Origin of the sequence: Mesobacillus subterraneus (assembly GCF_020524355.2) — a bacterium.
Lineage (GTDB): Bacteria > Bacillota > Bacilli > Bacillales > Cytobacillaceae > Mesobacillus > Mesobacillus subterraneus_C.
In genome coordinates this window covers 1499461-2422206 of record NZ_CP129019.1, presented here as the reverse complement: position 1 = coordinate 2422206, position 922746 = coordinate 1499461, and the positions used below count along the sequence as shown (strand labels likewise).

The 922746-nt window shown below is 40.5% G+C and carries 926 protein-coding genes, 3 tRNA genes, 75 pseudogenes, 5 riboswitches and 5 other annotated features (1 of these 1014 only partly in view); of the genes and pseudogenes, 574 read left to right on the top strand and 430 right to left on the bottom strand.

Going from position 1 to position 922746, the window contains the following annotated elements:
- Window positions 1–291: 291 nt before the first annotated feature.
- The 26 genes and pseudogenes from LC048_RS25265 to LC048_RS12455 form a co-directional block, all read left to right on the top strand.
- Window positions 292–1731: pseudogene (locus LC048_RS25265) on the top strand (DNA translocase FtsK); the annotation flags it as partial.
- Between the two features lie 307 nt (window positions 1732–2038).
- Window positions 2039–2764: a GntR family transcriptional regulator gene (locus tag LC048_RS12575; RefSeq protein ID WP_226600667.1), complete on the top strand. Its 726-nt coding sequence runs from the start codon at window positions 2039–2041 to the stop codon at window positions 2762–2764.
- A gap of 86 nt (window positions 2765–2850) precedes the next feature.
- Complete coding sequence (locus LC048_RS12570) at window positions 2851–3945, top strand: BMP family lipoprotein (protein ID WP_226600668.1); 1095 nt, start codon at window positions 2851–2853, stop codon at window positions 3943–3945.
- 253 nt (window positions 3946–4198) lie between these two features.
- A pseudogene (locus LC048_RS12565) lies at window positions 4199–5723 on the top strand (ABC transporter ATP-binding protein).
- 60 nt (window positions 5724–5783) lie between these two features.
- Entirely contained in the window at window positions 5784–6203 is a 420-nt protein-coding gene (locus LC048_RS12560) for an ABC transporter permease (protein ID WP_306047909.1), read from the top strand.
- Window positions 6204–6219: 16 nt separating this feature from the next.
- Complete coding sequence (locus tag LC048_RS12555) at window positions 6220–6801, top strand: ABC transporter permease subunit (protein WP_306047908.1); 582 nt, start codon at window positions 6220–6222, stop codon at window positions 6799–6801.
- A 1-nt stretch (window position 6802) separates the two neighbouring features.
- Window positions 6803–7756, top strand: a complete 954-nt coding sequence (locus tag LC048_RS12550; RefSeq protein WP_226600671.1) for an ABC transporter permease — start codon at window positions 6803–6805, stop codon at window positions 7754–7756.
- A gap of 178 nt (window positions 7757–7934) precedes the next feature.
- Window positions 7935–9023 carry a sensor domain-containing diguanylate cyclase gene (locus LC048_RS12545; RefSeq protein ID WP_226600672.1) on the top strand — a complete coding sequence of 363 codons (1089 nt, stop codon included), beginning with the start codon at window positions 7935–7937 and terminating at the stop codon, window positions 9021–9023.
- Between the two features lie 211 nt (window positions 9024–9234).
- Window positions 9235–10512: an EF-P 5-aminopentanol modification-associated protein YfmF gene (gene yfmF / locus LC048_RS12540; protein ID WP_226600673.1), complete on the top strand. Its 1278-nt coding sequence runs from the start codon at window positions 9235–9237 to the stop codon at window positions 10510–10512.
- A complete protein-coding gene (gene yfmH, locus LC048_RS12535; RefSeq protein ID WP_226600674.1) occupies window positions 10512–11807 on the top strand; it encodes an EF-P 5-aminopentanol modification-associated protein YfmH in 1296 nt (431 codons plus the stop codon). The genes yfmF and yfmH overlap by 1 nt, the downstream gene beginning before the upstream one ends.
- Window positions 11808–11879: 72 nt before the next feature.
- A complete protein-coding gene (ymfI, locus tag LC048_RS12530; RefSeq protein WP_226600675.1) occupies window positions 11880–12602 on the top strand; it encodes an elongation factor P 5-aminopentanone reductase in 723 nt (240 codons plus the stop codon).
- A 100-nt stretch (window positions 12603–12702) separates the two neighbouring features.
- Complete coding sequence (locus LC048_RS12525) at window positions 12703–12960, top strand: DUF3243 domain-containing protein (protein ID WP_226600676.1); 258 nt, start codon at window positions 12703–12705, stop codon at window positions 12958–12960.
- Window positions 12961–13169: 209 nt separating this feature from the next.
- Window positions 13170–13961 (top strand): DUF3388 domain-containing protein, encoded by a 792-nt coding sequence (locus tag LC048_RS12520; protein ID WP_226600677.1) that lies wholly within the window; start codon window positions 13170–13172, stop codon window positions 13959–13961.
- A 20-nt stretch (window positions 13962–13981) separates the two neighbouring features.
- Window positions 13982–14857: a helix-turn-helix domain-containing protein gene (locus LC048_RS12515; RefSeq protein ID WP_226600678.1), complete on the top strand. Its 876-nt coding sequence runs from the start codon at window positions 13982–13984 to the stop codon at window positions 14855–14857.
- A 242-nt stretch (window positions 14858–15099) separates the two neighbouring features.
- Window positions 15100–15683, top strand: a pseudogene (pgsA, locus tag LC048_RS12510) (CDP-diacylglycerol--glycerol-3-phosphate 3-phosphatidyltransferase).
- 24 nt (window positions 15684–15707) lie between these two features.
- Window positions 15708–16958, top strand: a complete 1251-nt coding sequence (locus tag LC048_RS12505; RefSeq protein WP_226600680.1) for a competence/damage-inducible protein A — start codon at window positions 15708–15710, stop codon at window positions 16956–16958.
- Between the two features lie 283 nt (window positions 16959–17241).
- Window positions 17242–18283, top strand: a pseudogene (gene recA, locus LC048_RS12500) (recombinase RecA).
- Between the two features lie 329 nt (window positions 18284–18612).
- Window positions 18613–20175 carry a ribonuclease Y gene (gene rny, locus LC048_RS12495; RefSeq protein WP_102262253.1) on the top strand — a complete coding sequence of 521 codons (1563 nt, stop codon included), beginning with the start codon at window positions 18613–18615 and terminating at the stop codon, window positions 20173–20175.
- 222 nt (window positions 20176–20397) lie between these two features.
- Window positions 20398–21195, top strand: coding sequence for a TIGR00282 family metallophosphoesterase (locus LC048_RS12490; RefSeq protein WP_226600682.1), 798 nt, complete (start codon window positions 20398–20400; stop codon window positions 21193–21195).
- A 600-nt stretch (window positions 21196–21795) separates the two neighbouring features.
- Complete coding sequence (spoVS, locus tag LC048_RS12485; protein ID WP_010193268.1) at window positions 21796–22056, top strand: stage V sporulation protein SpoVS; 261 nt, start codon at window positions 21796–21798, stop codon at window positions 22054–22056.
- Between the two features lie 131 nt (window positions 22057–22187).
- Complete coding sequence (locus LC048_RS12480) at window positions 22188–23123, top strand: dipeptidase (protein WP_306047906.1); 936 nt, start codon at window positions 22188–22190, stop codon at window positions 23121–23123.
- Window positions 23124–23420: 297 nt separating this feature from the next.
- A complete protein-coding gene (locus LC048_RS12475; RefSeq protein ID WP_226600684.1) occupies window positions 23421–25154 on the top strand; it encodes a 2-oxoacid:acceptor oxidoreductase subunit alpha in 1734 nt (577 codons plus the stop codon).
- Window position 25155: 1 nt separating this feature from the next.
- Entirely contained in the window at window positions 25156–26022 is an 867-nt protein-coding gene (locus LC048_RS12470; RefSeq protein ID WP_306047905.1) for a 2-oxoacid:ferredoxin oxidoreductase subunit beta, read from the top strand.
- Between the two features lie 360 nt (window positions 26023–26382).
- Window positions 26383–27924 carry a tRNA (N6-isopentenyl adenosine(37)-C2)-methylthiotransferase MiaB gene (gene miaB, locus LC048_RS12465; protein WP_306047904.1) on the top strand — a complete coding sequence of 514 codons (1542 nt, stop codon included), beginning with the start codon at window positions 26383–26385 and terminating at the stop codon, window positions 27922–27924.
- Window position 27925: 1 nt separating this feature from the next.
- Complete coding sequence (locus LC048_RS12460; RefSeq protein WP_226600687.1) at window positions 27926–28363, top strand: YlbF/YmcA family competence regulator; 438 nt, start codon at window positions 27926–27928, stop codon at window positions 28361–28363.
- A 285-nt stretch (window positions 28364–28648) separates the two neighbouring features.
- Window positions 28649–29191, top strand: coding sequence for an outer spore coat protein CotE (locus LC048_RS12455; protein WP_226600688.1), 543 nt, complete (start codon window positions 28649–28651; stop codon window positions 29189–29191).
- Between the two features lie 123 nt (window positions 29192–29314).
- Here the strand turns inward: LC048_RS12455 and LC048_RS12450 are convergent, their stop codons facing one another.
- The gene (locus LC048_RS12450; RefSeq protein ID WP_226600689.1) at window positions 29315–30226 is read right to left on the bottom strand and encodes a 4Fe-4S dicluster domain-containing protein; all 912 of its coding nucleotides are present in this window, start codon (window positions 30224–30226) and stop codon (window positions 29315–29317) included.
- A 307-nt stretch (window positions 30227–30533) separates the two neighbouring features.
- On the opposite strand from LC048_RS12450, the gene LC048_RS12445 reads away from it, so the two are divergent.
- From LC048_RS12445 to LC048_RS12385, 13 genes are all read left to right on the top strand, one after another.
- Window positions 30534–31163, top strand: a complete 630-nt coding sequence (locus LC048_RS12445) for a TorD/DmsD family molecular chaperone (RefSeq protein ID WP_226600690.1) — start codon at window positions 30534–30536, stop codon at window positions 31161–31163.
- A gap of 211 nt (window positions 31164–31374) precedes the next feature.
- Window positions 31375–33570, top strand: a complete 2196-nt coding sequence (locus tag LC048_RS12440; RefSeq protein ID WP_306050406.1) for a molybdopterin-containing oxidoreductase family protein — start codon at window positions 31375–31377, stop codon at window positions 33568–33570.
- The gene (locus tag LC048_RS12435) at window positions 33570–34106 is read left to right on the top strand and encodes a 4Fe-4S dicluster domain-containing protein (RefSeq protein ID WP_226600692.1); all 537 of its coding nucleotides are present in this window, start codon (window positions 33570–33572) and stop codon (window positions 34104–34106) included. Before LC048_RS12440 ends, LC048_RS12435 begins: the two co-directional genes overlap by 1 nt.
- A gap of 5 nt (window positions 34107–34111) precedes the next feature.
- Window positions 34112–35008, top strand: a complete 897-nt coding sequence (gene nrfD / locus LC048_RS12430; RefSeq protein WP_226600693.1) for an NrfD/PsrC family molybdoenzyme membrane anchor subunit — start codon at window positions 34112–34114, stop codon at window positions 35006–35008.
- Window positions 35009–35145: 137 nt separating this feature from the next.
- A complete protein-coding gene (locus LC048_RS12425; RefSeq protein ID WP_306050404.1) occupies window positions 35146–35586 on the top strand; it encodes a hypothetical protein in 441 nt (146 codons plus the stop codon).
- 399 nt (window positions 35587–35985) lie between these two features.
- On the top strand, window positions 35986–36432 hold the full coding sequence (locus LC048_RS12420; RefSeq protein ID WP_226600695.1) for an NUDIX hydrolase: 447 nt from the start codon (window positions 35986–35988) through the stop codon (window positions 36430–36432).
- A gap of 220 nt (window positions 36433–36652) precedes the next feature.
- The gene (locus LC048_RS12415; protein ID WP_226600696.1) at window positions 36653–36799 is read left to right on the top strand and encodes a hypothetical protein; all 147 of its coding nucleotides are present in this window, start codon (window positions 36653–36655) and stop codon (window positions 36797–36799) included.
- 25 nt (window positions 36800–36824) lie between these two features.
- Window positions 36825–37151, top strand: coding sequence for a hypothetical protein (locus LC048_RS12410; protein WP_226600697.1), 327 nt, complete (start codon window positions 36825–36827; stop codon window positions 37149–37151).
- Window positions 37152–37594: 443 nt separating this feature from the next.
- Window positions 37595–38635 carry a sensor histidine kinase gene (locus LC048_RS12405; RefSeq protein ID WP_226600698.1) on the top strand — a complete coding sequence of 347 codons (1041 nt, stop codon included), beginning with the start codon at window positions 37595–37597 and terminating at the stop codon, window positions 38633–38635.
- A complete protein-coding gene (locus LC048_RS12400) occupies window positions 38616–39242 on the top strand; it encodes a response regulator transcription factor (protein WP_226600699.1) in 627 nt (208 codons plus the stop codon). The genes LC048_RS12405 and LC048_RS12400 overlap by 20 nt, the downstream gene beginning before the upstream one ends.
- A gap of 470 nt (window positions 39243–39712) precedes the next feature.
- Window positions 39713–42373 (top strand): DNA mismatch repair protein MutS, encoded by a 2661-nt coding sequence (gene mutS / locus LC048_RS12395; RefSeq protein WP_306050402.1) that lies wholly within the window; start codon window positions 39713–39715, stop codon window positions 42371–42373.
- A gap of 41 nt (window positions 42374–42414) precedes the next feature.
- Window positions 42415–44346, top strand: a complete 1932-nt coding sequence (gene mutL, locus LC048_RS12390) for a DNA mismatch repair endonuclease MutL (RefSeq protein WP_226600701.1) — start codon at window positions 42415–42417, stop codon at window positions 44344–44346.
- A 267-nt stretch (window positions 44347–44613) separates the two neighbouring features.
- A complete protein-coding gene (locus tag LC048_RS12385; RefSeq protein ID WP_226600702.1) occupies window positions 44614–45060 on the top strand; it encodes a hypothetical protein in 447 nt (148 codons plus the stop codon).
- Between the two features lie 211 nt (window positions 45061–45271).
- On the opposite strand, the gene LC048_RS12380 is transcribed toward LC048_RS12385, so the two are convergent.
- Both LC048_RS12380 and mreBH read right to left on the bottom strand, forming a co-directional pair.
- Complete coding sequence (locus LC048_RS12380; protein ID WP_306050400.1) at window positions 45272–45478, bottom strand: hypothetical protein; 207 nt, start codon at window positions 45476–45478, stop codon at window positions 45272–45274.
- A gap of 178 nt (window positions 45479–45656) precedes the next feature.
- The gene (gene mreBH, locus LC048_RS12375) at window positions 45657–46664 is read right to left on the bottom strand and encodes a rod-share determining protein MreBH (RefSeq protein ID WP_226601371.1); all 1008 of its coding nucleotides are present in this window, start codon (window positions 46662–46664) and stop codon (window positions 45657–45659) included.
- Between the two features lie 276 nt (window positions 46665–46940).
- Here mreBH and miaA point away from each other — a divergent pair, with 276 nt between their 5' ends.
- From miaA to LC048_RS12350, 5 genes are all read left to right on the top strand, one after another.
- Window positions 46941–47897: a tRNA (adenosine(37)-N6)-dimethylallyltransferase MiaA gene (gene miaA / locus LC048_RS12370; protein ID WP_306050398.1), complete on the top strand. Its 957-nt coding sequence runs from the start codon at window positions 46941–46943 to the stop codon at window positions 47895–47897.
- Between the two features lie 25 nt (window positions 47898–47922).
- Window positions 47923–48153, top strand: a complete 231-nt coding sequence (gene hfq / locus LC048_RS12365; protein ID WP_041966638.1) for an RNA chaperone Hfq — start codon at window positions 47923–47925, stop codon at window positions 48151–48153.
- 434 nt (window positions 48154–48587) lie between these two features.
- Window positions 48588–49547, top strand: coding sequence for a stage V sporulation protein K (spoVK, locus tag LC048_RS12360; RefSeq protein WP_226601369.1), 960 nt, complete (start codon window positions 48588–48590; stop codon window positions 49545–49547).
- A gap of 81 nt (window positions 49548–49628) precedes the next feature.
- Entirely contained in the window at window positions 49629–49859 is a 231-nt protein-coding gene (locus LC048_RS12355; protein WP_226601368.1) for a glutaredoxin family protein, read from the top strand.
- Between the two features lie 306 nt (window positions 49860–50165).
- The gene (locus LC048_RS12350) at window positions 50166–51185 is read left to right on the top strand and encodes an STAS domain-containing protein (protein ID WP_306050395.1); all 1020 of its coding nucleotides are present in this window, start codon (window positions 50166–50168) and stop codon (window positions 51183–51185) included.
- Window positions 51186–51498: 313 nt separating this feature from the next.
- On the opposite strand, the gene LC048_RS12345 is transcribed toward LC048_RS12350, so the two are convergent.
- Window positions 51499–52104, bottom strand: a complete 606-nt coding sequence (locus LC048_RS12345; RefSeq protein ID WP_226601498.1) for a trimeric intracellular cation channel family protein — start codon at window positions 52102–52104, stop codon at window positions 51499–51501.
- 182 nt (window positions 52105–52286) lie between these two features.
- Between LC048_RS12345 and hflX the strand changes: the two genes are divergently transcribed.
- From hflX to LC048_RS12250, 19 genes and pseudogenes are all read left to right on the top strand, one after another.
- On the top strand, window positions 52287–53546 hold the full coding sequence (gene hflX, locus LC048_RS12340) for a GTPase HflX (RefSeq protein ID WP_226601366.1): 1260 nt from the start codon (window positions 52287–52289) through the stop codon (window positions 53544–53546).
- A 32-nt stretch (window positions 53547–53578) separates the two neighbouring features.
- Window positions 53579–54851, top strand: a pseudogene (locus tag LC048_RS12335) (methionine gamma-lyase family protein).
- A gap of 144 nt (window positions 54852–54995) precedes the next feature.
- Window positions 54996–55401: pseudogene (locus LC048_RS12330) on the top strand (MerR family transcriptional regulator).
- 46 nt (window positions 55402–55447) lie between these two features.
- A complete protein-coding gene (glnA, locus tag LC048_RS12325) occupies window positions 55448–56788 on the top strand; it encodes a type I glutamate--ammonia ligase (RefSeq protein WP_226601363.1) in 1341 nt (446 codons plus the stop codon).
- A 628-nt stretch (window positions 56789–57416) separates the two neighbouring features.
- Entirely contained in the window at window positions 57417–58742 is a 1326-nt protein-coding gene (locus tag LC048_RS12320; protein ID WP_306050393.1) for a phenylacetate--CoA ligase family protein, read from the top strand.
- A gap of 21 nt (window positions 58743–58763) precedes the next feature.
- Window positions 58764–59723: a 1,2-phenylacetyl-CoA epoxidase subunit PaaA gene (paaA, locus tag LC048_RS12315; RefSeq protein WP_306050391.1), complete on the top strand. Its 960-nt coding sequence runs from the start codon at window positions 58764–58766 to the stop codon at window positions 59721–59723.
- A gap of 55 nt (window positions 59724–59778) precedes the next feature.
- Complete coding sequence (gene paaB / locus LC048_RS12310) at window positions 59779–60126, top strand: 1,2-phenylacetyl-CoA epoxidase subunit PaaB (protein WP_226601360.1); 348 nt, start codon at window positions 59779–59781, stop codon at window positions 60124–60126.
- Window positions 60123–60941, top strand: a complete 819-nt coding sequence (gene paaC, locus LC048_RS12305) for a 1,2-phenylacetyl-CoA epoxidase subunit PaaC (RefSeq protein WP_306050389.1) — start codon at window positions 60123–60125, stop codon at window positions 60939–60941. Before paaB ends, paaC begins: the two co-directional genes overlap by 4 nt.
- Before the next feature lie 6 nt (window positions 60942–60947).
- Window positions 60948–61430: a 1,2-phenylacetyl-CoA epoxidase subunit PaaD gene (gene paaD / locus LC048_RS12300; RefSeq protein WP_226601358.1), complete on the top strand. Its 483-nt coding sequence runs from the start codon at window positions 60948–60950 to the stop codon at window positions 61428–61430.
- A 116-nt stretch (window positions 61431–61546) separates the two neighbouring features.
- On the top strand, window positions 61547–61855 hold the full coding sequence (locus LC048_RS12295; protein WP_226601357.1) for an EthD family reductase: 309 nt from the start codon (window positions 61547–61549) through the stop codon (window positions 61853–61855).
- Window positions 61848–62627, top strand: a complete 780-nt coding sequence (locus LC048_RS12290; RefSeq protein WP_226601356.1) for an enoyl-CoA hydratase-related protein — start codon at window positions 61848–61850, stop codon at window positions 62625–62627. The genes LC048_RS12295 and LC048_RS12290 overlap by 8 nt, the downstream gene beginning before the upstream one ends.
- A 15-nt stretch (window positions 62628–62642) precedes the next feature.
- Window positions 62643–63416 carry an enoyl-CoA hydratase-related protein gene (locus LC048_RS12285; RefSeq protein WP_226601355.1) on the top strand — a complete coding sequence of 258 codons (774 nt, stop codon included), beginning with the start codon at window positions 62643–62645 and terminating at the stop codon, window positions 63414–63416.
- Window positions 63417–63445: 29 nt separating this feature from the next.
- Complete coding sequence (locus LC048_RS12280; RefSeq protein ID WP_226601354.1) at window positions 63446–64963, top strand: aldehyde dehydrogenase family protein; 1518 nt, start codon at window positions 63446–63448, stop codon at window positions 64961–64963.
- A gap of 65 nt (window positions 64964–65028) precedes the next feature.
- Window positions 65029–65892, top strand: coding sequence for a 3-hydroxyacyl-CoA dehydrogenase (locus LC048_RS12275; protein WP_264188242.1), 864 nt, complete (start codon window positions 65029–65031; stop codon window positions 65890–65892).
- Window positions 65893–65904: 12 nt separating this feature from the next.
- Entirely contained in the window at window positions 65905–67113 is a 1209-nt protein-coding gene (locus tag LC048_RS12270) for an acetyl-CoA C-acyltransferase (RefSeq protein WP_306050386.1), read from the top strand.
- Window positions 67114–67890 (top strand): enoyl-CoA hydratase-related protein, encoded by a 777-nt coding sequence (locus tag LC048_RS12265; protein ID WP_226601352.1) that lies wholly within the window; start codon window positions 67114–67116, stop codon window positions 67888–67890.
- 131 nt (window positions 67891–68021) lie between these two features.
- Complete coding sequence (gene paaX, locus LC048_RS12260) at window positions 68022–68897, top strand: phenylacetic acid degradation operon negative regulatory protein PaaX (RefSeq protein WP_306050384.1); 876 nt, start codon at window positions 68022–68024, stop codon at window positions 68895–68897.
- Window positions 68898–69186: 289 nt separating this feature from the next.
- A pseudogene (locus LC048_RS12255) lies at window positions 69187–69795 on the top strand (P1 family peptidase); the annotation flags it as partial.
- Window positions 69796–69883: 88 nt separating this feature from the next.
- Window positions 69884–70558, top strand: a complete 675-nt coding sequence (locus tag LC048_RS12250) for an NAD(P)H-dependent oxidoreductase (protein WP_226601350.1) — start codon at window positions 69884–69886, stop codon at window positions 70556–70558.
- 43 nt (window positions 70559–70601) lie between these two features.
- Here the strand turns inward: LC048_RS12250 and LC048_RS12245 are convergent, their stop codons facing one another.
- Complete coding sequence (locus LC048_RS12245) at window positions 70602–71123, bottom strand: gamma carbonic anhydrase family protein (protein ID WP_226601349.1); 522 nt, start codon at window positions 71121–71123, stop codon at window positions 70602–70604.
- A gap of 73 nt (window positions 71124–71196) precedes the next feature.
- Here LC048_RS12245 and LC048_RS12240 point away from each other — a divergent pair, with 73 nt between their 5' ends.
- From LC048_RS12240 to LC048_RS12160, 18 genes and pseudogenes are all read left to right on the top strand, one after another.
- Window positions 71197–72144, top strand: coding sequence for an NAD(P)H-dependent flavin oxidoreductase (locus LC048_RS12240; protein ID WP_226601348.1), 948 nt, complete (start codon window positions 71197–71199; stop codon window positions 72142–72144).
- A gap of 450 nt (window positions 72145–72594) precedes the next feature.
- Window positions 72595–73593, top strand: coding sequence for an ABC transporter substrate-binding protein (locus LC048_RS12235; protein WP_306050382.1), 999 nt, complete (start codon window positions 72595–72597; stop codon window positions 73591–73593).
- An 18-nt stretch (window positions 73594–73611) separates the two neighbouring features.
- On the top strand, window positions 73612–74643 hold the full coding sequence (locus LC048_RS12230) for an ABC transporter permease (RefSeq protein WP_226601346.1): 1032 nt from the start codon (window positions 73612–73614) through the stop codon (window positions 74641–74643).
- Window positions 74618–75412, top strand: a complete 795-nt coding sequence (locus tag LC048_RS12225; protein ID WP_226601345.1) for an ABC transporter ATP-binding protein — start codon at window positions 74618–74620, stop codon at window positions 75410–75412. The genes LC048_RS12230 and LC048_RS12225 overlap by 26 nt, the downstream gene beginning before the upstream one ends.
- A 191-nt stretch (window positions 75413–75603) precedes the next feature.
- Window positions 75604–75993 (top strand): thioesterase family protein, encoded by a 390-nt coding sequence (locus LC048_RS12220; protein WP_226601344.1) that lies wholly within the window; start codon window positions 75604–75606, stop codon window positions 75991–75993.
- 60 nt (window positions 75994–76053) lie between these two features.
- A pseudogene (locus tag LC048_RS12215) lies at window positions 76054–77162 on the top strand (Leu/Phe/Val dehydrogenase).
- A 35-nt stretch (window positions 77163–77197) separates the two neighbouring features.
- Window positions 77198–78265: a pyruvate dehydrogenase (acetyl-transferring) E1 component subunit alpha gene (gene pdhA / locus LC048_RS12210; RefSeq protein ID WP_306050380.1), complete on the top strand. Its 1068-nt coding sequence runs from the start codon at window positions 77198–77200 to the stop codon at window positions 78263–78265.
- A complete protein-coding gene (locus LC048_RS12205; protein WP_226601496.1) occupies window positions 78265–79260 on the top strand; it encodes an alpha-ketoacid dehydrogenase subunit beta in 996 nt (331 codons plus the stop codon). Before pdhA ends, LC048_RS12205 begins: the two co-directional genes overlap by 1 nt.
- Window positions 79261–79271: 11 nt before the next feature.
- Window positions 79272–80648 carry a dihydrolipoamide acetyltransferase family protein gene (locus tag LC048_RS12200; protein ID WP_306050378.1) on the top strand — a complete coding sequence of 459 codons (1377 nt, stop codon included), beginning with the start codon at window positions 79272–79274 and terminating at the stop codon, window positions 80646–80648.
- A 128-nt stretch (window positions 80649–80776) separates the two neighbouring features.
- Window positions 80777–81892 carry a 4-hydroxyphenylpyruvate dioxygenase gene (gene hppD / locus LC048_RS12195; RefSeq protein WP_226601340.1) on the top strand — a complete coding sequence of 372 codons (1116 nt, stop codon included), beginning with the start codon at window positions 80777–80779 and terminating at the stop codon, window positions 81890–81892.
- A gap of 70 nt (window positions 81893–81962) precedes the next feature.
- The gene (gene hisC, locus LC048_RS12190) at window positions 81963–83054 is read left to right on the top strand and encodes a histidinol-phosphate transaminase (protein WP_306050376.1); all 1092 of its coding nucleotides are present in this window, start codon (window positions 81963–81965) and stop codon (window positions 83052–83054) included.
- A gap of 3 nt (window positions 83055–83057) precedes the next feature.
- A pseudogene (locus LC048_RS12185) lies at window positions 83058–83670 on the top strand (flavin reductase family protein).
- Between the two features lie 8 nt (window positions 83671–83678).
- A pseudogene (locus LC048_RS12180) lies at window positions 83679–84603 on the top strand (fumarylacetoacetate hydrolase family protein).
- A gap of 15 nt (window positions 84604–84618) precedes the next feature.
- The gene (locus LC048_RS12175) at window positions 84619–85776 is read left to right on the top strand and encodes a homogentisate 1,2-dioxygenase (protein ID WP_226601336.1); all 1158 of its coding nucleotides are present in this window, start codon (window positions 84619–84621) and stop codon (window positions 85774–85776) included.
- A 422-nt stretch (window positions 85777–86198) separates the two neighbouring features.
- Window positions 86199–87806, top strand: a complete 1608-nt coding sequence (locus LC048_RS12170; protein WP_371932066.1) for a ribonuclease J — start codon at window positions 86199–86201, stop codon at window positions 87804–87806.
- Between the two features lie 223 nt (window positions 87807–88029).
- Entirely contained in the window at window positions 88030–89499 is a 1470-nt protein-coding gene (locus tag LC048_RS25085; RefSeq protein WP_371932036.1) for an SNF2 helicase associated domain-containing protein, read from the top strand.
- A gap of 32 nt (window positions 89500–89531) precedes the next feature.
- On the top strand, window positions 89532–91214 hold the full coding sequence (locus LC048_RS25080; RefSeq protein WP_371932035.1) for a DEAD/DEAH box helicase: 1683 nt from the start codon (window positions 89532–89534) through the stop codon (window positions 91212–91214).
- A 76-nt stretch (window positions 91215–91290) separates the two neighbouring features.
- Window positions 91291–92625 (top strand): redoxin domain-containing protein, encoded by a 1335-nt coding sequence (locus LC048_RS12160; RefSeq protein ID WP_371932065.1) that lies wholly within the window; start codon window positions 91291–91293, stop codon window positions 92623–92625.
- Window positions 92626–92675: 50 nt separating this feature from the next.
- Here LC048_RS12160 and LC048_RS12155 read toward each other — a convergent pair.
- From LC048_RS12155 to LC048_RS12140, 4 genes and pseudogenes are all read right to left on the bottom strand, one after another.
- Window positions 92676–93516 (bottom strand): annotated as a pseudogene (locus LC048_RS12155) (STAS domain-containing protein).
- A 499-nt stretch (window positions 93517–94015) separates the two neighbouring features.
- Complete coding sequence (locus tag LC048_RS12150; protein WP_306050374.1) at window positions 94016–94537, bottom strand: undecaprenyl-diphosphatase; 522 nt, start codon at window positions 94535–94537, stop codon at window positions 94016–94018.
- A complete protein-coding gene (locus LC048_RS12145) occupies window positions 94528–94773 on the bottom strand; it encodes a hypothetical protein (RefSeq protein ID WP_226601331.1) in 246 nt (81 codons plus the stop codon). Before LC048_RS12145 ends, LC048_RS12150 begins: the two co-directional genes overlap by 10 nt.
- The gene (locus LC048_RS12140) at window positions 94770–95078 is read right to left on the bottom strand and encodes a DUF4257 domain-containing protein (protein ID WP_226601330.1); all 309 of its coding nucleotides are present in this window, start codon (window positions 95076–95078) and stop codon (window positions 94770–94772) included. The genes LC048_RS12145 and LC048_RS12140 overlap by 4 nt, the downstream gene beginning before the upstream one ends.
- Before the next feature lie 258 nt (window positions 95079–95336).
- Here LC048_RS12140 and LC048_RS12135 point away from each other — a divergent pair, with 258 nt between their 5' ends.
- The 13 genes from LC048_RS12135 (at window position 95337) to LC048_RS12080 (ending at window position 101460) form a co-directional block, all read left to right on the top strand.
- Window positions 95337–95774 carry an NUDIX hydrolase gene (locus LC048_RS12135; protein WP_226601329.1) on the top strand — a complete coding sequence of 146 codons (438 nt, stop codon included), beginning with the start codon at window positions 95337–95339 and terminating at the stop codon, window positions 95772–95774.
- 104 nt (window positions 95775–95878) lie between these two features.
- Entirely contained in the window at window positions 95879–96487 is a 609-nt protein-coding gene (locus LC048_RS12130; RefSeq protein WP_226601328.1) for a kinase, read from the top strand.
- Between the two features lie 18 nt (window positions 96488–96505).
- Complete coding sequence (locus tag LC048_RS12125) at window positions 96506–97111, top strand: DUF4253 domain-containing protein (protein ID WP_226601327.1); 606 nt, start codon at window positions 96506–96508, stop codon at window positions 97109–97111.
- Between the two features lies 1 nt (window position 97112).
- A complete protein-coding gene (locus tag LC048_RS12120) occupies window positions 97113–97448 on the top strand; it encodes a hypothetical protein (protein WP_226601326.1) in 336 nt (111 codons plus the stop codon).
- Window positions 97449–97461: 13 nt separating this feature from the next.
- Window positions 97462–97653 carry a DUF2332 family protein gene (locus tag LC048_RS25075; protein ID WP_371932064.1) on the top strand — a complete coding sequence of 64 codons (192 nt, stop codon included), beginning with the start codon at window positions 97462–97464 and terminating at the stop codon, window positions 97651–97653.
- Between the two features lie 112 nt (window positions 97654–97765).
- Window positions 97766–98368: a hypothetical protein gene (locus LC048_RS12115; protein WP_226601325.1), complete on the top strand. Its 603-nt coding sequence runs from the start codon at window positions 97766–97768 to the stop codon at window positions 98366–98368.
- 14 nt (window positions 98369–98382) lie between these two features.
- Window positions 98383–98811: an ester cyclase gene (locus LC048_RS12110; protein ID WP_226601324.1), complete on the top strand. Its 429-nt coding sequence runs from the start codon at window positions 98383–98385 to the stop codon at window positions 98809–98811.
- A gap of 12 nt (window positions 98812–98823) precedes the next feature.
- Window positions 98824–99051 carry a hypothetical protein gene (locus LC048_RS12105; RefSeq protein WP_226601323.1) on the top strand — a complete coding sequence of 76 codons (228 nt, stop codon included), beginning with the start codon at window positions 98824–98826 and terminating at the stop codon, window positions 99049–99051.
- Between the two features lie 58 nt (window positions 99052–99109).
- Window positions 99110–99571, top strand: coding sequence for a GNAT family N-acetyltransferase (locus LC048_RS12100; protein WP_226601322.1), 462 nt, complete (start codon window positions 99110–99112; stop codon window positions 99569–99571).
- 102 nt (window positions 99572–99673) lie between these two features.
- A complete protein-coding gene (locus LC048_RS12095; RefSeq protein ID WP_306050372.1) occupies window positions 99674–100276 on the top strand; it encodes a hypothetical protein in 603 nt (200 codons plus the stop codon).
- A gap of 33 nt (window positions 100277–100309) precedes the next feature.
- A complete protein-coding gene (locus LC048_RS12090; RefSeq protein ID WP_226601320.1) occupies window positions 100310–100642 on the top strand; it encodes a hypothetical protein in 333 nt (110 codons plus the stop codon).
- Window position 100643: 1 nt separating this feature from the next.
- Window positions 100644–101060 (top strand): hypothetical protein, encoded by a 417-nt coding sequence (locus tag LC048_RS12085; protein ID WP_306050369.1) that lies wholly within the window; start codon window positions 100644–100646, stop codon window positions 101058–101060.
- A 10-nt stretch (window positions 101061–101070) separates the two neighbouring features.
- Window positions 101071–101460: a hypothetical protein gene (locus LC048_RS12080; RefSeq protein ID WP_306050367.1), complete on the top strand. Its 390-nt coding sequence runs from the start codon at window positions 101071–101073 to the stop codon at window positions 101458–101460.
- A gap of 29 nt (window positions 101461–101489) precedes the next feature.
- Here LC048_RS12080 and LC048_RS12075 read toward each other — a convergent pair whose 3' ends face one another.
- Entirely contained in the window at window positions 101490–102026 is a 537-nt protein-coding gene (locus tag LC048_RS12075; RefSeq protein WP_306050365.1) for a GNAT family N-acetyltransferase, read from the bottom strand.
- Between the two features lie 302 nt (window positions 102027–102328).
- Here LC048_RS12075 and LC048_RS12070 point away from each other — a divergent pair.
- Window positions 102329–104259, top strand: a pseudogene (locus tag LC048_RS12070) (ATP-dependent DNA helicase).
- Window positions 104260–104305: 46 nt separating this feature from the next.
- Here the strand turns inward: LC048_RS12070 and LC048_RS12065 are convergent.
- Together LC048_RS12065 and lexA are read right to left on the bottom strand one after the other, a co-directional pair.
- Window positions 104306–104509 (bottom strand): hypothetical protein, encoded by a 204-nt coding sequence (locus tag LC048_RS12065; RefSeq protein WP_226601315.1) that lies wholly within the window; start codon window positions 104507–104509, stop codon window positions 104306–104308.
- 159 nt (window positions 104510–104668) lie between these two features.
- Complete coding sequence (gene lexA / locus LC048_RS12060) at window positions 104669–105292, bottom strand: transcriptional repressor LexA (RefSeq protein ID WP_226601314.1); 624 nt, start codon at window positions 105290–105292, stop codon at window positions 104669–104671.
- A 153-nt stretch (window positions 105293–105445) separates the two neighbouring features.
- Between lexA and yneA the strand changes: the two genes are divergently transcribed.
- From yneA to LC048_RS12025, 7 genes are all read left to right on the top strand, one after another.
- On the top strand, window positions 105446–105760 hold the full coding sequence (gene yneA / locus LC048_RS12055) for a cell division suppressor protein YneA (RefSeq protein ID WP_226601313.1): 315 nt from the start codon (window positions 105446–105448) through the stop codon (window positions 105758–105760).
- A 24-nt stretch (window positions 105761–105784) separates the two neighbouring features.
- Window positions 105785–106429: a YneB family resolvase-like protein gene (locus tag LC048_RS12050; RefSeq protein ID WP_226601312.1), complete on the top strand. Its 645-nt coding sequence runs from the start codon at window positions 105785–105787 to the stop codon at window positions 106427–106429.
- A gap of 78 nt (window positions 106430–106507) precedes the next feature.
- Complete coding sequence (locus LC048_RS12045; protein ID WP_226601311.1) at window positions 106508–106741, top strand: DUF896 domain-containing protein; 234 nt, start codon at window positions 106508–106510, stop codon at window positions 106739–106741.
- A 333-nt stretch (window positions 106742–107074) separates the two neighbouring features.
- Entirely contained in the window at window positions 107075–109084 is a 2010-nt protein-coding gene (gene tkt, locus LC048_RS12040; protein ID WP_306050363.1) for a transketolase, read from the top strand.
- 289 nt (window positions 109085–109373) lie between these two features.
- Window positions 109374–110120, top strand: coding sequence for an SDR family NAD(P)-dependent oxidoreductase (locus tag LC048_RS12035; protein WP_226601309.1), 747 nt, complete (start codon window positions 109374–109376; stop codon window positions 110118–110120).
- A 106-nt stretch (window positions 110121–110226) separates the two neighbouring features.
- Window positions 110227–110922, top strand: coding sequence for a lysozyme family protein (locus LC048_RS12030; RefSeq protein WP_226601308.1), 696 nt, complete (start codon window positions 110227–110229; stop codon window positions 110920–110922).
- A 151-nt stretch (window positions 110923–111073) separates the two neighbouring features.
- Window positions 111074–111223, top strand: coding sequence for a hypothetical protein (locus LC048_RS12025; protein ID WP_226601307.1), 150 nt, complete (start codon window positions 111074–111076; stop codon window positions 111221–111223).
- Between the two features lie 42 nt (window positions 111224–111265).
- Here LC048_RS12025 and LC048_RS12020 read toward each other — a convergent pair whose 3' ends face one another.
- Entirely contained in the window at window positions 111266–111901 is a 636-nt protein-coding gene (locus LC048_RS12020; RefSeq protein WP_226601306.1) for an FMN-dependent NADH-azoreductase, read from the bottom strand.
- Between the two features lie 253 nt (window positions 111902–112154).
- On the opposite strand from LC048_RS12020, the gene sirA reads away from it, so the two are divergent.
- A complete protein-coding gene (gene sirA / locus LC048_RS12015; protein WP_226601305.1) occupies window positions 112155–112595 on the top strand; it encodes a sporulation inhibitor of replication protein SirA in 441 nt (146 codons plus the stop codon).
- Between the two features lie 169 nt (window positions 112596–112764).
- Entirely contained in the window at window positions 112765–112983 is a 219-nt protein-coding gene (locus LC048_RS12010) for a YneF family protein (protein ID WP_226601304.1), read from the top strand.
- A gap of 277 nt (window positions 112984–113260) precedes the next feature.
- On the opposite strand, the gene LC048_RS12005 is transcribed toward LC048_RS12010, so the two are convergent.
- Complete coding sequence (locus LC048_RS12005) at window positions 113261–113422, bottom strand: hypothetical protein (protein ID WP_226601303.1); 162 nt, start codon at window positions 113420–113422, stop codon at window positions 113261–113263.
- A 140-nt stretch (window positions 113423–113562) separates the two neighbouring features.
- On the opposite strand from LC048_RS12005, the gene LC048_RS12000 reads away from it, so the two are divergent.
- From LC048_RS12000 to LC048_RS11985, 4 genes are all read left to right on the top strand, one after another.
- Entirely contained in the window at window positions 113563–114018 is a 456-nt protein-coding gene (locus LC048_RS12000) for a GNAT family N-acetyltransferase (RefSeq protein ID WP_226601302.1), read from the top strand.
- Between the two features lie 11 nt (window positions 114019–114029).
- Window positions 114030–114404, top strand: a complete 375-nt coding sequence (locus LC048_RS11995; protein WP_306050360.1) for a DUF2750 domain-containing protein — start codon at window positions 114030–114032, stop codon at window positions 114402–114404.
- A gap of 86 nt (window positions 114405–114490) precedes the next feature.
- Window positions 114491–115786 carry an MFS transporter gene (locus tag LC048_RS11990; RefSeq protein ID WP_226601300.1) on the top strand — a complete coding sequence of 432 codons (1296 nt, stop codon included), beginning with the start codon at window positions 114491–114493 and terminating at the stop codon, window positions 115784–115786.
- A 120-nt stretch (window positions 115787–115906) separates the two neighbouring features.
- Window positions 115907–116548, top strand: a complete 642-nt coding sequence (locus LC048_RS11985; protein WP_226601299.1) for a Type 1 glutamine amidotransferase-like domain-containing protein — start codon at window positions 115907–115909, stop codon at window positions 116546–116548.
- A 70-nt stretch (window positions 116549–116618) separates the two neighbouring features.
- On the opposite strand, the gene LC048_RS11980 is transcribed toward LC048_RS11985, so the two are convergent.
- Window positions 116619–116975: a response regulator transcription factor gene (locus LC048_RS11980; protein WP_226601298.1), complete on the bottom strand. Its 357-nt coding sequence runs from the start codon at window positions 116973–116975 to the stop codon at window positions 116619–116621.
- Window positions 116976–117168: 193 nt separating this feature from the next.
- Between LC048_RS11980 and LC048_RS11975 the strand changes: the two genes are divergently transcribed.
- The 5 genes from LC048_RS11975 to LC048_RS11955 are packed head-to-tail and all read left to right on the top strand — an operon-like array spanning window position 117169 to window position 121079.
- Window positions 117169–117810 carry a class I SAM-dependent DNA methyltransferase gene (locus LC048_RS11975; protein WP_226601297.1) on the top strand — a complete coding sequence of 214 codons (642 nt, stop codon included), beginning with the start codon at window positions 117169–117171 and terminating at the stop codon, window positions 117808–117810.
- Window positions 117811–117840: 30 nt separating this feature from the next.
- Window positions 117841–118539: a 5'-methylthioadenosine/S-adenosylhomocysteine nucleosidase gene (gene mtnN / locus LC048_RS11970; RefSeq protein WP_226601296.1), complete on the top strand. Its 699-nt coding sequence runs from the start codon at window positions 117841–117843 to the stop codon at window positions 118537–118539.
- A complete protein-coding gene (locus tag LC048_RS11965; RefSeq protein WP_226601295.1) occupies window positions 118539–119006 on the top strand; it encodes an S-ribosylhomocysteine lyase in 468 nt (155 codons plus the stop codon). Before mtnN ends, LC048_RS11965 begins: the two co-directional genes overlap by 1 nt.
- Window positions 119007–119021: 15 nt before the next feature.
- Window positions 119022–119945: a PLP-dependent cysteine synthase family protein gene (locus tag LC048_RS11960; protein WP_226601294.1), complete on the top strand. Its 924-nt coding sequence runs from the start codon at window positions 119022–119024 to the stop codon at window positions 119943–119945.
- Window positions 119946–121079, top strand: a complete 1134-nt coding sequence (locus tag LC048_RS11955) for a bifunctional cystathionine gamma-lyase/homocysteine desulfhydrase (RefSeq protein WP_306050358.1) — start codon at window positions 119946–119948, stop codon at window positions 121077–121079. It begins immediately after the preceding gene.
- A 444-nt stretch (window positions 121080–121523) separates the two neighbouring features.
- Here LC048_RS11955 and LC048_RS11950 read toward each other — a convergent pair.
- Together LC048_RS11950 and LC048_RS11945 are read right to left on the bottom strand one after the other, a co-directional pair.
- Window positions 121524–122836 (bottom strand): annotated as a pseudogene (locus LC048_RS11950) (nucleobase:cation symporter-2 family protein).
- Window positions 122833–123438 (bottom strand): xanthine phosphoribosyltransferase, encoded by a 606-nt coding sequence (locus tag LC048_RS11945; RefSeq protein WP_306050356.1) that lies wholly within the window; start codon window positions 123436–123438, stop codon window positions 122833–122835. The pseudogene LC048_RS11950 and the gene LC048_RS11945 overlap by 4 nt, the downstream one beginning before the upstream one ends.
- Window positions 123439–123567: 129 nt before the next feature.
- Window positions 123568–123669, bottom strand: a riboswitch (purine riboswitch).
- Between the two features lie 198 nt (window positions 123670–123867).
- Between LC048_RS11945 and LC048_RS11940 the strand changes: the two genes are divergently transcribed.
- Window positions 123868–125616 (top strand): ABC transporter transmembrane domain-containing protein, encoded by a 1749-nt coding sequence (locus LC048_RS11940; RefSeq protein WP_226601290.1) that lies wholly within the window; start codon window positions 123868–123870, stop codon window positions 125614–125616.
- A 3-nt stretch (window positions 125617–125619) separates the two neighbouring features.
- Window positions 125620–127413 (top strand): ABC transporter ATP-binding protein, encoded by a 1794-nt coding sequence (locus LC048_RS11935; protein WP_306050354.1) that lies wholly within the window; start codon window positions 125620–125622, stop codon window positions 127411–127413.
- A gap of 274 nt (window positions 127414–127687) precedes the next feature.
- On the opposite strand, the gene LC048_RS11930 is transcribed toward LC048_RS11935, so the two are convergent.
- Complete coding sequence (locus LC048_RS11930; RefSeq protein ID WP_306050352.1) at window positions 127688–127858, bottom strand: aspartyl-phosphate phosphatase Spo0E family protein; 171 nt, start codon at window positions 127856–127858, stop codon at window positions 127688–127690.
- 301 nt (window positions 127859–128159) lie between these two features.
- Between LC048_RS11930 and LC048_RS11925 the strand changes: the two genes are divergently transcribed.
- From LC048_RS11925 to LC048_RS11885, 9 genes are all read left to right on the top strand, one after another.
- On the top strand, window positions 128160–128867 hold the full coding sequence (locus LC048_RS11925; RefSeq protein ID WP_226601288.1) for a cytochrome c biogenesis CcdA family protein: 708 nt from the start codon (window positions 128160–128162) through the stop codon (window positions 128865–128867).
- 181 nt (window positions 128868–129048) lie between these two features.
- On the top strand, window positions 129049–129408 hold the full coding sequence (locus LC048_RS11920; RefSeq protein WP_306050350.1) for a response regulator: 360 nt from the start codon (window positions 129049–129051) through the stop codon (window positions 129406–129408).
- A gap of 82 nt (window positions 129409–129490) precedes the next feature.
- Window positions 129491–129961 carry a CcdC family protein gene (locus LC048_RS11915; protein ID WP_226601286.1) on the top strand — a complete coding sequence of 157 codons (471 nt, stop codon included), beginning with the start codon at window positions 129491–129493 and terminating at the stop codon, window positions 129959–129961.
- 261 nt (window positions 129962–130222) lie between these two features.
- Window positions 130223–130390, top strand: coding sequence for a hypothetical protein (locus LC048_RS11910; RefSeq protein ID WP_226601285.1), 168 nt, complete (start codon window positions 130223–130225; stop codon window positions 130388–130390).
- Between the two features lie 254 nt (window positions 130391–130644).
- Entirely contained in the window at window positions 130645–131274 is a 630-nt protein-coding gene (locus tag LC048_RS11905; RefSeq protein WP_226601284.1) for a class I SAM-dependent methyltransferase, read from the top strand.
- 43 nt (window positions 131275–131317) lie between these two features.
- Window positions 131318–131860, top strand: a complete 543-nt coding sequence (locus LC048_RS11900; RefSeq protein WP_226601283.1) for a hypothetical protein — start codon at window positions 131318–131320, stop codon at window positions 131858–131860.
- 123 nt (window positions 131861–131983) lie between these two features.
- A complete protein-coding gene (locus tag LC048_RS11895; protein WP_226601282.1) occupies window positions 131984–132433 on the top strand; it encodes an NUDIX hydrolase in 450 nt (149 codons plus the stop codon).
- A 360-nt stretch (window positions 132434–132793) separates the two neighbouring features.
- A complete protein-coding gene (locus LC048_RS11890) occupies window positions 132794–133270 on the top strand; it encodes an NUDIX hydrolase (RefSeq protein WP_226601281.1) in 477 nt (158 codons plus the stop codon).
- Window positions 133271–133311: 41 nt separating this feature from the next.
- The gene (locus LC048_RS11885) at window positions 133312–133533 is read left to right on the top strand and encodes a GrpB family protein (protein ID WP_371932034.1); all 222 of its coding nucleotides are present in this window, start codon (window positions 133312–133314) and stop codon (window positions 133531–133533) included.
- Window positions 133534–133635: 102 nt separating this feature from the next.
- On the opposite strand, the gene LC048_RS11880 is transcribed toward LC048_RS11885, so the two are convergent.
- Complete coding sequence (locus LC048_RS11880) at window positions 133636–134202, bottom strand: histidine phosphatase family protein (RefSeq protein WP_226601279.1); 567 nt, start codon at window positions 134200–134202, stop codon at window positions 133636–133638.
- A 198-nt stretch (window positions 134203–134400) separates the two neighbouring features.
- A complete protein-coding gene (locus tag LC048_RS11875) occupies window positions 134401–134604 on the bottom strand; it encodes an NUDIX domain-containing protein (RefSeq protein ID WP_264188239.1) in 204 nt (67 codons plus the stop codon).
- Between the two features lie 223 nt (window positions 134605–134827).
- On the opposite strand from LC048_RS11875, the gene LC048_RS11870 reads away from it, so the two are divergent.
- The 4 genes from LC048_RS11870 (at window position 134828) to LC048_RS11855 (ending at window position 137536) form a co-directional block, all read left to right on the top strand.
- Window positions 134828–136000, top strand: coding sequence for an FAD-dependent monooxygenase (locus LC048_RS11870; protein WP_226601278.1), 1173 nt, complete (start codon window positions 134828–134830; stop codon window positions 135998–136000).
- Window positions 136001–136261: 261 nt separating this feature from the next.
- Entirely contained in the window at window positions 136262–136837 is a 576-nt protein-coding gene (locus LC048_RS11865) for an NUDIX hydrolase (RefSeq protein ID WP_226601277.1), read from the top strand.
- Window positions 136838–136890: 53 nt separating this feature from the next.
- Window positions 136891–137286, top strand: coding sequence for a VOC family protein (locus LC048_RS11860; RefSeq protein ID WP_226601276.1), 396 nt, complete (start codon window positions 136891–136893; stop codon window positions 137284–137286).
- Window positions 137279–137536, top strand: coding sequence for a DUF3977 family protein (locus LC048_RS11855; RefSeq protein ID WP_226601275.1), 258 nt, complete (start codon window positions 137279–137281; stop codon window positions 137534–137536). Before LC048_RS11860 ends, LC048_RS11855 begins: the two co-directional genes overlap by 8 nt.
- Before the next feature lie 63 nt (window positions 137537–137599).
- Here LC048_RS11855 and LC048_RS11850 read toward each other — a convergent pair whose 3' ends face one another.
- A complete protein-coding gene (locus tag LC048_RS11850; RefSeq protein ID WP_226601274.1) occupies window positions 137600–138073 on the bottom strand; it encodes a hypothetical protein in 474 nt (157 codons plus the stop codon).
- 162 nt (window positions 138074–138235) lie between these two features.
- On the opposite strand from LC048_RS11850, the gene LC048_RS11845 reads away from it, so the two are divergent.
- The 12 genes from LC048_RS11845 to LC048_RS11790 all read left to right on the top strand — a co-directional run bounded on the left by LC048_RS11845 (window position 138236) and on the right by LC048_RS11790 (window position 145571).
- Window positions 138236–138727, top strand: coding sequence for a GNAT family N-acetyltransferase (locus LC048_RS11845; RefSeq protein ID WP_226601273.1), 492 nt, complete (start codon window positions 138236–138238; stop codon window positions 138725–138727).
- Between the two features lie 52 nt (window positions 138728–138779).
- The gene (locus LC048_RS11840; RefSeq protein WP_226601272.1) at window positions 138780–139244 is read left to right on the top strand and encodes a GyrI-like domain-containing protein; all 465 of its coding nucleotides are present in this window, start codon (window positions 138780–138782) and stop codon (window positions 139242–139244) included.
- A gap of 79 nt (window positions 139245–139323) precedes the next feature.
- Complete coding sequence (locus LC048_RS11835) at window positions 139324–139686, top strand: DUF2500 domain-containing protein (RefSeq protein WP_226601271.1); 363 nt, start codon at window positions 139324–139326, stop codon at window positions 139684–139686.
- Between the two features lie 423 nt (window positions 139687–140109).
- Window positions 140110–140436: a hypothetical protein gene (locus LC048_RS11830; RefSeq protein WP_226601270.1), complete on the top strand. Its 327-nt coding sequence runs from the start codon at window positions 140110–140112 to the stop codon at window positions 140434–140436.
- Window positions 140437–140448: 12 nt separating this feature from the next.
- Window positions 140449–140910, top strand: coding sequence for a hypothetical protein (locus LC048_RS11825; protein WP_226601269.1), 462 nt, complete (start codon window positions 140449–140451; stop codon window positions 140908–140910).
- Window positions 140911–141362: 452 nt separating this feature from the next.
- A complete protein-coding gene (locus tag LC048_RS11820) occupies window positions 141363–141782 on the top strand; it encodes a VOC family protein (RefSeq protein WP_226601268.1) in 420 nt (139 codons plus the stop codon).
- Window positions 141779–142339: an AAA family ATPase gene (locus tag LC048_RS11815; RefSeq protein ID WP_226601267.1), complete on the top strand. Its 561-nt coding sequence runs from the start codon at window positions 141779–141781 to the stop codon at window positions 142337–142339. Before LC048_RS11820 ends, LC048_RS11815 begins: the two co-directional genes overlap by 4 nt.
- Window positions 142340–142359: 20 nt before the next feature.
- Window positions 142360–142941, top strand: a complete 582-nt coding sequence (locus tag LC048_RS11810) for a DUF899 family protein (protein ID WP_226601266.1) — start codon at window positions 142360–142362, stop codon at window positions 142939–142941.
- A 50-nt stretch (window positions 142942–142991) separates the two neighbouring features.
- Complete coding sequence (locus LC048_RS11805; protein WP_226601265.1) at window positions 142992–143429, top strand: GyrI-like domain-containing protein; 438 nt, start codon at window positions 142992–142994, stop codon at window positions 143427–143429.
- An 82-nt stretch (window positions 143430–143511) separates the two neighbouring features.
- Window positions 143512–144252, top strand: coding sequence for a class I SAM-dependent DNA methyltransferase (locus LC048_RS11800; protein WP_226601264.1), 741 nt, complete (start codon window positions 143512–143514; stop codon window positions 144250–144252).
- 76 nt (window positions 144253–144328) lie between these two features.
- Window positions 144329–144673 (top strand): hypothetical protein, encoded by a 345-nt coding sequence (locus tag LC048_RS11795; protein ID WP_306050345.1) that lies wholly within the window; start codon window positions 144329–144331, stop codon window positions 144671–144673.
- The gene (locus LC048_RS11790; RefSeq protein WP_306050344.1) at window positions 144651–145571 is read left to right on the top strand and encodes a S41 family peptidase; all 921 of its coding nucleotides are present in this window, start codon (window positions 144651–144653) and stop codon (window positions 145569–145571) included. The genes LC048_RS11795 and LC048_RS11790 overlap by 23 nt, the downstream gene beginning before the upstream one ends.
- Before the next feature lie 647 nt (window positions 145572–146218).
- Here LC048_RS11790 and LC048_RS11785 read toward each other — a convergent pair.
- Window positions 146219–147124, bottom strand: coding sequence for a nuclease-related domain-containing protein (locus tag LC048_RS11785; RefSeq protein ID WP_226601262.1), 906 nt, complete (start codon window positions 147122–147124; stop codon window positions 146219–146221).
- Between the two features lie 136 nt (window positions 147125–147260).
- On the opposite strand from LC048_RS11785, the gene LC048_RS11780 reads away from it, so the two are divergent.
- Window positions 147261–147482 carry a hypothetical protein gene (locus LC048_RS11780; protein WP_226601261.1) on the top strand — a complete coding sequence of 74 codons (222 nt, stop codon included), beginning with the start codon at window positions 147261–147263 and terminating at the stop codon, window positions 147480–147482.
- Between the two features lie 27 nt (window positions 147483–147509).
- Here LC048_RS11780 and LC048_RS11775 read toward each other — a convergent pair whose 3' ends face one another.
- The gene (locus tag LC048_RS11775) at window positions 147510–147800 is read right to left on the bottom strand and encodes a hypothetical protein (RefSeq protein WP_226601260.1); all 291 of its coding nucleotides are present in this window, start codon (window positions 147798–147800) and stop codon (window positions 147510–147512) included.
- Between the two features lie 86 nt (window positions 147801–147886).
- On the opposite strand from LC048_RS11775, the gene LC048_RS11770 reads away from it, so the two are divergent.
- Both LC048_RS11770 and LC048_RS11765 read left to right on the top strand, forming a co-directional pair.
- A complete protein-coding gene (locus LC048_RS11770; protein WP_226601259.1) occupies window positions 147887–148063 on the top strand; it encodes a hypothetical protein in 177 nt (58 codons plus the stop codon).
- A gap of 18 nt (window positions 148064–148081) precedes the next feature.
- Window positions 148082–148600 carry a P-loop NTPase family protein gene (locus LC048_RS11765; protein ID WP_226601258.1) on the top strand — a complete coding sequence of 173 codons (519 nt, stop codon included), beginning with the start codon at window positions 148082–148084 and terminating at the stop codon, window positions 148598–148600.
- Between the two features lie 26 nt (window positions 148601–148626).
- On the opposite strand, the gene LC048_RS11760 is transcribed toward LC048_RS11765, so the two are convergent.
- Complete coding sequence (locus LC048_RS11760; RefSeq protein WP_226601257.1) at window positions 148627–149058, bottom strand: DUF2621 domain-containing protein; 432 nt, start codon at window positions 149056–149058, stop codon at window positions 148627–148629.
- Between the two features lie 139 nt (window positions 149059–149197).
- Between LC048_RS11760 and LC048_RS11755 the strand changes: the two genes are divergently transcribed.
- Window positions 149198–149294 (top strand) — tRNA-Sec (locus tag LC048_RS11755).
- 342 nt (window positions 149295–149636) lie between these two features.
- Here the strand turns inward: LC048_RS11755 and LC048_RS11750 are convergent.
- Window positions 149637–150629: an L-lactate dehydrogenase gene (locus tag LC048_RS11750; protein WP_306050342.1), complete on the bottom strand. Its 993-nt coding sequence runs from the start codon at window positions 150627–150629 to the stop codon at window positions 149637–149639.
- A 239-nt stretch (window positions 150630–150868) separates the two neighbouring features.
- On the opposite strand from LC048_RS11750, the gene LC048_RS11745 reads away from it, so the two are divergent.
- Window positions 150869–151987 carry a DUF4362 domain-containing protein gene (locus LC048_RS11745; RefSeq protein ID WP_226601255.1) on the top strand — a complete coding sequence of 373 codons (1119 nt, stop codon included), beginning with the start codon at window positions 150869–150871 and terminating at the stop codon, window positions 151985–151987.
- A 116-nt stretch (window positions 151988–152103) separates the two neighbouring features.
- On the opposite strand, the gene LC048_RS11740 is transcribed toward LC048_RS11745, so the two are convergent.
- Window positions 152104–153033, bottom strand: coding sequence for an LCP family protein (locus LC048_RS11740; RefSeq protein ID WP_226601254.1), 930 nt, complete (start codon window positions 153031–153033; stop codon window positions 152104–152106).
- 169 nt (window positions 153034–153202) lie between these two features.
- Window positions 153203–153958: a DUF3891 family protein gene (locus LC048_RS11735; RefSeq protein WP_226601253.1), complete on the bottom strand. Its 756-nt coding sequence runs from the start codon at window positions 153956–153958 to the stop codon at window positions 153203–153205.
- Window positions 153959–154077: 119 nt separating this feature from the next.
- On the opposite strand from LC048_RS11735, the gene LC048_RS11730 reads away from it, so the two are divergent.
- Window positions 154078–154386: a DUF3817 domain-containing protein gene (locus tag LC048_RS11730; protein WP_226601252.1), complete on the top strand. Its 309-nt coding sequence runs from the start codon at window positions 154078–154080 to the stop codon at window positions 154384–154386.
- Entirely contained in the window at window positions 154386–154652 is a 267-nt protein-coding gene (locus LC048_RS11725; protein ID WP_226601251.1) for a DUF1450 domain-containing protein, read from the top strand. Before LC048_RS11730 ends, LC048_RS11725 begins: the two co-directional genes overlap by 1 nt.
- Before the next feature lie 660 nt (window positions 154653–155312).
- Here LC048_RS11725 and LC048_RS11720 read toward each other — a convergent pair.
- Window positions 155313–155468, bottom strand: a complete 156-nt coding sequence (locus LC048_RS11720; protein WP_226601250.1) for a hypothetical protein — start codon at window positions 155466–155468, stop codon at window positions 155313–155315.
- Window positions 155469–155576: 108 nt separating this feature from the next.
- Here LC048_RS11720 and LC048_RS11715 point away from each other — a divergent pair, with 108 nt between their 5' ends.
- The 6 genes and pseudogenes from LC048_RS11715 to LC048_RS11685 all read left to right on the top strand — a co-directional run bounded on the left by LC048_RS11715 (window position 155577) and on the right by LC048_RS11685 (window position 160267).
- Window positions 155577–155930, top strand: a complete 354-nt coding sequence (locus LC048_RS11715; protein WP_226601249.1) for a hypothetical protein — start codon at window positions 155577–155579, stop codon at window positions 155928–155930.
- 230 nt (window positions 155931–156160) lie between these two features.
- Window positions 156161–156673 (top strand): cell wall hydrolase, encoded by a 513-nt coding sequence (locus tag LC048_RS11710; protein WP_226601248.1) that lies wholly within the window; start codon window positions 156161–156163, stop codon window positions 156671–156673.
- Window positions 156674–156825: 152 nt separating this feature from the next.
- Window positions 156826–157605, top strand: a complete 780-nt coding sequence (locus tag LC048_RS11705) for an SGNH/GDSL hydrolase family protein (protein ID WP_226601247.1) — start codon at window positions 156826–156828, stop codon at window positions 157603–157605.
- A 13-nt stretch (window positions 157606–157618) separates the two neighbouring features.
- Window positions 157619–158531, top strand: a pseudogene (locus LC048_RS11700) (ABC transporter ATP-binding protein).
- Window positions 158524–159505 (top strand): annotated as a pseudogene (locus LC048_RS11695) (ABC transporter permease subunit). The pseudogenes LC048_RS11700 and LC048_RS11695 overlap by 8 nt, the downstream one beginning before the upstream one ends.
- Window positions 159506–160090: 585 nt before the next feature.
- Window positions 160091–160267: a hypothetical protein gene (locus LC048_RS11685; RefSeq protein WP_226601243.1), complete on the top strand. Its 177-nt coding sequence runs from the start codon at window positions 160091–160093 to the stop codon at window positions 160265–160267.
- A 36-nt stretch (window positions 160268–160303) separates the two neighbouring features.
- Here LC048_RS11685 and LC048_RS11680 read toward each other — a convergent pair.
- Window positions 160304–161717 (bottom strand): annotated as a pseudogene (locus tag LC048_RS11680) (LysM peptidoglycan-binding domain-containing protein).
- Window positions 161718–161880: 163 nt separating this feature from the next.
- On the opposite strand from LC048_RS11680, the gene LC048_RS11675 reads away from it, so the two are divergent.
- From LC048_RS11675 to LC048_RS11630, 10 genes are all read left to right on the top strand, one after another.
- Window positions 161881–162249 carry a hypothetical protein gene (locus LC048_RS11675; RefSeq protein ID WP_226601241.1) on the top strand — a complete coding sequence of 123 codons (369 nt, stop codon included), beginning with the start codon at window positions 161881–161883 and terminating at the stop codon, window positions 162247–162249.
- Window positions 162250–162492: 243 nt separating this feature from the next.
- Entirely contained in the window at window positions 162493–162831 is a 339-nt protein-coding gene (locus LC048_RS11670; protein WP_306050338.1) for a YolD-like family protein, read from the top strand.
- 90 nt (window positions 162832–162921) lie between these two features.
- Window positions 162922–163569 (top strand): DUF7010 family protein, encoded by a 648-nt coding sequence (locus LC048_RS11665; RefSeq protein ID WP_306050336.1) that lies wholly within the window; start codon window positions 162922–162924, stop codon window positions 163567–163569.
- Window positions 163570–163625: 56 nt separating this feature from the next.
- Window positions 163626–163775, top strand: coding sequence for a hypothetical protein (locus tag LC048_RS11660; protein WP_226601238.1), 150 nt, complete (start codon window positions 163626–163628; stop codon window positions 163773–163775).
- A gap of 136 nt (window positions 163776–163911) precedes the next feature.
- Window positions 163912–164817: a DMT family transporter gene (locus tag LC048_RS11655; RefSeq protein WP_226601237.1), complete on the top strand. Its 906-nt coding sequence runs from the start codon at window positions 163912–163914 to the stop codon at window positions 164815–164817.
- Between the two features lie 196 nt (window positions 164818–165013).
- A complete protein-coding gene (locus tag LC048_RS11650; protein WP_306050334.1) occupies window positions 165014–165676 on the top strand; it encodes a sigma-70 family RNA polymerase sigma factor in 663 nt (220 codons plus the stop codon).
- Between the two features lie 20 nt (window positions 165677–165696).
- Window positions 165697–166278 carry an ATP-dependent Clp endopeptidase proteolytic subunit ClpP gene (gene clpP, locus LC048_RS11645; protein ID WP_226601235.1) on the top strand — a complete coding sequence of 194 codons (582 nt, stop codon included), beginning with the start codon at window positions 165697–165699 and terminating at the stop codon, window positions 166276–166278.
- A 403-nt stretch (window positions 166279–166681) separates the two neighbouring features.
- Window positions 166682–167863, top strand: a complete 1182-nt coding sequence (locus LC048_RS11640; RefSeq protein WP_306050332.1) for an aminotransferase class I/II-fold pyridoxal phosphate-dependent enzyme — start codon at window positions 166682–166684, stop codon at window positions 167861–167863.
- Between the two features lie 93 nt (window positions 167864–167956).
- Complete coding sequence (locus tag LC048_RS11635) at window positions 167957–168499, top strand: hypothetical protein (protein ID WP_226601233.1); 543 nt, start codon at window positions 167957–167959, stop codon at window positions 168497–168499.
- A gap of 182 nt (window positions 168500–168681) precedes the next feature.
- Window positions 168682–168975 (top strand): hypothetical protein, encoded by a 294-nt coding sequence (locus LC048_RS11630; protein ID WP_226601232.1) that lies wholly within the window; start codon window positions 168682–168684, stop codon window positions 168973–168975.
- A gap of 31 nt (window positions 168976–169006) precedes the next feature.
- Here the strand turns inward: LC048_RS11630 and LC048_RS11625 are convergent, their stop codons facing one another.
- Window positions 169007–170425, bottom strand: a complete 1419-nt coding sequence (locus tag LC048_RS11625; RefSeq protein ID WP_226601231.1) for a VWA domain-containing protein — start codon at window positions 170423–170425, stop codon at window positions 169007–169009.
- 324 nt (window positions 170426–170749) lie between these two features.
- On the opposite strand from LC048_RS11625, the gene LC048_RS11620 reads away from it, so the two are divergent.
- Window positions 170750–171139 carry a thiol-disulfide oxidoreductase DCC family protein gene (locus tag LC048_RS11620; protein ID WP_226601230.1) on the top strand — a complete coding sequence of 130 codons (390 nt, stop codon included), beginning with the start codon at window positions 170750–170752 and terminating at the stop codon, window positions 171137–171139.
- 41 nt (window positions 171140–171180) lie between these two features.
- Here the strand turns inward: LC048_RS11620 and LC048_RS11615 are convergent, their stop codons facing one another.
- Window positions 171181–172503, bottom strand: coding sequence for a DUF3238 domain-containing protein (locus LC048_RS11615; RefSeq protein ID WP_226601229.1), 1323 nt, complete (start codon window positions 172501–172503; stop codon window positions 171181–171183).
- A 169-nt stretch (window positions 172504–172672) separates the two neighbouring features.
- On the opposite strand from LC048_RS11615, the gene LC048_RS11610 reads away from it, so the two are divergent.
- The 4 genes from LC048_RS11610 (at window position 172673) to nhaC (ending at window position 175821) form a co-directional block, all read left to right on the top strand.
- The gene (locus LC048_RS11610) at window positions 172673–172945 is read left to right on the top strand and encodes an HAD family hydrolase (protein WP_226601492.1); all 273 of its coding nucleotides are present in this window, start codon (window positions 172673–172675) and stop codon (window positions 172943–172945) included.
- A 172-nt stretch (window positions 172946–173117) separates the two neighbouring features.
- A complete protein-coding gene (locus LC048_RS11605) occupies window positions 173118–173624 on the top strand; it encodes a GreA/GreB family elongation factor (protein WP_226601228.1) in 507 nt (168 codons plus the stop codon).
- Between the two features lie 203 nt (window positions 173625–173827).
- Window positions 173828–174055: a hypothetical protein gene (locus tag LC048_RS11600; protein ID WP_226601227.1), complete on the top strand. Its 228-nt coding sequence runs from the start codon at window positions 173828–173830 to the stop codon at window positions 174053–174055.
- Window positions 174056–174411: 356 nt separating this feature from the next.
- Window positions 174412–175821: a Na+/H+ antiporter NhaC gene (nhaC, locus tag LC048_RS11595; protein WP_226601491.1), complete on the top strand. Its 1410-nt coding sequence runs from the start codon at window positions 174412–174414 to the stop codon at window positions 175819–175821.
- A 320-nt stretch (window positions 175822–176141) separates the two neighbouring features.
- Here the strand turns inward: nhaC and cspC are convergent, their stop codons facing one another.
- Together cspC and LC048_RS11585 are read right to left on the bottom strand one after the other, a co-directional pair.
- Window positions 176142–176342: a cold shock protein CspC gene (cspC, locus tag LC048_RS11590; RefSeq protein ID WP_010331195.1), complete on the bottom strand. Its 201-nt coding sequence runs from the start codon at window positions 176340–176342 to the stop codon at window positions 176142–176144.
- 525 nt (window positions 176343–176867) lie between these two features.
- On the bottom strand, window positions 176868–177386 hold the full coding sequence (locus tag LC048_RS11585) for a ferritin-like domain-containing protein (RefSeq protein ID WP_306050316.1): 519 nt from the start codon (window positions 177384–177386) through the stop codon (window positions 176868–176870).
- A gap of 137 nt (window positions 177387–177523) precedes the next feature.
- Between LC048_RS11585 and tatA the strand changes: the two genes are divergently transcribed.
- The gene (gene tatA / locus LC048_RS11580; protein ID WP_306050314.1) at window positions 177524–177718 is read left to right on the top strand and encodes a twin-arginine translocase TatA/TatE family subunit; all 195 of its coding nucleotides are present in this window, start codon (window positions 177524–177526) and stop codon (window positions 177716–177718) included.
- 80 nt (window positions 177719–177798) lie between these two features.
- On the opposite strand, the gene LC048_RS11575 is transcribed toward tatA, so the two are convergent.
- A complete protein-coding gene (locus tag LC048_RS11575; protein WP_226601224.1) occupies window positions 177799–178092 on the bottom strand; it encodes a hypothetical protein in 294 nt (97 codons plus the stop codon).
- A gap of 1 nt (window position 178093) precedes the next feature.
- On the bottom strand, window positions 178094–179386 hold the full coding sequence (locus tag LC048_RS11570) for a TolB family protein (RefSeq protein WP_226601223.1): 1293 nt from the start codon (window positions 179384–179386) through the stop codon (window positions 178094–178096).
- A gap of 232 nt (window positions 179387–179618) precedes the next feature.
- Here LC048_RS11570 and LC048_RS11565 point away from each other — a divergent pair, with 232 nt between their 5' ends.
- From LC048_RS11565 to LC048_RS11550, 4 genes are all read left to right on the top strand, one after another.
- Complete coding sequence (locus LC048_RS11565) at window positions 179619–179855, top strand: hypothetical protein (protein ID WP_226601222.1); 237 nt, start codon at window positions 179619–179621, stop codon at window positions 179853–179855.
- Window positions 179856–180583: 728 nt separating this feature from the next.
- On the top strand, window positions 180584–181360 hold the full coding sequence (locus tag LC048_RS11560) for a TerC family protein (RefSeq protein WP_226601221.1): 777 nt from the start codon (window positions 180584–180586) through the stop codon (window positions 181358–181360).
- A gap of 148 nt (window positions 181361–181508) precedes the next feature.
- Window positions 181509–183140, top strand: a complete 1632-nt coding sequence (locus LC048_RS11555; RefSeq protein ID WP_306050311.1) for an acetolactate synthase large subunit — start codon at window positions 181509–181511, stop codon at window positions 183138–183140.
- 17 nt (window positions 183141–183157) lie between these two features.
- Window positions 183158–184585, top strand: coding sequence for an aldehyde dehydrogenase family protein (locus LC048_RS11550; RefSeq protein WP_306050309.1), 1428 nt, complete (start codon window positions 183158–183160; stop codon window positions 184583–184585).
- Between the two features lie 89 nt (window positions 184586–184674).
- On the opposite strand, the gene LC048_RS11545 is transcribed toward LC048_RS11550, so the two are convergent.
- Both LC048_RS11545 and LC048_RS11540 read right to left on the bottom strand, forming a co-directional pair.
- Window positions 184675–185433, bottom strand: coding sequence for an aminoglycoside 6-adenylyltransferase (locus tag LC048_RS11545; protein ID WP_226601218.1), 759 nt, complete (start codon window positions 185431–185433; stop codon window positions 184675–184677).
- Between the two features lie 2 nt (window positions 185434–185435).
- Entirely contained in the window at window positions 185436–186287 is an 852-nt protein-coding gene (locus tag LC048_RS11540; RefSeq protein WP_226601217.1) for a patatin-like phospholipase family protein, read from the bottom strand.
- Window positions 186288–186642: 355 nt separating this feature from the next.
- Here LC048_RS11540 and LC048_RS11535 point away from each other — a divergent pair, with 355 nt between their 5' ends.
- Window positions 186643–187371 carry a phosphatase PAP2 family protein gene (locus tag LC048_RS11535; RefSeq protein WP_226601216.1) on the top strand — a complete coding sequence of 243 codons (729 nt, stop codon included), beginning with the start codon at window positions 186643–186645 and terminating at the stop codon, window positions 187369–187371.
- 12 nt (window positions 187372–187383) lie between these two features.
- Here LC048_RS11535 and LC048_RS11530 read toward each other — a convergent pair.
- Together LC048_RS11530 and LC048_RS11525 are read right to left on the bottom strand one after the other, a co-directional pair.
- Window positions 187384–188128, bottom strand: a pseudogene (locus LC048_RS11530) (AAA family ATPase).
- A gap of 447 nt (window positions 188129–188575) precedes the next feature.
- Window positions 188576–188731, bottom strand: a complete 156-nt coding sequence (locus tag LC048_RS11525; protein WP_226601214.1) for a hypothetical protein — start codon at window positions 188729–188731, stop codon at window positions 188576–188578.
- Between the two features lie 186 nt (window positions 188732–188917).
- Here LC048_RS11525 and LC048_RS11520 point away from each other — a divergent pair, with 186 nt between their 5' ends.
- Window positions 188918–189151: a glutaredoxin family protein gene (locus LC048_RS11520; RefSeq protein WP_226601213.1), complete on the top strand. Its 234-nt coding sequence runs from the start codon at window positions 188918–188920 to the stop codon at window positions 189149–189151.
- Window positions 189152–189268: 117 nt separating this feature from the next.
- Here LC048_RS11520 and LC048_RS11515 read toward each other — a convergent pair whose 3' ends face one another.
- Window positions 189269–189475, bottom strand: a complete 207-nt coding sequence (locus tag LC048_RS11515) for a hypothetical protein (protein WP_226601212.1) — start codon at window positions 189473–189475, stop codon at window positions 189269–189271.
- A 136-nt stretch (window positions 189476–189611) separates the two neighbouring features.
- On the opposite strand from LC048_RS11515, the gene lepB reads away from it, so the two are divergent.
- From lepB to LC048_RS11490, 5 genes are all read left to right on the top strand, one after another.
- Window positions 189612–190157, top strand: coding sequence for a signal peptidase I (lepB, locus tag LC048_RS11510; RefSeq protein ID WP_226601211.1), 546 nt, complete (start codon window positions 189612–189614; stop codon window positions 190155–190157).
- Between the two features lie 321 nt (window positions 190158–190478).
- Window positions 190479–191111 carry a TetR/AcrR family transcriptional regulator gene (locus tag LC048_RS11505; RefSeq protein ID WP_226601210.1) on the top strand — a complete coding sequence of 211 codons (633 nt, stop codon included), beginning with the start codon at window positions 190479–190481 and terminating at the stop codon, window positions 191109–191111.
- Entirely contained in the window at window positions 191104–191358 is a 255-nt protein-coding gene (locus LC048_RS11500; protein ID WP_306050306.1) for a PAS domain-containing protein, read from the top strand. The genes LC048_RS11505 and LC048_RS11500 overlap by 8 nt, the downstream gene beginning before the upstream one ends.
- 22 nt (window positions 191359–191380) lie before the next feature.
- A complete protein-coding gene (locus tag LC048_RS11495) occupies window positions 191381–191842 on the top strand; it encodes an STAS domain-containing protein (protein WP_306050305.1) in 462 nt (153 codons plus the stop codon).
- Between the two features lie 234 nt (window positions 191843–192076).
- Window positions 192077–193021, top strand: a complete 945-nt coding sequence (locus LC048_RS11490; protein WP_371932063.1) for an STAS domain-containing protein — start codon at window positions 192077–192079, stop codon at window positions 193019–193021.
- A gap of 177 nt (window positions 193022–193198) precedes the next feature.
- On the opposite strand, the gene LC048_RS11485 is transcribed toward LC048_RS11490, so the two are convergent.
- A complete protein-coding gene (locus LC048_RS11485) occupies window positions 193199–194656 on the bottom strand; it encodes an ATP-binding protein (protein ID WP_306050301.1) in 1458 nt (485 codons plus the stop codon).
- 193 nt (window positions 194657–194849) lie between these two features.
- Between LC048_RS11485 and LC048_RS11480 the strand changes: the two genes are divergently transcribed.
- The 4 genes from LC048_RS11480 to LC048_RS11465 all read left to right on the top strand — a co-directional run bounded on the left by LC048_RS11480 (window position 194850) and on the right by LC048_RS11465 (window position 199054).
- The gene (locus LC048_RS11480; RefSeq protein ID WP_226601207.1) at window positions 194850–195386 is read left to right on the top strand and encodes a sigma-70 family RNA polymerase sigma factor; all 537 of its coding nucleotides are present in this window, start codon (window positions 194850–194852) and stop codon (window positions 195384–195386) included.
- Window positions 195386–195793 carry a PadR family transcriptional regulator gene (locus LC048_RS11475; RefSeq protein ID WP_226601206.1) on the top strand — a complete coding sequence of 136 codons (408 nt, stop codon included), beginning with the start codon at window positions 195386–195388 and terminating at the stop codon, window positions 195791–195793. Before LC048_RS11480 ends, LC048_RS11475 begins: the two co-directional genes overlap by 1 nt.
- Window positions 195794–195800: 7 nt before the next feature.
- Window positions 195801–197075 (top strand): FtsW/RodA/SpoVE family cell cycle protein, encoded by a 1275-nt coding sequence (locus LC048_RS11470; protein ID WP_306050299.1) that lies wholly within the window; start codon window positions 195801–195803, stop codon window positions 197073–197075.
- A gap of 506 nt (window positions 197076–197581) precedes the next feature.
- Complete coding sequence (locus LC048_RS11465; protein ID WP_226601204.1) at window positions 197582–199054, top strand: substrate-binding domain-containing protein; 1473 nt, start codon at window positions 197582–197584, stop codon at window positions 199052–199054.
- A gap of 179 nt (window positions 199055–199233) precedes the next feature.
- Here LC048_RS11465 and LC048_RS11460 read toward each other — a convergent pair whose 3' ends face one another.
- A complete protein-coding gene (locus LC048_RS11460; RefSeq protein ID WP_226601203.1) occupies window positions 199234–200025 on the bottom strand; it encodes a TIGR00266 family protein in 792 nt (263 codons plus the stop codon).
- 396 nt (window positions 200026–200421) lie between these two features.
- On the opposite strand from LC048_RS11460, the gene LC048_RS11455 reads away from it, so the two are divergent.
- The 8 genes and pseudogenes from LC048_RS11455 to LC048_RS11425 all read left to right on the top strand — a co-directional run bounded on the left by LC048_RS11455 (window position 200422) and on the right by LC048_RS11425 (window position 209911).
- Window positions 200422–200700, top strand: a complete 279-nt coding sequence (locus LC048_RS11455) for a heterocycloanthracin/sonorensin family bacteriocin (RefSeq protein WP_371932033.1) — start codon at window positions 200422–200424, stop codon at window positions 200698–200700.
- A gap of 148 nt (window positions 200701–200848) precedes the next feature.
- The gene (locus LC048_RS25070; RefSeq protein ID WP_371932032.1) at window positions 200849–201064 is read left to right on the top strand and encodes a hypothetical protein; all 216 of its coding nucleotides are present in this window, start codon (window positions 200849–200851) and stop codon (window positions 201062–201064) included.
- On the top strand, window positions 201031–202563 hold the full coding sequence (locus tag LC048_RS11450) for a putative thiazole-containing bacteriocin maturation protein (protein ID WP_371932062.1): 1533 nt from the start codon (window positions 201031–201033) through the stop codon (window positions 202561–202563). The genes LC048_RS25070 and LC048_RS11450 overlap by 34 nt, the downstream gene beginning before the upstream one ends.
- A gap of 192 nt (window positions 202564–202755) precedes the next feature.
- Window positions 202756–204708 (top strand): annotated as a pseudogene (locus LC048_RS11445) (TOMM precursor leader peptide-binding protein).
- 11 nt (window positions 204709–204719) lie between these two features.
- Window positions 204720–206276, top strand: coding sequence for a SagB family peptide dehydrogenase (locus LC048_RS11440; protein ID WP_226601200.1), 1557 nt, complete (start codon window positions 204720–204722; stop codon window positions 206274–206276).
- A 392-nt stretch (window positions 206277–206668) separates the two neighbouring features.
- Window positions 206669–207418 carry an alpha/beta hydrolase gene (locus tag LC048_RS11435; protein WP_226601199.1) on the top strand — a complete coding sequence of 250 codons (750 nt, stop codon included), beginning with the start codon at window positions 206669–206671 and terminating at the stop codon, window positions 207416–207418.
- A gap of 786 nt (window positions 207419–208204) precedes the next feature.
- Window positions 208205–208579, top strand: a complete 375-nt coding sequence (locus tag LC048_RS11430) for a VOC family protein (protein ID WP_226601198.1) — start codon at window positions 208205–208207, stop codon at window positions 208577–208579.
- A gap of 321 nt (window positions 208580–208900) precedes the next feature.
- Window positions 208901–209911 (top strand): DUF3231 family protein, encoded by a 1011-nt coding sequence (locus tag LC048_RS11425; RefSeq protein WP_226601197.1) that lies wholly within the window; start codon window positions 208901–208903, stop codon window positions 209909–209911.
- 842 nt (window positions 209912–210753) lie between these two features.
- On the opposite strand, the gene LC048_RS11420 is transcribed toward LC048_RS11425, so the two are convergent.
- Window positions 210754–211068: a hypothetical protein gene (locus LC048_RS11420; RefSeq protein ID WP_226601196.1), complete on the bottom strand. Its 315-nt coding sequence runs from the start codon at window positions 211066–211068 to the stop codon at window positions 210754–210756.
- Window positions 211069–211839: 771 nt separating this feature from the next.
- On the opposite strand from LC048_RS11420, the gene LC048_RS11415 reads away from it, so the two are divergent.
- Both LC048_RS11415 and LC048_RS11410 read left to right on the top strand, forming a co-directional pair.
- Entirely contained in the window at window positions 211840–212049 is a 210-nt protein-coding gene (locus LC048_RS11415; RefSeq protein WP_226601195.1) for a hypothetical protein, read from the top strand.
- A gap of 80 nt (window positions 212050–212129) precedes the next feature.
- The gene (locus tag LC048_RS11410; protein WP_226601194.1) at window positions 212130–212582 is read left to right on the top strand and encodes a hypothetical protein; all 453 of its coding nucleotides are present in this window, start codon (window positions 212130–212132) and stop codon (window positions 212580–212582) included.
- Between the two features lie 454 nt (window positions 212583–213036).
- Here the strand turns inward: LC048_RS11410 and LC048_RS11405 are convergent, their stop codons facing one another.
- The 4 genes from LC048_RS11405 to LC048_RS11390 all read right to left on the bottom strand — a co-directional run bounded on the left by LC048_RS11405 (window position 213037) and on the right by LC048_RS11390 (window position 215471).
- Entirely contained in the window at window positions 213037–213327 is a 291-nt protein-coding gene (locus LC048_RS11405; protein ID WP_306050296.1) for an MEDS domain-containing protein, read from the bottom strand.
- A gap of 36 nt (window positions 213328–213363) precedes the next feature.
- A complete protein-coding gene (locus LC048_RS11400) occupies window positions 213364–213582 on the bottom strand; it encodes a DEAD/DEAH box helicase family protein (protein WP_226601192.1) in 219 nt (72 codons plus the stop codon).
- 262 nt (window positions 213583–213844) lie between these two features.
- The gene (locus LC048_RS11395) at window positions 213845–214489 is read right to left on the bottom strand and encodes a glycosyltransferase (protein ID WP_226601191.1); all 645 of its coding nucleotides are present in this window, start codon (window positions 214487–214489) and stop codon (window positions 213845–213847) included.
- Between the two features lie 109 nt (window positions 214490–214598).
- On the bottom strand, window positions 214599–215471 hold the full coding sequence (locus LC048_RS11390) for a LysM peptidoglycan-binding domain-containing protein (protein ID WP_226601190.1): 873 nt from the start codon (window positions 215469–215471) through the stop codon (window positions 214599–214601).
- Between the two features lie 239 nt (window positions 215472–215710).
- On the opposite strand from LC048_RS11390, the gene spxA reads away from it, so the two are divergent.
- From spxA to LC048_RS11375, 3 genes are all read left to right on the top strand, one after another.
- A complete protein-coding gene (spxA, locus tag LC048_RS11385; protein WP_226601189.1) occupies window positions 215711–216106 on the top strand; it encodes a transcriptional regulator SpxA in 396 nt (131 codons plus the stop codon).
- Window positions 216107–216184: 78 nt separating this feature from the next.
- Window positions 216185–216607 carry an RrF2 family transcriptional regulator gene (locus LC048_RS11380; protein ID WP_226601188.1) on the top strand — a complete coding sequence of 141 codons (423 nt, stop codon included), beginning with the start codon at window positions 216185–216187 and terminating at the stop codon, window positions 216605–216607.
- A gap of 70 nt (window positions 216608–216677) precedes the next feature.
- Window positions 216678–217010 (top strand): IDEAL domain-containing protein, encoded by a 333-nt coding sequence (locus tag LC048_RS11375; protein WP_226601187.1) that lies wholly within the window; start codon window positions 216678–216680, stop codon window positions 217008–217010.
- 42 nt (window positions 217011–217052) lie between these two features.
- Here LC048_RS11375 and LC048_RS11370 read toward each other — a convergent pair whose 3' ends face one another.
- Window positions 217053–217238 carry a peptidoglycan-binding domain-containing protein gene (locus LC048_RS11370; protein WP_306050294.1) on the bottom strand — a complete coding sequence of 62 codons (186 nt, stop codon included), beginning with the start codon at window positions 217236–217238 and terminating at the stop codon, window positions 217053–217055.
- The gene (locus LC048_RS11365; protein WP_306050292.1) at window positions 217219–217803 is read right to left on the bottom strand and encodes a L,D-transpeptidase; all 585 of its coding nucleotides are present in this window, start codon (window positions 217801–217803) and stop codon (window positions 217219–217221) included. The genes LC048_RS11370 and LC048_RS11365 overlap by 20 nt, the downstream gene beginning before the upstream one ends.
- Window positions 217804–218051: 248 nt before the next feature.
- Here LC048_RS11365 and LC048_RS11360 point away from each other — a divergent pair, with 248 nt between their 5' ends.
- Window positions 218052–218744, top strand: coding sequence for a DUF421 domain-containing protein (locus tag LC048_RS11360; RefSeq protein WP_226601185.1), 693 nt, complete (start codon window positions 218052–218054; stop codon window positions 218742–218744).
- 335 nt (window positions 218745–219079) lie between these two features.
- On the opposite strand, the gene LC048_RS11355 is transcribed toward LC048_RS11360, so the two are convergent.
- The 5 genes and pseudogenes from LC048_RS11355 to LC048_RS25260 form a co-directional block, all read right to left on the bottom strand.
- Window positions 219080–219424 (bottom strand): hypothetical protein, encoded by a 345-nt coding sequence (locus LC048_RS11355; RefSeq protein ID WP_226601184.1) that lies wholly within the window; start codon window positions 219422–219424, stop codon window positions 219080–219082.
- A 258-nt stretch (window positions 219425–219682) separates the two neighbouring features.
- Window positions 219683–220198, bottom strand: coding sequence for a DIP1984 family protein (locus LC048_RS11350; protein ID WP_226601183.1), 516 nt, complete (start codon window positions 220196–220198; stop codon window positions 219683–219685).
- 649 nt (window positions 220199–220847) lie between these two features.
- The gene (locus LC048_RS11345) at window positions 220848–221624 is read right to left on the bottom strand and encodes a FixH family protein (RefSeq protein WP_226601182.1); all 777 of its coding nucleotides are present in this window, start codon (window positions 221622–221624) and stop codon (window positions 220848–220850) included.
- A 298-nt stretch (window positions 221625–221922) separates the two neighbouring features.
- Complete coding sequence (locus LC048_RS11340; protein ID WP_226601181.1) at window positions 221923–222861, bottom strand: endonuclease I family protein; 939 nt, start codon at window positions 222859–222861, stop codon at window positions 221923–221925.
- Between the two features lie 200 nt (window positions 222862–223061).
- A pseudogene (locus LC048_RS25260) lies at window positions 223062–223184 on the bottom strand (thioredoxin reductase); the annotation flags it as partial.
- Window positions 223185–223197: 13 nt separating this feature from the next.
- On the opposite strand from LC048_RS25260, the pseudogene LC048_RS11330 reads away from it, so the two are divergent.
- The 14 genes and pseudogenes from LC048_RS11330 to proS form a co-directional block, all read left to right on the top strand.
- A pseudogene (locus LC048_RS11330) lies at window positions 223198–223335 on the top strand (iron chelate uptake ABC transporter family permease subunit); the annotation flags it as partial.
- A gap of 223 nt (window positions 223336–223558) precedes the next feature.
- The gene (locus LC048_RS11325; protein WP_306050289.1) at window positions 223559–223882 is read left to right on the top strand and encodes a hypothetical protein; all 324 of its coding nucleotides are present in this window, start codon (window positions 223559–223561) and stop codon (window positions 223880–223882) included.
- Window positions 223883–224146: 264 nt separating this feature from the next.
- A complete protein-coding gene (locus tag LC048_RS11320; protein WP_226601179.1) occupies window positions 224147–224344 on the top strand; it encodes a hypothetical protein in 198 nt (65 codons plus the stop codon).
- A gap of 555 nt (window positions 224345–224899) precedes the next feature.
- Complete coding sequence (locus LC048_RS11315) at window positions 224900–225256, top strand: DUF952 domain-containing protein (protein WP_226601178.1); 357 nt, start codon at window positions 224900–224902, stop codon at window positions 225254–225256.
- A gap of 500 nt (window positions 225257–225756) precedes the next feature.
- Window positions 225757–225933, top strand: a complete 177-nt coding sequence (locus LC048_RS11310) for an amino acid transporter (RefSeq protein ID WP_226601177.1) — start codon at window positions 225757–225759, stop codon at window positions 225931–225933.
- Window positions 225934–226113: 180 nt separating this feature from the next.
- Complete coding sequence (locus LC048_RS11305; protein ID WP_306050287.1) at window positions 226114–227133, top strand: STAS domain-containing protein; 1020 nt, start codon at window positions 226114–226116, stop codon at window positions 227131–227133.
- 176 nt (window positions 227134–227309) lie between these two features.
- Window positions 227310–227735 (top strand): DMT family transporter, encoded by a 426-nt coding sequence (locus LC048_RS11300; protein ID WP_226601175.1) that lies wholly within the window; start codon window positions 227310–227312, stop codon window positions 227733–227735.
- A gap of 39 nt (window positions 227736–227774) precedes the next feature.
- Complete coding sequence (locus LC048_RS11295; RefSeq protein WP_226601174.1) at window positions 227775–228473, top strand: Crp/Fnr family transcriptional regulator; 699 nt, start codon at window positions 227775–227777, stop codon at window positions 228471–228473.
- Window positions 228474–228485: 12 nt separating this feature from the next.
- Window positions 228486–228981, top strand: a pseudogene (locus LC048_RS11290) (DMT family transporter).
- A 316-nt stretch (window positions 228982–229297) separates the two neighbouring features.
- Complete coding sequence (locus LC048_RS11285) at window positions 229298–230239, top strand: protoglobin domain-containing protein (RefSeq protein WP_306050285.1); 942 nt, start codon at window positions 229298–229300, stop codon at window positions 230237–230239.
- Complete coding sequence (locus LC048_RS25065; RefSeq protein ID WP_371932031.1) at window positions 230148–230399, top strand: methyl-accepting chemotaxis protein; 252 nt, start codon at window positions 230148–230150, stop codon at window positions 230397–230399. The genes LC048_RS11285 and LC048_RS25065 overlap by 92 nt, the downstream gene beginning before the upstream one ends.
- On the top strand, window positions 230332–231054 hold the full coding sequence (locus LC048_RS11280; protein WP_306050283.1) for a CZB domain-containing protein: 723 nt from the start codon (window positions 230332–230334) through the stop codon (window positions 231052–231054). Before LC048_RS25065 ends, LC048_RS11280 begins: the two co-directional genes overlap by 68 nt.
- A gap of 752 nt (window positions 231055–231806) precedes the next feature.
- Window positions 231807–231995 (top strand): hypothetical protein, encoded by a 189-nt coding sequence (locus LC048_RS11275; protein WP_226601171.1) that lies wholly within the window; start codon window positions 231807–231809, stop codon window positions 231993–231995.
- Window positions 231996–232328: 333 nt separating this feature from the next.
- Window positions 232329–232543: a binding site (T-box leader), on the top strand.
- A 55-nt stretch (window positions 232544–232598) separates the two neighbouring features.
- Window positions 232599–234035, top strand: coding sequence for a proline--tRNA ligase (proS, locus tag LC048_RS11270; protein WP_226601170.1), 1437 nt, complete (start codon window positions 232599–232601; stop codon window positions 234033–234035).
- A gap of 101 nt (window positions 234036–234136) precedes the next feature.
- On the opposite strand, the gene LC048_RS11265 is transcribed toward proS, so the two are convergent.
- Window positions 234137–235246, bottom strand: a complete 1110-nt coding sequence (locus LC048_RS11265) for a DUF4179 domain-containing protein (protein WP_306050280.1) — start codon at window positions 235244–235246, stop codon at window positions 234137–234139.
- The gene (locus LC048_RS11260) at window positions 235236–235814 is read right to left on the bottom strand and encodes an RNA polymerase sigma factor (RefSeq protein ID WP_226601168.1); all 579 of its coding nucleotides are present in this window, start codon (window positions 235812–235814) and stop codon (window positions 235236–235238) included. Before LC048_RS11260 ends, LC048_RS11265 begins: the two co-directional genes overlap by 11 nt.
- Window positions 235815–236077: 263 nt before the next feature.
- Here LC048_RS11260 and LC048_RS11255 point away from each other — a divergent pair, with 263 nt between their 5' ends.
- Window positions 236078–236860: a GNAT family N-acetyltransferase gene (locus LC048_RS11255; protein WP_226601167.1), complete on the top strand. Its 783-nt coding sequence runs from the start codon at window positions 236078–236080 to the stop codon at window positions 236858–236860.
- A 71-nt stretch (window positions 236861–236931) separates the two neighbouring features.
- Here the strand turns inward: LC048_RS11255 and LC048_RS11250 are convergent, their stop codons facing one another.
- The 4 genes and pseudogenes from LC048_RS11250 to LC048_RS11235 form a co-directional block, all read right to left on the bottom strand.
- Window positions 236932–237327, bottom strand: coding sequence for a hypothetical protein (locus LC048_RS11250; protein WP_226601166.1), 396 nt, complete (start codon window positions 237325–237327; stop codon window positions 236932–236934).
- A 2-nt stretch (window positions 237328–237329) separates the two neighbouring features.
- On the bottom strand, window positions 237330–238724 hold the full coding sequence (locus tag LC048_RS11245) for a sensor histidine kinase (RefSeq protein WP_306050277.1): 1395 nt from the start codon (window positions 238722–238724) through the stop codon (window positions 237330–237332).
- Window positions 238721–239393 (bottom strand): annotated as a pseudogene (locus tag LC048_RS11240) (response regulator transcription factor). Before LC048_RS11240 ends, LC048_RS11245 begins: the two are co-directional and overlap by 4 nt.
- A gap of 48 nt (window positions 239394–239441) precedes the next feature.
- A pseudogene (locus LC048_RS11235) lies at window positions 239442–241563 on the bottom strand (MMPL family transporter).
- Between the two features lie 225 nt (window positions 241564–241788).
- Between LC048_RS11235 and LC048_RS11230 the strand changes: the two are divergent.
- The 8 genes and pseudogenes from LC048_RS11230 (at window position 241789) to LC048_RS11195 (ending at window position 245879) form a co-directional block, all read left to right on the top strand.
- Window positions 241789–242235 carry a DUF4275 family protein gene (locus LC048_RS11230; RefSeq protein WP_226601162.1) on the top strand — a complete coding sequence of 149 codons (447 nt, stop codon included), beginning with the start codon at window positions 241789–241791 and terminating at the stop codon, window positions 242233–242235.
- 2 nt (window positions 242236–242237) lie between these two features.
- On the top strand, window positions 242238–242675 hold the full coding sequence (locus LC048_RS11225; protein WP_226601161.1) for a hypothetical protein: 438 nt from the start codon (window positions 242238–242240) through the stop codon (window positions 242673–242675).
- Window positions 242676–242713: 38 nt separating this feature from the next.
- A complete protein-coding gene (locus LC048_RS11220; RefSeq protein ID WP_226601160.1) occupies window positions 242714–243322 on the top strand; it encodes a group-specific protein in 609 nt (202 codons plus the stop codon).
- 21 nt (window positions 243323–243343) lie between these two features.
- The gene (locus tag LC048_RS11215; RefSeq protein ID WP_306050274.1) at window positions 243344–243769 is read left to right on the top strand and encodes a hypothetical protein; all 426 of its coding nucleotides are present in this window, start codon (window positions 243344–243346) and stop codon (window positions 243767–243769) included.
- A 152-nt stretch (window positions 243770–243921) separates the two neighbouring features.
- Window positions 243922–244143: pseudogene (locus tag LC048_RS11210) on the top strand (aminoglycoside 6-adenylyltransferase); the annotation flags it as partial.
- Window positions 244144–244159: 16 nt separating this feature from the next.
- Window positions 244160–244510: a cell division protein FtsK gene (locus LC048_RS11205; RefSeq protein WP_226601158.1), complete on the top strand. Its 351-nt coding sequence runs from the start codon at window positions 244160–244162 to the stop codon at window positions 244508–244510.
- A 305-nt stretch (window positions 244511–244815) separates the two neighbouring features.
- Complete coding sequence (locus LC048_RS11200) at window positions 244816–245073, top strand: hypothetical protein (RefSeq protein WP_226601157.1); 258 nt, start codon at window positions 244816–244818, stop codon at window positions 245071–245073.
- Between the two features lie 122 nt (window positions 245074–245195).
- Window positions 245196–245879: an HAD family hydrolase gene (locus tag LC048_RS11195; protein WP_226601156.1), complete on the top strand. Its 684-nt coding sequence runs from the start codon at window positions 245196–245198 to the stop codon at window positions 245877–245879.
- A gap of 127 nt (window positions 245880–246006) precedes the next feature.
- On the opposite strand, the gene LC048_RS11190 is transcribed toward LC048_RS11195, so the two are convergent.
- Window positions 246007–246357, bottom strand: coding sequence for a DUF2200 domain-containing protein (locus LC048_RS11190; RefSeq protein ID WP_226601155.1), 351 nt, complete (start codon window positions 246355–246357; stop codon window positions 246007–246009).
- Between the two features lie 139 nt (window positions 246358–246496).
- Between LC048_RS11190 and LC048_RS11185 the strand changes: the two genes are divergently transcribed.
- From LC048_RS11185 to LC048_RS11110, 16 genes and pseudogenes are all read left to right on the top strand, one after another.
- On the top strand, window positions 246497–246769 hold the full coding sequence (locus LC048_RS11185; RefSeq protein ID WP_226601154.1) for a hypothetical protein: 273 nt from the start codon (window positions 246497–246499) through the stop codon (window positions 246767–246769).
- Window positions 246770–247163: 394 nt separating this feature from the next.
- Window positions 247164–247316, top strand: a pseudogene (locus LC048_RS11180) (hypothetical protein); the annotation flags it as partial.
- A gap of 828 nt (window positions 247317–248144) precedes the next feature.
- The gene (locus tag LC048_RS11175; RefSeq protein WP_226601153.1) at window positions 248145–249425 is read left to right on the top strand and encodes an ABC transporter substrate-binding protein; all 1281 of its coding nucleotides are present in this window, start codon (window positions 248145–248147) and stop codon (window positions 249423–249425) included.
- Between the two features lie 65 nt (window positions 249426–249490).
- Complete coding sequence (locus tag LC048_RS11170) at window positions 249491–250429, top strand: carbohydrate ABC transporter permease (RefSeq protein WP_226601152.1); 939 nt, start codon at window positions 249491–249493, stop codon at window positions 250427–250429.
- A 13-nt stretch (window positions 250430–250442) separates the two neighbouring features.
- Complete coding sequence (locus LC048_RS11165; protein ID WP_226601151.1) at window positions 250443–251279, top strand: carbohydrate ABC transporter permease; 837 nt, start codon at window positions 250443–250445, stop codon at window positions 251277–251279.
- A 32-nt stretch (window positions 251280–251311) separates the two neighbouring features.
- The gene (locus LC048_RS11160) at window positions 251312–251944 is read left to right on the top strand and encodes a YesL family protein (RefSeq protein WP_226601150.1); all 633 of its coding nucleotides are present in this window, start codon (window positions 251312–251314) and stop codon (window positions 251942–251944) included.
- Between the two features lie 11 nt (window positions 251945–251955).
- The gene (locus tag LC048_RS11155; protein ID WP_226601149.1) at window positions 251956–253299 is read left to right on the top strand and encodes a GH1 family beta-glucosidase; all 1344 of its coding nucleotides are present in this window, start codon (window positions 251956–251958) and stop codon (window positions 253297–253299) included.
- A gap of 201 nt (window positions 253300–253500) precedes the next feature.
- On the top strand, window positions 253501–254502 hold the full coding sequence (locus tag LC048_RS11150) for a LacI family DNA-binding transcriptional regulator (protein ID WP_226601148.1): 1002 nt from the start codon (window positions 253501–253503) through the stop codon (window positions 254500–254502).
- A 599-nt stretch (window positions 254503–255101) separates the two neighbouring features.
- Window positions 255102–255746, top strand: coding sequence for a PAQR family membrane homeostasis protein TrhA (gene trhA, locus LC048_RS11145; RefSeq protein WP_226601147.1), 645 nt, complete (start codon window positions 255102–255104; stop codon window positions 255744–255746).
- A gap of 415 nt (window positions 255747–256161) precedes the next feature.
- The gene (locus LC048_RS11140) at window positions 256162–256692 is read left to right on the top strand and encodes a GNAT family N-acetyltransferase (RefSeq protein ID WP_226601146.1); all 531 of its coding nucleotides are present in this window, start codon (window positions 256162–256164) and stop codon (window positions 256690–256692) included.
- Window positions 256693–256799: 107 nt separating this feature from the next.
- Complete coding sequence (locus LC048_RS11135) at window positions 256800–257510, top strand: DUF2711 family protein (protein ID WP_226601145.1); 711 nt, start codon at window positions 256800–256802, stop codon at window positions 257508–257510.
- A 151-nt stretch (window positions 257511–257661) separates the two neighbouring features.
- Entirely contained in the window at window positions 257662–258525 is an 864-nt protein-coding gene (locus tag LC048_RS11130) for a nitroreductase family protein (protein WP_306050270.1), read from the top strand.
- 38 nt (window positions 258526–258563) lie between these two features.
- Window positions 258564–259490, top strand: a complete 927-nt coding sequence (locus tag LC048_RS11125) for an ABC transporter ATP-binding protein (protein WP_226601143.1) — start codon at window positions 258564–258566, stop codon at window positions 259488–259490.
- Window positions 259487–260579 (top strand): annotated as a pseudogene (locus tag LC048_RS11120) (ABC transporter permease). Before LC048_RS11125 ends, LC048_RS11120 begins: the two are co-directional and overlap by 4 nt.
- A gap of 127 nt (window positions 260580–260706) precedes the next feature.
- Complete coding sequence (locus LC048_RS11115; protein ID WP_306050268.1) at window positions 260707–261735, top strand: hypothetical protein; 1029 nt, start codon at window positions 260707–260709, stop codon at window positions 261733–261735.
- 203 nt (window positions 261736–261938) lie between these two features.
- Window positions 261939–262118: a hypothetical protein gene (locus LC048_RS11110; protein ID WP_226601140.1), complete on the top strand. Its 180-nt coding sequence runs from the start codon at window positions 261939–261941 to the stop codon at window positions 262116–262118.
- Window positions 262119–262554: 436 nt separating this feature from the next.
- Here the strand turns inward: LC048_RS11110 and LC048_RS25060 are convergent.
- Window positions 262555–262716 (bottom strand): annotated as a pseudogene (locus LC048_RS25060) (IS3 family transposase); the annotation flags it as partial.
- A gap of 849 nt (window positions 262717–263565) precedes the next feature.
- Between LC048_RS25060 and LC048_RS11105 the strand changes: the two are divergent.
- From LC048_RS11105 to LC048_RS11075, 7 genes and pseudogenes are all read left to right on the top strand, one after another.
- Complete coding sequence (locus LC048_RS11105; RefSeq protein ID WP_226601138.1) at window positions 263566–264573, top strand: DUF3231 family protein; 1008 nt, start codon at window positions 263566–263568, stop codon at window positions 264571–264573.
- 9 nt (window positions 264574–264582) lie between these two features.
- Window positions 264583–265053 (top strand): hypothetical protein, encoded by a 471-nt coding sequence (locus tag LC048_RS11100; protein WP_226601137.1) that lies wholly within the window; start codon window positions 264583–264585, stop codon window positions 265051–265053.
- A gap of 306 nt (window positions 265054–265359) precedes the next feature.
- Window positions 265360–265962, top strand: coding sequence for an alpha/beta fold hydrolase (locus tag LC048_RS11095; RefSeq protein WP_264188289.1), 603 nt, complete (start codon window positions 265360–265362; stop codon window positions 265960–265962).
- Between the two features lie 171 nt (window positions 265963–266133).
- Window positions 266134–266661, top strand: a pseudogene (locus LC048_RS11090) (GNAT family N-acetyltransferase); the annotation flags it as partial.
- A 298-nt stretch (window positions 266662–266959) separates the two neighbouring features.
- Window positions 266960–267448, top strand: a complete 489-nt coding sequence (locus LC048_RS11085) for an RNA polymerase sigma factor (RefSeq protein ID WP_226601135.1) — start codon at window positions 266960–266962, stop codon at window positions 267446–267448.
- Window positions 267445–268350 carry a zf-HC2 domain-containing protein gene (locus LC048_RS11080; RefSeq protein WP_226601134.1) on the top strand — a complete coding sequence of 302 codons (906 nt, stop codon included), beginning with the start codon at window positions 267445–267447 and terminating at the stop codon, window positions 268348–268350. The genes LC048_RS11085 and LC048_RS11080 overlap by 4 nt, the downstream gene beginning before the upstream one ends.
- Window positions 268351–268847: 497 nt before the next feature.
- Entirely contained in the window at window positions 268848–269372 is a 525-nt protein-coding gene (locus tag LC048_RS11075) for a ribonuclease H-like YkuK family protein (protein ID WP_226601133.1), read from the top strand.
- Between the two features lie 49 nt (window positions 269373–269421).
- On the opposite strand, the gene LC048_RS11070 is transcribed toward LC048_RS11075, so the two are convergent.
- Window positions 269422–269616, bottom strand: coding sequence for a hypothetical protein (locus LC048_RS11070; RefSeq protein ID WP_226601132.1), 195 nt, complete (start codon window positions 269614–269616; stop codon window positions 269422–269424).
- A gap of 418 nt (window positions 269617–270034) precedes the next feature.
- On the opposite strand from LC048_RS11070, the gene LC048_RS11065 reads away from it, so the two are divergent.
- Both LC048_RS11065 and LC048_RS25055 read left to right on the top strand, forming a co-directional pair.
- Window positions 270035–270595: a chloramphenicol phosphotransferase CPT family protein gene (locus LC048_RS11065; protein WP_226601131.1), complete on the top strand. Its 561-nt coding sequence runs from the start codon at window positions 270035–270037 to the stop codon at window positions 270593–270595.
- Window positions 270561–270713: a DUF3885 domain-containing protein gene (locus LC048_RS25055; protein WP_371932030.1), complete on the top strand. Its 153-nt coding sequence runs from the start codon at window positions 270561–270563 to the stop codon at window positions 270711–270713. Before LC048_RS11065 ends, LC048_RS25055 begins: the two co-directional genes overlap by 35 nt.
- 178 nt (window positions 270714–270891) lie before the next feature.
- Here the strand turns inward: LC048_RS25055 and LC048_RS11055 are convergent, their stop codons facing one another.
- The 7 genes from LC048_RS11055 to LC048_RS11025 all read right to left on the bottom strand — a co-directional run bounded on the left by LC048_RS11055 (window position 270892) and on the right by LC048_RS11025 (window position 277967).
- Window positions 270892–271503 (bottom strand): VOC family protein, encoded by a 612-nt coding sequence (locus LC048_RS11055; RefSeq protein WP_226601130.1) that lies wholly within the window; start codon window positions 271501–271503, stop codon window positions 270892–270894.
- A 421-nt stretch (window positions 271504–271924) separates the two neighbouring features.
- Complete coding sequence (locus LC048_RS11050; RefSeq protein ID WP_306050496.1) at window positions 271925–272935, bottom strand: aminoglycoside phosphotransferase family protein; 1011 nt, start codon at window positions 272933–272935, stop codon at window positions 271925–271927.
- Window positions 272932–274005: a ribosome small subunit-dependent GTPase A gene (gene rsgA / locus LC048_RS11045; RefSeq protein ID WP_226601129.1), complete on the bottom strand. Its 1074-nt coding sequence runs from the start codon at window positions 274003–274005 to the stop codon at window positions 272932–272934. Before rsgA ends, LC048_RS11050 begins: the two co-directional genes overlap by 4 nt.
- 831 nt (window positions 274006–274836) lie before the next feature.
- Window positions 274837–275286 (bottom strand): acyl-CoA thioesterase, encoded by a 450-nt coding sequence (locus LC048_RS11040; protein ID WP_226601128.1) that lies wholly within the window; start codon window positions 275284–275286, stop codon window positions 274837–274839.
- Between the two features lie 17 nt (window positions 275287–275303).
- A complete protein-coding gene (locus LC048_RS11035) occupies window positions 275304–276224 on the bottom strand; it encodes an alpha/beta hydrolase (protein ID WP_226601127.1) in 921 nt (306 codons plus the stop codon).
- 25 nt (window positions 276225–276249) lie between these two features.
- A complete protein-coding gene (locus LC048_RS11030; RefSeq protein WP_306050262.1) occupies window positions 276250–276552 on the bottom strand; it encodes a muconolactone Delta-isomerase family protein in 303 nt (100 codons plus the stop codon).
- Window positions 276553–276605: 53 nt separating this feature from the next.
- Window positions 276606–277967, bottom strand: a complete 1362-nt coding sequence (locus LC048_RS11025) for a sigma-54 interaction domain-containing protein (protein ID WP_226601125.1) — start codon at window positions 277965–277967, stop codon at window positions 276606–276608.
- 171 nt (window positions 277968–278138) lie between these two features.
- Here LC048_RS11025 and LC048_RS25050 point away from each other — a divergent pair, with 171 nt between their 5' ends.
- The 12 genes and pseudogenes from LC048_RS25050 to LC048_RS10970 all read left to right on the top strand — a co-directional run bounded on the left by LC048_RS25050 (window position 278139) and on the right by LC048_RS10970 (window position 290871).
- On the top strand, window positions 278139–278411 hold the full coding sequence (locus LC048_RS25050; protein WP_371932029.1) for a hypothetical protein: 273 nt from the start codon (window positions 278139–278141) through the stop codon (window positions 278409–278411).
- The gene (locus LC048_RS11020; RefSeq protein WP_371932061.1) at window positions 278350–279132 is read left to right on the top strand and encodes an NAD(P)H-dependent flavin oxidoreductase; all 783 of its coding nucleotides are present in this window, start codon (window positions 278350–278352) and stop codon (window positions 279130–279132) included. The genes LC048_RS25050 and LC048_RS11020 overlap by 62 nt, the downstream gene beginning before the upstream one ends.
- A gap of 12 nt (window positions 279133–279144) precedes the next feature.
- A complete protein-coding gene (locus tag LC048_RS11015; RefSeq protein WP_306050259.1) occupies window positions 279145–280569 on the top strand; it encodes a carotenoid oxygenase family protein in 1425 nt (474 codons plus the stop codon).
- A 39-nt stretch (window positions 280570–280608) separates the two neighbouring features.
- Window positions 280609–282312 (top strand): class I adenylate-forming enzyme family protein, encoded by a 1704-nt coding sequence (locus LC048_RS11010; RefSeq protein WP_306050258.1) that lies wholly within the window; start codon window positions 280609–280611, stop codon window positions 282310–282312.
- A 32-nt stretch (window positions 282313–282344) separates the two neighbouring features.
- The gene (locus LC048_RS11005; RefSeq protein WP_306050256.1) at window positions 282345–283253 is read left to right on the top strand and encodes a thiolase family protein; all 909 of its coding nucleotides are present in this window, start codon (window positions 282345–282347) and stop codon (window positions 283251–283253) included.
- 22 nt (window positions 283254–283275) lie between these two features.
- Window positions 283276–283542 (top strand): hypothetical protein, encoded by a 267-nt coding sequence (locus LC048_RS11000; RefSeq protein ID WP_371932060.1) that lies wholly within the window; start codon window positions 283276–283278, stop codon window positions 283540–283542.
- Window positions 283543–283700: 158 nt separating this feature from the next.
- Window positions 283701–283865 carry a helix-turn-helix domain-containing protein gene (locus tag LC048_RS10995; RefSeq protein WP_226601120.1) on the top strand — a complete coding sequence of 55 codons (165 nt, stop codon included), beginning with the start codon at window positions 283701–283703 and terminating at the stop codon, window positions 283863–283865.
- 217 nt (window positions 283866–284082) lie between these two features.
- Window positions 284083–284781, top strand: coding sequence for an Ltp family lipoprotein (locus LC048_RS10990; RefSeq protein ID WP_306050253.1), 699 nt, complete (start codon window positions 284083–284085; stop codon window positions 284779–284781).
- An 85-nt stretch (window positions 284782–284866) separates the two neighbouring features.
- Window positions 284867–285007, top strand: coding sequence for a hypothetical protein (locus LC048_RS10985; RefSeq protein ID WP_226601118.1), 141 nt, complete (start codon window positions 284867–284869; stop codon window positions 285005–285007).
- A gap of 184 nt (window positions 285008–285191) precedes the next feature.
- Window positions 285192–285518, top strand: coding sequence for a nucleoside triphosphate pyrophosphohydrolase (locus LC048_RS10980; RefSeq protein WP_226601117.1), 327 nt, complete (start codon window positions 285192–285194; stop codon window positions 285516–285518).
- Window positions 285511–287942 (top strand): annotated as a pseudogene (locus LC048_RS10975) (DEAD/DEAH box helicase family protein). Before LC048_RS10980 ends, LC048_RS10975 begins: the two are co-directional and overlap by 8 nt.
- 115 nt (window positions 287943–288057) lie before the next feature.
- Window positions 288058–290871, top strand: coding sequence for a DEAD/DEAH box helicase (locus LC048_RS10970; protein WP_226601116.1), 2814 nt, complete (start codon window positions 288058–288060; stop codon window positions 290869–290871).
- A gap of 5 nt (window positions 290872–290876) precedes the next feature.
- On the opposite strand, the gene LC048_RS10965 is transcribed toward LC048_RS10970, so the two are convergent.
- A complete protein-coding gene (locus LC048_RS10965; RefSeq protein ID WP_226601115.1) occupies window positions 290877–291290 on the bottom strand; it encodes a (deoxy)nucleoside triphosphate pyrophosphohydrolase in 414 nt (137 codons plus the stop codon).
- A 51-nt stretch (window positions 291291–291341) separates the two neighbouring features.
- Window positions 291342–292010 (bottom strand): GIY-YIG nuclease family protein, encoded by a 669-nt coding sequence (locus tag LC048_RS10960; RefSeq protein ID WP_226601114.1) that lies wholly within the window; start codon window positions 292008–292010, stop codon window positions 291342–291344.
- Window positions 292011–292203: 193 nt separating this feature from the next.
- Here LC048_RS10960 and LC048_RS10955 point away from each other — a divergent pair.
- The 20 genes and pseudogenes from LC048_RS10955 (at window position 292204) to LC048_RS10860 (ending at window position 318719) form a co-directional block, all read left to right on the top strand.
- Window positions 292204–294125, top strand: a pseudogene (locus LC048_RS10955) (DEAD/DEAH box helicase).
- A 590-nt stretch (window positions 294126–294715) separates the two neighbouring features.
- On the top strand, window positions 294716–295198 hold the full coding sequence (locus LC048_RS10950) for a hypothetical protein (RefSeq protein ID WP_306050250.1): 483 nt from the start codon (window positions 294716–294718) through the stop codon (window positions 295196–295198).
- A 354-nt stretch (window positions 295199–295552) separates the two neighbouring features.
- Window positions 295553–297781 carry an McrB family protein gene (locus LC048_RS10945; RefSeq protein ID WP_306050248.1) on the top strand — a complete coding sequence of 743 codons (2229 nt, stop codon included), beginning with the start codon at window positions 295553–295555 and terminating at the stop codon, window positions 297779–297781.
- Window positions 297756–299228, top strand: coding sequence for a DUF2357 domain-containing protein (locus tag LC048_RS10940; protein WP_226601110.1), 1473 nt, complete (start codon window positions 297756–297758; stop codon window positions 299226–299228). Before LC048_RS10945 ends, LC048_RS10940 begins: the two co-directional genes overlap by 26 nt.
- Window positions 299229–299244: 16 nt before the next feature.
- Window positions 299245–301074, top strand: a complete 1830-nt coding sequence (locus LC048_RS10935) for a PDDEXK-like family protein (RefSeq protein ID WP_226601109.1) — start codon at window positions 299245–299247, stop codon at window positions 301072–301074.
- Window positions 301075–301218: 144 nt separating this feature from the next.
- Complete coding sequence (locus tag LC048_RS10930; protein WP_226601108.1) at window positions 301219–302058, top strand: DUF2268 domain-containing putative Zn-dependent protease; 840 nt, start codon at window positions 301219–301221, stop codon at window positions 302056–302058.
- A gap of 75 nt (window positions 302059–302133) precedes the next feature.
- Window positions 302134–302913, top strand: a complete 780-nt coding sequence (locus LC048_RS10925; RefSeq protein WP_226601107.1) for an SDR family oxidoreductase — start codon at window positions 302134–302136, stop codon at window positions 302911–302913.
- Window positions 302914–303598: 685 nt separating this feature from the next.
- On the top strand, window positions 303599–305152 hold the full coding sequence (locus LC048_RS10920; protein WP_371932028.1) for a phytoene desaturase family protein: 1554 nt from the start codon (window positions 303599–303601) through the stop codon (window positions 305150–305152).
- Window positions 305143–306588: a phytoene desaturase family protein gene (locus LC048_RS10915; protein WP_306050241.1), complete on the top strand. Its 1446-nt coding sequence runs from the start codon at window positions 305143–305145 to the stop codon at window positions 306586–306588. The genes LC048_RS10920 and LC048_RS10915 overlap by 10 nt, the downstream gene beginning before the upstream one ends.
- Window positions 306585–307448, top strand: a complete 864-nt coding sequence (locus LC048_RS10910) for a phytoene/squalene synthase family protein (protein ID WP_226601104.1) — start codon at window positions 306585–306587, stop codon at window positions 307446–307448. The genes LC048_RS10915 and LC048_RS10910 overlap by 4 nt, the downstream gene beginning before the upstream one ends.
- A gap of 174 nt (window positions 307449–307622) precedes the next feature.
- Window positions 307623–308663 carry a type 2 isopentenyl-diphosphate Delta-isomerase gene (fni, locus tag LC048_RS10905; protein WP_226601103.1) on the top strand — a complete coding sequence of 347 codons (1041 nt, stop codon included), beginning with the start codon at window positions 307623–307625 and terminating at the stop codon, window positions 308661–308663.
- A 128-nt stretch (window positions 308664–308791) separates the two neighbouring features.
- Window positions 308792–309721 carry a MerR family transcriptional regulator gene (locus tag LC048_RS10900; protein WP_226601102.1) on the top strand — a complete coding sequence of 310 codons (930 nt, stop codon included), beginning with the start codon at window positions 308792–308794 and terminating at the stop codon, window positions 309719–309721.
- 148 nt (window positions 309722–309869) lie between these two features.
- Window positions 309870–310796 carry an alpha/beta hydrolase gene (locus LC048_RS10895; protein ID WP_306050239.1) on the top strand — a complete coding sequence of 309 codons (927 nt, stop codon included), beginning with the start codon at window positions 309870–309872 and terminating at the stop codon, window positions 310794–310796.
- 105 nt (window positions 310797–310901) lie between these two features.
- Window positions 310902–312399, top strand: a pseudogene (locus tag LC048_RS10890) (phytoene desaturase family protein).
- Window positions 312392–313789 (top strand): aldehyde dehydrogenase family protein, encoded by a 1398-nt coding sequence (locus LC048_RS10885; RefSeq protein ID WP_226601099.1) that lies wholly within the window; start codon window positions 312392–312394, stop codon window positions 313787–313789. The pseudogene LC048_RS10890 and the gene LC048_RS10885 overlap by 8 nt, the downstream one beginning before the upstream one ends.
- A 138-nt stretch (window positions 313790–313927) precedes the next feature.
- On the top strand, window positions 313928–314086 hold the full coding sequence (locus LC048_RS10880) for an FAD-dependent oxidoreductase (protein ID WP_306050236.1): 159 nt from the start codon (window positions 313928–313930) through the stop codon (window positions 314084–314086).
- A 19-nt stretch (window positions 314087–314105) separates the two neighbouring features.
- The gene (locus LC048_RS10875) at window positions 314106–315458 is read left to right on the top strand and encodes a phytoene desaturase family protein (protein ID WP_306050234.1); all 1353 of its coding nucleotides are present in this window, start codon (window positions 314106–314108) and stop codon (window positions 315456–315458) included.
- Between the two features lie 59 nt (window positions 315459–315517).
- Window positions 315518–316630 carry a glycosyltransferase gene (locus tag LC048_RS10870; protein ID WP_306050232.1) on the top strand — a complete coding sequence of 371 codons (1113 nt, stop codon included), beginning with the start codon at window positions 315518–315520 and terminating at the stop codon, window positions 316628–316630.
- An 813-nt stretch (window positions 316631–317443) separates the two neighbouring features.
- Entirely contained in the window at window positions 317444–317980 is a 537-nt protein-coding gene (locus LC048_RS10865) for a GNAT family N-acetyltransferase (RefSeq protein WP_226601096.1), read from the top strand.
- 79 nt (window positions 317981–318059) lie between these two features.
- Window positions 318060–318719 (top strand): VC0807 family protein, encoded by a 660-nt coding sequence (locus tag LC048_RS10860; RefSeq protein ID WP_226601095.1) that lies wholly within the window; start codon window positions 318060–318062, stop codon window positions 318717–318719.
- Between the two features lie 649 nt (window positions 318720–319368).
- Here the strand turns inward: LC048_RS10860 and LC048_RS10855 are convergent.
- From LC048_RS10855 to LC048_RS10845, 3 genes are read right to left on the bottom strand one after another with little or no spacing between them, the layout of a single operon-like run.
- The gene (locus tag LC048_RS10855) at window positions 319369–320115 is read right to left on the bottom strand and encodes an amino acid ABC transporter ATP-binding protein (RefSeq protein ID WP_306050230.1); all 747 of its coding nucleotides are present in this window, start codon (window positions 320113–320115) and stop codon (window positions 319369–319371) included.
- 13 nt (window positions 320116–320128) lie between these two features.
- Window positions 320129–320809, bottom strand: coding sequence for an amino acid ABC transporter permease (locus LC048_RS10850; RefSeq protein WP_226601093.1), 681 nt, complete (start codon window positions 320807–320809; stop codon window positions 320129–320131).
- Window positions 320810–320823: 14 nt separating this feature from the next.
- On the bottom strand, window positions 320824–321585 hold the full coding sequence (locus LC048_RS10845; RefSeq protein WP_306050228.1) for an amino acid ABC transporter substrate-binding protein: 762 nt from the start codon (window positions 321583–321585) through the stop codon (window positions 320824–320826).
- A gap of 274 nt (window positions 321586–321859) precedes the next feature.
- Between LC048_RS10845 and LC048_RS25045 the strand changes: the two are divergent.
- The 16 genes and pseudogenes from LC048_RS25045 to LC048_RS10775 form a co-directional block, all read left to right on the top strand.
- Window positions 321860–321967: pseudogene (locus LC048_RS25045) on the top strand (VOC family protein); the annotation flags it as partial.
- An 82-nt stretch (window positions 321968–322049) separates the two neighbouring features.
- The gene (locus LC048_RS25040) at window positions 322050–322334 is read left to right on the top strand and encodes a hypothetical protein (RefSeq protein WP_371932059.1); all 285 of its coding nucleotides are present in this window, start codon (window positions 322050–322052) and stop codon (window positions 322332–322334) included.
- Window positions 322335–322835: 501 nt separating this feature from the next.
- Window positions 322836–323198, top strand: a complete 363-nt coding sequence (locus LC048_RS10840; RefSeq protein ID WP_226601091.1) for a Na-translocating system protein MpsC family protein — start codon at window positions 322836–322838, stop codon at window positions 323196–323198.
- Window positions 323199–323481: 283 nt separating this feature from the next.
- A complete protein-coding gene (locus tag LC048_RS10835) occupies window positions 323482–323961 on the top strand; it encodes a carbonic anhydrase (RefSeq protein WP_226601090.1) in 480 nt (159 codons plus the stop codon).
- Window positions 323955–324827: a DUF6671 family protein gene (locus LC048_RS10830; RefSeq protein WP_226601089.1), complete on the top strand. Its 873-nt coding sequence runs from the start codon at window positions 323955–323957 to the stop codon at window positions 324825–324827. The genes LC048_RS10835 and LC048_RS10830 overlap by 7 nt, the downstream gene beginning before the upstream one ends.
- A 22-nt stretch (window positions 324828–324849) precedes the next feature.
- On the top strand, window positions 324850–324981 hold the full coding sequence (locus LC048_RS10825) for a hypothetical protein (RefSeq protein ID WP_264188232.1): 132 nt from the start codon (window positions 324850–324852) through the stop codon (window positions 324979–324981).
- Window positions 324982–324997: 16 nt separating this feature from the next.
- On the top strand, window positions 324998–326455 hold the full coding sequence (locus LC048_RS10820; RefSeq protein ID WP_371932027.1) for an NADP-dependent isocitrate dehydrogenase: 1458 nt from the start codon (window positions 324998–325000) through the stop codon (window positions 326453–326455).
- A 972-nt stretch (window positions 326456–327427) separates the two neighbouring features.
- Window positions 327428–327634: a helix-turn-helix transcriptional regulator gene (locus LC048_RS10815; RefSeq protein ID WP_226601088.1), complete on the top strand. Its 207-nt coding sequence runs from the start codon at window positions 327428–327430 to the stop codon at window positions 327632–327634.
- Window positions 327635–327636: 2 nt separating this feature from the next.
- Window positions 327637–328101 (top strand): hypothetical protein, encoded by a 465-nt coding sequence (locus LC048_RS10810; protein ID WP_306050224.1) that lies wholly within the window; start codon window positions 327637–327639, stop codon window positions 328099–328101.
- A gap of 509 nt (window positions 328102–328610) precedes the next feature.
- Window positions 328611–328991, top strand: a complete 381-nt coding sequence (locus tag LC048_RS10805) for a hypothetical protein (RefSeq protein ID WP_226601086.1) — start codon at window positions 328611–328613, stop codon at window positions 328989–328991.
- Between the two features lie 125 nt (window positions 328992–329116).
- Window positions 329117–329455 carry a hypothetical protein gene (locus tag LC048_RS10800; protein WP_226601085.1) on the top strand — a complete coding sequence of 113 codons (339 nt, stop codon included), beginning with the start codon at window positions 329117–329119 and terminating at the stop codon, window positions 329453–329455.
- A 208-nt stretch (window positions 329456–329663) separates the two neighbouring features.
- On the top strand, window positions 329664–329807 hold the full coding sequence (locus tag LC048_RS10795; RefSeq protein WP_226601084.1) for a hypothetical protein: 144 nt from the start codon (window positions 329664–329666) through the stop codon (window positions 329805–329807).
- Window positions 329808–330178: 371 nt separating this feature from the next.
- A complete protein-coding gene (locus tag LC048_RS10790; protein WP_226601485.1) occupies window positions 330179–330598 on the top strand; it encodes a DUF3888 domain-containing protein in 420 nt (139 codons plus the stop codon).
- Window positions 330599–330719: 121 nt separating this feature from the next.
- Window positions 330720–331319, top strand: a complete 600-nt coding sequence (locus tag LC048_RS10785) for a tetratricopeptide repeat protein (protein WP_226601083.1) — start codon at window positions 330720–330722, stop codon at window positions 331317–331319.
- Between the two features lie 325 nt (window positions 331320–331644).
- Window positions 331645–331890 (top strand): hypothetical protein, encoded by a 246-nt coding sequence (locus LC048_RS10780; protein WP_226601082.1) that lies wholly within the window; start codon window positions 331645–331647, stop codon window positions 331888–331890.
- A 15-nt stretch (window positions 331891–331905) separates the two neighbouring features.
- Entirely contained in the window at window positions 331906–332085 is a 180-nt protein-coding gene (locus LC048_RS10775; RefSeq protein ID WP_226601081.1) for a hypothetical protein, read from the top strand.
- 123 nt (window positions 332086–332208) lie between these two features.
- Here LC048_RS10775 and LC048_RS10770 read toward each other — a convergent pair whose 3' ends face one another.
- Window positions 332209–333153 (bottom strand): DUF5692 family protein, encoded by a 945-nt coding sequence (locus LC048_RS10770; RefSeq protein WP_226601080.1) that lies wholly within the window; start codon window positions 333151–333153, stop codon window positions 332209–332211.
- 70 nt (window positions 333154–333223) lie between these two features.
- On the bottom strand, window positions 333224–333979 hold the full coding sequence (locus LC048_RS10765; protein ID WP_306050221.1) for a hypothetical protein: 756 nt from the start codon (window positions 333977–333979) through the stop codon (window positions 333224–333226).
- 228 nt (window positions 333980–334207) lie between these two features.
- On the opposite strand from LC048_RS10765, the gene LC048_RS10760 reads away from it, so the two are divergent.
- On the top strand, window positions 334208–334801 hold the full coding sequence (locus tag LC048_RS10760; protein WP_226601078.1) for a TetR/AcrR family transcriptional regulator: 594 nt from the start codon (window positions 334208–334210) through the stop codon (window positions 334799–334801).
- A gap of 136 nt (window positions 334802–334937) precedes the next feature.
- On the top strand, window positions 334938–335522 hold the full coding sequence (locus tag LC048_RS10755; RefSeq protein WP_226601484.1) for a nucleotidyltransferase family protein: 585 nt from the start codon (window positions 334938–334940) through the stop codon (window positions 335520–335522).
- Here LC048_RS10755 and LC048_RS10750 read toward each other — a convergent pair.
- Window positions 335508–336305, bottom strand: a complete 798-nt coding sequence (locus LC048_RS10750) for a hypothetical protein (protein WP_226601077.1) — start codon at window positions 336303–336305, stop codon at window positions 335508–335510. The two genes, LC048_RS10755 and LC048_RS10750, sit on opposite strands and share 15 nt — an antisense overlap.
- Window positions 336306–336659: 354 nt before the next feature.
- Here LC048_RS10750 and LC048_RS10745 point away from each other — a divergent pair, with 354 nt between their 5' ends.
- From LC048_RS10745 to LC048_RS10730, 4 genes are all read left to right on the top strand, one after another.
- Complete coding sequence (locus LC048_RS10745) at window positions 336660–336980, top strand: PadR family transcriptional regulator (protein ID WP_226601076.1); 321 nt, start codon at window positions 336660–336662, stop codon at window positions 336978–336980.
- Complete coding sequence (locus LC048_RS10740) at window positions 336973–338172, top strand: DUF2812 domain-containing protein (protein WP_226601075.1); 1200 nt, start codon at window positions 336973–336975, stop codon at window positions 338170–338172. The genes LC048_RS10745 and LC048_RS10740 overlap by 8 nt, the downstream gene beginning before the upstream one ends.
- A 1310-nt stretch (window positions 338173–339482) precedes the next feature.
- Window positions 339483–340880, top strand: coding sequence for an aminopeptidase P N-terminal domain-containing protein (locus tag LC048_RS10735; protein WP_226601074.1), 1398 nt, complete (start codon window positions 339483–339485; stop codon window positions 340878–340880).
- 174 nt (window positions 340881–341054) lie between these two features.
- Window positions 341055–342320, top strand: a complete 1266-nt coding sequence (locus tag LC048_RS10730; protein WP_226601073.1) for a hypothetical protein — start codon at window positions 341055–341057, stop codon at window positions 342318–342320.
- 304 nt (window positions 342321–342624) lie between these two features.
- Here LC048_RS10730 and LC048_RS10725 read toward each other — a convergent pair whose 3' ends face one another.
- The gene (locus LC048_RS10725; RefSeq protein WP_226601072.1) at window positions 342625–343281 is read right to left on the bottom strand and encodes a potassium channel family protein; all 657 of its coding nucleotides are present in this window, start codon (window positions 343279–343281) and stop codon (window positions 342625–342627) included.
- A 388-nt stretch (window positions 343282–343669) separates the two neighbouring features.
- On the opposite strand from LC048_RS10725, the gene ftsZ reads away from it, so the two are divergent.
- A complete protein-coding gene (gene ftsZ / locus LC048_RS10720) occupies window positions 343670–344914 on the top strand; it encodes a cell division protein FtsZ (protein WP_226601071.1) in 1245 nt (414 codons plus the stop codon).
- Window positions 344915–345341: 427 nt separating this feature from the next.
- Window positions 345342–346034, top strand: a complete 693-nt coding sequence (locus LC048_RS10715) for a DUF4386 domain-containing protein (protein ID WP_306050217.1) — start codon at window positions 345342–345344, stop codon at window positions 346032–346034.
- 2 nt (window positions 346035–346036) lie between these two features.
- Here LC048_RS10715 and LC048_RS10710 read toward each other — a convergent pair whose 3' ends face one another.
- The gene (locus LC048_RS10710) at window positions 346037–346633 is read right to left on the bottom strand and encodes a Crp/Fnr family transcriptional regulator (RefSeq protein ID WP_226601069.1); all 597 of its coding nucleotides are present in this window, start codon (window positions 346631–346633) and stop codon (window positions 346037–346039) included.
- A 364-nt stretch (window positions 346634–346997) separates the two neighbouring features.
- Here LC048_RS10710 and LC048_RS10705 point away from each other — a divergent pair, with 364 nt between their 5' ends.
- The 12 genes from LC048_RS10705 (at window position 346998) to LC048_RS10645 (ending at window position 358564) form a co-directional block, all read left to right on the top strand.
- Window positions 346998–347474, top strand: a complete 477-nt coding sequence (locus LC048_RS10705) for a glutathione peroxidase (protein WP_226601068.1) — start codon at window positions 346998–347000, stop codon at window positions 347472–347474.
- A gap of 21 nt (window positions 347475–347495) precedes the next feature.
- Window positions 347496–347936, top strand: a complete 441-nt coding sequence (locus tag LC048_RS10700; protein WP_226601067.1) for a MarR family winged helix-turn-helix transcriptional regulator — start codon at window positions 347496–347498, stop codon at window positions 347934–347936.
- Between the two features lie 134 nt (window positions 347937–348070).
- Complete coding sequence (locus LC048_RS10695; RefSeq protein ID WP_226601066.1) at window positions 348071–348886, top strand: lipid II flippase Amj family protein; 816 nt, start codon at window positions 348071–348073, stop codon at window positions 348884–348886.
- Window positions 348887–350671: 1785 nt separating this feature from the next.
- Window positions 350672–351751 carry a DUF2399 domain-containing protein gene (locus tag LC048_RS10690; protein WP_306050490.1) on the top strand — a complete coding sequence of 360 codons (1080 nt, stop codon included), beginning with the start codon at window positions 350672–350674 and terminating at the stop codon, window positions 351749–351751.
- A 15-nt stretch (window positions 351752–351766) separates the two neighbouring features.
- Entirely contained in the window at window positions 351767–352087 is a 321-nt protein-coding gene (locus LC048_RS10685; protein ID WP_226601065.1) for a hypothetical protein, read from the top strand.
- Between the two features lie 544 nt (window positions 352088–352631).
- On the top strand, window positions 352632–352799 hold the full coding sequence (locus LC048_RS10680) for a hypothetical protein (protein WP_306050215.1): 168 nt from the start codon (window positions 352632–352634) through the stop codon (window positions 352797–352799).
- A gap of 490 nt (window positions 352800–353289) precedes the next feature.
- Complete coding sequence (locus tag LC048_RS10670) at window positions 353290–353475, top strand: hypothetical protein (RefSeq protein ID WP_226601063.1); 186 nt, start codon at window positions 353290–353292, stop codon at window positions 353473–353475.
- Window positions 353441–354211 (top strand): DMT family transporter, encoded by a 771-nt coding sequence (locus LC048_RS10665; protein WP_264188228.1) that lies wholly within the window; start codon window positions 353441–353443, stop codon window positions 354209–354211. Before LC048_RS10670 ends, LC048_RS10665 begins: the two co-directional genes overlap by 35 nt.
- Window positions 354212–354371: 160 nt before the next feature.
- Window positions 354372–355235, top strand: a complete 864-nt coding sequence (locus LC048_RS10660; protein WP_306050212.1) for a proline iminopeptidase-family hydrolase — start codon at window positions 354372–354374, stop codon at window positions 355233–355235.
- 41 nt (window positions 355236–355276) lie between these two features.
- The gene (locus tag LC048_RS10655) at window positions 355277–355885 is read left to right on the top strand and encodes a histidine phosphatase family protein (protein WP_226601060.1); all 609 of its coding nucleotides are present in this window, start codon (window positions 355277–355279) and stop codon (window positions 355883–355885) included.
- Window positions 355886–355981: 96 nt separating this feature from the next.
- Window positions 355982–356221, top strand: a complete 240-nt coding sequence (locus LC048_RS10650) for a hypothetical protein (protein WP_226601059.1) — start codon at window positions 355982–355984, stop codon at window positions 356219–356221.
- An 807-nt stretch (window positions 356222–357028) separates the two neighbouring features.
- Entirely contained in the window at window positions 357029–358564 is a 1536-nt protein-coding gene (locus LC048_RS10645) for a DUF4145 domain-containing protein (RefSeq protein ID WP_306050210.1), read from the top strand.
- 47 nt (window positions 358565–358611) lie between these two features.
- Here the strand turns inward: LC048_RS10645 and LC048_RS10640 are convergent, their stop codons facing one another.
- A complete protein-coding gene (locus tag LC048_RS10640) occupies window positions 358612–358737 on the bottom strand; it encodes a hypothetical protein (RefSeq protein ID WP_264188227.1) in 126 nt (41 codons plus the stop codon).
- A gap of 229 nt (window positions 358738–358966) precedes the next feature.
- On the opposite strand from LC048_RS10640, the gene LC048_RS10635 reads away from it, so the two are divergent.
- The 12 genes and pseudogenes from LC048_RS10635 to LC048_RS10580 all read left to right on the top strand — a co-directional run bounded on the left by LC048_RS10635 (window position 358967) and on the right by LC048_RS10580 (window position 366604).
- Complete coding sequence (locus LC048_RS10635) at window positions 358967–359113, top strand: hypothetical protein (protein WP_158651528.1); 147 nt, start codon at window positions 358967–358969, stop codon at window positions 359111–359113.
- A gap of 168 nt (window positions 359114–359281) precedes the next feature.
- Window positions 359282–359443 carry a DUF3934 domain-containing protein gene (locus LC048_RS10630; RefSeq protein ID WP_214736237.1) on the top strand — a complete coding sequence of 54 codons (162 nt, stop codon included), beginning with the start codon at window positions 359282–359284 and terminating at the stop codon, window positions 359441–359443.
- A 154-nt stretch (window positions 359444–359597) separates the two neighbouring features.
- Window positions 359598–360089, top strand: coding sequence for a DUF2975 domain-containing protein (locus tag LC048_RS10625; RefSeq protein WP_226601057.1), 492 nt, complete (start codon window positions 359598–359600; stop codon window positions 360087–360089).
- 10 nt (window positions 360090–360099) lie between these two features.
- Window positions 360100–360315, top strand: coding sequence for a helix-turn-helix domain-containing protein (locus LC048_RS10620; protein WP_023614459.1), 216 nt, complete (start codon window positions 360100–360102; stop codon window positions 360313–360315).
- Window positions 360316–360765: 450 nt separating this feature from the next.
- Window positions 360766–361013 (top strand) — a binding site (T-box leader).
- A gap of 65 nt (window positions 361014–361078) precedes the next feature.
- A pseudogene (locus LC048_RS10615) lies at window positions 361079–361646 on the top strand (GNAT family N-acetyltransferase).
- Window positions 361647–361676: 30 nt separating this feature from the next.
- Entirely contained in the window at window positions 361677–361973 is a 297-nt protein-coding gene (locus LC048_RS10610; RefSeq protein ID WP_226601055.1) for a hypothetical protein, read from the top strand.
- Between the two features lie 147 nt (window positions 361974–362120).
- On the top strand, window positions 362121–362342 hold the full coding sequence (locus tag LC048_RS10605; protein WP_226601054.1) for a hypothetical protein: 222 nt from the start codon (window positions 362121–362123) through the stop codon (window positions 362340–362342).
- Window positions 362343–363118: 776 nt separating this feature from the next.
- Complete coding sequence (locus tag LC048_RS10600) at window positions 363119–363991, top strand: phosphotransferase family protein (RefSeq protein ID WP_226601053.1); 873 nt, start codon at window positions 363119–363121, stop codon at window positions 363989–363991.
- A 30-nt stretch (window positions 363992–364021) separates the two neighbouring features.
- Window positions 364022–364555: a GNAT family N-acetyltransferase gene (locus tag LC048_RS10595; protein WP_226601052.1), complete on the top strand. Its 534-nt coding sequence runs from the start codon at window positions 364022–364024 to the stop codon at window positions 364553–364555.
- A 63-nt stretch (window positions 364556–364618) separates the two neighbouring features.
- On the top strand, window positions 364619–365041 hold the full coding sequence (locus LC048_RS10590) for a GNAT family N-acetyltransferase (protein ID WP_371932026.1): 423 nt from the start codon (window positions 364619–364621) through the stop codon (window positions 365039–365041).
- A 227-nt stretch (window positions 365042–365268) separates the two neighbouring features.
- Complete coding sequence (locus LC048_RS10585) at window positions 365269–365457, top strand: hypothetical protein (RefSeq protein WP_226601051.1); 189 nt, start codon at window positions 365269–365271, stop codon at window positions 365455–365457.
- A gap of 616 nt (window positions 365458–366073) precedes the next feature.
- Window positions 366074–366604 (top strand): hypothetical protein, encoded by a 531-nt coding sequence (locus tag LC048_RS10580; protein WP_226601050.1) that lies wholly within the window; start codon window positions 366074–366076, stop codon window positions 366602–366604.
- Here the strand turns inward: LC048_RS10580 and LC048_RS10575 are convergent.
- Entirely contained in the window at window positions 366590–366718 is a 129-nt protein-coding gene (locus LC048_RS10575) for a hypothetical protein (RefSeq protein ID WP_264188226.1), read from the bottom strand. The genes LC048_RS10580 and LC048_RS10575 overlap by 15 nt on opposite strands.
- A gap of 186 nt (window positions 366719–366904) precedes the next feature.
- Here LC048_RS10575 and LC048_RS10570 point away from each other — a divergent pair, with 186 nt between their 5' ends.
- Complete coding sequence (locus tag LC048_RS10570; RefSeq protein ID WP_226601049.1) at window positions 366905–367168, top strand: exotoxin beta-grasp domain-containing protein; 264 nt, start codon at window positions 366905–366907, stop codon at window positions 367166–367168.
- Between the two features lie 125 nt (window positions 367169–367293).
- On the opposite strand, the gene LC048_RS10565 is transcribed toward LC048_RS10570, so the two are convergent.
- On the bottom strand, window positions 367294–367707 hold the full coding sequence (locus tag LC048_RS10565; protein WP_226601048.1) for a GNAT family N-acetyltransferase: 414 nt from the start codon (window positions 367705–367707) through the stop codon (window positions 367294–367296).
- Window positions 367708–368051: 344 nt separating this feature from the next.
- Here LC048_RS10565 and LC048_RS10560 point away from each other — a divergent pair, with 344 nt between their 5' ends.
- The gene (locus LC048_RS10560) at window positions 368052–369857 is read left to right on the top strand and encodes a S9 family peptidase (protein WP_306050204.1); all 1806 of its coding nucleotides are present in this window, start codon (window positions 368052–368054) and stop codon (window positions 369855–369857) included.
- A gap of 135 nt (window positions 369858–369992) precedes the next feature.
- On the opposite strand, the gene LC048_RS10555 is transcribed toward LC048_RS10560, so the two are convergent.
- Window positions 369993–370787 (bottom strand): aminoglycoside 6-adenylyltransferase, encoded by a 795-nt coding sequence (locus tag LC048_RS10555; RefSeq protein ID WP_226601046.1) that lies wholly within the window; start codon window positions 370785–370787, stop codon window positions 369993–369995.
- Between the two features lie 151 nt (window positions 370788–370938).
- Between LC048_RS10555 and LC048_RS10550 the strand changes: the two genes are divergently transcribed.
- Both LC048_RS10550 and LC048_RS10545 read left to right on the top strand, forming a co-directional pair.
- Window positions 370939–371616 carry a type 1 glutamine amidotransferase domain-containing protein gene (locus tag LC048_RS10550; protein ID WP_226601045.1) on the top strand — a complete coding sequence of 226 codons (678 nt, stop codon included), beginning with the start codon at window positions 370939–370941 and terminating at the stop codon, window positions 371614–371616.
- A pseudogene (locus tag LC048_RS10545) lies at window positions 371615–371749 on the top strand (SDR family oxidoreductase); the annotation flags it as partial. The gene LC048_RS10550 and the pseudogene LC048_RS10545, both read left to right, overlap by 2 nt.
- 84 nt (window positions 371750–371833) lie before the next feature.
- On the opposite strand, the gene LC048_RS10540 reads toward LC048_RS10545, so the two are convergent.
- From LC048_RS10540 to LC048_RS10530, 3 genes are all read right to left on the bottom strand, one after another.
- Window positions 371834–372274 (bottom strand): cell wall hydrolase, encoded by a 441-nt coding sequence (locus LC048_RS10540; protein WP_226601044.1) that lies wholly within the window; start codon window positions 372272–372274, stop codon window positions 371834–371836.
- Window positions 372275–373745: 1471 nt separating this feature from the next.
- Window positions 373746–374186 carry a hypothetical protein gene (locus LC048_RS10535; protein WP_306050202.1) on the bottom strand — a complete coding sequence of 147 codons (441 nt, stop codon included), beginning with the start codon at window positions 374184–374186 and terminating at the stop codon, window positions 373746–373748.
- A 111-nt stretch (window positions 374187–374297) separates the two neighbouring features.
- A complete protein-coding gene (locus LC048_RS10530) occupies window positions 374298–374471 on the bottom strand; it encodes a hypothetical protein (protein WP_306050200.1) in 174 nt (57 codons plus the stop codon).
- A 132-nt stretch (window positions 374472–374603) separates the two neighbouring features.
- Between LC048_RS10530 and LC048_RS10525 the strand changes: the two genes are divergently transcribed.
- From LC048_RS10525 to LC048_RS10510, 4 genes are all read left to right on the top strand, one after another.
- Window positions 374604–375278, top strand: coding sequence for a CPBP family intramembrane glutamic endopeptidase (locus LC048_RS10525; protein WP_306050198.1), 675 nt, complete (start codon window positions 374604–374606; stop codon window positions 375276–375278).
- A 106-nt stretch (window positions 375279–375384) separates the two neighbouring features.
- Window positions 375385–375762, top strand: coding sequence for a VOC family protein (locus LC048_RS10520; protein WP_226601031.1), 378 nt, complete (start codon window positions 375385–375387; stop codon window positions 375760–375762).
- A gap of 782 nt (window positions 375763–376544) precedes the next feature.
- Window positions 376545–377027 (top strand): hypothetical protein, encoded by a 483-nt coding sequence (locus LC048_RS10515; protein ID WP_226601030.1) that lies wholly within the window; start codon window positions 376545–376547, stop codon window positions 377025–377027.
- A gap of 76 nt (window positions 377028–377103) precedes the next feature.
- Window positions 377104–377313, top strand: coding sequence for a hypothetical protein (locus LC048_RS10510; RefSeq protein ID WP_226601029.1), 210 nt, complete (start codon window positions 377104–377106; stop codon window positions 377311–377313).
- 210 nt (window positions 377314–377523) lie between these two features.
- Here LC048_RS10510 and LC048_RS10505 read toward each other — a convergent pair whose 3' ends face one another.
- Window positions 377524–378372, bottom strand: a complete 849-nt coding sequence (locus tag LC048_RS10505) for a DUF1206 domain-containing protein (RefSeq protein ID WP_226601028.1) — start codon at window positions 378370–378372, stop codon at window positions 377524–377526.
- Window positions 378373–378543: 171 nt separating this feature from the next.
- Here LC048_RS10505 and LC048_RS10500 point away from each other — a divergent pair, with 171 nt between their 5' ends.
- The 7 genes from LC048_RS10500 (at window position 378544) to LC048_RS10470 (ending at window position 384489) form a co-directional block, all read left to right on the top strand.
- A complete protein-coding gene (locus tag LC048_RS10500) occupies window positions 378544–378750 on the top strand; it encodes a ChaB family protein (RefSeq protein ID WP_226601027.1) in 207 nt (68 codons plus the stop codon).
- Window positions 378751–378890: 140 nt separating this feature from the next.
- On the top strand, window positions 378891–379592 hold the full coding sequence (locus tag LC048_RS10495) for a response regulator transcription factor (RefSeq protein ID WP_306050195.1): 702 nt from the start codon (window positions 378891–378893) through the stop codon (window positions 379590–379592).
- A complete protein-coding gene (locus LC048_RS10490; protein WP_226601025.1) occupies window positions 379585–380592 on the top strand; it encodes a sensor histidine kinase in 1008 nt (335 codons plus the stop codon). The genes LC048_RS10495 and LC048_RS10490 overlap by 8 nt, the downstream gene beginning before the upstream one ends.
- 69 nt (window positions 380593–380661) lie before the next feature.
- The gene (locus LC048_RS10485) at window positions 380662–380961 is read left to right on the top strand and encodes a hypothetical protein (protein ID WP_226601024.1); all 300 of its coding nucleotides are present in this window, start codon (window positions 380662–380664) and stop codon (window positions 380959–380961) included.
- A 58-nt stretch (window positions 380962–381019) separates the two neighbouring features.
- Window positions 381020–381784, top strand: a complete 765-nt coding sequence (locus tag LC048_RS10480; protein ID WP_226601023.1) for an ABC transporter ATP-binding protein — start codon at window positions 381020–381022, stop codon at window positions 381782–381784.
- Complete coding sequence (locus tag LC048_RS10475) at window positions 381774–383708, top strand: FtsX-like permease family protein (protein ID WP_306050192.1); 1935 nt, start codon at window positions 381774–381776, stop codon at window positions 383706–383708. Before LC048_RS10480 ends, LC048_RS10475 begins: the two co-directional genes overlap by 11 nt.
- Window positions 383709–383865: 157 nt before the next feature.
- Window positions 383866–384489: a Crp/Fnr family transcriptional regulator gene (locus LC048_RS10470; protein ID WP_226601021.1), complete on the top strand. Its 624-nt coding sequence runs from the start codon at window positions 383866–383868 to the stop codon at window positions 384487–384489.
- Here LC048_RS10470 and LC048_RS10465 read toward each other — a convergent pair.
- On the bottom strand, window positions 384486–385109 hold the full coding sequence (locus LC048_RS10465) for a Crp/Fnr family transcriptional regulator (protein ID WP_226601020.1): 624 nt from the start codon (window positions 385107–385109) through the stop codon (window positions 384486–384488). The genes LC048_RS10470 and LC048_RS10465 overlap by 4 nt on opposite strands.
- Before the next feature lie 198 nt (window positions 385110–385307).
- Between LC048_RS10465 and LC048_RS10460 the strand changes: the two genes are divergently transcribed.
- The 17 genes and pseudogenes from LC048_RS10460 (at window position 385308) to LC048_RS10380 (ending at window position 399985) form a co-directional block, all read left to right on the top strand.
- Window positions 385308–386789: a 4-hydroxyphenylacetate 3-hydroxylase family protein gene (locus tag LC048_RS10460; RefSeq protein ID WP_226601019.1), complete on the top strand. Its 1482-nt coding sequence runs from the start codon at window positions 385308–385310 to the stop codon at window positions 386787–386789.
- Between the two features lie 21 nt (window positions 386790–386810).
- Window positions 386811–387347 carry an FAD synthetase gene (locus tag LC048_RS10455; RefSeq protein WP_226601018.1) on the top strand — a complete coding sequence of 179 codons (537 nt, stop codon included), beginning with the start codon at window positions 386811–386813 and terminating at the stop codon, window positions 387345–387347.
- Between the two features lie 43 nt (window positions 387348–387390).
- Window positions 387391–387939 (top strand): NADPH-dependent FMN reductase, encoded by a 549-nt coding sequence (locus tag LC048_RS10450; RefSeq protein ID WP_306050190.1) that lies wholly within the window; start codon window positions 387391–387393, stop codon window positions 387937–387939.
- 40 nt (window positions 387940–387979) lie between these two features.
- Window positions 387980–388519: a 3-hydroxyanthranilate 3,4-dioxygenase gene (locus LC048_RS10445; RefSeq protein ID WP_102262678.1), complete on the top strand. Its 540-nt coding sequence runs from the start codon at window positions 387980–387982 to the stop codon at window positions 388517–388519.
- Window positions 388510–389515, top strand: a pseudogene (locus LC048_RS10440) (amidohydrolase family protein). Before LC048_RS10445 ends, LC048_RS10440 begins: the two are co-directional and overlap by 10 nt.
- A 4-nt stretch (window positions 389516–389519) precedes the next feature.
- Window positions 389520–389999, top strand: coding sequence for a RidA family protein (locus LC048_RS10435; RefSeq protein ID WP_226601015.1), 480 nt, complete (start codon window positions 389520–389522; stop codon window positions 389997–389999).
- Window positions 389996–391456 (top strand): aldehyde dehydrogenase, encoded by a 1461-nt coding sequence (locus LC048_RS10430; protein WP_306050188.1) that lies wholly within the window; start codon window positions 389996–389998, stop codon window positions 391454–391456. Before LC048_RS10435 ends, LC048_RS10430 begins: the two co-directional genes overlap by 4 nt.
- A gap of 437 nt (window positions 391457–391893) precedes the next feature.
- Window positions 391894–392674, top strand: a pseudogene (locus tag LC048_RS10425) (2-keto-4-pentenoate hydratase).
- A 12-nt stretch (window positions 392675–392686) separates the two neighbouring features.
- Window positions 392687–393565 carry an acetaldehyde dehydrogenase (acetylating) gene (locus LC048_RS10420; protein WP_226601012.1) on the top strand — a complete coding sequence of 293 codons (879 nt, stop codon included), beginning with the start codon at window positions 392687–392689 and terminating at the stop codon, window positions 393563–393565.
- 21 nt (window positions 393566–393586) lie between these two features.
- Window positions 393587–394615, top strand: coding sequence for a 4-hydroxy-2-oxovalerate aldolase (gene dmpG / locus LC048_RS10415; protein WP_226601011.1), 1029 nt, complete (start codon window positions 393587–393589; stop codon window positions 394613–394615).
- A 3-nt stretch (window positions 394616–394618) separates the two neighbouring features.
- Window positions 394619–395418: pseudogene (locus tag LC048_RS10410) on the top strand (2-keto-4-pentenoate hydratase).
- Between the two features lie 180 nt (window positions 395419–395598).
- Window positions 395599–396612, top strand: a complete 1014-nt coding sequence (locus LC048_RS10405) for a TRAP transporter substrate-binding protein (RefSeq protein WP_226601009.1) — start codon at window positions 395599–395601, stop codon at window positions 396610–396612.
- 18 nt (window positions 396613–396630) lie between these two features.
- Window positions 396631–397161 (top strand): TRAP transporter small permease, encoded by a 531-nt coding sequence (locus LC048_RS10400; RefSeq protein ID WP_226601008.1) that lies wholly within the window; start codon window positions 396631–396633, stop codon window positions 397159–397161.
- On the top strand, window positions 397158–398438 hold the full coding sequence (locus LC048_RS10395; RefSeq protein ID WP_226601007.1) for a TRAP transporter large permease: 1281 nt from the start codon (window positions 397158–397160) through the stop codon (window positions 398436–398438). Before LC048_RS10400 ends, LC048_RS10395 begins: the two co-directional genes overlap by 4 nt.
- Before the next feature lie 51 nt (window positions 398439–398489).
- On the top strand, window positions 398490–398687 hold the full coding sequence (locus LC048_RS10390; protein ID WP_226601006.1) for a 4-oxalocrotonate tautomerase: 198 nt from the start codon (window positions 398490–398492) through the stop codon (window positions 398685–398687).
- A 229-nt stretch (window positions 398688–398916) separates the two neighbouring features.
- Window positions 398917–399582, top strand: a pseudogene (locus LC048_RS10385) (helix-turn-helix domain-containing protein); the annotation flags it as partial.
- A gap of 40 nt (window positions 399583–399622) precedes the next feature.
- Window positions 399623–399985, top strand: coding sequence for a VOC family protein (locus tag LC048_RS10380; RefSeq protein ID WP_226601004.1), 363 nt, complete (start codon window positions 399623–399625; stop codon window positions 399983–399985).
- A gap of 96 nt (window positions 399986–400081) precedes the next feature.
- On the opposite strand, the pseudogene LC048_RS10375 reads toward LC048_RS10380, so the two are convergent.
- Both LC048_RS10375 and LC048_RS10370 read right to left on the bottom strand, forming a co-directional pair.
- Window positions 400082–400411 (bottom strand): annotated as a pseudogene (locus LC048_RS10375) (redoxin domain-containing protein); the annotation flags it as partial.
- A gap of 15 nt (window positions 400412–400426) precedes the next feature.
- Window positions 400427–400603, bottom strand: a complete 177-nt coding sequence (locus LC048_RS10370; protein ID WP_226601003.1) for a hypothetical protein — start codon at window positions 400601–400603, stop codon at window positions 400427–400429.
- Between the two features lie 215 nt (window positions 400604–400818).
- Here LC048_RS10370 and LC048_RS10365 point away from each other — a divergent pair, with 215 nt between their 5' ends.
- Window positions 400819–401709 (top strand): acyl-ACP desaturase, encoded by an 891-nt coding sequence (locus LC048_RS10365; RefSeq protein WP_306050183.1) that lies wholly within the window; start codon window positions 400819–400821, stop codon window positions 401707–401709.
- Between the two features lie 109 nt (window positions 401710–401818).
- Window positions 401819–401986 carry a hypothetical protein gene (locus LC048_RS10360; RefSeq protein WP_226601001.1) on the top strand — a complete coding sequence of 56 codons (168 nt, stop codon included), beginning with the start codon at window positions 401819–401821 and terminating at the stop codon, window positions 401984–401986.
- 1 nt (window position 401987) lies between these two features.
- On the opposite strand, the gene LC048_RS10355 is transcribed toward LC048_RS10360, so the two are convergent.
- Window positions 401988–402482, bottom strand: coding sequence for a J domain-containing protein (locus tag LC048_RS10355; RefSeq protein ID WP_226601000.1), 495 nt, complete (start codon window positions 402480–402482; stop codon window positions 401988–401990).
- 148 nt (window positions 402483–402630) lie between these two features.
- Here LC048_RS10355 and LC048_RS10350 point away from each other — a divergent pair, with 148 nt between their 5' ends.
- Complete coding sequence (locus LC048_RS10350) at window positions 402631–403155, top strand: DinB family protein (RefSeq protein WP_226600999.1); 525 nt, start codon at window positions 402631–402633, stop codon at window positions 403153–403155.
- Between the two features lie 65 nt (window positions 403156–403220).
- Here LC048_RS10350 and LC048_RS10345 read toward each other — a convergent pair whose 3' ends face one another.
- Together LC048_RS10345 and LC048_RS10340 are read right to left on the bottom strand one after the other, a co-directional pair.
- Window positions 403221–404156, bottom strand: coding sequence for an acetamidase/formamidase family protein (locus LC048_RS10345; RefSeq protein WP_306050181.1), 936 nt, complete (start codon window positions 404154–404156; stop codon window positions 403221–403223).
- Between the two features lie 12 nt (window positions 404157–404168).
- Window positions 404169–405104, bottom strand: a complete 936-nt coding sequence (locus LC048_RS10340; protein ID WP_226600997.1) for a DMT family transporter — start codon at window positions 405102–405104, stop codon at window positions 404169–404171.
- A 160-nt stretch (window positions 405105–405264) separates the two neighbouring features.
- Here LC048_RS10340 and LC048_RS10335 point away from each other — a divergent pair, with 160 nt between their 5' ends.
- The 5 genes from LC048_RS10335 (at window position 405265) to LC048_RS10310 (ending at window position 409135) form a co-directional block, all read left to right on the top strand.
- A complete protein-coding gene (locus LC048_RS10335) occupies window positions 405265–405675 on the top strand; it encodes a DUF4181 domain-containing protein (protein ID WP_226600996.1) in 411 nt (136 codons plus the stop codon).
- Window positions 405676–405769: 94 nt separating this feature from the next.
- Window positions 405770–406429, top strand: coding sequence for a hypothetical protein (locus tag LC048_RS10330; RefSeq protein ID WP_226600995.1), 660 nt, complete (start codon window positions 405770–405772; stop codon window positions 406427–406429).
- Window positions 406430–406910: 481 nt separating this feature from the next.
- Window positions 406911–407801 carry a carbohydrate kinase family protein gene (locus LC048_RS10325; protein WP_226600994.1) on the top strand — a complete coding sequence of 297 codons (891 nt, stop codon included), beginning with the start codon at window positions 406911–406913 and terminating at the stop codon, window positions 407799–407801.
- Window positions 407802–408308: 507 nt separating this feature from the next.
- The gene (locus LC048_RS10315) at window positions 408309–408689 is read left to right on the top strand and encodes a hypothetical protein (protein ID WP_226600993.1); all 381 of its coding nucleotides are present in this window, start codon (window positions 408309–408311) and stop codon (window positions 408687–408689) included.
- Window positions 408686–409135: a hypothetical protein gene (locus LC048_RS10310; protein WP_306050178.1), complete on the top strand. Its 450-nt coding sequence runs from the start codon at window positions 408686–408688 to the stop codon at window positions 409133–409135. The genes LC048_RS10315 and LC048_RS10310 overlap by 4 nt, the downstream gene beginning before the upstream one ends.
- 400 nt (window positions 409136–409535) lie before the next feature.
- On the opposite strand, the gene LC048_RS10305 is transcribed toward LC048_RS10310, so the two are convergent.
- The 4 genes from LC048_RS10305 to LC048_RS10290 form a co-directional block, all read right to left on the bottom strand.
- The gene (locus LC048_RS10305; protein ID WP_306050176.1) at window positions 409536–411047 is read right to left on the bottom strand and encodes a cache domain-containing protein; all 1512 of its coding nucleotides are present in this window, start codon (window positions 411045–411047) and stop codon (window positions 409536–409538) included.
- A 318-nt stretch (window positions 411048–411365) separates the two neighbouring features.
- The gene (locus LC048_RS10300) at window positions 411366–412832 is read right to left on the bottom strand and encodes a M20 family peptidase (protein ID WP_226600990.1); all 1467 of its coding nucleotides are present in this window, start codon (window positions 412830–412832) and stop codon (window positions 411366–411368) included.
- Between the two features lie 63 nt (window positions 412833–412895).
- Complete coding sequence (locus LC048_RS10295; protein ID WP_306050174.1) at window positions 412896–414167, bottom strand: MFS transporter; 1272 nt, start codon at window positions 414165–414167, stop codon at window positions 412896–412898.
- 127 nt (window positions 414168–414294) lie between these two features.
- Window positions 414295–415602, bottom strand: coding sequence for an alkaline phosphatase family protein (locus LC048_RS10290; protein WP_306050172.1), 1308 nt, complete (start codon window positions 415600–415602; stop codon window positions 414295–414297).
- A gap of 135 nt (window positions 415603–415737) precedes the next feature.
- Between LC048_RS10290 and LC048_RS10285 the strand changes: the two genes are divergently transcribed.
- Both LC048_RS10285 and LC048_RS10280 read left to right on the top strand, forming a co-directional pair.
- Window positions 415738–416280, top strand: coding sequence for an HD domain-containing protein (locus tag LC048_RS10285; RefSeq protein ID WP_443137079.1), 543 nt, complete (start codon window positions 415738–415740; stop codon window positions 416278–416280).
- A 496-nt stretch (window positions 416281–416776) separates the two neighbouring features.
- Window positions 416777–416995 (top strand): hypothetical protein, encoded by a 219-nt coding sequence (locus LC048_RS10280; RefSeq protein ID WP_226600987.1) that lies wholly within the window; start codon window positions 416777–416779, stop codon window positions 416993–416995.
- Window positions 416996–417294: 299 nt separating this feature from the next.
- Here the strand turns inward: LC048_RS10280 and LC048_RS10275 are convergent, their stop codons facing one another.
- The gene (locus LC048_RS10275) at window positions 417295–417483 is read right to left on the bottom strand and encodes a hypothetical protein (protein WP_264188222.1); all 189 of its coding nucleotides are present in this window, start codon (window positions 417481–417483) and stop codon (window positions 417295–417297) included.
- Window positions 417484–417641: 158 nt separating this feature from the next.
- On the opposite strand from LC048_RS10275, the gene LC048_RS10270 reads away from it, so the two are divergent.
- The 4 genes from LC048_RS10270 to LC048_RS10255 all read left to right on the top strand — a co-directional run bounded on the left by LC048_RS10270 (window position 417642) and on the right by LC048_RS10255 (window position 420022).
- A complete protein-coding gene (locus tag LC048_RS10270; RefSeq protein ID WP_264188207.1) occupies window positions 417642–417767 on the top strand; it encodes a hypothetical protein in 126 nt (41 codons plus the stop codon).
- Window positions 417768–418305: 538 nt separating this feature from the next.
- The gene (locus LC048_RS10265) at window positions 418306–418857 is read left to right on the top strand and encodes a GNAT family N-acetyltransferase (protein WP_226600985.1); all 552 of its coding nucleotides are present in this window, start codon (window positions 418306–418308) and stop codon (window positions 418855–418857) included.
- A gap of 8 nt (window positions 418858–418865) precedes the next feature.
- The gene (locus LC048_RS10260) at window positions 418866–419396 is read left to right on the top strand and encodes a GNAT family N-acetyltransferase (protein ID WP_226600984.1); all 531 of its coding nucleotides are present in this window, start codon (window positions 418866–418868) and stop codon (window positions 419394–419396) included.
- An 83-nt stretch (window positions 419397–419479) separates the two neighbouring features.
- Window positions 419480–420022 carry a GNAT family N-acetyltransferase gene (locus LC048_RS10255; protein ID WP_226600983.1) on the top strand — a complete coding sequence of 181 codons (543 nt, stop codon included), beginning with the start codon at window positions 419480–419482 and terminating at the stop codon, window positions 420020–420022.
- 32 nt (window positions 420023–420054) lie between these two features.
- Here LC048_RS10255 and LC048_RS10250 read toward each other — a convergent pair whose 3' ends face one another.
- A complete protein-coding gene (locus LC048_RS10250) occupies window positions 420055–420840 on the bottom strand; it encodes an SDR family oxidoreductase (protein ID WP_371932058.1) in 786 nt (261 codons plus the stop codon).
- Window positions 420841–421057: 217 nt separating this feature from the next.
- Here LC048_RS10250 and LC048_RS10245 point away from each other — a divergent pair, with 217 nt between their 5' ends.
- The 3 genes from LC048_RS10245 to LC048_RS10235 all read left to right on the top strand — a co-directional run bounded on the left by LC048_RS10245 (window position 421058) and on the right by LC048_RS10235 (window position 422130).
- The gene (locus LC048_RS10245) at window positions 421058–421657 is read left to right on the top strand and encodes a DUF4230 domain-containing protein (RefSeq protein WP_306050168.1); all 600 of its coding nucleotides are present in this window, start codon (window positions 421058–421060) and stop codon (window positions 421655–421657) included.
- Complete coding sequence (locus LC048_RS10240; RefSeq protein WP_306050166.1) at window positions 421581–421766, top strand: DUF4230 domain-containing protein; 186 nt, start codon at window positions 421581–421583, stop codon at window positions 421764–421766. The genes LC048_RS10245 and LC048_RS10240 overlap by 77 nt, the downstream gene beginning before the upstream one ends.
- Window positions 421767–421989: 223 nt before the next feature.
- On the top strand, window positions 421990–422130 hold the full coding sequence (locus LC048_RS10235) for a hypothetical protein (protein ID WP_156972678.1): 141 nt from the start codon (window positions 421990–421992) through the stop codon (window positions 422128–422130).
- Between the two features lie 131 nt (window positions 422131–422261).
- Here LC048_RS10235 and LC048_RS10230 read toward each other — a convergent pair whose 3' ends face one another.
- Window positions 422262–424202: an alkaline phosphatase family protein gene (locus tag LC048_RS10230; RefSeq protein WP_306050164.1), complete on the bottom strand. Its 1941-nt coding sequence runs from the start codon at window positions 424200–424202 to the stop codon at window positions 422262–422264.
- Between the two features lie 159 nt (window positions 424203–424361).
- On the opposite strand from LC048_RS10230, the gene LC048_RS10225 reads away from it, so the two are divergent.
- The gene (locus tag LC048_RS10225; protein WP_226600979.1) at window positions 424362–424916 is read left to right on the top strand and encodes a YdhK family protein; all 555 of its coding nucleotides are present in this window, start codon (window positions 424362–424364) and stop codon (window positions 424914–424916) included.
- A gap of 410 nt (window positions 424917–425326) precedes the next feature.
- Complete coding sequence (locus LC048_RS10215; protein ID WP_226600977.1) at window positions 425327–426493, top strand: TraB/GumN family protein; 1167 nt, start codon at window positions 425327–425329, stop codon at window positions 426491–426493.
- Window positions 426494–427199: 706 nt separating this feature from the next.
- Here the strand turns inward: LC048_RS10215 and LC048_RS10210 are convergent.
- Window positions 427200–427355 (bottom strand): hypothetical protein, encoded by a 156-nt coding sequence (locus LC048_RS10210; protein WP_226600976.1) that lies wholly within the window; start codon window positions 427353–427355, stop codon window positions 427200–427202.
- A gap of 63 nt (window positions 427356–427418) precedes the next feature.
- Entirely contained in the window at window positions 427419–427898 is a 480-nt protein-coding gene (locus tag LC048_RS10205; protein WP_226600975.1) for a hypothetical protein, read from the bottom strand.
- 141 nt (window positions 427899–428039) lie between these two features.
- On the opposite strand from LC048_RS10205, the gene LC048_RS10200 reads away from it, so the two are divergent.
- Window positions 428040–428852 (top strand): DUF2935 domain-containing protein, encoded by an 813-nt coding sequence (locus LC048_RS10200; protein WP_226600974.1) that lies wholly within the window; start codon window positions 428040–428042, stop codon window positions 428850–428852.
- Between the two features lie 66 nt (window positions 428853–428918).
- Here the strand turns inward: LC048_RS10200 and tenA are convergent, their stop codons facing one another.
- Entirely contained in the window at window positions 428919–429590 is a 672-nt protein-coding gene (gene tenA, locus LC048_RS10195) for a thiaminase II (RefSeq protein ID WP_226600973.1), read from the bottom strand.
- 79 nt (window positions 429591–429669) lie between these two features.
- A riboswitch (TPP riboswitch) is annotated at window positions 429670–429780 on the bottom strand.
- Between the two features lie 173 nt (window positions 429781–429953).
- Here tenA and LC048_RS10190 point away from each other — a divergent pair.
- Window positions 429954–430169 carry a hypothetical protein gene (locus LC048_RS10190; protein WP_226600972.1) on the top strand — a complete coding sequence of 72 codons (216 nt, stop codon included), beginning with the start codon at window positions 429954–429956 and terminating at the stop codon, window positions 430167–430169.
- 933 nt (window positions 430170–431102) lie between these two features.
- Here the strand turns inward: LC048_RS10190 and qoxD are convergent.
- The 5 genes and pseudogenes from qoxD to LC048_RS10165 form a co-directional block, all read right to left on the bottom strand.
- Window positions 431103–431402: a cytochrome aa3 quinol oxidase subunit IV gene (gene qoxD / locus LC048_RS10185; protein ID WP_226600971.1), complete on the bottom strand. Its 300-nt coding sequence runs from the start codon at window positions 431400–431402 to the stop codon at window positions 431103–431105.
- A gap of 1 nt (window position 431403) precedes the next feature.
- Window positions 431404–432009: a cytochrome aa3 quinol oxidase subunit III gene (qoxC, locus tag LC048_RS10180; protein ID WP_226600970.1), complete on the bottom strand. Its 606-nt coding sequence runs from the start codon at window positions 432007–432009 to the stop codon at window positions 431404–431406.
- Window positions 431999–433978, bottom strand: coding sequence for a cytochrome aa3 quinol oxidase subunit I (qoxB, locus tag LC048_RS10175; protein ID WP_226600969.1), 1980 nt, complete (start codon window positions 433976–433978; stop codon window positions 431999–432001). The genes qoxC and qoxB overlap by 11 nt, the downstream gene beginning before the upstream one ends.
- Window positions 433968–435017 (bottom strand): annotated as a pseudogene (gene qoxA / locus LC048_RS10170) (cytochrome aa3 quinol oxidase subunit II). The gene qoxB and the pseudogene qoxA overlap by 11 nt, the downstream one beginning before the upstream one ends.
- 285 nt (window positions 435018–435302) lie before the next feature.
- Complete coding sequence (locus LC048_RS10165; protein ID WP_306050160.1) at window positions 435303–435467, bottom strand: hypothetical protein; 165 nt, start codon at window positions 435465–435467, stop codon at window positions 435303–435305.
- A 124-nt stretch (window positions 435468–435591) separates the two neighbouring features.
- Between LC048_RS10165 and LC048_RS10160 the strand changes: the two genes are divergently transcribed.
- The 5 genes from LC048_RS10160 to LC048_RS10140 all read left to right on the top strand — a co-directional run bounded on the left by LC048_RS10160 (window position 435592) and on the right by LC048_RS10140 (window position 441995).
- Window positions 435592–436347 carry an alpha/beta hydrolase family protein gene (locus LC048_RS10160; protein ID WP_306050158.1) on the top strand — a complete coding sequence of 252 codons (756 nt, stop codon included), beginning with the start codon at window positions 435592–435594 and terminating at the stop codon, window positions 436345–436347.
- A 21-nt stretch (window positions 436348–436368) separates the two neighbouring features.
- A complete protein-coding gene (locus tag LC048_RS10155; RefSeq protein WP_306050156.1) occupies window positions 436369–437262 on the top strand; it encodes an oxidoreductase in 894 nt (297 codons plus the stop codon).
- Window positions 437263–437457: 195 nt separating this feature from the next.
- Complete coding sequence (locus tag LC048_RS10150; RefSeq protein WP_226600964.1) at window positions 437458–437685, top strand: hypothetical protein; 228 nt, start codon at window positions 437458–437460, stop codon at window positions 437683–437685.
- 108 nt (window positions 437686–437793) lie between these two features.
- Window positions 437794–440397 (top strand): bifunctional acetaldehyde-CoA/alcohol dehydrogenase, encoded by a 2604-nt coding sequence (adhE, locus tag LC048_RS10145; RefSeq protein ID WP_306050154.1) that lies wholly within the window; start codon window positions 437794–437796, stop codon window positions 440395–440397.
- 194 nt (window positions 440398–440591) lie between these two features.
- Window positions 440592–441995 carry a M28 family peptidase gene (locus tag LC048_RS10140; protein WP_371932057.1) on the top strand — a complete coding sequence of 468 codons (1404 nt, stop codon included), beginning with the start codon at window positions 440592–440594 and terminating at the stop codon, window positions 441993–441995.
- 283 nt (window positions 441996–442278) lie between these two features.
- Here the strand turns inward: LC048_RS10140 and LC048_RS10135 are convergent, their stop codons facing one another.
- From LC048_RS10135 to LC048_RS10125, 3 genes are all read right to left on the bottom strand, one after another.
- Entirely contained in the window at window positions 442279–442479 is a 201-nt protein-coding gene (locus tag LC048_RS10135; RefSeq protein WP_023614374.1) for a cold-shock protein, read from the bottom strand.
- A 352-nt stretch (window positions 442480–442831) separates the two neighbouring features.
- Window positions 442832–443422: a biotin transporter BioY gene (locus LC048_RS10130; RefSeq protein WP_226600961.1), complete on the bottom strand. Its 591-nt coding sequence runs from the start codon at window positions 443420–443422 to the stop codon at window positions 442832–442834.
- 220 nt (window positions 443423–443642) lie between these two features.
- Window positions 443643–443951, bottom strand: coding sequence for a hypothetical protein (locus tag LC048_RS10125; protein WP_226600960.1), 309 nt, complete (start codon window positions 443949–443951; stop codon window positions 443643–443645).
- Window positions 443952–444104: 153 nt separating this feature from the next.
- Here LC048_RS10125 and LC048_RS10120 point away from each other — a divergent pair, with 153 nt between their 5' ends.
- Window positions 444105–445070, top strand: a complete 966-nt coding sequence (locus LC048_RS10120) for an alpha/beta hydrolase (protein WP_226600959.1) — start codon at window positions 444105–444107, stop codon at window positions 445068–445070.
- Window positions 445071–445117: 47 nt separating this feature from the next.
- Window positions 445118–445951 carry an MBL fold metallo-hydrolase gene (locus LC048_RS10115; protein WP_306050151.1) on the top strand — a complete coding sequence of 278 codons (834 nt, stop codon included), beginning with the start codon at window positions 445118–445120 and terminating at the stop codon, window positions 445949–445951.
- Between the two features lie 10 nt (window positions 445952–445961).
- On the opposite strand, the gene LC048_RS10110 is transcribed toward LC048_RS10115, so the two are convergent.
- Window positions 445962–446084: a hypothetical protein gene (locus tag LC048_RS10110; RefSeq protein WP_264188205.1), complete on the bottom strand. Its 123-nt coding sequence runs from the start codon at window positions 446082–446084 to the stop codon at window positions 445962–445964.
- A gap of 119 nt (window positions 446085–446203) precedes the next feature.
- On the opposite strand from LC048_RS10110, the gene LC048_RS10105 reads away from it, so the two are divergent.
- Window positions 446204–446656 (top strand): SRPBCC family protein, encoded by a 453-nt coding sequence (locus tag LC048_RS10105; RefSeq protein ID WP_226600957.1) that lies wholly within the window; start codon window positions 446204–446206, stop codon window positions 446654–446656.
- 31 nt (window positions 446657–446687) lie between these two features.
- On the opposite strand, the gene LC048_RS10100 is transcribed toward LC048_RS10105, so the two are convergent.
- Window positions 446688–447026, bottom strand: a complete 339-nt coding sequence (locus LC048_RS10100) for a hypothetical protein (RefSeq protein ID WP_306050149.1) — start codon at window positions 447024–447026, stop codon at window positions 446688–446690.
- Window positions 447027–447118: 92 nt separating this feature from the next.
- Here LC048_RS10100 and LC048_RS10095 point away from each other — a divergent pair, with 92 nt between their 5' ends.
- Window positions 447119–447829, top strand: a complete 711-nt coding sequence (locus LC048_RS10095; protein ID WP_226600955.1) for a DUF2161 domain-containing phosphodiesterase — start codon at window positions 447119–447121, stop codon at window positions 447827–447829.
- A 437-nt stretch (window positions 447830–448266) separates the two neighbouring features.
- Here the strand turns inward: LC048_RS10095 and LC048_RS10090 are convergent, their stop codons facing one another.
- On the bottom strand, window positions 448267–449136 hold the full coding sequence (locus LC048_RS10090; RefSeq protein WP_306050147.1) for a TetR/AcrR family transcriptional regulator: 870 nt from the start codon (window positions 449134–449136) through the stop codon (window positions 448267–448269).
- 183 nt (window positions 449137–449319) lie between these two features.
- Between LC048_RS10090 and LC048_RS10085 the strand changes: the two genes are divergently transcribed.
- The 3 genes and pseudogenes from LC048_RS10085 to LC048_RS10075 all read left to right on the top strand — a co-directional run bounded on the left by LC048_RS10085 (window position 449320) and on the right by LC048_RS10075 (window position 452165).
- Window positions 449320–450858, top strand: a complete 1539-nt coding sequence (locus LC048_RS10085) for a DHA2 family efflux MFS transporter permease subunit (protein WP_371932025.1) — start codon at window positions 449320–449322, stop codon at window positions 450856–450858.
- Between the two features lie 301 nt (window positions 450859–451159).
- Window positions 451160–451897, top strand: a pseudogene (locus LC048_RS10080) (DUF3231 family protein); the annotation flags it as partial.
- Window positions 451898–451970: 73 nt separating this feature from the next.
- Window positions 451971–452165: a DUF3231 family protein gene (locus tag LC048_RS10075; RefSeq protein WP_371932024.1), complete on the top strand. Its 195-nt coding sequence runs from the start codon at window positions 451971–451973 to the stop codon at window positions 452163–452165.
- 225 nt (window positions 452166–452390) lie between these two features.
- Here the strand turns inward: LC048_RS10075 and LC048_RS10070 are convergent, their stop codons facing one another.
- Entirely contained in the window at window positions 452391–453227 is an 837-nt protein-coding gene (locus tag LC048_RS10070; protein WP_226600951.1) for a GDSL-type esterase/lipase family protein, read from the bottom strand.
- A 173-nt stretch (window positions 453228–453400) separates the two neighbouring features.
- Here LC048_RS10070 and LC048_RS10065 point away from each other — a divergent pair, with 173 nt between their 5' ends.
- Together LC048_RS10065 and LC048_RS10060 are read left to right on the top strand one after the other, a co-directional pair.
- A complete protein-coding gene (locus LC048_RS10065; RefSeq protein WP_226600950.1) occupies window positions 453401–454768 on the top strand; it encodes an MATE family efflux transporter in 1368 nt (455 codons plus the stop codon).
- Window positions 454769–454935: 167 nt separating this feature from the next.
- Entirely contained in the window at window positions 454936–455490 is a 555-nt protein-coding gene (locus tag LC048_RS10060) for a DUF1572 family protein (RefSeq protein ID WP_226600949.1), read from the top strand.
- Between the two features lie 16 nt (window positions 455491–455506).
- On the opposite strand, the gene LC048_RS10055 is transcribed toward LC048_RS10060, so the two are convergent.
- Complete coding sequence (locus tag LC048_RS10055) at window positions 455507–455938, bottom strand: DUF4395 domain-containing protein (RefSeq protein ID WP_226600948.1); 432 nt, start codon at window positions 455936–455938, stop codon at window positions 455507–455509.
- A gap of 173 nt (window positions 455939–456111) precedes the next feature.
- Between LC048_RS10055 and LC048_RS25035 the strand changes: the two genes are divergently transcribed.
- From LC048_RS25035 to LC048_RS10040, 4 genes are all read left to right on the top strand, one after another.
- Window positions 456112–456477 carry a hypothetical protein gene (locus LC048_RS25035; protein ID WP_371932023.1) on the top strand — a complete coding sequence of 122 codons (366 nt, stop codon included), beginning with the start codon at window positions 456112–456114 and terminating at the stop codon, window positions 456475–456477.
- Complete coding sequence (locus tag LC048_RS10050) at window positions 456422–457123, top strand: VanW family protein (RefSeq protein WP_371932022.1); 702 nt, start codon at window positions 456422–456424, stop codon at window positions 457121–457123. Before LC048_RS25035 ends, LC048_RS10050 begins: the two co-directional genes overlap by 56 nt.
- 110 nt (window positions 457124–457233) lie before the next feature.
- The gene (locus LC048_RS10045; protein WP_226600946.1) at window positions 457234–457389 is read left to right on the top strand and encodes a hypothetical protein; all 156 of its coding nucleotides are present in this window, start codon (window positions 457234–457236) and stop codon (window positions 457387–457389) included.
- A gap of 35 nt (window positions 457390–457424) precedes the next feature.
- Complete coding sequence (locus LC048_RS10040) at window positions 457425–457775, top strand: hypothetical protein (RefSeq protein ID WP_306050142.1); 351 nt, start codon at window positions 457425–457427, stop codon at window positions 457773–457775.
- A gap of 22 nt (window positions 457776–457797) precedes the next feature.
- Here the strand turns inward: LC048_RS10040 and LC048_RS10035 are convergent, their stop codons facing one another.
- The 6 genes and pseudogenes from LC048_RS10035 to LC048_RS10010 form a co-directional block, all read right to left on the bottom strand.
- Window positions 457798–458016, bottom strand: a complete 219-nt coding sequence (locus tag LC048_RS10035; RefSeq protein ID WP_226600944.1) for a hypothetical protein — start codon at window positions 458014–458016, stop codon at window positions 457798–457800.
- 146 nt (window positions 458017–458162) lie between these two features.
- A pseudogene (gene metH / locus LC048_RS10030) lies at window positions 458163–461615 on the bottom strand (methionine synthase).
- Entirely contained in the window at window positions 461596–463458 is a 1863-nt protein-coding gene (locus LC048_RS10025) for a bifunctional homocysteine S-methyltransferase/methylenetetrahydrofolate reductase (protein WP_226600942.1), read from the bottom strand. The pseudogene metH and the gene LC048_RS10025 overlap by 20 nt, the downstream one beginning before the upstream one ends.
- Window positions 463455–464639 (bottom strand): cystathionine beta-lyase, encoded by a 1185-nt coding sequence (gene metC, locus LC048_RS10020; protein WP_306050139.1) that lies wholly within the window; start codon window positions 464637–464639, stop codon window positions 463455–463457. The genes LC048_RS10025 and metC overlap by 4 nt, the downstream gene beginning before the upstream one ends.
- Window positions 464636–465751 (bottom strand): methionine biosynthesis PLP-dependent protein, encoded by a 1116-nt coding sequence (locus LC048_RS10015; RefSeq protein ID WP_226600940.1) that lies wholly within the window; start codon window positions 465749–465751, stop codon window positions 464636–464638. The genes metC and LC048_RS10015 overlap by 4 nt, the downstream gene beginning before the upstream one ends.
- Window positions 465752–465929: 178 nt before the next feature.
- Window positions 465930–466042: riboswitch (SAM riboswitch) on the bottom strand.
- 370 nt (window positions 466043–466412) lie between these two features.
- Complete coding sequence (locus LC048_RS10010) at window positions 466413–468038, bottom strand: M4 family metallopeptidase (protein WP_306050137.1); 1626 nt, start codon at window positions 468036–468038, stop codon at window positions 466413–466415.
- 249 nt (window positions 468039–468287) lie between these two features.
- Between LC048_RS10010 and LC048_RS10005 the strand changes: the two genes are divergently transcribed.
- The 7 genes from LC048_RS10005 (at window position 468288) to LC048_RS09975 (ending at window position 475421) form a co-directional block, all read left to right on the top strand.
- Entirely contained in the window at window positions 468288–470030 is a 1743-nt protein-coding gene (locus tag LC048_RS10005; RefSeq protein WP_306050135.1) for a carbon starvation CstA family protein, read from the top strand.
- 58 nt (window positions 470031–470088) lie between these two features.
- On the top strand, window positions 470089–470352 hold the full coding sequence (locus LC048_RS10000; protein ID WP_226600937.1) for a cory-CC-star protein: 264 nt from the start codon (window positions 470089–470091) through the stop codon (window positions 470350–470352).
- Window positions 470353–470363: 11 nt separating this feature from the next.
- A complete protein-coding gene (locus tag LC048_RS09995) occupies window positions 470364–471323 on the top strand; it encodes an ArsA family ATPase (protein ID WP_226600936.1) in 960 nt (319 codons plus the stop codon).
- A gap of 112 nt (window positions 471324–471435) precedes the next feature.
- On the top strand, window positions 471436–472113 hold the full coding sequence (locus LC048_RS09990; RefSeq protein WP_226600935.1) for a hypothetical protein: 678 nt from the start codon (window positions 471436–471438) through the stop codon (window positions 472111–472113).
- A 483-nt stretch (window positions 472114–472596) separates the two neighbouring features.
- A complete protein-coding gene (locus LC048_RS09985; RefSeq protein WP_306050133.1) occupies window positions 472597–473847 on the top strand; it encodes an ATP-binding protein in 1251 nt (416 codons plus the stop codon).
- Window positions 473848–474132: 285 nt separating this feature from the next.
- The gene (locus tag LC048_RS09980) at window positions 474133–474333 is read left to right on the top strand and encodes a cold-shock protein (protein WP_053475815.1); all 201 of its coding nucleotides are present in this window, start codon (window positions 474133–474135) and stop codon (window positions 474331–474333) included.
- Window positions 474334–474455: 122 nt separating this feature from the next.
- Entirely contained in the window at window positions 474456–475421 is a 966-nt protein-coding gene (locus LC048_RS09975) for a glycine-rich domain-containing protein (RefSeq protein WP_306050131.1), read from the top strand.
- Between the two features lie 32 nt (window positions 475422–475453).
- On the opposite strand, the gene LC048_RS09970 is transcribed toward LC048_RS09975, so the two are convergent.
- Window positions 475454–476296 (bottom strand): STAS domain-containing protein, encoded by an 843-nt coding sequence (locus LC048_RS09970; RefSeq protein ID WP_226600932.1) that lies wholly within the window; start codon window positions 476294–476296, stop codon window positions 475454–475456.
- A 285-nt stretch (window positions 476297–476581) separates the two neighbouring features.
- Between LC048_RS09970 and LC048_RS09965 the strand changes: the two genes are divergently transcribed.
- From LC048_RS09965 to LC048_RS09905, 13 genes and pseudogenes are all read left to right on the top strand, one after another.
- A complete protein-coding gene (locus LC048_RS09965; protein ID WP_306050129.1) occupies window positions 476582–477727 on the top strand; it encodes an exonuclease SbcCD subunit D in 1146 nt (381 codons plus the stop codon).
- Window positions 477724–480861, top strand: a complete 3138-nt coding sequence (locus LC048_RS09960) for an AAA family ATPase (protein ID WP_226600930.1) — start codon at window positions 477724–477726, stop codon at window positions 480859–480861. Before LC048_RS09965 ends, LC048_RS09960 begins: the two co-directional genes overlap by 4 nt.
- A gap of 145 nt (window positions 480862–481006) precedes the next feature.
- Window positions 481007–482068, top strand: coding sequence for a DUF3900 domain-containing protein (locus LC048_RS09955; RefSeq protein WP_226600929.1), 1062 nt, complete (start codon window positions 481007–481009; stop codon window positions 482066–482068).
- A gap of 172 nt (window positions 482069–482240) precedes the next feature.
- A complete protein-coding gene (locus LC048_RS09950) occupies window positions 482241–483020 on the top strand; it encodes a class I SAM-dependent methyltransferase (RefSeq protein WP_226600928.1) in 780 nt (259 codons plus the stop codon).
- 145 nt (window positions 483021–483165) lie between these two features.
- Window positions 483166–483918 carry an SDR family NAD(P)-dependent oxidoreductase gene (locus LC048_RS09945; RefSeq protein ID WP_226600927.1) on the top strand — a complete coding sequence of 251 codons (753 nt, stop codon included), beginning with the start codon at window positions 483166–483168 and terminating at the stop codon, window positions 483916–483918.
- Window positions 483919–483957: 39 nt separating this feature from the next.
- Complete coding sequence (locus LC048_RS09940; RefSeq protein WP_226600926.1) at window positions 483958–485571, top strand: long-chain-fatty-acid--CoA ligase; 1614 nt, start codon at window positions 483958–483960, stop codon at window positions 485569–485571.
- A 78-nt stretch (window positions 485572–485649) separates the two neighbouring features.
- On the top strand, window positions 485650–486213 hold the full coding sequence (locus LC048_RS09935; RefSeq protein WP_306050125.1) for a TetR/AcrR family transcriptional regulator: 564 nt from the start codon (window positions 485650–485652) through the stop codon (window positions 486211–486213).
- Window positions 486214–486338: 125 nt separating this feature from the next.
- The gene (locus LC048_RS09930; RefSeq protein ID WP_226600924.1) at window positions 486339–486740 is read left to right on the top strand and encodes an acyl-CoA thioesterase; all 402 of its coding nucleotides are present in this window, start codon (window positions 486339–486341) and stop codon (window positions 486738–486740) included.
- A 39-nt stretch (window positions 486741–486779) separates the two neighbouring features.
- Entirely contained in the window at window positions 486780–487559 is a 780-nt protein-coding gene (locus LC048_RS09925; RefSeq protein ID WP_306050123.1) for an SDR family NAD(P)-dependent oxidoreductase, read from the top strand.
- Between the two features lie 39 nt (window positions 487560–487598).
- The gene (locus tag LC048_RS09920) at window positions 487599–488390 is read left to right on the top strand and encodes an enoyl-CoA hydratase/isomerase family protein (protein ID WP_226600922.1); all 792 of its coding nucleotides are present in this window, start codon (window positions 487599–487601) and stop codon (window positions 488388–488390) included.
- 11 nt (window positions 488391–488401) lie between these two features.
- On the top strand, window positions 488402–489376 hold the full coding sequence (locus tag LC048_RS09915; RefSeq protein ID WP_306050121.1) for a quinone oxidoreductase family protein: 975 nt from the start codon (window positions 488402–488404) through the stop codon (window positions 489374–489376).
- Between the two features lie 238 nt (window positions 489377–489614).
- Complete coding sequence (locus tag LC048_RS09910; RefSeq protein ID WP_306050119.1) at window positions 489615–490541, top strand: MBL fold metallo-hydrolase; 927 nt, start codon at window positions 489615–489617, stop codon at window positions 490539–490541.
- A 293-nt stretch (window positions 490542–490834) separates the two neighbouring features.
- Window positions 490835–492050: pseudogene (locus tag LC048_RS09905) on the top strand (acyl-CoA dehydrogenase family protein).
- A gap of 283 nt (window positions 492051–492333) precedes the next feature.
- Here LC048_RS09905 and LC048_RS09900 read toward each other — a convergent pair.
- The gene (locus LC048_RS09900) at window positions 492334–493383 is read right to left on the bottom strand and encodes a M42 family metallopeptidase (protein WP_226600919.1); all 1050 of its coding nucleotides are present in this window, start codon (window positions 493381–493383) and stop codon (window positions 492334–492336) included.
- 148 nt (window positions 493384–493531) lie between these two features.
- Here LC048_RS09900 and LC048_RS09895 point away from each other — a divergent pair, with 148 nt between their 5' ends.
- The 19 genes and pseudogenes from LC048_RS09895 (at window position 493532) to LC048_RS09810 (ending at window position 510399) form a co-directional block, all read left to right on the top strand.
- Window positions 493532–494431 carry a superoxide dismutase gene (locus tag LC048_RS09895; protein ID WP_226600918.1) on the top strand — a complete coding sequence of 300 codons (900 nt, stop codon included), beginning with the start codon at window positions 493532–493534 and terminating at the stop codon, window positions 494429–494431.
- Between the two features lie 80 nt (window positions 494432–494511).
- Window positions 494512–494823, top strand: a complete 312-nt coding sequence (locus LC048_RS09890) for a DUF3892 domain-containing protein (protein WP_226600917.1) — start codon at window positions 494512–494514, stop codon at window positions 494821–494823.
- Between the two features lie 159 nt (window positions 494824–494982).
- Window positions 494983–496158 (top strand): acyl-CoA dehydrogenase family protein, encoded by a 1176-nt coding sequence (locus LC048_RS09885; protein WP_226600916.1) that lies wholly within the window; start codon window positions 494983–494985, stop codon window positions 496156–496158.
- 48 nt (window positions 496159–496206) lie between these two features.
- Window positions 496207–496975 (top strand): annotated as a pseudogene (gene fabG / locus LC048_RS09880) (3-oxoacyl-ACP reductase FabG).
- A 17-nt stretch (window positions 496976–496992) separates the two neighbouring features.
- On the top strand, window positions 496993–497442 hold the full coding sequence (locus LC048_RS09875) for a MaoC family dehydratase N-terminal domain-containing protein (protein ID WP_226600914.1): 450 nt from the start codon (window positions 496993–496995) through the stop codon (window positions 497440–497442).
- The gene (locus LC048_RS09870) at window positions 497439–497846 is read left to right on the top strand and encodes a MaoC/PaaZ C-terminal domain-containing protein (protein WP_226600913.1); all 408 of its coding nucleotides are present in this window, start codon (window positions 497439–497441) and stop codon (window positions 497844–497846) included. The genes LC048_RS09875 and LC048_RS09870 overlap by 4 nt, the downstream gene beginning before the upstream one ends.
- A 284-nt stretch (window positions 497847–498130) precedes the next feature.
- Window positions 498131–499248: pseudogene (locus tag LC048_RS09865) on the top strand (acyl-CoA dehydrogenase family protein).
- A gap of 56 nt (window positions 499249–499304) precedes the next feature.
- Window positions 499305–500509, top strand: a pseudogene (locus LC048_RS09860) (acyl-CoA dehydrogenase family protein).
- Window positions 500510–500522: 13 nt separating this feature from the next.
- Window positions 500523–501296 (top strand): SDR family oxidoreductase, encoded by a 774-nt coding sequence (locus LC048_RS09855; RefSeq protein ID WP_226600910.1) that lies wholly within the window; start codon window positions 500523–500525, stop codon window positions 501294–501296.
- Window positions 501297–501313: 17 nt separating this feature from the next.
- Window positions 501314–502482: pseudogene (locus LC048_RS09850) on the top strand (thiolase family protein).
- A gap of 29 nt (window positions 502483–502511) precedes the next feature.
- Complete coding sequence (locus LC048_RS09845; protein WP_226600908.1) at window positions 502512–503579, top strand: phosphotransferase family protein; 1068 nt, start codon at window positions 502512–502514, stop codon at window positions 503577–503579.
- Window positions 503580–503582: 3 nt separating this feature from the next.
- Window positions 503583–504314, top strand: a complete 732-nt coding sequence (locus tag LC048_RS09840; RefSeq protein WP_306050117.1) for a 2-phosphosulfolactate phosphatase — start codon at window positions 503583–503585, stop codon at window positions 504312–504314.
- A gap of 33 nt (window positions 504315–504347) precedes the next feature.
- Entirely contained in the window at window positions 504348–505301 is a 954-nt protein-coding gene (locus LC048_RS09835) for an alpha/beta hydrolase (protein WP_226600906.1), read from the top strand.
- A 17-nt stretch (window positions 505302–505318) separates the two neighbouring features.
- Window positions 505319–506484: pseudogene (locus LC048_RS09830) on the top strand (AMP-binding protein); the annotation flags it as partial.
- A 45-nt stretch (window positions 506485–506529) separates the two neighbouring features.
- Window positions 506530–506997: an AMP-binding enzyme gene (locus tag LC048_RS25030; RefSeq protein WP_371932056.1), complete on the top strand. Its 468-nt coding sequence runs from the start codon at window positions 506530–506532 to the stop codon at window positions 506995–506997.
- A 45-nt stretch (window positions 506998–507042) separates the two neighbouring features.
- Entirely contained in the window at window positions 507043–507906 is an 864-nt protein-coding gene (locus LC048_RS09825; RefSeq protein ID WP_226600905.1) for a branched-chain amino acid ABC transporter permease, read from the top strand.
- Window positions 507906–508926 (top strand): annotated as a pseudogene (locus LC048_RS09820) (branched-chain amino acid ABC transporter permease). The gene LC048_RS09825 and the pseudogene LC048_RS09820 overlap by 1 nt, the downstream one beginning before the upstream one ends.
- A 2-nt stretch (window positions 508927–508928) precedes the next feature.
- Window positions 508929–509692 (top strand): annotated as a pseudogene (locus LC048_RS09815) (ABC transporter ATP-binding protein).
- Window positions 509685–510399, top strand: a pseudogene (locus LC048_RS09810) (ABC transporter ATP-binding protein). The pseudogenes LC048_RS09815 and LC048_RS09810 overlap by 8 nt, the downstream one beginning before the upstream one ends.
- Window positions 510400–510510: 111 nt before the next feature.
- On the opposite strand, the gene LC048_RS09805 reads toward LC048_RS09810, so the two are convergent.
- Window positions 510511–510894 (bottom strand): hypothetical protein, encoded by a 384-nt coding sequence (locus LC048_RS09805; RefSeq protein WP_226600903.1) that lies wholly within the window; start codon window positions 510892–510894, stop codon window positions 510511–510513.
- A gap of 147 nt (window positions 510895–511041) precedes the next feature.
- Between LC048_RS09805 and LC048_RS09800 the strand changes: the two genes are divergently transcribed.
- From LC048_RS09800 to coaW, 5 genes are all read left to right on the top strand, one after another.
- Entirely contained in the window at window positions 511042–512121 is a 1080-nt protein-coding gene (locus LC048_RS09800; protein ID WP_226600902.1) for a C39 family peptidase, read from the top strand.
- A 123-nt stretch (window positions 512122–512244) separates the two neighbouring features.
- Window positions 512245–512652, top strand: a complete 408-nt coding sequence (locus tag LC048_RS09795; protein WP_226600901.1) for a hypothetical protein — start codon at window positions 512245–512247, stop codon at window positions 512650–512652.
- 473 nt (window positions 512653–513125) lie between these two features.
- Window positions 513126–513752, top strand: a complete 627-nt coding sequence (locus LC048_RS09790; RefSeq protein ID WP_226600900.1) for a hypothetical protein — start codon at window positions 513126–513128, stop codon at window positions 513750–513752.
- 235 nt (window positions 513753–513987) lie between these two features.
- Complete coding sequence (locus LC048_RS09785) at window positions 513988–514212, top strand: hypothetical protein (RefSeq protein WP_226600899.1); 225 nt, start codon at window positions 513988–513990, stop codon at window positions 514210–514212.
- A gap of 235 nt (window positions 514213–514447) precedes the next feature.
- On the top strand, window positions 514448–515251 hold the full coding sequence (coaW, locus tag LC048_RS09780) for a type II pantothenate kinase (protein ID WP_226600898.1): 804 nt from the start codon (window positions 514448–514450) through the stop codon (window positions 515249–515251).
- A gap of 71 nt (window positions 515252–515322) precedes the next feature.
- Here coaW and LC048_RS09775 read toward each other — a convergent pair.
- The 8 genes and pseudogenes from LC048_RS09775 to LC048_RS09740 form a co-directional block, all read right to left on the bottom strand.
- Window positions 515323–516349, bottom strand: a pseudogene (locus LC048_RS09775) (LLM class flavin-dependent oxidoreductase).
- 197 nt (window positions 516350–516546) lie between these two features.
- On the bottom strand, window positions 516547–517260 hold the full coding sequence (locus tag LC048_RS09770) for an exonuclease domain-containing protein (protein ID WP_306050115.1): 714 nt from the start codon (window positions 517258–517260) through the stop codon (window positions 516547–516549).
- A 5-nt stretch (window positions 517261–517265) separates the two neighbouring features.
- Window positions 517266–518051, bottom strand: coding sequence for a DUF294 nucleotidyltransferase-like domain-containing protein (locus tag LC048_RS09765; protein WP_306050113.1), 786 nt, complete (start codon window positions 518049–518051; stop codon window positions 517266–517268).
- Window positions 518011–518235 (bottom strand): hypothetical protein, encoded by a 225-nt coding sequence (locus tag LC048_RS09760; protein WP_306050622.1) that lies wholly within the window; start codon window positions 518233–518235, stop codon window positions 518011–518013. Before LC048_RS09760 ends, LC048_RS09765 begins: the two co-directional genes overlap by 41 nt.
- 80 nt (window positions 518236–518315) lie before the next feature.
- Window positions 518316–519635 (bottom strand): ammonium transporter, encoded by a 1320-nt coding sequence (locus tag LC048_RS09755; protein WP_226600894.1) that lies wholly within the window; start codon window positions 519633–519635, stop codon window positions 518316–518318.
- 136 nt (window positions 519636–519771) lie between these two features.
- Complete coding sequence (locus LC048_RS09750) at window positions 519772–520098, bottom strand: MerR family DNA-binding transcriptional regulator (RefSeq protein ID WP_226600893.1); 327 nt, start codon at window positions 520096–520098, stop codon at window positions 519772–519774.
- A gap of 80 nt (window positions 520099–520178) precedes the next feature.
- Entirely contained in the window at window positions 520179–520325 is a 147-nt protein-coding gene (gene fbpA / locus LC048_RS09745) for a Fur-regulated basic protein FbpA (protein WP_226600892.1), read from the bottom strand.
- A 13-nt stretch (window positions 520326–520338) separates the two neighbouring features.
- Window positions 520339–520482, bottom strand: a complete 144-nt coding sequence (locus LC048_RS09740; RefSeq protein ID WP_226600891.1) for a hypothetical protein — start codon at window positions 520480–520482, stop codon at window positions 520339–520341.
- Between the two features lie 163 nt (window positions 520483–520645).
- On the opposite strand from LC048_RS09740, the gene LC048_RS09735 reads away from it, so the two are divergent.
- The 5 genes from LC048_RS09735 to LC048_RS09715 all read left to right on the top strand — a co-directional run bounded on the left by LC048_RS09735 (window position 520646) and on the right by LC048_RS09715 (window position 525092).
- Window positions 520646–521512, top strand: a complete 867-nt coding sequence (locus LC048_RS09735; RefSeq protein ID WP_226600890.1) for a dimethylarginine dimethylaminohydrolase family protein — start codon at window positions 520646–520648, stop codon at window positions 521510–521512.
- 306 nt (window positions 521513–521818) lie between these two features.
- Window positions 521819–523279: an alanine/glycine:cation symporter family protein gene (locus LC048_RS09730; RefSeq protein ID WP_226600889.1), complete on the top strand. Its 1461-nt coding sequence runs from the start codon at window positions 521819–521821 to the stop codon at window positions 523277–523279.
- Between the two features lie 123 nt (window positions 523280–523402).
- Window positions 523403–524317: a CBASS cGAMP-activated phospholipase gene (locus LC048_RS09725; protein WP_226600888.1), complete on the top strand. Its 915-nt coding sequence runs from the start codon at window positions 523403–523405 to the stop codon at window positions 524315–524317.
- A gap of 105 nt (window positions 524318–524422) precedes the next feature.
- Window positions 524423–524692 (top strand): DUF1292 domain-containing protein, encoded by a 270-nt coding sequence (locus LC048_RS09720; RefSeq protein WP_226600887.1) that lies wholly within the window; start codon window positions 524423–524425, stop codon window positions 524690–524692.
- Between the two features lie 130 nt (window positions 524693–524822).
- Entirely contained in the window at window positions 524823–525092 is a 270-nt protein-coding gene (locus LC048_RS09715) for a hypothetical protein (RefSeq protein ID WP_226600886.1), read from the top strand.
- A 163-nt stretch (window positions 525093–525255) separates the two neighbouring features.
- Here the strand turns inward: LC048_RS09715 and LC048_RS09710 are convergent, their stop codons facing one another.
- Together LC048_RS09710 and LC048_RS09705 are read right to left on the bottom strand one after the other, a co-directional pair.
- Window positions 525256–527328 carry a metallophosphoesterase family protein gene (locus LC048_RS09710; protein ID WP_306050110.1) on the bottom strand — a complete coding sequence of 691 codons (2073 nt, stop codon included), beginning with the start codon at window positions 527326–527328 and terminating at the stop codon, window positions 525256–525258.
- Between the two features lie 107 nt (window positions 527329–527435).
- The gene (locus tag LC048_RS09705) at window positions 527436–528584 is read right to left on the bottom strand and encodes a glycoside hydrolase family 18 protein (RefSeq protein ID WP_306050108.1); all 1149 of its coding nucleotides are present in this window, start codon (window positions 528582–528584) and stop codon (window positions 527436–527438) included.
- Window positions 528585–528738: 154 nt separating this feature from the next.
- On the opposite strand from LC048_RS09705, the gene LC048_RS09700 reads away from it, so the two are divergent.
- The 3 genes from LC048_RS09700 to LC048_RS09690 all read left to right on the top strand — a co-directional run bounded on the left by LC048_RS09700 (window position 528739) and on the right by LC048_RS09690 (window position 531691).
- Window positions 528739–529530 (top strand): alpha/beta fold hydrolase, encoded by a 792-nt coding sequence (locus LC048_RS09700; protein ID WP_306050106.1) that lies wholly within the window; start codon window positions 528739–528741, stop codon window positions 529528–529530.
- A gap of 270 nt (window positions 529531–529800) precedes the next feature.
- Window positions 529801–530517 (top strand): YebC/PmpR family DNA-binding transcriptional regulator, encoded by a 717-nt coding sequence (locus tag LC048_RS09695; RefSeq protein WP_226600882.1) that lies wholly within the window; start codon window positions 529801–529803, stop codon window positions 530515–530517.
- Window positions 530518–530641: 124 nt separating this feature from the next.
- On the top strand, window positions 530642–531691 hold the full coding sequence (locus tag LC048_RS09690) for a mechanosensitive ion channel family protein (protein WP_226600881.1): 1050 nt from the start codon (window positions 530642–530644) through the stop codon (window positions 531689–531691).
- Between the two features lie 92 nt (window positions 531692–531783).
- Here LC048_RS09690 and LC048_RS09685 read toward each other — a convergent pair.
- Window positions 531784–532994 (bottom strand): annotated as a pseudogene (locus tag LC048_RS09685) (dicarboxylate/amino acid:cation symporter).
- Window positions 532995–533235: 241 nt separating this feature from the next.
- Here LC048_RS09685 and LC048_RS09680 point away from each other — a divergent pair.
- Together LC048_RS09680 and LC048_RS09675 are read left to right on the top strand one after the other, a co-directional pair.
- Entirely contained in the window at window positions 533236–533793 is a 558-nt protein-coding gene (locus tag LC048_RS09680) for a class I SAM-dependent methyltransferase (RefSeq protein WP_226600879.1), read from the top strand.
- A gap of 113 nt (window positions 533794–533906) precedes the next feature.
- Complete coding sequence (locus tag LC048_RS09675) at window positions 533907–534869, top strand: nucleoside hydrolase (RefSeq protein WP_226600878.1); 963 nt, start codon at window positions 533907–533909, stop codon at window positions 534867–534869.
- 269 nt (window positions 534870–535138) lie between these two features.
- Here LC048_RS09675 and LC048_RS09670 read toward each other — a convergent pair whose 3' ends face one another.
- Both LC048_RS09670 and LC048_RS09665 read right to left on the bottom strand, forming a co-directional pair.
- Window positions 535139–536359, bottom strand: coding sequence for an MFS transporter (locus LC048_RS09670; RefSeq protein ID WP_226600877.1), 1221 nt, complete (start codon window positions 536357–536359; stop codon window positions 535139–535141).
- Between the two features lie 171 nt (window positions 536360–536530).
- The gene (locus LC048_RS09665; RefSeq protein WP_264188225.1) at window positions 536531–536767 is read right to left on the bottom strand and encodes a hypothetical protein; all 237 of its coding nucleotides are present in this window, start codon (window positions 536765–536767) and stop codon (window positions 536531–536533) included.
- A 133-nt stretch (window positions 536768–536900) separates the two neighbouring features.
- Here LC048_RS09665 and LC048_RS09660 point away from each other — a divergent pair, with 133 nt between their 5' ends.
- On the top strand, window positions 536901–537461 hold the full coding sequence (locus tag LC048_RS09660; RefSeq protein WP_226600876.1) for a flavin reductase family protein: 561 nt from the start codon (window positions 536901–536903) through the stop codon (window positions 537459–537461).
- Between the two features lie 574 nt (window positions 537462–538035).
- Here the strand turns inward: LC048_RS09660 and LC048_RS09655 are convergent.
- The 5 genes and pseudogenes from LC048_RS09655 to parE all read right to left on the bottom strand — a co-directional run bounded on the left by LC048_RS09655 (window position 538036) and on the right by parE (window position 545670).
- Window positions 538036–538527 (bottom strand): staygreen family protein, encoded by a 492-nt coding sequence (locus tag LC048_RS09655; protein ID WP_226600875.1) that lies wholly within the window; start codon window positions 538525–538527, stop codon window positions 538036–538038.
- Between the two features lie 84 nt (window positions 538528–538611).
- Complete coding sequence (locus LC048_RS09650; RefSeq protein ID WP_371932021.1) at window positions 538612–539370, bottom strand: hypothetical protein; 759 nt, start codon at window positions 539368–539370, stop codon at window positions 538612–538614.
- A gap of 89 nt (window positions 539371–539459) precedes the next feature.
- Window positions 539460–540893 carry an alanine/glycine:cation symporter family protein gene (locus LC048_RS09645; protein ID WP_226600874.1) on the bottom strand — a complete coding sequence of 478 codons (1434 nt, stop codon included), beginning with the start codon at window positions 540891–540893 and terminating at the stop codon, window positions 539460–539462.
- Between the two features lie 351 nt (window positions 540894–541244).
- Window positions 541245–543686, bottom strand: coding sequence for a DNA topoisomerase IV subunit A (parC, locus tag LC048_RS09640; protein ID WP_306050104.1), 2442 nt, complete (start codon window positions 543684–543686; stop codon window positions 541245–541247).
- A pseudogene (gene parE / locus LC048_RS09635) lies at window positions 543683–545670 on the bottom strand (DNA topoisomerase IV subunit B). Before parE ends, parC begins: the two are co-directional and overlap by 4 nt.
- 397 nt (window positions 545671–546067) lie before the next feature.
- Between parE and LC048_RS09630 the strand changes: the two are divergent.
- Window positions 546068–547459 (top strand): S8 family peptidase, encoded by a 1392-nt coding sequence (locus tag LC048_RS09630; RefSeq protein WP_226600871.1) that lies wholly within the window; start codon window positions 546068–546070, stop codon window positions 547457–547459.
- 55 nt (window positions 547460–547514) lie between these two features.
- Here LC048_RS09630 and helD read toward each other — a convergent pair whose 3' ends face one another.
- The 5 genes from helD to LC048_RS09605 form a co-directional block, all read right to left on the bottom strand.
- Complete coding sequence (helD, locus tag LC048_RS09625; RefSeq protein WP_306050102.1) at window positions 547515–549842, bottom strand: RNA polymerase recycling motor HelD; 2328 nt, start codon at window positions 549840–549842, stop codon at window positions 547515–547517.
- A gap of 288 nt (window positions 549843–550130) precedes the next feature.
- On the bottom strand, window positions 550131–551267 hold the full coding sequence (locus LC048_RS09620) for a glycerate kinase (protein WP_226600869.1): 1137 nt from the start codon (window positions 551265–551267) through the stop codon (window positions 550131–550133).
- 253 nt (window positions 551268–551520) lie between these two features.
- The gene (locus LC048_RS09615; protein WP_306050099.1) at window positions 551521–551934 is read right to left on the bottom strand and encodes a CoA-binding protein; all 414 of its coding nucleotides are present in this window, start codon (window positions 551932–551934) and stop codon (window positions 551521–551523) included.
- A 109-nt stretch (window positions 551935–552043) separates the two neighbouring features.
- A complete protein-coding gene (locus LC048_RS09610) occupies window positions 552044–553348 on the bottom strand; it encodes a purine/pyrimidine permease (RefSeq protein WP_306050097.1) in 1305 nt (434 codons plus the stop codon).
- A 202-nt stretch (window positions 553349–553550) separates the two neighbouring features.
- Window positions 553551–554987 (bottom strand): phospholipase D family protein, encoded by a 1437-nt coding sequence (locus tag LC048_RS09605; RefSeq protein ID WP_306050095.1) that lies wholly within the window; start codon window positions 554985–554987, stop codon window positions 553551–553553.
- Window positions 554988–555238: 251 nt separating this feature from the next.
- On the opposite strand from LC048_RS09605, the gene plsY reads away from it, so the two are divergent.
- On the top strand, window positions 555239–555826 hold the full coding sequence (gene plsY, locus LC048_RS09600; RefSeq protein WP_226600865.1) for a glycerol-3-phosphate 1-O-acyltransferase PlsY: 588 nt from the start codon (window positions 555239–555241) through the stop codon (window positions 555824–555826).
- A gap of 61 nt (window positions 555827–555887) precedes the next feature.
- Entirely contained in the window at window positions 555888–556025 is a 138-nt protein-coding gene (locus tag LC048_RS09595) for a hypothetical protein (RefSeq protein ID WP_226600864.1), read from the top strand.
- Window positions 556026–556384: 359 nt separating this feature from the next.
- On the opposite strand, the gene LC048_RS09590 is transcribed toward LC048_RS09595, so the two are convergent.
- Window positions 556385–557224, bottom strand: coding sequence for an STAS domain-containing protein (locus LC048_RS09590; RefSeq protein WP_226600863.1), 840 nt, complete (start codon window positions 557222–557224; stop codon window positions 556385–556387).
- Between the two features lie 225 nt (window positions 557225–557449).
- On the opposite strand from LC048_RS09590, the gene LC048_RS09585 reads away from it, so the two are divergent.
- Together LC048_RS09585 and LC048_RS09580 are read left to right on the top strand one after the other, a co-directional pair.
- Window positions 557450–558418, top strand: a complete 969-nt coding sequence (locus LC048_RS09585; protein ID WP_306050091.1) for an ATP-binding protein — start codon at window positions 557450–557452, stop codon at window positions 558416–558418.
- Between the two features lie 106 nt (window positions 558419–558524).
- Window positions 558525–558713: a hypothetical protein gene (locus tag LC048_RS09580; RefSeq protein ID WP_226600861.1), complete on the top strand. Its 189-nt coding sequence runs from the start codon at window positions 558525–558527 to the stop codon at window positions 558711–558713.
- A gap of 135 nt (window positions 558714–558848) precedes the next feature.
- Here LC048_RS09580 and LC048_RS09575 read toward each other — a convergent pair whose 3' ends face one another.
- Window positions 558849–559046 (bottom strand): hypothetical protein, encoded by a 198-nt coding sequence (locus tag LC048_RS09575; RefSeq protein WP_226600860.1) that lies wholly within the window; start codon window positions 559044–559046, stop codon window positions 558849–558851.
- Between the two features lie 526 nt (window positions 559047–559572).
- Here LC048_RS09575 and LC048_RS09570 point away from each other — a divergent pair.
- The gene (locus LC048_RS09570; protein ID WP_306050089.1) at window positions 559573–560739 is read left to right on the top strand and encodes a CapA family protein; all 1167 of its coding nucleotides are present in this window, start codon (window positions 559573–559575) and stop codon (window positions 560737–560739) included.
- A 77-nt stretch (window positions 560740–560816) separates the two neighbouring features.
- Window positions 560817–561110 carry a HesB/YadR/YfhF family protein gene (locus LC048_RS09565; RefSeq protein ID WP_306050087.1) on the top strand — a complete coding sequence of 98 codons (294 nt, stop codon included), beginning with the start codon at window positions 560817–560819 and terminating at the stop codon, window positions 561108–561110.
- 23 nt (window positions 561111–561133) lie between these two features.
- On the opposite strand, the gene LC048_RS09560 is transcribed toward LC048_RS09565, so the two are convergent.
- The 10 genes from LC048_RS09560 to LC048_RS09515 all read right to left on the bottom strand — a co-directional run bounded on the left by LC048_RS09560 (window position 561134) and on the right by LC048_RS09515 (window position 568732).
- Window positions 561134–561436 (bottom strand): hypothetical protein, encoded by a 303-nt coding sequence (locus tag LC048_RS09560; protein WP_226600857.1) that lies wholly within the window; start codon window positions 561434–561436, stop codon window positions 561134–561136.
- Window position 561437: 1 nt separating this feature from the next.
- Window positions 561438–561881, bottom strand: coding sequence for an acyl-CoA thioesterase (locus LC048_RS09555; RefSeq protein WP_306050085.1), 444 nt, complete (start codon window positions 561879–561881; stop codon window positions 561438–561440).
- A gap of 30 nt (window positions 561882–561911) precedes the next feature.
- On the bottom strand, window positions 561912–564233 hold the full coding sequence (locus LC048_RS09550) for an AAA family ATPase (protein ID WP_306050083.1): 2322 nt from the start codon (window positions 564231–564233) through the stop codon (window positions 561912–561914).
- Window positions 564234–564349: 116 nt separating this feature from the next.
- On the bottom strand, window positions 564350–564571 hold the full coding sequence (tlp, locus tag LC048_RS09545) for a small acid-soluble spore protein Tlp (RefSeq protein WP_226600854.1): 222 nt from the start codon (window positions 564569–564571) through the stop codon (window positions 564350–564352).
- 168 nt (window positions 564572–564739) lie between these two features.
- The gene (locus tag LC048_RS09540; protein ID WP_226600853.1) at window positions 564740–564883 is read right to left on the bottom strand and encodes an acid-soluble spore protein N; all 144 of its coding nucleotides are present in this window, start codon (window positions 564881–564883) and stop codon (window positions 564740–564742) included.
- A gap of 70 nt (window positions 564884–564953) precedes the next feature.
- Complete coding sequence (locus LC048_RS09535; RefSeq protein WP_214708423.1) at window positions 564954–565085, bottom strand: FbpB family small basic protein; 132 nt, start codon at window positions 565083–565085, stop codon at window positions 564954–564956.
- Between the two features lie 167 nt (window positions 565086–565252).
- Window positions 565253–565777, bottom strand: a complete 525-nt coding sequence (locus LC048_RS09530) for a peroxiredoxin family protein (protein ID WP_226600852.1) — start codon at window positions 565775–565777, stop codon at window positions 565253–565255.
- Window positions 565778–566056: 279 nt separating this feature from the next.
- Entirely contained in the window at window positions 566057–567106 is a 1050-nt protein-coding gene (gene mtnA, locus LC048_RS09525; RefSeq protein WP_226600851.1) for an S-methyl-5-thioribose-1-phosphate isomerase, read from the bottom strand.
- 137 nt (window positions 567107–567243) lie between these two features.
- A complete protein-coding gene (locus LC048_RS09520) occupies window positions 567244–567780 on the bottom strand; it encodes a DUF3231 family protein (protein ID WP_306050080.1) in 537 nt (178 codons plus the stop codon).
- A gap of 61 nt (window positions 567781–567841) precedes the next feature.
- Window positions 567842–568732, bottom strand: coding sequence for a LysR family transcriptional regulator (locus LC048_RS09515; RefSeq protein ID WP_226600849.1), 891 nt, complete (start codon window positions 568730–568732; stop codon window positions 567842–567844).
- Between the two features lie 135 nt (window positions 568733–568867).
- Here LC048_RS09515 and LC048_RS09510 point away from each other — a divergent pair, with 135 nt between their 5' ends.
- Window positions 568868–570154: an NCS2 family permease gene (locus tag LC048_RS09510; RefSeq protein ID WP_306050078.1), complete on the top strand. Its 1287-nt coding sequence runs from the start codon at window positions 568868–568870 to the stop codon at window positions 570152–570154.
- 39 nt (window positions 570155–570193) lie between these two features.
- Here the strand turns inward: LC048_RS09510 and LC048_RS09505 are convergent, their stop codons facing one another.
- From LC048_RS09505 to acnA, 3 genes are all read right to left on the bottom strand, one after another.
- A complete protein-coding gene (locus LC048_RS09505) occupies window positions 570194–570742 on the bottom strand; it encodes a hypothetical protein (protein WP_226600847.1) in 549 nt (182 codons plus the stop codon).
- A gap of 407 nt (window positions 570743–571149) precedes the next feature.
- Window positions 571150–571314: a hypothetical protein gene (locus LC048_RS09500; RefSeq protein ID WP_226600846.1), complete on the bottom strand. Its 165-nt coding sequence runs from the start codon at window positions 571312–571314 to the stop codon at window positions 571150–571152.
- Window positions 571315–571530: 216 nt separating this feature from the next.
- Entirely contained in the window at window positions 571531–574239 is a 2709-nt protein-coding gene (gene acnA, locus LC048_RS09495; protein ID WP_226600845.1) for an aconitate hydratase AcnA, read from the bottom strand.
- 332 nt (window positions 574240–574571) lie between these two features.
- Here acnA and sspO point away from each other — a divergent pair, with 332 nt between their 5' ends.
- A complete protein-coding gene (gene sspO / locus LC048_RS09490) occupies window positions 574572–574721 on the top strand; it encodes a small acid-soluble spore protein SspO (RefSeq protein WP_226600844.1) in 150 nt (49 codons plus the stop codon).
- A 37-nt stretch (window positions 574722–574758) separates the two neighbouring features.
- Here sspO and LC048_RS09485 read toward each other — a convergent pair whose 3' ends face one another.
- Window positions 574759–575016 carry a hypothetical protein gene (locus LC048_RS09485; protein WP_226600843.1) on the bottom strand — a complete coding sequence of 86 codons (258 nt, stop codon included), beginning with the start codon at window positions 575014–575016 and terminating at the stop codon, window positions 574759–574761.
- 114 nt (window positions 575017–575130) lie between these two features.
- Here LC048_RS09485 and LC048_RS09480 point away from each other — a divergent pair, with 114 nt between their 5' ends.
- Window positions 575131–575274, top strand: a complete 144-nt coding sequence (locus LC048_RS09480) for a small acid-soluble spore protein P (RefSeq protein ID WP_214904714.1) — start codon at window positions 575131–575133, stop codon at window positions 575272–575274.
- A 57-nt stretch (window positions 575275–575331) separates the two neighbouring features.
- On the opposite strand, the gene LC048_RS25025 is transcribed toward LC048_RS09480, so the two are convergent.
- The 3 genes and pseudogenes from LC048_RS25025 to LC048_RS09470 all read right to left on the bottom strand — a co-directional run.
- The gene (locus LC048_RS25025) at window positions 575332–575835 is read right to left on the bottom strand and encodes an aminotransferase class V-fold PLP-dependent enzyme (RefSeq protein ID WP_371932020.1); all 504 of its coding nucleotides are present in this window, start codon (window positions 575833–575835) and stop codon (window positions 575332–575334) included.
- Entirely contained in the window at window positions 575786–576739 is a 954-nt protein-coding gene (gene selA / locus LC048_RS09475; protein ID WP_371932019.1) for an L-seryl-tRNA(Sec) selenium transferase, read from the bottom strand. The genes LC048_RS25025 and selA overlap by 50 nt, the downstream gene beginning before the upstream one ends.
- Window positions 576740–576904: 165 nt before the next feature.
- Window positions 576905–577090 (bottom strand): annotated as a pseudogene (locus LC048_RS09470) (Rdx family protein); the annotation flags it as partial.
- Between the two features lie 188 nt (window positions 577091–577278).
- On the opposite strand from LC048_RS09470, the gene selD reads away from it, so the two are divergent.
- Window positions 577279–578334, top strand: a complete 1056-nt coding sequence (selD, locus tag LC048_RS09465; protein WP_264188198.1) for a selenide, water dikinase SelD — start codon at window positions 577279–577281, stop codon at window positions 578332–578334.
- A gap of 30 nt (window positions 578335–578364) precedes the next feature.
- Here the strand turns inward: selD and LC048_RS09460 are convergent.
- Together LC048_RS09460 and LC048_RS09455 are read right to left on the bottom strand one after the other, a co-directional pair.
- A pseudogene (locus LC048_RS09460) lies at window positions 578365–579310 on the bottom strand (L-threonine 3-dehydrogenase).
- Between the two features lie 212 nt (window positions 579311–579522).
- Window positions 579523–580713 (bottom strand): glycine C-acetyltransferase, encoded by a 1191-nt coding sequence (locus tag LC048_RS09455; RefSeq protein ID WP_226600840.1) that lies wholly within the window; start codon window positions 580711–580713, stop codon window positions 579523–579525.
- A 475-nt stretch (window positions 580714–581188) separates the two neighbouring features.
- On the opposite strand from LC048_RS09455, the gene arcA reads away from it, so the two are divergent.
- A complete protein-coding gene (gene arcA, locus LC048_RS09450; protein ID WP_306050076.1) occupies window positions 581189–582421 on the top strand; it encodes an arginine deiminase in 1233 nt (410 codons plus the stop codon).
- Window positions 582422–582473: 52 nt separating this feature from the next.
- Here the strand turns inward: arcA and LC048_RS09445 are convergent, their stop codons facing one another.
- From LC048_RS09445 to LC048_RS09430, 4 genes are all read right to left on the bottom strand, one after another.
- Complete coding sequence (locus LC048_RS09445; RefSeq protein ID WP_226600838.1) at window positions 582474–582755, bottom strand: AbrB/MazE/SpoVT family DNA-binding domain-containing protein; 282 nt, start codon at window positions 582753–582755, stop codon at window positions 582474–582476.
- 253 nt (window positions 582756–583008) lie between these two features.
- On the bottom strand, window positions 583009–583737 hold the full coding sequence (locus tag LC048_RS09440; protein WP_306050074.1) for a YqcI/YcgG family protein: 729 nt from the start codon (window positions 583735–583737) through the stop codon (window positions 583009–583011).
- A gap of 257 nt (window positions 583738–583994) precedes the next feature.
- Complete coding sequence (locus LC048_RS09435) at window positions 583995–585074, bottom strand: LVIVD repeat-containing protein (protein ID WP_371932018.1); 1080 nt, start codon at window positions 585072–585074, stop codon at window positions 583995–583997.
- A gap of 11 nt (window positions 585075–585085) precedes the next feature.
- Window positions 585086–585247 carry a hypothetical protein gene (locus tag LC048_RS09430; protein WP_306050072.1) on the bottom strand — a complete coding sequence of 54 codons (162 nt, stop codon included), beginning with the start codon at window positions 585245–585247 and terminating at the stop codon, window positions 585086–585088.
- Window positions 585248–585548: 301 nt separating this feature from the next.
- Between LC048_RS09430 and LC048_RS09425 the strand changes: the two genes are divergently transcribed.
- The 5 genes and pseudogenes from LC048_RS09425 (at window position 585549) to LC048_RS09405 (ending at window position 590596) form a co-directional block, all read left to right on the top strand.
- Window positions 585549–587105 carry an ABC-F family ATP-binding cassette domain-containing protein gene (locus tag LC048_RS09425; protein WP_306050070.1) on the top strand — a complete coding sequence of 519 codons (1557 nt, stop codon included), beginning with the start codon at window positions 585549–585551 and terminating at the stop codon, window positions 587103–587105.
- Between the two features lie 170 nt (window positions 587106–587275).
- Window positions 587276–588204, top strand: a pseudogene (locus LC048_RS09420) (putative selenate ABC transporter substrate-binding protein).
- A 9-nt stretch (window positions 588205–588213) separates the two neighbouring features.
- The gene (locus tag LC048_RS09415) at window positions 588214–588960 is read left to right on the top strand and encodes a phosphonate ABC transporter ATP-binding protein (protein ID WP_226600834.1); all 747 of its coding nucleotides are present in this window, start codon (window positions 588214–588216) and stop codon (window positions 588958–588960) included.
- 1 nt (window position 588961) lies between these two features.
- Window positions 588962–589762, top strand: coding sequence for a PhnE/PtxC family ABC transporter permease (locus LC048_RS09410; RefSeq protein WP_226600833.1), 801 nt, complete (start codon window positions 588962–588964; stop codon window positions 589760–589762).
- An 81-nt stretch (window positions 589763–589843) separates the two neighbouring features.
- Complete coding sequence (locus LC048_RS09405) at window positions 589844–590596, top strand: PhnE/PtxC family ABC transporter permease (protein ID WP_306050068.1); 753 nt, start codon at window positions 589844–589846, stop codon at window positions 590594–590596.
- Here the strand turns inward: LC048_RS09405 and LC048_RS09400 are convergent.
- The 3 genes from LC048_RS09400 to LC048_RS09390 all read right to left on the bottom strand — a co-directional run bounded on the left by LC048_RS09400 (window position 590560) and on the right by LC048_RS09390 (window position 591690).
- Window positions 590560–590841 carry a hypothetical protein gene (locus LC048_RS09400; RefSeq protein WP_226600831.1) on the bottom strand — a complete coding sequence of 94 codons (282 nt, stop codon included), beginning with the start codon at window positions 590839–590841 and terminating at the stop codon, window positions 590560–590562. The genes LC048_RS09405 and LC048_RS09400 overlap by 37 nt on opposite strands.
- Window positions 590842–590905: 64 nt before the next feature.
- Complete coding sequence (locus tag LC048_RS09395; RefSeq protein WP_226600830.1) at window positions 590906–591328, bottom strand: hypothetical protein; 423 nt, start codon at window positions 591326–591328, stop codon at window positions 590906–590908.
- Window positions 591329–591543: 215 nt separating this feature from the next.
- A complete protein-coding gene (locus LC048_RS09390; RefSeq protein ID WP_226600829.1) occupies window positions 591544–591690 on the bottom strand; it encodes a hypothetical protein in 147 nt (48 codons plus the stop codon).
- A gap of 213 nt (window positions 591691–591903) precedes the next feature.
- Here LC048_RS09390 and LC048_RS09385 point away from each other — a divergent pair, with 213 nt between their 5' ends.
- Together LC048_RS09385 and LC048_RS09380 are read left to right on the top strand one after the other, a co-directional pair.
- Window positions 591904–592989 carry an AI-2E family transporter gene (locus LC048_RS09385; RefSeq protein ID WP_226600828.1) on the top strand — a complete coding sequence of 362 codons (1086 nt, stop codon included), beginning with the start codon at window positions 591904–591906 and terminating at the stop codon, window positions 592987–592989.
- Window positions 592990–593119: 130 nt separating this feature from the next.
- Entirely contained in the window at window positions 593120–593623 is a 504-nt protein-coding gene (locus tag LC048_RS09380; RefSeq protein WP_226600827.1) for a YhcN/YlaJ family sporulation lipoprotein, read from the top strand.
- Between the two features lie 61 nt (window positions 593624–593684).
- Here the strand turns inward: LC048_RS09380 and LC048_RS09375 are convergent, their stop codons facing one another.
- The 3 genes from LC048_RS09375 to LC048_RS09365 all read right to left on the bottom strand — a co-directional run bounded on the left by LC048_RS09375 (window position 593685) and on the right by LC048_RS09365 (window position 597857).
- Complete coding sequence (locus LC048_RS09375) at window positions 593685–594233, bottom strand: HD domain-containing protein (protein WP_306050064.1); 549 nt, start codon at window positions 594231–594233, stop codon at window positions 593685–593687.
- Window positions 594234–594373: 140 nt separating this feature from the next.
- On the bottom strand, window positions 594374–594505 hold the full coding sequence (locus LC048_RS09370) for a hypothetical protein (RefSeq protein WP_306050062.1): 132 nt from the start codon (window positions 594503–594505) through the stop codon (window positions 594374–594376).
- A 55-nt stretch (window positions 594506–594560) separates the two neighbouring features.
- Window positions 594561–597857 (bottom strand): hypothetical protein, encoded by a 3297-nt coding sequence (locus LC048_RS09365; protein ID WP_306050060.1) that lies wholly within the window; start codon window positions 597855–597857, stop codon window positions 594561–594563.
- Between the two features lie 290 nt (window positions 597858–598147).
- On the opposite strand from LC048_RS09365, the gene LC048_RS09360 reads away from it, so the two are divergent.
- Window positions 598148–598507 (top strand): hypothetical protein, encoded by a 360-nt coding sequence (locus LC048_RS09360; RefSeq protein ID WP_306050058.1) that lies wholly within the window; start codon window positions 598148–598150, stop codon window positions 598505–598507.
- A gap of 244 nt (window positions 598508–598751) precedes the next feature.
- Here the strand turns inward: LC048_RS09360 and LC048_RS09355 are convergent, their stop codons facing one another.
- Window positions 598752–599468 carry a 3-ketoacyl-ACP reductase gene (locus LC048_RS09355; protein ID WP_226600823.1) on the bottom strand — a complete coding sequence of 239 codons (717 nt, stop codon included), beginning with the start codon at window positions 599466–599468 and terminating at the stop codon, window positions 598752–598754.
- 305 nt (window positions 599469–599773) lie between these two features.
- On the opposite strand from LC048_RS09355, the gene LC048_RS09350 reads away from it, so the two are divergent.
- The gene (locus LC048_RS09350; RefSeq protein WP_226600822.1) at window positions 599774–601000 is read left to right on the top strand and encodes an MFS transporter; all 1227 of its coding nucleotides are present in this window, start codon (window positions 599774–599776) and stop codon (window positions 600998–601000) included.
- A gap of 70 nt (window positions 601001–601070) precedes the next feature.
- Here LC048_RS09350 and LC048_RS09345 read toward each other — a convergent pair whose 3' ends face one another.
- The 13 genes and pseudogenes from LC048_RS09345 to LC048_RS09285 all read right to left on the bottom strand — a co-directional run bounded on the left by LC048_RS09345 (window position 601071) and on the right by LC048_RS09285 (window position 615159).
- The gene (locus tag LC048_RS09345) at window positions 601071–603104 is read right to left on the bottom strand and encodes a sensor domain-containing diguanylate cyclase (protein ID WP_226600821.1); all 2034 of its coding nucleotides are present in this window, start codon (window positions 603102–603104) and stop codon (window positions 601071–601073) included.
- Window positions 603105–603272: 168 nt separating this feature from the next.
- Complete coding sequence (locus tag LC048_RS09340; RefSeq protein ID WP_226600820.1) at window positions 603273–604076, bottom strand: serine hydrolase; 804 nt, start codon at window positions 604074–604076, stop codon at window positions 603273–603275.
- Between the two features lie 14 nt (window positions 604077–604090).
- Window positions 604091–605101, bottom strand: a complete 1011-nt coding sequence (locus LC048_RS09335) for an ABC transporter ATP-binding protein (protein ID WP_226600819.1) — start codon at window positions 605099–605101, stop codon at window positions 604091–604093.
- 2 nt (window positions 605102–605103) lie between these two features.
- Complete coding sequence (locus LC048_RS09330) at window positions 605104–606033, bottom strand: C40 family peptidase (protein ID WP_226600818.1); 930 nt, start codon at window positions 606031–606033, stop codon at window positions 605104–605106.
- Window positions 606020–607126 (bottom strand): mandelate racemase/muconate lactonizing enzyme family protein, encoded by a 1107-nt coding sequence (locus LC048_RS09325; protein WP_226600817.1) that lies wholly within the window; start codon window positions 607124–607126, stop codon window positions 606020–606022. The genes LC048_RS09330 and LC048_RS09325 overlap by 14 nt, the downstream gene beginning before the upstream one ends.
- Window positions 607127–607146: 20 nt before the next feature.
- Complete coding sequence (locus tag LC048_RS09320; RefSeq protein ID WP_226600816.1) at window positions 607147–608067, bottom strand: S66 peptidase family protein; 921 nt, start codon at window positions 608065–608067, stop codon at window positions 607147–607149.
- A 354-nt stretch (window positions 608068–608421) separates the two neighbouring features.
- Window positions 608422–610047, bottom strand: a pseudogene (locus tag LC048_RS09315) (peptide ABC transporter substrate-binding protein).
- A gap of 77 nt (window positions 610048–610124) precedes the next feature.
- Window positions 610125–611108, bottom strand: a complete 984-nt coding sequence (locus LC048_RS09310) for an ABC transporter ATP-binding protein (protein WP_306050056.1) — start codon at window positions 611106–611108, stop codon at window positions 610125–610127.
- 5 nt (window positions 611109–611113) lie between these two features.
- Window positions 611114–612067: an ABC transporter permease gene (locus LC048_RS09305; RefSeq protein ID WP_226600814.1), complete on the bottom strand. Its 954-nt coding sequence runs from the start codon at window positions 612065–612067 to the stop codon at window positions 611114–611116.
- The gene (locus tag LC048_RS09300) at window positions 612067–612999 is read right to left on the bottom strand and encodes an ABC transporter permease (RefSeq protein ID WP_226600813.1); all 933 of its coding nucleotides are present in this window, start codon (window positions 612997–612999) and stop codon (window positions 612067–612069) included. Before LC048_RS09300 ends, LC048_RS09305 begins: the two co-directional genes overlap by 1 nt.
- A gap of 54 nt (window positions 613000–613053) precedes the next feature.
- Window positions 613054–613878, bottom strand: a pseudogene (locus LC048_RS09295) (M55 family metallopeptidase).
- A 288-nt stretch (window positions 613879–614166) separates the two neighbouring features.
- Entirely contained in the window at window positions 614167–614796 is a 630-nt protein-coding gene (locus LC048_RS09290) for an NUDIX hydrolase (protein WP_226600811.1), read from the bottom strand.
- Window positions 614797–615009: 213 nt separating this feature from the next.
- Window positions 615010–615159 carry a lmo0937 family membrane protein gene (locus LC048_RS09285; protein ID WP_158651546.1) on the bottom strand — a complete coding sequence of 50 codons (150 nt, stop codon included), beginning with the start codon at window positions 615157–615159 and terminating at the stop codon, window positions 615010–615012.
- A gap of 155 nt (window positions 615160–615314) precedes the next feature.
- On the opposite strand from LC048_RS09285, the gene LC048_RS09280 reads away from it, so the two are divergent.
- Window positions 615315–616100, top strand: coding sequence for an HAD family hydrolase (locus tag LC048_RS09280; protein ID WP_226600810.1), 786 nt, complete (start codon window positions 615315–615317; stop codon window positions 616098–616100).
- A 100-nt stretch (window positions 616101–616200) separates the two neighbouring features.
- Here the strand turns inward: LC048_RS09280 and aspA are convergent, their stop codons facing one another.
- On the bottom strand, window positions 616201–617625 hold the full coding sequence (gene aspA / locus LC048_RS09275) for an aspartate ammonia-lyase (RefSeq protein ID WP_306050054.1): 1425 nt from the start codon (window positions 617623–617625) through the stop codon (window positions 616201–616203).
- A 332-nt stretch (window positions 617626–617957) separates the two neighbouring features.
- Here aspA and LC048_RS09270 point away from each other — a divergent pair, with 332 nt between their 5' ends.
- Both LC048_RS09270 and LC048_RS09265 read left to right on the top strand, forming a co-directional pair.
- The gene (locus LC048_RS09270) at window positions 617958–619208 is read left to right on the top strand and encodes a MerR family transcriptional regulator (protein WP_226600808.1); all 1251 of its coding nucleotides are present in this window, start codon (window positions 617958–617960) and stop codon (window positions 619206–619208) included.
- A gap of 329 nt (window positions 619209–619537) precedes the next feature.
- Window positions 619538–620437: a glycerophosphodiester phosphodiesterase gene (locus LC048_RS09265; protein ID WP_226600807.1), complete on the top strand. Its 900-nt coding sequence runs from the start codon at window positions 619538–619540 to the stop codon at window positions 620435–620437.
- Between the two features lie 111 nt (window positions 620438–620548).
- Here the strand turns inward: LC048_RS09265 and LC048_RS09260 are convergent.
- Window positions 620549–621170 (bottom strand): annotated as a pseudogene (locus LC048_RS09260) (pyridoxamine 5'-phosphate oxidase family protein).
- A gap of 419 nt (window positions 621171–621589) precedes the next feature.
- Here LC048_RS09260 and LC048_RS09255 point away from each other — a divergent pair.
- Window positions 621590–621955 carry a hypothetical protein gene (locus LC048_RS09255; RefSeq protein ID WP_306050051.1) on the top strand — a complete coding sequence of 122 codons (366 nt, stop codon included), beginning with the start codon at window positions 621590–621592 and terminating at the stop codon, window positions 621953–621955.
- Between the two features lie 85 nt (window positions 621956–622040).
- Here the strand turns inward: LC048_RS09255 and LC048_RS09250 are convergent, their stop codons facing one another.
- The gene (locus LC048_RS09250; RefSeq protein WP_306050049.1) at window positions 622041–623048 is read right to left on the bottom strand and encodes a DUF3231 family protein; all 1008 of its coding nucleotides are present in this window, start codon (window positions 623046–623048) and stop codon (window positions 622041–622043) included.
- A 206-nt stretch (window positions 623049–623254) separates the two neighbouring features.
- Here LC048_RS09250 and LC048_RS09245 point away from each other — a divergent pair, with 206 nt between their 5' ends.
- Both LC048_RS09245 and LC048_RS09240 read left to right on the top strand, forming a co-directional pair.
- Window positions 623255–624793, top strand: a complete 1539-nt coding sequence (locus tag LC048_RS09245) for a GGDEF domain-containing protein (protein ID WP_226600803.1) — start codon at window positions 623255–623257, stop codon at window positions 624791–624793.
- On the top strand, window positions 624786–625274 hold the full coding sequence (locus LC048_RS09240; protein ID WP_226600802.1) for a hypothetical protein: 489 nt from the start codon (window positions 624786–624788) through the stop codon (window positions 625272–625274). The genes LC048_RS09245 and LC048_RS09240 overlap by 8 nt, the downstream gene beginning before the upstream one ends.
- A gap of 162 nt (window positions 625275–625436) precedes the next feature.
- On the opposite strand, the gene LC048_RS25020 is transcribed toward LC048_RS09240, so the two are convergent.
- Window positions 625437–625574, bottom strand: coding sequence for a DNA polymerase beta superfamily protein (locus LC048_RS25020; protein WP_226601035.1), 138 nt, complete (start codon window positions 625572–625574; stop codon window positions 625437–625439).
- Between the two features lie 108 nt (window positions 625575–625682).
- Between LC048_RS25020 and LC048_RS09235 the strand changes: the two genes are divergently transcribed.
- Window positions 625683–625877, top strand: a complete 195-nt coding sequence (locus tag LC048_RS09235) for a CsbD family protein (RefSeq protein WP_226600801.1) — start codon at window positions 625683–625685, stop codon at window positions 625875–625877.
- A 53-nt stretch (window positions 625878–625930) separates the two neighbouring features.
- On the opposite strand, the gene pssA is transcribed toward LC048_RS09235, so the two are convergent.
- Complete coding sequence (pssA, locus tag LC048_RS09230; RefSeq protein WP_226600800.1) at window positions 625931–626626, bottom strand: CDP-diacylglycerol--serine O-phosphatidyltransferase; 696 nt, start codon at window positions 626624–626626, stop codon at window positions 625931–625933.
- A 257-nt stretch (window positions 626627–626883) separates the two neighbouring features.
- On the opposite strand from pssA, the gene LC048_RS09225 reads away from it, so the two are divergent.
- Window positions 626884–627354: a DUF2062 domain-containing protein gene (locus LC048_RS09225; protein ID WP_306050047.1), complete on the top strand. Its 471-nt coding sequence runs from the start codon at window positions 626884–626886 to the stop codon at window positions 627352–627354.
- 213 nt (window positions 627355–627567) lie between these two features.
- Here the strand turns inward: LC048_RS09225 and LC048_RS09220 are convergent, their stop codons facing one another.
- Together LC048_RS09220 and LC048_RS09215 are read right to left on the bottom strand one after the other, a co-directional pair.
- A complete protein-coding gene (locus LC048_RS09220) occupies window positions 627568–629250 on the bottom strand; it encodes a glycoside hydrolase family 13 protein (RefSeq protein WP_226600798.1) in 1683 nt (560 codons plus the stop codon).
- A 136-nt stretch (window positions 629251–629386) separates the two neighbouring features.
- Window positions 629387–630394, bottom strand: a complete 1008-nt coding sequence (locus tag LC048_RS09215; protein WP_226600797.1) for a LacI family DNA-binding transcriptional regulator — start codon at window positions 630392–630394, stop codon at window positions 629387–629389.
- A gap of 303 nt (window positions 630395–630697) precedes the next feature.
- Here LC048_RS09215 and LC048_RS09210 point away from each other — a divergent pair, with 303 nt between their 5' ends.
- Complete coding sequence (locus LC048_RS09210) at window positions 630698–631234, top strand: histidine phosphatase family protein (protein WP_306050044.1); 537 nt, start codon at window positions 630698–630700, stop codon at window positions 631232–631234.
- A 16-nt stretch (window positions 631235–631250) separates the two neighbouring features.
- Here the strand turns inward: LC048_RS09210 and LC048_RS09205 are convergent, their stop codons facing one another.
- Window positions 631251–631808, bottom strand: coding sequence for a GNAT family N-acetyltransferase (locus LC048_RS09205; RefSeq protein ID WP_226600795.1), 558 nt, complete (start codon window positions 631806–631808; stop codon window positions 631251–631253).
- A gap of 125 nt (window positions 631809–631933) precedes the next feature.
- Here LC048_RS09205 and LC048_RS09200 point away from each other — a divergent pair, with 125 nt between their 5' ends.
- Together LC048_RS09200 and LC048_RS09195 are read left to right on the top strand one after the other, a co-directional pair.
- A complete protein-coding gene (locus LC048_RS09200) occupies window positions 631934–632053 on the top strand; it encodes a DUF4023 domain-containing protein (RefSeq protein WP_192471571.1) in 120 nt (39 codons plus the stop codon).
- Window positions 632054–632580: 527 nt separating this feature from the next.
- The gene (locus tag LC048_RS09195; RefSeq protein WP_226600794.1) at window positions 632581–634038 is read left to right on the top strand and encodes an IS1182 family transposase; all 1458 of its coding nucleotides are present in this window, start codon (window positions 632581–632583) and stop codon (window positions 634036–634038) included.
- A gap of 149 nt (window positions 634039–634187) precedes the next feature.
- Here LC048_RS09195 and LC048_RS09190 read toward each other — a convergent pair whose 3' ends face one another.
- Window positions 634188–635762 carry a DEAD/DEAH box helicase gene (locus LC048_RS09190; RefSeq protein ID WP_226600793.1) on the bottom strand — a complete coding sequence of 525 codons (1575 nt, stop codon included), beginning with the start codon at window positions 635760–635762 and terminating at the stop codon, window positions 634188–634190.
- Window positions 635763–636199: 437 nt separating this feature from the next.
- Here LC048_RS09190 and LC048_RS09185 point away from each other — a divergent pair, with 437 nt between their 5' ends.
- Window positions 636200–636574: a nucleotide excision repair endonuclease gene (locus LC048_RS09185; RefSeq protein ID WP_226600792.1), complete on the top strand. Its 375-nt coding sequence runs from the start codon at window positions 636200–636202 to the stop codon at window positions 636572–636574.
- Between the two features lie 26 nt (window positions 636575–636600).
- On the opposite strand, the gene LC048_RS09180 is transcribed toward LC048_RS09185, so the two are convergent.
- The 4 genes from LC048_RS09180 to LC048_RS09165 all read right to left on the bottom strand — a co-directional run bounded on the left by LC048_RS09180 (window position 636601) and on the right by LC048_RS09165 (window position 640238).
- Window positions 636601–637200 (bottom strand): response regulator transcription factor, encoded by a 600-nt coding sequence (locus LC048_RS09180; protein ID WP_226600791.1) that lies wholly within the window; start codon window positions 637198–637200, stop codon window positions 636601–636603.
- Window positions 637197–638336: a sensor histidine kinase gene (locus tag LC048_RS09175; RefSeq protein WP_226600790.1), complete on the bottom strand. Its 1140-nt coding sequence runs from the start codon at window positions 638334–638336 to the stop codon at window positions 637197–637199. The genes LC048_RS09180 and LC048_RS09175 overlap by 4 nt, the downstream gene beginning before the upstream one ends.
- 124 nt (window positions 638337–638460) lie before the next feature.
- The gene (locus LC048_RS09170) at window positions 638461–639495 is read right to left on the bottom strand and encodes a Delta(5) desaturase DesA (protein WP_306050041.1); all 1035 of its coding nucleotides are present in this window, start codon (window positions 639493–639495) and stop codon (window positions 638461–638463) included.
- Window positions 639496–639965: 470 nt separating this feature from the next.
- Window positions 639966–640238: a hypothetical protein gene (locus LC048_RS09165; RefSeq protein WP_226600788.1), complete on the bottom strand. Its 273-nt coding sequence runs from the start codon at window positions 640236–640238 to the stop codon at window positions 639966–639968.
- A gap of 133 nt (window positions 640239–640371) precedes the next feature.
- Between LC048_RS09165 and LC048_RS09160 the strand changes: the two genes are divergently transcribed.
- Complete coding sequence (locus LC048_RS09160) at window positions 640372–641202, top strand: SDR family oxidoreductase (RefSeq protein WP_226600787.1); 831 nt, start codon at window positions 640372–640374, stop codon at window positions 641200–641202.
- A gap of 303 nt (window positions 641203–641505) precedes the next feature.
- Here the strand turns inward: LC048_RS09160 and LC048_RS09155 are convergent, their stop codons facing one another.
- Both LC048_RS09155 and queC read right to left on the bottom strand, forming a co-directional pair.
- On the bottom strand, window positions 641506–642045 hold the full coding sequence (locus LC048_RS09155; protein WP_226600786.1) for a VUT family protein: 540 nt from the start codon (window positions 642043–642045) through the stop codon (window positions 641506–641508).
- Window positions 642046–642104: 59 nt separating this feature from the next.
- Entirely contained in the window at window positions 642105–642764 is a 660-nt protein-coding gene (gene queC, locus LC048_RS09150; protein ID WP_226600785.1) for a 7-cyano-7-deazaguanine synthase QueC, read from the bottom strand.
- Between the two features lie 54 nt (window positions 642765–642818).
- Window positions 642819–642861, bottom strand: a riboswitch (PreQ1 riboswitch).
- 340 nt (window positions 642862–643201) lie between these two features.
- On the opposite strand from queC, the gene LC048_RS09145 reads away from it, so the two are divergent.
- A complete protein-coding gene (locus LC048_RS09145; RefSeq protein ID WP_226600784.1) occupies window positions 643202–643723 on the top strand; it encodes a hypothetical protein in 522 nt (173 codons plus the stop codon).
- Between the two features lie 29 nt (window positions 643724–643752).
- On the opposite strand, the gene LC048_RS09140 is transcribed toward LC048_RS09145, so the two are convergent.
- Genes LC048_RS09140 through LC048_RS09120 form a run of 5 tightly spaced genes read right to left on the bottom strand, consistent with a single transcriptional unit; the run spans window position 643753 to window position 649805 of the window.
- Window positions 643753–644646, bottom strand: coding sequence for a hypothetical protein (locus tag LC048_RS09140; RefSeq protein WP_306050038.1), 894 nt, complete (start codon window positions 644644–644646; stop codon window positions 643753–643755).
- A complete protein-coding gene (locus LC048_RS09135; protein ID WP_226600782.1) occupies window positions 644630–648313 on the bottom strand; it encodes a multicopper oxidase domain-containing protein in 3684 nt (1227 codons plus the stop codon). Before LC048_RS09135 ends, LC048_RS09140 begins: the two co-directional genes overlap by 17 nt.
- A gap of 24 nt (window positions 648314–648337) precedes the next feature.
- The gene (locus LC048_RS09130) at window positions 648338–648631 is read right to left on the bottom strand and encodes a hypothetical protein (RefSeq protein ID WP_226600781.1); all 294 of its coding nucleotides are present in this window, start codon (window positions 648629–648631) and stop codon (window positions 648338–648340) included.
- 29 nt (window positions 648632–648660) lie between these two features.
- Window positions 648661–648993 carry a hypothetical protein gene (locus LC048_RS09125; RefSeq protein ID WP_226600780.1) on the bottom strand — a complete coding sequence of 111 codons (333 nt, stop codon included), beginning with the start codon at window positions 648991–648993 and terminating at the stop codon, window positions 648661–648663.
- Window positions 648994–649040: 47 nt separating this feature from the next.
- Window positions 649041–649805, bottom strand: coding sequence for a hypothetical protein (locus tag LC048_RS09120; RefSeq protein WP_226600779.1), 765 nt, complete (start codon window positions 649803–649805; stop codon window positions 649041–649043).
- 132 nt (window positions 649806–649937) lie between these two features.
- Here LC048_RS09120 and LC048_RS09115 point away from each other — a divergent pair, with 132 nt between their 5' ends.
- The 3 genes from LC048_RS09115 to LC048_RS09105 all read left to right on the top strand — a co-directional run bounded on the left by LC048_RS09115 (window position 649938) and on the right by LC048_RS09105 (window position 651533).
- Window positions 649938–650396, top strand: a complete 459-nt coding sequence (locus LC048_RS09115) for a hypothetical protein (RefSeq protein WP_306050035.1) — start codon at window positions 649938–649940, stop codon at window positions 650394–650396.
- Complete coding sequence (locus tag LC048_RS09110; protein ID WP_226600777.1) at window positions 650381–650842, top strand: hypothetical protein; 462 nt, start codon at window positions 650381–650383, stop codon at window positions 650840–650842. Before LC048_RS09115 ends, LC048_RS09110 begins: the two co-directional genes overlap by 16 nt.
- Window positions 650843–651023: 181 nt before the next feature.
- A complete protein-coding gene (locus LC048_RS09105) occupies window positions 651024–651533 on the top strand; it encodes a hypothetical protein (protein WP_226600776.1) in 510 nt (169 codons plus the stop codon).
- A gap of 47 nt (window positions 651534–651580) precedes the next feature.
- Here the strand turns inward: LC048_RS09105 and LC048_RS09100 are convergent, their stop codons facing one another.
- Window positions 651581–652063 (bottom strand): PaaI family thioesterase, encoded by a 483-nt coding sequence (locus LC048_RS09100; RefSeq protein ID WP_226600775.1) that lies wholly within the window; start codon window positions 652061–652063, stop codon window positions 651581–651583.
- Window positions 652064–652201: 138 nt separating this feature from the next.
- Here LC048_RS09100 and LC048_RS09095 point away from each other — a divergent pair.
- Window positions 652202–652297 (top strand): annotated as a pseudogene (locus LC048_RS09095) (aldo/keto reductase); the annotation flags it as partial.
- A 115-nt stretch (window positions 652298–652412) separates the two neighbouring features.
- Here LC048_RS09095 and LC048_RS09090 read toward each other — a convergent pair.
- Window positions 652413–653018 carry a methyltransferase gene (locus LC048_RS09090; protein ID WP_226600774.1) on the bottom strand — a complete coding sequence of 202 codons (606 nt, stop codon included), beginning with the start codon at window positions 653016–653018 and terminating at the stop codon, window positions 652413–652415.
- A gap of 381 nt (window positions 653019–653399) precedes the next feature.
- Between LC048_RS09090 and LC048_RS09085 the strand changes: the two genes are divergently transcribed.
- A complete protein-coding gene (locus LC048_RS09085; RefSeq protein WP_306050033.1) occupies window positions 653400–653783 on the top strand; it encodes a hypothetical protein in 384 nt (127 codons plus the stop codon).
- 275 nt (window positions 653784–654058) lie between these two features.
- On the opposite strand, the gene LC048_RS09080 is transcribed toward LC048_RS09085, so the two are convergent.
- A complete protein-coding gene (locus LC048_RS09080) occupies window positions 654059–654547 on the bottom strand; it encodes a hypothetical protein (protein ID WP_226600772.1) in 489 nt (162 codons plus the stop codon).
- Between the two features lie 264 nt (window positions 654548–654811).
- On the opposite strand from LC048_RS09080, the gene LC048_RS09075 reads away from it, so the two are divergent.
- On the top strand, window positions 654812–655177 hold the full coding sequence (locus LC048_RS09075) for a cyclic-phosphate processing receiver domain-containing protein (protein WP_226600771.1): 366 nt from the start codon (window positions 654812–654814) through the stop codon (window positions 655175–655177).
- Window positions 655178–655270: 93 nt separating this feature from the next.
- Here the strand turns inward: LC048_RS09075 and LC048_RS09070 are convergent, their stop codons facing one another.
- Window positions 655271–655408, bottom strand: coding sequence for a hypothetical protein (locus LC048_RS09070; protein WP_306050031.1), 138 nt, complete (start codon window positions 655406–655408; stop codon window positions 655271–655273).
- Between the two features lie 257 nt (window positions 655409–655665).
- Between LC048_RS09070 and LC048_RS09065 the strand changes: the two genes are divergently transcribed.
- Window positions 655666–657039: an HD-GYP domain-containing protein gene (locus LC048_RS09065; protein WP_226600769.1), complete on the top strand. Its 1374-nt coding sequence runs from the start codon at window positions 655666–655668 to the stop codon at window positions 657037–657039.
- 90 nt (window positions 657040–657129) lie between these two features.
- Here LC048_RS09065 and LC048_RS09060 read toward each other — a convergent pair whose 3' ends face one another.
- From LC048_RS09060 to LC048_RS09035, 7 genes are all read right to left on the bottom strand, one after another.
- Window positions 657130–657735, bottom strand: a complete 606-nt coding sequence (locus LC048_RS09060) for an alpha/beta hydrolase (RefSeq protein ID WP_226600768.1) — start codon at window positions 657733–657735, stop codon at window positions 657130–657132.
- A 93-nt stretch (window positions 657736–657828) separates the two neighbouring features.
- Window positions 657829–658068, bottom strand: a complete 240-nt coding sequence (locus tag LC048_RS09055) for a hypothetical protein (protein ID WP_226600767.1) — start codon at window positions 658066–658068, stop codon at window positions 657829–657831.
- 170 nt (window positions 658069–658238) lie between these two features.
- The gene (locus LC048_RS09050; protein ID WP_226600766.1) at window positions 658239–658607 is read right to left on the bottom strand and encodes a YbaN family protein; all 369 of its coding nucleotides are present in this window, start codon (window positions 658605–658607) and stop codon (window positions 658239–658241) included.
- Window positions 658608–659232: 625 nt separating this feature from the next.
- Complete coding sequence (locus tag LC048_RS25015) at window positions 659233–659466, bottom strand: Na-translocating system protein MpsC family protein (RefSeq protein WP_371932017.1); 234 nt, start codon at window positions 659464–659466, stop codon at window positions 659233–659235.
- Between the two features lie 204 nt (window positions 659467–659670).
- On the bottom strand, window positions 659671–660015 hold the full coding sequence (locus LC048_RS09045) for an MGMT family protein (protein ID WP_226600764.1): 345 nt from the start codon (window positions 660013–660015) through the stop codon (window positions 659671–659673).
- Window positions 660016–660120: 105 nt separating this feature from the next.
- On the bottom strand, window positions 660121–660729 hold the full coding sequence (locus tag LC048_RS09040) for a CBO0543 family protein (RefSeq protein ID WP_226600763.1): 609 nt from the start codon (window positions 660727–660729) through the stop codon (window positions 660121–660123).
- A 58-nt stretch (window positions 660730–660787) separates the two neighbouring features.
- Window positions 660788–661069, bottom strand: a complete 282-nt coding sequence (locus LC048_RS09035; protein WP_226600762.1) for a hypothetical protein — start codon at window positions 661067–661069, stop codon at window positions 660788–660790.
- 100 nt (window positions 661070–661169) lie between these two features.
- Between LC048_RS09035 and LC048_RS09030 the strand changes: the two genes are divergently transcribed.
- Window positions 661170–661631 carry a hypothetical protein gene (locus LC048_RS09030; RefSeq protein WP_226600761.1) on the top strand — a complete coding sequence of 154 codons (462 nt, stop codon included), beginning with the start codon at window positions 661170–661172 and terminating at the stop codon, window positions 661629–661631.
- Between the two features lie 78 nt (window positions 661632–661709).
- Here the strand turns inward: LC048_RS09030 and ppc are convergent, their stop codons facing one another.
- The 5 genes from ppc to LC048_RS09005 all read right to left on the bottom strand — a co-directional run bounded on the left by ppc (window position 661710) and on the right by LC048_RS09005 (window position 669027).
- Complete coding sequence (ppc, locus tag LC048_RS09025; RefSeq protein ID WP_226600760.1) at window positions 661710–664472, bottom strand: phosphoenolpyruvate carboxylase; 2763 nt, start codon at window positions 664470–664472, stop codon at window positions 661710–661712.
- Between the two features lie 363 nt (window positions 664473–664835).
- Window positions 664836–665681 carry a GNAT family N-acetyltransferase gene (locus LC048_RS09020; protein ID WP_226600759.1) on the bottom strand — a complete coding sequence of 282 codons (846 nt, stop codon included), beginning with the start codon at window positions 665679–665681 and terminating at the stop codon, window positions 664836–664838.
- 275 nt (window positions 665682–665956) lie between these two features.
- The gene (locus LC048_RS09015; protein ID WP_226600758.1) at window positions 665957–666379 is read right to left on the bottom strand and encodes an RDD family protein; all 423 of its coding nucleotides are present in this window, start codon (window positions 666377–666379) and stop codon (window positions 665957–665959) included.
- Between the two features lie 28 nt (window positions 666380–666407).
- Window positions 666408–667790 (bottom strand): M48 family metallopeptidase, encoded by a 1383-nt coding sequence (locus LC048_RS09010; RefSeq protein ID WP_226600757.1) that lies wholly within the window; start codon window positions 667788–667790, stop codon window positions 666408–666410.
- A 154-nt stretch (window positions 667791–667944) separates the two neighbouring features.
- On the bottom strand, window positions 667945–669027 hold the full coding sequence (locus tag LC048_RS09005; protein WP_226600756.1) for an FUSC family protein: 1083 nt from the start codon (window positions 669025–669027) through the stop codon (window positions 667945–667947).
- A 183-nt stretch (window positions 669028–669210) separates the two neighbouring features.
- Between LC048_RS09005 and LC048_RS09000 the strand changes: the two genes are divergently transcribed.
- Window positions 669211–670878, top strand: a complete 1668-nt coding sequence (locus LC048_RS09000; protein WP_306050028.1) for a glycosyl hydrolase family 28-related protein — start codon at window positions 669211–669213, stop codon at window positions 670876–670878.
- A 32-nt stretch (window positions 670879–670910) separates the two neighbouring features.
- Here LC048_RS09000 and LC048_RS08995 read toward each other — a convergent pair whose 3' ends face one another.
- The 3 genes from LC048_RS08995 to LC048_RS08985 all read right to left on the bottom strand — a co-directional run bounded on the left by LC048_RS08995 (window position 670911) and on the right by LC048_RS08985 (window position 673462).
- Window positions 670911–671663, bottom strand: a complete 753-nt coding sequence (locus LC048_RS08995) for a Cof-type HAD-IIB family hydrolase (RefSeq protein ID WP_226600754.1) — start codon at window positions 671661–671663, stop codon at window positions 670911–670913.
- Between the two features lie 15 nt (window positions 671664–671678).
- Entirely contained in the window at window positions 671679–672503 is an 825-nt protein-coding gene (locus LC048_RS08990; protein ID WP_226600753.1) for an STAS domain-containing protein, read from the bottom strand.
- A gap of 257 nt (window positions 672504–672760) precedes the next feature.
- Window positions 672761–673462, bottom strand: coding sequence for a hypothetical protein (locus tag LC048_RS08985; protein WP_226600752.1), 702 nt, complete (start codon window positions 673460–673462; stop codon window positions 672761–672763).
- Between the two features lie 439 nt (window positions 673463–673901).
- Here LC048_RS08985 and LC048_RS08980 point away from each other — a divergent pair, with 439 nt between their 5' ends.
- Entirely contained in the window at window positions 673902–674108 is a 207-nt protein-coding gene (locus LC048_RS08980; protein WP_226600751.1) for a YwbE family protein, read from the top strand.
- A 255-nt stretch (window positions 674109–674363) separates the two neighbouring features.
- Here the strand turns inward: LC048_RS08980 and LC048_RS08975 are convergent, their stop codons facing one another.
- Window positions 674364–675509, bottom strand: coding sequence for a cation:proton antiporter (locus LC048_RS08975; RefSeq protein ID WP_226600750.1), 1146 nt, complete (start codon window positions 675507–675509; stop codon window positions 674364–674366).
- A 339-nt stretch (window positions 675510–675848) separates the two neighbouring features.
- Between LC048_RS08975 and LC048_RS08970 the strand changes: the two genes are divergently transcribed.
- Complete coding sequence (locus tag LC048_RS08970) at window positions 675849–676742, top strand: YitT family protein (protein WP_226600749.1); 894 nt, start codon at window positions 675849–675851, stop codon at window positions 676740–676742.
- 96 nt (window positions 676743–676838) lie between these two features.
- On the opposite strand, the gene LC048_RS08965 is transcribed toward LC048_RS08970, so the two are convergent.
- Together LC048_RS08965 and LC048_RS08960 are read right to left on the bottom strand one after the other, a co-directional pair.
- Complete coding sequence (locus LC048_RS08965) at window positions 676839–677372, bottom strand: GNAT family N-acetyltransferase (RefSeq protein WP_226600748.1); 534 nt, start codon at window positions 677370–677372, stop codon at window positions 676839–676841.
- 258 nt (window positions 677373–677630) lie between these two features.
- A complete protein-coding gene (locus tag LC048_RS08960; RefSeq protein ID WP_226600747.1) occupies window positions 677631–677891 on the bottom strand; it encodes a DUF1292 domain-containing protein in 261 nt (86 codons plus the stop codon).
- 177 nt (window positions 677892–678068) lie between these two features.
- Between LC048_RS08960 and LC048_RS08955 the strand changes: the two genes are divergently transcribed.
- From LC048_RS08955 to LC048_RS08945, 3 genes are all read left to right on the top strand, one after another.
- Complete coding sequence (locus LC048_RS08955; RefSeq protein ID WP_226601034.1) at window positions 678069–678884, top strand: YitT family protein; 816 nt, start codon at window positions 678069–678071, stop codon at window positions 678882–678884.
- A 219-nt stretch (window positions 678885–679103) separates the two neighbouring features.
- A tRNA-Arg gene (locus tag LC048_RS08950) sits at window positions 679104–679177 on the top strand.
- Between the two features lie 289 nt (window positions 679178–679466).
- On the top strand, window positions 679467–680111 hold the full coding sequence (locus LC048_RS08945) for a phosphatase PAP2 family protein (RefSeq protein ID WP_226600746.1): 645 nt from the start codon (window positions 679467–679469) through the stop codon (window positions 680109–680111).
- A gap of 136 nt (window positions 680112–680247) precedes the next feature.
- On the opposite strand, the pseudogene LC048_RS08940 reads toward LC048_RS08945, so the two are convergent.
- Window positions 680248–681607 (bottom strand): annotated as a pseudogene (locus LC048_RS08940) (IS1182 family transposase).
- A gap of 349 nt (window positions 681608–681956) precedes the next feature.
- Window positions 681957–683312, bottom strand: a complete 1356-nt coding sequence (locus LC048_RS08935; protein ID WP_226607360.1) for an amino acid permease — start codon at window positions 683310–683312, stop codon at window positions 681957–681959.
- Window positions 683313–683452: 140 nt separating this feature from the next.
- On the opposite strand from LC048_RS08935, the gene LC048_RS08930 reads away from it, so the two are divergent.
- Window positions 683453–683647 carry a hypothetical protein gene (locus LC048_RS08930; protein ID WP_226607363.1) on the top strand — a complete coding sequence of 65 codons (195 nt, stop codon included), beginning with the start codon at window positions 683453–683455 and terminating at the stop codon, window positions 683645–683647.
- Between the two features lie 200 nt (window positions 683648–683847).
- Here LC048_RS08930 and LC048_RS08925 read toward each other — a convergent pair whose 3' ends face one another.
- From LC048_RS08925 to LC048_RS08880, 10 genes are all read right to left on the bottom strand, one after another.
- Window positions 683848–684195, bottom strand: a complete 348-nt coding sequence (locus LC048_RS08925) for a hypothetical protein (RefSeq protein ID WP_226607365.1) — start codon at window positions 684193–684195, stop codon at window positions 683848–683850.
- 154 nt (window positions 684196–684349) lie between these two features.
- Window positions 684350–685180: an ABC transporter permease subunit gene (locus tag LC048_RS08920; RefSeq protein WP_226607367.1), complete on the bottom strand. Its 831-nt coding sequence runs from the start codon at window positions 685178–685180 to the stop codon at window positions 684350–684352.
- Window positions 685173–686084, bottom strand: coding sequence for an ABC transporter ATP-binding protein (locus tag LC048_RS08915; protein WP_226607370.1), 912 nt, complete (start codon window positions 686082–686084; stop codon window positions 685173–685175). The genes LC048_RS08920 and LC048_RS08915 overlap by 8 nt, the downstream gene beginning before the upstream one ends.
- Window positions 686085–686521: 437 nt before the next feature.
- Window positions 686522–687868, bottom strand: a complete 1347-nt coding sequence (locus tag LC048_RS08910) for an ABC transporter permease (RefSeq protein WP_306050023.1) — start codon at window positions 687866–687868, stop codon at window positions 686522–686524.
- Window positions 687858–688556, bottom strand: a complete 699-nt coding sequence (locus tag LC048_RS08905) for an ABC transporter ATP-binding protein (RefSeq protein WP_306050021.1) — start codon at window positions 688554–688556, stop codon at window positions 687858–687860. The genes LC048_RS08910 and LC048_RS08905 overlap by 11 nt, the downstream gene beginning before the upstream one ends.
- A gap of 99 nt (window positions 688557–688655) precedes the next feature.
- Window positions 688656–689177 (bottom strand): RNA polymerase sigma factor, encoded by a 522-nt coding sequence (locus LC048_RS08900; protein ID WP_226607378.1) that lies wholly within the window; start codon window positions 689175–689177, stop codon window positions 688656–688658.
- A gap of 248 nt (window positions 689178–689425) precedes the next feature.
- Window positions 689426–691402, bottom strand: coding sequence for a DUF6449 domain-containing protein (locus LC048_RS08895; RefSeq protein WP_306050019.1), 1977 nt, complete (start codon window positions 691400–691402; stop codon window positions 689426–689428).
- On the bottom strand, window positions 691356–692255 hold the full coding sequence (locus LC048_RS08890) for an ABC transporter ATP-binding protein (protein WP_226607383.1): 900 nt from the start codon (window positions 692253–692255) through the stop codon (window positions 691356–691358). The genes LC048_RS08895 and LC048_RS08890 overlap by 47 nt, the downstream gene beginning before the upstream one ends.
- Window positions 692230–692637, bottom strand: coding sequence for a GntR family transcriptional regulator (locus LC048_RS08885; RefSeq protein WP_226607385.1), 408 nt, complete (start codon window positions 692635–692637; stop codon window positions 692230–692232). Before LC048_RS08885 ends, LC048_RS08890 begins: the two co-directional genes overlap by 26 nt.
- Before the next feature lie 472 nt (window positions 692638–693109).
- Window positions 693110–694216 carry an acyltransferase family protein gene (locus tag LC048_RS08880; protein ID WP_264188557.1) on the bottom strand — a complete coding sequence of 369 codons (1107 nt, stop codon included), beginning with the start codon at window positions 694214–694216 and terminating at the stop codon, window positions 693110–693112.
- A gap of 170 nt (window positions 694217–694386) precedes the next feature.
- Between LC048_RS08880 and LC048_RS08875 the strand changes: the two genes are divergently transcribed.
- Together LC048_RS08875 and LC048_RS08870 are read left to right on the top strand one after the other, a co-directional pair.
- Entirely contained in the window at window positions 694387–695295 is a 909-nt protein-coding gene (locus LC048_RS08875; RefSeq protein ID WP_226607390.1) for a VanW family protein, read from the top strand.
- 130 nt (window positions 695296–695425) lie between these two features.
- Entirely contained in the window at window positions 695426–697510 is a 2085-nt protein-coding gene (locus tag LC048_RS08870) for a peptidoglycan D,D-transpeptidase FtsI family protein (RefSeq protein WP_226607393.1), read from the top strand.
- Between the two features lie 87 nt (window positions 697511–697597).
- Here the strand turns inward: LC048_RS08870 and LC048_RS08865 are convergent, their stop codons facing one another.
- Window positions 697598–698101, bottom strand: a complete 504-nt coding sequence (locus LC048_RS08865; protein WP_226607394.1) for a hypothetical protein — start codon at window positions 698099–698101, stop codon at window positions 697598–697600.
- A 157-nt stretch (window positions 698102–698258) separates the two neighbouring features.
- On the bottom strand, window positions 698259–698729 hold the full coding sequence (locus LC048_RS08860) for a GNAT family N-acetyltransferase (protein WP_226607397.1): 471 nt from the start codon (window positions 698727–698729) through the stop codon (window positions 698259–698261).
- 451 nt (window positions 698730–699180) lie between these two features.
- On the opposite strand from LC048_RS08860, the gene LC048_RS08855 reads away from it, so the two are divergent.
- Window positions 699181–699744: a GNAT family N-acetyltransferase gene (locus tag LC048_RS08855; RefSeq protein ID WP_226607399.1), complete on the top strand. Its 564-nt coding sequence runs from the start codon at window positions 699181–699183 to the stop codon at window positions 699742–699744.
- Between the two features lie 99 nt (window positions 699745–699843).
- On the opposite strand, the gene LC048_RS08850 is transcribed toward LC048_RS08855, so the two are convergent.
- The 5 genes from LC048_RS08850 to LC048_RS08830 all read right to left on the bottom strand — a co-directional run bounded on the left by LC048_RS08850 (window position 699844) and on the right by LC048_RS08830 (window position 703605).
- Window positions 699844–700341 (bottom strand): GNAT family N-acetyltransferase, encoded by a 498-nt coding sequence (locus LC048_RS08850; protein WP_306050015.1) that lies wholly within the window; start codon window positions 700339–700341, stop codon window positions 699844–699846.
- 75 nt (window positions 700342–700416) lie between these two features.
- Complete coding sequence (locus LC048_RS08845) at window positions 700417–701337, bottom strand: DUF1002 domain-containing protein (protein ID WP_371932016.1); 921 nt, start codon at window positions 701335–701337, stop codon at window positions 700417–700419.
- 201 nt (window positions 701338–701538) lie between these two features.
- A complete protein-coding gene (locus LC048_RS08840; RefSeq protein WP_306050013.1) occupies window positions 701539–702279 on the bottom strand; it encodes a hypothetical protein in 741 nt (246 codons plus the stop codon).
- Window positions 702280–702283: 4 nt separating this feature from the next.
- Window positions 702284–702988: a hypothetical protein gene (locus LC048_RS08835; protein ID WP_226607407.1), complete on the bottom strand. Its 705-nt coding sequence runs from the start codon at window positions 702986–702988 to the stop codon at window positions 702284–702286.
- A complete protein-coding gene (locus LC048_RS08830) occupies window positions 702985–703605 on the bottom strand; it encodes a YdcF family protein (protein WP_226607409.1) in 621 nt (206 codons plus the stop codon). The genes LC048_RS08835 and LC048_RS08830 overlap by 4 nt, the downstream gene beginning before the upstream one ends.
- A gap of 259 nt (window positions 703606–703864) precedes the next feature.
- On the opposite strand from LC048_RS08830, the gene LC048_RS08825 reads away from it, so the two are divergent.
- The gene (locus LC048_RS08825) at window positions 703865–704386 is read left to right on the top strand and encodes a MerR family transcriptional regulator (RefSeq protein WP_443137080.1); all 522 of its coding nucleotides are present in this window, start codon (window positions 703865–703867) and stop codon (window positions 704384–704386) included.
- Between the two features lie 314 nt (window positions 704387–704700).
- Here LC048_RS08825 and LC048_RS08820 read toward each other — a convergent pair whose 3' ends face one another.
- From LC048_RS08820 to LC048_RS08790, 7 genes are all read right to left on the bottom strand, one after another.
- Window positions 704701–704901, bottom strand: a complete 201-nt coding sequence (locus LC048_RS08820; protein ID WP_306050010.1) for a cold-shock protein — start codon at window positions 704899–704901, stop codon at window positions 704701–704703.
- A 108-nt stretch (window positions 704902–705009) separates the two neighbouring features.
- Complete coding sequence (locus LC048_RS08815) at window positions 705010–706038, bottom strand: ion channel (protein ID WP_226607417.1); 1029 nt, start codon at window positions 706036–706038, stop codon at window positions 705010–705012.
- Between the two features lie 18 nt (window positions 706039–706056).
- Complete coding sequence (locus LC048_RS08810) at window positions 706057–707286, bottom strand: glutathionylspermidine synthase family protein (RefSeq protein WP_306050008.1); 1230 nt, start codon at window positions 707284–707286, stop codon at window positions 706057–706059.
- Between the two features lie 10 nt (window positions 707287–707296).
- The gene (locus tag LC048_RS08805) at window positions 707297–707761 is read right to left on the bottom strand and encodes an RNA helicase (RefSeq protein WP_226607422.1); all 465 of its coding nucleotides are present in this window, start codon (window positions 707759–707761) and stop codon (window positions 707297–707299) included.
- A 15-nt stretch (window positions 707762–707776) separates the two neighbouring features.
- Entirely contained in the window at window positions 707777–708175 is a 399-nt protein-coding gene (locus LC048_RS08800) for a DUF350 domain-containing protein (protein ID WP_226607425.1), read from the bottom strand.
- A 15-nt stretch (window positions 708176–708190) separates the two neighbouring features.
- Complete coding sequence (locus LC048_RS08795; protein ID WP_226607428.1) at window positions 708191–708634, bottom strand: aminotransferase yhxA; 444 nt, start codon at window positions 708632–708634, stop codon at window positions 708191–708193.
- A gap of 188 nt (window positions 708635–708822) precedes the next feature.
- Entirely contained in the window at window positions 708823–708948 is a 126-nt protein-coding gene (locus LC048_RS08790) for a hypothetical protein (protein WP_264188558.1), read from the bottom strand.
- Between the two features lie 87 nt (window positions 708949–709035).
- Here LC048_RS08790 and LC048_RS08785 point away from each other — a divergent pair, with 87 nt between their 5' ends.
- The gene (locus LC048_RS08785) at window positions 709036–710010 is read left to right on the top strand and encodes a LacI family DNA-binding transcriptional regulator (RefSeq protein ID WP_226607430.1); all 975 of its coding nucleotides are present in this window, start codon (window positions 709036–709038) and stop codon (window positions 710008–710010) included.
- Between the two features lie 169 nt (window positions 710011–710179).
- Here the strand turns inward: LC048_RS08785 and LC048_RS08780 are convergent, their stop codons facing one another.
- The 9 genes from LC048_RS08780 to LC048_RS08745 all read right to left on the bottom strand — a co-directional run bounded on the left by LC048_RS08780 (window position 710180) and on the right by LC048_RS08745 (window position 716225).
- A complete protein-coding gene (locus tag LC048_RS08780) occupies window positions 710180–710749 on the bottom strand; it encodes an MEDS domain-containing protein (protein ID WP_226607432.1) in 570 nt (189 codons plus the stop codon).
- Window positions 710750–711014: 265 nt separating this feature from the next.
- Window positions 711015–712013, bottom strand: a complete 999-nt coding sequence (locus LC048_RS08775) for an NAD(P)H-dependent flavin oxidoreductase (RefSeq protein WP_306050005.1) — start codon at window positions 712011–712013, stop codon at window positions 711015–711017.
- Between the two features lie 113 nt (window positions 712014–712126).
- The gene (locus tag LC048_RS08770) at window positions 712127–712312 is read right to left on the bottom strand and encodes a hypothetical protein (protein ID WP_226607436.1); all 186 of its coding nucleotides are present in this window, start codon (window positions 712310–712312) and stop codon (window positions 712127–712129) included.
- Window positions 712313–712392: 80 nt separating this feature from the next.
- Window positions 712393–712473 (bottom strand): phage holin, encoded by an 81-nt coding sequence (locus LC048_RS25010; protein WP_371932055.1) that lies wholly within the window; start codon window positions 712471–712473, stop codon window positions 712393–712395.
- A gap of 270 nt (window positions 712474–712743) precedes the next feature.
- Window positions 712744–713316, bottom strand: a complete 573-nt coding sequence (locus LC048_RS08765) for a glycerol-3-phosphate acyltransferase (protein ID WP_306050002.1) — start codon at window positions 713314–713316, stop codon at window positions 712744–712746.
- Between the two features lie 279 nt (window positions 713317–713595).
- Window positions 713596–714084: an MFS transporter gene (locus LC048_RS08760; protein ID WP_306050000.1), complete on the bottom strand. Its 489-nt coding sequence runs from the start codon at window positions 714082–714084 to the stop codon at window positions 713596–713598.
- Between the two features lie 36 nt (window positions 714085–714120).
- Window positions 714121–714900 carry an MFS transporter gene (locus LC048_RS08755; RefSeq protein ID WP_306049998.1) on the bottom strand — a complete coding sequence of 260 codons (780 nt, stop codon included), beginning with the start codon at window positions 714898–714900 and terminating at the stop codon, window positions 714121–714123.
- A 225-nt stretch (window positions 714901–715125) separates the two neighbouring features.
- Window positions 715126–715359, bottom strand: a complete 234-nt coding sequence (locus LC048_RS08750; protein WP_226607443.1) for a group-specific protein — start codon at window positions 715357–715359, stop codon at window positions 715126–715128.
- Window positions 715360–715493: 134 nt separating this feature from the next.
- Entirely contained in the window at window positions 715494–716225 is a 732-nt protein-coding gene (locus tag LC048_RS08745; protein WP_226607445.1) for a ZIP family metal transporter, read from the bottom strand.
- A 332-nt stretch (window positions 716226–716557) separates the two neighbouring features.
- Here LC048_RS08745 and corA point away from each other — a divergent pair, with 332 nt between their 5' ends.
- Together corA and LC048_RS08735 are read left to right on the top strand one after the other, a co-directional pair.
- Window positions 716558–717508: a magnesium/cobalt transporter CorA gene (gene corA, locus LC048_RS08740; protein WP_226607447.1), complete on the top strand. Its 951-nt coding sequence runs from the start codon at window positions 716558–716560 to the stop codon at window positions 717506–717508.
- A gap of 64 nt (window positions 717509–717572) precedes the next feature.
- Entirely contained in the window at window positions 717573–717767 is a 195-nt protein-coding gene (locus tag LC048_RS08735; RefSeq protein ID WP_226607449.1) for a hypothetical protein, read from the top strand.
- A gap of 167 nt (window positions 717768–717934) precedes the next feature.
- On the opposite strand, the gene LC048_RS08730 is transcribed toward LC048_RS08735, so the two are convergent.
- The 3 genes from LC048_RS08730 to LC048_RS08720 form a co-directional block, all read right to left on the bottom strand.
- Window positions 717935–718129, bottom strand: coding sequence for a hypothetical protein (locus LC048_RS08730; RefSeq protein WP_226607451.1), 195 nt, complete (start codon window positions 718127–718129; stop codon window positions 717935–717937).
- Window positions 718122–719252 (bottom strand): stage II sporulation protein P, encoded by a 1131-nt coding sequence (spoIIP, locus tag LC048_RS08725; protein WP_226607453.1) that lies wholly within the window; start codon window positions 719250–719252, stop codon window positions 718122–718124. The genes LC048_RS08730 and spoIIP overlap by 8 nt, the downstream gene beginning before the upstream one ends.
- Before the next feature lie 167 nt (window positions 719253–719419).
- On the bottom strand, window positions 719420–720142 hold the full coding sequence (locus LC048_RS08720) for a DUF421 domain-containing protein (RefSeq protein ID WP_226607455.1): 723 nt from the start codon (window positions 720140–720142) through the stop codon (window positions 719420–719422).
- Window positions 720143–720423: 281 nt separating this feature from the next.
- On the opposite strand from LC048_RS08720, the pseudogene LC048_RS08715 reads away from it, so the two are divergent.
- A pseudogene (locus LC048_RS08715) lies at window positions 720424–722542 on the top strand (transglycosylase domain-containing protein).
- Between the two features lie 854 nt (window positions 722543–723396).
- On the opposite strand, the gene LC048_RS08710 reads toward LC048_RS08715, so the two are convergent.
- The 3 genes from LC048_RS08710 to LC048_RS08700 all read right to left on the bottom strand — a co-directional run bounded on the left by LC048_RS08710 (window position 723397) and on the right by LC048_RS08700 (window position 725907).
- Window positions 723397–723954 (bottom strand): GNAT family N-acetyltransferase, encoded by a 558-nt coding sequence (locus LC048_RS08710; RefSeq protein WP_371932054.1) that lies wholly within the window; start codon window positions 723952–723954, stop codon window positions 723397–723399.
- 70 nt (window positions 723955–724024) lie between these two features.
- The gene (locus LC048_RS08705) at window positions 724025–724969 is read right to left on the bottom strand and encodes an ABC transporter permease (protein ID WP_226607461.1); all 945 of its coding nucleotides are present in this window, start codon (window positions 724967–724969) and stop codon (window positions 724025–724027) included.
- Window positions 724966–725907, bottom strand: a complete 942-nt coding sequence (locus LC048_RS08700) for an ABC transporter ATP-binding protein (protein ID WP_306049995.1) — start codon at window positions 725905–725907, stop codon at window positions 724966–724968. Before LC048_RS08700 ends, LC048_RS08705 begins: the two co-directional genes overlap by 4 nt.
- A gap of 212 nt (window positions 725908–726119) precedes the next feature.
- Here LC048_RS08700 and LC048_RS08695 point away from each other — a divergent pair, with 212 nt between their 5' ends.
- Window positions 726120–726272 (top strand): YpzG family protein, encoded by a 153-nt coding sequence (locus LC048_RS08695; RefSeq protein WP_215036292.1) that lies wholly within the window; start codon window positions 726120–726122, stop codon window positions 726270–726272.
- Window positions 726273–726328: 56 nt separating this feature from the next.
- Here LC048_RS08695 and LC048_RS08690 read toward each other — a convergent pair whose 3' ends face one another.
- The 6 genes from LC048_RS08690 to LC048_RS08670 all read right to left on the bottom strand — a co-directional run bounded on the left by LC048_RS08690 (window position 726329) and on the right by LC048_RS08670 (window position 732764).
- Window positions 726329–727156 (bottom strand): undecaprenyl-diphosphate phosphatase, encoded by an 828-nt coding sequence (locus LC048_RS08690; RefSeq protein ID WP_226607465.1) that lies wholly within the window; start codon window positions 727154–727156, stop codon window positions 726329–726331.
- Window positions 727157–727499: 343 nt separating this feature from the next.
- Window positions 727500–727835: a GtrA family protein gene (locus LC048_RS25005; protein ID WP_371932053.1), complete on the bottom strand. Its 336-nt coding sequence runs from the start codon at window positions 727833–727835 to the stop codon at window positions 727500–727502.
- A gap of 91 nt (window positions 727836–727926) precedes the next feature.
- A complete protein-coding gene (locus LC048_RS08685; protein ID WP_226607467.1) occupies window positions 727927–728961 on the bottom strand; it encodes a glycosyltransferase family 2 protein in 1035 nt (344 codons plus the stop codon).
- Window positions 728962–728979: 18 nt separating this feature from the next.
- Window positions 728980–730650 carry a DUF6044 family protein gene (locus LC048_RS08680; protein WP_226607470.1) on the bottom strand — a complete coding sequence of 557 codons (1671 nt, stop codon included), beginning with the start codon at window positions 730648–730650 and terminating at the stop codon, window positions 728980–728982.
- Between the two features lie 96 nt (window positions 730651–730746).
- The gene (locus tag LC048_RS08675) at window positions 730747–731250 is read right to left on the bottom strand and encodes a CBO0543 family protein (RefSeq protein ID WP_226607472.1); all 504 of its coding nucleotides are present in this window, start codon (window positions 731248–731250) and stop codon (window positions 730747–730749) included.
- Between the two features lie 269 nt (window positions 731251–731519).
- Window positions 731520–732764: an MFS transporter gene (locus LC048_RS08670; protein WP_306049992.1), complete on the bottom strand. Its 1245-nt coding sequence runs from the start codon at window positions 732762–732764 to the stop codon at window positions 731520–731522.
- 328 nt (window positions 732765–733092) lie between these two features.
- On the opposite strand from LC048_RS08670, the gene LC048_RS08665 reads away from it, so the two are divergent.
- Window positions 733093–734835 carry an AAA family ATPase gene (locus LC048_RS08665; protein WP_226607475.1) on the top strand — a complete coding sequence of 581 codons (1743 nt, stop codon included), beginning with the start codon at window positions 733093–733095 and terminating at the stop codon, window positions 734833–734835.
- A gap of 192 nt (window positions 734836–735027) precedes the next feature.
- On the opposite strand, the gene LC048_RS08660 is transcribed toward LC048_RS08665, so the two are convergent.
- Window positions 735028–735303: a YkvA family protein gene (locus tag LC048_RS08660; protein ID WP_226607477.1), complete on the bottom strand. Its 276-nt coding sequence runs from the start codon at window positions 735301–735303 to the stop codon at window positions 735028–735030.
- A 174-nt stretch (window positions 735304–735477) separates the two neighbouring features.
- Window positions 735478–736240, bottom strand: a pseudogene (locus tag LC048_RS08655) (MerR family transcriptional regulator).
- A 121-nt stretch (window positions 736241–736361) separates the two neighbouring features.
- On the opposite strand from LC048_RS08655, the gene LC048_RS08650 reads away from it, so the two are divergent.
- Entirely contained in the window at window positions 736362–737006 is a 645-nt protein-coding gene (locus LC048_RS08650; RefSeq protein ID WP_226607479.1) for an alpha/beta hydrolase, read from the top strand.
- 448 nt (window positions 737007–737454) lie between these two features.
- Complete coding sequence (locus LC048_RS08645; protein WP_226607967.1) at window positions 737455–738729, top strand: IS110 family RNA-guided transposase; 1275 nt, start codon at window positions 737455–737457, stop codon at window positions 738727–738729.
- 1025 nt (window positions 738730–739754) lie between these two features.
- Here LC048_RS08645 and LC048_RS08640 read toward each other — a convergent pair.
- The 9 genes from LC048_RS08640 to LC048_RS08600 form a co-directional block, all read right to left on the bottom strand.
- Window positions 739755–742040, bottom strand: a complete 2286-nt coding sequence (locus LC048_RS08640; protein WP_226604279.1) for a helicase C-terminal domain-containing protein — start codon at window positions 742038–742040, stop codon at window positions 739755–739757.
- A 115-nt stretch (window positions 742041–742155) separates the two neighbouring features.
- Window positions 742156–742284 (bottom strand): hypothetical protein, encoded by a 129-nt coding sequence (locus LC048_RS08635; protein ID WP_264188498.1) that lies wholly within the window; start codon window positions 742282–742284, stop codon window positions 742156–742158.
- 332 nt (window positions 742285–742616) lie between these two features.
- Window positions 742617–743837 (bottom strand): helix-turn-helix domain-containing protein, encoded by a 1221-nt coding sequence (locus LC048_RS08630; protein ID WP_226604282.1) that lies wholly within the window; start codon window positions 743835–743837, stop codon window positions 742617–742619.
- A gap of 180 nt (window positions 743838–744017) precedes the next feature.
- On the bottom strand, window positions 744018–745289 hold the full coding sequence (locus tag LC048_RS08625; RefSeq protein ID WP_226604285.1) for a S8 family peptidase: 1272 nt from the start codon (window positions 745287–745289) through the stop codon (window positions 744018–744020).
- Window positions 745290–745686: 397 nt separating this feature from the next.
- Window positions 745687–746433: an STAS domain-containing protein gene (locus LC048_RS08620; protein WP_226604288.1), complete on the bottom strand. Its 747-nt coding sequence runs from the start codon at window positions 746431–746433 to the stop codon at window positions 745687–745689.
- The gene (locus LC048_RS08615; protein ID WP_306049988.1) at window positions 746420–747082 is read right to left on the bottom strand and encodes a cobalamin B12-binding domain-containing protein; all 663 of its coding nucleotides are present in this window, start codon (window positions 747080–747082) and stop codon (window positions 746420–746422) included. Before LC048_RS08615 ends, LC048_RS08620 begins: the two co-directional genes overlap by 14 nt.
- 11 nt (window positions 747083–747093) lie before the next feature.
- On the bottom strand, window positions 747094–747462 hold the full coding sequence (locus LC048_RS08610) for a hypothetical protein (protein WP_226604293.1): 369 nt from the start codon (window positions 747460–747462) through the stop codon (window positions 747094–747096).
- Complete coding sequence (locus LC048_RS08605; protein WP_226604296.1) at window positions 747459–747764, bottom strand: antibiotic biosynthesis monooxygenase family protein; 306 nt, start codon at window positions 747762–747764, stop codon at window positions 747459–747461. Before LC048_RS08605 ends, LC048_RS08610 begins: the two co-directional genes overlap by 4 nt.
- 405 nt (window positions 747765–748169) lie before the next feature.
- The gene (locus LC048_RS08600; protein WP_226604299.1) at window positions 748170–749195 is read right to left on the bottom strand and encodes a threonine aldolase family protein; all 1026 of its coding nucleotides are present in this window, start codon (window positions 749193–749195) and stop codon (window positions 748170–748172) included.
- A gap of 134 nt (window positions 749196–749329) precedes the next feature.
- On the opposite strand from LC048_RS08600, the gene LC048_RS08595 reads away from it, so the two are divergent.
- On the top strand, window positions 749330–749755 hold the full coding sequence (locus tag LC048_RS08595) for a CBS domain-containing protein (protein WP_226604302.1): 426 nt from the start codon (window positions 749330–749332) through the stop codon (window positions 749753–749755).
- 773 nt (window positions 749756–750528) lie between these two features.
- On the opposite strand, the gene LC048_RS08590 is transcribed toward LC048_RS08595, so the two are convergent.
- From LC048_RS08590 to LC048_RS08575, 4 genes are all read right to left on the bottom strand, one after another.
- Window positions 750529–750993, bottom strand: coding sequence for an STAS domain-containing protein (locus LC048_RS08590; RefSeq protein WP_226604304.1), 465 nt, complete (start codon window positions 750991–750993; stop codon window positions 750529–750531).
- Window positions 750994–751118: 125 nt separating this feature from the next.
- Complete coding sequence (locus LC048_RS08585; protein WP_023614008.1) at window positions 751119–751256, bottom strand: hypothetical protein; 138 nt, start codon at window positions 751254–751256, stop codon at window positions 751119–751121.
- A gap of 701 nt (window positions 751257–751957) precedes the next feature.
- A complete protein-coding gene (locus LC048_RS08580; RefSeq protein ID WP_226604307.1) occupies window positions 751958–752566 on the bottom strand; it encodes a hypothetical protein in 609 nt (202 codons plus the stop codon).
- Between the two features lie 144 nt (window positions 752567–752710).
- A complete protein-coding gene (locus LC048_RS08575) occupies window positions 752711–752860 on the bottom strand; it encodes a hypothetical protein (RefSeq protein WP_226604309.1) in 150 nt (49 codons plus the stop codon).
- Between the two features lie 305 nt (window positions 752861–753165).
- Between LC048_RS08575 and LC048_RS08570 the strand changes: the two genes are divergently transcribed.
- Window positions 753166–753300, top strand: a complete 135-nt coding sequence (locus tag LC048_RS08570) for a BA3454 family stress response protein (RefSeq protein WP_226604312.1) — start codon at window positions 753166–753168, stop codon at window positions 753298–753300.
- Between the two features lie 193 nt (window positions 753301–753493).
- Here the strand turns inward: LC048_RS08570 and gloA2 are convergent, their stop codons facing one another.
- From gloA2 to LC048_RS08540, 6 genes are all read right to left on the bottom strand, one after another.
- Window positions 753494–753880, bottom strand: coding sequence for an SMU1112c/YaeR family gloxylase I-like metalloprotein (gene gloA2 / locus LC048_RS08565; RefSeq protein WP_226604314.1), 387 nt, complete (start codon window positions 753878–753880; stop codon window positions 753494–753496).
- A gap of 11 nt (window positions 753881–753891) precedes the next feature.
- Window positions 753892–754287: an anti-sigma regulatory factor gene (locus LC048_RS08560; RefSeq protein ID WP_226604316.1), complete on the bottom strand. Its 396-nt coding sequence runs from the start codon at window positions 754285–754287 to the stop codon at window positions 753892–753894.
- Window positions 754288–754291: 4 nt separating this feature from the next.
- Window positions 754292–754648, bottom strand: a complete 357-nt coding sequence (locus tag LC048_RS08555) for an STAS domain-containing protein (RefSeq protein ID WP_041965776.1) — start codon at window positions 754646–754648, stop codon at window positions 754292–754294.
- 265 nt (window positions 754649–754913) lie between these two features.
- Complete coding sequence (locus tag LC048_RS08550) at window positions 754914–755939, bottom strand: C40 family peptidase (RefSeq protein WP_226604319.1); 1026 nt, start codon at window positions 755937–755939, stop codon at window positions 754914–754916.
- A gap of 397 nt (window positions 755940–756336) precedes the next feature.
- Window positions 756337–756768: a hypothetical protein gene (locus LC048_RS08545; RefSeq protein WP_226604322.1), complete on the bottom strand. Its 432-nt coding sequence runs from the start codon at window positions 756766–756768 to the stop codon at window positions 756337–756339.
- 112 nt (window positions 756769–756880) lie between these two features.
- Entirely contained in the window at window positions 756881–757357 is a 477-nt protein-coding gene (locus LC048_RS08540; protein ID WP_226604323.1) for a hypothetical protein, read from the bottom strand.
- A 249-nt stretch (window positions 757358–757606) separates the two neighbouring features.
- On the opposite strand from LC048_RS08540, the gene LC048_RS08535 reads away from it, so the two are divergent.
- The gene (locus LC048_RS08535; RefSeq protein ID WP_306049982.1) at window positions 757607–758776 is read left to right on the top strand and encodes a TIGR04053 family radical SAM/SPASM domain-containing protein; all 1170 of its coding nucleotides are present in this window, start codon (window positions 757607–757609) and stop codon (window positions 758774–758776) included.
- Window positions 758777–758989: 213 nt separating this feature from the next.
- Complete coding sequence (locus LC048_RS08530; RefSeq protein WP_226604329.1) at window positions 758990–759286, top strand: HesB/YadR/YfhF family protein; 297 nt, start codon at window positions 758990–758992, stop codon at window positions 759284–759286.
- Between the two features lie 35 nt (window positions 759287–759321).
- On the opposite strand, the gene argS is transcribed toward LC048_RS08530, so the two are convergent.
- From argS to LC048_RS08500, 6 genes are all read right to left on the bottom strand, one after another.
- A complete protein-coding gene (gene argS / locus LC048_RS08525; RefSeq protein ID WP_306049980.1) occupies window positions 759322–761019 on the bottom strand; it encodes an arginine--tRNA ligase in 1698 nt (565 codons plus the stop codon).
- A gap of 45 nt (window positions 761020–761064) precedes the next feature.
- Window positions 761065–761278 (bottom strand) — a binding site (T-box leader).
- Between the two features lie 72 nt (window positions 761279–761350).
- Window positions 761351–761824 carry a GNAT family N-acetyltransferase gene (locus LC048_RS08520; protein ID WP_226604352.1) on the bottom strand — a complete coding sequence of 158 codons (474 nt, stop codon included), beginning with the start codon at window positions 761822–761824 and terminating at the stop codon, window positions 761351–761353.
- Window positions 761825–761904: 80 nt separating this feature from the next.
- A complete protein-coding gene (locus tag LC048_RS08515; protein ID WP_226604363.1) occupies window positions 761905–762813 on the bottom strand; it encodes a hypothetical protein in 909 nt (302 codons plus the stop codon).
- Entirely contained in the window at window positions 762797–763342 is a 546-nt protein-coding gene (locus LC048_RS08510; protein WP_226604365.1) for an RNA polymerase sigma factor, read from the bottom strand. The genes LC048_RS08515 and LC048_RS08510 overlap by 17 nt, the downstream gene beginning before the upstream one ends.
- Before the next feature lie 122 nt (window positions 763343–763464).
- Window positions 763465–763734: an OsmC family protein gene (locus LC048_RS08505; RefSeq protein WP_226604625.1), complete on the bottom strand. Its 270-nt coding sequence runs from the start codon at window positions 763732–763734 to the stop codon at window positions 763465–763467.
- Window positions 763735–763935 (bottom strand): hypothetical protein, encoded by a 201-nt coding sequence (locus LC048_RS08500; RefSeq protein ID WP_226604366.1) that lies wholly within the window; start codon window positions 763933–763935, stop codon window positions 763735–763737.
- Window positions 763936–764136: 201 nt separating this feature from the next.
- Between LC048_RS08500 and LC048_RS08495 the strand changes: the two genes are divergently transcribed.
- Complete coding sequence (locus tag LC048_RS08495) at window positions 764137–764274, top strand: hypothetical protein (RefSeq protein ID WP_214907677.1); 138 nt, start codon at window positions 764137–764139, stop codon at window positions 764272–764274.
- A gap of 100 nt (window positions 764275–764374) precedes the next feature.
- Entirely contained in the window at window positions 764375–764803 is a 429-nt protein-coding gene (locus LC048_RS08490; protein WP_226604368.1) for a hypothetical protein, read from the top strand.
- Window positions 764804–765047: 244 nt separating this feature from the next.
- On the opposite strand, the gene LC048_RS08485 is transcribed toward LC048_RS08490, so the two are convergent.
- The 4 genes from LC048_RS08485 to LC048_RS08470 form a co-directional block, all read right to left on the bottom strand.
- Window positions 765048–765440, bottom strand: coding sequence for an HIT family protein (locus LC048_RS08485; protein ID WP_226604370.1), 393 nt, complete (start codon window positions 765438–765440; stop codon window positions 765048–765050).
- A gap of 61 nt (window positions 765441–765501) precedes the next feature.
- Complete coding sequence (locus LC048_RS08480; RefSeq protein WP_226604372.1) at window positions 765502–765957, bottom strand: NUDIX hydrolase; 456 nt, start codon at window positions 765955–765957, stop codon at window positions 765502–765504.
- Window positions 765958–765962: 5 nt separating this feature from the next.
- Window positions 765963–766679 carry a class I SAM-dependent methyltransferase gene (locus LC048_RS08475; RefSeq protein ID WP_226604380.1) on the bottom strand — a complete coding sequence of 239 codons (717 nt, stop codon included), beginning with the start codon at window positions 766677–766679 and terminating at the stop codon, window positions 765963–765965.
- Between the two features lie 164 nt (window positions 766680–766843).
- Window positions 766844–767440 carry a class I SAM-dependent methyltransferase gene (locus tag LC048_RS08470; RefSeq protein WP_306049977.1) on the bottom strand — a complete coding sequence of 199 codons (597 nt, stop codon included), beginning with the start codon at window positions 767438–767440 and terminating at the stop codon, window positions 766844–766846.
- A 234-nt stretch (window positions 767441–767674) separates the two neighbouring features.
- Between LC048_RS08470 and LC048_RS08465 the strand changes: the two genes are divergently transcribed.
- Window positions 767675–767878: a thioredoxin gene (locus tag LC048_RS08465; protein ID WP_226604388.1), complete on the top strand. Its 204-nt coding sequence runs from the start codon at window positions 767675–767677 to the stop codon at window positions 767876–767878.
- Between the two features lie 29 nt (window positions 767879–767907).
- Here LC048_RS08465 and LC048_RS08460 read toward each other — a convergent pair whose 3' ends face one another.
- A complete protein-coding gene (locus LC048_RS08460; protein WP_226604390.1) occupies window positions 767908–768489 on the bottom strand; it encodes a hypothetical protein in 582 nt (193 codons plus the stop codon).
- Window positions 768490–768756: 267 nt separating this feature from the next.
- Between LC048_RS08460 and LC048_RS08455 the strand changes: the two are divergent.
- A pseudogene (locus tag LC048_RS08455) lies at window positions 768757–769265 on the top strand (DUF3231 family protein).
- Window positions 769266–769838: 573 nt separating this feature from the next.
- On the opposite strand, the gene selB reads toward LC048_RS08455, so the two are convergent.
- Window positions 769839–771722 carry a selenocysteine-specific translation elongation factor gene (gene selB / locus LC048_RS08450; protein ID WP_226604393.1) on the bottom strand — a complete coding sequence of 628 codons (1884 nt, stop codon included), beginning with the start codon at window positions 771720–771722 and terminating at the stop codon, window positions 769839–769841.
- Window positions 771723–771927: 205 nt separating this feature from the next.
- Here selB and LC048_RS08445 point away from each other — a divergent pair, with 205 nt between their 5' ends.
- From LC048_RS08445 to LC048_RS08435, 3 genes are all read left to right on the top strand, one after another.
- Window positions 771928–772146: a spore coat protein gene (locus tag LC048_RS08445; RefSeq protein WP_226604396.1), complete on the top strand. Its 219-nt coding sequence runs from the start codon at window positions 771928–771930 to the stop codon at window positions 772144–772146.
- 132 nt (window positions 772147–772278) lie between these two features.
- Window positions 772279–772713 (top strand): spore coat protein, encoded by a 435-nt coding sequence (locus tag LC048_RS08440; protein ID WP_226604399.1) that lies wholly within the window; start codon window positions 772279–772281, stop codon window positions 772711–772713.
- Between the two features lie 25 nt (window positions 772714–772738).
- On the top strand, window positions 772739–773173 hold the full coding sequence (locus tag LC048_RS08435; RefSeq protein WP_371932015.1) for a spore coat protein: 435 nt from the start codon (window positions 772739–772741) through the stop codon (window positions 773171–773173).
- Window positions 773174–773244: 71 nt separating this feature from the next.
- Here the strand turns inward: LC048_RS08435 and LC048_RS25000 are convergent, their stop codons facing one another.
- From LC048_RS25000 to LC048_RS08405, 7 genes are all read right to left on the bottom strand, one after another.
- Window positions 773245–773457, bottom strand: coding sequence for an arginase family protein (locus LC048_RS25000; RefSeq protein WP_371932014.1), 213 nt, complete (start codon window positions 773455–773457; stop codon window positions 773245–773247).
- A 1-nt stretch (window position 773458) separates the two neighbouring features.
- Window positions 773459–774187 carry an arginase family protein gene (locus LC048_RS08430; protein ID WP_371932013.1) on the bottom strand — a complete coding sequence of 243 codons (729 nt, stop codon included), beginning with the start codon at window positions 774185–774187 and terminating at the stop codon, window positions 773459–773461.
- Window positions 774156–775436, bottom strand: a complete 1281-nt coding sequence (hutI, locus tag LC048_RS08425) for an imidazolonepropionase (protein WP_306049972.1) — start codon at window positions 775434–775436, stop codon at window positions 774156–774158. Before hutI ends, LC048_RS08430 begins: the two co-directional genes overlap by 32 nt.
- 100 nt (window positions 775437–775536) lie before the next feature.
- Window positions 775537–777198, bottom strand: a complete 1662-nt coding sequence (gene hutU / locus LC048_RS08420) for a urocanate hydratase (protein ID WP_306049970.1) — start codon at window positions 777196–777198, stop codon at window positions 775537–775539.
- Window positions 777199–777232: 34 nt separating this feature from the next.
- Window positions 777233–778753 (bottom strand): histidine ammonia-lyase, encoded by a 1521-nt coding sequence (gene hutH / locus LC048_RS08415; protein ID WP_306049968.1) that lies wholly within the window; start codon window positions 778751–778753, stop codon window positions 777233–777235.
- 100 nt (window positions 778754–778853) lie between these two features.
- Window positions 778854–779288, bottom strand: coding sequence for a histidine utilization transcription antiterminator HutP (gene hutP, locus LC048_RS08410; RefSeq protein ID WP_226604414.1), 435 nt, complete (start codon window positions 779286–779288; stop codon window positions 778854–778856).
- 164 nt (window positions 779289–779452) lie between these two features.
- Window positions 779453–780034, bottom strand: coding sequence for a branched-chain amino acid aminotransferase (locus LC048_RS08405; RefSeq protein WP_226604416.1), 582 nt, complete (start codon window positions 780032–780034; stop codon window positions 779453–779455).
- Window positions 780035–780228: 194 nt separating this feature from the next.
- Here LC048_RS08405 and LC048_RS08400 point away from each other — a divergent pair, with 194 nt between their 5' ends.
- Together LC048_RS08400 and LC048_RS08395 are read left to right on the top strand one after the other, a co-directional pair.
- Window positions 780229–780918, top strand: coding sequence for a CotY/CotZ family spore coat protein (locus LC048_RS08400; RefSeq protein ID WP_306049965.1), 690 nt, complete (start codon window positions 780229–780231; stop codon window positions 780916–780918).
- A 243-nt stretch (window positions 780919–781161) separates the two neighbouring features.
- Window positions 781162–781974: a CsxC family protein gene (locus tag LC048_RS08395; protein WP_306049963.1), complete on the top strand. Its 813-nt coding sequence runs from the start codon at window positions 781162–781164 to the stop codon at window positions 781972–781974.
- A gap of 42 nt (window positions 781975–782016) precedes the next feature.
- On the opposite strand, the gene LC048_RS08390 is transcribed toward LC048_RS08395, so the two are convergent.
- From LC048_RS08390 to LC048_RS08380, 3 genes are all read right to left on the bottom strand, one after another.
- Window positions 782017–783057 carry a hypothetical protein gene (locus LC048_RS08390; protein ID WP_226604423.1) on the bottom strand — a complete coding sequence of 347 codons (1041 nt, stop codon included), beginning with the start codon at window positions 783055–783057 and terminating at the stop codon, window positions 782017–782019.
- A gap of 219 nt (window positions 783058–783276) precedes the next feature.
- On the bottom strand, window positions 783277–784056 hold the full coding sequence (locus LC048_RS08385) for a CsxC family protein (RefSeq protein WP_226604426.1): 780 nt from the start codon (window positions 784054–784056) through the stop codon (window positions 783277–783279).
- Between the two features lie 325 nt (window positions 784057–784381).
- Window positions 784382–785131 (bottom strand): CsxC family protein, encoded by a 750-nt coding sequence (locus tag LC048_RS08380; RefSeq protein ID WP_226604429.1) that lies wholly within the window; start codon window positions 785129–785131, stop codon window positions 784382–784384.
- 202 nt (window positions 785132–785333) lie between these two features.
- Between LC048_RS08380 and LC048_RS08375 the strand changes: the two genes are divergently transcribed.
- Both LC048_RS08375 and LC048_RS08370 read left to right on the top strand, forming a co-directional pair.
- Entirely contained in the window at window positions 785334–786524 is a 1191-nt protein-coding gene (locus tag LC048_RS08375) for a ParM/StbA family protein (RefSeq protein WP_226604431.1), read from the top strand.
- A 5-nt stretch (window positions 786525–786529) separates the two neighbouring features.
- Window positions 786530–786904 (top strand): hypothetical protein, encoded by a 375-nt coding sequence (locus tag LC048_RS08370; protein WP_226604433.1) that lies wholly within the window; start codon window positions 786530–786532, stop codon window positions 786902–786904.
- Between the two features lie 78 nt (window positions 786905–786982).
- Here the strand turns inward: LC048_RS08370 and glsA are convergent, their stop codons facing one another.
- The 14 genes and pseudogenes from glsA to LC048_RS08300 all read right to left on the bottom strand — a co-directional run bounded on the left by glsA (window position 786983) and on the right by LC048_RS08300 (window position 804561).
- Window positions 786983–787909, bottom strand: a complete 927-nt coding sequence (glsA, locus tag LC048_RS08365; RefSeq protein ID WP_226604436.1) for a glutaminase A — start codon at window positions 787907–787909, stop codon at window positions 786983–786985.
- A gap of 115 nt (window positions 787910–788024) precedes the next feature.
- Window positions 788025–789701, bottom strand: coding sequence for an ABC1 kinase family protein (locus tag LC048_RS08360; protein WP_306049959.1), 1677 nt, complete (start codon window positions 789699–789701; stop codon window positions 788025–788027).
- Between the two features lie 14 nt (window positions 789702–789715).
- The gene (locus LC048_RS08355; RefSeq protein ID WP_226604441.1) at window positions 789716–790099 is read right to left on the bottom strand and encodes a phasin family protein; all 384 of its coding nucleotides are present in this window, start codon (window positions 790097–790099) and stop codon (window positions 789716–789718) included.
- Between the two features lie 178 nt (window positions 790100–790277).
- Window positions 790278–791543 carry a LysM peptidoglycan-binding domain-containing protein gene (locus LC048_RS08350; protein WP_226604444.1) on the bottom strand — a complete coding sequence of 422 codons (1266 nt, stop codon included), beginning with the start codon at window positions 791541–791543 and terminating at the stop codon, window positions 790278–790280.
- Between the two features lie 211 nt (window positions 791544–791754).
- A complete protein-coding gene (locus LC048_RS08345) occupies window positions 791755–794331 on the bottom strand; it encodes a helicase-related protein (RefSeq protein ID WP_226604446.1) in 2577 nt (858 codons plus the stop codon).
- 165 nt (window positions 794332–794496) lie between these two features.
- Window positions 794497–794877, bottom strand: a complete 381-nt coding sequence (locus LC048_RS08340; RefSeq protein WP_226604449.1) for a hypothetical protein — start codon at window positions 794875–794877, stop codon at window positions 794497–794499.
- Window positions 794878–795055: 178 nt separating this feature from the next.
- The gene (ppdK, locus tag LC048_RS08335; RefSeq protein ID WP_226604450.1) at window positions 795056–797728 is read right to left on the bottom strand and encodes a pyruvate, phosphate dikinase; all 2673 of its coding nucleotides are present in this window, start codon (window positions 797726–797728) and stop codon (window positions 795056–795058) included.
- Window positions 797728–798546 carry a pyruvate, water dikinase regulatory protein gene (locus LC048_RS08330; RefSeq protein ID WP_226604453.1) on the bottom strand — a complete coding sequence of 273 codons (819 nt, stop codon included), beginning with the start codon at window positions 798544–798546 and terminating at the stop codon, window positions 797728–797730. Before LC048_RS08330 ends, ppdK begins: the two co-directional genes overlap by 1 nt.
- Before the next feature lie 13 nt (window positions 798547–798559).
- Window positions 798560–799207 carry a transcriptional regulator CcpN gene (locus tag LC048_RS08325; protein ID WP_226604627.1) on the bottom strand — a complete coding sequence of 216 codons (648 nt, stop codon included), beginning with the start codon at window positions 799205–799207 and terminating at the stop codon, window positions 798560–798562.
- A gap of 421 nt (window positions 799208–799628) precedes the next feature.
- Window positions 799629–800385, bottom strand: a pseudogene (locus LC048_RS08320) (exodeoxyribonuclease III).
- A gap of 366 nt (window positions 800386–800751) precedes the next feature.
- Complete coding sequence (locus LC048_RS08315; protein ID WP_306049955.1) at window positions 800752–802137, bottom strand: FAD-binding domain-containing protein; 1386 nt, start codon at window positions 802135–802137, stop codon at window positions 800752–800754.
- 148 nt (window positions 802138–802285) lie between these two features.
- Window positions 802286–803149 (bottom strand): DUF3307 domain-containing protein, encoded by an 864-nt coding sequence (locus LC048_RS08310; RefSeq protein WP_306049953.1) that lies wholly within the window; start codon window positions 803147–803149, stop codon window positions 802286–802288.
- Window positions 803150–803179: 30 nt separating this feature from the next.
- Window positions 803180–803920: a hypothetical protein gene (locus tag LC048_RS08305; RefSeq protein ID WP_226604460.1), complete on the bottom strand. Its 741-nt coding sequence runs from the start codon at window positions 803918–803920 to the stop codon at window positions 803180–803182.
- A 203-nt stretch (window positions 803921–804123) separates the two neighbouring features.
- A complete protein-coding gene (locus LC048_RS08300; RefSeq protein WP_226604463.1) occupies window positions 804124–804561 on the bottom strand; it encodes a peptidylprolyl isomerase in 438 nt (145 codons plus the stop codon).
- Window positions 804562–804917: 356 nt separating this feature from the next.
- On the opposite strand from LC048_RS08300, the gene LC048_RS08295 reads away from it, so the two are divergent.
- The gene (locus LC048_RS08295) at window positions 804918–805409 is read left to right on the top strand and encodes a VanZ family protein (protein WP_226604466.1); all 492 of its coding nucleotides are present in this window, start codon (window positions 804918–804920) and stop codon (window positions 805407–805409) included.
- Complete coding sequence (locus tag LC048_RS08290; RefSeq protein WP_226604468.1) at window positions 805399–805878, top strand: GNAT family N-acetyltransferase; 480 nt, start codon at window positions 805399–805401, stop codon at window positions 805876–805878. The genes LC048_RS08295 and LC048_RS08290 overlap by 11 nt, the downstream gene beginning before the upstream one ends.
- Before the next feature lie 31 nt (window positions 805879–805909).
- Here LC048_RS08290 and mug read toward each other — a convergent pair whose 3' ends face one another.
- The 3 genes from mug to LC048_RS08275 form a co-directional block, all read right to left on the bottom strand.
- The gene (gene mug, locus LC048_RS08285) at window positions 805910–806428 is read right to left on the bottom strand and encodes a G/U mismatch-specific DNA glycosylase (RefSeq protein WP_226604471.1); all 519 of its coding nucleotides are present in this window, start codon (window positions 806426–806428) and stop codon (window positions 805910–805912) included.
- 37 nt (window positions 806429–806465) lie between these two features.
- A complete protein-coding gene (locus LC048_RS08280) occupies window positions 806466–806711 on the bottom strand; it encodes a hypothetical protein (RefSeq protein WP_226604474.1) in 246 nt (81 codons plus the stop codon).
- 126 nt (window positions 806712–806837) lie between these two features.
- Window positions 806838–807269, bottom strand: a complete 432-nt coding sequence (locus LC048_RS08275) for a hypothetical protein (RefSeq protein ID WP_226604476.1) — start codon at window positions 807267–807269, stop codon at window positions 806838–806840.
- Between the two features lie 173 nt (window positions 807270–807442).
- Between LC048_RS08275 and LC048_RS08270 the strand changes: the two genes are divergently transcribed.
- Complete coding sequence (locus LC048_RS08270; RefSeq protein WP_226604479.1) at window positions 807443–807598, top strand: hypothetical protein; 156 nt, start codon at window positions 807443–807445, stop codon at window positions 807596–807598.
- 77 nt (window positions 807599–807675) lie between these two features.
- On the opposite strand, the gene LC048_RS08265 is transcribed toward LC048_RS08270, so the two are convergent.
- Together LC048_RS08265 and LC048_RS08260 are read right to left on the bottom strand one after the other, a co-directional pair.
- On the bottom strand, window positions 807676–807918 hold the full coding sequence (locus LC048_RS08265) for a hypothetical protein (RefSeq protein WP_226604481.1): 243 nt from the start codon (window positions 807916–807918) through the stop codon (window positions 807676–807678).
- A 255-nt stretch (window positions 807919–808173) separates the two neighbouring features.
- A complete protein-coding gene (locus LC048_RS08260; RefSeq protein ID WP_213367925.1) occupies window positions 808174–808362 on the bottom strand; it encodes a hypothetical protein in 189 nt (62 codons plus the stop codon).
- 244 nt (window positions 808363–808606) lie between these two features.
- Between LC048_RS08260 and LC048_RS08255 the strand changes: the two genes are divergently transcribed.
- The 5 genes from LC048_RS08255 to LC048_RS08235 all read left to right on the top strand — a co-directional run bounded on the left by LC048_RS08255 (window position 808607) and on the right by LC048_RS08235 (window position 812760).
- A complete protein-coding gene (locus tag LC048_RS08255) occupies window positions 808607–808855 on the top strand; it encodes a hypothetical protein (protein WP_226604484.1) in 249 nt (82 codons plus the stop codon).
- Window positions 808856–808932: 77 nt separating this feature from the next.
- Window positions 808933–809031, top strand: a riboswitch (TPP riboswitch).
- Window positions 809032–809135: 104 nt separating this feature from the next.
- Entirely contained in the window at window positions 809136–809738 is a 603-nt protein-coding gene (locus LC048_RS08250; RefSeq protein ID WP_264188499.1) for a Ykof family thiamine-binding protein, read from the top strand.
- Complete coding sequence (locus LC048_RS08245; protein WP_226604488.1) at window positions 809738–810334, top strand: ECF transporter S component; 597 nt, start codon at window positions 809738–809740, stop codon at window positions 810332–810334. Before LC048_RS08250 ends, LC048_RS08245 begins: the two co-directional genes overlap by 1 nt.
- Complete coding sequence (locus tag LC048_RS08240; protein WP_306049950.1) at window positions 810318–811994, top strand: ABC transporter ATP-binding protein; 1677 nt, start codon at window positions 810318–810320, stop codon at window positions 811992–811994. The genes LC048_RS08245 and LC048_RS08240 overlap by 17 nt, the downstream gene beginning before the upstream one ends.
- Window positions 811981–812760 (top strand): energy-coupling factor transporter transmembrane component T family protein, encoded by a 780-nt coding sequence (locus LC048_RS08235; RefSeq protein ID WP_226604491.1) that lies wholly within the window; start codon window positions 811981–811983, stop codon window positions 812758–812760. The genes LC048_RS08240 and LC048_RS08235 overlap by 14 nt, the downstream gene beginning before the upstream one ends.
- 42 nt (window positions 812761–812802) lie before the next feature.
- On the opposite strand, the gene LC048_RS08230 is transcribed toward LC048_RS08235, so the two are convergent.
- The 4 genes from LC048_RS08230 to LC048_RS08215 all read right to left on the bottom strand — a co-directional run bounded on the left by LC048_RS08230 (window position 812803) and on the right by LC048_RS08215 (window position 816268).
- Window positions 812803–813735: a c-type cytochrome gene (locus LC048_RS08230; protein WP_306049948.1), complete on the bottom strand. Its 933-nt coding sequence runs from the start codon at window positions 813733–813735 to the stop codon at window positions 812803–812805.
- A gap of 149 nt (window positions 813736–813884) precedes the next feature.
- Window positions 813885–814313, bottom strand: a complete 429-nt coding sequence (locus LC048_RS08225; RefSeq protein WP_226604495.1) for a ferritin-like domain-containing protein — start codon at window positions 814311–814313, stop codon at window positions 813885–813887.
- A gap of 65 nt (window positions 814314–814378) precedes the next feature.
- Entirely contained in the window at window positions 814379–814978 is a 600-nt protein-coding gene (locus tag LC048_RS08220; RefSeq protein ID WP_226604496.1) for a class I SAM-dependent methyltransferase, read from the bottom strand.
- A gap of 150 nt (window positions 814979–815128) precedes the next feature.
- Complete coding sequence (locus tag LC048_RS08215; RefSeq protein ID WP_306049946.1) at window positions 815129–816268, bottom strand: zinc-dependent alcohol dehydrogenase; 1140 nt, start codon at window positions 816266–816268, stop codon at window positions 815129–815131.
- Window positions 816269–816412: 144 nt separating this feature from the next.
- Between LC048_RS08215 and LC048_RS08210 the strand changes: the two genes are divergently transcribed.
- Both LC048_RS08210 and LC048_RS08205 read left to right on the top strand, forming a co-directional pair.
- Window positions 816413–816613, top strand: coding sequence for a hypothetical protein (locus LC048_RS08210; RefSeq protein WP_226604500.1), 201 nt, complete (start codon window positions 816413–816415; stop codon window positions 816611–816613).
- A 3-nt stretch (window positions 816614–816616) separates the two neighbouring features.
- Entirely contained in the window at window positions 816617–816868 is a 252-nt protein-coding gene (locus LC048_RS08205; RefSeq protein ID WP_226604503.1) for a sigma-G-dependent sporulation-specific acid-soluble spore protein CsgA, read from the top strand.
- Window positions 816869–816948: 80 nt separating this feature from the next.
- Here LC048_RS08205 and LC048_RS08200 read toward each other — a convergent pair whose 3' ends face one another.
- Entirely contained in the window at window positions 816949–817809 is an 861-nt protein-coding gene (locus tag LC048_RS08200; protein ID WP_226604504.1) for a YihY/virulence factor BrkB family protein, read from the bottom strand.
- Window positions 817810–817935: 126 nt separating this feature from the next.
- Complete coding sequence (locus tag LC048_RS08195; RefSeq protein ID WP_306049945.1) at window positions 817936–818691, bottom strand: TraR/DksA C4-type zinc finger protein; 756 nt, start codon at window positions 818689–818691, stop codon at window positions 817936–817938.
- Window positions 818692–818842: 151 nt separating this feature from the next.
- On the opposite strand from LC048_RS08195, the gene LC048_RS08190 reads away from it, so the two are divergent.
- Window positions 818843–819622 (top strand): hypothetical protein, encoded by a 780-nt coding sequence (locus LC048_RS08190; protein ID WP_226604507.1) that lies wholly within the window; start codon window positions 818843–818845, stop codon window positions 819620–819622.
- 51 nt (window positions 819623–819673) lie between these two features.
- Window positions 819674–819880 carry a hypothetical protein gene (locus LC048_RS08185; RefSeq protein WP_226601372.1) on the top strand — a complete coding sequence of 69 codons (207 nt, stop codon included), beginning with the start codon at window positions 819674–819676 and terminating at the stop codon, window positions 819878–819880.
- A gap of 208 nt (window positions 819881–820088) precedes the next feature.
- Here LC048_RS08185 and LC048_RS08180 read toward each other — a convergent pair whose 3' ends face one another.
- From LC048_RS08180 to LC048_RS08165, 4 genes and pseudogenes are all read right to left on the bottom strand, one after another.
- On the bottom strand, window positions 820089–820880 hold the full coding sequence (locus LC048_RS08180; RefSeq protein ID WP_226604508.1) for a 3D domain-containing protein: 792 nt from the start codon (window positions 820878–820880) through the stop codon (window positions 820089–820091).
- Window positions 820881–821208: 328 nt separating this feature from the next.
- Complete coding sequence (gene fdhF, locus LC048_RS24995) at window positions 821209–823086, bottom strand: formate dehydrogenase subunit alpha (protein ID WP_371932052.1); 1878 nt, start codon at window positions 823084–823086, stop codon at window positions 821209–821211.
- 24 nt (window positions 823087–823110) lie between these two features.
- A pseudogene (locus LC048_RS24990) lies at window positions 823111–823269 on the bottom strand (hypothetical protein); the annotation flags it as partial.
- Between the two features lie 189 nt (window positions 823270–823458).
- Window positions 823459–825618 (bottom strand): PAS domain S-box protein, encoded by a 2160-nt coding sequence (locus LC048_RS08165; RefSeq protein WP_306049943.1) that lies wholly within the window; start codon window positions 825616–825618, stop codon window positions 823459–823461.
- Between the two features lie 340 nt (window positions 825619–825958).
- Here LC048_RS08165 and yhfH point away from each other — a divergent pair, with 340 nt between their 5' ends.
- From yhfH to LC048_RS08145, 4 genes are all read left to right on the top strand, one after another.
- On the top strand, window positions 825959–826093 hold the full coding sequence (gene yhfH, locus LC048_RS08160) for a protein YhfH (RefSeq protein WP_079509337.1): 135 nt from the start codon (window positions 825959–825961) through the stop codon (window positions 826091–826093).
- Window positions 826094–826950: 857 nt separating this feature from the next.
- Window positions 826951–827121, top strand: coding sequence for a hypothetical protein (locus tag LC048_RS08155; RefSeq protein ID WP_226604513.1), 171 nt, complete (start codon window positions 826951–826953; stop codon window positions 827119–827121).
- Window positions 827122–827186: 65 nt separating this feature from the next.
- A complete protein-coding gene (locus tag LC048_RS08150) occupies window positions 827187–827435 on the top strand; it encodes a transcriptional regulator SplA domain-containing protein (protein WP_226604515.1) in 249 nt (82 codons plus the stop codon).
- 85 nt (window positions 827436–827520) lie between these two features.
- Window positions 827521–827685, top strand: a complete 165-nt coding sequence (locus LC048_RS08145; RefSeq protein ID WP_226604528.1) for a hypothetical protein — start codon at window positions 827521–827523, stop codon at window positions 827683–827685.
- A gap of 412 nt (window positions 827686–828097) precedes the next feature.
- Here the strand turns inward: LC048_RS08145 and LC048_RS08140 are convergent, their stop codons facing one another.
- Both LC048_RS08140 and LC048_RS08135 read right to left on the bottom strand, forming a co-directional pair.
- Entirely contained in the window at window positions 828098–828301 is a 204-nt protein-coding gene (locus LC048_RS08140) for a YozQ family protein (RefSeq protein WP_226604531.1), read from the bottom strand.
- 224 nt (window positions 828302–828525) lie between these two features.
- Window positions 828526–829710, bottom strand: a complete 1185-nt coding sequence (locus LC048_RS08135) for an MFS transporter (RefSeq protein ID WP_226604532.1) — start codon at window positions 829708–829710, stop codon at window positions 828526–828528.
- Between the two features lie 207 nt (window positions 829711–829917).
- Between LC048_RS08135 and LC048_RS08130 the strand changes: the two genes are divergently transcribed.
- The gene (locus LC048_RS08130) at window positions 829918–830088 is read left to right on the top strand and encodes a XapX domain-containing protein (protein ID WP_102263141.1); all 171 of its coding nucleotides are present in this window, start codon (window positions 829918–829920) and stop codon (window positions 830086–830088) included.
- Window positions 830089–830271: 183 nt separating this feature from the next.
- Here the strand turns inward: LC048_RS08130 and LC048_RS08125 are convergent, their stop codons facing one another.
- From LC048_RS08125 to LC048_RS08115, 3 genes are all read right to left on the bottom strand, one after another.
- Window positions 830272–831108 carry a formate/nitrite transporter family protein gene (locus LC048_RS08125; protein ID WP_226604535.1) on the bottom strand — a complete coding sequence of 279 codons (837 nt, stop codon included), beginning with the start codon at window positions 831106–831108 and terminating at the stop codon, window positions 830272–830274.
- A 572-nt stretch (window positions 831109–831680) separates the two neighbouring features.
- A complete protein-coding gene (locus LC048_RS08120; protein ID WP_306049940.1) occupies window positions 831681–833342 on the bottom strand; it encodes an endonuclease MutS2 in 1662 nt (553 codons plus the stop codon).
- A complete protein-coding gene (locus LC048_RS08115) occupies window positions 833308–833610 on the bottom strand; it encodes a hypothetical protein (RefSeq protein ID WP_306049938.1) in 303 nt (100 codons plus the stop codon). Before LC048_RS08115 ends, LC048_RS08120 begins: the two co-directional genes overlap by 35 nt.
- A gap of 71 nt (window positions 833611–833681) precedes the next feature.
- Between LC048_RS08115 and LC048_RS08110 the strand changes: the two genes are divergently transcribed.
- Together LC048_RS08110 and LC048_RS08105 are read left to right on the top strand one after the other, a co-directional pair.
- The gene (locus LC048_RS08110) at window positions 833682–833888 is read left to right on the top strand and encodes a hypothetical protein (RefSeq protein WP_226604540.1); all 207 of its coding nucleotides are present in this window, start codon (window positions 833682–833684) and stop codon (window positions 833886–833888) included.
- A gap of 552 nt (window positions 833889–834440) precedes the next feature.
- Window positions 834441–835103, top strand: coding sequence for a Crp/Fnr family transcriptional regulator (locus LC048_RS08105; RefSeq protein WP_226604644.1), 663 nt, complete (start codon window positions 834441–834443; stop codon window positions 835101–835103).
- A 251-nt stretch (window positions 835104–835354) separates the two neighbouring features.
- Here the strand turns inward: LC048_RS08105 and LC048_RS08100 are convergent, their stop codons facing one another.
- Window positions 835355–836002 carry an LrgB family protein gene (locus LC048_RS08100; RefSeq protein WP_264188501.1) on the bottom strand — a complete coding sequence of 216 codons (648 nt, stop codon included), beginning with the start codon at window positions 836000–836002 and terminating at the stop codon, window positions 835355–835357.
- A 13-nt stretch (window positions 836003–836015) separates the two neighbouring features.
- Entirely contained in the window at window positions 836016–836414 is a 399-nt protein-coding gene (locus LC048_RS08095; RefSeq protein WP_226604542.1) for a CidA/LrgA family protein, read from the bottom strand.
- Window positions 836415–836603: 189 nt separating this feature from the next.
- Between LC048_RS08095 and LC048_RS08090 the strand changes: the two genes are divergently transcribed.
- Window positions 836604–837203, top strand: a complete 600-nt coding sequence (locus tag LC048_RS08090) for an SCO family protein (RefSeq protein ID WP_226604544.1) — start codon at window positions 836604–836606, stop codon at window positions 837201–837203.
- A gap of 129 nt (window positions 837204–837332) precedes the next feature.
- Here the strand turns inward: LC048_RS08090 and LC048_RS08085 are convergent, their stop codons facing one another.
- On the bottom strand, window positions 837333–837470 hold the full coding sequence (locus tag LC048_RS08085) for a hypothetical protein (protein WP_023627787.1): 138 nt from the start codon (window positions 837468–837470) through the stop codon (window positions 837333–837335).
- A 341-nt stretch (window positions 837471–837811) separates the two neighbouring features.
- Between LC048_RS08085 and LC048_RS08080 the strand changes: the two genes are divergently transcribed.
- Window positions 837812–839431, top strand: a complete 1620-nt coding sequence (locus LC048_RS08080) for an ABC-F family ATP-binding cassette domain-containing protein (protein WP_306049935.1) — start codon at window positions 837812–837814, stop codon at window positions 839429–839431.
- Window positions 839432–839493: 62 nt separating this feature from the next.
- On the opposite strand, the gene LC048_RS08075 is transcribed toward LC048_RS08080, so the two are convergent.
- Window positions 839494–839628, bottom strand: coding sequence for a YuzL family protein (locus LC048_RS08075; protein ID WP_226604556.1), 135 nt, complete (start codon window positions 839626–839628; stop codon window positions 839494–839496).
- A gap of 217 nt (window positions 839629–839845) precedes the next feature.
- Here LC048_RS08075 and modA point away from each other — a divergent pair, with 217 nt between their 5' ends.
- Both modA and modB read left to right on the top strand, forming a co-directional pair.
- Window positions 839846–840619, top strand: a complete 774-nt coding sequence (gene modA / locus LC048_RS08070) for a molybdate ABC transporter substrate-binding protein (protein ID WP_371932012.1) — start codon at window positions 839846–839848, stop codon at window positions 840617–840619.
- Window positions 840620–840624: 5 nt separating this feature from the next.
- A complete protein-coding gene (modB, locus tag LC048_RS08065) occupies window positions 840625–841281 on the top strand; it encodes a molybdate ABC transporter permease subunit (RefSeq protein ID WP_226604560.1) in 657 nt (218 codons plus the stop codon).
- Between the two features lie 181 nt (window positions 841282–841462).
- Here the strand turns inward: modB and LC048_RS08060 are convergent, their stop codons facing one another.
- From LC048_RS08060 to LC048_RS08045, 4 genes are all read right to left on the bottom strand, one after another.
- A complete protein-coding gene (locus tag LC048_RS08060) occupies window positions 841463–842116 on the bottom strand; it encodes a DUF4352 domain-containing protein (protein ID WP_226604563.1) in 654 nt (217 codons plus the stop codon).
- 66 nt (window positions 842117–842182) lie between these two features.
- Window positions 842183–843571 (bottom strand): alkaline phosphatase family protein, encoded by a 1389-nt coding sequence (locus LC048_RS08055; RefSeq protein WP_226604565.1) that lies wholly within the window; start codon window positions 843569–843571, stop codon window positions 842183–842185.
- Window positions 843572–843728: 157 nt separating this feature from the next.
- On the bottom strand, window positions 843729–844898 hold the full coding sequence (locus LC048_RS08050; protein ID WP_306049933.1) for a D-alanyl-D-alanine carboxypeptidase family protein: 1170 nt from the start codon (window positions 844896–844898) through the stop codon (window positions 843729–843731).
- A 373-nt stretch (window positions 844899–845271) separates the two neighbouring features.
- Window positions 845272–846465, bottom strand: coding sequence for a DHH family phosphoesterase (locus tag LC048_RS08045; protein WP_226604569.1), 1194 nt, complete (start codon window positions 846463–846465; stop codon window positions 845272–845274).
- A gap of 138 nt (window positions 846466–846603) precedes the next feature.
- On the opposite strand from LC048_RS08045, the gene LC048_RS08040 reads away from it, so the two are divergent.
- The 4 genes and pseudogenes from LC048_RS08040 to LC048_RS08025 all read left to right on the top strand — a co-directional run bounded on the left by LC048_RS08040 (window position 846604) and on the right by LC048_RS08025 (window position 851254).
- A complete protein-coding gene (locus LC048_RS08040) occupies window positions 846604–847053 on the top strand; it encodes a cupredoxin domain-containing protein (protein WP_226604570.1) in 450 nt (149 codons plus the stop codon).
- Between the two features lie 329 nt (window positions 847054–847382).
- Window positions 847383–849610 (top strand): annotated as a pseudogene (pflB, locus tag LC048_RS08035) (formate C-acetyltransferase).
- 77 nt (window positions 849611–849687) lie between these two features.
- Window positions 849688–850429, top strand: a pseudogene (gene pflA / locus LC048_RS08030) (pyruvate formate-lyase-activating protein).
- Window positions 850430–850519: 90 nt separating this feature from the next.
- Entirely contained in the window at window positions 850520–851254 is a 735-nt protein-coding gene (locus tag LC048_RS08025) for an urease accessory protein UreH domain-containing protein (protein WP_226604588.1), read from the top strand.
- 308 nt (window positions 851255–851562) lie between these two features.
- On the opposite strand, the gene LC048_RS08020 is transcribed toward LC048_RS08025, so the two are convergent.
- Window positions 851563–851883: a hypothetical protein gene (locus LC048_RS08020; protein ID WP_226604591.1), complete on the bottom strand. Its 321-nt coding sequence runs from the start codon at window positions 851881–851883 to the stop codon at window positions 851563–851565.
- A 177-nt stretch (window positions 851884–852060) separates the two neighbouring features.
- On the opposite strand from LC048_RS08020, the gene LC048_RS08015 reads away from it, so the two are divergent.
- The 4 genes and pseudogenes from LC048_RS08015 (at window position 852061) to LC048_RS08000 (ending at window position 855335) form a co-directional block, all read left to right on the top strand.
- A complete protein-coding gene (locus tag LC048_RS08015; RefSeq protein WP_226604594.1) occupies window positions 852061–852348 on the top strand; it encodes a hypothetical protein in 288 nt (95 codons plus the stop codon).
- A gap of 20 nt (window positions 852349–852368) precedes the next feature.
- Window positions 852369–853140, top strand: a pseudogene (gene yidC / locus LC048_RS08010) (membrane protein insertase YidC).
- A 478-nt stretch (window positions 853141–853618) separates the two neighbouring features.
- Window positions 853619–855064 (top strand): ribosomal protection-like ABC-F family protein, encoded by a 1446-nt coding sequence (gene abc-f, locus LC048_RS08005; protein WP_306049931.1) that lies wholly within the window; start codon window positions 853619–853621, stop codon window positions 855062–855064.
- 37 nt (window positions 855065–855101) lie between these two features.
- On the top strand, window positions 855102–855335 hold the full coding sequence (locus LC048_RS08000; protein WP_306049929.1) for a hypothetical protein: 234 nt from the start codon (window positions 855102–855104) through the stop codon (window positions 855333–855335).
- A gap of 76 nt (window positions 855336–855411) precedes the next feature.
- Here the strand turns inward: LC048_RS08000 and LC048_RS07995 are convergent, their stop codons facing one another.
- The 10 genes from LC048_RS07995 to LC048_RS07950 all read right to left on the bottom strand — a co-directional run bounded on the left by LC048_RS07995 (window position 855412) and on the right by LC048_RS07950 (window position 863480).
- Window positions 855412–856149, bottom strand: coding sequence for a fluoride efflux transporter FluC (locus tag LC048_RS07995; protein WP_306049927.1), 738 nt, complete (start codon window positions 856147–856149; stop codon window positions 855412–855414).
- A 24-nt stretch (window positions 856150–856173) separates the two neighbouring features.
- A complete protein-coding gene (locus LC048_RS07990) occupies window positions 856174–856758 on the bottom strand; it encodes a GNAT family N-acetyltransferase (protein WP_306049925.1) in 585 nt (194 codons plus the stop codon).
- 130 nt (window positions 856759–856888) lie between these two features.
- Entirely contained in the window at window positions 856889–857095 is a 207-nt protein-coding gene (locus LC048_RS07985) for a DUF6501 family protein (RefSeq protein ID WP_226604646.1), read from the bottom strand.
- Between the two features lie 69 nt (window positions 857096–857164).
- Window positions 857165–857368, bottom strand: a complete 204-nt coding sequence (locus LC048_RS07980) for a hypothetical protein (protein ID WP_226604609.1) — start codon at window positions 857366–857368, stop codon at window positions 857165–857167.
- Window positions 857369–857474: 106 nt separating this feature from the next.
- The gene (locus LC048_RS07975) at window positions 857475–858143 is read right to left on the bottom strand and encodes an SOS response-associated peptidase (protein WP_226604611.1); all 669 of its coding nucleotides are present in this window, start codon (window positions 858141–858143) and stop codon (window positions 857475–857477) included.
- 106 nt (window positions 858144–858249) lie between these two features.
- Window positions 858250–858519, bottom strand: coding sequence for a hypothetical protein (locus LC048_RS07970; RefSeq protein WP_226604613.1), 270 nt, complete (start codon window positions 858517–858519; stop codon window positions 858250–858252).
- A gap of 435 nt (window positions 858520–858954) precedes the next feature.
- Window positions 858955–859515 carry a GNAT family N-acetyltransferase gene (locus tag LC048_RS07965; protein ID WP_226604615.1) on the bottom strand — a complete coding sequence of 187 codons (561 nt, stop codon included), beginning with the start codon at window positions 859513–859515 and terminating at the stop codon, window positions 858955–858957.
- A gap of 157 nt (window positions 859516–859672) precedes the next feature.
- A complete protein-coding gene (locus tag LC048_RS07960) occupies window positions 859673–861313 on the bottom strand; it encodes an AMP-binding protein (protein WP_226604648.1) in 1641 nt (546 codons plus the stop codon).
- Window positions 861314–861467: 154 nt separating this feature from the next.
- Window positions 861468–862037, bottom strand: coding sequence for a pyridine nucleotide-disulfide oxidoreductase (locus tag LC048_RS07955; protein WP_226604618.1), 570 nt, complete (start codon window positions 862035–862037; stop codon window positions 861468–861470).
- A gap of 309 nt (window positions 862038–862346) precedes the next feature.
- The gene (locus tag LC048_RS07950) at window positions 862347–863480 is read right to left on the bottom strand and encodes an MBL fold metallo-hydrolase (protein ID WP_226604620.1); all 1134 of its coding nucleotides are present in this window, start codon (window positions 863478–863480) and stop codon (window positions 862347–862349) included.
- Window positions 863481–863808: 328 nt separating this feature from the next.
- Here LC048_RS07950 and sda point away from each other — a divergent pair, with 328 nt between their 5' ends.
- Together sda and LC048_RS07940 are read left to right on the top strand one after the other, a co-directional pair.
- The gene (gene sda / locus LC048_RS07945; protein ID WP_023627756.1) at window positions 863809–863943 is read left to right on the top strand and encodes a sporulation histidine kinase inhibitor Sda; all 135 of its coding nucleotides are present in this window, start codon (window positions 863809–863811) and stop codon (window positions 863941–863943) included.
- Between the two features lie 226 nt (window positions 863944–864169).
- Window positions 864170–865078, top strand: coding sequence for a nuclease-related domain-containing protein (locus LC048_RS07940; RefSeq protein WP_226604623.1), 909 nt, complete (start codon window positions 864170–864172; stop codon window positions 865076–865078).
- 1182 nt (window positions 865079–866260) lie between these two features.
- Here the strand turns inward: LC048_RS07940 and odhB are convergent.
- From odhB to LC048_RS07915, 5 genes and pseudogenes are all read right to left on the bottom strand, one after another.
- Window positions 866261–867553, bottom strand: a complete 1293-nt coding sequence (gene odhB, locus LC048_RS07935) for a 2-oxoglutarate dehydrogenase complex dihydrolipoyllysine-residue succinyltransferase (RefSeq protein WP_226604655.1) — start codon at window positions 867551–867553, stop codon at window positions 866261–866263.
- Window positions 867554–870394: pseudogene (gene sucA, locus LC048_RS07930) on the bottom strand (2-oxoglutarate dehydrogenase E1 component).
- 270 nt (window positions 870395–870664) lie between these two features.
- Window positions 870665–870901, bottom strand: coding sequence for a hypothetical protein (locus tag LC048_RS07925; RefSeq protein ID WP_226604661.1), 237 nt, complete (start codon window positions 870899–870901; stop codon window positions 870665–870667).
- Window positions 870902–871098: 197 nt separating this feature from the next.
- Window positions 871099–872157 (bottom strand): tRNA 2-selenouridine(34) synthase MnmH, encoded by a 1059-nt coding sequence (gene mnmH, locus LC048_RS07920; protein ID WP_226604664.1) that lies wholly within the window; start codon window positions 872155–872157, stop codon window positions 871099–871101.
- Between the two features lie 143 nt (window positions 872158–872300).
- Window positions 872301–872879: a hypothetical protein gene (locus tag LC048_RS07915; RefSeq protein ID WP_306049920.1), complete on the bottom strand. Its 579-nt coding sequence runs from the start codon at window positions 872877–872879 to the stop codon at window positions 872301–872303.
- Between the two features lie 403 nt (window positions 872880–873282).
- Here LC048_RS07915 and LC048_RS07910 point away from each other — a divergent pair, with 403 nt between their 5' ends.
- Window positions 873283–873669 carry an SAM-dependent methyltransferase gene (locus tag LC048_RS07910; protein WP_306049919.1) on the top strand — a complete coding sequence of 129 codons (387 nt, stop codon included), beginning with the start codon at window positions 873283–873285 and terminating at the stop codon, window positions 873667–873669.
- Between the two features lie 302 nt (window positions 873670–873971).
- Here the strand turns inward: LC048_RS07910 and trpA are convergent, their stop codons facing one another.
- From trpA to LC048_RS07870, 8 genes and pseudogenes are all read right to left on the bottom strand, one after another.
- Window positions 873972–874742 (bottom strand): tryptophan synthase subunit alpha, encoded by a 771-nt coding sequence (gene trpA, locus LC048_RS07905; protein ID WP_306050480.1) that lies wholly within the window; start codon window positions 874740–874742, stop codon window positions 873972–873974.
- Window positions 874743–874745: 3 nt separating this feature from the next.
- Window positions 874746–875951: a tryptophan synthase subunit beta gene (trpB, locus tag LC048_RS07900; protein ID WP_226604671.1), complete on the bottom strand. Its 1206-nt coding sequence runs from the start codon at window positions 875949–875951 to the stop codon at window positions 874746–874748.
- A complete protein-coding gene (locus LC048_RS07895; RefSeq protein ID WP_306049917.1) occupies window positions 875932–876570 on the bottom strand; it encodes a phosphoribosylanthranilate isomerase in 639 nt (212 codons plus the stop codon). The genes trpB and LC048_RS07895 overlap by 20 nt, the downstream gene beginning before the upstream one ends.
- On the bottom strand, window positions 876560–877354 hold the full coding sequence (gene trpC, locus LC048_RS07890) for an indole-3-glycerol phosphate synthase TrpC (protein ID WP_226604685.1): 795 nt from the start codon (window positions 877352–877354) through the stop codon (window positions 876560–876562). The genes LC048_RS07895 and trpC overlap by 11 nt, the downstream gene beginning before the upstream one ends.
- Before the next feature lies 1 nt (window position 877355).
- A pseudogene (gene trpD / locus LC048_RS07885) lies at window positions 877356–878382 on the bottom strand (anthranilate phosphoribosyltransferase).
- Entirely contained in the window at window positions 878366–878968 is a 603-nt protein-coding gene (locus LC048_RS07880; protein WP_226604690.1) for an anthranilate synthase component II, read from the bottom strand. The pseudogene trpD and the gene LC048_RS07880 overlap by 17 nt, the downstream one beginning before the upstream one ends.
- Window positions 878949–880346, bottom strand: a complete 1398-nt coding sequence (gene trpE, locus LC048_RS07875; RefSeq protein ID WP_306049914.1) for an anthranilate synthase component I — start codon at window positions 880344–880346, stop codon at window positions 878949–878951. Before trpE ends, LC048_RS07880 begins: the two co-directional genes overlap by 20 nt.
- A 217-nt stretch (window positions 880347–880563) precedes the next feature.
- Window positions 880564–880818: a binding site (T-box leader), on the bottom strand.
- 60 nt (window positions 880819–880878) lie between these two features.
- Window positions 880879–881125: a binding site (T-box leader), on the bottom strand.
- Window positions 881126–881186: 61 nt separating this feature from the next.
- The gene (locus tag LC048_RS07870; RefSeq protein ID WP_264188505.1) at window positions 881187–881828 is read right to left on the bottom strand and encodes an MOSC domain-containing protein; all 642 of its coding nucleotides are present in this window, start codon (window positions 881826–881828) and stop codon (window positions 881187–881189) included.
- Window positions 881829–881989: 161 nt separating this feature from the next.
- Between LC048_RS07870 and LC048_RS07865 the strand changes: the two genes are divergently transcribed.
- Entirely contained in the window at window positions 881990–883264 is a 1275-nt protein-coding gene (locus tag LC048_RS07865) for an MFS transporter (protein ID WP_306049912.1), read from the top strand.
- A gap of 32 nt (window positions 883265–883296) precedes the next feature.
- On the opposite strand, the gene LC048_RS07860 is transcribed toward LC048_RS07865, so the two are convergent.
- From LC048_RS07860 to LC048_RS07835, 7 genes and pseudogenes are all read right to left on the bottom strand, one after another.
- Window positions 883297–884067, bottom strand: coding sequence for an alpha/beta fold hydrolase (locus LC048_RS07860; protein ID WP_306049909.1), 771 nt, complete (start codon window positions 884065–884067; stop codon window positions 883297–883299).
- 242 nt (window positions 884068–884309) lie between these two features.
- A complete protein-coding gene (locus tag LC048_RS24985; RefSeq protein ID WP_225649917.1) occupies window positions 884310–884399 on the bottom strand; it encodes a putative holin-like toxin in 90 nt (29 codons plus the stop codon).
- Between the two features lie 158 nt (window positions 884400–884557).
- On the bottom strand, window positions 884558–885358 hold the full coding sequence (locus LC048_RS07855) for a DUF2935 domain-containing protein (RefSeq protein ID WP_226604701.1): 801 nt from the start codon (window positions 885356–885358) through the stop codon (window positions 884558–884560).
- Between the two features lie 110 nt (window positions 885359–885468).
- Window positions 885469–887324, bottom strand: a pseudogene (locus LC048_RS07850) (PTS fructose transporter subunit IIABC).
- A gap of 24 nt (window positions 887325–887348) precedes the next feature.
- Entirely contained in the window at window positions 887349–888251 is a 903-nt protein-coding gene (gene pfkB / locus LC048_RS07845; RefSeq protein ID WP_306049907.1) for a 1-phosphofructokinase, read from the bottom strand.
- Window positions 888248–889000 (bottom strand): DeoR/GlpR family DNA-binding transcription regulator, encoded by a 753-nt coding sequence (locus tag LC048_RS07840; protein WP_226604706.1) that lies wholly within the window; start codon window positions 888998–889000, stop codon window positions 888248–888250. The genes pfkB and LC048_RS07840 overlap by 4 nt, the downstream gene beginning before the upstream one ends.
- Before the next feature lie 176 nt (window positions 889001–889176).
- Window positions 889177–889809, bottom strand: a complete 633-nt coding sequence (locus LC048_RS07835; protein WP_306049905.1) for a LysE family transporter — start codon at window positions 889807–889809, stop codon at window positions 889177–889179.
- Between the two features lie 159 nt (window positions 889810–889968).
- On the opposite strand from LC048_RS07835, the gene LC048_RS07830 reads away from it, so the two are divergent.
- Window positions 889969–890052, top strand: a tRNA-Leu gene (locus LC048_RS07830).
- Window positions 890053–890241: 189 nt separating this feature from the next.
- On the opposite strand, the gene LC048_RS07825 is transcribed toward LC048_RS07830, so the two are convergent.
- Window positions 890242–890448: a cold-shock protein gene (locus LC048_RS07825; protein WP_041967496.1), complete on the bottom strand. Its 207-nt coding sequence runs from the start codon at window positions 890446–890448 to the stop codon at window positions 890242–890244.
- A 426-nt stretch (window positions 890449–890874) separates the two neighbouring features.
- Here LC048_RS07825 and LC048_RS07820 point away from each other — a divergent pair, with 426 nt between their 5' ends.
- Both LC048_RS07820 and LC048_RS07815 read left to right on the top strand, forming a co-directional pair.
- Window positions 890875–891495 (top strand): LysE family transporter, encoded by a 621-nt coding sequence (locus LC048_RS07820; RefSeq protein ID WP_306049903.1) that lies wholly within the window; start codon window positions 890875–890877, stop codon window positions 891493–891495.
- Between the two features lie 807 nt (window positions 891496–892302).
- A complete protein-coding gene (locus tag LC048_RS07815; RefSeq protein ID WP_226604717.1) occupies window positions 892303–892614 on the top strand; it encodes a DUF6509 family protein in 312 nt (103 codons plus the stop codon).
- Window positions 892615–892647: 33 nt separating this feature from the next.
- Here the strand turns inward: LC048_RS07815 and LC048_RS07810 are convergent, their stop codons facing one another.
- The 5 genes from LC048_RS07810 to ku form a co-directional block, all read right to left on the bottom strand.
- Entirely contained in the window at window positions 892648–893043 is a 396-nt protein-coding gene (locus tag LC048_RS07810; RefSeq protein ID WP_226604784.1) for a cytosolic protein, read from the bottom strand.
- 19 nt (window positions 893044–893062) lie between these two features.
- On the bottom strand, window positions 893063–893593 hold the full coding sequence (locus LC048_RS07805) for a metallophosphoesterase family protein (protein ID WP_306049901.1): 531 nt from the start codon (window positions 893591–893593) through the stop codon (window positions 893063–893065).
- A gap of 46 nt (window positions 893594–893639) precedes the next feature.
- Window positions 893640–894173 carry a hypothetical protein gene (locus LC048_RS07800; RefSeq protein ID WP_226604719.1) on the bottom strand — a complete coding sequence of 178 codons (534 nt, stop codon included), beginning with the start codon at window positions 894171–894173 and terminating at the stop codon, window positions 893640–893642.
- 503 nt (window positions 894174–894676) lie between these two features.
- Window positions 894677–895573 carry an NAD-dependent epimerase/dehydratase family protein gene (locus tag LC048_RS07795; protein WP_226604722.1) on the bottom strand — a complete coding sequence of 299 codons (897 nt, stop codon included), beginning with the start codon at window positions 895571–895573 and terminating at the stop codon, window positions 894677–894679.
- Between the two features lie 119 nt (window positions 895574–895692).
- On the bottom strand, window positions 895693–896547 hold the full coding sequence (ku, locus tag LC048_RS07790; protein WP_226604724.1) for a non-homologous end joining protein Ku: 855 nt from the start codon (window positions 896545–896547) through the stop codon (window positions 895693–895695).
- A gap of 136 nt (window positions 896548–896683) precedes the next feature.
- On the opposite strand from ku, the gene LC048_RS07785 reads away from it, so the two are divergent.
- A complete protein-coding gene (locus tag LC048_RS07785) occupies window positions 896684–898519 on the top strand; it encodes a DNA ligase D (RefSeq protein ID WP_226604726.1) in 1836 nt (611 codons plus the stop codon).
- A gap of 25 nt (window positions 898520–898544) precedes the next feature.
- Here LC048_RS07785 and dapF read toward each other — a convergent pair whose 3' ends face one another.
- The 8 genes and pseudogenes from dapF to LC048_RS07745 form a co-directional block, all read right to left on the bottom strand.
- Entirely contained in the window at window positions 898545–899525 is a 981-nt protein-coding gene (gene dapF / locus LC048_RS07780) for a diaminopimelate epimerase (protein WP_226604729.1), read from the bottom strand.
- A gap of 268 nt (window positions 899526–899793) precedes the next feature.
- Window positions 899794–900089 (bottom strand): annotated as a pseudogene (locus tag LC048_RS07775) (four-helix bundle copper-binding protein).
- An 87-nt stretch (window positions 900090–900176) separates the two neighbouring features.
- Window positions 900177–900968: a hypothetical protein gene (locus LC048_RS07770; protein ID WP_306049898.1), complete on the bottom strand. Its 792-nt coding sequence runs from the start codon at window positions 900966–900968 to the stop codon at window positions 900177–900179.
- A 128-nt stretch (window positions 900969–901096) separates the two neighbouring features.
- Window positions 901097–902485: a S8 family peptidase gene (locus LC048_RS07765; RefSeq protein WP_306049896.1), complete on the bottom strand. Its 1389-nt coding sequence runs from the start codon at window positions 902483–902485 to the stop codon at window positions 901097–901099.
- A gap of 261 nt (window positions 902486–902746) precedes the next feature.
- Complete coding sequence (locus LC048_RS07760; RefSeq protein ID WP_306049894.1) at window positions 902747–903526, bottom strand: ABC transporter permease; 780 nt, start codon at window positions 903524–903526, stop codon at window positions 902747–902749.
- Complete coding sequence (locus tag LC048_RS07755) at window positions 903523–904431, bottom strand: ABC transporter ATP-binding protein (protein WP_226604736.1); 909 nt, start codon at window positions 904429–904431, stop codon at window positions 903523–903525. The genes LC048_RS07760 and LC048_RS07755 overlap by 4 nt, the downstream gene beginning before the upstream one ends.
- A complete protein-coding gene (locus LC048_RS07750) occupies window positions 904431–904631 on the bottom strand; it encodes a PLD nuclease N-terminal domain-containing protein (RefSeq protein ID WP_226604738.1) in 201 nt (66 codons plus the stop codon). The genes LC048_RS07755 and LC048_RS07750 overlap by 1 nt, the downstream gene beginning before the upstream one ends.
- A gap of 204 nt (window positions 904632–904835) precedes the next feature.
- The gene (locus LC048_RS07745; protein WP_226604740.1) at window positions 904836–905156 is read right to left on the bottom strand and encodes a DUF4870 domain-containing protein; all 321 of its coding nucleotides are present in this window, start codon (window positions 905154–905156) and stop codon (window positions 904836–904838) included.
- A 181-nt stretch (window positions 905157–905337) separates the two neighbouring features.
- Here LC048_RS07745 and LC048_RS07740 point away from each other — a divergent pair, with 181 nt between their 5' ends.
- Window positions 905338–906462 (top strand): amidohydrolase, encoded by a 1125-nt coding sequence (locus LC048_RS07740; RefSeq protein WP_226604743.1) that lies wholly within the window; start codon window positions 905338–905340, stop codon window positions 906460–906462.
- Between the two features lie 273 nt (window positions 906463–906735).
- Complete coding sequence (locus LC048_RS07735; protein ID WP_226604746.1) at window positions 906736–907296, top strand: GNAT family N-acetyltransferase; 561 nt, start codon at window positions 906736–906738, stop codon at window positions 907294–907296.
- 42 nt (window positions 907297–907338) lie between these two features.
- On the opposite strand, the gene LC048_RS07730 is transcribed toward LC048_RS07735, so the two are convergent.
- Entirely contained in the window at window positions 907339–907503 is a 165-nt protein-coding gene (locus tag LC048_RS07730) for a hypothetical protein (protein WP_226604748.1), read from the bottom strand.
- Between the two features lie 342 nt (window positions 907504–907845).
- Window positions 907846–908625 carry an SDR family oxidoreductase gene (locus LC048_RS07725; RefSeq protein WP_226604751.1) on the bottom strand — a complete coding sequence of 260 codons (780 nt, stop codon included), beginning with the start codon at window positions 908623–908625 and terminating at the stop codon, window positions 907846–907848.
- A gap of 171 nt (window positions 908626–908796) precedes the next feature.
- Between LC048_RS07725 and LC048_RS07720 the strand changes: the two genes are divergently transcribed.
- Complete coding sequence (locus LC048_RS07720; RefSeq protein WP_226604752.1) at window positions 908797–909270, top strand: Hsp20/alpha crystallin family protein; 474 nt, start codon at window positions 908797–908799, stop codon at window positions 909268–909270.
- Between the two features lie 66 nt (window positions 909271–909336).
- Here LC048_RS07720 and LC048_RS07715 read toward each other — a convergent pair whose 3' ends face one another.
- The 11 genes and pseudogenes from LC048_RS07715 to LC048_RS07670 form a co-directional block, all read right to left on the bottom strand.
- Entirely contained in the window at window positions 909337–910077 is a 741-nt protein-coding gene (locus tag LC048_RS07715; RefSeq protein WP_226604755.1) for a CAP domain-containing protein, read from the bottom strand.
- 831 nt (window positions 910078–910908) lie between these two features.
- Window positions 910909–911385 carry a FixH family protein gene (locus tag LC048_RS07710; RefSeq protein ID WP_226604758.1) on the bottom strand — a complete coding sequence of 159 codons (477 nt, stop codon included), beginning with the start codon at window positions 911383–911385 and terminating at the stop codon, window positions 910909–910911.
- 86 nt (window positions 911386–911471) lie between these two features.
- Entirely contained in the window at window positions 911472–912875 is a 1404-nt protein-coding gene (locus LC048_RS07705; RefSeq protein WP_226604759.1) for a sensor histidine kinase, read from the bottom strand.
- On the bottom strand, window positions 912872–913117 hold the full coding sequence (locus LC048_RS24980; protein ID WP_371932051.1) for a winged helix-turn-helix domain-containing protein: 246 nt from the start codon (window positions 913115–913117) through the stop codon (window positions 912872–912874). Before LC048_RS24980 ends, LC048_RS07705 begins: the two co-directional genes overlap by 4 nt.
- Window positions 913047–913493 (bottom strand): annotated as a pseudogene (locus LC048_RS24975) (response regulator transcription factor); the annotation flags it as partial. The pseudogene LC048_RS24975 and the gene LC048_RS24980, both read right to left, overlap by 71 nt.
- A 64-nt stretch (window positions 913494–913557) precedes the next feature.
- Window positions 913558–914523: a YncE family protein gene (locus LC048_RS07695; protein ID WP_226604773.1), complete on the bottom strand. Its 966-nt coding sequence runs from the start codon at window positions 914521–914523 to the stop codon at window positions 913558–913560.
- Between the two features lie 293 nt (window positions 914524–914816).
- The gene (locus tag LC048_RS07690) at window positions 914817–915101 is read right to left on the bottom strand and encodes a hypothetical protein (RefSeq protein WP_226604776.1); all 285 of its coding nucleotides are present in this window, start codon (window positions 915099–915101) and stop codon (window positions 914817–914819) included.
- Window positions 915102–915483: 382 nt separating this feature from the next.
- Window positions 915484–915777, bottom strand: coding sequence for a rhodanese-like domain-containing protein (locus LC048_RS07685; RefSeq protein WP_226604778.1), 294 nt, complete (start codon window positions 915775–915777; stop codon window positions 915484–915486).
- A 20-nt stretch (window positions 915778–915797) separates the two neighbouring features.
- Window positions 915798–916163: a rhodanese-like domain-containing protein gene (locus tag LC048_RS07680; RefSeq protein ID WP_226604781.1), complete on the bottom strand. Its 366-nt coding sequence runs from the start codon at window positions 916161–916163 to the stop codon at window positions 915798–915800.
- A gap of 116 nt (window positions 916164–916279) precedes the next feature.
- Window positions 916280–916543 (bottom strand): metal-sensitive transcriptional regulator, encoded by a 264-nt coding sequence (locus LC048_RS07675; RefSeq protein WP_023627704.1) that lies wholly within the window; start codon window positions 916541–916543, stop codon window positions 916280–916282.
- 11 nt (window positions 916544–916554) lie between these two features.
- Window positions 916555–916881, bottom strand: coding sequence for a rhodanese-like domain-containing protein (locus tag LC048_RS07670; protein ID WP_226604782.1), 327 nt, complete (start codon window positions 916879–916881; stop codon window positions 916555–916557).
- Window positions 916882–917559: 678 nt separating this feature from the next.
- Here LC048_RS07670 and LC048_RS07665 point away from each other — a divergent pair.
- Window positions 917560–918783, top strand: a complete 1224-nt coding sequence (locus LC048_RS07665) for an IS110 family RNA-guided transposase (RefSeq protein WP_306049889.1) — start codon at window positions 917560–917562, stop codon at window positions 918781–918783.
- Between the two features lie 871 nt (window positions 918784–919654).
- Here LC048_RS07665 and LC048_RS07660 read toward each other — a convergent pair.
- Window positions 919655–919939: a hypothetical protein gene (locus tag LC048_RS07660; protein WP_226607814.1), complete on the bottom strand. Its 285-nt coding sequence runs from the start codon at window positions 919937–919939 to the stop codon at window positions 919655–919657.
- A gap of 110 nt (window positions 919940–920049) precedes the next feature.
- Between LC048_RS07660 and LC048_RS07655 the strand changes: the two genes are divergently transcribed.
- Complete coding sequence (locus LC048_RS07655) at window positions 920050–920289, top strand: hypothetical protein (RefSeq protein WP_023627701.1); 240 nt, start codon at window positions 920050–920052, stop codon at window positions 920287–920289.
- 62 nt (window positions 920290–920351) lie between these two features.
- Here the strand turns inward: LC048_RS07655 and LC048_RS07650 are convergent, their stop codons facing one another.
- Window positions 920352–921179, bottom strand: a complete 828-nt coding sequence (locus LC048_RS07650) for a hypothetical protein (RefSeq protein ID WP_226607816.1) — start codon at window positions 921177–921179, stop codon at window positions 920352–920354.
- Between the two features lie 188 nt (window positions 921180–921367).
- Here LC048_RS07650 and LC048_RS07645 point away from each other — a divergent pair, with 188 nt between their 5' ends.
- A complete protein-coding gene (locus LC048_RS07645) occupies window positions 921368–921541 on the top strand; it encodes a hypothetical protein (protein ID WP_226607819.1) in 174 nt (57 codons plus the stop codon).
- Between the two features lie 102 nt (window positions 921542–921643).
- Here LC048_RS07645 and LC048_RS07640 read toward each other — a convergent pair whose 3' ends face one another.
- Together LC048_RS07640 and LC048_RS07635 are read right to left on the bottom strand one after the other, a co-directional pair.
- Window positions 921644–921817, bottom strand: coding sequence for a DUF2188 domain-containing protein (locus LC048_RS07640; RefSeq protein WP_226607821.1), 174 nt, complete (start codon window positions 921815–921817; stop codon window positions 921644–921646).
- 65 nt (window positions 921818–921882) lie between these two features.
- Window positions 921883–922746, bottom strand: partial view of a CobW family GTP-binding protein gene (locus tag LC048_RS07635; RefSeq protein ID WP_226607823.1) — the 3' portion only. 51 nt of this gene lie beyond the right edge of the window; 864 of the gene's 915 nt are visible here — the last part of the coding sequence; the start codon falls outside the window, past its right edge — the gene reads right to left on this strand; the stop codon is at window positions 921883–921885.

The window sequence follows — 922746 nt, the reverse complement described above, 5'->3', positions numbered from 1 at the left end:
TCATTCATTGAAGATCTAAAGCAATGGAAAGAAGATCAACAGCATAAAAAGGAAGCCAAGAAGCTCGAAACGAATCAGGCAAAAACCGGGAGCAAACATCCAGATTCTCAGGAAGCGTCTGTTGACAAAACAATTGACCTTGCTCCAGAACCAGCCTCGGAACCAATCATCTCCAGTTTTGCGGAGCGAGCATATGCAAACACTGGTGAAGCGCAAACTCAGCAGCAGGAGAAGAAGGATAAAACTGCAACTGAAGCAGAGGGTAATGGTGACGAATTGCCGCAGGCCATTACTTTCACTGAAGTAGAAAATACCTCATATGAGCTGCCGCCGATAGATATATTGAAGCTGCCGAATAAAACCGACCAGAGCGGAGAATACGAAATGATCCATGCCAATGCAGCAAAGCTTGAACGTACATTTCACAGCTTTGGCGTAAAGGCAAGAGTAACCCAGGTACATTTAGGTCCTGCTGTTACGAAATATGAGGTCCACCCCGATGTTGGGGTAAAAGTGAGCAGAATTGTAAGCCTGAATGATGATTTGGCCTTAGCTTTGGCTGCGAAGGATATCAGGATTGAAGCCCCAATACCCGGAAAATCAGCTATTGGAATAGAAGTGCCTAATTCCGAGGTGGCAATGGTTTCTTTACGGGAAGTTATCGAATCCAAGCAGCACAATAAACCAGGGTCAAAACTGCAAATTGGTCTAGGACGCGATATTACGGGTGAAGCAGTGCTTGCTGAACTAAATAAGATGCCCCACCTTCTTGTAGCGGGTGCTACGGGAAGCGGAAAGAGTGTGTGTATTAACGGTATTATCACGAGTATACTCATGAAGGCAAAGCCTCATGAAGTCAAACTGATGATGATTGATCCGAAAATGGTAGAGTTGAATGTTTATAATGGAGTTCCACATTTGCTTGCCCCTGTTGTCACTGATGCCAAGAAAGCATCTCAGGCACTGAAAAAAGTGGTCAGTGAGATGGAGCGGCGCTATGAGCTCTTCTCACATACTGGTACAAGGAATATAGAAGGCTACAATGAATATATTAAAAGGTATAATAGCGAGGAAGAAGCGAACCAGCCACTGCTTCCATTCATTGTCGTAATCGTGGACGAGCTGGCTGACTTAATGATGGTGGCATCGTCTGATGTTGAAGATTCAATTACCAGGCTGGCACAGATGGCCCGTGCTGCGGGTATCCATCTGATCATTGCTACACAGAGACCGTCTGTCGATGTCATTACAGGGGTGATTAAAGCAAATATTCCGTCAAGAATTGCATTTGCAGTTTCATCGATGACTGACTCACGGACGATTCTTGATATGGGCGGCGCCGAAAAGCTGCTAGGAAGAGGAGATATGCTGTTCCTGCCGGTTGGTGCATCCAAGCCTGTCAGGGTGCAGGGAGCTTTCTTATCTGATGAAGAGGTTGAAGAAGTTGTAAACTTCGTCATTGGTCAGCAAAAGGCACAATATCAGGATGAAATGATCCCTGAAGATGTACCTGAGAACACATCAGAGGTAGACGATGAATTGTACGGTGATGCTGTAGACCTTGTGGTAGAAATGCAAACAGCTTCAGTATCCATGCTGCAAAGGAGATTCAGAATCGGATATTCACGAGCGGCAAGGCTGATTGATGAAATGGAGCTCCGTGGAGTTGTAGGTCCTTACGAGGGAAGCAAACCAAGGAACGTACTAGTGGGTAAGTCAGAAGAGGCATAAAATCATAGGTTTAATAGAGACAAAAGCCGGATGCTCACATCCGGCTTTTGCTTTTAATACAGGACGTATATACTATATGAGATCTATAAATGTCATACTATTAAAACCGCTTACAAAATACTATTGTATCAAAAGAATAGGATATTTGTCCCGGAAAATGTGACAATTTTGGTTATTCTAGCTTTTTTCGACAAATTGTTGAAACACTATTTATTTATATCAGAAAAAGTGTTATAGTATTTTCGATTAGTAGGAATGCTATACATCAGATGTCTGATGTCTTGAGCAAAGGTTGGAGGAAAGCCTCATGTCGATCAAGTCAGATAACCGGCACCTGTATTTACAAGTAATCGATCACCTGAAGCAAGATATTCAAAAAGGTATATATAAAGAGAGAGAGAAATTACCTTCAGAATTCGATCTTGCCAAACAACTTGGAGTTAGCAGAGCGACTCTCCGCGAAGCATTGCGAATCCTTGAAGAAGAAAACGTCATCGTTCGCAGGCATGGTGTAGGAACCTTTGTCAATGCCAAACCATTGTTTGAATCAGGTATTGAACAGCTTAACAGCGTGACGGGCATGATTGAGCAGGCAGGAATGAAGCCTGGAACAATCTTCTTAAACTCAACGACTACTGGGCCAACCGAAGAAGATATTCGTCGTTTTTCATGCTCGCTTGATGATGAAATCACACTCGTCGAAAGGGTCAGAACTGCAAATGGTGAACCTGTTGTCTATTGTCTGGATAAGATCCCGGCAAGCATCCTGACGGAAGATTACTCTTTTGAGGATGAGTCATTGCTTCATCTTCTTGAGGTGAAATCAAACCGAAAGGTGACATATGCAGTAGCCCAAATCGAGCCAATAGGCTATCATGAGAAGATTTCACCCATCCTTGAATGCGATCCGGAAACAGCACTGCTCGTGTTGAAGCAGATGCATTTCGACGATAACGATGTTCCAATTCTTTATTCGGTCAATTACTTTAAAGCCGACAAGTTCAGTTTTCATGTCCTTAGAAGAAGAATTTAATTTTTTTAAGGAAATGAAAACGCTAACTGATTGGTTTTTCAGAACATTCCTGCGAAATCACAAACATTCTCTGGGGGGTACAAACCTTGAAAAAGCGTAAATTTGGTTTGGTAATGTCATTGCTTTTAGCAGCAGGTACAATGTTGGCAGGTTGCGGAAGCGACGAAGGCGACAGTTCTAAGGGCAAGGAGTCAGACTTAAGAGTTGGTATGGTTACTGACGCAGGTACGATTGATGACAAATCTTTCAACCAGGGCACTTGGGAAGGAATCCTGATGGCTGAGGAAGATCTTGGCGTAAAGACAAAGTACCTTAAGCCAGCTGGAACAACTGAAGCTGAATACTTAAAAGAAATCGGCAACTTATATGATGCAGAATATAAGTTTATCATTACACCGGGCTTTAAATTCGAAACAGCAGTTTTCCAAGCCCAAGATAAATATGAAGATGCTAAATTCGTCATCATTGACGGGAACCCACACAATGGAGACTACAATCCAGTTGTGAAAGACAACACTGTTGCAGTATTCTTCGCTGAGCATGAGTCTGGTTTCCTAGCAGGTGTCGCTGCAGCGGTTGAATTGAAGGAAGGCGAAGCTGGTTTCATCGGTGGAATGGAAATTCCAGCAGTACAAAAGTTCAACTGGGGATTCCAGCAAGGACTTAAGTATGCAAATGAAAATCTTGACACTAATGTAACAATGAAAGCTGAGAACGTTGTATATCAAGGTTCATTCGACAACGCGGCTGCTGGCGGACAAATCGCAGCTCAATTCTATGACCGTGGCGTAGACGTCATCTTCACTGCTGCAGGTGGTGTTGGTGTTGGAGCGATCAACGAAGCTAAGAACCGTGCAAAGGCTGGAGATAACGTCTGGATCGTGGGTGTTGACGTTGACCAGTTTGAAGATGGTAAGTACGATGGTGACAAGTCAGTTATCCTTACTTCAGCAATGAAGAAGCTTGACCAGGTAGCATTCGACATGGTGCAAGCTGAGATTGATGGCGATTTCCCAGGCGGAAAAACATTGACTTTCGATGCTAAGAACGATGGAATTGGTCTTCCTGAGAAGAACCCTAACCTAAGCGAAGAAACAATGGGTAAGGTAAAGGAAGTATACGAAAAAGTTAAATCAGAAGAAATCAAGGTCTCTGGTGAACAAGGAGATTTATTCAAGTAAAAAAGTGCAAAAGAGACGGTCTTTTCCGTCTCTTTTGTCTATCAAACTCAAAACGGAAAATATTTGAAATTATCGATTAACTATTTTCCTTTTAGAAATGTACAGCTCCAGAGCCTGGCTTCTAAAAGATCGGCCTTCAAAAGGATTTGTTTCAGCACTTCCTCGTGGTATTCCGGCCTGTTCTTGGAAGCTGACCAAGGCGCTTACGCTATTCTTAATAGGTATAGAGTCTAATATAAAGGTGAGTGCTACTATGAGTTATGTAGTTGAGATGTTGAATATCCGTAAAGAGTTTCCGGGTATCGTAGCCAACGATAATGTAACCCTTACGCTTAAAAAAAGGGGAAATACATGCACTACTAGGTGAAAACGGTGCAGGAAAGTCTACCCTGATGGGCGTTCTGTTCGGTATGTATCAGCCTGAAAGAGGCTTAGTAAAAGTAAATGGCGAAGAAGTGAAAATTACTAACCCTAATGTTGCAAACCGTTTAGGGATTGGGATGGTTCACCAACATTTTAAGCTGGTTGAAAACTTTACTGTTACAGAAAATATCATCCTGGGCAGTGAGCCGCTTAAGGGCATGGTACTTGATATTGATAAAGCTGCAAAAAAAATTGAAGAATTATCAAAGCATTATGGTTTGAATGTAGATCCTCATGCGAAAATCGAAGATATTTCAGTAGGTATGCAGCAAAGGGTAGAAATTTTGAAGATGCTTTATCGCGAAGCAGATGTTCTGATTTTGGATGAGCCAACAGCTGTCCTTACACCAGCAGAAATCGATGAATTGATGAAAATCATGCGTAACCTTATTAATGAAGGCAAGTCTATTATTATAATCACTCATAAATTAAAAGAAATTAAGGCCGTTGCGGACCGTTGTACAGTCATTCGCCGCGGAAAAGGAATTGGGACTGTCAATGTGGCAGAATCCAGTGAGGCTAGTCTTGCCGAAATGATGGTCGGACGTCATGTCTCTTTCAAAGTGGATAAGAAAGAAAGTACTCCTGGTGAAGTGGTACTTAAAATAGATTCTTTATCAGTAAAAAATAATAGAAAAGTTATGGGATTGAAGGATTTTTCATTAGAAGTCCGAGCTGGAGAAATAGTCGGTGTGGCTGGAGTTGAAGGCAATGGTCAGACAGAGCTTATTGAAGCAATCACTGGCTTAAGAAAAGCTGAGTCTGGAACGATTCTAATAAGTGGTGAAGAAATTACAAACCTTCCAGTCCGCCAAAGGAATGAAAAAGGAATTAGCCATATTCCAGAAGACAGGCAAAAGCGTGGTCTTGTTTTGGATTACTCACTTGTATCGAATATGGTGCTGCAAATTTATAACAAACAGCCTTTCTCAAAGCGCGGATTATTAAATGTTGCAGCTATGAAAGCGTATGCTCAAAATATCATCGAAAACTTCGATGTGCGATCAGGTGAAGGTGCTGCTTCCATTGCCAGAACTCTTTCTGGTGGAAATCAACAGAAAGCAATCATTGGCAGAGAGCTTGAACTCGATCCAAAGCTTTTGATTGCTGTCCAGCCGACTCGTGGCTTGGATGTTGGTTCCATTGAATACATTCATAGAAGAATTATTGAGCACCGTGACAAAGGAAACGCAGTATTGTTGATTTCCTTGGAATTAGACGAGGTGCTGCAGCTCTCAGACCGGATCGCTATCGTAAATAATGGTGAGCTTGTAGGCGAGGTAAACGCTGCGGAAACAAATGAAAATGAAGTAGGTCTTATGATGGCAGGCGTGGCTAAGGAGAGAAGCATATGAGAAATACCATCGTATCTTTAATATCCATTATTCTAGGTCTGGTAGCCGGGGGGGATATTGATGCTGTTCATCGGCAGCAACCCAATTGAAGGCTATTCCTATTTGCTTCAAGGAGCATTGAAAAACCTAGAGCGTATCGGTAATACTTTAGCAACAGCAACTCCGCTTATATTCACTGGTTTGTCTGTCGCTTTTGCTTTCCGCACAGGTCTTTTCAACATCGGTGCATCAGGACAAATGCTTGTTGGTGGCCTTGCTGCGACAGCAGTGGCTTTGACTTTCGATTTATCCAGGCCTATCCTTCTTATGGTTATGATCTTTGCAGGCCTTGTCGCCGGTGCCTTATGGGCGTTCATTCCCGGTTTGCTTAAAGCCAAGTTCAATGTTCATGAGGTTGTTTCGACAATCATGATGAACTGGATTGCCTACTGGACAATCTACTATATAGTACCGGGATATTTCAAGGGGAGAATTCCTTGAGACAGAGTCTAAGAAATTGTCAGAATCAGATACTTTGAGAACCCCATTCCTTACAGAGATGTTTGATGGGTCTTATATTAACTTAGGTCTGTTTCTTGCCGTTATTGCAGTAATCATTATTGCTTTCATCATTGAAAAGACAACCCTTGGATTTGAGTTGAAGGCAGTTGGGTTTAACAGATTCGCTGCAGAGTATGCAGGTATGAAAGTTAACCGTAACATCATATTATCCATGTTGATTTCTGGTGCACTTGCTGGAGTCGGCGGTGTAGCATTGTATACAGGAAATGCTTCGAGCATTCAAATTGGTATTCTGCCTGCACAGGGTTACGATGGAATCGCGGTAGCTCTTCTTGGAGCTAATCATCCTGTAGGTGTATTCTTCGCAGCAGTGCTGTTCGGGATTTTATACTCAGGTACTGGGTTCATGAATGCAATGACTGAAATACCTCCTGAATTGGCAAATACCATTATCGCGATCATCATTTATTTTGCTGCAACAAGTGTCATGATTGAACGTCTGCTGAACAAATTCAAGACGAGAAAATCAAACAAAGAAGATAAAAGTGGTGCTGTAGTCGAGAAGGGAGATTCATAAGATGTGGTCAATAATAGAACAAATTTTTCCTTACGCGATTATCTTTACAATTCCTCTTCTAATAACGGCATTAGGCGGACTTTTTAGTGAAAGAAGTGGTATTGTCAATATTGCCCTCGAGGGATTAATGGTCATTGGTGCCTTCTCAGGTGCTCTGTCCATCCATTACCTGAGCGACGTACTGGACAACCACACATTGGTACTCTGGCTTGGATTGCTGGCTGCTGTACTTGCTGGTATACTATTTTCCATCTTGCATGCGTTTGCGAGCATTAATCTGAATGCAAACCAAATCATCAGTGGTACGGCAATCAATATGATTGCCACTGCTTTAACCGTGTTTCTTGCACGCAATATCACTGGAAGTGGGAACATAAGAATCTCAAGTGGTTTTTCACCGTGGGATGTCCCGTTCCTTTCTGATATACCTGTAATCGGAAATCTATTTTTCACAAAGACATTTCCAACAACATGGTTGGTTTTAGTCATTCTTTTCGTAAGTTCATTCGTTCTATATAAAACAAGGTTTGGGCTTCGTTTAAGATCTTGTGGGGAATTCCCACAAGCTGCTGAAGCAGCAGGAATCAATGTCAGGAAAGTCCGTTACAGCGGTGTTCTGATCTCTGGAGCTTTCGCTGGCTTGGGTGGAGCCTTGATTATTGTTACGCAATCAGGTGAATTTACAGGAACCGTTGCAGGTCTGGGCTTCCTTGCACTGGCTTCCCTGATTTTTGGTCAGTGGAAACCGCTAGGTGTGCTGGCAGCGACATTGTTCTTCGGATTTGCCAGTACGATTGCAAACGTCTCTCAAGTAATTCCTGAGTTGGCCGTTATTCCACCGATCTTACTGAAGATTTTCCCATATGTAGTGACGCTAATTGCACTAGTCATATTCTCCAAGTCATCTCAAGCACCAAAGGCTGTTGGAGAAACATTTGATAGTGGAAAACGCTAACTCTTATACTGCAAAAAGAGGTACCTGTTCAGGGTGCCTCTTTTATTTCGTCACTCTTTATATCATTCATTAATAAAATATTCGATCAATATGTACATTCCTTTTAGAATAAATCTCCCATATGTGTTAATATAAAGGAAAAGTTTGCTAAAAATAATATCGTCAAGAGGGCATGCATATGAAACTATCATTATATATGGATGATCGTGAAACGGAAAAAATCTTTTCTTATTTACGCTGGATATTCTTGTTGGTAGGGATTATGCTATTTTATTTCCCCCCTCTGGCGGACAAGCTAAATTTCGCTAAAGAAACATTTCTCTTCTTGTTGGCGATTGGGTTTATCTACATGGCCGTGACTCAGTTTGCTTTGAGTAAAATGCCGGCGGGAAATGAGTATTTTAATTTACTTACGAAAGCCGGAATTGTATTTGATTATATTGCCCTGTTGTGGCTTCTTGCCTTAACGAATGGAGTGATGTCGCCGCTTTTTCCGATTGCCTATTTGGTTGTCATGCATGCAACCATTTACTGGAGGACAAAAGGGGCAATTATATCATCGATTTCTTTGACGGCAGGGTACTCAATTATTTTTGCTGTACAGGCGCAATTCGATTTTAATACAACGTTTGTCTTCATTTTAAATCTCGTTTTCATATGGATTATCGGTGTTTTCGGGTCTTTAATCGTCATTCGGGAAAGGAAGCATCTGAAACAGAAGGAAATTTTTCATGAATTAATGTTCACGGATTATTTAACAGGCTTATACAATCATCGGCATTTCCAGGAACAACTAAGGATTATGACGAGCACTCGGCAAAATTTCTTGCTTGTAATGGGAGATATTGATCACTTTAAGCAAATCAATGATCAGTTTGGCCATTTGACTGGAGACGAGATATTAAAGAAACTAGGAGCAATTTTTCGGGATCTGGCTGATGATTACGATGCACAGGCTTTCCGTTATGGTGGTGAAGAGTTCACTTTTCTATTGCCAGCCATCGAGGAAACCAGGCAAATTAACTTTTTCAATGACTTATACGGAAGGTTATCATCTGAGAAATTCAGCAAAGAGTGCATCCGTGTCACTATGAGCTTTGGGATTGCTGCTTCAAAAGGTGAAATGTTACCAGATAAGCTTCTCGGTTATACTGACCAGCTTTTATATATCGCAAAGGCAAACGGAAAAAATCAGGTGAAACTTGAATCAGGATATACCTATTACTATACAAAAGCCTCAGAAGAAATAGCCGCATCAAAGCAATAAAAGCTTCCTATTTGGGAAGCTTTTGCCGTATTCTCTGCCAATTCCTTGAATTAGCCTGAATGTCAAAGGTATAGTTAGAGTATATTTATTGGAATATTAAATATAGACTTCACAACGTATACATATCAAAGAAGAATGTTTTATTTTCATCAATGATGTGAAGAAAATGAATGTAAGCAATTCCTGTTGTTATAAATAAAGGAGGATTTCAATGGCTGTCATTTCAGAAAGTATCACGGATATGAAAGGCTACAAGCTCCATATTGTTAAAACCGAAAAATTTAAGACGAACACAATTGTTTGGAAAATGAAAGCACCGCTTACAAGTGAAGATGTAACCAAACGGGCGCTGCTTCCGTATGTGCTGCAAAGCAGTTCCAAGGCTTACCCAACGACTTCAAAGTTTCGATCGTACCTTGATGAGCTTTATGGAGCTAATTTATTTGTAGATGTCTCAAAAAAGGGGGAATATCAGGTCCTCAGTTTTTCTCTGGAGATAGCCAATGAAAAGTTCCTGTCTGACCCGGATCCTTTGCTGAAAAAAGGATTGCAATTGATGGCGGAGATTCTGGTGAATCCGCTTGCAGACAATGAAGCATTTGACAAAGAAACTGTCGAAAAAGAAAAACGAACATTAAAGCAGCGAATCCAGGCTGTATATGATGATAAAATGAGATACTCCAATTTCAGGCTTATTCAGGAAATGTGCAAGGATGAACCCTATGCACTCCATGTTAATGGTGAGATTGACGACATTCAGCAAATCGATGAGAAGAATCTTTATGATTACTATAAAAAGGCCTTTAAAGAAGATGAGCTTGATCTGTTCATTATTGGAGATGTTGATGAGACAGAAGTCCAGGCGATTGCCCAAGAGCTTCTGCAATTTGACGACCGCACACCGAAACTTGTCAAGCTTGCTGATGGTGCTCAAGTCGAAGAGAAAACTGTCAAGGATCAGGAGGATGTCAAGCAAGGCAAGCTGAATATCGGCTATAGAACAAATGTGCATTATGGTGATGAAGATTATTATGCTCTTCAGGTCTTCAACGGGATTTTCGGTGGATTTTCTCATTCCAAGCTGTTCTTAAATGTCCGTGAGAAAAATAGTCTTGCCTATTATGTCGCAAGCCGCCTTGAAAGCCATAAAGGTTTGATGATGGTTATGTCAGGCATTGAATTTGAAAATTTCGAGCTTGCTGTAAAAATTATTCGTGAACAAATGGAAGCAATGAAAGCTGGCGAATTTACAGATCAGGAAATCGAACAGACAAAAGCAGTGATTGAAAACCAAATGCTTGAAACAATGGATACCTCAAGAGGGATGGTCGAGGTCCTTTATCATAATGTCGTATCCCGTCAAAATGTCAGCCTCGATGATTGGCTTCAGGGCATGAGTAAAACCACAAAAGAAGAGATTGTTGATGTAGCCAAAAAGGTGCAGCTAGACACGGTCTACTTCTTAACTGGATTGGAGGCGGACAAATAATGGAGAAAATCACTTTTGAACAGCTTCAGGAAGAAATGTACTACGAAAAGCTGAGTAACGGACTTGATGTATACATCCTTCCGAAAAAAGGCTTCAATAAAACATATGCTACTTTTACAACTAAATACGGGTCGATCGATAATCACTTCCTTCCGCCTGGAAAGGATGATTATGTAAAGGTACCTGATGGCATCGCACACTTCCTTGAGCACAAATTATTCGAAAAGGAAGATGGGGACGTGTTCCAGCAGTTCAGCAAGCAGGGTGCTTCTGCGAACGCGTTTACTTCTTTCACTAGAACAGCTTATTTATTCTCCAGTACATCATCAGTGGAGAAAAACCTGAAGACCCTGATTGACTTTGTTCAGGAACCATATTTTACAGAAAAGACAGTTGAAAAGGAAAAGGGAATCATCGGGCAGGAGATTACGATGTATGATGACAATCCTGATTGGAGACTGTATTTTGGCCTGATCCAGAATATGTATAAGAACCATCCGGTTAGTATTGATATCGCAGGTACGATCGAATCGATTTCTCATATTACGAAAGACATGCTGTATGAATGCTATGAAACATTTTACCACCCAAGCAATATGCTACTGTTCTTAGTGGGCCCAGTTAATCCTCAGGAAATCATGGGCTTGATAAAAGAAAACCAGGGGAAGAAGGAATACAAGAATCAGCCAGAAATCAAACGGAGATTTGATGTGGAGCAGGCAGGGGTTGCTGAAAAGAAACAGGTCCTGAAAATGAATGTCCAGACATCCAAGTGCCTGGTTGGCATCAAAGCTGCAGACCCTACTGAATCGGGCAGGGAAATGTTGAAGAAAGAGCTTTCAATCAATGTCATGCTTGATATCCTCTTCGGCAAGAGTTCAGAAAACTATACTGAATTGTATGGGTCCGGATTGATCGATGATACTTTTTCATACGATTATACAGAGGAGCAAGGCTTCGGGTTTGCGATGGTTGGCGGTGATACAAACGAACCTGATGTCCTTGCCAGTAAGCTTGAATCAATGCTAATGGATGCTAAGGCTGGACGAGGGTTGACGAATGATAACCTTGAAAGAACCAAAAAGAAAAAAATTGGAGCTTTCCTTAGGGCGGTCAATTCTCCTGAGTATATAGCGAACCAGTTCACACGCTACGCATTTAATGACATGGATTTATTTGAGGTTGTTCCGATACTTGAAAGCCTGACGCTAGACGATATCAAACAGGCGGCTGACAAGCTGATTGCCGAAGAGCGATTCACTGTTTGTCAGGTAGTGCCAAAGGATAAGAACTAACCCACCATTCAATAAGATGTGCGCCGGTCCTAATCGGCGCATTATTTAATGATGTATTTGGAGAGGAAGAAAATGAAGAAATTCGCGCTCGTTACAGGAGCAAGTGGAGCGATTGGCAAGGCGATTTGCATGAAACTTGCATCTGAAGGTTATTCGCTATACCTTCACTTTAACCAGAATGAAAAAGGAATGAAAGAACTCGTAAGCCAGATTGAACACTTTGGTGGTGAGTATATACCAATCAAGGCGAACCTGGCAGCAAAATCAGGATACATAGAATTGGCCGCCAACATTTTTTCACTTGATGCAATTGTGCATAATGCTGGTAATGCCCTATATGGTCTTCTTGAAGACTTAGAGGAAAATGATGTAGAGGAGCTTATACAAATACACGTTACTACTCCGCTGTTGCTGACGAAAAAGCTTATTCCAAAAATAAGGGCTAAGGGAAGTGGAAGTATCGTCATCGTGTCATCGATATGGGGACAAACGGGCGCATCCTTTGAAGTAGCATACTCGACTGTGAAAGGTGCCCAAATAGCCTTCGCCAAAGCTCTTAGCAAAGAACTTGCAAGCTCCAATATCAGGGTGAATGCCGTAGCACCAGGTGCCATTCAAACCCCTATGGTCGAAGGGTTCACCCATGCGGAAATCGAGGCAATTACCGAGGATATTCCATCAGGCCGCTTAGGATCCGCTGAAGAAGTCGCAAGCGGTGTTGAGTTTCTGTTATCTGAGAATTCATCATATATAACCGGGCAGGTACTCGCGGTGAATGGTGGTTGGCTTACGTGAAGGACATGTGACAATTTTTAAAACATGTATTGTAATGAATAATAATTGTCGTACGAATGCAAAATAACCTTGTACTATTTTAGACAAGGAGGTTGTCAATATGTCCGTATTGGATAATTGGAATCAGTGGAAGGATTTCTTGGGAGACCGCCTTCATCAGGCGCAGGACCAGGGAATGAATAAAGAAGTTATGGGGGACCTTGCCTACCAAATCGGGGATTATCTTGCTAAGAACGTCGACCCTAAAAATGAGCAGGAAAGAGTCCTTTCAGACCTTTGGTCAGTTGCAAGCCCTGACGAACAGCACGCCATCGCTACAATGATGGTTAAACTTGTACAGAACAATGGCACTCAATAATAAGTAAGTTTTGAGAGGGGGACTGCAGATTCCTCTCTTTTTTTATTGTTCCGCCTTTGAAGTAGACATATAAGCATTGCATTCTTTTACTTTTATCTTCTGGCTTGTTTTTCCTTTCATCTTCCTTGAAAATCATATAATATAGTAGCTAGATATTTGATGTCAAAATGTGTCGCAATCAAGTGACCTTATAGCAGAGGAGGAGAATGATGGAAAAGAAAGAATGGTACTTGGAATATGAAATAGTGATTAACCGTCCAGGACTGCTAGGTGATATATCCTCTTTGCTTGGTATGCTGTCAATCAACATTGTTACGATCAATGGAGTCGATGAAGGTAGACGTGGTCTGTTGATCCTTGCGAAAGATGATGACCAAATTGAGCGTTTAGAGTCAATTTTGAATACAATGGATACAATAAGGGTAATTAAAATCCGTGAGCCCAAGCTTCGTGACCGAATGGCGGTCAGACACGGCAGATATATTCAGCGTGATGCTGATGATAAAAAAACATTTAGATTTGTAAGGGATGAACTTGGACTGCTCGTTGATTTTATGGCAGAATTGTTTAAGCAGGATGGGCACAAGTTGATTGGGATCCGCGGGATGCCGCGAGTGGGCAAGACCGAATCAGTTGTGGCTTCAAGCGTTTGTGCAAATAAGCGATGGTTGTTTGTTTCTTCAACTTTATTGAAACAGACAATTAGAAATCAATTAATTGAAGATGAATACAACTCAGAAAACCTATTCATCATAGACGGAATCGTTTCCACTAGAAGGGCCAATGAAAAGCACTGGCAGCTTGTCAGGGAAATCATGCGCCTGCCTGCGGTGAAGGTTGTTGAACATCCGGATATTTTTGTTCAAAACACGGAATATACAATGGATGATTTTGATTATATAATTGAACTTCGCAATAATCCCGATGAAGAAATCGTATATGACATGGTTCAGAAGAATCACATGTTCACCGATTCTGACTTTGGAGGATTTGATTTTTAACAGTATTGGAAGGTGTTATCGTGACTGAGTTAGGAAATATATTAAAGGAAGCACGTGAAGCTAAGGGTCTCAGCCTGGACGAACTGCAGTCCATCACGAAAATACAGAAGCGCTATCTTCTTGGCATTGAAGAGGGCAATTATTCAATGATGCCAGGAAAGTTTTATGTCCGTGCCTTCATTAAACAATATGCTGAAGCCGTCGGGCTTGATCCAGAACAGCTTTTTGAGCAGCATAAAAATGATATTCCATCTACATACAACGAAGAGCTCCCTGATCAGCTTTCCCGTGTCCAGTCGAGGAAAAGTCTGTCGCCTGAAACTTCAAAAGTCCTTGATGTTCTTCCGAAAATATTGATTGGAATCTTTATCATTGGCGCCATCGCATTGGTTTGGTATTTAATTGTCCTGAATGCAGGTGATGAAACAAAGGAGCCAGCTACAACAGGTAAGGAAACAACGATTGACGAACCTGCAGAGACTGAGGATGAATCCTTAGACGAGGATCCAAGTGACTCAGAAGATGCTGCTGAAGAGGAACCGGCTGAAGAAGAAGCTGAGCCAGAAACACCAGCACAGGAGCTTACGGTTATCTCTAACAGCGGCAGCAATACGGTTTATGAATTAAAGGGTGCTGATGCGTTTGTCATTAAAATTGTATCCCTTGGACAGACATGGGTTGGTTTATCAAATGGATCTAAATCCATTTTTCAGGAAACCCTTGTTAAAGGAAAGAATGAAAGCAGGACAGAAGATTTATCCAATGAGACCAAAGCTGTCATCAATATTGGACGAGCACCAGATACCGAAATCTATGTCAATGACGAAAAGCTCGAGTATGCAGTGCCGCCTGATCAAGACATGACCCAGGTAATCACGATTAATTTTGTGAAATAAGTTTTAAGGCTCTGTAATTTGAACAGCCAGCCACTAAGAATTTGCCAAAATGCCCGTATGGACTTTTGTTTATACGGGCTAAACTTTCTGTGATAGAATGTATCACTTTTTTTATACTAAGGTCAGTGTCTAGCCCCTCGAGATTCATTTACTAGGCATATTTAATGATGATTTATACATATTGGATATAATGAAGAAGACGCATAAAGGTTTTGTAATTTTTCATCTGGAGGAAAGAGTATATGAATTTGCCAAATAAGATTACGGTGTCACGAATTTTTTTGATTCCGTTATTCATGATCATCATGCTTGGCCCATTTTCCTGGGGAGAGATCTCTCTGCTTGGGACAACCATGCCGGTCACACATTTTGTAGGAGCGTTAATATATATTTTTGCATCCGTGACGGATTGGGTTGACGGGTATCTGGCACGAAAGCACAACTTGGTTACGAATCTTGGGAAATTCCTGGATCCCCTTGCAGATAAATTGCTTGTCTCCTCTGCATTGATCGTATTAGTTGAACTTGGATATGCCCCAGCGTGGATTGTCATCATTATCATCAGCCGAGAGTTTGCCGTAACAGGACTTCGCTTACTGCTGGCTGGCGGTGGTGAGGTGGTTGCAGCAAAAATGCCGGGCAAAATTAAGATGTGGGCCCGGCCCAGACCGTGGCAATATCAGCACTATTGCTGCACAATATCATTTTTGAAGCATTCTCCATTCCGTTTGCAGATATTGCACTATGGGTGGCGATGTTCTTTACGATTTGGTCCGGTTGGGATTACTTTGCTAGAAACAAGGAAGTGTTCAGTAATTCGAAATAATTGATTTTTCAGGGGGGACAATAAATGAATGCCGAAATCATTGCTGTGGGATCAGAATTGCTCCTTGGGCAAATCGTCAATACAAACGCCAGATTCCTTTCCAGGCAGCTTGCCGATCTGGGAATCAATGTTTTCTACCATACGGTCGTTGGGGATAATCCTGATCGTTTGAAGAATGCGATGGGAATAGCCAGGGAGCGCGCTGACCTGATTATCTTCACTGGCGGACTGGGTCCAACAAAAGATGATCTGACAAAAGATACAATTGCTGGGCAGCTTGGAAAGCAGCTTGTTCTTGATGAGGAAGCGATGAGGTCCATTGAATTGTATTTTGAAAAAACGAACAGGATAATGACTGAAAATAATAGGAAACAAGCTCTCGTCATCGAGGGGTCAGCCGTCCTGAAAAATGAACATGGCATGGCTCCGGGGATGTTCCTGGCAACAGCAGACAACAAGTTCATGCTTTTGCCAGGACCACCATCCGAGATGGAACCAATGTTTTTGAAATATGGCCAGCCTGCTTTAGAAGGCGTGACCGGCAATCAGTCTAAAATTGAATCGAGGGTCCTGCGTTTCTTTGGAATCGGCGAGGCAGCATTAGAATCGGAAATAGAAGATTTGATTGACCAGCAGAGCAATCCAACCATCGCCCCTTTGGCTGGGGACGGTGAAGTTACACTGAGGCTTACGGCCAGGGAAGATTCCAAACACACAGCACAAGCATTGATTGATAGAGTGGAAGCGGAAATCATGGACAGAGTCGGTGAGTTTTTTTATGGTTACGACGAAACTTCGTTAATGATCGAGCTTTCGAAACTATTGAAAAATAAAAACTTCACGTTAGGAGCTGCTGAAAGCTTGACAGGCGGAATGTTTCAGCAGGATTTGACTTCAATCTCCGGTGCAAGCAGTCTTTTCAATGGCGGCTTTGTTTGTTTTTCAAACGAAGCCAAAATAGATCTTGTAAAGGTTAATCCGGAAACAATCGAGAGGTATGGGGCTGTTAGCGCTGAATGTGCAGCAGAGCTAGCAATGAATGCTGCACTCCTTACCAACTCTGACATCGGCATCAGCTTTACTGGAGTGGCTGGTCCTGAGAGCCTGGAAGGGCATCCGCCAGGGACCGTTTATATCGGGCTCCACGTAAAAGACCAACAAGTTTATTCAGAAAAACTTAGCCTGAGCGGCTCCCGCAATGCTATCAGGAAAAGGGCTGTAAAGTTCGGCTGCCAGATTATTATTAATAGTTTATCAGGAACACGGAAGCAATAGTTTCCGTGTTTTATTCTTATATGTTGCAACATCCAGTTTTTTAAATAGAAAGATTTCTTGCGGAACTTCTATTATAAAGGATATGGCTTGTAAGAAAACAAGGGAAACATACACATAAAAATCAATTTTGTCGAATTCCTACGTTCTAAAAAAAACGAATAAACGTTCGATTTTTTGATAGACAAACAACTGGGAAAAAGGTATAGTAATAGTAGGCTTTAAATAAGAGATTTGCGGCCACGCAGTATGCTGGTTCGTTTTTATATAATAAGGAGGAATTTGAGTGAGTGATCGTCAAGCTGCGTTAGATATGGCGTTAAAACAAATTGAAAAGCAATTTGGTAAAGGCTCAGTTATGAAATTAGGGAGAGAAGACAGATACAAAGATTTCTACTTCTCCAAGCGGATCCCTTGCGCTGGATGCTGCCCTCGGAATAGGCGGATATCCTCGCGGACGTGTTATTGAAATTTACGGACCTGAAAGTTCAGGTAAGACAACTGTTGCGCTTCATGCGATTGCAGAAGTACAGGCTAATGGCGGTCAGGCGGCATTCATTGACGCTGAACATGCTTTGGACCCTGTATATGCACAGAAGCTTGGTGTAAATATCGATGAACTTCTACTTTCACAGCCTGACACAGGAGAACAGGCTTTGGAAATCGCAGAAGCACTTGTGCGAAGTGGAGCAATTGATATTATTGTTGTTGACTCAGTTGCAGCTCTTGTTCCAAAGGCTGAAATTGAAGGTGAGATGGGTGATGCCCACGTTGGTCTTCAAGCTCGTTTGATGTCTCAAGCATTGCGTAAGCTTTCCGGTGCAATCAACAAGTCAAAGACTATCGCAATCTTCATTAACCAGATTCGTGAAAAAGTCGGTGTTATGTTCGGTAATCCTGAAACAACACCTGGCGGACGTGCTCTGAAATTCTATTCAAGCGTACGTCTTGAAGTGCGCCGTGCTGAAACTCTAAAGCAGGGCAATGAGATGGTCGGTAACAAGACAAGGATTAAAGTTGTTAAGAACAAGGTTGCACCACCGTTCCGTACAGCTGAAGTGGATATCATGTATGGTGAAGGTATTTCCCAAGAGGGAGAAATCATCGACATGGGATCAGACCTTGATATTGTCGATAAAAGCGGTTCTTGGTATTCATATAATGGTGAACGTCTTGGACAGGGAAGGGAAAACGCAAAATTGTTCCTTAAAGAAAACCCGTCCATCCGTGTTGAAATCAAGCAGAAGATCCGTAATCACTACGGACTTGATGGTGAATTCACGGTTACTGAAACTGATGAAGACCAGGAAGAACTCAAATTGGATTAATAGATTATTTCTGTTTAATTCTCAAGGTCTCCGGAAAGTCAGGAGACCTTGTTTATGTTTATTTACGGTAGAAAATCTGGAGTGAAGTCAACAAAACCATTCCAAAAATAAAAATTGATTGAATAATTAATCAAACCTAAAGAATCCTTATAGGACAAACCCTTGACAATAAAAAATGACAGCTTTACAATTAAAAATGTATATTTTACATTTTCATGGTATTAAAAACGTTTAAAAGCATTTGAGCTGTATATTGATGCTTGTAACAATGTACATGCCGACACTTTAAAAAACGTAACACAAGTTCATAGCAAGAGGAGGTGAAAATGATGGATCTAATTATTTCAATCATCTCCATTTTGCTTGGCCTATTCGTCGGTGCAGTTGTTGGCTATTTTTATCGTAAATCCGTTGCGGAAGCAAAAATTGCAGGTGCCAAAAACGCCGCAGAACAAATTGTTGAAGATGCGAAGCGTGAAGCAGAGGCTATGAAGAAAGAATCCCTGCTGGAGGCTAAGGATGAAAATCACAAACTGCGTACAGAAGCAGAGCGTGAAATTCGTGAACGAAGAAATGAACTGCAAAAACAAGAAAATCGTTTATTGCAAAAAGAGGAGAATCTTGATCGCAAAGATGAGTCGTTGAACAAACGTGAAAATCTTTTAGAGAAAAAAGATGACGCTCTTTCCAAAAGACAACAGCATATTGAAGAGATGGAAAGCAAAGTGGACGAGATGGTACGAAATCAGCAGACTGAACTAGAACGCATCTCGGGCTTAACGCGTGATGAGGCTAAATCCATCATTTTGGAGCGAACTGAGCAAGAACTTGCTCACGACATTGCACTAATGATTAAGGAAAACGAAAACAGGGCGAAAGAAGAATCCGACAAGAAAGCCAAGGAAGTACTTTCACTGGCCATTCAAAGATGTGCAGCAGATCATGTTGCTGAAACGACTGTATCAGTTGTAAATCTTCCGAATGATGAAATGAAAGGGCGTATTATCGGACGTGAGGGACGGAATATCCGCACCCTGGAAACGTTGACGGGAATCGATCTCATTATTGATGACACTCCGGAAGCGGTTATCCTTTCTGGATTTGACCCAATCAGACGTGAAACAGCCCGTCTAGCTCTAGACAAGCTTGTCCAGGATGGACGTATTCATCCGGCTCGAATTGAGGAAATGGTTGAGAAAGCACGCCGTGAAGTAGATGAACACATTCGTGAGGTTGGGGAACAGACTACCTTCGAAGTGGGAGTGCACGGACTGCATCCAGATCTTATTAAAATTCTTGGCCGCTTGAAATATCGTACAAGTTACGGACAGAATGTACTTAAGCATTCAATGGAAGTAGCACAGTTGTCCGGATTGCTTGCCGCAGAGTTAGGTGAAGATGAGACATTAGCACGTCGCGCAGGACTCCTGCATGACATCGGAAAGGCGATTGACCATGAGGTAGAAGGAAGCCACGTTGAAATTGGCGTGGAGCTGGCTACTAAGTATAAGGAACATCCTGTTGTTATCAACAGTATTGCTTCCCACCATGGTGATACTGAGCCAACTTCGATTATTGCAGTACTTGTTGCTGCTGCTGATGCATTGTCAGCTGCTAGGCCTGGTGCCCGCAGCGAAGCTCTTGAAAACTATATCCGCCGTCTTGAAAGGCTGGAAGAGATTTCTGAATCCTATGAAGGAGTCGAAAAATCATTCGCAATTCAAGCGGGCAGAGAAATCCGGATCATGGTTAAGCCTGATCAAATTGATGACTTGCAGGCACACCGCCTCGCACGTGATATTCGCAAGAAGATCGAGGAAGAGCTCGATTATCCAGGACATATCAAAGTTACAGTCATCCGTGAGACACGGGCAGTTGAATATGCAAAATAAAGCGGTGCTTCGGCGCCGCTTTTTATATTGGCCGGTAAGTCCGTTTCGATGATTTTTATCTAATCTGGATATTATGGTACAATTTTAAGAATGGATGTTATATATGTGTTAAAGCTCGGGGCTTTTATTTTTAGGCTCATAAGAACTGGAACTTAATACGGTAGTGTTTGAGAAAAGAGCTACACCTTAATATCTTAATTTATAGACAGGAAAGTGAATGCTATGAGAATTTTATTTGTAGGGGATGTTGTAGGTTCCCCGGGCAGGGATATGATTACGGAATACCTGCCAAAGCTAAAGGGGAAATTTCGCCCGACTGTTACAATCATAAATGGTGAGAATGCAGCGAGCGGTAAAGGAATTACCGAAAAGATTTATCGTCAGTTTCTTGAGCAGGGTGCCCAGGCGGTAACTCTAGGAAACCATGCATGGGATAATCGTGATATCTTTGAATTTATTGATAATGCTAAATACCTGGTCAGGCCCGCTAATTTTCCTGAAGAAGTACCTGGAAAAGGGATTGTTTATTTAAAGATCAACCAGGAAGAACTGGCAATAATCAACTTGCAGGGCCGCACCTTCTTGACGCCAATTGATTGCCCATTTAAAAAAGCAGATGAATTGATAGAGGAAGCAAGAAAACGCACTTCCCTCATTTTTGTTGATTTCCATGCAGAAGCAACTAGCGAAAAGCAAGCCATGGGCTGGTATCTTGATGGGAGAGTTTCCGCTGTGGTCGGAACGCATACTCATGTTCAGACAGCAGACGATAGAATCTTGCCCTCAGGTACAGCTTATTTGACTGATGTAGGCATGACCGGTCCATATGACGGTATATTGGGAGTAGAAAAAGAAGCGGTGCTTAGAAGGTTCATGACGAGTCTCCCTACGCGATTCGAAGTGGCTAAGGACGGTAGGAATCAACTATCTGCAGTATTGATAGATTTGGATAAGAAGACCGGCAAAGCAGTGAAAATCCAGAAGATCCTTGTTAATGAAGACCATCCTTTTTACGACTAGAATACATGATAACCTTTTTAGGCTGCAGGTGAACTCATTCGAGTTTTTCTGCAGTCTATTTATTTGAACAGTTAATTTTAGGTGGATGAAGTAGCAAATGGCTATGGGTATGTTCAACCTGGGGAAGATACCCTTGTGAAGAGGGAAGAGTCCATATAAGGGTACGATACCGTCTGAAAGGTACCCTTATGAAGAGGAAAGAGATCGCATAAGGGTACGAAAAGGCCCGAACGATACCCTTATGAAGAGGAAAGAGATCGCATAAGGGTACGAGAAAGCCCGAACGATACCCTTATGAAGAGGAAAGAGACCGCATAAGGGTACGATACCGTCTGAACGATACCCTTATGAAGAGGAAAGAGACCGTATAAGGGTACGAAAAGGCCCGAACGATACCCTTTATGAAGAGGAAAGTACGATCAACCCCGCAATCAGCCTCACACAGAACCATACCCAACAAAACATCGTCATCATTTACAATGCTTTTTTTAACTGAAGGTCATATGAGGTCTTCCTCCTGAATATAGTAGCAGTGGAACAGACTAAACTGGATGTCCAATTAAGACGTCCAGGACGGGATAATATAAGGAGGAGCCAGGAATGGAGATATTAAAAGTTTCAGCAAAATCTAATCCTAATTCTGTAGCTGGTGCGCTTGCTGGAGTACTGCGAGAAAGAGGTGGCGCAGAGATTCAGGCTATCGGGGCGGGTGCATTGAATCAGGCCGTTAAGGCAGTAGCGATCGCAAGAGGGTTCGTAGCACCTAGCGGAGTCGATTTAATTTGCATCCCGGCATTTACTGATATCCTGATTGATGGCGAAGAACGGACAGCCATTAAATTGATTGTTGAACCCAGATGAAAGCGTAAGCGCCTATAGATAGATTAAGGCTTTAAAGAATCCCTATTGGTTATTATCAGCCTGTTTGCTGTTGCAAGCAGGTTTCTTTATGGTTTATGAAGTATGATGGATGTAAAGAGGAGGGTATTATTATGAAAATCTATGACGCTCATTGTGACGTGCTTTATAAATTGTTTATGGATCCGTCCCTTGATTTCTCCAAATCTCCTGAATTGCAGGTCAATCTTGAACGGCTGAAGGCATCGGCTACAAAAATCCAATTATTCGCCATCTATGTACCTGAATCTGTTCACCCTGACCTGAAATTTGAAGCTGCCCTAAGGATGGCGGATTTATTTTATGAAAAAGTCTTAAGGTCACATCCGCAAATCAAGCTGATTAAGAACAAGGCGGACATTGAGCTCCTTGAACATGATGAAATTGGTGCAGTGCTCACTCTGGAGGGCTGTGATGCGATTGGGCAGGATTTATTGAAATTGCGCACTTTGCTGAGACTCGGAGTACGTTCAGTAGGGTTGACGTGGAATTTTGGAAATTATGTAGCTGATGGTGCCCTTGAAGAACGAGGAGCGGGTCTTTCAAGGTTTGGACGTCAAGTTGTCCAGCTTTTGAATGAAACGAGGACAATCTGCGATGTCTCACATTTATCTGAACAGGCATTCTGGGATGTAATGGAAGCAGCTGACAGGGTATTCGCTTCCCATTCAAACTGTTATTCGCTTTGCCGCCATCCGCGCAACCTTAAGGATAAGCAGATTAATGCTCTGATTGAAAGGGATTCAGTCATTGGAGTTACCTTTGTACCGGAATTCTTATCAGGTATAAAAGATTCTGCTTCAATTGATGATGTGGTTCGCCATCTTGATCACATTTGTTCTCTTGGAGGAGAAAATCATGTTGGATTCGGATCAGATTTTGACGGAATTGAATTCACTGTAAAAAATCTCGAGGGAAATGAACAATATGAAAAACTTTGGAATGAATTACAAAAATATTATTCTGATATACAAGTTAGTAAGTTCCTTTATGGGAATATGGCGACCAGATTATCTGTACAAGGATCGTAAATTCAAAGGAGACAGCGAATTTCTGGACAGTATTCCAAGGGGTGCTGAGTAAGAAACTTATAATATTTTAATAAATAAAAAAATATTCATATTTTCGTCAATAATTATTCTTAAAGGGTTGCTTTTTTATTCACATAGGTCTAGAATTGTAAGCGTTTAGTACCATCCATTTGCTAGATTTCAGCATGAAATACAAGATATAAACCGTTTAATTCTAGTGAATTACTTGGAAAAGTGCTACACTTAATAACGAAGCGTTTTTACATATTTTTTTACGTATCTAAAGGGGTGTAAGAGATGATCAATCAACTTTCATGGAAAGTTGGCGGACAGCAGGGAGAAGGAATTGAATCTACCGGGGAAATTTTCTCTATTGCATTGAACCGTCTAGGCTACTACTTGTATGGCTACCGTCACTTTTCATCACGTATCAAGGGCGGACACACAAATAACAAGATTCGAGTAAGCACTACAGAGGTTCGATCTATTTCTGACGATTTAGATATTCTTGTAGCTTTCGACCAGGAAACAATCGATGTAAACTACAAAGAATTGCATGAGAACGGCGTAATTATTGCTGATGCGAAGTTTGACCCAAAAAAGCCTGAGGATACTCAAGCTGCAATGTATGCGGTTCCATTTACGGAAATGGCTACTGAATTGGGAACATCTCTTATGAAAAACATGGTTGCCATCGGTGCGACTAGCGCAATTCTAGACTTGGATATCCAAGTTTTTGAAGAAGTCGTCCAGGAGATTTTTGGACGCAAAGGACAACAAGTTGTCGATAAAAATATGGAAGCCATCAAAGCTGGCTACGAATATACAAAAGAACAATTAGGCGGAGCTGAGACAATGCAGCTTGAAAAGGCTGATGGTCAGAAACGTCTGTTCATGATTGGTAATGATGCAATCGCTCTTGGCGCAGTAGCGGCAGGGTGCCGTTTCATGGCTGCATACCCAATCACACCTGCTTCAGAAATCATGGAATATTTAATCAAGAAACTTCCTGCTCTTGGCGGAACAGTGATCCAGACTGAAGATGAAATCGCAGCTGTCACTATGACAATCGGCGCTAACTATGGCGGCGTACGTGCCATTACAGCTTCAGCAGGACCTGGTCTTTCATTGAAGATGGAAGCAATCGGCCTTTCAGGTATCACTGAAACACCGCTTGTCATTGTAGATACACAGCGCGGCGGCCCATCAACTGGACTTCCTACAAAACAGGAACAGTCAGATTTAATGGCGATGATTTATGGAACTCACGGTGAGATTCCTAAAATCGTCTTTGCTCCAAGTACTGTCCAGGAAGCATTCTACGATGCAGCAGAAGCATTCAACCTTGCTGAGGAATATCAGTGTCCGGTCATTATGTTGACTGACTTGCAGTTATCTTTAGGAAAGCAGACAGTTGAACCGCTTGAGTTTGATAAAGTGGAAATCCGCCGTGGTAAATTGGCTACAGAAGCTCTTCCTGAAATTGATAATAAAGGATATTTCAAGCGTTATGAAGTGACTGAGGATGGTGTTTCACCGCGTGTAATCCCAGGAATGAAGAACGGTATCCACCATGTTACTGGTGTTGAGCATGATGAAACAGGAAAGCCTTCGGAATCTGCTGCTAACCGTATTGCGCAAATGGATAAGCGTATGCGTAAGATCAGCAATCTAAAGTTCAATACGCCAATCCACAAGAATGCTCCGCATGAGGAAGCTGATTTGTTGATCGTAGGTTTCAACTCTACAAGAGGTGCAATTGAAGAGGCAATGGGAAGACTTGAGAAGGATGGCTTGAAAGTAAACCACGCTCACGTGCGCCTGGTACATCCATTCCCGGCTGATGAAATGATGCAGCTTGTAAAATCTGCAAAGAAAGTTGCAGTGATTGAAAACAATGCGACAGGACAGCTGGCAAACATCATGAAGATGAATGTCGGAAGTCATGAGAAGATCCATAAGATCCTGAAGTATGACGGAAATCCATTCTTGCCGCAGGAAGTCCACACAAAATGCAAGGAGTTGTTCTAGGATGGCGACTTTTAAAGAATTTCGCAATAATGTAAAACCAAACTGGTGCCCTGGCTGTGGCGACTTCTCTGTACAGGCAGCTATGCAGCGTGCAGCTGCCAATGTTGGTTTAGAGCCTGAAAATCTGGCTGTAATCTCTGGGATCGGCTGTTCAGGCCGTATCTCCGGATATATTAACTCATATGGTTTCCACGGAATCCATGGCCGTGCGCTTCCAATCGCCCAAGGCGTTAAGATGGTCAACCGTGATCTAACCGTTATTGCTTCCGGTGGAGACGGTGACGGCTTCGCGATCGGTATGGGGCATACAGTCCATGCGATCCGCCGTAACATCAATATCACTTACATTGTCATGGACAATCAGATTTATGGTCTGACAAAGGGACAAACTTCCCCGCGTTCGGCTGCTGGATTCAAGACGAAATCTACTCCTGCAGGTTCCATCGAGCAGGCCATTTCCCCAATGGAACTGGCTTTGACAGCTGGCGCTACTTTCGTGGCACAAAGCTTCTCAACAGACCTGAAGGACTTGACTGCGCTAATCGAGGCTGGAATCAAGCATGAAGGATTCTCTTTAATCAACGTATTCAGCCCTTGTGTAACTTACAACAAGGTAAATACTTACGACTGGTTCAAGGAAAACTTAACAAAGCTTGGTGATATTGAAGGATATGATCCATCAAACCGAGAAGCTGCAATGCAGACTTTGATGCAGCACAACGGTCTTGTGACTGGATTAATTTATCAAAATACAGAGCGTAAATCTTATCAGGAGCTAATAAGCGGTTATTCAGAAACTCCGCTTTCTCAAGCTGACCTGAAGCTAGATCAAGCTCACTTTGATAAGCTAGTTGCTGAATTCATGTAATGTAAATCCGGAAATCAAGCCGGAATGAATTAAAACCCCAATCATCCAAGATTGGGGTTTTGTTATTCCTATAAAATTTTCCTAATACTAGAATTAGTGACCAGCATCACTACAAATTGATAATCTGTTAGGTAATATAATTTATTAAGCCTGCTTTTTTTACTGAGAATGTTGTATTTCCAGTGCCTGCTATTGTGTTCATTGATTGAAGAGTTTATACTATTATAATGTGTATATTTTATATTTTCAGGGTGAAATATAGCCCTTTTAAAAGTAGAAAGCAGAACTGTTTGTGAAGCTAGCACCAGCGACATGCTCTATCAATCTGCCTGCTCGCTTTCTAATGAAAGGAGATCTATAATGAACGAAAATCAACGCTTGGAAGGACAGCAAGTACTAACTGAAAATTCTTCGGACAAAAAATCCAGCAAGGATTACAGCAAGTATTTTGAAGCAGTATATACAGCTCCTTCCCTGAAGGATGCAAAAAAACGCGGCAAGGAAGAAGTTCAGTATCATAAAGACTTCGATATCCCTGAAGAGTTCATTGGTATGGGACAGGGGCGTAAATTCTACATCCGCACTTACGGCTGTCAGATGAACGAGCACGACACAGAAGTCATGGCAGGTATTTTTCTTGGTCTTGGCTATGAACCTACTGACAGTGTTGAGGATGCGAACGTCATTCTCCTGAATACGTGCGCAATCAGGGAAAATGCTGAGAACAAGGTGTTTGGTGAACTTGGACATTTGAAGCATCTTAAAAGAGAAAAGCCTGATCTGCTTTTGGGAGTTTGCGGCTGCATGTCTCAGGAAGAATCTGTCGTTAACAAAATTTTGAAAACCTATAACCAGGTTGATATGATTTTTGGTACGCATAATATCCACCGCTTGCCACATATTCTCCAGGAAGCATACATGTCCAAAGAAATGGTCGTTGAAGTTTGGTCTAAAGAAGGGGACGTAATCGAAAACCTTCCAAAGGTGCGCAAAGGCAATATTAAAGCATGGGTAAACATTATGTATGGCTGTGATAAATTCTGCACTTACTGCATCGTTCCTTATACACGAGGCAAAGAACGCAGCCGCCGTCCTGAGGATATCATCCAGGAAGTCCGTCAGCTTGCAGCACAGGGCTATCAGGAAATTACCCTTCTTGGTCAGAATGTAAACGCCTATGGAAAAGACTTGGATATGAAATATGGTCTCGGTGAATTGATGGATGAAATCCGTAAAATTGATATCCCGCGCATTCGTTTTACAACCAGCCACCCGCGTGACTTTGATGATCAATTGATTGAAGTGCTGGCAAAGGGCGGTAACCTGATGGACCACATCCACCTTCCAGTACAGTCAGGTTCTACTGATGTATTGAAGATTATGGTCCGAAAGTACACCCGGGAAGAATATCTCGAACTTGTCGGCAAGATCAAGGCAGCAATTCCTAATGCTACATTGACTACAGATATTATTGTAGGTTATCCGAACGAGACGGATGAGCAGTTCGAGGAAACAATGTCACTTGTCCGTGAAGTTGGTTATGAAGCAGCCTATACATTCATTTACTCTCCAAGGGAGGGAACACCTGCAGCTAAAATGCAGGATAATGTCCCTATGGAAGTGAAAAAAGAGCGTCTTCAACGCCTGAATGCACTTGTGAATGAGCAATCTGCACAGTCTATGAAGAAATATCAGGATCAGATTGTTGAGGTCCTCGTTGAAGGTGAAAGCAAAAACAACCCAGATGTTCTTGCAGGTTATACAAGTAAGTTAAAACTTGTCAATTTTGTTGGGACTAAAACAGCAATCGGCAAAATCGTCAAGGTAAAGATCACAAATGCAAAAACATGGTCTTTAAACGGGGAAATGGTAGAAGAAATCGAACCAGTTGAGGTGAACTAAGTTGGCAAAATACAATAAAGATGACATTATCGAGCGTTCAAGAGAAATCGCAAGAATGATTTCGGAAACAGAAGAAGTTGACTTCTTCAAGCGTGCGGAAGCACAGATTCATGAGAATGAAAAAGTGAAAACACTTATTTCTTCTATTAAAGGTCTTCAAAAACAGGCTGTTAACTTTCAACACTATGGAAAAACAGAAGCTTTGAAGAAAACTGAAGCAAAAATTGCTTCTTTAGAACAACAACTTGATGAAATTCCGGTGGTACAAGAATTCAAGCAGTCGCAAATCGATGTTAATGAATTGCTTCAGCTCGTGGCCACAACGATATCCAATACAGTTACTGATGAGGTAGTTGCATCCACTGGTGGAGATGTACTTCGCGGTGAAACAGGAGCGGCTCTGAAAAACGAAGCAAGCTGCCATACGCACAATCATTAAATAACAATCAGTAAATGGCACCTGAATATTCAGGTGCCATTTCTTTATGTATAAGAGTCAATCGGATCCCGAATTTTGATTAGACTTCGCAAGTACCTTCCTCGTGCGCGTCACTTTAATGCAATCTAAATCCCCATCAACTTTCTTCAATTGGGAACATTCAGGGCATATGGGCATACAATGAACTATGCCTAAGTTTTTACCAGCAGTTCTAAAATTAATCGCACACTAGTCTAATATCACGCATAGGATGAATTGAAAAAGATTGAGGAGGTTTCGCTCGCAATGGGAGATTACAGAGAGATTATTACGAAAGCCGTCGTAGCGAAAGGACGCAAATTCACGCAGTCCAATCATACGATCAACCCAGCGCATAATCCGAGCAGCATTCTGGGCGCTTGGGTCATAAACCATAAGTATAAGGCAAAAAAGGTAGGGAAAGTGGTTGAAGTAAACGGGTCTTACGAAGCCAACATCTGGTACTCCTTTGATGATAATACAAAAACTGAAGTAGTGACGGAGAAAGTAACTTACTGCGATGTCATCAAGCTGAAGTACCGTGATCCTGACTGCTTGGATGACCACGATGTCCTTGTCGAGGTGCTGCAGCAGCCTAACTGCATTGAAGCGGTCATTTCGCCTAATGGCAACAAAATCATCGTTCACGTCGAGAGGGAATTCCTTGTGGAAGTTATCGGTGAGACGAAGGTATGCGTTGTCACTCATCCAGGCGGATGCGATTGCGATGATGACGAGTGGGGTCATGGCATCGATGATGACGAATTCGAAGACTTGAACCCAGACTTCCTCCTGGGAGAGGAAGAATAACATCGAACTAGGAAGCTTTCACTTCCTAGTTTTTTTTGTAGCGAAAAAAGGGAAGGCACCGATTTCAAAGCTGTTTATGCAGCAGCTTTGCACCGGTGCCTCATTTAATATTTTGAGAGGTTGTTACAGGAAAAAATTAGGTTTATCCATTTTTTTGCAGATATCACATTCATTTGATTCTTCCCATGAGTAAAAACTGCTTCTGCAAGTAAGACACTCATTTTTCTTCACATGATAGGCTGCTTCACGTCCCTTGTGGATGTTATGAACGATCTGAATACCGAATTGCTGACAGATGTCCAAGCAAAGGTTGCACCCTGAACAATGTTGATCATCAATGGTTAGTATATCGTTCTCCAGTGTGAAAACCCCTGCATGGCATATGTTAAAACACGCCTCACATAATGTGCATGTTTCCTCATGTATCGTTACTTCATGAAACGACCATTCTTTATACAGGTTAGAAGAATTAAAGCGGTCCTCATTGAACCTCCATTTTACTGGCGTTACTGAAGACAGGACAGTTCTTTTGCCATCCATCGAGAGTTTCGTGAAAAAACCGCGTCTTGATAGCTTTGGTTGAGTCTCTTCCTTAATTGATATGGTCTTGGTAATCAATAGTGGATCGAGCTCCATGACGTTCAAAACTTCATTGACTTTCCCAACGCGTTTATCTAACTCCTCCTCAGCAGCTACTTTTTGAATAAAGCGGACTCCTTTTTTATGGAAATAAAGCAATTCCATGAAGCTTGGAAGCGGGGAATCATCTTGTAATAGAAGTTGATCCTGGATCACCTCCCTTGAAGGCGACTGACCTTCAATTGCCTGCTGCGGGCAAACCGTTATGCACAATCCGCAGAGAGAACAAGCCTTTTTATCTAACTTAAGAGTTCCATCTTCGATAGTTAGTGCCACTTGTGGGCATTCTTCGATACAAGCTGTACAGGTACTCAACGGACTTTTCTTTTTTGAACACGCTTCTGATATTTCCAGTTCATAGCTCAAGCTTTCGAGCCAATTGGTTAGTAGCGACATATAGGTCACCTCAAGAATGATCATTCATATATTTCTATTCTACGACTATAGCTTCTAAATAGTGGCGAGTTTGCAGGATATTCAAACATATTTAAAGGAATGTTCACATTTCCTTACTTGATGAAAGCGTCATAATGCCTTTGTTTCGGTGTCTTTTAGTGCTACTTTATAATCTCCAAAGGAAGACAACCGTTAGTATTAGGTGAAATCCTTCACATACTCTAGGGGGAATATCCACAGAATGTATATTGTTTCACAAACTTGATTGAAATATAGTGAAGTTGTAATCGAAAGGTGGTGAATCCCGGTGATTGGTTTAGATAAAAAAACAGAGTGTGCGAATGTTTTTATAGTCCTTGCAGATCTTTATAAACAGCCAACCAGAGATATCTGGGATGAGATTCAGCAGCAAGATCTACTGAAGAAGCTGGAAGAAGCGGTCAACGAACTTTTTAATATCGACATTTTCATAGTGGAAGTCCTGCCAGAGAACTATGAAGAATTTAGAGAATTATACATGGGCTCTATTGGCAGCACGCAAAAGAAGGCTGCACTTCCGATTGAATGTTTATACAAACAGTGGACACTGGATGACACATGCACTCTGCCCTTTGCCAGGGACAAAGGGTATATATTAGGAGATTCGGCGTTACATATCAATTACCTGTTAGATAAGCTTAAGATTGAAATCCCTGTTGAATTACAGGGTATGCCGGACCATCTAGCAATCTTGTTGGAATTGTTGGCTTATTTCATTGAGAATGCCCCCGAACATACCGCTGCTGAATTTTTGGATGATCATTTTGATTGGCTCGATGAATTCGAATCGCAGCTTGCAGATGTAACGGCTCATCCATTTTATCAGAGATTGACGAAAGCATTGGTTGAAATAGTAAATGCACAACGAAATAGTTGCCTGAAAAGCTTCAAATCTTGAAGGTGGTGATGCTTTTAGTGAAGGACTTCCTTTTAAAAAGAGCTATACTAACAGATTCCATTAAAGGGACTGGGTACTCTGCGAAAGAGATAATAAGTTTACATTCAGAAGTAACGGAAGAAAGCATCGATCACAACAATGCCTTGTATAAGCGCTAAAGAAAAAAATTAATAATGTTTATCGGTCTGGAGTAAAAGGAGGGCTAGAGAAAATGGTTGATACAAAATTATCACGTCGAGGATTCATTAAAGCCTCTGCAGCAACGGCTGCACTGGCATCTGCGGGGACAGTAGGCTTTAATGAATGGTCCAATCAATATGTTAAAGCAGGAGCAAATGCAGATATAAAGGAAATACCTAGTACATGCAATGCATGTTCAAGTAAATGCGGAATGATAGGCCATGTCAAAAACGGGCGTTTATGGAAGCTGACAGGGCACCCTGATCACCCTTATTCAAAAGGGAAGCTATGTGCCAGGGGGCATGGTTACGCGACGGTTGTTTATTCCCAGGATAGGCTGACACAGCCTTTAAAGCGTGTCGGTGAAAAGAAATTCGAGCCGATTACTTGGGAACAAGCTTACAAGGAAATTGCAGAAAAATTGAACAAGATTATCAAAGAATATGGTCCACAGTCAGTCGCATTGACGGAAGATCCGCGGGCTTCAGGAAAATTTTATTCTCCTCGATTCATCAATGCGCTTGGTTCGTCGAACTACTATACTCACCATGTTGTTTGTTCAAATTCAAGGGATTCAGGGTTCTTGCACACGGTTGGTGTATCGTCAACTAGTGCTGACATCAGCAATGCAAAATACATTATGTTCATTGGCAGGAGTTATGGAGATGGCATCCGTCCAAGTTCCGTCCAAGCATTAGCAGCTGCAAAAGACAATGGAGCGAAGATAGTCATTGTCGATCCACGTTTGAATAATACTGGCAACCTGGCAACCGAGTGGCTTGCAATTCGTCCTGGTACAGATCTCGCATTAGTGCTGGTCATGTCCCATGTATTGATAAAGGAAAACCTGCATGACATGGAATTCATTAAAAACTACACTGTTGGTTTTGAGGAATACGCGAAGGAATTGAAAAAATATACACCTGAATGGGCAGAAAAAATTACGGGTATATCTGCAGATTCAATCACTCGAATTGCGATTGATATGGGCAAAGCCAAGCCGAAGGCGTTGATTGAGCAATCGTGGAGAGGAGCATTCGGCTGTAACTATGAAAATAGTACTGAAACCGGCCGTTCAGTAGCGATGTTCAATGCTTTACTTGGTAACTACCAGCAAAAAGGCGGAAGTATATTTGGCGGTAAACCTAACCTTGGAAACTTAAATGAATCGATACACCCTAATCCGAAAGAACCTGAGGCTCCAAAAGCAGGTAAGAAGGAATTCCCACTTGCTTATCACAGTCACGGTGTTGCAACGATCGTTGCAAAAGAAGCGTTGGAAGGAAAAATGAAGGCAGCTATTTATTACCATTCTAATGCAGCGCTAGGCTATGGAAATCCAAAAGTAATGAAGGAAGCTCTTTCTAAAATGGATCTAGTTGTGGCCATCGATGTACAAATGTCTGAAACGGCACAACTGGCACACTATGTCCTTCCAGAAGTAACTTATATTGAACGTGATGAAGTAATTGAAGGTCTATCAGGAAAGATTCCAGGTATCGCTCTTCGCCAGCAGATGGTTGAAAAGGTTCACCCGGAGACAAAACCAATACATGAAATCTATTCAGAGTTAGCTAAAGTTTGCGGAGTTGGGCAATATTTTAACTTCTCCCTTGATGAATTGAACGAAGCGATGCTCGCTCCGACAGGGATTACGTACAAACAGCTAAGGGATATAGGAACTATCATGTTTCAGAATGAGGAAATCACCTTAGGGGAAATGCCGAAGCTGAAGACACCTTCAGGCAAAGTAGAGTTTTATAGTGAAACATATAAAGATGCTGGCTTTAAACCGATTGTCGAATGGATAGAGCCGAAAGTAAGCCCGGCAGATGATTCTTTCCGTCTGATCACTGGGAAACAGGCAATCCATAGTCATACTCAAACAGCTAACATTCCAATTTTAATGCAGATTACAAAGGACTATGATTTAGAGAGAATCTGGATCAATCCTGTTCGTGCCAAAGCGCTGGGAATCAAGGATGGAGATATGGTTGAATTGAAATCCAGTGAAGCAACAAGCAGAATTCGAGTGAAGATAACAGAAAGAATCCACCCAGAAGCGATTTTTGTGCCAAGCCATTATGGAATCACTTCAAAGGATTTAAAGATAGGACAAGGCATAGGATTTGGCTATATGGAACATGTACCATTCGATTTTGAAAAATGGAGTGGAGCAGGAAATATCCACGAAGTAATCGTGAAGGTTAGGAAGGTGAAGAGCTAATGGCACGCTATGGAATGGTAATAGACACACGAAAATGCGTCGGCTGTTATGCTTGCCGGGTAAGCTGCCAGATGCAGAATGAGCTTCCGGTTGAAGAGTCATATATTAAGTTTTACGAAAAAGAAACGGGAGTATTCCCAAACGTCAAGAATGAAATCATTCCTGTACAATGCCAGCACTGTGAAGATGCTCCGTGTGTAAGTGTCTGTCCGACAAAGGCTACCTACACGACAAAGGAAGGCATCGTACTAGTAGACTCAGATAAGTGTATCGGCTGCAAGTATTGTATGGTGGCTTGCCATTATGGTGCGAGAACACAAGATCATAATACCGGGGTAGTTGAAAAATGCCGCTTCTGTGCTGAGCTTGTGGCGGAGGGTAAACAGCCAGCCTGTGTCAGCACATGCATCAGCAATGCCCGGATATTCGGTGATTTAGATGATCCGAACAGTGAAGTTTCAAAAGCGATTATTAAAATGAATGCCCAGCCTTTAAGGCCGGACTTAGGCAAGGCAAAAATTTACTACGTGAGGTGATTATAATGGTTTGGGGAACAATTATCGCTGCCTATTTATTTCTTGCTGGACTTAGTGCCGGTGCGTTTTTAACATCTTCCTATGCAGCAAGGAAATATCCTGATGCCAAAACAGTCAGGATTGTCGGAAGATTAATCAGCCCGATTTTTATGGGAATAGGACTATTGCTTCTTATTGTCGATGCAGAAGCAGGTCTGAAGGATCCTTTACGCTTCATCTATTTGTTTACAAATTTCAGTTCTGTCATGACCATCGGTACTTATTTCATTAGCTTTTTCATGATGGCTGCAGCCTATATTGCTTTAATGGAATTGCTAAAAAAAGATACTAATAAAATCGTGGAGTACGTCGGCATCGTATTTGCTGTCGCTACAGCCATTTACACCGGCTTCCTGATTGGTGTCATTGGGGCCGTGCCGCTATGGAATACCGCCATTTTACCAATCCTGTTCGTGGTGTCGGCATTCTCAACGGGAATTGCCGGTACAATGATTGGCTCAGCAATCTTGGACAAAAAGGTGATTCATCAAGTGATGTCCATCAAAAAAATCCACTTAACATTGCTGATTTCCGAAATATTCCTGATCTTCACAATGTTTCTGATCACTTCATCAACCAATGAGTCAGCAGCACAATCTGTTTCCTTGCTGCTTTCTGGTGAGTACAGTACTTTATTCTGGATCGGTTTAATTGTAATCGGATTGATGGTTCCAATAAGTATTGAGGCTCTCGAATTATGGAATTCAAGTAAATTTCATCAGAGCCAGGCAGGAATAGAAGTAGCTGCCTCCGGTTTTCAAGGAATTACATCTACTTTGATTACGGAAAGTGCAGTACTTGCAGGCGGATTTATCCTGCGTTATCTGTTACTGGCTGCAGCAGTACCTGTAATATTTTTGTAAATAGAGCAAGCAGACCTGGGCAGAATATGTCCAGGTCTTTTATGTATTAATTTAATAGAATAATGGACTTAAAAGAAGGGATATCAGACTAAAAAGCAGAATATTATTCCCAATTATGATGTAAATGAGGGATGTTAGTGAAGGTGCAATTTACGATACCCTGGAGTTATTCTGAGGAAGTGGACACTACCTTTCCACTCCCTGATGATTATATGTATTGGAAGCCGTTAGTTGAACATTTCCTTGAAGGAATTGATATTGTGGAAATACATTGCTGGAATGAAGAACAGGATGTAATTCAGGAAATTCAGTCTGATTATAATAGTTTTGTTCACGTCAGCGATCACATGACTGTTTTTAAAATGACCAATATAAATACCGCCAAAGAATTACTTCTGAACAAATGTGAAAAGGATCATAGATTCAAGTGGTTCACCGTAAATTTTATTATGCAGGGTGAAGTCATTTTCCATTCTAGCCACTGGGCTACGGAATTTGCAGTCACTGCAAAGAATTCGGCAGAAGCTGCATGGATTCAGTCGGTCACACCTAAGAACACGGATTTTTTGTTTTACTGACCTTTTTTTGGAACTTTTCATACCCTCTTTGCAATATCTATGAGGATTCTTTTCAGAGCAGAGTAGCCGCGCATATACTCATTATAACCTTAGACAAGCTGTACCTGCCAAGGTTCAGCTTGTTTTATATTTATAGGGATTAGAAGCTGTATTCATGCTGATCATTACACTTCAAACATTCACCTCTAAAGGCATCGCAACTCTTTTGTAGATTGCAGGATCTTAGTTCAAATCCAGTTACTTTTCCATCTTCTCTTCCCTAATATTTTAGTCTGTATTTTAAAAAAAATCATGAAGCCCTAGTTCAAATGTAATTCTCTGAAATGGAAGGAGATTTATGAAAAAACACGAAAAGTAAAAGGATGAAAATAGTTACAAAAAAATTGAAGGGGAATAAAAATGATTACCTTTGGAGAATTTGAATTAGGAATAAGCTATACCTCGAGGCCTGGTGTCTATGGAATAATACTTAATGAAAATAAGAATTGGATTGCTTTAATTCAGACAAGCGACGGGAAGTACTTCCTGCCAGGGGGTGGGATGGAGGGAAGTGAAAGTCATGGGGAGTGTCTAGTAAGAGAAGGCATGGAAGAAATGGGGAAGCTTCTTGAAATCGGAGAATGGATTGGAAATGCACAACGTTATTTTTATTCTGATAAGGATTCGCAGTATTATCTAGGCAAAGGGTATTTTTATCGTGCGGAAATAGTCGGAGATTCGGGAGAACCTGTAGAGGCTGACCATCAACTTAGGTGGGTTGAAACTGGAATAGCAGTGAAAATGTTATTTCATGAACATCAGAGTTGGGCCCTGCAAAAGGCTTTGACAATGATTGGAAAACAGTGAGAAAATAAGATGAAATAACTCATCCTTGCTTGATGAATAATGCATCTTGGTAAAAATCTATCATCAACGTTGTTGGGGAATTCAAATGAACCAAATTGCCTCTTTCCTTCATCGACAGCTTAATGGTAATGTTAGCTTAATCACAATCTCATTATTTGTTTGACATTAGGTATAAATGGGAAAACATTTCTTAGTACAGTAAAAAGTAATGAGGGCGATTATGAATAACAACTTTGAATATCGGATTTTTTACGAAGAACTAAGAAGACTTCATAAAGAATACCAGCGTTGTGAAAGTTCGACATTAAAACAATCAATATCCGAGGACATTGAACTTATAGAAGACGCGCTGGAAACATATGAATAATTAAATTTAAGCAGGAGATTTTCAAATGAAAAAACAATTAACCGATCCAGAATTTCTTACATTTTGTGAAAACGCCATGCCAATTGAAGTAGTAGAAAAATTCACTGATAATAACATCCGCGGACTTGAGAATATTGCACTAAGATCGATTTCAACCCGAAACAAACTTCCTGGCAATGTCGTCAATCTATTGGTTGCCTACTTCTACAGTCACTATGGTAGTCAAGTATATAATCGTAATGACCTGGCACGTTTATATGATTACTGGGCATCAAAGGATGTCAGGACAATGACTCAGGCAACTGAAATGATCAATGAGGATATTGAGGAAGTTCTTAAAACATTGAAATGATGGCATTCCTTTTGAACAGGCTGATCTCAGCCTGTTTTTTTATTTCATAAGAAAGCATAAACTTACGTAGCAGACAACAGAAAACTGAATCAGTTTTAATTAGCATACCGATTTCACGATCTCTGTGAAACAGACGATCACAGTAAATACGAAAATAGTTATGTTGTTAACTCAGACTCTTATTGGGTCTTTTTTTTATGGGTAACTATGAATTTATAAATTTATTGAGGTGTGGAAAACTTGATGAAGTTTTCTTCACCCAGCTCCAGCGCCTTGGCCCTCAATTCGCTTGTCGGGTCTGAACGAGGCGTTTGCGCTTTATGTTCATAAGACATAAAACAGCTGTAGATTTCACTTAATGTTAATAAACATGAGGAAGTATCAGCTGAAATAGAGGTTAAAATGGAGTTGCGACGAAGAGATGTTTTAGCGAGGGATCAATTATGTTGATACAACCAGAAATTTTGGGAGAAATTGTCGACCATCTGCCTGAAGGCATGATTGTTATGGCTGAAGATCGTACGATTCATTATCTTAATGAAAAAGCAGTTGACATGACCGGCTGGAAGCTTGGTGAGAAAGTACCTTACTGTACTTATTGCCAGGAAAGAGAGCTGGAAGTGGATGAGAACCGATGTATATTAACCTCTGATAATCCCATACCTTTTTTCAACTCCCATATGGCAGTGTATGAGGGACTAGAAGAGTTTGAGATGTCTTTAAAAAAAATGATTATATCAGCAGAGGTCTATTATGTTTTAAGGATACGGCCTCCAGTCCAGAACGAAAATAGTGAACGGGCAAGATTCCATGAGCTGCTTGTACAGGAAACGCTGCTAGCACAGGAGGCAGAGCGTAAAAGGATTGCCATGGAATTACACGACCATATTGGCCAAAGTGTCTATAGCATATTCCTTGGCCTCGAGGTAATCAAACAGAATATCAGCGAAGATAAATATCAAAATCACGTCACCAACATGGTCAATGTCATGGAAAAAACGCTTAAAGATATTAAGAGTCTCACCAAAAGCCTCAGGCCTGAAATTGTATATGACATCGGTTTGGAAAAATCGCTTCGGCAAGCGGTTAAGGATTGGAGAAAGCTGTACCAAATCGATATCTTCTTAGAGATGGAACTCGATAAGGAACAGAAACTGGATCCGGAAAAAGAACTTCATTTATTCAGAATCATCCAGGAAAGTATCACAAATTCGGTTCGCCATGGAAAAGCAACCTATTTCTCCATTCATTTAAAGACATACTACCAATATATCTTCTTTCAATTTTATGATAATGGCAATGGCTTTATATCAACTGGATGTAAAACGAAAGGGCTTGGTTTAAAGCATATGTACGAACGCTGCAAGATGCTTGACGGGGACATTAAGTGGAGTAGCAAAGCAGGCGGCCCAACTAGGGTGGAAGGATTTGTTTCTTTGACAAAAGTGAAGGGGGTGAGAGAAGATGAACTTAATGATCATTGATGACCATGAAATCGTCCGGGAAGGGCTGAGCATGCTATTGCAGCAATCTTTTTGCATTGATGGGAGGATTTGTGCCTGTGATGGCTATGAAGCTGTTAAAGCTGCCTCGGACTTTCCTGCAGACCTGGTACTTCTGGACCTTTCGATGCCGGGCGGCCTGGATGGCATGACGACTTTGGAAAGGCTTAGGAAGCTGCTCCCGGAGGCGAAAATAGTCATTTTCTCTATGCACGATGATATCGGTTATCAAAAGAAGGCATATGAAGCTGGAGCTGATGGCTATCTGATCAAGCAGCTGAAGCGGGATGATCTCGTCCAATCTCTAGATAAAATTTTAGCGAACCAAAAGGTGTTCGATACACATATATGGGAAGATGATACAGAGGGTGACCAATTCAATTTGGTTGATCTTCCAATCACCAAGCGAGAAAAAGAGGTATTCATCCTTACGGTTAAAGGGTATTCCCAGAAAGACATAGCTGAAAGGCTTGATATATCAGTCAAAACAGTTGAAAATCACCGACAGAAAATTGGTGACAAGTTAGGTACACACAAGCGATATGAATGGGTAGAAACAGCGTTGAAATATAATGTATTTCAACCTTAGAAGCAGGACATACGAATGTCTTGCTTTTTTATTTGCCCGATGTATCCTGAATGATTTCTTTTTCGTAAGACCAAGAAATACAATGATGTTGAGGCTTTTTCTGTAATCCTGATTGCTTTCAGCTTACTATTTTTCACAATAGGACTAGAAAGAATCAAATATAATTGATTATTACCAGCCCATATACGGACTGGTAATTCTTTTTAAGGGGATTCTATCGAAAATTATATTTTGTCGAGTTATAATAGATATTTAGAGTAAGAGTCGAAAAGTGATTGGATTGACTGAATAAGAAGGAATTAAGGTATTCGAGTAAAAGTACATGCTGCATTGCCCTAAACCGTAACAATGTAATAAATAGGGTAAAAGCAGGTCAACTGGCATTACCCGAAAATGATAAAATTAACTGGAGTGGCAGAATCTCTGTACAAATCCTAACAATAAAGCAAAGTGAATTTTTGGAGGATAATATGGCTACATATACCCCTATGATCAAGCAATACCTGCAAGTGAAGGCGGATTACCAGGATGCTTTTTTATTTTTCCGCTTAGGCGATTTTTATGAAATGTTCTTTGAGGATGCGCTAAAGGCATCTCAGGAACTTGAAATAACACTTACAAGCAGAGAGGGCGGCGGTGAGGAACGGATTCCGATGTGCGGTGTTCCTTATCATTCCGCTCCTAACTATATTGAACAGCTGATTACCAAAGGCTACAAAGTCGCAATTTGTGAACAAACAGAAGACCCGAAGACTGCTAAAGGGGTAGTTAAGCGGGAAGTTGTCCAGCTGATCACTCCAGGAACAGTAATGGAAGGTCGAGGGCTTTTAGATAAAGAAAATAATTTTATCGCTACTGTTTCTGTTTTCCCGGTCAACACATTCGGGTTTGCGTGCAGCGACCTATCCACAGGGGAAAGCAGGGCCACAACAATTACCGGCAGTATCGAAGATCTTATTAATGAATTATCGATTTCAGGTGCAAAGGAAGTTGTCATCGAAAGCTCTCTTTCGCCTGAAATCCAGAAGAAACTGAAGGAACGTTCCATTCTTGCGCTTTCAATTGAGGATAACACTGAATTTAATGAAAGCTTTTCGGAACTATTTGCTGACCTGGAAAATGAACAATTAAGAAACACAGCTTCAAGACTATTCAATTACTTGTACAGAACCCAGAAGCGCAGCCTGGACCATTTGCAAAAAGTATCAGTCTACAAGGTCCAGCAATATATGAAAATTGATTATTTCTCAAAGCGAAATCTCGAATTGACAGAGACAATTCGATCTACAGCGAAAAAAGGAACGCTTCTATGGCTGCTTGATGAGACGATGACTGCAATGGGCGGCAGGATGCTGAAGCAATGGATTAACAGACCTCTGATTAACAAAGCTGAAATCAGCCGCCGTCAGGAACTGGTGCAGCTTTTTGTCGGACAGTTTTTTGAACGCCAGGAATTGCGGGAAAAGTTGAAAGAGGTATACGATCTTGAACGTTTGGCTGGAAGAGTTGCTTTTGGCAATTTAAATCCAAGAGACCTGATGCAGCTAAAGAGATCTTTATTACAAGTTCCGTCGCTAAAGCATATTTTGGATAGTCTTTCTCATCAGGAAGCTTCCCTGATGGCCGACAGACTTGATCCTTGTGAGGAGGCAGCGGATCTCCTCGAACAGGCAATCGTTGATAACCCTCCAATTTCTGTGAAGGATGGGAACATCATCCGTGATGGCTACGATCACCAGCTTGACCTGTATCGAGATGCCAGCCGGAACGGAAAGACATGGATTGCTCAATTAGAGCGTGAAGAACGTGAGAAAACAGGCATAAAATCCTTGAAGGTTGGCTATAATCGGATTTTTGGCTACTATATCGAAATAACGAAGGCCAACCTGCACTTGCTGCAGGAAGGCCAGTATGAACGGAAGCAGACGCTTTCGAACGCAGAGCGCTTCATCACGCCTGAGCTGAAGGAAAAGGAAGACTTGATTCTCGCTGCTGAGGAAAAAAGCGTCGAGCTTGAATATCAACTCTTTACCGGAATCCGCGAGACGATTAAAGAATATATTCCTAGATTGCAGGGGCTTGCAAGGGCTCTTAGTGAGCTGGATGTAATCCTTGGTTTTGCAGAGTTAAGTGAACAGCGCCATTATGTAAGACCTGCCTTTTCAGCTGAGAGGAAAATCGTCCTGAAGGATGGACGCCATCCTGTTGTCGAAAAAGTAATGGATGCCCAGGAATATGTGCCTAACGATTGTTATATGGACAATGAACGCGAAGTCCTGCTGATAACTGGACCGAATATGTCTGGTAAAAGCACATATATGCGCCAGGTTGCCTTGACAGCGATCATGGCTCAAATGGGCTGTTTCGTCCCGGCGGCAGAGGCAGTATTGCCAATTTTTGACCAGGTTTTCACAAGGATTGGTGCAGCAGACGATCTTGTCTCAGGACAAAGTACCTTCATGGTCGAGATGCTTGAGGCAAAGAACGCCATTACCAATGCTACGAAGGACAGCTTAATCCTTTTTGATGAAATCGGCCGGGGTACTTCCACTTATGATGGCATGGCACTCGCTCAGGCAATGATTGAATATATCCATGATAAAATTAGCGCAAAGACGCTATTCTCGACTCACTATCATGAAATGACTTCACTGGAAAATGAATTGAAAAAATTAAAGAATGTCCATGTCAGCGCAGTTGAGCAGAACGGAAAAGTGGTTTTCCTTCATAAAATCAGGGAGGGTGCAGCTGATAAAAGTTACGGAATCCATGTTGCCCAGCTTGCCGAATTACCGGCAGACCTGATAGAACGTGCTGCGGAAATCCTGCACATGCTCGAGCAAACAGACACACAGGTTTCGCTAGAGCTTAATAGTAAGAAGAGCGTAGATTCTGTGCGGGAAACTTTGCAAACTGAACAAGACAAGCAAAGCATGCTTCAGGCCGCAGAAACAGCAGCAGCGTCGCAATTATCATTTTTTGATGAAGAACCTGAACAGAAGAAAGCTAGTGGTGCAAGCAAAAAGGAGAAGCAGGTCCTCGAACAATTAAACGGACTGGAAATCCTTGATATGACACCTTTGCAGGCTTTGAATATGCTTTATGAGCTTCAAAAGAGACTGCGTAAATAAAATAGCTTGAAATAATAGATCGAAATGCTGGAGGTGACGAAATGGCGAAAATTATTCAATTAGATGATGCGTTATCAAATAAGATTGCTGCCGGTGAGGTAGTAGAACGGCCGGCATCTGTTGTTAAGGAATTGCTGGAGAACGCAATTGATGCTAATAGTACAGTAATTGAAATTGATCTTGAAGAAGCAGGGCTTGCCCGCGTCAGGATCACAGACAATGGAGACGGGATTGAGGAAGATGACGTTCTCGTCGCCTTCCAGCGTCATGCCACGAGCAAAATCAAGAATGAAAACGACCTGTTTCGGATCAGGACTCTCGGGTTCAGGGGAGAGGCGCTCCCGAGTATAGCCTCCGTTTCAAGGCTTGAAATGAAAACATCGACCGGAATCGAAGGCAATAAAGTGGTCATTGAAGGCGGAAAGGTTGAGTCTGTTGGTAAGGCAGACAGCCGTAAAGGAACGGATATCATTATCTCAGACCTGTTTTTTAATACTCCGGCGCGCCTTAAATACATGAAGACCATTCATACCGAACTTGGCAATATTACAGACGTCGTAAACCGCCTGGCGCTGGCAAATCCAGATATCTCTTTCAGACTTGTCCATAATGGCCGACAGCTTTTAAAGACGACAGGAAATGGGGACGTCCGACAGGTGCTCGCTGCCATATACGGTATTAATATGGTTAAATCTATGATTCCTGTTTCTGGTGAATCACTGGATTATAAAATTAGCGGCTATATATCAATGCCGGAAATCACAAGGGCATCACGCAACTATATTTCTACAATGATTAATGGCCGTTTTATTAAAAATTATGCTCTGGTAAAAGCAATACAGGAAGGGTACCATACATTACTTCCTATCGGCAGGTATCCAGTTGTTCTTTTGAATATTGAAATGGATCCGCTCTTGATTGATGTGAATGTTCACCCTTCAAAGATGGAGGTTCGCTTGAGCAAGGAACAGGAGTTGAATGAGCTAGTCTCGAGTGTCATAAAGAATGCTTTCAAAACGAAGGAATTGATTCCTGCTGGAATGGTTACTCATAAGCAGGAAAAACCGAAGACAGAACAAACCTTCATGGAGCTGGATCATTTGCCAGAAGCAGGAGGTAAACCTTCCAGTTTACAATCGACCATAGACCGAAAGCCATTTGTTGAGGAAAAGGCTGCCGAGCTAAGCAGGAGCTATAAAACTGTCGAGTCACCAAATAGCTCACAGCAGGGAGCTCCAGACTGGAGAAATGCTTTTATAGCTCAAGAAAATACGACCTTCGACGCTCCAGCCCCTGTCTCTGATGAGGAACTCGTTCATGATGAAGAAGAAATTCTCGAACCAGAGAATTCTCCTCCATCACAAGTACAGGTTGGAGAGGTACAAGAATCACGAGTCCCTCCTCTATATCCGATTGGGCAGATGCATGGGACCTATATTCTAGCTCAGAATGACCGTGGCTTATATATAATTGACCAGCATGCCGCCCAGGAAAGAATTAAATATGAGTACTTCAGGGACAAAGTAGGCGAGGTGGCGACTGAGCTACAGGAAATGCTTGTGCCAATCACTCTTGAATATTCAGCGGATGAGTGCATTAAAATAAATGAACATCAGCATGAGCTGGAGAAAGTAGGAGTATTTCTTGAGCCGTTTGGCTACTACAGCTTCATCGTGCGTTCACACCCACAGTGGTTCCCTCGCGGGGAGGAAAAAGATCTGATTGAAGACATGATTGAACAACTCTTGTTGATGAAGAAAGTCAATCTGAAAAAACTTCGAGAGGAAGCAGCCATCATGATGAGCTGCAAGGCATCCATAAAGGCTAATCACCACCTGCGGAACGACGAAATTCAGGCATTACTCGATGAGTTGCGTCGTTCATCCGATCCGTTCACCTGCCCGCATGGAAGGCCAATCATCGTTCATTACTCCACTTATGAAATGGAGAAAATGTTCAAACGGGTAATGTAATTAGAAGAGCGCAAGCGCCTTGATCAGCTTCGACAAGCGCTGAAAGCTGGACGACGAAAATTTATCTCTGTATTCTACTTGAAGAAACAGTGTTCCCAATTGGGTTCACTGTTTTTTTTTATGAAAAATTACTACAGTTGGATAAAAATTCTTCTATTTTAGATAATAATAGTGTAAAATTACACTAATAAGAAATTGATTAAACATGAAATGATATATTCATTAAATGGGTTACTGTCTCTTATAATATTCAAAGGGGGCGATATATTGTTTGTATTCTCATTATTATTTTTCATACTACCTGTAGTTGTACTGATTTTTATAGTAGCTTTTGCAGTGAAAAATAAAGAGCAAGGGGGAGAGAAAGTGGTCAGACATTTATATACTTATCTTGTATTGTTTGCTACATTGATGATGGTAATTGGCGGAGGGGTTTCGATTTTCATGGCGACAGCGGATCTAGTTAGCCCAACTGGTTACTATCAAAGTTTTACTGAATATAAGCAGATGGTGAGCCATGGCAAAATTGAAGGTTCGAAGACAGAAATGAGCGAGGAAGAACTTCGCAGCAATTATGAAATATATGTTAAGGAAGAAAAGGATAGGCAAAAAGACAGAGCGGTCAATCAAATTATAAAAAGCCTCGGCTTTATCGTCATCCCATTGCCCGTTTTCCTATACTTCAACAGATTAAGGAAACAGTATAAAGAGTAAAGGCTAACAAATGACTTTTTATCAATTTATATAGTCAGATTTTGAAGCAGAAAAAAGATTGCCAAATAAAAACTGGCAATCTTTCTTTTTTGATGCCTTAGATTAGTGTCCAGCTCCAGCGCCTAGCCCCTCGAGTCGCTTGTCCTGCTGCGGCTCCTAACTCCTCGAGACGTTTCGGTCCTGCCAATGAAGTCAAAGAGCGACTTCACTGTCAGCCCCTCCAACGCTTGTCGGAGTTGGGCAGTCGCCTCCGCATTTTGAATTGTCTAGTGTCGCCTCCTAGTAACTCCGAAACTTCAACTCCGCCGGCAGAAGCAAAAAGCGCTTCTTTGTCGGAGTCTCCAGTTTCTGCGTTTCTGGGCAGTCGGCTATACTTTTCGATTTCGGTCCTGCCAATGAAGTCAAAGAACGACTTCACTGTCAGGCCCTCCAGCGCTTGTCGGGGCTGACCAAGACGCTTGCGCTTTTCTTTGTCCAGCTCCAGCGCCTAGCCCCTCGAGTCGCTTCGGTCCTGCCAATGAAGTCAAAGAACGACTTCACTGTCAGGCCCTCCAGCGCTTGTCGGGGCTGACCAAGGCGCTTGCGCTTTTCTTATTTTATCTCACAGCTGGTTGAAGTTTATGGATGTATTGCAGTGCCTTACCGGTTCCGATCGCAACTGATTCCAGCGGATTCGGTGCGATGTGTACTGGAACAACCATCTCACTGCCGAGCCAATCCTGAATCCCGTTCAGCAATGCACCGCCACCGGAAAGGATTACACCGCGGTCTACGATATCGCCGCTCAGTTCTGCAGGACAGTCTTCGAGAGTAGCCCGGATTGCCTCCATGATATGAAGAAGAGATTCCCTGATTGTGTCCCTGATTTCATAAGAATTCAGGGTAACAGTCTTTGGAAGACCTGTTACAAGGTCACGGCCACGGATATCCAGTTCCATCATTTCATGATCAACTAGCGCGTACCCAATTTCCATCTTGATTTTTTCAGCCGTTCTTTCACCAATGAGAACATTATATTCTTTGCGTACGTATTGTACGATGTCTTCGTCCAATCTGTCTCCAGCGATGCGGATAGAATGGCAAGCAACGACACCGCCATATGAAATGATGGCAACTTCAGTTGTGCCCCCTCCGATATCAACAACAACGTTTGCTACCGGCTCATCAACGGGCAGTCCAGCACCAATTGCAGCTGCAACTGGTTCCTCAATCAGATGAACCTTTTTTGCGCCAGCATTTCTGACTGCATCCTGGATCGCACGGCGTTCAACACTTGTTGAACCGGAAGGTGTGCAGACGACAACATCCGGTTTGCGGAGTGAAAAGCCGCCCTTTTTTGAAGCTTTCTTCATGATTTGCTTCAGCATTTCAGTTGTCACATCGAAATCAGCAATGACTCCATCTTTCAATGGACGGATCGCCACAATTTTTCCAGGAGTCTTTCCAATCATTTCCTTAGCTTCCTTGCCGACAGCAAGGACATTTTTTGTCTCAGTATCTATCGCCACAACCGAAGGTTCATTCAAGGCGATGCCTTTATTTTTACTATATACAAGTGTATTAGCTGTACCTAGATCAATCCCTATTTCTGTAGTTGATAACATAGTGTTTTCACCCAGTTCCCTAAAAATTATTAACCATCATAGACTTCTATTAAACTATCATGAATCTGGGGGTGAAAGCTTGTTTGTTACTGAATCGTTATCTAACTGTAAAAGTTGAGGAAAATTTTTTCAGAAGATGATATCAGAGAATAATATTTGTAAAATAGGGGTATAATGCATAGATGTTCAACTGCTTTCTATTTAATGGTAAAATATATTGAAGATGTCAGATACGGTATGGCTGACACCCTATATGAAAAGGCAGTGTGAAATTTTTTGGAACAAAAACAAAAATTGATTGTGTTAATTGGGACGACTGCAGTTGGCAAGACGAAGCTAAGCATCGAGCTTGCGAAGAAATTCGACGGTGAAATTATTAGCGGTGATTCCATGCAAATTTACAACGGGATGGACATCGGAACCGCAAAAATCACCGTGGAAGAGATGGAGGGGATTCCCCACCATTTAATTGATATCAAGGAACCGGATGAAAGCTTTTCAACCGCTGAATTCCAGGAGCTTGTTCGGAAGAAAATCGATGAAATTAGTTCTCGAGGGAAAATGCCGATGATCGTCGGCGGTACTGGTTTATACATCCAGTCAGTGATTTTTGATTATCATTTTACAGATGCACCCTCTGATCCAGTGTTCAGATGTAGTTTGGAGCAAGCAGCAGAGGCTGAAGGTCAGGAGTATTTACATGAAAAATTGAAAAAAGCCGATCCGGAAAGTGCATCACGTATCCATCCTAATAATGTCCGCCGAGTGATCAGAGCGTTGGAAATCATTCACTGCACCGGCAAAACTGCGGGCGAGTTGCAGGAAAACCAATCTCCGGAACTTTTGTATGAAACTGCGTTAATCGGGCTGACGATGGAAAGAGAGATGCTATATAGCAGAATCAATTTCCGTGTCGACCTAATGATGGAGCAGGGGCTTCTTGATGAGGTTAAGTCCTTTTACGAAAAGGGATTAAAAGACTGCCAGTCGATACAGGCAATTGGATACAAAGAGCTTTACGATTATTTTGATGGTAAGATCTCCCTGGAGAAGGCGATCGAAAATCTTAAGCAAAATTCCCGTCGATATGCAAAAAGGCAGCTAACATGGTTTCGAAACAAGATGAATGTGGAATGGTTTGATATGTCAGAGTCTAACGACGCTGAAAAAAAATTCGCCGAAATTTCCAAGTTCATTGAAGGAAAGCTCGAGATAAAAGCGAATACATATTAATAGAGATAAAAGAGGAGGATCCGCCATGAAACAAGTGAACATTCAGGACCAGTATTTAAACCAGCTACGCAAGGACAATATCAATGTGACCGTCTTCTTATTGAACGGATTTCAATTGAGAGGCCAGATTAAGGGATTTGATAACTTTACAGTGCTTTTTGAATCAGAAGGAAAACAGCAGCTTGTCTATAAGCATGCGATCTCAACATTCGCGCCGCAAAAGAATGTACAGATCGATTTTGAGGGGCAAGCTTAATTGAATAATCTCGAAGGAAACCCGCCATATGCGGGTTTTTTCTTTTGTCTTGGTCAATTTCATGTTAAATAAATCCTTCTGAGTATAAAACAAGCGGAATTTAGTCCGTTACGGCAATCTTGATAGTGTATTTTAACTGAAGGTAATTCCAAAACCATTGTAGTTTTATTTTTAAGCGATATTTGTTTTAATTTAAAAAATGAATTTCCCCCACCTTGAATACATATAAATATAGAGGTTTATTTCTTGGGAAAGCGCATATTGTGACAAAAAGAGAGAATGCCGCTGAGTTTGTCGAGCAAATTGAGCCCTTCGCACAGGAGTATTCCTCATGCAATGAAAATATTCACATTTTACCAAGATTGATGGTATAGGCAAATATCACAAATACAGCAAGAATGTGTATACTGTTTCCAGAATGAGAGGTGAGATCTTTGGACCAACCGCTTCGAAAGAAAAACAACGGTCAAATCAGCATTGTTTTGAACGCACAGCAGAGGAAGACGTTGACAAAGGAATTGCCTGAGTCGCAGCTGGTTCCAAAGTCAATCCCGCAAGAGCACGCAGCCTTAAAAGAAATCGAGGAGGAGCTCGGCGCACTTGTGGGCATGGAAGAAATGAAAAGGATGATCAAAGAGATTTATGCCTGGATCTATGTGAACAAGAAACGGGAAGAAATGGGCCTGAAAGCTGGGAAACAGGCTCTTCATATGATGTTTAAAGGCAATCCGGGAACGGGGAAAACAACGGTCGCCAGGATTATCGGGAAGCTCTTCCTTAAAATGAATGTCCTTTCGAAAGGACACTTAATCGAAGCGGAGAGAGCGGACCTTGTTGGTGAATATATCGGACATACCGCGCAAAAAACGCGAGATTTGATTAAAAAAGCAATGGGAGGCATCTTGTTTATAGATGAAGCCTATTCCCTCGGCCGTGGTGGCGAAAAGGATTTCGGCAAGGAAGCTATTGATACTCTGGTAAAACATATGGAAGATAAACAGCATGAATTTATTTTAATTCTTGCTGGGTATTCGAGAGAAATGGAGTTTTTCCTGACTCTGAATCCAGGACTTCATTCAAGGTTTCCACTCGTCATTGATTTTCCCGATTATTCAATAGATCAGCTTATGGAAATCGGCCAGCGAATGCTGAAGGAGAGAGAATATAGTCTAAGTCATGAGGCTGAGCGAAAGTTGCGGGAGCACCTTGTGAATGTGAAATCAACCCTTGGTGCCGCTGCATTTTCAAATGGACGCTATGTCCGTAACGTGATTGAGAAATCCATCCGGGCGCAGGCGATGCGTTTGTTAATGCAAAATCAATACGACCGACATGAACTCATGACGCTCCGCAGCAATGATCTTGTTTTTTCAGATGAAAGTAAGGGGAAATAATGTCAGCAGCTTTGTTGACATTATTTTTTTTGTTTGTTAATATACCCCTATAGGTATAAATAAATTATTGGGGGTTTCAAAATGAACGAAATTACAGTTTACACAACAAACACTTGTCCTTACTGCACAATGCTGAAGAACTTTCTCGATGATAAAGGTTTAGCGTATAAAGAAGTGAATGTACAGCAAGATCCAATTGCAGCTCAAAGACTGGTCAATGCAACTGGCCAAATGGGTGTACCGCAATCAAATGTAAACGGAAATTGGGTATTAGGTTTCGATCCAGATTCAGTCATGTCATTCTTAAAATAGTTCTTAAGGATTCCAGTAAAGCTGGGATCCTTTTTATTTTTAGTTGTATATCAATCTATCGGAATGACTATTCATTTATTACGAACATTGTTGAAGTGGTTAGCCAAAGAGCTGTGTACTCTTTCACTTTTGATGTGCCTTCAAATTTTGTAATGTAGAGTATTTTTATATGTATTTTAGGGAATAAGGTTTGAAGAGTTTAAAACGGGGTAAAAAAACGGGGGGTTCGTAAAGGTTTTTTGGCTAAACTAATATTTTAAAAAAGGAAGCTTTATGAGTATATAGATAAAAAGGAGCTAATATTTAATGGGGTATGAGTATAATTATGATGTTGTAGGTTATGACTTCGGCTGGGATGTAAAATCTGGTAAGTTCACATTCGAGGGACAGGATGCCGTGCTCTTTTGGATTTCTTCGGCAATGAAGACGTTTTTCGACACAATCGAAGAGATTTCTGGTGAAGAAGCTTCCAACCTTGTTTTTGAAACCACCGGGTTTCGCCAGGGACTCGTAGTCAGCCAGTATTTTGAAAAAATGAAGGAAGTTAGCGTATCTGAAGCCGCTGACATGATTACAAATACATATGCAACCGCTGGCTGGGGGTTAACATTAATAAAGGATTTGAACTTTGAAACGAAAACATTTACAGCTTTTATGAGGGACAGCTGGGAGCATAAAGTGAATGTTGCCCAGGGGAAGAAAAAAGGAGGGAGTTTCCTGCCCGCACATTACGCCGGAGTTTTCTCGGGACTGTTCGGAACAAATATCTGGTATAAAATTAAGCAGCATCAGTTAGAGGGTCATGAGCACAGTGTGATTGAATACTTCCCTTCTAATGTCACAATCGCTGATAATATTCACCAGCTGGCACGAAAGAAAGAATCAGACCAAATCAGGAAACTTGAAGGCCTTGTTGAAGAAAAAACATCTGAATTAAAAGAATTGGTCAATAAGCTTTCGTCTCCGATCATCCCGGTTCTTGAGGGGATCGTTGTCGTTCCCCTTATTGGTAAATACGATGAAGACCGGGCAGACCAGCTGATTATAAATACTCTGAATCGACTGCCATCCTATAAAGCCAGCTATCTTGTATTGGATCTGACAGGAATGGACCAGGAAATAGGACCACATGCGGTCAGTCTGATTGAGAAAATCGGATCAGCAGCGAGACTAATCGGTACGAAAACAATTCTGGTTGGAATTTCTTCCACTCTAGGGATTGAAATCACCCAATCGAATATCAACCTATCCAAATTCGATTGCTTCCAGACTCTCCAGCATGGCATCCATTACGCAATCGGTCAGATGGGTAGGGAGATTATATAGGCGGAAAATATTTTAAAAAGAAAAGGCAGAGCTGATTTGCATCACCAGCGCTGCCTTTTTTAGTGAATAAGAAAACCTGCCAATGATGTCAAAGAACGACTTCACTGTCAGGCCCTCCAGCGCTTGTCGGGGCTGACCAGGCGCTTGCGTTTTTCTTATGAGATAAGAAAGTAGAAATTTCACTTCGAGAAATGTCCAGCTCCAGCGCCTAGCCCCTCGAGTCGCTTCGGTCCGCTCAGGTGAAGTCAAAGAACCACTTCACCGGTCGGCCCTCCAGCGCTTGTCGGGGCTAACCAAGGCGCTTGCGCTTTTCTTAATGTACGCCCAGTTTGCGGACTGGTAAATGCCATTTGTAGGTATAGGATATTACGCGGAGTGCTGTGATGACAGCAAATAGTCCATAGAGTTCGACAGCCTGATTGGCCATTCCGAGGCCAATGACGAGTCCGGCAAGCACAGCCCAAACTGCATAAATTTCAGCCTTTAATACTAATGGCTTCCTCCCTGCGAGCAGGTCTCGAATGATTCCGCCGCCGCTTCCGGTTAACACAGCTGCAACGATGACTGCGCTTAATGGATGCCCCATATTTGAAGCATAGATCGCTCCCTGGATCGCGAAGGCAGCAAGCCCGATGGCATCGAAAAAGTTACCCCATCGCTGCCAATGTTTTAATAGATTGCCAGGAAATAAGAAAACGATGGTGATTGACATCAAGGCCAGATTGAAGAAAATGCCTTGTTCCCATAATGCAGAGACTGGTACACCGATTAGCAAGTTACGGATTGCTCCGCCGCCGAATGCTGTAACGATTCCTAATATATAAACTCCGAAGATATCATATTCCTCTTCCATTGCAATAAACGCACCGCTGATCGCGAATGCTATTGTTCCAATCATGCTGAGTACTTCCCATGTCATCATGTTTTTCTCCTCTTGTTAAAATGGTGCCTGAATACTAAAATAGTTAAATGAAAACATATTGATTTTATCATGTTTATTCCAATTTACAACCACTTTTCCCCCGACTTTCAAAATTTTTGTTTGCGGCTTAATTTTGGTATGATGTCATTAGCTATATATATAGGAAAGAAGGGTGTTATTTGGAACAGGAAAACGTATTTGAAAAAGTGATTCTTGTTGGCTGTCAGACAGCTGAAGAGGAAGATCTTCGTTTTCAGTATTCGATGGAGGAACTTGAATCGCTTACAGAAACGGCTAAGGGCAATGTCCTGATGCAGGTTGTCCAAAAACGGCCAAAGGTTCATCCTGCTACATACATAGGCAAAGGGAAGGTGGAAGAGCTTCAAGCCCTTGAGGAGGAGCTAGAACCGGACTTAATCATTTTCAATGATGAACTGTCGCCAAGCCAAAACAGGAATCTTTCTGCAGGTTTGAAGGCGAGAGTCATTGACCGTACACAACTGATTCTTGATATTTTCGCTCAAAGAGCCCGTTCTAAAGAAGGTAAACTTCAGGTTGAGCTTGCTCAGCTTCAATATCTGCTGCCTCGACTTGGCGGAAAAGGGATTGAAATGTCACGTCTTGGCGCCGGAATCGGGACAAGGGGACCAGGGGAGACAAAGCTGGAGTCCGATCGCCGGCACATCCGGAAAAGAATCGACGATATTAAAACACAATTATCGGTGATCGTTCAGCACCGTGACCGCTACAGGGAGCGCAGGAAGAAAAACAAAGCATTCCAGATTGCCCTTGTAGGATACACAAACGCTGGAAAATCAACGCTTTTTAACCGGCTGACAGAGGCTGATTCCTTTGAAGAAAATCAGTTGTTCGCCACCCTGGATCCAATGACAAGGAAGGCGATTATGCCGAGCGGCTTTACGGCTTTATTAACAGATACGGTTGGTTTCATACAGGACTTGCCGACGACTTTAATCGCTGCATTCCGCTCTACTTTGGAAGAAGTTCGTGAAGCAGATTTGCTTCTTCATGTAGTGGATATGTCCAATGAAGATTATTTTTCACATGAACAGACAGTCAATAAATTGCTTGAGGACCTTGAAGTCCATCAGATTCCGCAGATTACCGTGTATAACAAACGGGATATCGCACACCAGGATTTTGTGCCGAACGCCAAAAATGAAACAGCGTTTATAAGCGCGTTCAATGAGGAAGACCGGAGAAACCTTCTGTTGAAAATCGAACAGTCAATCATAGGTATGATGGAACCCTTCCACGTCCTGGTGCCGTCCGATGAGGGAAAACTTCTTGCACAGCTAAAAAATGAGACGATTCTTCGCGAGCTTGCTTTTGATGAAGAAAAGCAAGGCTATGTCTGCAAGGGCTATTCCTTGGCAGACCATCAAATTACCGGCCAGCTGAAACGGTTCTCGATGTAAAGAATCAATTTTAAAGAAGATTGGAGAGCAACATGTTTACACACTTGAAAAACGGGCAAAGACTGAAGCCGCTAGTCAGCGAAATTGAGCAGCAAGTTGCCGGAATCCACAGGAAAATAGATGAACAGATTGATTCAAACCAGTTCAGAGTTTTGCAGAGTTTCCAGAAACATCGGGTGAGCGACTCTCATTTCATCCCGACAACAGGTTATGGATACGACGATGCCGGCAGGGATACGCTCGAGAAAGTTTATGCCGAGGTATTTGGTGCTGAAGCGGGACTGGTTCGCCCGCAAATCATCTCTGGGACTCATGCGATTTCGATTTCATTATTCGGCATCCTTCGGCCTGGTGATGAGCTCCTATATATCACTGGGAAACCTTATGACACTCTAGAAGAGATTGTCGGGATACGGGGAACCGGGAACGGATCTTTGAAAGAATTCGGAATCTCCTATGATTCAGTTGATTTAACGGAAAATGGAGAAATCGATTGGAGTGCCGTTGAAAAAGCCATCAAATCAGAAACGAAAATGATTGGCATTCAGCGCTCAAAAGGATATGCGACACGACCTTCCTTCACTGTGGAGCAAATTGGTGAAATGGTGAAGTTCGTAAAGGAAATCAAATCCGATGTCGTTGTATTTGTTGATAATTGCTATGGTGAATTTGTCGAGGAACTGGAACCATGTCATGTTGGCGCAGATCTGATGGCTGGATCCTTGATTAAAAATCCTGGCGGAGGTATTGCTAAAACAGGCGGATACATCGTAGGCAAGGAGGAATATGTAGAGTCATGCTCCTACCGGATGACATCACCGGGAATCGGGGCTGAGGCCGGTGCATCACTATATACATTACAGGAAATGTACCAGGGATTCTTCATGGCACCTCATATTGTTGCACAGGCCTTGAAAGGGAGCAGTTTTCACTGCAGCAATGCTGGACCGATTAGGCATGAATTCATCGCCTAAATGGAACGCGCAGCGAACCGATTTGATTCAGGCAGTCCAGTTCGACGACCGAGATAAGATGGTTGCTTTTTGCCAGGCAATTCAATATGCTTCGCCAATCAATTCTCATGTAACGGCACATCCTGCATATATGCCGGGATATGAGGATGATGTGATCATAGCCGCTGGTACATTCATCCAGGGAGCGAGCATTGAATTGACCGCAGATGGACCCATCAGACCGCCTTATGTTGCGTATGTGCAGGGTGGTTTAACCTATTCTCATGTAAAGATGGCCGTTTGCATTGCCGTGGATTCTTTAATTGAAAAAGGTTTAATTCTCTTAAAATAGGTAAATATACAACAGGACGCTTGCTAAGTAAGTCCTGTTCTTTTTTTTATGATTTTTCATGTCATATTATCTAACATATATTTGACAATATATCTAACATTGAATATAATGAATGTATATTAAAAAGGAAGGAGGAGAAATCAAATGGGCGGAAGTGAAATTCGCCGGAATATGCCGCTCTTCAGTATCGGAATTGTGATGCAGCTGACAGATTTAACTGCAAGGCAAATTCGTTACTACGAAGAGCACGAATTGATTTCTCCGGCAAGAACAGAGGGCAATAAACGACTCTTCTCCTTAAATGATATTGACAAACTCCTCGAGATCAAGGATTTGATCGACCAGGGAGTCAACATGGCAGGCATTAAGCAAATTTTTAATGTTAAACAACAGACAGCCATTAGTGCTGCTGAGAAAAAGACAAGCTGAAAAAACAAGACGTGAGCTATCTGATGCAGATTTACGGAAATTGCTTCGCAAGGAACTACAGCAGGCAGGACGCTTTAACCGATCTGGTAATCAAGGAGACATGTCGAGATTTTTTCATTAGTAATACCAACAATCTATCATTAAAATTCTAGGAGGAAACATTGACAATGGCTAAGACGTTCACAAGAGAAGATATTATCAGATTATCAAAAGAAGAAAATGTAAAATTTATCCGTTTGCAGTTCACTGACATTTTAGGAACAATCAAGAACGTAGAAATTCCTATCAGCCAGCTTGAAAAAGCGCTTGATAATAAAATGATGTTCGATGGATCTTCAATTGAAGGCTTCGTTCGTATCGAAGAATCTGATATGTACTTGATCCCAGATTTGGACACTTGGGTAATCTTTCCTTGGACAGCTGAAAAAGGTAAGGTTGCACGGTTGATCTGTGATATTAAAAATGCTGATGGCACACCATTTGCTGGTGACCCACGCGGGAATCTGAAGCGTGTCTTGAAGGAAATGGAAGAGCTCGGCTTCTCAAATTTCAATCTCGGACCAGAGCCTGAATTCTTCTTGTTCAAGCTTGATGTAAATGGTGAGCCTACACTTGAATTGAATGACAACGGTGGTTACTTCGACCTTGCGCCAACAGATCTAGGTGAAAACTGCCGCCGCGATATCGTACTTGAGTTAGAAGAAATGGGTTTCGAAATCGAAGCATCACACCATGAGGTTGCTCCTGGACAGCACGAAATCGATTTTAAATATGCAGATGCTTTAACAGCATGTGACCAAATCCAGACTTTCAAGCTTGTAGTAAAAACTATTGCACGTAAACACGGTTTACACGCTACATTCATGCCTAAGCCATTGTTCGGTGTTAACGGCTCAGGAATGCACTGCAACATGTCATTGTTCCGCAATGGCGAGAATTCATTCTTTGATCCATCGGATAAAAAGCTTGAACTAAGCGAAACTGCTTACCAGTTCATCGCTGGAACTCTGAAGCACGCTTCCGGATTTACGGCTGTAACAAACCCAACTGTAAACTCTTATAAGCGTCTTGTTCCTGGTTATGAAGCACCTTGTTACGTTGCATGGTCTGCAAAAAACCGTTCGCCATTGATTCGTATTCCTGCATCACGCGGCATGAGCACTCGTGTTGAAGTCCGCAGTGTTGACCCAGCGGCAAACCCATACCTTGCGATGGCAGTATTGCTTGCAGCAGGTCTTGACGGAATCAAGAACAAATTGACGCCTCCAGCATCAGTAGACCGCAACATCTACGTGATGAATAAGGAAGAGCGTGTAGAAGAAGGAATCGACGATCTGCCGCCAACATTGGCAGCAGCTCTGGACCAGCTGAAAAAGAACGAAGTAATCAGCGCGGCACTGGGCGATCACATCCTCGAACACTTCATCGAAGCAAAAGAGATTGAATGGGATATGTTCCGCACACAAGTTCACCCTTGGGAGCGCGAGCAGTACATGAGCATGTATTAATAGAAAAATCGGCCTCTTGACTCTGTCAGGGGGTCATTTTTTTGTTTTTTAGGAAATTATAAAATTATTTAAGTGTGGATAACTACATGTAGTTTTCCTAATCCAGCTCCAGCGCCTAGCCCCTCGAGACGCTTCGGTCCTGCCAATGAAGTCAAAGAACGACTTCACTGTCAGGCCCCTCCAGCGCTTGTCGGGGCTGAACGAGGCGCTTGCGCTTTTTGTTCAGAAGAATGTGTTCAGAGATGCTGGCATAAACAAAGTTATTAAAGGTCAGAACGACGTTTTTTATTAGAATCAATTTGATGTTGCATAAGAAGGATTACTCACAAACAGGCAATATTACCGGTAATACGCTGAAAATACCTGCAATCACTCGTAATTCCCTCAATCTTGAAAAAATCGCAATCCACTCCGATTTTCCCAATGATCATTAAGAAAAACTTGAACAATCATTATTTTTACGATGTCCAAGAAGAAATCCATCATTAAATATTAAAATTTTCAGAAAAATAATTGACTTTTTCCTATATACACGTTATCTTTGTTTTAAAATATATAACACTTTTATTGTGTTACGGTTATATAACGTTATACAAATAATATTTTATGTAATACAGGGGGCGAAATCTTGATTTTACATGAAATCGAAACGAGCAGTCGTGAGGTCATAGAAGAAATTCAGCTTCAAAGACTCAAGACAGTAGTTGAGAAGGTCGCTCAAAGGGTGCCATTTTACAAGAAGAAATTTGAGAGCGCCAATTTTTCTCCTGAAATGCTAACTAGTCTTGAAGATTTGGAAGCGCTTCCTTTCACCGAGAAGCAAGATCTGAGGAATAATTATCCTTTCGGGTTGTTCGCGGTTCCGCAAAGTGAACTGGTAAGGGTGCACGCCTCCTCGGGAACAAGCGGCAAGCCGACGGTGGTTGGCTATACACAAAATGATATTGACATGTGGGGAGAGATTGTTGCGAGGGCGATTACTCTTGGTGGGGGTGAACCAGGCTATTTCCTTCACAACGCTTATGGATACGGTCTTTTTACTGGTGGTTTGGGACTGCATTACGGGAGTGAGAAGCTGGGGATGGTGACAGTACCTATTTCAGGCGGGAATACCCAGAGACAAATCATGTTAATAGAAGATTTTAAACCGCAGGTCATTTGCGGGACACCTTCTTACATCCTGAATATCGCGGAAACAATGGAGGAAATGGGCAAGGACCCGCGTGGAACTTCTCTGAAATATGGTATTTTCGGCGCTGAACCTTGGTCTGAAGAAATGAGAAGGACGCTAGAAGAGAAGCTTGGAATAAAGGCATGCGATATTTATGGACTGAGCGAAGTAATCGGGACGGGTGTCGCAAATGAATGCCATGAAGCCCAAGCAGGACTCCATGTTGCTGAGGACCATTTTTATGTGGAAGTCATTGACCCTGATTCTTTGAAACCTGTACCTGATGGGGAAGAAGGCGAATTGGTATTCACAAGTCTGACGAAGGAAGCCTTCCCTGTCATCCGGTATCGGACGGGGGATATCGCTTCCCTGACGAAGGAAAAATGCAGCTGCGGGCGGACGACAGTGAGAATGTCACGGGTCAAGGGACGGATTGATGACATGCTGATCATCAATGGAGTCAATGTCTTCCCTTCACAGATTGAACATTGCCTGTTGACTGTACCTGAACTTGCGCCACATTACCAAATTCAAATTTTGCAGAAACGAACTTTAAAAGTTCTTGAGCTGCATGTTGAGATGAATGAGGAATATTTCACGATGATCGGGGCTGATCCGATTTCGGATTCGGTCTACAAGCTTGAGCAAAGGATTCAATCATTACTGAAGAGCCAGTGCCTGATTTCGATAGAGGTGCGTGTGCATCGTCCAAAAACAATCCCTCGCTCTGAAGGCAAGGCAGTAAGGATTGTGGATAAAACAAAAAAACCAATTAGAACTTAAACCTAAAGGAGGTATGGCAGCATGGAAAACACAATTTCTTTCGATCATCTGACTGAAGAAGCTAAATATGAGCACTTCATGAAGCGGATTGAAGCTGGCGATAAAATCGAGGCGGATGACTGGATGCCTGATGACTATCGAATGACACTAATCAAGCTAATTTCAATGCATGGCATCAGTGAGATCATGGGTGCGCTTCCTGAGAAAGAGTGGGTGCCAAAGGCTCCTTCTTTGAAAAGAAAGCTGGGAATCATGGCGAAGGTGCAGGATGAAATGGGACACGGTCAATTGTTGTTAAGGGTTGCTGAGGATTTAATGGAGCCGCTTGGAAAATCACGTGAGAACATTATTCAGGATTTGCTTTCCGGTGACCTAAAATTCCACAACGTCTTCCATATGGAAGCTAAAACATGGGGAGATGCCGGATTGATTGGCTGGCTTGTCGATGGTGCAGCGATTATATCCCAGACGAATATGCTTGATGCTTCTTATGGACCATATGCAAGAGCGTTGAAGCGAATCTGTGCGGAGGAAGTTTTCCACGCCCAGCATGGCGAGGCGATCATCATGGCGCTTGCAGAAGGAACAGATGAACAAAAAGCGATGATTCAGGATTCGATTGACCGATGGTGGGAAGCGCTTCTCATGTTCTTCGGTCCGGCGGATGCGTCTACTACAGGAACTTCCAAACAGGATACAACCATCAAATACAGAATAAGAACGAAAACCAACGAGGAGCTCCGCCAGGACTTTTTTACAAAATATATTCCAAGGGTCCTGTCGCTTGGTTTGAAGCTTCCAGATGAGACAATGCATTTTGACCAGGAGTCAGGCATGTGGCAATACAAGCAGCCGGATTGGAGCAAGTTCAAGCAAATCATCAAGAACAATGGGACTAAATCAAAGGACCGTCTAAGGCTGAGGGAGATTTCCTATAGTAACAATAAGTGGGTTATCGACGCATTGAGTGCTAAAGCATGAGGCTAAAATAGTTTAAGAAAAAGCCGCGGAAAGCCCACAGGAAAGGAGAGAGATCATGTCTGGGAAAGGATTTTATCAGGAATTTGAAGTGTTCAGCAAGCGAACGGCAACATCCCCTATGCAGTACCAGTTCTCATTGCTGGCGCCCAATCAAGAGCTGGCTCTTGTGATGGCACAGGAAAATTTCATGCGCCGGGAACCGGTTGCCGATATATGGATCGTCAAGCGTGACGATATCAGGAAAATGTCGCTTGAAGAACGTCAAACATTGCAAAGACTCGATAACAAAGATTACCGCAATACAAAAGGCTATGGCTATTTGAAAAAGAAATGGCGCCACTACGAGCAGGAAATGCTGGATGAAAAAGAAATCTTGTCATGGGGAGGGAAGCAGGAGAAATGAAATACGAACTTGATGATGCGTTGAAAAATAAAGACCTTCGCGACGCTGCAGTTGAGCTCCTCTTCCAGCTTGCAGATGACGACTTCATCATTGCCTACCGTGGTTCCGAGTGGCTGGGACTCGCCCCTCATATTGAAGAGGATGTCGCTTTTTCCTCAATCAGCCAGGATACAATGGGACATGCGGCGATGTTTTATCAGCTTCTTAGCGACCTGGGAGCTGGTGATCCGGACCATCTCGCCCATGCGAGGCCAGCAGCAGAACGAAAGAATGCGATTTTACTAGAAAAGGTGAACGGCCCGGGAACGTATTTGAATGAGCCGCATTATGACTGGGCATTCGCGGTAGTAAGAAATTATTTTTACGCACAGGTCAAGAAAGTCAAAATTGAATCTCTGAAGAATTCAACCTACCAGCCGTTGGGTGAAGCAGCGGTAAAGATCAATATGGAACTTTACTACCATCTCTTGCACTGGAAGACATGGTTCTCCCAACTGGTGAGCGCCGGAAGCGAAGCGAGAATCAGGATGGAAGCCGCTATGGAGAAGGTTTTTGATGAGCTTGAAGGACTGTTCACCATGGGGTCACAGGCGGATGAGCTCACAAAGCACAATTTGATCGATTCAGAGGAAGCTTTGAGAACGAAATGGATGCAATTGATGTCACCTGTTTTTGAATCCCTGGACCTCAAGATGCCGGCTCAATTCGGAATGGAGAGCGGAAATGGGCGAAATGGAGAGCATACATCAGATTTGCAGACTGCTCTTGATACATTAGGCGAGGTTTATAATTCCGATCCGGCAGCGAGCTGGTGATGCGGCATGATGAGAGATAAAATCATCGAAGCTTTGCAAGCTGTAAAGGACCCTGAAATCGACAGTGTATCGATTATTGAACTGGGGATGCTAGAGGAACTGGAAATTGGAGCAGATACAGTTTTGATAAAGTTATTGCCGACTTTCATGGGCTGTCCGGCTCTTGATATTATCAAAAACAATGTGATCAAGGCGGTATCGACCATTGAAGGAGCGGAAAACGCCGAAGTAAAGTTCATTTTCCATCCTCCTTGGACTTCAGACAGGGTGACTGAAATGGGCAGGGAAAAGCTGAAGGAATTCGGCATCGCACCTCCGCCAAGGCATATTGCCGAAACTGGGGAGTGGCAGGCTGATTGCCCTTACTGCAGCTCCACCTACACGACGATGGAAAACCTCTTTGGACCAACGGCTTGTCGCAGCATTCTATACTGTAAGTCGTGCAAAAATCCATTCGAGGCTATGAAACCTGTATCAACTTTGATGTGACAGCAAAGTCGTAATAAGATTACGCACTGTCATATCAATTGATTAATAGCTTCAAGAATAAAAGCATATATTCTATTTGCTCTATAAAACTTTCGAAGAAAAAGGAGAGATTTTTAATGGTAAAACTAATCGCAATTTACAAGCATCCACAGGATAAAGAGGCTTTTGACAAGCATTATTTTGAAACACATGCTCCGTTGACAGAAAAAATTCCAGGACTACGCAAAATGGAAGTGACTCGTATCGTCGGCAGCCCAATGGGTGGAGAAGGCAAATATTATCTTATGTGCGAAATGTATTATGACGACCATGATGCATTAAAAGCTGGAATGAAATCTGCTGAAGGCAAGGCTTCTGGAAAGGATGTTATGAGCTTTGCGGGTGATCTGGTCACAATGATGATCGGTGAAGAAGTGAATGAATAAAAACTATGAAATGATAGAAACGTCTGTTAAAGGACAAGTAGGATTAATCGAGCTTAATCGCCCGAAGGTCCTGAATGCCCTGAACAGACAAATGGTTTCGGAAGTTCTTTCTGCGATGGAGTCTTACGATAACGATTCTGACGTTAAGGTTATAGTCCTAGCTGGAAAGGGCAGGGCGTTTGCAGCAGGCGCTGATATCGATGAAATGATGGAAGCTGATGCCATCAGCATGGAAACGTTAAATCAGTTCACCGACTGGGACCGGCTTGCCTGGATCAAGAAGCCGGTTATCGGGGCAGTACATGGATTTGCTCTGGGCGGTGCATTCGAATTGGCACTATGCTGCGATATGCTGTTCGCTGCTGATAATGCGGAGTTTGGGTTTCCGGAAGTCAATCTTGGTGTGATGCCAGGTGCAGGTGGCACGCAAAGACTGACAAAGCTCGTCGGTAAAACAAAGGCGATGGAATGGATTCTTAGCGGCAAGCGCATTACCGTAAAAGAAGCCTTGCACCATGGAATCATCAATTCGACTTTTTCAGAGGAAGTATTGATGGAAGAAACAATAAAGTTTGCAGATACAATCGCAAAACAGGCGCCAATTGCCGTCAGGCTGATCAAGGAATCAGTCCTGAAAGCGGTCGATTACCCTTTATACGAAGGCATGCAATATGAGCGCAAAAACTTCTATATGCTTTTTGCGACAGAAGATCAGAAGGAAGGCATGAGGGCTTTCAAGGAGAAACGGAAGCCGGATTTTAAAGGGAAATAAGGGGGGTACATAGCTGTGTTTGAAACCGTTTTATATGAAGTGGGGAATCAGGTAGCCTACATTACCCTGAACCGTCCTGATAAATTGAATGCCTTCACCGAACAGTTGAATAAGGAAATCCAGAGCGCAATCAAGTCCGCTTCCCGCGATAAAGAGGTAAGGGCACTGGTCATCACGGGTGCAGGACGGGCATTTTGTTCAGGTGAGGATTTGGCAGGGGTCTCAGATGATATGGACCACGGCGAGGTGCTTCGCAAACGCTATAATCCAATGCTGCTGGAACTTGATCGTTGCGAAAAGCCGGTGATTGCCGCTGTGAATGGAGTGGCGGCCGGAGCTGGAATGAGCCTTGCGCTTGCCTGTGACTTCCGGGTTGCCTCTGAAAAAGCGAGTTTTGTAGAAGCATTTATCCATGTCGGTCTCGTGCCTGATGCCGGTAATCTGTATTATCTTCCGCGGCTCATCGGCCATGCGAAAGCGATGGAGCTTGCTGTATTTGGGGAGAAAATACCGGCAGATAAGGCAAAGGATCTTGGGCTTGTTACGGAAGTATACTCATTGGATAACTGGAATGAAAGTGTTGCCGCTTTTGCCGAAAGGCTGGCAAATATGCCGACAAAGGCAATCGGCCTGATCAAAAGAAACCTGAAAGCAAGCTGGCACTCTAACCTCGAGGACTATCTGGAGAGGGATGCTCAGAGCCAGCGAATTGCCGGACAGACTGCCGACCATAAGGAAGGCGTCCAGGCGTTCATGGAAAAAAGAAAACCGGTTTTCAAGGGTGAATAAATAGAATTTACTAAAAGGAGATGTTACGCGTGACAACAGTAAAAGAACAAAAATTCGAAGCAATGGCGGTAAAACGCGAGACATATCAATTGATCATCAATGGAGTTCGTCAGGACAGCACGAATGGTGAAACTTATAAAGTCTTCAATCCAGCGACAGGCGAGGAAGTTGCAACTGTGGCTAAGGCTTCAAAAGAAGACGCAGAGCTTGCGGTTCAGGCTGCAAGAAATGCCTTCGACTTCGGAAAGTGGCGCCATTTCCCGGTGAACAAGCGCTCACGCACATTGAATAAAATCGCTTCAATCATGCGCTCCCGTTTCAATGAGCTGGTAGAATTGGAGATTCTTGATACAGGTAAATCCCTTGCTGCAGCACAGGGACAGGTAATGCAGGCAATCGAGGACTTCGAATTTTACGCAGGAGCGATCGTCAGCCACCGCGGTGCTGTGAACAGCATGCCTGGTGCATTCCAGAATATCACGGAAAAAGAGCCTGTCGGTGTTTGTGCCCAGATTATTCCTTGGAACTATCCGATGATGATGGCAGCATGGAAGATCGCACCGGCGATCGCAGTCGGCTGCTCAGTTGTAGTAAAACCAGCTTCTTTGACACCTTTAACTGCTATTGTACTTGGAGAGATTTGTATAGAAGCAGGCGTACCAGAAGGAGTTGTCAATGTCATTCCTGGATCTGGTTCTGTTGTCGGCAACTATCTTGTTGAACATGAAAAAGTAGACAAAGTTGCTTTCACAGGTTCAACACCAATCGGCAAGGATATCATGGCCAGAGCTTCCCAGACTCTAAAGCGTGTGACACTTGAACTTGGCGGAAAGTCACCGAGTATCGTCTTTGAAGATGCGGATGTTGATGCTGCAGTAGCGGGCTCTCTGTTCGGAATCTTCTACAATACAGGTCAATCATGTGAAGCCCGTTCAAGATTGTATGTCCATGAGGATGTATATGATGAGTTCATGGAGAAGTTCGTGGCAAAAACAAAGCAGCTGAAGCTTGGCAACCCATTTGATAAAGAAACTCATGTTGGTGCTGTCATCAGCCAGGAGCAAATGAATGTCATAGACGGTTATGTGAAATCCGCCGTCAAAGATGGAGCACAAGTTCTGGCAGGCGGCAAGGCTGCGAATCTGGAGGGCTATGAAAATGGCTACTGGTATGAGCCTACCATCATCGCTGAAACAGATCACAGCATGAAAGCTGTTCAAGAAGAAATCTTCGGTCCAGTTGTCGTCGTTATGAAGTTCAAGGATGAGAAAGAAGCTGTCAAACTGGCGAATGACAGTGAATATGGACTGGGATCTGCGATCTGGACGAAGGACTACGGACGAGCGACCAGAGTTTCCAAGCTGATCCAGGCAGGTATCGTCATGATCAATTGCCCGTTCTCCGCTTTCCCTGGCACACCGTTCGGAGGCTATAAGCAATCCGGATTCGGCCGTGAACTTTGCATCGAAACACTGGATTTATATACAGAAACAAAGAGTATCGTCTCTTACTACGGCAGCCGCCCGCTAAATCCGTTTAACGTCTAAACACGAGGCGAGCACTCTATGATCCGGGTGCTCGCTTTTCAATGTTTATCACAGGAGGTTATATAATGAAGAAACTCGTCGTAATTGGTTCAGGTGTCATGGGCAGAGGGATTGCCTATGTCAGCAGCCTGGGCGGTTTTGATACTGTGCTGATTGATGTTGAAGAAAAACAGCTTATTAACGCCGAACAAGAAATCAACAGTATTTTTGAAAAAGGAATCGCCCGCGGTAAAGTAATGTTAGACGATGCAGAAACAGCCAAGGCAAGATTAAAGTATTCTAACTTCCTTGCCGAGAACGTCAAGGATGCGGATTTGATTATCGAAGCGGTACCAGAAAAGATAGATATCAAAAAGACAATCTTTGAAGTGATTGACCAGCACGCACCGGAACATTGCTTGTTTGCGTCCAATACTTCGACTATGAGCCCGACAGAAATCGCTTCTTTTACAAAGCGCCCTGAAAAGGTCATAGCGATGCATTTCTTCAACCCGGTACATAAGATGCCGCTTGTTGAGATCATTCGCGGTCTTGAAACGAGCGATGAAACAGCAGAAGCCATCCAGAATGCCGCAATCCAAATGGGCAAGGAAACTGTCATCATCAATGAATTTCCTGGCTTTGTCACAAGCCGGATCAGTGCACTTGTTGGCAATGAGGCATTTTACATGCTTCAGGAAGGATTGGGCTCTCCAGAAGATATCGACAAAGCCATCAAGCTGGGTTTGAATTACCCGATGGGCCCGTTCGAATTGGGCGATTTGGTAGGTCTTGATACACGCTTGAATAATCTGAAATACCTGCATGAGAAACTTGGTGAAAAATACCGCCCGGCACCTTTGCTGGAGCAATATGTAAAAGCAGGACGTCTTGGCAGGAAGACTGGACGCGGTGTGTACGATTATAGAAAGTCAGTTACCACGAAATAAAGGGGGATGGCAATGAGAGAAGTAGTAATTGTCGATGCGGTCAGGACACCTATTGGTAGATACAACGGCAGTCTCCGTCACATCCGTCCGGATGATTTAGGTGCGGTTGTCATCAAAGCATTGATAGAACGAAATCCAAACGTACCTGCAGCTGAAATTGAAGAAGTAGTTCTAGGCAATGCGAACCAGGCAGGTGAAGATAACCGGAATGTCGCGAGGATGTCCGGACTTTTGGCTGGACTGCCTGTCGAGGTTGCCGGGACAACCATCAACCGATTATGCGGTTCGGGTCTGGATGCAGTCAACTATGCGGTCAGGGCAATTTTTGCTGGTGAAGGCGAGATTTTCATTGCCGGAGGGACGGAAAGCATGACAAGGGCGCCATTTGTGATGGCAAAGCCAGAAAAGAACTTTCCGCGCGGCAATATGGAGATGTTCGATACAACCATCGGCTGGCGTTTTGTGAACGGCAAATTGAGGGAAATGTACGGAACAGACAGCATGCCTGAGACGGCAGAGAACGTGGCTATAAAGTATGGAATATCCAGGGAAGCGCAGGACGAATTCGCTGCAGAAAGCCAGCTTCGCGCACAAAATGCGATGGAAGCCGGGCGATTTGAAAATGAAATCATTCCAGTTGTTTATGAAGATAAAAAGGGGAACAAAACGATCATTGACCGTGACGAACATCCTCGACCTGGAACGACGGTTGAAAAACTGGCAAAGTTGAAGCCGCTATTTAAGGATGGCACCGTAACTGCGGGGAATGCATCAGGTGTGAATGATGGTGCTTCGGCTTTGTTATTGATGAGCCGTGGGAAGGCTGAAGAGCTTGGCCTGAAGCCGCTGGCAAAATATATTGTGTCTGCAACAGCGGGACTAGAACCTTCCATCATGGGCATGGGACCGGTATATGCAGTTCAAAAGGCTCTGAAGCGCGCAAGCTTATCCGTAGAGGAATTGGATCTGATTGAATTGAATGAGGCGTTTGCTGCCCAGTCCCTCGGATGCATCCAGGAGCTGGGGCTGGACAAATCCAAGGTCAATGTAAACGGAGGGGCAATTGCATTCGGTCATCCGCTCGGTGCAAGCGGGGCGAGGATTTTGACAAGCCTTTTATATGAAATGAAAAAGCGGGATTCCAAGTATGGACTTGCGACCATGTGTGTAGGTGTCGGCCAGGGAATCGCCACGATTATCGAGAATATAGGAGAGAGATAAATGAACAACATCAAATTTCAGAAAGAGCAGCATATTGCATATGTGACGATTGATCGTCCGGAGTCGCTGAACTGCTTCAATTATGAAACACTTCAGGAACTTGGGGATTTAGTGGATAAGTTGCATACAGATTCAGACGTGAGAGTCGTCATTTTTACCGGAGCAGGGGAGAAAGCCTTTAGTGCAGGTGCCGATTTGAAAGAAAGAAAGCATCTTACTGAGGAAGAAGTGCGCCGAAATGTAAAAAAGATCCGTGATGTATTCAGTGCGATTGCCGAGCTGCCGCAGCCAACGATTGCCGCGGTGAACGGCTTTGCTTTTGGCGGCGGGTTCGAATTGATGCTTGCCTGTGATTTTAAAATTGCCGCAGAGAGTGCGTTGATGGGCATGACAGAGGTGAGTTGGGGCATCATTCCAGGCGCAGGCGGAACACAGCGACTCTCCAGGCTGGTTGGAGAGATGAAGGCAAAGGAATTGATCTTGACTGCCAGAAAAATCTCTGCTGATACAGCTTATGAACTGGGAATTCTGACAGGGGTAAAACCTAAAGAGGATGTCATGACTGCCTGTAAGGAGCTGGCCGGGGAAATTCTCCAGAATGCGCCGATTGCTGTGAGACAGGCGAAGTATGCCATCCAGCATGGAAGCAGCACAGACCTGCAGACTGGTCTGGCAATTGAGTCAAAAGCTTATGAAGTCACCATCCCAACAAAGGATCGTGTTGAAGCACTGAATGCCTTCAGTGAAAAACGCAAGCCTGTCTTTACAGCGCAATAAAACCATAGGAAGAAATTCCTATGGTTTTTCGCTTTTTAAGTAAAATATTTTTGCAAAATAATGATAATACTGTAAAATATTCTATAACGGTTTTATTTCGTACAACAAAAACGGATGAGGATGACATAAGCTTGAATACAAGATCAATGATTTTTACCCTATACGGTGACTATATCTCCCATTATGGAAGCAAAATTTGGATTGGCAGCCTGATTCGCCTTCTGAATGAATTTAGCCACAATGACCAGTCGGTGAGAGCGGCAATTTCCCGCATGAATAAACAGGGCTGGGTACAGGCTGAGAAAATCGGGAATAAGAGCTACTATTCTCTCACGCCTCGCGGTCAGAAAAGGATCGAAGAGGCGGGCAAGCGTATTTTTAAATTGAAACCTGAAGACTGGGACGGAAAGTGGAGAATCCTGATGTATACGATACCTGAGGAAATTCGCAATGTCCGTGATGAACTGCGCAAGGAACTGATCTGGAGCGGCTTCGGCTCGATGTCGAACAGCTTCTGGATTTCAGCCAATAATCTCGAGAGACAAGTAAATGATCTGATCGAGAAATACGAAATCGAACAGTATGTCGATTTCTTTGTTGCTGAGTACAAAGGACCTCATGAAAATCTGCGCCTCGTTGAAAAAAGCTGGGACCTGCAGGAAATTAACTCGAAATACCAGGAATTCATCAGTGAATACAGCCAGAAATACATCATCGATAAAAACAAGATCCAGAAGGGCAGCATGACGGACGCTGAATGCTTCGTTGAACGCACGAAGCTGGTGCATGAATACAGAAAATTCCTCTTCTTTGACCCAGGTCTTCCAGAAGAACTTTTGCCTGAAAAATGGCTGGGTAGCCACGCCGCTTCCTTGTTTAGCGAGTACTACAAAGAACTCGCAGAACCAGCATCGCGCTTCTTTGAGTCCGTTTTTAAAGAAGGAAACGAAATCAAGCATAAAGACGTGGACTACAACGTAATGGATCATCCTTTTATATTAGAATAGCATCAAGCCATCCTAGATATGCCTGGGATGGCCTTCTTCAATCAATTTCCAAGAGACAGGTGGGCTTTTAGTTCGGACAGGTTTGGTGCGAAAAGAGGAAAAGCTGTCCGAAGAAGCCAGAAGTTCGGACAGGTTTGGTGTGAAAAGAGGAAAAGCTGTCCGAAGTAGCTCAATGTTCGGACAGGTTTGGTGCGAAAAGAGGAAAAGCTGTCCGAAGTAGCCTAATGTTCGGACAGGTTTGGTGTGAAAAGAGGAAAAGCTGTCCAAAGGCGAGCTCGCCAAAACGGCGGAATTAAAAACAGCCGCCAGCTACGTTCTTAACGGTTTTGGCAAAACGACTGGCCTCGTCCAAGTGAATGAACTCGGAACGATCGAGTCTCCCATTATGCTGACAAATACATTTGCGTACCCTGCTGTTACCCAGGGTACGCTGGAGTATATGCTTTCCGAAAATGAAGAGATTGGCGATACGACCGGTATCATTAATATTGTCGTCGGAGAATGCAATGACTGCTACTTAAATTCAATCCGCCTTTTTCCGGTAAAACCTGAACTTGCCATACAAGCAATTAAGAAAGCTTCGGCGAGTCCGGCACAAGAGGGTGCAGTCGGAGCGGGAAAAGGAATGGTTTGCTTTGGTCATAAAGGCAGTATAGGTACGACATCAAGAGTGATTGAATCAGATGCTCCTTATACGATTGGCTGTCTGGTGCTCAGTAATTTCGGCAAAAAAGAAGAGTTTCTGGCAGGGAGTTATGGCATTGATTCAATAAAAACAGGATTATCAGAGACGGCAGACGGTTCGATCATCATCGTCCTTGCAACTAATGCCCCGTTAAGTGATCGCCAGCTGTTGTGCGTGGCAAAGAGGTGTGGAATCCCCCTAGGGAGAACTGGCAGAGTCATTAAGGCTTACCCTTTTTCTAGGCAATTCTAAAAGAAATATGATAAGTTTAAAAAAACATATCCTGGAAGGAGAGATACATATGCGTGAGAAAGAAGCTATGAAGCAGGAAATTCTTGAGGCTTTTCATTTTAGGCATGCGACCAAGGAATTTGATCCAACCAAAAAGATTTCAGAGGAAGACTTCCGTTTTATCCTGGAGACCGGACAGCTATCCCCAAGTTCTTTTGGTTTTGAACCATGGCGCTTTCTTGTTGTACAAAGCGCGGAGCTTCGCGAGAAAGTTAAGAATACTGCGTGGGGAGCGTTTGGCAAGCTTCCGGAAGCAAGCCATTTTGTGATTATCCTTGCAAGGACGAAGGTTGATACAAAATATGACTCTGAATATCTGCAGGATCATTTTAGAAATAAGAAAAAAATGCCCGAGGAATTCATGGCGAATTACCTCAAGCGAATCGAGGAATTCCAGAAGTCTGATTTTGAATTGCTCGACGGAGATCGCCCACTATTTGATTGGGCCTGCAAACAAACTTATATCGTCCTGGCCAATATGATGACGGCGGCAGCGCAAATTGGCATTGATTCATGTCCGATAGAGGGTTTCAATTTTGAAAAAATGAACAACCTTCTGGCAGATGAAGGTTTGCTTGACGATGGACATTTCGGAATATCCGTTATGTGCGCGTTCGGCTATCGTGTAACAGAACCGAACCCAAAGACAAGAAGGCCATTGGATGATTTAGTTAAATGGGTATAATTTAAAGCAAAGAGCCAGGCGTCTGCTGCCTGGCTCTCACTTTTTATTTGATATCTTTTAAAGTTGCCCGGTATTCTTTACCCTTTTGAACATATGTATCGATCGATAATTGAATCAGCTCAAGATCCTTCTCGCCGATTTCCCTCACGACTTTCCCTGGTGCTCCGACAACAAGCGAGCGCGGTGGTATTTTTTTACCCGCAGGAATCAAGGTATTTGCCCCGATGATGCATTCTTCACCGATTTCAGCTCCATCTAGGATTGTCGAACCCATGCCGATAATGCATCTTTTCTTGATGGTGCAACCATGTAGAATCGCATTGTGGCCGACGGTGACTTCATCTTCTATGACTAGCGGCGAGCCCTCATACAGATGGCAAGTGACGTTATCCTGTATGCTGCAACTTTCTCCTATTGATATCGTATCTTCATCACCACGTAAAACGGCATTGAACCACACGCTGGAATTTTTGCCGATTTTCACGTCACCAATGATGTAGCTCCCCGGTGCCTGGAAAACTGTTTCATCAATGACCGGTTTTTTATCTAAATAACTTAGAATCAATGAAAAATCCTCCATTTCAATTGTCATAATTTTAGAACTAGTATAACATTAATTTAACGAAGGGGGAATTTTTGTGAATGGAATTATTTCTGTTCTGGGCATACAATATCCAATTATCCAGGGTGGAATGGGAAACATCAGCAATGCTACTTTAACCGCAGCTGTTTCCGAAGCGGGCGGGTTGGGCACAATTGGTGCCGGAACGATGCATGCTAAAGAAGTGGAGCAAATTATTCTTGAAACAAAATCGAGGACATCAAAGCCTTTTTCGGTGAACGTGGCTTTAAGTGTGTCGCCGAATGTGGTAGAAACCCTGCGCCTGGCCGTCAAACATAAGGTTCAAGTAGTAACACTATCTGCGGGTAATCCTGCGCCTTTCATTCCGAAGCTAAAAGAAGCTGGAACTAAAATTATTACGGTTGTTGCATCTGTAAAGCAAGCCAAAAAAGCGGAAGCTGCAGGCGCTGATATTATAGTGGCTGAGGGATATGAAGCTGCGGGAATAAACTCTAGTCTTGAAACGACGACATTGGCGCTGATTCCTCAGATTGTCGCTCAGGTGAACATACCGGTTGTTGCTGCAGGAGGAATAGGGGACGGAAAGGGCCTAGCTGCGATGCTTGCACTAGGGGCGAGCGGCGTCCAGATGGGAACGAGGTTCATCGCCACAAAGGAAGCTCCGTTTCATGAAAACTACAAGCAAAAGCTTCTGCATGCAAGCGACCATGAAACGGTCATAGTTGGCAGGTCTGTCGGAAGAATCCGCAGGCTGCTGAATACGTCTTATGCAGACAAACTGCTAGAAGCAGAAAAGCAGGGGATTACCGCAGAAGAGTTCGCCGAACTGACGAATGAAGACATACATAAAAAAGGTGCGCTAGAAGGAAGCGAAGAAAATGGATTCATGAATGGTGGACAGGTGTCGGGACTGGTTTCTGATATTCCAACCGTACACGAATTACTGGATCGGATGGTAAAAGAAGCGAAGGATCGGCTGAGAATTGCCGAAAACTTACTATAATTCAACAAAGCGTGCTTCTCTTTTGAAGCATGCTTTTTTAATATATTGTTTTTTTATTTCCACACCCCCTCCATGCTTTTTTAAAATGAAAAGACAAAAGAAGCTTATAATTACTGAGTTTCACATCTGCTTTCGCACATAAAAGCGAAAAAGTTTTATTATTTTTGAAAAACATCTTGATAGTTTGCTAAAGTGATGGTTTAATTATTAAAAATCGTAACATACTAAATTTTCGGAATTTTATTGACTTTAAATTATAGCTGGTGTTAATATAACGTTATATTTACGGTGTCTATAGTGAATATCATACTTTTTGGAATCGCTTTCAAATATTGGGGAGTGTTTTCACAACGGAGGAAAGAGAGTTTGAAATTGGTGCGTTCCGGCTGCCTGGAAATTTAAATCTACATAGTTTTACTGCCGGTTTATAAATAATCAAGGGGGATTTATATGAAGAAATCAGTCAAAGCAATTTCTCTTGTCTTGGTCAGTGCATTACTTTTGGCAGGATGCGGAGGAAATGAAGCATCAAACGGTTCATCTGACAAAAAGCAATACAAGATTGGCTTAACACAGTTTGCTGAGCATCCTTCGCTTGATGCCGCAAAGGAGGGATTCAAGAAAGCTCTTGAAGACAAAGGGTTCAAAGAGGGAGACAATGTAAAATATGACTTCCAGAACGCACAGGCAGACATGAATAACACGGCAAGTATCGCGAATAATTTTGTCGGCGATAAAGTTGACCTCATTTTCGCTAATGCTACACCAAGCGCCGTTGCGGCACTGAATGCAACGAAGGACATTCCGATCATTTTTACATCAGTAACAGACCCAATCGGAGCAGGACTTGTTGGAGCATTCGATAAGCCTGGCGACAATATCACTGGTACGACCGACAACCATCCGGACGCGACCAAAAGGACAATTGACTTCATGACGAATGAAATTGGTGCCAAGAAGATTGGCGTCATCTACAACGCAGGTGAACAGAACTCAGAGGTCCAGCTGAAGGAAGTCAAGAAACTTGCAGAAGCGAATGGAGCGAAGGTGGTTGAAGCCTCAATCTCTACTTCAGCTGAAGTTAAGCAGGCTGCAGAATCCCTGGTCGGACGTGTGGATGCGATCTATGTTCCTACTGATAATACAGTTGTATCGGCTCTTGAATCTGTTATTTCAGTTGCTAATGGCAAAAAGATCCCGTTATTCGTCGGCGAGCTTGATTCCATGAAGCGTGGAGCAGTTGCAGCCAGCGGTTTCAATTATTATGACATTGGTTACCAGTCAGGCTTAATGGCTGCAGAAATTTTATCAGGGAACAAAAAAGCTTCTGAGATTCCTGTTGAACTTCCAGAATCATTAACACTTACTATCAACAAGAAAGCCGCCGAGGAGCAAGGTGTTGAAGTTAAGGAAGAATGGGGAGACGACGCAGAGTTTTACGAAGAATAAGAGAAAGGATGATTCAACTTGTTTACTTCCATATTTGGAGCATTTGAGTCCGGCATCATCTATGCCATCATGGCTCTGGGTGTATATTTATCCTTTCGGGTACTGGATTTTCCTGATTTGACGGTTGACGGCAGCTTCGTAACTGGAGCTGCGGTCGCTGCTATCATGATTGTGAATGGTGCAAATCCTTTCGCTGCTACAATGGTAGCCATGGTTGCCGGCTTCATCGCTGGGTGCTTAACAGGCATCATCCATACAGTCGGAAAGGTGAATGCACTTCTGTCGGGTATCCTGTTAATGATTGCCTTGTATTCGATCAATTTAAGAATCATGGGTAAATCGAATGTCCCTCTGTTGAACACGGATACTGCCATGACAGCGGTAAGGGACTTTTTCGATAAGACGGGAATTGACGGATTCTTTAATGGCATCCTGACGGCTATCGGACTGGGAGACAGTCTTCCAAGAACATGGGGAATCTTGCTATTCATGATTGTCGTAACGCTGGCAATTAAATTTCTTACTGATGCATTCCTGAAGACAGAACTTGGACTTGCAATCCGGGCAACCGGCGACAACAAGAGGATGATCCGCAGTTTCTCTTCCAATACCAATCTGATGATTATCTTAGGTCTTGGCCTTTCGAATGCGATGGTAGCTTTTTCAGGCGCTTTGATTGCCCAGCAAGGTGGTTTCGCAGACGTTGGCATGGGTATCGGAATGATTATCATCGGCCTTGCTTCTGTCATCATTGGTGAAGCCCTGTTCGGTACAAAATCGATTGCAAGAACAACACTTGCGGTCATTGGCGGGGCTATCATCTATCGAATCGTTGTCACACTGGCATTAAGGGTTGAGTTCCTTGAGCCAGGCGACATGAAGCTGATTACAGCGATTATCGTCATATTGGCATTGACTGCTCCGAAAATGATAGAAAGCTATAAAGAGAGAAAACGGAAGGTGAAAAGACAGCTTGAGCACATGAAGATGGCAGCTGTTCCTTCTGAAGGAAAGGGTGAGGCTGGTGCTGCACTTAAATCAGATTCATAGAGTCTTCAATGAGGGTACTCCAGATGAAAAGATCGCCCTGGATAATATAAATCTTACACTGGAAAAGGGAGACTTCGTCACAGTAATCGGGAGTAACGGGGCCGGTAAATCAACGTTAATGAATGTTATTTCCGGTGTCATGCTTCCGGACCATGGTCAAGTGGAACTGGACAGTAAGGATGTAACTTACATGAGCGAATATAACCGGTCAAAATTGATTGGCCGTGTATTCCAGGATCCGATGGCAGGGACAGCTCCAAGCATGACAATCGAGGAAAACCTGGCAATTGCCTATTCCAGGAATAAACGCAGGACTTTGGGACGCGGAGTAACAAAAAGGCGCAGGGAACTTTTTAAGGAAGTTCTTGAGTCACTTCACCTGGGACTAGAGAACCGCTTGAATGCCAAGGTAGGAATGTTATCCGGCGGTGAACGCCAGGCTTTGTCTCTGCTGATGGCAACATTCACCGAGCCTTCGATTCTATTATTGGATGAACACACTGCGGCATTGGATCCATCTCGTGCAGAGCTGATAACAAACCTTACAAAAGAAATCGTCGACAAATACCATCTCACCACACTGATGGTCACGCACAACATGCAGCAGGCACTTGACCTTGGCAACAGGCTGATCATGATGGACAAAGGCCAGGTCATCCTCGAAGTCAATGAAGAACAAAAAGCAAAGCTGACAATCGAAGACCTGCTCAACGAATTCCAGCGAATCCGCGGAACAAAAATGGCAAGCGACCGGGCTTTACTAAGTTAGACAAAAATCAACCAGCTCAAAATAGCTGGTTGATTTTTTATGGTTGAAAAGAACGATTAGATATTATATCAAAATTATTTTTAAGAAAATACCAAAATTTCTTACAATTTATTGACCATTTATTTAACGAAATGTTATGATAGCGTTAAATAAACGTTATACATATTTGCAACTTGGAAAGGTGGGATATAATGCGAGATGGTTTGATAGCTGGACGGACGGCCTCCATCAATGTCATTGTTACACCAGAAATGTTTGCCCGCTTTGAGGGGAAAGTCGTCCATCCAGCGTACTCCACTGTTTCAATGGTGTATCACATGGAGTTGGTATCGAGGCAAATTATCGTTCCCTTTTTAGAGGATCATGAGGAAGGTATGGGCGGCGCAGTAACTGTTAAACACATAGCTCCATGTGTTGAAGGGGCAGAGGTAACCATAACTGCATCCGTCACAGGCCTGCAAGAGAATACCATACTTACCGATGTGCGGGCAGAAAGCAAGGGTCGCATTATAGGAGTAGGGGAAGTAAAACAAGTGGTCCTTCTTAAAGAAAAGATAAATGAATTACTTACCGGCAGTTAAAAATTTTTGCGCAAAAATGTAAGCGCTAACATGATTTAACGGGATAAAGGGGGAAGAACAATGGATATGTTTGAACAAATTCGTGAGCACGAGCAAGTCGTATTTTGTAATGATGAAGCCACTGGATTAAAGGCAATAATAGCGATTCACAGTACACGTTTAGGGCCGGCACTGGGCGGTTGCCGTATGTTTCCTTATAAATCAGTTGACGATGCACTTGAAGATGTACTGCGACTTTCTAAAGGCATGACATATAAGTGTGCTGCCGCTGATGTCGACTTCGGTGGAGGGAAGGCAGTCATCATTGGCGACCCTACAAAAGATAAGAGTCCAGAACTTTTCAGAGCATTTGGCCAGTTCGTTGAGTCGATCCAGGGCCGCGCTTCTATACAGGAACTGACATGGGGACGGATCCGGAAGATTTTGTTCACGCTTTAAAAGAAACAAATTGTATCGTAGGTGTCGATGAAGTATACGGCGGAAGCGGAGATTCTTCAGTACCAACGGCACAGGGTGTCATCTTTGGATTGCAGGCTACAAGTAAAGCCCTGTGGGATACTGATGATTTGTCCGGTAAGTCCTACGCAATCCAGGGGCTAGGCAAGGTGGGCTACAAGGTAGCGGAGTATCTTCTTGATAACGGAGCAGACCTGTATGTGACAGACATTAATCAAAAAGCAATCGACCAGATTGTTCAAAAAGCTAAAGAAATGGGAGCGGGAATCAAAGTCGTCAGCAGTGACGAGATATACTCTCAGCGAGCAGACATTTTCATCCCGTGTGCAATGGGCGGAATCATTAACGATGACACCATTCCGCAACTCCAGGTAAAAGCAGTCGTTGGTTCTGCGAACAATCAGCTCAAGGAAGAACGTCACGGTAACGATTTGCAGGAAAAGGGTATTCTTTATGCGCCTGATTACATTGTCAATGCTGGAGGACTGATCCAGGTGGCGGATGAGCTGTATTCACCGAACAAGGAACGAGTACTGAAGAAGACAAAGGCTATCTATAATTCTCTTTTAAATATTTACAAGCAGGCAGAGCGAGAAGGAATCACGACGGTTGAAGCTGCGAATAAATTTTGTGAGAACAGGATCGAAGCCAGAACAAGACGCAACAGCTTCTTCTCTCATATGAAGCGCCCAAAATGGGCAGTGAGAATGTAATAGTATCATAGACTTTTAAAAAGAAGGGTGAGCCGATGGAAAAGGATTTTCCGATTTTTCAGGTGATGGATCAAAACGGAAACATTGTTTCCGAAGAACATAAGGCTTTAGTGACCGAAGAGCGAGTGAAGAAGTTTTATTCGGAAATGGTAAGGATCCGGACGCTGGACAGGAAGTCTATCAGTCTTCAGCGCCAGGGGCGGATCGGGACTTATGCGCCATTTGAAGGGCAGGAGGCTTCCCAGGTTGGAACCGCACTTGCACTGCAGAGTGATGACTGGATGTTCCCTACCTATCGAGATCACGGTGCAGCCATGGTGTTTAGCCACTCTTTGAGGAATATATTGCTGTTCTGGAATGGACGAAATGAAGGCTGTGTTCCGCCGGATGGGAAAAAGATCTTCCCGCCTGCTATCCCGATTGCAACCCAGATTCCCCATGCAGCAGGTGCTGCTTTTGCAGAAAAACAAAAAGGAACCAGGAATGCAGCTATTTGTTATTTCGGTGATGGAGCGACTTCGGAAGGCGATTTTCATGAAGGCTTGAACTTTGCGAGTGTCTTCAAATCTCCGGTCGTATATTTTTGCCAGAACAATCAGTATGCGATTTCAGTTCCAATCAGTAAACAAATGAATTCAGCAACCATTGCTCAAAAAGCGCTTGCGTATGATATCCCAGGTGTAAGGATTGATGGCAACGATATTTTTGCCGTTTTTGCTGAAACAGAGAAAGCCCTTAATCGTGCGCGCAATGGCGAAGGCCCAACATTAATAGAAGCAATGACGTGGCGGTATGGATCCCATACAACTGCTGATGATGCTTCAAAATATCGTGACCAAGGTGAAAGTGCGCTTAAAAGAATGGAAACAGACCCCTTACTTAGGCTGGAACGCTGGCTGAAAAACGAAGGACTTTACGATGAAGCATGGGTGAAGGAAATAGAGGAGCAAGCGGCGGCTGAAATTGATGGTGCTGTTCAGGAAATGGAAAAGTTCCCTAAAGCTGACCCGGCAGTGATCTTTGATTATGTCTTTGAGAAGCCTACATGGACAATCGAGAAACAAAAGCGGGAGTACCTTGAACTGATCGGAGGTGAGGCATGATGGAAACAGCACTGCAGACAAAGACCTTGACGCTTGTTCAGGCGATAACCGAAGGCCTTGATATGATGCTTGATGAAAGCAAGGAAGTTATCCTCCTTGGTGAGGATATCGGGAAAAATGGCGGGGTATTTCGTGCGACTGATGGACTTCAGGAGAAATATGGTGAGGACCGCGTTGTAGATACTCCTTTGAGTGAAGCTGGGTTTGTAGGGGCAGCGATCGGCATGGCAGTGAACGGATTCAGACCAGTTGTGGAAATCCAGTTCCTGGGTTTCATTTATCCTGCATATGAACAAATCATGACCCATGCTTCAAGGTTGCGGATGAGGACAATGGGGCATTTTACCGTACCGATGGTGATTCGAGCTCCTTATGGCGCCGGTGTTCGCGCACCTGAAATCCATTGTGACAGCACGGAATCACTTTTTACCCATATGCCTGGAATGAAGGTAGTTTGTCCCTCCAATGCCTATGATGCAAAAGGCTTGATGATCGCTGCAATTGAAGATCCGGACCCTGTCCTCTTTTTAGAGCCAATGAGAAGTTATCGTTCCTCACGCGGTGAGGTTCCTGAAGGGAAGTATACGGTTGAAATAGGAAAAGGGAAGAAATTGACTGAAGGCGACGATGTGACGGTCATCGCCTGGGGCGCAATGATTCCGGTAGCCATGAAGGCTGCAGAAGAAATGAAACAAAAGGGTGTCAATTGTGACGTCCTTGATTTAAGGACACTTTATCCAATCGACAAAGACCTTGTCATAGAGTCAGTCCAGAAAACCGGGCGAACGGTAATCGTCCATGAGGCACATGCGACGGGAGGCACTGGCAGTGATTTGATCTCGCTGATCAATGATGAGGCGTTCCTTTACCAAAAGGCTCCGGCCGAAAGAGTTACAGGCTATGACACACCTGTGCCGTATTTTGGGTTTGAAGATCATTATCTGCCGACGCCGAAAAGAGTGGCAGCTGCAATAGAGAAAGTAATGAAGTTTTAGGAGGCGTGCCGATGGTTGAAGTAAAGCTCCACGACATTGGGGAAGGCATGACCGAAGCGGACATCAATTGTTACCTGGTGAAGCCGGGGGATTTCGTCAAAGCAGATGATCCTTTGGTGGAGGTCCAGACAGACAAGATGACCGCAGAGATTCCTGCTCCTCGCTCAGGTGTAATTAAAGAATTACTATTGTCCCCGGGGCAAACTGTGAAGGTTGGGACCACCCTGCTGATCATGGAGGATCGTTCAGGCGGAGTTCAAACTAGCGAGTCCCAGAACGTTGAAGATGTTTTAAAAACAGAAGCCGAACCTGCCGAGTCTTCAGTAGCTGTATTGGAGAGGCCCACTGAAGTGAAGGTTCCCGTAGGAGTAAGCGCGAGACTGGGGAGAATCCTTGCTTCTCCTTTTACAAGGAAAGTTGCCCGAGAAAACGGCGTCAATATTATGGAAGTCAAGGGAAGCGGACCAGCAGACCGGATTATCGAAGAAGATATAAGGGCCTTTGTAAAATTAAGAGATCAAGAGGCTCCGAGCATTTCGGAAGTGGGATCCGAACAAGAGATTCCGAATATTTCAGAACCTGCTTCCGAACAGAAGGTTTCGAATATTTCAGAACCTGCTTCTGAACAGAAGACTCTGAACGTTTCGGAAGTGGGTTCTGAAGAAAGGGCTCCGACCGAGAAAAGGCACATCCACAAGGATACACTGCCATTCCGCGGACGTCGCAAGCAGATTGCAAAAAAGATGGTCCAGTCCATGTATACGATCCCTCACTGTACTCACTTTGAGGAAATTGATGTAAGCGAATTGATTGCTTTACGAGAAGAGATTAAGGGTTCCGGAAGCTCTATTTCTGCGACAGCCTTCTTCATTAAAGTCCTTTCCGTTGCTTTAAAAGAATTTCCGGTCTTTAATGCGAAGCTCAATGAAGAGAACGAAAGCATCCAGCTGTTGCGGGAGCATCATATCGGAATTGCGGTGGACACTCCTGAAGGCCTGATTGTGCCGGTTATTAAGAATGTTGAACAAAGGAATTTAAAACAAATTCATGATGAAATGAAGCGTCTGACAAAGCTTGCACTTGATGACAAACTTACGGTCAAGGATATATCTGGTGGAACATTCACAATAAGTAATGTCAGCCCGCTTGGCGGCAGCATTGGCGCAACACCAATCATCCAGCATCCGCAGACAGCGCTCGTATCTTTCCATAAGACAAAGAAGCGTCCAGTTGTCACGGATCAAGATGAAATTGCCATCCGGTCAATTATGAATCTGTCAATGGCGTTTGATCACAGAGTCGCAGATGGGGCAACGGCTGTTGCTTTTACAAATCGTTTCGCACAATTGATCGAGAATCCTAAAATGATGCTTTTGGAATTAATGTAACTGGTCATAAAGGTTGATTCTTTACCACACGAAAGCATTATAGCTTTACATCGTGCTCTTGAGAGCGCAGTGATAACTACTATAAAATAATTTTTAATATTATAAATATTCTTTCGGGAGGTTTTACAATGCAAGAGAAAGTTATGGTATCTGGGCAAAGTACTGAGGATTTTTTCCCGGTTCAGGATGTTGATTATTTAGAGATTTATGTAGGAAACGCAAAGCAGGCGGCTCACTTTTTCCAGACTGCATTTGGCTTTAAGGTAGTAGCGTATTCCGGTCTTGAAACTGGTAACCGTGAAACGACATCCTATGTGCTTCAGCAGCGGAAGATCCGTCTGGTTGTAACTGGAACATACAACGATTCATCTCGTGTAGCGCAGTTTGTCAAGACTCACGGCGATGGCGTCAAGGATATCGCGCTGGCCGTCGATGATGTCGAGAAGGCATACGAAGGAGCGGTTAAGCGAGGCGCAATTGAAATCCAGCCACCGCATGAGGTTTCTGATGAGAAAGGTACTTTAAAGAAGGCTGTCATCGGTACATATGGAGACACAATCCATACTTTGGTTGAAAGAAAAAATTATCAGGGCCTTTTCATGCCAGGCTTTGTTGAGCACCAGACAACTGTTCCTGTGAATGACGCAGGTTTCATTGGCATCGATCATGTTGTCGGCAATGTTGAGAGAATGGAAGAATGGGTTAATTATTATGCGAATGTAATGGGCTTCAAGGAAATGAAGCACTTCACTGATAAGGATATCGTGACTGAGTATTCGGCATTGATGTCCAAAGTCATGCACAATGGCGGCCGCATCAAGTTCCCGATCAACGAACCGGCAGAAGGAAAGCGCAAATCACAGATCCAGGAATACCTTGAATTCTACAACGGACCTGGCGTTCAGCATCTAGCGATATTAACAGAGGATATTGTCAGTACAGTAGCACAGCTCCATGAGAATGGAGTGGAATTCCTGAGCACACCTGATTCATACTATGAAATGCTTTCAGAGCGAGTTGGCGAAATTGACGAAGAGATTGATAAGTTAAAGGAACTTAGCATTCTAGTAGACCGTGACGATGAAGGCTATTTACTGCAAATTTTCACAAAACCAATCGTAGACCGTCCGACGCTGTTCATCGAAATTATTCAGCGAAAAGGAGCAAGAGGCTTCGGTGAAGGAAACTTTAAGGCTCTATTCGAATCAATCGAGCGGGAACAGGAAAGACGCGGCAACCTTTAATAGCCGGGACAGAAGGGGGCGAATCGCTCCCTTTTCGTTATAAACGGCGGCAGAAAAATGGGGGATGAACATGATTATTAAGGCAAGAGCAGAACTTGAAGGGATCACACCGTATGCCCTCAGCCAGACGATTGAGGAAATCAAAGAACAGTATGGAATCACTACGGTAAGGAAGCTTTCGGATAATGAAAATGTCTATGGCACTTCGCCAAAGGTCAAAGACGCAATCATGGAGGCATCTGCTAATTTGGCATTCTATCCCGACGGAATGACATCAGGGATCGTAGAAAAACTGTCATCTCATTATGAATTAGACCAGAAGCGTTTTCTTGTTTCGAATGGTTCAGAAGAAATTATTCGCCTGCTTACACGGGCTTATATCGATAAAAATGATGAAGCGGTCATGGCGGAGGTAACTTTCCCTCGCTATAAAACGAATGTGCTGATCGAAGGCGGCAGAGCGGTCACCGTGCCGATGAACGACGGCAGACATGATCTCAAGAACATGCAGGATGCGATTAACGAAAAAACAAGAATGATATTTGTGTGCAATCCGAACAATCCGACTGGGACAATCGTCTCCAAACAGGAATTGCTTTCTTTTATCGACAATGTACCTTCAAACGTCCTGATCATTATGGATGAAGCTTATTTTGAATATGCGGATTCAGATGAATACCTTGATACGATGCCGTTGCTTGAACAATATCAAAACATTGTCATCCTAAGGACTTTTTCAAAAATCTATAGCCTTGCGAGCCTGCGTGTTGGCTACGGCATCATGCATGAGGAAATTGCTAAGGAACTTTACAAAGTCAGGGATGTTTTCAATGTCAACCAGCTTGCCCAGGTAGCAGCGATGGCTGCATTGGAAGACCAGGATTTCGTTCAAGACTGCTCTCGTAAAAATAGTGCAGAAAGAGACTTACTGAGTGCAAAGTTCAAAGAGTTGGAGATTGAGAGTTTCCCATCACAATCCAACTTCTTATTTGCTTTTACGAATAGATCGGTTATCCATAAGCTGACTGAAAATGGCGTCCTGGTCAGAGAGATGCAGCTTCCGGGATACAAGGAAGCGTTCAGGATTACTCTCGGATCTCGTGAGGATCATGAATTCATTTTGAGAATCGTTAGCCAGCTTTTTCACGAAAGGGCGGTGTAAGTCTTGGAAATCAAAACAGATAATCTTGAATGGAGAGACGCATACAAGCTTTTGCAAGGCTCTGTCCTGCCCCGGCCAATCGCCTTTGTCTCCAGCCAGGATGAAAACGGGAAGGCCAATTTAGCTCCATTCAGTTTCTTTACGGTCATCAGCTCGAATCCGATGATGGTCTGCTTTTCACCAATGAGGAGAGGGACTGATGGCTCGAAAAAGGATACGCTGAAAAACATCGAAAAGCACAAACGAATTTGTCATTAATATTGTCAGTGAGGATTTTGTTCAGCAGATGAACGAATGCGCCACTGAATTCGCTTCAGATGTGGATGAATTTGAAGCTTCTGGTCTCACCAAGGTCGACAGTGTGGCTGTTAAGCCATCCCGGGTGAAGGAGTCAAAGGTACATCTTGAATGTGTACTTGATCAGGTTCTGCATTTTGGCGGGGAAGAAGCGGGAGCTGGCAGCCTTGTCATTGGGAAGGTTGTCCATGTGCATGTCGCCGATGAACTTTATGAAGGCGGGCGTATCAATTCGGAAAAATTGAATCCGGTAGGAAGGCTGGCAGGAGCGACGTACACGCTGCCTCTGGCAAAAACCTTTGAGCTGCAAAGGAAATAGGTGATGAAATGAAGTTCATAACGTTCACGAAAAAAGACGGTTCGACAGGTTCAGGCTGGATTAATTCAAAGAATCAGGCTGTCGATATGCACGAAGCATCGAACGGCACATTGCCTGACAATATGCTTGCATTCATCGAGAACTATGCGGAATTCATGGAGTATATCGAAAATAATAAAGGTCTGCTTGAGACGGGGAATGGTTCATATTCATTGGATGAAGTCAGCTTAAAAGCTCCGCTTCCAAATCCGAAAAGTGTTCGTGATTTTTACGCATTCGAGCAGCATGTAAAAACAGCAAGGGAAAACCGAGGCCCTTGAAATGATTCCTGAATGGTATGAGTTTCCGGTTTTTTATTTTACCAACCATCTTGCCATCAAGGGTCCGGAGGAAGAAATCAGGCGGCCTAAGGCTTGTGAATGGATGGATTATGAATTGGAAATTGCCTGTGTCATCGGTAAAGAAGGCCGCGATATTAAAGCGGAAGATGCTGAACAGCATATTTTTGGCTTTTTTATCATGAATGACTGGAGTGCCCGCGACCTGCAGCGTCAGGAAATGAAGGTGGGACTAGGTCCGGCGAAAGGCAAAGATTTCGCCACTTCATTCGGTCCTCATATGGTGACCAGAGATGAGCTGGAATCCCTGAAAGCTGGGAAAGGCTATGACCTTGAAATGACTGCCCGAGTCAACGGCAAGGAGCTGTCCAAGGGAAATATGAAAGATTTATATTATTCCTTTGGTGAAATGATCGAGCGTGCCTCAGCGGGTACGACTCTGTATCCTGGCGAAGTGATCGGCTCAGGTACGGTAGGAACAGGCTGTATCCTCGAACTTGGAACGGATGTTCATCGCTGGCTTGAGCCGGGCGATGAAGTGGAACTTGAGATTACAGGACTTGGTGTCCTGAAAAATAAAATTATAGAAGAGTAGAAAGAAGGTGTTTTCATGTACTACCGCCAGCTGGGAGAAATCCCGAAGAAACGCCATACGATTTTTAAAAAGGAAGATGGTTCGCTGTTCCGGGAGCAGGTAATGGGAACAAAAGGTTTTTCTGGTACACAATCAATCCTTTATCACCACCATATGCCAACAGAGGTAGTGAAAAGCGAATTGATCGGCAGCTACCTGCCTGAATATGAGGAACAGGGCTCACTGAACCATCGGCACTTCCTGACTGACCAGATCACGCAAACTGGGGATGCATTAAGTGGGAGAGAATATATCCTTGGCAATGATGATCTTTTGATCGGGTTTGCGAATATTACTGAACCGATGAAGCAATTTTACCGAAATGGTGATGGAGACGAGATGTTCTTTTTTCATCATGGATCCGGCAAAGTAGAAACAATGTTTGGAACTATAAACTATACTCCTGGTGATTATGTCGTGATTCCAATCGGCACGATGTACAGGGTTGTTCCAGATGATTCCGAGACGACAAAGGCGCTGATTGTTGAATCGTTTAGCCAGATTACAACCCCTCGCCGTTATCGCAATGAATATGGACAGCTGCTCGAGCATAGTCCGTTCTGTGAAAGAGATATACGCGGACCTGAGTCACTTGTCACTTTCTCTGAAAAAGGGGAGCATGAAGTCATCACAAAGACGCGCGGGTTTCTGCACCGACATGTGCTGAACCACCACCCGCTAGATGTTGTTGGCTGGGATGGCTATCTTTATCCATGGGCATTTAATATTGAGGACTTCGAACCGATCACTGGCCGGATCCATCAGCCGCCGCCAGTGCACCAGACATTCGAAGGCCATAATTATGTCGTGTGCTCCTTCGTGCCGAGGCTTTACGATTACCATCCTGAAGCGATTCCTGCACCATATTACCACAGCAACGTCAACAGCGATGAGCTGCTGTACTATGTTGAAGGAAACTTCATGAGCCGCAAAGGAATCAAAGAAGGGTCGATCACATTGCACCCAAGCGGAATCCCCCACGGACCACACCCAGGCAAGACAGAAGCAAGCATCGGCAAAAAAGAAACACTTGAGCTTGCTGTCATGATCGATACCTTCCGACCGCTGAAGACGGTGAAGAAAGCCAGGGATATTGAAGACGATCAGTACATGTATACATGGATTGAAAAATAAGTAAAGAAGATCAATTCGCTAATGAGCGAGTTGGTCTATTTTTGTGGAGAAACTGGAAAAAAATTATGATTATTTCCAGTTTGCCAATAAAATTTCATTTTCGCCAATAAACGTGTGAAAACCGCCAATAAAATCTATTTTTCGCCAAGAAACATGTGAAAACCGCCAATAGAATTAAATTATCGCCAATAAGTGTTTATTGCTGAATTAAAATCATTGAGTTTGCTTCAAATCATCAATTTAAAACACTAATTTTCTTCAATAAAACTAAAAATCCTGTTTGGGGAAGACCAATCCCCGTTTAGAAACTAAATAATCGGTTAAAAACTGGCAATACTAACAAAATCGACTACGGATTAGGAGGATATGAAGTGACTTTATCTATATTCGCCTTGGGCGGCATTAATGAAATCGGAAAAAACATGTATGTTGTCCAGTATGAGGACGATCTTTTTGTGATTGATTGCGGAGGGAAGTTTCCTGATGAAAGTTTATTAGGAATCGATTTAATCATTCCTGAAATGACTTACCTTGAAGAAAATCGAGAAAAGATCAAAGGTATGATTGTGACCCATGGACACGAGGACCATATTGGAGGAGTACCATATTTCTTCAAAAAATTAAAGGCGCCAGTGTACGCAACGGATTTTACTCTCGGATTAATTGAATTGAAGCTTGGTGAGCATAAGCTCCTGAGAGGGACTGAGCTGAATAAAGTCAATTCTGACTCAGTATTGGATTTTGGCAAGGTGAAGGTTTCTTTTTTCAAAGTAAGTCACAGCATCCCGGACTGTCTTGGAGTTGAATTCCACACCCCTGAGGGGAATGTTGTCCACACGGGAGACTTCAAATTCGACCTGACGCCTGCTAATGATGAGCAATCCGAAATCCATAAGATGGCGAAAATCGGTACGGAAGGTGTTATGGCTCTGTTATCGGAGAGTACAAATGCTGAGCGCAAGGGTTTGACACCTTCTGAGCGAATGGTAGCAAGCCATCTTGAAGAAGCTTTCATGAAGGCAGATGGAAAGATTTTTGTTTCAACGTTTGCTTCTAACGTCAACCGGGTTCAGCAGGTTGTCGAGGCAGCGATCAAGACGAACAGGAAGCTTGCGTTGCTGGGAAGGAGTATGGTGAACGTAGTCGACGTGGCTATAGAACGAGGTTATTTGAATGTTCCTGAAGGAATGCTGATCCAACCAAATGTTGTCGACCAGTTGGATCCTGATAAAGTGACGATTCTTTGTACAGGCAGTCAGGGAGAACCGATGGCTGCACTTTCCCGCCTCTCAACAGGAAACTACCGCGACGTCTCAATTTATCCTGGTGATACAGTCATCATGGCTGCGTCGCCGATCCCTGGAAATGAAAAGGATGTTTCCAAGATTATCGATAATTTGTTCAAGCTCGGTGCGAAAGTCATTTACGGATCCGGCAGCACAACTGGCATGCATGTTTCCAGCCATGGCTACCAGGAAGATCTTAAGCTGATGCTGACTTTGATGAAGCCGAAGTATTTCATCCCGATTCATGGGGAGTATAGAATGCTGCATCACCACCGCTTGCTGGCAGAATCGGTTGGAGTTGAAAAAGGGAATACATTCATTGTTAAAAATGGTGATATTGTTGACATAGAGAATGGTGATGCGCGCCAGACCCGCAATGTCCCAGCAGGTGATACTTATGTTGATGGTATAAGTGTCGGGGATGTCGGTGAAATCGTACTCAGGGACAGAAAGCAGCTATCCGAAGATGGAATGCTAGTCATTGTCCTGACTTTAAGCAAAGCAGAACGGAAGATTATTTCAGGACCGGATACGATCTCACGCGGATTTGTATTTGTTAAAAACTCGGAGGATTTGATGAGAGATGTCAATAATCTCGTGACGAAGACAGTAACCGAACTTCAAGAAGACAATATCCATCGCTGGAATGTCATTAAGCAGGGAATCAAAAAAGCAGTAGGGCAGCACATCTTCCAAAAGACAAGGAGAAGACCGATGATTTTGCCGATTATTATAGAGATTTAATTTCATTAGTGGACTATTGGGTAACGAATTATTTGCTCTCAAATATTTTTAGGAATTAGCTGATGAATTAATTTGGAATGTCGTCAAAAGAGCATTCTTTCAATTTTTACAGGGATGAGCATGGAGAATTCTCCATGCTTTTTACATTCCTGCTTAACAAATGGATACTTAAGGTCTACACTAATACTTATCGATTAATGCATCTATCTGGAGGGAGCAGACCATGGATATCAAACTAAATCAAAAGGTCATCAAAGATTTATGCGGAACTGTTTCCTTCAAGCGAGGGGATGCGTTTTACAGAGCGGGAAAAGTCGAGTTTACTGATAACAATGAGCATTGGGTGAAAGCAACCGTAACCGGGGCGGATGTATTTAAAGTCACGGTCACAAAAAGTAATGACAGCCATTTCACAACTGATTGCACATGTCCCAAGCTTGCATCTGTTACACATGAGTGCCAGCATGTGGCGGCAGTATTGCTTGCGATTTTAGATGAGCAAAAGCAAAGGACATCAAATGCGATAAAAAATTATGATCGGCCAGTAAATGCCCTCGCAGAAGGACTGCTGAACATTTTCAGTAATGAATCTAGAAGGACAAGCGGCCATCAACTGCATTTTGAAACAAGGAAGATACTGAACACAGTGTTCGGAATCGGGCCAGTAGAAGCAAGTGATCAGCAAATGATGCTGGGTGTCACGATGAACATTGGTCCAATTAAAATTGAGGATATTTCAGAATTCCTTAAGAATGTAGCGAATCGGCAGTCAGCAATACTATCTGACTTGTTCACTTATGACCCAAAGCTTCATTGTTTCCAAAACGATATCGACTCTATCATCAAAATACTTATTCAAATTGTCCATGATTCAGAGTTATCGTTGCAGGATGAGAATGACTTCTCAACATTAATCATTCCGCCCTCCTTTTGGCAACAGTTAGTGCCGCTGCTGAAAAAGGCTCCAGAGGTTTTATTTATTGAGGCAGGCGAAGTTACCGGGCAGTTTCAGGTTTCCACCGAAAGGCTGCCGCTTTTGTTCAATTTTGAAAAAGGCACCGACAAAGACTACTCGTTAAAAATTGCTGGTATTTCAAATCTGATTGTTCTTCATAAATATAATCTCATTTGGATGAAAACCCAGCTGATTCAGCTCAGCACCGAGGATTGCAGCAGATTATTTGAACTGAAAAATATGCTTGCGCAGTCAAGAACCGATAGCATACCGATTTTACAGGACCAGATGGGCTTCTTTGTGGAAAAAGTGGTGCCAGGACTGCGCCGTATTGGGGAAGTACAAATAGATGGCGACATAACTAAGCAATTTTTAACCGAGCCGCTGATTCCAAAGCTCTACCTCGATCGGGTGAATAACCGATTACTGGCAGGGATTGAATTCCAGTATGGGAAAATAGTTTTCAACCCTCTTGAGGATAGGGAACCGAAAGTCAATTCACTGTTAATCAGGGATATGGTCAGGGAGGACCAGATCCTGGAATTGCTGGATGAGGGTTCTTTCGCGAAAACGGATGGCGGTTATTTTTTACATAATGAAGAGCTAGAATATGAATTTCTGTACCATGTCATGCCAAAGCTGCAAAAGCTTGTACAGGTATACGCTACAACTGCTGTCAGGAATCGGATCTTCAGGGAACCTGCACGACCGCAAATACGTGTAAAGGTGAAAAAGTAGAGCGGACTAACTGGCTTGAATTCAAATTTGAAATGGATGGGATACCTGAAAAACAGATCAGGGATATCCTTGAAGCTCTCGAAGAAAAACGAAAATTTTATCGTTTGCGCAATGGTGCCTTGATGTCCCTAGAAACGAAGGAATGGGAAGAAATCCAGCGTTTCTTGAAGGCGGAGCCCATCCAGGATGAAGAGTTGGAAAAAGGGTTAAATGTCCCGATCGTTCGCGGGATGCAAATGCTAGACTCATTCGAGGATGGATCCATACTACATTTAGAGGAATCGTTCCGAAGTTTTCTGGACGAAATAAGCACACCGGGTAAACTTAAGCATGATGTCCCTGCTAGATTGGAGCCAATATTGCGTGACTACCAGAAACAGGGTTTTCAATGGATGAAAACTCTCGCAATTTACGGATTTGGCGGAATCCTTGCAGATGATATGGGCCTTGGTAAAACACTGCAAAGTATCACATATATCGCTTCAGAATTATCACAAGTAAAGGAAAGAAAGCAGCCCGTTCTAATTGTTTGTCCATCCTCCCTTGTTTATAACTGGCTCAGTGAATTTTTGAAATTCACTCCTGAAATTCAGGCAGTCATCATCGATGGCAATAAGTCGGAGCGGGCAAAACTATTAAATGATGTTTCGGGTATTGATGTGGTGATCACCTCATACATGCTTCTGCGCAGGGATATTCATCTATACGAAAAAATCAATTTCCATACTGCCTTTTTCGATGAGGCTCAGGCTTTCAAGAATCCGCTAACTCAAACGGCGAAAGCAGTGATGAACATACAGGCAGACCACCGCTTCGCATTAACCGGTACGCCGATTGAAAACTCGATAGAGGAATTATGGTCTATTTTCCGGGTGGTATTTCCTGAATTATTCCAGGGCTTGAAGGAATACAGCCATCTTCCAAGCAAGTCGATAGCCCGCAGGATTCGGCCATTTTTACTGCGAAGGGTAAAGGAAGAAGTGCTCGGGGAGCTGCCTGAGAAAATTGAATCAATTGATAGAGTTGAACTGCTGCCTGAACAGAAAAAGCTTTACGCTGCATACCTTGCAAAACTTCGCCATCAAACATTAAAGCAGCTGGATAAGAATACAATCAGGAAAAATCGGATCAAGATCCTGGCGGGACTTACACGCTTAAGGCAAATTTGCTGCCACCCTGCTTTGTTTGTAGACGGCTACAAGGGAAGATCTGCTAAATTTGAACAGCTGAAACTAATCATTGAGGAGTCCAGGTTTGCCGGGAGAAGGGTACTTATATTTTCACAGTTCACGAAAATGCTTGACTTGATTGGCAAGGAGTTAGCATACGAGGGCATTCCTTTCTTTTATCTTGATGGACAAACACCTCCTGAGGATCGAGTCGAGACATGCGAGAAATTTAATGGAGGAGAGAGGGACTTTTTCCTGATTTCCTTGAAAGCAGGGGGCACAGGCTTGAACTTAACAGGAGCAGATACAGTCATCCTTTATGATTTATGGTGGAACCCAGCCGTCGAGGAACAAGCTGCGGACCGTGCGCACCGAATGGGTCAGAAAAATAAAGTTCAGGTCATCAAATTGATCGCCAGAGGAACGATTGAAGAGAAGATGAATGAGCTCCAGGACAAAAAACGGAACATGATCGAAGAAATTATCGAAGAAAAAAGTTCAGTGTCGCTGACTGAGGAAGATATCCGCGAAATTTTGCAGATATAGAGAGTTGATTCTTTAACATCTTTTAAGCTAAGCCGATAATAGTCTAAGACATGATGTTGTAAGAGGAGAGATTATTTTGGCTAATAGAGGTTTGAACGTAGGCAAGCAAGCACCTGATTTTACTTTGCCGGGTACGAATAATACAAAATACAGCTTATCAGACTTCGCAGGCCAGCCTGTTATCATTGTTTTCTTAAGAGGCACATGGTGACCAAACTGCCGGAATCAGCTGGTCCAGCTGAATGAACAATATGATTTATTAAAAGAAAAGGGAATACAAGTCCTGGGGATTGCAGGGCAGAACATCAAGGGAATCCAGATGTATGTTGATAAAGAAGGCATCAAGATTCCGATTCTATCTGATGAAAAGAGAATAGTAATCAAGCAATATGAGGTTTTTGTACCGATAAAATGGGACAGTTTCCGTATAGCCATACCCAGCACGTATGTCTTGGACGAAAACCATGTCATCCGTTACAGCTATATTGGGGATTCGCAATTTGATCGTCCTGCAATTGACGACATTTTGAGTACCATTTATCAGATTCACAAATCAGGGATGGACGCAGAGGAAACTGCTGAGAAGGAGGAAGCAGGCGTATTCGTAGAAGCTATGAAAGAAACTTTCAGTGATATTGTTTTATCCACACAGATGATTAAACAAAGTGTGAATCATAATCTGGTTTCAATCAATGAACTAGAGAATGAGCTTACTGAGAACAAAGACGCCCTATCCCAATTTTTTACCGTATTTGAACAAATGGAATCGAAGATTGGCTTATACAGTGATACAATCCATAAGGTAGTAGATGGGTCTTTTGTTGTCATCCAAGATAATCAACAGGCTTCCGAGCATATGAAACAAACATCGGAATTGCTAAAGGAACTGGTTGGTTTAACACAAACCATTGGCAGTATCAGCTCAACGATATCATCGATCTCAGCTCAAACTAAAATTCTTGCCTTAAATGCTTCGATTGAAGCGGCAAGGGCAGGGGAACATGGCAAGGGATTTGCAGTGGTGGCAAAAGAAGTGGGCAAGCTTGCTGCTGCGTCTGCAGATGCCTCACAAAATATATCGACGCAATTACAGGGAATTGAAAGCAAAATCAGTTCAAGCTTTTCTTCCTTCACTGACTTTGATGACTTGATGCAGCAAATTGACGGGAAGGTGAAATTGCAAAATAAGGAGCTTGAAAATGTTTCGTCTGGTATCCTTTCTATTAGGGCTGACAGTACTTCCCTGGCAGATCGATTGCAGATGATCAATGAACAGCAGAAAGCTCAGCAGCAGAAAATCAGTTCTGTCAAACATCAGGAATTGAATATTTCCTCAGAAATCGACGGAATCCATAAAGATATAGAAGAAAATAATAAACTCGTGTCCGAGCTGGACAAAAGAGTTTACTAGACAACAGTAAAAGCCCCTATGTTTTCTCACATATAGGGGCTTTTACTATATTATTTCGCAACTTCGTTATCAAGGTAGGATCTCAATGTTTGCTGTAGCGTACCTTTGGTTTCTGCCTTTTGATCAAAAGTGATTCCTGCATGTATCATTTTTCGAACAAGATCAGGACGCATGCCGGTTATAACAGCGTTTGAACCCATCATCGAGACACCGCTCAATACTTTTTGGAAATGGGAAATGACGTTCATTTCCATGTCCGCGATCCCAGAAAGATCCATAATCAATGTTTGGACTTTCAGTTTTGAAATATCCATAAGGACCCTCTCTTCGATAATATGCATTCTGTAGTCATCCATCATACCGATTAGAGGAAGTACAGCAACAGAACTGCTGACTGGGATAATAGGGACAGATAAGTGTTCAACTAATTTCCTCTGCGAGTTCAGCAATTCATCTTTGTACTTTGTATATGTAAGAAAAAAGGTATTCAGGAATTGGTCAACTCGATCATTGATTTTTTTTCTCGAGTTGGAAGAATTCCTCTCGGTCAGAAAATCGGTTGTACGTTTGATCATATTTGTTCAGGAAGTTCCACAAAGTTCGGCGAATGGCCTGAATCCACTCCAGCTTGAACGCAACAGTCAAAGAATGTTCTGCCCAGGCAATCCCTTCTTGTTCAGCGAAAGCAACCAGATTCTCTTCTTGCTGCTCCACAATATAGACAATTAATTTCTCAGCGTTTTTTAAAAGATCGATATTCCCTTTTTGGAGAATCTCATTAATCTTCGAAGCTACATTCACCGCTTCTGATAACAAGTGTTGTTCAAAAAGTTCTCTATTGGATTGAATGAAATCGGTCACTTCATCTCTTTGGATAAAAGTTGATTCCATTTTTTATGTACACTCCCCAGCAATATATTAAATTATTTAACAACATCTAGATAGGTATAAGTCTCCTTAAATTAACTGTAGCAAACAATGAAAGCAAACTCAAATAATCCAATGCCAAACACATATAAATTCATTTATTTGAAGGATCTATGCTCAATTAAACGAAATAAATAACTAATTCAGGATTTAAAGATAATCTAATATGCTTAAGGAGGAAAACAATGGGCTGGTTCATCATTGTTATTATTGCCTACTTACCGATAATTTACCGTATTCACAGACGTCTGGATTTTTTAGAAAAAGAGGTAGAGCGATTGAGTGGAGAAAAACGGGAATAGGTGATTATGAGTAAAAATAGGCAAAGAGATAATAGTGGATTGTAAATAGATTATGTAAAGTACCTTTGCACATTTGCCAAAAAGAAGATTTATGCCAGATATGACGGACACAGAAATGAGAGGAAAATCCGTAAAAGTGTCCGTCATTAAGGAAAAAGTTGTTAGCTGGATTCTGGATTGTTACCGAACTTACTGAATGAAACGATGCGAGTCACCAAACTAATCAGTGATCCAAGAAGTGCACTCCCGAGGATGTCGGATGGATAGTGGTGGTCAACCCATATGCGTGAAAATCCAGTTAGCGCTGACATCCACATCATGATGGTTCCTAATTTCCGATGGAACAACAATATTGAAGTTGAGGCTGCAAAAGCCAGGATTGTATGCTTGCTTGGGAAAGATGAATCCATTTTGGACGGAATCAAAATCCCGACTCGTCTTTTCTGGAAAGGACGAGGTTTAGCGTAAAATAATTTTATGAAAAACTGCACAATTACACTTATCAGTACTGAGCTTCCCGTTTCAAGAGCAATCCTTTTGTTTTTTCGGTTTTTGAACAATAGCATTACAATTACAATTAGATACACATACCGGAGTCGTTTTGAAATGAAGATCATCGAATGATCAACAGGTGATATTTGTCCAGAAAGCTTGTTCATCTGCTGGAAAAGTCTTAAGTCCATAATTTTCTCCTCATGGTTTTAGTCTTACTTTTCCCCTTGCTTCTATTTAAAATGTGAAAAAGAATGGGATTGTAAATAAAATCTAATGGAAGGTAAGAAAGTTTGTGGCGGAAAGTATTCGAGGATAAAAATTTTCCCAAGTTCATTTTCATCAAAAAAAAAACAAGCACTTTGGAAGCTGCTTGACCAATGGCGTTAGCAAACTTCTCTCTCTTAGGCTGGGGTATTTTTTTCATTTGCCAATATCCTCCCCACCCGGGTTCCTGCTTCCTATTCGAAATAACTCCAGTCCCCTTAGTAAGGCATCACCCCCGAAACCAGCCATGATGGACATCAAAAATACTCTAAGCATGGAATCGGCTTCAGATGAGACTACCAATAGTGCAGCTGCTAATGAACCGGTGAGGATTTCTTCTAAGAAACCAAGGTAAATGAATTTTTTTGTCCTTCTCGGCATGATGATCTTGCCCCGTTTTCTCACATGCGCTGTCAGTCCAACAAATCCACCGATGACCATTGCAAAACTAATGTTTTCTAACAAATTGATCACTCTCCTATTTTTGTTGGTCGACCTTTAGTAATACCAGGTGTATTACTATTATACAAGTAGTAATGTTGGAAAAGCATGTGTAAATTTATCGAATTTTCAGTAAATTCAAATGGTAATAATTATGTGTAACTTTTTGGTAAAAATTCCTGCTTAGGACCTTTGAAAAAAGTTACAGGCCTTTCGGCTTAAAGAAGGGATACAAATGAGTGTATCCGATTATGAGAAGAACAATTGGAAAGAGGATCACAAATGTTTATTTTAAATATAGAAGGTGCTATTTACAGGGAAGGAAAGTGGCTGATTATTGAAAGGAGCTCAAAAGAAGAACATGCTGGAGGGCTTCTTTCGCTTGTTGGCGGAACGGTCGAAAACGAGGGATTTTCAAAGGAATTACTTGAGCGAACTTTGAAAAGGGAGCTCTTTGAGGAAGTGGGCATCACATTAAAGGATGATGTTAAATATGTTCGGAATACATCTTTTGTTCTTCCGGATGGAAGGGAAGTGCTCGACATAGTGTTTTATTGTGAAATTGATGCAGGCGAACCATATGCGAAAAGTATAGATGAAGTGGAGGGAGTATATTGGATGACTGCAGCAGAAATTTTTGCACACACCAATGCTCCCATTTGGTTGAAAGAAAGCATTGAAGAGGCAGAGAAAATAAATAACAAATTGCAATGCAAATAATGTCGCCTTTAAAAGGCGGCTTTATTTTTGACTGAAAAAGGAAATATGTGTCGACCTAGCGAATAAGTAAAGGTATTTTTAACTTTTAAATGTGAGGCTGCGATATGGACGGTGTAGATGAATTATTGAGAAAAATTGTTTGTGCTGTTCGTCAAAATAAACGCATTATTATAGGTGTAGATGGTCTTAGCAGGTCAGGAAAAACAACATTTGTGAGGAAATTCTCTTCAATGCTTACTGAAAAACTCATTGGAAATATGATCATTCATATGGATGACCATATTGTTGGAAAGTCGAAAAGATACAATACCGGCCACGAGGAATGGCAGGAGTATTTTTACTTGCAGTGGGATGTAGTGTGGTTAAGGAAATTCTTATTTGATAACTTGATGCAATTAGACGAAATCGACCTCCCATTTTATGATAATGAGATGGATCAACATGATTATAAAAAGCTGAAGTTTGCAGGCAAATCCGTTTTTATTGTTGAAGGAGTTTTTCTCCAGAGAGAGGAATGGAGACCATATTTTGATTATACCGTCTTTATAGACTGTCCAAGGGATATAAGATTTGCTCGGGAAAGCTATCAAACCCAGCAGAACACCGAAAAGTTCAGGAACAGATACTGGAAAGCGGAGGACTACTACATAGAAAACCACCGGCCAGTAGAACATGCCAATCTAGTCATTCCGTATTTTAATCTGATTAATTAAGATTGCAGGTGAATGGAAATGAATTGGAAAAATATTTTTAGTTTTGGCAGGAGTAAAGAAACCGAATTTAAACTGGAACAAAGCGGAATTTCAGATGAAGCTCTTGAAATCATAAAAAGGAATATAAATGGCAGGTTGCAACCCTTTTACAAATCGAATCTGTATACAGATAACCCTCCTGAAATTGCTGGGATTTGTTTGGCAGTCAATCAGGATGAAGCGGAGCCTATTGTTTTAAAACTAATGGAGGAACTTAAGTCAATAAACTATTTGCCCTTTATATGTGAATCAGATCGTGAAAAAATCGCCATCATGCCAGGGTCAGACCAGTTTGATATCTTGAAGCTGCAGCAGACGAATGGGGACAATTATGAAATAAATAACGATATGGTTATATCTAAACTCAAGGAATGGAACAGGAGATACCCTTTCAAGATCATAGGCGGGGACTATGATTGGGTGGAAGCAAATTTTGAAACTTTCCCTCAAAGAGGCGACCTAAAGGCAATTGCAAAAGAAATTTATAATTTTTGTCCAGATATCGTGGAACAAGGGTCAGGTAGCATCAATGGTTTAATTGAAGAAATGAAAGAAACCAGGAAGTTGTACTTATGGTGGGACTAATGTGATAAAAAAAGTGCTGTCACTTAGATTAATTCTGATTTCATTTTCATCGGTTGGGATTGGAGTGACGATTACTCCTCTTTTTGATTCAGTCACGGTCACTTCAGACTATGATCTGACCAAGCATAGACTTGGACAGACCTTTCCAATTATTGAGCAGCATACCTCATTGACTCCAATGGAGGAAGCATATCCGTTTGAACTTGGATTCGTTAGTCCGAAAGAACATCCTACTACTTTCATTCATGAAAACTATTTGATTCTCGTGCTGATTGCCGGTTTTGCTGTTTATATTATTCTAATCAGTATTATGTCTTTATATAAAAGGATTCGGTGATATTTGATTTCTAATAATCTCTAATAAATTCAGAAAATTCTCAATTAATGAATGCAGTGAGTCAAGCCCGTTATATGAATCTCTTGCTTTAAAAGTTGCTGAAGATGCGGAGATGATCGAACTGGCATCTTCAGCCAGGAAGGGACAGCTAGTGCCCAATTTGTTGTTTGATGCAGTTTCACTTTTCATTAGTGAAAGGGTATAAGCATACCCTAACGGATCTCTATCCGAGCATAACAAATTATTCAGGGAGGGCATGGCTGCTGGTTCAACCTTAGTTTTTAGGATGTTGAAATTTTTCGGTTAGGGTGATATGTATGGATAAAGGTGCTTTAATTATTTCTGGAATAGGTATGGGCTTAGTGATTTTATACTCCATTTATTATTTATTTATCAGTAAAAAGACAGTTGGATTGGAGCAAGAAGTAGAAGAAAAGATAAAAGCTCGTCCAATCGCCAAAGTTATTCGTTATTTGATCTTCCTTTCTATCAACTCTTTCTTGGCAAATATGTTTTTTGACATTGGCTGGCTGTTATGGGTTAGTTTTCTATCATCCGTTGCTTTATGGATTTTACTGATTGAGCATAAGTTTAACTATTCATACCTATTTAGTATCATGTTTATTCTTTTGATTTTTTTAGGAGCAGCTGTACCGAATCATCAACAATCGTTTATGAAACATATCAGTGATCATACGGAATACAATTGTTTTAGCATTGAATGTGTAAAAGTCACTCAGGTAGTTATAGAGGATGAGTTGGAAACTGAGATCAAAACTTATTCAATCCAAGGCTACTCGTTTGATTGGTATTTGCTGTTCGCCAAAGGAGCATTGTTGCTAAAAGATGAACAAGGTAATATGGAGGAATTCAGAGGTGTTAACATTGGTGGCCTGTGGCTGCTGGATAAAAAACTTTGATCAGGAGTGGGGATATGATTAGCGATGATAAGAGATTACTAGCTGAAAGATGGTTCAGTGAATATTTTACAGAGGGGAATCTCGATGTGATAGATGAACTGACTACAGAGGATTTTATTTACCATTCGCGTAATGGTGAAAACTCAAGGGAATCAATGGTAAATTTCATGAAATGGTACCGATCCGTTTTTCATGACGATATTTGGGTGCTGGATGATTTGATTGAGCAGGGCAATAAATTGGTAGTACGTTACACCGGCTGGATGACATACAAAGGCGGCTGGTTCGATATCCCATCTGAAAGTCAGCGAGTAAAAGAGACAGGGATCATGATTTTTTTATTTGAAGGCAGCAAAGTGAAGGAAATGTGGTGTGAGAATAGCGATGCTGGCATTTTATATGATTTGGGTGCATTGAAGAAAAACACTCATGAAGTTTTTTAGGAGGGATGAGATATGGCTGGGACAATATTTTGGCTATTGATTGTAGCGTTCGGTTTCCTGTTTATTTGGGGCTTGATAAATAAATCCTGGAGGCTTCTGCTTATCGGCGGAATGGCAGTTACCCATCCGTCCCTGTACTTTCTGGGAGCGGAAAATGGGTTTAGGCTGTTAGCTCTCGTTCCATTGATTCCTTTTGGATTGAGTTATTTTTTTGCGAAAAAGAGAAAGGAAAGCAGATAAGAGGGCAGAGGAACATCACCTAAAAGCAGCGAACATTTTTATATCAACGGAGGGAAACATGGTAATTCGATTAGCGAATCAAAGGGATATTGATCAATTAATAAAAATGAGATGGGACTTTACGCTCGAAGATTACCCCGAAATGGGTGAGGGAGTAGGGTATAGCTCTTTTGAAAAAGAATGCAGAGGGTTCCTTGAATCTGTGCTGGAAAGTGGGCAATGGTTTGTCTGGATTGCTGAGAATGAAGGGGAAATCGTTTCCCATATTTACGTTGAACTGATTCATAAGGTTCCGCGTCCAGGCAGGTTCACTCATCCGTTTGCTTATATGACCAATGTATACACTGTTCCAGAATATAGGGGAAAAGGGACAGGGAGCAAGTTGCTGTCACGTGTCAATGAATGGGCTGATGAAATGAAGTTCGAGTTCATAATCGTGTGGCCGAGCGATACGAGCATTGAGTTTTATGGAAGAAATGGCTACAAACAGTGTACGGAGCCATTGGAAAAGCATTTTTAATGTGGATTGTTCCATAAATTTTGCTCCAGTAAATTTTTGGAATATTTGAAACCTTCTCCCTGGTTAAACGTATTAACATTTATCCAGGGAGAAGGAGGAAATATGATGGCGCGTTTAAGTTTAAATACAGAGAATTCATCTAATGTAATCCTTGTGACAGCAATTATTTTAATCATCAGCAGTTTGTTTATGCCTCTCGTTTTTGTGTATATTATTCAGGATTATCTTTACCTGTCAGTGGATAAATGGTTTTATGATACACCATCATCTGCATATGTAATTTTCATGATTGGAATGCTTTGGATAGCGGTAACTCTACTTCTATATTTATTTTTCACGTGGAAGTTCGAATGGAAGGGCATCAAGTGGATCTCACTTCTCGTTATGTTAGGGTGCGTACCATTCTTCATGTTCGGCGTGTCAAACTATTATTACCTTGATGATCAGGGAATGCATTTTAATGATTATAAAACGTTCAACACCATCAACTCCTATTATTGGGAGGATGTTAAAGAAGCAAAAGAAATTTTCGTGAAAAATAATGGGGTAACCGTAGTGGATCATTTAAATCTTGTCACAGAAGCTGGAGAAGTGATTGAACTGCCTTACAACAGCAAGGTGCAGAACAACAGATTCAAAATCATGGAGAAACTGGAAGAAAACAATATTCCCCTAACTAATAATATGGGAGATTTATATGAATGATATTAAGTTAAAAACGGATTCGAGGGGATTAAAGTGTTTGTAAAAATATATAGTTACCATATAAAGTCAGGCAAAGAACAGGAATACCTGAAAATCCAGGGAGAAGCAGACCGGGTTTATTCTAGATTCCTAGACAAAAAGACACTTCATCTCCAAAGCAAGACAGATAAAACGAAATGGCTTGAGATACATACATATGAAAATGAAAATGTTTTTAATGATACCATTCAAATCATAGACCAACAGCCGGAAATTCAGGTTTTGTACAAGCGGTTTCTTGAAGTTATCACTTCACTTGAGGAAATCTCAGAAGAAAACTACCATCTGGTTGATTTAAGAGCAAATCGCAAACAGGATGGGGATTAAGATGAAAAAACTTAGTGTAGGGTTACTTGTGATTTTACTTTCCATTGCAGGCTGCAGTGAGAGTTTTGATCCGCAGCTCACGAGGATAGATGTGCAGAAGATATCTGAAGAGGGGATGAAAGATCGTGAAGAAATAACCATTGCCTCAATTGAAAGGCTGAAAAAGATTCAGCAAGCCTTCGATAAAATTAAGTGGTCGCCTAACACGAAAGTTGAAATGGCAAGAATAGAAGGTATGATAGCCACTTTCTTTATCCAGGAAGAAAAGAATATGCCTGAAAGATTGTATCAATATCGGATTTGGTTTGAAGGAGAAACGGCTACTATTATCAGCGACAAAGAAAATGAGGGTTACGGCAGGTTAACAGATAAAGAGCAGGTTGAGGTACTTGAATCTGAATTGTTTGTTGGGGAGTAGGGGATTAACAGTGATTAGCAAAAAAGAAAAGTGGATTACTATTCTGCTTTATGTAGTATTTCTAATCGGCCTGCTTGGTACGATGTTTATTATATTAACAGATATCGACACGCCAAATTCCTTTAGATTTGTAATTGGGTTTGTTATATTCCTGCTGTTATTTGGGCTTTTTCAAATGATCCTCGTCATTATGAATATGAAGAAATTACCTGGAATCGATATTAAAAAACCTATATTGAAATTCGCGGGTACCTTTGTATTCTTAATGACTGTAACTTACATCTCAAACTATTTACTTTGGTCAGAGCGGCTTGATAACCTGGACTTTGGAGCTCCTTTTGGGTTGGCTCTTGGCATCACTTTTTATGATTTATTGTTTAAAAAAAGTGAGGTGAGATAGAGATGCTCAGTATCTCCTCACTTTTAAGTTTAACTTACAGCATTAAATGCAGGCGGATACTCAATTTTCCCCTGTAATCCATATAAAGAGCCTGTCTTTAACTCAAGTGCCATGAATACCTCGTCTGGCACTGGGAAAGGAGAATCTATCCCAAATTGGCTTGCTGGCGAAAATCCAAAGCGAGGGTAGAAGTTCGGATGGTCAAGGACAAATATATGCTGATAACCTAAAGCCTTGCATGTTTTGATACCTTTGTTGACGAGATCAGAACCAATTCCGCTATTTTGATAATCTGGTTTCACTGCCATTGGCGCAAGACCTAATGTTGGAACAGTGCCTTGCTCGGTAACAAGGTTGATGATACTGAATAGGATATGTCCGATGACTTCACCATCATCTTTAACAGCTACCAGGCTCAAGTCAGGATGGTAATGTTCAGAAGCCCGTATAAGTTCAACCAGCTTGGCTTCATTTTCTCCATTCTCAAAAGCCCTATGATTAATCTCTCTTATCCCTGAATAATCACCTGACTTTTCCTTACGAATGATGCAATCATTTCTTTTCATACTTCTTGTATTCCCTCCATATCAAGTTTTGGATTCCGAGTCAGTAAATTCTTTATACCATTGTTTTTCATTTTCGCCCGATATTGAGTCTGTATTATTTAACTATGTAGGTAAATGTTTTTTTTAGATTTCATAAAAATTTTCTATAAGTAGATTCAGGATTATTTTAACAGTTTATTCCTAATGTTGGTATTAGGATTTTTACCTATATTTTTTATTTCATTTCTTTCACTAAATGACGGATTATCTGTTATGATAAAAGCTGGCTTTTTTGCCGGAATCAATAGTCGAGGAGAACCTGAATGACAAATAAACTTCCATTTACAATCAGTAAAAACGATACATTCTTTGATTTATTAGGGGGATTACATTGGTGATGTCTTTTACGATATATTGCCTGAAAAGGGCTATGAACTCCGTGATGAGCAGATTTATATGGCCTTCCAAGTGGAGCAGGCCCTTCAAGAATAAAGGAATTGTTTTCGCCGAAGCTGGCGTAGGCACCGGTAAAACATTCGTCTATCTCATTTATGCCATCCTATACGCAAGATACATGGGTAAGCCGGCGATTGTCTCCTGCTCGGACGAAACACTGATTGAACAGCTCGTTAAAGAGGGCGGTGATATCGAAAAACTCGAAAAAGCGCTCGGGTTGAAGGTCGATGTCCGATTGGCAAAAGCAAGAGAGCAATATGTGTGCGTGAAAAAGCTTGATGACCTTTCAAACACCTCGGATGTAAAAGAAATCCTTGACGTCCATGATCAGTTGCCAGATTTCATCTTTGATGAAGGGATTTCAATGAATTCATTCACTCGCTATGGTGACCGAAAGGAATATCCATGGGTGACAAATGAAAATTGGGCTTCAATGGCCTGGGATCCACTTCAGCAATGCTCAACATGCAGTTGGCGCCACCGTTGCGGCCAAACATTGAACCGTGATTACTATCGCCATGCCGGCGATTTGATTATTTGCTCACATGATTTTTACATGGAGCATGTCTGGACGAAAGATTCCCGTAAAAGGGAAGGGCAGATGCCATTGCTTCCAGATGCAAGTACCGTGATTTTTGATGAGGGTCACTTGCTTGAATTTGCAGCTCAAAAAGGACTAACATACCGATTCAACTCACAAACTTTGACCACTGTCCTGACAGGATATATGCACCAGGACGTTCGAGAGGAATCACTGTATTTAATTGAGGATATATTAGAGCTTCATGATTCATGGTTTGACCTTTTGGTTGAAAACTCATCTGCGAAAGAAGGTTCTAATCGAAAAGAAGTACCGATGCTATCAAATATCAGGAAAACTGCAGAAACACTAGAGAAAAAGGTTAGCGATTTAATGGACCAGCTGGTGTTTGACGCGGAAATGTTCCTGATTGACGAATACCATTTAAAAATCATGGAAGAGTATCTCGAGTTTTTCGCATACGGTCTTTCCGTTTTCTTGAAGAACGACGAAGGGATTTTCTGGCTGGAAGAGAATGAAGTGCAAACATCTCTAGTCATCATGCCTCGACTAGTTGAGGATATATTGAAAAAAGAAGTATTTTCACAAAATATCCCGTTTGTATTTTCTTCAGCCACCTTGTCTCAAGCGGGAGATTTCAACTATATAGCGAAAAGCCTAGGAATCGAAAAATACTCATCCTTTACTGTATCGTCACCATTTGATTATGAAGAACAAATGGAATTGGTTGGACACATCGAGGATGAAGAAGTAAAAAAATGGAATAAAATAGGGTTGGACATTATAAGCAGCAATGGAAGCTCGCTTGTTCTATTCTCGTCAATGCAGGAAATGGAACGATTCCGGGCATGGACTGAAAAACAAGAATGGAGTTTCCCTATCTTGTTTGAAGGTGACCGTGAAATCAGTGAAACGGTTAAAGAATTCCAGACTGTAACTGAGACGGTTTTATGTTCCTACAGTCTTTGGGAAGGATTGGATGTGCCAGGAGAGTCACTGATTCAAGTCATCATTGCCTCATTGCCATTCCCGCCTCATGACCCAGTCTTCCAGGCGAAAAGAAAGCATGCGGATAATCCAACTGCAGAGGTAGATATACCTTATATGCTCCTACGCTTAAGACAAGGAATGGGACGGTTGATCAGAACCAATCAAGATAGCGGAGCTGTACATGTATGGCTTACTCAAAATCAAAAAGCTGTGTACAATGAAGAGTTAAAAGGTGTACTGCCTGTTCAAAATATTCAATGGAAATAGACAAATCCCGAAAGGACTATCCTTTCGGGATTCTTTTAGTTTGGTGTTAGAATTTGCAGCCACACTTTCTTCGGCGGCGGTCACGATCATCATCTCGATCATCCTGAGCACCTGCTACTAAATCCTCAATGATACAACGACGTACAGCACGGCAGAGGTCATCAAAATCAACAGTTGCCCTGACTCTGTCTCTGTCACGCTTAGGGTAGAATACGCCTGCTACATCGTTGTCATTACGATTGTATCCCATTAGAAACTCAACTCCTTCCTCATGAAAGATACTTACACATTATCTTATGTGGAGAGGTACAAGTTGTTAGGGTTTCTGCCTAATTAATACTTAAATGTGCTAGTCTCATATGATAAAAGTTTAATTGATAGAAAAAAGCAAGCGGAGCCCGCTTGCTTTCTAATGCATATGCCGGTATACACCGATAACTTTACCGAGTATGGATACGTTACGAAGGATAATTGGATCCATCGTAGGGTTTTCCGGCTGGAGCCTGAAATAATCCTTTTCTTTGAAAAAGCGCTTAACTGTTGCTTCATCCTCCTCTGTCATCGCTACAACAATGTCACCGTTATTAGCAGTTTTTTGCTGTTTAACAATAACATAGTCACCATCTAGGATACCTGCTTCAATCATACTGTCACCCATGATTTCCAGCATGAAAACCTGCTCATCATGTGGAACAAGGCGATCTGGAAGAGGGAAGTACTCTTCTACATTTTCAATGGCCGTGATCGGCATACCAGCTGTTACTTTACCGACAACAGGTACATTTACCACATTATATTTAGGAATGCGGCTATCTTCTTCTATTTCAAGAATTTCAATTGCACGCGGCTTGGTAGGGTCACGTCGGATTAAGCCTTTGCTCTCAAGTCTTGCAAGGTGTCCATGGACAGTGGAACTTGAAGCAAGCCCAACAGCTTCACCGATTTCGCGTACGGATGGCGGATACCCTTTTTTCTTGACTTCGCCTTTTATGAATTCAAATATATCTTGTTGACGCTTAGATAACTTTGTCATATTCACGCACCTCGTATATTTTCTTGTCCTAATTATACCATGTCTATTCCACAGATACAAACATAAGTTCGAATTTTTGAGTTGACACGAAACAAATGTTCGTTTTATAATGAAATCAATTAATCGAACATACATTCGCAAGGAGTGCTGTTAATGAAAAAACTATGGGAAAACTATTCATATGCCATGATCCTGCTTGCTGTCAGCTTAATCTTTTCGCTCGTAGCAAAAGCGCAACTTAATAACGAAGATGCATACATAACTGTTACTATAGAAGAAGGACAATCATTATGGGAAATTGCAGAGACATTTGCCAGTGAACATAATTTTACCGAAAATGAATTCGTTAGCTGGGTAGAAAAAGAAAACGGAATCATTGGGGAAAAGGTCTTTCCGGGAGATGAATTGGTAATTCCCGTTGTAGCTGAACGGATGGAACCTACCCAAATTGCAGGAGCAGAAAGATAGATTTGACTAGAATAAGGTGACTACATGAAAGCAATTGTTTATTGCCGCGTAAGTACAACGAAGGAAACGCAGGAAACTTCGCTGGCAAGGCAGGAAGAAGAGTTGCTGCGTCTGGCTAGCAATTATGGTTTTGAAGTAGCAAGTATCATTAAAGAAAAAGCTAGTGGGTATGACCTTGAAAGGGAAGGGATCCTCCAATTGCTGGAACTGATCAAGGACAAGAAGATAGGGGCCTTGCTCATCCAGGACGAAACCAGACTTGGAAGGGGTAATGCCAAGGTGGCAATTCTTCATTGTATATTAAAAGAAAATGTGAAATTATATAGTGTCTCCCACAGTGGAGAACTCCAGCTCTCTGAATCAGATTCTATGGTGCTGCAGATTGTCAGTATGGTGGAAGAGTATCAGAGGAAGATCCATAATATTAAGATTAAGCGAGGTATGAAACGAGCGATTGAGCATGGATACAAGCCACAGCGTAATCTGAAAAATCAAGGGGAGCATTCTGGGCGTGACCGGAAAGAAATGCCAATTGAGGAAATCGTTAAGCTGCGTAATAATGGACTGACCTTTGCTGAAATAGCTGCAACATTAAGAGGATTTGGGTATAACGTTTCTAAGGCTACTGTAAACCGAAGATATCTTGAGTATATTGACACTAAAGAATAACGAAGCTCTATTCTTGTAAAATCCCTAGAATTTTAGTAAGATGTCATTTGACGTAATTTTTAACAAAGGAGCTTTACAATGCTATCAAGTGATAAAATTGCTAGAATCAATGAACTGGCAAGGAAAGCAAAATCATCTCAATTGACGGAAGAAGAAGCAAAGGAACAAACGAAGCTTCGTGCCGAATATCTCCAGTCTTTCCGGTCTTCTATGCTCAATACACTTAAAGGTGTTACCATCGTGGATCCAGAAGGCAATGATGTTACGCCTGATAAGCTCAAGGAAGAAAAAGCGAAGAAAAAGCTTCATTAAATAGATACTGATTTGGAATACATAGTACATGTATTCCATTTTTATTTTGTCGAATTTTTCGAAGTTAATAATGTGGTTTGGTTCAACTCCCTAAATAAGTGGGAATTATCCTAAGGGATTACCCAGATACAATGAAGGCTTTTGATTTCTAACGTACTGCTATGGATTATTTTTCGTTTACAAAGGCTTTATTTACATATCAACAGCTCATTTGTGTCAAAATAGATAACAATACGGCCATTTCTGTCTCTTTCAGGCACAATTTGTTGTATAATGATTTCTCTCGCTATAATATTAAGGATGTAGCCAGTACCTATAGAAAGGATGTATATAATGTTTAAAGAAATTGATATGCTTTCGATTGATTCCATTCGTACTTTATCAATTGATGCAATTGAAAAAGCAAATTCCAGCCACCCAGGCATGCCAATGGGGGCAGCTCCAATGGCATACACATTGTGGTCTCGTTACATGAACATCAATCCTAAAAATCCTGAATGGTTTAACCGCGATCGCTTTGTGTTGTCTGCTGGACACGGTTCTATGCTGTTATACAGCTTGCTGCACCTTGCAGGTTATGATCTGACAATGGATGACATTAAACAATTCCGCCAATGGGGAAGCAAGACTCCAGGACACCCTGAGTTTGGTCATACTGCTGGGGTAGACGCAACAACTGGACCACTTGGCCAGGGAATTGCTATGGCTGTTGGTATGGCAATGGCTGAGCGCCATCTCGCTGCTGTTTACAATAAGGATAATTACAATCTCGTTGATCACTATACATATAGTATTTGCGGTGATGGCGATCTAATGGAAGGTGTTTCTGCTGAAGCAGCTTCAATGGCAGCTCACCTGAAGCTAGGCAGAATGATTGTTCTTTATGATTCGAACGATATTTCTTTGGATGGAGATCTTGATAAGTCATTCTCAGAAAGTGTTGAGGGCCGATTTAAAGCATATGGATGGCAGTACATCCGTGTCGAAGATGGTAACAATCTTGAAGAAATCGCCAAAGCAATTGAAGAAGCAAAGACGGATGAAGACCGTCCAACAATGATTGAAGTCAAGACGGTTATCGGTTATGGATCACCTAACCTTTCTGGTAAATCAGATGTTCACGGTGCTCCTCTTGGTGCGGACGAATTGAAGCTAACTAAAGAAGCTTATAAGTGGACTTTTGAAGAAGACTTCCATGTTCCAAGTGAAGTTTACGATCACTTCAAACAACAAATCGCTAATAAAGGTGAACAAGCGGAACAGGCTTGGAACGAGCTTTTCGCAAAATATAAGAGTGAATTTCCTGAACTGGGAGCCCAGCTTGAAAAGTCAATGAAGGGTGAGTTAGTTGAAGGATGGGATAAGGACATCCCTGTATATGAAGAAGGAAAAAGCCTTGCGAGCCGTGCTTCTTCTGGAGAAGCACTTAATGGGATCGCGAAAAACCTTCCTTACTTGATCGGCGGATCTGCTGACCTTGCCGGATCAAACAAAACAATGATCAAGGGATCAGGTGATTTCTTCCCGGGTTCATTCGAAGGCCGCAACATCTGGTTTGGTGTTCGTGAATTCGCTATGGGTGCTGCGATGAACGGTATGGCACTCCACGGCGGACTTAAGATATTTGGCGGAACATTCTTCGTGTTCTCCGACTACTTAAAGCCAGCAATCCGACTTGCTGCGTTAATGGGCTTACCTGTAACATACGTATTCACACATGATAGCATCGCAGTTGGAGAAGATGGTCCTACACATGAACCAGTTGAGCAGCTTGCTGGACTTCGCGCTATGCCGAACTTGTCAGTCATCCGCCCTGCAGATGGTAACGAAACGGCGGCTGCATGGAAGCTTTCAGTTGAATCAACTAAGACGCCTACCGCTCTTGTGTTAACTCGTCAAAACCTGCCGACAATCAAAGATACTGACAAGAACGCATACGAAGGCGTATCTAAAGGTGCTTACGTCATTTCTCCAGCTGGAAAAGACAACGCTGATGCATTGCTTCTGGCAGCAGGTTCAGAAGTCAGCCTTGCAGTGAACGCACAAGAGGCTCTCGCTTCTGAAGGCATCGACGTAGCGGTTGTGAGCATGCCATCATGGGACCGTTTCGAACAGCAGTCAAAGGAATATAAAGAAAGTGTAATTCCAAAGTCGGTCAAGAAACGCCTTGGAATCGAGATGGGTTCTTCACTTGGCTGGCATCGTTATGTTGGTGATGAGGGTGAAGTACTTGCGATTGATACATTTGGTGCATCTGCCCCAGGTGAAAAGATCCTCGAAGAGTACGGCTTCTCCGTGAACAATGTAGTTGCACGAGTGAAAGCTTTGCTTGAGCAAAACTAAGATCCATACTAAAACGAGCATGAGACCATTTAGGTACATGCTCGTTTTTTATGAAAATATATATAAGTTGTGAAACTGAGGAACTACTTTAGAAAAGTCAATCATAAAAGTTGTTGAGATTACCCCGTGATAAGAGCGAAAACATTTTTCATATTAATAATTGAAGAAGCTAAAAAAGCATGAGCTGAGCTGTTAAGGCAGTCTGGCTTATTTTTAATTAAAAGGATTGAAACCATAATCGATGTGGAATCAATGATAATGTTAATTTCGTTTAATAGGAGGTAAGGAAATGTCAGGTAAGTTTGAGGGGAAAACGGTCATTATAACTGGTGGATCTAACGGGATTGGTAAAGGAATTTCGAAAGCATATGCTATTGAGAAAGCACATGTATGTATAGCCGATACAGATGAAATAAAGGGGAAAGAATTGGTTTCCAAGCTAAAAGAGCTAGGAGGACAAGCTGTCTTTTACAGAACGGATGTAAGGAAAGAAGAAGACCTGGTCAGCCTGCTGGATCAAGTTATGCAAGACTTCGGAAAGATCGATATTTTAATCAACAATGCTGGTGTTTCTAGATTCAAATCTCTGTTTGAGCTGACGACTGCTGAATGGGAGGATGTTGTGTTCACGAATCTAAGGAGTGTTTTCATCGGTTCTCGTGAAGCTGCCCGCAGGATGGAGGCAGGTGGCCGGATCATAAATATTGCTTCTACAAGGGCAACCATGTCTCAACCGAACTCAGAAGCCTATGCATCATCCAAAGGTGGAATCCTTGCTTTGACTCATGCCCTGGCAGCTTCACTTCAAGAAAAGGGAATAACGGTAAACTCTATCAGTCCTGGCTGGATTCAAACAGAGGATTATGGTGATCTCAGAGAGAAAGACCATCTTCAGCATTGGTCTAACCGTGTAGGTAAACCAGAAGATATAGCCAAAGCCTGTCTTTATATAGCTGACCCGGATAATGATTTTATAAATGGACAAGATCTTGTTATCGATGGTGGGATGACACGTAAAATGATTTATGAAGAATAATTAACGAGAAGGAGCTGCAATAATGATTGCAGCTCCCTTTCAACTTTTCGTATTATTTTATACAATAGGAGGAAGAGAAAGTACGTAATTGGGAGAGAAGTAATGGATGAAATACACAAAGAAGAGACCCAAAAAGAAAAAACTAGTCCAGAGAAACTTCAATCTGGCAATTTTATTATTTGTAGCCTTCGTTGGATTTTTCTTGCTTGATAGATTTCTGGATTTATATAATCAAAGCTTCAAAAAAATGAATGTTGGTGTGAATAGTTCAATTGGAGAAGTGGCCAAATACACTCCGATGATTGAGGAAGAATTGAAAAAGGTGGGGCTGGACGAGCATACCATCACTGTCGCTGCTTTAATGATGCAGGAGAGCCGGGGGAAGGGAGGCGATCCTATGCAAGCCTCTGAATCTGCCGGTCTGCCACCAAATACGATTCAGGATCCCAGAAAAAGCGTCCAGCAAGGTGTAAAGTATTTCAATCGAGTTGTGGAATATGGAAATAAGAAGCAAGTAGACTTCGCTGCAGTCATCCAGTCATACAACATGGGAATCGGCTATATTGATTTTGTGGCGAAAAATGGGGGTAAGCATACCGAGGAGCTGGCAAAGGAATTTTCGTTGCTCCAGGTTGAAAAAAACCCGCAAACATATAATTGCGGCGGTGATAAGAACAATTTCCGTTATCCTTATTGCTATGGTGATTTCACCTATAGCACGAAGGTAGCAAAACATATGGAATCAATTACAGTGAGTAATCCAGCTAATTTAAACGAGGAAAGTACGCAACGCTCTTTTTAAATAGAGTGATAAGAAAACGAATTAAAAACATCTGAATATTCGGGTGTTTTTTTATTTAAGAAAATTTTAAGGATAAAGCAGGGAAAAAGAATGAAGACGGTAAATATATTTGTAACAAATACCCATACTAAAAATCAGGAGGTGTATGTAAATGTTTGAATATGGAAAGGACATTCCACTGGACGGTGCGGCAGGAAATCAGGCAGTTCAGCAAGCGAACTCAGAAGAACAGGCAATCTTGGAAAGTGCTGTTTACAGTTTCGACCACCGCAAAGACATACCGCTGGACGGAGTAAAATAATTCAGTAAAAAAAAGCCTAGAAAAAGGCTTTTTTTTACTGAATTAAAATTGATTTGCAAGCTCAATCGCACGTTGAATGGCCTGTTGTTTGATTTCCTGTGCTTTATCAGGCATTGCTGCCATTCCCTCAATTGCCAATGTTTGTGCATCGCTAATACCCAAGAATGAAAGAACTGCGCGGAGATAACGGTCTCCGAATTCCAAATCTTTCGCAGGTCCTTCTGAGTAAACGCCGCCACGGGCCTGGATGTGCAGAGCTTTCTTGCCTTCAAGTAAACCTACCGGGCCTTCTGCAGTATACTTGAATGTTTTCCCGGCAATCGCAATGTTATCAATATAAGCTTTCATTTTTGGCGGGAAACTGAAGTTCCAAAAAGGAGTGACAAAGATATATTTATCTCCGTTAACAAACTGGTCTGTTAGTTGATTGATCGCGCTAACCTTTTGTTTTTCATCATCACTAAGCTGATCGAAAGCAGATCCTTGCTGTAATTTGCCCCAGCCGCTGAAAACGTCTGTATCTATGAATGGTACGTCCATGTTATAAAGGTCCAATCTGACGACTTCATCTTCAGGGTTGTTTTTACGGTAGGCTTTTATGAACTCCTCCCCAACCGATAAACTGAACGATTCTTCAACCGGTTTTGGATTCGCTGAAATGTAAAGCACTGTAGCCATGCATAGTCATCCTTTCTCTGTCTAATTAACATTGATATATTCCCCTGATTAAAACCTCCTATTCCTTTTCTGGCATAAAAAGTTCTTAAGCTTGTAATTCCTGGACAGCTGAATAAAAGAAATTTATATTTAAAAAGTAAGAAAGTTTTGAATTCGACATAATTAGTGGATTTTTGCGGCACCTTTAGACAAACGCAGACTGATCGTTTTCCTATAATAAAGACAAAAGCTTGTCTGCAGAGGAGGGGATCAAATGAGATCCTACCAGCTATATCTAATAGAAGATGAATTTGCCTCCCATTATTTCGGAAGAGAACGGATGTTTTACGAATTATTTTTGGAATATAGTCAAGCGAACAACGATCTAAAATCGATCATTGCCAAGCAAGTCAAGTATGTAACCAAATCCATTCCAGTGCTTCGCATCCATCAGCTCCTGCATCAACAGCTTTCGAAGGCAAAAGGATTTCATGTTCAGAACGGCACATATATTTATGAAAATAATACAAATAACAGTTCAGCCACACTTAAAGTACATGAGAAATGGCTGGAGTTGGATTCCCATGGACAAGTTGACGCTGAAACGGTTTTTTTTGAAATTCTCCGTAAATGTGAATCATCATTCCTGGCTATTGACCTTAAATCAAGCAAATACGGCTGGCTCAAGCCGATTAAAGAACGTAAATATATATAATGAAGGTTGAAGTACTCATTGATAAATGTTTTTGGTTCATGATTAGTAAAGTAAATACAAAAATTTTTCAAATTGAGTTCATTTAATAGAGAAAAAAACCAACAGATATTGTATAATAGCTGTTGGTTTAGTACACTGTATGTTAGACAACATGAAGGAGGAAGTTTTTATGGTGTGGCAGTTTATTCTAGTTGGTATACTGGCATTAATTGTCGGTGTAGCGCTAGGATTTTTCATTGCTCGTAGATACATGGAGAGCTACTTAAAGAAAAATCCGCCAATTAACGAACAAATGCTTAAAATGATGATGATGCAGATGGGTATGAAACCATCCCAGAAGAAAATCAATCAAATGATGTCAGCAATGAACAAGCAGACAGGAAAATAATAAAGGACAAGCACTCATTGATTAGCGATGGGTGCTTTTCTTATTATAGAGACTATTAAGGACATTTTAATGTGTGGATGGAATCAAAATGGGTAAGAAGAGGGATTTATTAGACATTTTGAAGCTTAGATGAAATCGAAATGTCTAAGGAACAGGATTTAATAGACATTTTGAGGTATGGATTGGATCGAAATGTCTACTAAGAAGAGTTTAATGGACAAATTGGAATACGGATTAAATCAAACATGACTAGATTAAAATAACGCCGGAAATGGCGTTATTTTTTTGTGTTTGATTTATCTTGCTCCTGACGTTTAGTGCCTTGCTGAAAAATCGAATCAAAAAATTCATCCGCTGTTTCCATTACGCCTCCATGAAGCTGGCCGTCAGCACCGACTTTGTTTTTATTGCCTTTAACTGGATTATGGATCCTAACCATAGAATATGCACCTCCTATAAATAGGCTTTGTTATTTAAGACCGAAATAACCAGACCAACAGCAATTGTTAATCTATGGCAGGACATGTACAGACCAATACCGAATATCAAACCTAAGGAATTTTAAAAAGGGGATCATATATGTATCAATATTTTAATGGACTTGTCATACGGGAAGGCACGGAAGGGATACAGGCGGATAATGTTGAAAAGCTTTTTGAAGACGCAGGTTGGGCAAGCAATACTCCAGTTTGGCAAAAGGAAAAGTTTTCGTTGATATTCAAAAATTCCACTTGGGCATTTACCGTTTGGGACCAAAATGAAATGGTTGGAATGGTCAGGGTCATTTCGGATCAGATTATGGCAGCGAACATTATGGACTTGGCAGTTTTATCAGAATATCGAGGAAAAGGTATTGGCAAGAAACTTGTGCAGCTTTGTGTACAAAAGCTTCCTCACGGAGATTGGTTTGCCCATACTTCTGCCAGCAATTTTAACTTCTACGAAAAATGCGGGTTTGAGGTTAAGGATCTTTCGCAAAATGGTACTTGCGCGTATTATGGGTACATCCAGGCTCGTAAGGATGGACAACGATAGGAGAGCTGAAATTGAATCTACGTGAATTTGAAGCAGTCATCAGCCAGCCGGCAGTTATAAGATATGAATACTTCATTAAAAAAACAGCGGATTATGAAGAGGTCTGGGGACTATATAACGTTGGCTGGGCAACAGCCCAAGATGATATGGGCAATACACTGATCCCATTTTTTCCTAATGCGAAGTTCGCAGAGACTTTTGCAAAAAAAGAATGGGAAGGGTTTAGAGCAAAAAGTATTGATTTGGTCCACTTCCTCGAAAAATGGCTTCCGGGGATGAAATCTGATGGAATCAAACCTTCCATTTTCCCAACAAACACAGATTCTGTCGTATTGGAAGTGGACACGCTAAGGGAAGCTTTAGAAGCTGAGCTGGAGAAGTATTAATTTTAACGATATATAATTGATATTAAAAATATACCCAATGTAGTATAATTGGAGCATCTTGATTTTAGAAAGAGAGAGCTGAAAAAATGTCACGTCAAAATGAAGATGCTACGGCAATTGTGAGTCAACCCGAGTGGCTCCAAGCTTATGTAGAATCACCTGAAAAACAAAAAGCTTTATATAAAAGGACATTATTAATAGTTGTTTTATCCCAGATTTTTGGCGGTGCTGGTCTTGCTGCAGGTATTACCGTGGGTGCGCTGTTGGCTAAAGAGATGCTTGGCACGGATAGTGTTGCCGGTCTTCCGATAGCGCTTTTCACTCTGGGGTCTGCTGGAGCAGCCCTCGTTGTAGGACGCCTTTCACAACGTTATGGCAGGCGTGCGGGCCTGGCTTCAGGATTTTTAACTGGCGGAATTGGCGCGATTGGTGTAATCATCGCCGCAGTGACGAATAATATCTTTTTACTTTTTGTGGCGCTATTAATATACGGTGCAGGGAGTGCGACAAATTTACAGGCGCGGTATGCAGGGACGGATCTAGCCAGTCCGAAACAACGTGCGACAGCAGTCAGTATTGCAATGGTGTCCACAACATTTGGGGCTGTGGCTGGTCCAAACCTTGTCGAGGCAATGGGGGAGTTTGCTATATCTGTAGGGGTTCCAGCTTTGTCTGGACCATTCATTCTCGCAGCTGCAGCCTATATCGTTGCTGGATTAGTATTATTGTTTTTCCTCCGTCCAGATCCGTTTGTGGTCGCCAGAGCGATTGCAGTGGCAGAACGGAATGCTAAAACCAGTTCTCCTGATTATGTAGAAGAAGAACTCGTAACGGATAAGCGGGGTATTGGAGTTGCAGCTCTTATTATGGTCCTCACACAAATGGTCATGGTTGCAATCATGACGATGACTCCGGTACATATGGGCAGCCATGGACATGGTTTAAGTGCGGTAGGTATGGTCATTGGGTTTCATATTGGGGCAATGTATTTGCCATCTTTGTTGACTGGAGTACTTGTTGATAAAATCGGACGTGCGACGATGGCGGTTGCTTCAGGAGTTACTCTTCTGATTTCAGGAATTATGGCTGCTGTTGCTCCTGGAGAATCCATGCTTTGGATTACCCTTGCACTCATACTACTCGGCCTCGGCTGGAACTTTGGTCTGATCAGCGGTACCGCCCTCCTAGTCGATGCGACAAATCCCACGAACCGCGCAAAAATGCAAGGAACTGTGGATGTGATGGTCGCTTTGTCTGGAGCCACGGGCGGGATACTTTCCGGGATGGTCGTAGCGAATTCGAGCTTTTCTTTCCTCTCACTTGCAGGTGGGGTACTGTCTTTAGTTTTAATACCATTTGTGATTTGGTCAAATAAAAGGTAATTGGTTGTAATTTAGGGGTCTGGATGTTCCAGGCTCTTTTTATATGGTCTTTACAAGAGGTGTTTACAGTTCCTTTGGCGAACTTATTTTGATAACAATTAACGGAAAGAGTTGATTAAGATGAGTAAATTAGTATTACTGAGTGATTTAAGGAATAATGCTTCCGATTTAAAAAGCAAAGTCAAGAACTTATTAGGTCCCCAGTTTATTAAGCTTGCCTATATTCCATCTAGAACTGATAAGGAAAGGGAGTACTTTGCAAAAGCCAGGGCGGATTTTTTGGGATTGGGTGTTACTGATTTATTTTATTTTGATGTAGATGAAGAATTCGAATCATCCCAGCTGGAGGATTTTAGAAGCTGTGACGCCATTTTTCTGTCAGGGGGGAATACATATCAATTTTTAAAAAACTTGAAGGAACGGAACATTGATAAAAATATTAAAGAAATGGTGAATGAGGGAAAACCTTTAATCGGTGTAAGTGCAGGAAGCATAATCATGTCTAAATCAATTAAGATTGCTGCATTCCAAGATGAAAATGAAGTCGAGTTACATGATTTAAGTGGGTTAGGAGTGGTTGATTTTGAGTTCATGCCACATAGGAACAGAGAAAATCATCAGTTCGATAGCCTATTAAAATATTCTCTTCTTCAGGATGAAATTATTTATACATGCCATGACGGTGAAGGAATAGTCATTGAAGGAGATGAGATCGAGTTTTATGGAGATATAAAGAAGGTTCGTAATGGGGCATTAGTATAAACTCATAAAATTTTATCCTTTAACGGACAAACGGAAGACCGGAAACGAGAAAAGTGTCCGATAGAAGCATTTAATTTAAAAGTCCTTTAATTTTAGAAACTACATCCTTTGGGCTAAATGGTTTCAAAATGTATTCGCTGGCCCCTAGTTCTTCTCCTCGTTTAAGGTCATGAGCTTCCCCTTTAGCAGAAAGCATGATCACGGGTGTGTCTTTAGTTTTTCTGAGTTCCTCCAACACTGAGAAACCATTCCTTCCAGGCATTAAAATATCCAGGATGATAACGTCAAAGGAATGATGCAATGCTTTCTCCAAAGCTTGATCCCCATTGTCCGCAACTTCCACATCAAATGCTTCTCTCTCTAAATACATCCTTAATAAATGGCTAATTCTTTTTTCATCCTCAGCAACTAGCACTCTCTTCCCCATGTTTTCCCCCTGACATATCTTTGTTTATCGTAAGTATACACTATTGTTGAGTTGTTTTCTTCAAAATAGAGGGGATTTAATCCCGATAAAATAAATTGATTTAGAAAATTGAGTATGCTAATATGTGACCTATAATATTTTAATTCATACTATACATATAGGAATTATAATAATTAAAAAGTGGGTGAATCATTTGGGCAGAGAATTTATCCCCTTATTTGACGAATGGGCAGAGTTTTACGACGAAACGGTTTCTGGGCATGACGTTGAATATAAAGAAGTTTTTGAAAAATATGAGGAAATTTTAGATTTAGTTGCTCAAAAGTCAAATGGGAGGGTACTTGAATTTGGTGTTGGCACAGGGAATCTTACCGAAAAACTAATCGGATTGGGCAGAGAGGTATATGGAGTGGAGCCTTCAAAAGTCATGAGGGAAAAAACGAAGGCTCGGTTTATGAATCTAGATTTATACGATGGAGATTTTATTCAATTCCCAAATCTTCATGGAAAAATTGATTCCATTGTCAGTACCTATGCTTTTCATCATTTAACCGATGATGAAAAGGATACCGCCATAAAGCTTTACAGTGAATTGTTAGATACTGGTGGGAAGATCGTATTCGCGGATACAGCTTTTTTAAATGAAAGAGACCGCAATGAAAGGCATAGGATAGTAAAGGAACAAGGATACGAGAATCTCCTTAAGGATTTGCAGAGCGAGTACTATACGACTCTTGAGATATTAAAGCAGATCTTCGAGATAAATGGTTTCCAGGTGAATTTTGAAAAGTTAAATTCCTATGTTTGGCTAATGGAAGCCGTGAAAGAAAAGTAAAATTAAAGATAGTATGGGGGGAGTGGCACGATGAGAGTTGGGATTATCGGTGCAATGGATGAAGAAGTAGATTTACTTCGCAGCAAACTCAAAGACCGGGAAGATACGTATCTTGCTGGAAGTGCATTTTATCTAGGAGAGATTGATAGCTTGCAAGTAGTCCTGCTGAAGTCAGGAATCGGGAAAGTAAATGCGGCAATGGGGACAGCGATCCTTATTGATAAATTCCAACCAGATGTCATCATCAATACTGGTTCTGCCGGCGGTTTTCACAAAAACCTAAACGTCGGTGATGTCGTCATCTCAACAGAAGTAAGGCATCACGATGTTGATGTCACGATTTTTGGATACGAATATGGTCAGGTGCCAAGGATGCCTGCTTACTTCGCCCCAGATGAGAAGCTTGTCACAGTCGCGAAACGGAGTGCTGAAAAAATTGATGGCATTCAAATTGTTAAAGGCTTGATTGCTTCAGGGGATGCCTTCATGAATGACCCTGAGAGGGTAGAGTTCATCAGATCCAAGATGCCAAATTTGTACGCAGCTGAAATGGAAGCGGCAGCAATTGCCCAGGTAGCTCATCAATTTGAAGTCCCATTTGTTGTTATTAGGTCGCTTTCCGATATTGCAGGGAAAGATTCAAATATTTCGTTTGATCAATTTCTTGAAACCGCCGCTAAAAATTCCGCAGAATTGATTTTACTAATGTTAAAGGAGCTGAAGAAATAATGGTAAAGAAAATGAATGTTGAAAGCTTTAATTTAGATCATACAAAAGTGGCCGCTCCATATATCCGATTGGCAGGAACTACACAAGGCGCAAGTGGCGATGTCATTCATAAATATGATATCCGATTCTGCCAGCCGAACAAGGAACATATGAAAATGCCTGGACTTCACTCTCTTGAGCATCTCATGGCGGAAAATATTCGTAATCATCATGCCAGTGTCGTAGATATTAGTCCAATGGGCTGCCAGACTGGGTTTTATCTTTCGGTGATCAACCATGTTGATTACGACAATATTCTTGAAGTGTTAGAAAAAACTCTGAATGATGTGCTTGAGGCAGATGAGGTTCCTGCCTGCAATGAAATTCAGTGCGGATGGGCTGCTAGCCACAGCCTTGAGGGAGCAAAAGAAATTGCAGCAAAAATGCTGGCAAAAAAAGATGAGTGGCGCCAGGTCTTTGCTGAATAAGGAGAGTTAAATGCAATGACGGTTTACCGCAATATCCATGAAATAATTGGACGTACACCCATGGTTGAACTTACCCAATTCCATATTCCTAGCGAGGTTCGTTTATTTGCAAAGCTGGAATACTTAAATCCAGGAGGCAGCATTAAAGACCGACTGGGATTAGAGTTGATCGACGAGGCTTTCCGTACAGGCAAACTGGTCAAAGGCGGTACACTAATCGAGCCAACAGCAGGAAATACGGGAATCGGTCTGGCGTTGGCGGCGATCAACAAAGGAATTGATGTTGTCTTTGTGGTGCCTGAAAAATTCAGCATCGAAAAACAGACGGTGATGAAGGCTCTCGGAGCAAATATCATCCATACACCTACTTCGGAAGGGATGGCTGGAGCTATCCGCAAAACAGAACAATTGCTGAAAGAAATCCCGAATTCTTACTCACCATCCCAATTTTCCAATCCGTCAAATCCGGAAACATATTATAAGACACTGGGACCTGAGATTTGGCAAGACGTAAATGGTGAGATTGATATTTTCGTAGCTGGTGCCGGTACTGGTGGAACATTCATGGGGACAGCGAAATTTTTAAAAGAAAAAAATCCAATGATAAAGACCGTCATTGTTGAACCGGAAGGATCGATTCTAAAAGGAGGCGAGTCTGGTCCCCATAAAACAGAAGGAATCGGAATGGAATTTCTTCCGCCATATATGGACTCTGCTTTATTTGATGAAATCTATACTATTTACGATAATGATGCATTTGACACCGTGAAAGAACTCGCGGCTAAAGAGGGAATCCTTGCTGCAAGCTCATCTGGTGCAGCTCTTCAAGCAGCTTTACAAGAGGCACGAAAAGCCCCTCCTGGCACAAACATTGTTACAGTCTTTCCAGACGGAAGTGAGCGTTATTTAAGCAAAAGAATCTACGAGGGGGGAATTTGAATGAAACGCAAAACAAAAATGATTCACGGAGGTATTCCGGGAGATAAAACTACGGGAGCCGTGTCGTTTCCAATTTACCAGGTAAGCACTTACAAGCAAGATGATGTTGGAGTCCACAAAGGCTATGAATATTCACGGACAGGCAATCCAACCCGATTTGCCTTAGAAGAGTTGATCAAGAATCTGGAGGAAGGGAAAAGAGGATTTGCCTTTGGTTCCGGAATGGCGTCCATCACAGCAGTAATGATGCTCTTTAACTCAGGAGACCACATCATTTTAACGGATGATGTCTATGGCGGGACCTACAGGGTTATGAACAAGGTTCTTAATCGTATCGGCATTGAATCCACATTTGTGGACACAACGGACCTTGAAGCGGTAAAGGCAGCTATTCAGCCAAATACAAAAGCTTTGTATATCGAGACACCAACAAATCCGCTATTAAAGGTAACAGACATTAAGGCATGCGCAGAGCTGGCAAAAGAAAATGAACTGCTGACAATCGTCGACAATACTTTCAGCACACCTTACTGGCAGACACCGCTGACTTTGGGGGCTGATATGGTCCTGCATTCGGCAACTAAATATCTCGGTGGTCATAGCGATGTAGTGGCTGGATTGGTTGTCGTGAACGATGAACAACTGGCTGATGATCTTCATTTTGTCCAAAACTCTACTGGAGGGATTTTAGGGCCTCAGGACTCCTGGCTGCTTGTGAGGGGAATCAAGACTTTAGGTCTTCGGATGGAAGCACACGAGGCGAATACCAAAAAAATCGTCGAGTTTCTTACGGACCACAAGAGTGTGGAAAAAATTTATTATCCAGGTCTCGAAATCCACCCTCAGCATGAAATCGCTAAGGAACAGGCAGGAGGATTTGGTGGCATGGTCAGCTTTGATGTAGGAAGCGGTGAAAAAGCGGCAGAGGTACTCAGCAAGCTAAAATATTTCACCCTTGCTGAAAGTTTAGGGGCAGTAGAGAGCTTAATCTCAGTCCCGGCAAAAATGACCCACGCATCCATCCCGGCTGAGCGCAGAGCAGAACTTGGGATTACAGACGGGTTAATCCGTATTTCGGTAGGAATTGAAGATGTTGAGGACTTGATAGAGGATTTAGACCAAGCATTGCAATAGAAGACTTTAGCTGATTGGTTCTCTAGAAAACCAGATATTAGGAGAAACAGGTAACCAATAAAGCCGGTTGGTATCCTAGGAAACCAGATATTAGGAGAAATGAGTAACCAATGAAGCCGGTTGGCAACCTTTGAAACCAGAAATTAGGAGAAATGACTAACCAATGAAGCCGATTAGTATACTGGAAAACCAGATATTAGGAGAAATAGATAACTAACAAAGCCGATTGACATCCTGGAAAACCAGAAATTAGGAGAAACAGGCAACTAACAAAGCCGATTGGCATCCTGAAAACCAGATATTAGGAGGATGGGTAACGAATAACGCATACTGGTGTCTTGAAAAAACAAATTTTTGGGAGATCAGGTCCTCAATAAGCCAACTATATTTAAAAACAATAGAAGGGCACCGGAATTCCTCCGGTGCCCTCAACTATGAATGAATCTAAGAAGCCTTCTGCTCAGCTAAAGAAGCATGCTGGGCGACTTCATTTCCTTTAAAAACATTAAATACTAGATTCAATCCGATTGCCGTTACGCTTCCGGCAACAATTCCGTTATCTGTCAGGATTCGGATGCTGGTAGGCATTTGCGCAAATAACTCCGGCACGGTTGTCACGCCAAGTCCCATTCCGACTGAGCATGCAATGATTAAAAGATTCTCTTGTGAGGAGAATTCGACGGCGCTAAGCATTTTAATTCCATAAGCGACAACCATGCCGAACATGGCAACCATTGCTCCCCCCTAAGACAGGGGCCGGGGATGATCGTGGTCAGTGCTCCGATTTTTGGTACGAGTCCGAGCAATACAAGAAATGCGCCTGCAGTATATATGACATTCTTCGTCTTCACTCCCGAAAGCTGAAGAAGACCAACATTTTGTGAATAGGTAGTATAAGGAAAAGCATTAAAGAATGCTCCTAATATAATGGCAAGGCCCTCGGCACGGTAGCCACTCGCAAGATCTTTCTCTTCAAGCTTTTCTTCACAAATATCTCCAAGAGCAAAGTATACTCCCGTTGATTCCACAAGACTGACCATCGCTACGAGAATCATTGTCAAGATAGCTGATACTTCAAATGTAGGCAGACCAAAATAAAATGGTGCAGGCATATGCAGCCATGAAGCTTCTGTAACAGCACTGAAGTTCACCATTCCCATAAAATATGCAGCGATTGTTCCCCCAGCCAATCCCAACAGAATCGCAATGGCACGAACAAATCCTTTGAAGAAACGGAACAACATAATAATGAGTAGTAGAGTACCAAATGCTAGTCCGATATTTGTAAGAGAGCCAAAATCAGGGCTGCCCTGTCCCCCAGCCATATTATTCATTGCAACCGGAATTAAAGTGATTCCGATTATTGTTACAACAGATCCGGTCACAACCGGAGGGAAAAACCTGACAAGCTTTCCAAAGAATTTTGAAATCAAGACGACAAAAATACCTGAAACAAGGATCGAGCCATAAATCGCTGAAATACCGTATTGTCCTCCAATCGCAATCATCAGCCCAACGGCGGTAAAGGTGCAGCCCAGTACGACTGGTAGTCCGATACCGAAGAATTGGTTGCGCCATACTTGCAAAAGGGTAGCAATCCCGCACATGAAGATATCAATTGAAACTAAGTAAGTTAACTGTTCACCTGTTAAACCAAGTGCTCCGCCAACGATCAGCGGAACAATTACAGCACCTGCATACATCGCCAGTACATGCTGGATTCCTAGTGAAGCTATTTTAATTGGATTTTGATTCATCTTGTCAATTCCACCTTTTTGCTGAATGTATTTTTTTCAAAGCTTACTGTGCCATTTTCAAGCGCAGAGATTGTGGTCAATGATTCGACCCGGTAGCCTTTTTCTCTCAGTAAGGAGCCGCCATCCTGAAATCCTTTTTCAATCACAATCCCGATTCCAGCAATGTTTGCTTTTGCTTTTTCTGCTATTTCCACAAGACCAAGTGCCGCTTGTCCGTTGGCAAGGAAATCGTCCATGATCAAAACCTTATCGTTTTCTGATATGTACTGATTAGAAACAGAAATTTCGCTTGTTTCTTCCTTGGTAAAAGAGTATACCGATGCAGTATACAAGTTATTTACAAGAGTTAGAGATTTTCTTTTCCTCGCAAAAACAACAGGTACATTCAGCTGTAGTCCAGTCATCACCGCAGGAGCTATGCCGGATGATTCAATCGTCAGTATTTTTGTGATCCCACAATCTTCGAACCGGCTGGCAAATTCCTTGCCAATTTCATGCATCAGCTGGGGATCAATCTGGTGGTTGAGAAATGAATCCACCTTTAATACTGATGATGACAGGACAATTCCTTCGTTGTTAATTTTTTCAATAAGCAGTTTCATTGTATTCCTCCTCTTAGATGAGGGCTTTTAAAGTACAAAAAAGCCCAAAGCCTTGCATTCACATCATAAAATGAGTGAAGCAATGGCCTTGAGCTAATATAAGCTGCGGGCAAATAGAGGCTGAGTTGGACCCCTGCATTGCTCACTCATAGTCGGATCATTTACGGTAATCCGGTAGAAACTTGCAGGCCATATCCCTGCGATTATATGAGTGAATCTGTTAATTTATTGATATTATATCATTATTCTAATTGTATACAAATATATTATACTGAAAAACCGAACAAATTATTAAATTAGAACCTAAATATTCGTTTATAATTTGTTTGCCCAATTATTTGCTCCATATTTTTAAAAGAATAAATCTTCCCCATTTTACAAATATTTGATAAACTATTTAAGCATTTGAGGGGTTTGGGGGATATACATATGAGCGTATTCAAAGATTTATTATGGTATTTCAAGTCAGAGAAAAAGGCTTATTTGACAGGTATTTCTTTACTGTTATTTGTGGCGTTTCTTCAGCTTGTACCGCCGCGCGTCATTGGAATAATCGTAGATGAAATTACCAATGGCACGCTTACGGCTGGAAAGCTTGGAAAGTGGATTGTGGTGTTAGCAGCTACTGGATTGGCGATGTACTCACTTCGCTACTTTTGGCGTATCATGATTTTTGGTTCTGCGGTAAAGCTGTCCCGATTATTAAGGAATCGGCTGTATAGTCATTTTACTAGTATGTCGCAGTCTTTTTACCAGAAAAGAAGGACAGGGGATTTGATGGCTCATGCGACTAATGACCTTTCAGCGATCCAGCAAACAGCAGGAGCCGGCGTACTGACGTTTGTTGATTCTGTATCAACCGGAGGTTTTGTCATCATCGCGATGGCAGCGACAATCAGCTGGAAGCTGACCTTGATCGCTTTGATTCCTATGCCATTCATGGCACTATTGACTAGCTGGTACGGTACAATGCTTCATAAAAGATTCCATAAGGCACAGGAAGCTTTTTCTGATTTAAATGACAAGACACAGGAAAGTATCACTGGAATTAAGGTCATTAAAACATTCGGCCAGGAAAAAGAAGATATTGAGGATTTTCGTAAACAGTCTGAAGATGTTGTGAAAAAGAACATTTCTGTCGCGAAAGTTGACGCTTTATTCGACCCAACGATTTCGATCATTGTTGGCATATCATTCTTCTTGTCGATTGCTTTTGGGGCAAGGTATGTATTGAACGGTGAACTGACAATAGGACAGCTGGTGTCTTTCACTTCCTATCTTGGCTTGTTGGTTTGGCCGATGCTTGCTTTCGGCTGGTTTTTCAATATTGTTGAACGTGGAAGGGCGTCATATGACCGTGTTTCAGCCTTGCTCGATGAGAAAATAGACATCCAGGACAAACCGGATGCGCTGGATATGGTTCCTAAGGGCGATCTTACATATGACATTGAGTCATTTACCTATCCTGGTGATCAAGAACCAATTTTAAAGGATATTAAATTTAATCTTGGCAAAGGTCAGACGCTAGGAATCGTCGGAAAAACTGGAGCTGGTAAAACGACGCTATTAAAGCTGCTGATCCGGGAATTTGACCTTTCGGAGGGGAGCATCAATCTTGAAAGCAGGAACATCCAGGACTATATGATGGGTCGATTGAGACAGGCAATTGGATACGTACCACAAGATCATTTCCTTTTTTCCGCAACTGTCCAGGAGAACATTGCTTTTGCCGACCCGACTGTCGATAAGGAGGTCATCTATAATTCAGCTAGAGTGGCGAATATACATGATGATATTCTTGAATTTACCGATGGCTATCAAACCGTTGTCGGGGAGCGTGGAGTTTCACTCTCAGGCGGTCAAAAGCAGAGAATTTCGATTGCCCGCGCATTGGTGATGAATCCTGAGATCCTTATCCTTGATGATTCGTTGTCTGCGGTAGACGCGAAGACCGAAGAACAAATTTTATCAGCACTGAAAGAAAATCGAAAAGACAAGACTACAATTATCACTGCACACCGCTTAAGTGCCATCCACCACGCTGACCTGATTGTTGTCCTGGAAGATGGAAAGATTGCAGAGCGTGGAACCCACGACCAACTGATGGAGAACGATGGCTGGTACAAGGATATGTTTTTAAGGCAGCAGTTAGAAGAGCTTGTCGAGCAGGGAGGGTGACCAATGGAAAAAACGCCTGTACTAAACGCTAAAGAGCAGCGGTCTGTGCTGTTCAGGCTTCTAGCTTATGCAAAGCCGCATTTAAAAATGATATTCGTCGCATTTGGATTCCTGCTGCTCGCCACTGTTGGGGATGTGCTTGGACCGATTTTAGTGAAAATCTTCATCGATGATTACTTGAGGGAAGGATATATGCCTTTTGAGCCATTATTGCTGCTCGGTGCTGCTTATATTGGCATCCAGATCCTCAATGTGCTCGTCTCGTACTTTCAACTTCTGAAATTCCAGGAGATCGCCCTTAAAATCATCCAGCAGATGAGGATAGACGTCTTTACAAAGGTGCAGCAGCTTGGTTTGAAATATTTTGATAAAACACCTGCTGGTTCACTTGTATCAAGGGTTACGAATGATACCGAGGCGATCAAGGATATGTTCGTCAGCGTCATTGCGACTTTTATCCAAAGCGGGTTCCTCCTGTTCGGTATCTTTGTCGCAATGTTCGTCCTCAATGTGAAGCTGGCTTTGTTCACAATGATGATTTTGCCGTTCATAGTGTTCATCATGAGCCTGTACCGAAAGCTGAGCTCAAAGTTTTACCAGGATATGCGTGAACGCCTGAGCCAGTTGAATGCGAAACTCAGCGAATCACTCCAGGGTATGTCGATCATCCAGATGTTCCGCCAAGAAGAAAGGTTGAAAAGGGAATTCGGTGAAATTAACGATAAACACTTTGAAGCGGGAATGAAAAACATTAAGGCAGATGGGCTGCTGTTGCGTCCGGCCGTTGATCTTGTCTATATTTTAGCGTTAATCATCGTACTCAGCTTTTTTGGGATTACTTCTTTTGACAGTCCAATTGAGATTGGGGTTCTGTATGCATTCATCAATTACCTGGATCGCTTTTTCGAGCCGGTGAACAATATGATGATGCGGCTTTCCATGTACCAGCAGGCGATTGTTGCTGCCTCACGTGTTTTCAAACTCCTTGATGAAACAGAGCTAGCTCCGGGCCAGACTGGGTTGGCAGCTCAGGGAATCAATGAAGGAAAAATAGAATTCAAGAATGTCAGTTTTTCCTATGATGGTAAAAGGGATGTTTTGAAAAATATCAGTTTCACTGTGAATCCAGGGGAAACTCTTGCCTTTGTCAGCCATACCGGTAGCGGGAAAAGCTCGATCATCAACCTGTTGATGCGTTTCTATGAGTTTGAACGCGGAGATATTCAAATTGATAATCATTCGATAAAGAATTATCCGGTAAAAGAGCTGCGCGATAAAATGGGGCTCGTGCTTCAGGATCCGTTCTTGTTCTACGGAACAATCGGTGATAATATCAGGCTCCATAATAGCGATTTGAATGAAGAGGATATTAGGAGGGCGGCGGAATTTGTCCAGGCAGATTCTTTCATTGAAAAACTGGAGGATGGCTACACACAAAAGGTGACGGAGCGAGGCTCCACTTTTTCCAGCGGACAGAGGCAGCTGATTGCATTCGCAAGGACGATTGCGTCTAATCCAAAAATTCTTGTGCTGGATGAAGCGACTGCAAATATCGATACGGAAACCGAAGAGGCCATCCAGACGGCACTCGCCAAAATGCGTAAAGGCAGGACAACGATTGCCATTGCCCATAGGCTTTCCACCATTCAGGATGCAGACCAGATTGTCGTCCTTCATCATGGAGAAATAGTGGAAAAAGGAACACATCAAGAACTGCTAGCTCAACAGGGACTTTACCATAAGATGTATCTTCTGCAAAATGGTTCAGTAGAACGATTGGAAGATGTGGTTGGATAAATAATCATATTATACAAAAAGGCGATTACGAAAAGGTAATCGCCATTTTTAACAATAATGGCAAAATGTAATACTAACCTATGAATAATCTTAAAATGGCAACTCTTATCGTATGACTGGAAATAAAGAGCTCATCAAGGCAGTTATACAGTGTAGGAAACCTATTTTATGAGAACCTATTTTACGAAAGTGCCATCCAATATAATGAACAGGAAAAATCATGCAAAATGGATAAAAATAAAACAGCTATATCGCTTATGGCGTTTAGCTGTTTTTAATGGGCTGCTATCTTTTTAATGTATACGCGATTATATTCATTTAACAGCTCATCAAGTTCCTGGCTGTAATGAATGGCAATTTTAGAATTGAGGACGTTCTTCGATGCGATTTGGATCAGCTCTTCGCGTTTCTTTTCAATGAGGGAAATCAGTTGCTCTTTAGACAATGTGAAAATCCTTTCTAATTTTATCTCTCAGCAGTATGAGCATAAACTTTATGTAAAATCGTTATAAATATAGAAATTATTACAAGTGCTATATTAGTATATAGCATATACTGCCAAATTTCAAAAGAAACATTTGTAAGAAATTTTCCTGTAAAAAATATACACCGTTGTGTATTACCCAGTTTTTAAGAAGGTAAACACCTTTTTTATAGAAATTAATAAATTGTTCACAGTTAAACTATATTAATAGTAAATGGTTTTGTTAGAATGGGACTAACGAATATGGACTGGGGATGGAATTATGACAGATATAAATATATTCATTGCTATGGGAGCAGGATTCCTTAGCTTTATTTCTCCATGCTGTTTACCTCTTTATCCGGCATTTTTATCTTATATTACTGGGATGTCTGTAGGAGAACTGAAGAGTGAAAATGCGATGCTGCAAAGGCGCAGTCTGTTGCATACATTGTTTTTCTTGCTGGGGTTTTCGGTGATTTTCATTGCAATTGGCTTCGGGACATCTTTCGTAGGCCAATTCTTTATACAGTACCAGGACCTCATCCGTCAGCTGGGTGCGATTTTTATTGTTGCCTTCGGGTTGATGGTGATTGGCTTCTTTAAGCCTGAATTCTTGATGAAAGACAGAAAAATAGAATTCAAGAGTCGCCCATCAGGTTATTTTGGGTCCTCACTGATTGGTATGGCTTTTGCGGCCGGTTGGACCCCATGTACTGGTCCAATATTGGCTTCGGTCATCTTGCTTGCAGGTTCAAACCCTGGCTCAGGAATGCTGTATATGATTGCGTATAGTCTGGGTTTTGCAATTCCGTTCTTCATTCTTTCATTCTTCGTTGGAAAAATGAAGTGGATCCGCAAGCATAATGTGAAAATTGTCAAAATCGGCGGTTATATCATGATATTAGTCGGAATCATGTTATTCTTCGACTGGATGACAAAGCTGATTTCGATTCTATCCATGTTATTTGGAGATTTTACAGGATTTTAAAAAGCACATTGAAGTTTGAAATAAGAAGGATCACTATGAGAATATATTCCATGGGGATTTTTCAGCTGAAAAATTTGTCGGTGTCTTTAAATTGAAAATAATGGTTAAATATAGTTATATAATAATTAAGGAAATTAAGCAGATTAATATACTTGTTGTGATTGTCGGGGAGGATACAGCGATGGTCAGAATTTTGATAGTTGACGACGCAAAATTTATGAGGATCACCTTAACCAATATTCTGAAGAAAGCGAACCACGAAATAGTAGGAGAAGCTGAAAATGGACGTGAAGCAGTCAAGCTGTATCGTGAGCTGAAACCCGATCTCGTGACAATGGATATTACAATGCCGGAAATGAGCGGACTGGACGCCGTCAAAGAAATCAAAAAAGATTTCAAGGATGCAAAAATTATCATGTGCTCAGCAATGGGACAGCAGAAAATGGTGGTGGATGCAATCGAGGCAGGAGCAAAGGATTTCATTGTAAAGCCATTCGATGATTCCCAGGTAGTCGATTCCGTATCAAGAGTATTAAGATGAAAATCAGCCATTTAAGTCTATCTTAAATGGCTGATTTTCATTATAATAATGTGGATACTATAAATAAGGGATGAAATATAGAATGAATTATATTCTGGCGTCAACAGTTGGAGCAATTGGCATGGCTATCTTTGTGACATTCATGAGGATGAAGGCAGCCAAAAAACCAGCATCTGCCAAGAAAATTATCTTACCGCCAATCTTCATGAGCACGGGTGCGCTCATGTTCATCTTCCCAGTCTTCCGGGTTCATTTTTTACAGATTCTAGAGGCGCTTTCAGTAGGGATACTATTCTCAATCCTGCTCATCAAAACCTCGAAGTTCGAAGTCAGAGGACAGGAAATTTTCCTGAAGAGATCCAAGGCTTTCGCCTTCATTTTAATCGGTTTGTTGGTCGTCCGTATAATAGCCAAGTTGGTGCTGAGCAGCTCAATCGATTTCGGCGAGTTGAGCGGAATGTTTTGGATTCTAGCCTTTGGAATGATTGTCCCATGGAGAATCGCAATGTATTTGCAATTCAAGAAACTCCACAATGAATTGCCTAATGGTTAGGAATAAGAATTAATGATGATCCCCTTGCAAATCGCGAGGGGATTTTTGTAGTTTTTTAAAAAATGGATATAAATGGATTTTGCGGAATGGTAATATAGAGATAGCTCCTTGGAGATTCTGGACAAAACGTGGAGCGGTAAGGATGCTTATGGTAAGTACTTAAACAAGAAGTATTTTGCCGTTGGGGAGAAGTTCAGCTGGATTATTATGCCGTGGATTTAAATAAAGCCATAAGCTGGATTATGGGGAAGGAGCAATGAAGTGACAATCATCATAACCATCGTTTTATTGGTATTCATGTTTGATTTTACGAAGTTCAGGCAGCAAAATGAGAAAATGATTGAACAAAACGAAAAAATGATCTCTTTGCTTGAGGAGCTGGCGAAAAGAGGAAGGAATGAACCGGCTGAACATAAGAATAAATTATGATAGTGAGTTAGAGGTAAAACTTAAAGCTAATAGTATGAAACATGTGTATGTACAGCATTGGAACAAGTTACTGGGAGGACGACCACCGAATTCGAATAGGATGTACTTGGTTATTATCAATAAATAATCTCTGTGAAAGGTGGCGTTTGTTATTAATTAGGCAGAAAAGGTCAGCGACATAAGAAAAATAATGGATTACATCGCGGTCTAGATAAGGATAAGGCTGGATGTTCTCGAAAATTGGAGGAGCATTCATGTTAAATAAGCAAGGTTTTAATTTGTGGGCAGACGGCTATGACAAGACAGTAGAGGTTAGCGAAGAAAGTGGAGTATATCCGTTTGCAGGCTATAGAGCGATCTTAAATGCGATTTTTAATGAAGTCATGGAAATTGAAGGTTCAAGAGTTTTGGATATCGGTTTCGGCACAGGAGTGCTGACAGCCATGTTGTACGAAAAGGGACATCATATAGATGGAATTGATTTTTCACCGAGAATGATTGCTTTGGCGAAGCCTAAAATGCCGAATGCCAATTTAATAGATTGGGATATCGCTACCGGATTGCCCGAAGAAATTAAAAGTAAAAAGTACGATTACATTGTTAGTACCTATGCATTACACCATTTAACGGATGAAGAGAAAGTTTCTTTTATAAAAGCATTAATTCCAATGCTATCAGAGGGCGGCAAAATCTTGATAGGAGACATTGCCTTTCAAACGAGGCAGCAGCTTGAAGCTTGCAAGAATGACAGCAAAGAACTCTGGGATGACGATGAATTCTATTTTGTCTTCAAGGAATTAGATTCGATGTTAGAGGAATACTGTAAGTTGGAATTTAAGCCTATTTCTCATTGTGGCGGAGTGATTGAGATGACGAAAAAATGATTGGGATTGCGCTGCTTGTTCTATTTTGAAAACGTGGAGGCAGATGCAGAATGAAAAAAAGCTAGTAACTTTTTCTTTGGCAGTCATTCTTTTGGCAGCTGGATTAACTACATTCCCAACATCCAGCCATGCTTGCAAATGTGTGAAAGAGAAAAGTGTTGAAAAAGAATTGGAAAGCTCCAAAGCGGTATTCAGCGGAAAGGTCATTGATATAAAAAACAAGAATAATAAAAGAAAAATATTATTTGAGGTTGAGGATACGTGGAAAGATGTATCACAAACAGAAATCATACTTGAAGATGAATGGTCCAGCTGTTCTATTGACTTTTTTAAGGGAGAATCTTACTTGGTATATGCATATGAATTCCAGGGTCAATTGACAACCAATATATGTGACCGGACAAAGGAACTAAGCAGTGCAGGGGAGGATTTTGTAACGCTAGGAAAAGGGTCAGCACCAACCGAAGAAGTGGATCTGCAAAAACAGTTGCAAAGTCCTGTCGTTCGTTATATTTATATCTGGATTCCGTTGGTAAGTTTAATGATAGTGTCCATTATATTCATTAGAAAGCGGTCGGGGAATTGACGTGATGATGGGCAGAAGTGGTTCTTTATGAATCGCTTTTTATTTTTAGGGAAAAGGAGGGAATTTACTCGCTTTGTCGAATTCTGTTTACCTAGTAAAATTTTTACTTATTAGGGAGGAAACATGGGTTACATAGAGGATTTGCGAAAGGATATTGGTCATCAGCCTTTGATTTTGGTAGGTGCTGCAGTGGCTGTAATCAATGAAGCGGGAGAGTTTTTACTTCAGAAACGAAGAGATGGCCAGTGGGGTGTTCCGGGTGGGTTCATTGAGTTAGGGGAATCTACTGAGGAAGCTGGCAGAAGGGAAGTATTCGAGGAAACTGGGCTGGAAATTGGAAAGCTGAATTTAGTTGGTGTTTTTTCAGGTAAGCAGCATCATGTGAAATTGCCAAATGGGGATGAATTTTATCCAGTCACTGTTGCCTATGTTTCAAAAGAAATCCTCGGTGGAGTACTCAAAGAGGATGGCGTTGAAACTACCGACGCTCGCTTTTTTAATGTGAGAGATTTGCCTGACCAGCTTCATCCGCTCATAAAGGATCTGATGAAGCAGTATACAATATCGGTATGAAAATACAAAAACGAGTAAAAAAGAAGTTAGTTAGTTTATATACAGGCCAATGGATTGGCGTTTTTACTTTCGCTTTAAGTTTAATTGGTCTGCCAAAGGTCATTTAAGAATCTTCGCGAATTTTAAAAGGCTGAATTCCTGGTTGATTGTCATAGGTGTGATTATATTAATCTTTCAATTCATCAGCAAACCAATTATCTTCTCTTTCTTTTTGCTGTGGCCCAACATTTTAATTACTACTATTTTCGCCGATCCTATCAGACCATTGATGAAATGAAGGAATTAATGAGGCGAAAAGGCTTTCGGAAATCTAGATTGGCAAAAGAATTAAATGCATTTTTGCAATGAGGAGGACGAACAATGGATACAACATTTTACATTGAAAAGGCTGTGTTTAATTATCGGGTAGCGGCGGTGATGATTGTGGACAACCATGTGCTGATCCATAAACAGGTGAAGGACGAGCATTGGGCATTGCCAGGAGGCAGGGTCGAGCTATTGGAAGATTCACAGACAAGTGTGGTGAGAGAAGTAAAAGAAGAGTTGGGGATCGATGTAAAGGTAGAAAAACTTCTCTGGTTCACTGAAAACATCTTTGATTATAACAATAAAAATTATCATGAAATCGGGCTGTATTTTCAAGTTTCTCCTCTGAATATCAGCTTTAACTTCCACAAAGAAGAGTTCTATGGAGAAGAGGGTGAGCAGCTGGTCTATCAGTGGGTGCCAATCAGCAGCCTTGAAAAAATCAAGCTATACCCCGAGTTCATCAGGACATCATTGAGCGAATTGCCTGAAGCGCCGCAGCATCTGATCGTTCATAACTATAGTATTTGATATCGAGGCAGTGCTTTATTCTTACAGGGCATGTACCATCAGTGGATAGAAAAATACGAGGTAAAAAAGTGGAGTACCAAAATAAATTGTGGAATAATCTGGTGTTTTTTAGAGATCACCTGAATTCCAGTGAGGATGCCAGGATAGAATATTTAAAGGTCAAAAATTATCACGAGAAGTCTTCTAAGGGTATAAATGAATACACCGATCATAAAGAAGATTTTGTTAAAAAGATATTCAATTTAAGATTAAAGGGAGTCTAGATTTCACAATATCTTTACGGAATTCCCTATTGTTAAAGACTGAATGTAAAATAGGGCAGTCTCCGCTTTGCAGGTACCTGCCCTCACTCATAGGCGAAGAAGTTATTTCCAAAGCCGTTCACAAGCTACTAATTCAAAGCATTCGCTAATTGAAAGTTTATAAATATCTGGTTTGGTGGTTTGCTTCCAGAACTCGAAATCATATTTTTTGTCAAAATAGTTCATGGTGCAGGCCATAATATTGCCGTGGATGCCTACTGCAATTTTCTGGCCTTTATACTTATCCACAGCATCTCGTAAACCCTTAATTCCTCGCTGTTTCACTTCATTATTAGATTCTCCTCCGGGGAACTTGAATACAGGGTTTGAGAAGACTTTTTGCATGGCTTCCTCTGGATTATCAAAATGATGATTTCTGGCAGCTAGATTCCGTTCTCTGAACCGGGGATCTAATTCAATTTCCATATCCAGCAGATTTGCCAGGCCATCGACCGTTTGTCTTGCTCTGACATATGAACTTGAAATAATTTGATTGATATTTTCCTGTATCAGAATTTGAGTGACTTTCTCTGCATCTCTCCAGCCTTTTTCGGAAAGTTCACGTGTCTCCTCATGCTCGAGGGAGAAGGCTGAATGAGCATGTCTTACGAAATATACCTCTGTAATCATTTATAAATCCTCACATACTACCAATTTTAACGTATCTAATACTCTAGAAACATGAAGATCATCCTTCATCGATTCAACTGAATGCCATTTCACTTCTTTTAATGTCTGTTTGTCGCCAAGTTCAGGGTCGTAACCGAGCGTGGCTTCTTTGTCGTTTAATGGGCGAACTAAAAAACATCTTTCCTCACCATGGCTATATTAACCAGTAAATAGATAGTCTACTACTTCCACGTCCAAATTCACTTCTTCTTTCACTTCCCGAACAACTGCGTCTTCGAATGTTTCGCCTGCTTTTAGACCTCCTCCCGGGAGTGTCCAGAAAGAGCCGTCTGGATAGACATGCTTTGTCATAAGTATATAATTGTTTTTAATGATGGCAGCAAATGCTCTCGGTCTAGTCAAAAATCATGCACCTCACTAGTAATAATATAGAAATTTTACTATATTTTAACATATTTGAAGGTCTATTGGACAAATAGATGTGGAAACGGAGATTAGTGTCCGATAGAAGAGCTCTATCGGACAAACGGAAGGGAGAAACGGAGAAAAGTGTCCGATAGAAAATCTCTATCGGTCCAACAGAAGGTGGAAACCTCAAAAAAATCTCACAGAAGGGGTAGTGTCTATGGTCAATACAGTAAACAATCCAGATACAGCCATTATAGGTGCTGGGATCGGTGGACTTTCTGCGGCGATTGCATTGCAGCAGATAGGACAAAAAGTAAAAGTTTTTGAGAGAGCTTCGGAATTAAAGGAGATGGGTGCGGGTATTGTTTTGTCTGCCAACGCAATCAAGGCATTGGGGAATCTTGGGGTTGCAGAACAGGTGAGGCAGGCTGGTTCACCAGTGAAAAAAGCGGAAATCAGGACTCATGATGGTCAACTTATTGTCAATATGCCGGTTCATAAGCAGGCAGATCGATATGGAACGTACAGCTATTTAATATATCGTCCTGAATTACATAGAATTTTATATGAAAAGTTAGAACCTGATACAGTAGTGCTTGGAAAAGAGTTTTTACGATTGGAACAGGATTCTGAAAAAATCACTAGCGCCTTTGAGGATGGAGAAACATTTAATTCAGGTCTTCTCATAGGAGCAGATGGGGTTCATTCTCGAGTAAGACAGTATATTATGGAGGAATCCAAGCTGCGCTATTCGGGCTTCACTGCTGTCAGAGGGATTTCCAGCTATGAAGACCCCCGTTTTCCAGTCGAGTTGGGTGGAGGATTCGAAGCGTGGGGCAACGGGAAGAGATTTGGTTTTTCGCATATAGGAAAGGGTCGTGTGTTTTGGTTTGCTGCGATAAACACGCCTCGAGGGTCACTCGTAAAGGAGGAAAATAAAAGATATCTTGCTTTACAGCAATTTCAAGGTTGGTGGGGACCAATTGCAGATGTCATTGATTCTACAAAAGAGGAGGACATCCTTGTTCATGAAATTTATGATCGCAAACCACTCAAAAAATGGCATAAAGGAAGAGTGACTTTGTTGGGAGATGCCGCTCATCCGATGCTGCCAAACCTGGGACAAGGCGGAGCCCAGGCAATGGAGGATGCGTTAATTCTCGCACGCAATTTTAAGCAATGTACAATTGAAGTTGAGGAAGCATTAAGTCAATATGAGCAAGAGAGAATACCGCGTGTCACAAAAATTATTAAGGGTTCACGAATGATGGCTAGAATGATGCAACTTGAAAATCCGGCAGCGATGATGGTCAGAAATCAAATTCTACGGCATGTGCCAGATCATTTTAAAATTAACAGATTGGATTGGATACTTGGATATAAGGCTTAAAGAGAGCTGCTTTCGAGCAGCCATGATTAAAAACATGCAGAAAATGATTAAAGATCTGGTCTCCGGATCGATGAAAATCCAAGCCGAAAATATATTTGTCGATGTAAAGTGAATCGTGCAATAGCGCGATTCTTTTTTTGATGGCATGATGGGAAGCTTCAGAATTTGATCTTAACCAGCTTTAAAAGATACGCCTAATTCTAAAAGAAGGAAAATACAGTGTTAATGTAGAAAACTTTTATGAAAAGCGGGGGATATCCAATGGAAACGAAACATGTCCGCACATCCGGGGCTTATATTATGTACAAAGGATTATTTCCCTTTCAGGTGGGACCAACACGAAAAGGAGACAAGCTTGGCGTTGTCAGGCTTGGTGGTCATCGGGAAGATGGAGAAAGTGCCCAGGATACAGCAATTCGCGAAGTCTTCGAAGAATCATCCATGGAGATCGAGCTTGTAAATTCCCCGATTACATTTTTCAAAAGGGAATGGAACGACACAGCTATTAAAATACGATCATCAGAGGATATTGCTCCAATCCTGTTAAAAGGGACAGATCCAACTGCTTCAACAGCTATGTATCTGGCTTATTCAAATACGGCTCCTGTCCCGTCTTCCGAAACAAACGGTCTTCTGCTGCTATCCCGTGAGGAAATTTCGCTTATATGTACACAGAAAATCACGCTGGAGAAGTTTATTGCACAGGGAGGCAAGGCATCATTAAGCCGGAAGATAAACTTTGGACTGCCGCTTGAACCTTTTCCACAGCTGCTCTTTTTAGCTGAATTATTTGAGAAAGAAGCTAGCTTATTGGACCAGGTTATTTCAGTGCCGTAGACTGGCGTGGATAAATGATATTACTCTAGAAGGATCAAGAAGGGGGAGATGGTGTGATTTTTGAAATGACATACCAGGTGCGAGTTTCTGATATTGATGAAGGCCTAAAATGGTACAAATTTCTTTTGAAAAAAGACCCTAATTTTATTCCGCATGATGGCTTTGCGGAGTGGGAATTGATACCTGGGTGCTGGCTGCAGGTAGCCGAGGGAACGCCAGCTCAGGAAAGCGGTCCATTGCGATTAGGAGTTAAGTCAATTGAGGCAGAAAGATCTAGATTAATCGCTGAATTACAGATAGAGTCATTTGAGATTTTTGCTAGAGAAGAAGTTCCCGTGAAATGGGCAACCTTTTCCGATCCGTGGGGAAATACGATAGGATTTTTTGAATACATAGAGGAGCAAGTAATGAATGAGAAATTAAAGGTCGTCATAGGGAAAAATGGTTAAAATACCTCCGAAAAAATACATCGAGATAGGGATCGGTAATACATGGCTTGTTCGAACAGAAGTTGAATATGAGAACGGGAAGGAATATGAGGAAAAGTGGATTAAGGGTCCAATTCATTTCCAATCAGCTTACATAAGAATTTGGTTCTGGAAGTCAGTTATCATAGTCGATTCAAAAGAAGGTATTAAAACCATGAAGAAAAGCTGTAAGAAGTTTAAACTCATTTTCGGACTCGTCAGCAAGCAATAAGGTTTGTCCAGAAAGAGGAGTAATCTTCAGATTGTTAAATATCTGAAGATTAGTACTGCTTATTCACCTCTCGTATCTTCCAGAATATCTCCTTCCGGTGTTGTAGAGGAGGTCAGATGTAAGAAAAACTCCTACGGGAGGTATGGCGGTTGTATTAATTGGCGGACCGGTCAACACTTTATCGGTGGTAGCAATCCAGCTGCCTGATTCCCCAGCTTGTAAGGATGGAGGATTCATCAGAAACTTTCCGCTTAACACCAGATGGCGGACCTTGATACCAGGATCATCATAAATCGTCAATTGGCCAGCAAACGAAGCATAGGGTGAATCGAACCTGATTGTTTGCGAATTTTCATCCCAGCTTCCCTGAATCGGGATGGGATCTCCTCTGAAATTAGCGGTACCTGTGAAGAAGTTTCCAGATATGGAATTGATGGTGATTGTCCCTCTGACAATTGGTTTCCCTGCAATCACCGCATCAATCCCCCAACGTGAAGGAACTGGCAAACTTTGCTTCGCATTCTGTCTAGTGTACAACTTGATCTCTCCTTATTTTAAAAGTAAGGGTTTCAGCTTAATAAAGAGTATATGCAGCAGCCATTTAAATGGGGAATGAGTGAGTTCACTTGTCCTATACTGGTTAGGAAGATGTGTATTAAGCTTAATTAATATAGGCACTAGTTATAAGGAGAATCCTATATGTCAATGGTAGAAAAAGAAATCGTATCTTTGGTCTTTTACAAGGATGAATATAAAGTAATGCTGTTGAATTACAGTTTGTCTAAGGAGCAGCAAAGGTTTACAGCACTTCCGATCGATGCTTTGCAAAAATGCGAGGCTGAGCCAGACAGGCACCCAATTGTCATAATGTATGGCATTCAGCCTGCAGGTTTCTTTGTCCTCCATGGCTGGGAAGGCGTCAAAGCTTTTCATAATAATAACAATGCAATATTATTACGTGCTTACTCAATAAATGCAGAGTATCAAGGAAAAGGTATTGCTTCACAATCTATCAAGCTATTGAGCTCATTTGTAAAAGAACATTTTCCGAATATAAATGAAATCATATTGGCGGTAAATCATGCAAATGTAGTTGCCCAAAATGTTTATAAGAAAGGCGGTTTCGTGAACAGAGGCATTAATGCAATGGGAAGAGAAGGAGAAATGTATATATATCATCTCGATGTTTAAATTGACTTGGCAGACAGCAGGAGGATAATGGCTTTTTAAAGGGGGATTAATTATGCCAGAAGTAAAGCAGTTATCGGAAATGAAGTTGGTGGGGTTCAGGGTTTTGTGTCCAGGGGACCAGTATCTCGTCGAGATTTCGAAAGCTTCAAAGTCGTTGAGTGAGCGTACAGGTGAGATTGCGAATGTGGTGAACTCGGTTGTTCAGTATGGAGCTTTTGTTGTTGAGCATAGTTCAAATGAGGAAGATGGATATTGGGTATGTGTTGAAGTATCAGAATTTGAAGAGATTCCCGAAGACATGGTTGGTCTAACCATACCTGGTCAAATGTACGCTGTTTTAAGATACGAAGGAGCTAACAATGAAATCAGGCAGGCGTATACCGAACTGCATCAATGGATCGAGGCCAATGGCTACCGAAGATTAACGGAAAAATGGCATCTGGAAGCATTCTATAAATGGTCTGATCCTGCCAACATTGATATGGAACTCATGGATACAGTTGCCTTTGAAGTGTAAAAAATGGAAGTATTTGAAACCTACGATCCTTCTCAATCGTAGATAAACATATATAGATGAATACAGGGGGAAGATTATCATGATGGTGGAAACACAAGGGGATTGGATGTTTACTATTGTCCCTATCTTTATAGGGGCTATCTTTATTCTAGTCGTTGGAGTTATTATTTTTACAATTAGTAAAAGCATAGGAACCTGGAGTGAAAACAACCAGTCACCACGTGTTAATGCATATGCCAAGGTCGTCACGAAAAGAACGAGTGTGAAAGGCGGCGGCGAAACAAATGCGCGCAGCCTTTATTATGTCACGTTTGAATTTGACAGTGGCGACAGGCTCGAACTTCGAGTAGATGGCAAGGAATATGGGCAGCTCGTTGAAGGAGATAATGGCGACCTGAGTTTTCAAGGAACGCGCTATTTGGGATTTACAAGGCACTCCTAACAATTGTCTGCCAATATCAAGAAGACCAAATCAAAATGGATTTGGTCTTTTTTACATTTATTAAGAATCGTCATCAAATTTTATAGAATGCTCTTTATTTTACATACTCCGTATCGTTCCAATGATCCCCCGGCTTGTAAAATTTTTTTGCAGAGTAATACCATGTTCAACCCAAGATAAATGATAATCCAGTCTTTGAATGAATGTTTGACAATGGCAAAAGGGAAATTAAAACAGAGTTTTGGTGCAAAAGTATAGAGTATTGTTGCAGATCATCTTTATTTTATTCTACGCAAAATACCAGCAAAAATGTGACTGCATTATATAGCCTCATGTAAAAATTCTCTTTGAATATGGACTTTTTAATCAAATATGAAAGTAGGGGGAATAATACTTATAAAACTTGTAAAAGAAGGTGAGATTTTGCCACGAAAGCCAGCAGCAATTCCTGAAGAACAGGCGAACGAGATAGAAGAAATTGAACCTGAGCTGAATGATAAAAAAGATGAAATTGAAAACTTAAACCGTTTGCTAGCGGCGGTTCTTGATTACCTTTCGGATGATGAAGTGGAAGTTATTGATATTGAGTATTTATTGGAAAACACCGAAGGACTGCGTGAATGGTGGAATCAATACCGGGAGAGGAACAGAAAAAAGATCGAACAAGAAATAACTAAAGCTCTTGGGGATCTTTCAATCGAAGAACTCGAAAACCTGAGGGAGAAAATCAAGGGGAACGATAAAGAATGAAGGGTTTTGCTTATGATTGGACTACTATTATCCGTTTTTATTTTTAACCTGATTGCATTCAAGATAAATCAAAGACTGCTCCCAAGTCAGGTTGTGCAAATTTGGACATTCACGATTGCTTTCCAGGTGCTCTTTGATTTAATCGTGGAATTAAAATACCAAAGTTATTGGTATTTTTCACCAGAAATTGATTGGATTGGCCTGATTCCCAGGACAGTGTTGATCCCACCGGTAAACATGATTTTCTTAAATCTATATCCGTTTGAAAAAAAGCTATTAAATAAAATACTATTTCTACTCTTTTTTGTTGTATTAATTTTAATATATGAACTCATCACCCTGCTACCAGAGCCATGGGGCTATTTTCATTATGGTTGGTGGCAAATATGGTACTCTGCCATTGTTGACCCTGTCATTTTATTATGTTTATTAGGTTTTTATAAATGGATTCAGAGGCTAGAACAAAACAGCTAAAAGAGACATAGTTAAAACGAGGGTTTATCAGTATGTTTTAGCCATGTTTGGCTTTGTTTATTAACTTTAATAAATCAACCCATTTCTAATGAGCACCATCTCGTTCCCAAAGTTCCCTGTCTTTAATATCGCAAGACCCTTTTTGAGAGTACAGAAAATAATTCTCGTCACTTTCTGCTATCCCTTGAAAAACAGGGGTTCGATTTTATTTAATGAAGATAGTAGCTTATATCTCTAGTAGAACCTACTTTGCACCGTATGGAAAGTTCGGTTAATTGCATATGTCCACAATGCGAACTCATTCAGTGAAAAGAAAATTAAACACAATGGAAAGCAAAAAAAACTAAGCTGTTTATTGTATTGCCTAAATTAAGCTTTAAAATCGAAAATCATTGTGATTAAGGAAGGTGTAAACAGAGAAATATAGAATTTTAAATAGAGAGGTGAAAGTAGTGGGAAATCAGTTAATCCGAGTGGGCACGATTTACATTCCTGTGAAGGATCCGGTGAATTCAGCAGAATGGTATAAGGAAAAACTGGGTGCGAAGTTAAATTACCTGGATGATGATAAAGCTATTTTGAATATGGCTGATATTAGTATATTTTTGGTTAAGTCATTGGAACAGAACTCGAATTTTCTTGATATAAATGGAACTGAACGGTTCGTGCTTACATATGAGGTCGATGGTTTGGAAGCACTTACTTCAATGCACTCAGAATTTAAACAACAAGGGATTGAAGTCGGTGAAATTGAGCACAGGGGTCATGCAGGCAGGAATTTTGTATTTTACGATCTGGACGGTAATAAATTCGATGTCTGGAGTGAATTGAGCCATGTCTTTAAGCAAAGGTTTGGTCAGGAGGAAGTATGAAGTTTGATTTAATCTTTGGGCCGCAGGCTGTCGGTAAAATGACGATCGGTCATGAACTTGAAAAAATTACAGAATTAAAGCTATTCCATAACCATATGACAATTGAATTAGTGAATCCTTTCTTCGACTACGGGACAAGGGAGGGAAAGCGGTTAGTCGGACTCTTCCGTCAGGAGATATTTGAGGCGGTGGCGAAAAGCGATCAGTATGGCTTGATTTTCACCTATGTCTGGGCGTTCAATATGAAGGAAGACTGGGAGTACGTGGATAAAGTATGCCACATTTTTGAGTCAAAAGGTGGGACAGTATATCTTGTGGAACTGGAGGCTGATTTGGACGAAAGACTGCAGCGAAACAAAAGCCCGCATCGACTCCAGCACAAGCCAACAAAACGGAACCTGAAATGGTCGGAGCAGAATCTGGTGAAATCGATGGATCAATATCGCTTGAATTCATTTGAAGGTGAGATAGAAAGAGAGAACTATCTCCGAATAAATAACACGAATTTATGTGTTGAAGAAGTTGCCCAGCATATTAAGGCATATTTTGACTTGTGATTGAAAGGGGATATGAAGAGTTGGATTCTATTAAACAATTAGAACAGGAAATAGAAAGCAAAGAGAAAGAGTTAGTGGGTTTGAAGCATGAGCTTGCGGCGTTAAGAAAACAGCTTCCTTTATTTACAGTAGAAGATTATACCTTAACTAGTACCGAAGGCGAAAAACTTCTATTGAGTGAGCTTTTTGGAGATAAAAATGAATTGATCGTCATTCATAATATGGGGAAATCCTGCTCTTACTGTACACTATGGGCTGATGGGTTCAGCGGTTTTACCAAACACCTTGAGAATAAGGCTGCTTTTGTCTTAACCAGTCCGGATGATTACCAAACTCTATCAGACTTTTCAAATGAACGCGGCTGGGCGTTCAAGAGCGTTTCAACGAAAGGGACAACTTTTAAAGAAGATCTTGGATTTAAAAGTAAAGAAGGATTTTGGCCTGGAGTTTCTATTCTGTTAAAAGAAGAGGATGGAACCATCAAGCATTACACAAAAGCCGCCTTCGGTCCAGGGGACGACTACTGCAGCATCTGGTCGCTGTTTGAATTGTTGCCGGATGGAAGCGGAAGTTGGGGACCGAAACATAGTTATGCAGAATAGGCAGTTTCTTTTATATAGGGATATTAATCAAGATTTTAGGAGGCTTAAAGATGTGCCTTGTCGTGACAAGAGAATTCAAAGTGATAGCTGTGAAGCATAAAGGACTTTACAAAGATTTTGCAGAGCTTGTGCCCAAGGCAGCGCATCAATTTTTACAGAGTGCTTCGAATCGTACAGGAACTGAGGTTACGGTGTACGAGCCTAAAGCAAGTGAGAGTCATGCTGAAGGAACGTTCTATGTTGGGTTATTGGTTAATGGTGAGTTTGATAATCTGCCAGAAGGGGCCGAATTTCTCGATATTCAGCATACATATGCAATGAATAGAGGGAAAGGGACAGTTATGGGCAGTTTATATTCATCCCTGGATCGATGGATAGATGAGCAGGGCTATGTACGAGATACGTTGGAGAGGTATATATTAGAAACTTACCATCCATTGGGAAATGGCGGGGAAGAAGTAGAAATATATATTCCGATTAAGTCATAGGGCACCGATTTCTCGTTGTCCTTTGAATTGCTTATACAAATTATTAAATATTTGTCATTCTTTTGAAATTGGCGGGGATAGGATGGAGTTCAGAGGTGCCTCTGTTTATGATGAAGAGGAGTTTTACGAGAATTTTATGAAGCGGAGAAACCGGCCGGAAAGTCCAAACAACATCATTGAAAAACCTGTTTTGTTAGAGATGATAGGGGATGTGGCTGGAAAAAGAATGTTGGATTTAGGTTGCGGTGATGCCGAAATTGGAGTTGAACTGTTGGAAAAAGGGAGCGCTTCTTATCTAGGAGTCGAGGGTTCGAAAAATATGGCTCGAGCTGCAGCTGAAAAATTGGAAGGAACTACTGGCCAGGTTCTACACTCTTCTATGGAAGAATGGCAGCCAAAGCCAGAGCAATATGATTTGGTCATTTCTCGTTTTGCTCTCCATTATTTAGCGGATTTAAATGGTGTTTTTACCAAGGTCCGTGACTCATTAGTGCCTGGCGGGAAGTTTGTAGTCAGCGTCCAGCATCCGGTTCTGACTTCTTCCGCAAAAAGTGCAGAGGGCTCGGGCAGGAGAAGTGATTGGATAGTGGATGACTATTTTAACCAGGGCGAACGGGTCGAACCGTGGATCGAAAAAAAGGTAATTAAATATCATCGGACAATCGAAGAATACTTCCAGCTCTTTATGAAAGCGGGCTTCTCAGTGGATGATCTTAGAGAAGGTATGCCAAGAGCGGAAAACTTCTCCAGCCAGGAAGAGTACGAGCGACGGATGAGAATTCCCCTAGTATTGATCATTTCTGGGACAAAGCGGGGAGAATGAGTTCTAAATGGAGTTATAGTCGGCCTTTAGGGTTTTATTAAGTCTGTCGGAGATTTTCCTGAATAGGAGGGATAGCATGGAGGCTATTTTTAAAGAAATCATACATATTATGCACAATGATTACGCAGGATGGAAGGACAAGAAAGGCTTGGATCGGCCTGATTACTATCTTGGCAAACTGAAGGATGCTAATTTTGCGGATGTTGTAAAAGAGTATTTACTGGACTTCAGAGATAAGCATATATATTTTACTGATGTGAATGCTGAGAGGACTGTTGACCAGGATCGGGGATTCAAGGTAAGAAGATATGAAAATCGGCTTTATGTTACCGAAGTTGGTGCCGAGTCCCGACTTAAAAAAAGGGACGGCGTTTGTAACGCTTGGCGGTCATTCGCTTATGGAGCTGAAGGAGAAGCATGAAAGGCTTCTAGATGAGAATCATGCCGAAAGGGAAAATTGGACGCAAATTCTTGCGCTATATGAATATGGGGAAACCGACGACGGGCAAGAGGTCCGGTTTCGTTTTTATCAGAAGGTCGACTATCAGCCAGTATATTCTGTTAGGAAGTTAAACGAAGAGACGCTGCTGATGACTATGACGGACTTTGCGGATTCTGATTCAATTATACGGATGATGGATGAGCATAAGGACCTCCTTGAGTCTATGGAAAACTGGATTATTGATGTCAGGGTCAATTATGGTGGTGGTGATGCAAGTTATTTCAACCTGCTCCCTTATTTAATGCCGGAAGAAGGTGCAGAACTGGCGGACCCGGATGAGAAAATGCTCTTTAACTGTACGGAGGCCAATTCAAGGAGACAGCTTGAATCTGTAAAGGAGCAGATAAAAGGCGTCAAGGATGAACAGACCTTGGTTTTCTTGAGCGTGTGGCAGCGGGAGTGGGAGCGAAACAGAGGCAAAGGTTTTGTTGAATTTGATTTTAGTGAATTTTTTCCTGATACTTTTGTAAAAGGGAAGTCTGAGCCAAAATCCATTATTGTGATGACGGATGTTTTTTGTGGCAGTGCCGGGGACTCGTTTGTTGAAGCTTGCAAGAAATCTAGTAAGATTACCGTGATGGGTAGACCAACGGCAGGGTTGAACGATTATGCCAACCTGGCGATCCAGCGTTGGGATGAGGGCTATGAATTGTGGTACCCAACCTCTCGTTTGTCCAGGATTGATCATGGACGTGGCATGACAGGAGTGGGGATTGAACCTCACATCTATATACCCTGGACTCCACTGCATTTGGAAGAGGATGTGGATCTTGCTGCAGCATTGAAGCTGGTAGACTCTAACTTACCTACATATTAATAGAAAATACGGTAAAAAGTTTACAAAATAGCCGTATTTCTTTTAATTCATCTTTACAATACTGTGGTAAAGTATAGATGTAAGGGAACTCACAATTAAGGAGTGTTGGCGATGGTTAAAAAAGTCATCATTAATTTCTTATTGGTATGTGCCCACTTCTATCTGCTGTAACAAAAGTTAAAAAAGTCTTAACAAAATGAGGCAATGAACTTTATTTTAGTCTTTTAAAATAAATACTAGGCAGGATAGCAAGTGTGGCTATCACAGCAACCGGCGAAGGTGGGGACGGTTGCTATTTTTTTTGGGGTTTTAATGATTTTAATAGAATACTCAATCTCATTACGGACAGAAATGGATGAGAAAGCGGAAGAAGTGTCCGTCATAAGGGTCATGACGGACAGAAAAGGATGAGAAAGTGGAAGAAGTGTCCGTCATAAGGGTCATGACGGACAGAAAAGGATGAGAAAGTGGAAGAAGTGTCCGTCATTAGGGTCATGACGGACAGAAAAGGATGAGAAAGCGGAAAAAGTGTCCGTTATAAGGTTCATGACGGACAGAAAAGGATGAGAAAGCAGAAAAAAGTGTCCGTCATAGAGAGGTGAGCACGACATAGTTGTTAAGAAAGGTTAAAATGTTTTATATAGAAGTTAGTGATATTTTGTCCATTGTTTACTACCTGTTGATTCTAAGTGCTTCCCCAAGATCCTTCTAATACGTTTGTTTGAATCTATTCCACACCATCGCTGAACCTCAGTTGAAGTAATTGCTCGTTCTGGGAAAATTAATCTAAACTCCTCTACCGTCCTCATAACTGCTGATTCTACTAATTCTTTGCTCCCGCAATCCTTACAAACTAAATACTTATGATATGCCTCTACTGAAAACGACTCACATTCACTACAGGTAATACCTTTCTTGAGTTCGTCGTAGTGAAAGGATGGTAGTTTATTGTAGGATGTTTCAATCTGATGGAGGGAGGCTAGTTTGGTTGCGAATTTGTAATGGTTACTGGATACTTTTCCTGGCTGGTTGTTGAGGTTTTCGAGGAGTCGTTTGATCTGGGTGGGGAATATGAATGGAAGGTCTGGATGTGCGTGATACAGGGTAAACTCGGGGTTAATAAAAACGACTGAACCTTGTATTTTAAAGTTGTAGCCTAGTTGATTTAATAGTTTCTTAAAAAGCAGCTTAGTGCGATTGAGTTGATCGAGTGGATTCTTGATCGAAACTCCGGTTGTTATTGAAGTTAGACCTTCTTGTTTGTATAGATAATCTCCCTGGTTAGTCTTTATTTCAAAAAGATATAATGTGCCGGCAAATATAATCAAAGTATCGATTTGAAAGGTTGTTCTTTCAACTTCGAGCAGCAATTCGTTCAAAATTAAACAGCTGCTTGTCAGTTTTTCTGTCATGGCATCGAATTGCAATTCGCCTTTATATCCCTTATCGAGGTATGAAAAATACCTTTTTTCCTCATCTGCTAAATCAAGTCTCTTGTTCAAGATTCTAAGCTTTGACAAAATAATAGGTTCCGTTCTTTCCTTAAAAGCCACATGCATCTTCCTTCCGATTTTATTCTACTTAATCATACTATTTTACTGAAATGAAGATATTGAATTTTTTGTGAATTGTGACAAGCTTGGCTGAATACAATGATAAGACCACTTGATTCAGTCAGGAGGAGTCGAGATGTCATTGAAGGTTTATGCCATTTTATTAAAAACTGTGGGTCTAGCCGTTTTCCTAGTTCCAATGTTCATGAAGGGGATGGGATATATTGTGACCATTTCTCCAACGTTAATGTTTAGTTTGATCGCAATTGGAGTCGTTTTATTAATAGTTGGAAATGTGGTAGAGGCAAAGGCAATGCGGAACGGCGAATATTTTAGACGGAGAAGATTTAGGAAATGAGGAACGAGTTTCAGCAACTGAAACTCGTTATTTTTTTAACGAAAGGATGAGCCAAACAAGCAGGTAGAGATACCCTGCAATTGTAAAAATCGCCCACAGTGCGCCTTGCTTCAATTCTCTCGCTAGAAATTCGAATTCACTCATCTCCAACGGCCTGTCGATACTATTCATCAAACTGACCATTGGCACCGAAATAATGATGAGTATCGCAATCATAGCCAGCGGTACCTGTTTTTTCTTAATGACACTATAAATAGCCCTCACAAAAATAATCATTAACAACAAATATAAAATAATCCAAAAGACAACTTCCATCATAAAAATTACCTCCCTAAGGAATTCTATCATTTTTTTATCTCGAATGCCTGTTAGAATGTGGTAAAATTGCTTCAGAGGTGAGTAGTATGGTAGTAATTAATATTTGGTTAATCGTCATCCTGGTTGTTGCCTTTCTCGCGGCAGTCGGAGCTTGGCTGAATACAAGAATCATCCTCAAAGATTTGGCAAAAATCAAAAACCATCTGGGGATTAAGGAAGAGCGGGCACCATCAGTTTTTGACAATGATCTCGATAAAGAATAATTAACAGGGTGGAAGACAGTGACGAAAATACATATTATTGGTGGACCCGGAAGCGGGAAATCATATTTAGCAGGGAAACTTTCAAAAATGTTGGGACTGCCCAAGCATGAATTGGACAACTTCTTTTGGGATTATGAGTCTGAATATTTCGGATCGCAAACCCCTCCGGTAAAAAGGGCGGAAAAGCTGGAAAATGTGCTTGTGCAGGAAAAGTGGATCATTGAGGGAGTATATCATAGCTGGCTTGAGAATAGCTTCCGTCAGGCTGATTATATTTTTGTGCTAAAAACGAATGTCTATGTGCGTGACTGGAGAATTATTAAGAGATTCATGCTGCGAAAAGTTAAATTGGTTGCTTCTCCACGAAAGGAGAATGTGAAGACGTTGATTGGCTTGTTAAAATGGAACCATCAGTATGACGGAACGAATCTGGTGCAGGCAATCAAACTGATGAAGCCATACAAAGACAAGGTCATCATCCTGACTAAAAATGATGATGTGTTCAAGCTTTTCAAAAAACGGAAAAAGACGGCATGAAAAAAACTGCCTTATCAGAAGGCAGTTTAGAACAAACTCTCATATGGTGCGGTGCTGATTTGCTTTTCAGCAAGCCGCTTTCGCAAAAATTTATGGTCACGCTTTGGTGTGGCGAGGATATAGCCGCGAATGACAAGCTCCTGAGTAATCTTGTCCGCCTTTTCGTTCAGGGCAATCTCACCAATTTTGCCTGCGATTTTGTGTCTCGCCACATCCCTGAATAACTCAGGAACAGGACTGACCAAATCTTCAAGCAGTGCCTTCTGCTCATCATGCCACAAATGCCGCGTTTGATTCACATAATACTCTTCCCAGTCCATATCTGATTTGCCGTCGTTCTTCGGCAGCTTTTTCAAAAACTTGCGGAACATAAAATATCCGCCTATTGCGAATAAGCCGACCAATACAACGACCCAAAACATCATAAACCACAAAAACCAACCTTCAAGCTGATACATAACCCTTCACCCACGCATTTCTAATATCTTTTCTTATTATAGTACCAGCCATCTATGGAAGACAAGTCTTGTGACAATTTGAGTAACACTCTTGTAAAATCAACAGCTTGTAAGTATAATAGACCTTGTTCTTTAAAATGGGGCTGAATGGGGTACTGGTGTCCCCCACGGTCTTCAAAACCGCTTGTGACCACCGTGTGTGGTTAGCTGGGTTCGATTCCCAGGCGGTCCCGCCAAATACATAACTTAGTAACCGCTCAGTATGCTGGGCGGTTTTTATTATGATAATGAAAGTTGAGTATTGTGAAGTGCTTTTGTCTAATTAGAAACAAAAGGTCAACGTCGATGTGTTTCATTTAATAGCTACTGATCATTGAAAACTGAACATACGAGGGTATCGATATCACTTGGGATGTTTCCTGATTGGTTAACTGTGCTTCAATTATGTAAGCACACTTAAGCGGAGTTTCTTTTTTAATTCTAGCGTGTAGTGGGGATTAACATTTTTCCCGTAAGAATCTAAATAAAAAGACGAACAGTACAAATCCTGTTCGTCAAAAAAATGGAAGTTATACAAATCAATCTGGAATTTTAGAATTATGATTTCTGCCTGTCTTTGCAACTTTCATCGCTTCTTTAATATATTCCGCTGATTGATTCAGCCATTCAAGTTCTTGCGAGTCGAGAGTAATTTCTAATTGTTTTTCTACGCCATTTCTCCCGATGATACATGGCATACTTAATGCAACATCTCCATCGTATCCATATTGTCCATGTAACGTTGTGGACACTGGATATACACTGCGTTCATCTAGCATAACAGCCTTTGCTAGTGTAATAGCAGCTTGGGCTACACCTGCATTTGTCCAGCCTTTCCCATTTAAAACATCAAAGGCTGCCTTTACAACTTGTTTTTTCAAAACGTCCCTGCTTAATGGTTCTTTTCCTTGAAAAACTTGATCTAATTCTTTTTCACCAAATCCTTGCACACTTAAGCGGCTTAATACTGGGAAAGCTGTGTGTCCGTGTTCGCCCATCATATAGCCTGTTACACTTTTTGGATCGATGTCATAATTAGTAGCAATTATTTTACGAAGTCGTGCAGAATCAAGCATAGTTCCGGTTCCGAATATGCGCCCCTTCGGATAGTCGAATTCATTTTCTGCTATGTACACCATGGTATCTAAAGGATTTGTTATTAGAATAATGATGGCATCTTTCGTATTTTTAGTAATTCCAGTCATCACTTCACGTATTACCTCAGAATTGACAACAGCTAATTGCGCTCTGTCCGGCATCGCATCTTCATCACTTTTTATCATGCTGGGACCAGCAGCACAGATAATCACATCTGCATCCACACATTCGGAATAATCTCCAGCATGTACCTTTGTATTTGACATATATGTTAGAGCGGTTGCATGTTCTTGATCAAGAGCTTCGCCATAAGCTATTTCTTTATCTATATCAATGACAGCTATTTCCGCAAAAAGTCCTAATTTCATGGCATCTGCCAGAACATAAGAACCAACATAGCCTACTCCTACAATAACTAACTTATTTCTTTTCATGGTTTTCCTCCTAAATAATTGATAACTATATTTTAACATGATTAAGAAAATACTAAATTTTTTAAACAATCCCTTTTTAACCGTTCATTTAAGTTGTTAAAAGGATCAGTACATAGGATTACAAATCGCCATTATTGTAATCCAACATTGTGACGTTTTCTCGATAGATTCGTCTATTTATTAAATGGTACTATTTGTATACAAATTAGGTCTAATTAATGAATGGATGTGAGGGTCAAATGAAAAAAATATCGAGCTTCCTTTTTTATTTTGTATTAATCATTGTGCTAGCTTCCTGTAATGCGGAAGTTAACGAAAATGGGAGTCCTAATGGCAATAGAGAACCTCAATCTACAGGTGAAGGAAACCCTCAACCTTATGTAAAGGGTGTGAAGGACGTTGATGTCTTGAATACTCATGGAGGCATTGATGGGATTGAAAGGATGCAGCGTTTTTATAAAGATATGAAGAGTGGGGTGCCTTCTGATTTACGGATTGTGTTCTATACGATTGAAGGGGATCCCATTGTAAAGGATTTGAAATTCGATGGAGAATCTCTTGAGGTAAAGACTGATAATACTCGTGATGCGTATGGGAGTGGGGAGATTCAAACGATTAACTGTGGCCAATTGATAGAAGAAGTGAATCCTACCAATACCTCCTTCATAGCAACTGATTGTAAAGAAGGCCCTTATGGGATGGAGGAAATCATAGAAATTGAATATAATATGAGCCAACAGGATTTGTTTGAAATTAACCTAAAGTATGGAGAAAATCTAGAAAATGAAATTAACACGAAAACTAACGAGGTCATAAAAGAAAACGGTACGACTGAATCGTTTCAGATGGCAGAGAATGTGAAGCAAGAGCTGTATAAAAAGCTAGTCTTTGCAAATTACTTGGGTGAAAAAGAGCTCGTTACAACATGTGATCGCCCTAACGCGATACAGTACAATTTAATGGTGTATATAAATGGAGGGCAGCAGGAACTTACCTGGAAGCAATGTGATGAAAGCCTTGATGGGCTGAAGTTTTCAGAGATTGCAAATTACATTATCGCACAATCTGAGCAGGAACAAGCAGAAAATCCAGAAGTAATCGTTCAAGGCTATGTGCTAGAACGGAAAGACAACAACCTGTTAATTGGAGAAGAATTAAATAAGCTGGATTATGAATGGATGAAAGACGAAATAAAGCAGATGGATTTGAATTCATTTGTATTTGATTTTACCGAATTAGAAGGTGTTGCTGTTGAAGATTACCAACTTGGTGATAAAATCCGGGCTACGATAGACGGTACCATCATCGGATCGAAGCCAGGAAAAGCCAAAGTGAAAGAAATTGAAAAAATAAAGTAGTGGAAATGCAAAGTTATGGATGTTTATATATATAGATACTGTATTAGACTTTGGATTTAATAGAATGATTAAATGCCTTGCTCCCACCAATGAGCAAGGCATTTTTAAAAGGCTGACTAATTTAAATCACTCTTCAAAAATTCTTCTAGAGCATCCTTATTCTGATCAAAATCCACTTCCAACACTTCGCCAATTTTGTCTTGGCGTGTGTTTTCAAAGCTGCCATCTTCAGGAATCCGTATTGTTTGTATTTCTCCGCCTTGATTAGTCAATACGTCTTTTCCGATGGCTAAAAGCGTCGGGGAGTCGATATTCGTATCAATGTGTGTTTGTAAAACATCCAGCATTTCAGGCAGCTTGGTTACGCTGTTAAGACTTACGGCTTCTTCTTTTAATTTTGAAATCACTTCTTGCTGTCGCTGGACTCGTCCGAAATCACTTAGCCGGTCCTGGCGGAAACGTACGTATCCCAGCAGTTCCTCTCCATGCAGCTTTTGGGTTCCTTTTTCCAATGTCATACCAATTCCATCGGACATTTCATAAGGTATGTCCACTTCTATTCCATCTGGAATGAGGAGGTCGACCGCTTTTTCGAAGCCTTTAAAATCAACGATCGCATAATGATGGATGTCTAAGCCAAAATTCGTTTTAATCGTTTGCCTCAGTAATTCAGTTCCACCAAGGGAGTAGGCTGCATTTAATTTTTGCTGCCCATGTCCAGGGATGGCGACATACATATCGCGCATTAAAGATATCAGTTTTACATTGTTAGACTCAGGGTTGTAATGGGCAACCATGATTGTATCCGTTCGGGCATTTGTCTCTCCACGAGAGTCGCTTCCTAATAAAAGAACGTTTATTTCCTTTCTAGTATCCTTTTCACCGTGAAACGACTCTGCTTCAGCTTTTTTAAATGGTTGATTTAAAGCTTTATAAGTTCCTTCTATGTATTGAAATATCGTATTCAGACCAACCATAAATATCCCAATTATCAAAAGGACCATCAATACTCGGCTCCATCTTACTTTTTTCCTTTTTAATGCCATTTTAACACCACCAACATCCATCCCATCCTAATTGTGAAGTTGTCATTATCCCATAGTTAGATTTCAATCCTGGTAAGATTTGATTACAGTTGTTTAAAAATCTGCTGACAAATAGATAAGTTGATGTAATAAAAAATCCGCACGGTGTTGCTTTCCGTACGGATCGCATTCATATAAATGCTACTTCTCTCCATAAAACAGGGCTGTGTTGATAAGCGGCAGCCAATCCATTTTCTTTGATGATCGCCTTATTAACGGCTTTATAGGGCAGTGTGACATGAAGTTTTTCCTTGAAGGGTGAAATGGATAAGGATACAGTTTGTTGGTCAAGATACTCTGCATTGATAGGCTGGTTGTTGGCAAATGAAAATTTCTGCGGGAAGCCATCTCGGTAAAAATAGTGCTCCCGTTCTTTCGGTATTCCAGGTTGATTCAGGCAAATATACAATGACAGGTTATCGCAGAATTTTAATAGTTTTAAATGGAAGGAAAGCAGTTCGTCTTTTTCGATTCCTATTTCCTGTAGCAAAACTTGCTGTCTCAGGTGTTCCTCGTTCCAAAAATTCTTACCGATTGCACTCGTGGCATTCTTAAGAAATGATGCATAGTGCAAGCTGCACAGGAGGCCGGCATAAAGATCCAACTCCGCGACTTCGTCAATTCCCTTTTTGTAAAATGAAAGCTTCGGCCGCCCTGGATAATCCGTAAAGGAGTAAGGCTGCTGAGTTTGTTCATTCCATATTGGTTCTTCGTCTGGCTCAATCCAGCACCGATCGTGTTCTCGTACGGCGAGTACCACCGAATCTTTCCTCTCGATTCCGAGGAAATAATCATCTCTCCAGAATTGTGCAGCGTCCCGAGAAACCAGTGCATGGTCATGCTGGGTAACCATGACGAATTCATCCTTTCGTTCATGGATAATCATTTCAAATCACCCCTTCTATTTATATTTTATTTCCACAGCTGGGTGTATGCTAGAATTTAGTATTTTTAGTGATTCGAAAAAAATGATATAATTTCTTCGTTGGGAAGTAGGTGTTTAGTATGCAAAATACAGCTATCAGCCGTTTTCTTATGATGGGATTGATTGAGGGTGGATCATTGCTGGTGCTTGTGTTCATCGCAATGCCGCTTAAATATTGGGCTGGTTTTCCTGAGGCTGTTCGGTTCGTAGGTTCTTTGCATGGGTTTTTATTCGTTTTTTATGTGCTTATGATTATATATACGACATTTAAGATCCGATGGTCGTTGTTATGGGCAGTTAGTGGGTTGGCAGCTGCGTTCATTCCTTTTGGTCATATGGTTTTGGATCGCTTTTTACAGCAGACTTTTTCGGTAAAGGAAGTTTCATAATGAATGTAATCCAGAAGCTTTTTTCAAAGCAAAAGAAAGTGAAGATTGAATTCTGCCAGCGTAATTTGGAGCAGTTTTTACAGGAAGAGAGTTATGCTGCATATAATGATTTCCTGAGCCGCAAAAATGTAATACACAACGAATTCGAATGTCAGAGCAGGTGCAAGGAATGCAGTATATCACCGTATGCAATGGTGAATGGCGATTTTGTAAGTGCAGAGAATTCTGATGAGTTGCTTAAAAAATTGGCTGAATATATAGACTGAAAAAGCATCAATCTCGATGCTTTTTTTTGTTGTTTATAAAATTATTTAGTGTGGAAAACTACATGTATTTTTTAAATCCAGCTCCAGCGCCTAGCCCCTCGAGTCGCTTGTCCTGCTGCGGCTCCTAACTCCTCGAGACGTTTCGGTCCTGCCAATGAAGTCAAAGATCGACTTCACTGTCAGGCCCTCCAACGCTTGTCGGAGTTGGGCAGTCGCCTCCGCATTTCGAATTGTCTAGTGTCGCCTCCTAGAAACTCCGAAACTTCAACTCCGCCGGCAGAAGCAAAAAGCGCTTCTTTGTCGGAGTCTCCAGTTTTCTGCGTTTCTGAACAGTCGGCTATACATTTCAGTTTCGGTCCGCTCAGGTGAAGTCAAAGAACGACTTCACCGGTCGGCCCTCCAGCGCTTGTCGGGGCTGAACGAGGCGCTTGCGCTTTTTGTTCGTTGCAAAAAACTTATTGGCTGAGAGTTGAACCATTTTCGCCTGGGAAACGAATGACTCATCATGCAGGGATTGAGCTTGTTCAACTCGATGATTTTTCTGAAATGAATTTCGGATCACTGGTTCCTTTTTTTCAATCCAAATAAATATGCGATGGGAACCAACAAAATGAACTGGGACAACAGTGCTAACCACAACATAATTAATCCTCAGCTTGTTTATAACCAATCGATGTACAGATTTAAGATGAATAGGACAATTACTAGAACAGCAATTATATTGACCCATAAAGGGGAGTCTGCTTTTTTCGACTTCTTGCTGACTTTTTCCTTATACTTCTTTTGGATTGTTTTTGTTTGAAAATTGGATTTCATTAAGAATCACCCCACGTGTTAATTTTAACATATATATCCAAATGGTGAATTGGAAGTTGTAAAATTCCTGAATGAAACATATTTGTTTTATAGAAGGAGTTGATAAGAGTGAAATTCGAGATGCAAAAAGCCAACCTGCTGGCGGAGAATATCAAGGGCTTTGCGGAGTTTGTCCAGAAATGTTCTAAAAGCAAATCTGGATTGATTATAAATCATGATAAGCTGTATCAAGTGAAGCTGTGGGTTGAAGAGTATAAATTTCACCAGCTTGCCGAGGAGATTGCGAGAATTAACACATTTGATTGGGATGAGAAATACACAATATTGCTGGTGGAACGATTTTTAAAAGGTATGCAAATCATTGAAGTTTATGTGGAGCATAATCAGTCTGACTTGTTTATACTGACAGGGAGAATTCATATCCTTAAAAATTTGACTGCACTTTTTCCTATTCCTGATTGATTTTTGCTATCTAAACGCTTAATAAAGAATCATTTCAGAAGAAACTGATATTTTAATTTTGTAACAAAGTTTACGAATCATGCTTTTTACGTAATATTAAATACAGTTTTTACCCGTCTTGGTATGAAGCTTAATATTTACCCAGTGTTTAACTAGTGTGATATGATTGTAATCTTGTTAGCCTATTATTGGGACTGTTCAGTCTAATAAACCAAAACAGGAGGTTTACAATGAAAAAAATTATTATGTTAGTTTCAATCCTTACACTAGTGATTGGTTCATATACAGTTTATGCTGAAACGTCGAAAACGAACAAGCCGGCTGAGACTTTGACAGCCAAAAAGGTCGATGTTGATTCGAAGGAATCTTCAGTTACAGATAAACGCTTCATCAAGGAAGAAGAAATGAAACTTCTTGCCCGCCTGGTCCATGCGGAAGCTAAAGGTGAGCCATATGAAGGCAAGGTTGCCGTTGCCGAAGTAGTACTGAACCGAGTGGAAGACGAACAATTCCCTGATACAGTAAAAGAAGTCATTTATCAAAGAAACGCATTCCAACCGGTCCAGAATGGTGCAATCAATAAACCTGCCAGTGAAGATGCTATCAAAGCTGTTGAAGATGCCCTTGAAAATGAAAATAACAATGACTGTCTTTATTTCTATAATCCGGAGACAGCGACAAGCCAGTGGATCTTCACCAGGGATGTCGTTAAAACAATCGGAAAGCATGCATTTGCTATCTAAAAGCGCGTACAGCCTATAAAGCTGCGCGCTTTTTTGCATTTAAATGGGCAGAAAGTCATCCTTCAGCACATTCACCACAGTATTATCATTTTTATTCCGATCAAAATTATTATAAAATAAAGCTTACCAATTAGTGGAATGAGGGTGGTTAGGTGAAAAAGTATTATAATCGTTTAACACTGGTTTTTTCAGTGCTTTCATTGATATTGATGCTATTTAGTCTTGGATGGACGATTCAAAATCAATTTTTCAGCAATGGAGCTTCAGGAGCTATCGAACAGGTAAAGCCAGTTAAAGAGAATACGGAAAAAGACGGCAAGGTGGTTGTGGCAATTGGTGATTCGCTGACTCGTGGAACCGGGGATGATTCAGGAAAAGGCTATATTGGCTACCTGGTTGATGAGCTTAAGGAGAAATCGAAAGAAAAAATTATGATTCATAACTTCGGGGTTAAAGGATACCGCTCGAATCAGCTGTTGGATCAGCTTAAACAAAAAGAAATCCAGAGAAAGATTCAGGAAGCTGACTACATACTGATTACCATTGGAGGCAATGATTTGTTCCAGAGTGGGCAAACGTTTTTGCAAATGGATGAGCAGAGTATAGCTCAGACGAAGGAAAGTTTTTTGATAAACCTTGAATCAATTTTAAAAGAAATTAGGACCATTAATGACTCAGCTGTCATTTTTCATATGGGATTGTATAATCCGTTCATTGATTTGAATGATTCCGAGCTGACAACGAAAATTGTCCGGGATTGGAATTACGATAGTAACCAGCTGCTCGACCAGAATGAAAAGGCTGTTTATGTGCCAACATTTGATTTATTCCAGCTGAGTGTCAACGATTATTTGTACACAGATAAATTTCACCCTAACGCTGAAGGCTATAGGCTAATCGCTGAGCGGGTGGCTTCATTAATTACATGGTAAGGGGGGGAGAACGATGAGTGAGATTACGCTCTCTGTAAAAGGCCTTAAAAAGACGATTGGCAAAAAAAGAGATTATTAAAGGCATCGACTTTGATCTGAAAAGAGGCGAAGTGTTTGGCTTCCTTGGTCCGAACGGCGCTGGCAAAACTACAACGATTAGGATGCTGGTTGGTTTGATCAAGCCTAGTTCAGGAACCATCGAAATCGGCGGCTATAATGTCAGGAAGAATTTTACTAAAGCAATGGCACAAATGGGCTGTATTGTTGAGAATCCTGAGCTGTATTCCTATTTGACAGGATGGGAAAATCTTGAGCATTTTGCGGGAATGCTGCCTGAAGTGGATCGTGCGTATATGAATTATGTTGTGGAACTTGTGCGGTTGGAAGAGCGTATCCATGATCGAGTCAGTACGTATTCCCTTGGCATGCGGCAGCGTCTTGGGATAGCCCAGGCTTTGCTGGGGAAACCAAAGGTCTTGATTCTCGATGAGCCGACGAACGGACTGGATCCGATGGGGATAAGAGAGATGAGGAATTTCATCCGTTATCTGGCTGAAGAAGAGGGTTTAACTGTTCTTGTATCAAGCCATCTTCTCAGCGAAATCCAGCTGATGTGTGACCGGGTCGCGATTATTTCAAAAGGATCCGTTATTAAAGTGGACTATGTTGAGAATCTTTTGGCAATGCAAGAAAAAGTCATTTGGCATGCTGAACCTCGTGATACGGCGAAAGAGATTCTGAGTGGAGTTACGACGGTTTCAGACGGGGCAGATGGGGCTTTGGTTACTCCTTATTTTGAAAATGAAAGTGCAATTTGGAACCGAATGCTTGTGGAAAAGGGTGTCCAGGTGAATGAGATGAACAGAAAATTGCCTGCTTTAGAGGACCTTTTCCTTGAGCTGACTGGGGGTGAGTCGATTGATTAACCTCGTCAGGAATGAAATGCTGAAAATCGTCCGCAAAAAAAGAATTCTTATCGTTGCGGGTATCATCGCGGTGCTTGTCGCGCTTTTTACATACTCTCAATACAGGGAAATCGAAAGAAGACTTGAGCGCTTTGGGGATGTTGACTGGCGAACGACTCTGCAGCAGCAAATCATCGACACCCAAAACAGGATCACGAGCAGCGGGATTTCAGATGAGTGGAAAAGCCAGTTGCAGCTTCGTATCCAACAGCAGCAATACTACCTTGATAACAATGTAAATCCGATGGAGCCGGGTGCACCGACTTTTGCCCGTGTTTTCGCCGAGCATTCGATCACCCTGTTCCTGCCATTGATGATTATGGTAGTGGCAGCGGATATTGTTTCTTCTGAACGAAGTGCAGGGACGGTAAAGCTATTGCTTACAAGGCCGGTAAAACGCTGGAAAATCCTGATGAGCAAATACCTCACTTTGGTTTTATCTGTCTCAACCATTGTCGTGTTGTTTGGAGTGATCTCCTATTTGATATCGGGGCCTTATTTTTGGCTATCAAGGCTGGGCAGCTCCTGTCATAACCGGATTCAATGTCGTAGAAAATGAACTCAATACAAATGCAGTCCAGATGATTCCACAGTGGCAGTATCTGTTGATGGAGTTCAGCCTGGTGTGGTTTGTGGCACTGATTGTCGGAACGATCACATTCATGCTTTCAGTTCTAATCCGCAATACACCAGCCGGAATGGGTGTCATGCTAGCCGCGCTTATATCTGGAGCCATCCTCAGCAATATGGTCTCATCATGGGAATCGGCAAAATACTTGTTCATGATCAACTTGAATCTGACAGGATATCTGTCCGGCCAGGCCCCCCCGATCGAAGGGATGACGCTTGGTTTTTCACTCGTCGTCTTGACCGTTTGGGGATTGGCCGCTTTAATCGTTTCGTTTGTTGTGTTTATTAAGCAGGATATATATTAAATGTGTGAACCCTGGCCAATTTTGGTCAGGGTTTTGGCAATTCTATAGGCTTGAGAAGATTGGTTGAACTGTTAGAGAGAGAGTTTAACGGTTGAAGCCGTTTTTGACCGGTTTGCAGGAATATGTTTACGGTTGCAGCGAATTTATTAACGGTCATAAGAATTAAATATTGATTTAATCATGTTAAAAGAGTGAGCGCGAATTTAATACCAGTTTGAGGAGATATATTACCGGTTGCATCAAATATAATACCAGTTGGAGCAGATATAATATCGGTTGCATCAGATATAATACCAGTTGCAAAAGAATACTACTTGTTTGGTACCAGCAAGGGTAATAGGGTGATGTTGGTAAAAAAATTGAAACTTTTTGGAGGTAAAATACGTATTTAAAACCGAGGTGACGGCAATGTTCAAAATCACGCCACGGTGTTCGGAATGCGAGAAGGAAATCCAACCAAATGAAGAGATTTATGTGAAAATGAGGTACCCGGAAAGGAAAGGTATGACCGAGATCAAAGCCTTTATCCAGTATGAGGGTAAAATTATTTGCAAAGTGTGTAACCATAAATAGGAGGAACCTGAAATGTTCACTGAAAAGCGGACCGAAAGAAGAAGGAAAAAGAAGCAGGAGGGCAGCTATACGTTTTGGGACTTTGTTTTTGATCTTTTATTTTATATTCCAGAATTGATTTTCCTTCCATTCCGGCTTGTGTTCTACTTATTTAGGTTCCTTGCAAAGTCTATATTTGATGTCTTCTAAAAATCCTGCGATCCACTTATCGCAGGATTTTTATTTCTATAACTTCCGTACCTTAAAGTTACTGTGCAGTACTGGCCAGTTTTGAGGAAATGATGGTCCTAATGTCCAGAAACTGACACCACGTAATCCATAATCTCTTACAGTATCGTACTTGGCCTGGACACTCCTTGCGTCTTCGAACCAGACTTCATGCTGCTGACCGTCTGCGTCGGTGTAGCGGAAAAATGGAGATTGGTACGTTTCATTAAATTGGATATCCACAACCTGTTGTGCGGCAAGCTCTACTGCTCCTTTTGGACTGACTGTTCGAGCATAAGTTCCTTGTACCCACGGGATACGCCAGTCCCTTCCATATAAAGGCACACCCATGAGGATTTTATTTCGCGGAATGGCTGTTACCGCATAGTCCAATACTTTCCTAACTTCATTGATCGGCGCGATTGCCCATAGCCTCTCCTCCAGACCAGCCCCATTCATAGGTCATGATTACGACAAAATCAACAATTTTTCCGTGCGCATCGTAATCGTGGGCTTCATACAGCAAGCCTTCCTGATCGGCCCGTTGCTTTGGAGCTAGTGCAGTTGAGACGGTATAGCCTTCAGGATGCAACCGCGCAACCGCTTTTCTTAAAAAGTTATTATAGTTTTCACGATCCTCCGGATAAACGTATTCAAAATCGATATTCAAGCCGGTATATCCTTTTTCCTTCATTTTAGCTAGGATATTGTTCAATAATGTGTCCTGGATGGATGGATTCCGCAGGATGGAGGCTGCCCGATCCGAGCTGAACGAGCCATCAGCTTCATTGGTGATTGTCAACAATGGAGAAGTATTGGTCATGTTCGCTGCCTGAATAACACTAGTATCCTGTAGGTTCACGAGTGATCCATCTTCACCCATCTTATATGAAAAAGGGGCAAGATAGCTGAAAAGGTGTCCACGTGAAAGAACATTTCTTCTGCCTGTATCATCCATCCTCGTAATATAGGCATTCACTTCAATTACAGGTTTTTGAGGGGCTGGAATTCTCAGGACCCCGCCTGGGTAAATGACTGCTGGATTAGAGATATTGTTGGCTGCAGCTATTTGGTTCACAGTCACTCCGTATTGCCGGGCAATCGCCCACATGGTTTCGCCAGACTGGATGGAATGCAGTATATATGGCATCTGAAGCAATTGGCCGACAAAAATCAGCGATGGGTCTGCGATGTTGTTATAGCTTGCAAGTTCTTGTACGGTCATCCCGTAACGAGAGGCAATGACCCACAAGCTGTCACCCTGCTGGACAACATACTCCCGATTACTTTCTGGAATCACAAGTGATTGTCCAACCACTAATACATTTGGATTATCCATTTCATTTGCTAAAATAATCTGGTTAATAGTCGTTTTATAGCCTTGAGAAATGGCCCACAGTGAGTCACCCGATTTTACGACATGTATTTTCATTTATAATCATCCCCTAAGTTAAGATACCTTTTATCATGATATGCGGGCAACAGATGTCCTATCTGTAAAGATTTATTTCGGAATATTTAGAATAAATGTATAAATCTATTTAAAAATCGATATAATAGAGAGAAAAAATATTAAGATAAAAGGGGAAAATGGTATGGTTACGTACGGCACTTTTTTACTTTTAGTAGAAGAGGCGGAGAAGTTGAACTGCAAGGTGATTTATGATTCCAAGAAAAAAATCAATTTTAATCCAAACATGTCCATAACGATTCCATTATCGACCACGCAGGAAAATGTGTATGCCTTTGCTCATGAGATTGGCCATTGTATTGATTTTGTCAATGGAGAGCTCAACTATGATGAATGGCTGAATGATTGGTCTTATCGGATTACCGCTGAAATGAGCGCATGGGTCCATGCCTATAAAATATTGAAGAATTTGAACGTGCCATTAGACGGATGGAAGGAGCACGTCGATTCAAAGCTTTCGACTTATTTTAAATATCATGAAGTGATTGCATAGAAACTGGCTTTGGCCAGTTTTTTTGCTGAATAAGAAAATAAATTTTTGGCACTTAGATTAGTGTCCAGCTCTAGCGCCTAGCCCCTCGAGTCGCTTCGGTCCGCTCAGGTGAAGTCAAAGGGTGACTTCACTGGTCGGCCCTCCAGCACTTGTCGGGCTTTTCTAAAAAAAAAAAATTTGTATAGTTTACGAACGTTTGTTCGGGATATAATAGCTTTAAACACTCCCGAAAGGATGGTCAGCATGAGAATACGTGATCGAGGAAAGCTCAAATTTATGCCAGCTCATTTTATGCCAGAGCATCGTGCATTATTAAGAGAGTTAGCCAGGGATGAGTTGCGGCAGCCGAAGCCGTTGCTCGATGAATACGAAATCCAGGAGATGGAGAATCGGATTTGCTACGCCATGGAATTTACCGATCTAGTAAAAATCACGAAGTGGGATGATGGATTTACATATGAAGAAAAAGTCCATGTTCACTTCCTTGATTCAATTAGGAAGGAGGTAAGGATGGTAGTTGAGGATGGTTGTGCAGTGACAATTGCATTCGGGGATATAGTCGCTATAGAAGTAATAAAATAAATAGGAAAAAAATCCTTTTAAAAGAACATTCTGTAAACTATATTTAAGATAAGATATAAAGACATTTTCCTACTAGGGGGCTATTTAGGTATGAAGCAGAATGTTTCTCATTTGAATTTTGAAGAGCTTAGGATGGAATTATCAGCAGAGGCTGGCAAAGGGTACCCTATGTTCATCGCAGGTGTTATTTTCTGGCTGGTGATGGGGATTGGAGGTTTTTTTGTACCACAGCATATTATGGTTTGGGTCTATCTATTCGGCATTGGTTTAGTGTTGCCTCTTGGTATTCTTGTTTCAAAAGTAGTTCATGTCAATTTTCTTGCTACACATAATCCGCTCTCATCCATAGGCGGCTTAGTCGGTGGAATCCAAATATTCTTCGCACCACTTATCATTCTTGTTGCGTACCAGCAGCCAGATTGGATTCCTTTTGTCGTTGGTGTTTTAACGGGTGCTCATTTCCTGCCATATGCGGCCATTTACCAGAGCAAGGCCTATTTTTTTCAAACGGTTGGTACTGTCTTGACAGTTTCTCTGATCGGTTTAAGCTGGATGGAATATGCTTATTTATTAATACCTTTTTCATTGATCATTGTTTATTCTATTACTTTGTTCTGGCTGATAAAGGAGGCAAAAGCTGTAAAGGGGAAATGGACTGCTCAAGAAAAAAACATTCTATCACAATATAACTATTTAAAATGGGGAAGCAGGAATGATTATAGAAATCAGAAATATTAAATAGGATAATATAAATGCTTTTGCAAAACTTGAGGTTTCCGAGGATCAACTGCCTTTTGTTGCTGAAAATTTGGCTACCATTGCATGGGGATAAGGAAAGGCATTTGAATATGATTCCAGGAGTAGTCGAGAACGGTGTGTTTGTCCATATGGTGTATAGGCTGATCACGGTTGAAAATGGTGAGCTGATTGAAAAAATAAAATAAAATATTATAGGTGCTTCTAATTGAAGTGCTTTTTTTTTATTTTAGGAACAATTAATCTCTGAGACCTCTTCATGGGTTAGTCTTAAAGGATTTTCACCATTAAAGCAGAATATATTTCTATAAAAAGGGGGTCGTCATGGAAAAAACAAATCTTCATCCACTCATGTTCATCGTCTTAGTCGTTGTCACTACCTTTTTAATGGGCTCTTCTTTTACAGTCGGAAAGATTGGTTTGAACTATGTCTCTCCATTGTTATTGGTTGGTTTAAGGTTTACGATTGCCGGTTTGATCATGGCGGTACTCGTGAGGAAAAGAGTTAAGCCGGAAAAGCTCGCTGACTGGGGAAGGATTTTTACTATTGGTATGATGCAGACGGCAGGAGTCATGGGCTGTATCTTTCTTAGCTTGCGAACAATCACTGCTGGAGAGTCCTCGATTTTAACCTTTACCAATCCGTTATTGGTGGTTATGATGGGGACCGTATTCCTCGGGATTCGTTACAGGCTCATTCATTGGATTGGCGCGATCATTGGGTTTATTGGTGTGTTCATCACATTGGGTTTTCATTTGCAGCTGACAATAGGAACACTTTTCGGACTGGGGGCTGCGGTGTTCTGGTCAATTGGTACCATCCTGATCAAACAATGGGGCAGCCTATTCAACGTATGGGTCTTGACAGCTTATCAAATGCTCTTTGGAGGAATCATTCTCTTATTGATGGGTCTTATGTTGGAAACGCCTAAGCTTACGATAACCCCGGTTTCAATAACGATTATTCTATGGCTGGCGGTCATGGCTTCCATCGTTCAATTTGCCATTTGGTTTTACCTGATTAATCAAGGTGATCCAGGCAAGACAAGCGCCTTCCTGTTCCTCGCGCCATTTTTCGGCGTGCTAACTGGCTGGGTGTTGTTGGGTGAGATTGTGGAATGGTTCGTCTATGCAGGTGGCACCCTGATTTTCACAGGGATTTTTCTGGTGAATTGGACGTTTAAAAAGGGGTTAGCGAATCGCAAAATGGCAAAATTATTAAACAACTAGTCTCTTTTCGCAGACTTCTCTTAATAGCATTTGCTGTATTAATGTTAAGGTTAAGAAAAAAATAAACAGACTGAAGAAGCTGGCTAAGTTCATTTCCAACATATATTAAAGAGGAATGAAAAACTTTTTTATAGGACGTATCTTTTCTCTCCCTTAATCCGTTTAAGGGGCAGAGAGGTTCAAAGGAGTGAACAGAATGTATATCGACAAGCTCAGGAAAGTGGATACAGCAAAGGATAAAGGGTTCATGGACCACTATCAAAATCTTAAGAGATATTGCCAGTTTTTAACACAGAGCAGCTGGGATGGTGATGACCTTGTGCAGGACGTGACGGTTAAGGCGATTCGCCATTATGAGCCTTCCCAGATCAGCTCGGCTTTGTTGAAAAAGATGGCTTATAACCATTGGGTAGATACGGTCAGGAAGCGCAGCCGTGAGATAACGGGAATACCGGAAGATCTCGCTTCATTCACTAGTGGCAATGTCATGGATACAGTCGAGATGATTTTAGCCAAATTGACGCCGAAGCAGGCAGTGATTCTGGTTTTGAAGGAAGCATTCCGTTTTCAATCCCGGGAAATCGCTGAATTGTTGCAGACTTCAGAAATGGCAGTTAAAGCAGTGCTCCATCGGTCCAGGAAACGACTCGAACGTGATGTAAGCTTGCGGGAAGTGGATCGAGAAATTACCGAGGATGAGGAAAAGCTGCTGTCAGACTTGCTTTGCGAATCACTTCAGTCTGAGGACCCGACTGTGTTGCTTGAAAATATCCATGAAATCCCGACGCTTGCTTCATGTTCGCCGGAAATGTCGCTGCTCTCCTATTCACCTCTCTCTAGTTTCAAAATGGCTGCGTAAGCAGGAAAGGGAGGAGCCAAATGACTACAATTCCTTATGTCATCGAACAATCGAACCGGGGAGAGCGTTCATACGATATTTATTCCCGACTGTTAAAAGACCGGATTATCATGCTTGGAGATGAAATCAATGACCAGGTGGCAAACAGCGTTATTGCGCAGCTTCTATTTCTTGAAGCAGATAATCCTGAAAAGGATATCTCGATCTATATTAATAGTCCTGGAGGTTCAACCACAGCAGGATTCGCAATTTTTGATACGATGGAATACATTAAGCCTGATATTAGCACAATCTGTATCGGAATGGCCGCATCGTTCGGAGCCATGCTGCTGCTTGCCGGTACAAAAAGGAAAAGATTTGCACTTCCAAACAGTGAAATCATGATCCATCAGCCGCTGGGCGGTGCAAGAGGCCAGGCGACGGAGATTGAGATTTCAGCCAAAAGAATCATTAAATTGCGTGATCATGTGAACCAGATTATTTCAGAGCGAACCGGTCAGCCTGTTGATAAAGTCGAGAAGGATACAGACCGGGATTATTTCATGAGTGCCGAGGAAGCTCTTGAATATGGGATCATCGACAAAATCATCACACGAACATAGTGGAGAGCTGCCCTGGGCAGCTCTTTTTGTTTGACTGTTTTAGCATTGGATTTTTGCTCACCTAACATTATCGGTTACCCAAACTCTCAACTGGTATTAAATCGTGGTTAACTGGTATTAAAATGCTTTTAACTGGTATTAAAAATTAATCAACTGGTATAAAAATGCTTCTAACTGGTATTAAAAATGATTCAACTGGTATTAAATCATCGTTAACCGGTATTATCCGCAAAAAACTTTATCAGATTCAGGTTAATGGACATAGCTGCTCTTTTTTTATTTTTTTCTAGAACTGATAAAGCGAAACTGTTATAATCGAATTTATATTTTAAAAATTCAGACCAATCAATATCAATATCTAAATAAATTGCATGAAGTGAATGAACAGTAAAGGGGTGTATCCATGAATCTCAACGGATCGGAAAAGATTAGAAAAATGACATCAAGTATTTTTCAGGAAGTGGTTGACCGTAAGCAGGCTGCTGTGATGAACGGGAAAGATGTGATTGACCTGAGTATAGGGAGTCCGGATTTTGGGCCGCCTTCTTTTGTAATGGAGGAGCTTGCTAAATATTCGATGGATCCAGGGAAATATGGATACACGCTAAAAGGAATTAGCGAATTTAATGAGGCGGTACAATATTTTTACCAGCAGCGTTATTCGGTAGAACTTGAAGCTGAAAGCGAAGTATTGCAGCTAATGGGTTCTCAGGATGGTCTTGCTCATCTTGCCACTGCAATTATTGATCCTGGTGATTATGTACTTGTTCCAGATCCGGGTTATCCAATCTATGAAGCTAGCGTAACGATTGCAGGCGGTTCGATTTATCCAATGCCTTTGCTGGAGGAGAATAAATTCCTGCCTCAGTTTAGTGAGATTCCTCTTGAAGTTTTACAAAAGACGAAAATGATGATCTTAAGCTATCCCGGAAATCCTGTCACCGCACTCGCTGACCGTCTTTTTTTTGAAGAGGTTGTTGAATTCGCCAAAGTACATCACATCCTGATTGTACATGATTTCGCTTATTCGGAATTGATCTATGATAATAACCCGCAAATCAGTTTCTTATCTGTACCGGGTGCAAAGGAAGTCGGAGTAGAGTTCAACTCGCTCTCCAAAACTTTCAATATGGCAGGCTGTCGAATTGGCTACGTAGCTGGTAATTACCAGGTCATCAATATCCTTGCATCCTTCAAATCGCATATCGATTACGGAATCTTTTACCCAATCCAAAAAGCAGCGATTGCCGCACTGACTTCTGATTATTCTTTTCTGAAGGATCAGCTAAAGCAGTATGAAACGAGGCGTGATGCTTTGGTATCAGGGTTTAGGAATAGCGGATGGCAAGTGGTCAATTCTCCTGCAACAATGTTTGTGTGGGCTAAAATTCCTGCTGGCTGGAAATCAAGGGATTTTGCCTTCAGGTTAATTGATGAAGAAGGGATTGCCGTTGTTCCTGGTGATGCTTTTGGCTTGCAGGGGGAAGGGTATGTAAGGTTTGCAATGGTTCAGCCTCCAGAGAGATTAGTTGAGGCATCACAGCGAATAAACCAATTTTTAACTCGTCAGCCGCTAAGTATTTAATATTCATATAGTTTTGTTTGGTTTTTGAATTTATGGTTAAATTTTGAAACTTTTCAAGTATTCCTCCGTATAAAACGTAAAGGGGGAGAGCTCATGAAAAAGTCATCATTAATTCCTATTATCCTTGTACTACTGCTGTTCGGCTGCCAGCAGAAACAATCAGGCGCACTCGATCCTAGTAAGCTCGAAAAAGACGAACAAAAGGGGAATGCCACTGAGGAACAATTGAAAAGTATTCCCATCCTATATCATGTACCATCCTTAAAAGTGGGCTTAGATGCCTTGCCATTTGAAGTAAACCCGCCTAAGGATTTTCCTTTTGAGGCCATGCCGCTGAAAATGACCATTGAAGATTTTAAGCACGATGGGAAAGAGATACAAGTCAATTTTAACAGTGTTTCAAAAAATAAAAAGGATAACATCATTTTTATGATTACAGTCCATAACTTTAAAGTAGAATACGCCGAGCCATTAGGAGAAGAAGTTCAACTAACAGACGGTGTAGTCGGATACTATAACGGTACGCTTTCTTTTGAAAAGGAGGGAATTTATTATAATATTGGCTACCACAATCCTAACATTTCAGATGAGCAAACAAAGAAAGACACCATAGCAATAGCCAATCAAATGTTATGAGGGATAGAAGCCAATTCTTTCAATACAATCTTCAATCACTCAGCATTAATCAGGAATTCCCTTCATTCGCTTTAGGTTCATTTTAAATTTAGCATAATTTACCTGATCACAATAAAACAAACCAACCCAATTTGCAGAGTATAACTCCCTCGTTCACCGCACACTACATATAGGTGATCATAGTGAAGAAAATACTTTATTTCATAATTTGGTCTTTCTGCATTGTCCTTCTGTCTTTCGCTTACGAGGATTATCTATATTCTCAGTTTAAACTAGACTCTTCGCAAGGGATGGTTGAGGATAAAGGGGTAGGGAAAACAACCAAAAACATTTATGGGAATTTTACTGAGGAACCGGAATACTGGATTCAGCTTAATGGAGAAAAAATTATAGTGACCAAAGCCATTTATGAAGAAGTGCAACAACACAGGCAGATAAAAATAATGAATACTAAGCATGGCACGGTGATTGAATAAAAAAGATGGTCCGAAAATTGGACCATCTTTTTTACCAAGTATCGCCGCGCTCTTTTTTCAGTTCTTTCATTCTTGCTACCCATTCGTCGACTCTTTGCCTGATTTCCTTGCTTTCGGTGTCGGCTTTTTCGCGATTGGTTTTACTCATGGCATAATGCAGTTCTTTCATGGCTTCGCTGCGTTCAAAGCCCCAATCTCTTAACTCGGAATATTGTTCATCGGTGATCCAGTCATTCTTTGACATGATGGCAGCCGCGTCGATGATCCGGTGTGCTTCTTTTCTTCCTACGGTCCATAATTCAAGCGGGTACTTTTCCGCGACTTTGTATTCTGCGACCATATCCCATCCGTCTGGAGCCATCGTAAAGGCAAATGCCAGGTCGAGGGTGGAAGGGAGCCACTCGTATTGAATTGTATTTTTCAATTCCTCAGGGTTGTCGGCTTTGAAGTATTCTCCGTTTCCGGCTTCAGCTACTGCTTTCAACTGATTTTCTGTATTACCATCTACATCAAAACCGATGATGTTTACTGTACTTTCAACATTTTTTGCAATAAGGTCTTTGCTTGCCTGGACTGGATCACCATCACAGGTTTCGGCGCCGTCGCTGACGATGTAAATTGTTGTATGGGCATTATAGCTGCTGCTCATCTCACCGGCCTTTTGGATGGCGCCAGCAAGAGGGGTCCAACCCTTACTATCAAAAGAATCGACCGCTCCGTGGAATGCTTCTTTTTCGTATTTGCCCATTGAATATACTTCTTCAATTCCAGAACAGGAAACTCCTTTATCTGCGTCAGAATCGGAGCCTTTGTGACCATATACAATGAGAGAAACCTCACTAGACTGGCCGATGGTTTTTGCGAAGCTTTTCACTGCATCCTTGGCGATCTCCATTTTGGTCCGTCCATCCGTCTGTTGAAGCATGCTTGAGCTTGCATCAAGAAGGATAATAGCTTTGCCAGAAATTTTCGTTTCTTCTTCGCCTTCAGCCTTTGTCGGGTCTGGCAGGAAAGGTTCTTCGAAATGTGGTTCATAGGCAGTGGCATTCTCGATAATTTCTTTATAATGTGGACTTGCTAGCAGGGAAACAAGGCCTTTTTTAATAGATTCTAAATCATCTGTCTCAACAGCAAGTTCTTCAAGTTTCTCCGGCAGTTTGTTTTCTACCTCTGGGTTCAGCTCTGGTGTATTGAACCCGATATCCTCTATATCTTTTTCATAGCTCAAGTCGCCCATCATTGAGCCAGGCTCCAGAGCCATCAGGCTTTCCTCAGTAATCTCTAAACTTATATTCTTCAAGTGGTCGAATTTACTCTGATTTGTCTCTTCCTTTTTAGTAACTTCCTTAGTCGGTTGTTCAGTTACGATTACTTCATCAGGTGCATCACTGCTGCACGCAGAAAGAACGAGTGACGTGAATAACAAGAAAAACAGCGAATACCTTTTCACAAAAATCCTCCTCATCCAGTTTTCGCTTATGTAAAAACTTCTTCATAGAGTTTACCATGATTAGCAATAAGATTTGAAGTAATTTCCATTGGATACTGGCATCCTGTGTATAAATTCATTGAATGACAAAAAATGAACAGTGAATTAGGAGGGATTTTGATGAGTTTGATGAACTGCCTGTGCTTCTTCATGTAAAAGTAAATTTCAAGTAGCTGCAGTCATTAAATCGGCTGCCGGTATTTCTTTATTTAATCTTTTGTTTCATTTTGACTAAACAGGATAAATGTTAATATAAAGAAAAGGTTGACTATGGAGGGATGTTCTATGCACCCGGTCATTTTATTTGACGGAGTTTGCAACTTTTGTGATGCCAGCGTCCAATTTATTCTGAATCGTGATCCAAATGAAACGTTCCACTTTGCATCGTTGCAGAGTGAAGCCGGAAAGGAACTGCTGAAAAAGTATAATGTGCGAAACGATGTGGACAGCATGATTTTAATCGAGAATGATAAGGTTTATTATAAATCGTCCGCAGCCCTGAGGATTACTCGTCATTTGCGTGGAGCATGGAAGCTTCTATATGTGTTCATGGTCGTTCCTGCTCCTATCAGGAATATTGCATATGATCTTATAGCCCGGAACCGATACAAATGGTTCGGCAAGAAGGATAGCTGTATGCTGCCTCCGCCGAACGTACGGAAGCGATTTTTATAATAGAAAAAACGGAAAAGCTGGATCTCAGCTTTTCCGTTTTTTTAGTGAGTGAATGTAGAGTAACGCCAGTAATGATTAGCCATTGGATCTGCCATCATTTCGAGTCCCTTGCTGTGAGCCTGGTGGATGGCTTGCCACTCGTCCGAACCTGGTTCTTTAATATAAATTTCATGCTCAGGTGCTTGATCATGGATCCCAACCAAGTCGAATTCATTGTTCTTGTAAAAGGTTCCGCATACATGGTAATCAATAGCAGGGGACATAACCAGTGGATTGCTGACAGAATGATTCAGGTGAAATTGAACTCTGTCGTCGTCTGTAAGCACCTTTTCCAACTGAATCCCCTCGTCAGCAGCGCTCGCTGATTCTAATAGTACAAGTTCTTTGGTGTATGCTTCTGTTTTGCCGGTAGCCTTCGTTAAGAGGGCAGATGGGTTTTTAGTGTCGATAAAAACGTCTCCTCTGGTCCTGAATTCAGAAGACTCAGGATCAAAGGAACGATAATCGCCTTTGAATATCTGATCCGGAGATGCCGCATTCGGATTTTTCAGCCATTCTTCTTTTAAAAAAGTGGTGTATCTGAGCTGCCAGTTGCCGTTCATACACTTGATTTCCTGGGGAGATCTCAATAATTCCTTTAAAGGCCCAATCTTTTTGGAAATGGTAAACTCCTCATCAGCTGCCATTCTAGTGGTTGAATCTTTCTTAATAACACCCACCGCATTGGCGACAACCGACTTAAGTTCCCATTTCATTTGATCCGACCGTTGCAAAGGTCGCCTTGCTTTAATCCTATAAGTAGAAACGTCGTCAGCTTCTATATTTTCATCGGTAAAAGCACAGGATTTTACTGTCTCCAATTTACTGCCATTCCTGTAAATCGTATAGTCTGTAACACCCTCAATCGGTTCCCATTCTAAAGAGATTTGCCCATGAGTAACAATCGTTGTAATGATTGAATTCTCTAAAATGTTATCTTTTTCCTTGAAATCCACTGATGTAGCTGTTTGGATACGCATTCTATCTGTTAGCATTCCATGTTCATCAAGCGTTTCTATACAGTATGTGTACATAGTGCCGGCAACAAGATTTTGGTCGGCAAGTTTTGGCTCCGTTCCTTCGTATATCAGTTTCTCTCCTCTAAACACACGATAGGACGATTCCTCACCCTTCCATTCCAGTTTTATATGTGTAGTGGCCTGCTCAATATTCGCAGGCATCCTTGATTGAGAGGCAGCAGCAGTCTTCCGCTGACGATTCAATTTACCAGCATAAAGAGTGCCGGCAATCCCAAGTGCAGCAAGCGGCAAAATTTTGCCTGTCCGTGTTTGTTTAAACTTTTTGAGACGAGTTTGCCTATTCATCCATCCACCACTTTCAGTTTTTTAGTAGCTTTTCAAATAGTTACCCAAAGTCATTGGATTTTAATTGAAGCGATGTGCTGAAGGCGATGGTAAAATAAGGATTAGTAAACTCTGAATATCTAATAATTTATATATTTTTACATTTATATGCTACTATACTATTTAAGTTATTGTTACCGGCGATGACGTGGAGTTACCAAAACCACATCCAGAGGGAATAAATAAAGCATTAGAAGAACTGGGTGTGTCAAACATAGAGGCTATTTTCCTTGGAGATAGCGACGCGGATATATTGGCTGGTAAACAAGCGAATGTACATACAATTGGAGTTCATTGGCTATCAAATCACCAGACAATTGAGTTTAGTATTCAACCAGATGAAGTGTATAGTAGTATAAATGATTTCTTATTATCCCTTCTGAAAACTAAGATGCAATGTTGACCTGCTGTCAATTTGGCAACTTTCTTTTTGTACTGTAGTTATTATGCCCAAACATAAGGTTACTGTTCAACTGGATTTCAGGGTATATTAGAAATCATAATGGGTAATTAAAAGGTTTGAGAACTTAAGTTAGAGTTAATTTAGTGTCAACACTAGTTAAGAGGGGATTAACATGTCTGTTAAAATCACATCCAATGGAGAGCAGCTGATTCTTCAACAAATAGGCAATCTGGAACAAGAGTTGAAGCAAGTACGTAAAGATAAAAATATTGCCTTTAATGCTTGCGGAGATGATAAGTTAGCAAATCCTAATTTTCATAAATTGGAGCAAGATGAACGTGTATTAGTGGAACGAATCCAAGAGATTCAGCATACGTATAAGACTGCTGAATTGATTATGGTTGATGAGCGGAATACTGAAAAAGTAGATATTGGCTCGATCGTTAAATGTTCTTTTGAGTATACAGATTATACGGAAGAAGAAATATATGAGATTGTTGGATACGGTGAGTCGAATGTAGATGAGAACAAAATTTATTATGAGACACCAGTTGCAAAGAAGCTAATAGGTTTAAAGGTTGGCGACGAAACTGTTTTGTCGGTTCCTTCTGGAAAAGTGAAATGCAAGGTTTTGAAGATGTATAGTGTATGGGAAGAGGCGGAGATTCAAAGGAAGTAGAATCATACAGTTTTTTGTTATCTAAGGGGATGCTAGTTTAAATTTTTTTATAAAGGCTATAAAAAAATAAGGGGAATCACGTGTCAGAGTTCTTCTGGCACGTTTTCTTTTAAGATGGTTTTTAATAATATTGTTATGTTAACAAGAATAAAATTTTTCTTTTTGATTAATCTAACAAGAGGAAAGAGTAAAGGAGTTAATTTATGAAATCCTATAAAATGACAAATATGATTATTGACGAGGAATCTTATGGTGAGGAACATGTTACAGTTGAATTCACTTTGGAGCATCAGAATTATATCATTACTTTTCAAAAATCAGACCTAGAATTAATGAATGCCTGGGTTGTTGAAAATGGTAAATCACTGCCAGCAAACTTATCTGAGGAGCTAGTGGATTCCTTAAGAGAAGAGATTAAAAAGAAAATCTAGTCGGAGACTAGATTTTTCTTTTTGAAGAGATTCCTGTACAGGTCGTCCCAAGCGTGTCGGATTGGTTGCCAGCTGCGATTGGGCCCATGCTCAAATTGGACAGGGTCCTTATAGATGTGATCCCACAGCCAAAGAACTGAATGAACAAGTGGTGATTGGAAAAATACAAATCAACTCGAAAAAATAGCAGAATTCATCTCTTGAGGGGGCAATTACGACTATTGGAACGCCAGGCATGTAACGGAGCGGCATGACTGAACTCTTGGTATTTCCAATTTCTTGCTTGTCTAACTGTCTGGTTTTGAGGGTAAAGACAGTTAACGAGACAGCAAGGAGGAAAACAAATGGGGAAAAGTATTGAGAGAAAAGTGCCATTTGGTCTTGCTATCATCCCTTTATTAGTTATGGTAGTTTCAATGGCAGTAACGATTGTTAAGTTTGAAGGAGACCCGCATATTCCGCTGATTATCGGAACGGTGGTGGCAGGTCTTGTTGCCTGGTTTGCAGGTTTTAAGTGGAATTTTATCGAAGAAGGTATTTATAAAGGAATTAAAATGGCTTTACCGGCAATTTTGATCATCATCACAGTTGGAATGATCATCGGTTCATGGATTGGCGGCGGAGTTGTAGCAACGATGGTTTACTATGGCCTTAAAATAATGAGTCCATCCATGTTCCTTGTATCAATTAGTATCATTACGGCTTTGATTACCCTGGCTATTGGAAGTTCATGGTCTACAATGGGAACAATTGGTGTCGCTGGTATGGGAATCGGGATCAGCATGGGAATTCCTGCTCCCATGGTAGCAGGGGCGATCATTTCAGGCTCTTATTTCGGCGATAAAATGTCGCCATTGTCCGATACAACCAATCTGGCGGCAGGAATCACGGGGACAGATCTGTTTGCCCATATCCGCCATATGGTTTATACGACAGTGCCAGCCTTTTTGATTGCTCTTGGTGTCTATTGGTACCTTGGCAGAGATTTTAGCAATACAGGAGTCGATAATCAACAGATTTTAGAAATCATGAATGTGATTCAATCTAATTTTGTAATATCGCCATGGTTGCTTCTAGTTCCAGCAGCAGTTATTTTACTGGTTGCTTTCAAGGTGCCAGCACTTCCAGCCCTTATCGTAGGAGTATTTCTTGGGTGGATGACGCAGTTTACCGTTCAAGGTGGGGCAATAGCCGATGCGGTCAATACCCTTCAAAACGGTTTTTCAATTGAAACGAGGAACGCTTCTGTAGACGAACTTTTTAGCAGAGGCGGAATTCAGGATATGATGTATACCGTGTCTCTTGCTCTGATAGCGATGGCTTTTGCAGGTGTAATGGAGCAGACGGGTATGCTGCAATCAATCGTAGAGAAAATACTGAAGCTGGCCCGTTCAGCTCGAAGCCTCGTTGTTTCTACGGTTGTGACTTCATTTATAACAAATGTGGCTGCAGGAGAACAGTACCTATCAGTTCTTTTACCAGGACGGATGTATAAAAAAGCATACGATGACAAGGGGCTTCATTCGAAAAACCTATCTCGTGCCGTCGAGGATGGAGGCACGGTGACTTCACCCCTGGTTCCCTGGAATACATGCGCCGTATTCATCATTTCAGCATTGTCTGTCCATCCATTTGAATACGCACCATATGCCGTACTGAATTTCACAGTACCGATCTTATCGATTATCTTTGCTTTGTTCGGTTTTAAACTGGAGTTTGTGAAGAAGGAAAGTTCAAGTACAGAATCTGTAAGAAAAGCTTCATAGTTAAGAGGGCAGTCCCATTGGGGTGCTGCTCTTTTTGTTTCATGCATAATCTATTAGCGAAGGTAACTAACTACGATAAAATGAACAGCCAGACCGTCCAAAACCTGCAGATGTAAAAAAGTTTCAGGAAATTCTCAGTGAGCATAAGGTTGAAATTAGTGTCATGGGGGAGTGAAGGGGGTGAAAGTAAGATCAAGATTTGTTGCTGGATATCGAGACAGAGGAAATTATTCAATCTCCATTCTAGTTTTATGAGCATGAAACAGGAAAACAAAAAACAGGCTCTTATAAAAGAGCCTGTTGGATTAATCAGGTTATGATTAAGCTTTTTGAACGTTTGCAGCTTGAGCTCCACGAGCACCTTGCTCAACGTCAAATGTTACTTTTTGACCTTCATCTAAAGACTTGAAGCCTTCGCTTTGGATAGCAGAGAAGTGTACGAATACGTCGTCTCCATTTTCACGCTCGATGAAACCGAAACCTTTTTCTGCATTAAACCATTTCACTGTACCTTGTTCCATAATTGTTGCCTCCTAGTGCTAACGCACAACTTATTACTATCCTTGCCCAAAGTGATCATCAAGACGAAAAGTCAAAACTTATACTATCCTTTACACCGAACAAAAATAATTCTTATTCATCATAACAAGAAACAGAAGATAATGCAAATCTCGAGAGGATAAGCTAGAAAAATACATATAAATCGAGTGACCAAATCAAGGGGGATTCGCGATTATTACTGCAAAAATGTTGGCATAGGGGGAAAATGAAGTGCAGATATACTTGAAGGCAATAATCATTTCATTGAAGAATTACTATTGAAGCAGCAAAGATAGATCCAATGAAACTGTAGTTTTGAAAATGAGAGAAAGGCATAAAAGATTAAATGCTCCTGTTGGTTGTAAAAGTGCAAGTGCTTTGGTGTCCCTGAAATTTATCAGGCGGCCTTATAAAAAAAATAACGCTTGGATCCAATTAACCAAGCGTCGTTACAATTTAAAGGCTCAAAAAATCCTATTAATAGGAGATTCAGTATTTATTATTCCTTAATTGCGGACTGCACCTCTTTGGAAGGCTCTTAGGTGATTTTTTGAAGCATTTCCTAATTGCGTAAACACCATTTGCGCATCCTCTGGCAGGGAGGGAATCGTTTTTAACTTATCATACATCGCAATATTATCGATTTCTCCCTGAACTCCTTGATTAAATGCTTCCTTCAGTGTTCCAGGTGCTGAAACATATTGCTTGGCATTGTCTTCGGGAATTTGTTTATCGTACTTCTGAAACAAGGAAACGAGGGCACTGATATGTTGCTGCTCCGCTGCCATGATATTGTTAAAAGGCCTGATGTTGCCGAACTTTCCGATGACAGCGTCATACCGAGCCTGTGCAAGGTATTCATCCTGGATGGCATAAATTAAAGCTTCATCAAATGTGATCGAGGAATCCTTCAGTGCACCCTTTGCTCCAAAGTCAGCTGGTAATTCAGTCTGCGCCTGAACAGCTCCGGAAAAACTTATCAGGAAAAAAAAGCATGCTGCAACTTGGATTAATTTTAGTTTCATTTTTAACACCCCTTATGCAAAATAATCAATCTTATTGTCTTCATAGAGGGGGATTTGATACATAAAAACGCTAAGCCTTTAATTTGTAGTGATGATTCGATATAATAGATGTAACTTTTTTCAATAGGAGAGATATAATGTTTTCAAATATAGGATTTCCAGGATTAATCCTGATTCTCGTAATTGCGCTGATCATTTTTGGGACAAACAAACTCCCTGAAATCGGACGGGCAGTCGGCAAGTCGATGAGAGAATTCAAGAACGCGACGAATGGACTCGCTGATGATATTAAGAAGGAAATCGGGGAAAACGATACTGATAAGAAGAGTTAATCGAAGCTGCCATTGGCGGCTTTTTGTAATTTCACAGAAAAAAACTGTCCAATCATTTATCATTGGACAGCTCTGAATATCTATTTCCTGAAATAAATGTGAATGGAGGACAACAACAGGATGAGTCCATTCAATATATATAGCCCGGTATAAATTACAGTCAGGATTCCTGCACCCCATCCCGAGTCATCCCACGTAAAACCGAGGTAGAGAGTGCTGAAGAAAATTACTGGTGAAAACATGAGGAAGACGAATCCGGCAATAAGCCGTCTTTTTATATTCCTTGCAGAATGCTTCACTGCAAAATAATTCGCCACCCCAAAAAGAGCAATATTCATTAAGAGCGTCAATATCATTCCTACTGAATCTGGCATGTTATTTTGCTCCTTTTCTTAAAAGCTTAATGACAAAGGCAAAGATGAATAGAACGAGAGTACAAACTAGTAATCCTGCTGCCAGCATGCCGACGCCAATTCCTGCCCAAGGATCTACCGTGGCAGCAACAACCAAGCTTGCCGCTATTGTTAATAATCCAAATACAAGGCTGATTATCGAAGGCAAAAATACTTTTTCATGCTTTACGTATACAGTAATAAGCATTAGCAGCACTGTATATAATAGGCCAACTGTCCAGCTGTTAACTGAATAATCAATGGCCTTCATGACAAAGTTGCTGGATTCAAGATCTGGCATTTCAAGCCTAATATCCTTTAACTTCTTGGTTCCTATGTCTACTGTCCTTAACTTATATTCCTCTGGTTCTTGCGGCCAATTTAAATATTCAAGGAAGAGAATTTCATTTTTATCGTTAAAAAAGACCGGAGAAACGATAGATGAATTCAAGTCGGTGAGCCTCTTGGCTTCTCCATTTTGTAAATCTTTTAGAAATAAATCGTATTCAAACAGGGATTTGTTCTTTGATTCATCAGTGATCGTTGTATAAGCTAATGCATTAAGCTTAGGCGAAAGCGAGAGATGAAAAAATTCTGCAGGCATTTTACTGCTGAAATCTGCCGTGTACACCCGTTCATCCTCCAAATCAAATGCATTTATATCTTCATAATCCTGGAAGAAGATTTCCCTTTTTTCACGAGAAAAGATAAGGCTATCCACTGTGTAGAAGTCTCTATCAGTTAACTGTTCCATTTGAGAGCCATCCATTTTAACGGAAAAAAGATCATAGCCCTCTTTAGTCTCCCCTTCAGTCTTTTTAAATTCTTCTGCCGGCATACTTGCAAAGAAAATTGTTTCGTTGTCATCAGAAAAGACAGCGCCAGAAATATGCTGTGATGGATCTGAAATTTTGTTAGGATTGGCTCCATCTACATTTGCTATGTAAAGCGATTGAATTTGGTTATTGTCCTGTGATAAATATAAAATCTTGCTTCCATCTGGTGAAAACTGAGGGTTACTGTGATAAACCTGTTCAGGGTTGCTCACTCTTTTAACATCTCCACCATCTTGACTAGCTGTATAGATTGCCGCTTGACCATTATTAAAATAGGAAAAGGCTATGAGTTGATCATCCTCAGAAATGGCTAGCCCACTCCCCAGACCTGTATAGTATTTATAGGCGTCCCGGTCTGCCAACAACATATAACTGATGCTTGAAATCAACAACAAAGTAACAAAAGCAATTATCCCCGATAAAGTTTTCTTTCTATTCACTGTTTATCCCCCTTTTAAATACCGAAAAAATTACCATACATTCAATATAGTGTAAAATTACACTGATTAAAAGGGTTTTTTAGGAAAAAATTATAAAATATTCAAAGTGAGAATAGTTTTGTGCGAGCAGAAGAAAAACTTTCTGAATTTCAACTTATGTTTATAATAGGACGACTATAACCGTGGTAAAATGAAAGGGAAGAAACCGCTTGAATACCAGGGGGGGGCTGAGATGGATACAAAGGGTCAATCAGGTAAAAGGCGTCCATCGAAACGCGTGATCACTGCTAAAAAAGAAATGCGGACGGCTCATTTTCTCCATGAATTTGATGAAGACGATAATGACTGGAAAAAGGAAAGAAAACACAACATTCCTAACTCCCATTCATCTTCATCTAAAGCACATGATTACAGGCTAACAAAACTCAAGAATAGAGAAGCTTATAAACCGCAACGTGACGAATATTAAGATAGGCCTTTTTCAGCTGTCTAAAGTGACAGCTGTTTTATTGATCATTATTGGACCTATAATAAGCAAGGTGTTGAAAACCAGAGGCAATTTAAGTGTCCTTGAGCAATTTGGGGACATTCAAATGATCCAGGCGGAAATGAATAAAAGCTATCCAAGTGCTGTTAAGTCCCAACTCCGTATGGTAATAATTATGTTAATTATAGTCAGCTGCCTGGATTGGCAGTTTTTTTATTTCCAATACGGAAAAAAATGCTATAATTGTTAAGTGTGTTAAAATGACTAGCTGAAAGGGAAGTACTAACCATGCAGTTTACTTTTTCAGTCATAGCTTATTTAACAATAGTCCTCAATAAAAATGTTCATAATCAGAACTAAAGTCATTGAATTATATAGAAGTTATCAGGATACATATCACAATACGGCTAGTGATCAGTACGCAATATATGACCAACAAAACGGACAACCTGGTCTGTTTATTTTTTGATTCGAAAAAAAACAAAAATGTTGAATATTTTTCTGAAAAAATATAGAGTATTATAGTCTCCACCATTTATCTGTTGGTAAGTTTATCTTTTGGTGTTAAAAGGTATATGGAAATAGATAAATGAGGAAGACATAGAATGAAACTCAGTATTATTCCTTTGGATTGTGTGGGGCTTAATGGGTAATTCTATTGTTAATGAGACATTTACATAAGAGTTGTGTAAGAGGAAGGAGAGAGGTTGATGGAAGGAATTTGGCTTGAATATGCCTGGGCATTATTGATCTTAATCGGTCTTGAAGGTTTATTATCAGCTGACAATGCTCTTGTACTGGCAATTATAGCGAAACATTTACCTGATGATCAGAAGAAAAAAGCAATAAGTTATGGGATTTTGATGGCGTTTGTCTTCAGGTTTGGGGCTTTATTTGCTATTTCATTCATTGCAAACGTCTGGCAGGTACAGGCAATCGGTGCAGCTTACCTTCTTTATCTTGGATTGAAGCATGTCATACAGGCGAAGTTTGGTAAGGAAAATGAAAATATCCGTGAAGAAGAAGAGAAGGAAGCGAGAGGAATGGGCTTCTGGCCGACTGTTGGTAAAATCGGTTTAGCAGACCTAGCGTTTGCGATTGATTCCATTCTTGCGGCAGTTGCTCTTGCCCTTGGACTGCCGGATTCACCGCTGCCAGATTTTGGCGGTATGGACGGCGGAAAGTTCATTGTCGTTCTTCTAGGCGGAATTGCTGGTTTGATCTTAATTAAATACGCAGCTACATGGTTCGTTAAGCTGCTTGATCAGCGTCCAGCATTGGAAACAACAGCGTATGCAATCGTGGCATGGGTTGGTGTGAAGCTTGCAGTCATTACTTTGGCTCATGAAGATATCGCTATCCTTGACCATGACTTCCCTCATAGTACACTTTGGACCACAATCTTCTATGGAGTATTGATTACAATAGCTCTAGTTGGATGGTTTGCTCCAGCGAAAAAAACTAAGGGTCAAGAAAACTCTCTATAATGAATGAACCAAAAAGTGCGTGTAATCCTTTCAGGGATTGCCGCACTTTTTTTGTTATTCCTATTCCTCTGGTATTTACCAAAAGTTTATCTACACTCCAGCGTGGAATAGTCACTATAAAGATTATTTCACTTTAAGGAGTGTTGATATGAAAGCAGCGGAATTAATGATTAAATGTCTGGAACGTGAGGGTGTTGAATACATTTTTGGTGTTCCCGGAGAGGAAAACCTTGATATTATGGATGCTCTGCTTCATTCGAGTATTGAATTTATTGTAACAAGGCATGAAACAAATGCCGCTTTTATGGCAGGGACATACGGAAGACTTACAGGGAAACCGGGTGTCTGTCTTGCGACTCTTGGACCAGGCGCGACGAATCTTTTAACAGGGGTGGTCAATTCAAATATGGACCACAGTCCGATAGTTGCGATTACTGGACAGGCAGGATTGGACCGGCAGCATAAAATATCCCATCAATATTATGACTTGGTTTCCATTTTTGAGCCGGTAACGAAGTGGAACACACAGGTGAAAAAAGCGGAAATCATTCCCGAGGTAGTCCGAAAAGCATTTGATGTTGCGCAAGGGGAAAAGCCTGGAGCCACTCATATAGACCTCCCGGAAGATATTGCAGCGATGGAAGTAGAAGGGAATCCTTTAGAAATCATTGAACCGACGATTATGGAAGCAGGGGAGCGTGTCATCAAGGATGCAGCCAAGCATATTGAACAAACGAAGCATCCTCTGATTCTTGCTGGAATGGGCGTTGAAAGAGGACAGGCTGAGGAAAGCCTGAGAGCTCTCGCGGAAAAAGCAGATCTTCCCGTCGTTCATACCTTCATGGGAAAAGGAGCGATTTCCTGGCAAAACGATCAAAGTTTATTAACTGCTGGCGTTAGCGGCAAGGACTATATTACATGTGGTTTTGCACAATCTGATTTAATCATTACGGTTGGCTTTGACATGGCTGAATATCCTCCTAAAAACTGGAACCCTGGTGGAGAAAGCTCTATTTTACACATCGATACAATAGAAGCCGAAACGGACGCCAATTATCCTGTAAAACATAGCGTGATTGGTGATATCAATGAAAACCTCAAGCAATTGGAGAAGGTCATTTCACCCACGGAAAGGGCTAACAAATGGGTTGAAAACGTGAGGGAGAAAGCGCTAAATGAATACGAGGCCTATGCTGGCGATACGAGCTATCCAGTTAAACCACAGAAAATCATCCATGATCTCAGGTCTGTAATGAACGAGGAGGATATCGTCATCTCGGATGTCGGAGCTCACAAAATGTGGATGGCAAGAATGTACCATAACTTTGAGCCGAACACCTGCCTGATATCCAACGGGCTGGCTTCAATGGGTATTGCTGTTCCTGCAGCAATTTCTGCAAAATTGGTCTTTCCTGATCGGAATGTGGTCGCGGTCGTTGGCGACGGAGCGTTCCAAATGTCCAGCGCAGAACTTGAAACGGTCAAAAGATTGAATCTGCCGATTATCATCCTTTTATGGCGAGATGGCGGCTACGGCTTGATTGAATGGAAGCAGATGAAGGAGTTCAACAGAGCTTCGAATATTAAGTTCGGTAATCCTGATTTTATCCAACTGGCAGAATCATACGGTTTTGAAGCGATTGGGATAGAAAAAGGCGGAGAATTGAAGGATGCGATCAAGAAAGCGATCGAGATGAATAAACCGGTATTAATCGATTGCCCTGTGGACTACAGCGAAAACATGAAGCTAACTGAAAAGTTAGGTGAAATTCTATGCTAGAAACAGGAGGGAATGTGATGAAAATTGCTTCAATCATCAACGGTGCTGAAAGGATTGATAGCAGCACTGATACGATGGAAGTGAGGAATCCATACAGCGGCGAGTTAGTTGCTGAAATGCATCTTGCTGGTAAAAAGGAGATGGAAGAGGCAATCGAAAACAGCCTCCTGACCTTCCATAAGACAATGAAAACTATGCCAGCCCACGAGCGAGCGGATATTTTACTTAGAGCTTCCCAACTTTTGGAGGAAAAGAAAGAAGAATTTGCCGAGATTATTGCGATGGAAGCAGGAAAGCCCATCAAGCATAGCCGTGCAGAGATTATGCGTTCGATCCAAATTCTACGTTTCTCAAGCGAACTGTCTAAACATACGGCAGGGGAAGTAGTACCAATGGATGCGGCGCTTCGGGGAGATAACCGAATTGGAATGGTGAAGCGGGTTCCGATGGGGGTCATTGGTGCGATCACTCCATTTAATTTCCCTTTGAATTTATCGCTGCATAAGATTGCTCCGGCAATTGCTGCAGGGAATACGGTAATTTTTAAACCAGCTGAGAAAACCCCTGTATCAGCCTACATGCTTGCAAAGCTTTTAAAAGAGGCAGGGCTGCCTGATGGAGCACTGAATCTTGTGCTGAGCACCGGTGAAACAGCAGGTACTACTCTTGTACCGCATAAAGATGTACCAAAGATTACTTTTACCGGCAGTTTGACAGTCGGAAAAATTATTCGCGACACTGCCGGCTTTAAAAAAGTCACGATGGAACTAGGGTCAAACTCGCCAAATATCGTTTTTGAGGACGCAGATATTGATGATGCCGTCAACAGGCTGGTTAATGCAGCCTTCGGATATTCTGGGCAGGTCTGTGTTTCTGCTCAAAGAATATATGTTCAGGAAGACGTTTATGATGAGTTCCTGAAAAAGTACATTGAGGCAACGAATCAGTTGAAAATCGGCGATCCATTGGAAGAAGAAACGGATTTTGGGACGATGATCGACGAAAATGCAGCAGAAAGAATCCAGGAATGGGTGGAAGAAGCAAGAGAGCAGGGGGCTACTATAGAAACAGGTGGCGAAAGAAAGGGTACGATGATGTATCCGACAATCATCACCAATGTGAAAAAAGACATGAAAGTCGTCAAAGAAGAAGCATTTGCTCCAATTGTAACTGTGATACCGTTCAATACAGAAGAAGAAGTGGTTGAAAATACAAATGACTCCATATACGGTCTACAGGCAGGCGTATTTACAAAAGACATCAGCCGAGCTTATCGAGTCGCAGACAGCCTCGAAATGGGGGGAGTCTGGATCAATGACTCATCCGTTTACCGTCAGGACAATTACCCATATGGCGGCGTGAAACTGAGCGGACTCGGCAGAGAAGGTGTGAAATATGCAATGGAAGAAATGACTGAGATGAAGTTTATTGGGGTTCGGTTGTAAAAGCAAAAGACCACTTTCTATATATGGAAAGTGGTCTTTTATCTTTACAAAAAGGAGAAATCTATAAATAAGCAGGTAGCAAGCTAACACTACTCTTCCAAAACCCTATTCCATAATGGTTCTATCTTGCCTGGGTTAGCCACTTCATTAAGGATCCATTTCGCTTCTTGGTTCAAAAGATCACGAAGAAGCACAGCTGCTATACGATGTTTCTGCGGAGTGATATTTTCCTGGATTTCGCTGACATTTCTAATGACTTCTTCAGGCAATGATGCTTCTACCGTCTTCAAGCCCAATTGTGCTCGGTCAGATTCATATCTATGCAGCAGCACTTTTGATAGATTCAACATGACATGATTAAGCATATTCACTGACCATAAATCATTGCCGCGTGCTGCAGATTTTTTATACTGAAAAAGAAACCAGACGGTGTCATCGACTGCATCCTGGAATTCATTTTCAGATAACCTGAGGTTTTGAGCGTAATGGAACTTTTCCAAACGATGATCAGGGTCATAAATGATTTTAAAGAAGTCTTTTTCAATAAAAGTCTGCTCTGTTACTGTAAAAAAATCGACATGAAGCATATCTTCATATACGGCCAGGATTTGTGGTGCAACGATGAAAATGTCGTCGTGAAAAAGTAATTTTCCATATGACTCTAGATGATGTATCCGAGTGTGAAGGAAACCATCAAGGTCTTTCTCTCCTACAAGGCAATACAAATCCAAATCAGAATGTTCGTCTTGCTCCCCGCGTCCAACAGATCCTTTTATAAAAATAGCTTGGACTCTTTTGTCTTGTTTAAGGCTATTCGACAGAACCTCAAGTGCATCAATTAACACCATCTTTACTCTCCCAGCCAGTCTTTCAATTCATCGAAACTTTCTTTCACATCTTCATATCCTACTTCATACAATTGAGTCAGTTTATCGGGATTCCGCTCAACTCTTCCTACTTTCAGATCCTTTGAAGGCCTTATGACGAAGACTTCATTTTTTGCTTCAAGTTTTTCAATATAGTCAAGAGTTTCGTTATACAGCTTGTAGCGAGTCTCGAGCGCTGTGTGCAGCCCTTTATATTCCTTATATACATATCGTGGCAGCCAGGACAGGGAAGATTTCTTCTTGCGATATCCTTTTGGCTTCGTAAGAACGATTACGTTTTTTCTCACTCCATCAGTCATTGCTTTCCTTATTGGAATGGGATCAGCAATGCCGCCATCCATCAGCGTCCTGCCCTGGAACTCAATGGCTGGTGCCATGAACGGCAGTGTACTGGATGCTCTGATGATTTTAAGGAAATCCTCTGGCACATCATTTTTATCAAAAAATACTGGTACGCCGGTGATACAATCGGTTGTACCAACAAGAAAATTTTCAGCAGCGCTGTTGAAAGTTTCAAAATCAAATGGAACGAGCTCATTAGGGAGTTTATCAAAAATGAAATCCATCCCGAATAATTCCTTTTTTAATAATAAATTTTTATAAGAAATATAGTCTTGGTGTCTTACATAATCAATCGTGACCTGCTTGTTGCGTCCAGGCTGCCTGGCAATATAAGAAGAGCCCTGGCATGCACCAGCAGAAACGCCGATGACATACGGGAAAAACAATTCATTTTCTAAAAAGTGCTCCAACACCCCGGCAGTGTAAACACCTCTCATGCCTCCGCCTTCAAGGATCAAACCACTGTTATACACTACAACTCCCCCTTAAAATCTATTTCTATTAGTCTCATGTTGTTTTCTATAAAAATAGTCTATCACAGAGTATGCAAATATTTACAAGTTATGATTGTAAAAAAGTAATTTTGGGGATGACAGCCTTAAGGTCAAAGATAAAAGGTTTGACGAAATTTTATTAGTAAAATAAATCCTCTGCCGTCGAAACCAATGTTAGGACCAAATCTGTATCGTTTACTCATATTTATGTCGGGTAAAGGTTCAATATAGTTTGGAAAGATGTGCGGTTAACGGATCAGAAAATCTAAAGGATTTAGGGATATACATATTGCAGAATGAGCTTTTTTGATGTTGAGAAAGGGAGGTAGGTGTTGTGGAATTAAATAAGCAAGAATTAAAGCAGGCAGGATTGCCATTTTTGCTGATGATCGCTGGAGCTGGAATGTCAATCCTTTTTATCGTCATTTTCTCGGAATTAGCAGAAGAAATGCTTGAAAACGAAATCAATGCGATTGATGAGGCGGTCATTCAAAGGATTAACAAAATCGAAAACGGTACATTGGATCAAATCATGATTTTTGTTACAGAGCTAGGTTCCGTTTGGTTTTTGTCGTTATGCACACTTGCTGCGATAATTGCATTATGGGTAAAGGCGAAAGATAAACTAGGGATTCTGTTTTTATTAATAGCCATCGGTGGTGGAGGTGCGCTGACCAAACTGTTGAAATATCTGTATGCAAGAGGGCGTCCTTCTATTAATCCTGAGATCGATGCAATTGGCTACAGCTTCCCAAGCGGACATTCAATGGGATCGCTGATTTTTTATGGATTTATCGCCTATTTGATCGCCCGCTCTTCCAGAAAGCTTTTGACTAAATGGATTGCAATTATTGTTGCAGGCTTTCTGGTTGTCTGGATCGGTTTTACTCGAATCTACCTTGGAGCCCACTATCCCAGCGATGTCCTAGCGGGTCATTTAGCCGGTGCAATCTGGCTTTTAATTAGTATACTTACCTTGGAATGGATTAAATGGAAGAAAGTAAATTCCATAAAAGTGACCAGGATTTTTAAGCAGATTATCAATCAGAGTAAAAATATATAACATTTTCCAGTACTATTCAGTTAATAGATGATGAATCATCCTTGGCGTATTCTCGAAAAACTGTTGCATGATGCGATAATGGTTCGTTTCTTCCAGCTTTCTTTTAAAAATACCTTCTTCGCTGAATTCATAAATCGCGGCATCAGGATAGGCCATGATGATTGGCGAGTGCGTGGCGATGATCAGCTGGGAGTTTTCATTTACTAGGTCATGGATCCGCGTCAGCATCGACATTTGCCTTAACGGTGAGAGTGCTGCTTCGGGTTCATCCAAAATATATAGCCCATTGCCGCGAAACCGGTGAAGGAAGGTTGAGAAAAAGGCTTCGCCATGTGATTGTTCGTGCAAAGACTCTCCGCCGAATGAATCAATAATCTTCGGACCGCGCCCCTCCCGATCGAGTTCTTCAATATTAGAAGCCACATTGTAAAAACTTTCAGCGCGGAGGAAAAACCCATCCTGTGGCCTTTCTATTCCTTTAATAATACGTATAATTGCCTAAATCCGAATGGGAGTCATAGGTTGAAAAATTGAAATTATATGAACCGCCTTCAGGATTGAAGCCGAGGCCAACAGCAATCGCCTCAAGTAAAGTGGATTTACCCATCCCGTTCTCACCAATTAGAAATGTCACTTTAGGGTGTAGAGTCAATTCATCAAGTGCTTTAAAACTCGGAAGATTAAACGGATAAGCCTGAAATGAAGGAACTTCCTCCCTCTTGAGGCTGATGCTTCTGACATATTGCCAATTCAGCATTAAGACAACTCCTTGACTATTCATTTCTTATTAAGGCTCATATCTCAAACTTTGTTGGGATTGACAACAAAATTGAATTGAATGATCCATTTTTCTTTTCAAAACTAAAGATCTATTATGTGAAAAGCGCCTGCACCTTAATAACGAAATACAAAATGGCTTTTATCACGTGAAAATCGGTTTTAGGATTCTAACTACAATCTATACGAGAACAACCATATTTTATCAAAATGTAACTGGAAAAAAACAAGCTGAATTACCAATTCGCTATAAAAAAGAGAATTTCGCTATAAAAACAAAAAAAACGCTATAAAAAAGAGAATTTCGCTATAAAAACAAAAAAATCGCTATAAAAAAGAGAAACTCGCTATAAAATCAAATCTTTACGATGGGTTGGACATGGTATTGGTGTTTCGGTTCGGCTGTTTGCTGATCGACAGCAAAAAACTACATACTTTTTGTATTAGATTTCAATAACTCAATGATTTCTATATTTTGTTGTTTAACAAGTTCTAATTCTTTTCGAACTTTTGAAACATCATTAACAGCATTGATGAACATAGAGATAAAGACGATAGCAATTGGGATGATTAGAAGTTCCAAAGATCTTGCCTCCGTTTCTGGGCTGATTTTGGTGAGATTCTCACCACTATAATAATACCTCTTATGTTGTTTTTTTTCAGTGTATTAGGGAAAAACATAGATATCCCGGTGATTCATTTTTGCCTAAATTTAGCATAATAGGGATAATACATGATAGGGTATAAAAAATTTGAGGAGGCATTTAGTATGAACGATATTACTGTTTATACAACGAATACTTGACCTTACTGCACAATGATGAAACAATTCCTTGAGGGTCAAGGAATAAACTACAAAGAAGTGAATGTACAAAACGATCAAGTTGCTGCACAAAAGCTGGTTGAAGAAACAGGTCAGATGGGTGTGCCGCAAACGAAGGTTAACGGCAACTGGGTTCTTGGTTTTGACCCGGATACACTGATGCAGTATGTTAAAAAATAATCATTACTAAAAAGAGGCTTTTTGCCTCTTTTTTTACTGAAAGTATTAAATTTTGTACTTAGATTAGTGTCCAGCTCCAGTGCCTAGCCCCTCGAGTCGCTTGTCTGGCTGTGGCTCCTAACTCCTCGAGACGCTAGTCTGGCTGTGGCTCCTAACTCCTCGAGACGCTAGTCTAGTGTCGCCTCCTAGAAACTCCGAAACTTCAACTCCGCCGGCAGAAGCAAAAAGCGCTTCTTTGTCGGAGTCTCCAGTTTCTGCGTTTCTGGACAGTCGGCTATACTTTTCGAGTTCAGTCCTGCCAATGAAGTCAAAGAACGACTTCACTGTCAGGCCCTCCAGCGATTTTCGCGGCTGAACAAGGTGCTTGCGCTTTTTTTATTTTGAATTGGGAATAGGAAGGATTTTCAATGTTCTATGTGGAAATAGTATCCAATAGATTAGTTTGGAAAGGATGTGCCGTATGGTAAAAGAGCGAAATGAAATTTGGGAATGGGCAAAGGCATTTTTAATCGCAATAGTACTGGCTTTTGTTGTTCGATCGTTTTTAATGACTCCAATTGAAGTAAAAGGTGCTTCCATGGAGCCAACTTTGCATAGCCAGGAGAGGATGTTCGTTACTAAAATCGGCGAGCCCAAACGCTTTGATATCGTTGTTTTCCATGCAACGGAGGACAAAGATTATATCAAACGGGTCATCGGGCTTCCTGGTGACCGGGTTGAGTACAAGGACGACGTGCTTTATATAAATGGAAAGCCTTATGAAGAACCATATTTGGAGGAGAGCAAAAAGCTCATCACTTATGGGCAGCTAACCGGTTCATTTACGTTAGGAGAAACTCCAGTTGGCAGTGAGGTTGTTCCAGAAGGGCATATTTTTGTGCTGGGAGATAACCGAAGGAATAGTAAAGATAGCCGTCATATTGGGGCAGTACCGATTGAAAACATCATTGGAACAACAAAGGTTATTTTTTACCCATTTGAAGATATGAAGATTATTGGTGATTAAATCACAATATGAAAAATCGCGTTTATCCATCAGGGTTAACGCGATTTTTCATATTGTTCAACAAGCTTTTAATAGTCATTCTGGGATCTCCCGGTTTGTATAAGGTTTATTTTTAGGAAAGTTTCGATTTTAAATGGTACTCAACGATTACAGACTTACCCTTTTAAATTCCTTTAAATGGATAGCTAGCAACAGAGGAGTATGACGCGTTTTTGTCTTCTAAGGAAGTGTATAGCAAGATTTGTTTAGCAGATTATCCTTGGACTATATATAGAGATTTGATATAATTTAAATAAAAAAACGAACGATAGGTAGGTAAAGATGAACGCGCTGGATCGTATAAATAAAGAAGCTTTGAACCTGTTTGCGGAAAGAGGATATTATGGTACTTCGCTATCAATGATTGCTAAGGCAGTAGGCATACGAAAGTCTTCTATTTATGCACATTATAATAGCAAAGATGAATTGTTTATCTCGGTGATTAAGTATGTCGCAAATATCTACAAAGCTGAAACGGAGCAATTTTTCTCAAAATTAAAAGAACAAAATCAGCCGGTGGAACATCAACTTTTTCAAGTATTCTGCTGGTACATGCAGCTTTGGATTGATAAGAAAGACGTGACAAAATTATGGCGAAGAGTAAGTGTCTTTCCTCCAGAACACCTCGAAAATGATATTAAAAGCATATCTGCCGAAACTGTGGCACAGAGTTTTCACAATGAACTTGCTGACATATTTAGACAAGGTGTAGAGAATGGGGAACTAAGAAATGCTCCATCAGGTAATCTAGTCAATCTTTTTCAAATACTGATCGATGGGATACTGACAGCGCGATTGTTAAAAGGAAATGAAGACACTGCAGAACTGCTGCATGATGGCTGGCATCATTTTTGGTCGGGAATCAAGGGAACGGATAAAAGACAGACCAATACGGGGGAAATAATAAATGTCTAGTACGGTTCAATCTGAAATATTACTTTCTAAAATGTTAAACTCGGTATCTGAGGCAGCTATGGCTATTGATTCACAATATAATGTGATCTTTATAAACGATTTGGCTAAGGAAATCTTAGGTTTAAATGGTGATAGTATATTGGGAAAGAATGCTTACGATATTTGGCCAGATGCCCCAGATGATGTACGTTTTGTAGAGAAAACTGTCACATATAAAGAAGAATATTATGTAAAGGCCGTGCCTTAAATGGGGGAAATATAATAAATACTTGGATATTCGTACATCCATTTTAGAACATAAATCAGGATTCATTGGCGCAGCTGTGTATTTCATGGATGTTACCGACGCGATCACCATTCAAAGGGAATTAAGTGAACGGATTGACGAATTATCTGCTACCCTCATCCCGCTTAAAAATAAGGTCGCCCTTCTTCCGATTTATTGGATGCCAGGGCAGTCAGGTTTAAATGTGGAACGGACGCTAAAACAAGTGTCAGAAAAAAATGTCAAATCGTTAATCATTGATTTATCGTCAGTAAGAGACCCTGATACTGAGTTTGTAGAATCCCTGAAAAAGGCAAAACAATCTCTAAAATTGCTGGGGGTAGAGGTTTTAATAAGCGGGATACGTCCTGAACTGGCAAGGACATGGGTGCAGACTGGAACCGATTTTACTGATTTTAAATTCATAAACAATGTAAGCTCAGCTCTGGGTAGATTTATAGATTAATAGACAAGAAGCGTAATGATTGCTTGTTAAGAATTTAAACATACATATTAAAATGCATTTCTTATCAGGGTTACCTTTCGATAAGTTAAATTAGCTATGGTGTTCAAGTTTCAGGATTTATATGGACAAAATGACCGATTCGGCAGGAAATGAAAGATAGTGAGTCGAAGACATGATTATAAACCTCATTTTGCTTTAATCATAATCTAATACTAGTGGGTGAATTAAGTGGAGATGCAAAAGGATATTGTTGTTGGCGGTGTGGAAATAAAGTGGGATTTAAATACTGGAGAAGTGTTATTTGAAGGAGGAGATGTTGTTTTTTTCTGGGTTTCTGCCATGAAAACCTTCTTCGATACCATTAATGAAATTACAGGCGAAGAGGCAACGAATCTGGTACTTGAAGCGACTGGGTTCCGACAGGGAATCATCGTCGGTGAAGGCTTTAAGGAACTGAAGGAAATCGATACATCCAATTTGGTGAAATGGGTGTCGGATACATACATACCAGCAGGCTGGGGTTATGTGAGAGTAGAAAAAATGGATGTTGAAACCAAGAATTTTACTTTATTCATTAAAGATGACTGGGAATATAAGATGAACAAACTTGGTGACAAGGAAAAACAAGGGATTTTCGTTCCGGCGCATTATGCTGGTGTTTTTACTGGCTTGTTTGGCAGGAACTTCTGGTATAAAATCATTGAGTATCAGAATGATACCAACCCATATACGGTTGTGGAATATTTCCCTTCCGATAAGGATGTACAAGAAAGCATTTGGCAAATGGCGAGGAGGCAAGAAGCCAAGCAAATTAGGCAACTGGAAAGCCTCGTGGCGGACAAAACTAAGATGCTCCAGGATTTGGTGAAAGAATTATCATCTCCGCTCATTCCAGTGCTTGATGGAATTGTCGTTGTCCCTTTAATCGGCAGATACGATGAAGATCGTGCCGAGGATTTGATCATGAACACGCTGAACAATCTGCCAAAATATCAAGCAAAGTACGTCTTACTCGACCTCACTGGATTGAATAAGGAAATCTCACCTTACACAGCCGAGTTGATCGACAAATTAGGTTCAGCGGCCAGATTGCTCGGAGTAGAAGTGATCCTTGTAGGGATTTCCGCCGAACTGGCGATGGTGATTACAGAAACATTAAGCAACTTGAAAAAAATATGAATGTCTGCACACACTGCAGCATGGCATATACTACGCTCTTGGAAAAAGCGGGCGCAGTATTGTTTAGAGAATTGAGGAGCTAACTTATTCCTCTTAAATTTCGTTGAAAAATCACTGATTATTTAATTTATAATGCCGAACCCGAATTTTAACACACAGGGTTCGGCATTTATTTTATTAAGGAGTAAAGGCGGGTGTTTCCTCCTGGTTCGTGGAGTGATCATGTATAGGCAGTGTAATCGTAACGGTTGTTCCTTCATTAACGATGCTAGAGAAATCGATCTTGCCGCCATGGTTTTTGATGATTTTCTGGCAAATCATCAAGCCGAGGACGGTTCCTTTTTCCTTTGTGCTATAGAAGGGTTCTCCTAGTTTATTGAGACGGTCTTCTGGAATTCCGGATCCCTGATCCATTACCTTAATTGAAGCTAGGTTTGCTTCTTGTGAAATAGTAACGAGAATTTCTCCTCCCGTTGTCATCGACTCTATAGAATTTTGGATTAAATTGATTAACACCTGCTTTATTTTGTCAGGCTCACAATCTATGTGAATACTAGGTGTATCAGTTTTAATCTTAATGAAGGCATCGGATAGCGTTGCCTGAGGGTTCAGCAAATTAACAACCCCATTCACCAGAGAAATCACATCTGCATTCGATAGATCGGAAGCCTGAGGTTTGGCTAGGACCAGCAAGTCACCAACTATAGATTCAATACGGGCGAGCTCATCGAGGATGATCTCGGCATAATCTTCTGCTTCTTCTGCAGGATGTTCACTCAAAAGCTGGGTAAAGCCTTTTATCGCAGTCAATGGATTCCTGATTTCATGAGCGATTCCAGCCGCCATTTGACCGATTACTGAAAGTTTTTCAGCTACCTGCAGCTGATCCTCCGTTTTTCTTTGTTCTGTAATATCCTTGATGATGATAAGGAAAACGTCCCTATTCTTAAAGACTGTCGGAATGAGCTGGACCTCAGCCCTTTTTGAATCATTATCTTTTCGGATCAAACTGATTTCAAAATCGCTGGAGTTTCTTGTATCCAGGCTTTCTTTAAGCAGCTTATAGTCTTGCGGGTCAGTGTAATCATACAAAGAAGTACCAATAATTTCATCAAAACTGGTTGCGCCCATCAATTTCTTCCCTTGTTCATTAATGTAAGTCCATACACCGTTTCTTGTGATGATCCCCATTGTATCCTTTGAATGCTCCAGGAATAACCGATCTCTTCTTTGATGTTCTTTTAATTTTTCCTCTCGATTTACACGCTGGGTAACATTTCTAGAAACAAGAACTATTTCTGACTGAGAAGGACCGTTCGTACTGCTAGATTCCAGCCAGAGATAATCTCCTTCTTTTCTCCTGAAACGAAACGAAATTTCTCCAGTATGATTAGAAGAGAAGTACTGTTCCAGCCTATCCAGATCTAATGGATGGCAAAAGCTGAAAATGGATTTTCCGTGGAGCTCGGCTGATGTGTAACCAAAAAGAGGCTCACAGGAAGGTGCCGCATAGGTAAAACTTCCATTCGGAAAATGACTAGAAATAAATTCCTTTGATCTGGCAAGTGCTATGCTTATATCATGTATATCGTTTATGTCTGGGGCAAAGGCTTGTTGGATTTCTTCCTTTATCATAAAAAAGCCTCCCTAACTATTAGTCCTGTATAATATGTTATTGGCGTTGAATGCCTCTCTCTATTTTACAAGACGAAAGAGGATAGGAACGAATATTATTGCAAATTTTTAAAAATTAGAACTTTTATCCTGTTTTATATTCCTAAAACCTTTTTAACAGCGCGTCGTCTATAACTATGAAGGGGGAACGATTGTGGATGAAATAACAGCAGAGACAAATGAAATCGAGAATGGTGCAGAAGGAATTGATGAGATCATGAATAGATATGGGCAAGAGATTCTGCAACTCTCGTTTTCATATGTGAAAAATAAGCAAATCGCTGAGGATTTAACTCAGGAGATTTTCGTGAAATGCTATAAATCTCTTCATACATACAGCGGGAAATCGAAGTTCCGCACCTGGCTTTGGAGAATCGCTTCCAATCATTGCAAGGACTATTTGAAAAGCTGGTACAACAAGAATGTTTTCACTACCGATTATCAGCCTATTTATGATTCAATGCCGAGTGATAGTGTTGAGCAAATCGTCATTCAAGATGAGGAGGATGATCAGCTGGCATCAGCGGTCATGGAGCTGCCGATAAACTACCGGGAAGTAATTTACCTTTTTTACTTTGAAGAGATGAGTATCAAGGAGATTTCGGCCGTGACAGAGATGAAAGAGAACACAATAAAGACACGGCTTAAGCGAGCAAAAGAACTCCTGAAGGAAAGATTGGAGGAATTGTAATGGAAAACCGACTGAATAAACTCCGAAAATCGATGGAGAAGTCCACGTTTAATGAATTAAGTTTTTCAGAAAAAATGAGAAAAGAGATTCATAAACAAATTAACATGCCAGATGAGAGGGATGAGGTAGTTACTTTGGCCATTCTGCAGCTTCTTCTTCATGAAAAAACAGGTTATGAATTGACCGGGCTGCTCAGGTCCAGAGGCTTTAAAAAGTTTGAGGACAATGAAGGTTCCCTATATACGATTCTCCATACGTTTGAACAAAAACGATTAATTGCTTCCTGCTGGAATGAGGAAGGTGCGAAATTGTATCAGCTCATCGACAAAGGGAGGAAGTATTTGCGTAAGCTGGAGAAGAATGCGGCTTCTGGCCGCATCGTCATGAAAGGATTGCTGGGGGAGTGATAATGTAATGAGTAATAGATGGAACCACTTTTTAAGTGAAGTGACGACACATATCCGCTCGAAGGAAGCGAAGAGGTTTGTAACCTCAGAATTGGAATTTCATCTTGAGCAGGTGAAGAAAGAATGGATGGGAAAGGGCTTAAGTGAAGCAGAGGCCGAGGAAAAAGCAGTCAACCAAATGGGAAGTCCATCAAAGCTTGGAGGCCATGAAATGAATAAACTTCATAAACCGCGGATCGATTGGTGGCTGATCGGTTTGTTGGCGATCACCATGGGATTGAGCTTCCTGCCACTGGTCACATTGGGTGATGAGTTATCAGATGGTTATTTAGTGATCAAAGCAATTCATGTTTTACTAGGTGCAATGATTGCAGCGGCTATGATGTTTATTGATTATCGAAAATTAGAAAGTAAAGGTTGGTTATTTTATTCAATCGGAGTATTGTTTCTATTCTTATTATTAACAATCCCAAATGCAATCATAAATGGGATCCCATATTTTATGATTGGACCGTTCCAGCTTGAAAGCCACTACGCACTGCCATTCTTGTTTCTGGGTTGGGCTTCATTTTTCAATAACCCGAAAATTAAACTATGGCAGCACTTCATCCTATTTACTTTGCCGCTGCTCCTATTTATGGCGGTACCAAACTTGTCAGGTAGCTTCATATATATAGTTATGGTTTTTGTAATGATGTGGTGGAGCATGATTAGTAGAATAACTGCAACTCTCATAACGATTACGTCGATCATGGGAGTTGCAGCCTTTAGCACGTTTGTCTGGTTCACTGTGAAAGAATATCAACTTGCAAGGATATTAGGCTTCCTGAATCCTGAAAAATATCCGAATAGCTCGGGGTATATGTACTTGGAGCTAAAAGAACGATTGTCTTCCTCCGGCTGGTTTGGTTCAGAAGCAAAAAGCCAACCATTACCATTGGAACATACGGACTATGCCTTTATTAATTTGACCTATCAGTACGGTTATTTGTTTGCGATTGGACTATTCGTTATTCTCTCACTGTTTGCAGCGAGAATTGTTATGATATCGATTCAAATTAACTCTAGGTTTGGAAACCTATTGCTAGTTGGCGGTGTAACACTCTTTCTTGTCCAATTTCTCTATAATATTGGAATGATGATTGGCCTGCTTCCACTGACGTCGATGTCTCTGCCATTTATAAGCTATGGATTTATCCCAATGATATTTAATGCGTTTATTATGGGAGTCGTACTGAGTGTTTATCGGAGGAAGGATTTAATGTTAAATAGAACAGTTTGATAATGGAGGAACCGATTTTAAAATGGTTCCTCTCTCTTTTTGTGGGGGCGGGTTCTTCCAAAATTTTATTGGTGACCTGTTTTCTCGTATTAAAGAGATTTAGGTCACCAATAGAGTTTATTGGCGTCATATTCTTACATAATATGGATATTCAGGCGCACTATAGCCTTCATTAATGGGACTGTTTTACATAATTTGGATATTCAGGATACCAATAGTCTTCATTAGTGTATATGTTTTACATAATTTGGATATTCAGGACACCAATAGCCTTCATTGGTGTGTCTTATTTACATAATTTGGGCATTTAGGTTTCCAATAGGGCTGATTGGTGCATTGTTTTTACATAATCTAGAAATCTAGGTGGTCAATAGGCAGTATTAAAATACTCTTGTTCTTTTTCTCAAATTTCATAAAAGATTAATAAATACATATTTACTAATATATTCATTTAGTGTAAAATTACACTAATTAATAAATAAAATAAGTTGCTGGGGGTATTTGGATTGAAGAAGGATGCCGGGTTTTTAGTTATTTACTTTATACTATTCCCTCTATTTCTATCATTTTTGGGGATTGCGGTTTTGCCGATTGAGAAGTTCGGTCCGCAGGTTATATTAGTGATCATCTCGTTCTCGGCTTTGTTAATGGGTTTTCATTATGGGAAAAGACCTCAGGCTTTCTCGTTTTATGGTCGGTACCTGCCTGTATACATACCATTGCTTCTGACAGTGCTCCTTGCTGCAATAGGGATGATTATTTCCAAAGGCTTTTTCGGGCACCAGGTTTGGGGAATTTTTGTATTCGCGCTGTTCCCGTTTTTACCTAATTCGCTTATTTCAGCATTAATGGGGGAATTCATTCTAGCTTTTGCCGTACCTTTTGCTTATTATTTATTCTTTTTGATCGGTTTTATTTTGTCCGAACAGAGGACCAAGACGAAAGTTAGCCTCAAAAAAGGGAATCTTTTCGCGGGAATGAGTGTCATAATTATGTTGTTGGCTGTCATTGGTTCAATCTATATAGAGCGGAGCAAGCATATCCTCCCGCCTTCTTATGGATTTGATTATGGCAATGGCTTTTCGAGTGTTGACCTAGAGCCGTATTACGTCACGAACCCTAACAACATCCTGCCAAAGCTTAAAGACACTGCCAGCTTGAGGGTAGAAACTCAAAGTGAAATGCCTATTCTGGATGGGGCGGAGGCCGCGTATCCAGTATATGCCGCATTCGCTAATGCCACCTACCGAGATATAAAAAACAAAAACTCACTACCAACAGGTGAAGAGATTGTTAGTTTTACGAATACGATTTATGCTTTTGAAAGACTAGTTTCTGGCGAGGTTGATATTTTTTTCGGTGCCCAGCCTTCTGCTTCGCAGCAAAGCCTGGCAGAGAGTAACGGGAAGGAACTCGTTCTTACACCTATTGGTAAGGAAGCGTTTGTGTTCTTTTTGAATGAGAAGAATCCTGTTGAAACCCTGACTTCAGAGGAAATTAAATCGATTTATTCTGGTAAAATCACCTATTGGAATGAAGTTGGTGGAGACGATAAAAAGATTATGGCGTTTCAGCGGCCAACGGACTCGGGCAGCCAGACAATCATGGAGAAATTCATGGGTGCTACGCCATTGATGCCAGCGCTGAGAGAAGAAGTGGCGGGAATGGGCGATTTGATGGAGGAGGTTGCCAGCTACCGCAACTACAATAATTCCCTCGGTTACTCATTCCGTTTTTTTACAACTGGCATGAACCCGAATGAAAAAATAAAGCTGATCTCACTGGATGGAGTAGAACCAACACCTGAAAATATTGCTTCGGGCAAATATCCTTATGTCGTCAATCTGTATGCCATTACGGTGAAAGACAACCCGAAAAAAACGGTGAAGCCTATGCTTAAATGGATGCAGGGTCCCGAAGGTCAGAAGCTGCTAGAGGAGATTGGTTATATTCCATTACACGAGGAAGATGCAAGATAAATATATTCATCAACAAGGCTAGACCAGGAAAATACTTGGTTTAGCTTTTTATTTTTAGTGCTCGGCTTTGTCATATAAAGCTTTAAGATAAAGACTGGCCATTCGATTGCAGGAATGGGCTCTTTGTTCCAAGAAAAAAAGGATGGTTCCTGACACGGAATCCATCCCTTTGTTCATCATTAATCACCGTCAAGCATTCTGAAGACTCCACCAAGGACACTGCCTTCGCCTTTGTTCTGGCCTCCACCTTGTGGTGCGGCTGCAAATACTCTGCTGGCTAGACGACTGAATGGAAGTGATTGGATCCATACAGTTCCTGGTCCTCTAAGTGTCGCAAAGAAAAGTCCTTCACCGCCAAATAAGGCTGTTTTAACTCCTTTTACCATTTCGATGTCGTAATTCACGTTACTTGTCATGGCAACCAGGCAGCCAGTATCGACTTTGATAACCTCTCCTGGCTGAAGTTCTCTTTTATGTATCGTTCCGCCAGCGTGGACAAATGCCATTCCGTCTCCTTCAAGCTTCTGCATGATGAAGCCTTCTCCACCAAAGAAACCAGCTCCAAGCTTCCTTTGAAATTCAACGCCAACTGAAACCCCTTTTGCCGCAGCGAGGAAAGCGTCCTTTTGACAGATGATCTTTCCGCCATTCTCACTCAAATTCATCGGAATGATTTTACCAGGATAAGGAGAGGCGAAGGATACATGCTTCTTATCGTGTCCAGTATTGGTAAATGTGGTCATAAAAAGGCTCTCGCCCGTCAATAACCTCTTTCCAGCACCAAACAGCTTGCCAACCAAACCGCCGCCGCTGCCAGAACCATCGCCAAAAATCGTTTCCATTTCAATTTGCTGATCCATCATCATCAGACTGCCAGCTTCAGCGACCACCGTCTCATTCGGATCCAGTTCAACCTCAACAAACTGCATGTCATCGCCATAGATTTTGTAATCAATTTCATGGTTTCGCAATGCTATTCCCTCCAAAACAATTAAGTTTACATGTTCATTGTACAACTTTACGTTCGAAGTTGCAGAATATTTTTATAGCCAGGCCATGGGATTTTATTTAAGGCTGTTATAATTAGTGTTTCATTTTTGAAGCAGTAGCCGAATTAAGTCAATGGTTCCATACTCTTTCATCCCTTGTTCTCGAAGAGACAGAAAGTAATTGTTTCAGCTGAATTCTACTGTATAAATATAAATAGGCTTTTGCATATGTGACAAAGGCCGTTACGTCTTCATAAATTGGTGAAGAGTATTCTCGTTAATTATGTTTGTACCATGTATATAGGAATATTTCTGGTAGTACTCAACGTTGTTACTTGTTTTTTTGAGCCCTGTATTTATTTGAGGAGGTAAAGAATAATGATGAATAATTTTCAAAATGAACTGCAAAGGCTGAATGTTGGTGATTTCCAGGCAACTCAGCCCGTTAGCTGGGATCAAAACCAATACCAATCAGGAGATGAGCGGATTTTTCTAGGTCTGGGTGGATTTGGCGGCTGTTTCGGTTTTTCTTGTTTCTTTAGCTGCTTTGGCTGTGGCGGATGTTTCCGTTGCGGAGGCTGCGGTGGTTGTGGTAGATGTTCTCGTTGTGGCGGGTGCGGACGCTGTGGTGGTTGCGGACGATGCCATCGCGGTTAAGTTAGACAATACAGACTCTAGCCCCTGCGAATTTTTTGCAGGGGCTTTGTTCTTTGATATAAGACATAAGGGACAAATTGAGCTACATACGATGATAATGGCAGTCAATGAAGGAAAGTAAGGGCATTAGGGCCGGAGGAGGAGTGAGATGGTGAAGTTGGATCCTTCTATGGTATTGAAGGTGAAAAGAGATACATTTTATCTCGCAGAACCAAATAGTGGTGTGTATTTAAGGAATAACTCATGTTCATTCCGTCTTGAAGGCAATGGAATTGATCAGTGGGTTGAAAAGCTTTTGCCAATGTTTAACGGTGAGTATTCGCTGGGGAAATTGACCGACGGCCTCTGCCAGAACCATACCTGAAGCGCGTTTACCAAATTGCTGAGGTTTTACTTGAAAATGGTTTTGTCCGGGATGTAAGCGGGGATGAACAGCATCAATTATCTGAGCATGTCCTGAAGAAATTCGCTTCACAAATTGAGTTTGCCGACAATTTGGCAGGTTCCGGTGCATCAAGATTTCAGTCATTCCGCAATGCAAAGGTACTGGCCGTCGGTTCCGGCCCTATGTTCAACTCTCTCGTTTCAACATTGCTGGAATCCGGTCTGCAAAAACTGAATGTCTCAATCACCGATGAAAGCCACACCAATAGAAAAAGGTTGGCAGAGCTTGTGAATCATGCACGTAAAACAGATTCGGAGGTGGAGTACGAGGAGTTTGAAAGAAAGAATGGTGACTGGAGCACGCTGTTGCGGCCTTTCGATTCGGTCCTGTACGTTTCACAAAATGGCAATGTTGAAGAAGTGCGGCTCTTGCAATCGATCTGCAGGGAGGAGAGGAAAGCCTTCATTCCCGCCATAGTTTTCAAACAAACGGGTATGGCCGGCCCCTTGTTTACACCTGATTCAGAGCTTTGCTGGGAGTCAGCGTGGAGGCGATTGCATTCTTCTGTTTTGGTAAGTGAGCAGAAGGTCTCAGCCGCCTCTTTGACCACTGGAGCGCTGCTTGCTAACGTTATTACTTTTGAATTATATAAAGAACTTGCGGGTATCACAAATGCTGAGCAAAGAAACAGAATCTATTTGCTGAATTTAGAAACTCTTGAGGGAAGCTGGCACATGGTCTTGCCACATCCCTTGGTAACCGGAGTTTTCTCGACCATAAAAGTAGTGGACCTTGAAAATCGGCTTAATCATGATCAAAGAAAAACTGAGCCTGAGAAGCTTTTGCAGTATTTTAGTCTAATGACTTCAAAAGAAGCTGGGATATTGCATAAGTGGGAAGAGGGGGGCCTTAAGCAGCTACCATTGGCGCAATGCATGGTCCAGGCAGCCGATCCGCTGTCAGATGGGACGTCTGAATTACTGGCAGCAAGGGTTTGTAATGGATTCACACATGAAGAAGCACGAACGGAGGCAGCGTTGACAGGGATTGAAGCATACGCGGTTCGTATGGCAGAAGTACTCGAGAATGGCCGGATGTTGGGTATCGGTGCAGGTGGATCTTTTGCGGAAGCTGTTGGAAGAGGGCTGGAAAAATGTCTCTCAAAAGAATTGGAAAATCGAAAGCTCAGCGAAAATGCGTCGATTTCCCTTGTTGACCTCGAGCTTATTGAAGACGGGAGATGTGCATTTTATTTAAACGCTCTTACGACAATACAGGGAGCAGCACGAACAGGGGTAGGAAAGGAAGTGCGAGGTTTCCCAGTTATCTGGATCGGCACGAAGAAAGGATGGTTTGGAAGTACTGGACTCAATACAACTCTGGCCTTAAGAGGCGCTTTGCAGAATGCGCTATCCTATTTTCAAAATGAGTCAGCTGGGGTAGGTGGCCATCCTTCAGGAGTCAGAGATTCAGTATAGTGAAAGGATAAAGAAAAATTTAAAGATACCGGAATATACAGGAAGTATTCAGAATGAAACCCTGCAGGCAGCGATTGAGGTGCTTGAAGAGAACAGAACCCAAATGTCAGTGTACGAACTTAGGATTGATCCCATTTTCACCCAGCAACTAGATGGAGTATACGGTGTATCGCTGCGAGAGGAGGGATTGAGTTGAGTTCCTTCGTAGTCATTATAGGGGAAGGATGGCTGGCTGACCGTGTTGCTGAAGAATTATCATCACGCTACCAGGTATTCAGAAGGACAGATTTTGAAAATGGCCTGCCAGAAAATTCAGGGTTGATGCTTGTCCTTCATGATTATTGGAATCCCAATGCACATCAAAAAGCTGAAGAAGCGGCAAAACTGACTGGCAGTCCCTGGCTCCGAGCCTTTGTTTCTTTTGGAGAGGGAATCGTTGGACCTCTCATCAGGCCTGGCACTCCTGGATGTTCTCAATGTGCGGACCTGAGGAGGCTACTGGGAGGTCAGGAACGGGGCGAAATGCAAGAGGTGAAAAAAAAGCTGACGGCTGAAGCAGAAATTGCTTTGGACCCATGGGCATCGAAAAATGGACTTCTGCATCTGGTTCACTTAATAGTAAACGAAGCAGACCAGGTTCTAGCAGATAAAGAGGGCTTTTCGTCAGGAAGGATGTATTTTGCAGACTTAAAAGCATTGCATGGATCCTGGCATTCTTTCCTGGCAGATTCTCTGTGCCAAGTTTGCAGTACGATTCCAGACGATTCAGCTTCGCTTGCAGAAATCTCATTGAATCAAAGTTTGAAAATCAGTGAGAGCAGCTATCGATGTACACCGCTGGACAAGATGAAGGAAGTGCTCTTTGATGATTATTTTGACAATCGGACAGGTTTGCTAAACAGTAAGATGTACGATTTGGTCACTCCATTTGCCGATGCGAGCGTCAATCTGCCAATGATCTCCGGAGGTAATGAGGGTACAGCTGGCAGGACGCAATGCTACGCAGATAGTGAATTGACTGCTATCCTGGAAGGACTCGAGCGCCACTGCGGGCTTCAGCCCCCGCGGGAAACGGACAGTCATCCGTGACAGTTACCGAAACCTGGAAAAACAGGCATTGAACCCATTGGAAGTAGGTGTCCATGCCGATGAACAATATGAAAAACCCGGATTTCCATTTCGAAAGTTTGACCCTGACTCCCAGATGGATTGGGTTTGGGGCTATTCACTGATTGAAGAGCGGCCAATTCTCGTACCTGAACTATTATCCTATTATAGTCTCGGGTGCGGGTCAGCGGGATTTGTCTATGAAACGTCAAATGGCTGTGCCCTTGGCGGAAGCAGGGAAGAGGCGATTTTCTATGGCATCATGGAAGTAGTAGAGCGTGACTCCTTCCTTTTGACCTGGTACTCAAAGCTCAAACTTCCACACCTCGATCTTCAATCCGCTGAAGATGAAGAATTGCTTTTGATGGCAGAGCGAATGAGGGCTGTTGCTGGATATGATTTGTATTTATATAACGCCACCATGGAACACGGAATTCCAAGTGTCTGGGCGATGGCAAAAAACAGGAAGGATAAAGGATTAAACATTATTTGTGCAGCAGGGGCCCCCATCTTGATCCGATTAAGGCAGCCAAAAGTGCCGTTCAGGAGCTTGCCGGCATGATGCTCAATCTCGATGGAAAACTGGAATCGAACAAAGGGAAATATTTACAAATGCTTGATGATGATTCCCTTGTACGCGAGATAGATGATCACGGAATGCTGTATGGATTGACCCAGGCGGAAGAACGCTTAGGGTTCCTGCTAGATGATAACCGGCCATTACAAAGTTTTAAAGACGCTTTTCAAAAGGAATCGCGTCATGCGGACCTGACGGAGGATCTTAAGGATATTCTAGATAAATTCAGCAACTTAGGGCTCAATGTTGTCGTTGTCGATCAAACTCCACCTGAAATCCGAAAAAATGGTCTTTGCTGTGTGAAAGTGTTGATACCGGGGATGCTTCCAATGACCTTTGGACACCATTTGACTCGCCTCAAAGGACTTAATCGAGTGATTCACGTCCCAGTGAAGCTTGGTTATTTGAAAGAACCGTTGTCATTCGAAGAACTAAATCAATTCCCGCATCCGTTCCCATAGGAGGCAACAGGATGAATCTTGAACAATTTCTAAAGGACCTTCAATTTAATATTGAACGTGCTAATCAGGAAAACTGGGAACCTAACTGGGAAGACGCTCCTTTTTCCTATAAACTGTATCGAGACTTGCCGGTGATTCCTCTGTCCGGGGAAGTGCCCTTGTCCCTAGCAGAAATCAAGGCTCCAACCAGGCCAGGCATCGATGAGATGGGAGATTTCCTCTGGTATGTTTATGGAATAACGCAAGTAAGTGAGTCGTTTTTTTCTGAGGATGCTTATCCAGCTCATACCTTTAGGAGGCATGCTCCTTCTGGCGGGGGACTTTACCCGAACGAACTTTATGTATATTTAAAATTAGAGGAGCTGCCTGATGGGGTCTACCATTATGACCCGGCCCATCACCGCCTTGCTTTACTGAGGGCTGGAAACTTTGATTCATATATTGCCGCGGCTCTTGGCGACCGATGTGATATCACTTCCTGTTTTGGAACTGCATTCGTTTCTACGATGTTTTGGAAAAACTTCTTTAAATACAATAACTTCTCCTATCGGTTGCAAGGGCTGGATGCTGGAGTATTGATGGGGCAGCTGCAAGCCGTGGCGAAACGATTTGGTTTCGCTTCTGGTGTTTACTATCAATTTCTGGATTCGGCAATCAATCATCTTCTCGGATTATCTGAAGAGGAGGAAAGTGTTTATTCGATTATTCCGCTGTCTGTGGAAACGACCAACTGGTCTGCGAATGCAACAGCTTCCTACAAAAAACTATCGTCAGAAGAATTGAAAAGCGAACTGAAACCGCTTGTAATTAAGAGCTATGAAAGGTCGGAGAAAGTATTAGAGTTTCCGAAACTAATAACCATGAATGGAGCCTCAAAACTGGAGTCGACTGAATCGTTTAAAAAGCTCTGTAACCAGCTGAGTGATATGAAGGGGAATCGGCGAATCTTTCTCCCTCAAACTGAATCATTACAATTTGATTTGGCAGAGGTTAGCAAAAAACGTTCTTCTCCTGAAATGGACTTTATTTTATCAAGGGTTAGTCAACAGCAGCTGGCTGACCTGTTGAAGGAGTCGATGGCTGCCTATTCGTACCGCAATGATTTGGACGCTATTTACTGCAGCCAGGAGCCCAGAGTTTCAATCTATGGCTGTTTTTATAATATAGAAGGCATTCCCAATGGAGCCTACTACTACAACCACACAGAACATGCTATACAAGAAATTCAGCAAGGAGATCACCGTTTGCGTTTACAAACTGGATTGTCGATTGATAACGTCAACCTGCAGCAAGTACCACTTTGTTTGCATGTCGCTGGCAATAGGGACTTTTTTCAAGAAGACTTAGGATACAGAGGCTACCGAATATTACAAATGGAAACAGGAATGCTGGTGCAAAATTTACTTTTAACAGCTTCCGCTCTAGGGTTAGGAGGTCATCCTCTGCTAGGTTTTGATGCAGGTGAGGCTGATGATCTTTATAGAATGAAAGGGAAAACCAGCTTAATCCAAATCCCAATAGGCTCATACCGTCCACGGGCATGGCTAAAAGGGAGTTTGCATAGCTAGTAATCAGAAATAGTCGATAAAGAAATGCAAGGGAACACACTCCCTTGCATTTCTTTTGATTTCAGGAATTTGTTTTCATTAATGAGTAGCACAAACATCAGAAAAAAACCTGTTGCAGGATCTTATCCTTAGTTTTCCATAGGATCATTCATTATTAATTGAACTGTAACGATGCTTTATAATGCTGAACTCATCATTGTCGCACTTCCTTCATTATTATAAGCCACAATACCAGGTTGTCATTTAAAGCAAGGGTAAGAAGATGATGAAAGGTCATTAGAAACTAAACATGGGATATACTGTGGTTTTTGTATTCCTGTACATTTTTTCTGGAATGGGTTCCGCGCATATGGTAAAATCTTCATCAAATTAATCGAAAAGAGTGTGGAAGTATGATAGAAAGTTTCTCAGTTCCCTTGTTTGAAGGGGAAAGGAAAATTAGAGTCTATTTGCCGACAGATTGGAAAGACAATATATATCCTGTTTTATACATGCATGATGGACAGAATGTGTTTGGAAATGAAGAGGCGATTAGCGGTGTGGCGCTTGAACTGCACGACTACCTGGATGAGAACGATGTGGAGCTAATCGTGGTGGCAATAGATCAGAATCCGGGAGAGCGCGTGAATGAGTTTTGTCCCTGGATAAACGGTGAATATACAGCAAAGTTTCTTGGCAAACCGAGTTCTGAAGGCGGAAAAGGCAAGGAATATGTTGAGTTTATCGTTAATGAACTGAAACCACTCATTGACTCGAAATATAATACTAATTTAAATGAAACTTATATGGCCGGCATCTCTTTAGGATCGTTAGTCACAACATATGCGGCATGCACTTACCCTCATATTTTTAAAAGAATCGCAGGTCTTTCATCCGGTTTTTACCGTAACCAGGAAGAAATCGAGCGGTTGCTGAAAATGGCAGATCTATCCCAACTAAAAAAAGTATATTTGGATTGTGGCACAAAAGAGGGTGGCGAAAAACTTGCTGGGCCATTCCTGGAAACCAATAAGGCCATCTTTGAGATTATCAGGCAAAAAGGAATTGAGGCAGAACTGAAAGTCATAGAAGGTGCCGAGCATAATTATCAAGCCTTCAAAAAACGTTTACCAGAGGTTATATCATGTTTATTAAGCAGGTAGAATGAGCTTTGTTCATATTTCTTGAATCTAAAAATTCTTTGCGAGGACTAATCTATTTTCTGACTTGGAACGGCAATGAATCTTGTGAATTTATTGTTGTGATTAGTGTAAGAACAATATAACTTTTTAAAACAAGACAGCAATCTATCTTTTAAAAAAGGGCAGTTTAAATGATAGGATATGACTAGAATGAGAGTCTCTTGCTTTTAGATTTAACGATTCTGAAAGAAGTTTTCATATAATGGTTAAGAAAGAGTATTTGTGATATTCAGGATCAATACTCGCAAAATGATTTCTCCAATTCGATGCTGTCAAGTGTAGTTATTTAGGATTTTGTAAGGACTAGTCAGAAATGAGGATACAGGATGGGGATATTTTTTAAAAAGATGACTGAAAAGGAAACAAAGAATTGGGAAAAAGGTTGTATTGTTGGCTTTTATGTCTTCTTAATCGTTTTGTTTACCAACGAAATATATTTCTATATTTTTAACGGTTATCTGTTTTCCAACTTTGCAGTGTTTTGGATTGGGTTGATAACTGCTAATGCTTGGTCATTTATTCTCAACCTAAAATCCGTAAAAAGGAAAGGGAAATAATACGGAAATCACTTTGTTTATTAAGCTATCGTGTGAAACTCTGCAGTAAGGTTTAGGCTCTATTGTTGAATTCCTTAAAAAGTTGCAGTTTCAACTTTAGATGTAGATTAGTTCAATGAATTGGAAGGGAAAAGGGATTTGAAAAGAGAATTACTTAATAAACCATACTTAAATTAAAGAGAGGTAGTTTATGAGTAATACATTTATTGAACAAGTACATTATATTAGGATTCCGGTAAAAAATTTAGAGCAGTCTGCACAATGGTATAAAGACATATTAGGGCTTCAATTATTAACCATTACTGAGGATCCATTTGCGATTATAAAAGTTAATGAGGGACCTTTTTTGCTTATTTTAGTTCCTACTGAAGATGATACTTTCTCACATTTTACAATTGGGAATGCCCCAGCATTTAGCATTGGTTTTACAAGTCCAGAACTATCTAAATTCCATACACACCTGATTGAAAATGGTGTTACGGTTGAGGATATAAAAGAGGAAAATGGACATGCTTTTTTTCACTTTTTTGATGTGAATGGCAATAAACTTCAAGTGCACTGGTAGGAAATATAAATAAAGGTAATATTTAAACGGTGCTTTAATCCAAGAAAGATTAAGGCACCTTTTTGTTGAATTCTTATCCAGTTATAGAATCAGCATGCCATAAGGGGACTCTAATTCTTCTTGCTAATTGATGTTGTGAAATTTACCCTTCTTATAAATTTCTAATCGCATACCGATAATCTTCTTCTGACCGCCAAAAAGTGCCAGGTCTGAATACAAAACCATTCTTTTTCAGAGTCAGACTTGTGAAAAATAAGGATTATTTCCATAAAATTGGAGATTGTATTAAGTAAAATGGAATGTGGTAAGGAGGTCATTTGCATGGTCCAAACTAAGCCGATCAGTGCTTCTGAAGTCGGGACTCTTTGGCAGACATATCAGGAGAAAACCTTGATCATGAGGATCTTGGAGTATTTTATTGAGAAAGCTGATGATCAGCAGGCTCGAAATATTTTAGGCGGATTGTGGCAGGAGCTTGATTTTTATGTAAAAGAGATGGAAGTTCTTTTTAAGGATCAAGGAATCGTGAAGCCACTTGGATTTACGTCAGAGGATGTTCACTTGGATGCTCCTAAACTTTTTGACAATGGATTTGATATCATGTTTGTTCGCGTGTTGAAGCAAGTGAGCATGGGGTTATATACATTGAATATGAATATGTCCTATGACAATCGAGTGATGACGATTTATGAGGGACTTACGACAGTTACTCAAAAAATTTACAAACTGGCAACATTATATCTACTGGAAAAGGGGATTCTTTCACAGCCGCCAAAAGTAACCATGCCAAAAACAACAGAAATCATCGAGAGCAATAAGTATATGAAGGGCATGAAGCTATTTGGTGATAAGCGAGTATTGAACAATTTGGAAATTGGAATCCTCAATCACAATCTTGAATCCAATATTATTGGCATGCAGTTGATTACCGGTTTTGCGCAATGTGCACAGAATAAAGAAGCAAAGAAATTTTTTCTCAAGGGAAAAGAGCTCGCTAAAAAGCAGATTGGAATAATGGAAGAACTTCTTCGTGAGAGTGATCTTCAACCTTCAGCCGCTTTAGGAGGCACAGTCACTGCATCAACCATTCCACCGTTTTCAGACAAGCTGATGATGCATTTTATTTACATTTTAAATGGCTTTAGCCTTGTCGGAGCGGGAGTGGGAGCGTTTTTCACTTTAAGAAATGACTTATCCATGAAAGCTTTCATGATTTCAAAGGATATATTTTTCTACGCGCAGGAAGGAATTGAAATCAAGATTAAGAACGGCTGGTTGGAAGAACCTCCGCAAATGGAGGATCGGGCAGCCATCATCAAAAAAGGGAATTGAAATATGCGTCTGGTCCACATTGAAATTAGTATTAACACTAATTTCAATGTGGGGAAATTTTAATTTACACTCTTAACTGTTTGGTTGAGGCAATCGTTACCATATTAATTATAGCAAGGTTTTCATGAGTATATTCAACACTATATTAGAGCCATTAGTAAGGATCAGGGTTTTGCCATAGTTTGTGTCTTATTAGTTTTCTTGGGAATTATTTTCATCGCATTTAGTGTTAAATTGGGAAGGTCTAATGCGGATGCGTGGTTAGCCAGTCGAGGAGAAGTGGATACAGCCTACTATCATCTGATTGTCAAAAGCTATATTATTAATTTCGTGGTAAGCGGAGGTATTTTGTTTGGATTCGGATTAGTGAGTTCTTCCATCATTTATTTTAAAATGGTTAATTTCGAGAAATAAATCAGTGGTGAAATCCTTAAAGAAGGATATAGAATATAGTAAAGTGTGGTGGTTAATTGGACAGTGAAAAATTGAGGACGATTAACAAGCTACAAATCACATCACTTGCTCTAACAATAATTCTTACATTTGTACCTGGAGTTGGTGAAGATGCTTCTGTTCAATACTACGGTTTACCATTGCCGTCTTTGTCTTATCATGAGGGAAGGGGTTTTGGTGGCGTTGATCTCAACATATGGACGCTTTTAGCCAACTTCTTTATAATCTACATGCTTTGCAAGATAGGGGTAAGGATATGGATGTCCTTAATTAAGAGACCATAAGTGGGGCGAAATCTGATGCAATCAGGATTGTATATGGATTTTTTAACTAAGGTGATGTCAGCTGCGCTCACTAACAAATAGGCAAAGCATGAGTATCTTTACCTATTAATATTTTTTATATCTTATATATTCAAAGTTTAATGTAGGCATCTGCTTGATAATGTTACCATCTTCATCTCTCTGAATTTCATACTCTCGGTGCGTTTCAACGATATAACCATCCACTTCTTTGTCCTTATCTCTTTCATGTACATATTCAAATTCAGGTAAAATCGTTTCTAAAATGTCATCAGTTGTTCCAACTCGGGCATTTGTTTCTAAGGATTCTGTGTCAAAGTATCTCTGGGAAATCTGAGGACTGTTATAGACCAAGAAAATGCAAAATAACAGCAAACTTGATAATGCAAGAATTTGTTTCATTATTATAAGCTCCTTTTGTTAAAGTTTCATATTTACCATATGCCTGTCCATTGAGTTATATAACTTTATAGTGATCGGTGCGGACAAAATAGACGCTTGGGAAGTATAAAATAGGAGGGCGAAGGTTGTGAAATATCAAGAATACGACCGAACAACAGTTGTTCTATTAAGTATTTTGACAATCTTATTGGCAGTCACAGCAGTAGTGTTCTATCCAATATTACTCTTGTTTCCTCATTGGAATATATGGGTTTTTATGTATGGTTCAATACAAATAGGATTTCTTCTACTATTCATTTCTGGGGTTAGGTCTACCTTAAAAAACATCAAGTTGTTTTTGGTCACTGTTAACACTATTTGTATAATTCTTAACTCAGTTCTAATATATTGCTATTTGATTCCGCGTGGTCTTGCTTGAAATATAAAAAATGAAATCTTAGAGGAGCGGTTTTGTGTCAAAGTATGTTAGCGTTTTTTTCTTAACTCTAATGGTTAGTATAATTCTCTATCTTATATTTGCTTCTGTTTTTATGGGTGGTGAAGATCCCGCAGGAGATATGTTATTAACGATAGGAATAGTAATTGTGTTTCTTCTTTCATTTCTAATATCACAAACCTACTATTTAATCGAATTGATTAAGAAGAAGCGGTGACTCAGCTTATTTAACATATGACTGCATTAAGCCTTGAAGGGATTACATTCTATGTCGTTTTGCTTATGGAATAATCGGATTTTAGTAGAAGAAAGACTAATGGTGAGGTGAAATAAAATTGCTTATTGGCCGTGCTTTATATGTATTAGGAATGGCTTTTGTTTTCTTTAGTATATTGGGAATTATAATGGTTCTTTTATCAGATGGTGGTGGAGATATAGCACTTCTGATATTTGCGTTGCTGAATGGATTGATTGCAATGGGTGTCGGAGAAATGGTTATAGACTTAAATCATAGGCGGAGGATTCAAAAGTTTGATAAAGAATAAGGACAAATAGTCTTAAAATAACATGAGGCTTTAATGGCAAATTCTTCTTTTATAACAAGTCATATTGTCTGGAGGTTAATGTGAAGAACATCGGCTTTATTTTTATTATTATTATTCCTTTATTATTGGTTGGCTGTAATAGCAATTTATCAAATGAGCCAGTTAAAGAAGAAAAGAAAATAGATCAATTCAGCTTGGTTATAGAGGGAGATAAGAATCTTTACCAAGTAGACGAAGAAATACAAGTTAGTGCTTATTTAAAATATATTGGTGAAAAAGACATAGAGTTTACTTCTGTACCTACAATCACAATTGTAATTAGGAATTATGAAGGTGGAAATGTAATTGAAAAAATTGACTTTAATGATATAAAAACCACTATGAAAAAAGGAGAGAAGTTTTCTCAAACATTAAATGGTATCAATCTGGAAGAAGGAAAATATGATGCATTTGTTCAAACTTCATCTTTCTCGGTTGGCTCAAGTCAGTTCAGTTTAAGCTCAGCACCAATTAATTTTGAAGTGAAAAATTAACACCTTAGGGGCGTCGAGTGACTGAAGTTTTTTAATTTTTATGTGGAAGGAGAATGGTAAAGGAAGGGTGAGAACGTCCAGGAAGAATCCAGGCACGTAATTAATAGAAGTGCGTAAACAGCTACATTGAAAATTTCACCTTACTGATCAAATACCTTTGTTATTGAATAAGTAGGAGAGCGGGAAAGAGGAAAACAAATGAAAAGCTTTTTGAAATGGAGTTATTTTTGGGTTTTATTAGTCGGCATCTTGATAGGTTACATTGGAATACCAATGTTCTCACAATTTTTCGATTATATCTTCAACTAAAGAGAAATGCACCATAATATACAGATGTTTCCGACTTATTTATATTAGTAATAGGCTAGCATAAGTATGATCTACTAATTACCGATTAGGTGATGCTGAATGAAAATAATAAATTAAAAAAATGGCGTGCAAAACTAATGTCAGTTTACACGCCATTTTCTTTTTCATTTATAAAAAAGTTGTGGCAGGATAGTAGTCCTTCCTTGAATTCTCCACTAACCCTTTCAGAATCGTAGGCACAAACAGAAAGAAGGTTTGTTTCGTTTACGATTACATCAGCTTCTTTTTCAGAACCCATTAATTTTTTGCTTACCTCTGGCTCATCTCGCCACTCTACATGTGCCCAGCTCCGGACATTTATATTTTCTGAATAACCTTCAATTAGGTTCGGGAGGAATTCGAAAATTGAATTAATCCTAAAGTCTCCCCTTGGCATAATAAAAGTCATAATTATTGATAAACTTCACTTTTTCTAAACTGTTTCATTCAATAACACTGTGAGTCTTTTAATTATCAATGGTGTTATTCGGTCATTTTCTATAATGATGGAATACTCATTTCGTTCTAATCCTGAGATGACGAAATCAATCACATTAGAAATATATCGTTCCTGATCCTGGAAAAAATATAGTCCATGTCCCTTGGCCTGGTTTGCAATTTCATTAACCTCTTTTAAATGCACACATTCCAAATTAGCACCCCGTTGTATTGTAGACATATAACACTATCATTAAAGTGTAACATATTTAGCTTTTAATATGTGTTGGTAATAAAAATATATCTAAAGTAAAAACCTTATTAAAGCTACAAAGGCGCATCAAACTTATGGAACATGTAGAGCGGTGGGGGATTTTCTGGAAAAATGAAGAAGTACGTGTTCGAGGGACGGTGTGTATGAAAACAGGAAGGTTTAATTGTCATGGTTTTGACTAAAAACCTTCCCGGACTTATGCTTACTTCTTAAACTTCTCAGGGAACTGCTTTATAACTGCATCTGAAATGGCATCAGACATCATGATGATATGAGTCATTCCGTCGTCGATCGAAACAATTCGTGCTTGCCAATCTTTCTTCAAGCTTGCGTTAAGGTCATCTGCCACCATTTCCAGGTGGGTATACAGTAACTTCTTTACATCTTCGTTTTTTAGATTTGGGTTAGCTTTGCTGAGGAAAGCGGCGATATCGTCAGCATTTCTAAACCATTCTTTGTTTAGCTGATCGAGCTTTGCTTTATCTCCACTTTTAGCTGCTTCAACAATACCTCCAGCTATAACAATATGTTCTTTAAGCAAGTCTGTAAGTTGGTTTCCAGCTGCCTCACCGTATACCGGTTTGATTGAGTTTCCGATATCCTCCTGGTTTCTTAGGAGCCTTTCAAGCACGTCTTTTTGATCCTCAGCACCTGCTGTCGTGGCACTTGTAATATAGTTGCTTGTCCACAAAACATGGTCGACCCATAGTCTCCGGAAATCGTTTTCGAACTTTATCTCAGATTGGGAAATACATTTGTGCTGTGGTTTGGCGTAAGCAGGGTTTGATCCGGCCATCATAGTTAGCGGCAATATTAAAATAAAACCCATCAACAATAACTTTTTCATGCTTCACATTCTCCTTCGCAGGTTAATAACATCCTCCATTATTATTTATAAATGGCATTTTTTTATCCAAGACCGTAAAATAAAAGACCGTCAAATGGCGGCCTGTAAGCTATTGTAATTTGCTTAAATCATAATACTGAACAGTTTTTCCATCGCGGTCGAACTGGATGATTAATTGGTTCTTATTAAATTGGTAGATGAACTGTCCGCAAGTCGCGCTTTCGTAGCAGGAGACGTTACTTACTTCATTAGGATATCCATATACATCAATAACCTGGCTTTTGTCTTTTGGAGGGAAGCTTAGTTTTAAATATTCCGGATAGACTTGCAGTCCAAAGACAGTCCCATTCTCCATGTTGAAATTCACGCGAACTCCGGCACCTTCACCATTGTAAAACAGCGACCTGATATTCAACTGGTCCTCAGTTTTTACCGGCTTTCCGAACTGGTGAAGAAGCTGGCTGTATGTGGAACCAACGTGGACACCATTAACTTGTAGATTCTTACTTGTTACAAAATAAGCATCTTTAATCCCTTTTTTGCGCAACAGCTCTATTTGTTTCTCAGCATTTGTCTTTTTTGAATAAACGCCAGCCTGGATGCGGTAATAAGTTTTATCATTAATGACCTTAGTAATGACGGCAGCTTCAATTCCTTTCTTTTTCAGATTAGCGATTTGTTTCGTTACATTGTCTTTCTTGGTAAAAGAACCTCCAACAACTGCATACATCGGCTCTGATTCTGATAGGCCAGGAAGCATCAACTTTTGCCCAATATAGATGGTATTGTTCTTTAAATCATTGAAACCCTTTAGCTCCTGGACAGTCAGGTTGTATTTTTTTGAAATGCTGTAAAGTGTATCACCTTTTTTAACAGTAAGAGAATGATCATCTGCATAACCAAACCCGTTGGCGAAAAAGAGGAATGAAACCATCAACAAGATGCCCAACCCGAGCTGTATGAAACGTTTTGTTTTCTTCATTTTTTATCACCTCAAATAGTTTGACGAGATGATGGCACCAGAGTTTCGAATGGATAAGCCTATTTTTAGATGCAGGAAAAAATGGGTGGTGAAAAGGGGGGGAGCCCTTGAAAATACCATTGACATTGCTAACTGTAAAGTTTAATATTACAGTATCGGTATTTTTATATTTAAAAAGATTCTATTGTTGTTTATCTGTAATTTTAATTATTACAGTTAGACGGGGGAGCTGTTGATCAATGGTTACTTTATATATCACATCAAGCTGTGCGTCTTGCCGGAAAGCAAAGGCATGGCTGCAGGAACATCAAATTGATTTTATTGAAAGAAATATTGTATCAGATCCACTTACTGTTGACGAAATCAAATCGATTCTTCGATTGACAGAGGATGGAACAGAAGAGATTATTTCGACGAACTCAAAAACCTATAAGCAGCTGGATATGGACATTGACTCTCTTCCACTGAATCAACTATATGAACTAATCAGAAGAAATCCACAAATGCTTCGCCGACCGATTATCCAGGACCATAAACGTCTGCAGGTTGGTTATAATGAAGAAGAGATTCGCAGCTTCTTGCCGCGCAAGCTGCGTACATTTACCGGCTTAGAGTGGGATAGTATCGCGAACTAGATGCTTTTGCTTTATATCGGACTGGATGAAAGGTAATATATAGAATAATAAATAGGTTCTTTTGTTAGGAGGCCGGCAATGAACAGCGATTTTACCCTGGCTATTCACAGTTTAACCCTGCTTGCACTGCAGCCGGACAGAATGTCGACAAGCGAAGCCATCTCAGAGAGTGCAGGGGTTCATCCCGTGCGGATCCGCAAAGTGCTGGGCTTGTTAAAAAAGCATGGTATTATCAAATCAAAAGAAGGAACCGGAGGCGGATTCATTTTTGCGCTCGATCTAAATGAAGTAAACCTTTGGGATATATATAAACTGACCTCCGAAGGTGCACTGCAGCCAAAGTGCCCTGACTCTAATGAAAAGTGTGTCGTCGGAGCGAATATGCACAAGGTCCTGTTTGCTATCTTCCTCGGTGCCGAAGAACACTTGGGAGAATATTTGAAGCACTATTCGATCAAAGAAATAGTGGACCTGGTAAAAGAAACAAACTGTTGTGACTAAGGAGCCCACGACTTCTTAGCTGATAAATGTAATGAAAAATATTACAGATTAAATGAATGAGGTGACTTATATGTTGTCCAATAATAACAGTATTTTAAGAGTAGGCGATTGGATTAAGGGGAAATCCCGGGATGGTGAATTATTCATCGGATATATAGAGTCACTTGATATTCTGGACGAAAAGGTGAATGCAACGATTACATCAAGTGATGACGAATCCATGGTTGGCAAAACCATTCCGATTTCCACAAATGGAGTCAGGAAACTGCCAGACCCTAAAGTGAAAAATAAGGCACAAATACAAAATCTGATTGATTTAGCGCTTGCAACTGGGGATGAAGAATGGTTCCTGGAGCTTTCGGAAAAGCTGAACTCGATGAGGGAGCTAGTCAAAGGTGTATAAACAAAGACGGTCCTTCCTATTAAAAGGTGGACCGTCTTTTTGCTATTTCATTCCTAATGCCTTTTGGGTGGCTGGTCCGGCGATTCCGTCTACTTTCAGTTTTTTCGCTTTTTGGAAGTTCTTTACGGCAGATTCGGTAGCTGGACCGAATACGCCGTCGATTCCTTTTGTGCTGTAACCTTTATTCGTGAGGGCCTGTTGCAGCTGTTTAACTTCTGCGCCGCGCATTCCTTTTTTTTAGGACAGTGCTTGCTGGAGCTGCGATGACTGGAACTGCAGCCTGGCCTGTAACTTTATATCCATTCGCGGATGCGATCGCGTTAAAGGACTGTTTGGAAGTAGTGATGACAACAGGAGTATTTACTTTCACCTGATCATAAAGCCACTGCACCTCGTTATCATACATCCGGACGCAACCGGCACTCACATATCCGCCAATTGATTTAGGATTATTATTGCCGTGGATGGCATACGTCGTTCCCCATGTTCCTCGCGCATTTATGCCGAGCCATCTGTCACCAAGCGGATTCCTAGAGTATCCACCCGGGATATTTCCGCTGTAATAAGGACGATTCTTGATTTTGTTAACAATTTTGAACGTGCCCTCAGGCGTATAAGAAGCTTTCCGCCCTGTACCCACCTTAAACGTTTTTACCAGTTTGTTATTTTTGTAGTAAGCCAGTTGATTGTTAGACTTATTGATGATAATCATGTCACCGCCAGCAGCCTCTGCAGGTGCATCAAAGAACAACAGTGAGACTAAAAGCATCATCGAAACCAACCATTTTTTCATTCACCCAACCCCCCTTGATTTCATTTGAATGGCCAATTTCCGGTTATGGCTTCGGCCGTACAAGATAGAAATGCTATTTTCATCTTTATAAACGATTTTTCCTCATAAAAGTTACATGTTTTACCGTTATGTGGAAATAAATCGCCCGACAAATAAATCGATTTATTTGTCGTTTTATAGAGTTTTCAAGAAATAACGGTTCAACTTCTGAAAATCTTCCCATAATGGCTAAGGAAGGAGTGGGAGTATTGAATCATTATTTATCAATTGCTGTAGAATTGACGAGTGGATTTATATTTCTTTTTATCATGACAAAATTACAAGGGAAGACGCAGTTCTCCCAGATTACTCCGTTTGACTTCATTTCGGCGATCATTCTTGGTGAACTGGTAGGGAATGCAATTTATGATCATGAAGTAAAGATAGGCGAAATCGCCTTTGCCGTGACCTTGTGGGGTGTCCTTGTATATGTTACAGAGACCGTTACGCAAAAGTTCCTAAGTTCGCGGAAGTTGCTGGAGGGCGAACCGAACATAGTGGTCCGCAAAGGGAAAATTAAGTTCGAAGCTTTGAAAAAAGCAAAGCTGGATATCAATGAGCTTCAAAGTCTGATTAGACAGCAAGGATACTTTTCACTGCGCGAAGTAGAATTTGCCATCATCGAAACGAATGGAATGGTCAGTGTTCTGCCCAAAGCGGATTATGACACTCCTAAGCTTAGTGATATGAAAATCAAAGCAGAAGATCCAACCTTGCCAGTTAACCTGATCCTTGATGGGGAAGTAGTTCGCAAAAACTTAAAAGAGGCAGGCTTGGACGAACAGTGGCTGAAAAATGAATTAGAGAAGCAAAAAATCCACCATGTTGAAGATGTGCTATTCGCGGAATGGATGGAGAATGAACCACTTTTTGTGCTGGAATATGAGAAGAAGGCGAACTGAACATTAGATGAGCCAGGCACTTGGTGAGTCTGCCTTCTAGTTGATTTTGTACTTTGTTGATTTTTGTATCGATTAGGCCAACGGAGATTAATTCATGTTCAACAGGGATTAAAATTAGGGCAATGGGGAATAAATCGTGTTCAACGGGGATTAAAAGAGGACCAACGGGGATTAGTGGACCTAACCGTGTTAACAGATCTTCTTCAACCATAAAATTTTCTGCCCCTATCCGTATTATTTAATGAGCCAACCGTAGAATTTTGGTTTCAACCGTTAAATTACGAATAATTAACGGTTAAAGCATTAAAAAGCTGAACCTGTGAATGAAAATAGGTTCAGCTTTTTGCTATCTCCTGTTCAGTTTTTGAATTTAACCAAAAAAATAACATCGGATTTAATATACTTATACCTAAATTGATCAAAGCAAGGAAAAAAGTCGTTGGGTCTCCGCCTAGTCCAATTTCATCAACGATTATCGCATCATAGTAGGTTACTTGGACAGTGATGACCCCTAAAATGATGGATAGACTTACAACGCTGAAGCCATTCAGAAGTTTTCCCCGTAACTTACGTGAAATAATCAAAATAAATAACAAGATTGATAGAATCAGCAGGGTGAAGAATATTGGCCGCATCAGTGTAAACACACCATCGGTTACGAATGTTTCAGTTGTATACATTAAAAGACCTCCATACTTTATTGCCCCAGAATGTACATAAAATAGGACGGTTCCAAACAATGGAACCGCCCTGCTGATAGAAGGAGATCAAAAGGACTATTTTGGTCAGCGACCGCCATTGCCATAGTAGGTTATGGGTTAAAGGTGAAGAAGTAATGGGTCAATGTTCATTGGTTTGCCATTGGCCATTCCTAATCTACTATTAGATGGTAAAATTTCTCCCTCTATCCCTTGGAGGGGAGTCTCACCCCTCCAAGGTTAAAAATACTTTTCGCTGTCAAAATCCAGTTCAATGGTGTAGTTTTTGGCATTAATCAAATTGGAGAGCTTGTTAGCGTGCCGTTCAGCTTCCAAAGCCTTAACACGGTAAGTTTCAGGGTCAAAAGTTGCAACGCGAACCATCACCATTGTCTCGCTGTATGAGTAGGCTGTTTCCTCTTTAATCGACGAACCAAATTCCTTCATCTTCCTGGCTTTAGCTCGCAGCTGTGTGGCAAGTTCGATTGCTTCAACAATCGTTAAAGAATCATTGTTGAAAGGTATTTCATTGTCTATATTCGCACAATATACCAGTTTATCGAGCAAGCGGAAATCATTTCGTACCACATCCATCTCCTGCTCAACATTCGCAAGAGTCCTAGTTTGCTTGGGGATTTCACTTCCTTTTTCAATCGTTACAAATGCGACCCGGTCCATTTCTTCTTCAAGTTCACGAATTCTTTTAGCCAATACACTTTTTAGTTTAACTGCCTCGGCAAGTGATATCTTGTTCATGATCGAACTCCTCTTAAATGTGGCTTTATTTTTCAAATATAGCATAAGGAAAAACTTGGTACAATCATAAAGGTGAACCATTTAACTCGTTTTCATCATTTATAACATCCGATAATAAACCGTTACTTCACCTTAAAGAAATGTTATGCGTATAGGAATTTACGCAAGTCTGAAACTAAAACTTCACCCAAACGTATTAGAGATTAAAAGACTAATACAGGAGTTAACTAATGGGTTACTTTGAAAGAGTGAAAGAAATTCAGCAACTTCAATGGGAGTTATTTATTGATTATTGGTATTTGTATATTGGTTTTGTTTTACTGGGACTAGTCCTATTCCTATTATGGATAGTTAAGAAATAGAAAATGAATGCTAGTATAAGTACAGATAAAATGTTTCAATTGAAAGCAATCGAATTTAAAACGGATATTGATAAAAACCCCTTTTAAGGTCCAGTGAAGGATTAAGTGATATATTCAACTAACGTTTGCTCATGTCAAAGATGAGATTATATAAAAATGCTCATTCCTTAGAAAAAGGGAATGAGCATTTTTTAAATCAGATTACCAAAAGTTCACTGAATCTGGTGATAAATCAATGTTTTCCCTTTTAAATGGAACACAATTAGTCTAATGTTAAGGGAGAATTATTAGGATCCTACTTCAATCGATTTTTCTGTATGGTCATGTATGTTGCCTTTTTCCACATGAATTTTCAAAATGAAAAGCCCTTTCGCAGGGAAGGTGTAATCAGCGGAATAAGTGCCAGTTGATACTTCCTTCGTATTGATGAACTGATGCTTTGTTTCGTTCTCTTCCCAGATTTCAAAACGGACATTCGCACCGGAGATAAGCTGTTCTTCTTGAGCAATCTTAACTGTCAACTCAGCTGGTTGATGGCTTTTTATCGTTGAAGGAGCATGGAAATCAAACGTTACCTCGCTATTATGGTGATCGTCATGACCCTGATCGGAATGTTGGTCATCATGGTTTTCATTTTCTCCGTCAGCAGTGTGAGCGTGGTTTGATTCGTTACCCAATACAATTACTTCTTTCTTTGGCATACTGTGCATCCGGTTTGCCGTCGTGTGCGCCACAATGAAATAGTTGCCGCCTTCACTGAAGCTTTTCTTTATCGAATAGGTGCCGTCCTTCTCGTTAAGGGCTGGTATCATTTCATGATCTTCCTGACCAGATTTCCAGATTTCAAATTTAACTTCATCTGCATTAGTCACTTTTTCCTCACCCTGAAGTACTTCTGCTTTGACTGTAATTTCCGTATTCATCTCAATTTTTTCAGGAGTAATAATTGATACTTCTAAAAGTTCTGGGACGTCCTCAAGAGCATCTTCCTTAGGTTCCGAACCAGCTGAACATGCTGTCAACAGAAGCATGACTGTAATAAAAAAGAACAATAGTTTCTTCATAAATACTAAACTCCATTCGTTAATTTAATTTCTCATCAATAATAAGGTGAAAATGTGATAAATGTATGAAAATCTGCATGGATAGATTCAAATAAATCGGGAATGTTATTTTTGGGTGTTTCAGATGCTTATGCTTATAATACACCGCAGACCACTTCTCTCGTAATTCCGTACAAGGACTTACTCTTAATATAGTCTTTATTTTTCATTGTTTATCTCAATTGGCCATGTTGATGCTGGGAACAATAGGAATAGGAATACAAACAATAGGCTGAATCAACATATGCTGGTTCAGCCTTTACCATGGATACTCAATCCTCTCCGCTAATTCTGGAAAATCAATGAATGGGTTGCGGTTTCCTTGGATATAGTAGATGGCTTGATTGCGGTGCTGTTCGTATAGTGTGGGCGGGAATTCTTTATTCCAGCGGACGAGCAGCGGGATATCGACTTTCTTTTTAAATTCGTTCTTTACACGTTTAGAATATCTCAGGAAAAAATAAAGCATGGCCCGAGCGGAGGCTCCCTTGCCGTGTTCAGGTTCGAACTCGAAGCCTATTGTGACTCCGCAATTATTCTGAATAGGCTCATCGTCACGTTCAGGATTGTAAAAATCAAAGTCGGCAAATGGGTAGTTGGAACGGGAGATGTTGCAATCCGGTTCGCAGACAAACAGGTGGTGGAGATCACCTTTCATCGGCTCGGCTCCCTCGAACCAGGACTGCGGCACAATATGTTCTGTGTTCATCTTGAAATGGTCCTCAAAAACCTTCAAATCCTTGATCGAATCAAAGCCATTCACCTGAATCTTGCGTGATCGCCGCCTGAACTCATCGTATTTTTCCCTCAGCGTTTCGTTATCCTCAATCAACAATAACTCAGGATCCTTCTTCTGGGAAGAATAGACACTCTTCGCGGAACCATCCGGATATAAATCGACCCATGTGTACAAATACAGATCCTTTGCCAAGAAGAAGGGCAGCTGATTCTTATGTGACTGGAATACAATCGTGTTAAACTTGTAAAAGAGAGCCATGCCCGAGAAATCCAGATTCTGAGCGCCCCGATAATATTCCTTGATATCCAGCTCATCTTGGTCTGGATCATAATAGAGCTGCTGATTACTCTGGATGTTCCTCCGGTTTTCCTTCAGGATTGTCAGCAGCTTTTTCAGATCAAGCGAATCGTATTTATGATCCCAGCGGTCTTGACGTTGCTGTTTTTTATATTTTGACATAAAAGTCTCCTTATTCGTGTTTTCTTTATTATCATTTTACCCTTTCAAGGCTTGTCCTTCAAAGACTTGAGTGGAAAATGGAAAAAGTAGAACAAAGAGCTTTCTGTTAAAATCCACTCCAACTTTGATAGCTTCCGTAAACGTGATCTCCGCTATTTATTTGCAAAACTAAATGAATTTCCTCTTCTAAAACCATTTTATCAATTGAAAAGCATTTCCTTGTTTCTTTCTGAAAATACCTTGTTATGGGAAGAAACGATTGCTGACTGTGAAGCTGCCGGTTCCATGAACCGTTTTGCAATATTGACTGCGTTGGCTGCATTCTAGATTGTCCCTGCAATGTTGATCGGCGGCTGGCTCTTATTGTTCGCATATACAATCGGCCGCAATCTCCTTGAACCAGAAGGTATACCGGCAGGAGTCATGACCGAATTAATTGGTGCACCGAACTTTGTGTATTTACTTTTAAATAAATACGCAAATGGGCGTGGGAAGTCTGGTTTTCACGCCCTTCTACTCCTAAGTTTTGCACAGGTCTTAGCCATTGAGTTGAAGGGTAGAATCATTCGACAAGTATTTTTTAGATTGTTCTTCAACTGTTATCCTTACAGGCTCATTGAACATTGACGATCTTAAATGAAACTGAAACCTTTTTATAAATGAAAACGTAGTTAATTTATATCGAAGGAGAATGTTAATGAGAAGGGTATTATCTTTGTTATTTTTATTTGTTCCCTTTAAATTATTGGGATGCAGTCAAAAAGAGGAAAGGTTCGACCATGCGGCACTTAAAGAAGAATTGAAAGAGGAAGGGATCGCCCCTAAGCTTCCGACGGAATTTCCAATGGTCATAGAAGGGTACGAACATGTAATTCCTCCTCACGAAACAAATATACACGAGGTGACATTCAATGGGGAAGATGGAGGAATGAAGTTTTCATTGACAATCCAACCACACGCTGTTGAATACATGAATTTAGAGGGAGAGGATGTTACCGTAAACGGAAACAAAGGTTTTTAAATTGAGGGACCTGGTCCTCGATTCATTGGAGAGATGGCGATTATCATTACATCTTAACATCCTATTCAGACGAGTATGGGACCAAGGAAAAAATGATTGAAACAGCCGAGTCTTTTCAGTAAGAAAAAGCATTCTTCGTCAACTACTGGGTGCGTACAATCCTATTGGTTAATGACCTTCTTATTACAAAAATAGGTGATTTCATTAATACATTAATGATCATGGTATAATATGGATATAAAAAAGGGATAGGTGTGATGTTAAATGAAAAATAATCCTAAGCTTGGATTAACTGTTTCTTTAATAGTATTAGCAGGACTACCAACTATTTTTCTAATAATTTCTCTGCTGACTGGAGAGTGGAATTATTTAATATACAGTATAATTCCCTCTCTTTTTGCTGGACTTACGGGTCTTATGATAAGTGTTCAACAGTTAAAAAAGAAGCAGCGAATTCAATAGAAGCAATTTAAAAGCATTGATCCAGCGAAGGATTAGTGCTTTTCTTATTAAGCGAACGAAGAAGGTTAACAGGCGGTTTAGTAGTTAAATATCCTTGGAGCCACAAGTTAAGAATGAAATTGCGAATGGTTATTCATTCCGTATCCAATCTCTTGAAGTTAAGTGTACGTAGATCCGAGAAGGAATGGGAATTTGTATTTACAATCTATTCAATAATTTCCCTTGTGAAAATAAAGCCTTATCAAGAATAAGTAAAAAGATAGCTGTTACCTTACTGCTTTTTGGTTTCATTACTAATCCAGCAGTTTTATTCCTATCAAAAAAACTTACATTAAGCTAACGGTATGATGCTTCAAAAACGAAGGACCGCTTTTCCGTTGAGGGAATTTCCTTACCAGTAACGGGTACGATGATCGTGGAGGGTAATCCACATTTTTGATCAATTCCTGATTAACTAAAGGTGAAAGTTATGTTCTAGATTAATAATTCATAAAACGTCAACTTTTTAGGAGAGTTTTGTGTCTAAAATTTATAAAATGCAAATGAGGTGAATAGATGATTATCTTGCATTGTTTAACCGAAAACAAGTGGGATAAAGTGAAGGAAAACTCTTACTACGGCAAGGAATCAATTGAGGCTTTTGGTTTTATACACTGTTCCTCTATTGAAAACTTTTGGAGAGTTGCTCCAAATTTTAAAGATATTGATGAACCGTTGTTGCTTCTTTGCATTGACTCAAGCAAAGTCGAAGCAAATATTAAATGGGAAGATGATGAAAATTGCGGTAGAAAATATCCCCATATCTATGGTGAATTAAATGTTGATTCAGTTGATACAGTGATCCCCTTCCTTAAAAACGATCAAGGAGATTTTATTCTTAACAAAGAATTGGAACAATATATTTCTATTTAAGCTGAATGGTGCATTGATCAAGAGAGGATTAACGTTTTTTATGGAATATGTTTTCGAACTACAGATTCAGGTTAGTGAAGGCAAATTAGAGTTCCCAACAAGACTTAAAATAACCGGAGATTCTCCGGTTAGAGCGAAGAATATGGCTGGGTTGGGTGGAAATAAGCGGAGAATTTCCGATTAAATGGTTCAAAATTGTCCATTTGCCTGTTTTTTGAGTCGATAGTCGGATTTTCTCCGGCTATTTGAGCTATTTTTAAAGATTTTTCGAAATTAAGGGGAATTTCTCCGCTTATCAACTCGCCGCTGCTTCACTTCTCAGTGACCGGGCTGTGCGGGGCAGAAAAAAGTATTCTTGAATAACCACGGACAGAAAACCGCAATTAAAATAATGGATATCCCTAAATGGAAGTCTTGAGTTTTTGTTTATTTGCCAATGGGACTTTTACCAGTGTGTCCCGAATTTGATAGGGATATGTGGAAAAATAAGGAGTGCTATCATGTCGGAAAAACAGCCAATTAATGATGCAATGGAGCACATGAACAAAATTGAAGGAATCCCAACAGATGTAAATCTGAAAATCTTGCCTAAACCGCTAAGGTATTTTGGCTATTTCATGATTGGTTTCTTTACTCTATCCATACTCTTTATCATAATGGCTAATCTGTTGAATTAATATAAAGTGATCCATCAAAAATAACTAATTCTTCAAGTGCTAGAATATGAATTTCAGCTAGTTTATAAAGGTAAATGTTACATTCCTATGCCTCTGTATGGTTTTCAAACCAGCAAATTGGCATTCTAATATCATATTGGTTAGAATGAAACCAATACATACTATTGAGGGAGTACTGAAATGGGACATTCTAACCATCAAATAAAAGTGAACAAAAATGAATTCATATGGAAAAGCCAGGAAGGGGAACTGACTTTTGATGGCGCTCCGGCTCTGCTTTTCTGGGATTCAGCGATCGAGCTGTTTCTGAATACGATTGAAGAGATTTCCGGAAGTGATGTATCTACTACTGTCTATGAAGTGACCGGCTTCCGCATGGGTCATCTAGTTAGCTCTTATTATGAAGGCAGGACCGATGTGGTTGAGTTGCTGAACGAATATAGTGATATATACAAAAGCGCAGGCTGGGGAGTCTTCGAAATTCAGGATTACTCTTATGAAGAGAAAAGAGCTGTCGTGAGAATCCGAAATAGCTGGGAACACCGAATTTTCAAGCTTGCTGGTAAAAATAAGGCCGGTGTATTGCTCCCAAGCCATTGGGACGGTATTTTCAGCGGACTGTTCAAGCAAGACATGTGGTATAAAATGACGAAAAGTCAGCAGGAAGACCATGAATATGATGAGATTGAAATCTTCCCATCCAAAGTGACTATTTCTCATAACATCCATGAACTTGCTAGGAAGACAGAGCAGGAAAGCATTATTGAATTGGAAAAGAAGGTGGAGTCTCGAACAGAAGAGCTCAACTCATTGGTACAAGAGCTCTCCTCGCCAATCATTCCAGTTCTGAAAGGGATTCTCGTCATCCCGTTGATAGGCAAATACAATGAAGAGCGACTCACAAACATGATTGAAAAATCATTGGTTGAGGTCACAAGGCTTAAGGCAAAATATCTTTTAATTGATCTAACAGGTATCAAGAATGTCGATTCCTATACAATCCATGGAATTCAAAAATTGATCCAGTCGATTCGTCTGATCGGGGGTCATTGTTTTATTGTAGGTGTATCAGCGGAACTAAGTATTCAAATTTTAAGTTCCAACGTTAAAATCGAGGGAATCCAGTCCTTCTCGAGCTTGCAGCAGGGAGTCGAATACGCCATCCAGCAGAATGGGTTTGAATTGGTGGAGAAGAAATAAATAAAAATGAGGCTGAACAGTGTTAGTAACTGGTTCAGCCTTTTTCTGGTTTGGAAAAACAGCATGATTGATTGGTGGAGCCAATTGAACTTTTTTGTTTTCAGGACATATGTCCTTCCCGAACCCCCTTGTTCTGTCATTTAATTAATACAAACATGAGATTTGGGGAGAAGGAAATGAAAGGTTTAATTTTTGCTTTTTTAGGTGGAGCTTTTATCACGCTGCAGGGAGTCGCTAATGCGAGGATTAGCCAGGATATTGGTACATGGCAGACAGCATCAATTACACAACTTACCGGGTTTTTAGCTGCTCTGTTCGTTCTGGTTTTTGCTGTAAAAGGACAATGGGAAGGGCTCAGAAAAGTAAGGCCGCTATATCTGATTGGCGGTACGTTTGGGGCAATTGTTGTCTTTAGCAACGTTACGGCAATTCATTTTATCGGAGTCACTCTGACAGTTTCTGCGATGTTGATTGCACAGCTTGGGATGACGTTCCTGATTGACCGGAATGGATGGTTTGAGGTAAAAAAACAAAAAATGAGAGGACCGCAACTGGTTGGAATTTCAATGATGGTAGCAGGTGTGATGATCCTGGGTTGGTAATCGGATGAATGAAGAAGAATAAAGGGGCGGGAAACGCTTATGAAAGAATTAAAAGCATCGGGACAGATCGAAACGTATCTGCGGTCTCACCAGATTGAAGGTTTATTTAATGAGGAGATTCGTCCTTACCTAACCCTATATGAATTTGAAATAGGGGAGCAGATCTGTTCACAGGGTGAGGCTGTTGAGAATCTATATATACTGGTTAAGGGGAAAGTGAAGATATTTACCACGTCAGAAGAGGGTAAGACATTGATTCTTTCCTTTAAAACTCCGCTTGAAGTTATTGGAGATATTGAATATGTGCAGGAAATAGATACGATCAACACGGTGGAGGCTGTTTCTCCTGTCGTCATGATTGGAGTCCGGCAAACTGTGCTAAAAAGATTTTTAAAAGACCACTCGCCGTTCCTGCAATTTTTGCTAACAATCATTACAAGAAAATTCTATATTAAATCCCAGTTCATGCGCCATAATATCCTGTACCCGGTTGAGACTCGACTAGCCAGCTATCTCGTATCTGTCGCCTATGATGAAAACGAAGCGCTGGTTAATGGGAAGGTAAGTACGTCTAATCTTACTGACATTGCCAATTTAATTGGAACAAGCTATCGTCATCTTAACCGGATCATTAAAGAATTTTCATTAAATGGTCTAGTGGAGCGGGACAACGGCGCAATCTTAATCAAGGATTTAGATGGACTCAAATCTGTTGCTAAGGAAAACCTTTATGAATAGGGAGGGTAAACCATGCTTTTAGGCGTACTATTTGCATTAATGGCGGGCACGCTTGTAGGCCCTGCAGAATATCTTCAACAGCAAGGTCAATGAAAAAGCGGGTTCATGGACGACAACGACCTTAGTATTAGGGTTAGGATTCCTGGCATCCTTCATCCTCGGCCTGTTCTTTGAAGGGAGCCAACTATTCAGTTTGCAGGAAATGAAATGGTGGTACTGGTTCAGCGGCTTGCTCGGAATCGGAGTCGTTGCAGGCATCGTACAGGCCATAAGGTTTCTCGGCCCCACCTTTGCGATCTCAATCGTGTTGACTTCCCAGCTGGGATTCGCGGTATTATGGGATTCATTAGGCTGGATGGGATTGGAGAAAGTACCGTTTACACTTCAACAATTTCTCGGTGTTCTCGTCATAATAGCTGGAGCCATTGTCTTTAAGTGGAGCGAAGGAAGGAAAGAAGAAGCTGGAGTTATCCCCTCACAGCATGATTCAAAAGTGGAAGTATTGTAACTTATAGTATATAGCTAACTTTAAAAGCACTGGGAGCTAGGCAGCTACCCTTTGCTTTTTTTTTTCATGAAATTGCAGCAAAAGGGACCTATCTCTTACTATGAATCAATCAGAGTTATGTTGTCCCCGCTTTGCTATATTTTAGAAGAATTAGGTATGTCCTTAAGCATAACCTTTTTCATAATTTAGACAAAAATGTTGGGAAGAAAAGGGTTTATATGCATAAAAATGTAAAAACATATAAAATTAAATGGTACTATTAAAATATTGACACAGGTACTAACTACCTAAGAATATAAAATGATGAGGTGCCAGCGTGAATTTCTTATCCAGTAAGAGGAAGTTTTCGATATTTAATGAAGGAATTACTGACATTGAAACAAATGAAAGATTCAAAGAAAAGCTTAAATTCCTTGGTATGACCAAGCAAAACCGAGAGACGGTAACACAATTGCAGGAGCTCTACGCAGAATATCACGAAGAAATTCTTGGGAGTTTTATTGTGCGATTTAAAGAAATCCCGCATATCCTTGAAAAAATGGGAACAGTTGATGAAGAAAATATACAGCAAGCTTTCCATGTGTATTTAATCAGTCTATTTGAAGATGATCTCGATCTTTATTATGTATTTAAACGGAGAACGATTGCCGAAATGCATGAGAAATTAGGTGTGACACCCGATTGGCTGATTCCTGTCTTCCACATTTTAAGTCAGCAGATTACAATAAAAATCGCAGAAAAATGGGCGAATAAGCCGGAGCTAATGATCAAAATGATTACTGCTTTCCAGGCTTTAATCACTATAGATCAACAACTCATCATCGAGACATATATGGAGCACACTGCAAGCGACTTTATTCACGGATTGGCTGAGATTATTGAATATAATGCCAACATTGAGGAAGTTAAAGAACTACTGGATTACCAGGCTCAGCAAGTGCAGGAAGCACAGGCAATCAATGCTGCCATGGAAGAGCTGACAGATTCTACAGAAGAAATTGCCTCAACAATTGGTGAAATTAATAGTCTTACTATAGAAAAACTTGATGATTTGGATAAGGGCATCAAGCACCTTGATGCTGTTACATACACTTTCAAGGAAATCGATCAGCAGCAGATCCATGTTGTATCGTCGGTCGATGAATTAAACAAAAAAAGTATCGAGCATGAAAGGAGTCATCTCCTTCATTCACGAGATAGCAGAACAAACCAATCTGCTTGCATTGAATGCATCCATCGAGGCCGCCCGCGCAGGTGAAAATGGCAAAGGTTTCGCTGTCGTTGCAGAAGAAGTACGGAAGCTGGCAGATCATACTAAGAGTTCTTTGACATCAATCAACAGTGATATCAATGATCTTGGGGGTATTTCCCAATACAATCACAACACATTTCCAATCAATTTCCGACAACCTGCATAAAGGAGTCGATTTCTCCACCTCTGTTGCAGAAGAATTGCAGAACCTCAATAATAATCTGCAGACCGTTGGCAAAAATATATCAGAGATTTCATCTGTAACTGAAGAACAGGCTGCAACGACGGATGATGTCGTGAACCGCAACCTGTCAATGGTAGAAGCTATCGAAAAAGGTGAAGCAGTTGCCAGGAAGACCGGCCAGGCAGTATATAACCTTAGCAAAATGATCGATAAATATCGGACCGAAGCGATATCACATAATATGAAATACAGTCAGGAAGACCTTATTCAACTATCCATTACCGACCATCTACTGTGGCGCTGGAGAGTGTATAATATCATTCTTGGTTTCGAACACCTGACCGAAGCTGATGTTGCCTCCCATACAACGTGTCGGCTTGGCAAATGGTATTATGGAGCAGCAGAAAAGGTAATTGGCGACGACCCGGCATTTAAAAAACTCGAACAGCCCCATATTCGTATACATGAATTAGCAAGAAGAGCGGTTAAGGAAGTAAATAACGGAGATCGGGAAAAAGCAGAACATACACTTCAAGAAATGGGAGAAGCCTCGAGGGAAGTAGTATCCTTGATGAATGAATTGCGTAACAAGCTCATCGAAAAGAAGAAACCATATATACAATCATTGATTATGTAATAAGAAGAAAAGGAGCATTCCCAAGGCGGGATGCTCTTTTGGTCGTTATTGCAAAAAACAAGTATGTTTCAGGAACTGACTCCTTTCATCATAGTAGGGACTGTTTTCGATTACAAAAACATTATACGCAGGCAAAAGAGTAATCCAATTCGGACAAAAGTCAATGTATTCTATGCCTTTAAAGGTGTTTCATCAATTGGAATTCACAACGCTATTAATAAGGTGACAGAAGTTATTGGCATCACGTTAATTCTTATCCTAATTAGTTTGTTAAATATGGGAAGCGGTTTGTTGGATATTTATGATAAAATTAAAGCTGGGTTTATTTGACATAAGGTCAGGTTAGTGAGTTAATGGTTTTTTAAAAAAAAAGGAGGTATTATCCTTATTTGAGTGACCAACAAGACCTACAATAAGCGGAGATTTTCCGTTTATACTGCGGCATTTGTCTCGGATGTTGGTAAATAAGGGGAGAATTTCCGGTTAAGCGGAGCATAGTTGGCCATTTTCTTGTTTTTCAAGTCCATAGGCGGAATTTCTCCGTCTATTTGAGCTATTTTTAGAGTTTTTTTTAAATTAGGGGGGAATTTCTCCGCTTATTTTTCAATTTGTCACTGATTCCCTCATTCAGGTACGGGAAGGTCCACTCTTTTAGTGCTGCGGCGGTAGCACTTTTTGTTTATTAAAATATAGAAGCAGTTATGTGCAATAAGAAAATTGGATTTAAATGATAAAACGGGGAGTGAAATTTTATGTACAAGAAAATAGCGTTATTCTTATTCATAATTGGAATAGTGTCAATTGTAGTAGGAATGCCTTATTTATTAGGTTATTCAACTAATAAATTATTGAATATACCTCTCTATGGGGGATTGATTTTGGGAGTTTCATTTAGTCCAACTCCAAATCTTAAAAATTTCTTTAATAACAAAAATAAATGAACTAAAGGGTACTAATCTTTAACAAAGTGCTCCTATAAAACAGGATCGGAGTATATTGGCTCGAGTTTTTTTGAGCTAATTTTACTGCTAAAGCTTCGGCTGATTTAACTGGGAATTACCGTGCGAAAAGCGCCGTGAATCCTTTTTTTGTTCTTTAAAACCGAACCGGTTGCGTTCATTAACTAATGTTATTTTCACTCGGTTAATTGCAGTAGAATAGGTTCCAACGACCAGTTGGGGAATTACTGCTCTCAGTTGTTTTCGTAACAAAAGGTGCATTTTTTTGCTTCAATTTGAATTCCTGTTAGAAACTTGATATATTTATTTATATATATGTAATCAATGATGTGATCAAGTAAATAAGGATTGTGAATGCAGAGAATATAGCCTTGGCTGAAAGCTATATCACCCCTCCTTATTGAACCCTGCCACGGAGATGTTAGCGAAAAAACTAACCGGGTCGTTCCGATACAAACTTTTAGAGGGCATTCTAAATGAATGTTGAACTAAGGTGGTACCACGTCTATTAGCATAAAGACGTCCTTATATAGGACTCTTTATGCTTTTTTATTTATATACTTGAATTTTCAGGAGGAAAAGAACATGGCACAACAAAGCAATGATTTTACAAAATGGTATATTGATACGATTCAAAAAGCGGAATTATTTGATTACACTCCGGTTCGCGGATGTATTGCTTTTAAGCCGGATGGTTATGAAATCTGGGAACATATCCAGGCTGAAATGGACAAGCGGTTCAAGGAAACAGGCCACCGCAATGCTTATTTCCCAATGTTGATTCCGGAAAGCTTCTTCCAGAAGGAAAAGGATCATATTGAAGGCTTCTCGCCGGAACTTCCGTGGGTTACTGAAGCTGCAGGAGAACAATTAGAAGAACGTCTTGCGTTGAGGCCAACTTCGGAAACGATGATTGGGCATTTGTATTCAAATTGGATTAAAAGTTATCGGGACCTTCCTGTTTTGATTAATCAATGGGCTAATGTATTCCGCTGGGAAAAGAAAACTCTCCCATTCATCCGCACCTCTGAGTTTTTATGGCAAGAAGGTCACACAGCACATGTTGACGAGGAAGATGCACGCAAGGAAACGATGCAAATGTTGAATATTTATAAAGAAGTGGTCGAAGGGTTGCTTGCGATTCCCGTTTATGATGGGCAAAAAACGCCTTCTGAAAGATTTGCAGGTGCCGTTGACACCTATTCGATCGAAGCAATGATGAGGGATGGAAAAGCCGTGCAAGCAGGAACATCCCACTACTTGGGTACGAAATTTGCGGAAGCATTCGATATTAAATACTTGAATAAAGAAAACAAACACACATTTGTACATACAACATCATGGGGTACGTCCACTCGTTTGATTGGCTCTGTTATCATGGTCCATGGTGACGAGCAGGGTCTAGTCCTGCCGCCGAGAATCGCACCGACACAAGTCGTCCTAATCCCGGTTGGCCCTTGGAAAAAGAACCCGGCAATCATTGAGAAACTGGATGAGATCTTCGCCGCTTTAAAAGCAGAAGGTATTCGCGTTCGTCTTGATGATTCCGATCAATCACCAGGATATAAATTCAATGAGTGGGAGTTAAAAGGTGTTCCTGTCCGTATTGAATTAGGACCACGTGATTTAGATCAAAATCAGGGCTTGATGAAGGCTCGGGATATGGATGAGAAGATTTCTGTGCCATTGGAATCCATGGTCGAAAAAGTTAAAAATGAACTAGAAACGATGCAGATTCGTCTGTTCGAAAAAGCAAAAGCATTCCGTGAAGAGAATTCTCATACTCATATTGATACCCTGGAACAGCTCGAACAGCATATTGCTGAGTCCAAGGTAAGTGAAAATATCCCAGGATGGGTATTGGCAGGCTGGTGCGGAGACGATGCTTGTGAAGAAAGCGTAAAAGAAAAAACAAAATTCACAACTCGAAACATCCCATTTAACCCACCAACAGAAAAACAGACATGCATTCAATGTGGGAGCGAATCGAAACATACCGTCTGGTTTGCACGTGCTTATTAAAGGAGCATAGCGAAGCACTGGGGCGTACCTGTGACGTATCTTGTGCTTCATACTTCTTGAAAAGACTCAAAAAAGCAAAGGGAATGATCCCTTTGCTTTCTTTAATTAAACTGTTTTTCTTCTGTATTAAATTCCTTTTTATCTTTTGTCATTATGACAATCTTATATGGGTCTTGCTTTACTTTTGGCCATATTTCGTCTGATTTGATGAATTCCACGGCCATTGTGTGAAGGTCAGTGGCGTGAGCGACGGCTTCTTTGTCGGTGCTTTTCAATTTCATGGTGATGAAAATGGTCATAAAGCCGTCTTTACTTTTATAGCCCACACCAGAAACTTTGTATTTTTTATAGGTCATGAATTCATGGCCAATTCCTGAAACTGCGTCACTCCAGCGTGCGTAATGCTCGCGTTTGGCCAAATCGAACTTCCTGAGTTTGACCTCTACATGCTCTCTGCCGTTGGCAGCGAGGGCATCCTCTACAGCCTTTTTGATTTGATCCACTTTTTCCTGCTTTTCGATACTTGGGATTTCAAGTTCCACTTTACCTTCCATATAACCGACAGAGTTCTGGTAATCAAATGGTTCAAGGGCAGCCTGGACGATTTGGAACACTTCAGCAGTTTCCTTTTCGATTTCAGCTTGTTCCTGTTTCCATTCTTCAGAAGGTTCGCGATGTGGTCTTACTTTTACGTAATAATCCTCAATTCTCGTTCCTTTGAATTCCTTGCTCTTAACCATGTCATGTCCGATTTTTATAACATCATTTTCTATCTGCTGATACTGTTTTTCTGGGGCATCCAATGTAATGATGATGCCTTCATTTTTGCCGCCGACAAACTCGTTCACTTGCTTCACAGGATATCCTTCTTTTTTCAGAGCCTGAGTCAGTCTTTCTGACAAGTCTTGTTCGGGGCTATTAAAGATTGAGCTTAACGGAGGAATCTTTGATACTACTTTCGCCATCGTAGGGGAAACGAACCCTGAACCAACAAATAGCATGAAGCTGGCAGCGATGGCGGCAGTCGTTACACCTGCTTTTTTCCAGAATGTCCACTGCTTTTTTAAAGATTTATTGAACCCTTCAAGCTCATAGCCAACTCGATCACTCCGATCATCAACAAATTCACCAGCTGCGAATCGGCCCGGCAACTCTTTTGTAAACTTTTGCAGCGAATCAGGGATCTGCATTTTATCCTTATCATATCCCATAAGTGTTCCCCTCCATCTGAAAGTGGCTATGCTTTTTCATCAGTTCTCCTAGCTTTTTCCTGCCTCGTGACAACCTTGTTTTTACAGTATTGCTGTTTTCATTGAGAATGACGCTGATCTCTTTCACGGATAAATCTTCAAAGTAAAACAGCAGTAAAGGAATACGCTGTTCATCCTTTAAACGGGTGATCAGCTGTAGCAGTTCCTGTCTTGTTTCACTTTCAACAGCCATTTCCTGAGCTGATCCGGATTGCATCTTGGAGATCGCTTCTGGATTTTCCTCAATATCAGAATACTGATTTCGCTTTTGCTTTCGGTAAACATCGATCGAACGGGTATAGACAAGCCGGTAAAACCACGCTTTGAAGTGGCGGATCTCCAGATCTCGCATAATGCTGAGATAGCAGTCCTCAAGGGCAATCTGGACAGCATCCTCTGCCAGATCCCGTGAACCAAGTATAAGATAAGCCGTTCGATAGGCAGAAGAAAGCAGACTTTCAACCAGCTGGCTGAACGCTTCTCCATTACCTGCCGGAATTTGATTGATTAGTTTCTTTTCCTCACTCACTGGGCAACCTCCATAATTTATTTTCACTAGTATGTCGTTCGTAATGGGTACGTTGGTTTCATTTTTGATAAAAAAGGTGGATCAATTTAACTTCTATGCCGACCAACGGACATACACTGTTCTAGAAACAGATTTTACAGAGAAGTAGTTTGTGCTGTCTGTCTTTTACTATTATATAATGGAACAACTCCTGAAATTGGATATTTATGCTAAAATCAATAGAGGGAATTTATCAAAGCGATTGAATGAGGGGAATGAAATACATGTTAGAAAGAATACTAGAGTTGGAGTTTGCCAATCTTGGTACCTTTACTGCTCGTCACGACAGGGATTGGGGTTATCTATTTTTAAATGAGAATCAGCCTGTATATTATGATGCGAATCATGCCCATGTGCGCAAACCAGTCAATCATCCAGAAAAAGTGGTGGATGAAGTCAGTGCCTTTTATCAGGCAAAGAATATTATTCCAAGGTTTTACATATACAATCCCGCTGAACAGCCTGCTTTACTGCGCGAATTAAAAACAAGAGGGTTTGGATATGAGGAATTTGCAACTCCTGTACAATTATGGGATCAGAAAGTGATTAACCTGGAAAGGAATGAATCAATTTCGATTGAAGAAGTTACGGAAGCAAACTATCAAGAAACGTTAGAAATCGAATGCAGCATCAAAGAAATTGGCGGGCGTGAAGTCCGGGAAAAAGCTTTAAAGGAAGAGTTCGATCATCCCGCATATCAACACTTTTTGTTGAGGTACAATGGTGTCGCCTGTTCCACTGCCTGTATTTTTGCGCATGGCAGACAAGCACGTATGGAAAGTGTAGCGACTTTAGAAGAATATCGGGGAAAAGGATTAATAGGATATATCATTCAACATATTCAGCAAGAAGTCCAAAAACAAGGATTTGAAAACTTATGGGTATTTCCTATTAATGAAAGGGTTGAAAAGGTATATAATCGCTATGGTTTTGAAACTGTCGTAACACTTACGACAGGACATGCCTTTTTAGGCGGAAAAAGTATTACCGAAATTCAAAATGGTTAATTTCCAAGCAAAAAGAAATGACCTACTCTCATATTAGTAGGTCATTTCTCTTTATATCACTAACTTACATCCTAGTTCACAGTCTTTTCGATAAAAAAAGTAACAACCACAAATAGAATAAACGCGACGAGCAGAAGGGAGCCACCGACGATGAACAAGACCATGACCAATGTATCATCAAAGTTGAAAGGATTGATGTTGTACAACCACATTCCAATTGTGAGTCCCAGTGAGCCGATCATTCCTGTAATAGAATGAATGGCTACTAGTTTTTTAGATTTGATTTGATAGTTTTTGTAAAAGATTCCCCAGGCGAACACAGATAGCCATCCAACCAACAGGATGTGGGCGTGGATCGGGCGCATGGCATAGTCGCCGGCACCCGCCATATGTGAGCCCATGAATGTCCCGATCAGTCCAAATATTGCTGCAAATCGTATAAGCCGAATACTCCATATTTGTTCCATTTTTATTCCTCCGTCTGTTTTTCTTTAGGGAGCTTTATCGTAAAAGTGGTACCTTTTTGAATCTCGCTCTCCACTCTAATTTTTCCGTTGTGTAATTCAATAATATGTTTAACAATCGATAGGCCCAATCCTGTTCCATCTTTCTTACGCGCCGAGTCGACGCGGTAAAAGCGTTCAAAGATTTTCGAAGCTTGTTCCTTGTCCATGCCGATTCCGGTATCCTTGAAGGTGATCGTGGCAGTATCGTCGTTTTCGATAATCTGGATAAAAATACTGCCGCCGTTCTGGTTATATTTAATCGCATTCGTAAGCAGGTTGTCCCATACCGTCATCAATAGTTCTGGATCAGCGAGAATGGGGGCAGGGGGGAGATGATAGGAAATCTCAATCTCCTTTTCCTCAAGCCGCCACTGATGCCCTCTGACCGTATCCTTGATTTGTGTGTCAATTCTTGTGACGCCAAGCTTCATTGGATACGATTTCTGGTCGAGCGAGGTAAGCAGCAGCAGCTGTTTCGTCAAATTGGATAGCCGCTTTGATTCCTGGTCAATTATATCGACATACTCAAGGTGCTCATCATCGAGCGCCTGTGTTTTTAAAAGCTCTGCATATCCCTGGATATTCATCAATGGTGATTGAAAGTCATGGGATACATTATTGATGAAGGATTTTCGAGCTTCATCATTGTGCTGCAATTGAACCTGCATTCGACTGAAGCTTTCGGCAAGCTGGCCGATTTCATCTCTTCGATTGATATTCAAAGGGTAGTTAAAGTTTTCCCTGCTGATTTCCCTTGTGGCTTCTGTCAGCTTGGTAATTGGCTGGATCAGGTGTTTGGCAAACCAGATGACACCACTGATACTGACGATTGAAACCGCGACGAAAAACCACGCGAAAATGACATGGACGTCTGAAAATAACAATTTATTATTTGGTCTCAGGTACAAGCCATAGTCCTCGTCTCCAATCGTAAATGGAACGCCAACGGTATTATCCAAATGATTAGAAAAATGGCTCATCATCATCCATGGAGAGTTTGAATTGTCCATTCCATGGTAGATTCTCTTCTCTTCGACGACCTTTATTGCTTCATCTGGCAGGTTCTTTTTTGAAAAAGGCTCGCCATAGAAGAACTCCTCGCCTGATTCACTTAGCACATAAAGCTGATAGCCCAGTTTGCTGATTGAGTCCAGATAGCCAGTGAAACTTATATGAGTTGTCGAGTGCATCTGCTCAAGACTTGAGGCGACCTCTTCGGCAACCTTTACGTTCTGTGAGTCAATCCTTTCTCTGGTCGAGGTCATGTAGACCCAATTGGTCAAAATGAAGGCAATCACGATGCTGATTCCCAGGATGAGAAGAGTTGCGATGATGAATTTCCGGTACAAAGTTTTCATTTTAGTTCCTCAAGTCTGTAACCAATTCCCCGGATCGTCTGGATTTCCACTGAAGCTTGGTGCTTTTTCAAGCGATCCCGGATTCGGTTGATATGGGTGTTCAGCGTTTGCTCACTGCCCTCATAATCCGCTCCCCAGGCCTGTTCAATCAAAGACGCGCGGGGGAGTGGTTTTATTCATCCGTGAGGCGAGGATGCTCAGCAGCTCGAACTCCTTCAGTGGAAAAAGAATCGTTTCCTGATTGATTTCCACTTCAAAGCTGTTGCGGTCAATTTTCATATTCCCGGCCAGGATCAGTGAATCGATGACCCGCTTCATCCTGCGGAGGACAACGGCCACTCTGAATAAAAGCTCCTTCACTTCAAACGGTTTAACAATATAATCTTCGCTGCCTGAAAGGAATCCTTTTTCTTTATCGATTAACTGGCCTTTTGCCGTAAGAAGGATGACGGGAATCTCCCAGTCATCGGTAAGGATTTTTGTCAGCTCAAAGCCATTCATGCCGGGCATCATCACATCGACAATCGCAAGGTCCACATTCTGGTTTTCAAGTAATGTTAAAGCCTCCTCGGCATCGTTTGCCTTGAAAACCTGATAGCCTTCCTGGGTTAAATGGATGGTTACGAGTCTTTGAATATTAACATCATCATCAACAACCAAAATTCTCATACTTCAGCCTCCTACATAGAGAATGGGAGAGGAGGCCCTCTCCATTCCTTATTGAATCTCCGGTTTGTTTTGCTTGTCTTTTTCAAAGAAAAGAATCAATGCTGGCAGCAGCATCCCTCGGACAAGGAAGGTGTCAATCATGATTCCGATCGCTACCATGAAACCGAATATGAATAGATCAGCGATTGGCATTGTTGTCAGGGCTGCAAATGTTGCTGCAAGGATGATCCCTGCTGAGGAAATCACACCGCCTGTATTGCGGATCGCGCTTTCAAGTGCTTCTTTCACATTATGTTTCTTGCTTTCCTCGATAAATCGAGACGCTAAAATTATATTATAATCGATTCCGAGTGCGACAAGGAAAATGAATGCGTAAACTGGCACTCGGGTGCTGATGGCATCATACCCAAACAGCACGTCGATTAGGAATACGCCGAGACCTAATGCAGAAACGTATGAAAGCAGGATCGTTCCCATCATATAAATCGGCATTTTCCAACGGCGAGTCAAGACGACGAGCAATCCAAGAATTAGAGCTGTTTCAAGTAAAACGATTTTAATGATGTCACCATTATTGTATTCGCGCTCATCGACCAGTTTTGGAGTGACACCGCTATAGTAAGCCTCAGCCTCCAAGCCTAACTCGTCAAGAATTTCTGGTGTTTTCTTCTGTAAATCCTCCATATAGTCCATCGCCTCAACTGAGTACGGATTCATCGCGAGGGCGATGCTGAACTTGGCAGCTTCATTGTTTTCAGTGATTGCCGATAGGCGGACAGAAGCAATTTCCTCATCATCCTTCAGCTTCTCGGTTATCCCGACAGCATCTGCTTCTGTTAATGTGTTATCAGCTGCTATCAAAAGAGTAGCAGGAGCTAGCTCGCCTTTATCATATTTCTGTTCCACTATTTCATAGCCAACCCGAGAAGGCAAATCTTCTGGAAAGCTTTTCACCATGTCGAATTCATATTCCAGATTGAAAACGTTCAGGGCAGTAACAATAAGGAATATCGCGACCAGACCGCCGGAAAGCCCAGGCTTGTTAACAACGAATCTGGCAATTGGTCCCCAGACTCCATGCTTGACCTCTGTTTCAACACCATACTTAGGCACCTTAGGCCAGAAAGCCTTCCGTCCGAATAAAGTGAATAATGCAGGAACCAATGACACCGAAGCGAGCATGATGAAGAACATCGCTGTTCCGAAAATTGGAGCAAAGTTCTGATAATCGCGGAAATCTGCAAACAGCAGCACAAGCATCGCTGCCAAAACCGTTCCTCCGGCAAAAAAAGACAGGTTCACCAGTCGCACGCATTGCATGCTTCATTGCATCAAATTTATTTTCATAATGGTTCAGTTCTTCGCGGAAACGTGAGAATACAAATAATGAATAATCAATAACGGCCGCGAAAAGAAGGATACTCATGATCGAGGTTGTCTGGTTATTGACTTCAAGTCCGCCTGCTCCCAATAGGGCAACGCTCTGGTTCACAACCTGATATACAATGGCGGTCGCCAATAATGGAATGATCGCAAGCAGTGGCGAACGATAAATCACAATCAGCAGGATAAGGATGATACCAACTGTTGCTAATAACAGTACAAAATCTGCTCGCTCAAAAAGCTTGATGGTATCACCGGAAATCCCGGCAGGACCAGTGATGTAAAAAGCTGTACTATCAAGTTTTTCAGCAATTCCGGTCCCGATTTCCGTTGCCTTATCATTGATTTCAGCATATTCGTCATTGCCCAACCCTTGTTCCAGCTCCATCGGGACAATCATAGTCGATTGATCTTCGGAGATAAACCCACCTAACGCCTGTGGCGGAAGGGAACGAGTATCAACGATGTTCCTGATTCCTTCGATATTCTCTGAAATGATTCCATCAAGAATTTGATTCACTTCGTCCAGATTAATGTCGCCTTTCTCGTTATGGAAAACAAGAATACCAGGTGTACCCTGTTCATTCGGGAAAAACTCCTCCGTTTTTTTCTGCGCGATCACAGACTTTGCCTCATCCGGCAGCGATTGAAAGTTGTTGATTTTGTAATCGCCCAGTTGCGGTCCTGCGCTTAAGCCCAGCATCAACACCAGCCAGGCAATGATAGTAATCCACATCCCGCGTTTCGTTGAAACCCAGTCTGTGATTGAATATAGCATCTTCTTCATCAATATGTCCTCCTATGTTCGTTACTAAAATTTAATTGAACATCAGCACAGTTGTCCTGAACTATTATCCGGAACAAGCACTGAACAATGAACATCATAAACTATGAAAATAAACACAACCTCAACTTTCAGTTACATTTCGCAAGAGGAATTTAACAAGCATATATAGAATGGTTAATCATATAGAGAATGGTTAGTAAGGTATGTTAATACAGGAGGCAGCGAATGGATTTCTTTGGCAAACTAAAAAGCAAAAGAATACAAGTCAGCAAGACAGAAGACTTCGGCAATGATTTAAGACAAAAGTGGGAGTCGGCGTTTGCGTCACAGTTAAGTCCTAAGGAAAAAAGACAGATATTTCTTCATGATAAAGGCGGAGCCAGCGGGTTTCTGTGGCATCTTTTCAGCTATGAAAAAAGAAAATGCGAAAAGGAAGAACAGGCGGAATTGGCATTCGACAACCAATACAAAGATACTTGCCTGATTTTTTTTCAGCATTCAGATGAGGTGTGGAAGGTAAAGGATGCATCAGACTTGACGGCGAAAGATCTTTTGATGACTGATGGCGAGTATGCGGATTTATATATTGTTGACCGTGACTTTAGATGGACATTTGTCGTCACTCATGAACAAGGATGGATTGGACCGTTTTTTTGCAGGAAGGGGGAATAGAGGTGCTCATAAGAAAACTAATCTCTGCATTCGGTGCAACTCTCATTATGGTCCTCCTGTTCTCGGTCCTGAATCAATCGGGTGTAGGGTTATTTTTCGGGATGTACATCCTGCCGATCATACTAATCTATGGAATTCCGTCTTCCATACTATCTGATTTCTTCACCCGGAAAACATATGGCGGAAAAAGATTCGCAGCTGCAGCTTTCCATCATATTTTTCTTGGAGCGCTGTTCGTTGCCGTACCGACTTTGATTTTTGATGCTGAAAACGGGAATTGGATCGGGAGTATTAGAAATAATGGCTTCATCTTTTTTACCGCTGTCGTTTCGGCTTTTATCTTCTGGTGCCTTGATGAAGCAATCAAGAGTGAATGGTTTGGTATTGTAAGAGGGAAATGTCTGGGGATCTTAAAAAGGATCGGTGATATGAGAGTTTAGCCAGGGAGAAGGGATTAAAGGAAGAGGGAGGATTTACTATGCCAGATAGTCAAGAAGAATACCATACTGGGTTCGAAATGGAAGTGAATGCACCATACTCACTAAATTATTTAATGACTATTCAAAACATATACTTAAACAGCAAATATAAAGAGAGCGAAAGACCTTCGTTTCCATATGTAGATCGTTCAAAATGGGGGCTTCTTGGGGAAGAATTTGAAGAGACTTTTGCTGAAGTCTGGGATGCATCTGTCAAAAAGAATTCCCAAGATCATATGTATGACCACAATGGAGTACTTCAGGTAGATAAAGAAATATATCAAAAGTTGTTTCAGAACAATGAAACAGGTTCATTCGGCTACTCAGAAAGTGTGAAGTTCTTTTTGGCCTGGTGGAACGGGTTTCATGGAAAAATAGCCATAGAGGCTGTGTTTGATCATGACAAAATGGAGAAGGTCTATAAAGAATTAGCTGCATCGGTAAAATTCGATAAACGATTAAGAATCCATTTAGTCTATGACAAACCCGTATTAGCTGGGAGAAGTGAGCGGGCTTGGTATGAAGTGGTAGCTATTGAAGAAGTTTTTATCCGTAATAAACATCCTGAGTTATTATCAAAACTATTAAAAAGTTGTCAGGATATCTGAATATAAAATGGAGGGAAGCATTTGTTTTTATATCATATCGTGATTGAAAATGATGATGACTTAAGTATAGCCCCACAAAGGGTTTTAAAAGAAGGATTGAATCGCAGCACAGCAACAAGATGGTACTCAAGAGGGGCTAATTTTTTTCCGGATTTAACAGAACGATTCAGGCCAGTACATGCACCTTCTTGGCTTGATTTCAAAATTGCGTTCGGTGCAGATTTGGAACCGTACGAAAAACCTTACTTTCGTTTTCCTGTATTCAGTGATAAGATCCTAGTTTTTAATCTCGACATATCCAGTGACTTATTCGCTCATCTTGAGGATTTATATGATGGAGGAAAAGGGCACTTTGTTGTAGGCCCTTCCATCAAAGGAGGACTTAATGAAAGAATACTGGAAAAGTATGATTCCTCTGTCACAGTATTTGGAGCACAAACCTTTTAATAACCCTGAAGTTTACATTTTCGAACAAGTTCCAGGGGAGTTAATAGAGTTTATGGAGTAAGTTCTTGTTGAGCATGGGTTCGGTCAAGGCAGTTGGCTTTGACTTGTTTTATGAAAAAGCAGGAGTGGAAACTTTATTTTACAGGGGATGAATACTCTTCAGAAGTGAAAAAGCAATGTATGACTTGATATTAAGAATTGCAGAAGAGGATGAAAGAATCCGGGCAGTATATATGAACGGTTCCAGAACGAACCCTAATGTTCCAAAAGATATTTTTCAAGATTACGATAATGTATATGTAGTGACGGAAATAGCCTCTTTTATAGAATTCAAGGGTTGGATTAACATTTTTGGCGATTTACTGATGCTTCAAGGGTGTAGGAGGATAAATGAAATTATTTAAAAGAGTAAGTGATTTCTTTGGATTTACAAAACTGAAAGAGAAATTATTTTACGCAGATAATGGGGAGATTACAGAATCAGATAGGGAATATATTAATTCTATTAAGGGACAAAACCCATTTGGCATCATAGCCATGTTTATAGGTGGGGTATCTTTTGCCTTCGGACCCATTTATGTTGCTTTACCAATCATAACAATCATCTTTTGCTTCTTAACTTATGGAACCTTTGATAAAGAAAAAGAAGATAATCCGTGGACATTTATAATGGGTTTTTGTTTGGCATTAATCGGATTATTTATGAATTTAGGTGGCGTAATCCATGAGCTAATAGTGTAAACAACATGCCTGTCTAACAATAAGTCCAGGAGGATTCATGTTATTTCGAGCTAATATTGATCCATATGATGCGGTTTACCTTAAGAAAGCTGAAACTATTAAGTGATAACATCGTAAAAATAGGTAATGACTGACTTGAATGGGGGAATTATAATGGCTGCATTATTGACTGTAATTGGGGATATTTTTGCCGCAATAGCAGGTTCATTGATTAAGAGGAAGTAGCACAAGTTATTTTTCACACTTGGTTTAAGTTTCCCTATAAAACGGTTATTTAAGTAATTTCAATATAAGGAAGGGTTAAATTGAAGAATTACAATGTTCTTTCAACTATCTGTTTAGGAATATTCTTTATTTTATTTTCCTTGATGATTAATGGCGTATCTTTCGGTTCATTAGGTAAAATAGCAATAATCTCAATGTTCTTATTTCCATTATTCGGAGCCGTTTTGGGGATGAAAGGTAAAAAGGGGATTGGTAAATGGGTAATAACCATACTTAATCTAATTGCACTTTTTTCAATAGGATATATTCTTACGCTCAGTGGCATGGGTGAAGCGTAACTAAAAGATGTGTACTAACCGGTGTGGTGCTCTCTTCTGCAATATTAGTTGATTTATTATTTATATGAGTATATAAAAACCTTAGTAGATGGTATTAAGTTGGGGGAGAGTGAGTTCAGAAAATGATCAAGGCTGCACTATTCGATTTAGATGGAACTTTGTTAAATAGAGATCAATCGGTAAAAAGATTTATTGATAGTCAATACGAAAGATTAAATAAACAGGTTGGTCATATTCCAAAAGAGAAGTATATGAAAAGATTTATCGAATTGGATAAGCGTGGGTATGTTTGGAAAGATAAAGTTTACCAACAGTTAGTCGTTGAATTTAACATTGTTAATATATCTTGGGAAGATTTACTTCAGGATTACATAAGTGAGTTTAAAAATAACTGCGTTCCATTTACAAATCTGACTGAAATGTTGGAAGAATTAAAAAGAAAAAATATCCTTTTAGGGATGATTACAAATGGATATGGACAATTTCAAATGGATAATATAAGGGCTTTGGGAATTGAAGATTATTTTGATGTGATCTTGGTATCTGATTGGGAAGGTATAAAAAAACCTGATCCTCAAATATTTAAACGAGCTTTGAAGAAACTTAATGTTTCACCTCATCAAAGTTTATTTGTGGGTGACCATCCAGAAAATGATGTAAAAGCTGCACAAAATGTAGGAATGAAAGGAATTTGGAAAAAGGATTTTCAATGGAACAATGTCGAAGCGGATTTTATAGTAGATGATTTAATGGAAATAGCAATAATCATCGAAAACTTAAACAAACAAATTATCGAGTCTTGTTGAACTAATGAGTGCACACATACAAATAAACAAGTAAGCTACGTGTAAATAAAACTCCGATATATAATAGGCATTTAGCTAGATTGTTTACATATCAAAACACCAACCACTAGATGGTCGGTGTTGATTTTTATTTTCTTAAAATCTTTTCCATCTTTTTTACCTTTGCCAACTCATCGATCAGCTTGTCGAGGTAACGAATTTCTCTCATGGTTGGTTCTTCGATGTCTTCTACTCGTACTCCACATACTACACCTTTGATCAAGACCCTCGAAGGATTCATGTGAGGAGCTTCTGAAAAGAAGGTCTCAAAGTCTGTCTGATTTTCCAGTATCGCTTCTAACTCTTCCTGGCTATACCCTGTCAACCAGGTGATGATTTCATCGACTTCGGTTTTACTACGTCCTTTTCTTTCTGCTTTATTCACGTAATGCGGATAGACATTTGCAAAACTCATCGTATAGATCTTATGTTTGCTCAAGATACAAACTCCCTTTTAATCATTTTCTTCAGTATAGTACGAACAATTGTTGTGTTCAAATGTGTTTTTATTATCAAATCAAAGGAAATCGCCCTGTAGAGCAAGAATATTAATGGATATGTAGCAGGGGGTGTGTTCAATGGCTAAGACCGTGCTTTCCAATAAGGGAAGTAAAAATCCCAGAGCCTTTCTCGAAGTAAGTTCTTTCTTCCGTATGCTTCGCTTCGCCTTCTTACTCTTTCTTACCTTCTTATTGGTCTATATTTATTATCTGTATCTTTCAGGGAACCTTCAAAAAACCATTCTGCATATCTGGTCTAATCATCAGCAAAATATCATTGCCTTTTCGATTTTCATTACTTATACAGTGATTATTTTTCAGTTCGGGGTTTGGAGAGGGAGAAGAAGGTAGGACGATTTTATATTGATTAATGAGTGGAAGCAGGGTGATCCTTTGCTTCTTTTTTGTCGGGAGTATGCAAGGGTTCTGAAATACTGCTGATTAATGCTTAATGGATTAGTTCTTCATGGATTAGTCCTTCATGGATTAATTCCTCATGGGGATAAATTTTTCATCTACTTTCATTCTTATGTACTCTCCATTTCCGTGTCTAATTTACCCCTTCTGTCAAAACAGCTAGTATTATAGTTTTAAAATTAATAAAATTCAGTTAAATATTTGCTATTACTCTTCTTTTTCCCCTACCATAATATTGAAATTATATAGAACAGGAGTGATTCATTTGAAGAATATCTTACGTTCGGGGCTGTTTGCACTGCTTAGTATTCTTGTGCTGGCCAGCACAATGCATGCAGCAGGAATGGCTAAAAAACCGCAATACAGTTACGACCAGTACAGTCAGGTTGATGTGGGCGAGGATGGAATGGTTGCTACGGCCCATCCTCTTGCATCAGAGATTGGTGCCGAGGTTCTTCTTAAGGGCGGGAATGCCATTGATCATTTTAGAGGGGTAACCGGTCTTCTTTCCTAGCGTATATAGGGTGTTAAAACATGCCTAATATAGCTTAGCTAGGATAATATGGTCAAACGTCGATTCACGTCTTCATGTATGGAGAAAAGAGCTAGCCAACTTAATACTAAATTGCGTTCTATTACGTTAAAATCTGCTTTAGGATTTTCACAGCCCTATGGATGGCGCTTTTTTTGGGATTCGCTCCATTTTTGTGTCTCCATCGATCTTATGGATGACGCTTATTTGAGAATTCGCTTATTTTTGTGTCTCCATCTGTCTTATGGATGACGCTTATTTGAGAATTCGCTCATATATGTGTCACCATCGAAGATTTATATATTAATATTTTAAACACCTCTTCTATGTAGCAGCCCCCGATTCCCCAACACCAATTTCAACATTTATATAAGTTACTTGACGGGGGAGGTAAAGAAAGTACAAGGTATTTTTATATAGAAACCGGTTTCGATAAATTCGAACAAAAACTGCCATTTTTTGTATAAAACTCACTTTAAACTAATTAAGTTCGAAGTTTTTAAAATTGTGTCTAAATTATTACTACTTAAAAAGTGGGTTGATTTTTTAAAAAAGGGAGTGTAGTATTCTAATTAAGAAAGCGTTTTCCATTGGGTGAAAGTGATTAAATGTGAATCTAGTAGGGTGATAGGTTACTAGATCATCCTTCATTTGAAACCTTCCCATTTTTTTTAGGGGATTTAGAAACCGGTTTCCTAAAGTGAGTCCGTGTATAATCGTTTCATTCTATGGAAGACCAATCTGCAAGAAAAAATTTAAAGTTTGGGGGCAATTTACATGAAAAAATTTGTATCCTTGTTAACGGCAGGGGCTTTAGCACTTTCCCTTGTCGGCTGCAGCGACAGCGATGAGAAAGCGTCATCAAGCAAAAGCGGCAGTGATGAGAAAGTAACGCTGGATTTTTGGGTATTTGGAAGCACGGGGTACCAGAAGCTGATCGACGAGTATCAAAATGATCATCCAAATGTAAAAATCAAGCTGAATGAAGGCGAAATGAATGATATGCACAACAATCTATTCACTTCCATCTCAGCGGGCAGCGGTGCACCAGATATTGCCATGATTGAAGTCAGCCAAATGGAAAAATTCAAGGAAGCAAGCGAACGTTTCTATAACTTAAATGAATACGGTGCTGGTGATTATGAAAAGAACTTCCTTGATTGGAAATGGCAGCAGGGACAAAATGTTGACGGCTCATTCCAGATGGGATTCCCAACTGATATTGGTCCTACGGCGCTGTTCTATCGTAAAGATGTTCTGGATTCAGCAGGCCTTCCTACTGAATCAGAAGACCTTTCAGCAAAACTGAATACATGGGAAGATTTCTATGACATGGCGAAGACAGTGAAGGAAAAGACAGGCAAGCCGATGTCCGACAGCCCTGAGCTGGTTTTCAATGCTTTGCGTGACCAACAATCAGAGCACTACTTCAACGAAAAAGACGAACTAATCATCGAAGAATCTGTAAAAGATGCTTATGACTATACTGCGAAAATGATCCAAGAGGGATTAGTAGGCAAGAACTCATTATGGACTCCAGAATGGGGCAGTGCCATGGCCGAGGGATCGTATGCAATGATGCCTGGTGCTCCAGCTTGGATGATGGGAGTTGTTAAAGGCAATGCACCTGAAGCTGGCGGCAAGTGGTCTTTGACAAACATTCCTGAAGGCGCTGGAAACTGGGGAGGTTCTTTCCTTACTGTTCCTAAAGAATCGAAGCACCCTGAAGAAGCTGTGGAATTCATCGCTTGGTTAACATCACCAGAGAGCCAATTGAAGTCATTCAACGACATGGGCTTATTCCCGTCAACACCAGATGTTTATGAAAATGAAGATTTCTTGGCAACAACGGATGAGTACTTCAGCGGCCAGCCAACAGCGAAGATTTTTGCTGAAGCTGCTAAGAGCGTTAAACCAGTTTATATGGGCAAGAACTATGCAATTGTAAACACTGAAATTTTGACTGCTTTGACAAACGTAGCGACGAAGAAAGCGGATCCAGAGAAGGAATGGACAAAAGCGGTAGAGCGTATTGAAAAGCAAATAGGCAGACAATAACATGAAAGGGAGCGGTCTATGGGTGAATTCATAGACCGCTCTCAATCTTAGGAAGGAGAAAGAACATGCCTGATGTGAATTCTGAAAAAGCACCTTTGAATAAGAAACCTTTCAGCACCAAACGTTCCTTCAGTGAAAAGAAGAAAGAAGCTTTGGCAGGATATTTATATATTTCACCGTTCTTCATATTATTTGCCATCTTTGGTTTGTTTCCGATTCTTTTCAGCTTTTACCTGGGCTTCCATAGGTGGAATGGCTTTGGAGAAATGGAGTATGTCGGCTTTAAAAACTTCAGCCTGATTTTATCAGATCCATTATTCTGGAAATCGCTTTCTAACACGATAATCATGTGGATTTTAGGTACTCTCCCACAGCTATTAATTGGAATTATTTTGGCCTATGCACTGAATGCGACGATCATCAAATTCAAGAGTATCTTCCGCGTCTCAGTCTTTATGCCATATGTTACTTCTACAGTTGCTGTAGCGATTGTATTTGGCATTATGTTTAATGATCAGCCATTTGGATTATTCAATATTATTATTGGATGGTTCGGAGTTGACCCGATCAACTGGAGCACAAGCGACTGGGGATTGAAAATAGCTATTTCTACGATGGTATTTTGGAGATGGGTTGGTTACAACACAATCATTTACCTGGCAGGTTTGCAGGCAATCCCTGGTGAATTGTATGAAGCAGCAACGATTGATGGAGCGACAACTAGACAGAAAATCCAATACATCACCATTCCTATGCTAAAACCTATCATCATTCTGACAGTATTCACCTCCACTATCGGTGCTTTACAATTATTTACTGAGCCGCTCATTATGGTGGGCAGGACATACCGTGAAGAAGGTTTGACAGTGGTGCTTTATTTATATCGTGAAGCGTTTAATAATATGGCATTTGGTACAGCTTCGGCAACAGCCATTATTCTGTTCCTGATCATCATCGTCCTATCATCTATAAATGTTTTCATTGCAAATCGGATCGGAAAATAAAGGAGGCATTAGCATGAAATCACAATCTTCAAGTCAATTCATTTCTAAGGCGTTTTTGTATATGATTCTTGTCATTGCTACCCTTCTGTCGATTTTTCCGTTCTACTGGATGTTTGTAATGGCAACGAATACGAATGAAGTGATCAACCGGATCCCGCCAGCTATCTTACCAGGCAAAGAGCTGGTTGCAAACTTCACAAAGGTATTAAATACAATTGATTTCTTTGGAGCAATATGGAATACCTTCATTGTCGCTTCCATTACGACAATTGGGGTGCTCATTCTCAGCTCATTGGCGGGTTTTGCGTTTGCGAAGCTTAACTTCAGGGGTAAGAATGCTTTGTTTGTTATGATCCTTGTGACGATGGTCATTCCGCCGCAGCTTGGATTGATTCCACAATATATCATTATTTCAAAATTAAACTGGCTGAGTGATTTTAAGGCGATCATTGTTCCAGGATTAATCGATGCATTTGGTATTTTCTGGATGAGGCAATATATCAGCAGCAATGTTCCAGATGAATTAATTGAGGCAGCGAAGATCGATGGTTGTTCCATTTTCCGTGTGTACTGGAATATAACCGTCCCAATCATCATTCCAGCGTTCGCGACATTGGCGATCATTAAATTCATGTATGTATGGAATGATTTCTTATGGCCGCTCGTTGTCTTACGTGATGAAGAATCACAAACCATCCAGGTAGCACTGCGTGGTCTAATTGACAACTATGTACGGGATAACGGAATGATCCTATCCGGAACATTCTGGGCGACAGTGCCGCTCGTAATTATTTTCCTTTTATTTAACCGTTTGTTTATTTCCAGCTTGACTGAAGGTGCTGTCAAGTAAAGTAAAGTCTAGTTTCAGAGAGTGGTGCCAGAATGAATAAAACAATGAATATGTTCAATCAAATCATCACTATATTTACGTCCTTTGTTCTCTTAAACCTTTTGTGGCTGCTGTTCTGCCTGCCTGTTGTGACGATTTTTCCGGCAACAGCAGCCCTGTTTGGGACGGTGAGGAAATGGATTCGAATAGGCTTGGACGTCGGAATATATAGGGTGTTTGTCCAGGAATTCAAATTGAATTTTAAAAAGAGTATCGGCGCAGGTTTCCTGTGGACAATCTTTTTTGCCATCATTTCGATTGATTTAGCGATCGTGCTCCAAAATGAGTTTGTTGGAAAAAGTTTCGTTCTGATCTTTTTGGTTTTCTTTGTTTTGCTTTTTGTCTTTGTGACAATCTATTTATTCTTTCTGATTGTGCATTATGATTTAAGCCTTGTTCATACAGTGAAAAATTCTTTGCTGTTCTCTTTAGGGCATTTGAATTATACAGTGCTATTTCTTGGGATGATTTTCCTCTTTCTTATTGTCATCTACTATTTGCCATTCTTTCTTTTATTCAGTGGAAGCCTGCTTGCTTTCATAATGTATGGCTTATTCCATAAGCTTACATTGAAATCGGAAGAAGGACAAAATAGTCAACATAAATTGAACACAGACATCACATAGGAGGTAAGACTATGGCAATTATCAAATTTCCAGCAGATATAAATTGGGGAGCAGCAACAGCTTCCTATCAAATAGAGGGAGCAACTAGAGAAGATGGAAGAGGTAAATCCATTTGGGATACCTTCTGTGAAACTCCTGGTAAGGTCAAAGATGGAGACAACGGTGAGGTAGCTTGCGATAGCTATCATCGAGTGGATGAGGATGTATCGATCATGAAGGATCTTGGTATTGATGTATACCGATTCTCCGTCGCCTGGCCGCGAGTTTTCCCTGAGGGCAGGGGAGAAGTGAACGAGAAAGGGCTTGCGTATTACCATAGGCTTGTGGATGCCTTGCTAGAAAATGGAATTGAACCGATGGTTACCCTTTATCACTGGGATTTGCCACAGGCATTGCAGGATCAAGGTGGCTGGGATAACAGAGCTACGATTGATGCCTTTGTGGATTACGCTGAATTGATGTTTAAGGAATTATCCGGAAAGGTGAATAAGTGGATCACCTTTAATGAACCGTGGTGTGTATCGTTCCTGTCCAATTACGAGGGCAGGCATGCACCTGGAAATCAGGACCTCCAATTAGCAGTCAATGTCGCTCACCATTTGCATGTTGCACATGGACGTACGGTTCAAAAATTCCGTGAACTTGGGATTGATGGTGAAATCGGCTATGCTCCGAACGTTACTTGGTTTGAGCCATACAGTGATCGAGAAGACGATGTTCTTGCATGTCGCCGCGGGAATGCTGAAATGGTGGAGTGGTTCTTTGACCCGGTTTTCAAGGGAAGCTATCCAGGGTTTCTAGTAGATTGGTTCGCCGAAAAAGGGGTACAGGTGCCTATTATAAATGGAGATATGGAGGTCATCCGCCAGCCAATTGATTTTGTCGGTATCAATTATTATACTGGCGGTGTGGCAAGATATAAGGAAAACTCCGGATTGTTTGACCTTGAGCCTGTTGACATGGGCTATGAAAAAACTGATATAGGTTGGAATATATATCCTGAGGGTTTTTATAAAGTCTTAACCTATCTGACGGAGGAATATGGTCAGGTGCCCATTTATATTACAGAGAATGGCTCATGCTACAATGATGAACCTGTCGGGGGACGAGTGAGAGATGAACGGCGCATTGCCTATCTCAAGCAGCATCTAATCTCCTTAAGCAGAAGCATCGAGTCCGGTGTAAATATCAAAGGGTATATCTCCTGGTCTCTATTGGATAACTTTGAATGGGCAGAAGGGTACAGCATGCGATTTGGTATCGTGTATGTTAATTACCAAACACTTGAAAGAATCAAGAAAGATAGTTTTTACTGGTACAAGCAAACGATTCGCAATCGTTGGTTTGATATGTAAACAAATTTACCGAACAATTAGGGCTAATAGTAAGTAAATGTCGGTCGGTGTGACGTACTCCAGTATTGCGTACAATATGTTGAAATTACAACTTTCGATGAAGTTCTATAGCTATTTCTGCTGCATTTCGTTATTCTGAAAGTGTATTATGTAAAACAAAGTTTTTTGAAGCTGTAATAGTTTAGGAGTTGGAATTCGACTATGAAACTCACGATTCGGGAAATTGCCAAAATGGCAGGGGTTTCACCAGCCACTGTTTCTAAAATCATGAATAATTACCAAGGAATCAGCAGTACGACTAGAGATAAGGTTATGAACGTGATCCAGTCCACAGGCTACCAGCCAACCTTTTCGGCAAAGTCACTGGCAACAAAGAAATCGAATCTAATTGGTTTAATTTATGCTGGTAATGTCAGTGTGGATTTGAATAACCCTTTTTTTAATGAAATTATCAATTCTTTTAAAAAGACCGTTGGCAGCATGGGTTACGATATTTTAATTTTCAGCAATGAACACTTCAATAAAGAACTTGGTGATTACCTTTCCAGAGCAAGACATTATCAAGTGGATGGCTGTCTCATCATTTCAGGAGAAGAAATCGAATCTGTTGTTTATGAGCTTGACCAAAGTGAAATTCCTTGTGTCGGTGTTGATATTGAACTGAAAGGCCCCCATTCTAGTTATGTCTTGACAGACAATTATAAGGTTTCCGCCAATGTTGTTGAATACCTGTACTTGAACTCCATCCGGGAAATTGCCTATATCGGCGGGTTCCAGGGCAATCTGGTAGCCGACATTCGAAAAGATGGCTTCATTAAGACGATGAATCAATTTAGCCTTCCGATTATCGAAGATTGGGTTCAATTTGGGGATTTTTATGAAAAAAGCGGTTATGAAGCCATGAAAAAGATCCTTGCAAAAAAGCCGTATCCAAAAGCAGTGTTTGCTGCATCCGATATGATGGCACTCGGTGCAATGGAAGCGATTCGTGAACACGGTCTTCATATTGGCGACGATATCAGGGTGATCGGTTGTGATGATATTGAAGCATGCCGATATAGTGACCCAAAATTGTCGACAGTCAAACAGGATAAAGAGAAGCTTGGCAAGCTGGCAGCTTATTTATTGCTGGATATCATAAACGGAAATCCTGAGTCCAAAAAAGTTCTTGTCGATCCCGAGTTAATCATTAGGCAATCATAGAAGAGTACAAGAAGGTTCTTGTGCTCTTTTTTGTCTAATCAAACGTTCATTAATCGATGAGCGCTTGTGTAAATAAAAGGCATGGTAAAAGGGATTTATTACAATACATATTCTAAAAATATCGCTCGGGAGTTTTTAGATTTTTAGAATGACTTAGACAAAGGGGGCTTAACAACTCCTTGGATTGTTTCGCTCATTTTAATAATTTAAGTCTAATTTCTTTTAACGAAACCGATTCCTGCAAAAATAGTTACTTTTAGATGGCCTTATCAATGAAAACCACCAATTTCAGCACTTACCTTCAAATTTTTACAGATTCCTCTAATCATCTGTGCGATTATAAATTGTTTGAGCCTTCATGGTTTGGGAGTGGAGGATTCATGACAGTTTTTGTCAGGAAATTGACTAAAAAAACTTTTTCAAAAGACAAAAACTCCTTCAATCAAACGAACGTGGAGCATATTCCTATAGGGATGCTCCTTTCTTGGCTTCAAATCCTTTCACGTATTAAAGTCATAAGTGGTATACTAATGTTCTAATATAATAGAAGAAACGGTTTGGACAGGCCGTTTGTTATATAGAGCAAAGGAGTCAACCGTATAGCCAATGTACATGTTTTTACAAAGAGAGAGGAAATCGCAAACGCGATCATCCATGGAATCGGGGGACTATTGAGCATCGCTGCTCTCGTTATCCTGATTGTATTTGCGTCACTATACGGTACTGCGTGGCATGTCGTGAGTTTCACTTTATTCGGGGTGACCATGGTGCTCTTATATACATCCTCAACACTCGTCCACAGCTTCCCCCCCGGAAAAGCAAAGGACGTCTTTGAAGTCATGGACCACTCATCCATTTACTTTTTCATTGCAGGTACTTACACACCATTCCTGTTCATTGCGGTAAAAGGAGCATTAGGTTGGACATTGTTCGGTATCGTTTGGGGTCTTTCCATCGCAGGAACCGTATTTAAATCACTGTTCGTTAAACGATTCCTGCATACATCGACTGCGTTATACGTCATAATGGGCTGGCTGATCATCTTTGCCTGGCGTCCGCTGACACAGAATGTATCTTCGCAAGGATTGATATTCCTTGTAATCGGGGGAGTTTTGTATACAGTGGGAGCCATCTTTTACGTATGGCGCGGCTTTCATTACCACCATGCCATCTGGCACTTATTTGTCTTAGCTGGATCAATCATGCACTTTTTTGCTGTTTTGACCTTGCTGCCTAGATTCTAATATTTGTAAGGTATCCACGGATAGCGGCAGTTCATGAACTGTCGCTATTATTCATGTATTTATAGAATTCAGCCTTGCACTGTGATCCCTACTAAGTGTCATTTCCATTTCTCTATTATGTGTAATTTATTAAAAAACTCAATTAATTGGAGGATTCCACAGGTATCCAACAGAATATAAGGGACAATGAGTATTTGGTCTTATAAAGTAGCGAGTCATAAATGCATTTGCAGTAAACAGACAATCGGCCATGAAAATGCAGTACAATGGCCGTATCATTTTGGTCGAACGAATGGTTAGCACGAAAGCAGCCAGGGTTTCATGTTGATTATTGAAAGGAGTATTATACTCTTCCTGTTTGTATTTTTTGCTATTAAACTAGAATGAATTTAGTTTTAGATTGGTGTGATTATACATGTGTAATGTGGAAATTAGAAGACCGAGAACAGAGGATGTTAAACAGCTGAACGATTTTTTTAAAACGGTGATCACGGATACTTTTATAAATGAAGGCATTGGCGATCTAGTGAATGATATGAAAGATGAAATTGACTCGAAGAAAAGGTATTTAGAAAGTGATCTTGGAAGCAATGGGGAGAAAAGGTATTTTCTAATTGCTCTCATTGGTGACAAGGTGATTGGTTCGATCGAATATGGCCCAGCAAATGAAATCATAAGAAAATCTACTGACAAATTTACTCTTATTGAAGTAGGAACTGTATTTGTTCATCCTGAACACCAAAGGAATGGATTAGTGAATGTATTATTGAAGGCAATGTATGGCGCTTTTCAACAAAGAGGAATAGAAGAATTTTGGCTGGATAGTGGGTATAAAAGGGCACAATCCATCTGGAAAAAGAAATTTGGAGAACCAGAAATTCTATTGAAGAATTACTGGGGTGAAGATTTCCATCATATGATTTGGAGTGTGAAGACACCGAAATAAATAAACCTGGTCCAGGTTGATGGCGTTCGAATGGAAAGATTGCTGATTAGTTCTGTAAAAACATCCAAATAGTTTGGTAGGATCCTTTGAAGAAAGAGGTGTGGTTGATGGAAGAGATAAGAGTTCTCCCAGAACCTGATCGGTATGCTGTTTGTGCAAGGGAAGACGAGTCTATAAAGGAATTTTATAAGGGTGTATTTGAGGAAGTCTATATCTTTTTCCATCCATTCATCAAACCAGTATCAATGGATGTTGCCCGTTTTTATGAAGATCAGATCGTAAATAAATCTCAACTGGTTCAACATTGTGAAAAAGTATCGTGGAACCAATTCATGCATCTCAGTGGCTTGATCAGTTATGAAGAAATCGATATCGGACTGCGAACGAGGATTCTCGGTTTAAAGAAAGAGTTTCAGGTTAAAAAGCTGGCAAAATTGATTGATAGCATCTGTGAACAGCACCATCTCATTCCACCAGACGAAGGATTCTTGCCAGATCTTATAATGAATGATCTATTAGGAGCAATCAAAAAAGAATCTTACGATTGGATCTGGGTAGGCGATGAATTCTGCACTGAAAGAAAACTAGAATATATCGATGATCTCATTAGCCAGGATACATTAGGAAGACATAACCTATTCACACACGACCAATCCATCCTCATCACCACCCATTGGGACAGCCATTTTTCAATGATTTGTTCCAACTCCAAAGAGAAATTGAAGAGGATCATCCAAACATGCAGTCTTGAGGGCTTTTACTGTGAGGAGGAAACAGAGATCTATTGGAGTGTGAGGAATGCGAAAAGAAATGAGTAGGAAGTTCAAAATGGGAATTTAATATTTATCCTGTCTCTTCTTAGGGGGAGGTATCCTCTGCATCTTGTTTAGTTACGTAAAGAGGATGATGATCTGTTATTATGTATGGAAGCTTAGATAAGTCCTACGGTCCAATTGAAAGAGGTGCAAAATGAATAATAGTAAATCGGCTATTGAAACGATGAAATATCGTCAATCCATCAGAACATATGATACAAAAAAACTTTCGGAAATTGATTACAAAGGAATCCTAGAATACATAGCAAATGAAGACAATTTGAGCGGACCTTTTGGCAATAAAGGCCGAATTGAGCTTATTCAGATTACTAACAATGTATCAGAAAAAGGAATCAAGCTTGGAACTTATGGATTTATTAAAAATCCGCAAGTTTATCTGGTCAGCCTCTGTGAAAATAAGAAATATTCCTTGCTGGAATTCGCTTTCACATTTCATAAGCTGGTGATTTATTTGACAGAGATAGGCCTGGGAACATGCTGGATGGGCGGCACCTTCAGCAGGAATTCCTTTGAAAGAGAACTTCAGCTTACAGAGGGAGAGTTTATTCCATGTATCACGCCATCGGGATATCCTCAGCAAAAGCAAAGAGTTTTCGATAAAGCACTGCGTTATATAGTAAAAGCTGATAATAAAAAACCTTGGGATCAGTTGTTTTTTGACGGGAGTTTTGCAGATCCGCTTGATAAAGCAAATGCCGCACAATTTGAGATTCCTATCGAGATGGTGAGGCTGGGGCCTTCAGCCTCAAACAAACAGCCATGGAGACTGGTATTGTCGGAAGACCGGCAAAAGTGCCATTTCTATATAGAACATACCCCGAATTACAGCACAAAGCTGGGATATGATATGCAAATACTCGATATTGGCATTAGTATGGCTCAATTTGAGTTAGCGTGTGATGAACTGGAAATCAAAGGTCAATGGGAAGTCGCAGACCCTGGCCTAGAGCTCCCTAACAGCGTGACAGAGTATATGGTTAGCTGGGCACTGGATTAAATAAGTAAAAACACTCTGCCATTCAATGGAGGCTAGTCATGAAGAATGAAAGTATAGTAGATGTAAAAGGATTGAAAAAACAATACGGAAGTTTTACTGCTGTTAAGGGAGTCTCTTTTCAGGTGAAAAAAGGAGAAATTTTTGGCCTGCTTGGTCCGAATGGTGCTGGCAAGACGACCACGATTGAAATGTTAGTCGGCCTCAGAAAGCCAGACGAGGGCACTGCAACACTTTCAGGCTTCGATGTGATCAAAGAAGTGAACAAAGTCAAAGAGGTAATCGGGGTACAGCTTCAGTCCACCTCGTTGTTTGAATTACTAAAAGTTGAAGAAATCTTGCATTTATACGGAAGTTTTTACCCGACTCACGTGGATATCGATGGTCTAATCGAAGATATGCTGTTAACAGAGAAGCGGAATGACCGAATCAAAGGCCTATCAGGCGGGCAAAAGCAGCGCCTTGCCATTGCGCTTGCGCTGATTCACGACCCGGACATTGTGTTCCTCGATGAACCAACGACTGGTCTTGATCCGCAGGCAAGAAGGACTCTTTGGGACATCGTCCTCCGATTGAAAGAACGAGGGAAAACGATCATTCTTTCTACCCATTATATGGACGAAGCCCATGTGCTCTGTGACCGAATTGGAATCATGGATCAAGGCGAACTGATTGCCCTTGACACACCAATGAATCTCGTAAAAAGACTGCAGTCCACAAGCTCTGTAGAATTCCATTTGAACAATCCACCAGAGCAAGACTGGTTTTTGAAAATGGACGGAGTCGAGGAAGTCGCGATCAAAGACAACTTTGTTCAGTTGTATACCGATGATGTCCAAATCACCTTGACATCCTTAATCCATGCATCGGCAGAACATCAATTCAAAATTGAGGATTTACAGACTCGCTCAGCCACTTTAGAGGACGTCTTCATCCATATGACTGGAAGGAGCATCAGGGAATCATGAGAGCTTACTGGCAATTAACACTGGCACAATTACGGATTTTTGCACGAAACAAGCAGGTCTTGTTTTTCACCTTGCTTTTTCCGATCATTCTGATGCTCGCTCTTGGAACTTTTGCGGGTAATGATAGCAATCTTTCCTTATCAGTAGGGCTGATCGACATGGATCAAACTGCAGCTTCAAAGAATTTAACTGACCGATTTTACAAAAATGAAGGGCTTGAGGCGAAAAAGTTCAAAAGTATCAAAAGCGGAAAAGAAGCGCTGAAAAATGGAGACATCCAATTGTTCATGGAGATTCCAAAAGGATACGGAACGAAATTGGAGGAACCGAATGAATCGTCAACCCTTCCTGTTTATTATAATGAAAAAAACCCTCACCACCTCAGAGCTCGGCCTAACGGTGGTGAACGGAATCATTGATCAATACAGCAAGGATCTTGCAGACTATAAGCCGGTCGTAACGGTTGAAAAAGTAGGAATCAAAGCGCTGACCATCCGTTATGTCGACTTCCTTGTCCCGGGAATCGTAGCGATGATGATCATGAGCAACAACATGAACGGAGTCGCCGGCCAAATCTCCGCCTGGCGTGAAAGAGGGATTTTGCGAAGGATGCAAGGAACGCGACTGAAAGCCTCCACCTTCATTGCGGCACAAATTACCGCCCGCTTGCTGCTAAATGGAACGCAGGCACTGCTCGTCGTCCTTATCGCGCATTTTGTCTTTAGCATTCACGTCGCCGGTTCCTGGCTAGCGTTGATCTTCTTCATCATTCTTGGCACACTTGCCTTCATGGCACTAGGGTTCATTATCGCCGGAATCGCCAAAAACCCTGAAAGTGCTGGTCCGATTGCTGGATTCATTACCTTCCCGATGCTGTTCCTAGGAGGAGTCTTCTTCCCAATTAACAATATGCCAGACATCATCCAGCCAATCGTAGAAATCCTGCCAATCGCCCATTTGAGCTCCGCATTAAGGGAGACAATGAACCTCGGTACACCATTCCTCCAATTGGGGACAGAAACATTGATTCTTGGTGGTTGGTTGATTGGCGGCTTCATCGTGGCAAGTTATGTGTTTAAGTGGGAGTAGGGCAGAGAGGGAAGAAATCAGTCCACTATCGTCACACAAAAAGGAATCTACGTGTCTCTTTGGAAAATGTGATTTAAAGTAGAGTTGAGTATCGAAATTTTTCTGTCTTGATAGATAGGAGCTTTATATGAAAAAGAAAATGTTAATGTATGGCACCGGCTTTGTGCTTTTGTTTCTGATCCTGTTCGCTCTGGACAAATATAAGATTTATAGGGAAGAAGAGCCTCCGGTTCCGGAGGTTTCTGTTGAAGGTGTTTCCATCAACGCTCATCCAGGACCATATGACTGGCGCGGGTCAAAGAGGAATACTGAAAATCCTGTAGAGATGCTCGCAGGGGTGTCTGGTGATAAGGTAAAGGAAGATAACATCCTGACAATCGCCTTTCCAGAAGGCAGCCAGCCAAAAAAAATATCGGTCAGTGAATGGGACAGCTTTACAAAGGAGCAAACCGATTATGATTACCGTGAGGGTTTCCCCATACCTTACAGCTATAAAAGCAGGGGAATTGTCTATTTAATAATCAATGCGGAATGGAAAAATGACTCTGTTTCATATTATTTGAAGCTGAACGTGGAGCAGAATTATTATGGAGACATGCTGGCAAAAAAAGAAGGAGCACTTACAGCTATGGCGGTTGTTCCATCAGGTGAAGGCGCAAATTATGATTTGCCTGCTGAAGTGAAAAAGCGGCTCGAAAAGTTTGAAATATACGATGATATTGAGTTTGTCAAAGAAGAGTTTGCAGGCTTAAGCAGCTGGGTACCTTCAACCATTCCTATGTACTTTGTGTTCAATAATGCAGAAGTGGCTTTTACTGCAAAGGATAAAACACAAATGATCCATTACCTGGAGGCTGTTCCTAAGCCACCTTATCTAGACCTGCTGGCAGCAAGAAAAGGAGAAATCAGGGTTCTTGCGGTCGTCCCGCCTGGAGAAAAAGAATCAACCGAATCCGACCCTGAAATGAAGGGCTTGCTTAATAGATTCGAAGTTCGTGATGATCTTGAGGCAGTCAAGAAGGAGTTTCCGGGGTTAAGAGGCTTACCTGCAGCTGCTCTCCCGGTATACTATGTGTTCAATGACAAAAAACCGTTAATAACAACTTTTGAAAAAGAACGATTGATTATTTTTATAGAATTCTATAAAAATAAGTAAAATGATTATAAACTAATCGTGCAGCTAATTCACCAGCGAATTTGGGTCTTCAGGCACTCTATGTGTTTTTATTAAATTTCATTTTTTCTTTTAGATTTGAAACAAGTATTGAACGGGTGCGATAATGAACAAGGCAGTCGCTTCTATAACATATTGGTCAATGATTGTTGCAGATGAAGTGACTAAATGAGGGAGGTTTGCTTATGAAAGATCCAATAAAGATTATGCTATTAGGACTATCTATTATGATCGTAAGTCTATTTATACAAAACATATCTAGATGGGAGCCAAGTTCTTCATCAAGTCTTGTGCAGATAATATTTGCAGTAGGCTTTATGACAACATTAGTTGGGTTCTTTTATAAGAAAAGTGAAGAGAATTAAATCTTCTAAATCCATAAAGGGATGCATTGATCCAGAAGGATAATGCATCTTTTTATTTTGACTATGTTTTCACTGTCTGTTTTTGAAAAATAAACCTACTGATGCAATTCCTAAGAGACCGATTATAGATTACAGAATAGAGGTAGTCTTATTGTCATCATTATTGTTTTCTGGTAGTGATACTACGTCAAGAAAATAGACACAGATTTTTCTACCGCGCTTTCGCATGGTGGCCTTCATAAAAAAGTTTAAATTTAGAACGGTTTAAACTTTTTTATAAAGGTAAAATCTGGCCGCAGAATTTCCGTTCATTTGTTCAAATTCATTTGGCGTATGATAGCGCAAAGTTAATGGATCCTCTTGGCTTGCTTGCTTTAAATTGACGATCTAAGACGTTTTCACTTACTGGATGCTGGTGCTTAGAGTACGTCGTTGGCTAGTTTTTCTTTACGGTATAGGACTTCCATTGGTTCTTTTTCATGATGCGCGAAACCTTACGCTCACTTACCCTTACACCGCGTCCGTTCACGGTTTTAGTAATCTTGACGCTGCCGTACGGTTGCTTGAATTCCAAAGGAGTCTGAAGGATCTCTTGAGTTAGTTTCTCGTTTTTTTTTCTGCCTGTCGCTTTTGGGCCGGTTTAACCACTTAATGACGGAATCACTATCCATAATGAAGGGGAAGCGGCCCCGATGCTTCCCAATAAGTTTACAAGTCAACTTGAGCTTCCTTGTGGCCTAAGTCATCCAAACCCATCTTCCTAGTTCTTTCTGAAAACCGCTGGCCTCGCTATCTAGTCTCTTAACTCCATTAATCTCCCAGCATCAAGCCCATCTGCCAATAAAGGGGATATCAGCTGGAAACGCTGCAAAGCCAATTCTTCTGATTTCTTATATTCACTCATGATACATTCTTCTCTCTGTGTCTATCACGAGTGTAAATCAGGTTCTATTGGACAATTAATGCAGAACGAATGTGTAACAATAAATTAGTATTTGCGATAGGCCGGACAATTCATGTCAGCCATCCATTGGCATCTCCTACCAAGCGTCCTATACTTGGAAGTGCAACATTTGGACGTAACATCCTGGGGGATCTTTCGCTGGGTGGAATTTATGGAACCAGCCTTGCCATTCTGGACAGGCAAAACCGTCAACTTTCGGAAACTTAAGGATGTCAAAACACTTAACCTTATTGCACTATATAAAAAAGCAAAAAGTAAGGATAGCACTATATTTAGCTGAATGAACTTTTGTGTACTTTAGTTTAAGAAGACTGTGAATACAGATAACATCAGATATAATCTGGTTCATTGTATTGTTGTTTGTATTACTGATTCGAATAGGATGATTATAACACCCAATCCATGAATAACATCAAGGTATTGTTTTATAAAAAAGGGATGCTTGGTTAAACTAACCAAGATAAATTACTAGGAGGCACATATATGAAGAACCAAAGTACTAATACCAAAATGACTTCATCGGAGCTTGCGAACATCTGGATGCAGTATATGAATGATAGCCTGGCACGATGTGTCTTTCGCCATTTTCTGTATCATATAGAAGATGAAGGTGTTCAGGAAGTTGTTCAATATGCCCTTGACATAGCTGAAAGTCACTTGCCGAAGTGTGAGCAATTCCTTACAAAAGAAGGTTATCCAAAGCCAATTGGCTTTACCAATCAAGATGTTACAGTAGAAGCTCCACGACTATTTACGGATACATTTATAATTGTTTATGTACAAATTATGGCTATTCACGGTATGACTCGATATGCAGGAGCATTGGGGAATATTCTAGATGAAGAACAGAGGAAATACTTTAGGCACGTTTTGATTGAGACAATGGAACTCTATGATAAAGCAACTACGGTCCTTTTAGATAAAGGGATTATTAGCAAACCGCCTACTTTTAATAATCACCAGGAAGTGGAGTATTTAACCAAACAAAATTTTTTAACAGGATGGTTTGGTAGACGCAGGCCAATTAGTGCAGTGGAAGTTAGTGGGACATTCCTTAACTTACAAAAAACAATAGTGAAAATTGTATTGGAATTGGCATTCGGGCAGGTTGCCAAATCCAAGAAAGTACAAAAGTATATGGAGAGGGGCAGGCAGCTTTGCAATAAACATTTCGAAATACTTTCATTAATGTTGAAGGAAGATAATTTGCACATTCCAAGAACATTTGAAACGGAAGTTACTGATTCCACAATCTCTCCATTTTCAGATAAACTTATGCTATTTCATATTGCAACCCTTTTATCATCTGCCGTTGGATATTATGGAGAAGCATTGGCATTGAGCCAACGCAGGGATTTAGGAGTCAGCTATTCGACCATGATTGCAGATATAGCTGTAGTATCAGAGGATGGAATGAATCTTTTGATAGAAAAGGGATGGATGGAACAGCCGCCACTTGCTACTGATCATGAAGGCTTGGCAAGAAATTAATCCGATTCAATGAGAAAAGAAAATAGGGTAATAGAGAGTATTTTGTGGAGCATTGCTCTGCCTGGATTTGCCCAAATATTAAATGGCCAGCTTTTAAAAGGCATTCCCTTCGTTCTATTCGAGGTTCTAATTAACATTAACGCAAATTTTAATGAAGTGATACGCTTAAGCTTTACTGGTCAAATTGAAGAAGCTATTGCAAATACCAATTATCAGTGGCTTATGTTTTATCCCTGCTTATACTTTTTTGCCATGTGGGACGCATTTAAAGATGCTGGAGGAGGAAAAGAGCCTTTCTCATACTTACCTTTTGTTTTTTCGGCTTACCTTGTAACACTTGGCATTATTTATTCCCCATATGTAAAAATATTTGGAGTGGTGTTGGGGATAGTCTGGTTTCCTATGCTATGTACATTACCAGGCTTAGCGGTGGGCCTTTTGTTAAAAAGAATACTACTAATGAGTATGAAAAAGGATTGAACATATGTTAGCGGGTTCTGTTTTGGAGTACAAGTCCATAAAAAAATAGAAATGGGACATCTAATCGTATATAAATTGGATGTCTCTATTTGTTGATATAAAGGCATTTTAAATGTATAAGGAATGTTTGTGGTATGGTAATTCGCACATAAAATAGTTACGTTACACAAACTTCTGTAGTTGCAATAAATGGACCTCTTTTTTAAGTGCGAATGCATCTCTCTTTTTAGTATTAATGTTACATTATTAATAGATAATGTGAAGTAGTGTACTTCAAGTAAGGCTAATGAGGCTCATGAGTTGAGTATGTTTGATGCTGTATATGACCTTGAAGCAATCCGAGAGGCGGTGGGGTATGCCAAATGGACTTTTGCCGGGCACTCGACAGGTGGTATGATAGGAATCATCTACGGTATTCATTTTTCTACGTCTCTTACTTCACTTATAATTGTTGGGGCTGCTGCCAGGAAATATGCGAATTCAGCCTCTGAATGTATCTATCATCCAGACCATCCAAACTTTGACCGAATGCAGCAACGAATTGAGACTTTAAAACGCTCTGATTTATCATCTAGTGAAAGGGAGATTTTCTCAAAAGAGAGAACGAAACTGTCACTATTTCACGCGGAGAAGTATGATGAATACTTTTCTTTAGGCATACATAAAAAGATGTCTGCTCCACGTATGAACTTTTTTATTAGGGAAGAAATGATCTTTGATGTAACCCGTGAGTTAGAAAAAATCTCAACAAATACTTTAATACTGAGTGGTCGATACGATGTTCAATGCCCGCTTTCTTTCTCCGTAGAAATGAATGAGTTAATTCCAAATTCACAACTATTATTTTTTACGAAAGTAATCATTACCCCTTCCTTGAAGAAAAGTCGTTGTTTAGACAAGTCATCTTAACTTACTTAAAAGAAAATGTGTCTTAATAAACTATAGACGCAGTTATGTTGAAGAAGGATTTTTTTAGTAAGGTGAAGAATAAGAATTGTTGAATTGATATGATTGTTAGGTGGGTGAGAAATGATAAATTATTTATGAACACCATTACTAAAAACAGATCGATTAGTTCTAAGAAAGATTGAACTTTCAGATGCTCAAAATGTATTTGATCATTGGCTTTCAGATGATCGCGTAATGGATAATCTTATAAAAGGGGCACACAAGTCTGTATCGGAAACCATTGAGAGGGTAAAAGAGATCGTAAGTAAGTATGATTCAACAGATTTCTGTTATTGGGGTTTAGAAGTGAAAGCAAGTGGTGAATTGATTGGAGCTATTGATCTCTTCAATTTTGATAGCATGACAGAGAATTGTGAAGTCAGTTATTCAATCGGTTACAAATGGTGGAACAAAGGGTATGGTACTGAAGCATTGAGAGCTGTCATTGAATTTGGCTTTTTACATATGAACATTCACAAGATATCAGCTGCACATAATACTGACAATCCAGCCTCTGGAAAGATTATGCGAAAAGTTGGAATGGTGCAAGAAGGAACGTTTAAGCATATGATTCGTAATGCCAAGAATCATTATAAAGATTGTGCGGTTTACGGTCTTCTTCAGGAAGACTATATAAAAATGCGAAGTGATATTCCTTAATTCAACTAAGGGGTGACTTGATCCAGGAAGGATTAAGCACCTTTTTTGTTTAATTTATTATTGAACAATAAAAGTGATTGTATATATTTCACTTAAACTAAACCGATTTCAGTGTAAGCAATGATGGATGAAAAATGGTTCCTGAATATATAAAGAGCTACAAGGGCAGGAATATTTACTACAGGATTTCCAGTAAATATGGTAGAAGAAAAAAACCGGGCGGATTTTTGTACGGTTTTTATTATATTATTGTAAGATATTTGAGTTTATCGCGTCTTATATGTAAGGAGGAGGTGAAATGTTGACACAGCTTGAGGATATTTATAATAAATATTTTAAGGATGTATTTTTATATGTGTATAGTTTGTCTGGTGATAAGCATATCGCTGAAGATATCACTTCGGAAACTTTTATGAAGGCATTAACATCGCTAGACAGTTTCAGAGGGGATAGTGATATCCGTGTTTGGTTATGCCAAATTGCCAAAAACAGTTATTACTCTTACTTGCGTAAGAATAAAAGCTTGGTAGATTTGGAGTCACTTCCGGAATCAGCAAGTGAAGACAATGTAGAACAAGAAATAGCCATTTCAGAAGCGTCTGTGAAGGTACATGAAGTTATCCAGAATTTGAAAGAGCCATACAAAAAGGTCTTTACTCTCCGTGCATTTGGAGAACTGTCATTTAAGCAAATTGGCAAATTGTTTGGAAAAAGTGAAAACTGGGCTTGTGTTACTTATCACCGTGCTAGAGAAAAAATTAAAGCGCGATCGGAGGATTATCGATGAAAATTAGCTGTAATATGATTAGAGATATACTGCCGTTATATGTCGAGGATATATCAAGTCAAGATACTAGAGATCTAGTTGAAGAACATATAGCTTCTTGTGAGAACTGTAAAAAACGACTCGAAGAAATGAGGACTTTTGAAGAACCGCCAGTAGATACCGATATAGCTCCCTTAAGAAACATACAAAATACATTGCGAAAGAAAAAGCTGCAAACGATTCTTCTTTCAGTCATGGTAACATTGGTTCTTGCAGTGGTTACAATCGCTTATCTGACAACCCCAGCATACATCTCTTATAATGAAAATGCGGTTTCAATTATTGAAAAGGATGACGGAACTGTACTTTTGAATTTTAGTGAAGAAGTCTCTGGATATCAAGTAAATCAATATCCAGCAGCAGACAATTCAGGTTATGTCTATGATATAACTACATGGGAAACGATTTGGCAACAGAAAATAAACAAAAACAACCTGGAAAATACGGTCTTAAACCCGAATGGGGAAGAAGTCGCTTCGATCTACTATTACAATACCGATGGAAGTGAAAATACTTTAATTTATGGAGATCCAATAACGGATGGTTCTGTCATGACGTTACCTCGGCTTGTTTTAAGCTACTACGTGTTGTTTGCTATAGGATTTTTACTTATTTGTGGAAGTGGATTGGTCATATTCCGTAAGAACGAAAAAGTAAGAAATGGCCTAGAAAAAATGATTCTATTGCCTATCGCGTACCTGTTTGCTCACATACTTATAAAAGGTCTTCACTCTGCCACTTACCTTGCTGGACGAGACCTTTATGTAATATTACTTGTCACATTTCCTTTGTATTTTGCGTTGGTAGCTGGAAGGAACCTATTAAAAAAAGCATCAATCAAGAAGCCGAAAAGCACTTTATAATAGTTGTTGCTTTCACTGGTTATAATAGACTCACCAATCAGCGTTTTTTTCTTAATTTCAGTTCTATTTTACTTGATTATGAAAGGTTTCCTGATGGATTCAGATTTCTAAAACATGGTCAAAAAGTATCCTTTGAATTGGTTGAAAACCCAAATTTAACTGTAAAGGGGCAAGTTGCAGAAGATGGACTCATTATTTCTGATTAATGAGTCCATCTTCAACGAACGGAGCCTTAAGTTGAATAAGAACAATTATCCATTTAGGACCGAAAAATAAAATAAATTAAAAAAATGGCTTGTCAAAACTGTCATCAGTTTTGACAAGCCATTTTCATTGTCGTTTAAAGCATAGAAACCCTTGAAAGGGAACGATTTGTAATCAGCAAGGGGGGCTGGTCTTTTTTATGATTTTATCCGTTTAGAAAAATGTGGTGGATAATAATCGCTATTCTAGCATATAAATGGGTACAACCATTTTCCTAATTGCAGGTGATTGAAATGAAGCTTCAAAACAGTTTTCAGAATTTGTCAAAGCGGAACATGGATTTTGAAGAAGTTTTCCAGCATATCCTGGCGTTCATCAGACTCCAGCCGAATGGTAATCACCGATTGATCATTGGCACGGACTCACAAGTTCATAGTTCTTACACTCGCTTCATTACAGGAGTTGTTATACAACGGGAAGGCAAAGGTGTTTGGGCATGTTATCGGTCCATTGATATCGCAAGGAGGATTCTTAGCCTGCAGGAAAAAATTTCGTTGGAAACAGGTTTCACTCAGGATGTTGCCTGCATGTTCACTCCCGAAAAGCAAAACCATATGATCAATTTATTGCTTCCTTATGTTGAAAAAGGTGCCAGCTTTAAGATGGTGGGGCATTTGGACCTTGGCAGAAGCACGAAAAACAAGACAAGAGTATATGTGAATGAGATGATTCAGCGAATTGAATCAATCGGGCTGGAAGCAGAAATCAAGCCTGATTCATTTGTTGCGTCAAGCTATGCGAACAGGTATACGAAGTAGGATTCAAGCTAAATATATTCAAAACAAAGACCCTGCAAATGCAGGGTTTTTATCTATGGTCCGACCGCCTTGTCTGGATCCACCAATTAATATGGTCTGAATTAAAGACAAACAGATTTTTAGTGGGTCTCAGATGCGGAAGCTCTTTCTCAGCAATTAATTGTTGGATTTGTTCTACGGTAAGCGGATAGCCTGCCGTGTCCAAATAGGCGACCAGATTAGGAATTCCATAGATTTTGCTCACATAACCACCTCCCGCTAAACACTCTTTCCTTAAAAGTAAAGAGGGCTTGGCAAAAGGTACTTAGCAAGCTAATTAGTTAGGATATGTATTTCTTACCCTATTTAATGATAAGTTAACCATACTCAAATTGCGGGATCTTTTGCTGTCAGAGTACATATTATCTTCATCAAAAAGGTAGAATCATAGGTGGGGAAAGTGATCGTGGAGGTCGAGCATCAGAAGGGCAGTTCCCGACAAGTCTAAATCGCTTTCCATCGTAATGGGGATTCAAACTCGGAACGGGAAAGGTTGTTGCTGGAGTGGGATTTTTGTTTGTACCATGAGAAAAAAATTTTTTTAAAACAGATTTTAGAGGAGGGAAGTCTGATTCGTATGGAGAAGTATAGTTTTATTACTGAGTTAATTGGAGTGTGTTTTTGTGGAAAAAGGAATGATTATTGTTCTAAACGGTGTATCAAGTTCAGGGAAATCAACTTTAGCTGAGGAAATAACAAAGTTCCTTCCTGACTTTTTTGCTTTTAGCGTGGATGATTATGATTTAGTTATAGAAAAGATGGAAGATAGGAACAACGAACGGCTTATACCCATAGAAACAGAATATTTTTATTATAGAAATGCTGCAATGTTCTCAGATCGAGGTGTTAATGTGATACTCGATCAAATTCTCCACGACCCCATTGCGTTACAAAATTTTTATGAAACGTTAAAATCTTACCCAATACTTCTTGCGGGGGTTCATTGTCCTGCCGAGGAGCTTAAGCGTAGAGAAAAGTTAAGAGGAGACCGCCAATTCGGGCAAGCAATTTCTCAGCTCAATTTTGTACATAAGCAAGAAATTTATGATATTGAAGTTAATACTCACGCCAACTCAATGATGGAATGCGCAAAAGAAATTGTGGATTGGTTGGATAGTGACACCCCATTATTAGGATTTGAGAAATCGCGTGAGCAATTTGAATCTACAAGTAGGAGTAAGTAATGGTTGTTATCTTTTATGTTTACTCATTAACATCAATCGAAAAACCATCTTTCACGTATACGATGACAGAGGTTGTGACGTGATGTCCGCTTCAGCAGATTCAATAAGGGAGATATAATAGTTTCAATGTGTGGATGTTAAATGATGATAGAGCTGCCATTGATCAGGTATTTAAGTGAATATTTTTATTAAGGAAACACCACTTTTGAAGGGCGTTTCCTTTTTTGAAAAAATAAGCTTCAAGTACCAGGATGTTATCAAGGTTCGTATTGCAGACTTCCATAGGAAGAATAGGGTTAGGATTCACTTCCATTAGGGATTATTTTCACTCCGTTTGGGTCAATTAGGATATCCTGCATTCCTTCCATTACAGCTTCTTTAATCGTGACTGCTTCTCCTAGGATGTTGTGGATGCTTGGGACAGGCTGTCCGAATAAAGCGAGAAGATCGTTTTCCAATCCAGGTTTATTCGTCTCTACTTTTAAGCTTTTTAAACTTATTTTTTCAGAGAGCGAGTCTATGGCATCCATGTTGGCTTGAAGTTCGATCCTGAATTTATAGGGAGTTGTAATAAAAGTACGGCGGTCACCGCGGTCCACTGGCCAATTCATTTTTTCCGCATAATCACAGATTCGATTTAACTTTTCCTCCGATACAAGAAAGCCGATATGGTCAAACATAACCCGCTTCCCATAGCCAAAGGTAAGATTGATGGCTCCTTTTCGTACCTCTATAATCCTGAACAAGATAGTATGCTGCCGGAAATCGTCCCAATTCAGCGGAGGATTAAAAGATTGAAATTCCCCTTCATGTTTTCCCAAGCGTAAAGTAACACGAAAGCCATTCTCCACATAGAATTTCTCCGTTTCTTCCAGATGAGGAGTCCAAAAATGATAATGAAATAGCATAAACCCACCTCGGTTATTAATTGTGTACCTCATTTCATTCGCTATGAGAGCAGCAGATTCCTTCCTTCACAAGTACCAGCTGGATTTTAGTGACATTAAAGATATGAAGCGAGTTGAGTAGGTGATTAATGGGAAGGTCCATTTTGTTCAGAGACTCATCTACATAAAAACGGGAGACTTTTCCATAAATAGGAAAGGGTCATTTAGTGGTGCCATAGCACGGATTGAATTTCTATTTCGCATACTAAATGAGAATCGTCTCGAAGTCTTAAATTATTGATGATAAATTTCGTATACCTCACAGTACTATTCAGGTAGAAACGGTCGGCAGTGATAAAAGTAAGTTTATAATCTAAAAAGAGAAACTCCGAAATCCCAACGCATTCAAGGGTTTTCAGAGCTTCTTTTTTAGAGTCAACCCTTAATACGACTGGCCTTTCATTTCATAGATTTTTTGGAGAGTGTGGAGATGCATTGTCTTTTCGCTTTCATCTTCTGTGTGGTGGTACCCATTCACAAGCCTATACCCAAATATAAGAAGGATCAGCTCGTAGACGCAATGATCGGCGATAGGGGATATATCCGCATATTCCGAGAAGCCCTTGTAATACGCGGGTACGCATCGCTGGTAGTTTTCGACCATGGAATCGATATCCGCTTCATCCGCAATCAGGCTTGCAATATCCTCTCCTAGGTAGCCCCATCCACTGGTATCCCAGTCGATGAGCACGATTTTTCCGTCGGTATAGATCAGGTTGGCTACCCAGAAGTCCCGGTGGCATAGCACGAGGGGCAATTTTTCGATGCGTTTGAGTATCTCGTCTGTACGCTCATCGATGTCGATGAGCATTTGGCGTACGTGCTGCGGTAATTCGCAGTCCTCCGATCGTATATAATCGTAGAGAACTGACCATGACCGGTAACGCAGATACTTATTCATCATGAGATCCGCAGGGCTCAAGTTGGTCAGGCTCTGGAGCACAGCGGGCTGCTCAATATACAACTTGCCCTGATAGCGTCCTAACTCCCGCGCTGCCTGTTCATACATGTCACCGGTCAAGTCTAAGCCGGTTACGCCATCGATATATTCCAGCCATAGCTGGAATTCATTTTCTTCGGCATTGATCTCGGCGTGATAACATGTCAGCCACCGGAAGGCATCCGAGAACGTCTCTCCTAGGTCAGACGCATAGAGGTCATATTCCCGGCGCCATGAACCCGGGTCGCCGTAACGGTCCCATTTCTTCTGGTTTTTTAGGACGATACGGTACGGCAATTTTTCGCCATCTGTGGTTTCGGCAGTCCCAGTTACCAGGTACACATTTCCCACAGTTCCCCCTTGTAATGGTTTGCTTTGGAAGTTCGCAGAGATGATATCGGTCTTGAACCGTTGGCTTAAGGCAATGGTTAGCGTTTCAAGTTTAATATTCAGTTTTTCCATCCTCCTTTTTTCTTCGATTTTTTGCTACTTCTGGGAATCGGTTTATTTTGAGTCCTTTTGTCAGTGAGGTAACCAGTTTTGCCCTGGACATACTTATTCTCATGTTGCTGGGCAAGATAATGCTCCCATCGTTCACGCAGCAACGAACCGTCGGAAAGCGCGGTGAGTACGGCACAGCCCGGCTCGGTTTGATGACGGCAATCCGTAAATCGGCAATGAGTGAACAATTCCTCCACATCGTTAAAGCCTGCGCGGATGCCTTCTTCCGCATCAAAAAGCCCAAGCTCACGCATACCGGGTGTATCGATAACCATCGCACCGGAAGGGAGCATGAACAGTTGACGGTGTGTTGTCGTATGCCGCCCCCGGCTGTCGACCTCCCGTATGGCTTGAACCTTCATTACGTCCTTTTCCATCAAAGCATTGAGCAGAGATGATTTACCGACGCCGGACATGCCGAGAAAGACAACTGTTTTACCAGGCATCAAGTAGGTATCGAGTTCGTTCAGCCCCAGGCCTGTATGACTGGAAATTACGTGAACAGGTACTTCAGGAATGCTTTGTGTGACTTCTGTGATCGGGAGATTATAATCTTCAACGAGATCTGCCTTGGTCAGAATGATGACTGGCTGGCCACTACTTTGCCTGGCTTGTGTCAGGTACCGCATGATGCGGGTAACGTTGAAATCCCGATTCAGAGAAGAAAGTATAAACACATAGTCAAAGTTGGTTGCGACGACCTGTTCCAGTAAGGTTTTGGCATAGCCCGCGGCATGCCCTGAGTCATCCGCTCGTGAGTACTTGGAGTAGCGGGGCAATACCGTTACGATGAGAGAATTCCCGCTCTCGTTGTATTGCAGCAAGACAAAATCACCAACGCACGGAAAGTCCTCACGCGTTTCCGCGCTGTGATAGAACACACCTTTGAGCACTGCCGTTACTTCGCCGCACTCAGTCATGACCGTGAAGCGCTCTCGCCGAACCTCAGTAATCCTGCCGGGCAATAAACCGTCGGGAATTTCTTGTATTTCTGTATAGCCATAAGTTTTCAAATCCATCATGTTTTTTAGCTCCTTTTAATGTTGTTTTTTTGGACGCAAAAAAGCCACGGACAAGCAGCCTCTAAAGAAGCTGCTGTCGCGCGGCATTAGGACGCAAAAAAGATACGACCTTTACCGTATCCTGCAAACAGCAATATTCACGAAAGGTTACTTTGAATGGCATACCAAACAATACGGGCATGTACCCGCTTTTTTCACGTATGCCTAATATTCAGTTTTAAGACGAAACCACCATATAAATAGTTGCCATTAAAACTCATCTCCCTTCGTGTTAGGAACTTGCTTATCGCTAAGCTGTCTATATAATACCTTATTTTGGTAAAAAAATCAATGCTGACAACGCGGATGATGCTATTTCAAAGCATTGTAGAAATAGAGAATATAGTAAGAGCAGTAAGTTCGGGAAGGTATATTATTGTTATTTATACAACTAAATGAATTTTTCTTGAAGAACTGACTGCTAAAATTATTATTAAATTCTTCATTTAAGGGGATTATTGAATTGAGAAAGTCAAAGTGAAGGCAACAGCAGAAACCAAAGAGCTTTAAGTGGAGGCTTAGAGAATTTTGTCAATTGCACTGGACTAAGGAAGAAATATCCAGATGGAGTAGCTTCTGACCATCTAACCTATCAATTTAAAATGGAACTATTTAATCTTACTTTTAACAGCCATTTTTATCGTTGGTTGTCTATACTAGGGTGTTATAAAAGGGCCATTGCTTTATTTGAATCACTGCATGTGAGGATAGAAAAAAGAAGCAAAAGCTTACTCTTCTCTTCCATGTGGCAGGGAAAAGTAGTGAGAGGGGGGAACTTTTGCTTCTTAAAGTTTATGTCATTTGTTCAGTTTCCTGAATTTGAACTCGTAGTTGTTGGGGAATCTTAGTGGTTTTGTTTGAGAGTTTATCTATGACGACGAGTGTTCCACATGCTGTTGCTACTAGCTTTTGCTTTTCAGTCGAATATAGGTAATATTCCAGATCGAGTGACTTTTGACCGAGCTTTGCGACTCTGACTCCTGCGTGTAGTGTATCGGGAAAGTATGCTTCGTGATGGTAGTGGGTCCAAAAGTCTGCTGTTACAACGGTTAGATCAGATCGATAAAAGTCCAATTCATGCAAATATTCGGCTCGTACTTGTTCGAAATAAATCGCATAAGACGTATTGTTGATATGTCCTGACATATCTGTTTCGGAGTATCTCACCTTGATGTCTGTATGAAAATGAAATTTGTTTAGCCATTCATCGACATTCGGTTCAATGTATGTTGCTCGCCCCATATAGACCTCCCTAACTTTTATACCTTAATTTCTTTTCCAATTAAATGAGTGGTGAACCATTGCACAGCTGCATCGGATGCTTCGGTGAACGTTTCACCGTTGTACACATCAAAATGCCCGCCTGGTAATTTGACGATCTTTTTTGGTTCTCTGGCTCTTTTGTCAAATGCTTCAATCGCCATATCCGGTGGCGTTATTTTGTCATCCATCGCAGCAATCATCAATAGGGGAGTAGGGGAAATCAAGTCAATTAAGCCTGCTGGGTCGTACTCTAAATATTTCTCCATAGATTCAAGTGTTATCCTGTTTTCCCAATTTGGAGCAATGGAGTTGTGCGTCTGCAAGAACCAATTGTAGCAGTCGGGATGGGGCTGGGCGGCCTGACCATCAACAGCAACGACTTTTATGTACTGCTGCTTTTTATTGTCATAGCGAGACTCACGGTAATCAATCAGTTGCTGAATGAATTTCTCCATTTTTTCCTTACCCATCTTCCGCAGAGCCCCACGCCATCCATTGATAGTCGGGACCTGAGAAACGACGGCCTTCACTCGTTTGTCGATGGCAGCAATATGAAGAACATGTCCACCACTATAAGAGGTTCCCCATATCCCAATTTTTTCTTTGTTAATCTGAGAAAGCCTGGACACCCACGAAATAGCGTTTCGGTAATCTTTAATTTGTTCGGAAGGGTCCAAATGCTGTCGTTTAGAGCCTTCACTCTCTCCAAAATTACGATAATCGAACACAAGGACTGCCATTCCTGCCTGTGAAAATTTTTTCGCATAGCGGTCAAGATAGGCTTCCTTTACGAGACTGAATCCATGTGCCATGACAATGGCAGGCACCTTGTTTTCCTCGGAAGCGTTTTCAGGAAGATATAACCAGCCTTTGCATTTTACACCTTCACTGGTGAAGGCAATATTTTCTCTCTTCATCTATAAATGACCTCCTTATGACTCTTTATTTCCATCGTTTCTGGATATCCTTTGCGAAATCCTCATATGGCCTGATTGGCAGCATTTCTTCAATCTCGATAAACTCTGACAAAGGTAATCCAGCCATGAACACTTTGTCCAGTTCATCATGTGAGGATGCATCATAGATGAGCACCACTTTTTTCTGTCCGGCAATTTTATAGGCAGAAACGATTTTCTTCCGCTCCAGTGCCTTCAAGGTCACTTCCGCTTCTTCTTCCCAAATGTCCCATAATTGATCAGGACTGTTATTCTTTTGATTCACAGCGACTTTTATGAAAAATAACATTTGAGAATCCTCCTTTCTTGTCACATCAATAAGTAATGCAATTTCTGTGCCAATCAATAGGAGGAATCTGCTTTTTCCTGGAAGCGCTGGAGTTTTTTCACGAGTGTGGACTGGCTGATTCCCAAAGCAGCGGCAGTCTTCCTTGTCGTTTTCAGTTCATCCAGTTTTTCATAAATGATTTTCTTCTCGACTTCGGTCAGGATTGACTTCAATGACTTTTGCGGAATGTTTTGTCTGGATGAACGGATGAAAGGAAGGTCACTCCAACAGATTTCGTCATTCTCAGTCGTGACAACCAGCCTTTCAATGAGGTTTTCCATTTCGCGGACATTGCCAGGCCAATCATATTCTTCAAGCAAGTGAATGGTGTTAGGAGCAAATCGCTTCATTAAATGGTATTTTTTATTTTTTTCATGGAGGAAATGAAATGCTAGCGGAGCAATATCTTCTGGCCTTTCACGTAACGGCGGGATGTACAAAGGGACAATGTTCAGCCGGTAAAATAAATCCTGACGGAATTTCCCTTCCTTCACTAGTTCATCGAGGTTCTTGTTCGTCGCGGATACGACACGAGCGTTAATCTTGATGCTTTTTCTTCCACCTACGCGCATGATCTCAAACTCCTGTAGAACCCTCAAGATCTTCGCTTGCAAATCGAGAGGCATATCGCCGATTTCATCCAAAAAAATCGTTCCGCCATTTGCCTGTTCAAACAATCCTGGTTTCCCGCGGTTATCTGCTCCGGTAAATGCTCCGCGCTCATAGCCGAAAAGCTCAGACTCAAGTAAATGCTGCGGTATGGCAGAACAATTGACCTTGATCAATGGTTGGCTGGAGCGGTTACTAAAGGAATGGATGACTTTAAGAATTACCTCTTTTCCAACCCCAGATTCACCGTGGATGAGAACAGTTGAGTCAACTCTGGCGACTTTTAAAGCAACTTTAAGAACCTCTTGGATGGGAGGGCTTTTTGCAATCACCCCTTCCATTTCTGGGATGACATCATGGATATTTTCTGCAGGCAGGGAATTGGAGTTCTTTTTTTTCAATGCAATTGATAATAAACTTTCTATTTTAATATTGTTCAATTCACCGATGTCGCGGATATTCAGTACAACGTGGGTCATTCGATTTTGTTCATCCTTGATAGGGCTCCCCGTAATCAGCACATCGACGCCTCTGATATTAACCACCTTCGTCACGGGTTTTTTGTATTTCAACACTTTCAAAGATACGGAGTCATCGATGGAACCATCTCTTAATGCATCTTTCACATTGTTCCCCACGAATTCGTCAATGGGGAAGGAGCAGATCTTCGATGCGGCCCTGTTCATCATCACACCAAATCCATTTGCATCAATAATACAAATTCCATCGAAACTATTGGCAAACATTTTCTCGAGTAGCTTATCCATCTTTTTCTCCCCTTTTCGAATCAGGTTGATGAAGAAATTCATCACATGAATATATTATTCATCAAACCTTTTCTAAATCCTCTTAATTTTCTGATAATAATGCATTTTCATCATTGGCATAGTACTTGCATTAATAAATGTAGCGTCAAAATATAAGCTAAGGGTGATGACATGAATAAACGATTACCAGATTGGATTACAGCGAATACTGAATTGCCGATTATCGCTGCACCGATGTTCCTCGTTTCGGGACCAGAACTGGTTTTGGCCTGTTGCAAAAATGGAGTGATCAGTGCCTTCCCAGCACCAAATGCGAGGACCATTGATGTTTTGGAAGAATGGATGAAAACATTGACCACAGAGCTCAAGGAATACAAAGAAAATAATCCGGGAAAAAAAGACCGCTCCTTGGGCAGCAAATATTGTCGCACACAGATCGTATAACCGACTTAATGAGGAACTCGTACTGCTAAAAAAATATCAGCCTCCGGTTGTCATTACAGCGCTTGGCAGTCCGATTCCTGTGATTGAGACCGTCCATTCATATGCTGGGCTAGTCTTCGCTGATGTAAATTCAGTGAAATACGCGAAAAAAGCTGCAGATGCAGGAGTGGACGGCCTGGTGCTCGTAAGTTCAGGAGCTGGAGGCCATACAGGTGCAATTACTGGATTTGCCTTCGTGGAAGCAGTAAGGGAATTCTGGGATGGCATCATCGTTCTTGCTGGTGGAATGTCGACAGGGAATAGCATTCTTGCTGCCCAGGCTCTAGGAGCAGATTTAGTCTATATGGGTACTAAATTCATTGCAGCTGAGGAAAGCATGGCAAATCAGCTTTACAAGGAAATGGTTGTACAGGCAACTAATGAAGATTTGATCTGCACGGATGCTTTTACAGGTGTACATGCCAATATGTTGAAGCAGAGCATTGAAAAAGCAGGCTATGACCCTAGTCAATTGACTTCGAAAAAAGAAATAGATTTTCAGAACCCTCAGGGTAAATCAAAAGCTTGGAAGGATGTATGGTCAGCAGGACAAGGAGTCAATAGCATAAAGGAAGTCCAGCCGGCAGCAGAAATTATTTCCCGGTTGAAAACAGAGTACGAACAATCCCTCCTGAACATGGAAATGGCAAAGACATGGCTAAAGACAGAAGTCAAGAATTAGGAGGTGGATAACGTGATCGAAGCCAATACGACTTTTAAGAATCCATATTATGAGGAGAGTCTATATGCACCGGTTAAAGATGAAATCTATGTAGATCAGTTAACGGTGCTGGAGGGGAAGGTTCCAACGGATCTATACGGGGCGTACGTAAGGAACGGTCCGAATCCAAAACATGAACCGAAAGGAAGGTATCATTGGTTCGATGGCGACGGGATGCTTCATGCGGTCTACTTCAGGGACGGAAAAGTCAGCTATCGTAACCGATATGTCAGTACGAAAGCTTTTCAGCATGAATCAATTGAGGGAAAGGCCTTGTGGGCAGGGTTAATGGAGAATAAACGCGACAATCCTTTTTTTGAAAAAGAGAAGAACACTTCAAATACCGATGTCGTGTTCCATAATAATCACTTGCTAAGCTTATGGTATAGAGCCGGGCAGCCGTATAAGGTAGATGCCCTGACACTTAAGACGATTGGTGTGGAGGACTTTGGCGGGAAGCTGAATTGCAATGTCTCTGCTCATTCGAAAGTGGATGAACACACAGGAGAATTCCTGTTCTTTGACTATGGAGCAGTCTATCCATATATGATGTACGGGGTAGCGTCTGCTAGCGGCGAGCTGACACATTGTGTTCCGATCGAGTTGCCGGGACCTAGACTTCCACATGATATAGCCATCACGACAAACTTTTCCATCCTTATGGATTTGCCATTATTCAATGACCCTGAAGTCAGCAAGCTTGGGAGGTACAGCGTCAAATTCTTCCGTGATTTGCCGAGCCGATTTGGGATAATCCCAAGGTATGGCGGTGCTGACGAAATTCGTTGGTTCGAAGCCGAACCTTGCTATATTTATCATACAATCAATGCTTGGGAAGAAGGCGATGAGATTGTCCTCATCGGTTGCAGAGTGAAAGACCCATGTCCTCCTTCAACCAAGGAAGGTGGACCGATTGAAAGAATGCTAGCCTTCTTGCGTCTTGATGCACATTTGTATTACTGGCGATTCAATTTGAAAACAGGAACTGTCAAAGAAGGGGCTCTCTGTGATATGAATACAGAGTTTCCAACCATCAATCTGCAATACCTCGGACAGAAATCACGGTTTTCATACAATGTCCATATGAACTCGCAATCGACACTTAAATTCGATGGGCTTATTAAATATGACACATGGACTGGTCAATCAACACCTTATATGTTCGGAAATGGGCGTTATGGTACTGAGGCCTCCTTTGCGCCAAAGCCTGATGCAATCAGTGAAGATGATGGATATCTTGTTACCTATGTCTATGACGAAGTGGAGGATCGTTCGGAGTTGATTATATTGGATGCAGCAAATTTTGATTTAGGACCGATTGCAAGACTCCTGATTCCACAGAAAATCCCTATGGGCTTCCATGCAACATGGGTGAATGGAGAGAAATTGTTTGGCTGATAGATTTGATAGTCTAGTAAAAATCGAGGAGGAAAACTTATGATTCTATCTTCTAATGAAAGAATTAAGGACTATACAGAAAAGGGGTTTTGGGGTACCGAAACGATTGATGGCTATTTCTCCCGTCTTGTGGAAGCCTCTCCGGAAAAGGAGGCAGTAGTCGATCCAGTCAACAGGGAAGCCATCTGTTTTGGTGCTCCTCAGCGATTAACCTATCGCCAATTGAATGAAAAAGTGGACACAATGGCTAGAATCCTTTACGAAAATGGTATCCGGAAAGATGACATCGTCGCGCTACAGTTGCCGAACACGACAGAATTGATCATTTCCTACCTGGCCGTGCTAAGGATTGGGGCGGTATCAAGTCCGTTCCCCATTCAATACCGGGAATATGAATGTTCACAGTTGATAGAAGTACTTGAAGCAAAGGCTGTCATCACAATGAACGAAATCAGCAATCGTGACTATGCGGATATGTATAGAAGTTTGATAGACGACATTCCCTCTTTGGAGCATATTTTTTCTTTCGGATCCAGTGAATTAGAGGGTGTCATTTCATTGAATAATGCCAGCAAGACTGGAGATACAAAAGACTTCCAAGCGTATCTGGCGAATATTTCTGTCACCGCAAATGACATTTTTACCATCTGCTGGACATCAGGAACTGAAGGTAAACCAAAAGGAGTTCCGAGGAGTCATAATGAATGGTTCATCAGTTCATTTGCCACAGTGGATGCTGCCAGGTTGAGTGAAGACGATAAATTTTTGTTAACCTTCCCGGTAGTGAACATGGCCGGAATCGGAGGGGGCATGATTCCGTGGCTGCTTTCGGGAGGCACGCTCGTCCTGCATCATCCATTCGATTTCCCTGCACTGCTGCAGCAAATTGTCCAGGAGAAAATCACTTATACATTGATTCCTCCTGCATTATTAAACATGATGCTGAAAAATGAAGCGATACTTCTCGGCAAAGACATCAGCTCTCTAAGAGTCATCGGTACAGGTTCTGCACCATTATCAGCCTGGATGATCTCAGGGTGGAAAGAAAAATACGGAGTGGACATCATCAATTATTTCGGGTCGAATGAGGGTGCGGCTTTCCTCAGCAGTCCAATGGATATTCCGGATCCTGAAATGCGCTCCAAGTATTTCCCGCGTTTTGGTGTAAAAGGGTTGCACTGGGATAATCGGATATCAAGCATGATTGAGAGCAAGATTGTCGATTTGGAAACGGGAGAAGAAATTACTGAGTCTTTCCATCCTGGTGAATTGAGATTAAGAGGACCAGGAATATTCTCTGGTTACTGGAAAGCACCGGAAGTTAACCACCGCTCATTTGATGAAAATGGCTATTTTAGCACTGGTGATTTATTTGAAATAGCCGGTGATGAAGAAAGATATTACCGGGTCGTAGGTCGGGTGAAGGACGTAATCATCAGAGGCGGTATAAAAATCTCTCCTCAGGAAGTGGAAGAACTTTTACAAGGTCATCCAAAGGTAGCGGAAGTAGCCATTGTCTCATGCCCAGACCAAATCATGGGGGAAATTGTCTGTGCCTGTATCGTTCCTCAAAAAGAGGCAGAGATTGCTTTGAATGAGATTGTAGACTTTCTGCGCGAAAAAAAGGTAGCTTCATATAAATTGCCTGAAAGAGTAAGATTGCTCACCCAACTGCCAAGGAATCCGGTAGGAAAAGTTCTGAAAAACCAGTTGCGCGAAATGGTTAAAGAGGAAGTAGTTTAAAAGAGTCCCTGTATGAAGGAAGGTGAATTGAAATGGAAGCATATATCTATGATGGAGTGAGAACACCTCGTGGTTCTGCACGAAAAGGGTCACTAAAAGAGTTGAAGCCAGTGGAAATGGTGGCGCAGCTTTATAAAGGGCTAGAAAGTCGGATCCCTTCAGGATTTGATAGAGTCGATGATGTCGTTTTAGGCTGTGTGACGCAAATCAGGGATCAGGGAGCCAATATTGCGAAAACAGCTTTGTTATATGGCGGCTTTCACGAAAGCATTCCAGGAATGACCGTCAATCGGTATTGTACTTCCGGACTTGATGCCGTTACCATCGCCGCAGCAAGAGTAAAGGCAGGCATGGATCAACTGGTCCTCGCTGGCGGAGTGGAATCGAGTTCCAGAGTTCCGATGCTCTCAGATGAAGGAGCATGGTTTTCAGATCCGGAGGTCAGTCAGAAAACAAAATTCATTCATATGAGCCTTTCCGCTGACCTGACAGCATCCCTTGCCGGACTCAATCGCGAAGTACTTGATGAATACGCATTCCAATCCCATAAACGCGCCTATCATGCTACCCAAAATGGATATTTCGCCAAATCAATGATTCCGTTATATGACGAGCAGGGCAGATTATTACTTCAGCACGATGAGTTGATCCGAGCAGATATCTCGATGGACGCCTTAAGCAACCTAAAACCAAGTCACGAGGAAAAGCATCTAGCTAATAAGAAGGAATTACTTTTCAAGGAACTCCCTGACCTGAAGGAAATCCAATACCTACACCATCCAGGCAATTCACCTTCCCTAGCTGATGGTGCTTCATTGCTTGCAATCGGATCGAAGGAAATAGGGATAAAAGAGGGTCTAAAACCTAGGGCCAAGATAATCGCTTCAACCAGTGCCTCCTGCCATCCACTGTTATTAACCGGGGGGAAATCGAGCCGTTGAACTTGTTCTCAAAAAGGCGGACCTGAGCATTGAGGATCTAGATGTCATTGAATTTAATGAGGCTTTTGCAGGAACCGTTGTGAAATTCCAAAATGATTACAACATCCATCCTGAAAAACTGAATCCAAACGGCGGAGTCATCGCCATGGGGCATGCCTTAGGCGCAACAGGCGGAACAATGCTGTTAACCCTGATTGACGAATTAGAAAGAAGAAACAAAAAACGAGGCCTAGTCGCCATCAGCGGAGGAGCAGGCGTCGGTGCAGCAATGGTTATTGAGAGAGTTTGATTAACTTCTAATATTGAAACACCCTCACAGGCAGTTGGAAAACTGCCTTATTCTTTTTGTTTAGCAAAAAAAGTTGCATAAGGGAAACAAATGTTCATTATAGTGCGTGGTCAAGGCTTTTTCTTAGGTATCTAATGGTTTTAAAAGGAGTAACCGCCTTGGAAAGGAAACAAACCATTCAATTCGGCCACAAACTAAAAATGTTACGTAAAAAACAATTCCTAAGCCAAGAAGATTTAGCAGAATTAAGCAAGCTCGATCGAAAATACATAAGCAATTTGGAAAGAGATATATCTAGTCCAACGCTTGATACATTATTTTAAATCAACTGGTTTTAAATCACCTTTGTTCTCTCACAATCCATTCTTGCCTTTGTTATTTTAGTTAGGTTAAGAACTAATTAAGGTTTTTTAATATCTTTGATAGGCAATATGAGATTTTTTGTACAAACAAACTTCATAAAATACTATTTTTATAGAATAGACTGTTGGTAAAAATATGGATATACTTAAATTGTAAACATACTGGGAGGTGCAGAAAATGGAGAAGCTACAAAAGAAGAAGAAACCCTTCTACAAAAAATGGTGGATTTGGGTAATTGCAATTATCATTATCGGGGCTGCAACTGGCGGTGGAGAAGAAACAGCGGATACAACCAAAAAGGAAACTGAGCCAACTGTCACGGTACCGGCAAAGGAAGAAAATAAAACAGAGGATGCTAAAACAGAGGACTCAAAAAAAGAAGAAGAGACTAAAAAGGAAGAAGTAAAACCAGAAGATAATGTTCCAGCAGAACATAAGTCTGCTTTAAAAAAAGCTGAAGCTTACGCAAAATCAATGCATATGTCAAAAAATGCCATTTTCGAACAGTTAACTTCGGAATTTGGAGAAAAGTTTTCCGAAGAAGCCGCTAAGTATGCAATGGATAACTTTGAGTATGATTGGAAGGACAATGCTTTGAAAAAGGCAGAATCCTATTCCGATACGATGTATATGTCAAAAAAGTCTATCTTTGATCAGCTGACTTCTGAGACCGGTGAAAAGTTCACTGCAGAAGAAGCGCAGTATGCAGTTGACAATCTGAAAGCTGATTACAAGAAAAACGCCTTAGAAAAAGCAAAAAGCTATCAGGAAACAATGAATATGTCTCCTGAAGCGATCAGAGACCAATTGACTTCTGCAGCAGGTGAAAAATTCACACAAGAAGAAGCGGATTACGCTATTGAAAACTTAAATTAATAAACTTTCAAGTAGCCCTTGACCATTATTTGGTTGAGGGTATTTCTAATGATAAGTAATTCCTTTAACTTATGTGGGGGCTATAATGAACATACTGGTGGGTCAAGCGTCAAGAGTGCAGAATTTTAGTATTAAGAAGGTTTCTCATCATTTAACTGGTGGTGATTACTCCACTTCTTTCGATTATTACTTAATTGTTTTTAACATCATCATCATATCTACGTAATTTACACTTTGAATAATATTCGTTTTTCCTTCTTACTTGTTCTACCGCAATAATTCTGACGTTTATTTTGTAAGCAAAGAATAGATATCTAATGACTCTGAATAGGAGTATTCTTATTGAAGGTGCTCCTATTAACTCCAGCTAATTTTTGTTATATTGATACTATAAGTTAAGGGGGAGAACCATGCCAACCTACAATAAATTAGTACGCGATCGGATTCCAGAGGTAATAGGAAACACAGGAAAGAAATTCTCAACAAGGATATTAAATGAAACTGATTACATAATTGAACTAAAGAAAAAAGCATATGAGGAATTAGATGAATACGTCAACACTGATAACAACAAAGATGCTGTTGAAGAACTTGCAGATTTATTAGAACTTATCCATGCTCTTTCTGAGTATCATGCTTCTTCTATTGATAAAGTAGAAGAAGTTCGTAAGCTGAAAGCAGAAAAACGTGGTGGTTTTAAGGAGAAGATTTACTTAATTGAGGTTGAAGATGAGTAGGATTGAGTTAATTACAAATGACTTGGGTAGTCATTTGCTTCGTCAAATTGAAAAAGCGTCAACTATTTGTATTCTGACTTCTTTTGTGATGAAATCTGGTGTTGCTTTTTTAAAGGATGCCTTGGCAAGTGCGGCTAAAGCTGGTGCGGATATTAAGGTTTGTACGGGAGATTATCTTCATATCACTCAGCCTGAAGGTCTTGCTGAATTATTAGCTATTGATGATAATATTGAAGTTCGTCTTTGGAAGAGTAATGGTGTTTCTTTTCATCCCAAAGCTTATTTGTTTAAGTCTGAAACTGAGGATTGCTTATTTATTGGTTCTTCAAATCTATCAAAATCGGCACTACATAATGGGGTTGAATGGAACCTATCAGTAACTAATGATAAGACAGTATTCAATGAAGCGCTTGATGAGTTTTTAAATGTGTTTTATGCTGACCAAACGATCCGATTAAATAATGAAACGTTGAAGGATTATAGGAGAACTTATGAGCGGTTTCATAACGACAATCCTAATGTGGCGAGAGTATGGTCTGAGACGGAAGAACTGGATCTGATGTTACCTACTCCAAAAGAGGTCGCTGAACAGCCCGAAGTCATCCATGATCCACCGCTTAGTGGGTCTTATGGTGATATTCAGCCTCGCTTTGCTCAAGTCGAAGCACTTGATGAGCTTGAGAAAACTAGAGAAGAAGAATACCAGAAGGCTCTCGTGGTGATGGCAACTGGTTTGGGAAAAACTTATCTTGCTGGTTTTTTTTCAAAGAATTTTAAAAAGGTCTTATTTATAGCGCATAGAGAAGAGATTCTTCATCAGGCAAGGAAGTCTTTCAGCAACATTATGCCAGAAAAAAAGTATGGAATTTATAACGGGAAGTACAAGGATATCGGTGCAGATGTTATTTTTGCATCTATTTATACTTTAAGCATGAAGGTCCATATAGAGCGGTTTAGTCCGGATGATTTTGATTTGGTCATAGTGGATGAATTTCACCATGCTGCAGCAGAATCTTATAAAAGAGTTTTGGATTATTTTAAACCGGAGTTTTTACTTGGTATAACAGCCACTCCTGATCGTAATGACAATAAAGATGTCTATGCGATTTGCGATGGAATTGTCGCATACCGACTTGATTTCCTTGATGCGATAAATCGGGAATGGCTTGCTCCGTTTAAATACTTTGGTGTGTATGATGATACAGATTACAGTCAGATTAGCTGGCTGGGCACACGTTACGATGAGGAAGAACTTCTCCAAATTCAATTAAGAGAAGAAATGGCTTTGAATATTCTTGAAGCCTGGAAAGATAAAAAGCAGACAAGAACGGTGGGTTTTTGTTCTTCCATTCGGCAGGCCAATTTCCTATCCAGCTTTTTTACTAAACATGGCTTTAAAACAGTTAGTCTTCATTCTCAACAAAAGGAAGTGGGACGGGCTGATGCCATTAAGATGCTTGAAGCAGGAGAATTGGATATCATCTTTACCGTTGATCTTTTCAATGAGGGTGTAGATATTCCTCCTGTAGATACACTTCTATTTGCCAGACCGACAGAGTCTTTGACTGTTTTCACGCAACAGATCGGACGTGGACTTCGTTTAGCTCCTGGTAAAGATCATTGCGTGATCATTGATCTAATAGGGAACTACGAAATGCGGATGTTAAGTTGAGTTTGTTTGATACAGCAAGGAACGAAGGGGAATCAAAAAAAATTGAACCAAGAATTCCTACGAATTGTGAATTGAACTTGGATTTGCAGGTAATTAATCTCCTTAAGGAATTGGCAAGAAAGCGATCTCCACGAAAGGAAAAACTGCAAAATGATTATTTTGAACTTAAGAATGATCTTGGCAGGAGACCGACCTATCTTGAATTGCATCTTAAAGGACACTCTGAGTCTCCGCATTATAAGCAAGAGTTTGAGTCCTATGTAGGTTTCTTGAGCTGGGCAAATGAATTAAGTGAACGTGAAGAGGTCATTTTTGAGCGTTATGAGAATTGGCTGAAAGAAGTCGAGAGGACCAGCATGTCGAAAAGTTATAAGATGATACTGCTGCTGGCAATGCTTAACCGAGGAATTGGAGATTGGAACAAGCCGATTACAGCTAGGGAAGTAGCTCCATTTTTTCATCAGTATTTGACTGAGACAGAATATCGCAGAAAAATAGATTTCTCGGATAATTCCTCTAAAAAGCTTTGGAATTACAACGAGAAGGTCATCAGTAAGCTTGTTGAAACGATGCCCATGACTATGTGGAATCGAGGAGCAGATGGGTTAACTAACTTTTCCAATGGAGAGTTTATGATCAATTTCGATGTTGGTGAAGAAGATCAAGAGATTCTTTATAAATGGACCATGGAAATAGCAGAATATCGTTTGCATGCACATTTTGAGAGAAGAGCTAAAAACAGTACTCGTTAATATATTGAGTGCTGTTTTTTCATTTTTAGAACCCTCATCGTCTTAAAATTTCTTCATGTATTCATCCATTTATAGTACAATTTTACATATAGTAGAAAAAGATAAGGTGATAAACTTGGAAGTTATAGAAAAAGAACTGATCGTTAACTCCGATGGGGGAAATTTATTAAAAGAGTTAGTCGAGTCGATCCAGGAATGCGAACGGTTTTATTTTAGCGTGGCTTTTATTAATTTCAGTGGTCTGCAGTTATTGCTAGACCCGATAAAAGAAGCGGAGTCAAAAGGCATTACAGGCAGAATCATTACGTCAACTTATTTAAATTTCACTGACGCTAAGGCAATGGAGCGTTTAAATGATTTTTCCAATATTGAGTTGAAAGTCTTTGTTACTGATAGGGAGGTTGGCTTTCATACAAAAGCCTATATTTTTGAGTACAAGGATCACTTTAAAGTTATTATAGGGTCATCGAATATAACACAAAGTGCATTGAAAAGTAATATTGAATGGAATGTCAAAATCATTTCCAAAGAGGATGCACATTTTATTAAAAATGTCATTAAGGAATACAATAATCTTTGGGACTTAAGTGTGGATGCAGATCAAGAATTCATTCAGCGTTATGAAGAGTTCTTAAAGTCTTTTAAAAGGTCTAGTCCTAGCCAAACTGTCATTTATGAGGACAGAAAATATATTGTTCCTAACAGGATGCAGAGGAGAGCTACGGAGAACCTAGAACGTCTGCGTAGTTATGGTGAGAATAAGGCGCTTGTCATTGCTGCAACAGGTACAGGCAAGACATATATGTCAGCCTTTGACGTAAAAAGCTTTAGCCCTAAGAAATTGTTATTTGTCGTCCATCGGGAAGAAATTCTTATAAAGGCGAAGGAAACATTCGAACTGCTTCTTCCTAACGATGGCTTTACTTTTGGTCTTTTAACAGGAAATCACAAACAGAAACATACTGATTATGTGTTTACAACGATCCAAACGATCTCTAAGTGTTATCAGGAGTTCGATCCAGAGGAATTTGATTACCTTATAATTGATGAGGCTCATCATGCTGCTAGCCCAACATATCAGACTATTCTTAGCTATTTTAGTCCTAAGTTTACTTTAGGCATGACGGCAACTCCTGAGAGAAGTGACAGCCGGAATATCTTTGATATTTTTGATAATAATGTCGCGTTAGAAGTGCGATTACACGAAGCACTTGAGGATGATCTTGTTATTCCATTTCACTATTTTGGGATCACCGATATAGATAGTGTTGACCTTAGTGATGTGGATATCGATGATATTGCAGAAATCACGAAAAGATTGAAAGTGAACGAGAGAGTAGACTTTATCATTGAAAAGATGGAGTTCTATGGACATGATGGCGAAAAGAGAAAAGGACTGGGGTTTTGTGCGAGTATCGAGCACGCGATGTATATGGCAAGTGAATTCAATAAAAGAGGCTATAAAAGTGTTATCTTACATGGGGGAGACTCCTCGGATAAAAGAAAACACTATATGAACAAATTAGAAGATGATCAAGATGATTTAGAATTTATTTTCAGCGTAGATATCTTTAATGAAGGGGTAGATATTCCTTCTGTAAATAGCGTTCTAATGCTGAGGCCAACAAATTCTCCTATCGTTTTTATACAGCAGCTAGGACGAGGGCTTAGAAAATATCCAAATAAAAGCTTTTTAACTGTCCTGGATTTTATAGGGAACCATAGTAAAACCTTTCTCATTGCCTTAGCTCTTAATGGTAGCAGGTATTACGATAAGGAAAGCTTGAAGGTTGCAATCGCCACGGGCTTTGCCAATATACCTGGCGCCACACATATACAAATGGACAAAATCTCGCAAGAACGAATTTTAGAACAAATTGACCGAGAAAATTTCAATTCTATGCGCTATCTTAAGGAAGAGTATAATGAGTTTAAGAAACTGAACACTGGTAAGGTTCCATTCCTACTTGTTGATTTTCTTAAATTTGACGGTGCACCTGATCCGGTTAAATTTATCAATAAAGAAAAAACTTATCTGCAGTTTGTGGCTAAGGTAGAAAAAGATGATCATTTAAAAAAGCTGCTACTTAATGAGGAATTTGAAGGGTCACTGAAGGAGTTATCAAGTAAGCTGCCCATTAAACGAATCCATGACTTTGTCATCCTTAAGTATTTAATGCATCATGATTCAATCAGTGTCGATGAAGCAAGAGATCAAATCCTAAAATTCGTTAAGGATGTAGATGATGATACTATTCTACATGCCTTTGAATTCCTGAATCAAGATTACTATGATTCAGGGCAGTTAAAGTCCAAGCCGAAGCTCGTGCATAAAATGGAGGGGCAACTAATTAAGACGGTCGTTTTTTCAAAATTACTGCAGAATGAGCATTACTATAAGTATATTGAAGATGTGATATCATATGGCATTTTCAGATATGAAAAGGAATTCCATAGTGGTTACTTTGGCGTTCCTCATTTTAAGCTATATGAACAGTATCAAATGGTAGATGCAGCGTTACTTTCAAACTATCGAAAGATTCATAGCTCATTTAGAGGTTCTGGACTATTAGTTAATGGGAAAGAATTCTTTCTGTTCGTGGACCTTCATAAAGAAGCGGATGTAAAAGAGAGTATTAATTACAAGGATAAGTTTATTAACCAACGAATGTTCCAGTGGCAGTCAGTCAATAATACCACCCAGGAGTCCAACAGAGGGCAGGATATCATATTCAACCAAAGACGGGGAGTAAATCTGCACTTATTCATTAGAAAGTACCGTGAGATTGATGGAAAAACAGAGCCTTATATTTATATTGGAAAAGGAAATTCGGTTTATTTTGAAGGGAATAAGCCGATTACAGTTCAGATGGAGTTAGAGCACGAAATACCAGCCAGTTTATATACAGAGTTCACCAAAAAAGTATAGTCTTCTCATTTTGAGAAGACTATTTTTTCGTGTATCAATTGGTCAACTGCGGCAAGATCAGCTGGAGCCCATATAAGGGATGATAGATTTTCACGCTTTAACCAAATAAGCTTGGAATGCTCATGGGCAGTTGGTGTACCAGAAATGATGCTACACTTAATTGAAATCAAGTTAACAATAAATGTCTCATATTCATGCGTATGATCGTTAAAAATTTCTGAGTTTATTTCAATACTACACTCCAACTCTTCTTCAATTTCTCTTTGAAGTGCCGAGCAAATATCCTCTCCGTTCTCAACCTTGCCACCAGGAAACTCCCACATGTTTGGGATGGACATTTTAGGTGATCTTAGTGCACATAAAATCTCATTTTGTTCGTTCTCGATAATTGCAGCGACTACTTTTACTACCTTTTTCATGTGTTCCTCCAAGAAGTAATATCATTCCTGCTTATCATATCATTAAGAAAACTAATTATCTATTTGCTGCCTGCTGACATGCTGACGTTTGAGGACACCTTTTTTCACAAGATTCACCAATGCACCTTCATTTTTGTATTTGAAGTAAACGGTCAGTCGGTTTAGATCTTTTACGGTCAGTGTGCTAGGATCGCAAGCTAATTGGTAGGTGTGTCCTAACTTTTGAATTAATGAAAGGGCATAATCTTGCTGTTTATCATTCAGGCGAACCTCGTCTTCCTCATTACCTTGATCAAGAATTGAGGCTTTTATATTTTCACTGTATGTACCGCTTTTAATCCACTCTAAGTCTTCGTTTGTCAGCTTAAACCATTCACCATCTATTTGTTTTTCTGCAAAATGCTTATGAAATGCTGCTTTGGTTTGATGATGATTACCAGATTTAATAAAGTAGAGTAATTCATTCTTGATTGGTAATTTGATGTGATACACATTCATTCTTTTCGTAATGTTTTTCGTTTTGCCGATGTTAAATGTTCCTGTTAAATGTTCTTGTACGAAGTATACATAGCCTGGAGCTTTGCCTTCTGGAAAAGGTTTTTTCATCAAATGATCCAGTTCTGCTCGGTTTGCTTGGTACAGTTCGAATTTGGGAGTAGATTGATTCAATTGAGTGACTTCTTCTCTTTTAAATAAACGATCTAATATCTTCTTAATCATGTATTCACTTCCTGACTATGAAATCTATAGTCCTATTATTTAACCTTTTACTGGAAAATTCAATGCTTTTGCCGATATTTATATAAATATAGACCTGACATACAAACTGCGCTTTGTAGTTTTTGTAAAATTTTAGAATAAACTCGAAAAAACGTGTATAATGAAGAAAAATCCCTGAATTTGGAGAATGAGTATGGCGATTACTATTCCTGAAACGATTCGTAGCTCTGCAACGGCTGGTGAAAGATTATTATTCCGAACAATGAAGACACATCTTCCTGATGACTATATTGTGTATTACGAACCTGAGATTCAAGGAAGAAGACCAGATTTTGTGATCATTGGCCCGGATTTGGGTCTCGTACTTTTGGAAGTCAAGGACTATACAAACAATACATTGCTCCAGTTGAATCACGAGGAATGGCATATAGTTAATACTAAGGGTGAACAAACAATAGTGAAAAGCCCAATCAAGCATGCCAGGGAAAATGTCTTTCATTTAGTCGATGTCCTCAAGAAAGATAAAAGCTTGGTTCAGCTTGATGGCAAGTATAAGTTCAATCTCAAATTTCCATATGGTTACGGGGTTGTTTTTACAAGGCTGCAATCAAAAGATTTTATTCAAAATGATTTGTATTCAATTATTGATCCTAACCTCTGTTTAACAAGGGATGAAATCGATCCGGATAAGGAAGCGTTTTCAGAAGAAGTACTGATGGAAAAAATTTTGAATATGTTTGTTGTGCCATACAGGCTTAGAGAGTCTTTATCCAGTGAAGATATTAACGCTATACGCTATCATTTATTTCCTGAAGTACGGATCAGTGCAGAGTTTAAAGCACCTGTACCGTACCAGGATCAACTCCTGCTGTCCTTGCATGACATAAAAACCATGGATCTGCATCAGGAAAACTTGGCAAAGCAATTAGGGGATAAAAATAGGTTAATTCGTGGAGTGGCCGGCAGCGGAAAAACGATTATTTTAGCTAGCAGAGCAAAAATGCTTTCAAAGCAGAACCCAGACTGGAAGATTTTGATTTTATGCTATAACATTTCGCTTGCTAATGCGATACAGCAGATGATTACTCATATGATGAATGAGCCAGAAGATTTGTTTGATTTTGATTTTACAAATGACATAGCAGAACGTCCATTACATACTCACAATATTGTTGTTAGGAACTTTCACTCCTGGCTTAAGAATGATCTGAAAATTAATGAGCAGCAAATTCCGCTGATGATAGAGAAGATTGAAAATAACGAGGCGATCTTTCCGAGCTATGATGCTGTGCTAATTGATGAGGTCCAGGATTTCGAAGCCGATTGGCTTCGCTTGGTAAGTGCCTTGATTAACGCCGAGACACAGTCACTGTTATTAGTTGAAGATCGCGCACAAACCATTTATAAAAGAAAGCGCTCTTACGTCCAAGATACAGGACTGAGCTTCCAGGGGCGATCCAAAGTGTTATCGATTAACTACAGAAATACATGTCAAATAGTGAAATTTGCATGGGATTTTTACCGTGGTCATTCAGTGTTCAGAGATAAGGTCGTGAACCGTGACTTAGAAGGAGACATCATCGCACCGCAAAGCACGAAAAGAAAGGGTCCTGAACCTGGCATTATTAAAGCAGCCAACTTTTTTGAGGAAATAAGGCTGATTGCACGGCAAATGAAGAAGCTGCATGAGTCAAAAAACGTTTCTTACGATGAAATGTTGGTTCTTTACCGAGTGAAAAAGACACATAAAGTTCCCGTAATCGACATCATAAAAAAAAGAATTGATGAAAGCCAGTATTCCTTTCTACTGGATTACTGAAAACGATGCATCAAAACGATCATTTGAAAAAGAAGATGGGAAAGTAAAGATTAGCACCATTGATAGCAGTAAAGGCCTTGATTTTCGAGCTGTCTTTATCGTAAATACAGATTCCATGCCATTCCCGCTTGAAGAAGATAAAGAACGGGGAAGTATCGCTTCTTTATATAGGGATGACAAGAGCTAAGGAATATCTATGCTTGTCTTATTCCGGAGAATCTGAGTTCACCAAGTATCTTGATCAAGTAAAAGAGCAAATCAGTAAGAAGAACAGTACACTAAAGAAAATTAATTGAGTTTAAAATTTAAGTTATAAGACTTTATTTACACATTGAACTTCAGAAATAAAACATCCTGAATGGATTCTCTAACCAACAAGCATGCGGTAGTCTTGAAATAGATTATGAAGCTGCTACGATAATAGGCTTACCTAAGGCAGACTAATGGGTCTGCCTTTTACATTATAACCATGAACAAAGCACCTATGCCAAAAATTGTACCACTCAATGTCAATGAGTTTAACACCCGTGCCAGTTATCGTGCTACACAACGCCAGGAATTTTACCACTCAATGCCAAAGACTTTACCAAACTGACAATACTGTGATGCTGCCATTCTTGCCTGTTGACCTTCAAATTATATTTTGTAATTTCGGGTAGTTCAATTCATCAGAAACTAGAAACTTCTATCAATCTGTCACTTTTAAAATCCCTAAATGGTATAATTTAACTTACATAAATGATGAATTGAGGGAAAAAATTATGGCTGCTTTTACTCAGGAGAAATTTGACGCCAACAGAAAGCTGAAGTTAGTGGCGTTTTTTCAATAGGATCAATTTAATTGAGGTTGAGGATTCGTACTAGACTTGTTTAACAAGGAGTAAAAATGATGGATAAAAAGAGATTAAAGATTATTTTTGATACATTATTGCAATCTTCAGTGGATGGATTAACAAAGGAACAAAAGATCAAGTATATGAAAAAATGGATAAGAGACCACGAGATGGAAAAAAGCACTACAAAGCAAGCAATTACGCTGCCTGACTTTATCCATATTGAGAGCGCTGAGAAGATCGGTGAATTGGTGCGAAGAAAATTAGCACAAATCATAAGCAACCACTTGCTAAGTCCAGAAAAGGTACGAGCTTTACAAGATGCAAAACACTGCAAAAACTTATTTGATATTAATTATCCGATGCTCAAAAAGGTTAGATATGACCGTCCCTTAATCGATCAAAGAACAGTGAACGGATATTACCGTTATTGGTCAAAGCCAGTAATTATACACAATGAAAAATATCTTGTTTGCAATGATTGGTATGAAAGGAATAGAACCAAGTTTGCAGCTTGGGTTGAGAGTTTGAATTAAGTTTTGAGTCTTAGAAATCTACAAGACTTGTATGAAGTTTTTATAAGGGAGTTTTATGTGAAGCAATTAACTGGAGCCATTTACTTATCGTTCGGCTTTTTGTTTTATATGCTGAACGGGTTTGAAAATTTTCATGCATCTACTATTTATCACTTTGTTGTTTTTGGTTTTATTTTATGGGGGTTGTATATTTGTTTAACGATTCTATGGATTCTAATAGGAAGAAAAACAATAAGTAAGAGTCAAGGTTTTAACAGGTTTTAGTTTTATAGCCCAATGTTTAGTAAGAAATAGAAACATATACCGGCAAAGAAAAAATAAATGTGTAAATTAATCTAAATAGAGGTGTTGATTTTGATTAATCTAGATTATCTTAAATCCATCCTTAACTTGGAAAATACAGAACTTCGATGCAGAAGATCCCTGGATGAGATTTCTCCTATTATGAAAACTTTGTTCGAACGCTTTATCGATAAAATTGACATGAATTTAAATGATGAAATTTATATCAGGAGTTATGATACGACGTTATCTACAACTTATCATGATGCAAGAAATCCCACTTATGCTGAAAAGAAGAAGAGTTCGGATATTGGCCGTAAGTATTTTGTTGGTCTTTTCCGGAAAGTGAATGATAAAGAGCAAAATTTAATCACCTTAGAGTTAAATGGATTCAGCAATGTAATCCTTATACATAATGAAATAAATTTCATTCCTTTCTGGGCGTGGTATAAAAATGAGAAGATACACAGTGTTTTAAACTCGATTCCGGATGACTTTAAAATCCATACAGGTTGGAAGGAGAAGGAAATACTTCCGAAGCAGGAGTTTGTTAAATACATAAAAGATTGCATTAAACCAAGAAGGCGTCCCTGGTTTCAAATTGGGATGAGTATTCCTTTGGAAGGGCAGATTGAGGAACAGGTTTTAATTGATGGTCTGATTAGTGCTTGGGATAAATTAAAGTCTTTGCACGGTTACATAAATGAGGAAATTGAGCTTTCTTCTATCACCTATAATGCTTTGATGGCTCTGGCTGGGACAAGGGATTTAAAAGAGACTAAACTATTGGGCAGAACATACTCTGTTGATCTCTCTTCTATAGAAAATTACAAAACAAATGGAAAGCGCCAGTCTTTCCATATCTATGATGCAGATCAAATGTTGACTAAGGGCTTCATTTATTATTTTGAATTCCATGAAAAGTTCTCTCCTTTCCAGACCATCATGGTTCAAATTGAAGGGCATAATCACATATTCACGAATGCACGGGAAATTTTGGGTGAAGGTGTTAAGCAATGGCAGATATCTAAATCCTTTACTACGCAAAGCCTTGATAATCATCAGGTGATGACTCAGTCAATGAAGTTGTTGAATGAACATGGGATTGAAGCTGGGGGAAATGTCTACAGAGTAGGAAGTTTCAATAATGAAACTCATAGCTTTGTAGAAGGGAACGAGCAAGTTAAGAAGAATTTCATCGATGCAGCATTATTGTTTGCACATGCCAGCCAAAAGTTGGAACTGCCTTCGGAAGAAAATGATGAGGGAGGAAATTTTGAAGATTTCCCATCTGATGTAGTTGAATCTTTAGAGTCGAATTTTCAGTTTGAGGCCATCGTTCAAACAATCTCAAATAGTAGTTTTACTTTTTCTAAAGAAATCATCCGTGACCTTCATTTGAATTTAACTGCCCTTGATGATAAGCATTTTGTTCTTTTAAGCGGCATTTCTGGAACCGGTAAAACTCAATTATGCCGACTGTATACTAATGCTGTCTATGGTCTGGAGTATGAGGATGAAAATCCGTACTTCACGATTATTCCGGTAAGACCTGATTGGACTGATGCCAGTGCTCTATTTGGATACTATAGTTCTTTTGAGAAGCGATATGTAAGAACAGAGTTTCTTAATGTTATCCTAAATGCTTTGAAGGAGCGGGAGAAACCCCATTTTATTTTACTTGATGAAATGAATCTTGCTCGAGTTGAATACTATTTAAGTGATTATCTTAGCGCGGTTGAGTCTAGAAAAGAAATACCATTGCATCAAGATGACCATATAGAAGAAATCCCTAAAAAGCTATTAATTCCGCCAAATGTTTATCTGCTAGGCACGATTAATGTCGATGAAACCACTCATTCAATTTCTGATAAGGTGCTTGATCGTGCATTTGTCATGACCTTGTCTGATGTTGACTTTGATTCATACTGGAATCGAGCGGACCAGGATATCAAGGAAGTGCTCGGTCGAGAGTTTGCCATGCTAAAGGAATTGCATCAGATGTTATTAACGTATGAACTTCATTTTGGTTATCGAACAATGGGAGAAATGATGCGCAAACTATTTGTTAATCATCAGTTGTCTGAGGAACATCAAATGGAGCCTTTAAAAGCTTTGGATCGTGTTATTTCTGAAAAGGTTTTAACGAAGGTTCGTGGTGATGAAAGGATTGCTGAAATGTTAAGAAAGATGGAAGTTTGGCTTAAGGAAAACCTTGAGGCTGATTCCATCTCTCTAAAACATGTCAAAAGGATGCAAGAGGAGTTGGAGTATTATGGAGCCACTCAGTTCTGGAGATAACTACCTTGAAATATTGGATGTTAACCAAGGATGGATTCATATTACCGATGCGTATTTAACAGAAGCCGCTGAGTATAAACTCCGTTATAGAGGAGATAGCATCGATGTCACTATCCAGGATGTACCTTTGCCATTTTACAGACAAGAGCATGTTTTCTATGCAACTATGCTTACTCCGTTTCAAAGCGGGAGCTTAAGAATTTCAGTTAATGGCCAGGAGTTTGAGTCTTATATTTACCCTGATCAACGTAAGCTAACTGAAGAACAATATACTTTAATGATTGAAGACATATTGGAGGAAGCGAATATTTGTTTCCAATTATCTGGTTTGGAAACACAGGTTAACACTTACGGGAAGAGTCGAGAGCTATCTTGGACGCAATGGAGTTATATTGAGCGGAACTTTCAGCAGCTACGGCAAATTTTTTCGAAGATAGAAAGCAAGCCAATCAGAAAATTAACGAAACAGACTACTACCATGAAAAGAGAGAAAGTTCAGAGAGCTGAACAGACGACTTTATCTTGGTTGGACAGAAAAGGGCACGGTCGAGATATTCCTACGCATGTTGAAACGGCAACAACATACGAAACGATAAACCTATATGAGAATCAGGTCTTAAAGCAGCAAGTAATAGATTTATTCAGGCTGCTAAGGAACTATGAAGAAGCAGAAATTGAATCTGTATCAATGAAAGCCAAAAGATATATATCGATTCTTCGATACTGGATGAGTAGCCCGTTTTTAACAGAAATTGTCGAGAATAAAGGTCCATACAACATAACCCAGACCTTTAGGAAGCATCCTGTTTATCGATTATGGTATGAATGGTTTGATAAGCTTTATAAGCATAAGAGGGAAGGGATAGGATTGTCTTATCCCATCGCGTTGAAGGACACCTTTTTCTTGTATGAAATGTGGTGTTATATGTATGTTATTAAGATATTGAGAGAGTCCAATTTAATTAAAGACACCAGCAATCTTTTTAAGACAACAAGAGATGGATTGTTCTTAAACTTAGCTGAAAACAAACAGAGTTCTGTACACTTGTTAAACGGCATGATTCTATACTTTCAGCGATCCTATCAATATAATTCAACGACCTTCCATACATATACGCAGAGAATGATTCCGGATATCGTAATAGAAGGTGAGAATCGCATTATTGTGTTCGATCCGAAGTACAGGGTACCTGGTAACATAGGAACCGCATTAGGGGAAATGCACAAATACCGAGATGGAATTATACATCGAGAGTCTGGGGAAAAGGCAGTCAAAGAAGTATACATTTTGACTCCTACATCAGATGAGCAAGCGGATTCGATGAGGTATTTTGATGTTGAGATTCGGGAGAAGTTCAGGATGGGTGCTGTTAAGATGTTGCCAGGTAGTCAGAATAGTGAACTAAAGCACTTAGTATTAACAAGCTTGGACTACCTTACGAGTTAGGAAGGAAGGATATTATATGTCTTTTTCGATAGAAAGCATTGCACAATTGGATCACTCGAAGGAGTTTGCCCAGCTTGACCAAAAGTTCCATCAGTTTAATCCATTAAAGGTTTTACGTGTCGATCAATTTGAAATTAGGCACTCAAATGTTCTTGCTTGGTTATTAGACCCGAGCGAGAATCATCAGTTAGGAAACTTTTTTATTAAGAAAGTAATCTCTCGTTTGGTGACAAGGCAGGAAAATGAAGATAAATTAGCTGAAATCGACCTTCTAACATATATGCATGCTTCTTTCTCGGATATTGAAGTTTATCGCGAGGTAAAGACACATACCAATCGATATATTGATATTGTTGTTGTAGTTCCCGCTCAAAAGATGGTTCTGGTTATTGAAAATAAATTTCATGCTTCAGAAGCTCTGGGACAGCTTGATGATTATCTAGAATATGCAAAAAGAGTTTATAAGGATTTTAAGGTTATTCCGATTTTCTTAACCCTTAGGAGCGATGCACCGACTCATCCTGAATACTGGGTACTCGACTATAATGACCTAATGGATATCATTCTTTTACATATTGAGTTAAATCGTGAAATTATGTCAGAAAGTATTTTCGAGTTCTTGATACATTATACTGCAATTCTGAAAGAAGAACTTGTACAAGATGAGGAAGCGATTCAACTTGCACTAGATGTATATCAAACAAATAAGGCTGCAGTGGACTTTCTATATCTAAGTCAACATGATGAGTTCCGGAAACAACCAAGATATCGTGATATTTATTATTGGATTGACGGGTTGTCATTAGTACAACAAAATGCCTTAAAGAGGATCTATGCTAAAAAAAAGCAAACGATAGACTATATCTTTAAAATTGGAAGTAGTGTCCTTCATGAAGCATTTTTATCATTTGTTCAGATCGAGGATCTCCCTTTAGAGGTTTATAAAGCACATGCTCAGGTTCCAAATTTTATTTTGCCTGAATGGCAAGATTATACCGAGACCATAGGTGAACCGGAACAGGGATACTGGAGAGGTCACGGCTTAATCATTTGGTTCGAGAGGACATGGAATGAAAGATTGAAAATTTCCATCGAGGTTGGTCCTGTCCCTTATGAGAACCGTTTAAAGCTGCTTAATGCACTGGAATTTCAAGGTATTTCTATTCGTCCTACTGCCAAATTAGAGGGCAAAAAATACACCAAAATATATACTGAGACTTTAAGTATAATTGATTGGGCAAACAAGCAAGAAGTTGTTACTGGCATGGAAACTTTATATCATGATGAGGGTCTTAAGAATACTCTCAGGAAAATCGCAAAAGCGGTAGAGATGATTGAAAACAAGCTGGAACAAGAGGTACTAGAAGAGCGGAAGATTAGCGAGAGAACATCTGAACAATTCCCTCAAAATCCTTTCGTGAAATTTGCTCAAATTCAGAGAATTGATTCGTCACTTTATCGAGTCGGCAACAAGAATGCCTCTTTTTTAATGAGCGAGTTCAGAGAATTAGAGAAAACATTCGGGGTTACTCGAGAAAAATGGTGGTGGCATGACAGTACTTTTACCTACTGGTTTGAGCGATTAAGAGATGATCGATTAAAATTGACTCTGGAATTAGGTCCACTTCAAGTTGATCAAAGACTCAAACTGATTAATCAGTTTGAAAAATCTGGAATTGCTTTTTCTGATCAATCAAAATTGCCAACTTCTAGATATACTCGATTGTTCTCGAAATCAGTGTTTATAGAGGATTGGAACGATGAGGAAGAGTTGTACCGAAAGATGGTTAGGTTGTTTGAAGAAGATAAAAATCAGGAACTCATAGGAATAATTAAATCTATGTAAAAGTTAGAAAGCATGTCAGTGGAGGTATACTTTTGGGACGATATGAGTCCATCTGCTCTTTCTTGTTCCCTTTGTTAAATAGAGTAGGAGATGGAGACCAAATAGTTCTATCATTTAATCAATATTATGTAGGTGGTGACTTTATTGGATAAAGTTGAAGTATTAAATCTAGTGTCCAAGTTCCTGACTTTTTATAAAATGGCAAATAAGCCTGATATTGATAATGAAAATAGATGGGCTCTTTGGAAGGAGCATTATAACTTTGCGGCGGTGCCTCCTGGAGACGTGGGAAAAGAGATGGCGAGAAATTTGCTGGACACTGCCTGGGAAGTTTATCCTGAATATTTAACTTTTATTGAGTCATGGAAACCAAATGAGGTAAAAGTAAGGGAGTACCTGACAAAAGTGAAAACATTGCTTGGTTATAATGAGCCAATTGATTTAGTAATTGTTTATTTCGTTGGGGGATTTGAAAATAATCCTTTTGTTGCTCCCTATGACCAAAAGCGTATGGCGCTTTGTCTACCGGTTGAGAACGGGGATTCTGATATTTTCCTTGCACATGAACTGACACATATAGTGCATACACAAACTGCTAATCTTACAGGTGAGTGGGAACGAACAATAGCATCTACTATTTTGCAGGAAGGGTTAGCGACTCAGGTAAGTAAATCTTTAGTTCCAGGGCATCCAGATGAACAATATATTGAGCGTGAAAAAGGTTGGCTGCAATCATGTAAAGAAAACAGAGCAGAAATCATTTCTGGGATACTCCCCTTTTTAGATGATGCTTCATCAGAAGCCGTAACAAGGTTTACCTTCGGAAATGGAACGGCGAACCACGAGAGAGAAGCATACTATGCGGGTTGGGAGTTGGTCAATTTCGTTTTAGCACAAGGAGTCTCTTTTAAGGAAATGGCCAGTGTTCAAGAAAAGGATATTCCTGCTTATTTGCGTGATATTTTTCCGGAAATATTGAAGTAGGGCCTAATCTTAAGGGGATGAATTAGCGGATTTCAGTTAAGCAATCTGCTGCCTGGAAAATCAGGAGGTGCAACAATGACCAATTTAAAAGGAAAACGTGCAATCGTAACAGGCGCAAGTCGTTCAAAGGGAATAGGGGCTGCGATTTGCCGCTCGCTTGCGAACGCTGGGGCAGATGTATTTTTTACACATTGGTCTCCGTTTGATGAGATGAGTGGTAATGGGGTGGACCAGGATTTCCCTACTATGTTATGTGAGGAGTTAAGAACTATTGGAGTGAATGCTGCTCACATGGAGGTAGACTTGAGTGGAAGTGATTCATCCAGTCTTATTATGGACATGGTTGAAGAAACATTGGGGACACCTTGTATATTAGTGAACAATGCTACGTTTGAATCGCCAGCGAATTTTCGGGCTTTGAATAGAGAGATTCTGGACATGCACTACAAAGTGAATAACAGTGGGACACTCATGCTGTCTATGGAATTTGCGAAAAGGTATGAAAAGTCATTTCCAGAAGGGAAGAATGGGCGAATCATCAATATGGTTTCTAAAGGTCCAGATCCTAACAATTTGGCCTATATAGCCACTAAAGGTATGATGATTGCCATCACCGAACCTTTATCAGTTGGATTGGCGCCCATCGGTATCACCGTGAATTCCGTCGATCCTGGTCCGACTGATTCTGGTTGGATCAATGATGAATTGAGAGAACAGCTGCTGCCATTATTTCCATCTGGTCGAATTGGTGTGCCTGAAGACGCTGCACGGTTAATCACGTTCTTAGCCAGCGATGATTCTGGCTGGATTACCGGGCAAACGATAAAGTCTGAGGGTGGATTTTTGGGTAAGTAAATTGATCCATGCAATTTTGTGAGATTGTTAGCCTGATTATCAGTGAGAAAGAATATGCGATGTATATACTCAATTATGATCACAAAAACAAAACTGTAACAAATCCAAACGTCCAAAAGTTAAAACTGTTATAATGGAAAAACAATGCAAGATTTTTTTGAATGAATGCGCATTTTGAAATATTTAAAAACCACAGATCACCTGACGCTTATGTACAGGTGATTTTTTTTTTAGAGATAAGAAAGCATAAATTTCACTTCGAGAAATGTCCAGCTCCAGCGCCTAGCCCCTCGAGTCGCTTCGGTCCGCTCAGGTGAAGTCAAAGAACGACTTCACCGGTCGGCCCTCCAGCGCTTGTCGGGGCTAACCAAGGCGCTTGCGCTTTTCTTACTCGAACACATCAACTTTTTTCAAGTCTAATCCCCTCTGTTTTTTCTTCTGAAAAAGTCCCTATTCCCATAATGTTACTTTTGTATCGAAGAGTATCTCAGTCATCCAGGCAGGTTAGACAGGTGTTGTACAAGTCCTGAGTTCTATTCGAAATTCGTAGAAATATGTTGTTGTAAATGGATTTTATTCAAATAAAAAAAATATTTGTTGAATGTTCAGTAGAAAACATTATACAAACGTTAGATAAGTATGTATAATGTTTGTATAACGTTTGTATAATGTTGGTGGAGGATTGATGATATTGACTAAGAAGAAAAAGGTCGCAGTGATTGGTGCAGGTCCGGGTGGGTTAGCTGTTTCTATGCTACTTTCTGCACAAGGCTATGAGGTGAATGTGTATGAAAAGCAGCCAGTCATCGGTGGCAGGACGTCAAAACTCACGCTAGGTGATTACACCTTTGATTTAGGTCCTACATTCTTTATGATGCCTTCCATCCTTGAGGAATTGTTTCAGATGAGTGGACGTCGCTTGCAGGATTATCTGGAACTGCAAGAAATGGATCCTTTATATACATTGAAATTTGGAGACTTGACCTTTTCTCCTTCTAGAGACAAGGAAAAGATGAAAGCAGAAATGGAAGAAAAGTTTCCAGGCAGCTTCTCTGGTTATGAGAAATTCATGAAGGTTGAAGGGGAGAAGTTTGACCGCGTCACCCCATTACTTCAGCAGCCCTTTACGAAACTGACGGATTTTATGACAAGAAACATGGTTAAAGCGTTACCTAAATTAAATGCGCTTGATACAGTGTATAACCGTTTGTCTACATATTTTAAAGACGAACGTCTTAAATGGGCCTTTTCATTCCAGGCCAAATATTTGGGAATGTCCCCGTGGGAATGTCCAGGCACCTTTACGATCCTTTCTTATCTTGAGCATCGGCACGGACTTTTCCACCCGATTGGTGGAGTCAATCAGCTGTGTAAGGCAATGGCTGCGGTGATCGAAGAAAATGGAGGGAAAATCCATACAGAAACCGGTGTAGAAAGAGTGCTGGTTGAAAGAGGAAAAGCGGTGGGAGTCAGGTTAGAAAATGGAGAGACCGTGACTAGCGATGACGTGATCATCAATGCCGATTTCGGTCATGCAGTGACGAACCTTTTTGATCAATCAGATCTGAAGAAATATAAAAAGGAAAATCTAGAAAAAAAGAAGCTTTCTTGTTCAACATTTATGCTGTACCTGGGTGTGAACAAACCAATAAATCTTCCGCATCATATGGTTATTTTTGCCGATGATTATAAGAAAAATGTGGAAGAAATGACGAAGACAATGAAATTATCGGATAATCCGTCGATTTATGTTCATAATCCATCTAAAATTGATCCAACCTTGGCTCCAAAAGGGAAATCCTCTCTTTACGTATTAATGCCCGTTCCGAATTTAACGGCTGAAATTGATTGGAACGTTGAAAAAGAGAGGATAAGGGAGCAAATGCTAACCATCTTGGAGCAAGAGCCAGGGTTAGAAAACCTTCGTTCACATATTGAAGTTGAAAAAGTAATCTCTCCTCTTGAATGGCAAAACGATGTGTATGTATACAAGGGAGCGACGTTTAATTTGGCCCACAGTCTCGATCAAATGATGTACTTCCGACCCCATAATCAATTTGAAGATGTAGATCACTGTTTTTTAGTTGGAGGAGGGACCCACCCAGGCAGCGGCCTTCCGACCATTTTTGAATCAGCTCGAATTAGCGCAAACCTGGTAAACAAGCAATATGGAAAGAAAGAAGTCTACTTCACACAAGATGATGGGCTGCTAAAAGAGGAGATGCCATTATGGAAATAGGAATTGTAGGAGCAGGAGTGGGTGGACTTGTAACGGCACTTTTGCTTGCTAAACAAGGAAACTCTGTCACCATCTTTGAAAAGGAAGCTAACTTAGGAGGTAGACTAACGTCTCAAGGAAATGAAAGGTATCGCATCGATCAAGGGCCAACCATTGTCCTTTTGCCAAATTTATTGAAGGAAATCCTTCAGGAGGCTGGGATACCAGAAGAAGAATTGGAGCTCATTCCGTGTGACCCCCTTTACGATATTCATTTTAATGACGGAACGACTTATACCAAGTATAGGGATCTGCCTACCCAGCTGGTCGAAATAGAGCGACTGTTCCCAGGGGAGTCTGATCAATTCCTTCGTTATCTCTCTGACATGTCTCGTGTCTATCGACTAGGAATGAAAGCCTTTCTAAGCAGGTCCTTTAAAAGAAAACGAGATTTTCTTACCTTTGAGAATATGAAGCTATTAGTCGATTCAAAGGCTTATAAAGATTTGAAAAGCTTCAATGCTTCCTACTTTTCACATTCAAAGCTTCAAGACGCATATTCCTTACAATCTCTATACATTGGCGGTTCTCCGTTAGAGGTACCAGGACTTTACGGGTTAGTCTCCTATAGTGAGCATGCTTTTGGAATCTGGTATTTAAAGGGCGGTTATTACAGTCTAATACCCGTGTTAGAGAGAGCTTGTCAACGAATGGGCATCAAGATTCATGTCGAAGCAAAGGTTGAAACCCTTGAAATTGAACAGAATGTGTGTAAAGGGCTTGTTGCGAACAATGAGGATTACCGATTTGACGCAGTCGTTTTCAATGGTGATTTCCCCAACTTGTATCCAATGATCAATACGCGTGAACGGAAGAAAAGCTATAAGCCTTCATCAGGTTGTGTTCTCGTTTATCTAGGAGTGGAGAAACGGTTTCAGGCGATGAAAGCTCATCAATTTTACTTGCCTGAGCACTTTGAAAAGAATATGAATCAAGTATTTAAAACAAAACAGCTGCCTGATGATCCTTCCTTTTATATCTTTAATCCTGTAGCCTTAGATGACAAGGCAGCACCTCCAGGAGAAAGTGTCCTTTACATGCTCATTCCGGTACCCTCTGGCGATGACATTGATTGGGAAACAGAAGCACCTGCTCTTGTTGAAAAGGTATTGGCAAAGGCGGAAAAGAAACATCTCGACGGGTTAAGAGAATCAATCAGGTGGATGGAGATCCGTACGCCAAAGGATGCGATAAACGATGGTCTATTTCAAGGCGGAAGCTTTGGAATTGCGCCGACTCTATTTCAGTCAGGTGGATTCAGACCCCAAGTATCTCCATACAACATTGAACGACTGTATAGTGTGGGAGCCTCTGTTCACCCAGGAGGCGGGGTTCCAATTGTGCTGCAAGGAGCACGTATTTTAAGCGAATTAATTAAAAAGGAGCTGGTAACATGATCCATTCTAACCTGATACTAGAGTGTGAAAAAATGATGAAGAAAGGCTCTGCTAGTTTTTATGAGGCTTTTCGTTTTCTGCCTTCCCCAAGAAAAGAAGCCGTTTTTGTCATTTACGCCTTTTGCAGACTAATAGATGACTCAGTTGATGAACCTGAAAATTCACCTTTTACACTCGAAGAACTAGAAGATCGATTCCAGCATCTTGAAGAAGCAGAGGGACATTTTATTTGGCCTTCTCTAAGGTGGCTGTTTGACAACTTCCCTATTGATAAAGAGCCATTCTTGAAGCAAATATCAGGTCAACGAATGGACTTATCGTTAACACATTATCAATCAATGGATCAGCTGGAAGTATACTGTGAAAAAGTAGCCGGTTCTGTTGGCGAAATGCTTCTGCCCGTACTTCATGATTCGCCTACCCCGGATGTACAGAAGGCTGGAATTGAGCTCGGGAAAGCCATGCAGATTGTCAACATCATTAGGGATGTAGGAGAGGATTTAAACAGAGGACGCCGATATATTCCGGAAGAATGGATGGCTCACTATCAATACACCCATACTGACTTTGAAGAGATGACGGTCGATTTTAGGTTTAAGAAAATGATCAATGGCCTGATGGACCTTGCGTGGGATTGGTTTGACAAAGGATTGGCAGACATAGAATCCTACCCAACTAATAGTGCGTTTTCAGTTAAGCTGGCATCCAACTATTATGCCGCCATTATGGAAGCGGTCAAAAATAATGAATATCAAGTTTATACAAAACGAGCCGTCGTGAGTGATAAAAAGAAAAAAGCAATCTATTTAACGACTTTGAAAAGTACTTTAGAGGATGTTGACCAATCGATTGAAGCTTAATTATTGAACATCTTGGACTAGGAATGATGCTCTTATACAAGGTGCCACCTGCATTTAGACGGCCCTATGGTTTCAGGCAGTTCTACTCATCCAGGCGGGGAATCATCATTGTGTCCCTATTAGGTCAGCTCGTACAAATGCCATATTCAATTTTTATGAGAAGGAGGGAGATCATTGAATCAACGTAATGATGTGAACAAGAGAAAAGCAGATCATATTCAAATTTGCCTTAATGACGATGTGAGAGGCAGTGGAATGACAACTGGTTTCGAGAAATTTTCCTTTATCCACCAAGCTCTTCCTGAGGTCGATTTTTCAGAAATTAACGTGGATACCTCTTTTCTTGAAAAGAAAGTGGCTACTCCATTTCTGATTAGCTCGATGACCGGAGGAACCGAAAAGGCGATGACCATTAACCAAAACCTCGCCATCGCAGCAGAAGAAAAAGGGTGGTCATTTGGCGTAGGATCAGGAAGAGCTGCAGTCGAGGATCCAGAAAGAGCCTATACTTTTCAAGTAAGAAAGTACGCACCAAGTATTCCGATTATTGCGAATGTGGGGGCTGTGCAGCTTAATTATGGCTTCGGTGTTGAGGAATGCAAAAAAATAGTAGATCTAGTGGAAGCTGATGCCTTAGTTCTTCATTTAAACAGCCTGCAGGAATTAATTCAGCCTGAAGGAAATGCAAACTTCCGTGGGTTATTTCAAAAAATTGAAGAGCTATGTAAATCATTCCCCCTTCCGATCGGTGTGAAAGAGGTAGGCTGGGGAATTAATAGTCAATTGGCTCAAAGTTTATTTGATGTCGGTATTTCCTTTATTGATGTGGCTGGTGCAGGAGGAACGAACTGGAGTCAAGTCGAAAAATTCCGCTCCACTGATCCATTAAAACGAGCAGTAGCTGAAGCGATTAGCGGCTTAGGCATTCCAACGTCGGAGTGTCTTCTTGATATAAAACAAAATGAAGGAACCGGAACGCTCATTGCTAGCGGCGGGCTGAACAATGGGGTAGAGGCAGCAAAGGCTATTGCGCTAGGTGCCGATCTTGCTGGCTTTGGTCGATCGATTCTTGCAGAAGCCGTAACCTCGGAAAAGGCGTTAATCGACCGTTTTACTCAAACAGAGTACGAATTAAAGGCTGCGATGTTTAGCATTGGAGCTGCTAGCTTAAACGATTTGAAGAACACTTCATCCATTAAGCGGGTGGGCTACTAGTTTTAAAAGACATCTTTCGAGAAGTTTGATGGTGTGTATCGCAGAAGTGAGATGTCCTGTGCAACGAAAGGGATGGTTTATACAAGTAATAGATCCTTTCCTATGCTCTAAAGAAAGGTATGTTAACCATGAAGATAGAAAAACCTATGTATTTCATTCAGCAAGTTTCTGAAATAACAGGTTTGTCCAAGCTCGTCATCCGAAAATGGGAGGAACGGTATCAAATTGTCAATCCCAAACGACTTGACAATGGATACAGAGTCTATACAGAAGCTGATGTAAACAAAATTCTTTCAGTAAAAGGTTTAATCGACCAGGGGTACTCGGTGAAGCAGGCTGCCTTTTTCATTGAGAAGATTGAACCGGAGCCGGAATCAGAACCGGAATCAACACCGGAAACTCCATATGGACAAACGACGTCTCCATCTCAAAACATCAATGAATATGTCCTTGAACTATTAAAGGAAGGCACAAGTTGTCACGAAGCTGGCATGAACTATATATTTCAGCAGGCTTATCATGAGAAAGGACTAGAGAATTTTATCCATTCCGTCGCCCTTCCTTTTTTACTTGAGATCGGAAACCGATGGGAATCAGGAGAATGGGAGGAGTATCAGGAAGCCAAAGCGAGTATGGCGTTGAGAGATTTTCTGATTGAGCTTCGCAGGAATTTTATTGTTCGAAAAGAAGCACCAACACTAATAGGGGCATGTCTCCCGCACGAAAAGCATGAAATTCCGGTCATGCTCATTCTTTTGAAGGCTATGATAAAGGGATGGAACACAGTGTTAATCGGAGCATCGCCAGCCCGTGGCTCAATTGAAAACACCGTCCAAAAGCTCCTTCCAGATCGTGTCATTCTATCAGCAACTACCACAACCCCATTCGAACAGGATCTTAATGCCCTGCTCAAATTAGACCAATTTGCAGGAACCTGCAAGAAAACTAAATTTTACCTAGGAGGACCTGGGGCAGTGGAATATATGTCAAACATTGAGATAAAGCTAGAGTTCATTACACTTTCCCGTTCTTTGAATGATATGTTAGAACTAAGATGAATTTTTGGGATGATAATTCATATAATCTATCAAAAAAATGGAAGGAGTGCTGCCATGATCATTTTTGCTTCCTGGGTAAAAGCAGTGATGGATGGAGTATAAATGTGTTTCATTAAAGTTAAAATGGTAAAAAAGTGAGGTTTCACGTATGTTCACTGTTATGGTTGCAAAATTACTTCGTCTCCTGCCTAATCAAGCAAAAAAATCACCTATGATTCCCTTTCAGCAAGTGGAAATGAAAAAAGATGTGGAAGTTGAGACATCTGTAAAATCTACTAAAGTTTCCTTGTACTATCCCTTGAAAGCAAGACATAGAAAGTTACCTGTCTATATTAATTTTCATGGCGGAGCGTTCATCATGCATGAAAAGGAGATGGATGATCCTTATTGCCGGTTCCTGGTCAATCAGGCAGAATGTGTCATTGTGAATGTCGATTATGCGAAAGCACCAGAGTACCCTTTTCCAAAACCGATTGAACAGGGTTATGAAATTCTTCAGTGGATCAATAGAACAGCCCATGAGTTGAATATTGATCCGGAAAAAATGATGGTTGGCGGACAAAGTTCAGGAGCAAATATAGCAGCAGCTCTCTGTCTCTACTTAGAAGAGAAAGGGGAAACCCAGCCGTTGCTTCAAGTCCTGTCCTGCCCGATGCTGGATTTTGCCACCCCGTTTGCTGAAAAACCGGAACCCGATAAGTGGCGTGCCCGATATCCACAAGTCGCCCATTTTTTGAACATGTGCTACATACCGGATAAAGGACAAGCAGAGCATCCGCTCGCTTCCCCAGTTCGTGCTGTGGTCAATGACCGCTTGGCTTCTGCCCTTATTCTCATCGCGGAGTACGATGCATTCAGGCCGGAAGCTGAAAGCTATTCTGAGAAATTAAAAGCATCAGGGGTAAACGTTCAGGAAGAGATATTTATCGATTGTAAGCATGGTTTTACCCATCTAGGACCTAAAGATAAAGCAGAAGAGGCTTGGAAGCTTGTCGCATCGAAAATCAGGGCAACGGCCGAATCCTATGGAAATGGAAGAACTTCCTCCGATATGCCTGAACACTCAAGTTTTTAGACGGGGAAAGTGGCTAACTGAACGGTACTATTTTACAAAAAAAAGATCCAAATCAATATTGCTGTGAACGGCAGTTTGATTTAGGAGAAGGAGATGTAATAACAGTTGAAGAATAAAAACGTACTAGTTATTGGAGGCGGACTCGGTGGACTGTCTGCTGCGATTTCCCTTGCTCAGGCCGGATACGATGTCTCTTTATATGAAAAAAATGAGCATATTGGTGGAAAGCTAAACCGCCTAGAACAGGATGGCTTCGGTTTTGATTTAGGTCCATCCATCCTTACGATGCCCCAGATTTTTGAAAAATTGTTTTCAGCCAGTGGGAAATCGATGAAGAACTACGTGCAGATTGAAAAGCTGGACCATCAATGGCGCTCTTTTTTCCCTGATGGAAATATCATAGACTTGTATGAAGATTTGAAGGAAATGCAAGAAAAGAACTCATCTCTGAGTGAAAAGGATATGGCTGAATACCAGGATCTTCTTCACTATTCAAAAAGACTTTATGATATGACGGATAAAACCTATTTTAAACATGGCGTTGATAAGACGAGAGAAGTCATGAAACATACGGGCTTATTCTCTGCTATAAAGAACTTTGATCTATTTTCTACAGTTCACGGAGCGATTGATAAACGGATTAGTAATGATCAGTTCCGCGATATGCTTTCATATTTTATCAAATACGTCGGTTCGTCCCCTTATGATGCACCGGCTGTCTTGAACATGATGATCTATATGCAGCATGACCAAGGTGTATGGTATGTACCCGGCGGTTTGAATAAACTTGCGGACGGCCTAGTTAGGCTTGCTAATGAAGTCGGTGTTCAATTCCACATGGGCACGAAGATTGTCAGGCTTGAAAAACAGAACGGCGAAATCACGGGAGCCATTTTGGAGGACGGTACAAAAGTATCAGCAGATTATTATGTTTCCAATATGGAAGTCATACCGGTGTACGAACGATTACTGGAGGAAGACAGCTCTTTTGTGAATAAATTAAAGAAGAAATTTGAACCGGCCAGCTCCGGCCTTGTCATGCATTTAGGCGTGAAAAAGAGCTATCCACAGCTGCGCCATCATAATTTCTTTTTCGCAGAAAATATGAAGGAACAAATGAAATCGATCTTCCATCGTCATGAGCTGCCGGAAGATCCTGTCATTTATTTGGTCAACGTCAATAAAACAGATCCGACTCAGGCTCCTGAAGGACATGAAAATATAAAAGTACTGCCGCATATTCCTTATATTCGGGATCAGAAACCATTCACGCAGCAGGACTATGAACAATTCGCTGAGCGCGTCCTGATCAAATTAGAAAAGATGGGATTACACGACTTGCGGGAAAATATCGTTACAAAGGATTTATGGACACCGGAGGATATCAGAATGATGTACGGCTCTGACCGAGGTGCCATTTATGGAACGGTGTCAGACCGCAAAAAAAATAAAGGGTTCAAGCATCCGAAAAAAAAGTGAACGCTATGACAATCTCTATTTTGTCGGTGGAACCGTAAACCCCGGCGGCGGAATGCCAATGGTTACCTTAAGCGGCCAGCTTGTTAGCGAGAAAATAGTTCAGAGGGATACAACCCATGTCTGACAATGAGCCTCATTTTCTGAAGACATTACCGGAAAGGCAGAGGGAAGAACTGTTGTTCACGGGTAGGCCTTCAGTTGATATGGTTAAAAAACAGCTATTGAAGCTGAAATCCATCCTCATGGAGAACGAAGCGGCCTTGATTGAGGCTCTTCATTCAGATTTAGGAAAACCGGCATTCGAATCCTTTTCATCTGAAATCGCCATTTTATTGAATGAAATCGATTATGTTAGCAGGCATTTAGCAAAATGGAACCGGCCTGTCAGGTCGAGGCACCTTAAAATGGGATATGTGGAATCTCTCGAAAGGATGCGTCATCCATATGGGAGTGTACTCATCATCGGTTCGTGGAATTATCCGGTCCAGCTTAGTTTGATGCCTGCCATTGGAGCAATGGCCGCCGGAAACCGCTGCGTGATCAAACCATCTGAACATGCACCGGCAAGTGCTGAACTTTTAAAAGAACTGATCAATCAAGCATTTCCTCCCGAACAGTTACATGTCGTGACGGGAGATGCACAAACCGCGAGCTTGTTGACATCAGCTCCTTTTGACCTGATTTTTTTTACAGGCAGCGGAAAGACGGGGAAAGCTGTGGCAGAGCAGGCTGCTAAACAGCTCACACCGGTGATCCTGGAACTCGGCGGAAAGAATCCATGTATTATGGATGAAACAGGCTTTTCAAAAGCCGCCATTAGGGATATTGTCTGGGGTAAATTCCTTAATGCTGGGCAAACCTGTATTGCACCGGATACGCTTTTTGTCCATCAATCTATTTATGAAGAAGTCCTGACTGAAATTTCTGCTTGTATTTCCGCTTTCTACGGAGATCGGCCTCAGGCAAGCGGGGATTTTGGCAGAATCTGTACACATGCACATTTTCAAAAAATGGTTGATTTTATCGGGGAGGGAATTGTCCGACATGGAGGAGAGCATGATTCAAATGATCGCTTCATCGCCCCGACCGTTGTAACGGATATGAAAGCAGGAAGTCCGATTCTCGAGGAAGAAATCTTCGGTCCGGTTCTTCCTGTCATTCCTTATACAGACTTGAAAACGTTATTATCCAGTGGCGGAATTCAGCGCGATTCACTTACGGGTTATATATTCAGCAAATACAAGAATCACATTCAACTGTTCAAGGAACATATGCGTTCACCAACCATCAGTGTCAATCAAGTGATCCATCATGCCGCGAGTCCCCATATCGCTTTTGGAGGAGTTGGAAGAAGCGGATACGGTGCTTATCACGGCAAAGCCGGTTTCCTAGCTTTTAGTTATGAAAAAACAGATTATCACACGTATCATTACCTGCGTTTTCAAGGTAAATTCCCGCCGTATTCCGACCAGAATTTGAAAGCACTGAAAAAGTTAAGAAGGTGGCTGCTGTAATAGGATGATGCTACACGCCTTTTACATAAGCATTCAGGATCGTTTCAGTTTCTCTACAGGCGGGGTGTAGGACTGTCATTTCATCTGGGACTTGTGAAGGGATCAAGCAGAATACTTTTTAGAAGTGAGGGAATTCACATGAAGAAGAAGGTGATTGTCGTCGGGGCTGGTGTAGCAGGGCTTGCCAGTGCCATAAGGCTCCAGCATGAGGGCTATCTGGTAGAAATATATGAAAAAGGTTTAACACCTGGAGGCAAAATGAATCGGGTTGAACTGGATGGGGGGGTACAAATTTGATTTGGGGCCCACCATCGTTATGATGCCTGAAATATATCGTGAACTATTTGAACTATGCGGACGCGACCCTGATGATTACATTCCAATGAAAAAATTGGATCCAATTTATCGGGCTTATTTCAGTGATATTCCCGACACGCCTTTTGATATCTCCTCTGACCTTACTCATTTGACAAAGACCATTGAATCAATTAGCGAGGAGGACACGGCAGGTTTTTTTCAATATATGCAGGAAATTTACAAACGCTTTATCATCGCTAAGCATCACATCCTTCAAAGACCTTTTCGCAAACGGGCAGATTTTTATAATCTCCCGATGTTGAAGAAAGCATTGAAACTGAAACCTTATGACACGGCAGATCAGTTTATAGGAAAATATATTAAGAATGAACGGCTGAAACAATTGATCAGTTTTCAAACGTTATATATAGGTATTTCCCCTCTTAAAAGCCCTTCTTTTTACACCATGATTCCTATGATTCAATTTTTATATGGAGTCTGGTTTATAAAAGGTGGTATGTATACGATGGCTTTGGCTATGGAAAGGCTTCTCAGGGAACTTGGAGGAACTATTCACTATGGCAAGGATGTGCAGGAGATCGCCATTCATAATCGTAAAGCGGAAGGGATCGTTGTGGATGGACAGAATATCTCTTCGGATTATGTTGTTTGTAATGCAGACTTTCCATATGCGATGAAGCACTTGGTCCAGGATAAAAATGCTAAAGGAAAATATACCGATAAGAAAATCGAAAGCATGAAATACTCTTGTTCGTGTTTTCTGTTATATCTCGGTATGGACCGGAAATATGAAGAAATTGACCATGTACATAATTTTATTTTCAACGAAAACCTTAATCAAAATCTTAAAGATATTTTCGATGGGAAGAAACTGACGAATGCTTCCTTTTATGTGTATATAGCTTCAAAAATGGATCCTTCCCTTGCGCCTGAGGGAAAGGATGGATTGTATATCCTGATGCCCGTGTCGGATCTTTCTACTGCAAACTATGAATGGGACGCGGAAACCATTTCTTATTATCGCAGTTACATTTTAAGTGAATTAAAAAAAATTCGAGGTTTTGAAAACATTGAAGATGAGATTGTCTCGGAAACGCATACAACGCCAAAGGATTTTAGCTCTAAATTCAATGCCTTTAATGGAGCCACGTTTGGTTTGCAACCAATTTTGAAACAAAGCAACCACTATCGTCCTCAAAGCAAGGCGAGCCATTGTGAAAATTTGTACTTTACCGGAAGCAGTACTCATCCCGGCGCCGGTGTGCCAATCGTGCTATTATCAGCGAGAATTGCAGCACAGGAACTGATACAAGACGATACAGGCAATTTGTTTGATTATACAGTAAAATAAAGACTTTTCAGGGAACATAAAAGCTGTGATCATACTCGCAGCGGAAGGGGGCAGGTTTTATGACTGCTTTAGAAGTGATTAATCTCGCGATTGGATTTGTGGCAGTTGTGATTGGCTTCATCATGTTCTGGTCCTTGCCGGTTCCTGGTTCCTCCTCCAGCGGTAAGGAAGGTCGAGGTATTCCGTTTCTGTCCATCATTATCCCGGCCAGGAATGAAGAAGGCAGAATCTCACCGTTATTGCAATCATTGCAGGAGCAGCGTTTCAGACAATTTGAAATTCTGGTTGTGGATGACGATTCATCCGACAATACTGCGGCTGTCGCAAAAAGCTATGGAGCAAAGGTTCTGCAGAATCCAGGAGCAGGAAAATCATCGGCCTGCTGGCATGGGGCACAACAGGCCAAAGGAAGCTGGTTATTATTTTTGGACGCAGATACGAGATTCACCAGTGTGGAGGGTTTAAGCAACCTGCTGCATTTCTATCAGAAAAATGGAGCCAGAGGCATCACAGCATTACAGCCATTTCATACAGTTGAGCGCTTGTATGAACACATCTCGGTTGTATTCAACATCATCGTCGTGATAGGGATGAATCTATTTACGATTTGGGGATCGCGTTTTAAAACTGCTGGTTCGTTCGGTCCTTGCATCCTAAGTAATCGAGATGATTACTTTTTGACTGGTGGGCATAAAAAAATCGAAGGGTCCATCATGGATGATCTGGCACTGGGAGAGGCATTTCTTGAACATGATCTCCCGGTTCGTTGCCTTGGCGGAAAAGGAATTATGTCCTTGCGCATGTACCCTGAAGGCATAGGAAGCCTGATCGAGGGCTGGTGCAAAAGTTTTGCCGTCGGTTCCAAGTCAACTCATCCTGTTGTCATGCTGATGGTTATCTTCTGGATTTCAGGCAGTTTTGTTGCTGCGGGAGCACTAATCTCTTCTATTATCGAATGGAACACTGCGGCAATGCTGATCAGTGGAATCTTGTATATCCTGTATAGTTTTCAAACGGCATGGTTTGCCAGCAGGGTCGGTAATTTCAGATGGGCAGTTTTCCCTTTTTATCCGATATTGTTTTTATTTTTCGTAGGGATCTATCTGTATTCCTTCATCAGGGTGAATATTTTTCATTCTGTAAGTTGGAAGGGTCGTAAAATTAAAGTCTGATGCCCCTGTTTTTTGAATGGACAATTGTTGATTTTGCACAGAGTGATCATATAGATGATAGAGAAGCTCGGGGATGGTGAACCCGGGTTTCTTTGCATGTAGGGTAAAAGATGCTGGAATCTGAATATTTGAGTTTCTTTCGGGAAATTTTCGAATTTAAATAAAGCCAGCACTTAAGCCAATGATTATGAGCACCCATTTACATATCTCCAAAAAAACTTTAGAGTTCCTCTGCATATTTAGTTAGCAATATTATAGGATCCACATTGGAAGTGCGAAATATTAAATAATAATACAAGTCATGTAGAAAAAAGCATGGTGATTAACCTATAAATCATCATGCATTTTTACTTCTGAATTTTATCATACAAAGTTGTTTTAAGATAAGTAGTTTTCGAAGAAATACCCAATCTGATAAATAGTCGGAAAAATTCCGCTTAATAAGTAAATTGCACTGTCAATAGACTGAATAGAGGGAGAAATTCCGTCTATTGACTCAAAAAACACTAAATTGGTGAATTTTGCTTGGCATAAGAGTAAAAACTCCGCTTATTTAGCCAAAAATGGACTCGATTATGAAAATAACCGGAAAAACTCCGCATATTTTACTTTAGCAACAGGTAATAGGAGATATCGGCTTTTGGTTTACTAACCATGTGTATTTGAACTAAAAGGGAAGAAAAACAGTAAATAAGCAAACTTTATTAATCATTGAAAAGGATAATTCAGAGCCCTTGTGGAATTTATTTACAATACGATGATCGAATGAGTTGTTCCTTTTTCTAGATCATTAATAGTGGATTGGAGATTACTATGTTCGGTTTTAAAGTCAATGATTCTATAAGTCTCGAATTATTGCAACTGCATCATACGGAAGAAATTTTTAAGTTGATTGATCACAACCGGGATCATTTAAGACAATGGTTGCTTTGGGTGGATAAACGCAAAACTTCAGATGATATGGTGCCGGTGATTAATCATTGGTTAGAAAATCTCGCTAACAATCAGGGGTTCGATGTTGCAATCAGATATAATGGTGAGCTTGTTGGCATGATTGACGTCCAGTTCGATTGGGGGAATCGGGCTGCGAGCATTGGCTATTTCCTCTCAAAAGATAGCGAAGGTAAGGGGATTATCACGATCAGCTTAGAGTGTATGATTAAAGAGCTATTTGACACGTATTCGATCAATAGGATCGAAATCCAATGTGCGGCTAATAACTTGAAAAGTCAGGGGATACCTGAGAGATTAGGTTTCAACAGGGAAGGAATCAAACGCGCGGGACAATATCTATATGACCATTATGAGGATTTGATTGTTTATAGTCTCCTAAAGATTGAGCAGTCTTAATTCTTTTTTCAAATTCCAGTAGAAGAGAATGTAAACTCCGTGCTTTACAAATAACCTTAAAAGAATAGTGGTGGTGTTATTGAAAAAAAACGTACTGATACTGGATCTGATTTTTTATGTCGGTTTGCCATTGCTTTTTTGGAATGGTTTTCGTGACGTGATTGGTGATTATTATGCGATGCTGGCTTCTTCCGTTCCCGCAATCATCTATAGTCTGTATCGTTTTTATGAGGTCAAGAAAATCAACATTACCGGATTATACATAATTACTACTTTAGTTATTGGCACATTGATTGATGTATTGGCTGGCTCTGCCCTACAGATGCTTTGGAACAATGTGTTTTATAATGTGGCGATTGGCACATTGTTCTTATGTACCATAGTTATTAAAAGGCCGATGGCTATGTATTTTGGTTTGGATTTTGCAGAACTGCAGGGTCATGACCGTATATTTTGCAAGCACCTTTTCAAACAAAAAGAGATTTATATCATATTCCAACTCGTGACTTTATTGATTGCAATTAGAAGTGGTGTTTTTGCAGCTATTAAAGCATGGCTGATCATTGAATACGGGGTGGAGGCATTTGATAAGGGAATTCTTATTAGACAAGCAATAGGCTGGCTGTTTACAGGATTGACTATGTTCGGTTTTTTTTATACTAGTAAGGTCATTAAAGATCATCCTGAAATTTTGAAGAGAGTTGAAGAAGAATTATATGGAGTGTTAGAAGAAAGGTAATGAAGATTGGTGTAACTCTTGGCAGATTAACTTAATTTTGGAACTTGTTATTAAACAAGCGAGGCAGTTATGTTAATTATTTTTTTGACATCTCACCATCGGATCCAACCGTTGATATATTTATAGAGGGAGGAGTTCATATGGACTTTAAGAAAGCGTTTAACATTGGGTACGTAGTATTTTTGATTATCCTTGCATTAATTTATTTTATCATACCCTCAGAAAATACGTGGATAGCAATTGTAATACTAAGTTTACTCTTCGGCATCTATCAAATAGTCGTTGGTTATGTGTTAAAACAAAAACAAAAACAAAAATAGCATTATGAAGATATTGGAGTATGAGATTGGATAATCAAACTAATTTCTCACTCGGTCGAATTAACAATGGCGATCCTTCATAATAGAAGGTCGCTATTTTATTTTTCACCAAAAATATTGTGAAACTTTGTACTTAATCTATCGGGTGCTTTAACAAAGAATACAAAAGAAAGGAGCTTGGATTTTTCGGATCCAGCTCCTTCTTTATTGCTAAATGGTATGCGATTTTGTTTGTTATTTCATATGTGAAACAGGTTGTTATTTGTTTTTCTTTTTTCTATTTTGCATTTCAAAAGAAAATCCGTTAGCATCCTTACGTGGTCTCCATTTTATCTGGCAGCCACTTTGTTTAAAAACTGCTGTGTCCGCTTATTTTCTGAGTGCTCAAAGATTTGCTCTGGTGTTCCTCTTTCGACGACGACACCGCCGTCCATGAAGATGACTTCGTCTGCGGCATCGCGGGCAAAGCTCATTTCATGTGTTACGATGACCATCGTGATGTCTTCATTGGCCAGGTCCTTCATTACCTTTAGCACTTCTCCGACCAGTTCGGGATCAAGGGCAGATGTCGGTTCATCGAAAAGAAGCACCTGGGGATCCATCGCCATTGCGCGGGCAATTCCGACACGCTGTTGTTGGCCGCCGGACAGCTGGTGGGGATAATTATCAGCCCGGTCATGCAGACCAACCTTTTCAAGGAGAGCCATTGCTTTTTTTCTCGCTTCTTCTTTTGAACGCCTCAATACAACGATTTGGCCTTCCATCACATTTTCAATGGCGGTCAAATGAGGGAAGAGGTTATAGTTCTGGAATACCATCCCTGTCTGCTTGCGGAAGGCTACCATTTCGGCTGTTTTGATTTTCATATTATCCCCAAACTGGAGCTTCTTTGTGCCTAGCTCTATCTTTCCGGCATCAGGAGTTTCGAGCAGATTCATGCACCGCAGAAGCGTGGTTTTACCAGATCCGGAAGGGTCGATGATCACGGCCGTTTTCCCGGTTGGGATGGATAGGTCTATTCCAGTTAATACTTCCAGTTCACCAAACTTTTTATGCAGGTTTTCAATCTTTATCATTCAGGCACCTCCATCATTTTGCTACACTTCTTCCAAAACGTTCTTCTAGCCTGTTCTGGAAATAAGAAAGGGCTGTGCTGAAAATCAGATAAATAAATGCAACTTCAATGTATAGCCACAGCGGCTCATAGGTAGCTGCCGCAATTTGCTGTCCTTTTTGAAACATTTCGGTCACGGTGATGGTTGCTGCCAGGGACGTATCCTTAACCAGGCTGATAAAGGAGTTCCCAAGTGGCGGAAGTGATACCCTGACCGCCTGTGGAACGATGATTCGTCTCATTGCCTGGCTTCTGGTCATACCTATGGAAGAAGCTGCCTCCCATTGTCCTTTAGGAATTGAAAGAATTGCCGCACGGATAATTTCAGAGCTGTATGCCCCTTTATTCAAGGTGAAGGCAATGACAGCTGCCGGGAAGGGATCTAGAGTGATCCCCAAACTCGGCAGCCCGAAGAACAGAATGAAAATCTGCACAAGCAATGGGGTACCCCTGAAAATCCAAACATAGAACCTAGAGACGGCCACTAGCACTTTAATGTTGGAAAGACGCGCAAGCGCAACAAAAAATGCAAGAATTAATCCGAGTACAAAAGTAATTAGTGTGAGAGGGATTGTAAAATAGATCCCGGCTTTTAAAATAGGAAAAAAGGAATCAACGAGGATTCCTATTATTCGTTCTGCACGTTCATCAAACATTTATATCATATCCTTTATTTCGATACGTCGGAGTTGAACCATTTTTTAGAGATTTCGAGGTATGTTCCGTCTTCTTTCATTTCTGCAAGAGCTCCGTTCACTGCCTCGACAAGTTCATCGCTGCCTTTGCGAAAAAGGAAAGCATTGCTTGTTGCGTCTTTTTCTTCATAAACAGTTTTTACTGGAAGCTCAGGGCGCTGCTTCTTAAGATCAAGATAAGAAAGACTGTCATTAATGGTTGCATCGATCCTGCCTGATGTAATCAGGTCGATGGACTGATTGAAGCCTTCCACGACTGTGTTGGTTGCGCCATGTTCCTCAGCAATTTTACGATAATTGCTGTCCAGCGACTGACCGACTTTTTTGCCGTCCAAATCATCGAGTGTTTTTATTTCATTATTATCTTCATGAACGATCAGTACAGCTTTAGAAATGATATAAGGCTCTGACATATCATATTTTTCAAGGCGTTCTTCACGGATGGCCACTTCATTCGCAACCATGTCATAACGTTTGGCGTCCAGGCCGGCAATCATGCCGTCCCATTTCGTTTCAACAAACTTAGGCTTGATGTCAAGGCGCTTGAATACTTCTTCAGCAATTTCTATATCAAAGCCAGTCAGCTTACCTTCTTTGTCATGGTAAGTAAATGGGGCATACGTACCTTCAGTCCCAATGGTTATTTCGCCTTTATCCTTGATTTGGTCGTAAAGGCTTTGGTCTTTCGCTGTATCTTTGTCATCGCTGCTGCTGTTTCCGCATGCCGCAAGAGACATCGCTAATATAAATGTGAGTAAAATTAGGGGTGTACTTCTTCATGTCTGCATCAATCTCCTAGTAATTTTATCGGTTTAATTAAAATAACGTTAATTAGAATAATCCACCTCTAAATAAATGTCAACGGATCTTGCTTGCTAGTATATCAATCCCCATAAACTTCTCATTTCATGTGCTTATGTTACAGGTAGTTTAATGTAAAGAGGATTTTCCTTCCCAGCAAAGGATATTATTTTAAGCAGTAATACAATAAGATTAAAGAAGTGAAATGTATTGTTTAGAAAAGTTGGTCAAATTATGTTGTATGTCAATAATCAGGATGAGGCAGTGAAATTCCGGACAGAAAAATTAGGCTTCAACTTTCAAGACAATGAAGGGAACTATTTTGCAGTAATGGAATAAAGGTGTGTGAATATGTTGAAGCTGCTGATTCGTGTCCATCCATGTATAAGGAAGGGTCTACATAATTGAAGGTGATAAAGTAATCTTTGATACTTTTAATGAGATGGTAAGTAAATATGAAAAGCTGGATAGTCTATACAATTTGAACAAAGTAGATTCAAAATATGTTCATCGTATGACGAAAGGCATTGTAGCATTTAAGATTCATATTACTAAAATAGAGGCAAAGGCGAAACGGAATCAAAACTATCCAGTGGAAAGGCAAGAGTTGGTTATTCAAAATCTAGAAAATACAAGAAATCATGATGATATAAAAATTGATACCCTTATGAGAAAGAATCTGTGAAATAGTTTTCTTCGTAATAACTGAAACAGCCAGGAACTCATCTCCATTCTGGAGCAGCAACCAACGCCTGGACCGTGAAAGTTTTCATTAGCTCACCGACTTATTGGCAATGGGATAAATAGAGTAAATGTCTCTTGAATTCATCACAAATGATGAAATTTCTATAAACCATGAGCTTTTTTCAGTGCTGAGTAATGAGTTAAAGTTTCTGCAAAGGTCTAATCAACTCGGGGAATAATTAGTTAAAATGGGTAGCTTAAAGATAATTCTGATTCAACGGAAAAATATTTGACAATTTTGACATGTATATGTATATAATATAAAAAACGACAGGTTCACAATATAACCATGATGATAACTTGTATAAGCGCTTCAGAGAATCATTGATTGTCTGAGTGAAAATACAATCTTTGATTCACAAGGTTCGATTGTAACAAATCGGTATACTTTATCACTCTTTTGGGTGATTTGGTGTACCGATTTTTTATTAGGAGGGTAAAGATGACGAAGGGTCAGCTGGAAGCAGAGATTAGCAAAGCACTAACTCAGTGGGAAAAGGATTTTTTAGGAAGAGGTTCAGTGAAAGTCAAAACAGATATTCTTCGCGATATGGTCATCGTCCTATTAAAAGGGATTTTAACTCCTGCAGAATATAAATTATCGGAGACAATCGAAGGGCTATTATCCATCAAAAAAATACGATCTGATTTAGTGGAGATTGATCGAGAGACATTAGATGGGATCATCAAAGAACAAACTGGAGAGGAAGTGGTCTCTTTTTATACTGATATCAGTACAAAAACTGGGGAACGAATCATGGTTTTTCGCCTAGGTGCTGACCTGGAAAAAAAACTGAACAATTAATCTCGGGAGATACTCTGAATTACCCTTCGTGAAAGGTAAGTTGGATATAAACCGGTTATTCACACGTTAAGGATGGCCTTTTGGCTCAAATCGGCGTGTGAATAACCGGTTTTTTTATTGAATGAGAAAGTTTATATTTTTTTAACTTAGATAAGTGTCTAGCTATTCGAGTTGCTGCGATCCCCTTAGGATGTCAAAGAGCGACTTCACTAGACACTCCAGCACTTGTCGTGGCTGATCAAGGCGCATGCGCTTTTCTTATTTATAACGGGAGGTTTTTTATATGGAGGATTTTCAAAAGGTCTTGTTTTTAACAGGGATGGAAAATCAAGCAGGGAAATGGGTGGAGCAAAAAACAGGACACTCTTTAGATGATTTGCTTTTCATAAAATGCTCCGGACCCTATGTTGCTCATCCATTCGACAGTTTAATGAGAACCCTCATATTGGCTGCTGCACAAATGAAAATAGAACAAATTTATGTAGTAGGTTATCAGGGGATTACTTATGACATGGAAGATGAAGTGGGCTTTCTTTCTGAACGCAACCAAAATCATGTCAGTACGCTAAATTATCTTTTTAAAACAGGCTGCTTAGGAATGAGCGCAGGTGAGTTAAGCGAATGGTTAGCTAGGAAGAAAAGTGCTGAAGAAGATGTGAAGCAAACAGCATCTTTAATTCGTTCACATCCCCTGCTTCCATCCCAGATTAGAGTCTCTGGTTTTTTGGTCAACGATTCAGGCAAGGAAATCCTGATATGTTAAAGGACCGAAGCCAGCATCCCTATTTTAATAAAAAAGGCGCATTGGCAACGATGCACGGAAAAGAAAGCGTGATTGCACCCTGTTTTGAAAAGACTCTGCAGCTGAGCTTACAAGTGCCGCCAGACATAAACACCGATGAACTGGGAACCTTTTCAGGGGAGATTGAGAGGAAAGGGACACCTATTGAAACTGTCCGACAGAAAGTAAAAATGGGAATGGAATTGCTGGGCTCACCTTTGGGCATTGGCAATGAGGGGAGCTTCGGTCCTGCGGTGCATTTTCCACTGCTATCTGAGGATCATGAAATCCTTTTGTGGATTGATCAGGAACGAGGGATTGAAGTAGTAGAGCAAGTATTTAGCACAGAAACCAATTTTGACTCCATCACGGTGAAGCGTTGGGACACAAACCTAGAGTTTTTTTTATCAAAAGTAAGATTCCCTTCCCATGCACTAATCCTTAAACCTAATAAACATCAAGATAAAGGAATCATTTTTAAGGGGGTGAACGACGTTGAAGAGTGTAAAGAAGCTTTATCCTCCTGCGCGGCAGTTTCTGAAGATGGAATGGTCCAAGTAGCCACCGATATGAGAGCTAATAGAAATCCGACTCGGATGAGGGTCATTGGAGAGGTTGCAGAGAAGATGGCACAGCGTTTGGCTTCACTTTGCCCTAAATGTGCGTGTCCTGGCTGGGGTGTCGTGGATGTCATTCGCGGCCTGCCATGTGAAGGCTGCGGATTGAGAACTAATTGGGTTGCAAATGAAGTATTTGGCTGCCCGAGTTGTCCAAAAAAAGAGATTGTTCCAAGAAGTGATGGGAAGCAGAAAGTTTCACAAAGTCAATGTCCATATTGCAATCCTTAAACGATGAAGGGAGAGATGAGTCATGAATTGTTACGTCTGTGAGGGACATGGTGAATTGATGGAGCATTCAGGAACAGAACTAGAGATATCCACCTCGAGCAGTGAGGTCTGTCCATATTGCAATGGCACAGGATTTATTGAAATTAATGAATAAATAGGGGGTTAAGAAGATGGAAATGAAAAAAGAAGTGACAAACAAGCAGCCAATAACAGTTGCATATGGGGACGGCATTGGCCCGGAGATTATGGAAGCGACTTTGAACATTCTCGATGCAGCAGGTGCGCAGCTGGATATTGAGGTGATTGAAATTGGCGAGAAAGTCTACCGGCGAGGAGCAGCGACTGGAATAGAAGCAAGTGCCTGGGAGTCATTAAGAAGAACGAAAGTCTTCCTGAAAGCACCTATCACGACGCCACAAGGCGGGGGATACAAAAGCTTGAATGTTACCACAAGAAAAGCACTCGGACTGTTCTCCAATGTCAGACCTGTCTATTCCTATGCGCCATTTGTACAAACGAAACATCCTAACATGAATGTAGTCATTATTAGGGAAAATGAAGAAGATCTGTATGCAGGAATCGAGCATCGTCAAACGAGCCAGGTGTATCAATGCCTCAAATTGGTGTCTCGTCCAGGCACAGAGAAAATCATTCGGTATGCTTTTGAGTATGCGAGAAGCCACGGCCGTAAAAAGGTGACCTGCTTCGTAAAGGACAACATCATGAAGCTGACGGATGGCTTATTCAGCCAAGTCTTTAACCAAGTTGGCGAGGAGTATCCTGAACTCGAGAAAGAAACATGGATTGTGGACATCGGAGCAGCAAAGCTGGCAGATCAGCCGGAGTTGTTTGATGTGGTAGTGATGCCGAACTTGTATGGAGATATTTTATCGGATGTGGCAGCACAAATATCTGGGTCTGTCGGATTGGCAGGTTCGGCCAATATAGGGGAAGAATGTGCGATGTTTGAGGCAATCCATGGATCTGCTCCACGACGTGCCGGCCAAAACCTGGCGAATCCTTCAGGTCTTCTTCTCGGTTCGGTGATGATGCTTCAGCACATTGGCCAGCCAGAAGCAGCTTCTAGGGTCCATAATGCCTGGTTAAAAACATTAGAAGAAGGAATTCATACTTATGATATCTTTCGTGAGGGAGTCAGCAGGGAAAAAGTCGGCACTAAGGAGTTTTCGCAGGCTGTCATATCACGGCTAGGGCTTTTGCCTGACACCCTTCCAGCCGTTACTTATACAAGGTCTGCTCCTTTTAAGACAACGCCGCAAATTCAAGTGTCACAAAAGAAGGAGTTAGCAGGAGTAGACATTTTTCTCCAATGGGAAGGAAGTTCACCTGATGAGTTGGGAAAGCAACTGGAACAATTCTCTATTGAAAACCTTTCGTTAAAAGTCATTACAAATAGAGGCGTAAAGGTATACCCAGAAGGCTTTTCTGAAACCTTCTGCACCGATCACTGGCGCTGCCGCTTCCTAGGTGAGGACGGAGACAGATTCGAACGGATGCACGTAGCAGAACTTTATAAAAAACTGACAGAAGCAGGATTTGATTGCATCAAGACAGAAAATCTCTACTTCTTTGATGGAGAACAAGGGTTTTCTAGTGTACATGGATGATATATTGATAGACAGAGGATGAACTCTACATGGGTTTGTCCTTTTTTTATTAGCTGTAATAGTATTCATTGTTAATATTCGCAATAATGTCAGCCGCTATCACTTTAGAATAAAGGATGGACGCATCTCTTTAAGGGTGTTGCAACAAAGTATCAAAGCGATTAACTTGCCTAGTTTCAGACACTTTAAGTCATTGAGGTAAGAGAGCATTGGTGAGTACACAGTATAAAACTAAGGGAGTTGGATAAGAAGTTCAATATAAGAGCCGATTTTAGCAGGAGCAGATATGCAGAAGAATAAAGAGGTTGAAGCATTTGCCTAGGACATAGAGACATTTGAGTACCAACAAGATTTAAAATAACCGGAGATTCTCCGGTTAGGCTGCATTATATCGCTCGTTTGGGTGGAAATAAGCGGAGAATTTCCGATTAAATGGTGCAAAATTGTCCATTTGCCTGTTTTTTAAGGCGATAGTCGGAATATCTCCGGCTATTTGAGCTATTTTTAGAGCTTTTTCGAAATTAAGGGAACTTTCTCCGCTAATTTATTTACTCGCCGCTTATTCCCTCATCCGTTTCACCGAAATCCCGCTATTTTTAGGGCTGGGCGGTCCAGGCGAGAAAAAAAGTATTCTTGAATAACCTCGAACAGCTTATTGAACAATGAGGTGGTTAGATGAATAAAGAATTAGGATGAAATACTATGGCCCTAATATAATTGTACCAAATCAACGGTAAATACTAATCCGGCTTTTTATTTGAAAATATTTAGTATCAAGCAGCAGTCGGACAATAAGATTGCAATCGTTTGTAAAGTTGACTTTACAAATTGTAAAGTACGTTATACAATTTACTTGAGATAAAGTAGTTGGAAGTATAGGTGGCATTTTTTTAAACATGAATGTATAGTAGACTTTACAAAATGTAAAGAGAACTATACATTAAAGTTGTGAAGGTGTGGTGGTTAAGGTCGATGGGACTAGCAAATCGTGTGAAGGAATTGAGGGCAAAGCATCGTTATACGCAAAATGATTTGGCTGAGAGGGTTGATGTGACAAGACAGACAATCGTTGCTTTGGAGAAGGGGAGCTATATACCATCCTTGTTACTGGCAATGAAAATTGCCCAAACGTTCGAATTGCCAATTGAAGAGATCTTTTTTATGGAGGAGGAAAAATAATTATGAATCAAAAGTTTTTAATGTCAATGGGGATTATCGTTTTGTTCGGATGGTCCATGGTTGCCTTTTACTATGCACAAATGGATTTTGCTGAAGTTTTAAAAAATCCCGAGCCGCCCTGGACCGTGACATTCAATGCAACACCAGTTTTTGCAGCATTAGTAGTAGGTGGTATTTTAACAGCCATTTTGTTTAGGAAAAGTAAAAAGAAGAACAAATCGTTTGCGAAAGCATTCTTTTTGCCGCCTGAGTTTGAAGAAGGGGACGAGAGAGAACAAGAAATTACAGCTAAAGCATGCAGAGCTTCATACGTTACGATGTGGTATGCTTTTCCCATCCTTACTTCGTTGATGCTTATTTATCCTTTGATCTCGGAAACGATTCCCTATTATCCAGTTATTATTATTATGCTCTTGCCGGTTGTCCAATCTATTGCATATTTCCTTTCGTGGAAAAAGCATTACTAAGCATCTTATATTTCCGTTCTTTATAGACTCTCTTTTTTCCTCAGCAGCTGAGCTGAATGCATAATATCTTCATACCGATCCTGCCGAGCAGTCCTACACATTAAGGGAACTGGATAAAAGGCTGGCATGGTATGCGGTTGGGGTGATTATTGGTTTGATTTGGATGATTTGGATGATTTGGATGATAGCTTCCATGCCCCTTGGAAAAAACACCGTCGGATTCATACGTTAACGGGTTTACTTCAGAGGTGCAAACAAGTAAAACACAAAGCAAATCGCACGGATTTTCACTTTGAAATTCACCGTGCGATTTTTCGTGTTATATCAATGTATTTTTGTAATTTAACCATTCACAAGTCATTTCACATGGACGGAAATAATTATTAGAGTATGTGATTTTGTAGTGATTTAGTAAGTGGATTTTATAGTAATTGTGAAGGTGTTTGGATATTTAAGTTGAAATTGTAATAAGACTATCGAAGACCTTAATAGGGATATATTTTGTTATCGTGTTAAAGTCTAATCCACCTTCACCAATTATCACTGTTGATGGTAAGAAACTAGAAGTTGCACGAGGTTCGTATTGTTGGGATGGGTTATTTAATGCTACTTGTGCTGATACTATTTCTCCTCCAATGTTAATTGAACATCATGAGATTAATCCTGTGATTATATCGCCTGAATCTGAAGTAAAAATCGAATATAAAAAAGAACCTGAAGAAAACACATTGGGAGTTACTAGATGGCTTAATAATAACGAAGTTGAAGATGTTTCGTTAAATAATAATGTATTGGTAGTCCCAAATGAAAAAGGTGTTTATATTTACGATGTCCATGCAAGGTGGGAAAAAGGAGATTCAAGTTATGCTTTCGTTATTGAAGTTCAATAAGTCTTCTTAAGGTAAAGTGTTTAGTGAATCCTAGAAGGGTAGATGCCTTTTTGTTGATTTTATTATTGAACAAACGGGGCAGGATAGCTTAAGAAAAGATGTCATTGAATGTGGAGGTGAAGGGAATGTTTTTTTTAGAAATGGTCTTTGCAATTTTAATTATAATTTTTGTTATAGCCATACTTAATAATAAGGGAATTTCTATAGGAAACTATAATGCCTTAAAAATTTTACTCGTACTTGTAATGTTAGGGATTTTAATACGAGTTGACTTCAAGTTTGTGGAGTATGATTACTTTTTAAAAGAAACGGTTGAACCGATTGTAAGTATCATTTTAATTTATTTAATAGTGGCTCTGCTAAACCGTAATGGATTTTTAGATAAACTGAAACTTAATGATTTTGTTGGAGTAATAATCGTCGTTGGAGGTTTTGCGGTTTTAATAGCAATAATAGTTATTTAATAATGTAGTTAGTGAATTAATAACATAAAGAAACAAGTGTGTCGATCGAGGATTAACGTTACTTTTGTTGATTTACTTATTAAACATACGGGGCAGCATTCCTGCGCTTTTTTGGTGGAATTATTTTTTATTGCACTAAAGAAGCAGGTTAATTGAATGCAAATGGAATCTTTTACAAAGGGTATTCGTATTAATAAAGAGGTGGTAAATGATGTTGGAAAAATTCAAAATCAGCTTCTTTATTGTTGTTGGCAGCTATGCCTTACTAGTGCTTGCCACTTATCTTTTTAATGGTGAGTTTGACACAAGCATTATTGGAATGTGGGGACTAATATTAGGTTTATTAATTTGAATTGCAGCTTTACCCTTACACAAAATAGTTTTCTTTGGAGGGAGAGGGATAATGGGGGGTTCAATCCCCAGAAATTCCGGGTGACGAACATCTCCACAACAAGATTCACAAAAGTTACGAGAAAGAACACAAAGAAGAGATTTCTAAAAACAGACCATTGCAGGGCAGGATGTTCTCTCCTTAGCTGGAATTATTATTATATTAATCTCTCTTTTTATGGTTTAATTTTAATTTTCATTTGGAAATCATCAAGTCCATTTTATTAAAGGTGAGAACGACACTGTATAATTAACTTGTGCATTAATTCTGAGGAATAATGCACTTTTTGTTGTAGTTCTTATTGAACTATCGGAAGCAGGTTATTGGAAGAAATGGGCCTCTTTGGGAAGACTGAGAATGAGGTGATTAGTTTGAAAAAGACAGTGTTTTTATTATTACTATTTTTATTTAGCAGTAATAATGTGTTTAATGCAGAAACCATAATTGAAGCTGACACTGAATTATGCGAAACGGTAAAAATGGCACTTATAAGTAGCAATAGGAAGCCAGTAGATAAAGCAATTGAAAAAATTTACAAGAATGACATAGATGCACCGAAAGATCTTACCTGGGCTTCTTGGGAGACAGAAATCCTCAAGATAAAGCAGTTATATGGTATTGGTGGATTGTATGAGATAACCTTAAAAGTCTATCCTTATTATGGTGCTCATAATGGATATGGAGAAGATGAAGTTGTGATAAACACCAATGGTGATCTAATGGGATTTAAACACTTGAGAACATATACTTGAATAGCTTAGAAAACGGTGCGTAATCGAGCAGGATTTACGCACCTTTTTATTGAATTTCTAATGAAACTAATGGTGCAAATAGCGAAAAGGAAATTGCTCCATATGAGGAAGTGAAAATATATTGAGTGGAATAGAATATAAAATTTCCTCTGCTTTTGATTTGTTCGATAAAGGCGAGTATCTAAAAGCTGAAAAAATTTATGATGATTGCCTAAGTGAAATAGATAAAAATTCAGGTGAATATAATCAGGTTTTACACGGAATGGGATATGTGAAATCACATCTCAACAAATTTGCAGACGCAAGGGATATTTACAAGGAACTAAAGAATTTGGCAAAGAATGTCGAGGAAGAAGCAATTGCAATTCATCAAATGGGTATGGTAGAAAGAATGGCTAAGAATTATGAAAAAGCACTACACCATCTTGATGAAGAACTTAGATTGTTAAGTGATTACGGTTTGGATAACTACCTTAAACTATCTGCTAATTTTTATGAGCGAGCTTATATCCATTTACTAAATTATGAATTGAAAACAGCAGAAAAATTAATGAATAAGTCCTTGAAATATGCTCAACTATGTGATGATAAAGTGTGCCTTGGTTGTTCTTATAGAGGTCTTGGGGAAGTATACAAAGCTAATGGATCAACACATATGCAACAGAATGTTTTGAAAGGGCAATTACGGCATTTAGGGAAGCAAACGACCAAATTGCTGTAAGGGAAATTGAAGCCTTAATGAAATAATTCTAATTCTAACGGGGCAGCATCCTATAATGAAGCTAACTTTGTGAACAAATGCACTTAAACATACGGGTGCTGGTTTAGCACAATAAGATAATATGAAAAAAGGCTTAGCCTTTTTGTATTGTGAATAGTGTGGTGGAATGGGTGCGAATTAATATGTGATTTTGTCTGTGATTTGCCGTTTTGCACCTCACAAGTAAACCCGTTATTCATACGTCTGTTGCTTTTCTTTTTACGATGGTGGTGGGGGTGAGTGCCATCATCCATTCATCCAGCTTGCAAAAATGGAGACGAAGACCTTGCCAGAAGGAACCGTGGACTTCCATGTTATCAGGCTGGCAGATGGTGAGGGTGACCAAACTCTGATTCGACCGGAACCTGAATATATGAGTGACAATGTGGAGTGGGGAAATCGACTAACTTCTGAATGGAGTCCGTTGGCACCCGTTCAATATGAAACAGATGAAATGGGGGTGATCCCAGGGGAATTATGGAATGAACTGAGCGGTGCATACTCCCCTGCCATTCATACAGAATATTATTAATTGAGAACTTCTGCCATGGCAGATCAACTAGTTTGGGATTTAATACAACGATATCAATATGAAGATAGTCCGGATAAATATGTTGAAATGAAACACCCAGGTTTGGATCTGTTGTTTGTACATACCGAAAAAGATATGAATGAGGTATTTGCTGCTAATGGCGACGGTGTCATGTATGTTCGTTATCATGGATAGGCAGGTATCGATATACTAATCGGAAATGTAGTTGAGAAAATTAAGTAAGTTTTTCGTTTTCTTTTTTCCTTAAAAGCAAAAGGAGAAGCACAGGGATCGATTCCTATCCTTCTCCTTGCTAGTCTATACAGCAATTCGATTATCTTCGAGTACTTGTTGGTATGAATGGGTTTCAGTATAGATTTCATCCTTAAGTGGGTTGAGTCTATGTTTTCGTATTCTGTAAAACTGATAAACTACTAAAGCGATATTGGCAATCAAGGATACTAAGCTTACGATGAAGAATGCCGTTGGATTATGGGTAGTTGGCACAGGTGCGATTCTATCGGCAAAAGAAGGAATTGTCATGATAAACATGATCCACAATGCCAATGTATGGGCCCGGTGCTGCAGCCATGCTCCTTTCTTGATGAAGAAGGTTGGGATGGTACAAGCAAGCAATAACGCCAGGCCGCTGTAAAATGAATGGTCGGACATGCAGTTGTACGTATAAGCAAAATTCCATAAATCATAAGCAATAATCCAAGGCCAGATCATATCAGGCCAAATCATATCCTTAGACTTATCTTTGGAGATATAGATCCCCGCCCATCCGCAGATGGCGATAATGTTCAGCAAACCAGCGATTCCATTCATGATATTCCATGGACCAGACATAACCCATAAATGATCAATATAGGCTCCGTTCCAGGCTCCATAAGTGTATACTTGAAAATCCCGAATACATGCCTCCAAAATGTTTAGTGCAAGAATTCCAGGTGGAAACCATAGTACCCATTTCTTTTTTGTAAGCGCTGGATAATAGCGGATGATCATGAAGCCAAGACAACCGGCAAGTGCGGAATATGTCTTAACCCAGTTAAACCAAGTTCCAGTGCCGTATTCATTTCCAGGGGCTGCGGTTGTCGGCCAAACGAAGATAGTCAGCACGACAGGAACAATGAGGAAAAGGAAGATCCCACCCCATTTGGTGGTACGACTAAATTCATTAAATGCCATTAAGCCAAAAAGAACAAATACCCAAATTCCCCAGCCTATAAATCCAGTAGATTCATATAACAAGCCCATCACATTTGCCTCCTTAAATTGCTCAATAGTGAGCATACTATAGCTATTAGTAGAACAGAATCATTATGGTTCAAGCTGATTTTAGTCGCTTGAAGCTGTATTTTGCCTGGTCATTGTGCAGCTGCCACATGTGCCAGAAAACATAAGGGACAATCAGGATAAAGTTAATCATTCCCCAGAATTTTAATACTTCAGGGTTGAACCAGGATGAGGAGTCCATGACTTGTGGGAAGATATCAAAGCAAGCTCTTAACAACAAATGGGCAGCCAATGTGTATATACGGGCTGTGATGTATAATTCAGGTCGCTTCTTGATGACAGGGTAAAGTTCTGCGGCTAACAGGATACAAACAGAGCTGGCAAAATACGTTGGAGATTCTGCATAAACAAAACAAGCATTCCAGGAAGTGTACAAGAAGTTCCACGACCCTGTTGTATAGGCTACTAAATCACCATAGGACTCAGTTGTGATTTTCCAAAATTTTGGAGCGAAAGGTATGGTTACACATAGGAGGAAGCCGCAAGCTGCATTAAAGTAGTTACCTAGCGATACATCTTTAATCGTAGCTTCAGCAATATTCAAGAAAAGAATGGCGTAAAAGAACCATAAGAAGTTTTTACTTTTTAGGATTTCCCAAATCGGCCCTTGTTTATCTTCATAAACAGCAATCCGTGAGAATCCAACAATGATCGTAGGAATGATAACGCTTAATATTTTTGCCCAGCGAAACCAGCCGTCTACATTTCCCATCAACCATAAAGGAATCGTCAACAGGGAGGCAAGCCAAAAATATGCTGCAAGTTTGTAGTGCTTACGAAAGAACACAATAATTCCTAAAAGCAGCGCCATATAGATTGGCATTGACAAAACATGTGGTCAAATATTCATTTTTCTCACCCTTAATTCAAATTTATAACAAACCGAACGTCCGTTATGTTTTCAGTATAGGACTTATTCCCTAAACAGTCAATGTGAAAAGTATCACAATTGAAAATTTTCTTTACCGCTGGGCTATGGTATTCTAAAAGTATAGAGGAGAGGGGGACAACTAAAGTGGATGGGAAATCAAAGATACTTGCTGCAGCCAGAAAAGTCATCAGCCAGCACGGAGCCAATCGGGCAACAGTGCGGGCTATAGCTGAAGAAGCAGGTATGAGTACTGGGGCAATCTACCACTATTATAAAAACAAAGACGATATATTTTATGATCTGCTTGATGACAGTCTCTCAGATTCCACTAGAATTGCAAAGGGTATGCTGAATCAAGATTTAGCAATGGACATAGTGATTAAGGAAATTAGCCGAAAAACGGAAGAACGATTTAAAAAAGACACAGAAAATCGACTTCAATACCATTTTGCTCATGAAATATTATTAGGAAATAAAGAACTGCAGCATAAATTCACACAAAAATACAACGAATGGAATGGGCGTATTGAGGAAATTCTCATCCATTTGTATGGTCTTAAAGAGAATCCTTTAAATAAAGCACTCTCATCCTGGTTATTAGGTGCAGTAGACGGCGTCATCCTGCAGAACCTTCTTGAAGTAAATGAAGCCAGCGAAGAAGACATGATCGAAATTTTTGAACTTTTATTAGAAAAAGGGCTGCCACAGTTCATCCGGATTTTAAACGAAAGCAAGTAGAAGCTGGGGTAAATCCCTTTGTTTTTTTGAACAAAAAGTTATTGCTTAGGATTCCGCTGACAAATGTATAAGGATAGTGTGATTTTTCATTACATCGCGATTTAAAAGAATAGACGTTCGCTTGATAGGGGTGTTAATTTTGCTGAAGAACAAAGCTGATGTCATAAATTTAATTCAATCAGACGAAAAAATGATGGAAATCATCCATACAGCTAGCATCCTGGATTTGCCTGACTGGTGGATTTGTGCCGGGTTTGTCCGATCGAAAATATGGGACACACTGCATGGCTACAAGGAGCGAACATCGATCCCGGATGTTGATGTGATTTATTTTGATGGCGCTAACATGGATGAAAAGTATGAAAAGAAACTGGAAAACAAGTTGAAGAAACTCATGCCTGATATTCCCTGGTCTGTAAAAAACCAGGCAAGGATGCATAGGGTAAACAGGATTCCACCTTATACTTCTTCAGAAGATGCCATCTCCAAATTCCCCGAAACAGCTACGGCTCTTGGCGTAAATCTGGACAAGGAGCATGAGCTGACACTAACTGCTCCATGCGGCATTGAAGGTGTGTTGCAAATGGAAGTGAAGCCGACACCTTTTTTTACTGAAACGAGAGAACGTGCTGTCATTTTCGATGAACGACTGATCAATAAGAATTGGACAGCTAAATGGCCAATGGTCAGTGTGTATCCAATAACATCACCTTCCCGCTAAAAAACCCAATTCAAACAGCTCTGCAAAATACACCTCCTGAAACTTTTTGTTCAGAATGCCGCTATAGTAGGCAAGTGGATTTTTCACCTGTATAGTTGACTTTATTTTGCGGATCAGTTGCTTGAAAGAATCCAGAGAGACGGACAGAATGGTATCTGTCTCGTTCTCCTGGTTGTTTTTGTAGGCAGCGATGACCGTCATTCTCCAGAATTCCTCGATTGTCTTTGCTTCTGGGAAGAAGTATTTCGCCAGCTCGACAAATGGCTTTGGAATCCGATCGCTTACGAAAAGATGTTGTTCAGATTTTATAGTGTTGGCTGTTTCTTCACGTTTATTACTGTTTATAGTTTTAGTTTCAAAAAGATTATTAGTTTTATTATGGTGGTTCATTTTTTCCTTCTTGGGTGGTTCACTCTTGGGAAAACGATTGAAAACGTATAGATTGCTGGATTGTGAACCGTTCTTTCTTTCCGTTTGGTACACAGTGAAGATTCCAAGATTGCTAGCTTTGATGATCATTCTTTTAAAAGTAGAACGAGAAATCCCGAGCTTGTTGTATTCCTCATGAATTGCCTTTAAAACGGTTCCAATTTTCGCATTGCTGACACCTGGGATTTTTGCCGCAAAACGGGCAAGCCTCTTCAATCCCACCAACTCTCCCTTAGAAAAATCATGTTTATGTACAGCCAGCCACATTTCCAAATGACGATTGAATTCCTCTAGCAATCCGAACTGCGAATACCCTTCAAAACCATCAATGACCCCAGATTTAATTGTCATCATTTTGCACCGCCCTTTCACTGTCTATATACAGGTGGGCATTTAAAAGGGACATGTAGGATAGCGGATTTTTGTGTCAGATTTGTGACAAATATTGAAGGAAGGTCCACTGGGAACGATAGAATAACGGCATCTTACTTTATGAAGAAATAATGAAATAAATTCATATTTTGCTGTCATTGATGGGGATAGTCAATCAGCTAAGGTGCTATAGGCTTTATTCTTAGTGGGATTTTTAAAATTAGATATATTCTGTGTTTATTTTTATATACAAGAGATAATATTTACAGTATTGTTATGTTATACGATATATCGTTATACATAATATCTAAAGAAGCAGTAGAAGAGGTGTTAGCAATGGCATATACTGGTGGACCGATGACGGAAGCGATGTATTACGTTCTGCTTGCGTTAATGAGGCCAAATCATGGATACCAGCTGATGCAGGCCATAATGGAGGTTTCTAATGGCAGAGTGAATATGGGACCGGGGACACTTTACGGAGTATTGTCTCGGATGGAAAAGGACGGGCTAATATCATTAGCAGAAAACGATGGCAGAAGGAAGATCTATGAAATAACCGTAGAAGGGGAAAAAGCGCTACGTACTGAATACGATCGGCTGCAGGCTTTGATTAAAGATAGTGCAATATTAGATTTGGGGGATGGAGATGAATAAGACGATATACAAACTCAGACCCAGTGATTTTTGGAGGATCGGAGAGCATGAAAGCTGGTTTGCTGATTTGGCGGCTGAGGGACTTTTTCTGAGAAAAATGGGGATCCATTTTGCAAAGTTTGAAAAAGGTGAACCAAAAAACATGAGGTATCGAATAGAAGTGTCCATAAGTAAGAAGATTTCAGCAGATCAAATTGAGATGTATAGTGAGACTGGCTGGGCTTATGTCACTAGCTATGGCTCTTTTCATGTGTTTTCATCACCTGCCGAGCTTGAGGCACCTGAGCTTCACACGGATCCTGCAGAGCAATCGTATACATTAAAAGAACTGGACAGGAAATTGGCATTTAATAGCGGTGCTGTGATTATTGGAATGATCTTGATGATTGGTATGCTGGGTTCAATCTGGTTTCTTGACGGTACACCTACCCTTGTTTTAGTGGATGGCATAGCTGTTCAACAAACGATTTTGGCTATTTTCCTCGCTTATACAGCCTATAACTCACTACAGGCAACACTATCGATTCGTGATTTGCGTAAAAGACTAGCCGAAGGAATACCAATTGACCACCATGCTTCCTGGAAGAAAAAGCATACATTACATACAACTGTCGCATTTGTATTTACCGTATTAGTTGGGTTGAGTGCCATTATTCCATTTTTTCAGCTAATGAAAATGGACACGAAAACATTGCCGGAAAAAAATGTGGATTTACCAATTGTCAGATTAGCGGATGTTGAAAATAATCCGGATTTAGTTCGCGCAGAATCTGCCTATTTGGATGATGGTGTGGATTGGGGAAATCGTTATTCATATGATTGGAGCCCTTTAGCACCCGTTCAATATGAAGCAGATGAAACCGGACTTGTCCCTGGGAAATTGTGGGATGATAAGAGCGGTGAATATTCACCTGGGATATCTACGCAGTATTATCAACTCAGGATTCCTAGTATGGCCGATAATCTGATATCAGATTTAATAGAAAGATACAGGTATGAACATACCCAGGCAGAATATGAAGAGAAAAATCACCCAGACTTAGACCATTTGGTCGTCCGTGTTGAAGACAGCATGAATGAAGTTTATGCATCAAAAGGGAACGCAGTCATGTATGTCAGATACTTTGTATACGCTGATGTTGATTTAGTAATAGAAAACGTAGCTAAGAAGATTACTATAATACCAGATTAAGAATCGGAGAGAGATTAAGCTTGTTATTAAAAGTAATAGTTACCACCTAGGTTTTTTATGAAGGCATTACCGTTAATGGTAATGCTTTTTTTCATAACAAGACACCAATTTAGGAGAACGCTCTTGTTGAAATGTAATGTATATATTGAAAAATGTAATTTATTATGTTCAGACCTAAAGGTTCAAGTATAAGCAGCACGGCATAACAAATTTGAGAAGAGCCGAATGTGCAATTGTCATTTTTATTTACTTTCTACCGATAATACCTTCTCATCAATATTAATTTGGTTGAGTAATAGAGTTTAGACGAATGGTGCCAATGGTAATCGTTTTACGGAATCTTGACAGCTTTGACTTCAGATCCTGAAAAGCTGAGAAAATAACCACGGATTCTTGACAGCTTTGACTCTATATCCTCAAAAGCTGTCAGAATAACTACGCATTCTTGACAGCTTATGTAATATAAAACGTTAATTCTTGATCATAAGTTTGCTCAATCATAAATCGACTGGTATTTAATTCTAGAAAAGGTAATGATATTATAATATTAAGGTAAAATTACACAAACTGGGAATGGACTTTTTTGAGAAAATACTTTGGAATAGTTTCAGAAGTAGTCCCTCAAAATCCAGATCCCTTTAATCCTATCATAAATAAAAAACAATAAAAATCAGATAGCAAACAGGAAGAAAGATTAAAATAGCTGCTGAAGCCTTCCTCCAAAAGGTTTTTGTACTATACCAGAAAGCTAACCTTGAACATATTAATCCGATCGCGATGACCCATATCCACAAATTCCCAAATACATAAGATTTAATTGGTAGTGCTTCTATTAATTAAAGAACTTTTCATATGCCTTAATCGTATATAAGTTGTGAGTGTATGATAAGCGTAATGGGTCAGATATCTCTTGGACTAGGAGGTGTGAATTATATCAATGAACTACTATTAGTTTCGTTACTGGTTTTTATATTTATGACATATAAAATGGTTAAAATCATAATGAACAAAGAAGTACCAAATGATAATAGGCGTATTGTACGGGCTTTATATGGTACTTCATTCTTAGGGTTAATCCTAGTAAACATGATCTTTTCTTAAATCCATTAAAAAAAGAAAAGGGAAGTTATGATGAGGTTATCCATCCTTTGTGTTTTACTATTTTCATCGTTTATAGCTTTTGGTTTTAGAGAGATCATTGTTAGCAGAGGCATTACATTCTGTCTTTGAGTTGAAGTAAAAGATGGTTTGAATTCAGAATAATTATAATTTTTTTCAAGTGAAAAATACAAAAGAACTGAGGTTGTTTCATGATTTTAAAAAGAAAAATATTTAGACTGCCAATATTGGCTTCCATGCTATTACTAGGCGGCTGTGTGGGAGAAGAAACTAAAGAGCAAGCTGGTTCTGTTAGCAAACCCGAGAACGGTGAGGCAAAACCAACTGAAGTAACTGAAGATCCAAAAGATGATAATAAGAGCATTGCAGTTTCGCTGCCGGAAGATTTCTTCCAAAAAAACAGATCCAATTTAATTGAAAAAATGGAAGATGGGTCAATACTAGTATTGTTTTCTGAAAGAATCTATGGAACAGAAGTGAAAAATAATGATATGACGGATAAAGAGAAGCTTGGTGCAGCCCGGAATTTTTACTATCTTACTGGTATAAAAGATAGTGAGTCTGTTCTAATGATTAAGAAAGACGGGTCCACTGCGGAAGAGAAGATATTCGTCCCTGCAAAATCAGAAAAGGTAACAAAGGTTTCAAAAATAGAGGAAGTACAAGAAATAGAAAAGTTTCAGGAAGTCTTTGATACCGCATTGGAGGGCAGTAAAATCCTCTATGTTGATGCTGGAGACCCGATGCTGATGGAAAGTGTTAGTACAGAAGAGCAGAAAAAGGCAGAAAGTCAGGCAAAAGCACAAAATTTAGAAATTAAGAACATTTTTCCGGTGCTCGGAGAAATGAGATCGATTAAAACAGGTCAAGAAATTGAAATCATCAAAAGTTCCATCGCTGTGACCAAAGAAGGAATTGATTCGATGATGAAAATTTCTAAAAATGGGATTGAAGAAAGTGTATTGGAAGATACCTTCTTTAATGCCATTTCAAAGGCAGGAACGGACCGAACAAGTTTTGACTCCATTATTGCTTCCGGAGAAAATGCAATTGAAGCTCATTATATGGAAAATGATGACGCCGCGCCTGAGGATGGCCTGATCTTGACGGATGTAGGTGCAGAAGTGGGCTACTATTCTGCAGATATCACGAGGACATTCCCTGCAGACGGTACATTCAGTGATCGTCAAAAAGAACTTTACAATATTGTTTTGAAAGCTCAAGAAGAAGTCATCAATCAAATGAAACCAGGTACAGATCTAGGGGTACTGTTTGAGACAGCGAACAATATTTTATCAGAGGAATTGATTAAGATAGGTTTAATCAATGATGCTTCAGAGTTGAGTAACTATTTTGCTCATGGACTATTTCACCCAATTGGTCTAGATGTACATGATGTCTCAGGTTACAATACTACGCTAGAACCAGGCATGGTGTTTGCAATCGAGCCAGGATTATATATCCCCGAAGAAAAGATTGGAATACGAATTGAAGATAACGTTCTTGTGACCGAAGAAGGACACATTGTATTGTCAAAAGAAATCATTAAGACGGTAGATGAAATCGAGGAATTCATGAAGAAAAAATAAACTCGCAGAAGCGCTGGAATCTTTCTGGCGCTTCATTTTTCTTGCTAGTCCAAGAGAGATTTAGAGGAAGAGCAAAAAACTTTTACCTAGATATTTTACTTGTTGTTGAATGGAAGTTTTTACAGTGATAAAGAAACTTGGGAAGCCTCATTTTTAAAGTTTAAGGAGAATTACATGGATAAAAGAATGAAAGATTTAGTGGATTTTATTAGAGACAAGTATGGTTTGAAGAAATATTTCTTACATACATATCAAATTCGCAGTAATACAACTATTTTCAATGAGACAGTTTATACCCTTGATATGGAATGGTTCCCTGATCATGAAAAAGATTGGCAAGATGAAGACTTTAATCCAGAGGGAACAGCTTATATTGAAATGGATATCCATTCAAAGGAGGTCTTTACAGTCATTTTTACTGGTGGAAGATCTTATGCGAACAAGAAGTTTAGCTTCAATGACAGGGATGAGATCATCAAGTGGATTGAAAAGGAAACAGGCCTGAAATATCAGCAGCAATTTCATTTTTGGAAAGAAGAAGAAGGAAAGATTCATTTTAAAGAGTGCATTAATGGGGTTGCTGTTTCTCCATCTGGTTCTATTGAGGTAAAATTCGATGACGCTGGCAAGCTGACACAACTTTTTGTTTGCGGTCAGTTTCCTGACGAGTCGCTGGTAATACAAGAAAAATATAAACTTTCCATTAATCTAATAGAGGGAATGGCCAAAGAACAATTGAAGTTGGCTGAATTTCCTAGTATGGAAAAGAAGAAGCTGGTCCCTGCTTATGCGATGGAAGAGATTTATATTAAGAATGACCTTTCTGGGACATTAAATTTTGAATTTATTGTCGATGCAAAGTCTCGATTGCCAATAGACGAAGTGATGGAATGGGAAAACAGCAGTCAGAAGTCATTTCAACGGAAAGAATTATCCTTGGTTGAGAATATGGCTCCTGAACAAGCGTTTTCTAAAGAGCCACATCCAGACTTAAAGCCAATCACCGAATCAGAAAGCAAGATGTGTTTGGAGTCGATAAAACTTTTATTGAGTGGAGAGTTCCCGGAGGATTCAGGAAACTGGATACTGAAATCGCTGCATAGAGAGAAGGGTTACATCCATGCCGTTTTAAAAGTAAAGGAACAGGAGGAGCGGGTATTTCACCGTAAGCTTTTGCTCTTCATTGACCCGCAAACTTATGAGGTATTAAATTATATGGATAATAAGTCTTTATTAGAGATTTATAAAGACTTTCAAGCTGCGGATCTTGTTAAGGTTACTAAAGAGGAATCGTATGACAAACTAAAAAACTTGATTGAGCTGTCACCATATTATGTGTATGATTTCGAGCAAGAAAAATATGTTTTATGTGGAAAATTGGACAGTCAGTATGCTGTAATCGCCTCTAATGGGGATGTTGTTAATTTAAGCGAGTTGTAATATAAAGTATTTGAGTCTTTTATCTTGGCTCTTTTCGTAAACTTTGTTGCTTTCTCAATCAAAAGTAAAAAACGACACCTAGTTTTTACGGGTATAAAAGCAATCCGGATTCATCTGCACATTATTTCCTTTAATGTGACGATAATCTTCGTACATCAGGATTTATCGTCACAATATTCCTTTTTATGTAATGAAAATCTTTGTTGCTGTATTCAGAAGTTTCCTCGAAAAGAGCCCCGACTCCTTTCATTCCGAGATTAATATTGAAAGTTGGTTTTCTTGCTTGAGTCATAACTATTCTAAATTAAACCCCTTTTTCTTCGAATGCGTGAATTTGATTGTTATGACCTAAAACGATGAGTATATCATTAGGGCAGATGACTTCTTCAACTGAAGGGGAAACAATAAATTCTTCTCCTCGCTGGATTCCGATGATGTTACATCCGTAATTGGCCCTGATATTCAGCTCATTTAATGTTTTGTCTGTTACCTTTTTTGTAGAGATTATTTCTGCAATGCTGTGGGTCTTGGAGAGCTCGATAAAATCAATAATTTTATCTGAACTAGCATGGTGGGCGATTCTCTTTGCCATTTCCCTTTCAGGGTGGATGACGAGATCGGCTCCAATTTTTTCTAATACCTTTTGATGATTATCACTTAATGCTTTCACCCATACTTGCTTAACACCCAAATCCTTTAGCAGTAATGTTGTGAGGATACTAGACTCAATATTACCGCCGAAGGATACAATGGCAAGGTCTACATTTTTCAAGCCCAATTCTTTTAGACTATTTTCGCTTATGGCATTGGCAACAACTGCATCCGTTGCAAATTGTCTATACCGGTTAACTCTTTCCGCGTCCACATCCACTGCCAACACCTCTAAACCAAGATGATGAAATTCTTTAACAAGGCTTCCGCCAAAACGTCCAAGACCTAACACAGCAAATAACTTTCTCATTATATATATCCTCCTGATTCCGTATAGAATTTCTATGACAGGGAACGTCTTTAACTTCATGTAATAAACTCCTAATTTGCCTATTCCTTTATCGCTTAGCTATAAGATTTTCTCACGAATGATGAGGGAGTCTTCTGTAGAAAACGATAATTCCCATAATGAATTATTGTCTCCAAAAATAACCAAAATATGTTTCCATCAATGACTTTTGAAGTGGAGAATGTATCAATAATCAGGAACATGCTTAGGAGAATGACACTTTTTTACTCTAAAATTACAGTTCCATAACAAATCAATAAAAAAGACAGGATTTCCAAGCCGGTGTCGAATTTTATAGGTATAGAGAAAAATAGGGGGCAAGATCTGAAGATATATAGGGGGACTGTAAATGCTAGAGTTTGAAACCAATATCGATCAATTTGCTACTATAAAAGTAATTGGGGTTGGCGGCGGAGGAAATAATGCTGTGAACCGGATGATTGAGGATGGCGTGCAAGGTGTGGAGTTCATTGCGGTGAATACAGATGCGCAGGCTCTTAACATGTCAAAAGCGGAAGTCACGATGCAAATTGGCGGTTCGCTGACGAGGGGTCTGGGAGCTGGTGCCAAACCTGAAATTGGCAGAAAGGCTGTCGAGGAAAGCAGGCAGCAGATCAGGGATGCCCTGCAAGGTGCGGACATGGTGTTCGTTACGGCCGGAATGGGTGGCGGAACCGGGACCGGTGCTGCGCCGGAAATCGCCCATATCGCACGTGAACTTGGTGCACTTACTATTGGAGTGGTGACTCGTCCGTTCACTTTTGAAGGCCGCAAGCGGGCACAAAATGCGGCAGATGGAATTGAAGAGATGAAGAAAGCCGTTAATACCTTAATCATCATTCCTAACGAGAGATTGCTGGAAATCGTCGATAAGAAAACACCGATGATTGAAGCCTTCCGTGAGGCGGACAATGTCCTCAGGCAGGGTGTCCAAGGCATTTCCGACTTGATCGCTGTGCCCGGCATGATTAACCTCGACTTTGCTGACGTGAAAACGATCATGTCCAACAAAGGAACGGCGCTTATGGGCATCGGTGTATCTTCAGGAGATAACCGTGCTGTCGAAGCTGCCAAAAAGGCCATCTCGTCTCCATTGCTTGAAACAAGCATCAACGGCGCAAAAGGAGTTTTAATGAACATCACAGGCGGCATGAACCTCAGCTTGTATGAAGTGCAGGAAGCGGCCGACATTGTGGCAGCTGCAACAGATGACCAGCTTAACATGATTTTTGGATCAGTCATCAATGAAAATCTGGATAAAGAAATCATGGTGACCGTGATTGCGACTGGCTTCGATCCTGATGAAGAGGAAGCTCCGCTGTCGAACACATCTCGCCGACCTGAAGACATGATTGTCAATTCCCGTGAGCAATACCAGTCTCAGCCGAAAAAGCGGGAGTCTGCTGCCTATGCAGAATCGGCGGATTACGGACGAGCCCAAAATATTAACAAGTCCGGCAGCTACAGACAATCCGGAAACTACAACCAGTCATCTTCCCACGATGAACCTGAGAATTACGAACGGGGTACCCAGCAACAAGACGACTCGCTTGATATTCCAGCGTTCTTGCGGAAGCGAAGCAGAAGGCGTTAATACAAAAGGCCAAATCATTTGCGATTTGGCCTTTTTGAATAGGTATTAAATCAGCGTTAATCCTAACAGTTTTTGATACCTATCAATCAGCGTTAATTTGAATTGTTAATCAGCAATATTTATTGTATGGAAAATCTTATTCATTATTGCGGACCAAATTGCTTTTGAGGTGATTTGGTCTTCGTGATTTGTTAAACATTTTATAATCGTCATTACAAAGGAGGTATAATGCGATTTTTTTAAAAAAATTAAGGGATTAGAGTTGAAGAAGATTTCGTTTTTGCATAGTATCAGGTACTTTGTATGAGGCCAGCTAGAAAACATGGCTAAAATCTTTGCTAACCGTCATTTTCTTGACTTAAGTCAATGAGAATCTTCCTTAGACAGAATACAATTTTAGTGAGATCAATTTTCGAGGAGGTTCTTTATGGCAACAAATAATAATATGCAACGAAAAGCAGCATTCATATCAGGTATGGCTTTGCTCATTATGACGCTGGCGGACTTTTTTTCTCAGGGATATGTACACAGTTCGTTAGTTGTTAATGGAGACGCAGTAACCACATTAGAAAACATCCAAGGATCGCAATCTCTGTTCAGACTTGAGATCCTTGGATGGCTAATCATTCTCATTGCGGATTTAATTGTTTCATGGGGCTTTTACGTGTTTTTGAAGCCTTTTCATCGCGAATACGCATTATTGGCAGGTTGGCTTCGTTTGCTTTACACAGCAATTTTGGCAATTGCGGTATCACATCTCATTATAGCTAATAGTACCCTTCAAGAATCAGTTACAGGTGAAGCATTGGCACAAGAAGTTATGAGGTCCATCACAGCTTTTGAAGCAATATGGTCTGTGGGATTAATCATTTTTGGGATACATCTTATCGTAGTCGGCTTGGCAGCAATGAATACAAATAAGATCCCCAAAGTCCTTAGCATTCTAGTAATCTTAGCAGGCTTCAGCTACTTCATCATTCATTTCATGTATGGGTTTATTCCCCATCTTGAAGGTTTTACAGGAATATTGGAAATGATTCTTATTGCTCCGATGTTTATGGGTGAATTAGGTTTTGGTATCTGGTTATTAGTAAAAGGGAGAAAATTGACTAATGACTAATACTAGTCAACAATTCTGAGGTGATTTGTTTCTGAGCGCTTCTTAATACGACTAAGGGATTCTGGTTTTATTCCAAGGTAGCTTGCTAGTTGGTACTGTGGAACTCGGTCAATTAAATCTGGTCTTTTTATCATCAAAGCATGATATCGCTCTTCTGGAGTTGACGAAATAAAGGAGGAGAAATCATCCCTCATAGCACCGATATCTTCTTCAATCATCTTGCGAGTCATAGCCTCTAATACCGGATGCATGTCGTATATTTCCTGCTCAGCAGCTAAATCGCCTACAACAAGCGTACAGTCTTCCAAACAGCCAAGAGAGTATGGTGAAGTTTTATCCGGAGTATGTTGATTAAAAATCGTTACACTTTGTTCTTCCGTAAAAAAATTGTAAGTATTCTCATTTCCATTTTCATCAACAGCATACTGACGTACACAGCCTTTTAGGACAAAATAGCATTTGTCAGGAACTTCTCCTTGATGCAGCAGGATAGTTCCTTTCTTAAAAGTTGCAACAGGAACATCGGTTGTCAGTTCTTTTAATTTGGCTTCATTGAGGTCAGAAAAACGTTTCATATATTGGATGAGGACATCTTTCATGTTATTTACCTCCTTATCAAGTATTGTGTAGATAATATAAGTATAGCAACATGAACACGGATAGGAACAGCAATCTTGTTTTGTTTTACCCTTCGGTAAAGGATCATTTGAGTGAGATGATCCCTATTGTCTAAATTCCAACTGTCGATGAGACGATCGAGCCAATTCACTTTAGGATTGGCTTTTTTGATGTTTAAGATTTTTTTAGGTGTGATGGAGTTGTTTTCTTCACAATAGTCCTTGTTGATTGGAAACTGTTTGTCTTTTTTGACGTAAGTAATTCGCCATTCAAATTTGAAAGTCGAAATAAAATCTGATACGATTAAATCGCACACGATATAATTGAAACTGAGGAGGAAGTTAAATGAAAACTGTTTACGATTTTACGGTGAAAAAGACAAATGGTCAGGAACAATCTTTGAGAGATTTTGAGGGCAAGCCTTTGCTGATTGTCAATACTGCAAGTAAATGCGGGTTAACTCCTCAATTTGAGGGACTTCAGGAATTATATAACCAATACCAGGGGAAGGGCTTAGAAATTCTCGGTTTCCCTTGTGGCCAGTTCAACGACCAAGAGTTCAATGATATTGACGAAACCACGCAGTTTTGCCAGATGAACTATGGAGTTTACTTTCCTATCTTTGGGAAGATTGATGTGAACGGCGAACAAGCAGATCCTCTATTTGTCTTTTTGAAAGAACAAAAAGGCGGAATCCTTACGAAGGATATAAAGTGGAATTTCACTAAATTTCTGGTGGATGGAAATGGTCAGGTGGTCAAGCGCTATGCACCGACGACTGAACCTAGTAAAATTGAGAAGGATATTGAAAACTTAATATAAAGCATGTGAAGGATGATTCACTTGGATGATTTTTTAACTCTGGAAAATCAGCTGTGTTTTGCTGTGTATGATGCAGGGAGCCAGTTTAACAAACTGTATACAAAAGCACTCGATCGCTTCGGGTTGACCTATCCGCAATATTTGGTGCTGCTGGCCTTGTGGGAACAGGACGACCTTTCTGCAAAAGAGCTTGGCGAAAGGCTGAACCTTGGCACTGGGACCTTAACACCGATGATCAAGAGAATGGAAGCTAATGAATGGCTGAAGAGGGAGCGTTCTACTGCGGATGAAAGGAAAGTCTGCATTAGCCTTCTTCCAAAAGCAATAGAACAAAAAGAAGCCATCGTGGAAAAAATCGCAACTGAATTAAAGCTGTGCAATATTGAATATGAAGAATACGCGCAGTTAATGAAACAGTTGAGAGTGCTGCGAGGGAAGTTAAAAGAATATAACCGATTATGAGATAAGTGCAGGGGACGTACCCTGTGCTTTCTTTTGTTCTAAGGTCCTCACATGGCTTTTTGAAAAAATCAATCTATGTTTCAAAAAGTAAATATGGTAAAATTAGGTGATTTTAGACGGGGAGTGGTGTTGATTTGGAACTGATAACTCTAAACCTAATTTTCTTGACCTTATTTATTTTCATCATCCATTCAATTGAAACTCTTGCTTATGCAGTTAGACTATCAGGTGCTAGAGTTAAAATGATAGCATCAGCTTTATCTCTTTTTAACATCATGGTCATTGTTTCAAGACTGGCTAATATGATGCAGCAGCCCTTTACAGGAAGCCTTATTGATAATGCGCCGAAAGAGAATACTTTGGAGTTTGTAGAAGCTCAATATCGAATTCTTATTGGAGCCTCTACCGTAGGGACAATATTTGGAATCCTTTTGCTGCCCAGTTTCATCGCATTATTTTCGAGAGCGATTATTTTACTGTCAGAGGAAAAAGGCTCTGTTCCAACCTTAATGAAAAGAATATTTTCAATCAAATACATCAGGCGAGGCTTAACACATTTAACTCTACCTAAATTTACATACTTAAGGGATACAAATGTTAAGGATATACCGATAAGACTATTCTTTGTGAATATGTTCATCACGGCTATATACACAATTGGGGTTTTGTCTGCGCTTTATGCAGCCTTGCTCGCACCAGAGCGAGAGATTACCGCTACAATGGCTTCAGGCTTAATTAATGGAATTGCAACAATCCTATTGGTTATTTTCATCGATCCCAAGCTCTCCGTCATGGCAGACGATGTAGTCAATCAAAGAGGAAGTTACAATAAACTGAAAAGCCTATCTATCATGATGGTCACTTCCAGATTATTCGGCACGATTTTAGCACAAGCACTGTTCATCTGGGGTGCAAAGTATATCGCCTGGTTTACCAAGTTTATTGTTTAGGGATGAGCTGCCTGAGGTTAGGACAGGATTTGGGTTACTGGGGCTAAAGTTGTCCGAAGTAGTGTTTGGTTCGGACATTATAAGGGCTTTTGCTGCTGAATTTGTCTGAAGTAGGAGTAAGTTCGGACATAATTAGGATTTCAGCAGCTGAATTTGTACGAAATAGGGGTAGGTTCGGACATAATTAGGGTTTCAGCAGCTGGATTTGTCCGAAGTAGGGTCAGGTTCGGACATAATTAGGGTTTCAACAGCTGAGTTTGTCCGAAGTAGTGGTAAGTTCGGACATAATTAAGGTTTCAGTAACTGAGTTTGTCCGAGGTAGGGGTAAGTTCAGACATTATTAGGGTTTCAGCAGCTAAATTTGTCCCAAGTAGGGGTAGGTTCGGACATAATTAGGGTTTCAACAGCTGAGTTTGTCCGAAGTAGTGGTAAGTTCGGACATAATTAAGGTTTCAGTAACTGAGTTTGTCCGAAGTACGGTTAGGTTCGGATATAATTAGGGTTTCAGCAGCTGGATTTGTCCGAAGTAGGGTCAGGGTCGGACATAATTAGGGGTTCAACAGCTGAGTTTGTCCGAAGTACGGTTAGGTTCGGACATAATTAGGATTTCAGCAGCTGAATTTGTACGAAATAGGAGTAAGTTCGGACATAATTAGGGGTTCAACAGCTGAATTTGTCCGAAGTAGGGTCAGGTTCGGACATAATTAGGGTTTCAACAGTTGAATTTGTCCCAAGTAGGGGTAGGTTCGGACATAATTTGGATTTCAGTAACTGAATTTGTCCGAAGTACGGTTAGGTTCGGACATAATTAGGGTTTCAACAGCTGAATGTGTCCGAAGTAGTGGTAAGTTCAGACACTATTAGGGTTTCAACAGCTGAGTTTGTCCGAAGTAGTGGTAAGTTCGGACATAATTAAGGTTTCAGTAACTGAGTTTGTCCGAGGTAGGGGTAAGTTCAGACATTATTAGGGTTTCAGCAGCTAAATTTGTTCGAAGTAGGGGTAGGTCCGGACATAATTAGGGTTTCAGCAGCTGGATTTGTCCGAAGTAGGGTCAGGTTCGGACATAATTAGGGTTTCAACAGCTGAATTTGTCCGAAGTAGGGGTAGGTTCGGACATAATTTGGATTTCAGTAACTGAATTTGTCCGAAGTACGGTTAGGTTCGGACATAATTAGGGTTTCAACAGCTGAATGTGTCCGAAGTAGTGGTAAGTTCAGACACTATTAGGGTTTCAACAGCTGAGTTTGTCCGAAGTAGTGGTAAGTTCGGACATAATTAAGGTTTCAGTAACTGAGTTTGTCCGAGGTAGGGGTAAGTTCAGACATTATTAGGGTTTCAGCAGCTAAATTTGTTCGAAGTAGGGGTAGGTTCGGACATAATTAGGGTTTCAGCAGCTGGATTTGTCCGAAGTAGGGTCAGGTCCGGACATAATTAGGGTTTCAACAGCTGAATGTGTCCGAAGTAGTGGTAAGTTCGGACATAATTTGGATTTCAGTAACTGAATTTGTCCGAAGTACGGTTAGGTTCGGACATAATTTGGATTTCAGTAACTGAATTTGTCCGAAGTACGGTTAGGTTCGGACATAATTAGGGTTTCAACAGCTGAATTTGTCCGAAGTAGTGGTAAGTTCAGACACTATTAGGGTTTCAACAGCTGAGTTTGTCCGAAGTAGGGGGAAAAGTATAGTCTAATAGAATTAAACTGTCTTTTGACTTCTCTGAAGTAACTAATTGCACCTATGATTTAGGAAACATCATAAACACATCCTCCGAAGACAGAACTTCTGTATGGCCACAAACTACTAACCAACACGGGTTTTTCAGACCTTACCCTCGTGGAGCTTTTGGAAGGAATCTTTGAGGAACCACTACTGTCAAAAAAGCAAGAAGCGGAGAATAACTTAAGGCTTGAAAATGAGTTTGTGAATTCATTAAAACTGGAAATCCCAGAAGTTGGATGGTGGTTTGAGTGGATTAGTGAGAGAAGCCCAGATACAAGGTGGATTTGGTCACTTTACCGCCAGGATGACCTTATGCTTACAGGAATGATAAGAGAGGTCTCTATTGCTTTTTTGTCGCTGCCGAAAAAGGGAGAATTTGAACGCCTCCCTTTCTTCGCTCAGCGGACAACGGGGAATCCACATTATTTTGACATCTCTGAGTCAGGCGGTAGATTATTACTCCATTTACTAACGGTAAATAAGAAAACTCGTGAAGACCCCGAGTACCTTTTTCCAAAAAGCACGGAGGAAATCAATGATATACTCGCAGAATATGGTCTGTTAAGGGATGACTTGTGGAATTTCGTGACCGTCCAGGGAATGATTGCTTACTATCAGGGCGAAATCCACCCCGTCTGGAATGCAGCTGTTCATACCAGAACAGTATGGAATGTTCCGATGAAAGAATTAGCCAGACTAGAAACTATCCAGCCTGCCTCTGGCCAAATGGTGTGGATTGTTGAAAATTCAAGTGTGGCCTCTACGATAATGGATGCAGTCCCTGATGCGACTGTAGTCTGTACACATGGACAGTTACGAGCAGCAAGTTGGAGACTCCTAGATAGATTGGTCGAGGAAGAATGCACATTATTTTATTCTGGCGACCTGGATCCAGAAGGAGTCCAGATTGCAGACCGTTTGAAGAAAAGGTATCAAGAAAAGTTGGTACTGTGGAGGATGGACCCCTTGGCATATGAGAGTAGTCTCTCAAATGAGGATATTGCCGGAAGGATTTCAAAGCTTGATGGTGTATCGTCACAAGAATTGGTAGACCTCGTTAAAATGATGTGTATGAAGAAAAAGGCAGGATATCAGGAAGCGTTGGTAGATAAACTTATTGAAGATATTAAACAGGCTCAATAAAATTAATGAAGAGTTATGGTAATAAATGCAGAACAAAAAGAACTTAAAGGTGGATTCTTGGATTTAAAAAGAGGTCAGCAAGAACTCAAGGAAGGGCACCAAGACCTAAAATATGGACAGAAAGTATTGCAAAAAGATGTGTCGAGTATCAAAGATAATCTGATTAATGGGCTTGGTCCATATTTTAAACAAATAGAGAAACATATTGATACAAGGACTGATGAACTGAAAGATGTATTGGGAGATCAGCAAAGAGTGATTGATACCCTAGCTGCTCGTTCTATTAAGCATGAAAGCGAAATAAAAGATTTCAAACACATATTGAAAAACCAGTAAGGGGCGATTTTTGCTCCTTTTTTTGTTGTTGCCAATAATCTTTTGAAATAGCTTCCATGTCTGGTTTCCTTAACCCAATGAGCTTACTGAGCATGCAAAGGTTGCTAATTTTTATGAAAACTGGTGTCTATATTATGTAATGATTTCTCTAAAACTCTAGAAAAAGATTTTGCATAAGGTGGAACCAGACCGATTTAGGTATCTAAAAGTGTAATATTTTAGTAGAAGAGATTACATATTGTGTATAGGTCAAACTTGTGAGAGAATTTAATGGAAATATTTTACTTGTAAGGGGGAGCAATCTGTATGAAGGGTCCTATAAGGAAATTGATTAAAAAAAGGATTCCAATCCTAACAACATTACTGATATCCCTATGGATTTGGTATGGTTCATATCACCTGGGATTTAATATAGGGGAATTCTTCGCAAATATAAAAAACTAATTCTAGAGTAAATTATGGAATATTGGCTAAAGGCAACGAGTTTTACTAGTCGTTTATAGCTTCATTTTAGAATATGAACAAAAATAATTCTAAGGAGTTAATGATGATGAGGAAAAGAGAACTATTCACTATATCAGCTCTGTCATTTTCATTGGGTATTGATATAGGATTTTTAATTTCTCCAGCGAAAAATGGTTTTGGCAATAATTCTGGTAATAACATAAAAAATTTCTACTATAGCAAACCTTCAAAAGATGATGAATCATGATTTTATGAAAATGTTTTATTTAGGTAGTAATTATGAGAGGAAAGAGATTTCCAGTTAGATATTGAGAATCGCATGACTTGGTGTTTTTAGGGAGAACTTTCAAAATGAATTTTAAGTTTTGCGGGACTACTCTCCAGTTATGGTGAAGATTTTTTCAATAGGTGTATTGATCATTACCATAACGGTGAAGAAGTAGCTAAACGTGTTCATTTTTTATAAAAGTACCTTTGCCTTGCAGGAAGCGCTGCATGGAATAGAGAATGACGATCGACAAGCTTTTGAAGCTGGTATACAGAATTATAGATCGGTATGATGGAGAGTTGAACACAATATAGAATAAGTAAAAAAATGCCGCGGTCAACGCGGCATTCCTCATTTTCATTTTTCAATGATTTAATCATTTAATTACCTATAAAATAGGTATTCCTAATTTTATCGAAGTAATAGAGGATTCTAAGTTTTTAGATTAGGATGCGAGGAGGGGGATAGATTGATCCAGAGGCTTGGAAACGCACCCTATTTACTTTTGGTTGTTGCTGCATTATTTTGGGGCGGCAATGCGGTTGCTGGGAAGTTTCTTGCTGGTTCGCTGCCGCCGGTGACGATTTCGTTCACCCCGTTTGGGAATTGGTGTCCTGATCATGTCTTCGGTGATTATCAAGTTGTTCAGACATGAAAGGGCCGCCTTAAGAGAACACTTCAAGCTGCTGTTATTCCTGGCTTTGACTGGGGTAATTGGATTTAATCTGCTGATTTATTGGGCGCTCAATTATACGACGGCGATCAATGCGACCTTATTGAATAGCACTAATCCTCTCTTCATTTTCCTTCTTTCAGCTCTTCTGATTGGAGAAAAAATGGAGTTGAAGTACTGGGTGTCGATGGGGATTTCAATGGTCGGTGTGCTGATTGTCATCACGCATGGGTCAGTTGAGAGGATGCTTGCTTTGCAGTTTAATAGTGGCGATTTGATTATGGTGTTGGCTGTCATTTTATGGTCTTTATATTCTATTAATATTAAAAAGATTTCCGGAAAGCTGCCATCACTTGTAATTTTCGGCTTTACGCTTGCGCTTGGTTTCCTGGTGATGATTCCTGCGGTGGCGATTGAGTTGGCGTTTGTACCGGCTGGTGAAGTGAATCTTGCGGAGTGGAGTGCTTTACTTTACATTGGAATTTTTCCGTCCATATGCTCGTTTTTATTTTGGAATCGTGCAGTTGCAATAATCGGTCCATCCAAAGCATCTATTTCTTTGAACCTAATCCCGGTGTTTGGTACAGTGGCTGCGTTTTTTATCTTAGGCGAGGTGATTGACATACCGCAAATCATTGGCGGCTGCCTGGTTTTTATCGGCGTTTGTATTACTTCTATTACGAAAAAGAAAACAGTGCAGTTGGCAGAAGAAGCATAATGTTATTCCGGTGGAGATTTTATGAAACGGAGTGTCTCAGTTTGATTGGGACACTTTTTTTTGATTTGGTCCGTAAATCTATTAAAAAGGAAAATTCCTTATTGGGGCGAATTTATTAGGTATTGTACTTTAAAATGAGTTTATATTAGGAGGATTACATATGTATAAAGATGGTTTTGTAGAGGTTACCGGCGGGAGAGTCTGGTATGAAATTTATAATAAGGATGCGAAAGGAACACCAGTTGTTATTTTACATGGAGGGTCAGGGTCTTCCACTTACTCATTAAAAGGGCTGAAGGCACTGGGCAAGGATCGCCCTGTTGTCATGTATGACCAGCTTGGCTGCGGGAAATCGGATCGTCCGGATGATCTGTCGCTTTGGAAAATTGACAGGTTTGTTGAGGAACTCGGTCAAGTTCGTGAGGCGCTGGAGCTTGATGAAGTTCATATTCTTGGACACTCATGGGGTACGACCTTGGCAGCAGCCTATGTGCTGACAAAGCCAAGCGGAGTGAAGAGCGTGATTTTTTCAAGCCCATGTTTGAGTGCCCCTATGTGGGAAGAGGATCAAAAGCGGAATATTGCCAAGCTGCCGGTTGACGTGCAGGAGACGATATTACGCTGCGAGGAAAGTGGCGAGACAGATTCAGAGGAATTCAAAGCAGCAATTAATGAGTTCAACAAGGAATTCGTGTTCCGAGGTGAACCGGATTTAGAGTGGTTGAAAGCTGGAGCTGGCATGAAAAACCCTGTTGTTTATGAAACGATGTGGGGTCCATCTGAATTTACGGTGAAGGGCAATCTTAAGACTTTCGATTGCACACCACAGCTCGGCGAGATTGAGTGTCCGACACTTTATACCTGCGGCCGTTTTGATGAAGCGACACCTGAATCGACTGAGTATTATGCCAGGTTAACACCAGGGGCAGAATTCCACGTTTTTGAAAAAAGTGCCCATATGCCTTATATGGAAGAGCCGGAAGAGTATCAGCAGGTTATTAGCGCTTTTTTGGATAAATTATAAGCTTTAATCTATATAACTTTTATGCATTTGGGGGAGAAAACGTGCTTCATTTATATGTAATAAGGCATGGCGAAACGAAATGGAATAAAGAGAAAAGGAGCCAAGGAAGACTAGATTCGGCACTTACGCATAAAGGGATCGAGGATGCGCGCTCATTGGGAGAACGCCTTAAGGATATTGAGTTCCGTCAAATGATTTCTTCACCAAGCAGCCGCACGCTGGAAACAGCAAGGCTGGTAAAAAATGATGAGCAAATCCCTTTGAAGACAGATGACAGACTGATGGAGATTGATCTCGGTCCGTGGCAAGGAAAAACGGAGGCTGAGGTCAAAGAATTGTACCCAGAAGCATACGATGCCTACTGGAACGAACCAGAAGCATATGCTGGTGAAGGTGGAGAAACATTTTTAAAAGTCCAGAGCAGATTAATGGAATTTTTGGATGATCTAGAAAGGCAAGGCGAAAATGGAAATGTTCTCATTGTTACGCATGGAGTGGTCATCAAGACTCTTTATCTTCTATGCCGAGACGCTTCGATAAACCAATTATGGGACCCGCCATTTATTTACGGTACAAGCTTGACGATTCTGACTCTTAGAAATGGAAAGAGAGAGCTTCAGCTTGAAGCATGTATATCACATTGTTCCTGAGTGGCTATATCGTAAGGTGTGACTTTTCTTATACTGCATCGTAAACTCTTTATGCTATTTTAATAGTGTTAATTAAGTCATAAAGGAGTTTTTCTCATGAGCTGTGGATGTTCTAGATTAGAAGATGGCAAAGCAATTGTTGATCATGTGAAGAGTAAAGGTAAGGAAAAGATAAAGCCACGCGTAGCACACCAGATCGCATGTGAATGCGGGGAAATGTTCACGATGGAAACCGTTATAACAAACTGCCCTAGCTGCGGCATGACATACGGCGTCACCCCTTGCAGTTCCGGGGATATCGAAAAGGTAAAAGCTGCAGGAATTCAATACGCATAAGAACAAAAAGCGCAAGCGCCATGTTCAGCCCCGACAAGCGCTGGAGCTGGATTAAGAAAACTACATGTAGTTTTCCACACTTAAATAATTTTATCATTTCCTTAATAATAAAAAATCTCTCGAGATGTCGAGAGATTTTTTTTGTTTGTGCTTTAGTATTTTAATTGAAATTGGAGTGGATTGAGTGGTGGAGGTTAATCCATCCTAAAAATTGTTGAAAGAATTTAAAGATTTGCTTTGATGGGTTGTTGCAGAACTTTCCCATCAATAGGGTTTATATCAAAAAATCTGATTTTCGACCGGCTGTTTAGACTTGTTGAAAGTGCGTCTTAAATACGCTGTGTTTTTTTCCGAGTTTATTGGTAACTATATAGGTTGTTTCAAACTCTCGATCTACATCGTATTTTTCACCAACGTTGAATTCTAACTCCAAACCTTGGTTGTTAATGCAAATGACTTTTCGCATAGTTATCCTCCTGGGAAATGAATCATTCTTTCTATATATTTCGTAAGGAGTTTCGGTTTTATGTCGCTTTTGGATAGGGCTAATTTTTTGATATTATTATAAATTTTGCTAGGTTAAATTTTGGAAAATCTTTCAGAATTTCCAATTCGGCAATAAAGCAGACACATTCGCCAATAAACTATTTTTTCGCCAATAAAAATTGATACTCGCCAATAAATAGCAGGTTTTCACGAATAAAAGGTCTCACCACTCAAATAGAGAACTTCCAATTTCCGGTTTAGCCTAAAAAGAATCTATTATTATGATAAAATCATAGAAGACTACAATCGGGGGATCATTTTATGAATACAAATACATATTTTTATCAATTTTTAGAGCCGATTTCTAAGGAATTGGCCTTACTCGCTAAGGAATTAGAAAATAGTATCTTTTTCAGCCCGAGAACGATGCTGACACATTCGCGGGTGTTCATTGAAAATATTTTGCAGCAAGTAACGAAGGCAGAAGAGATGACGGAGGATCCTCGGACTGGTTTGAAGGAACGGCTGGATCTGCTCAATGATCAGGGGTATTTGATTCCTGAAATTCGGGATGCACTGCATTTGGTGCGGAGAATGGGAAATCAGGCGGCACATGATGCGCGGATGTTCCGCTTTTCTGAGGCGCTTTTATCGTGGGAAGCCTTGTATAGCATTGTGAAATGGTATGTGGAGGTCTACGGTCCGGTTGATGTGACCGTGCCGGAATATCAGGACCCTTCTCCCCAAGCAGAAAAAACGTTCGATATGTCTGAGCTTGAGGTCAGGTTAAAGGGATTGGAGGATTTGTTGAAAAATCCTCCTCCGCAACAAGCTGAATCTCCAGCGAGTGAAGAAGCAGCAGTGGCTGTTGATGCTCCTGTTGTTGAGGTTCAGGAAACGCCTGGATTTACGCCGATACGGAATATCACTTATAAAGGAAGGTCACTTGAGATTCCTTATTTCCTGCGGGATGCGTTTCTCTTGCCGCAACGATTTGATAAATCTGAAACATTCCTGATTCGTCTCGGTGCGGAACAAGAAGCGCGGATCATGAGTGAGCTGCCAGGTGACCTAGAGGGTCTGCACAAAAATGTGAAGCGGTATAACGAGAAGAATGATGAACAATTTTTCGAAGAGCTTGGGATCTTCATTGAAGAGGAGAAAGTTCGCAGAAATCTTACACTGAAGCGTCAGGGAGAGCTATTCTTCTTTTACAAGGCGAGTCATATTGTTGTGACGGAAGAATTGAAAAAAGTTGCGCTAACTGCAGAGGAATTTACGGGCATCCCAAGTTTGTTAAGACAGTTGAATGAAGATCAAATCTATACTGTCAGCCAGCTTCCAATGGAGCTTGTGATTTTGGCGAAGTATGCCAATGTTGGTATTGGGACGGTTGAAAAATTGTTCGACCAGTTAAAATCCAAGGGTACGGACAAGGCCGTGCATGCAGATGATGATACTTCAACAGAACGGAAAAGCTTCAAGAAGTGGGAATCACTCTATGTAAAAGTAAAGCTGAATGGCGATGAATCTATTATTGAGGGTGCTAGCGTTCCGGCGATTTGGAAGGAAACGTTGAAGTGGATTGAAGGAAATCGACTCCCTTTATATGACCTGATAAAAGCGGGAATCATCCTTGGGTCTACCGATTATGGCAAACGATATGCCATTGCGCTCCAGCCAATCCATCCTGATCAAAGTCCATTTACGCAGCTTCATACCTATCTATCCCAACTTACAGATGAAGTATATTATCTAGAGACGAAGATCAATCCAAAGTCAGGCCTTGAAACATTGGGTAAGATTTTGACTCGACTCGGTGTTGAGGTGGATATTCCGTTATTGAAGGGTGAATAGGAATGACAGACTGCCGTGGTGATGCCACGGCAGTTTTTAGCATTATTTTACTTCCTTTTTTGGGCTTTCAACTTGTTCATTTCCAGTTCTGCTGCATATTCTTCTTGTGATTTTCCTTGTTTGAAACTTTCAGATTGGATTTTCTTGAACTTGTTGTCATTTTGATTTGGCATGAAAAAATCCCTCCATTTCTCATGAGTATTTTGTTCAAAGGCTGAAGGATTATTCTGTCATTAACATGCAAAAATTTAAAATAGTATTTTAAAAACTATTGGATAAATTTCTCATTATTCTATATTATTTTGCTATTCCGAGTTTGATGAAAGCGCTTTACATGTGAAACTATTCACAAGTATAATAAGAGTGTAAATAATACATTATTCATTTCCGGGAGGAATCGCAATGTTAGCTGACCTTATCTATGAATTCAAAAGCTGGTGGATTGGAGATTTACCAAAGGTCGGAAATGAGGAGTTTGAAAGAATCGAATCAAAGCATACAAGAGTTCATCACGACGAAGATATATATGAAATCATTCGAGTGCATTAATCGCATAGCCCACTGCAGTCCGATTCCAAAGCGAGTTGGACTGATTTAATTTTTTAGTAGAAAATAACTTCTGACTGTTATATGATTAGACTTCCTTATAGTTTGTTTTTTTCTAAGCGAAATGGAACAAACTAAACAATGGACGTACTAGAATATGGAGTTGATTTTTTGAGTAAAGCGAAGGGTAAGAGCGGTACAGGAAGAGGTACTGGCAAGAAAGGCTGGAATCGCTGGCAAGCTAGTGCAAATAAAGCTAAAAGTTTCAAGCCGTACAAAAGTAAAGGTGTAAAACATGGGGATGCTTCCAAGGATGGAGCCTCTGAAAAATAGTGACTGCAGTTATCAAGGCGTTGATCCAGAAATGGATTGACGCTTTTTTTTAGATTATTCAATATAAGAATATTTAAAATTAATAAAAATTTATTGTAATTCGATAAATACCATGATAAATTCAAATTGACATTAAATGAATGAGGTGCTTGTTATGAAAAAAGGTTCAACACTTTTTTTGAAGGTAGCTGTTATTCTTATTGGCCTGCCAGTTTTGGCTTTGTGTCTGTTTGTATTGCCTCAGATTGCGGCTGAAGCGAATGAAGCAGCGGAAAGAGGTTCAGATATGGCTTTTGTGGTGTATGCCCTTTTAATGGTTATGTATGTTTCGGCCATTCCTTTTTACTTCGCTTTGTATCAATCATTTAAACTTTTAACGCACATCGACAGAAATCAAGCTTTCTCTGACTTGTCTGTAATAGCTCTTAAGAATATTAAAAAAAGTGCCATCACAATAAGTGGAATGTATTTGGTTGCTATGCCATGCGTCTATATTTTAGCCGAGGTTGATGATGCACCGGGTCTAATCATTATCGGAATGGGTATGATTTTTGCTCCGTTAGTGGTTGCGGTCTTCGCGGCGGTTCTCCAGCGTCTATTAAAAGAAGCCATCGATTACAAAGAAGAGAACGACTTAATAGTCTGAGGTGAAAACAATGGCAATTATAATCAATATTGATGTGATGTTGGCAAAAAGAAAAATGAGCGTAACGGAACTTTCAGATCGGGTTGGAATCACAATGGCCAATCTTTCTATTTTGAAAAATGGAAAAGCAAAAGCGATCAGGCTATCTACCCTAGATGCCATTTGCAAAGCATTAGAATGCCAGCCTGGTGATATTTTGGAGTATAGAAGTGATGAAGAGTATTAATTTGGCTATATTGCGTTGATCCAATAGGGTTGACGCTTTTTTCGATTGCCGTTCTGGATATTTGGAATGAAGTTGGAGTATAAGATGTTTATTAAAAGGCGGTGAATAGACATTTTGGTAGTTGAGTGTACTTGAATTGTCTATTAATAGGACTTTAAAGTACATTTCGGTTGCTGATGGGGCTTGAAATGTCTAATAAAAGAGGCTTAATGGACATTTCAGATGCTGGTGGGGTTTGAAATGTCTAATAAAGGGGGTTTTATGGACAATTCTAAAGCTAGTGGAGCTTAAAATGGCTAAAAGCTGTGATATTTATTTTCTAGAATGCTAAATGAATATATATGAGTGTCGTTTTTCGGAAAACATCTTTCATTTTGCTAGATGAATTATAGAAAGGGATATATTGACAACAATTCAGATAACCGATAAACTATTCTAAAATTCCAAATAATAAAAGCGTTGAAGAGAAGAGTAATTAAGCTTGGCTATTTCCAGAGAGCTCCTGGTTGCTGAAAGGGAGTAATATTAGGCTTAATGAATAAAGTCTCGGAGCATCTTACCAATCTGATAAAAATTCAGGGATCGTAAGACGGGTTCTTCCGATATCAAGATAGGGTATGTAAGTACCCGAAGAGGTTGGTTTGGCGACAGATCAACAAACTGAGGTGGTACCGCGAAGTCAAACTCTCGTCCTCAAGATTCATTTCTTGGGGGTGAGAGTTTTTTTATTGTCAAAAACCAAAGACAGTGTGGAGGAAATAAAATGAGAGATCCTATATTAATAGAAATACCATCGCAGTTAGAAACAGAAAGATTATTACTTCGTGCCCCGAATCGAACCGGTGACGGAAGCATCGTTAACCAGGCAATAAGAGATTCATTCAATGAGTTAAAAGCATGGCTGCCATTTGCCCAAACGCTGCCTGCAGTTGAGGAAACTGAAATTAACCTTAGAAAAGCTCATATTAACTTTTTAAAAAAGAGAAAGCTTTCGTTTTCTCATTTTTCATAGAGAGACGAATGCTTTCATTGGAACGGCCAGCCTTCAAGGAATCGACTGGACTATTCCTAAATGTGAAATTGGTTATTGGATTAATACCAAATTCAGCGGCAGTGGATATATGACTGAAGCGGTAAAGGCATTAACTGATTTTGGACTTCAACAAATTAAGTTTAAGAGAATCGAAATTAGATGTGAATCAACAAATCTCAAAAGCCGTGCCATCCCCGAAAAACTTGGATTTGAACTAGAAGGCATATTGCAGAATGATGATTTATCGGCAGATGGCAGCAGGGTGACCGACACTTGTTTCTATTCAGTCATTTCATAACTCATAGGTGCATGGGTCCAGGAAGGATTCGTGCACCTTTTTGTTGAAAGGAATGAGGGCGCTGATATTTTAAGATATAATGGTTTTATGTACAATAATGTCACTGAACTTGAATGGTTTGAGGAAAAGAAGAGCAATATCCAAAAAGGAAAAGAAATTGGCGAAATAAAAAAAGTAACAACTTCCAGTCTGTTTTTTACTGACTTTTCAGCTACAAAGCTGCCAAAAGGAACAATTCTATATGCTACGGATGATGGTTTTACAGGAATTATTATTGTAGAAACAGAGGATGAAACTTTATATTATATGCAAATACTTGAAGGGTAAAGTTCACTGAACAGGAGAGATAACTTCATTTTTTGAGCGAGGAGCTATGAATATTTAATTAGTCTAATTTTAATAATTTGAAAATTGAAACCTTTTTCCAGCACGTTCGTAAAACTTTAGAACAGTACATAAAGGAGTGCTTGAAACATGGGGTGGAGTTTAGCCAGGAATACAGATTTTAGTGGTCATCAAATCGAAATTGCTGTTATTTTATCAGTATTCATCATAATTGGAGTTTGGGTGTATTACGATTCAGACAAATACTTTGTAGGAATAAAAAAGCATGTTTTTTGGCTCTTAACAATCATCACAGGTCCAGTCGGGCTTATCACCTATTTGATACAACGGAATAAAAAAGGATTGGGTTAATAGGAATATGTAGATTGGTTAATATTAGTTAGGAGATGAACAAAGTATGAAGTGGAAATTGGGAATACCTATGATGCTATTTATTTTCGGAGTGGTCTCAGATATTTATCAGTATTACCCTAATCGTTTTTCAAGAAAATTACTTGCTAAATAGTTTCCAGTTCCTTGCTTCAATAGGGATTCCAATCTATATTCTTGAAAAGACGGAGATTAAGAAGAAGAAAATAAACTTCTTGTTTGGTATTTTGTTAATATTTTCAGGGGCTCTAATTGATTATTTAATGGTTATATAATTTTGTCATTAATATTAATTGAGCTCTAGCTTAATAATTGAAAGTAAGTGGGGGTATAAGTGTTAGTTTGGTGCTGATCCAAGCTTAATGTCGTAAATTGTGGTCTGTTAATTTTAGAAATTAAAAATGCTTATAAGTATGACAAAAATAATGAAAATATTGAAAGTTGGAAATAGAAATCTCTACAAAATAGGTAAAAGTATGTATTAAAACAAACTGGTGCGTTGGTCCATGAAGGATTAACGTATTTTTTGTTGAATTCTATTTAATGGTAAAAATATTACACGACACGAACCTCTTATTTTTTGAAGTTAACGAAAAGATGTATATAAGGTTGTTTTGGAAAGAGATTTCCTATTGCAGAGGAAAAAACATTAAATTTTCAGCTGCTATTAAGGTGGCTTTTTGTATTTTTTAACTAATATAGTTGACTGATTGAAGAAATAGAGAGAGCCCAATTAACTATAAATGAGGAGAAGTTTTATGTTAAATCGAGTGATTAAGCAATTTGGATTGCAGGTAGATTCGCTAACCGAGGTGGAAGATTCACATAGTTCTACCGTCTATAAATGTACTTTGACAAAAGGACAAAATGTATTTTTGAAAATCCCTTATACAAAATTGAAGTTTCAGCGGGAGTTGGAAGCCTATGAAATATTAAAAGGTAGAGTTTCTATTCCTGACATGTTGGATCATTGGTCTGGTGATGATGAGTGTCCGGGCGCTTTTTTATTATCTGAATTAAAAGGAAAACCGTTAACAACTGAGGTTTCGCCAACTGTCGCGTTTCAAGTTGGGGTTCTTCAAGCCCAAATGCATACCATTCATCCGCTTGCTGACCAACAGTTTTATGGCATAAAGAATGAATTTGCGAACTGGTCTGATTTTGTTGAGCAGCAATTTTATAGTTTTGCTGAGGACGTAAAGATTATTTTGGATCCACAGTTATATACTCAAGCGATTGAAAAATACGAGCAAATGAAGCATAACCTGCCATCTCCAGACGGACCAAGTTTTGTACATATGGATTTTCGCCCTGCCAATATTATCGTTGACGGTGATCAAGTTTCAGGAATGATCGATTTTGAGAGTGTGCGCTTTGGTTCGACTGAAGTTGATTTTACCAAACTATATCGTGATTTTTTATCTTTCGATACTACGCTCTATAAGGCCTTTCGTGAGGGCTATATCAGTATTAGACCATTAATTGACTTAGAAACTGTCCTGCCATTTTATCAATTTACAGATGCTTTTAACAGTATCGGGTGGTGTAAACGACGTGGAATTGAGAAAAATGCTGTATTTCTGGAAGAAAATTTAGCAAGATTAAAAGAATTTATGAAACAACAGAACTAAATAAAGAATTCAGCCAGGGAGAAGAGAGAAATGAATACAACTCAATTGCCAAAGGTTCATTTAAGAGAACTGACTTTAAATGATACAGAGGACCGTTACCAATGGTGTCTTGATAAAGAGGTAACAAAGCATTTAAATATGCCAGAGAGATACCCTCCATTTAGTAGTGAAGAAACTCAGGCGTGGATAGAAATGTGTATAAACAAGACAAATGGATATGAACAAAAAGCAATCATGACTGAAAAAGGCAAACACATCGGTTGGGTAGATTTTAAGAATATCGATAAGTTGAACAAGCATGCAGAATTAGGAATAGCAATTGGAGATAAAAGCTACTGGGGTAAAGGGTACGGTTTATCCGCGATGAATGAAATGCTTATTTGGGGATTTCAACAGCTAGAGCTTAACAAGATTTGGCTTAGAGTGGAGATTGATAATGAAAAAGCGATTAAATCTTATAAGAATATTGGATACGTCGAAGAAGGAGTATTAAGACAAGATAGATTAAGAAACGGTGAATTTGTCGATCGGTTAAGAATGAGTATTCTTAAAGACGAGTTTTAACTAATCTGTGCATGCTAGGGCTTTGTTTTTGAAAAACAAGCATTAGTTAAGGAGTGAACATTTTTGAAATTACAGGAAATGGCTCATTTATATAATTTAGAAGAATTAGTGGATATAGATGAAGAGGTAATTGGCCACAATAGCAGGCGTGAATATATTAAGAGAGCTATTGAAGACGAGAGGTGTATAGTTGCTTATGATATTAAAAATCAAATCGTTGGGTTTTTATTATTCGATACCCATTTCTTTGATTGTAGTTTCATTTCACTGATAATCGTTAGGCCAACGGAAAGACGAAAAGGTTATGCAACAGCGCTTATTGATTACTTTATTCACATTTCTCCAACAAGGAAAATATTCTCATCAACGAATAAATCAAATAAAAGCATGCAGGAAGTTTTTAAGGTAAACGGCTTTATCGAAAGTGGATTTATCGAAAATTTAGATGAAGGAGACCCTGAAATAATTTACTATAGGTCTAAATAAGTTGCTAATTGCATTCAGAGTGATATGTGACCTATCGAAGCGGACTAGACTATGAAAATTGAAAAAAAGAAAAACCTCGATCCGTTGCTATATCATTTCACTAATACAATTTCAATCACTGTTTACCACGGGTTTTACAGCAACCGGGATCGCTATTTCCACAACATTTATTAGTAGAAAACCCAAATTAAATAGTAAATTATGTTGATCGAAAGAAGGCTGTTAACATGGCAAAGAAATTCTCTTTAATTTTTATAGGATTCTTGGTATTCGTTTCATTACTCTCAACTTTTTTATTCTTTAAAACAATATTTTCTAATTTAGTTCCTGAGTTTATGATCGCCAAAGCTATACCTTTAGCACTTTTTTCAGGGTTAACATTTGTTGCACTTTCAATAACTGTAAGGAACAAATAATCAGGCATTATCAGGATGAAATAGGAATTCTAAAAAAGCTTATCTCCTTTCACTTGGATGTCATTTAATAGCATTCAGCGGGTCAACATTATTCTCGCTTTCTCTAAATTCTAATCCGATGAAAAAAGTGATTCCTAGTCTCGTGGCACTTTACTTTGTAATTATTTTTATAATCTTGTTAGCTTTGTATTTCGCTCTTTTTATAAGAACAAATATTAATACAATAGAGGTTAAGTAATTAATGAAAAATATCCGAATCTTTGTTGTATTAGAAAACGTCTTACTTAAACAAGGGGGATTGGTCTGTTATTTAAAGGCTGTTTTTCGCATTGATTGTTGCTTTTTATGCATGTTTCAATATAAATCTCTTAATAAAAGGTGTCGGGGCTCTTTGCGAGGAGAATTCTGACTACAGCAACAAAGATTTTCATCACATTAAAAGTAATAATGTGCGGATAATCCAGATTGCTTTTATACCCGTAAAAACCAGGTTTTGATTTTTACTTTTGATTGAGAAATCTAACAAGTTTACGAAAAGAAATGAAATCCACAATGTTAACTATTTTCAGTCCAGATATTCAATAAATTTTTTAAAAAAAGAATCGGAGGAGAATTAGTGGAGAAACAAAATATTGTTGCTAAAGTGTTACGAATTATAGGGATTGTTATAATGATTGGCGGCTTTTTCATTACATTGAATATGGGTTCGAGAGCGGAAGAGGTCGGTCTTCACTCTGGAATCGCCTGGCCAGTCTTGTTTTCCAGTTTTGTCACAGGCATGCTTTTCATTGGGTTCTCTGAAGTCATAGCCTTGCTTCAAAAAATCCAGCTTCAACTCTATCAGGATGAGACAAAAGAGACTGCTTTATCAAGCAGCGATTCTGAGTTAGATCCGCCGCAAGAACAAAAAGAGTGGCACCTTTCACCGCAAGACCTCGAAGACATTCAGGAACTCTACCATGACCAAAAACTCACAAAGATTGAAGCATCTCCATTGGAAGATTATTGCGTAGTGCAGATCGACGGGAAAAACCGAATCGAAGTGGTGGAGCTCGGAGGATTCAAGCCAAAGAAGGTTTCTACTGCTTCCAAACCTAACCTTGTGAACAATTTACAGAATTGGTTCAATAATTTACCTCCATCTTAAAAAGAAACTTCTAATTACCTTTTTAAAACCAATAGAGGTGGTTGTCGTTACATTGATGATGATCCTTATTCTTGAGCATTTCTCATCGTTCACTTCCAGTAAACTTCTATCCATTTAGAGTTCTCTTTTCTCTTTTTGGTTGGTGAAAAAAGCTACAAAAAGAATCAGCAAGTCTGACACAATTCTATTGAGCGAACGTGGTGTGTTAGTGTAATAAAACCGAATAAATTTTATTTAGGAAAGAAAAGAAGTTGGCGTATATGCTATAATCTAATTAGTAGATTTATTTGAGGTGATTGTATGGATAATGAACAACTACTCAAAATCATCTTAGACCGATTTGATAAAGTAGACCAACGTTTTAATGAGGTAGACCACCAGTTTAAAGAAGTTTTAACTAGGCTGAACCGTATTGAAGAAAGCCAACAAGAAGACGTTAAAGGTACCCTTCAATTAATTTCTAAGAAGGTTGACGGTATTAGGTTCGACGTTGATTATTTAAGTGAGAAGACAGGGAAACACGATACAAAAATAAATAGTCTCGAAAAGAGAATTCAGTCCTAATATTGGGACTGATTTTTTTATGTAGTAATAATATTTGATAGTGAGAAAACTTGCCCAGAGTTTTTAGCTCTAAACAAGTTTTATCAAATATTTAGAAAGGATAGAACAAGGTGTTTTCGACTTGTTTATTCGGTTTTTCTCCCTGACTGCATTTCATAATTCCTTAAGAGCATTCCATTTGCTTTTACCATACTCAGCTTTTCATAGTAGGGGACAAGGTCATCGTCACAACAAAGGTCAATCATATAAATATCAGCAAGTTCTGTCATCATTCGATTGATCAATTCCTTGCCGATTCCTCTATTCTTGTAGTCTGGCAGCACTTCAAGGAAGGGGATATAGGCGGATAGGACTCCATCACTGATAGCTGTAATGAATCCAACCACATAATCAGCATCATCATTGAGTGCCAGGACTACTTTGCTGCTATTTTTTAATAGTTTGAAGTGCGTCTCTGGACTAGGTGGGGTAGGCCAGCCATCAAAGAAGCCTTCCAACATTTCAGGCGTAATACCCTCAAGTGAATTTTTGAATAACATCTACTAACAACTCCTAAATAATTTTTTTATAGGTAGTTGATTAGTATCAATAGAAAAGTAACAAAACAGTGACCTCCCATACCTTCTTCTTTTTGTTTATTATTCAATTTTAATTGGGGAAATCCTCCCGAACAGCTGCAAATTATTTCTCGGGAAAGCGCAGGATTTGACTTTATTTTCAGACTTTGTCGTTTTTTTGGAGTTTGTGGCAATTTGTGTTACAGGGACAGACTGGGTAAAAAAGATGTCGAAATTGAATTTTGGTTTTGGCTGGACATTTAGCCCTAGTTCTGTTTAAGTTTTCAGTATAGATAGAAATTTCAAAAGAATAGGGGTTGGGAAAGTTGATACAATTTAAGAAGCCTGATATCGAAAATTTTTATCGTACTTTTAATATTCAAAGTTTCACGGTCAGTCCGGATGAGAAGCAATTGGTGTTCAGTACAAATTTAACTGGGAAGTACAATTTGTGGGCAATGGATCTGCCTAACCAGTATCCATATCCACTGACATTCATTGACCAGACCTGCCTGGCATTGAGTTATTCGCATGATGGAAGCTTTATGGTGGTTGGTTTCGATCATGATGGGGATGAAAATGGTCAGTTATATGCTCTCCCTCCTGCGGGCGGAGAGATGGTGCCGCTTCGAACGGCAGAAGGACATCGCCACATGATGCCGTTCTTATCAAAGGACGACCAGCGGCTTTATTACACTTCTACAAAAGACAATGACACTTATCTGAACATTTACCGTTATGATCTCGAATCAGGAGATGAGGACATAGTTCTTGAGGGTGAGGGAGCGGCTTGCTTTTTAGTCGCTGTTGACGAAGAAGAAAATAATTTTGCTTACCTAAAACAATATGCCAATACATACGCGCCTGGATTTATTTTTCAGGATGGGAAATCGTACTCGCTGACTCCTGAAACAGATGAGCAATTCACTGTCGGCGAAGGAGTGTTTGTAGGTGACGAGTATTACTTTGTGACCACATATGGTGAGGATTTTGATTATCTTGCAAAATTCAATCTCAAGACTCACGAGTTCACCAAGGTTCTTTCGATTGAAAAAGAAGAGTTCGGTCCTATCCGATATGATGAGAGTACAAATAGCCTTTATTTCGTTACATCCAAAGGAGTTAATGATTATTTATATCAATACAATCTGGTTGATGGAACATATCAAGACAGTCATTTGCCAGCTTCAATTATCCAGGGTGGCTCAGTCGCTAAAAGTGGCAATGTCTACGTGCTTGCCGGATCAGCCACGAAACCTAACAATATTTTTATGAAGGAAGCAGGCAGTGATGAGTGGAAACAGCTGACAAATTTGGCTGTTCCGGGTGTCAAGGAAGATGAACTTGCAGAACCAGAAGTCCTGACTTACCCTTCCTATGATGGCATGATGATGGAAGCTTTATTTTTCAAGGCGAAGGAAGATGTTAGCAATGGTCATGTCATCCTATGGCCGCATGGTGGTCCACAGGCTGCAGAACGAAAATTCTTCCGTGCAATGTTCCAATTCCTAGTAAATAGAGGCTACAGCATTTTCGCTCCAAATTTCCGAGGGTCAACTGGTTATGGACTTGCGTTCAGCAAGATGGTCGAGGGAAATTGGGGAGATGGACCACGCCTTGATAATATTGCTGCCCTTGAATATCTTTACGAGAAAGGTTTGGCTGACAGAGATAAAACATTTTTGATGGGTGGAAGCTTTGGCGGATATATGGTCTTGTTATTGCACGGCCGTCATCCGGAATACTTCAAGGCAGTTGTCGATGTTTTTGGACCATCAAATCTTTTCTCATTCATTGAATCCGTCCCTGAGCATTGGAAACCCATCATGAATCAGTGGGTTGGAGATCCGGTCAAGGACTTCGATAAGCTCACAGAGTATTCACCAATCACATACCTGGATACAATGACTAAGCCAATGCTGATCATCCAGGGTGCAAACGACCCGCGCGTCGTAAAGCAGGAATCAGACCAGATCGTCAAAGCCCTTCAAGAAAAAGGCCGCGAAGTGAAATACCTTGTCCTTGAAGACGAAGGGCATGGATTTTCGAAAAAAGAAAATGAGATCCTTGTAAACCGGACGATTCTTGAGTTTTTTGATCAGTTTGTCGAAGCGAAAGTATTAGCTGAGTAAGTAATTTAAAGACTCCCCATCTTCAGGAGAATGTTCCTGAAGGCGGGGAGTTTTCTTTTTTATACAGCTGAATAGCTATATTTTTGCAGAGTCGTCTGACACAGAAAACCGCTTGGTTCACAAGCGGTTTTTGCATCATGACATTTGATTTATCCTAGTCTTTGTTAAAAGTTGTTCTAAATCATTATCCATCGTGAAAGTGGAACTATGTTTCAACGTTTTCACAAACAGTTCTTTTAACTTTTCAGAAGATACTCTAATACTTTCAGCTGTTACTTCTCGTGGATACGTTGAAAGGCAGGCCTTAATAAAGTCAGGATTTAAGGTTTCATAGGCCTTAAACTGATGCAGTTTTTTATCTTCATTCAATGCTTGTATGAGTAAGGTAAAGTCTCTCATATCCTCTAGCTTCTTTAATGCATAGATGAAGTTATTTCGCTGCAGTTCTTTCTCTAATGCCAAAGCACAATAGACAAACTCGAATGCCACGTCCATTCCTACGTTATACTTAACGGTTTTGTTATCGAATTTTTCTTGTTCAGTTTCCATCTTCTCGGTAACTAACCCTGTTTTATCAACAATCACTTTCCATAGAGGAGATTTTACTGATAAAAATTCTCTTGGGACAATTGAAACATTGAATTCCAGTCCGTTTTGCAGGAGGGCGATCACAAGAAAAATGTCTTGGCTGAATTGTTTTTCTTTAATGTAGCTTTTTTCAAAGTTGCTAAGGGTTTTACGAACAAAATCTCTTGTGATTTCTGCATCTTCAATGGTAGTCGTGGCAACCATTAAGTCTATGTCAGAGTGTTCATCGTTATACCCAATCACTCCAGAGCCTATTTGTACGATTCCTTCCACTAATTCGAAGGACTCGATTTCACTTTTTGCTCTTTCAAAATAAGCACTTCTTTCTTGAGTACTATACATAATCCACCTCTGTTTGTTAATTTTCATTCATTTTAGCATAATAGTTCAAATAGTTTTATTTTTTTCATGGCAAAAGGAGGAAGTCAATCTAAGGTGTAAGTCTCAGTCAGTTAGGGAAAATACACTTTGTATCACAAAGGAGGAATTTTCAATGGCAAAAGTATTAGCAGTATTATCTAGTGGTCATAAGGACGAAGAAAATAATTATGAAACTGGCTGGTGGGGAGAGGAATTATTTGCGCCGATGCAGCTTCTTGAAGAGGCGGGACATCAAGTAGACCTTGCATCGCCGCTTGGAGGCAAGCCAGTTATCGATAAAATGAGTATCAGTAAAGAATACGATCCGAATGGTACGTATAAAGAGCTTTATGAGTCCGGAAAAGCGGACGATACGATGAAACTTTCAGATGTGAATGCTAACGACTACGATGTAGTGCTCGTTGTAGGAGGACATGGTGCAATGTATGATTTGGCCAAGAATGAGGATTTACATGAGATCTTGAATAAAATTTACGATGGAGGAGGCATAGTAGCAGCAGAATGCCATGGTCCAGCACCGCTTGTGTTTGCCAAGCGACCTAACGGAGAAAGCTTTATTGCTGGTAAAAAAGTGACAGGTTATCCCGATGAAATCGAGCCAGAAGGTTTGTTGGAAATCCTTCCTTTCAGTCTGGAACAGGAAATGTGCAAGGTCAGCCATTATGATCAAGGAGACCTTGAAAAGACAGGACATGCTGTATGGGGTGACGATCAGCTTGTGACTAGCCGTGATCCATTTTCTTCTGAGTTGATGGGAAAAGAACTGGTTAAGGCGTTGGAGAAGAAATAAAGGGATTCCGCAGAGGCGCTTTGGTTAGCTGGAGGAAGTTGCCGAACTGGTAACCCTCCTGCTAACATCTAAAACTCTGTATCTTAATGGAGAAGTCATCATGATAGATGGCGGGTTTTCTAATACGAAATAGTAGTGGTGCCGGGGTGAGTGGAAACCTTACCCCGGCTATTTGATATTTTTTAAAAATATACCCCACATCAGGTGGAGTTAAAAACTAATATAGATAAGCACCTTCGCACGTATTAGCAATTGGTTCATAATAACAATGTTGTTTGTACTGTCCCGCCAATGGCTGATTGTACCATGTAGAAGGACAAGGAGCATACGGATTGAAATACCAAAGAGCAAACTTCGATGGCTGCTGCCTCCAATAATCCAATGTTTGCTTAGCCAATCTCTTTTCCACACCTCTAGCTCTGTTATAAAAAACATTTCCCTTTTGTACAGCCTCGAATGAATAGTTTCCTCCCTGAATTTGAAAAATCACGTCTCTCACAGACCTTAAATCTTTAAAATCTAGACAATTTGCTTTCAGTCGATTGACAATAACATTCCCAACCATAAGCATCCCCAGCGGACCTTCACCTTCCGCTTCCGCCCTCATCATCCTGGCAATTAATGCAACGTCACTGTCGACATATTTTACCCTTGGCATTTTTATCACCTCTATAATCATTGTATTAAAAACAGCTTGTAATAATGTTAGCAGGTTCAGTTTAGCGAGAGATAAAGATTCGTGAAATCGTTAAGATGGAGGGGTGCAAATTCCGTACTATCCAGCTAGAATTTAGCCCATTGACAAAAAAAATAAAAAATGCAGTCTATTGTCACACCGAACTTCGGGACTTCTAACAAGAAATACATGTGACCTTAGACGACGAAAAGAACAAATTAAGGTCACAAGAAGGACCAACTTGTGCCCGTGAAATGGGATAATCACAAAGTTCGGTCACAAGAAGGGCGAACTTGTGCCTGTGAAATGGGATAATCACAAAGTTCGGTCACAAGAAGGGCGAACTTGTGCCCGTGAAAGAAGAAAACACAAAGTTCGGTCACAAGAAGGGCGAACTTGAGCCCGTGAAATGGGAAAATCACAAAGTTCGGTCACAAGAAGGGCGAACTTGTGCCCGTGAAAGAGGAAAATCACAAAGTTCGGTCACAAGAAGGGCGAACTTGTGCCCGTGAAATGGGATAATCACAAAGTTCGGTCACAAGAAGGGCGAACTTGTGCCCGTGAAATGGGATAATCACAAAGTTCGGTCACAAGAAGGGCGAACTTGTGCCCGTGAAATGGGATAATCACAAAGTTCGGTCACAAGAAGGGCGAACTTGTGCCCGTGAAATGGGATAATCACAAAGTTCGGTCACAAGAAGGGCGAACTTGTGCCCGTGAAATGGGAGAATCACAAAGTTCGGTCACAAGAAGGGCGAACTTGTGCCTGTTAAAGAGGAAAATCACAAAGTTCGGTCACAAGAAGGGCGATCTTGTGCCCGTGAAATGGGAGAATCACAAAGTTCGGTCACAAGAAGGGCGAACTTGTGCCTGTGAAAGAGGAAAATCACAAAGTTCGGTCACAAGAAGGGCGAACTTGTGCCCGTGAAAGAGGAAAATCACAAAGTTCGGTCACAAGAAGGGCGAACTTGTGCCCGTGAAATGGGATAATCACAAAGTTCGGTCACAAGAAGGGCGAACTTGTGCCCGTGAAATGGGATAATCACAAAGTTCGGTCACAAGAAGGGCGAACTTGTGCCCGTGAAATGGGATAATCACAAAGTTCGGTCACAAGAAGGGCGAACTTGTGCCCGTGAAATGGGATAATCACAAAGTTCGGTCACAAGAAGGGCGAACTTGTGCCCATGAAATGGGAGAATCACAAAGTTCGGTCACAAGAAGGGCGAACTTGTGCCTGTTAAAGAGGAAAATCACAAAGTTCGGTCACAAGAAGGGCGATCTTGTGCCCGTGAAATGGGAGAATCACAAAGTTCGGTCACAAGAAGGGCGAACTTGTGCCTGTGAAAGAGGAAAATCACAAAGTTCGGTCACAAGAAGGGCGAACTTGTGCCCGTGAAAGAGGAGAATCACACATTTGGGTCAAATACTTATTCAATAAGAGACCATGTGGAAATCAATCAATTCCTTCATCCTTAAATAACGCCGGATTGGCGGTGGTATTCAAGCTCTGGGTGGACGCCCACAGGTTTCCGAGGAATCTTGGCATCATCTGCTGGGATGGTAAGAAGCTGTATCTTGAGAAATAGACAAAGAGTTTTAAATAGTTCCGCGCATTTCCTGGAAGGTGAATTTCTTTAGCATAAAACTCATTTTCTGTTACTGTTGCAAAGGAACGGGTCTCAAAACCTGAAATGAAACGGGTTTTTTCACCCTTGTACTCGTTTTCGATAAAATGGATTTTCTTGATGATTGTTGGGTCGTCGCTGCCATCGTAATTGGCAAGTTGAGACTGGTTATAAGCTGATACGGTGTCCAGCTCAGGAACTAGTGATAGCACGTGCCCGTATGCTTTGTCATAGCCTTCATAACATGGCTTAATATCCAACTCGTCCATTAACTCTACCAGCTTCAGATGTTCATTTTTTAAATAAGGAGGGCGGAAGATCTGCCTTGAGTGCTTTAAATCATCAAGTGAGTTGCACTCAAGAGAATGGAAGAAGTACCATTAGCCATGATCATCCACACTAATATCATACGATTGGCCGTCTTTCTTCAATAAGTAATCTTTATAACGATTTTCTTTATCAAATGTAAAATCCCGCTCAGAATCCCTACCAGGCATGAAGCCAAAAGGAGATTCGATTGGGACACCGATTTCTGAATAAAGCTTGTTTTTCATAAGATAAAACACCCCTCCAAAACCATAATACATACAGATTACCCATTCCTATACGAAGACACACATAAAAGATATAATGTGAAATCGAGGAAAAACATGGTAATATTTTATTAGGTAAAAGGGGGGATAAAGATGGAACTAAAGGCACAAGAAACTGCTGCAAGAATAGATTTTACGAAAAGAGAAAACATTGAGTTATACATTATTATCGTGCTAATGGTTGTGTCAGTAATTTTTGTTCCAGTATTGAAAGGAATCATAGCAATTGCACCAATTCTATATTTTTTTATTGAACGAAAAGTGAGGAAAAGAACGTTGGAGGAGATCGGGTTTTCCAGTGCCCATATTAAAGAGAACATCTCAAATACATGGAAACTTATTTTGTTTACCGGGATTGCAATGCAATTACTCTACTTATTTTCTTATAAAAACTTCTTCCCGGAAGTATTAGAGCATGTCCTTGGTAGAATTCCTCTTGATTTCAGTAACTTGAATCCACTATTGTTTCTAAGTATCGCATTGCTCGCTTTTGGAGAAGAGATTGTCTTTAGGGGCTTAATCCAGGCACGATTGAGCAAACTCATGCCAGTATGGGTGGTCATCCTTGTTACTTCCCTGTTATTTGCCGCCATGCATATCTCAACCGGTGAAGGAACTGTTGTCATTGTTGATTTATTGAGTGTCTTTATCGACAGTATTCTGTTCGGAATCATTTTTGCTAAAACAAGGAATATTTATATCGTGACGCTCGCTCATATTTTAGCTAATACGGTGGCTTTGTTATCAATTTATTTATTTGTTGTATAGATAAACGAATACATAAAAAAGCAGGAGGAGTTTGCTGCTTTTTAGAGAAGCTATTGTAAGTAACATCTAGTTCCACTTATTTCTATGACAAGGAGTGGTATCAAGAATGATTAATAAAATCGGTCAAATCATGTTGTACGTAAATGATCAGGATGTTGCAGTAAAATTCTGGACTGAAAAAATGGGGTTTGTAGTGAAAGCCGAAGAAGATAATAGGACAGGATTCAGATGGATTGAAATTGCACCAAATTTAGATTCTGAAACAAGTATCGTACTGCATGATAAAGATTTTGTGGCAAAAATGTCTCCTGGACTCAATCTTGGTACTCCTTCATTAATGCTTTTTTCAGAGAATCTTGAGAAATTACACAGCGATTTATCCAATAAAAACGTGTTTGTCGGTGAAATTGTAAACATGCCTTCAGGGAGGGTCTTTAATTTTGCTGATGATGAGGAAAACTACTTTGCTGTGATGGAAAAATGATATCTTCATAAACCAATGAGCCGTTTTTAAGCAGGAAACGGCTTATTATTTTGTCTATTTTTTACCACGGCAGATAAGGAATTAATTATCTACTGGTCAAAGAAGGGATATGTCATCTTATATCGAATTTTTTCAGCGTAAGGTATAGGATGTATTAAAAATGAGTATGGAAGAAGAGTGATTTCATACTCAAATGAAGATCAATTATAGAAAGTACTCTTTGTACATAAAAAATGTGGCTATTACTGATCCAATTAAATAAAGAATCGACGCGTAAAATGCATATGAGGGTGAAAACTTTTCCTGTGATTGGTTCATTTTAATTCCTGTTTCACCTTGAACTTGCATATCAATACTTCGGCTTGTGAATCCGCCTGATGAATTAAAGAAGTAAATGAAGAATGCGCTGGCCAGAGCTACGAAAACGGAAACATCTATAAAACTAAAATCCAGTATTAACGTTGCTGCGAAGTTAATCAATCCGATGATTACCAAAGTAACTATAAAGCTTATTGTTTTACCGATGGTGATGACCCCCTTTAGAATTACTTACGAAGTTCTAAAAGAAAAGTTTCAATTTTTTGTAAATTTATAGAATAATATAGTCAATTAATACACTTTTAAAGCAGAAAACTGTTTGAAAAGGCTGGCGGTAATTAGTGTTGACAAATCTCTCAGTGGGAAACCATATAAGGACGTAATTTAGAAAAAGAGTTGCTGATACAATCATATAGTTAGTGAAGGCAATTTAATAACGAGTTTGCCTTATAGGGGTATTCCACATGAAAAAACTAGTCATTCTCCTTGTTGTATTTGTGCTTACAGCCTGTGGACCTAGATTAGACGAAAATGCTCAATTAGCAAAAGAATACTTAAAAGATCAAGGGTATTCGATTAAATCCTATGAGGGTAAATACTCTCATATTATCAAAAGGGAACAATTAATTCATAAGCCTGACATGTCAGTTTGGGCCGTACAAACCGAGAAGCCTGATGCCTATATTGGAAAGGAAATCATACAAGAGAGATTCATTGTAAAAAATCATCCTCTAAGTAAAATATACGGCCCGCAGAAAAGTTTTTCGTATAAGGTATCAGTCAGTGTTTTCATGTTTAAGGGGGAAATAATTGGCGGTATATCTTTCCCAGTTGGGAATGGGATCGCAGGTTCTCCTTATTCACTCGATGGCAAAACTTCCGAAGAGGTCATAAAAATGGACCATGTGGAATGGCAGAATCAATGGATTGAGAAATATGGGGATTGAATAAGTATCGTAGCTGCAATCCATTCAAAACAGCATTATTCTATTAAATTATTAATTTAAAGGTGGAGGTCATTTATTGACAAAAAAATTTGTATATTATCTATTAACAATAGTATTTTTTGTAGGTTATGTATTCCTATTTGATTACTTCTTTAAATATATTGAAATGATGTTTGTGCCTTATGGTCTCCTGATATTCATTTTACAAATCGGCTTTTCCCTTGTGAACCTTTTTCCTGCTTCGATCATTACCACCAGGAAGATCGTCGAGATCATACGAAGGTGACTGGGCAGTATTTGAAAAAGGAGGCATTGAATGAAAATGGTAGTTCTGCTATGTGTTTTTTAAATCATCTTGACAGGCAACACGACTACAAAGGATTATTATCAGACGTCCGGCCAACTACTTGGAAATTGTTAGAGTAGTTGTCTATTGACCATAAGAAAAAGCTAATACGACAATGGTATCCGTACTAGCTTGTCTTTACATATATAGCTATTTTCCACTATGACCAAAATTCATATGTTGATAGCGGCCTTTAATGATTTGGTAAATGCCGTATAATATCAGTCCGACTGCCACAATAGCTAATAAAAATTGTCCGAATGGCTGGTTTGCCAGTTCCGTTAATGCGCCGCCGAGTCCTTTTGATTCATTGGGATTATTTGTGTAGGCTGTGCGAATGAAGAAAAATCCAACCATACTCAAGACAATTCCACGGGAGATCAGGCCGATTTTACCTGACAGACGTGCGGTTTTGCGTTCTTTTTCATTCATTTCATACGTTTTGAATTTAGACATGAACTTCTCTTTAGCTCCACTATATAGTTCGTACACACCATATCCAATAATAATCGCACCAACCAATCCTACCAACCAGACGCCAAAGGGCTGTTCCATTAACTTGGCGGAAATTGTTTTCTCCGAATTTTCTCCACCAGCTGATCCGGTGTTACTAGCTAATTTTATTGCACCGAATGCTAGATTCGTATAAATGAGTCCACTGATGAAATATGCTGTTCTTTTAATCAAACCCTTAGCATCGGTTCCTTCATTTTCCGGATCTTTAATGGCTTTAATAAAATCCCATAAAATATATCCTATTAAACCAATCCCGATCATCCAAAGGGCAACTTCACCAAAGGGCATTTCGGAGATTGATTGAAGGGCACCAGATGTCCCGGTTGTGTCGCCTTTTGGTCCGAATGCTGCCAAAGCAGCGAGCGCTCCGACCATTCCATAGACAAGACCTTTGGCAATATAGCCGAAGCGGGCAAAACGGCGCATCCACGGTTTAACTTCTTTCAATTTATTTCTGACTTCTAAAGATGATGGTGAATTCATATTTATGAACACTTCCTCTATTTTTCTCTCATTTATAAAATGTTCCCCCTTTTCCTAAAAAGGAAACCAGCTGGATTCCTTCTTTTCTCTTAACCAGCATAAAGTCTATTGTTTTATTTTTATGTGTACGGGAAAAGTAGAAGAAAATTCAATCCTAAGGAGGTATGCAATATGCCCTATAATTCTTTAAAAGATCTGCCAGATTCAGTAAAGGATAACCTGCCACATCATGCCCAGGAGATTTTCAAAGAGGCATTCAATTCAGCCTCTGAGCAATACGATGAAGAAGAAACAGCCTTTAAGGTGGCGTGGAGTGCTGTTAAAAATGAGTATGAAAAGAATGATGATGATGAATGGGTTAGAAAAGAGGAAGATTAAGGTTTGAAACTTTATAACACAATTGACTTGAGTAAATAGCCGCTTTCCTTAAAGGGAGGCGGTTTATTTTTCAAATGTGGGTGTTTTTAATACTGGTAAAATTTATAATAGAGTTATAGAGTTTTAGGAGAGATATACATATGTATAAAATCATGCTGATTGAAGACGATGCTCAGCTTTGTGAACTGGTCAAAGAGAATTTGGAGCGGTATGGATATGAAGTAGAACTGCCGGTTCATTTTTCAAAAATAGATGAAGAGTTTGCCCAAATAAATCCCGATCTAGTTTTGCTTGATATTAATCTGCCATATTATGATGGTTATTATTTGTGCAGAAGTTTCCGCCAGAGATCGACTGTGCCGATCCTGATGATTTCTGCGCGAAGTCAGGAGATGGAACAGATTATGGTCATCGAGTTGGGAGCGGATGATTTTATCACGAAGCCGTTTACCTTCGACATGCTGCACACGAAAATCAAGGCGACGTTGAGAAGAGTTTATGGAGAATATTCCGCAAAAGAAGAGGATCAACACTGCACAGGGTCGCTTTGTCTTGATAAGAAGACACTGATGCTGGAATATGAAGGTTCGAGGGCTGAACTTTCGAAGAATGAGTATAAATTGATGAAGAAGCTGATGGAGAATAAGGGCACTTTTGTTTCGAGAGAAGAACTGATTGAAGAAGTGTGGGATGCGGTCACTTTCGTGGATGATAATACCCTGACCGTGAATATGACGAGGATCAAGCAAACTCTTGCCAAGCTTGGATTAAGCCAGGTTATCAAAAGCAAGCGAGGGGTTGGATATATGCTAGAAACTCCTGAAGGGAATGTACATGCTTAAAAGTCTCTTTCTCCGATTTTTAAAGGACCGCATACTTCTTATTCTATTATATCTTCTCAATATCGTTTGTGTACTGTTATTTTTTCATCTTAGTGAACCTGCGAACAACGAATATTTTTACCCATTGGCAATCGGGTTATTTTTCTTAAGTCTTTATCTGTTTATCGATTGGTTCCGCTTTTACCCAACAGGCCGCGCTATCGAAATGCGCAGGAAGGGTCAGAATGTTGAATGGGCAGCCAGTACGGAGGAACAGAAGGCATTCCAGCGATTATTACATAGAGCAGTGAGTGAATACACTAAAGAAAACAATGAGTTAAAGGAACAAAGCAAAGAGAGAATCAGTTTATTGTCCCATTGGATGCACCATCTGAAGACTCCGGTTTCAGTGATAGAGCTGATTTTGAATAATGGGGAAAAAACAGAGACTTTAGAAAAAATCCAGCAGGAAAATAAACGACTGCATACATCCATCGAGCAAGGTCTGACGATGATCAGGATGGATCAGTTTGGGAATGACTTTGAGGTGCAGACAGTTGACCTGGTTGGTTCGTTACGGAAGTTAATCAATGCGCGGAAAAAGGAATGGATCTACCAATCGCTTTTTCCTTCTATTGAATCTAGCGAAGAAGATGCTTTCATCATTACGGATCCAAAGTGGAATGAGATTATGATTGACCAAATCATCACCAATGCAATTAAGTACTCCAGCTTGAAGGAAGGAAACAAAAAGCTTGTTTTTAAGGTTGAGAGGGTGGAAGATCACATCCATCTTTCCATTATTGACGAGGGTGTAGGCATACCTCCATACGACATTGAGAGGGTATTTCAGCCATTTTTCACTGGGGAAAATGGCAGACAGCACCGCAATTCTACAGGGATAGGGCTTTACCTCAGCAAGAAGATCGCCGACAAGACTGGAGCTAAAATTACCATCCAATCTGTGCATGGAGAAGGAACAACGGTTATACTTCGTTGGTTAGCAACCGGGAGTAAATAATGATACCTTACAAAACTGTAAGGTATTTTTTAGCGTTATCGATGGTTGCCTTTTGATTGGCGGCTTACTATGGAGTTAGAAGCGAACGCGATACCTAATATGAGCCAGACGTTACTTGGACTTTTCTACGGATTAAATGATTCTTTGGACCAAAGAGCGGAGGAGCTCTACGGAAATGTACGAATCTGGGGGTGCTTCGGACAAAACCGCCAGGAAGAGTCGCGGAAATGTACGAACCAGGGGTTATTTCGGACAAAACAAGAAAAGAGCGCCGTGGAAATGTCCGAACCCGGGGTTACTTCTCCAGAGGAAAGAGTGGCGGATTTGTCAGAAAACATGAGCCTGCTTCGGACAAATATAAAGGCGTAGGGGGACAGAAATGTCCGAACGTCTTAAAAAACTACAATTTTTTTAGGGGGAAACTGAAATGGTCATTCTGGATGCTCAAAATATTGTAAAAGTTTATGGAGGATCAAGTGGGGAAGGTTCGACGAAGGCTCTTGACGGAGTAAGCCTTTCTATTAATAAAGGAGAGTTTGTGGCGATTATGGGACCGTCGGGAAGCGGGAAGACGACCTTTCTCAATGTGCTGAGCGGTATCGACCAGTCAACTTCTGGCGAGGTCACTATCGCTGGGCAGGAGATTGGTGAGATGTCAGGCGATCAGCTTGCACTGTTCCGTCGCAACCAGCTCGGTTTTGTATTTCAGGAGTTCAACCTTTTAGACAGCTTGACAGTTAAAGAGAATATCATGCTGCCAATGGTATTGGAAAAGAAGCATGCAAGCGATATGGAAGAAAAAGTACAGGAACTCGCTCAACTGTTTGAAATCCAAGATACGCTTGAAAAGTACCCCTACAACATATCAGGCGGCCAGCAGCAGCGGACCGCGGTCAGCCGCGCGCTCGTCAATGAGCCTGCGATGATTTTTGCGGATGAACCAACCGGGAATCTGGATTCCAAATCCTCTTCCGTCATTATGGAATGCTTTAAAAAAATTGTTGATGAGCTCGCGACAACGGTCCTGCTTGTGACGCATGACGTTTTTGCTGCCAGCTATTGTCATAAGGTCGTTTTTATCAAAGATGGAATGATCTATTCGAGTATCGTGAAAAAAGGAAGCAGGAAGGAGTTCCTGAATCGAATCATGGATAACCTTGCTGTCTTAGGAGGAAGAACCTATGACATTTAATCAAGTGGTTTGGAAGATGGTGAGAGTTAACTATAAGAAGTATATCTTTTATTATCTTTGCAACAGTTTTGCGGTGATGTTCTTCTTTATGTTCTCGACCGTTTATTTTAACAGCAGGGTTGAACAAGGGAAGAAGATGGAGAGCCTGCAGGATGCTTTATCGATTCCTGGAGCAGCGTTGATTATTTTTACGATTTTCTTTATCAGTTATGCCCATAATGTTTTTATGAAAAAGAGAAAAAGTGAGTTTGGGCTTTTTATGACATTGGGCATGGCAAGAAGAGACTTAAGCAAATTGCTTATCTTGGAAAATGCAGCAATCGCCATTTTATCCATTCTATCAGGACTGCTTGCTGGAGCTATTTTCTCAAGATTGTTTTTTATGCTGTTGATGAATTTCATCGAATTGGAGGATGTTCCGTTTCACTTTACAGGTAAAATGTTCTTTTTCTCTATCGGAGCATTTATTGCCGTATTCATACTAGCTGTAGGGAAATCTTTGCTTCAGACGATGAGAAGCAGCCTGATTCTTAGCATGAAGAGCAACAGGTACGCTGACTCAATCAAAATGAGAAGTCCATTGATAGGCGGCTTCGGACTGCTGATGATGGCCGGCTCGCTTCTGATTCTTTATTTTACATTTGAAAGCTCAAATGGTGCCTATCTGCCGCTGTGGACATTGTCGATGTTATTAGGCCTGTATATTTCAATTAACCAAGCTGCTAGTTTCCTAATCAACCTTGCTAAGAAGTTTCCCGGATTTTACTATCGCAGATTGCTTTTCCTGAGCAGCCTTGATTATAAATTCAAGCAGTTGACTTCCATTATCATGCTCGTGACGGTAATGATTATGATCACCATCTTCTATAGCACCTTATTATTGACCTTTTATAAGGCTTCTGAAAAGGATGCTGTGAATAATCATCCATATGATGTCGCTTTTTATCAGTCAGAAACGAAGAATACAATTTCTGTTGAAGAGCTAAATGAGGTCATAGATCTAAAGGAACATCTTCAAATACCGATATTCAATCATTATGAAAAACTTGAATATGTCGATGGATATCAGACTTATGATTTTATGGCACTGGATGATTTCAATAAACTGACTTCGAGTCAAGTATCGTTGGGGAAGAATGAATACCTATTTTATTTAAACTCTGATCCAGAATATGCTCATCCTGATATGGTCGAATCTATTCAGTTAACTATTAATAATGAAGTTGTAACTTATCAATTGAAGGATCAAGTAATTGAAAACACAATTAATTTGCTGCCAAATGCATATGAATTCATTGTCGTTAATCAGTCCGAATTTGATTTTCTGCGGAATAGAGTGGAGGGGTATGAACTTAATCTTCATCTAATTAATGTTGAGAACTGGAAAGATAGCGAAATTCCCGTAAATGAATTAGAAGAGAAATTCCATGTTAACAATAAGTTGACTCCACCCATGAATTATCCCGATATGGAGCATACCTCAGAATCCGAATTGTTTCGGGTGGTCTCAAAGATAGGAGACTATCATCAAAATAAAACCACCAATGGAATGATGTTCTATGTGACTACTTTTTTAAGCATCATGTTCTTTTTCGGCACTTTTGTTTTGCTGTATCTTAATCTCTTTTCCGAAGTCGAAACTGAGAAATTGAAATATCGGAAACTAACTAAAATCGGGATGGCATCAAAGGAAATAAAACAAAACGTATCCAGAGAATTAGGGACGATCTTCTTTGCACCAACTGTTCTCGGAACGACACTAGCTTTCTTTTACCTTGCAATCTTGTCAACAGACGTCGGAGGAATCATGCAAAACCCAGATATATTGATGCATTTCCTGCAGATTGCTGGCATTTACCTGATCATCCAGGTTGGATCATTTTTTTATGCCAGGAAGAAGATGCTATTGCACTTGATTAATTAGAAAAAACATAGCCGCTTTCCGTAGAGGAAGGCGGTTTACTTTTCTAATTTAATCGACAGATTTATTTTAAAATATGTTTTTCGCTATGCTCACTCAAAGTGATATAATTATCATAATTATGAAAATATTAACCGGAAAAAATGAGGAAGGTGATGGTATGCATTTTCTTCGTTATCAATGGGAGCCCTATTTGTCCTATGGAAAGCTGTTTGAGTTCGAGAAGAACAAGGTTGTCTATCTTCAGGGGGAAGCTGGAAGAGGGATCTTTTATTTGAAGAAAGGTGAAATCAAAGTTACGCTTCTTTCGGACAAGGGAGATGAGCGGATCATCAACATGGTTCCGCCTGGGATGCTGTTCGGTGAACATGGTGTCCATGGAGAGCCTTACTTGACGAGCGGAACGACGACTTGTCCTTCGCTGGTTTATTATTTTTCCGATGATGTCATTGCGACGATTTGCAGGCAACATCCGGAAGCGGCGGGAATTTATACAGACTCGCTGATTTATAAATTCAGGACGCTGGCCGAAATCATTGCCCATCTGGATAGTCCGGTTGAGCAGCAAATGGCGTTTTATCTGCTCAAGCTTGTTCAGGAGAACGGGAATGCCTCGATGAATCAGACGGCTTTTTCTAAATACATTGGCACGTCCCGTATTACCGTGAACAAGATTATTCAAAAGTGGAAGCAGAACGGATACATAGAGCTTCACAAGCGTGAAATCATTATCACCAACTTTGATAAAATAAGGGCGCTTGCCAGTCATCACCATGTGGATTAACTAACCAGGTTTCTTAGGAAATCTGGTTTTTTTATGAAGTATTTTCGTTTGGCGATCTCAATTATGCCGGCTTCCTGCCATTGTTTGAGGACTTTATAGACGGTAATTCTTGTAAGTCCGGTGCAACAGGCAAGGTCTTGCTGGGAAATCGGAATCTCGTAATTCTTGAATTCATCGCAGATGTTGTGGAGTAAGACGGCTAGCTTTTGTTCCGATGTAAGCGCATTCATATTTATCCGGTCTAAAAGAATTTTCATTTTGTGGATAACGCTTTTTGAAAAAAGCTTGAAGAGCTCTGGATGGGTGATCATGAGTTTTCGGAATTCATCTGCTGAGAAGTGATAAACGATGGAGTCTTTAACTGCGATTGCGGTTGTGAAATGTGTTTTCTGGTCGAGTGACTGGACACCCAACAACTGGTTAGGGATGACGATGTTCAGCATGTTTTCTTTTCCAGCAGCTGATTCTGTGACGATTCTTACAAGTCCTTTGTGCAGATAATAAAAGCCTTCACCATATTCCCCTTGCTTATAAATGCACTCCTTTTTTCTGAAAAACTGCCGAGTACCGTATCTCAAATAATTCTCCCAATGAAAGACTTCCTCATACACCGTAACCATCCTATAACCTCCCTATGAGTGAAGCTGATATCTAACATTATCATAGGGGAAACATTGAGATAATTCTATAACTTATTAGATAATTTCGACTTTTAAGAAAACTATTTTAAAAAAAACGTTAAATAGGCTACAGTTACGTTCGAAATTTAGTATTACAATTCATTATGAATTTTCAATTAATTTTTCAGGAGGGTGAATATGGGAATTAGGACTGGGGCTCAATATATTGAAGCGGTTAAAGCACGTAAACCTGAAGTTTGGCTTTCTGGTAAAAGGATCGAAAATTTATTTGAGGAGCCGGTGTTCAAGCAGCCAATCCTTGAAATCGCAAAGCTGTACGACATGCAGCATGATCCTGAATTCCAGGATAAGATTACTCACGTTTGTGAGGAAACCGGTGAGCGGGTGAATAACGCATTCCTCGTACCGAAAAATTATGAAGATTTAGTCAAGCGCCGCAATGTTTTCGAAGCATTTGCGAAGGCAACATTTGGTCTCATGGGAAGGACTCCGGATTTCTTGAACGTCGTTGTGACATCCATGTACTACAATTCCTGGTTCTTTGAAAAATACAATAAAAACTGGGCAGAGAATGTTCGCAACTATTATAAATACATCCGTGACAATGACATCTTCTTAACCCACGCGATTATCAACCCGCAAAATGACCGCAGCAAGAATTCACATGAACAGAAGGATACGTACACACACCTTGGTGCAGTAAAGGAAACTCCGGATGGCTTGGTTGTCAGGGGAGCGAAAATGCTGGCAACACTTGCACCGGTAACAGATGAAGTGATCATCTATTCTTTCCCAGGATTTGCGCCTGGTGATGAAAAATATGCACTGGCATTCGCAATTCCGATTGACACTCCAGGGCTGCGAATCATTTGCCGCGAGCCAATGCAGGATGGGCAGCGATCCTTCTTCGATCACCCACTTGCTTCAAGGTTTGAAGAAATGGATGCATTGCTTGTGTTCGATGATGTCGTTGTTCCTTGGGATCGCGTTTTCCTTCATAACAATGTCGAGGCAGCCAATAAGCTCTATCCTATGACTGGTGCAGGACAGCAGCCAGCTCACCAGTCCGGTGTCCGCGGTCTTGTGAAATTGGAGTTCGCGACACAGGTGGCGATGAAGGTTGCCGATACAATCGGTGTTGACGGATATTTAAATGTCCAGGACCAGCTTGGCGAACTCGCACAGTCACTTGAATCAATCAGGGCATTATTAAAAGTTGCGGAATACGAGCACACAATGACCGAGCATGGTGAGGCGATGCCAGCTTATGTACCGCTTGAAACGATTCGGGGCTTGCTGCCGAAAATGTATCCGCGGGCCATTGAGGTCATCCAGATTGTTGGAGCAGGCGGCTTGCTGATGTCTCCAACAGGCGCTGATTTTGAAAGTGATGAATTAAGAGGTTCGATTGATAACTACTACGTTGGACGAGAAGGAGTTACTTCTTTGGAACGCGTCAGCATTTTCAAGCTGGCATGGGATCTGTGTGGCGAGGCATTCGGACAGCGACTATTGCAGTATGAACGCTACTACACAGGAGATCCAATCCGTAAACGCGGAATTTTCTATAACAACTATAAACGCCAAACAACACTTACGATGGTCGACGAGGCGTTAAAGGGCGCACAGTTGGATAATAAGGAAGCGCTTACAAACTAGTCTGCAGGAGGAGAAGGACAGATGAAAACACATATTTATTCTTCATTGGAACTGCCTCAATCTATCGTCGCGATTGGAGCGTTTGACGGAGTCCATCGAGGGCACCAAACGGTCATCCGGCAGGCAGTACAGCGAGGCAGGAAGCTGAAGGTTCCGAGTGTGGTGTTTACATTTGATCCTCCACCGCGGGTGTTTTTTCAAGGAGCAAGGATGCTGACAACTGTCGAGGAGAAGCTGGCTAAAATTGAGAAGCTTGGTGCCCGGCATGCTGTAGTTGCCAGGTTTGATGAGGTGTATGCCCGGCGGAGTGCTTATGAGTTCATCGACAGCCTGGCGAAGCTCAATCCGGCTGAAATTATGGTAGGCGGTGATTTTCGGTTTGGTAAAGCCCGCCTTGGAGATGTTTCTCTCCTTGAAAAGTATTTTAAGGTTTCTGTCACGAATCCAGTCCGCTGCTCTCAGGGAAGCGTGATTTCTTCCAGCAGGATTCGTCAGCTCATTTCTGAGGGTGAGATTCACCTTTCGAATTCACTGCTCGGCTGGCCAGCAGGAAAGTAGGGTTCTATTTTACAAGAATAGGAGGGACAGTGCATGAAGTTGCTTGGGAATATCAGGCACAATCATCGGCGCGAAAACAGGCATTGTTGTCCGTAAAGTGCTTGATGATGTGAAAAAGAAGTACCCGGACATCGAGGTGGAAATGCTCGATATGATGGATTACGATGTGGAGTTCTGTGACGGACGTCCGCCGGAGAAATATTCAGCAGATACAAAAGCGGTGATTGAAAAAGTCACATCTGCCGATTTTTACGTGATTGGGACACCTATTTTTCAGGGTTCCATTCCAGGGGTGTTGAAAAATCTTTTTGACCTTATTCACCCAGATGCATTCCGAAATAAAGTGATGGGATTCGTCGCCAACGGCGGAACGTACCAACATTTCCTGGTGATTGAAAATCAGCTTAAGCCGATTGCCGGATACTTTAGGGCGTTTGTAGCACCTAGCTATGTGTACGCCAACTACGATCATTTTAATTCTGAAAATGAAATCGTTGATGAGGATTTGCTGAAGCGGATTTCAAGTTTGGCCGACGAAGTCGTTCATATGCAAAAGTCATTGAAGGGCAGCACGGCGAAGGTTACGGAGTGAGTTTTACCATTTTACCAGAATTGAAGGGAGACGATTAGAGATGAAAAGCCAATTTGTTCCGATCAATCTTATGAAGTTTATTGAGGAAAACAGAGACCAGCTGAAGCCTCCGGTCAATAACAAGGTAATCTGGAAGGATGCAGAGTTAATGGTCATGCTGTTGGGCGGGCCAAACAAGAGACGTGATTTCCATGTTGATCCGTCTGAGGAGATTTTCTACCAAATCCAGGGAAGCTGCTATGTTGAGGTCATCAATGCTGAAGGAAAGCGTGAAGTCGTTGAAGTGAAGGAAGGGGAAATGTTCCACCTCCCGCCAAATGTCCCGCACTCTCCACACCGTGTAGCAGACACTATTGGTCTAGTAATCGAGCGTAACCGTGCTCAAGGTGAACTCGAGGATTTCGTCTGGTTCTGCGATGAGTGCGACCATGAGATGCACCGCGCGACAATCCAGCTGACAAACATTGAAAAGCAGGTGAAGGAAGCGATCGCCAGCTTTAATGGAAATGAGGAGCTGCGCAAGTGTGATAACTGTGGACATATGATGCCGCCAGAAGCGAGTGAATGGAAATGCGAGTAGACTTCCATACGCATATTATTCCGGAGAATTTCAGTGAATTGACGCAGCGATTCGGCGGTGAGAAGTGGCCAACGCTTGAGCGTACATGTGCGTGCGGCGCTAATATCATGATTGCCGGCAAGGTGTTCCGCGAAGTGACCGACCAGGTATGGGACGCCGAGAAGCGAATCAAGGATATGGAACGAGAGGGAGTCGACATTCAGGTTCTTTCTCCGATTCCTGTCACGTTCTCTTACTGGGCTCCGGCCGAGCAAGCGGAAATTTTAGCCAGGGTTCAAAATGACTTTATTGCTGACCTCGTTAGCCAGTATCCGACTAAATTCATTGGGCTAGGTGCTGTGCCGCTGCAAAACGTCGAGGTTGCAATCCGCGAGATGGACCGCTGCAAGCATGAGCTAGGCTTGAGCGGCATTGAGATTGGCACGAATGTAAATGGCGTCAATCTCGATGATCCCCAGTTTATCGAATTCTTTGAAATGGCGGAGAAATGGGAAGTTCCTTTATTCATCCACCCTTGGGAGACACTTGGAAAGGAACGGATGCCGCGACATAACTTGATGTATACCGTAGGGATGCCAAGCGAAACGGCTCTGGCTGGAGCAAGCTTGATCTTAGGCGGAATCATGGATAAGTTCCCGAAGCTTAAAATCTGTTTGGCTCATGGGGGGAGGCGCACTGCCGTACTTGCTGCCTCGTCTTGATCAGGGCTGGAAGGTATGGCCGCATCTGCGCTTGCTTGATAAGCCGCCAAGTTATTACGCGAAGCAATTTTACTATGATTCGCTTGTGAATGAGCCGGTCAACATGAACTATTTACTTCAGAATTTTGGCCATGAGCGCATCATCATGGGATCTGATTATCCATTTTTGCTGAGGGAGGTACCTCCTGGAAAGGTCATAGACGATACAGTCGGATTATCAAAGGAACAGACAGAAGCGATCCTCGGTAAAAACGCGCTCAAGTTTTTGAATATTCCTGTTAAGGTGGGGAGTTGATTTTATGGAGAAAGCCTTAGTTACACCAGAAGAACGATTGCAAGAGCTTGGTCTCTCTTTGCCAGCTCCCCGTCCGTCGGCTGGGAATTATGTTAGCTGTGTAAGGACGGGCAACCTTATTTTCACATCCGGACAGGGGACGAATGAGTACCGCGGTCGGCTTGGCGAAGATGTCTCGATCGAGGTTGGCTACGATGCGGCAAGGCAGTGCATGCTGAATTTACTGACGGTGCTGAAGCAGGAACTAGGAGAGCTAAGCAAGGTCAAGCGAGTTGTGAAAGTGCTCGGCTTCGTGAATAGTTCACCTGATTTTACCGACCAGCCAAAGGTCATGAATGGGGCTTCCGATTTGCTGGTACAGGTGTTCGGCGATCGCGGGAAGCATGGGAGATCTGCTGTCGGGATGGCGCAGCTGCCCTTGAATAACGCTGTTGAAGTTGAAATGATCGTTGAAGTTGAGGATGAGGAGGGCGGATTAGGATGAATCTTGCTCAACCACAGGCTATAAAGGATGCAAAACTATTTATTAACGGTGATTATATTGATGCCGTGTCAGGGGAAACATTTGACACGATCGATCCATCGACAAACAAGAAGCTGGCCTCTGTGGCGAAAGCTGGTGTTGAGGATGCGAAGCACGCAATCGATGTTGCACAGAAGACTTTCGAAAGCGGCATCTGGAGTGAGATGCCTGTGGCTGAAAGAACGAAGATTTTAGTCAGGATGTCTGATTTAGTCATGGAAAAGGTTGATGAATTGGCGCTGATCGAGACGCTTGATGTCGGGAAGCCAATTAAGGAAAGCCGTGGGTTTGATATCCCGCGGGCTGCTGCGAACCTGCGCTTTTTTGCCGAGATGGCGAACTATATTAACCATGAGCATTATGACCAGGCTCGATATATGTCCTATTCCAAATACGCTCCGGCTGGGGTGACCAGCTTGATCATTCCATGGAACCTTCCGTTCATGCAGATGACGTGGAAGGCTTCGGCAGCGATAGCCGCGGGTAATACGGTTGTCGTAAAACCGGCTTCCTATACTCCATTGAGCGCCGTAATGCTTGGCGAGATTGCCAATGAAGCGGGATTGCCACCAGGAGTGTTGAATATTATCACGGGTCCTGGCGGCACGGCCGGAACAGAGATGACACGTAACCCATCAGTGCGAAGGATTTCCTTTGTCGGCGACAGTACGACAGGGCGCACGGTGATGCAAAACGCCGCTTCCCAGCTGATTCCCGTTTCTCTTGAGCTTGGCGGCAAATCGGCCAATATCGTGTTTGCGGATGCGGACCTCGATGAAGCAGTTGCTGGATCGATTGAAGCGATTTTCCGGAATCAGGGTGAAATTTGTCTTGCTGGTTCTCGCTTGCTGATTCAGGAGAGCATTTATGATAAATTCATGGAAAAGTTCGTCGCTGCGGCTCGCGCTTTGAAGGTAGGCAATCCACTTGATCAAGAGACGGATATGGGAGCACTTGTTTCAAAAGGCCATCTGGAAACCGTCGATGAATATGTCCAGATCGGATTAGGTGAAGGCGCAAAACTCGCAACAGGCGGAAAGCGCATTGCCAGTCTTGGAGAGGGCAACTTCTATGAACCTACTGTTTTATACGATGTGGATAACAAGATGCGCGTGGCTCAGGAAGAAATTTTCAGCCCAGTGCTGGTCGTGATTCCGTTTAAAACAGAAGAAGATGCTGTTAGGATTGCGAACGATTCGATGTATGGACTTGCTGGTGTCGTATGGACGAATGACCTGCGGCGCGCACATCGTGTCGCTGCAAAAGTGCACTCCGGCTTGTTGTGGATAAACTGCTGGTATTATCGCGACCTCCGCACACCGTTTGGCGGATCGAAAGCAAGCGGCATCGGACGAGAAGGCGGCAGGCACAGCTTCGAGTTTTATACCGAAGCCAAGACGATTACGATGAAGCTATAAAAAAGGTTTGGTTTTTTCAACCGGAAATATATTTGCTGCAACCGGAAATATAAGCTGTTCAACCGGAAATATAAGCCGGCCAATTGTCTTAAAATTTGCTTCAACCCGCTAATTAAGCAAAAATGTAACAGCCGGAAATAGGATAAAGAAGTTCAACGGGGATTAATCGGACACCAACGGGGATTAAATTCATTCCAAAGGGGATTAATACTCGTTCAACGGGGATTATTTAGCCCCAAACGGTGAAATGGATATCCAACTGGAATTAAAAGTGATCCAACTGCTATTAAATCGAAGCTAACTGGTATTAAAAGAACTCCAACTGGTATTAAAAGAACTCCAACTGGTATTAAAACCAACTCAACTGTATTATCGCGGAATAAGTAAGAGCTTCAACAATTCAATAACCATTTTTAATAGAAAAGGAGGGTGATTTCATGAATGTAACAATAGAGAAGATTGCTGAAACGCTTCTAGAAGCGGAAAAAAGTAAACAGGCGGTAGCTCCGCTGACGGCACAATTCGAAAATCTCAATGTAACGGATGCTTACAATGTCCAGCTTGAGGTTTTAAAGAGAAAGCTGGAACAAGGACGGACGGTTATTGGCAAAAAGGTCGGCCTTACGAGTGTGGCGATGCAAAAGATGCTTGGCGTCGATGAGCCGGATTATGGGCATTTGCTTGATGATATGAAGGTGCCAGATGGCGGCACAGTGAAGATGTCCAACTTTCTCAGCCCAAAAATAGAAGCGGAAATTGGTTTCGTGCTTGCGGAGGAGCTTAAAGGGCCTAATGTCACTTTCCTGGATGTGCTGATGGCAACAAAATATGTGGTGCCAACTTTGGAGATCATCGACAGTCGGATTGCGGATTGGAAGATCGGACTCGTCGACACCGTGGCTGATAACGGTTCATCTGCGATGGTAGTAGTAGGAGACCAAATGACAGACATTACCGGTATCGATCTGCGGAGTGTTGGGATGACTTTTTTTCAAAAATAACGAAATGGTAGCGACTGGATCTGGTGCGGCGGCCCTTGGCCATCCGGCACATGCCATTGCCTGGCTGGCGAACAAGCTTCATGAGTTCGAAATTACGTTAAAGGCAGGCGAGCTTATTTTACCTGGAGCGCTTTCGGCAGCAATCCCTGTGCAGGAAGGCGATAGAGTTTCCGCTCAGTTTGGTCCGGTAGGCTCCGTGTCAGTGACTTTTGAGTAGGAGGTGTACAGGTTGGTGAAAATCAAGGCGGCAATCATCGGTTCGGGGAATATTGGGACCGACCTTATGTATAAGCTGGAAAGAAGCGAAGTCATTGAACTGACAGCGATGATTGGAATCGATCCTAAATCCGACGGGCTGAAGCGGGCAAAAGAAAAAGGATACCTGGCATTCCATAATGGAATTCAGTCATTGCAAGACAATCCTGAAATCGCCGACATCGTGTTCGATGCAACCTCTGCAAAGACGCATGTCAGGCATGCGAAGGTTCTTGCAGAATTGGGTAAGCTGGCCATTGACTTGACCCCGGCGGCAAGGGGACCATTTGTCTCTCCGGCAGTTAAAACAGATGCATATTTGAATGAAAAAAATGTGAACATGATAACTTGTGGCGGCCAGGCGACGATTCCGATTGTCCATGCGATCAATTCAGTTGCTGACGTAAGTTACGCAGAAATCGTTGCGACAATCTCCTCGAAAAGTGCCGGTCCGGGAACTCGTGCGAACATTGATGAATTCACGATCACGACGCGGAGGGGAATTGAGGAAGTAGGTGGAGCCGACAAAGGAAAGGCGCTGATCATCCTGAATCCGGCAGAGCCTCCGATTTTAATGCGGGACACGATTTATTGCGAAGTGAAAAACATGGATGAAGCTGCAATCACAAAATCGATTGAGCAGATGGTCGAAACGGTGAAGGAATATGTACCAGGGTACAGGCTGAAGCAGGAGCCGTTGTTTGATGGAAACAGAGTGACTGTTTTTGTTGAAGTCGAGGGTGAGGGTGACTACTTCCCGATTTATGCTGGGAACCTTGATATCATGACAGCGGCGGCGACTCGGGTTGCTGAAGACTTCGCGATCCATATGCTTGAAAAACAGAGTGTCTAAGCGAAAGGCTGGGTGGGATTTTTGAAGCGCAAAAGTGATAAGCCAATCAAAATTACAGAAGTTTGTCTGCGTGACGGCAGCCACGTCATGCAGCATCAATATACAGAAGCTCAGGTCCGGCGCGTGGCGCGTGAGCTTGATGATGCGGGTATGCACTATATTGAAGTAAGTCATGGAGACGGACTGGGCGGTTCGACGCTGCAGTATGGCAAATCGCTCGTTGATGAAATGAAATTGATTGAAGCTGCGGTTGATGAGTGTCGAAACTCAAAGGTTGCGGTGTTGCTTTTACCAGGAATCGGGACGGTCCATGAACTGAAGCAGGCACATGAATTAGGCGCAAGTCTTGTCCGGGTTGCGACTCATGTGACCGAGGCTGATGTTTCAGCGCAGCATATCAGCATGGCGCGCGAGCTAGGGATGGAAACGCTTGGCTTCCTGATGATGGCCCATATGGCACCAACTGAAAAATTGGTCGAACAGGCGAAGCTGATGGAGAGTTACGGGGCTCAGGCTGTCTATGTAACCGATTCTGCCGGGGCCCTTTTACCGCATAAAGTAAAAGAGAAGATTGCTGCTTTAAGAGATTCGTTATCTATTGAAGTAGGATTCCATGCCCATAACAATCTTTCATTAGCGGTGGCAAATACGCTGACGGCGATTGAAGAAGGGGCAACTAGGATAGATGGAAGTATCCGCTGTCTTGGAGCAGGTGCTGGTAATGCGCAAACAGAGGTACTTTTATCAGTATTGGACCGGATGGGTGTCAACCTCGGAATCGACATTTATAAAATGATGGACATTGCTGAGAAAACGGTGGGTCCGATGCTTCCGAAAGCGCAGGAGATTAATAGAGGAAGTCTCGTGTTAGGCTATGCTGGTGTTTATTCGAGTTTCTTGCTGCATGCTGAGAGAGCAGGGCAGAGATTCGGAATTGATTCACGAGATATTTTAATAGAGTTGGGCAAAAGGAAAGTAGTAGGCGGCCAGGAGGATATGATCCTTGATGTCGCTGCTGAATTGGCGAAAGCCAGGAAACTGGAGGTGTAAAATATGACGATTACGAAGGGTGTCGACCTCGAGATCGTGGAATACTTATATTCTGCTGAAAAAGAACGCCGCGAAGTCGTGAAGGTGACCGACCGTTATCCGGAGCTGAGCTTCTCAGATGCGTATTCGATTCAGGAAAAATTAATTCAGAGACGCGAGCAGGACGGGGCTCGTAAAATTGGCCTCTGAAGCTGGGGTTGACGAGTAAAGCGAAGCAGCAAATGATGGGTGTCCATGAAGCAATTTATGGTTACCTGACGGATGATATGCTGGCGCTAGAGTGGGAACAGCTTGATTTTACAGAGTTCATCCATCCAAAAGCAGAGCCGGAAATTGCGTTTTTCATCGACGAGGATTTGGAAGGAACCGACGTAACAGCGGAAGATGTGTTACGGGTGACGAAATTCGTGGCGCCGGCAATCGAGATTATCGATAGCCGTTATTTAAACTTTAAATTCACTCTGGCTGATGTCATTGCGGATAACTGTTCATCTTCAAAATTCCTGATTGGAAGTAAGTGGATGTCACCACGGAATTTGGATTTAGGCCAGCTTGGTATGGTGATGTCGAAAAACGGACAGGTAGTCCAAACTGGATCGAGTGCAGCCGTCCTGGGCCATCCGGCAACATCAGTCGCGTGGGCAGTCAACAAGCTTGGTGAGGTTGGAAAAGGGATTAAAAAGGGAGATGTGATCCTGAGCGGAGCCGTATCAGAGGCAATTGCCTTTGAACCAAATGATAACATTCTAGTAAAATTTGCCGAATTGAGCAGCGTTTCTTTTACATGCAAATCAAGCACTTAGTTTCATGACTAAGTGCCTTCTTTTTTTAGTTTTGAATATTCGAAATATAAAGATAAAATTTACGTTATATGTTAAGCACTTTACACTTTTCCTAGTAAAAAGTGATTATAATCACAGTTAGAGACAGCTTGGGAAAACTATTTTGGTAGCGTTTACAAAAAGAAAAAAGGGGTGCGAGAAATGATTGGTTTTAGAAAATTTTGTTTGACACTATTAATGATTATGCTCGTGTTGACGGCTGCTGCATGTGGCAATGACACGGATGCAAAGCCTGCGGCTGGATCAGGTGAGAAGTACTCATTCAAGCTTGCGCATATTACCCCTACAGACCATATGTGGCACAAAGCCGCTGAAAAATTCAAAGAAGAATTGGAAAAGAACTCTGATGGCCGAATGACCGTTGAAATCTATCCTGCCAGCCAGCTCGGCAGCGAGGCAGATATGGTTCAGCAAATCTCTTCCGGTTCAGTAGATTTCGGATTGATCACTGCTGCATATATGAGTTCACGCGCTCCAGCATTCACTGCCTGGTTCGCCCCATATGCTTTTGAAGATTTAAAAGAGACAAACGCAGCACGTGATACTGAAATTGCGAAGAAGATTTTAGCCACTCTTGACGACCAGGGACTTAAAGGACTTGATTACCTGTTTGCCGGTAACCGCGTCATGCTTTTCAAGGATAAGGAAGTAAAAAAGCCGGAAGATATGAAGGGATTGGCATACCGAGTTACACCAAGCCCTCCTTTGCAGGACTTTTATAAATCTCTAGGAGCTTCTCCAGAATCACTGCCATTGCCTGAAGTATACGCAGCTGTCCAAACAGGGGTCATCGATGGTATGGATATGGACCTGGATGCCACGATTACGAATAAGTATCATGAAGTTGCCAAATATGCTGCTGTTACGAACCATATGGTATGGCCTTCGGTCGCGATTATGAATAAGGATAAATATGAAAAGCTGTCTGATGCTGATAAAAAAATCGTAGATACTGCCATCAAGGCTGCAGCAGATTATTCAGCCAATACACGCGCTTCCCAGGAAGAAGAGTTTAAAAAGACCCTCAGCGATACTGGGATGAAGGTGTATGAAATCGACCAGAAATTGTTTGAGCCATATATCAAGCAATTCGATGAAAAGTATGGACCAACAGATCCGCTAATCCAGGAATTCATTGATACATTCCGCAAATAACCTATTGGAGGGAAATGCGTGAAATACGTCAGCAATATGGTAGCCAGTTTCGAAAAGAAACTGGCTATTATCCTCATGTTTGCAATGGCTGTGATTGTTGCGGCTGCTGTTATTTTTCGATATGTATTCAATAACCCTATATTTTGGGCAGGAGAAGTATCGATTTTCTTATTGATCTACATAACGTTCATCGGCGGCAGCCTAGGATTGAAATATAAGACTCAGGCATCAGTTACCTTGGTTACAGACTATCTACCTGAAAAAATCAATAAATGGGTGGCAATCGTGGCACATATCTTTATGCTTCTATTCATGGCAATCCTATTATTCTATTGTTTTACCTGGATTACTTCCTCTTCTGTAAAAATCCAAAGGTCAAGTGCGATTTTGCTTCCGATGTGGATTCCTTATGCGATCCTGCCTATTGGGCTGTTGTTCGCAACGATTCATTTAATTAGTAATATGTTAGATCTTATGCAAAATCATCCTATTGATAGTGATGTCGTTACAAATCTCCATGCTGCCGCAAAGGAGAGTGAAGAAGAATGATGGCACTGGTTATTTTAGCATTCGTTGTATTTTTGTTATTGGGGATTCCCATCTCGCTTGTGCTTGGAATGACAACAGTTGTTTACTTTTTAGTGACTGGCAACACAATGCTGCTCGAATCGACGCCTCAGCGTCTGTATTCAGGGATGGAGAATTTCGGATTATTAGCGATCCCATTGTTCATGCTGACAGGTGAGTTAATGAACAGCGGCGGAATTACCAACAGACTGGTTGTTTTTGCAAGAGTTCTCGTTGGGCATGTACGTGGAGGTCTCGCTTATGTCACGGTTATCGCTAACATGTTCCTTGCGTCTATATTAGGTTCTGCGAACGCGCAAGCCGCAATGATGAGTAAGGTTATGGTACCCGAAATGGAAAAGGAAGGATATAGTCGTGAATTTTCGTCTGCCTTAACGCTGGCGTCGTCCATTGTGGCTCCAATCATTCCTCCAAGCATGATTTTTATCATTTATGGAACATTGTCTGGGACGTCGATTGGCGGTTTGTTCATGGCCGGAATCATTCCAGGGACCATTTTTGGAGTAGGTTTTGTCGCTTTGATTGCCTATATGGGCTACAAGCACAATTTTCCTCGCAGCAAGAGAGCCAGTTTTTCAGAGATCTGGAGTTCCTTTGTAAAAGTCCTGCCGGCGATTTTAGTTCCATTTGTCATTACAGTCGGAATCCTGAGCGGAGCATTCACCGCAACAGAATCAGCTGCAGTAGCTAGCGTGATCGCGTTTGTGGTTGGTATGTTTTTTTACAAAGAGTTGAAGTGGAAGAACTTGTCAAAGATTTTGATTAACACGGTAATTGGCACGGCAACAGTTACTTTCTTAATTGCGATGGCCAATTTGTTCGGCTGGCTGATTGCTTTTGAACAAATCCCACAATTGGTTGCGAACTCGATGTTGTCCATTTCGGATAACCCTTTCGTTTTCCTGTTGCTGGTTAACATCTTCTTGTTACTGGTAGGCACATTGTTAGATGGAATTGCAGCTTTGATTATCCTTGTTCCAGTTTTGATGCCATTGGTTACAGGATTCAATATCGATCCAATCCATTTCGGCGTCATTATCTGTATCAACCTGACAATTGGACTCCTCACACCACCTGTCGGAACAGGTCTGTTCATCGTATCCTCCATCGCCGAGGTGAAATTCGAACGTTTAATTAAAGCTGTTACTCCAATGCTGCTGATCGGAATCGCCATGCTCTTCGTCGTCACCTACTGGGAACAAACAACTTTGTTCATCCCACGATTGCTAGGATTCTAATTCGGGAGATGCCTGTCACCACCCGAAATTTGTCGATAAGGAGTGGTTGGTATGCCGATTATTCAGGTGCAGGTGCTTGAAGGGCGAAGTGATGAAAAAATCAAAGAATTGATTGCCGGAATAACTGAAACGGCTGTTCGGACGCTCGAAGTGAAGCCAGAACAGGTGCGAGTGATTGTCCAAACGGTTCCTCATCAATATTGGGGCGTGGGCGGTGTTACGAAAGATGAGATAAAGTCCCAACTCTAAATAAGGAGTTGGGATTTTTTAGTGGATTAATTAAAGGGTTTTGATTGATAAAAGCGAATTGTTATAAGGGTTAATACTTTTAAAATAGGGATAAAGAGTGAAATAAATAGCGAATTCAGCAGAACATATCGAAGCTGTCATAAAAGCAATTGAATACATGAAGAGAAATATTGATGAAGAACTCACCACCGAAAAACTGGCGGAAGTAGCTGGATAAAGTCCTTACCACTTCTCGCGAGTGTTTAAGGAAGTAACAGGTGTGTCACCCAGGCACTATCTTTCAGCCTTGAGAATCGAGGCCGGAAAGGAGCTGTTGATGGGGTCTTCATCTTATTCCATTCTCAAGACCTTGTTGCAGATCGGTTTTAAGAGTATGGGTACTTTCAGCACGAAATTCAAGCAGTTTGTCGGTCTTTCACCGAAGCAATTTCAATCGAAAGCAGGGAAGCTTCATCGATTTATGAATGACTTTGATGAAGCCGTTGATGGACTCCCTGGATCTGTGATTTTGCCAGCTGTCAGGTGTGAAATTGAGGTGCAGGCAAGTTTCAAGGGACTTATATTTGTTGGGTTGTTTCCTCGGTCGATTCCAGATCAAAAGCCTATAATGGGGACTGCTATAACAGATGCTCTGCAGGGATGCTTTTTTTCGGGAGTTCCGGCTGGAATCTACTATGTTTTAGCGGCCGCTATTCCCTGGAGCTTGAATCCGCGGGATTATTTTCTGCTATCCAAGAATCTGCGTGGGAAAGCCGAGGGCCCTGTTGAAATCTCTGAAAATACTATCTGCAAAGTATATATCAAGCTAAGGGAACCTTTGCCGTATGATCCTCCAATCCTGATTAATTTACCGAAGCTCTTGTTTGAAAAAGAAAGCAAACTAGAAGAAAAATAATTTATTAATTGTGTTAATTTTAGGAAAAGGAGTGATTGGATTGTTAAACAAAGTTTGTGTAATAACGATCAAGGTTGGAGACATGGAAAAAGCACTTGAATTCTATACAAAGGTGCTGGATTTTGAAGTGTCCAAGCATTATGGGGAAAATATCGTTTCATTAGTACATAATGAGATTCCGATTGTGTTAGAAAAATCAGATGAAGATATTACTTCCTCTAGTCAGAAGGTTTTACTGGGGATCCTCTCTGAGGATATCGATAAAGATGTTGAAATTCTTCGCGTTAAGGGAGTAAAGATTCTGTTCGATGAATCCAGACCGTGTCCGCCAGGTAGGTACAATGTGATTGAAGATCCATTCGGCAACCAACTCGAGCTTGTGGAGTTTTCTAATTTTAAGTAATGCATAGAGGCTTTGGTTGTTGGAACTTTACTTGATATAGGTATCCAGAATGAACAAAAAGAAGAACCACCTCTACAAAAGGTGGTTCTTTCGCTTTTATTCGGTTGGTTTCTCACCATTCGCGATATCTGTTGCGTAAGGTATGATTCCTTCCGCTTCGATGCCGAATGTATCGATTTCCTGGGAATGAAGAACTGTGCCGTCTTTATTAAGAACAGCGAAGCCTCTTACTGCTATTGGGGCTTCAGGATCCAACATGTTTGTTTTCTTGATCAATGTCAGTTTCTCATCAGAAATGACTGGATAATCAAGTCCCAACTCTTCTTTCATCGCTTTATGTTCCTTTACAGAGGATGCGCTAACGGCGTAGATGTTTCCTGGAAACTGGCTGAATAAATCTTTTCGGTTCTGCAGCTCGACCAGCTGCGATTTACAGAAGTCTCAACCAACTCCTGTAAAAAAGAATACCAGCGCAGGCTTTTCCATATTTTCAAAGGATATTTCCTCACCGTTTTCATCAGGCAGGGAAAGGCCTTTTGATTCGGATTTGTCTTCAGAACAGCCGCCTAGGAAAGCTCCTATCATTAATAACATCATTAAAAATACTAGTTTTTTCAAGGTGCACCTCCTTATGTATTTTCTTCAGTATATATTGTTTTGCTGAAAACTCATTATACCATTTATGGAGATTTTGTATCGAATGGGCAACTCTTAACGCCTAATTTCCTATTTCATTAAAAAGGAGACTTCAATTTAGTTAAAATTCAGAAAATGTGTTACAATTAAATTAGTAACTGGTCATAATATCTAGTATTTAATTTGGAGGGAATGCATTGCTGACGAACCATCTGGATTTCCGACTCGAGCCAAGGATTAGAGAACTTTACGAGGAGCATAAGAAACGTGCTGAAAAAATTGACTGGGGCTATCATGAGTTTTTGCCGTGGGATCAGGCAATGGATTTTAAACGCGTTCCCTGGGACGAAAGCCAGGTCACGTTGCCAGCTCCAGTTATCACTGCGATTGAGACGGCACTTCTAACTGAGGTGAACCTTCCTTGGTTTACTTCATATCTTGATCAGACTTTTAAAGGGTCTTTATCTGTCATCAAAGATTTCGTGCATACATGGACGGCAGAAGAGGATCAGCACTCCAATTTGCTGGAAACGTATCTGTTAATCACGAGGAATGTTGAGCCGATGAGGCTGCATCAATTACATAAAATGACCCTTGAGAATGGCTGGGATCCTGATTTTCATACTCCCTTCGAAACGATGGTTTACACTTCAATGCAAGAATTGGCGACAATGGTGTTTTACAATAATGTCGCGAAGGTAGCCGGGCCGCATGATAGGGAATTAGCCACACTTCTCCGCCGGCTTGCAAAGGATGAGACACTTCACTACGCGTTTTATCGAGATGTAATCAAATACCATTTAGAATTAGAGCCTAACTATTGCTACTATCTGGGCAATGTCATCATGAATTTCAAAATGCCCGGTGCCGTCATGCCAGATTTTGAGAATCGGATGGTCATTATCGCTAAGGAGGCGAATTATAGCCCACTGGAGTATTTCGACCAAGTACTCAATGTCATCGTTGATTATTGGGATATCGGGAACCTTAGGCCGATTGCTCCTGAAGCAGAAAAGGCCAGGCTGGATATCTTAAATTATCACGCTCGACTAAAAAAGGTCAGGGAGCGTTTTTATAAAAACAAATAAAAAAATGGAACCAGCAAGGTATACTTCTGGTTCCATTATTATTTCCTAAAGGTATTTTCCGACTTTTGTAGAAACAGTTCATGGTAGACAATTAATAAAAGGAGCTTTTATGTATAAGGGAATGCTACTGTTTATCGTCGGTTTGATTATGTATATGGCAGGTATCTATTTATCTACTATTTGGGCGGCTGTTGGAACCGCTATTGGTGTTTTTGGCGGACTACTGATGGGAATCAGTACTTATTTTTATAGTTTGAATGCAAAGAGAAAATCCTAGACTACTTCAAATTCTCGTAATGTTCGTTAAACACCTTGAACAGCCTTTCATCACCGCCGCGGTCGGGATGGAGGGCTTTGAGGATTTTCTTGAATTCTTTTTTCAGAACATAGCTGTCTGTATTCTTGTTTAAACCTAATAGTTCTTCCATTTGCGAAGGGTCAGTACCAGATGCTTCAATTTGTGCATTTAGCATTTTTTTCAGCGTTCTTACCTTGGATTGCTCAATATGCAATCGCGTATTCAGCAATTCCAGTTGATCGTTAAGCAAGGTATTCTCCTGTTTGGTACTCTCCAATTGTTCGGAGTATTTGTTGTTATACTTTTGAATTATGAACTCTGTCAGGTCTTTCAGATGTATTTTATACAAAAAGTTTCGTCTATGAGCTTGTTCGGCTTTTAATATTCCTTCTTCAATCCACATCTTTACATCTTGGTCTGTAGCATCTATTCCATATGAAATTAGCTGTTCAGCAGCCTCTTTGATTGTCAGCATCCAATTGCCTCTCTTTTATAAAATAATCAGACAAATCTATCATACCATTGAATTTTTGCAGGAAAAGAACAGAACTGTGACATTGTGTTACATACAAATCCTCATGTAATAATAAAATGGATTTAAATCGAAAAGGCAGGTGAGAAACATGTTATTTAACATGAATGAAGCTATTGAAATCCTGGATCGGACTCCTGGAACTATGGAGGCATTGTTATTGGGATTAGCAGAAGACTGGGTGTACAGCAATGAAGGGGAAGGAACTTGGAATGCATCCGAAGTCATTGGACATCTCATCGATGGAGAAAAATACAACTGGATTCCAAGACTTAAAATCATATTAGCGGAAAAAGATGATAAAAGTTTTCCAGTATTTGACCGTTTTTCACATTTAGAGGAGTATGCGCATCTGTCTATTGAAGAAAAGCTCTGTGAATTTTCTTCATTGAGGAAGGATAACATCAACAAACTGAAGGAACTTTTCGTTGAGAAGAGTCAGTTTGATTTGACAGGAATTCATCCAGAATACGGGGAAGTTGAGGCAAGACAATTAATCGCTACATGGGCAGTACATGATTTAACTCACTTATCGCAAATCACCAGAGTTTTAGCGAAAAGGTATAGTAAAGAAGTTGGTCCATGGAAAAGTTACCTTGGGATTTTAAATAAATAATTTGTAAGTATAGAGTTTTAGTGCTCTCAAAATTAAGCCCCTGCGCATTTAACAGGGGCTCTTCATTACCTTATCGCACCTTGCGGCAACACTGCATGCACACCTTTAACACCGTTTACTACCTGTGTAACTCTCAAATCGACTGTCACACTGGCTAGTGCAAGGGTCTCAGTGCGCTCGATCCCATGAGATTCTCTCAAAAGTGTCACCATTTCTTCCAGTGCCTGTCCAGCAGCAAGGTTCAAGTCTTCATTAAAGCCAAAGGTAAGCCAGCCAGCTGGTGTGTTTGCGCGAGGCATTTTTAGCTGAAGGTCCTCTCTCAGTGTAAGGGTGATATCGATCAAATCCATCGGGCACTCGATGGCTGTACCAGAAACTTCTCCGTCTCCTTGCGCAGCGTGGCCATCACCAATTGAAAACATTGCTCCATCAACAGAAATTGGCAAATACAATGTGCTGCCTCTTGTTAGTTCTTTGCAGTCAATATTCCCGCCGCAATAACGGGGAGGGGATGTATGGTGCACACCAGGTTCTGCGGGTGCAACTCCCATCAGGCCAATGAATGGATTTATGGCGACACTTACTGGCCTGGAACCAACCTCTGTCCTTGCCGTCATTGTGTCACGGGCCAATTCCCAGTCAAGGCGAATTCTTTCAGTCCCGGTCAAACCGACTGCATCATTTTGCCAGCTTTTCTTGCCGCCAGCCCAATTTGTCCCATACCAGCCTGGTACGAGATCGTTTAATTTTACTTCAAGAACCATGCCGGCTTTTGCTCCGTTCACTTCAATCGGCCCAATCATCGGGTGAAGAGGGGACTCTTCTTTTACTGCTGAAGTGAAAAATTGTCTATCAACACTTTTCGATTCAGAGTAACCCCATTCAATATCAGGTGTTTGCATGCGAATGGTGTCACCAGAATTTACTGTAAGGATCGGCCAATATTCATTGCTAAAAGAACCATGCAGGTTTTCGGATTTCAGTTGGATTTTATGGATCATACCTTCAGCCCCTTATGCGATTTCGTTTTTTGCAAACTTGCCAGCTTTCTTCTTTTTAAAAAGCCGCGGGTTTGTTCCAATATAAACACCAGATAGCACGAGGGCAGCTCCGATGGCATGAGCAGCGGTGAAATTTTCACCTAAAAACAGAGTTGCCATTATGACTGCAGATACGGGCATTACATTGATGAAAATCGATGCCTTTGCTGCGCCAACTTCTTTGATTCCGTTGTAGTACATGACGAAAGAAACAACAGTGACCAGAACGCTCATGTGGATGATTGCAATCCATGTTGTACCTGTTGCCTGCTGAATATCCTGCCAGGTTGTTTCTGCCAGGGCAAACGGCAGAAGGAAAAGAGTTCCGAAAGCCACTGCGTAGGTGGTAGACTCGACCGAGCTGAACTTCTTCAAAACAATTTTGCCGACGACACTGTATAATGCCCAACTGACAACTGCGCCCATAAGAACAAAGTCGATTGGCTCAAATCCTAGACTGAACAGGCTTAGCAGCTGTCCCTCGGTAATAATGAAAAAGGCTCCTGACAAGGCGATTGCCAAGCCGATCACGTTATTGCGTGTAATTGTTTCTCTTAGAAATAAAGCCGATAAAAGCACAATCAAGACCGGATTGGAAGCGATGAACAGCGAGCTTTTGATTACTGGCGCATGCTTGCTGGCCAGGAAAAAGAAGATATTGTACAAGGCAATCCCAGTCAGGCCCAGCACTGCAAACAAGCCATAATCCTTCAAGTTTGGTTTTTGGCGATTTTTCTCCATCACGAACATAAGAGGTACTAGCAGAAGCACAGCACCAAAAAACCTGAAAAAAGCGACAGTAGCTGGGTCAAAGCTCTGAACAGCATATTTTCCTGCGATGAATGCACTGCCCCATGTTGCCGTTGCGAAAGTCAACATGCCATATGTTAGCCATAATTTTTTGTTCATTATATTCCCTTCATTCTTCTAAATTGTATAAATAGTATTGTAGCATCTTTTTCGAAAAGCGAAATAGTTTTTTGGAAATACATGCAAAAAAGAAATATTAGCGTAGGATGTACCAAATAATGGTACTTAATGGTAAAATAGTTCGTGAAGGAGTGATTATATGCCATGGTTGGAATTCTTTATTCTTATTATATCTATCATTGCCCTATTAGCCGCATCCAAGTTCGTTTTAAGAAAGTTGTTCAATATTAAAAAAGTGAAAAAGAAGATATTTTCCTATAATCATATTAATAGTACTCATCGGAAGGTAGATTGGATGGTCCGAATTACTGCAGCAACTTTGTATTTGATTTTTATGTACCAATTATATTTTCATGACTTTTCTGTAAATCTATTACTTTTTATCATGACGTTGATTATAACATCTGAAAGCTTTGTTCGCGCCTACTTTGAATGGAAAGCTTCTCCCGATCCTAAGCAGTCTATTCTGTCACTTGGAGAAGGGGTCCTCCTTATTATCATTGTGTTGGTCATCATTCAATTTGATGTATTGAATTTACTTTTTTCATAGTCAGTTGGATAGACATTTAGACAATCAGGTATTCCAGCTGGGACGCTAATTGCGTGAAGACGGAATAAAAGAAGAGTAGGAGTTGAATGTTCCGATGCTGAGAAATAAAGGATTTTTGATCACTGCCATTATTTTTTTCTTTTTATCAATAGCACTTAACTTTCCATTCCCTCATGAATATCCCCTCGGGCAGGAAGTTAGTTCAGCTTTGAATTTTCCAATTACCACCACAGAAGGAGTTAATTATATTGGAATCACAGGTCTTATCTTATTCGGAATCAGTTTATTCTTCCTGGTAAAATCTCTGGAAAAATTTCATAAGCGAATGGTCTTGTTCGCCATATTACTGGTTGTTTTCTTACCGACAGAACTGGTAAGTGCATATCAAAGAACATTCGCATCAGGTATCAATGCGGTGGAATATGAGCGAAAGGGAAGTTCCTGTAAGTTTGAAATGAAAGACGAATCTACCCTATATGCTAACTGCCAGCTCCCTTTTAAAAATCACAGCAATCAAACCGTTCAATTCAACATTGAATTCTATGAAAAATACCGGTTCGAAGATGAAACACCATTACTCTCCTTAATGAATCAAGGAGGTCCATTCGAAGTAATCCTGGATAAAAAAGAAAGAGAAATAATCATAATTAAAACTGAAATAGATCTTTCTAAATTAGGAGTTGGGTCAATGAGTGGGGAAGCCTGGGGGATTAATTTAAAAATTGTTGATGATGATAAAGTCAGGAAGTTGTGAGTAGAAAAGAACCGAAGGGAATCAGGAAATGATTATGAGAAGCGCCTAAAACGCTTCTTTTTCTTTGGGAAAATTATAACTTATGAGTGTTTTCCCTTATAAAAATACAGAGTAAATGTCAAAGAATCTTCTTGAAGATGTTGTTGACTAGACAAATAAGTCTATAGTTAAAAGGTCTGTTTTTGTTATGCTCTAATTATAGGTTGGCGAACTTCGAACTAATATTCATAACCTAAATTAAAGTAGTAACGTCTTAGTCTTAACCAGAAGAATAACATGAGTGGGTTTTAGATATTTTCGTCGGACTAGATGATGTCCATCGATTTAGTGAAGACAACGTAGAGGCTGGTTGATGATCATACCTTCAAGGTTCAATGGCTAAATGCTTATCAATACCAGTGTGTTTTTCGATTTTACGGAGGCAGAGCTATCGATACTTGACGTTGATTTTACAGGTGTAACGGAAAAAGGAGGACAACACATGGGTAATGTACTTATAATAGGTGGAACTACTTTCGATTCTGTCATTCATCTGGAAAAACTTCCAGATCCGGTGCCGCAAACCATCCATTATGCAGCATTTACTGAGACTTTGGGTTCTACTGGTGCAGGGAAAGCACTGAACCTGTCGAAGCTGAATATTCCTGTTACACTCCATTCCATTATCGGGAATGATGAGTATGGAGCGAAAATCAGAAAGAAACTGGATGAAGATGGTGTCGATTTTGTTTATGACCATGACCCTCGGGGGACTGAAAGGCATGTGAACTTGATGAGCCTAGCCGGAGAGCGGATTTCGATCTTTGTCACCCAGTCTTCAGCTGAATTGCATCTTAACTTGCACAGGATCGAGCAGCTAATTAAAGGTTCTGATTTAATTGTGTTGAATATCATCGCATACACAAAGCAGCTTATTCCACTTATTAAAAAATATAACAAACCTGTCTGGACAGATTTACATGACTATAATCCCGGCAACCCATATCACGAAGCGTTTATCGAGATTGCAGATTTTATTTTCGTTAGCTCTGATCATATGCCTGATTACAAACCGATGATGGAAAAGTGGATATCTATGGGGAAACAAATGGTTGTCTGCACACACGGAAAGAATGGGGCAACGGCTCTTACAAGTCATCAGAAATGGATTGAAACTCCGATTATCAGAGATTATCAATACAAGGATGCTAACGGGGCAGGTGACAGCTTTTTCTCTGGCTTCTTATTTGGGTTTTTAAAGGGGAAATCAACGGAGGAATCACTGAAACTGGGAACAATTTGTGCCGGACTTTGTATCACCTCAAAGGAGTTAGCATACGAGGAATTAAATCCTCGCCTGCTTGAAGAAGAGTATCAAAAATATTTCGGTTAACTCGATGTGTTTTGTTCCTAGGTATGGGGGAAAATATCTTCACCATACAAAGGGAGTGATAGAATGTTTGTTGAGGGAAAGATCATCTCTGGTTAATTCGATCAAGCTATAAACGAATTTTCTCTGCAGCGGGTGAAAAGTTTTGATACCCAATCTATTTTCAAAGAGTTCCAGATGAATTCCGTTTATGAATATTTGAAAAAACATCAAAACGATCCCGATGGGCAAATCATCACTCTAAATGATCAGATGCCGGTAAGATTGAGCCAATCGGAGATTAACCAATTGTTAAGCGACCTTTAGAGAGTAAAGTCGCTATATCACTGAAAAGCAGGTCTAGATGACTTGCTTTTTTCTATTCCCTACAGGAATATCAGCCATTTCTCCCGAATAGGTAACGAATGAATCGACAATTTGATTTTATGATAACTTAGAGGAGGGAGAAGTCCTATCAATGCAAAAATAAAACCATTAGTCGGAGGGCTGATATCAGGGATCGTCCTTGGATTGTTTTTAAAGCTAAGCCAATCTATAACAAGCATAAAAGTTTATACCTTATTGCTGAATGTTGATTATATACCGATTCTTAAGGATTTTAAATTATCTGAAGTTGTGGAGTTTGGTTTGCATATGGTGATAGCAATAGTACTGGCATTCGGGCTTAACTTTTACATTACCAGAAAGAACTTTCAAAAAGAAACAATCTCTCGCTTTGTTATTAGAGTGAGCTTAATAGTTGGTTTGCTGCTCTATCCAACAACGCTTCTCTCAGAACGGACACCACCAATCACCAGTGCAAACGCCTTTTTATTTTGGATGGCGGGTCACTGGATTTATGGCTTCATTTTAGGGAGAGTTTTATCCTTAAAGGAAGGAGAGAGGGTTTGAAAAAGAAAAACTTCTATATATTTTCCATCGTAATTGTTATTTTACTTATATATGGTGTTACCAGTTGGGACGATTATCGTGAAAAGACTTTAGCGGATTTGCTAGATACAAGCAAAATTGAAAAAATCTATTATAATCAACTTCCGATTAAGGATGAAAAGGCAGCATATAATCGGCAATTAACTGATGATAAGGCAATCCAGGAGCTGATTAGTTACCTAAGTCAATATAGAGTGAAAAAAATTGGCGATCGCGATTTTGTTTCTGAATATCCAGACGAACAATTCATATTCCAATTGGAATATGAAGACGACCAAGTTACCACGCCTTCGTTAATCGAAAGGGATGTTCTATTAAATGATCAGTATCAATATGAAATCACAAATGGCCCTGTGGATTATCAATGGCTGGAGGAGTTCTTAATGAAAAACGGAGAAGAATTGTAATTAATTGTATTATCATCCAATTCACTAATCCTTCTCGACTGGATGTTTTGAAAAGGCTGTTTTCGCATTGAATATTGCTTTTCATTCATGTTTCAATATGAATCTCGTAATATAAGGTGTAGGGGCTCTTTTCGAGGAGACTTCTGAATACAGAAACAAAGATTTTCATCACATTAAAAGGAATAATGTGCGGATAGATCTGGATGTACGAAGATTATCTTCACATTAAAGGGAATAATGTGCGGATAAAACACAAAATGCCAGGAGATTACACTCCTGGCATTTCTTTTTGTTGTTTATCCGTGTGAAAGGTGAACATATTTTTACCGGCTCGTTTCGAGGCATATAGTGCTTCATCAGCGTAACTAATGACGGTAAAAGGGTCGATGTCATGTTTGGGTCATATTGCGCCACCAACGCTGCATCCGACATGAAGTTTTGATTCAGCTACTTCATAAGGGTTGTTAATGTTTTTAATCAGCTTGTTCGCTATGGCGCTAAGCACATGTTTCTTTGACTCAGCTGGACTGCTGACAACCATAAGAAATTCGTCACCGCCAATTCTGAAGATAGGATCTTCTTTCCGGCTAAATTCTTTCAGCCTGCGAGCCACTTCTATTAACAGCAGGTCACCTGTTTGATGTCCATAAGTATCGTTGATTATTTTAAATCCATCCAAATCTAAATATAAAAAGGATAATGAATTCCCGGTAGTTTTGGCTTGTCCTAAAAATTGATCAAGCGCTGTACGATTTCCAAGACCGGTCAGAAGATCATGATGTGCCAGTTTTTCCATTTTCCCTAAACTGGATTCTGTATGTACCAATGTGTCAACCAAATCCCTCAAGGAACTGGATAGGAGTTCAAGGTCTTTGATTCCTTTTATTAAAGGAATTGTGCTTTCTTTGCCGATTCTTATACAATGGGCAGCTCTGGATATCTTTCGTAAAGGGTTGGTTATGAAACCAGCTAGGAGCCAGCCGATGAAAGCAAAGACAAAAGCAGTTATTGTTCCCAGTTTGATAATAAAAGATTTTAATTGTCCGACAGGGGAAAAAGCGTTCTCTTCAGGGAGACGGACAATGACTGTCCATCCAAGTCCAGAATAATCATCATGACCGTCGCCAACTGCGAATCCGGTCAAATAATTTTTACCGTCCGGCCACTTTTCAACGACCCAACTGTTGGCACCCTTCCTTGCTTTTTGTACACTCTCAACATCAAGGACTTTCCCAGTCATACTATCTGGTCCAAGGAGAACGGTGCTGTCCAAATCACTCACCACAAATACTTCGGCTCCGCTCAATTCATCCTTTAAAGGTTCGACGATTTCATCCTGAACTTGCCTTGACCATTCCCAACTAAGATGTGTGGTCAGAACACCAGTGAATTTCCCATTTTCATCTACTAACGCTTTGCTGATGTCAACAAATTGCATCGGTTCTCCAGTTGGATTCGGAAGCAGGTTTGCAAGAAGAACTGCGTTATGGACATCGCCAATGAAAGTTCCTTTTTTCCCTTCCAGATAAACAGGGCGCTGAGAAATATCTACTCCTACAAGAATCTCGTCAGAGGCTGCGACCACCTTACCAGTCGAGTCGGTCAGTCCAATCCACGAAAATACTGGTATACTCGTATTTAACTGGTCCAGCAATACCTGTGCTGACTGCAGATCTTCAAGAGAATTAATATCCTCAATTTGACTTAGGACCTCAACTTCTCCGATACGTGACCACATGAACGAATCCAGTTTATCTGCCATATGAAAGGACGTAGTAGACAGGCTATTTCCTATCTCTCTTTTTATCGTTTCACTAGAATGTTTGCTGATCGTTATGCTCAATAGCATCGTCAGCGCTATGATGATGACACCAAAAAATAGAGCCATATAGGCTCGGAGGTTTAGTTTCATATAAAAAAATCCCTCTCGTTCAACAATCTCTTCTCTATTTTATCGACATAAATGTACAATGTTTTAGCAGAAAACAAAAATGATAGAGAGGTAGCTATGCAATGGGGTAAAACTTAGTTCAATTAAAGAAGATTGACAGCCAATATAGTTTCACAAATTTCACCTCGTTTAAAGCTTAGAAGGGTGAGCTTTTTTAATTCCCGAAAGGGTGTTCACCCGGTACTATGTTAGTGAAACTTTTTTAAAACAGGAAAAGAAATGGGCGAGCTTTATTACTAAAGTAAAATAATCTCAGCCCAATTCATTAAAAATCATACTCTACTGTTCTTTATTCGCTTCTATAATAACTTCCATATAAAAACTAATTGCCTTAAGATAGTTCTCGATACTAATATGCTCATTCGTTCCATGCATCCTGTTAAGATCTTCTGATGTCAACTGGACAGGGAGGAAACGATATGTGTTTTCGGCGATGCTGTCGTAATGCTTTGCATCGGAACCGGCGAACATCAGATAGGGGGCGATAACTGCTTCCTCATAGACATTTTTTGCGCTTTGCTGGATGGATTTGAAATGCCAGCTATCAATGGAGGAAACACCAGAGGCTTCGGAGCCTTCAATTGTAACTTTGATATCCTCGTCATCGATCGTTTTTTCAATAAAATCCTTCACTTCTTCCAACGAATCACCAGGCATGAGGCGGAGGTTGACAATCGCTGATGCTTTTTCTGGAAGCGCGTTGTACTGCTCACCAGCATGGAAGATCGTTGGCGCGATCGTAGTCCTGATCAGAGCAGCGGAGGCAGGCTGCTTGAGGAGAATTTTTTCAATGACCGGTTCGAAAATGAATTTGTTGGCAAAGACATATTTCATGCCAAAGCTCATTTCAGGAGCGACAAATTCAAATAAATCCTCAACAGGTCCTCTAAGGTCGGCAGGAAACTGGTTTTTTTCCAGCTTAGCAATGGCGCCGGCAATCCTGCCGATATTGGTCCTGTCTTTTGGCTGCGAAGAATGGCCGCCGCTTCCTTCGATCGACAGCTCTGCAGTCGCAGAACCCTTTTCAGAAACACCTACAACGCCGACGGGTTTATTGACACCCGGAACCATGTTCTCCACGATTGCTCCTCCTTCATCTAAAACGAAATCAAACTTGATGCCTCGTTCATTAAGGGTGCTTACAATCATTGCGGCTCCTTTATCCCCACCGATTTCTTCATCATGCCCGAACATAAGATAGATATCTCGTGAAGGCTGATAACCTTCGCTGAGCAGGTGTTCTGCAGCTTCAAGTACTCCAATCACACCAATTTTGTCATCCAGTGTACCGCGTCCCCAAATCTTTCCTTCGGCAATGGTCCCGCTGAATGGATCATGTTCCCAGTTTGCCTCCGTACCTTCAAGAACAGGAACAACATCGTAATGGCTTGTCAGTCCAATAGGGAGTTTGGTGGAGTCATTTCCTTTCCACTTATATACAAGCGCATAACCATTCACTTTTTCAAGCTCAAGTTCCTCATGCACCATGGGAAAACTCAGTTCTAAAAAGGAAATGAAGCTGTCGAATTCTTTCAGGTCCATCTTGCTGCGGTCCTGATAGGATACTGTTTTAAATTGTATTGCTTTTGATAGGGTATTGATTGCATGGTCTTCTTTTATAGAGCCATTAACATGTTTGGGTGAGGGCTGACGGGATTGCAAGGTGAGGGTATTGAACATGGTGACAATGATAAAAACAAGGAGCAGGCTGGCAGTGATCATTAAGGAAAGTTTTATTTTTTTCATAGATTATAAGAAAACCTCCAATAATTTTTTAAAAAAAGCCTCCAGTTTCCCAGAGGCTTCCTTCTATGCAATTTCAGGTGCTTTAGGCTGAGTTTCTGGTTCTGGAACAAAGGCTAGAATGACCATCCCAATAACAAAGAGGATGACTAGGCTGAACACTCCCATGCTTGAATTGCCAGTAAGCTGTGCAGTCAACCCGACCATAAGCGGACCCATGATTGAAGCAAATTTCCCGAAGATATTATAGAATCCGAAAAACTCATTCGCGTTCGCTTTCGGCACCAATTTTGCAAAATAAGACCGGCTTAGCGCCTGGATGCCACCTTGTGATGTAGCAACAAGCATAGCCAGGATCCAGAAATCCGTTGTTGTTTCCAGGAAGTAAGCGTAGATACAAACAAAAATATAAACGGTAATTCCGACATAAAGCATTTTCTTACCGGTAAAACGCTCAGATAGTTTTCCGAACAAAATCGCGAACGGCCAGGCGACGACCTGGGTAACGAAAAGGATGATTAATAGGTTAGTAGAACTGATTCCCAGATCGGTTCCATAAGCTGTAGACATCGTGATGATCGTTCCAACACCGTCAATGTAAAAGAAATAAGCTAATAAAAATAAAAATAATGCCCTGTATTTGCGGATTTCCTTAAAGGTTTTTCCTAAACGTCTGAAGCTTTGCAGCACCAGCTGAGGTTCACGCTCGATGTAATGCTTTTGATGAACATTTTTAAACAAAGGGATTGAAAAAAGTCCCCACCATAGGGCAGTAATGATAAAAGCAGTCTGACTGGTCAATGTCATAGAAATTGGCAGGACATTTGTCTGGGCTAATATAATGATTGCGATACTGATGATAAATGGAATCGTACTCCCGATGTAACCCATCCCGTATCCTCTAGCAGAAACTCGGTCCATTCGTTCATCCTTCGTTACATCAACGATGAAGGCATCGTAGAAAACGTTTGAACCTGTCGACCCAAGCACGGCAAGGGTGTATACGACAAGCAGCATCAGCCAGTTCCCGCTCGGCACGAAAGCAAGACCAGCTGTAAAAGTGATCCCTAACGTAAAGAAAATAGTGAAGAATCGTTTCTTCATTCCTTGATAGTCCGCTATGGTTCCAAGAATTGGACCGATCAATGCCAAAATGAAGGTGGCAATCGCAATCGTATAACCCAAATACGCGGTAGAATTAGAAAGGCTCACACCAGCCTCCGTAGCGGAAGCTTTATAAAAAAGCGGGAACACAGCCGTCGAAATGATAATCGAATAAGCCGAGCTTGCCCAGTCATAACGGATCCAGCTGCTCTCTTCCTTCGTAAAACCTTTCATCCTTTTGCCCCCAATAAGTTTGTTTTTTTGTCTATTCAGTTGAACCATTCCATCTCAACGCTCATAAAAGTGTTCCAACTGGTAATATAATTCGCTTCGATTCCCTCAAAGACCTTCTTTCCTAGTGCTAAATGTCTAAAATCCCTTCAAGGATAGAGCCATCTGTATCGCCGAGGTCAAGACCCAGCAGGCGAGCAAAGGTTGGGACTTCGTCTGCAAGGTGCATAGATTTGATGGAGATTCCTGGACGGATGCCTTTACCAGCCGCGAAGAAAACAGTGTGATAACCTTCTTTTTCAGGGGAGTATCCATGACAGGCAAACGTGTACTTTTTTGTCCTTGCATCCTGTTCTGTCACTTCTTCCATGTAGTCACCATCTATTGCCTCGCTAAAGTAATAGCCCTTGGCAGCTTCAAGCATCCTGAAGGCTGTTCCATCAGCTCCTTTTGCGTTTGCTTCAGAACCAGTGATGGCTGCTTCAATGCCATTGCTTTTGTCCTGTAAAAGCTCCGCCAAAATATCTGAAACTGTATTTTTCACAGCATCATCGTTTGGATCTTTTACATAGACATAGGCTGAGCCGTCACAACTCTTGCAATAGGCTTTCCAGTTGATCACTTTGCCTGAAGCATTGGTTTGGATAAGTCCTCGTTCTTTAAATATTACGTTCACTTTCACCACTTTAGACTCATCCAGTGCGCTGTGGTCACCAAGAATGATAACTGTTGAATTCTCGGCAATGCCAGCCTCTTTGAGCGCATTCATGATTTTGCCAAGCCTCTTGTCATGACGGTGAAGCGCAGCCTTGGCTTCTTCTGATGAAAATCCATGCATATGGCGCTGAGAATCTAGATCAACAAAATGGATCAACATCAATTCAGGCTTTCTCGTTCTGATGGTTTCAACTGTTGCTTCCAAAACGAAATCATCGAGCTCAGGCTGACTCAATCCGTTCCTGATATGACCGAATTTCGCGTTCATCTCAAGCTGATAACGTGGACTCCCATTGGAAAGCGAAACAGGAATCTGGTGATGCCAGGGCCGGTTAGCGAAAATTTCAGGCATGTTGTAGTCGATATCAGCCTTAGCCGTGACCGGCCATAATAAAGCAGCAGTTCTCATGCCAGCCTTTTTTCCCTCATCGAAGAGGGTTGTCCCTTTAATATGCCGACGGTGCCAATACCAGTCGGGAGAGGTTTTGCCAGGCTGGACAAATGTATTGTTAACAATACCATGCCGATTAGGGAAATTACCGGTCACGATTGTCGCATGGCAAGGGTATGTAACAGAAGGATAAATCGTTTCCACCTGAGTACAGAAAGAACTATTATCTATAAAAGCCTTGAAATTCGGCAGCTCCCCGAGCAATGGAACATCATGCTCTGAAAGACAGTCAAAGGAAATGACGATTAAGTGGTCTGTCAGTTTTTCCATGTCAGCCTCCAAAAGGTTTATATATTAAATATAGCAGAATATTTTGGGAAAAATAAACAGGTTTGCCATTTTCGTAAAAAAGGATTTACTGATCCGTTAAAGAAGTAGTTATGTATCTGAAAAACTGGAGGCAGGATGAAAATGGATTTAATCGATAAAGCATTGATAATTGCTTCAGTGGCACATGAAGGGCAGTATCGTAAAAACACAAAAATTCCGTATATTGCTCACCCTGTGGCAGTGGGGATGATTTTGCAAAAATCGAGATATAGCGATGAAATGGTAGCAGGCGGTATTCTTCATGACACGGTTGAAGATACAGACCTAACAATGGAAGATATCGAGCAGGAGTTTGGAAAGGCTGTTGCGGTGATCGTTAAAGGTTGTTCAGAGCCCGACAAGTCTCTAACATGGGAAGAACGGAAAGAACACACCATCGAGTTTTTAAGAACGGCATCAGAAGAAATACGCGTAGTAGCTTGTGCGGATAAATTGCATAATGTTAGATCGATTCGCCAGGACGTCGAACAATGTGGTGAAGAAGTTTGGAATAGGTTCAACCGCGGAAGAGAACAGCAGGAATGGTATTACAGACATGTGTTGAAAAGCCTTGGACATTCGTCTGCGTTTCCGTTACTAGAGGAGCTCGAAATCGAAATCGAGCGTTTGTTTAATTGAGATAAATTCAGTAGCAGCAAATATGAATTTTTAGTAACAAAAGATGCTGATTTGGACAAGGATGACATCCTGGACAGGAACCAGCCTAACCGGAAATAATACAGCAGGAGTGAGAATGATATGGAGACAACGCTCATTTATAAAGATGGATCTTCAAATAAGTTTTGGAAAATACTAGTATCCGGAAAGAGTTATACGCTTACCTATGGCAGTTTTTAGCCATGTGAGCACTTTGAAAAAATCTGTAGAATGGTACTAAAAGCTGCTGGGGAAAACAGCATTACAGGTACAGTTATTGGTGACATCAAATCCTAAAACCAGAATTAACGGTAACCAATAAGCGTGATTGGTGACTAAAAAACCCAAAAACTTGAATAATTAAGTAATAAATAAGCTGAGGATAAACTTGATTTACCCATAATTGGTCTTTATTTCCTGGATTTATCTTCAAAATCCCTGGGTAAAGAAAGGTAATTCCTAAGAAGGGGTGATAAAGATGAAGACGAAAGCAAAAATATCAAAAGAAGAGCTTTTTAAACATATCCAAAATAGTGATGGCAACTTAAGAATTTCGTCTGTGTCCTCAGTTGAAGAAGGGGAAGAAGTAATCGCCCTGGCTAAACACCTTGAACTTGAAGGTAAAATCGTTCTATTGGAATACTGTTTGGATAAAAAGCCTCTGGCCGTCTCCCTGAAAACAAAAAATCCTGATTAAAAAATAAATTCAAACTGGCGAACCGCTTTTAAAAGTGGTTCGCCAGTTTATTTAATGATTGCACAAACACCAACGATGCGTGGCGAAGATTTCAGATTTTTCTTGATGAGGTCCCCGACAGCTTTGGACTTATAGAAAGTGGAAATCCTTAAAAAGATACAAAATGGGCACACCAACATGGCAAATATAATATAGATGAAAACGCATAGGCAACTGGATCAGAACTTTATGCACAATATGACTGGGCTTTTTGAACAAGCAATAAGAAATGGAGAACCTGCCTGGTTCTCCATTTCTTATTACCTTTTTTTCTTTTTGGCAGGGTCGGCCGCTGCGCCAGGTTTCGCTTTCACTTTCGCTTCCAACGCAACTTGAACATGGTACGTTTTCTCATCAATTTCCGTCACACTCGCAACCTTGCCTTTACGACCCTTGATTTTAAGATCTTCCCCAACCTCGGGCACACGCTTAAGCAACTGATTCAGCATTTCATTTTTCTGCTCATAAAAATGGACAACAAACACTTCAATCACCTTTTTCTAGAGTATTGACTTTCCTATCACTAAGATATTGACGGGATACTAGGTTTAGAACTGATTAATAGAAGGAATTTAGTAGGGTTGATTTATCCTGGAGCGGAGAAGAAATGGTATTATGGTTTAATGAAAAACGAAGGGAAGAATGCTTTCAACTGCTTTCAATTTCAGCCAGCATTTTCAATGCAGGCATCAATCCTGTCCAAAGTAATGCCGAGTTCGGACAGGTATTGTGATTGCGGAGATAAAGCTGTCCGAAGTAAGCCAAAGTTCGGACAGGTTTTGGGTATTGACGCGTAAAGCTGTCCGAAGTAAGCCAAAGTTCGGACAGGTTTTGGGTATTGACGCGTAAAGCTGTCCGAAGTAAGCCGAAGTTTGGACAGGTTTTGGATATTGAGGCGTAAAGCTGTCCGAAGTAAGCCGAAGTTTGGACAGGTTTTGGGTATTAAGGCGTAAAGCTGTCCGAAGTAAGCCGAAGTTTGGACAGCTTTCAGGGTTGGCGGGAGAAAAATGTCCGAAGACTAAAAATAGTGTTTGCTGAATTTGGATATGGAGGTAATAACCCTGAAAACATTTAAATTCCCACATGATTTTTTATGGGGAGGAGCTACGGCTTCCAAATTATCTGGCAGTTCTTTTATATGGAAGAAAATTCTTAACAAAAAAAGGGGAAACGGAGCTTTTGTCGAATAATATCTTGTTACAAAATGAACTTTCTATTGAGGATGCAGACTTTTGAATAATCTCAAAATAACATTTTAAGGAGGAACTCTAATGTTTTTATATAAAATAGATGAACAATTATCAATAAAGCTAACAGAGGTATCGGATGCGGATACCCTGTTTGAACTAACTGAAAAGGCACGGGATTATTTAAAAGAGTGGCTTCCATGGCTTGACTTTACAACGGGGGTTGAAGATACACGAGAATTCTTAAAAGGAACGATGAAAGGCTACGCAGAAAATAAGAGTATGACGACCGTTATTTTATACGAAGGAGAGATTGTCGGAACTGCAGGTTTCAACAGTATTAACTGGTCAAACAAAACGGCTTACATCGGCTATTGGATCGGGCATGAGTACCAGGGGAAGGGAATCATGACCAAAGTTGCCAGTGCATTGACTGATTACGCTTTTAACCATTTGAACTTGAACAAAGTTGAAATCAGAGCTGCGGAGGGAAATAAGAAGAGCAGAGGGATTCCTGAAAGATTAGGCTTTGTAAATGAAGGAAGGATCCGACAAGCAGAATGGTTATATGATCACTATGTAGATCATGTGGTTTACGGGGTTTTAGCAGAAGAATGGAATCAAAACCATAAGTAGGGATCAATGTGATATTTCAAAACGGCAGTATAAAGATTCGCAGGCTAAAAGGAAAAGATAAACACTTACTAGCAAAATGGCTTTCTACTCCCGAGGTCCTTCAATACTATGAAGGCAGAGATCATTCCTTCGATCTAGAAAAAGTCGACAGAGTTTTTTATGCTTCAGATGAAGATGAAGTTAAGTGCATGATTGAGTATGAAGATAAATCCATAGGCTATATTCAATATTATGAACTGGACGAGGCAACTAAAAAAGACTATGGATATGAGGGTGGGAAAATTTTCGGAACTGATCAGTTTATTGGCGAAATTGACTATTGGGATAGAGGTATTGGAACTTTACTGGTTACATCGATGACGAATCATCTTTTTGAGCAAATGAAAGCCGACAAAGTGGTAATGGATCCGCAAGTATGGAATGAGCGAGCAATAAAATGCTACGAAAAATGCGGTTTCAAGAAAGTTAAACTACTTCCTAAACACGAGCTCCACGAAGGAAAATATCGTGATTGCTGGTTGCTTGAGAGTAAGAAATAACAAGAAGTAGAAATGGAACTAGATTTCATCCCATTAACCTCCGAAAACCTTTCTGAAGTTATTTTGAGTATGGGGGCCTTTGTTTGAACTATAATCATCAAACTAAAACAATTACTACTTCCAGGTTAGTTCTTCGGATCTTTCAAAAATCAGATGCAGAAGACGTTGCCAGTCTTTGTAATAACTACAATATTTTTAAAAATACTTTGTACCTTCCTTATCCATATAGCATTGAGGATGCTTTAATATGGATGAAAAGTCATCTTGATAATTTTGAAAGAGATAAATCATACGAGTTCGCTGTAACCGATAAGGAAAGTGGTCAACTGTTCGGAGCTATCGCATTATCCAACAACCAGAGGTTCAATCATGGTGAAATAGCTTACTGGATTGGTGAAGAGTTTTGGGGAAGAGGATATGCTACAGAGGCAGCAGAAGGAATCGTACAATGTGCGTTCAGTGAAAAGAAATATCATAAAGTATTTGCTCGCTGTTTTCATTCCAACCCAGCATCCGGGCGCGTGTTGCAAAAGTTAGGAATGAGAGAAGAAGGAATTTTAATTGACCATGTCAGGAAAGAAAACCGGTATGAACATTTAGTCTATTACGGATTGATCAACACGTAAAAAATGCTCAGGCAGCCCTGAGCATTTCCCCTTTATAAAAGCGATTCAGCCCCATCTATATAGACTTCTGTGCCGGTAATATGCGATGACAGATCGGAAGCGAGAAAGAACACAAGATCTGCGACTTGGCCCGGCTTTCCTGCGTGCTCTTCCAGTGGTTGATTGCCTTCTGGATATTCAACTGGGATTTTGATTTTTTCTAGGTCATCCTCTTGGGGGAAGGTGTTTTTCCCTATGTTGGTTTCGATAGCACCCGGGCAGATAATATTGACTCTTACTTTGTATTGCGCAAGTTCCAGGGCTGCCATTTTACCGAAGCCTGTTTGGCCGATTTTGGAAGTACTATAGGCAGACATTCCAAAATTTTTATAAATCCTGTTTCCGTTAATTGAGCTCGTGATGATGATGCTGCCGCCGTGCTTCTTCATATACGGAATTGCATATTTTACGGTAAGAAAGGTTCCTTTAAGATTCGTGTTGATGGTTTCGTCCCAATCCTCTGGAGCCAGGTCTTCGATTGGGGCAATGACTCCATTGATGCCTGCATTGGCGAAGACGATATCGACTTTTCCCCATTCATCAACAACCTTTTGATAACTTCGTTTCATTTCTTCTGGGTTTGCGATATCACATTCGACAATCATCGCGCTTCCACCAACTTCTTCTATGGATTCCTTAACATTCACGGCTTTTTCTTCCTTCACATCGATTAAGCCAACCTTTGCACCTTCCTGGGCCAATTTTATTGCTGCGGCTCTTCCGATTCCGGAGCTGGCACCTGTTATAAACGCGACCTTCCCATTTAATTGACTCAAAATAGCTGCCTCCTCCTTGGTGATATGAATATTTTAACTATGCCCCTTTTTTGAAAAAATAAAACTGAATAAACTGATAAACTATCATTCTATGAAACTTTTTCTATCATGATTCGTATTAAATAACAAGCCTCCTTATTTTAGGAGGATTTTTCATCACTTGAATTTGTCGATTAAAAGGATAATTTGTAATTCTTTTGGTTTATAGGAGGTTAATTTGATGGACAAGCAGGAAAAAGTCCTTTCAAAGCTTGATGAACTATTGACTGAATTAAGGGCAGGGAGAGTGGAAAGCTCAGCTTCCTTGGCTGCACCTCCAGTGATGTCATCTAAGCTTAGTGCAATTAGCAGGATGTTAATAATTTTTCTTTTCTTAACTTCAGTCATAGGTGTTGGATTCTGGTATGTAACAGGGAGCACAGGTAAAGCTGAGTCGACTGTGTACATTGAACAAGTGCACGGATTGGCAACGTTGGCAACGGCAGAGGCACATGTTAAGGTCATCCTTGAGCAAGAAGATAATGAGTTATTCGGAGAGAAAATTAACTTGAATATCCCTGGGACAAAACGTGAATTGCTATTAATCGTTCCAGCAACTGTGTTAGCTGGTGTTGATTTGGAAGCTATCGATAAAAAAGACATGAAGGTAGATGAGGATAAAAAATTAGTAGAAATTATACTACCTCGGGCACAATTCATCCAAGAGCCGTCAGTTAAGATGGACGAGGTAAGGACTTTTTCGGATGAAGGCCTTTTACGTGGAAAAGTCCAGTGGGATCAAGGATTCAATTTGGCACGCTATCGCACAGGACCAAATTAAGCAGGAAGCAATAGATGCTGGAATTTTACAAAAAGCTGATAAAAATGCTGAAATTGTATTAAAGGAATTTTTCGGTCATTTGGGATACAAGGTCAAGATTGTTCGATAATAATATTATGTAAACCAAAAAAATAAAATCTAAGTTCCTCAAAAGATAAAAATTATTAATCTAAATGATATACCGTATCGTTGTTTCCTAAAAAAATATATCGTTCTTCTTAAATATTTTCATCCATCTTGTAAATATTATTAATAAACCCAATTGTTGGACAGGGTAGATAGCCGCTACAGAACTTAGCCATTTGACAATAGATTAAAATGAGGTGAAATGGATGAGAATTTGCGAAGTTTGTGGACGGAAGGATGTTTCGGAGAACAAGGAAGAAAAGCTTTTTCAGCCAGTTAGGCTTCATGTATGCGAGAGCTGCAAGCAGAACCGAAAGATGACACCTCTTGGTGATTGGGCTTTCTAAATGAATCCAGGCGCATGCCTGGATTTTTGTATTTTACAGTAATTTATTTGTATCAACTTTTCACGAATGTGACTTACCGCTAAAGGATTGAAAAAAGGCGAACCAAGTGAATCGTGATTCGCCTCTGCAGGTTATTGCGATAAATTTTTAATTTTCTTGCCTTCTACTTGATTTGGGGTTTGCAGTTCAAGAAGGTCATAAATCGTTGGTGCTATATCAAGATTGGATATCGGTCCTATTTTTTTTCCTCGGTCAATGTCAGGTCCCATTGCCATAAATACTGCTTTCAGTTTCTCCCGATTAGGGTTTCCTCCATGTGTACCGAGGTCCGCTGCTGGCTTTACGATATTGGCTTCCCCTTGCCCCATTATATATCCAGGAGCGGCCATTAATAAAATATCTCCGGCATTATTGTCCTTCGATTTTTCATCTAGAGATATTTTATTTATATCCTGGTAGGGGTGGACATCAGCGTTAACAAGATAACCGAATAAGTCTTTTGTATTCTCTTTTACGGCGTTGAGTGAGAAGTTCACGGTGCTGTCCCATATTTCTTTCAGCTGATGCCTGATCACAGGGCCGTTTTCATTCCTGTTCACCTTGACCCCTTTAAAAGCTTGAATGATTTCATTGTGGACGTTTTCATAATCTTCCACTGGAACTATACCATGCTTTTCTCTCGACTTCAGGTTGATATATACGTGCGCTGCTGAACCGCTTGGCATCGCAATTGCTTTGGATTTTTTATAATCAATCTTGCCGTCGGAATCTAATACAAGAAGTCCATTGTCCTTTAGAACCTTATTCGGCTCTAGTGCTGAATGTGCCGGCTCCATGCCATGGTCTGAAACAATGAAGAGATGGTCGTTCTCGTCCAGTGACTCGACCGTTTTGCCGACGACACTGTCTGCAACTTTATAAGACCATTGGATATACTCCATATACTTTTTCGATTTTTCAGGCGTATAGCCGGGCTGCCTTGGATCTGTCATTAAGTACTTATGCTCCTGATGGTCAATTTGCGGTGCATAAAACATCAGTAAATCCGGCTGGTACTCATTTTTGATAAAAAGGGACACATCTGTAACCCAGTTCACGAACCTCTCTGTAATTTCCTCATATTCTTTCCTGGAGATCCAGCCCTTGTCCAGGGCGATGTCATCGTCTTGAGGCGGAAAAAAACCAAATTTGTCCCTAATTCGTTCATGAAATCCTTCTGGTCCTTCAATTAAACCTGACGTCACTGCCGAACGGTACATTAAAGCTTCCTTTTCCAATGCCGGGTCCGTTGAAGTGAATTTAAGCCAGAATCCCGCTTTCTTCTCCTCTTCCAATTCAAGACCGACAGATTCCCAATCTTTTGAACTTACTCCGCTAGAATGGTTTGTCTTATTTTCAGAGATAATAAATTTGTCGTATGTCTTTTTCTCATCGTTACTTGAATCGAAGGCAAGTATATAAATTTCTTTGTTCTCACTGTCCTCGAACTTTATATTGAATGATGATTCCATTAATGGACTATAGCTTTTCGGAGTGTTACTCCACCCTGAAGCTTCTGTAAATTTTAGTTTTTCCTGTTTGCTTGGGGATAGTGTATCTCCATAATAAATCGTATAATCCGCCTGCTTGCCAGTAGCAGGATTCGCCCCGGCAAATGCAACCGTTGCAGTGGTTTTCCCCTGTTTCCTTGCTGCGACCCAGAGTGGTTCTACTTCAAACTCGCTTAAGAATGCATTTTTCTGGTTCGTCAATGTTGCACCTTTCTGCTGCCACGCATTGCTGACGATGGATGTTTTAAGCGGTGTTGCGCCGGTTGCAATAGCTGCGTGTGATGGGGCAGTAAGAGAAGGGGTTACCGTCTTTGCATATTTGGCCATAGTTCCTTTTTCGATAACATTCTTTATATTAGGCAGTTTACCGTCTTTTACATAACTCCGGGTGAGGTCATTACGCATGCCGTCAAAAGAAATAAGAATTACCTGCCGGCCACTTGCTGCTTCTGTCAAAGTCTCGTTGATGGAAGGATAAATGATAAATAATAGAATAATTACTTTGAAAAATCTTGATGTCATAGAATCTCCCTACTTTAATGTTATAACAGGGATTTACCTATTTTTAAGGTGGTTAAAACTTTTTGAAAATTGGTTGTTCAGCTGCCAGGCAATGCACTCGATAAAATCTGCATAAATACATGATATAAATTTTTTATAAAATAAGGAGGAATCTTTCGTATGAAAAGAAACAACAGGTTAGCAATCGTATTATCAATAACAAGCGCACTATTTTTTACAGCATGTTCTGGTGAAGATGATAAAACAAAGACTGAAGATCACAGCAGCCATGCCAATATGGAACATTCAGGTTCAGGTGAATTGCCTGAAGGTCTGCAGGAAGCCGCGAATCCAACATACAAAGTTGGAAGCAAAGCAATCATCACGGAAGATCACATGCCAGGCATGGATGGGGCTGAAGCCGAGATCGTTGGGGCGTATGACACTGTCGTCTACTCATTGTCCTATGACCCTACCAATGGTGGAGACCGAGTGGAAAAGCATAAGTGGGTAATCCATGAAGAACTGCTTGATGCCGGAGATGAACCATTAAAGCCAGGGGATGAGGTTACAATCCATACTGATCATATGGAAGGTATGAAAGGGGCAAAGGCAATCATCGATTCAGCTGAAGAAATGACAGTCTACATGGTCGATTTCGTACCAACAGATGGCTCTGAAAAAGTGACGAACCATCAGTGGGTAACTGAAGATGAACTTTCTCCTGCTAAATAATAGCCAAGATTACCAAAATCATGCAGGATTGCCTTTTAGTAAGTCAGGGTATATAAGTACTAAGACTGAGGAGGGATGATTCATGAAAAAAATAATCAAAACCGCGCTAAAATGGGGACCTGTTCTTTATCCAATCGTGAAGAAAATGATGAGTAACAGGAAATCATCCTCGATAAAAACAAGTTATTCAAAATAAATGGATTATCTGACCGCAGAGGAGTCACTCGATGACTGTTGTGCGGTTTTTATTTTTCTTCGGCAAATGTCCGAATCCTGAACTGTATTGAGTATGGGCATGTTGGTAAATAATCTTTATATTTCAGACTATTGTTCATGTTATAATGGTAAAATGAAACATAGATTATAATCATTAAGTTGGCTTGCATGGGTCTAGTAAAAGGAAGGTATCTATGATCGAGGAAAATATAACGAGAATTGAAATGAATGGCAAGGAATACATATTGATTGGAACTGCACATGTCTCCAAGCACAGTGCAGAGCAGGTTAAGGAAGTCATTGAAGCTGAAAGACCGGATTCAGTCTGTGTCGAATTGGACGAGCAGCGCTACAAGACAATCTCCGAGGGCTCAAAGTGGCAGGAGATGGATATCATCCAGGTCATCAAAGAAAAACGTGCTTCTTTATTATTGATGAACCTTGCTATTTCATCTTTCCAAAATCGCATGGCGAAGGAACTTGGTATTAAAGCAGGTCAAGAGATGATCCAGGGGATTGAATCGGCGAAAGAAGTCGGGGCAACACTTGTGCTTGCAGATCGCAATATCCAGATTACTTTTTCAAGAATCTGGGGAAATCTTGGCTTGAAGGGGAAAGCACTTCTGCTCAGCCAAATCATTACCAGCATCTTCAGCAGGGACAGCATCTCAGAAGAAGAACTGGAAAAGCTGAAGGAACAGGATACAATCAATGCGATGCTAAATGAATTCACGGAGACATTTCCTCGGTTGAAAAAGCCATTGATTGACGAGCGTGACCAATACTTAGCTCAGAAAATCAAGGACGCACCTGGTGAAAGAATTGTCGCTGTCCTAGGGGCTGCACACGTACCGGGTATCAAAGAAGAAATCAAAAAAGATCATGATTTGAAAAAACTAATAGCGTTACCGCCGAAATCCAATTGGCCAAAAGTCATTGGCTGGAGCATTCCTGTATTGATTCTGGCGATTATCGTCTATACTTTTTTGGCTAACCCATCTGCTGGTCTTGCTCAGACAGTCAGCTGGATTTTATGGAACGGAAGCCTTTCCGCCCTGGGAGCTGCTATCGCTATGGGGCATCCACTGACCATATTGACAGCATTTATCGCGGCACCGATCACTTCGTTAAATCCATTGCTAGCTGCAGGCTGGTTTGCCGGTTTGACACAGGCTTATATCCGCAGACCAAATGTTAAGGACTTCGAGACACTTTCTGAAGATGTTTTTAGCTTAAAAGGATTTTGGCGAAACAAAGTCAGCCGGGTATTGCTGATCGTCGTACTAGCCAATCTGGGAAGCTCACTTGGAACCTTCATAGGTGGCGCTGATGTCATCAGGGTCTTTATCGAAAATTTATAAGAATTAGAACGAAATCTACATGGTTTCGTTCTTTTTTGTTTTGAGAATAGGTATAGAAGTTTGATAAAAAGAGGATTTTTGTTGCTTAACATGAAAAGAGAAAAGGAAAAGTTTTTACAGGAGTGATATTTTGAGGGTTTTGAAACCTGCTGTTTTGAAACCTGCCATGTTGATTTAGAGCTTAATTTATCATTGGGGATTCTGTATTTTACTAACTCTAGGTACATCGCTTTTCCACTAGTGTAACCTTTCTGCTGTTTTCAAGTTTCGTTTATACGGCAATATTGAGCTTGATAGTACGGGTTATTTGCAACAATATAAAACAAAATTCAATAGCTAGGGATATCCATGAAATCTTTACGAAAAAGAGTCAAAAAAAATCATCCTCATTGGCAGGATGACAAGAAGATGAATAGACAAACATAAGGCGGAACAGCTATTTTGCCTTGCTATAAGTTTTCTGTTGATACTCAGACTGTCGCTTTGCATCATTTTTAAAAGCTTCCATAGCCTTGCTGTACAACAAACTCATATTAAGCACCTCCCATATCATTCTTATTACGTTCGTTCCCCGTGTATACTATCCTAAAACTTAAATTTGAAAAGAAGATATTTGGTATTATGTTCCTTTTGAGCATGGAGTTAAAAAACTATTAAGATTCTGAGCAAAGAAGAAGAGACACCCGGGTTAAAGGGCGTCTTTCTTCTACTTTTTATTTACTTGTTTCCCGCTTTTTTTCTGGCTTTGCGATTTTGAATTCCCAACCTGGAACTCTGCACCAAGCTCCATGTCATTACTTTTATCATGCTTCTCTGTTTGTTCTCTTGTTTGATCCCTATTGTGCATACCTTGTCTCGCCATACCATTCAACTCACTTTCCTTGTTTTATCAATGACCTTCTTATTATGTTCAATTCAAAAATAATTATTGGTAGGTGCTGTCTGATTGTCGCCGTATGACTTTGTCATAAAATACCTGAAATCCATATAAAACTAAGGTTTTGATTAAAAATACAATAGATAACTGGAATTTTGTTAAGCGAACCAATGAGACATAGCCGAATTTCTTAAAGATGTTCAGTCCGTAATAAGTAAACAGTGAGTCAATCAAGATATTGACCAATAAATACAGATTAAATTTTTTGTAAGTGTATTTCATGATCCAGAAAGAGCCTATAAAAAACGGACCCCAGATTAGAGGCAGTTCACCCACAACGTTTGGTTTAATTTTAAATGGAAACCACCACCATTTTCTCTTTTCAGCAAATCTTCCTTCAAAGATTAAATATATTGCCATGAATAACGTACCTGGAAGGAACTTTCTGAATGTTTGTTTGCCAAGCAGAGGCAGTGACAGCCAGGGCAGTACAGTCATTAAAATTATGTAAAGTTTTAAATTTTTCATTAGCCACACCTTTAGGGAGAGAATAGAGATTGTTTTTCTTAGTATCTCAAATTAAGCTAAAAGTATTAAAAAGTTTCATGAGGTCATCATTTCTTTCTCTCTTGAACAGTAAGTATAAGAAGGGAAAAGGAGGGGAAAGAGATGATTTCTCTATGGGATGAACATGCATTTTGGCTTGAAATGCTTCAGGATCACGCATATTTTGTCAGGGATGGGCTGTCTCCGAATGAAACGGAGTATGTAGAAATCGCCAGGCAATTTATACGTTTGTATGACGAATTGTTAGTTGGTTTACGATCGATTCCTCGTGATGCTGACTACCAGGACAGTCAAATGATTGATTTTTCAAGAAAAGCATGGCAGGTCGCTAAAAGTTATTATGATTTTGAGGGTACAATGCAGTCATTACGGATAGATAATAAAGTTAATTTGAACTTGTCACCAACTTATTTGAACGGAACGCTAAGTGAAAATCAGGAATATTTACGAATATTGAGCTATTTGGTACAAGGACAGGAGCCAGTAAGGTTGACCGTTACAGAGATTATGGACCTTTGGCTTGAAGATCAGCTTGGTCATGCGGTTCTTTTTGAAAATTTGCTGGATCCGATAGAAGTCGGATCAAATACAGCAGCGCAAGAGTACAAACGCAGATTTCAACTTTATATTGTCCAAAATCATCATTTGAAAAATTATTTACGGGTGAAGCAGCCAGGATTTGCGCGCCAGCAGGAATTCATCTTTGAAGTAGGAAAGACGACCCAGGAGATGAATCAGTTTGTTAAGAATATGGTGCAGAAGTATAAAGACAAAACGCTTTTGAATAAATCCAATCTGCGCTTTCTTGAGCATCACTTTCCGGAGACTTGTTACTTTCTCGCCAATTTAAGCTACTATGAACCAAGGCTGCAGCCTCTGGTTGGAAATTGTTCTTTGTCGAAGCCATCTTTTTAGGGAAAATACAGGTATGAATTGGATGAAAAACAACGGGAAGTAGCCCCGTTGTTTTTTACGTTCGTTTTATAAGGCAACAGGCCATTTTTCCTGATTGTATGCCATGTCCCAAAACATGAATTCATACTGGCTGCTGATGATAAAATGCTGTTTCATCTTTTCTTTTTCCGATTCTGGGGATTCCAACGCAAGAACATTAAGTCTGTTTAATTGTTCATTTACCAATTCACTGAACCAATCTCCGCCATATGCGTTTATCCATTCTTGATAAATTTGGACATTGGGAGTGGATTCCTTCAACAATTGGCCAATCTCATGATAAATCCAGTAGCATGGCAGGATGGCTGCGATGATTTCAGACAGGCTCCCTGAAGCAGCAACCCGATAAAGATGGGATGTGTACGCATAGGCAGTAGGAGAGGGAATAAACTCTGCTATTTCTTGTTTTGTCACTCCGAGTTGCTTAAGAAAAGTTTCGTGCAGACCAAGCTCAGCTTCATAAGTTCCCAACGAATGAGTCGCCATTCTGGAGGTCGTGAACAAATCATCTGCTCTTGACGCTCCGATTGCCTGTATCCTGGCAAAATGGGAAAGATAATAGGAATCCTGTAACACATAATAGCGAAAGGACTCCAATGCTAAATTTCCATTAGCGATTCCCTTAATAAAAGGGTGTTCAAAATTTGCCTGCCATATTGGTTCTGCTTGTTTCTTTAATTCTTCAGTGAATTTTTTCATTTGAAGCTCCTCCTCATCCTTTTTAACCCAATAAAAAAACCACTTTCAAAGAAAGTGGTTGAATTGGCACAACATAAAAACGTCCCAAAGTCCACTTTCCTACGCTGGTGTAAACCAGATCAGGTTCCAAGGGTCTCAAAGTCTCACTTTAATCTCAGCCTTTAATTCAAAGGCACCCCTAGTGGTAAAATTTTGTTATTTAATTCTTCATTAATCATAATAGCATGGCGGGTAGAAGAGTCAAGCAATATGAGAAAAAGTAAATTGTAAAAAAATTTAGTGTTAATTGTGAACATTATGTGACATTTTTTATTAAATTCTGTTAATATAAAAAATAAAAACGAAATAGTGGGGGAATGAGAAGTGGGAAAACTTCTTATGTACTTTTATTTAATTGTTGGTTTATATTGTCTTGTAAGCGGATTCTTAGCGTTGTTATCACATGGATTCCAGCATGCTGTATTGTCACTGTTCCTTGCAGCATTTAATTTCGCGATGTTTTCTTTATTCAAGAAGGAAGGAAAGCTGCCCCGATTACGCCTAATCAAAGGTCGTAAAGGGGAGATGGCGAAGATTTAGTTAATTTAGCAAGTGATATTTTTATGAAGCAAGGTCAAGTTCGGACAAAATCCCGACCGCTCAAGCCAAATCTGTCCGAAGTAGGATCAAGTTCGGACAAAATCTCGTCCGCTCAAGCCAAACTTGTCCGAAGTAAGGCCAAGTTCGGACAACATCTCGTCCGCTCAAGCCAAATCTGTCCGAAGTAAGGCCAAGTTCGGACAAAATCTCGTCCGCTCAAGCCAAATTTGTCCGAAACAAAACCATGTTCGGACAAAATATAGTCCACTCAAGCCAAATTTGTCCGAAGTAAGACCAAGTTCGGACAAAATATTGTCCACTCAAGCCAAACTTGTCCGAAGCAAGACCAAGTTCGGACAAAATATAGTCCACTCAAGCCAAATTTGTCCGAAGTAAGACCAAGTTCGGACAAAATATTGTCCACTCAAGCCAAACTTGTCCGAAGCTAGACCAAGTTCGGACAAAATATAGTCTGCTCAAGCCAAACTTGTCCGAAGCTAGACCAAGTTCGGACAAAATATAGTCCGCTCAAGCCGAATTTGTCCGAAGTAAGACCATGTTCGGACAAAATATCGACGGCTCAAGCCAAATTTGTCCGAAGTAAGACCAAGTTCGAACAAAATATTGTCCACTCAAGCCAAACTTGTCCGAAGCTAGACCAAGTTCGGACAAAATATCGTCCGCTCAAGCCGAATTTGTCCGAAGTAAGACCATGTTCGGACAAAATCTCGACGGCTCAAGCCGAATTTGTCCGAAGTAAGACCAAGTTCGAACAAAATATTGTCCACTCAAGCCAAACTTGTCCGAAGTAAGGCCAAGTTCGGACAACATCTCGTCCACTCAAGCCAAATTTGTCCGAAGTAAGGTAAGGTAAAGACAAAAAAACAAATGAGACCAGGTCACCCACAAAAATGGTGCCTGGTCTCATTTGTTTTAGTGTGAGTGTCCTGATGTCATAACCCAGATGGATCCTGCAACAATGACGACAGCGATAAAAGCTGAATAGATAATATTGATATTATTGGTTACTTTATCATCGCCTTCATTGATGTGCATGAACATGTATAGCTGGATTCCGGCCTGGACAACTGCCAGTGTACCGATGATCCACATGACTGCCTTCATTGATAAAGAGCTCTGAAGGGCAATCCATGCTGCGCCGAATGTCAGGACGAGTGACATGAAGAACCCGATGACATGCCCGAGCGGGAAGCCTTTAGAATGATTATCCATATTACATCACCAACCCTCTAAGATATACGAAAGTGAAGATGAAAATCCAAACGACATCAAGGAAATGCCAGTACAGTCCAAAGATGAATGCTTTGCGTGCTGTGATTGGTGTCAATCCTCGCTGCACGATCTGGATAATCAGCAGGATCGCCCAGCCAATCCCGATGGTAACGTGCAATCCGTGTGTTCCAAGCAAAACGAAGAAACTGGATAGAAATGCGCTTGTCTGCATTGTTGCACCTTCATGCACATAGTGCATGAATTCGCGGATCTCCATGAAAAGGAATCCGCCGCCTAGCAGCAGTGTAAAGACTAACCACATCAGCATGCCTTTGATATTGCTGCGTCGCATTTCAAAGATCGAGATTCCCATAGTAAAGCTGCTTGTCAAAAGCAAAAACGTCTGAATCATAACATCTGTTACTACGAAAATATCCTGCTGTGTAGGTCCTCCGGCATAACGTTCACCGAGCACTCCATACACTCCGAAAAGGGTAGCGAAGAGCACGATTTCCGCACCAAGGAAGACCCAGAATCCAAGGATATTCATCCTGTTTTGTTCTGTCTGGTATTCAAGCGGTAAAGCGGCATTGACTTTAGCTGACATGGTTCTTCACTCCTTTGTTCGCACCTTTTCTCCATTTATTTTCTGTTTCAAAGACTTCATCCTTGTGCACATGGAAGCCTTCATCATAGTCAAATGAACGGAAGGCAAGTCCTGCGAGAATACCTAGAGCGGCAACCCCAGCAGCAATCGTCCATTCGAAAACAAGCAGGAATCCGGAAATTCCGAATACTACACCCATATAGATCGGGATCCATGTGTTACTTGGCAAGTGGATTTCTTCAATTTCATCTTCAGCAAGAGGCTGAAGTTCATTGTTCTTTTTCATATGCCAGAATGCATCAAGCTTCGTAACCTCAGGGAGGGAAGCAAAGTTATAGTGCTGTACAGGTGTAGCTGTTGCCCACTCGAGCGTTCTTGCATCCCATGGGTCATTTCCGATATTGCGGTCAGCGTACCGTGCACTCCAGTAGATATTGTATACAAGAGCCGCAAAGCCTGCTGCAAGAATCACTGAACCAACTGCAGAAATCATCATTAATGGACCAAACCCAGTTTCAGCTGAGTACGTGTACGCGCGGCGGACCGCACCGTCAAGTCCAAGGAAGAACATTGGCATGAATGTCACGTTGAATCCAACAACAAACAGCCAGAAATGCCATTTACCAATCTTTTCGTTCAGCATATATCCGAACATTTTAGGCCACCAGAAGTAAAGACCTGCAAAAATCGGGAACACAACCCCAGGAATCAATACATAATGGAAATGTGCCACAAGGAATAACGTATTGTGATACTGATAGTCAGCGGCAGCCATCGCCAGCATGACTCCTGTTACACCGCCGATGACAAAGTTAGGAACGAACGCCAGCGCCCAAAGCATGGCTGTCGTAAACTTGATCCTTCCTTTTCTCATCGTAAACAGCCAGTTAAATACCTTCACACCGGTCGGGATGGCAATTGCCATTGTCGTGATCGAGAAGAATGAGTTCACTCCTGCGCTGTTTCCCATTGTGAAAAAGTGGTGAACCCAAACGAGCATACTTAAGACAGAAATCATCACAATTGAAATGACCATTGATTTATACCCATATAATGTTTTACGGGCAAAAGTCGAAATAATATCTGAAAGCATCCCGAATGCAGGCAGGACTACGATATAAACTTCAGGATGTCCCCATAGCCAGAACAGGTTCGCCCAGAGCATATCCATACCGCCGCCGGAGATGGTGAAGAAGTGTGTACCGAACGTGCGGTCAAAGGTCATCAAAGCCAATGCTACTGTAAAAATAGGGAAGCTCGCTACAATGATGATCGATGTGATGAATGATGTCCATGTGAACATCGGCATCTTCATCAAGGTCATGCCTTTAGTTCTCATTTTTAACACTGTGACAACAAAGTTAATACCAGTCATCAAAGTACCTGCACCAGCAATTTGCAGGGCAACTGCGTAGAAGTTATTCCCGATGCCTGGGCTGAATTCTTTACCGGCAAGAGGGAAGTAGGATGTCCACCCTGCGTCAGGTGAACCACCAATAATGAAAGAAATGTTGAACAGCGCTGCTCCGCTTACTGTTAGCCAAAAGCTAAGTGCGTTCAGCTGTGGAAAAGCAACATCACGTGCGCCAATCTGGAGCGGAATCACAAAGTTCATGAGACCGATCAAAAGTGGCATCGCCACAAACAAAATCATGATGACACCATGTGTTGTGAATACCTCGTTATAGTGCTGGGCATTCAGGAAACCATTTTCCGGAACAGCTGTCTGGCCTTTCATCATCAAGCCATCGATACCGCCGCGGAAGAACATCACGACACCTAGCAGAATATACATAATCCCGATTTTCTTGTGGTCAACAGTCGTGAACCACTCAGACCATAAGTAATTCCACTTTTTAAAATAAGTGATTCCGGCTAATGCGCCGACTATTGTCAGAGCAATCCCGATTTGTGAAGCGAAAATAAGTGGATCACCTGTTACAAAAAATTCATCCCATTTAATGCCCACTGTGGTCACCCCCGTGTGAATCTTCAGTTTCAGATTCTTTATGCTTCATATCTTCCTTGTTTTCATGATTGGACTTCTCATTGTTTTCATGATTGGACTTCTCATTGTTTCCATCTTTATTTTTGTAATTGTCCTTATCTTCAAAGATCTTTCCTGGTCAGCCATGTCCTCTGTCATACATTTCTGGATTCGTGTAGTTCTTTGAGTGTGGATCAGAATGGTCAACCCATTCAAGGTGCGTATTAGAGAATGTCTTGCGGCCAAGATGGGAAGGCTCAAGCATTTTCTCATACTCCTCTAATGTCATTTTTGGCGCAGTTTCTTTTACATCTTTAATCCACTGGTCAAAATCTTTCTGTGTCTGCGAAAGTACTTCGAACTCCATGCCTGCATAACCTTGGCCGTTAAAGTTCGTGTTCTTTCCTACATATGATCCAGGATTGTCTGCAACGAGGTAAAGCTGAGTTTCTGCTTTTGCCATCGTATACTTTTAGCCAGCCAAAGCAGGGATCCAGAAGCTTTGCATCGTACCTGCTGAAGTCAGCCTGAAATCGATCGGTCGGTCTTCAGGAATATTCACATAGTTGACCGTTTCGATTCCTTGTTCCGGATAACTGAAAATCCACTTCCAGTCAGCAGATGTAACGTTAATGACAAGAGGCTCTTTATTTTCATAGCCTTTCGGGATTTCATCTATTGCGTAAATTGTTTTGACCGTAGGGATCGTCAAAGCAATGATAATTAAGATTGGAATCACTGTCCAAATTATTTCCAGTACCGTGCTGCCATGTTCTTCTGGTGGCTCGTAATCCTTATTGTCTTTGCGTTCACGGTATTTCCAGACGATATATCCGAAAAGACCGAATACAATGACCGTAACGAGTAACATCAATGCAATCGAAAAGTTGATTAACTCAAGAATTTGCCTTGCAATTGGTCCCTCTGGATTGAATACCACCATATTGTTTTCACAGCCGCTAAGCAACAGCACAGCCATGATCGAGGTGAGGGAGAACAAAAAAAGTTTTGATTTCTTCATCACTGCAGCTCCTTTCAAATATCAACCTTGTTCATTCTATCACAAATTTATGTTCATTTGTTCACAAAGTTGTTGAAAACAACCCTGAAAAGAACGGTAAGTTGTGGAAAAGGTGTGATAAAAATCACACTCTTTTATTTGTAATCATTCTAACATGGAAATTGTTACGGTTTTTAAGGTAAATGTGAACAAATTATGAAAACAAATAATGTCAACTTGGTGAATTAAATTAGAATCTATTGACGAAAAAGCAGGGTCCTCACATAGAGGCTCTGCTTTAAGAGATTAAGAAACTTTATTTCGTTCGATATATGTTTCCAATGAAGGATGAAATTCTTTTTCATAGTAGCCATCCGGACAAGCCTTAATTACGATCGCCATGCATGAAGGATCTTTTTTTACTTCTAACGCTGTTTTACAATGTGGGCACTTTTCAACAAATAAAATCATCTCAAAACCCCTCCAATAATTCCTATTTGTTTAGTATGAATTAAATTCAGCGTAAATTCAATGGTTAATAAGACCAATTGTGGTACGATGGAAGATATTGAAGGTATCAAAAGGAGTTGTCCTAATGCAGGAAGCAGTTTCGCTTATACATAACAAACAGGTGATGAGAGGGATGGCACATCTTCCATTTATGGACCAGAAGGAGGTACCTGCTGTTATTCTTCTGCATGGTTTTACCGGAAGCAAGCTAGAGCCACATCGTTTCTTTTTGAAAATTTCAAGGCACCTCGAATCTCTTGGGATTGCCAGTTTCCGTTTTGATTTTTTAGGGAGCGGTGAAAGTGACGGGAAGTTTGAAGATATGACTGTATTGAAAGAATTATCAGAGGCAGAAACAATTCTGGAGTACGTCCGTTCACATCCCCGCATTCATGGCGAAAAAGTAATTGTCCTTGGTTTTAGTATGGGAGGTTTTGTGGTCAGTCTCCTTGCTGGAGAACATCCAGAGAAAATAGAAAAACTTATCTTACTTGCTCCAGCTGGCAGTATGGCAGAAGAAGTGAAGGTTATTGTGAAAAATTCTACATATATAAAGGAAGAGAGTGCTTACGACATTGGTGGGGATTTAATCGGAAAAGAATTTATTGAAGAGTTGAATACAATTGATGTGTGGGAAGTGGCGAAAAGATATAAAGGGGATGTTCTGCTTATCCATGGGTCAAATGATCAAGCAGTTTCAATGAAGGACTCCATAAAATATCAGGAGAAATGCTACCAGGAGCAGGCGAAGCTCCACATTGTGGCTGGGGCAGATCATACCTTTAATTCGTACCATTGGGAAAAAGAAGTCATTGAGAACATTTGTCATTTTGTAAAATAGAACTAATGGAGGTGGATTCACATGTTAATAGAAAATTTATCAGGTAAGACAGTGATTGTAACTGGTGCGAACAGCGGAATTGGATATGAAGCTGCAAAATATCTTTCAGAAAAAGGAGCCCATGTTATTCTTGCAGTAAGGAATGAGCAAAAGGGGAAAGCTGCTGTTGATTCCATACTGCAAGAAAATCACATAGCTTCATTAGAAATGATGAAGCTTGATTTAGCAGACCTCAACAGTATCCACCAATTCACAACAGCTTTTATGGAGAAATACTGTTCCTTGGACATATTGATAAATAATGCAGGGGTCATGATCCCGCCATTTGGCAAGACGAAGGATGGATTTGAGCTTCAATTCGGCAGCAATCACCTCAGCCACTTTGCGTTAACAGGCCTTTTACTGCCAATTTTGAAAAATACATCTGGTTCCAGGGTTGTCACTTTAAGCAGCATTGCCCATCGGGGAGCTTCGATTGATTTTGATAATCTGGATGGCTCAAAGGGCTACAAAGCCATGAAGTTTTACGGACAGAGCAAGCTTGCAAACCTGTTATTTGCTAAAGAACTTGATCATCGGTTTAAAAAGAATGAAATCGAGACAATAAGCGTCGCCTGTCACCCGGGAATATCAAACACTAATTTGTTTCATCTAGGTAAAGGTGAAACCCCAAAATACTTGAAAGGATTGATGAGATTCTTTTCACAGCCTGCAGAAATGGGTGCGCTGCCAACGATTTATAGTGCCTTGGATGATAGCCTGAGCGGCGGTGAATACATTGGTCCTGACGGGAAAGGAAATAGAAAAGGATATCCGGCAATTGAAATTCCTGGACCAGGCGTTTTTAATCAAGAAACAATGACAAGATTATGGACAGTATCCGAGGAATTAACGGGTTTACAGTATGATTTTTAGAGACTCTATTACAGAGTCTCTTATCTTTTAATTACTATATCAAAATAATAATTATAATGTAAGCGTTTTCAATTATATTAGTTCACAACCCTTTGTTGTTGGTGAAAAAGTGTTCATATATTGTTCAACATTTCACAAACTATTATTCTGTTTATGTGATAATCTATAATTAGAAAAGGAAAAGGAGTGATCAAGATGATGTATTGCGAATTTAAACCCTTCTCAACAGATACTGAAACATATACTCAAGAAATGCTCGAAGAAGTAATTGGTGATGAATTCGAGGCGATGATGTATAAAGATGATACAGAAATACCAGCATACATCTGGACAGTCAACTTTGTTGTAATAGTGAAAAGAAGTACGAAGTTTGTAACAGACATCAGTTTTGAAAAAATACCTAGAAATCCAGTTTGCGAGTAAATTATTTTTTAGTTACTCTTGTGAAAATATTCACAAACTATATTTTTATCAATATATGATTCACATAACTGCAGCAAATGAACCTAATATCATAAGGAGGTCCTGAAGATGGGGACAGTTGAAAAAGTAGTAAAAGAGCAATCATCCGTTACAAAAATGGTCGATAGTCTATTAGAAAAAGGAATAAAAGCGTTAGCTACAATGCGCGAGCTTGATCAAGAAACAGTAAATAAAATCGTGAAGGAAATGGCACTGGCAGGACTTGATCAGCATATGCCATTAGCAAAGATGGCGGTTGAAGAAACCAAACGCGGTGTTTATGAAGACAAGATTATTAAGAACATGTTTGCTACCGAGTATGTGTACCACAATATCAAATATGATAAAATGGCTGGCATCATCGACGAAAATGAGCATGAAGGCATGATTACGATTGCAGAGCCAGTTGGTGTGATCGCAGGCGTAACACCGGTTACGAATCCAACCTCGACAACCATGTTCAAAGCGTTGATCTCAATCAAGACAAGAAACCCTATCATCTTCGCTTTCCATCCATCTGCGCAAAAATGCAGCAGCGAGGCAGCTAGAATCCTGCGCGACGCAGCAGTTAGAGCAGGGGCACCGGCAGATTGTATCCAGTGGATTGAAAAGCCATCTCTTGAAGCAACACAAGCTTTAATGAACCATTCGAAAATTTCGATGATTTTAGCTACTGGCGGTGCTGGCATGGTAAAATCCGCCTACAGCTCAGGAAAGCCGGCACTAGGTGTTGGTCCTGGTAATGTACCTTGCTATATCGAAAGAACTGCAAATGTTAAACGGGCTGTCAATGACTTGATTTTATCAAAAACATTCGATAATGGAATGATCTGTGCCTCAGAACAGGCGGTAATCATCGATAAAGAAATCTATCATGAAGTAAAAACAGAAATGATCGAGAATAGCTGCTACTTTTTAAACGAGGAAGAAAGATCGAAAGTCGAGAAGCTTGTCATCAATGAACACTCGTGTGCTGTTAATGCTGATATAGTGGGAATGCCAGCTCATAAAATTGCTGAAATGTCTGGTGTGTCAGTACCTGAGGAGACTAAAATTCTTGTTGCTGAGCTGAAAGGTGTAGGACCTCAATATCCGCTTTCTCGTGAAAAGCTTAGCCCTGTGTTAGCATGCTATAAAGTGAATGGAACAGAGGAAGGGTTTAAGCGCGCAGAAGAGATGCTTGAATTCGGCGGTCTTAGCCACTCTGCTGTGATCCATACAACAAATGATGAAGTGATGAGATCATACGGCTTAAGAATGAAGGCTGGCCGCGTCATTGTAAATGCACCATCTTCCCAGGGTGCGATTGGTGATATTTATAATGCCTACCTGCCATCATTGACTCTCGGCTGCGGAACTTACGGTGGAAACTCGGTGTCTACGAACGTAGGTGCAGTCAATCTGATCAATGTTAAAAAAGTAGCGAGAAGGAATGTGAATATGCAGTGGTTTAAAGTGCCTTCAAAAATATACTTTGAAAAGAATTCAACACAATATCTTGCGAAAATGCCAAAAATCTCAAAAGCATTCATCGTAACAGATCCTGGTATGGTGAAACTGGGGTATGTTGATAAAGTTCTTTACCATTTAAGAAAGCGTCCAGACTACGTACACTGTGAAATCTTCTCTGCTGTAGAACCAGATCCGTCAATTGAGACCGTGATGAAGGGCGCAGAAATGATGGCGAACTTCCAGCCGGATGTCATTATTGCCCTCGGCGGCGGCTCGGCAATGGACGCGGCTAAAGGAATGTGGCTGTTCTACGAATACCCGGAAGCAGACTTCCATGGCTTGAAGCAAAAGTTCCTTGATATCCGCAAGCGTATTGTCAAATATCCGCACTTAGGACGCAAAGCTCAATTTGTAGCAATTCCTACAACATCTGGTACAGGTTCAGAAGTGACATCCTTCTCGGTTATCACCGATAAAAAAGCGAACATCAAATATCCGCTCGCAGACTATGAGTTGACTCCAGATGTGGCGATTGTTGATCCGCAGTTTGTCATGACGGTTCCAAAACATATTACTGCTGATACAGGAATGGACGTATTGACGCATGCGATTGAGGCGTATGTCAGCTGTATGGCAAATGATTACACAGATGGCCTTGCCATTAAAGCAATTCAGCTTGTCTTTGAATATCTTCCACGAGCGTATCGAAATGGCCAGGATGAAGTTGCACGTGAGAAGGTGCATAATGCCTCCACGATTGCCGGAATGGCGTTTGCCAATGCATTCCTGGGAATAAACCATAGTTTGGCGCATAAGCTTGGTGCTGAATTCCATATCGCCCATGGCCGCTCCAATACGATCTTAATGCCGCACGTCATCCGATATAACGCAACAAAACCAAAGAAATTCACGGCTTTCCCTAAATACGAAAGTTTCGTGGCAGACCAGAGATATGCTGAAATAGCCAGGATTCTAGGACTTCCATGCCGTACAATTGAAGAAGGCGTTGAAAGCCTCGTTCAGGAAATCATCAAATTGGCAAAGGAAATGGATATTCCAATGAGCATTGAAGCGAACGGTGTAGATAAAGCAGAATTCGAAGCGAAGGTTGATCAGCTTGCAGACCGGGCATTTGAAGACCAGTGCACAACAGCTAACCCTAAACTTCCATTAGTGTCAGAGCTTGCAGAAATTTATCGATTGGCATTTAAGGGAGTCTAGGAGGTAAATAGAAGAAAGAGGGATGGAATCCAGATTCCATCCCTTTTATAAGTAACTCGACCTATTAGCTATATGAATCAGTTTAAAACTGTTCTATTTACCTAGTGAAAATAGCAATAACTTAACTAGTTTGTATTTTTAGAATATTATATCATTTATCCCGGATAACTATTTTACTAATCCGGGAGGTAATGATGAAAAAGAAACCTTATCTATCAATCGCATTAGCAGCAGGTCTAGCAGTAAGCAGCTTTGGGGCACCGGCCATTTACGCAAAGCAGGCAGAGAATCCGCAACAAGTTCAGCCATTCAAGGTTTTTGACAACAAGGTCCTGAACAAAATTAATGTAGAAAATATCTACAACAATATTGAATACCTTTCAAGAACACCCCGGGTTGCAGGTACAGAGGCCGAGTACCAGGCGATTCAGTATGTCAAACAGCAATTCGAGTCATACGGATACGATACAGAACTTCAGGAGTTTACTTTCTTCGGCTACACAGCACCACACACAGTCGAGTTGACAGTAGATGGTTATTCAGGCGAAATCAAGCCGAAATCCTTTACATATGGGATGGATGGAAGTCCTTCTGGTAAGCTGGTTTATGTAGGTTTAGGAAAAGCAGAGGATTTCGAAGGTCAAGATGTTACAGGTAAAATCGTTTTGATAAAGCGAGGTTCTATTTCATTTGCAGAGAAAGTCTTGAATGCATCAGCTAACGGTGCAGCAGGAGTTATTATTTTCAACAATGCACCTGGAGACCTTAACGGTACCTTTGGGTCCCCGAATGATAATTATGTACCGGCTGTGGCCATTTCTCAGGAAGTTGGACAAGCTTTAGTGGATCAGCTCAGCAGTGGTGAAAATTTAACAGGATCGATTAACATTGAAGGTGCAGATGCTGGCATGAGAACATCTTTCAATGTCATTGCCACTAAAGCACCTACGAATAAAAATAAATCAAAAGACGGAATCATCGCATTGGGTGCCCACCATGATTCTGTACCTGGAGCACCAGGTGCAAACGACGATGCATCAGGTACGGCAATGACCCTCGAATTAGCTCGTGTCATGAAGGATTTGCCGACAAATTTGGAAATGCGTTTCATTACCTTTGGCGCTGAGGAACTCGGATTGATTGGATCACGTTATTATGTAAGCCAGCTTTCCGAGGAGGAAAAGAATCGCTTTGTGGGATACTTTAACATGGATATGGTAGGCAGCAGGGATGCCGGTGATTTGGTGATCAATACACCAGATGGAAACCAAAACATTGTTTCTCAAACTGCTCAGGCTTCCAGCGCCAGATTAAATGGTGAAGCAACACCGATCCAACCTGGTGGGAGCAGTGACCACGTAGCGTTCTTTGAGGGCGGAATTGCTTCTGCATCGTTCATCCATCGACCGCTTGAGCCCTGGTACCATACACCAGAAGATACAATTGACAAAATCAGCAAAGAAAAACTGCAAGATGTAGCAGAAATTGTTGGTACAGCTGTCTATGATATCGCCCGTCCGGAGAATCAGGGACCAAAGGCCAACAAAGGAAAAGAACAAAAAGTCCCGCACCTTTACCACGAGCAGGAAATTAAATAACTAATGAATCACCAGGTTCATCGATTATTGGTTGAACCTGGTTTTTGTTTCCCTATTTTTTGTATGGAAGCAACAGTGATAAATACGCAGAAATGGAAAGGGGGGCACAGATCACTTCCGTGTTTTTACTGTTTTTTTCCAGAGGGATAAGTAAAGATAGCTGGATTAGACAAAGACTATTTTCAGAGGGGTGATTTTCACTAAAATATTTCAGATAAGAGGGCATGAAAACAATATAAAAAGAAGGTCCCAGAGGAACCTTCTTCTTTAAACAAAACTAATATTATAGTTTTGATACGTTAGCAGCTTGTGGTCCGCGAGCGCCTTGCTCAACGTCGAAAGAAACTTTTTGACCTTCGTCTAATGATTTGAAACCTTCAGATTGGATAGCAGAGAAGTGTACGAATACGTCGTCTCCACCTTCGCGCTCGATGAATCCAAAACCTTTTTCTGCGTTAAACCATTTTACTGTACCTTGTTCCATTTCTTGTTACCTCCCAGTGCGTTAGCACATTATGTTACTATCCTTGCCCAAAGTGATCATTAAGACGAAATAATTTCTATCCTTTACACCGAACAAAAATAATTCTTCTTAAGAATAACAGGATGTGGAAGAAAAAGCAACTTAAATCTATTTTTCCATTTATATTCCTTCAAAAGACCCGTTTTCACTTTTTCTATAAATTTTTTTGTTACTGGTAAAGAGATTAAGATGGGAATCTAGTATCGATTACTGTCTTAAAATTGTTTACTTCTGAAAAATATTACAACCCAAAGGTCTGATCAATAAATGAAAACAGAATACTTATTTCAACAATGATTACTCTTTAATCCTTTTAAGCTGTTTTGCGTAAATGGCTGAAATTTGGTCTTGAAAGCACAGACCTCTCCAGCCTGGCAGCCATCAGTCCAGCAAAAACTGCAAGGATGATATCTTTTGGCAAAGGGACGACCATCCACAGCCAGGCCATTTCATACGAAAAGCCTTCTGGAGCAGCTGCCCAAAATTTATAAGCAAAATACATCCAGTTTGTTCCGATAAAATAATTAATTACAAGTCCCACTAATGAAGCGATGATGAATGTCACAACCGTACGTTTCTTCTCAACAATTTTACCAACAGCATAAGCAGTTACAATAAATGAAAGAATAAATCCGAAAGTCGGACTGACCAATGTCCCAAAGCCAGCGCCGAATTGAGCGAAAACAGGGACTCCTACTAGTCCTACTAATGTGTAGACTACCATTGAAATTGCTCCTAACCGGCTCCCGAGAACGGCTCCGGCAAGAATGGCAAAGAAGGTTTGCAATGTGATCGGCACGCCTCCCACAACCATGAAAGGTACGATGGATGTGATGTTCGAGCCAAAAGCCATCAGGGCAACAAACATCGCTGCAAGGGTTAAATCCAAAGTTCTAAATTTCATTTACTAAATCCCCTTTATGTAATTTATATGTAATAATAGATTAAACTTTTAGAATATTATATGTCAACATAAAATTAATTTAGTTAACATATTTGATTCAACAAGGGTAGGACCTCTGTTCATTAAGTCCCTGATACATAGGTTATCTAAGACTCCATAGGCAAAGCATTGAGCAGTATAATCAAAAGTAAAGGTGCACGGAAAACCCGTGCACCTTGTCTTATCTAATACGATTATTCATTGCCCTTTCCGGCAACGGCCGGTCTAAGTCCTTGTTTTTATGTGTCTCAACCACTGGGTTTTCCGTAGGATCATCCTTGTAATCTTCAAATGCAGGTTCTCCCATATCAAGCTCGCCTGGACTAAAGGAGTTGGTAGGATATTCTTTAGTCGATTTCTGGTCGACATTATAGCCTGAAGCGGAACTGTTGACAGGACTATCTTTTTCGTCCTTGATCTTTTCAATTGAGTCGATGGCTTCTTGTTCGTTTTTATATGATTTTAGGACATGTTTTTTCTCAATTTCCATTTCAATCAGCTCCCTATGAGTTTTACTTATATATACCCAACAACCGGTAATCTCTAACTTTTCCAATTCCCTGCAAATTGGTCTTTTTTTTTGCTTTATCTGGTAAAATGTTTTTAACAGATTAAGAAACTAGGGGTAAAGGGGAGCTTGGCAGTGAAGAAAAAATTAGTTTGGATTGCGAGCGGAACGATTATAGCAATTTTGATCGGTTTAATTGCTGCAGGGAATTATTTTTATAATGTCGCAATCAATCGAAGCCAAGAATCGGTTGACCTTCACGGTGGCGGCGAAAGTGTCACGGCAGCCAAACTGCTTAGTGAAGAAGAGGAGCAGAGGAAGCTGGAGGAAATTTTAGCCTGGACAGAAAAGCAAAAATTTGAACTGGTTGAATTAGAATCCAAAGATGGCCTAAAGCTGAAGGCACGTTTCTTAAAAAATGCTAATCCTTCAGGAAAAGCTGTCATTCTAGCTCACGGATATAAAGGAAATAGTGAGCAAATGCCAGGAATCACGAAGTTTTACTATGAGCAGGGGTATGATATTCTTAAGCCTGATGCGAGAGGTCATGGTCTTAGCGAAGGTGATTACATAGGTTATGGCTGGCATGATCGTAAGGATTATGTTCAGTGGTCAAAATTTTTAGCTGAAGAAGCCAGGGCGGATACCATTTTCCTTCATGGATTTTCCATGGGCGCGGCAACTGTATTGATGGCGAGCGGGGAAAAACTTCCTGACCAGGTCAAGGGAATTATTGCTGACAGTGGCTATACGACAGTTCTTGAGGAACTAAGTCACCAATTGAAATACCTGTATAATCTCCCATCCTTCCCGGTCATGCAGGTTACTTCTGTGATTACGAATATTAGGGCAGGCTACACATTTGCTGAAGCATCGGCATTGGACAGTGTTGCGAAAAATAAAGTTCCATTATTCATCATTCACGGTGATAATGATGCATTAGTACCAACTGAAATGGGGATACGCATTTTTGAAAAAGCGAAAAGCGTTAAAGAGCTATGGATTGTTCCTGGCGCAGGCCACACTGAGGCCTATACTATCGCTGAAAAAGAGTATCAAGAAAAATTAAAGTCATTTTGGACAAAAGCCACTGGAAAATAGGTGATATAAATGCAAACAATCGAAAAATAGGAAAGCGATTTTGGTATATGACTGCTGTTTCCGAAACTGACAGGCCAATCCTGGGCATGGTCGCCGGCAATGAGAGAACCATGATGATTGACGCCGGAAACTCTGAGGCACATGCCAATCTTTTCATAGATTTGTTAAAAGAAAAGGGTGTATCGGAACCCTCTTATGTTATTTTGACACACTGGCATTGGGATCATATTTTTGGCTTGTCTTCGCTTGAGAATACCGTGTCCATCTCCTCCAGAAAAACGAGGAAAGAAATTGAAAAGCTAATCCCTTATTCCTGGTCAAATGAGGCATTAGATCAAAGAGTGGCAGAAGGAACTGAAATTGAATTTTGTGCTAATGCGATAAAACAAGAGTTTCCGATTCATCGCGACATTATAATCAGCTTGCCTGAGATGACATTTGAAGATGAAATCGAAATCGATCTTGGCGGCATTACTTGCATCATTAAGCATGTGGGCGGTGACCATGCTGAAGATTCGGTCGTCGTGTTTGTGAAAGAGGAAAAGATATTGTTCCTGGCTGACAGCATTTATCCTGATATTTTCTCGGCTAAAGACAACTATACCGTCGAGGGAACTAGAAATCTACTGAGGAAAATTGAAGTGTTTGATGCAGACACTTACATACTTTCTCACTCTGGCATAATATCTAAAAAAGAATTCCAAGACCAAGCGAATCTCCTAAGGTCCATCGCTGATCTGACTGAAAAACATCGCGGAGATTCAACATTAATGATAGAGGATTACAGAAAAAGGGGTAACAGAGACCTTACAGAAGAAGAACATGAGACAATTGAATACTTCGTCTCCGGATTTGAATTGTCATCAAGCACACCTAACTAGGTGTGCTTTTTTACTGAAGAAGTATAAATTCACCTTCGAGAATTGTCCAGCTCCAGCGCCTAGCCCCTCGAGTCGCTTCGGTCCTAACAATCTGTTTTTCAGGAGGCCTAATTTCCGGAGAAGAACCGACCATCGATCTGTTTTCCCTAGATTTCCATTTTTAAGAGCAGAATGAGATTATTTAAAGAAGTATAAATCAGCCTGTAAAACATATAACTCTTAGAGGATATTTTCTACAAAGGAGGAGAGTTCATGCCAGAGGGGAAGCACGAGATCATTATTGATGTTTCAATTGAACAGGTCTGGGATTTTGTAAAAGACATGGACAACTGGGCACCATTATTGCCCGGGTATATCAGTCATGAAAAGCTGAATGAAAAGCAATCGAACTGGACCTTCAAGGAAACGGTCGGAGTATTAAAGAAGAAAATCAGTTTACAGGTTACCATCAAGGAATGGACTGAACCGACTAGAGTGACGTTTGATTTAAAGGGCATTAATGAAAACCTGACAGGAAATGGATATTTTGATGCAGAAAAATTAGGAAAAAACAAGACAAAAATGACTGGTTATCTGGAGATGACGGCAGAAGGCGCCCTTGCCCCGGTGATGAATGCTGTAATGAAGTCTTCTCTCCCGAAGAGCGGCCAAGAGCTTACGGAAGCAATTGCCAAGAAACTAGAGCAAAGAAAAGCAATTCGATGAAAATTGCAGGGAGCTGGCAGCAGCTGGCTCCCTAGTCTATTTTCTCTATTTTTACAGGTCCATCAATCCGGCCTCTTTTATCAAAATAAAGTAAAACGGAATCACCACTTTTGATGTTGACTTTATTTGAGATTTTTTCTTTTTTAAAATGAATGCTTTTACCATCCGTGCTCTCACCATAATATCCAGTATCATCACTCTTGTTAATGATGAATTCTTCCGTAAAATAATCTGTTTCAACCTCATTGGAAACCTTTCGTGCTTCATCCATTTCAAACTTCAGAAAAACCATCAACCCAAGAAGAAGGGTCAATAAAAACAGCAACAATATCCTCATCTGTTCACCCTCCATGGCTTCATCCGTAACCATTATATGAAGCTGCTTTGTCTAAATGACTTAATCCCCTTAAAAGTTTGCTATAATGATAGGAAAAACCGCAGGAAAGACAGAAGGGTTTACACATGACGAAACTATACGAAGCCGATTTATATGAGCCTATCCGAAAGCATTTTATAAAACAAGGCTATCGTGTCAATGGTGAGGTGCACGATTGCGATTTAACCGCTGTTAAGGATGATTCTCTAATAATCGTCGAACTAAAACTGAATTTGAATATCGACCTTTTGCTGCAGGCAACACGTAGGCAACGGCTGACTGATCTTGTATATATTGCGATTCCGAAACCAAAACGCATTTCAAGGAAACGCTGGAATGATATCATCCAATTAGTAAAAAGGCTGGAATTGGGACTGATAATAGTCTCTTTTTCAGGTAATCGGAGAAGTGTTGAGTTTAAGGTTCATCCGGAACCATACAAACGCATGTCAAGCAAGAATACGAGGAAGAAAGCAGCATTGATGAAAGAAATAGAAGGAAGAAGCGCTGACTACAATATCGGGGGCAGCAGTAAAACCAAGATCATGACTGCATACAAAGAAAATTGCATCCAAATCGCCTGTTATCTCGAAAAACTCGGACAAATGTCTCCAAGAGCGCTGGTTGCTCTCGGTACAGGCGATAAGACCCCATTGATCCTTCAAAAAAATTATTACAACTGGTATGAAAGAGTGGCGAGAGGCATTTACGTCATTTCAGAGCAAGGAAAAAAAGAGCTAGAAGACTATCCTGAGCTCGTGGAGTATTATTTAGGAGGGCTGAAAACGGAAGACTGACTTTAAATGCACTTGCTAGAGCGAATTACTTGTAAAAGCAAATAGCATGCTGTTTTTGACATCATCTCAAGTTTGTTAGCTGGAAAAATACATTCGAAATTTCCAGTTCGCCAATAAATAAAAAAAAATTTCGCCAATAAGCATTTATTTTCGCCAATAAAGTTGTAAAAATCGCTAATAAAGTTGAGAAAACCGCCAATAAAATTCGTTAATCATAAAATACCAACCAAAAATAAAGAGGATTTAACAAAAATTCAGCTTAAGATGTGACTTACTATCAAGATGGGAGCTTTTGTTTACATTTATATCGATACTGGGAGGAAAAGTGAAAAAAACAGGTGCAAAATGAAGTCCTTTCCACGATTAGCCAACAGAATCTTCACCCTAGATTACAAAAAAAGGAGGAGAAAACAAATAAATGTTTTCTCCCTGTTTTTTTATGCGTTCTCAAGCAAATTCTCTTCGATCAGTGCTTGTAACTCACGAAGTTCATTTTTATCGATTGCTTTCATTGATACCAAAACACTGTCAATCAGGAATTTTCTCGGGCTAGAGGAACGAAGGATTTCTTCCTCAATGAAATCTAGCTTCTTAAAATAATCAGTGTTAGTTCTGTCCATTTTCTTCAAGCGGGAAATGATTGAAAGAAATTTGATCCTCCACTCAAGTTCCTCAGTTTTAACAACAGGAAGCCATTGAGCCATAATTTCAGGTGGCACTAACTGTTCCCGAGATAGAGCAAGTTCGTCGAGCATATTTAATATGCGGGTTACACTATACCGAACTACTGGAAGTAAACTCGCTGCCTCCCCATTCGCTTTACGATAAAACCTGATATTCTGAAGCAGGATTCCATTAAGCATTATGGCCCCGTCAAGAAGGTATGGTTTACAATTATCATCAGTTAAGTCCCCAAGCCGATCGGACAACCACCGCAATATCTTCATTTGGCCTACTTCAATAAATTGTTTTAGCTCTTTATCACCTGAGAAATAGACTTCCTCGAATAGCGGTACAATCTTGTTTTCCCGGTTGGCAGTCATCTGTAATTCGATTTGGTTAATGAAGATATCCTTGTCACCGGGATTTTGGTCAAGAAGCAATCCATTCCGGTCATTCTCTATTTTCTTGAAGGTTGTTCTAAAAATGTCAATGAGCAGCTGGTTTTTGGAAGAAAAATAATTATAGAATGTTCCTTTTGATATTCCGCTGTAATCGAGGATATCCTGAATAGAGGTAGCCTGGAATCCTTTTTCAATGAATAGCTGATGTGCTTTTTCAATGACATGGCGTTTTCTGTCGTTCATTTCATCACCTTAACCTTTTTGTACCAGTTGTATAAAAAATATACTACAGTAAATTTTCAGACATTACAAATCCCTTTATGAAGGTAATTTATATACATTGCAAAAATTGTACCGATAGTATATGATAGGTCCTGTGCAATTACATTGTTTACAAATTTGTGAACAATTTTAGGGGGATATACATTGGAATTTAATATGAAAACACCTGACAAACCGCCCTATGGAATATTGGCGGTATTAATTGTTGGGGCTTTTATCGCATTTTTAAATAATACTTTGCTTAATATAGCTTTGCCTTCAATCATGACTGATCTTGAGGTAGAAGCCACGACAGTTCAATGGCTGACAACCGGCTTCATGCTTGTCAGTGGAATCATGATTCCTCTTAGTGCTTATTTGATCCAAAAGTATTCTGTAAGGAATTTATTCTTGACCGCAATGGGTTTATTCACTTTGGGTACGATCTTATCCGGAGCAGCCCATGTGTTTCCGCTTTTATTAGCAGGGCGGATGATCCAGGCATCAGGCACAGCAATCATGATGCCGCTATTAATGAATGTCATGCTCGTAAGCTTTCCGATTGAAAAGCGCGGGACCGCAATGGGTGTATTCGGTTTGGTGCTGATGTTCGCACCAGCAATAGGACCGACGCTTTCAGGATGGCTAATTGAGCATTACGACTGGAGAATGCTTTTCCATTTTGTAACGCCAATCGCAGCAACGGTTTTGCTACTCGGATTCTTCCTGTTAAAAGATAAAAAAGAGAAAGTTCATATGCGTTTGGACATTCTTTCTTTATCGTTATCGAGCGTAGGATTTGGGGGGCTTCTGTACGGCTTTAGCTCTGCCGGTTCGAAGGGATGGGACAGTCCTCTTGTTTATCTAACATTAGCGATAGGTGCCGTTTCACTGATCGTCTTTATCCTTCGTCAATTAGGCCAAGATAATCCAATGTTGAATTTCAGGATTTATAAGTATCCAATGTTTGCTTTGTCTTCAGTAATCTCAATGATCGTGACCATGGCAATGTTTTCGGGAATGCTGTTGCTTCCAATATACGTGCAGACTATTCGCGGAATTTCTCCACTGGATGCAGGCTTAATGCTATTGCCAGGAGCGATTGCCATGGCAATTATGTCACCGATTACCGGGAAATTATTTGATAAATTTGGCGGACGTACTTTAGCAGTCATAGGCTTGATTATCACGCTTGTGACGAGCTACTATTTCAGCAAGCTTTCAATGGAAACGACTTATACTCAGCTAATTATCCTTTACACAGTTCGCATGTTCGGCATGTCGATGGTCAATATGCCTGTTAACACCAACGGACTAAACCAATTGCCTGCTCGTTATTACCCGCACGGCACAGCAATGAACAACACATTGCAGCAGGTTTCCGGTGCTATTGGAACTGCTTTGTTGGTCACAGTAATGTCAATGCGTGCAGAATCCTATGGAAAAGAATTAGCGGCATCAGCACTCAAAGAAGCAGCGGCTGCAGGTAAAGCTGTCACACCTGCTGTCCAAGCGGAAATGCAGCATGAGATTGCGATGCAAGCGATGCTGCAGGGTATTAATGACGCATTTTATGTCACTGTATTTTTATCAGCGATCGCCTTGATACTCGCTTTCTTTATCAAGCGTGCAACACAGGCGGAAGACACCATTGGCAAAAAAACTCCAGTAAAGAACCCTTCTTATAAATTGGTAAATAACTAAATCAACCCCCGGGACTCCAGGGGGGTTTGTAGTGAACAAATCCCAATTGAAAAAGCAATTGCCATATATGAAGTAGATGGCGAAAAGATCGTGAAAGTTTGGTTCTTATAATCCATCATTAAAATGCCAGGACCTGTCTTTGTACAAGGTTCTGGCATTTTTAATGCAGGTGTAGTAATAAGTCTGTAGCAAAAGCAAGTGAATAACTGTAAAAGCTGTCCATAACAGGTGCAGTAATACCAATATAATTTCATTGCGAAGGGGGATTCTATCCTTAAATAAACAGAAGGGTTTGAAAGAAGTGACAAATCATGAAAACATCCAGTTAACATCAACTGAATTAGCGGCACTCCATCAAAATTACCTTGGAGATTCAATGTCGACCTGTATTTTCGGACAGTTCCTTGAAACGGTAGAGGATCCAGATATAAAAACCGTGCTGAAACATGCACTCGATATATCAATGCAGCACGTAAAAGGTATTAAGGAAATATTTGATAAGAAAAACATCCCTATTCCCATTGGTTTTACAGCCCAGGATGTAAATAAACGAGCACCAAGGTTATTTTCAGATCCATTCTATCTGTATTACATCAAGCACATAGCAAGAGGGGCCTTGGGCATCTATGGTTTTATTCAGCCCCATGTGTTCAGGGATGATATTTTATCTTTTTACACGAAATGTTTGCATTCAACAATTGAGTTGAATAATGAAGCAACCAACTTATTGAAAAAAAAGGGCCTGTCAGTCAGGCCGGCGATTATCCCTTATCCAGACAAAAATGAGTTCATTCATAAGCAGTCCTTTTTATCAGGCTTTATGGGTGATAAACGCCCATTGACAGGAATGGAAATCACACATCTTTATGCAAATATACAAACCAATAAACTGGGGGAAGCACTTGCAATCGGCTTTAGCCAGGTTACACAATCCAAAAAAGTTAGAAAGTATTTTATGAGAGGGAAAGAAATTTCGGAAAAACACATCAAAATTTTTTCGGCATATCTTCGTGATGAGAATCTTCCAGTTCCAATGACTTGGAATCATGAGGTTTCCAAATCACAGGAAGCACCTTTTTCTGATAAATTGATGTTATTCCGTTTTGGCCTTAATGAATTTTGCTGGCAGCGGCAACTATGGAATGTCGGTTGCGGCCAGTCAAAGAAAGGACCTTGCAGCAATATACGCTCGTTTAAACACAGAAATTCTAATATATGCCGAGGATGGGGCAAACATCATGATTGATGAAGGATGGTTAGAGCAGCCACCCCTATCAGCAGACCGCAATGATTTGGCGAAAAAATAGCCATTCATTCATGCGGATAACAGCAACTGGGATACGGAGGGAGGTGAATGTCGTGAGAAAAGATAGGATGGAAGGGGCCCTACGAGAATGTAGCTAAATTATTCGGACTGGATGAAGAAACAAGTCTTCAATCCGTGAATTTTGCTAAAACTGAAACAGCCTTATTAAATGAGCATTTCCAGGATGAACAGCAATAATAAATAAAAGCCAGGCTTAGTGCCCAGCTTAATTTTGGCGGTTTGCCAGTACGGCATCCGCTTTATGCTGTTGTTGGAATTGCTGAAGCATTTGACTTGAAATGGCTGTATTGCCTGAAGGGTTCGGGTGCACTCCATCACTCGCCAGGAATTCTAAATTATCACTATTGATTACATTCGTAGTTTGTACCACTACAGAAGACGATGTTCCTTTTGCAGCTTCATAAATCATTAAATTCCACTTAGGAAGAAGTTTATCTGCAAGTGAATAGAATTGATGATCAGCTGGCATAGGATTATAGAGCTCAAGAAGGACAATTGTCGCAGTAGGATTCAACTCACCAATTGTAGTAGTAATTTCAGCAATGTTTTGTGAGAACCCATCTTGCAAACTGTCAAACGATTTTAGCGCACTATAGATATCGCTCTGTTTAACTAATTGTAATATGTCATTCCCACCGACGTTAACCGTTATAAGGTCGGACTCCTTGATCGCTTCGTCATACACACCATCTTGCACCAGCTTATTCAGCCTCTCGCTAGTAATCCCGATCACACCTTCGTTTTGCGAAAGGACTTGTTTGCCAGTTTCAACCCCGAGTTGGGTGGAAAATTGACTGATGAAATTCTCTTCCTCTGGAATACGGTAACCTCGTATGATTGAATCACCGAGAGCTAGATGGTTAATGGTACTGCCTGGAATAGTTCTGTAGTAATCTATATAGGTAAGCTTATTTGTCTTTTCAACAGAAGGTGCAGTTTCCTGCTTGATTTTATTGATTTGGTATTGGGGATAGTAAATCCATGCCGAAAGTGACAGGACGGCAAGCAGAGACGAAAGCAGCATTATTTTTATGATTTTCATGTTGGTTCACTCCTCGATATACTTCTATTGTATCAAGGATACTCAAGGAAATAATCAGGGGGGTATTTCCATTTTTTAAAATAGTGATACTATTTAGGAATCCGAAAAAACTCCCATTATCGGCTCAGTATTTTGTTATAATTATATAATTAATATATTCAAGGAGTACAACGATGTACCAGACTTTTTCGACAAAGGAAAAAATAAAACAGATTTTTGTCATGCTCATTCCGATCTTGATTACACAATTAGGGATGTTTTCAATGGTCTTTTTCAATACCATCCTGTCAGGGAAATATAATTCTTCAGACCTTGCTGGTGTAGCAATCGGATCCTCGATTTGGAGCCCGGTCTTCACTGGACTCAGCGGGATACTTCTTGCTGTTTCGCCAATTGCAGCACAGCGTTTTGGTGAAAAGAAGGGAAAAGAAGTATCATCGATCCTCACTCACGGAATTTATCTGGCGTTAATCATTGCAGTACTTGTTATCATTTTGGGAGTATTTCTGCTCAATCCAATATTAACGGCGATGAACTTGCCTGGAAGTGTTCATGAAACGGCCTATCGCTATTTGGCAGGCTTAAGTTTTGGTATCATCCCATTGTTTATTTTTAACGTATTAAGATCATTTATTTACGCTCTCGGAAAAACAAGAGTGGTTATGTATATCCTTCTGATGTCGTTGCCAATCAACTTCTTCTTGAACTATGTCCTGATTTTCGGACACTGGGGCTTTCCAGAATTGGGTGGAGCTGGTGCTGGTTATGCCACATCGATTACTTATTATGTGATTGCGGGCATGACTGCAGTGGTCATTATCAAGCAAAAGCCATTCTCGGATTTTGTCGGTTTAGAATACTTTAAGGAGTTTTCCGGTGAGAAAGTGAAGGAGATTTTGAAAATCGGAGTCCCTATGGGGTTATCGATTTTTTTTGAAACTAGCATGTTTGCCGTCGTCACGATCATGATCAGTAAATTCAATATCACGACGATTGCTGCCTATCAATCAGCTTTAAATATAGTATCTTTCCTGTATATGATTCCAATGAGTATCTCTATGGCACAAACTGTTTTGGTCGGGTTCGAAGTCGGTGCTGGCCGTTATAATGATGCCAAAGCATACAGCTGGATGGGGATTTATCTCGGTGCCATTATAGCGGTAGGGGCAGGACTGCTCTTGGTGCTGTTCCGTTATGAGGTAGCAGGGCTTTATTCAAATGAACCAGCAGTAGTTGCTTTAACTGGACAGTTTTTGATATATGCCTTGTTTTTCATGATATCTGACGCGATCCAGGCGACTGCACTCGCAGCATTGCGCGGGTACAAAGACGTGAATATTTCCTTTATTATCACTTTGATTGCCTACTGGCTCATCTGTCTGCCGGTCGGCTATCTGCTGGCCCATAATACCAGCCTTGGAGCTTCAGGTTATTGGGTAGGACTGACCATCGGATTACTTGCTGCCGGAATATCCTTGTCGCTCAGATTGATATTCATCCAAAAACATCGTTTTAACGGTAACTTGGCTGAGGTTGTATAAAAATGTGTGAGATTCCCCTGGGAATCTCACTTTTTTTATGCGATGTAAAAGTATGTAACAACAATAATCGGGTTGTTTTTATCAGGATTTAAAAGAATCATTGATAAAAATTTATCCTTATTATGGAAAAAGATAGAAGGAATCTATTTCTTTAGGAGGAATATTAAATGAAGGAGGTGGGGAATTTGAGTTATTTAAAGTTGGCCATTGAAAATTTCAAAAGCATTAAAAATCAGGCAGAAAGAGCGATGGAGCAATTGGATTTAGAGCAGCTTCACTATTCTCCAAACGAAGATACTAACAGTATTGTCGTGATCGCCAAGCATATGAGCGGCAATCTTAAATCAAGGTTCAGGGACTTTTTAACAACCGATGGCGAAAAGCCTGACCGTAATAGGGATGGGGAATTTGAGGGAGCATTTTCCACGAGGGAGGATTTGCTATTTCATTGGAATGAAGGATGGAACGTGCTTTTTGAGACGCTTTCACAGTTAGCTGAAAAGGACTTGGAACAAACAGTCTATATTAGAAAAGAACCACACTTCGCCATTGAAGCCATCCAGCGACAAATTGTCCATCAAGCAGCCCATGGCGGGCAGATTGTTTATATTGCGAAGATGATCAAGAAAGAGAATTGGAAAACACTAAGTATTCCTAAAGGTCACTCACAGCAATTCAACGAAAAAATGATGGAGATTTCAAAAAAAGAAGAGACCCAGTAATAAAAATGGGTCCCTCTTAAGAATTTGTTGCAGGTCTTTTTGATTTGTATTTGGACCATTGAAAACGAATGAAGCAGCCTATACAAAATCCGAGGATGGCTACAAAAGCGGCTAACGCTACCATAGCTGTAAATATAAGTCCAAATGCTGTTAATCCGCTTGCATAGGAAATGAGTCCGCCTGCTAAGCAGACAACAGCGATTTTTTGATTGAACTGCTGTTGTTCCCAGTCTTCGGGTATATAATCTGACGGTTGTTTTCGCAGGAAATGTCTGGCTATTCGCATTACAGGATTATATCCAAATAGCAGTCCCGAAACTCCAGCGAGCAGTGGCAGAGTTAATATCCATTCAATACCTGTTAACCAGGTTATTAGAACACTTATGACAATGAACCACTGATTTGTTCTTACTAAAGGCTGTGGAATTGAGCGAATCTCAGTAGTCATGTTAAATCCGACCTTTCTTATTGGTTTATATGTATTTTATCTTTTTTTCTTTGATATGTGAAGACTTAAGCACTAATTTTTATTTTGGAGAGTACTTTTATGAAATATGGAAAAGTATTCCTGAATATAATGAAATGTTGATTTTTAATATATAGAGGAATGATGGGGGTCACATGGATAGAAATATGAGGATAATTTGGCTGTTGGTTGTTGCGGTATTCATTGGATTGGTTGGCTGTTCGGAACCTACTGCAAAGAAAGTTGAGAAAGTGAATAAGGTCATTGAACAGGAGGGCGAGCAAGAAAAGGGAAATGCTAATGAAGAAAAGGATCCTGTTGAAGAAGAAGAGGTTCAACCTATTGTAGTAAATGTGATCGATCCTGTGAATCAACAAGTGATTCGATCTCTTACACCGGCGGAGATGGGTTACGGAATTGACAATGAAAAGTATAAAGCGGAATTGGAGAAATGGGCCCCGAGAGTTGGCTCGCGGCGGAGGGACGACAACTGGATACGACCAGAGGATGATTCCGGATAAACTGGGCCCAGATGGCCAGGTGATTAAAGGGACACCTTTGATTATTCTGGAGGAAGCAGAGCTGGTTGAAAGTATCATCCTGGCTTCAGAAAAAGGAGGAAACGTAGAGCTTCCACTTTATGTAACGGCAAGCGCATATGAATTCAATGATGCTGCCCAGCTCGGCGAGGTTATTGTTGGGAAGTATACAACTTATTTTAACGCTGGGGTTGCAGGCAGAACAAAGAACATTGAGCTGTCAGCGGAAGCAATTAACAATGTGATTCTGGGCGTAGGGGATGTGTTTTCCTTTAACACAACTGTCGGTCCGAGTGATGAAGCCCATGGATATCAGCCTGCTGAAGAAATTGTCAACAAAAAGCTGGTCATGGGGATAGGAGGCGGCATTTGCCAGACTTCTTCTACTTTATATAATGCTGTTGATGTTCTTGGTGTTGGATATGTGGAGAAGCATCATCATTCTCTATCTGTTGGCTATGTTCCAGAAGGAAGGGACGCTACAGTATCCTATGGAGGGAAGGATTTTAAGTTCGAAAACACAACAGGCGTACCACTTTTACTGAAAGCAATAATAGGAAAAGGTACTTTGACCGTAGAAGTGAGAACATCAAAAGTGTACGAAGCACAAATGAAAAAAGGCATTTAACAGTCTTAAAGCAATTCCGCCAAAAGGCGTAGAAAGAATCAATCTGATGGTGAATGTTTCCATTATTGAATTCCCTTATTCTTGAATTAAGAACAAGGGAGGCGAACAATATGGATTTTAATTACTTAGCTTTAGAATATATCTGGAATACAAAGAAGGAAGAAATGAAGCGGAAAGATGATTTTAGAGAAACATATAAGCTTTATCCAGATTTCACTAAGCTTCAGTGGATTAACTCGTTAAGGAGGGAGAATAAATCAAAATAATAAGGTATTTATTGTATTTGACAGGTTTTATTATTTTGCTGATTGTGATTGGAAACCTCCAGCAAAAATTTGAAAATATCGGAATGGAAACCTTTAGACTCTATCCCTGGAGTATTCTTGCTACTATTTTATATTTTCCTCTTGGAGTTTATCTTGGAATCCCAGGGTTATTGAAGGAATATCAAAAGGAAGGGGAATGGAGATTCAACTGGTTTAAGAATATTTTCATGACCCTGCCATTGATCTATTTTTCATTCTTCTGGTTCATTCCGACTTCTTATCCTGTGCGGGATTTTATGATAGGAACATATTCTACGTTTCAAATATCAATGATTGCCTCAGGGATTATTTTCATTAGCAGCATAACTAAAGAAAACAGCGGGTGAAATCACTCCGCTGTTTTCATGTTTAGGATGTACGTCTCTTTTCATTTACATTCACTAATAAGCCGCGTTTAATCCAATAATCAAAATTATCCACTGGAAAAACACTTCGATTCTCCGCTTTGTTCATTTTTATGATCACGCTGCTGTCTGAAACCTCTAAAACCTTCAATCTGTCTGAATTGTTCATATTCGGTAAAAAACCATTTCGGATTTCAAACTCCATGTTATGTTGGTATTCCATAAAAAAACCTCCAGGATTTCTTCATGGAAATAATATTTACCAATAAGTGATTATTTATCCATTTTTAAAGCCAACCTTTAATAAAAAAATTAGAAAATAGGAAAAAGCAAGAGGGGAAAAGCCCTCTTGCTGAAACGTCTATTCTACTAGTTTTTCATCACATTGAAATACCTTGCCTCTGGATGAGAAAAAACAATAGCCGTAACTGATGCCTCAGGTTCCATCATGTATCCATCAGTCAAATTAATACCAATATCTTCTGGTTCAATCAAGTTGAAGAGTTTACGTTGATCTTCCAAATCTGGGCATGCAGGATATCCAAATGAGAATCGCTGCCCCTGATACTTGGCGGCGAAACGGTCTTTCATTGTCATATCCGGCGTATCTGGAAAGCCCCATAGATCACGTATTTGGCGGTGGATTAATTCGGCGAACCCTTCTGCCGTTTCAAGGGCAAGTGCCTGGAGGGCATGGCTTTCCAGGAATCAGCCATCGTTTTTCAGTTGTACTGCTGTCTGGCGAATTCCTGCACCTGCTGTGACTGCGAACATCCCGACGTAATCCTTTTTGGAATCATCCACGGATCGAACGTAATCGGCCAGGCAAAGTCCTGGAGCAACCTCCTGGCGTGGAAAGTCAAAGGTTTCCAGGATTTGATCAGGTTGTTCTGGATTAAATATATAAAGCCTGTTTCCATCAGACTGGGCAGGGAAGAACTGATAAACCGCAGCCGGTTTAATCCACTCATTTAACTTGGCTTCCTTTAAAAGGCTTTGGACAACTTCATATAGCTTGACTGCCTTATCATTACCCTCAGCAAGCAAATTTTCTACCTTTCCCTTTAACCCGAGATGATGCCCAAGCAGCATTTGCTGGTTGATATAGGGTTCAATATGAGAAAGAGAGTAGGATTTAACAAGATGCCTTTTTGTATCCTGCGGAATGAATACCGGAGCCTTGGCCATCGCTTGGGGACGCTCCAAAACGGTTGTGGCAGATTTCCATCCTGCTTGGGTGAAATCCTGCTTATTCACGGCTGCTTCTTGCTTTGCTTTCTGTTCCGTTAAAAATTGTGAATATCCATCATGTTCTCGGAGTTGATTCGCGATAGACAAACCGTTCATCGCATCTTTTGCATACAATACAAGTCCGTCATATTCCTTGGCGATCTTTGAATCTGTGAACTTCCTTGATAAAGCAGCACCACCAACAAGTATCGGAATGTCTATCCCTGCTTGCTTCATATCATGGGCAGTCAGTACCATCTGCTGGGCGGATTTAACAAGAAGACCTGAGAGCCCTATTATATCCGGTTTTTCCTTTTTAACCGCCTCAATGAGGGCAGTTGGCGTAACCTTGATTCCCAGGTCGACTACATCATAACCATTATTGCTGAGGATAATGTCCACAAGGTTTTTGCCGATATCATGAACGTCACCCTTCACAGTTGCGAGAAGTACCTTTCCCTTTGCAGCGGTTGTATCATTTTTCTCCATATGTGGCTCTAAATAAGACACCGCAACCTTCATGACTTCCGCACTCTGAAGGACTTCGGCCACAATCAACTGGTTATCATTGAACAGTCTGCCAACTTCTTTCATTCCATCCATCAATGGACCGTTGATGATATCCAATGGGGCAGAGTAGATGTCCAGTGCGAGATCAAGATCTGGATGAAGGCCTTCTTTCGTACCTTCAACCACATAATAGGACAGTCTTTCTTCTAGTTTCATATCAGGCAGGGTGCTTTTGATTTCCTTCTTTTTATCCCGGTAAAAATCAGTGAAATCCGCAAGTGTCTCGTCTGTTGTATGGAATAACAGCTGTTCAGCCATTTTAACTTCTTCAGGACTGATTGAAGCAAACCGCTCTAACTTTTCCGTATTCACAATGGCGTAGTCAAGACCTGCCTGGGTGCAGTGATAAAGAAATACCGAATTTAGTACTTCGCGGCCAACAGGAGGGAGGCCGAAGGAAACATTGCTGATTCCAAGGATTGTTTGTGTTTCTGGGAAAGTTTCCTTGATCAACCTTATTCCCTCTACTGTTGCTTTAGCTGAGCCAATATATTGCTCATCCCCGGTGCCGACAGGGAAGACGAGCGGATCAAAAATCAAGTCCTGTGCCGGTACGTTATATTTGTTGACGAGCAAGTCGTATGATCGTTTGGCAATTTCCAATTTCCTTTCAGCAGAAACACCCATTCCCTCTTCTTCAATCGTACCAACAACGACAGCAGCACCATATTTGTGAATGAGGCGGGCAACAGACTCGAATCGTTCTTCGCCATCTTCCAGATTGATAGAATTAATAATCGCCTTACCCTGAGAATATTTCAGGGCTTTTTCAATTACTTCATCATCGGTTGAATCGATCACGAGGGGAGCCTTAACTTTTTTAACAACTTCTTTAATGAATTCTTCCATGTCATGAAGCTCATCACGGTCCGGATCAGCCAGGCAAATATCGATGACATGGGCTCCATTTTTCACCTGTGCCCTTGCGATTTCTGCTGCTTCTTCTATTTTACCCTCCGAAATCAGACGTTTGAATTTTCGGGAACCAATTACGTTCGTACGTTCACCAACCATGATAGGCCTTAATGTTGGATCATCATAGATGAATGGCTCGATCCCTGAGACCATATGCAGTTTGTTTTCTTCCGTCTGCCTTGGCTGGTGCCCCTGCATTTTTTTAGAAATCGCCTTTATATGTGCCGGCGTTGTTCCACAGCAGCCACCGACAATATTCAGCCAGCCTTCACGGGCAAAATCGGAGAGCTTCTGAGCGAGCGTATCAGGCGTTTCATGATATTGACCTTCTTCATCAGGCAGGCCCGCGTTCGGATAACAGCTGACTGCCGAAGTGGAAAGGGAGGACAGTGAACGCAGATGCTCCTGCATGAATTCCGGTCCTGTTGCACAATTCAGTCCAATCGCAATCGGATTCATATGCTGGACTGAAATATAGAAAGCTTCGATTGACTGGCCAGCTAGTGTAGTGCCCATTGGTTCGATGGTGGCAGAGATCATCAGAGGGAGCTCTTTGCCAATTTTTTGAAATGCACGCTGAATTCCTGTAAAAGCTGCTTTTACGTTCAACAGATCCTGGCTTGTTTCAAGCAATAGCAAGTCGACATTGCCATCAATCAGGCCAAGAGCCTGTTCTTCGTAGGAAGCAGACATTTCTTCGAAGGTTGCACCACCAGTCACGCTAAGTGTTTTGGTTGTCGGTCCCATGGAACCAGCCACAAAACGGGGCTGTGAGGGAGAGGATGCATCATCGGCCGCCTTCCTGGCAATCAGTGCGGCTACATTGTTAATATCGTACGCTTTGTGGCCCAGGTCATATTCATCAAGAACCAGTCTTGTAGCTCCAAAGGTATTGGTCTCAACGATGTCCGCACCAGCTTCAAAGTATTCACAATGTATTTTTTCAATCACTTCCGGTACAGTTAAATTCAGGATTTCATTACAGCCTTCATATTCTTCACCGCCAAAATCCTCCGGAGTCAGGTCTGCCTGCTGGAGCATCGTTCCCATCGCTCCGTCCATGATCAGGATCTTTTTTCTCATCTGCTCAGTTAACAAGGTTGACATTTTGATTCCTCCTCATAAGACGGCTGCTGTATTCATTCGCGTAGCTCGACAACTCGACACTCATTTCATAGTTCATAAAAGGAGTAATTAAATAGATTCCGTTAAACAATTCTGCTGCAGACTCAATCAAACCTTTTGTAATCGCTATGCCTTCCTTTTTGGATTGGAGCGGTTCATTATCGAATTTCGCCATTATGTCAAGGATTTCCTGTGAAATCTTGATACCGGGAACCTCATTATGGAGGAATTCAGCATTTCTGCTGCTCGTTAGCGGCATCAGCCCGATATAAACAGGAGCATCTATATGCTTTGTAGCTTCATGGACGTCTAATAGCATTTTTTCAGAGTAAACTGGCTGGGTGATGAAATAATGTGCACCAGCACGAATTTTCTTTTCCATTCTTGCAACGGCTTTCTCGATGGAACGAACATTTGGATTGAAAGCAGCACCGATCGAGAATGCACCTTTTTGTCCTAAATCTTTTCCAGAATAGGAGAGGCCTTCATTAAATTGCTTGATCATCTCAATTAATTCGAAGGAAGAGACGTCAAAAACAGACGACGCACCAGGAAAATCACCTACGCGGGCAGGATCACCCGTTACGGCTAACAAGTCATGCAGCCCAAGTGTATGCAAACCCATTAGATGAGATTGAAGTCCTATGATGTTGCGGTCGCGACATGTTAGATGCACTAGCGGGCGCAAGCCGACTTTTTCTTTCACAAGCTGCCCGATTGCCGCATTCGAAATCCTTGGTGAAGCAAGTGAATTATCAGCAAGGGTCAAGGCATCAATTCCTGTATCCTTTAGTGCTTTTGCTCCTTCAAAAAATCGAGTAGTATCCAGCTTTCGAGGTGGATCGAGCTCCACGATAACCGATTGTCGTTCTTTTACCACCTTTTGCAGTGGAGCTAAGGGCCTTTTTACATCAACGGGAGTGATAACAATTTTGGGTTTCTTTGCAGGGATTTTCTTGTCTGATACTGGCTGCAAACCCTTTAGCTCATCAGCAAATGCTTTAATATGTTCAGGAGTCGTTCCGCAGCAGCCTCCAATCAGCCTGACACCCTGTTCACGGAAATTGTGGGCTGACTTCCTGAAATATTCTGGATCGCCTTCATAATGGAATTTTCCATCAGTGTAGGCCGGCAAACCGGCATTGGGATAGGCAGACAAAAAGGCCTTTGAAGGCAGCTCTATCTGCTCCAGACTTGAAATCATATGATGGGGGCCAAGCCTGCAATTAAGGCCGACTAGATCCGCGCCGAGGTCCTCGAGTTTATTGAAAACTTCCTGAAGCGGAGTCTGGTCCTGCATGATTCCAATTTCCTGAAGGGATACCTGTGCGATAATTGGAAGGTCCGTTTCCTTTCGGGCAATCTCCAACACCGTCTCGATTTCTTCCATATCATAAAATGTCTCGAGCAATATTCCGTCCACACCCTCAAGGAGAAGGCAGTAGAGCTGCTCCCTGAAGCTTCGTTTGATTTCCTCAATAGGAAGGGCAGAAGGTCTTATTCCGCGGTTCCCGCCAATCGTGCCAAGGACGTATGCATCTGTGCCTGCTGCCTGACGGGCGAGTCTCACTGCGGCACTATTAATCTCTTTTACCTGATCCTCGAGTCCATATCTTTCGAGTTTTATATAATTGGCTGCGTATGTGTTCGTCTGGATAAGATCGGCACCGGCATTTATATAAGCTTTATGAATTCGTATGATGTCATCAGGATGGGAAATATTCAATTCTTCAAAACAGGTACCGGCTCCGTATGAGTGGAGGAGAGTACCAATCGCTCCATCTGCGATTAAGATTTCATTTTCCAGGCGTTTCAGGAAACTCATTTGACTTCCTCCTTATGTAGGCTTAAAGTTCCTATGCAATTCAAAGCCTGCTCAATGTCTGCGATCAAGTCATCTGCACTTTCAAGTCCGACTGATAAACGAAGGAGGCCATCGCCGATTCCGCGTTTCTGCCGTTCTTCCGGTGGCATTGCTGCATGTGACATTTTTGCAGGGTAGGAAAGGATGGATTCTACCGCTCCGAGGCTGACTGCAAAAACAGGCAGTTTCACTTGTTCTATAAATCTGGATAAAACCTCAGCATTTTCAATTTCAAAGGAAAGAACCGCACCGGGCCCGTATGCCTGCTGTATCTGAAGCTCTGACTGCGGATGATCTGCAAGGTCAGGGTAAAAGACATTCTTGATTAAAGGCTGATCTTTTAAAAAGCTAGCAATTTTCTTTGCGCTTTCCTGAGATTGATTCATTCTGACTGACAGGGTTTTGATACCTCTCATAACAAGCCATGCATCCTGGACCCCGAGGACAGCCCCGAAAGAATTCTGCAGGGAATAAAGCCTGTTTGCCAGTTCTTCATCCTTAACTACTGCCAGACCTGCGACTGTATCACTGTGGCCGGACAGAAACTTTGTCGCGCTGTGAAGGACAATATCAGCTCCAAGTTCCAACGGTCGCTGCAAGTAGGGAGTCATGAAAGTATTGTCGACAAATGTATAGGCGCCGTTTTTCTTTGCAATATCGCTGATAGCCTGAATATCTGATACCTTTAGCAGCGGATTAGAAGGTGTTTCTGCATAAAGCAATGCTGTGTTTGGCCTCATCGCTTGTTCCACCGCGTCAAGATCAGTCATATCGACAAAAGTATGCTCAATTCCAAAACGGTTCAATACCTGTGTAACCATCCGATAAGTCCCGCCATAAACATCTTCGGTCACGATCACGTGATCTCCCTGCGAAAGAAGCAAAAAGGCAGTTGAGATGGCAGCCATCCCAGAAGAAAAGGCAAAGCCCCTTACACCGCCCTCGAGTTCGGAGATGATTTCCTCAAGCGCTTCTCTTGTCGGGTTAAGGCTGCGGCTGTAATCATATTTCCCGAACTGTTCTGCAGATTGCTGATGGAAGGTGGAGGCATGCTGGATCGGTACGCTGACTCCGCCAGTTGCTGGATCGACTTTATGCTTGTTATGGAGCAACTGGGTTTCGAATGTATATCGCTGAGTCATAGAACTTCTGCCTCCTGAAGCGCCTTTTTAAAAGCTTTTTCCAAATCCTCTATCAAATCTTCCATGTTCTCGATTCCAACCGAAAATCGGAGAAGTCGGTCACACACACCGGTTTTTTCACGTATTTCAGCCGGAATGTCGGCGTGAGTCTGGGTTGCAGGGTAGGTAATGAAACTTTCGACACCGCCGAGACTTTCAGCAAAAGTGATTGTGGAAAGACTTTTTAAAAATGGATTGACCATGGCAGAGGAGTGAACCCTGAAGGATATCATCCCGCCTCTTCCGGGATACAGGACATCTCTCACTGCATTGTGCCCCTGTAAATAATCCACAAGTTCCCTGGCATTTTGCTCGTGTCGTTCCATCCTTAATGCCAGAGTCTTCATCCCGCGGATAAGCAGCCAGGAATCGAATGGACTTAATACCGCACCGCCGCCATTTTGATGAAGGAAAAGAGAATCACATAACTGCTGTCCCCTGGCAACAATCAGACCAGCAAGGACATCATTATGCCCGCCAAGATATTTCGTGGCACTGTGGATGACGATATCCGCTCCAAGTGTGATTGGTTTTTGCAGCAGGGGAGTATAGAAGGTATTATCCACAATCAATAAAATACCGTGTTCTTTTGTTATTTTTGCTATTGCTTCAATATTAGCTTGTTCCATGAGCGGATTCGTCGGGGTTTCCACAAAAAGAGCCTTCGTACTATGATTGATCGCTGATTTGATTTCGTTTAAATTCGCCATGTCTGCATATGTACTATTTAATCCCCACTTTCTGAAGCCTTGTTCTAGGAGACGATAAGTGCCCCCGTATAAATCTTTTGAGACAATCCATTCATCCCCGTGCTCGAATAAGGAGAGAACTGTCCAAATTGCTGCCATTCCTGAGCTGCAGGCAAAGCCGCGGTCACCTTCCTCCAGGTCTGCAATCGCGTTCTCAAGAATTTCGCGAGTCGGGTTGCCGGTGCGCACATAATCATAACCGCTGGACTGTCCAATCTCTTCATGGCGGTAGGCGGTCGTTAAATAGATTGGTGGATTGACCGCTCCTGTAGATGTTTCACTTCTGTTACCAAGCTGGGCTAATTTCGTATCCATTTCTGCCAATTTGCTCACTCCTATTGGTTGTAGTCAGACGGCAGTTTTTGTTTTAGGGGAAAAGACGAGATTATCGACTTAAAAGGGGCTTAATCTACAATGATCCAAAAAGTCAGTGCAGTGTGAGGTCCCTAATAAAACAAAAAAAGCCTTCTTTAGAAGAAGACTTTACAGTTAATAGCCATTCTTCTTATCTGCCAAGTTTTAAAAACTTGCTGGAATTAGCACCTTTTCAACAAAAATGGTTGAAGGTTGCTGAAGCTTCACAGGTCCAGAACCCTCAGCTTCTCTGGATAAGATGTCATAATATTGAATTATTAAATTTCTCTAAATAGTACAGCTATTAATACGGAATGTCAATCATTAAATTAAAGCGGTGAAGTAAATAGGTGAAAAGTAACTATGGTGTAAAGTTTAGCCTGGCATAGGGATTCTATTTTGACAGCTTTTCTGGATATGTAGGTGAAGCAGTCAAGATTCTGTTGTTTTTATGACAGCTTTTCGTGGAACAGGGGCTTCATTCCCAGGACCGAAGCGTCTCGAGGGTCTGGGCGCTGGAGCTTGATTAAGAAAACTACCTGCAGTTAGCCACACTTAAAAAAGTGTACGCTTAACAAAAAAAAACTGGTCCACGTTTTTAAATGAGCCAGTCTCGCTAAATATAAAGCTATTAATTTATTCCTACTGCATCAAATGCTTTATTGACAGAGTTGACTTCTGCCGAAGTGGATCCATACAGGTCTTTAGCTGCTTGTACCAATCCTGCTCTTGCCTGACTAAAGTTTGTTGAAGAAGTAAAATAAACTGTGTTTGCACGGTAGAAAATCGCACCCATTTTACTCGTTCCTACGCCTGGGACCGATACTCCATAATGTGAACCGCCTTGGCTCAGAAGGTATGCAGCTTTATTGATGATGCCGCTGTTGATATGGACACCGCCATTATCGGAAGTGCCAGTATAACGTACAGAGTAGTGATCTGGGTCGCCGTATTTTGTTGGGTCGCTCATCGAACGAAGGGCGTCACCTGCTTTGTTTGGTGTGTAGATGTCTTCGCCGATTTCAAAGTCAGGGTTATTATTATCATGGAATTCAGCAAGCGTGCCGAAGATATCGGAAATCGCTTCGTTCAGAGCACCAGATTCGTACTGATAAACAAGGTCAGAGCTGAAATCCGTCACTGCGTGAGTCAGTTCATGCGCCACAACATCAAGCGCACCGGAAAGCGGGATGAAGGTCGTGCCATCTCCATCACCATACACCATTTGCTGGCCATTCCAGAACGCATTGTTATAGCTTCTGCCGTAATGCACAGTAGATTTCAACGCTGCGCCTTTGTTGTCATATGAATTGCGGCCAAAAGTATTCTTATAGTAATCATAAGTTAGGCCTGCATAGTGGGCATCTACAGCTGCACCGTCATAAGCTGCATTCAGGTTATTATCGGCGTCCAACCATAGGGAACCAGGGGTTCTCTGCCTATTTTTTGCATCATAAGTGAAGACACCATTTCCGCGAGTATTGTCCTGCAAATAATATGAACCATTGGAAAGGAGAGTGTTCAATGATTTCGTGTCACCCAGGACTCCGACACCAGAACCTACAGTGTTCGTTCCACTCACTGAAGGATTATTTTTACCGGCAGTGTGAAGAGCATTGTATTTATTGATGATTTCCCCAGTTGCAGCGTTGACAAAGTACTGGTAATTCCCAGGTTCAGGACTAAGGAAATTCAAAGTGACATGGTATGCGTACACTGCTTGGTCCTCACCAGGATAAACAACCAATTCAGCAGAAGGGGCTACTTCATAATCAGGTTTCAATCCTAAGTCCACTTCAGCAATTGAGATAGCGTCTCTTTGGGATTTTTTATTTGATGCCTTTAGGATTTTGTTATCGAGTCCTTTGCTGACTGTTCCGTTGAAGACTTTAAGAACTCCTGTTTCGTCCACTCTTGCAGCCTGTGTTGCTCCCCAGACAGGGACACCGTTATATACTTGTTGCAGTCGGACTACATCTCCACCAAGCTGATCTGCTTCCTGTGATTTAACGACGAAACTATCATTTGTTCCAAGGTTGTATTTACCCTTTGATGTTTTTAAGTATCCAAGAACAACTTCCTTTGCTGCTTTTTGAGATGGATTCGTCAGCTTCCCTGCAACAAATTCAGGAGCGCCATGGCTTTTAGTGAATTTTTTTGAAGATGAATCCATTGGAGCCGCAAAGCCTGTTGCCGCAACCAATCCACTTAATGCTAAACTTGCCGTTAGACTCAAGGAAACTACTTTCTTTTTCAAATAAACTCCTCCTAAAATCAAATTCTAGCTAATAATCATTAGTAGATTATCATATTTATACTCTAATAATCTGAACATTTCAACAACTAAGTCGCAAAATGTCGAATTTGTATGTTGGGAAAATTTTTTAGCTAAAGAAGGGCGCTATCATAAACTTCATTGTAATGTAGTCAGAATTTATTGACTAATTAAGTAACATCTTCTTATTATTAAGTTGTAGTACCAACTCATAAAAAAGGAGGTAAAAAAATGAACTCTTTATGGTTAGCCGTGATCGGAATGATCGTCTTTACAATCGGCTACCGCTTCTATTCAAAGTGGGTAGCTGAAAAGATTTACCGCCTCGATCCGAATTACGTGACACCGGCACACCAATATTCGGACGGGGTTGACTTTGTCCCAACAAAGAAGATGATCCTTTGGGGACACCACTTTACGTCTGTAGCCGGGGCAGCTCCAATTGTTGGGCCAGCGATTGCCGTGTATTGGGGATGGCTTCCTGCATTCCTATGGGTGACATTGGGTACAGTATTCGCAGCAGGTGTCCATGACTTCGGAACTCTAGTCCTTTCAGTCAGAAATAAAGGACAGTCAGTCGGTACAATCACAAACAAGCTGATTGGAAAACGTGCAAAAATCATGTTCTTATTCATTATTTTAATCCTTGTGTTGATGGTTAACGCCGTTTTTGCATGGGTCATTGCCAACTTGTTTGTAAAATTCCCCGCGAGTGTTCTATCCGTATTCCTACAGATACCACTTGCAATTTGGATTGGTTATGCTGTTTATAAAAAGAAGAAGGGAATGCTCCTGCCTTCCTTGATCGCACTGGCCGTCATGTATGGGGCAGCCATTCTTGCCAGCCGTGTTCCGGCATTGCAAATCGATCTAGTTAACTACTTTGGCGGTGCGGAGAATACCGTCATGTTTGGACTAAGTGGTGTATCCATGGCATTCTTGGTCTGGATTCTCGTGTTGATGGTTTATGTTTACATTGCCTCGACTCTGCCTGTCTGGAAGCTTCTACAGCCACGCGATTATATTAATTCACATCAATTGGTTGTAGGCTTGTTCATTTTGTATGCAGGATTGATTTTCCTTCAGCCTAAGGTTACAGCACCAGCAATGAACGGTGCAGCCACGGACGTTTCCTGGTTCCCGCTCTTATTCATTACAATTGCCTGTGGTGCCATTTCTGGATTCCATGGACTTGTTTCTTCAGGAACATCCTCTAAACAGTTGGAAAAAGAAACGGATGCCCGCTTTGTCGGTTATCTTGGTGCAGTTGGAGAAGGTGTCCTTGCCCTTATTGCCATTATTGCTGTTGTTACTGTGTTTGCGACAAAAGCCGATTTCACTGCTGCATATTCTAGTTTTGCTGCTGCAAGCGCAGGCGGTCTTGGCAACTTCATCAATGGCGCCGCCCAGCTTGCGACCGGGATCTGGATTCCAGCTGACATTGCAAGGACGATTGTTTCAATTATTGTTGTCAGCTTTGCCGCAACAACTTTGGACACGTCAGTAAGATTAATGCGCTACATCATCGCTGAAATCGGAAGCGAGTACAATGTCAAGGCTCTGACAAAGACTCATGTGGCTACAACTGTTGCGGTTGTTTCCAGTGCTGCCCTAGTTCTATTGCCAAAAGGACCTAATGGATTCGGTTCCGGGGGATACTTATTGTGGCAGCTGTTCGGAACAAGCAACCAGCTTTTGGCTGGAGTCAGCCTTCTGCTTGTTTCCATTTGGCTGAAACGTCAGGGAAGAAACTATCTAGTGACTTTCATCCCGATGGTTTTCGTATTCTTCATGACTCTTTGGGCAATGATTCAGCAGGTCGTTTTCCAGTGGTCCGGATATGGAAACGGTGAGCTGAACATGCTGCTCTTTGGTATTGGAGGACTGATTCTGATATTTGTATTCTGGATCATCATCGAGGCAATCTCAGCCTTCAGCAGGAATAACCCGCCGCCATTGAGCAAGGAAATGTAATGCAGTGGAGACCGGGCTACCGGTCTCTATTGTTATTTTTGAAAGGGAGGTAAGCGCGATGGGTTTTTACGATCAATTCAAGCGAGCCATAGCATTATATGACGAGATTCTCAGACAGCCGCACAGGACTGAAATTGCTCGTGAATTAAGGGATGAAGAGGACCTGTTTATGCTGCTTTGCTTTTCAGAAATGCTCGGCCTGCCGAACCCGGCGTTTTATTACACGCTTGAACTCTATCCTGTCATCATCGAGCGTTTTCATGATTGGCATCTGAGAGCAGGGATGGAAAAATCCCCACTAGAAGGAATACGCTGCTGTTAGGAGGAACTGTATTGGAAATGCTGGAAAAAAAGGTCTTTTTTATCGGAGGAAAAGGCGGCGTTGGCAAAAGCACAACATCCGCGGCAATGGCGCTTTTTCTTGCGCAAAAAGGGAAAAAGATACTGCTGGTTTCGACGGACCCCGCCCATAACACAGGCGATTTATTTCATCGTAACTTCAGCGGGGGAAAAATCCAAAGAGCAACAGAGAACCTGGACGTACTGGAAATTGATTCAGAACAGGAATCAAGGAATTACATCAATGGAGTAAAAGGCAACCTGAAAGGCCTGGTCAAAGCGACGATGCTGGAAGAGGTCAACAGACAGATTGATATGGCCGCATCCTCGCCTGGGGCAGAAGAAGCGGCGCTGTTTGATAAAATCACCTCACTGATTCTTGAGGAAATTGCAAACTATGACGGCATAGTATTTGACACAGCACCAACCGGTCATACAATCAGGCTCCTGACACTTCCGGAATTGATGGGTGTCTGGATGGACGGCCTGTTGGAACGGCGCAAAAAAGCGAATGAGAATTACGCACAGTGGATGAACGATGGTGAAATGAGCGAGGATCCTTTATATGATAAGCTTAATGAACGGAAAAACCGATTCAAGCGTGTAAGAGAAGTCCTGCTTGATCACACACAAACCGAGTATGTATTTGTGCTTAACGGCGAGCGTCTGCCAATCCTGGAAACGAGCAAGGCTATCGAAACTTTGCATCAGCATGGAATACATGTTCATTCGGTCGTTATCAATAAAGTCATCCCTGATGAAGCAGATGGAAGGTTCATGGAGCAACGAAGAGTGAACGAGCGAGTATATCTTGATGAAATCAAAGACAAATTCAAGAATCAGAGAAAAATTTACTTGCCGCTTCTTGAGTACGATATTTCTTCTCTGACCACATTGGAACTTATATCAGGTCTTTTAGGAAAACAAATTGATTACCATTTGAACCATAGATAAAATTTGGTGTTTCCATTTTATATATTAGGGTTATATAAAAATATGGATAAATTTGAAAACAGTATGGAAATTAACAATTATTTAAATTTGATTTATAGAGAGGGGCACTAAAATGAGGCGAATCTTTCCCGGCTCGATTACAGCGTACAGTCAGTTCGGACATTTGAAGGTCCCTAAAAGCATTAAAAATATTTGTCCAGATTGCAAAGAAAAAGTTGAGTTTGTCCTTAAATCCACCTATCAGAGCAGCAAACATGGATTGATGACGGAAAGTGCTTGCCCCTCATGCAAACAAAGTGTCCCATTTATAATCATTACAAAGGATAAAGAGACACAGCCTGATGTGTACATATATGATCCCCATAGCACGACAAATCCGTCAAGCCAGATCGAACACATTCCAAAGATACCTGAAGAATTGGTTAGGGCTTACAAATCTGCGGTCAGTGTGCATCATTCAAAAGAGAATGCTGCGACTGCTGTACTCGCCAAGCGTGTCATAGAAAATGTGCTTAAAAACTTTTTAGGCGAAAAAGCCAAAGGCCTGACTCTTGACCAGCAATTCGAAATTCTTCCGGACCATATCAATTTAGTTAAACCAGTCAGTTCATTAAGTCCATTGATGGCATCTGGAGGCGGTCTTTATAAAATGCTTGAGCTGGAAACTGAGATGGATGATGAAATGACAGAACTGATCATGGACTTATTGGAGGATCTAATTCAATATCTATTCGTATTGCCTGGAAAAATAGAAATGACCCGCGAACAAATTGAGAAAAAGTTAAATTGATTTGACTTCAAGCAGCTTCTACGTGAGGCTGTTTTTTTTTGTATAGCAGGAGGGGTAAAAGGGGGAGCGGTATAGCAATCTTTCATGATTGAAAATAGCGTAATAGGGTAGCGAATCGTTTTTTAAATCTGGGAATTAACGTCGTGCTTCCTCAAGGTTGTTAACCTTTAGAGAATATCCATTTTGAACATATTTGTTATTTACCTGTTCGAGAGCCCAATTTTCATGCAGTGCTTCTGGTTTGTACAGTTTAAGTACAGCCAACTGTCACAGGGTTCAGACAAGTATTCAACCTATTAATCTTCTTGTGATGCCTTATAACATCAATAAGTATGAGCAAAAGCAATATAATGATTATCCACAGTATCAAATCATCCACCCATTTTTTAAAAAGGTATGGAATAGAAAGGTGAAATTGGATAAAATTTGCGCTACGCACTGGATTATAATACTATCTTAATTAGTACTTATGGTGGTGTTGCATTGGAAACTACAAAACATTTATTAATGAATCTCTCACTTCTTCTTGTCCTTCTGTTCTTTATACAGTTAATTATCGAAAGGCAATTGAAGGAAAAGAACAGAGAACGATATCAATTATTCTATTTCATTATATCGATTTTTACATGCTATATTTTTTCGGTACAAGTTCAGGATGGCATTAACTTTGATCTTCGACAGGTGCCCATGATTCTTGGAAGTCTTTATACAGGATATAGTTTTCTCCTTGCAGGTGTCACTATCCTAATGAGAGGCTTTTTAGGCATAAACGAAGGTTTCTGGGTGTCGGTGGGGGTCTTTGCAGGCCTTGCACTCATTCTAAAATGGATTCATCCCTGGTTTAACAGGCTTACTCTGAACAGCAGGGTCGGGATCTCTGTTTTGGTGACCGTCATCACTTCGTTTGTACTAATGCAATTGGTTACAGTAGTTAGTGAACCAATCAAACATCCAGAAGCTTGGATCAGCTTCATTTTGATTCCCGCATTAACTTCAGGTCTAGTAAGCTATTCTATTGAGACAATTCGTCAAACCTTCATTATCCGACAAAGGCTAGCGAAGGCGGATAAAATTGAAGCCGTCAGTCATTTAAGTGCAGCAATTTCTCATGAAATACGTAATCCACTGACAACTGTGAAAGGATTTCTGCAGCTGCTCGGTGAGAAAGACTATCCGGATGAAAAGAAAAAGGAGTTCATCGATATTGCGGTCCAGGAATTGATTCGTGCTGAAAAGGTCATTAATGACTATCTTACTTTTGCCAGGACTGCTTTTGAAAAGGAAGAGGAAATCGAAGTCGATAAGGAATTGAATCAGGTTCTCAATGTGCTTAATCCTTTGGCTAACCTTAATGGAGTAAAAATAAGGACTAAATACAATCCTGAATTATTTATATCAGGGGACCGTTCTAAATTCAAGCAAGCATTCATCAACTTGTTCAAGAACGGTTTGGAGGCTATGCCAAACGGCGGGGAACTAATTGTTCAAACCTTCCGCACCGGAACTGTAATCCATATCCTTGTGAGAGATACAGGAGTCGGGATGACAGAAGAGCAGATCGCCCGATTGGGAGAACCATATTACACGACAAAAGGACAGCACGGAACAGGACTTAGCATGATGGTAACTTTCAGCATCATTCGTGCAATGAGAGGGAAAGTAGAAGTTAAAAGCCAGGTTGGTATCGGGACAACCTTCCATATTCGTTTCAGCAATTTATCAGAAGAAAAGTAACTAATCCTTCTAATACTTTCATGTCATTTTGATATTTTCAAAAATTATTAATGGAGAGCTGCTCCCTGGTTCATACTTAACAACTTGTCAGGATTGTCTTTCGTTGACAATAAAATCCATCGTTGCTATATTGAAATTAGCTGATTGCACACGTATTAGGCACTTTGCAATTTGCTTATTCTGATGTTTGTAGACGTTTGAATAGGTCATGTATGAGGAACTAGTCGTTGTGATTTGCTAAATATCAATCATGGCTTGTTCGGCCGACTAGGAGGATGTTTTCATATGAAAAACGGTAAAGTTAAATGGTTCAATGCGGAAAAAGGGTTTGGATTCATTGAAGCTGAAGACGGAAATGACGTTTTCGTACATTACTCTGCTATTCAAACAGAAGGCTTCAAATCATTAGAAGAAGGCCAGGAAGTATCTTTTGAGGTTGTGGAAGGTGCTCGAGGACCACAAGCTGCTAACGTTACGAAACTATAATTCTTAAATTGACATTATAGCTCAGCCATCTGGCTGAGCTTTTTAAGTAGCAAAATTTCTATTTTGAAACTTTTCCATAATGAAAAACGTAATATCCAGTAACAACTATTCCACTAGGTGAGGTGTATAACAATGGTGTTTTCATAACAATCGCGGCTGGAGCAGGGATTCTCTTTGCCATTGCTTATTTTTCCACAAATCGAGTCAAAAAGAAAGTTTTAATGAAGGAAAACATCCCGGAACACCTTGGCTTACTTGCAGATGTTCCTGGTTCTAATATCTTGAATAAATTAGAGAAATCACTTTCTTATGATTTTTTAAACCAAGTGAAACTTCGATTTTTAAGCGAACATCCCGAGATTTCCGATGATGAATTTGAATGGCGATTATTTGAATTAAAACGGTATTTCTTCCTTAATTCGTTTATGAAAAGCACACCAATGTTCAGCAGCAAGATTGATGAGGTTTGGCATGAGATGCTGATGTTCACGAAACAATATGAAGTTTTTTCTGAAAAATATCTTGGCAGCATGCTCCATCATACGCCGAACTTGGAACCAGAACCAGCACCACAGCAAAGGGCAATCTTTGATTGGGTATTCTCTCAGCTATTTGAAATAACAGAATACACGTGGCAGACATGGGGAGACTTTTTCCATTATCCACTTGATCAGCAGCTACTCCAAAAAATCGATTCACTTAGTGACGATGAGCTGAAACAGCAATTTTTCAAGGTTACTGAGGATAATCAGGAGCTGGTGAATTATTTAACCAAACAGTTTAGGTCACAACTAAGAAAGACGCAAGAAATGTACAAAGTTGATCGTAAAGGGTATTTCGAAAGGCCGGGACTTTACGGTGACTTATCAGGATTGAGCCTGGTTATGGTGTTTTATTCTTACCATTACTTTGATGAATATTGGAAATATACTCAAGAATACGCTTATTCACACCAGACGCAGGGAACCTCAGGCTGCACTGCCGTTTTTTGCGGCTCAGGAGACCTACATGATTCAAATAATGACGGGGTCAGCCACAGCTGTTCCAGCAGCAGTTGCTCGAGCTGTGGGGGAGGATGCTCGTCATAAATATGAAAAAGCCTGCTAGTGGCAGCAGGCTTTTATCTTTGAATGAATTTTTTGATGACATTCTGCAAATTACCTTCAGTCATAATATTTGAAAAATCAATTCCCAGCTGTACCGCTGTTTGGGCAACCTCTGGACGAATCCCTGTAATGATGGTCTGAACGCCAAGCAAGTTTAGAGCATCCATCAGTTTGAAGATTTGGTGAGCTACCATTGTATCAACCATCACCACTCCTGAAAGATCCACTATCAAAGTATTGATTCTAGCATCAATACTTTGTATAAGAGTTGACTCCATTAAGCTTTTTGCTCTCGTAGTATCGATTTCACCAATCAATGGCAGCAGTCCAACTTCCTTTGTCAGGGTAATGACTGGTGCGCTCAATTCTTTAATTAGAGTTGCTTGAGAGGCCAATCGGTTCATAAGGATATCCATGAACACATTAATAAAGCTCTCAAAGACATAATCAAGCGTGTAATTGATCTTCTTTTCCCATGAAAAAACGTCGTCGAGGGTGACCTCCAAGTCCGTCTGCTTTACAAATTTTTGAATGTATTCCCAATAAACACGACGGAAGACTCCAGAATTCCACGCTACCTCCGTCAGGTCGGTTTTTGATTTGATGCGGTCTGCTGCAGTCTGGCCTGTCCAGTCAGAAATTGTTTCCTTCATCTCTTCCTCAGATTGAAAAAGTGAATTTGCTACTAGACGAACATAATTCGAATTCTGTTCCTTCACCCTGTTCATTACCTCTGGCGGTGCATCGGCAGAGTAATCTGATCCCTGAATCACCCGCTGCCGTTTAAGCCAGTCTTCGGTGAAATTAGCCGAATTGTCGACCAGGAACTTGTATAATGCCTCTGTTTTTGTTTCCATTTTAATCCCTGCTTTATTGATTAGTCGTACTTCTATTGTGAAAAACAACGCCTGAAAAGTCAAATTTTAAAAAGTTAACCTTAAAAGTTATCAAGATTCATTACTCAGAGGAAAATTCAGGTAGATTCCGAAGAGTTCTTTTGATAAAATTAGAACGAACGTTCTTACAACCATTCCTTTTTAGAGTGCGCATTAAATTTTCGAGTTTGATATAATAGTAGCATTCTCAAAGCAGCTTTTTAACGAAATTTAAAATAGATCACTTTATAAATAGGGGGGATTTGCATGAAATTTATTCATACAGGTGACTGGCATCTTGGAAAGCTTGTCCATGGAATGTATATGACCGAAGATCAGCGAGAGGTGTTGAATCAATTTATTGAACTTGTCGCGGAAGAACAACCTGATGCTGTTGTGATTGCAGGCGATCTTTACGACAGGTCCGTACCGCCAACTGATGCAGTAGAACTTCTTGATGAAGTTCTCTTCAAAATCAACGTGGAACTGAATACACCGGTTATTGCTATTGCCGGCAACCATGACAGTGCAGAACGTCTATCATTTGGCAGCTCATGGTACCGGCATAATCATTTTTATCTTACTGGGAAACTGACGAATGATTTTAGACCAGTTAATATTAACGGGGTCAATTTTTACCTGATTCCTTATGCTGAACCTGGCGTAGTTCGTCATATGCTTGATGATTCTTCGATTCACTCCCATCAGGACGCGATGAAGGCAGTGATTGGAAAAATCGAAGAAAACCTGAATCCTGACGAAGCAAATGTTTTTGTTGGACATGCCTTCGTTCTCGGTGGAGACTCATGCGATTCAGAGCGTTCATTATCTGTCGGTGGTTCCGGCTGTGTTACTCAGGACTTATTTGACCCGTTTGCTTTTACCGCGCTGGTCCATCTCCATAGCCCTGACGCAATCAGACACGATCGGATAAAGTACTCTGGCTCGCTATTAAAATACTCTTTTTCAGAGGCTAAACAGCGTAAATCGATTTCAATCGTTGAAATGAACGACGACGGCAGTTTTGATATGCGTTACAGGACCCTGAAACCGAAGCAGGATATGCGGGAATTGGAAGGCCACCTGGAACAGCTTCTGGATCCTTCCTTTTATGAAAAAGAAAATATTCATGATTATTTAAAAGTAACATTGCTTGATGATGGGGCGATAATCGACCCAATGGGCAAGCTTCGCCAGGTCTTCCCGAATGTCCTTCATCTGGATCGTAAAATCGAATCCATGGACCAAAAGCATAAGCACCACTTCAAATCGATCAGGGAAGAAAAAAAGTCGGAACTGGAGCTTTTCGAACAGTTTTACAAGGAAATGACGACAAGCGAATTTACTGATGATAAACGCGACGTCATGACTGAAGTGATAGGCAAAGTATTGAAGGAGGAGGGGCAAAAATGAAACCTCTGACACTTACGATGCAGGCGTTCGGGCCTTATGCCGGAAAGGAAACTATTGATTTCAAGCAACTGGAGAACAGGACGATGTTTGTCATTTCTGGTAAAACAGGATCGGGAAAGACAACCATTTTTGATGGTATCAGTTATGCGATTTACGGCAAGGCAAGCGGTGAGGATCGGAATGGTCCCGATTTACGAAGCCAGTTTGCAGATGATGAATTATTAACCGAAGTTACCCTTGAATTTTCCTTACGTCAAAAGACTTATCAGGTTACCAGATCTCCGCAGCAGGAGAAGAAAAAGAAGTCTGGTGAAGGAACGACTGTTGTCGGTGCAAAAGCAGAATTATCCTTAATTGACGAAAAAGGTGAACTGCAATTGCTTGCTTCGAATGTTCGCGAAGTGGACGAAAAGATCAAGGAGATTATGATCATCGACAGCAATCAATTCAGGCAAATACTGATGATTCCCCAAGGAGAATTCCGTAAGCTTTTAACATCTGATAGTAAAGAAAAGGAAGTCATTCTGCAAAGGCTTTTCCATACGGAAATTTATAAGAGAGTAGAGGAAAAACTTAGGGAAGAAGCGACTGTTCTGAAAAAATCGGTTGAGGACCAGATTGAGAAAAGAAGCTCAGCCCTTCGAAGCATCAAGGCTGTCGAAAATGAAGAATTGAAGGAATTCGTAGAAGCAGGGAGTACAAACGATACCTTGATCCTTCCTTTATTAAAAGAAGAAATTGGCGCAATGGAAGCTAAACTCGAAAAGTTGAACAAGGACCGTGAAAAACTTCAGCTGGACCGCGATAAAATGCAGCAGCGATTGTTTGAAGCTGAAGCAACTTTAAAACAAATCCAAACACTAGAAACCCTTAAGATAACAAAGGATAAGCTTGAAGCCCAAAAGGATCTTTTTGCCGAAAAAGAAAAACAAACCATTCTTGCAAAAAAAGCTGCCCTATTGGATGCTCAGGAACAACTTTGCCACCGGCTCAAGGCCGATCTCGAAAGAATTACAAACCAGGTAAGTGTGATCACGAAGCGAATTGAACAGGTAACAGCACGACTCAAAGCATCCGAAATAGAGCACCAGAAACAAATTGATCGCGAACAAGAGCGAAAGGCAGCTGCTGAACAGGTTAACAAGCTTGAAAATATGAAAGAAGATGTTCAAGCATTCGCCAGCATAGCTTCACAGTTTGCTGAGCTAAAGCAAGCACTGGCAGAAGCGGTACAGACACGGGAGGACAATGAAGCCAGGCTTAAATCCACTGAAGAGCGACTTAAAGCCTTGCAGATAGAAAAGGAAGAGGCCGAAAAGGCCAAGATTACTTATCTGGAGAATGACCGGAAATTGGAAAAGCTGCTTCAAGAATTGGACAAGCTGAAAAGGCTAGGCAACCACAATCATAAGGTCAAACAGGTTCGATCAAGCTTTGAAACCCGCAAAGGTGAGTTTGACCAGGCTGTTTCCAGACTGAATGATGCCAAAGCTGCAGCAGAAGCTCTTGAGCAAAAATGGCTGCATTCACAGGCGGCTGTTTTGGCTGCTTCTTTGCATGAAGGTGGCGCTTGCCCTGTTTGCGGATCAGAGAATCATCCTGAACCCGCGAAAGTAACTGAAGGCTTCATCCCGACAGAAGAAGATTTAAAAGCTGCACGAGAGCAGATCGCTGGTATTGAAAAAGTGAAGAGTGCTGCTGAAAAGTCTTTTATCGAAACAGACACGACATTAAGGTCAATGATTGAATTAGCAGAAGAAATGTCGGCTGAGATCGTCAAATTCCGTCCTGACTTAGATGTCGACCAGTTAGCAGATGTCGTACTACTGACTGAAAGTGAAATTGAAAAGCTCCAAAATGAGCAGAAACAGTATTCGGTAAGGATAGCAGCCCTGGAAAAAGTCAAATCTGAAATCAAAAGGTATGAAGATAACAGAGAAAGAATGAACAAGCAGCTGAAAGCTATCGAAGAAAGCTATCAAAGCCTGATGATCGAGTATACAGAAAAGAAAACCACCCTCGGTAGAATGACTGAGAAAATACCTGAACAGCTTCGTTCACTACAAGTGTTTGAGTCAAAACTGAAATCAGCAGAACTCTCACAAAAGCAGCTGGATGAGGAACTGGAGCATGCCCGCAAAAATCATCAGGAAGCCAAAGAACTTCTGGGAACCGAAAAAGCACGAATGGAAGAAGCCGAAAAGAGATTGAAGGAAATAGACTCGCAATTGTCAGCTGAGAGAGAAACATTTAAAGACAATATGACATCCCAGGGCTTTGAAAATTATCAGGCCTATCACCAGGCGAAAATATCAGAACAGGCTATTCAACAGCTTGATACAGATATTTCGAATTATCGTGAAGAAGTCAGGTCAGTAATGGATCGTTTCGCAGAGCTGTCTGACATGCTAAAAGATGTCAAGAAGCCTGATATGGAAACACTTCAATCAGAATTCGCACAACTAAATAAATTAATCAAAGAAACAGAAGGCGCATATCAGGATTTAAATCTAAAAAAACGTGATAATCAATCTGTTTTGGAACAGGTAACATCTTTGAATGAGCAGATGAAGCTGCTTGAGGAAAAGTACAAATTAGTCGGCCAATTATTCGAGATTTCAAAAGGCCAGAACACATACAGGATTACATTCGAACGCTTTGTCCTGGCATCTTTCCTGGATGATATTCTTGCAGAGGCTAACGTAAGACTCAACAAGATGACGAGCGGACGATACCGATTACTGAGAAAGACTGATCGTTCAAAAGGTAATGTGCAGAGTGGATTGGAGCTATTGGTTCTGGATGCATATACAGGTCAGGAGCGACATGTAAAAACATTATCTGGCGGAGAAAGCTTCAAAGCTGCATTATCACTTGCCCTCGGTTTGGCCGATGTTGTCCAGAATTACGCAGGTGGAGTTTCATTAGAGACCATGTTCATCGATGAAGGCTTCGGTACACTTGATCCAGAATCCCTGGACCAGGCTATTGAAGCATTAATTGATATCCAGAGCAGCGGCCGGCTCGTCGGAATCATCTCCCATGTACCAGAGCTAAAGGAACGGATCGACGCAAGGCTCGAGGTCATCTCCACCCAGACAGGAAGCAGAACAGAATTTCACTTAATGAATTAAACCAAGAAATACAGCATCTTGAAATAGGTGCTGTATTTTCGCGATTATTCAGCAGCCTCAAAACCAGAAGTACCGGTTAAATGGGTTTAGGGTCCTGATACTAAACAAGAAGTAACAAAGACATACGTCAGCAGGGAGTTTTAATATGGAATTTGAAGTTCAATATTTATCATTTTACGTAGTACAGGTAGAAGGCAAAGGCGAGCAGGCTGATAAAAGATACAAGCATTTCCAGACATTGAATGAGCAAGAATATGAGTCAAGTCATCTAAAGGATTTTCTTGATGGAGAGTTCGCAAAAATCGTCAAGCGCAAGGTCGATCGCCATCCAAAAACAGATGAAGTTCCCACTAAGCTCGGATACTTCATCGTCGAGGAGGGGCATGATTTAACCTCCAACCCGAACTACAACCTTTTCCATCGTGTCCGTTTTGCAGAGTCAAAGGAAGACTTCCAGCAAGAGAGCGAAAAATTTGCTATTGCTTACGTAGATACTAGCGCAGTAAGAGGTGGGGCTTTCATTGTTGCGAGAGCTAAGCTTCGCAAGTTTTTTGATGATGCTTTCGTGTTCATCCTGAAATGCGATTTTGAACCAAAGGTTGCATCTATTTCGGATGAATCGACATTGATCCAGCAAGTGGAAATGGCGATAACGACAAAAAACATGAAATCAATTCAGTATCCTTATATGCCAGAAGAGGGAATGATCCAGGATAATGAACTGAAAATCAACCAGTCTTCACATGCACGTTATTTTGAAGACTTCCTTAAATTTGTAGAGTATGGCCAGTCAATGCCTGAAATCGTTAAGACTCAAGTCATAGAGATGGTCCGAGGGCATATGGAAGAAACGTTTGAGCCGGAAAGTGAGGAACGGGAGCAGCTTGAGAACGCCATGGAAATCTGGGCAGCCAGTGACAAACGCGAGCTCCAGGAACGTTTCGAGCCCGAACAGGTCATTGAAGCGGCTGCACAGCTTATCGAGCATACTCCTGAACTGGAACTAAAAATGAAGCTCGACCACATTTCGGTAAAAGGGTTGCTGGCGGATTATGGTGACAGCATCCACCTGGCTAAGGTCAATGGAAAGTATGTCATTATGATAGAGGCTGATACCATTACTTTCGAGAAAGGCTTTTCACCAGTCGAATTTGCCAAACCGGATGAAATCGGTACTGTAGTTGAAAGGATCAGGCAAAAGGGCTGATCGTATTTAACAATAACGATCGGCAGGAAAATTAGTACAAGCTTACACACTTAAAAGCATTGGCTTCATGCCAGTGCTTTTTTACTTATTGTCACCGGCATTCCATTCTGGCTATAATTGGAAAGGAAGAGAGTGTTAGTAATTATAGATTAAGATAGTTAGGGTGAGCCAAATGGATGCTGTTAAACAAAATAGTTTTGCATGGGACAAGAAGGTAGAAAGTGAAGCGGTTTATACTAAGGCGGTTTCAAAGGAGGTAATTGAAAAAAGCAAAGCGGGCGAATGGGAAATCACGGTGACAACTGGAAAACCGGTCCCGAGGAGCTGGTTTCCACAATCACTAACAGGCTTGAAAGTTCTTTGTCTTGCTTCTGGCGGAGGTCAGCAGGGACCTGTTCTGGCTGCAGCAGGTGCGGATGTTACAGTTGTTGATATTTCCAAAAAACAGCTGGAGCAGGATGAGTTTGTCGCTAAAAGAGATGGACTGAATATAAATACATTACAATGCAGCATGACAGATCTATCAGCGTTCATGGATGGGGAATTTGACTTGATCATCCATCCGGTATCCAATTTATTCGTAGAAGACATCTCACAAGTTTGGAAGGAAGCATCAAGAGTACTGAAAGACAAAGGGACACTGATATCCGGCTTTACAAATCCTCTTTTATTTATTTTTGATGATGAAGAGGATATGAGAGGAAACTTGGTAGTGAAAAATAAGATTCCAACGTCGTCTCTAGACAACCTGACAGATGAAGAAAAGGAAGAATTTTATCAATCTGATCTTACTATAGAATTCGGCCATACATTAGAGGACCAGATTCAGGGTCAAATTGATGCCGGCCTGGTCATTTCTGGTTTGTATGAAGACGATTTTGGCGGCAGAAGGCCACTGGATACATATATTAAATGCTTTGTTGCTACAAAAGCTGTCAAAATAAAGCTTTGAATTGATTACGCCCTGAACATTCTTAGGGCTCTTTTTGTATATTATTAGAATATTTAGACTAATAGTTGAATATTTCAATATAAACGTTATAATATAGTTGAAAGTACATACCGACCGGTTAGTAGAAAGGATAAGGGGGAATAAAATGAGATTAAAAAACAAGACAGCAATCATTACGGGAGGTGCCAGCGGAATTGGCCGGGCAACAGCACTTCGCTTTGCAAATGAAGGTACTCAGATCGTTATCGCGGATATAAATGGCGATGGCGGGCAAGAAACAGTCAATTTAATTAAACAACAGGGTGGTACAGCTCTTTTTTACGAAACAAATGTAAGCGATTCCAAACAGGTGAAAGAACTCGTTTCAGCAACCGTTGGAAACTTCGGGAAGCTGGATATTCTCTTTAATCATGCAGGAGTAGGAAATCCGGATGTTAAAAGTGTTGATCTAGAGGAAGAGGATTGGGACAGAATCATAGATATTAACCTCAAGAGCGTTTTCCTCGGCATTAAGTATGCTGTTCCAGAGATGAAGAAGGCTAGTGGCGGCGCGATCATCAACACCTCAAGCTTGCTTGGGATTAAGGGTCAAAAATATCTTGCAGCTTACAACGCATCCAAGGCTGGGGTCATCCTGTTGACGAAAAATGCTGCGCTAGTGTACGGAAAGGATCGTATCCGCGTAAATGCAATCGCCCCGGGTGTTATCGATACACAAATTATCGATGGGTGGAAAAATGATGAACGAAAATGGCCAATTATTTCGAGGGCTAATGCTTTAGGCAGAATCGGAACACCTGAGGAGGTCGCCAATGCGGTCCTGTTCCTATCTTCCGATGAAGCTTCATTTATTACTGGTGCGACTTTGTCAGTCGACGGCGGTGGACTGACATTTTAGCCATATAAAATTAAGAAATATTTGAATGGAGGAAATCAAATGAGCGAGAAACATGTCTGGCTTTCAAATTATCCTGACTCCATTGCTTCCACTATCACAATTCCTGAAAAATCTTTGCCGCAAATGCTTCGAGAATCTGCAGAGAAGTACCCTCATAACAACGCATTATCCTTTTATGGCAGGAAAGTTACGTACGAACAATTGACCCAGACTGTGACGCATTTTGCTTCAGCTCTGCAGAACAGAGGAGTGGAAGCTGGAGACAGGGTTGCCATCATGCTGCCGAATTGTCCTCAATATGTCATTTCTTATTTTGGGATATTGACCGCAGGTGCGATTGTCACCCAGGTGAACCCAATGTCTGTTGAACGTGAACTTGAATATATCCTTAATGATTCAGGAGCGGAAACGATTGTCGTATTTGATGCGCTTTATGCGAAAGCTAAAAGTGTTCAGGCTGCTACTAAACTAAGAAATATCGTCGTTGTCAGTCTCCAGCCTTCTGAGCATGATTTTACACCAGATACAAAGTTTGAATTATTTTTATCAGAAAGCAGCGGAAGAACGTCGGTAGTGGATGTCAACCCAACAGAGGATGTTGCCGTGCTGCAGTACACGGGGGGCACGACAGGAAGATCCAAGGGAGCGATGCTGACCCATCGAAATCTGCTTGCCAATGTGCTACAATCCCATGAATTTTTCAAGCATGACATAAAACCTGGAGTAGAGCGGTCCTTGACAGTCATCCCTCTGTTCCACGTATTTGGGATGACCGCCTGTATGAATCTATCAATCTATACAGGGGCGGAAATTATTTTGCTGCCGCGTTTTGATCTGGAAGAGGTTCTGAATACGATTAAAAATGAGCAACCGACCATGTTCCCTGGCGTCCCGACAATGTATGTTGCCATAACGAACCACCCGAAAGCCGAGGAGTATGGTATTGGCAGCATTGAACTTTGCAACAGCGGCAGTGCACCTATGCCGGTAGAACTGCTAAAAGAATTCGAAAGAAAAACAGGTTCTAAGATCCTTGAAGGCTATGGCCTTTCAGAGGCATCGCCAACTACTCATTGCAATCCAAGCTTTGCCGAAAGAAAGCCTGGAAGTGTAGGCATCGGTATGCCGTCAACTGAATACAAGATTGTCGACCTGGCAACAGGGACAGAAGAAGTGCCAGCTGGAGAACTGGGGGAAGTAATCCTTAAAGGGCCACAAGTTATGAAGGGTTACTGGAATATGCCTGAGGAGACAGCAAACACATTGCGGGACGGCTGGCTTTATACAGGAGATATCGCTAAGGTAGATGAAGATGGTTATCTATTTATAGTCGACCGAAAAAAAGACATGATAATCGGGAGCGGCTACAATATTTATCCACGTGATATTGAGGAAGTTTTGTATGAACATCCAGCTGTACAGGAGGCTGTAGTGATTGGCATACCGGATGAATACCGGGGTGAAGCAGTAAAAGCAGTTCTCGTTCTTAAAGCAGGAAAAAAAGCAGATGAAGATAAGATCAAGGAATTCTGCCGTGAGAATATGGCGGCATACAAGGTTCCAAATATCGTCGAATTCAGAGAGCAGCTGCCAAAGACAAGCGTCGGCAAGATTTTACGCAGGGCTTTAAGAGAAGAAGTGAAAATTAATTAATCCTTTAAGCTTAATGGGACAGGGGGTAAAATATGATATAATTTCTGTGCAGACTAGTAGGATTGTGAGGACAGCAAAGTGAAAGAAAAAATTACCGCACACAGCATTAAATTATTTGAGAAAAAAGGCTTCAGTGAGACATCCATCCAAGATATTGTCGACTCACTTGGAGTGACCAAGGGTACATTTTATTATTATTTTTCCAGCAAAGAAGAATTATTGATGGATATACACCTGAGATATATTGATGAATTATTAGGCCGTCAAGAAGAGATTCTCTCAGAACAGTCACCCAGCAAACAAAAATTGTTTGATATCGTTTATATGCTGATCAGCAGCATCAAATCCAAAGGGGCATCCGCGAAAATCTTTTTCAGGGAAATGCGTCACTTAAGTGATGACAGGCTGGCACAGATTGTCGCAAAGCGGGATCAATTCAGGATGAACGTAGAGCGGCTGATCCGAGAAGGAATCGACAGTGGCGAATTCCGTAAGGATTTGAATCCTAGTATCGTTACATTCGGTATACTTGGCGCCGCCAACTGGAGCTATCAGTGGTTCAATCCACTAGGTAAGGTATCTGATCGTGAAGTGACCGAGATTTTTGTCGAAATGATCCTGAAGGGAATCGAAGTCAATTGAAGAATAATGTAGGGAGAGGCTTATTAGCGCTAAGCCTCTTTCTATGCCATTTACATACCAACTGGTTAGTACGGAAAATAGTGAATCAAAACACTATATTAGTTGGCAGATAAAGGAGAGATAGAATGCAGGAAATTCAGGTCCAAGCGCGATTTGGTGAGACGGATGCACTAGGACATATTAACAATACCAGTTATTTTATTTACCTGGAGGAGGCGAGGATCCGTTTTTTTGAGTTATTAGGCTACAACATGAAGTTGAATGACTGGAAATGCATTTTAGCTTCCACTAAATGTGATTTTTTCAGCCAGGGTTATTTCAACCAACTATTAACGGTAAATACTTATGTTTCAAGAATTGGCTCAAAGAGCTTCCAGCTTGAACATGACATTGTTTGCTCCCAGACACAGCAGCTGATTGCAAAGGGAAACGCCATCATTTTCTATTATGATTTTTCAAATCAAAAGAGTGAAGTATTGCCTGAGTTGCTTAAAGAAGGGTTAAAAAGCTATTTATTGCCCGCTTAAATAACTGAATAATCCGCATTTATTTTGGAGGTGGCACAGATGAGATTCGCAGAAACGGTAGTTCTTGTTACAGGAGCGGGGAGCGGAATCGGAAAAGCGGCGGCATTCCGGTTTGCCAGTGAGGGAGCAAAAGTGATACTGGTCGGACGGACAAAATCTAAACTTGAGAGCGCTGCGCAGGAAATAAATGATTTCCATAAGCTTCCCAGGGAAGAAATCTTTTCAGCTGACGTAACTGATGAGGAGGATGTTAGGGAGCTAGCCCACTACATGGAGGAGCAATTTGGCGAATTGCATGTCCTTGTCAATAATGCAGGCGGTTCGGTCCACTCAAAAATCATGGACACTTCAGCAAGTGATTGGGACTTTGTACAAAATACCAATTTGAAAAGTGTTTTCCTTGTCTCAAAAATGCTTGGAAAACTCATGGCAGATAGTGCTGAGAGGGAAGGGAATTTTCCTCAAAACCGTTCTATTGTCAATGTTGCCAGTTTATCCGGACACCAGGCTGGTGCCCATATCCCTCATTACAGTGCAGCAAAAGCTGGTGTCATCAATTTTACAAAGGCATTAGCATTGGAGTTGGCCTCCTTTGGAATCAGGGTCAATTCAGTTTCACCTGGCTTCGTGGAAACCCCTCTGACAGAACAGGGGATGAAGAATGAACAATTTGTAAAAGCAATTAGAAAAAATACTGCTCTAAAGCGAGCTGGCAATCCTGATGAGATTGCGGATGTGATAGCTTTTGCCGCTTCACACGAAGCTTCTTACATGACCGGTTCTGACATTCTCGTGGATGGCGGCTGGATGATTAAATAAGTATATGATTCTATTAAATTACAAGAAAGGGTGATTGCTTTGACGAATGTTAAAACGAGTGAGCATTTAATTATCAACAAAAACGGGACGGTACTTTCCTTGACCTTAAACAGACCGGAGAGCTTGAATGCCTTCAGTCCAGATATGATTCTTAATCTGACCGATACATTAAGAAATGCACAAAACGATCCGGAGGTAAAGGTCATCGTTTTGTCCGGCGCCGGGCGATCATTCAGTGCTGGCGGCGATGTAAAAACGATGGGGGAGGCAAATGCAGTCGGTGTTTATGACCATATCGGCAGGCTGAACGAATGTATCCTTGAAATGAAGAATACAGAGAAGCCAATCATCGCAGCGGTTCATGGTTTTGCTGCAGGTGCAGGATTTAACCTTGTTCTTGCGTGTGACTTAATTATCGCAGCGGATGACAGTAAATTTGCGCTGAGCTTTTCGCAGGTAGGCCTTGTCTCGGATGGAGGGGGTTCCTATTTTGTCCCAAGGCTAGTAGGTCCACATCTGGCTAAACAATTCATGTTCACGGCGGAACCAATTACAGCAGAACGTTTGTACCAGCTAGGTGTAATAAACCATCTTGTGCCAGTGGAAACGTTGCAGGAAGAAACACTAAAGCTAGCTGGACAACTGGCAACTGGACCGACCAGAACATATGGAATGATCAAGAAGCTGGTCGACCATTCCATGACAGCAACACTGGAAGAAATTCTTGAGCAGGAACGGATCACCCAGACAATGATGGTATCCACTGAAGATCATCAAGAAGGCATTGCAGCCTTCAAAGAAAAAAGAAAGCCAAAATTCACAGGCAATTAAGGAGGCTAATCATGAAAACAATCCAACTGAAAGAATATGGCGGTCCGGAGGTTCTCCAATTAGTAGAGATGGAACGCCCAGTTCCTAAAGGTCATCAAGTGTTAATTGAAATCCATGCAATAGGTGTCAATTATGCGGACACGGCAAGAAGAGAAGGACAGTATGTGGTTCCAACTAAACTGCCCTTTATCCCAGGAGCGGAGATTGCGGGAGTGGTTGTTGAAACAGGAGAATCAGTCACAAATGTCCAGGCAGGTGACCGCATCGTGACCTTGATCGAATCTGGTGGTTACGCTGAGTTTGCTCTGGCTGACAGCCGCGGGTTGATTCCTTTGCAGGACTCTATGGAATTTGAGCAGGCAGTCGCACTCCCGCTTCAAGGACTGAGTGCTTATCACATCCTGAAAACGATGGGACGACTGGAAAAAGGTGAAACAGTACTGGTGCATGCAGCGGCCGGTGGAGTAGGCACTCTCGCTATCCAACTCGCGAAGCTATCAGGCGCAAGCAAGGTCATAGCGACTGCTAGCACAGATGATAAACTGGCATTGGCTGCTGATATGGGAGCGGATGTACTTATCAATTACACTAAACAAGGATGGGAGGAAAAGGTCCTCGAAGCGACAGGAGGAAAAGGTGTTGATGTCGCCCTGGAAATGGCAGGAGGCGAGATTTTCAATAAAACGTTGAAATGTCTTGCCACATTTGGACGGCTGGTCATCTATGGAGTTGCCAGCGGCGAGCAAAGCCGCTTTTATCCTTCATCCTTGATGGTCAGGAATCAGTCTGTCATAGGCTTTTTCCTTCCGCAAATCATGAGAAATCCAGCTTTGATTCAATCCAGTATGACTGAAATGTTGGAATATTTATCTAAGGGTCAACTAAAACTGACAATCGGAGGCGTATATTCACTGAATCAAGCTGCTGAGGTCCATCGACTTTTGCAATCCAGGCAGACAAAGGGAAAGCTTATTTTAAAACCTTAATAAAGAGGTGAGGCTTAAGTGAGAAGTATTAACACGGTAACTGGGTCTTATTCCTCAGCTTAGAGAATATGGAGTGACTGAATCGCAAATTGATTAAATGCGTCGCGTGCATGCAGCGGGCTTATTCAATGGCACTTCGGCAAAGGTAATTTCGTAGAACAGTTAATTAAGAGCTGAATCACGTTCAGCTCCTGATTCTAATAGAAAGGGGCGATGACACATCACAAAAATAATACCGATGATTCTTGATTCGCCTTTTTCTGAAGGGATCGTTGTCGTGTATGCCGTCCTTGGTGAAACAGCAACGCTTGTAGATACGGGAAATCCAGGTGAGGAATCCTTTTACCAGCTTAAATCTCTGTTAAAGGTACATAATCTTAAGTTCACAGACTTTGACCATATGATTGTTACCCATATGCATACGGACCATTGTGGAGGAGTCAGCCTGATTCAACAGGAAGCCGGCCTTCCCGTGCATGTACATGAGCTTGCCAGGCCTGTGGTCACAGGAGGAGAAAAAGAGTTTAATAGAATCAATCAATTTTTCAATGATTTTATCCGGCAATGCGGTGCTGACCCTTCTATTCATCAGCATGCGCGGATATACAAGGAAGAAATTTGGCGAGATGTTCATTATCTCAAGGAAGGTGATGATGTATACATAGGTGGAAGACCACACAGTGTGTTGCATGTTCCCGTCCATAGCCAAACAGATATCCTTCTTGTAGATGAACAGCAGGGGATAACATTTGTCGGGGACCATATAATTCCGGAGCTGGCCGTCAACTCCTTTATCGAACCTCCTGTGCAAGGGAAGAAGCATCGTCCAACTCCCTTGATTCAATACAGGGAATCCCTTATCCGTTCAAGAGGCAGAGAGCTAGGAACGTGTTATTCAGGACATGGTAAACCCTTCACACAGCACATTGAGCTCATCGATAAAAGATTGGTTCAGCAGGATGCACGCTGCCAGCAAATACACCAGATTTTAAAAGAGAGTGATAAAAATGTTTACGAGATTTGCCTGGAGGTCTACCCGCATTTGAAAGGTGGAATCGTATTTCTAGGTCTCTCGCAAATACAGGGTCATCTTGATTTGATGATAGACCGAGAGGAAGTTAAGAAAGAGCTGCGGGAATCAGTTCTGTATTACAAACTGACGTGATCATAATTACTTAGGAAGTGGCGAAAAAGGAAATAGCTATCCAGCAGGAGATATCTTGTTGCAATACTCTATAAAGCCAAAAGTCCTCTTTCAGCTGACAGGCAACAATTCGTGACGATGGGCGAAAATATAGTAGAGTCATGAGCGAATTTCGTCTGTGCTTCACTCTCTTTTTGCAGAAATTTCCCCATTGCCTATTAATATTCCAAGTTTTTATCTCTAATCAGAACACGAAGTATTTCTTCAATTTTCCAGGCGTAAGCATATCTTATTTAAGGGAGTGGTCACCCATGATGAATTTTGATTTTACAAGAGAACAAGATCTATTGCGAAAAACGGTCAGAAGCTTTGTAGATAAAGAAATCATGCCTAATATAAAGAATTGGGATGAGAAACAGCATTTTGAAACTAGTATTTTATCACGGCTTGCTGATTTGGGGCTCATGGGTGTTTGTATACCCGAACAATATGGAGGCAGCGGCATGGACTATAATTCCCTTGCAATTGTATGTGAGGAACTTGAGCGCGGAGACACAGCATTCAGGACTGCTGTCTCTGTGCACACGGGGCTTAACAGCATGACCTTGCTCCAGTGGGGAAATGAGCAGCAAAAGCAGAAGTACCTGGTGCCTCAGTCAAAAGGACGGAAGGTTGCAGCGTTCGGCCTATACTGAACCAAATGCAGGTTCTGATGTGGCCGCAATGCAGTCAACGGTGAGTGATGCAGGAGACTACTATGTACTCAATGGATCAAAAACTTGGATATCATTATGTGATGTTGCAGACCATTTTCTAGTATTTGCTTATAGTGACAAAAGCAAGAAACACCATGGTATATCTGCATTTATTGTGGAGAGAACCTGGGAAGGTTTTTCGTCCAAAGCGATCAAAGGAAAACTGGGGATCAGGGCGGGAAATACTGGTGAAATCTACTTTGACAATGTAAAGGTGCCGAAGGAAAATTTGTTAGGACAAGAAGGAGATGGCTTTAAAATTGCGATGTCTGCATTGGATAACGGCCGCTTTACAGTAGCTGCTGGCGCATGCGGTACAATTTGGCAAGTCTTGAAGCTAGTGTAAAGTATTGCCATGAACGAAGCACCTTTGGCAAAGAGATTGGAAGGCACCAGCTTGTCCAGCAGATGATTGCCAGGATGGAAGCAGGCCTGGTACAGTCACGGTTGCTCGTTTACCGTGCAGGCTCATTAAAAAACCAGGGGAAGCGAAATACCCGGGAAACTTCCCTGGCCAAGTGGCAAGCATGCGACTATGCTTATGAAGCTGCCAATGATGCTGTCCAAATTCATGGTGCTTACGGCTTTTCGAATGAGTATCCAGTTGAAAGATATTTAAGGAACGCCAAAGCACCAGTCATTTATGAAGGAACGCGAGAAATCCACACAATCATGCAGGGGAGAGTATGTGTTAGGCTATCGAGTCGATAAGCCATTATCCAATATGCTTCCAGCATGGCCGTTTGAGTCCGTAACGGAAGAGGCTATAAAATAAGCAACTATCTGCATAGGGTGCACGAACCTGCCCTCATTCCCAGATACGAAAAAAGGTGATCACTTCAAGTTAGAAGCTGATCACCTTTAAACTTTATAAAAGGCTGTTTTCGTTATGATTGTTGTTAAAATCCTAAAGCGTTTTTAACGTATGATAAGGCATTTTGCTGGGCGATATCTAGTTTGCAAGCCCTTTTCTCGCCTTAATCGTCCATTTAGCGAAGTTAACTAGGTCATTCCCTTACATTTTGCAGCAATAGCAACAACGTTTTTAGAAAAGATCCTTATAAAATCATTTCTGATTGAACATAGTGAAATAACAGTTTAGCAGTGTTTTCAATTGAGTCTTTGTGGGTTCTTTCGAATGCATGGGATGAGTCAATTCCTGGTCCAATCAGCCCATGAATGATATCGTGTCCTGAACGGATTGCGGCTGATGCGTCAGAACCGTAGAATGGATAGATATCGAGCTTGTAGCCGATTTCATTGTCGATCGCAAGCTGTGTCAGTCTTTTCCTTAGCTCGTAATGGTACGGGCCGCTCGCATCCTTTACACAGATAGAGACCGTGTACTCATCCGTAGACTGGCCGTCACCCATTGCACCCATATCGACTGCCAGATACTCAACGGTTTCTGGTGTGATATTTGAGTTTCCGCCATAGCCAATTTCTTCGTTATTGGAAATCAAAAACTGTGTCGTGTATGGCAATTTTATCTTTTCGTTCTTGATTTGCTTGATTAACTGAAGCAGGATGGCGACGCTTGCCTTATCATCAAGGTGACGTGATTTAATATATCCGGAAGGTGTGGTTTGAACACGTGGATCGAATGATACGAAATCTCCAACTTCAATCCCAAGAGCCCTCACATCATCCACGCTATGTACTTTTTCGTCAAGCCGCACTTCCATATTGTCCTGGTTGCGTTCTGCTTTCCCAGCATCCTTATAGACATGCACAGAGGTCTGGTGCATTAAAATCGTCCCTGTGAACTTTTTGCCGCTTGATGTCTCGATTTCGCAATACTCACCCTCGATGGAGTTGTACTTAAATCCTCCAATCAAATCCAGTTTAAGTCGGCCGCTTGGCTTGATTTCTTTTACAATCGCTCCAAGAGTATCGACGTGGGCAGTCAGCATTCTGTGGTTCTGCTGATCTTTCCCCGGGAGAGTGGCAATCAATCCGCCTTTGCGATTCCTTTTCGTCTCAACCTGTAACTCTTTTAAATAATTCTCTACATATGTAATGACTTCGTTCGTATTTCCGGAAGGGCTTGGAATGCTGACCAACTCTTTCAGTAAGCTCACTGTTTCATCTGTGTTCGGGTATGCCATTATAAAACTCCTCTCATATAAATCTTCACATAATTCATATTATAAACTTTTTTCATGCAGCAAAGTAAGCCTTAATCCAAAATACTGTAATCACCAATCCAGTCTATTCATATTTTGATTATGGATGCAGTTTTGGGGAGGGATTATTATGAATGGGTATTGGTTCAGGTATTCTTTGCTGGAATGGTGCAGGGAGATGGAGGCAAAATGGGCTTCTGTAAAAGGGCAGCATAGAGAATCAACAGATGAAACCGCATTAGAGCAGTGGGCAGAAAACATTTTAACACTGAAAGCAAAAGTGGAAAGTTCCTTCGATGAGGAATCTTTATATGCAGAAGCAAGAAACCTATATGATGAACTTACGAATTATTTAAGCGATACTGAGAACGAGAATGATCGGCAGCAATCCCAGCGACTCCAACCGGTACCAATTGGAGGACATAAACTGCCGCCTTTGCCATATTCTTATAATGCACTTGAGCCTGTCATTGCTGAAGAAATCATGAAGCTGCACCATTCTAAGCACCACCAAAGCTATGTAAATGGTTTGAACAAAGCCGAAAAAGAAATGCAGAAGGCAAGAAAAACTGGTGATTTCGGATTGATTAAACATTGGGAAAGAGAAGCTGCGTTCCATGGTGCAGGCCATTATCTGCATACGATCTTTTGGAGCATCATGAGTCCAAAAGGGGGCGGCTTGCCAAAAGGACAGCTCGGAAAAGCGATCAACGATTCATTTGGCAGCTTTGATCAATTCAAAAATCATTTTTCTGAAGCAGCGAAAAATGTTGAGGCGGTTGGGTGGGCAATCCTTGTTTGGTCTCCACGTTCTCACAGGCTGGAAATCCTCCAGGCAGAAAAACACCAAAATTTATCACAATGGGATGTAGTTCCGTTACTCGTATTGGATGTTTGGGAACACGCCTATTATCTTCAGTATAAAAACGATCGAGCAAAGTATGTCGAAAACTGGTGGAACGTCGTTAACTGGAAAGAAGTCGAACAGCGTTTTAATAAAGCCAGGACTTTGGCATGGCAGCCATTTTAGAGGAGTGACTTCAGTCACTCTTTTTTGTATAAAAGCCTCCTCGTTGCGAACACTAAACATATGTTCGGGAGGTGGTTTTTATGGAAAACAAAGATTTTAACCAGATTTACAATGAATACAAACAACAAAGCCATGGACAAGGGGAACTTGAAGCAAACCCACAACAACCGGGAAAAGAACAAATTGTTGCCGTCAGGAAAAACGATGATGGCGACCTGATTGCCTTTAAAACAGAAAGCGGAAGGGAGCTCGATTATATCTCTGCACTATCTGAGGCTAAAGCGGGAAAGCTGGCACATGTAGATGTATTCCACAAATATGGTCGTGATATTCTCAGGAGCGAACCTGATGGAATGAAAGAAAATAACTTTGATCATTTACCACATTTTTAGCAGGGAGTATTCCCTGCTTTTTCTATAAATAACTTGATTTTTCAGAAATTTCACTCTAAAATAAAAGTAACATACCGACCGGTAGGTATGTAATGAGTAATCCAGTCATACATTTTTAATAGACTATCAGAATATAAGATTACAATAGGAGTGACTTGAATGCATTTACGCCTTACAGAAGAACAAAAAATGATCCAAAAAACGATTCGCCGATTTGTAGAAAAAGAATTAATTCCATTGGAAAATGAGGTTTTAAGAAATGAAAGAGAAGGACGTCCAAGCCTTTCTCCCGGTAAAATGCATGAACTTCAGATGAAAGCTAAAGAAGCAGGATTCTGGGGGATCAATACACCGGAACAATATGGCGGTGCAGATTTGGGACAAATGATGATGGCTCTCGTCCTCATGGAAGTGTCTAAAACATTTGTGCCCTTCCAATTTGGCGGTTCAGCAGACAATATTCTCTATTATGGCAATGAAGAGCAGAAACAAAAGTATTTAATCCCTACGATCAACGGGGAAAAAAAGTCGTGCTTCGCGATGACAGAACCAGGCGCAGGATCGGACACACGAAACATAAAAATGACCGCTGTAAAGGACGGCAATGAATGGGTCCTTAATGGCGAGAAAACTTTTATCACAGGCGGAAATGAAGCAGACTTTGTCATGGTCATTGCCATCACGGATAAAGAAAAACACCGTGCCACGGGCCGTGATGGTGTGACTTGCTTTATTGTTGACCGGGATATGGGCTGGAAATCAGAATTCATACATACGATGGGCGAATGGGGGCCGGCTGGTCTGGTGTTTGATAACGTCCGCGTACCAGAGGAAAATATCCTCGGCGAAGTCGATGGCGGCTATAAATTAGGCTTGGAATGGATTGGGTTTGCAAGATGGGTTGTTGGCGCAAGGGCGATCGGATCCGCAGAACGCTTGTTGAAGATGGCAATTGACTATTCAAAAGAGCGTATTACTTTCGGAAAACCGATTGCTGAAAGACAAGCTATACAGTGGATGATTGCCGATTCAGCCGTGGAAATCGAAGCAGCAAGATGGCTCGTTCTCAATGCCGCTTATACGCTGGATGCCGGTGAGGATAACAGGCATATGGCTTCAATGGCAAAATTGTATGGCTCCAACATGGGAAACAGGGTTGTCGACCGCGTCATGCAAATTCATGGCGGTATGGGCTATACAAGAGAATTACCAATCGAGCGCTGGTATCGTGAAGCGCGACTTTGGAGAATTTACGACGGCACTGATGAAATCCAGCGCATGATCATTGCCAGGGATCTTTTAAAAGGGCATGTGAAAATCGGCCAGTTTGTCTAATAGAGAATTGTAAGCGTTAACAGTTTGTTAGATAGAGGAGGAGCGAGAATGGCAGGAAGATTTGAAGGAAGAGTTGCTTTTGTGACGGGAGGCAGCAGGGGAATCGGAAAAGGAATTGTTCAGCTTTTCGCCGAGGAAGGAGCAAAAGTTGCTTTTATCGACCTGAATGAGGAAGCCTTGGCGGAGACAACGAACGAGTTGCGTGAGAAAGGATATGAAGTTTACTCCAGAGTAGCGAATGTTACCGATTCCGAACAAGTTGAACAGGCAGTAAAAGAAGTTCATGACACGTTTGGCTCTGTCGACATCCTTGTGAACAATGCAGGTGTCATCCGCGATAATATGCTTTTCAAAATGACAGAATCTGATTGGCAAACCGTCATGGATGTCCATCTGAAAGGTTCATTCAATGCAGCAAAAGCAGCCCAGAAGTACATGGTTGAACAGAAGTATGGACGAATCATCAATATTTCTTCAACCTCTGCACTTGGAAACAGGGGTCAGGCAAACTATGCGGCTGCAAAAGCAGGCCGGCCTGCAGGGTTTCACTAAAACACTTGCAATCGAACTTGGCCGTTATGGGATCACAGCTAACTCGGTAGCTCCAGGCTTTATCGAGACGGAAATGACGAAAGAAACAGCGGCTCGAATTGGTATCCCGTTCGATGACCTGATTAAACACAGTGTGGCGAGCATTCCGGTCGGCAGGAGCGGAAAACCAGCTGATATCGCCAATGCAGTTGCCTTCTTTGCAGATGAAAAATCGTCATTTGTCAGCGGCCAGGTCATTTACGTAGCTGGCGGTCCTAAAAATTAATGTGAGGTGAACAGTCAGTGTTCAAAGAGCATATAGGCAAGCAATCAAATAAAGTTAAAAACATGGTGGAACGCGGCGCTGTCAAGAAATTTGCTGAGTCCATCGGAGATCTTCATCCGATTTTCATTGATGAGGAGACTGGTAAAAACTCTAGATATAACAGGAACATTGCCCCGCCTACTTTTCCAAGAGTTTTTGACTATGGGACAATCGAGGGACTGAATCTTCCTAATAAAGGCCTGATCCACGGGGAGCAGACTTACCAGTACCAACGCCCTCTGTTTGTAGGTGAAGAAATAACTTGTCATTCGGTGATTAAAAATTACTTTGAAAAGAAAGGGACACAGGGTGAAATGGGCTTCCTTGTGTTAGAAAGCAACGGTGAGGACGAAATGGGAATGATGGTCTTTACGTCTACACAAACCGTCATTATCACAGAAGCGGTAAGGAAGGTGCTGATTGGATGAATAGCTTAGCAGAATTGAAAGTAGGCGAGGCCCTTAAGGAAATTCAACTGGAACCTGTCGACCGGATTACCCTGATTAAATATGCTGGTGCTTCGGGAGATTACAATCCAATCCATACAATCGATGAAGAGGCGAAAAAGGCGGGCCTGCCGGGAATCATTGCTCACGGCATGTGGACAATGGGTAGCCTGGCAAAGCTATTTACCGACTTTTATGAGGAAGGATTTATTCAGGATTATACGATTCGTTTCAAAGGTATGGTGTTCCTGAATGATGTCGTCACTCTTCAGGCAGAGCTTGCAGAGGAAAATGATAATATCCTAAGGTTCCATGTTCGAGCCATCAATCAAAATGGCAATGAAGTCATTAAGGGAGATGTCCTGTATCAACGCTATGCTTCTTAATACAATTAAACCCGGCAAAAACTTGCTGGGTTTATTACTATAGGTTCTGATCAGATTCAGGAATAAAACGAGATTTTAAGGAATAAAAAACGTGCTTTCAGGAATATAACGAAAAACTCAGGAATAAAATCGCGAGTTTCAGGAATATCTACAAAAACTCAGGAATATCTGCTTCCATCCTCTTATAAAAGTAAATTTCTTAAGCCCAAAAACTCGAATTCTATCAGAATATAGGTGAGACGAGGTGTTAAATACAAGTGAACTTTGATTTTGCCGAGGACTTAATGGCGTTAAAAAGAAATGTGCGTGATTTTATCCAGAGTGAAATCGAGCCTGTTGCGATGCAGATCGAAGCTGAGGACAAAATTCCGGAAAACATCATCCAGCTTTCCAGGGAGATGGGCCTTTTCGGATTAAGCATACCGGAGAAATACGGCGGACTGGGAATCGGCATGGTGGAGAAATGTGCACTGTATGAGGAAATTGGCCAGACGCATAATGGCTATACGACTTTGATTGGCGCCCACACCGGAATAGGCACAGTTGGAATTGTCGAGATGGGCAATGAGCAGCAAAAGCAAAACTATTTGCCTGCTATGGCCAGCGGAGAGAAAATCGGTGCCTTTGCCCTCACAGACCTGATGCCGGTTCGAATGCGGCAAATTTAAGAACAACAGCGGTGAAAACAGGCGATAAATATGTGCTGAATGGTTTGAAGCACTATATAACGAATGCATTAGATGCGAGTGTTTTCGCAGTGATGGCAGTGACAGACTCTGAAAAAGGGGCAAAGGGAATCACTTCCTTCATCATCGAGAAAAACTTTCCTGGCTTCAAGCTTGGCAAAATGGAAAAGAAGATGGGTCTAAAGGGTTCGCACTCTGCCGAACTGGTTTTTGAGGATTGCGAAGTACCTGTTGAAAACGTCCTTGGCGTGGAAGGACAGGGCTATGTGAATGCCTTGAAAATACTCGCCAACGGAAGGGCAGGCCTTGCAGCGCGAAATTTGGGATCCTGCCAAAAGCTCCTCGACATGTCTGTTGTCTATGCCAAAGAAAGAATCCAGTTCGGGAAACCAATTATCAAGCATCAGGCAGTCAGCCATATGCTGGCGGAAATGGCGGTTGAAATCGAAGCGCTCCGGTCGTTTACATACCGTGTTGCCTTGATGGTGGACTCCGGCAAGAAGGTCATCAAGGAAGCTGCCATGCTAAAGATTTATGGATCAGAGGTATACAACAGGGTCGCCGATAAAGCAGTGCAAATCCATGGCGGACTCGGATATATAGCTGATTATCCTGTTGAAAGATTTTTCAGGGATGCCCGAATTACGAGGATTTACGAGGGCACCTCCGAAATCCAGAAAAATATCATAGCGGCACAACTGGAAAAAGAATATTAGGATATCGACATACCTACTAGTTAGTATGCAGAAACAATAAGAAAGAGGTGTAATAAATGAATTTTAATCATACAGACAAGATCGTGGAATACCAGGCCAGACTGTCAGAATTTATGGATGAATATATCTACCCAAATGAAAAGCTTTATAACGAGCAAATTGATAAAAATGATCCATTCTCCAAAGTTCCGCCAATCATGGAGGAGCTAAAGGAAAAGGCAAAAGAAAAAGGGCTTTGGAATCTGTTTTTACCTGAGAGCGAATACGGTGAAGGTCTCACCAACTTGGAATATGCACCGCTTTGCGAAATCATGGGAAGGTCAAGTATCGCCCCAGAAGTATTCAACTGCGCCGCTCCCGACACCGGTAATATGGAAGTGCTAGTCCGTTATGGAACTGAAGACCATAAGGAACAATGGCTGAAACCGCTGCTGGACGGCGAGATCAGGTCCTGCTTCTCGATGACAGAGCCTGACGTCGCTTCCTCTGACGCAACAAATATTCAGTCTAGCATTGTCCGTGATGGTGATAAGTATGTCATAAACGGAACGAAGTGGTGGTCATCTGGTGCTGGAGATCCGCGCTGTAAGATTGCGATTGTGATGGGTAAAAATGACCCTGAAGCTCCAAAGCATGAGCAGCAATCGATGATTCTTGTTCCACTCGATTCACCTGGTGTAACGATCAAGAGAATTCTTCCAGTCTTCGGGTACGACCATGCGCCTCATGGACACGCCGAAATAGAATACAAGAATGTGAGAGTGCCTGCTTCCAATATGCTATGGGGGGGAAGGAAAAGGCTTTGCCATTGCTCAAGGGCGTCTTGGGCCCGGGAGAATACATCATTGCATGAGAACGATCGGAGCGGCTGAAAGAGCTCTTGAAGAGATGTCAAAACGGGTTCTCCAAAGAACCGCATTCGGTAAAAAACTCGCCGACCAAGGTGTCATCCAGGAGTGGATCGCAGAAGCAAGAATCGATATCGAACAGGCGAGACTCCTGACACTAAAGGCAGCCTACATGATGGATACAGTCGGGAACAAAGAAGCCAAAGCAGAGATTGCGATGATCAAAGTGGTTGCACCTAATATGGCACTCAAAATCATCGACAGGGCGATTCAGGCTTTCGGCGCTGCAGGTGTAAGTGACGACTTTACGCTCGCAGCGGCATGGGCGAATATCAGGACATTAAGATTGGCGGATGGGCCAGATGAGGTACACAAACGAGCGATTGCAAGACGAACTGAAAAAATATATGTAAGGAGGATTCATCAATGCATGTATCAGAACTATTTTCACTTAAAGGAAAAGTTGCCATTGTCACAGGCGGTGGCCGAGGCCTTGGAGAACAAATCGCTATTGGTTTTGCAGAAGCAGGGGCCAATGTGGTCGTTTGTTCACGACGAGTCGAAGCCTGTGAGGAAGTCAGCGAGAAGCTGAAGGAAATCGGTGTGGAATCGCTGGCGCTGAAATGTGACATCACCAGCCCAGAAGATGTAAAAAACGTAGTAGAACAAACCGTTGAGAGATTCGGCCGGATCGATATCCTTGTCAATAACAGCGGTGCTTCCTGGGGAGCGCCTGCTGAAGAAATGCCGCTTGAAGCATGGCAAAAAGTCTTGAATGTCAATGTGACTGGTACATTCTTGATGTCACAGACAGCCGGCAAAGTCATGCTTGAGCAAGGGTCAGGCAAAATCATCAATATCGCTTCCGTCGCTGGGCTGAAGGGTTCCAACCCAAAGGTGATGGATGCAATCGGATATAACGCCAGCAAGGGTGCTGTCATTACTTTTACAAAAGACTTAGCAGTAAAATGGGGACCTCGCGGCATTTATGTTAATGCAATCGCACCTGGATTCTTTCCTACAAAGATGTCAAAAGGGCTGCTTGAAAAAGGCGGCGATGCAATTCTTAAGGGAACTCCGCTGCGTAAATTTGGATCTGACAGCGACCTTAAAGGTGTAGCAGTATTCCTCGCAGCATCTGCGTCAGATTACATTACAGGTGATGTGGTCATTGTCGATGGCGGTACACATGTGCTTTAGAAAAGGGGGCAGCTGCCATGAATAGAGATGCAGTCATTGTATCTGCGGTAAGGACAGCAATCGGAAGGCATGGCGGAGCACTTGCTTCTGTTCCTGCCCATGTGTTTGGAGCAGAAGTAATAAAGGAAGCGGTCAAAAGGACGAATGTCACGCCAGTAATGATTGATGATGTCATTATGGGAAATGTCATAAGCGGCGGCGGTAACATTGCCAGGCTGACAGCCCTCGAAACAGGACTTTCACTTGAATTGCCAGGCCTGACGATTGATCGCCAGTGCGGATTAGGAATTAATGCAGTCAATCTTGCGGCCCAGGCAATCAAGGCGGGGATGGGTGATGTCTATGTTGCCGGCGGGGTTGAAAGCATGAGCAGGGCGCCTTATTTAATGGATAAGCCGGAAAGAGCTTACAGTCCTGTGCCGCCAAGCTTTCGGAAGTCCCAGCTGTCACCAAAAGAAATCGGTGATCCGCCAATGGGCATCACAGCGGAAAATCTAGCAACAAAGTATTCAATCAGCAGGGAAGAGCAGGATGAGTTCGCACTGGCAAGTCAGCAAAAAATGGCTGCAGCAATGGGTGAAGGCCGATTTGACGAACAAATTGTCCCGATTAAGATACCTGTCCGGAAAGGTGCACCAGTCATTTTTAATAAGGATGAGCATCCGCGGCCGCAAACGTCTAATGAAGCACTTTCCACGCTAAAGCCGGCCTTTTTACAGGGTGGGACGGTAACAGCTGGAAGCAGTTCGGGCCTGATGATGCCGCGGCAGCTCTGATAGTGATGTCAAGGGAGAAAGCGCAAGAATTAGGTGTGAAACCATTGGCGGTAGTAAGGGAGCAGGCATTAGCAGGGGTGGACCCAAATATCATGGGTATTGGTCCAGTACCAGCAGTAAAGAAAGTACTTGAGAAATCCGGTCTGACCCTCGATGACATGGACATCATCGAGATAAACGAAGCATTTGCTGCACAGGTCATTGCTTGTGACAGAGAGCTAAACATGGATAAAACAAAGGTCAATGTAAACGGAGGGGCGATTGCTCATGGGCATCCATTGGGAGCAACCGGAGCGATCCTGATAACGAAAGCTGTTTACGAGCTTGAGCGAAGAGGCGGACGGTACGCGCTGATCACTGCTTGCATCGGCGGCGGACAGGGAATCGCCACAATCATTGAGCGAGAATGAAAAATTCACCTAAAGAAGGAGTGGTACGAATGGCGGCTGATACGATTCCAATCAGACAAGGGGAAGAACTTGCTACTAGTGCGATCGAAAACTACTTACGGGAGCACTTATCGAACCTTCCTGAAGAACACTTGTCGATCGAGCAATTCAGCTTTGGAAAATCTAATCTAACCTATCAGCTGAAGATGGGTGACTGGGAGGCGGTCTTAAGGCGTCCCCCGCTCGGTCCTGTTGCGCCAAAAGCGCATGATATGGAAAGGGAATATAAAATCCTCAAAGAGATCAGCCCTCATTTCAGGGCTGCTCCAAAACCATATTTGTTTGCAGATGAAAGTGTCATAGGCAGTCCGTTTTTTGTAATGGAAAGAAAGCGTGGCATTGTCCTTGACACTGAATTCCCTGCAGGCATTACGCCAAGCAGAGAGATTTGCAGGTCATTGTCAGAAACGATGGTCAACCATCTTGTTGAGTTGCACAGCATTGACTATACAAAAACAAAGCTTACAGAAATGACAAAACCCGATGGCTTCATGGGAAGGCAGGTCTTAGGCTGGATTCGCCGGTATGAGCGGGCTGAAACGGATATCGTTCAAGGCGTTGAGCAATTAAAGCAATGGATGCTGAAGAATGTGTCTGAATCTGAATCGCCATCAATCATCCATTATGATTACAAACTGAACAATGCCATGTTCAATGAGGAAATGACAGAAATGGTCGGGCTATTCGACTGGGAGATGACTACTGTAGGTGATCCTCTTGCCGACTTGGGTGTAGCGATGAGCTATTGGATTGAACCAGACGACTCCGATCTTTTGAAAAAAGGAATGGGGAAGCCGCCGGTCACGGTAAAATCGGGTTTTATGACTCGTGATGAATTTATGGAGGATTACGCGAGGAAAAGCGGCAGGGATTTGGCTAACATGAACTTTTATCAAACCTTTGCTTATTTCAAGCTTGCTGTCATTTGCCAGCAAATCTATTACAGATGGAAAAAGGGACAGACAAAGGATCCACGGTTTGCGCAGCTTGATGCGTTTGTCAGCAGCCTGATCCAATATGCGCTTTACACAGCAGAAAAAAATGACAGAAAGGGCTGAAGGATGATGAAAGTTCACCTTTTGCTAAAAAAGGAGGACATCGATAAACGTAAAATGGCTGACAACAAAATCGCTGTTGTTTTCGATGTTCTGCTGGCCACATCCACGATCGCGTCAGCACTGGAGTTTGGTGCCAAAGAAGTGATTCCGGTCCTGGATGGGAAGGCAGCCGAACAAGAAGCTGCTTTAAGGGAAAAAGACAGTTTCATACTCGTCGGAGAGTATCAGGGAAAAACAATTGATGGCTTTCTCTCACCCAATCCGCTGGAGCTTAAAGAAAAAATTAAGGGGAAGTCCGTCATCCTGTCTACCACTAACGGAACTGTCGCACTTAAAAATTCTGCCGAAGCGAATGCGGTTTATGCAGCGTCCCTGATGAACTGCGAGGCAGTTGCCAATCATATTTTAAAAGATTATCAAGAAGAGACGATCGTGGTCGTCTGCTCGGGGTCCTCAAATGAGTTTAATGTAGAAGATTTCCAAGGAGCTGGATGCTTTATTGACTGCCTTATCAAGCAATATGGCGATGAGCTTTTGCTAACCGATTCAGCTTATGCTGCACATAGTTTCTACCATGCACACAATCAAAATAGTGATGATATTTTAAAAGCTTCCCGAGTCAGCCGAATGCTCAACAAACATGGATTTGAAAAGGAAATTGAATTTGTTTCCCAACAAAATATATTTTATAAGGTTCCTATGCTTTTAGATAAAAAAAGAATCATTGCCGTATAAAATGACAGCGTTTACATAAAAGAGGGAGTGATTATGCCATTGAAATCAGAAGTGAAAGCGCTGCTTCAAGCATTTGCCAATAACCCAGTTCCGCCACTGGAAAAGCTTCCATTAGAGGAAGCCAGAAAGGGATATGAACAATCTTCAAAATTAATGAGCAAAGCCGAAAAACTCGCAATAACGGAAGACCAGAAAATAAGAGGCTTTAACGAAGAAATCGATATCAGGATTTATACACCTGAAGAAATTGGAGAGTCACAGCTGCCAGCCATTGTTTATTACCATGGAGGCGGGTGGGTGATTGGAAATATCGAAACACATGACGCCCTTTGCCACACAATGTCTAACGAGGCTAAATGTATAGTAATTTCAGTGGATTATAGTCTCGCACCAGAAAGCAAGTTCCCGGTTGCAGTAGAAGATGCCTATCTAGCTGCTAAATGGGTGTTTGAAAACGCTGCTGAGCTGAATATCGATGAAACCTTTATCGCAGTGGCAGGCGATAGCGCAGGAGGGAATCTTGCGGCTGTTGTCAGTTATCTTGAAGTCGAGAGTCAGACACCATCGATTGCTTACCAAATGCTGTTTTACCCGTCTACAGGTTTTGAATATACTCCATCCTACGAAAAATACGGCGAAGGCTACTATTTAACGAAGTCTACTATGAACTGGTTCCGTGAACAATACCTGAACTCACCTGAAGATACCCAAAATCCTCTGGCCGCACCGATGCTGATTCCTGATGATATCACTGCCCAGCTTCCTCCAACATGTATCATGACCGCAGAACTTGATCCTTTAAGCGATGGCGGCGAGCATTTTGCCATGAAACTGAAAAATGCTGGAGTGGATACGGAATATGTATGCGTCCCTGGAATGCTCCACGGTTTCCTCGGAATGACCGAATTTCTTCCGGACGGGAAGAAAGCAATAAAGGACGCTGCAGAAGCTTTCAAGAACAGAAGTTCTCTTAAACCTGTTGAGTAAATACTAAGGAGGAATGCATGATGCCTAATCTTCATTTTGACCATTGGCCGAAAATCTCTAAATCACTTAAATTACCCGATACATCACTCTATGAAAATTTAAAAGTCAGTGCAGCACGTTATCCAGACCAGAGCGCAATCTCTTATTACGGAAATGAAATTTCCTACAGGGAGCTTGATCGAGAGGTCAACGATCTCGCTGGTTTCCTCCAGCAAAAACTGGGTGTTGCCAAAGGGGAAAGAGTATTGTTGTTCATGCAAAATTCACCACAGTTCGTGTTAGGATTCTATGCCATTTTAAGGGCTGATGCAGTCGTTGTGCCAATCAATCCAATGCTGACTGCAGATGAGCTAAGCTTTTATATCAAGGATTGTGGAATCATTTCCGCGCTTGTTGGCAAGGAGCTGTACGACAAGGTCGAGCCGCTCGTAGGAACGACTCCATTAAATAATGTCGTAGTTGCTGCTTATTCTGATTATAAAGGGAACGAATTCAACGGCATAGTGCCGCCCGAAGTTGAAGCAGCAAGAAAGGTTTACGAGCAGCCAGGTCACTTCCACTGGAAGGAAGCTATAGCATCTCAGTATGAACCAGGTGCTCATACTACCCAGGCAGATGACCTGGTTGTGCTTCCTTATACTTCTGGAACTACTGGCCTGCAAAAGGCTGTATGCATACGAACCGCACTGTTCAGGCGAATACAATCGGCGCGTATCACTGGTCGAGCTCTACCACTAGTGCCGTTCATTTAACCACATTGCCATTATTTCATGTTACGGGAATGGTCCACAGCATGCATATGCCAATCTATTCCGGAAGTACGATGGTCCTGATGACAAGGTGGAACCGCGAAGCAGCGGTTGAGTTGATCAAATCGCAAGGATGTACACATTGGGTAGCGATTGCAACGATGATTGTGGACTTCCTTGCAAATTCAAAACTGAAACAAGAGGATATCGCCACGTTAACCTCAATCTCAGGCGGCGGTGCGGCGCTTCCGGAGGCTGTTGGAGAAAAATTATACAAACTTACTGGCCTTAGATTTGTGGAAGGGTATGGACTTTCAGAAACAATTGCCCAGACACACTTCAATCCGCCTGACAGACCAAAAATGCAGTGCCTTGGCATCCCGTCTTTTGATGTCGATGCAAGGATTATTGAACCGTCAACTGAAAAAGAACTTGGTTCGGGTGAGATAGGTGAAATCGTCGTCAATGGCCCGCAGGTGATGGTTGGCTATTATAACAGGGATGATGAAAACAGAAATTCATTCATTGACATTGACGGCAAGAAGTTTTTCAGGACAGGGGACATTGGCCGCTTCGATGAGGAAGGATACTACTTTATGGTCGACCGAGTCAAAAGAATGATCAATGCCTCCGGTTATAAGGTGTGGCCTACAGAAGTCGAATCCTATCTTTACAAGCATCCGGCGATACAGCAGGCGGTGGTTGTCGGTATTCCAGATCCAAGAAGAGGTGAATCCGTAAAGGCCTTCGTCATACTAAATGACGGATACGATGGAAAAGTAAGTGAAGATGAAATAATCGAGTGGTCGAAACAGCATATGGCAGCCTACAAATATCCTCGTGAAGTCGAATTCAGGACACAGTTCCCAATGACAAGCAGCGGGAAGATTCTATGGCGGAAATTACAGGAGGAAGAACGAGAAAAGGCTGAAAAACAGGTGAGGTAATCGTACTCCGTCGAATACAGCAATCAAACTATAAGGAGGATTTTGATGGAGATTTTGGTTCAGCAACTGTTCAATGGCCTTACCATTGGAAGTGTTTATGCACTAGTGGCCCTTGGGCTAACTCTAGTTTACGGTATCCTTCATATCCCGAATTTCGCCCACGGTGCCTTGTATATGATGGGCGGCTATATCACTTTGATGATGATGGTCCAGTACGGGTTTCATTATTGGCTGGCTATCCTTGTTTCAGTCTTTGTTGTCGGGCTGATCGGCGTGCTGATGGAACGATTAGTTTTTTACCCATTAAGACACGCACCGCCAATACATGACAAAATTGCAGCCATTGGAATTCTGTTGTTCCTGGAAGCTTTTGCCCAATTTGTTTGGGGAGCCGACTATCAAACAATGCCTACACCATATGGTCAAGTGATCCAGTTATTCGGATTGACCTTTACGATGCAAAGATTACTAATCATCATTGCGGCGATTGCCGTCATGGTTCTGCTTTACCTTTTCCTGAAAAAGACTTATACAGGGGCATCAATCATCGCAATGTCCCAGGACCGTGATGGTGCGAACCTTGTTGGAATCAATACGAACAGGGTTGCGATGCTGACGTTCCTGATTTCCGGAGGGCTTGCTGCAATTGCCAGCTCTCTGGCTGCTCCGATCAATCTGGTCTTTCCTGGCATGGGGCAGCTTGTCATCTTAAAAGCATTTGTCATCATCATTCTTGGTGGGATGGGCAGCATTCCAGGAGCCATTATAGGCGGCTACATTTTGGGATTCAGCGAGAGCCTGGGTGCAACGTATATTTCTAACGACTATAAAGATATCATTGCGTTCATTTTTCTGGTGGTCATTCTCTCAGTAAAGCCAACAGGTCTCTTTGCAAAGGGGGGACACTAATGGCAAAAATCTTCAATAAAAGGAATACCATTCTCACGCTTCTGCTGGTTGCCATCGTTTTTCCATTTGTGACGCAAAATGATTATTTCATCCATATTATGACCCTTTCTTTCATCTGGATGATCGGTGTTTACGGACTAAATCTATTGGCCGGCTATACGGGATATTTATCATTGGCGCATGCTGGATTCTTTGCGGTTGGTGCCTATTCCTTAGGGATTTTGAAAAGCACAGATGAATTTCTGGCTGGCTTTTGTTCTCGCCCTGATTATCACCAGTATTCTTGGACTTTTGATTGGCCTTATTGCTCTAAGGACAAAAGAGCACTTCTTCGCCATTTATACGCTTTGCGTAGGGTATATCCTTTATCTTGTCATTGATAAATGGGATAGCTTAACAGAGGGCGTACGAGGTCTGATCGGAATTCCAGCTCCGGCAAATATCGGACCGATTTCCTTTGAAACCCCGTTATCAAAATATTATCTCGTCCTCGTCATCCTGCTTGGTGTAATCCTGATTGTCTATCGTATCGTGCATTCCCTGACAGGAAGGACTTACATTGCTATTCGCAATAGTGAAGACCTGGCACAAACAATCGGTATATCAACAATGAAAAATAAACTGGAAGTCTTCGTGCTCTCGACTTTTTTTGCCGGATTATCAGGAGCTCTTTACGCCTCTTTCATCCGCTTTATTGGACCAGATATCGGGAACATCATCATCACGTTTGATTTGCTTACCTACCTGTTGATTGGCGGAATCGGCACGCTTTCAGGGCCAATCGTCGGTACTATCTTGGTTGTTTGGATATCACAGCAGCTGCAATTTCTCCAGGATTACCGCATGCTTATTTTCGGACCTGTACTTACACTGCTAGTGATCTTTTACCCTAGGGGAATCGCCGGTTCGATTGCCGCGTGGAATGTAAAGCGGAGGGAGAAAAAAATGACACATAACCAACTGGACGAACGATTTTCACAAAGGACAATTTCCACAGAAAATCAGGTAAAGGAGGGGTAAAGATGTTTCTTGAAACAAAGAATTTAACGAAGAAATTTGGCGGTTTGACAGCAGTCAATAATGTCAATTTTTCAATTGAAAAAGGAAAAATCAATGCGATCATCGGACCTAATGGTGCAGGAAAGTCAACGTTTTTCAATTTAATCAGCGGTTTCCACCCTCCGAGCTCAGGCAGCATCATATTGAAAGGACAGGATATCACCCGAATGCCTCCTAATAAAATTGCTGAAATGGGAATCGCACGCACCTTTCAAACTACCAATCTATTTGAGCAGTCAACTGTGCTTGACAATGTGTTCGTTGGTCATAGATTAAGGACAAAATCAAATTTGCTTGATGCTGTCTTAAGAACAAAGAGGCTGAAAAGTGAAGAAGAAAAATGCCGTGAGAAATCATTCGAAGTCATCAAATTTACCGGGCTGGAGAAGGTATCGGGGAAATTAGTTGGCAGCCTGACACAGGAAGAGAAAAAGCGGACTGCCTTTGCGCTGGCTCTGGCGACGGAACCAGAAATCGTTTTCTGGATGAGCCTGCTGCCGGTGTCAATCCTGACGAAACAGAGGGCTTGGCTGAGTTAATGAAGAAAATGACCGAAAGAGGAATTACTGTTTGTCTGATAGAGCACAAAATGCAAATGATCATGAAGCTTGCTGATAAAATCATGGTCCTAAACTACGGTGAGAAAATTGCGGAGGGTACTGCAGAAGAGATCAGGAATAACCCTTCTGTAATCAAAGCTTACCTAGGAGTGAGCGCAAGTGCTTAAACTGAAGGACGTATCAGTAAAATATGGAAGCTTCACTGCTGTCCATAATGCAACCCTGGAAGTCTCTCCGGGTCAAATCGTTGTTTTGCTAGGGGCGAATGGGGCAGGTAAAAGCACAATATTCAAGACGATAAGCGGGCTGAATAAGTCGTCATCTGGAAGTATCCAATTTGAGGGTGAATCCCTTACTAAACGCTCTCCAGATAAAATTGTCCAATCAGGCATTGTCCAGTGCGCAGAAGGGCGAAAACTGTTCACTTCAATGACCGTAGAGGAGAATTTGAAAATAAAAATTGGGGGCCTATGTCCATAGAAAGCACAAGAAAGGGATCAAGGACTACATGAAGCATGTATATGAACTTTTCCCTATTTTAGAAGAGAAGCAGGATGATATGGCTGGTTCACTGAGTGGAGGCCAGCAGCAAATGCTTGCCATTGGAAGGGCACTTATGGCTAAACCGAAGCTGATGCTTCTCGATGAATCTTCGATCGGACTTGCTCCATTGATTGTGGAGCAAATGTTTGATGTGATCAAAACGATCAATCGCGAGGGTACCACAATCCTCCTGGCGGAACAAAATGCCAATGCTGCCTTGAAAATAGCTGATAAAGGCTATGTATTTGAAAACGGGTCTGTTGTGCTGGAAGGTACGTCAGAGGAACTGTTCGCAAATGATGAGATTAAGAAAGCTTATATAGGTGCCTAAAAGGGGTACCGTCAGGAAAATGCGGATTTACAACGTTAAGGATATCAAAAGTAAATAGCCAACCCTCATTGTAAAAAGAGATTGGCTTATACCTACATTCTAGTCCTAAAACTATTCGAAATATTTTTTTATTTTTTCTATCGGAACTTCTTTATCTGTTTCATAATATTGATCATTTATCTTTATCATTTTATTAAAAAAAAGAATTTGGTCAGATCCAATGTTAGCAAGATACTGGTATCCTTTAATTTCTTCATCTGAGACTTTTAATAAATTTATTTTTTCAAATAATAATAGAAACTCTTTCACCTCTTCTTCTTCGACTATTTCAACAGTCTTTCCAGTTTTACCATCCCTAAGTTCAATAATATTCTTTTCTCCTTTAGTAATAAAATTATTAAAACTATTCCACTTTGTTTCATTTATAGTGAATCCACAAGCTGTAATAACCGATAATACGATAGCTATTAGTAAAAATGAAAATACTTTCAACACTAATCCCTCCTCCTAGTCCATATTAATTATATTCTATAAAACCGAAAATTAAAAATAATCAAAATATTATTTTGAAGAAAAAGGAAATTATTCAATTCATATCGTAATATATAAATGCTGCAAAATAATTTATAAGGAGTGTCGTGTGTGAAACGTTTATTTGTATTTTTAGGTACGTTGCTTTTATTGTTCAGCATTATAATGTCAAATGGTATTATTTCAAGCGCATCTAGTAAAGTTGATAATGTCACTTTAAAAAATGCCGAAAATTTTGCAAAGGACTACTTAATAACTGTTTCTCAAAATTCTTTTGACGGGTGGAAAAATGCAAGTTTAGAAAAAGGTAAAAAACTATATGACTTTGATGGAAATCTAACCTCTTATTTATTTCAAGTAAAAAATCAAGGTAAAGATCAAGGCTATATTATTATTAGTGCTATTCCTGAGATTCCTGGTGTTTTAGAGTCAACTAGGGAAGGTTCTAATCCCTATGTTAATGTAAAAGAAAGTGACAGCATTTATGTTGGACCCGTACTGCACTTTAGCAAAGTTGATAACGAGTATGCTATGAGTTTAAGTGAAAAAAAAGTTGAAAAAAAATCAAAACTAAAATCAAATGCACCATTAAGCTATGAAAATATTGAAAAATATGCAGATGCTACCTTAACTGTAGAACCCGAGCAAATTGGTACACAAGCAGTCACTAACTACAAATATAAGCTTATTTCTGGTGTACCGGATTACACATGGGATATCGGTTGTGCGCCAACTTCAGGAGCAAATATCGTAAAATATTGGGATAGCCGAGGATATCCCAACCTTGTTGGTACATCTCAAACTACTCACAGTTTGATTGACCAATTAGCTACAAGTATGAACACAAATCGTAGTACCGGGGGAACCTCTGTTTCTAACATGAGAACTGGAATGATAAATTTTTGGGGAGCAAGGGGATACGGAGTAACAGTAACTACTTATTCGGGTTCTTTTAGTACTCATATGAACGAAATTAATGCAGGTAGACCTGATTGGGTTACAACTGCCAATCATCCAGTTTGGGGTGATCATGCAATGACTGGCGTTGGCTATGAAGAATATTACAATACTAGCGATTTTACTTGGTATCGCCAAGTAATCTTACATGATACATGGAGCAGCACTCCTGTAGATTACTGGATTAAATGGACTTCTTATTTTGACTATGTAATAAAGGTACAACCAAATTAAATTGACATTGATTATAGTTATCTTCAAAAAGACATTGGTAAAATTAAGTAATTGTAATTTATATGTTTGAATAGTGAATATCGTAACTTCCATATAGCTACATATAAAATAGACTCGGGTGAATTGAAAATATGGGATGAAGCCGAAAAGGATAAAAGTATTTTGGACTTTGATTATAATCCACATAATAATAAATTAGTTTTAGTATCCTTCTCTAGAACGGAAGATCTACAAAAACTTGAAGAAACCAATAAAAATAACTCCCAATTACTTCCTCCTAAATATAGTTTTGACATCTATGATATTAATAAAAATCAAAAAAAACATATTACGGTAATTGAAAAATTCATAAGTGGAGTATCCTTTGCAAATGATGAAAATAACATTTTATTTAGTTTTGATGAAGGCCTTGAAAATCCTATATCCCACGTTATGGAAGTTGATGTAGATACACAAAAAATAAAACCAGTTTTTACCGGATCAAACGACTACTTGAAAATAAGAGCAGTTGAATACGATGAAAAAAAGTGAAAGTTTCTTCTTTTTACATAATTTATATAGTAGCAGTAATTATAATACTTTGGAGGTTCCTAAGGGATCTGTACTTGTTTACTATGATGTGAAAAGGAAAAAGGCTAAAGAATTATGGCGCTTTGAAGGAATAATTGTAAATTACTCACTAGACATAAGATGAACATAAATCGTTAATGATGAATTGCAACTCAAAGATTGAAACAATAAGTTCATAGTATAAATAGTGAAGTTGGACATAATAACCTTTAACATTTGTTAAAGGAGATAACCAGAATGAAAAAGGCTCTAATTTTCTTATTGACTATAATGGTTTTACATCTTTCTTCAATATATGTTCAGGCTAATAATGATAATCAAACGAAATTGTTAAACAGTTTATTCCATCAAACTCTATACTTGTAAGTCCTAAAAAACCTATCTCTACTACATCAATACAACTTTATGATTTTGACCAAGACGGACAGAAAGAAATGATTATTACTTTTGAAATTAAAGCTAAAGAACAGCCCGCCGCCTCTCAGTATGGAGTAATGGTACTAACAAAAGTTAACAACAAATGGGAAAAAGTATGGGAAACAATAAAGCAGGGGGTAGAATTGGATTTTTCAGGATTGGCTGATATTACAGGTGAAGGTATAAAAGAATATCTATTTGGTGTTTCAATTGGTGCAGCATTAGGAAATGAACTTGAAATTTTCCAATGGAATGATCAAACTCTCCAAGAAATTGCAAATGTCCCTTATCATAAACTTGATCTTTTAATGGGTAATCAACAAGTAGGTTTGGCCGTTTGGCGGTGGTATATAGCTGATAGTTATTTAGTGGATGTGTTAAAATGGGATGGTAAGAAATTAGCTTATGATAAACAATTATATTCTAAATACTATCCTGTAATTGAAAAGTTTTATACCGATAAAATTTCTAAGATGAATGCCTGGTTCTACTGGTTTTGTCTGGCCGACGCTCAAATAAAAGCAAATTTATTTGAAGAAGCTTCAAAATCAATCGAGAAGGGATGTTTGTTAGCAAAAAAATTATCAATACCAGAGGTAGTACAAAATTTCAAAAAATTAAGTAACCGACTAGAAGAAGCATAACAAAGTTCTGGTTCAGAATAAAATATCACATTATATATTCACTATTCAACATACATCGGACGGTTTAAGTATGAAAAGAACCCAATTTCTTTAATTATACAGAGAAATTGGGTTTTTCGATTGCAATTTCCTTAGAAGTAGTAAGCCTACTAAATATTGATGTCTCCCTTAATGCGGGTGGTGACAGCTTCGCTGGTACTACCCCTATAACGAGGACCCTGGCTCTGAAGCTGGCTTGAATTATATCGGTATGTATGCTTTTGCCGAAGCGATCAAAGCAGCAGGTTCTGTAGATGACCCTGAAAAAATCATGGCGCACATGCAGGATGGACTGGATAACCTGCCAGAAGAAAAACAAGTCTATATCATACCAAAGATTGACCCGAATGGCGGATTTGAGAGCGAGCTTATAGTAGCAGCAATTGAAGATGGAAAAGTCGTGCCAATCAAGGCAGATTAAAAGAAGTACGCTTAAAAGCTATTGATTCATGTTTTAAGCCTGTTTATTTCTGTTGCATTTTCATCCTGCCTATTTACTGGTCAGTCAGTCTTTGTTTCTTGATAATATAGAATACTTGCAAAGAAAAGCGGCAGTTTTTTTTAATGCCGCTTTTTCTTTGCTTTAAAGTTTTCGGAGGATTTACAATACGTAGTACATTGCTATTTGAATGATATTTCATGAAAGGGGATACCTCATGAATAATAGGATCGGCATAGACGCTGGAGGATCACTAATTAAAATAGTTTATGAAGAAAATGGAAAATTGCATTTCCGGAAATATCTCATGGGAGAAATGGAAGATGCATTAGGATGGCTGACATTAATCTCCTCAAATAAAAAAGTGTTTCTGACTGGCGGGAGAGCAGGAAATATTAAGGCAGGCTATTACCCAGAGGCAGCAATTGTTGATGAATTTACCGCAGCATGTTTAGGTGCAAATTATTTGATGATGAAGGAAGGATTGCCAAGTGTTGAAAGATCCTTGCTCATCAATATAGGTACCGGCACTTCCTGGTTTAGGATTGAAGGAGAAAAATATGACAGGGTTTTGGGCAGCGGAATAGGAGGCGGAACATTTATGGGAATGGGCAAGCTTTTAGCTGATTCCAGTGATTTCCTATCTCTGGTTAGCTTGTCTGCCTCTGGTGCAAAAGGAGCCGTAGACCTGCTGGTGAAGGATATTTACCATCCGGAAGAATCACCAATTCATGGCGAGCTAACCGCAAGCAACTTTGCAAAGTCAGAAGCAATCCATTCAAGCTCTACAGCAGACAAAATGGCCTCTATTTTAAATATGATTGCAGAGACCATAACGCTACTAACTGTACAAACCGCTGCACTTTACGGAACTAAGAAAGTTATTTTTATTGGCAGTACGCTGGCAGGCAATACGTTATTGCAGGAAAGCCTTGATAACTATTGTAAAATGTCAGGGCTGGAACCAACATTTCTGCAAAATGGCGAATTCAGCGGAGCAATCGGGGCAATACTCAATTGAACTGAACATACATGGTTAAAAAACATAGAAAAAGAGGAGAATCAACTGAGTTCTCCTCTTTCTATCCTCAACTACTTTTTCAATCCTTTAAAAACTTCAGAAACGATTTCAAATGATTTCAATCTAGCTTTATGGTCAAATATTTGTGCGTTAATAATCATTTCGTCTGCCTGGGTCTCATCAAGGAATTGCTGAAGCTTAGTTTTTATGGTATGAGGGCTACCTACGATTGATGATCCGATACGGCTGCCCAGCAGCATTTTTTCATACTCACTCAGCTGGTTTTCCAAATTCTTGACAGGTGGCAGTAATGGACTTGGATTATTCCTGAACAAGTTAAGGAACTGCTGCTGCATGGATGTTGCCAGGAATTCTGCTTCTTCATCGGTTTCGGCAGCGATCACGTTAACGCCGACCATGGCGTATGGAGCTTGCAATACTTCTGAAGGCTGGAAACTCCTACGGTAGAGCTTTAGTGCACCCAAAGTATTTTCAGGTGAGAAATGGCTGGCAAATGAAAACGGCAAACCTAGTTGTCCTGCAAGCTGAGCACTATAGCCACTTGAGCCTAATAACCAGATCGGAATATTCAATCCTTCTCCGGGAATCGCCCTGACACTTCGATATTGAGAATCAAGCTCTGGATTGAAATATGCGCGAAGTTCATCCAATTGCTCTGGGAAGTCCTGACCATCACTGCGCCGTTCGCGACGCAAAGCATGGGCCGTCACCTGGTCAGTTCCCTGGAGCGCGACCAAGACCAAGGTCAATTCGCCCCGGGAAGAGAGATTCAAGTGTACCGAATTGTTCTGCTATCACTAGTGGAGCATGGTTAGGGAGCATAATGCCGCCTGAACCTACTCTAATTGAGGATGTACCGGCTGCAACATGACCGATGACGATCGATGTAGCGGAACTTGCGATTCCCGGCATATTATGGTGCTCAGCTAACCAATAGCGGTTATAGCCCCATTTTTCAGCATGTTGAGCAAGATCAATTGAATTTTTGAACGCATCTGTTGCGGTACCGCCTTTCAGAATCGGAGCCAAGTCAAGCACTGAATATTTTATATTGTTTAGATGTTTGTTTTCAGTCATTTTTCATCTTCCTTTATTGAATAATATGAAGAGCCAGTAATAGCATTTATACTATTCCCAGCGTTTATATAATTCAATAGTAACAATTTTCTTTCGGTAATCAAAATAAAATGATTTGAGATATTAGGAACGAGACATGTAGAAGAGGGGTTGGGGAGGGATGGGGGGAAGAGGCTTATCTTTTTAAAGACAGGTATTCATAAACCTCCCGCAAGTTCTGGTAGCCTTGCTCCTGCGCTTTTTTTTATATAAAATGCCCAAAGCTTCGCTGCCAATTTAGCATCTTCCAATGCATGATGCCTGCTTTTTACTTCAATCCCGCACTCAAGGCAAATTTGTTCCAAAGGCAGGGAATTGACAACCGGTTGGAATATTCTGATCAAAAATGAAGTATCAATCACTCTGTGTGAAAAATTCACGCGTAAATGACTGCTTGTGAATTTTTTCATAAAGGCTTGCTCATGTTTGGCATGGTGAGCTACGAGTACTGAACTGCCGATGAAGTTTAAAAAATCCATCAGGACTTGTGAAGTCATCGGGGCAGTCAAGAGCTCTTCCTCAGTGATAGAAGTCAGCTCCAGGACATCGGTTGGGACTGAAATTTCAGGATTGATTAAAGAATAGAACACCTCCCGATCAAGTATTGTGGAACCAATTACTTTTACAGCTCCTATAGAGATGATTCTATCGCCTTTTTCAGGATAAAAACCGGTTGTTTCGAGGTCAAAAACAGTGACTGGCAATTCTTCCAACGGACAGTCGAGGCTATTTTCTTCCTTCATTTCTTTTTGCAGCTGTCTTAAAAACGAGATTTGTTGTGGATTTGAGTGGGTCGACATTCCTGCATAGATGTTCGATCCGAGCTTCCCGGTCATTTGCTGAAAGAATCGGATCATATCATTCATTCCCATAGCAATTACATCCTCTCAAGCAGCTTTCTGACATGTTCATAAAATTGTTCCCCCACTTTAAGAATCTCCTTCAATGCTTTCTTTTCATCTTTAGCAAGCTTATTGATGTTAACGTAGTGTCCGGAGTCATAATCCTTATGACTTCCATATTTCAGGCGGAAATCAAGCAAGGTAGCGAAATTTTCGCTGTACAAAGATTTGTCATGATGCTTCATCACGCTGTCAGAAATATGGCTTATACGAGAGAGTGTGCGGGTTTCTTTTATCCCTTCGGAAAATGATAATAGCCTTGCAGCATTCACAAAGGGGAAAAACGCTGTCTCCTTTAGATTAATAGATCCAGCAAAGGCACCGTGAGTTTCTACAAGCAGCTGGCCAAGTATTCCAACCCCTTTTTTCATAAACATTGTGTTATGAAGCATCTTTAACAGCAAGTGCTCACTTTTAACTTCATCAAAGGCTCTTTCTTTCAAAATATTTAATAGGCCATGATCACCGTAGATAGTCCTGGCATCGGCGAATATGAGCAAATACCTGATTGACTCCCATGAAGATTCACCAACCCAAAGTCCAAGTTGATTCTCCCATTCTTTCAGCGATTTACACCATAATGGATTGCTGGCCATAACCGAGCCGGAACATTTGTTATAGCCAGCCAGCTCTAATCCCTCGGAAATTTCTTTACCTAACCTTAAAAAGTACTTTTGGGCATCATTACTGTTCGTTTTGAAAACAAGTCCGTGGTCCTGGTCACTCCAAATAGATTGCTCCATCCGTCCAGCACTGCCCATGACGAAGAAACAGAAAGGTGAGGGGGGGGTTCCCGTATTCTTTTGACAATTTGCTTACTGCAGCCGATATGACTTGATCATAGATTAAATCATGGATATGGTTTAATTCTTCATTGCTAAAAGTTGCCTCAGACAGACCATTAATTATATTTGCTTTTATATTTAAATAGTCATTTAAGTTCATAAATTGGGACGACCTCCTTTCTCGATTCATCAAAAGGCGGCTGGCCCAAGATAGGGGCCGCCGCTTAAATAACTCAAACATTAGTTTATAGACGGTTGCTGTGAACTTAAAGGAACATTGCCTGGCGAAGGGTTTTCGATTGATACCTTTGCAGCTGCTTCTTTATTAACTAATTCTGGATACCCATAGCTTCCATGTTCACTAATATCCAGGCCGATGATTTCTTCCTCTTCTGTTACCCGTAAGCCCTTCATTGTTACCTTCATAATCGATAAGATGATATAAGATACGATGAAAGCGAAGCCACCCGAGGCCGCAACACCCAGCGCCTGGACTCCAAGCTGTTCAAAACCGCCACCATAAAACAAGCCAGCATTCCCAACTGTGGCTAGCTCAGGTGTCGCAAAGAATCCTGTTGAGAGTGTTCCCCATACACCAGCTGTACCGTGTACTGATAGCGCAAAGATAGGATCATCGATCTTTCTGCTTTCGAAGAAGCGAATACTATAGAAAACAAGGATCCCGGCGAGTAGTCCGATGACAACCGCCGCCCACGTATCAACAAAAGCACATGATGCCGTAATGGCCACAAGACCTGCGAGCGCTCCGTTCAGCATCATTGGAACGTCCGCTTTCCCTAAAACAATCCAGGAGATTAGCATGGCTGCAACAGTACCGGCAGCTGCCGCAAGATTCGTGTTCAGAGCTACAAACCCAAAGAATGCTCCATCAACAGAAATGGTGCTTCCTGCATTAAATCCGAACCAGCCAACCCATAATAACAATACACTCAATGCTGTGAAAACCTGATTATGACCTTCAATATTATTAGCTGAACCGTCTTTATTAAATTTACCAATACGCGGCTTCAGGAGCATGGTCGCTGCCAATGCAGCCATTGCTCCAGTCAAGTGGACTACAGTTGAACCAGCGAAATCTTGTTTTCCGTGTTCTGCTAGCCAGCCGCCGCCCCAAATCCAATGAGCAATGAACGGATATACTAAAACTGAAAATAAAAGTGCGAACACAAGATATACAGACAATTTTGCTCTCTCAGCAAATCCGCCAAAGGCAATCGTTAAGGATATTCCGGCGAAAGCCAGCTGGAACAGAAAGAATACCGCCCCTGAAAGTCCTAAGCCCTCTACATCGTATCCGGAATAGAAAAAGTCCGAGAAGCCCAGAATCGAGTTACCTTCCCCAAAAATAAGTCCATAACCTACTGCCCAGAAAACGATTGATGAAATCCCGAATGTCAGAATCGTTTTTCCGGCAATGTGGCCGGCGTTCTTCATTCGAGTCGATCCTGTTTCAAGCAGGATGAAACCTCCAATCATCAAAATAACCAAAATCGCGGAAATCATAACCCATAGACTATTCATTAAAAATACCGTATCCATTTTTTCGTCCCCTTTCAAATTGTGAATGTAGTTTGTATTCTCGCATGTATTTTTTAATCAATCTATATTTGTGTTAGAAAACCTTACATGTTTTTTATAAAAAGAAAAAACCTTCAATATTGAAGGTTTTCCAGTTTTAATATTTTCTAACGCCAAATCGAGCATTCAACTGTCCTTGGATCATTTTCTTATGCGCCTCATCTTTATGTCGTTTCTTTTCCTTAATCATTTCTTGCCGGATCTCATAAGTCTGGACACCATCTTCGATTTTATTGGCTATCTCAACTAATTGCTCTACATCTAAAAAAGAATATCTTCTGCTCCCACCAGGAGTCCGCTCAGGAAAGATTAATTTACGTTCTTCATAATACCGGATTTGCCGTTCAGAAAGTCCGGTCAACTCACTGACAATACCAATAGTAATGACTTTCTTATCTTTATAGGAAAATGAGTCAGCAGCCAATCCTCACACCACACTTTTACCGTTTTCTCTATTATATGTTACATTTCCTTACGTGGCTATTATTTTATAAATTAAGTTCATTAAATGCTATTAATAAGCGTTTTTAGCTCAGTTAAAGTCAATTTCCTTAATTCTTCTTCACTTTCATCACTTAACTTCGATTTGATTAAATGCTGGATATAATGGTCCTTTAGTTTTTCAACAGCTGTACGTATGTGTATGGACACAATGAATCCCTCCTTAGCAAGTTTCATTTTGAGCGGCACGCAATATTTCTGAAGCGTGCTTCCCATGTCTTTTCAAAAGTTCTTCATACAATTCATCCCGAAAAAGATCAAGCATGATAATCAACTGTGCCAAATCAGAAGTATTCTGTACTTTCAAATTCTTCTCCTCATTTCCTGAAGCTTTTACATAAGCTTAAAGAGTTCCTGAAATAAAATCCGCAGGTTCGTAAGGATTTCTGACAGGATTTTTCAAGGGGAAAGTTATGATTAAAGTTAAATCCGGAAAACCTAAAATGATTTTTATATAAGGAGGAATGAGGATGGAACTGAACCAGCAGCCCGAAAATAGAGGCTATGTCATAAATGAATATGACGTACTTAAGAAAGTCATTCTTTGTAGCCCACAGTATATGACAATACGTGAAGTAATTAATGAAACCCAGAAACATTTCATGGAAGAGGGCATACATATAGAAGTTGCCTTAAAACAGCATATAGAATTTGTGAACATATTGAAAAAATACGGGGTGGAGGTCGTCCTTCTTCCATACCATAAGAAATATCCAGAGCAGGTCTTTACGAGAGATATTGGCTTTACACTCGGACAAACCATTTTTGTTGCGGATATGGCCAGCGAAGTACGTAAGGGAGAAGAGAATGTCCTTAAACAGTGGCTCGAGGATGAGGGGATATCCTATTATAATTTAATTGGTGATCAGATCGAGGGAGGGGACGTTGTTATCGATCATGACACTATATTTGTCGGCTTAAGTAACCGGACAAACCAACAAGCAGCAGATCACCTGCAAGGATTGCTTCCGAACATGAAAGTTAAAGCCGTTCCCTTTAAAGCGGAGTATTTGCATCTTGATTGTGTATTCAATGTCGTTTCTCCTGAAATTGCGTTGATTTATCGACCTGCATTGACTGAGGAAGATATTCAGCTGCTCAGCTCGAGATATGAGTTGATTGACGTGAGCGAGGAAGAACAATTCACCCTGGGAACAAATGTTTTAGGTATAGGACATAAGAGAATTCTCAGCTTACCTGTGAATAAAGGAGTAAATGAGCAGTTAAGAAGCAAAGGATTCGAAGTAATTGAAGTTGATATCACAGAAATCATCAAATCTGGCGGATCATTCCGCTGCTGTACACTTCCGATTTTACGAGAGAAGAGCGAACATTAAGATTTCATGCGGGAGACAGCCGTCTCTCGCTGTTTTTCGTTATAGCTAGCCTTGAAAGCTTTGCTGATAATCAGTGAATAGCTGCCCAAGTAAGGAGCAGCTCTTACAGCTTTGAATGATAGTAAGGAAATCCCATCCGCACTCATAACACTCGCGGTATGAACCCTGCTAATAAATAAGTATATTTCTGTTTTTTAACAGTGATAAAATTGTTTGATAATAAATCTCACATTTTGATTGTCCTTTAAGTTGAATTATCTTATAATTCAAAATAGAAAGAAATCAAATCTGTAAAGGGGGATTCATTTGGAAGCTTTTGTTTCTTGGCTTAATGGGATTCTTTGGAGCAACCCGGTCATTTACATCATTCTAGGAATCGGTTTGCTCTTCTCAATCCTCACACGTTTTCTGCAAGTCAGACTTCTGAAAGACATGGTTAAACTAATGTTCACAGGAAGAAGTTCCGATGCTGGTGTTTCATCTTTTCAGGCCTTATCTATTGCTTTATCTGGCCGGGTCGGGACAGGTAATATCGCAGGTACAGCCACTGCTATTGCAATGGGTGGACCTGGTGCAGTTTTCTGGATGTGGACAATTGCATTCATCGGGGCGAGCAGCGCATTCATTGAATCAACGCTTGCTCAAATTTACAAGGTAAAGCAGGATGGTCTTTATCGCGGTGGTCCTGCATACTACATTGAAAAAGGTCTGGGGATTAAGTGGTTCGCAATTTTATTTGCAATAGCAGCATTGCTGGCAATGTCTCTCTTGATGCCAGGGATCCAATCAAATTCAATTGCACTTGGACTTGAGAACGCGTTTGGCGTAAGTAAAACTGTAACAGGGCTGGTTGTCATCGCACTTTTAGCAGTAATCATTTTTGGCGGCGTTAAGAGAATTGCAACAGTAGCCCAATATACTGTTCCATTTATGGCCGTAGGATACATCCTTGTGGCTCTTATCATTATTGGAATGAATATCACGGAAGTTCCTGCTGTCTTCGCATTGATTTTCAAAAGTGCTTTTGGTGCTGATTCCATGTTTGGCGGTATATTGGGCAGCGCGATTGCATGGGGTGTAAAACGAGGTATCTACTCCAACGAAGCAGGACAGGGTACTGGACCGCACGCAGCCGCTGCTGCAGAGGTATCTCACCCGGCTAAACAAGGCTTGGTTCAGGCATTCTCTGTATACATCGATACATTGTTCGTATGCTCGGCAACAGCTTTCATGATCCTGTTCACAGGAATGTTCAATACCGTTGGTGCTGACGGGGCATTCATTGTCGAAAACCTTAAGGGAGTGGAAGCAGGTCCAGGATATACACAGGCTGCAGTTGATTCGGTTCTTCCTGGATTTGGTGCAGAATTCGTAGCTGTTGCACTATTCTTCTTCGCTTTTACGACGATCATGGCTTATTATTATATGGCAGAAACAAATATTGCTTATCTTCTTAGAGGAAGAAATGGCAAGGTACCAATGTTCATCCTGAAAATCGTTATCCTTGGCGCTGTCTTCTATGGAGCGGTAAAAGAAGCGTCATTGGCATGGGCGCTTGGAGATGCCGGCCTGGGACTGATGGTATGGCTCAACCTAATAGCCATTGTCCTTTTGGCAAAACCAGCCTTGATTGCTTTGAAGGATTATGAGGAACAGAAAAAGCAAGGAATTGATCCAGTTTTCAATTCCAAAAAACTCGGCATCAAAAATGCTGAGTTTTGGGAAGAAGAATATTCCTTCAACCATGAAAAGGATAAAGTATCATAATTTGTTTTTCTAAAAGAGCTGCCTTCATCAATGGGCAGCTCTTCTTTTTTGCTAATTTGTTTGTTTTATTGTCCCGGTGGAATGGGAACAATGAGAGCATTAAGGTTGAATCGGGGGAATTTCATGAAAATGTTATGCATCGATGGGGGCGGTATAAGAGGCATTTTCCCGATTGCTATTCTGCAAGCGATAGAGGACGAATTTGGAAAGCCTGTAGCTGAACTCTTTGATGTGATCTCTGGTACAAGTACAGGATCTATCATTGCCGCTTCAGCTGCTATGAACACATCGATGAAAGAAGTGATGGGCAGGTACGAGACATATGGTAAAAAAATATTTGTGAGAAAGTCAAAGATCGGTCTTTTTAAAAGCGTGTATAGTGACAGATATTTACGTCGTCTGTTAAAACAGGCTTTCAAAGATATTACTCTTGGCGACATCACAAAGCCTTTATTGATACCCGCTGTTGATATAACACATGGAAAACCTTATGTCCATCGGACGGATTTCGGTTACTCTTCTGATAATGAACTGTCGCTAAAGTTGTGGGACGCTGTACTTTCATCTTGTTCGGCACCAATATACTTTCCGCCGAACAATGTAAACAACCAATACTTATCGATCGATGGAGGACTATGGGCAAATAATCCGTCGCTGGTTTGTGTCACGGAAGCCTTGCATCACTTTAAAATCGACTTAGCTGACATCCATATCCTATCGATTGGGACAGGCCAACAGAAAATTGATTTTTCCATAGGGGAGGAAAAGTACTGGGGCATTAAGCAATGGCTGCCATTCCATTTTCCAACTTTAAAAGTTACGCCTAAATTATTGGATCTGGCGATGGATTTATCATCTGAATCAGTTTCCTATCACTGCCAGCTTTTACTAGGTGATCATTACCTTAGACTGAATACAGAGCTATCAGAAGAAGTCCCGTTTGATGATTTTACTAATATGTCAGAACTAAAGAATCTCGGGCGGCAGGTATTTCAAGATCATAGAGAGAAAATCGCATCTTTTTTATCGGAAAAATAAGCTTTATGCTGGCTAAAAAAATCATTATAACTTAGTCTTAAACAGAATGTAGATTACATAGTTTTGAAATACTATTCTGTGTAAAAAAGACAGGAGGTACGAACGATGGATAAATTGGAAGTTGGCGAAGTATTCACAATCAGTGACGAGAATGATGTGGAGCAAGAAGTTGAGGTGATTGGCACTTTAACAATTGAAGGGGCTGACTATGCAGCTGTCAGTTTTGTTGAAGATCTGCAAACCGAAACAGATGAAGATATTGATATCTTTTTCCTGAAAGTAGACGAAGATGGAGATTTCGCAGCCATTGAATCGGATGATGAATTTGAAAAGGTGTCTTCTGCCTTTGATGAAATGATGCAAGAAGAAGAATAATGGGGAGGAGGGAGGTTAAGCCTCGCTCCTTTTTTGGTATTATAATGTAAGGACAAAATGGTAAAAAAACCAGTAAATAGAAGGAAATTATACGAGGTTGTCGAATTGTTTTTGAAAGGAGTTGATTCAATTGGAAAGCGTCGTCCTTGTTACCTTTAAAATAAAGGGGATTCCGATACCTATTAAAATAGCATCTACAAACGAACCAAGCAGGGAGCAAATATTAAAGAAAATTTCGGATTTTGCAAACGGATACGACCTATCAGGCGAAATCCAATTCAGGAAGCTTCTTAAGGAAAACGGTCATAAAATGTATATCTATGAGATTGGTGAGAGAAAGTGTATGGTGCTAGTAGAAAGGCTCGAGAAAATTAAAGAATTCGAAGAGATCAGTTCATAGCACGGAAATTAGGATTCGATTTCTTTTTCATGATTAGTGCACCCTGTCAGGTTGAAAAAAATACTAATAAAAGTGCAGCTATAACTCTTATAGCCGCTCCTCCTATTTGACATATAGCACTTTCCTCATTTCAGAATGCTTAGGAGGATTAATTTTATTATCATTATTCAGTGCTTTCGCTGTAATCCGCTGCCATAAGCAAAGTATTCTCCAGTTTGCCTTTTTTGAACTTAAGATAACCGATTGTGTTTTTCGTTTCGGCCACAGTGCCATCTCCGAAAGAATAGTACTGAATACTTTCTTCCCATAAAAGCTTTTGTTTAGGATTCACATCACTTTTTCCAAGGGTAAGATTGTAAGTTTTCCCACAGCTGCGATGAAGGGACTGCTCTTTCCTTCTGCTAGCGTTAAGCCAGAGCACGGTTTTCATTAAGACTCCCCATACCCCTGTAAAGCTTTCATTATGAATGGGGCTGCTTGTGAATTGATACAGTGAGTGTTTTTTTCCCGAACTAAACCGAACCTCAGATTTCACTGATGAAGAGAAGTGGACATCGCCGGACAGCAAAATACAGTACGCAGGATCCCAGCTGGCAACTTGAGATATAAACGAATGCAAGCCTTTTCCATTGTACTTCCATCCATCAAAATCAAAAGTTGTCTGGACAGGGAAGCCTAAAACTTTGAATGGATATACATATTTATGGAGCACGGATTCGATCAATCCCATTCCATAAAAAGGAGTTGGTGAAACTATATTCAGGGGAGTCTTGCTTTTCCAGCCGCTTTGAATTAATTTTTGAGCTATTGCCTCCCAGCCTTCTTTGCTGATCAAAAGGGGAGTGCGCGTTGTTTCTTCAATCATTCTCCCTAGTTTAATTGTCTTTGGCCTCAAATCGAACTCACGTTGGGTCCTAGTAGTATCAAGAAAGACTGTTTTCGGAACGGTAGGAGCGATGAAATGCCAGGAATGATAATTCCATAAATAATCCAACCCTTGTTTGTAACTGGCTGAATCAATGCTGGAAGAAGCGATAAAGCTATTAACATTTTCCAAAAATGTCTGGTCAAATCCCTCCGGCTCATTACCCCAACCCTGGAATAGCCAGTAGGCAGCCAGGCCGTTTCCGATTATATACCTGCCTAAAGAAGATTCCCTTACAGAAGCAGCCCACTTTTCGGATATATTCCAATCATCTGTCATATCATGATCATCAAAAATCATGTAGGTTGGCGTGTTCGCCATCAAACGTCTTGTCGCAGACAGTAAGACGACAAAGCTCCTCAAATTCTCGATTTGCTCCTCATACCTCGCTTCCAATTTCAACAGTTCTTTCGTTCTCTTCTTTTCATCTTTATCCAATTTAAGATGAAGTATATTCCTTTCCAGTAACTGTTGAAAGGAAGGAAGCAAATCACTCTCATGGATGTCATCCCAAATTTCCGGACTCCAGCTGAATACATACATGGCTGCATATTCACCAAAAGTCATCAAATGATTATCACCCTTCCTGGTAGAAAAGTTGGCGAGATGCTCGACCAGGAATTGCCGTCCATTCACCTGGTATAGCACCTTATTTAAGTTTTCCGGCAGGAGCTCATGTAATTTGGCGCTATCCTTCTTACCGATCAATTCCTTCCCAAGTTCAGTCAGAATGGGAAAAAGAGGGTCTGCAACATCATCTGTATAAATTTGGTCTCCCATTAAAAATAAGGCATTAGGTCTTTCTGAGAGATCAAGATGTTTATTTTCTAAGAGGACATCTGCTGCAAACAGGGCATCATCACCATGTCCATGCGGCTTTCGGCATGAGCCATACAGCAAGTTTGCAGCCTCACTTTCATGGTTTAGATAAAACGCAGGAAATTTTAGATTTCCGTATACGATTGAACGTGGATTATCAGGATTGAGCAGGTTATAACTGCCAAGATTTTTGACAAAATGCCCCTTTTTAAAAATCAAATCATAACCAAGGAGGGTGAAGGGAGGAAAACCTGTATGGGCGGGATAGATTTTGACCAAATAGATAAATAGCTTCTCTCCTGCTTTATACACTTTGGTTTCAGTAAGGATTTCAAATGGGACATACTTATTTTCTTCGTCTGCACCAGCAGGATCAATTTGAAACAATTGAGCCTCGATTTCAACTTGACGGCTTAATGCAATCCAAATATATATGGAAGAAGCGTCAGCCCTTCTAATGAACGGTCCGGATAATATAGCTGGTAATCTCATTCTTCAGTTCACCACCGTATAGTTCTTTACTGCTAACTTATTCATGCAGTAACAAAACGATGTCCAAGGGGTCATAAAGAAAAGGAAGCCAACAGCGGCTTCCTTGTTTATTTCCGGGTATAGTATCGAGGATCTTCCTGTTTTTTTAATTCCCCTGAGATTAAAGCGGTGGCACTTTGATCCCCTTTAGCATCCAGACCTGCTTCCCATAGCATCATGCCGCCAAGTTGTTGGGAAAGTGCAAGGCTTGTTTTCTTTTTCAATGTGGCATGGTCATTGTAGTGGTATGTTGTCCCGTTCATTTCGACATGGTCCTTTGTGGCATTAGCAGGATGATGATTGATAAGGGCTTCATATGAGACTTGCTTGATCGAAGGGTCCTGAGGCTGTGCATACAGCGGCACACCGAGGACAAGTTTCTCCCTTGAAAATCCATGCTTGTCAAAAAGAGCTGTCCAATAGTCTACTATATTAGCAGAATAAGAGTAAGGTGATAAATTCGCAGCGTTATAATCTCCATCCCACTGACCATCATAAGCCATCAAATTGACATGATCAAAGTACTTGAACATGGATGGCTCAAACACGACAGAGTGAATTTCAGTCCCTGTCACGCTGTGCACCTTGGCATTTACCGCGATAGACAATTCTTTTCCGTTTGGTTTCAGCTGTTCACTTATTTCTTTTGCAAACTCAGCAAGATATAGCGCATCTTCTGTTGAGCGCGGGTGCTCAAAATCGATATCTATGCCAGCTAGCTTTTCTGATTCAGCAAAACTGACAAGCTCATGAACCAGTTTTTTTCTAGAAGCAGGGTTTGAGATAGCTGCCTTGAAGTAATCATAGGATTCTCCGCCATTGATATGGTACCAGCCGCCGATTGCCAGCATTACCTTCGTATCATGTTTTTGCGCATTAGTAACAATCTCCCTTAAATTTTTGACAGCATGATCTCCATTTAGCAGCATGCTGCCATCCTTGTATGGATGGGCAAATGAAAAAATGACATGTGTCAGGCTTTGAAAATCAATTTCGTCTGGCTTCCTGAAATCCTGGACATAGCCAATCAAAACCTTTTCTTCTTGCTTCTTCAATTGTGGTTCTTTCTTTACTCCAGATATTTTGGTTGAGTGTGCAGCTTCAGCACTGGTTGCGACTGATTTTGCTTTTTGTGTATTCGAATACAATGTTCCAGATATAAAACCGCCCATGAAGATAAGTAAAACAATGATCAGTGGCAGAAAACGTCTTTTCATAAGAGTATCCTCCTGTGTTTTATCAACCTTAAAATTGTATCAGAGAATACACCTTCATAGCTGTGGAAATATCAGCCTATCTATTTCACCAATAGATTAATAAACAAGAATCGGGGAATATAATAAATATACTTAATGATAGGAGCGGAATATTATGGACTCAAAATTAGCAAGAGCCGGGAGTACGGACATAAGTTTTATTGATGAAGGCAAAGGAGATCCAATCTTACTCATACATGGATTTGCCGGCAGCAAGAAATATTGGGAGGAAATCATTCCCGAATTGACCGACAATCATAGAGTCATCGCACTCGATCTTCCAGTCCATGGAGAGTCAGGAATGGGGAAAGACAGATATTCCATCGAGGATATGGTCAGTACCATTAAAGAATTGTTAGACGAGTTAGGTGTGGATAAGGTAACGTTTTTCGGTCATTCTCTGGGGGGATATATCACCCTGGCATTTGCCGACTTATACCCTCAGCATTTAAAAGCTTTCTCTTTGGTACACTCAACAGCACATCCGGATTCAGAGGAAGCAAAAGAATCCAGAGAAATCAATGCAAAGAAAATTCAGGAAGAAGGAGCTGGACCATTTATCGAGGGACTTTCCCAGAAGCTCTTTTCTCCTGAAAATACAGAAGTGAATGCGAAGGAAATCGAAGAGACAATCAAAATTGGCTTGAATACCAATGTAGAAGGCCTTATAAGCGCATTGAAGGCGATGAAGGATCGACCAGGAAGGATAAAAGTATTAGAAGAAACAGACCTTCCTGTGCTCTTAATTGCTGGTGAACAGGATCAAATTATCCCTCCTGAAAAAACTTTTACTGTATCGAGACAAAATATTGAAGAGAAGGTAATTAAAAATGCCGGCCATATGAGCATGTATGAACAGCCTGGAAAACTTGTGAAGGTGATGAAGGATTTTCTTGCAAAAAAATAACAATTCAAAGACACCTGTCCACTTAGGGCAGGTGTCTTTCATTAATGTGGATTTATCCAGTAGAGAAGCGTCTCATCCTATCGCATGAACATGGTAGCAATCGCAGAATCAATGATTTACTTCATCATTGTCAGTATATCGTAATACCATTGTATACTAACCTCTTAACAAATCTTCCATTTAAGGTATAATATTATCTGTGAGAAGATGCTGCAGGATTTACCCAATTAATTGCGGCTATCTGATATAAGTCGAAAGAGAGTGGAATTTATGGGTCGTAAATGGAACAACATTAAAGAAAAAAAAGCGTCCAAGGATGCAAATACTAGCAGGGTTTATTCAAAATTCGCGCTTGAGATTTATGTTGCAGCCAGACAAGGTGAACCGAATCCAGAATCAAACCAGGCACTGAAATTCGTTCTTGAAAGAGCGAAGACATATAACGTACCAAGAGTCATTATTGATCGTGCAATCGATAAAGCCAAAGGCGGAGCTGAAGAAAATTATCAGGAGCTTCGTTACGAAGGCTTTGGTCCTAATGGATCCATGGTAATCGTTGATGCACTTACAAACAATGTAAACCGTACGGCGTCTAATGTACGTGCAGCTTTCGGAAAGAATGGCGGGAACATGGGAGTAGCTGGTTCCGTATCTTATATGTTCGACAGAACGGCGGTAATTGGTTTTGAAGGAAAGTCAGCTGAAGAGGCACTAGAAATTCTAATGGAAGCTGATGTTGATGTTCGCGATATCCTTGAAGAAGATGATTCTGTCATTATCTATGGTGAACCTGATCAATTCCACGCTATTCAGGAAGCTTTCAGGAATGCCGGAATCAATGATTTTACTGTTGCTGAACTGACAATGCTGCCTCAGAACGAGGTTACTCTTGACGAAGAAACACAGGAACAATTCGAGAAGTTAGTTGATGCACTGGAAGATTTAGAGGATGTACAGCAGGTATACCATAATGTTGATTTTGCTTAATTGAATTTTAATACAAAAACAAACCCATTCTATAAAGGAGTGGGTTTGTTTTTGTATACCTGATAAGTTTAAACCGGTTATTTTAAAGGAATAGACAGATATATTGGAATTGCAGGTGGTACACATGGTAGATACTTTTATTAGGGACATTTCGCGAGAAGAAATTATAAGGCTGGCTGTATTTTTAGTGATTATCATTTTAGGAAATTGGTTAATCAAGAAGGCAGCGAAGTATTCGGCTGCAAAAAACTCAAGACTCTTCCAAAAGGCTCTGCCCATAATCGATTCCCTGGCGGATTGGGTCACCTTTTACGGAATCATCATTTTGCTCTTATTAACCTTCTCAAAAAATGATTGGTTATTTAATCCTCTATATACTCATGGGGAAGTCGATGTAACAATTTTGCTGCTAGTCATTGCTTTCCTCATCGTTTCACTTGCACACAGGCTTATTAAGTTATTCAATAAGTATATTTTATCATCTGTTTATGATTATTACGGAGTGGACAGGGGATTGGGGTATACGTTCAATCAAATCATTTACTATACTGTTATGTTTGCAGCCCTTGCGGTAAGTTTAACAAGTGTAGGGATCAACCTGACTGCGATAGGGGCAGTTTTTGGTGTTCTTGGCATTGGTATTGGTTTTGGCATGAGGAATGTTGCTGGTAACTTTGTATCCGGTATTATCATTTTGTTTGAAAGACCAATTGAAGTAGGGGAAATCATTCAGATCAATGATAAGGTCGGGCGTGTTGAAAAAATACGGTTAAGATCCACAATCATACGTACGGCAAAAGAAGGGACATTGATAGTCCCTAACCAGTATTTTATTGAGCAGATTGTAAAGAACCGAACCAGTGCAGAAATGATGGCTCAGGTAAAGGTGAGTGTCGCTTTTGGGACAGATACTCACAGGGTACAAGCTCTACTTGAACAAGCAGTTAATGAAATTAAGGATAATGAAGAAGGTATCCTTGATTCTCCGAAGCCTGATATTCGGTTTATTGATTTTCATAGCAAGGCGATGGAGTTCCTCATTGAAATACCGGTCGTTAACTTTGAAATCAAAGAAAAGATTGAAAGTAAATTAAGGCATATGGTCGCAGCGATTTTTGTTGAAAACGACATCCATCTCCCAGCAATAAACTTTCAAATGATTGATACAAAATGACCTGTCGTTTTATAAACAAACTCTTATAGTTTTCAAGAAAGCCAAATAAAACAGCTGCTCAAAATGAATTGAGCAGCTGTTTTATTTGGGAATTATGCAGTAATATTCTCGTCAATTTCAACTTCTTCGAAAGTTTCCCCTTCAGAGCGGGCAACATAGACGGCGCAAACAGCATCGCCGGTAATGTTGACAGCGGTTCTGCACATATCAAGGAGACGGTCGACCCCAAGCACTAAAGCAATTGCTTCAACAGGCAAGCCTACTGAAGTTAATACCATTGACAGCATGATCAATCCCACTCCAGGGACACCAGCTGTTCCGATACTTGCCAAAGTCGCTGTCAATATGACAGTCAATAATTGACCCAGTCCAAGTTCGGCTCCATAAACCTGAGCAATAAAGATGGTGGCAACCCCTTGCATGATCGCTGTTCCATCCATATTGATCGTGGCTCCCAAAGGCTGTACAAAACCACTGACACTTTTGGAAACCTTAAGATTATTTTGCAATGTTTTCATAGAAATAGGCAGAGTCGCTGCACTACTTGAAGTGCTGAATGCCACAATCATTGCTGGCGAAAATTCCTTGATGAATTTTATCGGATTCAGTTTTCCGAGCAAAGAGACCGCTGAACCATATGTGATCACAAGGTGCAGCAGCAGGACGAACAGAACCACGAACATATATTTACCCATTGCTGAGATTGCCTCTAGACCCTGGCTGCCGATTGCTGTAGCAATCAAACCGAAAGCCCCATATGGTGCAAATTTCATGATAGCCTGAACTAAATACATTAGTACATCATTTGCCTGTTCGACAAGTTTGATCAGTCCAGATGCCTTTTCACCAACTCTAGCTATACCAAAGCCAATGATAATTGAAAATGCGATCACTTGGAGCATAGAACCTTCGACCATGGCCCCAAGTGGGTTGGCCGAATAATATTCAATAATGTTTCGATAACCGGCGGCGCCTCAGCACCTTCAAAGCTTGCGCCATCCAACTGGAAGCTGCCTGAACCTGGTTGAATCAGAAGTGCCATTCCGATCGCAAATACTAGGGCAATTGCGGTAGTAATGAGGAAGAAAGTGATCGTCTTTCCGCCAATCCTGCCAAGCTTCTTCGGATCACTAATTCCTGCAGTTCCTAATATCAGTGAAACAATAACAATAGGGACAACAAGCATTTTAATTAAATTGACAAAGATTTTTCCAAGAGGGACGAATACATAACTATTAACTGTTTCGAACACTCCAGGCAATGCTAAGTTAAAAATAAGACCAACAATGATACCCAATCCCATACCATAAAGAATTTTACGCGTCAGTGACATCTCATCTCCTCCTCATAATAAAGAATAAAATATGAAAGCGCTTACTAAAATAACTTCTAATAATAAATATTTAAGTACAATGAAAGTATGACTTTTTTTGAGTGATTTATCAATATATTTTCAGAATATTATAAAAACATAAACTGAAACAGAATGAATTATTCATCTATGGTATATTTTTGATAACTCTTTCGGAAGGAAGGGATATATTGTGGATGCTCGAGATAAATGGAATCGAAAATATATAGATAAACTGACTAACCAGGCAACTCCAGATCCAAATAAAAGATTGCTAGGGATAGCTTCTTACCTGAACAGAGGGACTGCGATTGACTTTGCCTCTGGTATGGGAGGCAATAGCTTCTATCTTGCCGAGCTAGGCTATGACGTGACAGCTATCGATATTTCTGACATTGCTATTAACTATATTCAAGGACAGGCAGATAACCGAGGGTTGAATATTACAACCAGAGTAGCTGATCTGACGAAAGAAAGAACCGATTTCATGACCCATAAATACGATTTAGCGGTCATGACCTATTATCTGGACCGTTCTTTATTTTCACTGGTAAAACAAGTGATTAATGATGATGGATATTTATTTTTCGAAACATTTTACAAACAATATGCAGCTGGAAACGTACATATATCAAATCAATACAAGCTGGAGTCAAATGAGCTTCTTAGAGAATTCATAGAGTGGAAAATCCTCTTTTTTGAAGAAAATGAGCAGGAGGGACGACAGACAATTTTTTGTCAGAAAATATAGCTATGTATTGGTTAAGAAAGTTGGATGTCTATTTCCTGAATTAAAAAGGGGAAGGAGCATCAGGAGGAAAAATATTTCATAAAATAGGTTAGCTGAGTAAAGGGTGGGTTGCTATGTATAATATTCTGTTATTTACAGATTCAGGGGTCGATGATTCATTGGCCCTTATGTATGCCCTGCTTCATCCTGAACTTAATGTTGTGGGAGTTGTTACCGGGTACGGAAATGTCACAAAAGAACAGGCAATTAATAACACGGCCTACTTATTGCAGCTGGGAGGGAGAGAAGATATACCGATCATCGCAGGTGCATCAGGACCTTTAACAGGTGAACTGGCTACCTTTTACCCGGAGATACATGGACCAGAGGGACTTGGTCCAATCAGACCGCCAGACGATTTGGGAGAACTAAAGGTCTATGATATAAATAAAATCCTCGATATTGTTAACCAATATCCTGATAATCTAGTAATCGTCGGAGTCGGAAGGCAAACGGAACTAGCTATACCATTTATTCTATATGGTGAGGAACCGTTCAAAACAGTAAGTGCCGTCTACATCATGGGAGGCGCCTTCCTTGTACCTGGCAATGTAACAGCGGAAGCTGAGGCAAATTTCTATGCTGATCCGATTGCTGCTAATCAGGTGCTGGAAAAGGCAAGAAATGTTTTTCTGCATCCTTTAAATATCACGAATAAAGCCATCATCCCCCCAGCAGTAATAGATTATCTTGCACAAAACAGCCAGTCTCCTTTTAAGGATCTAATTAAACCTGTATATGATTACTACTTTGAGGCGTATAAAAAGAATGTCCCAGGTATCCAGGGTGCACCGCTCCATGATGTGATCACATTGAGTGCCCTGGTGAACAAAAACTTAGTAAAATATTTGCCAAGACGAGTAACCGTAGAATTATTTGGGAGGGCAAGAGGTAAGAGCATGGCTGACTTCAGGCCCAAGCCTGAGCAGGAACCAGAAGAAAATCTGGATTGGATAGGCATGGAAGCAGACATTCCAGCTTTTGTTGAAGATTTCACCCTTATTTTTATGGGAGACACGAAAGCAAAGGAAGATTAATAAACAACGCAATTTAATTGAAACAAATGAATGTATTATTGTCCCTTTCAAGGTTCTAGATACAGTATAAGGTTTAAAAGGCTGCATAAGGGCATCTTTATGGGCGAAAGCAACCCTTATAGCTGGGCAAATCCGTGCATAAGGGCATGTTTACATGAAAAAGGTACTCTTATAGAAAACCAAATGCTTTCATAAGAGCATCAAAGTTGTTTTTAAATCTACAAAGTGAAAAGAACTCCAGACATGAGAGTTCTTTTTCATTTTTCGAATTATACAGTTTGATTAACCTCATCAAATTTATTTCTGTGTCGATTTGAATAAAGCATCACGAAAATGCTTGAGGTAATCAAGGTTCCGTGGAAAATCCAGACCATTTTAGCTAATGAAAGGGCTTCTAACAGAATCGGGGCAACGACAAAACCAAGAGCAAAACCTAATGATTTTAACAGCATGCCAACGCCAAATATTCTTCCCCTGATGTAATTATCCGTTTTCTGAAGGATCGTCGCGTGCAGGGTGGTGAAGCAAGCATCAAAAATTCCGGTGAAGAACGCAAACATAAGGACAATCCAGATATTCATATTTGACAGAAAGGTTATAAAGCCTGTTGACATCAAGATGGCTGCAAGAAAATATGTACGATACAAGTAGTTTCCATGCAGGAATTTCATTTTCGGCAGCAAAAGGGTGGCTAACACAGATCCGATTCCCCAGACACCCCAGATCAGCCCGTAAATCAAGCTTTGTTTGCTGGAATCAATTGTGTCAGCCAGCAAAGGAATACCAAGATTATGAGAGGCACCGGCAAATGAACCAACTAGGAAAACAATGTTTACATCCAATAACATCGGCACTGAAAGGATGAAAGTATATACTTCTTTTAAATCTCTGCCAACCTGGGAAACTTTCTGTTTAAATCCATTGGTGATCAATCCTGAATTTGCAGGCTTAGTGGTTTGCCACTTAATTTTGATCAATACTGCCGCAGATATTAGATAAGTAGCAGCGTCGATCATCAAGGTAACCTGGTAACCGAGAAAATCTGTGATCAATCCAGCACCAATGAACCCGAAAACTAAGCTGATTGATGTAAGTCTGGAGATAAGAGCGTTCGTCTGTAAAATCTTGTCCTGACCGAAAATTTGCGGAATTTCAGCACTGTAACTTACAGCAAAAAAGCTGCTTGTCAAACCAATCAAAAAGCAAACAATCAATATCATTACCGGATTAGGGAAGGGAATCAAGCTGAGGATGATGATTGCCCGAAAAACATCAGTCCATATCATGATCTTCCTACGGTCAAAACGGTCAGCAAGAACACCTGAAAATAAGCTTGATAAAACTCCGCCCAGTGTCCTGAACGCCATCGTGGCTGCTAGCCAGGCTGGACTCCCGGTGGCAATATACATCAAGACATTGATTGCAATTAAATCCATAAAGGTTCCGAGATCAGAAAATGCTTTTACATAAAGAAAAACTTTGCGGTTCATAGAATCTCCCTTAATCACGAGGTAGTATGGTTATTCTGTTTTATTTTAATGATTTTGAATATACTTAGCAATACGAAATTTCAGTTTTTTGCTATACTAGAAGAGCCTACTTTCTGAAATTGAAGAAACTCCCTGATGAACAGGGAGATCTCCGGTCTCATGGCTATGTTATCACCATGGTCTGCCATACCAGGGGCGTCGACCGTAACCATACCAGGGGCGTCGTCCAAATCCGTACCATGGTCTGCGTCCGTACCAGTATCCAGGACGTCCGTAACCATAATAGGGACCACCGAATCCATAACCGCCGTAAAATGCAGGTGCAGCAGCAGCTAAGAACAATAAAGGGATAATCCTTTCATCATTCTGCTGATCTTGTCTGTGAAGATAAGTTTGAGGGTAATTCATTGAGCAACCTCCTATAATATATTCAATATAGGATATGTGGCTAAAAATCCGATGGAATTAAAATAGGAAAAATAGACAGTTGCCCATGCTTCTTAAATATAGAGCTAGACAAAAAAAAGGAGGGACCTACATAATGATTCAATTAATCAATCAAACTGTCATGCATAGTTATCCGGGAATGGTCGCGCTGGTGACGGTTAGTCATAACGGTGAAAATAATATTATGGCTGCTGGCTGGCATTCCTACATATCTTTTGAGCCACCAATTTACGGAGTTGCCATCGGCCGTGAACGTCATTCTTACCAGCTCATAAAATCTGAAGGCAAATTTGCGATTAATTTTGTGCCATTTGAATATTCTGCACTTATTCAGCAAGCAGGTGTGTATACTGGTTCAAAAGTGAACAAATTCAAAGAGGCGAACATTCGTTTCGATTACGGATCTTCAACTAATTCACCCATACTGCGTGATGCTTATATAGCATATGAATGTGAAGTCATAGACCGCAATAGTTACGGTGACCATGATTGGTTCGTTGCAAATATCGTACAATTTTACAGAGATCCAGATAAATTCCTTAAAAACGGCATGCCAAATTTTGAACAACTCACCATTCCGCTTTATCTAGGCAGATCAACATACACAAATGTAAATCAACATAGTGAGTTTGTCTCACATAAGATAGAGGAATAGAAACACAAATAAGAAACGAAAAATGATCAGCCAAAGGTGCAGGTCATTTTTCGTTTTTGATTTTTGTAATCGGTAGGAGAAGAGTCCAAATTAACCACTTGTAAAAAACTCATTTTCTAGTTTACATAACATAAATTCTAGGAAGTTGTATAAATGAATGCTAATAACGTCTCAATAACTAAGTATACTTAAATCAGTGAGACGGAATAAAAATTCTTAAGTTCACTTTTTCATGATTATGTTATTACATAAAATCAATTTAAGTTTAAATCAATGAATTCACCAATCCAGCATATTTACTTTTGCACAATTTGATTTTTAGTCTGTTCCATTTTCCCATGATAAAAATCCTTTTTATCAACCATCCATTTGGCTTCTGGATTACTTGAGAAAAACTATTAGAACTCTTTAATTTCTCCTATTCACAAGTATTCATTCCACTGACTATTAATCATTCAAATTCATAATCAATCCGACCTTCTTTTATTTTTTCATTCACATAATTTTGTTTACATAACATTATTATGTATACTTTCAGCCTGTTGCTATCACCTGCATAATAAAAAGCACAGGTTCACGCCTGTGCTTCGGGAGTTCTTTTCTTATTCACTTTGTTAAGATACATTCTTGGCGTACCATAGTATGCTACCTGATTAAATTCTGGGTAAATAGATGAAAACTGTACGTAAATTGGAGCATCGAGCAGCCAAGGATAATATGTGTAGAAGTTTTTATCTCCATAAACTATCGCAGTCAGTGCTAAATCCAGCTCTTTTTTGAAAATCATATACCGGATCCTGGACATATTCAGGTCGTATTCTCCATTACTTATATACACCTTAGCATACAGCAAGTATTCACCGTTGATGGTGATCCAGTCTGCCAAAACTTCATCCCGCATTTCAAAGTTGATTGCCTGGTAATCATAGACATTACCGACTGCTAGAAACAGCTCTCCAGTTAGATCGGAATGTGTTAAAGTATACTTCCTGCTATCTATCGGTACAAAAGCAGTTGCTGGTGGAATAAAGGTAACGCTCAATCGTTCTGGCTTGAATTTGCTCATGGCACAAGGCTCCTTCCCGCTAAAAGAATCCTTTTCCGATATCATATGCCTTTGAACCGAAATCCGTGACAATCGCCTATATTTTTAAGTTTCCAGGCTTTTGACTTCGGCTTTTATTAGCTGCCATTTTCCCTTTTCATATATCCATGTCGATTCAATATTCGCAATTCCATCCGCGTTATATGCACCATTAATTCGCTGGATGCCTTTTAACCCATAAAGATCATCTTTTACCTTAATCGGCTTTAAAATGCCAAAAGGAAGAACCATTAACTCTGTTGGTTCATTCAGCTTTCCGTCCTGATATAAACCAAGGCGTTCGTACTCCTCTTTTCTGTCGCTTAGATCAAAACTATATGACTGGCCTGTTTCCTGGATACTTACGGAAGCCTTGTAACCATCCTCAAATCGGCTGTTGACTGCAAGAGGTTCTGGTACAGTCAGATTGGTAACTTGGAAATCCTTTAAACTATATAAATAAAAATTCGATAGACCTCCGCTTCCCCCGGTAGGAACACTGATAAATATGTCTTTTACGGAATCGTGGTTCAAATCTTTATAAATAGTAGTGGGATCGTATCCACTATCTAGGTCAATTTTATATATTTCACCATTTGAGGCTCTGACTTTTAAAAAAATCTTTTTGAGAAACTGTGCCCCTTCTTCATAAAGAACTCCTTTTACATAAATCAAATCCTTTTTTCCATCGCCAGTTACATCAACTTTTTCTTCAGAAATCGTCACCGTTTTTTCATTAGACTCCCCTGCATATACGCCGGTAAGGGCGGTTAACGACATAAAAAAGAATGCGCTGAACGTGATTAATAGCTCCTTTTTCAACATGCATCACCCCGTTATACCTTAACATGTCCAAATATGGTAAAAAAATGCACAAAAAACCTCTCTGATTAAATCAGAGAGGTTAATGATGATTATTTATGCTTGGATTCTTCGTGTTTACGGTATTCCCAGGATTCAATACCTTTCAAACCTTCGATAGTATCAGCATAAAACACTGGGTCTTTTCCTTCTTTTCGCTGTTCTCTATAATCCTTTAATGCTGCCATGGCGATTTTTGCAAGCAAGGTTATGGCTACAAGGTTGATCAGGGCCATTATTCCCATGAAAAGATCCGCCAAATTCCAGACAATGGCTAACTCGGCAACTGAACCGAACAAAACCATTGCGATAACAGCAAGACGATAAATAAACAGTGCTGTAGGACTTTCCTTGATGAATTCAATATTCGTTTCACCGTAATAGTAATTTCCGATAATAGAGGTGAAAGCAAAAAGGAAAATAGCTCCTCCGACGAAAGCTGGTGCCCATGAACCTACATGAGCTGTCAGGGCAGCCTGTGTTAACTGGATACCATCTAAATCAGGATTCGTATATTCGCCTGACATAATAATGATAAAGGCTGTTGCTGTACAAATGAGTAAAGTATCTGTAAATACTCCTAATGTTTGAATTAGCCCTTGTTTTACTGGGTGTGTGACTGCAGCAGTCGCAGCAGCATTTGGTGCACTACCCATACCAGCCTCATTAGAAAATAGGCCTCTCTTGATTCCCATCATGACCGCTGCTCCAATACCGCCGCCAACTACTTCCTGTAAGCCGAAAGCATTTTTAACAATCAGTGAGAGCATAGCCGGGATTTCACTGAAATTCATAACCACGATAAACGATGCGAGAATCAAATATATCACCGCCATGATTGGCACGATGATTTGTGATACAAAAGCAATTCTCTTGATGCCGCCAAAAATAACTGCGGCAGTCATAATAGTTAGGATGATTCCCATCCAAAAACGATTGAATCCAAATGCCTGGTCAAATGCAAGGGCAATTGTATTCGATTGGACAGAACTAAAAACCAAACCAAAAGTAAAAACGATAATGATTGCAAACAAAACGCCTAACCAGCGTTTGTTCAGTCCGCGTTCCATATAATAAGCAGGACCGCCGCGATATTCTGCCTCATCAGCATCTTTTACCTTATAGATTTGAGCTAGAGTACTTTCGATAAAGCTTGATGCAGCACCGATAAGGGCAATGATCCACATCCAGAAGACAGCTCCCGGACCTCCGGCTGAGATAGCTGTCGCTACACCGGCCAGGTTACCTGTACCAACTCTAGAAGCCAGGCTGACCGTGAATGCCTGGAATGAAGACCTTCCCCTTTTCCCTTCGGCAGATACCGTGGCTGGATCTTTTAATACCCTGATCATCTCAGGCAAAAATTTGAACTGAACAAATCTGGTTCTGAAAGTAAAATATGTACCCAGTACTACGAGAACAGCAATTAAGATATAACTCCACATATAGTTGTTCAATTCAGATATGATGTTGTTGAAAATTTCCATAAAAAACTCCTTTATTAGTTTTTGACAAAGCTGATTTTCTTTGAACATAACTTTTCGTATAATAACTATCAACTACTTGTGCGAACAACCTCAGAGTGATTTTTCAGCTACTCCTTAAGTGTGGTGTCGTAAAAAATGCGCGAAATAGCAAAAGTTTACGAAAAGAGTTTTGTAAAAAGATATTTTAATATAGTTTTCAATGTACCAAAATACAAGTTGGTTTACAATGGTACTTCGCTTCCATTTCAGCTTTGCCAAGACAGTGAGGAAGCTATCTATGTAATACCCTGATAATGGTTAAAAAAACAAAAAACACAGCAATAGTGCTGTGTTTTTTGGGCGAAAGTCTTGCTATTGTGATTTTTTATCTTGTTCATTTTCTCTTTTCCAAATGGCAGTAAACTTCCCTGTTTCACTTTCATCCACCAGGAAAGATCCATTTGTATATCGATCGCTGAACCTTAATTCTGAAGCATTTACAGAGACAATCTGCTGTTTTTCTGACTGGAAGAATACTTCGTCATCACCATGGACAGCTTCCACACCAACAATACGGTGTGGATTTGCTTTCAATTCACGGAGCATTACAACACCGCGTTTCGCGCGAGATGTCTTCTCGAATTCTGAAAGCTTCATTTTCTTAACGGCACCGCGCTGTGTCGCGATTACGATGGAATGGCTTTGGTTATTGTCGATCATTTTCCCGCCAACAACATAATCCCCATCCTTAAGGTTCATACCTTTGACGCCGGCTGCCCTAATCCCAATCGGACTGATTTCTTCTTCGCTGAACCATAGACCATAGCCGAGATGTGATGCAAGGAACAAATCCTTCTCCCCGTTGGTTACATGTATGTCGATGACTCTGTCGTCACCCTTGACATTGATTGCAGTTAGCGGTTTGGAGTATCTCTGAGCTTTATATAGACTTAATTCGGATTTTTTCACCATGCCATTCTTTGTCACAAATAAGAAGAATAAATTCTGTGCGAAATCGGTAACAGGAACAGCTTTGATGATTTCTTCATCGCGGTCTAAAGGGACTAGATTTGCTACATGCTGACCAAGGTCTTTCCAGCGTATATCAGGAAGTTCATGGACAGGCAAGTATAAGTAGCTCCCTTTATTCGTGAACAACAGCAAGACATCAGTTGTATTCATATTCAACTGTGATAACAGTCTATCTGTATCCTTCATGGCGAAATCCTGACCATTGGATGCAGCATAAGACCTTTGGCTTGTCCGTTTCACGTAGCCATCCTTTGTCACAGTTACAATAACGTCTTCACTTGCGATCAGGACCTCAAGGTTAATCTTGATTTCCTCAATCTCTTCCTCGATTTTTGTCCGTCGATCATCTGAGAAACGCTTTTTGACATCCTTCAGTTCCTTTTTGATGACAGATAATAGCTTCTTCTCACTGCCCAGTATGGCGGTAAGTTCCTCTACCTTCTTGGCAAGCTCCTCCGCCTCGGCTTGAAGAGCAGTAATATCAGTATTTGTCAGTCGGTATAACTGCAAGGATACAATCGCTTCAGCCTGGACTTCAGTGAAATCAAATTTTTTGATCAAGTTATCCTTGGCGTCACGCTTATCTTTAGAAGCGCGAATCGTTGCGATGACCTGGTCAAGTATCGATAAAGCTTTAATGAGACCTTCAACGATATGTTGGCGGTCCCGGGCTTTTTGAAGGTCATATTGGGAACGCTTCGTTACAACATCCTTCTGGTGGTCAATATAAGCATCCAGCAGCTCGACAAGTCCCATCAATACAGGTCTTTTCTTGTTGATGGCAACCATATTGAAGTTATAGGTAATCTGTAAATCACTGTTTTTGTAAAGGTAGTGCAAAACGCCGTTTGCGTCTGCTTCCTTCTTCAATTCAATGACAACACGCAGGTCGGTGCGGTCCGTCTCATCACGAACTTCCGAGATGCCTTCCACTTTACGGTCAAGACGGAATTCATCGATCCGCTTGACTAGATTAGCTTTGTTAAGTTCATAAGGAACTTCAGTGATAACAATCTGCTGCTTTCCGCCGCGGATGTCCTCAATTTCAGCTTTGCCGCGAACAATGATCTTACCTTTACCTGTTTTATATGCCTTTGCGATTCCCTCGACACCTTGGATGATTCCACCCGTCGGGAAGTCCGGCCCCTTGATTACCTCCATCAGATCTTCCACCGTGCAGACAGGGTTGTCCATCCTCATGATTACCCCATCTATCACTTCCGCTAAATTATGCGGAGGAATATCAGTCGCATAACCCGCGGATATTCCGGTAGATCCATTGACCAGTAAATTAGGGAACATCGCAGGAAGCACCGTAGGCTCACTTGATGTGTCATCAAAATTCGGAATGAACTCGACGGTTCTTTTCTCGATATCCCTTAACAGTTCACCGGCGATTGCGGACAATCTTGCTTCTGTATAACGCATTGCTGCTGGCGGATCACCGTCAATGCTTCCGTTATTCCCATGCATTTCGACAAGGTAGTTCCGCACTTTCCAATCCTGACTCATACGCACCATTGCTTCATATACAGAAGAATCACCGTGAGGATGGTAGTTACCAATTACGTTTCCAACTGTCTTGGCTGATTTCCGGAATCCCTTTTCATTTGTATTGCCTTCTACATGCATAGCATACAAAATCCTGCGTTGAACAGGCTTGAGCCCGTCCCTTGCATCAGGAAGTGCACGTTCCTGGATAATATATTTACTATAGCGGCAGAAACGGTCGCCCAGTACATCTTCTAAAGGAAGGTCACGAAATTTTTCAACTGAACTCATTCGTCAGCACCCTCCTCTGCAACTGATATATTTTCATTTTCAAGGATGTTTCCATCTTCCTCAAGGCCGAACGCTACATTGGATTCAATCCATTTCCTGCGTGGCTCAACCTTATCTCCCATAAGGGTCGTCACTCTTCGCTCCGCTCTAGCTGCATCGTCAATGCGCACCCTGATCAAAGTCCTGGTCTCCGGATCCATCGTCGTTTCCCAAAGCTGGTCGGCGTTCATTTCCCCGAGTCCTTTGTAACGCTGGATTATATAGCCTTTGCCGACTTTCTTCATCGCGCCCTTCAGCTCTTCGTCGCTCCAGGCATATTCGATAATTTCTTTTTTGCCCGTTCCCTTGCTGACCTTATATAAAGGCGGAAGGGCAATGAATACCTTGCCGGCTTCGATCATCGGCTTCATATATCGGTAAAAGAACGTCAGCAAAAGCACCTGGATATGAGCACCATCAGTATCAGCATCCGTCATGATGACGATTTTGTCATAGTTGATGTCTTCTACATTGAAGTCAGACCCAACGCCAGCACCAATTGCATGGATGATCGTATTGATTTCTTCATTTTTGAAAATGTCCTGCAACTTTGCTTTTTCTGTGTTGATGACTTTACCTCGCAGTGGAAGCACAGCCTGGAATTTCCTGTCGCGGCCCTGCTTGGCAGAGCCGCCCGCAGAATCACCTTCTACTAGATAAAGTTCATTTTTAGAAGGATTCTTTGATTGAGCTGGAGTCAGTTTGCCGGATAGCATCGCATCTGATCTCTTTCTCTTCTTCCCGCTTCTTGCATCTTCACGTGCTTTACGGGCCGCGCTTCACGTGCCTGGTATGCCTTAATAGACTTTCGGATCAGCAATGTACTGATATCTGGATTTTCCTCAAGGAAATAAGAAAGATGCTCTGAAACGACTGAATCGACGGCAGATCTTGCTTCACTTGTCCCTAACTTTCCCTTTGTCTGGCCTTCAAACTGAAGCAGTTCTTCAGGAATACGTACGGAAATGATACCTGCCAGACCTTCTCGGATGTCAGCTCCATCAAGATTCTTATCCTTCTCCTTGAGCAAGCCAACCTTACGGGCATACTCATTAAATACACGGGTCATCGCTGTTTTTGAACCTGCTTCATGTGTACCGCCATCTTTCGTGCGGACATTGTTGACGAATGACAGCACATTCTCTGAGTATCCATCGTTAAATTGGAACGCAAATTCAACTTCTATTTGGCTGTATTCACCTTCAAAGCTGACAACTGGATGCATTTCATCTTTTTCTTCGTTCAAATATTCTACGAAAGCCTGGATACCAGTCTCAAAATGGAACACATCTTTACCATCATTGCGATCATCGATTAACTCTATTTTCAATCCTTTTAACAAAAAGGCAGACTCTCTTAGACGTTCTGAGAGTGTATCGTAGTTATATGTTAAGGTTGAGAAAATTTCAGGGTCTGGTTTAAAGTGGATTGTGGTCCCAGATTGGTTTGTTTTTCCGATCTTTTCGAGCGTCGTCACAGGTTTTCCGCCATTTTCAAAACGCTGTTCATAGACGAAACCATCACGTTTGATTGTTACAACCAGCCACTCTGATAATGCGTTTACAACAGAAGCACCGACACCATGAAGCCCTCCGCTTGTTTTATACCCGCCCTGTCCAAACTTTCCTCCTGCGTGCAGGACGGTAAGGATCACCTCAGGTGTCGGTTTTCCGAGCTTATGCATCCCGGTAGGCATACCTCTCCCTTTATCCTGGACACTGATGGAATTATCTTTATGGATTTTGACGATGATTTGATTACCGTAGCCACCTAGTGCTTCGTCTACCGAATTATCAACGATTTCATATACGAGGTGATGAAGTCCACGTGTATCTGTGCTCCCAATATACATACCCGACCTCTTGCGAACTGCTTCAAGACCTTCTAGTACCTGTATGGCATCATCATTATAATCAAAAGCTTGCTGATTTCTTGCCACGAACATACCCCTTTCATTTCTTGCAAACAACATTGACGGTTTTTATGTATAGTGTCAATGATTTCGTTAAGTATTCGTCTTTTCTGATTTAAAAGATTACGTGCAATGTATCCTTTTCCATAATCAGAACAATTGTTCTCTTAGTTATTTTACCATATGAATGGCGTCTATGCTTAATTGTAGCGATTAATTGGGATTTGGCAAACTGATTTAAAGAATTAATTGGAATTTTGTCATAAAAACTCTGTTATTTGGAGACTTATATGAAGTTTTTATGTCATTTTTCATACTATTTCCTGCAGGATTCAAATCATTATCCGCTAAACTCCCAGCGATTTCCGCCGTTAATTTTTTAAGATGTACTGCAACATAAGAACAAATACATTTATGGAGGACTTTTAATATGAGAAAAACGAGGGTAATTTTTCTTGGATCGGCATTAATCGTTCTTCTTGCCCTTACTGCCGGTGGAGCATTCAGGAATGATGGTAAAGAAGAACCTGGATCCAGAATCCATTCCTCAGGACAACAAGTAATGATGTCCCAGTCTATGGCAAACGTGAATAACGTGAAGATGGGAGAGAAGATCAAGAACCAACTCGATACACAAGGAGAGGTCACTTTAATCTTTCATAACAAGAAGGATACCAGTCACTATTATGATCATGAAGCAACAGTTGATTTTGTAAAAGAACCAAGTGTGGAGGAAATAGACGAAATTACCAGAGATATTAAGGGCTGGGTAATTAAGCATTTAAACTCCATATATATTTTCAGGTCTACAGTGATGGAAACGCCGGAAATGATTGAGTATTTTAACCAGAGAAAAAATATCGAGTATTCTGAGCCTAACTTTATCTTAATGCAAAATGAAGCAAACGGCCCAAATGATCTTCTTTACCAGGAGAATTATCAATGGAATTTGCCAGTCATCGGTACGGAACAAGGCTGGTCGGTAACCCGAGGGACGGAGGATATTGAAATAGCGATTGTTGATACTGGTGTTGATCTGGACCACCCCGATTTAAGGAATAGACTTGTAAAAGGCTATAACGTCATAAACGATAAAGCTGAACCTGATGATGATAATGGGCATGGTACCCATGTAGCTGGAATTATTGCTTCGGAAACAAATAATAACGAAGGTGTTGCCGGCATGACCTGGTTCAGTAAAATCATGCCCATTAAAGCGATGGGGGCTAAAGGCTATGGTACTACTTTCGATATAGCAAAAGGGATTGTCTGGGCTGTCGACCACGGTGCAGATGTCATCAACTTAAGTCTTGGCAATTACCAGCCTTCGAAGGTTCTCGAAGAAGCAGTGAGATATGCATTTGAAAAAGACGTCGTCATGGTTTCTGCAGCTGGCAATGATGGTTCAAATCAACCAACGTATCCTTCGGCATACCCAGAAGTATTGAGTGTAGCCGCTGTAGATTATAATGGGAACAGAGCAAGCTTTTCAAACTACGGAGAATATATTGATATTGCTGCGCCAGGTGTTTATATACCTAGCACCTACTATAACAAACAATACGCTGCCCTTTCAGGTACATCGATGGCAGCTCCGCACGTCGCCGGTCTTGCAGCATTAATCAAATCAGCTAATCCAGAGTTGAAAAGTTCACAAGTTATCAAGATCATTAAAAATTCCGCAATCGATCTTGGTGAGCAAGGAAAAGATATTGATTATGGAAACGGCTTAATTGATGTGAATTCAGCACTGCAGGAAGCAAGTAAAGAACAACCAACCGACAGCAAACAAGAAAAGACGCTGTTTGATTGGCTCAGATAAACCATAAACCTTAAAACAAACAAGCCGCCATTTAAATTTTGGCGGCTTGTTTCTGTCATACCAGATTATATAATTGTTCATCAACTTCTTCCAGAAGAGGACTAAGCTCTCCTGAGGAAAGGATATATAACTCATGCATTGCCCTTGTACATGCAGTATATAGCAATTTCCTTTCTTCCGTTCTTGTGTAGGAAGACGAATCATAAATAATCACTGCGTCGAATTCAATACCTTTTGCGAGATACGTTGGTACCACATTAACACCATTTTCAAATGTCATAGTGCCTTTTTCAATCAATCTCGCATCATGTACTTTCTTGACTCCCTCAAATGCCGATCTGCTCTCTTTCGCAGTTTTACAAATAACTGCAATGTTCTTATAGCCCGACTTCTGTAACTTGGAAATAAGTTCATTTACCTTAAGAATAGTGTCGTTGCCTTCACTGCTACTGATGATAACCGGTTTTCGCCCATTACGGTTGAAAGGCTCAATCATATCTCCACCATCGATCAGTTGGCGAGTAAATTCAACTATTTGTTTGGTTGATCTGTATGTTTTTGTCAGCCTGTATAATTCCTTTTCTCCAAAGCCAAGAACTGATTCCGCAAGGATTGTTGGTGCTCCTGTTGGACCTGAGTATATTGCCTGGTTGATATCGCCTAGAAGAGTCATCTTGCTGTACGGGAAAAGCATTTTAATATATGCAAACTGGAAAGGAGTGTAGTCCTGAGCTTCATCAATGAAAACATGGCGAATTGATGTATTCGATTTTCTGCCTTCTATTAAATCCTGCAGGTAAAGAAAGGGAGTTGCATCTTCATATGCAATATACCTGTTTTCTAATTTATTGATTGACATTTCACATGTTGCAGCCCAATTTTCAGGGATTCCTTCCGGTTTTTGATGATCCTCTTTAAAGAAGTTCATGAATATCGCTTTAGTATTAATGAACTTTAATTTTTTTACCGCATTGAACAAAGGCTTAAAACGTCTTTTGACTACCATTTCCGATAGCCACTGCTGCTCTCGGTCATAATCATGGAAGGTATCATCAGCTCCACCCTGTTTTTGCTGGCTTCGCTTGTATGCTTCCAGATAATCTTCCTTTTCAAGGAACTGAATCTCTTTTTCCACCCATTCCTGAGACAATTCTGCTTTTGCTTTTTTCTTAAGTTCCTTTAACAGCCATTCCTTGACAAGCTGAATTCTATTTGGAATTGAAATACTGTCATCAAGTGAATCATAGTATTCCGCTATGTCTTTCTTTGAGATGATTGCCCGTTTTTTTATACCTAAACTCTTAAAAACAAGTGTATCACTGGCTAATTGCTCTGCGTATTTATCCAGTAATTCTTTAAACTCCAAACTTGCTTTAAAACGTATGCTTCCAATTCTGTCAAAATAAGTTTCATTCTTTTCTGCTTCAAGAAGGAACTCCATTTGTTCAAAAGGATCTTCCAGTTCATATTCGGATCCAAAACGTGTTGAAAGATACTCCTGGAATGTTGCCTGCTGCATATTTTCCTCTCCAAGCTCCGGTAAAACAGTAGCGACATAGCTATTGAAGAGTGGATTGGGTGAAAATAACATAATATTTTCTGAGGTGATGATATTTCTGTATTTGTACAGTAAATAAGCGACACGCTGCATGGCAGCTGATGTTTTTCCGCTTCCTGCCACACCCTGAACGACAACTAGGCTGCTGGAGTCGTTGCGGATGATTTGGTTCTGTTCCTTCTGGATTGTTGCCACAATGGTTTTCATTTGGGTATCGGCATTGTTGCCCAGGACTTCCTGAAGCATTTCGTCACCAATGGTAACCCCGGTTTCAAACATTGCTTTGATTTTGCCACCCTTAATGACAAATTGGCGCTTTAGCTCCATCAATCCTTCAATTGTATCTGTTTCTGTTTTGTATTGCGCCGGACCGGGTGAGTAGTCGTAATACAGACCGGATATCGGTGCTCTCCAGTCATAAATCAGGAAGTTTTCTTCTTGTTCATCCATTAGAGTCGCAATGCCTAAGTAAATTCTCTCGGGCCCATTTTCACCATCTTCTTTAAAATCGACTCTGCCGAAATACGGAGAAAACCTGAGGCGGGATAATGTCTGAAGCTGTTTGACCATTTGGGACTGTGTCCGTTCTCGCTCGGATAAAAGCGCGGCCTGTTGCTTTATACTCGTGAAGGTTTCCGCCACATCATCTGCTTCGTCAAAGTTGACCGTAACATCTTCCCAAAAGGTTTTTCTGATTTGAAGAGCATCTGAGCCGACATCAATTGAACTTTCATTCCATTTCGCTGCTTTTTTATCAATTTCTTCAATGATGAAATCAACACGTTCCTGTTCCATTTCTAAATCTGTAAGCTGCTTTTTTTTCATGAAAAATCACTCCCAAACTCAATGCTCTTTTACTTGACTGCCACTAATATTTGTGTTAATGTTATAATATAATTATTGTGTTTATGCACATTAGATCAACATTGCTAACTTTCATTTTACTATGTAGCTATTTTTATTACAAATACCTTTTACCTAAAACCACCTTTTAAGGTGCTTTTTTATTTTCTACAAATATCTTATATATATTTATTCGATTTCTAACCTTTCTAAACATAAAAAACCGCGATGCTGAGTTGCAGCACGCGGTTTTTTCATAGTTTATACAAATTATTGCTTGCTAAGTTTGATTACGGATGCGATGTTTGCAGCAATTCTTTCAACATACGTTCTGGCGTTTTCGAACGCGTCTTCTAGAGTTATGACACCTGGTACTATGCTGAATACCGCGTCGATTCCATGTTCGTGTACGACCTCACAGCCTGATGCGACATTACCAGCAATCGCGATTACCGGAACATTTTGTATTTTCGCTGTTTTGGCAACGCCAATCGGGGTTTTTCCAAATATCGTCTGTCCATCAATCTTGCCCTCACCAGTTATGACAAAATCGGCGTCTTGTAAATGGGTTTCAAGCTTGGCAGCGTCAAGGACAATGTCTACGCCTCTTTTTAACTCGGCAGACAGGAATGCCATCAATCCCCCACCCAATCCTCCAGCTGCGCCTGCACCTGAAACATGTTCAATATTCTTGCCAAGATCAGTACGAAGGATCTCAGCAAAATGATGCAGGTTGTTATCCAATACTTCAACCATTTCTTGAGTTGCCCCTTTTTGCGGCCCAAAAATATGTGATGCGCCTCTCACACCTGTCAATGGATTATCTACATCACATGCTACTTCAATTTTTACCGCTCCCAAACGTGTGTCTATTCCAGCCATGTTGACGGTTGAAAGATTATTTAAAGCTCCTCCGCCCTCGAGGATTTCCTTTCCATCAGCATCGAGAAGCATGATTCCAAGGGCTCTTGCCATGCCTGCTCCTCCATCGTTAGTGGCACTTCCGCCAATTCCAATAATTATATGTTCGACACCATAATCCAAAGCGGCAGCAATCAATTCACCTGTTCCCCTGGTTGTTGTAACAAGCGGGTTTCTTTCTTCAGGAGGCACGAGATGAAGTCCGGATGATGCAGCCATCTCAATGACTGCTGTCTTTTCATCACCGGAAATGCCAAAAAATGCCTCAACCGGAGTACCAAGCGGTCCTGTTACTGTTTTAGTGATAATTTTCCCTCCTGTTGCGTCAACGAGTGATTGAACGGTTCCTTCGCCTCCATCTGCCATCGGTACCTTTACGAAACTTGCCTCTGGGAGGATTTTCTTCATTCCATTTTCGATTGCAGTGGCTGCCTCAAGCGCTGTAAGGCTTTCCTTAAATGAATCAGGTGCTATTACAATTTTCATGCTCGTTTCTCCTCTCATTGAATACCCCCCGAAAGTTCCTTATTTCTTCCCGATAACCAGGAATCCCTATAATGCCTGTGAATTTGTCCTATAAATCTCCATTGTCATGTCAATTTTATCTAGAGTTAACTGTTTTGTTTAAACATCCCATTTCAAAATCGCTGCCTAGCAAAAATTGAATACTTATCATTATGGCTGAGTATTGTGAATAACAAAAGAAAAGCGTGAGAACTCAGGTCCTCACGCGCTAGAATTATTTTGTTAAAGCGTGCTCTACTTTGATGCATCTGTCCATAATCACCGTATAGCCTTTATCATCAAGGAAATTATAGGCCTCCTCATTTTCAAGCCCAAGCTGTGCCCAAAAAACATCAGCATCAATTTCCGCAAATTCCTTTGCTACCTCCATCAAATATTCTGAACGGCGGAAAACATTTACGATATCTACGTGGTCTTCGATCTCTTTAAGTGTTTTAACGGCTTTAACTCCCAGTACCTCATCCACAGTTGGATTGACAGGAATGATTTCATAGCCCGCTGACTGCATTGCCTTCGATACCATATAGGAAGTCCGCTGAGGATTGTCGCTCAATCCGACAACGGCTATCTTTTTTGCCTTTTTAAGGATTTGACCGATTTCTTCGCGGTCTGGATATTTATTTGCCATATTATCTCACTCCTATGGATTATTCTGAACCTAGTTATATTTTATCTCACAATTATGAAGACTCAAATCAACTTGCCTATCAGTAATCGATGAAACCATGCTAATCTGACTACGATGATTTTAGTTTGTACTTACTTCTTTTTTTCAGTAATGTAAATTGGTCAGACACTACTGCGATCACAGTACCTAGGATTAAACCATTATTAAGGATGGATACTAGGACAGGCGGTACGTTGCGGAAAGCTTCTACTGGAAGGAACATTGCTCCTACACCGGCCAGCAGCGAAGTTCCAATCACGATCCGAATCCTCTTTTTGTCGTTCTCACGGTCGAATTCCGTAAAAGCAATCCCAATCATATTGACGAATATGACAAATGTGACTGAATAGCCAACAGGTGCAGGCAGTGAAGCGAACAAAGACATCACATGCGGCAGCATGCTGGCCACGACGATCAGCAATGAGCTAAGGATAAAAGGCATAATGCTTATAATTCCAGTTGTTGCGATAAATCCCGCTGCACCAGAAATGGGGACAGATCCTATCGCAGAGAAAACTCCTCCAAGAAGCTGGTTGATACCGGCTGTAAAACCGCTGGCACGATAACGGTAATCCGCATTTTGAGAACCCATGTCTTTCAAAACTTGTCCAGTAACCCTAATGCTAGCTAACATATTCGTGATTAACAGGAAAGTGATAAAGATCGAAGTCACGATTAATCCTGAATCAAAGATGGGCTTCCCGAAAGCGAAAATCTCAGGAATGGCAATCGCTGCTCCTGTGTAACCTTCGTACGCTATGCCCAGGTCTAATATCGAATAAACCACCCAGCCAACAGCCAGGCTTATTAAGATTGCATACTGGCTGACCCATTTAATCCGATGTCGAGTCAGGTAGAAAGTAATGATAACCAAGAAAATGCTGAAAAATGCGATTGGAAGACTGACCTCGGTTCTTCCGCCCCCTAGTCCCACCATTCCTTTAAGGAAAGAGCCGCTTAATTGTATGACGAGCAAAAGCAAATATATCCCGCTAACTACAGGTGTGAACAGCTTTGCCAGTTTATCAATAAGCTTGAATAAGCTTAGAAGGAAGAATACAATTCCACTGATGATCATGGCTCCTTCTAAAGCCTGCAGAGTCTCGATGTTTGATGAAAACAGTGTCGCACTTAACCCTGCATAAATTGTAAATACACCCCACCAAAGACCGGCTGGACCCTCGTTAATTGGCATGCGATGCCCGATCAGGGACTGCAATAGACCCGAAATACCCAAAACAAACATCGTCCTTTGAACAAGTCCAGTCGTCTCCAAGACATTCAATTGGAATAAATCCGCAATCGCAATTGGAGCAACGATTGAACCAGCAATAATAAATGCCATCCACTGAATGGCTGATAAGAATGTCTTCATTTATAATCTCCATCTTCTTGGCATAATAGTTAATCATATTTACAGAACTAGCTTCATGTTTTATCTATGCTAACGCTATAGGGGACATGGTTTTTCCTTCGCCTATAATAATATCGTACTTACGGATATTGTAAATAAGAAGCATTATTTAGTTTTACGTACAAACTAAAAGGCATCCAATTCAGGATGCCCTTGCCGTGCGCTAATAGCTTGTGAACCAGAAGATTCTCTGTATCCAATAAACAATATATTTAAAGGGAGTCAGTGTGTCCTTATTTTCTTCATAATCAAGTGTGAATCTTGCTCCGTCGTTATTCCAAATCCTATTGAAATAATGATCAACATCTTTAATGACTTGACTGTCAGAGGGAGCTATAATCTTCATGTTGGTTTCTAGGTTTAAATCATCAAGATTTCGCCGGGTGAAGTTCGCAGAACCTCCGAGTATCACGCTGTTTTTACCGCGGTCAAAAAAAATCATTTTGGTATGATATTGCTCCTGGTCAGCATTGTACCATTTTACTTTGATATTTTCGCTTCCAAATTCCATTATTTCTTCCGAAACAGGAATATTAGGTAAACCTGATTTTTGATTTCCAAACGCATTTGTATTTGGATCAAGTATCATATTAATTTTTGCTCCTCGATCGGCTGCCTTGTCGATTTCGTCAATGACCTTCCTTTCGGCCAAATAGAACATCCCAATCCAAATCCGATCTCCTTTACCTGTCTTTTTCAGTTCATCCAGGAGATGTTTGAGTATTTTTCCTTCCGTTAAAACCTGGACCTTAACAGCCCCTTTTTCTTCTATAGGTTTGTAATCAGGAAGGCTTCCACCTCCAGAGAAATCAATGACTGCCTGTTCAGATTCCAGAATATCCCCTATTATATTTCCGCTAGTTTCAAAGGCTATATTTGAGTGGAAGCCGCTTGCATCATGTGGATTCGCGGATGCAACAATAGCTGTTTTCTCAGTGACGAACACCTTCCTGTGATTAGCCTTAAGGTTCAAAAGCTCAAGATAGGAACGAAGCGTCACGTCAGGAGCATTCTTTGCCATCGGATTGGGTATCCATCCTTCTCCTGATTGTCCAAACCATTGAAAAAACACCCTCCAAACACCCGTATATAATGGGTTCGAGTCTCTTAGCGGATCTAGATTAGTGAAAATCACTTTTATGTCATTATCACGAAGTTCCTTCAGAATTCCCGATTTGTGGGAACCGTATGTCAAATTAATTTCATCAGTGATGAACACAATAGAAAGATCCTTATGCTTTTTCTTCTGGGCAATTAGTTTTTCACTGATAGATTCACTTAGTTCCGGATAACCCATGTCTTCTTTGTAATAGCCATTGAATAAAAACATATCAAGGACGATGAAGTCCTCCGCTTCCTCAATCCTCTTCAGTACCGTATCGAATATTTCATGCTCGTACTTTTTTTTACCATCTGCCCCCTTGTAGGTTAGATCATATAAAAAGCGGACATCCTTGACGTTATGGACTTCTCCTTCATACGATAAGCCTTCAGGAAGGGCTTTATTCGTATGATAAACAGCAGTAATGAGTACTATTAATGCAAGCATGAGTAAAATTAATAACCATTTTCTTTTCGATAACCTTTTTACAATCCTCATTGAGAAGGACTCCTTAAAATTGAAATATACTTCCTTATTCACTTATTTAGCAAGTTATAAACTTAGCAAGCAACCAATGCAAGCGAACGAATGGACGAAATTGTTATGGGTTTTAATCAAATTTTCCAAAAAAAAATCTATAAAATTAATTGCCTTTGGTGAGTAAACAGTTTTGTTCAAGATTTGCATGGAGTTTTTAAGAGAACATGGTAAAATAAAAGAACCTTAAAATCTTAAAAGGAGAATATTTCATGGCATTAAATGCAATCATCATCATTCTAGCTTACTTACTTGGATCAATACCTTCCGGCCTCATAATCGGTAAAGCATTCTATGGCAAAGACATCCGAGAACATGGGAGCGGGAATTTAGGCGGCACAAATACCTTCCGGACATTAGGGGTTAAAGCAGGTTTAGTAGTAAGTACTGCTGACGTCTTGAAAGGAACACTTGCAGCCAGTCTGCCTTTGCTTCTGAATGCTGATGGTCTCCATACGCTTTTAGTAGGGGTGTTTGCTGTAATTGGACACATGTACCCTGTTTTTGCAGGATTTCGAGGCGGCAAAGCGGTCGCTACTTCCGGTGGTGTTTTATTGGCGTACATACCGTTATTATTCTTACTCATGCTCATAATCTTTTTTATCAGCTTGTACATAACAAAGTATGTTTCTCTTTCCTCGATTCTAACTAGTATAGCAGCGTTCATTTATTCTCTGATAACCCAGGACCTTCCATTGATAGTGGTTGTCGCTGTCCTTGCTACATTTGTTATTTACAGGCACAGGGCGAATATTGACAGAATACGTAAAAAGACCGAGCCGAAAATCAAGTGGCTTTAATATCAGTTAACAGGAACAACAAGCGCCTCGTTCAGCCCCACAAGCGCTGGAGGGCTGCCCATTGAAGTCGTTCTTTGACTTCAATGGGCGGACCGAAATCGAAATGTATAGCCGACTGCCCAGAAACGCTGATACTGGAGACTCCGACAAAGAAGTGCTTTTTGCTTCTGCCGGCGGAGTTGAAGTTTCAAGTTTCTAGGAGGCGACACTAGACAATTCGAAATGCGGAGGCGACTGCCCAACTCCGACAAGCGTTGGAGGGCCTGACAGTGAAGTCGCTCTTTGACTTCATTGGCGGTACCGAAACGTCTCGAGGAGTTAGGAGCCGCAGCTGGACAAACGTCTCGAGGGGCTAGGCGCTGGGGCTGGATTAAGAATACTACATGTAGTTATCCACAACTAAATAAAGGTAATATTTTGCTGTACAGCAAAGAAATTAGCCGTCAAACCCTTATAAAGGTTTGACGGCTTTTTTAGCTTAACGCTCTATTATAATGTTCTGTTGACTTACCGTTCCAGTCGAAAAGCTTCCCTGTTAAGCAATACAATGGCCCTTTACTATTTCCTGGCGATCCCAAAGGCCTTTAGTGCCTGTCCCAGATTGCTATACATTTTTACGTTATCGAAATTGATTCCAAGAGTAACGACTGAGTGTGCCAACTCAGGCCTCATTCCTGTAAGTTTCACATCCACTCCCGTAAGCTTAAGGCTATCTATTATTTTGAAAAGCTCCTGAGCGACCATTGTATCAACTATGAAAACACCTGAAAGATCTATGATTAGGCACTCAACTTCTTTATTCTCTGTTTCACGGAGGGTATGCTCCATCAAAATCCTTGCTCTATGCGTATCAATATCACCAATGACCGGCAAAACCGCTACACCATCAACAATGGAAATGACAGGGGTGCTAAGCTCATCAATGACCTCCTGCTGTGCTCTTAGACGCATATTTGCCTGTCCAGTGTACGAATTCGTGAAAGTGAGAATTAAATCATCAATGAATTTGTTAATGAGACTGCCGACCTTTAAGCTTTCCCCAGGACTTGAATCATTTAATTTATCCGCCATTTCGGAGAGTTCTTCCCACATTGCATCACGGATATTATGAAAATGCTGAACTGATTGACTAAGCGAAAAACCTAATCGCACTTTATCTTCACTCACCCATTTCCCCCAATCTTTTATTCTCTCTTCAGTTGATTCCCCTATTAGATAACTTTCGAGCAAGTGAATTAGTTCTTTAATCTGTTCTTTATATATATTGACTTTTGATTGGTGTGTTAATTTTTTGTACGCTTCTGGCTGATTTTTATCCATTGACTCTAATATCCTAGCTGTTACATTTTCTTCCCTTTCAATCAGGAAATCTTTAAATAGGTGCATTGTTCTATCCATCTCATGGCTCCTTTATAATGATCAGTTCTTTTTAAAATATTTTTTGTTCTCTATAAAAAATACATACTTTTGCTGGTATAATTTAAGTAAATATGTCATATACATTCGAAAGAACTCGAATTAAGGTTGGTCAGTTTAAAGATTGTAAATTCAGTTGAAATTACCCGAATCTAGATTAGTTCAAACAAACACAGGTCAAACAATATATAAAAAGAAGGGATACAAATGGAAGCTAAGAAATACTCTCCTTACTCACAATTCAATACCGGATTGGATAAGAAACAGTCATTTGTTAAGAACCAAACCTTAGCAGGACCAATAAATCCAGGCTTATTTCCGCCTTTCTTACTAATCAAACAATCTATCCCAGATCATAAGCTGGCAATCACGAAGGATGAGTTGACGATGATGGATTTATATCAGGAAAAAGAAATTCTCGAAAGCAAAAACCTAGAGCTCGAGCAGGAAATTTGTGAAAAACAGCAAACCTTAGAAAATCTGCAACTTGCCATCCAGTCAGCCAAAAGTGATTATCAAGCTGCTTCAGCGAGTCATTTGGCGGCCGGCTTGGCCCATGAAATCAGGAATCCGCTGACAACCATCAAGGGTTTTATCCAGTTGCTTCAGCCGGAATTGCATGCTGCCGGCAAGCAGGAGTTCGCAGAGGTAGCTCTTGATGAACTTAATCGAGCCAACAGCTTACTGACTGAATTTCTTTCTGTACTAAAGCCTGCCTCCTCTCAGAAAAAGAAGATATCCGTTAATAACTTAGCAGAAAGTATGTTCAAGCTGTTTTCAAGTGAGTCCATACTTAAGGATATCGAAATAGATATAGAACTTCCCGATAAAGAATTGTATGTATTGGCAGATGAACATGGTATTAAACAGGTGTTAATTAATTTATTGAAAAACGCCATTGAGGTCATAGAAGGAAATCAGAGAAATAAGGGTGCTATAAAATTGTTTGTTAATGAAGGGGATGGATTTGTTCACATATGTGTGTCAGATAATGGGAAAGGAATTGAAGAATACTCCTTGAAAAAAATCTTCACTCCCTTTTATACAACAAAAACAGACGGAACCGGCATGGGACTCGTAATCAGCAAGCAAATAATAGAACATCATGGCGGAGAAATGACGGTTATCACACAACCTTTTAACACCATATTTAAGTTCTCCCTCCCCGTCGATTAGAATATCAGCTTTTCGTTTAGTCGAAAAATTGTCATATTGAACACAGTTGGCAACTTCTTTCACTGGTAAACTGTAGGTAAGAACAGGAGAAAGAAGGCGAATTGAAATGGAAGAAGTTATAAAGCTGGCTGAAAATTATGTGTACACAACCACAACAGCTGATGTAACGTCGCCAGATGATTTTATTGTAGAATTTCTGACTGATATTCATGACAATGACAAACACTATCCTTCTACAATAAAAATAAAGAATATGGACGAACTAATTGATTTCCTGGAAAAAATGGAATGGTAGTATAGTTTTCTTCTCTCATAAACCAACGAGCCCTGTATGTAGTCCCTGGATTTATCATTACCTAAAACATAAATAAATGCGGTTCCTCGGGGAACCGCATTTTTGACTGAATAAGAAAGCATAAAATTTTTGTACTTAGATTAGTGTCCAGCTCCAGCGCCTAGCCCCTCGAGTCGCTAGGCTAGTGTCGCCTCCTAGAAACTCCGAAACTTCAACTCCGCCGGCAGAAGCAAAAAGCGCTTCTTTGCCAGAGTCTCCAGTTTCTGCGTTTCTGGACAGTCGGCTATACTTTTTAATTTCGGTCCTGCCAATGGAGTCAAAGTACGACTTCACTGGCAGGACCTCCAGCGCTTGTCGGGGCTGACCAAGGCGCTTGCGCTTTTCATACTTATAACAAGTTACACTTTAAGGAGTTTAAACTTTCCTGAACCAAAAACATCTTTTAGATAACCTAGTCTTGTATTATCGAAGTAAACTGAATCACCCTCATGAATCAGGATTGAAACTTCGGCAAATGTATAAATCTGATCATTTGTTAATGGCTGCTCCTCCAGAGCAACTCTTAGCTGCGGTCCCCCTCACCCGATTCCCACCGTCAGTCTGACATAGAGTTTTTCCCCAGTTTCACTTTCTTTTTTTATGGCCTTGCAATATGTTATAAGCGCTGTCAGTAATTTTAAACATATCCGCTCTCCTTCACCATCCTCATATTATCAAGATACTTTGCAAATATTTTATCGAATTATGACAAAAATATGAAAACCATACTGAAATTTATACATTTTTCATCATACATATAATATATTATCCATAGGGGCTTATAAATAAAAATGCCTCATTCTAATCTGGGGAGATTAATATGCGAAAAAAGAAGAGAAAACCTTTTGGACCAGCCTTGTTTGCTGGCTTAGGTGTTTTGGCATCTGTATTAACATTTCAGATGTATCAAGAAGCTGAGGCAAAAACACCAAGTGTTACAGTGAAATCTCAAAAATCACATCTTGAGAGAAGCTATGACGTTTCTGGAAAGAGCTTTATGGAAACGGTTAAATTAGGGGCAATCGGTGATATCCTGATTCACGATACGGTGTATGAAGATGCTTTCGTGAATCCTGGATATGATTTCAAACCGATGCTAAGTCATGTTAAAGAGTACTTAATTGAACCTGACCTGTTACTGGCTAACCAGGAAACGCTTCTTGGAGGAGTGGAAATCGGACTGTCTAGCTACCCTTCGTTCAATAGTCCTGTTGAGGTTGGTGAGGCGTTTATTGATGCAGGAGTGGACATTGTCTCAAATGCAAATAACCATTCGCTTGATAAGTCCGAAAAAGGCGTGATGGCTTCAATTAAAAACTTGGAATCTACAGGGCTTCCTTATGTAGAATCATACAAAGATGATACCGACCAGCAAAAATTGCGCATATTGAATACAAATGGGATTAATGTTTCCTATTTATCATACACCTATGGAACGAACGGGATCCCCGTCCCGATTGGAAAAGACCATCTAGTGAATCTGATTGACAGAGAAGCAATGAAGGCTGAAATTCATCGCGCTAAAACGGAGTCAGATGTTGTAGTCATGAGTATCCACTGGGGAAATGAATACCAGCGTTTCCCTACAACTGAACAAAAGGACCTTGCACAATTTCTCGTCGACGAAGGTGTTGATATCATTTTTGGGCATCACCCTCATGTACTTCAGCCTATGGATTGGCTGACATCATCAGACGGCAGAAAAGCATTGGTTGTTTACTCTCTTGGCAACTTTCTGTCAGGTCAAATGTGGGATTATAAAGATATTGGCGGACTTGCCACTGTGGAAGTAACTAAAACCATCACACCAGAAGGTAATGTAATTGTATTGAATAACCCTGAATTTATCCCGACCTTTGTTTCAAGCAGCAGGCAAAGGAATTACCAGGTGGTTCCTTTACAGGATGCAGGTAAATTCAGCCTTGCTGGAGCAGAAAATAAATATAACGAAATCATGGATCATATGACACAATTTATAAAAGAATAAAGTGAGAGTGCCCGGTCCATGAAGACTGGGCATTGCTTATGTTATAATCGGTCTATCTGGTATGGAAGGAGAACAATATGAATATTACAATTAAAGATGATGCAGCAGCATGGTATGAAAATGAAATGGACCTTTCATCCGGAAGCTATTTGCGATTTTTTGTCCGGTACGGCGGTTTCAGTTCAATCCAGAAAGGTTTTTCATTAGGTGTCTCCAAGGAAGAACCTGATCATATCGGTGTGAAAACTGAAAAGAATGATGTTACCTATTATATTGAAGAAAAAGATATTTGGTATTTTGACGGCCATGATTTAATCGTTGAGCTTCACCCGGTTGGCAAGGAACCCGATTTTAAATTTGAAAAGAAATAAGGCAGACGCATTTTGCGCCTGCCTTATTTCTTTTCTTTTATAAGGTGGTTCTGAATTCCCTCTAGTTTCAAAATTTCTGCTCGCTTCGTTCCTAACAGATCGAAGTGAGGATAACTTGTCTTCCTTTTGTCAATCCACTCCGGCTGCAAACCATATTTTCTTCCCCAATCAGCCAGCTTTTGAAGATCCCTGCATCCTACTTTCGTAACCGTTGAACAGTCTGGAAACCGGTCATCCACCCAGTAATGGGTCAGGAAGGCGAGCTCCCCACCATCGATTTTAGTTTTCCATTCCTCTAGTTCGTGGCGCTTAATCCCGAAAGCCAAATCAGACTTGCTCCTTTTCTTCTTCCGGCTTCTTCATTGCCTGTAGATAAGCTTCATGCCAGTCCGGATAGCTCCTTTTTAACGATATCGGCAGAAAGCTATCCTTTTTAACACAGACATGTTTTGAGCTGCCTGTCAATGCAAGCTCACCCTCACCGTTGAAGATTTCATATTTATAGACGGAGCGAATGCCATCATATTCCTCCACCCACGTCTTGATTGTAGCTGTATCTCCATACCTTAGTGGTTTTTTATAGGAAGCCTGGATATCAAGAACAGGTGAAATGATTCCATCCTTCTCCATTTCTGCATAATTAAAGCCAAGCTCCTTGATTAATTGTGTTCTGCCCAGCTCCATCCACACCAGATAATTGGCGTGATACACTACACCCATCTGGTCTGTCTCCGCATATCTAACCTCGATCTCCCTAGAAGAAATTTTCATTGGCAATCCCCTTTGTTTTTTCTTGTAAGTTTAATCTACCAGCTTTTTTAAAGCAGCTTCAAAATCTTGTTTTTCCAAGTATAAAACATTTTCACCCAAATTCTCAAAATTTTCGCTATCTATCAATCGATACGCCTGGGATTGTATCGCTTCATCCACTAAGTTAGTCGCAAATCGGCCATTCCCATTGATTTCTGTTTCAGAAATTTTAGCAGTTAAAAAAGCCTCTGCTTTAATATTAATTTTATATTGATACTTTCCAGCATAATTCTTTATGATAAGCAGCAACTCACTCACATTATAGTCTGGGAAATGGAAAAACTTCTTGAATCTAGACCGAAGTCCGGGATTGCTTTCCAACAGCATGTCCATTTCAGCAGGGTAGCCTGCCAGGATCACGACAAGATTTTCATTATGCCTTGTCATTTCATCCACAAGAGTATCAATAACTTCCTTGCCAAAATCACCAGAACTTTGGCTTAGCAAAGAGTACGCCTCATCTATGAATAATACTCCACCGAGTGCCTCGCGGATTTTTTTCTTTGTTTTAATAGCTGTCTGTCCTACAAAACCAGCGACAAAATCAGCGCGGCTGCTGACAATTAAATGGCCTCGCTTTAGAATACCGCATTCCTTGAGGAGTTCAGCGTATATCTTAGCGACAGTAGTTTTTCCAGTGCCAGGATTTCCTGTGAAGACGGAGTGAAGCTGTATCGGCACAGCCGGCAATCCCTTTTCCTTTCTTAACTGCTGCATCCTCACGAAGGAAATCAAGGAGGAAACTTCTGATTTCACCGTATCTAATCCCACAAGCGCGTTCAGCCTGTCTTGCGGTTTTTCCGCTGAAGGATTCGATGGTGACTCAAAGTCTTCTTTTTCCAATAAGGTATAGACCGAAAAGTCATCTTCTTCAGTCGGCCGGGATCCCTTTTTGAAAATCGCCTCTAAAACTAGGTTGCGTACCGTCCTTGCATTTCCGAAAGTATCATCGACTCTTTCCTTTTCAATTCGATCCCTAAGCTCATTCTTTGCGGATATGGTCATGGCATAATCGTTATCCTGTGCGGCTTGTTCAGCAATCTGCAAGAGTTCATCATCTGAGTAATCCGGGAGATGGATTGAATTCGATTGAGGAAATCGTGATCTTAATCCTGGGTTCGCATCCAGAAATTGTCGCATTTCTTCTGGATAACCAGCAAGAATCACAGCAAATTTGCCTCCAAACTCACTTCCGGTCATTAAGGACACTAGTGTATCGATAGCCGTTTGGCCATAGTCATTCCCTGTCTGTCCTTCTCGCTTAAGACTGTATGCTTCATCAATAAACAATACCCCGCCCAAAGCTTGCTCGACGACCTTTCTGACATTTTCCTCCGTCTGCCCGACATAAGCACCGACAAGCTTGGCGCGGTCAGCCTCGATAATTTCTTCTCGTGGCAATACTCCAAGCTGATAATATATTTTGGCAAGCAATCGTGCTAAAGATGTTTTTCCTGTTCCTGGATTTCCGGTCAGGACCATATTCAGGCTTTGGTCATCCTTTGTTTGCAGACCAAGCTCTTTCCGTTTTTGCTGATACTTCAAGAATCGGTAAAAATCATTCACTCTCTCCTTTACCGACTTGAGTCCTACCAATTTATTCAGTTCAGCCAGAGGATCCAGTTCAGAATGTTTCTGGCTATCAGAGTCCTCCGCAAATTCTTCTTCCCATTGCAACCTGATCTCTTCGAGGCTTTGAAGTCTTTTCTGCATTTCTTCATGATGGACAGCTGTGTGGAAAACACCGGTAACTGACTGTTCATATAGCTCTGTTGCTTTCAGGAGGGCTGCTGTCTCTTCTATCGCCTTTTCTAGCAAATGTATCAGCCTGTTGAATTTTCCCTCAACTTCAGACCCTTTTTCAAGATGCTGGGCAGTTAACTCATCAAGTTCTTCTTCAGCGTGCGAGAGAAATTGCTGTGAAATATCTATATACTGCTCTGCTGTTTTCTTTTTTAATGCCCGATTATCTGTTTCCCTGATCCGTGGATAGACAAGCTGGTCAAAAAGGTCCCCTTTATTTTTCCATTGATTCCTGGCCAGTAATGATTTTGCCTTCAGGTTTGCCGAATCGTTTTCAATGGCGGTCTTCAGCCACTGCAGGACAAGAGAATCATAACCGTTTCGGTGGGCTCTTGATTGAGCAGCCAGAGTCAGGATTTGAGACAGTTTCTTATTTTCTTCACTTTTTGTCATCTTCCTGACAGCAGTGATCAAACTGGCTTCATCCTGAATATAACCTTTTGTACTTATCTCTTCTGCCCATAGCAAAATCTGTTCATCCATAGGAATTTGTTTTTTCTGTCGGTCCATTCAAATCACTTCTTTATTTAAAGTTAATTACTTATATTATCTAGTTCACATTCCGTATATTATCACATTTTAAACGAAACGGAAAAAGACCCGCCTATTGACGGGTCTTTTTTGAATTACTGCTCGTTATGCGCTTCATCCTTAATTTCAGCCCTGAAGGAATCAATGCTGTCTCTGCGTCGTTCATTTTTAGCCTTGATTCTTTGTTGATCTTCAGGACTCGAATTGCTCATTGCAGCCTCAGCATCTTCCATGTTCTCAATCGTATGATGAATCATGGACTGCAGCTTTTCGACGTTATCGCTACGGTCGTCGAGCTTTGGTGTATGATTTGTCATTGTCAGGTACCTCCTTTTAAAAAGTACATCAATAGTATGCTACTACTCCGTTTGTTTATTAGCGGAAAACAGTGGATAACCTTTAGAACAGTGCAGGTGTAATGAAAAAAAATCATTAAAAAGATAAAGAAAAGACCCGCCAATAAATTGGCAGGCAGCTTCACAGTACTATTCACCTTTAGTTTGTATTACCTGGGCATGTTCACCCGACTTATCATTCATTTTCTTTCCTTTATTGCCACTGAATCCTCGCGGCTGCGTTCCGAGGTGACTCGGAACAAAATGCTTGCTGTGCTTTTTAGGATTGCTCATGTATATTATCCCTCCTCTAGGATAAGTTTTTCCTAAAGAAGTGGTATTCATTAATGGAAATGTATGATATTTACTCAGCTTTACCCAAGTGTTTTTGCTCTAATTTAGCCTCGATTCTCTCGAGTGCGTCACGATCATTCAGTAGTTGGCGTTTATTTTCCATTACTAGCTCTTGAAAAGAACGCTTTCTAGGTTTTCTCAACGTGTTCACCATCCTTTGTCATCATTGTAACAGTTATTATGTCCGGAAACGGTTGCAATTATTACAACTTTTTGAAAATTTAATCGTATTTTATACATACCCGATATTTTATTGAGTTTTACATGCAATTTTTACCATTTAAAAAACACCAGTAGCCCGTACTGGTGTCACTTCATAAGTTCCTGCATTTGTTCGAATGTCATAGAACCAATATGCTTTTTTAAAATTAATCCTTGTTCATCAATAATAAAAGTAGTAGGAATTGAAAGAATTGAATATATTTGCTGAGTGCTTCCATCCTGATCCAATAAAATCGGGAAGGATAATCCATTATCATTCACAAATTCCTTTACATTGTTCTGAGGATCTAAATTGACGGCAAGGATTTCAACTTCACTTGAATTGTCTTTATAGAATTGTTCCATCGCCGGCATTTCCTCTTTACAAGGCGGACACCAAGTAGCCCAGAAATTCAGCATTACCTTCTTACCTCTGTAGTCTTTTAAGCTGACCTCCTCACCAGCGAGGTTTTTCAGTGCAAAATCAGGAGCTACCATTCCGGCACCGATTCCAGTTGTTGCATTTGAAGTTTCAACCGCTTGTGTCTCCCCCGATTTATAATAAAAATGTTGGAATAGAGCAAACAGTACCAGTCCAGCGAGAACCCCCGCAGCAATCGCTTTTTTGACCATGGAAAAACCCCCTTTGGTTTATTTACATGTAGGATATCCCAAGTATACATAGATAATGATAGTGGAAAAGTGAGAAAATTTGAGGATTATGTGAATTTTAATTAGAAGAATGTGGCATTCGCTTAGCTTTGGATAAAATCTCGACACTACGAACCTAAATGTTGTACAAACATGGGGCACCTTTGGTTGAAGCTTACTTTCCTACCGATAATTCTGTCTAACACTCATTCAAATAATACAAAAAATGCCAGGAAATTGGCTCCTGGCATTTAATCTTTCTTAATGGTCAAACAAACGCGTCAACTCTTCATTGTAGTTTCCTCGCATGATCCCTTTTTCAGTAATAATTGCGGTAATTAGGTCATGTGGGGTCACATCAAAAGCTGGATTGAAAACCTTCACGCCTTCAGGTGCTGTCGCTTTCCCGAAACCTGCAGTGATTTCCTCTGCTGCCCGTTCCTCAATCGGTATTTCCTCACCTGTTTTGGTTTCAAGATCAATGGTCGAAAGTGGAGCTGCGACATAGAAAGGGATGTTGTGTGCTTTTGCTAATAGTGCGACACCGTATGTCCCGATTTTATTGGCTACGTCTCCGTTGGCTGCTACACGGTCACACCCTACGATCACCGCTTGTACTTTTCCCTGTTGCATGACCATGGCTGCCATGCTGTCAGTTATGAGGGTAACATCGATTCCTGCCTGCATTAATTCCCAGGCTGTCAGACGCGCCCCTTGTAGCAATGGTCTGGTTTCATCTGCAAACACCTTTATATCCATTCCTTTTTCCTTAGCCAAATAGATTGGAGCTAGTGCTGTACCATACCTTGCTGTGGCAATTCCTCCGGCGTTGCAATGAGTTAATACGGTCATGCCGTCTTTTAATAAAGTCAAAGCATTCTCGCCAATGGAACTGCAGACATTCTCATCTTCCTGGCGGATTAAGTGAGCTTCTTCTTCCAGCAGCCTTTTTACTTCCTTTACCGGTTTGCTACTTTCAGCTTTAGCACGTGCATCCATCCTTTTAAGTGCCCAGAAAAGATTAACTGCAGTAGGCCTGGAAGTAGCAAGGTAATCCGCTTGATTATTGAAAAAATCATAAAACGTTCCGAAATCGGTCTCTGGTGCATCCTTGATACCAAGAACCAGCCCATAAGCAGCTGCAATGCCAATTGCAGGAGCACCCCTTACTTTAAGCTGTTTAATTGCATCCCATACATCTTTAATATTGCTGATTTCCAGGAACTCAGTGACCTGTGGAAGTTTTGTTTGGTCTAAAATATGTAGTTTTTCACCGTCGTATCTTACAGATTGTAAAAATGTTTCTTCCATGGTGATCCTCCTTATGGCAATTAAAACAATTCTGAAACTATATATCATTTTAACAATTATAAGCCTCAGAGAAAATGAAATTATTTTTTACCCACGCAAATCAATCCATTCAAAAAGCAGCGTCATTGACGCTGCTTTTACTCTTTACCTGAAATATAGTATGGTGGCACCCTTAGCCAACCCTTTTCCTGCATAAGCGCTTTTAATGTCAAGGAAAAGGTGATTTTCATCATATGATATTTCGCAAATAGGTAGCCTACATCCGACCTGACTGATTCGGTTATGCCTCTTGTGGCAGACGTAATTCCAACTACAAGATTGTAAGCAATCAAATTGGCGATTTCCTCATCGTTCATCCTTGCCCCTTCAGGAAGTGCTTTGAATTCACCGATGACTTTCTCCGCTCCGACATTAGGGAGAGGGATTCCTTCATCCTTGAAGAACTGGGTCAATTCCTTGATCATAGACCTGTGTACATTTTCAATAATATCCGTAATTTTTTCTTTGAGCTCAGCATCTTGCACTAAATTGAATGCATGCTGATCGTATCTTAAAGTTTGCTCAGTCCCATGTAGATAAAACCATAAATTCATTACTTCTCCAACGTGCAAAGGCTTTTTGTCCCCGTCAATAAAAGGTCCGAAAGCATCCTTCATCACTTCAAGAAGATTCAAAACAGGACACCTTCCTTTCTGCAACAGAATTTGCGGTTATTATTAGATAAATAAAGCTTTTCTATTCATCACCACTATCAAATAAACCCAGTCTTTGCTTGACCAAATCAATAAAATTCCTTGCTGGTCTGGAAAGATGATGCTGTTTTAACCAAATTAACCCTACTGATGATACCAACTCGGCATCTGATATATTCCGGGTAAAAAGATTAGAATGTCCGTATGATTGAAAAACAGATTCAGGAACAATAGTCGAACCAATCCCGGAGGAAACCATTTGCATCAGCACATTCATATCTGAGCACTCACATATGACCTGAAGCGAATGCTGCGCTTTTGTAAAAGCGTCATGGATTATATTGTAGCTTCCAAGTCCCTCTGTAGAAGGAAGAATTAACGGATAATTGCTTATTTCCTCAATTGATATCATCTCATTATCATTTTCCCTGGAAACGAAAACGAATGATTCATTATATAAATGAAGGTAGTTTAAATCTTGATTGGCCAATGGCAGCCTGACAAGACCAAGTTCAATTGTCCGATTTTTTACCAGTTCAGCCAAGTAGGCAGAATCATTTTGTACAATTCGCAAATAAACAAGCGGAAAAGATGAGTGAAATGCTTCCAGCCATTCAGGAAATTCCGGCACGGACAAGGTGTTGATTCCAACTGATAAATTTCCCTTCCTCCCTTCATCCGTTTCTTGAAGTTCATTTTTCACTTCCTCAAAGGCATGAACAATGTTTAGGGCATGTCTATATAGCAGTTCACCCTTATCAGTCAATTCTAGCTTTTTTCCATGCCTCTCAACCAGCATCACTCCTAGTTCTTCTTCTATTTGTTTTAATTGAAGGCTTAACGGCGGCTGTGACATATGAAGTCTATGTGCTGCAGCTGTTATATTCCTTTCTTCGGCAATCGCAATGAAATAACGCATTTGTCTAATATCCATGAAAACACCTACTATTTATAAAAGATATGATTTTAATACAAATTATATATTTTATATATACCTAATGTCTATGGTACGATATTTTCATTCGTTTCAAAACGGAAAAATTTATCTGTAAAAGAGAGAGGAGAAAAAATGGATAAATTATTTGATTTAAAGGGACATGATACAACGTTTGGGAGGGAGTTATCTGCAGGTCTTATTTCCTATATAACAGTTGTATACATCATTATTGTCAATGCAACAATACTAGCAGCAGCAGGCATTCCACTCGAAGCAGGAATCATCGCTACGATCCTTACAGTGTTTGCGGGCTGTTTGCTTATGGGATTCTGGAGTAACACTCCGATTTTAGTGATACCTGGTATGGGGCTGAATGCGATGTTTACGTATACCATCGTACAGTCCGGCGGCTTCACCTGGCAAGAGGCTCTTGCAATGGTTTTTGTATCTGGTATCCTGTTCATGCTTTTAGCCTTCACTCCGCTGGCAAAGACGATCATCGCATCCATTCCTGACTCATTAAAAGAAGCTATTACAGTTGGAATTGGCATACTGTTGATTTTAATCGGTTTTGATAATAGCGGAATTATCACGAGTTCTGAACATACTCTGTTAGAAATCGGGGATCTAAGCAGCTCAACTGCACTCATCACATTGATTGGCCTTATTGTCACAGTTGTTTTATTCATTAGAAATATTCCCGGCAATCTCTTGCTGAGCATAGTATTCACATCTGTTCTTTCGCTGCTTTTCGGAGATTTCGGAAGTGATGGAGTTTCGTGGAACATGCCGGCTATTGGTCAGTATACAGCGGTTTTCGGGCAGCTTTCTTTTGCCCAGGCAGGTAATTTCGTATTCTGGCTTACATCTTTTTCTCTTGCAATGGTTGTCATTTTTGAAAACATTGGTCTGGTCCATAGCCATACGAAAATGCTTAATCAGCCTCAAAAAAATAAGAAGGCGCTACAGGCTAATTCGATTTCAGTTGCCACTGCCGGTATTTTTGGCACGAGCCCAACAGTATCGTCTGTAGAAAGTGCTGCAGGGATCGCGGCTGGAGGTCGAACCGGATTAACCAGCATTACTACAGGTGTTCTGTTTCTGGCTTCGATTGTACTAATTCCTGTTATTAAAGTAGTACCAGAAAGTGCGGTATCCCCAGTATTGATTTTAATAGGAATACTGATGCTTCAAAATATAACGAACATTAAGCTTGATGATTTAATGGAAAGCTTCCCAGCACTTCTGATCATTGTTTTGATTCCATTAACATATAGCATTGCAGATGGAATGGCAATAGGTTTTATCCTCTACCCACTCATAAAGCTGCTAATGGGAAAAGGCCGGGAAATCCAGCCTGCACTTTATATGATTGCATTGCTGTTCCTTGGTAATTTCGTGCTGCAGTATGCACTGTAATACATTCAAAACAGCCCCGAAGTAAAGACCGGGGCTGTTTTAATTTACTTTTTTAAGAATATAAGATTCAGCATGAGTATTCACATTTGGAATTGTCTTAGCGGCTTCACGGAATAAATGAATTTGGGCAGCTCGTGCCTGATCCACTGTACCCATGCCATGCATTTTCAATGACTTCTCAAGTACAAGCATCGATTCATGACCATTTACATAGTAGAGACTCTCACCAGGACGGGGATAATAGGATTCAAGAGGCTTTGTGTTGGATATAACATGATACTGAGCCTCTCCGTTTTGAGAGTATCCTGCCACGACGGCTTCAAATGGCCGCTCATTTAACATAAGAATGGGATTATTGATTGATGACTGGATTGATTCAGCCATTTCTTTAAGACTGAACCCTTGTTTAATAAGAGTTTCCGCAGCGCTTGCGGTCATCATGGCGTACTCGTCATCACCTGAGATGGCAATGAAGGCTGTATCTGGTATTATTTCTTTAAATCTGATATTTTCTATCATCTGATGAATACCCAAATCAGTAACCAACGAAATAAAATCTTCTCTTGCCACTATTGAAACTAAGCCCATGGAAATCACTCCTTATGTTCCATCTATCTTAAACATACCTCTTTGACAGCAAATATCAATAGGAGAAGTTGTCGATTCATTAGAAGTTTTCACGGATTTAGTAAAAACTGAGAATTAAGAGAGGATACAAGTTTAAAAAGTAACAGTGTTAGAGGAATAAGCCTGATTACTTACTGACAGCTTTGGGCATTTCCGTTATAAAGGCACTTCCATACTTATAAGGATACCGTTCAGGCAGTATCGTATCCTTAGGCATGACATTCCTCTCTCATAAGGATACCGTTCAGGCAGTATCGTATCCTTAGGCATGACATTCCTCCCTCATAAGGATACTGTTCAGGCAGTATCGTATCCTTAGGCATGACATTTCTCCCTCATAAGGGTATCATTCAGGCAGTATCGTATCCTTAGGCATGACATTTCTCCCTCATAAGGATACCGTTCAAGCTGTATCGTATCCTTAGGCATGACATTTCTCCCTCATAAGGGTATCTTTCAGGCAGTATCGTATCCTTATGCATGACATTCCTCTCATAAGGATACCGTTCAGGCAGTATCGTATCCTTAGGCATGACATTCCTCCCTCATAAGGATACCGTTCAGGCAGTATCGTATCCTTATGCATGACATTTCTCCCCAATAAGGGTACCGTTCAAGCAGTATCGATATGCATGACATTTCTTCCTCATAGGGGTATCATTCACACAGAAAGATTTTTTCAAAGCTTTTTCCCTGAAAAATCAAAAACCCCCTGGTCCGCTTATGGACAGGGGGTTTAGTTCAGTGATTTACGCTTTTAATTTATCACGAAGAACCATTTGCAGGATTCCGCCGTGACGGTAGTAGTCGATTTCAACTTCTGAATCGAAACGTACAAGAGCTTCGAAAGTCTTCTTGTTGCCATCTTCATCAGTAGCTGTCACAGTGATGATGTCGCGTGGGCGAACTTTTTCATCAATTTGGACATCGAATGATTCTCTTCCTGTAAGGCCAAGAGTTTCTGCGTTTTCACCATCTTTGAATTGAAGTGGCAGTACTCCCATCAATACAAGGTTTGAACGGTGGATACGCTCGAAGCTTTCAGCAATAACAGTCTTGATTCCTAATAGGTTGGTACCCTTCGCAGCCCAGTCACGGGATGATCCCATACCGTAATCTTTGCCTGCGATAACCATCAGGCCAGTGCCCTGCTCTTTGTACTTCATGCAAGCATCAAAGATAGCCATGACTTCGTTCGTTGGCCAGTAAGTCGTGAAGCCGCCTTCTGTGCCAGGAGCAATTTGGTTCTTGATACGGATGTTTGCGAATGTTCCGCGCATCATGACTTCGTGGTTACCACGGCGTGAGCCGTATGAGTTGAAATCGCGAGGTTCTACACCCTTTTCACGCAGGTATTTTCCAGCTGGTGTATCTTTGCCGATCGCACCTGCAGGAGAAATATGGTCAGTTGTTACAGAATCACCGAACTTACCAACAATACGTAAGTTGTTTATTGGAGCAACTTCCCCAGCCTCTGGAGTCAACCCTTCAAAGAATGGCGGGTTTGCGATATAAGTTGAGTCTTCATCAAATGTATAAAGTGGATCGCTATTTGTTTGAATCTCGTTCCACTTTTCATTATCAGTGAACACAGTTTCATACTCTCTGCGGAATAGCTCTGGAGTTACAACTCGGTGAACGACTTCGTTCACTTCTTCAGTTGATGGCCAGATATCTTTGAAGAATACATCGTTTCCATCTTTGTCTTTACCGATAGGGTCATTCTGAAGATCGACGTCCACTGTTCCTGCAAGAGCATATGCAACAACCAATGGAGGTGAAGCCAGGTAGTTTGCTTTTACAAGCGGGTGAATACGTCCTTCGAAGTTACGGTTACCGGAAAGAACAGAAGTAACAAGAAGGTCACTTTCAGCAACAGACTTCTCGATTTCCGGCTTTAATGGACCGGAGTTACCGATACATGTCGTACATCCATACCCTACAAGGTTGAAACCAAGAGATTCAAGGTAAGGAAGCAATTCTGAATCACGAAGGTATCCAGTTACAACCTTTGAACCAGGTGCCAATGAAGTTTTAACGAACTTAGGAACTTCCATTCCAAGTTCAACAGCTTTTTTAGCAACCAAACCTGCACCTACAAGAACGTACGGATTAGATGTATTTGTACAGCTAGTGATCGCCGCAATGGCAATTGCACCAGTCTTCATTGTTGTTTTATCGCCATTAGCAAACTCAACAACAGCTTCTTTTTCGATTTCTTTCTTATCTAAGCCGAATCCCTGGTTTCCTGCCGGAGCAGTCAATGCTTCCTTGAAGGATTTCTGCATAGCAGAAAGCGGAATCAAATCTTGTGGACGCTTTGGACCGGATAGGTTAGCTTCGATTTCTGAAAGATTGATTTCTACAACATCTGTATAAACTGGCTCTAATGCAGGATCAAAGAATAGTCCGTTCTCCTTGCAGTATGCCTCAACCACTTTAATGTGATCTTCTGTGCGGCCGGTTAAACGCATGTAATCCAATGCTTCTCCGTCAACTGGGAAGAATCCGCAAGTTGCTCCGTATTCTGGTGCCATGTTGGCAACTGTCGCACGGTCAGCAAGTGGAAGTGTTACGACGCCAGGTCCGAAGAACTCGACGAATTTGCCAACAACACCTTTGCTGCGAAGAACCTGAGTCACTTTAAGTGCAAGGTCAGTTGCAGTGGCGCCATTCGGCATATCTCCTACTAATTTCACCCCTACTACTTCTGGAACTGGGAAGTATGAAGGCTGGCCAAGCATTCCAGCTTCCGCTTCGATACCGCCTACACCCCATCCAAGAACGCCAATACCGTTGATCATAGTAGTATGTGAGTCAGTTCCTACCAATGAATCTGGGAAAGTTTCAAATTCTCCATCTGCATTTTCTACAGCGTGGACAACGTTTGCAAGATACTCAAGGTTAACCTGGTGCACGATACCTGTTGCTGGCGGAACAGCACGGTAGTTATCGAATGCTTTCTGTGCCCAGCTTAAGAACTGGTAACGCTCAGCATTACGCTCGAATTCAAGTTCCATATTTACATTTAGTGCATCTGGAGTTCCGTATTTATCAACCTGTACAGAGTGGTCAATTACAAGATCAACCGGCTTTTCAGGATTGATTTTTTGCGGGTCTCCACCCATGTCAGCCATTGCTTTTCTAAGTGATGCAAGGTCAACGACTGCTGGTACACCAGTGAAGTCCTGGAGAATGACACGTGAAGGCTTGAAAGGCACATCCACTTCTTTAACTTCGCTAGTTCCCCATTTTGCTAGATTTTCAACATGCTCTTTTGTAATCACAAAGCCATCATGCTGGCGGAGTACGGATTCAAGCAAAACCTTTACGGAGTAAGGTAGTTTTGATACCTTGCCGATTCCAGCCTTTTCCAATGCTTCCAGACTATAGTAATGATAGCGTTTCCCGTCAACTTCAAATGAACTGCGGGCGTTAAAAACATCTTGGTTTGACATATGTTTACCCCCTTCTTTTACGTAAACATCATAAACTAAAAAAAAGTAATTGTCGAAAAGTTTGAATCTTGTATTCCATCCTAACTTTTCTCACAATTTCATATTAATATAACCTTGTGTATAAGTAAATAACAAGAAAGTTATTGTGGTTGATAAGTTTTTCTTATTATAAAAATCGTAAACATGATTAAAACCATCTTAATGAGATTTTATCAAAGGAAAAATCCTTCCTCCTTCTACGTTAATTTCTACAAAAACTATTTCACAAAAATGAAAAAGCTGGATTGTGATGAGGTTTATAGGAAAAAATATGGCGGATGGAGGTGAATTCTGTGGTGAAAAGAAAAGCAAATCATGTCATTCCTGGAGCGAATGCTGCTAAAGCCCAAGGCACTGGCGCTGGTTATAACGAAGAAATGGCAAACGAACCATTATCTGAACTTGAGAAGCAAAACAATAAGAAGAGGAAAAAGAATCAGTAAGAAATAAAAGCGGAAGGCCTCCCTTCCGCTTTTCGTGTTATTCCATATTTACTTCGGTTACAATGCTCTGCAAATCCTGCTGGAATCTTTCAAGCTGTGCCCGCTGGTGTTCTGACGCGTTTTCAAGGGCATTTTCGATTTGCTGGTATGCTTCATTCACTTCAGCTTTAAGGTGTTTCAGTTGATGTCCGTAGCTTGCGCTGTCACGTACGATTTCCGAATATAGTCCTTGCGCGTCTTCGAATCCTTGCTGTGCCGCCTGGAAGGCTTGCTGTTTATCTTTATGATAAGGCATGTGTGAATTCCTCCTGATGTAATAGAACTTTACCGTTAAATTGCTCATTTATCAGTAATTTATTCAGTATATTTTCGGCGGAAAATCTAATCCTAAAGTTAGGAGGGATGAGCAATGAACAAAAATGATTCCAAAGATATGCGCAAGAATGCTCCGAAAGGCGATCAAGACAGCCAGCCTGCTCCATTAAGCGGATCGAAGAAAGTGAAAAACCGTAACCATAGTCGTCAAAAACATAACTCACATCACGATATGTAAAACAGTTCAAAACGCAAAAAAGTAAGGGCAGCCGGGTAAAAGGCGGCCCTTACTTTTTTAAATTTGTTTAAAAGCATTCAAAAGGGATATTTCCTCTTCTTCTGTAACGGTCCGAAGATCAACATTTACCTCTTCCTTTTGTATCCTGACAACAATTGCCGGAGAATGTTCCGTTCGGAGCTTTCTGGCAATATGTTCAGCACTAACGTCTCGATGACTTATTGAGACAAGATAAGTTGGAAGCTGGACATCGGGCATCGTTCCTCCGCCTACCTGACTTGTTCCTTCAGACACAACCGCTTTTAGCCCACTTTCAAGGGAATTAATATCTCTGGCAAAAAGATCAGCCCTGGCTCTCAATTCATCAAGAGGAACAAGTAAATCTCTTAGTGTCGGAATATTGGATAACCCCTGCACTCCCTTTAAATAGTCCATTAGAGTACCCTCTAAAGCTGCGAGAGTCATTTTATCAACCCGTACAACTCTGGCCAGCTGGTGTTTTTTTAATTTTTCAATGAGCTCCTTCTTGCCTGCGATAATACCAGCCTGTGGCCCCTCCAAGAAGCTTGTCTCCACTGAATGAAACGATATCAGCACCCATTTTCAGCACTTCTCCGACAACCGGCTCGTCTCCAATTCCATGGGGGGTGAAATCATAGAGAACACCGCTCCCAAGATCTTCGTAAAAAATGACCTTGTCATGCTTGCTTGAAAGTTCGGCCAATTCTTCTGTATCGACAGTTTTCGAGAATCCATATATTTTGAAATTACTCGTATGGACCTTCAAAATCATGCCGGTATCGTCAGTGATTGCATTCTCATAATCAAACAAATGTGTTTTATTTGTTGTTCCAACTTCCACTAAATGAGCTCCGCTTTCCTCCATTATGGAAGAAATACGGAATGAGCCTCCGATTTCAACAAGCTGGCCGCGTGAAACAATGACCTCTTTGTTTTTTGCAAGTGCACTCATGATAAAATAAACTGCAGCAGCATTATTATTCACGACCATCGCTGCTTCAGCTCCAGTTATTTTTTTCACAAGGCTTTCGACATGGCTGTGCCTGGAGCCGCGCTCGCCTTCATTCAACCTATATTCAAGATTGGAATAATTCCTCGCGGTTTCTACCACATGCTTCACTGCATTCTCGCTCAATCTTGCCCTCCCTAGGTTCGTGTGTAAAATGGTCCCAGTAGCATTAATGATCCTTTTGAGAGTATAGTCAAAATTCTCTGTTGCCGATGAATCAAGCAATGTAAATAGCTGATCAACAAACAGTTGGGTACCAGGCTCTGGCCCGTCCCAATCCCCATTCACAATTTCTTTCCTTATATCATTTAACACATTTTTGATTAAGTCTGTAAAAAGCTCAGCGTCAGCTTCATGCTTCTTGACCAAATCAAGAAACCTGGAATCTTTCTGTAGCTCATGCACAGCTGGCAGCTGCCTTAAAAACTGTTTCAAACTTGATCTCCCCCACAACATTAGTGCATTCATTAATTATATCATTATTGCCCAATTAAAAGTTTTTTCAAAACGGTGAACATGCAGGATAAATGGGAAGCTTATAGACCGTGAATAACACGATAAAGTGTATTAAAAAAACCCCGGCTAGTTGCCAGGGCATGATTACATCGCTTCCATTTGCTTGATCATTTCGTCTGAATCAGGGAAAACACCTGTATCCAGTTTCGAATATATTGGCTGACCATTTATTGTTACTTCGAAAGCTCCTTTAGAAGCTGGGATCAGTTCCATTTTCTCAATCTGACTCCGGAAATGGGTGAATAATTCTTCCGCGAAACTCGCGGCTTTTGGTGCATAATTTCACTGCATGCAAAATTGGATAGTTACTTGAAAATTCTTCATTGCGAAATCCCCCTGTAATACTTTTAATATGTTTTTACTGTCATTTTAGTGTAAAGCCATTGTCAGTGCAAATAATAATAGCTTAAGGATGATTTTAAAAACAAGAAAGAGTATACTTTTTTGTGGAGGTGATCATGTTGAGTGAAAATGAGAAAATCCGTTTGACATCACTATCAACAAAGGCAGGCTGAGGATGCAAAATTAGTCCTGAGGACTTGACGCAAGTTTTGCGTCTATTGCCAGCGCAGGAAAGTGTTCCTGAATTGCTAGTCGGACATGAGACTTCCGATGATGCAGGTGTATATAAAATTACCGAGGATATCGCCCTGATCCAAACGATTGATTACTTCACCCCTGTCGTGGACGACCCATATATGTTTGGGCAGATTGCAGCTGCGAATGCCCTGAGCGATGTTTATGCTATGGGCGGCGAACCTAAAACAGTCCTTAATATTGTAGGATATCCCATTAAAAAACTTGGTCCGGATATGCTAGCAGATATATTAAGAGGTGCTGGTGACAAAGTGAAAGAAGCTGGCGCAGTAACAATTGGCGGGCATTCAATCGATGACCAGGAACCTAAATTCGGTTTATCTGTAACGGGTGTTGCCCATCCTGGTGCCATCTGGAAAAATATCGGTGCAGAACCAGGTGACTTGCTTGTTTTATCAAAACCTATTGGAGTCGGGATCTTGACTACAGGAATCAAGCGAAGTGCAGTAACTGCGGAGCAGGAGCAGGCAGTAACCGAAACAATGGCTTTACTGAACAAATCTGCAGCAGATGCCCTAAAAGATTTCACACCACACGCGGTGACGGATGTAACAGGATTCGGACTGCTTGGGCATGGCAGTGAGATTGCTCGTGGCAGCAATGTCAGTTTTGAGATTTCATTATCGGATGTACCAGTATTAGATGGTACATATGAATTAGCTGCAAAAGGAATTGTCCCTGGGGGATCAAAATCCAACCATAAATGGCTGGATAACGATGTGGAGTATCAGGACATATCGACTGAAGAACAGTTAGTACTCTGTGACGCAATCACTTCGGGAGGACTCCTTGTTTCGCTTCCTGAAAGTGAAGCCGGGCAGTACGTGGAAGCCTTAAAAAACAAAGGGCTCGCTTACGCCGCTATAGTTGGGAAAGTCACAGAAAAGAAAGAAAAACTAATCTATGTAAAAAGGTGAAATCAATGAGATTTCACCTTTTCTTTTTAATTATAGTTTTGCTTTCAATTTTTCCAGCATGTCAGCAGTCATACTTGAAAGATCATACTTCGCCTTGAAGCCCCACTCTTCTGCTGCAGCTGATGCATCGATAGAATTCGGCCAGCTGCCGGCAATAGCCTGTCTCACAGGATCGACATTATAGGAGATTTCAAACCCCGGAATATGCTTCTTGATTTCCGCTGCAAGTTCCTCTGGATCAAAGCTCATTGCCGTAACATTAAAAGCATTTCTGTGAATCAACTTGGTAGGGTCAGTTTCCATCAAGTCAATGATAGCCCCGAGCGCATCTGGCATGTACATCATGTCCATGTACGTGCCTTTATCAATATACGAACTGTATTTCCCATTCTTGATTGCTTCATAGTAAATCTCAACTGCATAATCTGTTGTACCGCCGCCGGGAGGGGTTACGTAAGAAATCAACCCCGGGAATCTTACGCCTCTTGTGTCTACCCCGAAACGGTGGAAATAGTAATCAGCCAGCAGTTCTCCGGCAACCTTGTTGACACCATACATTGTCGTCGGACGCTGGATCGTGTCCTGTGGGGTATTGTCTTTTGGCGTATTAGGCCCCGAAAGCGCCAATGGAACTCGGTGTGAAAAATTGCAAATCTAGTTCTCTTGCAGTTTCAAGCGCGTTCATTAATCCGCCCATATTAAGGTTCCAGGCAAATACCGGATTCGTTTCAGCCGTGGCAGACAGCAATGCTGCCATATGCATGATAGTATCGACGTTATATTTCTTCGCCAGGTCGGCCATTTTGTTTGCGTCCATGACATCAAGGATCTCGAATGGACCGTTCGCAGTAGCTGCTGAATCGGTTTTTCTGATGTCTGTCGCAATTACATTATCCTGCCCATAGATGTCACGTAGTTTAACTGTTAATTCAGAACCAATCTGGCCAAGAGCGCCAGTTATTAAGATTTTCTTCATTCTATGTATTCCTCCTGAAACGAAAAGCTCATGCGCCTTGACCAGCCCCGACTAGCGCTGGAGGACCGATCAGTGAAGTCGTACTTTGACTTCATTGGGCGGGCCGAAGCGTCTCGAGGGGCTAGGCGCTGGAGCTAGACACTATTCTTTATGCAAAAATCAAACTAAACTAAAAACATAGGCCGGCTTGTCATTCAAACCGGTCTATTCATTTAAATAATTTCTAATTCCTTGCCTACTTTTTCATAAATGGAAATGGCATTGTCTAACATTTCCTTTGTATGCGCTGCCGAAGGCATATTCCTTACACGGCCGGTTCCGCGTGGTACGGTAGGGAATACAATTGATTTAGCGTATACACCCTCTTCATAAAGCCTTTTGCTGAACTGCTGTGTCTTGACTTCATCACCAATGATACAAGGAGTGATTGGAGTCTCAGAATGGCCAATGTCGAAGCCAAGTTTTTGCAGTCCTTCCTTCAGATAGTTTGCATTTTCCCATAAACGCTCGTTCAATTCTGTGCTTTCCATCAAAATTTCGATTGCTTTTTTGCTGGCAGCAACGTCAGCCGGAGTGAGTGAAGTTGAGAAAAGGAACGGACGGCTTCTAACCTTCAGCCAATCAATCAAGTTTTGTTTACCCGCAACATATCCTCCAACTACGCCAATAGCCTTTGATAGAGTTCCAATTTGGAAATCCACTTTATCTGAGAGGCCGAAATGCTTAACCGTTCCAGCTCCTTCACCAAGCACACCAGAACCATGTGCATCATCGACATAGGTAATGAGGTCGAATTCTTCTGCTATTTCTACAATTTCAGGAAGCTTTGCGATGTCTCCGTCCATTGAGAAAACTCCGTCAGTAATAACCATGATTTTATTGTATTGGCCTGACTCTTTCGCTTCCTTCGCTTTTGTGCGAAGGTCTTCCATATCCGAGTGGTTAAAGCGGATGATCTTCGCTCTGGACAATCGGCAACCATCGATGATTGAAGCATGGTTCAGTTCATCAGAAAGTATGGCATCGTTTTTATCCATTACAGCTGAAATGGCAGCCATATTGCACATGAACCCAGATTGGTACGCAATCGCTGCTTCGGTCTTCTTGAACTTCGCCAATACTTCCTCAAGTTCAATATGGAGCTCGAGTGTACCATTGATTGTTCGAACTGCACCTGCTCCTACTCCAAATTTTTCAATAGCTTCATCTGCAGTCTTTTTCAGTCTTTCATCCGTAGCAAGTCCAAGGTAGTTATTTGAGGAGAGGTTGATCATCTCTTCCCCGTTAATGGTTATAACCGGTCCATTGGGGCTCTCAAGCGGGTCGATTACATTATATAAACCCTTCCCTTTTAAATCCTCCAGGTTTTCATTTAAAAATTGATCCAATGTTTTACTAGACATCGTAAATCCCCTTTCTGCCGTCACATTTGGCATGTCATTATAATGGATACATCTGTCTTTTTGGAGAGGACAATATTTTCGCCTCTTTTTCCATGTTTAATGTGTGTTCACAAAATATACTTTATCATATAAATTTTATTTGTACATCTATGAAGGACAGAAAACGCTTTCTTTTTTATCTGTTTAGTTTCCCCTATTTTTTGTCAAAATGCATGATATTTATGACAGGACGATTTTGCAATGAAGGTAATATTCCAAGTGAAGCCCTATTACAGACTTTGAAGAGAGGCTCTTCTCCTAAACTTTTACATAATGAGCTTTAAAAGTAGGTTTGAAAGTAATTATTAGGGTAAAGAAAAGGGAGCCAGTCTGCAGGCAAGCAGTTTGGCGGGGGCAGTGAAATTTGAGTTTTACATAATAATCACTTCCTCCTTATTTCATATAGAAATAGATACTGAATATGGAGGCTACTTATATGCAATACCCTTTGAATGTAACATCCGAAATTGGCGAGTTAAAATCCGTCGTCTTACATCAGCCAGGAAAGGAAGTCGAAAACCTGACACCCAAATACCTGGAACGGCTCCTGTTTGATGATATCCCTTACCTGCCGGCGGTTCAAAAAGAGCATGATTATTTCGCCGATGTATTAAGAAACCGCGGTGTTGAAGTTCTCTATTTGGAAAAATTAATGGAAGAAGCATTAAAAACTGATGAATTACATCAACAGTTCATTGACCAAGTATTGAATGAAAGCAAAACCAATCTGAATGGCTCGAGGCGAACAGTCGAAGAGTATCTTCAGTCTCTTTCAACTGATGAAATGATCCGAAAAGTCATGTCTGGAGTTCTTAAATCCGAAATCGAGCCAGAGAAAAAAGTTCACTTACATGAGCTGCTCGATGATTACTATCCCTTCTTCCTGGATCCAATGCCAAATCTTTATTTTACAAGAGACCCGGCAGCTGTTATTGGGAATGGTGTCTCTATTAACAAGATGTGTGAAGGTGCGAGAAAAAGAGAATCTTTGTTCATGGACTTTATCATGAGGCACCATCCAAGATTCTCACAGCATGATATTCCACATTGGTATGATCGTGATGAGTATTATCCAATTGAAGGTGGCGACGAGCTGGTTCTCAGTCCTGAGGTGATTGCGATTGGGGTTAGTGCAAGAACGTCTGCACAGGCGATTGAGAAATTGGCGAAGCGGATCTTTGCAAGAAACGATACAATCAAAAAAGTAGTTGCTGTTGAAATCCCTAAATTAAGAGCCTATATGCATCTTGATACCGTCTTTACAATGGTAGATCATGAGAAATTCACAATCCATCATGGCATTGAAGGCCCTAACGGAAATATGAAAATCTATATTCTCGAAAAAGGCATGGATCCTGACACGCTTAATATATCTGAGCGCTCAAATCTGACCGAGACACTAAAAGAAGTCCTTGGCCTACAGGAGCTCGTCCTGATTCCTTGTGGCGGCGGGCATGAAATTGCAGCTGCCCGCGAACAGTGGAATGACGGCTCTAATACACTTGCGATTGCACCAGGTGTGGTCGTTACTTATGACCGTAACTATGTTTCGAATGACCTGTTGCGTAAAAATGGGGTGGAAGTCATTGAGATTCCAAGCTCGGAGCTGTCACGAGGACGCGGTGGCCCACGCTGCATGAGCATGCCAATTTATCGCAATGATCTTTAATAGGTAGAAATAAAGGCAGTCCTCTTCATTTGAGGACTGCCTAATGTTTATTCTAGCTGGTCGCAACATAGCTTTGCAATTCTTTGACCAATTGCTCTGCTCCTTCTTTACTTAAGACGATTTTACCATTAGCCAGTGTCATGTTGTCATTGCTGATCGTTCCCGTAATGAGACAAGTCAGATCTGGCATGTATTTCTTTAGGATAATCATATCCTCATCCACAAATATTTCGAGCGGATCACTTTCCCCGATACTCAGTTTTTTCCTGAGCTCCATCGGTATGACCACCCTGCCAAGCTGATCTGTTTTCCTCACAATTCCTGTAGCCTTCATATAGCATCCTTCCCTTCAAAAAAATTATGGGATGTGGATGTCAATTCTTTGAATAAGTTCTAGCCCAATACAATTATAGCAAAACAAGTAATAATTTGACATTATTAATGTGCCGGTTTTAATAATCCATGATTGATTGTTTCTATTGATTCAATTGATAACACCGTGCATCACAGTAAAATATTTTAATGAAATCTAGAGATATTCCTAACACAAAAGGCTAAATTCTAATAGTAGAATTTAGCCTTTTGTGTTATTTATGATGAAAAGGACATTTGCCTTCAATTGGTTTGCTGTCGTCTCCTATAAAATACATTTTCCATTCTCGATGATCAGGATCCCCATAATGGCTTACATTAGGGTGCTTTGGCAGGTTGTCCCATTTCTCAACGCGCTCCCTGACCTTTTCCCGTGACATAATTCCACCCTTTGAGGTTCCTTCAAGTCCATCAAAAATTCGACGCGGCTGAAAACCAATAACTAGACTATTGCCAAGGTCCCTTGTTTTCCTCTGTTTATAGGCCGGAGCATTACCAAAGGCAAAGAATGGTTCGCCTGCAAAGGAAAATGCCCATAAATGATGATCAGAATCTTTCGGATAATCTGCAGGCCATGGCTGTGTATCTTTTTCATGTAAAAACTGAATGACATTCCAAAAATATCCACGATAGTATTCGATTGTCTTTTCTTCCATTTCAGGCTCGACGAACACAAATAGGTCATGTCTAATAAGAGGCTTGTTGTCATCAAACAATGCAATGAACTCTTCAATAGCACCGGGCAAATGATCCCAATTATCACGACTAATATATGAATAGCGGAGTTCACCTTTTTTCTCGGCAGACATTCCAAAATAGCATGGGAACTCACGATTTGTGACAACATCCCTGAAATTTCCATATTCCTTTATTACCCATTCAGGCACAAGGTCTGAATTGACCATATCCTCTTTTGTAAACAAATAACTATTGGTAACTGCCATGATTTACACCTCTACTTAGTTAGTTAGTTACCATTTACCCCTTCTATCTATTAATAAACAAGTTGGTTTTTGTCTTTATTTTTCATAGAGTACTAAAAGCCTAACTTCCTCGATCAGCCCGGACAAGTGGGGCCAGCCTATAACGCCATGTCCTCACAAAAGCTAGCGATTTCGGTCTGAGAAATAGTAAAAGCACGCTGTTTTCGCGTGCTTTCATCCTTTCAATTCATAACACCATTACCTTTGAAAGAAGCTAACTATTTTACACCCTGAATCTGTGTTCCTGCCGAACTATTATTCTTTAACAAAACTTTTAATCCTGTCCCAATATCAGATGCAAGAATATAGTTTTTGTTGATATATACTCCCCAAACATCACTTTTTTCAGGAGTGTATTGTCCGATTTGAACTGGATTTGCAGGATCAGTTATATCCACCGTATATACACCTCCCGCATAGTGTGACAAGTACAATGTATTTCCATGGACTTTAGGGTCGTGGACTGTGTTTGCGAAAGTGATACCATCTTCGACATTATCAACTAAATCAGTCTTGAACTCACTTAGCAATTTAGGGTTTGTTTTATCCTTGATATCGAAGATTCTTGTATACCCATAGGACTGTTCATAGCCTTCTTTCGTTGGATTATAAACTTCCCTCGTCTCAATCAGCACATTTCCGCCTTTAGCAAGTGTAGCCGAGTGTGCGGATCCCTGCTGGCTGGACCCGAAATCTGTGCGTCCCAGGAATTTAGGGTTTTCTGGGTTACTGATGTCAAAAATGACTGTTCCCAAATCCCACATCGAGACATAAGCATACTTTCCAGTTTCATCTATCATTGTACTATGGTTGAATACAGGCCGTACTTTCCCGTCCGGAGAATCCCAATGGTATCCGTTAAAATCGTCCGGAATTTCCTCGAGTGACCTTGGATCGAACTCCCATAGTTTTTGAGGATTTGCAGGATTGCTGACATCCACCACCTGGAAGTCTTTTTCTGCTCCATGGCTATAATAGTCCGCATAAGGATTGGCAGCAAGTACGATTGCCCGGTTTCCTTGCATGGTCAAATATAATTCATGAGTTCCTCTCGTTTTCTTTGTTACCTCATAGAATCCAAGCTTTTTTGGTTCTGCTGGGTTTGTAACGTCATAAAGCAGGAATCCGCCTTTGGAATCCAGATTTTTACTATTGAGTTGCTGCACACTGACCACAGCCAGGTCACCTTTGAACGATGGTGTATTTACACTTTGAACGATCACTTTTTCCTGCCATGTGCCAGGGATATCATTATTGGCGAACACAGTGACCTCCCGAGGATTTGCAGGGTCCTTCATATCAAATACCCTTACTCCTCCATTAAAGGGACAGCAACGTTGCTATACCCAGCCCTCTCTCCTTTTTCAATATTGACATCCCCAAGTTCGTCATGGGCAAGTGCATTGAATGGAACCGAAGAGACCGTCAAAGCACCAGCTAAAATCAGACTAGATAACAATCGTTTTTTCAAATATAAAACCTCCTCTTATGTATTGAATAACAATATAGCAAAGATAAAAACTTTAACTCAATTAAAAAACTGTAAATTTTGTAAATTCAGTTAATTAATCCTAATTTTGTAATTTACAACTAAGTCTATGGTAATTGTTTCGAAATCCGAAGTAGGTCCAATTCCACAATGTTCGAGTAATTAGTTTCCATATCTTCCAGCCTAGAAAACGCTGGTCGAAAACCAGAGATTTTAGTATGATTAAGAAATGTGATTGTAAATTATTTGTTCTCTTAAAATAGATTAAAGCGAGGATTTTATCATGAGTTTATTAAATGTAGAAAATTTAAGCCACACATTTGGGGATCGTACCCTTTTTAAAGACGTTTCCTTTCGCTTGCTGGCAGAAGATCATGTTGGTCTTGTAGGAGCGAACGGTGTCGGAAAATCGACGCTGATGAATATCATTACTGGGCAGCTGATACATGATTCCGGTAAAGTCGAATGGACTCCAGGTGTTGAGTATGGATATCTTGACCAGCATACAGTTTTGACACCCGGAAAAACAATCCGCGATGTATTGCGTGACGCGTTTCTTCCTCTTTTTAAAAAAGAAGAAGAACTTAATGAAGTGACAGCAAAAATGGCGGATGCAACACCTGATGAGCTCGAAAAGCTACTTGAACAAATGGCCGAAATCCAGGATGCATTAGATGCAGGTGGTTTCTACTCCCTTGATATGGAGGTCGAAGAAGCTGCACGGGGTCTTGGCTTGGACGCAATAGGTATAGACCGCGATGTTACCGCTTTGAGCGGCGGACAGCGTACAAAAGTTCTCCTTGCAAAGCTATTGCTTGAAAAGCCAAAGGTTCTTCTCCTTGATGAGCCGACCAACTACCTGGATGTCGAACACATCCAGTGGCTGACAAAATACTTGAAGGATTACCCTTATGCTTTTATTTTGATTTCACATGACACTGAATTCATGAACCCAGTTTCGAATGTCATTTTCCAACTGGAATTTTCAAAGCTGACACGCTATACTGCTACCTATGAAAAATTCCTGGAATTGGCCACCGAGATTAACAAGAATCAGCATATCAACGCCTATGAAAAGCAAAAGGAATTCATCAAGAAACAGGAAGACTTCATTGCAAAAAATAAAGCGCGCTACTCGACAACAGGCCGAGCAAAAAGCCGACAGAAGCAGCTTGACCGCATGGAAAGGATTGACAGGCCTGAAACAGCCGTTAAACCTTCTTTCGAGTTTAAGGAATCCCGTGCAAGCAGCCGTTATGTATTTGAAGGGACAGACTTTGAAATCGGATATACCCACCCGCTTCTTCCTAAGATGTCAGTTACAATCGAGCGTGGTGAGAAGATTGCAATTGTCGGTATGAATGGTGTCGGTAAATCGACCTTGTTAAAAACAATGCTTGGAAAAATCCCTGCTTTGAGCGGTAAAATCGAACGCGGTGACTTCCTCTTCCCTTCCTACTTCGAACAGGAAGTCAAAGCAGGAAGCATTACTCCAATTGAGGATGTCTGGAGTGAGTTCCCAGGCATGGATCAGCATCAGGTCCGTGCTGCATTGGCACGTGGCGGCCTGAAAAATGAACATATATCCCGTCCGCTGAACCAGCTTAGCGGCGGTGAGCAAGCAAAAGTTCGCCTGACAAAATTGCTTATGCATGAAAGCAACTGGCTGCTTTTCGATGAGCCTACCAATCACCTTGACATTACTGCGAAAGCGGAATTAAAACGTGCCTTGAAGGCTTATAAAGGGACGATTGTCCTTGTCAGCCACGAACCAGATTTCTATGAAGACTGGGTTACAAAAGTCTGGAATGTTGAAGAATGGGTAGAAAAATCAAACTAGAACCCTTGTGAACCTGACGGAAATTCCCCGTCAGGTTTTTCTTTTTCATGAAGTGTTAATTTGTTAAAAATAGTCATTTCTTGATATTTGTCCCTGCTTAAACACCAAATGATCCTCCGCAGCCATAATATTCGTATTAAATTTCTTCAAAAATGTATTGAGTTATCGTCATGTTATTGATAAATTTTATAGGGTACATAAAATTTATTTATAAAGGTGATAAAAAAATGAAAAAAATGATGGCATTATTAAGCTTGTTGATTATTCTTGTCCTATCGGCTTGTTCTGAGAATGGGGAAGATGGGGGACAAAAAGACTCAAAGTCTGACACCATAAAGATTGGTGCGATTCCTGACCAAAACGCCGCTGATTTGAACAGGAGCATGGAGGATTTTGCGAAGGATTTAGAAAAGAAGACAGGATTGAATGTTGAGTATGTCCCTTCTGTTGATTATTCGGCGCTTGTTACTGCATTTGAACGAGGAGAAATCCAGCTCGCATGGTTTGGCGGCCTTACTGGTGTACAGGCAAGAAACTTAGTTCCTGAAGCTGAAGCATTTGCCCAGAGACCTATCGATGAGAAGTTCAAGTCTGTATTCATTGCGAACAGTGATGTTGAGATTGATAGTCTGGAGGATTTAAAAGGAAAATCCTTTACTTTTGGCAGTGAAAGCTCAACTTCCGGCCATTAATGCCTCGATACTTTATGATGGAAGCTGGCATAAACCCGGATGAGGACCTTGATGGAAAGCCAAATTACTCCGGCTCCCATGATAAAACATATAAGCTTGTGGAATCTGGCACCTTCCAGACAGGTGCATTAAATATTTCTGTATGGGAAGCGGCTGTAAAAGAAGGAAAAGTAGATGAATCAAAGGTAAAAGTAGTTCATACAACTCCTGAGTATTATGACTACAACTGGACCTTAAACAAAATGGATGCTGACACTAAAGATAAACTTAAAGATGCGATTCTATCTATGACTCCAGCGGATAACGAAATCATGGAATTATTGCAGACTGAAAAATTTATAGAAACGAAGAATGAAAATTACCAAGCAATAGAAAAGGTCGCAAAGCAACTCAAGATCATCAAGTAGGTGGATTTCATGCAAGAAGCATTAAGCCTTAAGCAAATATCAAAAATATACGAGCGGAAGATTGCCTTATCTTCCCTCTCTTTTTCTATTAATAGAGGAGAATCAGTTGCGCTTATTGGTCCAAGTGGAGCAGGCAAAACGACATTGCTGAATTTGCTTGCAGCTATTATTTCACCAAATCAGGGTGAAGTCCTGATAGACGGCCGCCCTCTCTCTGAGCTAATGGACCAAAAGATGAGAGCCAAAAAAATCGGTATCATTCGTCAACAGTTTGACCTTGTTGGAGAGCTTCCAGTTATCCATAATGTTCTTGCTGGGAGGCTGACAGAATGGGGTATTTTTAAATCTCTTCTTTCATTGGTGATCCCTCAGGACAAAGAATATGCTATTCAGGCACTGAGGCGAGTGGGATTGACTGATAAATTGTATGAAAGAACTTCTTCCCTTTCAGGCGGGGAACAACAACGAGTAGCACTTGCAAGGCTGCTTGTCCAGAGTCCTGAAATCGTCCTGGCAGATGAGCCTGTTGCCTCACTGGATCCAGCTCGGGCGGAAGACATCCTTGGCCTATTGGTCAATATCGCATCAGAAGAGAACCAAACACTGATTGCCAGCCTGCATTCAGTCGATTACGCTAGGAAATATTTCGATAGATTGATTGCCCTTAAAGATGGTGAACTTTTCTTTGACCTCCCCGCCTCCTCTGTAACTGATGACCAGATCAATAGTCTTTACAGGCTTAAGGAGCTTTCATAATATGGCTAAAGACTGGTTAAGATTCGAACTCCATAAGCGAAAGATTCTTACACTTCTCTTATTGCTGGCTTTTATTTTGAGCCTATTTTATGTCAATTGGAATGACGATTTGATTCATAGCAAGGGGCTGGATACAGCAAAACAGATTGCGGCAGCATTCTTCACGCCTGATTTATCGGGTGACATCCTCCTTTTGGCCCTTGAGTCAAGCTGGACTACACTTTCTTATGCTTCTGCAGGTATGAGTCTGGCAATTATCATTGCCTTTTTCTATGGCATTCTCGCCGCCGGGATTGTGGTATCTGAAGGTAAAATTAAAAAGTTTATACGCCCTTTATTTAGAGGACAGCTTGGCTTCATGAGAGCCATTCATGAACTTGTTTGGGCCTGGTTATTCGTCGCCTCGATCGGACTTTCTCCTTTTGCCGCTATTTTTGCCCTGGCTATACCATACGGCGGCATTCTCGGAAGAATTTTTGCAGATATGCTAGAAGATATACCGAAGGAACCGATTAAGGCTTTGGAAGCAGCAGGAGCTTCTAAGTTACAGACCTTATGGTATGGATACTTGCCAATGGTAAGGGCAAGCATTACCAGTTATGCGATGTACCGATTTGAATGTGCGGTTCGTTCCTCTGCCATCATGAGCTTTGTGGGGATCGGTGGCCTAGGATATCAAATTCAGTTGAGTCTCGATGACCTTCATTATGATGAAGTTTGGACGTTCGTCTTCTTTTTAATCGCCCTTGTTATCATGATTGATGTCTGGAGCAATCAACTAAGAAAGAGGCTGGTACAATGAAGAAATCTAAACCTAGCTTCGTAACAGTTTCTGTTTATGCTCTATTGCTTATTATAGCTGTATCTTGGGGATCCATATTCATTGTCGAAAAAGCAAGTCTGTCTTCACTGTTTTCAGAAAAAAATCTTTTTTTACGCTAGCAAGTTCTTCAAAGGTCTTTTGGGTATTAATGAAGAAAGTCCGGCCTATCTAAATATTGAAAACTGGAAGAACGCGCTGGACCTTACGATTGAAACATTGGTCATGAGTGTGATGGCAACTGGCTTTGCTACAATTGCCGCACTCCTGACGGTTGTGCCCGCAGCTAGGAATGTTGCAGACGGGTCCCTCACTTTGGTTAAAAAATGGCATGGATGGCTCTCATTTGGTGTTGTCCGCGGAGGTTATATCTTTTCTCGGGCAGTCCCGGAGCTTGTTTGGGCAATGATCATCATCTTCATCTTTAAACCTGGCATATTGCCGGGAGCAATCGCACTTGCCCTCCATAATTTCGGGATTCTTGGCAAGCTTTTTGCAGAGGTCATCGAAGATTTGGACTCGAGGCCAGTTCGGAATCTTTCTTCATCCGGAGCAGGACGTTTTCAGATCTTTTTATATGGTGTACTGCCAGCCGCTCTTCCCCGTTTCCTGACGTATATACTTTACCGTTGGGAGGTCATCATGCGAACCACGATCGTCGTTGGTTTTGTGGGCGCAGGAGGGTTGGGACAGCAATTCAAGCTTAGCATGAGTTTTTTCCATTACACAGATATTGCACTCTTGCTATTTTTCTATCTTCTACTGGTTTTCGCAGCCGACTACATTTCAGAAAAAGCGAGAATCTTCATAAAATAAATCCGGCCAGATTGTATGGCCGGATTTTTTCTTAAGAGAAAAGAAAGTATAAATTTCAATTCGAGAAATGTCCAGCTCCAGCGCCTAGCCCCTCGAGTCGCTTGTCCCGTTTCGCCTCCTAGAAACTCCGAAACTTCAACTCCGCCGGCAGAAGCAAAAAGCGCTTCTTTGTCGGAGTCTCCAGTTTCTCCGTTTCTGGACAGTCGGCTATACATTTCAGCTTCGGTTCGCTCAGGTGAAGTCAAAGAACGACTTCACTGATCGGCCCTCCAGCGCTTGTCGGGGCTAACCAAGGCGCTTGCGCTTTTCTTATAAAATATCAATTTTGTCCAGGCCGTTTTCCAGAAAATATTTTTCATAACGTGCTTTCAGCTGGAAAAGCCGATTAATCTTTTGTTCAATTGAATCATTGATGCTGACTTCTCGTTTCAAATCAATCGTTGCGAGCTTATGGGTTAGCTGATCCCAAAAGACATCTTCCTCGTACTCATCAATAATCGCCTCCACCGTATCCTTGAGACCTTCGGAAAGATAGTAATATTCCTCTTCCTCGTCATAGTAAATTCCGTCTGCAGCCTCAAAGTCCCTTGATAGAGAGAAAATATATTGTTCAAGATCTTCTGCTTTACTCAATAGGTCCTGATTTGCCTCAGTCAGTCCTAAAGGCCAGTTTCCAAGTTGCAATAATTTTACGAGTGTCAAATATTGTTCCCTTGAAAGGTCAATTCTCATATAACCCTCCCCTTTCATATGCTTGTTTCATGTATATGAAAGAACAGTGGATGGCTTTCCTAAATAAATCGTAAATTGGGTCTTTTTTTGTTAAGAGCCCTTTATCATTCACAAACAATCCCGATTAGGAGAACCTCTTGGAATGACCAACAACGAAAAATCAAAAAATAAAACGGCAAGCCAATTATGGTAGGCTTGCCGGGTTCTATTTAAACCTAGTTACTAATTTTGATAGCTTCGCCTAATAGCTGAATGTCTTTATAAATCTCAATTTTCAGTTCCTTATCCTCGCATTGAGTGTACTCATCGAATAAACGGCCAAGTTCTTTGATAAATAACAGATGTTCTTCGACTGCAATCATACAGAGACCCCTTTACACAGAAGATGACCAGTGGCTAATGCTGCAATTCTATTTCTGTTGACCAGAATATTTACCCGTTAACAATTTTATCAAACTACCAATTTTTATATTTATATGAAGGGAGTGTCCGCTATATGACAACCAGTTTGTTTAGTGCCCAATTCTTTAAGGTAATTAATAGGGAGAGACATAAACTTTCAGGGGGTAACAGACATGTGGATTCAACGACCTTTTTTCAAATACGCAACCGGAATCATTCTCCTGCTTCTTATCATTTTTCTCTTCGGTAAGATAGACTACTTTGTTTGGCCGCTGAAAAACTTTATTATCGCCATCTTCTTTCCTGTCTTAATCTCAGGTCTTGTTTATTATATATTAAGGAAACCTGTTCAATGGTTTGGTCGATATGTGACAAAAATCGTGAGCATTGTAATTGTCTTCGTTCTGATAGCAGGATTATTTACGGGATTTATATATTTTGCTGGTTCTCAATTAGGAGCACAGGTAAGCGAAATACAGGAAAACTTTCCTCAAAGTGTAGATGAAATAACAGAAGAGTCGAAAAGAGTCATCAATGACAATCAGCTAGGATTTATTAATGCAGATGAAATCAAGCAAAGGGCTCTAAAGTATATGAGCAATATCCTACAGAGTTTGGGAGAAAATCTCATGACTGTATTTTCGGTGATTACAAGTATCGCGACTGTTCTTGTGGTTGTACCGTTTCTTGCTTTCTTCTTTTTAAAAGATGATGAAAAATTAAGGCCGTATATTTTAAAACTAATTCCTGAAGAACATGTACAGGAAGGAAATAAAATCTTACAAGATATCGATAAAACTCTTTTCACCTATGTAACTGGACAATTTATAATCGCGCTTGTCGACGGGACGCTGATGTATATAGGGTACAAGATCATCGGACTTGAATACGCCCTTATTCTTGCGATTTTCACGATGTTTTTAACAGTCGTTCCATTCCTGGGTCCAATTTTAGGTGTTATTCCAGCATTATTCGTAGCCCTCACAAGCAGTCCAATGATGATGTTGAAGGTATTGATTGTCCTGGGAGTCGTGCAGCAGCTTGAAGGGAATCTTGTCACTCCTCAGGTAATGGGGAAAAAGCTCAGCATCCACCCGATTACTGTCATTCTTCTTTTAATCGCAGCAGGTTCCTTATACGGATTTGTTGGAATACTGATCGCAATCCCACTTTACTCTGTGGTGAAAATCGTCATAAAAGATGTGTGGAAATTTTATAAACTTAGGGAAAAGAGGAACCTCTTTACCCCTGATTCGTAACAGGCCAGCATGCAAGCTGGCCTTTTTTCTTTTCAAGAATGCCACTCTCCATATGAAAAGAATAAAATTGAATAAAAATTCGTTTAATTGGACATTATATTCCAGATTTAAAAATTAGGAGGATTTGCCAATGAAACGAATTAGCTTACAGATGCTTATCCTGATTATGTCCGTCCTTTTGTTCACTGGGTGCAATACATATACGGATAAGGGCACAGAAAATTATCAGGTACATAATGAAGGAACTCAAATCCAGAAAATCAACCAGGAGTACACCACCAATTCCTATAATCAAACATTCAGGATGCATGTGGATAACAACGCGGAGGATCAGGTAACAATGCTGAATGAGGTTCAAAGCGCAACCGTCATTACCGTGCTTCGAAAAGCGTATGTTGCCGTGGTACTTGAAAATGGTGATACAGAACGTGTACCAGGTGATTTAAAAAGCAAAATTGCTCAACAGATCAAACACACCGATGAGTCAATTGCTGATGTTTATATATCATCCAATGCAGACTTTGTGGTGAGTATGACAGACTATAGGGAGCAACTTGAGAGCGGGAGACCCATCGTGGGGCTTACCGAAGACTTTAATGCTACAATAGAAGGAATTTTCCCTGACGCACGCTAAGATCCAGCCAGCTCGGAAGATAGAATAAGGGCATCGGGAAAACCCGATGCCCTTATTCTATCTAAGATGGCAATTGCGTTCCTCCGCTGCCCTCATCGTTCTTAAGCACTTCTTCAATCATCTTATCAAGCCTGATAATGCTTCTTTTTGCGCGCTCATGCTCAATTTTTCTGTAATGGTGGTTTCCGCCTTCTTCTTCGTCTTTTTCATCTGCCCATTTCACTACCTGCTGAAGTGGCGTACGGACAATATCGTTTGAAGGCAAAAAGGAGTCTGTATGGAAAAGGATTGCTAGTGAAGTGGCTTTCGCCTGCACGGGGTTTTCACCCAATCGGATCAAGAGTTTATGGGCCCTCTCCGCTCCCTTAATTGGATGGATATCATTTTTTCGGTATAGCTCATAGTCCCACTTGCCATTTTTGTACCAGGTAAAATGCCCTATATCATGCAGGAAACCTGCTTTCGCTGCCATATCTACATCCACCTTATGCTTCATGGTCAAATGGAATGCGTGGTAAGCAACAGCAATAGCATGGGCCATGCCAGAACGCTTCAAGTATTTCTGTGCGATATGATGTTCAAATATAGCCAATAGAGTTACATCCCTCATTTCTTAACCTCCTTAGCTGATGTGATACCCTCATTTTTATGAATGTTAACAGAAATCATTCAGAAATGCACTAGTTTGCTTACTGTTTTCTATAAAAATAAAGCTGGCAAAGGACTTTATTCCCCCCTTGCCAGCTTCTATTAATTCCAATTTTTCATCTTCGTGACTAAGCTCTCTTTTAACTTTACTAGAAGAGTTTTCTCACCAGCTCCTTTTTGTTTATTCCACTCATTAAAGCTGGCAACACCGATCAGGATTGAACCCCCGATCAAGAGGTAACCCCACCAGGGGAGATTTCCCCAGAATGGACGAGTTTGCAGGAACACATTAAGAAGAAGCACCCCCCGCGCCGACAAAGAAATATGCTTTAACTCTCAGCCACATACCGGCCAGCATTGAAATAAGCGACAGTGATCCAAGGATTAGCGCATCGTAGACCGTATTGCTATCCAGGCCATCCTGAATGAGGAAGATCGAAACCATAATCAATACAGCCCATTGGATATAGCTGGTGATTTGATTGCTTCTCTCTTTGAAAATTGACCGAATAAATATAGCAAGAGCCACGAACGGTAACACGTATACCTCCCTTTCCAATAATGCAGGTATAGCAAGCTGGTCCAGGGTTGCGTAATAAGGAACCAGCAGATAAGCACCGGCGATAAAAAGAATGACACTCACTCCTCTGCCGTGAACTCTGTTCTTTTGCAGCCATAATCCTGCGGATAGTAGGAGTCCATGGACAATGAGCGCCCAGAAGGTTTGACTATTCATGAAGGCCACTGAATTAATGAACAAGAATCCAACTAATGAATAAGCATCCAGGCTCTTCAGTCCAAGAATGCCTCCTTTTTCCCAGAGATTCCTATAAATTCTTCTCCCTGAAAAAACAAGGACAATTCCAGATCCTGAAAGAAAAGCCATATCCCAATACACATGAAGCTGTGTAAGGAGTATGATTTGGATTGTTCCGTAGAACATCATCACTAATGGGATCAATGCAATTAAGTCCCACTTCACTCTGTGGAGAAAAACTAATATAGCCGCTGCGTAGCCAATAGTGATTCCAAATAGCAGCCAGCTGTAGGGATATGCTGCCAGGAAGCTTGCTACTCCTGCCACCGAAATAGGAATAAGGTAATATAAAGTTCTTTTTTTGAAATTTGAGGATGACAATATCCAGAATACAGTCAATATAATACTTGTCATCAGAAAGGCATAATGGCCGGAATCTGATTCTGTAATATAACTTATACCAATCCTAATTGCTAAGAATAGCGTCGTGAACCCCGCATATAATAGAGATTTCACTTTCCATTCTTTTTTTACAAAGAAAATACTTGCAGCGTAGACAACTGTTGCAATCAAATAGCTTAAGAATGCTTCTTCCCCGTAGATGATAAAATCCACTGCCAATAATGGGGCGAGATAAACATGGGCTACCCATGAATAACCCACTGCGAGATCTCTCTGCTTTTTAAAAAGTAGAGCAGCTGCCCCCAGCAATAACCAGCCGCCTCCAGGGATGAGTACAGACTCCATCGATGCACTAAAATCCATTATCTCTTCATTAATTGAGTCTATGGATATCAGGTACCAGACAAGACTGACCACACCGGATATAAATGCAATCATTGACTCTTTCGTTACCTTGAACAGCAAAAGAGACATCCAGATCCCGCCAAACCAAATTAGCGATTCTCCGTAAATATTAGATATAGGGAATACGAATGTGTAAAACAGGCTTACTGCATAGAACCCATTGCCACCGAAAAAAGCATTTCGCGCCAGCATGGTTTCCTTTGTTTTGCGTAGGCCAACACTGACAGCCAGCAAAAGTACTCCCGCAAGCGCTAAGTTTCCCGGCATTCCGAACACATCGTTATAAAAGCTTGAGTGCATCCGTACTTCCTCACCTATTGCAGCCGCTGATAAGCCGAGTGAGATGGGTGCTGCCCATTGAGCAAATAATGGCAACATCGGCCTGCTTTCTATTTTCATCATGACATAAAAAGCAAAGCTGGTCAGCGAGAACATCAGTGCCAGCTCCCACCAGTCAAACATGGAAAAAGAAACAAAAATCATGAATAGCATAATCACCATTCCGACATCACGAGAGCTTGTCTTAATGACTTGAAGATCCTTCATCTTGACCATCCAGCCTGCAAGAATGAAGAGAATGAAACCAATGAAATACGTTGGCAATACAAGGTTTTCGAAACCAGTCCATTTTCCAATCTGCAAAACGGCTTCAAACATAGACGCTGCAAGAAATATTGGACTTAAATATTTGAAAATGATGTGTTCATTTGTATTCGCCAGATAGATAAAATTAACTGAAATGATCAGGTAAGCCGCCAAAAGAATAAAGGATGGATTTTCTGTATGAATCATCATCCCTTCAGCTGTGATGAATACAAAGGCAAGACCTGATACAAGCCCACTAGTAATTTGAAAAGCTCTCTTCAAGGCGTATTTATCATCAATAAACCTCGGTACGAACAAGAACACGAAACCAAGAAGTGCATATCCAATTACGCTTACCTCTGTGAAGCGCCAATTTTCAAGAATTTGATAAGCGCCATAGATGAACATGGCACTGAAGACAAAATGATATTCTTTCTGGCCATTAACAAAGACCATCGAAAGATAGACAACAGCTGTCACTATCAAATTAAAGCCATTGAAAACATGATTTTCATATAAGAAAAGCATTAATAAAGTAGATAGCACCAAGTTCGCCTGTGAATAGAGTGCAAGCTCCTTGGTGAACAAAGGCATCATGGCTTTCTGCTTAAGCTGATGATAGGCTGCAATCAGAAGTGTATTGAAAATAATTAAGCCAAGGTAAAAACCGTCTGTTTGTAATCCTAATGCTCTAAGCAAGTATGCTGCAGCAATGGTCGTTGTAATGTAAGTAATCCACACAAATAATCTGGAAGATAGATTTTTAGCCAGAAACGCATAAATCGGTATCAACATAAAACTGCTAATTGTTCCTAAGAGGAAACGACCTTCACCATAAAACGATAAATAAGAGCCTAGCAATTCAAACCAGCCTAATGATAAGGCGAAAATCGGCAGAAAAAGGCTGCCAAGAACTACAAAAGCAAAGGCTGTCTTATCGATTTTTATGATTTTGTAGCTAATATAGGCAATTCCGTAAAATAAAGCCGAAACAAGCGCGATTGACCCAGCCTTCATCCACGGTGTCATACTTTCCCAATTGCTTGTTGCTACGAACAAACCGCCAATCAATAGCATGATTACCCCAATATTCAAAGACCAGGAAATATTTCGCTCACGGATCTCTTCTGCTGATTTCGTTGGTTTAACCTTTATTTGGCGTGGTTTAGCCTGTTGTATGTGATTCTCCTTCACCGAAACGTTTGCTGTAGACTGATCTTTTTTGCTCTCTTGTTCAAATGCTACAGAAGCACTCTTCTTGCTGCTAGGTGCATGCTCTTTCTCTTTCCGGTCCTTTGCCAGCAAATCAAGGAAATAATCATTATGGGCTTCTGATACACTTTTGTAATCCTCTTGTGAAACATAACCTAATTCTTTTAAATGATAGAGTTCATTACGGAAAATCCTGCGTCTTTCCTCTTTAGGAGTGTGTTCCATTTTTATCCCTCAATTCCTTATTAATCCACTTTTAATCGTTTAGTGTAATTTTACACCATTTTTAAAATAATTCAACATTCAAACTAAGGAAAATCAAAATGAATTTTCGACATTTTTCTATTTCAACATTGTCCTTGCACCTATATAATAGTGTAAGTGTGTTTGCAGGTTGATCGTCTTTGATTATGTGACTTCCTTTCTTCATTTTGTTTTAATTTATAAGTTTCAGATTCAGGTCGCTCAAATCAATCTGTCGAAAAACTAATTAAAAGATTACGAGGTTAAATAAGATGGCTTATTTTTTTTGGTTAATGTATTTAGGATTTATGGGCACGACAGCAATTTGGTTTTTGATTAAGGGTAAATATAAAAACAATGTAACCAGGCTGGATTTTGTCATTTCAATCATCACTTGGTTTGGTTTATTCGGATATGTGACTGATACACAAATGCTAACCCCCATAGTATGGAAAATCGTTTTCGTTTTCAGCCTTCTTTGGGATGTAATTTTCACAATATTCTTTGCGGAGCGGTTTGCAGGAGATTTTGGACTCGAAGAAGAGGAAGAATCCATGCCGCTTGCAGCTAAACTGAGTGGATTGATATTTGTCATGCCCCTTTATTACGGGATCTACCAGTATGCATTTTAAAACGGCTTAGACCGTTTTTTTGTTCAATTTCTAAAGTTATACTAAAATATCATTATCATTTTTCAATATAATTATAATCTATTCACAGGCGAAATCAGCATGTTTTGGCGTTCACCCCTTACTCAATTAGTACCTGGTACTATTAGCAATGCATACTGTATTTCTCAGGAGGACACTCCTTATTTTTGGTTCAGGGCAATCAAAAAAAGGATAAAACCTTTTTTAGGTTCTATCCTCTTAATGGTTATGGATTTGTCGACCACATGCCTGCTGTCTTAATGAAAACTCGGCGGTTTAATTTCAATTGAGCTACCATTAACTCAGCCAAATCTTCTGGCTGCATAACTTTTTCAGGATTGCCATCTGTTAAGTTAGTATCGATGGCCAGATCCGTAGCAACAGTGCTTGGAGTAAGTGCGCTGACACGGATGTTATGCTTGCGGACTTCGAGCATTAGCGATTCCGTCAACCCGAGCACTCCGAATTTTGATGCGCTGTACGCACTTGTTATCGGAGCTCCCTTTTGTCCAGCAGTTGACGCCACATTAATTATGTCACCTGTCTTCCGCTCAATCATTCCCGGCAATACAGCATGGGTCACATAGTATGTTCCCATCAAGTTGACTTGGATGATTTTTTCCCACTCCTGTGGCTCCAAATCAAGAAAGCCGCCAAATTTCGCGATTCCGGCGTTGTTAATGAGGATATCTACGGACCCGAGCTCCTCTGTTATATGCTCAACAGCATGCTGTACAGATTCAAGATCAGATACATCCGCGACAGCACCTGAAACATTTACCCCATATTCCTCTATTTCCAATGTCACCTTCTCCAGATTGGCTAGTGTTAGCCCAATCATGCCAATATTGACTCCTTCTTTCGCCAGAGCTATAGCAGCAGCCCGGCCGATGCCTCTGCCAGCACCGGTTATCAGCGCTGTTTTCCCTTTTAATGATTCCATATGATGGCTCCTTTCAATTATGTAATGTAGTCAAGGGTTAATTATAGAAAACCTTATCACTCAAAACAAATCTTTCGACTCTTTTACAAGATGGAAAAAATAATTTCAATATTTCAGAAATACGAAAGTCATTATATAGCATTTCGCTTTGTAAGAATACATTTTCAAGCAAAAAATTAGGAAAGAAACCAAGTGACAGCATGGTCCACTTGCCCTGCCTGCAAATAACCTATTCCTTTTTCCATAAAATTAGACTATAATCTAATTAGATTATAGTCTAATTTACTCTTTTTTTGGAGGGTACTATGTTCAACACATTCAATCACGAGAAATCCTACCGTAAACTGTTCTTCGCTGGAATCATCAATGGAATCGGTGACCGTTTCAGCCAGGTCGCACTGCTGGCTTTAATTCTTCAAATGACTGGATCTGGATTGTCAGTCGGGATTACAATGGCTCTTAGGATGATTCCTTTTTTATTCTTCAGCCCACTAAGCAGCAGTCTTGCAAGAAAAGCGGGTAGAAAAACAATTATGATTGTTACGGATCTTGCCAGAGCGGTTATAGCTTTGAGTTTTCTAGCCGTCAATAATCCCGCGGATATGTGGATTGTTTATGCCGCATCCTTCCTGCTGGCCTCAGGAGAAGCCATCTACTCACCGATCAGAAAAACTAGCATCCCGGCCATTGTTTCGTCTAAATCGTTAAAAGAAATCAATGGATGGGAACAGGTATTGATGGGATTCGTGTTAGTTATTGGAGCATTAAGCGGTGGGGTTGTCTCATACCTTCTAGGAGCGAAAGCAGCCTTTCTGCTTAATATCGTATCATTCCTTGTTGCTGGCTGGATTATTTCGACCTTACCTTCCCTCGAGGGAGAGATAGTAAATGAACCAATCAATAAACCAAATCATGAAAAGTACAGTGAACTACTGCCTGTAATTGCTGCTTCATCATTCCTGTTAATGTTGATGCTGTTCGAGCTTATTATCCCGCTGGTTAATGGGATTGAGAATATATTAATAAGCGTGTATGCCGTCAAAACGTTTGGAAAAGCAGACCTTGGAGTCGGCATCTTTTATAGTGTTCTTGGTCTGGGATTAATAATCAGCCCATTATTTACCCGGATGGTCAAAAAGAGATTTCTATTATTTTCTTTCCTATGTATCATAGGAGAAGGATTGTTCTTAGCCACCGTAAGTCAAACCAAAGCCTTCTGGCTGGCAGCTGTTCTTTTTTGCATGACAGCAGTTTTCAGCGGAGTTGGCAATACACTTCTTGACACAGTAGCCATGGATACAATACCTTCCAAATGGCACGGAATGTACTTTGGCATTACAAGTATGTTGTCAAACACTTTCATTGGAGTTTCTATGTTCTTAACCGGTATTGCCCTCGAATGGTTCGACCCAAGATTCGTGGGTATGTTTGGCGGAGTCATGTATTTAGCAGCCGGAACCTTTTTCTTACTATGGTCCCTGAAATATAGTGTTGCTCAAGAAAAAAGGAAATTAATAGAAAAAGCGATGTAATAAAATCAAAAAGCTCCATCGTTTAGATGACGATGGAGCTTTTTGATTACAAGATTTATATTCTTTCTTCTCATTCATTGTTCTCACAAACTTCAATCCTGTTACGGCCGTTTAGCTTAGCTTTGTATAATGCGCGGTCTGCGAATTCCAGTATCAGCATCAGTTCCATTGGATTCCTAGGCTTGACACATGATAGACCAATACTGATTGTTACGTTTTCACTCACATTGGAGTTTTGGTGTTCAATATTCATTGCCTGGATCATTGACTGAAAATCCGCAGCTAATTGTGTTGCTTTTTGTGCATCGGCATTGGGCAGGACAACAGCGAATTCTTCGCCCCCATATCTTGCAGCAAAATACCCTTTTTCATGGAAAAAACCTTCAAGCTCACGGGCAACTGTTTTCAAGCATTCATCCCCCTGGATATGCCCATAAGTATCATTATATTTTTTAAAGTCGTCGATATCCAGAAGGAGCAAGGAGATTGGTGATTTGTGCTTGCAAGCGAATTCCCATTCAGTCTTAAGGAACTCATCGAACGCCCTGCGGTTATAGATTTCGGTCAGTCCATCAAGTGACGAAAGCTTCCTCAGAAGTGAATTACTTTCTCTTAACTGATTTTCAATCGTCCTTCTTGCCGTTACATCTCTCGTGGCGAACATCATTCCAGAAGCCTTGCCTGATTTATCTTTCACAGGACTGACGGTCGTTTCAGCCCATATATAGTCACCGTTTTTGTGCAGCATCCTGTAGCTATATGTTACTATCCCACTCAATTCCTTAGGATTCCCATATTGCTCAAGCAAAATCTGCCGATCTTCAGGGTGTATTTTACTGTAAAGATTTGTACCAATCAATTCATCGTTTCGATACCCCAGAATTATTTTGCTCGAAGGAGATATATAAAGAATCATTCCATCACTCGAAAGCCTTCCAATCATATCCGATGAGTTTTCGGCGATAAAGCGATATTGCTCTTCACTTTCACGTAAAGCTCTTTCCATGCTTTTACGCTTTGTAATTTCCTTAATAACAGTTAAAACAGCATTTTCTCCCTGATACGCAATCAAAGATGAAGATACTTCAATATCGATTATTGTATCTCCTTTTTTAAGCTGTTCTTCAAAACTAATTACAGACTTTTGACTAAAATCACTTTTAAAAGCTATATTCGGATGCTCACTGAAAAAAGTCCTCACAGGTTTACCTATTACCTCGTTTAATTTTGCACCAAATAAAGCCTCAGTGTGTGGATTGGCATAAGCAATCTTATCAAATTGCGAGAGAATGATTGCATTTGGAGAAAGTTCAACAAGAGTCCTAAACTGTTCCTCACTTTCTTTGAGCTGTTGGGACAGCATTTCCACTTCAGTAAGGTCAGTATAGACAGCAAGGTAATTCACCAGCTCGCATTTTTTGTTCAAAATTGAAAAGATATTCACCTTCATTAAATAATGACTGCCATCTTTACGTTTGTTCCATAACTCTCCTTCCCAGCATCCCCTGGTCAAAAGAGAGTCCCACATTCTCTTGTAAAAAATCGGAGTGTAGCTATGCGATTTCCATATTCGAGGATTTCTGCCAATGACATTTTCCTTAAAATAGCCTGTCAATCGAGTAAAAGAATTACTTACAGTCTGGATCATGCCATCTGGAGTAGTGATGACAATTCCTTTATTGGCACTAAGAATAAGCGTTCCGCTCTCTTCAGGATAATCGGTATGAAATGTCGTGGGTGTTATGAAGCGAAGAGAGGTTTTGATTGCCGATTCTCCATTAACTAACGTGTTTTCAGAACTAACCTGTAAATCCATAGGAATTCCATTAATGATTAAGCCCATTATACTAGCTTGCGGTACCGTTCCTTTTTCAATCGCAGCGATTCTGGATGTGATTGTTTCTTGGTTAGAGCTTGATAAAAAGAAAAAAATTGATTTTCCTATTAATTCACTTGGATGTTCGTATCCAAGCAGCTGAGTGCCGCCTTCATCAACAGATAGGATGATTGAGTTTTTATGTATGCAAACAAAATAGGGTGACAAATTGTTGGCAGCTGATTCATCATTGACTATTGTCGGACTCCATCTTTGCTTTAACGTCATTTTACTTCTCCTTGCATAAGCAAATTGATACCATAATCATTCTACTTCTGTTGAAATGGATATTCAACAAAAGAATTAGAATAATTATCATTTAGTTTATAGATTTATAACCTTCAATTTAATATATCAGATTGATAGCAATCGATATCTAAGTGTTAACAAAAGCTATCACACTGGGTCAACTTCTGTCGAAATGCCTGAAATAAAGCGGTTTAAATGCTTACCGATCTGTCTGATTGTCGAATTTCCTGATTCGGGTTCTGAAAGTCCATCAATCAAGACAACAATTAAAGCATGCTTCTTACCGTATGTTATAATACCGCAATCGTGTTCGACACCGGGAAGTTCTCCTGTCTTATTTCCGATTTTCAGAAGAGCATTATCCATATAAAATGGCAGTTTTTCTTTGAATTGTTGTTGCAGAAGAAACGAGTAGAACATGTGTCTCGAGTATTCATTTAAAGATCTTCCAGCAACAGCTTCTTTCAGGCATAATGCGATATCCGATGCGGATGTAAAATTATCCTTTCCTAAACGAATGGCATCGAAATCCAGCATTTTACGCTCCAGTTTTGAGTTGTTCATTCCGATCATAGCTATAGTTGAATTAATTGAATTTATCCCTATCAAATCAATTAATAGATTCGTAGCCGAATTATCTGACACAATGATCATAAGGGCCAACAAATCCTCTAATGGCAGGTGGGGTACTTTCATAGCCTGAAGAACACCCGTGTCTCCAGTTTTGTCAATCTCTCGAATGGTTACGGGTCTGTCTTTTTGCAGCTTACCTGTTTCAATTTGTCTCAAACCCTCTAATAAGATCGGAAGTTTGATCAGACTGGCAGACTGGTAAACCAGATGGCTGTTAAATTCAATAATTTCACCTTCAATTTCCAAAAATAAACTCGCCCGGCCCTTACACCCAGCGAGTTCCTTCGATAGTCTAGCTTTTAATTCTTCTAATTTCATGGCTATTCTGTTCCTTATCTGATATTGACAAGCATTTTATTTTTATCATTTCCTTCTAAATGTTCACCATATAAATGACAGGCAACATAATGGTCTTTGTCGATCTCCTGCCAGACAGGTTTCTTTTGGGCACAGATGTCCATTGCGTGCTGGCATCTCGTCCTGAAGACACAGCCGCTCGGTGGATCCATCGGGCTTGGCAGTTCTCCCTGAAGGATGATTCGCTCACGCTTATCCTCTACATCTGGATCCGGGATCGGGATGGCAGACAGCAGTGCCTGAGTATATGGATGCAGCGGGTTATTGTAAAGCTGGCTACTCGCCGTGAGCTCGACAATATGGCCGAGGTACATGACACCAATCCTTTTGCTGATTTGCTTAACCATGGAAAGGTCATGAGCAATGAACAGATAAGTCAATCCCTTTTCTTTTTGGAGCCGTTTCAGCAGGTTGACGACCTGTGCCTGGACTGATACATCAAGTGCAGAAATTGGTTCATCCGCTATGATAAAATCTGGATCAAGAGCAAGCGCCCTTGCAATTCCTATTCTTTGACGCTGCCCGCCACTGAACTCGTGTGGATAACGGTTCGCATGGTCACGATTCAACCCTACATCTTCCAGAAGCTGATAAATTTTCTCCAGGCGTTCTTTTTTGTTTGGAAACAATCCATGGACTTCCATTGGTTCAGATATGATTTCCTTTACCGTAGAACGCGGGTTTAAGGAGGCATATGGATCCTGGAAAATCATCTGCATCTGCTTATGGAACTGAAATTTTTCTTTTTCTGAAAGCGAATGCACGTCTTTGCCGTTAAAAACAACTTCTCCATCTGTCCGGTCATAAAGTCCAATCATGGTTCTGCCGGCTGTGGATTTTCCGCATCCAGATTCCCCAACAAGGCCAAAGGTCTCGCCTTTATAAATATCGAATGAAATGCCATCTACTGCTTTAAGGATTTCATTTTTACCCATAGTGAAATGCTTCTTTAAATCTCTTACACTTAATAAAACTTCATTTTCCATATTTATTCCTCCGTATCAATCCAGTAGCGTCTCGCTGCACAGAGTTCTTTTTCGTAGATTGTTCCTTCTAAAGAGATGATCTCGATATTCTTGCCAGTATTCGGTGAATGGAGAAGCTTGCCGTCACCATAATAGATACCAACATGATGGATACTGCCTTTTCCTTCCTCATAAGCGAAGAAGAGCAAGTCGCCTGGCAGGATGTCGGACACTGGTACTTCTTTACCCGCAGCAGCCTGTTCATGGGCGTCCCTCGGAATGATATAGCCGTTCGCAAGGCACATATTATAACTGAAGCCCGAGCAGTCATAGCCGTAGCTGCTCATTCCGCCCCAAAGATATGGCAATCCAAGGAATTGTTCACCAGCAGCGACGATTGCGGCCCCATTCTTCTTAGGAATTTCCTTATCCGATGGAATAACTGTTACATCCTCAGCTCTTAAGATGCCAATACCCGTTGGTGTTTTAACGCGGATTCGATCGACTATATCCTCTACGATCGGCAATAAGGTCTGATAGCTCAATTCCATCAGCTTTTCATTCTTTTCGGAATATAGAAGGGCTTTCTTAGCGGTAATGACTACTGCAGGGCCCTCCTTGATATACCAATCTGATTGTTGAATCAGCTGATCTTTTGGGATCCACCCTGGATATCCACGATGATCTTTTCCGGATGGCTGGTCTGGGACAATAACATGTGCCCATTCATTCATTTCATCAATGATCAAGACTTCCTGACCAAATAAAACCTGTGATTGAACCAGATTATCATCGCACAATTGGAGTCGTGGCTCGTAAGTAAGCTTTTCAAGCCATTTATCTATATTCAGGTTACCGGAAATTCCGTCCCTGTCGATTTCCCTCGATGAATCATGTGAAGTCCACAAAGTTGCCACTGGGACATTGACGAGCCAAATATTATTGCTTTCCAATGGAAATTCCTCCTTCTGAAAGGACTTTTTCTATTCCAAGACCTGGTTGGTCCGGAAGTGTGATTTTTCTACCATTATACTTTATTCCGCCTGAAATCGCTTCATTTGCCAACATTAATGGCGCGTCGAAATCAAAGCGCGTGATGTTTTTCTTGCTTGCTGCAAAGTGGGCAGCAGCGGTAATCCCCAGCCGTGTTTCAATCATACTTCCAACCATGCATTCTATCCCAGCGGTTTCAGCCATTTGGTTAATCATTTGAGCTTGATAAATTCCGCCAGACTTCATTAATTTAATATTAATAAGGTCTGCACTTCTTCTTCTGATCACCTCAAATGCCTGTTTCGGTGAAAATACACTTTCATCAGCCATTATTAAAGTATCGACTGAATCGGTTACCTGCTTTAAACCATCCAGATCTTCTGCTTTAACTGGCTGTTCAACCAGCTCGATATCAAGTCCAAGGTCCTCCATTTTTTGGATTGCACTGACTGCATCCTTCGGTTTCCAACCCTGGTTCGCATCGAGCCGAATTTTAATATCATTGCCAATCCTCTTGCGGACTTCCCGGATCCTGGCAATATCAGTTTCGATCTCACCGATTCCTACCTTAACCTTAAGTACATTGAACCCATTGCTGACATAACCAACAGCATCCTCACCCATTTCTTCAGGGCTGTTCACACTTACAGTAAAATCTGTTTCAATCTCGTTTCTATAGCCTCCAAGGAATTGATAGAGCGGAAGGCTGCAATTCTGCGAGATACAGTCGTACAATGCCATATCAACGGCTGCTTTTGCGCTGGTATTGTTAACAAGGATGGTTTTTAATCCCTGGAAAATAGCTTCAAAGTTCAATAGATTCTTTTTTAATAAAAACGGCTTGATGACGTCATTGATTGCACCTTCGATACTTACGAGACTGTCCCCTGTTATGACCAATGTAGGGGGTGCCTCTCCCCAGCCGGTAATTCCATTATCACAGGTTATCTTAACAAAAATAGCTTCAGCTACAGTAACTGTACGGAGTGCGGTTTTAAATGGCTTTTTCAAAGGGACAGCATTACGGAATGTCTCGATTTTTTCAATAATCATAACTCTTATCTCCTTTGGTTCTATTTGATCCCGCTTTCAACAAATAACGTTTTTTCTTTTGTTTTCATGGATGCAGCCACCCCGAGCGGCACACCAATGTGAGGGGAGCAATGCCCCATTTTAAATCCTTTGAGGGCTGGTTTACCGGCAAGTTTAATGTAATGGTCTATCACTTCTTCCAGAGTTAAAGACAGTTCTCTTTCAGGTACGCAGTTATTAAAGTCACCGACAATGATTCCGGCTGATTCCTGCAGCTTGCCAGCCATATACAGCTGATTCAGCATCCTGTCTACAGCCCGTGGCTCTTCATTAATGTCTTCAATAAGTAGAATCTTACCTTCTGTTTCAATTTCAAATGGTGTGCCCATAGAGCTGGAAAGTAGCGAGAGGTTACCGCCAACTAATGATCCTTCTGCTGATCCCGGGACCAGTTCTTCAATCTGCGAAAGATCATTGGAATAATTCAGCACAGCTGGTGTAAACAATTGCTGGAATGTATCCTTGGAAATTTGATGAGCTTCTTCTTTTCCAATATCCGAAGCAAGCATTGGACCATGGAAAGTTACCAGTCGTGCCTGCTGCCTGATTGCAGTATGCAAGAATGTAATGTCGCTGTAGCCCCAAAAGATTTTAGGATTATTTTTCATAACATCATAGTCTATCGCTGATGCAATTCGCGCTGTGCCATAACCGCCGCCAGCACAGATTATTCCTTTTACTTCGTCATCACGGAACATATCATGAAGGTCGGCTAATCTATCCTCATCATTGCCGGCTAGATAGCCATATTCAGAATAAAGTGATTTTCCTAATTTATAATTGAGCCCTAAATCCTCGATGAATTTCAAGCCGCGTTTCAGATTTTCTTTATTAGGCGGACTCGCTGGCGCTATGACCGCCACCGTATCGCCTTTTTTCAGTCGTTCTGGCTTAATTGGCATGTCAATCAACTCCCTCTTTAATAGCGTTCTATTTAGTTTACATAATAATTTTATCGCCTATTTTTTTAACTTCGGAATAGTCAGCTTTTCTACTTTGCCCTAAATTCAGTTCTCAGACCATTTTGGGTAAATGCATCTGGCTTGCTTTGACCCAGATTCAGTTCGCGGACCATTTTGGGTAAATGCACTTATCTTGCTTTACCTGAAATCAGTTTCCTGAGGCTCTTTCTGTAAATGCAATAGCTCTGCTTTGCCGCAAAAAGAAGGTGGTTCATATGTATTAAGAATATTATTAAATGGTATGTACTAGTAAAAAAGAGGTGTTCCAAGATGAACACCTCTTTCTTAGAATTACTACTTCTTATCTGCCCACTTTAATTCAAGGTATCCTACTGGATGGCGGACAACATCAGTTACAGCTTCATTTTGAAGATAAACTTGGTTGTAGAAATGAACAGTGAAGATCGGTGCTTCTTCAAACAAAATCTTCTCTGCCTGATACATTAATTCAAAACGCTTTGCTTCGTCAGATTCATTCTTCGCTTGTTGAATCAGTTCATCATACTTCGGATTTCCCCAGCCAGTACGGTTCATGGAGTGTCCAGTCTGGAAGTTTTCCAGGAAGTTGATTGGATCAGCATAGTCAGCAAGGAATGAACTGCGGGAAAGCTGGTGCTTCAGTGCTTTCTGTTCTTCTGCGAATACGTTCCATTCCATATTCGCAAGCTTGACTTCTACGCCAAGGTTTTCTTTGAACATTTGCTGCAATGCTTCAGCAATTTTCTTATGGACATCACTTGTGCTGTACGTCAGGGTTACTTCTGGAAGCTCAGTGTAACCTTCTTCTTCCATTCCCTTTTTTAACAGCGCTTTTGCTTCTTCTAAATCCGTTTTATTGAAATCTCCATTGACTTCACGGAAATCCTTGCCTGATGGATCCTGGAATCCAGGAGATACAAATCCATAAGCAGCTTTTTCTTTATTCTTTGTAACAAAGTCAACGATCTTTTGCTGGTCTACAGCAAGAGCAAAGGCTTTACGAATATTGACGTTCTGGAACGGCTCTTTAGTGACATTGAAGCGGTAGAAATAGTCTCCTGCCTGATCTTCAACCTGTACCTTACCTTCTTCAAACAACTTATCACTTAATTCAGCAGGTACATCCGAAACATCTAAATCCCCTGCTTGATACATTTGATACTCAGTGTTAGTGTCGTCGACGATTGCCCATTCAACACGGTCAAGCTCTACGTTTTCTGCGTCCCAATACTGGTCATTTTTTTTCATGACGAATTTTGTGTCATGCTCCCAGCTAGCAAGGTTAAATGGTCCGTTGCCCACGAATGAGTCAGCTTCAGAGAACCATTCAGGATTTTCTGTCGCTACTTTTTCATTGATTGGGAAAAATGCCGGATTTGCAATGACACTTAAGAAATATGCCTGTGGACTTGTCAAAGTAACTTCGAATGTCTTGTCGTCAATTGCTTTTGCTTTTACATTGTCAGCAGAACCTTCTCCACTGTTAAATTCCTCTCCGCCTTCAATGAAATAGCCAAGGAAAGCTGCAGCAGAGCCAGTGGAAGGATCCAACAGTCGCTTCCAGGCGAATTCAAAATCCTTTGCGGTAACATCGTCCCCATTGGACCATTTCGCATCTTCACGAATGTGGAATGTGTACGTTTTGCCATCTTCAGATACTTCCCAATTTTCTGCAGTCGCCTCTTCTGGCTGGTGGTCTTTACCTAGACGAGTAAGACCCTCCATCAGATTGTTCAAAGCGTTCCAAGATGCAGAATCGAAACCGATTGGCGGGTCAAAAGATGTTGGTTCCTAGCCGTTATTTAGATAAAGAACCTTTTCCTCTCCTTTTTCCCCACTGTCGTTTCCTTCTTTTTCTTTACCTGCATTGTCATTTGCAGTACATGCAGACATCGTGAACACGAGCATTGCTGCCATGAGCATGGTTAATAACTTTTTCACACTGTTTCCCCCTTTTGTTGGTTTAACACAATTTATCAAAAAGGCAAAAGCCTGATTGAACGCTAGTTGCTTGCGATTCATTTTTTTGCCCGCTCATCCTGCAACCAGCAGTCCACCAAGTGGCTGTTGGAAAGCTTTGTTTCTGCAGGATAGACTTTATCGCAAACCTGCATTCCATATGGGCAGCGGGCTGTAAAAGGGCAACCAACTGGCGGTGAGAATAAATCAGGAGGCGTACCTCCAATTGGTATCAACTCAGCTCCGTCTACATCTAACCGGGGCACAGAGTTCAACAACCCTTTCGTATAAGGATGCTGAGGATTGTAAAAAATCTCTCTCCTTGTTCCTGTTTCAACAATTTTTCCGGCATACATAACTGCGATTCGATCTGCAACTTGTGCAACAACACCCAGGTCATGGGTGATCAGGATAATGGAGACACCTGTTTTTTTCTGGATATCACGAAATAACTCTAAAATCTGGGCCTCCTGAATTGTTACATCCAGTGCTGTTGTCGGTTCGTCGGCAATCAACACCTCCGGCTGGCAGACGAGCGCCATCGCTATGACAATCCTTTGCCTCATACCTCCGCTAAATTGATGAGGGTATTGTTTCAGGCGGACTTGAGGGCTTGGGATACCTACCAGATCAAGCATTTGTACCGCTACTTCCTTTGCCTGATCCCTTGACAGCTTCATATGCTGGAGAATCCCCTCAGTCAGCTGATCACCAATCGTCAAGGTAGGATTCAACGCAGTCATTGGATCCTGGAAAATCATCGAAATATCAGAGCCGCGAATTTTCCGCATCTCAGAGTCCTTCAGTTTCGTCAAATCTTTTCCTTTAAAAATGATGGATCCGCCGTCAAACTTGCCGGGCGGTTCAGGAATCAGTCTCATGATACTTTGGGAAGTGACACTTTTCCCGCAGCCTGACTCCCCTACAATCGCCAGCGTTTCCCCTTTATGTAAATCAAAAGTGACTCCACGGACAGCTTTAACCTCTCCGCCGTATGTCTTGAATGAAACATGAAGGTCTTTTACTTCAAGTACTTTTCCCATGTTGCCTACCTCCTTAGCTTCGGGTCTAGTGCATCCTGAAGCCCATCACCTAAAACGTTAAACGAAAACATTGTCATTGAAATAAAGAATGCCGGGAAAAACAGCCTCCACCAGTCACCCGATAAAATAACCGGCAAAGCATCGCTTGCCATCGACCCCCAGCTCGCAAGCGGTGCCTGGATTCCCAAACCAAGGAAGCTAAGAAATGCTTCTGCAAAGATAGCTGACGGAACGGAGAGTGTTATTTGCACAATGATTGGGCCCATCGTATTTGGCAGCAAATTTTTCCGGATGATTCTTGCGGTTTTCGTTCCGAAAGTTTTAGATGCCAAAACGTATTCATAATTCTTTATTTGCAGTACTTGACCGCGTACAATCCGCGCCATCCCAATCCATCCGGTAATCGTCAGTGCGAAAATGATGGTGGCAAGGCTTGGCCCCATCACTACACTGATTAAAATGACGACAAGCAAATATGGAAGCCCATAAAGAATTTCTATAATTCTCATCATGAAGTGGTCTGTTCTTCCTCCTTTATAGCCTGCAATCCCGCCATAAATGACCCCAATTAGAAAATCGATCAATGCTGCAGCGATACCGACAAATAATGATATTCGCGCGCCATACCACGTACGCGTGAAAACATCGCGACCAAGCTCGTCGGTTCCAAACCAATGCTCGCTTGATGGCGGCAGATTTTGGTTGACCAAATCCTGATGGTCTACTGTGTGAGGCGAAATGATAGGACCGAACACTGCCATGAAGGTCAGTACAGATAAGAAAAATAATCCTAACATTGCAAGTTTGTTTTTTAGGAGGCGTCGCCATGCATCTTGCCAATACGACAGGCTGGGCCTGACAACAGCTTCTGCTTCCGAGTCACTTTTTTCAATAGGAACAAACCAGTCGTCAGGAATGGACGTGACCGCTGGCGGTTCCTGATGTTTACGCAGAGCCATCATTTCCCCTCCTTTTTATGAAGTTTGATCCTTGGGTCAAGAATGCCGTAAGCAAGGTCTACAAGGAAAAGCATCATGATCAATACTGTACTGTAAAAAATCGTTGTTCCCATTATGACAGGGTAGTCACGCTGGTTGATGCTTTCGACAAAGTACTTGCCCATGCCTGGAATCGCAAAGATCTTTTCGATTACGAAAGTTCCTGTAAGTATACTAGCTGCCAATGAGCCAAGAATCGTGACTACTGGAAGCAATGCATTCTTTAAAGCATGTTTGAACACAATTTTTACAGGTGACAGCCCTTTTGCCTTTGCTGTCCTTATGTAGTCTTGCGTCAAGACTTCAAGCATGCTGGATCTCGTCAAACGGGCGATGATCGCCATAGGTCCGGTAGCAAGTGCCAGAGTAGGCAGAATCATATGCTTCGGACTTGTCCAGGTAGCAACCGGAAGGATCTCCCAGGTAACAGCGAACTGCTGGATCAGCAGGGTTGCCATGACAAAGTTTGGAACCGAAATACCAACTACGGCTACTGTCATCGCAAGATAATCAATCAAGCCATTATGGCGAAGTGCCGCAATGATTCCCAGAAGGATGCCAGAAAAAATAGCGACGATCAGTGTGATCATTCCCAGTTCGAATGAAACAGGGAATCCCCTCCCAAGCATTTCGTTTACAGTCTGTGATGACTTTTTAATTGAAGGGCCAAAATCAAAAGTCGCAATCGATTTTAAGTATATAAAGTACTGAACGTATAAAGGCTCATCCAAATGATAGAAACTTTCAAGATTCTTTTGTACTGCTTCGCTCGTCGCCCGCTCCTCGTTAAAAGGAGAGCCAGGAATTGAGTGCATCAAGAAAAAGGTCAGCGTGATGATGACCAGCAACGTGACCGCCATTGAGCCAAGTCGTTTGAGTATGTAATGGAGCATTAACCCACATCCTTATTAGTCTTTATATCAGTTCTGGAGGTGAATGAAACCATTCTATGAAAATGTTGTCCTCATTGCGAGTTCCGTCATTACAAGCATAGCTTGATAGGCTTCTAGAATGTCCTTTGCCTGATAGCGTACAATCGTGGTACCTTCTTCGATTTGTGTACCAGGCATCAAGTTTGCCCACTCTGCTTGGCCATAGTTGGCAAATTCAATTCTTAATACCGGATGCTCAGGAGGAGTAAGCGGTTTCACTTTATCCAAATTTTTAATAGCCACCTCTGTCTTTTCAGCAAGCAGTTCCCCTGCTTTTACCGGTGTTAAAGATTTTGCGGCAGACCTCGAAATCGACTCTTTAACTACGGCAGTTGTAATGTTAGGGATCAAAGCCTCAGCTTCACGGGCAGCCCCATCGTCCCCTGCAACCATGATAACAGGAACTCCGTAATGACCTGCTACATAAGCGTTGAAACCAAGCTCACCAATTTGAACATCATTAATCCACATATGTCTAACCCCGAAAATCATCGAATGCGACATCACTCCGCTCATCGATGCCCTCGAATGGTAGCCAACAAATACTGCTCCGGCAAAGCTGTCATCCAACCCCTGGACCATGGAAAACGGCTTTACATCCCCGGTAATTAACTGTGTATCATGATGAAGATCCTCGATTAAAAGGTTGTTCATCTTGGAGTGACTATCATTGACAATCACTTCCTGGCACCCAGTTTCAAATGCTTTCGCAATGACATAATTTGCTTCCTGGGTCATGATTTTTCAGCCACGTTCGTAGTTATGCTTAGAATAGTCTACATGGGTATGGTCGACCAGACCAGTAATCCCTTCCATGTCTACTGATATGTACAGTTTCATTTTTACCCAACTTTCTATGAATAATTATCTTAAAATTATAAATAATAAAACTACCAACCGCAACCTTTTTTCCTATTAATTTCTGTTATTACAAGGAAATAGGAGATTTGTCACTGGTAGCAAAATGTTAATAATACTATTCAATAAATAATGTTTTTTGATAGAAAACATAAGAGAAAGAGAACGAATCTGATTGTTAAAACATTATTCTGTACAGTGGAAGTGGTTAAACCGTTTTTTCAAGATAATGGTTTTTTTCAGAAGAAAAGAGCGCAATGAAGTGCGCTCCTACTCTCTGAGATTATGCTGCTCTATCAATTCAATAAAATGGGTGAGGACCTTGGCTGTAAGTCCCCAAATCACCTTTCCATTCGTTCTGTAGAAATATTCATCCATTTTTCTAGTCTGCCAATTGTAATTCTCCCCCCCGATTATCAGATCGAAAGGAAAACCATCTTCCGGTTCAACTTGAAAATTGATTTTATAACTGTCAGGCTGGTTCTTTTTAAAAAAGGACAGAGGTACTGTGAAGACCTCCCCAACTTCTGCTTCGTTAGGAATGATGGCGTTAAGATTACTGATTCTTCCTGCAAAGGGAAATATGATTGTTCCGAATGCGGAAACCATGTAATCCAATGGAAAAACATCGAGAATTTCGCTTTTCTTTATGCCGAGTTCTTCGGAGGTTTCCCTGACTGCTGCTTCTTGAGGGTCCTCTCCTTCTTCAATCTTCCCTCCTGGAAAACAGACTTCACCTGGCTGTCTTCTCATCTTAAGGGAACGTACCTCGAATAAAATATGGACATCACCATTCACTTCAACTAATGGCAGCAAAACTGCAAATTTGATGAATTTTTCATGACCCAAAATTGAGGGTGTACGCCCCAATAAAGTATTTGAAATCTGATTTAAGTTCATTATTGGACATCCACTCTCCCTTTTTTAATATGTAATTTATTTTATTATGAATAGCAAGATAAAAGAAAGAAAACGGCTTTTTTATCGAAGCATAATTGTTAATTAATTGCTCTACAAATCATTAACAGAATAAACAACCCTGATATACTTTTAAACCAAGGCTTTCAAAAAATGAAAAAGCAGCGACGAAATGCCGCTGCCCGTTCAATAAGATTATGACCCTGTCGCTCGGCCTTTGATCGCTTTATACGCAATCAAGATAATACCGATGATGAGCAGAATGTGAATGATGCCGCCTGCGATTTCAAATATCAGTCCTAATAACCAAAGCACCAGTAATATACCCGCTATTGTCCACAACATTAGGAACGTCTCCTTTCGCTGTATTCTTAATAAAAGTTTACCCCTTAGCCATTTACATTAAACAAGCCAGTTGGGATAAGGGTTCATCAAATATTTGATTACTTTGCCGTCGATATGTCACACTAAAAAAAACATCATTTTAAGGAGCGCAATCTATGCCCAACTACAAGATATTATTCTTAGATATAGATGGAACAATTTTAACTCCCGATGATACTATCGAGGATTCCACGAAGACCGCTATCAGTGAAATGAAGAAACAAAATATTGAGGTCGTTTTGGCCACAGGACGTCCGATTCATGAGATTAAAGAGCTTGGAGAAGAGCTTAACATTTCCTCTTTTATAGGATATAACGGTGCTTTGGGAATATATGAAGACGAAACGATCTTCGCTGAACCAATGCCTGTAAAGGATGTAAAATACATCCTGAATGTTGCGAAAAAACATAATCATAAGCTGGTCTTGTATACCGATAAAAAAAATTATTTAACAGACCTGGACTCGGATTTGGTCAAAACTTTCCTTCAGCAATTTCATTTGCGTCAGAATGATATTTTTTCAGAGGAAGTCATCGAAGGGATTCTAGGCATGACGATTATCACTACTGGAAATAATGGAGAGGCACACTATGAATTCAGTGATGGAATACATTTGTCACAGGTCAATGTAGAAGGTATGCATCATTGCTACGATGTCATCCGTGATAAGGTTAATAAAGGAGTTGGCATTCAATTCTTGTTAACAAAACTGGGAATAAAACGGGAAAGTTCCATTGCCTTTGGGGATGGAATGAATGACAAAGAAATGCTTTCATTCGCAGGAGAAGGTTTTGCCATGGACAATGCCCATCCGGACTTGTTCCAGCATGCAAAGCATAGAACCACAGATGTGACTGACTCAGGGATTTACAACGGTTTGAAGTCGTTAGGATTGCTGTAATAAGTATCCACTTGAATTCATGAGAATTCTGCGTTCGAATTGTCAGCTCTTTTGGTAAATTAGAAAGAGCCGTTGTCAGATGACAACGGCTTTTTTACTATTAATCTTTATTCAACAGTTCTTCCCCTGCAATCCCAGGGTTTGTCATTTCATATGGATTCAGAATCAAATCGAGTTCTTCTTCTGTCAGGACATCATAAGCAAGGCATAATTCCCTGACTGACTTCCCTGTAAGAATTGCTTCCCTAGCGATTCTTGAAACTGCTTCATACCCTAAGTGCGGATTGACAGCCGTAATGATACCTACGCTTTGCTCGACATCCTTTTCGGTCTTCTCTTTATTTGCTTCAATTCCGACTAAACAATGATCAGTGAAAACTTTAAAACCATTGTTCATGATGCTAATCGACTGAATCAGGTTAAAAATAAGGACTGGCTCCATGACATTCAACTCGAGCTGGCCCGATTCGGAAGCAAGACAAATCGTATGATCGTTTCCAATTACCTGGAAAGCAACCTGGTTGATGACCTCAGGCATTACCGGATTCACTTTGCCAGGCATAATGGATGAGCCCGGCTGCCTTGATGGAAGGAAAATTTCGTTAAATCCCACACGTGGTCCAGAAGCCATCAGGCGCAAGTCGTTGGCTATTTTCGACATATTCATCATACAAACCTTCAGGGCAGCAGATACGGTTGTATACGCATCCGTATTTTGTGTTGCATCTACTAAATGGTCAGCATTTTTTAATGGATATCCGCTGATTTCAGAAAGGTGAAGGACCACATTCTTGATGTATTTTGGATTGGCATTAAGCCCAGTTCCAACAGCAGTTGCTCCCATATTCACTTCAAAGAGATGTCCGCGAGTATGCTTAATCCTTTCAATATCACGCTCAATCACTCTTGTATATGCCTCAAATTCCTGGTCGAGACGGATTGGCACAGCGTCCTGTAAGTGCGTCCTGCCCATTTTTATGACAGCATCAAATTCCCTTGCCTTCTGGGAGAAAACATCGCGCATGATCTGCATAGTATCCAATAGCTTGTCCAAAAGGGATAGCACTGATATGTGCATCGCAGTAGGAAATGCATCATTCGTCGACTGAGCCATGTTCACATGAGAGTTCGGGCTTAATGTGAAATAATCCCCTTTCTTCTCACCAAGCAATTCCAGTGCACGATTGGCAATAACTTCATTCGTGTTCATATTGATGGAGGTCCCAGCTCCTCCCTGAATCGGATCTACGATGAACTGTTCATGCCACTGACCCTGGATAATTTCATCCGCAGCTTTTACAATGACCTCTCCAAGTCCGCCGTATAGCCGTCCTGTTTCCATATTCGCAAGTGCCGCAGCTTTTTTCACCATGGTCATCGCCTTAATAAGTTCACTATGTATTCTATACCCAGTTATCGGGAAATTTTCAACAGCCCTTAAAGTTTGAATTCCATAATAGGCATCTGCTAAAACTTCCTTCGTACCAAGAAAATCTTTTTCAATCCGGACTTTAACCTCAGACATTGTTCTACCCCTCCAAAAAGCGTGAAATATTCGTAAACAATTAAATTTTGTATTGAGGGCAATCATTTTCCGACAATTTTCTTGTAGCTTTTTATTCCCCCTTAGCCTAATTATTGGCCTACATGATTATTGTAAAACAAAAAGAAGAATTCATCACGGAAATTCATCATTTTCCTTTATCCAGTACGCGAAAACTGTATGATTTCTGATTGTTATGCTGAAACCCCACTACTTTTGAGAACTTTTGTCACCATGCAGGAAAACAGGAATGCTCTTGCTGAATTGTACTAGGACATTGAAATTATCATAAACCAAAACAGAAGGGAATGTGCATGATGAATGACACTCAATTCATGAAGGCATACACAATCAAAGAGGTGTCCAAGAAAATTAATGTTCCGTCTGGCACTATTAGACAATGGGAAAAAGATCTTGATGGGTTACTGATCGTCCCAAGAACGAAACAAGGTGCAAGATTTTATACGGATATTGAAATAGAACAATTGATGAAGATCAAACAAATGCGTGATAAAAATCTAAGCAAAGAAATGATACGGGAGCTTCTGCAAAGACATATGCGTTCTGATCCAATGTCCGATCAAGCTCCACATGAAAATAGACTTACTGAAAAATCGAACTTGCCTGCCGCTTCACCAGCGGGCAGCCCAAATGAATATGGTGCATTTATGGTGGCATTGGAGCAATATAAGGAAAACCTGCTTGATGAAGTTAAAGCAGAAATCAGGAACGGCATACGAAAGGAGGTTCTGGAGGAAGTAAAAAAAGAAATCTCCAAAGGGACTTTTACTACAGTAAAAACCCTGTCCGATTCAATCTATAAAACAGGAGAAAAAACCAACGAACAAATTTTGGTGCTATCTGAAACAGTTGCCAAAAGCACGGAAGAAAGCTCCGAACGTCTCGGAACCATATCTTCGGAGCTTACGAATGTCTCGAAAGGCACTTCTGAAATCAGTACGAACCTTGCAAAAGCTTCTAAAGGTACGACGGAAATGTTCAGCAAGCTTTCAGATTCTGTAACCAAAGCTTCACAGGGTACGACTGATAAAATCACGAAGCTAACTGAGAGTGTTGCGAAGGTTTCAAAAGGTACTTCTGAAAAAATAAATGCACTTTCCGGCAGTCTTTCGAATGTATCGAAGGGCACTTCCGAACGATTTGCCTCTTTGACATCCAGTTTGACTAAAAACTCAAAAGGCACGAATGAAAAAATTGTAAATCTAGAAAGTACAGTCAATAAGCTCTCCTCCTGTACTAATAAGGAATTATCACTTTTAGCAAAGCGCCTGAATGAGACAACCGAAACAGTTTCAGAAGAATTTAAAATTCTCGCGGACTATGTTTCAAATAGTCGTGAAACAACAAATCACGAGCTATCTAACTTAAACCAGGTCATCAATCAGGAACGGGAATATTTAGTCCGCACACTTAAAAATGAACGTGAAGAATTACTCCTGGAGATTAGGGAGCGGGACGAAATGTTCAAAAACATGGTCGACAGTTTCAGGGAAACTGCAGCATCCAAACAATCAAAACGAAATTGGTGGAAGGTTTGGAAATAGTTTTCTTTTCTTGCATGAATTAGACATTTTTTCTGAGATGAGTGGCTAGCAAAAGCGTCCGGCCCTTTAAGTCGCTTCGGTCCTGCCAAAGAAGCCAAATAATGACTTCAATGATCGGACCTATGAGGCAAAGGACGTGCAGACCCGGCCGCCATAAGATATGGCGTTATTGGCGGGAAGATCTTGTCGGGGACGACCAAGGTCCTTACGATTTTCATTTTGCTGACATATAACTTGGAAAGATGTAAATAATATTCACACTTAAGCACCAGCTATTTTTAGATCTCCATCATGCAATGCTTGAAATACTCTTAGGAGGGAAATTAGAGATGGTGAGGTATTTTCGCTGGATGGCAATCACAGCATTGTTCATTTACTTATCAGGAGCATCACCAGAGTTTGCTTTAGCGAAGATCTCATTAAATCACAAGCAATTATTGCCCATCAATATTTCTCATCGTGGTGCCTCAGGCCATGCCCCGGAACATACATTGCAAGCTTATGAACTCGGGAATGTCATGAATGGCGATTACATTGAAATCGATCTTCAAATGACGAAAGATGGAGAATTGATTGCACTGCATGACGAAACTATTGATCGGACAACGGAGGAAAAAGGCCTTGTCAAAAACCTAACACTAAGAGAAATAAAGAAACTTGATGCAGGCTCATGGTTTAATGTGGCTTTCCCTGAAAAAATGAGTACCGAGTATTCAGGTCTTAAAATCCCTACACTAAGGGAGGTGCTTGACAGGTTCGGTCCAGACTCGAAGTTTTTCATTGAAACCAAATCTCCTGAGGTCTATCCAGGAATGGAAGAAAAGCTAATAAATATACTAAATGAATATAACCTCATCGGTGTCCATCAGACGTTTGACAATGTTATTGTTCAATCTTTCAGTGTAGAAAGTTTAAGGAAAGTTCACGAAATAGATGATTCCATTCCATTGGTCCAGCTATTGTCTTATTACGCTCCAGCGGTTATCACCGATACTGAAGTAAGCAAAATCAAAGAATATGCGGTAGGGGTGGGATTACATTATACGGCAGTAAGTCCGGGATATATTAAGAAAATAAATGATTCCGGTTTAATGGTTTTCCCTTATACAGTCAACGAAAAAGAAGATATGAATATGCTTCTGGATTGGGGAGTCACAGGCATGTTTACCAACTACCCTGACCGGTTGAACGAAGTCATTCACAGCAGAACACTTGAAAACTTGAAATGATCAAAAATAGAAAGCTGCCATATGGCAGCTTTTTCACATATCCATTGGATTTTTTCAAATACAACTTATAGGTTGTGAACTTCCCGCATAACGATTAAAAATTGAAATCTTTTAATAAAGTCTATTTTTGTAACCTTCATCCAACCTCTTCTGTATATCAGCTTCTGAGGAACCTGGAATCCTGGCGTGTGCTGCTAAGATTTTTGCACCGGAAGGCAAAGAAGATGAATCGGCCCAGCTTTCAGGATCCCATAAGCCGGAACGCTTCAACGCTTTTCCGCACTGTATATAGCATTCCTCAACTTCTACTACGATTCCAAGGAGCGGATTCTTCCCGCCAGCTTTCATCCTTTCCAGCAGGTCTGGCTGCCGTGTCAAACTAGCCTTCCCATTGACTCTCAGTGTTTCAGACATCCCGGGTATTAGAAATAACAACCCTACCCTTGGATTGGATAATATATTTTTCAATGAGTCCATTCGCTTGTTACCGGGACGGTCTGGAATCACTAACAAATTCTTGTCCAGAACAAGCACAAATCCAGGTGCATCCCCCCCTCGGTGACGCATCTGTGTAGCCGTTTTCGTCAGAGGTAGATAAGACAATAAACGGTGATTGGTCTATGTAATTACGGCAATGATCGTCTATGAAAGATATGACCTTCCGTTTGGCCAGTTCACTAGGCTCCCCAAACAATGTCCGTAATTCTTGAAAGCTATTAATTACATGATTCATTAAATCATCTCCCCGTGTTAGTTTTCCATAAAATATACTTAAAAACTAATATACCAGTGTAAGGCTGATATTACTTCCATCTGGTAGAAATAATATTTCAGGATGGAATTCCCATTATTTGGATGACGAAAACCATTATAGAAGGTGCAGTATTGATATCAACCGTAAATACAAGATCATTTCTATTTGCATTTTTTATCGCTTCATCTGGTGATTTGATGTTTTCATTTTTATCAATTCCGGTACCATGCCTACTCTGACCGATGTCGTCAATTCTGATTGCTGACCGCTTCAAAGGATTAACATTAAATTGGTTAAGGTGTTATTTTAAAAGGGAATTACGCAGTCCAAAGGATTCTCTTTGATTTTCGGGGTATATTAACAACAAATATAAAAAGGCTTAGATGGAGGAATGGAAATTGAACAGATCGTTTCAAAATTTATTCAATAAAGCTAAAATGACTTTGAATCACGCATTCAGCCACGCGAAAGAAACCCTATATTCCATCACAGGTACATCGTCAGCATCTGTTCAGCAAATAGCTGATTTCGTCAGGAGTCACCCTGATGTTAAATTTGTGAAAAGGGATTATTTAGGGATGACTTTATCATTTTATGAACTCGTTCAGGGTGAAATGAGATACTATCTAGAGACAAATCATTCAAAGATCTTGCATCTAGATGTCCACTCCCATAATCACACTGTCGTAGCGTACCGTTCATACCGTGATCAATTATCGATTGATACACCAGTTAAGTTTCCAGATATGCAAAATGCAAAATAATTTCGAGTCCCCTCTCTATTCGTATTTCATCCTGCAAAATAATAGGGTGTCCCAAAACTCTATGGGACACCCTATTTTGAATCATTTATGTTAAACCGGACAACTTGTCCCGGTCATCAGCCATAGGAGGTTCCTCCAGCCATGAGTTTTTGATCATGATATTGGCACCATCCTCTGCATACAGTGCAATTTCAGGAATCAGTGAAGCATACTTCAGCCCAATATCCTTGCGGGGACTTGCTGCCATAGCGGCACCATAATTCCCTATCCCTGCTGCAATCATGGTCGAGACATGGAATAAGATAAGTTTATCTGAAAATACCTGTGTAGTACTGTCAGTTACTGCTGAATCCCAAAACATGGGGGCCGGAATGTCATTATTCTTAAGGATATCACTGAATAAATCGACGTGTTTTTGAGCGATTTTCTTTCCTCTCTGCAAATATCCCTTGACCTCTTTGTCCTGAGCCACTTGGATGAATCCCATGATTAGGGCCTTTCCTATTTGGTTGGTTTGTATATTCATGAACAAATGCGTCATTTCTATTGAGGTAAGTGCCCTTCTCCTGCTTTTAATCCCTGATAAAAATTTTTGTTTTTCGACAAAGTCAACCTTATCTGGAATTGATATAAACGGGGGCCTTATGTAAGTCCCTTGCTCAAGCATTGCCTCCCTTGTCAAATCCTGCAGTCCAATTGCAGATTTCAAGACACTTTTATGAAAGTTTATCACATCTGGCCGCGTGCCAAGACCGATTGCCGCAGTATTTGCCGTCATTCCAAGAATCGACATATGCCTTAGATACATCATTACGAAAGTATCTGAAAAAAGGCGTGGAGAATGGATATTCACATCTTTCTTTGTGAACCCAATTGGGTAGGGAAAGTCTTCACGATCAAAAATCTCTTTTAACAGAGATACGTTTTTTTGCGATGCGCCAAGAGCAAACTCCACGATTTCTTTTACCTTTTTATCGTCTATGTTGTTGAGAAAATACCCCATTACGCAGATAGAGACTGTATCATTGATATATTGAGTCCACAAACTGGACATTTCAGCCGCAGTAAGGCGGATTTTTGTCTTGTCCTCCATATTTACACCCCAATGCACTGATGATATCTTTATCTTTCCTAAACCTGCACATATTTATTTAATTATTTACCTGTAATAAAGATGAAAGGTTAATTTTAAGCGTTGAGAATCATAGCGGGTAATAGTTAAAATTATCCATTTCGATAAAAACAATCTATCTATTTTACAAAAAAATAGTAAAATAGAAGTATGATTCAAATTTAGGAGTGAGCAAGCTGAACGTAATTTTATTAATCATTGCAGCTATTGGAATAGCACTGACAGCAAATTTATTGAGATTTCATGTAAGCGCTTTTTTAAACCAACTGATCTTCTCTGCTTCATCATTGATCCTGGTTGAGATTGCAGTTTATTTTTATGGAAGCAATCAATTAAGCTGGACGATACTTTTATTCATCGCGACAGCGGGCTATTCTTTTAAATTAGTTGGGGGTATACTGGCTGCACTTATTAGTGTTCTTGTCGTTTATTTACATACAGAAGGCTTCCCTTTCGCTGTTCTCCCTGTTTATTTAGTGATCGGGTTGTGCGCAGGCTATATTTCTCAATATTTACTCAAGAAAAAGAAAGACCACCATCTCTGGATGTACATGCTAATGGATCAATCTAAGCATTTACAGGTCTTTCGCCAAGTAAGCACAACGATGCAGGGGACCCTTCAGCAGGATTTGCTTTTGAAAGTGATTTTGACTTCTGTAACCGCCGGCCATGGCCTTGGGTTTAACCGGGCGATGATTTTTCTTGCCTCCAATGAAACAAAGTCCCTTAAGGGGATCGTTGGTGTTGGCCCAATGGATGTAAGGAAAGGCTATGAAGTTTGGGAAAAGATTTCAGAAGACAGACTTAAACTCAGTGATTTAATTGAACATAACTTTGACAGCAATTTTACAGACCCTGAGTTGAATGATATTTTACGTTCAGTGGATATACCAATTGATGAACATAACGTGTTTGGGTTAGCGTTATCAAGTCAAAAACCAATTATCGTTCAAAAGATCGCAAAAGAGGATCTGTCACAGGTTCTAATTAAAGACTTGTTCCAAACTGAAGAATTCGCAGTGATTCCGCTAATTAACCAGGGAAAGAATATCGGAATTCTGATGATTGATAATATTGTAAATAAGAGAACCATTACCTTGATGGATACTGAAAATATCCTTCCTCTTGCGAACCAGGCTGCAATCGCTCTTGACCATGCTAATCTTTATGAACAAATTGAGGGAATGGCTTTGCGCGATGGCTTGACAGGTCTTCTCAACCAGCGGGCGTTCCAGACAATTCTTAATGAACACTTCCCGTATAACGGTGAAGGTTCTAATCCCCTATCGTTGATCATCTTTGATATCGATTTCTTTAAAGTATTCAATGACAAAAACGGCCACCTGCTTGGGAATGAAGTACTAATGAAGCTGGCCAAAGTCATTGTTAACTCATTAAGGCCTGGGGACTTTTCCTTCCGGTTTGGTGGAGAAGAGTTTGTTGTCTTATTGCCTGGCACACTTCTTGACCAAGCCGAAGTATTAGCTGAAACAATTCGCTCGAATATTGAGAAAGCAAGCTTTCCTGGTGAAAAGACCCAGCCCAACGGCACATTAACCGTAAGTATCGGATTAGCATGCACAGACCATTCGGGAATACTTACTAAAAATGAATTGATTGAAGCTGCTGACCAGGCACTATACAAAGCTAAAAGCGCAGGTAAAAATACAGTTGTTACTTTTAAGGAGTTTGTGCACATTGATTGAATTGGCATTTATTCTTGCTTCCCTTTTCTTTTTCATGACTTCCGCTTTGACAAGCAGACCCTTATATAACCTTTCACGAAAGCGTTATTCCAACCGGGTTACTGCACAATACGGTTTCAAGGTATCAGATCTGCATTATTCCTATGACCAAATGATTTACTTTATTTCAATGCCTACTACCTTACCGTATATAAAGAATTCGTTAATGGAGGACTTGGTTATTGAGCAAGATTATTCATCTTATTTTTTCCCGGTTCTTAAGGGTATCAAAATATCTCTAAAACAAAATGGCGAAAATATGTACCTTGCCTATTTACCAATTGGGAACTTCCGTCTGCCACATCTCGATAAGCTGCAGCATGAAGGCATTATTGATGAGCAGACATATTTAAGAATCAGCACCAGTAAGCTGCTTGATCCCGGCACATTGAAGGAAGTGCGCGAAGAGGTATATAAACAGCTGCAAGTGGGGCGCTATTAATTATGTAAGAGCCAGCATTGGATGCCGGCTCTTTTTACTTTTAAACTTCAGCAGTTTTACCCTTTTGATTTCGCAGGTCTACCTAGAAAACTATATTACTCCCAGGTTTTCTAAAAGTTTCTCGGAACAATTCGTTAAGTTTTTTTGTAGGATCGTCTGTTTTTAATAGTTTTGAATATAGATTAATCGGATATCATAATCACTGTCTGCTGAAGCCAATCCCAGCGCTCTGTTTCCAGCGTCACGTGTATAAAGTATTTTTACCTCATGTTCTTTTTCAATTTGATTTAAAACTGTTATAATCTGATCCTCATTTGCAAATATCCCACTTTCATAACCTACACTTAATAGTTTGCTTTCATTCTTAAAGGGTATAAAAGATTATACTCAAATAAAGGAGACCAAATTATGAATGACAAACAAACAGAAGGCGCATTTGACCAGGTTAAAGGTGAAGCCAAGAAGCAATTCGGCAAACTGACCGATAATGAATCTATGGAAGCTGAGGGCCGCCTGGATAAGGGAAAAGGAAAACTGAAAGAAACTACTGGTGATATGAAAGAAAATGTATCACGTGCTTTTAATGATTCGTCCAGAGATTAAAAAAGTCCATGAAAAAAGCCTTTGCTTTCTTAGCAAAGGCTTTTTTCATGGACTTAATCGATATGATTCTTATTTTTCCCTTTAACGAATCGATAGGCCAAATACGCTACATAGAGCGGAGTGGCGATATAAATCAAGTAAGGGAATTGGCTGTATGTCCCTTTCCATATGACGAAAAGTAAAGATCCAAGGAATATTGTCACGATTGTACCATATTTAGGAAGCGGTACTTCTTTGAAGCTTGGAATCCTAATTCTGCTGACCATGAGGAAACTCAGTGCTGTAAAAACAACAGTAGTAACGATATTTGGAATCATGTTACCAAATAAAGTGAGGATAGCCATAATTCCGCCTGCGGCAGTAATCGGCACCCCAATAAAATAATTTAGCGAAGATTTATCAGTACTGATATTGAACCTCGCCAAGCGATAAGCTCCGAATAACGGGAATAGCCCCGCTACCATTAAGCCCCATAATCCAAATTGGTAAAAGTATGTATAATAAACCAGGAACGATGGTGCTACACCAAAAGTGACGATATCCGCCAGTGAATCAAGTTCCTTTCCGAGCTGGCTGTCCGCTTTCAACATCCTCGCCAGCCTTCCGTCCATGCTGTCCAACATCATGCCGATCAAAATTAAAATGGCTGCATTGTTGAATTGGCCATTAGCCGCAAATCCAATTGATAGAAAACCGCAATACAGATTCCCAAGTGTGAACATGTTAGGAATCATTTTTGTAAACCGCATCAGTTGCATCACTCTCCGAACTTTTTTCTAATTCTGCTTATGCCTATTTTTACCCCAGTCAGCTAATAATCATGTTTATTTTATTATAGAATCGACGAAAATATAGTTTAACTATATCATTTTTTCTCATTCTGAATAGTGGTTACCAAGAAAATTCTTATCTAGAATTCAACTGGTGCATCTTCATGGAAGTAATTTGTAAAAAAAGCTATCAAAATGATTCATCAAATTGTATACTAATTTGGGGCTGGTGAATTATGATCAATAAGAACTTGCGCAGACTAAAATTCCTGCTTATAAAACTATTTAGAATAAAAGAGAACGCACATAATGTATCTCTAGGGTTTACCCTTGGTTTTTTAATCCACTTCATCCCATCTTTCGGCATGGGGACTATACTTTCGACCGTGGGTGCCAAGATCTTCAAAGGGAATCCTATAGCCGGCTTCATTAGCGGTGTAGCACTCATTTGGCTTTTCCCGTTCTTATTTTATTTGAATGTCATGGTCGGTGAAACCCTTTTCCCTTATAGTGTCTTCCCTTCTGCAGGAGGCATCCCCTCTCATGGTTTAGATGCCGGGATTCATTTAGGTGCCGTTTTTTTCATAGGCATGATCATTAATATCGTTCTTTTCGGCATGGTTGTATACTATCTAATTTATACAATCATGAGAAAATATCGGTTAAGCTTCCTTTCTTTAATAAAGAAATGGGATATAAAAAAATAAGGAATGGATAAAGCCAAGTGCTTTCCATTCCTTATTTTTTTCCTAGTTGACTTCAAGGAATTCAATCACCTCACCCTCATTGTCAGGACCGAAGGCAGTCCTCCATCCGTTGTTCAATGTATATGGGCCCTCATTAGTCTGAAGAGTAAAAGGTGACTTTCAATCAATTGTTTGAGGATATAAAAAGCTGCAAAATAGCAGCCTTCTCAAAGATTAATCCTGGATTTTGTATACAATTGCTTCATACGGCTTCAATGTAATTGCAGAACCGTATTCTGCGCTTGAATCGTAATTTGATATTAATATTTCATGTTTCTTACCTTGCAGTTCATCAGGAACATCAAATCTCTGTTCCTCTTTGGTGAAATTCAACAAGACAAGTAATTTTTGTGAATCCAATGTTCTTGTATAAACATAAATATTCTCATCCTCTGGTACGAGGATGTCATAGCTGCCATGTACAATGATTGGGTGCTCTTTCCGAAGCTGGATTAGCTTTCGGTAATAGTGATAAATAGAACTTTCATCTTCCACAGCCTGATTGGCATTAATATCCTTAAAGTTTGGATTTACTTGAATCCATGGGGTACCCGTCGTAAAGCCTCCATGCTCGCCATCGTTCCATTGGAAAGGAGTTCGGGCATTGTCGCGTCCTTTTACATAGATTGACTCCATTACTTTCGCAGGTTCGTCTCCATTTTGGTTCACTTTCTCATGATACATATTAAGGGTTTCGATATCCTTGTAGTCTTCAATAGAATCAAATCGTACATTTGTCATCCCGATTTCTTCACCTTGATAAATATACGGAGTTCCTTTCAGCATATGAAGAAAAGTTCCAAGCATTTTGGCCGACTCCACACGGTATTCTTTATCATTACCAAATCGTGAAACCATCCTTGGCTGATCATGATTGTTGAGGTAAAGGCTGTTCCATCCAATATCTTCGAGACCCTTTTGCCATTTTGTGAAGTTATTTTTTAAATCAGTTAGCTTCAAGGGCTTTAGGTCCCATTTCCCGCCGGGGCCTGAGTCCAGGTCCACGTGCTCGAATTGGAATACCATGTTGACTTCATTCCTGGATTCATCGGTGTAAAGCTTAGCTTCTTCTACATTGGCACCAGGCATTTCACCTACAGTCATCACATCATATTGCGCAAGCACTTCTCTGTGCATTTCCTGCAAATAATCATGAATTTTAGGTCCATTCATGAAGTATCTGCTTCCGGAAACATATTTTTTACCATCAGGATTTGGCGCATCAGGAAGTCCATCTACCTTTGAAATGAAATTGATAACATCCATCCTGAATCCGTCAATGCCTTTGTCCAGCCAGAATTTCATCATGTCATATACTTCCTGACGAAGTTTGGGGTTTTCCCAGTTTAAATCAGGCTGTTTTTTACTAAAGATATGCAAGAAATATTCTTCAGTATTTTCATCGTACTGCCAGGCAGAGCCGCTGAAGGTTGATTGCCAGTTATTAGGTTCTTCTCCATCTTTACCAGGTCTCCAAATATAATAGTCACGATACGGGTTGTCTTTCGATTTTTTTGACTCAACAAACCACTCGTGTTCATCAGAGCTATGGTTAACGACAAGGTCCATGATCAGCTTCATTCCTCTGTCATGCATTTCTTTTAAAAGAAGGTCCCAATCTTTCATCGTTCCAAAATCATCCATGATTTCACGATAATCGCTGATATCATATCCATTATCATCATTAGGAGACTTGTATACTGGTGAAAGCCAGATAACGTCTACTCCCAGCTCTTTTAAATAGTCGAGTTTTGTAATGATTCCAGGGATATCACCAATCCCATCTCCATTGGAATCCATAAAGCTTCTAGGGTATATTTGATAAATGACCGATTCTTTCCACCAATGTTTATTCAAAAAAAACCACTCCAAACTAATTTCTTTAGTAAAGGTACTTTTCGTAAACTTTGTGCTTCCATGACTATTCATTCATTTCCTATTCAGGCAGAAATATCAATGAGATTACAATTTAAGTAAACGTTTACGTTTCGTGTTAATTTAATTTTTTCACACTTTCCCGTTCGATGACAGTGTGAGACATAATCCTGCTTTCTACTTTTCTGCCCTGGTTCATCATCGTAAATAGCATATCTGCTGCAATCAACCCCATTTCTTCCAAGGGCTGAGCTACTGTTGTAAGCGGGGGAATCGCCATCTCAGCAATTGGCAAGTTATCATAGCCGATTATGGAGAGTTGATCCGGTATTTTAATGCCAAGCTTATAAGCAGAAGATATCGCCCCCAGTGCCAATGAATCGCTGGCGGCAAAGACAGCTGTCAAATCAGGAAATTGCTCAAGGAGTTTCGGCAAACCAATGAAACCATCTTTAAACGAGAAACCTTGTGAATGGATTATATGTTCACTATTTATGTCCAGTCCTCTTTGAGCCAACGCTTGTTTATAGCCGTCTATTCGCGGTTGGCCAGCAATTATGTCATCTCTATTTCCGCTGATCATTCCGATTTTACTATGCCCCATTTTTATCAAATAATCAGTCGCAGTGAACGCTGCATGCTTATCATCAACTTTAATGTAAGGCAAAGAGTATTGATACGATTCCGTCGAGATAAGGACAACCGGTATCTCCATGGACTCTAGCTTTTTATAATACTCTTCGGTTATCAATTCACTGACAAACAGTATACCGTCCACCCTTTTTTCGGTTAATAGCTGCAAGTACTTCATCGTTCTCTGTCCATGCGAAGCCGTATTGCAGACAATCACACTTGAATTTAAACGATGCGCAGCTTCTTCAACACCTCGAAGGATCTTTGAAGAAAATTGGCTCGAAACCTCAGGGAAAATAATTCCTACTGTATTGGATTTATTACTGATTAAACCGCGGGCAAATGCGTTTGGCTGGTAACCTAGCACTTTTATCGAAAGAAGAACTTTTTCTTCAGTTGCTTTAGAATACCCTCCCTGACCATTTAAGACCCTTGAAACAGTAGCAATCGAGACATTTGCATTTTTTGCAACGTCCTTTATTGTATAACTCATTAACGACCAACCCTTTACGTAAACGTTTACGTTCAAATTAATCATATTATGGTTTTAGGATAATATCAACCTTGTCTATTAGAAAGTTCAACTCATGGGTCTATTAAAAGAAAAGCTTGAAGACCGAAACCTTCAAGTTAACTCTAGATATTACTCTGATTTTCTACGTTTACTCTTAGGAGTGAAGACACGCCCTTTTTATAAGGTTCCTCTTTTTCTTGAACTAACACAAATGATTCTTGAAGGTATTTGGGAGACATCTGGTGAATTAATAAGAATATTACAATGATTAGGGTGATTAAATTGAAAATCGGATTGTTACGGCATTTTAAAGTGACATTGGGTTATCCACGTAAGCTTGTCACTTCTCAGGAGCTTCTTAGTTGGCAGCAGGAGTATAATGAATCCAAAATCGAGGAAGTGGTGATAGATCATCAGGGACAAAAGTGGAGCAAATGTTACTCAAGTGATTTAGAGAGAGCGAAGATTACGGCATCCAGGGCTTTTAAAGGAAATATTATTTTTTTGGAGGACTTGCGTGAGATGTCTCTTTACCCAGTCGTCAAAACTCAAATGCGGCTTCCTCTCTGGCTCCATGTCACTTTAATAAGACTTGCTTGGTTTTTGGGACACAATTCACAAAAGGAAAGTAAAAAAGAAGTCATTAGGCGGATTAACAAGGTTTTGGATGAAGCGTTAGTACATGATGAAGATATTTTGATTGTAGGTCACGGAGGAATAATGATGTTCATGAGGAAGGAGTTACTTAAAAGAGGTTTTTCAGGCTCGAAATTTAACAGGCCTGAAAATGCCACAGTTTATATTTTTGATAATGAATAACTATAGGCGCTAACCTTTAAGCGTCTTCTTTTATGATTGCATACATTTTAACGTCATAATGAGCACCTTTAATATAGATGAATTTCCTTAAAATGCCTTCGAATTCCAATCCAGCCTTCTCCATTACACGCTCTGAACCTCTATTTTCCACAAGGCTTTTTGCCTGTATCCTAACAAGGTCCATTTCATTCATTCCAAACCTGATCAGTTCTTTAGCTGCCTCGGTAGCAATCCCTTTCCCCCAATAGTCCATTGATAGTGCATAACCGATTTCTGCAGTTTTATGCTGAGGCTGCCAGGACACATAGTCAACAGTGCCAATAAGTTTGTTGTCCTCTTTATGGTGGATGCCCCATGGAGCGATTTTCCCTTCCTCATAAAGACCAAGAATCATTTTCACATACTCCTCGGTCGCTGCTCTTGTTTCATGCTCTCCCCAAAAAACATATTTTGCTACCTCAGGGTTGGAAGCATAAGTATGTATATCATCAATATCTTCTAGACTGATTTTTCTTAATATCAATCGTTCCGTTTCAAGCTGCGGCAGACTTCCATATATATCTTTTATTTTCAAAACTTTCACTCCTGACATGTGATGTGTAACTCTTATTTTACTCTACTGGTACATGAATTACATGAATGAATTGATTCAGGATAGGAAAAAGTAACGACGAGCCATTTATTACAGGAGGTACTATTATGGAGAATACCCACGAATTTGTTCAAAAACTGCACGATAAACAGAAGAAAGATGAACAAAACAGAAAACGTCAGGGAAAAGAAAATCCGAGTGATAAGCTTCCAAATAAACAACATTAAATTAAAAGCGCATGCACCTTGGTCAGCCATGATAAGCACTGGAGGGCCGACCGGTGAAGTCGTTCTTTGACTTCATCAGGCGGCCTGAAGTGTCTCGAGCTGCTCAAAGCTAAAGCTTTTCGCAACATACTAAAGGAAGCATTCTCAGGGATGAAAAACTGGGTAAGCGCTGGAGCTAGAAAATACGCCTTGATAAGCTCGGCTGGGACACAAAAACAGACCGCAATTTGGAGGCCACTGAAAAAGTCCTTAAAGGTTGGCCTTGTTAAAATGGACCGGTTGATTTCCACTCCAGGTTGCTTCGCTTTCCGCGGGGCGTGCGGTGAGCTTCCTCAGCGCTAAAGCGCCTGCGGGGTCTCACCTGTCCCGCTGATCCCGCAGGAGTCTACGCACCTTCCGTTCCAATCAACCTAGTGCTACTAAACCTTATTTAGACAAACTATAAACCGTTCAAATCCTGACTTTTTTAAGGGATTTGGGCGGTTTTTATTTTAATAGAATTAATCTAGTCGAAATGGGTGGTTCCAATGATGTCAATGCAACAATCAATCAAACTAAGTCCTTATATGGGTCTCTATGACCTTATCGTGCCAATGGATAATATGTTGCGCCAGATTAATGATCTGGTTGACTTTACTTTTGTTTATGAAGAGCTCAAGGATAAGTATTGCCTTGATAACGCCAGGAACGCAATCGATCCCATTCGTATGTTCAAATATCTATTATTAAAAACCATCCATGACCTTTCGGACGTGGATATTGTTGAGCGTTCGAAGTATGATATGTCGTTTAAATATTTTCTGGACATGACTCCAGAAGAGGAAGTTATAGACCCGAGCTCCCTGACCAAATTCCGTAAATTGAGGTTAAAGGATATTAACCTCCTGGATTTACTTATTAATAAAACGGTGGAGATTGCTTTAGAAAAAGAGATCATCAAAAGCAAGTCCATTATTGTTGATGCCACTCATACAAAAGCCCGTTATAATCAGATGAAACCAAAGGAAATCCTGATGGAGCGTTCCAAGAAGCTAAGGAAGGCAATTTACCAAATCGATGAATCCATGAGGTCCAAATTTCCTTCCAAGACAAAGACTGATGTGTTGGAGGATGAAATTGCCTATTCACAGAAACTCATTGAAGTGATTGAAAAGGAAGTGACCCTGATTCAATACCCGGTAGTAAAAGAACAGCTGAACCTATTGAAAGAGACGGTCGCAGATGACCTCGAACAGATCAAATGCTCAAAGGATCATGATGCGAAAGTGGGACACAAGACGGCAGATTCCTCTTTCTTTGGATACAAGACCCACCTGGCAATGAGCGAGGAACGAATCATTACGGCAGCTGTTATTACGACAGGCGAGAAAAACGATGGCAAGCAACTTCAAACCCTTATTGAGAAAAGCGAAGAAGCAGGTATACAGGTTGAGACTGTGATCGGCGATGCGGCGTATTCAGAAAAAGACAATATTAAGTACAGTAAAACAAACAAAATCAACTTGGTCGCAAAATTGAATCCAAGTGTTACCCAGGGATTCCGCACAAAGGAAGACGAATTCGAATTTAATAAGGACGCTGGGATGTATGTCTGTAAAGCAGGACACCTCGCAATCAGAAAGGCTCGCACCGGAAAGAAAAACACTGGAAGGAATCAGGTGGAAACCTATTATTTTGATATTGAAAAATGCAAGCGATGTCCATTTAGGGCTGGATGTTATAAAGAAGGAGCGAAGAGTAAGACATATTCTGTTTCTTTAAAGTCAACTGAGTACCTAGACCAGGCAGAGTTTCAGGAAAGTGAATACTTTAAGCAGAAGTCCAAGGAGCGCTATAAGATTGAAGCGAAGAATAGCGAGTTAAAACACAGACACGGGTATGATGTTGCCACATCCTCGGGTCTAATTGGCATGGAAATGCAAGGCGCCATGTCCATTTTCACGGTCAATTTAAAGAGAATTTTAAAACTGAAAGGGCAACAATAGAGGCCAAAGGGGACAAGAAACTAGAAAAAAAGCCGATCCAATTCCAAAAATATGGAATTGGATCGGCTTTTTTGTTTGGTTATCAAGAAAATCTAAAAAATCGGCAGATTTTCAGTGGCCTCGCAATTTGCGGTCTGTTTTTGTGCCAGTTACCTGCTCCTGCGATTGCTTGAACCGCTCCTTTTTTGGGTTCTGCCTCCAGGTGAGCTATAGTTCCTTCTCTCTCTGCCTAGCGTATCCTGATTTGGTTTTTCTCCAGTATTTCTTCTTGGTCTTTCTTCACTACCACGGCTTGAAGGTTTTTCCATTCTTCTTCCACCTGAACGAGAGGAACTTATTTGCTGCCCTTCAGGATAGCTTCTCCGCTCACGCCTTGGAGACGGTTGTTCCCTATCTCTTCGTCCTGGCCCCTCGTACCTGGCTTCACGTCTATCTTCAGCCCTGCTCCGGGAAGCGGGTTCTTTTCCTATTTTTTCGCCACGATGGTCTCTTTCCGGTTTCCTATCATCTCGTCTTCTCGATCTGGTATTCTTTCCCTTGTAATCACCTGATCTTTGTTTGCTTTTATTGCCTGAGTTATATTCATCTGTTTCAGATTCGCCTTTTTTGGCGTTCCCCATGTTTTTCTTTTCGATTCTAATTTTTAGCTCTGTTTCAATCTGATCCAATAATGGTCTATCTTTTGGCGAATAAAAAGTTAAAGCAAGCCCTTCACTGCCTGCCCTGCCCGTACGGCCAATTCGATGGATGTAGCTTTCTGTATCCAAAGGGATATCATAATTGAAAACGTGTGTGACACCTTCAACGTCCAGACCCCTTGCCGCGACATCGGTAGCGATCAAATACTGGATCTTTGCGTCACGGAACTTTTTCATCACCTGTTCCCTTTTCGCCTGAGAAAGGTCTCCATGCAGTTCGTCACAGTTAAAATGGTTCGCTTTCAAAGCGTCATTCAACTTGCTAACCCTTCTTTTTGTCCTGCAGAAAATCACTCCTAAAAACGGCTGATACAATCCAAGTGATTGAATTAAATCATTTTGTTTGGCCCTGTCGGTTGTACTTATGGCAATTTGTTTGATGTTTTCTAATGGGGCCTGTGTTTTCTCGACCTGGATATATTCTGGTTTATACATGTGTTGTTTGGCTAGCCTTTTAATTTCATCAGGCATTGTCGCTGAAAAGAGTAAGGTTTGCCTTGTTTTAGGTGTTTGTTTAATGATTTCTTCAACCTCATTCAAGAAACCGATATGAAGCATTTGATCTGCTTCATCAAGTACAAGAGTAGCTGCATTGGAAAAATCAACAGTCCCCCTGCGGATATGGTCAAGCAATCTTCCAGGAGTACCAATAACTATATGGATGTTTTTCTTTAGTTTTTTCAGCTGTGATTCAACATCCTGACCTCCATAGACAGCAAGAACATTTATTCCTTCCATTCCTTCAATGAGTTTGGTAATTTCATTCGTTATCTGTAATGCAAGCTCTCTTGTAGGTGTTACAATCAATGCCTGTATATTTGATTTTTCGATATCGATTTTCTCCAGGATAGGCAGCACGAAAGCAAAGGTTTTCCCTGTACCCGTCTGCGACTGTGCAATAACATCCTTGCCATCAAGCAATAATGGTATTGCTTTTTCCTGTATTGATGTAGGTTTCGAAATTCCATGCTGGTTAAGCGTTTCTGCAAGTAGTTCTGATATACCTAAAGATCTAAATTGATTCAAATTTAATCCCTGCTTTCTTTAAAAGGCTGGATATTACCAACCATCCTTCTCATTATTGCTTTTTGAGGAGGAAAATATCAAGCTTAAAATTGATCCAACTACCTAAATGTGACTCCGGATTAATCCAAGCAGTCTTTATTTTACCGGCAGTCCTTCTATTCTTTATTGTAACAATTTTCCCATCCAGGATTGTCCGAAAGAACTTCTTTAACAGACATTCTCACAGCTTTATCTTTAAAAAGTGTCCATTAGAACCTCTCTATCGGACAATCTCACGGCTGTTTCTTTAAAAAGTGTCCATAAGAGAACTGAGAAAATTTCTTCTTATTTATTCATTTAGGGTCAGGCTCTTTCTGATTGGGTAAAATAATAATATGTGGATTTTCATATTTGGCTGTGGTACGATTTACTAATTGAAGAATAGGAAGTGATTATTAGTGATTAAGATTGAACTACCAGCACCAGATGTAGTCATTACACGAAGCAAGCAATTAGGAGAAAAGGTTGAAGCGGTCATCAGCAGTGAATATGGTTTTACAGATTATCACCGTATCCCAAGGGATAAAGGCGGAATCATATTGTTTTTCGACGCTGACGATGAGTTGATGTACGTAGGGAAGGCACGAAAACTAAGACCTCGCGTTAAGAAACATTTTGAGGATAGCGTTTCCCCTATTAAAAACCACCGTCATGAAGTCAACAAGATCGCTGTCATTACCGTGGTTGATCCGATAGACAGAGAAATTTATGAAACCTTTGCAATCAACACTCTTAAAGCTAAATATAATATCGATAAGGTATTTTATAAATAAAAGAGCCTGATCTCAGGCTCTTTTTACTACTTAAACCAGCCTTTTTCCTTTGATTGTGTAATTGCTTCAATCCTGTTGGTAACTTGAAGCTTATCCAAGATCGTTGAAATATAATTTCTTACTGTACCTGTTGTAATGCTTAGCTGCCCCGCAATTTCCTTCGTATTTTTTCCATCGGCTACTAGTTCAAGCACTTCCATTTCACGTTCAGTCAGTGGATTTTCTTCGCTGTATACATCGTCCATAAGTTCAGGTGCATATACTCGCCTGCCCCTCATCACACTGCGAATCGAGCTTGCAAGCTCCTCAGACGGACTATCTTTAAGCAAATATCCGCTCACACCAGCTTTTAGCGCTCGCTGAAAATATCCAGAGCGCGCAAACGTTGTTAGAATTATAACTTTGCATCCCAATCCCTTCAATTCTTCAGCTGCTTCCAGTCCGGTTTTACCCGGCATTTCAATATCCATCACACAGATGTCCGGCTTGAGCTCTTTGGCAAGCGCGACAGCTTCTTCCCCATTGCTCGCCTTTCCCACAACTTCCATATCATCCTCAAGACTCAAAAGGGAGCCTAATGCCCCCAACAGCATGCGCTGGTCCTCAGCAATGACAATCCGAATCATATAAGGTCCTCCCTGCCAGATTGTTTTAATACCTTTGGTATCTTGATTAATAATGTCGTGCCGTCTTCTGAAAATATATCAAGGGTACCATTCACGAACTCAAGACGTTCTCTCATACCATGTAGACCACTGCCTTTATATAGATCTTCATCTGAGATTTTCCCGACCCCATTGTCACTAATTTCTGCAACCAGTTCCTTCTCTGTCTGCTTTATGGAGATGGTGCAGATTGATGCCTTACTATGCTTCACTACGTTCGTAACTGCTTCCTTTAAACACATGCTAAGGATATTCTCTGACAGCAAGGACACATTGTTGAGATTGAATTCCTCTTCATCCCCGATAAACTTGATCTCAGCAGCTTTTAACATTTGGCTGACATGGACCAATTCATCACGGACCCGGATTCCCCTCATTTCGGCAACCATTTTTCTTACTTCGTTAAGTGCTGTTCTCGCCGTCTGCTGGACATCCTTCAGTTCTTCTTTTGCCAGCTCTGGATCTTTATTGATTAATTTCCTTGCTAAGTCACTTTTGAGTCCTATCAGGGAAAGTTTCTGACCGAGGGTATCATGCAAATCACGGGCAATCCTCTGTCGCTCCTCTATTTTTACCAAATCGGAAATTCGTTTGTTGGCATCCTCAAGCTTCTCTTCCAGTTCTCCTCTTTCATTTCTGTTATGGATACTAAACGGAAGTAGTATGACACCAATCCATACAATCACAATGATTGGCAGCTGTCTGATGAAAAAGTCTTCCTTGAGGACAATTTCAAAGTTAATGACGATCGACGTCCCTATAAGATGGATGAAATATAAAACAAGAAATGGAAGCCTGTCTTTGATATTCCCAATAAAATATGCGATAAAAAACGCAAAATATATATAACTGAAAAGACTTGTCGACGCTATAGAAATTCCGATTAATATACAAGTCCATAGATATACTGTCCAGCCTTTTGAGACAAAAGCCACCCAGTATACGAGAAAGAACAATAGGCTCAATATGATACCTACCACTTTTCCGATTGTTGTTGGCATCTGCCAAATGAAGTAAAAAGGCAATATGCCAAGGATCGTCCAAATATAAGGTGAGATACCCGTACTTCTAAGCGAATTGAAAAACTTTTTAATCATATTAAAACCTCTGCTTTTTATACATATCTACTTTCATTTTACCATAAGAAAAATTTGTCAGCTTACAAAAAATTACTCCCCTTAATCCTGGAGTGATTCAATCCTGGAATAAGGGGAGTTGATTTTATAGTTCTGGCTTCGTCTGAGCCGTCAATTTATTTGTTCGCTCATATGCCTTCATTTCCTTGAAGCTGATAAACTGCTTATTCCGTTCATCCCATAAACGGAATTTCAATGATGTTAAGCTTGTAGAAAGTGTTATGGTCGGGACATTCTGCAAAGGCTTCGTATTCTTGTGGACTTCTTCAAGTTTATAATTGGGAACCCTCGGGCTTAAATGGTGTACATGGTGGTATCCGATGTTGCCAGTTATCCATTGTAGTACCTTAGGAAGCTGATAATATGAACTTCCTTCTACCGCAGCTCTCACGTATTCCCAATCCTTATCAGCCTCGAAATATGAATCTTCGAATGTATGCTGTACATAGAATAGCCAAATGCCAAACATACCTGCAATAAAGAAGATAGGTCCTTCAACCATTATGAATGCCTTCCAGCCAATTGCCCAAATCAATAGAGCAGAAATTCCAAAAATCAGCACATTCGTTAGATAGGTGTTCAAGCGCTCCTTAGTCCTTGCACCTTTTCGATTAAAACGGTTCGTAATCAAAACAATATAAATCGGCCCAAGTACAAACATCACCAATGGGTTACGGTAGAGTCTGTATGCGAGTTTCGTCCACATAGGGGCAGCCATATATTCATCGACTGTCAGGACCCAGATGTCCCCTGTCCCACGCTTGTCCAAGTTGCTGCTCGTTGCGTGGTGCACAGAATGTTCATGTCCCCACTGGCTATAAGGGAACAATGTCAATACTCCTGTGAGCGTACCAACCACTTTGTTCGCTGTACGATTCTTGAAAAATGAATGGTGCGTACAATCATGGAAGATAATGAAGATCCTGATCATGAAACCAGCTGCAAGAACAGCGATTCCAATAGTTAACAAATAAGAAATCTCGATGCTTTGGTAGGTCAAAAACCATAAAACTAAAAATGGAACGACCGTATTGATTATTTGAATGATACTATCTTTAATGTTAGAACTTTCATAAGGGGCGACCTGTTTTCTAAGTTCCTTTGCGTTGTGAGTTGCCATCTTGTTATAAATTCCCCTTTCGGATTTGTTAGTTAACCAAATTATAAATAAGGGAAATGAATCTGTGCAGTAGCAGGTGTCATGCATGACACATGATAAATGTCATGTTTCAGTAAAGTTCTTGTTCAAAACCCTGATTTATCAATGTTTCCACCACTAAGACCAGGTAATAATATTTGTTGATATTTTTAAAATAAAGTTAAATGGTGAATTTTATTGTAAGTTCTTCTTTATCAAATGAAGCTTGATTTTCATCTGAAAAATTACAATACTTATCGAATATCAAATGCAACAATTAGTTATACACTAATTTTTTTACTAAATGTATTAAATTTTTATACATAGATTAGTGTCCAGCTCCAGCGCCTAGCCCCTCGAGTCGCTTCGGTCCGATCATTGAAGTCAAAGAACCACTTCATTGGTCGGCCCTCCAGCGCTTGTCGGGGCTGACCAAGGCGCTTGCGCTTTTCTTATTTGCCACAAAATTTTTCGGCCGGTCTAATTGAATATTCCTCCTCCCACTCGATATATTTGCCTTCATTACAAGGTTTTGCTAAGATTTCCTGTACTGTCGGAGGAAATGGATTACTCCTTATATGAACGGCCAGTTTATTCAACACCTTTCCATAATCCACTGACTCACAATTGGCCAACCACATAAGAATCGTTTCACTCTTTAAAGTTACAAGCGGATAAACTTTTTCAATCAAATTAAGGATTTTGAATGCTTCTACCTTCGTCATATGCATGCTCCTTTTCATGGAAAATCCACAGTATTAGATTTTTTCCATGAATGCTAGAAAGATACATTAGTTCATGTTTAAAATAATTTTTTACTGTAATATAGTAAAAAAGACAGTGAAGAAGGTGAAATATTTGAAAACAGCCATTGTAACTGGCTCCTCTAGCGGGTTTGGTGAATTGATCGCGGTCGAATTGGCTAAATCAGGTTTCCAGGTGATCGCAACAATGCGAAACCTCTATAAAAAAGAACACCTGCTAAAACTTGCTGCCGCTGAAAGTGTGACAGATAACATAACCATTTTTCCATTGGATGTTACGATGGAAGAATCAATCGAGAAATACAAAGTGTTTGTAGAATCCCTTGTGTCTGTAGATGTGCTCGTCAACAATGCGGGATATGCTCATGGTGGATTTTCTGAGGAACTCACAGTCGATGATTATCGAAGGCAATTTGAAACGAACTTTTTTGGCGTTATTGCTGTTACACAGGCTGTCCTTCCTGTCATGCGCAGGCAGGGATCAGGTAAAATTATCAATATGAGCAGCATCAGCGGCAGATTTGGATTCCCCGGATTGTCTCCCTACGTTTCTTCTAAACATGCTCTTGAAGGTTATAGTGAAAGCTTAAGGCTCGAACTCAAGCCTTTTGGGATTGATGTGGTTCTTGTCGAGCCGGGTTCTTATAAAACAAATATTTGGCAAAGCATCGAAAATGTATCACTGCCAAATGATTCACCATATTACTTGCTCAAGGATTCAATAATGAAAACATTAACAGCCGAGCAAGATTCCTATGGAGATCCACTAGATGTTGCCAGGCTTGCAGTGACGATTGCTTCAAATGAAAGCTCACCAAACCTAAGGTACCCCATTGGAAAAGGTGTCAAGACCATGATTCAATTAAAAAACTATTTCCCTTGGAAAACCATTGAAAGAATCGTTTTGAAAAAATTAAAGTTATAATGCATCCAGTGACTAAAATTAAATTTTCTAATGGGTAACGAGGTCTAAACATGCTATATGGCTTAAACATGCTCAGTGAGTCTCCTTCAGTTCCTTGGGATTGATCTTTAATATTTTCAACCTTTGTTATTGTGATCAAGAATGAAATAATCGGTAATTTGGAAAGGCAAACTGAACGATCCAGCCTGAGTTTCAGGAAAAAAAACAAGAGAATATGAAAGAAAAAAGTGATAATATTACTCCGGTAAAATTCATCATAATCAAACAAAAGGTGCTCGATCAATAGATCGGCACCTTTTTATCCTAGTGTGTCATTGCTTTATTATTGAAAATGTTGTTAATAGGGTTAAGCAGTATTGCGCCAATTCCCTGGATGATGGTTTTAACAATAACCTGGCCTAAAATCGCTGCAGGAACAGCTTCCCACGGAAGGAAGTTTGCTCCTAATGGACTTAGCCCGATTACGACAAAGATGACTGAATCCAGGAGGCCGCCAACTAATCCGCTGTAGAAGATTCTCCAGCTCATTGGAAGCTTAAGCCTCGTGTAAATTTCAGTATCAGTCGTCTCAGCAACAGCAAAACTCAATGCCGAAGCAAAAACGATCGTAAGTGTATCTCCTAGTATATACGAAACAATAGCAGAAAGAACGAGCGCCAAACCGATGAACATATAAGTTTTCGCCCGGCCGTACTTATTCTGCACAAGGTCACGGAAAATGAATGTAGCCCCTATCAGCAATGTCCCCATCGGCACAATGAACATTCCAAATTGAAGTGGCGCAAGAGCAGCTGTAATCACATTGGCAGTAACAATTGAAATTAAGTATAAAAAGATTCTCATTATCTTACCTCCGTCTATTAATATCTTTATCTATTTTTGCATGATCGCATAAACTGAAATTAGGTATCAAGATTTCCTTCGAGGAACTCATCCAGCCCTCTTTTTCGTAACTTACAGGCCGGACAGCTACCACAGCCATCTGCAATGACTCCGTTATAGCAAGTCAGTGTTCTTGACCTGACAAATTCAAAAGCGTCTAAATCATCAGCCAGCTTCCAAGTTTGTGACTTATTCAGCCACATTAATGGTGTATGAATGACAAAGTTCTCGTCCATTGATAGGTTAATAGTTACATTCAATGATTTTATGAACACGTCCCTGCAATCTGGATAGCCGCTGAAGTCCGTTTCGCAAACACCTGTTACGATGTGCTTTGCTTTCACTTGGCTTGCAAGAACTCCAGCAAAGGATAAAAACAATAGATTCCTCCCCGGCACAAATGTTGATGGCAGTTCTCCGTCTTCCCCATCCTTTACATCGATATCACTTCGAGTAAGTGCGTTAGGAGCTAGTTGGTTTAGCAGACTCATGTCAAGAACATGATGCTTAATGCCAAGCTCGCTTGCAATTTCTTCTGCACATCGTATTTCAGTCCGATGACGCTGGTTGTAATCGAAAGTGACTGCTTCAACCTCTCCAAATTCCTTCATAGCCCAAAACAGGCAAGTCGTACTATCCTGTCCGCCGCTGAATACGACAACGGCTTTTTCATTTTTCATAAGAAATGCTCCTTTACAACAGAAAAAACAGTACCACTAAGACAGCAGTACTGTTTTCCCTTAGTTTTTTTGAGAGGGTAGCTAGAACCTCTTCCGTCAGAACGGAATATGTAATTTTGACTTTTTTATTTTATCATACATTTTATAAAAGAAAAGCTTATTTTATGTCAACATTTTTAGATTTTTCTAGGTCATGGTGCCTGAAGCAGACAGCTGCCCTTATCGTCGAAGAGTGATAGTACTGACGGCTCTATAGTCAGTTTATTCAAGAATCAGACTAAATAGTTCTTCGCGTTCTTTGTTGAAACTTTCTTTGGAACGGCAATCCTGAAGATACCATAATCCTGACAGGGCATCTTGCTCATACAAAAATTTTTTACAGGAATAAAATGAAAACAGGCACCTATTTCTAAAACCCATAAGGAGGGAGGATAAAGATGGATATTGGGGCTTATTTTTCAAGAAGTCGAGATTATTTCAAACAGAATTCTCAAGAATACCATGACTGCGACCATCCACAATGCGATGATGTTGATTCAGCCTTTACCTTTAGCTCACATTCAGATTGCCCAACCATGGATGATCTGGAATCAAGTTCACATCATGGATATTGCCATAGCTATAAAGATGATTGTGTCCCGGTAATTTTCGACCGCCGGTATAATTTCACTGATCGAGAGTTATGCAGCAGGCATTTCAGCGTCCGCTTGGGAGGTTTGCGGCACAAAATGGCAGCAGTATTACGTGGTTATATTGGATGTAAAGTTATTATAGGGTCAGAATGTGACAGCAAGATTAAAAAAGTCAATGGTCGTATTTCCTTTGTTGGAACAGATTTTGTTGAGCTAGTCATCCACAAAAAAAACAAGGGAAACCGTAACTACCCAAAAAAGAAATATAAGATGATTCCGTTTGATAAAATCAATTGGTTTGAAAAGGATGAAGGAAATAACGCCTGAGCAAATGCTCAGGCGCTTCTAATTGTTACTCAACCTTTTTTCAGGTAGCAGAACGTCGTAAATGGTATTGCTTTAACCTGTGCACTTTCGCTGACAAGAATAACGTTTCCGTTTTCTAGCCCTGCCAATGAACCTATTACCTTCTCAGAATTTGTATAGATTTTTATTTTTTCATCCATAAATGTTTTAAGGTACATTGATAACTTAATCCTGAAAAAGATCTGGATCAGCTCAGGATCATGAGCTACTGTTTCTCCAAAATTATAGGTCAGGTCTCTCCGAAAACATGGATCGATATCTACTAAAGGAGCTTTGGCTTTCGGTAGATGATACGGCTTTTTGGATAAAACCAGACAGATCTTATTGAAAGGTATAATGAATGTCTTTCTGTTTTTCTGAAGTTGGACAAAATCACTGCCTACTAATTGGACAAAGCCTTCAAGGAAATTTTTGTTCAATTTATTTTTTTTACATTTATGCTTGCGCTTCTTCTTGGCAAGCCGTTTCTTCTTGTGATACCTTTGCTTCTTGGTCTTCTTGTTTAAAACTTCCTCTTTTGGCTTTAGTGGACTAGCTTCTGTAAAGCTCTCCCCAGAATCTGAACAGTTGATTTTAATCTTCACCATTTCCCCTGCCAGTCCATCGAATAAAATTCTCCGTCCAAGTTCAGACTGCACATTTGATAGCCCGAGGTCCAATAGCATACGGTTGGCTTTATCAATTTTTTCTTCTAATTCGTGCAACCGGTCATCAGGCATACAAGATGTCGGTGAAGGGATTTTTGGAGTTTCGATGATATCGGGACAGCCCTCCGGTAAGCACAATTCATCTTCCGGATCGGTTGCAGAAGAGGAACTGCTTTCCATCATCTCATGGCTTGAAGACTCATCAACTGGAATTTCAATTTTATGCCTTTTCTTCATTGCTCCACTTCCCTTCAACTTCCTCAAGGTGCGGCAGGTATTCCTTTGGATCCTTATGAACACGGAAGATTCCCCACATCCCCAATTCTATGTCCCAGCGGATATTGCCGGAACGGTACAAGTAATCTCCTGGGAAATTGAATACTCCTCCTGCTCCTCCAATCAAGCGCAAATCATCTGTATGGCCCGTAACCATATGGCCTAAAAATGACTGAATCCGCGAATCAAGATCTTTACTGTCAAATTTCCAGTAATGTCCATGAAGGTGGAAGGTGTGAGATCTGCGCCTTTCTGCAGGAGTGGTAATCCGTATAACCACTGCCTCGCCAGGATATGCCTCGAATAAAGGTGTCGAAGGGTCCCCGAAAATTTCTGATGAAAACAGCTCGTGCATTACTGGGTGTTCCTTGTATCGATTGATTAATCTCTCACTACGGTAGTTAAATCCTCTTGACCCATAATCATACGTGTCGACTTCTTCGAGCACTTCTGTATCTGGTATGACCCCATCCATAGGATCAATGATGACCTTTCCATTTTTATCCTCAAGTCTCACACCATCATGCAATATGAGGACGAATTCTCTTGTAGCAGGTAGCAAGGGGTGGCAAAGGACGACATTTTCACCGGTATTCACTTTTTCCTGGCTGCGAGGGTCAAGGTATGTTGTAAATCTTGATTCAGCAATAAATGCTCCAAATGTTCCAAACGAACGGTGGTTTCGCAAATCAGCCATGTCCCACATAGAACACATTCCAAACTGGCCATCAACAAACCATCTATACGTGATTGTCTCACCAGGACCGACAGTTTGGTCCGGATTGTAACCAACTGTGTCTCCACTGGATGTCTTTACGTCGTAATTCAGCAGGCTAGTGTGCAGTGATATCCTTAGTGACGGAGGATAAAAGGATTGTTCTTTTACCGGCGGGTAAGGGTGGATTCCATCTTCAAAGGGAAAGAGTTCTTTCTTCAGCTCACTTGTAAGGGTTACCTCTACAAGGTCTCCGACATTTGCCCTTAAGATTAGAGGAACCGGATTCTTTTTTCCTGAGAGAATGTCTTCTGCATCCTCTTTTAAAGAGAAAATAATTCCAAATGGGTCATGATCGCCATATGAGTTGTATTGAATTGGTGTCTGGAATGCGACAACCTCGAATTTCTTGACTGGTGAACCCTTATAAGCTTCTGGCGGAAGACTGGCAAGAGGATGAGCTTTTTCAGGCGGTTTCCCTGTAGGCTTAGGAGGTTCAGCGGTTCCATCCGGAAGCGCTTCTCGGTCTGCCAATACGATTAAATCCTTCATTTTTGAGCTATACGCCCGGATTAAACCCCATGTACCAAGCCAAACATCTTCCTCATCCTCAAAAGCCCAAAGATAATCTCCGGATGAAGGAATTTCAGTTTCAAAAGTAAACGACTCAGAAATACCGATATGCTGCTGGGCTTTCATTGATGACCCCAAATCCGGCCTCTCTTCTTTCCACTTTAAACCGTGGATATTAAAACTGTGAGATTCCTCATGCGCGCCCTGCAAGAGCCTAATTCTAATTGGGTCTCCTTCATAAGCTCTGAGAATCGGAGTGACTGGATCACCATGAACAAAGGAACTGAAGGAGTAGGCAGGGTCACAATCTTCACCAAGCCTGAACTGTAAAGGTTCACACTTATAATTGACACCAAAAACACCTGGGTCATCCTCAGAACCAGGATACCTAGGGGGCTGGATTGGACGGCCATTTTTATCGAATAAAAGGGCAAAGTCATGGACGAAAAGTGTCTGGTCACGATAATCCGGGATAAAAGGGTGTTGTACAGAAATCTGCGTACCATGATCCACTTCTTCACCTGTTCTCGAATCAAGGAATTTAGAGAATCGCGGCTGAATCACGCCTGCTCCAAAAACGCCATGCTGCTGATGGGAGTTAGCAAATAAATGATCATGGAAAAAAAACGCCTTTAATTCAGTTTCTGCATACCATTCATAACGTATCGTCTGTCCTGGAAGAACTGCACTATCATAATTCCAGCCTACATTTCCTCCATCACAGGCAAGGACATCAAATTTTACAAAGTGAATGTGAAAACCATTTTCATACGTCCTTGTCACTAATTGGAATGCGTCACCGTCTAAAATATGAGGCAGCCGATTTGTATAGTTCATTCTTATACATGCACCAGCAGAAACATGGAAGACTAGCGGCTCGGGCTCTTTTTTTCCAGCAAGGATATCATCGAGATCTTCGTCCATGACGTAAAATCTTGCCTTCGGATCATGCCAGCCCTGCTTGTTATAAACTACTGGCATTTCAATAGCAGAAACATTAAATTCGACTACTACTGGATCTTGGTCAATGCAAGGGTCAACGAAAACTGCTCCCGGACGGGGGTTTGGAATCGCTGCCTTACGTTCCAGTTCAGTCATATCCCGGCCTCCGACAATGCCTAGTGGCGGTCTTGGTGCTTTATAGCCGACTTTCCCTGGTATAAAATTTGGGAATCCGGGTTTTTCAGGAGTGGGCTTCGGTGGTGCCGGGCGGTCTGGCAACGGCTTTAAGGCATTAATTCTAACACCATTTGGATAACACTGGCTTCCATCCTGGAGAGTATTAAAAACTCTGTTGATTCCCCACATGCCTATGCCGAAGTGTGGATACAGATGGCAGTGAATGATGGAATCACCAATAGCACCATGCAGGCTTCCAAGTCCATAAAGTGGCTGAAGTGAATAATGAGTCTGAGGGCTTATAGATTGTGCATCAAGTATTTCAGAATTAATATTGCTGGAATCACCCAACCATTGATGGACATGGTAGTGAAACACATGAGTTTCTTTTACCCCGCCATGAATCAGCCTGATGACTGCCGGGTCTCCCACATATCCTCTTAATATTGGAGTGGCAGGGTCACCAAAAACCCATGAGTCATGATGGACTTCTTCTGAATCACAATCCGGGCATACTACTCCCGCCTCCATCAGTCTTTTCCGGTTCGTCATCGGTTCATAGCGAAGATTCACTCCATGGAAGGATTCAGCTTCCTGGTTGGTCATTGGGTTGAAGGGTCGGTTCCCAGTTAGATCCTTGATTTCCATTTCATCATTAAAGAACCAGGAGTACTCCCTGAAAGATGGAAGAAAAGGATGGTGTATGTCAGCGTACACCCCACTATTGATAGGTCCGCCCGTAACAGGATCAGTCCAGCTGGATCCCCTTTTTTGGACAAGCAGCGCCCCGAATAATCCCTGGACACTTGATCCTTGTTCTGTGCTTGAAACATTGCCCATGTCGGTGAAGAAGTAGATACCTTCTTGACTAGCATTAATCCGGTAAACAATCTCCCCTCCAGGCTCTACCGTTGTATCAGGGTTATAACCTGCATCCGCTCCGTCGGATGTCAGGACATTATAATCAGCTTCCTGGAAGTGCATACCTGCTGAAAAAGGAAGCTGGTTTTCAAACAGTATTTCAACCATATCCCCCTCGTTGGCACGAATAGTTAACGGTTGAACAAGATCAATAGGCTTATAAGGATTTTTTTTCACGAGGTCCTTAATCTTTGACTCATTTTCCTTCAAGACATAAATTCTGCCATTGGGATTGTGGTCACCGAACGTATTAACTACTATTCTCGTTGAAATTCCGACAACATGATATTTTCGTAACATGGATTTCCCCCCCTTCATAGGTATTTAATAATCTTCAAGCTTTGGTATTTTTGGTGCACCAGGCCTTTCAATATAGAAAACTTCAATATTATGAATGTGAATGTACCAATCGCGGTTTTCTAATTGGGCAAAGTGAGTGGTCTCCACATCGATCCTTACTGTATCACCGATCAATTCCTTGATTATGCCTACGAACATATACGGATAGGATGGAGAAATCACAAGCGTCTTGTGGCCAATTCCATTTCTGAAGTGTTCCATAATGGCAGAGTCATGGATTTCATTTACATTTGTCATTTTTGAGTAATCTAGTGACATAAGAAATGATACCTCCCTTACTTGTCTGATTAAACTAACGGTATTCTCATAGAACAATCGACATCTGTTGTAAAATGCGCAATTTTTTCAAAAGGAATGGATATAGGTATTGGAAATTTATGGAATGGTGCGTTCAAAATTTTAATTGTGACTGGTGTAAGTGTTAAATGGCCTGGTTCAACTTCAGCTACCTTTCCGCAAAAAATCGGTCTAAAGGTTTGCCCTAAAATATTTAATTGTGATGATTCCGTAACGATCAGAATTTGTTTGCCCATCTGGTTGCTAAAAAAATCAAATAACGGGTCATTGACTTTAGTATCATTTGGTACAGTAGATAATGATTTTAATTGAGAGTCATGCATTTGCTTCACCCTTTCTCGTTCTTCTGAAATCTTGGGAATTAAGAATCTTATCGGAATAAAGTAGTTAAAACGGTTTTCCCCATTAAAATCACCCGGTTAATAAAGCGGGCAGAGATGAGATGTGACAGATCTTTGAAGACAATTTCTCGATTGGAGTTAAAAGACTGTAACAAGATACTTTCTTCACTCACCGAGACGATTTTCCCCCAGGCTGTTTCTTCAGCAGTAATAGCTTTGATCCATAATCCATTCCATCTATCAAGGTTGCCCCTAAGGGATTCTTCGAAAAATTGGTGAATTAGTACATCGCGTTTGGCAACTGTTTCACCAAAATTCGTTGTTAGTTTTCTCTTAAGATCATTATCATAGATAAAATTTTGATGAGTGTTCTCATAGGTCGGCACTCCTGCGGGAGAATTTGCCGATATAACGGTTTTATACGGAATCCATATTCGGTCCTTTAAATTCGTCAGGATGACAAAATCCCTACCGATTGCATTGACCTTCCCTGAGAGTTCCTCTGTAGTCCCTTGATGGTCAATATAGACTATTACCTCTTGATTTCGTTTCATCTTAAAAAATTTCTTAAGTATCAGCGTTTTTTTAAATTCAGGAACAGCATTCGCAAGTGTATGAAGGTTTGTTTGTTCCAGGTATTCGGCAATGATTTTATTCTCTTCAAGTGAAGTTGCACCAGGTGGTGAAGTAATTTGATTACCGATTTCATGAATGGGATCAACTTGCCGAAGCTCATTCTTTCTATCCTCTAAAAGATTTTTTAAGTAATCCGAATGTCGCATACCTGTTCTCAACGATTTGACTCCTTTCGAACAAATTTCCCATTATCATATGAGGCAAATATCTTAAACGTCATTATAATTGGCAAAAAATTCAAACACCTCATCTTCAGTTATGAATACATTGAACAGTAGAGGTGATGAGTTTTGCCGGAATGGATAGTGATTTTTTACCCAATTAATTTCCTGTCCGCATACGTTCTATATATCTATCTATACAATCGAAGAAAACTGATCGGCTTTCATTTAGGAATGAACTTAACCATGGTGACTGCTGGAGGTCTGGCTCTCGGGACAGGGATTATTTTTATCAACTTGTATCCTTTTTACTTTTTGGAGGCAACCTTGTTTTCGGTGATCGTAGGTGGTATTTCAGGTGTTTTGTTTGGCAACCTCTTTGACTATCAAACCTTATTGTCTGGTTATATAACTGGGTTAATGATGGGGATCATGGCGCCGATGGTTGGAGCTGCCGCATATGAAGGTGTTTTGTTCTTAATCATGATTGAGATTTTTATCCTCAGTTCTTTTTGCATAGCGGCCGCGCTTCGGCTTACAAAACCTGATACATTCGTTTGGAGGGGTCTTTTATGCATATATTATTAATTTCGATAACTTCCATCAATATTTTCATTGGGGCCTGGCTATATTATGTACTCCGTAAATCGAGATTGTTATTTAGTGACAGGTTCTCATATACAGCTTCCTCTTTTGCCAGCAGCACACTGGGACTAGTTACTTCCATAAATCTGGTATTGCTTTTCCCTAACCATCTCGAAATTGTTGGTGTGCTTAACATTTTACTCGGTATCACATTCGGATTTTCATACGGCTCTATGTTGAATGCCCAATCATTGATGGCTGGGATTTATAACGGTGGATTAAGCGCAATCATGGGAACAATGCTGGGAGTGATAATAAAAAACCCCGCTATTTGCGGTCTTCCTGGTACCATTGCCTCCGAACAAGAAATGGTGATCTTCTTTGCCCTTTTCAGTCTGTGTATCCAGGGGATATCTGCTATATTGCTCATATTTTCTTTTAAAGCGTGAATGAATAATGGTACATTCATTGAATCGATTGAATGATAAACTGTGCTTATTATCACATTCTTAAGCTTAACTGGACCTATTCTTATAACACAAAATTTGCAAAAAACATTGAGAATGTTTTATAGGACAACTTGAGTGGTATCCTACAATATAAAAGTAGTTGAATCAGGAGGATATATTCATGTCAATTTCATTCAATAAATTCATTATACCTGCAGGATTGGCAGTATTGCTCATGACTGGCTGCAACAGCGATGAGGCAGAGCAAGGTGCAAAAAAGTTAGAAGAGGAAACAAAGAATGCTGCTGAAGCTACGGAGGAAAAATCAAAAGAAGTAGTCGATAAAGTGAAAGAAGAGGCTCCGGGAATCATCCAGAACATGAAGGATACGTATAAAGAAAGTGAACAAGAAGTTAAAGACAACACTCTCCAGGCAGGCGATCAGGCTACTGTACAAAAAGATGCCCTACTCGCCCTTACTACGGAAGGATATGATGAGCTCTATCAATTGATTGAAATTAACGATGTAGAAGGGGTAGACAAGAGCATACAGGATAATAAAGTTAAGGAAATCAAGCAAGGCAGTGAAGCAGAAGTTTTAGAAAGAGATATTAGACGAACCAAGGTAAAGATGAAAGATTCCGGGGAGGAAGGATACCTTCCTACCACAATGCTTGAACCTGTTAAGTAAAAAGATCAAGACCCTGATTGACGTTCAGGGTCTAATTTTTTTGACTTTTATTTTGCTGTAAACGTATCTGGCATCACAACAGCGAGAACTTCTCCTTTAGCACACAGTGACTCCCCGGCATACACTTCTGTTTCAACACGGTATTTTTTAGGGTGGATCTCATGTACGGTTCCTATTGCTTTTAATGCTGTTCCATGAGGAGTCGGCTTCATAAAATCGACATGCAGGGATGCTGTTACAAATCTTGGCGGTTCTTTACCGTCTCCTGGTTCAAACCCATTTTTCCGATGAAGGTAAAGTGCAGCCGAACCGGTGCCATGACAATCCACAAAAGAGCCTATGACACCGCCATAAACGAAACCAGGCAGAGCCATATGTTCTTTTTCGGGATAATATATTGATATTGTCTTGTCCCCATCCCACCCTGTCCGAAAATGATGTCCATGCTCATTCATCCTCCCGCATCCATAGCACCACGAAAAATCCTCCGGGTATTCATCCTGGATGGCCTTCAACACTTTCTCTTCCACATGCGCTTCCCCCTTGTCAATCCGTTATGTATAATACATTCTTCGATTGTTGATTGAATTCCTTTAAAATAATTCAAATTTCTTCCATGGAGTATATAATGGTTGTATGTGAATGCAGGTGCCATCCAGGTCGCCTAAAACCTTCTTGACCGTAAGCCTGCAGAGAGTATCTTCCCTGCTAGCCAAAACCAACACCTTGGGGTACTGGCAAAGGTTCCGCTGGCAAGTAGATATAAAATTTATTTTGCCTCGGTTTGTTGCCGGAGCATTCCATTATAGAAGACTTTATGAGAAGCAGTTAGTTGCCAGATGAAACCTTACCTCACCCTCCTTCATACCTTTCTAAAATCTACTTATAGGAATTTAGTCTATAAATTAAGAATCTCTCGTTTGGATTGTTTTCAGGCAGGTTAAGTTCATATACCAACTCAAATGGAGTTTGTTTTTCCAAATAAAATATATAGTCTTCAGATGGATAATATAGAATTAAATCGATTTCCCTTTGGTATTTTTCAAATGAGATCAAGATGTTTTTTATGACGCTGGTCAAGATTTGAACTGTAAATGGGTTAAAGAAGTAAAATTTGTTTTCATCAGGTGAAATTTCATATTCTTCTGCCAGAACGCAAGAAAACTGAATTCTATCTGCTCGGTTTCGATACTTCTTTAAGTAACTTTGTTTATTTTCAATTGCTTCCATGTAGAATATTTCATTCATTTCAACTCCGACGACATTTGTGTTGAAATGGTGGTTAAGATAAAAATTCAATCGCCCTTTTCCACATCCAAAGTCGACTATATGATCATGATTGCTCAAAATGTATTCATTGAAAAATAACTCAAGAGCACTATATGGAGTGGGTTCATAGCGATGATAATGCAATGAACTCATGAACCCTCTTTGTTCACCAGTTGTTTTGATGTTAAGCAATTTATCCATTTGGAGCTCTTTCATTTCCGCACCTCATTAGGTAAAATTACCGTGTTATGCTTTAAGCATACATAGGTTTATTTTAACTTAAAGGCAGATAATTCAACATATCTATTATTTTGAGGAGAATAGGGGCTAAGGATGTTTTCGAAAAATAGGAACAGAAATAAAGCTGTGGTAGTAGGTGGCAGTATTGCTGGCATGCTGGCTGCGTGCGTTTTGTCGGAGTTTTTCAAAGAGGTAATATTAATAGAAAAAGGATAGCATCACTAATAGGAAAGGCGTTCCGCAAGGTAGTCAGGGACACGTTCTGCTGAAGAGCGGAGAAGAGATTATAGAGGAGCTTTTCCCGGGAATCTTTCAGGAATTATCTCGAAATGGATAAATTCCCCTTACGGATTACTTGTGATTGGTGACGCTTTTTGCCGGGTTGACCCTGTTTATGCTCAGGGAATGAGCCTTGCTGCAATGGAAGCCAAGGCTTTAAGAGAACTATTAATGGATGGATTAAACAAGAAACAGTTAACAAAAAACTATTATAAAAAAGTCAGCAGGATTCTCGATATTCCCTGGCTAATCGCTTTAACAGAAGACTTTCGATTCCGGACAACGAGGGTGAGAAAACCAATAGGCCTTCCCATTTTGCAATGGTATGTTAAAAGAGTCGTGTCGGCTTGCTCCCATGACGAAGATGTTTACAAGCGATTCATTCAGGTGCTACATTTGAAATCGCATCCAATCAGTCTTGCACATCCAGGCATTCTTTTTAGAGTGTTAAAAAGTTATTAAATAACCTAACTGCACTATCGATTATTTTGATTGGTAGAGAGAATATATAATTCCGCATACTGTATAACTTGTAAAATAATTACATAAAAAAACCAAAAAGGATCAGCTCTTAATCTGATCCTTTTTGGTCTGGAAATACAAGCTTGTTCACGAAAACACCCTATATTTTGAGTGCATTGTTTTACATGCTTGATTTGAATTTTAAATGAGACACTATAACCTAATATCAGAATAAAAAGACATACTTAATAATTTTTTGATATGCTTATTAAGAGTTATAAGTTATCATCAACTATTCCCAGCTCAGCTAAGTCGATAAATTCCAGTTCCATTTCTGCTTCTGCTTTTGAACGATAAACGGTCAATTTTTCATAAGGTTTCAAGTTGTCTTGCCATGATTCTATATTACTCAGAAAACCTTCTCCGTTTTCAGAGATTATCAAGCACTCTAAATCCTTATTGATATAATATATTGGTGCGTCACTTTCTAGGTCACATTGTTGATCAATGGTTCCGATAAATCCACCTTTACTATCTTTTGCCATAATATCTAAATGTGGAACTGTATAAAATTCTATATGTGGAATATCATCGTCAAAAATAAATTGAATATCATAATCGGCAGCATATTTTTTATACGCTTCATTTCTTTCATTAACACTCATAGAATAAATGGTTGTACCGGCAAATTTAATCTCCGTATCTTTTAAATTCACATTAATCGCTCCAGTTAATTCTGTTCGATCCAAATAAACTTTTCGCATCTGTCCCCCCCGTTAAATCTATATTTATATATTGCTTTAGTGTCGCTTTTTTTTACTAAGGTGTATCACTTCTAGGCACTGTGCAGCGAATTTTACCATACAGGTCTAAACTAAGTGATTAATACATTCTTAATTTAAAGAAGAATTTCCCAAGTGATATTTGAACCTTTATGTTTAAAAGTGTGTTAGGCTTAAGAGAATAATAAATATCTAGGGTTGTTCGACTTTTCTTAGTCACCCCCCGTTTGGGAAGGAGAGCTAGAAATGAATGAAATCAGTGTTTTCCTAGATGACTACCGCCAGGCGCCAGAAGGATATGTTTTAGCAGAAACTATAGATGAATGTCTCATTCTCTTGAAAAACTATGAAATCGACCACCTGTCGTTAGACCATGACCTGGCAAGCTATACTAGAAATGGGTTAATGCTTGTAAAAATAATGGTCGAGAAACAGCTATTCGCCAATCGAATTACGATACACTCTGCGAACTCAACAGGCGGTAAAGCAATGTACAATTGCTTCAAGCAAGCTCAGAGTGATTACCTTATGCCTCAGTCCATCAATGTTTATTTACGTCCCATGCCCCTAAGTCCCTTCACTTCTCGGATGCTGTCTATTTATAAAAAATAGTCAGCTTTTACAATTCCATACTCTCTCTTTCAAGAAAAATTTTTCTCAAGTGGTGTAAACGAAAAATGGGACAGAGCCTCTGCCCATTTTTCTTTAGATCTTGAGCGCCATTTCTACTGCACCATGAGCTTGAATCAACGTGGTGTCAATATAATGGCATCCTACTTCTTTATCAATAGCCCCTGTGCAGCTCAATATAATTTCTTCCGCCCCCCTCTGCAGCAAGGCCATCGATTATCCTCATAATTTCCATGAACAAAATGAATAATCCTTTTTTAGAACTGAATTTTTCTTTACAGATATATGTGTATAGTTAATAATTAACAAAACACCTCATTAAGTAAGGAGAACGATGTTTGGAATCATTTATAAATTTTAGAAAACAACTTTTAAATAATTATATTTTTGGCTCGGCTTTAGCTGTTCTAGGGGTGGGAGGAATATTTATTTTCTTCACTCTATCCCTCTCTGCAATTGAGTTTTCTGTCATGGCTGCTATCTTAGTAATTTCTTTCATTTTTATGATCACGATGGAGTACTTCGCTTTTTCAAAGGATATCAAGCCTATTTTGAAGGTTTATGAAGAAGGTTGCTTAAATTTGAACTCTTTGCGACTAGCATTTGCCACGCTGCACAGTTTTCCCATACTTACTTTCAAAAGAATAATGGTCCCCCATTTAATCGGATTATCTGCTCCAGCCGTGATTTTAGCAACCGTTTTTATCAAGATGGAACTGTTGAAAATTCCTTATTCTTTTGTGTTATTGGCAATGATTGGGGCAATCCTGGTAGCCGGAATGCATGGTATCATTGAATTTTTCCTTACCATCAAAGCGATACAGCCTTTGTTGAAGGAGCTTTCAAGTACAGCAGGTCAACGGTTCAACGAGTCGCTATCTCTTGAGGGTAAAAGGGTTATTTCAATTAAGCGGAAATTCCAATTAAGTTTTCTATATATAACCGTTTTCCCCATTTTATTATTTGGTCTGGCAACTCAAGTAAAGCTTGATATATTAAGAGAGTCTGTCCAAAACTATTGGAGCTGGGCTGCCTTTATTATCCTTATAGGCCTTGCTTTTGCCTATTTTGGTTCAAAACTATTATTTCTGGATGTCAACCAACCTATAATACAACTTCAAGAATCAATGAAAAATATACAGGATGGGAACCTTGCAAAAACAGATGAATTATATTCCGATGAATTCGCAGGTTTAGTTAGCGGTTTCAATCATATGGTTGATGCAATCAACATTCGGGATAAACAAAACCAATTAATGTTCGAGAGTTTCCTCGAGAGTTTATCAGCGGCATTGGATGCCCGTGATCCTTATACTGCTGGACATTCCGGAAGAGTTGCAGCTTATTCTATTTTAATAGGAGAAAAGTATGGATTATCGGAATATGAACTTTCGCTGTTAAGAAAATCTGCGATATTGCACGACATCGGCAAGATTGGCATATCAGATAAAATATTGCAAAAAGACGGGAAACTTTCAGATGAGGAATTTGCCGAGATTAAAAGGCATCCTGTAATTGGTGCAAATATCGTTCAGCAGGTACAAGGGTTTACAGATATGGATGTAGTCATTGAAGGCATCATGTTTCATCACGAAAGATATGATGGACACGGATATCCAAGAGGGATTTCAAGGAACACTATACCTCTTTTCGGAAGAATTATTGCAGTGGCAGATGCCTTTGATGCAATGACTTCCAACAGACCATATCGTAATGGAATGGCGTTTGATAAAGCACTTATCATTATTGAAGAAGGTAAGGGTTCGCAATGGGATCCAGAGTTTGCAAGCATCTTTGTAGAACTAATGAGAGAACCAGCCCATACACAGAAGGTAACCTGCTAAAGAAGAGTCACTGTCTTATCGAAAACTTAGTGAAATAGCATAAGAAAGATATCAATGTTCTCACATTGATATCTTTCTTATGTCAAAAAATTAAAATCTGGCTGTATACCAATCCCGTGCTGCCTCAACCTCAGTGAGTGTCAATTGATGCCCGCTATTCTCCCAATGCATTTCTACACTGGCATTTGCGCTTAATAACAATGTTTTCAATTCCTCTGATTCTTGTGCGGGACAGATTGGATCATTTTTTCCTGCAGCTACAAAAACCTCTGTATCTGACAATTCCGGAAGCTCAATCCCTCTTCTAGGTACCATTGGGTGATGAAGGATTGCTCCTTTAAGATCATTCTTATAATGGAAAAGCAGACTAGCAGCAATATTGGCACCATTTGAGTAACCGATTGCTACTATATTATCGCGGCTAAAACCGTATTTTTCCGATGCTTCATCCAAGAAACCATGCAGTTCCTGCGTACGAAAAATCAAGTCTTTCTCATCGAAGACACCTTCTGCAAGCCTTCTGAAAAACCGAGGCATTCCATTTTCAAGGATATTCCCTCGAACACTTAATACAGAAGCTTCCTTATCGATCGTGTTCGCCAACGGGAGCAGATCATTTTCATTTCCGCCCGTCCCATGCAGCAATAATAAAGTGGGTTTGGATGCATTCATACCTTTTTTATAAATATGCTTCATTTCAACTCTCCTGACATTTTTAATATTCTATTTATCAAACTCTTTTACTTCATTGGAATCTAATGATTTTACTATCTCCGTGTGATGTTTCTCTTACTGTTGTGGAAGAATGAGCCTTTCACCCATCCTATCATGGGATTCATTGATGGCAAAGCCTAGAGATTCAGTTGTTCGGTTTTTTTCACTACACGCAGGGCCCAAAACACCTGAATATAAATCATCATCTTCTTGTGGATTCCCTACAGTTGCTAATATATGATGGATAACAACTATTTTTTTCTTTCTTGCTGTTGTGCCTGTTGTGCTCCAGCCTTCCATATGATCCTTAAACATTTGTTCAAATATATCTTGAATTCAAGATAATTGTATAAACTAAAGCTGTATATGTCAAGAACCGAAAATAAGTCAGCTTTGCCAATGTATACAAATCTTAGTTTTCACCAAAACTGTTGAGGCAGAATAAGTTTAAAGTCAAGAATAAAAAAGGCGGTTTTCAATCTGCATCAAATAGTATCAAATGATAAAATATAAGCACTTACCGTAACAGCAATAACAATAAGAACAGCAGCAAGCCAAAAGTGAATTTTTAAAAATAATATCGAGCCCAATATCGAGATCCACATCAGACTAAGACTTAGAACCTTATTTTTTAAGGTAATTCCGTTTTTCTCGCGAAAATCCTTTATATATCCGCCTAACCATTTATTTTTTATTAGCTTTTGGTAAAGCTCTTCAGATGCCTTTACATAACAGGCTGCACCCAGCAGAATCAGCGGTGTGGTTGGCAAAAGAGGAACCACGATTCCGACTACTCCCAGTATTATTGACAGTGTCCCTAAAGTGATTAATATAGCTTTAACTGCGATGTTCACCGTATATCCCCCCTAAAATATATTCACATTAAACTTTTGCAGGATTTATTTATGAGTTATTGAATGTCTAGTATAGTAATGGCTATACCTATAGAAAAATTCCACAATCGTCTGTCTTCCTCCAACGGTAATAAAGTAGACAGTTTTGGTAGACTCCGACTTTTTATCGAAAGCAATTCCATGTTTTATAGCATATTCTTCTAAATAAGACTCAATTTCATTCTTCTTGATAGAATTAGGTAGATCCGAGATTAATTGTTGTTTATCTTGTACAAAAGTATCAATATATGAACCGATCGCAGTATTGTTTATAGTCATTTTAATGAATGATCATTCCTTTCCAATCTAATTATCCAATAATTCACAATAAGAAAAGCCAGAAAAGGATTCATACGCGATAAATCCTCTTCTGACTTATGATTTGGTTCTATGCCCATTCAATGCTATCAGATTATAATATTAATTTTTCATTTTAAAGTTCGTTCCTATATTGGAAAGCAAGGTTAAGAGTTTTAACTATTACCCTTTGAGTATGATAACATTTTATCATCAGTAAATCAATAGGCTCGTCAATCAGGGATTAAGTATAAACTAAGTGTAGCTTTTGTCACTATCAAAATTCCAGTCAACAAAGTAATCTGTTATTTTTGCGTTTAAATCTCTTGTTTTTTGGACATAAAACGCTTTGATGATTAGTTAGGAGAGTATTCTCCATCGGTGATAGAAAATTCGTAATATAGATTGATACCAACAGCCTTGAGATGGTGCAAAATACATTGCTTGGTCCGCAGCCAAAATTATCTCTTAATAATTCCCCAATAAACACACTTATTTCTTTTTCAAGCACTGCTCCTTCCATATTATACCTCACTATGTAATTAACTCCTCTTTAATTCTTCCCTAACCCAGTACTGGCAAAACCACGACTACGTCCTACTTAATTTAGAACTAAAACTAAATAGAGCCGCGATTTCTACCTGTTTTAACAAGTTAGCCTAAAAGTAAAGGGTGAGGAAATGTTTTATCAGAAGAAAGAAAATTGCTCTAAAATACATTGAAATTTTTAGGGATTCTTATGAAAATCAATCTCTACCTGCGCCAAATCAATATTCCATGAATAGCTTTTAAGCGGCAAGGATCTTTCTGTTTGGAATCGGATTCCTTCAGATTCCAGCAACATTTTTTGGGTAATGTACATTTCTTCATCACGAATGCCAATTTCTCCTTTTGAATTAATTACCCTATGCCATGGAAGGTCGTATTTTTCTGACATAGAATGAAGTATTCGGACAACCTGTCTTGCTGATCTGGGACTTCCAGCAGCTCTTGCTATTTGTCCATATGTCATCACTTTCCCGTATGGGATTGTCTGAATGATTCTTATTACGTTATTAGTAAAACTGGTCAATATTCCACTTCCTTTACTACAAAGGCTTTCGAAAAAATGATTGGTAAAAGAGCCTCTACAAAACCAATATATCATAAAAATCCCTGACCTTAAGCCAGGGATGATTCACTTTTTAGAATAAGATTTAAACTTTTTAATGATTGCCCAGCACATTAGACCTATCAACCAGTAAATTGGAAATGAATAAATATGTTTCCAGGTAATTTCTTTATAAATCCCCAGGTAGACCATGTAAGGTTCTGCAATAAAGGCGAGAAAAAGAGATAACATACCTGTAGCGATAAAAAATTTCTTTAATGAACTGCTGAATTTTTGATAGACCATCATAAAAGGGATAATCACTACTCCCACATCATACGGATAAAGCTGCGGATTTAAATATGGTGTGAGCCTGACTGGATATGTCCATACCATAGCATTGCTGCCGATTGAATCCAGAAAGATAGCTGTTACACCATAAAATAAGCCAAACGCAGTATTTTCAATAAGCTTTGTCTTATCAACCCGTACCCACCAGATAATGGCCGGGACGATGGAAAGAACCAAGAGAAACCACCATTTATAAGTAAGGAAGTTATTTTCATACCAATACGTCCTTAATACCTTATGATATTTGGCCTCAGCATCTAATAGTTCCTGGAGAGAAATGGAGTTTAAAATCATCATGATATCATTCAATTGGGATCCAATTGCACCAAGCGTTGAAGAAAGCATAAAATCACACCCTTTGTATATAGAGTGTGATTTTTTGCTGTTAGATATGTAAATTGGGCTAATTTTGATGTTTGATTTCTTTATACATCTCGATAAGACGATCCGGCTTCGCATCCGTACAGAAGGAATACACTCCTCTTGTTGTATGCAAATAAAGAAATCCCATCCCTCCTGACATTTTTTTAAATGTAATATCCAATATATCGCGCAGATGAAAAATGTCAGAAGCTGTGGTGATCCTGTCATGATACATTTTTATGAATTGTTCGATTTCTTCATAAACTTGTTCATTATCTTCAATCCTGCGGTCTACTTTCCAATAACTGTGCGAACAGAGCATTCACAGCTCCCTCCCTTCTGTTTTTATTTTACTCATGTTGTTTAACAATACCTAATATATTTAACAATAATAACAAGACTTCGTTTAGAGGAGGAATTATTTGAAATGCATCGGTGAACTTTTAAATCAGGAGAATTACGAGGTCAATGGAAAAATTGCCATCATAGAAAATAAGGAGGCAGTATTAAGGACTTTCGGGCTTAGGAATGGGAAATGGCTTGATATATGGGATATCGATTCCAGGATCCTTACCTTATTTTATAAATCTTATGAAGCTGAATTCGATTGGTTCATCGTTGTCTATGACTATCCAACTTTCTGCGCTGACAAAGAAATAAAAGAAGCAATTATCTGGCATGAACTTGGTCATATTGAATATCCGGTGCTAGAACAACAATTGAGCATAGAAAGTGAAATTCAATGTGACGGGCTTGCGATTAAAAACGGTCACCAAGAAGGCATTCAGAAAATACTGAATCTTACTATGAAAATGGCTAAAACACTTAACCATGAAATTTTAACTCATGTTACTTTCGAAAGGCAAATGAAACTGACTTTCTAGTAGTGCCCTTTCGATCCTGTTAAGCAAAATTTGCTGCCATATTAATTAAAGAGACCCGCCAAGTGGCGGGTCTTTTTATCAACCTGTATTTCTTAATCCTGCAGCAACGCCGCTGATAGTTAATAAGACCTGAGTCAATAACTCATCATCCGGATCTTCATCTTCTCGAAGTTCTTTAATCAATTCCACTTGAATAAAGTTAAGCGGATCTACATATGGATTTCGTCTATGGACAGAGTCTTTGATATTCGGTGTATGGTCAAGAAGTTCTTCATCCTCTGTAATTTGCAAAAGGATATTCTTGGTTCGTTCATACTCCTCTAGAATGTTGCCAAAGATGCGGTCAGCAATTGCTTTATCTTCTACAAGTGAAGTATATTCCTGTGCTGTTGTGATATCGGCTTTCATCAAAGCCATCTGCAGATTATCAACAGTACTTCGGAAGAAGGGCCACTCTTCATACATTTCCTGCAAGACCTTTAAATTATCGGGCCTTTCCTGTGCAAAGCTCTGCAAGCCGGTTCCAGCCGCATACCATGCAGGGAGGAGCTGCCTGCTTTGTGTCCAGGCGAATACCCATGGTATAGCACGAAGATTCTCGAATTTAGCACTGTTTTTACGGCTCATCGGACGTGAACCGATATTCAGTTCAGCTAGTTCTTTCAACGGTGTAGCTTGGTTGAAATAGGTGATAAAATCTGGATCTTCAAAAACAAGCGATTGATATTTTCTTAAGGAAACAGCAGAAATTTGCTCGATTGCATCCACCCATCTTTGGTCACGCAAATGACCCTGTTCAGATTCCTTCAGAACATTTGCTGCAGCCTTCATCATCGTAGATGTAGCCTGCTCAAGGCTCCTATAGGCAATATCCTTCAACAGATAACGAGATGAAAGAACTTCACCTTGCTCAGTAATTTTGACTCCCTGACCAAGAGTTTCGACAGGCTGGGAAAGCAGGCTTTTATTCAATGGTCCGCCTCCACGGCCTAGTGAACCTCCTCTGCCATGGAAAAACTTCAAACCGATATGATATTTCTTCGCCATTTCATTGATTTCAAGCTGGGCTTTGTAAAGCTTCCAGTTGGCTGTCAAAGTTCCGCCATCCTTGCTTCCATCTGAGTACCCTAGCATGATTTCCTGCTGGTCCCCCATTTTATTCAAATGATTGCGGTAAATTGGCAACTTGAATAATGTTTCCATAATTTTTGGACCCGCTGTTAAATCATCGATTGTTTCTAGCAAAGGAGCGACGTTCAGGTCGGTCTCGAACGTTCCATCCGTATGGAGTCTGTAAATGCCAGCTTCTTTAGCAAGGACAAGCACTTCAAGCAAATCGCTCGCGGATTGAGTCATACTCACTAGATAAACAGAAATTGAACGCTTCCCGAATTCATTGTGTGCCCGTTTGATCATCTCAAAAACTTGAAGCATTTCTTGAGTCTCTTTCGAATAATCCTCATGAAGAAGAAGCAATGGACGTGGGTCTTCAAGAATTTTGACGAGTAACTCCTGCTTTTCATCTTCTGAAAGGGAAGCATAATCCCGATTGATTCCAACCTTCTTCAGTATTTCAGCGATTGCAGCTTCATGTTCACCGCTATGGTTACGAATATCCAATGTAGCAAGATGGAATCCGAACAACTGGACTTGCCTGATCAACTTTTGCAAAGTTTTGAGTTCATGATGAACAGGATGATGCTGATAAATACTATTTTTTATGACAAGAAGGTCTTCAAGCATTTCCTCTGATGATTTATAGCCAATATCAGATTTTCCAGCTTCTTTAAGTCTTTGAATGATAATAGCAAATTTGCGGCGATAAACCTCGCCTTCAATATTCCATTTTTGATCAGCCGTTAAATATCTTTCTTCATCTTTAATAACTGATGAGATTAACTCTTCACTAACTGATGCCCTTGTTGTTGAATGGCTGAAACGCTTCATCAAATCAACTAATACGGCTTTATACTTTTTGAGTACAAGACGCCTATGTCTTTGCAATGTTTCCCATGTAATAGCTGGAGTAACATTTGGATTCCCATCCCTGTCACCGCCGATCCATGAACCAAATCTTAGGAAGTGAGGTACTTTCCATTCATGCTCTGGATAATGGCCTTTCAGGCTAGTTTCAACTTCCTGATGGATTTCAGGCAGGACATCGAATAATGTCTGGTCAAAATAATAAAGTCCATTTCTGACTTCATCAATGACAGTCGGCTTACGATCCCTCAATTCATCAGTCTGCCACAGGACAGAAACCTCATTAAATAAGCTTTCTTCGATCCTATCACGCTCTTTCTTGGACAAGAGTGGATTGTCCAGACTTTTAAGGTTACCTGCTATCCTTTTCTGGATCTCAAGGATTGAACGTTTAGTGGCTTCCGTAGGATGAGCTGTAATAATCAATTCCAATGAAATGGTATTCAGTACATTTTGAATGATATCTGAGGATATATAATTGTCTTTCAAAGAAAGGATGGCTGCTTCAATAGAGCCAGGCTGTGAGCTGGTTTCAGACTTGAGCAGATAGTCGCGGCGCCTGCGGATCCGATGATTTTGTTCAGCAGCGTTAATTAAGTGAAAATATACTGAAAATGCCCGGATAATATTTCTTCTCATAGGGACAGACAAGCCTGATATTTCCTCTTTTAAAGCAGGGTATGTATCTCGTTCATGTTCACTCCTTAATGTTTTGCACATTGCTCGGATTTTTTCTACTTTTTCGAATAATTCCACTCCGCCATGGTAGACTAGAATATCACCTAGGATGTTTCCAAGCATTTTTACATCCCGGCGCAATGGCAAACTGCTATCGTTCACTTCAATTCCTGATGTCATTTTGTCACCTTCCTAAAACTTGTAAGAATATTTTAAATATTAATATATCATAAAAGTGCCGAGATTGTGAAGTGATAAGCATATCATGGGGTTTTTTTTGAGTGAATTTTATGTAACATACCTTATTATTAGTGTAGATTCTCCGCATTTTATTTTCCACCTAAATGCTCTTAGAAGTACATCATATCAATGAAAAGGCTTCCCCCAAAAAGAAGCCTTTACCAATTCGAATCCGCTTTATTTAGCTTGCTCTATCTCTTTCTCAAGTTTCCCAATTACAATTCCTTTTATTATTATATTGTCTTTGCGTTATCAGCAAAACTTTACTCCTTTCTGATGGCTATAGAATCTGCATGGTATTATCTATTTAATAGGAACGACTTTAGCGTTACAAGTTTTCTCATAAAATTCGATAGGTCCGGCATTATCGATGACAATTTCCTTATAACCTCGTTTTTGCATTCTTACCAGGCACACATGCAGCAATGATTCACCAATTCCTTCAGCTCTCTTGTTTTTCGCGACACCCATCGGACCAAAATGACCTGGTTGATGAATGTCAAAGGCAGCAAATCCCACGATATCACCTTCTTGATCTTTGCAAATAAAGATGGAGGATTGAGGCTTCCTGAACTCAAGTTTGATTGACTCCGTCCAACGGGAACCAAATTCTTTGATTATGAACCGGACTAGTCCTTCAGCGTCCCGATCGTTAACCATTTTTATATTCGATAACACGTCTTTTTGTTTTTTGTAGGTTGTTAAATCCAAGTACATGTCCCTGGATACTGTAGCAACACTGAGTAGAATGTTATTCTGAGCCTGAGTCAATATTTTTTCAGTTTGTCCGGTCATGATTAAAGCTTTCAGGACATGTCCTTCGTTAAGATAAATCTGATTGTAGTTTCTCATGTAGCTGATTGCTTGTTCAATCACTAGCTTTGTAGTTACACTAATTGGAATTTCAAGAGGTTCACAGCGTTCAAAAGAAAGATTTTCATAACTTAAGAAATATTGTTTCTTTAAAACATCAATATCGATTCCGCATTTTTGTTTTGCTTCTTTCATTGTGGAGGAGCCATCATCCAAGCAGCCAATCAAAAGATGCTCAGGCATCAGGAAAGGGCTTCCCGCCTGTTTGCACTCTTGCTCTGCTTTGCCGAAGGCTATTGACATTTGTTTGGTAAGCAAACCATCCTTTAACACCATTCTAGCCCCCCTTAAATGAAATTTTTACCTGAAAGATACAAAACCTTCTATAACCATCCATTTTTAGATATGGGACATAGCAAAGCACCGGATATATTGTTGATTCAGGAAAAAGTTGAAGGCAAAAAGAAGGTCGCTAGAACGCTAATGAAATTGGACCCAATTACTCATTCTGCTTTTTCTTTTTAACAATATAACATAAAAACAGCAATTTAATCACCAAATTTTCCCACAAAAAGACACCTGGCAATCCAGGTGTCCGAAAATGCTCTAATTCATTGTTCATAGTGAATTTCATTAGGTTTTTCATAAGTTACATAAGTTCCAGCTATGAAATCATGAATCGCTCTTTTATCCTCACGTATGCCTACCATGAAGGCACTGACGATAAAACCGATCCCTAAGGTAAGTACGTATACCAGTCCCGCCACGATTGTACGCATTAACATCGTACCGAAGCCTAGCTTTTCCCCATTCACTTTAGCGATTCTTACACCCACAATTTTCTTTCCTACTGTATATCCTGACCATAAAACAGGAACAAGCAGAGTGTATAACAGGTTCAGTGAGGACGTAAAAACATTTTCTTCCGCACTACCGGTTACTAAGTAACTAATGATCAAAAGTGGCACTCCGATAATTATCCCGTCTAAAATTCCTGCACCTAATCTTACCCAAAAGCCAGCTGGTCTATTCATTGATTTTTCCTCCTAGTTGTTCTTTCATTTATTTTAAAAAATCTGCGATTTCCTGCTTACCTGATTGTAAAGCGTGCATTCTCGCAGTCATACCCGAATAATCTTTCAGCTGGCTGTCTGCCCCCAGCTCTATCAATAGTTTTACTGTTTCAATTTCTCCACTGAATACAGCGTAGGTCAATGCTGTATAACCAGAACTCATTTCTTGATAGTTTGGATTGCCTCCAGCATCATGCAAGATCTTAATTATTGATTCAGATCCTTTTTCTGAGGCAGTCATGAACGGTGTCATGCCATAATCGGATTCGAAATTTGGGTCGGCTTTTAAATCTAAAAGCAATTGAACCATCTGGAGGTTATCATCCATAATAGCCCAGTCCAAAGCTGAGTATCCAAAATAGTCTATTTGATGGATATCTTCTCCATCTTCTATCAAACTCGCAACCTTCTTCGCATTCCCACTAATAACTGCATCAGTTAATGCAGATGCTTCTATGTCTTCTTCGAAAAATTCGTCTTCTGCAAAGAAAGCTGAACTGAATTCTTTAAAGACCATAACTCCCCCAACCATGGCCAAACTTGTAAAAATAACTGAAGCAGTCAAAACAGCAAACAACACCCTTGATTTTTTGGAATGAACAATGACTGAATCAGTTTCATCAAAAAATGCGCTAATTTCATTTATTCTTTTTGGAAGCGGGGGATGCGTTGATAAGATCTCTGCCAGCCAGACCACAAATCCTTTTTCCTTATTGATTTGATCGAGATATTCTGTTTTGTTCACGCTTCTAAATAAGACTTTTCCTATTGCTAGCATGGTAAGGGCGTTTTTTGCCGCTGCAGGATTGCCAGTATAGAAGGCCGCATAGCGGTCACATGTATACTCACAAGCTCGCAAATACATTTCGGCAATCCCTGGTATCCACATGGAAGGAAGGATGAACATCATTTTTCCGAGGTGATTTCGCTTTATATGAGCCAATTCATGCGCCAGCACAAATTGAAGTTCGTCTTCGGCACCTTGTTCGATAAGGTCGAAAATCTCGGAGTATACAACGATCATATTCCTTCCGAAAAAACGTGTCGCAAAAGCGTTCATTACTCCGCCAGATTGGAGCACGTAAATATCAGGGATGCGCTTTATTCCCATTTTGACACATAGTTCTTCGACCTTAGAGTGGATAAGCGGAAATTGATTAGCGCCGATTTTGACCGCGTTAAGTCGAATTTGTCCAATCATCAATGCATGAAGCACCAGTGAAATCAAGATGAATGCTGCAATAATGAATATTCCAACAATGGATAAAGCAAAAAGAATGTAAGAAGCAATACTAATACTTAATACAATCCAGAAATATTTATTCTCATTTTTATGTACCAGGTTTTTCTCATCTAACGTTTCTTCTGTCATTTCCCAATGTCTCCTTAATCGCAACTATATAGATTATAGGAGATTTTTATTATTTGGAATAGATGTTTTTTATAGGAATAAAGACCTTATTTTACCTTTTAAATGTCTTATACCGTTATCTGGCATAGGAAAATACTTCATTAAGAAAATATGCTTAATTTCGTTTCCTTTTTAAAAAATTAAGTTCTTTAAAAAGTCTTTTGGAGTTTTCAGTATCCACTTTTCTATTTTGATACTGATCAATCAACTCATTCAGTCGGTCAAGCTGAAAAGCGTAGTCATAAATTGCAGAACCAATGATTGTTAAACGCAATCGATCATTGCGGTCTATTGCCCTGTCTTCCATGATTGATTCAAGAAATTCCCCGCTTTGTCGCAAAAAACTATCCGTATTTAGCTCTCTGATATTCCCAGAATATTTTAGAAGAATCATTTCATGGTATTGAATCAGTTCTTCGAATTGTTCATCAAATTCATCTGTATCCTCCCTTTCAAGCCGGCTTTGAAAGAAATGGTCCTCAACGATATCCAACAGTCTCAAGCCTTGCTGAAGGCAGGCAAGCATTTGCTTAAACACCACCAATTCCCTCACGTCGAGAGGCTTTACCTTTGAAATTTTCTTTCTTTCCTCATCGAGGATTTTATAAAGATCTTCAAGCTTGGCTACGTCCTTTCTTAATTGACTCCATTGATCCTGAAATGTTTTTTCTGTCAGTTCATTGGATATTGCTGTCCTGATTAGCAAGGACATAGTTCTAAAGCTATTGTTCATTGTTTCAGTAAAATTCTTGTTGAAATTTGGTGGCGAGACGATTAAATTAACAAGGAAAGCAGAGCCCATCCCAACAAGGACAATGATAAATTTGTTTGCCGCTGTTATAACTCCGTTAAATTCTTGTGAACTCATCATGATCAGAACGGTAATTAGCGTTAATGATATGGAACTTTCCATTTTAAGCTTCAAGCTTATGAGTATAACGATTACAGTTACGAGCCCTATGACAATCGGGTTGTTTCCGAATAAATAAATGGATGCTATCGCGATGACCGCACCGAGTGTATTTGCCTGGAACTGCTCTAACACTTGCTTCCATGATCGATAAATCGATGGCTGGATAGTAAAGGTTGCTGCGATTGCAGCAAAGACCGGGGGCTCCAATCCAATCCATTCTGTTATGTATAAAGCAAGTGCAACGGCCACTCCAGTTTTTAATACTCTTGGACCTAAAGTTATCATTTAAACCCCTCACTCTCTAATGAGAACGCTTATATTTTAACATAACCTTCTTTAAGGGAATAAAACATGTATCAATCATTCTGAACGTTAAAGGATTGGTATTATAAGGTGCGAAAAGATTATCCTCTCTATCATACGGGAAATAATATTCAAGCAGCTTTTTAAAAAAGGTGGGAACACAAGATGATAATGTTAGATAGAAGTCATGATCCTAAAAAAAATGCTGAGCTGATTTCACAGTTATCAAAGAAAAATTTAAATATAACTGAACTGGTTAAAGAGACAAATGAATTATTCAAAGAAGCAAGTGAAGACTACAGACCTTTGAATTCGTATAACACTAAAAGCATATCTTCTTTTTTCAGTAATCTTGGTGCAAGTCTAAGGAAAATAATCCATACTAAATCAGCATTCGATAACTCCCAAATCTATGAAACCATGAGCGATCTTAATGGCAATGTCTTTCCCGAGTGGATGGAAAAATTGCATGAAGAATATAAACATTTACTGAAGGAAATTAACCATGAGGTTCATATTGAAGATTTTGGTGCAATCGGTGATGGCAAAACTGATTGCACTGAAGCTTTTAGAATGGCTCTAGGAAAAGGTCGTGTGAAAGTAAATATTCCTGAAGGTGTTTATGTGGTAAAAGAAATAAAGTTGCCTTCTTTCACCTATTTGGTGGGTGCTGGTAAAAGGAAAACGGTCATCCAACTTCATGATTCAGCCCCCAAAGGCAGGAGACTTATAACCAATAAAAATCATCGTACCGGAAATCGTAATGTATCTGTTAAAGGAATGACGCTGGATTGGAATGTCGAACGATTGGGAAATGTTGAAAAGACCAGTACGTGGGGAAATCATTCCAGCTGCCTGCTATATGCCAACGTAAAATATGGATGGGTGAAGGATGTCGAAGGAGTTAATCCAGGGCTTCACTGCTTTGATATTTCATCTCCACTTTATAATTATTATGGCGATGGCTATCGAGCCCGTGGGGGATGTGAATTTATCTGGCTAGACAACCTTAATGGATATGGTTTCGGCGACGATGGCATTACCACTCATCACAGTGATAATATTTTTATTTCAAATTGCCACATGAGCGATCCAAGCGGAAAAACCCATAAAAAAGGTTTTTCAAATTCCAATGGAATTGAAATAGATGATGGATCGCGAAATGTATGGTTATTAAACAACTCAACCGCAAGATGCTTTGGCGGAGTAGAAATTAAAGCTCATCATACTTCTTCAGCAGCTCATAATGTTGTTATCATAGGACATCTATCTGTAAATGACAATCGATCATATAATTTCAGGCATATCAGCCATCACAAGGAAAATGACCCAGAGTCAAAAACAGCCATCAACATACGGGCAGCAAATATTATCTCGTATAAACCGGTTCACACAGAGTTATATGCGAATTCTTCGCCAAGGGCAATGGTAATTTCAGCATATAAAAATGTAGCTATTAACCATTTTACGGTCATCGGCGATCCTTCCTATGACTATGGTGGGGAACCAGCGATCGCCATACAGTATCGTTCCAGGAATGTAATTTTGAAAAGTGTGGGATTGAGCGGGTTTACAAATGCAGGATCTGATATAAAGATTTTTGGCGGCAGCAATCGTGCTGATTACGTTAAAATTCGAGATGTTCTGGTAAAACACTCCGCACCTAAAGCAATTCAAATCGGTAAGGGAGTCACAAAAGCATCAGTTGAACATGTATTCGCAGAAGCTGTCAATGGACATACCGTAGTGGAACTGGCAGATAATAAAGCACTGGTGAAGGATATTGAATCAACAGGATTCAAGCAGGTGGTATTGGGACATCCGCAAGTATAACTAAAAGGAAGCAGTACAAGCTGCTTCCTTCGTTATGATAGTACCCATTTTTGGATGGCCTCGGCTACCCCACTCTCTCTATTAGTGCTAGTAATATCGTCGGCAGCTTCCTTGACAGTTTGCTGGGCATTTCCCATCGCTACTCCAAGACCTGCCTCAGTAATCATGGCAATGTCGTTCAGGCTGTCTCCGACTGCCATGACATTTTCCATGGAAATTACCAATAAATCACAAACCTTTTGCAATCCCACGGCCTTATTGATGCCAAGGGCATTGACTTCAATATTTTTCAGACTTGAATTACTGATCTCGAATAGTCCTTTTTCTTCCAACTCTTTAAGCACACTTTCTCTTATTTCGTCTTCTTCAATATGAAAGCCGAACTTAATCCATTCTTGGGAAAACAGGTCCTCTGGCATATCATTGCGCCAGACGTTTTCACTGCTTGTCGCCCAAAAACCAGTCTGGTGCTTTTGTGAAAGTTCATACATCCATTGGACGTGTTCGGTATCTACGATACTTCTTTGCACTAGCTCACCATCTGGTCCCCAGATTTCTCCCCCGTTGATCGTTACAAGGTAGGAAGACAGTTTTAGCGATATTACATAATCCCTTGCTGTTTTGAGACTGCGTCCTGTACTTAACACAACACGCACCCCTCTTTTTTCAGCTTCTTTGATAGCTAATCTATTTTCTTCAGACACCTCATGCCGCTCATCGAGAAGTGTTCCATCCATATCCAATGCAATTAGTTTGATGACTGGCTTTTTATTAATCAACTTCATCCTCCTATAGTTGCTTTACATTTCATTATTGATACTATCAATCGCCTGTTTTACGGTGGCAAAGGTTTTGATATTTGAAAAGTCCACTCCACCCTCTACTGCTGCCTGGGCAAGCTCTGGCCTCATTCCAGTGGCAATGGAAACCACCCCTAAGAGCCTTAATACATTATGAATATCAAAAATGTGCTTGGCGATCGTGGCATCTATTGTGACAATTCCTGAAAAATCAATGATTAAAGATTGTATTTTCTGCTTTGCTACCAACGGAATTGCCCTTTCCATTATCAGCCTGGCTCGATCATGGTCCATTTTTCCTACTAAGGGCAACACTGATACGTGTTCCTGTACCGGGACGACTGGAGTCGATAATATATCCATTTCATCCTGGACTTCCTTCATCAATTTCGAAGCTTGCCGCTCAAAAGCAAATACGGTTTCATTAATGCTTATATCAAGAATATTGTTCACTTTTTTATTTATCCATATAAAGTCTTTGGTGCTAACATCATGCTTTAAACTAATTTCTGCCATTTTATCAATGAAAATAATTCTTGTAGGAGGATATCTGAATAGGAAGTCTGAAACCCTGCCGCCTTTAGCTGCTTCACGCTCCCCATTTTGCTTGCTCCATTCAAAAAGCCCCTGAGAAGTCGTTTCATCTTTATTCATAATAGAGTCACCTAGAAATTTAAGGTATTCAGTATAAACTACGATTGCCTGTTCAATTTCCTGCTTTGGTATGTTCACACCAATAAGTTCTGATATGGAACTTACCATTTCCTTTGCGATTGTTTCGGAATTTTGTCGTAGTTCATTTGCTACTGCTGAAGTTGGATTCACAAAGGTCACTTCCTTTTTCTTTTTACTTATGTTGTTAAAAAAATAACAACGAAAATCGGTGACTATTGTTTCCTTAATGTTTGTAACAGAATTTATATTTTTTTAAACTTTCACTTTATTTAATAATAGGATACACCTTTAACAATAGTTAATCTTCTTTTAGTATGCATTTACAAGCAAATAAATAAGTTGTCCTAGGTTAATAATACTCCTGTTGTTTCATAATTCAAGCGGACAGGGACAAAGACTTAATAAAATCAATATTCCTTAGATATTTTCGTCAACTCGAAAAATTCCCTCTCTGGTTTCATCCATTTTATTCCTTTATCAGAAACAAAATAGATACCTTGTTCGAAGTCGTAGTAAACATCAATGGTTATAGTGCCAAAATCGATCACACTTTTCCCATTATAATAAACTTGTTTTGATTCCGTTTCTAATGCTCCATTAATTAAATTGACTATCTCTTCAATTGATTGCCTGTCGGTCATTCTGAAGCACTCAGCGCTTCGATCAGGCTGTTCATTGATACATATTTCAGAAACTTCCTTATCAAGCCAAGAATCAGCCTTCAGTTTTTTTCTTTTATCAAATATAACTTCTGTTTGATTGGAACTCTTGAAATACCCTCCACTTATTGATAATAACCAGGATTTGTTTTCTTTTTCCCAATAAGAAATAAATCCAGCACCATCCTCCTTACTATTTGATGAAGCTTGTGACATTCTCATACTCCATCCGTTTTTTGGGAGCTCCTTTTCATAAAAATGATAGATTTCTTCCCAGTGATCACCGTCTGTAACATAGACCGGGCTGGCGGGTTTCAAACCACTATAAAGAGGAATATCGGTTGTGCGCTCAGGTATAATGGTAAGTCCGTGATATTTTTTCTCCTGTTTCTTTTGAACATAAAAAAATCCGCCTGCCAAAATCAAAATGAAAATAATGAATACAGCCAACTTCCAAAACTTCAATTGTATCCCTCGCCTTTAAAATAAGCTTTTTGCGGTTTGTTGATGCTGGTAGAACCACCTGATCCTCATTCAAAATCAAATATTAATTAATGAATATTACTTTTAATGATAACAGGGCAACATGTTCATGAATGAAGCCCTACTTTATAATAATGTAAAAAATGGTAGAATTGAATACTCATCGATCGTTTTATATTATTTAAAAGAAAGACTCTGTTAAAGCCCAATGTTGATTCTTAATCCTGTTGATTGTAGTGGAAGGCGCGTAGACTCCTGCGGGATCAGTTGGACAGATGAGACCCCGCAGGAGTGAAACGACGAGGAGGCTCAGTGCCAACCCCGCGGAAAGCGAAGCGCCTGGAACGAAAATCAACAGCCAAATTTAATAGAGCCAAAAGAAAAGTAAATTAGTGGAGGGTTATTTATGACCAATAAAAAAGGTGGAAGAAACCGAAATGACATTAAACCCGGCTTAAAGGTGAATATTGTTCTGAAAGGTGACCAGAAAACAGGAAAACTTACTCAAGGCATCGTAAAAGATCTCCTTACGAATTCAAGCACTCATCCACATGGCATTAAAGTAAGGCTTGAGGATGGACAAGTTGGTCGTGTAAAGGAGATTTTGGAGTAGATAGAGATTTTATCCTATTGATTCTTCTATACTGTGTTAGAATGCAGGTTAAAGTACGCAGAAAGGTAGTTTTGACTTAAAAAAGACTGATTTCGTAAAGATTGTTGTAAAAATCCTATAGAGGATTTTTTATTGTGGTAAGAAGCCAGTTTGAAGTTCCGAATTAAATGCGCAAGCTCTTTTCTCATATTAAGCTTTAGTTTTAAGTTTGAGAAAAGAGCTTAAAAAAAGCATTAAAGAACTGTCCTTTAATGCTTAACTTGTTTTCTCTTGCACTTTTTCGACAATCAGCTTATTCAACCTCGGTGCGAGCTGGAACATGATCGTCCCGATGATGGCAATTACTAAAATATAAACGCTCGCAAAAATCTTCAGTTCTCCAGTTGCCAGTGCAGCTATAATTACAGAGAATTCACCTCTTTGAGTAAGAGATAGACCTGCCTTCAAGGAATCACTTCTTGAAAGTCCGTACCATTGTCCTCCAATATATCCAACAATCAACTTATGAATCAATGACCAAAGGACGAGAACTATCAATAGCCCTAAATAGGGAATGTCGGTTGTCATTTCAATATGAAGACCGAAGTTCAAGAAGAAAAAAGGAAGGAAAATATTCCTTACAGGTAATGCTGCCTTTTCAACCTTGTCCTTAATGGAAAGCTCAGAAAGCATCATCCCTGCAAGAAAGGCACCAATTACCTCTGACAAACCGAGCAGCATTGCTACGCCTCCGTAAGTTAACGCAATCCCGGTGATCAATACAATAAAGATATCATCCTGCTTAATCTCTTTTAATATTGATTCTGCCTTTTTAAAGACCACTCTTGCAAAGAACACAGCAACACTTGCGAGAAGACTAATTTTTAATAGGATCATCACAAAATCGGTTACCGTAAATCCCTCTCCAGAAAGTCCAATCAGTACGGTTACAAGAATTGGAGCAATTAGATCCTCGAAAACAAGGATAAGAAGCATGAATTCTGATTCTTTGTCTTCATCCCTTTTTTTATCTACAAGCAGTTTTGCTGTAATAGATGAGCTTGTAGCGTAGACAATACCACCGACAATTAATGATGATATCCAATCCAGCCCGAACAGCAGGCTAATTCCTGCAGTGACAACAATTCCAAGAAAAGCATCCAGCAAACCGCCTTTCCATACTTTGGCGCTATTAGTAATAAGCCTGTTGATAGGAAACTTCATACCTAATATAAAAAATAATAAAACTAATCCAATTTCTCCGGCCACTTCAATAACTTTAGATTCTTTAATAACCAAGGATAAAATGAGACCAAGCAAAATATATAATAATATATCTGGTATTTTTATTAATTTGATTCCAATCATCCCTATAAAGAAAAGCACTAAAAGAAACAGTCCAATGACTAAAGGCAAATTCAATCTGCAACAACACCTTTTAAATTTTTAAAAGCATTAACTTTCCTTTTTACTACCCATTTACAACAAAATCAACACTGGAAAATTAAGAAAAGCGCATGCGCCTTGATCAGCCCCGACAAGCGCTGGAGGACCTGACAGTGAAGTCGTCCTTTGACTTCATTGGCAGGACCGAAGCGTCTCGAGGGGCTAGGCGCTGGAGCTGAACACTAATCTAAGTACAAAAATTTTATATTTTCTTATTCAGTAAAATAAACAAAGGTCTTTTATTTAGTTAGGTTTAACAATTATGATAAAATTAGTTATACAAAATTATTGGAAGATTCTTATAAGGGGGAAGAAATGATCAGCATTCCAGAACAGGCCCTTGTCCAGCAGCAGCATAAGGGCATAACGAAAACCAAACTCGCAAAAAGAATTTTTTTCATCATATTAGGTGCTGTCCTGATGGGCGTTGGAATTGAGGAATTCCTTGTCCCGAACAGAATTCTTGATGGCGGTATTGTTGGTATCTCAATCATCCTCTCACATTTAACAGGCTGGCGCCTCGGCTTCTTTATTTTTGTCCTGAACATTCCTTTCTTTTTCATCGGCTATAAGCAAATCGGAAAAACATTTGCACTATCCACTCTATTGGGAATCACTGTCTTATCGTTAACCACTAGCTTCCTTCATAATTGGCCTGTATTTACAGAAGATTTGCTTCTTGCCACTGTATTCGGAGGAATAGTATTAGGAGCTGGAGTGGGAATTGTCATTAGATATGGCGGGTCACTGGACGGAACTGAAATCCTCGCAATCCTGGCTAACAGGAGGCTGCCCTTCTCTGTCGGAGAAGTCATTATGTTTTTCAATATATTCATTTTTGGTACGGCAGGATTTATCTTCGGATGGGACCGTGCAATGTATTCCCTCCTTGCCTACTTCATCGCATTCAAGACGATTGATATAGTCATTGCCGGCCTTGATGAATCGAAAGCTGCGTGGATTATAAGTGATCAGCATAAGCAAATAGGCGAAGCCATCATGGCACGTCTTGGCCGCGGCGTCACCTATTTAACGGGCGAAGGTGCATATACGGGCGATGATAAAAAGGTGATTTTTTGCGTCATAACCCGTCTTGAGGAAGCTAAATTGAAATCCATCGTCGAGGAACTGGATGAATCAGCCTTCCTTGCTGTTGGAAATATTGCCGAAGTGCGTGGTGGCAGATTCAAAAAACGGAATATCCACTAGTATACTGTGAAAAACAAAAAAGCTCAGAAATCTGAGCTTTTTTGTCTTTATCCAGATGAAATTCTTCAGTATATGTAATAAGAAGGATGCTTATTTTCAGTTAGGTGCTAATAGAGAGAATACATTGGTATCATAGGATACTCCTGCTTGTACGATATAATTTCTCAGAATTCCCTCGTCTTCAAATCCGAGTTTTAGGAGCAGTTCATTTGATCTTCTGTTTTCAAGAAATACAATTGCACCAATTCTTTTTAAATTCATCCCCTTTAAGCCATACTCAACAGCTTTACCAACAGCTTCTTTTGCTAAGCCTTTTCCCCAATAGTATGGGTTAAGCTCATAGCCTATTTCTGCTCTCCTATGTTTTGTTGACAGAGCATGAAAGCCAACAGTGCCAATGAGTGTTTCTTGGTTCTTTAATTGGATTCCCCATCTTATCCCTTTATTTTCATTAAAGCCTGCTTGGAAAGAATGAATGAGGCCTCGTGCTTCTTCAATGTTTTCGAGCGGTTCAGACCCATAGTGTTTCATCACTTCAGCATGTGAAAAATTGATAAATAAATCCCTAGTATCCTCCTCCGTAATTTCCCTGAGAGTGAGCCTGTCTGTTTCTAAAATAGGAAATACCATATGTCCCCCAAATTTAATAATATGATTCTATTAATTTCTATATCATGCATTAAAATTCCTTTTACGAAAAGCGCAAGCGCCTTGTTCAGCCCCGACAAGCACTGGAGAGCCGACCGGTGAAGTCGTTCTTTGACTTCGTTGGGCGGACCGAAGTGACTAGAGGGACTAGGTGCTGGAGCTGGACACTAATCTAAGGTACAAAAATTTTATACTCCCTTTCTTATTCATTAAGAAAGCCGCCCCGTTGGACGGCTTTTCTCAGTTTTCTGCTGGTGCGGCATCAACAGCAATTTGATATGCATCGAGTAAATCTGATTTCTCCATCTCGCTCTCGAGGCCAACGAGGTATTGATCACCGCCTTGCTCCTCTACCCTCATTAATACTGTTCCTTCTTCGTCCCTAAGCATCGCAAAGGATTCTCCATTCATTTCGAATAAAGCTTCTACCTCAAACTGCCTCTCCTTCCCACTACCATCTGTAACTGTAACCAGATCCCTGATTGAATCATTTTTCAACATGCTCACCTCCAACAAATCGTCATTTTTATCTTTCCCTTCAGCAAACTTAATATGACTCTTTAGTTTAAGGGCACTCCAAATCAAAATTCTTAATGAATTTAAAATAAACTTTTAAATTCATTTCTTTATTTTCATCTATATAATATTTTTTACACACTGTTATTTTTGGAGGCGGCGATCTTGAAGTCAGCAGGAATTATCATTGGTTCAATCATTGTTTCATTTGCATTTAATCTCTTCCTAATCCCCCACGGAATCATGAGCAGCGGGATCAGCGGTCTTTCCATCATTTTGTCAATGCTAACATCGATTAATACCGGTATTTACAATTTTCTTTTGAATTTCCCCCTATTAGTCTTAGGGTACATGAAACTGGGACGTAAATTTATTTTTTATACAATCCTTTCTGTCATTACAATTTCTATCACTCTTTATGCTATTCCAGTGTTTAAACTTGCTGAAGATCCGATACTTTCTTCAATATTTGGCGGTGCAATTGTTGGATTAGGTATCGGGATTATTTTCCGTTCCTCCGGTTCATCTGGGGGCTTCGATATAATTGGGATGCTTTTGGCAAGACGCAAAGACTTTCCTATGGGAACACTGTTATTCGCTATGAATTCAGTCGTTATTTTGTTATCTGGATTTTTGTTTAGCTGGGACGCTGCGTTAAATACTCTTGTATCCATCTTTGTTCTCGGGAAAGTGATCGATAAAATTCACACACATCACGTTAAGCTAACATTGATGATCATTACCAGAAAAGGTGAAGAAGTAAAGCAGCATTTATTGAAAAATGTCTACCGGGGGGTAACGGTAATCGACTCTGTTGGCGGTTTCTCAAATGAGAAGAGCAACGTAATCATTACAGTCATTTCACGATATGAGCTGACAGAGGTCAAAACACTAATAGAAGAAATTGATCCGGAAGCTTTTGTGAATATCACCGAAACACTGGAAGTTATGGGGCTTTTTCACCGAAAGCAACACTAAGAAGCTGTGTACTCAGCTTCTTCTTGTTACTTTCTTTAATTAGAGGAAAATTTATCTTGAATTTTTTTTTAGATTCATCTTATAATAATTGAGTCGCTGCAATACGAGTGATACAAAAATCATTTTAAAATTTCTTCAGCGTACTCATCGAGCCGCTTCCTGATTTACATTCTGAGATGAGGACGGGATTTTTTACTTTCTCAATCTCTCAATAGTCATGTCCCAGTAGCTCAGCAGGATAGAGCAACAGTTTCCTAAACTGTAGGTCGGGAGTTCGAATCTCTTCTGGGACGCTTAAAACCTTGATTTTATATCAAGGTTTTTTTATTTATTGTTACTAATTTTCCTTATTTCTGCATCCCACAAAACATTTTCAGGCCCCATTTCCATTCTAAACATTTATTTTGATAACAGAACATCAAGAAACTGTTAGTAAAATGGAACTAAACCAATTTTGGATACGTCTATTATTAGTGAAGAAAGTTTTTATTCTATTAATATATCAATTATTTGTTTTTGGAATAAAAAAGCTTATTTGTGGTATTTATACACAACAAGCAATTTAGCAAAAGGGGCATTAACATGAAAACCAAAATAAAAGAGTTACCCTATTTATTATTTCTGCTGGTGATGCCAGTATTAGGTCTAATTTATAAAATCTTGAATAACAACCCTCGAGATGCGGTCATCCTTTCTACCAATATTGATGATAAAATTCCTTTCCTTCCAGTCTTCATTTTACCGTATATCATTTGGTACGCTTTTATATTGGGTTATTTAGTTTATTTTTGGTATAAGGATACTCGTGTATATTTAAAAACACTGACAATGATTGTTATTGGAGAATTAGTATGCTTTCTCATTTACTTTTTCTTCCAAACAACTGTACCTCGCCCAATCCTTGCTGGTGATGGGATCCTTATTGAACTGGTCGGCATGATTTACAGTCATGATCAACCATTTAACGCTTTCCCGAGCATTCATGTACTAACTACATTTGCCATCATTCTTGGAAATATCAATATTCGCAATAAACATATCATCCATTCACTCTTCGTACCGGTGATGGGCTCTTTGATTATAATTTCTACTTTGTTTGTTAAACAACATTATATCCTCGATATGTTCGCATCCATGTTTTTAACTTCGTTTATCTATGGCATTGTTTTCGAACTTTTTGAAATTAATGTTACTGAAAAATCTAAAACGGCTTATGTAAAAGACTGAAGGATCTCTTCAAAGAAAAGAGCTGCGATTGCAGCTTCAGTTTGTAGACAAAAGGGGTTCGGAATGCTCTCATTCCGAACCCCTTTTTGGATTTCATCGAATTTTTCTAAGGAAATAGACTCTCTTTGCTATACTTTTAGGCCATTACTGGACTTCTCCATGTCCAGTTGGCCATCTTCTTCAGGTTCAATGCAGCGAAAGTAAGCATCGCCTGCATCGACAATTTTTTTAAGTCCCCTTAGGGTTGTCCAACGCATGCCATGCTTTTCTTTTGCATCTGCGAAAACGCGCTCAATGGTTTCTTTGCGCTTCGCATAGATTTGTTTTACTTCTGGTTTGTGTCTCAAGTGGTCTACCTCTTCTACGTACTCTTGCCAGATATGGCGCGTTACCACCTTTTGGTGGTCCTTGCTTTCTGTGCATTGCGCTAAAAACGGGCAGTTGGCGCAGATATGCTTGGGGATTTATATTCACGATATCCCTCTTTAGTGGTGGTTGAATACTTCAAGATTTCACCGGCAGGACACAAGTAACAGTCGTAAAATTCGTCATATACATAGTCATATTTACGGAAGAAGCCATCCTTCGTTCGTGGTCGGGTATAAGGCAAAGCCGGGGTCATTTCATTTTCCATCAGAAACTTCGTAATCGCTGGTGTTTTATAGGCTGCGTCGTACCGCAACAGCAGTAGGCTTTCCAACTTTCTCTATCACTTGTTCTACCAGTGGCTCAAGAATCAGGCTGTCATGCGTGTTACCAGGTGTCACAATTGTCCCCAGGACAAATCCGTTACGATCTGATGCCGCATGGAAAGAGTAGGCAAACTGCTTTGTCCGTTCGTCCTTGACGTAGTATCCACTCTCAGGATCGGTCGTACTTTCCTTGATTTCCTTCGTTTCTTCCTTATCGAACTTATCAGGTGGAAAAGGTTCCTTCCCATGGTCTTCCCGATCCAGATTGATCTCTTCCTGGAGTTTCTCTTGATACGCCCGTGTTTCCTTACGCACCACTTTTTTCTCGAATTTATGTTTATTCGCACTGGCTTTTACGTGGGTTAAATCAATGAAGACGTGTTCTGCACTAATAAGTTTCTTATCAGCTGCGGTCTTAAGAATTCGATAGAAGATCTGTTCAAACAAATCAGTGTCTTTAAAACGGCGTTCGTAATTCTTCCCGAAGGTGGAGAAGTGGGGCACTTTATCATGGAATCCATAACCCAAAAACCAGCGGTAGGCCATGTTCGTTTCTACTTCGGCAATGGTCTGGCGCATGGAACGGATGCCGAATGTATATTGAATGAATGAGAGTTTAATCAGAATAACAGGGTCAATGCTTGGGCGGCCTACTTCCGAATACACATCTTTCACCAAGTCATAAATGAAAGAAAAATCTAGGGCAGCTTCCATCTTACGGACTAAATGTTCCTGAGGAACCAGTTGGTCTAAAGCAACCACTTCTAATTGATCTCGTTGGATTGGATTATTTTTCGAAAGCATGTTTATCACCTCAAGCGTTATATATATCTATACTAAAATAGACTTATGGTTAGTTCCACGTTAAGTTTGGAAGTCCTGTTGATTGGAGTGGAAGGCGCGTAGACTCCTGCGGGCTCAGCTGGACAGGTGAGACCCCGCAGACGCCAACGGCGGTGAGGAGGCTCACCGCCAGCCCCGCGGAAAGCGAAGCGCCTGGAACGGAAATCAACAGCCCCCATTCCAGCACCAACCAAAAAAAGACTGTAGACAAGCTCGATTTCCATCGAGTTTGTCTACAGTCTGGAGCTGCGATTGCAGCTTTTTTTTAGTATCCTTAATTTTTGAACTGTTACTTTTCTTCTACTTTTGCTCAACTAGCTTTATTCCATACCTTTTTCTGCAATACTAACGAAATCATCCCAATAAGCAAGACAACGATTATGCTAATAAAGAAACCCATACGTATACTCTTTTCCATAATCGTCCCGCTGACAGCAGCCAGGATAAGCACAATCCCGATAAAGGAAATGAACTTTCCCCATGCTTTTAATTCAAGTAATTTTAGAGCAGAGATTATGATGAAAGCCCAATTGAATAAAATCAGGATGCCTGCGGCCGTGGTAATATACTCATAAATTTTTCCCGGCAGCAGCAGTGCTGTTATAATGGAAGCAATTAACCCAGCAACAGCAAGTCCCAGGGATGGAAGGGGCAATTCTTTTAGTTTTTCAATTTTCCTGGAGAAAACTTTTGGAGCATCTCCATCTTCCGCCAGTGCAACAAGCAAGGTAGTTACACCAAACAACGATGCTGTCATAGTCGAGAAGCCTGCAACGATGATGGCTGCATTGAACACATGTGGAAAGAAAGCCAGATTATACGGATTGAGTGCTGTGACAAAGGGACTTTCTTTATGATGAAAAGCACCATGAGCTGCCATGACGACTGCTAATCCCAAAGCTAGTACGTAAATGATGACCAGTAAGATCAGCATGATGATTCCAGCTTTTGGAGCATCTTCTTTATTCTTCAACCTTGTCGCCATAAGTCCGATTACTTCAATCCCTCCGTAGGCGTAAAATGCATAAATCAATGATGACCAGAAACCTTTAAACCCCTCAGGAAACAGTTTTTGAGCAGAATTTGGCACTACCACCTGTTTTGTTTCAAAGTTGAACAATCCAAAAAGGGCTGCTGCTGCTATTAATATAAACATGATGATTGCCGCAGTTTTAATAATCGCCAATAAATCTTCTACCTTGTCAAAGCCCTTATTTCCTGTCAGGACCACCGCAATAGAAAGAATGGCATAACCAGTAGAGAAGAGCCATAAAGGGATGTTAGGGAACCAAAACTGAGATAAAATTGAAAGAGCTGTAAGCTGGCTTCCCATAATGAGAATATTGGAGCTCCAGTAATTCCATCCGCAGCTGAATCCAGCCCATTGACCATATGCTTTTTTGGCATAATAGCAAAACGAGCCGTCCTGAGGATCTACTGCTGTCATTTTTGCCAGTAAATTATATACCACGTATGTGCCGATTGAGGCGAGGATGAAAGAAAAAACAATTGATGGTCCTGTAACTTTGATTCCAATGGCTGATCCCAGAAAGAAGCCAGTTCCAATTGTACATCCTACACCAATCAGTGACAGTTGCCACCACTTTAAATCCCCTTCTTTTGCACTACTACTTCCCGACTTTGATGATGGCAGAAAATAATCCATTGATGCACCCCCTTCTCAACAAGTATTATCATTCGAGAATCTAATACTTTTTATGTATTATCAGTCAAGGCAGAACAAAAAGAGCAAGCTCACCGTTCAGCCCCGACAAGCGCTGGAGAGCCGACCGGTGAAGGCGTTCTTTGACTTCACCTGAGCGGACCGAAACTGAAATGTATAGCCGACTGTCCAGAAACGGAGAAACTGGAGACTCCGACAAAGAAGCGCTTTTTGGTTCTGCCGGCGGAGTTGAAGTTTCGGAGTTTCTAAGAGGTGACACTAGACAATTCGAAAAGCGGAGGCGACTGCCCAACTCCAACAAGCGCTGGAGGGCCTGACAGTGAAGTCGTTCTTTGACTTCATAGGCAGGACCGAAGCGTCTCGAAGAGTTAGGAGCCGCAGCTGGACAAGGGACTCGAGGGGCTAGGCGCTGGAGCTGGATTAAGATAACTCATTTTGTTATCCACCACAAGAATGTTTTATAATTTTTATAAGCAATAAAAAAAGCCGAATCCTGGGGAGTCGACTTTTTTTCATCTTATTTCTTGCTCTTTTCTGATTCGGAGTCCTTACTTAGACCAGTCATTGTGCGATACATCTGGGTGTACATACTTCCTTGCACTATGTTTTCAAGAAAGAATTCCCCGATGAGCTTTTTGTACTCCTCATCCTCAAACATCTTTTTGTTTTGCAGCTCCATTTCGGCAAGTCCCTCATACGTTGAAATCAGTGCATAAGTGTGGTCATCACCAGATATTGGCGACAAAAGCTCCACTCTGTGATCATATTGCTCGTTACGGAAGTTTTGGATTAAACGTAAGTTTTTAATTCCGTCCGGAAATTTATCCTGTTTTATTTCAAAGGTTTGATAAACAATAACAGTCATACCCTATCCCCCTGTGATGTGATCGATAGGATTAGATTTTTCCAAAGTTAAACAATCTATACATTTTAGATTCAGTGATGCCTTCGATATTCTACTCTAATCAGTTAACTGAGCAGTCCTTTGACCGGGTGTGATGACTCTGTACTATCTAAAACTATATTTGCTTTTCAAATAAAGTATTTCGATCATTATATTTAGTCATCATTTTTAATAGGATTAAATTAAAAAATAATACGATAAGACCTATTAAACCAAGTAAATAAGGCTTAATGATTAAAAAACCCGTTGCCTGGCCTATAAAGAGTGCCATGATCGGAAGTATTACGATTCCCCCGAGCTGCTGTGCCTCCTGAAATCCTTTTGACCTGGCAGAGACGAACACATTCACGAGGATAGTGAGGATGGTAATGACAGGGACAACCCATAACATCAGGATAAGCCAATTCGCATTAGGGAAAATGAAATAACCAAACATATTATAAGTAAAGCTTACTGTGATGACTCCAAACAGTAAGAAACTCACCCAAGTAATCATGATTGATGGAATGAAGGCTGAAAGAACTTTCCCAATAAATAATTCCTTCACTGTAATCGGAGAAAACAACAGTGTTTCCATGGTCCTTTTTTCTTTTTCCCCTACAAAGCTATGAAGAGCAATCATCATAGCATTGATGGTTGGTATTAGTAAAAAGATCGAACCAAGCAGGTAATTCACAACCACGAATATAATTTGGTGTTCCAAACTCGGGAGACTGCCTATTATTTCCCCGCTCTTTGTACCCTTTAGACCTTTTACTACATTGTCCACTAAATCAAGCAACTCTGGTGAAGAAAGTGGAACATTTTTAACCAAGAGAATAAAAGCCAGCGGAAATATCACCGAAAAAATCAGTGGCAATAAGATCATCCCCAGCCACACCTGAGCCGAGCTGGTGATTCCCCTGATATCTTTAGCAGCTATAAGCCATATTAACTTTTTATTCATTGACCCCACTCCTGATCTTAAAATATAAGGATTCCAAATCGTTATTTTCAATTTCCACATGGTGAACCCAAAATTTACTGATGATTTTTTGGAGCAATGGAGTTATATGTTCACTCGAAGGCAATACAAACTGCAAAGTATGATAATCTTTCACTAAGACTGGATAACCTTCCCATATAGGTTCTGTGGGCATTAAATTAGTAAAAACTTTCAATTTTATTTGTCTCACGTACTTTTTTTGCAGTTGATTTATTGTCCCGTAATCTGAAATTTTACCGTCATTTAGAAAAAAGTACTCTTTACACACATGCTCTAGCTGGTGCAAGATATGCGAACAAAGAAATATGGTTGTTCCTTCCTTCTCGTTTAAATCCTTGAGAAACTTAAGCACCAGTTTTATTCCTTCTGGATCAAGCCCATTCGTAGGTTCATCAAGAAAAAGGAGTCTAGGTTTATGGAGAATCGCCTTGATGATTCCCAACCTGCGCTTCATCCCCGTACTATAAGCACCTACTTTCTTATGCATATGCTGTGTAAGTTCAAATTCCTCTATGTAAAGGTGGATTTGTTTCAGATCAAACTGTCCATATAGTTTTGAAAAGAAGATTAGATTATCAAGACCGGACATTTCATGATAGAGACCTGCATTTTCAGTTAGAATTCCTGTGTCTTTCCGAACTGTGTCTCCTTCGATTCCCGGGTCCATGCCAAGGATTGACAACTTACCAGCTGTTTGGTTGATCACACCATTCATAAGTCGAATCATAGTAGTTTTCCCAGAACCATTTGGACCAAGAAGGCCAACAATATCCCCTTCTTTAACACTCATTGACACGTTGCTAAGTACCACTTGGTCACCGAAATATTTTGAAACTGCATCCAGTTCGATTACACTTTGCGACATTCTGTTACCCCCTGTTATCAAATAGCACTTTTTTATAAGACGGCCAATATAAAAAATGGTTCAAAGATTTTAATATTTTTTCCGCGTAGAAATATCGATTTGAGAAGATCTTCATTCACCATCTCATTTTTACATGGCGGGTAATCAGGGCTCATAAAAAGGACCAGTCTACGGGACTGGTCCTTTTTATATTATATTATTGGCGACTTATTTTTCCAAAATCTAGCTTTTCTGGTCTCCAATCGGTTTTATTGGTGACCTTTTTTTCCAGAATAAGGATATTCTAAACGCCTATCAGGTTCATTGGTGATCCTTTTTTCCAGAATCAGGATTTCCCAGTCTCTAATCGGCTTCATTGGTGATTACTTTTTCCATAATCAGGATTTTCCGAGCGCCAACCGGCTTATTGGTGCCGAAGTTCTCTATAATAGAGTATCTTATACTTCCCTTCTCATTGCCTGTAGGACATCTACTTTAGTGGCTCGCTGTGCTGGACGTAATCCTGACAGAATCGTGACCAGATAGCAGATGGTAAAACTGATGATTGGCAAGGTATATGGGATATGACTGAATATCAAGCCCTCTGGAGGTTCTTCACCGAACGCCTGTTTGATAATGAGAGGCAGTCCAAAATTCACAATGAAACTGATGAGATAAGCAACCAGTGTTCCAATTGCGGCACCAATCAATCCAATATAGCTGCTTTCAAGAAGGAAAATCCTCTTGATTGTCTTGGGGTTAGCCCCAATCGCCTTCATTATACCGATATCAGGTGCCCTTTCTGTAACAGCCATTGTCATTGTGTTATAAATTCCTATCGATGCAATGATAATTGCAATTGTTCCTATAAATATCAATCCTGCTTTAACAATCGTAAACATCACGTTTACATCTTTGAGCTCATTTATAACTGAATATGACGGATAATTATTATCTTCTAATTCAACAGTGATATCTTTTACCGATTCCATATCTCTGGCATATATTTTCACTTGATCATATTGGTCAAAAGGGATATCCGGCAGCTCCATGTCAGGATTGTTTGGATCTTTCATCATTCCACGCGGGGTACCCGTAAATTCTTCAACCTGTTTAAGAACTCCTTCGGAAACAAATACAATGCTGTCGTAAACCCAATCCTTTGTTGGTTTCTTTAGGATTCCCACCACTGTCATTTCCAGCGGTTCTTTGATCTCTTTGCCATCTTCAAACTTAAGAACATTCATAGTGATTTTCTTGCCAATCAAACCGTCTTTATAGCGGAATTCTTCTTTTATTTGTCCCTTCTCATCATAGAGTTCCTCAGACACTTCTCTTTTAGGGCGAAGGTTTTCTACAAAATGATAGCCAACGACCACTTCAGTTTCTGCTTTTGGCAGCCAGCCATCCGAAAGTTCAAGCCCTGCTTTTGTTTCAGAGGGCATATGGGCAACTATTGCCTGGGCATCGGTCAAGTGGTCGTCCACTTCGAACATATAATGCTGAAGACTCTTTCGCCTTGTTACAGCCTTGACATCGTCAATTTCTTCAAAGTAAGAAATATCCTCATCTGTCAGCTGTCTGAAGCCACCATTCGACTCCTCTTTTCCAGGTACCTCAATTTCAGTCACAATCCTTCTTTCCAGAGTTTCTTTTACGATTGATTTATGCAGTCCAAACCCCACTGAAGCAAGCACAATCAGGAAAGCTACGCTCATAGCCGTAGCAAGTATGGTCATGAACATCCGAGTCCGGTTCTTTTTCATATTTTGCCTGACGAATCGAAATTGATCTTTAAGCCTCATTTGCGAATACCTCCTCAACAACTTTGCCATCCCTTAATTCAATGGTACGATGGTCGATTTGCGCTACCTTGTCATCATGGGTGATGATTAAAAATGTTATGCCAAGCTCTCTGTTTAACTTAACGATGAATTTGAGTAAATCGTCTTCTGTCTCCGAGTCCAGACTTCCGGTTGGTTCATCAGCAAGAATGATTGGCGGGTTGACAATAAGTGCACGAGCGATGCTTACCCTTTGCTGCTGCCCTCCTGAAAGTTCGCCAGGATAATGATCCTGATAGTCAGATAATCCAACCATCTCAAGGATTTCATTTGTTCGTAATTTCCTCTCATCCTCTTTGACACCTTTTAAAATTAGAGGCAGCTCTACATTTTGATAGGCTGTCATGCTAGGAATTAGTTGAAAGCTTTGAAAAATGAATCCCATATGCTGAATCCGGAAATCGGCAAACTTTGTTTCATTTAAAGAGGATGTCTTGATTCCATTGATCGTGATTTCTCCTTCTTTTGGCCTTATAAATCCGCTCACAAGGTTAAGGAGTGTTGATTTTCCTGAACCGCTCCTGCCTACGATGGTTACAATTTCTCCTTTGTTCACTTTAAACGAAACATCCTTCAACACAGGAATGATCGTTTTTCTCCCTTTTTTTCCGATCTCAAATTCGTGGCTCAAATGGTTAATTGATATCATTGACGCACCTCTTTTACAAAATATTTGAATAAATTATATTTTTTACCATAACTAAAGCCTAAAAAAATAGGCGATTGGATAATCGCCCAAATAGAACAATTAGGCTGGGTACTTCTCTAACATAACTTTTTTCAATTGTTTTCGGGCTCTGTGTAGGCGTGTTTTGACTGTTCCCGATTTAATATTCAATTTGCAGGCGATTTCATCCTCTTTTAACCCGTATTGAAACCTTAATACCAAGACTTGCTGGTACTCACTTGTCAACAAGTACAGCATATGTTGAATCTCCTCTTTAAACAGGATGATTTCAACTTCCTTTTCAAGCGACTGATTGTCATCATAATCACTGAAAATCTGTTCCATAATGCTCTGGTCAGAAGGAAGCCATTTCCTTCTTTTCTCTGACCGTAAATAATCAATAGCTGTCCTTGCCGCAATTGCTGCTAACCAAGAACCGATTTTATGCGTATCTATGATGGTATCTGCCTTTTTATATGCCTTAATAAAAGTCTCCTGGACGACATCCTCTGCTAGATGTCTGTCTTTAGTAATGCCGAAAGCAATTTGAAAAAGTTTTTTCCCATGGATTCTATAAAGCTCATCAAAATCAATCTTAGCCATATCCATCCCCCCTTGCCCTGTACCTTACTTTTGCAAACTTCATTGCTTACAATTTTTGTCTATTGTTTTACTCAAGAGCCTTTAGTCATCGATTATTGCTTTTCGTACACATACACTAATTCGTCTTCTGAAAGGTTTTGATGTTCTTTTTAAAGGGGATTCCGGATCGATAGGGAAAACTATCCATAAAAACTCAGAACCCGGTCATTACCTAAGGTGTGATAGCAAGAAAAGTTACTAAAAGACCCTTACTTAAAATAATCCTTGATAAACGCTGGTACATCTTTATTGCTAAATGTACGAATCTCTTTGTGATTACCTGCTTTGTATACGAAAATTGCGGTATACGGGGCTTCATTAAACCAGCCATAACCGGCATTCTCGATCGAAGAGAGCAATTGGTCATGTTCACTCAATTTAAGAGCGTTTTTATCGTTCAAAATACGATGAATTATTTCTTCTTCAGGATATTCTTTGAATTGCTCCTCTTTTATTGGCTCATTTATCACGGCAATGTAGTCAATGTCATCGGGCGTCACCATTGCTTCTTTCAGCATTTCGTTTTCCTCCAGCCATGCGATGAAGCTTTTGTATGAACGTTTTAACTCAATATGGTCGTAATCGTTTATCCCAGACATAATTTCAATCGATGATGTGTTACCTACTGTATAATAATCAATTGAAAAAGGTTCTTGCTCTATTTCCTTTTTCAGGATTGAAATAGCCTGTTTAATCTTTTCCTCGTCGGTAATTGTCAACGAGCTATCATTAATATGTTTGTTTATTCTAATTGAGGTAATGTCATCTGTATTTACTTTAAAAATAGGCTTGTGTGCATGCTTATACTCCAGTGATTCAAAAATCTCTCTTATTCTGGGCTCGTAATCAAATCGATCGACGGTGTACTGGCGAACTAGTTTATCTCCATTCTTCAATTCATAAATAAAGAGAGCAGATTCCTGTAATTCCATTCGTTGTTCATTCATTTTTTCATTATTGATAATACTCTCATGGAACTTTCGGACAGCCTCGATATTTTCTTGCTGGTATAGTGCCTTTGGAGCAAGCCGTTCATCCTCATCCATATAAACATGATTCGCGTATGTGACATTTTTAATCTGATCTAAAGCAGGCACTTTTTTCTCGTAAGGAGCGAACGCTTGAGTTACAAGGATCAAGACTGCCATCGAAACCGCAAAATATCCTAAGCCTTTTACTTTTCCAAAGACCCTCCATGATTTCTGGAGAACCATTTCGGCAGCGAAGTATCCAATTATGCCCCCAGCTGTGTATCCAAATATCAGCCACGCAAACTTATTCTGCATAGCATCGAAATACATGCCGCCGAGAAGCATCATGCAGAAAGCAGCTCCGTATTTAAAAACTACCTTTAAACTATTAAAAGCAATTGCCTCCGATGCGGCTTCTATTTTCCTTTTTTTATAGATAAATAGTGACAGCACATATGAGACCAACACAAAGCCTGAATATAAAAGAACTGCCTTTGTGGATATTGACTCGCTCTCTAAAATAGTCAGGTGTGAAATAGGTGAAAGATATTCTATATTCCTCATCTGATAATAATCACTAGGAAATCCATATAACATAAGTCCAAGATTATAGACAATCAGCAAGGTGAATCCGGCAGGGAACAACAGCAAGATATAAGTCAAGACTCCCTGTACTACCGAGATTCCTGTTAGCATTGCTATAAGAACTCCTGACAGGTAAAATACAGTGTTAAATATCAGGACGGTTCCTGTCCATCTGAGAATATCCTGCAGCTGAAAATATAGATTCAGGTCATACACACTGTGAATTAAAGAAGTAGCCATCGCAATCAGGATGACTGGAATAATCAGAAATACAAACCCTGTCAGTGTATAAAAGTGGAATATATCTTGCCGTTTCAATGGCAGACTATGGATTAAATCTGCTGCCTGCTTTACTTGCAGGAAACGATATAGAAAGATTGCCATAACAACTGGTACTGTCATGAACATGATGAACTGTATAGCAAAATTAAGGTCAAACAATTTTTCCACCGGCATAAAATCACGGTAATTTTCACCGGAATACATCATCATGATTCTTAATGGAATTGCGAAAAATAGAGCCAGAAAGTAAATGACAGAGATCCAGCCGACGTTTCTCCCAACCTGGAGGATCATTTCTTTGTTAAACAAGGATGTTTTTGATTGCATAGCCGATATCCCCCATTTCATATATAAAAATCTCCTCTAATGTCAATGGGAGGATATCAAAAATAACGGGCTCGGTCTGATTGATAACCTTCTCGATTTCTTCCTCTTTCCCCCTGATAATACACACCATGACACTTCCCCTTCTTTCGCAGTGGAGCATTGTCAGTTGATTTTCAAGATGCTTCGGTGTTTCTCCCTTATAAGCCACCTGAACCTTATGTATATCAGATTTGAGATCATCGAGGTCTTTTTCCAAAAGGAGTGATCCATGATGCAAAATCCCAATGTGGTCGCAAATATCTTCTATTTCGCGCAAGTTATGGGAGGATATCAAAATCGTCATTTCCCTGTCTGCAACATCCTGTATCAGTAGGTTTTTAACCTTTTTTCTTGCCACCGGATCCAATCCATCCATCGGCTCATCAAGAATCAATATTTCAGGCATCGTCGATAAGGCGAGCCAGAATGCAGCTTGTCTTTGTATGCCTTTTGAAAAGGTATGTATTTTTTTGTTCATACTGAAGCCGAATACTTCCGATAATTTCATAAATCTTGCTTCATTCCACGAAGGATATATGCTTTTATAGAACTTCGCCATCTGCTTGACTGTATATTGAGGAAAAAAATAAGGCTGGTCGGATATATAAAAGATTTTCTCTTTTAAAGCTTGGTTTTCAAAGATTGCTGAACCTTCCAAAAGCACCTTACCAGAGTCCTGTTTATAAATTCCAGCAAGCAATTTAATGATGGTCGTTTTACCTGCACCATTCGATCCAATCAACCCGTATATGGAGCCTTTATTTATAGTCATATTGATGTTTTTTACTGCCTCGTGCTTTTCAAATGTTTTATTTATCTCGATCATTTGAATCATCTTGCCCGGTGCCCCCTTTCGAACTATCAATGTTTCCTACCATCTCATGTAATTCTTCCAAAGTAATGCCCATGTACAATGCTTCCTGGAGCAGTTTTTCCAGATGCTGTTTCACCTGCAATATTTTATCTGCATCTTTTCCAGGTTCCATTGCATTGACAAAACTCCCCTTGCCTTTTAATGAATAAATGAATCCTTTTACCTCAAGCTCTCTATATGCCTTTTGAATTGTATTTGGGTTTATTGTCAATTGCTGTGCCATCTGACGCACAGAAGGCAATTGTTCATCAGGTTTGAGCACTTCATTAATGATTAGCTCTTTCATCTTGTCTACAAGCTGTTCGTATATCGGTTTTCGGCTTCTCAGGTCAAGCTCAAACATAATGACCCCCTATCTGTACTAAGTGTACTATTATTATTAATACAGTTAAATTATATGCCAACCTCTTCCAAAAAGATAGGGGATAATTTCTTAATAATTTCTTAAGAAAAATTAAGAAATGTAAAACCAGCTTTTCATTATATTTTTCTATTTAGTGTAATTTTACACATTTCGTGATATTAATTAAAGAAATATTTCAAAAAATTTCAAAATAAAAGCACTCTAGAGTGAACTAAAGTGCTAATTTATAATGAATAAAATCGTAGTTATCTTCTTTATCCTGTTGAGATTGACATCAATCTAACACTATTTGTGATGGTTTATTATTTTATTCATGAAATTCTCATATCTAAAATACGAATCAGGTCTTAGAGGCACAAATTGCACAAAAAAACCCTTGTTTTCTTTTTCAAGCATGAGTCATTGCATAGCATGATCGAGAGACAATACTGATAAATATAGAGGTATCTTTTTATCCCTTCATCATAGGTTCAATGGCCATATTGTTCGGTGGTTTAGCTTTCATGCCAAATAGGAAACGAAGAGCTGGGATTCTTTTAATAAATAGTTGATAACTTAAAATAATGATAAAAAAGGATGACGTGACTAAAATGGGGATTTTAATCGTAACGGCCCAGTCATATTGATAGATCCAAAAACCAATAAGCACAATTACAGGTTGGTGCAGGATATACATAGGCATCGAAAAAATGGAATTAAAGTTGAGAAAATCGTCCCTGCGTTGTAAATACTTACTAGCCAGGTAAAAAAACAATAAAACACTATTCAAGCTGCTCAATACCTTCACGGTTGTAAACAAAAATGCTAAGCCTCCATACTGTACAGGAACCCCTGATATAAACCACTTAATATAAATAACAGACATGGTAACGGCAAGCACTGAGATCTTTATCCAATATTTGTTCAGATAGTTATTAAAGCTGTCCATTGAAAAGTAGAAAAATCCGATGACAAATAAGGCGAGGTAATATAGAATTCCCCAACCACCAAGACTTACGAAGGTAAAGAAATAGGAAATGAAAATCAATACTAGCACAATCAATAAATAGTGCCCCATATGAAAAGAATCCTTTTTGATTTTCACCCTGCTTATTAATGGCATGCATACAACGGAAAACACCAGTAGTACTAGGAGATACCATAAATGAAGCCCAACAAAAGCAAAATTGCCCGTCCCTCCTATTTCCAAATAAAGCCCATTAAAATATTCCGGGATGAATGATGGAAATGGTCCAGAAAACTGCTGATGTGAAACACGTTCAATATACACTTGCGGCGGGCTTAAAATGAATATACCAAATATAAGAGGTACTCCAAGCTGAATGAAACGTTCTCTTAGAAATTCTTTTCCTGTTCTTTTCTGCATTGCATATTTAGTACTAATTCCTGACAGCACAAAGAAAATCGGCATAATCCAAGTGCCGACAAACAGACTAAATATCAGAATGTAACTTGAATTTAGCAGCTCATTCTTTATATGCCATGGAAATGGGTTGAAGAACATTGAGCAATGGTAGAAGAATACCATATATGTAGCAATAACCCTGATCCAATCCAAGTCGTTTCTCCTTACCGTGACCATAGTTTACCTTCTTTCCATATCTGAGCATAATGGATTATTCGCCAGAAACCGGCCAACTCCTTCTTTATAATTCCAATAAAAACCACCAAACCCAAGATACATTAAACACCACCTGCTTAACCATAATAAAACGGGAGGTGAGGAAATTGACATGGTTATTGGCAATAGGACTTATTCTTTCTAGCAGTACCGCAGATAATCAGGATGAAATAGATTTAGTCTGGGAAAATGAATCAGTAACAGAAGTTCAACGATCAGACTTTTCGATTCCATGGTTTGGTTATCCAATTCTTAACCATACAATGCTGGAAACATTAAATAAAGAGATGGCTCTTCAAATTAAAATGGAACCCACAAATGCAGGTTTGGATGATTACGGGAAGATCATACCTGAAAAAGTGGGGTATATACTCGACCAGAAAAAATTCAAGAAAAGATTCACAGCTAGTTTTTTTGAAAGTCACCATTCACGATTACGAATTCCTGCATTGCCTATATATCCAAAGGTAGACAGCGAAATCATCGCCAATATTCGAACAAATCTAATTGGTCACTACATTACATATTTCAATAGCAGGAATAAGGAACGGACGCATAACATTCACCTGGCAGCAGAAGCGATCAATAATTATGTTGTTTTTCCCGGGGAAACTTTCTCCTTCAATCAAGTTGTCGGCAAACGTACTGCTTCACGCGGTTATCAGCCTGCTCCCATAATTGTTAGAGGAGAATTGTCAGAGGGAATTGGCGGAGGTATTTGCCAGGTTTCATCAACACTTTTTAATGCAGCCGATCGTTCGGGCATGAAGATACTCGAGCGATATTCTCACAGCAAGCAGGTTCCCTACGTTCCACCTGGCAGAGATGCAACTGTCAGCTGGTATGGTCCTGATTTCACCTTCAAGAACAAATACAACCAGCCTATCCTAATCCGTGCTAGGACTTATCCAGGAAAAATGATTGTCATGATTTATTCCTCTGATGAAATCAACATTGAAAAGCGTAAAGTTCCCAATACAGACAGCAGTATGATAATACCTGAAGATGCCATATGATACTAATAAGGAATCCTAAAATAAAATAGGGTTCCTTTTATTTTACAGGAAAACCTTTACAGAGTAGTAAATCTTTACGTACACTAATGGTAATAGATGGTTTTTATATTTTGATAGGATGTGAGGAAACTTGCCTAAAAAAAAGAATACAACACCTATAAGGGTCAATATTCTATTCTTTTCAGTATTTATTCTCTTCTCTCTGCTGGTCCTTCGTCTCGGCATTGTCCAAATCGTCCATGGTGAAGATTATAAACGAGAAATAAATCGCAAGGAGGATGTGACAGTCAATAACCCTGTCCCACGTGGAAAGATGCTGGACAGAAACCATAAGCTAATCGTCGACAACAAACCATTGAATGCTATTACATATACGAATGAAGGGGCTTCTCAAAAGGAAATGCTCCAGGTAGCTGCAAAGTTAGCCAAAATCATTGAGAAAGATACAGATAAGGTACGAGAGAGAGATATGAAGGATTTCTGGATGATCAAACATCCAGATGAAGCAAAAAAACTTATAAAAGATAAGGAAATGAAACTCTTTAAAAACAAAAAGCTGAAAAACAAAGATTTATATAAACTGCAACTTGATAGAATTACAGATAAGCACCTGAATCAACTAACTGAGCAGGATATTGAAGAGCTTGCCATTTTCAGCATTATGAACAGCGGCTATAAATTCGTACCGCAAATCATCAAAAATGAAGGGGTCACACATGAAGAATATGCGGTGGTTAATGAAAATCTGTCCCTTCTTCCAGGTGTTAATGCTGCAACAGACTGGGACCGCGAATATAAATTCGAAGATACTTTCAAACCTGTACTAGGAAGAATCACAACAAGCAGTGAAGGTCTTCCTGCTGAACGACTTGATTATTTCATATCCCGGGGCTATACACGAAATGACCGTGTGGGGAAAAGCAATCTGGAACTGGAATACGAGGATGTCCTTCAGGGAAAAAAAGAAAAAGTCGTGAATGTGACAGATAAAGCTGGCGAGTTGATTGAAAAGGAATTAGTTTCAGAAGGTCAGCGCGGAAAAGACTTAGTCCTTAGTATAGATATGGATCTCCAGCTTGCTGTCGAGGAAATCATCGAGAAAGAGTTATGGGCTGCCAAACGCTCTCCCGGAACAGGACTCCTGGATAGTGCCTACGTTGTTTTAATGAATCCGAATACTGGTGAAGTATTGACAATGGCAGGCAAAAAGATCGAAACTAATAAGAAAACAAAAGAAGTTCTAATGAAAGACGACGCACTTGGCAATATTGGTTTGACTTTCAACGTCGGTTCTGTTGTCAAAGGGGCGACAGTTTTAACTGGATATAAAACGGGAGTCATCAATACAGCTACCAGATTCGATGATAGAGCTCTTCATATAAAAGATACTCCAATAAAAAAGTCTTATGCCTACTTAGGAAGTCCTAATGATCTTGAAGCTTTGAAATTGTCTTCCAACGTTTATATGTTCCATACCGCGATTAAGATTGGAAATGGAGTTTATCGTTATCAAAAGCCATTGAATCTTGACCCAAAAGTTTGGGATACGATCCGCAATTCCTTTGCCTCTTTTGGACTTGGCATCCGAACAGGAATCGACTTGCCAAACGAACAGACCGGTGCTAAGGGTGCCAATAATCCAGTTGGTAAAGTACTCGATTTAGTTATCGGGCAGTATGATACATATTCGAACATGCAGCTTGCCCAGTACATCTCTTCGATTGCTAATGGCGGCTACAGAATGCAACCTAGAATTGTCAAGGAAATACGTGAACCCGCGTTAGATGGTGAAGAGCTTGGTCCAATCTATAAGTCTTTTTCTCCGAATGTCCTTAACGATATTGGCGTGAAAGACCAATGGCTTTCTCGCGTCCATTCTGGCTTCAAAAAAGTCATGCAGGAATCAGGCGGTACAGCTTATCGTTATTTCAGCACCGCAACCTACTCTCCTGCTGGAAAAACCGGAACAGCGGAAGCTTTCTATGATGGTCAATATCGTGTAAAAGGAGAGCCGCTGATACAAACGATGAATCTGAGCCTTGTTGGTTATGCACCATCTGACAATCCAGAAATCGCAATGGCTGTAGTGGTACCCTGGGCTTACCAGGGCAATGTTGACCATGGTGCTAACAAAAAAATCGGTCGCGCTGTAATGGATGCATACTTCAACATGAAAAATGGAACTGAGCAATCTACTGAAAAAACAGAGGAATAATACTTTTCTAAATCGGCTAAAATACTCTGCCAATAATGTCGGAAATTAAGAAAGCTGTGCCATCTGGCACAGCTTTCTTAATTCTTACTACAGTTCTTTCGCAAGTGAAGGCTTTTTCATTTCAAGGCTTTCAAATGCAGCACCAATCTTTTCTTCTGCCTGTGTGAATTTTTCATCAGCAGCCTCAAACGCTGGAGCATCTTTCTTTAGCTCTTCTGATTTCATTTTATACGATTCTGCAATCTCTTTAAGAGCATTTTCTAAATCTGCTTTTTGATCCTTCAAATCCGCAGGCACTTCAAGTCCTTCAACTTTAGTTGCAACAGCAGCTGCAGACTCACTCGCAGCTGTCTTCTGTTCAGGAGTCGGCTCCTCTGCTCCCTCATAGGCATTTAAATCAGCATCAGCGTCATTAATTGTCCTAACGATGCTCATGTAAAATTTATACATAACACTCTTTGGGTTAGCAGCAGGTTCTGCAGCTTCCTCTGATTCTTTATTTTCAGGTTGTGCTTCATCTTTTTCTGCTGAACATGCAGTCAACCCGATTGCGAATACCATCGCAGAAAGTAAAATCCAAAACTTTTTCATTTTTCTTCTCCCCTTCAAACTATATATCGCTAAATGTGAAACCTATTTTTCACACAGCTTTTTCATTATAAAGGGAGTATTTAACAAATACAAATTATTTCATTTCATTTTTATTAAAAAGCCCCTCCATGCTGAAAAGCACTAACGAATTAGCTTTTCACCACTTTAGCATGATAATGAAGTCGTGAGTGTCAGATTTAATCTCACTCATCTTTTTAAATCCCAGGTTTTCATATAGCTTAATTGCCCTTATATTGAATTTTGCGACTGTCAATCTGAAAATGACATCTGAATTTATAGGTTTAAGCTCATTTAAAACAAGTGACAAAAATAGAGACCCGTTCCCCTTTCCAGTTAACTCAGGATGCATCCCTACCCCAATATCAATTGCATATTCGGTATACACACCGACTGCTCTTCCAGCAGGAACCTGGGCTGAGCGACCACTGCAATAAAACCCAAGCAACTCTCCTTTTTCATCCTCTACCGCCATATACCCATCATTCACTAATTCACTTATAGCCTCTTCAGTCACTTGATTGTAATAAAAATCATAAGGGGGATCATAATGCCAGCTTAAAACATTCAACGCTAGCTCCCTCGTCATTTTTCTGCTACATAATTTCAAGCATCTTCCTCCTGCTCCAGTTCATAGTATTCCGTTATAGTCATTCTACAACAATATCTAAAAACCTCTTGATTCTTTTCAGATGATTAACTATTACAAGATAAATTAATTTGTCATTTTTCCGTAATAAAAGGTTTAATAGCTTCCACTGCGGGAATATATGTAGTAACAAAAACAATTATTGACAGGAGCGATTACATAATGATTACTACATTCGCATTACTTGGAGGAGCTTTCGCAATCGCCGCTGGTTTAAATTTCTTCGCAGTTAATGAAAATGCATTTATAGATGACGAAGCAACTAACTAAAGAGACGCTCTCCAAAGCGTCTCTTTTTCTGTGGATTTGAATATTTTTTGTATTTTTGTTCTGGCGCAGGAAATACTAGAATTAAAGAGAATTAGTAAAACATAAGCGTATAACCTCATATCTATTAAGGAGGTACAGATACATGCAGACACCAGATGTATTATCAGGTGACCAAGTTATGTTGTGCAAAATTAAAGAGCAGGATTTGGAAACATGGTGGGGCCTTATTCACAATGACGAACATCCTGAATGGAAAAAATGGGATGCTCCTTACTATCCTCTTAGGCGAGAAAGTCTAGATAAGTTTAAAGAACAAATGACGAACCTCATCCATCAGGGATATGACAGAAAATATTTGATTAAAGTAGACGATGAAATTATCGGGATGGTGACATATTACTGGGAACACGAATCTTCACAATGGCTTGAAATCGGGATTGTAATATATTTGCCAGAATTTTGGAATGGCGGGTTTGGCACAGAAGCATTAAAAGTATGGATTGCACATCTATTTGAAACCTTCCCAATTCCAAGGATTGGCTTTACAACCTGGTCAGGCAATTCCCGGATGCTTACGGTCGGTAAAAAACTGGGAATGGTCGAAGAAGCTCGAATCAGGAAATGCAGACTTTATAACGGGAAATACTATGATTCAATTAAAATGGGCTTACTAAGGGATGAATGGGAAGCTCTTCACCATTCCTGAATCAGCCTAATAACAATAAATCTCAGCTAGGCAAACCACTTTAAGCTGATAAAACAGGTTGAAATCGCACGCTTTCCCAGCGCTTTTAGCCTGTTTTTTTTATATTATTCTGGACATGTAGAATTCGTCCTTATATTTGCCATCCACTAATAATGAATCCTTCTTGATACCTTCTATTTCAAAGCCCATCTTCTCGTATAATGCAATACCTGCCTTATTTTCTGTCACCACCGTTAATTCTAATCTGTGAATTTTCACTTTCTTGCCCCAGCTTAAGAGCTCTTCAAAAAGGATGGTGCCAATTCCGGAGCCGCGAAAATCTTCTTTTATTCCAATAACAAGATAAGCTGTATGCTTATTTCGGCTGGCACTTCCTCCTTTTGCGATTAAATATCCTGCCAATCCACTGTCAGCAACAGCCAAGAAGATATTTGAATTTTTTTCAACCCCAAAAGCCTGAATCATCTTTCTTTGAGCCTCAGGGTTGAATTTCCTTTCACCAGGGACAAATAACATAAAATTCGTGCTATCTTCAACCTCTTGAATAAGTTTTGCAAAATTATCAGTATCTCGTTCTTCAGCTTGACGTATTTTCATTGAAGTTTTCCTCACCATCTCTCTCATTGTGTATCTATTTATATATTCAAAAAAACAGAGGGAAAATCCTCTGTTTTAGGAAAAAATGCTTTTTATGCTTTCAATTAGTTCTTTAAAGAAGTTAGAGACAGAATCCAGGAATCCTTTATCGCCAACTGCTTCCTCAATACGCTTTTGGATATCAGTAGAAAGGTCTTCTAATTGTGTTTTTACATTATCGAAATTGATATTCAAATCACGCATTTTGTTGAACAAGTCAACAAGAAGCTGCCTGTCTTCAGGGCTAAGCTGGATTTCAAGAGATTTTAACTTTTCATCGATGATCTTCTCGATTTCTTCTTTTGTTGCTGGGTTTTGTGCAGCAATCTCTTTTTTAATTTCTGTCAGAAGCTCACTTACCTTATCCTGATCAAGCCCCTCTTTTTTTGCTAATTTCGTTGCCAGGTTTAATTCCTGGTTCGCAACTTCTGTTCGATCCTTATCCAGCGCCGTTCCTTCACCCTCATCATAAGCCTTATAGATTCCCACTAGTGCAGAGTGACCGGTAACCTTGACTGGTGAGACTACATCTACGATTGCATCTTCGATTCCAGCTGTCAATAGGGCATTAGCATACATTTCATCTGTTACTTCAGTAATATTTTCTGGGGTGACCTGGTTGATCACGAGCCCTTCACCGGTATCCTTCCTGGTAATCTTGGCTGATGAATACATATTCGAGTGTTCATCGCCGTCTATATAGGTTACAAGATCTTTTCCTGTTACGACGATTTCCTTGACTTTAGAAGGATCCTTGATTCCTAGCAGATTCCTGACTTCATCTTTCTGCTTATTCGAAAGTGCTTCACCGTAAACCACAATTGGTGGTCCGTATTTCTCATTTATGACATCGTCATCATTGTCATTAGAAGCAAATGCTGGAACAGTATAAATACTCAAAGCGAAAACAAACAGGCTAAATAAAACTGAGATTTTCATCAAGTGCTTAACTTTCATTAATTGTTTCTCCTTTATCACTTTATTTTACCTACTTACCCTTCTTACATCAGTCAGAACCTGATGAATGATTTCACGTCAGTTCTGCTCTATTTTACAAGTACCCTTATTAATACGAATATTTAAGCTAAAAAGTTTCATGAACAAGATCAAGCATAGGAATCACTGCTTTTGTGTCCCTTAATTATCCTTACAAGCATATTATCTTATAAAAATATCATTATCATTTAAAAATCTAAGATGCTCTGTTGATGAACCGCCACTGCCAAATCCATTTAAGTTTGGGTAAGAAGGATACTCAGTGGACCCATCAGCCGATGTTGCCTGCCAGCCAAAGTAATATTGAGCAGGTGGAAAAAAGTCAGCAAATAAACCATTCGGTTTCCTTTCTTCCATCAGTTTATTTTCTGCTGCCATATAATTTTGCCATTCTGAAGGAATTGAAGTATAACCATATGACTTCTTCCCAGCCTCTGCCCTGTAATCCATTTGAATACCGGGATCATAATGGTGCTTTCCCTCAGTGACGGAAAATCCACGTTCTTTTATTAAAAAAAACGTCAAATACTCCAAATTATTCTCCGGGTGAAAATTCCAGATAATATAATATGATGACGGGTCATCAGAATCCATCTTCCAGATTTGCGGCATGCTCCCGGTAGAGAAGCTGGATAATTGCCACTCATGCTTCTTCCACTCCCAAAAGCTGATACCATGGTCTTCCTCTTTTGTAATGAAAGGAATGTATACATGCTTATCATCGAGAAAAATCGTGTCCTGTATTTCCGCTATTCCAACCCTGTTATTTGGACCGCTCAAGATCGCCTTTATTTCCTCCTGGTCTGGAAAGGTTGCTGGAGGAGCTAGATAATACCAATAAAAAATTCCACAAGAAATCAGAATCATGATAAGTAATAGAGGCACGAGCACTTTTTTGCGCATGAAGTTACTCCCCCTTCTTCAGAAAAGTTTTTTCGGCACGAAAGTATAATTGCTTTTGGCCTGTTGAGATTAAGAGCCCTTTTCCATCTTGTTCAACAAAAATCATAGGATCTATCCCGCTCCCCCATTTTGCTTTAGTTCTTGCAAGCTGATATGGGAATCTTTCCTCCGCTTTTGAACGTTCAATCCCAGACTCAAAGGTTTCGTAGTACCATTTTTCACTAAAAACAGGTTCTTCTTTGATACTGTCCATTTGAATTAGAAGAGAATCCCTGTCTAATTTCTTATGATCAGCAGAGGGATGGGTTTGAATGATCTTTCCTTTGTTGCTATTCGATAGATAGGTTGATATCTCATTGCCAGGAAATATAGCACAATGAATTAGTGGATTGATTAGCGATACTGCCAAAAAGATAAAATTGGCGAAGAATCCTAACCAGGCATATTTCCGATACTGATCCCAGCTTATGCCTTCATTTTTTCGCGAATAAATTCCATATAAAATCCATACACCGAGAGGAAGAATAGCTAGTTTTATCTGCTGGTCCATATATGGCAGATTAATAGAGAAAGAGAATAAGCCAACTAAAATGACAATTACCAGCTTCCATATTATTGGCTTACTTTCCTGCTTAGTATAAATACGTCTTGCCAGAATGAATACAGCACCCCATGCCAATAGATTTAAAACAACCTCTGGAGCGTTCATTTATTCACCTCATTTTCATTCCTGCTTTCTTCCTGCCTTAATACTTCCATCATGAAATATTTAGTCAACGCCAAGTATTCTCTTGTATAGGATTTCAACACTGCCTGAATTGGCGTCTTTGCAGGTAATCCATTTATCTCCAGCCCTTCATTGTCTGCTATCATCTTGGCACGGAATATATGAAAATCGTTCGTCACGACTAAACCCACTTCAGCATTATCAGGGATCATTTTTTTAGAAAAGCCAATATTTTCATATGTGTCAGTTGACTTGTCTTCGAGGAGAACCCTTGATTCCTCGATTCCATGTTGTATCAGTTCCCTTTTAATGCATTCGGCTTCAGATATGTCTTCCCCTGGACCTCTACCACCAGAGGCGATCGCAATTGTATTTGGATTTTCCTTTAGATAGTTTGCTGCGTGGTCTATACGGTATTGCAAAGCCAACGAAGGCACTTTTCCTTTGACCCGCGCTCCTAGAATTAGGATATAATCTGCATTCTTCGGGACATCCATGTTAGCGTGCTGAGTTATTTTATAATGAAGGTATCCTGCATAAAACATGGATATCAGAAGTCCAGCTATCATAATTTTTATAATTATAGGTTTCTTTAGCATGATTGTTAACCCTCCAAATCGATATTTTAATATTACCATCCTTTACCAAGAAAGTTTACAGTTCTCATAAAAATTATGGATAACTGGATAAAAACTAACATAACTCGACTGTATAGTGTAATAAAGTTGAAGCAATTTTAACTAAAGAGTGTATGGTGATGTTTCTTCACTTTCTTTGCCGAAAACCGACTAGTTTTGTCAACGACAAAGGAAAAGCAGATTTAAAAGCGAAATTTTATTACAAGAAGGAGGGGTAATGATGAATACTAGCGCAGTAGCAAAGCTGCTCGGCGTTTCACCGAGCACAATTCAACGCTGGGTGAAGCAGGCAAACCTTCAAATGGAGCGTACGGAATTAGGGCATTATCAATTTTCTAAGGAAAGTATCGAGGTCTTAAAGGACATAAAAGAACAGCTTAATAAAGGAGTTTTATTGCAGGATTTAAAAGTTAAAGGAAGAAAGCCTAGAAAGGCGACAATACCAGTTGTTAAACCAGATTTGGCAATGGATAAGTTAATAAAGCGCATGGAGGATTTCGAAAACCGACTTAATAGGAAGGCTGATGAAGTTGTTTCTTATCAAATCCTTCAGCATCGCAGGGAGATTGAGGATCTTCAAAGTGAGGTCGCCAGGCTTAAAGAAGTGATTGCAAGCATGGAGGAAGCCGCAGCACAACAGGAACCTGTAGCCAAGGAAGATAATCAAGCTTCTTCAACACCTATCACTTCCTTAAGAAAATTCAGAAAACGAAATATAATCAGTTCTTTTTTTGGATTTTAATTTTTGCACATCAAGGATGTGTTTTTTTTTTGAATTCAACTCCTCAAAAGCAACAATATTTACGCAAACAAATAAGAAAAGCGTAAGCGCCTTGGTCAGCCCCGACAAGCGTTGGAGGGCCTGACTGTGAAGTCGCTCTTTGACTTCATTGACAGGACCGAAACGTCTCGAGGAGTTAGGAGCCGCAGCTAGACAAGCGACTCGAGGGGCTAGGCGCTGGAGCTGGACACTAATCTAAGTACAAAAATTTTTTCTTTCTTATTCAAACAAAAAAACAGACCCAGTAAATCTGAGCCTGTTTTAAATATCCTTAGTTAGACTTTCTGTACGTTTGTCGCTTGAGGGTCACGCTGGCCTTGTTCAACATCAAATGTAACTTCTTGTCCTTCATCTAAAGATTTGTAACCTTCGCCCTGGATTGCTGAGAAGTGTACAAATACATCTTCCCCGCCTTCACGTTCGATGAATCCAAAGCCTTTTTCGCTGTTAAACCATTTTACTTTACCACGTTCCACAATTGTTGCCTCCTAGCGATTAAAAAAATTGCAATTTAACCTTGCGTGATTATTATATCCTTCTAAAAATATTTTAAACCAAAAGGGAAGAATATTTTTGAGGAAGTTTTAACTGCATAGTTTTTTATAAGTTGCCTCATCACAAATGACAAACATCTCTGTACCCTCAGGAATTTGCTCATCATGTTTCCTGGCAATATCAAGCGCGTGTCCATCTGAAATGAGTGTTGCCCCCAAGTCAAAGAGCTCCATGGCTGCTTGTTTGTAGGTGGTCCAATGCGGCTTTTTATCAATTTTATAGAGGTTTTCTCCTTCCATATTGCTGAGCAGTTGTTTAAACAATCTGCTTGAACCAGGAAAGATTGCTGCTTGAGCCATAAGTTTAGATACTGATTCGTTGGATAAAATAAACTCATCTATGTTCGCATGTTCAAACAATGCAATATGCTTTTCTTTCATGATCTCGGCAACCGTGTATATGTTTCTTTTTGACTGTTTTGAGATATGTTCTACCCTTGATGCAATTAGCAAAGTTTTCCCATCTGCGTATTCAGGAAACTCAATACGATCATCCGTAAACACGGCTACTGATTTGGACTCCAGGATATTAGCCTGCATTAGAATTTCTTCTTCAGCAGGGTTTCCGCTGACAAAGTGTACTCGGTCATGCTGCACTGGCGATTCATTACCATGATCGACAATGACTATTTCGCACTTTTTATTAGAGTTAAGAATTTCCTCAACAACATTACTTAGTTTATCTTTGGAGGAGCCGATCAGTATATAGTGGTCCTTTCCTTTATATGCCAACTTCCCTTCCTCCTTCATTTTTTTATACAAAGTCAAACTATCAAAAATCTTGCTGATAATAATACCCATTGCCCCAATCCCGATTGTATACAGCAGTACCATCGTAAAAATTCGACCTAAATCACTGCTGGGTGAGTAATCACCGTAACCAACCGTCACGACAGTGGTCATTGTCCACCAAACTGCATCAAGGTATCTCGGAAAAGTTTCTGGTTCCAGCGTCATGATAATCAAGCTGCTTAACAGGATCACTCCAATAACGACCAAAGTGATTTTCAAAAGACTGACTTTCAGCAGTTTTGTAAATAACCTCTGTAAAATCCACATGATGGAACCTCCTTTCTCTTAAGCCAATCCCACTGGTAAAAAGCAAGAAAGGTTGTTGGTAATTTGTCCTCCTACACGGTAACCAAGCGCCGATGATTTTCCGTTAACAAGAAAACTGCCGGTCAAAAGATGTCCTTTTTGCATACCTTTTTCTGAATTGTATGTAACAGTGGGCAGTTCTATATACTGCTGAAAAATAGATGGAACATCGTGGTAATTTTTATGTTTTTCTTCCATTAACAATTGACCAGAGCGGCTGTAGATCTCGACTGTGTCACCTTCTCTCCCAAAGATAGGTTTTTTGACAAAAGGAATCTGCTTTGTTAAAAACGGCTCCGCTTCCAAATAAGTTGGGAGGAAATATTCGTTGATCCAGTAATGCTCTTCGGGTGTGAAGAATGGATCATTACCTTCATGTAATCCCCATATTACCGCTTGAACAGCCTTGTTTTGCAATAAGAAGGCGGACGGAGGATTAATCATTTCCAGTTTCTTTGTTTTTACTAGTTCAAGCAGCCACATCCCGATTTTATTTCCTGAATCGTCTTCATCCAAAATGAGGCTTTCTATCGGAAATGTTTGCCGGTAGAGTATGTCAATCTTGCGTCCAGTTTCATCGTATAGACCATTCCCTGGTATGATCCTAAGTTTATCTAGCGGAATAAATCTGGAAGGTAAACCATATAGCTCCTGCAGATAAATGACTGTATTTCGATCTTCTACATTGTCTTCATGCGCGGTAAAAACAACATATGGTTCAGTTTCTTCCAGCCATTTTGCAGATGCAGCGACAGCAAACCGGACAGCTCTTGCGAGTTGAGCCTCCATTCCTTCATTGGGATTCTTTAAGCCAAAATGAGTTGCTACAGATCCATTAACACTAAATAATTCTTTAATAAAGGTTGGAGTATCAGAATTGATCTCAATGCATTTGTATGTATTTTCAGTTTTAATTAAATCCAGCCTGGCGATAACACTCTCAGCATTTAATGTTTTGAGCCTTATAAAATCGAGTGTTTCAGCTGGATACCCCATTTCACTCAAGGTATCCAGTTGGACATTTCTCAAAAGCTCACTAACTTTAAAAAATATTCTGCCGATTCTATTTGTACAAAGCCTGATTGTTTCGACTTCCCCCGGATCTATTGTGGAAATATCCAATAAGGCATATTCCTCTCCATACAAATCGGTCCAGAAATTATTTATGCTTTTATAAAAAGCTGCTCTATTTTCTTTGTAATTTTTCATGGAATGCCTCCTATTCCATGTCGTTTTCACCAATCTCTTTAAGATACAGCACGTAAACTCCCCGATCTTCATCCACTTCAGTGGAGGTTACAGCCATTTGCCCGAAATCAGAGAGATCAATGATATCTTTTAAAAGATAGCGAATTACATCAAGGTGTGTCCGACAAGGAACTGTAGTTAACAACCTATAATTCTCACTTTCCTTATGTCGCCGGAATTCCACGTGGATTCCCATACCTCGATAATTTTTCTCATCAATGACATAATTGTTCCTGCCCCGGTCCTCCAGAACGAGTATTTCTTCATCCCCAACCATCTCATTGGATATCAGTTCATACTGGCTTCCTTTAATAATGAAATAAGTGCAGAGCTGGCGGGCATAAAATTCATCGATACCGACATTCGGGATTGTATATTCGTATAATGGTTCATAATTGTCTTTCCCATCATGAACAAAGTAAGTTAGTTTTTTCATGAATTCATTCTCCTCCTAATAAGAAAGGCTTTTTGCAACAATCCAGCCTACAGCGAGAGAAAGTGAGAAGAGAATGACACCCACAGAACGGTTGTCTTCTTCAATCGCTTTTTGAAGACTATATCTGACCGTAGCTACCTCAGCGACAAAGAATACAATGATTTGTGTGAATATCCCAATGGAGCCCCAAATAGCCATATCCAGAAGGGATACCGAATATTCCGCTGCTGCCCCTAGAACGATTGCAAGTCCAAGCATTTTCCCGCCAAGTGAAAGAGCAGCTGTGATATTTCTCTTGCCAATCAGTTCAAACTCCTTAATTTTTGGAGTAGCCAGCACGAACAAGCCAACACCTGCCGCTAGCAAAAGCAATCCAAGTCCTAAATAAGCAGCAAAATTCAAATATAAATTCATCTTTGTTTCTCTCCCTTAACCGCCAGTTGTGCTTCTTGATCCGCTGCCGAATCCTGAACTTCCCTTTGGCGAAGTGTTTTTATAATTGCTGTCCAATCTTGCTCCTTTAAATGATGAACTGTTCTTGTACTTCGAATAGTCATTGCTCTTATAGAGTAGTGATCGGTTCGCAAAGAACATACCAGCAAAAAAGTAATGTCCAAAATATGGAGAATTGTTATCATCACATTCCCAGACACCATCTTCATTATCCCATTCCCAATCTGAACAGTCGGTCCCTTCTGGTACTGGAGGGATATCCTGGCTCTGCTCAGAATTCCAATCCTGTCCTTCCTCGCCAGAAACATCCGGTTCCCAATCCCGGTCCGGAATGGCCTGAGGGTTGTTATTACAGCCAGTTAGCCCCATCATCAAAGCGGTTGCAGAAATACTTGCGATAACCTTTTTAGTTTTGCCCATTTATTTCACCTCTTTCTTATTGACGTAAATATTTACGGAAGACCCGGGAAAAAGTTTCAAATTCTTTCTTGCTTTCCAGATTACAACCTTCCTTTTATTGTAACACTTTCCTTTCCCAGTGATGCTGAATTCTACAATTAGTTTAGTACTTCCTTCTGGAATTTTAGAGTTCTTTTTCTTCTATCAATTCAATCTTTCCCATAAAAAAATTCCTCGTAATTAAATTCTTCAATTTCCGCCTTTCCTAATGCGATTTTTGCTAAAATAATCTCAAATAAGCATAATCCTGCTAACATAATAATTCCTTCAACCATAATGACATCTCCTTTAAAATATGTTTGCTTAAACAATAATTTATGGAACGCGTTTCAGGTCAAGAATAATCTTTGCGAGGTTTTTAAATGGCTAATATCCGAGAAATTGCCCGATTGGCAGGAGTGTCGGTTTCCACTGTCTCACGGGTGTTGAATCATCATCCATATGTAAGTGCAGATAAACGGGAAGCAGTTCTGAAAACTATAAGAGATCTGGATTACAGCCCTAATATTAATGCTGTTCATTTATCCCTTGGTAAGACAAATATGGTCGGAGTGGTACTGCCAACGATCAATCACCCTTATTTTTCAGAACTCCTCGAAGGAATTGCTGAAGAAGCAATGAAGCAAAATACTCAGCTGGTTCTCTTCCAGACAGGTTATCACCAAGATAAGGAGTACGAAGCGTTAGAACAATTACGTGGTCATCTTATTGATGGGATTATTTTTGCTTCACGTGCAATTCCGTTTGATTTACTTTTGAAGTATAAAAGTGCTGGTCCGATTGTGATATGCGAGGACTCTGATCTAGATGATTTTCCATCTGTTTCCATCGAACATGTTGCGGCATTCAATCTGGGGTTGGAATATTTAATTTCAAATGGTCATAAGCGGATTGCCATTTGTCTTGGGAGACTCGAAGGAACAAATAGCCAAAAACGCCAGAAGGCTTACGAGGAAAAGATGGATATGATTGGCCAGAAGGTACAAGAGGATTGGATTCTTGGCAATTGTTTAATGATCCAGGATGGAAAAAGAGTGGTGAATCAGTATTTACAAATGAATGAGAAGCCCACAGCCTTTCTAGTGGGAAATGATCAAGTGGCAGCCGGAATGATCACCGAAATTGCCAAACAAGGACTTGCTGTGCCTGAAAATGTAGCCATATTGAGCTTTGATAACCATCCTATATCTGAAATAATGAGAATCACAACAATTGACATACCTACTAAACAATTAGGTGCATATGCTTTTAACTCTTTTTATAAGCGGTCTTGCGATAGTACCTATGCAGAAAAGATCGCCCTGCCCTTTAAATTGATTGAACGACATTCTGTATAGAAGAAAAAAAGCGCAAGCGTCTCGTTCAGCCCCGCAGCTAGACCATTCGAAAAGCGGTGACGACTGCCCAACTCCGATACAGCACAAGGGCTAGGCGCTCGATCTGGATTAAGTAATTTTATCTTTCCTTAACAACGAAAAAACCTGCCCATTATCGGCAGGTTACTTATTATTTTTTACCGCTTTTTCGATCTATCAAATCAATGGTATCGTCTGTCATATAATAATCATGGGAATCCATCAAAATCTCTTTAAAAGATTCAGGTACCCTATTAGCATCATAACCACAAATGGTGATTAAATTTGTCGCCTGAAGCATTACGTTTGCTTCTTTTTCATAGTCACCAATATTCTGATAAATTTCCTCTTGATCTCTCCATTCAACGTGAGCCCAAGTCTGAATAGGAATGTTATTTTTCAAAAAAGGTGAAAGCATGTTATCTAAGTAACTAAGAATTGTATCCTTATTAAAGTTACCCCTATAGCAGTAGAAATCATAATTATTGATTGTGTGAATCATTTCCTGTTGTTCCTCATCAAACTCAGCTTTGATTCTCTTCTGGAGTTCAGGCAAAACCCGATCATTTTCAATGATCATCACGTGGTTGCCAATTCCAAGTGCCGCTGTAACATAAACTATAAGGTTATCAACATATTTCTCTTCATTTTCAAATGAGTAAAAAATATGGGCACCATTTTCCTTAACAGTAGAGATCAAGTCATGGATTTTTTTGTGCATTGTATCAGTCTCCTTCGGAATTCAAGGGAAACAAACAATGAATTCACGTATTCAAAGTATACCCTTTATATTAACATACTTCTATCCATTAATCGATTAAACTATTTTATGATTCAATCACGTCCAATTATATATATAACGATTGCGAATTAAATATCCCTGTATTTCCCTAATTTGGTTTTTTATTGTGGAAGTTCTCAAAAGACCCTCCACTATTTCATTTTAAAAAACTCACCGAACACTTGCATGATCGGTGAGTTTGATATTATTCCATAATAAAAGTTTTGAGTTTGCTTGCTTTCTCATTCAAATTACTTAAAGCTTCATTGTATTCTGCTTCTAATTGGCTAATAATCTCCGATGCGGATTGAATGTTATTAATAGCGCCAACTCCCTGCCCCGCTGACCAAATATCTTTCCAAGCCTTGGCCTTCGTCTCTCTTTGCATTGAATCGAAATTAACATTTTCTTTCTTCTTGAGGGTTTCAGGATCCAGTCCTGCCCTTATAATACTTGGCTTTAGCATATTCGCTTTTACACCAGAAAAAGCGTCGGTGAGAATAAGATCTTCTTGGGTTGCATCCACTACCATTTGTCGGTACTCATCATTCGCCATACTTTCCTTTGCCACAATAAATCTTGTCCCCATGTAAGCAAGATCTGCTCCTGCAGCCTGTGCAGCAAGTACAGCTTTTCCGGTCGTAATGGATCCTGCCAGAACAATGATTCCATCCCAAAAAGTTCGTACAGAGTCTACAAAAGCAAAGCTATTCAGTTCACCCGCATAGCCCCCTGCCCCGTTAGCGACTAAAATAAGGTCATCTACTCCTGTCTCTGCAGCTTTCTTAGCGAACTTCACATCACTGACATCTGAAAATACAAGGCCTCCATATTCATGGACAATGTCTACCACTTTCTTAGGACTCCCCAGTGACGTGATAACAAGCTGAGGTTGATGCTTTTTTATTAAGGTAAGCTCTTCTTCAAGTCTGCTGTAAGTACTATGTACCACCATATTCATAGCCCAGGGTGCAATTTTTCTTTCTGGTTCTTTGATTTTTGCTTCTTCTAATTCGTCATTCAACCTGCCCATCCATTCATCCAGAACTTCAATTGGTCGGGCATTTGGAGCTGGAAATGATCCAATCACTCCATTTTTGCAGCAGGAACTTACCAAATCAGGACCTGAGACTAGGAACATCGGGGCTGCAATTGCAGGAACAGATAGCTGATCCCACCAGCTTTTTGGAACCACTTTACTCATCGAATCATCCCTTCTACATTTCTAAATTTTCTGAATATCTATATCATAATTTAACTGAGCAGTTTTTTCAATCTAGAGGGGGATTTATTATGTTAAAAAAAGAATCCCTCACGTTAATGTGAAGGATCCTTGCGGTATTTCTGCTGAATTTTTTTTATACTGTTAAGAGTACGTACTAAAATCGTATCATGACCTTCTTGTGGGTTCGTTAAATACCTGCGCCAAATCAATTGGCTTCCTTCTTCTATCAACAACAAAACAATGATTGGCAGCAGCAAGAGCCAAATCCAGGTCCACATATTCAGGCTCCTTTCGAATGGATACATTATCCTATTCATTTCTTTACCTCAAAATGTGTGAATGATAAACATAAACTTCTTTAGTTTGGGTTTTTGTATTCCATTGCCCTTTTACTGTCTCTGTATCCTTTAGTCGTTGGATCTTGTATAATCCCAAGCATGGCAAGAATCATGAAAATTCCATTTACTAACACCAAAACCTCATTCTGCAAGTCCTCTGTTAATCTGAAAGTGATCCACCCCTAATCTATTCATCCCTTCCAGGACAATTTGGGCTACTATCATTAATTGTGAAATGAAAGCAATAACCCAGGATTTATTTCTAAACCTAACACCCCAGTTAAACAATTACATCATTCCTTCCACTACTTCTGTTCTATTAATAATATATTCAGCAGAAGGAATTGGTTGTCTGAATTGTGCCGCCCTTTTTATTTTCCTTTTTTGCCTAATCTTACAGAAATATCCTCACGGTGAATGAATATTATCATCATTACAAGTATACCGGTAATAACGTTGACAAGATGCTGAACTCCAAAGAAATAAAAGCTTAGAGGAATTAAAACAAATGAACCTAGACCAGCAAATGTAAAACTTTTCAAAAAGGGATAAAGCAAAAGGAAACCCGAAACGATGACAATAGCAGTTAGAGGTTCAAAGGCGAGCATCCCTCCGATAAAAGTAGAGATGCCCATTCCTCCTTTAAACCTCAAAGTAATTGGCTTAACATGGTCAACTATAGCAAATCCCAATCCAATCAATATGAATTCAGGTGAAAGTTCCAAATATTCACCAATAAGGATTACAATTACTCCTTTTAAAGCATCTCCAAGAAAAGTCAAAATGAATGATAATTTTCCATGGACACGGCCGGCATTCCTCGCCCCTACATTGCCGCTTCCCTCAACTCTTATATCCTTTTTCCCGAGGAATTTGACAACGATATAGCCAGCCATCAAGGTGCCCAGAAAATATGAAATTACAAAATAACTAAATATAGTCATCGCCACACAACCTGTCTATCCATATTAGTAGAGTTTATTCGTTAATGGTCCTGTTAATTCCTTTATAAGATTTACCTATAAAAATTCCCAGCCTCAGTTGGCCGGGAATATCTGTTTCTGTTAACCTGTATGAATTGACTGCTGCAGCAAATCTTAATTCACTTCTCTTTCCAGCAAATCAATATTTTTCTTGAGGTGTTCCAGATTTTTCATTTTTGCTTTTACTTTCAACCTTAATGTTATACATATTTCACATTACTTATACCTGCATGTAATCATTTATGGTCTTTGGATTGCTACATTGTTACTGTTAAGGTACCTTTTTTTCATATAAAAATAGAATAGTAAAAACACAGCGCCTGATAACAATCGTAACACAGCCGCGAAATTCATAGCTGCATCAATAGAACTTAACTGAAGCAAATACACACCAACCTGTGGTGCGATAAAGCCTATAATCGCTAAAAGGATGTTATATTGTGCGATAAAACTACCACGGTTCTCCTCCCTGGTCACTTCAAGAAGCTGGTTAAATAACAAAAGAACGGTCCCGGAAACAAAAAGGACGGAGGTAAAGTTGACGAAGGTAAGGTAATACATATTTTTTGAAAGGATGGTTAGGAATGGCGCTGATGCCATCCCGACTGCAGTAACTGCCAGCATCTTGCCATTGCTGTGCTTATCAGCCATCCTTCCCCACCACTTGAAGCTAATGATCTGACCCACTTGGTTCGCCACAGTTATGATGCTGATCCAGAAACCAGTCATATGAGCGACCCTGATATTGTAAATATTGAACAGAGGTCAGGCTAACTGCCAGGCAAAGTTGAAAAATAATCCACATATCAAGAAATAAATGAACGGTTTATGTTTATAAGCATCCCATCCAAAATTAAAACGCTTCCTGTCTGGTGCGGTTTCTTTTTTCGGTTCTATATGTCTATTTAAATAGACCACTTCAGCAATCCCAAATAAAAATGCTAAAATGAAGAGAATTTGATATGGAAGCGGATCTGATTTGTCAAACCATTGTAGCCCTATTCCAATCAGCAATGTCGTAATCATACCAGCAATGGTCAGGATTCTGTTCCTTTCACTAAAAAAGCCGCTTCTGCGGCTGTCAGAAATAAGGTCTCCGATAAATGACTGCCAGCTAAGCATTGCGAATGATCCAGGAAGATTCATTAGACCAATCAATAATACAAATGTCCAGGCCCTGTATTCTTCAGGCAGATAAATGACCATAAACATCCCCAGCAAAAATAAACGTGTGAATAAAATCGATAGTCCAGTAAACCTCTTTTTTTCCTGTAGCCTGCTCATGATCACGGTAGCAATAATCATTGCGAACATACCTATTATTTGAGGAAGTGAACTAATTAACCCAACTTGATAATTCGTAGCACCGAGAACACCTATTGCAAATAATGCGAAGTAGTTATTGCTCATACTCATAACAATGGTAGATGCGACACCATTTATTATGCTATTTTTTTCATTCCTCATTGTTATTTGTGAAGGGCTTTCCATATATTCATCTTCTTTCAAATCATTCGAATTTATTTGGGATATCGAAATATCCACCTAATTTTACTCCTTCTGTTATTTGCTGGCAATAAGATTTTTTTAAATATAAACTATGAATCTCCTGGAAATAACAGGTTAATCGAAGGTCCACTTTGATCTCATTTCTTGTAGGTTGGCTCAAATAAAGAAACTTACCGTATTCCAATAAAAAAAAGGAGCACATAGCCCCTTTACAACTAGTCAAGGAAATTAAAACAATTTCGCTGTCGATGAATATATTTATTATACGTTCTTTAAAACTAATTTCAATTTATTGTTACGTTCGCTTCTTTCTTCCTCTGTCACAAGATCATACTTCTTAAGCAAGTGAAATACTTCATTCCAAATGTCCTGTGTATGTTCTTTCTCAAAAAAATGGTTGAATAATGGATGAATGTCCTGGGGAAGAAATTCTTTTTGTGATTGATATTTCTCCTGAACATCCTTTTGGCTGTGGTCGATATTGCATTCTCCCATACTGATCCCTCCTAAATATGTATACCATTAGAATACCAGACTCTCTTTGTCTTTACCCAATACTATTAGATATATTCCCATCAATAGAAGCCTGAATGATGGAAAAGGAAAAAGCTAACATGCCCGGCTTTTTTTTAAGCGAAATTAATAGTAAGATACAGCATAGAAATCAAGCCGAGTATAAAGGAGTAGGTCGGAAATTTGACTTGATGATCCTCCTGGCTTTCTGGTATCAATTCTTTATAGATGACAAAGAGCATCGCACCTGCTGCAAAACTCAATCCATATGGTACAAGACCTGCTACTTCGGCAGCGAGAAAATATCCAATTGCAGCCGTTAAAATTTCTACAGCCCCTGTAAAGGCAGCGATCATAAATGCCTTCACTTTCGTCATTTTTTGATGAATTAAATAAAGGCCCACGAGAAATCCTTCTGGCGCATTTTGCAGGCCGATTGCAAAGGCAATGATAGCTCCAAGGTTATCCTCACCAGAACCATAACTAACACCGACTGAAAGACCCTCTGGCAGATTATGAAGAGTAATAGCTGTAATGATGACGAATGATTTTCGATCTACACCTGAAAAAAATTTAAAGTCCCTTGTGTCGAGGTCTTCAGTCTTCGAATGAATGAAATTCAACACAAAAGTCCCTAATAACATTCCGATAGATAGGACCCAGATATTTGATGAATTCAAAGCCTCTGGTATTAAGCTGAAGGTTGTAGCAGCCATCATGATTCCTGAAGCATAACCAAGAAGCAAAGACTTCAATCTGGGTGAGACATTATTTAGAAATAAAACCGGAATTGCTCCCAAACCTGTTGCCATCGCAGAGATGACAATTCCTAAAAAAGCTTCTGCCATTACTTTTTCCAGTGCCCCCTAATTTAACAAAGTAAAATACTTTTCCCCTTAAATGAAGAAGTTACACGTTAAAAAAACTTATTTGAGATCTGATCGGCTGCCCAATTTTTGGGACTTCATATTTAAATTGTCTTTCATCATCTTTCATTTGTTGGTTTGCGGCAGATTGCTAACTCCTGTTGTCCCATTCATTTGGTTTAATCTTTGATTCCTCTCCATCATTGCTAATATAATAATAATAATAGGCTATCTAAGTCATTGGAGGATTGAATGAATGTGAACACTTCAACCCAATTAATTAAAATAGTCCAAAACTTTTTTCGGGAGAATTTATGATACGTACAATTTCTGTTAGTCCTTATGGGGATATCCAAACTGGTCAAGGTATAGAATCATTGGTGTCAGACAGCAACCATTGGCATTGGATTGACTTTAATCAGCCGACAGATGAAGAGATTGAATTATTAAAGAAACCTTTGGAATTCCACCCTTTATCCATTGAAGATTGTATCCATACCCTACAAAGGCCCAAACTCGATTACTATGATGATTATCATTTTTTTGTCTTTCAGGCGCTAAACGGAAATTCCATGCAGAAGGAAGAGGTTGATCTATTCCTGGGGCACAACTATGTTGTAACCTACCATAGCGTCGGCATGAGGGAGATTGATGAAGTGTGGCAGAGATTGGAACTTGCGAAGGCTCCAGGGGAATGGAACCCATCGATCGTCCTCTACCATATTTTAGATAAAATAGTCGATAATTATTTCCCTCATGTTTATCGGATCGAGGACTTATTGAATGAGATTGACGAGAATTCAGCCGACCGCTCGATGGAGGAACTGCTAGAAGATTTATTCGATACGAGACATGAATTGCTCTCGTTAAGGCATACCATCACTCCAATGAGGGATTTAGTATACAGGATGATTAACTCTCATCGCCTTTCGGGAGTACTTGAACAAAAAGAATATTTTGCGGACATCCATGACCATTTATTAAGATTAGCTGAAAAGGTGGATGCAAGCCGTGAACTGACAACAGATATGCGGGACAGCTATTTGTCGATCAATTCACATGAAACGAATCGAGTAATGAAAGTACTTACTGTCATCACAACCATTTTCATGCCACTCACCTTCATAGCAGGGATTTACGGGATGAATTTTGAGAATATGCCTGAACTCTCCTGGAAATTTGGTTATTTTGGAGCATTGTTCGCCATGCTTGTCATCGGAATGATCATGTTCTTCTGGTTCAGGAGAAAGGGATGGTTTAAATAAGAAAAGCGCAAGCGCCTTGGTCAGCCCCGACAAGCGCTGGAGGGCCGACCGGTGAAGTCTTTCTTTGACTTCACCTGAGCGGACCGAAATCGAAAAGTATAGCCGACTGCCCAGAAACGCAGAAACTGGAGACTCCGACAAAGAAGCGCTTTTTGCTTCTGCCGGCGGAGATGAAGTTTCGGAGTTTCTAGGAGGCAACACTAGACAATTCGAAAAGCGGAGGCGACTGCTCAACTCCGACAAGCGCTGGAGGGCCTGACAGTGAAGTCGTTCTTTGACTTCATTGGCAGGACCGAAGCGTCTCGAGGAGTTAGGAGCCGCAGCTAGACAAGCGACTCGAGGGGTTAGGCGCTGGAGCTGGACATTTCTCGAAGTATAATTTATACTTTCTAATCCTTTGAAGCCAAGAAACCATTGAAGTATGCTTCAATGGTTTTTTTCACTTTGCTTTTCCGCCTCATCCTGTTGATTTATAAAATTTTCAACCAAACATTTACTGCTTATGATAATGCCTGACAAGAAAAATGTAATGGCGAACGCCAAGGAGAAATAAAAGTACGCTACCATCGTAGTGGCAAACGTCCACAACAGCCAGAAATACTTCTCACGATTTTCAGCCATTTACCTCTTCTGCCTCCCAATATATCTGGCTGATCGCTTCCGCTAAAGCTTCTATTGTGTTCTTTAGTTCTTTCATATTATTATCAACGCCGCCTACCTCGACGACCAGCGTGTTTGCATGTAAGTCTTGATTGTAAATTCCATCAACGCCGATACCTTTTTTGGGCAAGACTCCCTTACTGATTCCGGGATAGTTTTTATTAAGGATCTTATGAAGTTCATTTGCAAACTTCAAATTTTGCTGGAAGTTCTTATTTTCCTCGCCAATGACAAAAACTATTCTGGCGTAAGGTTTGTTATTAATTGTTGCTGTTGTTGAATCCTTCCTGACAGAATCCCGGTGGAGGTCGAGAAAGTACTCTAATTTCTCATTTCCAGCCATAGCGCTTTGAACCAATGAACGTGAAATCTCATAAGACTTGTGTGTTAGCCAGCCCTTCCTATCCAACTCCTGGCCAATATTGGTCTTATCTACACTAGCTCCTATACCCCTTTTCTCCAATTCGGTTCCTAGCAATTCACCTACAATGGTGATGTTAGTCTTTCCATCGACAGCTTCATTTTCATTCTCCGCACCTTCCAGTCCTAACAATGGCAAGTAGGATTCCCAGCTGTGAGTATGATAGATGAATACCGATTTTTCCGTCGGTGAAGATCCTGAATATACTTTTCCGCTGTTCAGCTCCTTCAGTTCATTCGCTGCCATATTCCTTTCCTGTAACAGAACATCCATGGGAGGCGCAGATTCAACTGGGATATCCGTGAAATCAACCCCTTCCCCTGCAATAAGGAAGTTTGAATCAAAAGCCCTGAAACCTGGAATTTCACTTCTGATTAGACTCCTGATATCGTTCATCTCCACATTTGTTAACAATTTGAATCCTGTAGAAAAAATCGGCAAATCAGCATTTGACCCTGTTAATGCATGTCCAATCAACGGGTTCTCATAACTGATGATTCTTAAAAATACCTGAGCACCAATATCTCCGTTTACTTTGAATTTAAAAAAGCTGATGTTCGAAGAAGAAATGAATCCAGCTATCAGAAAAAAGCTTAGAGTACAAATTAATATAATGAAACCAGACAGCATTTTCCTGTAAATTTCCACTAAAATCCTATTCATTTCAATCACCCTTTTGCTTGTGATTCCCATTTGAAAGTACTATCCCTATTATTCCATAACTATGTATACATGCAGAATTTAGACTAAAAAACGCCCGGACAGATGTCACGGACGTTCAGTAACAATATTTCATTTTCACATAAACAGTATTATGATTAGAGACTAAATCAGTGATAAATTGGCGGTATATTTATAGCCGATTGATTCTTTAAAGTGATATGCAGCGATTTCCCTTCTGTGATGGAAGCAAAAAATACATCCTTTAAATTATGAATTGACTCCTCTGCTAATTTATCCATCAGCCACTTCTCATCCAAGTTAAGCCGGTAGAGAATTTTCTTGTACAATTTACCGTCTATTATTAATGGCATGGCGAAATCCTCAGCAGACTTGGATAAATTCATATCTTCGAGAGTGACTGTCGCTTTTTCTGTTTTTTTCATGATAGATAAATTCCCGTTACCTTCGAGGATTCCCATTCTTACATCCTGAACATTAAAAATGTCTTTCTCACGCAACAATAATAAAATATTATCGATTGAATACTGTGTTTTACGTAGATTCTCCACAATAAATTTTCCTTCATGAATGACTGTGATTGGTTCAAATGTTAGTATATGCCCTATTTTCCTGTTTTTAATTTTCAGGTAGGCTACCAGCTTTTGTAGCAATGCTATTAAGATAATTGCAATTCCGGTATGGATATGAGGAATCTTCGGATCTGCAATGTCTGCTCCAACGACTGCGCCGAAAGCGAGTAGTATTAAAAAGTCAAAAACAGGCAACTCTCCTATTGAACGTCTCCCCATAAACAAAGTCGCAAACAACATCAACGGCAAAATAGTGACCACCCTGCCTAAGAGAATGAATGTTTCGTGTAGAAGTTTCATTAGTCTCCTCCAATTATAAGAATCCTATAATTAGTTTCGTTGTAAATATTTCATTTATACCAAGAGAAACCATTTTATTGAATTCACACTTTTTCATGGACTAAATGAGCCTTCCTTGTTTATCATCTCATCGACATTCATGTTTAATTATCATATGAAGCCTGATAACAGGTAAATGGCTTCAACTTTCCTGAAATACTGAAAATCATATATAATGAAAGGTAATTTATAGCTCCACCTAATCACTTACACGGAAAAGCTTCATTAAAAGGAGAAATGGTATGCAATTACTTCAACGAATTTGGGAGGCTGTGGTTCGATTTTGGAAACGCCGCCACTTGACTCAGATCTTGTTATTAATCTTATTAGTCTTCATATTGCTGTCGATTCTTTGGTTCGCCTTCATCGCCAGCAGGGCAAATGTACAAACTCTGAAGGATGGATTGAGCCAGGCAACCTCGATTTATGATCGCAATGGTGATGAAGCAAGCAAGCTTGCTACAAACCGCACCGGGGGGGTATCAATAAATGATATGCCAGAGCATGTCCCAAACGCCGTCATAGCTATAGAGGATGAACGATTCTATGAACATAACGGATTCGACATTAAAGGTATTGCACGTGCATTCTTTGGAAACCTTTTAGCTGGAGGTATTACTGGAGGCGGCAGTACCCTTACCCAGCAGCTGACAAAAAATGCTCTGTTATCTTCAGAGCGGACATACAAACGTAAAGTTGAAGAATTATTTTTAGCAGTCGAGCTTGAAAAGGTGTATGAAAAAGACGAAATCATTGAAATGTACCTAAACCAGGTGTATTTCGGCAGTGGTGCATTTGGAATCAACAATGCCAGTAAAAAATATTTCGCCAAAGATATTCAGGATGTCACTATCAGTGAGGCTGCACTGCTTGCAGGCCCTGCTTAAAGCACCTTCAGCCCTGGATCCTTACAATAATTATGAAGCTGCCATCAAACGCAGAAATGTTGTACTAGCCAAAATGAACGAACTAGGGATGATAACAGATACTGAATATAAACAAGCTAAGTCACAAAAGATTGTATTGGAAGACGGCGGCGGCTCTCTCGCTGACCGCAAATATCCTTCATATGTAGATGCAGTTTTGGATGAAGCAACAAGCAAATATGGCCTTACCCAGGATGAAATCATGACCAGGGGCTATCGAATCTATACTGAACTTGATCAGGACATACAATCTGGTCTGGAAAAAGTTTATCGACAAGATCAGCTTTTCCCAGACCGGGCACGTGATGTTATAGTCCAAAGCGGATCCGTGCTGCTTGATCCTGAAAATGGCGGTGTCCGAGCTTTGATTGGTGGACGAGGCGAAAAAGTGTTCAGAGGGTTTAATCGTGCAACTCACCTCAGGGCTCAGCCTGGTTCGACAATGAAGCCCCTTGCAGTTTACACACCGGCTTTAGAAGAAGGCTATAAGTATGATTCCTTGCTCGTTGACAAGAAGATGTCTTTTAAAAATTATAGTCCGAAAAACTTCTCTGATACTTATCAGGGAGAGGTACCGATGTATGAGGCGGTAGAAAAATCAATAAACATTCCTGCAGTATGGCTTTTGAATGAAATAGGCTTGAAAAAAGGTATTGATGCTGTAAGGAGGTTTGGAATCAATGTCGAAAAAGACGATCAAAACCTGGCACTTGCCCTTGGAGGAATGTACAACGGCGTTTCTCCTCTACAGATGGCCGAGGCTTACTCTGTATTCCCAAATGGCGGGAAACGTCATGATGCCCATGTGATAACAAAAATTGTTGGTCCAACGGGCAAGGTGATAGCAGAACATGATGGATCAACCACACGCGTTACCTCCAAAGCAGTTGCCAATGAGATGACGTCCATGCTATTGAATGTTGTTGAAACAGGCACTGGTAAAGGGACAAATATTGATGGTGTAGATATTGCTGGAAAGACCGGCTCTACTCAGCTGCCTTATGCAGATATCAATGGAACGAAAGACCAATGGTTCGTAGGGTATACACCAAATATTGTCGGCGCAGTTTGGCTGGGATATGATAAAACTGACCGCAAGCATTACCTCTCCGGCAGCAGTTCAAAGGATGTAGTGCCTCTGTTCAGGGCTATCATGGAAGAAACAATGCCCCACATCAAGCAAGAGGATTTCAGGGTACAGTCAATCAACGAAAGGCAGTCTGGTGCCATCGTTGATTATGAAGAAACAGAAAAAGCAATCAGGGAAAAAGCAAATGAACTGGAGCAAGAATTAAAAGAGCGTGCTGGCCAGGTTGAAGAAAAACTCAAAGAAGAAGCTCCAAAATGGAAAAAAGTATTTGAACAAATGCAGGAAGACGCTGGTAAGGTTGGAGATAAAGTGAAAGATAAACTTAGAGAGTGGCAAGGGCAATAAAAGAAATGTGAGCAGCTGGAACTAGCTGCTCACATTTTATTATGCTAACGAAAAGCGCCTTTTGTTATGGTGGTGCGCACCGACTTGATAACCTGTTGACGACACCGATATATCCGAACCAGGCATTACTTCGGATAAAATCACAGGATCTTACTTCCATTTTATCCGAATACCGCATCACTTCAGACAAAGTTACACGCGAACATCGTAGTTTTATCTGAACCTGACACTAGTTCAGACAAAGTTACTCTCGGTCATCGCCATTTTTCCGAACCTGGCATCACTTCAGACAAAGTTACAGGTTTTCATCGCCATTTTGTCTGAACCTGGCATCTCTTCGGACAAAGTTACAGGCTTTCACCTCGGTTTTGTCCGAACCTGGCATCTCTTCGGACAAAGTTACAGGCTTTCACCTCGGTTTTGTCCGAACCTGGCATCTCTTCAGACAAAGTTACAGGCTTTCATCGCCATTTTGTCCGAACCTGGCATCTCTTCAGACAAAGTTACAGGCTTTCACCTCGGTTTTGTCCGAACCTGGCATCTCTTCAGACAAAGTTACAGGCTTTCACCTCGGTTTTGTCTGAACCTCGCATCTCTTCGGACAAAGTTACAGACTTTCACCTCGGTTTTGTCCGAACCTGGCATCTCTTCGGACAAAATTACAAGCATTTACCTCGGTTTTGTCCGAACCCTGCATCACTTCGGACAAATATACAGGCGATCATCTCGGTTTTGTCCGAACCCGGCATCACTTTGGACAAAGTTACTGCCGAACGCCGATGTATTGTCCGAACCTAGCATTACTTCAGACAAAGTTATAAGCAAACACCTTGTTTTTGTACCAACCTGGTGTTTTAGAATATTTTAGAATAAATACAGGTATTCCTTAACTCACCGTCAACTGAAATTGAATCATTCTTTAATATGCCGTCGAGAGAAAAGCCTAATTTTTCCGGGATAGCTTTGCTTTTAATATTCAATGTATCACAGCGAATTTCGATTCTCCGTGCTTTAAGCTCCCTAACAGCAAAGTCTGTGATTCCCTGAACAGCCTCTGTCATATATCCCTGTCTGCTATAGCGAGTATCAATCCAATAACCGATTTCGAATTTTGGGACGTCCCAGTTTATTCTATGTAAACCTGATGAGGCGACAAATTCCCCGGTGTCTTTTTTGAATACAAGCAGCCTCAGGTCTGTGCGATTTAAAAAATTCAAATAGCCTTGTCTGATTACCACTTCTGCTTCTTCAACACTTTGTTCTTTTTGGGCAAATGGCATCCAGGGCTGAAGTTCTTTTAAAGATGCATTGATTGATTCACATGTGACAGCACCATCACCAGCCAGCGGCATCCTGATCAAAAGCCGGTCTGTCTCAAATTCAGTTGGAAAATCCAATAAGATAGGATTCAACATCCCTCTCCCCTTCCAAGCTTCAAATTAAAAAAGAGCGGCCCGGGGACCGCTTATTATTTTATTCTGTTTAAATACTGATATCCCTCTTTTGAAAAAAGAAAAAGGTGAGCATCATAAATACTGCGTAGTACACTGCAAGTATCGAAAGTGATACCGGCAATGTGATATTCTCAAGAATTTTATCCTGAAGAGCATAGACTGTCAAATCCAGATGCGGGAAAATCAATAATTTCGCCCAAGCATACTTGTCAGCAAGCATCAGGATAATTCCACCTAGTGTTGACGAGAAGAAAAGGACAAAAATCCCTATTCCAACTGCAAGAGCCTGGCTTTTAAACAATGTAGACAGCATAAAAGCAATCGTCATTATGATCAGAAGGCTAGGTATGAAGTAAAGCATTTTCAACAAAAATTGTGTACCGACAATTGCCACTTTTCTTCCTTCCAGTGTGAATTCAAAGATCTTCATATTGAAATCACCACTGCCAAATAGAAGCAATCCAATTATATAGCCAGATACAATCAATGTCAGCACAAGTAATAATGCATAAATAATGACAGCTATGTACTTTGACAACAGGATTCGCCATCTTTGATGCGGACGGATTAAAAGCTGCTTGATCGTTCCATCAGAGAACTCTGCCGCAACATTGGCACTGCCGACAATTACTACGAACAAAGTGACCAGTGAACTGACACCTACAACAACATCATTCATAAAATGCCAATTGGTTTTCGCATTCGGATTAATGTCCTGATCCAGGAATTCCTGGGTCTGATCAATTTGGTTTTGAATCATTTTCTTTTCGTCACCAGAAGCAGATGCCATTTGGTTTTCGAGCATCGTAATTTCAGCCTGTGTATCCTGTTTCCAATTGGGGTTCGGGTCTGCACTGAATTTAGAATAAATAATTCCTGCAATTAAAACTGCCAGAACTATAATTATCATATATATCCAGCTTGCCATTTTGCCGAAAATTTTCATCAATTCATTTTGTATTAAAGGAATCATACCATTTGCTCCTTTTTATCTTTATTTGTGATTTCCAAGAAGCGGTCTTCTAGAGTTGCTTTCACATTTAAAATTTCAAAGACATCTATTTCATTTTCAACAAATAGCCTGTTAATCATTGGTATCTGTTCTTTTCGCACAGATAAGGTCAGACGCGAGCCTTTACTGGAAGTCACTTTCACATCAGCCATGTTTTCTGTCAAAAGTTTGGAAGCAAGGACTGGATTCGATAATTCCACTTCTATTGTATTTACCGTTTTAGCCTCCGAGCTTTCATTATCATGCATGGAAGATATATGGATCAGTTTTCCCTTTTCAATAATCGCAAACCTGTCGCACATGAGTTGCATTTCTGACAATAAGTGAGAAGAAACTAATATAGATGTCCCCTGGCTTGCGAGCAAGCGCAAATAATCCCTGAACTCACGGATACCCTGAGGATCCAGTCCGTTTGTTGGTTCATCGAGTATAAGAATAGAAGGCTTATGTAAAATTGCTTGTGCAACCCCCAGACGTTGCCGCATCCCTAAGGAATAGGTACGCACTTTATCATGGATAGCATTTTCAAGACCTACCAGATCAGTCACTTCATTGATCCGCTCTTCAGTAATATCGCTTAAAGCCATACGAGCGTAATGCCTGAGATTTTTATATCCACTAAGGTATTTATAGAATTCCGGATTTTCCACAATTGCTCCTAATTCGTTCATTGCTTCTGTAAATGAATCATCCAAATCATAGCCATTTATCAGGGCGGTGCCGCCAGTACGATTGATAAGACTAACAATCATTCGTATAATTGTTGTTTTCCCTGCACCGTTAGGACCAAGTAGTCCAAATATTTCACCCCGTTCCACTTGAAAACTCACATCATCAACAATTGTTTTTTTACCAATTGTCTTTGTTAACGCTTTTACCTCAAGGGCAAATTGCGACATAGAATCTCCTCATTTCAACATAAAATTTAAATTCCTTTACCTCACAAAGTTTAATACGATGAAAATTGTAAAAAGTTACAAAAAAAGCAAAAAAAGATTTAATTCCTTTGCTCAATTTCTCTAATGTATATTGCTATTTGATATTACAAACGCTATTAGTGATGTTCTTACGAATATCAGACGTTTCAAAAATCCACTCCTGAGGTGATAGTATGAGTTACAAAGATCATTTGGATCCGCACTCAGAACTTTTCCACCACGCTTGGACAAGGCGCAAGCGATTGAATTCTCAAGTGAATGGACAGACACAGGTCACGAAGAACACCATTCTTGCGAGAGGGAACGCGAAAGCCCACCGCTGGTAAAGGATATTTGTAAACGTAAAAAGGAAAAGGCTTTTACTGGCCTTTTCCTTTTCAAATTACAGAAAAATAAAATAAATCACAGCTGCCAATATGATTCGATAAATCGCAAAAGGCACCAATTTAATTTTGTTGATTAACCTCAAAAAGAACTTAATGAATATTAAAGCAAAGACGAACGCGCTGATGAAGCCTACGCTGAAAAATGGCAGTGCATCAATCGTAAAACACTTCCAATTTTTCAACAGGGATATTCCACTGGCACCCAGCATGATAGGAACCGCCATGATGAAAGTGAAATCGGATGCTGCTCGATGGCTCATACCAAGAAGAACTCCTCCGGCAATGGTAGAACCTGATCTTGAGAACCCAGGCCATAATCCGAGACATTGGAACAAACCTACTCCAAATGCTTGTTTAAAGCTGATTTGATCAACATCTTCAGTCTTAAGTTGTTTCGGCTGCAGACGGTCTGCGAGAATTAATAGGAATGCACCGACTACTAAACCGATTATGACTGTTTCTACCGAAAAAAGATGTTCGTCAATATAGTCTTCAAATAAAACACCTGTGAACCCGGCAGGAATCAAACCAACAATTACCTTAGGCAGACTTAACCGGCCTGTGGAATCTCCGATTGAAACCCCTCTTTTAAGAGCTAACAGATTAATGAAACGCTCCTTAAATACAATGACCACTGCTAATATAGATCCTAATTGAATGACTACTTTGAAGGTATTGGCAACTGGTTCTGTGAATAATTGTTTAGAGTGCAATAACAGGTCATCAACAATAATCATATGACCGGTAGATGAAACAGGAGCAAATTCAGTTAAACCTTCTACTAACCCTAGTATAAATGCCACAAATAATTCCCAAATGTTCATGAAGTGGTCTTGCTCCTTTAAAGGTAAATTTAAGTTATTGGTTACTTGCTATGTTATGTAACCTTCCTAAAGAAAAAATTCACACCTATTCATTTTTATCTCTATTTGGACTTTCAGTCAAGAAAAAAAAAGCGCAAGCGCCTCGTTCAGCCGCGACAAGCGCTGGAGGGCCTGACAGTGAAGTCGTCCTTTGACTTCATTGGCAGGACCGAAGCGTCTCGAGGGGCTAGGCGCTGGAGCTGGATAAAGAAACTACTTGTAGTTACCCACACTTAATAAATGTTGTAATTTCCTGGTTAACAATTAAAAAAAGCAGCATCAAGAGCTGCTTTTAATTTGATCCTTAAAAACAAAGGTTTTTTGTCCGATATAGTTCGTGATCGTGTATAGGAGGGCCCCCGAGTAGAATCGCAATATTATCGGAATCTATATAGAAATGCCACACTATTGAGGAGTCGATTGTTCTTGTTATTAAGTGGCTGACAGTGAATGAAAGGAAGTAACATGCCAGGACCACTAAAAAAAATCTTGGTCCCCCAATCTGAAAGGGAACCTTGCTATTAAATGTAAACGTTCGATTCAATAGATAGCTTACAGCAGCCCCTATAGCATTTCCGGTGAACGTCGCATACCAATATAGCCATTCCAATCCATTTTTCAGTATCAGGATAAGTCCCATGCCAACAAAGGTATTGAGTGTACCAACAAACAGGAATTTAAAGAAAGGAGGAAAGTTTGCTAAACCTAAGCCATTTCTTTTTGTCATTTGGTTAGTTATTCTCAGATAGCTTCCAATTTTCAACGATTGACTCATGGTCTGCTCCTTCCATGTTCATCAGTTTTCTGGTTGCTGGCAGATTAAAGAGATCGACATCGATAATATACTTTGGCCTCCGCTTAGTTTCCTTATAGATTTTGCCAATATATTCTCCTACTAGTCCCAGTGCAATTAATTGCAGCCCTCCAATTAGCCAAATCGATGTGATCAACGAAGTCCATCCAAGTTCTGTGTTACCGAACAGCTTCAGGGAAAGGAAGTAAAGACCGAAAACAAGGCTTACAAAAAATGAGAGGCACCCTACAAGCATGACGAATCTTATCGGTGTAACCGAAAAAGAAGTGATTCCGTCAAAGGCAAACGCCAGCATTTTTCTTAATGGATACTTTGTTTCCCCCGCAACCCTTTCCTTCCTTTCATAGTAAACAGAGGTTGAGTTAAAACCGATTAAGGGCACAATCCCTCGGAGAAACATATTGCTTTCAGCAAAATGCTCCAATTCTTCAACCGCCCTCTTGCCCATCAAACGAAAATCAGCATGGTTGAAGACAAGTTTGACTCCAAGCTTATCCATTAGTTTGTAAAAACCTTCTGCAGTAAAACGTTTGAATAATGTGTCACGCTCCCTGCTGCTACGCACACCATAAACAACCTCGTAGCCCTCGTTGAACTTTATGACCATCTCGGTAATGGCGTGAATATCATCCTGCAGATCCGCATCAATGGTTACTATGCAATCAGAAGCCTCTTTGGCTGAAAAAAGTCCGGCAAGCAGAGCATTTTGATGCCCTGCATTTCTCGAGAGCTTTAGACCTTTTACCATTTCGTTGTTCAAACTTGCCTTATAAATCAAGTGCCAAGTCCTATCCATGCTGCCATCATCGACGAATAAGATTTTGCTTTTTTCTGATACCATATAATCGGTGACCAGTTCACTAAGCTTTGTTGTTAACTGATTAATAGTCTCTTCCAAAACTTCTTCCTCATTAAAACAAGGAACGATAATTGTTAAAATCGGCATATTCATTGATTAGCCTCCTCGCTGTTATAGAGCTTCATAGAGGTAAATTTTCCAAGCGCTGTCCTTTGAAGTGAAGACTTTATCTAGCTTCATGTTATTTTCCATTTCGTTTTCAATCGGAACGGAAGAAAAGATAAATCTCCCACCCATTTGTTTGAAGTGCTCTAGATTTAAATCAATATTTTCGATTCTTCTTTTTGTTGTTTTTTTAAACAGATAATGCTTTCCTATTTCATCAGTAAAGAGATAGCAACGTCCGCCCCACTCATCGAAATAAATTCTGATGCGTTTGTTTTTGTCTAGTTCTTTTTCGATAATTTTCCTGAATTGATATTTATAACTCAGAGGATAAAAATTATTGTAGGTGTCCAGTGTGTAAAATCCATTAAATTGTGCTATTGCTGGATGTAATCCTATACTGGCTACACGATAGCTATATTGAGGTTTTCCTATGTGTTTTTTAATTTCATTAAATTGCTCCTCTGCATAAAACTGCCGAACACTCGGCTTTTTGCGATGAACAATCTCTTCATTTGTAAACATCAGTAATATAATTTGTGCAGCCACCAACCAGGGGACAATTTTTCTCAATATTTTATTATCCGAGAGTATCTTCAGGCCAATCGCAAACAACAGGTACAATACTAATGGACGCAAAAAGTGATACCTGGCAAAATTAAATGTATCAAGAAAATGGAATTTCTCCGTTAAAGGTAGCCACCCTTTATAAAACCAAAAGGCATACCAGGCAGATAAAACGAAATTCAGCACAAATAAGAAAACAAATATACGCTCTTTCACCCATTTACTTTGCTTCCAAATAAGAAACAGTGCAGCAAATATGACCGGCAAAATAACAAGGGTATGTACTGTCATTACATGGGTATGTCCAAACAAGTAATTTTTCAAGGTAAGTTTGACAGAATGCCAGAAAGACAGGCGGGCATGAAAATATTCATCCCTGCTATTCGGCTCACCATCGAATAGAAAGGAGTATACCAGTCTGTAATCAGTGATTAAGTAAACAGCGGTCATATAAGCTATTGCTCTGAAGAATCTCCAGTTCCATCCTTTGCCTCGAATAACATCACTAAGCCAGAATAAACCCATTGCACTGAGGAAAAAGAAAAAGCCCAGAACAATACTTGAGTAAAATGGCAAAAGCGTCAGAGCAAAATAATGCAGCCAATTACCCCTTCCATTCCTGATATGCAAAAAAGCCCATAGTGCAAGAGGCATACCCAATGTACTTAGCATCCCCGACGGCCAAAAGGGCGTTAGGGCAAATGCAAGTGCAGACCCGATTCTAATCAGGCTAAGGTCATCATCCTTGATAAAGTGGTCCTTCAAAACTAAGTACATTCCGAGAAAGGCAAAAAATCTGGTGATAGCCTGACTTATTCCATAGGCAATCATCGTCGGAAACCATACATGCAACCAGACAATCAGACTGTACTCGGTTCCAAGTGCATTCCTTGGCAGTCCATTAATGATTTGAGGAATTCTGGATTGTAATGACCCATTAATCTGTCCACTATCGACCAATACCTTGTACCACGCCAAATTTGAGTCAAGATTGTCATGGACCCGAATATGGGCACCGTCTCCTAAAATAAAATAGGGAGATAGAAAGAGTGAAATCACAATGAGTGAAAATATGATGAGTTTTCTCTCTTTATACTGAAAGTAAGACAAATCAAATTACACCTCAAATTTTCATATTTGCTTTAATTAAGATTTACACATATATAGAAACTATTCCCTTAACTGCCAAAACAATCGGGAGTGACTTTAAAAAAGACGGTAGTCAAAGATCATTAAATAAAAAAAGACAAAAAATACGGATAAAATTAGAGCAATCAAAGGATTCCTATAGTGGAGCCTGAGCATGGGATACATCGTGCTGTAGAAAAACACTTCCCAGCCCATAGACCAGCCGTTTGCGAATTTGATAGCTCCTATTTTGAGTCCTATCGCCTCTATAATGACCGACAAAGATATCCACTTTAAGTAGTACCAGAACCTTTTAGTTCTTTCTTCTGGAAAACTCCCGAGGAACAAGACAATCATGCTTGGGTAAAAAATAAACGTATATAGTGTTTCCGTTACGAATAAACTGATAAAATTGTTGTCAAATTCCCACAAGTGTTTGTTTCCGATATAGGAAATATACTCATAGAAACAGCTAAACAAGGCCCAGTAATAAAAAGTCGACAAAAACTCTTTCCACTTTTTCCACTTACCCCTTGCGGTCGCCAATGCGACCCCACTTGCAATTAGAACAGCATGGAACAAGCTTTTCCCTCCCTTTATTACACCTCGTCTTAAATGTTATTGGTAATCCTGTATATTCAATCAAAACTATTTTTTGCCAATCATCCTGTTTTATGTATCATCATGTTACAACATTTGATATCCAGCTCCTCAAAAGAACAAAAAGCACAAGATCCCCAATGGACTAGGTGCTGGATTAAGAAAACTACAAGTTGTTATCCACCCTTAAATAATTTTATAATTTCCTTAAAATAAAAAACTGTACTGGATTTTAAACCAGTACAGCCTTACTATCCCTCTTCTGTTAAATTGTTCTCTGCCTTAAGGATGAACAGATCCTTCTTGGACTGCAGGAATATGATTGAAGTCAGGCCAATAGCCAGAAGCATACCCAGTGCGGCGAATGCGATTGTGACTGTTTGAAGGTTCACTACTTCAGCTAAATAACCTAACAGCAATGTTAAGACGATTTGGACCACTGCCTGAAAGAAGGCAAACGCACTGCTGAATCTGCCCATCAAGTCCACCGGTACATTGTTTTGGAAAAATGTTGTGTAGCCAGTAAACGAGAATGGAGAGAAGAAACCAATGATTATAAAACCAATTACAGCTAGAGGTACCGTGTCTGGAGAAGCAAGATAAAACATTAAGTATCCTGTGACAGACAAAAACGACCCCAATCCCAAGAGCATTTTTATTGAAAGACGATTTGCCAGAGCTGTCACTGCAAATGAACCTACAACATACCCCGCTCCAGTAAGACTTACCAACAATCCGTAACTCTTTTCCGATAAGCCGACAACCTGCTTTATGAAGGTTACCTCCTGAGAATCAAGTGCAAAGGAGATTAATGTTATGAACTGGAAAATCAGGAAAACAACCATAAAACCTGCTGCTGTTTTCCCAAAATTGATTACTGCATGCCAATCCGCTGTAATCATTTTCATCGTAATTCGATCTCTGGATTGTTCATTAGTTCCTCGTTCATCAACATCTGGCAAGAAAGAAATTGCTATCGCACATAGGAAAAAAGTAATTGCATTAATATAGATACTTGTACTTATGCTTCCATACATAATCAGCAGTCCAGACACACTCGGTCCAACCAGCATAGCCCCGGATGTTGCAAACGAAAAAATTGAATTGAAGCGTTTCCTCTTTTCAGGAGGAACAAGCTTCGTTATGTACGTCTCTGAAGTTGGGTCAAAAAATGCCCCAGCTACATTAGTTAAGAACATTATTAGATAAATCGGAACTAGTGAATTGAATACTGGAATGATAACAATAAAGATACCCCTTAGAATATCAATGAGAATCATTAACCTTCTCTTATTGACCCGATCAATTACACTGCCAGCCCATGTATTTGTTAAGAGGATCGCCAGAGGACTGATAATAAATAATCCTGCAATTGCAGCAGCAGAACCCGTCAATTTTAATACTAATATATTTATAGCCACAAAATAAACCCAATTACCAATGTTTGAAATCCCAATTCCCAGAACCAATAGCATGGGATTCTTCCAGCCCTTCAAAAAGACCCCTCCTGAATGCAAGAAATAAATGTCAGAATATTACTTAAGTATTTCTCTTTCCATCCTATCTTTACCTTCCAAAAGTTTCAAGTAGCTTCCGAATTAGAACTTGTATATTTTTCCATTTAAGATAAATGTCACAATTTGTCCACATAAATTTTCCCAACAACATAGACAAAAAACGGCTTTATACCCGTTTTAACAACAATTCTAAACATCATTCCTATTAATTTCATTTATTTACCATCAGGAGTCATACAAATTACCTATTCATAACGTTAGGATATTACTTATAATGGTATTTAGAATTAATTAAGGAGCTGAAACTATGAATTCAAATCCGAAGTTTGTTTCTAAGATCCTTCCGTATTTTGCGGCGTTTATGGTTATAACCACGTTAGCAGCGACATTTGTTGTTCAAAGTACCGATGATAAGGTATCCGTCCCATTTTCTTCACTTGTCAAGTCTATTGAGAACTTAAATGGTGGCGAAGCAACACTTATCGAAAAAATGGATGGAACTCTTGTACTCGAGACACCAGATTCAACATTTGTTTCCCAAGTTCCTCCTGGCAGCCAGATGGTTGAGAAATTAGTAGAGAAATATAATATAAACTATGAATATATGAACAATAGTAAGTATGGCGCATGGATTCTAGGCGGAGTGTTGTTGCTATTGATGGGTACTGCGTTCGTGATCCAGAAGAAAACAGGTGGTATTGGCGCAGGCAATCGAATGAAAAACAGTTTATCAAAGCCTAATCCCCTGCCTACCATTACCTTAGCAGATGTAGGTGGATTGCAAGAAGAAATGAAAGAGGAAATCATCCAGACTCTTTCAATCTTGAAAAATCCAGATAAATCATCAAAGATGGGCATTAAGCCTCCAAAGGGGATTCTGTTATACGGACCTCCAGGCACTGGTAAAACATTACTTGCTCAAGCTATTGCCCGTGAATTGAATGCCAATTTCTTCTCAGCGAGCGGATCTGCATTTAATGAAATGTTCATCGGTGTAGGTGCATCTCGTGTCCGAAGCCTATTTCAAAGTGCCCGTAAGCAAGGTCCGGCTGTGATTTTCATCGATGAAGTCGATGCTCTTGCAGGCAAGCGGAAGCCTCATGGCGGTGAAGAGGGTGAAAAGACACTAACAGAGCTTCTTGTTCAGCTTGACGGTGGACATTCCAACGATGGCATTCTATTCATTGCTGCAACAAACAGAAAAGACATGCTTGATGATGCTTTCCTGCGCCCTGGCCGTATCGATTTCTCATTTAACGTCCCTCTTCCTGATACGAAAGGTAGAAGAGAAATCATCGATATCCATATTAAAGGTAAAAACCTTTCTGACAATGTTGTCGCATCATTAGATGACCTGGCAGAAAGTACTTCTGGATTCTCAGGCGCAGAGCTGCATTCATTGTTTGAAACTGCAAGTAGACGGGCGTTAAGGAATGGGCAGGATTTCATTTCGAAGAGTGATATCGATTATGCTCTAGACCGAACAATACTCGGAAGCACGTCCCGCACGCTTCAGGATACCAACACAAAGCGCAGGGTAGCAATCCATGAGGCAGGACATGCTCTTGTATCAGCAGTCACTAAACCTGGTTCAGTCCGTAAAGCAACGATTATTCCTCGGGGACAGGCACTAGGTTATGTGGCTCCAATTCCAAAAGAGCTTCACTTGTCCACTCACAGCGATTTGATTGACCGGATTGCCATGATTCTTGCTGGTGGTGTCGCTGAGAGGATGATTCTAGGTGAGCACAGTATCGGGGTAAGCGGTGATGTCCAACAAGCTAAACAAATCATTGAACAAATGGTTGACACCGGTTTGCTTCAGGAAGGTTTCTCACTTACTTTTAGCAAAGGGTTAAAGGAAACAAAAATGCAAGAGCTTTTCGATGACGCTCTAGAAAAGTCCGAAATAATCATAAATGCCCACCAGACTCAATTCGAACGACTAGTAGATGAATTGCTAAAGAAAGAAACACTTGAAGGTTCCGAAGTAGATTCAATTGTACAGGATAAGACAGGTTTTCTTGAAGACCAATATATAATGGCATAATAAGAAAAGCCGCCCAATGAAGTCAAAGGGCGACTTCACCGGTCGGCCCTCCAGCGCTTGTCGGGGCTGCCCATTCAGTAAAAAAAGGCTTTCCGTGGAAAGCCTTTTTACTTATTGTATTATCTCAAAAATCATGACTCATAGGAACTTTACCGTGATTATTCTACTCATCCACTTTTCCATCGCTTCATATTATTCCAGCTTGTGCTTTTCCTTTAACTCAGACGGAGCCATTTTTATAATTTGCTGAAAAATGATTAGCAGCACACCTACATCATCAACAACACCTATCAAGGTAAGGAAGTCGGGGATGATATCGAATGGCAACAGAAAATACCCTATGATCAGTCCAACTGAAATTATTTTTTGCTTTACTGGAACCATTTTAGAGGTAAAAAACTCTATTAAAAAGGGGAAGAACCTCTTCACTTTAAATACAAGCCTAATTCTTTTGAAAAACTTTTTCATAACAAACCTCCTTCGTACTAGTAATACCCTCATTCACCTTTTAAAGATTCGTAAAACACTATAAAAGAAGAAACGAGCTTTATCTATATACGGTGGCAGTGGAGATATGTTTCATTATGACAATAAAAAAACAACCAATGTCAATTGGCTGCTTTCCGAACTTGATAAATTGATTTATTTTTCTTGCTGATCACAATAATAATGAATAGCTTCTTTAAAGAATGCAGATAGTCCTTGTTGGTATTTATCTATATTTTTTGTAAACCGTGGATCATTGACATATAAATCCCCTAGACCGCGAAATATTTCCAGCGTGCAATCATAATAATGATCTGTAATCAACTGACGCCAATCTGCTACTGCACGCTGTACCCCCCGGTTCTTCTGGGCCCTGGTCCATTCCGGCCATGATCCGTTTATAAATTTCATCTGTCTTATTCTGGATTCTTTGCCAGTCTTCAGAAGAATATCCCGCGGTCCTCCTTTCTACTTTTTCGACACTCTCTTTACCGTATCTTTCCTTTGCTTCCTGACTATATTTCTTCTGATGTTCTTCGATTTCCTTCATATCAAAACCTTTGAACATATCCTTATTACCCATCTGATACCCTCCTTCTATTGAATTAATTGTCATTTCTACTGTCCGAATGATCTTTTAAAGGCGCATTTTTTTTGTTAAAAGCAATTCTTTATGCTTTTTAAGATTTTCTTTGCGGTTGAACTCTGGCCCATCAATGAAATCCTTGATTTCATGAAGAGAAAAATCCATTTCCTTGAAAACTAAGATTTGTTGAAGGCGCTCCAGATTTTCGTTTGAATAAAGTCGGTATCCAGCCGGAGAAACCTTCTCTGGTTTGAGCAAACCAATACGATCATAATGATGCAGAGTACGTACACTTACTCCAGATATCTCCGCAACTTCTTTTACTTTATACATCTCGATCACCTCCACATTTAAAGCGTAAACTATGACACAGCGTCAGTGTCAAATATATTTTTCTAAACTCAAATTCTGAAAATTCATGTATAATAAAGAAAACTTTTAAGGAGTCATGAAAATGTACACTTTTATTAAAGATACCGCCGCTGGTTACAACAGCCAGCCCGTACCATACCAGTTGATCAAACAAAATAAGCAAGCATATGCCCTCGCAGTCATGCTGCCTGGAAGAGGGTATACTGTCCAGGGTCCACTATTCCATTATTCAACCGGACTTTTCTTAAATGAAGGTTTTGATGTCCTTCATATTAATTATGATTATAATACTGATCAATCGGAAGCTTTAACCTTAGAGGAAGAAATAAAACAAATCACACAAGATGTAAACTCTGTACTTGATCAAATTCTTAATGAACTGCGATACAAAGATTATACATTGATTGGGAAATCGCTAGGAACCATTGCATTGTCTTCACTAATTAATACTATGGATTTTAAGGATGCCAAGATCGTCTGGCTTACCCCGCTCCTTCAGTTGGATTTTGTTATGGATAAGATGCTTTCATCATCGCAAAATGGTCTTTGCATCATAGGTGATCAAGATCCATGTTTTATATCTGAAAGATTCGATAAACTTAGACAAAAGGCAAATATGCAGACACTTTTATTGCCTGGAACTGAACATGCTCTCAACTACGCAGATCGACCAGTTGATTCAATCGATGTACTGAAAAAGGTAATAACTGAAATTAGCAACTTTTAATGAAATGGTTATCATTTATTTAAATTTCTCAAATGGAATTTCTTTCTGATATCCCATTTTGTTTGTGTTCAGCAGAAATCAATTTCAGTAATAGACGTACACCCCTTTGATGCCGTTCTTATTCCTTAAACTGAAGTTTCGCCAATTTGACTTTAAATCTCCAAAAAACCTGTAAAACAAGAAACACCCTGTATAAGCATAACGGGTTTACTTGTGAGGTGCAAAACGGCAAATCAAAGACAAAATCAGATATTAATTCGCACCGATTCCACCACACTATTCACAATACAAAAAGGCTAAGCCTTTTTTCATATTATCTTATTGTGCTAAAGCACCCAATAGAATTCCTGTAGAGAGCTAATTCTCAACTTTGAAAAAAATAAGGTTCCTCAGTAAGATATGAGTATAGACACCACTCTAACTCAAAACCCTAGGAGGAACCCTTACTATGAAGTTTAAAATGCAGGACAAACAAAATCAACTAATAGAAAGAATTTCAGATAGCCACCTTGTGGTTGGTGTGGATATTGCACAAGAATTACACGTAGCTAGAGCTGTGAATTTCCGTGGAATAATAGTCGGAGATCCAATTACATTTGAAAATAATGAAGAAGGTTTTGCTAAATTACTAGAGTGGATAAACCAGTTAAAAACCTTAAGAGGATTTGCTTCCACTATCGTTGGTATGGAACCTACAGGACATTACTGGATTAACCTTTCAAAATGGCTTTATGACCAAGACATTGAAGCAGTAACTGTTAACCCTCATCTCGTCAAAAAGAATAAAGAAAACCGTGATAATAGCCGATCGAAAAGTGATAAAAAAGATGCTCTCGTCATCGCTGATATGGTCAAGAATGGTTATTATTCCTTTATTCATCATAGTTCTGAGACCTTTGAAAAACTAAGAGTTTTAATGTCTAACCGTGATATGACGGTTAAGAGACTTGTTAGTGCCATCAATCAAATCAACCGTTGGGTCGATATTGTTTTTCCAGAACTTCGACAGGTATTCAAAGATGTTAAAGGCAAAGGAGCTATGGCGACTCTTCGCCTATTCCCGACACCACTTGAACTTCGCTCAATGAAAGCAGTTGATATCGTTGAAGGCTGGAAATCCCAAATGAAAAGACAACCTGGGATAAAAAAAGCACAAGCGTTAATTGAATTAGCTGTGCATTCAGTCGGCACTCGACAAGCACTCGATGCTTATAAACTACACTTGGAACAGTTAATTGAAGAGTTTGATTTAGCCACTGTGCAACTTGAACGAGTTGAACAAGAAGTCACTTCCCTACTTAAACAAATTCCTTTCGCAAGAAAGTTGCTTGCCATCAAAGGAATTAGTGAAATTGCAATTGCAGGCATTCTTGGAGAATCAGGTGACCTCAGTGGTTTTGCGCATGGTAATTCTCTATTGCGCCATGCTGGATTACATCTTTCAGAGGCCAGTTCAGGTAAATGGAAAGGACAAATTGTCCTTTCTAAGCGTGGCAGATCTCGTTTACGGCGGTTTTTGTATTTAGCGACAATGAGTCTTGTCATGAACAACCCTGATTTTAAAGAGCTGCACGCCAATAATGTTAATGTGAAGAAGATGAAGAAAATGAAATCAATAATGAAATTAATCCATAAACTCGCCAGAGTATTAGTAGGAATGGCCAGAAAGAATGATTCTTATCGTTCCGAGAAGATCCAATCGATTTCACCAATAGCTGCCTAACGTTTAGTTGATAATTAAAGAAACACTTTAGATTTAATACCTTTCGAATACTGACTTATTCGCAGGACTCAAAGAAAGTACGAGTACCGGATTTATTGAACAAAAGGGCTCCGACCCGTTCCTATAGAAAGACCGGCCTCTACCACTTGGATAGGTGTAACGAAGGAATGAGAGGGCATTTGACCCGTTGAGACATGGGAGTGAAAACCTCCAAGGGTAGCGTGGAGAAAACGTGCATTATATGGAAATCATTGGATTTAGCATTAAATCCTTTATTAAAGTACGCCTTCTTGTAGCCATAATGTTCAAACTCATTCAATCAATCCCCTACTATTCTTTCAAGTGATTTGAAATCCTGCGAATAAGTGAGTATTCGAGAGATAATCGTATCTAACTGAGGGAGTTCAATTAGCGGTCTGTGGTTATTCAAGAATACTTTTTCTGCCACGCACAGCCCGGTCACTGTTAAGGGAAGCAGCGGCGAGTTGATAAGCGGAGAAATTCCCCTTAATTTCGTAAAAGCTTTAAAAATAGCTCAAATAGCCGGAGAAAATCCGACTATCGACTCAAAAAAAAAGGCAAATGGACAATTTTGAACCATTTAATCGGAAATTCTCCGCTTATTTTCACCCAACGGAGCCATATTCTTCACTCTAACCGGAGAATCTCCGGTTATTTTAAGTCTTGTTGGGACCTCAAATTTGCCTTCACTAACCTGTCTCGATACTTTAAGTACATTATTTCACAAGGTCTTCGATCGTCTTATTACAATTTTAACTTAAATATCCAAACACCTTCACAATTACCATAACATCCACTTACCAAATCACTACAAAATCACATACCCACCAATAATTATTTCCGTCCATGTGAAATGACTTGTGAATGGTTAAATTACAAAAATACATTGATATAACACGAAAAATCGCACGGTGAATTTCAATGTGAAAATCCGTGCGATTTGCTATGTGTTTTACTTGTTTGCACCTCTGAAGTAAACCCGTTAGTATAAGCAGGGTGTTTCTTTAAAAAATCGTATAGCCCTTCCATATATCGGGCAACAGATTTTGATATTTATGCTGTAAATACCGGTCATCAATCAAAACAATCGTGCCAGTATCCTTTTCTGACCGTATGAGTCTGCCACCAGCCTGGAGCACTTTGTTCATACCTGGATAAACATAGGCGTAATCATAGCCATTTTTACCTGTAAGGGAAAAATGCTGCTTGATTAAATCACGTTCAAACCCTATCTGTGGCAGACCCACACCCACGACAATTACCCCATTCAGGCGATCACCCTTTAAATCCACTCCTTCTGAAAAAACACCTCCTAGGACAGCAAAACCCACAAGGGAACCCGATCTACCTGGTTTGAAGGATTCCAGAAATTCTTCACGTTGGACATCTGTCATTCCTGCACCCTGAACGATTGTTGGTATACCGGGATTGCCATGGTTCCATTCTTCTAACACTGAATTAAGATACAAATAGGACGGAAAGAATATTAAGTAGTTGCCTGGCTTCTCCTCAATGGTTTCAGACAATGTTTTTACTATTGGCTTAATGGAGTCATCTCTATCTTTAAATCTTGTGGATAAAGATTGAATTTTTATTTGCGATTGTTTACTCGAAAAAGGAGAAGGAATACCAAGAACATAATCCTCCTTTTCCCCGCCCAACATATCCATATAATAACCGATTGGACTCAACGTCGCCGAAAAGTAGATACGGGATTTGAAATTCTTACCTGCGTATTTAATTAGATAGGAGGGGTCAAGGCAAAATTGCTTTAATTTAACCTCATTCCTCCCAACCTCTGCATATAAAATGAACCTTTCATCAAATAGCTTGCTAATTCTTTGCCAGTTCTGCGCCGCGAAATAGGCTTCAAGCAATACATCCGAATTCCCCGGACTCTCTCTGAGCAATTCTTTTTCAGCATGGTCAATAAATTCCAACACCAACTGATTAAACTCTCCCAGTGGTTCCTTAAACTCAACCGTTTTAGACGGTTCAGCTTGTTTCCTTATATTGATAAAGTAGTCATTTACCTGCTTTGTAATCTCATAAATTCCTTTACTTCTCCCTCTATACTCCCTTTTAAGCTGCAAGAATGGTGCTTTTTCCAAGGTGGATGAAAACATCTCCCTGCCTCTGTCAACCAGGTTGTGAGCCTCGTCAACAAGAAGGACAGTTTCCTTTTTATGGTCATCAATCAAACGCTTTAACGAAACTTTTGGGTCAAATATATAATTATAATCACAAATAACTGTGTCAGCCGCGTATGCAAGGTCCAGTGAAAATTCGAATGGGCAGACGCTATGCTTGTAGGCGTATTTTTCAATACAAAGCCTGTCTAAAGTGTTTTCATTATGCAATATATCGAGTACTGCTTCGTTTATTCTGTCATAATAGCCGTCCGCAAACTCACAATGCTCATTGTTGCAAATCCCTTGTTCAGTAAAGCAGACTTTGTCCTTTGCTGTTATACTTACAACCTTCATGTGAAGGCCATTGGCGAATAGTTGACTGAACGCCTCCTCTGCTGTTTGCCTCGTAGTTGTTTTGGCAGTCAGGTAAAAAAGCTTTCGCAAGTGTCCCTCACCGATTGCTTTGACAGAAGGAAAAATCGTTGAAATGGTTTTCCCGATGCCTGTAGGAGCGTTAGCAAAAATCGTCTTACCCTCCTGGATGGTTTTGTATACCGAACCAGCAAGCTGTCTCTGACCAATACGGTATTGATCAAAAGGAAATTTTAACTCTTTAATGCTTTGGTCCCTCTTCAACTCATTCTCTAGTCGCAACCTAGCATAAGGCGCAAATGCAGAGACCATGTTCATCATGACTTTCTTTAACTCACCATAAGTCCTAGTTCTAATAAACCTTTTTATATCACCAGAAGTTTTCTGCACATAAGTTAGTTGAATATTGATAATGTCTAGGTTTTGGTCCTTCATGTACATATATCCATAACACTCGGCCTGGGCCCAGTGGGCAAGATTCGTCTCCTCATCGATAAGGTCAAGGTTCAAAGAGGTTGACTTGATTTCATCTATGGTAGTACTGTCCCCATTTACAAGAAGCCCGTCACATCGGCCCTCAATGTTAAAAATAAGGCCTTCATACTTTATTTCAGTTTTTAAAAACACTTCACTTTGATCGTGTTCACTATATGTTTTCTGGACTTCACGATGAATCCGTGAGCCTTCGGTAAAAGAAGAGGTTGTCCTGAACCCAGATACAATACTCCCACTTTTATAAACATACTCAGCTAAAGTTCTTACTGGTATCCTGACTTGATTCTCCATCTGCTCACCTGGCCCATAAGTTAAATACTTACATTAAGTATAGTACATACGTTCTGATTCATCCATATAAAATAAAAAATCCGTTCCAGTGAATCCTGGAACGGATTTATATCATTTACCAATGGCGTGTATTTTCAAGTAATTTGTCAATCTCAATCGGGTTCAGTTTAAAGCTCAAATCTTCATCAGAGATTTCCATAGTCTCTTCCAACAGCTCGTCAATATCCATGCTAATTCTTCCCATACCGAACCTCCTCATATTTTTCAGCAGGACCCAATAGATGTCCGCTTCGTGGAAATAGTTCGTTTATTATATGAGGGTTCTGGGGGTAGTTTAACATCATGAAAACTTTCCCAAGTTGTAGAGTTTTTAATATATTTAGGAAATTTCGTGTAATTTTGCTGCTTCTTGAAAAAATAACTTATCAAGAAACAAAAAAGACCCTAAAGGGCCTTTTTTATATATTTATTTAGATTGGAGGCAAAATTGGCGGCATGCCAGCCACTAAAACTCCTAAAGCCATTGTAATTGTTGAAAGGAAAGCAACTAATTTCTTTTTCATTTTCATTCCTCCATTAATTAATTTTTTCAATATATTTTACCGCTTGATCAAACCTGCCTATCTTTTGATAGTGGTTTGACAGCAATTTGTAAAATCCAATTAACTCTTCACTTTTTCCGTCACTCTCTTCTAAATAAGGTATTACTTTCGATTCTGTATAGGCAAGCGACTTCTCTGGGGATTCAAGATTCATTAAGTAATAGTTTGAAAGTATTTTATATTTACGATTACTTAACATCTTTGATAGTTCATAAACCTCTTGAAACGCTTCTCTAGCCTTTTCTTCACTTCTCAACGCTAAATAAATCTCTCCAATAGAGTAAGTTGTGATTAAATAATGGGTATTTTGGTTGGTTTGTAAAGATTTACTCTTCTCAAAAAACAATATCGCATCTTCGTAATGGTGTAATTTTTTTTGCAAGTAACCCATGTTGTGATAAATCTCCGGAAGCAGTTTAGTTTCTTTTAATAACTCTGCATTTCTGATTAAATGTTTAAAACATTCTTGAGCTTCTTCGTAAATTTTTGAGTGAGTATAATTAATTCCTAGTAACATCATTGCGTGGAGTATTCGTTTAAAGTTATGATCTTCCATGAACTCTTGCAATGCAAGCTTTCCGTAATAAATAGCATAACCTGGCTCCTCTAAAGTTGTCTTAGCGATTGCTCGATGGTAAAATAATTCACCACTTGAAATGTCAATCTTAGAATCTTTACCAATTGAACCTAATAAGTGATCTGCTTTTTTATATATTCCCTTCTTTAATAAACATACAGCATAAAGATAGGAAAATAAAGCCAACTGAGGTTGGGAAAATATATTCTTCTGTTTGTTTAAAAGGTCATACTGTTTTTGTGCGTCATCTAACAGTTCCTTAAAAACTAAATACCTATATTTTGCAAGTTCATATGTATGTAGATTTGTAGTAAATGGAATAATACTTTCAAACTCCTTTAGTTTTTCCATTACAACGTCAGCTTCATCATTTAAGTAATAGTCAATTTTTTCATTCAAATCAGCCACTAATTGTTTGATTTGTCCCTCATTTTCCGTAATAGATGAAAGGTTGACCCCAAGCCTTTCGAGCAATAGGCCCATTGTTTCTTCATTGCCTTCCTTGGAGTTGCTTTCGATCTTGCTTAAATGAGGAACTGAACATATACCATTTGCCAGTTCCTTCTGTGTCAGACCTTGCTGGATCCTATAGAATTTAATGAGTGGTCCAAACTGCATACGTTCACCATCCGTTTTCTTTTAATCTACCATCTTTTCAGATGTTTTAAACAGTCCGAAAGTACTATTTTTTAAAAATTCTATATTTTATAAATTATTTCTTCATATAATACAACAATTTATTAAATAAAGCCACCCGAATCAATCAACCCGGATGGCTGGCAATTTTGTTAGATTCGATTATTTTACGCGTGGGAAGCCGAAACCTGATGCATAATCATCGCCAGTAGCTGCTCCTGTTCCACCTTTGATGTCGTATAGCTTTGCGCGTCTTTGGATTTCAGAACGAAGCTGAGAGTTGCTCCATGACTTGTTAGAAGACCAAAGCTTCGCTGCAAGACCTGCAATATGTGGAGTTGCCATGGAAGTACCACTCATTGTCGTGTAATTTCCATCTACTGCAGTTGAGTAAATTCCACCGCCAGGAGCAGAAACTTCAACATCTTTTTCCTGGATATAGTAGTCGCCATCTGTATTAGGGTTTCCGCGAGAAGAGAAGCTGGATACCCTATGAGTTCCATTAACGAATGCGTTGTCAAGTGATGCAACAGCGATGGCATTTGTCAATGCGCCAGGGTAGCCAATAGTGTTTGAGTATGGACCGCTGTTGCCTGCAGCTGCTACCACAAGAACACCTTTACTGTATGCATAATCAACTGCGCTTGCTATCATCGAATCCTTGCTGCTTGAACCAAGTGACATATTGATGACCACTTTTGACCCCGTACGAGCTCCCTCATCAGCAGCATGACGAATCGCACCCGCAATATCATCCGAGTAACCTGAACCGTTGTCGCCTAGTACTTTATAGCCCCAAAGTTCAGCTTGTGGTGCTACACCATAGACACCGGCTCCGTCATAGCCTCCATTTGCGACAGCTGTTCCGGCAACATGTGTTCCATGTCCCTGTCTGTCGGTACATGTTCCGTTAACTAAAGGTGAACTTTGTGTAAAGTCTTTACATTGTTCTACATTATCGGTTAAGTCAATGTGGCTGCTATTTATACCAGTATCAAGGACAGCCACTTTAATGCCGTCTCCTCCGGTCGTGTACTGAATATTATTGTCGTTATATATTGCCTGGATTCCCCATGGTGTCTGGTCAGAAGGATACGATGCCTGGACAGTGTAATCCCCTTTGCCTTTCCCTTTTCCTTCAACACGAGCCTCAACTGTGTAGGTTTCAACCTGAGATACTTCAATATTTTTGTTCTTTAACAATGCCTGATATTGATTGCTGTTTACTTCAGTTGTAAACCCCTGATTCCCAAAGTCCCATCGCTTGCCAAACTGTTCTTTCACTTTTGCTTTTTCTGCACTCGGACCCTTAATTAAAACTCGATAAGTATCCTGGCTTTCTTGCACTCCTGCTCCAAAAGCCCCTGTAGCAAACATCGAAACACCCATTGCTAAACTAAGTACAGCGGATCCGAGTATTCTCTTCTTCTTCATTCTTTTGCTCCTCTCGCCTTTGAAAATTTTACAGCATATCGGCTGCAGGATTAAGTATATTTTAAATTTTCAGCCAATATCAACTGTTAACCGGGCCTTTCTGGTTGGGAAAAATAAGCGGCAGAAAACTAGTACCGGCGCTGATTTGGAATTTAATTACTAATTACATTTCCAATTGAAACACAATTTCCCAGTATAATCGTTAATTCATTTTCAACAGATTCCTTCCTTATATGAATTTTATTTTATGGTTGTAAATAGTACTAATTCGGTAAAAAAGCACTGGTAAATTATGATCAATACATATTGGGAAACCGTCAGCTTTAGAAAGTAATAATAGAAACAATGACCCATAAAACAAAAAAAACACTCCGTAAAAATTATCGGAGTGTTTTTCCTAAAACTGTTTATTAAGTGCTTTGCTTAGAGTATTCAAAAAAGGCACATCAGGAACCGCTTTTGAGTTATTAAGGTAAAAGGCATGATTCGGCTTTATTCCGATTATACATGGCTGAAGTCCCATCAACTGGAGTTCATTAACCAATGAAACGAAGGCTTCTACTCCTTCGATTGTTAAATTTCCAACTCCATTAAAATCAAACAGAACCTCTTTATAGTCCCCCTCTTGTGATTTTTCCAATACCCTCTGTTCATTTTGGCGAATTAGTTCAACATCCAGGTTTCCAAAAAGAGGCACCAATGCAGTGCTATTGGTTAACTTTATGAATGGGCAAGAAAGACTTTTAATCTCAAAAAGTGTTTTTTCAACCAACTCTTTTTTTTCAAGCAGTTCTAGATTAGTGTCTGACAGCCGTTTCCGGTGTTTATCAACCATACTTTCTAATTCCATCAGGCGATGGTCTTTTTCAATACAAATGATATGACCGCTATCTCCATTCCAATTTACACTTATGTCAAACAGGGCATATGGCGAATTTTTGGTTATCATGGTTAATTCGCCTTCTGCCCTGCTTTCCTTATTTCCCAAAATATTCTTTGTTTTGCCTTGGCTTTCCCGGTCCACAAGATCAAGAAAGTTTTTACTTATATAAAATATTTCTGAGCTTACTTGAGAAAAATCATGGATATTATATTCACGGTCTACTAAAAAATATGGCTGTGGCAAATATTTAAGATCCGACATTTGATTTCACTCCATGCTGATTACGGTCAAGCCAATCTTTTATATCTTCAAGGTTCTTTAGGAAAAGTGTCCGTTCCGAACCATATCGTTTAAATTCATACTGACTTAACAAACGTCCTCCAATAATAACAACTGGATGGGTTGGAAGTTCTTCTAATTCTTTTATATAAGGACGAAGTTGTTCTGCATGGTAAAGGATTGAAAAAGACAGGCAAATAGCATCCGGTTTCCACTCTTCTGCTGCTTTTTTAACGTATTCCAGCGGAAGGTTCGGACCATGGTATTTAGTTTCCCAACCATATTCACTGAACAGCTGGCTAACCATTTTAAGGTCAAGGTAATGCTGTTCTTGTTCAACACAAAGAAACATTGCTTTTTTCCCATTAGGTAATACTTGCTTGTCTTTTCCATGTTGCCAATTATACCGTGCCATTACATAATCACAAGTCGAAGTTGCCAAATGTTCATCAGCGACTGTGATTTTGTTGGTTTCCCATAAGTGACCGATATGCCTCATTGCAGGAGTAATGAGGTTTTCATAAATGTATAAGCTGTCTCTCGAGGCCTTGCTCTCATCTTCTATCAGTTCCCAGGATGCATCCTGATCACCTTCTAGTAAAAGCTGCGACAGCTTTATTGCCTTTTCCATGTCACCTCACCTCATTCATTTATTATTGCCTCATCTGATAATGAATTAATCGCGCCTTCAAGCATACTGATAAATACTCTAGAAGTTTTGTCGTCATCCGACTTTTCAAAAGCGATGATCAATCTCTGGAAATTATCAACTAGATGCTCTGTTTTCATGCCTCTTGAGGTAAGAATGCCATTAAGCCAATGGGCATAATCAACGAAGTATTTCTCCTCATTCATTCTTGCAGCGGTTTGGAGATACTTTAGATGATGCTCATTGTCCTCTTTACATTTTAGCTTACCTCGTTCTCCATATTTTTCTAACAAGATAGGATAATCCCTATAAATTCCATCGGTAACTTCTTCGATAATTGAATGGATTAGTAAATGATTCATTCGGCTACCACCTTGTATCGTCCGACACTTGGACGAATTGATGCTAGCTCCTGGTCTGGATAATTCTTCTCAAGTTCATGAACTTTCTTATATGCGTCACTCGTAATATACTTTATATAATTTTCCTTTGTATCCCAGCTGATTTGAACGGTCAACTCTGATGGGCTCTGTTCATTTTGCAGCAAATGAAAGGAAATGAATCCTTCATAATCATCTACCAATCTTGATCTTTTTTGGTAGATGCCAATCACTTCATCAACCTTGCCTTCTGGTATGTTCACAGTTGAATGAACGATATACATACTCCATTTCCCCCTATCCCCTTTTAAAACATAGTCCAATTATACATTTCTAATAGTAACCATACAAATTTACTACCTACATAGTAGAAATGGAAGATTGATTGTTAAGCAAAGCTTTCTAAAATTTGTAAATAATATACTAAAAAACAATGAAAGAGTGAAATTGGTATAATCTGATAGATTCGATGATTTACGCTAAGAGGTTGGGAAATTATTATGACAACCCAGAGGCTGGTCAGACTAATAATACGCTGGGATTCATGGATATCTAGATGTTACCTATGTACAGGCAAAAAAGCTACTTCACCTTTTTAGCACGATTAACAGCAGGCTGCGCGAAAACCTATCATTTTAATATTTTTGAACAAAAGAATAAAGCTGGATGGAAGTCATCCAGCTTTCGTCTTATTTTCTTGCTGCCTTCGCAATTGCTGCGATTGCATCCTGAATCTGATCTTTCGTTACATCATAATGGGTTACAAAGCGTACATAAGTGGGACCAAACGCACCAGAGATGACTCCTTCAGAACGCAGCCTTTCGACAAAAACCTCAGAAGTGATGTTCAATCCTTCTACATCTGCAACCACTATATTTGTTTCCGGCTGCCTGGCAAGCTTAATTCCTGAGATCGATTGAATGGCTTCAGCCAAAACCCTTGCATTCCATTGATCTTCTCCAAGTCTATCTTTCATCTTTGTCAAAGCTATTAAACTTGGTGCAGCAATGACACCTGCCTGTCTCAGGCCGCCACCAAGGCGCTTCCTCCATTTGCGTGCAGCTGTGATAAATTCAGTATTACCAGCTATGATCGAGCCTACTGGTGCTCCTAATCCCTTTGAAAGACATATTTGAACTGTATCTGTGTTTTTAGCAAATTCCTTCACATCAACATCTGCAGCTGATGCGGCATTGAACAATCTGGCACCATCTAAATGGACAGGCACTTTATTAGCTTGGGCAATACTATAGATTGCGCTCATATTTTCGACAGAGACGACTGCTCCTCCTGCGCGGTTGTGAGTATTCTCCAAACAGATAAGTCCTGTTTCAGGATAATGGATATCTTCAGTACGAATTGCATTGAAAACATCCTGTGGATCCATTGCTCCCCTTTTCCCTGGAATGGTTCTGGTCTGGACTCCAGCAAGGGCAGCAACCGCTCCTGATTCATAATAAAAGATATGGGATTCTTCCTCCAACAGCAACTCCTGTCCTGGACGGCAATGGGTTAAGACAGCTATTTGGTTTCCTTGTGTCCCGCTAGTAACGTACAAGGCCGATTCCTTGCCAAGTATTTCGGCTGCTGTTTCCTCTAATTTCCTGACTGTTGGATCCTCTTTATAAACATCATCACCCACCTCGGCAGAGTACATGGCTTTACGCATTTCTTCAGTGGGTTTTGTGACTGTATCACTTCTTAAATCTATCATGATTTCCCCTCATTCCATTGGATATTTCTTATTTAATCATATTTTAACAACACAATCTTCAAAAAACTAACAGTTTCTCCTTGATAGCATTCGGGTAATTCTTCTATATACACTTAATAAAGGAGGAATATAGTATGAATATCGAAAAAGTAATGACTAGAGACGTAGAATATTGCAGTCCCGACACACCAATTCACGAGGTAGCAGCAAAAATGAGGGATCTAGATGTTGGGGTCATGCCGATTTGTGAGAATGACCAACTGACAGGTCTTGTTACTGACAGAGATATTATCCTGAAAGCTGTTGCTGATAACACTTCAATGGAATCACCCATATCCGAGGTAATGACAACAGATCCTGTGAGGGGAACCGTCCATATGAGTGCCGAGGAAGCAGCAGACTTGATGACAGACGTACAAATCCGCAGGCTGCCAATCGTTGAAGACGGAAAGATGATTGGAATTGTTTCATTGGGAGACCTTGCTGTCACGCATACGCTAGATGATGAAGCAGGACAAGCTTTAGAAGAAATTTCTACTCCTTCTGAACCCGAGAAGTAAACTATCATAAGAATAAACGGGTTTATTTGTGAGGTGCAAAACGGCAAATCACATATTAATTCGCACCGATTTCAACACACTATTCACAATACAAAAAGGCTAAGCCTTTTTTTATATTATCTTATTGTGCTAAAGCACCCAATAGTTCAATTAGCGGTCCGTGGTTATTCAAGAATACTTTTTTCTTCCACGCACAGCCCGGTCACGGTTAAGGGAAGCAGCGGTGAGTTGATAAGCGGAGAAATTCCCCTTAATTTCGAAAAAGCTTTAAAAATAGCTCAAATAGCCGGAGAAATTTTCGACTATCGACTTAAAAAACAGGCAAATGGACAATTTTGAACCATTTAATCGGAAATTCTCCGCTTATTTTCACCCAACCGAGCCATATTCTTCACTCTAACCCGGAGAATCTCCGGTTATTTTAAGTCTTGTTGGCATCTCAAATTTGCCTTTATTAACCTGTCTCGTTACTTTTAGTACATTATTTCACAAGGTCTTCGATCGTCTTATTACAATTTTAACTTAAATATCCAAACACCTTCACAATTACCATAACATCCACTTACCAAATCACTACAAAATCACATACCCACCAATAATTATTTCCGTCCATGTGAAATGACTTGTGAATGGTTAAATTACAAAAATACATTGATATAACACGAAAAATCGCACAGTGAGTTTCAATGTGAAAATCCGTGCGATTTGCTTTGTGTTTTACTTGTTTGCACCTCTGAAGTAAACCCGCCAGGAAAATGCCTGGCGGGTTATTCTTATTCAGAGATTAGCCTGAATTCCATGCCCTTTTGCTTCATCAAATGCTTTAAGGCTGATTGAAAGGTTGAAAAAGACTGTGCTTCTAATTTTATTCCATCAAGGACCATCCGCTTGACCAATTCCGGATTCATTCCTACAAATAACGTTTTGACACCCATCAATGAAATAGCAGAAGCCAACTCATGAAGCTCCCTGCCTATTTCTTCAAGGCATACATCCTCAATTCTTTCACCACTTATATCAGTTAGGTCTATAATTGCTGTTTCGATATCTTTATTTTTGATAAAGTGAAGAACTTTTTCGCGTATTTTATCAAAGCGCTCTGCTCGGATTAGTCCGGTTATAGGTACCAGTATGGTCTGAGGAACAATAGAAGGTATGATTGGCGCGGACATTTCAGAAATAATCGTCTCATATTCTTGAATTTTTCTCTCCAGCTCCACGACCCTAGATGTTTCCAAAATCCCACCCCCCGATACATATAATTCTCCCTGCTTTTACTATGATACCTTTTCAGGAATTTTTTGTATAGAAAAAAACTGCTTCTATTAACGAAGCAGTAAGTAAAAGGTCACCCTATTGATTCTCAGTTTATGACATTAATTAAATGCATAATATCTTCATAAATCTGTTCTTGATATTCGTCATCACAACATCTTTTATAATCATCAATCAAACGTCCGAGTTCTTTTAAAAAGATTAACTTTTCCTCTTCATTGATCATGGCAAACTTCTCCTTAACCGGACATAAGTCATGTGTGCGGGCTAAATTATCATAACTATTCGATTAAAACAACAATAACTTTTCCAGACTATATTATTATATTTTGTAAATGTGGAGAAACTATACATTATGCAGTCTAAAAGATTAAATTAATTAAAGAAAGGAGCAGCCATGTTACATAATATTTTCAGGCTGTGTATGCTGCTAATATCTTGGTCAACATTATTGTTATATCCTAAACGTGTATTAAAGCAGTTTCTTCCTGTCACGATGTTTGTTACAGCTTTAGTTTCAATATTATTGGTATTGTCACACCCATATAGATTATGGAAAGTCTCAGGTGGCATTAAAACGCGAATTTTCAATGATCTTAGTTTTACTCTTGGTTCCTTTTTAGTTACAAACCTCTGGGTGTTCCGCTTGGACTACGGTAATATTTGGCAGTATTTAGGAGTTAATCTTGTGATCGATTACTTATTAGCTTTTCCCACCACAAAGCTTTTTGAGAAGATGGGCATATATCAATTAGAAAAACTGAAACCATTTCATTTTTTCAGTATTATTTATTCATATGCTATTCTCGCATACGGCTTCCAGTATGTTCTTCAAAGGTCTAAAAGATAAAGGCTGCTCATTTCAATTCACCGAAATGATGGAATATCAAAAAAACCCTTCCAACAATTTGTTGGAAGGGTTTGTGACTATTCTTCATCTGTAGTGATATTCTCCATCACCAGTTGAACTCCTTTTGTATTCTCGATATAAGTGATAACTGGGTCAATTTCGTTTCTAAGTTTCGGAGTCAATGGCAATTCAATTTTATTATCATCATAGGTGAATATGACTTTATCTGGTGTTAAGGTACCACCCTCTTTTTTGTTAATTTGTTTCATCTCGGTAATTTCATCCCATGAATATTCGGTTTGTTCTAATTTCCACAGCTCATCATAATACAAGCCATTCTTGTCCATATAATAATAATTGTCAATACTTAAGTAACCACCTGCAGCCATAATCAACAGGGTAAATATAGCGGCAATAAAAATATGGAAACTTCTCTTTGTGGACTCATCAGTTTTAAAAAGGTAAATCGCCATGATGATCAGTAACACAGGAATAATCAAAAACACCGCAACCATCGATATATATGATGACATCGGGCTATCAAAAAACCAGTGTGAACGATCCAGGTAAACTGAATTGTGAATAAAAGATACGATAAAAATCCCAATTGGTACAGATGCGAAGAGCAGGATAACCGCTACTGTGATCAGCAAACTCCCGGCACGGTCAGCATTATGTGCATTCAAATCTTGTTCCCCTTTTCTAAATCTCTATATTTCCATAATATATATTCAACCACAAGCGAATAATCCCCTGCTTAAAATGGAAACTTTTTTCCTATCAAATGCAACAATAAAATAAGCCGGAATAATCTCCGGCTTGTTTTGTTGTTATTTTCTCATGTTTTCCTTGTCCTTTAATCTATTTTGTTGATCCGGAACTCTTCCTTGATCCTTGAATTCATCTATCTTTTCATCTTCACCAAGTTTTTCTCGTTCGTATTCAACCAAGCTTTGCGGGTCATTTTTTGAATTATCCATGAAGCATTTCCCTCCTTAGCATTAGTATTTATACTTTTCCCTGTAAGGAATATGCCCAAACCCGCAGACACGAAGTATATGATGGTCAGGGAACTTTTCCTCCTATGACTTTGTATTAAAGCGATATTCAACAAACATTTGATTGACATTTCATGTTGATATTCAGCATGCATTTGCAACTTAACAACTAAATTTACTCAGATTCTGCAAGTCCATCAGGTTTACATTAACGGTTTATATGGTAATTAGGATAATAAAGGATCTTAACAAATAGCATGTAGAACAAGAGGAAAGGAAAATGTATTATGAGAGAAATTACAGTAACTGTAGACTTAAAGGGGAAAAATTATTTAACCAATGTGATTGCTGATCGTGAAACATCTGACGAGGAAATCCTGGAGATGGCACGAAAGCAAGTTCAAGAGCAATGGCTCTTTTAAAATATGGAAAAGGATGTTCAGCTTTTGTCGCTGAACATCCTTTTTTGTTATCTTGTGGGAGATTGACATCAGAATGGTATTAAAATTGAGTACTGAATTATTCACCAAGACAATTAAGACATCTGAAATCAACTGACTTGAACTACAATGCAGTACAAATTTATTCGCGGACCGAAACAGTGGATATTATTCTTTACTCTTCATATAATTCAATTGGTAATCCATCAGGATCGGAAAAGAATGTAAATTGCTTATGAGTCAGTGGATCTATCCTGAATGGCTCCACTTCCACACCTTGCTTTTCAAGATAATTTTTATATGAGGAAAGATTTTTCACAGTGAAAGCGAGATGCCTGAGACCCGCAGCCTCAGGGTAACTAGGTCGTGCTGGAACGTCCGGGAAAGAGAACAATTCGATTTGATAAAGACTTCCAACACTTAAATCCAATTTATAAGACCTTCGTTCTTCTCTGTAGATCTCTGAGATGATCTTCAAGCCAAGAACTTTAGTATAAAACTCTTTTGACCTTTCATAATTTGAACAGATAATGGCGACGTGATGTATTTTATTAAGCTCCATGCCATTACCCTTTATCTTGCCCACTTTGTAATCGTTATTTTCGTGCCAATTCCCGGCATAGAATCAATATCAAAACTGTCCATTAACCTTTTAACTCCTGGAAGACCTGCACCAAGACCGCCTGAAGTTGAATAACCATCCTGCAAAACCATTCTTATATCATTTATGCCTGGACCATTATCAGCAGCAGCAATCCGAATCCCTTTTCTTCCGTTCTCTTCTAAGACGTCAATAGTAATCTGGCCGCTGCCCGCATATAAATATATATTTCTTGCGAGCTCAGAAATCGCTGTCGTTATCCTTGCCTGGTCAACGCCACCAAATTGGAGATCCTTTGAAACCTCTCTCCCTTTCTGACGGGCAAGTACTATATCAAATTCATTATTAATATTAATCGGTTCTGTCATTTGGCTAACCCTCTAACAATTGGCTTAATATCGAAATTCCTTGTTCAAGATCCAGTGCAGTATGGACATTTTCCATTGTTATGCCAAGCTCTATTAAAGTAATAGCGACTGCCGGCTGGATACCTGTAAGGACAGCTTTTGTGCCCATCAGGCTTGTCATTACTATTACATCGCCCAATACTTTTGCAATGAACGAATCAATCATATCGACTGAAGTTAAATCGATTACAACACCTTTTGCTCCCGTATCTTTAATTTTATTCAACAAGTCTTCCTGAAAAGTCAATACTGTCTGATCATCAAGTTCTACTTGAATTGAAACTAATAAATAATCTTTTAACTTTAGTATAGGAATTCTCACTTTTTATGCCTCCAAATAATTAAACTCACCAGAATTCACTATGTACAAATTATTTTCATCCAAGATGTTCTACATCCTAACACTTGCACGTTAGTAAATAAGATTTTAATTGGATTATACGCTATATATAAAGTGGTTTACAAATTAAAAGCTGTGCTTTATAGGTGAAATGCAAATAAAGTGCTATTAATATAAAAAGTTAAAAAAACCTCCAGTTAGGAGGTTTAATTAATGCTACTGCTGGGTAAAGATTTAAAAACAAAGATTAAAATGTTGTTTTTGCTCCCAGGTAACGTGGTTTCCAATAGGAATTATTCATATCACTAATTTCAACTCCTCTTGAAGAGCCTGCATGAATAAACTTACCATCGCCTAGGTAAATACCTGCATGGGATGGACCTTGCTTATACGTCTCAAAGAACACTAGGTCTCCTGCACTTGGTGAAGAGACAGGTGTTGTAGCATCCCAAATGGACGCGACAGTCCTCGGGATTGAAATTCCGACTTTGCCAAATGCATAGTTTAAGTATCCTGAACAATCAAACCCTGCAGGAGTGCTCCCTGCCCAAACATAAGGGACTCCAATATACTTTTTGGACTCAGCAATTAATGAGTTCACCTTAGATGTAGAACCATATGTAGCCATCACTGGAGTGTTTGCTGATGACACATTAGTAGCAACTAGTGTTAAAGCTGAACCTGAGAGCTTCAATGTCTGACCAGGGAAGATAAGATCAGATTTTAGATTATTCATAGACATTAATTGTGATAGCGATAAATTATGGCGAGCAGCAATCGTTGACAAATTGTCACCGCTACGGACTGTATACGTGCTGGATGAGCTAGTTGGTGCTGTTGTAGCTGTTGTTGCCGTTGAAGCGGCAGTTCCAGATACATTTAATTTTTGTCCAGGATAAATCACATCCGATTTAAGTCCGTTCAATGATTTTAGTCCGCTAATGGACATTCCATATGATTTTGATATTCCCCATAACGTATCGCCTGACTTCACGACATAAGTAGCACTAGATGTGCTTGTACTTGAATTTGCACTTGTGGTGTGACTATGCGGTGCTATCACTGATAGATTTTGATTTACATAGATGGTTGAGCTTGATAGATTATTCCATTGTTGAATATCATTTATAGCAACATTGTAGATGTTTGAAAGCTTCCATAAAGAATCTCCAGATTGTACTGTGTGTAATTTATCATGAGCACTTGCAGAACCATTGAATGATGTAAATAAAATCCCGGCTGTTGCAGCCACCGTTAAAAGCTGTTTTTTCATGTTAGAGCAACTCCTTTGATTTCGATTACAAATTAATAGTAGAGTTTCCTAAACTAGTTTTGAATCTATAAATATTGGTTTGTGAGGAATAGTTTTCCTCTGGTAAAAATACCGTTTACATGGCAAAAAAGAGCCAAAACCTATAATTTGCAGGGTTTAAAGGCTCTTTTTTCCTATTTAAATCTTTTTTTGTTACATTGCTGAAATATAAGCTTAATCTTGTTGTAATTTTTCCAACTCAAACATTTTACCCAGCATTTCATATTAACAAGGGATAAAAGAACTAATTAATTGAATGAACAATGTTTTTTCTCAGGATTTGACCAATAATATTTTTTTTGTGAAACAAAAATGTCCCGCTGTAAAACAACAGCGGGACTTTTGTTTCTTGCAGGTATTATAGGTTTCGCTTAATTAACTGATTTGACAAGTGATCAACTTGCTGGCTATTTCCTGTTTCCTTGGCAGCTGAAGCAATTTGGTTAATCATCTGGCTGCTTTCTGGGTTTGTCGAGGTTGTCGAATGGAAACCAGTTGTACTGTATGTCTTATTAGTATCTAACCCGGCAGTGATTTCTTTTGCGAATTCAGTAATTCCTGCAGCCACTGGATTATTGAAAGGTTTTCCGGCGTTGGAACTCTGGAAAAGCTGCTTCATTCCATCTCCCATACGATTCCGAAAAATATACGCTGTAGCAGCACTTGCCACAACACCCATTACCGAATACGTAATGGAACGATTTTTCTTACGTTTGTACCCGAACATTTTCATCATTTTTTGAGGTATATTCGATTTCATCAGCGTGGACATCCATGCAGATCTATTCATCGGCAGCACCCCTTTGGATATTAGAGGAGCAAAGCGGCTCCTCCACTACTAGTATTAGTTTTCTGCCATTCGATATACCTGTAAAAGATAACATTCGTGCACCTGTTAATGACTAATTTAAATCTTCATACACGAGTACCCTTGCGTTATAGAGCACATAGCCATTTTCCCATTTAGCACGAACCTCCATTGCATACTCCCCAGAAACAACATTGTAGTCCCCAAGGGTCAATGGACACCCTTCAAGTCCTTTATAAACCAGCTTTCCTGTATCCATTTCCCATAAATAACACTTTACAGAATCAGGTGATTGTTCAAATAATAATCTAATCTTGTCGTCTGTTTCGACAATAATTGGAGTGGATTCTTTTACGAGTATAGCAGGGTCGGTATTTGTATCTGCCGATGCTGTCCTTCCCCATTTCCTTAAAGAATAAGTTGCAGGCTTAATCTCCACAGCATGTTTGGCAACAACCACTTCTAAATCCGGCGGGGTAGGTTTATAACGACAATAAGCGGTCCAACTGATACTGCTGAATAAAATCAATATCAATAAAGTCATGATTACCCAGAGAACGGACTTTTTCACCTAAATCCCCCATTTCCGTAAAAACCAATTGTTCCAAATACATAGACGGAATGTTAAGTGAATAGGTTTCAAATATTTCAGTCATTTCCTGAGGCTCTCAGGTTTTTATTTAAAAAATATAATTTCAGTAGGAGATATTATTTTTACCTTAAAACACTTTCAATATTATGTAACATTCCTTACATGCATATATGATCTCTTATTTTATAATGAATGATAAATAATAAAATAATGATAAAAGAGTTGGTGATGAAAATGCACGGACATGGACGTATTCAACCTGCGGGAGGACATCCTGCTGCTATTGACTTTAATGAAAATCCGTATATCGTTATCTGGGAAGTAACAAGGGCTTGCCAGCTTAAATGCTTGCATTGCAGAGCAGATGCTCAGAATAAGCCTGACCCAATGGAACTGACAGCTGAAGAAGGCAAAAATCTAATCGATCAGATTTATGACATGGGAAATCCTATGCTTGTATTTACTGGTGGGGACTGTATGATGCGAGAAGATCTCTTTGACCTTGCGGAATATGCAATTAGTAAAGGGATGCGCGTTTCAATGACCCCTAGCGCCACAGATAATGTAACGAAAGAAAACATGCAAAGAGCTAAGGAAGTCGGACTTTCAAGATGGGCTTTCAGCCTTGATGGTCCTTCTCCTGAAATCCATGACCATTTTCGAGGCACTCCTGGATCGTTTGACCTTACAATTGAAAAAGTAAAATACCTGAATGATCTAAATATGCCTTTGCAGCTTAATACGGTAATTTCCCGCTACAATTATGAACATCTTGAACAGATGGTCGAATTGATGAAAGAACTCAAGGTAGTCATGTGGTACATTTTCCTGCTTGTACCTACAGGTCGGGGACAACGGGATGCTTGTCTTACTCCAGCAGAACACGAAAAGGTATTCAGATGGCTTTATGAGTTAAGCAAAACCGCTCCATACGATATTAAAACGACTGCCGCTCAACATTATAGACGTGTAGTTTTCCAGCAAAAAACACGGGAAAATAGGGTCAATAAGAAAGAAGGCATTCGTTATGCAGACACCCTGACTAAAGATATGGCTTCTATGATTGATGGGTTGAAGCGAGCCCCTAAAGGAGTAAATGACGGGAACGGATTTTTGTTTGTTTCACATACTGGTGATGTCATGCCTTCAGGGCTACTGCCTCTTGTAGGAGGGAACGTCCGCGAAAAGCCATTGGCTGAAATATATCGAAACTCGCCTATTTTTAAAGAATTGCGAAGTCCTGATAAATATAAAGGCAAGTGTGGAATATGTGAATTTCGCTTTGTCTGCGGTGGTTCACGCTCCAGAAGCTACGCAGTGACTGGTGACTACATGGAAAGCGAGCCATTTTGTGTCTATATTCCAGAAACAATGCGAAAAAAAGAAACAATGGTGTAGTTCTTCAGCAGCTCCTTATTTGGAGCTGTTTTTATTTTAAAAGATCTTTTTTCACTAAGACTAGTGTCCAGCTTCAGCACTTATAGTGGCTTAGCAAGGGCTTACCCATTTGTATTTTGACACTTTCATGACAACGCAAAAACTGTGACATAAAGCACGGCAACCAGCACCGTTCAGGTTTTACAATTAAACTAACGAAAGGATGGTGCAAAGATGACAATCAAGATTGATCAAAACGCATTCAAATGGTTTGAACAGGAATTTGATACACCAAAACCGTTTCACATCCGCCTTTATCCTCAATATGCCGGGTTTGGTGTTAAGAACAAAGGCTATAGCCTAGCATTCTCACTAGAAGCACCTGCTATTGCCGCTGAACAGCAAGAGATTGATGGCATAACCTTTTTTGTGGAGTCGAATGATACATGGTTTTTTGACGAGACAGATGTAGAATTAAAGTTAAGCGACACCTCTGGAGAAATTTTCGCTAAATATATTGAACTTAATTGAAACTAAGGAGTCCCTGTGTATATAGGGACTCCTTTTTACATTTCCAATGGTGCTTTAATTCCAAGCAATCTAAGTCCTTCTTGAAGAACAACGCTAACGGCATGAACCAATATAAGCCAGCCATCTTTTTCTGCATCATCTCCAAGAATCCGGACCTCTCCGTAGTATTTATTAAAAGCCTGGGACAGGTTTAGAACATATTTAGCAATGAGGGATGGATCATTTTTCTCGACCGCTCTCATGATTGTATCCGGAAATCCTCGAAGCTCATTTATCACAGGCCATTCATCATCAGCAGCCAAATTGACTTCCCCATTGCCAGCTTTATATGACCCCTTCCTCAGCAAAGACTGTGCCCGGGCATTTGTATATTGAACATATGGGACTGTTTCGCCTTCGACTTTTAGCATCTCTTCAAGGGAAAACTCAATATCATTCATACGGAAATTTTTTAGATCATGAAAAACAACCGCACCTGTACCGACCATCACAGCAATATCTTTTTTATTTGCCAAAGAAGGATTTTTATCCTCAATATTCTTTTCGGCCAACTGAATGGAATCTTGGAGCACATGTTCGAGTAAGACAACCTTGCCTTTTCTTGTGGACATTTTTTTGCCGTCCTTTAACATCATGCCAAATGGAACATGAGTAATGCCGGTCTCCCATGGAAGGTCCGATTTTGCAAGCACTGCTTTCAGTTGTTTAAAGTGCAGACTTTGCTCGTTGCCAACCACGTATAAAGACTTTACAAAAGAATACTCTTCGAATCTGTACTTGGCTGCAGCTAAGTCCCGGGTTGCGTACAAAGTAGCGCCATCCGATTTTTTTATTAGACAAGGAGGAAGTCCATAGTCATTCAATTTGACTACTTGTGCCCCATCAGAGTCTTCAAGCAGTCCATTTTCTCGCAGCATTTCCACAATTGTTTCCATCTTATTATTATAGAAAGCTTCCCCAGCATATGAATCAAACTCAATTCCCAACAGATTGTATATTTTCTTAAACTCCTTCAACGATTCGTCCTTAAACCACTTCCAAAGTCTAAGTGCTTCGGCATCCCCATTTTCCAGCCGCCTGAACCAGTCTCGGCCCTCTTGTTCAAGCTGTGGCTGACTTTCTGCGGTTTCATGAAATCTTACATACAGCGCGAGCAGTGCCTGAATCGGTTCAGCCTTCACTTTTTCCTCATTGCCCCAAAGCTTGTATGCCGTGATGAGTTTGCCAAATTGAGTTCCCCAGTCACCTAGATGATTGATTTTAACTGTTTTGTAACCTGATTTTTCATAAATAAGCGAAAGTGAATTCCCGATAACGGTTGAACGCAGATGGCCCATTGAAAATGGTTTAGCGATATTTGGCGAGGAAAGGTCAATTGTTACAGTCTGACTTTCACCAAGGTCAAGGTCTCCATAGTGATTCTTTTTTTGCCGTATTTCATGTAAAAGTTCTTTAGCGACGCATGCCTTATTTAAGTATGCATTTATATATCCGCCAGCTGCTTCAAATCGATTAAATGAGCCATCGATCTGGTTTTGCAATCGTGAACTTACATCTTTGGCAATTGCAACTGGTGGTTTTCGCATCATTTTCGCCAGTTGAAAACATGGAAAAGCCATGTCACCTTGGTGCAAAAATTTTGGTTTCTCAATTAACCTCTCTATTTCATTACAAGTAAGATGCCCATCTAGCTCGGCAGCAAGCAATTCTGAATACAGCTTGATAAATTCCATTAGAATTTTCCTCCTTTATAAAACAAAAAAAACTCCCGCCTCTATATAAGAGACGAGAGTTTATCCCGCGGTACCACTCAAATTGTTCCAAACTAAGGAACCTGCTTTCATTGATAACGGGGAAGTTCCCGGCCGTCCCTACTCATTTTCAGGAAAGCATCTCAAAAGTGCGCTTCATTACTCTTATGCACCAGGCTTCCACCGTCCCTGGCTCGCTATTGCATGATAAAGTAACTACTCTCTTTTTCATCGATTAGATATTTTTACCATTATAAACAACTGCTATGTCATTATGCAATCATTATTTTCGATATTTTTTAGACACAATTAACTATTTAACTTTTAATCCTGTGTTGAATTCTTGGATGGATCGATTGTAATCATCAAACGTTTCCACATAGTTGCCGCTGGTATAATCGCCTATCACTTTCCGCCAGAAGTTCCTTGCTGGTTCATTTTTCTCTACCTGGGTGATACTCCATTTTCCAGGGAATTGATCAAACAGCTTAAATGCAGCAATTTTGCCGAATCCTCTCCTGTAAAATTTCCTCATTATAAAAAACTCAAGGATGACATTTGGGTCACCGCTTTCGACCATTGCAAACCCTGCCAGCTCCCCATTGTGGAGTATAAAATAAGCGTGTAAATCTGCTTCAGACCAATATGGCTTCAAATCAAACGGTGCAAAACTTCCATTCTCTTCAAGCTTGAAATTCTGAAAGACCGTAAATTCATAAATATAAAATTGAACTAAATTGTGAAGAATTGCTTCATCCTCTTGTTTTACTCGCACTATATCAATCACAGAGATTCCCCTTTTTTCAAGATATATATAAGAATTCAGCCATTTATCAGGGAAATCCTTTTTCTCCTTAAAAAGTCTTTTTACTCTTCTCTGTTTGGATATGAATAATGGTAGGTTATTTCTTTTCCCTGCATCGAGATTTCTACTCTTTCTAAACCATCGCTGGATTCGAATGTGTATGATGTGCCGTCACCCTTGATTTGCTTCCATATCCCCGATGATTTGATTTTATTGATATAATCTTTAAACTGTTGCGGTACTCCTCGTTCCCATACATATTTTTCTTTATCACCTATTAACTCTACTGGTCTTAATCCAACAGGATATGGGAGACTTCCGTAGCCATGGGTAACATAAAGCTGCTCATCATGTCGATATGGTTTAGGTTTGTTAACATCTAGTGATGAAATGACCCGGAAGATTTCAGAGTATTCAAGTTTTGGGTAATCGAAACTGAAATGCATTGTTTCTTTTCCGGCTTCGACAAAGAAATGGTACCGGAGACTAACATCCATCATCTTGAGGTGTTCGATATATAATGATGTTGGATAAGGAAAGTTCACCATCTCTTTTGCCATATTCATAGCGCTCGTATTGATAATTTTTTTCTTCTCTCCATCGGTTACAAACTCAGCCATTCCTACTTGTTCAGGGTTTCCTTTTTCAAAAAAGGCATAACCTTCCTCGTTTTTTTCGCTATATATGCTTTCTAAATCCCAATTGAGACTGAGTTCATTATCTGCTTGCGATTGTCCTGACCCATTTTGAGATTGATAATGTTGTTGTAACTGGATGAGCAGACCTGCCGAGATGATTACAAATATTGCTGTTAATACAACATTTTTCAACTCGAATATTCTATGTTTAATATTTAATCCAGCTTGTGCACGAATCGATGACCTGATTTTACTTCTCATCCTTTCTTTTTCATCTTCTCCCGGGGTAACTGATCTTAGGGCAGTCCAATTTCGTTCAGAAGGTTTTTTCAAAGTATTCGCTCCCTTCCAATACATCCATTTTCTTTAATGCAGCTAATCCCCTTGACAAAGTCTTTCTGGTTTTTGATTCCGACCAACCCAGGATTTCGGAGATTTCCTTAGTGGAACACTCTTCAACCTTTTTCAAAGTAATCACAAGCCGGTAGTCCGGTTTAAGCTGCTGGATTGCTTCCAGTGTTCTCTCTATTGTTTCTCTGTGTTCAATATACTGTTCAATGTTAAAAGGTGACTGGATCTCAGGGTCATTAGCAAATAAGGAAAAAATCCTCTTTCTTTTTCTCTTGCGTATTTCATCTATTACGAGATGCTTTGCTATACTAAAAAGCCAGGTTTTCACATTCGTTCTATTTTCGAATTTCTCAAAGGACGTAAAGGCACGCAAAAAAGTGTCATGTACCAAATCCTCGCAGCATTGGCGGTCTCCCATCATGTAAAAAATAAACCGGTAAATATCTTTATAATAGATCTCATACCATTCCATGATCTGCTGTTCCTTAAATTTATCGTTTATTTCCCCCACCTCATTTCCCCATCTATACGATAAGTCGAAACAGAATGAAAAGTGTGACACATTTTTGCTCCTTATTTATCTATTATAAAGTAAAAATGAGTCCTTACCTTTTAAGATAAGGACTCATTTTACTAGTATTCTTCGATCTCCCAGGTATGTGTGAACTGAATACAGCCCTTTAATGTTTGTGCAACCGGGCATCCTTTTTCAAATACATTCAATGCTCTTTCAGCTGCTTCGCTTTTCCCCGCCGGGACCTTCAGCTCGTAGTGACAGCTTATTTTGGTAATTTTTAATACTCCTTCAGGTGCTTCAATAGTTCCTTGGACTTTAGCCATGACTTTATCAGGTGAAGTTGGTATTTTACGCGCCTCCAGCGCGCCAGATAGGGTTCCGACCAGTCAGCCGCCTGCTGCTGAAACGATATGGTCAAGCGTTGACGGATACTCTACCTCTGGATTAACACCATAGAACTGCTTCACTCCGCCATGGACACCAAATAACAAAGGCTCACTAAAACCATCAATATAAGCCTCTCTTATTTTGTTGGGAGTATCTTTTTGAATCACTGTTATCCTTGTTAATGCGATTGGCTCAGACAAATTACGATCCCTCCTCGAATTACTAACTCCAACATATAAGAAACCTTGCTGTTTTACAAACAATTGCCTACTGATTTTACAATTAGGCAGCCCGAATTCACTAATCTATGATACAAGCTGATGCTCGTCCAATATCTTTACATATGATGTTGTTGTAAGGTTCGGATCTTACCTATCTTCTTTATGGAAGGGGGTGAAGAGATGTTGATCACTGCGATTGTCGTTCTTTTGCTGGCTCTTGCTTTAGTCGTTGCGATTTTGTTGGGTCAGGATGCTTTAGCTAATGTCCTTTACACTTGCATCGGTGAAGTAATTGCTGTCGAAAACGGTGCTGCTTAATCTCTTTGAAAGATTTGAAACTTGATGTTCCTTACAGTCTCTCCGGCTATACCGGTATATGCCGGGGAGATCTTACTAAAAGATAGAAAGGAAGTATTTAATGAATGAAAATGAAGTAAAGCCATATATTGACCGTGTAAAAAATGATCCGTCATTAAATGAAATCCTTCATTTTACAGAATCAATCCTCAAGAAATTACCAGAAAACGAGAAAGCAACCGATAAGATTGAAGCACCAAAGGATAATCAATTGAATGCAGAAACACTTAACTCCCTGGTGACTGCTGCACAAGGCTTTATAAATCCAACTACTTTATCATTGCTTTCAAGGACTTTAAATCAGTCAGAAATTAAAGAAAAGGATTCTGACACTACTAGCTTAAAAGATAAGGTCGAACTGTTTTCAGCTGACTTGAGTGAAGTAAAAGAGGAATTGAAACAAACCAAAACTCAGTTAGCAGAAAAAACTCATCGTTTGGAAGAGCTAGAGACAACGGTACAATATCTTAAACGCCGGAGGAGACGGTAAGTGATAATAGAGTCCTTCATTTTAATATGAAGAACTCTATTTTTTTCAGGTCTTCTTAATCGATTGCATAAGGTGATTATGTAACCTTCTCAACACCTCTTAACGGTTTAAAAAAAGTACCGCCAAATAAATGGCTGTTCCCCACATAATCATAGCGGATACCTTATTTTTCATTTTTAACCCCTCAATTTTAATTGATTCACATATTCTAAGACTGCCAAGTCAACATGGTCAATGTGTACAATTATGAGCCATTATTTTTTTCGTGATCATGAAGCAACCGTCCTTGTTCGTCACGAACCCTTGCACCAAAATGGACATGCCAGTGCATATGCTTATTGCTTTGGTAGTTTCCAATGTTAGTCGAAATCGTGCAGGCCCCATAATCCTTTTCAAGCTTAGAGGCAATCTGCTTCACAACTTGAAGCACATCAATCAAAATTTCATTTTCCTCACTGGATACTGTTAAAAAGGATAAAATATGTTTTTTGGGAATGACTATAATATGTACCTCATAATATGGCCGGGTGTGATAAAACGCGAGAGTCTGCTCCGTTTCAAATACTTTTTCAACCGGGGTTTTACCTGATAATACTTCATCACAATAGAAATCTTCCCATCTTTGGTCAGCGATCATTTGAACACCTCTTTTAATTGACTTTCTCGACTTCGGGACAATGAGCCACAAATCTTTTTCACTATTCTATGGCGTAATTTTGAAGATAATGTTTTATATAATCCATGTAACTTTTTTGCAAGTCTTCAGGCAATTGATCCAAGCTAAAGAATTGAAGATCGATTGATTCAAGTTCATCTATCTCTAGTTCCCCGACATATTCATTTGTGGAATAGACTGTAGTCACTGAGTAGAGTTCGTCGCCATTGGCTACCTTTAAATAATATTCTGCACCTGATACTACGCCCTCAAGCTTCAGTTCTCCAATGTCGAGTCCCGTTTCTTCTTTTACTTCTCTTCTTGCAGTTTCTTCGAGGCTCTCTCCTAGTTCCATCAATCCTCCTGGAAGACCCCAGCCGCCGTCACTTCTATGCTGAAGAAGTAATTGACCTTTATTGTTAAAAACAAGCACAACAGCTCCTGGCAAAATAAGCGGCCTGTGGCCCACTAGTTTTCTTAACTCTCTGATATATCCCAACTCGTTCACTCCATAGTTTCTTTTTTGAATAATGCAGCTAAAAGTGCAGATGTTCCAAATTCGGAAGATTCTGGTCCCATGTCCTTCATTTTTCGGATTTCAACTGCTTTAAAGTCGTGAAAAATCTCCTTGAGTTTTTCATCCGTAAAACCTAAACCGCCTCTCATGCTTCTACCTCTATAGACCTCCCAATCGGAAATAGCGGCTCCGCCAAGCTCTCCTCCCAGAACAAAACAGGTTAGCGCGAAGAAACCACCAGGCTTTAAAGCTCTCTTTACCAGCTCAATATAACTCATTCTCCTATGAGGAGGGATATGATGAAAGCAGCCAGAATCATAGACAAGATCATATGTACCTTCTGCAATAGCGAAATCAAAAATATTGCTTTGAATAAAATCCACTTGTACATTTTGTTCCTTTGCCCTTTCTCTAGCCCACTCCAGCCCTTCTGTTGATTGGTCGACAGCATCAACATTAAAGTCATTCCTAGCCAAATAAATAGCATTCCTTCCAGGTCCACAGCCTAATTCCAACACTTTACCCGTATTAATTTTCTTCGTTTCAATATATTCCACCAAGTTCTCATCGGGATAATTTTTAAAAAAAGGAATTTTCCTTGCTCGATCAGAGTAAAATTGATCCCAATCGAAATCACTTTCTTGTTTCAAAAGATGATCCAACATTCTTAATAAATCCTCATAACTATGGATTGTTTCTTTCATATAGCCCCCCAAAAATTCTCTATTATACTCTCTCTGGTTAAAATCTCTTGCCCTGTACCATTTCAATTTTCCTCTGTATTAAATTCGACAAACTCTTGGAAAATCCTTGCAAAAATAGAAAAAAGCGACCTTCTTTTCAGAAGAGTCGCTGATTATACTAAGCTTTATTTTTCTAAAATTACCTGGATCACATGACCGGTCCCGGTATGCAATTGACCTTCAATTCGTTCCTGTTCTCCGTAGAAGAAATGCAATGTTTTATAACCTTTCAGCCATTGTAACAAGTTTGCTGGATCGTAAAGCATATCCACTGTTTTTAGCCCGCCTGTTCCATATTGGACCTGGTCCTCTGAATATACTTCAAGCATCACTATGCCACCTGGTCTTACAGCCGATACTAATTTATCAAATACAGTCTTTTGGTCTTGTTTAGCAAAATGGCAGAAAACCATGATCGCTGCGTCGAATTCGGCATTTGGTACTAGATCATGGATTAGGTCCTTCTGTTCAGTCTTGATTTTCACTCCATTGCTTTCAGCCAGCGCTTCAGTTTTCTTCAACCCATTCGGCGCATAGTCGTAAGCTGTCACATCAAGACCTTGTTTCGCAAGGTATACAGCATTCCTGCCTTCTCCTTCCGCGAAACATACAACTTTTCTCCCCTTGTCCAGCCTATGTACCTGGCTTTTTATAAATAGGTTCGGTTCCTCACCGTATACATATTGTTCAGACCCAAAACGTTCATTCCATGGATTGCCCATTCTATCACCCCTCCTTATTATACCCATTACCCTTTTTATAGTATGATTACTATGCATAAGGCTATTCTTTTTTTAAATGGGTATCAATAAGATAAGGAGGTATATCAAATGAGAGAACTAACAACAATTGATGAAGTTAAAAGCTTGATCAGTGACAATGAATTAAGCTTTATTTATGTATTGACTGATAGCTGAAGCGTCTGCCATGGTCTGCTTCCTCAGGTTGAGGAAGTGATGAGAGATTTCCCGAAAATCGAAACCCGGTTAGTAAATGCGGGAAAGGTCGAAGAAATCGCAGGATTCTTAATGGCATTCACTGTTCCCGTCCTTGTCCTATATGCAGATGGACGTGAATATTTAAGGGAAGCCCGGATTGTCCAGGTTGAAAAGTTAAGGGATGATATCACTAAAATATACGAAGGTTTTTTCGGGGAATGAGAAAGAGCTTGGAATAACCAAGCTCTTTCTCATTCAGGCAAGTTGAGATAATTTTCATATACTAATTTCCCGTCAGAAGAATATCCGGAAATCTTTGTTATATCGCTTGGGGAATCTTCAACATTTAATAAATGGAACCAGAATTTCCTATTATCACTCGTTAAAATCTTTGCATGATACTTGCCTTGATTAACCTCTAAAATGACCTTAGCAATATCCGCTTCATGAATTTCTCCGATGAATACTGTCTTGTATGTATTATTTCCTTTCGAGGAGTAATCCCCCATTAACCATGTTGCAGTTCCAAATGTTACAGGCTCAAGTTTTCCGGATGATGCTTGTTCAAAACCAGACGCCCCTCTGTATTGCCATCCTTTATTTGTATTTACATACTGAAGAATGCCATACCCATTTGTTATTTGGTAAATAGAAAATGCATCCTCAGTCTGTATTTTTTCAGTATAGATTATGTTGTCGGTATCGATTCCACTTTCTAACATTGCGTGTTCAATTGTGTTTTGGTCTTGTTCGATGTCATTTGCCAGATCATTAGTGCATCCAGCAAAAAACAAGCCTGTAGCCAAAATAATCGCTAAAACTGATTTATTCAAAGAATCACCCTTTCACTGTTACTGTAACATAACTTTTTAAAAACAGAGCTTGATGTTCTAAACAATTGTACTCTTTTATCCACCAAACGCGTGTTTCAGAAAGTAGATTTCCTCTAATGATGTAATTCGTCATTCGAATTATTCCACCCTTTATTTTCCATGAAAACATAAGGATCAATTCGTCAGGACTATGAAAAATAATCAATGGACCAACTTCCTTTAATAAGGAGAAAAGCAATGAATATGGAAACGATAAGGAGTACGATCATGGGAATTTTAAGCGGGAATCCTAAAGATGAACCAATGCATTATGGTGAGGTTTATGGCACGGGAGCCATCTTTCCGTCAATCACGGATTGATTGCTGCATACCAGACATTTATCAATCATATTGGTGATGAGGATCTCGAAAAACTTGTTCAAGAAGCAATTGAAGCGATGCAGGAAGAAAACAAGCAGGTTGAAGAATTGCTTAAGCTAAATGGAATTGGGCTTCCTCCCTCACCTCCTGAACGTCCGGTTGCTCACCTGGAAGATATTCCACCGGGAGCAAGATTCAGTGATCCTGAAATTGCCGCTGCTGTTTCAAAGGATGTTGCGGAAGGCTTAGTAGCTGCAAGCACCATTATTGGGCAATCGATCAGGGAAGATATAGCAGCAATGTATGGTCAGTTTCATATGTCAAAAGCGCAATTCGGAGCTAAAATGCTCAAAATGAATAAAACTAAAGGATGGCTAATCCCTCCTCCATTGCAAGTTAAATCTACAGAGAGTTAAATAATATTATTATGTAAATAGTTCTGAGAAGAAAAAACAGCAGATTCCCGAATAGGGTCTGCTGTTTTTTATTGATCATCGAATCTGTACGAAGGATACTCTCGGGATCGGACAAAATCCAGTTGGGTGCCTTCTAATTTGTCCGAAGTTCACTCATGTTCGGACAAAATCCCATTGCATTCCTTCTAATTTGTCCGAAGTTCACTCATGTTCGGACAAAATCCCATTGCATTCCTTCTAATTTGTCCGAAGTTCACTCATGTTCGGACAAAATCCAGTTGCATTCCTTCTAATTTGTCCGAAGTTTACCCTTGTTCGGACAAAATCCCCTTGGTTTTCTTCTACTTTGTTCGAAGTTCACTCATGTTCGGACAAAATCCAGTTGGTTTCCTTCTAATTTGTCCGAAGTTCACTCATGTTCGGACAAAATCCCCTTGCATTCCTTCTAATTTGTCCGAAGTTCACTCGGGTTCGGACAAAATCCTCTTGGTTTTCTTCTGATTTGTCCGAACCTATACCCATGGTTAGGAATGTGTGCAAGAACTGCACCGTTCAATAATCCATTTGATAGGGTTATTTCCGCCAAACCCTCTTATTCTCTACTCTTCTTGTGTACCCGAGTGAATCAAGACGCTCCAGGAACGGAATCATATATTTCCTTGATAACTCCACTGCTTCCTTAGCCTGGGGAACTTCAAACTCATCCCCTGTATGGTTTCTTAGCCTCTCAACCGCATCGGCAAAATGAGTTCCATACCAGGCATATTGATCATCAAGCATGACAATCTCACCCTGATCTTCAAGGAATCGTCTCAATTCAACCGCAATGGAGTCCGGGATGCCAGCATTTTTTATATAATCATTCAGATAAGCAACCTTCATGCCATCTGCCTTAAGTTCATTAAGCATATTCTCTGTCCGCTTCACCCAGTTTTTCGGGACATTCGGCACAAAGCTCGCCAGGTAAATATACTGTTCTTTCCTGCAAAATAAGCCTTTGTTGATGCCATTATCGATAATGAATTCAAGCAAAATTTTAGAAAATGATTTTTGCAGAGACTGAAGTAATTCCGCTTTGTTCATCCCAGTTCTCATTGAGTTTTCTTGATGGAAATCTTCCAGCCGGTCCTTGATATCTTCTTCAATGACTTCGACAACCGCTGAAAGAGCGTATTCCTTATTGGAAATCTGGACGAATTGATCATCATTCAGATTGGCCAGTATCGATCCTTCATCAAGAGCAGTTCGCTTTATCAGGTCTTCGACAGATAAACTTTTTGCTTCATATAATGCGGCATTAATTCGTTCAATTGGTGTGCCTGCCTTCTTTTTCTCGAGCTCTTCAATAGTTTGCTTGCCAAAACGATATTTATTGCCGCGCGGATCAATTACCCAACCCCCGCCAATTGTTTCCTGCGGACTTGGCCGTCGTACGATGAACCGGTCCCCACGCTTCGTGACTATTTTTTCATCCAGACGGAGCTGGCAAAGAATTTCTCCGTTGTCTTCTTTAAGTTCATTCCGGTCAAAAAAGACAATCCGGCCCATTACTTCCGCGGTACCAATATGACACTTAATTGGTGTCCTTTGTTTTACTAAATGCTCGAGGTCCTCGACAACCCTGATTGCGACATCAATCGTATTCGTAACGATAAAATGTTCCGATGAAACAAGGACTTCACCGCGTTCAAGATCATCCTTCGAAACACCTGATAGATTGATGGCTGCCCTCTGGCCTGCAAAAGCCGCCTTTGCTGACTGATGATGCACCTGCAGCTGACGTGCTCTTACTTCAAGTCCGGACGGCATTACCTTCAACAGCTGTCCCTCTTCGACTGTACCTTCGTAAACAGTACCTCGTACTACAGTACCTTGTCCCTTGACAGTAAATACCTGATCTATCGGCAGACGGAAGGCTCCCTTGGCATCACGCATTTCTTGCTCTTTCAGCATTTCTATTATCAATTCTTTTAATTCATGGATACCTTTTTTAGATAGACTATCGACCATCATGAACGGCGCATTCTCAAACACCGTCCCTTCAAGTTCACCTAAAATATCATCCTTCACAAGTTCAACGAATTCCTCTTCAACGCGGTCAATCTTTGTAATCGCAATTATGCCGGAACGAATTCCGAGAAATCCAAGAATATCAAGATGCTCCCTTGTTTGTGGCATGACACCTTCATCTGCTGCAACCACCAGTACTACTAGGTCAATTCCTGCTACTCCCGCAATCATCTGCCGGATGAAGCGCTCATGTCCCGGTACATCCACAACGGAAATTTGCAGTTCCTCATCCTCATATAATGGCGCAAAGCCAAGTTCTATTGAAATTTGCCGTTCTTTTTCTTCTTTCAGGCGGTCCGTATCGACGTTCGTCAACGCCTTGGTCAGCGACGTTTTGCCGTGGTCAATATGCCCTGCCATCCCAATGGTAAAATACCTCTTGCTCAAATGCTGACACCTTCTTTTAATATGTATAAAATAACTCTAACTTTAAAAGCAAAATAGTTCAAGCAACGATAATTAGACAATTATATTTTTGCCTATTCATGATTAAAACTAAGAGAACATCCTCAAGTTCAAGATTTCCGCCCTGTCCTTTTTAATTTGGATTCATATGTTAATAAGACGAAATAATGTTCAGGGAGTGATTATATTGAGCGATAATAAACCAAACCCAATTCCAAATAGTCTTGTCGATTTATTTGTAACAGACATCCTGCAGAAAAACGGTATTGACAAAAAGGATTTAAAGGATAAGATCACGGACGATAAGAAAAAGGCTATTAAAGATTTAGTTGAAGACCTAAGCAAGCAAGTAGACTCTTTTGTCAATGGAAACACTAAGCCTAGTAAAGATTCTGAGAAAAAATAGCCTAACCCCCAGACACCCTTTTAGACGGGTGTCTATTTTTTTCAATATGGACTCTACTTGGGGTATATACACAAGCTATCGAGAGGTTTCATTAATAAGATATTCCATACTAGATTAAAAGGAGTGAAAGCAATGTCAAACTATTATCATGATCACCACAAACCGCACCATTCTGGTAAAAGCTGCAAGAAAAAAGCGGATGTGGAGCAGGAAGCAACACAGTTCGAGTATACGGAGCAGGATTCTGATGAATTAATTTGGATTAAAGACTCTTGCAACATCAAGGTCCACACTACCGATACGCAAGCTGCGGTTTCCTTGCAAGTTGCCCTTCAGTTAGCGATCGCGCTAGTCATCAGCATTACAATTGGTGACTCTGATCAAGGTCAGTACGTCGCCCAGCAGCTTATTCAGGAAATGGGCACAGAGCAGTCTAACACACAAAAAATCATCATCAATAATTCCAAGGATGTCAACGTCACTACAACTGATACAGATGTAGCAGTAAATGTTCAGGCATTACTGCAAGTTTTGGTTGCCCTCGTTGCTGAATTGGACATTCTGTAATCTATTAATCTTGAAAGAGGTGAAAATGATGAGCAAGGAAAAAAAATGGAGAGCATTGGATCACTGTGATACTGGAAAAGGTAATAATGCGGATGTTACGCAGGAAGCTGATCAGAAGATTGTCACAAAACAACAGTCGTTCGAATGGATCATCATCAAAGATTCAGAATGCATCGATGTCCACACTACCGATACTCAGGCAGCGATCTCCCTTCAACTAGGTCTCCAAGCTGCAATTGCTGCTGTCATAAGCATTGCGATTGGGGATTCAGATAAAGGAAAAGCCGTCGTAAATGAAATCAAGCAAGTGATCAAAACGAAACAGCGAAATACACAAAAAACAATTATCGAAGGGTCAAAGCATGTTGAAGTCAAGACAACTGATACTGATATCGCTGTAAACATCCAGGCGCTCCTTCAAATTTTGGTTACCTTAGTAGCTAAGCTGGATATTCTATAAAATTAAAGCGAAGTAACCTGAAAAATGTTAGCCTGCAGACAAAATTGTCGGCAGGCTAATCAATTTCTCTGTCAATTATACATAAAACGAAGCATAGCGGCAGCGGCCAGCCTGCTCGTCATATCGCGGAAGTCTTTGGAAGGATCTATTTCCACAATATCCATTGCCTTAACTTTTTCATGGTCGGAAGCCGTTTCAATACTTGTAAGCAATTCCCTGCTGGTTATTCCCCCGGGCCCAATTGCCGGGCATCCTGGCGCAAAAGCCTGGTCCACTACGTCCATATCAACAGATAGGTATATGACATCTACTTTTTGAGATAGTCTTTCCAGTTCTTTTTTTTATGATAGGAATGATCCCAGTAATCTCAATATCTTCCATTGTATAGACTGTAATCCCTTTTTCTTTTGTATAATCATGATATGCCTTCGCATTCGCATAATCTCGAATTCCAACTTGTACAAGATTAGCACCCTTTAAGTGACCACCCTCAATTAGACTGCGGAAAGGCGTGCCATTTGTCCGTCCGCCATCATCAAGATTCCTTACATCATGATGTGCATCCCATTGGATTACCCCTATTTCCCCGAAATGTTCCTTGAAGGCGCGGATGGACGGATAACTGACTCCATGATCTCCGCCAAGCATGATATACCGTTGACAGGCATCTTTTTCGAGCATTTCCTTTACACTGACATGGAGTCTTTCAATTGATTCCTCCATATCAGTCGGATGTGTCAGCACATCCCCAAAGTCAATTATGCTAATATCCTTGTAATCTTTGTCTTTATAACCTGAAAAAGTGGAGAATGAACTCATGCTTGCCCTGATTGTTTTTGGTGCATCGGAAGCCTGTGATAATGAAATGGATGTTTTAGAGAATGGAAGACCGATTATCCCTATCTCCCCCTTCTCACCTTCTGAAAAAGGTATAAGACACTCATTGACCTTTGTCACAAACCGGTCCTTGAAAACCGACGGCTTACCTGGCTGAAGATAACTGAATTTCACCATAAGCTGTCCTTTCCCAAAGTTTTTTACCAGACTGGTAAACACTTTGTGCGTGATTCACACCAAAGTGGTATGGGATATATTTGTAGTTAGGTACATCCCAGATGACAAAATCAGCTGATCGCCCTGCTTCTAATGCCCCAGCCTCGCATGCTTTTCCAATTGCATGGGCAGCATTGACCGTGACCGCATTCCAGATTTCTTCCGCTGACATTTTCAGCTTTAATGCAGCCAGTGACATAATCATTTGGAGGTTTTCTGTAACACAGCTGCCAGGGTTGAAATCTGTCGCCAAAGCAACTGCTGCTCCCTCATCAATCATTTTTCTTCCACGGGCATAATGGTCCTTTCCCAGGTAAAATGTCGTTCCCGGAAGAAGAACAGCAACCGTATTCCCCTCGCTTAGCTGTCTAATCCCTTCATCCGAAGCGGCAACCAGATGGTCTGCACTTGCTGCCCCTAATGACACAGCAAGCTCTGTTCCTCCAAGCGGATCAATTTCATCAGCATGAATCTTCAAGCCAAATCCCTTTTCCTTTGCCTGTTGTAAAAATATCCTTGACTGTTCGATAGTAAAAACACCTGTTTCACAAAATATATCAACGAAATCAGCAAGTTCATCACCCTTAATATCATCAAGAAGCCTGGACATTTCTTTCAGGAACTCATCCTCTTTTCCTTTAAAGGCGGGAGGGACAGCATGCGCTCCAAGGAATGTTGAAACAATAGATATTGGGTACTTCTCCTTTAATTTTTGGACCACCCTCAGCTGCTTGAGTTCTGTTTCTGCATCCAGCCCATATCCACTTTTAGCTTCCATGGTCGTAACTCCGTAAGAAATCATTCTTTCAAGATGGAAGGAGGCTTTCTCGAGCAATTCTTCTTCTGTCGCTTTTTTAGTGGATCCTACTGTCGATAAAATGCCTCCACCTTGAGCGAGGATTTCTAAATACGGTACACCAGCTTGTTTCAAAGAAAGTTCATGCTCGCGTGACCCTCCGAAAACCAGATGTGTATGAGGATCAACCAGTCCAGGAGAAACAACCTTTCCCTGTGCGTCAATTCGATCGGAGGCCTTAAGAGATTCGGCTTCAGCATTTGAACCCATCCAGGCTATTTTCCCATCAATGATTCCTAATGCTGCATTCTCGTTTATGTTCAGCTCTTTCATTTCCTGCCCCTTCAATGGCTTATCAGAGCTTTTGGGTAAAATAAGCTGGCCGATATTGTGTACTATTAAATCGTATGTCAATCTTCTCCACCCTTTCATTCTCTTTTTTAAAACCTATAGTTTAAGCTGTATAAAACGAGCTATGTTTATTTATATCATTCCAAATACAGTCTCTTACCCTTTAAGGGAGCATCGGGATGTCGACGCCTTTTTCTTTGGCTGTTTCAATGGCAATATCATATCCTGCATCTGCGTGGCGGGCTACTCCCATTCCTGGGTCTGTAGTCAATACCCTTCTTAGTCTTTCTTCAGCAAGGTCTGTGCCATCTGCTACTACGACCATCCCTGCGTGAAGGGAATATCCCATACCAACTCCGCCTCCGTGATGGACAGAGATCCAGGAACCCCCAGCTGCGACATTGACTAATGCATTGAGAATTGCCCAGTCGCCGACTGCATCGCTGCCGTCTTTCATTGCTTCTGTTTCCCGATTCGGAGAAGCAACCGATCCGCTGTCTAAATGGTCGCGTCCTATTACAATCGGCGCTTTCAATTCACCGGTTCTAACGAGTTCATTGATTGCCAATCCCATCTTCACTCGCTCACCATAGCCTAGCCAGCAAATCCGTGAGGGCAGACCCTGGAATTCCACTTTTTCCTGGTCCATGTCAATCCAGCGCTGAAGGGCTTGATTTTCCGGAAATAGCTCCTTGATCAGCTCATCTGTCCTGTGGATATCGGCAGGATTTCCTGATAAAGCTGCCCAGCGGAATGGCCCTTTTCCTTCACAGAACAGCGGCCTGATATATGCTGGAACAAAACCAGGAAAGTCAAAAGCATTCTCCTCTCCATGATCTTTGGCAACCTGACGGATGTTATTGCCGTAATCAAAAGTGACTGTGCCTCTTCGCTGGAATTCGAGCATGGAAGCGACATGTTTAGCCATAGATAAAGATGATTGATTTACATATTCCTGAGGATTCTCCTCGCGGAGTTTAGCTGCTTCTTCTAACGTTAGACCAACAGGGATATATCCATTTAACGGATCATGAGCAGATGTCTGGTCCGTTACAATATCGACTTTGAAATTTCTGGACAATAATTCAAAATGGATTTCAGCTGCGTTTCCGACCAGACCGATTGAAAGGGCTTCTCCATTATGCTTGGCTTCCTTTGCCCACTCAATGGCTTCATCGATTGAATGTGTCATCCGGTCGCAATAACGGGTATCAATTCGCTTTTTGATCCGTTCTGGATCGACCTCAACGGCGATACACACCCCATCGTTCATCGTGACCGCTAGAGGCTGCGCTCCACCCATGCCCCCCAGACCAGCTGTCAACGTAATCGTATTTTTCAATGTGCCTCCAAAGTGCTGTCTCGCAACCTCGGCAAATGTTTCATATGTTCCCTGCAAGATTCCCTGGGAACCAATATAAATCCAGCTCCCCGCAGTCATTTGCCCGTACATCATCAAGCCTTTTTTATCGAGTTCGTGAAAATGGTCCCAATTTGCCCATTTAGGAACTAAAACAGAGTTTGATATTAACACTCTTGGTGCAGCGTCGTGCGTTTTGAATACAGCCACAGGTTTGCCGGACTGAACGAGCATCGTCTCATCATTTTCCAGCCTGCGCAGCGTATCAACAATTGCGTCGAATGCCTCCCAGTTTCTTGCCGCTTTGCCAATCCCGCCGTATACAACTAGATCTTCCGGCTTTTCAGCGACCTCTGGATCAAGATTGTTATAGAGCATTCTTAAAGCAGCTTCTTGCTCCCAGCCTTTACATTCCAGTTCAAGTCCCTTTTTCGCTTTAATATTTCGCTTTGCATCGATAGCCATTGTTTCCACACTCCTCAATAATTTTTAAGTTTTTTTAAACCAAGCTCTCCTGTATTTTTATAGCTGTCCACTGCCATTTATTTTTTTTTAGCCATTCTGCAAGTCTCTCGATATCTTCGGAGAAAATACGATCCTCAGTAATGGATGGAACTGTTTTTCTTGCTTCCTCATAGAAACTCCTTGTTTTAGGTGACATTTTATCAATACCACGATATTGGACTGCCTGAAGGGCACAGATGCATTCAATTGCCAGTACACGTCTGACGTTTTGGATGATACTGTGTGCATGACGGGCAGCAATCGTTCCCATGCTCACATGGTCCTCCTGATTGGCCGAAGACGGGATGGAATCCACGCTTGCAGGATGAGCAAGAGTTTTATTTTCAGAAACGAGTGAAGCAGCACTGTATTGCATGATCATCGCTCCAGACTGAAGCCCCGGTTGCGGACTTAAGAACGGGGGCAGGTCATTTAATTGCGGGTTCACTAGTCTTTCAATCCTTCTTTCTGAGATACTGGCAAATTCAGCAACAGCGATTTTCATAAAATCCATCGCGATAGCAATCGGCTGACCGTGGAAGTTACCACCTGAAATGACAGTTTCGCCTCCGTCAAAAATAAGCGGATTATCCGTTGCTGCATTCATTTCAATCTCTAGCTTTTCTTTTACATAATCGAGCGCCTGCCACGAAGCACCATGCACCTGAGGAATACATCTTAATGAATAAGCGTCCTGAACCCTTTTTTCACCCTGTCGAGTCGTCAATTTACTGCCAGCCAGTAAATTTCTCATACGTTCCGCTACATCCATTTGCTGCTGATACCCGCGTGCCTCGTGAATCGCTGGATGGAATGCGTCAATGACACCTTCAAGACCTTCCATTGTAAGGGCGGCAATCCATTCTGATTGATTTGCAAGATCATTTGCTTCAATCCAGTTGACAACACCCATCGCTGTCATTGCCTGGGTTCCATTAATCAGGGCAAGGTCTTCTTTTGCCTGTAATACAATTGGTTCAAGACCTTCTTTCTTATATGCCTCTTCTGTTGCACAAACCCTTCCCTCATAGAACACTTTTCCCTCACCTAACAGTACTAGTGCCAAATGCGATAGTGGCGCTAAATCACCGGAAGCGCCAAGTGATCCTTGCTGCGGAACAACCGGGTGGATCTGCAGGTTGAGCAATTCCTTCAGCCTTTCAGCGATGACCGGCCTGATCCCTGAAAACCCTTTAATCAACGCATTAAGTCTAAGTAAGACCATCGCACGTGAAACGACCTCTGGAAATGGTTCTCCCACACCGCATGCATGTGACCTGATCAGGTTTAACTGCAATGCATTGACATCCTGTTCATTGATAATGACATCACTGAATTTGCCGAATCCTGTATTGATTCCGTAAATCGTACGCTTGTCGGCTACGATTTTCTCTACTGCTTCCCTGCTTTCAACTACCTTCTTCATACTATCTTGACTGATAACAACTGGTTCGTCATAATAGCAAATCTGTCTGATTTGCTCCAAAGTTAACGTTTCTCCTGTTAAAACAATCATTCTCTAACCTCCTGATGAGATAAAATAAAAAGGAGACGACAATGGCATATTTAAACCATCATCGCCTCCTACTGACTAGTGGACTATAGGCAATGCAACTTTATATGTGATTAATTCCTAAACCAACCGTTTCGTGTTCAGACCCTTTTACAGGTGCGCCAATCGTTCCATAAAAAGCGACAGCGATCCATTCTCCTTCATCCTCATCTGTATAAGGTGTTCCACGGACAACAGCAAAGCGAAGTCCTACAGTGCGGCTCATTTCACCAATGGAAAGATGCCCTCGCGTGACCCCCTCCATGCCTTCCATGATCGCATGGTAAAGTGCATGGGTTTCACGGTATAAATTTGGTTGTATGAGACCATGGCGCTTGGCAGCGGTTTCCACTGCAGATATAACTTTTTGCATATTCATCGATCCTACTTTGCCAAGGCAATAGCTTACATCTTTTAACGTATCCTGAAAAAAAGTCATTTCTTCCTCTGTAAAAGATGCCAGCAGGACCGCTGTTTTCCCAATCGCAATTTTGCTCATGATGAACCCCGTTTTCTGAATTTTAACTATTGACTAATAACTTATACTAATTTTATGTTTCCTTCATGCCAATGTCAACACATATGGTAAATTTTAGTATTCTAACATAGTAGTATGATACCTTGCTAAAGCATTGAAAAAAGCGCCAAACAGGCGCTTTTTAGTTATCTATTTTCTATAGACTCTACGAGACCAAAAAGAAATCCATAGATCAGATGATAAGCCTCTTCGATGGATAAATCCTCCTTGTAGCCATCAAATCCATTCAATGCAAAATTCAGGCTCCATACTCCTTCATTTGCATCGAACATCAAGTCAAATCTGGACCCCTCACCTTTCAGGTTTTCTTCGAGGAAACTCCTGATGTCAGCGTCATACTTCTTCTGAAACTTAAGTCCGAGCATCACATCATATGTACCGAACACATCATCTTTTTCAAAACTGACGGCATCTGCTCCGATCAGTTCAAACCACTTGGATTCCAAATACATGAATTCATTATTCCGCTCTTTAAAATAACCAATTGGCTGACTAAGGAATTCGAAGGCTTCTTCCCCGAGGAACTCGTCGGTCTCTTTATTGCCTCTTTCAATATAAGCATCCTTGAAACGGACACCAGGCTCTGTTTGTTTTACCTGGACACCATTCAGTAATCCCTGGCGTTCTGCATATTCTTTTTCTTCCTTATGTAATTGAACGATACCCTTTTGCGAAGCTATATACTTCTCCATCTGTTTTTTCAGCATTTCATGTCCTCCAAATTCATTTTGCTGCTTTTTATATTGAATGTTAAACAGGCAAATAGCAAATATTCTTGATTAGTTTTCCCAAAAACTTATGAAGAATTTCGTCTGTATAGTCACATCCCCATACAAACCACTGCTTTTCCCCATATCCTGTTAATACAACACCACTCTATAAGAAAGGAGAGGCGAGTTTAATGAATTACTATTACAAAGATAATCATCGACCTGATGATGATTATAGCCATAAGAAGGAAAAGTCCCATCACCATGATAAGCATAAAAAACTTGACGATCACAGGGATTGGAATGATCACGAGGATTGGAAGAAGCACAGGGTCAAAGATAAGCATATTGATTGGGACGATGATTCTGACGATTGTGGCTGCAAAAAAAGCCATCATTATGAAAAACATTCCCATCCTTGCGTATGCAAAAAAGTCAGGGATATAAATGAAGCGCAGCACAAGGTAAAAGAAAAGAATCATGGGTGTGATGTCAGCTGTGAAAGATCAATCAGAGAGCTTCTAAATCAATGCAAACAGTCGAACTACGATACAATCCCGTTCAAATTATTGTGCGGATGCAGCAAAGGTGATTGCGAGACCTTCGTGGGTACAGGCGTAGTTAAAATCAATGACTGCTTCTATGATATCAAGTCGACATTTTTCCGGGTTGTTGATTTTACGAAGGGATCCAAATGCTGTGCGATTCTTGAGTTGCTCTGTCCAGAAAGATGTGAAAGTAAACACCATGGAATCGAAGGGTTCGTCAGAACAGGAGCTTGTTTTGAAGTCGACTTAAAAGATTTTGTAGGAATCACCTGCTTTCCTCCGGTAAAAGCAAAGAAGATGGATCCTCTGAAGATATTATGTTCTGGACGCTAATTCCCAAAATGCATGCTAAAGCCAACCCCACTCAATGTGGGGTTCCTTTATGGTCTATTAATCCGCACTTGTCCTGAATCCTATTAAGAAATACCCTTACATTCAAAAATATGTGATTGCCCTCTATCATTCGTCTATTCATTTACAGGTGTACTGGCATATAAAATAGTAAGTCAAAAGAAAGAAGCAGACTTATATTGTTTCTTACTGCTTTTGATTAAAAAAAAAGGAGGAGTGAAAGATATGAAGAGAAATACAGGTTGCAATTCAAACCATGGCTGCCCACCACAGCTTTCATGTGATGAAGCTAAAACGCTTCGGGTTGATTGCGATAATGATTCTTACTATCCTTATGGCAATCATCTTCAGTATCCAGTCGCTGACATTGATGTCGCACTAGCTGAAGTTGAGCTGCAAGTAGAAGTAGAAAGTGACATTTACCTCCCTACAGCAGCACGCGAGATCAAGCATATGCGCAGGAATGTATCTCTTACGCAATGTAAGGCAATCCGTTCAGCAATGGACTATGACAAGGTTAAACTCTATATAACTGGAGTTGTCCACAAGAATATCCAATATGTAGAGCAATGCAGCGGAGTATTGAAGGACTACAGCGTCGATGTACCATTTACTTGTAGCCAGGCTATAAAAGTCTACAATTACCCTGATTACGAACACTTAAGCCAAAAGAACACCGTGTACGAAAGAAGATTCATTGACAAGAAAGTCCATGGTGCTGATAACTGTACTTCTGGTGCGTATACGTATGAGTACTATAATGAGCCGATTGACTGCAAATTGCTTGCATCTTTTGTCAACGACCTTGATCTTTACAAGGATTTTGACAACTGGGGTCGATTCAGCCGCATTACAGAAAAGATGGAAGTTGGCTTATTCTTCAAATTGCTTCAGAAGCAGCAGGTTAACCTAGGATACTGCTATGGCGGCAAAGAAGAAGAATCCTCTTCTGCCTGCGACACAGGCTACAAGATGGACCAACAGCCAAAGAGCATGAAAGACAGGATGAAAGAACTAATGAAGAGGCATGAAAGTTAACATGCAATCAAGGGTGTCTCACCTGAGGCACCCTTTTTTCCTTTATAGTGAAATCAGCTTTTGTAAGTCAAGGCATTGTTTTTGATAGAGATCAATTTGCATCCGAGCCGTACCCTGGATCATGACTCTGTCGTTCAGTATGAATTGTTCATTCCATATACAATGTAAACCTGACAGGCTAAATTCCACTTTTTCTACTAAACTTTCACGATACTCACGGGTATACCCTTCTTCCATACCAAAAGTGGAGGTAAATAAATATTCCTTGCTATTCTTGGATGATAACTCGGGCTGATGGATCCATTTTACCGGAATGATCTTTTTCCATGGGATGTGAATCATAAGAGAGTGCATGGTCCCTGATTTATCAGTACATGCATAATCAATATTCAACAGAAGTGTACCTTTAGTGAATAAGCTGGCTGAAGGCAGCAATACCTCCGCATCAATTGAGTGAAGTGAACACTCTACATTGGACACAGCTGAAATTGGCTTCGCAAGTGTGAATGTGTCAAAAATGTCAATTTCAAGCTCAACATCTGCCAGGTGTAACGGCAGCCTCACTTTCGTCATTTCAGTCTTTGATTTCTTTCCACTATATGCAGCTTTTGCTAAACCCATAGGTTCCGAGGGCGATTCAGCTGATTCATATTGATGATCATCAGATTCATATTGATATTCAGCTGATTCATATTGATATTCAGCTGATTCATCATGGTCTTCATAGAAAAAAGGTTCTTCAGGAGATTCATCTAAAGCTAATAACTGATCTGGATCTTCCTCTGAAAGATTGCTGGATTCATCAACTATTATCTCACTAGAGGATTCCTCGTATTCTTCCTGCATTTCCTCCTTTAAATAATCCTCGCTTCCGCCAACAATCTCTAATAAGTCACTTGATTCTTCCTCGGATTGTTCTATTGTAAATTTTTTTCTTGAAGATGGAGGTTTTTCTTCGAAACTTTTAATAACAGGTGGAGCTAGAATCAATGGCTTCCCTGAACTGTTTCTCTTAGGTTTGAATCCAGTTTCATTGAAATCATTGGCTCGAACCTTCGCGATTTCATCAAATACTTGATCCATTTCTGAGTCGGCCTCTGATTCATTATGACCCAATGAATGATTTCGCCAATTTCCCTGGAACAAATTCATCTCGTGAAACGTTCTATTTCTGTTTTCCATCTTTAATGGAAGGGTCTGCTTTTAGTGCAACCTATCCCTGCCCTCCTTTCCAGTGAGGTCAAAACATAAAGGGGCATATACTAATGGTGCCTAGTATAATACCCCGCCTTAACCTGTTATTTATTCTGATTCATCATAGCAATCTGGATCATTTGTTGCTGAAGAAACGCGGATTTGTTGGTTTTGAAGAACTCGAACAGTAAAATCTATAACCATTTTCTCTTCGATTGTCTGGAAGTATCCTTCATCGATCGGATGAGATGTTGGAAGCGGCTGACGATCAATCGCTTCATCCCATTCGATGATTTGACTTGATACTAATTCACAGAAAGGCAATTCATTATAATGTTGAGAGCTTTCCTGGTGGAATTGGCTCAAGTCACTTGTCAGCAATTCATCTTTTTCCGGGAATCCAGTTGGCAAAGGTTTAGAGACGAAGAAATCAAATTCCTTCCGGTTGTTCACTTGCGGCATGACAGGATGAGAAAGGAAGTGCTTTACCTCTGTTACTACCTGGAACGGAATATCAACAGTATAGGAATGCAGGTCAGAAGCTACTGATGAGGATGAAGAAGCTTCAATTTCCTGACTCGGGCTTGCGTATTGGATGTTCTTCCTTACAAATCCTTTGATAAATAATTTATTCGTTGGCAATAGCAGTCTGCATTGAGTCAATTTTATTCTCTTTTTAATATCTTTGATCTCAAGCACAGGTTCGGGAAAATTAATCAACGTATCCAGATTTACGTGCAGCGTCAATTCTGCAAGGACGACAGGAACTTTAGTAACGACCTTTCCAAGACTTACGTGTGGGTGATGATGCTTTGGTGTGCATTCAAAATGGTCTTTTGAAGGCTTACACTCATAATCAGGTTTTTTATTTTTATCTAGTTCAAACATACATGGCTCCTCCTTAGAACTCCTTAGAGTGAAGATGTTCTATCCTATGCTCTTATACTTTTTGGGTCTAGGCGTATGCCCCTATGCTTCAGGAAAAATCAAGGCAGATACCCGGTATAAACCCTTTATTTATTTGTAATGTACTGGCCGAATACCTAAACAAAAATTTTTTTGACACTTTTTTTGCTTCTATTCTTATAGCGATGAGATATTGTCTTGAATATGTATAATACAAAATAAAAAATGGCGATGACAGCTGCCATCGCCATTTTGTTGCATCTTAATAACCCTTTTTATTCATGAGGGTTAGCCATTGCTATTGTCGTCATCCATTGCCATTGATGGCAACTTGCTGATTTTGGTAAACTCTTACTCGGAATTGCAAGAAAGTTTTTTCCACGATATTATGGAATGTTCCTTCTTCGAATGGTCCATTGTTAGGTAAAGGATAACGATCTATTGCTTCATCCCATTGTACAATGCTACTGGAAACTAGTTCGCAGAATGGGATTTGATTGTAGAACTGTGTGCTTACCTGGTGAAATTGTGAGAGGTCGCTGGATAGCATCTGATCCTTTTCAGGATAACCATGGCCCAGGCTCTGTGCTCTGAAAAAGTCAAATTCTTCACGAGTATTGGATACTGGGAGTACTGGATCAGTCAAAAAATCTGTGATAATCGTTACACACTCAAATGGCACATCCACAGTCAAAGAGCGCATCTCTGAAGAAACACAATCGCTTTTAGCATGCGGGCAAGGCGTTGCATATTGGATATTTTTGCGGATGAAACCTTTAATAAATAGCGGGATACCTGTATCAGGGTTTGAAGTAGGACCTAAGAGCAATCTGCACTGGACGATTTTCACCCTTTTTTTGATATCCTTGATTTCAAGTACTGGATCCGGAAAATGGATGTCGGCAACTAGATGGTCTGTTACAGTGATGTCTGCAAGAGTAACAGGAAGGTTAGCAGCCGGTACCAAACCTGGAGTTGGCACGTTCACACATTCGTTCCTGGACGCAGACTTATTGACACTCACGCAACCACGTTTACCTTTATGGTCATTAGTCATTTTTTTCCTCCTTTTAAATTTCTTGTACAATTTATCCTATTCCTGCTAGATTTTTTGGACTAGATGAATGAATCAGCACAAATGCGGATTTTTTTCGGATCATCCATTTTTCCTCATTATTTAATTTCTTTACTACATAAAAACTAGGTACTTGCACAATTGAACTTGCTTTTTGCATAGGATTCAAAAGGAGGAGGATAAAATGAACAATTATAATTATTTCGCAGTCGACATAGGCAACAGCTGGTATAAGGTTCTGGCCTCTGATCACGGAGAGCTGATGGAATACCAAATGCCAAACGCCATTGCATTGTATGACGATGAATTTTATGAAAAGCCCTATGATGAGGAAGATATTGAACTCGAGGAAAATTTGATCGTAGAGATAAAAAGTCCGGCGATCACAAACAAAAGAGAAATCTTTTACGCTGGAAAGGCGGCTGCCAAGCAAAGAAATGTCAGCCTGACAGCAAGCAATAATCAAAAAGCTGACGAAGACCGCACATATATCCTTCTGTTTGCCGCTGCAGCCTACCATGCATCTCTCATTAATCCAACCGACATTGAACTAAGCTATTGTATAGACCAATTAGCTGTATCTCTTCCAACCACGCAATATAAGGAGAAGAAAGAAATACTCAAGCAGCGCTTGATTGGTAACCATACCATTACACTCCATAAAGTGCCGGGAATTCCGGAGCCGAAAGAACTGATTGTCAAGCTTGAAATCAAGGATGTAATTGTTGGCGCTGAAGGAGCCTGTGCCTATTTAGGATTAATTCGGGATGTCGATACACTGACAATTAAGGACGAAATTTTAGTAAAGGATTCCAAGAAAGGCGTTATCATTGGAGACCTTGGCGGTGATTCTGTAGATTTTGTCGGTATTAAGAACAGCAAACCTGTTGCGTCAGTTGAAGGAGACCACTTTGGAATCAATTTGTTTTTAGATACAATCATTAAAAAAGTTAGCAAAAATGAATTATACACCTTCGACTCCAGATCTGAACTTGAAGAGAAGCTGTTCGCCGGCCTATCAGAGTGGTACGTCGAACCCTTCGCCGGTGTCAGAAAAGATATTAGCAAGTACGTGATTCCTCAATTGAGAATCATGGCTATAAAGTATCTTGAGCATTTTGACCGTGCCAGAAGCAGTTCCAGTGAAATCAAGGGGGCATCCCGCTATATCGCAGTTGGCGGGGCAGCAAAACTTGCCCAAACGCAAATCCAGGAAGCTGCCGTCAGATGGGCCGATAAGGGACGCCCAATCGAGCTGACTTTCCCTGAAAACCTGGAAAAATTGAACGTCTTCGGACTCATGATTTTAGCCAAAATGAATCAACTCAAGAAACAACATGAGAATACCGAGGAACTAATTTCCATTGAAGGATGATCGGTATGTCAAACACCTATACGGATTATGCAAATAAGATCGCGATAACTGTCCCTGAACGATATATTGATGTCAAGACTGGAGAGTCGTATGCGGTTTCTCCAAAAATCGCGGACCAAATCGAATATCATGCTGAAAACAGTTCGCTGAGCCACCTTGTCCTATCCGCTCTCCATCATTACCTAAATCCAAAGCCAGTATTGAGTGGTGGTTCTGCTGAAATCCTTCAGCAGCTCGCCGACATTCGTTCTATGCTTGAAGATGGAATCTACCACATTCAATCACCTATAAAAGCAAGAGTCATAAAAGAGCAAACGGATGCTGCAAAATTACTCAATATGAAGGAAGTTGAAGATATTCTTGATGCGTTCGGGGGTTAATTATATTCAAATTAAGGACGGTACTCATGTACACGTCCTTCAATTTTTTCATGGCTGTGGCGGTGGAAAAAATCCTCATTAAAACATACTCATTTTATACTTTGCAGACATGCTTTCAAGCAGCTTGATTCCTCCAATGCTGTTCCCTTTCTCATCAAGGGCTGGCCCTAAAATACCAATACCAAATCTATTTGGAACAGACCCCATAATCCCACCTGATACACCACTTTTTGCAGGAATTCCGACCCTTACAGCAAACTCTCCCGAAGCATTGTACATTCCACAGGTAACCATGAATGTTTTACAAAGACGAGCCACATGGGCAGGTATCAACCTTCGATTAGTAGCAGGCTCCAAACCATCCATTGCGAACACACAACCAATCCGGGCAAGATCCAGGCAATCCATTTCGATCGCGCATTGCTTCGTATAAACCTTTAACAATTCCTCAACATCCTCATCAATCACCCCATGCTGCTTTAAAAAATAGCATAATGCTCTGTTGAGATCTGAAGTTTCATATTCTGACTGAGCAACTTCATCTGAATAACCAACAGAAGAATTACCTGCCAGTTCCTGTATGAATGAGAGAATCCGTTGGAACCGTTCCTCGGAATCCCTCCCTTTTATCATATGAGTCACTGCGAGTGCCCCTGCATTAATCATTGGATTCAACGGTTTCGAAGGACTAAATTCCAGTTTAACAATGGAATTGAACGGATCACCAGTTGGTTCATAACCCACCTTGTCAAAAACAGCCTCTTCTCCGTAATCTATAAGGGCGAGTGCAAGTGTCAGTACTTTTGAGACACTCTGCAAAGTTAGCTTCTGCTGAATGTCCCCGGCAGAGACACAAGTTCCATCATCATGAAAAATGGCAACGGACAACTCTTCAGGATTCGCTATCGCCAAGGCAGGAATGTAATCTGCAACCTTCCCGCCATCAGTATACTTTTTTGCTTTTTGTACCAGTTCATTTAATTCATCAGTAGTTCTGCAAGGCATAATTAGCTCCTCCGAATCCTTAGTTCATTACAGTAATCTGCTCAAATAACTATCTTTTCCACAGAAAAAAGGGCAATGGTATGAACATTGCCTAATTTTATGAAAAAAGTCTACGTTAAAAGCAGCCAGACTTCAATATAGAATAAATTATCCATAAAAACATTCCGAATGCAATGATAAATCCTACTTCGATGGCCGGCACGCTTGTCAGTATAGTATTATTGCCAAATGTTGCTCCTACAATCAAACCTAGAACAACAATACTGAAGGCAAGCAGTGTCAAACTGAAGGAAACCTGGTTGCTGATGCGGTCGAATTTATGAAGGATCCGATTGATTTCAGATAAGCTGATTTCAAACTTTAAATCACCTTTTGAAGCCTGGTTTAAAACATTTTCAACCTGATTCGGGATATTGGTGAATGTATCAGACAAATCCTCAGCTTTATTCCAAAGCCTTTTACCCATTTTAATCGGATCGTACCTCTCCATCATAATCTGTTCCCCATAAGGTTTGGCTATCTCCATCATATCCAGGGCTGGGTCAATTTCGGAGATGATTCCTTCAATCGTGATCAGCGCTTTCCCCATCATTGTCATTTCCTTTGGCAGGATGATCCGATGTTCCTGTGCCGCAGCAAACAACTCTTTGACGGTCAAACCTAAACTTAGACCATCTTTCGACGACCTTTCAACCGCTTTCCTGATTCCATCTACTCGGTCATAAAAATGCTGTTCATCAATATCAGAAGGAACATAGGCCATCCGGAAGATAGACTTGACAATCTTATGAGTATCCTCTTGCATGATTCCCATCATCATGGATGCAGAATCATACCTTAAGCTTGCTGACAGACGGCCTACCTGCCCAAAGTCAATAAAAATCAACTGCTGAGTTTCTTGATTATAAAGGATATTACCAGGATGCGGATCACCGTGAAAAAAACCTTCTTTTAAAATTTGGGTTATGAATGCACTTACCAATAAATCCGCGATCCTCCGTTTTTCCTCATTTTCAATAACAGTAGTATTCAGTTCGTTGAGCTTAATCCCTTCGACCTTTTCCATAGTGAGAATATGCTGAGTTGAGTAATCAGGAAAGATAACTGGCACTTTTATTGATTCACAATCTTCAAACTGCTTTTGGACCATATCCGTATTACGGGCTTCCTCAGTATAATCCAGCTCCCTGCGGATTGATTCAGACAGCTCTTCAACCATATCAGTTATATTGTAATATTGAGCCCAGTCATATCGCTGCTCAATCAACCTCGCAATATCTCTTAAAATATCAAGGTCCGTATGGACGGTCTGCTTGATTTGCGGGCGCTGGATCTTCACCATGACAGACTCCCCAGTTGTCAGTACTGCTTCATGAACCTGCCCAATCGAAGCTGCTGCTACATAATCCTCATTAAAATAGGCGAAGACTTCCTCAACTGGCCTGCCAAACTCATGGTGAAGCTTTTCTTTTATTTTTTCAATAGACACTGGAGGAACCTGATCCTGAAGCAGCTCCAATTCTTTGACAATCTCTTCAGGAAGCATATCACTCCTGATGCTGAGGAGCTGGCCAAGCTTTATAAAAGCGGGCCCCAGTTCTTCTAACATACACCTTATCCGGTAACCTGCTTCTTTTGTATTTCCTCTTTTTACATCTGCAGCGATTCGATCCTTCAATGAAAGGATATGGAACAGCCCCACCTCTTCCAGCACATAGCCAAATCCATATTTTACAAATAATGATGCTATCTCTCTATATCTATTTAACCGTCTTAATCGGTCCGTCAACATTCCATCACCCGCTGTTATTCATCGTCTTTTGAAAATCCAGGGTGAATATTCTCCATTCCGTTTTCAACCTGGTCAATATCTTTATTTAATCCGCTGCTTCTAAGTTGTGAAAGTTCCTCGCGCATTAATACAAGCTGTGCCTGTATAGTGTCTAATTCTTCCCTTGTGACAAAACCAAGCTCTGTCAGCTGGCTTCTAGCCATCTCTTTGAATTCCTTGTTCCATTCCCCGCTCTTCGATTCACCCTTTTTAAGAAAATCGTCAAAAATGGTGTCTGCTTCAGCCTGGGTCATATTCCCTTTCTCAACAAGCTTCGTAATGGTTTCATCTACTTTCTCCTTGCCCGCAACCGCTGCTCCCAGTCCAAGCAGAAAGCCGCTCTTAAGAAAATTATTCATTTAAAATCCTCCTCTTATATGAATCTATTTACTTATTAATACCCCAAAACAGAGAGCAATCACCTTTTAAAATTAAAAAAGCACCTGTTTCTATTTTGAAAACAGATGCTTACAACTTCTAGATCCTATTCAGTTTCACTGAAGTACAAGGTTTCAGTCAATGAATGAATGATTATAGTCACAGTTTAATTACATCAACTTTATCCAAGTAAGCCCAATTTTGAGGAGCTTCAAAACTAAGCTGCCAATAAGTTGAGCCATAAAGCTGATATAAATCGATCAATCTGTACTTTTCAATATAGCTTCGAATGTCCTCAAACCAGACGATATGCTCTTCGGTGCCTTTCCAATACGTGAACCATGGGGACCTGGCAGCGGTATCATACTGGATGACCGCACCAGTAGAAATAGCAAGGTTTTGTGCGTCCAGCACGGAGAGTGCTCGATATTGATTGGTCGAGACGACTTTGTCATGCCCGTAAAGCGGCAGACCGATTTGCAATTTTTCACGTGGAATCAATGTTAACGAATACCTGACAACGAGTGCGATCCACCATAGAGGAGAAACAGGATCAGGCGGTCCTCCCGGGTAGCCGTAATCAATTGTCATAACAGCCACAATGTCAGCAATCTCACCGATCGTTTTATAATCATAGGCTCCTATAATTGGATTTGTCGGGATATCTTCTGTTTTTGCATGAACGTTGACATGTAAAATAAGGTTGCCCATTGCAGCCTTCAGTTCACGGAGGAATGTATTGAAACCTTCTCTCTGCGGCGGCGGGATAAATTCGAGGTCAACGCTGATGCCGCCATAGCCTCTTTGAATTGCTAAATTCACAAGACTGGCAACAAGGTTACTGCGGTATATTGGAGAAGCCAATACATTGCCTGCCAGTTCTTTGCTGAATCCGGAAGCAGTAGTGTTTTGGATTAATAATAATGGAATGACATTCCGTTCTCTGCTTTTACGAACAATAGGGACATCATCCCCTAACACATAAGCGTATCCTTCTGCTGTAAAGGTGAAGGCCGCAACAGCAGCGAATGTAAGATTATGGGCGATGCTTTCGAAATCAGTTAGAAAGTTTGGAGAAGCGCCAGGTACGATGAATCCAAGTGTAGAAAACTGCGGCTTAACAGGTGAAGGAATATTAATGTTCTGTCCTATATACAATCTGTTGGGATCAAGTCCGGGATTTGCGCTGACGATGCTGTTGACACTCGTCCTGAACTGTAAAGCCAGCCTCCATAGTGTATCACCGGCCTTAATTTTATAATAGCGAATAATTGGCTGCAGATCTGGGATATAGAGTGCAAGCCCGGGAATGATTAAGCTAGTGGAAGGAAGTCCGTTTAAATCGACAACACTTTGGATCGATACACCATAGGTTCTGGTAATTTCCCAAAGGTTCTCTCCTGGCCTAACTACGTGGACAGCCATCTGATCACACCTTTTTATTTTTTCTTCTATAATCATATGGTGTTTGAACTGTTATATACTTCTATCATTAGAAAAGCCAAAGCGCCTTGTTCAGCCCCGACAAGCGACTATAGTGTCTAGGCGGTGGAGCTGGACACTAATCTAAGTGTAATACTTTCTTATAAAATTAATAAAAGCGGGGATTCCAAACGAAAGCCCCGCTTACACCTGATTACCTCCAACGATCTCTGTTTTCCACTCTTTTTCTGTTTCTAGATGCATAGCAGGTATCACAAATCTGGTATGGTGAATCCACATGAATCCCTTTTCCGCAATGCCTGCACTTCTTTTTATAATTTTTCACTTCTGACTTTAAAAATTCGTGAACATCGTCACTCAAGCCTGTACGAACTCTTTCCCAGTAGACAGCCTCCGTTTTTCTTCCAAGCTTATATAAAAACAATAAATGAAGACCAATTGCTTTATAAGAAAGCTCCAGTTCCTCCAGGGAGGCAGTTTTGACTGGAGGCTCCGGAAGTTCTGCATCTGCGACAATTGCCCTGATTGTTTCAAGCCATTGTTCGATAAGAGCAGGTTCTCTTGAAGAAAAAGGAAGGTGAAGGAATCCATACAGCTCCATCATTGGAATTCTCGCTTCAATTTCAGAATCCCTGATGTACTCATATAGCTCTCTTTCTTCTGACAGCGAAGCTTTGTTCGTCCCTTTAGGACTCTCGAACTTATCCCATAATTCAAAGAAAACAGCAAGAGAACGATGGTATTTTTGGAACCTTTCAAAAATACCCGAAGTTGGGGCAATGGAGAACGTCTCTACAGGTTTGTCCTCTTTCTCAAGAAGCTTTGTCATCAAACTAATATCTGAGGTAAACGCTACTCGTCCAACATTGTAAATCCCTTTTCTGCCAGCACGCCCTGCTATTTGCTTGATCTCCTGAGATGTAAGTCTCCTTCTTCTCGTACCATCGAATTTTTCATTTTCCAAAAAGACGATTCTCCTGATTGGCAAATTCAGACCCATGCCAATAGCGTCGGTCGCCACGACCACACTTGTTTCTCCTTTGATGAATCGGTCGATTTGCTTTTTCCTTGTTTCTGGCGGCATGCTTCCATAAATCATGCTAACCTGACGACCGTTGTTCTGTAGTTTCGATGCATTCTCAAGCACTTGTTTTCGTGAGAAGCAAACAAGTGCATCACCTTTCTTGGTATCCTTCAGGCTGAACTCTTTATGCTCCACCTCGAGAGGAATATCACGAGTGTATTCATAAATTTCTGCCACCCCATCATCCAGCAGACCTAACATCATTTCCTTGATATTCTTGCTTCCTATGATATGAACTTCCTCTGCATTTGCTTTTGTAATGGCTTTAAACCAGGAAAATCCTCTATCCTTATCAGCGATCATCTGTGATTCATCGATGACGACGACTTCATAGAATTCTTTTTCGTGAAACATTTCTACTGTGCACGATATATGGTTTGCTCCTTCCACAGGCTTTTCTTCCTCGCCTGTTTTAAGCGAGCAAGGAACGCCCTCTGCATTGAGCTTTTCATAAACCTCAAGAGCCAACAGACGGAGCGGAGCCAAATACAAGCCAGTTCTTGCATCCTTCATTCTTTCAAGAGCGTGGTGGGTTTTCCCTGTATTTGTTTCACCTATGTGCAGAATATATCTAACATTTCTTCTTAGAGACGGATTGTATTCTCTGCCGAAAATGTCCTCAAGCATTCGAGCTTCTTCTTCTCTTTTCCGTTTAAGCTCCGCCAGTTCCTCAGCCTTTCTCCGCTCCCTCTCTGCAAGGTCACTTTCATAGATCAAACGATGCCCCCTTTCTTCAAACTCCATGTCAGCTAGAGCCAATAAGTCCGTTACATATTCTTCCTGAAGCTTGAAAAGAAGACCATCTAAATAAATATCAGTCAAGTCGTTAATGATTCTTTTTGTTTCGGCGACAGAAAGCTTGTCCGCGAAAGCCTCCTCGTATTCGCTGAGAATTTGCTGGTCAAGATGTTTCATGACATCTTCAGCTGCTATTTGTGTAAAATATCTTAGAACACTGTTCTCAAAATGATACCCGTAAGCCTCATATTCAAAATAAAAACGCCCCCAACTCGCTGTCTGATGGACCTGTCCGGTCAATTCATCAAAAAAGTCAGCCATCGTCCTGTAATCATCAGGATTGAAAGAGCCTATAACGGTCAATCTCTCTTCCAGCATGTAAGTGTCAATATCCTTGAATTTCTGATTTTCATGAAAAATCTTTTTCAATTCTTTTGCCATCATATACCTGATTTTAAGATAGGCTGTCTCCTGGAAGCTGCTTAAAGCCGTGTGGGCAACCTGATAAATTTTCTCCTTTATGCCTGCCTTTTTCTCAAGCAGCCGGTCTTCCTCCGCTTTTTCAAGAAACTTCTTTCTCGCATGGGAATACTGCGCATCCCAACTGAGGGTATCAATCGCAGACCTAATCCACTCCTTGGTATCGAAGGGTTGATAGTCTCTCATTTCATTCCTGAAAAGCTTATTGATCAATTTCCGATCCACACCTTCAACAACATATCCCCGCTCACTCAAAAAAGCCTTCTTATCACGCTTTGAAAAATCATTCGTTGATTTAGTCAGCCATACATTGAGCCAGATTTGGCTGATGTATGTACTCCGTTTATCCAGATACTCCTCGAAATCCGGAAGTGTTTCCAGTTCACCAAGGAAATTCTGGATATCCTCCATGATCTTATTCTTCGTCTGCTTTACTGCAAGTTGGTGAATCATTTCAATTTGTGTCATATCTGAACCCCTTAAATCTGAAAAATATTAACTTTAAGACAAGCTCCTAAATGAATATTAGCTGAAAGCAACAAAAGTTACAAAAAGAACCAAAATAAAAGGCCGCACAATAAGATGTGCGTGCCCTTCCATTTAATATGCTTCATAAATCAGTGAAAAGGCTGACTATGCGTTCTTCACCTTCAACTGTTTCATGACTTTGGTTAGAACCTTTTTGTCATCCTTTGTTACACTCTTAGGTTTAATCGGTGAAACAGGCTTAATCTTATCGATGTTATCAACACTTAGGATTTCAAGGTAAAATGGAGTAGTTTTCCGATTTCCCTTCAGATATCCTTTAAGAATTTTCATTTTTTCAGAGGTACCTGTAAAAGCACCTTGATAATCCCATTCTATTTCATTTTTATATCTTGAATCCATTTTTTCTTTTAAAGCAAACGCTTCTGATAATGCATCCTCTGGTGTCATAAAGTAGGATTGCGTTCTCCTTAACCCCTTCTTTTTGCTGCCATCGCCGGCTTTTGCCTGATATAGTTTTACTAACATTTACCTCATCCTCTCTGGTTTGGTCTCACGCCTTCTCATGGTAAGTGGCAACACCAGAAGACCCGAGGAATTACGTATATAGATAGTATACCCTTTTTTCCATCAGTTACCTATTAATAAGGAAATAAATGATACTAAAAGCGAAGGAGCGTGTTTCTATACACGCTCCTTTTCCAGGTTATTTAGCAATAACAGCCTCTTTTTCATTTTTTCTCTCGTGGCGGATTGTTGCCTGTGCAGCCGCCAGTCTGGCAAGCGGCACACGGTATGGAGAACAGCTTACATAGTCTAGTCCCGCATTGTAGCAGAATTCAATTGAGCTTTTTTCACCGCCGTGTTCACCGCAAATACCGGTCTTTAAGCCAGGCTTAGTCTTACGGCCAAGCTCCACTCCTGTCTCAACCAACTTGCCCACTCCCTCACGATCAAGGACCGCAAACGGATTTTCTGGAAGGACCTTTTGTTCGATATATGCCTGAAGGAACTTTCCTTCAGCGTCGTCCCTGCTGTAGCCGAAGGTTGTCTGTGTCAAATCATTCGTACCAAATGAGAAGAAGTCTGCTTCCTCGGCGATTTGATCTGCAGTTAAAGCAGCACGCGGTATCTCAATCATTGTTCCCACAGTATATTGAAAATCCTTGCCAGTTTCTTCCCTAATACTTTGCGCAGCTGCATTTACCAGTTCACGCATTTCCTTTAACTCATTGACATGACCTACTAGAGGAATCATGATTTCAGGCTGTGCATCGATACCCTTATAAGCCAAGTTCACTACAGCATAGAAAATCGCTCTTGCCTGCATTTCATAGATTTCTGGATGAATCATGCCCAGTCGGCAGCCACGGTGGCCGAGCATCGGATTGAATTCATCCAATTGCCGTACCTTCTTAAGCAACGCTTGCTTTTCTTTAAGCTCTTTCGAGTCCGGGTCCTGGATTTGCAATTTGGTGATCTCGATAATGAGTTCTTCTTTATCAGGCAAGAACTCGTGTAAAGGTGGATCCAGCAAGCGAATTGTTACTGGCAGCCCCTGCATCACTTCAAGAATTCCTTCAAAATCCCCCTGCTGCATAGGCAATAGTTCATCAAGTGCTGCATTTCGCTCATCGTAAGTTTCAGCAAGAATCATTTTCTGGACAATTGGCACCCTTGCTGCGTCCATGAACATATGTTCTGTACGGCACAGACCAATACCGCCTGCACCGAATTCCAGAGCCTTGGCAGAATCCTCTGGATTATCTGCGTTGGCGCGGACTCCAATTTTACGTTCTTCATCTGCCCATGCAAGCAATAGCTGGAACTCTTTAGAAAGCTCGGGTTCGATCATTGGGATTTCACCAAGCATTATCTCACCAGTTCCACCGTCAATTGTAATGATATCACTATGTTTTACTACCACTTCGCCAACACGGAACTGCTTTTCATGAAGATCAATTTTCATTGCTTCACAGCCACATATACAGGCTTTCCCCATACCCCGAGCTACTACAGCAGCGTGACTTGTCATTCCGCCGCGGCTCGTAACGACAGCCTGTGCAGCGATGATTCCATGGATATCATCTGGGGTTGTTTCAGGTCGTACAAGAATGACCTTTTGACCATCATTCGCTAGCAGTTCTGCCTCATCCGCATCAAAAACTACTTTACCGGTAGCAGCACCTGGTGAAGCAGGCAATCCTTTTGCCAGCTGATTGCGCTCGAAATCCTCATCAATACGTCTGTGCAGAAGCTGATCCAATTGTTCTGGATCCACGCGAAGCAGCGCAGTCTTCTTATCAATGATCCCTTCCTTTACGAGTTCTGTGGCGATGCGAATTGCAGCTTGAGCAGTACGTTTTCCAGTACGAGTCTGAAGGATAAATAACTCCCCGCGCTCGACTGTGAATTCAATATCCTGCATATCCTCGTAATGCTGCTCAAGGCGATTGCAAGTTTCAACGAATTGCTGGTAAACAGCAGGCATTTCTTCTTTCAAGGTTTGGATGGGCTGAGGAGTCCTGATGCCTGCCACGACATCTTCACCCTGGGCATTGATTAAGTATTCACCGTACAGTATGCTTTCTCCAGTGGATGGGTCACGAGTAAATGCTACACCAGTCCCGGAATCATCACCCATGTTCCCGAATACCATGCTCTGGATATTTACAGCAGTTCCGAGATGTGAAGGTATTTTATTCAAACGGCGGTATACAATTGCACGCTGGTTGTTCCAGGAATCAAATACAGCGTTGATGGAAAGGAATAACTGTTCCTTTGGATCCTGCGGGAAAGGCTTTCTAGTATGTTTTGTCACGATATTCTTATAGCCTTCGATGACTTCCTTCCAGTCCTCTGCTGTCATTTCCGGATCTGTTTCATAGCCCTTCTTTTCCCTGGTTTCTTCTAGCAAGCGTTCAAAGAAGAACGTGTCAACATCCAGGACGACATCACTGAACATTTGGATAAAACGGCGGTATGAATCGTAAGCAAATCTAGGATTATTCGTAAGCGTTGCCATCCCTTCAACTGTTTCGTCGTTCATTCCAAGATTGAGGATAGTGTCCATCATTCCAGGCATCGAGAACACTGCCCCAGATCGCACAGAGACCAGCAGTGGGTTCTCAGGGTTACCAAGCTTTTTGCCTGATTTCTCTTCAATCTCTCCCAGTGCTTCAAGCACTTGAGCCTGTACTTCTGCCGGGATAGTTTTGTCAGCATCATAATATGCATTACATGCTTCCGTAGAAATTGTGAATCCGAAAGGTACCGGGAGTCCGATACGTGTCATTTCGGCGAGGTTCGCTCCTTTACCTCCCAGAATTTCCTTCATTCCGCTATTTCCTTCATTAAAAAGATAAACAAATTTAGACATCAGCCAAAACTCCTCTCACTTTTTAAAATATCGAGTATTAATCCTGCCGTTTCTTCGATCGCCTTGTTGGAAACATTGATCACAGGGCAGCCAACACGCTTCATGATTTTCTCTGCATAATCCAGTTCTTCGAGGATTCGTTCGTAGCTTGCATAATTTGCCCTCGCACCAAGTCCAAGCGCTTTCAGCCTTTCAGTCCTGATTTCGTTCAGCTTATCAGGAGAGATGATTAGGCCCACACATTTGCCTCTCGGTACCTGAAACAACTCATCCGGGGGCTTTACCTCGGGAACAATTGGGACATTGGCTACCTTGTAACGTTTGTGAGCAAGATACATCGATAAAGGTGTTTTTGAAGTACGTGAAACACCTACCAGTACGATATCCGATCTTAAAATACCGCGTGGATCTCTGCCATCATCGTATTTGACAGCAAACTCAATCGCTTCAATCTTACGGAAGTATTCATCATCCAGCTTTCGCATCATTCCAGGTCGATGGTTAGGCTCTTTATTGAACTTCTTTTCAAAGGCATTCATCAGCGGATTCAGTAAGTCAACCGCATAGATTCCTTCCTCTTGAGCCCTTTTATCAAGATAAGCCTTGAGTGCTGGAACGACGATGGTATAAGCAATTATTGAACGCACTTGCTTTGCAACCATGATGACATCTTCAATATCTTCCTCGTCCTCAACATATGAATTTCTTCTGATATCAACCTGGCCGCCGTTAAACTGTGTCGCTACAGCCTTTACTACAAATTCCGCCGTTTCCCCGACTGAATCAGATACCACGTACACAACTTCCTTCATATCCAAATACGCTCACTTCCTAGACATTTTTTTGCTCTGCGATTTCTAGATAAACCTTGGTAATGGTTGTTTTCGTTATTCGTCCAATGACTTCATATGAGTCGGGTTTATGCTTGAGTTCTCGGACGACAGGGAGAGAATCTATTCTGTTTGTTACTAGCTTTTTTGCAGCCTGGACCAAAGTTTCCTCAGGGTTCACCGTAATAATATTTGGCATTCTCGTCATGATGACGCTTACAGGAAGGTCCTCCAGATTCTTGTTTCCGATTGCAGCCCTTAACAGGTCTTTCCTTGAAATGACTCCAGCAAGGCAACTTTCAGAATCAACAGCATACAGCGTCCCAACATCTTCTAGGAACATCTGCACAATCGCATCATAAACAGAAGTTGATTTTTGAACGACAATCGGATGGCCTTTATAGTCATTGACTTTAAGATTAAGAAATTCTGTGGATTCAAACAGTCTCTCCCTTTCCTTATTGAAAAAATAGCCGACCCTCGGCCTTGCCTCGAGGCTTCCCGCCATCGTCAGGATCGCTAAGTCTGGACGGAGAGTTGCCCGTGTCAACTTCAGCTTTTCAGCTATCTGTTCACCAGTTATCGGGCCATCCTCCTTGACAATTTGGACGATTTCTTCCTGCCGTTTTGTTAGTTTAATAGAACTCACCACCAACGTACCCCCAATAATTAATATGTAACATTATCAAGGATTTTTTTAATGTGTTATCCTTATTAATTTATAGTATATAACATTTAATTAAAAATCAAAAGAAAAGGTTTTGTTAATTCTTAGAATATAGTAAAAAAAGCTGAGAATCATACGGTTTTAGGAAATCGTTTTTCAATTTACAACTTTAAATATGTCATACTGATTCACACTGTTGGTTGGCTGAATCTAATAATGCTTCTGACAGATTTGAAGAATATTAGTGTAAAGCCGTCCAAACTTCGGGCTGCTTCTGACAGCTTTAAAGGGAATCAATGAAAAGCTGTCAGAACTTGAGCTTTTGATTGAGAAAGCAACAAAGTTTACGAAAAGAGCCTAACAAAAATCCCCCTGAGCTCTTCTCAGGAGGATACCATCACATTTATAGACTTAATTCTAAGGTCACTGGGCAGTGGTCACTACCCATGACAAAGCATTCTGTTCCAGCTTTTTTAATGGCAGGTGCCAGTTTTTCCGAAACAATGAAATAATCGATCCGCCAACCAATGTTCCTTTCTCTCACTTTATTCATGTAAGACCACCAGGTGTATATATCCTTTGCTTCAGGATGGAGATGGCGGAAGGAATCAACGAATCCGCTGTCAAGAAGGTCTGTCATTTTGCCCCTTTCCTCATCAGTAAATCCGGAATTCCCTCGGTTAGGTTTTGGGTTTTTTAAATCGATCTCATTATGGGCGACATTTAAATCGCCACAAAGGATGACTGGCTTAGTCTCTTCCAATTCAAGCAAGTACTTCCTAAGCTTGTCTTCCCATGACAGGCGGTAGCCAAGGCGCGCCAGATCACGCTGTGAGTTCGGGGTATAAACATTCACGAGATAAAACTCTCCAAACTCTACAGTTATTGCCCTGCCCTCGTGGTCGTGTTCAACTGATCCAATACCATAATTTACAGATAGTGGCTGTTTTTTCGAAAAAACAGCCGTTCCGGAATAGCCTTTCTTTTCTGCGTAATTCCAGAACTGATGGTAACCTTCCAAATCAAGGCTGATCTGGCCTTCCTGCAGTTTAGTTTCCTGTATACAAAAAAAGGTCTGCGTCCGCTTCTTTAAAGAAATCTGAAAATCCTTTACGATCACAAGCCCTGATGCCATTCACATTCCATGATACTAGTTTCATCATTCCTTATTCTCCTTGCTGCTTTTTCCAAGCATAGTGAAAAACTCATATTTTTCTATTCTAACAGTCTTTAGTCAGCGATTCTAATATGGCGATTCCCTTCTTGCAGACCGGCAATCCATCCGAAAACTGTTGCCTCACTTTTCAATAACCCAATCGAGATGAGGTGAAAAGCCTGTAGAGCACCCGAAACGACTAAAATAGATGAAGCATGGGTGATTTCTTTTTGATTTAGGTATTTAGCAATTGCCTGGATATGGTTGGGAGAAGTACCGGCGATCCTGACAGTAGCAGGCGGTGTGATTACCCTTATAGGGAGTTTCCCTGACCTATTTCAAAGGGAGGAATGAAGTAGCAAGAGCTTCACTAAATATCAAAGGATAGTTGCTCCGTTTCCCCTTCGGCTTTTTTCTTACCTGGCTTTCCCTTTTTCTCTATTGCCTGGTTTTGAATATTTGCCTTTTTATAAACCTTTTTCACATCGACCATTGGTGCTTCATAGCCAAGCTGATAAAAAGCAGGATAAACCCACGGTTCGTGAATGTATTCGTCTGGAAGCCTGCTTAACTCAGGGATAAATCGGCGGATGAACGCCCCCTCTGGATCAAGCTGCCTGCCAACTTTAACGGGATCAATGATTTTCATCTTCCCTTTCATTCCCGCGTGTTGTTGAATATAGAAATCATGTACAGCTGGTTCGTAGTCTAAATAAAGCTCTGCCAGGGCAGCAGATATCTTTTGTTCATCCAACAATAAGGTATTAGTCATAAAAGCCGTAACCATAGCACGCAAAGAAAAGTTCATCCATCCCGTTTTATCAAGACTCCTCATGGAAGCATCAATAATCGGTATTCCCGTCCTTCCCTGAATCCAGCGCTGGAACCAATCTTCATTCCATTCCCTTTTGATTTTCCTTACAGCATCTATTTGCGGATGTTGTATCTTCCTGCTGCAAATCTCGACCCTCGAAGCAAGCTTTGATAAAAAAGCTTCAAGCTGTATTTTATCTTCCTCCAGCTCACATGCTTGCATTTTTTCGTCAGTTTTCTGGTAAATGGTCCTGACCGATATGTTCCCCCAAGTTATATAAGCAGAAAGCCTTGAAGATGAAAGCGAAGACGGGAGCGGTTTTTGCTGGTTTTTAATGTAGCTTGCGAACCTGCTGTCTAGGAAGGATTCCAGCGTTTCAATCGCCTTCATTTCTCCCCCTTGCTGGTCAAAGCGAATTTTATTTCCATCCACTCTGTAATTCTGTAGTTTTTTTAAGTCAGTGAACAGAAAATCCGGTGAATTTGACGGTACATTAATCTGGTTTGGAACTTCAACTATCGGTTCTTTTACATAAGAAATTAAACGATTATTTAGAAGCTTTGCTGAGATATTTTCGAGTGCCGGACCATAAGAAAAAAGAAGCTGCCGATTTTGTTCTGCCCACTTCTTAACTTTGTCCATTAACCTGCTGTCAATATGCGTATATAATTTTATAGAATCGTAAGTATCCAGCAATTTCTCAAGAACTGGCTCGATCTCGCCGGTTGCAAGAAAGAGATTTCCTCCCTTTTCCTCAATACCAATTGACAGCTCCTCAAGACTTTCAGCAACAAATTGAAAATGGCGGGCAGAAAACGATGTGTCCTTCCATTGTGCAGGCTCCACAACATAGATCGGCAATACCTCTCCCGCCCTCGCTGCTTCGGTAAGAGGCTGATGGTCGGTAATACGCAAATCATTATTGAATAAGACTATGTTCATACAAATCACTCCGCTATAGGCTCTTTTCTATGGCTCTTTCTGAAGATTGGCGCGTCCAAAACCCTTTCATTGCAGTCATGAAGAGGAAAAATATAAAGTTAAATATGAGGATGCCACTTACCCTATTAATATTCCATTTCAAACAATACTAATTTAATATCTCTCTTAATAGGATTCCAAACATTATACCAATGAACATAGATGTCAAGGTACCAAGTAGAAAATATTCCGCCCAGTCACGATCATCCATTTGTTTAAAACGGGCGATGGATTTCGCGGTAACAATAAAGGCGATGGCTGGATACGAACTGTAGTATGTGAGTAAAATCACCAGAAGTCGCTCGATATAACCAATCAACTTCCCCCGTGACATATCGTGTTTGTTGAAGATCATATAGCTGTATTGCTCTGAAAGTCCTCTTTCACCCATACTTTTTTGCAGATATTCCGGCTCCTTCAGCTCATTCTTAAATGTATATTTCCCTTCAAAGGTTAACAGTTGTCCAGGAAGAGAGCCTAGCAGGATACGTATTATATGTCCGCTGACGGTTGTACCCAATAGTAAAATGATGACAATGACGAGGATCGTACTGGAAGCGTCCAAATTTCGTCCTTCCTCGAACAGAAGCTGAATAAATGTATCAGCATTAGAAACTATTGATTTTTGAAAAAACAACTGCAATGCTAACAATAACATCAAGAGATGCAGCAGCTGGTCCAATATAAAAAACCATAACTTATTTAAATTTTCCCGTACCGTAAATTGATCCACAAGCTTAATCTTTACCATGTCAATGATCAGGTGGGTACCTGTTATGAATAGAACTGGCCAGACAACAGTCCTCACCACATCATTCTCCTGATAAAAAAATAGCCACCCTGACGTGAGTACAGCTGTGTTCACCATAAAATGATGCAGTATATGCTTTTTAAGATTTCTCAGCTTATCCTGAACCATACGGTCGGTTTGCAGGTAAAAATCTGCTAGTAGGTGCGCGATAATTAAACTCAATAAAAGCATGCCTGCTCCTTCCACCAGAATCTAGATGTTGAATAATTCCTGCACCCGGCTTTTTATATTTGTCCTTATACTTTCTTCGAGAACATCAGATTGGTTATTGGTTACTTCATAAAAATCACTCGCCTGACGGGCATTTAAAAAACTGACGATATCACGGAAACTCCGAATAATCTGCTCGCAATGACCTTTTTTAAAATGGCTGTAAATGGTAGGAGCCGATCGATCCAGAAGCTGAGCCACAGCATTTTGCTTGCCGTAAATAAGATACAGCGAGCACACTAGCTGTTGAATATCAGTTTGTTCGATCCGCAATACATGCTGCAGCATGAACATGCTATTTATTATCTGCAAACTAGGCTCAACATCATTAAGTTGTAAATGGAAGGATTCCCTGTCCTTTTGTTTTTTTAGATGGTCATTCGCGTTTCTAGCCTGCTTCACTAATGGATGAATCCACTTTTCAATATCGATTTCCTCTACTTTCTTATCCAGGCTGCCATAGGTAATCCCAAAATAAGGCGGATTCTTTTCATATTTCCAAAGCGAGCTTATAAAAAAGGCTGTTATAAAAGCGGATGCATATCCCTCGGACAGAAGAATAAGCTCATCCCCAGAACGGTGCTTAATCTGTACTGAACCGATGTTGCCATGCCAATTACCAATATCCCTCTCAAGCTGAGTTATATAATTGCTGATCTCCTCACCATGGCCTGCAGTAGAAGACTTAGTTACATCCATGATGAATACAGAAACTGGCACCATTGCCATTCCACCTAACGTAAAAAATTTGATTAATTAATCTAACTTTATAAAAATTATATAATATAGTCAAATTTTATCGATATTAGACTTTATAATTTAATTTTGTACAGTTACCTCTTCTTCATTTTAACAAGAGCGTATGTTCGGTTCAATGGGTAAAAAGTATAAAAAAAAGAGCCCGCAGGCTCTTTTTAATGAAATTCTTATTCTTCGGTAACAACGACCTTTTCCATAACATCTCCGTTGCTCATTGCTTTAGCTGCTTCCAAATTAGAAGTAACTTTTCCGAATACTGTGTGTACGCCATTTAAGTGTGGCTGTGATTCATGGACGATGAAGAATTGGCTGCCGCCTGTGTCTTTTCCAGCATGTGCCATTGAAAGTGAACCTGGTTGGTGCTTATGCGGATTGCCTTCTGTTTCACACTTGATTGTGTAACCAGGACCACCAGTACCTGTTCCGGAAGGGCAGCCTCCCTGACTAACAAAACCAGGAATTACTCGGTGGAAATTCAAACCGTTATAGAAGCCTTCGTTTGCAAGCTTCTCAAAGTTCGCTACTGTACCTGGTGCTTCATTTGGGTAAAGTTCGAATTCGATTTTTTCTCCGTTTTGCATTTGTATGTATCCTTTTTTAGCCATGTAAATCATCTCCTTATGGTAAAATCATTGTTATCATACCACTATTCCAAATAAAAATAAAAGTATCCACCTTCAAATTGTATTTTTCCCACATGGTTGTGTTAAAATATAACTGCCTCTGCCGGACATTCGCTTGTTGCGGGACACTTAACCACTGTACGGACGGCAGGGGCCCTGCTCTGGCAGCAGGGTAATAATACATATGATTAAACCTTGCCTTAGGGTAAGGTTTTTATTTTAATTGCAAAATTGTTCAGTTAGCTGGTTAATTTGAAGACTATAAATATATGGTATTTCCTTTAGTAGTTCAATAGATTTCATGAGGGTTCCTAACACAACAAACCTAAGGAGAAGTTATGCTAAATCGAATAAATTTCAAACACAAAAAATGGATTTCAGTAATATCTTATGGATTATTCATTATATACATCATCATTGCCGTAATTTTGTTGTTCCTTAGCCCATACAGACAGGCTGCCTATGAAATTAATTCTGCCGGTGCCAACCCATATAACATCATCCCTTTCAAAACAATCACAGACTACATTAAGGCTTCTTCGCACATAAATCAAAGTATCTGGATGTCCAATTTATTTGGCAATGTCCTTGCCTTTTTCCCTTTAGGAACCTTTCTTCCATGGTTGTTCAAAAGCTTCAGCGGGTTTTGGCGAACGATCGGTACGGTCTTTCTGGCGACTACCTCAGTGGAAATCCTGCAGTATGCGACCAGGGTAGGCAGTTTTGACATCGATGATATTATTCTAAACACAATAGGCGGTGCAATTGGCTATCTATTGATCAGATTGATTTATCTTCTTATGTTGAAGGGGAAAACAAATGGACATTAGAATGTTAAAAGTCGGCGAACAGCCGCCCTGGCATCTGCTCCTCCAGGCAGATCCTTCTAAGGATCTGGTTTCAGGGTATTTAGACAAAGGATCGTGCTATGTTATGGAATCAGAATGCAGTGACACAATCGGGGTAATCTTACTAGTTCCTGTTAGTTCTCATATCATCGAAATCATGAACCTTGCTGTCGATGAATTACACCAAGGAAAGGGCTTAGGCACCATCTTGCTTAAGCATGGGATTCAAACTGCAGCTGAAAAAGGCTATAGTATGGTTGAAATAGGTACTGGGAATTCGAGTATTTTCCAACTGGCGTTATATCAAAAAGTTGGATTCAGAATCACTGGAATAGATCGTGACTTTTTTATAAGGAATTATCAAGAACCCATTTTTGAAAATGGCATCCAATGCAGGGATATGATCCGATTATCAATGCTCTTAAATGGTGAAAACCGGTTTTTAGAATAAAAAGAGTAAAGGACCCTCTTCAGGTCCTTTTTCACTTGGAAATTGTATCATTTATCAACAAAGGGAGTTCTTTATAAATCTCCACTACTTCCTCCATCTTCATCCTTACCAGTCCGCTTGAGGAAGGTGCAACGAAATCAACGGTACCAGCAACGACAGCTCCATCCTGCTTTCCCCATGGAATATCTTTTTTCCCGCTGTATTGCTGGTATACACCTTTACCAACGAAACAAACGATCTTCGGACTGAATTTCTCGATTTTACTTATTAACTCAAGTTTTCCCTGCTGGTATTCTTCTTTCGTAATCTCATCCGCTGCTTTAGTCGGACGAGCAACTATGTTGGTCATCCCATAGCCTATTTCCAGAAGCTGATAATCCTCTGAAGAATTATACTTTCTTTGCGTTATGCCTGCTTCATAAAGAATCTTCCAAAATCTATTGTTTGGATTGGCGTAATGATGGCCTGTTACGGACGAACGGATGCTCGGATTGAAACCAACAAAAAGGACGTCAAGATTTTTAAGTAAATGATCAGAAATCGGCTCCACAATCCCCACTCCTTTCCAATCTTATGTATCTATGCACTCACCAATAACGGGGAGGCAGCTCATTATTTTTTCGGATATTCTTGAAAATTCTTAGATGGAACAAAAAATCATCATAAAACATCGTTTCGGCAATTTCAAATGAATAAGCGTCTGAAAAGTGATCCAATAGTTCGTTATCAATATGGTCTTCAAGGCCGCTCAACCACATTTTATAGCCATGTTGTTCATAAACATTTGATAAACCTGCCCATTCGAACATATCTTCAAGTTCCATTTCACCCATTCTATCACTCCTTCAGCTCTCACATCCATTTTCCCAAACTTTGACACACCTTATACAAGCTCAATTCTGCACCATGTTATTACATACCTTATTTAAGTCCTCATTTCTCCACCATGCTATTACTTACTATAAAAAGCGGCAAGCATCATTGCCCAATTCATCAGAGGATAGAATATACAGGGAATTTCCAGTTTGAGATTTTTCTTTAGAAAAACCAAAACTTACCAATTCATCATAATCCCCGTTTACGATGATTGCTGAAGTAAAAAGCAATGCCTGCAGATGGAATAGTGATACATCAATCATATCTGTCAGTGAACCGCCGTTGCTGATGTTTTCCACTACAGCAACCCTCCCGCGAATCCCCAGATTTTCATAAGCATATTCAACACTATCAGCAATTGTGTCGGAAATGGCTGCAGCTGTACTGATGATATCATTCCAATTTTCATCAAAAACAAAAGCATGCCACGGAGAATGATTTGAGGTATTTAGAAACTCAATTTTAAGAAATTGCTGGTCATTATCAAATTGGTAAACAGATTTCAACGCATCCATAGTTTCCCTCCATTCGTAAAGTAGGAATAGTTTCCCACAGCAAGCAAAAGTTAATGAATTTGTTTTACATGATTTGAAATCATTAGTAAATACTTACAACGATGTTACCACAAGCATGAATTTTGTTGTTAAGGGAAAATGGTAATAACAAATATTGTGAGGAGGACAAAAAAATGGAGCAGCATAAAAATAATAAAAATTCAAACGAGCAAAATACACAGGAGCACAGCATGGTGTGCAACGATCAATTATTTTTTCAGGAATTAAGGATAGCAGCTGAAGAGGCTGAGCGCGATCATATCGATGCAGACCAAGACAAGGCAAAATAAAAGAGAAAGGCAAAATGCCTTTCTCCATTACTTCATCAACTATTGATATTTCTACACTGCTTTGCATCATTAGCGTCTTAATTGATGAAACGGTCTCTTTCGGCTGCCTCTTCCTCACGCTCTGCTTCACGTTCTTCGTACCAAAATTTTATATGGGTGAGGATTGAGAAAACAAGGAAAAAGTTCATCGACCAGACACTCACAAACGGGGTCATTCCTCCAAACTCAATCGTCTCGTACTGTTTTAAAACCATCACAATATATGACTCAATGAACACAAGGACAAAGCCGGCTACACCTGCAATTGCCATACGCATCATATCAATAACCACCTTATCGTATTATCAGATTATTTAAATAATACGACTGATTATTGATTAACGCAACTATTTTGTCACTAATTTGCCACATTTTCGAGTTGACAATTTGGCATAGGACTTAATAACTATAACCTTCATTGTAAACTCTGTTGTTTTTTCATCTGTTATTGGAATTCTTATTGCCCGAGAAGGGTTCCCGGAACATGTAAGTGAAGAACCTAATGTATATTCGAAAAACAATAATTGATAATAGCTTTATCTATTCAACTTCTTTTGCTTTTGCATAATCTCATATGATTTTTCAATAATATCAGTTAATACATCGCCTTTGTATATTCTGCCGACCTTGGTATTTTCCTGATAGTATTCTACAATCTCGTCAAGCTTGTCAGATGTATCCTTGGAGACTCTAACGTTCAATTGAATTCTTTGGGTTTCATTCATGATTCAGCTTCCTCCAAATACTTCTGCTACTATATAAAAATAAAAATCTATCATATTGCTAGCAGTTTGATATTATGTAGATATGCGTCGCTAACACCACTGCAACGTTCTCTATTTTAACATATTCCGGCATCTTTCAACACTATGTTGGTTTGATATCCGTTTTTTTCTCATACTTAAGGGTAATTTATATCTGTGCCCTATCACCCTCTAAAAGTATACTTTAACAATATGGAGAGTTTCTATGAAGCTTATAAAATGGTCATACACAAAGAGATATAATATCAAAGCTCAATTTGACGTATTTCCAAACTCAATCGCCTTATTCCGCCAAATTAAAGATTATTACTTCGTGTATACTGTGAATTGGTCATTGGGCGATCCTGTTGTCTCGAAAACCGCGTTGGAGGAAATGGAGTGGCTGTTAAATAATGAGCTGGGCACCCTGGAAAGCTACAATGGGAGTAAATTTTTCCAGCGCGATTCGGAATGATTCACATTTTTTAAATTAGGCATTTACAATTCAAACTATTTCAACTAAGATGATTTTGGAAACAACAACTGCATAATTTTTTGCACTAGGGGAGCTTATGGCTGAGAAGAACTTTGTTCTGACCCTTATGACCCGATCTGGATAATACCAGCGTGGGGAAGTGCAGGAGAAGCTCTTCGTTATATTTCTTTTTTATTCTAACGATAGAATTCAACTGCATCCACCACGCTGGATGCAGTTTTTTATTTTCCAATAAATGAACAAAAGGAGCTGTTTTGAATTGAAAGAGATTCTTTGCGGTACTAGCGAGATTACAGGGGCGAGTTTTTCAATTTACCCAATGACAGACAGGTTCGTGGATATTATCCTCTCTTCACTGAAGAAAGTTGACACAACAAAGGTATGGATGAAGTCAGATGATATCAGCACATGTGTGCGTGGTCATTCAGAACATGTTTTTGACGTTGTTAAGGCTATATTTCTGAATGCATCAATTGCGGGAGACCATGTGGTCCTGAATGCGACATTTTCAAATGGATGTCCTGGTGACAGTGCTGGGGATGCATTCATGGCAGAAGATTTAATTCTTATGAATAAAGAGCTTTCACAGAAAATCAGCCTGGAGGTCGCAACCCAGTTCGCTCTCTATCCATTAGGTATTCCTGGATATATGGATGTCATTATGGATCAAATTAAGACTGTTGACCAGCAAGGTGTCTTTAGCGGAGGCGTTCATTATTCTTCAAGATTAGATGGTGATGGCAATAAGGTGTTTGCAGCTTTGGAAAGTGCGTTTGAAGGTGCCCGGAACAGTGATTCTTCACATATTGTCATGACGGTGACTATGTCAGCCAATAGCCCTTCTCGCAAGGAGGGTCAATGATGCTCGCCAACTGGAAACTTCGTGAGGTTGTTGTCCTCTCTGTCCTGGCAGTCGTTTTTGGGGTCATCTACCTCCTATTCTTACAAATCGGCAATGTACTTGTAGGTATGTTTGGCCTTATTGGCTATGATTTGATATTCGGAATCTGGTTCATCGTTTCCATAATAGCTGCATATATCATCAGGAAGCCTGGAGCAGCTGTATTATCAGAAACGATAGCTGCAACTATAGAGGTCATGCTTGGCAATGCTATTGGTCCACGCCTGATCCTTGTTGGCATTATTCAGGGACTTGGTGCAGAAGCAGCTTTTGCAGCAACCAAATGGAAGAACTATTCAGCATGGGTGCTGGTGGCTGCAGGAATGGGTTCCTCAATCACCAGCTTTTTATGGGGCTATTTTTTAGGAGGATTTGCTGCACTGTCACCTGGTTATGTAACAGCGATGTTTTTCGTCAGGCTTGCAAGCGGAGCAATATTAGCCGGCCTACTTGGTAAATACATAAGTGACAGCCTCGCAAAGACTGGAGCGTTAAATAGCTTCCCGCTTGGCAAGGAAGCCAGAAAGGCAAAGCATAACGATGATATCTCAGCCTAGTCGTCCATTTTTGGAGGTGTCAAACTTATCTTTCAGGTTTGAGGCTGGCCAGGATCCTGTCTTAAAAAACATTACCTTCGAAATTAATGAAAATGAGAATATACTTGTTTTGGGCCCAAGCGGTTCAGGAAAGAGTACCCTCGCATACTGTCTGAATAATCTGTATCCGTCTTCTGTTGATGGAATCATGAATGGCTATATTAATTATAAAGGGCGAGCGTTATCCTCCTTTGAGCCAGGAGAAGCAAACCGAAAAATTGGATTTGTCATGCAGGATCCTGATTCCCAATTTTGCATGCTGACTGCCGAGGAAGAAGTGGCTTTTGTATTAGAAAATATACGTTTCCCCAGATTAGAAATGGAAGAAAGAATACATTATGTACTTGATTTAGTAGACTTGTTGCCATTCAAACACAGACTGATTCACACCCTCTCAGGCGGTCAAAAGCAAAAGCTTGCGATTGCCTGTGCACTGGCAATGGAACCGGAATTATTGATCCTTGATGAACCAACCGCTAATCTAGACCCTGCTTCTGGGTTCGAACTAGTACAGACTTTAAAAAAATTAAAAAAATCTCATTCCTTCAGTATCCTCGTTATTGAGCACAATTTGGACAATTGGCTCGATTTTGTGGATCGCTGCATCATTTTCAATTCCAAGGGTGAGCTGTTTTTAAACGGTCCGCCAAACATTTGCTTTGCAGAATATGCAAGAGAACTCGCAAGTGAAGGCATATGGCTCCCCCGCACCATTCATGTTGGATTGAGACTACAGGATGCTGGTTTGTTAAAGAGTTCTTCACTGCCAATGACAATAAGTGAAATCATTGAACATAGTGAGGATATAGGGCAAACAATTGAATTTTTATCAACTGACAGCCGTAAGCAAATGCACACCCCCTCTCCTTCCATTATCAGTGCGAAGGGTGTCAGCTATTCAAGAGACAATCATGAAATCATCCAAGAAATCTCTTTATCAATTCATGCGGGTGAATTCATTGCAATAGCCGGGGCTAACGGATCAGGGAAGACGACTTTCTCCAAATGTTTGGCCGGTTTAATTCCATCAAGAGGTGAAATAAGGCTGTATGGTCTCTCATTAGGAGAGTGGCATGATGAAAAAAAATGGAGAAGGCTCGGATATGTATTCCAGAATCCAGAGCATCAATTTATTACTGATTCTGTGATCGAAGAAATTAATTACAGCCTTCAAGCGAAAGAGCAAGGTCCACAAAAATATAAAAATACAGAGATTCTAAAAAAACTTCGTATGGCCGATCAGTTATATAATCATCCCTTCTCTTTAAGCCAGGGTCAAAAAAGAAGACTGAGTGTGGCGGTCATGCTGGTGAATGGACAGGAGGTTTTGATCATGGACGAACCAACCTTTGGTCAGGATGCGGTTACTTCAAAGGAAATCATTGACTTTGCTGTCAAGGCTGTACCAGAGACAGGCAGCATCATCATGATTACCCATGATATGGATATAATTGATCGTTACGCAGATAAAGTTTTAGTACTCGAAAAAGGAAATATGTTATTTTACGAGTCTCCAGGCAACCTTTGGGATCAACCAGGAATTTTGGCGAGAGCGAATTTAAGAGTCCCGTTCCTCAGGGAAATGGCAATGCATGTGGAGGGAAGATATGCTGTTAAATGAAATGAACCCGAGCATTAAAGCCCTTAGCATTCTTGTCAGCATCTTGCTGCTATCGATATTTTTCGATCCAGTCACACCTTTGCTTAGTCTCATTTTGACTATAGCAATCACATTTATTTTTGGGAAGATACATTTTAAGAAGTGGATCCTGTTATTTTCTCCTTTCCTCTTCATGGCGATTGTCTATGTCTGGTCATCACTTTTGTTCCCGAGAGTAGATTGGGGAGACAGCATTATCTGGGAATGGTGGTTCATCACCATCACTGCTGAAGGGGTACAAAGGAGCATATCACTTGGATTAAGAGTGCTAAGTTTTGCTTCCCTTTCACTTCTATTTGCCCTTACGACCAATCCATTTAACTTTTTGCTTAGCTTAATGCAGCAATGCAAGTTATCTCCGAAAATTGCCTATTCCATCATGGCGGGATATCAATTCCTCCCTATGATAAAAAATGAATTTGAGATAATTAGAAGTGCCCATCGAATTAGAGGTGCAGGAAGAACAGAAACTTTATCGGATAAAATAAAGCAAATAAAGAAGTATGGCATTCCTTTACTCGCGAGCGGAATCAGAAAAGCAGAAAGAACAGCTATTGCAATGGAGTCAAAAGGTTTCACTGGAGATAAAGAACGAGAATTCTATCGAGTAATCCCAGTTTCTAAAAGGGATTGGCTGCTGTTTGGTTTGCTGATCTGCATCGTTCTTGTAAGTGCTTTAACCTCACATAAGCTTGGTTACTTGAGTTTGTATAATGGCGAATTATAAGAAAACCCAGCACCTGTGTACAGGTGCTGGGTTTCTATTAGTCTAATTTTTTACCGAGAGAATTGCTTCCCAATCAATTGTGCCGTTTTTGACTTGTTCACGTTTTTCCTTGTTCATGATGTCTGCCGGTCTCCCGCCTTTCGGCCAGTCACCTTCATGCCCTTGAAATTCTGGTCGGTCATGAGAAAGGATATATGCAGCCAAATCGATCGCTTGCTGGTCAGATAAAGTTCCACCCTGTCCTTTAGGCATGTTCTTCTTAACGTATCCTGCCATCTTCGTCATTCTTGACATACCTGCACCGTCGTTGAAAGAATTTTCTCCCCAAACAGCAGGCCCTGTGTTTGTTCCAGTACCGGATCCATCAGCAGCATGGCAGCTTGCACATGATTGTGCGTAAAGCTTTTCTCCATCCTCAATGTTAGGGACCGGGTATTGCTTAGGCTCTTTAGGTGCTCTCCATGAAAGGTCCGCTCCAGCCGGTACACCTTCTGACATGTATTGCAGATAAGCAATCATCGCGCGCATTTCTTTACTGTCAGTCGGAAACATTTTTCCATTCATGCTTCGGATCATACACCCATTGATTCGATCTTCAAGAGTGTAAACCTCGCCCTCACGCGGCCTGTATTCTGGATAGACGGCAGAAAGTCCTACCATCGGTGCTTCTTCCATCACTGTGCCTCCATTTGCGTGACAGCTTGCACATGAAAGGTTATTGCCAACGTACTCATCAGCTACTTTATTTGTTTCCATGACCAGCTCATAGCCATATTTAATACTTTCCCCAAGTGGACCATCAGGTACATCCTCCATGCTTGGCGGATTGAACTCAATTTCTTTGCTGGCGCTCTCAGTTTGCGGCAGAGGCGCAGTTGCTGTATCAGCTGGCCCCAGGTCTTGGCTTATTTTCCAGCCGACAAATAATGAACCAACGATTAAAAAACCAATAATAATTGCAAGACTATTTTTCATAATGTTTTCCTCCCTATGTAGATTATTCAAGTGCTACTCAATTCCACTATACCCATTGTAGTATAAATAACACTACTAATTTTATATTTAATATGTAAAAATAGTGAAAACTATCAAAATAGGAAAAAGGAGCTAGATTACTCCAGCTCCTACTTTTCTTTTCCTAAATAATAAAGAAACCAGACGGCATGGTTCTGTTCATCATAAGCAGCACGCCTGAAAACTTCTTTTATAACCGGGTCAGCAGCTTCATCAGCTATTTCATGATAAAAATCAGTTGTTCTTTGTTCATCCTTGAAAGATGCTTCAAGTGCTGCAACATATGATTCACCACATTCTTCAATCAACATTGGACGTGGCTGCTTTCCTGTTAAAGTTGTATAAATTTGTGAAAACTGCTGTAGATGTTTTTTTTCATCATTAAGTATTTCATTGATTTGGTCCCGCTGTTCAGCATTCGGTGCCATACCTGCAAGCTTTGCATAGCATTGTGTGGCACTGTATTCACCATTTATAGCTTTAATTAGATCATTAACAAGCTTTTGATTCTGTCTGTAATGTTCATAATATGGATACATGTCTATCCTCCCCAAATTCTTTGTATCAGTGTATGGAGAAGAGTGAAGGGCGTGATTGCATACAATCATTTTGGATTAAGCCCCTCATATTCAACAAAAATCCCATTAAAATGCTTCTTTTCTTTTACCATTTTGATTCCGGATTCCTTCATATAGTGACCTGTGTCACGATTCAAATGGCAGCCATCACATAGCCGTTTCCAGACCGGAGTCAGGACATCCTGCAAAGCCGCAAGCGTTTTCGATTCTGTTCTGACATGCTCAAAAAGAACAATTTTCCCTCCTGGTTTACACACTCTTCTCATTTCCTGAAATACTTTTTGCGGATCATTTACGGAGCAAAGAACAAGGGTAGCTACAACTGTATCAAACTCACCATCATGAAAAGGAAGTGCTTCTGCCATCCCCTGGTGGAACTCGACTGGCAGTTCGAACTCTTTCGCTCTGCGTTTTGCCTGATCAAGCATATAGGGATTTGGCTCCAGTGAAACAAACCTTTCCACTTTTTCTTTAGAATAATAAGGGAAATTCGCTCCCGTACCTGCACCAATTTCAAGTACATTTCCCTCTAATCCAGAAACTATCTTTTTCCTGACCCGTGCGATCCACCTTTTTTCAAGAGGTCCCATGAATGTATCATAAAAAAAAGCAAACAACTTCCCCAAAATCAGTACTCCTATCTGTTTTCGTTTTTACCTATTATAATAAAAAAGGCCCTGGAAAAGCTATTGCTTAAACCAGGTCCTTTCTTTATGGCTCCATGGATTAACTGTCGCCAATTCTTATTGATTTAGGAGATTCAATACTCAAGTATCTTAAGGCTTTAAAACTACCTTGATACAGTCATCTTTTCGGTCATTGAACATCTCATACCCTTTCGCTGCATCTTCAAGGGGGATTTTATGTGTGATGATGTCAGTTGGATCAAATTCACCGTTAGAGACCATGTCGAATAGTTTAGGCATGTAGTGAATAACTGGAGCCTGTCCCATTTTCATTGTGATATTGCGTTCGAAGAATCGGCCAAGCGGGAACATATTATACCTTAACCCATATACCCCGGTGATTTGTAAGGTCCCGAATTTCCTTATAGCAGTATGGGCAATTTCCAGTGCTGAAAGGGTACCACCCTGAAGCTTCAATTTTTGTTCCACTTTTTCCACAACAGACTTCTTACCATCCATTCCTACACAATCTATTACTACGTCCGCACCACCGTCAGTCAAGTCTTGCAGGAATTTCCCTGGATCATCTTCCTGTGTAAAATCAAAAATTTCTACATTATTGGTCTTTCTAGCATGCATCAATCTGTAGTCGAGGTGATCAACAGCAATGACTCGTTTTGCCCCTTTCATCCAGGCAAATTTTTGCGTCATCAATCCAATTGGCCCACTGCCAAGAACAATTACTGTATCTCCTTTTTTTACGCCGGCGTGTTCTACGCTCCACCATGCAGTTGGTATGACGTCCGATAGGAATAATAACGACTCATCCTCTAGCTCACATGACTCAGGCACGACAAAGGATGTAAAATCAGCGTAAGGCACTTTTAAATATTCTGCCTGTCCTCCGGGGTGATTACCATATTGTTCGGTGTACCCAAAATACCCTCCTGTATCCTTGTATTCATTAGTGTTATCACATTGACTTTCCATTTGGTTCTGGCAGTAAAAACACTCACCACATGAAACGTTGAAAGGAATGACAACACGATCTCCTTTTTTCAAATTCTTCACTCCTGGGCCTTTGCCCACTTCTTCTACAATACCCATTGGCTCATGCCCGATGATGTATCCTGGACGAAGAGGCATATTGCCTTGGTAAAGATGGAGGTCAGATCCGCAAATTGCTGTAGATGTAATTTTAATGATCATATCTTGTTCATGTTCTATTTTTGGTGCTTCTACATTTTTCACTTGTACGTCTTTAGAACCTTGATAAGTAACCGCTTTCATAATTCGACACCCCATTCCAGTAAAGTCCATTTTATGTTTCCCTCCGAATAACTTTGGGAAACTGTTACGGAAGTTTTTCCAATAATTAGCTTGTACATAATCTACCCTTCAGTAATGCAACTTATAAAATGGAGGTGTTGAAAAATGGAACCTAAACAGCCTGGAAATAAAAACATTCCTGACTTCAAGGAAATGACAGACCGAGTTATCGCAGAACCAGCGAATGGACCTCAGCTTGTCATTAAAACAAATTTGGATCCGAGTGATGCAACTGAGGAAAATCCTTATTTCAAAAACGATCAAACAACTGACTCTGAACAATTTAAAGAATATTTCAAGGAGTAGACGATGGAAAAAACACAGGCTTATTTACGCGAAATCATTTCTAATTACACGGAGACTTACCCGCTTAGCAAGAAGATCTATGATCGCTTAGAACAAGGAGATTACCTATCTGAGGGTGACTTTGTCAAGGACCTCACCGCTGAAGAATTAGAGTTTTTAAATAAAATTCTTCCTAAAGCAATTGAGTACGCAAAAAATGAATCAGACGAAATAAGAGCACAACAATTAAATGAAGTATATGAATTGCTTTACTAACATCGGAAGTGATTTCCCCTTCCATTCTTACAAATAACCTTCATATTACGAACAAAAAAACAGCAGATTATCTGCTGTTTTTAACTATTTACTGAAGCTGCATGCTCTTCTACCTGCTCTTCACCCGTCTGGTCCCTATGGTAAATCGCATTGATTTCTCCTCCAAGTACAAGGGCAAGTCCGGTCAGGAATAACCAGAGCATTAAAACGATGACACCGCCAATGCTACCATATGTGGCCGAATAGTTTCCGAAATTACTAACATAAAACGAAAACCCAAGGGAAATAAGCTGCCATACGACCGTCGCGAAAATCGCACCTGGTATAACATGCTTAAATGGATAGTGTTTGTTTGGAGCGACTTGATATAATGCTGCCAATACCGCTGCCATTACGATAATTGCAACAAGCCATCTTACAATGTTAAATACTATATCGAATGGCTCAGGAATTGGGATAATTGATTGGACTGTATCCATTATGATTTTTCCGAATACCGGCAAGAGGAGCGCTACTACAAATGCTAAAATCAGTCCAAAAGTCAGCATTATTGATACGAGTCTGGTCTTGATGAATGATCTCGTTTCTTCTACATCAAACGCAATATTCATTGCTTTTATAAAAGCATTCATTCCACTCGATGCTGACCAAATAGTACCGATGATACCAAAAGTAAGCAAACCGCCATTTCTTTCACTGACAAGGTTGACAACATTATCTCTTAATAATTCAGCTGATTGCGAAGGCAATAATTGATTGACAACATTTATCGCTTTTTGGGGATCAATATTTAAATATGGAACAATGGCAATCAACAAAATCAGTAATGGAAACAATGCTAACATATAATAATACGCCTGTTGAGCAGCCAGTCCTGTAGCTCGGTCTTTTTTCAGCTCGCCCAGCAAGCTTTTTCCATAGTACTTAAGTTTCTCTTTCAATTATGGCTCACCTCTCATTGACATATTAAGTATGCTTGTCTTTTCCCTGTCTTGAAAGGTTTTAATCATCACAAAAACTATCAATGGAAACAACAAAAAAGACCATTGCTGGTCTTTTTCACAAATCTACTTATCATTGTCTACATATGGGTCATGCTCGTATGCAGGCAGGTCGCCAAATGATGTCATGATTCCCTCTTCGTCGAGCTCGCTTTCGTACTTTTCATGCTGCTTATTAGGATAAATGGTTATTTCTTTGCCAGTAATATCGTTTCCAACAAAATTCTCATAATCCTCAACATAGCCTACATTCTCTTCTGATTCAATATAGGTGTCATTATAATGATTCTGTGGCGTCATGAAATCCGATGGAGTTTCGGAAGTACCCCAGCTAGAAACCTCTTGCCAGGAATCTTCTGCATCGAATGCGACATTTTCATCCTTGTTATCCAGATCGAATTTTCCAAAAGGCGGCATGAGCACCCCTTCTTCGATAGGACGGTTATGTGAAACGGTGCGGTCAGGCGTATGTTCAATGCAAAACGTAGTTTCTGGTAAAGCCCGAAGACGCTCATCAGGAATCTCGCGACCGCAAACTTCGCATTTGCCATATGTTCCTGTTTCAATGGTCTTTAAGGCTTTATCTATACTCTGGATTTGATATTCTACATGATCGTTCAGTGCAATATCCTTTTCACGCTCATATAATTCAGTCCCTTCATCACCCGGATGGTTATCATAACTCGAAAGTTCTCCAGTTGACTCGTGAGCATGGTCACTTCTGAGGTCAAAATGATCGTTAGCGTCTAGATGGGACTCAAGATTTTTTTTGTTTTTGAGAAGCTCTGCCTTGAATGCCGACAGCTGCCCTTTTGTTAGCATATCAGCTGCTCCTTTCTTTAGTGCAGTTTTTATTAGCTTGCTGCATTCTTCCCTATTTAATAAAAGGTAATAAGTGCTATCTTTGCCGCAAGTACCAATATTGGAGCACAAGTCATAGTATATATGACAACTTTTATAAGGAGTGATGCCTATGCCATTATTTGTGAATGGTTTTGTCTCACCACAGGTTTATAGCAAAAATGATCAGATCGAAGATCAAAGCAACCAGGAGAATTACCGGCTAAATTATTTACAGGAAATCCTTAATGAGCAGCAAAAGCTCAATGGTGATTTGACAGGGAGCGTAACTAAATTCAATCGTACGCTGGAGCATAATAGACAAGAACAATATACTCAGTTTCAGGAAATGGTTACTTTTCTGTCCAAACAGGAAAACTTTTCAGAAAGAGTAATCGAAAACTTATCTGAGCAAAAGGAATCCACAACAGAAATCGATGAAAAACTGGTTAAGCTCGAAGAAATCCACGAACAATTTTCAAAGGCTCTCTTGAACCGGGAGCTGACAAGCGAGGCTATTTTAAATCAATTGGCTCATCAGCAATCAATGATACAGGACTTGAACCGTAAGCTTCTCGAGTATGAAGATGTTACTAATGCACTGGTAATACAAGCTAAAAAGCAGGAAGAGCTGCAGGATATGCTTGCAAAGCATGCGGATTTGCAGGGAATTTTCCATGAAACCATTATGGAAAGCCTCGGAAAACAAGAGGCTGTTGGTGAAAAAATTACTGATCAGCTTTGCGAAATCAAGATATCTTTAACGCAAAAGGCCAACTCAATCCTTGAAAAAATTGAAGAACAATCCTCCAAATTCTCACAGTTTTTCTTAAGCCTTATCATGCCCAATATCACACAAAAGAAAATTATCAATGGTAAAACGTTTATGACAAAAACAAAACAGGAAAAGTAAGAAAAGCGGAAGCGCCTTGGTCAGCCCCGACAAGCGCTGGAGGGCCTGACAGTGAAGTCGTTCTTTGACTTCATTGGCAGGACCGAAATCGAAAAGTATAGCCGTCTGCCCAGAAACGCAGAAACTGGAGACTCCGACAAAGAAGCGCTTTTTGCTTCTGCCGGCGGAGTTGAAGTTTCGGAGTTTCTAGGAGGCGACACTAGACAATTCGAAATGCGGAGGCGACTGCCCAACTCCGACAAGCGTTGGAGGGCCTGACAGTGAAGTCGCTCTTTGACTTCATTGGCAGGACCGAAACGTCTCGAGGAGTTAGGAGCCGCAGCAGGACTAGCGACTCGAGGGGCTAGGCGCTGGAGCTAGACACTAATCGAAGTGAAAAAATTCATACTTCTTATTCAGTAAAAAAAGCATTGGCAGATTGCCAATGCTTTAAGGACTATAATTTCATGGATTTCCGAATTATAGTTTAATCTAAGATTGTAACTTTCACTTGCTTTCTTCCCCACTGAAGAGCAGCGCTTTGAGTAGGGATAAAGACATCGATGCGATTTCCTTTGATGGCTCCGCCAATATCTTCAGCAGTGGCATAGCCATAACCTTCAACATACACTTTAGATCCAAGAGGAATAACAGTTGGATCAACAGCAATTACTTTTGCATTCGGGTTAGCTTTCAAGTTCACACCAGTCTTCGTGATTCCTGAGCATCCTGTGCAATTTGCTGTATAAGCTGTCGCTTCAACGGTAATCTGGTTTGTCGTTGCTGCAGGCTTAGCTGTTGCCTGACTTGCAGGTGCTGCTGCCGGCTTAGCCGTTGCCTGACTTGCAGGTGTTACTGCGGGCGTTGCAACAGGAGTAACAGCCTGCTTGGCAGTCTCTTTCTCGACCTTCATCTCAGTTGGCATGTTTGTATACACAGCCAATTTCATACCAGGATGAATAAGATCTGATGATAATTTATTCCATTCTTTTAAATCGTTTACTGTAACACCATAAGCTTTTGCAATATTCCAAAGCGTATCACCGTTTCTAACATGTGCATACTTTATAGGAGATACTTCTAGTAAATCGTTCGGATGGATTACATCACTCGATAAATTATTCCATTCTTTTAATGAACCCACTGTTACGCCGTATTCCTTAGAAATACCCCAAAGTGTATCCCCCTTATGTACGACGATTTCCTCTGCCTGTGCTTGTGTACCGGCAGCTCCAGAAATTGCCGCTGCTGCAACCAAAGATAATAATGACTTTTTCATTTGTTTGCCTCCCATCGGCTAATTTTTATCACGTGAATTATCGTATCATAGATTTTCGGTACAAAAAGAACAAGCACATTTAAATTGGATTACGAGAATAACAGAATGATAACGAGAACATGTCACATTAACTGAAAATTCAGTTTATACACTACTTTAGTAGGACTATTTTCTAGCTAATTTGAAAAATATTCTATAGTTTTCATGTGTATCCATATTTTTCTTATATAAAAAACTGTAATCTCTTTTAAAAAAGCCGCCCTAGATAGTTCTACGAATATGTAAAAAAGCTAAAATCTCACGAGGGAGATTTTAGCTTTTTAGTTTTTTATGCAATTGTTTCAATTTTAACTGCACATGCTTTAAATTCTGCAGTCCCGGATATAGGGTCATATTCATTTAAGGTAAGAACGTTAGTTGGAACTTCAGACCAATGGAAACTCATGAAAACGAGGACGGGAACTACCTGATCTGTTATTTTCGCCTTTACCTCAAGAGTTCCCCGCCTTGAACTTACCCTTACAACATCGCCGTCATTAATATGAAGGCGCAGTGCATCTTCAGGATGTATATCCAACGTTTCCTCTGTTTGCTTAATTTTCACACCAGCTGCATAGTGACGGGTTTGTGTATGAGTATTGTAGGATTCATACCTCCTGCCGGTCGTCAGAGTAAAAGGAAATTGTTCATCAGGCAGTTCTAAAGGTGGTGTGAATTCAACTGGTACAAAACTTGAGCGCTTTTCATTTTCTTTATCAACATGAAATCTTTCATGAAGTACTTTCGTGCCAGGATGAGTTACATCGGGACATGGATAGTGTATTCCATACTCTTTATCAAGACGTTCATAAGAGATGCCGCCATACATCTCCCAGGCAAGTTCTCTTACTTCATTCCAAATTTCTTCGCTAGAACTATATCCCATTGGATACCCCATCTTAGTGGAGAGTTCACATAATATCTCCCAATCTTCCTTTACTCCTGGCTGTGCATTGACCGCGGTGCGTACACGCTGTACTCTCCTGTCTGTATTCGTGTATGTGCCGTCAACCTCGCCCCATGACTTGGCTGGCAGCACGACATCAGCCATCTCAGCTGTTTCTGTCATGAAAATATCTTGAACAACAAGGAAATCGAGTTTTTCTAATAAGCTTCTAGTATGGTTCATGTGAACATCGGCAACTAGCGGATTCTCTCCTATGCAATATAATGCTTTGATTTCCCCTGTATCGATTTTATCGAAGGTCCTCGTCTGTGTGTCACCGACTTTTTTATTGATTTCTATCTTCCATTTATTTTCGAAGCGTGCCCGATACTCGTCATCCAGTAAGCTTACAGCACCCGTCAGCTGGTTCGGTAAACAACCCATATCTCCTGCGCCCTGAACGTTATTCTGCCCTCTTAATGGCATAATGCCGGAACCAGGCTTCCCGATATGGTCACTCAGCAACGCAAGGTTGGCGATATCGAATACGTTGTTCACGCCACAGTGGTGCTCTGTAATACCTAGTGTGTATGCAATCATAGCTTTGTTGGCCTTTGCATAAATTCTAGCAACTTCAAGAATATCTTCTGCTGCTAAACCTGTAATTTCTGCTGAATATTCAGGTGTGTATCGTTCAACCTTTGACAGCAGCACATCAAAATCTTCAGTGTGTCTGCCAATGAAATTTTCATCATACAATTTTTCAGTAATGATAATTCTAATAATCGCGTTGATCAGCGCAATATCGGTCCCAACGTTAATTTGCAAATGTTTATGAGCTGATTTGACCATATCGATTTTTCTTGGATCAATGACAACTAATTTAAGACCGCCTTTGGCAGCTTTTTTTATTCTATTGCCAATGATTGGATGGGCTTCCGTTGTATTGGATCCCATTAATAAAAGAACCTCTGCCTCATCAATATCTTCTAAAGTATTTGTTGGGAAACCGCTTCCAAAAACAGTCGCCAGACCGGCGACACTAGGAGCGTGTCAGGTTCGGTTACAGCCATCAATATTATTGCTCCCGATAGCAGTCCTCATAAACTTCTGGGTAATATAGTTCGATTCATTGGTAGTGCGTGCACATGCGAACATTGAAAGCGACTCTGGTCCAAACTCATCCTTCAATTTAGACAACCGGCTTGCGATATAGTCATATGCTTCATCCCATGTAGCCTTAACAAGCTCTCCTGCTTTTCTGATCATAGGTGTTTTCAATCGTTTCGGAGCATGGACATATTGGTAGGCAAAAGCACCTTTTACACATGTCTGTCCTTTATTTACTGGCGCTTCTTTGTCTCCTCTTATTTTAACAATCTTATTATCCTCTACATCCAATACCAAACCGCAGCCTGTACCACAATAACCACAAACCGTTTTAACCTGGCTAATCGATGACATAGCTTCCCCTCCGGTAATTTCTATAAATTCCTCTTACTTCCATAGTAGTCTAAATTTTCAATGCGATGTAAAAAAATCATAAGTTTTTTTTGTCATATTATAAACATTTTTTCGACAAATCCTGACTTCCTCGCTCAGAAAGTATAAAAAAATAAGGCAGGAGCATCTCCTGCCTTACCAGACTTTCCATTATGCAGATTTCGCCGGGAGCATAATTTTGAATGTCGTGCCTTTGTTCTGTTCACTTTCGATATATACTTTTCCATTGTGGCTTTCAATAATCTTGAAGCTTACCATCAGGACTAGACCGTTCCCATTTTTCTTAGTAGTGTAAAATGGTTCTCCAATCTTCTTCAGAGTTTCTGGAGGAATTCCAACACCTGTATCTTTGATGGAGATGACGACATTGCCATCTTGTATTTTTGTGCTAACTATTAGGTCTCCACCATCAGGCATTGCTTCAATCCCATTTTTAATGAAATTCAAGAACACTTGCTTCAAGCGGTTCTCATCACATTCAATCTGAACAATTTCCTCTGTAGCATCAAATTCCAGTTTGACATTTCTTTTTCTTGCTTCAAACTTTAGCATCGACACGACATTCTGGACAATCGGAATGATATTTTGTTCCTCAAGTTCCACAGCCTTCGGTTTTGCAAGTACCATGAACTCTTCAACAATATTATTAACTCGGTCAATCTCATCGAGTATGATTTCGATAAACTCCTGACGCTGCGGTTCCTTTTCATCAAGCTGAAGGAATTCAGCATACCCTTTCATGGATGTCAGCGGGTTTCTGATTTCATGGGCAACACCGGCAGCAAGCTGGCCAACCGCTGCAAGCTTATCCTGGCGGTGCAGCATTTCCTCTGACTTTTTCTTTTCTGTGATGTCGTTACGAATGGCAAGATATTGATATGGTTTCCCATTTTCATTCAAGAAAGGAACAATCGTGGTGTCAACCCAATAAAAAGAACCGTCCTTCGCCCTGTTTCGGATATCACCTTTCCAAACTTGACCTGATCCTATCGTTTTCCATAGATTTTTAAAGAATTCCTTCGAATGCAACCCAGAATTCAATAAGCTGTGGTCATTACCAATCAATTCGGCCTTGTCGTATTTAGAGATCTCACAGAATTTATCATTAACATTCTTGATGATCCCTTTCTCGTCAGTAAAAGCCACGATGGAAGATTGATCGAGTGCAAAATTAATATCATTGACCTCTTTCAGTGTTTCCTTTAGGCTTGCTTCCGCCTGCTTTCGTTGAGTAATATCAGAACGGATTGAGACATATTGATATGGCTTGCCTTTACTATTCAGGAAAGGAACAATAGTTGTATCAACCCAATAATAAGAATCATCTTTCTTCTTATTCCGGATTTCACCCTTCCACACATCTCCAGAACCAATCGTTTTCCACATATCCTTGAAAAATGCCTTCGTATGAAGCCCAGAATTCAATATCGAATGATTTTGACCCAAAAGCTCGGCTTCACTATACCCAGAAATCTCAATGAATTTTTCATTAACATACGTGATGTTCCCTTTAGGATCAGTGATCGCAACAATTGCTGATGAATTAAGTGCGTCTGTGATATCCTTCAAATTGGTATCTGAAACTGCAAGCCTTTTGCTGATTAACGCACTAGATCCGATCAAGCCAGCAAGGATAAGAACCGAGATAAAAACAATAAGATAACTGATCAGGGACTCTGGAATTCCCGTCTGCTCTACAAGACCGTTGTTCATATTGATAGAAGATGCTTTTGTTAAAAGAAAATGACCTTCTACAATTGCAGCCGTCACGAATAGAGCACTTAGCGGCTTAATCCAACCATGGGCTCCTTGAGTGAAACTTTTTGAAAAGAATAGCATCCAGAAGGAAAAGTAAAATGATACAAAAACGAGTGCAAGTGCAATTAGAAAAATAAATGGCTGATAACTGAAATCTAACCTCATTGAGTACATTCCTAAAATATGAACTACAAGGACTGCAAGCATCATGAACAAGCTTCCTGCAAGTATATTGCTTTTTTGCACAGACTTTCCAGTCATTGCATAGAACGCCATGGCTGTAAATGAAATAGCCAAAATAATCGATAATACTGTTATTGGAATTCGGTAAGATACATTGCCATTTAGGTTCATTGCAAGCATTCCAAAGAAATTCATAACCCAGATCCCTATGCCAAGGGAAAATGTCCCTCCCAAAAACAAGAATCGCTTATTTCGATCAGATGATTTTATTAGACTGAATAAATCGAGTGCTGTATATGATGACATGACTGTCAATAAAATGGCTACTAGCAGTAATATTGGATTGAAGGATAATTCCAGATTATCCATTTAGGCATCATTCCTCATTTAAAGTGTCATTTCGATTGTATGTTAAAAATGAAAAGAATAAAAGGGTTTCTTAAATATAATGTAATAACTTTGTCACTTTTATCTATTGACAATTGAAATATATGGGAATTATTCTTTCGATTTGGCGACCTCTCTCCAAACAGCTCCATGAACACTTACATGTCCACATCCACTTTTTAACTTTCACCCCAAATTAATATGAACAAACACCTATTTTTAAATTTTTTTAAAAAAGGACTACACAAATTCTACAAAAATGTTTATACTGTACTATAACAGGTTAAGTAAATTATAAATTGTACTATAAAAGGAGGATTTTATTATGATGAGTCCGGTTGAATTTTTTCGTAATTTACCAAAGAAGGTTTGCCCTGAGTGTGGTGAAGGAATGCACGAACAAGCTGAGTCATATTTAATGGAATGTGACCGCTGCTTATCGAAAAAAGAGGAATAATACAAGAAGGCACCTTAAAAGGTGCCTTCTATATTAACCGAAGAAAAACTACATAGAAAAAAGAAGCTCTTTTACGAGCTTCTTTTTAACATCTTAGGAGACCCAACCAGCATCAGCCCAAAACTTTTTGGAACTATTGAGTTGTATGATCCTCTTACTATAGCCGATGTGTGTTTGTTCCGCATTAAAGTGTCTTCTTATCATAAGAAGGTTTCCCTTCTAGATGATGACTCTTTACAAACACATATTTCGGTATAATCACCGAGAGACTCATTATTCTCTTTAGTGATACTTTAGAGCTTTTCTCCATTAAATCATGTATCCCTACCGCCCACTCCATTTGGATGGTTAGCTGCCAACAAGGATAAATTCACCTAAGGATTGTTATCCTGAAAATTGTTAACTTCCCTTTTGATTGGTACTTTTCCAAGTATCAATTGTAGATATGATACTCTTTTGGTTAAAAGCTTCCTTCCAGCGTATAAGTAAAGTAAAGAATAGGCTGGATTTCTACTTTTCCCCCGTTGAATCGAACCACCGGCAAGACAACATTCTCCTGAATTAACATGTATTAGGTTCAAGATCCCTGTAGCTAGTGATACTGATTTTGTGAAGAGAAGGTAAACATCACTCTTTGGAATAAACCTTTTTTCGTTCACTACGGAACGAACACAATTGGTTGAGCCTCCTAAGATGTTAACACTTTCTTTCTACACTTTTATTATACCACCACAGCTGAATGTAAACCCTTACATTTGTGACGAACTCGTGTCTTTTCAAATTTTTAAGATACACATTTAATTAGCGGTATAACCTTTACCTCAATACAAAAACTAGGTTTACCAGGGGGTGAGATAATGGAGAATAAAACAAATGATGCAAAACGTGATAAGGATTTACTTAATTCAACATACAAACCAAGTCAACGCTATATACCAGGAGAGTCGGTTGATGGACATAGAGATTTGGAAGCTGCAAATTTAATTCTTACTGGAGATGAGATAAAGCAGCAGAATGAAAATTTATGATCCAAAGTAAGTCAATGACATATACTGCCACCAATGCTTAAAAATTAAAGAAAGAGGGATGAAAAGTGGATTTACTTGATCCAAAAAATTTGAACTATGGTGATGAAGTGTTTGTGATTTATCGAAACCCTCATGTACCTTCTGTTTCAAACATTAAAGCCGGAGAAATAGTCCCGCATCCGAAAGATCCTAATCAGTACGCGTTATTTCTAAACGAAACCTTACATGTGATTGAAGACGATGATGCTCTATATGCAACACAAGCTGCAGCCGAACAAGCTTATTTAGAGGCAATGGACCCTTATAGCACCTAGTAACGCTTTCCCTTTAAAAAGTTTTAAATTCTTTTACACGAGGTAAAAATAAAACGCAAGCCAATTTCCATTAGGAGGGATGAAGATGAAAGTTTTATCAGCTTCTTCTAAGTTCGTCATTGGCTCTGCACTCGAAGGTGGATTTGTTTATCTTAACAAAGGCGTTCTTACTCAAATCGGCAAATCCTCTTTTAAGAAGCACATCCCTACAGGATGTGCTTTTCTAACGATAATTTTTTTCTTAATATGACGAATTAGTCTTGCGGTGACCAGATTGCTTCAATTAGGAATTTAGCTAGCCATGAATCCAGATGAACCAGATTGCAACCTTCCTGCAGAATCGAGCTAGTTATATTGAAAAGGAACTTTATTTAAGTGAGAACGGTTTAGAGAATTTAAAGTGCCGAGTAGTTAACCTTCAAAACGGTGATTATAGAACGCAGACGTTAAAAACAGGCCCCTTTGTAGAAGGGCCTGCAATTTTTTATAGATCTGATCTCTTTACTGGTTCCTCTTCGTTAATTGTTTGATTACCGGTACTTGAAGTGTATCCTGCTCGATAGACAAAACCTTTCTTTTGTCTTAACGCGTTTGGTCTCTTGTATTGATCACCATTAGATTGAAATTCACCTTTACGCGGCACATGTACCCTCACTTCATGCTTACTGATAACCTCTATTATTCAATTCATCTTGGGCTTCAGACGAGAGCTCAATCTTTCCGCCAACTTGCCCTTCTACATAACTGTCGCTGGCTTGTTCATGGGTCATTGCAAGCCCATTTGAAAGTTCGTCATTCTTCTGATAATCCGATGTATCGTACATACGCCCTGCAAGATCAAGATTCTTATCCTTACTTTTTTTCATGAAAGTCCCTCCTTTCGCACTTCAATTATTTTTTGATATTTAGGCTTAAACCATACTTCTTTTCAGTCTTAATAAAAACAAAAAAAACCTTCTATTAAGAAAAGCTTTTCTGTTAATAATTGTAAAACCTCTTAAACCTTACCCAGATAGAATTCAATAGTTCCCTGTTTCACCAATCAGCTATTTTACAAAATAAGAACAAACTTTTTATATTTAATTAATGTCTAGCTCCAACGCTTATTGGTGCTTATCAATGCGCTTTTCTGTTCATCTTGGATCAGCCAGAATGTCAGCAATACGCCGATTGCTGTCAGTGAAGCAAAGAATATGTATACTCCATAAATACTGAATTCCTCAAAAATAATTCCACCGAAAAACGTGAAAAACCAGTTACCTAATCCGTTGCCAACTGCAGAATAAATCGTTATTGCCGTTGCTGTAATATGCATCGGCGTGATATCGCGGATATATTGCAAGCCTGCAGGAATGAACAATCCAAGTGACAAACCCTGAATAACAGCTGATGCGTACACAAGAGATAGAGCTGGCTCAGTGAAATAAAAAACCCATCTAATTAATGAAACAAGCGCGGCAAAAAGAGCGACCTTCAGCAGTCCTAACTTACTAATCCAGAATCCTGCAGCTCTCATGAATGGAATTTCTGATAACACTGCGATAAGAAACGCAATACCAATCCCTGTATAAGTTCCCCCGCGGTCCTCCACAAACAGACTGAAGTAGAAATTATTCGCCAGGTTAGGCCCAAACACCATGAATGTTACCCCAAGGAAAATAAGAAACCTCTTCATCTTCATTAAATCCTTCAGTCCTGCAAACAGACCGCTTGGACGTCCTGAGGATTCTCTAGGCATTTTCATCGAAAATACTGCTGAAACCAATAATGTTAAGAAAAACGCGTAGAATATTACTTGCGGGTTCCACTCTGATAGTCGGCCCATAATAAAAACCGCAAGTCCAAAACCGAGGGACCCAAATAATCGTACATTTCCATAATTGACTCCGGCCTTGCTTGTGTACTTTAAGGAAATACTATCTGATAAAGGAATAATCGCACTTTGAAAAATCGCAAGAACTGTCGCTATAGTTATGAACAGTGAAAAACCCTCGAAAAATATATAACCCAAAGCGGCGATCCCTGTTATCAAGGTTGTTAATGTAAGCAACACATTATGGGAATTTTTCATGTCGGCCAGCATTCCCCAAAAGGGCTGGAAGAAAATCATGATCACTGGACCAATGGACAGGATAATCCCAATCTGATAACCATTTAAGTTTTCAACTTCGCTTAAGTAGACACTTAATAAAGGGAATAAACTACCTATGCCAAAAAACACAAAAAGATAAAAACCCTGCAAAGTAAAGATGTTGCGCTTGACGTGCTTGTCCATTTAAATCCTCCATACTTACAAATTATAGAGTTATATTTTACCACTATTTTAATATAAGAATAGACCCTTTTCTTTTATGCATGATAAAAGGATAAATAAAGCGTTTTCAATTTTTGCAGGTCATGATAAAATAATATTGCTAATAGGTGATCAGACGTCTGCTCACTATTTTTCCATTACCATCTTGCTATAAGAGGCGGTGAAAACATGAAAGAAATCATCTTAAGCTTAGTTGCTGGTTTGATCGTAGGAATACTTTTTAAGTTCCTTAAGCTTCCTCTTCCTGCACCTCCTGTTCTAGCGGGTGTCCTTGGAATTGTGGGTGTTTATTTAGGTGGAGTTGTCGGGGAATGGATACTGAATTCCTTTAAAGGGTGACAGGTGGAACATATTAATAGGCTCTTTTCGTAAAGCTTCAAATTTTACTTAACAAAGCCTAAGCCTCATCGAAATGAGCCAGTTTCCTTAAAAATTGGAGCTACCTTATATGTTTTTTTACAATCAATGCGAAAATAGCGATAAGAAAAATCCACGGATCCCTCCGCGGATTTTTAATTTTGTTTACATTCGCTTGAGTGCATTTTGACCATAGACTGATTGGGCTGCAGGTTTATTTTTTTCGCCAACTACTCCTTTGGCATTCAGGTATACATATAGAGTGCCAACAAAAAATGCTCCACCAATAATGTTTCCTAATGTAACAGGAACTAGATTGTATATACTTCCGGCAAGGCTGACAGTTTCAGGGTGGGGAACAAAGAGTGCAATCGAAAAGAGGACCATGTTAGCAACACTATGTTCGAATCCTGACACTACAAAAGCAAAAACCAAAAGCATCATGACTCCTATTTTTGCTCCATCTCCTTTTACATTTAACGGTACCCATACAGCAAGGCAAACAAGCCAGTTACAAAGAACTGCACGAAAGAACAATTGATAAGCAGGTGTGTTCATTTTCATGCTCACAGTTTCCATCATGTAGTGGGATTTTTCTGGCGATATAAAAAGACCCGACATCATAATGAGCATTCCGAAAAATACTGCTCCTAACAAATTTCCTGAATAACACGCAATCCAATTTTCAATGGTATCCTTCCATGTCGTTGCTTTTTTTAAAGAACTGATTGTCATCATCATTGTGTTGCTTGTAAATAATTCTCCCCCGCCGTATAAAATCAGGACAAGAGCCAGGCCGAAAAAGATCGAGCTAGCGATAGGTGTCGCAGCTGAATGTGAATCATAGAAGTATTCACCAAGCCGGTATGAGACCATGATGCCAAAACCGATATAAACACCAGCAAGCGCTGCCCGCAACAAGTACTTTGCTTTTGATTCCCTAAGATACTTCTTCTTTTTTAAAGCTGTGGCAATAGCTACTTCGATTGGCTGTTCACTCATTTTTAAGACTCCTCTATTTGTGAATAAAGTCACATTTTTGCTGTTAGATTAATCTTAAACCTCAAATCCAGGTTTGTTAATAGTAAACACGATGAACTGTTTATGTCCATTTTCGAAGCGTTTTCATCCCTTTTATAAAGCGTTTTTAATATAATCGGACTCCTAATACTATTCACATATAGGGGAATTCCTTTATATGCTAAGTGGATTTACTCATAATTTTAGAAAGAAAGAGCCTTTTAAAAAAGGCTCTCTTTGAAAGCAATACAAGTATATAAGGCGCAACCGCCTCGATCGGCACCGACAAGCGCTTCCCGACTAGATCGCCAAGTCCTCCCAAAAGCTACCGCTTTCGGTCGTGCGATGAATCGCTTCTAAGCATTCCTTATCCTGTGGCTGGAGGGTCTAGCAATTGGTATGACTCGGAGATTCGACTTGTGAGTTCTTCGACCTCACCTGAGCAAACCGAAATTTTGTATAGTAAAGCCGGCTGCCCAGCAACGCAGACACTGAAGACTCCTACAAAGATGCGCTTTTTACTTCTGCCTGTGCGGAGCTGAAGTTTCGGAGTATCAAGCATCATCCCTTATAATACGCTCATCAATATGTTTTTTGTTCATCTTGTTCAATAGCTTCCGGTGCTCTTTGGACTCAAATATAATACTGAAATCATAGTCTTCCGGATAAAGCTCTGAAGCAGGCAGATTCAGCTTAAGGCGCTTATTATTAACCTCGACTTTACGGTCCCTGACCTGGACTAGATAATTCCCCCGACTGTCTGGTCCCTTAAAAATCACTCCCAGCTCTCCAGTGCTCAGTACATGTACACTATCCCCCATATCAAATCGTTTTACCGGCTTCTCCTTATCCGCAGAAGACTTCATTCTTTTGTGTCTGTTTGCTATGATTTGCTGCTCTCTTGCATTCAGCTCCATCGGGTCATTCTCGAATATGGCAGTATAACCTTTCTCGGATTTGTAAGTTATTTTATGGGCCCTTTCAATCAACTTTGGATGGATGCCCAGTTTCAGCGCAATCGCAAAAGCCTGGCTCTCGCCGCCCGTCCCGATTCGCAGACGGTAAGTAGGCTTCAGTGTTTCAAGGTCGAATTCCATAGAACCGTTCATGAAATCCTCATGATTGTCGGCAAAGTCTTTTATCTCGCTGTAATGAGTTGTTGCAAATATAGTCGCTCCTTTATTGTTCAGGTTCTCAAGTATGGCTGCAGCAAGGCCCATCCCTTCTCCCGGGTCAGTTCCAGATCCCAGCTCATCCAGAAGGACAAGCGTTTTATCATTGGCCTCCTTTAAGATCTCTATAATATTGACAATCCTAGAGCTGAATGTACTTAGATTCTGCTCGATGCTTTGACCATCGCCTATATCGACAAGCACCTTATGAAAAATCCCTGATAAGCTTCCCTTTTCAACCGGAAGAAGCAATCCGCTTTGTGCCATCAACGACAGCAGTCCTGCTGTTTTTATGGACACGGTTTTACCGCCAGTATTTGGCCCGGTAATGACAAGAGCATGATAATCCGTTCCAATTTCAATGTTTAAAGGAACCGCTTTTCCACCTAGAAGCGGATGGCGTGCTCCATTAAATAAAATGATTGGGTCTTGATGAATTTCAACTCTCTTGCCATCAATAGACCGGCAATATTTTGCTTTTGAAAACAGATAGTCATAATGACCCATCGTCTCCATGGCCATTCGGATTTCTTTCTCTTTTCCCTCAGCCAATCCAGTCAAGGCAAAGAGCACTTTCTCAACTTCCGCTTGCTCTTCTAAATACAGCCACTCCATTTGATCCTGGAACGAACCTATTTCTTCAGGTTCTATAAATAGAGTTGAGCCTGATGCTGATGTATCAAGTACTGACCCTCTGACCTTTCCACGATATTCCTTTTTCACAGGAACAACATACCTGCCGTTTCTTTGGCTGATGACAGCTTCTTGAAGAAATGGTTTTATTTTCGCAGATTTTAGCAGTTGGTTAAGCTTCTCTTTTAAACGATCTTCCTGTATTCCAATTTGTTTCCGAACCTTCAATAGTTCCCTTGTTGCGTAATCATCAATTTGGCCATTACGGATACATCGTTGTATCTCAGCAGCAAGTTCGGGAAGTTCTTCAATCGCAAAGACATATGCAGAGACTCTAGGAGCAACATACTCCTTATCCTTCATGAACCTGCGGATCTTATTGCAGGTTTCCAGGAAAGAAAGCAGCAGCATCAGTTGTTCTGTCCGAAGCGGAACCCCCCTTGTTAAAACCTTTAAGAACCATTTCCATTCCCTCAAGACCGTGGATAGGAACACTGGAACTAATCTTGAGAATTTCAATCGCTTCAGAGACTTCCTCCTGCCATGATGAAATTTGCTGCTGATTGATTGATGGTTGCATTTCTCTTGCTTTTATTCGCCCTGATTCAGTCAAAGCAAAGCTGGCGATTTCTTCCTTTACTTTGTCGTAACCAAGAACTGTAAACGTTTGTTCGTTCAACTTTTATTCCTCCTCTAAATTGAAAGCTCAAGCGCCTTGTCCTGCCCCGACAATCGGTGGAGGGCCGCCCAGTGAAGACGCTTATTGACTTCACTGGCAGGACCGAACCCGAAATGTATAGCCGACTGCCCAGAAACGGAGAAACTGGAGACTCCGACAAAGAAGCGCTATTTGCTTCTGCCGGCGGAGTTGAAGTTTCGGAGTTTCTAGGAGGCGACACTAGACTAACGTCTCGAGGAGTTAGGAGCCGCAGCTGGCCACACGACCCAAGGGGCTAGGCACTGGAGCTGGACACTAGTCGTGGTGCAACTAGCTTATTTTTTTATTAATAGAAAAAAGCCGCTATGGAACAAGTCCACAGCGGCTTCAAAAAAATACCTCGCAGACATGGCTGCAGGTAGTCCTCTCCAAAAGAAGAATATGTGTACAAGTACACATATTCTGCTCATGGATATCAAGCATGCTTTACTATGTTCGTTGTTCTTAACATCAATCCAGCGCATAATTAAATAAACCTATTACAGGCCTAAAAAAAAACGGATTGACCGTATGAAATTAACGGTTTAGTTAAGAACGACACCTAACATAAAACATACTCCTCAATATAAAAAAATATCTTCTACAATAGATTATCTCCTTTACACCAATCTAGTCAACCATAATTAGCCTATTAAAAGATAAATATAATAAACCGCACGTAAGAAACGAATGTTCACATTTTCTCTATTGACCTCTTGTTTATATTTCATTTTAAATTAGGTTAAGCAACGTACGGAAAAGGTGGAGATATTGTGGCCAGCCAGGAAAATCAAAATAATTTAAGTTATGAGATGAGCGAATTAATAAAAGCCTCAGAAAAAATAATTAAATTGAAAAAAGGTACTTTTTTATTCCGCGAAGGGCAGGAAGCAAAGGAAATGTTTATTATTCTTTCGGGCAAGGTACAGATTTCAAAAATGAATGCGGAAGGCAAAGAATTGTATTTAAGATTATGTAATAAAAACGATATTGTAGGCGAATTAACCCTCTTTACAGTTGGCCCTCGATATTTATTCAATGCAAGAGTAGTTGAAGATGGCGAAGCAGCAGCGGTTAATATCGATAACCTGGAACAAACGTTGTTCAACAATAGCCAGCTTGCCTACCAATTCCTAAAATGGATGAATGACCATATCCGTAGAACAATCACTAAATTCCGTGATCTTGTCCTGCATGGCAAAAAAGGAGCCTTGTATTCTACACTTATCAGGCTGAGCAATAGTTACGGCATTCAAAAAGACGATGGTATACACATCAATATTTCAATAACTAACCAGGATTTAGCGAATTACTGTGGAACTGCCAGGGAAAGCGTCAGCCGCATGCTTGGGGAATTACGCGATGAAGAGATCATCTCCATACACAGAAAAAGAATTATCATTCATGATCTGGACTACTTAAAACAACAAATTGACTGTGAAAATTGCCCGATAGAATATTGCAATATTGAATAACGGAATTAAACAAGGAGTCCATGTTAGCTCAGGAAACTTTCTCTTTATGCAGCCTATCAATCTTCATAAGGGTACCCTTCTCAGCGTCCCATACCTTAAAGTATCACTTTCACATTTCCAAAAGGGCCTTGGCCCTTCATTTATGGCGTATGGCGCAAACTCCAAGCACCATTATTTCCTTAAAAACATAAGGAGTTTTTACGCTATATGATCCAAACCTTTGGATTTTGTTTTCTTTTTCAAATACTTACTTATAAAAATACAGGGAGAATTAGGGGCAGAAACAACGAAGTTATTATAGCAGCCATTCCCATTGCCGCTCCCGAAACTGCGCCCTGTAGTTCTCCTTCCCTGGCTGCTTCTGCTGTACCAATCCCATGAGCGATGGTACCAATTGCCAAACCTCTCGAAAAAGGGTCACGGATTTTCATGATGTTCATAAGGGATGGGCCCGTCATCGCACCGAGCATGCCAGTGATCATGACGAAAGCAGCAACTAGAATCGAGTCTGCCCCAATAATTCTGGCAACCTCAGAAGCTACAGGAATTGTGATAGACTTGATCGTCAAAGAAACTAAGATCAAATCTGATAAGTTAAGCAAATAGGCTATGAACACAGCTGAGATAATGGTAGAGACTATCCCTGCTACAAGACCAGTCAAAGCTGGAACTGCGTAAGCTGAAATGACCTTTCTTTGGCGATACAATGGTACAGCTAATGCCACAGTAGCCGGTCCCAGAAAATAGGTCATAATCTCACTTGCCGGTTCATATTTCTTATAAGGTATATTCAGCAACAACAATACGGCAATTACAATCACCGTACTTAAAAATACAGGAGATGTAAGCGGAGATGGATATTTACCCGCAGCCTTCCTGGCGATAAAGTATGCAAGCAAGGTTATAAGGATGCTAAAGATCGTCAGCAGAGTTTCCAGTTTCCTTCCCCCCCTTTCGCTTTATCAGCATATGTGAAGTGCCTCCTGCAAACACCATGCCTATTATTGCACTAATAAACAAAATAACCGCAAGTTGAATACCATTTTCTGCGATAAGTCCACCGAGAGTCATCAATCCAACTGAGATCGGTACAAAAAAGAACGATAAATGCCGGACGAGAAAATCAGCTGCACCTTCAAACCATTCAAGCCGGACCACCCTCGTCCATAGCAGAACGAAAAGTAAAATCATCCCCAAAACATTACCAGGAATACGAAGCTCGAACAGTTCTACTATATAAAAGCCGGCTTTGTTTATTAGGATCAACCCTGTGATTTGCAATGTGAATTTTATGATTTTATCAGCTCTCAAAGCATAATTCCCCTTTATTTTTCCCTAGACGTTGAAACGTTTTACAATTCATTATAAATCTCACTCGTTACATTGCAAGAATATTCACTTATCTTTTTTCTTGAAAGCTGTATGTTTAACATAGTTCACACAATGTCCATATGATTTTCCTCATATTTCTTATATCTTAATAAGGGGGAGGATTGTGTTATGAAAAAAATCTATCTTATCAGTTCACTTATTATATTAATAGGAATTTCATCGGGAATCTCATTTTTTCTAATCAGGGATGCGAATGCCCAAATCCCAGAGGACATCACGCTTGTCACCATGGATGAAGAAAATTATACTTTCGGAGAAGAAACAGAGACTATCAAGCTTGTCGAATTCATTTATACTCATTGTCCTGATATCTGCCCAACGACAACACAAAAAATGAACCTACTTCGAAAAGACTTGATCCAAGAAGGTGTCTACGGTAAGGAAGTACAATTTATAACTATTACAATTGATCCGTACCGGGATACGCCTAAAGTTTTAAGGAAGTATATGGACAATTTCGGACTCGAAAATGATGGGAATTGGATTTTCTTGACCGGTGACCAAGCTGACACTTTGGAAGAACAAAAGAAAATCAAACAGGTTGCCGATACGTTTCAATTTCAGTATCGCGATCCAGGAAATGGATTTTACGTCCATAGTACATTTACTTACCTGATTGATGAGAATAATAAGTTCATAAAAAAATTCCCGATGGGGGAAGATTTTAATAAAGATGAAGTGTTCAAAGAAATCATGGACGAAATTTAAACAACAAAAAAGCGGTCGTTGGACCGCTTTTTTTTATGCGCTTTTACTTTCCTGCTTAAGCTTAACATTAAGACTCCTGACTGAGGATTCTTAAACGATTATGCTTAACTGGGATAGGATGTCTATCTCTTAATGTGAATTCACTGTGGTGGGATGTTTCTCTGTCTTTTGCAGGGAGAAAAATTCTGATTTTGGCTTAGTGAAGCTGACTTTTATCCCTGATTCCTTTAGGCGGTTAACAAAATCAACCAGCTGCTTTTTAGCCATTTTTCAAAAACTCCTTTTATCCATCTTCGTCTATTATTATTTTACATGAAAAATATGAAAAATGTGTGAAAATGAGCAAAAAAATTGACATCATCCATCAAAAAAAATTCACAAATTTCCCAATAGACTCTGCGTGCACAATATGATAAATAATTATCCAAACTAGCCCTATTACTTACTACTCTCGCCTATTCCCATTTTGACTTCTTTAAAAACACCTTTCCACAAAAAAATGGTATTCTTCCATTTTAATGCGTTCCCTTATCTTAAAAAGAATTCGCTCATAGCCAGCAAACATGTTATAATCTTTGGGATATATATTAATGGAGGCTACTAAATAAATGATTACAGTTCAAAATGTCGGCTTGAGATATGGTGACCGCAAGCTTTTTGAAGATGTTAATATTAAATTCACTCCGGGAAATTGCTATGGCTTGATCGGAGCAAATGGTGCAGGTAAATCCACTTTCCTAAAGATTTTATCAGGTGAAATTGAAGCTCAAACCGGAAATGTTTCAATGACGCCTGGCGAGCGTATGGCTGTATTGAAGCAGAACCACTTTGAATATGAAGATGTCGAAGTGTTGAAAGTCGTCATAATGGTCCATGCCCGTTTATATGAAGTCATGCAGGAAAAAGATGCAATTTACATGAAAGCAGATTTTACCGATGAAGACGGCATGAAAGCTGCTGAGCTTGAAGGTGAATTCGCTGAGCTTAATGGCTGGGAAGCAGAATCCGAAGCAGCGATTCTTCTTAAAGGTCTTGGTATTGGCGAAGAGCTTCATGATAAGAAAATGGCAGATATTGGTGGTGGAGAGAAAGTAAAAGTGCTTCTTGCCCAGGCTTTATTTGGTAAGCCTGAAGTGCTCCTGCTTGACGAACCTACCAACCACCTTGATATCGCTGCGATTCAATGGTTAGAGGAATTCTTGATCAATTTCGAGAACACGGTTATTGTGGTATCCCACGACCGACACTTCCTGAATAAAGTTTGTACTCACATTGCCGACCTGGACTTTGGCAAAATTCAGCTTTATGTCGGCAACTATGATTTCTGGTATGAATCCAGCCAGCTGGCATTAAGAATGCAGTCGGATACGAACCGTAAAAAAGAAGAGAAAATTAAGGAATTGCAAGCGTTCATCGCGCGTTTCAGTGCAAACGCATCGAAATCCAAGCAAGCTACTTCACGTAAAAAATTGCTTGATAAGATCTCACTAGATGATATCAAACCATCATCCCGGAAATATCCATACGTTGGATTTACTCCTGACCGTGAAATCGGTAATGACTTATTAAGAGTTGATGGAATTACCAAGACAATTGACGGCGTAAAGGTTTTGGATAATATCAGTTTCATTATGAATAAAGATGACAAAATTGCGCTTGTTGGAAAAAACGAAATAGCAATTACGACATTGTTTAAAATCCTTAGCGGTGAAATGGAGCCAGATAGCGGAACTTTCAGATGGGGTGTAACAACATCCCAGGCATATTTCCCTAAAGACAACTCTGAGTTCTTTGAAGGCTGTGACCTTACCCTGGTAGACTGGCTCCGCCAGTTCTCACCAAAGGATGACAGTGAAAGCTTCCTTCGCGGATTCCTTGGACGTATGCTATTCTCCGGTGAAGAAGTATTAAAAAAAGCAAGCGTACTTTCCGGAGGCGAAAAAGTTCGCTGTATGCTTTCGAAGATGATGCTATCCGGAGCAAACGTCCTTATGTTGGATGAACCAACAAACCACTTGGACCTTGAATCGATCACAGCATTGAATAATGGTATGATTAACTTTAAAGGATCCATGATTTTCTCGTCCCATGACCACCAATTCGTCCAGACTGTGGCGAACAGGATCATGGAAATCACTCCGGCAGGGTTGATTGATAAGCAAATGACTTATGACGAATACCTTGAAAATGAAGAACTGCAAAAGCAAATTACAGAAATGTACGCATAATGAAAACCCTCGGGATTCCCCCGAGGGTTTATCTTGTTTATAGCTTGGATCTCAAACCTTCCTTAATCCTTTTTCTGCTTATTTTTTGAGGAATCAGCGGATCTGCTACCTGTTTCACTCGCAGTTGTACCCTGTCCTTCAACCTGGGATGAATTCAACCCAATTGTCGAAGGATCCTTTTTTCTTTTATTGCTCATATATACCCCTCCACTTACAAATAGATTTCCTTACTATTGTCTTGCGAAAAGACTATTTTATACTACTGACGCAGAACTTAGACCATTTCTATACCCCATATCCATGATATTTTCACCAACTTGTGATATTTTCTTTATGTAGGATCATTTTTATTTCGATATAATCAGTTATATCTATTGTATATGTTTAAAAGGTTTGTTTGAAAGGATGTCAGGATTGAGAAAATTACATATTTTACTTCTCACAGCCCTATTACTCTTCATTTCAGGCTGTGCAGGTAACAGTGAGTCAAACAAGGTTGAACTGACCGTCTCTGCTGCAGCAAGTCTCCGCGAAGTAATTGAGGAGGCCGGGCAACTATATATGGAACAAAATCCGGGAGTTAAAATTGTCTACAATTTTGGCGGGTCAGGTTCCCTGCAACAGCAAATTTCCCAGGGTGCGCCCGTAGACTTGTTTATTTCCGCAGCACAGGATAAATTCGATTATTTACATTCCAAAAAGCTAATAGATCAACAACACAGCGTAAAACTTCTCAAAAACGAACTTGTATTGATTACACAGAAAGAAAACAAAGAGATCGACTCAGCTGAATCACTGACTAGCGATAAAATTGAAAGAATCGCCCTGGGTACCCCTGAATCTGTGCCTGCGGGCATGTATGCGAAACAAGCATTGATTTCATTGCAGTTATGGAATGATCTCGAGCGTAAAATCATTCGCACTAAGGACGTCCGACAGGTTCTATCCTATGTTGAAACTGGCAATGTCGATGCTGGATTTGTCTATAATACAGATGCACTGATTTCCAATAAAATAAGGATTGTCCCATTGAATGGAAAAGAACTTCACGATCCTATTATTTATCCAGTTGGTGTAGTTGCAGGAACTGAGCACCCTAATGAGTCTATCGACTTTTTCAATTTCCTAAGAGGTCAAATAGCGCTGGACATTTTCAAAAAATACGGCTTTAAAGCAGCATTGGAATGATTTTTATGAGCAATGAATTCTGGAGTCCTGTTAAACTTTCCCTTGAGATTGCTTCCGTCTCGGTCGTATTCGTGTTTTTATTCGGGATATTTACCGCAAGGTTCATGGCGAGGAGGCACTTCATTGGTAAAACAGCAGTAGAGACACTTTTGACATTGCCTTTAGTACTCCCTCCAACTGTAGTGGGATTTCTATTGATTGTCGTATTTGGCATAAATAGTCCAATCGGGAGAATGATTGAACAGGTGTTTGGCAGTCCTCTTATCTTTAGCTGGTGGGCAGCTGTTGTTGCCGCATCTGTCGTTGCTTTTCCATTGATGTATCAATCAGCCAAGACAGGTTTCCTGTCAATCGACCCTGGAGCAGAGGAAGCGGCGAGAGTAGATGGAGCAAATGAGTGGAAAGTTTTTTTATACGTCACTCTACCTCTATCAGTAAAAACATTAATCACTGGTCTTATTTTAAGCTTTGCCAGGGCCCTCGGTGAATTCGGTGCAACCCTCATGTTTGCCGGCAACTTGCCAGGGAAGACTCAGACCGCCCCTACAGCAATCTATGTGGCACTTGAGTCTGGAAATATGCAGTCAGCCTGGCTTTGGGTAATTGCCATGGTGGGAATATCGTTTCTAATGCTCCTTTCGACTTCATTATTAAAACAGTAAATGAAGATATCTACACCTTGTTGGGAGATTGCATCAGAACTTTCTAATTTCAGAAAAAAGAGCCACGGAATCTCCATGGCTCTTTCTTGCAATCTATTGATCTTTAAAGTAGTGTATACTCTTCGTAGCAAAATCCTTAAATAAAAATAGATCCAATAGCTTTTGAAAAACTATTAATCATTTATTTAAAGGTTACAACGAGGTTGATGGGTTCCCCGATTTTCTTTTTGTCCTTATCAACCAGGTCGCCTGAGAGAATCTCCACTTTCTCGAGGTTTTCAAGCTCATCCACGATAAACCCAAGATTCCCTTGCTTCTTTTGTCCGGATAAAATCTCTCCATGTAATTCTTCCAGGTAAAAATCGTCTTCCCAAGTCTTGTGAATCGTATCATTGATATTCACCATTGCCACCGGCCCAAAATGATAGCTTTCACTGGAATGATTCTTTACTTCTACGCCAATTTTAACAAAATCAAATTCTTCATCATGTGTGTATGGATGGAAGAAATCAATCAGACTGTAAGCAGGTATGAAGTGCAGCAACTTAATCTCTTTAACCTTATATTCAATGCCATCGAGATTGAATGTTTTATTGACTTCTTTAAGCGCCTTTAGAGTTATTTCCCCCTTATCGTCACTCAATGAATCCCCTGGTGTATTCAGTTCCCTGTCATCCGCAACTTGCGGATTAGGTACAAACACATCTGTATTTTTCTTTATTGGTTTCTCCACAGCAGTTTTAAAAGGCTTCGTTTCCAAATTTGCATCAGCTTGTGCAAAAGAACAGCCTGACAGAATTGAAACTGCCATCATCAATAGCAGATATTTTTTCATTTCGAAAACCCCTTTTCAGAAAATCTCCCGCAGATCCAAGGTTCAGCGGGGAGAGCTTCAAATTCTTTATTTTCTTTTACCGTTCTCAAGGATATCAAAAATGTTTTTCGCATTGTCAGTATTGTCAATCTGTCCGTAGAAACGCTCTTTACCAGGACCGAATGCATATACAGGTACGTCTTCACCCGTGTGGCCGCCAGTTGTCCAACCAGTGTGAGAACGCTGGTCAAAGATCTTTTCGATAGCATTGTCAATATCTCTGATTTTCTTTGTTGGAGCAACGTCTTTTACGGACTGAATTTCTTCAGCAGTCAACTCAGGCAGCCCTTCAGATTTAAAGTCAATATACTTCTTTAATGTTTTTTCTACATCAGCACCTTGTGCAATTTCAGCAGCCATGAAATCCGGAGTGCGTTTCGCAGCTTTGATCGGTGCTCCGAACCAGTTATAAATTCCATCTGCACCAATTGAATAACCGCCAGTTGAATGGTCAGCAGTCGCAACAACTAATGTGTGCTTGTCTTTCTTAGCAAATTCGATTGCTGCTTTGTATGCTTTTTCGAAATCTTCCATTTCGCTCATGGCAGCCACAATATCGTTGTCATGTCCAGCCCAGTCGACCTGGCTGCCTTCTACCATCAAGAAGAAACCATCCTTATCTTTGTTCAAACGCTCAATTGCTGCTTTCGTCATATCTTCAAGAGAAGGTGTTTCTTCTTTGCGGTCGATCATCTTGTCCATACCGCCTGGTGCAAAAAGTCCAAGTACCTTTTCGTTTTTATTATTTAGCAAGTCCTGCTTGTTCGTTACATAGCTATAGCCATCTTTCTGGAATTCCTCTGCCAGGTTCCTGTCATCACGAACAAAGTTACTTACTCCTCCGCCAAGCATGACATCTATTTTATGCTCACCTTTAACCAATTCATCATAATAATCATCCGCAATCGCATTCATATTTTTGCGGCTTTCATCATGAGCCCCAAATGAAGCTGGCGTGGCATGTGTTATTTCCGAAGTAGCTACAAGTCCAGTAGCTTTGCCGTTTTCCTTGGCAGCTTCCAAAACTGTTTTTACTTCTTTTCCGTCGTTATCCACTGCAATTGCATTATTGTAGGTTTTAATTCCAGCTGACATCGCTGTAGCAGCTGATGCAGAGTCAGTTACGTTTTGTTCCGGGTCTTCCGGGTAAGTCATCTGGCTACCAACAAGATATTTGTCAAATTCAGTCTTCTCAGCTTCTGTAGTTTCAGGGTTGTCCTTCAAGTAACGGTAAGCTGAAGTATAAGCAACTCCCATTCCATCACCAATTAAGAAAATGACATTCTTAATTTCTGAGCGGTGATCTTTTGCTTTATTTTTTGCTTCCGCATCAAAAGTACCTGCTAAGCTGCCGAACGCCACAGTTGAAAGAACAGCGATCGGGAGTATCTTCTTTTTAAAGTTTGCTTTAATCATTACAAGACCTCCAGGAAAGTTATTTACTTCGCCTTCTAATATAATAGGAATCTATTAATCTCTTATTAATTCAATGTAAAATATCATTGAGTTTTTGTTACAGACACTTCATATTCTTTTGGTGCACTTATACAGAAAAATAAAAACAGGTGATTGATCACCTGCTCCGGAATCTTCTGCTCTTTTTTTGATTTCGATTGACAAGCCACACTCCAAGGGCAGCCAATAGCACTAAAGCTCCTAATATGGTATTGACAGAAAGCATACTACTCTGTTCCGGCTTTTGCGGGGTCTCCTTCTTTACTTCCGGTTTTTTTCCAATCAAGGGTTTAAGCTCAAGAGATTGGATAATCTCGCCATCCTTATTCTCAATCTTTAAATTTCCGTTTTTTTCGACCACTCTCTTGCCATGTTCTATTGGTTCGGTTAAATAGAGGTCCTCACCTGCTTTGAACTTCAGGTTTCCACTTGAAAAGGATTCCCCTTTCATGATTTGAGAGGATTTAAAGCCCGCGAAGCCATAGTCAAAAAGCTTGGCAGTATCTTCGTATATTTTTCGTTTGTATTCTGATTTCAGCAAGATCGCAGTCAATTGCAACTTCCCGTTATCGGCCGTAGTGGCAAGCGTTTGCTTCGACTGGTCCACAAAGCCCGTTTTTCCACCCGTTACTCCTTCGTAGGGAATTTCACCTTTTAGCATACGATGATGGGAAAGAATCGTTGTATCCCAAGACTCCCCATCCCACTCCAATTGTTTAGTGCCAAAAATCTCCCGGAAATGTGGATTTTTCATTGCATAGTTTACTATAATGCCAAGATCTTTGGCGGTTGTATAATGATTTTCATCAAACAAGCCATGCGGATTGACAAAATGTGTATCCTCTACACCAATACTGGTCTCTATAAACTTATTTATATTTTCAGAGTAACTTTCTAAAGAACCGTCCAGGTGAATAGCAATTGCTAGAGCAGCATCATTTCCTGAATTAATCAACATTCCCTGAATCAGCTTCTTCAAAGATACCTGTTCACCAGGGTTTAAATAAACCCTGGTACCATCGATCTTGTCAATTTCCTCGCTAACAACGACCTGCTCATCCAATTCAGCTGTTTCAATAGCGTAAATGGCAGTTGCAATCTTTGTCAGGCTAGCAGGATACATTTTTACCTCTTCATTTTTCCCGAATAGTACGGCACCTGATTGGGTGTCCATTAAAACGGCGGCCTCAGAAGCTAAGACAGGTTCATTCACCTCTGCTTCAACAAATTCTGCAGAAGCAACCATACTTATAAATAAAATCATAAACAGGGACAATAATCTCCTCATCCTACCACATCCAGTGTCCTAATCTCACCAATTATTTTAACAGAATCATGTCGATAAATGTCTACTGTTATTATTTTTTAATCAAACTGGAATAAACTGAAAAGTTTGTAAAGGTTCGATTGAATCGATCTTTATCTATCGCACTAAGTAACGAAGAATGCTGAGGCTCGAAATATCCTGAGTATAAAAAAGGCGCATAAAAGGCTATTAAAAAAAGTTAAATCAAGGAAAAAGATCTCCAATGAAGATTGTTGTCCACCTATGTTTGCGTGAAAGTAAACAAGTCACCAATTAAGCATATTGGTGACTTAATTCAAATGCATCTCAAGATTATTTTCGCAGAGAACCTATCCTGTCCACAGACAGGGTTTCCTTAATTCCTTCCGTTAAAAACGATATTTTCAAGATAGGAAATATATACATCATCTCTTGCAAGAGCTGCTCCATACTCCCTTTTCACAAAGCGTTCAGCTGATTCAAAACTGTCAAAGGGTCCGTGCCGCTCTTTACTTTCCTGCTGAACAAAATACCGGGTTCCATCTGTATATATCAGATACAATTCCCGATCACGATTCTCATACAGGCATCCATTTTTCGAATCCTTTAGATTATAGGTATTTTTAAAAGCATCCGGCTTGATTGGTTCCAATGGGAATACTTGTTCAATATATCGGTTGTATGCTTCCTTATTCATAGAGCATCCAGAAGCTTTGGCGTGTCCGCCCCCTCCAAATTCGCCAGCGACACCAGAGACATCTACGTCATCGTGAATCGTCCTGAAGCTTATTTTCTTTCCTCCCAAGTTTAAAATCGATATATAATCCAGATGTGGATATTCCTTGCCCAGCTCGTTCCCTAATTCCGAATGATAGGATTCAGCATGAACGACGCCTCCATATAAACCTTCATGTTCAATTTGGATGATTTCGCGTTTTTTCCTCCTGATGTATCGTTCAATCTTATCTTCTTCCATTTCAAGGAGCTTTTTTTCAAAATCATCATAATTAAAGCTTTCCCCGGATTTAAGACGCGGTAACATACGTTCTTCGAATTCTTCTATTGAAACCATAAAAAACAAGTCATTCAAATTCTTAGCTTTAAAATTCTTGAGGATGTCCCAGTCCCAGGTATCATATTGCCTGACAAGCTCAACAAACTCATCGAGTGAACCACTTTTAACCAAATGATTTCCCTGTACTAAATAGTCATATACGAGTGATGCCGCACTTGTCAGGCTCCCGGAGTCATCCTCTACTTTTACCATACCCCAGCTATATTCATTGAAATTCAATGCTGTTTTATGGTGATCAATCAGTTTTGCCTTTCCACCATCTTTGACATACTGATTGATTTTTTCTGTGACTTCTTGGTTGACAGATAAATCTGTTATATAAAGGTGGTCTTCCTTTTTCATTCGTTCGTTCATTCTCTCGAAATATTTCTCCACCTGAAAATTAAGCCCAGAGACAGAATTATATCGGATATCAGCTTTTTCACCGAATGCGAGCCTGAATAGAATACCGCAGGCCACCCCATCCAAATCATTATGAGTAAATAAACGGTACATATTTTCCTCCTTGGTTTGCATCTAATCTATAGTTTGTTTTTGCCCTGATAATCTATACAAGAGAAAATCAAAAAATTAGACAAGTTCAGCAAGGGGACGAGCATAGATATTTATAGAGGATAGTAAGGAGGTGAAAACATGCATTTCTTTGTATTTAAACGGAAAACATTATACTTCATCGGCTTAATCGTTTTTATTGCCATCATTGGTTCTCTTTGGTTGAGCCTAAAGCCTGATGCCACTCCGGCAATAGGTGGACAAAATGAGCAAATCCGGGAAATCCACATGGTAACAGGCGAGTTCAAATCTACGACGGATGATGGCAAGGAAATAGAAGCATACCGGTGGGATCCAGGAACAATCTTTTTAGAAAAAGGCGAAAAGGTTCGTTTGAAGATCCTCGGAGTCAACGGAAAAGAACACCCCTTCATCATTGAAGGAACGGATATTAAAGGCGTTGTGAAAAAAGGCGAAGAAACAGTCGTCCCCTTACAGTTTGATAAAGAAGGAACATACAGGCTGATTTGTCTGACACATCCTTCTGCTGAGCATAACGGACCTATGATCGCCTATATTGTCGTAGATTAATCCTTTAGGAGAACAGGATCTTGCATCCTGTTTTTTCTATTGGTAACACGTCTGAAATTGACACAAAACATACATAACACTTTAAACACAGTGGAAATAATCCCTGATAGAATTATAACTATTAAGACATTCTTATATAACAGCTTCAGAAAATAATGACGCAATTATATAACAGCTTCTGAAAATCGAACCAAATAAAATACGAAAACCCATATAAACATAGTATTGTTCATAATTTCACAAATATGTCACACTCAACCTGTTATATTCGTAGTATGATGAAAGTGTGGTAACTGTTATATAAACATCTACTTAAGAGGTGAATTGAAATGGAACAATGGAAAGGCTTTAAAAATGGTGCTTGGCAGGAAGATATCAATGTTAGGGACTTTATTTTAAAAAACTACTCTGAATATATTGGTGATTCCAGCTTCCTTGAAGGTGCAACTGAGGAAACGCTTCAATTATGGCAGCAAGTAATGGAATTAACAAAGCAGGAACGTGATAATGGCGGTGTACTTGATATGGATACAAAAGTAGTATCCTCCATTACATCCCATGGACCGGGCTATCTCGATCAGAACAAAGAAAAAGTCGTAGGCTTCCAGACCGATCAGCCATTCAAGCGCTCTATGCAGCCTTTTGGCGGCATTCGTATGGCAAAGGCTGCTTGCGAAGCATATGGTTATGAATTGGATAAAGAGGTCGAAAAAATCTTCACTGACTTCCGCAAAACGCATAACCAGGGTGTATTCGATGTCTATACTAAAGAAATGCTCCAGGCTCGTAAAGCCGGAATCATCACTGGCTTGCCAGATGCTTACGGACGCGGTCGCATCATCGGAGACTACCGCCGCGTAGCTCTTTATGGTGTCGACTTCCTGATGGAACAAAAGAAGAAAGACCATGGTATGACAAGCAGCGTCATGACTGAGGACACAATGCGCCTGAGGGAAGAAATTTCTGAGCAATACCGTTCATTGAATGAATTGAAGCAGCTTGCCCAGAGCTATGGCTATGATATTTCCAAGCCAGCATCCAATGCAGTCGAAGCTTTCCAATGGGTCTACTTTGCCTACCTTGCAGCAATCAAAGAACAGAATGGTGCAGCGATGAGCCTTGGCCGTGTCGCAACATTCCTGGATATCTATATCGAGCGTGACCTGCAAAACGGCACACTTACTGAAAAAGAAGCACAGGAAATTGTTGACCATTTTGTCATGAAGCTTCGTTTAGTAAAATTCGCGCGTACTCCTGACTACAACGAATTATTCAGCGGTGATCCAACATGGGTAACTGAGTCAATTGGCGGTATGGCACATAATGGGCAATCACTTGTAACGAAGAACTCTTTCCGCTTCCTTCATACACTTGATAATCTCGGACCGGCTCCAGAGCCAAATCTCACAGTGCTATGGTCACCGGCCCTGCCTGAGAACTTCAAGAAGTATTGTGCTGAAATGTCAATCAAAACGAGCTCAATCCAATATGAAAATGACGATGTGATGCGTTGTGAATATGGCGACGACTATGGAATTGCCTGCTGCGTTTCCGCAATGGAAATCGGCAAGCAGATGCAATTCTTCGGGAGCACGCGCCAACCTGGCGAAAGCTTTGCTTTATGCGATCAATGGCGGTGTCGATGAAAAGCTTAAGATTCAAGTTGCTCCAGGCTTCAGCCCTATTACTTCTGAAGTCCTTGACTATAATGAAGTAATGGCTAAGTTCGATAATGTAATGGAATGGCTTGCCGGCCTTTACATCAATACTCTTAATGTCATCCACTACATGCATGATAAATACAGCTACGAAAGAATTGAAATGGCGCTGCATGATACAGAAGTCCTTCGCACAATGGCAACTGGTATCGCAGGTTTAAGTGTAGTAGCAGATTCATTGAGTGCAATCAAACATGCCAAGGTAAAAGTAATCCGTGACGAAAACGGCATTGCTGTTGATTTTGAAACAGAAGGCGACTTCCCTAAGTACGGAAACAACGATGACCGTGTTGACAGCATCGCAGTTGAACTTGTGAAAAACTTCATGACAAAGCTGCGCAAGCACCCGACATATCGCGATTCAGTCCATACAATGTCCATTTTAACGATTACTTCGAACGTAGTATATGGTAAAAAGACAGGTAATACACCTGATGGAAGACGAGCTGGTGAACCATTCGCGCCAGGTGCTAACCCAATGCATGGACGCGATACTAAAGGAACACTCGCTTCCCTGTCATCAGTAGCAAAGCTTCCATATACCTATGCTTTGGATGGCATTTCAAACACATTCTCCATCGTGCCAAAAGCACTTGGAAAAGATGAAGATAGCCGTACAAATAACCTTGTTTCCATCCTTGATGGCTATGCGATCAAAGATGGCCACCACTTAAATGTAAACGTGTTTAATAGGGGAAACGCTGTTAAATGCAATGGAGCATCCTGAAGAATATCCGCAGCTGACAATCCGTGTATCTGGATATGCAGTAAACTTCATCAAGCTTACACGTGAACAGCAGATGGATGTAATTAACCGAACTTTCCATGAAACAATGTAAATAATACAAGTGCAGCAAAAACAGGAGTTGCCTCCCCCATGGCGGGAACTCCTGTTTTAATGAAAGGAGAAATCATCATGATCGGAAACATTCACTCTATTGAAACCTTTGGGACTGTAGACGGACCTGGGATACGCTATGTCATCTTCACACAGGGTTGCCTGCTGCGCTGCCAGTTTTGCCATAATGCAGACACTTGGGAGATTGGCACAGGCAAACAGATGTCTGTTTCTGAAATCATTGATGATTTGAAAACCTATCTTCCATTTATTGAAGCATCTGGCGGCGGCATAACTGTAAGCGGTGGTGAGCCACTTTTACAGATTCCTTTTATCACTGAACTTTTTAAGGAGTGCAAAAAGCTCGGAGTGCACACTACTATTGATTCTTCAGGTGGATGTTATTCTACCGCCCCTCTTTTTCAAGAACAGCTGGCAGAGCTATTGAATTACACTGACCTGATTCTATTGGATTTAAAACATATCAATAGGAAAAAACATATTAAACTGACAGGAATGGCCAATGATCATATCTTGGGATTTCGCCCGTTTCTTATCCGACCATCAAGTTCCAGTTTGGGTTCGCCATGTATTGGTCCCTGGAGTCACAAATGAAACTGATGATCTTTCCAAATTAGGCGAGTTTATTGGCACCTTGAATAATGTCCGAAAACTTGAAGTTTTGCCTTATCATAAGCTTGGAGTTTACAAATGGGAGGCATTAGGGCTGGAATACCCTCTTAAAGATGTTGAACCGCCTTCAGACGATGAAGTGGAGAATGCCTATAAGCTACTGACAGCCCATATCGGAGTGAATTAACAGCAGGATACTCTCCTGCTGTTTTTTTCTGCATACTATTTTGATAATTTTTTAGTATCATAGTGGTATTAGTTTTTGTGGAGGTTCTTTATGTATCAACTGTTTACAGAGATCAGCAATTCTTTGAGTGGACCATTTTTCACCCTTGTGAACCAGACTGAACAGATCCCTTTATTAGCAAGCTTCCTATTGGGACTTGTCGGGGCTCTTGCTCCATGCCAGCTGACAGGAAATCTCGGTGCAATTACCTACTACGGCAACAGGAGTCTGCAAACGAAAAGTCAATGGATTGAGATTATGTTTTTCATAATGGGGAAAATATTGGTCTTTACATTGTTAGGCCTTGCCGTCTGGCTAGTTGGTCAGAGCTTCCAGCAGGTCTTGCCTGGTTTCTTCTCCTGGTTCCGCAAACTAATGGGCCCCCTATTCATCCTGATCGGTCTGTCACTTATTGGTCTCTTCGCTTTTACTTGGATCAATCGCTTCACTTCTGTTTTGCCACAGTGGACTGGCAGCGGAAAAACAGGATCTTTTTTAATGGGTGTAAGCTTCTCAATCGCCTTCTGTCCGACAATGTTTTCCTTATTCTTCTTTACCCTTATGCCGATTGTCCTGAGCACATCCTACGGTGCAGTCCTGCCATCTGTTTTTGCCATTGGTACATCCATCCCGCTGATTGTCTTTGCAGCAATCATTTCATACATCGGCTTGAGCGGAGCATTGATGAAAAAAGGGCGCAAGCTGGGGTCAGTGGTACAGAAAATTGCCGGGTACATTTTGGTTGTTGTTGGAGTTTTTGATACGATAACATACTGGGGGTTGTAAATCTTTCGCTGAAAATTGACTAAGGAGTCTTTCTTGACAACTTTGACTCTGTTTCCTGGAAATCTGTCACATTAACGGGGGTTTCTTGACAGCTTTGTCTCCTTTCTCTGAAAAGCTGTCACAATAACAGGCTTTTCTTCATTAAGTCTTTCTTAGTTTTGTTGCTTGCAAATCTAAATTATATGACTGAGTAGTTACCTGTTCTAAAGCAATCAACCTATGAAATTCAGCAATCATATTTTTGTCATCACCAAATAAGATTCTCTAAATCAAAAAGCCATGAACTACTGGTCCATGGCTTTTGGTTCTTATGCAATATTCATATTTTCCTTGTATCCAGGTTCACAGTTGATGCATACATCCTCGTCGTAATCAAGAGTGTTAACATCCTCTGGATTATACTCGATCCCACATAGAGGGCACTCTATCATTTCTTCATGACCATATTCTGCAGCATCTGGTATAGAGTCATTGACCTTGAGTTCTCCCGCCCAAACTCCGCTGATTGTAGACATTTCATTTTCAATATATTCATTCGCTGCTTCTTCTGTTTCCCAGACACCATGGTCCCACAACATTTCGTCAGCGTCACCTGAATTAATCATTAGTCCGTATACTATTTTTTTCATATTGCCACTCCTTTTCGGATTGGGAAGTTTGTTTTATATACATAGCCACTATTCTAATTTTCGAAACCCCCACTATTTGGGAAATGAAACTTTCTACATTTATTTCCGTATATATATGGATTGCTCAGAGTCTAATTTTCAAATATAATTGAACAATGATCGAAAAGAGGTGATAGCATGCTATTGGAAATTTATACTCAGTCCGTTGATGCGACAGCTGTTTATAGTGTTTATTTGACTTTGCTCATCAGCATGTCTATGTCCGTCTTCTGGTTATATCGTGACGCCTCTATTCTCCAATCATGTATATTGCGAATCAGGCTGAAGCCATCCACTTCTGAAACAGCTTTTAATAATAAAGCTGAACTTGGATTGAAGTTTCACCTGCAATTTCTTAAACGAATAAAAATTAAAATTGATCCGGGTGATGAGGACAGTCATTTTTCTCCTTTAGTTGACAACTAGATATAAATAGGAGGAGAAAAATGAAAAAGCTTTTCACCATGATTATTGTTTTACTTATTCCAGCACTATTAACTGGCTGCCAGGCGCTGACAAGCGAGGGATCGTTCTTCCAATCAACATTCATTAACCCCTTCACCTGGCTCATCCATCTATTCGCCGGGATCACAGGCGAAAGCTACGGTCTGGCGATTATTTTGATTACATTGCTCATCAGGCTCGTGTTAATGCCCTTAATGTTAAAACAATACAAAAACCAGCAGAACATGAAAGAAAAGATGGAAGTCCTAAAGCCTGAAATGGATGATATCCAGAAAAAAAATTAAAAGCACTAAGGATCCTGCTGAGCAAAGAAAATTACAGCAGGAAATGATGGGACTCTATCAGAAGCATGGCGTAAATCCCCTTTCTGTAGGCTGTCTGCCAATGCTGGTGCAAATGCCAATATTAATGGGGCTTTATTATGCGATTAGGGGTTCTGCCGAAATCGCCAGCCACTCCTTCCTCTGGTTCAACCTTGGCCATTCTGATATTTGGATTACGGCGGCTGCAGGGCTGATTTACTACCTGCAGTTTAAGGTCTCGATGTCCAATGTAACGGAGGAACAGAAAAAGCAGATGAAGTTCATGGGGCTGATGTCACCAGTCATGATCGTGATGTTTTCATTAAATGCTCCCTCTGCCCTTCCTCTTTACTGGACAGTTGGCGGGATGTTTTTGATTATACAAACATTACTGGCAAGGAAGGTCTATGCGCAAAAAGAAAATCCAATTAAGGTTGAGAACCAAGCTTAATGTTGAAACGCCTGGGGAATTGCTCCCCAGGCGTTTTTAATGAAAATGAATCAACAAATTACATTTCGTGACTTGTCCAGCTCCAGCGTTTTTCGAAACTAACCAAGACGCTACATTTTTCTAAGTGGAATTATATGGTTGACACTAAACTTTTCAACAAGTTATACTTAAATTAATGATATCTGAAGGGAATGGTAAAGAGCCGATGAAATACTAATCTTATTTTCTGCCCCGATTTTTCTTATATGAAAAAACGTGTCGCCCGAAAATAGGATTAGTCTGCTCTTTTAGCCATTCCCAGTCGATTTATAACCTGATCATAGCATGTTGCCTTTTGGGGTAAAAATGCTTGTTTTGTCGCGTTTGAATCTATTGTGAGTGTATTGCAGAACCTTCCGGGTGACACCTGGGAGGTTTTTTTGATGGATAGAATACTCACCTTCATTCAATAGTTACAAAACGAAAGGTGGATTTTTTTATGACAATCATGAAAATAAGAGGTATTCAGAAAAGCTTTCATGAAAAGCAAATATTAAAAAATGCGGAAATTGATATAAATCAAGACAGCCGAATAGGACTGGTCGGCAATAATGGCGCTGGAAAAACTACATTGGTCAATATCCTTTACGGGAGTATCAAACCTGATGAAGGATTAATCGACACTTTTAATAGCAGCCTGAACATTGGCTATCTTAAACAATCTACAGAATTTTCAATTTATAACCTTGAGGACACCTATTCTCTTGCTGAGAGCGGACTCTTTCAGCATTCAAGCCAGTTAGGTCTGAATAAGGGAATTGAATGGTCTGATTGGAGTAAGTTAAGCGGCGGAGAAAAATTGAAAATTTCACTTGCAAGTGTATGGGCAAGCAGGCCAGAATTACTCATACTAGATGAGCCAACAAACCATCTGGACTTGCAAGGTGTTGAGTGGCTGATTGACAAGTTGAAGAATTTTAAAGGAGCTGTAATTGTTATTTCCCATGATCGATACTTCCTCGACAGGACCGTGGAAGAGATTATCGAACTTGAGGATGGCTCAACAAAATTATTCAAAGGTAACTACTCTTCTTATCGGACGGAAAAAGAGAGGTTATATGAAATTCAACTTCATCAATATGAAATACAAGAAAAACACAAACAACAAATTGAACAGCAAATGGCTAATCTTAAGAACTGGTCTGAAAAAGCTCATCGGGATTCGACGAAACAAGGTTCGGCCTCTGAAAGAAGACAAATAGGATACAAGGAATACCATCGAGTGAAAGCAAAGAAAATGGATAATCAAGTAAAGTCGAAGATGAAGCGCTTGAATCAGGAGCTTGAAAAGAGTGAAGTTAAAGCACCAAAGGAGGAAGACAAGGTACGCTTCGAATTTCAGGATAGCCGAAAGAGAGGAAAACGGATTTTAGAAGCCCGCGAGCTTTCAAAATCCTTCACCAGCCGCCGTTTATTTGAAGAAAGTCATTTTTATATGAATCATGGAGAGAGAATGGCGTTGCTAGGACCAAACGGCAGCGGAAAAACAACACTTATTAAAATTTTGCTTGGAGAAGAAACAGCGACATCAGGTGAAGTTTGGATCAGCGAAACGATGAGGATTGGTTATCTTAGCCAGGATGTGTCAGACCTTCCTCTCGATAAAACATCACTGGAATATACAGGGCTTACAGACAGAGAATCAATCGGCAGGGCGAGGACGATTTTTGCTAATATTGGGCTCCCGGAACAAAAGCTAGTGGTCCCAATCGGCACACTCAGCCTTGGCGAAAGGACAAGAATAAAGCTGGTGATGATGCTACTGAAAGAAATTGACTTGCTGATTTTAGACGAACCTACCAATCACCTCGACTTGGCCAGCAGGGAAAGTCTCGAAAAAAACTTTAATGAATTTCCACGGTTCAATAATTATCGTCTCACATGATATATATTTTCAGGAGAAAATCAGCAATAAACTTCTATTGATTGAAAACGGAAAGATTAACAGGAAAGAGTATGGCATGAAGGAATACAACAACCGTACGTCTTCTCCAGTTCCAGACAGTAAGGAAAAAGAAGATCAGTTGATGGTTATCCAAAATGAAATCAACGCCATCATAGGCCGATTGTCTTTCATGGACAAAGGTGAGCCTGGATATGAGCAACTTGACAAGAATCTTTCAGAACTCATGAAAAAGAAGAGAAATCTATCCTAATTTTGCTTTCACAGAAAAATAAAAACTGCACCTGCAGATGTTAGATTGTGTGTCGAACATCTGCTGTGCAGTTCTTCTATAATAATCTCCCAATAATAAGTCCTGCCGCCGCACTCAATAGACCTCCGATATATGTGCTGGCTACATACACAACCACGGCTTTGTTTTCTCGGCTGTTAATCAGCTTGACCAAGTCAACATTCAGTGTTGAAAAAGTGGTGAATGCACCCATGAATCCTGTGGCAGCAAAAAGATATAAATTCCCCTGGATTCCTTGACCAACTATCCAGCCTAGCAGAAAAGAGCCTAAGAGGTTTACAGTGAGAGTAGCGACAGGCAGCACTGATTGGCCTGTTATCATTTGGATAACGAACCTTGAGAGAGCTCCGGCCATACCACCTAATGCAACCAATACAAACCCGATCATTGTAATGCCCCCCCTCCCAAGTCCTGCGCCAAGCTTATAACCTGCCGCCGCAAGGATAAGTCCTCCAACCGCACTGATATGCACATAGAAAATTGCCATCCATATAGTGCCGTTTTCTACCATTACCAGCGTTTCAATGCTGAAGGTTGAAAATGTAGTGAATGATCCTGTAAGACCTGTACCAATGGTTGCCGACAGTACAGGATTCAGTTTTCTTCTTGCTATGATTCGAGCCGTGAACCACCCCAAGAACAATGAACCTCCACAATTGGCTATTAATGTGCCAATCGGGAATCCATTATGTAAAATATCGCTTGTGCCAAGACTGACTAGGTACCTCAAGAGGCTGCCCAGCATTCCCCCAAGCCCTACTCCTAGATATACCAATGAAATAACCTTCCTTTAGCCCTGCTATTTTCGAATCAATTTATCTTGTATCCCTATTTTAATCTGTGTCCACTCTTCTTTAATTATGCTATAAACTACTGTGTCCCTGATATACCCGTCAGCGATTATTCGATGTTTGCGCAAAACACCTTCTCTTTGGGCACCTAGTCGGGCAATCGCATTTTGCGAGCGTACATTCCTTGAATCCGTACAAAATTGAACTCTATTTACTTCCATTTTCTCAAAAGCATATTGGAGCATGAGCAATTTCGTTTCTGTATTCACACTTGTTCTCCAGTAATCAGGACTGTACCATGTCCAGCCAATCTCAAGTGATCTATGCGCTCCTGAAATATCCAGATATCTTGAACTGCCAACTATTTTATTCGATTTCTTATCAAGAATGATAAATGGTATTTGTGTTCCTTTCTCTCTTTCAACCATGGCAGCTTCAATTACCTTTTTCATGTCTTCTTTGCTTCTGACCTTCGAAGATGTAAATTCCCAAATAGACTGGCTTTGCCCGGCTTCCCACAAACCATCAAGCTGACCGGTTTCCATTGGCAACAGTTTGACTGTATCACCTTCCAGTATGATTTTTCTACCCATCTTCCCAACTCCCTATGACCTTATATTCCTTTATCATACCACCTGGTAAGATAGTCTGGGAATTTCTTCTTCAGCAAAAAAGGGATTCTCTAAACGAAAGGCTGCCCGGTTTCCCGGACAGCCTTTGAACTCAATTTACCTCTTCAAAATATTCTTTGTAATAACCGCCAACTTTGCCGGAATTATCAATAATGAAATAAAATTCTTCAGTCTCGTTTTTCACTTCATATACCTTTCCAGATGTCAGCTTGTTATTTACAATGTACTTTTTTGCATCTGTGTGAACGCACTTGAGTGTCTTAACCGTTTCGCGTTCGTGCCAGTTCGTGTGGATCATCATCTGCACTTCCTTTAAATGAGTTTCATACTCTATAGTATAAAGAAAAGATGATGCAATAAGCAATAGTTAGCTGGCATTCGCTTCTTCTCCGGCTATACTCAAACCCCGGACTTCCGATTGATCAAATGTCATTATTTCGCCTGTAATTACATTTTTCAAAGTTATATAACAAACATCACATATTACATCTTTGCGAATATATTGTAAAAAAGAAAAACGTTCATTTTTGTAAATCAATTCATAAAATCCGTTTTTAGTAAATCCATTCATGTTAACCCCTCTTTCCAGGATGCCTTCATCTTGGTGTTTGGCTGTTTCTTTCTATACCACAATCAAGACTTGTATTAAACATCCGGGTAGTAAAGGGAATTTTTCCCTACAAACTGTTCATTGGAGCAATCAGCTCCTTTCCTTCATTTTTGGACGAATTAATCGCGGTGGAAACCGGGTAAGCATCCATTAAGTCTGCATCAAATGGCACCAAGAGCTGTTTAATTTGGTCCGGTTTGGCAAAAGAACTGTCAAGCCATATATCCAGCTTATTTTTGGGAAGAATCACAGGCATTCTGTCGTGAATTTTTTCGGTAACCTGGTTCGGACCAGTTGTGATAATCGTACAGGATGTAATCTCCTTGCCATCCTTTTTCCAATTTTCCCAGAGTCCAGCTAATGCGAAAGGCTGTTTGCTTTTCATACCGAATCGGTATGGCTGTTTTTGTTTCCCCTCTTTTTTCCATTCATAAAATCCATCAGTAAGGATTAGGCAACGCCTCTGCTTAAGTGCATGCTTGAAACTCGCTTTTTCATCTACTGTCTCCGCCCGAGCATTGATCATTCTATAGCCGATTTTTTCGTCCTCCGCCCAGAAAGGAATCAATCCCCACCTCATTTTTTTCCCTGATCTGCCGCTCCCATTATTAATCACCGTCAAGATATCCTGTCCAGGAGCTATATTATATCTGGCATCAAGATCATCCGGGAAATCGAAATGAAATTGTTCCTTCAATGAATCTATGTCCTCAAATAATGAAAACCTTCCACACATGTTCTTTCCTCCACATCATGTCTTTTTACTATATTTCCCGTCCTGTTCAGGAAGTAACATTTTATTCCGTAAAAAAATAAGCCAAGCTACTTTGAGCCTGACTTAACTATATTTTTTCAGCATTCAAGTGCTTTTTCATTTTAAACCTAAGTGCAATATTCGCTGCTACCAGGAATGGAATGATTGATGCTATTGTAAATCCAAGCGCATAACCTGATATACTTTCGTTCAAGACTCGATCGTTTATGCTGAACCCTAGGAAGGTTATACCAATGCCATCCCCATCCACATGGTCTATGACCGACCAAAGCTCAATTCCTTTAATAAGGAATAAAACACTTATGATCGACAGCAGAAAAACCCATAGCCATTTCATACGACTATACCCCCAAGATTCCTAAACCCTAATTTAAGTTCAGGTGTATACACTATATTATAGGGAGTTATGGTAGTAATTAATATAAAGCTGCTGCAGTTGTAACAAAATGTTCAAAATGATGGTCTTAATTTTGTCAAAAAGAATCTATTTGTTTGCAAAATGAAAAAACACTCAAAATGGGAATCTATTTTTCATCAATTCATCTAGCTGCAAAAATGCTTTTTCCACCTCTCCTTTTGGAATTTCCTGATACCGGTCTCCGATGCTCACTTCAAAATAACATGAAAATTACCTAGATCCGTATATATCACTAGCTAGTTGTCCCTCGATATTCTTCAAAAGCATCCTTTAGTACTTGAATGTTTCGTCTGTCAGGGCCTAGCAATGGATATGTTCATTTTTCCAAAGCCTCCTGTAATGAACTACAAAAGATTAAGCCCCTACATTCTGACTATTGATCCGTCCCATCACAATCATATTGTAGAATTTTCCGTCAGAAAGCAGTTTGTCATCCTTCAGTATGCCTTCGACTTCAAACCCAAGCTTTTCATAGAGCCTCCGTGCATTTTCATTGGATTCCATCACAACGAGCGTCATTTTTATAATATCGTTCTCGTCTGCCCACGTAATCGATTCTTGTAAAAGATTTTTGCCGATACCATAGCCCCAGAATTCTTTTATAACACCTACCCCGAACTCTACCTTGTGCCTGAACCTCTTCAAATCATTTCCAGCACACCTCGAAAACCCTATAAGCCTTCCATTCGTTTCAGCCACCAAAAATATGTTTCTATTACCCTCTGTGTCCGTTTTTATAATGGATTGAAAACCATTCGTATCAATGAATGATTCTCCTCGTTCCCTGTCGAGATTTTCAGTTTCCCCATCGATTTGCAATCTTAAATTAGACAAAGCCTCTGCATCAGTTTCAACTGCAGAACGGATTGTATACTTCAAACTCTTAATATTGAACTCTTTTTTAGTGATCAGCATACATGATCCTCCATAAAAATCATTTTAGTTAATTTTAGACATTTAGCGTTATTTTGTATATAGAAAGTAGGTTCAAGACACAGAGAACCAGGATTTCAGAAATCAATGGAAAAACGAATAAAAAAGGATGGAATTCTGAGATTCCATCCACTAACTTTTATACTTTCTTTAGCTCTTCTACAGCTTCCATCGCCTGTTCTCTGAGCTTGAATTTTTGAATTTTCCCTGAAGCGGTCATTGGATAACTTTCAGTGAATTCTATATATCTAGGAATTTTGTGCTTAGATATTTTGCCTTTGAAATAATCCTTGATTTCATCTGCAGAGGCAAGTTCTCCATCCTTTAAAATAATCCACGCCACGACTTCCTCTCCATACACACTGTCCGGTATTCCAACAACCTGGACATCGAGCACTTTCGGGTGTCTGTAAAGGAATTCTTCGATTTCGCGCGGATAGATATTTTCCCCGCCTCTGATGATCATATCCTTTAGTCTGCCGGTTACACGGCAATAGCCGTTTTCATCCATGACTGCCAGGTCCCCTGTGTGGAGCCAGCCTTCTTCATCGATTGCTTCTTTCGTTGCGTCAGGATTCTTATAGTATCCGTCCATTACATGGTAGCCACGTGTGCAAAGTTCTCCCTGGACTCCTCTTGGAACCTCTTCCATCGTGCCTGGCTTGACAATTTTCACCTCAACCTCAGGAAGTGCTTTTCCAACTGTTTCTACCCGCAATTCGAGTGGATCATTCGTCCTCGTCTGGGTTATGACTGGAGACGATTCCGTTTGGCCATAGGCAATTGTTATTTCCGCAGCTCCCATTTTTTCATTTACAGCTTTCATCACTTCAATCGGGCAATTGGAACCAGCCATGATGCCAGTTCTCAAGGAAGACAGATCGTATTTTTCAAATTCCGGGTCGTTCAGCTCGGCAATGAACATAGTTGGAACACCGTGAAGCGCTGTACACTTTTCTTTTTCGACCGTCTCAAGAACTGCCTTTGGACTGAATTCCTGAACCGGCACCATTGTTGCGCCAACAGTGGCACAAGCCAGTGTACCCATGACACAACCGAAGCAATGGAAAAATGGCACGGGAATACAAAGTCTATCTTGGTCTGTAAGCTTCATGGCAGATGCAACATTATACGCGTTATTTACAATATTGCTGTGAGTCAGCATTACTCCCTTCGGAAATCCAGTCGTACCTGAAGTATACTGCATATTAATAACTTCACCCTGCTTCAGCGCTGCCATTTGTTTATCCAGATCTTCCTCGGTCACACCATCGGCCATATCCAGGATATCCTGCCAGCTGTAAGTCCCAGGAAAACGCTTTTCTCCCATTACAATGACATTTTTCAAATAAGGCAGATTGCTGCTTTCAAGCTTGCCTGGCTCGCTCGTTTTCAGTTCTGGAACAATCTCATACACCATGTCAATATATGAAGCGTCTTTAAATTGTTCCATTAATATGATTGTCGTGGAATCTGACTGTTTTAGAAGATATTCCAATTCTGCCGTCCGATAATTTGTGTTGACAGTAACAAGAACTGCACCCATCTTTCCAGTTGCAAACTGGGACACCACCCATTCTGGTGTATTTGAAGACCAGGCAGCTATGTGTTCTCCTTTTTTCACTCCCAGTTTCATCAGTCCCCTGGCAGCTTTCCGGCATAACATATTGAACTCTTTGTAATTCATCCTCAGGTTACGGTCAGCATAAACAACCGCTTCATGATCTGGATATTTCTTGGCTTGAACCTCCAACAATTCACCTACAGTATAAGGCAGCAAATTCTCCAATCTATTAACCTCCTATAACAGTTAAATTATGTAAGCGTTTACCTATAACTATATCACCTTAGTTTGAATATTCAATATTATCGGAATGTATTCCTTCCTTTTTCCTAAAAATAAAAAAAAGCAGGAAAAATTCCCCGCTTCAACATTATTTATCATGCCACATATAAGCTTTTCCGGTTTCCTTTGACACAATCGATATGCCTATAGAAGCGCCATGTCCCGCAGCAATAACGGATTGACTAGAAAGTCCCGCTAACAAGCTCGTAATATAAAGGTTAGGCAGTTTAGTAGTGCCATCGGGGTCAATGCCCAATACCTTTTTAATTTTCCCGCTTGGTACCTTCTCGTTTACTGTCAGTTCGAATCCAAGACTTTCGAGCAACGAAGTTTGCAGGTTCGTGGCTATAACCAAATGCTTTGAAACAAACTCTTTGCCTTCAGTCAAAATAACGGAAAAGCCGTTATCATTCTGTTTGACAGTTTCCACTGTCCCCTCATTCCATTCAGTGCCTGCAGCAAGAGCCTGGTCTTTAATATTTTCGAGGAGTTCAGTACCGGTTATTTCTTTTATACCCGGATAATTAAAAAGTCTTGAAACCTGTTTGATTTGGGATTTCCCTGAGTCGATGACTGCCGTTTTCAATTCGCCCTGTGAAGTGTATATTGCTGTCGATCCACCTGAAATCCCGCCTCCAATCACTAATACATCAAACATTTATACTCCTCCTGATAAATTAAGTAACCTCCCTTTTCCTAAAAAAGGGAGGAAATTTGTTATCAAAATAATTTAGAAATCAAATAAATGACTCCTGCCAGGAGCCAGACGTACGTGGCTGGTCATATAGGGGGAAAGCCCGAAAACTTTCCTTTTCCCTCACTGCCTGTACGCTTTGGTCCGATGCCTCAGGAACCGCCAGCACAATGGTTGTTTTTCTTATTATTTTCCAAATTCTCACCTCACAAGCATTTACGAGTACATTATTAATGATAAAAAGAGGAAAGCATTGCTCTCCTCTTTTTATTTTTAGTGAGTGTGGTGAACTGCGCAGCGGTTAGGGCCGATTTCAAGCTCCATCGCTTCTTCTGCAGTCACTTCTTTTACGCCGCGGTTAATCGCAACAATATCTTCAAAATTTGGTGGTGTTTCGCTGGATGCTGATTGTGCTACATGGTCAACAAACTCTTCAACTGTCTTGCCTTCCATAATTTTATTTTGCTTACGGATCAAACCTAACTGGCTTCCAATGAAACCTTCTTCATTTACTTCGTCATTAAAAGCAGCATAGTGACCAGGCAATACGATAACATCATCCGCAATTTGGGATACTTTGCTATAGACTGTTTCATAAAGGTCTTTTGCCCATTCAGCAGCTTTTCCGCCTAAATCTGGACGGCCAAGACCATTAACAAAAATAGTATCTCCTGAGAATAAAAGTTTATTATTCACAAAGAAAGAAACACTTCCCGGGGTATGACCTGGAGTTTTAACAGCTAACACTTCAAGTGTAATATTCTCAAATTCAATTTTATCATGCTGCTCCAACGCTTCAAAGTCAAATACTGCGCCTTCACTCTTCATCAAATAATATTTAGCGCCAGTGTTGTCAGCCAGCTGTTTGCCTCCGGACAAGTGGTCAGCATGCAAATGTGAATCCACAATATGCGTGATTTTTACATTTTCCTTCATAGCAATTGCAGTGTAACGGTCAGTGAATCTAGATGGGTCAACCACTAGTGCTTCGTTTTCAGATAAGACCATATAAGATAGGCAGCCTTTGCCGACACGGATAAACTGAAGTACTTTAATTTTTTCATCTTTGTATACTTCAACTGGATATAAATATTCGCTCCATGACTTCATTCCGCCAGATAGGTACGAAACGTTAAATCCTGTTTCAGCAAGCATTTCAGCCACCATAACAGAAGATCCTTCCTTAGCACAAATCACCACGATGTCTTTATCTCTAGGAAGCTGATCAACAACTTCTTCTACACCATCAATTAATTCGAAGTAAGGGATATTGAGGTATTCAATATTTTCTCCTTCAACCTTCCAGTCTTCAAAGTCCTTTACATTCCTTACATCAAAAATGAAGAACTCTTTTTTGTTTACAACCCAATCATTTAATTTTTCAGCAGTAATAGCTTGCATACCCATATTATAATTCCTCCCGTTGTAAAAAATGAATATGTTGAGTATCAAATCCCCACCTGATACCCTTATGGGTATATATTATATTTTTCAAAAGTAAAATGCAAGCTTTTTTTGTTAAATAATGTGGCTATGGTGGTTTGGGTAGGGTTCCACTGATAAAAGATTAAAATATTCGTCATTTCGAGGTTAAAGACCCCTTCCAAAACAAGAAAAAATTTCTAATAAAAATTCTTCATAATGGGTTTTCAAATCCTTAATAAACCTTTACAATGAATGAAACTATACAATATAGTTTGAAAATTCAATCCATTCTTACCGAGGAGGAATGCAAATGAAAATTATGAGCAATGAACAGTTGGTGGTCTCGTATCGTGATGCATTAAAGTCGGAAAGTGATAAAGAATGGGCAAAAGTGTTAAAAACAGAAATATCAAAAAGAGGATTAAGGCCATTTAAAAACCGTTAAGCAGATTTACGAAGAATAACTTATTGACCCTGGTGACATAGCCGCTTACTGCCATAATGGCAGTTGAGCGGTTTTTTTGTTCCTTTGATAAATTAGTGTTTCCCCGATTTTGTGAAAAAAAAAGAAACTGCTATGCTGCCACATTATCCTGTGAAAAGTTAACAAAAAATTCACATATCTAATTGTGAGTTTAGCTTAAAATTAGCTTATAGAAAGGAAGTGGACCATGCTACTAAAAGCACGCACTGAATCAATGGAATTAATTGCATTACGGCATTTAAACAGACGAACGGAGTTATCATCGCAGGAAAAGTTTCAGCTTTGGACTATGGAAAAGGGGTTTACTGGAGAAGTATTATTCGACCGGATGACCGAAACCCTCGCGGAAGAAAGGTATATCATCGACGATCTCCTGCTTAAAGTGAATAATTCATATTTCCAGCTGGATAAAGTTATCATTGCCCAGGATGGAGTATATCTGATGGATGTCAAATATCACGAAGGCGATTACTATCTCGAAGACGACAAATTATATTCCATCCGCAATAGTCGTGAATACAAAAACCCCATCATTCAATTGACACGAAGCGAAACCCTTTTCCGGCAGTTGCTGCAAAACCTCAAGATAAATCACCTAGTCCGCGCCTCCGTCATATTCAACAATCCTGAGTTCACCCTATACCATGCCCCAATGGATCAACCAATCATACTACCAACACAGATTAATCGCTTCTTAAAAGAGTTGAACAGTACCCCCTCAAAATTGGATGAAAGCCACAAGAAACTTGCACAAACACTACTCTCCCTGCACCAGGTTAAGAACCCATTCGCTACTCTGCCTGAATATCAATATGAAAAACTGGAAAAGGGAATGCATTGTGCAGAATGCGGGTCTTTGAACACCGAAATCGGTGATTACAACCTCGTCTGCGGAAAGTGCAGTACCCATGAAAGAATAGATAAGGCGATTGTGCGGCATATAGAAGAAATCAAAGTGCTGTTTCCTGGTAAGAAGATCACCACACAAACCGTTTTTGATTGGTGTAATGGGAAAGTTAGTAGGAGGACTTTTTTGAGAGTATTGAAAAAGAACTATAGATCAATCGGAACGACCAAGGATGCTTACTTTGAGTGAATTGATTAAGACTTAGGCTGGATCAGCGGGCGTTTATTAACAGACTGGACTGAATATTAGCTAATTATTGACAGCTTTGGGTTCTGAATCCAGAAACCTGTCACAACAATCACGTTTTCTTGACAGCTTTAAGCTGTACAACCTGAAACCTGTCACAATAATCATGTTTTCTTGACAGCTTTTCGGTCTACAACCTGAAACCTGTCACAACAATCACGTTTTCTTGACAGCTCTGCGCTCTGAAGCCTGAAACCTGTCACAATAATCATGTTTTCTTGACAGCTTTAAGCTGTACAACCTGAAACCTGTCACAATAATCATGTTTTCTTGACAGCTTTAAGCTGTACAACCTGAAACCTGTCACAATAATCATGTTTTCTTGACAGCTTTAGGCTCTACAACCTGAAACCTGTCACAATAATCATGTTTTCTTGACAGCTTTGCGCTCTACAACCTGAAACCTGTCACAATAATCATGTTTTCTTGACAGCTTTGCGCTCTACAACCTGAAACCTGTCACAATAATCATGTTTTCTTGACAGCTTTAGGCTCTACAACCTGAAACCTGTCACAATAATCATGTTTTCTTGAGCTTTAAGCTGTACAACCTGAAACCTGTCACAATAATCATGTTTTCTTGACAGCTTTAGGCTCTACAACCTGAAACCTGTCACAATAATCATGTTTTCTTGACAGCTTTGCGCTCTACAACCTGAAACCTGTCACAATAATCATGTTTTCTTGACAGCTTTGCGCTCTACAACCTGAAACCTGTCACAATAATCATGTTTTCTTGACAGCTTTAGGCTCTACAACCTGAAACCTGTCACAATAATCATGTTTTCTTGACAGCTTTAAGCTGTACAACCTGAAACCTGTCACAATAATCATGTTTTCTTGACAGCTTTAAGCTGTACAACCTGAAACCTGTCACAATAATCATGTTTTCTTGAGCTTTAAGCTGTACAACCTGAAACCTGTCACAATAATCATGTTTTCTTGACAGCTTTGCGCTCTACAACCTGAAACCTGTCACAATAATCATGTTTTCTTGACAGCTTTGCGCTCTGAAGCCTCTAACTTTTCATAATAACTGTGTTTTCTTGATAGCTTTGGCTTTTCATAGATTTCAAATGCTAAAAAAGCACTGCCCAATAAAATTCCAGGCAGTGCTTCTAATTGTTATCCTTGTAACAACAGTGATTCTGGGTCTTCCATCAGTTCCTTAATACGCTTTAAGAAGGTGACGGCTTCTTTGCCATCAACAATCCGATGGTCATAGGACAGGGCGATGTACATCATCGGCCTGTTTTCCATTCGTTCTTTATCTATCGCAACGGGGCGCAGCTGGATTGTGTGCATTCCAAGTATCCCTACTTGCGGACCATTAATGATTGGTGTTGATAGCAATGATCCGAATACTCCACCATTTGTAATCGTAAAGCTTCCTCCCTGAAGATCCTTCAGGGAAAGTTTATTTGTGCGAGCCTTTTCAGCAAGCTCGTTGATATCATTTTCAATCTCGGCGAAGTTTTTCCTATCCGCATCCCTGATGACTGGTACAACAAGTCCTTCATCGGCGGCTACAGCGACTCCAATGTCATAGAACTTTTTGAGGACAATTTCGTCTCCTTGGATTTCAGCATTCAAATAAGGTGTCTTCTTTAATGCGGCTACAACAGCTTTCGTGAAAAATGACATGAACCCTAAGCGAACATCATTCTCCTCATAGAAACGATCTTTCCACTTCTTTCTTAGTTCCATTACGGCCGTCATATCAACTTCATTAAAGGTAGTCAGCATTGCGGCTGTCTGTTGAACCTCAACAAGCCTGTTGGCAATTGTCTGGCGTCTCCGTGACATTTTGATACGCTCAACTCGATTGTCATCATCCGCTTTTACAGGAGGAGCCGCTTTTGGAGCTTCTTTCTTTTCACCAGCTGGCTTTTGGTTATTTTTTTGCTCTGGAGAATATGATTCCACATCCTGCTTCCTTACTCTGCCAAGCGGATCTTGGGAAGCTACCTTGCTCAAATCAATGCCCTTTTCCCTTGCCAGCTTTCTTGCTGCAGGTGAAGCGATAATGCGCTCCGACGCCGGCTCGTTACTTGAATGGTCAACATCAGCGTTGTGATCAGTGCTTTGTCTATCGGCCGAGCTTTTTTCATGCTTGGCAGGTTCATCAGGTGACTCAGCCTCCCTTCCTACTTCAGCAGTATTCTGATCGTTTCCTGCGCTCCCCATTTCACCAACAATGGCGATTGCTTCCCCAACCTTTACTGTATCCCCTTCTTCAGCGAGGAGCTCTGTTAAAACTCCATCGTAGTCAGAGATAATTTCAACATTAACTTTATCGGTCTCCAGTTCGACGACATATTCACCTTTCTCGACTTGATCACCCTTTTTCTTCAGCCATTGGGCAATTGTTCCCTCGGTGATTGATTCGGCCAATTCAGGAACTTTAATCTCTGTCATTTACAATTCCTCCTCCATTTTCCTTGTCAGTGCATCTCTTACTATTCTTGCCTGCTCTAACTTGTGGATATTTGGATCTCCCTCTGCGGGACTCGAACGTCTTCTTCTGCCAATATAGGAAGCTTCAAGCCCGTTCGGCGCTGCTTCGTTGATTCTTGGCTCTACAAACGTCCATGCTCCCATATTCTTTGGTTCTTCCTGAACCCAGACAATTTCTTTTAGGTTAGGATAACGACTTAACATAACTCTTAATTGATCAAGCGGGAAAGGATAAATTTCCTCAATTCTGAATACTTGCAGCCAGCCATGCTCTTCAGGCTGTATCTTCTCAGCGATATCTATGCTCACTTTTCCAGTGCATAATACCACCCTCTCCACTTTCTCCGGCTGGCAGCCAAGTCCTGGCTGTTCGATGATTGGCATGAAGCTGCCTTCTGCCAATTGTTGTGGATCTGCTGCAACAGTATTGTTTCTCAACAGACTCTTTGGTGTCATCAAGACCAGCGGGCGAACAGCCTCTTGTCTTAAAATCGCCGCCTGTCGTCTGAGAATATGAAAATATTGAGCAGCAGAAGAAAGATTTGCAACTGTCCAGTTATTTTCAGCTGCGAGTGTTAAAAATCTTTCTACTCTTCCGGAGGAATGCTCTGGACCCTGGCCCTCATATCCGTGAGGCAGAAGCAGGACTAGACCTGATTTTTGTCCCCACTTGGCCCTGCCAGCCGCGACAAACTGGTCGAATAATACCTGTGCAGCATTAGCAAAATCACCATATTGTGCTTCCCAAAGGACTAACGTTTCTGGAGCGAACACATTATAACCATATTCAAAGCCTACTACAGCAGCTTCAGAAAGCGGACTGTTATGAATCGAGAATGATGCTTTTGCATCAGGCAATACATGGAGTGGTGAAAATTGGTCTCCAGTTTCACTGTCATGCAAAACGAGATTTCTCTGGGCAAAGGTTCCTCTCTCCGAATCCTGTCCAGTAAGTCTGATTGGTGTGCCGTCTTTAATTATTGAAGCAAACGCCAATGTTTCCGCCAGTCCCCAGTCTATTTTACCGCTAGCAGAAAAGGCCTCTTTCCTTCTCTGAAGGATTTTCTCCAATTTATTAAAAACATTGAACCCTTCTGTCCAATTCAGCAGATCACTATTTATTTTTCTCAGTGCATCGATTGGAACACCTGTTTCGATCTGTGGGATTCCCATCTCTACTTCGTCCGGGATATCTGGTTCGTTCGTCACTTCCTTCTCTTTTTTCGGGACTTTTTCGTATGCATTGGTCAGCCTTTCTGATACTCTCTGCTCGATATCGATTCTTGTCTCTTCTGACATTTGTCCTTTGTCTATTAGTTTATCACCATAGATTTTCTTCACTGTCGGATGTTTGTGGACGAGCACATACATTTCAGGATTTGTCGTCATTGGCTCATCCATTTCGTTATGGCAGAAACGGCGGTATCCGATTAGGTCAATCAAGAAATCCTTCCCGAAAGTACTTCTGTACTCAAATGCCAGCCTGGCTGCCATCAAGCATGCCTCCGGATCATCTGCATTGACATGGATAATCGGGATTTCGTAACCCTTCGCCAGGTCACTTGCATATCGAGTGGATCGTGAATCCATTGATTCGGTTGTGAATCCAATCGTGTTATTCGCAATAACATGAATCGTTCCACCAGTTTTATAACCGTTCAAACGGCTTAGGTTGAGCGTTTCAGCCACAATGCCCTGTCCTGGGAATGCAGCATCACCATGGATCAGGATAGCCATTGCTTTTACTGGATCATATTTCGCGTAACCCGGTTCATTCCTGTCATCCTGCGCAGCGCGGGTAAAGCCCTCAACCACTGCACCTGCAAACTCTAAGTGGCTAGGGTTATTGGCCAGTGTCAATCTAGCGCTTGCTGTGTTATCCGATTTAATTTTCCGGTCAAGGCCAAGGTGGTATTTAACATCGCCAGTCCAGCCGAAATTAATTCCAATTGAACCTTCTGATGGAACAAGTTCTTTGTTTGGAGCATGCTGGAACTCAGCAAAGATCATTTCATATGGTTTACCTAAAACATGGGCCAGGACATTCAGCCTTCCCCTATGGGCCATACCAATATTGATTGTTTCAACACCCTTATTGACTGCACCACTGATGACCTCATCAAGAAGCGGAATCATTGAATCAAGGCCTTCGATTGAAAACCTCTTCTGTCCAACAAAAGTCCGGTGCAAATACTTTTCGAAATTCTCGACCTCTGTAAGGCGTTCTAATAAACTAGTTTTTCTTTCATTTTCAATTTTAGGAATCAGTGCGCCAGACTCAACCTTCTGTCTTAGCCACTCCTTTTCAGCCATTTCATTTACATGTTCAAATTCGTACGCAATCGTATCAGAGTACACCTTTTGAAGAAATTTAAAAGCATCAATGCCATTTTTAATTGTAGCAGGAGCATTTGGGCATACGAGCTCCACTGGCATATCCATCAGATCAGCTTCAGTCAATCCCCATTTCTCATAATCCTCAAGCTGCGGATCCTTGCTGCCAAATTGCAATGGATAAATATTTGCAGACAAGTGGCCGTAAGAACGGATATAATCAGCATACCTTAATGCAGCTGCGATTTTTGCCGGAGATCCTGCCGGCTTACCTGCAGGAATGACTGGATTACTTTCATTTGAAGATGAACCTTGAAGATTAGCATTCAGTTCAAAATATTCCCTTATATCAGCATCAACGGAATCAGGATCTTTTAGGAACATCTCATACAATTCATCGACATACCCCTGGTTAGGTCCATGAAACCCTGGTCATATTATCCTGTCTCCTGAAACTGGCTTTTTCACAAAAAAACCCCCTTGCCAATTCTAATATTCATTAATTATTTGTTACCCTGTCGTGTTCATTTTTAACTGTGATTTCAAAGAATAATGATAGTATTCAGATTTCAACCGTTTACATTAATATTTTAACATGATATTTTCTTTTAACCAAAGGTTTTGACTATCACGATAGTGTTATTTAATCACTTTCTTTTATTATTTCAGAAAACCATTACTGTTAAAAGCACAACAAAAAAACCGGTTTAACCGGTTTTTGAATTCGTTGCTTATAATCTATAAACTCATCAAATTAGCATACATATTTTTCGGTGCAAAAAGATTATTTCTTTTTTCAATCTGACTTGGCTCTATCATTTCACTATGTTCTACAGGCAATTCAATATGCCCGCATGTGATGCACTTTTGAAATCTTGCTCCAGCTGTGAAAATGTCTACACCATCATTCGTGGTAAATCCCACATTCTCCTCATGCATTGAAAAACGGTGGTGGCAATTTTTCGATTCGCGCATATTTCATCCTCCTGTTTACAAAGTTCTCACTTCATTATATATCAAAAATTCAGAAATTTTACGTGACAAAAATCATAATTAAAGCTGTGTCATTTATACAATTTTTATCACAAAGTGATAGTTTCCAGGCTGAGTGCAAATAGAAAAAGGAAAGCATTGAACTGCTTTCCTTCTTTAATTACCTTATTTTAATCAATTTAAACCACTGATGAATCAGAAAATGTCTTTTGTAATTCTATTGCAATAATCTCTACCACATCTGGGTCGTCAGAATCGATTTCTTTAAAGGGTCCCTCATATTCCTGGAGGGCATGTTTATATCGCGGATCATAATAATGAACGAGTAAAATCTCGATTAATTCTTTATAGTTTTTTTCTTCCAGGGCAAATGCAAGCGATGGTGAAACATCATGATTAACTCTCTTAATTAGTTTCGATACCTTCTCCCTGACTTCCTCTTCAAACCAGGCTTCTCCCAGAAAAGGTTGGACATATTCATTGTATATCCTTTCAACTCTCTTAGGTATTGAGCTTTTCACCAGGTAATGAATTCCGTTCACCTTTTTCTCGAGCATTTCTTCCGGCTGAGCAGCACGCCCAATTCTTTTGCTCTCCGCTTCGATGATAAAGTAGTTAGTGCTTTTTATTTCATTCAGCCTTTCAAATAACAAAGCATCAAATGTTTTTTGGTTATGCGCCTCTCCCATGCCAATCATGCCAAAAATGGATCCTCTATGGTTTGCCATTTTTTCAAGATCAACCACAGGATATCCCTTTTTCTGAAGAGCCTGCAAGATTTCTGTTTTTCCAGTTCCAGTCATTCCATGCAGAACGATGGCTTTTTCGGGCAAAAGTTGAGGAATTCTTTCTAAAATATATTCCCTGTATGCCCGATAACCGCCTTCTAAGCGCAATGCAGGAATTCCTGCGTACTCAAGGAATGATGCTACAGACCTGCTCCTCATACCGCCTCTCCAACAATGAACCACAGGTTCAGCACCTGACTTCTTGAGGTCCCTTATTTCACCAAGCAAGTGCGGAAGCTTTGGAGAAACAATTTCCATTGCCCGCCATTTGGCAGCTTCTTCACCAGATTGCTTATAAAGCGTCCCTATCTCTTGTCTTTCCTCATCTGTGAATAATGGTATATTGACTGATCCAGGTATTGCCGAATCACGATGCTCGATTGGCGCCCTGACATCGACTGGTATAAATTCTTTTGAGTTGATTAATTCTTGTACTGATATGTCCTTCATTTCTCGATTGACCTCCATGGTCGCATGTTTGAAACTACATTTATTTATTGTACCTAAAACAAGCAGAGTTTTCACCATTATAACCTTAAATCAAACAATCCTTTCGTATTTTGAATAGAAAAAAAACCGCAGAAGGTCTGCGGCTAACATGAAAACTCTTTGCCAACTAGTAAACTGACTGCCTTGCAAAATTCTTTCCACTGTTTGGGAAACGAATCCAGGCCTCTGCTTTCATAAGTTGTTCCTTTTGTTTTTAATTTTACTGACCAACTGGTGCCGTCTACTACAATACCATCTGTTTGATAATCTTCTTCCCATTCCCATAATTTCAAAGAATACAATTTCTTTTTAAACTCCTCGACGCTGCCAAACGTTCCGATGATAAGCGGCCCTGAAGCTTTAGAGTCAAGATGCCATTCAAAATAGGTAAAGGTATTCCTTTTAAAATCGATTCTGACCCTCATTTCTGGTCCAGGGTATCCATACAATACAACCGTCATCGAAACTGGTTCTTTTTCAGTCCTTATCGAAACGGTATCATCCTTGATCAGGAATAATTCATTATTGCTGCTAACAAGCGTTTGTATAAAGGAAGGCTCAACTAGATCCTCCCGATCACTAACCATGCTATGATCTTGTTCACTCATTTCCTGGCAAATCACTGGAATCGATACATTTCCCTTTTTCTCTAGAATATCGAGAATCGCTTCGTACATCTTCATCTCGTTCAACTTCCTTTATTAATAACTAAATTTATCGTCATTTTTAATTTCAACCACTGAAAACTTTAAATAAAGTATATACAACAAACCTTCAATTGTACTGTAACAAATCGCACGCTTTTAATAAAAATATCATTTTTGCATGTGACAAATCCGGTCATTTTTTTCAAAACAATCATCATCTTATGTAGGTTCTTGTCTTTTTCTGCGCTTTCCCGAGAAATAATTTTCAGAATAGACTGTCTATATTACAAACAATCATTTCCTGTTGATCGCCACGACACAAAAAAAATAACTGATTTCATGGGGGATCAAAGGGCTGTGAAGTTTAAAATTAGGCGAAAACTGGTATAAAGGAATTGACCAGAAAAATTCCGGTTAAATAAATCAGGAGTGACTGAATATGATAGATTCAATGGCCAAGCAGTTCGAGAAGCCAAGAGGTATGCTTGGAAAGCTCGCAGGGATGATCATGTATTTTGAGAATAGGAAAATTAACAGGTGGAGCATACAAAAACTTAAAGTCCTTAAAAACGACCGTATTTTAGAGATTGGCTTCGGGCCCGGATATGGCATTATGACATTAATGTCAAATTACCGTGGAATAGAAGTGGATGGAATAGACCTTTCAGAAAAAATGAAGAACGATGCGACAAAAAGGAATAAAGAGTGGGTAGAACAAGGGAAAGTACATTTGACTATAGGAGATGTAGCCAACTTTCAACCCGGACACCATTACAATAAAATCATTTCAGTAAATAATTACCCCCCCTCTGGGACCAGCCACTGACTTCCTTAAGTCACCTGCTCCGCTTGCTGAAGCCAGGTGGCAGGATTGTCCTTACTGTCCAGCCGCGTGAAGAAGGATCGACTGCTCAGACAGCAAGACAGTTGGGGGAACGAATGAAAAATGACTTACTTAATACCGGATTCAAAAACCCTGAGGTATCCTATCTCGAGGTAAGGCCCGTTTTAACAGTATGTGTATCTGCTGAAAAGAAATAGCCGCTGCAATAAGCAGTGGCTATTTCTTTTCCTTTTTTTTGTAAACACTTAGTCGTTTTTCTTCTGGATTCTACTTTTTCATCACCATTAAGTTAAACTAACTCCTTCCACAGTGTTCACGAGCTGTTTTATCCCATTCAAATCACCTTGTTCAAATAAATCAATAATTTTACTCCCCACTATGACCCCATCGCAATGCTTGCATACTTCTCTTACTTGTTCTGCGTTTGAGACTCCGAAGCCCGCCAGCACCGGGACTTTGCTGGAACCTTTAACTGAACTTAGAAAAGCAGCAAGGTCCTCGCTGAAATTGTTTCTTGCACCCGTTATTCCAGTTACTGTAACAGCGTAAATGAATCCTCTTGCCCTGGAGCCGATTTCCTTTATACGCCCAATCGGTGTTGTGAGCGTCACTAGCCTGATTAAAGAGATTCCCTTCTGCTCGAGCTCCGGAAGAATCAAATCTTCCTCTTCAAGCGGTAGGTCGGGGATAATGCAGCCTGATATACCAGCGTTTGCAGCATCCTCGGAAAACTTTTCGAACCCATATGCAACGAGCGGGTTCAAATAGGTCATCAGAATAAGAGGGATTGAGATTTCAGTTTTGAAGGTTTCAACATTCTCCAGCACCTTTCTCAACGTAGTTCCGCTGCTATGAGCCCGGATACCAGCTTCCTGGATGGTAGGTCCATCGGCAACAGGGTCAGAAAATGGGATACCGATTTCTACGGCGTCCGCGCCGCTTTCCTGTAAAAACAACAGTTTATCTTTAAGCGTTTCGAGCCCGCCATCTCCAGCCATTATATATGGAACAAAAGCTTTTTTTTCCTTTTTCAGTAAGAGCCTTTTGGATTCTATCCATCATTCCAGTCCTCCTATTCTGTCCTTGATTGTCTGTACATCTTTATCCCCACGGCCTGATAAGCATATAACAATGTTCTCACCTTTACTCATCCCAGCGGCTAGCTTGACTGCGAAAGCAATGGCATGTGCACTTTCCAGGGCAGGAATGATTCCCTCTAATTTTGATAGCAGTTGAAATGCTTGAAGTGCTTCATCATCCGTCACCGATTCATATGTGATTCTATTAATATCATGCAGATAGCTGTGTTCAGGGCCAATGCCCGGGTAATCCAGACCAGCTGAAATTGAGTGTGCTTCCTGAATTTGACCGTCCTCATCCTGAAGCAGGTACATCATCGCACCATGAAGGACACCTGGTTTCCCTTTAGACAGTGATGCGGCATGTTTGTCAGTTGCAAGGCCGAGACCAGCAGCTTCAACACCATAGATTGACACGCTTTTATCTTCAATGAACGGATGGAATAAGCCAATTGAATTGCTGCCGCCTCCAATACAAGCAACTAGTGCATCAGGAAGCTTCCCTTCTTTTTCGAAAAATTGCTGTTTCGTTTCTTTACCGATGACACTTTGAAAATCACGGACCATTTTCGGGAACGGGTGCGGACCCATAACAGATCCAAGAATATAGTGAGTATCTCGCACATTTGTCACCCAGTAGCGAAGAGCTTCATTAACCGCATCCTTCAATGTCCCGCTGCCTGAGTCTACACTTATTACTTTCGCTCCGAGGAGTTCCATCCTGAAAACATTTAGTTGCTGTCGCCTGATATCCTCTTTGCCCATGAAGATGACACATTCGAGATTCAGCAAGGCACAGACAGTTGCTGTTGCAACTCCGTGCTGACCCGCTCCTGTCTCAGCAACAATCTTTCGCTTGCCCATTCTGACTGCCAGTAAGGCCTGCCCGACTGTATTGTTTATTTTATGAGCCCCGGTATGGTTGAGGTCCTCCCGCTTTAGATAGATTTTTGCTCCGCCGGCATGCTCAGAGAGGTTTCCAGCTAGGTATAATGGCGTTTCTCTCCCAACGTAATCTTTCATTAATTTTTGTAATTCACTATGAAACCCCTCATCTGTCAAAGCTCTGTTGTATTCCTTTTCCAATTCTAGAACAGCATGCATCAGTGTTTCTGGTACAAACCTTCCTCCGTAATTCCCAAAATGCCCTTTTTCGTCTGGCATATTATAAATACTTGCGCTCATTCTTCTCTTCCTCCCCCGATTTTTTCGCATTATTGATAAATTCTTTTATTTTCTGTAAATCCTTTTCACCATTGGTTTCAACTCCGCTGCTTACATCAACCATGAAGGGTTTTACTTTTGCTATAGCCAAGCTGACATTTTCAGGATCCAGACCACCCGCTAAAATGACATTTGATTTCAAGTGTCCGTAATGGTTTGCTTGTTCCCAATCAAAGCACGAACCATTTCCGCCCCGGTATTTTCCTGGCGGACTGTCAAGGAGGATATAGTCAGCTTCGATTTTTCCTACTTCTATTAAATCCTCATGCAATCTAACCGATTGAGATTTAATTAGCGGAAGGACGATCGATTTGAAGTCATCCGGATTTTCATCTCCATGAAGCTGTATATGTGTCAGACCAGCCTTTTCAGCGATTTCTTTTACCATTGAAGCATCTTCGTTCACAAAGACTCCTACCTTCCAGACGTAATCCGGCAGCTCCTCAATGATCTTCTTTGCCTGTAAAGCTGTTATTTGCCTTTTACTTTCTGCAAAGACAAATCCTAGAGCATTTGCACCATTTTCAACAGCATGGCAGGCTGCTCTCTCCGTTTTAATTCCACAAATTTTAACCTTCATGAAAATCCCCCACGATTGGAATAGAGAACTGTGCGAAAGTATTTTTAATATCTGATGAAGTCATGAAAGTTTCTCCAATTAATACTCCGCTTGCACCTGAAGATGCAGCTCTAGCAATGTCCTCCCTTGTTTTCATACCGCTTTCGCTGATCAGTAAAGCACCTGCCTTTTTTACAAGGGGACCAAGCTTTTCGGTATTTTCAAGATTGACCTCGAATGATTTCAAATTACGATTATTGACACCGATTAAAGCAGCCTTAATTTCTAGTGCCTTTTCAAGATCTGCTTGATCATGAATTTCAACGAGGCATTCGAGACCTATAGCAGCTGCATAGTTATATAGTTCCGCCATTTTTTCGACAGATAGAACTGCTGCAATTAGCAAGATAACATCTGCCCCGGCAGAACGTGCCTTGTCTATTTGGATTTTATCTATCATAAAATCCTTGCACAGAATCGGCAGGTCTACTTCCTCTCTTACTTTTCTCAGATCGGCAAAGGAACCCTTAAACCCCTTTTTGTCAGTTAATACGGATATAGCCGTTGCGCCCGCCTCTGCATAGAGCTTTGCTTGTTGGCCAGGATTCAAGTTGATGTTGATGTCTCCTTTTGAAGGTGATGCTCTTTTGAACTCCGAAATGATTGCAATATTTTCTGCTTCCCTTAATGCTTTAATTAACGAGCGAGTTTTAATAGAAAACTCAGGAAAGACCTCTGCTGCTTTCTTTAAATCTTCCACTTCTGTTTTCTTTCTTTCAATTATTGAATCTAGAATCGTACCCATTTTAGCCCACCGCCTTTTTGCTTCGTTTGCTGATATCAATCAAATTCTCCAATTTTCCAAGTGCACGGCCAGAATCAATACTTTCTGCCGCATCCGCTACTCCCTGAAGAATTGAATTGGCATGACCTGCAGTATAAATTCCAATGCCAGCGTTCAGAAGTACGGTATCACGGTGTGCCCCCTTCTTACCTCTAAGAACCTGCATCAAGATCTCCGCATTTTCCTTCGCATCACCGCCGCGTATACTGGCATTATCATACTCTGGTAAATTAACTTCATTTGGCTGAAGTTTCATAGGTTTGATTTCACCGTCGGATACAAACACCATTTCGTTTTCACCTGAAAGGGAAAGCCTCATCCATTCCACCTGCTCCATTAATAACAATCGCCCGCTTCCTGTTCAGGTTCGCAAGCACATGAGCAAACTTTTCAAGTAAATCCCTACGGTAAATCCCAAGCAGCTGAAAATCCAACTGGACAGGATTCGTCAGAGGGCCAATTAAATTAAAGATCGTCGGGATTCTCAAGTCCCTTCTTACTTTCATGATTTGTTTTAGTTTTGGATGGACGTGGGGAGCAAAAAGAAACGCAATCCCATTCTGTTCCAGGATTTCTTCCGTGGCTTCCGGGGAGAAATCAAGGCTGATTCCGATTGCCTCGAGAACATCTGCGCTTCCAGTTTTACTCGAGACGCTTCTGTTGCCATGCTTAGCAACGGTGATTCCGGCACCGGCTATAACAAATGCTGAAGTTGTGCTGATGTTGAAACTTTTTGATCCATCTCCTCCTGTTCCGCAATTATCCAGAACATTCGGTATTTTCTTTGTAAAATTCAGTGCATGTTTCCTGATTGCCTTTACCAATCCAGACACTTCCTCGGACGTTTCTCCTTTTGATTTAAGACCTGTTAAAAATGACGCAATCTCGCTGTCAGTGGTATCCTGTTTGAAAATCTCCTGCACAGCTTCTTCCATTTCATATTCCATAAGTGATTTACCTTCAATAATCTTTTCAAGATAGTGTTTCATAAGCTAAAGTCTCCCTTCTGATTTCAGCCAAAAAATTTAATAATATCTGCTTTCCACATACCGTTCCAATTGATTCCGGATGGAATTGAAGACCGTATAGCTGATAGATTTTATGCTTTATCGCCATGATTTCTTTGTCATCAGCCGACTCAGCGAGGACGTCAAAATCTTTACTAAAAGTTTTACGGTCAATTACCAAAGAGTGATACCTCATGACTTCTGGATTATCTTCCAGATCACTCATAAGTGATTTTCCGGTATGATGTAACGGTGACTCTTTGCCATGTCTTATATTTTTCGCTCTGATAATCCTGCTGCCAAATGCCTGGCCAATCGCCTGGTGGCCAAGACAAATGCCAAGTATAGGGATGGATGGAGCCAGCTGTTTAACAACTTCTATACATATCCCCGCATGTTCAGGCCTTCCAGGACCGGGTGAAAGGACGATACCCTCTGGTTCCATTGCCAATATTTCTTCAACGGTTACTTTATCGTTGCGCACCGTTAACACTTCGGCTCCCAGCTCACTCAAGTATTGGTAAAGGTTATAAGTGAATGAATCATAATTATCGATCAGAAGTATCATTAGCGGCCTCCAATAATGCTTTTAATTTATGGTTCGTTTCATCAAACTCTTTTGCTGGATCTGAATCATATACAATTCCAGCGCCTGCTTGAAGATACCCTTGGCCATCCTTCACAACCAGTGTTCGTATCGCCAACGCAAAATCCATGCTTCCACTGGCTGAAAAATATCCAACCGCTCCTGAATAGACCCCTCTTTTTTCAGCTTCCAGCTCGTTAATAATTTGCATCGCTCGAATTTTTGGCGCGCCTGATACAGTCCCAGCAGGAATGCACGCCGCCAGTCCGTCAATTGGATGCTCATTTGGCAACAGCTTTCCGCTCACTTCAGAAACTAGATGCATAACGAACTGGTATCTCTCTACCTCAAGGAATTTGTTGACCATCACACTGCCAATTTCACATATCCTGCCTAAATCATTCCTTGAGAGATCAACTAGCATTTTATGTTCGGCCAATTCCTTTTCATCCTGCCTTAATTCCCTTTCAAACAAAATGTCTTCATCGGCTGATTTCCCCCTAGGTCTCGTTCCGGCAATCGGATTCGCAGTGATGGTACCGTCTTGAAATTTTACAAGGCTCTCGGGTGATGAACCGGTAACCACATAACTTTCAAAGTCCAAATAATACATATATGGTGATGGATTGTTCACGCGCAATCTTCGGTAAAAAGAAAATGGATCCCCTTTTGCTTCCCCTGATAACCTTCTGGATAGAACCACCTGAAAAATTTCTCCCTCTTCAATCAGGCTCTTTGCTATCCGAACTGATTTTTCAAATTCCTCCCTGCTCTGTGAAGAAGTAAATTCATTTATTGCAAAGGTCTCTGCCTTCTCCATATTGACTGTTGAATTTAACTCAGCTTTGCGCCTGTTGATTTTCTTTATGAGATCTTCATCAGAATAGTCGGGAAAGGATATCCCTATCAGATTAATTTTCTGTTTTAGATGATCAAATACAATGACTTCATTGAAGAACATCAAATGTGCTTCCGGCATATCAAGAGAATCTTCTTTAAGTAGCCCAATCTCTTCGAACTCACGAATGAAATCATAGCTCACATAGCCGACACCGCCACCGATAAATGGGATATCAAATTGCGGAGGTATTTTAGGGAGCATTCGTTTAACTGCTGTCGCGAAAGACTCATTGATACGAACTTTCGTTCCTTCTCGCAAGAGGTATGTTTCACTCTTTTCATTTAATATTTCGAATACCGGATCACAGCCAATAAAAGAAAATCGACCTGAGTCATTATGTTTATGGGAGCTTTCCAGAAGGAATTTTTTCTTTCCAGTCACCCTCTGGTATACAGAAATTGGGGTTAATGTATCCCCTTCAATTTCTTCAGTGAAAATTCCTGTTGATTCTAACTTCATATAAATCCTCCTTAAGAAAATAGAAAAGCGCATGGCCTTGGTCAGCCCCGACAAGCGCTGGAGGGCCTGACAGTGAAGTCGTTCTTTGACTTCAGCTGCAGGACCGAAGCGACTCGAGGGGCTAGGCGCTGGAGCTGGACACTAATCTAAGTACAAAAATTTTATACTTTCTTTTCAATAAAAAAGTCCCCCTATACATGCACAAAAATTGTGCTGTATAGAGGACGATTACGATTGGACCGCGGTGCCACCTCATATTGGAGCCTTGAGACTCCCTCTTTTCAGGTACAGGAAACTAAAAAACGCTTCGTTATACCCTATCCTTTTAACGGCGGAATCCCGGGCATCCCTACTATCATTTCAGGCTGCCTCTCGCAAGGCCATTCGGCAAGTTTATCTGTACCGGTTCACACCATTCCCGGCTCTCTGTAACAGAAAAATCCTGCTTACTCTTCTTGCTCATCGAGTTTACATAATAATATTATAGATTTACCGAGACAAACAAAAAGGGCCACCCATCCTTATTAATTAAAATAAGGACGAGAGACCCGTGGTGCCACCTTAATTAGCTGTAAAACAGCTCACTTAACAGCATCGAGCATTGAATGCTTAATGCCTGCCTTTTATAACGATAAGGTCATTTCGCCAAAGCCTACTTCCTAAGGGTTCAGTTTGGAAGCTCGGAAGTCCATTCGCTGGTACATTTACACTGATTCCCACCAACCATCAGCTCTCTGAAAGTACCTGAGCCAGTTACTACTCTTCGTCATCGCTCAATATTATATTAATCATTATAATAAAGCGGTGATTCACAATTGTCAAACAAAAAAATAAATATTTTTAATTTTTCTGCATTAAAAGTTTTTCGAGATTTTTCTTCCAGTCGTCTGCGAGTTCCTCGATTCCTAAGAGATCTTCAATTGCCTTATAGTCCTTCCTCTGGTGAAAGTAAATTTCATTAGCTCTCAAAACTGAAAATTCACTTTGTTTTCTCTCCAAAAAAATAATTTCAGAGTCTTCATAGACGATTCCCTCTTGAAGAACACGAAAAAAATAGCCCGTATAACCAGTCTCAATTACCCTATTCAACAGCCTGTCAATTTGGTTATTCTTCGAAATCTTTGAACACGGAATCCTTCCCTGTGTCACCTGGATAACAGATTCCCCAAGCTCGTATGTATCACCTATATAAACATCGGCTTCCAACATTCCTGGGGCTGAAATATTTTCGCCAAAGGTTGGAGGTGCTATTTGCCTTCCAAATTCAGCTGACCATTTTAAATAATGCTCAGCAGGGTAAAAGCAAACAGCTCTGTCAGGTCCTCCATGAAATTCTGTAGCTGCCACACCATCTCCGTGAAAGGATTCTTTCGTTAGTACCGCTTTTGTCACTCTGTTTTTACCAATTGCTGATAGTTCTTCTTTTCCGTCCCAGTTCTTAAGCTCCGGCTTTCCCACATGCAGGTATAATATTTGTGCCATGATTTCACCAACCTTCAAGCCTTTTCCAATTATTTTATCCTTTCCACTCTAAAAACTCCATATGGATTTTTAGAGTGATATCATTCCCATAAAAATACATCTGTTTTTTCTGTTGTATAAGTCCACACTAAAAACAGTATGAAAAAAGGCAGGTTACGATCATGGATAATATTGAAAACTTGTTTCCTAAAGCGGGCGGAGCTTCACATAAAAAAGAAAAGGATTCCAAAAAGGATGATGCCACAAATCAGAAATGGGCAATTGTCTCGATCGCATCCATTCCACTTGTGATGACTCTTGGAAATTCGATGCTGATTCCGGTTTTGCCTGTAATGGAAAAAAAGATGGGTATTTCCGCCTTTCAATCGAGCCTGATCATCACCGTTTATTCAATAGTAGCGATATTTTTAATTCCGTTAGCAGGGTATTTATCTGATCATGTTGGTCGAAAGAAAGTCATTATACCAAGTCTGATCATCACAGGAATTGGGGGGACTATATCAGGGTGGGCCTCATGGCAGATGAACGATGGGTACTGGCTTGTGTTAGTCGGAAGAGCCTTGCAGGGCGTGGGAGCAGCTGGTGCTTTTCCAATCGTATTGCCATTAGTTGGAGATATGTTCAAAAATGATGATGAAGTAAGCGGAGCGCTAGGAGAGATTGAAACTGCAAACACACTCGGAAAGGTTCTCAGCCCAGTATTAGGTTCATTCCTTGCGGGAATCATCTGGTTTATCCCGTTCTTTTCAATACCCGTTTTCTGTGCCTTGTCAATAATCATGATGCTCTTCCTGGTAAAAAGTCCGGAAAAAAAACAAGATCCATTGCCCTTCGAGGATTTTATAAAAAAAATAAGATTGATTTTCACTGAAAATGGGCGTTGGCTCTATGCAATCTTTTTAATTGGTGCGATAGTCATGTTCGTATTGTTTGGAGTTTTATTTTACCTGTCTGATATTCTGGAGAATCAATATGGAATAAAGGATCTGAAAAAAGGACTATTTCTTGCCCTTCCATTAGGAGCGCTATGCCTTTCATCATTTATTACAGGGAAAATAATAAAGCAAAATATGGTGCTTATGAAGTGGATTACATTCTCCAGCCTAGTATTACTTGGAATTGCTGTGGCTCTTCTAAGTTTTTCAAGTGAGTTATGGTTTCTGATCTCAATGTTCCTTGTTGCGGGAATTGGCATTGGAGCAAGCTTGCCTCCACTGGATGCATTGATTACTGAAAGTATTGAGAAAGAAGAGCGAGGGACCATTACTTCCATATACAGCTCAATGAGATTTATCGGAGTAGCTGCAGGGTCACCTGTCATTGCACTAATGATGAAAAATTCCAATAAACTAATGTTCATTATCCTGACAGTATTAAGCATAGCAGCCGCTCTTGCAACATTCCTTGCCATCAAACCTGATAAAAAAGAGGCGTGAAAAACGCATTGTAAAATCCAACAATGCGTTTTTCAACGCCCTTCTGTTCGCATTTCTAAAAAATTCACAATTTCAGCGTTGAATTCCTTACACTTTTTAACAGGAACCTGATGTGAGACTTTCTGAATAATGGCTTTTTGAAAATGTCCCAACTCTCTTTCATAAACCCTTATATGCTGATTGATGAAGTCTCTTGAACCGTAAACCAGCAGCAATGGTACAGTTAAGTTTTTCAGTCTCTCACTGCAAGAGTAATTCAATGATTCGTGATAAAAGTCGAACCATGTATTCAAATTCGTTTTCAGCATATGTTCAATGAGTTCAGTTCTGTAATTCTTATCGAATGTATGTGCTGTTGCAATCACCTTCGCCAGGGTTTTAGAGGAATTTTTCACGAAATACATTCCCATCAAATGCTCATATTTCAATGCAGATGACTGTACCTCAGCAAAGCCACCAGAAAGGATGAGTGTTTTAGTTCTTTCCGGGTAAGTCAGGGCAAACTCCTGTGCGATGCAGCCTCCGGAGGAATAGCCGCACAGCGTGACCTTTTCCACCCCAATAGAATCGACCAGTTTCAAGACTTCTTCAGCATACTTTCGGATTGTAACTCTTTCTAGTACAGCTGTTGACTCACCATAGCCACTTAAGTCGGGAAGGATTAGTCTATATCGTTGGCTCAGTGGCCTTTGGTATCGAAACACCTTCCTTCCCATCCCAGGTGGGTGTAGGAAGATAATTGGGCTTCCTTGCCCGATCTCTTCGTAAAAAAGATCGCCATACACTAAATTGCAAATAGGCATCCGCCATTCACTTCCTTTGCATGCTTTACCATAACTTCCTTAGTATAGCCAAATGGCAAAACCTCTCATGCATAAAAGTGCTTATACTCGTGACTTTGACAGCCCTGTATGGTATTCTTATATTGTAAATTTGTACAGAATGACTGCCGGTGTTGGCCCACCGACAGTCTCCGCAATAGCCGGTCCCATAGAGGATCGGAAAAAGCTGCTGGACCTCTCTCCCTTTTAGGGCTAAGAGAGGTCTATTTTTTTTGGCTCAAGGTCAGGATTGCGAGGATTAGACTGGCAAAAGAAAACATCGCCATAAAGGTCTCGAATACTGTCAAAGGCATCACCCCCTTTCTCCGGGGTAAGCCGATCACTGTGAGATATGACTATTGCTTCTCAAGTATAACATAAACTTGTCCAAAACTAGAACATATGTTCTTTATGAATGTGAAATTAGGGCTAAGATACTAGATGACCGCAACTCATCCAGTATCCGCCAGATTCATTCTGCCATAAGCCTCGGCTTGCCAGGATCACAGTCAGGCTGGTTCAACGAGGCAGCTTCTGCGACTTTAGATAAATAATAGCACTCTTCTCTGAACATATGATCAGCCATCAAAGGTGCAAAGCTTCCCAGTGCCTGTTCAGTTAACTCGAGCTCCTTCAACTCATCCAGAAATTTCATGAACAGTTGAATCTCCAATGATACCTCTTGATTCATTCTTTGCAAAGCTGGAAAGGAAGTTAAATTTGTTCGCAGATAACCAGTCATCTCGACTGCTTTTAAATAGAAATCCTCGAAATGCTTCATGTATTTCTCACTCTTTGCTTTCAGTTGCTTTTCAACTTGATCAAGGTTACTCTGAATAGCACCTGCATGGCCTGCTGCATCAAGCAGCCAGACCGTATGATGATGCAATTCGTGGAATACCGGGGGTACCTCTCCCCTTTTTAGGTACTCAAGAACTCTGATATATTCCTCAACCTCATTGACCATATGATTGATAAAAGTAGGGCCTAAATGAATTTTCACATTGCCAGTAAGCATTTTTTCAATCAAATCCAGCTTAAATTGCCTGATTTTCTTCGCTTCTTCATCCGCTCGTATACTCAAATGAATGAGATCTGTTGTTTCAACCCTTTGCAGCAGCCTGTCAAAAGTATTAATAAAGTACTTTGCCGTTTCTATTTCCTCCTGCTCTACAGGCACCAGTGCCTCATGCAGGAATCTCCCGTGGTCACCAAGAACCTGGAGCCAAAAGCGGTGCTCATACATGGCAGCACTTTTGAAGTCCCTCGCCATTCCCATTCCCCCTTAACAAATCACTTCATAAAATCATATCTGCAAAGTAATGGAAATATTCATAAGCATACGAAAAGGCCTGCAGAATATAACTCTGCAGGCCTCGATTTTCATCTCGCAACTGGTTTCTTTAATATTCCAAGCAAAATGGCTGTGACAACAGAGCCAATGAGAATGGCAGCCAGATATAACAGCCAGCCACCTTCAACTAGTGGCACTACGAACAATCCGCCGTGTGGAGCCCTCAGTCCAATATTAAACATCATTGATAAAGCGCCAGTCACCGCTGATCCAGCCATTGCAGATGGAATAACACGGAGTGGATCTGCTGCAGCAAACGGGATGGCACCTTCGGTAATGAATGAGAGACCCATGATATAATTAGCTTTCCCAGCATCCTGGTCTTCTTTTGTGAACTTATTTTTAAAGAAAGTTGTAGCAAGGGCGATTCCGAGCGGAGGAACCATACCCGCAGCCATGATAGCGGTCATCGGTTCATACACACCGTTTGCAAGCAAGCCTGTTCCAAAGACATATGCTGCTTTATTTACCGGTCCACCCATGTCAAATGCCATCATTAAACCAAGGACAAGTCCGAGTAATACAGCATTGCCTGTTCCTAATCCAGATAGCCAGTCTGTAATTCCATGATTCAAGGCTGCAACTGGTTTATTTACCAGGAATACCATTATGAATCCTGTTAGTGCAATACCGAACAACGGGTACAATAAGATGGTTTTAATTCCTTCCAGTGAAGCTGGAAGCCCATCGAATAATTTCTTCAGGCCAAGGACAAGATAACCAGCCAAGAATCCAGCGACCAGGCCGCCAAGGAATCCGCCGCCTCCTGCTGCAGCAAGCACACCGCCTACCATACCAGGAGCAAAACCAGGTCTGTCAGCAATGCTAAGGGCGATAAAGCCTGCAAGAACTGGCACAAGTAACCCAAATGCACCACCGCCGCCAATGTCCATTAAAGCTTTGGCAATCGGGTGATAGGAAGGATCTTCAGGATTAAAAGCATTATAGCCAAACATGAATGAAAGGGCGATCAGGATACCGCCGCCGACAACAAATGGAAGCATATTCGATACGCCATTCATAAGGTGCTTATAGATTCCGCCGCGGCTTTCTTTCTTTTCTGCCGAAGAATTGCCTGATGCCCTGTATAATGGCGCATCCTTTTTGACAGCCTTTTCAATCAAGTCTTTTGGTTTTCGTATTCCTTCCGCAACAGGCACATCAATTAATGGCTTGCCTGCGAATCTGTCCATATCCACCTTTGTATCAGCTGCAATGATGACTGCTTCAGCGTTTTCAATGTCTTCTGGTGTAAGGACATTCTTTGCTCCGCCTGAGCCATTCGTTTCCACCTTGATATCAACGCCCATTTCAGCCGCTTTTGCTTTTAATGAATCAGCTGCCATATAAGTATGGGCAATACCAGTAGGACATGCAGTAACTGCAACGATGAATTTCATATTCGTTCTTTCAACTTTCTCTTCAGTCTCTTCCTGATCGTAGCTGTCAATGATTCCAATGACATCATTAGCTGTTTTTGCTCCAAGAAGTTTTTCACGGGCATCTGCATTCATCAAAATGGAGGAAAGTCGAGCAAGTGCTTCCAGGTGAGTATTGTTAGCCCCTTCAGGTGCTGCAATCATGAAGAAAAGATGTGCAGCTGTCCGTCCAATGATTCATAATCGACTCCGGTCTCTGACCGTCCAAATACAATTGCCGCATCCTTCACGACTGAAGTTTTTGCGTGTGGGATCGCAATTCCGTCCCCTACGCCTGTAGTGCTTTGTTGTTCACGTCTTAGAATGGCTTTTTCAAAAGCATTGAGGTCTGTAATTTTCCCCGCCCGCTCCAGAACTCCTACAAGCTCATTCACTGCTTCTGGCTTTGATGCAGCCCTTATGGATAACAGAATCGTCTCTCTAGTCAGCAGTTCTGTAATTCTCATGTTTTCTCCCCCTTATTAGTTTCTTTATATTTTGACTTCTTGAAGAAGTTGTTCAACTTTATCAGGTGTACATAGTCCGATTGAAAACGCAGTTGCGCTGCCAGATGCAACACTATAGCGGAATGCTTCTTTTCGATCACCAGTTTTTAGATACTGGTCCATGAAACCAGCAACCATTGAATTCCCGGCACCAACTGAGCTTCTAACTATACCTTGCGGAACAGCGGCTTTATAGGCATCATTTTCATTGATATAGACCGCACCATTTTCAGCCAAAGACACAATGACATTTTTAGCACCAGCATCAACTAGTTTTTTTCCATAAAAAATGGCATCGTCAGCATTGGTGATCTTTCTATTGAAAAACTGACCTAATTCATGATGATTAGGCTTGATCAGGAATGGCTTGTAGTCAAGAATGCTTTTAAGCAGGTCGCCCTCTGCGTCAACAATTACTTCCGCCCCAGTCTTCTTGCAGAGCTGAACAATTTCTTCATAGATGGATTCAGGCATGCTTGAAGGAATGCTTCCAGCAAGAATCAGAAAGTCGCCATTTCCGAGCTGCATGATCTGCTCCTTCAATGACTCTATTGCTAGTGTTGAAATCTCAGGACCACGGGCATTTATTTCTGTTTCTGTTCCGGCTTTTAGCTTAATGTTGATCCTTGTATCTCCGCCAACTTTTACAAATCTTGTTTGCACGCCTTCCCGGTTTAGAAACTCCTCGACATACCTGCCGGTGAAGCCTCCAATAAATCCTGTAGCCTTGCTTTCTACTCCAAGGGAGCGCAATACCCTTGAGACATTTATTCCTTTGCCGCCGGGTAGCTTTGTTTCATTTGAACTCCTATTCAAACTGCCTAGTTGAATTTCATCTGCTTCCACGATGTAATCGACTGATGGATTAAGAGTTAGTGTATATATCATGATGTCACAACCTTTATTGAAGTTTTGCTCGTATATTGCCCTTTATGTTCTTCATCAATTGTATTGGTGATGATCGATGCTTCATGTAAGTCTGCTATTTTCGCGAACGTGATCTCCGAGAACTTACTGTCATCAGCAAGCACAAACGATTCCCGGGATAAAGACATCGCTTTTTGCTTAATCATTGCTTCTTCCTGGTCTGGTGTCGTATACCCTGAATGAGGATCGATTCCATTAACTCCGAGGAAGCATTTGTCAAAGCGATACTGTTCAAGGCTTGCCAGAGCTCCCCTTCCGATGATCGCATTCGTTTTTGGCTTGACAAATCCGCCTATCACGTATGTTTCAATATTTCTTTCAAGCAGCTGCGGTAGATGCATGAGACCATTGGTGACCACGACAATATCTTTAACTTGAAGAGAACTGATCATTTCAAAAACAGTCGACCCGGCATCAAGATAAATACTGTCACCATCTTCCACAAGGCTTGCTGCATATTGGGCGATTTGTTTTTTTTCCTGAAGGTTTTTGGTAGATTTTTCAACCATGCTTGGCTCCTGGAGTTTCCCCCTTAATCTGGCAGCTCCGCCATGCACTCTTTTAAGAAACTTCCCCTCTTCAAGAATTGTCAGGTCGCGGCGAATGGTCGATTCCGAAGCTTCAGTGATATCAACTATATCCTGTATTTTCACTATTGGTTTGTCTTTTATCAATTGTAAGATGAGCTGGTGGCGCTCAGGTGTTAACATGAGCCATTCCTCCTCTTTACTTCATATCATCATCATAATGTAACCGATTCCAAAAATCAATCATTTTCTTTCAAAAACAATCACTTTTAGTCAAATATAATGAAAGTATGAACGTTTATGATAGTTGTCGGAAAAATAAAAAAACCTCCTTGATGGAGGTTTTTCAAATAGTATCCCTAAAGTGCTAGCGCTTTGATACCCTGGTATCCAAAATAAACGCCAAAACCAAGTAAAGAGAGACCTGACAATATTGATATAGCCCTCAAACTGCTATAATTCAAAAATCTCCTGAAGCCAGTCGTTATCGCTGCTATGAAAATATCCCACATTGCCAGGTCGATGAAAATCATGCTGCTATAAATAAGCAGGTCCGTCCGTCCATAATTGCTGGCCGTTTTTGCCAGTACAGAACCATAAATTCCTAGCCAGAAAATAATTGATAAAGGACTGCTAATCGACATAATAAAACCAGTAAGGAAACATTTTAGCATCGATTCTTTTCCTCGACTGAAAGCTAGATCAATGTTATACGCCTTTACAATACAATCAATTCCAGAGTAGATCAGGACGAACCCTCCAAATAACCAGAGGAAAATTTGGATAATAGGCATGTCCAAAAAATTCACAATACCTAAATAGATTAACAGCATAAAAATAGCATCTGCAATCATTGAACCCGTCCCTACAATCCAGGCATGCCAGAATCCATTTTTGATCCCCTTATCCAACCTGGCTGAATTTACAGGTCCAATCGGAGCTGCCAATGTTAATCCAAGGAAGATATAACTGACTAGCAAACTGACACTCAAGACCTCGTCCCCCAACAAACAATCACTTTGTACATTGTATGTTTGAGAATCCACTCCTAAAACTACTTGTCCAATTTTTCATTTGTATTAACATAAGCAACTAGAGTAAAATTCCAATTGTTTCTGGTAGTTTCTATGCTATAATTCTTATATAAATACGCGGGTGTGGCGGAATCGGCAGACGCGCTAGATTCAGGTTCTAGTGGTGGCAACACCGTGGAGGTTCAAGTCCTCTCATCCGCATACAGAAAAGGTGCCTATATAATGGGCACTTTTTTTGTTTGGAAAGGCACTTTTTTCTTTCTTCATTAAAAGTAAACAGACATACTTACTCCTAAAATCCCTTATTTATCAGAGTCCCAAACCTGAGAGAAACAAACCTAAAAATGCAAAACAGCCTGGATATTCACCCAGGCTGTTTTTTGCTTATGATTATCCGATTAGATTCTGGCTATGGTTATTAACCACTTCAAGAACCTTAGTTGTCTGCTCCATATCACTTTGACAAATTGGGCAAGCGGGGACATTGCTGCTTTTAAAGTTGTCGCGAACCCAGCAGTTGCAATCATCAGAAGTACATACCCATACTTTCGTTTCAGCGGTTACGATCTCTTCAGGCGGTTTTCTTCCAAATGCCATTTCCTCACGCTCCTATAGGTTTAGTATGGTCCAATCCGAATCAGTAGCCTCTGGCATATAATCAAGCTGAATGACAGGATCACATGAAAAAGTGCAAGCAACAAAATTCGAAAAGACCTTATCATCGTTCGATTGATAAAAAAATTCATTTATTATAAAAAGCTGGCAAATGAAACTTTTTATAATAAATGAATGATCCGAAAGTTGATATCTATTCCATTTTACCACACTTTTCTTATTTTTACCAAAAGCGACATACCGGTAGTGCCTGCGCAACAGTTACTAGTATATTCTTTAACTCCAAAAATTATTAAGACTACGCATTAAAAAGATTTAATTTATTCAAATTTAGGTTGTACACCTTCAGATGTCTGAATAGAAATAGTACAAGCACATTACGCTTTGATTATTGGAGGTATTTAATAAGTGAATGTCTTCTTAGGATATATTTTTCTTGGATTATCACTAGCCGCCCCGATTGGGCCAGTAAATGCTGCTCAGATGGATAAAGGAATCAAAAGTGGCTTTTTCCAGGCCTGGCTGCTTGGCTTAGGAGCTCTGACAGCAGATATTATCTACATGCTGACTGTTTATCTTGGAGTTGTTAATTTCCTTGAGACTCCGTTCATGCAATCTTTTCTCTGGTTGTTTGGATTCTTTGTCTTAATGTATACAGGAATAGAAACAATCATGAACTCGGGGAAAATCGTCATGGATAACCGAAGTGAAAATTCCGGTTTCAAATCTTTTTTATCAGGGTTTATAATGTCCATTTCCAACCCTCTGACAATTTTATTCTGGCTAGGAATTTACGGGTCTGTCCTTGCCAAGACCGCATCCTCCTATGAAACCGGAGAACTTGTCATTTACAGTTTTGGCATCATTCTAGGTCTTGTTCTCTGGGATATCATTATAGCCGCTATTTCCAGCAGCTTCCGAAAGCTTCTGACAACAAGGTTATTGACCTTCATTTCCCTTATATCCGGACTTTCATTGATTGGCTTTGCCCTGTTTTTTGGTTATCAGGCATTGAAGCTTTTCCTTTGAAAAAGAGTGCTTTGGTGCTCGGGCATAAAATATCCTGAAAAGCTTTCACAATAACACTGTATTTTTGACAGCTTTGACCTCATATCTTGAAAAGCTGTCACAATAACACCGGTTTCTTGACAGCTTTGACCTCAAACCTTGAAAAGCTGTCACAATAACACCAGATTCTTGACAGCTTTGGTCTTAAATCCTGAAAAGCTGTCACAATAACACCGGTTTCTTGACAGCTTTGACCTCAAACCTTGAAAAGCTGTCACAATAACACCGGATTCTTGACAGCTTTGACCTCATATCCTGAAAAGCTGTCACAATAACACTGGATTCTTGACAGCTTTAGCCTTATATCCTGAAAAGCTGTCACAATAACACTGGATTCTTGACAGCTTTAACCTTAAATCCAGAAAAGCTGTCACAATAACACTGGATTCTTGACAGCTTTAGCCTTATATCCTGAAAAGCTGTCACAATAACACTGGATTCTTGACAGCTTTAACCTTAAATCCAGAAAAGCTGTCACAATAACACCGGTTTCTTGACAGCTTTAACCTTAAATCCAGAAAAGCTGTCACAATAACACCGGTTTCTTGACAGCTTTGACCTCATATCCTGAAAAGCTGTCACAATAACACTGGATGGGACATAAAAGGAGATAGGTTCCCAGTTTCAATTTCTGCATACACACCGTTTTCATTGAGTCCTAAAAGCTGTTCTCTATCCTGCATTCTTTCTCCCGGCGGCGAATTTCTTGATTGTTATTGTTGTTTTCGATATATAATAGAGGTGACAAAATTAAAAGGATGAGCATACATGAATATTACTGGACATACTGTCGAACTACTTGAAGATCCATTCGGGCTTCTTACAGGGAACAGATATGAATACTTTTTAAATATTGAGGTAGACGAAGAGGACGAGCTTTTTACTGAAAATGGCCTGCTTTTGAAAGTGCTTTTTCTCGTAAACGGAGAAGATAGACGGATCCTGCAAAGCTACTTCATCGAACAGGAAACAGAAAAAGTTCTCGATTTTGAGCTTGAGGATGAAGAAGTGGTACAAGTAAAACAGTATTGCGCTGAAAACTTGCCCGCCGAAGATGAAACAAATGAGGAAACAAAGTAAAAAGAGCAGAAATCTGCTCTTTTTAATTTTTCATTATACCTCTATTGTCTTACCTTCCTCAATAATATGATAAAGGAGATGGGCAAGGTGTTGAACAGGGCCGAGTTCTCCCTCTTCTTCGTTAAGTTCTTCAGTAAATTCCAGATCATTCAAATATAATGCGGAAAATTCATAGAAGTCCTTCAGTTCGAAGCCGTAGCAATTCGTTGGCTCCTCGTTCTGGTCCTCATATTGAAGCATCAAATAATATTCTTTGCCATCTTTATCTTCTGCATCAAAAAAGACAAAAAAACCTATATTCGTATTTAAATCAAATAAATGGCGTGTTCCGCCTTCAGTAGCCTGGTCATAATCCTCACTGCTCAATTTCTGGACCTTCATTGTTTCCACCTGGTCTTCTGCGTGAAATTTCACTTCAAAGGTTTTTATCATTGAATAACACTCCTGTCTATAATTTGCCTATGTCGATTTCAATTTTTCTCTTTAAAAAAATATGCTCTGCCCTGAGATCTTCCCCGACTGTCAGAATACCATAAGAGAATTCCTGCTGTCTTCTTTTATCAGTCGGGGAGCCCGGATTAAAAACTATTACACCATTGATTTCCTTTAGGACAGGTATATGAGAATGACCATATACAATACAATCGACCATGTCATCCTTGAATGATTCTAATGCCCTTTTTTCAGTAGTGTTCCCGGTGCCGTGTCCGTGGACAATCCCTATAAGAAAATCGCCAGCTCTTAATATTTCTTTTGTTTTGAGCAGACTGTTAAGTTCAGGACCATCCACATTTCCGGCAACTCCAATAACCGGTCCAAACTGTTGAAGCTCTTTATATAGCTCCATAGTCTGCCAATCCCCAGCATGTATTATGTAATCACAATCTTCTAAATCAGTGAGCAGCCTATCTGGTAAGTGCCGAGCTTTTTTCGGCATATGAGTGTCAGAAATGACCACGATTTTCACAGCTGAACCCACTCCCTTCGCCTGCTATTCTCTGTTATGTTACCCTGGCGGGAATGGATTAACCATTCTCAGGATCTTTATATTTTGTCACATTGAAATAATCATTTGTCTTATTATAACTGTTGAATTCAATATCAAGATCATGAAAATATCGGTGAAGCTGTAGTAATATCTTCTTATCTTTATTTCCCTCTTCAATGGTTCTAGAGTAATTGGAGATGGTATCAAAATCAGCCTGGAGGGCAGTGTTGTCTGTTTTGACAGTTGCCAGGACAGCTATGATTTCTGAAGCTATCTCCCTCTGTTCCTCCCACTCAACAGAATCTATTCTTCCCCAACCAAGAGTATCATTATATTTAATATGGAATTCATGAATGAAACTTCCTACTGTTGAGTAGTTTTCATGTTCAGACTCTTCCTGGAATACAGCAACAGTCTGACCTCCGTTTTTAAGGTTGCTTGAGTCGCTATTGCCTTTGACACCTTGAAGATTCCCTTGCTCCCACATTGTATAACCAGCATATAAACCAAAAGCCAGTAAAAACAGACTTGCAGGTAAAATCATAAGTTTCCATTTTCTTTTCTTTTCCATCTGGCTGCCCCCCGTTAAAAACTTATCGTTCTTACACCGCGAATAAATCTAGTCTTAATATTATTTGACAGCCATCACAAAAAACCTTTTATTACTTCCGTTCAACTTCCGGTTCTTCCATAAAGTTCTATTAAATTAACGATGAGAAGCAATGAATAGGAATCTGTAATTCAAAAAGTTGCGATCAGAAGTCTTAACCTACAAAATCTATAAACTCCAACATACTTTATTTCATTAAACCGGTTGCTGATTCCCTATTTTACCATAGGCATGATTGTCCTTATACAGTTTTAACACCGAACTCATTCACACTGAAAATTTTGGGCTCATTCCCTCATGCTTTACGGATCAATTACTCTGACTGACAGAGAAGGTAAAATCCAGCATTTTGAAGCTATCTGGAATAAAAAAGGCTACAGTTAGAATGCAGGGAGGGCATAACGACGATGAAGGCAGAACAAAGAAAACCCAGGTGCAAATTGAACCTTCGCACCTGGATTGTATTAATTCGAGTCACTCTTTTGAATATAAAATTGTATTAATTGATCGAACAATTGATTTAGTTCGGTAAATCTAAAGCCTAGCCCTGATGCTAGTGATGTGTCGATTGACCAGGAGCCAGGCAATGCAAACGGGGAGACGGTGCCGCTTTCTATGCTATTTTCCACAATCGCTTTTTGATTTGTCAGCAAGGTAATCTTATCAACCAATTCTCCTAAACTAATATCCCCTGCCGAGCCGGGATTAATTGCCCCCACAAATTTTGAATTTCCGATTTCCAACAAGAAATCAGCCGCTTCTTCAGCGTGAATGAAGCTATAACGCAAGTCAGGATTCGGAATACCTATTGGTTGTCCTGAAAGGATTTTATCTACATGAAACTTCAGGCGTTCCGTGTAATCATCTTCTGAAACAACGATCGGAAACCGGACAGAAGCAACTTCAAAATAACCAAGTTGATGGAACACCGCTTCAGAAGCTCTTTTCGCCTCTTTATAACCTTCATATCCAACGTATTCCTTCCGGTTTTTGTATTCAACGGGATATGTATTTGCAATAAAATTAGCTTCAGCATGCAGTGTGCCAAAGTCATAAACCGCTTGCGTAGAGGTGAAAATATAGCGGTCCGCCTTCCCCTCTAGTGCCTCTGACGTATCCCTGGCCTCCATTGGCGAAAAACAGGATTGATCATACACCAGGTCCCAAGACTGCCCATCGAAGGCTGCAGCCATGGACTCTTTCTTTTCGCGATCAATGATCAGCCGTTTTACATCATCACCAAAAGGATCACTTTTTGTTCCTCTCGTGGCTACTGTCACTTCATCTCCATTGTCTATAAGCTTTCGTACCAGTTTTTTTCCAAAATACTGGGTCCCCCCAAGTACAAGTACTTTTCTCATCAGAAATCCCCCCTTATCTGTAAAAGTATTCTTCTTAAGTCCATGAATCTCCTTCAAAAATTTCACAATCAAAAACCGGCCACATAGTCATGGCCGGCTGTACTATTGCACTTGATTGTTTAAGCCTGTTTTTTCTCTTTTGCCTTTGGTTTTGCTCCAGTCTTTTTCTTCTTTGATGGAGCTTTTTCTTTGTTCTTTTCTGGTTTGGTACGGTCGATAGAAGCCTGCAGTGCTGCCATAAGGTCTGTTACATTGGAAACTGGCTCTTTTTCAGCAGGAGTGACCATTTCTTTTCCTGTCCGTTTCGCTTCAATAAGCTCTAATAATGCAGTCCGATAATCATCCTTGTATTTATCTGGTGCAAACTCCGTTGTCAGCTGATCAATCAGCATGATGGCCGTTTCCAGTTCTTTTCCTGTTACTTTATCTTCTTCTGGTACATTCGGAACATCTACCGTGTTCCTTACTTCATCAGGAAAATGAATGGTCTCCATGACGAGCGTATTATTATAAACTCTTACTACTGCTAGCTGCTCTTTTGCCCGAATGATTATTTTTGCAATCCCGACCTTCTGCGATTCTTCCAGAGCCTTCCTTAGCAGAGAATAGGCTTTTCCTCCACCCTCATTCGGAGACATGAAATAGCTTCGCTGAAAATAAATTGGGTCGATTTCATTGATCTTAACGAAGTCGATTATTTCCACTGCTTTATCTTCATTTTCTTTCCTTAAAGCTTCAAGATCCTCATCCTCAAGGACAACAAACTTACCTTTAGTGTATTCGTAAGCTTTGACGATGTCTTCATTTTTCACTTCTACATCACACACGGGGCAAGTTTTCTCATATTTTATTGGCGAGTGGCACTCTTTATGAAGAGTTCTCAGCTTGATGTCCCGATCCTCAGTCGCAGCATGAAGCTTAATTGGGATATTGACAAGTCCAAAGCTGATGCTTCCCTTCCAAATAGTATGCATTAGATTCTCCACCTTCTCGTTTTAATACTAATTTGCTTAATAACTGTCTTATCATGCATTAAAACATTTCCCAGCGTACTAGTATGCAGCCGATAAGGAACAATATAAATAGCACTTGTGTGAAAGGATGCTGAACATGTTAAAACCTATGCTCCCTACACTTTCATTTGAGACTCCACAAGGGGAAGAATGGCGATATGAGATAAAATTCGATGGCTTTCGAGCCTTGTTGAAATGGGATACAGAGATTGAACTGACAAGCCGCAATGGCAAACCCCTATTACCTCTTTTTCCGGAATTATCGGAGTTCCTGGACACTCTTAAAGCAAAGTTCCAGCCCTATTTGCCTTTGACATTGGACGCTGAACTTGTTTATCTTGAGAACCCTTATAAAGCTAATTTCGGAGCGATTCAGATTAGGGGAAGAATGCGGTCCAGGGAGAAAATCAAATTCGAAGCTGAAAGGAATCCATGCCGGCTGATGGTTTTTGACCTTTTGAAAATAAGAGGCAAAAACATTGCATCTGAAAGGTATCAAGATCGGAGGCTAAAGCTTCAATCCATGTTTTCCGAGCTTGGACTGCCACTCAGTCCAAACCAGCAAAACCATGACTTGGTCCAGCTTGTCCCAAGTGAAACTGATTTGAAAGATTTATGGGAAAAAGTGATCATCTACGATGGTGAAGGGATAATTGCCAAACAAAATAATAGCAAATGGGAAGAAGGAAAACGGACAGAAGCGTGGATTAAATCGAAAAATTGGAAATATGTTTCCTGTTTTGTGACGGCATATGAGAAATCAAATGGATACTTTTATATTTCTGTTTACAAAGATTCAAAAATACATCAAATCGGGCTGGTGATCTTCGGCTTTAACCCTGAAGAAAAAAATGCCCTCCATCAAATCATCAAGCAAAATAAAAGTGATGAAGACTCCCAGTTCATTTATTTAGAACCAGGCATCTGCCTTGATGTGAAGTATCTGGAAATTTACGAGGCCCAACTCCGCGAGCCTCATTTTCATCAGTTCCGTTTTGATATAAGTCCAGATAGCTGCACGTATGAAAAATTCGTTTTCCAACAAAAAAATCTTCCTCCGGATATCGGTATCACCCATCCAGATAAGCCGATCTGGAAAGAACCGCCAATTAAAAAGATTGATTACATCCATTATCTAAGGGAGATTTCTCCCTATATGCTTCCATTCCTGGAGAAACGGATGTTAACGGTGATCCGCTATCCTCACGGAATGTTTGGCGAAGCCTTTTACCAAAAAAACGTTCCTGATTATGCACCGGATTTCGTCGATACTTCGAAATCTGAAGGCATTGAGTATATTGTCTGCAATAATATGAAATCATTGATATGGCTCGGTAATCAAATCGCCATTGAATTTCATATTCCTTTTCAAACAATCTACAGCAAAGGACCGGATGAGATCGTATTTGACCTTGACCCGCCATCACGAGAAGATTTTCATTTGGCGATCAAAGCTGCGCTTCATATCAAAGAGGTCCTGGATGAATTAAAGCTGATCAGCTTTATTAAGACTTCAGGGAATAAAGGACTTCAGGTTTATGTCCCGCTTCCTGACAACCGTTATAGCTACGATGATACAAGGCTGTTCACCTCCTTTATCGCGAATTATCTTGTTTCTAAAGAGCCGGATTATTTTACAATTGAACGCCTGAAGAAAAACAGGGGGAACCGATTATATGTTGATTACATCCAGCACGCTGAGGGCAAAACGATTGTCTGCCCATATTCCGCACGCGGGAAATCGCATGCTGGTGTAGCGACTCCCTTATTCTGGGAAGAAGTGAACGTGGATTTAAATATTGAGAACTTCCAACTTGGAACGATCATACAGCGCGTACAAAAGTTAGGATGTCCTTTCAGGAATTATTTTGCGGCAAAAACTGAGCAGAACTTCGAACCGGTACTTAATATTCTTAAGTCAAAAAAATCCTGAGGAAGCCCTCAGGATTTTCTTCATTTTAGAATTGGCTTAAGTACTTTCCAGCATGCTCCTGCAGCTTACTGTATTTGATTTCTTCATCAAAATCCTCTTGTTCCAGGATTTCCGTGAGAAATCCCTCTATCGAAAAATCAACATCTATTTGAGCTGTGTATACAAAAGTAGCATTGCCGATCAAGTCAATGGAGTAGGTCTCATCTTCTTTATGAACAGCGCATTGAACCATGCCGCCATTATTGTATACATTGATCGGCTGGCCAAGTTCATTCTCCCCCAGCAAGCAGGTGACAAGTGTCGAAGCGGACATCGCTGTTCCACACGCATTCGTATAACCGACACCGCGTTCAAATGTTCTTACAAAGATACTCCCCTTTTCAAGGACCCTTATAAAACTGACATTGACACCGTCAGGAAAAAGATCATTAGGACCATTTACCTTTTCACTCAATTCCGTTTGCAAATTGGACTTCAATTGCTCTTTGCTTACTATAGTCGTTAGATGAGGATTAGGAACTGACAGAGCCGTAAATGTCAATTCCTCTGATAACTGTGGAATCTTTTCCTGAATCAACGTATCCTGCTCAAGGTTTAACGGCAAATCTTTGAGTTCAAAAGTTACCGGTGATATTTCCACTTGGTATGTTGGAATATCACTGAAAATCTCATCATGCTTCTTCACCTTGAGATTGGCTTTCATCGTTTCAATCACTGCTTCTTCAACCCCAAGCTTCTCGCAGACATAGCGTCCTGCACAGCGAAGCCCATTGCCACACATGGATGCCTCGGTACCATCAGAGTTGAAAATCCGATACTGAGCATCCGCTACCCTGCTCGGACGGATGAACAGGATCCCGTCTGCCCCCATTGACGTCTCCCTATCACACAGCGCCAGCGCTAAATCTCTTCTTTTGAAATCATCAAATTTATAATTGCGGTCAGTTTCATCTATCAGCAAAAAATCATTATGAGAACCATGACACTTAATCAAATCAATCAACATTGTAACGCCCCCAAATTACTTCTTTATATAAAAAGATGCCATAAATAATGGAATTGTTCAATATTGTAGGTAAGAAGGGTAAAATTCATGATAATATTTATGACTTCTGCTTTTACCCTTTTTCCTTATTCAGACAAGCTTGTGGCATTGTACAGCATCTTCTTTTATCTTTTTTCCTTGCTAGGCGATTTTGTGCTAATCCACATCGACTTTTCCCTTTACAAATATAAAAAGAACCAGCTTTTCAGTTTTGCTGGTTCTCCTCGTATTAAGATGCCATTTTTCTACATTCTTCTGCGCATTTAAAGCACGCTTCTGCACATTTTTGGCAATGCTCGTGGTCATGTTTCTTGCATTCATTGCCGCAGGCTTGACAAAGTGGCTGTTCGTTTGCATCGCTGATATTGCCATGCCACAGATTTCAGCGCATTCTCTATCCATCCTTATGCACTCTGCCATCATTTTCACATTCTCTTCTTGTAAACAGGAATCAAAACAAACATTGCAGGTTTCGATACATTCTAGGCACGCCTGGATACAATCTTGGTATTGTTGGCTTACCATGTTCCAACCTCCTTCTTGTGTCTATTATTTGTTAACCTTTTCGAATCGAAGATAAACGAAACTTTCAAAAATGGTACAATTTTCAAACTAATGATCATAATACATATAAGCACTGGCAACTGCTGCAAGTACAGCCAGCCTTTCTGCCTGTCCCAACGTATAGTCGAATGTTAATACGGGGGTATTGGCTTCTTTGAAAAACCTTGTCCATTCCAATGGCAACCAACCTCTTTGCAGCCTTGCAGCCGTTCTGCCGCCTTCCTGAATAAACTTTAAATCGAGCTTCGCCCCAGTGATTCTATCCACTTTCATTTTCCGCCCCCCACTTAGGAAAGCAAATCCAATAGTCTCTTTAGCCGCCTTCTTAGGATAAAACACACCAATCACATCTTTATTTCCAGTTAGGATTTTGAACCTGTTTCGCTCTTGTATCAAGCATCCTTCCAAATTTCCTTCGGAGTCAAAGATTCCAATTTTTTTCATAATTTTTTTATCTAAGAAATATGGGATAAACCAGCGATAGCTTTTAGAAGATAATTCTCTTAATTCACCGGCCAGCATTCCGTCAGGTGTAAAAAACAATAATCTCACTGCCGGGGCAGGTGCGAAGCCGATCAGCAGATTGTTTTGCTCTAGCAGTTGCTTATCATCATATCGATGAAATGCCTCCGCACTCTCTTCTGATTTGTTTTTATATAAAATAAAACGGTTGTAGTGGAGGAAAACGAACAACAAGAATGGCACTGCCACAAGGAACAGAGGTATATTCCAGGAAAACAGCAGGCTTGCGGTCAAAATAATCGTAAGAAACCCTGCTGATATAATAGAGCCATTTAAACTGATATAGGCTGTCTGTAGGTAATATTGCCGAATGCTCATATCTATTATCTCCTTGAAGAAAAATCTATTTCGTCATTCTAAGTCTATTAATCAAAGAGCCTAATCATTCTACCTTTTTTTAACATAAAAACCGGACTGGAAAAGTTCCTGTCCGGTTTTATAATAGATTATTTCAATTTCAATGCATTTACTGCATTGATCAGACCATAGCCAGATTGCTCGTCATACCCAGGTTTGAAAAGATCTTCCGCTGAGTTTTGGATGATTGCTTTAACTTGAGAGGGAGTAAGGTTATCCTTGCCATGCTTTGCGATTACCACACCTGCAAGTGCTGCTGTTTTCGGAGCAGCCATTGAAGTTCCACCTTTATAGCCGTATCCGTGACCAATAATCTCTTTATTCGTATTGAACAATGGTACTGTGCTCAAAGCCAGGTAGCTATTATCTCTTCCCGCTCCTGTTGAGGAATCATAGTTTGGTCCAAGGTCGCCTCCGGGAGCCATTACGTCAATTTTACCTACACCATAGTTGGAGTAGAATGCAAGATTTTTTTGAGCCCCACCAGCAGATACCCTGATCATTGTCTGGCTGCTAGGACTTCTGTGAGTTGCACCTTTGTCATCACCTGACAATTTTCCAGGGCTCCTTAGGTCCACTGCATTGTTTCCGGCAGATCCAACCACGGTTACACCTTTCTTGATTGCGTACTGGATCGCACGGTTGAACAACTGAACATCGGCAACAATGTCTTTCGTTGCATACGCAGGATCCTGGAACCAGTCATATCCGCCAAGGGACATGTTTACAACGTCCACATTATCGTCTGCCGCAGTCATGAGAGCGTCTGCAATATGAGAAGTTGCGGCACCGCCCGATGGACCAAATACTCTGTAAGAGGTCACTTTCAGATCTGGCCCTACTCCAAGAGCTCTTCCTTTTGCCGCAATAGAACCAGCAACGTGTGTACCGTGACTGTTCTGGTCAATCGGATCGTCATAACCAGGTACGAATGACTTACCGCCAACATAATTTTCTTTTAAATCAGGATGATTGTAATCAATTCCTGTATCAATAACACCGACTACAATATCCTCTCCATCTACAGACAGTCCCGTTCCTCCTGGCAAGTTCCATGATTCGCCATTATTAGTTACTTGCTTAATGTCCCACATATATTGATTGTAAATATCAGCTCCATCAGCTAGATCATCAACAGCCACTGTCTGTCCTTCAATCGTCTGTTCAGGATAAACAGTATTTTCCACTCCTGCTTCTAAAACAAGAGCTGATTTCTTCACTTCCTTTAAGAAGTTTGCATTGTTAGAGGTAACCTCTACAGCTCCGAGCTTGTCCAATTTATCTTCCACTTGGCCTCCGGCTTTATTGATAGCCTCCGCAAAACCTGCTGGAAGTCCCTGCTGGTCTTTAAAAATGACCAGGTAAGTATTTTTAGTAGTGGATTCTGCTTCCCCTTTTGTTACTCCTGCATTAAAAATGGTAGCTGCTCCTAGAAGCACAGCGAGTGTTCCTGCGTAAAGTCTCTTTCTTGTCGACATATTACCCCTCCCTTTTTCTTAATTTTCATTATATTTTAAATTTATATTTTAACAATATAATGAATACGACATGAAAATCCTTACTTAATAAGAATAATAGACCTATATTATTATTCAGGAGATTTTAATTAAGATATTCTTCCAAAGAAAGATGTTAAAAGAATTATTTTAATCACTGTTTTCTCGAAACATTTCGACAAATCCAGGATAAAAAACAGTTCTTCCTGCCTACAAAAAAAAGACCTAGTCATTGACCAGACTTTATTCTGCAAGCTCTTTTCTGTTAAAGATGTATGTTGCCAACAATACAAATAAAATTATCATTGTTATAGTTAAACCTGTCGCTGGCCAGACATGGTCGGTCCACGTTTCGGTAATCAACCTTTCTGATACATAAGAAAGGAGCTGTGTCGGACTCCATTCGAGTAAATGCTGAAAGGAACCTCCTATTAATGTGAAAATAAAGATCGTAAAAAGCGCTGTCATTCCGGCTGCGACCGGCTGCATGAACATTGCACTGCAAAGGATTACGAAGGACAACACCAATATGAGCCATAATGAATATACACCGAACGATTCAATGAAAGCGCCAAACGGGATAAACTCAAACAGAACGCCAGTATAATACCAGCTTGCCAGCATACCTAGAAATAAAGATACGACAATTAATATAAGTGCAGCTGCCCATTTGGACGTGATATAAGAAAAATAGGAAACTGGTTTTACGAGGATCAGCTGTACGACACCGCTCTTTCTCTCCCCCGCAACTGTTCCCATCATGGAGAGGGCGATGATTAAAATCCCGATCATCTGATATTGTCCTAAACTCATGATAAAAACTTCTTGAGCTGAAGGTTCAGGCATTTCAAATACCGCCCCTTCTGGAAGGCCGCCTACAGAATTAAGGATTTCCGGCAAATAGTAGGTGGTCAGAGGATCCATCACTCCAAGCAAAATAAAGGTAATTGGCATCCAAATCCATTTATAATTCCTTGTCATCTCAAGGAATTCTTTGTTCAGTAAAGTGAACCATTGCTTCATTTTTGCACCACCTTCATGAATACATCTTCAAGACTGATTGAACCAATTTCATATTTAGTGAGCGGCCAGTTCTCTTTGGCTGCAAGGGTCAGTATAACCTCTTTTACTGCTTCAAGATTTTCAGTATAAATACTTACTTTATTGCCTTCTATTTCCATTGAAACGATTTGTGGGTGTTCTAAAAGGGATTGTAGGTAACTAGAGGCTGCTTTACTAAAAACAAGATCGATTTTTGACTGATGATATTTCTCCCTGAATTCATCCATTGTTCCTGACTCAATTATTTCGCCATTATGCAGAAACAAAATACTTTCACAAACTTCTTCGGCATCATTTAGGATATGAGTAGAGAATAATACAGTTGCTTCCCTTTTTAACTTTTCCAGCAGTTCAAGAACCTCTCGTCTGCCGAAAGGGTCCAAAGCTGAAACTGGCTCATCCAGCATGATCAGTTTCGGCCTGTGTATGATAGCCTGTGCAATCCCTAAACGCTGCTTCATCCCGCCGGAAAACTTGCCAATTCTCCTGTTTTTCGCATCGGCAATCCCCACAAGTTCTAAAAGCTCAGCTGACCGCTCCTTCGCTTTCTTTGCAGGCAATCCTGATAGCTTACCTACATACTCAAGAAATTCCCTTGCCGTCATCCAATCATGAAATACAGGATGCTGCGGAAGATAGCCAATCAACCGACGATGGTCATCCCCCTGCTTTTCTCCCACGAAAGTGATTTTTCCTCTTGTAGGTTCAAGAAGCCCAGATAGCATTTTCAATGTAGTTGTTTTTCCTGCCCCATTGGCTCCAATTAAAGCTACACACTTCCCATTTTCCAACTCGAAATTCAACCCTTTAATCACTTTCAAGTCCTTAAAATTCTTATCTAACTTTTCTACTCTGACTAAGGGCATTACTGATTTCTCCTTCCAATCAAGAAATACAGGATTGGCCCAATAATGTTAACCACTAATATAACGATTGCCCAAACCCATTTCGGACCGTTTGTTTTTTCGATTTTTATTAAATCAATCACCGCAACAACTAATAAAATAACTTGAATGAACAATATAGGTGCAATTAAAGCCCAATTAATATCAGCGAATAATTCCAATTTAATGACCTCCTTATTTGTTATACATCCATAAGACGGCTTAAAAAAAAATTCGTTCAAAAAAGTTACATTATTGGAGCAGATTTTTTATAAAATATTGCAACCACTTCAATCCTAATTACACGGATGAAGCAACCGAGCGAAAAACGCATAAAAAATATCCGGCATATAATATGCCGGATAATGGATTGATCATCTGATATGTTACAGCAGCCTGAAAATGAATGGAATTCGATACTCTTGACCTTCATATGCTTTTATCGCACCTACAATGGTGAATATCATGGCTAAAATCCCGATGATCCATAACATGAAGATACCAATCAACAGGATGACCAGTATTCCGCTGACAATTCCATATACCGTATAAGAAATAAAAAAGTTCATATACTCTCTTCCATGATAATCAATATAGCTGGAATCATCCTTTTTAGCCAGCCAGATAATCAACGGTCCTAGAAAAGCAGTAAAAAAGCTAATAACATAAATGCCTGCTGCAATAAGTCTTTCATCATTTTTTGGCATCGACTTTCTCCCTTCAATATTCATATATTAAACTTTACGGAAAAGCAGGAAAAAAGATTCATTTTCGATGAACTTTTTCATTATAATGAAAATTAAGGGTCCCCTATTAGGAGGAACAGAATGACTTACCCCTTTAATTCTAGCCATTGTACAAGAAAATAATGACAGGATAGGATGGAAAATGAACGAGATTTTACTTAAGAACGCCAAAGTAATGCCAATCACCTCTGAGCCGAGACCAAATTGTGATGTTCTCATAAAGGAAGGAAAAATAATAAAAATTGAAGCTGAAATGACGATTCAACCTGGGTATGAGGTTATTGATTGTAAAAATAATTTTTTGCTCCCAGGCTTCATAGATGTCCATACTCACCTCGGTCTTTATGATGAAGGTACAGGATGGGCTGGCAATGATGCCAACGAAACAATAGAGCCGATGAGTCCCCATGTCAGGGCAATTGACGGGGTTTACCCTCTCGATCCTGCATTTAGCGATGCCCTTAAATATGGTATAACTACTGCACATGTTATGCCAGGAAGCGCGAATGTTATCGGAGGAACGACATCTGTCATTAAAACCGCTGGAAAAAATGTTAAGAATATGATCATCCAGGAAACAGCAGGACTAAAAATTGCCCTCGGTGAAAACCCGAAACGGATTCACAGTATGGGGAATAAAGATTCCATTACACGCATGGGAATCATGGGAATGCTGAGGGAAGCTTTTTACGAGGCGATGAATGCTGAAAATCATGAGTCCCTTCGAGTTAAACCGATCATTAAAGCATTGAACCGGGAAATACCTGTAAGAATTCACGCCCATAGAGCAGATGATATTATGTCTGCGATCAGATTTGCCGAGGAATTCAATCTGGATTTACGCATTGAGCACTGTACCGAAGGTCATTTGATTGCAGAAGAATTGTCTGGCCTGAATTTAAAAGTATCAGTAGGTCCAACACTCACCCGCCGTTCGAAAGTGGAGCTTAAGAATAAGAGTTGGAAAACTTATCAGGAACTGACTGACCATGGGGTTGAAGTATCAGTGACGACTGATCACCCATACACCCCAATCCAATATTTAAATCTTTGTGCGGCTATCGCGGTGAGGGAAGGATTAACGGAACAAAAAGCACTCGAGGGGATCACAATTTTGCCAGCAAGGAACCTGCGGGTTGATGACCGTGTCGGCAGCATCGAGCCTGGAAAAGATGCTGATTTAGTTCTTTGGAATCACCATCCATTCCACTTTAATGCAAAGCCCATATGGACAATGATTAATGGCAAAGTCGTTTATCGGATTTAGTCGAAAACCGGTGTAGATTTTTGGCAAAAAAACACAGAAAAAAAGAGTAAAAAACCTATTTTCTTTTTTAAAAATATCCTGTATTATACTCTTTGGAAATATAATTTCATAAAGCAAAGTGATTAGGGAAGGCAAATGGTGCGCCACCAGTATCCTGGTTCTAGTGGGTTCGATTCCCACCCCGAAATTTTTTAGCAACTTCAAAAAATTTCGAGGGTGGCCGTGCAGTTACATTCGCACGGAATAGGACTGCCCTGCGTGGAGGGATACAATATGCTCAAGAAACGCGATCTTCATGATTGCCATGAATTATTTGAGCTGATGGCGCATCCGGAGGTCTTCCCTTTTGTGCGCCAAAAGGCACATTCATATGAAGAATTCGTATTTATTACAAAGCAAACGATTGAAGCGGAAGAACAAGGAGAATTAATCTCCAGGACCATCCTTGACGAGTGGGGATCACCAATTGGGACGATCAATTTATTTGATATTCAAGAAGGAGCCGGCTTTTTAGGTACCTGGCTGGGGAAACCTTTCCATGGCAAAGGATACAATACCTTGGCTAAGGATGCTTTCTTCCAGGAATTATTTTATGATATTGGGATTGAGACCATTTTCATGCGTATTAGGAAGGTAAATATCCGTTCAATCAAAGCTGCAGAAAAGCTGCCTTATGTGGTGAAGGCAAACGAAACCCGAAAGCACATCTATGAGCAGTTAAATGCTAATGGAGAGATATACGATCTGTATGAAATTCCTAAAGATCAATATACTCTATTCCTAAAAAGGACTGGTGTCCAAGAAGAGGAAGCAGCCCAATTGCTGGAAGCATAATTCACCATATACCAAACGCCCTGAAATATTCAGGGCGTTTTTCTAGTTAAACAAATCCTGCCCAGTTGTTTCTTCCCTCTCCGACAATGAAGCCTCTGATAAGAATGCTTCAAGTTCAGCATCTGTCAATGTTTCGTATCGACCATCCTCAAAGAAAACCTGCGTCTGATTAGGATTAATCCTATTCATGCTAAACCCTATTCCCATTTCCATCACCCCGCAGAATTAAACTAAATACTAATAATTATTAGATAATTCACTTCGATTTGACTGTTAATTGTCATTAGTTTTCCCAACCTTCTTCTCGTTATTCAATTAGTTTTTCATAAACGGTCATTCCCAACACACTGATCATTAGAAAAGCGCAAGCGCCATGGTCAGCCCCGACAAGCGCTGGAGGGCCGACCGGTGAAGTCGTTCTTTGACTTCACCTGAGCGGACCGAAGCGACTCGAGGGGCTAGGCGCTGGAGCTGGCCATTTCTCAAAGTGAAATTTATACTTTCTTATCTCTTAAAAAAAACGCCAAATGGCGTTTTTTGTGGGGCATTCTAAAGGTTTTCTCGCAGAGCTTTCCCCAGCACATCTTTGCCGCCGGTAATTGGGATAACACTTCCGGTAATAAAGCTGGAATCATCATTTGCAAGAAAGCTGATAACCCTTGAGATATCTTCCCCTGTACCAGGTCTGCCTACGGGTACGGAAGAGTCCCTGGCATTTATGGATTCGCTGATTGCTCTTTCTTTCCATTCGCCTGTGATGTCACCAGGGCAAACCATATTGGCTGTGATCCCGTTTTCCGCCTCTTCCAGCGCAAGTGTTTTTGTCAATGAAGCCAATCCTGACTTAGCTGCGGCAAAAGCAGACCTGTAAATCCACCCAGGAGCGGACTCCACCCTGTCGAAACCAACCGTAATGATCCTCCCCCACTTCCTTTTTCTCATAGAAGGTATCAGCAAACTTGATAAATAGAAAACGGCGTTTAAATTGCCGTTAATCAAGTAAGTCCATTCATGTATCTGATAATCGGCCATTTTCTTTCTATCGGAAATATATGGTCCTGCATTATGAATGACAATATCAATTGCAGTGAATTCCTTCAACGCCTGGGAAACAATTTTTTCACAATCTTCATAATTTGTTATATCCCCCTGGACACAAATATTTTTTGTGTTGAACACTTCGGATAGTTCCGCCGCAAGCTGTTCAGCCTGTAATTTGCTGTTCCGATAATTGATTATTACGTTTATACCTTCGGCAGCAAGCTGCAGTGCTGTTCGTCTTCCTAATCCGGTGGCACCTCCGGTAATCAAAGCCGTCTTATTTTCCACAACCTGTACCCCTCATCCACATAAGATTACTTACCACTATACTAAAAAGAAGCAACTTGTTTTGCAACTTTTAGCCTTCATATACTGGGAACAATTTGACTTTAACAGCTGGGCTGATGTCTGCATATAATATCCATATCGAAGATGGGCTGCTTGAAAGGCGGGATATAATTGTTTCCATGGAATCTATTGCCGTTCGACCGAAATACACAGAAGAAGTTCTTGGAGATGAAACCAGATGAAGTTGAAAATTATGTCCAGCAAATGATGGGCAAAATGCTTCAGCCAAATATGTCTGGGATGTTAAAACCTGAAGAATGGCTTAAAGGGATGCAGCAGCAACATGCACCCGATCCAGTCAAACCAACTACCGGATTAGGAGCGGAAATGTTTGAAACTCATGATTTTGTTTTTCTCAGGATACCGCTAAAAGAGGAAGCCATGCTTAAACAAATGAAGCTTTTTTATACTTCCAATCAGGTAATCATTGAACACATTCCTGATATATCAGATAAACACACATTAGTATTGCCAGCAACTGTTAAGCGGAAGGGAGCAGCAGCAAATTATAGGGATGGAGTACTTGAATTAAGGCTTATTAAAATCGTGGATATGCAATTTGCCGAAATCGACATATCACAATAACCTCCATGAATTTTATGAAAAGAATCCCAAAAAAGAACAGCCTGATGGCTGCTCTTTTTAAGTTTATTATTTTCCAATGAACATTTGAGTCCAGTAGTTGCCTGTTGCTACATGGCCTACACCGATATGTGTATAGCTTGAGTTTAAGATATTTGCACGGTGGCCGGAACTATTCATCCAAGCTTGCACTACTTCCTCTGGTGTACGTTGACCCATTGCAATGTTTTCACCAGCTGAACGGTATGTGATTCCAAACTTTTTCATCATATCGAAAGGTGAGCCGTAAGTTGGGCTAGTGTGACTGAAATAGCCTTTGCTTTGCATATCGCGGGATTTTTCCCTAGCTACTTTGCTTAATTCAGTATCAAGTGCAAGTGGTTTTAAACCATTTTTTGCTCTCTCCTGATTTGTCAACTCTACCACTTTTTGTTCGTAAGCACTTACTGCTGAAGAAACTGGTGCTGCAGCAGGCTCTTGAGCGGGTGCTTTAGCTTGCTCCGGTGCTGGTGTCGGAGTTGGTGATGGTGATGGTGATGGTGCTTTTACAGGTTCTTGTACAGGTGTCAGTGCTGTTTTTTCAACAGGCTCCTGTACATTCGTATTAGTTGGCTGTGATTGTTTCCATGAGAATTGGTAGTTCTTAAAATACTTTTGTAAGATAGAATTAATTTGTTCATTGCTTACATTTCCACTTTGATAGTAGTAAACCTTTGACTGTATAGTTGATGCATCTGCTTTATCCATGGCAGGATTTGCTGCAAATAAGGCAGCTGCAGCAAAAGCTGTAAGAATCATTTTTTTGTTCATTCCCGAATACCTCCCGAAAATTTAATTTGTCTCTCTCTCTTGCAAACTAATCATATCACGGTTTTTTTGTAATAAACCTGGTGCAAATTGTAAAAACTATTATTCTGCTAAAATTTTTTCTGCAGGCTAATTCCATGATTATATAAAACTTCAATGATTAAAAGGATTTGATGGATAATTCATAAGTTCTGTATAAATTTCAGGATTTTCCTTGTTTATTAAGAAAACCCAGCTAAGCCAAGAAGAGGAATGAATTTCATATTGACAGCTTTTTTCAGAGCCGTATTCTATGACATTTTTTTCGGTAGTATGACAATCATTAAAGTATGTTACACGGCAACCATCGAATTTATAGAACAGCCATTTGCAAGAGCATCAAGAACAAAAAGCGCAAGCGCCTCGTTCAGCTCCGACAAGCGCTGGAGGGCCGACCATTGAAGTCGTTCTTTGACTTCACATGAGCGGACCGAAATAGAAATGTAAAGCCGACTTTCCAGTAACGCAAAAACTGGAGACTCTGACAAAGAAGCGCTTTTTGCTTCTGCCGGCGGAGTTGAAGTTTCGGAGGTTCTAGGAGGCAAAACTAGACAATTCGAAAAGCGGAGGCGACTGCCCAACTCCGACAAGCGCTGGAGGGCCTGCCAGTGAAGTCGTCCTTTGACTTCATTGGCAGGACCGAAGCGTCTCGAGGAGTTAGGGAGCCGTAGCTAGACAAGCGACTCGAGGTGCTAGGCGCTGGAGCTGGATTAAGAATACTACATGTAGTTATCCACAATTAAATAATTTTATAATTTACTAAGAAACAAAAAAAGCGGCTATCGCCGCTTTCTCTTAATGTCCTTCCTCTTCATTAGCCTCTGTATCATGTTCATTCATATCCATATCCATTTCAGAGGAATCCCCTGCTTCTTCTGGCTCACTTGGACTCCCAACCACAAATTCAATCTTTGGCATGTTATGCATCCTTCGTGCAGTTACGTGCGACATGATATAGTAGGTCCCTTCTTCATTAAAGGATTTTTTCAAGCGATAAATCCCGTTTTCATCATGTTCAACCACAATCTTTTCATGTTCCTCCGCTTTAGAACGCCAGATTTCGAATTTCACTTCGTCGGCATCCTTAACTTCTTCTGTTCCATAAGTAACTTTAGCCTCGAAAGTAACTTCTTCATTTAATTGAGCTTTTTCAGGATTTGCAGTAAGCTCAACTTCCAAAAATTGCGGTTCTTCTTCTATTTCCTGTTTTGCACAAGCAGCCGCTAACAAACTTAGCAATACTGCCATTAATAAAACCAACAAACGTTTCATTTCAATTACTCCTTAAATAATAATGTGTTATCGTGGATCTCAATTACGTCAAGACCATTAACCTTTGTTATCCATCACTATAATCACTATAATTCCACTGCCGGAAAATAGAGATAGATGGTCGTTCCTTTTCCTAGCTCACTTGCTATTTCCATTTTACCATCATGCAGCTTTATTAATTTATCTACAATTGCCAGACCAAGGCCAGTACCACCGTCTGCCCTTGATCTCGCCTTATTCACTCTATAAAAACGTTCAGTCAGCTTGTTGATATCCTCCTCTGGTATTCCTGTTCCAGAGTCTTCAATTTCAACTTTACAGCCATACACATGCTTAGTAAGGTTGATCGAAATGGTGCCACCACTTCCTGTATAGCGTATTGCATTGTCGATGATGTTCTGGAAGATTTGTTCAAGTCGTCCTTCATCTCCGTAAATGATGACATCTGGATCAAGATCAAGTGTTAAGCTGATATTTTTTTCTTTTAAGGCTGGACCATACTTGATTATAAAATCCTCCATAAGCTGTGCTAACGGAAAAGGATTTTTGATTAAGCGGTATTCATCCGCGTCCAGTCTCGATAAATCAAGTAAATCCTCAACAAGCTTTACCATCCTGCCAGATTCCCTGTTGATAAGCTTTAAATATTTATTCTTTTCAGCCGTCTCTTTTATCACACCAGTTTCCAAAGCTTCACTATAACCTTTGATATAGCTGATCGGTGTCCTGAGTTCATGAGAAACATCGGCGAGAAATTCCCTCTTTTTCTCATCCTCTTTCTGCACAGACTCTGACATGTGGTTGAAGGCTTTTGCAAGCTGACCGATTTCGTCGTCTGACTGAATATTGACCCTTGCTGAATAATCTCCTCCAGATACTCTATCGGCTGCCTCTTTCATTGCAGCAAGCGGTCTTGTTAGCCTGTGAAGCATTTTAAAACCCAGGAAGGCAGCAATAACTATGAATAATACACCGCCAATCAGCCATAAAAAAGAAAAATCAACGGTTAATTCAGAGATTTTAGCGAGGGGAACATACAAATAAATAATTCCTTCAAGCCGATTATTATCAAGAAGTGGAATGGCCACAGCAAGAATCTTCCTGCCGAATCTCTCCTCAAAACCTGATTTCATGACTGGTTCGCCTTTTAAAAGCAGTTCTCGCTCTTCCTTCCCAATCAAAGTTTCATAATCAATTGAATATGGAAGGCAGGCGCTTAACTCTTTCGGGTTACTGACAAGAAAAACCTCAGACTCCGATTTTTCATTATACCACTCCACCCGCTGCTTCATTTCATGAGTCAATGGACCTCCTGTATAGTCGCTGGCAAGACGGTTTCCTTCTTCTAATAGGGATTCTTCAACTATATCGACATATAATTTTTCATAGAAAAGATAAGATAAAAAGAATGAATACAATACGGTGACAAAAATTGTAGCCGTAACCGTCAGCCAAAGTTTTTTAAACAGGCTGTCAGAAAAAGAAATCATGTTGCCGGCACCTCAAATTTATACCCTACACCCCAAATTGTTTGTATATAGTCTCCAGTCCCCAGCTTCATCCTCAACGTCTTGATGTGGGTGTCCACTGTCCTCAGGCTGCCATGGTAGTCCATCCCCCCAAACAAATTCAAGAAGCTGCTCCCTGCTAAGGGCCTGTCCCTGGTGCTTAACAAAAAAAACAAGCAACTCAAACTCCTTGAGGGTAAGCGGGATAATTTCTCCTTCAACACTGACCCTTCTGCCCTTTTTGTCGATATAGATTTTTCCTAGAGTCACTGTATCTTCATCATTTTTGACAATAGATGTCCTTCTTAATAAAGCATTGATTCTTGCTACAAGTTCACCCGGACTGAAAGGCTTGACTATATAATCATCCCCTCCCAGCTGGAGGCCTCTCACCTTATCCCATTCTTCTCCTTTAGCAGATAAAAAGATGATTGGCACTTGTGAAAAGGCACGGATCTTCCCGCAAACAGCAAAGCCATCTTCAAAAGGCATCATAATATCAAGAATTACAAGATCAAAATCTTGTTCTTGAAGTTTTCTCAACCCTTCAACTCCTTCAGCCGCCTGGACACATTTGAAACCGGAATTCTCCAGATACATTTGAACAAGATTGCGCATATCCTCTTCGTCATCTATAATCAATACATTTATGGGATTCATTCGATTATCTCTCCCTCGTTACGATTTGAAATGGTCCGTTACCAACTTGAAGTGTTTTTTCGATGGTTAAACTTTCCGGGTCAATTATATATAATTCGTTACTGTCATACCCAGCAACAATAAGCTTATCTGTGAAGAAATCAATTTCGAACGGATTCGCCCCCACCTTTAGGGATCCCTTCTTTGTTCCATCCTTTGCCAATTTATAGAGCATATTCGATCCGTGGCTAAGTACGAATATATCGTCGTCATTTTTTGTGAAATCCACGGGCATTACAGGCGCTGAAATTTCCTTTATTAAACGTCCATCTTTAAGGTCATATATGTGAATCAGCTCTTCAACTTCAGATCCTTTTCCGTGCCCGCCAATCCATAACTCATCTTTCTCCCTGCCCATTAACGCTCCGGCTGCTGCAGGATGGATTTCAAACCCTGGAAGCCGCTCTTTATTTTCTAAATCAACTATGCTCAGCATTTCCTGATTATAACTGATTGCATAGAGTTTATTCTCAGCCTCAAGCAGTGTCAAGGGCTCTTTTTCCACTTTCACTTCGTCCTCTTCCGTTCCATCAATATCAAAAAAGCGAACACTATCCCTTTCCTGATCTGCAAAAGCTATTTGGGAGCCCTCTCCGACTAGCAGTGCGTTTACGATTCCCTCTCCAGTTTTCCATGACTCCATTTTCTTCCCTTTGCTTAACGAATATAAATCTGCAGTATCCAAAGCCTTTCCGTAAAGCAATATCGTATCCTTATCTGGAAGGATAAGTCCTCCAATATACGGGCGGTCAACATTCCAGTCAGGTAATTTCTCTTCCTTATCCATGTCATAGAATGAAATTGTCATTTCCTTGATATTTATCGTCGATATAATAGAAGAATCTTTTTGTACAGGCTCAAAAGATTCAAAAGTACAGGCAGATAACAAAACAGTGAAAGTCGTTGCGGCAATTAAATAAATCCACTTCATAATTTACTCCCTTTCTCTCACAAGTATCTCATAATATTATATCTCTAATTTGTGATAATTCTATGAAATCAAAGGTTAGAGGGTTATTTTATCAGTTGTCTCGGTTAAACTGTCAGTCATCCATGCTATGACGTACAGAAATTGATTTGAAATATGAAAAAATGTCCGTCATCTAGGTTATGACGGACACTAACCGATGGGAAATCTGAAAATATGTCCTTCATCAAGGTTATCACGGACAGAAAGAAAAAACTTGCCGCCACTCTGACGACAAGTAATCAAGTATGTAAATATTATTTTAATAATAATGCCTTTTTAACGGCTATTTCTTTCAGTTCTTCAGCAAGAACTTCTGTTTCCCATGGACTATCTGATTCAATAATGAGCTCGTTAGGTTTCAGGCTGATTTTAAAGTAAGAATCATGGAAACCCCCACTGAACTCAATTTCCCCCTGGGATACTAAACACCGAGGATCATGATCCTCAATCCAACATCCCTTTACCAACAATTCATGGATACCTTCGACATGAACATTTTCTCTAACAAGTTTCAACTCCACGCGTCTTAAAGCAGACATCAGAATTCCTCCTTGTTACTAATTGTCGAAATATTCTTTTCATTAATAGTTTACGAATATATTTATAAACAAGCAAGCATATTTCGACATTTCCCGGAAAAAACCTTCAGGACAAAAAGAGGCTACCTTATATTACAACCAAAATGAATCTACCTTCTTTGCAGAACAAAAAGCGCAAACGCCTCGTTCAGCCCCTACAAGCGCTGGAGGGCCTGCCAGTGAAGTCGTTCTTTGACTTCATTGTCAGGACCGAAGCGTCTCGAGGGGCTAGGCGCTGGAGCTGGATTAAGAAACCTACATGTAGTTTTCCACACATAAACAATTTTATAATTTCCTTAGTAGAGCAAAAAAGGAGATGGCGTATACCATCTCTTTTTAGATCTTATTCAGTTGGACCTTGCCAAGCCATCATGCCGCCCTGCATGTTGATTACATTATAGCCGTAGTACTCAAGGAATTGAGTTGCTCTAGAGCTGCGGCCACCTGAACGGCAGACCACTACATAAGTTTTATTCTTGTCCAATTCACTCATTCTGAATTCCAGCAGTCCTAATGGAATATGATTAGCTCCCGGAATTTTACCCTGTGCTACTTCACTTACCTCACGAACGTCCACAACTTCGAATTCGTTTGAGCCTAATCCGTTTTGTACTTCTGTTGGTGTCAGCTGACGCATTTCTATTTCCCCCTTTATAATTACCAGGCGCTCATGCCGCCCTTCACATTAGTAACATTATTAAATCCTGCTTTTTTCAATAACTTGCTTGCCTGGCTGCTGCGCATGCCACTCTGGCAAATGACGACTACATCTTTTTCCTGAGAAAGCTCTCCTGTCCGGTTTGCCAGCTGTTGAAGCGGGATATTCTTGAATCCTTTGATATGATTTCCTTTATATTCTCCAGGTGTCCTTACATCAACGTATTGCACTCCAGCTTTCTTTGTTTTCATCATTTCACCTAGTTGTGCTGTGGTGATTTGATTTACTCCCTTAGTTGGAGCGAAACGGCTCCATAAGAAAGCCACCGCAAGAACGACAATTAATACATTAATTATTACATCCATCCATTAGCACCTCTTTATCATTTTTGTTATTCATGATCATGAAGGGATCAACACCCTGTATACCCATAAGGGTATTTTAAGTGACAAAAAACAGCTTGTCAAGAATAGAAATTAAATTATTTTCTGCTCTTAACAAGCAATTCTACTGCATCGTTTACAGCCTGTGACGTTTCTCTGCCTTCTTGTAAGTCATTGATCAGACATTGTTCAAGATTCTTGCTGACAACCAAAGCAATTGTACGGTCCACTGCAGAACGGATAGCAGATAATTGGGTCACGACCGACTTGCATTCTTCCTGTTCTTCAAGCAGCCTGATGCTTCCCCTGACCTGTCCTTCAATTCTTTTCAAACGATTGACAATTTCCTTATTATACTCCACCTTGCCACCTCCTATTGTGATGGACCAGTAATGGTATATCCTTTAACATTGTAACCATATTTTATAAGCAATCTTGCACCAAAGTTCTTTTCCAATTCATTGGAGGCAATGATGACAATATGCCTGTTCGGAATTTCTTTTATATATCGTTTTAAATAACCACAAGGAATATTGATTGCTCCATTAACTGGATTTTTAGCAGAATCCTGATAATCTCTTAAATCCACAAATACAGCATCCTTTTCATAATTTTTAATCGCTGGAAGATTTCTTACTGGTACATAGCGGTTGAAAACTAAAGTGACCAAAAGGAGACTGATGATTAAAACTGTAAGCAACTAATCTTCACCTCTTGTTATATCTTGTTCATTACTGAACTTACAATATAAATAATATACCATATAGGGTATAAAATCAATAGTTAAAGATGATATTTTTGTCATTTTTAATAAAAGATGCTCTGTAAAACTAGGCTGTTGATTTTCGTTCCAGGCGCTTCGCTTACCGCGGGGCTGGCGATGAGCCCGCAGGAGTCTACGCGCCTTCCACTAAAATCAAAAGGACTATAAAACTAAACCATTCTGTTTTAGAGTGCATATCATTTAAATGACAATAAAAATGGCGTGTAAACTGACATCAGTTTTGACACGCCATTTTTCTGATTTAATGTATTTTCGGATCCAAAATATAATGGTTCTTATTCAACAAAGCACCCGTTTATTCCACACCATAAAAGAACGGACCCTAGTGAAGGGATCATCATGGGCTGATAAACATACTAACATTAGTAGTACAAACCAAGGCCACGGTTTGTACTACTATTTTTTTATAGTAGAAGTGAAGGAAGGTCGATCCGCTTATAGGACCATGTAAGAGTCCGTATTATAAACAGGCCAACTTCATACCCTTGTTTGAATCAGTTTAGTATGTTGGGTCCTAGAGACCGTGTATAAGAAAATGGAATCGATAAGGCCCTGTGAAGACTTCTATGATTGGTTATAAAGGAGAATAGTTATATGAAACATGTCATCGCTCTTGATGTAAGTAAAGGGAAAAGCACCATTGCCATTTATGATGGCTATAGACAATGTGAATTTGAAGGGGAATTAAATCATACACGCATTGATTTTGAGCAGCTACACAATCGCATTAAGGAAATAACAGCTCTTGATGGACAAGTCCCCGAAATCGTATTTGAGGCGACGGGTGTCTATTCAAAATCAATTGAAAAGTTTCTACGGGATCACGGACATACTTACTGTCGCATGAATCCGCTTGAAGCGAACCTACAAATGGCTTCCATGCGTCGACACAAAACCGATATTAGCGATGCCCATGAGTTAGCGAAAACCCACTTTAAAATGGAACGTGAAACGACGCATGTGCAGAATGATTATTATGAACAGATGCGGGCTATTACTCGTTATTATGACGAGATCGAAGAAGAAATTATTCTTTTACGCAATCGTATGCATGCCATCTTACATCTTTCATTTCCAGAGTTGGAACGACTTATTACACCGAGTTCAGCACTTTTTTTAAATATTATACAGCTGTATCCCCATCCTGCCCTTTTAATGGCTCATTCAAAGACCATTATTAAAAATCGCTTAAAAAGTAATACACGTAAGCTTCTATCACTAGAACGGGCAGAGAAAAAAGCAATTGTATTATTAGAAGCTGCAGAAAATTCATATCCCGCGATTGAACCAACGGATATTCGTTGCAATCAAGTACGCGATTATGCACGGCGTATTGGAGATTTGATGGAGAAGAAAGACCAGCTTGTTAAACAAATGGCAGCGATGTCTGAAGGAAGAAAAGAATATACGGTATTACGTTCTTTTCCAGGTATTGGAGATACAACAGCGTGCCGAATTATTGGAGAGCTAGGTGATATTGGCCGTTTTAAAAACGCGAAACAACTGAACGCTTACGTTGGTATCGATATTATGCGCTATCAATCTGGCAATACGCAATACCATGACCGTATCAATAAACGAGGCAACAAAAAGCTACGGAAAATTTTATTTTTTATGATTTGTGCGATGCTTATGGCAAAAGGAAAACCCAATCATTTAGTGGATTATTATTACAAATTAAAAACGCAACCTCAGAGAAAGCCTCATAAGGTCGCGATTGTGGCGTGTATCAATAAGTTTCTGAAAGTGACGTTCCAGTTACTGACACACGGCATACTTTACGATTATGAGTCCGCACTACCAGCTCAGAAATCGTAACCAAGTTTATATTTACTATAGCACACAGACCTTTCGAAAAAAAGAATATCGTGAGGTCTTTTCGTCGTGGGGAAATTTAGATTTATTTGGGAGGGGTACCCCTCCCAAATAAATCTAAATAAAAAAACATAAATAAAATACTGAAATACACTTGACTAATCGTAAGAAATAAGCGGAGAAACTTCCCTTATTTAGAAAATGGCACGGAAAACAGCTTAAATAGACGGAAGATTTCCGCCTATTTACTTGAAAAACATAAAAAATTGGCAATCGTGCTTGCTTAACCGGAAAACCTCCGCTTATTTACCCCTTACCGAGCTATACTCTACAGTTTAACCGGATTTTCTCCGTTTATTTCTAGGATTGATTGTTACTCAATTAAGGTTAAGTCTTCCCTTGTTCTAGAAAAAATCAACCTTCCGCTAACTGCTCCCTTCGGTGAGAAAAAAATAAAGTAAAATTCCATGTTCATCGTTATACAGGCTATACTTGAATGAAATGTTCGTAGAATGGAACCCTTAAATTGACTTCCGAACTGGTCATAAAATTGACAGTGTAAATGACCGTCATTATTCCTTGTACAACACCCATTGTCAATGGCATTTACTATCATCTTGCAGGTGTTAATTTGTAATGAAATGGCTTATAAATGCTGGCACAATAGGAAAAATGGCGTGGACAATTTCCACGCCATTTACTGTGCCATTTTCGCCTTATGCACCTCAAAACTGAACGGTTTACTATAAAACTACAACGGGCTTTAACAGAGCCCAAAAAAAAGAAGCAAGAATTCCTTCCTTCTGAATAAATTTTATTTTATTTTGGGATCTCAATCATCAATACATTAAGCCAATTCAGGTTGGCATGATATTTACTTTGCTGCTTCATCCTGAATTCCTTCAACCATTTCTTTATGCAGCTGCAGCAATATTACTTTACTTTCACTTGTCAACGATGCTTCTAGAATTCTTTTTGTGGCAAGAAAGTATTTTTCCATTAATGTCCTTCTTGCCCTTGGGTGGGAATTTTCATCCTTTAAATCCCTTTGAATAGCTTCTTTAAGAATAGCCTCTGGTGACTGTTCAGATTGAAGTCTTCGATTGTTCCAAATATTCCTGTATTCATCTAGTATCTTTTCATAATTCACTGCTAACATCTTTGTGCCTCCTGCTGATATTTAACTAATTTAAACCCTTACTAGTATATTTACATATTTTAAGCAGACAATGCAAAAAATAAGTTAAATTAACTTAAAGGAGAATAACTATGAGCAAACCATATCGATGCCCTAACTGTAAGACTAACAGGACAAGATTCAATATGATCTCCCAAGTGCCACAGCCTGTAAAATTAAATCCTCAATCTGGTGAAATAGTGGAGCAGTATTCAAACGACCAGCTTGAGCCCTTTCATCTTCCATACAAAGGTCCTGAACTGAAAATCCAGTGTGCAGCATGCGGATTGGTTGAGGATGAAAAAACCTTTGCCAAGTTTGGTGAAAGTTAAGGTTCAATAAAATCGGTAATCAGAACATAAAAAAGCTTGAGATTCCTCAAGCTTTTTTCACTTTACTTAATCCCATTTTCCTCAAAGAATTTCGTTGAATCCACTTTCCATTGCTCATTCGGCATGAATCTCACCAAGTTGACTTCACCAATAAAGGTCTTTCCTCCAATACCTTTAAGCTGCAAATTAAGCTCAACTGGAACCATAAGGCTCAATTGGTCTCCCACATCTTCTGCTGGCAGAACTTCCATCCGGGAAATCCTGATATTCTCAATTTTGGGCAATAGCTTTTCCCACTCAAGGTTTTGAAGGGAAATCAAGAATACTATGTTACGATCCTGCTGTTTTAACCCTGCGATATACGCATTGACCAAATCATAGGGATCCGTTTGTTCCAGGTATTTTTCAAGCTTTCCTGCAGATTTTAGAATCATAAGTTTATGGGATAGATCCATGAAGTTCGTCCTGTGTGTCGTGCTCCCATAAAAATGTATGCAAAAATGACCAGGGAAGTTATTTTTCAAGGCTCCTCCGCCATGCGGCATGCCATGCATTGAGGCTGCGATTTTCCCATCCTCCGAGATGACGATAATGGCTCTGCGCTTCCAGCTCCACTTCCCATTATAAATCTTCTTCATGATCTCGGTATCTTTTGAAGTTAACGGCTGGACATCTGCATGGTTGCTTCCAGCCCTCCTCTGTACCCGGAATTCCATTCCTGTTTCCAGATCGACCACTGTGAACTTGCTGTACCTGGGCAGAATTTCATTAACCTGTTCCCACTGTGTCATTTTGATCAGGGAGTTTTTTGAAGTCCTTTTAGCTTCTACGCTATTTCCAGCGCAGGCAAGAAGAAAAAGGATCATGATAATTAATTTAATTGTTTGCATATAAAATCATCTCTTTTTTTGGCTTCTTTCATTGATTCCAATATGAATATAAATATTAATGCTTCATGTAAGTTTTTGCTTTTTTGCTTTTTACTATTCAAACTCGATCAGTTTTAACCAAATAAGAAAAGTGCAAGCGCCTTGGTCAGCCCCGACAAGCGCTGAGGGCCGACCGGTGAAGTCGTTCTTTGACTTCACCTGAACGGACCGAAATGGAAATGTATAGCCGACTGTTCAGAAACGCAGAAACTGGAGACTCCGACAAAGAAGCGCTTTTTGCTTCTGCCGGCGGAGTTGAAGTTTCGGAGTTTCTAGGAGGCGACACTAGACTAGCGTCTCGAGGAGTTAGGAGCCTTAGCTAGACAAGCGACTCGAGGGGATAGGCGCTCGAGCTAGACAATTCTCGAAGGTAATTTATACTTTCTTATTCAGCAAAAAACCCAGCAGAGCTGGGCAATGTTATCCTATTCATGATTTTCTATATATTCCCTCGCTTTATCGATCGCGATAGGGATTGCCTTACCATCTTCATAATGTTCTTCCTGCACAAGCGTGTTTGCTATTTCAATAGCTTTCTCACTGCCTTCAGGTTCAAGGTTCTTCATAGAGGCAGGATACTCGTTCTTTGACCAAGACATTTTCTTTATCCTTGCCATCAAAGATAGATCATTTTTCCCCCACGTTCCGCGCCCTTAGAACAGACTTACTTTTCCAATTCTTTCAGCTGCTGTCCAAGCTGGCTCCAGTCAGTAACCTGGCCAATGAAAACGAGATTGAGCGGCATTTTCATATATTCCTTCATATATAATGGCATCCCATACGAATATTGGAATAGGTCCGGATATTGAGAATGGTCAAATAACACATACCCTTTGATCCGGTATATGGAATCCGGCAGCGACCTTAAAAAATTTTCAAAATCTTTCTGGCTGACAGTACTCTTGAATTGATGCACGAACGTGCTTAGTCTAAGATCTGCCTGGACATGGGCACCCGCACTTTTTGCTTTTTCGGTATACGCCAATCCCTCCAGCAGTTTGATGGGCACTTTCGAATATGTGCTCAAGATACATTTGGCTTGAGGATTTAACCCTTGAATATCCATGCTGATTTTTGCCTGCTCTGATTCATTAAGCAAATCTGATTTATTGACGATGATAAGGTCAGCATGCTTCACTTGCTCCAGCAAAAGCTGATGGACTTGGGGGTTTAAAGTCGGCCTATTGAGCCATTGCTTGCCATCTACGGTCGTAATGATTCCTTTTATTGCAAGCTTGTCTGCAAACAACGGAGAAAGGACAGCATCCAAAACTTCTACAGGATGAGCTGCACCAGTCGTCTCGATGTAAATGGCATCTGGATTGTGATCAAATAACAATCCTTGAAGCTGGGATTCGAGCTTGTCCTGGATCGTACAGCAAATACACCCTCCCAGCAGCTCCTTTAAAGGAACATCTGTATCAACGGAATCTGAATCGATTGAAACACTGCCTAGCTCGTTCATCATAACTGCAATGTTCCGTCCGCTATTTTTTTCATGCTGTAAGATTTGCTTAAGCAATGTCGT

Bases quoted from the DNA above. Each gene is read 5' to 3' on its own strand.
- LC048_RS10520 (WP_226601031.1), top strand. From the start codon at position 375,385: ATGATTAATAAAATCGGTCAAATCATGTTGTACGTAAATGATCAGGAT.
- LC048_RS10485 (WP_226601024.1), top strand. From the start codon at position 380,662: ATGGAGTTAGAAGCGAACGCGATACCTAATATGAGCCAGACGTTACTT.
- LC048_RS10055 (WP_226600948.1), bottom strand. From the start codon at position 455,938: ATGACTACTGAGATTCGCTCAATTCCACAGCCTTTAGTAAGAACAAAT.
- LC048_RS12045 (WP_226601311.1), top strand. From the start codon at position 106,508: ATGCTATCAAGTGATAAAATTGCTAGAATCAATGAACTGGCAAGGAAA.
- mnmH (WP_226604664.1), bottom strand. From the start codon at position 872,157: ATGAAGGACATATCAGTACAAGAATTAATCAACTCAAAAGAATTTATA.
- LC048_RS10960 (WP_226601114.1), bottom strand. From the start codon at position 292,010: ATGATTAAGAAGATATTAGATCGTTTATTTAAAAGAGAAGAAGTCACT.
- LC048_RS10265 (WP_226600985.1), top strand. From the start codon at position 418,306: ATGTTTTTATATAAAATAGATGAACAATTATCAATAAAGCTAACAGAG.
- LC048_RS08230 (WP_306049948.1), bottom strand. From the start codon at position 813,735: ATGAAAAATAGTCTTGCAATTATTATTGGTTTTTTAATCGTTGGTTCA.
- LC048_RS25000 (WP_371932014.1), bottom strand. From the start codon at position 773,457: ATGGACGTAGTGGACCAGGCTTTTGCGCCAGGATGCCCGGCAATTGGG.
- LC048_RS12145 (WP_226601331.1), bottom strand. From the start codon at position 94,773: ATGAAAAAAATACCCCAGCCTAAGAGAGAGAAGTTTGCTAACGCCATT.
- LC048_RS12125 (WP_226601327.1), top strand. From the start codon at position 96,506: ATGAATTGGAAAAATATTTTTAGTTTTGGCAGGAGTAAAGAAACCGAA.
- LC048_RS11640 (WP_306050332.1), top strand. From the start codon at position 166,682: ATGAATCTCAACGGATCGGAAAAGATTAGAAAAATGACATCAAGTATT.
- LC048_RS25030 (WP_371932056.1), top strand. From the start codon at position 506,530: ATGGTTGGCTATTATAACAGGGATGATGAAAACAGAAATTCATTCATT.
- LC048_RS25005 (WP_371932053.1), bottom strand. From the start codon at position 727,835: ATGGGACTTATCCTGATACTGAAAAATGGATTGGAATGGCTATATTGG.
- qoxC (WP_226600970.1), bottom strand. From the start codon at position 432,009: ATGTCAGCTAAAGTCAATGCCGCTTTACCGCTTGAATACCAGACAGAA.
- LC048_RS09080 (WP_226600772.1), bottom strand. From the start codon at position 654,547: ATGCGAAAAGTTTATTTGGATCGAACAGAATTAACTGGAGCGATTAAT.
- LC048_RS09500 (WP_226600846.1), bottom strand. From the start codon at position 571,314: ATGCCTAAGGATACGATACTGCCTGAACGGTATCCTTATGAGAGGAAT.
- LC048_RS11435 (WP_226601199.1), top strand. From the start codon at position 206,669: ATGATAGAAAGTTTCTCAGTTCCCTTGTTTGAAGGGGAAAGGAAAATT.
- LC048_RS10100 (WP_306050149.1), bottom strand. From the start codon at position 447,026: ATGGTTACGGATGAAGCCATGGAGGGTGAACAGATGAGGATATTGTTG.
- LC048_RS08305 (WP_226604460.1), bottom strand. From the start codon at position 803,920: ATGGTGCCAGTTTCTGTATTCATCATGGATGTAACTAAGTCTTCTACT.
- LC048_RS09825 (WP_226600905.1), top strand. From the start codon at position 507,043: ATGGAGATTTTGGTTCAGCAACTGTTCAATGGCCTTACCATTGGAAGT.
- LC048_RS11505 (WP_226601210.1), top strand. From the start codon at position 190,479: ATGAACGCGCTGGATCGTATAAATAAAGAAGCTTTGAACCTGTTTGCG.
- LC048_RS08960 (WP_226600747.1), bottom strand. From the start codon at position 677,891: ATGTTGAAAAATGATTCAATCAGGGATCTGGTTACAGTTACAGATGGT.
- yneA (WP_226601313.1), top strand. From the start codon at position 105,446: ATGAAAAAACTATGGGAAAACTATTCATATGCCATGATCCTGCTTGCT.
- mtnN (WP_226601296.1), top strand. From the start codon at position 117,841: ATGAGAGTTGGGATTATCGGTGCAATGGATGAAGAAGTAGATTTACTT.
- LC048_RS09955 (WP_226600929.1), top strand. From the start codon at position 481,007: ATGGAATTTGAAGTTCAATATTTATCATTTTACGTAGTACAGGTAGAA.
- aspA (WP_306050054.1), bottom strand. From the start codon at position 617,625: ATGTCTGAGGTTAAAGTCCGGATTGAAAAAGATTTTCTTGGTACGAAG.
- LC048_RS10355 (WP_226601000.1), bottom strand. From the start codon at position 402,482: ATGCTGACAATCAAAGAGGCTGCTGAACAGCTAATTTCATATGGAATA.
- LC048_RS08145 (WP_226604528.1), top strand. From the start codon at position 827,521: ATGAAAGTTTTATCAGCTTCTTCTAAGTTCGTCATTGGCTCTGCACTC.
- LC048_RS09690 (WP_226600881.1), top strand. From the start codon at position 530,642: ATGGTAGATACTTTTATTAGGGACATTTCGCGAGAAGAAATTATAAGG.
- LC048_RS12440 (WP_306050406.1), top strand. From the start codon at position 31,375: ATGGTTGATACAAAATTATCACGTCGAGGATTCATTAAAGCCTCTGCA.
- LC048_RS09895 (WP_226600918.1), top strand. From the start codon at position 493,532: ATGAATGGGTATTGGTTCAGGTATTCTTTGCTGGAATGGTGCAGGGAG.
- LC048_RS11965 (WP_226601295.1), top strand. From the start codon at position 118,539: ATGGTAAAGAAAATGAATGTTGAAAGCTTTAATTTAGATCATACAAAA.
- LC048_RS07910 (WP_306049919.1), top strand. From the start codon at position 873,283: ATGATAGATTCAATGGCCAAGCAGTTCGAGAAGCCAAGAGGTATGCTT.
- LC048_RS12480 (WP_306047906.1), top strand. From the start codon at position 22,188: ATGAAAATCTATGACGCTCATTGTGACGTGCTTTATAAATTGTTTATG.
- LC048_RS09215 (WP_226600797.1), bottom strand. From the start codon at position 630,394: ATGAGTTATACAATAAAGGACGTTGCAAAAAATGCAAATGTCTCGATT.
- modB (WP_226604560.1), top strand. From the start codon at position 840,625: ATGAGCAATGAATTCTGGAGTCCTGTTAAACTTTCCCTTGAGATTGCT.
- LC048_RS11375 (WP_226601187.1), top strand. From the start codon at position 216,678: ATGTTGTCCAATAATAACAGTATTTTAAGAGTAGGCGATTGGATTAAG.
- LC048_RS09700 (WP_306050106.1), top strand. From the start codon at position 528,739: ATGGACTCAAAATTAGCAAGAGCCGGGAGTACGGACATAAGTTTTATT.
- LC048_RS09515 (WP_226600849.1), bottom strand. From the start codon at position 568,732: ATGGATATTAGACAAATGCGTTATTTCATTGCGATTGCCGAAGAAAGG.
- LC048_RS09765 (WP_306050113.1), bottom strand. From the start codon at position 518,051: ATGGGCAGTGCTGGACGGATGGAGCAATCTATTTGGAGTGACCAGGAC.
- LC048_RS09940 (WP_226600926.1), top strand. From the start codon at position 483,958: ATGAGCGAGAAACATGTCTGGCTTTCAAATTATCCTGACTCCATTGCT.
- LC048_RS11220 (WP_226601160.1), top strand. From the start codon at position 242,714: ATGCCAGATAGTCAAGAAGAATACCATACTGGGTTCGAAATGGAAGTG.
- LC048_RS08215 (WP_306049946.1), bottom strand. From the start codon at position 816,268: ATGAAAGCGGTTACTTATCAAGGTTCTAAAGACGTACAAGTGAAAAAT.
- glnA (WP_226601363.1), top strand. From the start codon at position 55,448: ATGGCTAAGACGTTCACAAGAGAAGATATTATCAGATTATCAAAAGAA.
- LC048_RS12525 (WP_226600676.1), top strand. From the start codon at position 12,703: ATGTCCGTATTGGATAATTGGAATCAGTGGAAGGATTTCTTGGGAGAC.
- LC048_RS11245 (WP_306050277.1), bottom strand. From the start codon at position 238,724: ATGAAAACTTTGTACCGGAAATTCATCATCGCAACTCTTCTCATCCTG.
- LC048_RS11925 (WP_226601288.1), top strand. From the start codon at position 128,160: ATGACAGATATAAATATATTCATTGCTATGGGAGCAGGATTCCTTAGC.
- LC048_RS07990 (WP_306049925.1), bottom strand. From the start codon at position 856,758: ATGGGTAGAAAAATCATACTGGAAGGTGATACAGTCAAACTGTTGCCA.
- hutU (WP_306049970.1), bottom strand. From the start codon at position 777,198: ATGGCTATCGATGCAAAGCGAAATATTAAAGCGAAAAAGGGACTTGAA.
- clpP (WP_226601235.1), top strand. From the start codon at position 165,697: ATGACTACAATTCCTTATGTCATCGAACAATCGAACCGGGGAGAGCGT.
- LC048_RS11745 (WP_226601255.1), top strand. From the start codon at position 150,869: ATGAAAAAAATATCGAGCTTCCTTTTTTATTTTGTATTAATCATTGTG.
- LC048_RS07860 (WP_306049909.1), bottom strand. From the start codon at position 884,067: ATGCCTATTTGCAATTTAGTGTATGGCGATCTTTTTTACGAAGAGATC.
- plsY (WP_226600865.1), top strand. From the start codon at position 555,239: ATGGCATTAAATGCAATCATCATCATTCTAGCTTACTTACTTGGATCA.
- LC048_RS08045 (WP_226604569.1), bottom strand. From the start codon at position 846,465: ATGTACCGTTTATTTACTCATAATGATTTGGATGGGGTGGCCTGCGGT.
- LC048_RS12470 (WP_306047905.1), top strand. From the start codon at position 25,156: ATGGCGACTTTTAAAGAATTTCGCAATAATGTAAAACCAAACTGGTGC.
- LC048_RS12560 (WP_306047909.1), top strand. From the start codon at position 5,784: ATGCTGTTCATCGGCAGCAACCCAATTGAAGGCTATTCCTATTTGCTT.
- LC048_RS07785 (WP_226604726.1), top strand. From the start codon at position 896,684: ATGTTAAAACCTATGCTCCCTACACTTTCATTTGAGACTCCACAAGGG.
- LC048_RS10340 (WP_226600997.1), bottom strand. From the start codon at position 405,104: ATGAACAAAAAATTATGGCTAACATATGGCATGTTGACTTTCGCAACG.
- LC048_RS10125 (WP_226600960.1), bottom strand. From the start codon at position 443,951: ATGGAAATTGAGAAAAAACATGTCCTAAAATCATATAAAAACGAACAA.
- LC048_RS08130 (WP_102263141.1), top strand. From the start codon at position 829,918: ATGAAAGAAATCATCTTAAGCTTAGTTGCTGGTTTGATCGTAGGAATA.
- LC048_RS10825 (WP_264188232.1), top strand. From the start codon at position 324,850: ATGAATTGTTACGTCTGTGAGGGACATGGTGAATTGATGGAGCATTCA.
- LC048_RS09915 (WP_306050121.1), top strand. From the start codon at position 488,402: ATGAAAACAATCCAACTGAAAGAATATGGCGGTCCGGAGGTTCTCCAA.
- LC048_RS08120 (WP_306049940.1), bottom strand. From the start codon at position 833,342: ATGCTGCTGCTTTCTTTCCTGGAAACCTGCAATAAGATCCGCAGGTTC.
- LC048_RS11370 (WP_306050294.1), bottom strand. From the start codon at position 217,238: ATGCGCGGCGCAGAAGTTAAACAGCTGCAACAGGCCCTCACGAATAAA.
- LC048_RS12005 (WP_226601303.1), bottom strand. From the start codon at position 113,422: ATGGTTAGGATCCATAATCCAGTTAAAGGCAATAAAAACAAAGTCGGT.
- LC048_RS10840 (WP_226601091.1), top strand. From the start codon at position 322,836: ATGACGAAGGGTCAGCTGGAAGCAGAGATTAGCAAAGCACTAACTCAG.
- LC048_RS09770 (WP_306050115.1), bottom strand. From the start codon at position 517,260: ATGGGAATGAATGATATGATCCGATTCTTTCAGCAAATGACCGGGAAG.
- LC048_RS10455 (WP_226601018.1), top strand. From the start codon at position 386,811: ATGAAAACACATATTTATTCTTCATTGGAACTGCCTCAATCTATCGTC.
- LC048_RS11130 (WP_306050270.1), top strand. From the start codon at position 257,662: ATGAATAATAGTAAATCGGCTATTGAAACGATGAAATATCGTCAATCC.
- LC048_RS10915 (WP_306050241.1), top strand. From the start codon at position 305,143: ATGGAAATAGGAATTGTAGGAGCAGGAGTGGGTGGACTTGTAACGGCA.
- LC048_RS12220 (WP_226601344.1), top strand. From the start codon at position 75,604: ATGCGAGATGGTTTGATAGCTGGACGGACGGCCTCCATCAATGTCATT.
- LC048_RS12030 (WP_226601308.1), top strand. From the start codon at position 110,227: ATGAAATACACAAAGAAGAGACCCAAAAAGAAAAAACTAGTCCAGAGA.
- LC048_RS12110 (WP_226601324.1), top strand. From the start codon at position 98,383: ATGATTAGCGATGATAAGAGATTACTAGCTGAAAGATGGTTCAGTGAA.
- LC048_RS09325 (WP_226600817.1), bottom strand. From the start codon at position 607,126: ATGATTATTGAAAAAATCGAGACATTCCGTAATGCTGTCCCTTTGAAA.
- LC048_RS08635 (WP_264188498.1), bottom strand. From the start codon at position 742,284: ATGGGAAGAATTAGCATGGATATTGACGAGCTGTTGGAAGAGACTATG.
- LC048_RS11305 (WP_306050287.1), top strand. From the start codon at position 226,114: ATGGGACATTCTAACCATCAAATAAAAGTGAACAAAAATGAATTCATA.
- paaB (WP_226601360.1), top strand. From the start codon at position 59,779: ATGTCTGGGAAAGGATTTTATCAGGAATTTGAAGTGTTCAGCAAGCGA.
- LC048_RS08620 (WP_226604288.1), bottom strand. From the start codon at position 746,433: ATGTCGGATCTTAAATATTTGCCACAGCCATATTTTTTAGTAGACCGT.
- LC048_RS11585 (WP_306050316.1), bottom strand. From the start codon at position 177,386: ATGAAACTAAAATTAATCCAAGTTGCAGCATGCTTTTTTTTCCTGATA.
- LC048_RS10000 (WP_226600937.1), top strand. From the start codon at position 470,089: ATGGGTTTTTACGATCAATTCAAGCGAGCCATAGCATTATATGACGAG.
- hutH (WP_306049968.1), bottom strand. From the start codon at position 778,753: ATGATTGTTTTAACAGGAGAAACGTTAACTTTGGAGCAAATCAGACAG.
- LC048_RS10070 (WP_226600951.1), bottom strand. From the start codon at position 453,227: ATGAAAATCATAAAAATAATGCTGCTTTCGTCTCTGCTTGCCGTCCTG.
- LC048_RS10625 (WP_226601057.1), top strand. From the start codon at position 359,598: ATGAAAAAAGGTTCAACACTTTTTTTGAAGGTAGCTGTTATTCTTATT.
- LC048_RS08280 (WP_226604474.1), bottom strand. From the start codon at position 806,711: ATGGGTGAAATGGAACTTGAAGATATGTTCGAATGGGCAGGTTTATCA.
- LC048_RS08055 (WP_226604565.1), bottom strand. From the start codon at position 843,571: ATGATTAAAGCAAACTTTAAAAAGAAGATACTCCCGATCGCTGTTCTT.
- LC048_RS10830 (WP_226601089.1), top strand. From the start codon at position 323,955: ATGTTAAAGGACCGAAGCCAGCATCCCTATTTTAATAAAAAAGGCGCA.
- LC048_RS10940 (WP_226601110.1), top strand. From the start codon at position 297,756: ATGGAGCCACTCAGTTCTGGAGATAACTACCTTGAAATATTGGATGTT.
- LC048_RS12010 (WP_226601304.1), top strand. From the start codon at position 112,765: ATGGTGTGGCAGTTTATTCTAGTTGGTATACTGGCATTAATTGTCGGT.
- hfq (WP_041966638.1), top strand. From the start codon at position 47,923: ATGAAACAAGTGAACATTCAGGACCAGTATTTAAACCAGCTACGCAAG.
- LC048_RS11320 (WP_226601179.1), top strand. From the start codon at position 224,147: ATGAAAAATAATCCTAAGCTTGGATTAACTGTTTCTTTAATAGTATTA.
- LC048_RS07915 (WP_306049920.1), bottom strand. From the start codon at position 872,879: ATGAAGATGTACGAAGCGATTCTCGATATTCTAGAGAAAAAGGGAAAT.
- LC048_RS09345 (WP_226600821.1), bottom strand. From the start codon at position 603,104: ATGACGTTAAAGCAAAGATGGAGTCCGACAATAGTCAATGATGAATCA.
- LC048_RS07955 (WP_226604618.1), bottom strand. From the start codon at position 862,037: ATGTTTGATGTATTAGTGATTGGAGGCGGGATTTCAGGTGGATCGACA.
- LC048_RS08865 (WP_226607394.1), bottom strand. From the start codon at position 698,101: ATGAAAAAGTTTTGGATTTTACTTTCTGCGATGGTATTCGCAATCGGG.
- LC048_RS25010 (WP_371932055.1), bottom strand. From the start codon at position 712,473: ATGCTTGGGATTATACAAGATCCAACGACTAAAGGATACAGAGACAGT.
- LC048_RS08850 (WP_306050015.1), bottom strand. From the start codon at position 700,341: ATGAAAATACGTCAAGCTGAAGAACGAGATACTGATAATTTTGCAAAA.
- LC048_RS07760 (WP_306049894.1), bottom strand. From the start codon at position 903,526: ATGAAGCAATGGTTCACTTTACTGAACAAAGAATTCCTTGAGATGACA.
- LC048_RS08025 (WP_226604588.1), top strand. From the start codon at position 850,520: ATGTATCAACTGTTTACAGAGATCAGCAATTCTTTGAGTGGACCATTT.
- trpB (WP_226604671.1), bottom strand. From the start codon at position 875,951: ATGAGCGCAAGTATTTATAATATGCCAGACGAAAAAGGGCATTTTGGG.
- LC048_RS10110 (WP_264188205.1), bottom strand. From the start codon at position 446,084: ATGGTCGGTTCTTCTCCGGAAATTAGGCCTCCTGAAAAACAGATTGTT.
- coaW (WP_226600898.1), top strand. From the start codon at position 514,448: ATGAATAATAGGATCGGCATAGACGCTGGAGGATCACTAATTAAAATA.
- LC048_RS07800 (WP_226604719.1), bottom strand. From the start codon at position 894,173: ATGGAAAAGAAAAGAAAATGGAAACTTATGATTTTACCTGCAAGTCTG.
- LC048_RS09110 (WP_226600777.1), top strand. From the start codon at position 650,381: ATGCATATATTATTAATTTCGATAACTTCCATCAATATTTTCATTGGG.
- LC048_RS09040 (WP_226600763.1), bottom strand. From the start codon at position 660,729: ATGCTTTCTTCAACGCTTGGTGCAATTGGATCCCAATTGAATGATATC.
- LC048_RS11265 (WP_306050280.1), bottom strand. From the start codon at position 235,246: ATGGGATATGATAAGGATAAAATGCAGATCCCTGATTCGCTGCAAAAG.
- LC048_RS09605 (WP_306050095.1), bottom strand. From the start codon at position 554,987: ATGAGGATTGTAAAAAGGTTATCGAAAAGAAAATGGTTATTAATTTTA.
- LC048_RS11420 (WP_226601196.1), bottom strand. From the start codon at position 211,068: ATGAAACAAATTCTTGCATTATCAAGTTTGCTGTTATTTTGCATTTTC.
- LC048_RS09390 (WP_226600829.1), bottom strand. From the start codon at position 591,690: ATGATTGCAGTCGAAGAACATCTGTTATTTATCAAAGAACTTGGCCGT.
- gloA2 (WP_226604314.1), bottom strand. From the start codon at position 753,880: ATGGAGCTTAATAAAATACATCACGTCGCCATTATCTGTTCAAATTAT.
- LC048_RS08970 (WP_226600749.1), top strand. From the start codon at position 675,849: ATGATCAGCATTCCAGAACAGGCCCTTGTCCAGCAGCAGCATAAGGGC.
- LC048_RS11750 (WP_306050342.1), bottom strand. From the start codon at position 150,629: ATGAAAAGAAATAAGTTAGTTATTGTAGGAGTAGGCTATGTTGGTTCT.
- LC048_RS11795 (WP_306050345.1), top strand. From the start codon at position 144,329: ATGGAGGCTATTTTTAAAGAAATCATACATATTATGCACAATGATTAC.
- LC048_RS11350 (WP_226601183.1), bottom strand. From the start codon at position 220,198: ATGAACAAGATATCACTTGCCGAGGCAGTTAAACTAAAAAGTGTATTG.
- LC048_RS09655 (WP_226600875.1), bottom strand. From the start codon at position 538,527: ATGAGCAAATTCAAGCCAGAACGATTGAGCGTTACCTTTATTCCACCA.
- LC048_RS12475 (WP_226600684.1), top strand. From the start codon at position 23,421: ATGATCAATCAACTTTCATGGAAAGTTGGCGGACAGCAGGGAGAAGGA.
- LC048_RS11545 (WP_226601218.1), bottom strand. From the start codon at position 185,433: ATGGTGTTAATTGATGCACTTGAGGTTCTGTCGAATAGCCTTAAACAA.
- LC048_RS09980 (WP_053475815.1), top strand. From the start codon at position 474,133: ATGAAAAACGGTAAAGTTAAATGGTTCAATGCGGAAAAAGGGTTTGGA.
- LC048_RS12020 (WP_226601306.1), bottom strand. From the start codon at position 111,901: ATGGCTACAGTGCTTTACATTTCAGCGAATCCAAAACCGGTTGAAGAA.
- LC048_RS10275 (WP_264188222.1), bottom strand. From the start codon at position 417,483: ATGCTGAATCAGTTGCTTAAGCGTGTGCCCGAGGTTGGGGAAGATCTT.
- LC048_RS11405 (WP_306050296.1), bottom strand. From the start codon at position 213,327: ATGCCAAGGGGAGACTTTAGGATTAATTCAATTTTCGAATTCCTCCCG.
- LC048_RS10850 (WP_226601093.1), bottom strand. From the start codon at position 320,809: ATGTTTGATGAACGTGCAGAACGAATAATAGGAATCCTCGTTGATTCC.
- ku (WP_226604724.1), bottom strand. From the start codon at position 896,547: ATGCATACTATTTGGAAGGGAAGCATCAGCTTTGGACTTGTCAATATC.
- ppdK (WP_226604450.1), bottom strand. From the start codon at position 797,728: ATGTCTAAATTTGTTTATCTTTTTAATGAAGGAAATAGCGGAATGAAG.
- LC048_RS10075 (WP_371932024.1), top strand. From the start codon at position 451,971: ATGAATTTTGCTGGCAGCGGCAACTATGGAATGTCGGTTGCGGCCAGT.
- LC048_RS10820 (WP_371932027.1), top strand. From the start codon at position 324,998: ATGGAAATGAAAAAAGAAGTGACAAACAAGCAGCCAATAACAGTTGCA.
- LC048_RS12350 (WP_306050395.1), top strand. From the start codon at position 50,166: ATGGGGTATGAGTATAATTATGATGTTGTAGGTTATGACTTCGGCTGG.
- LC048_RS08745 (WP_226607445.1), bottom strand. From the start codon at position 716,225: ATGGCAGAAGCTTTTTTAGGAATTGTCATCTCTGCGATGGCAACAGGT.
- LC048_RS11955 (WP_306050358.1), top strand. From the start codon at position 119,946: ATGAAACGCAAAACAAAAATGATTCACGGAGGTATTCCGGGAGATAAA.
- LC048_RS09300 (WP_226600813.1), bottom strand. From the start codon at position 612,999: ATGCTCCATTACATACTCAAACGACTTGGCTCAATGGCGGTCACGTTG.
- LC048_RS12000 (WP_226601302.1), top strand. From the start codon at position 113,563: ATGTATCAATATTTTAATGGACTTGTCATACGGGAAGGCACGGAAGGG.
- LC048_RS08315 (WP_306049955.1), bottom strand. From the start codon at position 802,137: ATGAACATAGTCTTATTCAATAATGATTTGCGTATTACCGACCATCAG.
- yfmH (WP_226600674.1), top strand. From the start codon at position 10,512: ATGGAGAAAATCACTTTTGAACAGCTTCAGGAAGAAATGTACTACGAA.
- LC048_RS08780 (WP_226607432.1), bottom strand. From the start codon at position 710,749: ATGCACAAAAAAATCCATGACTTGATCTCTACTGTTAAGGAAAATGGT.
- LC048_RS11735 (WP_226601253.1), bottom strand. From the start codon at position 153,958: ATGATTATCCATGAACGAAAGGATGAATTCGTCATGGTTACCCAGCAT.
- LC048_RS08920 (WP_226607367.1), bottom strand. From the start codon at position 685,180: ATGAATAAAAAGTTAATATGGCTTATAGCTGCTAAAGATATCAGGGGA.
- LC048_RS08925 (WP_226607365.1), bottom strand. From the start codon at position 684,195: ATGACTGTTATTGTTTATCAAACCTTTGAAATAAAACAGGATAAATTT.
- LC048_RS08625 (WP_226604285.1), bottom strand. From the start codon at position 745,289: ATGAAGAAGAAGAGAATACTCGGATCCGCTGTACTTAGTTTAGCAATG.
- LC048_RS10635 (WP_158651528.1), top strand. From the start codon at position 358,967: ATGTTAGCTGACCTTATCTATGAATTCAAAAGCTGGTGGATTGGAGAT.
- LC048_RS08800 (WP_226607425.1), bottom strand. From the start codon at position 708,175: ATGAATTTATATTTGAATTTTGCTGCTTATTTAGGACTTGGATTGCTT.
- LC048_RS12105 (WP_226601323.1), top strand. From the start codon at position 98,824: ATGGCTGGGACAATATTTTGGCTATTGATTGTAGCGTTCGGTTTCCTG.
- LC048_RS11105 (WP_226601138.1), top strand. From the start codon at position 263,566: ATGAAGAACCAAAGTACTAATACCAAAATGACTTCATCGGAGCTTGCG.
- LC048_RS10305 (WP_306050176.1), bottom strand. From the start codon at position 411,047: ATGAAACTAAACCTCCGAGCCTATATGGCTCTATTTTTTGGTGTCATC.
- LC048_RS10505 (WP_226601028.1), bottom strand. From the start codon at position 378,372: ATGAATTCACCATCATCTTTAGAAGTCAGAAATAAATTGAAAGAAGTT.
- LC048_RS07770 (WP_306049898.1), bottom strand. From the start codon at position 900,968: ATGAGCATTCGGCAATATTACCTACAGACAGCCTATATCAGTTTAAAT.
- LC048_RS07765 (WP_306049896.1), bottom strand. From the start codon at position 902,485: ATGTCGACAAGAAAGAGACTTTACGCAGGAACACTCGCTGTGCTTCTA.
- LC048_RS08760 (WP_306050000.1), bottom strand. From the start codon at position 714,084: ATGACTGGTTTCTGGATCAGCATCATAACTGTGGCGAACCAAGTGGGT.
- LC048_RS08695 (WP_215036292.1), top strand. From the start codon at position 726,120: ATGAGTTACAAAGATCATTTGGATCCGCACTCAGAACTTTTCCACCAC.
- LC048_RS11710 (WP_226601248.1), top strand. From the start codon at position 156,161: ATGAAAAAAATTATTATGTTAGTTTCAATCCTTACACTAGTGATTGGT.
- LC048_RS12130 (WP_226601328.1), top strand. From the start codon at position 95,879: ATGGACGGTGTAGATGAATTATTGAGAAAAATTGTTTGTGCTGTTCGT.
- LC048_RS08600 (WP_226604299.1), bottom strand. From the start codon at position 749,195: ATGATAGATTTAAGAAGTGATACAGTCACAAAACCCACTGAAGAAATG.
- qoxD (WP_226600971.1), bottom strand. From the start codon at position 431,402: ATGGATAATCATTCTAAAGGCTTCCCGCTCGGGCATGTCATCGGGTTC.
- LC048_RS08610 (WP_226604293.1), bottom strand. From the start codon at position 747,462: ATGAATCATTTACTAATCCATTCAATTATCGAAGAAGTTACCGATGGA.
- LC048_RS12135 (WP_226601329.1), top strand. From the start codon at position 95,337: ATGTTTATTTTAAATATAGAAGGTGCTATTTACAGGGAAGGAAAGTGG.
- LC048_RS08080 (WP_306049935.1), top strand. From the start codon at position 837,812: ATGATTACAGTTCAAAATGTCGGCTTGAGATATGGTGACCGCAAGCTT.
- LC048_RS12065 (WP_226601315.1), bottom strand. From the start codon at position 104,509: ATGGGATACAATCGTAATGACAACGATGTAGCAGGCGTATTCTACCCT.
- miaB (WP_306047904.1), top strand. From the start codon at position 26,383: ATGAACGAAAATCAACGCTTGGAAGGACAGCAAGTACTAACTGAAAAT.
- abc-f (WP_306049931.1), top strand. From the start codon at position 853,619: ATGACAATCATGAAAATAAGAGGTATTCAGAAAAGCTTTCATGAAAAG.
- LC048_RS11295 (WP_226601174.1), top strand. From the start codon at position 227,775: ATGAAAGAATTAAAAGCATCGGGACAGATCGAAACGTATCTGCGGTCT.
- LC048_RS10165 (WP_306050160.1), bottom strand. From the start codon at position 435,467: ATGATTTTATTTGTTGAAAAGTGCCCACATTGTAAAACAGCGTTAGAA.
- LC048_RS09890 (WP_226600917.1), top strand. From the start codon at position 494,512: ATGGAAAACAAAGATTTTAACCAGATTTACAATGAATACAAACAACAA.
- LC048_RS10060 (WP_226600949.1), top strand. From the start codon at position 454,936: ATGAAGGAGGTGGGGAATTTGAGTTATTTAAAGTTGGCCATTGAAAAT.
- LC048_RS09485 (WP_226600843.1), bottom strand. From the start codon at position 575,016: ATGCCTTATCATAAAGATAAACAGCAAGCCTTCCAGGCGGCACAGCAA.
- LC048_RS09135 (WP_226600782.1), bottom strand. From the start codon at position 648,313: ATGTTACGAAAATATCATGTTGTCGGAATTTCAACGAGAATAGTAGTT.
- LC048_RS10540 (WP_226601044.1), bottom strand. From the start codon at position 372,274: ATGCCAAGGGTAAAATATGTCGACAGTGACGTTGCATTAATTGCCAGG.
- LC048_RS07745 (WP_226604740.1), bottom strand. From the start codon at position 905,156: ATGCCAAAAAATGATGAAAGACTTATTGCAGCAGGCATTTATGTTATT.
- LC048_RS10920 (WP_371932028.1), top strand. From the start codon at position 303,599: ATGATATTGACTAAGAAGAAAAAGGTCGCAGTGATTGGTGCAGGTCCG.
- LC048_RS10595 (WP_226601052.1), top strand. From the start codon at position 364,022: ATGAATACAACTCAATTGCCAAAGGTTCATTTAAGAGAACTGACTTTA.
- LC048_RS09630 (WP_226600871.1), top strand. From the start codon at position 546,068: ATGAGAAAAACGAGGGTAATTTTTCTTGGATCGGCATTAATCGTTCTT.
- LC048_RS09440 (WP_306050074.1), bottom strand. From the start codon at position 583,737: ATGGCAGTTACCAATAGTTATTTGTTTACAAAAGAGGATATGGTCAAT.
- LC048_RS10835 (WP_226601090.1), top strand. From the start codon at position 323,482: ATGGAGGATTTTCAAAAGGTCTTGTTTTTAACAGGGATGGAAAATCAA.
- LC048_RS10640 (WP_264188227.1), bottom strand. From the start codon at position 358,737: ATGCCAAATCAAAATGACAACAAGTTCAAGAAAATCCAATCTGAAAGT.
- LC048_RS11040 (WP_226601128.1), bottom strand. From the start codon at position 275,286: ATGGGGCGAGCAACATACATTGAACCGAATGTCGATGAATGGCTAAAC.
- LC048_RS08475 (WP_226604380.1), bottom strand. From the start codon at position 766,679: ATGAAAGAAACAATCCATAGTTATGAGGATTTATTAAGAATGTTGGAT.
- LC048_RS09965 (WP_306050129.1), top strand. From the start codon at position 476,582: ATGAAATTTATTCATACAGGTGACTGGCATCTTGGAAAGCTTGTCCAT.
- LC048_RS09125 (WP_226600780.1), bottom strand. From the start codon at position 648,993: ATGCATGACTCTCAATTAAAATCATTATCTACTGTACCAAATGATACT.
- LC048_RS09015 (WP_226600758.1), bottom strand. From the start codon at position 666,379: ATGAATAGACCAGCTGGCTTTTGGGTAAGATTAGGTGCAGGAATTTTA.
- LC048_RS10090 (WP_306050147.1), bottom strand. From the start codon at position 449,136: ATGAACGACAGAAAACGCCATGTCATTGAAAAAGCACATCAGCTATTC.
- LC048_RS11085 (WP_226601135.1), top strand. From the start codon at position 266,960: ATGTTGACACAGCTTGAGGATATTTATAATAAATATTTTAAGGATGTA.
- LC048_RS11900 (WP_226601283.1), top strand. From the start codon at position 131,318: ATGCAGAATGAAAAAAAGCTAGTAACTTTTTCTTTGGCAGTCATTCTT.
- LC048_RS11800 (WP_226601264.1), top strand. From the start codon at position 143,512: ATGGAGTTCAGAGGTGCCTCTGTTTATGATGAAGAGGAGTTTTACGAG.
- LC048_RS11230 (WP_226601162.1), top strand. From the start codon at position 241,789: ATGGATTTCTTTGGCAAACTAAAAAGCAAAAGAATACAAGTCAGCAAG.
- LC048_RS11390 (WP_226601190.1), bottom strand. From the start codon at position 215,471: ATGAAGAAAACAAAACGTTTCATACAGCTCGGGTTGGGCATCTTGTTG.
- LC048_RS10845 (WP_306050228.1), bottom strand. From the start codon at position 321,585: ATGTCTCTTGCGGCATGCGGAAACAGCAGCAGCGATGACAAAGATACA.
- LC048_RS07870 (WP_264188505.1), bottom strand. From the start codon at position 881,828: ATGGCACAAATATTATACCTGCATGTGGGAAAGCCGGAGCTTAAGAAC.
- LC048_RS11035 (WP_226601127.1), bottom strand. From the start codon at position 276,224: ATGAAGAGAGAAAATATTGCCTTCACCAGTGAAGGTGTAAAATGCAAA.
- LC048_RS11905 (WP_226601284.1), top strand. From the start codon at position 130,645: ATGTTAAATAAGCAAGGTTTTAATTTGTGGGCAGACGGCTATGACAAG.
- LC048_RS10140 (WP_371932057.1), top strand. From the start codon at position 440,592: ATGAAAAAGAAACCTTATCTATCAATCGCATTAGCAGCAGGTCTAGCA.
- LC048_RS09925 (WP_306050123.1), top strand. From the start codon at position 486,780: ATGAGATTCGCAGAAACGGTAGTTCTTGTTACAGGAGCGGGGAGCGGA.
- LC048_RS09840 (WP_306050117.1), top strand. From the start codon at position 503,583: ATGATGAAAGTTCACCTTTTGCTAAAAAAGGAGGACATCGATAAACGT.
- LC048_RS12095 (WP_306050372.1), top strand. From the start codon at position 99,674: ATGATGGCGCGTTTAAGTTTAAATACAGAGAATTCATCTAATGTAATC.
- LC048_RS09395 (WP_226600830.1), bottom strand. From the start codon at position 591,328: ATGAGAATTGACCTTTCAAGGGAACAATATTTGACACTCGTAAAATTA.
- LC048_RS11165 (WP_226601151.1), top strand. From the start codon at position 250,443: ATGAAATCACAATCTTCAAGTCAATTCATTTCTAAGGCGTTTTTGTAT.
- LC048_RS11720 (WP_226601250.1), bottom strand. From the start codon at position 155,468: ATGAAATCCAATTTTCAAACAAAAACAATCCAAAAGAAGTATAAGGAA.
- paaD (WP_226601358.1), top strand. From the start codon at position 60,948: ATGATGAGAGATAAAATCATCGAAGCTTTGCAAGCTGTAAAGGACCCT.
- LC048_RS09910 (WP_306050119.1), top strand. From the start codon at position 489,615: ATGATTCTTGATTCGCCTTTTTCTGAAGGGATCGTTGTCGTGTATGCC.
- LC048_RS11275 (WP_226601171.1), top strand. From the start codon at position 231,807: ATGTACAAGAAAATAGCGTTATTCTTATTCATAATTGGAATAGTGTCA.
- LC048_RS11725 (WP_226601251.1), top strand. From the start codon at position 154,386: ATGAATGTAATCCAGAAGCTTTTTTCAAAGCAAAAGAAAGTGAAGATT.
- LC048_RS09670 (WP_226600877.1), bottom strand. From the start codon at position 536,359: ATGAACCGCAAAGTTTTTCTTTATGTAAAAGCATTTTCTGATCTCGGA.
- LC048_RS08265 (WP_226604481.1), bottom strand. From the start codon at position 807,918: ATGATGCGTATGGCAATTGCAGGTGTAGCCGGCTTTGTCCTTGTGTTC.
- trpC (WP_226604685.1), bottom strand. From the start codon at position 877,354: ATGGGTACGATTCTAGATTCAATAATTGAAAGAAAGAAAACAGAAGTG.
- LC048_RS08240 (WP_306049950.1), top strand. From the start codon at position 810,318: ATGATATCTCAGCCTAGTCGTCCATTTTTGGAGGTGTCAAACTTATCT.
- LC048_RS07895 (WP_306049917.1), bottom strand. From the start codon at position 876,570: ATGAAGGTTAAAATTTGTGGAATTAAAACGGAGAGAGCAGCCTGCCAT.
- LC048_RS12150 (WP_306050374.1), bottom strand. From the start codon at position 94,537: ATGGACTTAAGACTTTTCCAGCAGATGAACAAGCTTTCTGGACAAATA.
- LC048_RS11425 (WP_226601197.1), top strand. From the start codon at position 208,901: ATGGTCCAAACTAAGCCGATCAGTGCTTCTGAAGTCGGGACTCTTTGG.
- LC048_RS11500 (WP_306050306.1), top strand. From the start codon at position 191,104: ATGTCTAGTACGGTTCAATCTGAAATATTACTTTCTAAAATGTTAAAC.
- LC048_RS07695 (WP_226604773.1), bottom strand. From the start codon at position 914,523: ATGAAGTGGATTTATTTAATTGCCGCAACGACTTTCACTGTTTTGTTA.
- LC048_RS12345 (WP_226601498.1), bottom strand. From the start codon at position 52,104: ATGACATGGGAAGTACTCAGCATGATTGGAACAATAGCATTCGCGATC.
- LC048_RS11355 (WP_226601184.1), bottom strand. From the start codon at position 219,424: ATGTATACAACTGAAACATTCGTAACCGATGGTGTGTTTACACTGATG.
- LC048_RS08195 (WP_306049945.1), bottom strand. From the start codon at position 818,691: ATGCTAACAAAAGGGCAGCTGTCGGCATTCAAGGCAGAGCTTCTCAAA.
- LC048_RS08050 (WP_306049933.1), bottom strand. From the start codon at position 844,898: ATGAGGAGATTATTGTCCCTGTTTATGATTTTATTTATAAGTATGGTT.
- LC048_RS09710 (WP_306050110.1), bottom strand. From the start codon at position 527,328: ATGAGATTACCAGCTATATTATCCGGACCGTTCATTAGAAGGGCTGAC.
- LC048_RS09845 (WP_226600908.1), top strand. From the start codon at position 502,512: ATGGCGGCTGATACGATTCCAATCAGACAAGGGGAAGAACTTGCTACT.
- LC048_RS09930 (WP_226600924.1), top strand. From the start codon at position 486,339: ATGCAGGAAATTCAGGTCCAAGCGCGATTTGGTGAGACGGATGCACTA.
- LC048_RS12410 (WP_226600697.1), top strand. From the start codon at position 36,825: ATGAAAAAACAATTAACCGATCCAGAATTTCTTACATTTTGTGAAAAC.
- LC048_RS10575 (WP_264188226.1), bottom strand. From the start codon at position 366,718: ATGGATAGAAGTTTACTGGAAGTGAACGATGAGAAATGCTCAAGAATA.
- LC048_RS08595 (WP_226604302.1), top strand. From the start codon at position 749,330: ATGAATATCGAAAAAGTAATGACTAGAGACGTAGAATATTGCAGTCCC.
- LC048_RS09960 (WP_226600930.1), top strand. From the start codon at position 477,724: ATGAAACCTCTGACACTTACGATGCAGGCGTTCGGGCCTTATGCCGGA.
- LC048_RS12115 (WP_226601325.1), top strand. From the start codon at position 97,766: ATGGATAAAGGTGCTTTAATTATTTCTGGAATAGGTATGGGCTTAGTG.
- LC048_RS10530 (WP_306050200.1), bottom strand. From the start codon at position 374,471: ATGAAAAACAAGCTTTATTCAGAAATCGGTGTCCCAATCGAATCTCCT.
- LC048_RS10790 (WP_226601485.1), top strand. From the start codon at position 330,179: ATGGGCCTCTTTGGGAAGACTGAGAATGAGGTGATTAGTTTGAAAAAG.
- LC048_RS09950 (WP_226600928.1), top strand. From the start codon at position 482,241: ATGGATGCTGTTAAACAAAATAGTTTTGCATGGGACAAGAAGGTAGAA.
- LC048_RS12270 (WP_306050386.1), top strand. From the start codon at position 65,905: ATGAGAGAAGTAGTAATTGTCGATGCGGTCAGGACACCTATTGGTAGA.
- LC048_RS08180 (WP_226604508.1), bottom strand. From the start codon at position 820,880: ATGAAAAAGTCATTATTATCTTTGGTTGCAGCAGCGGCAATTTCTGGA.
- LC048_RS11205 (WP_226601158.1), top strand. From the start codon at position 244,160: ATGAAATTATTTAAAAGAGTAAGTGATTTCTTTGGATTTACAAAACTG.
- LC048_RS09140 (WP_306050038.1), bottom strand. From the start codon at position 644,646: ATGAAGAAAAGGCATAAAATTGAAATTCCAGTTGATGAGTCTTCAAGC.
- LC048_RS08380 (WP_226604429.1), bottom strand. From the start codon at position 785,131: ATGACTAATGACCATAAAGGTAAACGTGGTTGCGTGAGTGTCAATAAG.
- LC048_RS11175 (WP_226601153.1), top strand. From the start codon at position 248,145: ATGAAAAAATTTGTATCCTTGTTAACGGCAGGGGCTTTAGCACTTTCC.
- LC048_RS09155 (WP_226600786.1), bottom strand. From the start codon at position 642,045: ATGAGAATCTTTTTATACTTAATTTCAATTGTTACTGCCAATGTGATT.
- LC048_RS10345 (WP_306050181.1), bottom strand. From the start codon at position 404,156: ATGATCCATAAAATCCAACTGAAATCCGAAAACCTGCATGGTTCTTTT.
- queC (WP_226600785.1), bottom strand. From the start codon at position 642,764: ATGAAAAATGAAAAAGCCGTTGTCGTATTCAGCGGCGGACAGGATAGT.
- LC048_RS10660 (WP_306050212.1), top strand. From the start codon at position 354,372: ATGTATAAAGATGGTTTTGTAGAGGTTACCGGCGGGAGAGTCTGGTAT.
- LC048_RS08645 (WP_226607967.1), top strand. From the start codon at position 737,455: ATGAAGTTTAAAATGCAGGACAAACAAAATCAACTAATAGAAAGAATT.
- LC048_RS11310 (WP_226601177.1), top strand. From the start codon at position 225,757: ATGTCGGAAAAACAGCCAATTAATGATGCAATGGAGCACATGAACAAA.
- LC048_RS10095 (WP_226600955.1), top strand. From the start codon at position 447,119: ATGACGAAACTATACGAAGCCGATTTATATGAGCCTATCCGAAAGCAT.
- LC048_RS10855 (WP_306050230.1), bottom strand. From the start codon at position 320,115: ATGATAAAGATTGAAAACCTGCATAAAAAGTTTGGTGAACTGGAAGTA.
- rsgA (WP_226601129.1), bottom strand. From the start codon at position 274,005: ATGATGGATTTGAAAACTTATGGCTATACAGAAATACAAGAAATTCCC.
- LC048_RS09195 (WP_226600794.1), top strand. From the start codon at position 632,581: ATGATGTCAATGCAACAATCAATCAAACTAAGTCCTTATATGGGTCTC.
- LC048_RS09365 (WP_306050060.1), bottom strand. From the start codon at position 597,857: ATGGAACACACTCCTAAAGAGGAAAGACGCAGGATTTTCCGTAATGAA.
- LC048_RS10150 (WP_226600964.1), top strand. From the start codon at position 437,458: ATGATGTATTGCGAATTTAAACCCTTCTCAACAGATACTGAAACATAT.
- LC048_RS07755 (WP_226604736.1), bottom strand. From the start codon at position 904,431: ATGCCCTTAGTCAGAGTAGAAAAGTTAGATAAGAATTTTAAGGACTTG.
- LC048_RS11935 (WP_306050354.1), top strand. From the start codon at position 125,620: ATGGAAAAAACGCCTGTACTAAACGCTAAAGAGCAGCGGTCTGTGCTG.
- LC048_RS11110 (WP_226601140.1), top strand. From the start codon at position 261,939: ATGAAAGATCCAATAAAGATTATGCTATTAGGACTATCTATTATGATC.
- LC048_RS09855 (WP_226600910.1), top strand. From the start codon at position 500,523: ATGCATGTATCAGAACTATTTTCACTTAAAGGAAAAGTTGCCATTGTC.
- LC048_RS08140 (WP_226604531.1), bottom strand. From the start codon at position 828,301: ATGAAAAAAAGTAAGGATAAGAATCTTGATCTTGCAGGGCGTATGTAC.
- LC048_RS07650 (WP_226607816.1), bottom strand. From the start codon at position 921,179: ATGCAAACAATTAAATTAATTATCATGATCCTTTTTCTTCTTGCCTGC.
- LC048_RS25065 (WP_371932031.1), top strand. From the start codon at position 230,148: ATGAAAGGAGTCATCTCCTTCATTCACGAGATAGCAGAACAAACCAAT.
- LC048_RS12250 (WP_226601350.1), top strand. From the start codon at position 69,884: ATGCGTGAGAAAGAAGCTATGAAGCAGGAAATTCTTGAGGCTTTTCAT.
- LC048_RS09285 (WP_158651546.1), bottom strand. From the start codon at position 615,159: ATGTTGTGGACAATAGCGGGTATATTACTGGTGCTTTGGTTATTAGGA.
- ftsZ (WP_226601071.1), top strand. From the start codon at position 343,670: ATGCTAGAGTTTGAAACCAATATCGATCAATTTGCTACTATAAAAGTA.
- LC048_RS07980 (WP_226604609.1), bottom strand. From the start codon at position 857,368: ATGAATGGATTTACTAAAAACGGATTTTATGAATTGATTTACAAAAAT.
- LC048_RS07855 (WP_226604701.1), bottom strand. From the start codon at position 885,358: ATGGCGAGGGACTTCAAAAGTGCTGCCATGTATGAGCACCGCTTTTGG.
- LC048_RS08225 (WP_226604495.1), bottom strand. From the start codon at position 814,313: ATGTATCCATATTATGAACATTACAGACAGAATCAAAAGCTTGTTAAT.
- LC048_RS11325 (WP_306050289.1), top strand. From the start codon at position 223,559: ATGAGAAGGGTATTATCTTTGTTATTTTTATTTGTTCCCTTTAAATTA.
- LC048_RS11865 (WP_226601277.1), top strand. From the start codon at position 136,262: ATGGAAACGAAACATGTCCGCACATCCGGGGCTTATATTATGTACAAA.
- LC048_RS08690 (WP_226607465.1), bottom strand. From the start codon at position 727,156: ATGAACATTTGGGAATTATTTGTGGCATTTATACTAGGGTTAGTAGAA.
- LC048_RS12545 (WP_226600672.1), top strand. From the start codon at position 7,935: ATGAAACTATCATTATATATGGATGATCGTGAAACGGAAAAAATCTTT.
- LC048_RS10865 (WP_226601096.1), top strand. From the start codon at position 317,444: ATGTTCGGTTTTAAAGTCAATGATTCTATAAGTCTCGAATTATTGCAA.
- LC048_RS10490 (WP_226601025.1), top strand. From the start codon at position 379,585: ATGCTTAAAAGTCTCTTTCTCCGATTTTTAAAGGACCGCATACTTCTT.
- yfmF (WP_226600673.1), top strand. From the start codon at position 9,235: ATGGCTGTCATTTCAGAAAGTATCACGGATATGAAAGGCTACAAGCTC.
- LC048_RS12275 (WP_264188242.1), top strand. From the start codon at position 65,029: ATGAAGAAACTCGTCGTAATTGGTTCAGGTGTCATGGGCAGAGGGATT.
- nrfD (WP_226600693.1), top strand. From the start codon at position 34,112: ATGGTTTGGGGAACAATTATCGCTGCCTATTTATTTCTTGCTGGACTT.
- LC048_RS10735 (WP_226601074.1), top strand. From the start codon at position 339,483: ATGATTTTAAAAAGAAAAATATTTAGACTGCCAATATTGGCTTCCATG.
- LC048_RS11010 (WP_306050258.1), top strand. From the start codon at position 280,609: ATGATTCTATCTTCTAATGAAAGAATTAAGGACTATACAGAAAAGGGG.
- LC048_RS11080 (WP_226601134.1), top strand. From the start codon at position 267,445: ATGAAAATTAGCTGTAATATGATTAGAGATATACTGCCGTTATATGTC.
- LC048_RS07735 (WP_226604746.1), top strand. From the start codon at position 906,736: ATGCTCAAGAAACGCGATCTTCATGATTGCCATGAATTATTTGAGCTG.
- LC048_RS08385 (WP_226604426.1), bottom strand. From the start codon at position 784,056: ATGTTTGAACTAGATAAAAATAAAAAACCTGATTATGAGTGTAAGCCT.
- LC048_RS08640 (WP_226604279.1), bottom strand. From the start codon at position 742,040: ATGGAGAATCAAGTCAGGATACCAGTAAGAACTTTAGCTGAGTATGTT.
- LC048_RS12295 (WP_226601357.1), top strand. From the start codon at position 61,547: ATGGTAAAACTAATCGCAATTTACAAGCATCCACAGGATAAAGAGGCT.
- LC048_RS09170 (WP_306050041.1), bottom strand. From the start codon at position 639,495: ATGGCAACTCACAACGCAAAGGAACTTAGAAAACAGGTCGCCCCTTAT.
- LC048_RS12490 (WP_226600682.1), top strand. From the start codon at position 20,398: ATGAGAATTTTATTTGTAGGGGATGTTGTAGGTTCCCCGGGCAGGGAT.
- LC048_RS10990 (WP_306050253.1), top strand. From the start codon at position 284,083: ATGGAGAAGCTACAAAAGAAGAAGAAACCCTTCTACAAAAAATGGTGG.
- mreBH (WP_226601371.1), bottom strand. From the start codon at position 46,664: ATGTTATCAACTACAGAAATAGGGATTGATCTAGGTACAGCTAATACA.
- LC048_RS08885 (WP_226607385.1), bottom strand. From the start codon at position 692,637: ATGTTTGAGCTTGACCTGAGAAGCCGAAAACCGATATACGAACAGCTT.
- LC048_RS07985 (WP_226604646.1), bottom strand. From the start codon at position 857,095: ATGATCCACACGAACTGGCACGAACGCGAAACGGTTAAGACACTCAAG.
- mutL (WP_226600701.1), top strand. From the start codon at position 42,415: ATGGCGAAAATTATTCAATTAGATGATGCGTTATCAAATAAGATTGCT.
- LC048_RS08350 (WP_226604444.1), bottom strand. From the start codon at position 791,543: ATGGCTGTCCACGTAGTTAGGCCAGGAGAGAACCTTTGGGAAATTACC.
- LC048_RS10235 (WP_156972678.1), top strand. From the start codon at position 421,990: ATGAGAATTTGCGAAGTTTGTGGACGGAAGGATGTTTCGGAGAACAAG.
- LC048_RS11005 (WP_306050256.1), top strand. From the start codon at position 282,345: ATGGAAGCATATATCTATGATGGAGTGAGAACACCTCGTGGTTCTGCA.
- LC048_RS11430 (WP_226601198.1), top strand. From the start codon at position 208,205: ATGAGTAATACATTTATTGAACAAGTACATTATATTAGGATTCCGGTA.
- ymfI (WP_226600675.1), top strand. From the start codon at position 11,880: ATGAAGAAATTCGCGCTCGTTACAGGAGCAAGTGGAGCGATTGGCAAG.
- LC048_RS07660 (WP_226607814.1), bottom strand. From the start codon at position 919,939: ATGTTAGCAGTGAATTATGAAAAGATACTAGATGAATACAGGAATATT.
- LC048_RS08965 (WP_226600748.1), bottom strand. From the start codon at position 677,372: ATGGTATTTCCTATTTTAGAAACAGACAGGCTCACTCTCAGGGAAATT.
- corA (WP_226607447.1), top strand. From the start codon at position 716,558: ATGATACGTACAATTTCTGTTAGTCCTTATGGGGATATCCAAACTGGT.
- LC048_RS08060 (WP_226604563.1), bottom strand. From the start codon at position 842,116: ATGAAAAAATATCTGCTATTGATGATGGCAGTTTCAATTCTGTCAGGC.
- LC048_RS10130 (WP_226600961.1), bottom strand. From the start codon at position 443,422: ATGAAATTTAGAACTTTGGATTTAACCCTTGCAGCGATGTTTGTTGCC.
- LC048_RS10475 (WP_306050192.1), top strand. From the start codon at position 381,774: ATGACATTTAATCAAGTGGTTTGGAAGATGGTGAGAGTTAACTATAAG.
- LC048_RS10870 (WP_306050232.1), top strand. From the start codon at position 315,518: ATGACTGCTTTAGAAGTGATTAATCTCGCGATTGGATTTGTGGCAGTT.
- LC048_RS11825 (WP_226601269.1), top strand. From the start codon at position 140,449: ATGATTGGACTACTATTATCCGTTTTTATTTTTAACCTGATTGCATTC.
- LC048_RS10270 (WP_264188207.1), top strand. From the start codon at position 417,642: ATGGTATTATGGTTTAATGAAAAACGAAGGGAAGAATGCTTTCAACTG.
- LC048_RS10155 (WP_306050156.1), top strand. From the start codon at position 436,369: ATGTTAATAGAAAATTTATCAGGTAAGACAGTGATTGTAACTGGTGCG.
- LC048_RS09455 (WP_226600840.1), bottom strand. From the start codon at position 580,713: ATGTCTAGTAAAACATTGGATCAATTTTTAAATGAAAACCTGGAGGAT.
- LC048_RS07970 (WP_226604613.1), bottom strand. From the start codon at position 858,519: ATGAAATGGCTATGGGTTTTTCTGCTGTCGATCATAAGTGTTTTATTC.
- LC048_RS12085 (WP_306050369.1), top strand. From the start codon at position 100,644: ATGAAAAAACTTAGTGTAGGGTTACTTGTGATTTTACTTTCCATTGCA.
- LC048_RS08075 (WP_226604556.1), bottom strand. From the start codon at position 839,628: ATGAGCAATAAAAGAAAAAAGGATCCTTCGACAATTGGGTTGAATTCA.
- LC048_RS09375 (WP_306050064.1), bottom strand. From the start codon at position 594,233: ATGAGGGATGTAACTCTATTGGCTATATTTGAACATCATATCGCACAG.
- LC048_RS11575 (WP_226601224.1), bottom strand. From the start codon at position 178,092: ATGCCAGATTCAGTAGGAATGATATTGACGCTCTTAATGAATATTGCT.
- LC048_RS11160 (WP_226601150.1), top strand. From the start codon at position 251,312: ATGAATAAAACAATGAATATGTTCAATCAAATCATCACTATATTTACG.
- LC048_RS12235 (WP_306050382.1), top strand. From the start codon at position 72,595: ATGAAGAAATCAGTCAAAGCAATTTCTCTTGTCTTGGTCAGTGCATTA.
- LC048_RS10245 (WP_306050168.1), top strand. From the start codon at position 421,058: ATGGACAAGCAGGAAAAAGTCCTTTCAAAGCTTGATGAACTATTGACT.
- LC048_RS09675 (WP_226600878.1), top strand. From the start codon at position 533,907: ATGTATAATATTCTGTTATTTACAGATTCAGGGGTCGATGATTCATTG.
- LC048_RS11560 (WP_226601221.1), top strand. From the start codon at position 180,584: ATGGAAGGAATTTGGCTTGAATATGCCTGGGCATTATTGATCTTAATC.
- LC048_RS10105 (WP_226600957.1), top strand. From the start codon at position 446,204: ATGCCAGAGGGGAAGCACGAGATCATTATTGATGTTTCAATTGAACAG.
- LC048_RS11835 (WP_226601271.1), top strand. From the start codon at position 139,324: ATGATGGTGGAAACACAAGGGGATTGGATGTTTACTATTGTCCCTATC.
- proS (WP_226601170.1), top strand. From the start codon at position 232,599: ATGGCACAACAAAGCAATGATTTTACAAAATGGTATATTGATACGATT.
- LC048_RS09200 (WP_192471571.1), top strand. From the start codon at position 631,934: ATGGAGAATACCCACGAATTTGTTCAAAAACTGCACGATAAACAGAAG.
- LC048_RS09435 (WP_371932018.1), bottom strand. From the start codon at position 585,074: ATGAAGGACCCTGCAAATCCTCGGGAGGTCACTGTGTTCGCCAATAAT.
- LC048_RS08360 (WP_306049959.1), bottom strand. From the start codon at position 789,701: ATGTTGACGGACCGATTAAGACGGTTAAATAGATATAGAGAGATAGCA.
- LC048_RS07925 (WP_226604661.1), bottom strand. From the start codon at position 870,901: ATGCGCGAATCGAAAAATTGCCACCACCGTTTTTCAATGCATGAGGAG.
- LC048_RS08575 (WP_226604309.1), bottom strand. From the start codon at position 752,860: ATGGATAATTCAAAAAATGACCCGCAAAGCTTGGTTGAATACGAACGA.
- LC048_RS11030 (WP_306050262.1), bottom strand. From the start codon at position 276,552: ATGTTATTTTTCATAAAAGTCGCTGTGAATCAAAAGAATAACAGTCCT.
- parC (WP_306050104.1), bottom strand. From the start codon at position 543,686: ATGAGTTCAGTTGAAAAATTTCGTGACCTTCCTTTAGAAGATGTACTG.
- LC048_RS25050 (WP_371932029.1), top strand. From the start codon at position 278,139: ATGAATAAACGATTACCAGATTGGATTACAGCGAATACTGAATTGCCG.
- LC048_RS08390 (WP_226604423.1), bottom strand. From the start codon at position 783,057: ATGGATCAAGTATTTGATGAAATCGCGAAGGTTCGAGCCAATGATTTC.
- LC048_RS09310 (WP_306050056.1), bottom strand. From the start codon at position 611,108: ATGGGAAAAGTACTTGAAGTAAAAGACCTTCATGTTTCATTCAAGACA.
- LC048_RS11960 (WP_226601294.1), top strand. From the start codon at position 119,022: ATGACGGTTTACCGCAATATCCATGAAATAATTGGACGTACACCCATG.
- LC048_RS09945 (WP_226600927.1), top strand. From the start codon at position 483,166: ATGAGATTAAAAAACAAGACAGCAATCATTACGGGAGGTGCCAGCGGA.
- LC048_RS08260 (WP_213367925.1), bottom strand. From the start codon at position 808,362: ATGAATGAAACCCAAAGAATTCAATTGAACGTTAGAGTCTCCAAGGAT.
- LC048_RS10495 (WP_306050195.1), top strand. From the start codon at position 378,891: ATGTATAAAATCATGCTGATTGAAGACGATGCTCAGCTTTGTGAACTG.
- LC048_RS11920 (WP_306050350.1), top strand. From the start codon at position 129,049: ATGGTCAGAATTTTGATAGTTGACGACGCAAAATTTATGAGGATCACC.
- LC048_RS12050 (WP_226601312.1), top strand. From the start codon at position 105,785: ATGAAAGCAATTGTTTATTGCCGCGTAAGTACAACGAAGGAAACGCAG.
- LC048_RS12405 (WP_226600698.1), top strand. From the start codon at position 37,595: ATGTTGATACAACCAGAAATTTTGGGAGAAATTGTCGACCATCTGCCT.
- LC048_RS09225 (WP_306050047.1), top strand. From the start codon at position 626,884: ATGATCAATAAGAACTTGCGCAGACTAAAATTCCTGCTTATAAAACTA.
- LC048_RS09355 (WP_226600823.1), bottom strand. From the start codon at position 599,468: ATGGAATCATTAAAAGGGAAAACAGCGCTGATAACCGGTGCTGGCAGA.
- LC048_RS08275 (WP_226604476.1), bottom strand. From the start codon at position 807,269: ATGGATGCGTTGAAATCTGTTTACCAATTTGATAATGACCAGCAATTT.
- LC048_RS08825 (WP_443137080.1), top strand. From the start codon at position 703,865: ATGAATACTAGCGCAGTAGCAAAGCTGCTCGGCGTTTCACCGAGCACA.
- LC048_RS08845 (WP_371932016.1), bottom strand. From the start codon at position 701,337: ATGAAAGTTAAGCACTTGATGAAAATCTCAGTTTTATTTAGCCTGTTT.
- LC048_RS10280 (WP_226600987.1), top strand. From the start codon at position 416,777: ATGAAGACGAAAGCAAAAATATCAAAAGAAGAGCTTTTTAAACATATC.
- LC048_RS08355 (WP_226604441.1), bottom strand. From the start codon at position 790,099: ATGAATAATTTTCTTAAGAGCGGCTTTCTGCTTGGACTGGGAGCAGCG.
- LC048_RS10325 (WP_226600994.1), top strand. From the start codon at position 406,911: ATGGGTAATGTACTTATAATAGGTGGAACTACTTTCGATTCTGTCATT.
- helD (WP_306050102.1), bottom strand. From the start codon at position 549,842: ATGAAAAAAAAGCAGCTTACAGATTTAGAAATGGAACAGGAACGTGTT.
- LC048_RS08980 (WP_226600751.1), top strand. From the start codon at position 673,902: ATGACCAATAAAAAAGGTGGAAGAAACCGAAATGACATTAAACCCGGC.
- dapF (WP_226604729.1), bottom strand. From the start codon at position 899,525: ATGTTGATTGATTTGATTAAGTGTCATGGTTCTCATAATGATTTTTTG.
- LC048_RS08815 (WP_226607417.1), bottom strand. From the start codon at position 706,038: ATGTGGATTTTACAGAGGTTATTTACAAAACTGCTGAAAGTCAGTCTT.
- LC048_RS09145 (WP_226600784.1), top strand. From the start codon at position 643,202: ATGGATATTGGGGCTTATTTTTCAAGAAGTCGAGATTATTTCAAACAG.
- LC048_RS10215 (WP_226600977.1), top strand. From the start codon at position 425,327: ATGATCGAGGAAAATATAACGAGAATTGAAATGAATGGCAAGGAATAC.
- LC048_RS07815 (WP_226604717.1), top strand. From the start codon at position 892,303: ATGAATATTACTGGACATACTGTCGAACTACTTGAAGATCCATTCGGG.
- LC048_RS08235 (WP_226604491.1), top strand. From the start codon at position 811,981: ATGCTGTTAAATGAAATGAACCCGAGCATTAAAGCCCTTAGCATTCTT.
- LC048_RS11675 (WP_226601241.1), top strand. From the start codon at position 161,881: ATGGTTACGTACGGCACTTTTTTACTTTTAGTAGAAGAGGCGGAGAAG.
- LC048_RS12205 (WP_226601496.1), top strand. From the start codon at position 78,265: ATGGAAACAGCACTGCAGACAAAGACCTTGACGCTTGTTCAGGCGATA.
- LC048_RS11380 (WP_226601188.1), top strand. From the start codon at position 216,185: ATGAACAGCGATTTTACCCTGGCTATTCACAGTTTAACCCTGCTTGCA.
- LC048_RS12420 (WP_226600695.1), top strand. From the start codon at position 35,986: ATGATTACCTTTGGAGAATTTGAATTAGGAATAAGCTATACCTCGAGG.
- LC048_RS08830 (WP_226607409.1), bottom strand. From the start codon at position 703,605: ATGCTAAAGAAACCTATAATTATAAAAATTATGATAGCTGGACTTCTG.
- arcA (WP_306050076.1), top strand. From the start codon at position 581,189: ATGCAATACCCTTTGAATGTAACATCCGAAATTGGCGAGTTAAAATCC.
- LC048_RS10405 (WP_226601009.1), top strand. From the start codon at position 395,599: ATGATTGGTTTTAGAAAATTTTGTTTGACACTATTAATGATTATGCTC.
- LC048_RS10240 (WP_306050166.1), top strand. From the start codon at position 421,581: ATGAAGGCCTTTTACGTGGAAAAGTCCAGTGGGATCAAGGATTCAATT.
- LC048_RS08650 (WP_226607479.1), top strand. From the start codon at position 736,362: ATGTACACTTTTATTAAAGATACCGCCGCTGGTTACAACAGCCAGCCC.
- LC048_RS11940 (WP_226601290.1), top strand. From the start codon at position 123,868: ATGAGCGTATTCAAAGATTTATTATGGTATTTCAAGTCAGAGAAAAAG.
- LC048_RS09530 (WP_226600852.1), bottom strand. From the start codon at position 565,777: ATGGTCAAAAAAGCGATTGCTGCGGGGGTTCTCGCTGGACTGGTACTG.
- LC048_RS09720 (WP_226600887.1), top strand. From the start codon at position 524,423: ATGGATAAATTGGAAGTTGGCGAAGTATTCACAATCAGTGACGAGAAT.
- LC048_RS10750 (WP_226601077.1), bottom strand. From the start codon at position 336,305: ATGATGACAATTAAATCTGGGGTCATTGATGGTTTTGAAGGGTATTCG.
- LC048_RS11760 (WP_226601257.1), bottom strand. From the start codon at position 149,058: ATGTATCAGCTTGAAGGTTGGTTTTTGTGGTTTATGATGTTTTGGGTC.
- LC048_RS11440 (WP_226601200.1), top strand. From the start codon at position 204,720: ATGAATCTTGAACAATTTCTAAAGGACCTTCAATTTAATATTGAACGT.
- LC048_RS11890 (WP_226601281.1), top strand. From the start codon at position 132,794: ATGGATACAACATTTTACATTGAAAAGGCTGTGTTTAATTATCGGGTA.
- LC048_RS09665 (WP_264188225.1), bottom strand. From the start codon at position 536,767: ATGAATTACCCTCAAACTTATCTTCACAGACAAGATCAGCAGAATGAT.
- LC048_RS11790 (WP_306050344.1), top strand. From the start codon at position 144,651: ATGGAGCTGAAGGAGAAGCATGAAAGGCTTCTAGATGAGAATCATGCC.
- LC048_RS10800 (WP_226601085.1), top strand. From the start codon at position 329,117: ATGTTTTTTTTAGAAATGGTCTTTGCAATTTTAATTATAATTTTTGTT.
- LC048_RS10025 (WP_226600942.1), bottom strand. From the start codon at position 463,458: ATGAGTTTCCTGAAACGCCTGGAAAATGAAATCTTAATCGCAGATGGA.
- LC048_RS08020 (WP_226604591.1), bottom strand. From the start codon at position 851,883: ATGAAAAAAATAGTATACGGACTAATGATTAATTCAGGTGACGCTGAC.
- argS (WP_306049980.1), bottom strand. From the start codon at position 761,019: ATGGAATTTATCAAGCTGTATTCAGAATTGCTTGCTGCCGAGCTAGAT.
- LC048_RS09585 (WP_306050091.1), top strand. From the start codon at position 557,450: ATGGAAGCTAAGAAATACTCTCCTTACTCACAATTCAATACCGGATTG.
- LC048_RS09070 (WP_306050031.1), bottom strand. From the start codon at position 655,408: ATGGCCTTGCTGCAGAGGGGGGCGGAAGAAATTATATTGAGCTGCACA.
- LC048_RS09250 (WP_306050049.1), bottom strand. From the start codon at position 623,048: ATGGAGGACAAGACAAAAATCCGCCTTACTGCGGCTGAAATGTCCAGT.
- LC048_RS08585 (WP_023614008.1), bottom strand. From the start codon at position 751,256: ATGATCAATGAAGAGGAAAAGTTAATCTTTTTAAAAGAACTCGGACGT.
- LC048_RS09385 (WP_226600828.1), top strand. From the start codon at position 591,904: ATGTGGATTCAACGACCTTTTTTCAAATACGCAACCGGAATCATTCTC.
- LC048_RS09610 (WP_306050097.1), bottom strand. From the start codon at position 553,348: ATGAAGACATTCTTATCAGCCATTCAGTGGATGGCATTTATTATTGCT.
- LC048_RS10875 (WP_306050234.1), top strand. From the start codon at position 314,106: ATGATGCCTGAAATATATCGTGAACTATTTGAACTATGCGGACGCGAC.
- LC048_RS09565 (WP_306050087.1), top strand. From the start codon at position 560,817: ATGAATATTACAATTAAAGATGATGCAGCAGCATGGTATGAAAATGAA.
- LC048_RS09590 (WP_226600863.1), bottom strand. From the start codon at position 557,224: ATGGATAGAACAATGCACCTATTTAAAGATTTCCTGATTGAAAGGGAA.
- LC048_RS11870 (WP_226601278.1), top strand. From the start codon at position 134,828: ATGGTCAATACAGTAAACAATCCAGATACAGCCATTATAGGTGCTGGG.
- LC048_RS11100 (WP_226601137.1), top strand. From the start codon at position 264,583: ATGAGAAAAGAAAATAGGGTAATAGAGAGTATTTTGTGGAGCATTGCT.
- LC048_RS11945 (WP_306050356.1), bottom strand. From the start codon at position 123,438: ATGAAACTGCTTATTGAAAAAATTAACAACGAAGGAATTGTCCTGTCA.
- LC048_RS10045 (WP_226600946.1), top strand. From the start codon at position 457,234: ATGGATTTTAATTACTTAGCTTTAGAATATATCTGGAATACAAAGAAG.
- LC048_RS08085 (WP_023627787.1), bottom strand. From the start codon at position 837,470: ATGGCTAAAAAGCAGCTGGTTGATTTTGTTAACCGCCTAAAGGAATCA.
- LC048_RS10135 (WP_023614374.1), bottom strand. From the start codon at position 442,479: ATGGAACAAGGTACAGTAAAATGGTTTAACGCAGAAAAAGGTTTTGGA.
- LC048_RS08490 (WP_226604368.1), top strand. From the start codon at position 764,375: ATGAATGAAAATGAAGTAAAGCCATATATTGACCGTGTAAAAAATGAT.
- LC048_RS11155 (WP_226601149.1), top strand. From the start codon at position 251,956: ATGGCAATTATCAAATTTCCAGCAGATATAAATTGGGGAGCAGCAACA.
- LC048_RS08340 (WP_226604449.1), bottom strand. From the start codon at position 794,877: ATGTTAGTAAAACTATATCAGGCAAAAGCCGGCGATGGCAGCAAAAAG.
- LC048_RS08840 (WP_306050013.1), bottom strand. From the start codon at position 702,279: ATGCGCAAAAAAGTGCTCGTGCCTCTATTACTTATCATGATTCTGATT.
- LC048_RS10435 (WP_226601015.1), top strand. From the start codon at position 389,520: ATGGAGAAAGCCTTAGTTACACCAGAAGAACGATTGCAAGAGCTTGGT.
- LC048_RS11565 (WP_226601222.1), top strand. From the start codon at position 179,619: ATGGATACAAAGGGTCAATCAGGTAAAAGGCGTCCATCGAAACGCGTG.
- LC048_RS11615 (WP_226601229.1), bottom strand. From the start codon at position 172,503: ATGAATAGGCAAACTCGTCTCAAAAAGTTTAAACAAACACGGACAGGC.
- LC048_RS12575 (WP_226600667.1), top strand. From the start codon at position 2,039: ATGTCGATCAAGTCAGATAACCGGCACCTGTATTTACAAGTAATCGAT.
- LC048_RS08530 (WP_226604329.1), top strand. From the start codon at position 758,990: ATGACAATCAAGATTGATCAAAACGCATTCAAATGGTTTGAACAGGAA.
- LC048_RS25015 (WP_371932017.1), bottom strand. From the start codon at position 659,466: ATGGAAGGAGCAGTGCTTGAAAAAGAAATAAGTGTGTTTATTGGGGAA.
- LC048_RS09335 (WP_226600819.1), bottom strand. From the start codon at position 605,101: ATGGAAAATGAAGTTTTATTAAGTGTAAGAGATTTAAAGAAGCATTTC.
- LC048_RS08945 (WP_226600746.1), top strand. From the start codon at position 679,467: ATGAAAACCAAAATAAAAGAGTTACCCTATTTATTATTTCTGCTGGTG.
- LC048_RS08245 (WP_226604488.1), top strand. From the start codon at position 809,738: ATGCTCGCCAACTGGAAACTTCGTGAGGTTGTTGTCCTCTCTGTCCTG.
- LC048_RS10775 (WP_226601081.1), top strand. From the start codon at position 331,906: ATGGCAGATCAACTAGTTTGGGATTTAATACAACGATATCAATATGAA.
- odhB (WP_226604655.1), bottom strand. From the start codon at position 867,553: ATGACAGAGATTAAAGTTCCTGAATTGGCCGAATCAATCACCGAGGGA.
- LC048_RS11775 (WP_226601260.1), bottom strand. From the start codon at position 147,800: ATGATGGAAGTTGTCTTTTGGATTATTTTATATTTGTTGTTAATGATT.
- LC048_RS09835 (WP_226600906.1), top strand. From the start codon at position 504,348: ATGCCATTGAAATCAGAAGTGAAAGCGCTGCTTCAAGCATTTGCCAAT.
- LC048_RS09165 (WP_226600788.1), bottom strand. From the start codon at position 640,238: ATGACGAAGGTAGAAGCATTCAAAATCCTTAATTTGATTGAAAAAGTT.
- LC048_RS10965 (WP_226601115.1), bottom strand. From the start codon at position 291,290: ATGAAAAAGGTAGTAAAAGTAGTCGCTGCAATTATCGAGAACGAACAA.
- LC048_RS10535 (WP_306050202.1), bottom strand. From the start codon at position 374,186: ATGGACGAGTTGGATATTAAGCCATGTTATGAAGGCTATGACAAAGCA.
- LC048_RS11550 (WP_306050309.1), top strand. From the start codon at position 183,158: ATGAAAATTGCTTCAATCATCAACGGTGCTGAAAGGATTGATAGCAGC.
- LC048_RS08905 (WP_306050021.1), bottom strand. From the start codon at position 688,556: ATGATATCAATTAACCATTTGAGCCACGAATTTGAGATCGGAAAAAAA.
- sirA (WP_226601305.1), top strand. From the start codon at position 112,155: ATGAGATCCTACCAGCTATATCTAATAGAAGATGAATTTGCCTCCCAT.
- LC048_RS09580 (WP_226600861.1), top strand. From the start codon at position 558,525: ATGGAAGAAGTTATAAAGCTGGCTGAAAATTATGTGTACACAACCACA.
- LC048_RS08785 (WP_226607430.1), top strand. From the start codon at position 709,036: ATGGCTAATATCCGAGAAATTGCCCGATTGGCAGGAGTGTCGGTTTCC.
- LC048_RS11150 (WP_226601148.1), top strand. From the start codon at position 253,501: ATGAAACTCACGATTCGGGAAATTGCCAAAATGGCAGGGGTTTCACCA.
- LC048_RS09270 (WP_226600808.1), top strand. From the start codon at position 617,958: ATGATGAATGACACTCAATTCATGAAGGCATACACAATCAAAGAGGTG.
- metC (WP_306050139.1), bottom strand. From the start codon at position 464,639: ATGACTCAGCGATATACATTCGAAACCCAGTTGCTCCATAACAAGCAT.
- LC048_RS09660 (WP_226600876.1), top strand. From the start codon at position 536,901: ATGATTCAATTAATCAATCAAACTGTCATGCATAGTTATCCGGGAATG.
- LC048_RS07715 (WP_226604755.1), bottom strand. From the start codon at position 910,077: ATGAACAAAAAAATGATTCTTACAGCTTTTGCTGCAGCTGCCTTATTT.
- LC048_RS09425 (WP_306050070.1), top strand. From the start codon at position 585,549: ATGAGTTTATTAAATGTAGAAAATTTAAGCCACACATTTGGGGATCGT.
- LC048_RS08805 (WP_226607422.1), bottom strand. From the start codon at position 707,761: ATGAAAAAACTAACTTACTTTGTTCATGATGGGAAAGACAATTATGAA.
- LC048_RS08440 (WP_226604399.1), top strand. From the start codon at position 772,279: ATGTCAAACTATTATCATGATCACCACAAACCGCACCATTCTGGTAAA.
- LC048_RS08895 (WP_306050019.1), bottom strand. From the start codon at position 691,402: ATGAAATGGGGGATATCGGCTATGCAATCAAAAACATCCTTGTTTAAC.
- LC048_RS10555 (WP_226601046.1), bottom strand. From the start codon at position 370,787: ATGTATAGTACTCAAGAAAGAAGTGCTTATTTTGAAAGAGCAAAAAGT.
- LC048_RS07940 (WP_226604623.1), top strand. From the start codon at position 864,170: ATGCTACTAAAAGCACGCACTGAATCAATGGAATTAATTGCATTACGG.
- LC048_RS08605 (WP_226604296.1), bottom strand. From the start codon at position 747,764: ATGTATATCGTTCATTCAACTGTGAACATACCAGAAGGCAAGGTTGAT.
- LC048_RS10200 (WP_226600974.1), top strand. From the start codon at position 428,040: ATGATTTCTCTATGGGATGAACATGCATTTTGGCTTGAAATGCTTCAG.
- LC048_RS11300 (WP_226601175.1), top strand. From the start codon at position 227,310: ATGAAAGGTTTAATTTTTGCTTTTTTAGGTGGAGCTTTTATCACGCTG.
- LC048_RS10880 (WP_306050236.1), top strand. From the start codon at position 313,928: ATGAAGAAGAAGGTGATTGTCGTCGGGGCTGGTGTAGCAGGGCTTGCC.
- LC048_RS10500 (WP_226601027.1), top strand. From the start codon at position 378,544: ATGCCCTATAATTCTTTAAAAGATCTGCCAGATTCAGTAAAGGATAAC.
- trpE (WP_306049914.1), bottom strand. From the start codon at position 880,346: ATGAAGTTAGAATCAACAGGAATTTTCACTGAAGAAATTGAAGGGGAT.
- LC048_RS12170 (WP_371932066.1), top strand. From the start codon at position 86,199: ATGTATGTTGTCCAGTATGAGGACGATCTTTTTGTGATTGATTGCGGA.
- LC048_RS10205 (WP_226600975.1), bottom strand. From the start codon at position 427,898: ATGAAAAATTTAAAACTTTACATAATTTTAATGACTGTACTGCCCTGG.
- LC048_RS11075 (WP_226601133.1), top strand. From the start codon at position 268,848: ATGAAGCTTCAAAACAGTTTTCAGAATTTGTCAAAGCGGAACATGGAT.
- LC048_RS12450 (WP_226600689.1), bottom strand. From the start codon at position 30,226: ATGTCGCTACTAACCAATTGGCTCGAAAGCTTGAGCTATGAACTGGAA.
- LC048_RS08545 (WP_226604322.1), bottom strand. From the start codon at position 756,768: ATGAATAGATCTGCATGGATGTCCACGCTGATGAAATCGAATATACCT.
- tatA (WP_306050314.1), top strand. From the start codon at position 177,524: ATGTTTTCAAATATAGGATTTCCAGGATTAATCCTGATTCTCGTAATT.
- LC048_RS10465 (WP_226601020.1), bottom strand. From the start codon at position 385,109: ATGGTTACGGTGTATGAGGAAGTCTTTCATTGGGAGAATTATTTGAGA.
- LC048_RS09055 (WP_226600767.1), bottom strand. From the start codon at position 658,068: ATGTTTAAGGATCATATGGAAGGCTGGAGCACAACAGGCACAACAGCA.
- LC048_RS10285 (WP_443137079.1), top strand. From the start codon at position 415,738: ATGAAAATGGATTTAATCGATAAAGCATTGATAATTGCTTCAGTGGCA.
- LC048_RS08765 (WP_306050002.1), bottom strand. From the start codon at position 713,316: ATGACTATATTTAGTTATTTTGTAATTTCATATTTTCTGGGCACCTTG.
- LC048_RS09090 (WP_226600774.1), bottom strand. From the start codon at position 653,018: ATGAAAGAGCTCCAAATGGATAAATTGCTTAACATCAAAACAACTGGT.
- LC048_RS10225 (WP_226600979.1), top strand. From the start codon at position 424,362: ATGAAAAGAAACAACAGGTTAGCAATCGTATTATCAATAACAAGCGCA.
- LC048_RS08550 (WP_226604319.1), bottom strand. From the start codon at position 755,939: ATGAAAAAACAGCTTTTAACGGTGGCTGCAACAGCCGGGATTTTATTT.
- LC048_RS08615 (WP_306049988.1), bottom strand. From the start codon at position 747,082: ATGGAAAAGGCAATAAAGCTGTCGCAGCTTTTACTAGAAGGTGATCAG.
- LC048_RS11805 (WP_226601265.1), top strand. From the start codon at position 142,992: ATGTGCCTTGTCGTGACAAGAGAATTCAAAGTGATAGCTGTGAAGCAT.
- LC048_RS10160 (WP_306050158.1), top strand. From the start codon at position 435,592: ATGCAGGAAGCAGTTTCGCTTATACATAACAAACAGGTGATGAGAGGG.
- LC048_RS10035 (WP_226600944.1), bottom strand. From the start codon at position 458,016: ATGGAATACCAACATAACATGGAGTTTGAAATCCGAAATGGTTTTTTA.
- LC048_RS11315 (WP_226601178.1), top strand. From the start codon at position 224,900: ATGATTATCTTGCATTGTTTAACCGAAAACAAGTGGGATAAAGTGAAG.
- pdhA (WP_306050380.1), top strand. From the start codon at position 77,198: ATGGAAAAGGATTTTCCGATTTTTCAGGTGATGGATCAAAACGGAAAC.
- LC048_RS08770 (WP_226607436.1), bottom strand. From the start codon at position 712,312: ATGTGGACCTGGATTTGGCTCTTGCTGCTGCCAATCATTGTTTTGTTG.
- LC048_RS25080 (WP_371932035.1), top strand. From the start codon at position 89,532: ATGGATGGGATACCTGAAAAACAGATCAGGGATATCCTTGAAGCTCTC.
- LC048_RS07880 (WP_226604690.1), bottom strand. From the start codon at position 878,968: ATGATACTTCTGATCGATAATTATGATTCATTCACTTATAACCTTTAC.
- LC048_RS10885 (WP_226601099.1), top strand. From the start codon at position 312,392: ATGTCTGACAATGAGCCTCATTTTCTGAAGACATTACCGGAAAGGCAG.
- pssA (WP_226600800.1), bottom strand. From the start codon at position 626,626: ATGCGGTTTACAAAAATGATTCCTAACATGTTCACACTTGGGAATCTG.
- LC048_RS08435 (WP_371932015.1), top strand. From the start codon at position 772,739: ATGATGAGCAAGGAAAAAAAATGGAGAGCATTGGATCACTGTGATACT.
- LC048_RS11740 (WP_226601254.1), bottom strand. From the start codon at position 153,033: ATGGCATTAAAAAGGAAAAAAGTAAGATGGAGCCGAGTATTGATGGTC.
- LC048_RS25035 (WP_371932023.1), top strand. From the start codon at position 456,112: ATGGATAGAAATATGAGGATAATTTGGCTGTTGGTTGTTGCGGTATTC.
- LC048_RS07710 (WP_226604758.1), bottom strand. From the start codon at position 911,385: ATGAAACGTTTGTTGGTTTTATTAATGGCAGTATTGCTAAGTTTGTTA.
- LC048_RS08700 (WP_306049995.1), bottom strand. From the start codon at position 725,907: ATGTCGCAATTTGCCCTTGAGGTAAAAGCGTTAACAAAGACAATTGGT.
- LC048_RS10600 (WP_226601053.1), top strand. From the start codon at position 363,119: ATGTTAAATCGAGTGATTAAGCAATTTGGATTGCAGGTAGATTCGCTA.
- LC048_RS07840 (WP_226604706.1), bottom strand. From the start codon at position 889,000: ATGTTAACACCTGAGCGCCACCAGCTCATCTTACAATTGATAAAAGAC.
- sda (WP_023627756.1), top strand. From the start codon at position 863,809: ATGAAAATTATGAGCAATGAACAGTTGGTGGTCTCGTATCGTGATGCA.
- LC048_RS12200 (WP_306050378.1), top strand. From the start codon at position 79,272: ATGGTTGAAGTAAAGCTCCACGACATTGGGGAAGGCATGACCGAAGCG.
- LC048_RS11280 (WP_306050283.1), top strand. From the start codon at position 230,332: ATGATCTTGGGGGTATTTCCCAATACAATCACAACACATTTCCAATCA.
- LC048_RS10390 (WP_226601006.1), top strand. From the start codon at position 398,490: ATGCCGATTATTCAGGTGCAGGTGCTTGAAGGGCGAAGTGATGAAAAA.
- LC048_RS11125 (WP_226601143.1), top strand. From the start codon at position 258,564: ATGAAGAATGAAAGTATAGTAGATGTAAAAGGATTGAAAAAACAATAC.
- LC048_RS11685 (WP_226601243.1), top strand. From the start codon at position 160,091: ATGTTCACTGAAAAGCGGACCGAAAGAAGAAGGAAAAAGAAGCAGGAG.
- LC048_RS08855 (WP_226607399.1), top strand. From the start codon at position 699,181: ATGCAGACACCAGATGTATTATCAGGTGACCAAGTTATGTTGTGCAAA.
- LC048_RS11470 (WP_306050299.1), top strand. From the start codon at position 195,801: ATGAGTAATAGATGGAACCACTTTTTAAGTGAAGTGACGACACATATC.
- LC048_RS09650 (WP_371932021.1), bottom strand. From the start codon at position 539,370: ATGTTGAAAAAGGAGCTATTAATCACGTTCAGCGCATTCTTTTTTATG.
- LC048_RS11485 (WP_306050301.1), bottom strand. From the start codon at position 194,656: ATGATAAAGGAAGAAATCCAACAAGCCTTTGCCCCAGACATAAACGAT.
- LC048_RS09060 (WP_226600768.1), bottom strand. From the start codon at position 657,735: ATGAAGCATATTTATAAAAAAGGTATGAATGCATCCAAACCCACTTTA.
- LC048_RS08665 (WP_226607475.1), top strand. From the start codon at position 733,093: ATGAATTCAAATCCGAAGTTTGTTTCTAAGATCCTTCCGTATTTTGCG.
- LC048_RS09760 (WP_306050622.1), bottom strand. From the start codon at position 518,235: ATGAACTTAAATGACTATTTAAATATAAAAGCAAATATAATTAATGGT.
- LC048_RS08090 (WP_226604544.1), top strand. From the start codon at position 836,604: ATGAAAAAAATCTATCTTATCAGTTCACTTATTATATTAATAGGAATT.
- LC048_RS11855 (WP_226601275.1), top strand. From the start codon at position 137,279: ATGGTTAAAATACCTCCGAAAAAATACATCGAGATAGGGATCGGTAAT.
- LC048_RS08660 (WP_226607477.1), bottom strand. From the start codon at position 735,303: ATGAAAAAGTTTTTCAAAAGAATTAGGCTTGTATTTAAAGTGAAGAGG.
- LC048_RS09885 (WP_226600916.1), top strand. From the start codon at position 494,983: ATGCATTTACGCCTTACAGAAGAACAAAAAATGATCCAAAAAACGATT.
- LC048_RS10480 (WP_226601023.1), top strand. From the start codon at position 381,020: ATGGTCATTCTGGATGCTCAAAATATTGTAAAAGTTTATGGAGGATCA.
- spoIIP (WP_226607453.1), bottom strand. From the start codon at position 719,252: ATGAATAGGATTTTAGTGGAAATTTACAGGAAAATGCTGTCTGGTTTC.
- LC048_RS10620 (WP_023614459.1), top strand. From the start codon at position 360,100: ATGGCAATTATAATCAATATTGATGTGATGTTGGCAAAAAGAAAAATG.
- LC048_RS12025 (WP_226601307.1), top strand. From the start codon at position 111,074: ATGTTTGAATATGGAAAGGACATTCCACTGGACGGTGCGGCAGGAAAT.
- LC048_RS08535 (WP_306049982.1), top strand. From the start codon at position 757,607: ATGAAAATGCACGGACATGGACGTATTCAACCTGCGGGAGGACATCCT.
- LC048_RS09755 (WP_226600894.1), bottom strand. From the start codon at position 519,635: ATGGATACGGTATTTTTAATGAATAGTCTATGGGTTATGATTTCCGCG.
- LC048_RS11845 (WP_226601273.1), top strand. From the start codon at position 138,236: ATGTCAATGGTAGAAAAAGAAATCGTATCTTTGGTCTTTTACAAGGAT.
- LC048_RS10445 (WP_102262678.1), top strand. From the start codon at position 387,980: ATGAAAAGCCAATTTGTTCCGATCAATCTTATGAAGTTTATTGAGGAA.
- LC048_RS11635 (WP_226601233.1), top strand. From the start codon at position 167,957: ATGAAAAAGTCATCATTAATTCCTATTATCCTTGTACTACTGCTGTTC.
- LC048_RS11185 (WP_226601154.1), top strand. From the start codon at position 246,497: ATGGCTAAGACCGTGCTTTCCAATAAGGGAAGTAAAAATCCCAGAGCC.
- LC048_RS10710 (WP_226601069.1), bottom strand. From the start codon at position 346,633: ATGAAAGATGTCCTCATCCAATATATGAAACGTTTTTCTGACCTCAAT.
- LC048_RS11980 (WP_226601298.1), bottom strand. From the start codon at position 116,975: ATGGGGAAGAGAGTGCTAGTTGCTGAGGATGAAAAAAGAATTAGCCAT.
- LC048_RS12075 (WP_306050365.1), bottom strand. From the start codon at position 102,026: ATGAAAAGAAATGATTGCATCATTCGTAAGGAAAAGTCAGGTGATTAT.
- LC048_RS09005 (WP_226600756.1), bottom strand. From the start codon at position 669,027: ATGATAACTTTAGGTCCAAGAGTATTAAAAACTGGAGTGGCCGTTGCA.
- LC048_RS08775 (WP_306050005.1), bottom strand. From the start codon at position 712,013: ATGAGTAAAGTGGTTCCAAAAAGCTGGTGGGATCAGCTATCTGTTCCT.
- LC048_RS08210 (WP_226604500.1), top strand. From the start codon at position 816,413: ATGGAACCTAAACAGCCTGGAAATAAAAACATTCCTGACTTCAAGGAA.
- LC048_RS11650 (WP_306050334.1), top strand. From the start codon at position 165,014: ATGTATATCGACAAGCTCAGGAAAGTGGATACAGCAAAGGATAAAGGG.
- LC048_RS10985 (WP_226601118.1), top strand. From the start codon at position 284,867: ATGAACATACTGGTGGGTCAAGCGTCAAGAGTGCAGAATTTTAGTATT.
- LC048_RS08375 (WP_226604431.1), top strand. From the start codon at position 785,334: ATGAACAATTATAATTATTTCGCAGTCGACATAGGCAACAGCTGGTAT.
- tkt (WP_306050363.1), top strand. From the start codon at position 107,075: ATGTTTAAAGAAATTGATATGCTTTCGATTGATTCCATTCGTACTTTA.
- LC048_RS08400 (WP_306049965.1), top strand. From the start codon at position 780,229: ATGAATTACTATTACAAAGATAATCATCGACCTGATGATGATTATAGC.
- LC048_RS11170 (WP_226601152.1), top strand. From the start codon at position 249,491: ATGCCTGATGTGAATTCTGAAAAAGCACCTTTGAATAAGAAACCTTTC.
- LC048_RS25085 (WP_371932036.1), top strand. From the start codon at position 88,030: ATGGATATCAAACTAAATCAAAAGGTCATCAAAGATTTATGCGGAACT.
- lexA (WP_226601314.1), bottom strand. From the start codon at position 105,292: ATGACAAAGTTATCTAAGCGTCAACAAGATATATTTGAATTCATAAAA.
- LC048_RS11620 (WP_226601230.1), top strand. From the start codon at position 170,750: ATGCACCCGGTCATTTTATTTGACGGAGTTTGCAACTTTTGTGATGCC.
- LC048_RS09725 (WP_226600888.1), top strand. From the start codon at position 523,403: ATGAAAATGTTATGCATCGATGGGGGCGGTATAAGAGGCATTTTCCCG.
- LC048_RS11670 (WP_306050338.1), top strand. From the start codon at position 162,493: ATGAGAATACGTGATCGAGGAAAGCTCAAATTTATGCCAGCTCATTTT.
- LC048_RS10725 (WP_226601072.1), bottom strand. From the start codon at position 343,281: ATGAGAAAGTTATTTGCTGTGTTAGGTCTTGGACGTTTTGGCGGAAGC.
- LC048_RS11605 (WP_226601228.1), top strand. From the start codon at position 173,118: ATGTCTGTTAAAATCACATCCAATGGAGAGCAGCTGATTCTTCAACAA.
- spoVS (WP_010193268.1), top strand. From the start codon at position 21,796: ATGGAGATATTAAAAGTTTCAGCAAAATCTAATCCTAATTCTGTAGCT.
- paaC (WP_306050389.1), top strand. From the start codon at position 60,123: ATGAAATACGAACTTGATGATGCGTTGAAAAATAAAGACCTTCGCGAC.
- LC048_RS08155 (WP_226604513.1), top strand. From the start codon at position 826,951: ATGGAGAATAAAACAAATGATGCAAAACGTGATAAGGATTTACTTAAT.
- LC048_RS11025 (WP_226601125.1), bottom strand. From the start codon at position 277,967: ATGGATAAGCTACTCGAGAAAATGTTTGCCAATAGTTTCGATGGAATT.
- LC048_RS11990 (WP_226601300.1), top strand. From the start codon at position 114,491: ATGTCACGTCAAAATGAAGATGCTACGGCAATTGTGAGTCAACCCGAG.
- LC048_RS10005 (WP_306050135.1), top strand. From the start codon at position 468,288: ATGAACTCTTTATGGTTAGCCGTGATCGGAATGATCGTCTTTACAATC.
- LC048_RS09900 (WP_226600919.1), bottom strand. From the start codon at position 493,383: ATGGCATACCCGAACACAGATGAAACAGTGAGCTTACTGAAAGAGTTG.
- LC048_RS12035 (WP_226601309.1), top strand. From the start codon at position 109,374: ATGTCAGGTAAGTTTGAGGGGAAAACGGTCATTATAACTGGTGGATCT.
- LC048_RS10210 (WP_226600976.1), bottom strand. From the start codon at position 427,355: ATGGCGAGACAAGGTATGCACAATAGGGATCAAACAAGAGAACAAACA.
- LC048_RS09615 (WP_306050099.1), bottom strand. From the start codon at position 551,934: ATGGCAAATAAATATCCAGACCGCGAAGAAATCGGTCAAATCCTTAAA.
- LC048_RS11250 (WP_226601166.1), bottom strand. From the start codon at position 237,327: ATGGAACAAATATGGAGTATTCGGCTTATACGATTTGCAGCAATATTT.
- LC048_RS09350 (WP_226600822.1), top strand. From the start codon at position 599,774: ATGTTCAACACATTCAATCACGAGAAATCCTACCGTAAACTGTTCTTC.
- LC048_RS12415 (WP_226600696.1), top strand. From the start codon at position 36,653: ATGAATAACAACTTTGAATATCGGATTTTTTACGAAGAACTAAGAAGA.
- hutP (WP_226604414.1), bottom strand. From the start codon at position 779,288: ATGAGCAAAATTGCGATTGGGAAAACAGCGGTCCTGCTGGCATCTTTT.
- LC048_RS09695 (WP_226600882.1), top strand. From the start codon at position 529,801: ATGGGTCGTAAATGGAACAACATTAAAGAAAAAAAAGCGTCCAAGGAT.
- LC048_RS09645 (WP_226600874.1), bottom strand. From the start codon at position 540,893: ATGGAAATTTTCAACAACATCATATCTGAATTGAACAACTATATGTGG.
- LC048_RS08190 (WP_226604507.1), top strand. From the start codon at position 818,843: ATGCCATTATTTGTGAATGGTTTTGTCTCACCACAGGTTTATAGCAAA.
- LC048_RS11655 (WP_226601237.1), top strand. From the start codon at position 163,912: ATGGAAAAAACAAATCTTCATCCACTCATGTTCATCGTCTTAGTCGTT.
- LC048_RS08570 (WP_226604312.1), top strand. From the start codon at position 753,166: ATGAGAGAAATTACAGTAACTGTAGACTTAAAGGGGAAAAATTATTTA.
- LC048_RS08485 (WP_226604370.1), bottom strand. From the start codon at position 765,440: ATGATCGCTGACCAAAGATGGGAAGATTTCTATTGTGATGAAGTATTA.
- LC048_RS09445 (WP_226600838.1), bottom strand. From the start codon at position 582,755: ATGAAGGCTACAGGAATTGTGAGGAAAACAGATCAGCTTGGCAGGGTG.
- LC048_RS08810 (WP_306050008.1), bottom strand. From the start codon at position 707,286: ATGAAAAATTACAAAGAAAATAGAGCAGCTTTTTATAAAAGCATAAAT.
- LC048_RS11055 (WP_226601130.1), bottom strand. From the start codon at position 271,503: ATGCTATTTCATTATCATTTTTGGACTCCTCATCTGGAAGAAACGGAG.
- hisC (WP_306050376.1), top strand. From the start codon at position 81,963: ATGATTATTAAGGCAAGAGCAGAACTTGAAGGGATCACACCGTATGCC.
- LC048_RS10980 (WP_226601117.1), top strand. From the start codon at position 285,192: ATGCCAACCTACAATAAATTAGTACGCGATCGGATTCCAGAGGTAATA.
- LC048_RS11730 (WP_226601252.1), top strand. From the start codon at position 154,078: ATGCAAAATACAGCTATCAGCCGTTTTCTTATGATGGGATTGATTGAG.
- LC048_RS09065 (WP_226600769.1), top strand. From the start codon at position 655,666: ATGGCTGCTATCTTAGTAATTTCTTTCATTTTTATGATCACGATGGAG.
- LC048_RS11455 (WP_371932033.1), top strand. From the start codon at position 200,422: ATGATGAATAATTTTCAAAATGAACTGCAAAGGCTGAATGTTGGTGAT.
- LC048_RS11840 (WP_226601272.1), top strand. From the start codon at position 138,780: ATGCCAGAAGTAAAGCAGTTATCGGAAATGAAGTTGGTGGGGTTCAGG.
- LC048_RS09380 (WP_226600827.1), top strand. From the start codon at position 593,120: ATGAAACGAATTAGCTTACAGATGCTTATCCTGATTATGTCCGTCCTT.
- LC048_RS11915 (WP_226601286.1), top strand. From the start codon at position 129,491: ATGAATTATATTCTGGCGTCAACAGTTGGAGCAATTGGCATGGCTATC.
- LC048_RS10795 (WP_226601084.1), top strand. From the start codon at position 329,664: ATGATGTTGGAAAAATTCAAAATCAGCTTCTTTATTGTTGTTGGCAGC.
- spxA (WP_226601189.1), top strand. From the start codon at position 215,711: ATGGTTACTTTATATATCACATCAAGCTGTGCGTCTTGCCGGAAAGCA.
- LC048_RS10815 (WP_226601088.1), top strand. From the start codon at position 327,428: ATGGGACTAGCAAATCGTGTGAAGGAATTGAGGGCAAAGCATCGTTAT.
- LC048_RS10665 (WP_264188228.1), top strand. From the start codon at position 353,441: ATGTCTTCGGTGATTATCAAGTTGTTCAGACATGAAAGGGCCGCCTTA.
- LC048_RS08395 (WP_306049963.1), top strand. From the start codon at position 781,162: ATGAAGAGAAATACAGGTTGCAATTCAAACCATGGCTGCCCACCACAG.
- paaA (WP_306050391.1), top strand. From the start codon at position 58,764: ATGGAAAACACAATTTCTTTCGATCATCTGACTGAAGAAGCTAAATAT.
- LC048_RS09705 (WP_306050108.1), bottom strand. From the start codon at position 528,584: ATGAAAAGACGTTTTCTGCCACTGATCATTGTTTTACTTATCTTCATG.
- LC048_RS08205 (WP_226604503.1), top strand. From the start codon at position 816,617: ATGGAAAAAACACAGGCTTATTTACGCGAAATCATTTCTAATTACACG.
- LC048_RS11095 (WP_264188289.1), top strand. From the start codon at position 265,360: ATGTTTGATGCTGTATATGACCTTGAAGCAATCCGAGAGGCGGTGGGG.
- LC048_RS11140 (WP_226601146.1), top strand. From the start codon at position 256,162: ATGTGTAATGTGGAAATTAGAAGACCGAGAACAGAGGATGTTAAACAG.
- LC048_RS09505 (WP_226600847.1), bottom strand. From the start codon at position 570,742: ATGGGCTTAGTTTCAATAGTGGCAAGAGAAGATTTTATTTCGTTGGTT.
- LC048_RS07865 (WP_306049912.1), top strand. From the start codon at position 881,990: ATGGATAATATTGAAAACTTGTTTCCTAAAGCGGGCGGAGCTTCACAT.
- LC048_RS10565 (WP_226601048.1), bottom strand. From the start codon at position 367,707: ATGTTATTCAAAAATTCACTTGAGGGTATTACGCCTGAAATGTTGGAA.
- LC048_RS07680 (WP_226604781.1), bottom strand. From the start codon at position 916,163: ATGGATGTAATAATTAATGTATTAATTGTCGTTCTTGCGGTGGCTTTC.
- LC048_RS07655 (WP_023627701.1), top strand. From the start codon at position 920,050: ATGAGCAAACCATATCGATGCCCTAACTGTAAGACTAACAGGACAAGA.
- LC048_RS07730 (WP_226604748.1), bottom strand. From the start codon at position 907,503: ATGGGAATAGGGTTTAGCATGAATAGGATTAATCCTAATCAGACGCAG.
- LC048_RS11895 (WP_226601282.1), top strand. From the start codon at position 131,984: ATGGGTTACATAGAGGATTTGCGAAAGGATATTGGTCATCAGCCTTTG.
- LC048_RS11555 (WP_306050311.1), top strand. From the start codon at position 181,509: ATGAAAGCAGCGGAATTAATGATTAAATGTCTGGAACGTGAGGGTGTT.
- ppc (WP_226600760.1), bottom strand. From the start codon at position 664,472: ATGACATCAGGAATTGAAGTGAACGATAGCAGTTTGCCATTGCGCCGG.
- LC048_RS10360 (WP_226601001.1), top strand. From the start codon at position 401,819: ATGTATAAGGGAATGCTACTGTTTATCGTCGGTTTGATTATGTATATG.
- LC048_RS09075 (WP_226600771.1), top strand. From the start codon at position 654,812: ATGAATGAAATCAGTGTTTTCCTAGATGACTACCGCCAGGCGCCAGAA.
- LC048_RS10395 (WP_226601007.1), top strand. From the start codon at position 397,158: ATGATGGCACTGGTTATTTTAGCATTCGTTGTATTTTTGTTATTGGGG.
- LC048_RS07640 (WP_226607821.1), bottom strand. From the start codon at position 921,817: ATGTCTTGGTCAAAGAACGAGTATCCTGCCTCTATGAAGAACCTTGAA.
- LC048_RS09790 (WP_226600900.1), top strand. From the start codon at position 513,126: ATGATTATTACTTTTGAAATTAAAGCTAAAGAACAGCCCGCCGCCTCT.
- LC048_RS09480 (WP_214904714.1), top strand. From the start codon at position 575,131: ATGAACAAAAATGATTCCAAAGATATGCGCAAGAATGCTCCGAAAGGC.
- tenA (WP_226600973.1), bottom strand. From the start codon at position 429,590: ATGAAAAAATTCACTGAAGAATTAAAGAAACAAGCAGAACCAATATGG.
- LC048_RS10460 (WP_226601019.1), top strand. From the start codon at position 385,308: ATGGGAATTAGGACTGGGGCTCAATATATTGAAGCGGTTAAAGCACGT.
- LC048_RS09970 (WP_226600932.1), bottom strand. From the start codon at position 476,296: ATGGAAACAAAAACAGAGGCATTATACAAGTTCCTGGTCGACAATTCG.
- LC048_RS08705 (WP_226607461.1), bottom strand. From the start codon at position 724,969: ATGATTCCTTTAATACAAAATGAATTGATGAAAATTTTCGGCAAAATG.
- LC048_RS12455 (WP_226600688.1), top strand. From the start codon at position 28,649: ATGGGAGATTACAGAGAGATTATTACGAAAGCCGTCGTAGCGAAAGGA.
- LC048_RS07705 (WP_226604759.1), bottom strand. From the start codon at position 912,875: ATGATTTCTTTTTCTGACAGCCTGTTTAAAAAACTTTGGCTGACGGTT.
- LC048_RS09410 (WP_226600833.1), top strand. From the start codon at position 588,962: ATGGCTAAAGACTGGTTAAGATTCGAACTCCATAAGCGAAAGATTCTT.
- LC048_RS08730 (WP_226607451.1), bottom strand. From the start codon at position 718,129: ATGGCTGAAAATCGTGAGAAGTATTTCTGGCTGTTGTGGACGTTTGCC.
- mtnA (WP_226600851.1), bottom strand. From the start codon at position 567,106: ATGGAAGAAACATTTTTACAATCTGTAAGATACGACGGTGAAAAACTA.
- LC048_RS12290 (WP_226601356.1), top strand. From the start codon at position 61,848: ATGAATAAAAACTATGAAATGATAGAAACGTCTGTTAAAGGACAAGTA.
- LC048_RS10300 (WP_226600990.1), bottom strand. From the start codon at position 412,832: ATGAAAAAAATAAAACTTTCCTTAATGATCACTGCCAGCCTGCTCCTT.
- LC048_RS11255 (WP_226601167.1), top strand. From the start codon at position 236,078: ATGTTAGAAAGAATACTAGAGTTGGAGTTTGCCAATCTTGGTACCTTT.
- hppD (WP_226601340.1), top strand. From the start codon at position 80,777: ATGCAAGAGAAAGTTATGGTATCTGGGCAAAGTACTGAGGATTTTTTC.
- LC048_RS10900 (WP_226601102.1), top strand. From the start codon at position 308,792: ATGAAGATAGAAAAACCTATGTATTTCATTCAGCAAGTTTCTGAAATA.
- LC048_RS12265 (WP_226601352.1), top strand. From the start codon at position 67,114: ATGAACAACATCAAATTTCAGAAAGAGCAGCATATTGCATATGTGACG.
- LC048_RS11340 (WP_226601181.1), bottom strand. From the start codon at position 222,861: ATGTCAAAATATAAAAAACAGCAACGTCAAGACCGCTGGGATCATAAA.
- LC048_RS09735 (WP_226600890.1), top strand. From the start codon at position 520,646: ATGGAACTGAACCAGCAGCCCGAAAATAGAGGCTATGTCATAAATGAA.
- LC048_RS09020 (WP_226600759.1), bottom strand. From the start codon at position 665,681: ATGGTGTTAAAGGATGGTTTGCTTACCAAACAAATGTCAATAGCCTTC.
- LC048_RS11365 (WP_306050292.1), bottom strand. From the start codon at position 217,803: ATGAAAAAATGGTTGGTTTCGATGATGCTTTTAGTCTCACTGTTGTTC.
- LC048_RS10745 (WP_226601076.1), top strand. From the start codon at position 336,660: ATGGCATATACTGGTGGACCGATGACGGAAGCGATGTATTACGTTCTG.
- acnA (WP_226600845.1), bottom strand. From the start codon at position 574,239: ATGTCAAACCAAGATGTTTTTAACGCCCGCAGTTCATTTGAAGTTGAC.
- LC048_RS08790 (WP_264188558.1), bottom strand. From the start codon at position 708,948: ATGGTTGAAGGAATTATTATGTTAGCAGGATTATGCTTATTTGAGATT.
- LC048_RS12175 (WP_226601336.1), top strand. From the start codon at position 84,619: ATGTACTACCGCCAGCTGGGAGAAATCCCGAAGAAACGCCATACGATT.
- LC048_RS10295 (WP_306050174.1), bottom strand. From the start codon at position 414,167: ATGAAAGGTTTTACGAAGGAAGAGAGCAGCTGGATCCGTTATGACTGG.
- LC048_RS08345 (WP_226604446.1), bottom strand. From the start codon at position 794,331: ATGACACAAATTGAAATGATTCACCAACTTGCAGTAAAGCAGACGAAG.
- LC048_RS08750 (WP_226607443.1), bottom strand. From the start codon at position 715,359: ATGGGAGAATGCAATATCGACCACAGCCAAAAGGATGTTCAGGAGAAA.
- LC048_RS09265 (WP_226600807.1), top strand. From the start codon at position 619,538: ATGGTGAGGTATTTTCGCTGGATGGCAATCACAGCATTGTTCATTTAC.
- LC048_RS07825 (WP_041967496.1), bottom strand. From the start codon at position 890,448: ATGGCATTTGGAAGAAAACCGCCTGAAGAGATCGTAACCGCTGAAACG.
- rny (WP_102262253.1), top strand. From the start codon at position 18,613: ATGGATCTAATTATTTCAATCATCTCCATTTTGCTTGGCCTATTCGTC.
- LC048_RS10515 (WP_226601030.1), top strand. From the start codon at position 376,545: ATGAAAAAACTAGTCATTCTCCTTGTTGTATTTGTGCTTACAGCCTGT.
- LC048_RS09540 (WP_226600853.1), bottom strand. From the start codon at position 564,883: ATGAGCAATCCTAAAAAGCACAGCAAGCATTTTGTTCCGAGTCACCTC.
- LC048_RS12550 (WP_226600671.1), top strand. From the start codon at position 6,803: ATGTGGTCAATAATAGAACAAATTTTTCCTTACGCGATTATCTTTACA.
- mutS (WP_306050402.1), top strand. From the start codon at position 39,713: ATGGCTACATATACCCCTATGATCAAGCAATACCTGCAAGTGAAGGCG.
- LC048_RS08720 (WP_226607455.1), bottom strand. From the start codon at position 720,142: ATGAAACTTCTACACGAAACATTCATTCTCTTAGGCAGGGTGGTCACT.
- LC048_RS09870 (WP_226600913.1), top strand. From the start codon at position 497,439: ATGAATAGCTTAGCAGAATTGAAAGTAGGCGAGGCCCTTAAGGAAATT.
- LC048_RS08630 (WP_226604282.1), bottom strand. From the start codon at position 743,837: ATGCAGTTTGGACCACTCATTAAATTCTATAGGATCCAGCAAGGTCTG.
- LC048_RS08370 (WP_226604433.1), top strand. From the start codon at position 786,530: ATGTCAAACACCTATACGGATTATGCAAATAAGATCGCGATAACTGTC.
- LC048_RS10290 (WP_306050172.1), bottom strand. From the start codon at position 415,602: ATGGAAAAACTGACAGACCACTTAATCGTCATTTCCTTTGACTGTCTT.
- LC048_RS09235 (WP_226600801.1), top strand. From the start codon at position 625,683: ATGAATGACAAACAAACAGAAGGCGCATTTGACCAGGTTAAAGGTGAA.
- LC048_RS07665 (WP_306049889.1), top strand. From the start codon at position 917,560: ATGAAACATGTCATCGCTCTTGATGTAAGTAAAGGGAAAAGCACCATT.
- LC048_RS08295 (WP_226604466.1), top strand. From the start codon at position 804,918: ATGCTAAATCGAATAAATTTCAAACACAAAAAATGGATTTCAGTAATA.
- LC048_RS10650 (WP_226601059.1), top strand. From the start codon at position 355,982: ATGAGCTGTGGATGTTCTAGATTAGAAGATGGCAAAGCAATTGTTGAT.
- LC048_RS10715 (WP_306050217.1), top strand. From the start codon at position 345,342: ATGGCAACAAATAATAATATGCAACGAAAAGCAGCATTCATATCAGGT.
- LC048_RS10430 (WP_306050188.1), top strand. From the start codon at position 389,996: ATGAATCTTGCTCAACCACAGGCTATAAAGGATGCAAAACTATTTATT.
- LC048_RS12505 (WP_226600680.1), top strand. From the start codon at position 15,708: ATGAATGCCGAAATCATTGCTGTGGGATCAGAATTGCTCCTTGGGCAA.
- LC048_RS12400 (WP_226600699.1), top strand. From the start codon at position 38,616: ATGAACTTAATGATCATTGATGACCATGAAATCGTCCGGGAAGGGCTG.
- LC048_RS09340 (WP_226600820.1), bottom strand. From the start codon at position 604,076: ATGAAATTAGAAGAATTAAAAGCTAGACTATCGAAGGAACTCGCTGGG.
- LC048_RS12520 (WP_226600677.1), top strand. From the start codon at position 13,170: ATGGAAAAGAAAGAATGGTACTTGGAATATGAAATAGTGATTAACCGT.
- LC048_RS08015 (WP_226604594.1), top strand. From the start codon at position 852,061: ATGCTATTGGAAATTTATACTCAGTCCGTTGATGCGACAGCTGTTTAT.
- LC048_RS09620 (WP_226600869.1), bottom strand. From the start codon at position 551,267: ATGAAAATTGTAATAGCACCTGATTCATTTAAGGAAAGCCTTACAGCG.
- LC048_RS08890 (WP_226607383.1), bottom strand. From the start codon at position 692,255: ATGATTCAAATGATCGAGATAAATAAAACATTTGAAAAGCACGAGGCA.
- LC048_RS08835 (WP_226607407.1), bottom strand. From the start codon at position 702,988: ATGAACGCTCCAGAGGTTGTTTTAAATCTATTGGCATGGGGTGCTGTA.
- LC048_RS10730 (WP_226601073.1), top strand. From the start codon at position 341,055: ATGGATAAAAGAATGAAAGATTTAGTGGATTTTATTAGAGACAAGTAT.
- LC048_RS08125 (WP_226604535.1), bottom strand. From the start codon at position 831,108: ATGAGTGAACAGCCAATCGAAGTAGCTATTGCCACAGCTTTAAAAAAG.
- LC048_RS08795 (WP_226607428.1), bottom strand. From the start codon at position 708,634: ATGGGCAAAACTAAAAAGGTTATCGCAAGTATTTCTGCAACCGCTTTG.
- LC048_RS11815 (WP_226601267.1), top strand. From the start codon at position 141,779: ATGAAGTTTGATTTAATCTTTGGGCCGCAGGCTGTCGGTAAAATGACG.
- LC048_RS10330 (WP_226600995.1), top strand. From the start codon at position 405,770: ATGCTGAGAAATAAAGGATTTTTGATCACTGCCATTATTTTTTTCTTT.
- LC048_RS10950 (WP_306050250.1), top strand. From the start codon at position 294,716: ATGATGGATAAAAAGAGATTAAAGATTATTTTTGATACATTATTGCAA.
- LC048_RS09550 (WP_306050083.1), bottom strand. From the start codon at position 564,233: ATGGACCGACAGAAAAAACAAATTCCTATGGATGAACAGATTTTGCTA.
- LC048_RS12100 (WP_226601322.1), top strand. From the start codon at position 99,110: ATGGTAATTCGATTAGCGAATCAAAGGGATATTGATCAATTAATAAAA.
- LC048_RS10770 (WP_226601080.1), bottom strand. From the start codon at position 333,153: ATGGGCTTGTTATATGAATCTACTGGATTTATAGGCTGGGGAATTTGG.
- LC048_RS10550 (WP_226601045.1), top strand. From the start codon at position 370,939: ATGGCAAAAGTATTAGCAGTATTATCTAGTGGTCATAAGGACGAAGAA.
- LC048_RS11395 (WP_226601191.1), bottom strand. From the start codon at position 214,489: ATGAAAAAGTTATTGTTGATGGGTTTTATTTTAATATTGCCGCTAACT.
- LC048_RS09360 (WP_306050058.1), top strand. From the start codon at position 598,148: ATGGCTTATTTTTTTTGGTTAATGTATTTAGGATTTATGGGCACGACA.
- LC048_RS10685 (WP_226601065.1), top strand. From the start codon at position 351,767: ATGGTAATAAATGCAGAACAAAAAGAACTTAAAGGTGGATTCTTGGAT.
- LC048_RS10605 (WP_226601054.1), top strand. From the start codon at position 362,121: ATGGGGTGGAGTTTAGCCAGGAATACAGATTTTAGTGGTCATCAAATC.
- LC048_RS11135 (WP_226601145.1), top strand. From the start codon at position 256,800: ATGGAAGAGATAAGAGTTCTCCCAGAACCTGATCGGTATGCTGTTTGT.
- LC048_RS08255 (WP_226604484.1), top strand. From the start codon at position 808,607: ATGAAGCTTATAAAATGGTCATACACAAAGAGATATAATATCAAAGCT.
- LC048_RS10585 (WP_226601051.1), top strand. From the start codon at position 365,269: ATGGCAAAGAAATTCTCTTTAATTTTTATAGGATTCTTGGTATTCGTT.
- LC048_RS09320 (WP_226600816.1), bottom strand. From the start codon at position 608,067: ATGCCAATTAAGCCAGAACGACTGAAAAAAGGCGATACGGTGGCGGTC.
- LC048_RS11880 (WP_226601279.1), bottom strand. From the start codon at position 134,202: ATGATTACAGAGGTATATTTCGTAAGACATGCTCATTCAGCCTTCTCC.
- LC048_RS09510 (WP_306050078.1), top strand. From the start codon at position 568,868: ATGGATAAATTATTTGATTTAAAGGGACATGATACAACGTTTGGGAGG.
- LC048_RS11985 (WP_226601299.1), top strand. From the start codon at position 115,907: ATGAGTAAATTAGTATTACTGAGTGATTTAAGGAATAATGCTTCCGAT.
- LC048_RS12355 (WP_226601368.1), top strand. From the start codon at position 49,629: ATGAACGAAATTACAGTTTACACAACAAACACTTGTCCTTACTGCACA.
- LC048_RS10525 (WP_306050198.1), top strand. From the start codon at position 374,604: ATGGAACTAAAGGCACAAGAAACTGCTGCAAGAATAGATTTTACGAAA.
- LC048_RS07690 (WP_226604776.1), bottom strand. From the start codon at position 915,101: ATGTCTGCTTTAAGACGCGTGGAGTTGAAACTTGTTAGAGAAAATGTT.
- LC048_RS07795 (WP_226604722.1), bottom strand. From the start codon at position 895,573: ATGAGAAAAGTACTTGTACTTGGGGGGACCCAGTATTTTGGAAAAAAA.
- LC048_RS09555 (WP_306050085.1), bottom strand. From the start codon at position 561,881: ATGAAAATTTCTTCTAGGGAGATCGAGGTTAGATATGCGGAGACAGAC.
- glsA (WP_226604436.1), bottom strand. From the start codon at position 787,909: ATGCCTTGCAGAACTACTGATGAATTAAATGAACTGGTACAAAAAGCA.
- LC048_RS09105 (WP_226600776.1), top strand. From the start codon at position 651,024: ATGTCAATTTCATTCAATAAATTCATTATACCTGCAGGATTGGCAGTA.
- LC048_RS10645 (WP_306050210.1), top strand. From the start codon at position 357,029: ATGAATACAAATACATATTTTTATCAATTTTTAGAGCCGATTTCTAAG.
- LC048_RS08270 (WP_226604479.1), top strand. From the start codon at position 807,443: ATGGAGCAGCATAAAAATAATAAAAATTCAAACGAGCAAAATACACAG.
- LC048_RS25070 (WP_371932032.1), top strand. From the start codon at position 200,849: ATGGTGAAGTTGGATCCTTCTATGGTATTGAAGGTGAAAAGAGATACA.
- LC048_RS07975 (WP_226604611.1), bottom strand. From the start codon at position 858,143: ATGTGTGGAAGGTTTTCATTATTTGAGGACATAGATTCATTGAAGGAA.
- LC048_RS09035 (WP_226600762.1), bottom strand. From the start codon at position 661,069: ATGCTCTGTTCGCACAGTTATTGGAAAGTAGACCGCAGGATTGAAGAT.
- LC048_RS07965 (WP_226604615.1), bottom strand. From the start codon at position 859,515: ATGCTGATCACTAAAAAAGAGTTCAATATTAAGAGTTTGAAGTATACA.
- LC048_RS08900 (WP_226607378.1), bottom strand. From the start codon at position 689,177: ATGGCTAAGATTGATTTTGATGAGCTTTATAGAATCCATGGGAAAAAA.
- LC048_RS10925 (WP_226601107.1), top strand. From the start codon at position 302,134: ATGACCAATTTAAAAGGAAAACGTGCAATCGTAACAGGCGCAAGTCGT.
- LC048_RS08685 (WP_226607467.1), bottom strand. From the start codon at position 728,961: ATGAATATGCCGATTTTAACAATTATCGTTCCTTGTTTTAATGAGGAA.
- LC048_RS08470 (WP_306049977.1), bottom strand. From the start codon at position 767,440: ATGGGCAATCCATGGAATGAACGTTTTGGGTCTGAACAATATGTATAC.
- LC048_RS11665 (WP_306050336.1), top strand. From the start codon at position 162,922: ATGAAGCAGAATGTTTCTCATTTGAATTTTGAAGAGCTTAGGATGGAA.
- LC048_RS10065 (WP_226600950.1), top strand. From the start codon at position 453,401: ATGTACCAGACTTTTTCGACAAAGGAAAAAATAAAACAGATTTTTGTC.
- LC048_RS10570 (WP_226601049.1), top strand. From the start codon at position 366,905: ATGGATAATGAACAACTACTCAAAATCATCTTAGACCGATTTGATAAA.
- LC048_RS08935 (WP_226607360.1), bottom strand. From the start codon at position 683,312: ATGGATTATTTTCTGCCATCATCAAAGTCGGGAAGTAGTAGTGCAAAA.
- LC048_RS10705 (WP_226601068.1), top strand. From the start codon at position 346,998: ATGAAAACTGTTTACGATTTTACGGTGAAAAAGACAAATGGTCAGGAA.
- adhE (WP_306050154.1), top strand. From the start codon at position 437,794: ATGGGGACAGTTGAAAAAGTAGTAAAAGAGCAATCATCCGTTACAAAA.
- LC048_RS08995 (WP_226600754.1), bottom strand. From the start codon at position 671,663: ATGAAGTTGATTAATAAAAAGCCAGTCATCAAACTAATTGCATTGGAT.
- LC048_RS10810 (WP_306050224.1), top strand. From the start codon at position 327,637: ATGAATCAAAAGTTTTTAATGTCAATGGGGATTATCGTTTTGTTCGGA.
- LC048_RS10740 (WP_226601075.1), top strand. From the start codon at position 336,973: ATGAATAAGACGATATACAAACTCAGACCCAGTGATTTTTGGAGGATC.
- LC048_RS11600 (WP_226601227.1), top strand. From the start codon at position 173,828: ATGAAATCCTATAAAATGACAAATATGATTATTGACGAGGAATCTTAT.
- LC048_RS08430 (WP_371932013.1), bottom strand. From the start codon at position 774,187: ATGGTGAAATTCAGTTATCTTCAGCCAGGTAAGCCGTCGGTTTTCAAG.
- LC048_RS08405 (WP_226604416.1), bottom strand. From the start codon at position 780,034: ATGCTGAAAAAACAGATGGAGAAGTATATAGCTTCGCAAAAGGGTATC.
- LC048_RS10680 (WP_306050215.1), top strand. From the start codon at position 352,632: ATGATGATGAGGAAAAGAGAACTATTCACTATATCAGCTCTGTCATTT.
- LC048_RS11770 (WP_226601259.1), top strand. From the start codon at position 147,887: ATGGTAGTAATTAATATTTGGTTAATCGTCATCCTGGTTGTTGCCTTT.
- LC048_RS09175 (WP_226600790.1), bottom strand. From the start codon at position 638,336: ATGATTAAAAAGTTTTTCAATTCGCTTAGAAGTACGGGTATCTCACCT.
- LC048_RS08105 (WP_226604644.1), top strand. From the start codon at position 834,441: ATGAGCGAATTAATAAAAGCCTCAGAAAAAATAATTAAATTGAAAAAA.
- pfkB (WP_306049907.1), bottom strand. From the start codon at position 888,251: ATGATATATACACTAACTCTTAATCCATCAGTCGATTACATCGTGGAA.
- tlp (WP_226600854.1), bottom strand. From the start codon at position 564,571: ATGACAAATCATACACCAAAGCTCGACGACCGTAGCGATAACGTCGAA.
- LC048_RS09280 (WP_226600810.1), top strand. From the start codon at position 615,315: ATGCCCAACTACAAGATATTATTCTTAGATATAGATGGAACAATTTTA.
- LC048_RS10895 (WP_306050239.1), top strand. From the start codon at position 309,870: ATGTTCACTGTTATGGTTGCAAAATTACTTCGTCTCCTGCCTAATCAA.
- LC048_RS10115 (WP_306050151.1), top strand. From the start codon at position 445,118: ATGACTGCTGTTTCCGAAACTGACAGGCCAATCCTGGGCATGGTCGCC.
- LC048_RS09415 (WP_226600834.1), top strand. From the start codon at position 588,214: ATGCAAGAAGCATTAAGCCTTAAGCAAATATCAAAAATATACGAGCGG.
- LC048_RS11475 (WP_226601206.1), top strand. From the start codon at position 195,386: ATGGAAAACCGACTGAATAAACTCCGAAAATCGATGGAGAAGTCCACG.
- LC048_RS08290 (WP_226604468.1), top strand. From the start codon at position 805,399: ATGGACATTAGAATGTTAAAAGTCGGCGAACAGCCGCCCTGGCATCTG.
- LC048_RS08495 (WP_214907677.1), top strand. From the start codon at position 764,137: ATGTTGATCACTGCGATTGTCGTTCTTTTGCTGGCTCTTGCTTTAGTC.
- LC048_RS08165 (WP_306049943.1), bottom strand. From the start codon at position 825,618: ATGGATAATCTGGAATTATCCTTCAATCCAATATTACTGCTAGTAGCC.
- LC048_RS11780 (WP_226601261.1), top strand. From the start codon at position 147,261: ATGTCATTGAAGGTTTATGCCATTTTATTAAAAACTGTGGGTCTAGCC.
- LC048_RS10470 (WP_226601021.1), top strand. From the start codon at position 383,866: ATGCATTTTCTTCGTTATCAATGGGAGCCCTATTTGTCCTATGGAAAG.
- LC048_RS09010 (WP_226600757.1), bottom strand. From the start codon at position 667,790: ATGACAGAAGAAACGTTAGATGAGAAAAACCTGGTACATAAAAATGAG.
- LC048_RS10230 (WP_306050164.1), bottom strand. From the start codon at position 424,202: ATGACATCAAGATTTTTCAAAGTAATTATTCTATTATTTATCATTTAT.
- LC048_RS11115 (WP_306050268.1), top strand. From the start codon at position 260,707: ATGAAAAAGAAAATGTTAATGTATGGCACCGGCTTTGTGCTTTTGTTT.
- LC048_RS07950 (WP_226604620.1), bottom strand. From the start codon at position 863,480: ATGGGTATGCAAGCTATTACTGCTGAAAAATTAAATGATTGGGTTGTA.
- LC048_RS11345 (WP_226601182.1), bottom strand. From the start codon at position 221,624: ATGAAGAAACTATTGTTCTTTTTTATTACAGTCATGCTTCTGTTGACA.
- LC048_RS08915 (WP_226607370.1), bottom strand. From the start codon at position 686,084: ATGTCGCAAAGTGTAATCGAACTGGATGCAGTTTCAAAATATTTCGGT.
- LC048_RS09570 (WP_306050089.1), top strand. From the start codon at position 559,573: ATGCGAAAAAAGAAGAGAAAACCTTTTGGACCAGCCTTGTTTGCTGGC.
- LC048_RS10335 (WP_226600996.1), top strand. From the start codon at position 405,265: ATGCCATGGTTGGAATTCTTTATTCTTATTATATCTATCATTGCCCTA.
- LC048_RS07685 (WP_226604778.1), bottom strand. From the start codon at position 915,777: ATGCGTCAGCTGACACCAACAGAAGTACAAAACGGATTAGGCTCAAAC.
- LC048_RS08040 (WP_226604570.1), top strand. From the start codon at position 846,604: ATGCATTTCTTTGTATTTAAACGGAAAACATTATACTTCATCGGCTTA.
- LC048_RS10350 (WP_226600999.1), top strand. From the start codon at position 402,631: ATGTTATTTAACATGAATGAAGCTATTGAAATCCTGGATCGGACTCCT.
- LC048_RS09130 (WP_226600781.1), bottom strand. From the start codon at position 648,631: ATGTCACTAGATTACTCAAAAATGACAAATGTAAATGAAATCCATGAC.
- LC048_RS09990 (WP_226600935.1), top strand. From the start codon at position 471,436: ATGAGGCGAATCTTTCCCGGCTCGATTACAGCGTACAGTCAGTTCGGA.
- LC048_RS08300 (WP_226604463.1), bottom strand. From the start codon at position 804,561: ATGGCTAAAAAAGGATACATACAAATGCAAAACGGAGAAAAAATCGAA.
- LC048_RS08465 (WP_226604388.1), top strand. From the start codon at position 767,675: ATGAGAGATTTCCCGAAAATCGAAACCCGGTTAGTAAATGCGGGAAAG.
- cspC (WP_010331195.1), bottom strand. From the start codon at position 176,342: ATGGAACAAGGTACAGTGAAATGGTTTAATGCAGAAAAAGGTTTCGGT.
- LC048_RS09180 (WP_226600791.1), bottom strand. From the start codon at position 637,200: ATGATTCGGATTGTCATTGCTGAGGACCAGCGCATGCTGTTGGGGGCA.
- LC048_RS11490 (WP_371932063.1), top strand. From the start codon at position 192,077: ATGCAAAAGGATATTGTTGTTGGCGGTGTGGAAATAAAGTGGGATTTA.
- LC048_RS08135 (WP_226604532.1), bottom strand. From the start codon at position 829,710: ATGGACAAGCACGTCAAGCGCAACATCTTTACTTTGCAGGGTTTTTAT.
- LC048_RS09290 (WP_226600811.1), bottom strand. From the start codon at position 614,796: ATGAACTTAAATCAGATTTCAAATACTTTATTGGGGCGTACACCCTCA.
- LC048_RS07740 (WP_226604743.1), top strand. From the start codon at position 905,338: ATGAACGAGATTTTACTTAAGAACGCCAAAGTAATGCCAATCACCTCT.
- LC048_RS08560 (WP_226604316.1), bottom strand. From the start codon at position 754,287: ATGACAGAACCGATTAATATTAATAATGAATTTGATATAGTACTTGCC.
- lepB (WP_226601211.1), top strand. From the start codon at position 189,612: ATGGTAAAAGAGCGAAATGAAATTTGGGAATGGGCAAAGGCATTTTTA.
- LC048_RS12435 (WP_226600692.1), top strand. From the start codon at position 33,570: ATGGCACGCTATGGAATGGTAATAGACACACGAAAATGCGTCGGCTGT.
- LC048_RS10935 (WP_226601109.1), top strand. From the start codon at position 299,245: ATGTCTTTTTCGATAGAAAGCATTGCACAATTGGATCACTCGAAGGAG.
- LC048_RS08910 (WP_306050023.1), bottom strand. From the start codon at position 687,868: ATGAGGCTTAAAGATCAATTTCGATTCGTCAGGCAAAATATGAAAAAG.
- LC048_RS24985 (WP_225649917.1), bottom strand. From the start codon at position 884,399: ATGCCTTTGACAGTATTCGAGACCTTTATGGCGATGTTTTCTTTTGCC.
- LC048_RS09305 (WP_226600814.1), bottom strand. From the start codon at position 612,067: ATGGCTCTGCGTAAACATCAGGAACCGCCAGCGGTCACGTCCATTCCT.
- LC048_RS10910 (WP_226601104.1), top strand. From the start codon at position 306,585: ATGATCCATTCTAACCTGATACTAGAGTGTGAAAAAATGATGAAGAAA.
- LC048_RS11195 (WP_226601156.1), top strand. From the start codon at position 245,196: ATGATCAAGGCTGCACTATTCGATTTAGATGGAACTTTGTTAAATAGA.
- LC048_RS09000 (WP_306050028.1), top strand. From the start codon at position 669,211: ATGATAATGTTAGATAGAAGTCATGATCCTAAAAAAAATGCTGAGCTG.